Annotated in this window: 726 protein-coding genes, 5 tRNA genes, 3 rRNA genes, 3 other RNA genes, 3 pseudogenes, 4 riboswitches and 1 other annotated feature; of the genes and pseudogenes, 415 read left to right on the forward strand and 325 right to left on the reverse strand. The window is 44.2% G+C overall.

The window, feature by feature from the left end:
• The first annotated feature begins 344 nt into the window (after positions 1–344).
• Complete coding sequence (locus EIH25_RS12650; RefSeq protein ID WP_279254424.1) at positions 345–473, forward strand: hypothetical protein; 129 nt, start codon at positions 345–347, stop codon at positions 471–473.
• Here the strand turns inward: EIH25_RS12650 and EIH25_RS02410 are convergent.
• Entirely contained in the window at positions 439–771 is a 333-nt protein-coding gene (locus EIH25_RS02410) for a helix-turn-helix transcriptional regulator (RefSeq protein ID WP_124098328.1), read from the reverse strand. The two genes, EIH25_RS12650 and EIH25_RS02410, sit on opposite strands and share 35 nt — an antisense overlap.
• A 198-nt stretch (positions 772–969) precedes the next feature.
• Here EIH25_RS02410 and EIH25_RS02415 point away from each other — a divergent pair, with 198 nt between their 5' ends.
• Both EIH25_RS02415 and EIH25_RS02420 read left to right on the forward strand, forming a co-directional pair.
• Positions 970–1173 carry a helix-turn-helix transcriptional regulator gene (locus tag EIH25_RS02415; RefSeq protein WP_124098329.1) on the forward strand — a complete coding sequence of 68 codons (204 nt, stop codon included), beginning with the start codon at positions 970–972 and terminating at the stop codon, positions 1171–1173.
• 16 nt (positions 1174–1189) lie between these two features.
• Positions 1190–1384: a hypothetical protein gene (locus EIH25_RS02420; RefSeq protein WP_124098330.1), complete on the forward strand. Its 195-nt coding sequence runs from the start codon at positions 1190–1192 to the stop codon at positions 1382–1384.
• On the opposite strand, the gene EIH25_RS02425 is transcribed toward EIH25_RS02420, so the two are convergent.
• Positions 1374–1688 carry a hypothetical protein gene (locus EIH25_RS02425; RefSeq protein ID WP_124098331.1) on the reverse strand — a complete coding sequence of 105 codons (315 nt, stop codon included), beginning with the start codon at positions 1686–1688 and terminating at the stop codon, positions 1374–1376. The genes EIH25_RS02420 and EIH25_RS02425 overlap by 11 nt on opposite strands.
• 70 nt (positions 1689–1758) lie before the next feature.
• Between EIH25_RS02425 and EIH25_RS12360 the strand changes: the two genes are divergently transcribed.
• The 37 genes from EIH25_RS12360 (at position 1759) to EIH25_RS02600 (ending at position 31645) form a co-directional block, all read left to right on the forward strand.
• On the forward strand, positions 1759–1905 hold the full coding sequence (locus EIH25_RS12360) for a hypothetical protein (protein WP_164489133.1): 147 nt from the start codon (positions 1759–1761) through the stop codon (positions 1903–1905).
• A gap of 51 nt (positions 1906–1956) precedes the next feature.
• On the forward strand, positions 1957–2145 hold the full coding sequence (locus EIH25_RS02430) for a hypothetical protein (RefSeq protein ID WP_124098332.1): 189 nt from the start codon (positions 1957–1959) through the stop codon (positions 2143–2145).
• Entirely contained in the window at positions 2142–2375 is a 234-nt protein-coding gene (locus tag EIH25_RS02435; protein ID WP_124098333.1) for a hypothetical protein, read from the forward strand. Before EIH25_RS02430 ends, EIH25_RS02435 begins: the two co-directional genes overlap by 4 nt.
• Positions 2376–2395: 20 nt before the next feature.
• Entirely contained in the window at positions 2396–3001 is a 606-nt protein-coding gene (locus EIH25_RS02440) for a hypothetical protein (RefSeq protein WP_124098334.1), read from the forward strand.
• Positions 2998–3273 (forward strand): hypothetical protein, encoded by a 276-nt coding sequence (locus EIH25_RS02445; RefSeq protein WP_124098335.1) that lies wholly within the window; start codon positions 2998–3000, stop codon positions 3271–3273. The genes EIH25_RS02440 and EIH25_RS02445 overlap by 4 nt, the downstream gene beginning before the upstream one ends.
• A gap of 14 nt (positions 3274–3287) precedes the next feature.
• On the forward strand, positions 3288–3584 hold the full coding sequence (locus EIH25_RS02450) for a hypothetical protein (protein ID WP_124098336.1): 297 nt from the start codon (positions 3288–3290) through the stop codon (positions 3582–3584).
• On the forward strand, positions 3581–4873 hold the full coding sequence (locus EIH25_RS02455; RefSeq protein ID WP_124098337.1) for an AAA family ATPase: 1293 nt from the start codon (positions 3581–3583) through the stop codon (positions 4871–4873). Before EIH25_RS02450 ends, EIH25_RS02455 begins: the two co-directional genes overlap by 4 nt.
• On the forward strand, positions 4866–5912 hold the full coding sequence (locus EIH25_RS02460; RefSeq protein ID WP_124098338.1) for an ATP-binding protein: 1047 nt from the start codon (positions 4866–4868) through the stop codon (positions 5910–5912). The genes EIH25_RS02455 and EIH25_RS02460 overlap by 8 nt, the downstream gene beginning before the upstream one ends.
• A 23-nt stretch (positions 5913–5935) precedes the next feature.
• A complete protein-coding gene (locus EIH25_RS02465) occupies positions 5936–6448 on the forward strand; it encodes a DUF669 domain-containing protein (protein ID WP_124098339.1) in 513 nt (170 codons plus the stop codon).
• A complete protein-coding gene (locus EIH25_RS02470) occupies positions 6445–8034 on the forward strand; it encodes a DEAD/DEAH box helicase (protein ID WP_124098340.1) in 1590 nt (529 codons plus the stop codon). Before EIH25_RS02465 ends, EIH25_RS02470 begins: the two co-directional genes overlap by 4 nt.
• Positions 8035–10260, forward strand: coding sequence for an AAA family ATPase (locus EIH25_RS02475; RefSeq protein WP_124098341.1), 2226 nt, complete (start codon positions 8035–8037; stop codon positions 10258–10260). It abuts the gene before it with no gap.
• Between the two features lie 234 nt (positions 10261–10494).
• The gene (locus EIH25_RS02480) at positions 10495–10743 is read left to right on the forward strand and encodes a hypothetical protein (RefSeq protein WP_124098342.1); all 249 of its coding nucleotides are present in this window, start codon (positions 10495–10497) and stop codon (positions 10741–10743) included.
• Positions 10736–11128: a RusA family crossover junction endodeoxyribonuclease gene (locus EIH25_RS02485; protein WP_347561931.1), complete on the forward strand. Its 393-nt coding sequence runs from the start codon at positions 10736–10738 to the stop codon at positions 11126–11128. Before EIH25_RS02480 ends, EIH25_RS02485 begins: the two co-directional genes overlap by 8 nt.
• Positions 11125–11349, forward strand: a complete 225-nt coding sequence (locus EIH25_RS02490; RefSeq protein WP_124098343.1) for a hypothetical protein — start codon at positions 11125–11127, stop codon at positions 11347–11349. Before EIH25_RS02485 ends, EIH25_RS02490 begins: the two co-directional genes overlap by 4 nt.
• A 136-nt stretch (positions 11350–11485) precedes the next feature.
• Complete coding sequence (locus EIH25_RS02495) at positions 11486–11902, forward strand: hypothetical protein (RefSeq protein WP_124098344.1); 417 nt, start codon at positions 11486–11488, stop codon at positions 11900–11902.
• Positions 11895–13028, forward strand: a complete 1134-nt coding sequence (locus tag EIH25_RS02500) for a hypothetical protein (protein ID WP_124098345.1) — start codon at positions 11895–11897, stop codon at positions 13026–13028. The genes EIH25_RS02495 and EIH25_RS02500 overlap by 8 nt, the downstream gene beginning before the upstream one ends.
• An 82-nt stretch (positions 13029–13110) precedes the next feature.
• Positions 13111–13383: a hypothetical protein gene (locus EIH25_RS02505; RefSeq protein WP_124098346.1), complete on the forward strand. Its 273-nt coding sequence runs from the start codon at positions 13111–13113 to the stop codon at positions 13381–13383.
• The gene (locus EIH25_RS02510; RefSeq protein WP_124098347.1) at positions 13343–13738 is read left to right on the forward strand and encodes a hypothetical protein; all 396 of its coding nucleotides are present in this window, start codon (positions 13343–13345) and stop codon (positions 13736–13738) included. The genes EIH25_RS02505 and EIH25_RS02510 overlap by 41 nt, the downstream gene beginning before the upstream one ends.
• A 480-nt stretch (positions 13739–14218) precedes the next feature.
• Positions 14219–15028, forward strand: coding sequence for a hypothetical protein (locus EIH25_RS02515; RefSeq protein ID WP_124098348.1), 810 nt, complete (start codon positions 14219–14221; stop codon positions 15026–15028).
• Positions 15021–15479 (forward strand): hypothetical protein, encoded by a 459-nt coding sequence (locus EIH25_RS02520; RefSeq protein ID WP_124098349.1) that lies wholly within the window; start codon positions 15021–15023, stop codon positions 15477–15479. Before EIH25_RS02515 ends, EIH25_RS02520 begins: the two co-directional genes overlap by 8 nt.
• Positions 15480–15545: 66 nt before the next feature.
• Positions 15546–16061 (forward strand): terminase small subunit, encoded by a 516-nt coding sequence (locus tag EIH25_RS02525; RefSeq protein ID WP_243113068.1) that lies wholly within the window; start codon positions 15546–15548, stop codon positions 16059–16061.
• Entirely contained in the window at positions 16058–17317 is a 1260-nt protein-coding gene (locus EIH25_RS02530; RefSeq protein WP_124098350.1) for a PBSX family phage terminase large subunit, read from the forward strand. Before EIH25_RS02525 ends, EIH25_RS02530 begins: the two co-directional genes overlap by 4 nt.
• A 22-nt stretch (positions 17318–17339) precedes the next feature.
• The gene (locus EIH25_RS02535) at positions 17340–18701 is read left to right on the forward strand and encodes a phage portal protein (RefSeq protein ID WP_124098351.1); all 1362 of its coding nucleotides are present in this window, start codon (positions 17340–17342) and stop codon (positions 18699–18701) included.
• Positions 18682–20520, forward strand: coding sequence for a minor capsid protein (locus EIH25_RS02540; protein WP_124098352.1), 1839 nt, complete (start codon positions 18682–18684; stop codon positions 20518–20520). The genes EIH25_RS02535 and EIH25_RS02540 overlap by 20 nt, the downstream gene beginning before the upstream one ends.
• On the forward strand, positions 20504–20647 hold the full coding sequence (locus tag EIH25_RS12365; protein ID WP_164489134.1) for a hypothetical protein: 144 nt from the start codon (positions 20504–20506) through the stop codon (positions 20645–20647). Before EIH25_RS02540 ends, EIH25_RS12365 begins: the two co-directional genes overlap by 17 nt.
• A 131-nt stretch (positions 20648–20778) precedes the next feature.
• Positions 20779–21420, forward strand: coding sequence for a DUF4355 domain-containing protein (locus tag EIH25_RS02545; RefSeq protein WP_124098353.1), 642 nt, complete (start codon positions 20779–20781; stop codon positions 21418–21420).
• A 7-nt stretch (positions 21421–21427) separates the two neighbouring features.
• Positions 21428–22432 carry a N4-gp56 family major capsid protein gene (locus EIH25_RS02550; protein ID WP_243113069.1) on the forward strand — a complete coding sequence of 335 codons (1005 nt, stop codon included), beginning with the start codon at positions 21428–21430 and terminating at the stop codon, positions 22430–22432.
• 11 nt (positions 22433–22443) lie between these two features.
• Positions 22444–22767 carry a phage head-tail connector protein gene (locus EIH25_RS02555; RefSeq protein ID WP_124098354.1) on the forward strand — a complete coding sequence of 108 codons (324 nt, stop codon included), beginning with the start codon at positions 22444–22446 and terminating at the stop codon, positions 22765–22767.
• Positions 22754–23119 carry a hypothetical protein gene (locus EIH25_RS02560; protein ID WP_124098355.1) on the forward strand — a complete coding sequence of 122 codons (366 nt, stop codon included), beginning with the start codon at positions 22754–22756 and terminating at the stop codon, positions 23117–23119. The genes EIH25_RS02555 and EIH25_RS02560 overlap by 14 nt, the downstream gene beginning before the upstream one ends.
• Entirely contained in the window at positions 23112–23630 is a 519-nt protein-coding gene (locus EIH25_RS02565; protein ID WP_124098356.1) for a hypothetical protein, read from the forward strand. The genes EIH25_RS02560 and EIH25_RS02565 overlap by 8 nt, the downstream gene beginning before the upstream one ends.
• A complete protein-coding gene (locus tag EIH25_RS02570) occupies positions 23627–24031 on the forward strand; it encodes a hypothetical protein (protein ID WP_124098357.1) in 405 nt (134 codons plus the stop codon). The genes EIH25_RS02565 and EIH25_RS02570 overlap by 4 nt, the downstream gene beginning before the upstream one ends.
• Positions 24032–24043: 12 nt before the next feature.
• A complete protein-coding gene (locus tag EIH25_RS02575) occupies positions 24044–24454 on the forward strand; it encodes a hypothetical protein (protein WP_124098358.1) in 411 nt (136 codons plus the stop codon).
• 22 nt (positions 24455–24476) lie between these two features.
• Positions 24477–24818 (forward strand): DUF5055 domain-containing protein, encoded by a 342-nt coding sequence (locus EIH25_RS02580; RefSeq protein ID WP_124098359.1) that lies wholly within the window; start codon positions 24477–24479, stop codon positions 24816–24818.
• Between the two features lie 56 nt (positions 24819–24874).
• Positions 24875–25183, forward strand: coding sequence for a hypothetical protein (locus EIH25_RS02585; protein WP_124098360.1), 309 nt, complete (start codon positions 24875–24877; stop codon positions 25181–25183).
• 5 nt (positions 25184–25188) lie between these two features.
• Positions 25189–29625: a hypothetical protein gene (locus tag EIH25_RS02590; protein ID WP_124098361.1), complete on the forward strand. Its 4437-nt coding sequence runs from the start codon at positions 25189–25191 to the stop codon at positions 29623–29625.
• A 1-nt stretch (position 29626) separates the two neighbouring features.
• Entirely contained in the window at positions 29627–29989 is a 363-nt protein-coding gene (locus EIH25_RS02595) for a DUF6711 family protein (RefSeq protein ID WP_124098362.1), read from the forward strand.
• A gap of 12 nt (positions 29990–30001) precedes the next feature.
• Positions 30002–31645, forward strand: a complete 1644-nt coding sequence (locus tag EIH25_RS02600) for a hypothetical protein (RefSeq protein ID WP_124098363.1) — start codon at positions 30002–30004, stop codon at positions 31643–31645.
• Between the two features lie 53 nt (positions 31646–31698).
• Here EIH25_RS02600 and EIH25_RS02605 read toward each other — a convergent pair whose 3' ends face one another.
• The 4 genes from EIH25_RS02605 to EIH25_RS02620 form a co-directional block, all read right to left on the reverse strand.
• The gene (locus tag EIH25_RS02605; RefSeq protein ID WP_124098364.1) at positions 31699–32616 is read right to left on the reverse strand and encodes a hypothetical protein; all 918 of its coding nucleotides are present in this window, start codon (positions 32614–32616) and stop codon (positions 31699–31701) included.
• Between the two features lie 19 nt (positions 32617–32635).
• The gene (locus EIH25_RS02610) at positions 32636–33061 is read right to left on the reverse strand and encodes a hypothetical protein (RefSeq protein ID WP_124098365.1); all 426 of its coding nucleotides are present in this window, start codon (positions 33059–33061) and stop codon (positions 32636–32638) included.
• A gap of 280 nt (positions 33062–33341) precedes the next feature.
• Positions 33342–33728 (reverse strand): zinc finger protein, encoded by a 387-nt coding sequence (locus EIH25_RS02615; RefSeq protein ID WP_124098366.1) that lies wholly within the window; start codon positions 33726–33728, stop codon positions 33342–33344.
• A gap of 30 nt (positions 33729–33758) precedes the next feature.
• Positions 33759–34235 (reverse strand): hypothetical protein, encoded by a 477-nt coding sequence (locus tag EIH25_RS02620; RefSeq protein ID WP_124098367.1) that lies wholly within the window; start codon positions 34233–34235, stop codon positions 33759–33761.
• 305 nt (positions 34236–34540) lie between these two features.
• Here EIH25_RS02620 and EIH25_RS02625 point away from each other — a divergent pair, with 305 nt between their 5' ends.
• The 4 genes and pseudogenes from EIH25_RS02625 (at position 34541) to spoIIID (ending at position 36798) form a co-directional block, all read left to right on the forward strand.
• On the forward strand, positions 34541–34966 hold the full coding sequence (locus tag EIH25_RS02625; protein ID WP_124098368.1) for a phage holin family protein: 426 nt from the start codon (positions 34541–34543) through the stop codon (positions 34964–34966).
• A 15-nt stretch (positions 34967–34981) separates the two neighbouring features.
• Positions 34982–35866, forward strand: a complete 885-nt coding sequence (locus EIH25_RS02630; protein WP_124098369.1) for a glycoside hydrolase family 25 protein — start codon at positions 34982–34984, stop codon at positions 35864–35866.
• Positions 35867–35951: 85 nt separating this feature from the next.
• A pseudogene (locus EIH25_RS02635) lies at positions 35952–36359 on the forward strand (manganese catalase family protein); the annotation flags it as partial.
• A gap of 166 nt (positions 36360–36525) precedes the next feature.
• On the forward strand, positions 36526–36798 hold the full coding sequence (gene spoIIID / locus EIH25_RS02640; protein ID WP_124098371.1) for a sporulation transcriptional regulator SpoIIID: 273 nt from the start codon (positions 36526–36528) through the stop codon (positions 36796–36798).
• Positions 36799–36900: 102 nt separating this feature from the next.
• Here the strand turns inward: spoIIID and EIH25_RS02645 are convergent, their stop codons facing one another.
• The 4 genes from EIH25_RS02645 to EIH25_RS02660 form a co-directional block, all read right to left on the reverse strand.
• Complete coding sequence (locus tag EIH25_RS02645; RefSeq protein ID WP_124098372.1) at positions 36901–37143, reverse strand: RNA-binding S4 domain-containing protein; 243 nt, start codon at positions 37141–37143, stop codon at positions 36901–36903.
• Between the two features lie 176 nt (positions 37144–37319).
• Positions 37320–37595, reverse strand: coding sequence for an HU family DNA-binding protein (locus EIH25_RS02650; protein ID WP_124098373.1), 276 nt, complete (start codon positions 37593–37595; stop codon positions 37320–37322).
• A gap of 70 nt (positions 37596–37665) precedes the next feature.
• Entirely contained in the window at positions 37666–38481 is an 816-nt protein-coding gene (gene mazG / locus EIH25_RS02655) for a nucleoside triphosphate pyrophosphohydrolase (RefSeq protein WP_124098374.1), read from the reverse strand.
• Between the two features lie 65 nt (positions 38482–38546).
• Complete coding sequence (locus EIH25_RS02660) at positions 38547–40259, reverse strand: polysaccharide biosynthesis protein (protein WP_124098375.1); 1713 nt, start codon at positions 40257–40259, stop codon at positions 38547–38549.
• A 220-nt stretch (positions 40260–40479) separates the two neighbouring features.
• On the opposite strand from EIH25_RS02660, the gene EIH25_RS02665 reads away from it, so the two are divergent.
• From EIH25_RS02665 to EIH25_RS02695, 7 genes and pseudogenes are all read left to right on the forward strand, one after another.
• On the forward strand, positions 40480–41673 hold the full coding sequence (locus EIH25_RS02665; RefSeq protein WP_124099647.1) for a PLP-dependent aminotransferase family protein: 1194 nt from the start codon (positions 40480–40482) through the stop codon (positions 41671–41673).
• A 138-nt stretch (positions 41674–41811) separates the two neighbouring features.
• Positions 41812–42270 carry a hypothetical protein gene (locus EIH25_RS02670; protein WP_124098376.1) on the forward strand — a complete coding sequence of 153 codons (459 nt, stop codon included), beginning with the start codon at positions 41812–41814 and terminating at the stop codon, positions 42268–42270.
• Positions 42271–42388: 118 nt separating this feature from the next.
• Positions 42389–43390 carry a tryptophan--tRNA ligase gene (gene trpS, locus EIH25_RS02675; RefSeq protein ID WP_124098377.1) on the forward strand — a complete coding sequence of 334 codons (1002 nt, stop codon included), beginning with the start codon at positions 42389–42391 and terminating at the stop codon, positions 43388–43390.
• Positions 43391–43415: 25 nt separating this feature from the next.
• On the forward strand, positions 43416–46226 hold the full coding sequence (locus EIH25_RS02680; RefSeq protein WP_243113070.1) for an ABC transporter permease: 2811 nt from the start codon (positions 43416–43418) through the stop codon (positions 46224–46226).
• A 62-nt stretch (positions 46227–46288) separates the two neighbouring features.
• The gene (locus EIH25_RS02685) at positions 46289–46510 is read left to right on the forward strand and encodes a hypothetical protein (RefSeq protein WP_124098378.1); all 222 of its coding nucleotides are present in this window, start codon (positions 46289–46291) and stop codon (positions 46508–46510) included.
• 232 nt (positions 46511–46742) lie between these two features.
• On the forward strand, positions 46743–47837 hold the full coding sequence (gene ychF / locus EIH25_RS02690) for a redox-regulated ATPase YchF (RefSeq protein WP_124098379.1): 1095 nt from the start codon (positions 46743–46745) through the stop codon (positions 47835–47837).
• A 27-nt stretch (positions 47838–47864) separates the two neighbouring features.
• A pseudogene (locus EIH25_RS02695) lies at positions 47865–49928 on the forward strand (glycoside hydrolase family 3 C-terminal domain-containing protein); the annotation flags it as partial.
• A 154-nt stretch (positions 49929–50082) separates the two neighbouring features.
• Here EIH25_RS02695 and purD read toward each other — a convergent pair.
• The 11 genes from purD to EIH25_RS02745 form a co-directional block, all read right to left on the reverse strand.
• A complete protein-coding gene (gene purD, locus EIH25_RS02700) occupies positions 50083–51441 on the reverse strand; it encodes a phosphoribosylamine--glycine ligase (RefSeq protein WP_124098380.1) in 1359 nt (452 codons plus the stop codon).
• Between the two features lie 151 nt (positions 51442–51592).
• Positions 51593–52330, reverse strand: coding sequence for a hypothetical protein (locus tag EIH25_RS02705; protein WP_124098381.1), 738 nt, complete (start codon positions 52328–52330; stop codon positions 51593–51595).
• 28 nt (positions 52331–52358) lie between these two features.
• Entirely contained in the window at positions 52359–53540 is a 1182-nt protein-coding gene (locus EIH25_RS02710) for a phosphoribosylaminoimidazolecarboxamide formyltransferase (RefSeq protein ID WP_124098383.1), read from the reverse strand.
• Between the two features lie 39 nt (positions 53541–53579).
• Positions 53580–54296, reverse strand: coding sequence for an IMP cyclohydrolase (locus tag EIH25_RS02715; RefSeq protein WP_124098384.1), 717 nt, complete (start codon positions 54294–54296; stop codon positions 53580–53582).
• A 20-nt stretch (positions 54297–54316) separates the two neighbouring features.
• A complete protein-coding gene (gene purN / locus EIH25_RS02720; protein WP_124098385.1) occupies positions 54317–54949 on the reverse strand; it encodes a phosphoribosylglycinamide formyltransferase in 633 nt (210 codons plus the stop codon).
• Between the two features lie 107 nt (positions 54950–55056).
• A complete protein-coding gene (gene purM / locus EIH25_RS02725; RefSeq protein WP_124098386.1) occupies positions 55057–56091 on the reverse strand; it encodes a phosphoribosylformylglycinamidine cyclo-ligase in 1035 nt (344 codons plus the stop codon).
• A gap of 55 nt (positions 56092–56146) precedes the next feature.
• Positions 56147–57571, reverse strand: coding sequence for an amidophosphoribosyltransferase (gene purF, locus EIH25_RS02730; protein WP_124098388.1), 1425 nt, complete (start codon positions 57569–57571; stop codon positions 56147–56149).
• Between the two features lie 68 nt (positions 57572–57639).
• A complete protein-coding gene (gene purC / locus EIH25_RS02735) occupies positions 57640–58362 on the reverse strand; it encodes a phosphoribosylaminoimidazolesuccinocarboxamide synthase (protein WP_124098390.1) in 723 nt (240 codons plus the stop codon).
• Positions 58363–58434: 72 nt separating this feature from the next.
• A complete protein-coding gene (gene purE, locus EIH25_RS02740) occupies positions 58435–58932 on the reverse strand; it encodes a 5-(carboxyamino)imidazole ribonucleotide mutase (RefSeq protein ID WP_124098391.1) in 498 nt (165 codons plus the stop codon).
• Positions 58933–59047: 115 nt separating this feature from the next.
• Positions 59048–59179: a hypothetical protein gene (locus EIH25_RS12655; protein WP_279254425.1), complete on the reverse strand. Its 132-nt coding sequence runs from the start codon at positions 59177–59179 to the stop codon at positions 59048–59050.
• Between the two features lie 184 nt (positions 59180–59363).
• On the reverse strand, positions 59364–59615 hold the full coding sequence (locus tag EIH25_RS02745) for a hypothetical protein (RefSeq protein WP_124098392.1): 252 nt from the start codon (positions 59613–59615) through the stop codon (positions 59364–59366).
• A 196-nt stretch (positions 59616–59811) separates the two neighbouring features.
• On the opposite strand from EIH25_RS02745, the gene rsmA reads away from it, so the two are divergent.
• From rsmA to EIH25_RS02790, 9 genes are all read left to right on the forward strand, one after another.
• A complete protein-coding gene (gene rsmA, locus EIH25_RS02750) occupies positions 59812–60678 on the forward strand; it encodes a 16S rRNA (adenine(1518)-N(6)/adenine(1519)-N(6))-dimethyltransferase RsmA (RefSeq protein WP_124098393.1) in 867 nt (288 codons plus the stop codon).
• A 168-nt stretch (positions 60679–60846) separates the two neighbouring features.
• The gene (locus EIH25_RS02755; protein WP_124098395.1) at positions 60847–63129 is read left to right on the forward strand and encodes a SpoIIE family protein phosphatase; all 2283 of its coding nucleotides are present in this window, start codon (positions 60847–60849) and stop codon (positions 63127–63129) included.
• Positions 63130–63426: 297 nt separating this feature from the next.
• Positions 63427–65418, forward strand: coding sequence for a 1,4-alpha-glucan branching protein GlgB (gene glgB / locus EIH25_RS02760; protein WP_164489135.1), 1992 nt, complete (start codon positions 63427–63429; stop codon positions 65416–65418).
• Positions 65419–65467: 49 nt separating this feature from the next.
• Positions 65468–66670 (forward strand): glucose-1-phosphate adenylyltransferase, encoded by a 1203-nt coding sequence (locus EIH25_RS02765; protein WP_124098396.1) that lies wholly within the window; start codon positions 65468–65470, stop codon positions 66668–66670.
• Between the two features lie 17 nt (positions 66671–66687).
• Complete coding sequence (gene glgD, locus EIH25_RS02770; protein WP_124098397.1) at positions 66688–67815, forward strand: glucose-1-phosphate adenylyltransferase subunit GlgD; 1128 nt, start codon at positions 66688–66690, stop codon at positions 67813–67815.
• A gap of 34 nt (positions 67816–67849) precedes the next feature.
• Entirely contained in the window at positions 67850–69262 is a 1413-nt protein-coding gene (locus tag EIH25_RS02775) for a glycogen/starch synthase (protein ID WP_124098399.1), read from the forward strand.
• Between the two features lie 325 nt (positions 69263–69587).
• A complete protein-coding gene (locus EIH25_RS02780) occupies positions 69588–70532 on the forward strand; it encodes a MoxR family ATPase (protein ID WP_124098401.1) in 945 nt (314 codons plus the stop codon).
• An 84-nt stretch (positions 70533–70616) separates the two neighbouring features.
• Positions 70617–71771 (forward strand): DUF58 domain-containing protein, encoded by a 1155-nt coding sequence (locus tag EIH25_RS02785; RefSeq protein ID WP_164489136.1) that lies wholly within the window; start codon positions 70617–70619, stop codon positions 71769–71771.
• Between the two features lie 70 nt (positions 71772–71841).
• Positions 71842–74040, forward strand: a complete 2199-nt coding sequence (locus EIH25_RS02790) for a transglutaminase-like domain-containing protein (RefSeq protein WP_243113098.1) — start codon at positions 71842–71844, stop codon at positions 74038–74040.
• 155 nt (positions 74041–74195) lie between these two features.
• On the opposite strand, the gene EIH25_RS02795 is transcribed toward EIH25_RS02790, so the two are convergent.
• The 5 genes from EIH25_RS02795 to EIH25_RS02815 all read right to left on the reverse strand — a co-directional run bounded on the left by EIH25_RS02795 (position 74196) and on the right by EIH25_RS02815 (position 77968).
• Complete coding sequence (locus tag EIH25_RS02795) at positions 74196–75500, reverse strand: FAD-dependent oxidoreductase (protein ID WP_124098405.1); 1305 nt, start codon at positions 75498–75500, stop codon at positions 74196–74198.
• Between the two features lie 395 nt (positions 75501–75895).
• A complete protein-coding gene (locus tag EIH25_RS02800) occupies positions 75896–76075 on the reverse strand; it encodes a PspC domain-containing protein (protein WP_124098407.1) in 180 nt (59 codons plus the stop codon).
• Between the two features lie 16 nt (positions 76076–76091).
• Entirely contained in the window at positions 76092–76928 is an 837-nt protein-coding gene (locus EIH25_RS02805; protein WP_124098408.1) for a DUF4097 family beta strand repeat-containing protein, read from the reverse strand.
• The gene (locus tag EIH25_RS02810; protein WP_124098409.1) at positions 76929–77555 is read right to left on the reverse strand and encodes a DUF1700 domain-containing protein; all 627 of its coding nucleotides are present in this window, start codon (positions 77553–77555) and stop codon (positions 76929–76931) included.
• Positions 77556–77647: 92 nt separating this feature from the next.
• The gene (locus tag EIH25_RS02815) at positions 77648–77968 is read right to left on the reverse strand and encodes a PadR family transcriptional regulator (protein WP_124098411.1); all 321 of its coding nucleotides are present in this window, start codon (positions 77966–77968) and stop codon (positions 77648–77650) included.
• A 333-nt stretch (positions 77969–78301) separates the two neighbouring features.
• Here EIH25_RS02815 and EIH25_RS02820 point away from each other — a divergent pair, with 333 nt between their 5' ends.
• The 7 genes from EIH25_RS02820 (at position 78302) to EIH25_RS02850 (ending at position 85477) form a co-directional block, all read left to right on the forward strand.
• Positions 78302–79423 carry a hypothetical protein gene (locus EIH25_RS02820; protein ID WP_124098412.1) on the forward strand — a complete coding sequence of 374 codons (1122 nt, stop codon included), beginning with the start codon at positions 78302–78304 and terminating at the stop codon, positions 79421–79423.
• A 320-nt stretch (positions 79424–79743) separates the two neighbouring features.
• Positions 79744–80418 (forward strand): response regulator transcription factor, encoded by a 675-nt coding sequence (locus EIH25_RS02825; RefSeq protein ID WP_124098413.1) that lies wholly within the window; start codon positions 79744–79746, stop codon positions 80416–80418.
• A 7-nt stretch (positions 80419–80425) separates the two neighbouring features.
• On the forward strand, positions 80426–81424 hold the full coding sequence (locus tag EIH25_RS02830; RefSeq protein WP_124098415.1) for a sensor histidine kinase: 999 nt from the start codon (positions 80426–80428) through the stop codon (positions 81422–81424).
• A 125-nt stretch (positions 81425–81549) separates the two neighbouring features.
• A complete protein-coding gene (locus EIH25_RS02835; RefSeq protein ID WP_124098416.1) occupies positions 81550–82317 on the forward strand; it encodes an ABC transporter ATP-binding protein in 768 nt (255 codons plus the stop codon).
• Positions 82310–84313, forward strand: coding sequence for an ABC transporter permease (locus tag EIH25_RS02840; protein ID WP_124098418.1), 2004 nt, complete (start codon positions 82310–82312; stop codon positions 84311–84313). Before EIH25_RS02835 ends, EIH25_RS02840 begins: the two co-directional genes overlap by 8 nt.
• A gap of 300 nt (positions 84314–84613) precedes the next feature.
• Positions 84614–84973, forward strand: coding sequence for a NusG domain II-containing protein (locus tag EIH25_RS02845; RefSeq protein WP_124098420.1), 360 nt, complete (start codon positions 84614–84616; stop codon positions 84971–84973).
• Positions 84974–84979: 6 nt separating this feature from the next.
• On the forward strand, positions 84980–85477 hold the full coding sequence (locus EIH25_RS02850; protein ID WP_124098422.1) for a Gx transporter family protein: 498 nt from the start codon (positions 84980–84982) through the stop codon (positions 85475–85477).
• Between the two features lie 145 nt (positions 85478–85622).
• On the opposite strand, the gene EIH25_RS02855 is transcribed toward EIH25_RS02850, so the two are convergent.
• The 3 genes from EIH25_RS02855 to EIH25_RS02865 form a co-directional block, all read right to left on the reverse strand.
• On the reverse strand, positions 85623–87041 hold the full coding sequence (locus EIH25_RS02855; protein WP_124098424.1) for an ABC transporter substrate-binding protein: 1419 nt from the start codon (positions 87039–87041) through the stop codon (positions 85623–85625).
• Positions 87042–87338: 297 nt separating this feature from the next.
• Positions 87339–88805 carry a sodium:alanine symporter family protein gene (locus tag EIH25_RS02860; protein WP_124098425.1) on the reverse strand — a complete coding sequence of 489 codons (1467 nt, stop codon included), beginning with the start codon at positions 88803–88805 and terminating at the stop codon, positions 87339–87341.
• Positions 88806–88919: 114 nt separating this feature from the next.
• Complete coding sequence (locus tag EIH25_RS02865; RefSeq protein WP_124098427.1) at positions 88920–89915, reverse strand: LacI family DNA-binding transcriptional regulator; 996 nt, start codon at positions 89913–89915, stop codon at positions 88920–88922.
• Positions 89916–90425: 510 nt separating this feature from the next.
• Here EIH25_RS02865 and EIH25_RS02870 point away from each other — a divergent pair.
• From EIH25_RS02870 to EIH25_RS02880, 3 genes are all read left to right on the forward strand, one after another.
• The gene (locus EIH25_RS02870) at positions 90426–91112 is read left to right on the forward strand and encodes a M23 family metallopeptidase (RefSeq protein ID WP_124098428.1); all 687 of its coding nucleotides are present in this window, start codon (positions 90426–90428) and stop codon (positions 91110–91112) included.
• Positions 91113–91332: 220 nt separating this feature from the next.
• The gene (locus EIH25_RS02875) at positions 91333–92010 is read left to right on the forward strand and encodes a response regulator transcription factor (protein WP_124098429.1); all 678 of its coding nucleotides are present in this window, start codon (positions 91333–91335) and stop codon (positions 92008–92010) included.
• A complete protein-coding gene (locus EIH25_RS02880) occupies positions 92003–93085 on the forward strand; it encodes a HAMP domain-containing sensor histidine kinase (RefSeq protein ID WP_243113071.1) in 1083 nt (360 codons plus the stop codon). The genes EIH25_RS02875 and EIH25_RS02880 overlap by 8 nt, the downstream gene beginning before the upstream one ends.
• A 94-nt stretch (positions 93086–93179) precedes the next feature.
• Here EIH25_RS02880 and nadA read toward each other — a convergent pair whose 3' ends face one another.
• The 8 genes from nadA to EIH25_RS02920 all read right to left on the reverse strand — a co-directional run bounded on the left by nadA (position 93180) and on the right by EIH25_RS02920 (position 99710).
• A complete protein-coding gene (nadA, locus tag EIH25_RS02885; RefSeq protein ID WP_124098431.1) occupies positions 93180–94100 on the reverse strand; it encodes a quinolinate synthase NadA in 921 nt (306 codons plus the stop codon).
• A gap of 366 nt (positions 94101–94466) precedes the next feature.
• A complete protein-coding gene (gene leuS / locus EIH25_RS02890; protein ID WP_124098432.1) occupies positions 94467–96869 on the reverse strand; it encodes a leucine--tRNA ligase in 2403 nt (800 codons plus the stop codon).
• Positions 96870–96943: 74 nt separating this feature from the next.
• Complete coding sequence (rsfS, locus tag EIH25_RS02895) at positions 96944–97315, reverse strand: ribosome silencing factor (RefSeq protein ID WP_206425676.1); 372 nt, start codon at positions 97313–97315, stop codon at positions 96944–96946.
• A 13-nt stretch (positions 97316–97328) separates the two neighbouring features.
• Positions 97329–97910, reverse strand: a complete 582-nt coding sequence (yqeK, locus tag EIH25_RS02900; protein WP_124098433.1) for a bis(5'-nucleosyl)-tetraphosphatase (symmetrical) YqeK — start codon at positions 97908–97910, stop codon at positions 97329–97331.
• Positions 97911–97924: 14 nt separating this feature from the next.
• Positions 97925–98521, reverse strand: a complete 597-nt coding sequence (gene nadD / locus EIH25_RS02905; protein WP_124098434.1) for a nicotinate (nicotinamide) nucleotide adenylyltransferase — start codon at positions 98519–98521, stop codon at positions 97925–97927.
• The gene (locus EIH25_RS02910) at positions 98521–98817 is read right to left on the reverse strand and encodes a YhbY family RNA-binding protein (RefSeq protein WP_124098435.1); all 297 of its coding nucleotides are present in this window, start codon (positions 98815–98817) and stop codon (positions 98521–98523) included. The genes nadD and EIH25_RS02910 overlap by 1 nt, the downstream gene beginning before the upstream one ends.
• 109 nt (positions 98818–98926) lie before the next feature.
• Positions 98927–99463 (reverse strand): IS1 family transposase, encoded by a 537-nt coding sequence (locus EIH25_RS02915; RefSeq protein ID WP_124098062.1) that lies wholly within the window; start codon positions 99461–99463, stop codon positions 98927–98929.
• Positions 99420–99710 (reverse strand): helix-turn-helix domain-containing protein, encoded by a 291-nt coding sequence (locus EIH25_RS02920; protein WP_124098061.1) that lies wholly within the window; start codon positions 99708–99710, stop codon positions 99420–99422. The genes EIH25_RS02915 and EIH25_RS02920 overlap by 44 nt, the downstream gene beginning before the upstream one ends.
• A 456-nt stretch (positions 99711–100166) precedes the next feature.
• Between EIH25_RS02920 and mgtE the strand changes: the two genes are divergently transcribed.
• Entirely contained in the window at positions 100167–101546 is a 1380-nt protein-coding gene (gene mgtE / locus EIH25_RS02925; protein ID WP_124098437.1) for a magnesium transporter, read from the forward strand.
• 108 nt (positions 101547–101654) lie between these two features.
• On the opposite strand, the gene EIH25_RS02930 is transcribed toward mgtE, so the two are convergent.
• Positions 101655–103058: a serine hydrolase gene (locus EIH25_RS02930; RefSeq protein WP_124098439.1), complete on the reverse strand. Its 1404-nt coding sequence runs from the start codon at positions 103056–103058 to the stop codon at positions 101655–101657.
• A gap of 101 nt (positions 103059–103159) precedes the next feature.
• The gene (locus EIH25_RS02935; RefSeq protein WP_124098440.1) at positions 103160–103894 is read right to left on the reverse strand and encodes a hypothetical protein; all 735 of its coding nucleotides are present in this window, start codon (positions 103892–103894) and stop codon (positions 103160–103162) included.
• Between the two features lie 325 nt (positions 103895–104219).
• On the opposite strand from EIH25_RS02935, the gene EIH25_RS02940 reads away from it, so the two are divergent.
• The 18 genes from EIH25_RS02940 to spoVM all read left to right on the forward strand — a co-directional run bounded on the left by EIH25_RS02940 (position 104220) and on the right by spoVM (position 123241).
• Positions 104220–105212, forward strand: coding sequence for a metallophosphoesterase (locus EIH25_RS02940; RefSeq protein ID WP_124098441.1), 993 nt, complete (start codon positions 104220–104222; stop codon positions 105210–105212).
• A gap of 469 nt (positions 105213–105681) precedes the next feature.
• On the forward strand, positions 105682–107505 hold the full coding sequence (gene glmS, locus EIH25_RS02945; protein WP_124098442.1) for a glutamine--fructose-6-phosphate transaminase (isomerizing): 1824 nt from the start codon (positions 105682–105684) through the stop codon (positions 107503–107505).
• Positions 107506–107628: 123 nt separating this feature from the next.
• A complete protein-coding gene (locus EIH25_RS02950; protein ID WP_124098443.1) occupies positions 107629–109323 on the forward strand; it encodes a GGDEF domain-containing protein in 1695 nt (564 codons plus the stop codon).
• Between the two features lie 55 nt (positions 109324–109378).
• Positions 109379–110038 (forward strand): HAD-IA family hydrolase, encoded by a 660-nt coding sequence (locus tag EIH25_RS02955; RefSeq protein WP_124098445.1) that lies wholly within the window; start codon positions 109379–109381, stop codon positions 110036–110038.
• 135 nt (positions 110039–110173) lie between these two features.
• A complete protein-coding gene (locus EIH25_RS02960) occupies positions 110174–111052 on the forward strand; it encodes a YicC/YloC family endoribonuclease (protein ID WP_124098447.1) in 879 nt (292 codons plus the stop codon).
• 14 nt (positions 111053–111066) lie between these two features.
• Positions 111067–111321, forward strand: a complete 255-nt coding sequence (locus EIH25_RS02965; protein WP_124098449.1) for a DUF370 domain-containing protein — start codon at positions 111067–111069, stop codon at positions 111319–111321.
• A complete protein-coding gene (gene gmk / locus EIH25_RS02970) occupies positions 111314–111949 on the forward strand; it encodes a guanylate kinase (RefSeq protein ID WP_124098450.1) in 636 nt (211 codons plus the stop codon). The genes EIH25_RS02965 and gmk overlap by 8 nt, the downstream gene beginning before the upstream one ends.
• Complete coding sequence (gene rpoZ / locus EIH25_RS02975) at positions 111942–112148, forward strand: DNA-directed RNA polymerase subunit omega (RefSeq protein WP_124098451.1); 207 nt, start codon at positions 111942–111944, stop codon at positions 112146–112148. Before gmk ends, rpoZ begins: the two co-directional genes overlap by 8 nt.
• Positions 112149–112173: 25 nt before the next feature.
• A complete protein-coding gene (priA, locus tag EIH25_RS02980) occupies positions 112174–114648 on the forward strand; it encodes a primosomal protein N' (protein WP_124098452.1) in 2475 nt (824 codons plus the stop codon).
• Between the two features lie 17 nt (positions 114649–114665).
• Positions 114666–115130, forward strand: coding sequence for a peptide deformylase (def, locus tag EIH25_RS02985; RefSeq protein ID WP_124098454.1), 465 nt, complete (start codon positions 114666–114668; stop codon positions 115128–115130).
• A gap of 27 nt (positions 115131–115157) precedes the next feature.
• On the forward strand, positions 115158–116090 hold the full coding sequence (gene fmt, locus EIH25_RS02990; protein ID WP_124098455.1) for a methionyl-tRNA formyltransferase: 933 nt from the start codon (positions 115158–115160) through the stop codon (positions 116088–116090).
• Positions 116091–116283: 193 nt separating this feature from the next.
• Positions 116284–117600, forward strand: coding sequence for a 16S rRNA (cytosine(967)-C(5))-methyltransferase RsmB (gene rsmB, locus EIH25_RS02995; RefSeq protein WP_124098457.1), 1317 nt, complete (start codon positions 116284–116286; stop codon positions 117598–117600).
• Between the two features lie 13 nt (positions 117601–117613).
• Positions 117614–118651, forward strand: coding sequence for a 23S rRNA (adenine(2503)-C(2))-methyltransferase RlmN (rlmN, locus tag EIH25_RS03000; protein WP_279254430.1), 1038 nt, complete (start codon positions 117614–117616; stop codon positions 118649–118651).
• 23 nt (positions 118652–118674) lie between these two features.
• On the forward strand, positions 118675–119397 hold the full coding sequence (locus EIH25_RS03005; RefSeq protein ID WP_243113072.1) for a Stp1/IreP family PP2C-type Ser/Thr phosphatase: 723 nt from the start codon (positions 118675–118677) through the stop codon (positions 119395–119397).
• Between the two features lie 67 nt (positions 119398–119464).
• Positions 119465–121585, forward strand: coding sequence for a Stk1 family PASTA domain-containing Ser/Thr kinase (gene pknB, locus EIH25_RS03010; protein WP_124098459.1), 2121 nt, complete (start codon positions 119465–119467; stop codon positions 121583–121585).
• Positions 121586–121590: 5 nt separating this feature from the next.
• Positions 121591–122475 carry a ribosome small subunit-dependent GTPase A gene (gene rsgA / locus EIH25_RS03015; protein ID WP_124098461.1) on the forward strand — a complete coding sequence of 295 codons (885 nt, stop codon included), beginning with the start codon at positions 121591–121593 and terminating at the stop codon, positions 122473–122475.
• Entirely contained in the window at positions 122468–123094 is a 627-nt protein-coding gene (locus EIH25_RS03020) for a thiamine diphosphokinase (RefSeq protein ID WP_124098462.1), read from the forward strand. The genes rsgA and EIH25_RS03020 overlap by 8 nt, the downstream gene beginning before the upstream one ends.
• A gap of 57 nt (positions 123095–123151) precedes the next feature.
• Positions 123152–123241 (forward strand): stage V sporulation protein SpoVM, encoded by a 90-nt coding sequence (spoVM, locus tag EIH25_RS03025; RefSeq protein WP_124098464.1) that lies wholly within the window; start codon positions 123152–123154, stop codon positions 123239–123241.
• Between the two features lie 193 nt (positions 123242–123434).
• On the opposite strand, the gene rpmB is transcribed toward spoVM, so the two are convergent.
• Positions 123435–123620 carry a 50S ribosomal protein L28 gene (gene rpmB, locus EIH25_RS03030; protein WP_124098466.1) on the reverse strand — a complete coding sequence of 62 codons (186 nt, stop codon included), beginning with the start codon at positions 123618–123620 and terminating at the stop codon, positions 123435–123437.
• 401 nt (positions 123621–124021) lie between these two features.
• Between rpmB and EIH25_RS03035 the strand changes: the two genes are divergently transcribed.
• From EIH25_RS03035 to EIH25_RS03085, 11 genes are all read left to right on the forward strand, one after another.
• Positions 124022–124681 carry a site-2 protease family protein gene (locus EIH25_RS03035; RefSeq protein ID WP_124098467.1) on the forward strand — a complete coding sequence of 220 codons (660 nt, stop codon included), beginning with the start codon at positions 124022–124024 and terminating at the stop codon, positions 124679–124681.
• 8 nt (positions 124682–124689) lie between these two features.
• On the forward strand, positions 124690–125895 hold the full coding sequence (locus EIH25_RS03040) for a segregation/condensation protein A (RefSeq protein ID WP_124098469.1): 1206 nt from the start codon (positions 124690–124692) through the stop codon (positions 125893–125895).
• Between the two features lie 15 nt (positions 125896–125910).
• On the forward strand, positions 125911–126492 hold the full coding sequence (scpB, locus tag EIH25_RS03045) for an SMC-Scp complex subunit ScpB (RefSeq protein ID WP_124098470.1): 582 nt from the start codon (positions 125911–125913) through the stop codon (positions 126490–126492).
• Between the two features lie 24 nt (positions 126493–126516).
• Entirely contained in the window at positions 126517–127464 is a 948-nt protein-coding gene (locus EIH25_RS03050) for a DUF2953 domain-containing protein (RefSeq protein ID WP_124098472.1), read from the forward strand.
• Between the two features lie 58 nt (positions 127465–127522).
• A complete protein-coding gene (ytfJ, locus tag EIH25_RS03055; RefSeq protein ID WP_124098473.1) occupies positions 127523–127912 on the forward strand; it encodes a GerW family sporulation protein in 390 nt (129 codons plus the stop codon).
• A gap of 50 nt (positions 127913–127962) precedes the next feature.
• Positions 127963–129138, forward strand: coding sequence for a D-alanyl-D-alanine carboxypeptidase family protein (locus tag EIH25_RS03060; protein WP_164489137.1), 1176 nt, complete (start codon positions 127963–127965; stop codon positions 129136–129138).
• Positions 129139–129174: 36 nt separating this feature from the next.
• Positions 129175–129909 carry a pseudouridine synthase gene (locus EIH25_RS03065; protein ID WP_124098474.1) on the forward strand — a complete coding sequence of 245 codons (735 nt, stop codon included), beginning with the start codon at positions 129175–129177 and terminating at the stop codon, positions 129907–129909.
• Between the two features lie 206 nt (positions 129910–130115).
• Entirely contained in the window at positions 130116–131498 is a 1383-nt protein-coding gene (locus EIH25_RS03070; RefSeq protein WP_124098475.1) for a carboxyl transferase domain-containing protein, read from the forward strand.
• A gap of 45 nt (positions 131499–131543) precedes the next feature.
• Positions 131544–131906, forward strand: a complete 363-nt coding sequence (locus EIH25_RS03075) for a biotin/lipoyl-containing protein (protein WP_124098476.1) — start codon at positions 131544–131546, stop codon at positions 131904–131906.
• Positions 131907–131939: 33 nt separating this feature from the next.
• Positions 131940–133337, forward strand: coding sequence for an oxaloacetate decarboxylase subunit alpha (locus EIH25_RS03080; protein WP_124098477.1), 1398 nt, complete (start codon positions 131940–131942; stop codon positions 133335–133337).
• Between the two features lie 115 nt (positions 133338–133452).
• Entirely contained in the window at positions 133453–134586 is a 1134-nt protein-coding gene (locus EIH25_RS03085; protein ID WP_124098478.1) for a DUF4317 domain-containing protein, read from the forward strand.
• 53 nt (positions 134587–134639) lie between these two features.
• Here EIH25_RS03085 and EIH25_RS03090 read toward each other — a convergent pair whose 3' ends face one another.
• Positions 134640–136001: a citrate/2-methylcitrate synthase gene (locus tag EIH25_RS03090; RefSeq protein ID WP_124098479.1), complete on the reverse strand. Its 1362-nt coding sequence runs from the start codon at positions 135999–136001 to the stop codon at positions 134640–134642.
• A 22-nt stretch (positions 136002–136023) separates the two neighbouring features.
• Positions 136024–136455 (reverse strand): MarR family transcriptional regulator, encoded by a 432-nt coding sequence (locus EIH25_RS03095; RefSeq protein ID WP_124098480.1) that lies wholly within the window; start codon positions 136453–136455, stop codon positions 136024–136026.
• 246 nt (positions 136456–136701) lie between these two features.
• Between EIH25_RS03095 and ybaK the strand changes: the two genes are divergently transcribed.
• Complete coding sequence (gene ybaK, locus EIH25_RS03100) at positions 136702–137178, forward strand: Cys-tRNA(Pro) deacylase (RefSeq protein ID WP_243113073.1); 477 nt, start codon at positions 136702–136704, stop codon at positions 137176–137178.
• 94 nt (positions 137179–137272) lie between these two features.
• Here the strand turns inward: ybaK and EIH25_RS03105 are convergent, their stop codons facing one another.
• Positions 137273–138550, reverse strand: a complete 1278-nt coding sequence (locus tag EIH25_RS03105; protein ID WP_124098482.1) for an MFS transporter — start codon at positions 138548–138550, stop codon at positions 137273–137275.
• A gap of 831 nt (positions 138551–139381) precedes the next feature.
• Here EIH25_RS03105 and EIH25_RS03110 point away from each other — a divergent pair.
• The 6 genes from EIH25_RS03110 to EIH25_RS03135 all read left to right on the forward strand — a co-directional run bounded on the left by EIH25_RS03110 (position 139382) and on the right by EIH25_RS03135 (position 145179).
• Entirely contained in the window at positions 139382–140923 is a 1542-nt protein-coding gene (locus EIH25_RS03110; RefSeq protein WP_124098483.1) for a GLUG motif-containing protein, read from the forward strand.
• A gap of 358 nt (positions 140924–141281) precedes the next feature.
• Positions 141282–141635, forward strand: a complete 354-nt coding sequence (locus EIH25_RS03115; protein ID WP_124098484.1) for a hypothetical protein — start codon at positions 141282–141284, stop codon at positions 141633–141635.
• Between the two features lie 29 nt (positions 141636–141664).
• Complete coding sequence (locus EIH25_RS03120) at positions 141665–143911, forward strand: ATP-dependent RecD-like DNA helicase (protein WP_124098485.1); 2247 nt, start codon at positions 141665–141667, stop codon at positions 143909–143911.
• Positions 143877–144599 carry a phosphoribosyltransferase family protein gene (locus EIH25_RS03125; protein ID WP_124098486.1) on the forward strand — a complete coding sequence of 241 codons (723 nt, stop codon included), beginning with the start codon at positions 143877–143879 and terminating at the stop codon, positions 144597–144599. The genes EIH25_RS03120 and EIH25_RS03125 overlap by 35 nt, the downstream gene beginning before the upstream one ends.
• Positions 144600–144737: 138 nt before the next feature.
• Positions 144738–144938, forward strand: a complete 201-nt coding sequence (locus tag EIH25_RS03130; protein WP_124098487.1) for a hypothetical protein — start codon at positions 144738–144740, stop codon at positions 144936–144938.
• On the forward strand, positions 144931–145179 hold the full coding sequence (locus EIH25_RS03135; protein WP_124098488.1) for a hypothetical protein: 249 nt from the start codon (positions 144931–144933) through the stop codon (positions 145177–145179). Before EIH25_RS03130 ends, EIH25_RS03135 begins: the two co-directional genes overlap by 8 nt.
• A 144-nt stretch (positions 145180–145323) precedes the next feature.
• On the opposite strand, the gene EIH25_RS03140 is transcribed toward EIH25_RS03135, so the two are convergent.
• A complete protein-coding gene (locus EIH25_RS03140) occupies positions 145324–146550 on the reverse strand; it encodes a peptidylprolyl isomerase (protein WP_124098489.1) in 1227 nt (408 codons plus the stop codon).
• Between the two features lie 279 nt (positions 146551–146829).
• Here EIH25_RS03140 and EIH25_RS03145 point away from each other — a divergent pair, with 279 nt between their 5' ends.
• Both EIH25_RS03145 and EIH25_RS03150 read left to right on the forward strand, forming a co-directional pair.
• Positions 146830–147600, forward strand: a complete 771-nt coding sequence (locus tag EIH25_RS03145; protein ID WP_164489138.1) for a glycerophosphodiester phosphodiesterase family protein — start codon at positions 146830–146832, stop codon at positions 147598–147600.
• On the forward strand, positions 147587–148240 hold the full coding sequence (locus EIH25_RS03150) for a pentapeptide repeat-containing protein (RefSeq protein ID WP_164489139.1): 654 nt from the start codon (positions 147587–147589) through the stop codon (positions 148238–148240). The genes EIH25_RS03145 and EIH25_RS03150 overlap by 14 nt, the downstream gene beginning before the upstream one ends.
• Positions 148241–148386: 146 nt before the next feature.
• Here EIH25_RS03150 and EIH25_RS03155 read toward each other — a convergent pair whose 3' ends face one another.
• The 3 genes from EIH25_RS03155 to abc-f (EIH25_RS03165) form a co-directional block, all read right to left on the reverse strand.
• A complete protein-coding gene (locus EIH25_RS03155) occupies positions 148387–150996 on the reverse strand; it encodes an AMP-binding protein (RefSeq protein ID WP_124098492.1) in 2610 nt (869 codons plus the stop codon).
• A 124-nt stretch (positions 150997–151120) separates the two neighbouring features.
• Positions 151121–151558, reverse strand: a complete 438-nt coding sequence (locus EIH25_RS03160; protein WP_124098493.1) for a MarR family transcriptional regulator — start codon at positions 151556–151558, stop codon at positions 151121–151123.
• Between the two features lie 144 nt (positions 151559–151702).
• Positions 151703–153196, reverse strand: coding sequence for a ribosomal protection-like ABC-F family protein (gene abc-f, locus EIH25_RS03165; protein WP_124098494.1), 1494 nt, complete (start codon positions 153194–153196; stop codon positions 151703–151705).
• A 471-nt stretch (positions 153197–153667) separates the two neighbouring features.
• Between abc-f (EIH25_RS03165) and EIH25_RS03170 the strand changes: the two genes are divergently transcribed.
• From EIH25_RS03170 to EIH25_RS03295, 26 genes are all read left to right on the forward strand, one after another.
• Complete coding sequence (locus EIH25_RS03170) at positions 153668–154987, forward strand: aspartate kinase (RefSeq protein WP_124098495.1); 1320 nt, start codon at positions 153668–153670, stop codon at positions 154985–154987.
• A 251-nt stretch (positions 154988–155238) separates the two neighbouring features.
• The gene (locus tag EIH25_RS03175) at positions 155239–156375 is read left to right on the forward strand and encodes an aldo/keto reductase (RefSeq protein WP_124098496.1); all 1137 of its coding nucleotides are present in this window, start codon (positions 155239–155241) and stop codon (positions 156373–156375) included.
• A gap of 145 nt (positions 156376–156520) precedes the next feature.
• Positions 156521–157081, forward strand: a complete 561-nt coding sequence (locus EIH25_RS03180; protein ID WP_206425677.1) for an ECF transporter S component — start codon at positions 156521–156523, stop codon at positions 157079–157081.
• Positions 157041–157472, forward strand: coding sequence for a DUF1893 domain-containing protein (locus tag EIH25_RS03185; protein ID WP_164489140.1), 432 nt, complete (start codon positions 157041–157043; stop codon positions 157470–157472). The genes EIH25_RS03180 and EIH25_RS03185 overlap by 41 nt, the downstream gene beginning before the upstream one ends.
• Positions 157473–157733: 261 nt before the next feature.
• Positions 157734–158075 carry a DUF134 domain-containing protein gene (locus EIH25_RS03190; protein WP_124098499.1) on the forward strand — a complete coding sequence of 114 codons (342 nt, stop codon included), beginning with the start codon at positions 157734–157736 and terminating at the stop codon, positions 158073–158075.
• Positions 158076–158098: 23 nt separating this feature from the next.
• Entirely contained in the window at positions 158099–158494 is a 396-nt protein-coding gene (locus tag EIH25_RS03195; RefSeq protein ID WP_124098500.1) for a NifB/NifX family molybdenum-iron cluster-binding protein, read from the forward strand.
• Positions 158495–158782: 288 nt separating this feature from the next.
• Positions 158783–160174, forward strand: coding sequence for a UDP-N-acetylmuramoyl-L-alanine--D-glutamate ligase (gene murD, locus EIH25_RS03200; RefSeq protein ID WP_124098501.1), 1392 nt, complete (start codon positions 158783–158785; stop codon positions 160172–160174).
• A gap of 18 nt (positions 160175–160192) precedes the next feature.
• On the forward strand, positions 160193–161224 hold the full coding sequence (locus EIH25_RS03205) for a M20/M25/M40 family metallo-hydrolase (RefSeq protein ID WP_124098502.1): 1032 nt from the start codon (positions 160193–160195) through the stop codon (positions 161222–161224).
• Positions 161184–162236 carry a M42 family peptidase gene (locus tag EIH25_RS03210; RefSeq protein ID WP_347561932.1) on the forward strand — a complete coding sequence of 351 codons (1053 nt, stop codon included), beginning with the start codon at positions 161184–161186 and terminating at the stop codon, positions 162234–162236. The genes EIH25_RS03205 and EIH25_RS03210 overlap by 41 nt, the downstream gene beginning before the upstream one ends.
• Entirely contained in the window at positions 162233–163015 is a 783-nt protein-coding gene (locus EIH25_RS03215) for a hypothetical protein (RefSeq protein WP_124098503.1), read from the forward strand. Before EIH25_RS03210 ends, EIH25_RS03215 begins: the two co-directional genes overlap by 4 nt.
• Positions 163005–164276, forward strand: a complete 1272-nt coding sequence (locus EIH25_RS03220) for a methionine gamma-lyase family protein (protein ID WP_124098504.1) — start codon at positions 163005–163007, stop codon at positions 164274–164276. The genes EIH25_RS03215 and EIH25_RS03220 overlap by 11 nt, the downstream gene beginning before the upstream one ends.
• 25 nt (positions 164277–164301) lie before the next feature.
• Complete coding sequence (hprK, locus tag EIH25_RS03225) at positions 164302–165261, forward strand: HPr(Ser) kinase/phosphatase (RefSeq protein ID WP_124098505.1); 960 nt, start codon at positions 164302–164304, stop codon at positions 165259–165261.
• Between the two features lie 32 nt (positions 165262–165293).
• Positions 165294–166016 carry a phosphatase gene (locus tag EIH25_RS03230; RefSeq protein WP_124098506.1) on the forward strand — a complete coding sequence of 241 codons (723 nt, stop codon included), beginning with the start codon at positions 165294–165296 and terminating at the stop codon, positions 166014–166016.
• 66 nt (positions 166017–166082) lie between these two features.
• Positions 166083–167006, forward strand: a complete 924-nt coding sequence (murB, locus tag EIH25_RS03235) for a UDP-N-acetylmuramate dehydrogenase (RefSeq protein ID WP_124098507.1) — start codon at positions 166083–166085, stop codon at positions 167004–167006.
• A 16-nt stretch (positions 167007–167022) separates the two neighbouring features.
• Positions 167023–167883, forward strand: a complete 861-nt coding sequence (rapZ, locus tag EIH25_RS03240) for an RNase adapter RapZ (protein WP_124098508.1) — start codon at positions 167023–167025, stop codon at positions 167881–167883.
• 18 nt (positions 167884–167901) lie between these two features.
• Complete coding sequence (gene whiA / locus EIH25_RS03245; RefSeq protein ID WP_124098509.1) at positions 167902–168831, forward strand: DNA-binding protein WhiA; 930 nt, start codon at positions 167902–167904, stop codon at positions 168829–168831.
• Between the two features lie 21 nt (positions 168832–168852).
• Positions 168853–172296, forward strand: coding sequence for a DNA polymerase III subunit alpha (locus EIH25_RS03250; protein ID WP_124098510.1), 3444 nt, complete (start codon positions 168853–168855; stop codon positions 172294–172296).
• A 125-nt stretch (positions 172297–172421) separates the two neighbouring features.
• On the forward strand, positions 172422–173708 hold the full coding sequence (locus EIH25_RS03255; RefSeq protein WP_124098511.1) for a pitrilysin family protein: 1287 nt from the start codon (positions 172422–172424) through the stop codon (positions 173706–173708).
• Entirely contained in the window at positions 173705–174997 is a 1293-nt protein-coding gene (locus EIH25_RS03260) for a pitrilysin family protein (RefSeq protein ID WP_243113074.1), read from the forward strand. The genes EIH25_RS03255 and EIH25_RS03260 overlap by 4 nt, the downstream gene beginning before the upstream one ends.
• Positions 174998–175147: 150 nt before the next feature.
• The gene (gene lgt, locus EIH25_RS03265) at positions 175148–176437 is read left to right on the forward strand and encodes a prolipoprotein diacylglyceryl transferase (RefSeq protein ID WP_124098513.1); all 1290 of its coding nucleotides are present in this window, start codon (positions 175148–175150) and stop codon (positions 176435–176437) included.
• A complete protein-coding gene (gene folD / locus EIH25_RS03270) occupies positions 176430–177284 on the forward strand; it encodes a bifunctional methylenetetrahydrofolate dehydrogenase/methenyltetrahydrofolate cyclohydrolase FolD (RefSeq protein ID WP_124098515.1) in 855 nt (284 codons plus the stop codon). Before lgt ends, folD begins: the two co-directional genes overlap by 8 nt.
• A 165-nt stretch (positions 177285–177449) precedes the next feature.
• Positions 177450–177716 (forward strand): 30S ribosomal protein S15, encoded by a 267-nt coding sequence (gene rpsO / locus EIH25_RS03275; RefSeq protein ID WP_124098517.1) that lies wholly within the window; start codon positions 177450–177452, stop codon positions 177714–177716.
• A 185-nt stretch (positions 177717–177901) separates the two neighbouring features.
• Positions 177902–180019, forward strand: coding sequence for a polyribonucleotide nucleotidyltransferase (locus EIH25_RS03280; RefSeq protein ID WP_124098519.1), 2118 nt, complete (start codon positions 177902–177904; stop codon positions 180017–180019).
• 37 nt (positions 180020–180056) lie between these two features.
• The gene (locus EIH25_RS03285) at positions 180057–180776 is read left to right on the forward strand and encodes a zinc ribbon domain-containing protein (protein WP_124098521.1); all 720 of its coding nucleotides are present in this window, start codon (positions 180057–180059) and stop codon (positions 180774–180776) included.
• A 166-nt stretch (positions 180777–180942) separates the two neighbouring features.
• Entirely contained in the window at positions 180943–181632 is a 690-nt protein-coding gene (locus tag EIH25_RS03290; protein WP_124098523.1) for a zinc ribbon domain-containing protein, read from the forward strand.
• A 69-nt stretch (positions 181633–181701) separates the two neighbouring features.
• The gene (locus EIH25_RS03295) at positions 181702–182109 is read left to right on the forward strand and encodes a hypothetical protein (RefSeq protein ID WP_124098525.1); all 408 of its coding nucleotides are present in this window, start codon (positions 181702–181704) and stop codon (positions 182107–182109) included.
• Between the two features lie 84 nt (positions 182110–182193).
• On the opposite strand, the gene EIH25_RS12660 is transcribed toward EIH25_RS03295, so the two are convergent.
• The 3 genes from EIH25_RS12660 to EIH25_RS03305 are packed head-to-tail and all read right to left on the reverse strand — an operon-like array spanning position 182194 to position 183466.
• Positions 182194–182319: a hypothetical protein gene (locus tag EIH25_RS12660; protein WP_279254426.1), complete on the reverse strand. Its 126-nt coding sequence runs from the start codon at positions 182317–182319 to the stop codon at positions 182194–182196.
• Positions 182316–182831 carry a nucleoside recognition domain-containing protein gene (locus EIH25_RS03300; RefSeq protein WP_124098527.1) on the reverse strand — a complete coding sequence of 172 codons (516 nt, stop codon included), beginning with the start codon at positions 182829–182831 and terminating at the stop codon, positions 182316–182318. Before EIH25_RS03300 ends, EIH25_RS12660 begins: the two co-directional genes overlap by 4 nt.
• Positions 182832–182848: 17 nt before the next feature.
• Positions 182849–183466, reverse strand: coding sequence for a nucleoside recognition domain-containing protein (locus EIH25_RS03305; RefSeq protein WP_124098529.1), 618 nt, complete (start codon positions 183464–183466; stop codon positions 182849–182851).
• Positions 183467–183640: 174 nt separating this feature from the next.
• Here EIH25_RS03305 and EIH25_RS03310 point away from each other — a divergent pair, with 174 nt between their 5' ends.
• Complete coding sequence (locus EIH25_RS03310; RefSeq protein WP_124098531.1) at positions 183641–183886, forward strand: AbrB/MazE/SpoVT family DNA-binding domain-containing protein; 246 nt, start codon at positions 183641–183643, stop codon at positions 183884–183886.
• Positions 183887–184093: 207 nt separating this feature from the next.
• Here EIH25_RS03310 and EIH25_RS03315 read toward each other — a convergent pair whose 3' ends face one another.
• From EIH25_RS03315 to EIH25_RS03345, 7 genes are all read right to left on the reverse strand, one after another.
• Complete coding sequence (locus EIH25_RS03315; protein WP_243113075.1) at positions 184094–184711, reverse strand: response regulator transcription factor; 618 nt, start codon at positions 184709–184711, stop codon at positions 184094–184096.
• On the reverse strand, positions 184708–185838 hold the full coding sequence (locus EIH25_RS03320; RefSeq protein WP_124098533.1) for a histidine kinase: 1131 nt from the start codon (positions 185836–185838) through the stop codon (positions 184708–184710). Before EIH25_RS03320 ends, EIH25_RS03315 begins: the two co-directional genes overlap by 4 nt.
• 21 nt (positions 185839–185859) lie before the next feature.
• Positions 185860–187011, reverse strand: coding sequence for an ABC transporter permease (locus EIH25_RS03325; RefSeq protein WP_124098535.1), 1152 nt, complete (start codon positions 187009–187011; stop codon positions 185860–185862).
• Entirely contained in the window at positions 187012–188109 is a 1098-nt protein-coding gene (locus EIH25_RS03330) for an ABC transporter permease (RefSeq protein WP_124098537.1), read from the reverse strand.
• Positions 188110–188123: 14 nt separating this feature from the next.
• Positions 188124–189071, reverse strand: coding sequence for an ABC transporter ATP-binding protein (locus EIH25_RS03335; protein WP_124098539.1), 948 nt, complete (start codon positions 189069–189071; stop codon positions 188124–188126).
• Positions 189072–189304: 233 nt separating this feature from the next.
• A complete protein-coding gene (locus EIH25_RS03340) occupies positions 189305–189904 on the reverse strand; it encodes a hypothetical protein (protein WP_243113076.1) in 600 nt (199 codons plus the stop codon).
• A 178-nt stretch (positions 189905–190082) separates the two neighbouring features.
• Positions 190083–190682: an HD domain-containing protein gene (locus EIH25_RS03345; protein ID WP_124098541.1), complete on the reverse strand. Its 600-nt coding sequence runs from the start codon at positions 190680–190682 to the stop codon at positions 190083–190085.
• A 149-nt stretch (positions 190683–190831) separates the two neighbouring features.
• Positions 190832–190974, forward strand: a riboswitch (cobalamin riboswitch).
• A 181-nt stretch (positions 190975–191155) separates the two neighbouring features.
• Between EIH25_RS03345 and EIH25_RS03350 the strand changes: the two genes are divergently transcribed.
• The 6 genes from EIH25_RS03350 (at position 191156) to EIH25_RS03375 (ending at position 198570) form a co-directional block, all read left to right on the forward strand.
• Complete coding sequence (locus tag EIH25_RS03350; protein WP_206425678.1) at positions 191156–191464, forward strand: hypothetical protein; 309 nt, start codon at positions 191156–191158, stop codon at positions 191462–191464.
• Positions 191448–193511, forward strand: a complete 2064-nt coding sequence (locus EIH25_RS03355) for a DUF4430 domain-containing protein (RefSeq protein WP_124098543.1) — start codon at positions 191448–191450, stop codon at positions 193509–193511. The genes EIH25_RS03350 and EIH25_RS03355 overlap by 17 nt, the downstream gene beginning before the upstream one ends.
• A gap of 21 nt (positions 193512–193532) precedes the next feature.
• Positions 193533–194378, forward strand: coding sequence for a DUF4430 domain-containing protein (locus tag EIH25_RS03360; RefSeq protein WP_124098545.1), 846 nt, complete (start codon positions 193533–193535; stop codon positions 194376–194378).
• A gap of 66 nt (positions 194379–194444) precedes the next feature.
• Entirely contained in the window at positions 194445–195335 is an 891-nt protein-coding gene (locus EIH25_RS03365) for an energy-coupling factor transporter transmembrane component T (RefSeq protein WP_124098547.1), read from the forward strand.
• Positions 195308–197962: an ATP-binding cassette domain-containing protein gene (locus tag EIH25_RS03370; protein ID WP_124098549.1), complete on the forward strand. Its 2655-nt coding sequence runs from the start codon at positions 195308–195310 to the stop codon at positions 197960–197962. The genes EIH25_RS03365 and EIH25_RS03370 overlap by 28 nt, the downstream gene beginning before the upstream one ends.
• 158 nt (positions 197963–198120) lie before the next feature.
• Positions 198121–198570 (forward strand): putative ABC transporter permease, encoded by a 450-nt coding sequence (locus EIH25_RS03375; protein ID WP_243113077.1) that lies wholly within the window; start codon positions 198121–198123, stop codon positions 198568–198570.
• An 80-nt stretch (positions 198571–198650) separates the two neighbouring features.
• Here EIH25_RS03375 and EIH25_RS03380 read toward each other — a convergent pair whose 3' ends face one another.
• Positions 198651–199343: a 2-C-methyl-D-erythritol 4-phosphate cytidylyltransferase gene (locus tag EIH25_RS03380; protein WP_124098551.1), complete on the reverse strand. Its 693-nt coding sequence runs from the start codon at positions 199341–199343 to the stop codon at positions 198651–198653.
• A 275-nt stretch (positions 199344–199618) separates the two neighbouring features.
• On the reverse strand, positions 199619–200767 hold the full coding sequence (locus tag EIH25_RS03385) for a ribose-phosphate pyrophosphokinase (protein WP_124098553.1): 1149 nt from the start codon (positions 200765–200767) through the stop codon (positions 199619–199621).
• A 426-nt stretch (positions 200768–201193) separates the two neighbouring features.
• Here EIH25_RS03385 and EIH25_RS03390 point away from each other — a divergent pair, with 426 nt between their 5' ends.
• The 11 genes from EIH25_RS03390 to glyA all read left to right on the forward strand — a co-directional run bounded on the left by EIH25_RS03390 (position 201194) and on the right by glyA (position 213490).
• Positions 201194–202258: a metallophosphoesterase gene (locus EIH25_RS03390; RefSeq protein WP_124098555.1), complete on the forward strand. Its 1065-nt coding sequence runs from the start codon at positions 201194–201196 to the stop codon at positions 202256–202258.
• A 37-nt stretch (positions 202259–202295) separates the two neighbouring features.
• Positions 202296–202664, forward strand: a complete 369-nt coding sequence (locus EIH25_RS03395) for a PAS domain-containing protein (protein ID WP_124098557.1) — start codon at positions 202296–202298, stop codon at positions 202662–202664.
• Entirely contained in the window at positions 202665–203804 is a 1140-nt protein-coding gene (gene tgt, locus EIH25_RS03400; protein WP_124098559.1) for a tRNA guanosine(34) transglycosylase Tgt, read from the forward strand. It abuts the gene before it with no gap.
• Between the two features lie 92 nt (positions 203805–203896).
• Positions 203897–204457 carry a manganese efflux pump MntP family protein gene (locus tag EIH25_RS03405; protein WP_124098561.1) on the forward strand — a complete coding sequence of 187 codons (561 nt, stop codon included), beginning with the start codon at positions 203897–203899 and terminating at the stop codon, positions 204455–204457.
• Between the two features lie 161 nt (positions 204458–204618).
• Positions 204619–205314: an HAD-IA family hydrolase gene (locus EIH25_RS03410; protein ID WP_124098563.1), complete on the forward strand. Its 696-nt coding sequence runs from the start codon at positions 204619–204621 to the stop codon at positions 205312–205314.
• A 134-nt stretch (positions 205315–205448) separates the two neighbouring features.
• Positions 205449–207128, forward strand: coding sequence for an AMP-binding protein (locus EIH25_RS03415; RefSeq protein ID WP_124098565.1), 1680 nt, complete (start codon positions 205449–205451; stop codon positions 207126–207128).
• 125 nt (positions 207129–207253) lie between these two features.
• Positions 207254–207874 carry a hypothetical protein gene (locus EIH25_RS03420; protein ID WP_124098567.1) on the forward strand — a complete coding sequence of 207 codons (621 nt, stop codon included), beginning with the start codon at positions 207254–207256 and terminating at the stop codon, positions 207872–207874.
• A 333-nt stretch (positions 207875–208207) separates the two neighbouring features.
• The gene (pheS, locus tag EIH25_RS03425) at positions 208208–209227 is read left to right on the forward strand and encodes a phenylalanine--tRNA ligase subunit alpha (protein WP_124098569.1); all 1020 of its coding nucleotides are present in this window, start codon (positions 208208–208210) and stop codon (positions 209225–209227) included.
• Between the two features lie 19 nt (positions 209228–209246).
• Positions 209247–211658: a phenylalanine--tRNA ligase subunit beta gene (gene pheT / locus EIH25_RS03430; protein ID WP_124098571.1), complete on the forward strand. Its 2412-nt coding sequence runs from the start codon at positions 209247–209249 to the stop codon at positions 211656–211658.
• Between the two features lie 176 nt (positions 211659–211834).
• The gene (locus EIH25_RS03435; RefSeq protein ID WP_124098573.1) at positions 211835–212080 is read left to right on the forward strand and encodes an IreB family regulatory phosphoprotein; all 246 of its coding nucleotides are present in this window, start codon (positions 211835–211837) and stop codon (positions 212078–212080) included.
• 156 nt (positions 212081–212236) lie between these two features.
• Positions 212237–213490, forward strand: coding sequence for a serine hydroxymethyltransferase (gene glyA / locus EIH25_RS03440; protein WP_124098575.1), 1254 nt, complete (start codon positions 212237–212239; stop codon positions 213488–213490).
• A 144-nt stretch (positions 213491–213634) separates the two neighbouring features.
• Here glyA and dapB read toward each other — a convergent pair whose 3' ends face one another.
• Genes dapB through asd form a run of 3 tightly spaced genes read right to left on the reverse strand, consistent with a single transcriptional unit; the run spans position 213635 to position 216465 of the window.
• Positions 213635–214393, reverse strand: a complete 759-nt coding sequence (gene dapB / locus EIH25_RS03445; protein ID WP_124098577.1) for a 4-hydroxy-tetrahydrodipicolinate reductase — start codon at positions 214391–214393, stop codon at positions 213635–213637.
• Between the two features lie 58 nt (positions 214394–214451).
• Positions 214452–215342 (reverse strand): 4-hydroxy-tetrahydrodipicolinate synthase, encoded by an 891-nt coding sequence (gene dapA / locus EIH25_RS03450; protein WP_124098579.1) that lies wholly within the window; start codon positions 215340–215342, stop codon positions 214452–214454.
• A 40-nt stretch (positions 215343–215382) separates the two neighbouring features.
• Positions 215383–216465, reverse strand: a complete 1083-nt coding sequence (gene asd, locus EIH25_RS03455; protein WP_124098581.1) for an aspartate-semialdehyde dehydrogenase — start codon at positions 216463–216465, stop codon at positions 215383–215385.
• A 172-nt stretch (positions 216466–216637) separates the two neighbouring features.
• Positions 216638–216827, reverse strand: a riboswitch (Lysine riboswitch).
• Between the two features lie 152 nt (positions 216828–216979).
• On the opposite strand from asd, the gene queA reads away from it, so the two are divergent.
• Positions 216980–218023 carry a tRNA preQ1(34) S-adenosylmethionine ribosyltransferase-isomerase QueA gene (gene queA, locus EIH25_RS03460; RefSeq protein ID WP_279254427.1) on the forward strand — a complete coding sequence of 348 codons (1044 nt, stop codon included), beginning with the start codon at positions 216980–216982 and terminating at the stop codon, positions 218021–218023.
• Positions 218024–218167: 144 nt separating this feature from the next.
• Here queA and EIH25_RS12370 read toward each other — a convergent pair whose 3' ends face one another.
• Both EIH25_RS12370 and EIH25_RS03465 read right to left on the reverse strand, forming a co-directional pair.
• On the reverse strand, positions 218168–218317 hold the full coding sequence (locus tag EIH25_RS12370) for a hypothetical protein (RefSeq protein WP_164489141.1): 150 nt from the start codon (positions 218315–218317) through the stop codon (positions 218168–218170).
• Positions 218318–218381: 64 nt separating this feature from the next.
• Positions 218382–218969, reverse strand: a complete 588-nt coding sequence (locus EIH25_RS03465; protein ID WP_124098583.1) for a M15 family metallopeptidase — start codon at positions 218967–218969, stop codon at positions 218382–218384.
• Positions 218970–219240: 271 nt separating this feature from the next.
• Here EIH25_RS03465 and EIH25_RS03470 point away from each other — a divergent pair, with 271 nt between their 5' ends.
• The gene (locus EIH25_RS03470) at positions 219241–220404 is read left to right on the forward strand and encodes a stage II sporulation protein P (protein WP_124098585.1); all 1164 of its coding nucleotides are present in this window, start codon (positions 219241–219243) and stop codon (positions 220402–220404) included.
• A 127-nt stretch (positions 220405–220531) separates the two neighbouring features.
• Here the strand turns inward: EIH25_RS03470 and pepF are convergent, their stop codons facing one another.
• From pepF to EIH25_RS03500, 6 genes are all read right to left on the reverse strand, one after another.
• Positions 220532–222331, reverse strand: coding sequence for an oligoendopeptidase F (gene pepF / locus EIH25_RS03475; protein ID WP_124098587.1), 1800 nt, complete (start codon positions 222329–222331; stop codon positions 220532–220534).
• A 320-nt stretch (positions 222332–222651) separates the two neighbouring features.
• Positions 222652–223977 (reverse strand): M23 family metallopeptidase, encoded by a 1326-nt coding sequence (locus EIH25_RS03480; protein WP_164489142.1) that lies wholly within the window; start codon positions 223975–223977, stop codon positions 222652–222654.
• A gap of 66 nt (positions 223978–224043) precedes the next feature.
• Entirely contained in the window at positions 224044–225504 is a 1461-nt protein-coding gene (locus tag EIH25_RS03485) for a M23 family metallopeptidase (protein ID WP_124098591.1), read from the reverse strand.
• Positions 225505–225741: 237 nt separating this feature from the next.
• Positions 225742–226647: a permease-like cell division protein FtsX gene (gene ftsX, locus EIH25_RS03490; RefSeq protein WP_124098594.1), complete on the reverse strand. Its 906-nt coding sequence runs from the start codon at positions 226645–226647 to the stop codon at positions 225742–225744.
• Positions 226637–227320 (reverse strand): cell division ATP-binding protein FtsE, encoded by a 684-nt coding sequence (gene ftsE, locus EIH25_RS03495; RefSeq protein WP_124098596.1) that lies wholly within the window; start codon positions 227318–227320, stop codon positions 226637–226639. Before ftsE ends, ftsX begins: the two co-directional genes overlap by 11 nt.
• Positions 227321–227387: 67 nt before the next feature.
• Complete coding sequence (locus EIH25_RS03500; protein WP_124098598.1) at positions 227388–228473, reverse strand: helix-turn-helix domain-containing protein; 1086 nt, start codon at positions 228471–228473, stop codon at positions 227388–227390.
• Between the two features lie 532 nt (positions 228474–229005).
• Here EIH25_RS03500 and EIH25_RS03505 point away from each other — a divergent pair.
• Positions 229006–229953, forward strand: a complete 948-nt coding sequence (locus EIH25_RS03505) for a PP2C family serine/threonine-protein phosphatase (RefSeq protein ID WP_124098600.1) — start codon at positions 229006–229008, stop codon at positions 229951–229953.
• Between the two features lie 134 nt (positions 229954–230087).
• Here the strand turns inward: EIH25_RS03505 and galE are convergent, their stop codons facing one another.
• Positions 230088–231101 (reverse strand): UDP-glucose 4-epimerase GalE, encoded by a 1014-nt coding sequence (gene galE / locus EIH25_RS03510; protein ID WP_124098602.1) that lies wholly within the window; start codon positions 231099–231101, stop codon positions 230088–230090.
• 183 nt (positions 231102–231284) lie between these two features.
• On the opposite strand from galE, the gene EIH25_RS03515 reads away from it, so the two are divergent.
• Positions 231285–232133 carry an AraC family transcriptional regulator gene (locus tag EIH25_RS03515; protein ID WP_124098604.1) on the forward strand — a complete coding sequence of 283 codons (849 nt, stop codon included), beginning with the start codon at positions 231285–231287 and terminating at the stop codon, positions 232131–232133.
• Between the two features lie 103 nt (positions 232134–232236).
• Here EIH25_RS03515 and EIH25_RS03520 read toward each other — a convergent pair whose 3' ends face one another.
• The 6 genes from EIH25_RS03520 to EIH25_RS03545 form a co-directional block, all read right to left on the reverse strand.
• Positions 232237–233676, reverse strand: coding sequence for an LCP family protein (locus EIH25_RS03520; protein ID WP_124098606.1), 1440 nt, complete (start codon positions 233674–233676; stop codon positions 232237–232239).
• A 240-nt stretch (positions 233677–233916) separates the two neighbouring features.
• Entirely contained in the window at positions 233917–236166 is a 2250-nt protein-coding gene (locus EIH25_RS03525; protein WP_243113078.1) for a DNA topoisomerase (ATP-hydrolyzing) subunit A, read from the reverse strand.
• An 89-nt stretch (positions 236167–236255) separates the two neighbouring features.
• The gene (locus EIH25_RS03530) at positions 236256–238238 is read right to left on the reverse strand and encodes a toprim domain-containing protein (RefSeq protein WP_124098608.1); all 1983 of its coding nucleotides are present in this window, start codon (positions 238236–238238) and stop codon (positions 236256–236258) included.
• A gap of 331 nt (positions 238239–238569) precedes the next feature.
• A complete protein-coding gene (locus tag EIH25_RS03535; protein ID WP_164489143.1) occupies positions 238570–240282 on the reverse strand; it encodes a glycosyltransferase family 39 protein in 1713 nt (570 codons plus the stop codon).
• A gap of 11 nt (positions 240283–240293) precedes the next feature.
• Entirely contained in the window at positions 240294–241856 is a 1563-nt protein-coding gene (locus EIH25_RS03540; protein ID WP_124098612.1) for an NAD(P)/FAD-dependent oxidoreductase, read from the reverse strand.
• Between the two features lie 17 nt (positions 241857–241873).
• Entirely contained in the window at positions 241874–242335 is a 462-nt protein-coding gene (locus EIH25_RS03545) for a GtrA family protein (RefSeq protein ID WP_124098614.1), read from the reverse strand.
• Positions 242336–242667: 332 nt separating this feature from the next.
• On the opposite strand from EIH25_RS03545, the gene miaB reads away from it, so the two are divergent.
• The 24 genes from miaB (at position 242668) to rlmD (ending at position 270607) form a co-directional block, all read left to right on the forward strand.
• Entirely contained in the window at positions 242668–244065 is a 1398-nt protein-coding gene (miaB, locus tag EIH25_RS03550) for a tRNA (N6-isopentenyl adenosine(37)-C2)-methylthiotransferase MiaB (protein WP_124098616.1), read from the forward strand.
• 23 nt (positions 244066–244088) lie between these two features.
• Complete coding sequence (locus EIH25_RS03555) at positions 244089–244499, forward strand: YlbF family regulator (RefSeq protein WP_124098618.1); 411 nt, start codon at positions 244089–244091, stop codon at positions 244497–244499.
• 41 nt (positions 244500–244540) lie between these two features.
• Positions 244541–247156: a DNA mismatch repair protein MutS gene (gene mutS, locus EIH25_RS03560; RefSeq protein WP_124098620.1), complete on the forward strand. Its 2616-nt coding sequence runs from the start codon at positions 244541–244543 to the stop codon at positions 247154–247156.
• Between the two features lie 25 nt (positions 247157–247181).
• Positions 247182–247772, forward strand: a complete 591-nt coding sequence (locus tag EIH25_RS03565) for a nitroreductase family protein (protein ID WP_124098622.1) — start codon at positions 247182–247184, stop codon at positions 247770–247772.
• A 46-nt stretch (positions 247773–247818) separates the two neighbouring features.
• A complete protein-coding gene (gene mutL / locus EIH25_RS03570) occupies positions 247819–249840 on the forward strand; it encodes a DNA mismatch repair endonuclease MutL (RefSeq protein ID WP_124098624.1) in 2022 nt (673 codons plus the stop codon).
• A 45-nt stretch (positions 249841–249885) separates the two neighbouring features.
• Entirely contained in the window at positions 249886–250818 is a 933-nt protein-coding gene (gene miaA / locus EIH25_RS03575) for a tRNA (adenosine(37)-N6)-dimethylallyltransferase MiaA (RefSeq protein WP_347561938.1), read from the forward strand.
• 53 nt (positions 250819–250871) lie between these two features.
• Positions 250872–251117, forward strand: coding sequence for an RNA chaperone Hfq (gene hfq / locus EIH25_RS03580; protein ID WP_124098628.1), 246 nt, complete (start codon positions 250872–250874; stop codon positions 251115–251117).
• Positions 251118–251130: 13 nt separating this feature from the next.
• The gene (locus EIH25_RS03585; protein WP_124098631.1) at positions 251131–252354 is read left to right on the forward strand and encodes an HlyD family efflux transporter periplasmic adaptor subunit; all 1224 of its coding nucleotides are present in this window, start codon (positions 251131–251133) and stop codon (positions 252352–252354) included.
• The gene (locus EIH25_RS03590) at positions 252326–253039 is read left to right on the forward strand and encodes a YggS family pyridoxal phosphate-dependent enzyme (RefSeq protein ID WP_124098633.1); all 714 of its coding nucleotides are present in this window, start codon (positions 252326–252328) and stop codon (positions 253037–253039) included. The genes EIH25_RS03585 and EIH25_RS03590 overlap by 29 nt, the downstream gene beginning before the upstream one ends.
• A gap of 4 nt (positions 253040–253043) precedes the next feature.
• Positions 253044–253469 carry a cell division protein SepF gene (locus EIH25_RS03595; protein ID WP_124098635.1) on the forward strand — a complete coding sequence of 142 codons (426 nt, stop codon included), beginning with the start codon at positions 253044–253046 and terminating at the stop codon, positions 253467–253469.
• A 54-nt stretch (positions 253470–253523) separates the two neighbouring features.
• Positions 253524–254252, forward strand: a complete 729-nt coding sequence (locus EIH25_RS03600; protein WP_124098638.1) for a YlmH/Sll1252 family protein — start codon at positions 253524–253526, stop codon at positions 254250–254252.
• A gap of 11 nt (positions 254253–254263) precedes the next feature.
• Complete coding sequence (locus tag EIH25_RS03605; protein WP_124098640.1) at positions 254264–255004, forward strand: DivIVA domain-containing protein; 741 nt, start codon at positions 254264–254266, stop codon at positions 255002–255004.
• 17 nt (positions 255005–255021) lie between these two features.
• On the forward strand, positions 255022–257817 hold the full coding sequence (gene ileS / locus EIH25_RS03610) for an isoleucine--tRNA ligase (protein ID WP_124098642.1): 2796 nt from the start codon (positions 255022–255024) through the stop codon (positions 257815–257817).
• A 116-nt stretch (positions 257818–257933) separates the two neighbouring features.
• Positions 257934–258455 carry a signal peptidase II gene (lspA, locus tag EIH25_RS03615; RefSeq protein ID WP_124098644.1) on the forward strand — a complete coding sequence of 174 codons (522 nt, stop codon included), beginning with the start codon at positions 257934–257936 and terminating at the stop codon, positions 258453–258455.
• Positions 258442–259350, forward strand: a complete 909-nt coding sequence (locus EIH25_RS03620; protein ID WP_124098646.1) for an RluA family pseudouridine synthase — start codon at positions 258442–258444, stop codon at positions 259348–259350. Before lspA ends, EIH25_RS03620 begins: the two co-directional genes overlap by 14 nt.
• Positions 259351–259366: 16 nt before the next feature.
• Positions 259367–260182 carry a Cof-type HAD-IIB family hydrolase gene (locus EIH25_RS03625; RefSeq protein WP_124098648.1) on the forward strand — a complete coding sequence of 272 codons (816 nt, stop codon included), beginning with the start codon at positions 259367–259369 and terminating at the stop codon, positions 260180–260182.
• Between the two features lie 20 nt (positions 260183–260202).
• Positions 260203–261045, forward strand: coding sequence for a transketolase (locus EIH25_RS03630; protein ID WP_124098650.1), 843 nt, complete (start codon positions 260203–260205; stop codon positions 261043–261045).
• A gap of 4 nt (positions 261046–261049) precedes the next feature.
• Positions 261050–261997, forward strand: coding sequence for a transketolase family protein (locus EIH25_RS03635; protein ID WP_124098652.1), 948 nt, complete (start codon positions 261050–261052; stop codon positions 261995–261997).
• A gap of 70 nt (positions 261998–262067) precedes the next feature.
• Complete coding sequence (yunB, locus tag EIH25_RS03640) at positions 262068–262715, forward strand: sporulation protein YunB (protein ID WP_164489144.1); 648 nt, start codon at positions 262068–262070, stop codon at positions 262713–262715.
• 108 nt (positions 262716–262823) lie between these two features.
• Positions 262824–264863: a single-stranded-DNA-specific exonuclease RecJ gene (gene recJ / locus EIH25_RS03645; RefSeq protein ID WP_124098656.1), complete on the forward strand. Its 2040-nt coding sequence runs from the start codon at positions 262824–262826 to the stop codon at positions 264861–264863.
• A gap of 1 nt (position 264864) precedes the next feature.
• Positions 264865–267084, forward strand: a complete 2220-nt coding sequence (locus tag EIH25_RS03650; RefSeq protein WP_124098658.1) for a bifunctional (p)ppGpp synthetase/guanosine-3',5'-bis(diphosphate) 3'-pyrophosphohydrolase — start codon at positions 264865–264867, stop codon at positions 267082–267084.
• 59 nt (positions 267085–267143) lie between these two features.
• Positions 267144–267782: an MBL fold metallo-hydrolase gene (locus EIH25_RS03655; protein ID WP_124098660.1), complete on the forward strand. Its 639-nt coding sequence runs from the start codon at positions 267144–267146 to the stop codon at positions 267780–267782.
• 1 nt (position 267783) lies between these two features.
• Positions 267784–269262, forward strand: coding sequence for a coproporphyrinogen dehydrogenase HemZ (hemZ, locus tag EIH25_RS03660; RefSeq protein ID WP_124098662.1), 1479 nt, complete (start codon positions 267784–267786; stop codon positions 269260–269262).
• On the forward strand, positions 269246–270607 hold the full coding sequence (gene rlmD / locus EIH25_RS03665; protein ID WP_124098664.1) for a 23S rRNA (uracil(1939)-C(5))-methyltransferase RlmD: 1362 nt from the start codon (positions 269246–269248) through the stop codon (positions 270605–270607). Before hemZ ends, rlmD begins: the two co-directional genes overlap by 17 nt.
• A 448-nt stretch (positions 270608–271055) precedes the next feature.
• Here the strand turns inward: rlmD and EIH25_RS03670 are convergent.
• The 6 genes and pseudogenes from EIH25_RS03670 to EIH25_RS03695 all read right to left on the reverse strand — a co-directional run bounded on the left by EIH25_RS03670 (position 271056) and on the right by EIH25_RS03695 (position 276945).
• Positions 271056–272235 (reverse strand): annotated as a pseudogene (locus EIH25_RS03670) (IS256 family transposase).
• Between the two features lie 104 nt (positions 272236–272339).
• On the reverse strand, positions 272340–273767 hold the full coding sequence (locus tag EIH25_RS03675) for a DNA cytosine methyltransferase (RefSeq protein ID WP_124098666.1): 1428 nt from the start codon (positions 273765–273767) through the stop codon (positions 272340–272342).
• Between the two features lie 88 nt (positions 273768–273855).
• Entirely contained in the window at positions 273856–274602 is a 747-nt protein-coding gene (locus tag EIH25_RS03680; RefSeq protein WP_124098668.1) for a restriction endonuclease, read from the reverse strand.
• A 3-nt stretch (positions 274603–274605) separates the two neighbouring features.
• Positions 274606–275526, reverse strand: a complete 921-nt coding sequence (locus EIH25_RS03685; RefSeq protein ID WP_124098670.1) for a restriction endonuclease — start codon at positions 275524–275526, stop codon at positions 274606–274608.
• A 12-nt stretch (positions 275527–275538) separates the two neighbouring features.
• The gene (locus tag EIH25_RS03690; protein WP_124098672.1) at positions 275539–275742 is read right to left on the reverse strand and encodes a helix-turn-helix transcriptional regulator; all 204 of its coding nucleotides are present in this window, start codon (positions 275740–275742) and stop codon (positions 275539–275541) included.
• Between the two features lie 64 nt (positions 275743–275806).
• Positions 275807–276945 (reverse strand): IS3 family transposase gene (locus EIH25_RS03695; protein ID WP_124098674.1). Its coding sequence is split into 2 segments (ribosomal slippage): positions 275807–276693 and positions 276693–276945, totalling 1140 coding nucleotides; the frame shifts between segments, so codons are not numbered across the junction.
• 131 nt (positions 276946–277076) lie between these two features.
• Between EIH25_RS03695 and EIH25_RS03700 the strand changes: the two genes are divergently transcribed.
• Complete coding sequence (locus EIH25_RS03700) at positions 277077–277817, forward strand: hypothetical protein (RefSeq protein WP_124098676.1); 741 nt, start codon at positions 277077–277079, stop codon at positions 277815–277817.
• A 218-nt stretch (positions 277818–278035) separates the two neighbouring features.
• Positions 278036–278323, forward strand: coding sequence for a hypothetical protein (locus EIH25_RS03705; protein ID WP_124098678.1), 288 nt, complete (start codon positions 278036–278038; stop codon positions 278321–278323).
• A gap of 123 nt (positions 278324–278446) precedes the next feature.
• On the opposite strand, the gene yicI is transcribed toward EIH25_RS03705, so the two are convergent.
• Both yicI and EIH25_RS03715 read right to left on the reverse strand, forming a co-directional pair.
• The gene (yicI, locus tag EIH25_RS03710) at positions 278447–280789 is read right to left on the reverse strand and encodes an alpha-xylosidase (protein WP_124098680.1); all 2343 of its coding nucleotides are present in this window, start codon (positions 280787–280789) and stop codon (positions 278447–278449) included.
• Positions 280790–281090: 301 nt separating this feature from the next.
• Entirely contained in the window at positions 281091–282353 is a 1263-nt protein-coding gene (locus tag EIH25_RS03715) for a CapA family protein (protein WP_124098682.1), read from the reverse strand.
• 111 nt (positions 282354–282464) lie between these two features.
• Between EIH25_RS03715 and EIH25_RS03720 the strand changes: the two genes are divergently transcribed.
• Positions 282465–282902 (forward strand): DUF188 domain-containing protein, encoded by a 438-nt coding sequence (locus EIH25_RS03720; RefSeq protein ID WP_124098684.1) that lies wholly within the window; start codon positions 282465–282467, stop codon positions 282900–282902.
• 86 nt (positions 282903–282988) lie between these two features.
• Positions 282989–285256, forward strand: coding sequence for a glycoside hydrolase family 3 C-terminal domain-containing protein (locus EIH25_RS03725; RefSeq protein ID WP_124098686.1), 2268 nt, complete (start codon positions 282989–282991; stop codon positions 285254–285256).
• Between the two features lie 111 nt (positions 285257–285367).
• Here EIH25_RS03725 and EIH25_RS03730 read toward each other — a convergent pair whose 3' ends face one another.
• From EIH25_RS03730 to EIH25_RS03755, 6 genes are all read right to left on the reverse strand, one after another.
• The gene (locus tag EIH25_RS03730; protein WP_124098688.1) at positions 285368–285907 is read right to left on the reverse strand and encodes an HDIG domain-containing metalloprotein; all 540 of its coding nucleotides are present in this window, start codon (positions 285905–285907) and stop codon (positions 285368–285370) included.
• Between the two features lie 141 nt (positions 285908–286048).
• Positions 286049–286978 carry a radical SAM protein gene (locus EIH25_RS03735; protein WP_124098690.1) on the reverse strand — a complete coding sequence of 310 codons (930 nt, stop codon included), beginning with the start codon at positions 286976–286978 and terminating at the stop codon, positions 286049–286051.
• A complete protein-coding gene (locus EIH25_RS03740) occupies positions 286979–288088 on the reverse strand; it encodes a hypothetical protein (RefSeq protein ID WP_124098692.1) in 1110 nt (369 codons plus the stop codon).
• Between the two features lie 55 nt (positions 288089–288143).
• Positions 288144–289028: a 4-(cytidine 5'-diphospho)-2-C-methyl-D-erythritol kinase gene (ispE, locus tag EIH25_RS03745; protein WP_124098694.1), complete on the reverse strand. Its 885-nt coding sequence runs from the start codon at positions 289026–289028 to the stop codon at positions 288144–288146.
• Positions 289003–290202 carry an aminotransferase class I/II-fold pyridoxal phosphate-dependent enzyme gene (locus tag EIH25_RS03750; protein ID WP_124099677.1) on the reverse strand — a complete coding sequence of 400 codons (1200 nt, stop codon included), beginning with the start codon at positions 290200–290202 and terminating at the stop codon, positions 289003–289005. Before EIH25_RS03750 ends, ispE begins: the two co-directional genes overlap by 26 nt.
• Positions 290202–290681: an Lrp/AsnC family transcriptional regulator gene (locus tag EIH25_RS03755; protein ID WP_124098696.1), complete on the reverse strand. Its 480-nt coding sequence runs from the start codon at positions 290679–290681 to the stop codon at positions 290202–290204. The genes EIH25_RS03750 and EIH25_RS03755 overlap by 1 nt, the downstream gene beginning before the upstream one ends.
• Positions 290682–290833: 152 nt before the next feature.
• Between EIH25_RS03755 and EIH25_RS03760 the strand changes: the two genes are divergently transcribed.
• The 9 genes from EIH25_RS03760 to EIH25_RS03800 all read left to right on the forward strand — a co-directional run bounded on the left by EIH25_RS03760 (position 290834) and on the right by EIH25_RS03800 (position 301103).
• Positions 290834–291904 carry an acyltransferase family protein gene (locus EIH25_RS03760; protein WP_279254431.1) on the forward strand — a complete coding sequence of 357 codons (1071 nt, stop codon included), beginning with the start codon at positions 290834–290836 and terminating at the stop codon, positions 291902–291904.
• Between the two features lie 304 nt (positions 291905–292208).
• On the forward strand, positions 292209–294479 hold the full coding sequence (locus EIH25_RS03765) for an ABC transporter ATP-binding protein (protein WP_124098700.1): 2271 nt from the start codon (positions 292209–292211) through the stop codon (positions 294477–294479).
• A gap of 51 nt (positions 294480–294530) precedes the next feature.
• Entirely contained in the window at positions 294531–295736 is a 1206-nt protein-coding gene (locus EIH25_RS03770) for an RtcB family protein (RefSeq protein WP_124098702.1), read from the forward strand.
• Positions 295737–295848: 112 nt separating this feature from the next.
• Positions 295849–296385, forward strand: coding sequence for a DUF1854 domain-containing protein (locus tag EIH25_RS03775; RefSeq protein WP_124098704.1), 537 nt, complete (start codon positions 295849–295851; stop codon positions 296383–296385).
• A 127-nt stretch (positions 296386–296512) separates the two neighbouring features.
• Positions 296513–298705 (forward strand): ABC transporter ATP-binding protein, encoded by a 2193-nt coding sequence (locus EIH25_RS03780; RefSeq protein WP_124098706.1) that lies wholly within the window; start codon positions 296513–296515, stop codon positions 298703–298705.
• Positions 298706–298733: 28 nt separating this feature from the next.
• The gene (locus tag EIH25_RS03785; protein ID WP_124098708.1) at positions 298734–299264 is read left to right on the forward strand and encodes a GNAT family protein; all 531 of its coding nucleotides are present in this window, start codon (positions 298734–298736) and stop codon (positions 299262–299264) included.
• Positions 299257–299793 (forward strand): topology modulation protein, encoded by a 537-nt coding sequence (locus EIH25_RS03790; RefSeq protein ID WP_124098710.1) that lies wholly within the window; start codon positions 299257–299259, stop codon positions 299791–299793. The genes EIH25_RS03785 and EIH25_RS03790 overlap by 8 nt, the downstream gene beginning before the upstream one ends.
• Before the next feature lie 13 nt (positions 299794–299806).
• The gene (locus EIH25_RS03795; RefSeq protein WP_124098712.1) at positions 299807–300358 is read left to right on the forward strand and encodes a histidine phosphatase family protein; all 552 of its coding nucleotides are present in this window, start codon (positions 299807–299809) and stop codon (positions 300356–300358) included.
• Between the two features lie 88 nt (positions 300359–300446).
• Positions 300447–301103 carry a class I SAM-dependent methyltransferase gene (locus tag EIH25_RS03800; protein ID WP_124098715.1) on the forward strand — a complete coding sequence of 219 codons (657 nt, stop codon included), beginning with the start codon at positions 300447–300449 and terminating at the stop codon, positions 301101–301103.
• A gap of 56 nt (positions 301104–301159) precedes the next feature.
• Here EIH25_RS03800 and EIH25_RS03805 read toward each other — a convergent pair whose 3' ends face one another.
• The 3 genes from EIH25_RS03805 to mtaB all read right to left on the reverse strand — a co-directional run bounded on the left by EIH25_RS03805 (position 301160) and on the right by mtaB (position 306737).
• Positions 301160–301447 carry a DUF1294 domain-containing protein gene (locus EIH25_RS03805; protein ID WP_124098717.1) on the reverse strand — a complete coding sequence of 96 codons (288 nt, stop codon included), beginning with the start codon at positions 301445–301447 and terminating at the stop codon, positions 301160–301162.
• A 149-nt stretch (positions 301448–301596) separates the two neighbouring features.
• A complete protein-coding gene (locus EIH25_RS03810) occupies positions 301597–305334 on the reverse strand; it encodes a phosphoribosylformylglycinamidine synthase (protein ID WP_124098719.1) in 3738 nt (1245 codons plus the stop codon).
• A gap of 86 nt (positions 305335–305420) precedes the next feature.
• Entirely contained in the window at positions 305421–306737 is a 1317-nt protein-coding gene (gene mtaB, locus EIH25_RS03815) for a tRNA (N(6)-L-threonylcarbamoyladenosine(37)-C(2))-methylthiotransferase MtaB (protein WP_124098721.1), read from the reverse strand.
• 257 nt (positions 306738–306994) lie between these two features.
• Between mtaB and EIH25_RS03820 the strand changes: the two genes are divergently transcribed.
• From EIH25_RS03820 to metA, 41 genes are all read left to right on the forward strand, one after another.
• Entirely contained in the window at positions 306995–307225 is a 231-nt protein-coding gene (locus EIH25_RS03820; protein ID WP_124098723.1) for an HPr family phosphocarrier protein, read from the forward strand.
• A 216-nt stretch (positions 307226–307441) separates the two neighbouring features.
• Entirely contained in the window at positions 307442–308641 is a 1200-nt protein-coding gene (locus EIH25_RS03825) for a D-alanyl-D-alanine carboxypeptidase family protein (RefSeq protein WP_164489146.1), read from the forward strand.
• Between the two features lie 116 nt (positions 308642–308757).
• Positions 308758–310089 (forward strand): glucose-6-phosphate isomerase, encoded by a 1332-nt coding sequence (locus EIH25_RS03830; RefSeq protein ID WP_124098728.1) that lies wholly within the window; start codon positions 308758–308760, stop codon positions 310087–310089.
• A 62-nt stretch (positions 310090–310151) separates the two neighbouring features.
• A complete protein-coding gene (locus EIH25_RS03835; RefSeq protein WP_124098730.1) occupies positions 310152–310556 on the forward strand; it encodes a hypothetical protein in 405 nt (134 codons plus the stop codon).
• 80 nt (positions 310557–310636) lie between these two features.
• Positions 310637–311083, forward strand: coding sequence for a DUF177 domain-containing protein (locus EIH25_RS03840; protein ID WP_124098732.1), 447 nt, complete (start codon positions 310637–310639; stop codon positions 311081–311083).
• Positions 311084–311124: 41 nt separating this feature from the next.
• Positions 311125–311307: a 50S ribosomal protein L32 gene (gene rpmF, locus EIH25_RS03845; protein ID WP_124098734.1), complete on the forward strand. Its 183-nt coding sequence runs from the start codon at positions 311125–311127 to the stop codon at positions 311305–311307.
• Positions 311308–311430: 123 nt separating this feature from the next.
• Positions 311431–312810 (forward strand): DUF512 domain-containing protein, encoded by a 1380-nt coding sequence (locus EIH25_RS03850; RefSeq protein WP_279254428.1) that lies wholly within the window; start codon positions 311431–311433, stop codon positions 312808–312810.
• A gap of 49 nt (positions 312811–312859) precedes the next feature.
• Complete coding sequence (gene der, locus EIH25_RS03855; protein ID WP_124098738.1) at positions 312860–314191, forward strand: ribosome biogenesis GTPase Der; 1332 nt, start codon at positions 312860–312862, stop codon at positions 314189–314191.
• An 11-nt stretch (positions 314192–314202) separates the two neighbouring features.
• Positions 314203–314889, forward strand: a complete 687-nt coding sequence (gene plsY, locus EIH25_RS03860; protein WP_124098740.1) for a glycerol-3-phosphate 1-O-acyltransferase PlsY — start codon at positions 314203–314205, stop codon at positions 314887–314889.
• 20 nt (positions 314890–314909) lie between these two features.
• Positions 314910–315920 carry an NAD(P)H-dependent glycerol-3-phosphate dehydrogenase gene (locus tag EIH25_RS03865; protein WP_124098742.1) on the forward strand — a complete coding sequence of 337 codons (1011 nt, stop codon included), beginning with the start codon at positions 314910–314912 and terminating at the stop codon, positions 315918–315920.
• 18 nt (positions 315921–315938) lie between these two features.
• Positions 315939–316334 carry a secondary thiamine-phosphate synthase enzyme YjbQ gene (locus EIH25_RS03870; RefSeq protein WP_124098744.1) on the forward strand — a complete coding sequence of 132 codons (396 nt, stop codon included), beginning with the start codon at positions 315939–315941 and terminating at the stop codon, positions 316332–316334.
• A gap of 186 nt (positions 316335–316520) precedes the next feature.
• A complete protein-coding gene (pyrH, locus tag EIH25_RS03875; protein ID WP_124098746.1) occupies positions 316521–317225 on the forward strand; it encodes a UMP kinase in 705 nt (234 codons plus the stop codon).
• Between the two features lie 58 nt (positions 317226–317283).
• Positions 317284–317838 (forward strand): ribosome recycling factor, encoded by a 555-nt coding sequence (frr, locus tag EIH25_RS03880; RefSeq protein WP_124098748.1) that lies wholly within the window; start codon positions 317284–317286, stop codon positions 317836–317838.
• Positions 317839–317841: 3 nt separating this feature from the next.
• Entirely contained in the window at positions 317842–318582 is a 741-nt protein-coding gene (locus tag EIH25_RS03885; RefSeq protein ID WP_243113079.1) for an isoprenyl transferase, read from the forward strand.
• Between the two features lie 41 nt (positions 318583–318623).
• Complete coding sequence (locus EIH25_RS03890) at positions 318624–319451, forward strand: phosphatidate cytidylyltransferase (RefSeq protein WP_124098750.1); 828 nt, start codon at positions 318624–318626, stop codon at positions 319449–319451.
• Between the two features lie 170 nt (positions 319452–319621).
• Complete coding sequence (locus tag EIH25_RS03895) at positions 319622–320776, forward strand: 1-deoxy-D-xylulose-5-phosphate reductoisomerase (protein WP_206425679.1); 1155 nt, start codon at positions 319622–319624, stop codon at positions 320774–320776.
• Positions 320777–320800: 24 nt separating this feature from the next.
• Positions 320801–321841 carry a site-2 protease family protein gene (locus EIH25_RS03900; protein WP_124098754.1) on the forward strand — a complete coding sequence of 347 codons (1041 nt, stop codon included), beginning with the start codon at positions 320801–320803 and terminating at the stop codon, positions 321839–321841.
• Positions 321842–321855: 14 nt separating this feature from the next.
• Positions 321856–322896 (forward strand): flavodoxin-dependent (E)-4-hydroxy-3-methylbut-2-enyl-diphosphate synthase, encoded by a 1041-nt coding sequence (gene ispG, locus EIH25_RS03905; protein WP_124098756.1) that lies wholly within the window; start codon positions 321856–321858, stop codon positions 322894–322896.
• 10 nt (positions 322897–322906) lie between these two features.
• Positions 322907–327391 carry a PolC-type DNA polymerase III gene (locus EIH25_RS03910; protein WP_124098758.1) on the forward strand — a complete coding sequence of 1495 codons (4485 nt, stop codon included), beginning with the start codon at positions 322907–322909 and terminating at the stop codon, positions 327389–327391.
• A 134-nt stretch (positions 327392–327525) separates the two neighbouring features.
• Positions 327526–328725: an ATP phosphoribosyltransferase regulatory subunit gene (gene hisZ, locus EIH25_RS03915; protein ID WP_124098760.1), complete on the forward strand. Its 1200-nt coding sequence runs from the start codon at positions 327526–327528 to the stop codon at positions 328723–328725.
• Between the two features lie 21 nt (positions 328726–328746).
• A complete protein-coding gene (hisG, locus tag EIH25_RS03920; protein WP_124098763.1) occupies positions 328747–329376 on the forward strand; it encodes an ATP phosphoribosyltransferase in 630 nt (209 codons plus the stop codon).
• Between the two features lie 13 nt (positions 329377–329389).
• Entirely contained in the window at positions 329390–329782 is a 393-nt protein-coding gene (locus EIH25_RS03925; protein WP_124098765.1) for a hypothetical protein, read from the forward strand.
• Between the two features lie 21 nt (positions 329783–329803).
• Complete coding sequence (gene hisD / locus EIH25_RS03930; RefSeq protein WP_124098767.1) at positions 329804–331093, forward strand: histidinol dehydrogenase; 1290 nt, start codon at positions 329804–329806, stop codon at positions 331091–331093.
• Between the two features lie 26 nt (positions 331094–331119).
• Complete coding sequence (locus EIH25_RS03935) at positions 331120–332586, forward strand: DUF1963 domain-containing protein (RefSeq protein ID WP_124098769.1); 1467 nt, start codon at positions 331120–331122, stop codon at positions 332584–332586.
• Between the two features lie 88 nt (positions 332587–332674).
• Complete coding sequence (locus tag EIH25_RS03940) at positions 332675–333085, forward strand: hypothetical protein (protein WP_124098771.1); 411 nt, start codon at positions 332675–332677, stop codon at positions 333083–333085.
• 39 nt (positions 333086–333124) lie between these two features.
• A complete protein-coding gene (hisB, locus tag EIH25_RS03945) occupies positions 333125–333703 on the forward strand; it encodes an imidazoleglycerol-phosphate dehydratase HisB (protein ID WP_124098773.1) in 579 nt (192 codons plus the stop codon).
• Positions 333704–334318, forward strand: coding sequence for an imidazole glycerol phosphate synthase subunit HisH (hisH, locus tag EIH25_RS03950; protein ID WP_124098775.1), 615 nt, complete (start codon positions 333704–333706; stop codon positions 334316–334318).
• A gap of 1 nt (position 334319) precedes the next feature.
• Positions 334320–335075 (forward strand): imidazole glycerol phosphate synthase subunit HisF, encoded by a 756-nt coding sequence (gene hisF / locus EIH25_RS03955; RefSeq protein ID WP_124098777.1) that lies wholly within the window; start codon positions 334320–334322, stop codon positions 335073–335075.
• Position 335076: 1 nt separating this feature from the next.
• On the forward strand, positions 335077–335463 hold the full coding sequence (locus tag EIH25_RS03960) for a hypothetical protein (protein ID WP_124098779.1): 387 nt from the start codon (positions 335077–335079) through the stop codon (positions 335461–335463).
• A 54-nt stretch (positions 335464–335517) separates the two neighbouring features.
• Positions 335518–336570, forward strand: a complete 1053-nt coding sequence (locus EIH25_RS03965; RefSeq protein ID WP_124098781.1) for a YeiH family protein — start codon at positions 335518–335520, stop codon at positions 336568–336570.
• Positions 336571–336600: 30 nt separating this feature from the next.
• Positions 336601–336951 carry a phosphoribosyl-AMP cyclohydrolase gene (gene hisI / locus EIH25_RS03970; RefSeq protein WP_124098782.1) on the forward strand — a complete coding sequence of 117 codons (351 nt, stop codon included), beginning with the start codon at positions 336601–336603 and terminating at the stop codon, positions 336949–336951.
• A 1-nt stretch (position 336952) separates the two neighbouring features.
• Positions 336953–337291, forward strand: coding sequence for a phosphoribosyl-ATP diphosphatase (gene hisE / locus EIH25_RS03975; protein ID WP_124098784.1), 339 nt, complete (start codon positions 336953–336955; stop codon positions 337289–337291).
• Positions 337292–337451: 160 nt separating this feature from the next.
• Positions 337452–338282 (forward strand): hypothetical protein, encoded by an 831-nt coding sequence (locus EIH25_RS03980; RefSeq protein ID WP_206425680.1) that lies wholly within the window; start codon positions 337452–337454, stop codon positions 338280–338282.
• A gap of 178 nt (positions 338283–338460) precedes the next feature.
• Positions 338461–339234 (forward strand): FAD-dependent thymidylate synthase, encoded by a 774-nt coding sequence (gene thyX, locus EIH25_RS03985; protein ID WP_124098786.1) that lies wholly within the window; start codon positions 338461–338463, stop codon positions 339232–339234.
• Positions 339224–339904, forward strand: coding sequence for a thymidylate kinase (locus tag EIH25_RS03990; RefSeq protein WP_124098788.1), 681 nt, complete (start codon positions 339224–339226; stop codon positions 339902–339904). The genes thyX and EIH25_RS03990 overlap by 11 nt, the downstream gene beginning before the upstream one ends.
• A 35-nt stretch (positions 339905–339939) precedes the next feature.
• Positions 339940–340845, forward strand: a complete 906-nt coding sequence (locus tag EIH25_RS03995; RefSeq protein ID WP_124098790.1) for a phosphatidylglycerol lysyltransferase domain-containing protein — start codon at positions 339940–339942, stop codon at positions 340843–340845.
• Between the two features lie 76 nt (positions 340846–340921).
• Positions 340922–341464, forward strand: coding sequence for a DJ-1 family glyoxalase III (locus tag EIH25_RS04000; RefSeq protein WP_124098792.1), 543 nt, complete (start codon positions 340922–340924; stop codon positions 341462–341464).
• The gene (locus EIH25_RS04005; protein WP_124099682.1) at positions 341464–342063 is read left to right on the forward strand and encodes a 5-formyltetrahydrofolate cyclo-ligase; all 600 of its coding nucleotides are present in this window, start codon (positions 341464–341466) and stop codon (positions 342061–342063) included. The genes EIH25_RS04000 and EIH25_RS04005 overlap by 1 nt, the downstream gene beginning before the upstream one ends.
• Complete coding sequence (gene mltG, locus EIH25_RS04010) at positions 342056–343498, forward strand: endolytic transglycosylase MltG (RefSeq protein ID WP_243113081.1); 1443 nt, start codon at positions 342056–342058, stop codon at positions 343496–343498. The genes EIH25_RS04005 and mltG overlap by 8 nt, the downstream gene beginning before the upstream one ends.
• Positions 343499–343523: 25 nt before the next feature.
• Complete coding sequence (locus tag EIH25_RS04015) at positions 343524–344747, forward strand: U32 family peptidase (protein ID WP_206425681.1); 1224 nt, start codon at positions 343524–343526, stop codon at positions 344745–344747.
• Positions 344748–344948: 201 nt separating this feature from the next.
• Positions 344949–345875 carry a homoserine O-succinyltransferase gene (metA, locus tag EIH25_RS04020; protein WP_124098796.1) on the forward strand — a complete coding sequence of 309 codons (927 nt, stop codon included), beginning with the start codon at positions 344949–344951 and terminating at the stop codon, positions 345873–345875.
• Positions 345876–346055: 180 nt separating this feature from the next.
• Here the strand turns inward: metA and EIH25_RS04025 are convergent, their stop codons facing one another.
• Complete coding sequence (locus tag EIH25_RS04025; protein ID WP_124098798.1) at positions 346056–346271, reverse strand: hypothetical protein; 216 nt, start codon at positions 346269–346271, stop codon at positions 346056–346058.
• 68 nt (positions 346272–346339) lie between these two features.
• Positions 346340–347401: a nucleoside recognition protein gene (locus EIH25_RS04030; RefSeq protein ID WP_124098800.1), complete on the reverse strand. Its 1062-nt coding sequence runs from the start codon at positions 347399–347401 to the stop codon at positions 346340–346342.
• A gap of 102 nt (positions 347402–347503) precedes the next feature.
• Here EIH25_RS04030 and EIH25_RS04035 point away from each other — a divergent pair, with 102 nt between their 5' ends.
• The 9 genes from EIH25_RS04035 (at position 347504) to EIH25_RS04075 (ending at position 356474) form a co-directional block, all read left to right on the forward strand.
• Entirely contained in the window at positions 347504–347791 is a 288-nt protein-coding gene (locus tag EIH25_RS04035) for a YabP/YqfC family sporulation protein (RefSeq protein ID WP_243113082.1), read from the forward strand.
• A gap of 65 nt (positions 347792–347856) precedes the next feature.
• Entirely contained in the window at positions 347857–349044 is a 1188-nt protein-coding gene (locus EIH25_RS04040) for a sporulation protein YqfD (protein ID WP_206425682.1), read from the forward strand.
• Positions 349045–349168: 124 nt separating this feature from the next.
• Positions 349169–350167: a PhoH family protein gene (locus EIH25_RS04045; RefSeq protein ID WP_124098804.1), complete on the forward strand. Its 999-nt coding sequence runs from the start codon at positions 349169–349171 to the stop codon at positions 350165–350167.
• A complete protein-coding gene (ybeY, locus tag EIH25_RS04050; RefSeq protein WP_124098806.1) occupies positions 350136–350651 on the forward strand; it encodes an rRNA maturation RNase YbeY in 516 nt (171 codons plus the stop codon). The genes EIH25_RS04045 and ybeY overlap by 32 nt, the downstream gene beginning before the upstream one ends.
• Positions 350635–351132 carry a diacylglycerol kinase family protein gene (locus EIH25_RS04055; RefSeq protein WP_124098808.1) on the forward strand — a complete coding sequence of 166 codons (498 nt, stop codon included), beginning with the start codon at positions 350635–350637 and terminating at the stop codon, positions 351130–351132. Before ybeY ends, EIH25_RS04055 begins: the two co-directional genes overlap by 17 nt.
• Before the next feature lie 4 nt (positions 351133–351136).
• A complete protein-coding gene (era, locus tag EIH25_RS04060) occupies positions 351137–352036 on the forward strand; it encodes a GTPase Era (RefSeq protein ID WP_124098810.1) in 900 nt (299 codons plus the stop codon).
• 163 nt (positions 352037–352199) lie between these two features.
• Entirely contained in the window at positions 352200–352952 is a 753-nt protein-coding gene (gene recO, locus EIH25_RS04065; protein WP_124098812.1) for a DNA repair protein RecO, read from the forward strand.
• Positions 352953–352963: 11 nt separating this feature from the next.
• Entirely contained in the window at positions 352964–355354 is a 2391-nt protein-coding gene (locus EIH25_RS04070) for an endonuclease MutS2 (RefSeq protein WP_124098814.1), read from the forward strand.
• A gap of 142 nt (positions 355355–355496) precedes the next feature.
• Positions 355497–356474 carry a tyrosine-type recombinase/integrase gene (locus EIH25_RS04075; protein WP_124098816.1) on the forward strand — a complete coding sequence of 326 codons (978 nt, stop codon included), beginning with the start codon at positions 355497–355499 and terminating at the stop codon, positions 356472–356474.
• 14 nt (positions 356475–356488) lie between these two features.
• Here the strand turns inward: EIH25_RS04075 and EIH25_RS04080 are convergent, their stop codons facing one another.
• The 5 genes from EIH25_RS04080 to EIH25_RS04100 all read right to left on the reverse strand — a co-directional run bounded on the left by EIH25_RS04080 (position 356489) and on the right by EIH25_RS04100 (position 363190).
• Positions 356489–358789, reverse strand: a complete 2301-nt coding sequence (locus tag EIH25_RS04080; protein ID WP_164489147.1) for a GGDEF domain-containing protein — start codon at positions 358787–358789, stop codon at positions 356489–356491.
• Positions 358790–359419: 630 nt separating this feature from the next.
• On the reverse strand, positions 359420–359854 hold the full coding sequence (locus EIH25_RS04085) for an NUDIX domain-containing protein (protein WP_164489148.1): 435 nt from the start codon (positions 359852–359854) through the stop codon (positions 359420–359422).
• A 42-nt stretch (positions 359855–359896) separates the two neighbouring features.
• Positions 359897–360895 (reverse strand): beta-ribofuranosylaminobenzene 5'-phosphate synthase family protein, encoded by a 999-nt coding sequence (locus tag EIH25_RS04090; protein WP_124098822.1) that lies wholly within the window; start codon positions 360893–360895, stop codon positions 359897–359899.
• A 211-nt stretch (positions 360896–361106) separates the two neighbouring features.
• Entirely contained in the window at positions 361107–362771 is a 1665-nt protein-coding gene (locus tag EIH25_RS04095) for a hypothetical protein (RefSeq protein ID WP_243113099.1), read from the reverse strand.
• 194 nt (positions 362772–362965) lie between these two features.
• Positions 362966–363190 (reverse strand): helix-turn-helix transcriptional regulator, encoded by a 225-nt coding sequence (locus EIH25_RS04100; protein ID WP_124098826.1) that lies wholly within the window; start codon positions 363188–363190, stop codon positions 362966–362968.
• A gap of 286 nt (positions 363191–363476) precedes the next feature.
• Here EIH25_RS04100 and EIH25_RS04105 point away from each other — a divergent pair, with 286 nt between their 5' ends.
• Positions 363477–363716 (forward strand): transposase, encoded by a 240-nt coding sequence (locus EIH25_RS04105; protein WP_124098828.1) that lies wholly within the window; start codon positions 363477–363479, stop codon positions 363714–363716.
• Here EIH25_RS04105 and EIH25_RS04110 read toward each other — a convergent pair.
• A protein-coding gene (locus EIH25_RS04110) for an IS3 family transposase (RefSeq protein ID WP_124098830.1) occupies positions 363688–364826 on the reverse strand; the annotation gives its coding sequence in 2 pieces (ribosomal slippage) (positions 363688–364574 and positions 364574–364826; 1140 coding nt in all). The two genes, EIH25_RS04105 and EIH25_RS04110, sit on opposite strands and share 29 nt — an antisense overlap.
• A gap of 223 nt (positions 364827–365049) precedes the next feature.
• Between EIH25_RS04110 and EIH25_RS04115 the strand changes: the two genes are divergently transcribed.
• Positions 365050–365493 (forward strand): NPXTG-anchored protein, encoded by a 444-nt coding sequence (locus EIH25_RS04115; protein ID WP_124098832.1) that lies wholly within the window; start codon positions 365050–365052, stop codon positions 365491–365493.
• Between the two features lie 264 nt (positions 365494–365757).
• Here EIH25_RS04115 and EIH25_RS04120 read toward each other — a convergent pair whose 3' ends face one another.
• The 12 genes from EIH25_RS04120 to EIH25_RS04165 all read right to left on the reverse strand — a co-directional run bounded on the left by EIH25_RS04120 (position 365758) and on the right by EIH25_RS04165 (position 376850).
• Positions 365758–367650, reverse strand: a complete 1893-nt coding sequence (locus EIH25_RS04120; protein ID WP_124098834.1) for an HlyD family efflux transporter periplasmic adaptor subunit — start codon at positions 367648–367650, stop codon at positions 365758–365760.
• A gap of 12 nt (positions 367651–367662) precedes the next feature.
• Positions 367663–369909: a peptidase domain-containing ABC transporter gene (locus tag EIH25_RS04125; protein ID WP_124098836.1), complete on the reverse strand. Its 2247-nt coding sequence runs from the start codon at positions 369907–369909 to the stop codon at positions 367663–367665.
• Positions 369910–370231: 322 nt separating this feature from the next.
• Positions 370232–370402 carry a hypothetical protein gene (locus EIH25_RS12375; protein WP_164489149.1) on the reverse strand — a complete coding sequence of 57 codons (171 nt, stop codon included), beginning with the start codon at positions 370400–370402 and terminating at the stop codon, positions 370232–370234.
• A gap of 826 nt (positions 370403–371228) precedes the next feature.
• The gene (locus EIH25_RS04130; protein WP_124098838.1) at positions 371229–371414 is read right to left on the reverse strand and encodes a hypothetical protein; all 186 of its coding nucleotides are present in this window, start codon (positions 371412–371414) and stop codon (positions 371229–371231) included.
• A 12-nt stretch (positions 371415–371426) separates the two neighbouring features.
• Entirely contained in the window at positions 371427–371648 is a 222-nt protein-coding gene (locus tag EIH25_RS04135; protein WP_124098840.1) for a hypothetical protein, read from the reverse strand.
• A gap of 101 nt (positions 371649–371749) precedes the next feature.
• Positions 371750–372706 carry a site-2 protease family protein gene (locus EIH25_RS04140; RefSeq protein ID WP_124098842.1) on the reverse strand — a complete coding sequence of 319 codons (957 nt, stop codon included), beginning with the start codon at positions 372704–372706 and terminating at the stop codon, positions 371750–371752.
• A gap of 301 nt (positions 372707–373007) precedes the next feature.
• On the reverse strand, positions 373008–373184 hold the full coding sequence (locus EIH25_RS12380) for a hypothetical protein (RefSeq protein ID WP_164489150.1): 177 nt from the start codon (positions 373182–373184) through the stop codon (positions 373008–373010).
• 189 nt (positions 373185–373373) lie between these two features.
• Positions 373374–373847 (reverse strand): DUF5085 family protein, encoded by a 474-nt coding sequence (locus EIH25_RS04145; RefSeq protein ID WP_124098844.1) that lies wholly within the window; start codon positions 373845–373847, stop codon positions 373374–373376.
• The gene (locus tag EIH25_RS04150) at positions 373844–374014 is read right to left on the reverse strand and encodes a cyclic lactone autoinducer peptide (protein ID WP_164489151.1); all 171 of its coding nucleotides are present in this window, start codon (positions 374012–374014) and stop codon (positions 373844–373846) included. The genes EIH25_RS04145 and EIH25_RS04150 overlap by 4 nt, the downstream gene beginning before the upstream one ends.
• A gap of 94 nt (positions 374015–374108) precedes the next feature.
• Positions 374109–374696 carry an accessory gene regulator B family protein gene (locus EIH25_RS04155; protein ID WP_164489152.1) on the reverse strand — a complete coding sequence of 196 codons (588 nt, stop codon included), beginning with the start codon at positions 374694–374696 and terminating at the stop codon, positions 374109–374111.
• 103 nt (positions 374697–374799) lie between these two features.
• Positions 374800–375933 carry a sensor histidine kinase gene (locus tag EIH25_RS04160; protein WP_164489153.1) on the reverse strand — a complete coding sequence of 378 codons (1134 nt, stop codon included), beginning with the start codon at positions 375931–375933 and terminating at the stop codon, positions 374800–374802.
• 176 nt (positions 375934–376109) lie between these two features.
• On the reverse strand, positions 376110–376850 hold the full coding sequence (locus EIH25_RS04165) for a LytTR family DNA-binding domain-containing protein (protein ID WP_206425683.1): 741 nt from the start codon (positions 376848–376850) through the stop codon (positions 376110–376112).
• A 125-nt stretch (positions 376851–376975) separates the two neighbouring features.
• Between EIH25_RS04165 and EIH25_RS04170 the strand changes: the two genes are divergently transcribed.
• The gene (locus EIH25_RS04170; protein ID WP_124098854.1) at positions 376976–377512 is read left to right on the forward strand and encodes a hypothetical protein; all 537 of its coding nucleotides are present in this window, start codon (positions 376976–376978) and stop codon (positions 377510–377512) included.
• A gap of 165 nt (positions 377513–377677) precedes the next feature.
• On the opposite strand, the gene EIH25_RS04175 is transcribed toward EIH25_RS04170, so the two are convergent.
• Together EIH25_RS04175 and EIH25_RS04180 are read right to left on the reverse strand one after the other, a co-directional pair.
• Positions 377678–378169, reverse strand: coding sequence for a helix-turn-helix transcriptional regulator (locus tag EIH25_RS04175; protein WP_124098856.1), 492 nt, complete (start codon positions 378167–378169; stop codon positions 377678–377680).
• Positions 378163–378600 (reverse strand): hypothetical protein, encoded by a 438-nt coding sequence (locus tag EIH25_RS04180; protein ID WP_124098858.1) that lies wholly within the window; start codon positions 378598–378600, stop codon positions 378163–378165. Before EIH25_RS04180 ends, EIH25_RS04175 begins: the two co-directional genes overlap by 7 nt.
• Positions 378601–378925: 325 nt before the next feature.
• Between EIH25_RS04180 and mobC (EIH25_RS04185) the strand changes: the two genes are divergently transcribed.
• Complete coding sequence (gene mobC, locus EIH25_RS04185; RefSeq protein ID WP_124098860.1) at positions 378926–379267, forward strand: plasmid mobilization relaxosome protein MobC; 342 nt, start codon at positions 378926–378928, stop codon at positions 379265–379267.
• Positions 379216–380598 (forward strand): relaxase/mobilization nuclease domain-containing protein, encoded by a 1383-nt coding sequence (locus tag EIH25_RS04190; protein ID WP_124098862.1) that lies wholly within the window; start codon positions 379216–379218, stop codon positions 380596–380598. Before mobC (EIH25_RS04185) ends, EIH25_RS04190 begins: the two co-directional genes overlap by 52 nt.
• 17 nt (positions 380599–380615) lie before the next feature.
• On the opposite strand, the gene EIH25_RS04195 is transcribed toward EIH25_RS04190, so the two are convergent.
• The gene (locus EIH25_RS04195; protein WP_124098864.1) at positions 380616–381050 is read right to left on the reverse strand and encodes a hypothetical protein; all 435 of its coding nucleotides are present in this window, start codon (positions 381048–381050) and stop codon (positions 380616–380618) included.
• Positions 381051–381081: 31 nt separating this feature from the next.
• Positions 381082–381501: a hypothetical protein gene (locus tag EIH25_RS04200; protein WP_124098866.1), complete on the reverse strand. Its 420-nt coding sequence runs from the start codon at positions 381499–381501 to the stop codon at positions 381082–381084.
• A 216-nt stretch (positions 381502–381717) separates the two neighbouring features.
• Here EIH25_RS04200 and EIH25_RS04205 point away from each other — a divergent pair, with 216 nt between their 5' ends.
• On the forward strand, positions 381718–382275 hold the full coding sequence (locus tag EIH25_RS04205) for a hypothetical protein (RefSeq protein WP_124098868.1): 558 nt from the start codon (positions 381718–381720) through the stop codon (positions 382273–382275).
• A gap of 29 nt (positions 382276–382304) precedes the next feature.
• On the opposite strand, the gene EIH25_RS04210 is transcribed toward EIH25_RS04205, so the two are convergent.
• Positions 382305–383443, reverse strand: a protein-coding gene (locus EIH25_RS04210; RefSeq protein WP_124098870.1) for an IS3 family transposase whose coding sequence is annotated in 2 segments (ribosomal slippage) — positions 382305–383191 and positions 383191–383443 — 1140 coding nt in all. Because the reading frame shifts where the segments join, the coding sequence is not laid out codon by codon here.
• 51 nt (positions 383444–383494) lie between these two features.
• Here EIH25_RS04210 and EIH25_RS04215 point away from each other — a divergent pair.
• A complete protein-coding gene (locus EIH25_RS04215) occupies positions 383495–384295 on the forward strand; it encodes an IS3 family transposase (protein WP_164489155.1) in 801 nt (266 codons plus the stop codon).
• Here the strand turns inward: EIH25_RS04215 and EIH25_RS04220 are convergent.
• Together EIH25_RS04220 and EIH25_RS04225 are read right to left on the reverse strand one after the other, a co-directional pair.
• Entirely contained in the window at positions 384267–384440 is a 174-nt protein-coding gene (locus tag EIH25_RS04220) for a ParA family protein (RefSeq protein ID WP_124098874.1), read from the reverse strand. The two genes, EIH25_RS04215 and EIH25_RS04220, sit on opposite strands and share 29 nt — an antisense overlap.
• Before the next feature lie 311 nt (positions 384441–384751).
• The gene (locus tag EIH25_RS04225; protein ID WP_124098876.1) at positions 384752–385789 is read right to left on the reverse strand and encodes a site-specific integrase; all 1038 of its coding nucleotides are present in this window, start codon (positions 385787–385789) and stop codon (positions 384752–384754) included.
• 332 nt (positions 385790–386121) lie between these two features.
• Between EIH25_RS04225 and EIH25_RS12385 the strand changes: the two genes are divergently transcribed.
• The 30 genes from EIH25_RS12385 to EIH25_RS04375 all read left to right on the forward strand — a co-directional run bounded on the left by EIH25_RS12385 (position 386122) and on the right by EIH25_RS04375 (position 422257).
• Positions 386122–386286 (forward strand): hypothetical protein, encoded by a 165-nt coding sequence (locus tag EIH25_RS12385; protein ID WP_164489156.1) that lies wholly within the window; start codon positions 386122–386124, stop codon positions 386284–386286.
• A 242-nt stretch (positions 386287–386528) separates the two neighbouring features.
• Positions 386529–387188 carry a DUF3850 domain-containing protein gene (locus tag EIH25_RS04230; RefSeq protein WP_124098878.1) on the forward strand — a complete coding sequence of 220 codons (660 nt, stop codon included), beginning with the start codon at positions 386529–386531 and terminating at the stop codon, positions 387186–387188.
• 34 nt (positions 387189–387222) lie between these two features.
• Entirely contained in the window at positions 387223–387450 is a 228-nt protein-coding gene (locus EIH25_RS04235; protein WP_124098880.1) for a hypothetical protein, read from the forward strand.
• A gap of 101 nt (positions 387451–387551) precedes the next feature.
• Positions 387552–388460, forward strand: a complete 909-nt coding sequence (locus EIH25_RS04240; protein WP_124098882.1) for a hypothetical protein — start codon at positions 387552–387554, stop codon at positions 388458–388460.
• Positions 388461–388949: 489 nt separating this feature from the next.
• A complete protein-coding gene (locus EIH25_RS04245) occupies positions 388950–392579 on the forward strand; it encodes a SpaA isopeptide-forming pilin-related protein (protein ID WP_124098884.1) in 3630 nt (1209 codons plus the stop codon).
• An RNA gene (locus tag EIH25_RS04250) (hammerhead ribozyme type II) lies at positions 392580–392649 on the forward strand.
• Positions 392650–392676: 27 nt separating this feature from the next.
• A complete protein-coding gene (locus EIH25_RS04255) occupies positions 392677–392856 on the forward strand; it encodes a hypothetical protein (RefSeq protein WP_124098886.1) in 180 nt (59 codons plus the stop codon).
• 47 nt (positions 392857–392903) lie between these two features.
• Positions 392904–393365 carry a hypothetical protein gene (locus tag EIH25_RS04260; protein WP_124098888.1) on the forward strand — a complete coding sequence of 154 codons (462 nt, stop codon included), beginning with the start codon at positions 392904–392906 and terminating at the stop codon, positions 393363–393365.
• Complete coding sequence (locus tag EIH25_RS04265; RefSeq protein ID WP_124098890.1) at positions 393352–393894, forward strand: hypothetical protein; 543 nt, start codon at positions 393352–393354, stop codon at positions 393892–393894. Before EIH25_RS04260 ends, EIH25_RS04265 begins: the two co-directional genes overlap by 14 nt.
• Positions 393895–393985: 91 nt before the next feature.
• Complete coding sequence (locus EIH25_RS04270; protein ID WP_124098892.1) at positions 393986–394390, forward strand: hypothetical protein; 405 nt, start codon at positions 393986–393988, stop codon at positions 394388–394390.
• A 46-nt stretch (positions 394391–394436) separates the two neighbouring features.
• Positions 394437–394724: a hypothetical protein gene (locus tag EIH25_RS04275; RefSeq protein ID WP_124098894.1), complete on the forward strand. Its 288-nt coding sequence runs from the start codon at positions 394437–394439 to the stop codon at positions 394722–394724.
• Between the two features lie 79 nt (positions 394725–394803).
• Positions 394804–396414 carry a DNA cytosine methyltransferase gene (locus EIH25_RS04280; protein WP_124098896.1) on the forward strand — a complete coding sequence of 537 codons (1611 nt, stop codon included), beginning with the start codon at positions 394804–394806 and terminating at the stop codon, positions 396412–396414.
• Positions 396380–397021: a hypothetical protein gene (locus EIH25_RS04285; protein WP_124098898.1), complete on the forward strand. Its 642-nt coding sequence runs from the start codon at positions 396380–396382 to the stop codon at positions 397019–397021. Before EIH25_RS04280 ends, EIH25_RS04285 begins: the two co-directional genes overlap by 35 nt.
• Positions 397022–397133: 112 nt before the next feature.
• Positions 397134–397379 (forward strand): AbrB/MazE/SpoVT family DNA-binding domain-containing protein, encoded by a 246-nt coding sequence (locus EIH25_RS04290; RefSeq protein ID WP_124098900.1) that lies wholly within the window; start codon positions 397134–397136, stop codon positions 397377–397379.
• A 5-nt stretch (positions 397380–397384) separates the two neighbouring features.
• Positions 397385–397927, forward strand: coding sequence for a single-stranded DNA-binding protein (locus EIH25_RS04295; protein WP_124098902.1), 543 nt, complete (start codon positions 397385–397387; stop codon positions 397925–397927).
• A gap of 33 nt (positions 397928–397960) precedes the next feature.
• Positions 397961–398206, forward strand: coding sequence for a hypothetical protein (locus EIH25_RS04300; protein WP_124098904.1), 246 nt, complete (start codon positions 397961–397963; stop codon positions 398204–398206).
• Positions 398196–399341 carry a replication initiator protein A gene (locus tag EIH25_RS04305; protein WP_124098906.1) on the forward strand — a complete coding sequence of 382 codons (1146 nt, stop codon included), beginning with the start codon at positions 398196–398198 and terminating at the stop codon, positions 399339–399341. The genes EIH25_RS04300 and EIH25_RS04305 overlap by 11 nt, the downstream gene beginning before the upstream one ends.
• Positions 399334–399840 (forward strand): DUF3801 domain-containing protein, encoded by a 507-nt coding sequence (locus EIH25_RS04310; protein WP_124098908.1) that lies wholly within the window; start codon positions 399334–399336, stop codon positions 399838–399840. Before EIH25_RS04305 ends, EIH25_RS04310 begins: the two co-directional genes overlap by 8 nt.
• A complete protein-coding gene (locus EIH25_RS04315) occupies positions 399840–401666 on the forward strand; it encodes a VirD4-like conjugal transfer protein, CD1115 family (protein WP_124098910.1) in 1827 nt (608 codons plus the stop codon). The genes EIH25_RS04310 and EIH25_RS04315 overlap by 1 nt, the downstream gene beginning before the upstream one ends.
• 19 nt (positions 401667–401685) lie before the next feature.
• Entirely contained in the window at positions 401686–401949 is a 264-nt protein-coding gene (locus tag EIH25_RS04320; RefSeq protein WP_164489157.1) for a Maff2 family mobile element protein, read from the forward strand.
• A 14-nt stretch (positions 401950–401963) separates the two neighbouring features.
• On the forward strand, positions 401964–402908 hold the full coding sequence (locus EIH25_RS04325) for a VirB6/TrbL-like conjugal transfer protein, CD1112 family (RefSeq protein WP_124098914.1): 945 nt from the start codon (positions 401964–401966) through the stop codon (positions 402906–402908).
• An 11-nt stretch (positions 402909–402919) separates the two neighbouring features.
• On the forward strand, positions 402920–405685 hold the full coding sequence (locus EIH25_RS04330) for a VirB4-like conjugal transfer ATPase, CD1110 family (RefSeq protein ID WP_124098916.1): 2766 nt from the start codon (positions 402920–402922) through the stop codon (positions 405683–405685).
• 11 nt (positions 405686–405696) lie between these two features.
• On the forward strand, positions 405697–407670 hold the full coding sequence (locus tag EIH25_RS04335; RefSeq protein WP_124098918.1) for a hypothetical protein: 1974 nt from the start codon (positions 405697–405699) through the stop codon (positions 407668–407670).
• Between the two features lie 33 nt (positions 407671–407703).
• The gene (locus EIH25_RS04340; RefSeq protein WP_124098920.1) at positions 407704–407934 is read left to right on the forward strand and encodes a hypothetical protein; all 231 of its coding nucleotides are present in this window, start codon (positions 407704–407706) and stop codon (positions 407932–407934) included.
• On the forward strand, positions 407906–408652 hold the full coding sequence (locus EIH25_RS04345; protein ID WP_124098922.1) for a CD1107 family mobile element protein: 747 nt from the start codon (positions 407906–407908) through the stop codon (positions 408650–408652). Before EIH25_RS04340 ends, EIH25_RS04345 begins: the two co-directional genes overlap by 29 nt.
• 47 nt (positions 408653–408699) lie before the next feature.
• The gene (locus EIH25_RS04350; protein ID WP_124098924.1) at positions 408700–410775 is read left to right on the forward strand and encodes a DNA topoisomerase; all 2076 of its coding nucleotides are present in this window, start codon (positions 408700–408702) and stop codon (positions 410773–410775) included.
• Between the two features lie 97 nt (positions 410776–410872).
• A complete protein-coding gene (locus EIH25_RS04355; RefSeq protein ID WP_124098926.1) occupies positions 410873–411862 on the forward strand; it encodes a septation protein SpoVG family protein in 990 nt (329 codons plus the stop codon).
• 14 nt (positions 411863–411876) lie between these two features.
• On the forward strand, positions 411877–413109 hold the full coding sequence (locus tag EIH25_RS04360; RefSeq protein WP_124098928.1) for a hypothetical protein: 1233 nt from the start codon (positions 411877–411879) through the stop codon (positions 413107–413109).
• Between the two features lie 49 nt (positions 413110–413158).
• Positions 413159–413902 carry a CHC2 zinc finger domain-containing protein gene (locus EIH25_RS04365; protein WP_124098930.1) on the forward strand — a complete coding sequence of 248 codons (744 nt, stop codon included), beginning with the start codon at positions 413159–413161 and terminating at the stop codon, positions 413900–413902.
• Positions 413903–413983: 81 nt separating this feature from the next.
• Positions 413984–422257, forward strand: coding sequence for an LPD25 domain-containing protein (locus EIH25_RS04375; RefSeq protein ID WP_243113083.1), 8274 nt, complete (start codon positions 413984–413986; stop codon positions 422255–422257).
• Between the two features lie 142 nt (positions 422258–422399).
• On the opposite strand, the gene EIH25_RS04380 is transcribed toward EIH25_RS04375, so the two are convergent.
• From EIH25_RS04380 to EIH25_RS04390, 3 genes are read right to left on the reverse strand one after another with little or no spacing between them, the layout of a single operon-like run.
• The gene (locus EIH25_RS04380; protein ID WP_124098936.1) at positions 422400–423332 is read right to left on the reverse strand and encodes a ParB/RepB/Spo0J family partition protein; all 933 of its coding nucleotides are present in this window, start codon (positions 423330–423332) and stop codon (positions 422400–422402) included.
• 34 nt (positions 423333–423366) lie between these two features.
• A complete protein-coding gene (locus tag EIH25_RS04385; RefSeq protein ID WP_124098938.1) occupies positions 423367–424167 on the reverse strand; it encodes an AAA family ATPase in 801 nt (266 codons plus the stop codon).
• Positions 424160–424384, reverse strand: coding sequence for a hypothetical protein (locus tag EIH25_RS04390; protein ID WP_124098940.1), 225 nt, complete (start codon positions 424382–424384; stop codon positions 424160–424162). Before EIH25_RS04390 ends, EIH25_RS04385 begins: the two co-directional genes overlap by 8 nt.
• Before the next feature lie 189 nt (positions 424385–424573).
• Between EIH25_RS04390 and EIH25_RS04395 the strand changes: the two genes are divergently transcribed.
• Positions 424574–424762, forward strand: coding sequence for a hypothetical protein (locus EIH25_RS04395; protein ID WP_124098942.1), 189 nt, complete (start codon positions 424574–424576; stop codon positions 424760–424762).
• Position 424763: 1 nt separating this feature from the next.
• Here the strand turns inward: EIH25_RS04395 and EIH25_RS04400 are convergent, their stop codons facing one another.
• A complete protein-coding gene (locus EIH25_RS04400) occupies positions 424764–426134 on the reverse strand; it encodes a relaxase/mobilization nuclease domain-containing protein (protein ID WP_124098944.1) in 1371 nt (456 codons plus the stop codon).
• On the reverse strand, positions 426095–426538 hold the full coding sequence (gene mobC / locus EIH25_RS04405; RefSeq protein WP_124098946.1) for a plasmid mobilization relaxosome protein MobC: 444 nt from the start codon (positions 426536–426538) through the stop codon (positions 426095–426097). The genes EIH25_RS04400 and mobC (EIH25_RS04405) overlap by 40 nt, the downstream gene beginning before the upstream one ends.
• A gap of 647 nt (positions 426539–427185) precedes the next feature.
• Here mobC (EIH25_RS04405) and EIH25_RS04410 point away from each other — a divergent pair.
• The 5 genes from EIH25_RS04410 to EIH25_RS04430 all read left to right on the forward strand — a co-directional run bounded on the left by EIH25_RS04410 (position 427186) and on the right by EIH25_RS04430 (position 430673).
• Positions 427186–427398: a hypothetical protein gene (locus tag EIH25_RS04410; protein WP_124098948.1), complete on the forward strand. Its 213-nt coding sequence runs from the start codon at positions 427186–427188 to the stop codon at positions 427396–427398.
• 90 nt (positions 427399–427488) lie between these two features.
• A complete protein-coding gene (locus tag EIH25_RS04415) occupies positions 427489–428412 on the forward strand; it encodes a hypothetical protein (protein WP_124098950.1) in 924 nt (307 codons plus the stop codon).
• A gap of 70 nt (positions 428413–428482) precedes the next feature.
• Complete coding sequence (locus EIH25_RS04420; RefSeq protein ID WP_124098952.1) at positions 428483–428992, forward strand: helix-turn-helix transcriptional regulator; 510 nt, start codon at positions 428483–428485, stop codon at positions 428990–428992.
• Positions 428993–429014: 22 nt separating this feature from the next.
• On the forward strand, positions 429015–429776 hold the full coding sequence (locus EIH25_RS04425) for a hypothetical protein (protein ID WP_124098954.1): 762 nt from the start codon (positions 429015–429017) through the stop codon (positions 429774–429776).
• A gap of 240 nt (positions 429777–430016) precedes the next feature.
• A complete protein-coding gene (locus tag EIH25_RS04430) occupies positions 430017–430673 on the forward strand; it encodes a hypothetical protein (protein ID WP_124098957.1) in 657 nt (218 codons plus the stop codon).
• Between the two features lie 987 nt (positions 430674–431660).
• Here the strand turns inward: EIH25_RS04430 and EIH25_RS04435 are convergent.
• From EIH25_RS04435 to EIH25_RS04520, 18 genes are all read right to left on the reverse strand, one after another.
• A tRNA-Asn gene (locus EIH25_RS04435) sits at positions 431661–431736 on the reverse strand.
• Positions 431737–431786: 50 nt separating this feature from the next.
• Positions 431787–431902 (reverse strand): 5S ribosomal RNA (gene rrf, locus EIH25_RS04440).
• A gap of 75 nt (positions 431903–431977) precedes the next feature.
• Positions 431978–434813, reverse strand: a 23S ribosomal RNA gene (locus tag EIH25_RS04445).
• A gap of 264 nt (positions 434814–435077) precedes the next feature.
• A tRNA-Ile gene (locus EIH25_RS04450) sits at positions 435078–435154 on the reverse strand.
• 76 nt (positions 435155–435230) lie between these two features.
• Positions 435231–435306 (reverse strand) — tRNA-Ala (locus EIH25_RS04455).
• 149 nt (positions 435307–435455) lie between these two features.
• A 16S ribosomal RNA gene (locus EIH25_RS04460) occupies positions 435456–436968 on the reverse strand.
• The 16S, 23S and 5S rRNA genes sit together here with 3 tRNA genes alongside, the layout of an rRNA operon.
• 511 nt (positions 436969–437479) lie before the next feature.
• The gene (locus EIH25_RS04465; protein ID WP_243113084.1) at positions 437480–438073 is read right to left on the reverse strand and encodes a DUF4364 family protein; all 594 of its coding nucleotides are present in this window, start codon (positions 438071–438073) and stop codon (positions 437480–437482) included.
• Between the two features lie 82 nt (positions 438074–438155).
• Complete coding sequence (gene aroC, locus EIH25_RS04470) at positions 438156–439247, reverse strand: chorismate synthase (RefSeq protein ID WP_124098959.1); 1092 nt, start codon at positions 439245–439247, stop codon at positions 438156–438158.
• 19 nt (positions 439248–439266) lie between these two features.
• Positions 439267–439728: a hypothetical protein gene (locus EIH25_RS04475; protein ID WP_124098961.1), complete on the reverse strand. Its 462-nt coding sequence runs from the start codon at positions 439726–439728 to the stop codon at positions 439267–439269.
• Positions 439729–440970 (reverse strand): 3-phosphoshikimate 1-carboxyvinyltransferase, encoded by a 1242-nt coding sequence (gene aroA / locus EIH25_RS04480; RefSeq protein WP_124098963.1) that lies wholly within the window; start codon positions 440968–440970, stop codon positions 439729–439731.
• A 51-nt stretch (positions 440971–441021) separates the two neighbouring features.
• Entirely contained in the window at positions 441022–441600 is a 579-nt protein-coding gene (locus EIH25_RS04485) for a uracil-DNA glycosylase family protein (protein WP_124098965.1), read from the reverse strand.
• Between the two features lie 34 nt (positions 441601–441634).
• Complete coding sequence (locus tag EIH25_RS04490) at positions 441635–442291, reverse strand: GNAT family N-acetyltransferase (RefSeq protein WP_124098967.1); 657 nt, start codon at positions 442289–442291, stop codon at positions 441635–441637.
• A gap of 15 nt (positions 442292–442306) precedes the next feature.
• On the reverse strand, positions 442307–442948 hold the full coding sequence (locus EIH25_RS04495; RefSeq protein ID WP_124098969.1) for a CatA-like O-acetyltransferase: 642 nt from the start codon (positions 442946–442948) through the stop codon (positions 442307–442309).
• A gap of 25 nt (positions 442949–442973) precedes the next feature.
• The gene (aroB, locus tag EIH25_RS04500) at positions 442974–444083 is read right to left on the reverse strand and encodes a 3-dehydroquinate synthase (RefSeq protein ID WP_124098971.1); all 1110 of its coding nucleotides are present in this window, start codon (positions 444081–444083) and stop codon (positions 442974–442976) included.
• Positions 444084–444126: 43 nt separating this feature from the next.
• Positions 444127–444594, reverse strand: coding sequence for an LURP-one-related family protein (locus tag EIH25_RS04505; RefSeq protein WP_124098974.1), 468 nt, complete (start codon positions 444592–444594; stop codon positions 444127–444129).
• A gap of 414 nt (positions 444595–445008) precedes the next feature.
• Positions 445009–446028, reverse strand: coding sequence for a 3-deoxy-7-phosphoheptulonate synthase (gene aroF, locus EIH25_RS04510; protein ID WP_124098976.1), 1020 nt, complete (start codon positions 446026–446028; stop codon positions 445009–445011).
• Between the two features lie 350 nt (positions 446029–446378).
• Positions 446379–447632: a GTPase HflX gene (hflX, locus tag EIH25_RS04515; RefSeq protein WP_124098978.1), complete on the reverse strand. Its 1254-nt coding sequence runs from the start codon at positions 447630–447632 to the stop codon at positions 446379–446381.
• A gap of 37 nt (positions 447633–447669) precedes the next feature.
• Complete coding sequence (locus EIH25_RS04520) at positions 447670–448446, reverse strand: methyltransferase domain-containing protein (protein ID WP_124098980.1); 777 nt, start codon at positions 448444–448446, stop codon at positions 447670–447672.
• Between the two features lie 204 nt (positions 448447–448650).
• Here EIH25_RS04520 and EIH25_RS04525 point away from each other — a divergent pair, with 204 nt between their 5' ends.
• The 3 genes from EIH25_RS04525 (at position 448651) to EIH25_RS04535 (ending at position 451717) form a co-directional block, all read left to right on the forward strand.
• Positions 448651–449373 (forward strand): N-acetylmuramoyl-L-alanine amidase, encoded by a 723-nt coding sequence (locus EIH25_RS04525; protein ID WP_124098983.1) that lies wholly within the window; start codon positions 448651–448653, stop codon positions 449371–449373.
• A 247-nt stretch (positions 449374–449620) separates the two neighbouring features.
• The gene (locus EIH25_RS04530) at positions 449621–450973 is read left to right on the forward strand and encodes a hemolysin family protein (RefSeq protein WP_243113085.1); all 1353 of its coding nucleotides are present in this window, start codon (positions 449621–449623) and stop codon (positions 450971–450973) included.
• A 105-nt stretch (positions 450974–451078) separates the two neighbouring features.
• Positions 451079–451717, forward strand: coding sequence for a peptidylprolyl isomerase (locus EIH25_RS04535; RefSeq protein WP_124098985.1), 639 nt, complete (start codon positions 451079–451081; stop codon positions 451715–451717).
• 82 nt (positions 451718–451799) lie between these two features.
• Here the strand turns inward: EIH25_RS04535 and EIH25_RS04540 are convergent, their stop codons facing one another.
• The 3 genes from EIH25_RS04540 to EIH25_RS04550 form a co-directional block, all read right to left on the reverse strand.
• The gene (locus EIH25_RS04540) at positions 451800–452573 is read right to left on the reverse strand and encodes an AraC family transcriptional regulator (protein ID WP_124098987.1); all 774 of its coding nucleotides are present in this window, start codon (positions 452571–452573) and stop codon (positions 451800–451802) included.
• 191 nt (positions 452574–452764) lie between these two features.
• Complete coding sequence (locus tag EIH25_RS04545; RefSeq protein WP_124098989.1) at positions 452765–453982, reverse strand: pyridoxal phosphate-dependent aminotransferase; 1218 nt, start codon at positions 453980–453982, stop codon at positions 452765–452767.
• A 298-nt stretch (positions 453983–454280) separates the two neighbouring features.
• Positions 454281–455576 carry an AI-2E family transporter gene (locus tag EIH25_RS04550; protein ID WP_124098991.1) on the reverse strand — a complete coding sequence of 432 codons (1296 nt, stop codon included), beginning with the start codon at positions 455574–455576 and terminating at the stop codon, positions 454281–454283.
• A 278-nt stretch (positions 455577–455854) separates the two neighbouring features.
• Positions 455855–456114: a binding site (T-box leader), on the forward strand.
• A 110-nt stretch (positions 456115–456224) separates the two neighbouring features.
• On the opposite strand from EIH25_RS04550, the gene trpE reads away from it, so the two are divergent.
• From trpE to trpA, 6 genes are read left to right on the forward strand one after another with little or no spacing between them, the layout of a single operon-like run.
• On the forward strand, positions 456225–457697 hold the full coding sequence (gene trpE, locus EIH25_RS04555; protein WP_124098993.1) for an anthranilate synthase component I: 1473 nt from the start codon (positions 456225–456227) through the stop codon (positions 457695–457697).
• Positions 457698–457710: 13 nt separating this feature from the next.
• The gene (locus EIH25_RS04560; RefSeq protein ID WP_124098996.1) at positions 457711–459348 is read left to right on the forward strand and encodes a bifunctional anthranilate synthase component II/anthranilate phosphoribosyltransferase; all 1638 of its coding nucleotides are present in this window, start codon (positions 457711–457713) and stop codon (positions 459346–459348) included.
• Between the two features lie 16 nt (positions 459349–459364).
• Positions 459365–460144 carry an indole-3-glycerol phosphate synthase TrpC gene (gene trpC, locus EIH25_RS04565; protein ID WP_124098998.1) on the forward strand — a complete coding sequence of 260 codons (780 nt, stop codon included), beginning with the start codon at positions 459365–459367 and terminating at the stop codon, positions 460142–460144.
• Position 460145: 1 nt separating this feature from the next.
• Positions 460146–460766: a phosphoribosylanthranilate isomerase gene (locus EIH25_RS04570; protein WP_124099000.1), complete on the forward strand. Its 621-nt coding sequence runs from the start codon at positions 460146–460148 to the stop codon at positions 460764–460766.
• Positions 460767–460802: 36 nt separating this feature from the next.
• The gene (trpB, locus tag EIH25_RS04575) at positions 460803–461993 is read left to right on the forward strand and encodes a tryptophan synthase subunit beta (protein WP_124099002.1); all 1191 of its coding nucleotides are present in this window, start codon (positions 460803–460805) and stop codon (positions 461991–461993) included.
• On the forward strand, positions 461983–462771 hold the full coding sequence (gene trpA / locus EIH25_RS04580) for a tryptophan synthase subunit alpha (RefSeq protein ID WP_124099004.1): 789 nt from the start codon (positions 461983–461985) through the stop codon (positions 462769–462771). Before trpB ends, trpA begins: the two co-directional genes overlap by 11 nt.
• A 163-nt stretch (positions 462772–462934) precedes the next feature.
• Here the strand turns inward: trpA and EIH25_RS04585 are convergent, their stop codons facing one another.
• Positions 462935–463675, reverse strand: a complete 741-nt coding sequence (locus EIH25_RS04585) for a GNAT family N-acetyltransferase (protein ID WP_124099008.1) — start codon at positions 463673–463675, stop codon at positions 462935–462937.
• Positions 463676–463862: 187 nt separating this feature from the next.
• Positions 463863–463949: transfer RNA gene (locus EIH25_RS04590), tRNA-Leu, on the reverse strand.
• 199 nt (positions 463950–464148) lie between these two features.
• On the opposite strand from EIH25_RS04590, the gene EIH25_RS04595 reads away from it, so the two are divergent.
• A complete protein-coding gene (locus EIH25_RS04595) occupies positions 464149–464529 on the forward strand; it encodes a response regulator (protein WP_124099010.1) in 381 nt (126 codons plus the stop codon).
• Positions 464529–465416, forward strand: a complete 888-nt coding sequence (locus tag EIH25_RS04600; RefSeq protein ID WP_124099012.1) for a chemotaxis protein CheX — start codon at positions 464529–464531, stop codon at positions 465414–465416. The genes EIH25_RS04595 and EIH25_RS04600 overlap by 1 nt, the downstream gene beginning before the upstream one ends.
• 80 nt (positions 465417–465496) lie before the next feature.
• Here EIH25_RS04600 and EIH25_RS04605 read toward each other — a convergent pair whose 3' ends face one another.
• From EIH25_RS04605 to EIH25_RS04735, 27 genes are all read right to left on the reverse strand, one after another.
• On the reverse strand, positions 465497–466120 hold the full coding sequence (locus tag EIH25_RS04605) for a sortase (RefSeq protein WP_124099015.1): 624 nt from the start codon (positions 466118–466120) through the stop codon (positions 465497–465499).
• A 9-nt stretch (positions 466121–466129) separates the two neighbouring features.
• Positions 466130–467086, reverse strand: a complete 957-nt coding sequence (locus EIH25_RS04610) for a Cna B-type domain-containing protein (RefSeq protein ID WP_124099017.1) — start codon at positions 467084–467086, stop codon at positions 466130–466132.
• A 14-nt stretch (positions 467087–467100) separates the two neighbouring features.
• On the reverse strand, positions 467101–468000 hold the full coding sequence (locus EIH25_RS04615) for a class C sortase (protein ID WP_124099019.1): 900 nt from the start codon (positions 467998–468000) through the stop codon (positions 467101–467103).
• Positions 468001–468079: 79 nt separating this feature from the next.
• Positions 468080–469678: an isopeptide-forming domain-containing fimbrial protein gene (locus EIH25_RS04620; protein WP_164489158.1), complete on the reverse strand. Its 1599-nt coding sequence runs from the start codon at positions 469676–469678 to the stop codon at positions 468080–468082.
• A 20-nt stretch (positions 469679–469698) separates the two neighbouring features.
• Entirely contained in the window at positions 469699–474519 is a 4821-nt protein-coding gene (locus EIH25_RS04625; protein WP_124099023.1) for a Cna B-type domain-containing protein, read from the reverse strand.
• 36 nt (positions 474520–474555) lie between these two features.
• Positions 474556–475128 carry a signal peptidase I gene (gene lepB, locus EIH25_RS04630; RefSeq protein WP_124099025.1) on the reverse strand — a complete coding sequence of 191 codons (573 nt, stop codon included), beginning with the start codon at positions 475126–475128 and terminating at the stop codon, positions 474556–474558.
• Complete coding sequence (locus tag EIH25_RS04635; protein WP_124099027.1) at positions 475121–475366, reverse strand: hypothetical protein; 246 nt, start codon at positions 475364–475366, stop codon at positions 475121–475123. Before EIH25_RS04635 ends, lepB begins: the two co-directional genes overlap by 8 nt.
• Before the next feature lie 165 nt (positions 475367–475531).
• Positions 475532–479251 (reverse strand): helicase-exonuclease AddAB subunit AddA, encoded by a 3720-nt coding sequence (gene addA, locus EIH25_RS04640; RefSeq protein WP_124099029.1) that lies wholly within the window; start codon positions 479249–479251, stop codon positions 475532–475534.
• Positions 479242–482661 (reverse strand): PD-(D/E)XK nuclease family protein, encoded by a 3420-nt coding sequence (locus EIH25_RS04645; protein ID WP_124099031.1) that lies wholly within the window; start codon positions 482659–482661, stop codon positions 479242–479244. Before EIH25_RS04645 ends, addA begins: the two co-directional genes overlap by 10 nt.
• A 145-nt stretch (positions 482662–482806) precedes the next feature.
• Positions 482807–483061, reverse strand: a complete 255-nt coding sequence (locus EIH25_RS04650) for a hypothetical protein (RefSeq protein ID WP_124099033.1) — start codon at positions 483059–483061, stop codon at positions 482807–482809.
• Positions 483062–483249: 188 nt separating this feature from the next.
• Complete coding sequence (locus tag EIH25_RS04655; protein ID WP_124099035.1) at positions 483250–485610, reverse strand: homocysteine S-methyltransferase family protein; 2361 nt, start codon at positions 485608–485610, stop codon at positions 483250–483252.
• Positions 485600–486271, reverse strand: a complete 672-nt coding sequence (locus EIH25_RS04660; RefSeq protein ID WP_124099037.1) for a vitamin B12 dependent-methionine synthase activation domain-containing protein — start codon at positions 486269–486271, stop codon at positions 485600–485602. The genes EIH25_RS04655 and EIH25_RS04660 overlap by 11 nt, the downstream gene beginning before the upstream one ends.
• 122 nt (positions 486272–486393) lie before the next feature.
• Positions 486394–487425, reverse strand: coding sequence for a HAMP domain-containing sensor histidine kinase (locus EIH25_RS04665; protein WP_124099039.1), 1032 nt, complete (start codon positions 487423–487425; stop codon positions 486394–486396).
• A 1-nt stretch (position 487426) separates the two neighbouring features.
• Positions 487427–488101, reverse strand: coding sequence for a response regulator transcription factor (locus EIH25_RS04670; RefSeq protein WP_124099041.1), 675 nt, complete (start codon positions 488099–488101; stop codon positions 487427–487429).
• Between the two features lie 240 nt (positions 488102–488341).
• Positions 488342–490858: an ABC transporter permease gene (locus EIH25_RS04675; RefSeq protein ID WP_124099043.1), complete on the reverse strand. Its 2517-nt coding sequence runs from the start codon at positions 490856–490858 to the stop codon at positions 488342–488344.
• Positions 490851–491525: an ABC transporter ATP-binding protein gene (locus EIH25_RS04680; RefSeq protein WP_124099045.1), complete on the reverse strand. Its 675-nt coding sequence runs from the start codon at positions 491523–491525 to the stop codon at positions 490851–490853. The genes EIH25_RS04675 and EIH25_RS04680 overlap by 8 nt, the downstream gene beginning before the upstream one ends.
• 358 nt (positions 491526–491883) lie before the next feature.
• Positions 491884–492564, reverse strand: coding sequence for an ECF transporter S component (locus EIH25_RS04685; protein ID WP_124099047.1), 681 nt, complete (start codon positions 492562–492564; stop codon positions 491884–491886).
• 131 nt (positions 492565–492695) lie between these two features.
• Positions 492696–492825, reverse strand: a riboswitch (FMN riboswitch).
• A 22-nt stretch (positions 492826–492847) separates the two neighbouring features.
• Positions 492848–493258, reverse strand: a complete 411-nt coding sequence (locus tag EIH25_RS04690) for a CD1247 N-terminal domain-containing protein (RefSeq protein ID WP_124099049.1) — start codon at positions 493256–493258, stop codon at positions 492848–492850.
• A gap of 40 nt (positions 493259–493298) precedes the next feature.
• Positions 493299–493856: an elongation factor P gene (efp, locus tag EIH25_RS04695; protein ID WP_124099051.1), complete on the reverse strand. Its 558-nt coding sequence runs from the start codon at positions 493854–493856 to the stop codon at positions 493299–493301.
• Between the two features lie 281 nt (positions 493857–494137).
• Positions 494138–495223, reverse strand: coding sequence for an aminopeptidase P family protein (locus EIH25_RS04700; protein ID WP_124099053.1), 1086 nt, complete (start codon positions 495221–495223; stop codon positions 494138–494140).
• 5 nt (positions 495224–495228) lie between these two features.
• Positions 495229–495666, reverse strand: coding sequence for a type II 3-dehydroquinate dehydratase (gene aroQ / locus EIH25_RS04705; RefSeq protein ID WP_124099056.1), 438 nt, complete (start codon positions 495664–495666; stop codon positions 495229–495231).
• Between the two features lie 19 nt (positions 495667–495685).
• Positions 495686–496204, reverse strand: a complete 519-nt coding sequence (locus EIH25_RS04710; protein WP_124099058.1) for a GNAT family N-acetyltransferase — start codon at positions 496202–496204, stop codon at positions 495686–495688.
• A 3-nt stretch (positions 496205–496207) separates the two neighbouring features.
• The gene (locus EIH25_RS04715) at positions 496208–497074 is read right to left on the reverse strand and encodes a TIM barrel protein (RefSeq protein ID WP_124099060.1); all 867 of its coding nucleotides are present in this window, start codon (positions 497072–497074) and stop codon (positions 496208–496210) included.
• 20 nt (positions 497075–497094) lie between these two features.
• On the reverse strand, positions 497095–497583 hold the full coding sequence (locus tag EIH25_RS04720) for a YqeG family HAD IIIA-type phosphatase (RefSeq protein ID WP_124099062.1): 489 nt from the start codon (positions 497581–497583) through the stop codon (positions 497095–497097).
• A 119-nt stretch (positions 497584–497702) separates the two neighbouring features.
• A complete protein-coding gene (gene rpsU / locus EIH25_RS04725) occupies positions 497703–497876 on the reverse strand; it encodes a 30S ribosomal protein S21 (RefSeq protein ID WP_002847085.1) in 174 nt (57 codons plus the stop codon).
• A gap of 271 nt (positions 497877–498147) precedes the next feature.
• Positions 498148–499623: a glycoside hydrolase family 43 protein gene (locus EIH25_RS04730; RefSeq protein WP_124099064.1), complete on the reverse strand. Its 1476-nt coding sequence runs from the start codon at positions 499621–499623 to the stop codon at positions 498148–498150.
• 168 nt (positions 499624–499791) lie between these two features.
• Positions 499792–501477, reverse strand: a complete 1686-nt coding sequence (locus EIH25_RS04735) for an LPXTG cell wall anchor domain-containing protein (protein WP_124099066.1) — start codon at positions 501475–501477, stop codon at positions 499792–499794.
• A gap of 367 nt (positions 501478–501844) precedes the next feature.
• Here EIH25_RS04735 and EIH25_RS04740 point away from each other — a divergent pair, with 367 nt between their 5' ends.
• Entirely contained in the window at positions 501845–502204 is a 360-nt protein-coding gene (locus EIH25_RS04740) for a hypothetical protein (RefSeq protein WP_124099068.1), read from the forward strand.
• A 279-nt stretch (positions 502205–502483) separates the two neighbouring features.
• Here EIH25_RS04740 and leuB read toward each other — a convergent pair whose 3' ends face one another.
• The 3 genes from leuB to EIH25_RS12390 all read right to left on the reverse strand — a co-directional run bounded on the left by leuB (position 502484) and on the right by EIH25_RS12390 (position 505929).
• On the reverse strand, positions 502484–503569 hold the full coding sequence (gene leuB / locus EIH25_RS04745; RefSeq protein ID WP_124099070.1) for a 3-isopropylmalate dehydrogenase: 1086 nt from the start codon (positions 503567–503569) through the stop codon (positions 502484–502486).
• 179 nt (positions 503570–503748) lie between these two features.
• Positions 503749–505530 (reverse strand): L,D-transpeptidase family protein, encoded by a 1782-nt coding sequence (locus EIH25_RS04750; protein WP_124099072.1) that lies wholly within the window; start codon positions 505528–505530, stop codon positions 503749–503751.
• 234 nt (positions 505531–505764) lie between these two features.
• Positions 505765–505929: a hypothetical protein gene (locus tag EIH25_RS12390; RefSeq protein ID WP_164489159.1), complete on the reverse strand. Its 165-nt coding sequence runs from the start codon at positions 505927–505929 to the stop codon at positions 505765–505767.
• Positions 505930–506228: 299 nt separating this feature from the next.
• On the opposite strand from EIH25_RS12390, the gene EIH25_RS04755 reads away from it, so the two are divergent.
• Positions 506229–509033: an ABC transporter ATP-binding protein/permease gene (locus EIH25_RS04755; RefSeq protein WP_124099074.1), complete on the forward strand. Its 2805-nt coding sequence runs from the start codon at positions 506229–506231 to the stop codon at positions 509031–509033.
• A 365-nt stretch (positions 509034–509398) separates the two neighbouring features.
• Here the strand turns inward: EIH25_RS04755 and EIH25_RS04760 are convergent, their stop codons facing one another.
• The 6 genes from EIH25_RS04760 to lepA all read right to left on the reverse strand — a co-directional run bounded on the left by EIH25_RS04760 (position 509399) and on the right by lepA (position 515674).
• On the reverse strand, positions 509399–510265 hold the full coding sequence (locus tag EIH25_RS04760) for a hypothetical protein (protein ID WP_124099076.1): 867 nt from the start codon (positions 510263–510265) through the stop codon (positions 509399–509401).
• 227 nt (positions 510266–510492) lie between these two features.
• Complete coding sequence (locus EIH25_RS04765) at positions 510493–511491, reverse strand: biotin/lipoyl-binding protein (RefSeq protein WP_124099078.1); 999 nt, start codon at positions 511489–511491, stop codon at positions 510493–510495.
• 194 nt (positions 511492–511685) lie between these two features.
• Positions 511686–512789 carry a radical SAM family heme chaperone HemW gene (gene hemW, locus EIH25_RS04770; RefSeq protein WP_124099080.1) on the reverse strand — a complete coding sequence of 368 codons (1104 nt, stop codon included), beginning with the start codon at positions 512787–512789 and terminating at the stop codon, positions 511686–511688.
• The gene (locus tag EIH25_RS04775) at positions 512789–513259 is read right to left on the reverse strand and encodes a hypothetical protein (RefSeq protein ID WP_124099082.1); all 471 of its coding nucleotides are present in this window, start codon (positions 513257–513259) and stop codon (positions 512789–512791) included. Before EIH25_RS04775 ends, hemW begins: the two co-directional genes overlap by 1 nt.
• Before the next feature lie 94 nt (positions 513260–513353).
• Positions 513354–513833, reverse strand: a complete 480-nt coding sequence (locus tag EIH25_RS04780) for a hypothetical protein (RefSeq protein WP_124099084.1) — start codon at positions 513831–513833, stop codon at positions 513354–513356.
• A gap of 38 nt (positions 513834–513871) precedes the next feature.
• Positions 513872–515674 carry a translation elongation factor 4 gene (lepA, locus tag EIH25_RS04785; RefSeq protein ID WP_124099086.1) on the reverse strand — a complete coding sequence of 601 codons (1803 nt, stop codon included), beginning with the start codon at positions 515672–515674 and terminating at the stop codon, positions 513872–513874.
• 253 nt (positions 515675–515927) lie between these two features.
• Between lepA and EIH25_RS04790 the strand changes: the two genes are divergently transcribed.
• A tRNA-Thr gene (locus EIH25_RS04790) sits at positions 515928–516003 on the forward strand.
• 292 nt (positions 516004–516295) lie between these two features.
• Here EIH25_RS04790 and gatB (EIH25_RS04795) read toward each other — a convergent pair.
• From gatB (EIH25_RS04795) to EIH25_RS04910, 24 genes are all read right to left on the reverse strand, one after another.
• A complete protein-coding gene (gene gatB, locus EIH25_RS04795) occupies positions 516296–517738 on the reverse strand; it encodes an Asp-tRNA(Asn)/Glu-tRNA(Gln) amidotransferase subunit GatB (protein WP_124099088.1) in 1443 nt (480 codons plus the stop codon).
• A gap of 18 nt (positions 517739–517756) precedes the next feature.
• Entirely contained in the window at positions 517757–519214 is a 1458-nt protein-coding gene (gene gatA, locus EIH25_RS04800; protein ID WP_124099090.1) for an Asp-tRNA(Asn)/Glu-tRNA(Gln) amidotransferase subunit GatA, read from the reverse strand.
• A 12-nt stretch (positions 519215–519226) separates the two neighbouring features.
• On the reverse strand, positions 519227–519496 hold the full coding sequence (gene gatC, locus EIH25_RS04805) for an Asp-tRNA(Asn)/Glu-tRNA(Gln) amidotransferase subunit GatC (protein WP_124099092.1): 270 nt from the start codon (positions 519494–519496) through the stop codon (positions 519227–519229).
• Positions 519497–519593: 97 nt separating this feature from the next.
• A complete protein-coding gene (locus tag EIH25_RS04810; protein WP_206425684.1) occupies positions 519594–519851 on the reverse strand; it encodes an inorganic pyrophosphatase in 258 nt (85 codons plus the stop codon).
• 13 nt (positions 519852–519864) lie between these two features.
• Entirely contained in the window at positions 519865–521841 is a 1977-nt protein-coding gene (gene ligA, locus EIH25_RS04815; RefSeq protein ID WP_124099094.1) for an NAD-dependent DNA ligase LigA, read from the reverse strand.
• Positions 521842–521911: 70 nt separating this feature from the next.
• A complete protein-coding gene (gene recN / locus EIH25_RS04820; protein WP_124099096.1) occupies positions 521912–523582 on the reverse strand; it encodes a DNA repair protein RecN in 1671 nt (556 codons plus the stop codon).
• Positions 523583–523600: 18 nt separating this feature from the next.
• On the reverse strand, positions 523601–524062 hold the full coding sequence (gene argR / locus EIH25_RS04825; protein ID WP_124099098.1) for an arginine repressor: 462 nt from the start codon (positions 524060–524062) through the stop codon (positions 523601–523603).
• Position 524063: 1 nt separating this feature from the next.
• On the reverse strand, positions 524064–524942 hold the full coding sequence (locus tag EIH25_RS04830; protein WP_124099100.1) for an NAD(+)/NADH kinase: 879 nt from the start codon (positions 524940–524942) through the stop codon (positions 524064–524066).
• A 10-nt stretch (positions 524943–524952) separates the two neighbouring features.
• Positions 524953–525747, reverse strand: coding sequence for a TlyA family RNA methyltransferase (locus EIH25_RS04835; protein WP_124099102.1), 795 nt, complete (start codon positions 525745–525747; stop codon positions 524953–524955).
• Complete coding sequence (gene dxs / locus EIH25_RS04840) at positions 525740–527590, reverse strand: 1-deoxy-D-xylulose-5-phosphate synthase (RefSeq protein WP_124099104.1); 1851 nt, start codon at positions 527588–527590, stop codon at positions 525740–525742. Before dxs ends, EIH25_RS04835 begins: the two co-directional genes overlap by 8 nt.
• A 22-nt stretch (positions 527591–527612) precedes the next feature.
• Positions 527613–528503, reverse strand: a complete 891-nt coding sequence (locus tag EIH25_RS04845; RefSeq protein ID WP_124099106.1) for a polyprenyl synthetase family protein — start codon at positions 528501–528503, stop codon at positions 527613–527615.
• Entirely contained in the window at positions 528503–528688 is a 186-nt protein-coding gene (gene xseB, locus EIH25_RS04850; protein WP_124099108.1) for an exodeoxyribonuclease VII small subunit, read from the reverse strand. The genes EIH25_RS04845 and xseB overlap by 1 nt, the downstream gene beginning before the upstream one ends.
• A gap of 17 nt (positions 528689–528705) precedes the next feature.
• Positions 528706–529890, reverse strand: coding sequence for an exodeoxyribonuclease VII large subunit (gene xseA / locus EIH25_RS04855; RefSeq protein WP_124099110.1), 1185 nt, complete (start codon positions 529888–529890; stop codon positions 528706–528708).
• Complete coding sequence (locus EIH25_RS04860) at positions 529891–530826, reverse strand: peptidase M22 (protein WP_124099113.1); 936 nt, start codon at positions 530824–530826, stop codon at positions 529891–529893.
• Positions 530819–531235: a transcription antitermination factor NusB gene (gene nusB / locus EIH25_RS04865; RefSeq protein ID WP_124099115.1), complete on the reverse strand. Its 417-nt coding sequence runs from the start codon at positions 531233–531235 to the stop codon at positions 530819–530821. The genes EIH25_RS04860 and nusB overlap by 8 nt, the downstream gene beginning before the upstream one ends.
• An 82-nt stretch (positions 531236–531317) precedes the next feature.
• On the reverse strand, positions 531318–531662 hold the full coding sequence (locus EIH25_RS04870; RefSeq protein ID WP_124099116.1) for an Asp23/Gls24 family envelope stress response protein: 345 nt from the start codon (positions 531660–531662) through the stop codon (positions 531318–531320).
• Between the two features lie 116 nt (positions 531663–531778).
• The gene (locus EIH25_RS04875; protein WP_124099117.1) at positions 531779–532318 is read right to left on the reverse strand and encodes a SpoIIIAH-like family protein; all 540 of its coding nucleotides are present in this window, start codon (positions 532316–532318) and stop codon (positions 531779–531781) included.
• Between the two features lie 25 nt (positions 532319–532343).
• A complete protein-coding gene (locus tag EIH25_RS04880; protein ID WP_124099119.1) occupies positions 532344–532898 on the reverse strand; it encodes a stage III sporulation protein AG in 555 nt (184 codons plus the stop codon).
• Positions 532885–533379 carry a hypothetical protein gene (locus EIH25_RS04885; RefSeq protein WP_124099121.1) on the reverse strand — a complete coding sequence of 165 codons (495 nt, stop codon included), beginning with the start codon at positions 533377–533379 and terminating at the stop codon, positions 532885–532887. Before EIH25_RS04885 ends, EIH25_RS04880 begins: the two co-directional genes overlap by 14 nt.
• Positions 533380–533394: 15 nt before the next feature.
• Complete coding sequence (locus tag EIH25_RS04890) at positions 533395–534543, reverse strand: stage III sporulation protein AE (RefSeq protein WP_124099123.1); 1149 nt, start codon at positions 534541–534543, stop codon at positions 533395–533397.
• A gap of 87 nt (positions 534544–534630) precedes the next feature.
• A complete protein-coding gene (locus EIH25_RS12590) occupies positions 534631–535017 on the reverse strand; it encodes a stage III sporulation AC/AD family protein (protein ID WP_243113086.1) in 387 nt (128 codons plus the stop codon).
• Positions 535017–535214, reverse strand: coding sequence for a stage III sporulation protein AC (gene spoIIIAC / locus EIH25_RS04900; protein ID WP_124099126.1), 198 nt, complete (start codon positions 535212–535214; stop codon positions 535017–535019). The genes EIH25_RS12590 and spoIIIAC overlap by 1 nt, the downstream gene beginning before the upstream one ends.
• A gap of 12 nt (positions 535215–535226) precedes the next feature.
• The gene (locus EIH25_RS04905) at positions 535227–535727 is read right to left on the reverse strand and encodes a stage III sporulation protein AB (RefSeq protein WP_124099128.1); all 501 of its coding nucleotides are present in this window, start codon (positions 535725–535727) and stop codon (positions 535227–535229) included.
• On the reverse strand, positions 535720–536664 hold the full coding sequence (locus EIH25_RS04910) for a stage III sporulation protein AA (protein ID WP_124099130.1): 945 nt from the start codon (positions 536662–536664) through the stop codon (positions 535720–535722). The genes EIH25_RS04905 and EIH25_RS04910 overlap by 8 nt, the downstream gene beginning before the upstream one ends.
• A 315-nt stretch (positions 536665–536979) precedes the next feature.
• Here EIH25_RS04910 and EIH25_RS04915 point away from each other — a divergent pair, with 315 nt between their 5' ends.
• Genes EIH25_RS04915 through EIH25_RS04925 form a run of 3 tightly spaced genes read left to right on the forward strand, consistent with a single transcriptional unit; the run spans position 536980 to position 541824 of the window.
• Positions 536980–537948: a MoxR family ATPase gene (locus EIH25_RS04915; protein ID WP_124099132.1), complete on the forward strand. Its 969-nt coding sequence runs from the start codon at positions 536980–536982 to the stop codon at positions 537946–537948.
• 13 nt (positions 537949–537961) lie between these two features.
• Positions 537962–539170 (forward strand): DUF58 domain-containing protein, encoded by a 1209-nt coding sequence (locus EIH25_RS04920; protein ID WP_124099134.1) that lies wholly within the window; start codon positions 537962–537964, stop codon positions 539168–539170.
• Positions 539171–539199: 29 nt separating this feature from the next.
• Positions 539200–541824: a transglutaminase-like domain-containing protein gene (locus EIH25_RS04925; protein WP_124099136.1), complete on the forward strand. Its 2625-nt coding sequence runs from the start codon at positions 539200–539202 to the stop codon at positions 541822–541824.
• Positions 541825–541967: 143 nt separating this feature from the next.
• Here the strand turns inward: EIH25_RS04925 and scfB are convergent, their stop codons facing one another.
• The 11 genes from scfB to EIH25_RS04985 form a co-directional block, all read right to left on the reverse strand.
• Positions 541968–543338, reverse strand: a complete 1371-nt coding sequence (gene scfB, locus EIH25_RS04930; protein WP_206425685.1) for a thioether cross-link-forming SCIFF peptide maturase — start codon at positions 543336–543338, stop codon at positions 541968–541970.
• A gap of 79 nt (positions 543339–543417) precedes the next feature.
• Entirely contained in the window at positions 543418–543561 is a 144-nt protein-coding gene (gene scfA, locus EIH25_RS04935; protein ID WP_124099140.1) for a six-cysteine ranthipeptide SCIFF, read from the reverse strand.
• A 96-nt stretch (positions 543562–543657) separates the two neighbouring features.
• The gene (locus tag EIH25_RS04940; protein WP_124099143.1) at positions 543658–544059 is read right to left on the reverse strand and encodes a TIGR04086 family membrane protein; all 402 of its coding nucleotides are present in this window, start codon (positions 544057–544059) and stop codon (positions 543658–543660) included.
• Positions 544060–544260: 201 nt separating this feature from the next.
• The gene (yajC, locus tag EIH25_RS04945; protein ID WP_124099145.1) at positions 544261–544578 is read right to left on the reverse strand and encodes a preprotein translocase subunit YajC; all 318 of its coding nucleotides are present in this window, start codon (positions 544576–544578) and stop codon (positions 544261–544263) included.
• Positions 544579–544673: 95 nt separating this feature from the next.
• Positions 544674–546059, reverse strand: coding sequence for an NADPH-dependent glutamate synthase (gltA, locus tag EIH25_RS04950; protein WP_124099148.1), 1386 nt, complete (start codon positions 546057–546059; stop codon positions 544674–544676).
• Positions 546059–546892, reverse strand: coding sequence for a sulfide/dihydroorotate dehydrogenase-like FAD/NAD-binding protein (locus EIH25_RS04955; RefSeq protein ID WP_124099150.1), 834 nt, complete (start codon positions 546890–546892; stop codon positions 546059–546061). The genes gltA and EIH25_RS04955 overlap by 1 nt, the downstream gene beginning before the upstream one ends.
• 179 nt (positions 546893–547071) lie before the next feature.
• Complete coding sequence (locus EIH25_RS04960) at positions 547072–548352, reverse strand: family 10 glycosylhydrolase (protein ID WP_124099152.1); 1281 nt, start codon at positions 548350–548352, stop codon at positions 547072–547074.
• A 126-nt stretch (positions 548353–548478) separates the two neighbouring features.
• Entirely contained in the window at positions 548479–551346 is a 2868-nt protein-coding gene (gene gatB / locus EIH25_RS12705) for an Asp-tRNA(Asn)/Glu-tRNA(Gln) amidotransferase subunit GatB (protein ID WP_347561933.1), read from the reverse strand.
• 15 nt (positions 551347–551361) lie between these two features.
• Positions 551362–552810 carry an Asp-tRNA(Asn)/Glu-tRNA(Gln) amidotransferase subunit GatA gene (gatA, locus tag EIH25_RS04975; protein WP_347561934.1) on the reverse strand — a complete coding sequence of 483 codons (1449 nt, stop codon included), beginning with the start codon at positions 552808–552810 and terminating at the stop codon, positions 551362–551364.
• A gap of 26 nt (positions 552811–552836) precedes the next feature.
• Positions 552837–553115 (reverse strand): Asp-tRNA(Asn)/Glu-tRNA(Gln) amidotransferase subunit GatC, encoded by a 279-nt coding sequence (gene gatC / locus EIH25_RS04980; protein WP_124099155.1) that lies wholly within the window; start codon positions 553113–553115, stop codon positions 552837–552839.
• A 179-nt stretch (positions 553116–553294) separates the two neighbouring features.
• Positions 553295–554560 (reverse strand): diaminopimelate decarboxylase, encoded by a 1266-nt coding sequence (locus EIH25_RS04985; RefSeq protein ID WP_124099157.1) that lies wholly within the window; start codon positions 554558–554560, stop codon positions 553295–553297.
• Between the two features lie 232 nt (positions 554561–554792).
• Here EIH25_RS04985 and EIH25_RS04990 point away from each other — a divergent pair, with 232 nt between their 5' ends.
• The 8 genes from EIH25_RS04990 (at position 554793) to sigE (ending at position 561526) form a co-directional block, all read left to right on the forward strand.
• Positions 554793–554981 carry a DUF951 domain-containing protein gene (locus EIH25_RS04990; protein WP_124099159.1) on the forward strand — a complete coding sequence of 63 codons (189 nt, stop codon included), beginning with the start codon at positions 554793–554795 and terminating at the stop codon, positions 554979–554981.
• Positions 554982–555076: 95 nt separating this feature from the next.
• Positions 555077–556153 carry a peptide chain release factor 1 gene (gene prfA, locus EIH25_RS04995; protein WP_124099161.1) on the forward strand — a complete coding sequence of 359 codons (1077 nt, stop codon included), beginning with the start codon at positions 555077–555079 and terminating at the stop codon, positions 556151–556153.
• A 3-nt stretch (positions 556154–556156) separates the two neighbouring features.
• Positions 556157–557176, forward strand: coding sequence for an L-threonylcarbamoyladenylate synthase (locus EIH25_RS05000; RefSeq protein ID WP_124099163.1), 1020 nt, complete (start codon positions 556157–556159; stop codon positions 557174–557176).
• Positions 557173–557787, forward strand: a complete 615-nt coding sequence (gene coaE / locus EIH25_RS05005) for a dephospho-CoA kinase (protein ID WP_124099165.1) — start codon at positions 557173–557175, stop codon at positions 557785–557787. Before EIH25_RS05000 ends, coaE begins: the two co-directional genes overlap by 4 nt.
• A complete protein-coding gene (locus tag EIH25_RS05010) occupies positions 557780–558415 on the forward strand; it encodes a lytic transglycosylase domain-containing protein (protein WP_124099167.1) in 636 nt (211 codons plus the stop codon). Before coaE ends, EIH25_RS05010 begins: the two co-directional genes overlap by 8 nt.
• Positions 558408–559817 (forward strand): aminopeptidase, encoded by a 1410-nt coding sequence (locus EIH25_RS05015; RefSeq protein WP_124099169.1) that lies wholly within the window; start codon positions 558408–558410, stop codon positions 559815–559817. Before EIH25_RS05010 ends, EIH25_RS05015 begins: the two co-directional genes overlap by 8 nt.
• A gap of 129 nt (positions 559818–559946) precedes the next feature.
• Positions 559947–560777, forward strand: coding sequence for a sigma-E processing peptidase SpoIIGA (locus tag EIH25_RS05020; RefSeq protein WP_124099171.1), 831 nt, complete (start codon positions 559947–559949; stop codon positions 560775–560777).
• Between the two features lie 35 nt (positions 560778–560812).
• Positions 560813–561526: an RNA polymerase sporulation sigma factor SigE gene (gene sigE, locus EIH25_RS05025; RefSeq protein ID WP_206425693.1), complete on the forward strand. Its 714-nt coding sequence runs from the start codon at positions 560813–560815 to the stop codon at positions 561524–561526.
• Positions 561527–561582: 56 nt separating this feature from the next.
• Here the strand turns inward: sigE and tsf are convergent, their stop codons facing one another.
• The 7 genes from tsf to EIH25_RS05060 form a co-directional block, all read right to left on the reverse strand.
• Positions 561583–562497: a translation elongation factor Ts gene (gene tsf, locus EIH25_RS05030; RefSeq protein ID WP_124099175.1), complete on the reverse strand. Its 915-nt coding sequence runs from the start codon at positions 562495–562497 to the stop codon at positions 561583–561585.
• 75 nt (positions 562498–562572) lie between these two features.
• On the reverse strand, positions 562573–563304 hold the full coding sequence (gene rpsB, locus EIH25_RS05035) for a 30S ribosomal protein S2 (RefSeq protein WP_124099178.1): 732 nt from the start codon (positions 563302–563304) through the stop codon (positions 562573–562575).
• A gap of 172 nt (positions 563305–563476) precedes the next feature.
• Complete coding sequence (locus EIH25_RS05040; protein ID WP_124099179.1) at positions 563477–563767, reverse strand: YlmC/YmxH family sporulation protein; 291 nt, start codon at positions 563765–563767, stop codon at positions 563477–563479.
• Between the two features lie 54 nt (positions 563768–563821).
• The gene (locus tag EIH25_RS05045; RefSeq protein WP_124099181.1) at positions 563822–564622 is read right to left on the reverse strand and encodes a sporulation initiation factor Spo0A C-terminal domain-containing protein; all 801 of its coding nucleotides are present in this window, start codon (positions 564620–564622) and stop codon (positions 563822–563824) included.
• Between the two features lie 173 nt (positions 564623–564795).
• The gene (gene sigG / locus EIH25_RS05050) at positions 564796–565566 is read right to left on the reverse strand and encodes an RNA polymerase sporulation sigma factor SigG (RefSeq protein WP_124099184.1); all 771 of its coding nucleotides are present in this window, start codon (positions 565564–565566) and stop codon (positions 564796–564798) included.
• 186 nt (positions 565567–565752) lie between these two features.
• Positions 565753–566688, reverse strand: coding sequence for an SPFH domain-containing protein (locus tag EIH25_RS05055; protein ID WP_124099186.1), 936 nt, complete (start codon positions 566686–566688; stop codon positions 565753–565755).
• Positions 566689–566723: 35 nt separating this feature from the next.
• Positions 566724–567155, reverse strand: coding sequence for an NfeD family protein (locus tag EIH25_RS05060; protein ID WP_124099188.1), 432 nt, complete (start codon positions 567153–567155; stop codon positions 566724–566726).
• Positions 567156–567397: 242 nt separating this feature from the next.
• Here EIH25_RS05060 and prmA point away from each other — a divergent pair, with 242 nt between their 5' ends.
• Together prmA and EIH25_RS05070 are read left to right on the forward strand one after the other, a co-directional pair.
• Positions 567398–568375 carry a 50S ribosomal protein L11 methyltransferase gene (prmA, locus tag EIH25_RS05065; RefSeq protein ID WP_347561935.1) on the forward strand — a complete coding sequence of 326 codons (978 nt, stop codon included), beginning with the start codon at positions 567398–567400 and terminating at the stop codon, positions 568373–568375.
• A 43-nt stretch (positions 568376–568418) separates the two neighbouring features.
• Positions 568419–568757: a hypothetical protein gene (locus tag EIH25_RS05070; RefSeq protein ID WP_124099190.1), complete on the forward strand. Its 339-nt coding sequence runs from the start codon at positions 568419–568421 to the stop codon at positions 568755–568757.
• Positions 568758–568816: 59 nt separating this feature from the next.
• Here the strand turns inward: EIH25_RS05070 and spoIVA are convergent, their stop codons facing one another.
• From spoIVA to uvrB, 8 genes are all read right to left on the reverse strand, one after another.
• Complete coding sequence (gene spoIVA / locus EIH25_RS05075) at positions 568817–570292, reverse strand: stage IV sporulation protein A (protein ID WP_124099192.1); 1476 nt, start codon at positions 570290–570292, stop codon at positions 568817–568819.
• Between the two features lie 17 nt (positions 570293–570309).
• Positions 570310–571863 (reverse strand): SPOCS domain-containing protein, encoded by a 1554-nt coding sequence (locus EIH25_RS05080; RefSeq protein WP_124099194.1) that lies wholly within the window; start codon positions 571861–571863, stop codon positions 570310–570312.
• Positions 571864–572193: 330 nt separating this feature from the next.
• Positions 572194–573174, reverse strand: a complete 981-nt coding sequence (locus EIH25_RS05085; RefSeq protein WP_124099196.1) for an ATP-binding protein — start codon at positions 573172–573174, stop codon at positions 572194–572196.
• Positions 573171–574211 (reverse strand): DnaD domain protein, encoded by a 1041-nt coding sequence (locus EIH25_RS05090; protein ID WP_124099198.1) that lies wholly within the window; start codon positions 574209–574211, stop codon positions 573171–573173. The genes EIH25_RS05085 and EIH25_RS05090 overlap by 4 nt, the downstream gene beginning before the upstream one ends.
• Positions 574212–574438: 227 nt before the next feature.
• Positions 574439–577264, reverse strand: coding sequence for an excinuclease ABC subunit UvrA (uvrA, locus tag EIH25_RS05095; RefSeq protein WP_124099200.1), 2826 nt, complete (start codon positions 577262–577264; stop codon positions 574439–574441).
• A 19-nt stretch (positions 577265–577283) separates the two neighbouring features.
• Complete coding sequence (locus EIH25_RS05100; RefSeq protein WP_124099202.1) at positions 577284–577715, reverse strand: GNAT family N-acetyltransferase; 432 nt, start codon at positions 577713–577715, stop codon at positions 577284–577286.
• A 258-nt stretch (positions 577716–577973) separates the two neighbouring features.
• On the reverse strand, positions 577974–578402 hold the full coding sequence (locus EIH25_RS05105) for an NUDIX domain-containing protein (RefSeq protein WP_124099204.1): 429 nt from the start codon (positions 578400–578402) through the stop codon (positions 577974–577976).
• 251 nt (positions 578403–578653) lie between these two features.
• Entirely contained in the window at positions 578654–580624 is a 1971-nt protein-coding gene (uvrB, locus tag EIH25_RS05110) for an excinuclease ABC subunit UvrB (RefSeq protein WP_124099206.1), read from the reverse strand.
• Positions 580625–580832: 208 nt separating this feature from the next.
• Between uvrB and EIH25_RS05115 the strand changes: the two genes are divergently transcribed.
• The 4 genes from EIH25_RS05115 to EIH25_RS05130 all read left to right on the forward strand — a co-directional run bounded on the left by EIH25_RS05115 (position 580833) and on the right by EIH25_RS05130 (position 583797).
• A complete protein-coding gene (locus tag EIH25_RS05115; protein WP_164489160.1) occupies positions 580833–581333 on the forward strand; it encodes a DinB family protein in 501 nt (166 codons plus the stop codon).
• Positions 581334–581352: 19 nt separating this feature from the next.
• Positions 581353–582312: an RluA family pseudouridine synthase gene (locus EIH25_RS05120; RefSeq protein ID WP_124099208.1), complete on the forward strand. Its 960-nt coding sequence runs from the start codon at positions 581353–581355 to the stop codon at positions 582310–582312.
• A gap of 259 nt (positions 582313–582571) precedes the next feature.
• The gene (locus EIH25_RS05125; RefSeq protein ID WP_124099210.1) at positions 582572–583441 is read left to right on the forward strand and encodes a PHP domain-containing protein; all 870 of its coding nucleotides are present in this window, start codon (positions 582572–582574) and stop codon (positions 583439–583441) included.
• Positions 583442–583548: 107 nt separating this feature from the next.
• Positions 583549–583797, forward strand: coding sequence for a TIGR03905 family TSCPD domain-containing protein (locus tag EIH25_RS05130; protein ID WP_124099212.1), 249 nt, complete (start codon positions 583549–583551; stop codon positions 583795–583797).
• Positions 583798–583899: 102 nt separating this feature from the next.
• Here the strand turns inward: EIH25_RS05130 and EIH25_RS05135 are convergent, their stop codons facing one another.
• The 7 genes from EIH25_RS05135 to EIH25_RS05165 form a co-directional block, all read right to left on the reverse strand.
• On the reverse strand, positions 583900–585237 hold the full coding sequence (locus tag EIH25_RS05135; RefSeq protein WP_124099214.1) for an ABC transporter permease: 1338 nt from the start codon (positions 585235–585237) through the stop codon (positions 583900–583902).
• Positions 585230–586186, reverse strand: coding sequence for an ABC transporter ATP-binding protein (locus tag EIH25_RS05140; RefSeq protein ID WP_124099216.1), 957 nt, complete (start codon positions 586184–586186; stop codon positions 585230–585232). Before EIH25_RS05140 ends, EIH25_RS05135 begins: the two co-directional genes overlap by 8 nt.
• Positions 586179–586859 carry a hypothetical protein gene (locus EIH25_RS05145; RefSeq protein ID WP_124099218.1) on the reverse strand — a complete coding sequence of 227 codons (681 nt, stop codon included), beginning with the start codon at positions 586857–586859 and terminating at the stop codon, positions 586179–586181. Before EIH25_RS05145 ends, EIH25_RS05140 begins: the two co-directional genes overlap by 8 nt.
• Before the next feature lie 262 nt (positions 586860–587121).
• Positions 587122–588324, reverse strand: coding sequence for an LL-diaminopimelate aminotransferase (locus EIH25_RS05150; protein ID WP_124099220.1), 1203 nt, complete (start codon positions 588322–588324; stop codon positions 587122–587124).
• A 79-nt stretch (positions 588325–588403) separates the two neighbouring features.
• Positions 588404–592459, reverse strand: coding sequence for a carbamoyl-phosphate synthase large subunit (gene carB, locus EIH25_RS05155; RefSeq protein ID WP_124099222.1), 4056 nt, complete (start codon positions 592457–592459; stop codon positions 588404–588406).
• Positions 592460–592472: 13 nt separating this feature from the next.
• A complete protein-coding gene (locus EIH25_RS05160) occupies positions 592473–593546 on the reverse strand; it encodes a carbamoyl phosphate synthase small subunit (RefSeq protein ID WP_124099224.1) in 1074 nt (357 codons plus the stop codon).
• Positions 593547–593802: 256 nt separating this feature from the next.
• The gene (locus EIH25_RS05165; RefSeq protein ID WP_124099226.1) at positions 593803–594348 is read right to left on the reverse strand and encodes a biotin transporter BioY; all 546 of its coding nucleotides are present in this window, start codon (positions 594346–594348) and stop codon (positions 593803–593805) included.
• A 246-nt stretch (positions 594349–594594) separates the two neighbouring features.
• Here EIH25_RS05165 and greA point away from each other — a divergent pair, with 246 nt between their 5' ends.
• From greA to EIH25_RS05185, 4 genes are all read left to right on the forward strand, one after another.
• The gene (gene greA, locus EIH25_RS05170; protein WP_124099228.1) at positions 594595–595062 is read left to right on the forward strand and encodes a transcription elongation factor GreA; all 468 of its coding nucleotides are present in this window, start codon (positions 594595–594597) and stop codon (positions 595060–595062) included.
• Positions 595063–595088: 26 nt separating this feature from the next.
• Positions 595089–596663, forward strand: a complete 1575-nt coding sequence (gene lysS, locus EIH25_RS05175) for a lysine--tRNA ligase (protein WP_124099230.1) — start codon at positions 595089–595091, stop codon at positions 596661–596663.
• Positions 596664–597008: 345 nt separating this feature from the next.
• Complete coding sequence (locus tag EIH25_RS05180; protein ID WP_124099232.1) at positions 597009–597542, forward strand: hypothetical protein; 534 nt, start codon at positions 597009–597011, stop codon at positions 597540–597542.
• A gap of 275 nt (positions 597543–597817) precedes the next feature.
• Positions 597818–598777, forward strand: coding sequence for an NAD-dependent epimerase/dehydratase family protein (locus tag EIH25_RS05185; RefSeq protein ID WP_124099234.1), 960 nt, complete (start codon positions 597818–597820; stop codon positions 598775–598777).
• Positions 598778–598822: 45 nt separating this feature from the next.
• Here EIH25_RS05185 and rnpB read toward each other — a convergent pair.
• Positions 598823–599173, reverse strand: an RNA gene (gene rnpB / locus EIH25_RS05190) — RNase P RNA component class A.
• A gap of 321 nt (positions 599174–599494) precedes the next feature.
• Between rnpB and EIH25_RS05195 the strand changes: the two genes are divergently transcribed.
• On the forward strand, positions 599495–600691 hold the full coding sequence (locus EIH25_RS05195) for a glycosyltransferase family 4 protein (RefSeq protein WP_164489161.1): 1197 nt from the start codon (positions 599495–599497) through the stop codon (positions 600689–600691).
• A 328-nt stretch (positions 600692–601019) separates the two neighbouring features.
• Positions 601020–601865 (forward strand): putative manganese transporter, encoded by an 846-nt coding sequence (locus tag EIH25_RS05200; protein ID WP_164489162.1) that lies wholly within the window; start codon positions 601020–601022, stop codon positions 601863–601865.
• Positions 601866–601939: 74 nt separating this feature from the next.
• On the opposite strand, the gene EIH25_RS05205 is transcribed toward EIH25_RS05200, so the two are convergent.
• The 7 genes from EIH25_RS05205 to rpmE all read right to left on the reverse strand — a co-directional run bounded on the left by EIH25_RS05205 (position 601940) and on the right by rpmE (position 608509).
• The gene (locus EIH25_RS05205) at positions 601940–602809 is read right to left on the reverse strand and encodes a GH25 family lysozyme (protein ID WP_124099240.1); all 870 of its coding nucleotides are present in this window, start codon (positions 602807–602809) and stop codon (positions 601940–601942) included.
• On the reverse strand, positions 602784–603239 hold the full coding sequence (locus EIH25_RS05210) for an Rrf2 family transcriptional regulator (RefSeq protein ID WP_124099242.1): 456 nt from the start codon (positions 603237–603239) through the stop codon (positions 602784–602786). Before EIH25_RS05210 ends, EIH25_RS05205 begins: the two co-directional genes overlap by 26 nt.
• Before the next feature lie 15 nt (positions 603240–603254).
• Positions 603255–604358 carry an RNA polymerase sigma factor RpoD gene (gene rpoD / locus EIH25_RS05215; protein WP_124099244.1) on the reverse strand — a complete coding sequence of 368 codons (1104 nt, stop codon included), beginning with the start codon at positions 604356–604358 and terminating at the stop codon, positions 603255–603257.
• A gap of 60 nt (positions 604359–604418) precedes the next feature.
• A complete protein-coding gene (gene dnaG / locus EIH25_RS05220) occupies positions 604419–606191 on the reverse strand; it encodes a DNA primase (protein WP_124099246.1) in 1773 nt (590 codons plus the stop codon).
• A gap of 236 nt (positions 606192–606427) precedes the next feature.
• Positions 606428–607441, reverse strand: coding sequence for a deoxyguanosinetriphosphate triphosphohydrolase (locus tag EIH25_RS05225; protein ID WP_124099248.1), 1014 nt, complete (start codon positions 607439–607441; stop codon positions 606428–606430).
• Positions 607442–607628: 187 nt separating this feature from the next.
• Positions 607629–608258: a YigZ family protein gene (locus EIH25_RS05230; RefSeq protein ID WP_243113087.1), complete on the reverse strand. Its 630-nt coding sequence runs from the start codon at positions 608256–608258 to the stop codon at positions 607629–607631.
• Positions 608259–608308: 50 nt separating this feature from the next.
• On the reverse strand, positions 608309–608509 hold the full coding sequence (rpmE, locus tag EIH25_RS05235; RefSeq protein WP_124099252.1) for a 50S ribosomal protein L31: 201 nt from the start codon (positions 608507–608509) through the stop codon (positions 608309–608311).
• A 486-nt stretch (positions 608510–608995) separates the two neighbouring features.
• On the opposite strand from rpmE, the gene EIH25_RS05240 reads away from it, so the two are divergent.
• The 12 genes from EIH25_RS05240 (at position 608996) to nspC (ending at position 619723) form a co-directional block, all read left to right on the forward strand.
• The gene (locus tag EIH25_RS05240) at positions 608996–609208 is read left to right on the forward strand and encodes a FeoA family protein (RefSeq protein WP_124099255.1); all 213 of its coding nucleotides are present in this window, start codon (positions 608996–608998) and stop codon (positions 609206–609208) included.
• A 142-nt stretch (positions 609209–609350) separates the two neighbouring features.
• Entirely contained in the window at positions 609351–609569 is a 219-nt protein-coding gene (locus EIH25_RS05245) for a ferrous iron transport protein A (protein WP_124099257.1), read from the forward strand.
• A gap of 62 nt (positions 609570–609631) precedes the next feature.
• The gene (locus EIH25_RS05250; protein ID WP_124099260.1) at positions 609632–612139 is read left to right on the forward strand and encodes a ferrous iron transporter B; all 2508 of its coding nucleotides are present in this window, start codon (positions 609632–609634) and stop codon (positions 612137–612139) included.
• A 22-nt stretch (positions 612140–612161) separates the two neighbouring features.
• Entirely contained in the window at positions 612162–612311 is a 150-nt protein-coding gene (locus EIH25_RS05255) for a FeoB-associated Cys-rich membrane protein (RefSeq protein ID WP_124099262.1), read from the forward strand.
• A 276-nt stretch (positions 612312–612587) separates the two neighbouring features.
• Positions 612588–613397, forward strand: a complete 810-nt coding sequence (gene speD / locus EIH25_RS05260) for an adenosylmethionine decarboxylase (protein WP_124099264.1) — start codon at positions 612588–612590, stop codon at positions 613395–613397.
• A 198-nt stretch (positions 613398–613595) separates the two neighbouring features.
• A complete protein-coding gene (locus EIH25_RS05265; protein WP_124099266.1) occupies positions 613596–615041 on the forward strand; it encodes an aminotransferase class I/II-fold pyridoxal phosphate-dependent enzyme in 1446 nt (481 codons plus the stop codon).
• A 16-nt stretch (positions 615042–615057) separates the two neighbouring features.
• Complete coding sequence (speE, locus tag EIH25_RS05270) at positions 615058–615906, forward strand: polyamine aminopropyltransferase (RefSeq protein WP_124099268.1); 849 nt, start codon at positions 615058–615060, stop codon at positions 615904–615906.
• Positions 615899–616750, forward strand: coding sequence for an agmatinase (speB, locus tag EIH25_RS05275; RefSeq protein ID WP_124099270.1), 852 nt, complete (start codon positions 615899–615901; stop codon positions 616748–616750). The genes speE and speB overlap by 8 nt, the downstream gene beginning before the upstream one ends.
• Before the next feature lie 97 nt (positions 616751–616847).
• Complete coding sequence (locus EIH25_RS05280) at positions 616848–618050, forward strand: saccharopine dehydrogenase family protein (protein ID WP_124099272.1); 1203 nt, start codon at positions 616848–616850, stop codon at positions 618048–618050.
• A gap of 25 nt (positions 618051–618075) precedes the next feature.
• Entirely contained in the window at positions 618076–618309 is a 234-nt protein-coding gene (locus tag EIH25_RS05285; protein ID WP_124099274.1) for a hypothetical protein, read from the forward strand.
• Positions 618310–618323: 14 nt separating this feature from the next.
• Positions 618324–618584 (forward strand): hypothetical protein, encoded by a 261-nt coding sequence (locus tag EIH25_RS05290; RefSeq protein ID WP_124099276.1) that lies wholly within the window; start codon positions 618324–618326, stop codon positions 618582–618584.
• Between the two features lie 8 nt (positions 618585–618592).
• On the forward strand, positions 618593–619723 hold the full coding sequence (gene nspC, locus EIH25_RS05295; protein ID WP_124099278.1) for a carboxynorspermidine decarboxylase: 1131 nt from the start codon (positions 618593–618595) through the stop codon (positions 619721–619723).
• Positions 619724–619873: 150 nt separating this feature from the next.
• Here the strand turns inward: nspC and EIH25_RS05300 are convergent, their stop codons facing one another.
• Positions 619874–620656 (reverse strand): HAD family hydrolase, encoded by a 783-nt coding sequence (locus EIH25_RS05300; RefSeq protein ID WP_124099280.1) that lies wholly within the window; start codon positions 620654–620656, stop codon positions 619874–619876.
• A gap of 718 nt (positions 620657–621374) precedes the next feature.
• Between EIH25_RS05300 and EIH25_RS05305 the strand changes: the two genes are divergently transcribed.
• A complete protein-coding gene (locus EIH25_RS05305) occupies positions 621375–623636 on the forward strand; it encodes an LTA synthase family protein (protein WP_124099282.1) in 2262 nt (753 codons plus the stop codon).
• A 470-nt stretch (positions 623637–624106) separates the two neighbouring features.
• On the opposite strand, the gene EIH25_RS05310 is transcribed toward EIH25_RS05305, so the two are convergent.
• Positions 624107–625138 carry a C40 family peptidase gene (locus tag EIH25_RS05310; protein ID WP_124099284.1) on the reverse strand — a complete coding sequence of 344 codons (1032 nt, stop codon included), beginning with the start codon at positions 625136–625138 and terminating at the stop codon, positions 624107–624109.
• Between the two features lie 408 nt (positions 625139–625546).
• On the opposite strand from EIH25_RS05310, the gene hrcA reads away from it, so the two are divergent.
• The 4 genes from hrcA to dnaJ all read left to right on the forward strand — a co-directional run bounded on the left by hrcA (position 625547) and on the right by dnaJ (position 630370).
• Positions 625547–626575, forward strand: a complete 1029-nt coding sequence (gene hrcA, locus EIH25_RS05315; RefSeq protein WP_124099286.1) for a heat-inducible transcriptional repressor HrcA — start codon at positions 625547–625549, stop codon at positions 626573–626575.
• The gene (gene grpE / locus EIH25_RS05320) at positions 626556–627161 is read left to right on the forward strand and encodes a nucleotide exchange factor GrpE (RefSeq protein WP_124099288.1); all 606 of its coding nucleotides are present in this window, start codon (positions 626556–626558) and stop codon (positions 627159–627161) included. The genes hrcA and grpE overlap by 20 nt, the downstream gene beginning before the upstream one ends.
• Positions 627162–627229: 68 nt before the next feature.
• Complete coding sequence (gene dnaK, locus EIH25_RS05325) at positions 627230–629092, forward strand: molecular chaperone DnaK (RefSeq protein ID WP_124099290.1); 1863 nt, start codon at positions 627230–627232, stop codon at positions 629090–629092.
• 126 nt (positions 629093–629218) lie between these two features.
• Positions 629219–630370: a molecular chaperone DnaJ gene (dnaJ, locus tag EIH25_RS05330; protein ID WP_124099292.1), complete on the forward strand. Its 1152-nt coding sequence runs from the start codon at positions 629219–629221 to the stop codon at positions 630368–630370.
• Between the two features lie 90 nt (positions 630371–630460).
• On the opposite strand, the gene EIH25_RS05335 is transcribed toward dnaJ, so the two are convergent.
• From EIH25_RS05335 to EIH25_RS05365, 7 genes are all read right to left on the reverse strand, one after another.
• Complete coding sequence (locus EIH25_RS05335; RefSeq protein ID WP_124099294.1) at positions 630461–630985, reverse strand: GNAT family protein; 525 nt, start codon at positions 630983–630985, stop codon at positions 630461–630463.
• A gap of 21 nt (positions 630986–631006) precedes the next feature.
• Positions 631007–632353, reverse strand: a complete 1347-nt coding sequence (locus EIH25_RS05340) for a GH1 family beta-glucosidase (protein ID WP_124099296.1) — start codon at positions 632351–632353, stop codon at positions 631007–631009.
• A gap of 40 nt (positions 632354–632393) precedes the next feature.
• Positions 632394–633086, reverse strand: a complete 693-nt coding sequence (gene araD, locus EIH25_RS05345) for an L-ribulose-5-phosphate 4-epimerase (protein ID WP_124099298.1) — start codon at positions 633084–633086, stop codon at positions 632394–632396.
• A 1-nt stretch (position 633087) separates the two neighbouring features.
• Positions 633088–634656 (reverse strand): FGGY-family carbohydrate kinase, encoded by a 1569-nt coding sequence (locus tag EIH25_RS05350; protein WP_124099300.1) that lies wholly within the window; start codon positions 634654–634656, stop codon positions 633088–633090.
• Between the two features lie 4 nt (positions 634657–634660).
• The gene (gene araA, locus EIH25_RS05355) at positions 634661–636127 is read right to left on the reverse strand and encodes an L-arabinose isomerase (protein WP_124099302.1); all 1467 of its coding nucleotides are present in this window, start codon (positions 636125–636127) and stop codon (positions 634661–634663) included.
• A gap of 184 nt (positions 636128–636311) precedes the next feature.
• On the reverse strand, positions 636312–637511 hold the full coding sequence (locus tag EIH25_RS05360; protein ID WP_243113088.1) for a glycoside hydrolase family 5 protein: 1200 nt from the start codon (positions 637509–637511) through the stop codon (positions 636312–636314).
• A gap of 10 nt (positions 637512–637521) precedes the next feature.
• The gene (locus EIH25_RS05365) at positions 637522–639000 is read right to left on the reverse strand and encodes an alpha-N-arabinofuranosidase (protein ID WP_124099304.1); all 1479 of its coding nucleotides are present in this window, start codon (positions 638998–639000) and stop codon (positions 637522–637524) included.
• 245 nt (positions 639001–639245) lie between these two features.
• Here EIH25_RS05365 and EIH25_RS05370 point away from each other — a divergent pair, with 245 nt between their 5' ends.
• The 4 genes from EIH25_RS05370 to EIH25_RS05385 all read left to right on the forward strand — a co-directional run bounded on the left by EIH25_RS05370 (position 639246) and on the right by EIH25_RS05385 (position 643689).
• Positions 639246–640040 carry an AraC family transcriptional regulator gene (locus tag EIH25_RS05370; protein ID WP_124099306.1) on the forward strand — a complete coding sequence of 265 codons (795 nt, stop codon included), beginning with the start codon at positions 639246–639248 and terminating at the stop codon, positions 640038–640040.
• A 6-nt stretch (positions 640041–640046) separates the two neighbouring features.
• On the forward strand, positions 640047–641072 hold the full coding sequence (locus EIH25_RS05375; protein WP_124099308.1) for a cellulase family glycosylhydrolase: 1026 nt from the start codon (positions 640047–640049) through the stop codon (positions 641070–641072).
• A gap of 278 nt (positions 641073–641350) precedes the next feature.
• A complete protein-coding gene (locus EIH25_RS05380) occupies positions 641351–642193 on the forward strand; it encodes a hypothetical protein (RefSeq protein ID WP_124099310.1) in 843 nt (280 codons plus the stop codon).
• 71 nt (positions 642194–642264) lie between these two features.
• The gene (locus tag EIH25_RS05385) at positions 642265–643689 is read left to right on the forward strand and encodes an extracellular solute-binding protein (protein WP_124099312.1); all 1425 of its coding nucleotides are present in this window, start codon (positions 642265–642267) and stop codon (positions 643687–643689) included.
• Positions 643690–643932: 243 nt separating this feature from the next.
• On the opposite strand, the gene EIH25_RS05390 is transcribed toward EIH25_RS05385, so the two are convergent.
• On the reverse strand, positions 643933–644424 hold the full coding sequence (locus tag EIH25_RS05390) for a PTS glucose transporter subunit IIA (RefSeq protein WP_124099314.1): 492 nt from the start codon (positions 644422–644424) through the stop codon (positions 643933–643935).
• 368 nt (positions 644425–644792) lie between these two features.
• Between EIH25_RS05390 and abc-f (EIH25_RS05395) the strand changes: the two genes are divergently transcribed.
• Both abc-f (EIH25_RS05395) and EIH25_RS05400 read left to right on the forward strand, forming a co-directional pair.
• The gene (gene abc-f / locus EIH25_RS05395; protein ID WP_124099317.1) at positions 644793–646733 is read left to right on the forward strand and encodes a ribosomal protection-like ABC-F family protein; all 1941 of its coding nucleotides are present in this window, start codon (positions 644793–644795) and stop codon (positions 646731–646733) included.
• Positions 646734–646937: 204 nt separating this feature from the next.
• Positions 646938–647474, forward strand: a complete 537-nt coding sequence (locus tag EIH25_RS05400; RefSeq protein ID WP_124099319.1) for a hypothetical protein — start codon at positions 646938–646940, stop codon at positions 647472–647474.
• On the opposite strand, the gene rpe is transcribed toward EIH25_RS05400, so the two are convergent.
• The 5 genes from rpe to EIH25_RS05420 all read right to left on the reverse strand — a co-directional run bounded on the left by rpe (position 647467) and on the right by EIH25_RS05420 (position 650727).
• Positions 647467–648111, reverse strand: a complete 645-nt coding sequence (rpe, locus tag EIH25_RS05405) for a ribulose-phosphate 3-epimerase (protein ID WP_124099321.1) — start codon at positions 648109–648111, stop codon at positions 647467–647469. The two genes, EIH25_RS05400 and rpe, sit on opposite strands and share 8 nt — an antisense overlap.
• A gap of 113 nt (positions 648112–648224) precedes the next feature.
• Positions 648225–648374: a hypothetical protein gene (locus EIH25_RS12395; protein ID WP_164489163.1), complete on the reverse strand. Its 150-nt coding sequence runs from the start codon at positions 648372–648374 to the stop codon at positions 648225–648227.
• On the reverse strand, positions 648368–648949 hold the full coding sequence (gene yfbR, locus EIH25_RS05410) for a 5'-deoxynucleotidase (RefSeq protein WP_124099323.1): 582 nt from the start codon (positions 648947–648949) through the stop codon (positions 648368–648370). The genes EIH25_RS12395 and yfbR overlap by 7 nt, the downstream gene beginning before the upstream one ends.
• A gap of 62 nt (positions 648950–649011) precedes the next feature.
• Complete coding sequence (locus tag EIH25_RS05415; RefSeq protein WP_124099325.1) at positions 649012–650253, reverse strand: sodium ion-translocating decarboxylase subunit beta; 1242 nt, start codon at positions 650251–650253, stop codon at positions 649012–649014.
• 48 nt (positions 650254–650301) lie between these two features.
• Entirely contained in the window at positions 650302–650727 is a 426-nt protein-coding gene (locus tag EIH25_RS05420) for an OadG family protein (RefSeq protein ID WP_124099328.1), read from the reverse strand.
• Between the two features lie 315 nt (positions 650728–651042).
• Here EIH25_RS05420 and EIH25_RS05425 point away from each other — a divergent pair, with 315 nt between their 5' ends.
• Positions 651043–651858, forward strand: a complete 816-nt coding sequence (locus EIH25_RS05425) for a mechanosensitive ion channel domain-containing protein (RefSeq protein ID WP_124099330.1) — start codon at positions 651043–651045, stop codon at positions 651856–651858.
• 129 nt (positions 651859–651987) lie between these two features.
• Here EIH25_RS05425 and EIH25_RS05430 read toward each other — a convergent pair whose 3' ends face one another.
• The 15 genes from EIH25_RS05430 to EIH25_RS05500 all read right to left on the reverse strand — a co-directional run bounded on the left by EIH25_RS05430 (position 651988) and on the right by EIH25_RS05500 (position 668661).
• Entirely contained in the window at positions 651988–652875 is an 888-nt protein-coding gene (locus EIH25_RS05430; protein WP_124099332.1) for a DUF624 domain-containing protein, read from the reverse strand.
• Positions 652876–652953: 78 nt separating this feature from the next.
• Positions 652954–653559, reverse strand: a complete 606-nt coding sequence (locus tag EIH25_RS05435; RefSeq protein WP_124099334.1) for a hypothetical protein — start codon at positions 653557–653559, stop codon at positions 652954–652956.
• A 54-nt stretch (positions 653560–653613) separates the two neighbouring features.
• Positions 653614–654441 carry a pyrroline-5-carboxylate reductase gene (gene proC / locus EIH25_RS05440; RefSeq protein WP_124099336.1) on the reverse strand — a complete coding sequence of 276 codons (828 nt, stop codon included), beginning with the start codon at positions 654439–654441 and terminating at the stop codon, positions 653614–653616.
• Positions 654442–654702: 261 nt separating this feature from the next.
• The gene (locus tag EIH25_RS05445) at positions 654703–655344 is read right to left on the reverse strand and encodes a folate family ECF transporter S component (RefSeq protein ID WP_124099339.1); all 642 of its coding nucleotides are present in this window, start codon (positions 655342–655344) and stop codon (positions 654703–654705) included.
• Positions 655345–655449: 105 nt separating this feature from the next.
• Positions 655450–655562, reverse strand: a riboswitch (THF riboswitch).
• 75 nt (positions 655563–655637) lie between these two features.
• Entirely contained in the window at positions 655638–656600 is a 963-nt protein-coding gene (gene pfkA / locus EIH25_RS05450) for a 6-phosphofructokinase (RefSeq protein ID WP_124099341.1), read from the reverse strand.
• Positions 656601–656770: 170 nt separating this feature from the next.
• Positions 656771–658594, reverse strand: a complete 1824-nt coding sequence (locus EIH25_RS05455; RefSeq protein WP_124099343.1) for a PASTA domain-containing protein — start codon at positions 658592–658594, stop codon at positions 656771–656773.
• A 315-nt stretch (positions 658595–658909) separates the two neighbouring features.
• Positions 658910–659725 (reverse strand): hypothetical protein, encoded by an 816-nt coding sequence (locus tag EIH25_RS05460; RefSeq protein ID WP_124099345.1) that lies wholly within the window; start codon positions 659723–659725, stop codon positions 658910–658912.
• A gap of 325 nt (positions 659726–660050) precedes the next feature.
• A complete protein-coding gene (locus EIH25_RS05465) occupies positions 660051–661751 on the reverse strand; it encodes an ATP-binding protein (RefSeq protein WP_124099347.1) in 1701 nt (566 codons plus the stop codon).
• A gap of 33 nt (positions 661752–661784) precedes the next feature.
• Positions 661785–662465, reverse strand: a complete 681-nt coding sequence (locus EIH25_RS05470; protein ID WP_124099349.1) for a response regulator transcription factor — start codon at positions 662463–662465, stop codon at positions 661785–661787.
• 46 nt (positions 662466–662511) lie between these two features.
• Positions 662512–664287: a Na/Pi cotransporter family protein gene (locus EIH25_RS05475; protein ID WP_124099351.1), complete on the reverse strand. Its 1776-nt coding sequence runs from the start codon at positions 664285–664287 to the stop codon at positions 662512–662514.
• Positions 664288–664428: 141 nt separating this feature from the next.
• On the reverse strand, positions 664429–665088 hold the full coding sequence (phoU, locus tag EIH25_RS05480) for a phosphate signaling complex protein PhoU (protein WP_124099353.1): 660 nt from the start codon (positions 665086–665088) through the stop codon (positions 664429–664431).
• Between the two features lie 13 nt (positions 665089–665101).
• Positions 665102–665854, reverse strand: coding sequence for a phosphate ABC transporter ATP-binding protein PstB (gene pstB / locus EIH25_RS05485; RefSeq protein WP_124099355.1), 753 nt, complete (start codon positions 665852–665854; stop codon positions 665102–665104).
• 3 nt (positions 665855–665857) lie between these two features.
• Complete coding sequence (pstA, locus tag EIH25_RS05490) at positions 665858–666703, reverse strand: phosphate ABC transporter permease PstA (RefSeq protein ID WP_124099357.1); 846 nt, start codon at positions 666701–666703, stop codon at positions 665858–665860.
• 3 nt (positions 666704–666706) lie between these two features.
• Positions 666707–667546, reverse strand: a complete 840-nt coding sequence (gene pstC / locus EIH25_RS05495) for a phosphate ABC transporter permease subunit PstC (RefSeq protein WP_164489179.1) — start codon at positions 667544–667546, stop codon at positions 666707–666709.
• Positions 667547–667803: 257 nt separating this feature from the next.
• Positions 667804–668661 carry a substrate-binding domain-containing protein gene (locus EIH25_RS05500; RefSeq protein ID WP_243113089.1) on the reverse strand — a complete coding sequence of 286 codons (858 nt, stop codon included), beginning with the start codon at positions 668659–668661 and terminating at the stop codon, positions 667804–667806.
• 343 nt (positions 668662–669004) lie between these two features.
• Here EIH25_RS05500 and EIH25_RS05505 point away from each other — a divergent pair, with 343 nt between their 5' ends.
• The 14 genes from EIH25_RS05505 to EIH25_RS05570 all read left to right on the forward strand — a co-directional run bounded on the left by EIH25_RS05505 (position 669005) and on the right by EIH25_RS05570 (position 685133).
• Positions 669005–670195, forward strand: a complete 1191-nt coding sequence (locus EIH25_RS05505; RefSeq protein WP_124099359.1) for an MFS transporter — start codon at positions 669005–669007, stop codon at positions 670193–670195.
• A 227-nt stretch (positions 670196–670422) separates the two neighbouring features.
• Complete coding sequence (locus EIH25_RS05510; RefSeq protein WP_124099361.1) at positions 670423–671325, forward strand: GDSL-type esterase/lipase family protein; 903 nt, start codon at positions 670423–670425, stop codon at positions 671323–671325.
• 57 nt (positions 671326–671382) lie between these two features.
• Complete coding sequence (locus EIH25_RS05515) at positions 671383–671895, forward strand: DUF4358 domain-containing protein (protein ID WP_124099363.1); 513 nt, start codon at positions 671383–671385, stop codon at positions 671893–671895.
• A 141-nt stretch (positions 671896–672036) separates the two neighbouring features.
• A complete protein-coding gene (locus EIH25_RS05520) occupies positions 672037–673452 on the forward strand; it encodes an MBOAT family O-acyltransferase (RefSeq protein ID WP_124099365.1) in 1416 nt (471 codons plus the stop codon).
• A gap of 12 nt (positions 673453–673464) precedes the next feature.
• Positions 673465–674643 carry a DHHW family protein gene (locus EIH25_RS05525; protein WP_124099367.1) on the forward strand — a complete coding sequence of 393 codons (1179 nt, stop codon included), beginning with the start codon at positions 673465–673467 and terminating at the stop codon, positions 674641–674643.
• 336 nt (positions 674644–674979) lie between these two features.
• Complete coding sequence (gene recQ, locus EIH25_RS05530) at positions 674980–677265, forward strand: DNA helicase RecQ (RefSeq protein ID WP_124099369.1); 2286 nt, start codon at positions 674980–674982, stop codon at positions 677263–677265.
• Positions 677237–678214: a tRNA dihydrouridine synthase DusB gene (dusB, locus tag EIH25_RS05535; protein ID WP_124099371.1), complete on the forward strand. Its 978-nt coding sequence runs from the start codon at positions 677237–677239 to the stop codon at positions 678212–678214. Before recQ ends, dusB begins: the two co-directional genes overlap by 29 nt.
• A 40-nt stretch (positions 678215–678254) precedes the next feature.
• Complete coding sequence (gene rsmI / locus EIH25_RS05540) at positions 678255–679085, forward strand: 16S rRNA (cytidine(1402)-2'-O)-methyltransferase (RefSeq protein WP_124099373.1); 831 nt, start codon at positions 678255–678257, stop codon at positions 679083–679085.
• Between the two features lie 40 nt (positions 679086–679125).
• Entirely contained in the window at positions 679126–679473 is a 348-nt protein-coding gene (locus EIH25_RS05545; protein ID WP_124099375.1) for a TIGR04076 family protein, read from the forward strand.
• Positions 679474–679531: 58 nt separating this feature from the next.
• Complete coding sequence (gene rimI / locus EIH25_RS05550; RefSeq protein ID WP_164489164.1) at positions 679532–679978, forward strand: ribosomal protein S18-alanine N-acetyltransferase; 447 nt, start codon at positions 679532–679534, stop codon at positions 679976–679978.
• Entirely contained in the window at positions 679975–680679 is a 705-nt protein-coding gene (locus EIH25_RS05555; RefSeq protein ID WP_124099379.1) for a methyltransferase, read from the forward strand. Before rimI ends, EIH25_RS05555 begins: the two co-directional genes overlap by 4 nt.
• A gap of 127 nt (positions 680680–680806) precedes the next feature.
• Positions 680807–681826, forward strand: a complete 1020-nt coding sequence (gene tsaD / locus EIH25_RS05560) for a tRNA (adenosine(37)-N6)-threonylcarbamoyltransferase complex transferase subunit TsaD (RefSeq protein WP_124099381.1) — start codon at positions 680807–680809, stop codon at positions 681824–681826.
• Positions 681827–681869: 43 nt separating this feature from the next.
• A complete protein-coding gene (gene polA / locus EIH25_RS05565; protein ID WP_124099383.1) occupies positions 681870–684422 on the forward strand; it encodes a DNA polymerase I in 2553 nt (850 codons plus the stop codon).
• A 72-nt stretch (positions 684423–684494) separates the two neighbouring features.
• Complete coding sequence (locus EIH25_RS05570; protein WP_124099385.1) at positions 684495–685133, forward strand: GyrI-like domain-containing protein; 639 nt, start codon at positions 684495–684497, stop codon at positions 685131–685133.
• A 56-nt stretch (positions 685134–685189) separates the two neighbouring features.
• Here EIH25_RS05570 and EIH25_RS05575 read toward each other — a convergent pair whose 3' ends face one another.
• The 11 genes from EIH25_RS05575 to EIH25_RS05625 all read right to left on the reverse strand — a co-directional run bounded on the left by EIH25_RS05575 (position 685190) and on the right by EIH25_RS05625 (position 695853).
• The gene (locus EIH25_RS05575; protein WP_124099387.1) at positions 685190–687844 is read right to left on the reverse strand and encodes a YfhO family protein; all 2655 of its coding nucleotides are present in this window, start codon (positions 687842–687844) and stop codon (positions 685190–685192) included.
• 133 nt (positions 687845–687977) lie between these two features.
• Positions 687978–688463 (reverse strand): amidase domain-containing protein, encoded by a 486-nt coding sequence (locus EIH25_RS05580; protein ID WP_124099389.1) that lies wholly within the window; start codon positions 688461–688463, stop codon positions 687978–687980.
• Positions 688464–688619: 156 nt separating this feature from the next.
• Positions 688620–689363 carry a hypothetical protein gene (locus EIH25_RS05585; protein WP_124099392.1) on the reverse strand — a complete coding sequence of 248 codons (744 nt, stop codon included), beginning with the start codon at positions 689361–689363 and terminating at the stop codon, positions 688620–688622.
• A gap of 190 nt (positions 689364–689553) precedes the next feature.
• On the reverse strand, positions 689554–689913 hold the full coding sequence (locus EIH25_RS05590; RefSeq protein WP_124099394.1) for a hypothetical protein: 360 nt from the start codon (positions 689911–689913) through the stop codon (positions 689554–689556).
• Position 689914: 1 nt separating this feature from the next.
• Positions 689915–690349, reverse strand: coding sequence for a hypothetical protein (locus tag EIH25_RS05595; RefSeq protein WP_124099396.1), 435 nt, complete (start codon positions 690347–690349; stop codon positions 689915–689917).
• Positions 690339–690722, reverse strand: coding sequence for a hypothetical protein (locus EIH25_RS05600; protein WP_124099398.1), 384 nt, complete (start codon positions 690720–690722; stop codon positions 690339–690341). Before EIH25_RS05600 ends, EIH25_RS05595 begins: the two co-directional genes overlap by 11 nt.
• A 71-nt stretch (positions 690723–690793) precedes the next feature.
• On the reverse strand, positions 690794–691771 hold the full coding sequence (locus tag EIH25_RS05605; RefSeq protein ID WP_124099400.1) for a hypothetical protein: 978 nt from the start codon (positions 691769–691771) through the stop codon (positions 690794–690796).
• Positions 691772–691863: 92 nt separating this feature from the next.
• Positions 691864–692745 carry a hypothetical protein gene (locus tag EIH25_RS05610; RefSeq protein ID WP_124099402.1) on the reverse strand — a complete coding sequence of 294 codons (882 nt, stop codon included), beginning with the start codon at positions 692743–692745 and terminating at the stop codon, positions 691864–691866.
• 164 nt (positions 692746–692909) lie between these two features.
• A complete protein-coding gene (locus tag EIH25_RS05615) occupies positions 692910–694058 on the reverse strand; it encodes a phage portal protein (RefSeq protein WP_124099404.1) in 1149 nt (382 codons plus the stop codon).
• Positions 694059–694082: 24 nt separating this feature from the next.
• Entirely contained in the window at positions 694083–695360 is a 1278-nt protein-coding gene (locus EIH25_RS05620; protein WP_206425686.1) for a PBSX family phage terminase large subunit, read from the reverse strand.
• Positions 695353–695853: a terminase small subunit gene (locus tag EIH25_RS05625; protein ID WP_124099406.1), complete on the reverse strand. Its 501-nt coding sequence runs from the start codon at positions 695851–695853 to the stop codon at positions 695353–695355. Before EIH25_RS05625 ends, EIH25_RS05620 begins: the two co-directional genes overlap by 8 nt.
• 296 nt (positions 695854–696149) lie before the next feature.
• Between EIH25_RS05625 and EIH25_RS05630 the strand changes: the two genes are divergently transcribed.
• Entirely contained in the window at positions 696150–696680 is a 531-nt protein-coding gene (locus EIH25_RS05630) for a GNAT family N-acetyltransferase (protein ID WP_124099408.1), read from the forward strand.
• A 57-nt stretch (positions 696681–696737) separates the two neighbouring features.
• On the opposite strand, the gene EIH25_RS05635 is transcribed toward EIH25_RS05630, so the two are convergent.
• Both EIH25_RS05635 and EIH25_RS05640 read right to left on the reverse strand, forming a co-directional pair.
• On the reverse strand, positions 696738–697439 hold the full coding sequence (locus tag EIH25_RS05635; RefSeq protein WP_124099710.1) for a tRNA threonylcarbamoyladenosine dehydratase: 702 nt from the start codon (positions 697437–697439) through the stop codon (positions 696738–696740).
• A 44-nt stretch (positions 697440–697483) separates the two neighbouring features.
• On the reverse strand, positions 697484–698512 hold the full coding sequence (locus EIH25_RS05640; RefSeq protein ID WP_347561936.1) for an ATP-binding protein: 1029 nt from the start codon (positions 698510–698512) through the stop codon (positions 697484–697486).
• 290 nt (positions 698513–698802) lie between these two features.
• Here EIH25_RS05640 and EIH25_RS05645 point away from each other — a divergent pair, with 290 nt between their 5' ends.
• Positions 698803–699483 (forward strand): response regulator transcription factor, encoded by a 681-nt coding sequence (locus EIH25_RS05645; RefSeq protein ID WP_124099410.1) that lies wholly within the window; start codon positions 698803–698805, stop codon positions 699481–699483.
• 42 nt (positions 699484–699525) lie between these two features.
• Positions 699526–700782: a HAMP domain-containing sensor histidine kinase gene (locus tag EIH25_RS05650; protein ID WP_124099411.1), complete on the forward strand. Its 1257-nt coding sequence runs from the start codon at positions 699526–699528 to the stop codon at positions 700780–700782.
• Between the two features lie 137 nt (positions 700783–700919).
• Here EIH25_RS05650 and EIH25_RS05655 read toward each other — a convergent pair whose 3' ends face one another.
• The 7 genes from EIH25_RS05655 to EIH25_RS05685 all read right to left on the reverse strand — a co-directional run bounded on the left by EIH25_RS05655 (position 700920) and on the right by EIH25_RS05685 (position 705814).
• Entirely contained in the window at positions 700920–701783 is an 864-nt protein-coding gene (locus EIH25_RS05655) for a stage 0 sporulation family protein (RefSeq protein ID WP_124099712.1), read from the reverse strand.
• A gap of 67 nt (positions 701784–701850) precedes the next feature.
• Entirely contained in the window at positions 701851–702840 is a 990-nt protein-coding gene (locus EIH25_RS05660) for a hypothetical protein (RefSeq protein WP_124099413.1), read from the reverse strand.
• Positions 702841–702933: 93 nt separating this feature from the next.
• A complete protein-coding gene (locus tag EIH25_RS05665) occupies positions 702934–703257 on the reverse strand; it encodes a cyclic-di-AMP receptor (RefSeq protein ID WP_124099415.1) in 324 nt (107 codons plus the stop codon).
• Between the two features lie 15 nt (positions 703258–703272).
• Complete coding sequence (locus tag EIH25_RS05670) at positions 703273–703818, reverse strand: hypothetical protein (RefSeq protein ID WP_124099417.1); 546 nt, start codon at positions 703816–703818, stop codon at positions 703273–703275.
• 76 nt (positions 703819–703894) lie between these two features.
• Positions 703895–705244: a PLP-dependent transferase gene (locus EIH25_RS05675; protein ID WP_124099419.1), complete on the reverse strand. Its 1350-nt coding sequence runs from the start codon at positions 705242–705244 to the stop codon at positions 703895–703897.
• A gap of 1 nt (position 705245) precedes the next feature.
• Positions 705246–705569 (reverse strand): sigma factor-like helix-turn-helix DNA-binding protein, encoded by a 324-nt coding sequence (locus EIH25_RS05680; RefSeq protein ID WP_124099421.1) that lies wholly within the window; start codon positions 705567–705569, stop codon positions 705246–705248.
• A complete protein-coding gene (locus EIH25_RS05685) occupies positions 705569–705814 on the reverse strand; it encodes a hypothetical protein (RefSeq protein WP_124099423.1) in 246 nt (81 codons plus the stop codon). The genes EIH25_RS05680 and EIH25_RS05685 overlap by 1 nt, the downstream gene beginning before the upstream one ends.
• A 600-nt stretch (positions 705815–706414) precedes the next feature.
• On the opposite strand from EIH25_RS05685, the gene EIH25_RS05690 reads away from it, so the two are divergent.
• Together EIH25_RS05690 and EIH25_RS05695 are read left to right on the forward strand one after the other, a co-directional pair.
• Positions 706415–706633 carry a DUF896 domain-containing protein gene (locus EIH25_RS05690; protein WP_124099425.1) on the forward strand — a complete coding sequence of 73 codons (219 nt, stop codon included), beginning with the start codon at positions 706415–706417 and terminating at the stop codon, positions 706631–706633.
• 3 nt (positions 706634–706636) lie between these two features.
• Positions 706637–707626 carry a WYL domain-containing protein gene (locus EIH25_RS05695; RefSeq protein ID WP_124099427.1) on the forward strand — a complete coding sequence of 330 codons (990 nt, stop codon included), beginning with the start codon at positions 706637–706639 and terminating at the stop codon, positions 707624–707626.
• A 204-nt stretch (positions 707627–707830) separates the two neighbouring features.
• On the opposite strand, the gene EIH25_RS05700 is transcribed toward EIH25_RS05695, so the two are convergent.
• Together EIH25_RS05700 and xylA are read right to left on the reverse strand one after the other, a co-directional pair.
• Entirely contained in the window at positions 707831–708730 is a 900-nt protein-coding gene (locus EIH25_RS05700) for a hypothetical protein (protein WP_124099429.1), read from the reverse strand.
• 222 nt (positions 708731–708952) lie between these two features.
• Positions 708953–710278: a xylose isomerase gene (xylA, locus tag EIH25_RS05705; protein WP_124099431.1), complete on the reverse strand. Its 1326-nt coding sequence runs from the start codon at positions 710276–710278 to the stop codon at positions 708953–708955.
• Between the two features lie 577 nt (positions 710279–710855).
• On the opposite strand from xylA, the gene EIH25_RS05710 reads away from it, so the two are divergent.
• From EIH25_RS05710 to EIH25_RS05720, 3 genes are all read left to right on the forward strand, one after another.
• Positions 710856–712619, forward strand: a complete 1764-nt coding sequence (locus tag EIH25_RS05710; protein WP_124099433.1) for an ABC transporter ATP-binding protein — start codon at positions 710856–710858, stop codon at positions 712617–712619.
• Positions 712620–714389, forward strand: coding sequence for an ABC transporter ATP-binding protein (locus EIH25_RS05715; protein WP_124099435.1), 1770 nt, complete (start codon positions 712620–712622; stop codon positions 714387–714389). It begins immediately after the preceding gene.
• Positions 714390–714518: 129 nt separating this feature from the next.
• Complete coding sequence (locus tag EIH25_RS05720; RefSeq protein WP_124099437.1) at positions 714519–715121, forward strand: sugar O-acetyltransferase; 603 nt, start codon at positions 714519–714521, stop codon at positions 715119–715121.
• Positions 715122–715253: 132 nt separating this feature from the next.
• Here the strand turns inward: EIH25_RS05720 and EIH25_RS05725 are convergent, their stop codons facing one another.
• On the reverse strand, positions 715254–716465 hold the full coding sequence (locus tag EIH25_RS05725; RefSeq protein WP_124099440.1) for a cofactor-independent phosphoglycerate mutase: 1212 nt from the start codon (positions 716463–716465) through the stop codon (positions 715254–715256).
• Positions 716466–716919: 454 nt separating this feature from the next.
• On the opposite strand from EIH25_RS05725, the gene EIH25_RS05730 reads away from it, so the two are divergent.
• Entirely contained in the window at positions 716920–717435 is a 516-nt protein-coding gene (locus tag EIH25_RS05730; RefSeq protein ID WP_164489166.1) for a DUF4358 domain-containing protein, read from the forward strand.
• A 606-nt stretch (positions 717436–718041) separates the two neighbouring features.
• On the opposite strand, the gene EIH25_RS05735 is transcribed toward EIH25_RS05730, so the two are convergent.
• Entirely contained in the window at positions 718042–718944 is a 903-nt protein-coding gene (locus EIH25_RS05735) for an SDR family oxidoreductase (RefSeq protein ID WP_124099444.1), read from the reverse strand.
• Between the two features lie 142 nt (positions 718945–719086).
• Between EIH25_RS05735 and EIH25_RS05740 the strand changes: the two genes are divergently transcribed.
• Positions 719087–719326: a hypothetical protein gene (locus tag EIH25_RS05740; protein WP_124099457.1), complete on the forward strand. Its 240-nt coding sequence runs from the start codon at positions 719087–719089 to the stop codon at positions 719324–719326.
• A 54-nt stretch (positions 719327–719380) separates the two neighbouring features.
• On the opposite strand, the gene EIH25_RS05745 is transcribed toward EIH25_RS05740, so the two are convergent.
• Entirely contained in the window at positions 719381–720016 is a 636-nt protein-coding gene (locus EIH25_RS05745) for a PD-(D/E)XK nuclease family transposase (RefSeq protein ID WP_124099459.1), read from the reverse strand.
• Between EIH25_RS05745 and EIH25_RS05750 the strand changes: the two genes are divergently transcribed.
• Both EIH25_RS05750 and EIH25_RS05755 read left to right on the forward strand, forming a co-directional pair.
• Positions 719900–720184 carry a transposase gene (locus EIH25_RS05750; protein WP_124099461.1) on the forward strand — a complete coding sequence of 95 codons (285 nt, stop codon included), beginning with the start codon at positions 719900–719902 and terminating at the stop codon, positions 720182–720184. The two genes, EIH25_RS05745 and EIH25_RS05750, sit on opposite strands and share 117 nt — an antisense overlap.
• Entirely contained in the window at positions 720184–721038 is an 855-nt protein-coding gene (locus EIH25_RS05755; RefSeq protein WP_243113100.1) for an IS3 family transposase, read from the forward strand. The genes EIH25_RS05750 and EIH25_RS05755 overlap by 1 nt, the downstream gene beginning before the upstream one ends.
• Positions 721039–721292: 254 nt before the next feature.
• Here the strand turns inward: EIH25_RS05755 and EIH25_RS05760 are convergent, their stop codons facing one another.
• The 19 genes from EIH25_RS05760 to EIH25_RS05845 form a co-directional block, all read right to left on the reverse strand.
• Positions 721293–723728 carry an FIVAR domain-containing protein gene (locus tag EIH25_RS05760; protein WP_124099465.1) on the reverse strand — a complete coding sequence of 812 codons (2436 nt, stop codon included), beginning with the start codon at positions 723726–723728 and terminating at the stop codon, positions 721293–721295.
• Between the two features lie 77 nt (positions 723729–723805).
• Positions 723806–726049 (reverse strand): glycoside hydrolase family 5 protein, encoded by a 2244-nt coding sequence (locus tag EIH25_RS05765; protein WP_124099467.1) that lies wholly within the window; start codon positions 726047–726049, stop codon positions 723806–723808.
• Between the two features lie 234 nt (positions 726050–726283).
• Positions 726284–727225: a site-specific integrase gene (locus tag EIH25_RS05770; protein ID WP_124099469.1), complete on the reverse strand. Its 942-nt coding sequence runs from the start codon at positions 727223–727225 to the stop codon at positions 726284–726286.
• A gap of 316 nt (positions 727226–727541) precedes the next feature.
• The gene (locus EIH25_RS05775; protein ID WP_243113090.1) at positions 727542–729161 is read right to left on the reverse strand and encodes a recombinase family protein; all 1620 of its coding nucleotides are present in this window, start codon (positions 729159–729161) and stop codon (positions 727542–727544) included.
• A complete protein-coding gene (locus EIH25_RS05780; RefSeq protein ID WP_164489167.1) occupies positions 729097–730056 on the reverse strand; it encodes a recombinase family protein in 960 nt (319 codons plus the stop codon). The genes EIH25_RS05775 and EIH25_RS05780 overlap by 65 nt, the downstream gene beginning before the upstream one ends.
• A 104-nt stretch (positions 730057–730160) precedes the next feature.
• Entirely contained in the window at positions 730161–730469 is a 309-nt protein-coding gene (locus EIH25_RS05785) for a type II toxin-antitoxin system RelE/ParE family toxin (RefSeq protein WP_124099473.1), read from the reverse strand.
• Positions 730469–730744 (reverse strand): type II toxin-antitoxin system Phd/YefM family antitoxin, encoded by a 276-nt coding sequence (locus tag EIH25_RS05790; RefSeq protein WP_243113091.1) that lies wholly within the window; start codon positions 730742–730744, stop codon positions 730469–730471. Before EIH25_RS05790 ends, EIH25_RS05785 begins: the two co-directional genes overlap by 1 nt.
• Before the next feature lie 55 nt (positions 730745–730799).
• Complete coding sequence (locus EIH25_RS05795; RefSeq protein WP_124099475.1) at positions 730800–732341, reverse strand: recombinase family protein; 1542 nt, start codon at positions 732339–732341, stop codon at positions 730800–730802.
• Positions 732342–732419: 78 nt separating this feature from the next.
• Positions 732420–732584, reverse strand: coding sequence for a hypothetical protein (locus tag EIH25_RS12405; RefSeq protein ID WP_164489168.1), 165 nt, complete (start codon positions 732582–732584; stop codon positions 732420–732422).
• Complete coding sequence (locus tag EIH25_RS05800) at positions 732574–732900, reverse strand: type II toxin-antitoxin system PemK/MazF family toxin (protein ID WP_243113101.1); 327 nt, start codon at positions 732898–732900, stop codon at positions 732574–732576. Before EIH25_RS05800 ends, EIH25_RS12405 begins: the two co-directional genes overlap by 11 nt.
• A gap of 10 nt (positions 732901–732910) precedes the next feature.
• Entirely contained in the window at positions 732911–733126 is a 216-nt protein-coding gene (locus EIH25_RS05805; RefSeq protein WP_124099477.1) for a hypothetical protein, read from the reverse strand.
• 551 nt (positions 733127–733677) lie between these two features.
• A complete protein-coding gene (locus tag EIH25_RS05810) occupies positions 733678–734205 on the reverse strand; it encodes a sigma-70 family RNA polymerase sigma factor (RefSeq protein WP_124099479.1) in 528 nt (175 codons plus the stop codon).
• 682 nt (positions 734206–734887) lie between these two features.
• Positions 734888–735274: a hypothetical protein gene (locus EIH25_RS05815; protein ID WP_124099482.1), complete on the reverse strand. Its 387-nt coding sequence runs from the start codon at positions 735272–735274 to the stop codon at positions 734888–734890.
• Positions 735275–735278: 4 nt separating this feature from the next.
• Positions 735279–741659, reverse strand: a complete 6381-nt coding sequence (locus tag EIH25_RS05820; RefSeq protein WP_124099485.1) for an RHS repeat-associated core domain-containing protein — start codon at positions 741657–741659, stop codon at positions 735279–735281.
• 281 nt (positions 741660–741940) lie between these two features.
• Positions 741941–742741, reverse strand: a complete 801-nt coding sequence (locus EIH25_RS05825) for a hypothetical protein (protein ID WP_124099489.1) — start codon at positions 742739–742741, stop codon at positions 741941–741943.
• A gap of 96 nt (positions 742742–742837) precedes the next feature.
• Entirely contained in the window at positions 742838–743188 is a 351-nt protein-coding gene (locus tag EIH25_RS05830; protein ID WP_124099491.1) for a hypothetical protein, read from the reverse strand.
• A gap of 15 nt (positions 743189–743203) precedes the next feature.
• Complete coding sequence (locus EIH25_RS05835) at positions 743204–746569, reverse strand: vWA domain-containing protein (RefSeq protein WP_164489169.1); 3366 nt, start codon at positions 746567–746569, stop codon at positions 743204–743206.
• 201 nt (positions 746570–746770) lie between these two features.
• Complete coding sequence (locus tag EIH25_RS05840; RefSeq protein WP_164489170.1) at positions 746771–748120, reverse strand: tetratricopeptide repeat protein; 1350 nt, start codon at positions 748118–748120, stop codon at positions 746771–746773.
• 530 nt (positions 748121–748650) lie between these two features.
• Positions 748651–749352, reverse strand: coding sequence for a S24 family peptidase (locus EIH25_RS05845; RefSeq protein WP_124099498.1), 702 nt, complete (start codon positions 749350–749352; stop codon positions 748651–748653).
• Between the two features lie 181 nt (positions 749353–749533).
• Here EIH25_RS05845 and EIH25_RS05850 point away from each other — a divergent pair, with 181 nt between their 5' ends.
• The 35 genes from EIH25_RS05850 (at position 749534) to EIH25_RS06020 (ending at position 774290) form a co-directional block, all read left to right on the forward strand.
• A complete protein-coding gene (locus EIH25_RS05850; protein WP_124099501.1) occupies positions 749534–749977 on the forward strand; it encodes a hypothetical protein in 444 nt (147 codons plus the stop codon).
• 13 nt (positions 749978–749990) lie between these two features.
• On the forward strand, positions 749991–750224 hold the full coding sequence (locus tag EIH25_RS05855) for a hypothetical protein (protein WP_124099503.1): 234 nt from the start codon (positions 749991–749993) through the stop codon (positions 750222–750224).
• A 169-nt stretch (positions 750225–750393) separates the two neighbouring features.
• Positions 750394–750463: hammerhead ribozyme type II (locus EIH25_RS05865), an RNA gene on the forward strand.
• Positions 750464–750480: 17 nt separating this feature from the next.
• On the forward strand, positions 750481–750684 hold the full coding sequence (locus EIH25_RS05870; RefSeq protein WP_124099506.1) for a hypothetical protein: 204 nt from the start codon (positions 750481–750483) through the stop codon (positions 750682–750684).
• 50 nt (positions 750685–750734) lie between these two features.
• Positions 750735–752741 (forward strand): DNA-binding domain-containing protein, encoded by a 2007-nt coding sequence (locus EIH25_RS05875; protein WP_124099508.1) that lies wholly within the window; start codon positions 750735–750737, stop codon positions 752739–752741.
• Complete coding sequence (locus EIH25_RS05880; RefSeq protein WP_124099511.1) at positions 752742–753665, forward strand: AAA family ATPase; 924 nt, start codon at positions 752742–752744, stop codon at positions 753663–753665.
• 2 nt (positions 753666–753667) lie between these two features.
• The gene (locus tag EIH25_RS05885) at positions 753668–753946 is read left to right on the forward strand and encodes a DUF3850 domain-containing protein (protein ID WP_243113092.1); all 279 of its coding nucleotides are present in this window, start codon (positions 753668–753670) and stop codon (positions 753944–753946) included.
• A 155-nt stretch (positions 753947–754101) separates the two neighbouring features.
• A complete protein-coding gene (locus EIH25_RS05890) occupies positions 754102–754362 on the forward strand; it encodes an AbrB/MazE/SpoVT family DNA-binding domain-containing protein (RefSeq protein WP_124099513.1) in 261 nt (86 codons plus the stop codon).
• Positions 754349–754999: a hypothetical protein gene (locus EIH25_RS05895; RefSeq protein ID WP_124099515.1), complete on the forward strand. Its 651-nt coding sequence runs from the start codon at positions 754349–754351 to the stop codon at positions 754997–754999. Before EIH25_RS05890 ends, EIH25_RS05895 begins: the two co-directional genes overlap by 14 nt.
• 20 nt (positions 755000–755019) lie before the next feature.
• Entirely contained in the window at positions 755020–755553 is a 534-nt protein-coding gene (locus EIH25_RS05900) for a phage protein GemA/Gp16 family protein (RefSeq protein WP_124099517.1), read from the forward strand.
• Positions 755540–755854: a Mor transcription activator family protein gene (locus tag EIH25_RS05905; protein WP_124099519.1), complete on the forward strand. Its 315-nt coding sequence runs from the start codon at positions 755540–755542 to the stop codon at positions 755852–755854. Before EIH25_RS05900 ends, EIH25_RS05905 begins: the two co-directional genes overlap by 14 nt.
• Before the next feature lie 101 nt (positions 755855–755955).
• Entirely contained in the window at positions 755956–756252 is a 297-nt protein-coding gene (locus EIH25_RS05910) for a hypothetical protein (protein WP_124099521.1), read from the forward strand.
• 1 nt (position 756253) lies between these two features.
• Complete coding sequence (locus EIH25_RS05915) at positions 756254–756580, forward strand: type VI secretion protein (RefSeq protein WP_124099523.1); 327 nt, start codon at positions 756254–756256, stop codon at positions 756578–756580.
• Positions 756581–756592: 12 nt separating this feature from the next.
• On the forward strand, positions 756593–757144 hold the full coding sequence (locus tag EIH25_RS05920) for a phage protein Gp27 family protein (RefSeq protein WP_124099525.1): 552 nt from the start codon (positions 756593–756595) through the stop codon (positions 757142–757144).
• Complete coding sequence (locus tag EIH25_RS05925; RefSeq protein WP_124099527.1) at positions 757141–757623, forward strand: transcription termination/antitermination NusG family protein; 483 nt, start codon at positions 757141–757143, stop codon at positions 757621–757623. Before EIH25_RS05920 ends, EIH25_RS05925 begins: the two co-directional genes overlap by 4 nt.
• A 241-nt stretch (positions 757624–757864) precedes the next feature.
• The gene (locus tag EIH25_RS05930; protein ID WP_124099529.1) at positions 757865–758332 is read left to right on the forward strand and encodes a hypothetical protein; all 468 of its coding nucleotides are present in this window, start codon (positions 757865–757867) and stop codon (positions 758330–758332) included.
• A complete protein-coding gene (locus EIH25_RS05935) occupies positions 758316–759695 on the forward strand; it encodes a PBSX family phage terminase large subunit (protein WP_124099531.1) in 1380 nt (459 codons plus the stop codon). Before EIH25_RS05930 ends, EIH25_RS05935 begins: the two co-directional genes overlap by 17 nt.
• Positions 759692–761158, forward strand: coding sequence for a phage portal protein (locus EIH25_RS05940; protein WP_124099533.1), 1467 nt, complete (start codon positions 759692–759694; stop codon positions 761156–761158). Before EIH25_RS05935 ends, EIH25_RS05940 begins: the two co-directional genes overlap by 4 nt.
• Positions 761158–762843: a phage minor capsid protein gene (locus EIH25_RS05945; RefSeq protein WP_124099535.1), complete on the forward strand. Its 1686-nt coding sequence runs from the start codon at positions 761158–761160 to the stop codon at positions 762841–762843. The genes EIH25_RS05940 and EIH25_RS05945 overlap by 1 nt, the downstream gene beginning before the upstream one ends.
• 1 nt (position 762844) lies before the next feature.
• Entirely contained in the window at positions 762845–763096 is a 252-nt protein-coding gene (locus tag EIH25_RS05950) for a hypothetical protein (RefSeq protein ID WP_124099537.1), read from the forward strand.
• Between the two features lie 47 nt (positions 763097–763143).
• Positions 763144–763539 carry a hypothetical protein gene (locus EIH25_RS05955; protein WP_124099539.1) on the forward strand — a complete coding sequence of 132 codons (396 nt, stop codon included), beginning with the start codon at positions 763144–763146 and terminating at the stop codon, positions 763537–763539.
• 1 nt (position 763540) lies between these two features.
• Entirely contained in the window at positions 763541–763702 is a 162-nt protein-coding gene (locus EIH25_RS12410; protein ID WP_164489172.1) for a hypothetical protein, read from the forward strand.
• Between the two features lie 77 nt (positions 763703–763779).
• Positions 763780–764322, forward strand: coding sequence for a phage scaffolding protein (locus EIH25_RS05960; RefSeq protein WP_124099542.1), 543 nt, complete (start codon positions 763780–763782; stop codon positions 764320–764322).
• Positions 764323–764342: 20 nt separating this feature from the next.
• A complete protein-coding gene (locus EIH25_RS05965; RefSeq protein WP_124099544.1) occupies positions 764343–765218 on the forward strand; it encodes a hypothetical protein in 876 nt (291 codons plus the stop codon).
• 19 nt (positions 765219–765237) lie between these two features.
• A complete protein-coding gene (locus tag EIH25_RS05970; RefSeq protein ID WP_124099546.1) occupies positions 765238–765450 on the forward strand; it encodes a Rho termination factor N-terminal domain-containing protein in 213 nt (70 codons plus the stop codon).
• Positions 765451–765453: 3 nt separating this feature from the next.
• Positions 765454–765774 (forward strand): hypothetical protein, encoded by a 321-nt coding sequence (locus EIH25_RS05975; RefSeq protein WP_124099548.1) that lies wholly within the window; start codon positions 765454–765456, stop codon positions 765772–765774.
• A complete protein-coding gene (locus tag EIH25_RS05980) occupies positions 765774–766100 on the forward strand; it encodes a DUF6751 family protein (protein WP_124099550.1) in 327 nt (108 codons plus the stop codon). Before EIH25_RS05975 ends, EIH25_RS05980 begins: the two co-directional genes overlap by 1 nt.
• On the forward strand, positions 766097–766468 hold the full coding sequence (locus EIH25_RS05985) for a minor capsid protein (RefSeq protein ID WP_124099552.1): 372 nt from the start codon (positions 766097–766099) through the stop codon (positions 766466–766468). Before EIH25_RS05980 ends, EIH25_RS05985 begins: the two co-directional genes overlap by 4 nt.
• Before the next feature lie 16 nt (positions 766469–766484).
• Complete coding sequence (locus EIH25_RS05990; protein WP_206425687.1) at positions 766485–766886, forward strand: hypothetical protein; 402 nt, start codon at positions 766485–766487, stop codon at positions 766884–766886.
• Positions 766886–767386, forward strand: a complete 501-nt coding sequence (locus EIH25_RS05995; protein ID WP_124099556.1) for a hypothetical protein — start codon at positions 766886–766888, stop codon at positions 767384–767386. The genes EIH25_RS05990 and EIH25_RS05995 overlap by 1 nt, the downstream gene beginning before the upstream one ends.
• Before the next feature lie 51 nt (positions 767387–767437).
• Positions 767438–768040 (forward strand): hypothetical protein, encoded by a 603-nt coding sequence (locus EIH25_RS06000; RefSeq protein WP_124099558.1) that lies wholly within the window; start codon positions 767438–767440, stop codon positions 768038–768040.
• Complete coding sequence (locus tag EIH25_RS06005; protein ID WP_124099560.1) at positions 768037–768591, forward strand: Gp15 family bacteriophage protein; 555 nt, start codon at positions 768037–768039, stop codon at positions 768589–768591. The genes EIH25_RS06000 and EIH25_RS06005 overlap by 4 nt, the downstream gene beginning before the upstream one ends.
• A 28-nt stretch (positions 768592–768619) precedes the next feature.
• Positions 768620–771808 carry a hypothetical protein gene (locus EIH25_RS06010; protein WP_124099562.1) on the forward strand — a complete coding sequence of 1063 codons (3189 nt, stop codon included), beginning with the start codon at positions 768620–768622 and terminating at the stop codon, positions 771806–771808.
• A 12-nt stretch (positions 771809–771820) separates the two neighbouring features.
• Positions 771821–772192, forward strand: a complete 372-nt coding sequence (locus EIH25_RS06015; RefSeq protein ID WP_124099564.1) for a hypothetical protein — start codon at positions 771821–771823, stop codon at positions 772190–772192.
• A 10-nt stretch (positions 772193–772202) separates the two neighbouring features.
• On the forward strand, positions 772203–774290 hold the full coding sequence (locus EIH25_RS06020) for a hypothetical protein (protein WP_124099566.1): 2088 nt from the start codon (positions 772203–772205) through the stop codon (positions 774288–774290).
• 2 nt (positions 774291–774292) lie between these two features.
• Here the strand turns inward: EIH25_RS06020 and EIH25_RS06025 are convergent, their stop codons facing one another.
• Positions 774293–774850: a hypothetical protein gene (locus EIH25_RS06025; RefSeq protein WP_124099568.1), complete on the reverse strand. Its 558-nt coding sequence runs from the start codon at positions 774848–774850 to the stop codon at positions 774293–774295.
• Positions 774851–774952: 102 nt separating this feature from the next.
• Here EIH25_RS06025 and EIH25_RS06030 point away from each other — a divergent pair, with 102 nt between their 5' ends.
• The 6 genes from EIH25_RS06030 (at position 774953) to EIH25_RS06055 (ending at position 777783) form a co-directional block, all read left to right on the forward strand.
• A complete protein-coding gene (locus EIH25_RS06030) occupies positions 774953–775387 on the forward strand; it encodes a hypothetical protein (RefSeq protein ID WP_124099570.1) in 435 nt (144 codons plus the stop codon).
• Positions 775368–775571, forward strand: coding sequence for a hypothetical protein (locus EIH25_RS06035; protein WP_124099573.1), 204 nt, complete (start codon positions 775368–775370; stop codon positions 775569–775571). Before EIH25_RS06030 ends, EIH25_RS06035 begins: the two co-directional genes overlap by 20 nt.
• The gene (locus tag EIH25_RS06040) at positions 775561–776457 is read left to right on the forward strand and encodes a glycoside hydrolase family 25 protein (RefSeq protein WP_124099576.1); all 897 of its coding nucleotides are present in this window, start codon (positions 775561–775563) and stop codon (positions 776455–776457) included. Before EIH25_RS06035 ends, EIH25_RS06040 begins: the two co-directional genes overlap by 11 nt.
• An 11-nt stretch (positions 776458–776468) precedes the next feature.
• On the forward strand, positions 776469–776714 hold the full coding sequence (locus tag EIH25_RS06045) for a hypothetical protein (protein ID WP_124099579.1): 246 nt from the start codon (positions 776469–776471) through the stop codon (positions 776712–776714).
• Between the two features lie 66 nt (positions 776715–776780).
• Positions 776781–777518 carry a DNA adenine methylase gene (locus EIH25_RS06050; protein ID WP_124099581.1) on the forward strand — a complete coding sequence of 246 codons (738 nt, stop codon included), beginning with the start codon at positions 776781–776783 and terminating at the stop codon, positions 777516–777518.
• Between the two features lie 67 nt (positions 777519–777585).
• Positions 777586–777783 carry a helix-turn-helix transcriptional regulator gene (locus EIH25_RS06055; protein ID WP_124099583.1) on the forward strand — a complete coding sequence of 66 codons (198 nt, stop codon included), beginning with the start codon at positions 777586–777588 and terminating at the stop codon, positions 777781–777783.
• Positions 777784–778041 lie beyond the last annotated feature (258 nt).

The raw sequence follows: 778041 nt of genomic DNA on the forward strand, positions 1-778041 counted from the left end.
GGCATAACTCTGAGATATCTTAGCGCTGCTACAAATATAAGTATAAGCGCTTTGAGCTCGATTGAACGGGGTGATTCTGACCCGCGCGTTTCAACCGTCGTCGAATTAGCCAAATTTTTTCGCTGCAATTTGTCAGATATCATAAAATTCTGAAAATCCTGTTCGTTATACCGAACAGCTTGCACTTTTTCGACATTTTGCGTGTTAATAATTATAGAGGGATAAATTTTGTAACGAAATGTTCAGAAGAAAATTTGTTCTAAGCCCTTGACAATGTTGAACGCTTGTTCTATAATATAAGTATGTAGAACAAGTGTTCATGATAAATAAAGGAGTGTTACATAATGAATGAAGAAGAAAAGCGCAAAAAATTAATCAAAAGTATAATTGATAAGTTTGAACGATTAGAAAGGAAAAGGCAAGATAAAAAAACACCTGTTATTGTTCCTCTTTCCACAAAAGATAATCCATGAATTTGTCTAATTCAATCAAACTGTCAGTACTAAGCGATTCCAACTTTAGCTCAAGAGCTCTTTTCCCGTCGACGGGAGAAGGGCTTTTTATTTGCTCACTAATTCCTAATATATATTCAGATGATATATCAAAATACAAACATATTTTCAATAGCGTCATTGTGCTTAAATCACGCTCGTTGCTTTCATAATTGCGATATGCTCTCTCTGATATTCCAAGCTCGTTTGCAATCTCGCTAATTTTTATTCCTTTTTGTATTCTGACCTTTTTTAAACGTTCTCCAACTGTTGATTCCATAATTTATCACCACCTTTGCAATTATTATAGTACAAAATGTGCTTAATGTCAATACTTCTTGTAAAATATTTGGAACAAATTGTACAAATAACACAATATCGTACTGAACATTTTGTGCATTTTATGACTTGACTTAGGAACAAAATGAGCATATAATAATAATTTCAAGAACAAATCGTTCAAAAAGGAGGAGATTAAATGAATGTTTTTAGCACTATACGTGCAGAGGTAAGCAGACGAGGATGGACACTTCAAGAGTTCTGTGACAAACTTCAAATTTCTCGTTCCCGTTTTTACCGTTGGGAGAATACAGGGGATTTTCCTATGAGTTATCTTATAAAAATGGCTGAGCTTTTTAAAATGTCCCCTGATGATATTCTTGGCATTTCTAAAATAGCTTGAAAAGGAGTGATAACACATGAGAAAGTTAAAAACAGTTGAACTTAATGTAGAAAAAGACGAATTGAAAGTGAATGGTGAAAATTTATCTGATGTTTCAGAATTTAATTTACACTTTGATGATGGTATATTTCGACTGGAAATTGCAGAGGACTTTTACGCAACAGGCGAAAAAAAGCGCCCTAAGAATAAGGGCGCAAGCATTATGGAATAAATTTTGAAATGAGGTCAATTACGTCGGAAATACCGTTTTTAAATCGATTTTCCATATATATAATTGTAGAATCAAGAATATCAAAATCACCGCCTATGTAAATCTTGATATATCCATTTCGTGCAAGTTCCAATAAGCAATCAGATATATCACTGTTATGCCATTTTGATAAATTTTTATCTAAAGTATAGAAATCATTTTGAAAACGGCGAGAATCAGCTTTTGATTTTCCGGCATTGCGACGTTCAAGATACATTTTATATATGTAACAAATAACCTTTTCAGAATCTTTTGTAATATACATATATAGCCCTCCTTTCTGTAATTTTCTACATTATACCACAAGGAGGATAAAATTACAAGGAGGTGCAAAAATGAAAATCTACATAATCGAGCTCAGCGACCGTTACGGATTTGAACGGACCGCGACTGTCAGGGCGAAGTCGATAGCGGAGGCTATCAGCGGGGTTTACAAATCAAGCGGAGAGTTCGTGCTGTCCTGCCGCGAGCTGGACGGTTAAGCATAGGACAAAATTTATACGTCATACAATTAACAGCAGGGAGGTGGTCGCGTGATAATTTCAACAACGGAGCGGACATATTACTCAAACGGGAAGCCGTATACGGTCATAGTAAGCATTAAGGACGACGCGTACAGAGACTGTTCGGAAGAGGAGCTTCGCAGGCGCAGGGAAGAGTTTGGAAAAACGGCGCTCAGAATCGCAGGCGACGCCCTTAAAAGGAGAAGTGAAAAAGAATGAAAAACATACTTGAAAGCGAAACGCTTAACGCAGATGTGAGCGTTAGTCAGATACGGTCCGTTCAGCGTAAGCGGGAGGGACGTGAAAAAGCGGCGCGTCAGAGAAAGCGGCGCAGGCTGAGGAAACTAATCGGACAAGTCCTGGCGGCAGCGCTGTTCAGTATAGTAAGCGTAATGATGATAGCCTGCGTTGTAACCGGGGCAATGTATCTGAGCGGCGGGCTGAGATGAGATTTTGAGGAGGACAGAAGATGAAAAAGTACGAGTTTACAGATGAAACGAAAGACTGTTGTGGCTGCAAGCTTACGCGAATAAGAGCGCTAATTGATTTTGGCAATGTGAAAGCCGGAAATCTTGGAGGATTCATCGAAAAAGAAAGTAATTTAAGTCATGATGGCAACGCTTGGGTATATGGCGACGCTGGGGTATATGGCGACGCTGAGGTATCTGGCGACGCTGAGGTATCTGGCGACGCTCGGGTATATGGCGACGCTCGGGTATACGGCAACGCTTGGGTATATGGCGACGCTGAGGTATCTGGCGACGCTCGGGTATATGGCGACGCTGAGGTATCTGGCGACGCTCGGGTATATGGCGACGCTGAGGTATCTGGCGACGCTGACTACATATGTATAAAAGGCTTAGGTCGTTATAACAGAAACACAACATTTTTCAGGACAGAACGTGGCGTATCTGTAGTTTGCGGCTGTTTTAGCGGAACTCTTGAAGAATTTGAAGCAAAAGTTGTTGAAACTCATGGAAACAGCATATATGCAAAAGAGTATCTTGCCGCGGTTGAGGTTGTAAAAATACATTTTGGTATTGCTGAGACAAAAAATGAGGAGGACGGAAGATGACACTGAAAGAAAAGCTTGATTGGCTAGTTGATGACTGCTATCGCCGAAAAGAATTTCTATGCAAATGCGAGAAGGACGGCGATTTGGAAACGTGTTACAATCCAGAAGACGCAGAAGAAGTTCTGGTGTATGGAGTAGAATCTTTAAAACGAGCGGCAAAGGAGATTAACGCAGAAATTTTTACTAGCGAACGTTATGGTGATTATAAATATAGATACTTTTTTACATATCGTGGTATATGTTTTTTCTGCCTTAGTGACGAGAAAATTTAAGGAGGATAATGAAAATGATAGAACTGACAAGAGAACAGACGATAAAAGCATTGGAGTGTTGCATAAGCGATAATTGCAGAGAATGTCCGCATTATCCAAAGTGCGGCAGTAGTGAAGATCTATTAAAACTTGCGCTTCACTACTTAAAAGAAAACGAGCCTGCACCGTCCGCCAACGATACAAGCTCAATGTATTCACATGATGATGATAACATAGAAATCTTGGCTTGTCAAGTAGATGAATCAATACTTACGAGAATACTTGACTTGGAAAACAAGTTGGAAAAGATGATTGAGGAGGAACAGAAATGACAGTAAAAATAAACTCATTGGAGTTTGAAAATGTAAAAAGAATAAAAGCGGTGCAGCTTGAGCCATCAAAGGAAGGTCTGACGGTGATAGGCGGAAAAAACCGACAGGGAAAAACCTCAGTGCTGGACGGGATCGCCTGGGCGCTTGGCGGGGATAAATATAAGCCGTCTGAGCCGAAGCGTGAAGGTTCGGTAATTGATCCGCATTTAAAGATTACGCTCAATAATGGTATCGTCGTGGAACGTTCCGGGAAAAACGGCAGTCTTAAGGTCGTTGATCCTGCCGGGAACAAAGGCGGTCAGCAGCTTTTAAACAGCTTTGTGGAGCAATTTGCGCTTGACCTGCCCAAATTCCTCAATCAGAGCAGCAGACAGAAAGCGGAAACGCTTTTAAAGATTATCGGAGTGGGAGACAAGCTATATCAGCTTGAAGCCAGGGAACAAGCCGTGTACAATCAGAGAACGGCTATAGGGAGGATCGCCGACCAGAAAGATAAATACGCGAAGGAAATGCCCGTGTATACTAATATTCCTTCCAAGCCGGTTTCCGCTTCGGAACTGATCCGTCAGCAGCAGACCATACTTGCGAAAAACGGCGAAAATCAGCGTAAAAGGGAGCGTTGCCGCGCTTTGCAGGCTGAAAGAGACCGTTTGGCGGCAAAGGTGAACGATCTTAGTGAAGAGCTTAAAAAATATCAGAAAATGCTGGCAAAAGCACAAGAAGATATGGAGATCGCTTTTAAAACCGCCGAGGAGCTCGTCGATGAAAATACATCCGAGTTGGAATCAAATATTGCGCAGATAGAAGAGATCAACAAAAAGATCAGAGCAAATCTTGACAGAGAAAAGGCGGAGATCGACGCTGAAGATTACAAAGAGCAGTATCGTAATCTTACCGATGAAATAGAAAAAATACGTCAGGCAAAAAGAGAACTGCTAAAAGACGCCGATCTGCCGCTTCCCGGACTTTCCGTTGAAAACGGGGAATTATTGTATAACGGATACAAGTGGGACAATATGAGCGGAGCGGAACAGCTAATCGTAGCAACCTCTATTGTAAGAAAGCTTAATCCCGAATGCGGATTTGTGCTTCTGGACAAGCTTGAGCAGCTTGACAGCGATACGCTGAAGGAATTCGGCAAATGGCTTGAGGAACAAGGCTTGCAGGCGATCGCCACCAGAGTTTCCACCGGCGATGAATGCAGTATTATCATTGAAGACGGAATGTCAAAGGAACCGGAAAAAATAAACGGATTCAGTTCATGGAACGGAGGAAAATTCAATGTTTGAAATATCAAAGGGAATAATTAATTCAGCGCAGAAGGTCGTGGTATACGGTCCGGAGGGCATTGGCAAATCTACCTTTGCGGCACAGTTTCCCGACCCGCTGTTCATAGATACTGAAGGCAGCACAAAACGGATGGACGTCAGAAGATTTCCCAAGCCGACAAGCTGGGAAATGCTTAATGGCATGATAAAAGAAGCTGTAGAAAAAAAGCTGTGCAAAACGCTTGTGATCGATACGATCGACTGGGCGGAGCAGCTCTGTATCAGATCGATATGCGGCAGATATCAGAAAACAGGCATTGAGGATTTCGGCTACGGCAAGGGTTATGTGTATGAACGCGAAGAATTCGGAGCGTTTCTTAATTTGCTTACGGAAGCGGTTGAAAGCGGTATCAATGTCGTGCTTACAGCCCACGCTCAGCTTAAAAAGTTTGAGCAGCCGGACGATTTCGGCTCTTATGACCGTTATGAACTGAAGCTGGGGCAGAAAACAGGCTCGCAGATATCTCCTCTTGTAAAGGAGTGGGCGGATATGCTGCTGTTTGCAAATTACAAGGTGTTCAGCGTCGCGGTCGATAAGGATGGAAAGAAATATCGTCCTCAGGGCGGAGAACGGATAATGTATACCTCTCATCATCCATGCTGGGACGCTAAAAACCGCGACGGTCTGCCAGAGGAAATGCCTTTCAGATATGAATCAGTCGCGCATCTTTTTGCACAATATAATGATATTCTGTCCTCTCGTCAGGCGGCTGAACAAAGAGCAAACGACGCGCCGCCTGAAACGGAGCGGGAACAGGAAGAAATACAGAAAACACTTGTCATTCCTGATAATATACCTCCTGCTTTGCGGGATCTTATGAGAGCCGATAATGTCAGTGAAGAGGAGATCAGAGAGGTCGTGGCTCAGCAGGGCTATTGTCCTGTCGATATGCCGATAGCAAATTATCCGCCCGATTTTATCAGCGGCTGTCTTATCGCGGACTGGCAGACTGTACTTAAAATGATAAACGAGCTGGATATTAACGGGGTTCCGTTTTAATTGAATTGAAAGGAGAAATAACGATGAATGATTTCAGAGAATACGGTTGGGAAGATGAGATTTCGGAAGAAGGAGGAGCGTATCCTTTGCTTCCTGAGGGGGATTACGATTTTACAGTAGTAAAAATAGAAAGAGGACGGCATGAGGGGTCGGAGAAAATACCGCCGTGCAACAAAGCGATAGTTACATTTTCCGTCTGGGGCGCTGAGGATAAGATCGAGATCACGGAAAATTATCTGCTTTGCAACAAGCTTGAATGGAAGCTTTCTGAATTTTTCCTTTCCGTCGGTCTTAAAAAGCACGGAGAACCTCTGAAAATGAACTGGGGCAAGGCCGTAGGTGCAAAAGGCAAATGCCATGTTATCAGAAACAGCTATAAAAAGAAAGACGGCTCTGACGGGCAGTCAAACAAGATAAAGAAGCTTTACGCTTACGATGAACAGGTGCGGACCGTCAAGCCCTTAAATCAGCAGCCTGCTTCGGGAGGCTTCGGCAGCTATAACGGCGGCTTCGGATTCGGAGGCGGTTCGAGGTGAAATTAAGACCGTATCAGAATGAAGCCAAGGAAGCTATACTGAAGGAATGGTCAAGCGGCGGCAAAAAAACTCTCGCGGTTCTTCCTACGGGTACGGGAAAGACAATACTTTTCTCAGCGGTAACGGAGGAATGCGTACGGCAGGGTAAACGGGTGCTTATCCTTGCTCACAGGGGAGAACTGCTGGAGCAGGCGGCTGACAAGCTCAGAAAAACAACGGGTCTGGGAAGCTCAGTTGAAAAAGCCGATCAGAGCAGTTTGGGGTCATGGTACAGAATAACGGTAGGATCAGTTCAGACGCTGATGAGAGAAAAACGTCTGGCAAAGTTTCCGCCGGACTATTTCGGTACGATCATAATCGACGAGGCCCATCACGCTGTCTCAGACAGTTATCAAAAAGTGATACGGCATTTTCCGGACGCTGATATATTGGGAGTAACAGCAACGCCTGACAGAGGAGATATGAAAAATCTTGGCTCGGTATTTGAAAGTCTGGCGTATGAATACACGCTGCCGCAGGCGATCAAGGAAGGCTATCTCTCGCCGATAAAGGCAATCACGATCCCGCTTGCTCTCGACCTTACAGGGGTATCGACGCAGGCGGGAGATTTCAAAGCAAGCGACATTGATACGGCTCTTGACCCTTATCTGTATCAGATCGCAGACGAAATGCTTAAATACTGTATAAACCGCAAAACGGTAGTTTTTTTGCCGCTTGTCAAAACCTCTCGGAAATTCAGAGATATTTTAATTGAAAAGGGTTTTAAAGCCGCGGAGGTAAACGGAGAAAGTTCTGACAGATCAGAGATACTTAAAGATTTTGACAAAGGCAGATACAATGTGTTATGTAACTCCATGCTGCTTACAGAGGGCTGGGATTGTCCGTCAGTAGATTGTGTAGTTGTTCTGCGGCCGACAAAGGTCAGAGGGCTGTACTGTCAGATGGTAGGCAGAGGCACTAGGCTGTGCGAGGGAAAGAATGAGCTTTTGCTGCTTGACTTTCTCTGGCATACGGAAAGGCACGAGCTTTGCAGACCGGCGCACCTCATATGCGACAGCGAAGAGGTCGCAAAAAAAATGACAGAAAACCTTGCAAACGAGGCGGGCTGTGCGGTCGATATAGAAGAAGCGGAAAAACAGGCAAGCGAGGATGTTGTTTCTCAGCGTGAGGAAGCTCTGGCAAAACAGCTTGCCGAAATGAAAACTAGAAAGAGAAAGCTTGTCGATCCGCTGCAATATGAGATGTCTATTCAGGCGGAGGATCTGTCTTCATACGTTCCTGCCTTTGGGTGGGAGTGCGCTCCGCCGACTGATAAGCAAAAGGCGCGGCTTGAAAAGCTGGGAATATTCCCTGACGAGATAGACAACGCGGGAAAAGCCAAGCTCATCCTTGACCGTCTTGAAAAGCGCAAAAATGCGGGACTTACCACTCCAAAGCAGATAAGGCTGCTTGAAAGACACGGATTTCAGCATGTAGGAAAGTGGAGCTTTGAAAGCGCAAGCAGGATGATCTCAAGAATTTGCGCTAACAACTGGAGAGTGCCCGGAGGCGTTGATCCGGTTTCTTATGTTCCGGAGGAAAACTAAATGGATAATGTTAATTTACTTAAAATACTTGAACGCATTGACCCTGCCTCCTGCGACTATCAGGAGTGGGTAAACGTTGGAATGGCTCTCAAGCACGAGGGCTTTTCCGTATCCGACTGGGATAGCTGGTCACGCTCGGACGTTCGTCGCTATCATTCGGGGGAATGTCAGTCAAAATGGGAAAGCTTTAACGGCAGCAGCTGTCCGGTCACTGCTGGAACGGTGGTACAGATGGCAAAAGACAGAGGATTCACCTTTGACTCGGAGGAATTTAAAGAGTTTGACTGGGACGGTGAAATACTGTACGAAACCGGAAATCCTTTTATCGTAAATAACGGCGAAGGTATACCTTTTAAAGAACCCGAGAACTGGAATCCTGTACAGCAGCTTATTACTTATCTTGAAACGCTTTTTGAAGCGGGAGAAAACGTCGGCTATGTTACCGAAACGTGGAGCTCCGAAAAGGATGGCAAGGTAAAATATCAGCCTACAAAAGGAGCCTGCGATAGAACCGCGGGAGAGCTTATCTCGCTGCTGAACGGCTGCGGCGGCGATATAGGGGCTGTTATCGGAGATTACAAGCCTGAAGCGGGGGCGTGGATACGGTTCAATCCGCTGGACGGCAAAGGAGTTAAAAATGAAAACGTTACTGATTATCGTTACGCGCTTGTTGAATCAGATAATATGCCTCTTGAACAGCAGAATGCTGTCATCAGAGAGCTGGAGCTTCCTGTGGCGGCGCTGGTTTATTCCGGAGGAAAAAGTATTCACGCTATCGTAAAGATAGACGCTCCTGATTATGACGAATACAGAAAACGAGTCGAATATCTGTATAAGGTGTGCAAAGCCAACGGCTTTGAAATTGACAAACAGAACAGAAATCCCTCACGTCTAAGCCGTATGCCAGGTGTGGAGAGAAACGGCAGGAAGCAGTTCATTATTGACAGAAACATAGGAAGGGAAAGCTTTGAAGAATGGAAAGATTACATAGAATCCATTAACGACGATCTGCCGGATCCTGAAAATCTGGCTGACGTCTGGAACGGACTTCCCGAGCTGTCGCCTCCGCTTATCAGCGGAGTTCTCAGGCAGGGTCATAAAATGCTTATCGCCGGTCCGTCAAAGGCGGGAAAGTCCTATGCTCTGATAGAGCTGTGCATAGCTATAGCGGAAGGCGGCAAATGGCTCGGCAGCTTTGAATGTACGAAAGGCAGGGTGATGTATGTAAACCTTGAGCTTGATAAAGCCAGCTGTCTGCACCGTTTCTATGATGTATACAAAGCCTTGGGGATACCAGGAAGCAATATCTCAAGCATAGATATCTGGAATCTGAGAGGTCACAGCGTTCCAATGGACAAGCTTGCTCCTAAGCTGATACGAAGAGCCGGTAAAAGGGATTACATTGCTATAGTCATTGATCCGATCTACAAGGTAATTACCGGCGACGAGAACAGCGCCGACCAGATGGCTCATTTTTGCAATCAATTTGACAAGGTATGTACTGAATTGGGCTGCGCGGTGATCTACTGCCACCACCACAGCAAAGGCGCACAGGGCGGTAAGCGGTCGATGGACAGGGCTTCCGGCTCGGGAGTATTCGCCAGAGACCCTGACGCGCTTATAGACTTAGCTGAGCTGGAGATACCGGATTCTTTATATAAGCAGCAGGAGGACAAGGCGGTCTGCGAAATTTCTTTAAACTGGCTTAAACGCTTTAACAAGGATATGTTCTGCTCTCAGGACGATATGTACTCGCCTTCTAAAATACTCGATACGGCAAGAGATAATTTGATGAACAAATCATATAAGCTCATGCTTGAAGATATTGAAAAGGCAAAGAAGGCTGTGCGCGGCCGCACTGCCTGGCGCATAGAGGGTACTCTCAGGGAGTTTCCGAAATTTGCGCCGCTGAATTTGTGGTTTGATTATCCTGTTCATAAGGCGGACGAGATCGGAGTTCTTAACGATTGTACAATAGAGGGCGAAAACAGCTGGCAGAAGAATTTTTCAAAGAAAAGGAGTACTGAAGAACGTAAAAGTGAACGCAAGGAAAGTCTTGAAACCGCATTTAGCGGAGTGGCTGAAAATGGTAAATGCGCAATTTCAGAGCTGGCGGATTACCTTGGAGTAAGCGAAAAAACCGTCCGCAGACGCATAAAAGAACACGGCGGCTTTTGGGTGGACGGCAATGAAACTGGACTAAAGGACAAGGACAAAATCGGGTAATTGTCCTTTGTCTGAATTTTGGACAGACAGACAAAGTCGGTATTTTGTCCTTTGTCTTGAACAGGGACAAAGTCGAAAATTTTCGAATCTGTCTCAAACGTGGACAATTTCGAAAAAATATCGAGTTTGTCCGAGGGACAGACAAATCTATTATTATAAATAATACTTTTTGTCGGGTCTTAACCGCCCGACAAAAAAGTAGTTAGAATAATATTCGCGCGCGGGAGGTGCGATATGGCAAAAAGAAGTAAAGCGAAACAAGACATTGTTGACGCGGCAAGACGTATGCCGCCACTGTATCACAAATTGCCTGACGAGGATTTTGAATATAAAAAAGCCAGAACGCTTTGGTGGCTCGTAAAACAGAATGCTATACTCAAATACATTTGGGACATTATCAAACAGTCGGGCGCTGTCAAATATGATCCGTCTGTCGGTAAGTGGCAGGGCGTTGATTTTGAAAGCGAGGACGATGATGACTGAATTTTTTATGCCTATGATACCGCCTACCGTAACAGCTCAGGAACACAGGGTAACCATGAAAAATGGCAAGCCGGTATTTTATGACGCGCCTGAGCTAAAAGAAGCCAAAGCAAAGCTTATCGCCAACCTGTCTAAGCACAGACCTTCGGAACCTTTCGAATGCGGAGTGCGCTTGACTGTAAAGTGGCTGTTTCCAAAAGGCAAGCACAGGGACGGCGAGTACAGAACGACAAAGCCTGACACGGATAACCTTCAAAAACTGCTGAAGGACTGCATGACTTACTGTGGTTTCTGGAAAGACGACTGCTTGGTGGCTTCTGAAATATGCGAGAAATTCTGGGCCGACGTTTCTGGAATATATATCAGGATCGAGGAGCTGCAATGATAGAACGTGAAATCAAAAGAAATCTTAACAAGCGCGTAATACTTACGAACGAAAGGCTGTATATAGAAGGCGCTGATTTCATTTTAGCCGGAGCTGTTATACGCAGAAATGGCGAAGGCTTTTTCTATCAGGCGATCTTGCAGGACTTGAACAACAGCAACAGCGTTTTGGTCTGCAAGCTGGAGGACATTAAGGAGGAAAACTATGAACCAAAAACATAAATTTTGTGATAGCGCGGGTAGTTGCATATTGTTGAGCGTAAAGCCTCAATTCTGTAATTTGATTGCACAAGGCTTAAAGACAATTGAGGTGAGAAAAACACGTCCGAATTTCTCATCGTTTAAATGCTTCATATATATGACAAGGTCAAACGACGCCTGTGCAAACGGAGGAAAAGTCATAGGCGAATTTATGTGCTATGACATTTCAATATACCAAACAGAGTTTTACCCTGAGAGTAAACAGCCGGTTCTGGAGGCAATATGGGAATACGATAATGAAGAGGACGTTTTTACAGCTGTCGCTTCAAATGAAGATGTGCAAAAAAGCAGATTTTTAAGAGAGACCTGTCTTGAACTTGAAGATTTCCGCAGATATCTGGGAAACGGTGAAAATTTGTTTTACGGCTGGCACATCTCAGACCCTGTTATTTATGACAGACCCAGAGAGCTGTCCGAGTTTTACAGGCGATCAGGGCGCGACCCTGTTTTAAAACCGCTTTCGCGTCCGCCGCAGTCATGGTGCTATGTTGAGGACGGTGAAAGTAATGGCTAAAAATATAACGGACATGAAGTCGCTTGATGAATTTATTCGCTTTACGCTTGACGAAGAACTGCTTGAAAAGCTGAACAGGTATACCAGAAAGCCTGTTTCGGCGCAGGAGGTTTATACCTTTCCGGTTATCCTCTGCGACAACGAGATTGACCGGGACGGCGAACACTTTTCCGTCCCGGCGCTTGAAAGACTGGCGGAGCTTTTCGTGGGAAAGACGGGAATTTTCGACCACGATCCCAAGGGTGAAAACCAGACGGCGAGAATATTCGACTGCGAGGTGAAAACCCTTTCAGACAGGCTGACCGCCGCCGGAGAGCCGTATACCTGCCTTGTGGCTAAGGCGTATATGATGAGAACGGATAGGTCGAAGGATCTCATCGCCGAGATCGAGGGCGGAATAAAAAAGGAGGTGTCGGTAGGCTGCTCGATAGGCAGAAAGCTGTGTTCGGTGTGCGGAGCCGATCTCAGAGAGAATCCCTGCGGTCACATAAAGGGAAAATATTATGACGGAAAGCTGTGCAGCGTTATTCTCGACGAGCCGACCGACGCCTACGAGTGGTCGTTCGTAGCGGTTCCTGCTCAGCGCAACGCCGGAGTTACTAAAAGCGAAAAACTCATTAATGAGTTTATTTCTAAAAATGACGTTATAACTGAATTAAAGAACATGGCAAAACAACACTATGAATCTGGTAAGCCCGGTTCAAGAAACGCTTGTATATCATCAGCTATGGGCGATTACTGTAAACACTTAGCTAAGTTTATTGAAGATATGCCAGTTATAAATGTTGACGTTACTAAAGGTAAGGTAGTAATGACGTGTAACGACTGCATACATTGCGAGGTTTGTAATCACAAAGATAAAATTTGTGATCTTTACAAAGATAAATCTTTTATTGCGGAATTGCCCTGTAAGGTTGGCGATACGGTTTATTTTATCAAAGCCGCTTTTTCATATTTTCAAGACCCAAAGCCGGAAAAGGTAAGAAAAATAGAACTGTATGACGATGAGATAATGATACGCACGCAAAGCAGAACATTTAAAGGCACCGCAATTGGAGATATTGTATTTTTAAATAAAGAATCAGCAGAGGAAGCTTTAAAGAAAAGGAGGTCAAAAAATGCTTGAAATCTTAGAGCTAATAAGAGCTATTCTGAAAGGTGAGGAAAAGGAATATGAAAATTGATTTTTATAGCGGAAAGGAAGCGCCATGAGCAAAGCGTGTAAACGTCTTGCGTCTGCGGTTATCATGCAAGCCTATCACGATATCGAAAACGGCGGGGACTTGGCAGATCGGACGGTTATAGAGGTTGAAAAAGGTGGGCTGGACATATATCTTAATATGCTTGATATCAAAATTTCAAAGAATGACTTTCTTGCGATAGCCGAACAGGCGAGAATCGAAAAATTAGAGAAACGCATGAAAAAGGGAGGCAGTAAGCGTGACTATAAAAGAACTGGCAAAGCACAGAAGCAATCTTGAACTGATAGAATGTATTGACCGCAAGCTTGCGTTGAAGGAAGCGCGCATTTGCGTGGAGGGCTCGGCGGGACCTCCCAGTTTCGAGAAAAAAACGAGGGTGATAAACGGATATATACACGGTCTGGGCACAGTATCGCTTTTGGCTGAAAAGTCAAGGCTTGAAAAAGAAAACCGGGAGATAGAGGAATACATAGCGTCTATACCGAATCGGCGCGTTTACAACGCTTTATATCATTACTGCCTTGATGATTCGCTTAGCAATCCGACTTGGGACGAGGTAGCTGTTGAAATGCATGAGTACAGTACAAAAGCGTTAAAGACGTATGTAGAAAGATATTTGAAATATGTTCTTTAATGTGGTTGAATGTTCCCTTTTGTAGTCTTGATGTGTCTTTTCAGGGGTGCTATAATTAAAATGAGGAAAGTGCATAGAGATTCACTGTTTTCCCCTTCAATATTTTTTTCATCAGCGGAATAATAATTCCGGACGGGGCGAAAGCTCCGTATGCAAGCGCAGAAGTACCGCAGTAAGCTGTGCACAAGCTGGCGGCTGGGGTTAGATTCCCCAGGCTTGCTCCACTGGACTGCCATTAAAGTCCTCCTTAAAATATTTGCGGAAAAGGCACTCTTGGCGGGTGTCTTTTTCGTAAGCAAACGGCATATACTTTAATGTATGGCTTATTCATTTATGTCGTATAATGTCGCAAATCTCAAATGTTGCATAAAAACTGTATCTCAGATTTATGCAAAAAGGCTATTTTTGTCTTGTTCTGTTGATTTATCACTCTTTCTATGGTATTATTTTGTATATAATATTTTAGATGGGGGATTATTTATGGCAATAAGTTTTAAAAATATGCAGTTAATTATTGACGGACAAGATCCTACAGAAGAGCATTTAAAATTTATAAATAATTCAAAAACTAAGCGTAACAGATTTGATGATATAAGTTATAATTTTAAAACCGAATATAATGAAGGTCTAAAATACTTATGGTTATATGTCGAATATGAAAATGCAAAAATTCATAATGATAAGGTATACAATGAGGATAAGCAATGCGATGAACCAAATCCAAGAAATCCATATCAGATTGAATTTAAACATCAGTTTTTTTGTATATATTTTCTATCAACAAAAGTTCTCTATCTTTCAAACATCCAAAAGAAAAATCATCTTATAAAATATTTATCGGACATATTACAAAAAAAGGTTGAGATAAAAAATTATTATAAAAATATGGACGAATTTAGCAAAGGAATAAGTTGTTTAAAAAGCATATCGTTTATAACCAAAGATACATTATTCAGAAAGAAAAATGGAATTTTTGATGCTGTAGATAATATCTATGGGTTAGATTATGCAAATCAGATAAAAATAAGCGTTGATTATGGCAGGCTTTCATTAGCAGGAATTGCAAGTCATTTTATAAAGAAAATAAAAAATCAAGAAAAGAATTTGCAAATTCAAAACATTGTTGTTTGTGGTTATGATGACAATGAAGTTGAAAAGACATTAGATGTTAAAAATTATATTGAAGCTATTAATATTAACGTAGAAGCTGATGAAGGCACTGGATTGTACGATGAAATTGATGTAAAATATGAGATTATAAATAAACTAAAGGAAAATAGATATGTATAAAAAGCATAAAATAATTAGTGTTATAGGGTTTATTACGGTCTTTACTATTTCATGTATATTGCATATTGTGCCTATAAAAATGGCTAGTGATATATTAACGGTAACCTCAATAATTTTAGGCTTTTACGTAACAGCATTGTCAACATTATTTGAAAATTCCGTAATAAAGGATATGGCTAAAAGACAGGATACACGTATTAAATCAAAGACAGAACTTGGGGTGTTATTATCATATTATAAAAGTAGCATAATGATTTCATTTGCAGTGATTTTTACTTCAATTTTATGCATATTATTAGATGGTGTTTCAAATTATACAATTTGTCACTTACAAAATATAATGCTTTCTATTATGTTAGGACTTGTTTTTATTTCACTGTATTTAATGATGGTATTAATAAATCTCTATATAAATATGATACGGCTAAATACCAAAGATAAAAAAGAATAAAATAGTTATCTACCCGAACGCTCCCCAGGAGCGTTCTTTTTATGCCTTTGAAAGGACGGTGAGGAAATGCCGAAGCTGACTGAAAAACAAAAGAAATTCTGCGAGGAATACCTCATCGACCTCAATGCTACTAAAGCGGCGGTCAGAGCGGGGTACTCGAAAAAGACGGCAAATACAATAGCCGCGCAAAACTTAGCAAAACTTAACGTTCAGAAATATATTTCTGAGCTGCAGAAAGAGCAGTCCGAGCGCACCAGGATAACTGCCGACCAAGTGCTTGAAGAGCTGGCGGCAATAGCCTTCAGCGACAGGACAGAGCTTGCGCGGGTCGTCAGCAGGCAGGGAGAAACGGCTGTTGAGCTTACTGAAACGAAGGACCTGCCCGATACGGTAAAAAAAGTCGTTTCAGGCGTAAAGCAGGGCAGAAACGGAGTGGAGATATCCTCCTATGATAAGCTTAGGGCTCTTGAACTTCTGGGCAAGCACTTGGGGATGTTTATTGACAGACCTGCCGCGCCGGCGTCTGAGGACGAGCTGTCGGCACTGTATAAGACCCTTGAAAGAGAGGAGGCCGGAAAATGACCTTTACAAGACTGTCTGAAAAGCAGAAGCTCCTGCTCAAATGGTGCCACGTCCCCTCAATGCGCAGCAGGTACAGCGCGGTCATCTGCGACGGGGCCGTCCGTTCGGGGAAAACGGTCGTAATGATCACAAGCTATATTCTCTGGGCGATGAAAAACTTTAACGGCGCGAATTTTGCGATCTGCGGAAAGACGGTGCAGTCCGCCGAGCGCAATATTATAAATCCGTTAGGTCAGATCGCGGATATAACCCGTTATTTCCGTTTGTCATATACCCGATCGTCGCATTTGCTGACGGTTGAGGTCGGAGGCAAGCGGAATTATTTTTACATATTCGGCGGCAGGGACGAATCCTCGGCGGCGCTGATACAGGGACTGACCCTTTCCGGCATTATGCTTGACGAGGTCGCGCTTATGCCCCGCAGCTTTGTCGAGCAGGCGGTCGCCAGAACGCTTTCGGTATCAAACGCCAGGCTCTGGTTCAACTGCAATCCGGAAAATCCGCATCATTACTTTTATACGGAATGGATATTAAAGGCGTCTGAGAAAAATGCCCTCAGACTGCACTTTCTGATGAACGATAACCCGATACTTACCGCTGAAGATATAGCCAAGGCGGAAAATATGTATTCGGGCGTTTTTTATGATCGGTTCATCAAAGGACTGTGGGTAATGGCGGAGGGGCTTGTATACCCGGAGCAGGCTCAGGGCGAAGGTATCGTGCCGACAGAGGATCGCGGCTATACGTCCTATTATATATCCGTCGATTACGGAACGCTGAATCCTTTCTCGGCAGGGCTTTGGGGCAAATGCGGCGGCGTATGGTACAGGGTCAGGGAGTTTTATTACAACGGCCGCGAAAAAGACGTTCTGCTTACCGACGAGGAGTATTATTCGCAGCTTGAAAGGCTTGCGGCAGGTCTCAGCATACGGGCTGTGATAGTGGATCCGTCCGCGGCTTCTTTTATCGAGTGTATCCGCCGTCACGGAAGATTCAGCGTTATCAAGGCGAGGAACGAGGTAACGGACGGGATAAGACGCACTGCCGAGGCTTTCAGGACGGGCGATATAAAAATAAACGACTGCTGCCAGTCGGCTATCAACGAGTTTGCCGCTTACCGCTGGGACGACAGGTCCGCGGACGACAAGCCGATAAAGGAATACGACCACGCGATGGACGACATACGCTATTTTGTCAATACGATAAAGACAACGAAAGCCCGCGCCGGCAGTAAATCAGCGCTGGGCATATACTGATAAAGCAAAGGAGGAGCAAGGCTTGTTTACAATTTCACGCGGCAGGGATATAACGATCGGACTGGCGGTAAATTTTATACGGAACCATCACGACAATGCGGTTCCAAGGCTTGAAAAGCTGAAAAGCTATTACGACGGAAAGCATAAAATATGCGGCAGGGTAAAAGCGGCGGACCTCGCGAACAACAGGATAGTTATAAACCACGCGAGCTATATAGCGAATATCGCAAGCGGCTATCTTGCCGGAACTCCGGCGTCGTATAAATTTCCGGAGGGCGATATCAGCCCGATCACCGACATTCTGAAAAAGGCGGACAGTCCAACCGAGGACAGCGATCTTGCTCTGGACTGCTCAGTATACGGGCGGTCGTTTGAGCTTATGTATATGTCAGACGACGAGAAGCCCGTTCCTAAGCTTGCAAAGATCGACCCACGCTCAGCGTTTGTCGTTTATGACGATACGGTGCTTCATAAGCCGCTGTTCGGCGTTACCTATTACCCCGTCTTTAACGATAACGGTATGCACGAGGGGTATATGTGCAGCCTTTATACAGCCGATACGATCGCTCCGTTCAGGACGGATACCGGATTTACGGTAACGGAAGAGGGAGAGGAGGAGGCTCATCATTTTCTCAGCGTTCCGCTTAATGAGATATACAATAACCAAAGCTGTCAGGGTGATTTCGAGCAGGTGATTTCCCTTATAGACGCGTACGATCTGCTGATGAGCGACCGGGTAAACGACAAGGAGCAGTTTGTAAACGCCCTGCTGCTGATAACCGGCTCTGTTCTCGGCGACGACAGCAGCGAAAAGAGCGAGACCTATCAGGCGGTCAAGGATAACGGTATTCTGGAGCTTCCGAGCGACGCTAAGGCCGAGTATCTTATAAGGCAGTTTGACGAAGCAAGCGTTGAGATACTCCGAAACGCGATAAAAAAGGATATACATACGATCTCAAACGTACCTGATATGTCCGACGATAATTTCGGCGGAAACGTGTCCGGCGTTGCCATGGCGTACAAGCTGCTGGGCTTTGAGCTTATGACAAAGACGAAGGAACGTTTTTTCAAGGAGGGACTGAGATATCGTCTGAAGCTTATAGCCAACGTGCTTTCAAAGCGAAATATAATAATCGATACCGACAGTATAGAGATCGTCATGCCGAGGACGCTGCCTCAGAATACCGCCGAGCTGGCGAATACCGTAGCGGCGCTGTCCGGACTGGTTTCGCAGGAAACGCTTCTGTCACAGCTGCCGTTTGTTGAAAATCCGGCGGAGGAGATAAAAAAGCTCAGAGAGGAAAATCAGAAAGCTCTGGAATATCAGCGGTCGGTGTTCAGCCTGAGAAGCGACGGTGCGGAAGATGAAAGCAAGGAGCGGTGATTACTGGCGGGAGCGGGCAGAAAAGCGAATGGACGAGGCTGTTTTAAAAGCGGATTCGATAGCGGACAGGATCGGGACGGCATATCTTGAAGCCTTAAGGGATATACAAAAAAGGCTTGACAGCGTATTCAGGAATTTTTCCGCCGGAATTTCCGAAGCCGAAGCCAGGCGCGTACTTCAAAGCGTTAAGGAGCCTGATGTTATTAAACGGCTTGAAAAGGCTGTCGGCAGGATAGAGGACGCGGAGAAAAGGGCTTTAATTCTTGCCCAGATAAACGCTCCGGCTTACAGGGCAAGGATAGACAGCCTGAATACGCTTGCGGACAGCGTTAAATCAGTATGTGAAAAGATCGGCGGCAAAACGCTGGAGCTGATGGATTCAGAACTGTCGGAAATAGCCGAAAGCGCTTATTACAGGAGTATTTTCGATACACAGAAGGGAACGGGGCTGGGCTTTTCGTTCGCGTTGCTTTCACAGGACAGGATCAATGAAATACTGCTGACCAGCTGGAGCGGCAAACACTATTCCGAGCGTATCTGGGACAACTCCGAAAAGCTTGCCGAGGCTGTACAGGAAATACTTCTCAACGGCTTTCTGACCGGAAAATCCAGCGGCAGAATGGCAAGCGATCTGCAAAAAAGAATGCATTCGTCCTACAGCCGAAGTCTGACGCTTATAAGGACGGAGGCGAGCTACATCGCCAACGGCGCCGAGCTTGAAAGCTACAGAGAGAGCGGCGCGGAAAAATACCGGTTTGTCGCCACGCTTGACCTGAGAACTTCCGAGATCTGCCGGAGCCTTGACGGAAACGAGTATTCTCTTGCCGAAGCCTGTCAGGGTGAAAACTTTCCTCCCATGCACCCCCGCTGCCGTTCTACGACAGTTCCGGCGCTGTCAGACGAGGTAATGGCTGATATGAAGCGGCGGGCAAAGGACCCCGTTACAGGAAAGCCTGTGACGGTTCCGGCGGATATGACCTATAAGGAGTGGTACGGCAGATATGTTAAGGGAAGAGCCGAGGCTGAGGCAAATGAAAAGGCGGTCAGAAATCTTTCCTCCGACAGAAAGCAGTTTGAGAGGTACAAAAGGCTGCTGGGAAAGGAAATGCCGCGGACGCTTGAAGAGTTTCAGCGGATCAAATATTCTGACGGCAACGGGTATGGGGTTTTAAAGGCGCAGGCACGAAAAGCGGCGGTTGACAAATCGCAGAAAAGTGGTATAATAAAGGCAGGGGAAGTGAGAAAATTGGAGCAGGCTAAAAAGAGAAATCATAAAATATACATAACCGATATGGCAATAGATAAGGTTAATAAAGTAAAGTTGTCTGATTTTTCACAAAAACAAATTGACGATATGCAGATCAAGCATAAAGATTTGCTGAAAATTGCAAAAGAAAAGAATGACAGCAATGAAGTTTTGTTAATAAATGATTTGAATTTAAGAAGCGAGGTTCAAATATTTGGTGACGAATTTGTTGTTTCACCTGCAAAAAATCCATTTGCCGTTTCTGTTATCGGAAACGCTCAACGCAGATCGCTCATATATATGCACAATCACCCCAGCACGAATAATTTTTCAGTAGCGGATATTGATACTTTTATCTGCGAGGGTGCGATAAAAGTAATGTCGGTTATAACTAATCAAGGCGAAGTTTATATTTTGAATAAGAAATCAGAATATGAATATAATAAAGCGAGAAATCTAATGGCAGAAATCTTTAATTCATTTAACAATGAAGAAATGGATAATAACGAATTTGTCAGAAGATTTCTTAAGCAGTGCCATAAAGGAGGTATAGAATATGCTAAATCCAAATAGACCTATTAAAATTATTGACGACCGTCCGAAAAGCAAAGAAGAGATAGCAAAAATGATTGAGCATATGTTCAATACAGACGAGGACGGAAACCCGGAAAAAGATAAGAATGACAGAGAAACCGCATAGTTTTTTAACCGCTTCGCTCAGGCGAGGCGGTAATTTTATGCCTGTTTGCAAATAAAATACGGATATAAGCGCTTTGCGTTACGCAGGGCGCTTTTATTATACACAAAATCAAGAAAGCGAGGTAAAACCCTATGAAGACACACGGAATCAGGATACCGATGCAGTTCTTTGCGGAGGATTCTCCTGCTGACGAAAACGGCGGACAGCCTGACGTTACTCTTGAACAGGTTTTCAGCGCGTTCAGTCCGGAGGATATCCTCGGAGCTGACAGCATGAAAGCCGCTTTGGAGAAGCACACAAAGACAGCTGCTGAAAAGGCTGTTTCACAAGCAAGGAAGGTATGGGAGAAGGAACAGCTTGAAAGTCTGGGCGAAAGCAGGAAGCTTGAGAAAATGAGCGAAGCCGAAAGGGAGAAATACCGATTTGAAAAGGAAAAAGCGGAATTTGCAAAGCAAAAGGCGGAGTTTGAGCGTTCGCAGCTTGAAATTTCGGTAGGCTCCGAGCTTCAGAAAAGGGGGCTTCCCGCCGTATTCGCCAAGTATCTTACCGCTGATAACGCGGAAAACTCCAAGGCGCGGCTGGACGAATTTGAACAGGCGTTCAATTCCGCTCTTTCAGCGGCTGTGGATTCAAAGCTGAGGGGCGGCGCTCCGCCGAAAGCGCCGGAGCCGAAGAGCGGGCTTACAAAAGAGGCGTTTGCGAAGATGGGATATTCCGAACGGCTTAAGCTGAAAAAGACCGATCCCACAAAATATAACGAACTGAAAGGATGATTTATTTATGAACAACGGAGGCATTAAAATTTCAATGCAGTATTTTGCCGATGAAACTACTAAGATCTCTGATCTTATCGACCCTGAGGTCATGGCGGATATGATCTCCGCGAAGATCCCGAATAAGATCGTCGTCGCGCCGTTTGCAAAGGTAGACAAAACTCTTTCCGGAGTTCCGGGGGATGAGATAACCATACCGCAGTACAGTTACATAGGCGACGCCGCGGACGTAGCCGAGGGAGTTGCCGCTGAAACGGTAAAGCTTCAGGCAAGCACAACTAAGGCAAGGGTCAAGAAAGCGATGAAAGCGGTTGAGCTTACGGATGAGGCTGTTCTGAGCGGCTATGGCAATCCCGTAGCGGAAGCCAACAGCCAGCTTGCCAGCGCTATCGCCGCGAAGCTGGATAACGACGCCATGGACGCGCTTCAGACGGCTCAGCTTGCATATGACGGCTCGGCGGCAGCGATCAAATACACCGGAGTGGTAGACGCTATTGATCTGTTTGACGAGGAAGTCAACACAGATAAGGTCATGTTTGTTCACCCAAAGCAGGTCACTCAGCTCAGAAAGGACAGCGATTTCGTTTCCGCGGACAAATATCCCGGCAGCGTGGTAATGACCGGAGAGGTCGGAATGATCGCGAATACCAGGATAGTTCCGTCGAGAAAGGTACCGCTGCATACCGAATGGTACAGGTTTGACGAAAGCGGAACGGTAACGGTAAGCGATTCCAATATTGCCGAGATCCGCAAGACTCTCCCGTCGGCGGAAATTGACGATAAGGTCACAAAAGTCACTACGCCCTGCTATTTCTGTCCTATAGTCAAGCTGAATCAGGACGGCGAAACGGAAGAAGAGGTCTCGGCTCTTACCGTTTACCTGAAGCGCGACACCAACGTTGAGGCCAGCAGGGTATCGCTCGCGAGAAAGACCGATATTTCAGCGGACAAGCACTATACCGTAGCGCTGTCGAACCAGTCGAAGGTCGTTCTGGCTAAGTTTAAGAAGTAAGGCGGGTGAGAATGGATACACGTCAGCTAAAACGGCTTAAGCTCCGCGCCGGCGAAAGCGACGAGGAGCTGCTTTGCGATCTGCTTGAAGCTGCTGAAAACATCATCAAAGCCAGACGCTATCCTTGCTCCCCATGGCCGGAAACGCTTGAATCCCGCTATGCAGATCTTCAGGTAAGGATAGCCCTTGATCTGTACAATAAACAGGGGGCGGAGGGAGAAACCGCGCACAGCGAAAACGGGGTCAGCCGTACCTACGGCGCGGAAAATGTTTCAAAGGATCTGCTTTCAGAAATAATCCCTAAGGCAGGCGTTATAAAGCATGAGAGATCTTAAACGGAATCAGAGCGTTGTTTACTATAGGAACTATGCCGGAAGCAGCGAGGAGATAACCGACGAGTACGGCAACGTTACAGGGTCGTACAAGAAAAAATACGGCGAGTTAAAAGCTGTGATGATGTCGGTTTCCGGCAGCAAGGGCAGCGCGGAATGTCAGACCTTCGGCGTTGCTCTTGACTACGACCGCACCCTTGCGACCTCGGATACCTCCTGTGATATAAACGAGAGCAGCATACTCTGGCTGGACGGCGCTGATACTTCAGAGCCGCATAATTACGAGGTAAGGGGGCGATCGGCAACGATAAATCAAATACAGCTGGCTGTAAAAAGGGTGGATATAAGTGACTGATATTAAAATATCGCTGTCAACCGGCGGAATCAGGAAGGCCGCGGCGCGGCTTAAAGCCTACAGAGAAGCCGTTGATAAAAAGTCCGGACTTCTGATACAGAAATTGACGGAGCGCGGACTTAGCATATCCAGAGCGGTTATTGCAGAGCTGGGCATAAACGATACGGGAAATCTGCTGAACTCGGTGGACGGATACTACAGTCCTTCGTTAAATGCCGGTTTTATAAGGGTAAGCTGTGATTATGCCTGCTTTGTTGAATTCGGGACCGGCGTGATCGGCAAGGGAAAGCCATATCCTGCCGGCAGGATAATGGCGGAAGCAGGGTACCGTTACATGGGCGGCACCCATTACGTTTCCCTGCTTGACGGAAGGGTAGGCTGGTATTATCCGGTCGATGACGGAAGGTCATGGAGATTTACACAGGGTATGCCGTCGCGTCCTTTCATGTATGAAACCGCGCAGGATATGCGCAGAAATTTAGAAAAAACCGTAAAGGAGGTGTTTGATTGATAGACGTAGAAAACGAGGTCTTTAATAACGTCGCCGTTCCGCTTCGGGAGCATTTTGAAGGCATATATGTAGTCGGTGAAAATACTTCGGAGCCCAGCCGCTTTCCGGCGGTTTCAATTATTGAAAAGAGCAGCGCTGTAGATGAAAAATCCATAGACAGCGGCAGTATTGAAAATTACGCCGACGTTATGTATGAGATCAACGTATACAGTAATCTTGAATCGGGTAAAAAACAGCAGGCGAAAGCTATCGTCAGCTTTATTAACGATCAGTTTGACAGCATGGGCTTTGTCCGCCAGTTCTGTGAACCGATAGACAATGCGGCGGATCCGACAGTTTACCGCATGACTGCAAGATTTGTCGGAAAAGCAGACGTACAGAAAAACATTTACAGAAAGTAGAGGTAATTTATTATGGAAAAAACAACTATCAACACATATTTGTATGCAAAGAAAACAACCGGCTCGGACTTTGAGAAGCTTGTTGACATAACAAGCTATCCCGACCTCTTTTCAGCCCCTGAAAAGCTCGACATTTCGGATCTTTCAAGCAAGCAGAAAAAGTATACGGACGGAATGGTGGATCTGCCCGATTATGAATTCGGAGCCAACTACACCAAGACCGCGTACGACAAGGTCAAGGCTATGGAAAACGACGACACGATACAGTTCCAGATCAGATTCGGCGCGGACGGCGAATACGGCGCGTGGGGCTGGACCGGTTCCGTTTTCGTGAACGTAAAGGCTGGCGAGGTCGGCGGAAAGCGCGAAATGACCGTTACCTGCTATCCGAAGACCGACATAACGGAAGCGGAAATTTCTTAATTAAAAACGGAGGGAAAATATTATGTCAAAGACAGTTAATTTTGAATACGAGGGCAGAACCTACAAGCTGGGCTTCAACCGCAAAACCGTAAAACAGATGGAAAGCGAGGGCTTTAATTTTGAGGAGTTCAAAACCAAGCCTCTGAGCTGTATTTCCGACCTGTTCGCCGGAGCGTTCAGGCTTAATCACAGATTTACAAAGAGAGAGCTTATCGACGAAATACACGCCTCCCTGAAAGATAAGGAAGGGCTTAATCAGGCGCTGATGGATATGTATTCCGAAACTCTCACAAGCCTTATGTCAAACGCCGCTGACGAAGAGGAAACCGAAAATTTGATTTCCTGGAGCGTGGCAGAGCAGTAGACCGCGGCTCCGTAAAATCCTACACTGAAATATTCAACGAATGTTTTCCCTTCTATTTGTCCATAGGAATGACCTGTGAGGAGTTCTGGGAGGGCGACAGCGCTCTCCCTGCTTTTTACAGGAAAGCCTATGAGCTGAAGCAGAAAACCTTATACAATGAAATGAATTTCAGCGCATGGCTTCAGGGAAGATATACGGCCGAGGCAATTTCTGCTTGCTTCGGAAAGCGCTGCGCATATCCCGAAAAGCCCTACGAGCTGGGAAGAGAGGAAACCAAGCGCAGTCAGGAAGAAATAATGATCGAAAACGCAGAGCGTTTCAGGGCTCTGGTAGAGGCTAAAAATAAGCATATGAAAGGAAGGTGAAAGGAATGGGAGAAGTAAGCATTGACAAGCTGAGTATTGAAATATCCGGCAACGCGGATAAGGCTGTAAAGTCGTTGGATAAGCTTACGGCGTGTCTGGAAAGGCTGGAAAAGTCGATAGAAAACTGCAAGGGGCTGAACACGGTTTCCCGGCAGATCGAAAAGCTGACGGCGGCAGCCGCCAGAATACAGGGCGGTAAGCTCAAAGAATTATCCGCGTACATAGACAAGCTTTCGGCGTCAAAGCCCCCAAGCTTTGAGAGGCTTATCGGACAGATCGAAAGACTGTCCGCGGCGGCTTCAGGAGTAAGCGGAACGGAAAGGCTTGCTCAGAACATCTTGGATATAGCGGACGCGGTCAAGCCGCTTGAAACTATAGAAAAGACCAATTTGGGCTCTGTAGTCGGCTCGCTCAGGAAGATACCCGAATTTATCAAGGCTATGGACACCTCCGCGCTTGATGATTTCAAAAATTATATAGAGCGAATAACCGAAGCCTTAAAACCGCTTACTACGGAAGTACGCAAGTCCGAAAAGGGACTGGAATCGCTTAACGGAATAATGCAGTCTGTAGTTGCGGAAAACGGAAATCTTGCTTCCAACAACGCAGTATCGGTAAAATCCTATACATCGCTGTCTTCCGTTCTCAAAGACGTAAAGGTGAAAATACTGGCGTGCTCTTACGCGTTATACAAGCTTGCGGGTTCTATGTACGGCTGGTTCAAGGAGAGCAACGATTATATCGAAAATCTCAATCTTTTTACGGTCGCCATGGGAGACGCCAGCGAGGAGGCCTTAAACTACGCGGAAAAAGTAAGCGGCGCTCTTGGAATAGATATGTCGGAATGGATCAGAAATCAAGGCGTGTTCAAGCAGGTGACCTCCGGCTTCGGGGTAGCTGCCGAGCAGTCTAATCTCATGTCCAAAAACCTTACGCAGCTTGGCTATGACATATCTTCGTTCTTCAATATCGATATAGATGAAAGTATGCAGAAGCTTCAGAGCGGTATTTCCGGCGAGATCGAGCCTCTCAGGCGGTTAGGCTATGCCCTTGATACGGCTACGCTTCAGCAGGTCGCTTATAATCTGGGTATAAGCCAAAACATAAACCAGATGACGCAGGCTCAGAAATCTCAGCTGAGATACATTGCAATAATGCAGCAGTCCTCCAACGCGATGGGGGATATGGCGCGGACGGTCGCCACTCCCGCGAATTCTATACGTATTCTTGAGCAGCAGTTTACTCAATTAAAAAGAGCGCTGGGAAACATCGTCAGCGTTGTCGCGGTAAAGCTGATTCCGTATATTCAGGTCGCGATAAGGCTTCTTACCGACCTTGCGCAAAGCCTTGCGGAAAGGTGGGGCTTTGAAATGCCTCAGATAGACTATTCCGCTATGGGCGACGGTCTGAGCAATGTTACCGACGAGGCTGACATCGCGGCGGAAAGCGTGCAGGAAACCGTTAAGGAAATGCAGAGGCTTGCGGGATTCGACGAAATAAACGTGCTTTCCAGCGGCGCGGGAAGCGGTTCAGAAACCGTAAGCGCAGCGGGCGGCAGTGATCTGGGTGTTGAACTGCCTGAATATGACTTTCTGGCAGGACTGGACGAGCAGACCGACGAGCTTTATCAGCAGGCTAAGAAAAAAATCAAGGAGTTTACCGATAAAGTCAGGTCGCTTTACGAATGGTTCAAAAAGAACAAAAAAATCGTCGGAGATTTGCTTAAGCTGCTCGCGCTGCTCTGGGCGGTATCAAAGCTTAAAAAGCTGATAGATAAGGTCCATGAACTCTATAAGTGGTTTAAGGAGCTTAAGATTATCAAAACCGCTAAAAAGTGGCTGGATATTTTTATTACTGGTTTTAAAAAATCTGAGGCTGATACTTTCTTCGGAAAACTTTCAGGCGGGTTTAAAAGTATTTCAGACGAAGTAAAGAAATTCAGGGATAAATTAAGTCCTGTGCAAAAATTACTCGGCACTATCGTCGGAACTGTTGTTGCAAGCTACGGAAGCTATAATCTTTTTTATGATCTGGCAGGCGATACGCTTACCTGGAAATCGGCTCTTGTTGACAGCGCTGAAATTGTCGGCGGTCTTGCCGCTTCGTGGATTTTCGGAGGAGGTAAGGGGCTGGCTGTAGGATTTGTGGCAACTGCTTTCTCTGGATTGTATGGCTGGATAAAGAAATGTGTTGAAGCGTCTGAGGAAGCGTATTTGAAGATAAGCGGACTGTCTGATAATGGCGGAGTTAAGGTATCTGATTTAACGCAAATGTTTTCAGATCAGTACAACCAAATAATAGAAACGTCAGATAAAATTCAAGAGTACAAACAAACAATTTCAGATAATGACGGTACAATCAGTACGGCTATTGAAAATGTTGAGAATTTCAACACTGCTTTCGGCGACGGTAAAAATGCAATGTCAGAGGAAGATTTAGAATATATAACAGGACAGTTTGAAACAATCGCCAAGTCGGTAAAGGATAATGTCGGAACGGCTACGCAAAGTATTCTCGAGTCATTTTCAGATAAAATAAAACAAGTAGCTGACAATATCGGCATAGATCTGAGCAAAGTTATTTCCAGTTTAAAGGGTTTTGAATCCGAAATGAAATCAAATGTTGACGAAGCCGAAACAATCGTAACCAATTATCAGCAAATGCTTTTTGACGGAATAACTCCAACGGCTGAACAGACCAATGAATATGAGAGAGCATACAGTTATCTTATTGACAAAACACGGACGCAGTCAACCGAATTATCAAATGCAAAAGAAGAAATGCAAAATGCGATAGACTTTTCAAAGCTTGATTTTGAGAATCCTGAAACCTTTGAAAAAAGCATGGAGGATTTGAATACTAAAACCAAAGAGGCTTTACAAGCTGTTAAAGATACTTACAAAACCAGCAGTGATGCGCTAGAAGAATTTTATACAGAAATTCAGCTGCAATATAGGCATGGGTTCCTCTCAGATGATCAATATGCCCTTGCTATGCAAACATATGAGGAAACAAAACAAATCTTGAAAGCGGATATGGAACAGAGCAAAAAAGATATAAAGACTGATCTTGCTACTTTAACAGGCGCTATACAGTCTGAATATGATAGGGCTATTGACGACATAGCAACTTATAAAGCAGAGTTGGCTTTCAAGTCAAATGGCAAAAGTGTTGAAGAGGTAAAAAAATACAACCGAGACTCTTGGAACGCAGAATATGAGTTGCAAAAGAGCTATGTAAAAAGAGTTTTTGGCGATTTACAGGACACAATTGATATTGCTACTAAGGATTTGGATATATCCCCCGATATATCGTTGGGAGAAGCATGGCTTTCACAAATGAGTGAAAACGAAAAGGCAGCATTTCCAAGTGTTATTGTGGAAGAAAATGAACGCTTAAATTTAATAAATGAAAATAGAGTAAAGCATATGAATTACAATCTTGAAAAGCTTGGAATAAACACCAGTTCAAAATTAAAAGAATCTATTAATTTTAACTCAGTAATGCAAAGCGCTGAAAAAGTTGCATATACTTTTGGTTTAGGTTTAAAAAATGGTGAAGGTTCAATAATTGAAAGACTGATTCAAATTAGTTCTTATCCTAATTCTATTTTCAACAATCCATTAACTTGGACAAATACTATGGAAACTGCCAACAAAAACGGTCAATCCGTCGGCTACTCCTCCGTAACCGGAATGGCCGCGGGATTTTCTATGGGTAATGCCCTTGCGGCGGGAGCTGTAAACGGAGTTATGCAAAGCGTAAAACTCGCGGTGGACAGCGTAAATCTGTCATCTCAGGGATATAACGCAATGCAGACGTACAGCGGCGGTTTCAGCAGCAGTAAAAATATGTTCTTTGAAAATCTTTTAGGAATAGGAAATGAAGTAGCTTCATACTTTAACATCGACCTGACAGAAACAGGAAAAGGCATCGGCGGTACTCTTTCTAAGGGCTTTTCCGACGGAAGTATTTCCTTAATTGATATGTATAACAAAATTCTTGGAAAATCAGAGGAATTTTCTGTTCAGATGATGAATGCCTACAACGACGCGGTCCCGATATATCAAAAGATGATAAACGGAATCAGCATAGCGGCAGGCGCGGGAATGTCGGCCGCGAATATAGATTATGTAAGCTATACGGCGAAAGGCAGGCGCATAAAAGGATATGCTGACGGCGGATTCCCCGATTACGGCGAGCTCTTCATAGCCAACGAACGCGGACCCGAGCTGGTCGGACAGATAGGCGGCAGAACGGCTGTGGCGAACCAGGGGCAGATAACCGACGCGATTTATTCGGCGGTTCTTGACGCAATGCGTATGTCCGGCAAGGGTACTTCTCAGGGTCAGGGAGACGTCAATGTCTACATAGACAGCGACGAAGTTGCGGCAAGAGTTGAATACAGACAGTATACGAAATCAAAGAGGCTGGGAGGTTAAAATGGTTATCTGGCTGAAAATAAACGGAACGCAGGCTCCCACGCCGAGGACCTGCAAGGTAGGGCGTTATGATCTGGACAGCGAGAACACGACCAGAAACGAAAAGGGAGTTCTTCACCGCGACCGGATACGCTCGGGTACATACAAGTGCGAATATACATGGAGACTTACAACGTCCGAGCTTTCGGACCTGACCTCACTGCTTTCCTCCGAAACCTTTACGGCGGAGTTTTACGATCTCACTACGAATACATACCATACCTGTACCATGTACGCCGGAGACAGAACGGCGGATACGGTGCTCAGCAGGGACAGCGCGGGCGGCGTACTTGTGGATTATTCGTGCAGTTTAATTGAATGTTAGGGGGCGGTGAAAATGATACAAACGCCGAGCAATTATCAGAACAGGATAGTTTCAGAGGAGTTCGAGGGCAGCATAACCCTGTCCGGCGGAACAAACCTCGGCATAAGCAGCGACAATATAGTACAGAACTCGGTAACGCTTACAGAAAGCTGCTGCAGCGGCTCCTTTATGGTAGGCGGAGTTATCTCAAATCAGCTTGATATGGCTTTGATACTTGAAGATCCGTCAAGCCTGCGGATACAGCAGGGCAGCGCTGTATATCTGGTGAAAAGATATATTCTTGACGATGACGACGAGGTCGAATTCTGTCTGGGGCATTTTATCATTGATATTTCAAGCATAAAAAAGACGGCGAATACCATGTCCTTTACGGCATATGACTATATGTCCGTACTGGACGCGCCGATAAAATCACAGGAAGCGCAGGTGCTGCGAAGGCAGATACCCTCCAGATTTCTGCTCTATATCACGAGCCATTTCAGCTCGTATCTTTCGCCGGGATACACTGAGGCTGAAATACTGTCGCTTCCGAACGGAGGGGAAAAGTTCACCTACGAATACAAGGATAACGATACCTACAGGGATCTGCTGGGCTGGGTGGCTCAGCTGCTTGGGGTATACTTCCGTATCGACAGGCAGACGAATACTTTCAATTACGGACGCTTTGCCGCGAGTACGGCGCCGTCGTTTATCATCAACGGGGACAACGCTATCAAGAGAAGCATTTCCGATACGCGGGTCAGGATAACGGGAGCAAGATTCGGCGATTTTCAGGTGGGTGAGGACGGGGTCCTCATTGACCTTACAAACAATCCGCTCCTGCCCAACAAGGCTCAGAACAGCGGAGATGAACAGTATGTAGAGGCGGTATTCAACGCGGTAAAGAATATCGATCTGTATACGGCGGAGATCGCCTGGTTCGGCGATCTTGCGGTAGAACCGGGGGACCGCTTTACATATCTCGTAGGAGAGGGGGCTTCAACAAAAGCCTACACGGTAACGGTAATGGAAACGATCTGGCGTTCGCGCGGCAGCTGCACGATACGTTCTTTCAGCTTGACGGGAGACGGAAAGTCTGCCGTAGGCGGCGGAAGCGGGACGGGTCTTTCAAACGGGGGCGGCAACAACTATTTCTATTTCGCGGCTAAGGCAAATCTGCCGTCCTCCGGCTTATACGGCAGGCTGTATGTCGTTACCGACGAAAACGTTATCTACCGGTGGTCTGAAAAAGGCTATGTAAACGCCGCTCAGACTTCGGGAACGGAGGTAATAACGCTTGCAAGCTCCGCGGCGTATGCAAACAAGGCTCTGTCGCTGCCGTTTACGCCGAACGCGAACACACGAATAGCGGGAAGCCTGAGATATGCCGGTTCGCCTAACCCGTCAAGATATTATGTTCTTTCATTCTGCTATATATCGTCGAAGATATACGCGAATATATGCAGCCCTCAGTACACCGGACCGTCCGGCTCGCTTCCGGCGGGGACTTACTATGTTGACTGGACGGTTCTGGACCGTGGAGAAGCCGCTGTGTCAGCCGCCAGCTATGAAGCCGAAGCCGCCGATTCAGAAAGCGAAAATATCAGCGGCGCCGAAAGCGGTATTGCCGAAGCGGAAGGCGGTACCGCGGAGGTTGAAGCGGGTGTCACGGAATGATATAAATATACCGCCTGTCCGACCGGGCAGGCGGTATAAATCAGTTTAATTTATTAGAATTCCAGATATATAATATCGCTGTCAAAGGAATCGTCCCAATCGTCCCAGTTGAAAATGTGGAATGAAAACTCAACATTTTCTATACTGGTGATATTATTTTCCTCAAGCTCAGATGACCTAAGCGTGATGCCGTCGTTGATTTTCTTTCCGGCAGAAACTTCCGCTGAAATACTACCGTTGATCATGAAGCCGTTTGCTGAAAAATCCCGCACTTGAACTGTATATTTTTTATCCGTATTATTTTCAATAAGCAGTTTTATCTCAGAACCCCAGAAGTCGTCATAATCCAATCCCTTATATGTTATCTTGATTCCGTTAGCGTCATAAAGAACGATATTCTCGGGTACGTCTGCTGAAGTGGTTGTAGTCGTTGTTGTGGTTGTGGTGGTCGTTTCCTTAGTCGCAAGGGTGGTTTTTTCTTTCTTGGTGGTTACCGTTTCCTTTTTCTTAAAATAAGATAATTTGTAGGGCATAGAATTGTATACTATTTTATTCAGCGATATGCTTGGCAAATTTTGTATATCTGAAACGCCTTCATATGTACCGAAAATAGTTATCTCGTTATCGCCGAATTTGTCGGACATTCTTACTAAATCCGGAATTTCGTCAAATGTAATCAGCCAGTTTTTATTCTCTGAGGTGACTTTTAGCCCTAATGCTCCATATTCTGTTACTTTGCCGTTAATATACACTTTATCTCCGGAATTGTTTTTGTCGGCAGGCCATTTTGCATAAGTAAATCCATCTATATCGGCGTAAGAGGCGCTGTCGGAATCGGCGTAAGAGGCGCTGTCGGATATAGACGGATCGGAAAAAGAACTGTTTTCAGCTTCGCTTGATTCCGATTTTTCGCAGGAAACCATTCCCGCGCATAAGCATAATGTCAGGACTAAAGTAAGAAGTTTTGTCATATTCTTTGCCTCCTATAATTCAACTTTCTTTTTGAGAATCGACATTCTCTATCGTTACATAAACGGCTTCAATTTTCGGCGCCTTGGCGTTTGTTCCCAGAACGGTTTCTCCCTCTATGAATCCGGCGCTTTCTCCCCAAATCGTAACGGTATCGCCTTCAAGGATACGTTTGCCGTTGCTTTCAAAGGAAAAGATAATGTAATCAGCGTCGTCATTAACGGAAAGTCTGTAAATCCCGTCCTGAATTTCCTGTAGGACCTCTCCCGAAAAAGTGAAATATTCCCCTGATCTGGCGTTACCGTCCCTGGCTATTTCTTCGTACGCAACCGATTGGCACAGCTCCTTGTATTCCGATTCGGTATACTGAGCGGCATTGGATCGGACATCGCGTTTTTCCTTGGCTTTTTTGTATCCGCCGCGTATACCGGGAATTATCCAGATCATTAATACGGCGGCCGCTATAATAAATACAAACGCGCCTAAACAGCCGCTTGCGGTAATGGCGCTGCCGCGTTTTCTTTGATTGGTACTTGACGGAGGAACGGGAATTTCATAGCCTGAAGCCTCTTGTTGCTGAAAGTTATTATCGTCTATTGGTTTATAATTTTTTTGCGGCGCTTGACGCTGCTTACTTTTATATAAAAGATAATATATGCCAAGCGCAATTATTAAAACAGGGATTAAAAGATAAAATACAAAATCCATTGATAGCTCTCCTATAAATTCAAGAAAGAGTGACAGCTATAAAATCTGGATCTGTATATATTACATAACTGCGAGCTTTTTCAGCTGCTTTATCTGACTGCTGATTGTTATAAGAAGCTTTAAAAAAAGAAATAAATAAGATTACCATAGTTAAGATTATAATAGCTCCGACTATCCACCATAAAACATTAGCGCCGGTTTTTACTTTTTTAGTCGTATTATAAATACTAACATGGGATTTTTCTTTTAAAAAATCTCTTGTTTCTCCGCATGAAATACATTTTGAAGAACGATATGAATTTCGATTTTTGCAATTATAACAAGTCCAATATGTAGAACCGCAGGATACGCAGGCCTCTGAATCGTTATCGTTTATATTTCCGCATTTACTGCATTTCCAACTCATAAAATTTACTCCCTTCAATTATTTTATTTTCTATTTGAATCTTGCATAAAATACAGCTTTATAATTCTCATCGAACCACACTCCGTCGCTTATATCGCTTATATGAGGCTCTTCTCCATAATTCAGTGTTGTAAAAGCACATATATAGTTATTTTGGCTGTCATAACAAGAGAAATCGGCAATTTCGGCTTTATAAGTATCTGCTACTGATTTAATCGTATCTATTAGGAAATCAACGTTATCTTCAACATTGTCTTCATTAAATGTTATAGATACCTTATATTTTTTTAGTTCAGAGCCGCTGTCTGAGCCGTCTGTTATAATTAATTTATCTCCGTTTTGAAAAGACATCTCAAACGGCAAATCTGGTATATACTCGGAGGTTACAGATGAATTATCTGATATTTTTGTGGAGCTGACTAATATTTGCTTATTGTCATTGTTTTCACAAGCGCACAAACTAATACAAAAAATAAAGAAAAACAAAAATACGATTGACTTTTTCATTCTATGTTCCCCTAAAAATTATTATACTGGTATTTTACCATAAATATTTACATAAATCAACAGATAATCGAAAATTGCACAATGTAAACAAATAAGTAAAGATAATTTTGTGCAGATTTCAAACACGAATATCAGCGTTCCGAACAATCGGGACGCTTTTATTATATCTAAAAATATGCTATGAAAGGGTGTTCTCTATGAAGCTGATGATCAGTACCGGCTGTAAAGTCCGGGCTGAACCGGATTTTCAGTTCGCAGGCTGAAAATATATCAAGAAAAATCACAAAGAAACGGAGTGAACCAATATGACCGAATTAAAAGCGGCGGCGCTTGCCGTTGTCGGAACGATAGGGGGCGGTATAGCCGCCCTGTTTGGAGGCTGGACCAGCGCAATGACGACGCTGATAATCTTTATGGTGGTCGATTACATAACGGGGCTGATAGTAGCGGGGGTGTTCAAGAAATCGGGCAAGTCGGAAAGCGGCGCGCTTGAAAGCAGAGCCGGCTTCAAAGGGCTTTGCCGCAAGGGGATGATACTGCTTATCCTGCTGGTGGCTTGCAGGCTGGACATCGCTCTGGGCACCGCGTACATCAAGGACTGCGTATGCATAGCGTTTATCGCGAACGAGACCCTTTCCATAATCGAAAACGCCGGACTTATGGGAGTACCAGTCCCCGAGATAATCACAAAGGCGATAGATGTGTTGAAAAATGAAGATAAGAATAAGTAAAACGGAGGTATAAATATGAAAACTAAAGGAATAGACGTATCATACTATCAGGGCGAGGTAGACTTCAAAAAAGTAAAGGCGGCGGGTATTGATTTTGTAATAATCCGCGCCGGCTACGGAAACGCTTTGGCATATCCTAAGCAGATCGACCCACGTTTCGAGGAATACTACAAGAACGCTAAAGCGGCAGGACTTAATGTCGGAGCGTACTGGTACAGCTATGCGGACAGCGTTGAAGCGGCAAAGCAGGAAGCAAAATCATGTCTTGCCGCGATAAAGGGTAAAACTTTTGAAATGCCGATTTTCTTTGACTTGGAGGAACAGAAGCAGTTCGCGAAAGGCAAAAGCTTCTGTGACAGCATAGTAAAAGCTTTTTGTAACTCGCTTGAGGAGGCGGGATATTTTACAGGGCTTTATATCAGCCGTTCGCCTTTGCAGACATATATATCCGCCGATGTAGCTGAACGCTACGCGCTGTGGATAGCCGAATACAGCAGCAAATGCAATTACAGCGGAAGCTACGGCATATGGCAGTACAGCAGCAAAGGAAAAGTAAGCGGTATATCCGGCAACGTGGATTGCGATTACTGCTATGTTGATTACCCGACGACGATCAAAAAAGGCGGCTTTAACGGATTTAAAAAAGCTTCGTCCTCATCGTCTGCCAAACCGCAGACCTCGGCTAAGTCTTATACAAAGGGCACGCAGATAACGCTTAAAAATACGACCTTGTACGTTTCCGCGACAGCCAAATCCGGCGTAAAAAAGAGCGGCGCTTATTACATTTACGACAATGCTGTAGTTAATAATCGTATACGCATTACCAACAAAAAGAGTAATTGCGGCAAATTACCGATCGGACTGTATGTGACTGGGTGGATCAACAAAGCGGATATTTGATGTGAGATATGGCGAAAGCCCTCTCGAGGTTCGGGAGGGCTTTTTTGTTTCATTTTATAATTATATATATCATTGAGGGGCAAATGAACTCGCTCACATGGAAATAGTATCTGCGATATTATACCAGCTGACCCGAAATCTTTCAATGAAGGAAATAAAGGAAAGCGGATTTGACACTTACTTTGTGGATCATACTACGGGCGTTTATCCTATAGCCGCGTCCGGCGTGCCTTTTTCAGCAAGTACGTTCCAGTCTACAGGAGACGCTGTAACAGATCTTACTGAGGACCTGGCGGCTGAGCAGAAAGCGCGTACTACCTACGACAATATCCTGCGTCTTGCCGACGATCCGGACGTAAGGGATCCGATAAAGTTTCTCAGAGCGCGTGAGATCGTTCACTTCCAGCGCTTTGGCGAAGGACTTCGCATGGTTCAGGATATGCTGGATTCTAAGAATTTCTATGCCTTTAACCCCAGCTTTGATAGAAAGTAAATTAATACGTCTGCATACTTTTGCTGTGCAGGCGTATTTCTTGTTTACAGGCAGCAGACTGACACAAAATGACTGAATAAATTTTACAATATCGGCAGGACAAACATAAACCGGCGTCCTTGAGCATACACTCTAATACAACACCATAAGTATTGGAGTGAGATAGATGACAGAAACAGATAAGGACCGCTCAGTGGTGCTGGGGGAGTATATGGTTATCCACAAAACTACCGTCAGAGCAACAGCGAAAGAATTCGGGATAAGCAAATCAACGGTACATAAAGATCTTACCGATAGACTGCCTAAAACGTCTCCGCAGCTGTATAAGCAGGTAAAGGCGATTCTGGAGGAAAATAAGCGGGAGCGACATATCAGAGGAGGGCTTGCGACTAAGCATAAGTATGAGGAAAAACATAAGCAGTTTATGCATGAGAAGTAAATATAGATATGAAGCAGACCTTCGTAACATACGGAAGTCTGCTTCTTGCTTTTAATAGAGGTTTGCCCCTCATCAGGATATCCGGAGCAGACCCTTGTTTGATCATTCAATTACTGTATAATTTTCAGAAGCGGTTTCTTTGGTCGCGTGCTCAGAAACGCTGAGCACCTTTACCTTAAGAGGCTTCTGCCCCATGTTTATCTGAATTATATCGCCGGTTTTAACGTCGTAAGACGCTCTGGCTACCTTGTCGTTCACAGTTATTTTTCCCGCGTCGCAGGCTTCGTTAGCGACGGTTCTCCTCTTTATCAGCCTTGTGACCTTAAGGTATTTGTCCAATCTCATATCTGCGTTACTCCTTTCATATAAAAAAATACACGTTACCAAACAGATAAAGCAGTCGTATATTATTTGGTATCTTTCATATATAAATCCTGCTTTAGTTGAAAGACAAATTTACAGTATCTGTATAAAAAAGAACCTAACCAAGTCAGGCTAGGTTCAAAGCTTCCGCTGTAAAATTACTTGTTAACGGCTTCCTTAAGAGCTTTTCCTGCCTTGAAAGCGGGAACCTTCTTAGCGGGAACGTGTACAGGCTCCTTGGTAAGAGGATTGATAGCTTCCTTAGCCGCTCTGTCGCGAACCTCGAATGTGCCAAAGCCTACGAGAGAGATCTTCTCGCCGTTCTCAAGAGTTTCGCTGATGGAATCAATTACCGTTGAAAGCGCCTTTTCAGCGTCCTTCTTTGAATATTCGCCTTTTTCAGCAATCAGATTGATCAATTCTGCCTTTGTCATTTTCAGTACCTCCAAATTGTTTTTGACGAAATGTATAAGCCTAAAATCAAAACTCTGTCTGTAAAGAAAACTAATGCTTCATACACTTCTTAGCCTTACGCCAGTAGACGTCAAGCTCATCTATGCTCAGGGCGCTCATATCCTGCCCATCTTGCCTTATTAAATTTTCGGTCTGCTCGAACCGCGATAGAAATTTGTCGCTCGCCGCTGTAAGGACTTCCTCCGCGTCAAGCTCAAGGTGCCTTGCCGTATTGCAGCATGAAAATAAAACGTCGCCCAGTTCTTCGGAAATATCGTCTTTTCTGCCGCTTTCAACAGCCTCCCTAAGCTCCCGTATCTCGTCCTCAAGAGATTTAAGAGCGTCCTCTGCGCAGGCAAAATCCATTCCTGCGCGTTTTGCTCGCTTGCCCAGCTTCTGAGCCCTCATTAGAGCGGGAAATACCCTCGGCACGCTTTTGAGCGTATCGGCATACGTTTCCTGTCCCTTGGTTTCCTTTTTTATGGCGTCCCAGTTTTTCAGCACCGTATCAACATTGTCGGCGTCGGTATTGCCGAAAACGTGCGGATGCCTTATGATAAGCTTTCGGCATACGTCGTTAGCCACGTCGTCAAAGTCAAATATCTCTTTTTCCTTTTCGATCTCCGTATGAAAAACCACCTGAAGCAGTACGTCCCCCAGCTCCTCCCGAAGCATCTGAGGATCGCCGCAGTCTATAGCGTCTATCACTTCGTAAACCTCTTCAAGAAAATCCTTGCGGATAGACTGATGAGTCTGAACCTTATCCCACGGACAGCCGTTTTCGCTTCGGAGTATCCTGACTATCTCTGCAAGATCATAAACATTGTAGGATTCCTTGCTTAATATGCTCTTGATATCGTCCTGCATAGCCCTAAATACCTCCCTGAAATCCAAAGGATACCTTATAATCATAACTCAAATCGAAAAAAATTTCAATAGGTTTTATAAATTTTTTTATAAAAAAACGATTTAATCTGCTTTTTCGGCAAAACGCACAATAAATACAGTGAAAAAAAGTACATTATGCTACCTGCAAATATGGAAATTAGCAATATAACGCGGTGATTAAGATCAAAAGGAAGATAAACCGACGTAACATCATATAATAATCTGGCAGTCGCTCCGCAGAGAACACCTGAAAAAAGCGGCTTTACAAATATCTCCTTTGCACTTATTTTTACTCCCGAGGTTTTAAGCAGAGCCGCGGCGGACCATATGCAAATTATACCCTGTGAAATTACAGTGGAGATCGCGGCGCCGCATATATTCAGCTCAGGGACAGGAATAAGAATAATGTTGAAAATAAGCTTCGCCGCTCCGCTTGCAAGCATTATGATCACCGGAAGCCTTGCGCTGCCTATTGTCTGCAGCGCTGAAAAGCAGGGGATAGATATACCCATAAATATGACCCCCGCTCCCAGTATCGCGAGCGGAACTACGGATACGGCTATTTCGTCTACTCTTCCGCCGTACAGAAATTCAAGTATTTCCTTTGACAAAAGGCTTATTCCAATTCCCGACGGCACAGCTATTACAGAAGTTATAAAAAGCATTCCCGACAGGTTTTTCTGTATACAGCTGTGATCCTTTTTTGCCCATGATTCAGCCAGATTGGGAAGAATACTTTTGCCGAACATAGCCGTAAGCGTCGGAACAAGCCCGAATATTGTCACTGCCAGGCCGGTATACGAGCCGTACACGAAGTTTGGAAGCGTCCGCAAGGTCAGATCGTTTTCGGTAAGGCTGGAAAAAAGCATTTCGTTTTTTTCCAGCGCCTTTGAAAGGCAGGGGTTTATTGTGATCAGGTCTATCATATTAGTCAGAGTAGTTATTACCGAGGCTACAGCTATAGGCACCGCGTATTTGATAAGACGCTTTAAAAGCGCGGCGGTTCTGTCCGTAGATCTGTCCTGCTCCAGCATACGCCGGGTTATTCCGTCGCCGTGTATTTTTCCTGAAATTATTATGTAAAGACAGCCTATTGCGGTAGCCAGCGATACTCCCAGTATAGACGCGCCGGTCACGAACGGCAGAGCAGCCGCGCGGGCGTCGTCAATCGTACGGCAGAACCGTCCGAAGCAGCCGCCTGTCTGATAAAAGGAATTTTCCGCGCAATTCATTACCGCATATGCAAAGCCGAGACCGAATATAAGCTTGAACACCGTTTCAACTATTTCAGATACCGCCGTAGGGATCATGTTTCTAAGCCCTTCGTAGTAGCCTCTTTCAACAGACATTACAGTGCCCAGAAAAACCGAGGGAGCTACTCCTATAAGGGACCAAACCGCCGAAGGCTCGTGTATCACTCCCGAGGACAGCAGCCCGGACAGAGCGATAACCAGCAGCGACGCCGCCAGACCCAGAGCGCTGAATAAAAGCATAGATACTCTTTTTATTTTCCGTATGTTGCGGTATCTCTCGAAGGCGTAATTTTCCGCCACCATGCGTGATATTGTCGAGGGGATTCCTGAAACGACTATTGCAAATATAGGCGTAAAAACCGCATAGGCGCTGGAGAAGTAACCCATTCCCGTTCCGCCCAGCATATGCGTAAGCGGAATTTTATACATAAGCCCCAGAATTTTTGTGATTATGACCATTCCCATAAGAATGGCGGACCCCTTGAGAAAACTTTGCTTTTTCAAAACACATACCTCCGCTTTTCTTACTCTTTCTATTTTATGACAAGCTTTGGGACGTTATTACAGCAGGCTGTCCAAAACCGATTTCAGCAAGGTTGAATGCTTATCGGTGAAAATGCAATTAAAAAATATAAAAGGTCTTTATTTTTTCTCAGAAGTATGTTATAATAAAATGTCAGAATATTTATTGCAGATCGGTGATCTGCTGAAAGGAATGTTTATAATGAATTATGATTTTTCAGAAAAGGTTTCTCATCTTCAGGCTTCTGCTATCAGAGAGATTTTAAAGTTTACCGCAGACCCGGAGGTTATATCCTTTGCCGCCGGAAATCCCGCTCCCGAGGCATTTCCCGTTGAAACGCTTACCGAGCTTTCTGCCGAGATCTTTGCGGAAGACCCTATTCTTGCGCTTCAGTACAGCGTTACCGAGGGATATACGCCTTTGAGGGACGAGCTTAAAAAGCGTCTGGAAAAAGACGGCATATTTGATCCGGAAGCCGACGAGCTTATCATAACCAGCGGAGCTCAGCAGGCAAACGAGCTTACCGCCAAGGTAATGTGCGACGAGGGGGATACGCTAGTTTGCGAGGCGCCCTGCTTTATAGGCTCGCTCAACGCTTTCAAATCCTACAATGTCGATCTGCGCGGAGTTACTCTTGACCCTGACGGTATAAATCTTGAAGAGCTGGAGAAGGTTCTGAGCGGAGGAACGGTAAAGCTTATATATCTGATCCCGAATTTTCAGAATCCTACCGGTAATACCATGAGTCTTGAAAAAAGAAAGGCCGTGCTTGAGCTGGCAAAGAAATATAATACGGTTATTCTGGAGGATAACCCTTACGGCGATCTCAGATTTGCCGGAGAGGATATTCCGACGATCAAAAGCATGGATAACAGCGGAAACGTAGTGTATTCAGGAACCTTCTCCAAGGTGCTGGCTCCCGGAATACGCGTAGGCTACGCTGTGGGACCGAAGGAGATAATTCAGAAAATAGTCGTTTGCAAGCAGGTAGCTGACGTTCATTCTAATATCTGGGCTCAGGTCCTGGCTTATAAGTTCCTTACAAAGTGCGATATGGATAAGCACCTTGCTTCTCTCAGAGAGATATATAAGCATAAATGCTCTCTTATGCTTGACGCGATAGAAAAGAATTTTTCAAGCAAGGTTACCTGCACAAAGCCTGAGGGCGGACTGTTTATCTGGTGTACGCTGCCTTCGGACTGCGATATGATGTCCTTCTGTTCCAGAGCGGTGCAGGAATATAAGGTGGCTCTGGTACCGGGAACGGCGTTTATGGTCAACGAAACTGATAAGACCACTTCCTTCAGAGTCAATTTCTCCACGCCAACTGACGAGCAGATAGTAAAGGGCTGTGAAATGGTGGGCAGGCTTTCTAAGGAGATGTTCGGAGAATAAGGCAAAACGCTGTAATTGCCAAAGCCGTCCTTATGATCCGCTTTGCCGGAGAGCACAAAAAGCTGTGCGATAGCCGTGCTTCAGAGCAAATAGTCTAAACAGGAGGGAGGTCCGCTCGGAGGTCGTCCGAGGAATATTATGAAGGTCAACTTTACGCTGCTGCAGATCGTTCTGACGACGGTTTCGGTTTTTGTGCTGTGCTCATGCGCCGCCGCCGACTGCTTTCTCATCTACCTTGATATAGTTGATGTAAACAGCAATTCCTTTGTTATCAACGGCGTTATAAGCATAGCCGCCGCGGTTGTATTTCTTATCCTGATTTTCAGACCCTCGCTTACCGGCTTTGTCAGAAAGGACAGCGGTGAAAATCCCGCTCCCGCGCTTTCGGCGGTCAGGACATATCTATGCTTTCTCGCGCTTGACGCTGCGGCGATACTTTCTATTATGCTTTTCGGAGCGGTGCTTTCCGAAAATGTGGTAATGTATATTCTGATCTTGGCTCCGCTGCTGTTTATTATAGGAGCGGTAAAGTACGTTTTCGATGTGCGCAGAATAGGCGTCGACGAGAGCGGGGGAGAGGATGACCCGCACACATAATTACAACGTATGAGCGTAATATGACAGTGTTATTGCAATTATCTGCCGATCAATGCAGAATAAATCAATTAAGAAACGGAGGAAAGTCCGGCATTGCTCAGACTGCCGGGCGAATGAGATGAGTGAAAACAAGAAACTGATTTTCAGCGGTATCCAGCCTACAGGCACGTTCACGCTGGGTAACTACCTTGGGGCGGTAAAGAACTGGGGGCCGCTTCAGGACGAATATGACTGCGTTTATTCAATAGTAGACCTTCACGCTATAACTGTAAGGCAGGATCCCGTTAAGCTGAGGCAGAATTCCATGCAGGCGTACGCTCTGCTTCAGGCGTGCGGACTTGACCCTAAAAAATCTATACTGTTTTTCCAGAGTCATAATAAGTGCCACGCCGAGCTTAGCTGGGTGTTAAGCTGTACCACGCAGTTCGGAGAGCTTACCAGAATGACTCAGTTCAAGGATAAGTCCGCCAAGCACGCGGACAACATCAACGCGGGACTGTTTACCTATCCTGTGCTTATGGCGGCCGATATTCTCGCGTATAACGCCGATCTTGTTCCTATCGGTATCGATCAAAAACAGCACCTGGAGCTTGCCAGAAACATAGCGCAGCGGTTCAATCAGCGTTACGGCGAATTCTTTACTCTGCCTGAGCCGTATATACCTAAGGCGGGAGCGAAGATAATGTCGCTGCAGGAGCCGACCAAGAAAATGTCCAAGTCTGATGAGAATCCTAACGCCTGTATTCTTATACTTGACGATAAGGATACTATAATCCGCAAATTCAAGAGAGCGGTTACAGATTCCGAAGCCGAGGTAAGGTATGCCGAGGGCAAGGACGGAATTAACAATCTTATGACTATATATTCAGCGGTTACCGGAAAGACTATGGACGAGATAGAAGCTGAATTTTTCGGCAAGGGCTACGGCGATTTCAAGCTTGCTGTCGGAGAAGCGGTCGCCGATCATTTAGAGCCTGTAAGAAGCGAGTTTTCAAGGCTTATAAACGATAAGGCTTATCTGAAGGAATGTTACGTTGACGGAGCTCAGAGAGCCGAAAGAATCACCCAGAGAATCCTTACGAAGGTATACCGCAAGGTAGGATTTGTAGACGCGAAATGATTTTTACGGAAAGGAGCCGGTAAAAATGAAAAATGCTATGCTGCTTGATACTGTGCGTGAAATTAAAAATTCGCTGAGCAGGTTCCTTTCTATTTTTACTATTATCGCGCTGGGCTGCGGATTCTTTTCGGGAATCAAGGCGACAATGCCTGATATGATAGATACTGCTTCTCAGTATTTCATCGACAACAATCTGATGGATTATAAGCTTATGTCGAATATAGGCATAAAATCCGAGGACGTTCAGGCTGTGAGAAACGCCGGAGGAGTGGAGGGCGCTCTTCCGGGGTATTCAAAAGACGTTTTCTACTATTATAACAACCAGAACTGCGTTTTAAAGGTTATGTCCTATAACGCGAAGGTTTCCGGCGAAAGCCCCAACCGTATCAACAGCCCTGTTCTGCTGGAAGGAAGAATGCCGGAAAAATCAGGCGAATGCGTGGTCGAGGTGAAAATGTCCACGCCTGATACCTTTAAAGTCGGAAATAAGCTTACTATTTCATCTCCTACCGAGGACGAGGATATTCTGGATTCCTTTGCTACCGATACCTTTGAGATAGTCGGGATAGTTACGTCGCCTCTGTATATCGGATACGAAAGGGACGCTACCAACGTGGGAAACGGAACGGTCAACAGCTATATAATCGTACCCGAGGAGGATTTTGTGCTGGATTATTACAGCGAGCTGTACATAACCTTTGAGGGGCTGGACGAATACGATCCCTTTTCGCAGGAGTATACCGACGCTGTAAATCAAAAGAAGGATAAAGCCGTTGAGGCGTTTACCGCAAGCGTTCAGTCCAGATATGACCGGCTGCTGTCAGACGCCCGTTCGGAGCTTGAAAGCGCGGAGCTGAAGGCACAGACGCTGGAGGAGGTTCTGTCCTCAGATACCGCCGCGCTTGAGGAGATGAAGCGGCAGGGGACCTCAGATCTGGAGCAGCTTCAGGCTCAGTATGACGCAATGAGCAATCAGGAATCGGCGCAGGGCTATCTGATGAAATCGCAGCTTATTCAGGCTCAGGACAAGCTTGATATTCTTGAGGAGCTTATAAGCTCCAGAAACGACGGAAAAACAGAGGCTGATGAAAAATATGCTTTTCAGCTTGAGCAGGCAAAGGCAGAGATAGCCGCTGCGGGAGAACAGCTGGAAGCCATGCCGGAGCTGAAAGTTTACGAGTCGGACAGATTTTCAAGCACGGACTACAGCTCCTTTAAAAACGACAGTGAAAAGGTAGACGCCGTTGCCAAGGTGTTCCCGGTATTCTTCATTCTTATTGCCGCCCTTGTCTGTCTTACTACTATGACCAGAATGGTGGAGGAGCAGAGGATACAGATAGGAACCTACAAGGCGCTGGGCTATTCGTCGGGAAGGATAATTTCAAAGTATCTGGTCTATGCGGCGCTCGCCGCGGCTCTGGGCAGCTGTATAGGCACTGCTGTCGGACTTCAGGTTTTCCCGTATATAATCTATGACAGCTATAAGATAATGTATAATATTCCGAGCATAGATACTCCCTTCAAGCCTGTTTACATGATACTTTGCATGACCGTATCGCTGATCTGCACCTGCTCGGCTGTGGTGTATTCGTGTATAAGAGAGCTTAAAGCTCAGCCCTCACAGCTTATGAGGCCAAGACCTCCCGTTTCGGGCAGAAGGGTCATACTTGAAAAGGTTGGTTTTGTGTGGAAGCGTCTTGACTTTCTGGCAAAGGTGACCGTCAGAAACCTGCTCAGATATAAAAAGCGGTTTTTTATGACGGTGATAGGAGTTGCCGGCTGTACCGCGCTGATCGTGACAGGCTTCGGGCTTAAATACTCCATAAAATCAATTGCTGACAAGCAGTTCAACGAGGTTTTCGATTATGACGCCGTTGTGGTCATGAATCAGGACAGCCTTGATAAAACTCCTTCCCCTGCGGATAAGCTGGAGGACTTTGAGGAAATAGACAGCCGTATACCGTTCTGTCTGATTGAATCGACGGCTGAAAGCGAAGATAATTCCCAGTCGGTAAGCGTGGTGGTTCCAAGCGAAAAGGAGCTGCTGGGGGATTATATACAGCTTAAAAGCGTTGACGGCGGAAAGGAGTGCAGGCTGGGGGACGATGAGGTTATCATTACCGAAAAGCTGGCGAAAATGCTTGATCTTGAAGCCGGCGGCAGTTTTGAGATCTATTCCGATGATAAAGGACGAGTAAGCGTAAGTATAGGCGCGGTAGTCAAAAACTACGCTTTGCATTATGTATATATGTCGCCGGAGCTTTATGAAAAGCTTTACGGAGAGGAACCTGTCTATAATCTGGCGTATATAAAGCTTACCGACGGATCGGACGAAAACGCCTTCAAGGAAAGCCTTATAAGCGATTCGGAGGATTTTTTGGGTATCACGTCCAAGACCGACAGCAGCCGAGGATTTTTAAATTCGGTAGACAGCCTGAATACTATAGTTCTGCTTCTCATTTTCTGCGCGGGACTGCTTGCCGTTATAGTGCTTTATAATCTGGCAAATATCAATATAACCGAGCGAAAAAGGGAGATTGCAACTATAAAGGTTCTGGGCTTTTACGACGGGGAAACCTCGGCGTATATTTACAGGGAAAATATCATATCCGCGGTTATAGGAATAGCGATCGGTCTGGCGGTGGGAAAGATACTGCATTATTTCGTGGTTATAACTACCGAGATAGATATAGTAATGTTTAACCGTACCCTTGTATGGTGGGCGTACATTCTGGGAGCGCTTCTTACGATGGCGTTTGCCGCCGCCGTTAATGTGGTGCTGCATTTCAAGCTTAAGAAGATAGATATGGTTGAATCTCTGAAATCAATCGAGTAATATTATCAGCGAAGTTTAATACAGGAGCGTTCGGCTTTTGTTTACATACGGGAGGATTTAGCATGGAAAATGAGAACAGAAAAAACAGAAGGATAAATTGGTGGGCGCTGCTGGCTTCGTTTCTGCTCGGAGCTGTCGCGGGTTATTTTCTTGCCCCGGCTAAAAAGGGAATGATCATCGGTAGCTACAATGGCAACAATTTTGTTCCTGATGATTTCGATGATTTCAGCGATGACGATGACGGTGAGCCGTGGGAGGACGAAACTCAGTCGTATTCCTTCTGATATGCCGCTTTTAAGCGGTTATGCCGACGTAATTAAGAGATCCGTAGGTTTTCGGCGGCATAATGAGCTGCGGCTTTAAATGTGAAAGGGTAAAAACCATTCAATAAGTGGTACTGCTCCTTAGGGCTTTAGTCGTGGATTCAGTACCCGACTTAAGAACGTAGAGGACTCCCGCCTAAGAGGCGGGGGACATCCGTTCAAGTGATAATTTTTTACGAAAGGCGTAATAAATATGAAGCTAGGTATGGTAGGTCTGCCTAACGTGGGCAAATCAACACTTTTTAATGCACTGACAAATGCAGGAGCGGAATCGGCAAACTATCCGTTCTGCACAATTGAACCAAACGTGGGAATAGTATCTGTTCCCGACGAAAGGCTTGAAAAGCTGAGAGATATGTACAACCCGGTCAAGTTTACTCCGGCTGTACTTGAATTTGTGGATATTGCAGGTCTTGTCAAGGGCGCTTCCAAGGGCGAGGGTCTGGGAAACAAGTTTCTTTCAAATATCCGCGAGGTGGACGCTGTCGTTCATGTGGTAAGATGCTTTGAGGACGATAATATTGTGCACGTTGACGGAAGCATAAATCCCGCGAGAGATATTGAAACGATAGACCTTGAGCTTATTTTTTCCGATGTGGAGCTTATCGAGAGAAAGCTTGACAGAACGAAAAAAGCAATGAAGGGCGATAAGTCTCTTGCTTCGGCAGTGGATTTTCTGGAAAGACTGAAGGCTCATCTTGAGGAGGGCAGACCGGCGAGAGCCTTTGAAATGACCGGCGAAGAGCTTGAGCTTCTCAGAGAAACGCCGCTGCTGTCCTTAAAGCCGGTGATTTACGCTGCAAATATGTCTGAGGATGACTTTATAAATAATATCGACTCGAATCCGCACTATAAGGCGGTATGCGATATTGCGCAGAGCGAGGGCAGCGCGGTGTTCCCGATCTGCGCTCAGATAGAGGCTGAGATCGCGGACATGAACGACGAGGACAAGGCAATGTTTCTGGGGGAGCTTGGTCTTGAAACCTCAGGACTTAACCGTATAATCAAAGAGGGTTACGCTCTGCTCGGACTTATTTCATTTCTTACGGCAGGCGAGCCGGAGGTAAGGGCGTGGACGATAAAAAAGGGCACGAAAGCGCCGCAGGCGGCAGGAAAGATCCATACTGACTTTGAAAAGGGATTTATCCGCGCGGAGGTAGTTTCCTTTGACGATCTTATGAAATGCGGCTCGATGACAGGCGCGAAGGAAAAGGGACTTGTCCGTCTTGAGGGCAAGGATTACGATATGCAGGACGGAGATATAGTTCTTTTCAGGTTTAACGTGTGATTTTAGTGCGAGAGTAAGGAGGTCGGGGCGGTGAAAAGCTTTAAGGAGCAGGCGAAGCGTCTTGTATCCGAGATGACTCTGGAAGAAAAATGTTCACAGCTCAGATACGATTCGCCTGCTGTTACGCGTCTTGGTATAGATTCATACAACTGGTGGAACGAAGGACTTCACGGCGTCGCCAGAGCGGGGACGGCTACGGTTTTTCCCCAGGCCATTGCAATGGCGGCGGCTTTTGACACGGAGCTGATTTTTAAGGCGGCTGACATTATTTCGACCGAAGCTCGGGCAAAATACAACTACGCTCATAAGCGGGGCGACAACGATATATATAAGGGACTCACCCTTTGGAGCCCGAACGTCAATATATTCCGCGATCCGCGCTGGGGACGAGGACAGGAAACCTACGGCGAGGATCCATTTCTTACGGCGGCGCTGGGAACGGCTTTTGTCAAGGGCCTTCAGGGAAACGGCGAATATCTTAAGACCGCCGCCTGCGCGAAGCATTTTGCGGTTCACAGCGGCCCGGAAGCGGTTCGCCACGAGTTTAACGCCTTAGTCAGCGAAAAGGATCTGAGGGAAACCTATCTTTATGCCTTTGAAAAGCTGACGGAAGCCGGAGTGCAGGGAATAATGGGGGCGTATAACCGTGTGAACGGAGAGCCTGCCTGCGCCTCGGCACACCTTATGGATATTCTGTATAACGAGTGGAATTACGACGGATATTTTGTTTCCGACTGCTGGGCGATAAGAGATTTTCACACACACCATATGGTGACCTCAACAGCTGAGGAATCCGCCGCTATGGCAATAAGCTCAGGCTGTGATATAAATTGCGGAAATACCTACCTTCACGCCGTTAAAGCGGTCAGGGACGGGCTTCTGGAGGAAAAGTACATAGACCGTTCGGCGGCTAAGGCTTTGGAGATACGCTTAAAGCTTGGAATGGGAGCGAAAACCGAATACGATGATATTTCCTTTGACTGTATCGACTGTGACGAGCATAACGCCGCGTCGCTGGAGCTGGCTCAGAAGTCTATGGTTTTGCTGAAAAACGACGGTATTCTGCCCCTTGATAAAAGCAGGATCAAAAAGCTAGGCGTTATAGGTCCAAACGCCGACAGCAGGGCAGCGCTTTATGGAAATTACTGCGGAACCTCGTCCCGCTGCATTACCTTTCTGGAGGGAATACGAGAGGAATTCGGCGGCAGAGTATATTATTCCGAGGGCTGTCATCTGTATAAGGACAGCTGCGAAAACCTGGCGCTTCCTTACGACAGACTTTCGGAGGCTGAGGAGGTTGCTGCAAATTCAGACGCCGTAATTCTCTGCGTCGGTCTTGACGCCGGACTGGAGGGCGAGGAGGGCGATACGGGCAACTCCTACGCCGCCGGCGACAAAACTGATCTTCAGCTTCCGAAAGCTCAGCAGCTGCTGATCGAACGGGTGCTGAAAGCCGGAAAACCTACAGTAATAGTTCTTGCGTCAGGCAGCTGTGTAAACGTAGGAACCGATAAAATGAACGCGCTGATAAGCGCGTGGTATCCCGGAGCAATGGGCGGCAGGGCTTTGGCGGATATTATCTTCGGCAAAATATCGCCCTCGGGTAAGCTGCCGGTCACCTTTTATAGATCGGCTGAGGGTCTGCCTGATTTTGAGGATTACTCAATGAGGGGCAGGACCTACCGCTATACTCAGGATAATATTCTTTATCCGTTCGGCTACGGTCTGACTTATTCCGAATGCCGTGCCGAAAGCCTGTCTTTTTCTAACGGAAAGGCGGTGTGTACCGTTAAAAATAACGGAAATTACAACACTGACGAGGTTTTGCAGCTTTATGTAAAAATACACGGCAGCGATTTTGCCGTCCCTAATTATTCTCTTTGCGGTTTTAAGCGTATAAGCCTTAAAAGCGGCGAAAGCAGAACCGTTGAGCTTGAAATTCCGAACGAAAGCTTTATGGTTGTGGACAGCTGCGGAAAAAGACGTAAGGAAGGAACAGGATTTACTCTCTACGCCGGATTTTCTCAGCCCGATAAGCTCAGCTGCGTGCTTACGGGTTCAGGCTGCGCTGAAATAAGCTGTTCTTTCTGAACAAAGTCTGAAACCTGACAAAACCTCATAATAAAAACCGGGCGAGGCAGACTGCACCTGCGTTTAAGGCGTAAATACGCTTTAAAATACTTTGGTGCGGTTCGTCCTCGGTCCGGTTTTTGTTTTGCAATTGATAGATTTTTGTCGGCTTGCTTTACTGTCTTAAATAAACGCCGTTTTCCTCAAGATAATCCTCAAGATCCTGTTTGTATTCCAGATCAAGAGGATCGGAGATCAGGGCTTTCATAGCCCTTTGCCCTATGTCCTTTCTGTAGTGAGCGTTTTCAAAGCTTATTTTTGCTGCGCCGGCATAGGCGTTGTCTATAGAACCTTTAAGGGTAAGTCCTTTTGCGGTCACTCCGAGAACACGTCCGCCGTTTGTAAGGAATTTTCCGTCTGAAAGCTTTGTTCCCGCATGGAAAACCTCGCAGCCGTCAACCTGTCCTCTGCTGTCAAGCCCCGATATTTCCAGACCCTTCGGATAAGAAAGGGGATAGCCGCCGCTTGCCATTACTACGCAGGTACAGCAGCCGTCGCTCCATTTTACGTCGACGCCGGAAAGAGTGTGGCTGTAAATAGCCTCCATAATGTCCACCAGATCGGTTTCAAGCATAGGGAGAACAACCTGCGTTTCCGGATCTCCGAAGCGGCAGTTATATTCGATCACCTTAGGACCGTCCGGCGTAAGCATAAGCCCGAAATACAGACAGCCCTCAAATGTTCTGCCCTCGGCGTTCATAGCGTTCATTGTAGGAATAAAGATTTTTTCCATACATTCCTTTGCTATATCCTCTGTGTAGTAAGGATTAGGCGCAACGGTGCCCATACCGCCGGTGTTCAGACCCTCGTCGTTGTCGTAAGCTCTTTTGTGATCCATGGAAGAAAGCATTGGCGCCATAGTTTTTCCGTCAGTAAAGGAAAGCACAGAAACCTCAGGACCTGTAAGATATTCCTCTACAACTATAGTTGAGCTGCTTTCGCCGAACTTTTTGTCGTCGATCATTGAACGGATAGCTTCGACCGCTTCATTTTCGTTCTGAGCAAGGATAACTCCCTTTCCGAGAGCAAGACCGTCAGCCTTAATTACCGCGGGATAGGTATTCTGTTCCCTGACATAGGCAATCGCGTCCTCGCTGTCTGTAAACACTTCGTATTTTGCGGTGGGGATACCGTATTTTTTCATCAGCTCCTTGGAAAACACCTTGGAGCCCTCAATAATCGCGGCGTTTTTCTTAGGTCCGAACGTCATAAAGCCTTTTGCCTGCAAAGCGTCCACCATTCCCATAACCAGCGGATCGTCGGGGGCGACAACTACCAGATCGACGGCAAGCTGCTGCGCAAGCTGTACAACTCCGTCTATATCCGTCGCGGAAATATCGAAGCATTCAGCTCCGTCAGCTTCTATTCCACCGTTTCCGGGCGTGCAGTAAATTTTTTCGGCTTTCGGCGACTGGGCAAGCTTTCTGATGATCGCGTGCTCGCGTCCGCCGCTTCCGACTACCAGTATTTTCATTTTACAATCATTCCTTTCCGGGCTTTTGAGAATTGAAGAACAAACAGCGCGCCGCAGCGTGCGCGAATTATGCCTTACACGCTCCGGCCGGCTTATGATATGAAATCACTGAACGCCGACCAAACAGCGTTCAGTGAATATCGGTATGGTTTTAGATGATTTCAAAGGAATTTATAACATCGTTAAAATCGCTTTCAACAGAATCGAACACAGACTCCTCGGCGCCGTAGCTTATAGCGTAGATATATCCGTTTTCTACAAGGATAACCTGATTCATTTTCATCACAAAGGCGTCGGACTGGCTTACGTTAAGAGAAACAAGACAGCCGTCCATTCCGTTGACCGTAATTTCGCTCGTACCAGTAACCTCATATCCGTCTATTGCGTCGTACTGGGATTCTACGATCTCAGCGTATTCTGATGGAGTATATGAACCTAAAACTCCCGCCTGCTGCGCGAGGATATTAAAGTTTGCGGTTGCCATCATAGCGTCGCTGCTGTCTCCGGTGTACATGAACATACATTCAAGCCCTGAAGCTGTACCTGTGTCGGAAGCGTCTGTCCAGAGATTTTCGTCTACTTTAATCGTGTAGCCTGTTCCGGTGAAAACTCCGTCCTTGTATCCCTTTTCCGCAGCGTCAGCTTCAGAATCGTCCGCGTCAGAGCTCTCCGCCTCTGATACTTCCGCTTCGGATTCTTCGTTTGAAGATTCATCCGCCTCAGATTCCTCGCCTGAAGATTCATCAGCCGAGCTTTCCTCAGCAGCTGCCGAAGAGGTTACCGAAGCCTTTGAGTCCTTCTCTGATTCCGATGATTCGTCGTCGCTTTCGCAGGCTGTGAAAGCCATAACGAGTGATGCCGCCATAGCGGCGATAAGCAGTTTTTTCATAATAAAACTCTCCTCTATAAAATTAAGATTAGTGATGGAATAATCTTATTCCCGTAAATGCCATAGCCATGTTATACTTGTTGCAGGTCATGATAACATGGTCGTCTCTGATCGAGCCGCCCGGTTCGGCAATGTATCTTACGCCGCTCTTTTTAGCTCTTTCTATATTATCGCCGAAGGGGAAGAAAGCGTCCGAGCCAAGACATACGTCCGTATTCTTTTCAAGCCACGCTTTTTGCTCTTCCTTGGTGAATACTTCCGGCTTGACCTTAAACATCTTCTGCCATTCGCCCTCTGCCAGAACGTCCATATATTCGTCCGAAATGTAAACGTCAATGGTGTTGTCCCTGTCCGGACGGCGTATATCGTCAACAAACTGAAGTCCCAGAACCTTGGGATGCTGTCTGAGCCACCAGATATCGGCTTTGTTTCCCGCAAGCCTTGTGCAGTGTATTCTTGACTGCTGACCCGCGCCGATGCCGATCGCCTGACCGTCCTTGACGTAGCATACGCTGTTGGACTGGGTATATTTCAGAGCGATAAGGGAGATGAGAAGATCTTCCTTTTTATCCTGAGGAATATCCTTGTTTTCAGTCACAATATTGGACAGCAGCTCGTCGTTTATGTCAAGCTCGTTTCTGCCCTGTTCAAAGGTAACTCCGAAAACCTGCTTTCTTTCGATAGGCTCAGGAACATAGTTTTCGTCGATTTTTATAATGTTGTATGTGCCCTTTCTTTTGGATTTGAGAATGTCAAGAGCCTCCTCGCTGTATCCGGGGGCGATAATTCCGTCGGAAACCTCTCTCTGGATCATCTTAGCGGTGCAGGCGTCACATTCATCTGAAAGAGCAATAAAATCTCCGTAGGACGACATTCTGTCGGCGCCTCTTGCTCTCGCGTAAGCGCAGGCAAGGGGAGAAAGCTCGCCAAGATCGTCCACAAAGTAGATTTTTTTCAGAGTATCCGAAAGCGGTCTGCCGATCGCGGCGCCGGCAGGCGAAACGTGCTTGAAAGAAGTTGCCGCGGGCATTCCGGTCGCCTTTTTCAGCTCCCTGACCAGCTGCCAGCCGTTAAAGGCGTCAAGCAGGTTGATATAGCCCGGCTTTCCGTTAAGCACCTCGATAGGCAGCTCCGAGCCGTTTTCCATAAAAACTCTTGACGGCTTTTGATTTGGATTACAGCCGTATTTTAAAAGCATTTCGTTAGCCATTATATTTCCTCCTATGTTCATATTTTTTGAAATCACTTGTTATTTACTGTATTTATTAACTATTCTGGATACCGCCTTGCCGGTTTCAATATCAATGTATCTTACAAAAAGCGAAACCTTGTTGTCCTCGTTAAGGCTTTCCCAGAGCTTAGCTGTAAATTCCTCAATATCGTTCGGTACCGCGATCTTCTTAGGCTCTCCCTCAAAGCTCGGCAGGGGATTTCCGTCGCCCATATATGTGTGGATAAAATGACCGAAGCCGTTTATCGGATTTGTATAGGTATATGTAAATCTCTCGCAGCAGTCAGGGTTTCCGTCCGCGGATTTAAGTATCGACATAGCATAATTATATGCGCCGTTTTCAATGTGCATGATTCCCGAGATTCTCGGAGTATAATTCGGAGCGTCGTCCTCGTATTCCCTTGTTCTCAGCGACTGCTCAAAGGTCTGCTGCTTGTCCATAAGCTCATAGATCGTATCGGTCTGATCTCCGTTGGTGACAATAGTCTTATTTCCCAGTACGCGGACAGGGGAGTAGATGATAAGGTGCGGGTCGGTAAGCTTTGACGGATCTGCCGCCTCGGTCTTGATCCCGTCGGAAGTTTCGGTAAAAACCCTGTTTCTGGAATTAACGCTTCTGCCCATGATAAAATAAGCGGTAACCGCGTTTTTCCCGTCGGCGGATTTACCGATCACAATTCCTCTTCCGGGATAGGAGTTGGATTTAAGCTCTTCATAAATGTCAAGTGTTTTCATTATTTTTCCTCCTCTGTATTTCAGTCCGCAAGATCAACATAAGCCCTGCCGTTCCTGACGGTTATTCTGTCCTCGCAGAACAGCGACACAGCTTCGGGGAGTATCTTCCATTCAGCCTGCTCCATAACTCTTTTCTGAAGGGTTTCCGGCGTATCGTCGTTTTCAACAGCAACGCCCTTCTGCAGAATAATCGGTCCTCCGTCGCATACCTCGGTAACGAAGTGGACCGTCGCGCCTGTAAGCTTTACGCCCTTTTCCAGAACGGCCTCGTGAACGTGAAGCCCGTAAAAGCCTTTACCGCAGAAGCTTGGAATAAGCGCGGGGTGCACATTCATCATTTTGTAAGGGTATGCTTTGACGATCTGCTCGTCAAGGATTGTCATAAATCCGGCGTAAACCACCAGGTCAGCCTTTTCCTCCATAAGCGCGTCGGTTATAGCCTTGGTATACGACGCGGCGTCGGGATAATCCTTTCTCGGTATTACTCTGGTGGAAATTCCGTTGTTTTCCGCTCTTTTCAGAGCGTAAGCATCCTCCTTGGAGGAAATAACGCAGGTGATTTTTCCGCCGTTGATTTCCCCGCGGTTCTGGGCGTCTATCATAGCCTGCAAATTTGTTCCGCCGCCGGAAACCAAAACGCAAATATTTTTCATAGCTTCTCCTTTGCTTGCCGCGCAGGCTGCCGCGCCGCAGGATTTTTTAATTACATGATTCTCAGAATACATTCAAGATAACGGAACGAACCTGCCGCAAAAATACGTCAGCAGATAACAACGCCGTAATCGCCCTCCACAAGCTCTCCAAGAACGTAAGCTTCTTCGCCCGCGCTGTTAATCGCGCTGATAGCCTTGTCGGCGTCGTTTTTATCTACAACAACCGTCATTCCGACGCCCATATTAAAGGTATTGAACATATCCCTTTCGGGAATATTTCCTGTCTGAGCAATGAGATCGAATATAGGAAGCACCTGAACCGCTTTTCTTTCGATCTTAGCCGACAGTCCGTCCGGCAGAGATCTGGGGATATTTTCATAGAATCCGCCGCCGGTGATATGTGAAATGGATTTTACCTTTACGCTGTCAAGAAGCTTCATAACAGCCTTGACATATATCTTAGTAGGCGTGAGCAGAACGTTTCCGAGCGTAGTGCCAAGATCGGAATAATGTCTTGCAAGGTTCGATTCGTTTACTGTGAACACCTTTCTTACAAGCGAAAAACCGTTGGAATGAACGCCGCTTGATTTGATGGCGATCATAACGTCGCCCGCCTTCTGGGTATCCGGCTTGAGTATCTTATCCTTATCCACGACTCCTACGGCAAAGCCGGCAAGGTCATATTCGTCAACGGGATAAAATCCGGGCATTTCAGCAGTTTCTCCTCCGATAAGCGCCGCTCCGGACTGAACGCAGCCCTCAGCTACTCCGGAAACTATTTTAGCGATCTTTTCGGGGTAATTCTTGCCGACCGCAATGTAGTCGAGGAAAAACTGAGGCTTTGCGCCGCAGCATATAATGTCGTTTACGCACATTGCAACGCAGTCGATTCCGACGGTATCGTGCTTATCCATAAGAAAAGCGATTTTAAGCTTTGTGCCTACGCCGTCTGTTCCCGATACAAGAACAGGCTTTGAGATACCTGTCATATCAAGCTCGAACAGACCGCCGAAGCCGCCCAGTCCGCTGAGAACTCCGCTTGTCATCGTGCGGGCAACGTACTGCTTCATAAGCTCTACCGCTTTGTATCCGGCGGTAACGTCAACGCCGGCTTCCTTGTAGCTGTTTGAGTAACTGTTCATAATAAAATCCTTTCAAGATGTATTCTCAACAGCGGTTTGTTACCCTGCAAACCGCTTATTTGTTCTCTGATATTCTGTATTCAAATTTATCCTTCGGCATTTCCTTGGGAACCTCTATAGGATATTTTTCATTAAAGCAGCCTACGCAGAAATCGCAATCCGAATTGCCCGCAAGCTTCTTAACGCTTTCAACGCTGAGGTAGCCGAGACTGTCGGCGCCCAAATGCCTGCATATTTCCTCGTTCGTCATACGGCAGGCGATAAGCTTGTCCTTGCTGTCGATATCCGTGCCGAAGTAACACGGACCGACGAATGGCGGAGATGAGATCCTGACGTGAACCTCTTTCGCGCCCGCGTCTCTGAGAAGCCTTACTATCCTTGCCGAGGTGGTTCCTCTTACGATACTGTCGTCTATCATAACGACTCTTTTGCCCTTTACCGTATTGGATACGGCGTTAAGCTTGATTTTCACCGAATTGGTGCGCTCCTTCTGCGTCGGCTGAATAAAGGTTCTGCCGATGTAGCGGTTTTTGATAAAGCCGATCCCGTAAGGGATTCCGCTTTCCTGAGAAAATCCCAGAGCGGCGTCAAGTCCGGAATCCGGCACGCCTATAACTATATCGGCGTCAACAGGGTGCTCACGCCAGAGATATTTTCCGGCTCTGAGCCTTGCCTTATGAACGCTGGAGCCTTCGATCACCGAATCGGGACGGGCAAAGTATACATATTCAAAAACGCATATCGTACCCTTGCCGCCGCAGTGGCTTTCAACGGAGCGAAGTCCGTTTTTGTCGATAATAACAATTTCTCCCGGCTTGATGTCCCTGATGAATTCAGCGCCTATGCTGTCGAAAGCGCAGGTTTCAGAAGAAACCACATATCCGCCGTCGATCTTTCCGAGAGAAAGCGGTCTGAAGCCGTTGGGATCTCTTACCGCTATAAGCTTGGAGGGAGACATTATTACGAGCGAATACGCTCCTTTTATCTTGTCCATTGTTTTTTCCACGGCCGCTTCAATTGACGGCGAGGAAAGACGCTCCTCGGTAACGGCATATGAGATCGCTTCGGTATCGTTTGTGGTATGGAATATCATACCCTTGTTTTCATATTTTTCGCGCAGCTCGCGGGCGTTGGTAAGGTTTCCGTTATGGGCTATAGCCAGCGGACCCTTGACATGGCGCACTACCAGCGGCTGAGCGTTGGCGGCGTTGCAGTTTCCGGTGGTGGAATAGCGCACATGACCTATAGCGATATTGCCTTGTCCGAGCCGTTCAAGGGTATCCTTATCAAAAACCTGATTTACCAGTCCAAGATTTTTATGCTGTCTGAAAACTCCGTCGTCGTTCACAACGATCCCGCAGCTTTCCTGCCCCCTGTGCTGGAGGGCGTAAAGAGCGACGTACGTCTGCGCGGCAACGTCGCTTGTTTTATCGGTATAAATACCGAAAACACCGCATTCTTCATGTATAGAATCAAACATTAGCAGAACCTCTTATTAAATTTAATTAGCTGAATATGTGTCAAAACGCTGGTATGTTGTATCAGTTATCAAAGATCGGCGCCGGTAACTCTCTTCATCATTTCCTGATAAGCGTCCTCTACGCCGCCCATATCTCTGCGGAATCTGTCCTTGTCAAGCTTTTCATGAGTTGTTGAATCCCAGAAACGGCAGGTATCGGGCGAGATTTCGTCGGCGAGAATGATCTTTCCGTGAAATCTTCCGAATTCGATCTTGAAGTCGATAAGATCAACGTTTACCTTTTTGAAAAACTTAACCATAAAGTCGTTTACCATAAAGGCGTATTTTGTAATATCTTCGATCTCTTCCTCGGTTGCAAGGTCAAGTCCGAGAGCGTAATACTTGTTGATAAAGGGATCGCCAAGCTCGTCGCACTTGTAGCTGAATTCAAGAGTAGGCTGCTTGAGTGGAGTGCCCTCGGCGATTCCCAGCTTCTTGGAAAAGCTTCCTGCGGCAACGTTTCTTACGATGACCTCAAGAGGAACGATCTCCACTTTTTTTACAATCGTTTCCCTGTCGCTTATTTCTTTTACAAGGTGAGTCGGCACGCCTTCCTTTTCCAGCATACTGAGCATAAGGTTTGTCATTTTGTTATTGATAGCGCCCTTGCCCATAATAGTGCCTTTTTTCTCGCCGTTGAAAGCTGTGGCGTCGTCCTTGTAGTCAACGATAACAAGGTCAGGATCGTTGGTGGCGTATACCTTTTTCGCCTTGCCCTCGTAGAGCTGTTCGGTTTTTACGATGTTTTCCATATTAACTTCCTCCTGAAATATATATCAATGTTTATTTACCTGAGATCGAAGAGTCTTTGGCTGCATACGTTATTACAGCTCTGCAATACGCTCCTGAAGCGCTTTGTCCTTTGCTTTTACTCCCTCGATCATTTCGCTCTTTGCCTGCAAAAGCTTTTCGCTGAGAGCGTCGTCGGAAAGCGCAAGCATTTGTATCGCAAGCACAGCCGCGTTTTTCGCGCCGTTTATGGCTACGGTAGCGACGGGGATACCGGAAGGCATCATAACGGTTGCAAGCAGCGCGTCGAGTCCGTCAAGTGCAGCTGATTTAATTGGAATACCGATAACCGGCAGCGTAGTGTGCCCCGCGATAACTCCGGCAAGGTGAGCCGCCATTCCGGCAGCGCAGATTATAACTCCGAAGCCGTTTTCTCTGGCTTTGGAAGCAAATTCGGAAGCAAGCTCCGGCGTTCTGTGAGCCGACATTACTCTGCATTCTACAGGAACTCCGTATTTTTTCAGCTCGCATACAGCGTCCTTAACAACGGGAAAATCGCTGTCACTTCCCATAATGACCGCAACTTTTTTCATAATGCATCCTCCTACTGAGCATAATAAATATTACCGGTTCGACTGGCGAGATAAAGCGTTTGGCTTAAATCGCTGCTCCGGTCAAGAAAAAAACTGCAACTATAGCGTTGCAGTTTTAAATTTTGCAGTTATAAATATGATTTGAGTGCGAAAAAGCAAGAACACGTCCGAAAAAAACGGACATATCCTGTGAAATATTAGAGAAACGCAAGGAACAAGCGGCTCTTGAAGAATCAGCTGTTTTCATTCCTTTTCCTCCTGAAAACACTCAAAATAATAGTAAAGGTTCGGCTCCGCTTTGTTTTACAAAAGCTTTACTCCGTCAGAACATAGAACCTTACATTAATATTGTACTATATTTATATAGAAATTTCAACACTATATTATATAAAATTTATATCAAATAAACGGTGATTCGTTGTGCAAATTTACTATATATTGAATTTGGGATTCATATTGTCGGTATATATGCCGCCTGAAGTATTAAGCGAACCGTCAGCCATATTTTCCACAAGTCTGTGCATTTCCTCTTTTGAGTGGACGCTGTGAGTGCTTGAAATAAGCTGCTGCTTTTGTTCTGACGTCAGTCTGGTGAAATATTCCATCGCAAGAGGATTCTGCGCCATCGCCATGGCAAGCCCAAGAGGCATATCAAGACCGTTGGAATAATTTCTTTTATCCATTGAAAACGCTCCCTTCATAAAATTTCCCGGGAAATACCCGTACTTATATTTTCTCCAGTACGGCAGAAAATAAACTGTGAGGTGCAAAAAATAATATTTCTTGTTGGTTGACAAAATGTAAATATCATGTTAAAATAATCAATATTAATTTGCTGCGGATAAAGAATTATCCGTGCGGAAGGAACAGAATTTTGATATGGATAATCTTTGCGACATCAATGTAATAAAAGACGTTCTCGGACGGCACAGCTTTACCTTTTCAAAGGCGCTGGGGCAGAATTTTCTTGTCAATCCTACTGTCTGTCCGAAAATTGCTCAGATGGGCAACGCCGAAAGGGGCTTCGGGATAATCGAGATAGGAACAGGTATAGGAGTGCTTACAAACGAGCTGGCAAAACGGGCTGACAAGGTTGTAGCGGTTGAGATCGACAGCCGTCTGATACCCGTGCTTGAGGAAACTCTTTCGGAGCATTCAAATGTTAAGATAATAAACGATGATATAATGAAGGTCGATCTTCACAGGCTGATACAGGAGGAGTTCGGAGGACTTCAGGTAGCGGTATGCGCCAATCTTCCGTATTACATCACCTCTCCGGTTATAATGAGGCTTTTGGAGGAAAGGCTGCCGATAAGGTCTGTAACGGTCATGGTGCAGAAGGAAGCGGGTCAGCGCTTGTGTGCGAAAATGGGCACAAGAGAAATGGGTGCGGTTACGGTCGCCGTAAATTATTTTTCAGAGCCTAAGCTGCTTTTTAACGTGTCCAGAGGCAGCTTTATGCCGCCGCCCAACGTGGACAGCTGCGTTGTAAGGTTTGACGTCAGGGAAAATACTCCCGCGGGAGTGACGGACGAAAAATTCTTTTTTAAAACTGTAAGGGGAGCGTTTTCTCAGAGGCGGAAAACTCTTGTCAATTCAGTTTCGGCTTCGCTTGGAATAGATAAGCCGAAGGCTGCCGAGGCGGTGAAACGTTCCGGTTTAGAGGAAAACGTTAGACCGGAAAAGCTTTCGATGGAGCAGCTTATAAAATTTTCGGAGGAGCTTAAGACCATATGCGGGCTTTAAAGCAAATCTCCGCCAAATACAAGTCGCGCTGCGTATTTTTAACGATTACTGTCGTTTTGTGCAGATGAAAATACTATAATATTCCCTTATTTATGACATATTACGCCGTATATTTTTGCTATGATATTATTATTCAAGCCGTGCAAAATATAGGAAGTGGTGATAATAATGTTGAAAATAAAGGGAAAGGCGGACGTACGTGCTTCCGGCAGAAGCGTGAACGTTATCGGCTGTATTCTTACCGCGGCAGCGGCGTTTCTGGCGTCGCTGGGGAAAATAATGGGGTATCCGTCGCCTGTAAACGTAGCGGTAGCCGTGTTCTCGGGGAGATATATAATTCCCGCGTTTCTCGGCTCGGCGCTCAGCTACATAATTTTCGGAAATATTGAAAACGGCATAATACAGCTTTGCTCCATATTGGTGATTGCCGGAATAAGACTTACCGTTTTGCATGACAGCCGCAAGGACAATCCGGTTTTCATGAGTCTGCTCACCTCGGGCGTTATGATACTGTTCAGCTGCGTTATGTCGATTGCCGTACCTGCGGACGCTTATACTGCGTCGCTGCGGATGATAACCGCGCTGATCGGCGGATGTCTGGTGTTTATAGCCAAAACCGTACAGCAGAATTACCGCTGCGAGGGAGTTTTTGAACTGAGCGGACTTAACGGGGTTTTTGCGGCTATTCTTTATATTATGGCTGTTTCTACACTTGCCGCTGTTCCTCTGCCTTATATAAATGCCGGAAGAATATTCGGAGCGTTCGCTCTGCTGGCGTCTGTCAGAAAATATAAGACGGCGGGCGGAGCGGTTGTCGGAGCGCTTACCACCTGCGGTATACTGCTTTACAGCCCTTCTCTTGCCGGAAACACGCTGCTGCTGGCGACATCGGGTCTGATCTGCGGGGCGTTCGTACAGTTCGGGGCGCTTGCGGCGGTTATGGTCTTTATCGGTACGTCGCTGGTAAGCCTTGTCGCGATAGGAATCAATTCAGATACGTTTTTCATGTTTGCCGATATTCTTGCCGGAGCTGTAATATTTATTGCCTGTCCGGCAGCTTTTCTGAAAAAAACTGCGGCGAGATTTTTCGGGGTGCGGAGCTCTGTGGATCTTGTGGGGCAGACGGCTTCGTCAAGACTTAATTTTGCTTCAAAAACGCTGGGAGATATACGGGGACAGATAGCGCTGGTATCCGCCGCGATAGATAAGAAGGCTGAAAATGCCGATCTGAAAGTGAGAGTATGCGCTGCGGTTTGCGGAAACTGCCAGATGTTCGCGGTGTGCTGGAAAAAATCGCGCGGTACGGCAAAGCAGGCTTTTGAAAGGCTTGAGCAGACTGTTATGAGATATAACGGAATCAGCGAAATGGATGTGGAAAAACGTCTGCCAATGTGCTGTAGAGTATCTGAGCTTACCGACGGCTTTAATGAGATATACAAGAATCTGCTTGCCGAAAAGGCTGACAATATAAGAGTCAAAGAGCTGCGGGAGATAATGACCGAGCAGCTTTCGTCCATGGAGGATATGCTCAGCGATCTTTCATACAGGGTAGGACAGGTAAGAGCGGTCGATCCTTCGCTTTCGGCTCAGGTAAGGGATTATTTTGCGCAGCTTGGATATCCTAACGCCAAGACGTGCGTTTATATAGATGAGAACAGCACGCAAAGAGTAGAGGTTTTCCTTACCGCGAAATTCAAGGGAGATCTTGTAAGACTGACCACAGGAATAAGCGCTATTGCGGAAAATGATTTTGACATACCTGTAATTACTCAGGTGGATAACGTAAGCAAGCTTTCGTTTAATGAACTGCCGGACTTTGAAATTCAGACCGGAACCTTTCAGGCGTCCAGCGGCGACAACGAGTATTCCGGCGATACGCTGGACACGCTCGGGCTTACCGCCTGTGAAAAATATGTCATTCTTTCGGACGGAATGGGAACGGGGAAAAGAGCAAGGCTGGATTCGATGTTTGCGGTCAGTTTGGCGTGCAGGCTTTTAAAGGCGGGATTTTCAATGACTACCGCTCACAGACTTATTAATTCGGTTCTAAGGGTAAAGGGCTGGGAGGAGTCCTTTGCAACTCTTGATTTGCTGCGGCTTGATCTGTGCGGAGGAAGCGCCGAATTTCTCAAATCCGGAGCCGCTCCCGCCTATCTCTACCGGGACGGAGCCTTTAAGATTATAGGAGGACAGGCGTTTCCTGCCGGTATCCTGGCGGAATGTGTTCCGGACAGCTTCAGCTTTAAGCTTTTCAGGGGCGATATTATTATAATGTCTTCCGACGGAGTGGGGGAAAGCACTGTGCGAAAGCTTTCGGCAATATTGAAAAAAGGGATCACACAGCCAGCCGAAATCGCTCAGAAGCTGGGAGAGTATGCCATGAATGTCAAGAGCGGCGGAAAGCGTGACGATATTTCGATTGCGGTCATTTTTGTTGATGTAAGGAAATAGATTTGAATATTGGCAAAAAATTATTGTCAATATGCACAAAAACTACTGTTGAAATATGTGATAAACTGAAAATAATAACTAAAACTATTGCAAATACGTTTAAAATGGGTTAAAATAAAACCATGGGAATATTTATATTTAAAATTCCCATGGGGTGGGAAAATTTGCCGGCAGTTAAGGCTTTTTTTCACTGCTGCAGATCCGGCGCTTGGTATTGACCGGGCGGCGTACAGACGCGGATAACAACACGGCGAAAGGAGAAATGCCTTCCGTTTTACGGAGGCGCGGACGGTTGATATGATTAATAAGATACCGGAAGATTATAAGCTTCCGCTTCATCTGTTCCATCAGGGAACCAATTTCATGACATATGAATTTCTCGGCTGTCACAAGGGCGAAAAGAACGGCAGGAAGGGTCACTATTTCAGAGTATGGGCGGCTAAGGCAAAGTCGGTTTCGGTTGTGGGGGATTTCAACGACTGGGACGAAACTGCAAATCCTATGGAGATGGTCGACAGCGCCGAGGTATGGGAAACGTTTATCGAGGGGCTTAAGGAGTTTGACGCCTATAAGTTTGCCGTTACGGGCTGCGACGGAAAAACAAGGCTTAAGGCGGATCCTTACGGTACTCATATGGAGGTAAGTCCGTCTACCGCGAGTAAAATATATGATATTGACCAATATGAATGGTCCGACGGAAAATGGATAAAGGACAAAGAGCGTAAAGATATTTATAATTCTCCCATGAACATATACGAGGTTCATTTGAATTCATGGAAGACCTGTACAGACGGAAAATATATGAGCTATATTTCGTTTGCCCGTCAGATAATTCCGTATATAAAAGAAATGGGCTATACTCATATCGAGCTTATGCCTCTCGCGGAGTATCCTTTCGACGGCTCGTGGGGATATCAGGGAATAGGCTATTATGCACCGACTTCAAGGTTCGGCGTTCCTGCCGATTTCATGAAGATGATAGATATGTTCCATCAGGAGGGGATAGGAGTTATACTCGACTGGGTACCGGCTCATTTCCCCAGAGACGAAGCGGGTCTGTTTGAATTTGACGGCGGTCCTTCATACGAATACGCCGATCCCAAGAAGCGGGATCACCTGGCGTGGGGCACAAGAGTATTTGATTACGGCAGAGGCGAGGTAAGGTCGTTCCTTATTTCAAACGCGCTTTACTGGATAGAAAAATTTCATGTGGACGGACTGAGGGTAGACGCCGTCGCTTCAATGCTGTATCTTGATTACGACCGCAGAGACGGAGAGTGGACTCCCAACGTATACGGGGGACATGAAAATCTTGAGGCTATCGACTTTTTCAAAAAGCTCAACGAAGCGGTATTCGCGCGGAATCCAAAAACTCTTATGATCGCTGAGGAATCCACAGCGTGGCCTATGGTAACAAAGCCTACCAGCGACGGAGGTCTTGGCTTTAACTTCAAGTGGAACATGGGCTGGATGAACGATATGCTCAAGTACATGGCGATGGATCCCATAAACAGAGCCTTTCATCACGATATGCTGACATTCTCGTTCTTCTACGCTTTCTCGGAGAATTTTATTCTTCCGATCTCCCATGACGAGGTGGTTCACGGAAAGGCGTCGCTTGTAAACAAAATGTTCGGAGCGGATATAGACCAGAAGTTTGCTCAGGCAAGACTGTTTATGGCATATATGATGGCTCATCCCGGCAAAAAGCTGCTGTTTATGGGTTCGGAGTTCGCTCAGTTCAGAGAGTGGGATTATGAAAACGGTCTTGAATGGTTTATGATAGAGGAGTATGAGAATCACAGGAATTACTGGAAATTCATAAAAAATCTCAATCGTTTCTATCTTGACCATCCGCAGATGTGGGAAAATGATTTCACATGGGAAGGCTTCAGCTGGATATCAAACGACGATTACAGACAGAGCATTATAATTTTCAGGCGCTTTGACAGAAAGGGCAATGAAATTATCGTCGTATGCAACTTTGTTCCTGTCGGCAGGACCTCCTACTGCTTCGGAGTTCCGTATAAGGGAAGCTATACCGAGGTGTTCAATTCGACCTCTCCCGACGGTTCGCCCTGCGTCAACGGTACGGTAAAATCAAAGAGCGTGCCGATGCATGGCTTTGATAATTCCGTATGCATAGATATTCCGGCGTTTTCCGTTATGTATTTTACCGTTAAAAAGGCGCCGGCAAGAAAGGCAAGGAAAGCCGTTACGGATAAAAAAAGCGAAGTGGCGAAGAAAAAAGCCCCGGTGAAAAAGAAAAGTAAGTCCGCAGCCGAATAGTCCGGCTGAAAAATAGATGAAAAAATATTTTATTGGTGGGTGAATTTTTATGTTCAACAAAAAGGAATGCGTAGCTATGCTGCTTGCCGGTGGACAGGGAAGCCGCCTTTACGCTCTGACTCAGACGGTTGCAAAGCCTGCGGTGCCGTTCGGCGCAAAATACCGTATCATTGATTTCCCGTTGTCCAACTGCATTAATTCGGGTATTGATACGGTCGGAGTTCTGACTCAGTATCAGCCTCTGGTGCTCAACGAATATATCGGAAACGGTCAGCCTTGGGACCTTGACCGTATTCACGGAGGAGTTTTCGTTCTCCCTCCGTATCAGAAGGCTTCGGGTGCAGACTGGTATTCCGGTACTGCAAACGCTATTTATCAGAATATGGCGTTTATTGAAAGATATGATCCGGAATATGTTATTATTCTGTCCGGCGACCACATTTATAAAATGGATTACAATAAGATGCTGGCGTATCACAAGGCTAAGAAGGCCGACGCGACTATTGCCGTTCTTGATGTCCCCAAAGAGGAGGCGTCGCGCTTCGGTATCATGATCACCGACGAGGAGGACAATATTATAGACTTTGAGGAAAAGCCCAAGGTTCCGCGTTCGACTCTTGCTTCTATGGGTATTTACATCTTCACCTGGTCAAAGCTCAAGGCGTACCTGATCGCAAATGAAGAGGATAAGGACGCCAGCAAGGATTTCGGCAAGAATATCATTCCCGATATGAAGAACGCCGGTGAAAAGCTGGTGGCTTACCGCTTTGACGGTTACTGGAAGGATGTAGGAACAATCGACTCCCTCTGGGAAGCGAATATGGACCTTATAAATCCCAATATTCCTATTGATCTTTACGATCCGGCGTGGAAGATCTATTCAAGAAATCCTGTGCTTCCGCCGCAGTATATAGGAAGCGGCGCTATGGTTCAGAATTCTATGGTTACCGAGGGCTGCTTCATAGACGGCTCCGTTGAATTCTCAATGATCTCCGAGGGCGTCGTCGTTGAGGAGGGCGCCGAGATTTACGATTCCATTCTTATGCCCGGCTGCGTAGTAAAGAAAGGCGCAAAGGTTGAATACGCGATCGTGGGAGAAAACTCGGTTATCGGAGAAAACGCTCACATAGGCGCGCGGCCTGAAAACATAGACGACAAGGATACTTGGGGCGTTGCCGTTGTCGGACACAATATAAATATCTCCGACGGTTCGGTCGTTGCCCCGAAGGCGATTATTTCGTCAGATATGTAGGAAAGGAACTGATTGACATGGATGTAAATATGGGTAATGTGCTTGGTCTTATTTTTGCGAATATGCATGATACGGCTGTAGGCGATCTGACTAAAAACAGAACTATGGGCTCTATTCTTTTCGGAGGAAGATACCGTCTTATAGATTTCCCTCTGTCTAATATGGTCAACAGCGGAATTTCCGAGGTCGGAGTTATTACAAAATCAAACTATCAGTCGCTGCTGGATCATCTCGGTTCGGCGAGAGAGTGGGACCTTTCAAGAAAAAAAGGAGGACTTTATATTCTTCCTCCCTTCGGAAACGTTGAAAGCAAGCTCTATAGAGGAAGGATAGAAGCGCTTTACGGAGCGATGAGCTTTATTAAGCACTCAATGGCGGACTATGTTGTACTGTCCGACTGCGACGTTGTTACGAATATGGATTTTAAGCCTATTGTTTCTCAGCATATTTCCAGCGGAGCGGATATTACTATCGTTGCTCATACGGGAGTCTATAGCTCGGAGGATATAAAGCAGTCTACCGTAGTAAACACGGACGGCGACGGCAACGTTAAATCAGTGCTGATTCAGCCTGATATAAGCGGAACCTGCACCGCAAGCCTTAATATTTTTGTAATGAGCAAAAAGTTCCTCATTGATATGATCTCTGATTCTATTGCGAGAGGAAACGTAAGCTTTGAAAAGGATATCCTTCAGGCAAAATGCAGCGAGCTTGACATAAAGGTTTATGAGTATTCCGATTACTTCAGCAAGATAACCAGCGTTGCAAGCTATTTTAAGGCGAATCAGGAGCTTCTTAAGCCTGAGAACGCCCGCAGGCTGTATCTGCCAAAGAGATCGATATATACAAAGGTAAGCGATAACGCTCCGGTTAAATACGATCTTGACAGCTGCGTCAAAAATTCTCTTATTGCTGACGGCTGCGTTATTGAGGGAGAGGTAGAGAACTCTATACTTTTCAGAGGCGTTAAGGTCGGAAAGGGCGCAAAGGTTAAGGACTGTGTTCTCATGCAGGGAACAGTTGTCGGAAATAACTCCGAGATAACATATCTTATTACGGATAAGAACGTTAACATCGGCGTAAACCATATACTTACAAGCGCTCCGAGCTATCCGATGTATATCGGCAAGGGCGCTTCGGTATAAAAGCTCAGAACTTTATAAGAAAGAGGGAATTATTTTGAATATTCTATATACGGCAAGCGAGGCGCTGCCTTATATCGCCTCGGGCGGTCTTGCCGACGTTGCCGGCTCCCTTCCGGCGGCTATAAACGCCGAAGGTCACGACTGCAGAGTAGTAATTCCGTATTACGGACAGATAAAGCAGGAACTGAAGGATCAGCTTTCCTACCTTACTAACTTTACGGTTCCGGTTGCCTGGAGAAACCAGTACTGCGGGGTTTTCGTCGGCAATATCAACGGAGTTACCTATTATCTCCTTGACAACGAATATTATTTTGCAAGAAACGGTCTTTACGGATTTTACGATGACGCTGAAAGATTTATCTTCTTTTCCCGCGCGGTGCTGGAGCTTCTGAGATATATTGACTTCAAGCCGAAGGTCATTAACGCCAACGACTGGCAGACAGCCTTGGTTCCGGTTTATTATGATATTTTCTATCGTTACCAGAGCGGCTATGAGGACATCAAAACGGTGTTCACTATTCATAATATTCAGTATCAGGGCCGCTACGGTCTTGAGATAATCAATGATCTGATGGGTATTCCGCTTTATCATACCGATCTGCTTTCTTACGACGGAGACGTTAATTTTATGAAAGCGGCTATTGAGGTCGCTGATAAAGTAACTACCGTTTCGCCGAGCTACGCGTGGGAAATTCTCGACCCGTGGTATTCCCATGGTCTTGACAGAATACTTGTGCATAAGCAGTATAAGCTGTGCGGCTTCCTCAACGGAATAGACCAGAACGTTTACAACCCTGAGACGGATCCTAATCTTGCAAAGAATTACAGCCTGAAGGATAAGTCTGGAAAGGCGGTATGTAAGACGCAGCTTTTGAGCGAGCTGGGAATGGCTCAGGGAAAGGAGCCGGTGATCGGTATTGTAACCAGATTTGTTTCCCATAAGGGTCTGGATCTTATAAAATACGTTTTTGAGGATATTATCAGGCTCGGATACAAGTTTGCTATACTCGGCTCGGGCGAAAAGATATATGAGGACTTTTTCAGGGAAATGCATTACCGTTACCCCGACCGCGTAGGAGTTACTATCGGTTTTGTTCCCGCTCTGTCCAAGAGGATCTACGCCGGAGCGGATATGTTCCTTATGCCGTCGCAGAGCGAGCCGTGCGGTCTGGCTCAGATGATCGCTCTGAGATACGGAACTATACCGATAGTAAGAGAAACCGGAGGGCTTAGGGATTCGATCCACGACGCCGGAGCTCCGGGAGGAAACGGATTCACTTTTAAATCCTACAACGCTCACGATATGCTTGACGCCTGCACAAGGGCAAGAGTATATTATGACGACAGAATGAAGTGGGGCAAGCTTGTAAACCTTGCTATGAAGGAAGATTTCAGCTGGACGAAATCCGCTAAGCTGTATATCGGACTTTATCAGGATATTCACTAATATTTTTATATCATCTATTTTTGGAAACGCTTCGGATTTTAATGCCGGAGCGTTTCTTGTGTAATAGTCATGATTATATTGACTGACTTTATGGCAAGGTTATAACAAATTGTAATAATAGTCTTTATAATTTACAGTTCAGTTTTTAAATTGTTGACACTTTACATTATATAAGGTATAATTGATTTATAGTATGATCGGCGGCGAGCCGTCAAGAGACCTTGCTTTCAGTCGATCGTTGCGGTGTATTGCTTTAACGGAAATTTATTAGGCTGATTATCCGTGTTTAAACGATTAAATAAAAAGTAAAAAAGGAGAGGCGCATATGGACAATAAGGTGGACTTGCTGATTGACAATATAGAAAAAATCATTGTGGGGAAAAGAGAACCTATAAAAAAGGTAATTGCCTCAATGCTGTGCGCGGGTCACGTTCTTATAGAGGACGTTCCGGGAGTAGGAAAAACTCAGCTTGTTTCGGCGCTTGCAAGATCGGTGTCGGGAAAATTCAACAGGATCCAGCTTACTCCGGATATTATGCCGTCGGATATTGTGGGATTTTCAATGATAAATCCTGAGACAAGGCAGCTTGAATATAAGCAGGGAGCGGCGATGTGTAATTTTCTGCTGGCTGACGAGATAAATCGGGCTTCGCCTAAATCTCAGTCCAGTCTGCTGGAGGTTATGGAGGAGCACCAGATTTCTCTCGACGGAAAAACCTATGACCTGCCGATTCCTTTTATGGTATTGGCGACGCAGAATCCTGTTGAAACCTACGGCACCTATCATCTGCCCGAGGCGCAGATGGATAGATTTATCATGAAAATATCGATGGGCTATCCGACTGCGGACGAGGAGCTTGAAATAATGGAAAGGGCAGAGGGCGCTTCAGATATAAAGACCGTTTCGGCGGTTATGAGCGTTTCAGACGTTGCGGAAATGATAGCGGCAGCGGCAAAAACGGTTACCGCGCCAAGCATTAAGCAGTATATCATTGATCTTGTAACGGCTACCCGCGGTTCGGATTATGTCAAGCTTGGCGTATCTCCAAGAGGAAGCATAGCGCTGCTCAAAGCCTCCAAGGCGTACGCATATGTGGAGGGAAGAAGCTATGTTGTTCCGGACGATGTAAAGGCGGTTATGACCAGCGTGCTGGCTCATCGGCTTATGCTTTCGCCTAAGGGAAAATCCGCTTTTGCTTCTAACGAGGAAGCTATGGAGCAGATCGCCTTGACAGTAAAGGTTCCTGTTGACGGCGGCAATAAGTCTTAAAGCCCTAAGAGTATTTTCGGTCAAAAAGCAGTGCGAAACGCTGCGGAAAGGAGTAAGGCTCCGTAACGGAGCATGATCACGGATATGAAGCATTTCATAGCGTATTTGTTCTGCATTGCAGTTGCGGCGGCAATTGCTGTTCTTATAGACGGCAGCGGAGGAATAATGATTGGGCTGATACTTGTTTCAGCGCTGATATTTTCCGAGCTTACGCTGCTGTTTTTCAGAAGGAAGATTAGCTTCGAGGCTGAATGCTCTCAGAAGCTGCTGTCCAAAGGAGATATTCTTGAGGTTTCTTTAAAGCTGAGAAAAAAGACTATTCTTCCGACGCCTTTTGTAGAGGCGGAGTTTTCCTATTCTCCGCAGCTTGAAGTTGAGGATAAAACGGTATACCGTCTTGCGCTTGCTTCAATGAATTACGAAAAGATCACAGTTCCTTTCAAAGCGGTAAGCTCGGGTATGTCTTATGTTAAAATAAAGAGGATACGTCTTATGGATTTTCTGGGAATATTCTCTGTTTCTGTTTTTGACAGCGTCAAGGAAAGCGGGAAGTACCCGGTGCGTATCCTTCCTAGGATCCCCGATACGGGAGTTCAGCCGGAGATATTAAAGACCACCTCTGTAAATTCCGGCTTTGACGATACCGAGGAGGAAACCTCCGAGACAGCGGTCGGCGCTACCGGAGTTCCGGGATATGAGCACAGGGTATATGTTCCGGGAGACCCGGTCAAAAAAATAAACTGGAAGCTTTCCTCCAAGCGTGATATTTATATGATACGGCTGGACGAAAAGCTTGCCGTTGCAAGTCAGGTGTTTGTACTTGACATTCCCGAATTTGAGGATATAACTGCTGAAAGCTGCCGAAATATTGATATCGTAATAGAGGGCTGTCTTGCCATGCTTTCCATGCTGGTGTCTCAGGGACTGGAAAGCGACGTTTATTATTACAAGGACAAATGGAACTGCGTAAATATAAAAAACGCGGCGGATATTCTGGATTTTCAGGAAAAGCTGTCGTGGTTTTCGCCTGTAACTCCGCCTGAGCGCATACCGGCGGAGGCGATCCAGTCCGGCGGAATCGTGTGCTTTACGTCGGCGGACGTGCAGCATGAAAACCTTGCGTCAGAAATCTTCGGCTTGAAGGACGCGGTCTTTGTTTCTCATGAAAACTGCGGCTTTTCAGGCGCGGACAATCTTTGGATATGCACGTCTGATTTTGAATTTAAAAAGCCTGTTTAGCGTTAAGATTCGGATAACTATTTGATGAGGAGATCACAGACGTCCTTTCCGGCGTCTTTAAGCTTTGCCTATGAATAATATGATGAAATACAAAAATCTGCTTTTGGATAAGGCGGAAAAATATATCCTTCCGATTTTATTGGGAGCGGCGGTAGCCTATGACGTTATAGAGTGCTATTACTATGAGCGGGCGTGGTTTTTCACAATACTGTTTGCCGCTGCCGAGGCGGCGCTTTTTATTTTGTTCGACTGGCTGAAAAGCAAGAGGTACATTGGCGCTTTGGCATATACCGCGGTATTCACCGCCGTTATGTTCTTTGCAAGCTTCATGCTGAGAGCGGGAAGCCAATACAGCAATATTTTCTTTGTGGATTGGTTTTATCTTGACCGGAATAACACCGGATTTGTTTTGGAATATTTTTATGCGCTGTTTGCCGGAGGCGGTTTTTTCCTGATATCGGTAATTTATTATTTTACTCAGGTCAGGTACCGAAGTCTTGGGTCTATGCTCTGTGTGCTGTTTCCCTTTGTTATTCACGCAAAGCGGGCAGAGCCTATGACGGATCTTCAGGTCGCGGCGCTTATAACCCTGTTTCTGGCGGTTATGGTCCACAATCGTCAGCTTGCGATGAAGGATAAGAATGTAAAGGTGGTAATGAACCTTTCCTATGTTATATCTATCGCGCTTTTTGTTTCCTTCTGCGGCGCTGTCGCTATGGTAGCGCCCAGACCGGAGATCAAGTCAAGACTGGAGCGGGACGCTACTGCTTTCGACCTTGACGCCGCCGATACAGACGACGCGCTGGAGGATTATTCGCGTCTGAGCGACGTTTCGTCGCCGAGATACGGCGGCAGCTTTACGGGTCAGATTTTGTTTTATTTTGAATCTGAATATAAAGCGCCTGTCTATTATTTAAGACGTCAGGCGTTCGATGAGTTTTCAAACGAAAGATGGCGGATAAACAGAAATTCGGATAAGTATTCCGACTACAGCTATTTTACCAGCTCTCCTGTAGGCGGCAAGGAAATCTACGAAACGCTTAAGGCTTTGGCGGAAACGGGGAAATATGAGGAATACGGCTTGACTGCCGATAAATTTGATTGGCAGGACAGTATTGTAAAATCAAAATTCAGGGTATTCGACGACGATTTCAGCGCGACCTATATTGCAGCTCCTCTGGGCGCGGTTTCCGACGGCTTCAGGGATACCAACAACACCAATATCTTTATGAATTCGGACGGGGAGATTTACCTGTATAATCAGGACAGAGCTTATGATTATACTATGGATTACTATCCGCAGACAGAGGATTTTGCCGCTTATGCCGAGAACAGCGGATTAAGCGGCGAGGATTATTCAAGACTGCTTACCAAAGCCTATGAAAACGGCGATTTGCCTGATCTGAGTCTGCTGCGGGATTATGAGAACGCGCTGGAGTACAACACCGGCGGAATTGAATATTCCGAAAGGCTCAAAGCGCTCGCTTTGGAAATAACCCGGGACTGCCGGACTGATTTTGAAAAGGCTCAGGCGCTGTGCGATTATTTTGAGGATAACGGGTATATATATGATCTTGAGTACACGCCCGACGATACTTCAATTGATTATTTTGTTTTTGAAAGCAAAACGGGAAGCTGTACGAGCTATGCGACGGCAATGACTCTTATGGCGAGGCTCTGCGGGCTTCCGTCAAGATATGTGGAGGGCTTCGCGGCTTACGAATATACTGATTCAGGCGCGATTGCTGTCCGCGACGCTCATGCGCACGCTTTCGTTGAGGTATATATTCCCGGAGCAGGCTGGATAACCTTTGATCCTACCGTGCCGGGATATATGGTGGATTATTCTAATCAGTCTAATTTCAGCTTTGCGGTATTCGCACAGTATTTCAGCAGGATACTAATTTTCCTCGGAGTTGTATTCTTTATTGTTTTTATCGTGCTGCTGGATAGGATAATGGAATTCTTTTTCAGGATAAGGCTCAGGTTTGCAAAGGGTTCTGAACGTATAATACTGCTTTACCGCCATATCATCAGACTTCTGGAATACTCTTCAAAGGACGATCTTTCAGCTTATACACCCGATATGCTCATAAAATATGCCGATGAAAAAAGGCAGGTTTCTCTTGAAGCCGCGGCAAGGCTTTTCGAAAGAACCTGCTTCGGAGGAGAAGACTTGAGCGATTCTGAATTTGAAACGGTTTATATACAGTACAGATCGGTATACAGATATCTTCGCAAAGCGCCTAAGGAAAAGGCTGAAAAATAAGTTTTCGGCTTTTGGGCATTAGTTTTGAGGTAAGAAGTAATACTGCCGCATATGAATGCGGCAATAAATTAAACTGCCGAAGCAGCCGGACCAACAGGCTGTTTCGGCAGTTTTTATATATGCTGAAATCGTGAGGAGCTGTTCAAAACAGCTGTTTAGGAATCGCAGTTTTTAAGATCGCCGTTTGCCGGATTTTCAAGAACCTTGCCCTTTTCGGAGAATCTTGAACCGTGACAGGGACAGTCCCATGAATGTTCGGCGCTGTTCCATTTAAGGGCGCAGCCGAGATGCGGGCACCGCTTTTTTGAAATTGTCAGCAGATTGGTTACAGCTTCAAATCCGTTTATAAAAAGCTGCGGTTTTATTATACTTCTGGAGGGATCGAAAACTTCCGCGTATTCGTTTTTCTTTTCGGTGACCATATCGCTCAGTATCATTGCCGCCGTCATCGCCCCTGTCATGCCCCATTTGTTAAATCCGGAGGCAACGTATAAATTCGGCGTATTCTTAGAATAATTGCCTATATAAGGTATTCCGTCAAGGCTCATGCAGTCCTGCGCCGCCCAGAAATATTTTTCGGCTGAACCGGGATAATGTATGCCGGCAAAATTCCGCAGTTCTTCCCAGCTTCCGCCCTTCTTTCCCGTTCGGTGAGAGCCTCCTCCCACAAGCAGAAAGTTTTTGTAGTTTCTGAACGAATATCCTTTTTTATTTTCGTCAACGTACATTCCTCCGACGTCGGGAGCGTTTTCCAGGGCTATGAAATATGAGCGGTGCTGATATAGCTTCAGAAAATAGCTTCCGTGTTTGTTGATAAAAGGGAAGTGGGTAGTTACTATCGCCTTGTCAAAATATATCTTTCCTGAATCTGTAACTGCTGAGTTTTCCGTCATTTCCCTGACAAAAGTATTTTCGTATATGTTTAATCCCCGCGAAATTGATTTGATGAATTTCAGAGGATTAAACTGAGCCTGACCGCCGAATTTTACCGCTCCGGAGTAATTCACAGGAATCGGCAGCCTGCGGCACAGCTCGGCGTCAGAGCCTATGATCTCCAATGCGGAAAGCTCCTTCTCAAGCTTTTTTTCATCGGAAGTGTAAACATAATTATCCTTTGTCTCAAAATCACATTCTATATTTTCACAAAGCCTTTTGTATTCGTCAAGCGCCGCTTGATTAGCCTTAAAATACATTAACGCTTTTTCCGCGCCGGCGCTTTTAAGCAGCTTCTGATAAATAAACCCGTGCTGGCTGGTTAATTTGGCGGTAGTATTGCAGGTGGTTCCGCCGCAGATCCTCTCCTTTTCAGCCACAACGCAGTTCACGCCCTGACTGTGCAGCCGGTAAGCGGTAAGAATACCGGCAATTCCTCCGCCTATGATCAGCACGTCTGTTTTTATATCTTGCTTAAGCTTAGGAAACTTGTCAGGCTCGGCGCTGGCAGACCATATTGATTTCATTGCTGTACTCTCCGTTTCATTATTGATTATATCTCGGTGATACCGTACGTTTTCCGGCGCGGCAAATCCGTTGCTGCCGTAACAAAACGGGACAATATCCTTTAATATTATACCCTGATCAAATCCGGTTATCCATCTCGGGCATAAGCACAGCAACGGCTGTTAATCCGACTGTTTTTAGGTAAAAGCAAAAATAAAGCGTGCCGCAAAAATTCAAGCATACGGATTTTCGGTAAAGCTTCACGCATATATCGCCAGGATTTTTTGCCGTTCGGCAGTATTCCTGCGTTAAGCTCTGTGACCGAAAACCTGCATATTTGTTTTATGCAAACACGCTATGATAGATTTCAGAATTCAGCTTTAAAAGCGTCTATATGATTTTTTATGGCATATCATTATTTTTCCGGAAGAATTATTGCCGCAACAATATAGGTGATAATTCCTACTCCGCCGCAGCCAAGAATGACGAAACCTATCCTCACCACATTGGGGTCAATATTGAAGTATTCCCCAATTCCTCCGCAGACGCCGCATATCATTCTGCTGCTTATTGACCGATAAAGCTTTTTATTCATAAAAATACCTCCTTGCTTATTTGAAACTGATATTGACCTCGCCCATTCCTCCGTTTATATCTATGGGTATTTTCAGGGAGCTGCCGTTATTGCCGGCGCTTCCTCGGTCTATTTTTATCTCCCCAATACCCGTGTCAGTTTTTATGTCATAGTCGGAATAATAGCCGTCTATTTTGAAGCTGCTGTCGCCTATGCCGCAGTCAACGTTGAGCCCTCCGAGTATTTTTCCGCTGAAATTAATTTGACCTGCTCCGCCGTCAATATCAGACTGATTAAGCGAGCAATTTTCAAGTATCAGCTCGCCTATACCCATATCTATGTTGAGCTTGCCGCTTATTGTACATTCCGTAAAGCTGTTTTTGCCTATTCCGGAATCTATGTCGGCATTTATACATTTCAGACCGCTGACGGTATATTCGCCTATTCCGCCCTCCAGCTTCAAAGCGGCGTATTCCTTGTCGGGAACTCTGATCTTTATATAAGAATCGTTATAGTTTTTTTCAAACCACCCGAAGCCGAACGTCTTATACCATTCATACCATTTGGCTTGATTGTATTCTATGCTGAATTTATTGCCGCTGCATTCAAAAGAATATCTGTCCTGCGGAATGTCGTGCGCTTCTACTATTATTTCGCTGCCGTCGTAGCTTTCCAGATAAAAATTAGCCGTTGCCGCTTCAACGTTCAGACATTCAATATTTTCAGCAGAGAAGCTTTCGTTTATATTTTCTTTGGCAAAATATTTATCGGTATCGGTGAATTTTATCAAAAGAGTTCCCAGAGCTATTAGAACTATTCCCGCTATCAGCAGAATAACGGGAATACCGAGCCTTCTTTTCCTGCTGTTTTCCATTTATACTGCCCCCCTGTCAGCTAAAAATCCGTGCGCCTTGCCTGTCAGCCAGTTTAATAATGAAACAAGTCCCGACCATACTCGTTTGAAAAGAGGTTTTGCTATTATGGTTCCGAGCGACAGCAGGACAAGACCTGTTCCCGCCGTTACCATTCCTATAGGCGGAGCGGTAAATATGGTGAATACTCCGACAGCAGTCAAAGCGGCTCCTGCAATGCCAAGCGAAAAGCCGAGGGCTATAAAGGTGACTGCAACTGAAAAAAGCACCGCGCTTATAACGGCTATGAGCGGAAGCCATATAGGGAACAGAAGAATTATGAGCAATAATTTACCGCCGAATGACATACCTTTTTCTTTTTCGGAGGGCGGTTCTGCTTCACTGTGTCTTTTGTCTACTACTTCTTCCATTATAAATTCAGGATTTCCGTCCGGCGCAATGTTATTATCGGCATATATCTGACGTGCTATGTCGTCAATGCTTCCAAGATTTTTGGCAGTCTGTTCTTCGTTTTCTGTACCGGCGTCCAGAAAAATTTCATTGTAATAATCAAGAACATTTTCAAGCTCGTCGTCCGGCAGACGGCTGAGGCGCTTTTTAAGCTGTTCAAGAAATTCTTCTCTTTTCATTTATAAACCATTCCTTTCTGAGTTTTGCGGTTTGTATAAGTAAATCGCGTCGCAAGCGCATAAAAGCGGTTTGCAAAGCCCTGATTCAGGTTTCAGGCTTTATCCGACCCGTTTAATAGAATACTGTCTATTTTCTTTTTATGCTCATGCCAGTCGTTCCGGTACTGAGAAAGCGCTGATACGCCCTTGCTTGTTACATGGTAGTAGCGTCTGTTCCTGCCCATATATTCTCTGTCATAGGTTTCAAGCAGCTCGCTTTTTTGCAGTCGCCTTAAAACAGGATATAGTGTGGATTCGGATACGTCTACCGCGTTTCGTATATACTGAGTTATTTCGTAACCGTAGGTATCGCCTCTGTCAACAATTGAAAGTACCATGGCGTCAAGCAGACCGGCGCTTATAGGAAAACTCATATGCTGTCTCCTTTCTGAAATTTATACAATATTGCTTTCTTAATTATATTATATATCATATAATATTATTTGTCAATAATATATTATAAATTCGTTGATATATACAAATTTACATCAGGATTCTTGGCACATTGGACGTAAACTGCACGGCTTATAAATATGTTAATGTTTCACTAAAATCAACAGCATAAATCGTGCATTTTTTTGGCTATAAATTTTAATTCTCTATTGCTTTACAAAATAAATTGTGATATAATACAAATATACAGTTATTTTAATAAAAGTTTTTGAATAATATATACTGTAACCCGTTTCACGAAAGGATTGGTCAATATGGCTTTAGCACTGAAAAAGAAAAAAGAAGAGTCAACAAATGAGAAAATCGTCAGAATGTTTCAGGAAGGAAAGTCTGTGGAGGATATCTGCGCTGAAACTGAACTTAGAAATGATATTGTCGTAGGCGTAATAAGAAGAAAGCTGGGTGAGGACAGTATTCCGGAAACTGTTATCACTGCTAAGCCTAAGCCGGCAGAGCCTGAGAACGCAGCGGAGGAAGCTGAGGAAAGCAGCGAGGAGGAAGGCGCTGATAACCTCAGCAAGCTCGAAAGGTATATGCTGGAAAAGAAGAAAAAGCAGCAGGAGGAATTTGCTGCCGCGGCCGCAGGATCGTCAGAAAGAACAGTAAGCCTGGTAGACGATTATGTTAATCAGGTCGGCGGAAATGCCGCCGGTCATTCTTCGGATATGGAAAGTATCCTAGCGGCTGAAAATATGATGGATGAGATTCAGCCCCCTCATTTAGACGGCGATATTCAGCCGGCTGAAATGGACTTGGATGCGGCTGAGGAAACAGGTGAAAACAATAACGGTTTGGAAAATGTATCTGATGAAAGCTCCGATTCGCCGGAAGCCGAAGCCGCTTCAGATAAAGCAAGCAAGGCTCTCAGCAAAATGAAAGCGTTTGCTATGAGTCAGATCGAAGCGAACAATGCCAGAATCGCTGAGCTTGAGGATAAGGCTGCTCAGCTGGACGGCGGATACGCTCCGCAGCTTGAAGCCGCCGGAGCAGAGCTTACTGTTTGTCAGGAAAATTTTGAAAAGGCTCAGGCTAAGCTTGACGAGGCGTGCGCCGAGCTGGAAAAGGCGAGGGAAGCTCACCGCGAGGCTATTGCAAAGGCTGACGAGGAATACCGCAGAAGGCTTGAGGAAATCGACGCCGAATATAAGAACGCTACCGCTGAGGCTAACAGAAGGTTCCAGGAATACGAAGAGGAAAATAAAAACGTTCTTGACGCTCTTGACAGTGAAAAGTCGGCGGTTCAGGCTGAGCTGCTTGAAAAGCAGAACGCCGTTACAGAGCTTAAATCAAAAATGGAGGCTGAAAACGAAGCTATCGTCAGCCAGATAAAAAGTCTTAAAGAGGAAAACGACGGTTATCAGGATTTCCTGGTATAGTACATATGTCAGTACCTCTGATTTTAGTACAGCGTGTCCGGCAATTATAAAATGACCTGATACCGTATTGTATCTTTATTGATTAAAATAACTAACGCCTGCCGCCTGTAGAAAACTACTGCCGACAGGCGTTTTTAATAATAAGGCAGAGAGCAAACTTTCAATATAAAATATATTAATTCATTTTCTAAGCTTAGAATTGTCTGACGCATAAATAATTGATTTATATGCTTAAGTGTGATATAATCATAAAAAGCAATCATATTTAATTGCTATATGCTGTATAATTCTTTTGCTTGAAAAGAGGTTATAAAGATCAAATGTACAAAATTCTGATTATAGAGGACGACAGCGCTTTGGCGGCGGCTATGAAAAAGCACATTGAATCATGGAATTATGACGTATGCCGCGTACGTAATTTTGAAAATATAATTCCCGAATTTACCGCTTACGACCCTCACCTTGTTCTGCTGGATATTATGCTGCCGTTTTTCAACGGCTACCATTGGTGCGCTGAGCTGCGTAAAATTTCCAGAGTTCCTATCGTGTTTATCTCGTCTGTTTCAGACAATATGAATATCGTTATGGCAATGAATATGGGAGGCGACGATTTTATTGCAAAGCCGGTCGAGCCGAACGTAATGATCGCAAAGATACAGGCTATTCTGCGCCGTACCTACGATATGGCGGGAAAAATTCCCGTGTTGGAACACAAGGGCGCGGTGCTGAATTTAAACGATACGACTTTGCTTTATCAGGATCAAAGGATCGAGCTTACAAAAAACGAGTTTCGTATTTTGCAGACGCTGCTTGAAAACAAAGGGAAAGTAGTCAGCAGAGATACGCTGATGACAAAGCTGTGGCAGATGGATTGCTATGTTGAGGAAAACACTTTGACAGTTAATGTAGCGCGTCTGAGAAAAAAGCTTGAAGGCGCGGGTCTGTGCGATTTTATTAAAACAAGGGTCGGAAGCGGATATATCGTTGAACTGTGAGGCTGCTATGAAAAAGCGTGATTTGTTTGGAAAATATCTTTATCAGTATCGTTATACCGCTTTATGCTTCTTGCTGTTTGCTCTGATTTTTGCCGCCGTTTTTTCGCTGTATAATCTTGAAGCGGAGGCGGTTATTTATGCGTCGCTGCTTTGTATACTTGCCGCGGCGGTAATAATCCTCTTTCACTTCTGGAATTTCTGTAAGCGCAGCAGAGAGCGCGAGTATCTGCTCCAAAACATTCTGATCATGACTGAAAATCTGCCGGAGCCGGAAACCCTTGCCGAAGCGGACTACAGAGAGATGGTAATACGTCTGAGAGAGGAAAACGCGGCAGTTTTAACAAAATACCGAAGAGAACGTTCTGAAAGCATAGATTATTATACGACATGGGTCCACCAAATAAAAACTCCTATTTCTGTAATGCAGATGATTCTCCAGAGCGAGGACAGCGACGAACACCGCGAACTTGCGTCAGAGCTGTTCCGCATTGAACAGTATGTTGAGATGGTGCTTTGCTATTTCAGGCTGGACAGCGAATCCTCCGACTTTGTATTTAAGCGGTATGAGCTTAACGAAATTATCAGAACCGCTGTTCGTAAGTTTGCTCCGCAGTTTGTACGCAAACGCATAAATCTGAAATACGAACCCACCGACGCAATAGTTCTGACAGATGAAAAATGGCTGTCGTTCATTATTGAACAGCTGCTGTCCAACGCTGTAAAATATACCGAAGGCGGTCAGGTTGAAATATCGGTTTCAAAGGATAAGATACTCAGCATTTCGGATACGGGTATCGGAATTTCTCCTGAAGATGTTCCTCGTATTTTTGAAAAGGGCTTTACAGGCTACAACGGCAGAGCGGATAAAAAATCCACCGGTCTGGGATTGTATCTTACCAAGAGAGCGGCGGACAAGCTTTCTCACAGAATAAGCGTGAAATCTACCGTTGGCAGAGGCAGCGCCTTTTATATTGATCTGCATTCGGATCAGCTTGAAATAGAATGACCTTGCAAAAATGTCACATAAAAAGCCGAAATGTCACACAAATAGATGTTCGACATTCGGCTTTTCTGTTATACTAGAGATACGGAAAGACCGCAGTACGGTCTGAACATGAGGAGGTTTTCAAAATGGCGATTTTAGAGGTGCAGGGCCTTGAAAAGATTTATACCACAAGATTCGGAGGTAATCAGGTTCGGGCGCTGTCAAATGTGTCCTTTACAGTGGAGGAGGGCGAGTATGTTGCAATTATGGGAGAATCGGGTTCCGGCAAAACGACGCTGCTGAACATTCTCGCCGCGCTTGACAAACCCACAAAGGGAAGTGTTATTCTTGAAGGAAGGGTTCTTTCAAAAATCAAGGATAAGGAGATTTCAGCCTTCCGGCGCGACAATCTTGGTTTCGTTTTTCAGGACTTCAATTTGCTCGATACCTTTACTCTGGAAGACAATATTTATCTGCCGCTGGTTCTTGCGGGTATGCAGTACAAGGAAATGAAAAGGAGGCTTGAGCCGATCGCGGTCAGTCTTGGCATAAAAAACATACTGTCCAAATATCCCTATGAGGTTTCGGGAGGTCAGAAGCAGAGAGCCGCCGCGGCAAGGGCGCTGATAACAGATCCGAAAATCCTGCTTGCCGACGAGCCGACAGGAGCTCTTGATTCCAAAGCGTCCGACGAGCTGCTTGCAATATTTTCCGCGATCAACCGCAGCGGACAGACGATACTGATGGTTACACATTCCGTCAAAGCCGCAAGCCATGCGGGAAGGGTTCTTTTTATCAAGGACGGAGAAGTGTTTCATCAGATTTACAGAGGCGGAAGCTCCGATCAGCAGATGTATCAGAAAATTTCCGACACTCTGACCTTGCTTGCGACGGGCGGTGATAGAAATGAATAGTCTTTTTCCTAAGCTTGCCGTTCAGGGCATAAGAAAAAACGGCAGGATCTATCTGCCCTACATTCTTACCTGCGTGGGAATGGTCATGATGTACTACATTGTTTCCTATCTTACCTATTCAAAATCCGTTTATCAGATGAATGGCGGCAGGGATATCCAGATGATCCTATCATGGGGAACGGGAGTTATAGCGGTGTTTGCGGTCATTTTTCTGTTTTACACTAACTCCTTTATTATCCGCCGCAGAAAAAAAGAGTTCGGACTTTACAATATCTTAGGCATGGGAAAGAAAAATATTGCCGTGATATTGGTATGGGAAACGCTGATTATATTCCTGATCTCCGTCGGCGCGGGACTGGGATTAGGAATCGCGTTTTCTAAGCTGTCGGAGCTTGTTACGGCTAAAATACTGGCAGATGAGGCGGTTTTCGGTTTTACAGTCGAGCGGCAGGCGGTAAAAAGCTCGGTTATACTTTTCGCAATAGCGTTTGCGCTGATACTGCTTAATTCTCTCAGACAGATTCACATATCAAAGCCGATAGAGCTGCTGCGCAGTGAGAATACCGGAGAAAAGCCCCCGAAGGCGCGTATGCTTCTCGCGGTTCTTGGAATCGTCCTGCTTGCGGGAGCATACTATTTATCATGTACCATTGAGGAGCCTATGGCGGCATTGTCGGTGTTTTTCATAGCGGTAATAATGGTTATCGCCGCTACATATATCCTTTTTACAGTCGGCTCGGTTTCACTGTGCAGGGTTTTGAAGAAAAACAAGAAATATTATTACAAAACCGAGCACTTTGTTTCCGTATCCTCCATGGCTTATCGGATGAAAAGAAACGGCGCGAGTCTTGCTTCAATATGCATACTTTCCACTATGGTGCTGGTAATGATCTCGTCTACGCTGTGTCTTTATGCAGGAAAGGAAGATACTCTGCACAAGCGTTATCCAAGAGATATTGTTATTCAAACGTATTCAGCAGACGGGAAGTATACAGAGCCGGTTCATTCCGCCGCGCAGAAGGTTCTTGAAGACAATGCTATGAGCCCTCAGAATTTGCTGTATTATCAGTATCTTCCGGTAGCCGGTATGCTTGACGGAAGCGTGATAAGCTTTGACAGGGAAGAAGCTGTTTTAGACTACGGAAAAATCAAACAGCTGTTTTTCCTCACTATAGACGAGTATAACAGACTTATGGACAAAAATGAGACGATAGCGGATGATGAAATAATTATATATGCGACCAAAACCGACTATAAGTACGACGAGCTTACTATAGACGGCTTTGGGACGATGAAGATCAAAAAGCAGGCTGATGAGTTTATCTCAAACGGCGAGGAATCCTCTACGGCTTTATCTTCAATATTTGTTTTTGTTTCCGACATGAAAAAGATAGATGAAATTGACAGCTTTCAGAAAAAAATGTACGGAGAAAACGCTTCGATTCTGGAGGACTACTACGGCTTTGACCTTGACTGCGGCGAAGAAGCTGAGATAAGGGTTACCAAAGATATAGAAAAGAAAATCTCCTCGCTGGAGAGTAAAGATAAAGCTTTTCCCAACGTCAGTATTGAAGGCTTGGCGGAAAAGAAGCAAAGCTTCTATTCCATGTTTGGAGGACTCTTCTTTCTTGGAATACTCCTGAGTATTGTGTTTATATTTGCGGCTGTGCTTATTATGTACTACAAGCAGATCACCGAGGGCTACGAGGACGCGGAGCGGTTTGAGATAATGCAGAAGGTCGGTATGACAAAGCGGGAAATCCGCCGCAGTATAAATTCGCAGATACTTACAGTATTTTTCGCGCCTCTGCTGATGGCAGGATTGCATATAGGCTTTGCTTTTCCTATTCTTGCAAAGCTTTTAAAGCTGTTCGGGCTGTTCAATACGCCGCTTCTGATTGGAGTGACGGCAGGCGCGTTTGCAGTATTTGCGGTTTTCTATGCGCTGGTTTACAAGATCACGTCAAGAAGCTATTACCGTATCGTTAGCAAATAGGATACAAGCCGATTATCATTAGATGAGCAGACACTGGGCAATACCGCACGCTGATTGCGGGGGTATTGCCTATGTTTGTATACTCGAATCCGCGTTTCAGTATTGAACGCCTGCGCCCTGTAATTGTGGGTGTTAGGCGGTTGACGTCACATTTATCAGCATTACCTATGCATATGCTATATATTTGAAAAAGACATTTGCAAAATGAATAAAAATGTGATATATTTAAGTAGAAGGCGCGTATAAGATAGTTTATACTCAGCGAAATTTTTCCCGTAAGAAAGCGAGCGTGATTCGCAGATGAAAAATTCAAGGCTGTGGATCGCTGCCGCGGCGGCAGTTTTTATGGCTGCGGTCGTTTGGTGCGTTATTATTCTTAACAAGCCGGAGGAGGAAACCGTAACAATTTCACAGGACGGACAAATATTGTATACTTTGGACTTAAGTAAAGAAAGCGATCGGACCATAACGGTTGAGTATGAGGGAAGAAAAAACGTAATTGAAATTAAGGAAGGCAGAATACATATGCTTGAAGCAGACTGTCCCGATCATACCTGCATAAATACAGGCTGGCTTGAGGATCTGCCGATAGTCTGCCTGCCGAATAAGCTTGTGATCGAATTTGTCTATAAGGACAGTGCGGACGGAGCGGCGAGGTGAAAGAGAATGAACGCTAAAAGACTGGCGCAGCTGGGACTGCTTACGACCATCTCGCTGATAATTTTTATAATCGAGCTGCGGATTCCGAATATTGCTCCGATTCCCGGCATGAAGCTGGGGCTTGCCAACATTGTGACGGTGTACGCGGTATATCGCTGTACGGCAAAGGAAACTGCGCTGATACTCTTTACAAGAATAATTTTCGGCTCGATTTTCGCGGGAAGTATGCTTACGCTGTTTTTCAGCTTAGGCGGAGGAATTTTATGTCTGCTGGGAATGCTGCTGCTCAAAAGGGCGATAGATGTAAAGCACATCTGGGTTTGCAGTATTCTGGGAGCCGTACTGCACAATATCGGACAGATTGCCGTGGCGGCTGTTGTTATGAGAACTGCCGCGGTTATCTCCTATCTTCCTTTTCTTCTGATTTCCGGGTGCGCCGCGGGGCTTTTTACCGGTATTTGCGCTCAGATACTGGTTGCAAGAATTGATTTAAAGGATCTTTGAAATGTTTCGCCTGCTGCCGAATATCGGAACGGTGTTTAATAAAAAATAACGGCTGGATAAATCAAGGCGGTTGCCCGTTTTATCCAGCCGTTTGCTATTCAGCTAAATAGCTGTTTAGAATGCATATTAGGTAGCGCTGACGATTTTATTCGCCTATAAACTTTTTATACTCCGCGTTAAAGGTCTTAAGCTCGGAGTCAATGGTATTTTTATAAGTTTCACGAAGCTGAGTCCATGTATACTGTGCTCCGTCGTCATCAGTCTTCATTACAGACGAGTACATATAGGAAATAATCGCTTCCTTAGTTGCCGTGGTTGCTGCGTCATCGTCGGAAAGCACTGTTGAAATTCCGTATCCGGGATCGATCATCTGAACGTATTTTTCAGTAAAGGTTTCCTCATATGCCATCTGATACATTTCTTCAGTCCAGTTCGGATTGGTAGTAAAGAATTTTTCTTTATCGATAGCCTTATACTTTTCGTCAGTATTAACCAGTCTGGCACACTCCATCCATGTCTTCATCGCTTCGTTTTTAGTAGAGCCTTTTACCCACATATAAGCGTTTATCTCAGGAGTGCAGTAGTATGTATCAGAATCCGGATCCTTAGGCATCGGAACGATTCCCCATTCCTCGCCGTCGGCAGGAGTATGAGAGCCGGAAACCGCCCACGGTCCCATAGCGTAGAACAGAATATTCTTTTTGAAAGCGTCCGCAGCCTGACCTACCCAGTCAGGATAATACATACCGTTTTTCTGGATATTGTAGAGAACGTCTGTAGCGCGCTCAAAGTCGGCGTCATACAGATTGGAAACATATTCGTTCTTTTCTTCATCAAGTGAAATAAGAGTTTTTCCGGTCGAATGGAAAATGAACGGGGCGAACCAACCGTTTATGCCGTATCTTTCCTCACCGTCTGAAGCTGCTGAACAGTATTCGTCCATAAGGTCATACCATGTATCCCAATCCCAGTCGCCAGCCATATACAGATCGTACGGATCGTCAAGCTGTGCGGCTTCAATCATTGACTTGTCATATGTAAGCACAGAGTTTGTTACGAACTTTATCGGCGCGACATAATGCTTTCCGTTAAGCGCAAAATTATCGGCGGTATCCTTAACTCCGCTCCACATATCGCTGTCAAAATCTACAAGCTCGTCGATTGGCTGGAACATATCCTTTATAACGTTGGCAGGGAATGTCATTTTCTGCTCATACCAGAACATATCGGGAGGATCGTTTGACATAAGTCTGGCTGCAAGCGCTTCATACTTTTCCAGTGAAGTTGTCTGCCAGTAGGTTATAGAACCGCCTTTTTTCTGGAACAGATCCAGATCGGTTCTGGTTTCCGGCTCTCTCTTAGTGGGGTTGATGTCAAAGTATGAAAGCCATATAAGCTCTTTTTCCGCATCGTCAGGAATAGCCGCTATCTGGTCGGTATCTTCAACCTTTACCTTATCAACATAGGACGATTCTTCGTTTCCTGACGACTTGCCGCAGCCGGCAAATCCGAATGCAGACGCGACGGCAATCAAACCGGCAAGCGCTCGCTTGGTGTTTTTCATATTAAAACCTCCGTAAATTAATTGTATAAAACAAAAATAAGCCTCTTTATGTTTTTATTATAGCATTGGATGTAATCGTTGTCAATAAAACAAAAACTCTTTAAAATTTGCGTAATCATTTTTGTTTATTTCATACAAAGAGTTATTGTTTTTATAGACATTTTTCCTAAACAAAAAGCAAATATATTACAGGAATGTCAGGAGGCTATCAGCCGGATATGATAATAAATCAACGGCGCCGCAGGGTATTGACCGATGCAGCGCCGCAATTGGTTTAAATATATATTCCGTCTGCCCTTAATCTTCGGAAGCGGAAGCGACACGATCCTGAGAATAAATATCTTCAGGTTTTCTGAAATATTGTCTGGTTTCACGGACGATCACCGGACTTAAAGCAAATAACGCCGCAAGATTAGGAAGCGCCATAAGTCCGTTGAAAATATCGGCAATCGTCCAGACCGAGCTTACGGTCATATACGGTCCGATAAAAACGGCAAGGATATAAAAGAACCTGTATATTTTTACAGCTCCCGCTTTTCCTCCCGAAAGGTATTCAAGACAGCGTTCGCCGTAATAATTCCAGCCTAAAATAGTGGTAAAGGCAAAGAAAACAAGACAGACCATCAGCACAAACGCCGGTATCGCCGACGGCAGAAAGGAAAAGCCTTCCCTGAACGCGTGAGTCGTAACCTCAACGCCTTCATAATATTTGCCGGTAGCAGGGTTTACAGCGTCATAGCTTCCCATCATGATAATCGAGATTCCGGTCATAGTACATACGATAATTGTGTCAATAAAGGTTCCGCACATTGACACAAGTCCCTGACGCACAGGATTGTTGCTTTTAGCGGCGGCGGCAGCGATAGGCGCCGAGCCCAGTCCCGATTCGTTTGAAAAAATGCCTCTTGCTACGCCCTTCTGCATTGCGACAAATATCATAGGAAGCGAACCGCCCGCCGCGGCCTTGAAGCTGAACGCCTGAGAGAATATCATCGAAACTGCCGACGGAAGCTTTTCAATATTGATGATAACAAGAGCCAGACAGGTTACAATGTAAACGACCGCCATAAATGGAACGATCACCTGTGAAACTCCGGAAATCCGTTTTATTCCGCCGATAATTACAAGCGCCGCGCAGAGCGTTACAATAAAGCCTGAAACGATAACCGCGACGGTGTATTCTGTTCCGAATATTCTGACAGTATGCTCTCTGGCAGGGTCAAAGAAATTCTGGACGGCAGATGAGATACCGTTTATCTGAGAAAAGGTGCCGATCCCGAAAAGTCCGACGCAGGCGCCGAAAAAAGCGAAAATCTTTGCGAGCCATTTCCATTTCGGTCCCATTCCGTTCTCAATATAATAGAAAGGTCCGCCGCAGACATGACCGTTTTCATCAATTTTTCGGTATTTGATGGCAAGAAATCCCTCTGCATATTTAGTGGCCATGCCCAGAAATGCGGCGAGCCACATCCAGAACAAAGCTCCGGGGCCGCCCGAAAGAATTCCTACCGCCGTCGCAACACCTACAATATTTCCTGTTCCTATTGTAGCTGAAAGAGCGGTGCACAGCGCTCCGAAGCTTGAAATTTCGCCCTTTCCGCCTTCCTCGTTTTTAAACATGAATTTAAGGGCTTTGGGAAGATGAATTATCTGAAGCAGCCTTAACCTGAAAGTAAGGTAGATTCCGGCTGACATAATAATAACTATAAGCGGTATTCCCCACACGATATCGTCTATGCTCTCAAGTATTTTGCCGAATGACATTAATTTAACTTTCCTTTCTTTAACCGGATATCCGGCGTCGGTAATAAATAATGTCCCTGAATTTTTTATTTTTATCAGATAGGGTAAGCTCGGAACGAGTCTAACGAATTATTATCAGTCGCCGGTGGATTCTCGGAGTATGATCTTATGTTCAACGGTATAATACTTATTATCCTTATTTGAAGACGAAAAATTATCTATCAGCTTCTGAACCACAAGCTCTCCCATTCTCGCGCAGGGCTGTTCGACCGTTGAAACGGTGGGATTCATCATTTCGCACATTGTTATATTGTCAAAGCCCATTATTGAAATATCGGAGCCTACCTTCATACCCAGCTCGCAGGCTTTTCTTATGGCGTTCATTGCTAAAATGTCTGAAATCGCAAAAACAGCGGTAGGTCTGTCCTCAAGAGAAGCAAAATGCTCCATGGCTATTCCGCCGTGCCAGTAATCATAGGTTCCCTTGTATATGTAATCTGGATTTATCGGAATTCTGTGATCTTCTAAAGCCCTAAGGTATCCTGACTCACGCTGGGACGATGAAACGGCAGAAACTTCGGTGCCGATAAACGCAATTTTTCTGTGCCCTTTTTTAATAAGCGCGCATACTGCGTCGTAAGCCGCCTGCTCATCGTTGACCGTAACTGTCAGTACGTCGGCGCCCTCGACTCCTTCACAGCAAAGAGCGATATCGTAATTTTCCGCAAGACTGTTAAGCGTTTCGGCGTTATAAGAGGTTCCTAGGAGCACCACGCCGTCCACGGTACGGTTAAACAGCATATTCATCTGTCTGATCTCAACCGACGAGGTTGAATAAGATGAAGCCGTAATAATATCATATCCGACTTTGTTTGCGTAAACCTGCATACCTGCCACGATTTTCATATAAAGCGAGTGGTCGGTCGTAGGCATTATGACGAGTATAACGTTTGTAGCACGTTTTCTGAGATTTCGTCCAAGAAAATTAGGCGAATAGTTTAGCTTTTTGATAGTATCCTTTACAAGTTTGGTTGAGTTTTCGGAAACATTGGTGCTTCCGTTCAGAACTCTTGAAACTGTAGCAACGGAAACTCCGGCTTCCCGGGCAACGTCTTTTATGGTAACGCTCATAGTTTACCAGTCCTTTCATTGTTTTAGAATAAGGCGGCTTAGATGCAGAATATTGAAAGATTATTATTTACAGCCTAAATCATTTTTAAATACAATAATTCTATTATATTATACCATAATTAAGCGGACTCTCCAATATGCATTACTAACAAAATTGATTTTACATTTTAGTGTGTTTTGCTGTATAGTTTTACAATATTTATACCTGCTTCTTACATTATCATTTGTCTGACGTTTTTTCTGCGGTTCTGTTCCGCGGCTTTGGGCAAAAAAAGGCTGTCCGGCGCTGAGCTGATGAAAAATCTGTCCAAAAAATATTTTACCTGGTGCATAAGAAAGAATTTAATGTCAACAATAATGGCAAAGGGCTAATGCTTCCGATGGCATTATGTACCGCGCTTGGGCAGAAGGCTCCGGGCCAGAATAATCGGAGTATTTATAAGAGGAAATACGTACACTGCTGTTGTGCGGTATTGCCTTTAGAAGCTTATTTATGAAAGGAATGTCATTATGAAAAAATTAAGAAATTCTAAGCTGCATAAAATGATGGGCGGAAAAGGTATCTATATTACACTGGGAGCGTGCGTGCTCGCAGTGGGAGGAGCCGGAGTCGCGGCCTACAACAAAGCTGTAACCAAGATCAACGATAATCTTAACTTTTCCATACCCGACACAAGTATCGTTCAGCAGGAGCAGCAGGCTGATATGAAACAGACCGACGTTGAGAAGGAAGAAAGCAGCTCTCAGAGCGAAGCGATGGAGGAGCTGTTATCCACTCAGCCCAACGTTATGCCTGTAAACGGCGAGATCATAAATCCTTTCAGCAACGGAGAGCTTGTAAAATCCAAAACCCTCGGCGTATGGAAAACGCATGACGGAGTTGACATTGCTGCCGACGCCGGAACACAGGTGAAATCCATGAACAGGGGAGAGGTAACGAAAATCTGGGAAGATCCGCTTTGGGGCAACTGTGTGACTATCGACCACGGCGACGGAATTGTCGGATATTATTATAATCTTTCCTCGGCGGTTACCGTAGAAGAGGGCGACCCGGTAGAGTCGGGGCAGATCATCGGCGCAGTAGGAGATACCGCTCAGATAGAAGCCGCCGAGGTTTCACATCTGCATTTCGGACTGAAAAGGAACGGAGAATGGATCGATCCTATCAACTATATAGATCCGAACAGCAATAAATAAACGTTTTATACAGATAATTCAAAATAAAAGTTCCGCCTTACGGTTTACATTGAGTTCATAATTATATGATATTCTATGTAAATACGGCGCTTTGCGATTAGCTTGCTTTAATTGCGCTGTCTTACTGCTGTCTGAAAAATAATGTGCCGCTTCAAGCAGCCGTATTGCTGCTTGCGCGTTTTTCAGAAAGCTGTAACTTTACCGAAAGGCGGAATTTTATATGTTCAGTATAATGGTGGTCGAGGACGATAACAATACCCGCAGGCTTACTGCCGACGTGCTTGAAGAAAACGGCTATAAGGCTGTAACTGCCAAAAACGGCTTGGAAGCGCTTGAAATAATGGACGAAAAGCATATCGACCTGATTATTATGGACGTTATGATGCCTGTGATGGACGGCTATGAGCTTACAAGCCAGCTCAGGAGAGCGGAATGTAATATTCCTATACTTATGGTAACGGCCAAAGAAGCTCTCAGCGATAAAAAGAAGGGCTTTATAACAGGCGCCGACGATTATATGGTCAAGCCTGTGGACGAGGAGGAAATGCTGCTCAGGATATCGGCGCTTCTCAGAAGGTCAAGGATAGCGAACGATCATAAGATAACCGCCGGCGAAACCGTTTTTGATTACGATACTCTCACTGTTATAAATAAAGATAAGAAAACCGAGCTTCCGCTGAAGGAATTTATGCTGATATACAAGCTGCTGTCGTATCCCAACAAGATCTTCACCCGCCGTCAGCTTATGGACGAAATATGGGATATGGCTACCGATACGGACGAGAGAACGGTAGACGTACATATCAACCGTCTCAGGGAACGTTTTAAGGACAACAGCGATTTTGATATAATTACTGTACGAGGCCTTGGATATAAGGCGGTGAAAAACGGTGAATAAACACAAGGGATATATTGACAGACTTTTGTTCAGAAAACACAGGTCGCTTAATTTCTGCGCGGTTATTCTTGTGTTTTTCATAATGATGATAGCCGGCGTGCTTACTTTTATTTCAGTTTGGCTTTTCAGATATTTCGGTCATCTTCCCAACAGATTTGAAGCTCCGCTTGTACTGATGATCATAGCTTTATGCGTCAGCGTGGTTATCGGAACGATTCTTTCAGCAATGGCTACGCGGTCGATCCTCAGACCCGTAAATGATATGCAGAAGGCTATGAAAAAGGTTGAGAGCGGCGATTTTTCCGTCCGTGTTTCAAGAGATAAAACCTTCGGTGAGATCGACGAGCTTGTCAAAAGCTTCAACCGAATGGTTGAAGAGCTGAACGGGATAGAGATGTTCAGAGAGGATTTTATCAACAGCTTTTCGCATGAGTTCAAAACGCCTATAGTTTCGATTCAGGGCTTTGCAAAGCAGCTTAAAAAGGAAAGCTTATCAGAAGATAAAAAACGCGAATACATAGATATAATCATCTCTGAATCGAAGCGGCTTACCAATCTTTCCTCCAATATACTGCTGCTTAACAAATTTGAAAATCAGCAGTATATTACCGATACGTCGGATTTTTATCTTGATGAACAGATAAGAAGCTGTATTCTGCTGCTGGAAAAGCAGTGGACAAGGAAGAATATAGATTTTGACATAGAGCTTGAGCCTGTGCTGTTTCACAGCAATCAGGAAATGCTGTCGCAGGTATGGCTGAATATTCTCAGCAATTCCGTTAAATTCAGCCCAGACAATACCACGATAACCGTTCGTTCACAGCTCAGGGATAAAAAAATACGCATAGATATCTGCGACCAGGGGGAGGGTATGGACGAGAATACTCTGAATCACATATTTGAACGTTTCTATCAGGGGGACAGCGCTCATTCAAGCGAGGGCAACGGCCTTGGGCTGCCGCTTGTAAAGCGAATAGTCGAGCTGTGCGGCGGAAGGATAAGAGTTGAATCACAGAAGGGCAGAGGCACTGTATTTACCGTATTTCTGGAGGATCGTTCTTCTGAAAAAGCGTAAACAAGGTCTGAAGGCTTTTGCATATAGCATAATATCCGTCTGAGGAAGCATGGCGCGCGCTTCCTCGGACGGATATTTTATAAATCATATTTTATCAGCCTAATCTCAGCATTTCATCAATACATACTCTGGCGGAGGATATCTCATCTTCCGTCATTTTTATTTCAAAGGCTTCGCCGTTATCTATTCCGGCGCAGGAATTGTAAACGTCCATCAGAGTAGTAAGCTTCATGTTCGGGCAGAGGATTTTCTTGGAAAGTATATAGAACTTTTTGCCGGGACATTCATACTGAAGATGTTCGGCAATGCTTATTTCAGTGCCTATAATAAATTCTTCGGCTTCGGAATTTTTAGCAAAATTTATGATTCCCGAGGTAGAGCCTACATAGTCCGCCTGCTCCGAAACCTTCGGAACACATTCGGGATGAACAAGCACCAAAGCGTCGGGGTGAAGCCTTTTGGCCTGCCTTACTTCGTCGGGAGCTACGGCGGCATGAACCGGACAGCCTCCCTGAAGCAGCTTTATATCTTTTTCCGGCACGTTTTTCTGAACAAACGCTCCGAGATTGCAGTCCGGAATGAACAGTATCTTTTCAGCGTCCATAGCTTTGACTATTTTGACCGCCGAAGACGAGGTAACGCAGACGTCGCAGACAGATTTAAGCTTTGCCGTAGTGTTTATGTAAGCGACTACCTTTCTGTCCGGCTCCTGTCGTTTTAAAGCCTCGATCATCTCCGGCTCCATCTGCTCGGCCATGGGACAGCCCGCCAGCGGATTAGCTAAAAAAACACGCTTGTCAGGCGAAAGCATTTTTGCCGTTTCCGCCATGAAATGAACTCCGCAGAACAAAATATTTTTACTGCGGACGTTTGACGCGTCTACGCTTAGCTTATAGGAATCTCCTGTAAAATCAGCGATTTCGATAATTTCATGCGCCTGATAGCTGTGCGCCAGAATACAAATGTCCTTTTCCGCTTTAAGCTTTAAAATTTCCTGCTGAATATCCTTTATCATAACAAATCACCCGATATCAAAATTCGACAAACACTTATATAATTATACGTCACAGCCAAGATATTGTCAACCGTCTGAAAAACAAAATCCAATTGAAATTGCAGAGTTTCAAAGAATAGTGGCAAAGCAAAGAAAAAAGAGAACCGGACAAAAATCCGCTGAAATAAAGCCGCCGCACAAAATCCGGCGCCATAAGAAAGAAGCCGCCATGAAGATGATGACGGCTTCTGCTCCGTTTTACTTATGCGCCGGCTTAAACGCGCAGCTGCCGTACGTTTAAATCAGACAAACGATTTTCCTATGTGTATGCTTGACTGGCTTTCGCCTGCCGAATTCTATTATTTTATTAATTGTATACAGGCAGTATCATCTGGCGACAATATTTACAAGTCTGCCCTTTACATAAATTTCTTTAACAATATTTTTACCCTCAATAGCCTCTGCGACCTTAGGATCCTGTTTTGCAAGAGCAACGGCTTCGCTCTGGTCAATATCGGCAGGAACGTTCAGCTTGCATTTTACCTTTCCGTTTACCTGAGCGACAATTTCAACGGAAGCGTCAACGCACAAGGCTTCGTCATAAGTCGCCCACTTCTGTTCATGGATATAGCCTCCGAAATTTATCTGATACATTTCCGACGTAATATGCGGAGCGAAAGGATTCAGAATTATCAGCAGGTCGCGAAGCTCGGCTTTATTTATAGAACCGGCGGCGTAAATTTCATTCATAAGCGTCATCATAGCCGCTATTGCCGTATTGAATTTAAGCGCCTCAATATCCTCGGAAACTTTCTTGATCGTCTTATGCATAAGCGTTCTCAGCTTGTCGCTGTACTCCTCGCCGTCGGTAAGCATATCCTGCAAAGCCCAGAGCCTGTCAAGAAATCTCTTGCAGCCCTTTACGCTGTTTTCGCTCCACGGTGCAGCCTGCTCGTAATCTCCCATAAACAGCACATAAACTCTCAGCACGTCGGCGCCGTAAGCGTCAACAACGTCGTTGGGGTCTACTACGTTTCCTCTTGATTTGCTCATCTTTTCACCGTCTGGTCCGAGTATAAGACCCTGAGCGGTTCTCTTGGCATAAGGCTCAGAAGTAGGAACAAGACCCAGATCGTAGAGGAATTTATGCCAGAAGCGGGAATAGATCATATGACGAGTAACGTGCTCCATGCCGCCGTTGTACCAATCGACAGGCAGCCAGTATTTCAGCGCCTCCTGCGAAGCGAATTCGCTGTCGTTGTGAGGATCGCAGTAACGCAGGAAATACCATGAAGAGCCTGCCCACTGAGGCATTGTATCGGTTTCTCTTTTTGCGTCCCTTCCGCATTTCGGACATTTGCAGTTAACAAACGAAGCGATCTTTGCCAGCGGACTTTCACCGTCCGTTCCCGGTTCAAAATGCTCTACAGCGGGAAGTCTGAGCGGAAGCTCGTCATACGGAACGGCTACCATTCCGCAGTCCGGACAATGTACTATTGGAATAGGCTCGCCCCAGTATCTTTGACGGTTAAAAGCCCAGTCCTTCATTTTATACTGAACGCCCTTTTCGCCGCAGCCCAGCTTTTCAAGAATACCGAGCATTTTTTCTATAGCTTCCTTTTTATTGGAAATACCGTTAAGCTCGCCGGAATTGACCATTTCGCCGTCGCCGGTATAGGCTTCCTTTGAAATATCTCCTCCCTTTATGACCTCGATAATGTCTATTCCGAATTTCTTTGCAAAATCATAATCTCTGGTATCGTGCGCCGGAACAGCCATTATCGCTCCTGTTCCGTAGCCCATCATTACATAGTCGGAAATATAGATAGGTATTTCCTTGCCGGTAATAGGATTGATTCCGGTAAGACCGTCTATTCTGACTCCCGTTTTATCCTTTACGAGCTGAGTCCTTTCAAACTCGCTCTTTTTGGCGCACTCCGCCTTATAAGCGTCAAGCTCGGCAATATTTTTTATAACTGAGCGGTATTTTTCAATAATAGGATGCTCCGGAGCGATGACCATAAACGTAACTCCGTAAAGCGTGTCCGGACGAGTAGTGTATATACGGAGCTTTTCACCGTTTTCCTTTACTGTAAAATCAACGAAAGCTCCTGTGGATCTGCCTATCCAGTTCTGCTGCTGAAGCTTGACGTTGGGGAGATAATCAACCTCCTCCAGTCCCTGAAGCAGCTTGTCGGCATATTCCGTTATTCTTAAGTACCAGACTTCCTTTGTTTTCTGAACTATGTCGCTGTGGCAAATATCGCACTTTCCGCCCTGCGAATCCTCATTGGAAAGCACGACCTTGCAGCTCGGACAGTAATTTACCATAGTCTTGTCTCTGAAAACCAGTCCGTTTTCAAACATTTTCAGAAATATCCACTGAGTCCATTTATAATAATTCTCATCGGTAGTATCCACGACTCTCGACCAATCGAAAGAAAAACCGACTCTTTTAAGCTGATTTGTAAACTTAGCTATATTTTCATCGGTAACCTGTCTGGGATGAACTCCTGTCTTGATAGCGGTATTTTCCGTAGGCAGACCGTAGGCGTCGAAGCCGATGGGGAACAAAACGTTGTAGCCCTCCAGCCTTCTTTTCCTGCTTACGACCTCAAGACCTGAATAAGCCTTAATATGTCCGACGTGCATACCATGACCCGAGGGGTAGGGAAATTCCACGAGCGCATAGAATTTCTTTCCGGAACGGTCCTCGGAAGCCTTAAAGGTTTCGTTTTCCTCCCAGTAGTTCTGCCATTTGCTTTCAATGGCGCTAAAATCGTACTTCATCTATATCATTCCTTCTGTAAAATTATATCCCGTCCTATCGGCTGCAAAATAAATCAGCCGGCTGCCGCTCCGTATCAGTCCGCCGGAGAAAGATACTCTTCAATATCCTTCTGCTCTCCGTCGGACCAGAGCCTTTCAAGATTATAGTAGCTTCTGGTTTCCTTATAGAAAACATGAACGACGATATCGCCGTAATCGAGAATTATCCAGGTCGCTCCCTGATAGCCCTCTACCCTGATCGGTTCGATCCCAAGCTGCTTCATTTCAAACTCGACAGCGTCAGCCAGAGCTTTTGTCTGAGTGTTGGACGTACCGTTTGCAATTACAAAGTAATCCGCAACGATAGTAAGATCTCTGATACCTATAAGCTGAATATCCTCGGCTCTTTTTGAATCCAGCGCCCTGATAATCGTTTCAAGTAATTTTTCCTGTGAAATATTAGCCATAAAAGCCTCCCGTTTATTTGTTTTTAAGCTTTGCAAAATCGTTGTAGCATTCAAGGGTCGAAACAGGAATCATATTACCCTTTTCAACCGAATCCGCAATTGAAAATTTCAGCGCTTCAAGCATTGCCTTTTCAAGGCTCTGTTCCGCATATCTGCGCATTTTTTTAACGTCCTTGTAATCCCTGTCGTCGGAAATAAGATCGGCAAGGTAGATGATCTGCGAAAGTAGCGGCATATCCTTGCGGCCGACAGTGTGATACCTTACCGCGTCGACTATTTCCGTATCCGTTATCTGAAATTCGGACTGTATAAACTCGGCTCCCGCTATCGCGTGATACAGCGCGGGGGTTTTTGTTTCAATGGCGCAAACGTCAAGCTTGGACTGCTTAACAAGCTCAAGCTGCTTTTCCTCCGGCGTTTCCTTGCATATGTCGTGCAGAAGTCCGGCAAGATAGGCCTTTTCCTTATTGCCTCCGTATCTTTCGGCAAGCTTTGACGCCGCGTTTGCAACGTTCACCGAGTGAGTATACCTTTTCTTGGAAAGATTCTCTTTCAGATAATTCTTATACTGTCCGATCAACTTTTTATCAGCCAAATAAAAAACCTCTGTTAATACAAATTTTTATCCATGATATATTTTACAACATTTTTATTCAAATAGCAAGTATAATCGCCGCTTTTTTTTATCATTTCCCTTATCTGCGTTGACGAAACCTCAAACGGCTCCTCCTCGAGAATTATTATCTCACCGCCCTCGGCCTTAAGACCGGCAGCGTATTTTCTCATTTTATCCGCGGTATCGCTCCCGCTGCGGGAAATACAGATAAGCGACGCAAGCGACAATATCTCCTCATAACGGTACCATTCATGGAATGAAAGCAGCATATCGCTGCCCATAATAAAGAAAAACTTCGCTTCGGGATATAGCCTGCGGAAATGCCTCAGCGTAATCACCGAATAGCTTTTTCCGCTCTGCCTAAGCTCCCAGTCTGAAACTTCCGCGCCTGCAATATCCTCAAAAGCAAGCCTGCACATTGTAAGCCTGTCCTCTCCGTCCGCAAGCTGCTCCGCCTGCTTATGGGGAGGTATTCTGGAAGGCAGTACGATGACCTTTTCAAAGCTGACCTCGTTCATCACGCTTTTCAGCAGCCTTACATGACCGTTATGAACCGGGTTGAACGTTCCTCCGAATATCCCTATATTCATTATTTGCTTCTCAGCTTTATAACAGGCTCCCTGACATTGCGCTTATAAAGCACAGCTTTTGATCCTATTACCTGAACTACCTCGGCGCCGGTGCCGGCGGCTATTTCCGCGGCCGCTTCCTTGGCGGTATACATGGAATTATCAAGCACCTTTATTTTTATCAGCTCATGCACGCGCAGATAATCGTCTATCTGCAAAACCTGCGCCTCGTTCACTCCGCCTTTTCCTATCTGAAAAGCAGGTTCAAGGGAATTTGCAAGCCCTTTAAGCTCCGCCCTCTGCTTGGGTGTAATCATATATCCAGTTCCTTTCATAATAAAAATTAAACATACATTTTGTATTATAACCTATTTTTATCGGATTTGCAATACTTTTAGGCTGTAAGGTGTGGACACAAAGAGCAGATTATAAAAAATCAAGAACAGAAAAGGGTAATTCACGAGAATTTGAGGTACGGCTTTTGCGATAATTCATTTTAGCGATGCCAAATTCATTATACGCTTGGACAAATAGCTCTAAAACAGCTTTTAGCGTATCAAGCTTTCGTGGAAAACATCGGCTGCGTCGCCTCAAAAGAGGTATATAATGCCTCAAATCAGCATTTATTCCCTCAACGGTAAAGGTGTTGCTTTTGTCGTAAATATTACGAATATGCTTACCTGGATATACAATATCAACATAACCCCAATAGCCGTCTGTACAGTAACATTCGGCTTCAGGACCGCTGTCAACCACCCTTTGTATACGCTCCGGTGATTTATCAAAAGCAACATCAAATCCAACGATTTGTCTTGGCAATCTGCTTACCATTGTCATTACATAAGTGTTTTCACGTGTTTCTGTTTTGGGCTTTTGTCCAATAAACCAATACAACTCATCTAATTCTAAAAAATGGAAGTTACTGTGAGCTTGAACTGTTTTTTTTAATCCAATTGTAGACATTCGCCTTGCTGAAACCAAACACCTTGCCGACTCCTCGTCCGCTGGCTCCTGCGTAGAATGTTTTGATTGCCTGTTGGCGAATTTCTTCGGGATATTCTCGTGTTTTCGGGTTGAGAGTGTAGTATTTTTTGCAATCATTGCAAAAGCACTTCTGTGTTCCCGAACGATTTTTCCCTGCGTTCACCTGATTTTTTGATTTACCGCAGATAGGACATTTTCTACCTGCTACTTCTTTTGCTTTTCTCATTCCTTCATTATATCATATTCTGCTCTATTTGTCCACACCCAGGCTGTACGGTACAAAATAAATAAAAACGGTAAAAAACAACCGAGCTTACCGACGGGAACAGGCTTTATGTTTTTAAATAATTTACAAAAATTATAACCTGAATTACTCGCAATCTTTACTTTAATTCTCTTGACAAATTACATTAAAAGTAGTATCATTATTAATGCGGTTTTACGCTTATTTATTTATCAAGGAGATGAGATGCAAGTGGACGATGCCAGTCAGAACAAGATTGCCCCCCGAATACGGCGGCGTTTGCCCGCTTGTATTTTTATTCAGCTTTAGGCTTTATAAAAGGGTAATCTGTGTTTGGACGTTGAAGCTATGCGCATTGCGGCTGTACGATAATTTGTACAGTTGTTTCAGTGCGCTGATTTTGCGTTCTTTTTTTTGCGCAAAAAGGGGGTTATAAAAATGTACAACACAATTATCAGACTGCTTGAAAAGAGAAATTTCAAGGTGCTTAAGGAAATATTCCTTAATATGAACGAGGCGGATATAGCCGATATTTTTCAGAATTTTCACGACGATTCCGACGTTGACAAAAAGGATCTGCCGCTGCTGTTCAGACTGTTGCCGAAGGATGTTGCGGCGGACGTTTTCTCTTATATGGACAGCGATATGCAGATGATGCTTATCAATTCCTTTACCGATAAAGAGCTGGCGGAGGTTATCGACGATCTTTTTATTGACGATACCGTTGACCTTATTGAGGAAATGCCCGCGAACGTTGTGTCGCGTATACTGAAAAATACCGACAATGAAACCAGAAAGCAGATAAATCAGATACTCCAGTATCCCAAGGACAGCGCCGGTTCAATAATGACCACCGAGTATATCTATCTGAAAAAGGATATGACTGTAAGCGAGGCTTTGCAGAAGATCCGCCAGATAGGAATGGTAAAGGAAACGGTATATACGCTTTATGTTACCGAGAACCGGCGGCTTATCGGCGTTTTGTCAGTTCTGGATATTCTTACGGCAGATGACGACGACCTGATTGAAGAAATTATGGATACAAACGTTATTACCGTAGACACCCTTGAGGATAAAGAGCTTGTTGCGGCTCAGTTTGCGAAATATGACTTTCTCGCGCTTCCTGTTGTCGATCAGGAGTTCAGGATAGTCGGTATCGTAACGTTCGACGACGCTATGGACGTAATCCAGGAAGAGAACACCGAGGACTTCTCCCGTATGGCGGCTATGTCGCCCAGCGACGATTCTTATTTCAAAACTCCGGTAATAATTCACGCTAAAAATAGAATAATGTGGCTGCTGATACTGATGCTTTCCGCAACGATCACAGGTTCTATTATCACAAGGTATGAAGCGGCGTTCGCTGCCGTTCCGCTGCTTGTGTCATTTATTCCCATGCTTACGGGTACAGGAGGAAACTGCGGCTCCCAGACCTCTACAATGATAATCAGAGGAATGTCGCTCGGAGAAATACGCCTGAAGGACTTTTTCAAGGTAGTTTTCAAGGAATTCAGGATAGCCCTTATAGTAAGCGTTATCCTGGCTGTCGTAAACGGGATCAGAATATATGTAACCTATACCTATTTCTATACCGATACGAATGCCGACCCACTGAAGCTGGCGGTAACGGTAAGTCTGGCTATAATCTCAACGGTCATAATGTCGAAGCTTATAGGCTGTATGCTTCCTATGGCGGCAAAAAAGCTGAAGCTTGATCCGGCTATTATGGCGGCTCCGCTGATAACCACGATTGTGGATACCTGTACGACACTGGTTTTCTTCAACATTTCAATGGCGATTTTTGATATTCATATGTGAGTAAATCTTTATTTACCGACAATAAAAACTGCGTTCTTTAAGTTATAAGAACGCAGTTTTTTGCATCAGCAAGCAATTACGGCATATAAGCTTATTTTAAGGTTGCCGTCATTTTTTCATGTATTTGAACTGTATATATATGACATATCCGATAGTGTAAACCACAAAAAGCATGACAACGGCATATACCGCATACCTGAATTCCGTGGACCTGGGAAAGGCTTTGGCTATCTCCAGCTTTTCTGAAACGGCGGCACGCTCGACCTTTGACGTAGCGACAAGATCAATAGAAGCGATTTCTTCCCCTTTATACACCAGCTTCATTTCTCCCAGCACATCTCCCGGTTCTATCGGAGCCACAATATTTTTCTTTACGCTTATCTGCTGCTCGATTTCGTCAGTGGAAACGCTTTTCGGCCAAAGCTGAGTATATCCCTCGGCAGGCTTAAGATTTACATAATCGGCATTATCTCCGAATTCAACGGCGGCCTCAGTGACCTCGCTGTTCGGATTGATAAAATCCGTTGACACCAAATAATCAAAAGCCCAGTCATACAGCGCGGCGTGATCCAGCATATTGTAATAAATGACATCGTTGGCGTAAAAGGATTCAGGATCATTTTCGCCTTTTTTTACGTCTTCCTCAAGCTTTTCCATAGGGGCGCCCATTGTAACGGTAAGGTAATTATATCCGTCATAGCTTGCATATGAGGCAAGGCAGCGCCCTGCGGCGTCAAGAGATCCGGTCTTGATCCCCTTGACGTATGAGTAGTAATAGTCCGACGTGGACGAAAGCATATAATTGGTATTTACTATCGTAGAGCCTACCGAATGATATTCGGTGGATTCCATCTGATAGCTGGGCATTGCCACGATCTCCTTGAATACATCGTATTTGTCAAGCAGATATTTGCAAAGCACGGCTATGTCGCTGCAGCTTGAATAATTCTGAGATACGAAAAGACCGTGGGCGTTTGAAAAATGCGTGTGTTCAAGTCCGAGCTTTTCGGCTTTTTCATTCATCATATCGCAGAATCCGCTGATTGAGCCGCCGAGGTTTATCGCAATTATATTTGCCGCCTCGCAGGAGGAGGGTATCATAAGCGCCGCAAGCAGATCGTAGTAATTGACCTTTTCATTAGGCTGAATATCCGCGGTAGACGCGCCTGTGCCGTAAAGCTCGTCGAAGGCTTCGCTGCCGGCGGAAACGTACTTTTCTTTCATTTTCTTTTCGCTGCCCTTGAACTCGTCAAGCAGCACGGCGGCAGTCATTATCTTCGTAAGCGAAGCCGGAGCACGCTCCTCATCGCCGTTTATATCCACGATAACGTCGCCGGTGTCAAGGTTTATCATATACACAGATTCAGAGTAAAGCGACAGCGGAACAGGCTCTCCCTTTTCGTCAACGCCGGAAGAAGGAGTAAAATTAAGGGCTGAAGCTGTCAGAGGCGAAATAATGCTTACCGTCAGAACCAAGGTCAGCACAGCGCAGATTACTTTTTTATACTTCATTATATCAAAATCCTTTCGGAACAGCGGTTATAATAATATATTATTATAACTCAACTGACGTATGCTTGTAAAGCGTTCAAATGTAAATTTTGAAGGAGCCGCTATTTACGGCGGTATATTATGTTGTTTCCTCGTTTACCGCAGCGGTCCGCTGTTTCCAGAAACGAAAGTATATTTAGCGTAGTCTGCGCAAGCGTTCTGCTTATTCCGGCGTGCGCGGCAAGATCCTGAGAGGTAAACTCTTCAGGCAGCGTTTCCGGGAGAAAGACATTATAATCATATGGAGTGCGGATATAAATCTCATCGGTAATTCTCAGCGGTATTCGGTCGCACCTTGACGAGCCCTTTTTTCTGTCGCGCGACCAGCCGTTAAGGTATCTTATTTCCTCCACCTCAAGCATACAAAGGCAAAGATTCATGCGCGGATTGTCCAGTGTATATTTTATTCGGTACAGCTCCGGCATGACGTCGTAAATCGTGCCCTTTCTGGGGGATTTGCGTCTGCCTGCGATCTCTCCTGTCAGCGGGTCCATCCACGACAGATATTTTACAGCAGGTATAGGGTAGACGACCGTAACGCTGCAAAATTCAAGGAAATGTTCCAGCTTTCTGGTAAGCTTTGAAAAATTTCCGGTCTGTATCTCCGTTATCCCGTTTTCTCCGACGATGTCGGCTACAAATCCGCCTACCCGTATCTCATGATTTTCCTGATGAGGCTCGTAGTAATTTTTCAGAACCGCGTGAAGAGTTTTTTCTCCCAGCGTTCCTATGCCGTTTTTCTGCCTTTCAGAATTTATGATTTTATTCCTTGCCGCTTCAAATTCCGAGCAGTTCAAAAAAACGCCTCCTATGATAATATAAATAAATTATAACAGACGTCCTGCATAAAGTCAATCGCTCCGCCGCGTACATAAAATATTCAGCTTGAATCGGTTGAATTAAGCTTCGTCTGATGATATAATTATTAAGTTAAGGCCTTGCTGCTCGAAAATTTGTCTGGATTGCCTTAACGCTGATCTTATTTAACGGGGTGTTTGCGTGTTTCTGATTATTTTCGCAGCTGTCATTGCGCTGATAGTATACGCATTGATACGTTACCGCGAATTGTGGAAAAAAACTAAAATCCCAACGGCGGTATACTGGATATTGCAGCTTCTGCTTATGGCAAATCTACTTTTCTGCATGATGGGGAATTACGGTAAGATAAAATATCCTTTTCCCGCGCTGCCTATGCTTTTTACGGCTGCGGCAACATTTGTAATTCTCGGATACTCCGCTTTTTTATTTCTCGCGCGTGATACAGTCGTGCTTGTATTGAAGCTGATAAAACGCTCGGACAGCAGCTTCTTCAGAGCGCTGAGTAGTTGGAAAACTTCATTAAGAATTTTCGCGGCGACGTTTATTCTCTCCGTAATAGGCTATATCAATATGGGTATTTTAAGAGTAAACGAATATTCCGTCAATATTGCCAAGCCTTCGGTAAACGAAAAGCTTGAAATTGTATTTTTAGCCGACGCTCATATCGGCACCGGAGCCGACAGGAACGGTTTGAATGAAATTACTGAAAAAATCAATGAAATGGCTCCTGACGCGGTCTTTCTTGTAGGTGATTTTTTTGACGAGAACACCTCTGAGGAGAACCGTCGGTATATGACAGAGGCGTTTTCGCAGATCGAAGCCAGATACGGAGTTTACTTTGCCTACGGAAACCATGAGGGCTATATCGGCGAAGATATCAGCGGTTATTTTGAAAGCGCCGGCATTACCGTCCTTGATGATAAAGCGGTAACTATAGCTGAGGATATAACCGTTATCGGAAGAAAGGATCTGTCGGCAGGAGCGCGGGATATCGAAAGCCTGATTTCCGAATATTCCGTTGATACTGAAAAACCGGTTATTGTGCTTAATCATCAGCCCAGAGGGCTTGAAGATATTTCTGAATCAGGAGCCGATCTGACGCTGTGCGGTCATACGCACGGCGAGCAGTTTCCGCTGACAAAGCCTTTTGTCGCTATGGCAAACGATATGGTTTACGGAACGAAGGAATACGGAAATATGACTGCGGTAACCACCTCCGGAGCGGGCGGCTGGGGAGTGCATTTTAAATTTCCGGCGGACAGCGAGCTTGTGAAAATTACTTTAAGCTTTGAATAGAACCGGCGCTTTTAGTTTTATTTTAAACCGGGTTTTGTTTTCTCCGTATAAGCTCGTCAACCGTATCGGACAGCATGGTTTTTATGTATGACCGTCAGTTATCGCATAATCGGATCGTCTTGCTTACACCGTGTTTGAGCGTATTTCATCAGGGATTGACGAAGCTTTATATCTTGTGGTATACTGTTTATGCTTATGAAACTCAGGCGTCTTTCTTATGCTCCTGAATTTTGTGCGGCGGCTTTATTTTAACAGATTTCGCAGGTCTTATTTTTCTCGATTTTGCCAATATCTGTCGTAACACTGCAAAACATTATAAAATTATAATACCCCTTGATTTCGCAGGCGTTTTATGATATTATTATTAATGATTATCAGCAGATATGAGATGGATTTGTATTCTTTTAAGTATAAATATCATAAAATAAAGTATTGACTGCGCTGTTCAGCGCTGAAAGGAGTTTTGACGATGTGCGGTATAGTTGGATATGTCGGAAAACAGGAATGTACAGAGGTATTGCTTGACGCTTTGAGCAAACTGGAATACAGAGGATATGATTCGGCGGGAATCGCCGTTTTTCAGGACGGAGAGATCAGGGTAAGCAAAACCAAGGGAAGAATTGCCGATCTGAAGGAAAAAATACTTAAAGAAGGCATGATTCACGGAGGTAGCTGCGGTATAGGTCATACCAGATGGGCGACTCACGGAGAGCCGTCGGATATTAATTCGCATCCTCACGGCAACGCCGAGATTTCTATTGTGCATAACGGTATTATTGAAAACTATCAGAAAATAAAAAGCTTTTTGGAGAAACACGGCTATGTTTTTGAAAGTCAGACGGATACCGAAACAGTCGCTAAGCTTTTGAATTATTACTATAACGGCGATCCTATGGAAACTATCCAAAAGGTGCTCGGCGATATAGAGGGTTCTTATGCTCTCGGTATTGTGTTCAAGGATTTTCCTGAATCGGTTTATGCTGTAAGAAAGGACTCTCCCCTTATCGTAGGTGTGGGAGAGGGTGAGGCTTTTATTGCTTCCGACGTTCCGGCGATCCTGAAATTTACAAGAAATTACTATTTGCTTGATACTGATGAAATAGCTGTTCTCAGCGGCGGCAGAGCTCAGATATTCGATAAATACGGTACACCTGTTGAAAAAGAGCTGATGGTTGCGGATTGGGATATGGAGGCTGCGGAAAAAGGCGGATATGAGCATTTTATGCTTAAAGAGATAAACGAGCAGCCTAACGCAATAAAGCAGACTGTTTCTCCGCGCATTAAGGACGGAATGCCTGATTTTGAGGAATGCGGCATGACCGCCGAAAAGCTGGCGTCTTATAACAATATATTCGTTGTTGCCTGCGGCACCGCAATGCACGCCGGGCTTGTGGGAAAATATGTTATAGAAAAGCTTGCCAGAGTACCGGTTACCGTTGATGTAGCTTCAGAGTTCAGGTACAGGGATCCGATTATAGGAAGCAACGATTTGGTAATAGTTGTTTCACAGTCGGGAGAAACGGCGGATACTCTTGAGGCGCTTAAGCTTTCAAAGCGTCTTGGGGCGGATACGCTTGCAATAGTCAACGTTGTCGGTTCTTCTATAGCCAGAGAAGCGGATATGGTCATCTATACTCATGCCGGTCCTGAGATATCAGTTGCTTCCACAAAGGCGTACAGCGTTCAGATATCTGTTTTTTACCTGCTTGCCTTTCTGCTTTCCTATGCAAGAAAAATGATTTCTGAGGACGAATGCAGAAGGCTTACTTCCGTGCTTGAAAGCGTCCCGAACATGATAGATATGATCTTAAAGCAGGAGAAATCCTGTCAGTATGTAGCTTCTCAGCTAATCAACTCTGAAAATCTGCTTTATATAGGCAGAGGGCTCGATTACGCGCTTTCAATGGAGGGCTCGCTGAAGCTTAAAGAGATTTCGTATATCCATTCAGAGTCCTACGCCGCCGGAGAGCTTAAGCACGGAACCATATCGCTGGTTACAGAAAGTATGCCGCTTATAGCCGTTGCTACTCAGCGGGATCTGTTTGACAAAACCGTAAGCAACGCCAAGGAGGTTAAAGCCAGAGGCGGAAAGGTTATTTTTGTAACGCATGATTATATCAATGTTGACGATGATGTGGCGGATTACAAGATCGGTCTGCCGACTGTCGACGACATATTGATGCCTATGCTTACGGTAGTCCCTCTGCAGCTTATTGCTTATTATACGTCGGTGCTCAGAGGAAACGATGTTGATAAGCCGAGAAATCTGGCAAAATCCGTAACGGTTGAATAAATTCTATTTCAAACGCCGTTTTCTCAGCATACCGGATTTTTTAAAAGCAGCGTTTAATAAGCTGACGGCGGCATCGGCAGATTAACTGTTCGTGCCGTATTCTCTACGAGAGGAGCTAACGTCTTGACGAAGTTGAAAAGCAAAGTTTCTATCAGCGGTAGAACGGCTGCATCGCTGATATTGTTTGCAGGACTTATGATTCTTATGTTTTTTGTTATTGCCGAATCTGATAAAAATACGGACGCTGAAAATGTAAGTGTTGATTTTCCTGACGTAAAAGAGCTCAGCGGCGGCTGGGTGGTTTCCGGCAGCGCTGCGGAAAGCATAAACGGCTATAGCTTTACTGGTAAAACAGCGGCTGCGAACATTGTTCCCGATGATGTTTCAGGCGCTCCGGTATTGTTTTTTGATTCCAGGGGATTTGCCTGCAAGGTTTATATTGATTCGAAGGAGATATATTCATACGGCGGCGGTCAGGATTTTGACAGATCTAAAATTCTTTCTGAGATAAACTGTTTTATTAAGCTTAACGAAGCAGATAAAGGTAAGCCGATGGTCATAGAGTTTGATTCTTATGACAGTGAGGGCGCTTTGCCGTCTGTTTATTACAGCAGCGAAAGCGGGATTCTTAAATACTTGTTCGCAAACGACGGCTTTACGATTTTGTTTTCGGCGCTGCTCCTTTTTATGTCGCTGTGTCTTATATTTATTTATATCGTTTTTATATTAAAGAAAATCGCACTGCAAAATAAGTGCTTGTTTTATCTCGGCGCTTTCATTTTGCTGGCAAACGTATGGATAATAACAAATACTCTGACTTTGCAGTTTATTGCCGAAAAGATAACCGTTATCACATTGATATCATATTATTCCTTTGCGCTGCTCCCTGTGCTGTTTCTGCTTTTTATCGGGGATTTCTGCACCTACGGAAAGAAACTGATTTCCTGGTTTTGCATGGCGGAGCTTGCAGTTCTTATCGGTCTGAGCGTAAGTTTTCTTGCAGGCGGACCTGACATAGCTGAAACTCTGCCTGTTGTTCACGGAATGTCTGCGCTGTCCGATATCGTCGCCGTTATCTGCATAGAAGTCAATATAAAAAAGAAAAAAGACAGAAGGACCTGCCGGCGGCTGCTTTATGCGACGTTTGTGCTGGCTGGATTTTCGGCAGTCCAGCTGCTATCGTATTATATAAAATCTGATTTTGCTGTAAATTCGCTTTGGTTTGAGGCAGGTCTTCTGATATTTATAATTATGCTGGCAAGGCTGTTCATGTACAAGGCTATAGATTTTCTTGAAATAAATGCTCAGAACAGTATTTATAAAAAGCTTCTGTATACCGATTCGCTTACTCAGCTGGGAAGCAGAGCAGGCTTTGACCAGTATATTGATATGCTTGGCAAAAAGCTGTGCTGCGGAGATAAGATCTCATTTCTCGTAATGGATCTTAATAATCTGAAGGAAACAAACGATGTGCTGGGACACATGAGCGGCGATAAGCTTATAAAGGATATGGCTGAATGTATCAAAACCGCTTTCGGCGCCGGTGTAAAATCGTTCAGAATAGGCGGAGATGAATTTGTTTCTGTGTTCGTAAACAGCGAAATGACTTCTCAAAATGCCAGACGCGAGCTTTTGTCGGTAATAGAAAGGTTTAACCTTGCGTATCATTCAAATATTTCAGTTTCAATAGGCTGCTGCGATTCCAAGATCAGGGGAAGCGTACCTAAAACGGATATTCTGAACGCTTTTAAGCAGGCTGACAATAATATGTATGCAGTTAAATCTGAAATGCACAGAATTACGGGAAAAACAAGATGATATTCAGGCAGCCTGTCAAAACGGTTGCCTGTTTTTGTGAAAGGATTGTTGTGTTATGGGTAAGTATGCCGCTTATGTTTTTGATTTTGATTTAACGCTTGCTGATTCCTCAAAAGGTATTTTGATCTGCTTCAAGCACACGCTGAACAAATTTGGGTATGAGATACCGGATGACGATACTATTTACCGAACGATAGGTCTGACTTTGGTAGACGCTTTCGACGTCCTTACAGGGATCGAGAATAACCCGCAGAGAGAAGAAATGCGCAGGGAATATGTCAGGATAGCCGATAAGGAAATGGTCAGAAATACGTTTTTTTACGACGACGCGATAGCTATACTTCAGGCGCTTCAGCACGCGGGTCTGAAGGTCGGTATAGTATCCACAAAATACAGATACAGGATAGAGGATACGTTCAGAAAACAGGCGGGAAGCTTTCCTGTTGATATAGTTATCGGAGGAGAGGACGTAAAGTCTGCAAAGCCTGACCCTTCCGGTCTTAATATGATGATAGAAAGGCTTGGAGAAAGCAAAGAAAACGTTCTGTACATAGGCGACAGCTATATTGACGCTCAGACGGCTGCTAATTCCGAAGTTGACTTTGCCGGAGTTACTACCGGTTCTACGACTGCGGAGGACTTTGAGAAATATCCTCATGTTTGTATCTGCAAAAGTCTTTCCGGAATTTTTGCCGAGATTAACAATTGTAAGTAAAATAAATATTAAATTTATATGAAAATTGCTTGCTATTTGTAATGTATAATGATATAATATAAGTTGAATATTTATGGGCTGATTTTGTTGTAGACAAGCTTAGATCTTGTAGGTATCAGCGGAAAGGAATTTTAAATGATTAAAAGCATGACCGGCTTCGGAAGAGAGAGGCGTATAATAAACGGCAGGGAGATAATTGTGGAGATCCGGTCGGTGAATCACAGATATTATGAGTTTACCGCCAGAACTCCCAGAGCTTACGGCTATCTTGACGAAAAGCTGAAAAGCTTTATGCATAACGCTGTTTCCAGGGGCAAGGTAGAGGTTTGCGTTTCTGTATATAATCAGGAGGGCGCAAGCGCGAATATTGAAATAAACCGCGAGATTGCCAAAGGCTATATAGGAGCGCTTAGAGGCTCGGCGCAGGAGCTTATGCTCAATGACGATCTGTCGCTTTCAAGTATTATGCGTCTGCCGGATATATTTACTGTAGTTAAGGTTACCGACGATGAGGAGGAAATCTGGAACAGCGTCAGGGAAACTGCTCAGTGCGCTTTGGAAAGATTTGTTGAAATGCGCAGCGCCGAGGGTGTGAAGATGTTTGAGGATATTGGATCGCGCCTTGACGTTATTGAAAGGCTGGTCGGCGAGGTAGAGGTACAGTCTCCGAAGGTTACCGAAGCATATAGAGAGAGGCTCTATTCAAAGCTCTGCGAGATCCTTTCTGATAAGAATATAGACGAGCACAGAATACTTACCGAAGCCGCAATATTTTCGGAGAAAACGGCTGTCGATGAGGAAACCGTAAGACTGCGCAGCCACATCGCGCAGTTTAGGGAGCTTATCGGCAGCAGCGAGCCTGTGGGCAGAAAGCTTGATTTTCTTGTTCAGGAGCTGAATCGGGAGGTAAATACCATCGGTTCAAAGGCTCAGGATCTTTCTATAACAAAAATAGTCGTTGAGCTGAAATCTGAAATAGAAAAAATCAGAGAACAGATTCAGAATATTGAATGACCGGGGGAGTTTAAATGCAGTTGATTAATATCGGTTTCGGCAATATGGTGTCGTCTGACAGGGTCGTGGCGATAGTCGCTCCCGAATCCGCGCCGATAAAGAGAATCATTCAGGAGGCCAGAGATAAGGGCACTCTTATAGACGCGACGTACGGTAGAAGGACTCGGGCGGTTATCGTTATGGACAGCGACCATGTGGTTTTGTCTGCCGTCGCTCCGGAAACGGTAGGCGCGAGATTTGAAGTTGACGAGGAGGACAGCGATGAATAAGGCAAGACTGTTTGTGGTTTCCGCTCCGTCCGGCTGCGGAAAGGGAACTATACTGGGCGAGGTTTTTAAAAACAGCGACGTTTTTTACTCGGTATCCTGTACTACACGCGACCCGAGAGAGGGAGAGGTTGACGGAGTTCACTATCATTTCATTGACGACGCTCAGTTTGAAAAGACGGCGGCTGAAAACGGTTTTCTCGAGTATGCCGGATTTGTAAAGCATTATTACGGAACGCCTGCCGAGCCGGTTATCAGAAACCTTTCGGAGGGAAGGGACGTTGTGCTTGAAATAGAAACCAACGGCGCTTTTCAGGTAAAAAAAGCAATGCCTGAGGCGGTGCTGATTTTTATTCTCCCGCCTTCCGTCGATGAGCTGAAACGCCGCCTGAACAAAAGAGGAACTGAAAGCGAGGCTGTAATAGCAGAGCGTGTGAAAGCCGCGGCTGACGAGATAGCAAAGGCTTATGATTATGATTACGCTATTATGAACGACGGACTGGAGGACGCTGTCAGAGATTTTGAAACGGTCATGAGAGCCGCTAAGAATGATTTGTCTGACGCCGATATGTTCAGAACCAGCAATAAAACCATAAAAAATATGATTAACGAGGTGCTTAAAAATGCTTAGACCGGCAGTAGTAGAGATTTTAAAAAACAATGAAAGCTATTATTCTCTTGTAATTGCAGTAGCAAAACGTGCAAGAGAAATTACCGACACAGCCTTTGAAAATAAGGAAATACTTGATGAGAAGCCTGTAAAAACCGCGGTGGAGCAGTTTAATTCAGGAGAATACAAGCTTATTGAGGATCCGAGTCTGAAGAGCTGATCATAATTATAGGGGGATAGTGTAAATGCGTGGTTTGTTTTTAGTGGCTAAGGTAGCGATAAGCCGTGCCGCTTACAGCTTTGACTGCGAATACAGCTACATTGTTCCCGACGAAATGAAGCCGGATATACAAAACGGCTCAAGAGTGATAGTTCCGTTCGGCAACGGTAACCGGCGCACTATAGGTTTTGTCACCAGAATGTATGAAACGCCGGAATTCAATGAAAAGCTTAAGCCTCTTTTGAAGCTTATAGATAAGGAATCTCTTGTTACCGACGAAATGCTCAGAATCATATTCTGGCTTAAGGAGAATACCTTCTGCACCTTTTTTGACGCCTATAAAACGGTGGTGCCGACAGGGTTCAGCTATAATTTCTCACAGCATTATTCCCTTGCCAACACCTGTATTCCGGACGATGAGCTTGACGAAAAGGAGCTTAACATAATTAATTTTATGAGATCTGCCGAAAGTCAGCGTGAGGTAGATAATTTTCTTGACTTTACCGCAAAGCCCAGACTGAAAAAAATAGTGACCGGTCTGATAGACAAGGGCTATATTCAGGAAGCGGATAAGCTTAAAAGGCGCGTTGGGGACGAAACGGTGACGATGGTTAGGCTTTCAGACGAATATCTCGCTTCTCTGGAGGCGGGAAATTCCGTTCCTCTGACGCAGAAGCAGAAGCTGGTGGTAAATCTGCTGGAGGATTGCTCAAGCGCTTCAGTGAAAGAGGTTTGTTATATGACTAACTGCACTTCGTCGCTTTTAAAGCGCATGGTGCAGAAAGAAATAATTGCCGAATATAAATATGAGGTAATGAGAAATGCTATCGGCGTGACCGGTGAATGTTCCGATCCGGAAAGCATTAAGCTGAACGAGGAACAGCAGAAGGCATATGAAGGAATTATGTCGCTTGTTGAAAGCGGTAAGCCTGCGGGCGCGTTGCTTTACGGAGTTACGGGAAGCGGAAAAACCGCCGTATTTTTCAGGCTGATAAGTTCGGCGCTTAGACGCGGAAAAACCGCGCTTATGCTTGTTCCGGAAATTTCGCTTACTCCTCAGATGCTAAGCAGCTTCAAGACTTATTTCGGCGGAAGCGTTGCGGTGCTTCATTCCTCGCTTTCGCTGGGACAGAGGACTGATGAGTTCAAGAGGATAAAGAACGGTGAAGCCAAGATAGTTATAGGCACCAGAAGCGCGGTTTTTGCGCCGTTAGCTGATATAGGAGTTATTATAATGGACGAGGAGGGGGAGCATACCTATAAATCGGAAACCTCTCCGAGATATCATGCCAGAGATGTAGCGATACAGAGGTGCGGCTTTCATAACGCTGTGCTTGTCATGGCTTCCGCTACGCCGTCGCTTGAAAGCTTTTATTACGCCAAAAACGGCAGATTTCATTTGTTTGAAATGCGAAAGAGATATAACGACGCGGTATTGCCCGAGGTCGAAATAGTAGATATGCAGCAGGAAGCCGAAGCGGGGAACGATTCCTTGTTCAGCCGCATACTGATGAATAAGATTGGTGAAAATCTTAAAAAAGGCGAACAGACGATACTGCTGCTTAACAGACGTGGGTTTAACACCTATGTGTCGTGCCTTGACTGCAAAAAGCCGCTTGCTTGTCCTAAATGCGGCATTCCGCTGACATATCACAAAAAGAATAATAAGCTGATGTGCCATTACTGCGGCTTTGCTATGGATAATGTAAGCGTGTGTCCGGAATGCGGTTCTGATCACCTGCATACGGGGGGCGTAGGAACTCAAAGAGTGGAGGATGAGCTTTTGAAGGCTTTTCCCGGCGTGCGGATACTGAGAATGGACGCGGATACGACCTATTCAAGGTATTCGTACGAGGAGGGCTTCAAGTCTTTTGAAAAGGGCGAATTTGACATAATGCTGGGAACTCAGATGATAGCCAAAGGTCTGAATTTCCCGAATGTGACGCTTGTCGGAGTTGTTTCGCTCGATAAAGCGCTTTTTACCGGTGATTTCAGAAGCTATGAAAGAACCTTTTCCTTGATCACTCAGGTGGCGGGGAGAAGCGGACGCGGAGAGAAGGCAGGCTTTGCATATCTTCAGACGTTTGTCCCGGATCATTATGTGCTTAATCTGGCGGCTCAGCAGAATTACGACGAATTCTATGAGCAGGAGATCGCTTTAAGACGGTCGCTTACCTATCCGCCGTTCTGCGATATATGCGTTATAGGGTTTTCTTCTCCTATGGAAAGCAAGGCTATAGAAGCTTCGGATTGGTTTGTGGCACGAATGAGCGGCTACATAAAAGAAAAAGGGATAAAAATACCTCTTCGGGCGCTTGGTCCTGCGCCCTGCACGCTTGAGAGAATAAACAATAAATTCAGATACAGACTCATTCTGAAATGCAAAAATTCAAAAGCGTTCAGAGATGTGATAAGCTATATGCTGACGGAATTTTATAAAAACAAAAGCTTTGTAAAGGTAAATATTTATGCCGACATTAACGGAGATATAGGTTTGTAAAGAAAGGAAATAGATTTATGGCGATCAGAAATATACTTAATAAGAGAGATGAAACTCTTCATAAAATGTGTAAGCCTGTAGAAAAATTTGACGAAAAGCTTTGGACATTGCTTGACGACATGGCGGAAACTCTGAAAAAGGCAGAAGGCGCAGGTCTTGCGGCGCCGCAGGTCGGTATTCTGAGGAGAGCTGTTGTTATCGACGCCGGCGAGGGGCTGTGCGAGCTTATAAATCCTCAGATACTTGAAGAATCTGAGGAAAAGCATAAGGTTATAGAGGGCTGTCTTTCTTGCCCCGGCGAATGGGGATATACAGTCAGACCTGTCAGAGTAAAATTCAGGGCACAGGACAGAAACGGCAATTGGTACGAGAAGGAAGTGTCCGATCTTTTCGCACAGGCGGTATGCCATGAAACAGAGCATCTGGACGGACATCTGTTCCTTGAAAAGGTAGTCGAATTTGTCGATGTAGATGAAAAATAAAAAAATCCGCATAAGCGAGGTATAACAGTGAATATAATTTTTATGGGAACTCCCGATTTCGCGGTTCCGGCTTTGAAAGCATTGTACGATTCCGGGCACAACGTGACTGCGGTTTTTTGCCAGCCGGACAAGCCTAAGGGAAGAGGCTATAAGCTTGCGCCGCCTCCGGTTAAGGTTGTTGCTCAGGAGCATGGCACGCCCGTATATCAGCCTTTAAGCTTTAAGAAAGACGGCGAAGAATATATCGGCATAATTTCAGGCTTAAAGCCGGATTGCATAGTGGTGGCGGCATACGGCAAAATACTTCCTAAGACGGTGCTTGAGATCCCAAGGTATGGCTGTGTAAACATTCATGGCTCCTTGCTTCCTAAATACAGGGGAGCGGCTCCGATCCAGCGGGCTGTGCTTGACGGAGAAAAGGAAACCGGCGTTACTACTATGCTTATGAACGAGGGTATTGACACGGGAGATATACTTTTGCAGGAGTCAACTTATATAGGAAAAAACGAAACGTCGGCGGAGCTTTTTGACAGACTGGCTGAAATGGGAGCGGGCCTTTTGCTCAGAACGCTTGAACAGCTTGAAAATAACGGAATCGTTCCGCGAAGGCAGGAGGAAAGCGAAGCCTCATATGCTCCCATGCTTTCAAAAGATATGTGTCCAATAGACTTCAGTCAGCCGGTAAAAAAGGTTCATAATCACATCTGCGGGCTTTCCGACTGGCCTTGCGCCGTTACTGCGCTGAACGGCAAAAGACTGAAAGTATACAAATCGGAGATAATATCGGAAACTCCCAGCGGAAAACAGCCGGGGGAGATCGTTGATCCGAAAATATTTTCAGTCGCCTGTTCAGACGGTGTTATCAGATTTACAGAAGTTCAGTCTGAAGGCTCCAAACGCATGAAAACTGAAGATTATCTCAGGGGAAAGCCTTTGAACGGAAAAGAAAAGCTGATGTAAACAACAAAGCAATTCGATTTTACAGACTATAATTTGACAAGGTTTGTAATTTGACAGTATGATGAAATTGCGGATATTTGAGGTTTGACGAATGATTGTTTCTAAAGGTTTATAGCTTTACGGTTGAATTTATGTCTAATTTTGTACCTTTACATCGGCTTTGGGTAATGATTTATGATAAACGGAGATTTAAATGGAAAATTCCAGAAAAACGGTGTTACGGCTGCTGACAAAGCTTGAAAGTAAATCATCGTATTCTAATATACTGCTTGATGACGCTTTAAAAAAATCAGAACTGAGCATACAGGATAAAAGGTTTGCAGCTGCTTTGTTTTACGGAGTGCTTGAACGCAGGCTTACCCTTGACAGACTGATAGAAAAATACTCCAGAAAGCCGGGAAACAGGCTGAGCGCTGAAGTAAGAAATATTCTGAGGATGGGCTTTTATCAGCTGCTTTACATGGATTCCGTTCCTGACAGCGCGGCTGTCGACGAAGCCGTCAAGCTTGCCAAGAACGGCAGAAATGCGGCGGTAAGCGGCTTTGTAAACGGTATGCTGAGGGAATTTATACGCGGCGGAAAAAAGCTTCCAAAAGGCAGAAGTGAAACGGAGAAGCTTTCGATAGAGTATTCATGTCCTGAGTGGTTGGTAAAAAAGTGGCTTGACGAGTACGGGCGAGAAGCGGCTATGGCGCTGCTTGAATCTTCCGTCGGACAGGCTCCGGTTACCGTAAGGGCAAATACGCTGAAAGGCTCCGTTGAGGATATTATATCTGTTTTGCAAGGCGACGGCTTTGACTGTGAGAGAATCGGGTATGCGGACGGCTGTATAAAAATCCGCGGCTGCGGTTCGGTGGAACGCAGTGAAGCTTATAAAAAAGGTCTTGTTCATGTTCAGGACCTGTCAAGTCAGATCTGCTGCGAGGCGTTGAACGCCCGCCGAGGAGAGGTTGTTCTCGATATGTGCTCCGCTCCGGGCGGAAAGGCCTTTACAGTTGCCCAGCTTATGGGCGACGAGGGCGAGATATATGCTTATGATCTTCACGAAAGCCGTGTCAGACTTATTAAAAGCGGCGCGGAGCGTCTTGGTATCAGTATCATTAGAGCCGCCGCGAACGATGCAAAGTTTTTTAACGGCAGTATTCCATATGCTGACAGAATTTTGTGCGACGTACCCTGTTCAGGGCTGGGGGTTATAAGGAGAAAGCCGGAGATCAAATATAAAAATCCCGACGATTTTGAAAGACTGCCTGATTTACAGTACAAAATTCTGGACATATCATCAGGATATCTGAAACCGGGCGGTACGGTTGTCTATTCCACCTGCACCTGTTCAAGGGCGGAAAACGATATGGTAATAGAGCGCTTTTTAAGCGAGCACAGCGATTTTGAGCCGTGCGCTCTCGGAATAAGAGCGGTCGGCTTGGAAAATGACTATAAAGTAACTATAACTCCTGAGAAGTTCGGCTCGGACGGGTTTTTTATTGCGAAGCTTAGAAAACTGAGGTGAGATTACGGTACGGATTTGCGATAACGGAAAAATTGATATATTGTCTATGCTGCCTGACGAGCTGGAGAACGCCGTAGCAGAGTTGGGCGAGAAAAAATTCAGGGCAAAGCAGATTTTTGAATGGCTTCATGTAAAAAAAGTTTCCGATTTTGACCAGATGACTAATCTATCTGTACAATTTCGCAGTGTCTTGAATCAAAAATTTTGTATAAAATCACTATTTATATGTAAAAGACTTGAATCCAACAGCGATAATACTGTAAAATATCTATATGAGCTTGAAGACGGCAATCATATAGAATCCGTGCTTATGGAATACAGCTACGGAAATACGCTCTGCGTGTCTACTCAGGTCGGCTGTAAAATGGGGTGCAGATTCTGTGCCTCTACTATCGCCGGATTTAAAAGAAATCTGTCTGCAAGCGAGATACTGCTCCAGGTCTATACGGCGGAGCGCGACAGCGGCAGGAAAATTTCCGGAGTGGTTTTGATGGGAATAGGCGAGCCGCTGGATAATTACGATAACGTTGTCGACTTCCTCAGGCTTCTGTCATGTCCCGAGGGAATCAATATGTCTTTAAGACACGTTTCGCTTTCTACCTGCGGGATAGTTCCCAGAATATATGACCTTGCCGGTCTGAATCTCGGGCTTACGCTTTCGGTTTCGCTTCACGCTTCGGATAATAAGGAAAGAAGCGAGATCATGCCCGTCAACGACAGGTATGATATAGATATGCTTATGAAAGCCTGCAGGGATTATTTTAAAACGACGGGAAGGCGTATTTCTTTTGAATACGCGCTTATAGACGGACATAACGATTCAATGGACGACGCGCGCAGGCTTGCTAAGCTTCTTGATAATTTCGTATGTCATGTAAATATTATTCCTGTAAATAAAATAAAAGAAAGAAATTACAGCTCTGACAGGAAATCTGCTCAGAGGTTCAGAAAATATCTTGAGGAGCTTGGCGTAAACGCTACGGTCAGGCGTACTCTTGGCGCCGATATTGACGCTGCCTGCGGTCAGCTAAGGCGCGAATATGAAATATAAGAAAGGTGGTGAACTGCTTGTATTTGGCTTCAAATACGGATATAGGCAAAATCCGTAAGGAAAATCAGGACCGCGTAAGAGTGGGCATGATAGGCGATAATACAGCTCTCGCCGTCGTATGCGACGGTATGGGCGGAGCGCTTTCCGGCGGGGTTGCAAGCGAGGTTGCAATTGCGTCGATTTATAACAGGATCGCTGAAAATTACCGACCGGACGCCGGAGCAAACAGCATAAGAAATCTTATGCTTACTGCGGTGCACGGAGCCAATACCCTCGTTTATGAGAAAAGCAAAGAGGATATTGACAAAAACGGAATGGGAACTACCTGCGTCGCCGCTTTGGTTGCGGGACGAAAATGCTATATAGTCAGCGTCGGAGACAGCAGGGCGTACCTGATGACCGAAAACAAAATAGAGCAGATTACCACAGATCATACCTATGTTCAGATGCTTTACGAGCAGGGAATGATAACAAAGGAAGAAATAAAGACTCACCACATGAAAAATGTCATTACAAAGGCTGTAGGCGTTGAGGCCGATGTCGAGGTGGATTATTTCGAGCTTGAGCCGGAAGGTAATTTTACGATTCTGCTGTGTTCAGACGGAATGTCGAATTATTGCACTGATGAGATCATATATGATTTTGTCTTCGGAAAAAATCTTGACAACGCCGTTGCAGATTTAATAAATTATTCTAATGAAAAGGGCGGCAAGGATAATATAACCGTGGCGCTTATAGCGAATTAAAGGACGAAGAAAAGAGGCGGCGATCTGCCGCCGGAGATGCAAAAATTAAAGCTAGGAGTTGAATTTAATGGATTCAAATATCGGCAAAAAGCTGGACGGCCGTTATGAAATCACAGAGCTTATAGGCGTCGGCGGAATGGCTGACGTTTACAAGGCTGTAGACGTTATGGAAAACCGTGTGGTCGCGGTTAAGATCCTTAAAGACGAATTTTCCCAGAACGAGGAATTTCTCAGACGTTTCAGAAATGAAAGTAAGGCGATTGCCGTTCTTTCCCACCCGAATATCGTAAAAATTTACGATGTAGGCTTTACGGATGAGATTCAGTTTATCGTCATGGAATACATAGACGGAATAACCCTGAAGGAGTTTATCGAGCAGCAGGGAGTGCTGCGCTGGAAGGACGCTCTTCATTTTGTAACGCAGATTCTCAGAGCGCTTCAGCACGCTCATGACAAGGGAATCGTTCACAGGGACATAAAGCCCCAGAATATAATGCTTTTTGCCGACGGAACCATCAAGGTGATGGATTTCGGAATCGCAAGGTTTTCGAGAGTTGACGGAAAGACCATCTCGGATAAGACTATCGGTTCGGTGCATTATATTTCTCCGGAGCAGGCAAGAGGCGATATGACCGACGAAAGAAGCGATATTTATTCTGTCGGAGTTATGCTTTATGAAATGCTTACCGGAAGAAAGCCGTTTGACGGAGAAAATCCGGTTGCTATAGCCCTGAAGCATATGCAGGAGAACGCTGTGGCTCCAAGCGAGATAATGCCGTCTATTCCGGAAGCGCTGGAGGAGATAGTAATCCATGCAATGGAGAAAAATCCTGAAAGACGGTATCAGTCAGCCGCTGAGATGATTAAGGATATTGATACCTTTAAGATCAATCAGTCGGTAGTTTTCGGTTATAAGAATAATACAGCTGACGATTTTCAGGACGAATCCACCAGATATTTCAGTTCTGTTCCGGCTGAAATGACTGAGGAAGATTACGACGAAAGTGATTACGACAGCGAGGAGGACGACGGCGAGCCGGAAAAGCGTTCTTATGTAGTGCCTATTCTTATGGCGGTTACCGTGGCGGTCGTTATTATTGCCGCAATCGTAATCGCATATGTGGTAATAAAGAATTTCAGCGCGCCCAGTACTCATACCTCGACGGTGACTATTCCGAACTTTGTAGGTAAGAATATAGTACAGGTTCAGCAGGATTATAAGGATAAGCTGAATTTTGATATCAGCGAGGAATACAGTACGGAGTATGAAGAAGGCATTATAATGTGGCAGTCCGTAACTGATAAGAGCGTGCGCGAGGGTTATACGCTTTCTCTTACGGTCAGCAAAGGTCAGAAGCTTATTACCGTTCCTGATATGAAGAACAAAACCGAGGAGATCGCCAGAAGCGAGCTGACGAGCGCCGGATTCAACGCCGTTTTCCGATATTCTTACGACGACAATGTGGCTGAGGGGCTTGTTATAAAGACGGAGCCTGCCGCCGGAGAGCAGTATCCTGAGGGCGCCGATATATTGGTATTTATCAGTAAAGGCGAGGTTGAAACTCAGGTAAAGGTACCTAATGTTGTCGGACTTACGGAAGAAAAGGCGCTGGCTAAGCTTGCTGAGAATAAGCTTACCGGAAAGGTTCAGGAGGTTCAGCATGAGGGAGATAAGGGCAAGGTCGTTTCCCAGAGCATAAACGACGGCGAATATGTCGATAAGCAGACTGAGGTTATTATTTACGTTTCCACAGGAGAAACCGATCCGATAGATATGCAGCTGAGACTGCCGCTTCCTTCGGGAATACACGGAGCTTATACTATCAACGTATACCGTGACGGAAACGTTGCCTTTACTCATTCGATAGCAAGCGGAGAAACAGTTGCCGGAGGCTCTGTAAACATCAATATTTCCGGCAAGAAAACTGAAACGCTTACCGTTAATATCACCAATTCTGAAACAAACCAGACTGTGCAGTATGCAAAATATGACGTTGATTATGACAAGCAGGAAGTCACACTTGTAGGAAGTCTGAATGAAAGCGGACTGCTTAATATAACTCCTACGACAACCTCATCAACGACAACTACCACAACTACTACAGCTTCAATTAGCGAGCCTGTAGATGTTCCGCCTGAAGAGGATTCGTCCTATGAAGACTATGAAGACTCAGAGGAACAATATTAAGAGCTATGACAGGTATAATAATTAAAGCGCTCGGGGGCATCTACACTGTAGAAGCCTCCGACGGCGTTTATGAATGTAAAGCAAGGGGAGTTTTCCGTAAGAGGGGGATTTCTCCCGTCTGCGGGGATATTGCCGATTTTTCCGCTGAAAAGAACGGTATCGGAGTTATAAACGAAATTCACGAAAGAAAATCCCTGCTTATAAGACCGCCGCTTGCCAATCTTGATTTGCTGGTATTTGTGGCGTCTACCTGCGAACCGGAGCCTAATCTGCTGCTGCTGGATAAATTTATCGCTATAGCTGAGTACAAAAAAATAACTCCCGCTATTGTGTTTACAAAAATTGATAAAGCTGATTATTCTCAGTATTATAATATCTACAGCCGCGCTGGGATCAATGTTTTCTGCGTTGACAATACTACCGGGGAAGGCGCTGAAAAGGTAAGGGACTTTCTCAGGGGAAAGCTTTCGGCGTTCACTGGCAATACTGGCGTGGGCAAGTCGTCGCTGCTCAATAATATTTTTCCCGGGCTTGATCTGGCTACTGATGAAATAAGCCAAAAGCTTGGAAGAGGAAAGCATACTACACGTCATGTCGAGCTATACAAGGTAGACGAGGGCGGATATGTCGCGGATACTCCCGGGTTTTCAAGCTTCGATACCAACAGATACGATATAATCTTCAAGGAGGATCTTGCCGATTGTTTCTGTGAATTCAGAAAATATACCGGCAGGTGCAGATTTGCAGACTGCAGTCATACAAAGGAGAAGGGCTGCGCCGTTATACAGGCTGTTAATGACGGTAAGATAGCTGCTTCACGGCACGAAAGCTATAAGGAAATGTACGAGCAGGCAAAGCAGCTCAAGGAGTGGGAGCATAGGAATGGATAACTGTGTGATTTTTACAGGGGGAGTGCTGGACTATCCTGAAAGGCTTGACAGTTCGGTCTGGAAAAACGCTTTTGTAATTGCCGCCGACAGCGGATACAGGTATGCTCAGGCGCTGGGTATAATTCCCGATCTGGCAATGGGCGATTACGATTCGCTGGGATACATTCCTGAAAACTGCGGCGAGGTTATGACTTTTCCCAAAGAAAAGGACGATTCTGACCTGATGCTCGCCATAAGGGAAGCTCTCAGGAGAGGCTATAAGGATATAACTATAATAGGAGCGCTGGGCGGAAGATTTGACCATACGTTTTCAAACCTTCAGTCTTTGGGGTTTATTGCAAAGCAGGGAGCTTCGGGGAAAATAATAAGCGCCGATGAATCCATAACGCTTAACGCTCCGGGCGAATACAGGGTCAGGAGAGATGATTCGCGCTCTCTTTCGCTTTTCGCCTATACCGAAGCTGTAACCGGTCTGACAGTAAGCGGCGTGAAGTATCCGCTTGAAAATTCTGAAATTACAAGCTTTTTTCCTATAGGTCTTTCAAATGTCATAACGGATGATTATGCCTGTATTTCCTTTAAAAGCGGACTTCTGCTCATAATTTCCTCACGTCTGTGAACCAAAATATGAAGCAGTGCATAATATGTATTACTAAATATTTTGGAGGTTTTACTTATGAAAATTGTTGTAGTCAAAAGTCCGAAGATACTGTCCGGCTTTCTGAGAATGATTTTTAAAATCAAAAAAGAGGACTGCAGCGGCTGATACTTAAAAATCCGGTTCAAAGCCGGATTTTTTGTCATATCCAACCGGCATAGCCGCCGGACAAAAAAAGCACAGTACATTGATCGTTGATCTTTGTACTGTGCTTTTCTGAAATAACTGCCGAAGCAAAAAAATAAAGACCGACATATCTGCCAGCCCTATTTTTGGAATTTAAAATACTTTTAAACAGAGATTATGCACGCTCAACCTTTCCCGAACGCAGACATCTTGAACAAGCGTAAACGTGACAAGGAGAACCGTTAACAACAGCCTTTACTCTCTTGACGTTTGGCTTCCAGGTTCTGTTTGTTCTTCTGTGTGAGTGTGAAACCTTTATTCCGAAAGTAACACCCTTTCCGCAAAACTGACACTTTGCCATTAGGTTGCACCTCCTTTTCAATAATAACTAGACTTTAATCCACAATATAAAATATTATATCACACCCGATATAAAAAAGCAAGTGTTTTGATAAAGTTTTTCAAAAAAATTTTACAAGCCAAGGCAGCATGATTATAAAAGGATTTTCAAAACCTGTACCGTCCCGCCAGCTGGCATTCGAACGTGCCGCTTCGTGAAAATATTGTGAAATATAGTATAAAAGCGAAGCTTTGCACTTGAAATTTATTATAGCATAGTGTATAATTAATTTTAAGCAGTTGTTTGAGTTAAGTCAATATTTACGGCATGAGATTAAAGTCCATACAGAGAAAGCGGCGTTTATCCGCCTTATAAGCCGTAATGCAGATTAGGCTATTTTAATATTTTGCGGAGGTAACAGAATGGATCAGGAAACCATTTTAAGATATGGAGTAAAGCTTATAGTAATATTTCTTGTAATTCCTATACACGAATTTGCTCATGCCTGGTCGGCGGATAAAATGGGCGATAAAACGCCTTTATATCAGGGAAGGCTTACGCTTAATCCGTTGGCGCACGTCGATCCTTTAGGCGCTGTGTGTATTTTTTTTACCGGCTTCGGCTGGGGGCGGCCCGTACAGGTAAACGCGCTTAATTTTAAGCACTACCGGAAAGGCATGGCGCTTTGCGCTGCCGCAGGTCCTATTTCCAATCTGATAGTAGGCTTTTTCGGAATGATTATTTACAAGCTGTCGCTGGGTCTTTATCTTGCTGACCCGAGCGAGGCTATGATGTGGATTACGGTTATATTTCAGTATTTTACTCTTATAAATGTTGGTCTTGCCGTATTTAATCTTATTCCCATACCGCCGCTTGACGGTTCAAAGATACTTGGATATTTTACATCACCGAAGGTTGACAGGTTTATAAATGATAATCAGATGTATATTTCAATTGTCTTTCTTGTGCTTATTGTCACCGGAATTCTGGACGGACCTCTCGGCTGGCTTCAGAACGGAATGTTCTGGATAATGGATAAGCTTACCTTCTGGATGGACTATATTGTAGCTGCAATTTTGTGAGGCCGCGGATGAGTTCGATTTCTTTTAAGCTTGAAGCTTTTGAAGGACCGCTTGATCTGCTGCTTCACTTGATCTCCAAGCATAAGCTTAATATATATGATATTGAGATAAGCCTGCTGTTAGATCAGTATATGGAGTATATCAGCTGTCTTGAAACCGACGATTATGAGTCGGCGGCTGATTTTCTGGAAATGGCGGCAAGACTTATATATATTAAAACCTGTTCTCTGCTTCCTCAGCCTGAGGAGGCAAAGGAGCTGAAAAAGGAATTAGAGGGAAGGATCATAGAGTATTCTCTATGCAAAACGGCTGCTGAGAGGCTGAAAGAGCTTTATGCCGGAGGAGATATTTTTGTACGTCAGCAGTTAAAGCTGCCTGTGAACAAAGCGTATACCAGAACGCATGACGTTTCCGTGCTTTATGACGCTTATATGGGAATCTCGTCAAAGGCTAAGCAGTATAAGCCGCTGCGCGCCAATGTTTTCTCCCCGATAGTTTCTCACAGGATAGTTTCAGTGACCTCAAAAATAATATTTGTACTAAAGAAGCTTTATAAAACCGGAGAATGTGAAATGTCCCGACTTTACAGCGGTATCACCGACAAATCCGAAAAGGTGGCGACCTTTTTGGCGGTGCTTGAGCTAACAAAGTCCGGCAGGATATATATTAACGACGACAATACAGTGATAAGGTTCAGCAGGACGAATAAGAAGCATACTGCCTTCGCTGCTGAAACAGGTTCCGAATCGGCTTCGCAGGTCACGTCTGATTCTGGCGAAAGCGATGAGGAAAAAACGTCCGGCAGTCTTTACAGTCATGACAGCGGTCTGGCTGACGAAGCGATATACGAGCCGCCTAATGCTGAAAAATCAGATGTACATAGACCTGAAAAAGAGGTTAAGTTTTCCTCTGAGCGTATGTCCAAAACGCATACTATAAGTCTTAGAGGGGATATTAGGGCGATTGCCGCGTCTGCTCCTGTAATTGAGGAGTACGGGTACGCCAAAGGCTTTGAAGCTAAGGCTTCTGACAAACCTGAGCAGAACTCTTGCGCTGTTGATGACGAGCCTGAAGCTTTGGAGAGCGGCAGCGCGGGAGCTGTAGTTAAACAGGAGTTGAAAATAAAGCTTAACTGGTGGAGATACGGCAATCTGCGCGGGTCGTTTTTTGGCAGGTACGGAAAAAATAATCTGTGGAGATACAGATTTTTATAAATAAAGGAAATTTTTATGGACGTAAATGAAAAACTTGCGATAATAGAGTCAATACTTTTTGCGGGGGGAGATCCTATTGAGCCTGAAAAGCTTGCTCAGGCTGCCGGAGTGGACGAAAGCGAAGCGGCGGAGCTGTTAGAAAAGCTGGCTGAAAAGTACAGCGGCGAATCCAGCGGAATAGAGCTTTTGAAGCTTAACGGAGCATATCAGTTAGCGGCAAAGAAAAAATATTCGCAGTATATAAAAAACGCTTTGGAGATCAAGAAAAATACCGCGCTTTCATCTGCCGCTCTTGAGGTTCTGACGGTCGTGGCATATAATCAGCCGGTCACAAAATCTTTTATAGAGCACGTCAGGGGAGTCGATTCTTCAGGTACGGTTAATTCCCTTGTTGAAAAAAAGCTTCTGACTGAGGCGGGAAGACTTGATCTTCCGGGGCGGCCGATAGCGTATAGGACTACCGACGCTTTTCTCAGAGCTTTTCAGATTTCTTCTCTGGAGGAACTGCCTGAGCTGCCGGAGCGTAAGGCTCAGATAACTATTGACGAGGTCATGGAAAATCAGGAGAATAATGTAAACGCACCGGGATCAGAGTGAAGAGCTTAAAATTTGTAACGGGAGATGATTGCAATAATTGTACTTTGGATACTGCTGACTCTGATTGCAGTTATTGTAATACTTCTGCATTTTTCGGTAACGGCTTATATAAAAGCAGACAGCGATGGATTTGACATAAAAATAAAATATATGTTGTTTACCGTTTATCCCAGAGCCGAGAAAAAAGCAAATAAAAAAAGCAGAACAAAAAAAATTAAAAGCGAAAAAAAATCCAAGGATTTGTTTGAAGATAATATCGACGATGATTTTGCAGATACTGATATTAACGAGGGTACGGAGCGGATTGACTTTACAGAAAGCAATAAAACCGATAATTCAGGATTGTCAGAAGATGTAAACAAGCTTGATGCTGAAAGCTATCCTGATGATAATTTTGATCTGGAAGAGCTTGAAAAAAGCTTTGAAGCCGGTAATTACGAAGACGCTCAGCATAAGGAAAAGCCGAAAGGCAAGAAAAAGCGCGGTTTTGATAAAAAGGCAGATAAGAAACGGAAAAAGTCCGGAGAAGGCTTTTTTGCCGGATTGAAAGAAAAATACGGGCTTGTAAAGCCGTATATTCCGATGGGGTGGAAGTATTTTAAAAAGCTTTGTAAAACTATCCGCTTTACTGATATACGCATCAGCCTGACTGTCGGAAGAGAGGACGCTCATGAGGCCGCCGTATTTTACGGAGCGATTCAGGGGGTCTTGTTCAATTTTCTCGGAACCTTTGCTAATATATTTACTGTCAAAATAAAAAAAGCTAACGTAAACTGCGTATTTACCAGGAATACTATAAGCGGCGAGGCTGAGGCTGCCATAAGGATTCGTCCGAGCGCGGTTATAGCGCTTGCGGTGTGTATAGCGGTAAACTTTTTGATTATATTTATCAGACAGCGAAGAGAGAACAAAAAAGACAAAAAATCAGACGCCGACGCGGGCTGCGAGCAAAAGGCGGCGGCGGGAGTATGATTCAGTATTTATTCAATCAATATTATTGTTATAATTCTAACGGAAAGGACTTTTTAAAATGAGCGAAAACACTAAACTTGAATCCCTTGTAAAAACGGCGATGGAAAAAATCAGGGAGATGACTGATTGTGAAACAGTCGTAGGCAAGCCTATCGTTACCTCCGACGGTACAACGGTCATTCCCGTTTCAAAGGTTTCATTCGGATTTGCCTCGGGCGGTTCGGATCTTCCTACCAAAACGACAAAGGATCAGTTCGGCGGCGGTTCCGGAGCGGGAATAACTATTCAGCCTATGGCGTTTATAGTTATTCATAACGGCGAAACGAAGCTTCTGCAGATGACGACAAACACCTCCTATGAAAACGCGGTAGTAAATCTTGTTCCCGAAGTTGTGGATAAGATTATTGATTTTGTTGACAAAAAGACGGGCGGAAAGTCGGAGGAGTAATTTCCCTGCTTGTTTTTCTGAATTAAATCTCTTGTCCGGCACATTATATTATGGATGAAAATTATAATAAGGGTGTGTCTGAATTGAGATTTGTATCGTTTGTTTCCGCGCTGATCATTGCTTTTTTATCGTTTGCTTTTAAAGCGGACGCTTATGAGCTTTCGGGAGTTTCCGCAAAAGGAGCGATCCTGATCGACGCCGCTACCGGAGAGGTTTTATACGAAAAAAACGGCTATGAGAAGCTTCCTATGGCAAGCACGACTAAAATAATGTCAGCACTGCTGGCGCTTGAACAGGGAGATCTTGACGAAAAATTTGTGGTAGACAAGGACGCCATTAAGGTAGAAGGCTCGTCAATGGGGCTTCAGGAGGGCGATATTGTCACAATGCGTACTCTCGTCTACGGAATGCTGCTGCCAAGCGGAAACGATGCCGCAAACTGTGCGGCGGTCAGAATTTCCGGCAGCGTGGAGGCGTTTGTTCAGCTTATGAACGAACGGGCGGCTGAAATGGGCTTGACTTCCACTCATTTTGTAACTCCCTCCGGTCTTGACGACTATACGGACGAGCATTATTCGACGGCTTACGATATGGCTTCGCTTGCGAGAGAAGCGCTTAAAAACGAAGATTTCAGAGAGATATGCGGCAAAAAGAACGCCAAGCTTGAATTCGGCAATCCTCCGTACGAAAGATGGCTTACCAATTCCAATAAGCTGCTTGCGATGTGCGACGGAGTGATAGGAGTTAAAACCGGCTTTACCGATAAGGCCAGAAGATGTCTTGTATCTGCCTGCGAAAGAGACGGAGCGACGCTGATATGCGTTACGCTCAACGACCCGGACGACTGGATAGATCACACCAGAATGTTCGATTACGGCTTTTCACTTATGTCAAAGCAGGAACTGCCGCTGGAAACCGATACGTTTGAAATCGGCGCGGTCGGTGGTACTGCCGACACAATTCTGTGCAAAACCGATAAGGTCAGGCTTACGCTTCCGGACGGAAAAGCGGAGAACGTGACCTGTAAAATTTTTATCCAGCCGTTTATATATTGTCCCGCGGCTGAAAACGTTCAGGTCGGAAGAGCAGAGTATTATTATAACGGCGAGCTGATAGCTCAAAAGCCGGTCTATACGGCGCAGAGCGTCGGTGGTAAAACAGCGGAGCCGAAAAAAAGGGGCTTTTTGCAAAGCTGTATTGAGAAGGCAAAAATACTTTTTGAATAACGGTCTGAAAAGACCGTACATAGTTGAGGAGAATATATGGAAAAAATCAGACTTCAGAAGATAATCGCCGAAAGCGGCTATTGTTCAAGAAGAAAGGCCGAGGAGCTTATAGCTCAGGGAAGAGTGCAGGTAAACGGACGTCCCTGTGGTCTAGGCGATAAAGCGCTGCCTGGAAAAGATATTATAGCTGTAGACGGTGAAAGCATAGCGTTTACCAAGAAAAAGCGCATGTATTATATTATGCTGCACAAGCCGAGAGGCTATGTAACCACAATGAAGGACGAGCTCGACAGAAAATGCGTTACCGATCTGATTGACGGTATTCCGGCAAGAGTTTATCCTATAGGCAGGCTTGATAAAAATTCCGAGGGACTTTTGCTGTTCACCAACGACGGAAAGTTTGCAAATGATATTATGCACCCTTCCTGTCATATTTCCAAGACCTACCGCGTAACAGTCCGTCCTGATATAAACGACGATCAGCTTACGGCGCTGTCTGAAGGCGTCGAGATAGACAGCGGGAAAACCCGCCCTTGTACTGTTCTGGTGCTTGATAAGCAGCCGGGCAGAGTGGTGCTTCAGATGACGATTCATGAGGGAAAAAAACGTCAGATAAGAAAAATGTGCGAGGCGGTGGGACTTGAGGTGGCAAGGCTGAAACGAACCTCTGTCGGTCCTTTGAAGCTTGGTATGCTCAAACCGGGAGAATACCGTGAGCTTAAGCCTGATGAGCTGAGGGCGCTGAGAAACGCGCTTGCGAAAAACAAATAAACAGAATCAGCGGTTGTACAGCCGCTGATTTTTATATGTACATATAATGAACAAAAAATGTTTAAGACGTAAAAAGTAAAGAAAATTCTGCTTTTATTCTTGCTAAATCGTTTGAAAAATAGTATAATAATATTCGTATAGCTATGACAGAACGTTTTGCGTCCGCATAGGTTTGTCGTAGAATTTTGTTACATGGAGGAAACTGTATGTCTGATTCAATTTCAACTCTTGCCGAGCTTCAGGCGATGACTGCGGCTCCTGCTTCTGCAAGAAACCGTCTGGCATATTTGTTTGATGAGGGAAAATATACCGAGCTTGATCCTTATGCCAAGTCGGGCTGCGGGCTTTCAGGCGTGGTTACCGCTTACGGTTATGTTGACGGAAATCCAGTTTATGCGTTTTCACAGGATATATCGGTCAACAGCGGAGCGCTTTCAAAGGTTCAGGCAGATAAAATTGCTAAAATATTAGATATGGCTGCGGCAACAGGCGTTCCTGTTGTCGGAATTTATGATTCGTTCGGAGCTGATCTGAACGACGGATTTGCTGCGATGTCCGCTTACGGTGAGCTGCTTATGCGTGTTTCAAATCTTTCCGGAGTGGTTCCTCAGATTGCGGTTGTTGCCGGAACCTGTGCGGGAACTGCGGCTATGCTTGCCGAATCCGCTGATTTTACTGTGATTACCAAGGCTTCAGAGCTTTATACCGCTCCGAATTCCGATATAAAGAATCTTGCCGAAAATGCCGCTGCAAACGGTACCGCGTGCATTGTAGCAGCTGACGATAAGACTGCGGTGGAGGCTGTTAAGGATATTCTCAGCAAGCTTCCGCAGAATAATCTTTCACCTGTTCCTATGTATGAGTTTGAAGCGCCTGCTTCGGCCTTCGGAAACGACGCTGTTTCTCAGGCGGAGGCTGTGTTTGACGCGGGAAGCCTGATTGAGCTTTATGCAGGATACGGAAAGGCCTCTTATACTGCTCTAGGAACTCTGGGCGGCGCTTCCGTCGGCATTATTGCAACAAATAAGACCGACGATAAGCTTACTGCCGACGACTGCTCCAAGATCGCCCGATTTGTAAGAACCTGCGACGCCTACGCGCTTCCGGTAATCACTTTTGTTGATACCGAGGGCTTTGCCGCGGACGATGAAACCGAAGCAGCGGGCGCTGTAAAGAGCATGGCAAAGCTTGCTCATGCTTATGCTGAAGCAACTACTATAAAGCTGGCTGTCATAACCGGTAAAGCATACGGTCCCGCGTATATCGCGCTGGCGGGAAGAGGAGCAAATGCGGATATGACGTTTGCCCTTCCGCACGCTGTGATCTCTCCGCTGAATCCTGAAGCCGCGGTTGAATTTCTTTATCATGACAAGCTTAAGGGGGCTGAGGATCTTGCCGCCAAGCGCAATGAGCTGGCGGAAAAATATGCCGCTGAGGAAGCCTGCGCGGCGGCTGCCGCTCAGAAAAACTGCCTTGACAATATCGTTGAAGGCGGCGATATACGCGATATTCTTATATCTTCAGTGGAGATAATGGCAGGAAAGCGTATTTCCAGACTTCCCAAAAAGCACAGCAACATACAGATTTAATGCCGGTTCGGTCAGAATAAAAAATTGAGATTGGTGGTTGTAAGTATGAAAAGATATAATATTACAGTAAACGGAAAAACATACGACGTTGCGGTGGAGGAGATAGGCTCTGATTCCGCTGCTCCGGCTGTTTCCTCACCTGCGCCCGCGGCAGCTCCCGCTCCTGCAGCTGCTCCGGCTGCTCCTGTGGCTGACGGAACAAAGGTTACAGCTCCTATGCCGGGAACGGTTCTTGATATCAAGGTTGCTGTTGGCGATACTGTTGACGCCGGACAGCCTGTAGCTATTCTTGAAGCTATGAAAATGGAAAATGATGTAAACTCTCCATGCGCAGGCAAGGTGATCAGCGTTAATACAACTAAAGGCTCATCCGTTGAAACAGGAGAGGTTCTTGCTGTAATCGGCTGATAAAAAACTTTGCTTTTGAAAGGATTGAAATAAATGGGTAAGCTAAAAATTACTGAGACCGTCCTTCGTGACGCTCATCAGTCGCTTATTGCTACAAGAATGTCGATCGACGAAATGAAGCCGATTCTCTCAAAGATAGATGAGGTAGGCTTTCATTCGGCTGAGGTATGGGGCGGCGCGACCTTCGATTCCTGCATTAGGTTCTTAAACGAGGATCCGTGGGAAAGACTTCGCACTATCAGGAAGGCTATGCCTAATACAAAACTTCAGATGCTGTTCAGAGGACAGAATATGCTGGGTTACCGTCATTATGCCGACGATCTGGTAGAATACTTTGTTCAGAAGTCTATTGCAAACGGAATTGATATCATCAGGATTTTTGACGCTCTTAACGATATACGTAATCTTGAAACCGCTATTAAGGCCGCCAACAGGGAAAAGGGTCATGCTCAGGTTGCAATCTCCTATACGCTCGGAGAGGTATTTACTCATGAGTATTATATGGATTACGCCAAGAGGATAGAGGCCGCCGGTGCGGATTCGATCTGTATCAAGGATATGGCCGCTCTGCTTACTCCTTATGAGGCTTCAACTCTTGTAAGGGATATAAAATCGGTTGTAAGCATACCTGTTCAGCTTCATACTCACTATACCTCGGGACTCGCTTCAATGTGTATCCTCAAGGCTGTAGAGGCCGGAGTTGACGCGGTTGATACCGCTATGTCGCCGCTTGCGCTGGGAACGTCGCACGCTCCTACCGAGTCTATAGTCGCTACATTCCAAGGCACAGAGTACGATACAGGTCTTGACCTTGTCAAGCTGAATGAGATCAGGGATTACTTTATGGAGCTTCGCCAGAAGTATATTGACAGCGGTCTTCTTGACCCGTCTATGCTTGCGACAAATACCAACGCGCTGCTTTATCAGGTTCCCGGAGGAATGCTTTCAAATCTGCTTTCTCAGCTTAAGCAGGCGGGTAAAGCGGATCAGCTGGAGGATGTTCTGAAGGAAGTTCCGAGAGTCCGCAAGGATTCAGGTTACCCTCCGCTCGTTACGCCTACTTCTCAGATCGTTGGCACTCAGGCTGTGTTCAACGTTATAATGGGCGAAAGATATAAGACGGTAACCAAGGAATTCAAGGGGCTTGTCAAAGGCGAGTACGGTAAGACGCCTGTTGAGATAGATCCGGAATTTCAGAAGAAAATCATCGGTGAGGAACAGCCTGTAACCTGCCGTCCGGCGGACTTGCTGAAGCCCGAGCTTGATGAAATGCGTAAGGAGTGCTCAGAGTGGACCGAGCAGGAGGAGGACGTTCTTACCTATGCTATGTTCCCAAAGGTTGCTCCCAAGTTCTTTGAGCAGAGAAGGAACAAGAAATACGGTATCGACGGAAAACATTCCGACGCCGCTAATAAGGTACATCCGGTTTAAAGCCTTAAAAGCTGTCCTATAAAACGGACAGCTTTTCTTTTTGTATAAATTTTTCCTTGCAAAGATACTGCTTATATGCTATAATATACAATAGAAAAATACGGAGGGCTCATTAATGAATAAAAAAGAAGTAAATGAAATTAAAAAGAATTTCAGCGACGACTGCGGTTTTTTTACAGTCAATCATGTAGTTCAGGCGTTTGTTGATTCGGAAAAGAATATAAAGTTCAAGTCAAATCAGCTTTACAATACCATGCCTGCGGACGAGTCCGAGCTTATAATGATAATACTGAAAAAGGTTCTCAGCGGTTCGATAGGAAAGAATCTGCTGGAGTATCAGTTTCCGAAGGACGCGTATCTTGAGGGCGGAGCTCAGCCTTTTATGTACGAGGTTATGAAAAGCAAATTTCTTGACGATGATATTACGGATAAGTTCCTTAGCGCCATAACGGAAAAAATGGAGTATGTATCAACCTATGCGATATTTTCCGCTCACTGTACATACAGCGTTCTGAACAAAAACAAGTCGGACGAAATACCTGACGACGCGGAATCGGAAATTGATTATAATTTTATTATTACCGCGATCTGTCCCGTTAATCTGCGTATAGACGGCTTGATTTACAGTGATGAATCCAATGAGATCGTAAAAAAAGCTTCCTGCGACCGCATAGTCGAGCTGCCAAGCGACGGATTTCTGTTTCCGGTATTTTCAGACCGCACTCCTGATGTAAACGGCGTGCTGTACTATACAAAAAATCCTAATAAGCCCAACACTTCAATTGTAAACGACCTTTTGGGATGTGAGTTTGTCATGTCCTGTAAATCGGAAAAGGAAACCTTCCGCGCAATACTGAATAATGTTGTCGGCGACGAGCTTGATTATGGACTTATAACTACCGTAAACGATAAAATCGCCGAAATAGTGGATCAGTCAAGTCATGAAACTGAAATTCCTACCGTAGACGACAGAAAATTATCGTCGATTTTGTGGGAGGCGGGAGTAAGTCAGGACAAGCTTGAGCAGCTCCCGAAGGTATACGAATCGGCTATGGGAGATAAGCCGCTTACCGCTGTCAATCTTGTAGAGCGCAGGACTGTTTTGTCGGCTCCGAGCATAACTGTAAATATTTCTAAGGAAGCTGTGGATAAAGTTCACACCCGGGTCATCGACGGCAGAAAATGTCTTATTATTGATCTTGACGATCCGGAAATTTCAGTAAACGGAATGCCTGCGAATATTGAATAAAAAAACTGTCCGAAGCATTAAAGCTTTGGACAGTTTTTTTGAGAAAGGATATATTATCTTTCGGAAAGAGGCGTGTACTCTCTTTCCTCTGAAACGCTTTTATATGCCGGACGGATAATTTTCCCTGCGTTTATAAGCTCCTCCATACGGTGCGCGGACCAGCCGGCAATTCTCGCAACGGCAAAAATAGGAGTATAAAGCTCCATGGGAAGCCCCAGCATACTGTATGCAAAGCCGCTGTAGAAATCAACGTTTGCGCTTACGCCCTTATAAATTTTCTTTTCTTTTGCAATAACCTTCGGAGCAAGCTCTTCAACCTTTGAATAGAGATTGAACTCATCAGTAAGCCCCTTTTCCTGCGACAGGCTCTTGACAAATCTTCTGAACACTTTGGCTCTCGGGTCAGAAATGGAATAAACTGCATGACCCATTCCGTAGATAAGACCGGCCTTGTCAAACGCTTCCTTGTGGAGCAGCTTGGTAAGATACGCTTCAATTGCTTCGTCATCGTTCCAGTCGCGAACGTTTGCTTTCAGGTCGTCAAACATCTTCATTACCTTGATGTTGGCTCCTCCGTGTTTAGGTCCTTTGAGCGAGCATAAAGCCGCGGCAATCGCCGAATAGGTATCGGTGCCGGAGGAGGTTACAACGTGTGTGGTAAAAGTAGAGTTGTTTCCGCCTCCGTGTTCCGCGTGAAGCACTAAAGCGATGTCGAGCACTCTGGCTTCAAGCTCTGTATATTTGCAGTCGGGGCGCAGCAGATAAAGAATATTTTCCGCGGTTGATTTTTCAGGGTCGGGAAGATGTATAAAGAAGCTTTGCCTTCCTATATAAAAATTATAAGCCTGAAAACCGTATACCGAAAGTATCGGGAAAACAGCGATAAGCTGCAGGCACTGTCTCATAACGTTGTCAAGAGAAATGTCGTTGGCGTTTGAATCGTAGGAATGTAAGGTAAGGATACTTTTCGCCAAAGTGTTCATCATATCGTCGCTGGGAGCCTTCATTATAACGTCCCTTACGAAATTGGTAGGCAAGGTTCTGTATTCACCCAGAAGTCTTGAAAAATCGTCAAGCTGTTCTCTGGAAGGAAGCTCGCCGTACAACAGCAGATATACTATTTCCTCAAAGCCGAAACGCTTGTCCTTTACAAACCCGTCAATGATATTTCTTACGTTTATTCCGCGGTAAAAAAGCTCGCCTTCGCAGGGAACCGAAACTCCGTCCTTTACAACGCTTGAGCGAACCTCGGAGATTTCGGTAAGTCCGGCAAGAACTCCTTTTCCGTTTATATCCCTAAGTCCTCTCTTTACGTCGTATTTGCCGTAAAGCTCCGGATCTATCCGATTATGCTCCACGCATTTGCGGGTCAGCTCTCTGATTTCGTCGGTGATATCCGAATAATTATTTCCCATACTTTTTGCCTCCTTATTTTTATTAGTTAAGATATCTGGAAGCGTTTTCCGCTATCTTTACCATAAGTCTGCTGACAATTTCAATTTCATTTTCCGAAAGTCCCTTGACCAGCTTTTCATTAATTTCCTCTTTGGCTTCATAGATCCGTTTTACGGCCGGAAAGCCTTTATCCGTAACGAAAGCGTGTCTGCGCCTGCCGTCGGTCTCGTCGTCCTCAATTCTGATATAACCAAGCTTTTGAAGCTTTTTCAGCGATCTGGTGATCGTGCTTTTATCAAAACCGCCCTTGTGTGCAAGGTCGGCAAGATTGATCCCCGGATTTTCATAAATATTTATCAGAAAAAATTGCTGACCGCTTCCTATTCCGAACTGTTTAAGCGCCTTGTCGTAATAGCCTTTGCATTCTCTTGTTATTATCGAAGTATATTTACTGAACCTGTATTGCGGATCCATGCAGCTGCCTCCGTATAGATTAGTTGAATATACAACTATTATATCACAGAATAGTTTACAAGTCAACCTTTTTCACCAAACTTTCACAAAGTAATTGAATTCTGTCAGGTTTATTATTCTATGCCGGAGCAATACAGTGAATATTTGAGCTTTTTGTCTTTATAAAAAAGTTCAGTTTATTTTTAAAATCTGTTGAAAAGGACAGAAACTTTCTGTATAATAGTATTTGAAAGGAAAGTGACCGTTTTGGAACAAAAAACAAACGTAATGCGTATTCTTGAGCAGAAGAAAATTAAATATACAGAGCATACATATGCAGGTACCGGCGCCGTCAGCGGAGCTGAGGTCGCTCAGGCTTTAGGTCAGGATCCGGCTCATGTGTTTAAAACTCTTGTGACGTTCAGCCCCAGATCAAAAAAATACTATGTATTTATGGTTCCTGTAGCCGAGGAACTTGATCTGAAAAAGGCGGCAAAGGCGGTTGGTGAAAAATCAATTGAAATGCTTAAATCAAAAGAGCTTCTGCCGCTCACCGGCTATGTGCACGGCGGCTGTTCTCCCATAGGAATGAAAAAGCAGTTTGTCACTACCATAAATAAAACCGCCGAAAACTATGACACCATAATTTTCAGCGGAGGTAAGATAGGTTATCAGGTTGAACTTTCATTGACAGATTTAAAAAAGGTGATACGAATTTCCGCGGCGGATATAATTGTTGAATAAATAGACCGAGAGACAGCGCAGCCTCTCGGTTTATTTCAACAATATCAAATTTATGAAAGTATGCTTTTGCTTTTGGGAATAAGCGCAAAGGTTATCAGGTCTTATCGAGCGTTCTGATTGCAGGCAGTTTATATGCAAAACAGCTTATTAAAAATCCGCATATTCCAGTCATTAAAAACATAACTGCCATACCGCTGCCATCGCCGTTTCCAACGATGACTCTTAAATATTCTGACAGCAGGCGATCTGACTTCATAAAAGGCTCAAACACATAATCGGCCAAAAAGCCTCCCAACAAAATGCCGAACGGTATCATGCAGTATTGTATTGAATTTCTTACGGCAAAAACCCTTCCCTGCATTTCTTTCGGAATCTTGCTGTACAGGATTACATTTTGCCCTGCCTGTATAAATGGGATCGGCAGACTGGCGGCAATTCCTGCAAGCGACCATATAAAAGCATTTCTTCCGATCGCCATAAGAATATCTCCGAACAAAAAGGACAAAGCTGCTGAAAAATATATCATCTTTACATTTTTCTTTGCCGCTTTCTTAAAAGAAACTATCATGCCTCCGGCGATCCCGCCGATTCCCATGACTGCGTTAACTATTCCCAGCGTTTCATTACTGCCGCTGCTTCTTGCAAGTATCATAGGAGAAAGAATATTTTCATAGGTCAGCCGTGAAAAGAAGTTAATAAGCGCCATTGTCAGCATAATATATAGGACGCCTTTTTCGCTTTTCAAAAAACGCATTCCCTCTTTCGCTCCGGCAAATATGGTTTGCTTATGCAGCTCGCTTTTTTCTTCCGGAATATGAATAACACATACGAGAATTAAAAAAGCAATCAAAAAGCTAGCCAAATCGATCATCAGAATGGCTTTTAAGCCTCCGAAGGAAAATATGAACGCGGATAAAACCGGACTGAGAACATTCGTAAGATTGCCGGAGAAAGAATTCATTCCGCTTACCTTAGAAATTTTCTCCTGCGGGACGATCCTGCCGATCGCAACCGCCGAAGCCGGCTGTTGAAACGCGTTCATTATTCCGATTATCAGATTGACCAGATATATATTCCATACTTGAAGGTTTCCGCCAAAAGATAAAATCAATACCCCGAAAGAACATATAGCGGCAATACTGTCAGCCAGCAGCATAACGGCTTTTTTATTATGCCTGTCAACAAAAGAACCGGCTATCAGACTTACAAGTATAAACGGAATGTAGTTGCAAAACGACATGAGGGAAACTGCCATTGCGGAATGTTTCTGCTCATAAGTCCATAAAATAAGCGCAAAGCTGGTCATTGCGCTTCCTAACTGAGAAATACTCTGGCTTAACCAAAATATAATATATTTATTAAATTGTTTCATCGAATTTTACTCCTTATTTGATTTAGTTTTTTGAAATCAATTGGTGCAAAATCCGATTCAGGACGATTATCCCTTATCTCTGTGCAAACATCGTCCTGTTATCAGACTTTGCACAGAGATATTTGCTTAAATCAATATACATATGACATAACACCCTTATTTCACCTCCAATACGGGGTTATTCCGTAAAATTATTATAGCACCTGCTATAATATAAGTCAACAATATGACCGCCGAAAAATTCATTATAATTAAGAACCGCTTAAAAGTCACAACACACATCAAGATTTCTTTTATAAAGATATGCTATTATACTTATTGTCGAAGTGAGGGATGAACCATGTACGAATGGAACGAAAAGAAGTGTCAGTGTTATCAGCGGCATTATCCCGAGGGTATTGGCTATGAGGTTTTACGGCCAATTAAGCTGAAATAATAAAAGAACAGGCACATAGAGCTGATTTTCGTGTGCCTGTTTTCAGTCGCGGTCCGACAAATGGCTTTCCCCCGAAACGCTGATATATTCAGAAAAAATTTACAAACCGTGGCTGTAAAAAACATTAAGAACCTTCTGTAATCTTGACTTTTTGTGAATTTTAAAGTATACTTACCTATATAATTATTCAAAATTCTTATGGAAAATTTACAAAAAGTTTCGGACATATATGCTGAGGGGCGTCATAATGCTGGGGATAAAGGGTAATTCTGCCGTATCGGGCAGTTTATATAAAATCAAACGATTGAAAGGCGTATTTCGTTCATAGGCAGACTATGGGCGGGATATGCCTTTTTGTAGTTTTGAAAAAATATCTGATAAAGGAGTATTAATGTATGAAAGCGCAGAAAAGACTTTTGAGCCTGCTGCTTACGTTCAGTATGCTGCTCGGGCTTGTGCCTGCCGGAAGCGTGGCTTTAACAGCATGGGCGGAGGGCGAAGAACCGGCATTATCGGCTGACGGATATTACGAGATATATACCGCCGATCAGCTTTACTGGTTCGCCGAGCAGGTGAACGGCGGAAATACGGACATAAACGCCAGACTTATGGACAATATCGTTATCAACGAGAACGTTCTGACCTCGGACGGAGAGCTTAACGGCGACGGAAGCGGCTTCAGAGCATGGACGCCGATAGGAAATTCCAATAGCAAAATTTATAAAGGTACATTTGACGGAAACAATAAAACGATCAGCGGTATCTATATCAACAATGGTTCTGCTAGTTATCAGGGCTTGTTCGGAAATAATAGCGGCACAATTCAAAATGTCGGAGTTATTGATTCCTATATAAAAGGATCCTATAATGTCGGCGGCGTGTGCGGACGTAGTTACGGAACTATCAGCAACTGCTATAACGCAGGCACAGTCAGCGGAAAAAGCGTTCAGGTTAGTGGTATATGCGGATTATCATCTGGAACCATCAACAACTGCTATAACACAGGCGTAGTCAGCGGAGAAAGTAATTTTGTCGGCGGCGTGTGCGGAGCTAATGTTGCTAGTTCCACTATCAGCAACAGCTATAACACAGGCGCAGTCAGTGGAAATATGTATGTCGGCGGCATTTGCGGAGAGAATAATAATAGTTCCACTATCAGCAACTGCTGCTATCTTGATACAAGTGCTTTGACAGGAATCGGAGACGGCAGCGGAGAAGCCGTATCAAAAACCGCTGAACAGTTTGCTTCCGGCGAGGTATGCTGGCTGCTGAACAATCAGGGCGAGAACAGGGAACAGCTTGAAACGCCCGTCTGGTATCAGAATGTTGATATGGGCGACGCTGACGCTTTACCTCTTCTGAATAATGAGCATTACGCGGTGTACAGAGCGGAGGACTTCACTTATGATTGTGAAGCCGCAAAGCCGTTGGGAGTATACACCAATATTACAAGCGGCGGTCACAGCTTCGGAACTGAGTGGACAGCTGACGCGGATAATCATTGGCACGAGTGCGCCTGTGGAGCAATATCGGATGAAGCGGCTCATAGCTTTGAATGGATAACAGATAAGGAAGCGGAAGTCGGCGCTGCCGGTTCTAAGCACGAGGAATGTACAGTCTGCGGCTATGCTAAGGAAGCGGTTGAGATTCCTGCTCTGGAAACTCCGGAGGATTCATCATCTGTAACCGACAGCGCAGACGACGAGAGCAGCGCTGTTGACTCCGAAAGCTCGCAGTCGGACGACAGTGAAGAATCAACAGCGGCAAGCGACAGCGAAGCAGAATCTACAAATGACAGCTCAAGCACAAGCGGCGACAAATCTCCGAACACGGGAGATAACAGATCTGTGCTTCTGCTTATGTTTGTTCTTGTAAGCGGAACCGCTCTGGCGGGAACGGCTGTTTACAGCAAAAAGAAAGGTAAGCAGGACAGATAAAATATCCGTATAAAGTAAACACGGCAGGAACATAAAAGTTCTGCCGTGTTTTTGTGTTTGAAAGTTTATTTGCTTGTGTAAGGCTTTGAGAGATACTGCAAGGAAAAAATATAATTTCATTCGGTAGACAAGCTATGCTGACAGAAGTTAATAATCAGGAACGCCGTATCCGAATATACAGCAGCTTACTGATATTATTAATTACGTTACGGACTTGCTTTTTTAGTGAAAAAAGAGTAAAATATAATTGAAGATTCACAATTTCCGCACTGAAAACATAGAATGAAACAACAGCTGTTCGGTCCGGCTGTATCGGCACGGACCGGCATATTGAAAAAACTTACAAGGGGTGTTTTCGGTGGTTGGAATTATTACAGTGATAGTTATATGCGTGCTGTTAATTGCCTGTATGGCAGCAAAGAAAATAATGTTTGTTAAAAGACGGTGTGAAAAGCCGGGATATATCGTTATTCCATGCACTGCAAAAACTAAAAATCTTGAAAGAACGGTACGCGCCTATTATTGGGAGGAAATTTTTGAGAACCAGAATTTAGGTCGGGAAATACTTCTTGTTATAATGGAAAAAAGCGAAAACGCGTATACTGCAAGGCGTCTTGCGCAGGAATTTTCCATAGTCAGCGCTATTGATGTTACCGACCTGGAGGATTATATAAAAAAGAAGGCTTTCCGCTGCGGAGAGCTTACGGAATGAATAAGTATGTTGATTAAGGAACGTTAAAAATGGAAAATTTGGAGAAAATTCAAGGAGAGGTCGACAGCGTTATATACCGCAACGATGACAACGGATTTGCGGTGCTCATGCTGAAATGGGAGGATGAGCTTATAACTGTGGTCGGGGATATGGGCAATGTTGAAGAAGGGGAGGAGCTTGTCTGCACCGGACGCTTTGTAACTCATCAGAAATTCGGCGAGCAGTTCAGATGCGAGATGTGCGAACGTTCTCTGCCGACTTCTCCCTCGGCTATACGAAGATATCTGGCAAGCGGTGTTATAGGAGGCGTAGGCGCGGTGCTTGCCAAGAAAATTGTTGACGAATTCGGCGAGGATACTCTTTCCGTAATCGAAAACGATCCGGAAAAACTTATTGTTATAGATGGAATAACAAAAAAGAAGGCTATGAAAATATCTTCGGAATTTAAAACAACCTTTGCCGTCCGTTCGCTTATGATCTACCTTAATTCTTTCGACATTCCCGCGTCAGTAGGTATCAGGGCGTGGAAAAGATGGGGCGATTCGGCTGAGGCAATGATAAGGTCAAATCCATATGTGCTTTGTATTTACGGAATCGACCTGCCGTTTGTAAAGGCTGACGCTGTTGCGGGAGCGCTGGAAATACCAAGGGATTCTGAAAACCGGATAAAAGCCGGTCTTAGCTGCGTATTAAGAGAAAACGCCAATTCAGGTCATACCTGCCTGCCGCTTGACAGGTTTGAAAAAATATCCTGCGAGTTTCTGGGGATAGACAGCGGTCAGTTCAAGGAAATTCTTGACGGGCAGATTGAGGAGGAAAACCTGTTTTATTATTATAAGCAGAAGCGTCCCTTTGTTATGCTGCGTGATTTTTATAAGGCTGAGGATTATATTGCCCGCAGGCTTTCGGTAATGAGAGAGTGCTCATATGACAATAAGATCGATTTTTCTGAGGTTATTGATCTAGCCGAGGAGCAGAACGGCATAAAATACGAATCGCTGCAGCGCAAGGCGATCAATCTGGCGTTATCCCACGGCTTTCTGGTTCTTACGGGAGGTCCGGGAACGGGAAAAACCACAACTCTGAACGCTATAATTTCCCTTTATCAGCAGCAGGGGCTTAACGTTATGATCGCCGCGCCTACGGGAAGGGCGGCGAAACGAATATCGGATCTTACCGGCTTTGAGGCGAAAACCATACACCGTCTGCTGGAGGTAAAGCATTCCGACGGAGATACGCTGAGTTTTGTCCATAACGAAAACGATCTGCTTGACTGCGATGTTATGATAATCGACGAAATGTCAATGGTGGATTCCTGTCTGTTCGAGGCGCTTCTCAGGGCGGTAAGCATAACCTGCAAGCTTGTGCTTGTAGGGGATTCGGATCAGCTTCCGTCGGTAGGAGCGGGAAACGTGCTTAAAGACATCATTGAAAGCGGAGTAATGCCCGTAGTTACGCTTAAGGAGATATTCCGGCAGGCGCAGGAGAGCGCGATAGTCACCAACGCGCATAGGATCGTAAAGGGCGAGCATATAGACCTTACTCAGAAGGATAAGGATTTTTTCTTTTTCCAGCGCTTGAATTATACCGATCTGCAAGGGCTTGTAGTTGACCTGTGCAAAACCAGACTGCCTAACGCTTACGGCTATTCGCCTGTAGAGAATATTCAGGTGCTTTCGCCTACCAGAAAGGGACCGAGCGGAACTGTAGAGCTGAACCGAAAGCTTCAGCAGGAGCTTAATCCTCCTGCCGCCGGAAAATCAGAGGTGAAAACTCCGCTTTATATATACCGCAAGGGCGACAAGGTAATGCAGACCAAAAACGATTATGATATTCTTTGGAAGAAAACGCTTGACGACGAAAAGACTGAAAGCGGAGCGGGTATTTTTAACGGAGATATAGGAATTATCATTGGCGTAAATAAGATACTCAGAACGGTTACAATAGATTTTGAGGGCAGAGTCGCCGTTTATTCCGCCGATATGTTGGACAATCTGGAGCTGGCTTATGCGGTAACAGTACATAAAAGCCAGGGAAGCGAATTTGACGCCGTTATACTTACCGTTTTCGGAGGCTTTGACAAGCTGTATTACAGAAATCTGCTTTATACGGCGGTGACCAGGGCTAAAAAGCTTATGATTATTATCGGTTCAAAAAAACGTGTGGAATTTATGATCGACAACAACCGCAGAACGCTGAGATATACCTGCCTTAAAAATATGCTTAAGGAGCTGAAGGACGATGAAGCTGACGAACAGCAGGCTTTTGAACTGTAGGTTCTGGCTGGATATGATATTTCCAAACCGCTGTCCGTGCTGCGGCAGGGTGATTTCATGGGACGGGCTTCTCTGCGAAGCCTGCAAAAGCTGTCTGCCGTTTCTTGACGATACTCCGTGGCAGGTAAGGTATTCCGAAAAAGCCGGAGAAAAGGCGTTTTCGTTTGATTACGCGGTATCGGCATTTTCCTATGAGGATATAGCCGTCAAAGGCATATATGCGCTGAAGGACGGTAACGGCACAAATTTTGCGCAGTACGCCTGCGGCATTTTATGCGACAAGCTTGAAAACGACGGCATGGATCAGGCAGATATTGTAACCGCGGTTCCGATGTCAAGGCGTAAAAAGCTTTCAAGAGGATATAATCAGGCTGAGATAATTGCAAGGTACCTTGCCGGAGAGCTGGGCGCAGCGACAGATTTCAGGCTTTTAAAAAGAACCTCCGACAGTCTTGAGCAGCACAGTCTCAATTCCCGTCAGCGTCATGAATTTGCGGAAAGGATATACTATAAAAATCCCAAAAGCGGCAGTATTAAAGGTAAAACCGTCATATTGTGCGACGATGTTTTTACTACCGGAGCCACTATGAACAAATGTTCTGAAATTTTAAAGGAAATGGGAGCGGAAAAGGTTTACTGCGTTTCGCTCTGCTGTACTGATAAAAATTTATCTCTGGCTAAGGAATAATTTCTCATTTTCAAGAAACAATATCCCTATAGGCTGGGCTGTGCCTGAATTTAAGGCGTTCTGCCGGTATGCTTTAAATCTAGCTGAAAGAGGGTGAAGTTTATGTCCTTGATTTTTATGTCAAGGCATGAACGTTAAATGGCAAAAAAGCTGACTGTCAAAGAGTTCAATGGAATCAAGAACCTTGTTTCCGTACAGAATAATCTGATTTACCGTTTTGAAGAATACTCAAGGCTTGTAACTGAACCGCAGCTCAGGGAATCGTTTCAGAAGCTGTGCGCGTCCGCTAAAAATCATAAAAGAAAGCTTTTAAAGGTTCTGGAGGTTTCTGATGAATGAGAATATGAAAATTATAACCGACGCAAGGCTTCTGATCAAAGAAGCCGCAATGGAGCATTGCAGGGTATTCAACGATCTGTGCGGCTCGTCATGCGCTGAGGCGATCCTTTCAGTTCTGGACGGTGAGATGAGAATGGCTGTTTCGGTTCAGAAGCTGGAGCAGTTTTTCACAAACGGGGAAGCCGAACCTGCCGCCAACGAGTATGAGGTCAATAAGTTCAAGAACAGCGAAAGCTTATGAAAAGCAGCAAGCTTTTGGTATTCGCGTGAAAAATAAAGACCGGACGGTCAGGCTCTTTCTGCAAAGCTATTGCAGGACAGAAGCGTACCGTCCGGTCTTTGTTTTATTTTATAAATGTCAGCGCTGTACAGCAGTTATTTCACATCAGGTAATGCTTTCAGGTGTGATTTTATCATAGTATTCGCTGTAGCTTACTTCCATTTCGTCCATTATATCGGAATAAAGCTGCGATATTGCGGGAGAATCATATTCAATTATCATTGATTCTATATTTTCCTCTACATAATCCATATCAATAGGCAGACGCTTGATTATAAACCAGCCGTAGGTGGTAGATTCCACAAGATCGCTTACTTCATTTTCTTCAAGATCAAATCCGGCGTTTATAAATTCCTCTACATAATTGGAATTGCGGTTCATATAATAGCCCTGACTGTCTGCTTCCATTCCGGGATCCCAACCGTATTCCTTTATCAGACTGTCAAAATCCTCGCCGCTCCGAGCTTTTTCAAGAACCTCCTCCGCAAGCTTCTTGGCGGCTTCCTTGGCGGTATTCTGTTCTTCCTCCGAAAGCTCGCTGAAAGCAGTCTGCTTGGCGGTCATTTTTTCGGAAAGCGTCATGTCGTCGTAGCTGTCCTTTGTGTCCTCGTCGGTGATTTCTGCCTGACACTGATAAGGAATAAGTATCTGACGGACTCTCGCATACTGCTCCGGATCCTGAACGATCTCTCTGAATTCCTCTTTGGTGGTAGCGTATTTACCCTCGTTGGTAAGCAGAGTTTCCTCTACCTTTTCATAGAGACGTGAAAGCTCAACCATGCGCCTATACAGATCCTCGGTCAGATATGTACTTTTAAGCGCTTCGATATATTCTTCCTCGGTATCGTAATTTTCTTTGGCGGAGGCAATGGTTTCCTCGACAAATTCGTAGTCGTCCTCATCAAGCTCAATACCGTTTTCCTCACAGAGATGAAGCGTAACATATTCCTGCTTCAGCTGAGTTATGACGTCGTCCAAAAGCAGCTCAAAGCCCCCGTCGGTCTGAGCGATAATGTCCAGATTTGCGCCGTAGTTATTTGTATAAAGATTGATGGTATAGAAGTAATAGTATCTGAAGGTATCAAAGTCAACGTCTATTCCGTCGATCGTGCAGATTATCAGGTCTTCCGTATCAATGCTTTCGCCGTCAATTGTGAAGGACGCTTCAGAAGCCTCCGCGGCGCTGCTGTCAGACGAAGAAACAGCTTCTGCCGCTGACGAAGAAGAAGCGTCAGCCTTTGAAGAGCTTGAAGTTGTTTCATCTGCACAGGAAGTAAATACAGAAACGGTCATAAAAATCGCCAGTACAGCGGCGGAAAATTTTTTCAGCATAATTTATAAATCCTTTCATTGTAAGAAAATAAAAACTTTTTACATACAACATACATTATAAAGGGTTTATGTGTTTATTATGTGACAATATATTTAAGATTTTCATTAATAAATTGTTGCGATAATAAAACAAGCAAAATTATGCTTTTTAATTGCCTGTAAATGCGAGAGCTTGATAGCAGCGCAGTTTTCAGGACTGATTATTGGGACGGCATCAGACGCAGCAAGTTGACAAAAGCAAGAACAGATAGTATAATTTATTCAGCTGAGGTATATGCTTTGAAAGGTTTTGAGAATATGGATTTCGGTAAATATATTGCTCACAGGGGGCTGCACAGCTGCGGCGCTCCTGAAAATTCATTGAAGGCGTTTGAAAACGCGGTTAATAAAGGCGTTGCGGCAGAGCTTGATGTAAGGCTGACGAAGGACGGCAGAATAGCAGTGTTTCACGACCGTAATCTCAGGAGAATGTGTTCGGTTGACGCTGAGCTTTCTGAATTTACTTATGAGCAGCTTTCGGCTTTTACGCTTAAAGACAGCGGCGAAAAGATTCCGCTGCTGTCTGAGGTGCTGAGGCTCGTGAACGGCAGGATTCCGCTGCTTATAGAGATCAAAAACGGCGCGCCGGCATGGACGCTGGAAAAGCGGCTTTATCATCTGCTCAAAGACTATAAAGGAGCTTATGCGGTTCAGAGCTTCAATCCGTTTTCCTTGCTTTGGTTTCGTCTTTTCGCTCCTGACGTTTTCAGAGGTCAGCTTATTTCAGCGCATAAGGGTGAAAAGGGAAGCCGCTATTTTGCCAGACTCGTCTTTTCGCGTCCGATAATATGGAAAGCGGTATCAAAGCCCGGATTTATAGCCTGCGATCTGCGTTCAGTTTCGCTTGAATCGGCATTTGCGGCTGCGGATATCGGAGCGGATTTTTATACCTGGACGGCAAATACGCCCGAGCTTATCGGAGAAGCTCTTAAATTCTCGAAAACGGTGATAGCCGAAAATTTTCCGCCTGATTTTGATTTTGCGCATGGAGAACAGTATGAAGTTAGATAAGCCTGTGATAAGCTCATCGCTTGAATTGCCCCGTGATGTGATGAAGCTGATAGAAGCGTCGTCGGAAAACGATAAAGAAATCAGGGGGATTTTTTTCAAAAATACTTATCTTGAATATGAGGATTTATCCTATCTTTCCTTTTCAGGGTGCAGCTTTGAAAACTGCCGGTTCGGAGGCAGCTCCTTTGAAAGGACTTCCTTTTCCGACTGCGTGTTCAAAGGGTGTGAGCTTTCAAACTGCGACGGCGGCGACAGCTATTTCTGCCGATGTGAAATAATCTCCTCAAAATTAACAGGAGCGAATTTTTCCGCTTCGGTATTTAAGGAAATACTTTTTAAAAGCTGTATGTGCGCCTACGCGGTTTTTGATAAATCCGCCGTAAAAAATGTATGCGTGCAGGACTGCGATTTCAGCGGAAGCGAGATTTCCGGCTGTACTCTGAAAGGCTTTGTTCCGCGAAGCAGCAGGTTCATAGGCACAGCTTTTTTCAAAACCTCTTTGAAAGGCGTAGATTTTTCAGACTGTCAGCTTTCGGGCATAAAGATTTCAGACAGCTTTTCTGAGCTGAGAGGAGCGGAGGTTTCTCCTATGCAGGCTCTGGAGCTTTCCTTGCTTCTGGGAATAAAAATAAAAGAATAGTATAGCGTAAATGTGTTTATGAAATTCCTGCCGCGACAGCCGCGGCTTCTGTATAGGATCTTCGTATGTGATTCTTTGCATGAGGTATTTATTATATTATCAAAAATATGGCGGACACTTTTTATGTCCGCCATATTTATACTGCTTTAATTCCGTGAATGCCTTTTCTTCGTTTTACGCTTGCTTTTAGTTTTTTTTAGCTTCTTTGATTTTTCAACGGTATTTTTGGTTTTTTCGGCAAGCGTCTCTACAGCCTTCTGCACTTTTGCGGTAAGCGTTTCGGGAGTCATTCCCTCAGGATCTATAGGCTCGCCATATATTACTTCAACATCGTATTTTTTTAGCTTTTTCCAGTTGAAAAGATGCGGAAGCTTTCTATTCGGCGGATATATCTCATGTCCGCCCTTGATGTAGGCGGGGACTATCGGCGATTTGGTTTCAATTGAAAGCAATGCCGCGCCTTTTTTAAATTTTCCTATTTTTCCGTCCTTGCTTCTTGTGCCCTCCGGATGGATCAGAACGCCCCAGCTGTCCTTTAATTTTTCTTTCAGGGCGTTAATAGCGTCGCCCGCCGAGCCCGTTCTGTCAACGGGAACCATTCCTGCGACCTTTATCATAAGTCTGTTTATAAATTTGTTTTTGAACAGCTCTTTCTTTGCCATGCAGCAAAATTTATTGAACCTTTCACGTTTGAAATTCTGGGTAATATACAGATAATCAAAGTTTGAAACGTGATTGGCGCAGATTATATAACCTCTGTCCTCCGGAAGAACCGAATCGTTCTTTATTTTTACTTTGTAAAAGGTGCGTACAAGATTTCTGTAAAAGCGGTATATTTTATAGTCGATCGCCGATTTATCGAGGGGATAAATAATTGATTTTATGGACGTGCGCTTTATCATTTTAGGGTTTTGTATCAGACCTATAAGTTTTGCCACGGTCATGTCCTTGTCGATGGCATCGTCTATCCTGACTCCGCTGAAGCTTTCTATCTCAAGGGCAAGCTCTACGGCAGAAAGCGAGTCAATAGTGTATTCCCTGAGAAATTTTGTACTCATTTTAACTGCCGAAGGAGATACGTTTCCTGCCTTTGCAACTGCGTTTATAACCAGCTGAGCAATATCCGTACTGTCTGTTCTGACGGATTTTTTATTATCATTAAGAGTATCAAGCTTATCCTCAAGCACCAGCTTTTTAAGCAGGTACCGCTTAGGTTTCTGTAAGGATGTCTTAGGTATGCTTTCTACAAAATGTATGCCTGAAAGCTTCATCGCCGCGGCAAGAGATGAGCTGCGCTTCATAAGCTCCTCGTAAATAGAAGCATGATAAATCGGGTCGGCAGCTACAAAGGCGTGAACTGTATCGAAGCTTCCGTCCTCAACCGGGATTCCGCATACTACAAGCTCCTCTACTCCGGCGATGCCCTTATACGCCTTTTCAATATCGTCCGGAGCCGCTTTTTTCCCCGTAGCCAGCACGATATTTTCCTTGCATCTTCCGAGAATGACAACATTACCGTGCTTGTCAAATTCGCCGAGATCTCCCGTGCGGAACCATCCGTCCTTAGTAAAGGCTTCTTTGTCTGCGGCTTCGTCGTTAAAATAGCCCTTCATAAAATACGGAGATTTGAGAAGCAGCTCTCCGCTGGGCGCAATTTTCAGCTTGACGTCAGGATACGGCTTTCCCGCGGAGCTGACGGTAATATTTTTTCCGTAGTTGCCTATAGTGGGAATGTTGGTTTCAGTAGCGCCGTAGGAGTTAAGTATATTAAAGCCTGTTCCGAAATAAAATTCACAGGTTTCCTTTGACATAGGCGAGCCGGCTGAGCAGAGTATTCTTGCCTCGCCGCCGAAAGCGTCGTGTATACGCTTGAAAAGCTTTTTTCCGAGATTTATTCCGAAAACCTTTCTTATTTTCAAACACAGAGGAAATGCAGTTTTGTACAGAATCGCAGATTTTTTATCGCTTTCGATCTTTTTCTGAATCTGCGTTTTAAGCAGATCGTAAATTTTAGGCACAGCGGGAATCACCGTAGGCTTAAAGCATGAAAACGCGCTGGTAAGCCCCTGAGCGGTAAGCGATTGTACAAAGCCTACCTGAGCGCCCGTAAGCATAGGAGCTATTACCTGAGCGAACAGTCCGTAAATATGGCTGTTAGGAAGGATACCAAGATAACGATCCTTTCCGCTGAGCTTATTTGCGTCGATACACATACGCGCTGATTTAATAACAGTATCGTGATAATGCATTATGCCGGAGGCGGTTTTGGTCGTTCCTGAGGAAAATATAATTACTGCAACCTTTTTATCGGCGTTTTCGCAGACCTTGCCCGCGGAAACGCTGCTGTCCTTAAAAAATGACAGTTTATCCGTTATGTCAAGAATCGGAACATTATTTACGGCGCTTATAGTTCCGTAAACCCTTGGCGAAGCCAGAACGCATCTGACCTGCGCTTTTTCTATCAGGTTTATTATTTCACAGCCGGGCAGGGAAGCGTCGATAAGAACCGAGGTACATTCAAGCTTTGCCGCCGACATAAAGGCAATATTCCATTCAGGACAGCTTTCTCCGGCAATGGCAATTCTGTCGCCTGCCCTGATTCCCAGAGATGAAAGTCTGTCGGCGTATTCACCGATAAGCTTTTTTGTCTGAGAATAGGTCAGTTCAGCGGTTATTCCGTCGTTTCCAATAGAGGAGATCGCTTTGCTGCCGCCTCGGTAAAGACTGATTTTTTCAAATTCTCTGTAAATATTCATGCGTTTTGTCCGTGCGTTTTCAGCGCCCGTTTATATTGGTCTGAACAGGCAGGAAATATGAAGGATAAATGGCACGGACCTCGCCACCGTTCTAAAAATATTTTCCTTCACATCGGATATAGCTTCAATCGGAAAGACCGTCAAGATACTTTGCAGCCGTATTAAGCTGTCTGACAAAGTTCATGATATTCTCTATTCCCATCTTTTCAATGAGGATATCAAAGTATTTTTCGCCTTTTTTTATTTTGGCGGAAATATATTCCGCGCCGTTCTGCGTTATTTTAACATTCATGCGCCTGCGGTCGGTTTCACAGATTTCCATGCTTATATACTCTTTTTTGCGGAGAGCGGACAGAATAGAGGTTACTCTCTGCCGTGAAATATCAAGCTCCTTGCTTATCTGCGCGGGATTAACTGTCTTTTTTTCATCGTTAAGATATATGAGTACCATTGCTTCCCCCTGACAAAGCTCTATCAATGAGCGGAAAGCGTCTGATGTGTATACTTCATATAGAAGCGCGATTATTTCATTTTCTATTCTTCCTTTTTCATCTGTATTCATATAAATTTCCCCTTATATCAAAATAAACAGTGCTGATTGTCAACACTGTTTATTATACAAGGGTATTGCTGTTTTGTCAATGCGCCGAAAGGATTTTTCATCAAACCAACACATTCAGGAAGTTTTTTAAGAAGATGCCGACCGTCAGGCTTTGACGATATCAACGGTTTTGCCTGCTATCTTTCTGCAGAAGGCGGCGTCGTGCTCTACAAAAAGTATAGCGGGACGGTATTCGGCCAGCAGATTTTCGATCTGGATCCTTGACAGCACATCTATATAGTTCAGCGGCTCGTCCCATATATAAAGATGAGCCTGCTGACAAAGGCTTCCTGCAATAAGAACTTTTTTCTTCTGTCCGCCGCTGTAGCGTTCAATAGGCTGATCAAACTGTCCGCGGGAAAAATCCAGCTTTCTTAATACGGCTTTGAACAGGCTTCTGTCAATACCCAGATTCTCCGCGTAATCATCAAGACTTCCGGACAGGTGTTCCGAGCTCTGGGGTACATATGATATTTTAAGACTGCCGTTTCTGATGATCCTGCCGCTATGCTTTATGTCGGCGCCGCATATAAGCTTCAGAATACTTGACTTTCCGCAGCCGTTCGCTCCTCGCAGGGATACGGCCTGTCCTTGCTCAACGGTAAAGCTTACGTCCCTGCATACCGCCCTTCCGTCATAGAAAATACAGACGTTTTCAAGCTGCAAAAGCTTGTTTGAATGGTATTTCAACGGTGTTATTTTCAGATCCTCCGCGGTTTCAAGGTCTTTCAGAAGCTTTGATTTTTCCTCTATATACGACTTCTGCCTTTTTTCTATCGCTTTTGAACGGGACATAGCCTTTTTGGACTTCGCTCCCTCATATGCCCGTCTGTTTAAGCTTTTTTCCGTCTTTGCAGGGTCAAAGCCTATTTTGCGGCTTTCGGCTTTTTCAGACCACTCGGCGGCGCGTCTTGACGCCTTTTCAAGATGTTTTATTTCTTTTCTGAGCTTTTCATTTTCTCCTGCCTCAAAGCTGTCCCTCAGTTCTTTATCTCTGAGCCATGCGGAAAAGCTGCCTCTGCGTATTTCAATAGTATGCTTATTTATTGAAAGGATATGATCCGTGCAGAGGTCGAGAAAATCCCTGTCATGGGAAACAAGAATAAATCCCTTTTTGCGCTTCAGATATTCCGCAGTTTTTCTTCTGCCTTCCGCGTCAAGATGATTGGTAGGCTCGTCAATCAGCAGAAAGGCGTTTTCACGCAGAAACATTGCCGCCAGCATAACCTTGGTTCGTTCCCCGTTTGAAAGCGTTTTGAACTGCCTGTAAAGCGCGTCGTCGGATACGTCCAGCATAGAAAGCTCCCTGTATATTTCCCAGCTTTCGGCATGGGGAGCCGTCCGTAGGATAACATCTTCGGTCAGCGCCTCAGGATCCGCGCTGTACGGAAAGTATTCAAAATCAACGGAAGCAGAAATTGTTCCGCGGTATTCATAGCAGCCCTGAAGAAGCTTCAGGAAGGTTGTTTTTCCTCTGCCGTTTCGTCCTGTGAATCCCAGCTTCCAGTCGGTATCTATCTGAAAGCAGGCGTTTTCAAAAATATTATCCGCGCTTCCATCGTATCCGAAAGTTAGGTTGGATACTTTAATTAAAGACATATATATCACTCTCCTAAAAAATATATGACCGCAGGAAAATTATGTCCTGCGGTCACAATCAAAGAAAACGCACCCGTACCGTTACGGACGCATATCATGATATATAGTCACGGGAACACGCATTTATCCTGCATACGCAAAAATAAGACGGAAAGCTATTCCGCCGTAGCTCTTTGCGGTTTTAAACAAAAGCAGGATTATCTGCGCATTCTCATCATTCCTTCAAACTAAATTTACAGCTTATAACAAAAGCTGCGCAATAATTATAACATCTTAAAAAGCATTTGTCAAGAACAGAAAACAAGCTGTAAATGTACGCCTGACAAATACAATCGTATTTCACAAACGTACACAAAAAATTAACACAAATTTAGCTGAATTGCACATTGACTTGACTATAAAAAATATATATAATTAAAAAGTACTTGTTTACAGGAAATAATTTATATGTGTGTAAGGGGATTGAGTGCTTTGACAAAGGTTGTTAAATTCGGCGGCAGCTCGCTTGCAAGCGCCGAGCAGTTCAAAAAGGTAGGAGATATTATAAGGGCTGAGGATTCGCGGCGCTATGTTGTTCCGTCCGCTCCCGGAAAAAGATACTCCGCCGATACAAAGGTAACCGATATGCTCTATGCCTGCTATGATCTGGCGGCTAAGGGCAGGAATTTTGATGAGGAATTTGATCTTATCAAGGACAGATATTACGGTATCATTAACGATTTGGGACTGAAGCTTTCGCTTGAGGATGAATTTACTACTATCAAAGCCTGCTTCATCGGTAAAGCCGGCAGAGATTACGCGGCTTCAAGAGGCGAATATCTTAACGGAATCGTACTTGCCAAATATCTCGGATATGAGTTCGTTGACGCTGCCGACGTTATTTTCTTTAACGATTCGGGCGTTTTTGACGCTGAGCGTACCAACGAAGTGCTTTCCTCCAGGCTCGCGGGGATCGAACGGGCGGTAGTTCCCGGTTTTTACGGCTCTATGCCGAACGATACTATCAAAACCTTTTCGCGCGGAGGTTCGGACGTTACCGGCTCTATAGTCGCCGCGGCGGTCAGTGCGGATCTTTATGAAAACTGGACGGACGTTTCCGGTTTTCTGATCGCTGACCCCAGAATTATCGACAGCCCTCTCCCCATTACTACTATCACCTACAAGGAGCTGAGAGAGCTTTCGTATATGGGAGCGACCGTTCTTCATGAGGACGCTATTTTCCCTGTCCGCAAGGCTGGAATCCCTATCAATATCAAGAATACCAACGCTCCTCTTGATCACGGCACGATGATTGTCGAGAGCACCTGTCAGAAGCCGCCGTTCACCATTACGGGAATTGCCGGAAAGAAGGGCTTTACAGTTATCAATATCGAAAAGGATATGATGAACAGCGAGCTTGGCTTCGGCAGAAAGGTGCTTGAAGTGTTTGAAAAGAACGGTATTTCATTCGAGCATATGCCTTCCGGAATTGATACTATGAGCGTCATTGTCCATCAGGCGGAATTTGAACCTAAGGAGCAGGAGATACTCAGCGGCCTGCACAGAAATGTTCACCCTGATTCCATCGAGATCGAATCCGACCTTGCGCTTATTGCAGTCGTAGGCAGGGCCATGAAGTCAAATAGGGGAACCGCCGGCAGAATTTTCTCGGCTCTTGCCCATGCGCACGTCAACGTAAAGATGATAGACCAGGGCTCCAGCGAGCTTAATATTATCGTAGGAGTAGAGGAAAAGGATTTTGACGCCGCAGTTAAGAGCATATACGAGATATTTGTAATCCACCAGCTTTAAACCGCGGGCTTTTCTGAAAAAACATCGGATTTATTTTACTGCTCCGCTTGTTCAGGGCGGCTGTATTCCGATTTTTGTCCTGAGCGTGTTTGGTTTTATCCAGACACGCTTTTTGTATTGGCGCGTTAAATGTTATTGCAATAATTTAATCATTACAAAGAAAAGTAACAAAAATATGCTTTTATAACGCTTGAAATTTGTTAAGTATGTCGGTATAATAAATGAAATATATTATTTGGGAGGAAGTTTTTATGGTTGATAAGCGTTTAATGTCCGGTCTTGGAATCGAAACCTCGCTGCTTGGTTTTGGCTGTATGCGGTTCCCCACAGATCCTAAAGGCGCGATAGATGAAAAGACTGCTGAAAAAATGATTGACGATGCAATCGCTGCAGGAGTAAACTACATAGATACAGCTTATCCGTATCATAACGGAGACAGCGAGCCGTTTGTCGGCAGAGTCCTCGGAAAATATCCCAGAGATTCGTATTTTCTTGCCACAAAGCTGCCCTGCTGGCAGGTGAATTCTCTGGAAGACGCCGAAAAGCTGTTTGATTCTCAGCTGGAACGGCTGAACAAGGATTATGTGGATTTCTACCTGCTTCATTCTCTCAATATTAATACATGGCGGAAGATGAAAGAGCTTGGCGTTATTGAATTTTGTGAAAAACTCAAAGCTGACGGAAAAATAAGATACCTTGGCTTTTCATTCCATGACAGCTATGAGGTCTTCGAAGAGATCCTGACTTACCGCAAATGGGATTTCTGCCAGATTCAGCTTAACTATATGGATACCGGCGAGCAGGCGGGCATCAGAGGCTATGAGCTGACCGAAAAGCTCGGAGTGCCTCTTGTGATAATGGAGCCTGTCAAGGGCGGTTCTCTTGCCGTTCTTCCGGACGATATTACAGCGGAGTTCAAAAAGCTTGATCCTTCAGCTTCAACCGCCTCATGGGCAATGAGATGGGTAGGCTCTCTGCCTAATGTAAAGGTTATCCTCAGCGGAATGTCTGATGAATCTCAGGTAAAGGATAATCTTGAAACCTTTACCGATTTCAAACCTCTGAACGATGAGGAAAAGGCTGCCGTAGAGCGAATCGCCGGCTTGCTTGAGGCAAGAGTGAACAACGGCTGCACAGGCTGCAATTATTGTATGCCGTGTCCTGCCGGAGTAAATATACCGCGTAATTTCAAGATATGGAATACATACGGAATATATGAGAATGTAAATTCTACCAAGTGGCAGTGGGAACACGATATGGACGAGGCTCAGAAAGCCAAGAACTGTATCTCATGCGGAAAGTGTGAAAAAGCCTGCCCTCAGAAGCTTCAGATAAGAAGCGATCTCAAAAAGCTTCAGAGTCAGCTTGACGGACTGTGTTATAAATAGCAGGCTTATCCGAAGCGGTATCGGAAGAAGCTTTATCTGAATTTTCTCCAACACACATAAATACAAAAAAGGAGGTTCATATTCTCCGAAGCGGCGTGTAAAGCCTTGATTATAGGGTGCTGCTTCGGGGGATATGGTCATTAATATGACTGCTAGAAAAATCACCTGCGGCGGACTGATGATAGCTTTTGCTATACTTTTGCCTCAGGCGTTTCATCTGACCGGAATCCCACAGTCGGGTCAGGTCTTTCTTCCTATGCATATTCCGGTGCTTTTAAGCGGCTTTGCGCTGGGGCCTGTGTTCGGGATTTGCATCGGCGCGTTTGCTCCCGTTATAAGCTCGCTTCTGACAGGAATGCCCGATTCCGCCAGACTGCCGTTTATGATTGCAGAGCTGGCGGCTTACGGATTTATGAGCGGCTTGCTTTATAATACCTTAGGTTTAAGACGCAGAAAAGGCGGAATATATATTTCCCTTATAAGCTCCATGATATTCGGACGGCTTGTATACGCAGGTTCGCTGTTCTTTGCCGCGGAGGTACTTAACGTTAAGGGCGTTGCCGCCGTTATGGCTATTCAGGCGGCAGTTACCGGAATTTACGGAATCGCTATTCAGCTGATTTTTATTCCCGCATTGATTTATTCGCTTGAAAGGAGCGGTTATCTTGACTCAAGATTTAGAAAGAGCCAGAAGTCTGCTGTCTGAGGACGGCAACACATTCTGCGTGGTCAAAAACGAGTATGTTATTACATCTCAGTCTAAAGGAGTCGCTCCTGTTATAGATATACTTGGAAACGAGCCGGAATTTTTAGAGGGGGCTTCGGCGGCCGATAAGGTAATAGGAAAGTCGTCGGCGCTGCTGCTCGTTCTCGGCAATGTGAAGGAAGCGTATGCCGAAATTATCAGCGGACACGCGTTGAAGGTTCTGGAGGGCAATAATATACCCGTTGAGTATAACAGGCTTGTTCCCTACATCAAAAACAGATCAAAAACCGGTATGTGCCCGATGGAGAAGGCTGTTCTGGAAACCGACGATCCGGAGGAGGCTTTTGATATACTCAGAAAAAAGATGGATGAAATGAGGGCATACCGCTGATTGTATGACATTACGGATAACGGATTTTCTTATCGGTAATAATGCCGTACGGAGCCTTGAAGCAGGCTTTTGACGGCATTTATTTTGTTGTAACAGCATTTTGCCGGCTGTATGTTTTACTCAGTTTTGCAGGTAGGTTTTTCGTATACTGTCCGTAATGATCGGCATATAAAAGTGATGACGTAAAAAACTCCTTGAGTTATTGACATATGTTCAAAACAGTGCTATAATTTATCTGATGATTGCAGAGGGGGATTTGCTTTGCCAAGGCCGCAGAAGTGCAGACATATTTGCTCAAAGCCTGTTATATGCAGGTTTGAGCCGGTTGGGAACGGCGCCGGAAAATCCGTTGTGATAGGATATGACGAATATGAGGCGGTAAGACTGCTTGACTACGAAAGTCTGTCGCAGGAGGAGTGCGCTCTTAGAATGAGAGTTTCCCGTCCTACCGTTACAAGAATGTATGAATCTGCCAGAAAAAAGCTTGCCGACGCGCTTGTAAACGGCAAAAGCATCGTGATAGACGGAGGAGATGTAACCGTATGTCCGAAGCTAAGACCTGAATGCAGAATCAAAAGCTGTTGTCATCGCGGAAAACTATAGCATAATTGAAAGGAAATGTTGTTATGAAAATTGCGGTAACCTATGAGAACGGAATGGTATTCCAGCACTTCGGTCATACGGAGCAGTTCAAAATTTATGAGATTGAGGATAATAGTATCAGGGCTTCGGAAATTACGGATACAAACGGAAGCGGTCATGGAGCTTTGGCTGGATTTCTTGCACAGAACGGAGTTGACGCGCTTATATGCGGCGGAATCGGCGGCGGCGCTAAAACGGCTTTGGCTCAGGCAGGCATTACTCTGTACTGCGGAGTTTCTGGTGATTGCGATAAGGCGGTAAACGACCTGCTTGCAGGCAGCCTTGTATTCAATCCTGATTTTATGTGCACGCATCATTCTCACGGGGAATCCCGCGAATGCGGTTCACATTCCTGCGGCGGAGGAAAATGCGGCTCATGATCCTGACCGGGCAAATTTGTTTTTTTCATACTCTCTGGCGGATATAAATCAATACAAGCACACAAGGCGGCCGTATGACCGCCTGTTTTATTGCAAATAATTATGGCGAAAAGCCGGTAACCGAGGACGACCTGATATTTTTCTTTTACGCGTATCAGCAATTTACCTGTAAAAACGCTTGCGTTTTCTTTGGAATTGTTATATAATAAAATAGTATAGGTGTGCGTTCTGTAATTTCAGAATAAATCATTATACGTCAACATAATGTGACTGTTAGGAGATTGGATTATGACTAAAGCACAGAGATTTTTTACATCTATTAAAGATAAAAAAACAGCGTTTATAGGCGTCGGCGTAAGTCATACGGAGCTTATCAAGCTGTTTCTTTCCAAGGGCATAAGCGTTGTTATATGCGATAAAAAGGACGAGGATCATTTTGATCCCGATCTGTACGAGGAGCTTTCCGCCAGGGGAGCTGAGTTTTCGCTCGGCGAAAATTATCTTGACGCTATTTTCAGCTGTGATATAGTTTTCAGAACGCCGGGAATGTATTACAATGACGAAACGCTGACAAGAGCGAGAAAAGCGGGCATAGTTATAACTTCCGAAATGGAGGTATTCTTTGAGCTGTGTCCCTGCAGAATTTACGGAGTTACCGGTTCGGACGGTAAAACCACTACCACTACTATTATCAGCGAGCTTCTCAAAGCAGAAGGCAGAAGAGTACATATAGGCGGCAATATAGGAAAGGCGCTGCTGCCTATAGTTGAAACCATTTCTGAATCGGACGCCGCCGTTGTGGAGCTTTCGAGCTTTCAGCTTATTTCCATGAGAAGCTCTCCGGACGTAGCGGTTATTACAAATATCACACCGAATCATCTTAACGTACACGGCACTATGGAGGAATATATAGACGCTAAATGCAATATCCTTCGGCACCAGAACGCCTTTTCAAGAACCGTTCTAAGCTGGGACAACGAAACCGCAAGAAATCTGAGCGGGCTTGTAAGGGGAGACCTTGCGTATTTCAGCAGACGTGAAAAGGTTGAAAACGGAAGCTTTCTGAATGAAAACGGTATACTTTGCTACAGCGACCGGGGAAAAGTTACGGAAATTCTGGATATGAAGGATATACGTATCCCGGGAATGCACAACGTTGAAAATTACCTTACCGCTATAGCGGCTGTCTGGGGCGCGGTCAAGGCGGAAACCGTCAGAAAGGTAGCAAAGGAATTCAACGGAGTTGAGCACCGTATAGAATTTGTAAGAGAGCTTGACGGAGTGAGATATTACAATAACTCGATCGCTTCCAGCCCTACGAGGGTTCTCGCTTGCCTTGCCTCCTTTGACCAGAAACAGATACTTATTCAGGGCGGCTCCGATAAGGGAATTTCCTTTGAGCCGATGGCTGATGAAATCTGCAGAAAGTGCAAGGCGCTTATCCTGATGGGAGAAACCGCCCAGAAGATTCAGGACGCGGTAACGTCCTCTCCGCTTTATAAAAAAGGAGAGCCTAAGATCGTAAGGGTAAATAATATGCAGGAGGCTGTCAATGCGGCTCACGACTATGCGGAGAGCGGCGATATAGTTTCCCTTTCTCCGGCCTGCGCAAGCTTTGATATGTACCGTATGTTTGAAGAGAGAGGAAATCACTTCAAGCAGCTTGTAAATGAACTTTGATTATAAGGAAATATATTTATGATGGATACTGTTGAGATTTTATCCCGCCTTACCGACGCTTGCGGAGTTTCTGGCAGTGAGCGGCAGGCGGCGAAGGCAGCGGCAGGACTTTTAAAGGAATACGGAGAGGTAAAGGTCTGTCCTGTTACCGGAACGGTTTTCTGTAAAGCGGGAAGCTTTGACGAAGCCAGACCGACGATCCTGCTTGATGCTCATATTGACGAGATAGGAATGATCGTTACCTATATAACCGATGAGGGATTTTTAAAGGCTGCCGCCTGCGGAGGAATCGACGGCAGAGCGCTTCTGGCTCAGCGCGTCACGGTTTACGGACGTGAAAGGCTGACAGGTATCGTTGTTTCAACGCCGCCTCACCTTGAAAAGGACAATACCGCGGCTGTTTCCGTCGACGATATTTATATTGATGTGGGAATGCCGAAGGAACGGGCGGAAAAGCTGATACGTCCGGGAGATCGGGCGCTTATCGAAACAGGACTGAACAGGCTGTGCGGCGGAAGGGTCACGTCTAAGGCTCTTGATAACCGTGCCGGCGCGGCTGTTGTCCTGAAAACTCTGGAGCTTATAAAGAACAGGAAAACCGCTTTTAACGTTTGCGCAATGCTTTCTGCTCAGGAGGAGACCGGAGAGCGTGGGGCGAAAACCGGAGCATATACTGTGAATGCGGATATGGCTGTAGTTATCGACGTTTCCTTTGCGAAAACTTACGGCGAGCAGGAAGAGAACTGCGGAGTTTTGGGCGGCGGTCCCATGATAGGAATTGCCCCGTCGCTTTCTTCGGCAATGTCGCGCCGAATGATTGATATTGCAAAAGAAAAAGGTATTCCGTATCAGCTTGAGGTTATGAGCGGAACTACAGGCACAAATGCGGACGCTATAGGAGTTTCCCGCAGCGGAGTCATGACCGTAACGGTATCCGTACCTGAAAAGCATATGCACACTCCCGCGGAGATCGTCGATATTGCGGATATTGAAAATTCGGCGGCGCTTATTGCGGAATTTTTGGAAAGCGCAGGTGATATCAATGCTTGACGAGCTGAAAACGCTTTGTGGAATTAACGGTATTTCCGGCGACGAAGTAACCGTTGCTGATTATATATGCTCTCAGCTGGACGGCATAGCGGAATATAAGAAAGATAATCTCGGCAGCATAATAGCTTTTAAAAAGGGCAGGAGGACTTCCGGCAAAAGAGTAATGGTTTCCGCTCATATGGACGAGGTCGGAATGATAGTCACCTACATCAACGCCGACGGAACGCTAAAGATTTCTCCGGTGGGCGGGATCGATCCGAGAGCGGTTTTCGGCAGAAGAGTGGAAATAGGTAAAAACAGGATATGCGGTGTTATTGGGGGAAAGGCGGTGCATAATCTTACAGCCGAGGAGAGAAAGAAATCAGCGCCTTTTGAAGCAATGACCGTGGATGTCGGTACGGACAGCAGAGAAGAAACCTCAAAGCTGGTTTCCCCGGGTGACAGCGTGTGTTTTTCTTCGCAGTTTACCGAATTTGGCGACGGTCTGCTGGCTTCAAAGGCTATCGACGACCGGGCAGGCTGCGCGGTAATGCTGAAGCTTATCAGAGATGAGCTTGAATATGATACCTATTTTACCTTTGTGGTTCAGGAAGAGATAGGGCTCAGAGGGTCCGCCTGCGCTGCGTATGCCGTAAATCCCGACGCCGCGTTGGTGCTGGAAGCTACTACGGCAGCCGACGTTCCGTCTGCGTCGGAGGAAAAAAGGGTATGCGCTCTGAAAAAAGGGCCGGTAGTTTCGTTTATGGACAGGCATACCATTTATGATAAGGAGCTTTATGACCTTGCGTTTAAAACGGCTGAGGAGTTGGATATTCCATGCCAGACCAAATCAATGGTTGCCGGAGGAAACGACGCGGGAGCGATCCATGTATCCCACGGAGGCGTAAGAACGGCGGCGATCTCGCTTCCGTGCAGGTACCTTCATACTCCGTATTGTGTTATTGCATATGAGGATTTGGAGAACTCATATCTGCTGGCAAAAAAATTTATCGACAGGATCCATGAAAGATGATAAAACGGACATATGACGTTGATTCAGCGCTGCTTGACAGGCTGAAGCCGAATCACTATACCAGAAGAATCAAATCGCATTTTCAGGCTTACGGGACAAAATACGATTTTCTGCGATTTTTCAGTATCGGCCGTAACGGTTCCTGCCTGGGTCTGATATGTATATTTAATTCCGCGATGCTTATTTCAACCTGCCGCAACGCCTTGACTGATGAGAAAACGGCGGAGGAGATCGCGGGATTTATAAGACTGAACAAGCCGCTTTCAGTGGAGCTTGAGCCGGAGCTGGCGCAGATGGTTGCCGGATATATTTCAGACGATTACTATGCCGACAGACGCACTGAATTTCATTTCGCGGCAATGAACTCCCTGCCTGATATGCAGGTGGACGAGCTTCCGAGACTTGACGATGTTTTTGAAATTCTGCGGCAAAGCTTTCCCGATCTTGCGGGCTCTTACGAGCTTTGGCTGACCGATACCTCCCACAGGATAAGAAGAGGTTTGTCGCAGTCGTTTCTGCTGGGAAATTATACTACCGCGACGATACAATATATAATAGACGGCGTCGCTCTTGTGGGACACGTCGCTACTGTCCCAGCGGAGAGAGGAAAGCTTCACGCGAGAAATCTTCTGTATTGGATAGGCGAAAGACTGACCGCTGACGGGTTTTCCGTACGGCTGTTTGCCCGTCCTCACAGAGTAAGCTATTATGAAGAAATAGGCTTCAAGGAAGCTGCCGCGGATTATGTTTTAGAGAGGAAAACCGATAATGACAGATAGCTTTTTTGATATAGACGAAAAAATACTGGGTATTGCTGAAAAAGCGCAGGAGGAATGCGCGGAAATGTTCGGCAGGATCGAGGATACCGCCGAATACAACGGCAGAAAGGTTCTGTCGGCGTTCATCAGAAATAAAGTGAGCGAGGGCTGCCTTAAAGGCACGACAGGCTACGGTTACGGAGATATGGGAAGAGATACCCTCGATAAAGTCTTTGCCGACGCTTTCGGCGGAGAGGACGCAATTGTAAGGCATACCTTTGTAAACGGGACCCATGCTCTTTCTACCGCGCTTTTCGGGGTACTCAGAACGGGCGATACAATGCTTTCAATGACCGGCAAGCCCTACGATACCCTTGAGGAGGTAATCGGAATAAGAGGCGAAAAAGGAAACGGCTCGCTGAAGGATTTCGGAGTGAATTATATCCAGGCTGATCTGGTTGACGATAAATATCCGGATTATGACGCCATAGCTCGCCTTGCTCCAAAGGCCAAGGTAGCGTACATTCAGCGTTCAAGAGGATATTCGCTTCGTCCGTCCTTTACTGTGGATATTATAGGAAAAATGGCGGAGGCCGCAAAGAAAGCCAATCCTGATATAATCGTTATGGTGGATAACTGCTACGGCGAATTTGTTGAAAAGCGGGAGCCTCTTTCTGTCGGTGCGGATCTGATCATCGGCTCTCTGATAAAAAATCCGGGAGGCGGAATAGCTTCTACAGGCGGATATATATGCGGCAGAGCGGAGCTTGTGGAAAAGTGCGCCGACAGACTTACCTGTGTGGGAATGGGCAAAGAGGTGGGCTGCTCCCTGGGACAGAACAGAGAGATGTATCTTGGCTTTTTCCTCGCTCCTCAGACAGTTGAGGCGGCTTTGAAAACCTCTGTTTTTGCCTGCCGCTTCTTTGAAAAGCTGGGCTACAGGACGCTTCCCGAAAGCGGAGAGGAAAGAACCGATATAATCGCTTCGATACTGCTGGAAAATGAGGATAACCTTACGGCTTTCTGTCAGGGTATACAGAAGGGCTCTCCCGTAGACAGCTATGCTGTTCCCGAGGCTTGGGATATGCCCGGCTATGACAGTAAGGTCATAATGGCCGCGGGAGCGTTTACAATGGGAGCTTCAATAGAGCTGTCGGCGGACGCGCCGATAAGAGAGCCGTTTGCCGCGTGGCTTCAGGGCGGAATAACCTATCCCTCCGGCAAGGCGGGCGTTATGCTTGCCGCTCAGGAAATGTTTAAAAAAGGACTTATAAACATATAATATAATACTGAAAGGAATGAAAACCATGGCAGAGATTTTTACCGTTTCAATTGCCAAGATCGCAGACGAGCTGAAGCTGGAAATCGTTTATGCTCCCAAGGATCCGTCGGAGCTGCTCATTTCGGACAACGACTGTAACCGTCCGGGACTTCAGCTGATGGGCTTTTACGAGTATTTCAACGCGGAGCGTACCCAGATCTGCGGAAATATGGAGTTTGCGTATCTGGCTTCTCTGGACGAAGCGACGCGCCGTCAGCGTATAGACGCGCTTTTTGCAACAAAAATACCGTTGTTTGTTGTGGCGAGAGGTCATGAGCTTTATCCGGAAATGCTTGAGATCGCTCAAAAATACGAAGTCCCTATCGCGCGTACTGAGGACAGCACTACTGCCTTTATCGCTTCTCTCATATCGTTTCTCAACGTTAAGCTTGCTCCGAGAATTACTCGTCACGGAGTGCTGATAGAGGTTTACGGCGAGGGAATACTTATCGTCGGAGAAAGCGGAGTCGGAAAATCAGAAACTGCTATCGAGCTTGTAAAAAGAGGTCACCGTCTTGTCGCCGATGACGCGGTAGAAATACGCAGAGTATCAAGCTCCAGCCTTGTGGGCTCTTCACCTGACAACATCAGGCATTTTCTGGAGCTTAGAGGAATAGGTATAATAAATACCCGCCGTCTTTTCGGTATGGGAGCCGTTAAGGTCACGGAGAAGATAGATCTGATCGTTGAGCTTGAGCCATGGGACAGCGAAAAGCTTTACGACAGAATGGGAGTAGACAATCAGTATACGACCATTCTGGGCGTAAAGGTTCCGAGTCTTACTATACCTATCAAGCCGGGACGTAATCTTGCGGTTATTCTCGAGGTTGCCGCAATGAATAACCGTCAGAAGAAGATGGGATACAACGCGGCTCAGGAGCTGCTCAACAATCTGGGGCTTCAGATGGATAACAAGGATACTGTAAAGAACTGGGACGCGGTCTGACGTTAAAATCAAGTAACGGAGTGAAAAGAGAGATGATAATTCAAGCGGATCTTCATACCCATACCATAGCCTCTACCCACGCGTATTCCACTGTTTCGGAAAACTGCGTTTGGGCGGAAAAATATGGTCTTAAAGCGATAGCGATGACCGATCATGCAATGAATATGCCCGACTCTCCTCACGTATGGCATTTTGAAAATCTGAAAGCGCTTCCGAGAAGAATCGGCGGCGTTACGGTGCTCAGAGGAATAGAGGCGGATATTGTTGACGACTGCGGAAATCTTGACGCTGACGAAAAGCTGCTTTCAAAACTGGAATGGGTAGTCGCCTCCATGCACAAGTGGACTTATGAGCCTTCATCGGCGGAAAACCATACAAAGGCGTATCTCGCCGTTTGCGAAAATCCTTATATCGATGTGATCGGTCATTGCACTACCGATATGTTTCCTTTTGATATGGAGCGCTGCGTTAAGAAATTCAGGGAGTACGGCAAGCTTGTTGAAATAAATGAAAGCTCCATAAACAACAAAAAAGGTTCCCGCCGCAACAGCTATGAACTGCTGAAGCTCTGCAAAAAATACGAGGTTGCCGTTACTGTGGACTCGGACTGTCATTTCTGTCAGTCTATAGGTCAGATCCCGTCTGCCTCCGATATTCTGGAGGAGCTGGATTTTCCGCAAAAGCTTGTAATAAACGCCGAATGGGAGCGCGTAAGGGAATATATAACAGCCAAGCGGGGAGATATCGGTATCTGACGGCTTTATTGTAATGAAATTATTCCGGATACGCGGTATCTTTAAAAGAAGGGTTTGGTCAATCAGATGAATACGGAACAGCTTTGTGTCCTTGCGCGCAAGCTTGGATGCAGAATACTGATCAACAGAAAGCTAAGGGATTTCACTACCTTCAAAGTAGGCGGAGAGTGTCCCGTTATAATAGAGATCAACAGCGAAAGCTCCCTTGCCGAGCTGATAAAGTTCAGCAATCAAAACCGGCTGAGAACTATGGTTATCGGAAAGGGTTCAAATATGCTGTGCGACGACAGAGGCTTTGACGGAGCGGTGTTTCTTATGGGAAACGAATTTTCAGAAATACGGCTTGTCGACGGCGTGACTGTTGAAGCCGAGGCCGGCTGTCCTCTCATCAGGCTGTGCCGCTTTGCGTTGGATAACTCTCTGGGCGGGCTTGAGTTTGCCTACGGCATACCCGGTACGGTAGGCGGAGCGGTATATATGAACGCCGGAGCCTACGACGGAGAAATAAAGAATGTGATACAGTCCGCAAGAGCTGTTGACGCAGACGGAAATATCAGAGAATATTCACAGGAAGAAATGGAGCTTTCCTATAGGACCAGCGTTTTTCAGCGCAGGAACAGTATTATAACAAAAGCCGTTTTCAAGCTACATAAGGCTGAAAAATCAGAAATAGAAGCGAGAATGAACGAGCTTATGAAAAGGCGCAGGGAAAAGCAGCCTCTTGAGTATCCTAACGCGGGGTCTACCTTTAAGCGACCCGAGGGGCAGTTTGCCGGAAAGCTTATTCAGGACTGCGGACTGAAGGGAGTAAGCATAGGCGGAGCGCGGGTTTCCGAAAAGCACAGCGGCTTTGTTATAAATACGGGAAACGCCACTTCGGAGGATATAAAGCGGCTTATCGAAAAGGTTCAGCAGACGGTTTTTGAAAAAACCGGATATTTTCTTGAATGTGAAGTAAGGATAATTCCATACGGCAAAGAAACTGATTAAACTGGAGGAAAAGCGTATGCAGTTCTTAATTGTGACGGGCTTATCGGGATCTGGGAAATCAAGCGCGGTCAATATTCTGGAGGATATCGGCTATTATTGCATTGACAATATGCCGCCGGAGCTGATAGCAAAGTTTGCCGACATATGCTCGCAGTCTGACGGAAAGATTGAGAAGGTTGCGTTTGTAATAGATATCAGAGGCGGAGATCTGTTTTTAAAGCTTAACGATACCATAACCCAGCTTAAAGCCGCTCATGTAAATCTGAAAATACTTTTTCTCGATTCGGCGGACGACGTAATCGTGCGGCGCTATAAGGAAACCCGCAGAAAGCATCCTCTTGACGAGATTTCATACGGCAACATCAGAAAGGCGATAGAAACTGAACGGCAGATACTGATTCCGGTCAAGGCGGTGGCGGATTATTATATCGACACTTCCTCCACGTCGCTGGGGGAATTCCGGGAAAGAATGTATTCCATGTTCCTTGAGCCGGGAGAGGATCATATGAGGATAGACGTGCGCTCCTTCGGTTTTAAATTCGGCGCCTTCAGCGAGGGAGATCTTATATTCGACGTAAGATGTCTGCCTAATCCTTATTACATACCGGAGCTTAAGGATAAAACTGGTCTGTCCGACGAGGTATCGGGCTATGTAATGAAGTTTGACGAAGCAAAGCAGCTTTACGCAAAGCTTGCCGAGCTTGTGGATTTTCTTATTCCGCTTTATGAGCGGGAAGGAAAATCTCAGCTTGTGATAGCCTTCGGATGTACGGGCGGAAAGCACAGAAGCGTGACCTTTGCCGAGGCGATGGCAAAGCATTTGAAGGAGAGCGGACACAAGGTAAGGGTATCGCACAGGGATATTGATAAACATTAAGGCGGTAGGAGCTATATAATGCAGAAGCAGTCGTTTTCATATCATGCAAAGGAAGAAATACTTGACAGAATAAATTCTAAGGCAAAGGCGGACGTATGCCTGATGGGAATACTTGTTTTCTGCAATATTCTCAGCGACCGTGAGATAGTTTTTCTTACGGAGCATAAATCCGTTGCCGATTTTTTTTCGCTTAACTGCCGCAGGATATGCGGCGATGACAACGCGGTCGCAGCGTCGCAAACCGGAAAGAAAAACGAGGTCATTCTCTACAGACTGGAAATATCGGGAGAGAACAACAGGCTTGTGCTGCTTAAATATTTCAGAATGGATTCTTCAAGACGGCTCACTGAAGCCGATCTTCCGAAAAAGAAATACTATCCTCAGCTTATCGCGGGTATATTTCTTGCCTGCGGCTCGGTAAACAATCCCGAGAAAAAATATCATATGGAATTTGTCATGCCGGACATTCAGCTTTGCAACGATTTCGGGCTTCTGCTGCTTGATAATTACGGGATACTTGCAAAGCAGACGGAACGCAAAAGTTCACAAATCGTATATATAAAGGAATCCGAAAATATAATCGATCTGCTTACGCTTATGGGAGCTACCAATTCGTCCCTGGAGCTTATGAACGTTAAGATAATGAAGGATATGCGGAATAAGATAAACCGCGCTGTCAACTGCGATAACGCCAATATTGAAAAATCGCTGAGAGCGGCTGAAAGGCAGATAGCGGATATTGAGCTTATAGACGAAACGATCGGTCTTGGTTCGCTTCCTGAAAGTCTTCAGGAAATAGCGAGAATAAGGTACGATAATCCCGATTTTAATCTGAACGAGCTTGGTCAGGCTCTGGACCCTCCTATATCCAGATCGGGAGCGAACCACAGGCTTGCCAGGATCGCCCGGATAGCGGAGGATATAAGAGGAGAAAAGGCAAAAAATTAACCTTAAAAGGAGGCTGCCGCTATGGAGGATTTTGTTCATCTTCACGTTCACAGCGAATATTCTCTTCTCGACGGCGCCTGCCGTATAAAGGAGCTTGTAGCGAGGGTAAAGGAACTGGGACAGACCGCCTGCGCCGTTACCGACCACGGCAATATGTTTGCGGCGGTGGAGTTTTACAACGAGTGCATGGCTCAGGGCATAAAGCCTATAATCGGCTGTGAGGTTTACGTTGCGCCGAGGACAAGGCTTGACAAGCTTCCGAAAATTGATTCCTCGCCGTATCACCTTGTGCTTCTGTGCGAAAACAATACCGGCTATCAGAATCTGATCAAGCTGGTATCCAAAGGCTATACAGAGGGCTTTTACAGCCGTCCGAGGGTAGACATCGAGCTGCTGGAAAAATATCACGAGGGGCTTATATGTCTGTCCGCCTGTCTGGCGGGAGAAATACCGAGAAAGCTTTCCAACGGCGATTACAGCGGCGCGGTGGAAACGGCGCTTAAATACCGTGATATATTCGGCAGGGATAACTATTTTATTGAGATACAAAATCATAAATTTACAGATCAGGAAAGAATAATACCCTATCTTATAAAGCTTTCGCAGGAAACCGGAATCCCTCTTGCCGCAACCAACGACGCTCATTATATCACAAGGGAGGACGCGTATTCTCAGCGTATACTGATGTGCATTTCAACGGCAACTACAATAAACGAGCCTTCAAAGCTGGAATTTCCTACGGACGAATTCTATATAAAATCCCAGGCGGAAATGGAAGAGCTGTTTCCGTCGGCGCCTCAGGCGGTAGTAAATACTTCAAAAATTGCTCAGCGCTGCAATGTAAGCTTTGAATTCGGCAAAACAAAGCTTCCGTATTTTCATGTCGACGGAGTGGAGGACAATGAGAAATTTCTGAGGGATATGTGCCGCCGCGGACTTTCCGAGCGATACGGAACACCCTCGGAGGAAGCCGAGGAAAGGCTTGAATACGAGCTTTCTGTAATAACCAAGATGGGCTATACCGACTATTATCTTATAGTGTGGGATTTTGTTCATTATGCAAAGACTCAGAAGATACCCGTAGGCTGCGGGAGGGGCTCGGGAGCGGGAAGCCTGTGCGCTTACTGCATAGGCATTACGGGAATAGATCCTTTGAAATACAACCTGCTGTTTGAGCGTTTTCTGAACCCGGAAAGAGTTTCAATGCCTGATTTCGATATTGATTTCTGCATGGAGGGCAGACAGCGCGTCATAGACTATGTAGTCAGAAAATACGGCTCAGATCATGTGGCGCAGATCGTGACCTTCGGAACGCTCGCTTCAAAGGCGGCGGTGCGCGACGTCGCGCGGGCTATGGGACTTTCCTACCAGACAGGAGATGTCGTTGCAAAAGCCATACCGAGAGGCACGGCGCTTGAGGACGCCATAAAAAATGTTCCCGAGGTTTCAAAAATGTACAGCAGCGACGAAAAGATAAAGGCGCTGTTGGATACCGCCGTAAAGGTTGAGGGAATGCCGAGAAACGCTTCCACCCACGCGGCGGGAGTTGTTATTACTAAGGAGCCGGTGGATTTTTACGTTCCGCTTTACGCCAGGGACGGACAGATTTCCACTCAGTATACCATGACGGTGCTGGAAAGTCTGGGATTACTGAAAATAGATTTCTTGGGACTGCGCAACCTGACTATCATAAATCACTGTCAGCTTGCGGTAAGGAAAAAGATACCCGATTTCGACGCCGAGAAGATACCCCTTGACGATAAGGGGGTATATGAAATGTTTTCTCAGGGCAGAACCGAGGGCGTTTTTCAGTTTGAAAGCGCCGGCATGACATCCACCGTTATGAGACTGCGTCCGACGGGTATAGAGGATCTTATCGCGGTTATTTCCCTTTACCGTCCCGGACCGATGGATTCGATCCCTACTTATATAAGAAACCGCCATAATCCCTCGCTTGTAACCTACAAGCATCCGCTTCTGAAAAAAATTCTGGAAGTTACCTACGGCTGTATAGTATATCAGGAGCAGGTAATGCAGATATTCAGAGAGCTTGCCGGATATTCCTACGGACGCGCGGACATAGTGCGGCGAGCTATGGCAAAGAAAAAGCACGGCGTCCTTGAAAATGAGCGTAAGGCGTTTATCTGGGGAGAAGAGGGTCAGTGCGACGGCTGCGTCAAACGGGGAGTTCCAGAAAATACGGCAAACGAGATTTTTGACGAAATGACCTCCTTTGCCTCATATGCGTTCAATAAATCCCATGCCGCGGCATATGCTACTATCGCTTACCAGACCGCTTATCTGAAATACCATTTTTACAGCGAGTATATGGCGGCGCTTATGACCGTTACCCTGCTTGAAAGCTCGGACAAGCTTAACGGCTATGTGAACGATTGTGTAAAAAACGGAGTCAAAATACTTCCGGCAGACGTAAATAAAAGCTTACGGGGATTTGTGGCTGAGCCTGACGGAATAAGATTTGCTCTGCTTGCGGTAAAAAGTCTGGGCGAAGGAGCGATCGACTCGATAGTCGGTGAAAGGGAAGAAAACGGGGATTTTAAAAGTCTTCAGGATTTCTGCACCCGCATGGCAGGAAAGGAAGTAACGGCTAAGGGCGTAGAACAGCTTATAAAAAGCGGAGCGATGGACTGCCTCGGAAATAACCGTCACGAAATGATAAACGCCTATGAAAGACTGATGCAGTCGGCAGCGCAGGAAAGCCGAGCCAATCTTGCGGGACAGCTTGATTTTTTCGGAATGGGAACAGCCGGCTATACGGATAAAGGCATAGAGCCGGCGGAAGAGTATCCTCCCGCTGCGCTTCTGGAATTCGAGCATGAGGCGCTTGGAATGTACATTTCAGGACATCCTCTTGACGAGTATATGCCTGTCGCGTATGCTTCAAAGTGCAGCGATATTTCCGATATTCATAAGTATTCCTCAGAAAACGTCAAGGGCTATCTGGACGGTGATACTGTAAATATAGTTGCCATGATAACCCACGTTAAGAATCTAAAGACCAAAAAGGGCGATATAATGTGCTTTGTCCAGGCGGAGGACAGGACGGGTACGATGGAGATAATAGCTTTCCCTAATATTTATCAGGTATCTTCGTCGATTCTTAAAAACGGCTCAATGGTTCACATATCAGGAAAAATCTCCGCTAAGGAGGACGAAAATCCAAAGCTTATCTGCGAGCTTGCTGAGCCGGTACAGCGATTCGAGGAGCTGGCTATGAGCAGAAATATCTTTGTAAGAGTTCATTCAGGCGACAGGACGCTGATAGAAAAAATCAAAGAGATCGCTGTTTCGAGCGGCGTCGGCGGTAACAGGCTCACTGTATATTTTGCCGACTTAAATAAAACCACCGCCTTTAAATCGGCTCCGTCAATGAACCTTACCAAGGATACGCTGAAGAAATTACAGCAGGCGGCGGGAGAGAAAAATGTTCTTTTTGCCAGGTAGAGGGGAAAAAGAATTTGTTCAGAATGAAATTCTTGTGAAAACAGTGGTAATTTTTAAAATGATGTGCTATAATATTATGTGTTTGCAGCTGCGCGCTGCATAATGAAAATTAAGGAGATTAGCTTATGTCTGATTTATTTGAACATAAGAGCTGTCCGGGAGGGATAACTGTTTCCTCCATAAAAGACAGCAAATTTAAATCCGGCTGTGTCGTTATACGTTTTATTCTTCCCTTAAAAGAAGAAACCTCGTCGGCTTATTCGCTTCTGGTCGATCTGCTTGCGACCTCCAATCGCAGCTATCCTTCCAGAGAGCAACTTACCGAAAGAATGGCGGAGCTTTACGGTTCGTCCGTCAACGCGTTTTCATACAGGATAGGAGATTACCAGACGGCGGGTCTTTCAATAAATTTTATAGGAGACGAATATACCATCGGCGGCGAGGTAATTTCTCTGACTGCTGTTCAGCTGCTGCTTGACTGCGTTTTTGACCCTCATCTTGAAAACGGACATTTCAGCGAAAAATATTTTCAGCTACGCAAGCAGGAGCTTATAGATCAGATCGAAAGCTCGGTCAACAACAAGCGGCAGTATGCTTTGTGGAAAGCCGGACAGGTAATTTTTGAAAACGAGCCCTGCGCTTATCCGGCGCTGGGAACGGCGGACGCTGCTGAAAGCATTACGCTTGAGGACTTGACGGAAGCATATATGACGCTTCTGTCACAGGCGGCTGTAGATATAACCTTCTGCGGAGGTCAGGATATGAGTAAGCTTGAAGCTCAGGTTCTTAAAGCTTTTAACGGGCTTGACAGAAGCCTTGCGTGCAAGCCTGTATTTTACTCCCCTTCCCCCTGCAAGAGCAGTCCCGTCCGGGCGGAGGAAGCTATGGATATATCGCAGGCAAAAATGGTAATGGCGTTTAAAGCCGGAGCGGATAAGAGCGATATTTACGCTGAAAAGGTCATGTGCGCAATGCTCGGAGGGTCGCCTACGTCAAAGCTGTTTATGAATGTGCGTGAAAAGCTTTCGCTTTGCTATTACTGCGCGGCAGGGCTTATTGAGGGAAAAAACACAATGCTTGTAGACAGCGGAGTGGATACGGATAAGATACCGACGGCTGAAAAAGAGATAGCAAAACAGCTTGAAGCTATGAAAAACGGCGATTTTACTGATCAGGAGCTGTATAATACAAAGCTGTATGTTTCGGGCGCCTTCCGCTCCAATTACGATTCGGCGGGTGATATGAACGCCTGGTATTTCTATCAGTTTGTAAGAGGGACCTCTTACTCTCCCGACCACGCTGCTCAACTGATAATGTCGGTTACAAGGGAGGATATCATAAATTCTGCCAGACGTTACGAGCTGGATACGGTTTTTGTTCTTAAACCAAACGAGGGAGGTGCCTGTAATTGAGCTATACCAAGGAAATAATCCTGAGCGAAAGAACAGGTGATAAATATTCCCTGATCCGCCATTCGTCAGGTCTTGACGTTCTTGTATGGAAAATGGACGGCTTTACAACTACGGAGGCTTTGTTCGGTACAAAATACGGTTCTGTGAACAACCGCTTCAGAACTGTGGATACGGGCGATTTTATAAGCGTGCCGGACGGAATAGCCCATTACCTTGAGCACAAGCTTTTTGAAAACGAGGACTGCGACGTTTTTGAGCTTTATGCAAAAACGGGAGCGTCCGCCAACGCGTTTACGTCGTTCTGCGAAACAGCTTATACCTTCAGCTGTTCTGAAAATTACGAAAAATCGCTGGAGATACTGCTTAGCTTTGTACAGAAGCCTTATTTTACCGAAGCGAACGTAGAAAAGGAACGGGGCATAATCGCTCAGGAAATCAAAATGAGCAGCGATTCGCCCGACAGAGCCTGCTTTTTCAATCTCCTCGGAGCGATGTATCACAATCATCCGGTGAAAATTGATATTGCGGGAACTGTGGATTCTATCCGGCAGATAACTCCGGAACTGCTGTATAAGTGCTATTATACGTTTTATAATCTGCATAATATGGCGCTGTGTATCGCGGGCAACGTTGACGAGGACAAGGTAATTGAATTATGCGACAAATATCTTATACCCGCGGAGGATAAAAAGCTTGAGGTCGCTTTTCCGGAGGAACCGCCGGAAATCGTAAAAAGACGCGTCAGCGCGGAATATACAGTAGGAACGCCGCTGTTTTCAGCAGGCTTCAAATGTCCGGCGTTTAAGGGCGTCGAAATGGTTAAAATGGAGGTCTGCGCAGGAATACTGCTTCAGATGCTTTTCGGTTCCATGACTCCGTGGTACAAGGAGCTTTTTGAAGAGGGACTTATAAATTCATCCTTCTCTTTTGAGGTGTTCAATGCCGAGGAGGGCTTTTTCACCTGCATATGCAGCGGAGAGTCCAGAGATCCTGACGAGGTGTTTAAGCGCTGTCTGCAAAGGATAGAAGAAGCCGGAAACGGAGGGCTTGAGCGCCGTTTGTTTGAGATCATACAGAAATCGCGCTACGGTTCGCTGATAAGAGGCTTCAACAACGTTGAGAACTGTGCTGAAACGATGTTTGAGAATCATTTGCAGGGGACTGACGCGTTCACTGCTTCTGATATACTTGCGCAATTGAGGTTCGAGGATATCTGCGAAGCTTTCACGGCGCTTTTCGACGCTTCAAAGGCGGCTCTGTCCGTAATTGAAAATCATGCCGGAAAATAATAAACCGGTCAGCGGTTTAGAGCAAAGCCGGAAAATTTTTGTCTTAGAACATCGGACGGTTGTGCTTTAAATCCCGGGGCGGCGCTCCGAAAATCATATTAAGAATGGAGGAAAGCCCATGCCGTATAGATTCGGCGGCGACAGCGCATTATGAGCATGGGCGTACTTATGACGCAGCTTTTACAGCTCCTCGCAAAAGACGTAAGCGAGGAAATGAGGCAAAAGATACTTGATAATCCGGACAAGGTCTTTTTTCCCAACCTAGGAAACGAAGATAGCATATTTAAGGAGGGGTTTTCCCTTGACAGAGTAATGTTCAAAATCCCGGGAACTGATTTTAATATTTATTGGTACGGTTTTCTTATCGCTCTCGGTATTCTGCTGGCAATGATCTACGGCTTCAGAAAGCTGAAATCTGTGGGGATCGATCCCGACAGAGCCACAGACGCGGTCATCGGAGGTCTTGTCGGAGCTATATTCGGAGCAAGGCTGTACTATATCGTATTTAATTCGGAAATGTCAATGAGCCAGTTTTTCAGCTTCCGCGACGGAGGACTTGCGATCTACGGAGGCGTTATAGGCGCTGTTGCCGTAGGCGGAATAATTGCAAAGCTGAGAAAGCTTAAGCTTACCGCTTTGCTGGACGTTGTGGCTCCGTGTTTTCTTATAGGACAGGCAGTCGGAAGATGGGGAAATTTCTTCAATCAGGAAGCGTTCGGCGGTAACACCGACCTTCCCTGGGGAATGATGAGCAGCGCCACAATGAACTATATAGCGGATCACTATGATGATCTCGGCGGCGCCGTATCCTCTTACGCGCCGGTACATCCGTGCTTCTTGTATGAATCTATCTGGTGTATCATAGGCTTTGTGCTGCTGCATCTTTATATGAAGCACCGCAGATTTGACGGAGAGGTCTTTCTTATGTATATCGGCTGGTACGGCTTCGGAAGATTCTTTATTGAAGCGACCAGAACCGATTCACTGTATCTTGCCAACATAAAGGTTTCCCAGCTTGTAGCCGGAACCTGCGTGCTTGCTTCTGTAGCGCTTATAATCGTACTGAGAAGCATGGTAAAAAGGCGCGACGATTACAAGCTTTTCTGCGATACCGAGCTTTCAAAGGCTCAGCTTGCCCAGTATGAAAACTATGACGAAATAAGAAAGGGCAGAAAAGAGCTTAAGGCTAAGATCAAGGAAGCAAATGCAAAGGGCGAAAGCTTTGCCGAGCTACAGAAGGAATACGACGAAAAGTACGGGAAGAATGCCAAGCAGGAGCCTGACGAATCGGAGGAAAGCAAGGCTTCCGATGAAGCAGACGGCTATAAGTCTATTCTTGCAGACGATGACGCGGAAGAAGTTTCAAAGAACGATGTTGAAGAAGATCAAGCGTCTGACGATAAAACCGATAATGAAGCGGAGGATGACGGAAATGAGTAAGATTATTGACGGAAAAGCGGTATCTGCACAGGTCAAGGAGCGCATTAAGGCTGAAACGGCTGCGCTTAAGGAGCAGGGAATCGAGGTAGGACTTGCAGTGGTTATAGTCGGCGAGGATCCGGCTTCAAAGGTTTATGTGAGAAATAAAAAGCGTGCCTGCGAGGAGGTAGGCTTTAATTCATATGAATACGCGCTGCCTGAGGATACTACCGAGGAGCAGCTGCTGGAGCTTGTTCAGAAGCTGAACGCCGACGACAAGGTAAACGGTATTCTTGTACAGCTTCCTCTGCCAAAGCATCTTGACGATAAGGTCATAATAAACAACATTCTGCCTGAAAAGGATGTTGACGCCTTCCATCCGGTGAACGTAGGAAAAATAATGATAGGCGACTACAGCTTTCTGCCGTGTACGCCCGCCGGAGTAATGGAGCTTATTGCGTCTACGGGCACTGAAATTGCCGGAAAGGAATGTGTTGTTATCGGACGCAGCAATATCGTCGGCAAGCCTCAGGCAATGCTGCTGCTGCACAGGAGCGGAACAGTAACTATCTGTCATTCAAAGACCGAAAATCTAAAAGAGGTATGCCGGAGAGCGGATATTCTGGTTGCCGCGGTGGGCAGGGCTAAAATGATAACAAAAGACTACATCAAGGAGGGCGCTGTGGTCATAGATGTAGGTATGAACCGCGATGAGAACGGAAAGCTCTGCGGGGACGTTGATTTTGAAGACTGTAAGGATAAGGCAGGCTACATAACGCCTGTTCCCGGAGGCGTAGGTCCTATGACTATCGCAATGCTTATGCAGAATACTCTGACCGCCGCTAAGGTGAAAAATAAAAAAATGTAAATTTTATATTAATACTATTTACAATTTTTCTAAACTGCTGTATAATGATTATTGTTGTGTTCTGCACAGCGCTATCCATGCAACAGAATATGGGTTAAGCCCGAAAGGGGAAAGTTACCCGCCATATTCTTTTACATCGGAAATATTTTGAAAGAGGTACGAAAAATGCTTAGAAAAGACGAAAAAACCGCGGTTATTGAAGCAAACAGAACTCACGAAACCGATACCGGTTCTCCTGAGGTTCAGATCGCTATTCTTACCAAGAGAATCAATGACCTGACTGAACACCTTAAGGTTCACAAGAAAGACCATCATTCAAGAAGAGGTCTGCTGAAAATGGTTGGTAAGAGAAGAAATCTTCTCGGTTATCTGAAGAAAAAGGATATCGAGAGATACAGAGCTACAATCGAAAAGCTCGGAATCCGTAAGTAATTTAAAAAGAAGCACTAAGGCAGAGGCATTATTTGTCACTGCCTTTTGGTGTTTATTTCAGCGGAAAGTATTGGAGAGGCGAAAGTATTTTAGCATTAAACAGAATCCGTGAGGCTGTCGCGGGGTCTGTTTATTGCTAATGCTTCGCCTGTCAATAGAGATTATTAATAGGAGGAAGTATTCAAATGTTTGAAAACTACAGAAAATTTGAAACCACATACGCGGGACGTCCCTTTATTGTTGAAACCGGAAAGACCTGTCAGCTTTCCAACGGCTCCTGCTGGGTAAGATACGGGGAAACCGTTGTAATGGCTAACGTTACGGCTTCTGAAAAGCCAAGGGAAGGAATCGACTTTTTCCCTCTTTCGGTTGATTACGAGGAAAGACTTTATTCTGTAGGAAAAATTCCGGGTTCGTTTATGAAGAGAGAGGGTAAGCCGACGGAAAAGGCGATCCTTACTTCAAGAATGGTTGACCGCCCGATCAGACCTTTGTTCCCCAAGGATATGAGAAACGACGTTTCGGTAGTTATGACAGTGCTTGCCGTCGATCCCGACTGTTCGCCTGAAATCGCGGGAATGATCGCCGCTTCAATAGCTATTTCGATTTCCGATATTCCCTGGGCGGGTCCGATCGCCGGAATCAGCATAGGTCTTGTTGACGGAGAAATAGTGCTGAATCCTACACTGGAGCAGAGAGCGGTAAATCATCTTAATCTTACCGTAGCCGGTTCTATGGAGAAGATCGTTATGATTGAAGCCGGAGCCGATGAGGTTCCTGACGACCTTATGCTTGAGGCTATTCTCAAGGGTCATGAGGAAATCAAAAAGATGGTTGCCTTTATCAATGAAATAAAGGCTGAGATCGGAAAGCCCAAGTTTGAATTTGAGTCTATGGAGCTTGACCACGATATGCTGGATGAAATAATGGCAGCAGTAGGCGAAAAGATAAAATTTGCGCTTGATACCGACGATAAGAATGTAAGGGACGCAAGAATGCAGCCCATTACCGATGAGATAGTGGAGAGCTTCAGTGAGAAGTATCCTCAGCTTCCGGAAATAATCGGCGAAGTGGTATATAAGCTTCAGAAAACGATCGTAAGAGACTGGCTGTATGAAGGCAAGCGTGTTGACGGCAGAGGAATCGACGAGATAAGACCTCTTGCCGCGGAGGTTGGACTCCTTCCGAGAGTACATGGTTCAGGTCTTTTCACAAGAGGTCAGACGCAGGTTATGACAGTATGTACTCTTGGTCCTGTAAGCGACTCTCAGAGACTTGACGGTCTTGACGAGGAGGACAGCAAGAGATATATTCACCATTACAATTTCCCCTCCTATTCAGTAGGAGAAACCAGACCCTCCAGAGGTCCCGGAAGGCGTGAGATCGGTCACGGCGCTCTTGCCGAAAAGGCTCTTGTTCCTGTAATCCCAAGCACAGATGAGTTCCCGTATGCTATAAGAATGGTTTCGGAGGTTCTTTCCTCGAACGGTTCCACCTCACAGGGCTCTATCTGCGGCTCAACTCTTGCTCTTATGGACGCCGGAGTTCCGATAAAGGCTCCCGTTGCAGGTATTTCCTGCGGTCTTATAACCAAAGAGGACGGCAGCTGGATGACTATGGTTGATATTCAGGGGCTTGAGGACTTCTACGGGGATATGGATTTCAAGGTAGGCGGAACAAAGAACGGTATCACTGCTATTCAGGTGGATATTAAGGTTGACGGTCTGACGCCGGATATAATCAAGGAGGCTTTTGAAAAAACACATAAAGCAAGAAATTATATACTTGACGAGGTAATGCTCAAGGCTATTTCCGAGCCCAGACCGGAAGTCAACAAATGGGCGCCTAAGATGTTTACCACCAAGGTGCCTGTCGACAAGATCAGGGAGGTTATCGGCTCAGGCGGAAAGGTTATACAGAAGATATCCGCTGAGTGCGATGTTAAGATCGACATTGAAGAGGACGGAAGCGTATTTGTTTCCGGACTTGACAAGGCTAAGGCTGAACAGGCTATCTCCATTATCAACACCATTGCCAACGATCCTGAAATAGGAGCTATCTATAAGGGTAAGGTTGTGCGCATTATGAATTTCGGCGCGTTTGTTGAGATCGCTCCCGGCAAGGACGGACTGGTTCATATATCCAAGCTCGATAAATCAAGGGTGGAAAAGGTGGAAGACGTCGTTTCTATCGGCGATGAAATAGTTGTAAAGGTTATGGAGATCGACCAGCAGGGAAGGATCAATCTTTCAAGGAAGGACGCTCTTGCCGATATTGAGGCAAAAAAAAGAGCTGACTCATAAATTTCATTTAAAGTAAATTTTATAGGGGGTAATTAATATGAAGTGCACTGTATGCGGAACAGAATTAGGAATCAATGACAAATTTTGTTCAAATTGCGGAACTCGCCTTGAAGAAATGCCGGGACTATCCAAGAGCGGCACGGTATTCGGTTCTAATCCGAACGCCGTAAATGAAGCCGCGGCTACTCTTAAGCCGTCCAAAAAGAGTCATAAGGCTCTTACTTCGGTTATTACTGTAGTAGTGATTCTGCTTGTAGGTATCGGGTATTTCTGCGTTAGAAATCTTGTTACAAAGACCTATGATTTTGACGGCTTTTCCATAAAGCTTCCGCTGGTTATGGACGAATCTGACGACAGCGGAGTATTGTCTGCCATGAGCGGTGCTAACGGTATGTTTGACGCTAAGGATGAGGCGTATGAAAACGGTTTTGTGTTTTTCGGTTATATAATGATTGATTTCAAGGATATTCCAGAGGATCAGATGGAGTATATGACTGAGGATATGTTTATGTCGATGATGGATACGGTTTTTGAGCAGAAGAAATCATCTAACGGCTATGAAAAGGAGAGCCTTAACGGCAACGTTTTAAAGGCGACGATTGAGAACAGCAAGGGTAATGAAGTTTATAATTACATGACCTGCATAAAAAGCGGTACGAAATATTATATTTTTGATTTTCAGTGTCTTGAAAGGTATAAGTTCATTTTCGGCAGCAGGTTTGAAAAATGGGCAGATACAATCAGCTTTGAAGATTAGTTAAATCAGATCCGTCTTGTTTTTGCAGGACGGATTTTTTATTTTTAAAGCCTAAAGTATTAAGTTGTTTTTTTGTAATTATTAAAAATATTATTTGATACTATTGACATTGTAAAAAAGTGTTGTATAATTAACGTATCATTTAATAAATATAGGGGGAATTATCGTGAAATGTAAATTCTGCGGAAATGAAGTGGTTGAGGGCGAGAAATACTGCTCCTGCGGCAATCCCGTTACATATGATGAATCAGTAAGCACAGAACAGATTTCTGCCGATAACAGCGATTTGCAGAGCGCTCCGTCCGTAGCTGTGTCAACAAGAAAAAGAGGGATACCAAGGGCGCTGGCAAGTATTTTAGTTGTAGTTGTTATTGCGCTTGCAGGTCTTGGGTATACTTATTATAAAAATATGTACAGCCTTACGCATTCCAGCACCTATAAGGAAGTGTCAGAAAGCGAATTCACTATGAAGATTCCGCGCACTCTTAAGAAAGATTCAAGCGGCGATTCGGAGTCAGTAGCATTTTATACCAGCGAAATGGCTGCCGTAAATATCGTAAAGTACGATTACAGCACTAATCCTGAAATGGAGCTTATTTCTCCGGAAGATTATATGTCATTGGCAGAGGTCGGAAGCTTTGACGGTGAATTTAAAAAAGACGGAGATCTTGTTTATGCCTGCTATAATGATTCTACAGTAGGAACGTTGGGCGACACGCAGGAGTGCTATGTCATCGAAGGTCTTTTTAAGGGCGACGACGCAATGTGGAGCGTGAACGCTTACTGCTTGTCTAAAAACAAGGAAGATTACGAGGACGCCCTTATTGAATGGGTCAAATCCTTTAAGCTGAAATAATTTTGAGCAGTTGCAAGATTAAATTCACGAAGTAAAATCAGATTATTATAAGTTGAAGAGGTATATATAATGGCAGAATTGGGGCTTAAAACAAAGGCGGAAGAATTGGTTAAACTGATGGTAGACACGATTGCAGACAAGGACTACGCAAAACTTGTATCCAGTATTCCGCCAAAGCTTTCATGGGCCTCTTTTATTGATGCAGAGCCAACATCAGAAAACGCCTGTTTAGGATTTGGAAAGTGGCTGATTGAGCAATTAGCTATGTGGGAAGATGACTACGGTAAAAAGTTTGTAGTAGACCATTTCAATAAATTGTGTATGGAAGAAGTAGACGAATCAAAACTTGAAACAAACAATCGGACTATGATATCTTATGATCCAACAAGTTTTGGGGAGTCGTTGGATTTTGGGTTTGAGATAGAGTTTTTCATGGAAAATGGACAAATAGCAGCGGTATTCGATGTGAACATATAATATCAACAGCTTCCAGTTTGTCGGTCAAACAAAACGGAAATAGAGCGGCGGGGGTCGGTATTGACTATCCCGCCGCTCTGTTTGTTACCGCTCCATATCCTGTGTCCTGAGCTGTGCGTTTTCCCGCTTTTCCTGCCGCAAGATACTGTAAACGCTCTTGCGTATCTGCTCGGCTTCTTTTACTTCTCCTTTAAGTTTTGACTTTTTCAATAAAACAGCCTTACGATCAGCGCTGAGAATACGAATCCCGCAAAATCAGCGGTAAGCGACGAGATAAAGACCGGCAATTCGGCTTTTATTTTTACGGCGGAATAATATACGGCAATTGTGTAGAAGGTGGTTTCGGTGGAGCCCATCAGAACTGAGGCGACTCTGCCGGAAAAGCTGTTCGCGCCGTAAACGGACAGAATGTTATCAAGAACCGCCAGAGAACCGCTTCCTGATACAGGACGCATCAAGGCAAGAGGAAGCGCCTGAGAGGGAAAGCCTATTTTGTCAAGTATCGGTGAAATCAGCTCCGACAAGGCGTTCAGTGCTCCTGAGGCTGAAAGCATACCTACCGCGGTCATCAGCAGCAGCAGAGCGGGAAGAATGTTTACGGCAGTTTTAAGGTTTTGGTATGCCCCCTCTGTAAAGACCTCAAACAGATCGACTTTTTTACAGATTCCGTAAAGCAGCACTGACAGTATCAAAAGCGGAGCTGCAAGATCTGAGATCAGCATTGCTTGTGCATTCTCCTTTACTTAGTTTTTGCCTGACGGATCGGCAGCGGATACTTTAAGGCCTTTTTCTTTGCGAACAGAATGTATACCGCCGCCGTACCGAAGGCTAGAGAAATCATAGAATTAAGAAGTATGGGCGCGGTACAGTCCCAGGGAGCCGCCGCTCCGTATTTCAGCCTCAATGCGCTTATAGTTACCGGAAGTATCTGAATTGACGCGGTATTCAGCAATACCAGCATTGCGACGCTGCGGGTGGTGTACGCCGCTTTTTCCTCTCTGAGTATTTCCCGCATTGCTTTGATACCCAGAGGAGTGGCGGCGTTTCCTATTCCCAGAAGATTAGCGGTTACGTTCATTGTTATCGCCTGCATTGCTTTTCCTTGCTTGTCTAGGCTGTTGAAAAACGGGTGAAGTATATGTCCGATTATTTTATTTATTCTGACGGTAAGTCCGCTTTTTTCGGCTACCGCCATTATTCCTCCCCAGAATGCCATTGCTCCGGCAAGCTGTATAACCAGCCGTACTGCGTCAACAGAGGAATTGATGGCGGCGTTCGATACTTCTGAAATGCTGCCGTTAAACAGAGAATACAATATCGCCGCAAGGATAAAAAGTATAATTGTACAATTAAGCAAATATTTCACCTCTTAGGTATTAATATACATAAACATTTATTACGGTTTTCTTAATTCTAACGTTTTGCAAGATTTTTTCCATAATAGGTATTGACATTAATCGACATTCATTGTATAATTAAGATACACACACAGGCGTGGCGTGTTAATTATTGATGAAAAGGGGCTAGATTTATGAAATCTACAGGAATCGTAAGAAGAGTTGACGAGCTTGGAAGAATCGTTCTTCCTATCGAGCTGAGAAGAACATTCGACCTGAACGTTAAGGACGCTATCGAGATCTATACTGATAACGACATGATTATCCTTAAGAAATTCCAGCGCACCTGCGTATTCTGCAACAGCGCAGAGGACGTAGTAGAGTACAAGGGCAAGACTGTTTGCTCCGAGTGCATGGCTGAGCTTAAGGGTGAAAAGTAATTTTACATAGTTGTTCGGCAAACAGGGCGGATAAGCATTCGCTCTGTTTTTATTTATATTAGCTTTGTACGGAAATATGACATAAAAACAGCTTAGCAACGGTTAAACTGATTGCTATAAAACAAAAAGCGGCGGAGCCGGCAGAAGATCAATACATGATTTTCCTGCCGGCTCCGCCGCCTTTTATGTACAGCTGATTTTTAGTTTTTATTTTGTAAGGTATTTTACCGCTATCTGCGTGCGGTGCTCCAGTCCTGTTTTTTCAAGAATAACGCTAATATAATTGCGGACTGTTCCGTTTGAAATATACAGACTGTCGGCAATTTCCTGATTTGAAAGACCTTTTGCTATAAGTCTTACAATGTCGGTTTCTCTTGCGGATAAAAGTGAAAAAACACTGTCTGCGCCTTCTGAACCGACGCGTTCCCGGACGTATTTAAGTATATCCTCCTGAAAGACGGTTCCTCCGGCGCTTACGGTTCTTATTGCGCTGAATATCATTTCCGCCGGACTGTTTTTGAGAATATATCCGCTTACTCCGAGTTTTAAAGCTTTTATAATAAAATCCTCCTCGTCGAAGGTCGTCAGCAGCAGGGGAGAGCAGAGCGACTCGTTTATCATAAATTCAGCCGCCTCGATTCCGTCCATCTCAGGCATTCTGATGTCGAGAAGAGCAACGTCGTTTTTTTGATTACGGCAAAGCGAAACGGCTTCCTTACCGTTTTTCGCTATACCCGTTATATTAAAATCGCTCTGGGACTCAAGCAGCATTTGCAGACCGTCGCGTATAAGCGCGTCGTCGTCCGCTATAAGTATGTTTATCATAGTTGCAGCTCCTGATTCAAGATAAATATATTGGTGATGGAAAAGCCGTTCTGACCGCTTCTGAACAGGCTTTTTCCTCCGCACAGCGCTGTGCGCTCTTCGATAGCTTCAAGACCGAGTCCTTTGCGGAAATCGCCGCCGCATTTTCCGTTGTCCCTGTACTCTGCTCTTATGACCTTGTTGTAGGTCTGCAGGCTGAAGGTAAAAAGATCGGCTTCTGAATGCTTCAGGGTGTTGGTAAGCGCTTCGGTAAGATTGTCGCGTATACATAGCCATATCTGCGGAGTTATCCGTTCAAGCCCGTCGGAAGCGTTTATTTCGGTTTTTATATTATAGTTTGCGGAAAAATGCTTCATTATAGTTTCAATTTCACTAAGCCCCAGAGCGCGCCGTTCCGGACGTTCCTCTCTCAGCGAAACGCGTATGCTGTCAACTCCGTTTCGGAGGTTATCTATTGCCTTGTCGATTATTTCGCCGGATTTATCAGGATTTGAAGCCATGCTTATGCGGGCGGCTTCCAGCATTATTATGCTTCCTGAAATTCCGTGACCAAGCTCATCGTGTATCCTTGCCGCAAACCGATTTCTTTCCTCCAGCGCCGCCGATTGTTTCAGCGCCGCCGAATAGCTTTTCATATCTGATAATTTTACCCTTAAATCAGCGATTTCCTGACGCTGGCTCAATGACAGCTCCTTATAGGCGGAAAGCTTTTCGATCAGCCGTTTTCCTGAAAGAAATCCTATTATACCGATAATGGTGATTGTCAAAGAGAAAAAATCCGGCGTAAAGATCATACCCAGCAGAAGCAAAACTGTTGCTGAAACGGCAAGGAAAGAAGAACCGTCGGTAAAGATGTCTATAATACAGAGTACGATTGAAATAAGCACAGGGAAATAGAAGGTCTTATCGGTATACAGGCAAACTGCTGCTCCGGCAGCCGACAATATCAGAAATGCTTTTCTGCCGTGACGGTACCGCAATGTAAAGGCCTCGGTAAAAAATAAACAGCATAAGACCAGAGCCGATATCACCGCGGCGGTAATATCAGCTGCTGACTTTATGCAATAGCCTGCCGAAGCGGCAAGCATTGTAAGCTTGAATACAAGATAGAGCAGTGCTTTATTCATATCAATAACGGCTCCGTTAAATTAATCGGCGTTTTTCCTCCGTGAATATACCGTTGCCGATATAAGATAGGTCAGCAGAGCGAAAAGCGCGAGTATACAAAGGTTCGGCATACAGCCGGCGTCAGGATCCTCCAGCATCTTCTTTATAGCGTCCATAAACCAGTACTGCGGCATTATATATGAAAAGTTCTTTATTACGCCCGCACCGTCCGGGAGGGGAAACCACGCTCCGCCAAGAATACAGCCTAATGTGGAAAAGGCTATAACCACAGTGTATATTGCCGCGCGCGACCTGACAATCATTGAAAGCAGCAGGGAGAAGCCGGTCACAAATATAATGAAAAGCAGGTAAAGCAAGGCGGCAAGGCCGTAGCTTATCCCCAGCGAATATCCCCGCAATGCCGCATAAAGCAGAGGCGCCGCTCCGAAAATAACGCACAGCGCTCCTCCGAACAGAATTGTTCCGATTATATACTCAAACGGCTTAACATTGGATATCTGTATACGCTCATAGGTTTTGGTGGATTTATCGTCAAGCACCGTATATGAAACAAATATGCAGATCGACATTACCAGCATCAGGAAAAAGCCGGAGGTAACTTCAAAGGCGTAGGCTGTGGCGTCCGCCTCGCTTTTCTCAGCCGCGTTTACAGACGTAAGCTTTGTTTCCTTATCAAGGCTTCCTTTTAAGATGTTTTTAAAAATCTCTTCGTTTCCGTCGGCTGACTGAACTGCTACCGACAGGCTTTGCATATAAATGTCCAGATATGACTGTACGAAGGCGATGTTTTCATAATCGTTTACTGTAGTTAAGGAAAGCGGCTGTACGGCGCCTCCCAGCGCCTCCGAATAAAAGTTATCCGGTATTTCTATTATAGCAGATATATCGGTATTAATCAAGAGCCTTGACTGCCTGTCGAAGGAGTTATTCTCAACGACCTCCATATTCAGGTAATCTGTCAGATAGCTTTTAAGATTTTCTGAAAGCGGGCTGTTGTCGCTGTCTATTACCCCGACGGAAATTTTTTCGGTTCCGTCAAAAGAATCTGGAACGTTCAAAAGCTTAAATGCTTCCAGACAGAAACATAGTATAATCGCTCCGGCCAGAGCGATAAAAATAAATATGTTATTTCTTTTCAGGGAGTTTTTGAATATCCTGATGATATTGCTCATTTATACCGCCTCCTTTCTGTTGAATTTAACAGCTCCGAAAATAACGAATACCGTCAGAATAACCGCGCTGGCCGCTATGACCTGAAGCGCCGCGGCTTTGTTGCCGAACAGCGTCAGTTCAAAAGCTGCCTGCTGGAGAAGATACGGAGGAAGGTAATTTGAAAAGCCTTCAATATATATTTCCTTGGAAAAAGAGCCGGAAAAGAACAGCATTATCCATGAAATCAGCTGAAATAAACCGTTGGGAGAGACTTTTTTCAAAAGAAGTCCGACAAATATGCCGACTGAAAGAAGCGCCAGCGCGGCGGAAAGCAGCATTGCAAACAGCAGCAGATTGTCGGCGGCGTCGGCGGCATAGTGAGCATTAAAAAATACGGTGCTTACGATCATAATAACGGCTATCTCTATAACGACTATAGGCAGAGAGCCTATTACCTTGGCAAGAAATATTTTGGTTCGGCTAAGGGGCGACAAATAAAGCTTATTGATCGTTTTGTTTCTTACTTCGCCGAAAAAGGTTTCGCCGCCTCCTGAAAGCGATCCCATAAACATAATCATAACTGTCATCGCGACCGCGTAGTAATCTATCATTGAACGTTCTATTCCTAGCTCTCCGGTCTTCGTATAATCCTGCTCCTCAGGCTGTATTGCTGTTAGCCGCATGGGATCTTCCATGTTTGCCGCGCAGGCGGTATAGGTCTGATTCATATAAAGAAAGCCTTGGGTCATGGCTGTAAGAGAACGGTTTTTTATGCCCTCGTTTCCAAGATAAAGCGTTATTTTGCCGTTTTCGGATTCAGCGCAGGCTGTAAGCCGTTCAGCTTTTATTTGCTCGACAGCTTCGTCCGCGGAATCAAAGTATTCAAGGCTGATAACGCCCTTTGCCTCGAGTTCCTGAAAATACTGTTCGGCGGCGTCCTGCTGTCCCTGAGAACAGTAGCCCAGCTTTATCTCGCCGATATCGTAATCCGAAACATCCAAATCTTCAAGCAGGGTACCAAGCAGAAACACCATAAGGCTCGGGAAAAGTATAACGAAAAACAGCTGATCGACCGATCTGAACAGCTCCATTACTTCTTTCTTGATTATTGCAAGCATTTTATATCACGCCCCTATCTCATTTCATGACCCGTAAGCGTCAGGAATACGCTGTCCAGGTCGGGGATCTGAGAAACAACGCTTATGACAGGCAGGCGGAATTTTCTAATGTGCTCCAGAATATCGGAAAAGTCAGAGCATTCGAGAGTTGTTTCAATTGTTATCACATCTCCGTTTACAGCAACGGCATGAACTGTAGGCAGACTTACCGTATTTTTGATAAACTGCTTTTCGTCAAAGTCGGCGGGAATTTTAGTCTTTAACTTAAAGCTTTTGTATTCGGTAACCAATGAAACCAGCTCCTGTCCCGTTCCGCACGCCACCAGCCTGCCCCTGTCGATTATGGCTATTCTGTCGCATAGCTGCTCTACCTCGTTCATATAGTGTGAGGTATATATTACAGTAGCGCCGCGGTCGCGAAGTATTTTAATGAAATCAAGAATATGCTCTCTTGACTGCGCGTCTACGCCGACCGTCGGCTCGTCCATTATGATAAGCTTCGGAGAATGAGCGATACCGCAGGCAATATTAAGTCTTCTTTTCATACCGCCCGACATATGCTTGGGCTTCATGCCGGCTTTGTCGGCAAGCCCTGTAAATTCAAGCGCCTCCTTTGCCGCCTCTTCAAGCTGTTTGCCCTTTATACCGTAAAGCGAGGCGAAAAATCTGACGTTTTCAATTGCCGACAGAAAGGGATAAACCGCTATATCCTGCGGTACTACTCCTATAAGCCTTTTGACCTCTGTCCGATGCTTTTCAATATCCATTCCGCCGATCTCAACTGTGCCTTTAGTGCAGCCGTCAAGAGTGGTGATAACGTTTATTGTTGTTGATTTTCCGGCGCCGTTAGGTCCGAGCAAGCCGAATATTTCACCCTTTTCCACCGAAAAGCTGAGATTGTCTACCGCGCAGAAATCTCCGTAATTCTTTACCAGGTTTTTTACCGATACAAATACGCTCATGCCGATCCGTCCTTTCTTTATTTCAAGTATATCACAAAAACGCCGAAAGGGTAAGTTACATTTGAAAGACTTTGATATTACATTTGTCACATTATTTCAGGCAAAAGCGGGTTGCATGGTATTGTTCTAAGTTTTCGCAATCCGGCGCGGCGTAATATCATTACTTTATCTGACCGCAATAAAAAGAGCCTTCGATTTTCCGAAAGCTCTTTATTGTATAAGAAAGAATTTTGCTATTGCTCGTTAAACCCGCTGTAATGTTCGGGATAGTTTTCAGTCAGATATTCATTAAGAAAATCCTCGGATTTGCTGCGTATATCCTTGCTTGTATCTTCGGGCAGAACCTTGATTATTTCGTCAACCGTATTTTTAAATTTTTTGTTGTACGGATTAAGTCCGCCGCAGTTATGAACGGTTTTTCCGTCTGAATCGCACAAAGAGATATTTTCGTAGCTTCCGTCGCAGGAATTTTCGTCGCCGCAGTTTTTGATTTTGTTGATACGGTTCTTTTCTATTACGGAAATGATGTTCTGTTTCTGCTCCTCGGTAATATCAAAGGTTTCACCATAAATATAATCAAAACTCACTGTCGTTTCAGAGTCGATCACATAGTTGAAATTACTGCAATAGACCTCGACGGTGTTGTTATCCTTGACCTCTATATTCAAGGATATACAGTCAAAGGGCGTCCAGCAGGTAGGAGTGGTTGTATATCTGCATACGATAGGTGTATATGAGATTTCTTCTTTCGGTTCGTCTTTCTGCTCGTCAGCGCCGCACCCTGTAAATAATATTGTAAGCAGCAGCGCCGTAAATAGTTTTCTGAATTTCATGTTAATCGTCCTTTCTGTGCGGTCCTCGTCGTTAAATTTTTTATTGCTTTTGATATATCTAAGAAAAACCTCCTGCGTAATGTCCTGTGCATCGCTTCGCTTATATAAATAATACTTGATAAAACGCCGAAAGGTTTCAAAAAATTTTTCGGCAAAGAAAATGCCCGGTAACGGGGTGTCAGAGCTTTCCGCCCTCCATCAGGAAGGTGGCTTCCATGTCGGCGATATGAACCGCGAGCGCCAGAGGAAACATTTCAAGAGCTCTGCCGATTGTGTTTTTGTTTTCTTCGCCGGAGAAGCCCATGTGCCAGCGTATGGCAAAGGCTTCCTCTCGGGTAAGGCGCATAAAGCCGCTTATTATGTAAACTGATTTTTCGCCGTGACCGTAGGGAAGCTGATCGTGAAACTCAAAGTAAGGAACCTTTTCCCAGACGCCGTCCTCGTTTTTGGCGTTGCGGTAGCTGATCCTGTACAGGTTTATCTTGCACAGATCGTGAAGCAGCGCGACGATGGCTATGCTTTCGTCAGAAAAGTCAAGTCCGTAGTTTTCCCTGACGCGCTCGCGTTCGCAGTAATCCTTCAGACACTCGTAAACGTTGATCGAATGCTCGCATAAGCCGCCTTCGTACGCTCCGTGATATCTGGTAGACGCAGGTGCGGCAAAGAAATCGCTGCTTTCGGACAGCAGCCAATCCAGCAGCCGCTCAGAGCCGGGTCTTGTAATATGTTCCTTGTAAATGCTGATAAATTTGTCCTTGAGGGATTTTATATTTTCCATTTCCGTACCTCCGTTTTCTTAGGTCTTTTTATTATTATAGCATAGTATCGGAAAAAAGAAAAGCATTTTGAAAATATTCTTGACAGTTTATAAGAAAACGTGTTATAATGCTAATGGCAATATGCGTATTTTTCTGCATAGCCTCAAATCGAATATTCTCAGGGACGCGGTTTGAAAAGTTGTTAACCTAGTAAGTAATTGGGAATCCGGTTCGAATCCGGAACAACCGTCATTACTGTGTTTGGCGTTGCCGCCATAAGTCAGAATACTCCCGCGTCCTCAGCGGTATTGCCGTCTTGGACGAAGAAGAAGCGCAGCCGGCTTTTGCGGAGATTTGTCTTCGGTAAGCAGACGTATGTATTTTTTCTGAGTTTATCTGGCTTGCCGCGCTCTGTTTTTATAAGTCTGTTGTGCTTTCTTTGCTTTTTAGCTTTGAAAGCGTTTTTTATTGTCTGAGAGAAAGGAATCGTATGATGAAAAAAGACGAAAAAACAGAAATTGCTGTGAATATGCTGACAAGTAAAAGCGCTGAGCTCGGACGGCTTCCAAAGAGAAGCGATTTTGAAAGCAGTGACGTGTGCTTTATCAAGCAGAAGCTCGGACCTTGGCCCAGAGCTTTGGAGCGCGCGGGGCTTAAAGAGGCGGTTAAGCCTTCCGCGGCTGAAAGAAGCCGGGAAAAAAGAACGCGCGCGAAGGAAAGAAGGAAAGCCGGAAAAACAAACGGCTTAAATTACGTCTCAAATAAATTTGACGGAGGAAAAGAAAATGAAAATCACTGCTAAAATTTTATCCGCGGCAGCGGCAATTTTTGCCTGTTCGGTAAGCTGGTCGACGTTTGCGGAGGACGGAACAGGAAAGGTGAGAGTAACAGTTGAAAACAATACGTTTTCAATTGCTGAAGGCGCGGCATGGGACGGAGAACTGCTGGACGTATGGATCGACGTTGATGAAGCGGCAGAGTTGGCTGACGCAGTTAAAGCTGCTTTTGAAGACAGCGGCTATTCGATTTCCGGGCTGGACATGGGCTATGTGACTGATATCAACGGAGTCGGAATCGACACCGCGGCCGATATGGGCGGTTGGATGTTTACGCTGAACGACTGGTTTACCAACGAGGTCATGTCTGCCTACACTGTATCTGACGGCGATGAGATATGCTTTCAGTATACCTGCAACTGGGGACCTGATATAGGAAGCGACTGGTCCAGCGGCAGCACTCTGCTTAAGGATTTGGTATTCAGCGCCGGGACTCTTGACAAAGCATTTGATCCGCAGGAGAAAGAGTATACTCTTTCTATAACCGACGGCTCGGAGAGCGTAAAGGTCGTTCCGACTGCTGAAAACAAAAACTTTCAGGTAAGGACCTATAAAACCAATTATACTCCTGAAGCCGACGGAAGCGAATATAAAAGAAGCGAATATATTCCGGTTTCAAACGGCGACGTACTGTATATAGGCGTAGGAAATTCCTCCTGGCCCAGCATGAACAGCGGACAGACCGAAACCGTATATTCTGTAAATATCGTTTCGGAGAAGGAGTCTGATATTTCCGACCAGCTTGCGGCTGACGAGGTGGACGGCCTTATAGCTCAGATCGGAGAGGTTACTATTAACAGCAAATCGGCGATTGAAAAAGCCCGCGCGGCGTATGCAAGGCTTACGGACGCCCAGAAGGCTCTCTGCAAAAGCTATGATGTGCTTGTTGCGGCAGAGGAAGCATATGCTAAGCTTGTAGAGCAGAAGCTTTCTTCTTTTGACGAGATATTTGAAAGCGTGGGCGATAGTCTGCTGAGCGGCGGTATTCCGCAGGTAAGCTCGGTGGGAGGAGAATGGACGGCAATAGGTCTTGCGCGAAGCGGAAGGATCACCGATGAATTTTCCGAGGGATATTATGAGAACGCCGTTAATTACTTAAGAGCAAACGGCTCGGCAAAGCTCAGCAACACAAAGTCGGCTGATAATTCGAGAATGATTCTGGCTCTCACCTCGCTGGGCTATGATGTTACCGACGTCGGGGGATATAATATTCTTGAGCCCCTTTCAGATTTTGATTATGTCGTTAAGCAGGGAATAAACGGCGCGGCATGGGCTTTGATCGCTTTTGATTCAAACAATTATGATATTCCCGTTTCGGATTCAGATAATCCGGCCTCAAGAGAAAAGCTGGTGGATTATATTATTTCACAGCAGCTTTCAGACGGGGCGTTTTCCCTTGACGGAGAAAATGCGGATATTGACGTAACCGCTATGGTTATAACGTCGCTGGCTCCTTATTATGAAGATGAAACGGTAAAAGCGGCTGTGGATAAGGCGCTTGATATGCTTTCCGCTTCGCAGAACGGCGACGGAACGTTTTCTTCCGGCGGACAGGCAAACTGCGAGAGCGCCGCTCAGATGATCGTTGCGCTTTCAAGCCTCGGAATTGATCCTTCGTCTGATGAGAGATTTGTTAAGGACGGCGTTTCAGCGCTTGACGCTTTGAAGCTGTTTTATATTGACGGCGGCTTTAAGCATACTTCTGACAGCTCGTCGGTAAATCAGATGTCTACAGAGCAGGGATATTATGCAATCGCCGCGTATTACAGATTTGTTGAAGGAAAAAATACGCTGTTCGATATGACTGACGTTGTAAGCGTAAATAATCCGGCAGTTGGAAACACAGACGAAAGCTCGGAACAGAATACGTCGGATATTGCTTCCTCTTCATCTGAAAGCAAGTCTGACGATAAAGTACCGGCTACAGGAAGCTTATCCGGCGCAATTGCAATCATGCTTGCCGCAGTTTCGGCGGGAGCGGCAATGACTTTAAAGAAAAAGTCGGAAAAATAATCTGCGGCAGAGGAGATATTAATGCTTGAACGGCTGAAAAAATATAAATTCCGTATCGCCGGAGCTGTTATAGCCGCAGGCATTCTTGCCGCGGCATACTGGTACGAAGGGGATTCTCCCGATTCGCATGGGTGGGTCATAACGGAGTCCTCGTCCGACAGCTCAGTAACTTCGCAAGATACATGGAGTCCTGATTTGATCGTTCAGAATGACGCGCAGGATTCGTCTTATACGCGTAAGGCTGATTTATCGGATACGGACGGCAGTTTTCCGGCTGAGGCTTCTGAGGAAAAGACAGAAGCTTCAGACGCTGCGTCTCAGGCTGAAGAAACGGAAAACACTTCTTTGGTAATTAAGGATACCGAAAGCAGAGAAACCGCTCAGCCGCAGGAAAGTTCCGCGGCGGAAACAGGGGCTTACTTCGGTCAGTCACAGCAGCCGGAGAAGTCTGAGCCTGAGTGCACCGTTTCTGTTTCCTGCGCGGCTGTTCTTGACAATATGGATAAGCTTGACAGCGATAAGCATGAGCTTGTTCCGTCGGACGGCTGGCTGCTGTCTGAAACCCAAGCTGTTTTGAACGACGGGGAAACGGTTTTCGATGTGCTTCAGAGAGTATGCAGGGATAACGGCATACATCTTGAAAGCTCGTGGACGCCTTTGTATGATTCAGCTTATATTGAGGGTATAGGCAACCTGTACGAGTTTGACTGCGGAAGCCTTTCCGGCTGGATGTACAGCGTAAACGGTGAATTTCCCAATTACAGCTGTTCTCAGTATATACCGGAGGACGGAGATGTAATTTGTTTTGTTTATACCTGCGAGCTTGGAAAGGACGTAGGCGGAGATTATTATGGTCAAAACCAGTAGGCTTAAAAGAACGGTTTTATACATTTGATGAGGGAGGAACGCTTGCCAATATGGCATGGCATATGAATGAAAGATAGTTTTTCACGATTTCATCCTTTGGTGAACTTTTGTTATTTTACGGCGGTGCTGTTGTTTTCTATGTTTGTTATGAATCCTGTTTTTTCGGTCATAGCGTTGATAAACGCCGCTGCATATTCTGTTTATCTGAGCGGACGCAAAAGCGTCCGCTTCGGACTTTTATACCTTATTCCGGCTATGCTTATGCTGATCGTGATAAACCCCGCGTTCAACCATCAGGGCGCTACGATAGCGGCATATCTGCCCAACGGAAATCCTCTTACTGTAGAATCCATAATCTACGGCGTAATGGCGGCGCTGCTGATAGCTCAGGTGATAATGTGGTTTTCATGCTTTAACAAGATAATGACCGCAGATAAATTCATGTATCTTTTCGGAAAAATAATTCCTCATCTCAGCCTTATGCTGTCAATGAGCTTCAGGTTTATTCCCAGGTTCAAGGCTCAGTTTAACAAGGTGAAGGAAGCGCAGCGGTGTATCGGATATGATATTTCTGTAGGCGGGATAGTTCAGCGCATGAAAAACGCGGTCAGGATTTTCGGGGTAATGATAAGCTGGTCGCTTGAAAGCGCGGTTGAAACCGCCGATTCAATGAGAAGCAGAGGCTACGGTACCATGAAAAGAACCTCGTTTGCAAGATACGGCTTTGAAAAAAGAGACGGCTTCATTCTTGCTTTGACAGCTGTGCTGAGCGGTTATATAGTTTTCGGCTGCGCAATGGGTTATGCGGACTTCAGATGTTTCCCGACGGTTAAGATGACTCCCGTTACGGCGCTGCCGATAACGGTTTATGTTTGTTATTTTGCGCTTTGCTCTATGCCGATGATAATAAATTTACAGGAGGACAGAAAGTGGAAATATTTAAGGTCGAAGATTTAAGCTTTGCGTATCCTGAAAGCGACGTCAATGCAATAGAAAACGTTTCTTTTTCCGTTTTCTCCGGTGAGTTTATGACCTTATGCGGACCGTCCGGCTGCGGAAAGAGCACTCTGCTAAGACATTTTAAAACCGTTCTCTCTCCTCACGGCAGAAGATCGGGGCGGGTTTTGTTTAAAGAAGCTGTATTGAATGACATTACGGCGGATGTCCAGAGCAGTGAAATAGGTTTTGTCGGACAGTCGCCGGATGATCAGATCGTGACGGATAAGGTCTGGCATGAGCTTGCGTTCGGGCTGGAAAGCCTTGGGCTTGACAGTGATACCATACGCAGAAAAACTGCTGAAACAGCCGCCTTTTTCGGTATACAGAGCTGGTTTGAAAAAAACGTAAGCGAGCTTTCCGGCGGTCAGAAGCAGCTGCTTAATCTTGCTTCTGTTCTGGTAATGAAACCGTCGGTTCTGATTCTGGACGAGCCGACGGCTCAGCTTGATCCTATCGCGGCTTCAGAGTTTATAAGCGTGCTTGTAAAAGTAAACCGGGAGCTTGGCATAACGGTTATCATTACTGAACACAGGCTTGAGGAGATCATTCCGGTAAGCGACCGTTTGCTCGCGATGGATAAGGGCAGGATTATATGCGACGGGACTCCGGATAAAACCGCGGAATTTTTAAAAAGCAGCGGTATGTTCGCCGCAATGCCGGCTCCTATGCGTATCTGGTCTGCTTTGCCTGACAACGAAACCTGCCCGCTGACAGTAGGAGAGGGAAGGGTATGGCTCGAGAGCTATTCTCTCAGTCACACGCCGGAGCCTTTAAAAAGGGAATATATAAGCAGCGGCGGAGAAACGGTTTTAGATGCGGAAAACATATGGTTCAGATATGACAGGGACGGAGAAGATATACTTAAAGGAGTATCGGTGAAAGCGGAAAAGGGCGAGCTACTTGCGGTGATCGGAGGTAACGGAACCGGGAAAACCACCTTGCTTTCCGTTCTCAGCGGAGCAAACCGTCCGTACAGAGGTCATGTAAAGGTCAAAGGGAAAAAATTTGAGGAGTTAGGGAACCTCTGCGGTAAAGTTATCGGAGCGGTTCCTCAGAATCCTTCGGCTTTGTTTGTCAAAAAAACTCTGCATGATGATCTGTCGGAAATGCTTGACGGCAAAAAAACAGCACCCTCTGATAAAAGCAAGGCAGTAACTGCTGTCATGAGGCTGTGCGGAATAGAGAAGCTCGCTTTACGTCATCCGTACGATCTTTCAGGCGGCGAAAGGCAGAAAGCGGCGCTTGCTAAGGTCCTGCTGGCAGATCCCGAGATACTGCTGCTGGACGAGCCCACCAAAGGACTTGACGCGGAGTTCAAAAAAACGTTTGCCGCGATACTCAGAGAGCTGTGCCTGAGAGGCAGGACGGTAATAATGGTAAGTCATGATATTGAATTCTGCGCCGAATATGCCGACAGGTGCGTCATGCTGTTCAACGGCGCTGCGGGCGCCGAGGGCAGACCGTCTGAATTTTTTGCGGAAAATATGTTTTATACAACAGCCGCAAGCCGTATGGCGGGAGGAATAGTCGGCGGCGCGGTTACCGTTGACGATGTAATTTCTGCGTTCGGGGGACAGACTGAGGAGCCGGCGTCAATTGATACCTCCTTTCTTGACGGTAAAATACCGGAAGTGGAAAGTCTGCGCAGAAATGAGCCGGAGAAAATCAAAGCACCGCTGAAACGCAGGATTTTCGGGTTTTCAGGGCTTGCGGTCATAGCCGCCGCGATATGTTTAAGCTTCGGACTGATAAAAGCGCCTGAGACCTTGTATGGGGTAAATTTTGAATATATACTGCTTATTCTGTCCGCAGTGCTGTTTGCGGCGGCTTTCTGGAAAAGGTTCGATCGCAGGACATATGAAATACAGACTGAAATCAAGAAGCGGCGCATAAAAAAAAGAACTGCCGCCGCGGCAGCAATGATATTGCTTGCGGTTCCGCTGACGGTTTTTATAGGTGTCTATTATCTTGGCGACAAGAAATATCTTTTTATTTCTTTGCTGGTTATGCTGGAATGTATGCTTCCTTTCTTTATGATATTTGAAGGAAGAAAGCCGCAGGCGAGAGAGCTTGTTATAATATCGGTGTTGTGCGCGCTGGGAGTTGCCGGCAGGGCGGCATTTTATATGCTTCCTCAGTTCAAGCCGGTGCTGGCGCTGGTAATAATTTCAGGAGTTTCTTTCGGAGGAGAAACAGGCTTTCTTGTAGGCGCTGTGACCATGCTTGTTTCAAATATGTTTTTTCAGCAGGGTCCGTGGACTCCGTGGCAGATGTTCGCAATGGGAATTATCGGCTTTTTGTCGGGAATTATATTCCGCAAGGGCTTTCTGCGGCGCGACCGTATTTCTCTGTGCATATTCGGAATGCTCAGCGCCGTGATAATATACGGAGGCATTATGAATCCCTCCGCTGCGATAACGGCGGGGATAAAGCTTAACAGATCGGCGCTGCTGTCCTATTATGCCGCAGGGCTTCCTTTGGACGTAGTGCACGGCTTGGCAACGGCAGTGTTTTTGTTTATTGGCGCCGAGCCAATGCTTGACAAGCTGGATAGAGTCAAGGTAAAGTACGGACTGATTGAGTAGCTGTCAGAATTTATGAATTTGATTTTGCGTTCTCGGAAGCTTTGCAGGGAAAATTTTAAAGGCTTTTAATTTCAATAAATTTCTTTTTTATTTCAGTTTTAAAATCTTATTTTCGGTGCAAATTATAATTAAGGATCAATTTCATCGGAGGTGTAGATTTGCAGAGCAAAGCAGTCAAAGTATTTACATTATTCGCCGTAGGAGCGCTTATATACGGTATGATAGAAATATCGGTAAGAGGCTTTACTCATATAACGATGGGTGTTTTGGGCGGAATATCAATGGTAGTGATACATTTGCTAAATGATGAGCGGCGGAGAGGCATGAATTACTTTTTGCAGATTTCCATAGCGGCTTTTTTTATAACTGCCATTGAATTTTTGGCAGGCGAGATTTTAAACCGGTATCTTCAAATGAATATCTGGGATTATTCAGATATTCCGCTTAATTTTGACGGACAAATTTGTCTGCCTTTTGTTTTTTTGTGGGTGATACTTGCCGCTTTAGGAACGGCTGTTGATGATTTTTTACGTTGGAAAATGTTCAGGGAACCTAAAAATTTTCGGTATCTGAAAGGCGTAAAAGCGATTCATGCCGACGCTAATTAATAAAACAATACCGCACGATACCGTTGACCGGACTTGTGCGGTATTGCTTTATTTTAAGATAACAGCGTACTGTACATATTTTAAAGCAGAGCGCCGGCAATTTTCAGATCATACGGCGTGGTTATTTTTATATTGCTCAAATCTCCCTCTATGATCGAAACCGGTATCCCCGCGCCGTTAAATACTCCGCAGGCGTCGGTCAGCGAAGCTTTCTGTTCGTCGGTTAAGCCTGAATACGCGTTGACAAAAGCCTGTATGTTAAAGCTCTGAGGCGTCTGAGCGTGATAAAGACAGCTTCGCCTGAGCGTTGACTCTATTTCCGTTCCGTTTTCGCTGTACAGGATAGTATCTGTTGCTTTCACAGCTGTAGTGCACGGCTTGCCTGACAGCGCCGCTTCAATATTGTCGTTTATTATCTTATCCGTTACAAAAGGTCTTACGGCGTCATGGGTGAGAATAATATCATCATCGTCTGCGCCGTAATCTTCTGTGATTCTATTTATTATTTTCAGTACGGTGGAATTTCTGTCAGCGCCGCCTTTGATTACGCATATCCGCTCTTTGGCAGCGATATACCTTTCAATAAGCTCCTGCGTATGTCCGACCCAGTCATTGTGAACGCCCAGATAAATTTTTTCTATACGGCTTTGTGAAAGAAATTTTTCGGCAGTGCGTATAATAATCGGTCTGCCTTTCAGTTCGATAAACTGCTTCGGAATATCCGCGCCCATTCTGCTTCCGGTTCCGCCTGCCGCTATTCCTGCAAAAATCATCTGTTATAAGACCATCCTTTTCATGATATATAACCCAGCGCCTATGTCCCCGCCTTCTTTAGAAGGCGTTCGCCTCTCTAAGGCGGCGGGTTCCATTCAGACTTTCAGTAGGGGGACGTAATCCCCTACTGAAACCCTGAGGAGCTAGAAGCTCTTCGCTGTCAAAAGACGGCGTTTGGCGCAGGTTGCTTCGTCGCAGCCGATACCCCGCGAGCTCACATCGGACTTTGCTCCGAATTAAAACAAGGGCGGATATGCCGCCCTTTTATATTGTTTTATTGGCCGTATTTTTTCAGCAGAGCTTCAATTTTCTGATGAGGATCAATAATATTTGAAATGGAAAGATCGTGATTGAGCGAAGCGATAAAATAAGAAATATACTTCGCGCAGTCAACCTCGTGGAACCATGATCTCTGAAGAAGCTGAGGAGTGCGGTAGGTGAGATTGGTTCCGAAAACTCCGTCGATGATTCCGTCCGCGTAAGCCTTGTCAAAGGTTTCCAGACCGTTGGTGAATATGGCATAGGTAGCGTAAGCAAAAATTCTTTTCGCCTTGCGCTTTTTAAGCTCAACGGCAACCTCCAGCATTGACTCTCCGGAAGAGATTATGTCGTCGGCGATAAAGACGTCCTTGTTGGTTACGTCGTTGCCTAAATATTCGTGGGCGATGATCGGGTTTCTGCCGTTTATTATGACCGAATAGTCGCGGCGCTTGTAGAACATTCCGAGATCAACTCCCAGTACGGAAGCATAATACATATTTCTGTTAATAGCTCCTTCGTCGGGAGAAACGATCATAAAATGATCCTTGTCAATAACAAAATTGTCAATGCTTTTGAACATTGCTTTCAGCACCTGATATGAGGGAATAATATTGTCAAAGCCCATAAGCGGCACTGCGTTCTGCACTCTGGGGTCGTGAGCGTCGAAGGTGAGGATATTCTCAACTCCCATAGCCTCCAGCTCCTGAAGCGCTACGGCGCAGTCGAGGGATTCGCGGTAGCTTCTCCTGTGCTGACGTCCACCGTAGAGCGACGGCATGATAACGTTTATCCTGTGAGCCTTTCCGCTTGCCGCCTGAATGATCCTTTTAAGGTCCTGATAATGGTCGTCGGGGGACATAGCGTTTTCCATGCCGAAATAGTTGTAGGTGCAGCTGTAATTGCCGACGTCGCAGAGAATGAAAAGGTCGTTTCCTCTTACGGTGGATTTAATCAGACCTTTTCCGTCGCCGGAAGAAAATCTGGGGCAGTCTGTTTCGATCAGATAATTGTCAGTTTCCATTCCCTGGTCTTTTCCCCATTTAACAAGATAATTGTTGATTTTACGTCCCAGCTCCTGTGTTCCGTTCATTGAAATAAGGCCGAGCGGCGCGACTCTTGTTTGAGTATCGAACAAAATTTTTTTAGTATTTGAACTTTCCATTCCCAGAACCTCCGATTAAAAATAATTTAAGAGTTTGTCCTCACAAGATTTTTGACGGATATTAGGCGAATTATCAGATAGTAAAGATTAAAGCAGTGGCTTTACGGCATAAAAATCGGCAAATCCGCCGGAAAAAACGCCTGACAGCTTATAAAGACATAATATAAGGCAATGCCGCCTTAAAAACACTATTATAATTTTATTATACTTTATTTGTTCCGCTTTTACAATACCCTTTGCGAATTTTTATAATTATTTATATTATTACACAAAATCGCCCTCACATTTTTCAAAGCTTTTATACAACAATGTTCAAGTAAACGTTTCCTTTGATAAACTTTTATGACCTGCTGTGATGTTTGTTGATTTTATTTTATTGTTATGATATAATAGCTTTGATACATTATTGCAGGATGGGGTGAATAAATGCAGCCTATAATAAAGCTCGAGCTTCCTGAGAAATGCAGAATAATAGCGGTAAGCGATATTCATACCTGCGATTATCTGCTTAAAGACGTTTTAAAAAAGGCAGGATATACGCCGGGCGAGGATTATCTTATCATAGTCGGAGACATTCTGGAGCATTGGGATAATAACCTCAGCACGATACGTACGGTTATGGAGCTTTGCGAAAACGACCGGGTTTACTGCCTGCTTGGAAATAATGATACAGGCGTCATAAGAATGGCGTTTACATATCCGTATAAAAGATTTCAGGAGAAGTTTTATTGGGAAGGCACAACATATAATCAAATGGCAAAAAGTCTCGGCTTTGATTGGTGCAGCGAGGAAAACTGGCTTGAAATAAGAGCGGCGGTTTATGAAAAATACAAAGCCGAGCTTGACTTTATGAACAGCCGCCCGATCGCTGTTGAAACGCAGGAGCATATTTTTGTTCATGCAGGCTTGGAAAATCGCCCCGACTGGGAAAACACCGACAATGATTATGCGATTACTGTACCTTGGTTTTTTAATATGGAGAATCCCACGGACAAATGGTTGATCGTAGGACATTTTCCTGCTTATAATTTCGAGGCAAGCAGATGTACAAATCTCCCGATTTTTGATTATGATAAAAAGATGATCGATATTGACGGCGGATTGAGCATTAAGCGGAGCTGTCAGCTCAACGCGCTTATTATCAATAAAAACGGCGAAGATTACAGCTATGACGTAGTGTGGGATACATTTTTCAAAAAAGCAAAGGTCATCGCGGATTATAATTCGGAAATTTCACCTGCTTATACAAATTGGTCTGATCAGGAGATTGAAGTTCTCAGTACAGAAAACGGGTTAGCTTTTGTACGCGATAATAAAACAGACAAAACGGGATATATTCCGAAAAGCAGAGTTTATGATGTAAATGGTTCTAAACGGATTTGGGAGTTTCTGTCCGCTTTTCCGTCGGTGCGCAAGGACGAGCTTGTTTATTATATAGAAAGCTCAGACGGCTATGCAAGAATCATAAAGGAGTCGGGTGAAACCGGCTAGCTCTCTGAAAAATATCTGGAAAGGTAAAGTGATTTATATGGAGCTGAGTATTATTTTTAAAGGCGTTATCGACGGCGATGAGCAGCCGGTGGTTATCTGTAATCTGGAGCATGAGATCATTTATATGAATCCTGCGGCAGTTAAGAGGTATGAAAGCGCGGGAGGAGCAGGGCTTGTGGGAAAAAGTCTGCTGAACTGTCATAATCCCCGCTCGGTTGAAATTATCAGGCGCAATATAGATATGATGAGCAGGGATAAGAGTGTAAACAGAATATTTGAGGTCCACAGCACACGGCACGGCGGCAACAACGATGTTTATACGGTCGCGGTTCGCGACGAAAGCGGAGAGCTTATCGGATATTATGAAAAGTTTGAGGATAAAAATCTGTATATTGAGGAGAAATAAATGTTTACTTTACTGAAACAAGAGGGAAGAGCAAGAAGAGGGGAATTCAAGACAGTACACGGAACTATACAGACGCCGGTATTTATGAATGTAGGCACTGCGGCGGCTATAAAGGGCGGTATATCTTCGGTGGATCTGGATCAGCAGCTGAAATGCCAGGTGGAGCTTTGCAATACCTATCATCTTCATGTGCGTCCTGGCGACGATATAATTTATAAAATGGGCGGGCTTCATAAGTTTATGAACTGGCGCAAGCCTATTCTTACCGACAGCGGAGGATTTCAGGTATTTTCTTTAGCCAAGCTGCGTAAGATTAAAGAGGAAGGCGTGTACTTCAATTCTCATGTGGACGGCAGAAAGATATTCATGGGACCAGAGGAAAGTATGCGCATTCAGTCCAACCTGGCTTCTACTATAGCTATGGCGTTTGACGAATGTGTGGAAAATCCGGCTGCTTATGAATATTCAAAGGCGTCCTGCGAGCGCACTACAAGATGGCTTGTAAGGTGCCGAGATGAGATGAAGCGTCTGAATTCTTTGGATTCTACCATTAATAAAAACCAGCTGCTGTTCGGCATAAATCAGGGCTGTACTTATGACGACCTGCGTATCGAGCATATGAAGGCGATACGAGAGCTTGATCTTGACGGATATGCTATAGGGGGACTTGCGGTAGGAGAGCCTACCGGCGTGATGTATCATATAATTGAACAGGTAGAGCCGTATATGCCTGCGGATAAGCCAAGGTATCTTATGGGGGTCGGAACTCCGTCAAATATCATCGAAGCGGTGTATCGGGGCATTGATTTCTTTGACTGTGTAATGCCCAGCAGAAACGCCAGGCACGCGACCATATTTACCTGGAACGGAATAATGCACGCCAACAATAAACGCTACGAGCTTGACGAACGTCCTCTCGATACCCAATGCGGCTGTCCTGCCTGCCGGAATTTTTCACGGTCTTACATACGTCATCTTTTCAAGGCTAACGAGCAGCTTGCCGGACGTCTTGCGGTTATGCATAATCTTTATTTTTACAACACTCTTATGGAAAAGATCCGTGAAGCTCTTGACGAGGGCAGATTTGAAGAATTCAGAAATAAATATTCCAGCCTTCTTGAATCCAGACTTGAGGATTAAGAAGCCGCTTAACGCGGCAGGCTTGTGCGTTGACTGAACGCATGAGCCTGCCGTTGTCAATTTGCAGGCGGCAGTATGAAAGGCTTGATGTAATGGAACTTTATGAAATTCTCCTTGTTGCTGCGGGATTGTCGATGGACGCTTTTGCGGTATCCGTAACCAACGGTATGTGCGTAAAAAGGGCAGGGCTTCCGCTTTCCCTGATGTGCGGCTTGTGCTTCGGACTTTTTCAGGGAGCAATGCCGGCGATAGGATATGCGCTTGGAAAAGGCTTTGAGTCGAGGATTTCAGCGTTTGATCATTGGATCGCTCTTATTCTGCTCGGTTTTATCGGAGGAAGAATGATAGCGGACACCCTGAAAACTGATGAAACGGAAGAAAGTCTGACGAAGCTGACCTTTCCGCTTCTGTTGGTTCAGGGATTTGCGACAAGCGTAGACGCGCTTGCGGTAGGCGTAGGCTTTGCCGCGCTTTCGGTCAGCATAGTGGTCGCTTCCGCCTTGATTTGCGCGGTAACTTTTATAATAAGCTGTACGGGAGTATATATAGGCAAAAGCTTCGGCTGTCGGCTTAACAAAAAGGCTGAAACCGCTGGAGGAATCATACTGATTGGGATCGGATTAAAAGTATTTATAGAGCATATGTTTTTTTGAACGGTTATTTTGTAAATTCAGGAAGTATGATTTAATAATTACCCTCTTAAAATGTTCATAATTAAGAAATAAATATGTGCTATCATAATATTCGTGGTTTTTTGGACAAGTGTATAAAAAACTGTCATGTGTATAAAATTCAGAATACTGGGAATAATAAGATGAAATCATTGGTTATTTTTGATCTGGACGGAACGCTGATAAATTCCATATATGATTTGGCTGACGCTGTAAATGGCGCTCTTGCGGATTTAGGTTACCCTGCTCATGAGGTTGAAAAATACTATCATTTTGTGGGAAACGGTACGGTGAAGCTCTGCGAGAGAGCGCTCCCTAAGGATAAAAGAAGCGGCGGAGAGATAATGCGGCTGCATTCATTGTTTGCTGAAAGATATGAAAAATGCTGTATCGAAAAAACAAAACCCTACGACGGGATCGTAGACGTGCTTCAGAGACTGAAAGCGATGGGAGTAAAATGCGCCGTTGCTTCAAATAAAACAGACAGCTTCGTAAAATATATAATAAGATCGCTGTTCGGAGAAAATACTTTTGATTATATACAGGGAAAAACCGAAAGCGTTCCCGCAAAGCCCAATCCTGAGATGCTTAATACTGTCATACGGCATTTCGGGCTAGATAAAAGAGAGTGCATAATGGCCGGAGATTCGGACGTTGACGTTATAACCGCCAAAAGGTGCGGAATAGAATCTGTCGGCTGCGCATGGGGATTCAGAGGCGCGGAGGAGCTTTCTGCCTCGGGTGCGGATTACATAGCTTATCAGCCTCAGGACATTCTGAAATGTATAGCGGCAATACCTGACAATGACCGGCTTCCGGATGTTTATGCTTCCTGCTAAAACAGGTTTGGCTTTCTGCATATAAAATTCCTGACATACGTCAGTATATCTGACGGCGTTCAATATTAGCTGCTGATATTTCAAAGCGGCTGTATGCAGATACTGTAAGATATTGCTCGTATCAATACGCAAAAATGGAGGACATTTTGTTGATGAAGGATTTTTACAAGAGATTTGTTAAGGAAGAGCTTGACGATAAGGGGAGATTATTAAAGTTTGAACTTGATTTAAAGGATAACTTTAATTTTGCATATGACGTTATTGACGAAATAGCGAAAATTGAGCCGGACAAGCTGGCGATTCACTGGGTAAACGAAAACGGAGAGGAGCATAAGTTTACTTTTAAGGAACTTTCTGAAAAGAGCAGTCAGGTCGCAAATATGATGCTTGCCTACGGCGTCCAAAAAGGCGATATGGTAATGGCTGTGCTTAAAAGGCATTATGAGTTCTGGTTTCTTGCTTACGGGTTGATGAAAATAGGGGCTATTCTTGTTCCGGCTACCTGCCAGCTTAAAAAGAAGGATTATATATACCGCTTTGACGCCGCTGAGATCAGTTATATAGTTGCCACTGCCGAGGACGATGTTCCGGGCGAAGTTGATGCTGCGCTTGAAGAATACGGCGGAATGAAGCGCAAGTTCATAACGCACGGCGAGAAAAACGGATGGATAGATTTTCTTGCAGAAACGGATAAATACCCTGCGGTTTTTGAGAGAATGGAAACAAAGGTCGAGGAATCTATGCTGATGTATTTCAGCTCCGGTACAACGGGCTATCCTAAAATGGTGCTTCACAGGCATTCTCTCGCCGCGGCTCACATTATAACCGCGAAGCATTGGCATCACCTTGACGATAATTCTTTACATCTTACCGTATCGGAAAGCGGCTGGGCAAAGTGTGCCTGGGGAAAAATGTTCGGTCAGTTTGCCTGCGGCGCTACTACGTTTATATACGACTTTGACAGATTTGTTCCCGCAAATGTGCTGAAGGTCATTCAGGATTATAAAATAACCTCGTTCTGCGCCCCTCCCACTATGTACAGGTTTTTTATCAAGGAAGGTTTGGAGCATTATGATCTTTCATCTCTTAAATACAGCTGCATAGCCGGCGAGGCGTTAAACCCCGAGGTATACAACAAATGGTACGAGTATACAGGTCTTAAGCTTATGGAGGGCTTCGGTCAGACTGAAACCGCGGTTATCGTCGGCAATCTCTACGGCGCCGAGCCTAAGCCCGGGTCAATGGGTAAGCCTACTCCATTATATAATGTAGGCATCGTTGACAAGAAGGGAAATCCTGTAGAAGTAGGCGAGACCGGAGAAATCGTGGTTTATGCTGAAAGAGGAAAGCATCAGGGACTGTTTATAAGGTACTACCGCAATGCAGTTGAAACAGATAAGGCATGGCGGTTTGGAATGTATCATACCGGAGATACAGCTTATATGGATGAGGACGGTTATTATTGGTATGTGGGAAGAACCGACGATCTCATTAAGGCGTCGGGCTACCGTATAGGCCCTTTTGAAATAGAAAGCATACTGATGGAGCATCCGGCGGTTCTGGAATGTGCCATAACCGCTGCCGACGATCCTATAAGAGGAAAGGTCGTAAAGGCGACTATAGTTTTGACAAAGGAATACAAGGCTAAGGCAGGCGGCGAGCTTGTTAAGGAGCTTCAGAATTTTGTGAAGAAAGCCACTGCTCCTTACAAATATCCCAGAATTATTGAGTTTGTTGACGAGCTTCCGAAAACTATAAGCGGCAAGATAAGACGTGTTGAAATACGCGAAAACGACGCTAAGAAAAACTGTTAAAAGCATACAGGGGCTTTCAAGCCCCTGTTTTTATACGCAGCGGCTTTGATTTATAACGAAAGGAAGGTGAAAGTCCGTGAAAAAAGGATTTTGTCAGCCGGCAGGCTTTAAACGCGGGCGTTCAGATGATTTTATATGAATACCCTCCTAAGCTTAGACGGCAGGAAAGACAGCTTAAAGCCGTGCACGATATTGAAGAGCATAAAAAAATGCAGCGGACATTGTATAAGAATCTTATTCTCGGCGCCGTTATCATTTTTCTGGGGATAATGATTCCACTTGCGGTAATTAAGATAATCGTTCTGCTTCTTGGCTTTCTCAATATTGCCACTGCGTTTCTGCTGTACAGATATTCTGCCATGTCCCGGGATACAAAATGCTATACCCGAATATACAGCGACAGAATAGAGCATTGTCAGGGAAGTATGCTTACGGACAGGAAAACCGTTATGACGGTGTATTATGACGATATAGTAAAATCCTTTCAGAATCCGTCAGGAAAGCTGATAATATGCCTGAAGAATAATTACAGGTCGGAAATAACCTGTGACAGACCAAGTAGAGGATTTAAGAAGAATATGTCGGAAAATAAAATTACTATGGATTTTCAGGATATAAAAGCCAAGCTGTATCTTATTCAGAATCTGTCTGAGGAAATAAAATATCCTAAAAAGCAGTACAGGACAATAGATGATGAGGAGAGCGAGGACGATAAATGGGATCTGCTGCACAAGCATGGCTTATAAATGTAAATTTTCTGTTAATCGGTATTGCATTGCAAAATCAAGTGTGATATAATTTTATTAAACATTATGACCAAGAGAGTAGGCATATTTATTAGATTTTCAGAGAGAAGTCGCAGCGTTTGCGTCTGAAAGCGGCTTTAAATCGGAATATTCCGAAGTTCACTTGCGAGTGGTTCCGCCGAAGTTTTTTATTGTAAGCGGAAACGTAGAATTCTGCGTTAAAGATGCGGGAGTGTTGGCTCTTTTTGACTAATAGGTGGTATAGCAAGCGCGGTCTTGTCCTGATTAGCTCGGGATAAGGCTTTTTTTATTAATTATCGGGAGGAATTTTCAATGAGAGAACAATTGAAAAGCATTGAGGCTCGGGCTGAGGAAGAGCTTTCAAAGGTTTCAGACTCCAGACAGCTTGAAGAGCTGAGGGTCAGATACCTCGGAAAAAAGGGTGAAATAACGGCGATTTTAAAGCAAATGGGTAAGCTTTCCTCTGAGGAGCGACCGATTATCGGACAACTGGCAAACTCAGTAAGAGCCGATATAGAAAAGGCTGTCGCTGAAAAGCAGTCGCAGCTTAAGGCTGCGATGGCAGAACAAAGGCTCAAAGCTGAAACTATAGACGTTACCCTGCCGGGAAAGGCGCCCAGACTGGGTAGACCTCACCCGCTCAATGCGGTTCTGGCTGAGGTTGAGGACGTTTTCCTCGGTATGGGTTTTGATATTGTGGAAGGACCGGAGGTAGAAACCGACTATTATTGCTTTGAAGCTCTGAATATGCCTAAGCATCACCCTGCCAGAGATACTCAGGATACATTTTACATTAATGAAAACGTGCTTCTTAGAACACAGACCTCCAGCGTTCAGATAAGAACCATGGAGAAAACAAAGCCGCCGATTAGGATCATTTCCCCGGGAAGGGTTTATCGTTCTGACGCGGTTGACGCCACACATTCTCCGCTTTTCCATCAGATCGAGGGTCTGGTGATAGACAAGGGCGTTACAATGGCAGATCTTAAAGGAACTTTGGAGCTGCTCATGAAGCGCCTGTACGGCGAGGAGGCAAAAATAAGACTTCGTCCGCATCATTTCCCGTATACCGAGCCGTCGGCAGAGGTGGATCTTATGTGCTTTAACTGCCACGGAGAGGGCTGCTCCATGTGCAAGCAGGAGGGCTGGGTAGAGCTTTTAGGCTCAGGAATGGTTCATCCCAAGGTTCTTGCGGGCTGCGGGATAGACCCTGAGGTTTACAGCGGCTTTGCTTTCGGCATAGGTCTTGAAAGACTTACAATGGGAAGATACAGCATTAACGATATGCGTTTGCTGTATGAAAACGATATGCGTTTTCTTGAGCAGTTCTGATTAAGAGGAGGTTTTATTAATGGATTTGTCAATGAGATGGCTTGCGGACTATGTTGACTGCGGCTGTGATATAAAGGAATTTGTTGCCGGCATGACTATGTCAGGCTCCAAGGTCGAGTGCTATGAAGAGGAGGGCTGCTACCTTTCCAATGTTGTGGTGGGACAGGTTATCGAAATAGAACGTCATCCAGATTCCGACCATATGTATACCTGTCAGGTGGATATAGGCGAAGACAAGCCGGTTCAGATCGTAACGGGCGCTCAGAATGTAAACAAGGGCGATTATGTTCCCGTTGCAAAGCATAAGTCGACAGTGCTTCATGAAGGCAAGCCTGTAAAGATCACCAAGGGCAAGCTGAGGGGCGTGGCTTCAAACGGAATGCTGTGTTCTTTGGGAGAGCTTGGTCTTACAGTTCATGATTTTCCTTACGCTATTGAGGACGGAATATTTATTCTTGGCGATGACTGCGATAAAACTGTGGGAATGGATATCAGGGAAGCGATAGGCTTTAACGATACAAAGGTTGAATTTGAAATCACCTCCAACCGCCCAGACTGTATGTCTGTTATCGGACTTGCCAGAGAAGCTCACGCAACGTTCAATGTGCCGTTTAATGTTAAGGAGCCGGTTTTTAAAGGCGTTGACGGAAGCGTCGGGGACTACCTTAAAGTCAAAATACACAATACCGATCTGTGCAAAAGATATATAGGCGCGATCGTAAGGAATGTAAAGATCGAGCCTTCGCCGCGCTGGATGAGAGAAAGGCTGCGCGCCTGCGGAGTCCGTCCGATAAATAATTTTGTCGATATAACCAACTATGTAATGCTTGAATACGGCAGACCCATGCACGCGTTCGATCTAAGATATGTCGAGGGCGGGAAAATAAACGTAAGAAACGCAAGGGCAGGAGAGAAGATCACTACTCTCGACGGCATTGAAAGAGAGCTGTCCGAAGAAATGCTTGTAATCGCGGACGCCGTAAAGCCTGTGGCGGTAGCCGGCGTTATGGGAGGCGAGTACAGCGGAATAATGGACGATACCAATACCGTAGTGTTTGAATCCGCCTGCTTTGACGGGGCGTCGGTTAGAACTACAGCCAAAAAGCTCGGAATGAGAACGGACGCTTCGTCAAGATATGAAAAAGGTCTTGATCCTCACGAGTGTTATGAGGCGCTGATGAGAGCCTGTCAGCTCGTTGAGGAGCTTGGAGCGGGAGAGGTTATAAGAACTGTGATCGACGAGAATTATCAGGACGAAACTCCCAGATCTGTGGAATTTGACGCTGACTGGATAAACAGCTTTCTGGGCTCGGATATTCCTGAGGAGGATATGAAAGAATATCTTTCGCGTCTGGGCTTCAGGCTTGAAAACGGCAGAGTTATTTCTCCGTGGTACAGGATAGATATAGAGTGCAAAGCGGATATTGCCGAGGAGGTAGTGCGTATATACGGCTACAACAATACTCCGAGCACTATCATAAGAGGAGTAGCTCAGGCTATGAGAACGCCCAAGCAGAATTTTGAGCGCAATATAAAAAACGCTGTGCTTGCTATGGGGCTTAACGAAGTTACGACATTTTCTTTTATTTCGCCCAAGTATTTTGATAAAATTAAGCTTCCTGCCGATTCTAAGCTGAGAAATGCGGTTACGATCACAAATCCGCTAGGCGAGGACACCAGCGTAATGAGAACTACTATAATTCCGTCCGTATGCGAGGTTCTTGCCAGAAATTACAGCTACAGAAATCCGGAATGCCATATCTTTGAGATAGGAAACGAGTATATTCCTGTCGAGGGAGGGGTTCTTCCTGAGGAGCCGTTCAGACTTGGAATAGGCGTATATGATACAGCAGACGATTTCGATTTTTATAGTCTTAAGGGTATTGTAGAAAAAATCATGGAAAAGGCAGGCGTTAAGGAATTCGAGTTTGAAAGAGCGTCTGAGGACTCTGTATTTGACGAATATTACGCTTTCCACCCGGGAAGAGCCGCGGTTGTAAAGGTCGGCGGAGAGGAAATCGCTGTTTTCGGAGAGCTTCATCCGGACGTTCTGGAAAACTACGGAATAGCTGCAAGGGCTTACGCGGGAAAGATCAATATGAACGAGCTTATGGAGAGATCGTCCTCCGAAAAGCTGTACAGACCGCTGCCTAAGTTCCCTGCAACTACACGGGATATATCAGTGGTATGCGAAGCGCAGCTCCCTGTGGCTGAAATTGAAAAAGCCATAAGGGGAGCCGCCGGACAGATACTTGAAAAGGTATCTTTGTTCGACGTTTATACCGGCGAGCAGATAGAGAGCGGCAAAAAGTCTGTTTCATATTCGCTTTCAATGCGTTCGCACGAGGGCACTCTTAACGATGAGCAGGCTGACAAAACAATGGATAAAATCGTTAAGGCGTTAGAGAAAATAGGCGTCTACAGAAGATAAACGCAGAAGTATGACTATGCCGCGGGAATAAAATTTTCCGCGGCATAAAATATTATTCAACAAGTTTATGCAAATTGAATAAATTTGAAAAAAGCCCTTGTTATTTTTCAAGTAATAGGTTATAATAATATATGTAGAATGTTAGGTGTACAGATTTTCGTGAAGGAGTTGAGCTTATGCACGAACAAACTATGGAATTTTCAGTTGTAAAGGATAAAGAAACAGAGCTGAAAAGAACGCTGACGATTATTTATGACGCGCTGAAGGAAAAAGGCTATAATCCCATCAATCAGATCGTGGGATATATTCTTTCCGAGGATCCGACATACATAACCACATATAACAATGCAAGAAGCTTGATCCGTCACATTGACAGGGATGAGCTTTTGCAGGCACTGGTCAAATCATATTTGCAGGCGTAGTTTAGAAGCGGAATGGAGAAATTCATTCCGTTTTTTATATAAATAAAACAAAAAACTATTGCCAATTATGAATTTTTGAGTTATAATTAAATATGTAGCTTTCCGCATAGCGTCGTTGAAATCACTGCGGAAATCAGAATATAAAATGTTGGGAGAATGATTATGAAAATAATGGACACAATCGGTTTTGTCGAAGGCTTTGACAAGGAAATCGGAGAGGCTATGAACTCAGAGCTGGCCCGTCAGAGAAGAAATCTTGAGCTTATCGCAAGCGAAAATATCGTTTCGCCTGCCGTAATGGCGGCTATGGGCTCCGCGCTTACCAATAAGTATGCCGAAGGCTACCCGGGAAAGAGATATTACGGCGGCTGTGAATGCGTTGACGTTGTTGAGAATATTGCTATTGAAAGAGCCTGCAAGCTTTTCGGCTGCAAATTTGCCAACGTTCAGCCCCATTCCGGAGCGCAGGCGAATCTGGCGGTATATTTTGCTCTTTGTGAAACCGGCGATACGATACTTGGCATGAGCCTTGCTCACGGTGGTCATCTTACTCACGGCTCGCCTGTAAATATGTCGGGAAAGAACTATAATTTCGTGTCATACGGTCTGGACGAAAACGGTTTTCTTGACTATGAAGAGCTGGAAAGGCTGGCGCAGGAGCATAAGCCGAAGCTCATAGTTGCCGGAGCTTCCGCTTATCCGAGAGTAATTGATTTTGAAAGGATTTCTGAAATCGCCAAGAGCACAGGAGCGCTGTTTATGGTAGATATGGCGCATATAGCAGGTCTTGTTGCCGGCGGACAGCATCCTTCTCCTATACCTTACGCGGATGTTGTTACTACCACGACTCACAAAACTCTCAGAGGCCCGAGAGGCGGTATGATCCTCACAAATAACGAGGAGCTTGCCAAGAAATTCAACAAAGCCATATTCCCCGGGACTCAGGGAGGACCTCTTATGCACGTTATCGCCGCAAAGGCAGTGTGCTTCGGAGAGGCTTTAAAGCCTGAATTCAAAGCCTATGCGGAGCAGGTAGTAAAAAATGCTCAGGCGCTTGCCAAGGGACTTGTAAGCAGAGGCTTCAATCTTGTTTCCGGCGGCTCCGACAATCATCTTATGCTTGTTGACCTTCAGCCGTTTAATATAACAGGCAAGGAGCTTGAAAAGAAGCTAGACGAGGTTTATATCACTGTAAACAAGAATGCTATTCCTAACGATCCACAGAGTCCGTTTGTAACCAGCGGCGTAAGAATCGGTACTCCTGCGGTTACGACAAGGGGACTTAAGGAAGAGGATATGGATAAAATCGCCGAGTGCATTTATCTCACTGCGACTGATTTTGACAATAAGGCTGACGAAATAAGAGAAACTGTAAAATCAATTTGCAGTAAATATCCGCTATATGAGTAATTTATAATACTGAACGTTTGTAACGTACATTTCCGCAAAAAAATCGGCTTGCTGTATTGCAGGCCGATTTTTTAATAAGATATAAATTACAGTCAGATATTAATGCTTTCAGCTTATAGCCGAAGCGACTGAAATCGAAAGGCGTTAAACCTCTTTGAGCAGGTCGCTCATTGCGTAAAGTCCGGCTGCTTTACCTTTCAGAAATACAGCCGCGTTCACAGAGCCGACCGCAAACACGGATTTTGAATGAGCTTCATGCTTGAGGGTAACGACTTCATCGCGTCCGGCAAAGATAATTTCATGCTCGCCCACTATCGTTCCGCCTCTTATAGCGTGCATACCTATCTCATTCTTGGTTCTTTTGGCTCTTATTGAATGTCTGTCATAGACGTAGTTATATTTGTTGTCAAGCTCGGAGTTGATAGCCTCGCCAAGCATGATGGCGGTACCGCTCGGCGCGTCGATCTTCTGATTATGATGCTTTTCTACTATCTCAATGTCAAACTGTCCTCCAAGAACTCTGACAGCGCGCTTTGCCAGATCGGCAAGCAGATTTATTCCCAAAGACATATTAAAGGTAAAGAAAACGGGAATACTTTCAGCAGCCTTATGTATTTTTGAGATCTGCTCCTGCGAATATCCTGTTGTCGCTATTACGGCGGCTACTCCGTTGGTAAGGCAATATTCAAGCAGGTCGTCAAGCAGCGACGGATGTGAAAAATCTATGATAACGTCCGGCTTGCTATCCAGCTTTGATATCCTGTCGTAAACGGGGAAATCAGCATAGCTTTCGCCGATTTTATCTACTCCGGAAACAACACGGCAGTCGCTGCGGTTGGAAATTATATCGTAAATTACCCTGCCCATTTTTCCGCAGGCGCCGCATATAGTTATATCGGTCATTTCTAACGTTCCTTTCTAAAGCTACAGGGCGAATTTGCTGTTCGCCCTGTATTGACTGTTACTTAATTAGTCCTACAGCCCTCATAGAATCGGAAAGCTGTTTTTTCTTGGCTTCGCTCATCTCGACGAGCGGAAGCCTGCAAGGTCCGGCGTTAAAGCCCATAAGATTAAGCGCTTCCTTGACGGGAATAGGATTTACATCGCAGAACAGAGTCTTGGTAAAGTCGTGAATTCTGAATGCAATATCTCTTGCTTCACTGTAGCTGTTTTCAAGACATAATCTGCATATCTCGTGGGTTTCAAAGGGCATACAGTTTGACAGGACGGAAATAACGCCCTTTCCGCCGAGAGCCATTATAGGTATTATCTGATCGTCGTTGCCGGAATAAATATCAAGAGAATCTCCGCACAGCGCGGCGATAGACGCAATCTGACCTATGTTTCCGCTGGCTTCCTTAACGGCGACGATATTATCAAGCTCAGCAAGCTTGGCGCAGGTTTCGGGAGCAATATTAACTCCTGTTCTTGACGGCACGTTATACATGATTATAGGAAGAGAAACCGCGTTTGCGATCTCTGTATAATGACGTACAAGTCCCGCCTGAGAAGTTTTGTTATAGTAAGGCGTAACTACCAACAAAGCGTCAGCGCCCAGATCTTCCGCCGTTTTGGAAAGATTGACCGCGTATTCCGTATGGTTGGAGCCTGTTCCCGCCACGACGGGAACTCTTTTTGCCGTCTTTTCAACGGCGTATTTAATGCACTCGATATGTTCTTCGTCGGTCATCGTCGCGCTTTCGCCGGTCGTTCCGCATATAATGATCGCGTCTGTGCCGTTGTCTATATTAAAATCTATAAGACGTCCCAGCTCGTCAAAGTTGATCGAGCCATCGGCGTTCATAGGCGTTACGATGGCAACGCCTGCGCCTGTAAAGATAGTATTCTTCATAAGCGAACTCCTTTCGATAAAGTTCTATGTTTAGTGATTGTCAGTCGAAATAACCCTTAGCGGCAAGAAGCTCCGCGAGTAAAACAGCTCCGCCGGCCGCCCCTCTGAGGGTATTGTGTGAAAGACATACAAATTTATAATCGTACTGTGAATCCTCACGCAATCTGCCTATTGAAACAGCCATGCCGCCCTCAAGATCCCTGTCAAGCTTAGCCTGCGGTCTGTCGTCCTCCGTAAAGTAGTTAAGGAACTGCTTCGGAGCCGAGGGAAGCTCAAGCTCCTGAGGAACGCCGCTGAAACTTTTCCACGCTTCAAGAATTTCCTCCTTTGAAGGCTTGTTTTCAAAGGATACGAATACCGCTGCTGTATGACCGTCGGAAACGGGAACTCTCAGGCACTGGGTAGTGATCGAAGGGGAGTCAGCGTCGACAATTTTATCGCCTTCTATGCGGCCCCAGATCTTAAGCGGCTCCTTTTCGGATTTCTCCTCTTCGCCTCCTATATAAGGGATAACGTTGTCAATGATCTCAGGGAAGGATTCAAAGGTTTTTCCCGCTCCTGAAATTGCCTGATATGTGCAGGCGAGAGCCTTTGTTACCTTGTATTTATCCATAAGCGGAGCAAGAGCGGGAACATAGCTCTGAAGCGAGCAGTTGGATTTGACCGCTATAAAGCCTTTCTTTGTACCCAAGCGCTTTCTCTGTGCGCTTATGATCTCAATGTGCTCAGGATTTACCTCGGGGATAACCATAGGCACGTCGTCTGTATGGCGATGTGCGGAGTTGTTTGAAACTACGGGACATTCAGCCTTTGCGTATTTTTCCTCCAAAGCCCTGATCTCATCTTTCTTCATGTCTACCGCGCAGAATACGAAATCTACCATTGAAGCGATTTTTTCTACGTCTTCCTCTGCGTTCATAACGGTCAGCTCTCCTATTGCCTCAGGCATCGGTTCTGAAAGCTTCCATTTTCCAGCTACTGCGTCCTTAAGCTTTTTTCCCGCCGAACGTGGGGAAGCGGCTACGCAGACAACGTTGAACCACGGGTGTTTGTCAAGAATGACAGAAAACCGCTGTCCGACCATTCCCGTCGCGCCTATAATACCAACATTGAATTTTCTCATTGCAAAATCTCCTTTAAAATTTAATGGCTTTCGTGTGTGCATAATCACTAAAATATTCTTTGGATCGGACGTAATTTTGCACAAAACATAAAAGTTAAACAAACAATAAAAAAACTGGTTGAAAACCAGCTCATCATACAATATAATAAGAATGTTGACATATTTTAAGTCATATGCCGATAGCACTCCATCATAAGTAATGATGACAACTGGAGCTCTGTTAAAACTACAGTCAGCAGTCAGGTTTCCCAGACCTGTGCTTCGGCAGTCGCACCTTTCACATTTAAGAAAAAGCCTTGGGAAGCTGTGATGTCATACATCTCAAAAATGCTACTGATTTTGACCGCACCTCTATCTGTTCTGTTTAATCATAACAAATAATATGCCGTATGTCAAGACTATTAGCAGAAAAAATATTAATTTTTTGTAAAACAAACGGGCATTCGGCGGAACAGTCCGTAACTGGAAAAATAAAACTGCTTAAACTGCAATAAAGAAAGCGGAGATTGAAATTATGCTGGATTTGAAAAATATGAAAAAATCTGATTTTTACTATGAGCTTCCTGAGAAGCTGATCGCTCAGACTCCTATCGAGCCCAGAAACGCTTCACGGATGATGAAGATCGACCGCAGAAGCGGAGCTGTTGAGCACAGCCGTTTCTATAGCTTATGTAATTACCTGAAAAAAGGTGATTTGCTGATACTTAACGATTCAAGAGTTCTTCCCGCGAGAATATACGGTGAAAAGGCAGACAACGGTTCTTTTATCGAGTTTCTGCTGCTTGAACAGAAGGGCGCAATGAAATGGGAGATACTATGCCGTCCGGGAAAAAAGGCGAAGGTCGGAACACGTTTTGTTTTCGGAGGAGGTAAGCTTTCAGCTGTAATAACCGACGTTCTGGACGACGGAAACAGAATAGCGGAATTTGAGTGCGAGGGAAGCTTTTTTTCCGCGCTTGACGAGATAGGTCAGATGCCCCTGCCTCCGTATATAAAAGAAAAGCTAAGCGACAAGGAGCGTTATCAGACTGTCTATTCCCATGAGCTCGGTTCTTCCGCCGCTCCCACCGCGGGACTTCATTTCACAAAGGAAATGCTTGAAGAGCTGGAAGCAAGGGGGATAAATATCGGATATGTTACGCTTCATGTCGGGCTTGGCACCTTCAGACCCGTAAAGGAGGAAAATGTGCTTGAGCACAAAATGCACAGCGAGCATTATGAGCTCCCTGAGCGTACCGCAAACCTTATCAATGAAACCAAAGCAAGCGGTGGACGGGTAATAGCCGTAGGCACGACCTCGTGCAGAACGCTCGAAAGCGTCGCCGCATTTTATAATGAAATAAGACCGTGCGAAGGATATACGGATATTTTTATCTATCCCGGATTTGATTTTAAGGTTCTGGACGGTCTGATAACCAATTTTCATCTTCCCGAAAGTACGCTTATAATGCTGGTATCGGCGTTCCTTGGGTATGAAAATACAATGAACGCGTATAAAATCGCCGTTGAGGATAAATACAGATTTTTTTCTTTCGGTGACTGTATGCTTATCATATAAAAAATAAAAAGAACTGCGCAGGTCAATAAAATCAAAAGAATAAGATGGCAGAGAGCCGTCTGTTTACTTTTGACTTTATCAGCTTGAAGCAGTCCTTTTTTATAATTTGTTTTTAGCTGCAGACAAAATTATTTTCAGCCTTATTTAAATGCCGCACTCATCGTAATCCTTCCACTTTTCGTAATGAGCCTTGTCGTCAAAATATTTGTATACGAACAAAGCGGTAGAAGCAATAACGAGCAGCAGCGTTCCCATAACCGCCCAGAACGATTTTTTCTGAGAGTAATTTGACATAATAAAACATCCTTTCTTTTCAGCATATTTGTTTCTTTAATTATACTACAGTACGAAGGATATGTCAAATAAATTTTTCTGAATAAAAATGGAGAAATTCCTCTAAGCAAAGACCGCTTTTGCGGATAAATTCAGCCGCCTCGGTTCCTACATATCTGTAATGCCACGGCTCATAGTCTATTCCCGTATAGTGTTCCTTCATTCTGGGGTAACGCAGGATAAATCCGTATTTATGCGCGTTCATACACAGCCAGCGTCCCTGCGGAGTGGTATGGAAATTATCTTCGGTATCCTCTGCCGACGGCGTGGAAAAATCGACCGCAAGCCCGCAGTTGTGCTCGCTGTGACCGGATTTTGCAAGAGTTCTGGAGGTATCGTTTACAGCTTCTTTATAGCTCATTCCCGAACCGATCCTTTCAGATATGCTTTTTTCCCATAGGCTTTGCTGGTAGTCGCATGAACGGTATGCAGACAGCACCTTGATATTTATTCCTTCATGCTCGGCGTCCCTTAAAAGCATTCTGCACTGCCTGCAGGCCTGACTTTCCAGAAGCTTGCCCTGCACGGCTTCAAGTGAGATAGTCTGTTCAAAACCTTCGGGAACAGCGTTGAATTTGTCGATCAGCATTAAATAATCCATATTATCGCCCATATGTAATAAATCCGCTTATAAGCATAACGAATATTTATAGTTTTCAAGAGGCGTGTTAAGTCTGCGTAAAAATCCTGACTGTAATTATCCTTGCTTTTATGCGGATATTTTTCAATTACGGTTAGCGGGCTGTCCTCCCTTTCATATTTTATTGTTCAGTTTTCCTTACTGAAATGATCTGCTTTATTATATGCCTCAGCTAATGATCATGACATAGAGGAAAGCTTTTTTTCATATAATTTATTGAAATAAAAAAGAAAGGACAGGTTATATGAATTTAAAGACTATATGCATAAGGGCTTTGACAGTAATTTTAACAGTGTTTTTTATTCCTGTCGGAATATGGGGCTATGCAAAGGCGGCGCCTTATATTGCTAAGATAGCTTCAGGCTCGGCGGGAATAACGATGGGCGATTACAATACCTTCAAATATAACAGCAGCACCTCGTCTGCGGCAGAAGAAATCCTGAAAAGCGTATTTGAGCCTGTTTCTGTTACAAGACGGAGCGCGTGGGATATCGATATGGCACCGCAGGAGCTTGAGATTCCCAGCGAGGGCGGCGAGGTGCCTTCGCCTAAGCCAAGCGAGGAGGTTTTAAACGCTATTCCGTATCCTGAAAGTATGGAAAACCATGACGGCGTGATTGAAAAATACACCTACGGAGTATATACAGGCGAGCAGTATTTTGATCTTGACGGCGGGGGACAGGTAAGAAACTGCACCGAGCTTTCAAACGACGAGCTGTATTCCGAAAGCCTGAAGGACGTTGAATTTGAACTGGATCCTGACAGCGACGAGCCGCAAATACTTATATATCATACTCATGCTACGGAAAGCTTTGAGCCGTATTCAAGGGATTATTATGACAGCTCGTTTACCTGCAAGACTACCGATCCTGAAAAAAATATAGTAGCCGTAGGAGATAAGATATGCGAGCAGCTTGATAAAGCCGGTATAACATACATTCACGACACGCTTGTTCATGATTATCCCAGCTATAACGGCTCCTACGAATCAAGCCGCGCTACGGTACAGGAAATACTGGAGGAGTATCCGTCTATAAAAATAGCGCTGGATATTCACCGGGACGGTATTGAAAGGGAGGACGGAACAAGACTTGCGCCTGTAGCTGAAATAAACGGAAGGGAAGCGGCGCAGATCATGATTATTTCCGGCTGCGACGACGGCACGATGAATATGCCGGATTATCTTCAGAATTTCAGATTCGCTTCATTGCTCCAGTCTGAATTTGAAACAATGCATTGCGGTCTGACCAGACCTGTGCTTTTTGACTACCGCTTTTACAATCAGGATCTTACCACAGGCTCTCTTCTTATTGAGGTGGGAAGCCATGGAAACTCTCTGGATCAGGCGCTTTACAGCGGCGAGCTGATAGGGGAGTCGCTGGTTGAGATATTCAAGAAGCTTTCGTAATTCAACGTCTATTATACAAAAACGGGAAACGCGGAAGCGAAAAAAGAAAGGCGTGTTCACATAAATACAAACACGCGGCTTAAGTGTAAATCACACGCAATATTTGTATTATGAGAACACGCTCAGGTTATTTCATCAATTCGTCCATGTCGCCTATAAGCTTTCCGAACAGTCTGAGAGCGTCAGCAACGGGCTTTGAAGAAGTCATATCCACTCCTGCGCCTTTAAGCAGAGAAATTGGGTCGGCAGAGCAGCCTCCGCTTAGAAATCCCAGATAATCCTTGACCGCAGGCTCTCCCTCGCTCAGAATGCGCTGAGAAAGCGCAATTGCGGCAGAATATCCGGTTGCATACTGATAAACGTAATAGTTATAGTAGAAGTGAGGTATTCTTGCCCATTCAAGGTCTATCTCATGGTCGATCACAACGTCGTTTCCGAAGTAAAGCTCGTTAAGCTCTCTGTACATTTTGCTGAGCCTGTCGGCAGTAAGCGTTTCACCCTGTGCCGTAAGCTCGTTTATATTAAGCTCAAATTCGGCAAACATCGTCTGTCTGTATAATGTAGTACGGAACTGCTCCAGAAAGTAATTGATAAGATATGCTTTTTTCTTTTTGTCCTCAGTATTTTTCAGCAGATACTGCATAAGCAGCGCTTCATTGCAGGTAGAAGCAACCTCGGCTACAAAAATTACATAATCGCTGTAAGCGACCGGCTGATTTTTGTTTGAAAGATAGGAATGTATCGCGTGACCCATTTCATGAGCCAGCGTAAACATACAGTTGAGAGTATTTTTGTAGTTAAGGAGAACGTATGGGTGCACTCTGGCTCCGGCGGAATAGGCTCCGCTGGTTTTTCCCTCATTCTCGTAGACGTCTATCCACCGCTCAGTAAAGCCTTTTTTCAAAATGGACAGATATTCAGTACCCATAGGCGCCAGCGCTTTGAGAACGGTTTCTTTAGCCTCTTCAAAGGTGATTTTCATATCCGCGTCCGAAACGACAGGAGTATACAGATCGTACATATGCAGCTCGTCAACTCCAAGCAGCTTTTTACGAAGCTTGACGTAATCGTACATATAGTGCATATTGTCGTGAACGGCAGAAATAAGGTTGCGGTAAACCTCTTCCGGGACCTCGGTTCCGTCAAGAGCCGCCGCAAGGGAAGAGGGGTATTTTCTTGCCTTTGCGTAAAACTGTACCGCTTTTATCTGCGCTCCGAGAGTGGCGGCACAGGTGTTTTTATAGCTGTCATAGGTGTGATACATTGACTCGAATGCGGATTTGCGCAGGACTCTGTCCGAAGACTGAACGAGAGGAATGTAGCTGCCGTGAGTAACCTGATGAGTCTTGCCGTTTTTATCGACAGCGTCGGGAAATTTCAGATCGGCGTCTGAGAACATAGAATAGATGTTTTCCGGCGACTGGGACATTTCGCCTGCAAGAGCCAGTATTTTTTCCTCATTATCGGAAAGAATATGCTCTTTTTTTCTGCGTATTCTGTCAATATTCTTTTTGTACAGCCCAAGGTCAGGAACTGCCTGATAGAATCCGTCAAGCTTATTCTCGTCTATTGAAATAAGCTCGGGAGTTTCATAGCTGCCTGCCGAATTGATTTGAACGTAAGCGTTCATAAGCTGTCCTACCATCGCCTGATATACTGAATTTGCAGTATCCTCGTCCGATTTTCTCTGCGCGTAGTTGGCAAGGCTGTCGCACAGCACAGCGATCTCGTCTGAAAGCCTCATAAAGGCAAGCAGGGTTTCTCCGCTTTCTCCCAGTCTGCCTTTGAATTCTAGAATTTTTTCCGGCAGAGCCTGAAATTTTCTGAAATCCTCATTCCACGCTTCGTCGCTCGGATAAATATCCTCAAGCGCCCAGGTGTATTCCGGGTTTACCTCGCTTCTCTTTGGTATTCTTTCTTCGCTCATTGTTACCGCTCCTTATTAAATATATTTTTATACCTATGATAAGCAGTCTTTGTTAATTATTATACCACAGAGTTGCGGTATATGCAATAGATAAAGCTTGTTTTGCTTCAGATCTGACGCCCGTAAGCGTTATATAACCTAGCGCTGATGTCCCCCGCCTTCTTTAGAAGGCGTTCGCATCTCTTAGGCGTAGGTTGCTTCGTCGCAGCCGATGAAAAGCCGCGCTTACATCGGGCTTTTATCCGAATTAAATTCAGAATAAATAAAGCGGGACGTATTTATGAATTCTCATAAAAGGTTCCGCTCAATTATATTATTTATCAGCCTATAGAAACATAAGCCGCCGGATTCAGATAATAGCCCTGATAGCGAATTTCAAAGTGAAGATGATCGCCGGTCGAAAATCCGGTAGAGCCCATGCGTCCGATAAGGTCGCCCTTTTTAACCGTATCGCCCGCTTCAACGTCAACCGAGGTGAGATGTCCGTACAGAGTAATAAATTCATTACCGTGGTCGATTATAATATAGTTTCCGTATCCGCCTCCGCAGCCGCAGGATTCCTCCTTGCCGTAATCGTGCTCGCAGGAGGTATTGACGCGTATGACCGTACCGCTTTCTGAAGCGCGTATTTCGGTCCCCTTAGCGCCTGTAATGTCCATTCCCGTATGATAGCTGCCCCAGCGTTCTCCGACTCCCGAGGATACATAATAATGTCCGGGCACAGGCCATGCAAAGTTATACTGACATTCCTCTTCGGAAAGCTCCTCGCCCTCCTCAATAAGATTTTCATAGTACTCATGAAGCGATTCAAGGGCTGAATTTGCAGAAAGCTCAGCCGCTTCGCGCATTATTTCGTCTGATGAATCTCCGTAGCTGGATTTCAATATTCCGGACAGATCGGCTTCAAACTGTTGGCGTTCTTCAAGATAAGCCTGATTCTGCTCTTCCAGCTTTTTCTTCTGAGCCTGAAGCTGTTTTTTTGCTTCCTTGCTCGAATCATACAGCTCGTCAAGCTCCTTTTTCTGATTGTTCAGTTCTTCATACTGCTTGTCGTATTCAGCCTGCTGTTCTTCCAGCTTTTCCTGTGCCGCTTCGTATTCCTCCTTTGCGGCAATCAGATCGTCGATCATCTTATTGTCGTGATCGGCAACACGCTTTACCAGCTCCATTCTCATAAGAATATCATAAAAATCGCTGGAGTTTAAAATAACGCTTGTATACGATTCGTCGCCGGCAAGATACATTGCTCTTAGACGCTTTTTAAAGTCCTCTATGCCCTTATCTATTTCCTGCTTTTTGTCGGCGATAAGCCGTTTATTAGCGCTTATTTCTATCTCAAGCTGAGTCATGTAGGAGTTTAAGACCTCTATTTTCTCGTTTACGGATTCTATTTTCTTTAAAATAGCTTTCTGCTTTTCGGTTTCCTTTTTTATATCGTCCTCAGCCGCTTCGATTTCGCTGTCAAGCCGTTCCTGCTCTTCTGAAATTTCCTTTAATCTTTCCGCATAGGATGTTATGTCAAAGGATTCTGATTCGGCTTCTGTTACTATGACAGGCTGCGTAAAGCTGTCGGAAAAAAGTCCGAATCCCAGCGCGGCGGCAGCCGCAAACGCAGCAGCGCGCTTGCACAATTTCATTTTAACCATAAACATAGACTCCTTTGCCGAATATGTGCATAAACCCTGCATAGGAATGCAGGGTTTTATTTCCGATTAAACGTAATCTGAAGGATTGAGCGCGACGCCGTTCTTTCTTATCTCAAAGTGCAGATGAGGTCCGGTAGAATATCCGGTTGAACCGACGGTTCCAAGCACGTCGCCCTGCTTGACCTGCTGACCTACGCTTACGGTGATTCCCTCTGAGTGACCGTAAAGCGTCCACCAGCCGTCGCCGTGATCGATAATGCAGTATCTGCCGTAGCCGCCTCCGCAGCCGCAGCTTCCGTTTTTGCCGTAGTCGTGAGGACAGTAATTTTCAACTCGTATTACAGTGCCGTCGGCAGCGGCGCATATCTTTGCCCCTCTAATATTGCTTGAATAAATGTCAATACCCGCATGATAAGCGCCCCATCTCCAGCCTACTCCGTAAGAAATATGATAGAATCCGGGAACGGGCCATGTAAACATTGATTTGTCCTCGTAGCCGTAATCGTCATTATTTGTGGAATTGTCGTTATTGTTAGAGGTATTGCCTGTTTCGGCGTTTCCTGATGATGAAGAACCGCCTGACGAGGAAGTGCCGCCGTTGTTCTGCTGTTGCTGCAGAGCTTCAAGCCTTTTGCGTTCCTCCTCTTCCTTGCGCTTTCTTTCTTCCTCTTCCTTTTTCTTTATTTCTTCCTGCTCCTTGTAAAGCTGCTGCAGCTCGGCTTCAAATTCCTCCTGCTCCTGCTGAGCCTGCTTCTGGTTAGCAAGGAAGGTTTCTTTATCCTGTTCAAGCTGATCGATCATAGCCTGACTCTCGGCATAAAGCACGTCAAGCTTGTCCTTCTGCTCCTGATGCTTTTCCTTCTGGGCTTCAAGCTCGTCTTTATTGGCTTCAAGCTCAGACTTCTCGGCTTCAAGAGCCACTTCATCGGCTTCGTACTGCTTTTTAAGGTCGACAAGATTATCAATCATGTCATTATCGTGGTCGGCAACCCGTTTTACAAGCTCAAGCTTCATCAGCATATCGTAAAAATCAGTTGCTCCCACAAGTATATCGGTATACGAATCGCTTCCGGCGACATACATGATCCTTATACGCTGCATAAACTCGTCAATACCGGTTTCAATCTCTGTTTTCTTATTGGCAATCTGAAGCTCTTTCTGGGCAATACTGTCGGTAAGCGCGTCTATTTCGTCCTCAAGCTGACCGATAGATTCCTCAAGAGTAAGAATAGTTTCCTGAACGGTTTCTATCTGTTCTTCAATCGCAGCCTGATTTTCTTCTTCCGAAGCAATATCGTCCTTGGTGTCGGAAATTTTCTGATCCAGCTCCTTTTGCTTTTCCTCAAGGTCTGAAATCTTTTCCTTTGCCGCTTCAATATTCTTGGCGTTCTTTTTGGCTTCGCTGCTTGTGGCAACGGCGGTGCTCTGTGAAATAACGGCGTTTTTGCCGCCTGCAAGAACGGTAAAAGCAGCAATCACCGCTAACGAACACGCAAGCATACGCTTCATCAAACTGGTTCTGTTCACTTTTCAATCCTCCGTAGTTTCGGCGGAACCCTATGTATATTTAGCCGCCTGTCAATTTTTACACGTCTTTATTTATTAACAGCATACAGCTGTTCAGAAGCTGAAGCGATAAAAGCCGAGAGCTGTAGGTTTCAGCTTCTGAATAAACTTAAAGGCAGACTGATAAAACCCCGAAAGTTATACAGCCTGCCTGAAGTTCTCTGTTTAGCAGCATAAGCTTTGCTGCAAGCTGTGTTTTTATACCTTAAGATGCTTTCCTGCGCTTATTGATGTTCCTATCGCTCCTATAAGAGCTCCTGCCGCGGCATAAGCGATTGTGACAGGCCAGAACATATCCTTGAATGAGTACAGGTTTTTAACTCCGAGAATATTCCACAGCTTGAAATCATCGTTGAATATATTGTACACGCCTTCATAAGCGAATTTTGTCAGAAGAAGAGCGCCGGCAGCAGCCAGAATACCAACGATCATACCCTCAACGAAAAAGGGGATTCTTATAAAACTGTTGGTAGCCCCTACATATTTCATGATATTGATTTCTTTGCGTCTTGCAAAAACGCTTGTGCGGGTAGTGTTTGAAATAATTATAAGACATACGATTATAAGCGCCAGCACGATCGCGGCGGAAATAACGGTAAGTATCCGGCGTATGCTTATAAGCACATCTGCAAAAGCAGTAGGCGATTTTGTAGACTCAACGTTTTCAAAAGTTTCTATCTGAGTTGTGGTTTCAGTCATTTTCTGAATATCCGCAACCGTAAGACGGAAAGTATCAGGAAGAGGATTGTCGTCGGCATACTGGAAAAGCTCCCGTTCCTCTTCAGTCATATCCTCCATCATGTTTTCCCAGGCGCTTTCCTTTGAATAAAACTCAACGGTGCTGACATTCGGAATCTGCTTTATTTTATCCTGAAGCTCCTGAGTAGCTTCATCGGTTATATTATCCTTTATCTGAACTACGACTTCGCTTTTATCCTCAATTCCGCCGATGATCCGATTAAGGTTAACCGACAGAAGCACTGAAAGTCCGACCATAAGCAGGGAAACCAGCATAATGCAGAATGAGGCGAACGACATCATACGGTTGGTCCATATACTTTTAAGGCCCTGATTTATAAGGTACCTGAAACTGTTAATTTTCATTTGAACCTCCTATGACATCGTCAAAAGCAATATTACCGTGATTGATATTAATAATGCGTCCGCCGAAATAGCGCACAAGATCATGCTCATGGGTAACCATGAGAATAGTAGTTCCGCATTCGTTAATACCTTTTAATAGCTCTACGATTTCATAAGAAAGGGCAGGGTCGATATTTCCGGTAGGCTCGTCAGCAATAATCAGCTGAGGATCGTTCACCAGGGCTCTGGCAAGAGCGACTCTCTGCTGTTCGCCTCCCGAAAGCTCGGTAGGATACGCTTTCGCCTTATGCGACAGACCGACAAGACTGATAACGTAAGGCACACGGCTTCTTATGTATTTTGCAGGCGCGTCTATAACCCTGAGAACAAAAGCCACGTTTTCGTAAACCGTCATCGTCGGAATAAGTCTGAAATCCTGAAAAACAACGCCGATAGTTCTTCTCAGCGCGGGGATTTTACGCCGCCTCAGCTTTCTCAGATTGAAGCCGTTTACTATTACCTCTCCGGAGGTTGCGTTTATTTCCTTGAGCACAAGCTTTATAAGCGTTGATTTGCCTGCGCCGGAGGGACCTACTACAAAGGTAAAATCTCCGTCGTTGATTTTCAGATTTACTTTATTTAGCGCGTCGACGCCGCTCGAATAAGTGACCGACACATCCTTAAATTCTACCAAAGAAAATACACCGCCTTAATAATTTGAAAGAAAATGTTCCTTCATTAATTAAGCTGCGAGAACGATTTTAGAATTTAACCGGATTAGCGGATAAATACTTTTTAACCATCAGAGCTATTTTGAAAATGATAGCATGGTCGAACTCTCTCAGGTCAAGACCTGTCAGCTTCTTTATTTTTTCCAGTCTGTACACAAGAGTATTTCTGTGAACAAACAGTTTTCTTGAAGTTTCCGAAACGTTCAGATTGTTCTCAAAGAACTTCTGAATAGTAAAAAGGGTTTCATGGTCAAGCGAATCGATAGAGCCTTTTTTGAAAACCTCTTTCAGAAAAGTTTCACAGAGCGTAGTCGGAAGATGATAAATAAGTCTTGCTATTCCCAGATTATCATATGAAACGATGATCTTATCTGTATCGAATACCTTGCCTACCTCCAGAGCGATCTGCGCTTCCTTAAATGACCTGGCAAGGTCGCGCACTCCCTCTACAACGGTTCCTATTCCAACGTTTACACGGGTATAGAATTCTCCGCTGAGAGTATCTGAGATCGAACGAGCAAGCTTTTCAAGATCCCTAGGCTCAACTCCCGAGGTCACTTCCTTAACAAGAACTATATCGGATTCTGTAATATTGAAAACAAAATCCTTGTTTTTGTCCGGGAAAAGATTCTGTATAACGTCATACGCGGATACGTCGTTGGAAGAGATGATCCTTATAAGAAGAACCACCCTTGACGTATCTGAGCTGAAATGCAGCTCTCTTGCCTTGACGTGGACATCTCCCGGAAGAACATTGTCAAGAACTACGTTTTTTATAAAATTATTTCTGTCGTATTTTTCATCATAATACTGCTTGATGCTGGACAGGGTAATAGCCAGAATACTTGCATATTTGGCGGCGACCTCGTCCGTACCCTCTACAAAAACAGCATAATCGGGTCTCATATGTGAACCGAAAGGCTTATATGTATAGCCGTCGCGCACGAAAATATCATGCGAATCACCCAAATCAAGCGATACGAATTCGTTTGTGGCGCCTACCTGAGCCAGCTCCGAACAGGCGATAATTGTCGCAGTATCGTCAATAACGCCGATAGTGCAGTCAATAGTATCCCTCATCTGATGAACTACGCTTTGAAATAATCTGTTGGACATAAGTTAATCCCCTCTACCTGCAAATTTTAGATCAATCATAATAAATTGTCTGGATACTGCTATTATAACAAAAAATGATTGAATTTGCAAGTGGTTTATAGTAAAAATGTTCAAAAGTCTGATAGACAGCCGGGTTCATGTTTGAAGCTGCCTTAATATATTACAAATTGTAACATATTTTTCTCTCAGTTGTGTGAACTTTCTGTTAAATCGCATAAAACAGGAGTGTTTTTTATTAAATATGCCCTAAGCCTTCCATTTATTTGTTACTTTTTTGTAATCTTTAAATTTTATGTGAATCAAAATAGTCTCCTGGCTTTTAGCTTTAATGTATTTTAAAATTATTACCGTATGAAACAATTTGCGGCTTTATTTCAGCAAATTTTCGGTTTGCCGCTGTTTTTTTCTTAACTTTATCCGTTACCTGTTGCAGAATTGCATATACCCGACGGGTCTGTTTTTTGGTTGACTTTTTACTGATTTTATGATAAAATTGCATTAAAATATTTAAAAATTGTCGAGAGCGTTTTTTATGAATTACTATATTTATGGATTTACAGGAAAAGGAAATTACAGAAAGCATAATGAAGACTGTCTGCTGATAAACCGCGAAACCGTCCGCAAGGGCGGCTTTGAATCGGTGTGTATTGCTCCTTTTCTTTCCGCGGTATGCGACGGCGTCGGAGGCGAACAGGCAGGCGAGGTTGCTTCCGAGCTGTGCATAAGGTATCTGTCTATTACTGATTATGATTCTTCTGTAGATCTGGACAGGCATATTATGAACATTCACAGCAAGATAATAAAAAACGGTATTTCTTCTCCGGATTCCGTCAATATGCAGACTACGCTGTGCTGTCTTGCAGTCGATGAAAACGGCAGGGCAGTGTGCTATAATATAGGCGACAGCAGAATGTACCGTTACGTCGGCGGCTGTATTCGGCAGATAACGGTAGATCAGACCTATGGAAGATTTTTATACGAGCAGGGTGAAATCGACGGTATCTCAGAGCTTGAGCCTGAAATGCAGAACGCGATAGTATCCTCGGTAGGAAGCGTTCTGCAGCTTCCAAGCATAGATCGGTTTGAATTTGTCACACCCTTTGGAAGCGAAAGCGACGATACGGTATTGATATGCTCGGACGGTGTTTCAGACTATGTTTCAGACGACGAGTTTGAAATAGCAATGAAAATAGACAACATGACTTTCAAAGAAAAGATAGAAGCGCTCTGCGAGCTTGCGCTCAGAAACGGCAGTACAGATAACGTTTCAGTAATCGGTATAAAGCCGTTTGATACTCAGGAGGAGTATGAAAGGCTTATAGGAGGCATTGCTACTCATGAAGAAAAGGCTGAAACTATAAGAGCCGAGCATGAATGTCTTGCGTATGAAACCCGTTATCAGAACAGTATGCTTATGGAGCAGGCAGATTTAAGTCTGCAAAAACTGTTTGATGATCTGGAAAGCTTTAAGAATACCTGACAGCCTTCAATTATCAAAGCGGCGGATAATAAAATAAACATAAAAACGCATGAAGCATTTTTTTGCAGCTTCATGCGTTTTTCAGTTATTTTATGAGCGGACAGTATACTAGTTCAGCTTATAACCATTTATTATTAAAGTCCGTTTGGATTATTTTTTGTAAAGTTCCAGCCGTCCGCAGCCATTTCGTCCAGTCCGTATTTAGCCTCCCAGCCGAACAGCTCTTTGGCTTTATCGGTATTAGCGTAGCATACCGCGATATCTCCGGCGCGTCTGGGCATGATCTGATACGGAATAGTTTTACCGCAGGCTTTTTCAAAGGCGTGCAGAACGTCCATTACGCTGGAGCCCTTTCCTGTGCCGAGATTTACCGCTTCAACGCCTTTATGCTCGAGAACATATTTAACGGCGCATAGATGTCCGCAGGCAAGGTCAACGACGTGAATATAATCTCGTACGCCGGTGCCGTCCGGAGTATCGTAGTCGTTTCCGAAAACTCCGAGGCGTTCAAGCTTGCCTGAAGCCACCTGAGCGATATAAGGGAAGAGATTGTTGGGTATCCCGTTCGGATCCTCGCCTATAAGCCCGCTCTTGTGAGCGCCGATAGGATTGAAGTATCTGAGCAGTGAAACTGACCATTCATTGTCGGCAGTGAAAACGTCCTTTAATATCTGCTCTATCATGACCTTTGTATATCCGTAAGGATTGGTTGACGAGTTGGTAGGCATTGTTTCAACGTAAGGCGCGGGATTGTTTACTCCGTATACCGTAGCGGACGAAGAGAAAACTATTTTCTTGCAGTCATGCGCTCTCATCGCCCTGATAAGCATAAGAGTTCCGGTAATATTGTTGTGGTAGTATTCAACCGGCTTTTCAACCGACTCTCCCACCGCCTTGAGTCCCGCGAAGTGAATGACGGCGTCGATCTTGTTCTCGTCAAATATTTTGTTCATCGCGTCAAGGTCGAGAATATCAGCCTCGTAGAATTTAAAATCCCTGCCTGTTATTTTTCTGATACGGTTAAGAGCCTCGGGCTTTGAATTGGAGAAGTTATCCATGACAACTATGTCGTAGCCTGCGTTCAGCAGTTCAACGCAGGTATGGCTTCCGATAAACCCCGCTCCGCCTGTAACAAGAATATTTGCCATTGCAATCCGTCCTTTCGTATGCATATGTTCAAAGACCGTCTTGATCTTTAATGTTAGTATAACACACAGCAGCCTGTAATTCAATAATTATTTGTTTCATGCGCATGGAAATTTGTTGCATTATCTTCGGAACAGTGATATAATATAAACAAACGGCGTTTGACTTTTTAGCGAGGTGTGATCATGAACGGTTCGGATAAACATTCTTTTAAAACCAATCCCAAGGACAGCGTTGCCTTGTCCGTTTACAATGTAGGGTATGAAAAATGCAGGGGACTGCACAAATGGGGAAGCGGAGTAAGAGATCATTTTCTGATACATCATATAATAAGCGGAAAAGGACTGTATAAGACTCCTTTCGGCGAGTATAAGCTAAAAGCCGGAGATACTTTTCTTATATATCCCTATACTGAAATTACATATATTGCAGACGAGTTTGATCCGTGGGAATACTACTGGGTCGGTTTTTCCGGAAGCGACGCCGAGGTGATAATCAACCGTACGGATTTTACAAAGGAATTTCCCGTAATGTCAGCGGATTTCGGCGACGAGCTGAAAAAACGTCTGAACGATATTTACACTGACCGGGGACAGAGCGACGCGGCGGCGCTGAAAATGACCGGACAGCTGTATATCGCGCTGTCGCTGCTGGTAGAAAAATCCGATAACGGAGGAGCTGCCGAAAATGTGTCGCAGCGTCATGTAAAGGCGGCGAGGAAGTTTATCGCGTATAATTATTCGCTTCCTATAACCGTTGAAGATGTCGCGGCAGGAGCGGCGGTAAGCAGAAGCACCTTGTTCAGGGCGTTTACGGAAACTCTCGGAATATCTCCGCTTGAATATCTTACCGAGTTCAGAATAGAGCAGGCGTGCAGACTGCTCAGGAACACCGATCTTTCGGTTACCGCGGTATCTCTCTCCGCAGGCTATGAGGATCCGCTTTATTTTTCAAAGGTATTCAGAAAATGTAAGGGCGTTTCGCCCAGCGTGTACAGAAAGGAGCATAACCGATCGACTAAGACGGGATCATAATTAAAGCGGACGGCTGAAACAGACCGTCCGCTTTAGCTTTAAACTTATATTGGCATATGCCCGTAAAATAGCCTGCAAAACCGATATTGCGGTTCAGGCAGATTTAATATCCGTATATGGTTTTTCCGATTTCTTCTCGGCATCTGTCAAAATCCACCTCAAGTATAGACTGACCGCTGTTCGTAGTGCCGTAGCTGTAAGCGTCGTCCAGCGGAATACGCAGCTGCTGCATATCGTAGCCGAGTATAAACGGAGCTCTGTAGGTGAGAAAATAAAGCTCGGATTTTGTCATATTGGTAGTCAGGTTGGAAAGACAGGTTCTCGCAAAGCCGTCAAGCTCAAAAGGATTAAGCGTTTTGGATTTTTCAATTATTTTTGAAATTACCGTTCTCTGTCTTTCAGTGCGTTCAAAATCCGCATTTCCTACATATCTCAGTCTGGCGTACGCGAGCGCCTGATTTCCGTTTACGGTAACTCCTTTTCCGCCGGAGGTCAGATAATCGGTGCCCTTTTCGTTTCCGAGATATTTGTTCTGCTCAGCCATAGGATCCTTCATTCCCTCGGCCTCTTCATCGGAAATGTCAAGCTCGATACCGCCCACAGCGTCTACAATATCTATAAACGAATAAAAGTCGATATAAATATACTTGTCCACATCAATGTCAAAATTAAGCTCTATTGTATCCATCAGCAGCTCAGCTCCGCCGTAAACGTAAGCGGCGTTCATTTTGTTCCAGCCGTTTCCTGGGATTTCAACGTACATATCTCTCATAAACGAGGTCATTGTTATCTGCTTGGTCGCTTTGTTGACTGAAAGCAGTATCATTGAGTCGGTCCTTCCCCGCTCGTCCTCATCGCGGGTGTCCGAGCCGATTATAAGTACGTTCAGCACGTCGTCTGAGCTCATAGAAGCCGAGTTTACGCTTCTGCCGCCTGTTTCAACATAATTGACCATGCCAAGGTATCTGAAAATAAGCAGCTGAAGCAGAATAAACAGTACCAGTATCAAAATGAGCAGACATTTGAAGAAAGTTTTTACAGGAGAGCTTCGTTTTTCTTTGTTCATGTTATTTTTCTCAGCCTTTTTCTTTTTATTGCTTTTCTTTGACTTGGAATAGCCGGAATTTTTTGCAGGAGCTTTTTTGTAGGATTTGTTTTTCGCTTCTTTGTTTCTGTCGCCGAATTTAAGCGGTTCGTTCCTTCCTTTGCCTTGTCCGGAGGAAGAACGCGCTCTGCTTTGGGAGGTTCGTTTCTGCCCTGAATTTGCTGAACCTCGGTTGCTGTTTTGTGACGTACGGCGAGGCGTATTTCCGGGCGTCGGCGTCCTTCTGCCGTTTTGAGCCTGACGGTTCAGGTCGTACTGTTCAAATTCCAGCTCGTCCGTACTCTGATATTCATCAGGAGAACTGTTGTCCAGCTCGGCAAAGCGTCGCAGCTGTTCTTCGTACTGACGCTGAAATTCGTCGTATCCCTGACCTGAGCCGTTATAATTATCATTAAGTCTGTTGTTGTCCGATGATCTTTTATTATTATCTCTGTTCATCTAAATGCCTCCTTCTGCACAAGCTTACTATATTATATTACATGAAGATATAAAAGTCAATTTTAAGCCGGCAAATATCAGAAAATTATCACAATTACAGCAAAAAAGGCGGTCAAAGCCTTTCTGCAAAGAGCGTGTAATACGCGTATAATTTACAGAAATGTTCTTTGACAGCCCTTTGGATGCTGTAATTGTATTGTTTAGGCGTAAGGAGATTTAACATTTGCAAGTGCTTATTACTTAAAGCATAGACATCTGATCCGGGTCAGGAATATCCTTAGCAAAGCTTCCGGCAGCGGGTATGCTCCTGCTGCGGTATTTTGAAAGCTGCTCAGCCGTTTCATCTGAAATGATGAAAGCTTTTTCAAGCGTGGACTTAGCTTTAAGGGTCATTGCCTGTACGCCTATAGTATCTCTTGAGGATTTCGGCAGCAGCAGGGCGGTATTAAAAATTATGGCTCTGCCGTTGGTGCTCCTGAGCATTACTTCCGCGTTTTCCTTTATAAAGAAGGCTGAGATAAGCTTTGATTTTCCTGAGTACGCGTTGCTCAGCTTTTTGCGGTTGGTTTTTGTTTCATAGGCTTTGAGCGGAACCTTGGCTGCCTTTCCGTTTTCAAAAACAAAAAGCATATATCCCTCGTAGTCCGTAGTTGAAACCATATACCTGAAGCTTTCGCCCTCGTCAAAGGAAAGCTTGGCGGGAATATAGTCGCCGAGATCGCTTGCCTTGGTGTTGTCGAAGGCTGAAGCCTTTGATTTGTATACCTGACATTTGTCGCTGAAAAACAGCAGCTCGGTTTTATTGGACGCTTCTATCTCCTGGATTATAAAATCGCCTTCCTTAAGCTTATGCTCTCCCGACATTCTCAGCGACTGCGGAGTTATTTTCTTGAAGTAGCCGCTTTGAGAGATAAACAGAGTGCATGGATAGTCCGGCGTATCGTCTTCGGTTTCGACTTCCTCGATATCGTTTTTGTAGAAGAACTGAGTGCGGCGGGGCTGTCCGTATTTCTTGGATACTTCCTTTAGCTCGGCGATTATAATGCTCTTTATTTTCCGATCGCTTCCCAGAGTATCGGAAAGCTCCGCGATTTCCTTTTCGAGCGCCTCGGTTTCGTCCAGACGCTTCATGATATATTCGCGGTTTAAATGCCTCAGCTTTATTTCCGCAATATACTCCGCCTGAGTTTCGTCAATGCCGAAGCCTATCATAAGGTTGGGAACTACCTCGTTTTCCTCCTCAGTTTCCCTTATGATTTTGATAGCCTTGTCTATGTCCAGCAGGATCTTTCCCAGCGCTTTCAGCAAATGCAGCTTGTTCTGCTTTTTATCAAGATCAAAGGCTATACGACGCTTAACGCAGCCGATCCTGAAATCCGTCCATTCCCTTAGAATATCGTAAACTCCCATTACCTTCGGGTAGCCGTGCACCAGAATATTAAAGTTGCAGGAATAGCTGTCCTGAAGGGGAGTAAGCTTATACAGCTTCTGCATAAGCTTGTCCGGATCGACTCCTCTTTTCAGATCTATGCCGATAGTAAGACCGGTTTTGTCGGTTTCATCTCTGATGTACTGTATTTCCCTGATCTTTCCGGCTTTCACCAGAGCTATTATCTTTTCGATTATCGCTTCTACCGTAGTAGTAGCCGGTATTTCGGTTATTTCAAGACAATTTGCCTTTTTGTCATATTGATATTTTGCTCTCAGCTTGATCGAGCCTTTGCCTGTGCGGTAGATTTTTTCAAGCTCCTCCTCGTCGTAGAGCGCATACGCTCCGCCGGGGAAATCAGGACCCTTAAGAGTTTCAAGAGCGTTATGCTCAGGATTTCTCATAAGGGCAACGGCAGTTTCGCATACCTCGCTAAGATTGAAGGAACAGACCGCGGACGCCATTGATACTCCGATTCCCACATTTGAGTTTACAAGAATAGACGGATAAGAAGCGGGGAGCAGGGTAGGCTCAGTCATGGTGTTATCATAGTTCGGAACGAAAGCAACGGTGTTCTTGTCTATATCCTTGAACAGCTCGGCACAGATAGGCTCAAGCTTTGCTTCCGTGTAACGTGATGCGGCGTACGCCATATCTCTTGAATACGCCTTTCCGAAATTTCCCTTTGATAAAATATACGGATGCAGCAGGCTTTCGTTTCCTCTTGCAAGCCGCACCATTGTTTCATATATAGCTCCGTCGCCGTGAGGATTAAGCTTCATTGTCTGTCCGACTATGTTGGCGGATTTGGTAAGATTGCCGGTAAGCAGACCCATTTTATACATAGTGTAGAGCAGCTTTCGGTGAGAGGGCTTAAAGCCGTCTATCTCCGGAAAAGCTCTTGAAACTATAACGCTCATAGCGTACGGCATATAGTTTTTTTCAAGTGTAAGGGTAATCGGCTCCTCCACTACCTGTCCCGCTCCGGCAATGTAAGCGTTGGCTTCCTCCGGGGAGGCTATTCTGTTTTTGCTATCAGATTCCTTTTTCTTTCTGGACAATGGTCTAACCTCTTTTCAGTATTCTGTCAAGGCAATGGCGCGCGGTGTCATTGCCTGAAAGCTTGTTTTATGCTGAGCAGGCTTTTTATTTATGAAATATCAGCCATATCAAGATAATCGTGACCGTTCTGGCTGATAAAATCCTTTCTTCCCTGAAGATTTTCACCCAGCAGCATATCAAACATAAACTGTGTGTCCTCTACATCGTCCGGGTTTACCTTTATAAGCCGGCGTGTTTCAGGATTCATTGTTGTAAGCGACATCATATCAGCCTCGTTTTCACCCAGACCTTTCGACCGCTGTATGGTAAATTTCTTATTGCCTATTTCATTAAGGATCTGAACCTTTTCGTTTTCATCGTACGCGAAATAGGTTTTGTCCTTTGTAGTTATTTCAAACAGGGGAGATTCAGCAATATAAACGTAGCCCTGCTCAATAAGAGTAGGCGTTAGGCGGTAAAGCATTGTAAGGATAAGCGTTCTTATCTGGAAGCCGTCAACGTCGGCGTCGGTGCAGATAACGACCTTGCTCCATTTAAGATTTTCAATATTGAAAAGCGACAGATCCTTGTTTGCTTTCGATTTTACTTCCACGCCGCAGCCGAGAACCTTAATGAGATCGGTTATGATCTCGTTTTTAAATATTTTATCGTAATCCGCTTTAAGGCAGTTCAGAATTTTTCCTCTTACCGGAATAACCGCCTGAAATTCGGCGTCCCTCGCCATTTTGACTGAGCCGAGAGCCGAATCGCCCTCTACTATATAAAGCTCTCTTTTTGAAAGATCCTTGGAGCGGCAGTCCACAAATTTCTGCACTTGATTTGAAAGGTCTATAGTTCCGGTAAGCTTTTTCGCAATGTTAAGACGGGATTTCTCAGCGTGTTCGCGGCTCCGCTTGTTTATAAGGACCTGTTCCGCTATTTTGACCGCCTCGTCGGGATTTTCTATAAAATATATCTCAAGCTGATGTTTGAGAAAATCCGTCATACATTCCTTGATAAATTTATTGGTAATAGCCTTTTTGGTTTGATTTGCGTAGGACGTCTGGGTTGAAAAGGAGCTGGAAACAAGTATAAGACTTTCCTCAACGTCGGCAAAGGTTATCTGCTTTTCGTTCTTCTGGTATTTTCCGTTGTTTTTCAGATAAGCGTTTATCTGTCCGGTAAAAGCAAGCTTGACCGCGTCCTCTGGAGAGCCGCCGTGTTCAAGATAGCTTGAGTTGTGAAAATATTCCAGCTTCTTTAGCTGATTTGAAAAGGTAAACGCGACTGCAAGCTTTACCTTGTAGTCGTCCTTGTCTTGACGGTCGCGTCCTTTTCTGTCGCCCTGAAAATACTGAACCGAGGTCAGAGCCTTGCCGTCGGCAATTTCCGCAACATAATCGGCAATGCCGTTTTCGTAAATAAAGGTTTTTTCTTCAAAGCTGTTGTTTTCACGCTGAAATCTAAAAACAAATTCAACGCCTGGGTTTACCACAGCCTGTTTTTTCAGAATGTCCTCAAAATATTCCCGCTCGATATTTATATCGGTAAATACGTCTAAATCGGGCTTCCAGTGGGTTTTCGTTCCGGTTTTTCTGCGGGTGGTTTCTTCTTTTTTCAGCCCGCCGATATTTTCTCCCTTTTCAAAATGAAGCTCATATTTATATCCGTCGCGGTAAACCTCAACGTCCATAAATTCAGAGGCATACTGGGTAGCGCAGGCTCCCAAACCGTTAAGTCCAAGCGAATATTCATAGTTTTCGCCGCTATTATTGTTATATTTTCCTCCGGCGTACAGCTCGCAGTAAACAAGCTCCCAGTTGTATTTTTTTTCCGACTTGTTGTAATCCACCGGACATCCGCGTCCGAAGTCTTCGACCTCAATGCTGTTGTCGTTATATTTTGTCAGGATAATTTTATTTCCGTTTCCGTCCCGTGCTTCGTCTATTGAGTTTGAGAGGATTTCAAAAACGGAATGCTTGCACCCTTCAAGTCCGTCAGAGCCGAATATAACAGCGGGGCGTTTACGCACTCTGTCGGCGCCTTTAAGGGATACTATAGCTTCATTGTCATAGTCGTTTCTTTTCGGCATTAAAAATACCATTCCTTTCCGGTATATCAGATATATCATACAAGCACCGCGTCAAAATAAAGCTGTGCAGTTATAACACGGTATCGCATGATTATATGCAGAATTATATTTTTTCACATTTGATTTTAATTATAACATATATTTTTTTGTTTTGTCAAATGCCGTTTTTATCATATAAATTATATTCTCGGCGCTTCGGCGGCAATCGGACGCAAATCAAAAATAAAAGAGCGACAGGCTAAATCTGCAAGAAAGAAGCCTGCCGCTCAAGAACAATATAAACACAAAATATAAAGCTTAGTTAGTTTCCTGATGAGCTCCTGTAAGTTTTCTAATTAACATTTGCGCACAAGAAAAAATATGTGAAAAAGGACAGAATCACAAAAGCTGCTGAAATAATGGTTATGCATTTCGAAGTCAGCGTCAGACTCTTTTGCCGGCAGTTTTCAAGACCGTCGTTGAGCATTGTTCCGATGAATACGCAGCCGATCATAACGGTAGGAATTATATATCTGAAATTCTGCGTACAGGTATGCGGGAATTTGTAGCAGAAGCTGTAGAAATTAACCATCATAACGATATAGAATATCCAGAAAAAAGCCTTTATATCCCATTTAAGTACCGTGCTTTTTCTGATTGTATATATGATCATAAGCAGAACGGAAATTACCGCGAGAGCAGTTCCGACCCAGAAGAAAATTTTAGGTATAAATAAAATTTCTCCGGCAAAATTTGATTCGTTTATGCTTTCGCCGAAAAGGGAATTTTTCAGAATCGCTACCGTGGGATTATATTCGTTATATGATCCCCGCGACTCCCACTGTTCAAAAACGCTTTCAAACTGTGCTGACGAAAAGTCGGTAATTCTCTTTAAGAATGGTATTTCGCCGATATACTGAGAGGAATTTAAGTCCAGTCCGGGCACATAGGTTATCGGAACTTTGAATTTTATATAATTTCTTATACCCCACCAGAGTCCCAGCGGGCAGCATACCGCTCCGAAAGCCGCATACTGACAAATAAGACTTCTTATCTTTTTTCTGCCGCTGAAAAGCGCCGCCGCAAATACAAAGGCAACGGCAGGCGCGACAAGTCCCGCCGAGAGCTTTGTCATCATTCCAAGACCTATTGAAACGGCGATTTTTAGAATATTGGGTAATGTAGGATTTTCTCTCCATTTTAAGGTGTTAAGTACCGCGGAGAGTATAAACAGCACAGAAAGCATATCATTATTAATGCTTCCGGACATCAGTATATACGAAGGGTGAAAAGCAAATACCGCCAGAGGAATATACAGCGCCGCTCCCTTGAAATTAAAGTGTCTGAGAATTTTATAGACCACGATTACGCAGGCTGTAGAATAAAAAAGCGTAAGCATCTGAAGCGATTCCCTGGCGAAATTATGATCCACTCCGCAGCTTTCAAGAAAATTTATCCAGCCGGCGCTTATTGCATGATGAAGCGGAGGATGATAAAACTGCCATACCTCACGGACGTCAAAATCCGGAAGCCTGCGGTTATTCAGCAGATATTCGATATATGCCGCGTGTCCGATGCTGCCTCCGAACTTATGAACATCGTTTTGCCGCGTATAGCAGGAGGTAGTCAGGACATAGAACAGTTTTATCAGGAAGCTGCCTGAAATTATATAAAAGCAGGTCAGCTTTTCAATTCCCTTTTCGCTTACCTGAACAAACATTTTAAAAAGTATCAGAAGCGCCGCTCCGGCAATGAAAATCCAAAAGGCTTTGGCTTGTGTGCTGCCGAAATACGCTGTAAGGATAATATCGGAAAGGATCAGACCGGCAGCCAGAAGCACGGACGCGGGCTTATTCAGCCTTTCAGAAGAATGAAGCCTGTAAACCGAATATAACACGATAACGGCAATCAGAAGACTTGTGAAAAGAACAGAGCTGCCGGTAATATTTGATTCTGCTCCGAAACAGAAAGGCGTAAGCAGCAGACAGATCAAAAACGATACAATAAACGGATGAGCTCCGATACAGCTATATATACTTTCGAGCCTGTTGATTTTTAATGTCATAAACAAACCGCCTATTCGCTTTTCTGTTCGTGATATTCCTTTTCGGTATTTACATTCCATATCGGAGTTTTATCAGAATTGCCTGCCTTTATGCTGCGGGCGGCATAAATTGCCGTAAGCATTGAATGATCCATATTGTTATATCTGTGCTGACCGTTTCTTCCTATGCAATACAGGTTGTCAAACGTATTCAGATAGCTGATCATTCTGTCAAAATGCTTATATGTGTCAAAATATGCGGGATAAGCTTTTTTGACCCGTTCTCTGTGGGAATCCAGCACCTCGCGGGAATCTATGACCCCCATCTTTTCAAGCTCGCCGATGGCAAACGCTATACATTCCTCGTCAGTCATATTCCAGAAGCTGTCGCCCTCGGCGCAGAAATATTCAAGACCTATCCAGACTGTGTTTTCCGGATCCTTAACCATATACGGAGACCAGTTGTTGAATATCTGTATCCTTCCGAGCTTTACGCCCTTATCCTGTACATATATCCAGCAGTCAGGAACGATATTCCCCAGAGTTTTCTTTCCCGTGTGGTTTTTCAGATTAAGCCTGTTTACAAGCAGACCAACCGTCACAAAATCACGGTAAGGCAGCCCCTCGGCAATTTTTCTTATCTTTTCACAGGGTCCGTCGCCTTCCATATCATTGATCAGGTCCTTTACAGGCATAGAGGAAATAAAGATATCAGCTTCAATTTTTTTCTCGCCGTCAGGAGTATCGCAGTATACAGCCTCAATTTTTCCTTCTCCGCATACTACTCTTTTTACTTTGTGGTTCATAAGAACAGTTCCTCCGCCCTCTCTGACCTTCTGCGCGGCAAGCTCCCAAAGCTGACCCGGGCCGTACTTGGGATACCAGAACTGCTCGATCAGCGAAGTTTCAACTTCCTTTGAATCTTTATTCCTGCCCAAAACCTTGGCGAGCATATCTTTTATAATAGCTCTGACTGAAAGTCCTTTTACGCGCTGAGCGCCCCAGTCTGCGGAGATCTCGCTTGGGTGACGTCCCCACAGCTTTTCGGTGTATCCCTCGAAAAACATACTGTAAAGCACTTTTCCGAAACGGTTTATGTAGAAGTTTTCAAGATTTGTTTCCGGCTTTTTGAAAATACAGGATTTAAGATAGCTGAAGCCGGCTCTGACCGTAGTCGCAAAGCCCATATTTTTTATAGTTTCCGGCTTCATGGAAATAGGATAGTCAAAGAAATGCTTATTGTAGTAAATTCTTGATACTCTGTCGCGCACAAGCATTACAACGTCTTCATTTTCAGGATCAGGGCCGTCGGCTTCAAGAGGTTTTTCTCTGCCTAGAACCTTATCGTCATAAGCGTCTGCCCCCTGTACAGGCATCAGGCTGCTCCACCAGTTCATTACCTCGTCGGATTTTGAAAAGAATCTGTGACCGCCTATATCCATTCTGTTTCCGCTGTATCTGACCGTGCGGGAAATTCCGCCGATTTCATCAGATTCCTCCAGTACGGTTACATTATATTCGCTCCCGTCTTTAAGAAGCTCGGCGGCAGCGGTGATACCGGCAGGTCCGGCTCCGATAATAACAACGTTTTTCATCAGATCATATCCTCTCTTTATGCTTTGTTTTTATCAAATATAATAAATTTCCTTGCAAAGAAGTTCCACACAAAAACTATTACGGTAGAAACCAGCTTTCCGGCTATATAGTATTTGCTCTGCGGCATAAGATTTCCTAAAGGCTTTTTAGGTCCCAGAAAATCCTCAAAAAACCATATGATCGCAACGTTCATAAGCAGTCCGATCACACCTATTACGGCAAAGGCTGCAAACTCAGCCAAACGGCTGCTGAGCTTTGAATTTTTAAATATCCAGCAGGTGCTTAGCAGATAATTTATGCTGAGTCCCAGAACAAAGCTAATAACAGCCGCCAAATTTGTATTCATTTCAAACGCTTCCTTGAAAACCACAAGCGAACCCGCGTCGACGGCAAAAGCCAGTCCGCCGACAAAGCAATATCGGAATAGCTGTATAAGGGTATTATCGGTTTCGCCCGCAAAAAGCCTTTTTATATCCATGATTTCAATTCCTTATCTCAAATAATTACCTTTTAATTATATTCTCTTTTGTAGTATTTGTCAACTATTTTCTAAACAGTTGTTAATTGATTGTATATATTTTATATAAAACTGTATTTTACTATATATAAAACGCTGTATAATGCCGTAAGGTTGCAGTGAATAAATAAACTTTGCGCAAAAAAGCAATTGCTTTTTGGAAAATTTTATGTAAATTTAAATTCTTTTATGGATGTTGACAAAAGAAAAAAAAGACGTTATAATAATATAGAATGTATAGATATGCCTATAAGTATACTATATATTGAATTTATGCTGAAAAGAGGGCTTTGATGAACGCTTCCGAAAACACTCCGGTTTCCGTGCCGGAATTACAGAAAATGCTTGCCGGATTTTCCGAACAGTATAAACTGAGAAACGGACGCCGTCCTCTTGCTTTGGTACATTCCTACGGCTGTCAGCAGAATGTCAGCGACGGTGAAAAGCTCAAGGGCAAGCTGTCGCTGATAGGCTTTGAATTTACCGACGATCCGAAGGAAGCGCTGCTTATTATATATAATACCTGCGCCGTAAGAGAAAACGCCGAGGACAGAGTTTTCGGAAATCTCGGAGAGCTCAAGCGCCTGAAGGAAGAACGTCCTGAGCTTATAATAGGCGTATGCGGCTGCATGGCTCAGCAGCAGCACATTGCTGACCGTATAAAAAGCACTTACAGACAGGTTGATCTGGTATTCGGAACCTTTGCCTACAACGATTTTTATGCCATGCTCTGGGAGGTCATAAGCAATCATAAAAGAATATTCAACCTTTCTGAAAACCATACTGATATAGACGAGGATTTTATTCAGCTCAGAGATGATAAGATACGCGCCTTTGTGCCTGTTATGTACGGCTGCAACAACTTCTGTACCTACTGTATAGTTCCCTATGTAAGGGGCAGGGAGAGAAGCCGCAAGCCGGAAGCGGTGGAAGCGGAGGTAAGAAAGCTTGTTAGCGGCGGCTATAAGGAGATAGTTCTGCTGGGTCAGAACGTCAATTCATACAGCTACGGCTTTCCCGAGCTGCTGAGGAGGATCAACTCTATAGAGGGGGAATTCAGGATACGCTTTATGAGCTCTCATCCCAAGGACGCTACAGAGGAGCTTATTGATACTATTCTGCAATGCGATAAGGTTTGCAAGCATCTTCATCTTCCCATTCAGTCGGGCTGCGACAGAATACTGAAGCTTATGAACCGCAAGTATACCGTATCGGATTACATGAAGATAATTGACTATGCAAGGAGCAAGGCGCCGGAATTTTCGTTTACTACCGATCTTATAGTCGGTTTTCCGGGGGAAACCTACGATGAGTTCTGCGAAACAAAGAATATAATAAATCAGGTAAAGTACGATAATATATATTCGTTTGTGTATTCAAGGCGTTCAGGAACAAGGGCTGCGGAGCTGGAGGATAATATTTCTGATAAGCAGAAAGGACTATGGCTCAGAGAGCTGCTGCTGGAGCAGCGGGAGATAACTTCGCGATGGCTTGCAAGATTTGTGGGAAAAACCGTAACCGTACTTGCCGAGGGAGAGGGAAGAACGGCTGAGGGTTATCTTGCCGGAAAAAACGACGAGAATATAATAGTTGAATTTGAAGGCGGCAGGGAACTGATAGGAAAATTCATTCAAGTGAGAATTACAAAGGCTATGAACTGGGCTTTGGAGGGCAAGCTTGTTTGTGAATAAATAAATTATAAAGGAGTTTTATTATGAACGTAATTGAATCGGCAAGAGCGCTGGGAAAGGCGCTTCAGGAGGATGAAAAATACAAGAGGTTTCACGAGGCTTCCAAGGCAAACGACAACGACACCGTGATCCAGAACAAAATCGGAGAATTCAATATGCTCAGAATGCAGTTGAATCAGGAAATGCAGAAGCCTGACAAGGACGCCGAGAAAATGACCTCGCTTGATAACGATATAAAGGCGCTGTACGACGAAATAATGGCTATGCCTGTTATGGTAGCTTATAACGACGCCAAGGACGAGCTTGACGCGCTGCTGTCGTCTGTAAACTATATTATTTCAATGGCTGCAAACGGAGAGGATCCTATGACCTGTCCCGAGGAGCCTCCTCACGGCTGCGGAGGAAGCTGTTCGACCTGCGGCGGCTGTCACTGATCTGATCCAGATAATAAATAAAAAATAAGGAGTTGGCTTCGGTGCTTTTAAAGGACGTTGACGTTTCAAAGATTTCTCCTATGATGAGGCAGTATTTTGAAACAAAAATGAAATATAAGAAGCATATTTTGTTTTATCGCCTCGGCGATTTTTATGAAATGTTTTTTGACGACGCAATAATTGCGTCAAGAGAACTGGAGCTTACTCTTACCGGACGGGACTGCGGGCTTGAGGAACGCGCTCCTATGTGCGGAGTGCCTTATCATGCCTGCGATCTGTATCTCAAAAAACTGGTTGAAAAAGGGTATATGGTGGCGATCTGCGAGCAGACAGCCGACCCGTCAACCTGCAAGGGGCTTGTTCCGAGAGAGGTAATAAGGGTAGTTACTCCGGGAACTCTGATAGAAAGCAGTATGCTTGACGAAACGTCCAATAACTATATTTGTTCCCTTTATGTAAAATCAAAGGAATGTTCAATGTGCCTTGCCGATATTTCTACCGGCGAGGTGCACTTGTTTGAATTTTCCGGAAAGGAAATGTCAAACGACGCCATTAATGAGCTTTCGCGCTTTTCGCCTGTGGAGATACTTATAAACGACGCTTTTCTTTCCGTCAGAGATATTGGAGATTTTATAAGGACTCGTTTGAATACAGCGGTCCAGCTTCTTGACGAGGATCAGTTTTCTCCTGAAATCCATACCGACGAGGTTTTGAAGCAGTTTTCTGTAAACAGCCTGGACGAGCTTGCGATTACCGCAGATTCCGCCGCCGCTTTCTCGGTGTGCGGACTGTTCGGATACATACACGAAACTCAGAAGGCTCTTGTCGGACGTTTTTCACAGATAATACGCCACGACAAGGATCCTATTATGACTATAGGATTTACCGCGAGAAGAAATCTGGAGCTTACCGAAACGCTCAGGAGCAAGGAAAAGAAAGGCTCTTTACTCTGGGTGCTTGACAATACCAAAACGTCTATGGGCAAGCGTATGCTTAAATCATATCTGGAGCAGCCGCTTGTGAATCCCGCCAGGATAATAGAAAGACTTAACGCTGTCGAGGAGCTGTATAAATCCCCTGTCGAACTGGGTGAGATAACCGAGGTGCTTTCAGGCGTCTACGATCTCGAAAGACTGATGACCAGGGTAATGTACAAAACCGCGAGCCCCAGAGATCTGAAATCGCTGTCGCTTACGGCTTTGAAGCTTCCGGCTCTGAAGGAGCTGCTGAACGGTTTTTCATCGAAGCTGCTGGTTTCGCTCAACTCTCAGATATCGACTCTTGAATCGGTATCAACTCTGATAGAAAACGCTGTTGTCGACGAACCTCCGGTAAACGTCAAGGACGGCGGAGTTATAAAGGACGGCTTCAACGACAGACTTGACGAGCTGAGGGGAATAATCTCCGGAGGCAAGGATATTATTGAGAATATCGCTTCCCGCGAGCGCGAGAAAACCGGTATCAAAAATCTGAAAATCGGATATAACCGCGTATTCGGGTATTATATTGAGGTAACAAGGTCTTACTACGATCTGATCCCGGAGAATTACATCAGAAAGCAGACGCTTGCAAACTGCGAGAGATTTATAACCGAAGAACTGAAAAACGCTGAAAATACAATTCTCGGCGCAAACGATAAGGTCATAAGCCTTGAGCAGGAGATTTTTGCAGAGCTCAGAGAATTTATTGCAACGCAGCTGAGAATGGTTCAGGAAACCGCGTCGGCTGTAGCTGCGGTTGACGTTTTAAGCTCCTACGCGGCGGCTGCTCTGAAAAATAATTATACAAAGCCGGAAATTGCAATAGACGGAATCATTGAAATAAAAAACGGACGACACCCTGTTGTTGAGCTTATGCAGAAGGATGAAGTATTCGTACCTAACGATACATACCTTGATCTTACAAGCAACCGTACGGCGGTCATAACCGGTCCTAATATGTCGGGAAAATCCACATATATGCGCCAGGTCGCGCTCATTACGCTTATGGCTCAGATCGGATCGTTTGTACCTGCCGATTACGCCAAGATTTCCGTTGTCGATCAGATATTTACCAGAATAGGCGCTTCCGACGATCTTACCGCCGGTCAGTCTACATTCATGGTCGAGATGAGCGAGGTCGCCGATATAGTAAAGCACGCCACCAAGAACAGTCTGGTTATCCTTGACGAGGTGGGCAGAGGAACTTCAACCTTTGACGGAATAAGCATTGCAAAGGCGGTTACGGAATATATAACAACGTCTAAATCATTGGGCTGCAAAACTCTTTTTGCCACTCATTATCATGAGCTTATAAGTCTTGAAAACGAGCTTGACGGGGTTAAGAACTTTTCGGTAGCGGTAAAGCGCAAGGGCGACAGTATCAGATTCCTGAGAAAGATCGTTCCAGGGGGAGTAGACGAAAGCTACGGAATAGAGGTCGCAAAGCTTGCCGGTCTGCCCAATAAGATAATCAGCCGCGCCAAATCGCTTTTGGAGGAGATGGAGTCTGAAAATAAAAAAGCGTGTCTTGCTGCCAGCCAGACGTCCTCCGATCAGCTTTCTTTTGAAAAAATCAGCGACGGCATTGTCAGCGACAAGCTGAGAAAAACCAATATAGACGAAATGAACGACGCAGAGTTAAGGGAATTTGTCAGAGATCTGCTGAGATATGTGTAATTGAATATAAGCCGGGAGATTGAAAATGATCAGGTCAATCCTAAACAGAAGAAGTATCCGCAAGTACAAATCCGATGAAGTTTCGGAGGATGTTATTTTAAAAATAATTGAAGCAGGTATGCTGGCTCCGTCAGCGAAAAACCGGCAGCCGTGGAAGTTTGTCGCCGTAACGGGCAAATCAAAGGTCAGCATGATGAAAGCTATGGAAAAAGGGCTTGAAAGGGAAAAAGCAAAGCCTTTGCTGCCCGGAAGCGCTAAAGAATTCAGCGACGCAGAAAATACCTTTAAAATAATGCGGCAGGCGCCTTTGATTATTTTTGTGATCAACCGATTCGGAATAAGCATTGACAGGGAATTAACTCCTGAGGAAAGGATTTACGAGATCTGCAATGCTCAGTCCATCGGAGCGGCGATAGAAAATATGTCGTTAGCCGCGGACGATTTAGGCTTGGGCAGCCTGTGGATATGCAATACCTATTTTTCATATTATGAATTGTGCGAATGGCTTGAAACCGATAAAAGCCTGTTTGCCGCACTGGCGATAGGCTATGCCGACGAAAGTCCTCGGGCCCGTCCAAGGCTCGGCTTGGACGTTGTTTTTGAGCGGCGCAAATAAAACGGCGTTTAGTTATGCAGAGCAGTCTGTTAGAAAAGGGATTAAAATGTCTGAAATAAAAGTATTGAGCAAAGAGGTATCAGAGCTTATTGCGGCGGGCGAGGTCATAGACCGTCCCGCCTCGGTAATAAAGGAGCTTTTGGAAAATTCAATTGACGCAGGAGCAAACGTTATAACCGTTGAGATAAAAAACGGCGGAAGAACCTATATCCGGGTTACTGACAACGGAAGCGGTATAGCGGAAACTGATATTTCAAAGGCCTTTTTAAGACATGCCACCAGCAAAATTTCCACTAAAAACGACCTTGACAGGATCATGACGCTGGGATTCCGCGGCGAGGCTTTGGCGTCTATCAGCGCGGTATCAAGAGTCGATGTGCTTACGAAGCCTATTGACGAAGAATACGGCTGTCATTACATAATTGAAGGCGGAGAGGAAAAGCTTTGCGAAAAATCCGGCTGTCCTGACGGAACGACCTTTGTGGTGAGGGATATTTTCTATAACGTTCCGGCGAGGCTTAAATTTCTTAAGAAAGATACCTCAGAGGGCAATTATGTTGCTAACTATGTGACCAAAATAGCATTGTCGGATCCTGACATTTCATTTAAATTTATCCGCGACAATAAGACGGAGCTGCTTACGGCGGGGGACGGTAAATTATATTCGGGCATTTATTCCGTTTTCGGCAGGGAATTCGCCTGCTCTCTCATTCCGGTCGAATATTCGTGGAACGGAATAAGAGTATACGGATATACCGTAAAGCCTCTGAATTCAAAATCCAACAGAAAATTTCAGAATTTTTTTGTAAACGGAAGATACGTTAGATCCAAGGCCTGCTGCGAAGCTTTGGAGGAAGCCTACAGAAACAGCATTATGACAGGAAAGTTTCCGGCTTGCGTACTTTGCATAGATCTTCCTCCCGATTTTATCGACGTCAATGTCCATCCGACCAAAATGGAAGTCAGATTTTCCGACGAGCGGCTTGTTCATGAGGCTATATTCTTTGCCGTTAAAGATTCGCTTCAAAGACAGGATAAGCCTGTGAAAATTGAATTTGACGAAAAACGGCGTCATTTTTCAGACAGCGAATTATACCGCATACCCGAAAAGCCGCAGGGAGTTCAGCTGAAATTTTCTGCTCCTCATGAAAATACGCGGTCCGCCGCCGGTTTATCCGATGATTCGCTGAACAAGCTTCCGCAAAATTTTTCTGAGGAATCCGTTACGGTTGTTCCTCCGGTAAATGATTCTCCCTTAAAGGCTGAGAAAAAAACGTCTGATGATTTGTTTTTATCTTCGCTTGAAGAATCGGGAATTAAAGAGACTGCAAAGCCGTCCGGCGATGTTTCGGATATTTATGATGACCGCAAAGCCGCTCTGCCTGAAATTTCTGATGATGAAATTGAAACTTCGGATTTCAAATATATATCTAAGAGCTCCTTTGAAAAAAAGAACGTTCAAAGCGTGGTTACCGATGAAGAAGGCGATGATGAGATCATCAAGCCCATAGTTGTCGGAGAGCTTTTTAAAACTTATATTGTCGCTCAGGCAGGGGAGGAAATGCTGTTGGTTGATAAGCATGCCGCCCATGAAAGATATATTTTTGAAAAAATAAAGAATGACGCAAACCAGCTAGACACTCAGATGTATATTGAACCTATCATGGTGCTGCTTTCCTATGACGAATACGACGCCTTAGCTTCCAATATTGAACAGACTGCAAAGCTTGGCTTTGATATCGAGCCTGATGTTGCTCCTACCGTTGCCGTAAAGGGAGTTCCGATCATAATCGGAGATGAAAATCCGACGGAGCTTGTCAGCGATCTGGCTAAGAATTTTCTCGCCTGTAAGCTTAATCCGCAGCTTGAGCTTTTCGACGAGCTTTATCATTCAATAGCCTGTAAGGCGGCGATAAAAGCCAACGACGAATCCAGCGCCGCGGAGCTTCAGGCGCTTGTAAATTCAATATACGGTCGTGACGATATCAGATATTGTCCTCACGGCAGACCTGTAATGATAAAGCTTTCAAAAAAGGATATAGAAAAGCAATTCAAACGAATAGTTTAAAAGCCGAGGTGAGCTTGTACGGAAAATAAAATACCTTTAATAGTTATAGCCGGTCCTACGGCGTCAGGTAAAACCAAGCTTGCCGTTGAAATATCAAAGCTTTACGGTGGGGAAGTAGTGTCTGCTGATTCAATGCAGATATACAAGGGAATGAGCATTGCCACTGCCAAGCCGGACGAAGCGGAAATGCAGGGAATCCCCCATCATTTAATTGATTTTCTCGAGCCGGAGGAGCCGTTCAGCGTAGCGGATTACGTCAAGCTGGCGCGGCAAGCCGTTAAGGAGATATATTCAAGAGGGAATATGCCCGTTGTGTGCGGCGGAACCGGATTGTATATCAGTTCCCTGATAGATAATGTAAAATTTGACGATACCTCGGGAAGTACGGAAATAAGAAAACGCCTTGAGAAAGAAGCGGAGCAGCTCGGAAAGCACGCGTTATGGGAAAGACTCAGAAGCGTTGACGAGGAAACCGCTCTTAATACGCACGAAAACAATCTTCCGAGAGTTATCAGAGCTCTGGAGGTTTATGAAATCACCGGTGAAAAATTATCTGTCCATAAGGCGAACAGCAGAACCGGAGGATCTCCTTATAAAACCTGTATTATCGGCATAGGGTTTGAGGATAGGCAGGCGTTGTATGAGCGGATAAACCAGAGGGTCGACGTCATGATAAAAAACGGTCTGATAGAAGAAGCCTGCGCTTTTTATCACAGCCGCAGACCCGCTACCGCTTGTCAGGCGATCGGATATAAGGAGCTTATTCCTTATTTTGAAAATAAATCAGAGCTGTCCGAATGTATTGACAAAATAAAGCAGGAAACACGCCGATATGCCAAGCGGCAGCTTACTTGGTTTAGACGAGTTGACGGAATTCAGTGGGTTATGGCCGACAAATTTGGAGAATATAAAAATTTTCTTGAAAATGTGCAAAATATTATAGCCAAATCAGAAATTATGTGTTATAATAAAAGCTGATATAATATTTTATCATCAGTTGTTGTGTAAAAATGTTAAGGAGTGTAATTGTTATGAACAAAAATTTAAATTTACAAGATGTTTTTCTTAATCAGGCAAGAAAAGATAGGGTGCCTGTAACGATTTTCCTTATGAACGGATATCAGTTTAAAGGTATGGTAAAGGGCTTTGACAGTTATATTGTTATTCTTGACTGCGAAGGAAAGCAGAATGTCGTTTACAAGCATGCTATTTCCACAATAGTACCCGCCCGCCCTATAAATGTGCTTGACGCGGCTGAGCAGCAGGACGACAACTAAAAGGTGATTTTTAATGAACTCAGTCACTACAAAAATTCTTGTAGGTCTTTTGTCCGTGCTGACGCTTACTATGGTAGGCTCGCAGATATATACCAGGCTTAACGATAAGCATGATACAGAAGAAGCGGTGCTGTGTGATATAAGCGAAAACGTTCCGTTTCAGGGCGTTATAGTCCGCGACGAAAAAATTATCACTTACGACGGCGAAGGCGTTCTGGATTATCTGTATACCGACGGCAGCAAGGTTTCTGTAGACAACCCTATAGCCGAGGTTTATTCGTCCGAAGAGGCTATAGCGGCAAAGCATAAGGCTGAAAAGCTCATCAGCCGTGTCAATGATCTTGAAAGAGCTCAAAACCCCGGTACTACGAATTATGTGCAGCCGGAAACTCTTAAATCCAAAATTGACGATCAGTACAGGCAGCTGCTTACCTATTCTCAGGAAAGAGATTTTGAGTCGGCTGTGAAATTAAAGAGCGATATGAGCGTTGTGATAAATATATATAACATCATAACCGATACCTCAAAAAACTATAATTCAAAGATTTCAGAGCTTGAAAGCGCTGCGTCGCAGCTTGAAGCTCAGGCTGGTGACCCTGATGTTATCAACGCGCCGGAAACGGGATATTTTGTTTCCTACTGCGACGGATATGAGAACAGTCTTTCTGTCGAAGCCTTAAGCTCGGTTACTCAGCAGGAAATAGAAGATGTCGTAAATAACGCGGGCATAAATAAAAGCGGTTACGCTGAAAATGCGATCGGTAAAATGTTTGACGATTATTCATGCAGCATTGCCGGCGTAGTGGACAGCGACAAGCGGATAATTGAAGGAGATACGCTTCAGATCATGTTCAGCACTTCCAATAGTGTTTATGACGTAACCGTCGAATCCGTCAGACAGGCCGAGGAAGACGGCAAATCTATTATAGTGCTGTCATGCGACAGACTTGACGAATCTCTTGTTCAGTCAAGAGTGCAGTCGGTCGAGCTGATTTTTGAAGAGTATCACGGCATTAAAGTTCCAAGAAAAGCTATTCGCTTTCAGGGCGAACAAAAAGGCGTTTACGTTATTCTTGGCAATGAAATCACTTTTAAGAAAATCGACGTTATTTATGAAGGCGATGATTTCGTAATTTCCAAAAATACTTCCGACGAGGAGTATTTGCTGCTTTATGATCAGATCCTTCTGGAGGTGGTATCTAATAAAGATGTGTCAGAAATCAGTGAATCCTCCTGAATTTCAGTATATTCTTGAAAACTACAGGCAGATATGCTACAATGTAGGCAACGCGGCTGCAAAGTACGGCAGCGGCAGCGTAAAGATCATGGCGGTTACCAAAACCGTTCCTCCCGAAAAAGTCAATTACGCGGTATCTCTGGGAATTGATCTGCTGGGAGAAAATCGGGTTCAGGAGTATCTATCAAAAAAAGACAGCTATGATAAATCAGCCCGGGTGCATATGATAGGTCATTTGCAGACAAATAAGGTAAAATACGTCATTAATAATGTTGACATGATACAGTCTGTTGACAGCGTTAAGCTGGCGAATGAAATTAACAGGCTAGCAGAAAAAAACAAAAAGACTATGGACATTCTGATCGAAGTGAATATCGGCGGAGAGGAATCTAAAAGCGGCGTTCCTGCCGACAGGGTTTACTCGCTTATAGAGGAAATTTCCGCAATGAAAAGCATTTCGGTCAAGGGACTGATGGCTGTTCCGCCCATCGGATCCGGCGACGAGGCATTTGACAAAATGAATCTGCTTTTCCAAGGTGTAAAGGAAAAGCGTTTTCCGGGAGTTTCTATGGACATTCTGTCCATGGGTATGTCCGGTGATTACGAAACGGCCATTAAACACGGGTCGAATCTGGTAAGAATAGGAACCAAGCTCTTCGGGGCAAGAAAATATTTGGAGGTTTAAGGCAATGAGCGTATTACAGGGTTTTAAAAGTATTTTTTTAGGTGAAGACGAGATTGAACAGGAAGAGGAGTATCAGTCAATCTATGAAAATAAAAAGGATTACGACGAAGCTGACAAAAATCCCAACCGCGAGGTAAAAATCGCCGCGACTACTACTTTGCAGATCGTACTGGCAAGACCTAACGATTTTTCCGAAGTAAAATCCATCGGCGACGATATCAACGATCAAAAAACAGTTTTGCTGAACCTTGAAACAGTCAAGAGCGAAGACGCAAAGCGTATTCTTGATTTCCTTTCAGGCGTAGCTTATGCAAATCAGGCAGACATAAAAATGATGGCGCAGAAAACGTTTGCTATTATGCCTAAAAACGTAGGATTTTCCGGCGTTGATCTGATGAGCGAATTGGAGAACAACGGTTACAGCTTTTAAATGAAAGCTCTTGATTTGTCGTTCCTTGGGAAAGTCAGCAGCGAAGACAGGATTATGCTCAACAGAACAGTACAGTGGGCTTATAACGCGGAAAATAAGTTTCAGACAAAATACTCCTTTTTTCTTGACGAGCGTCAGCTTGCTCTTTGCGAAACGGTGTTACAGTCTGTTAAATTTGACGGTTATTCTTCATTCGGAGGGTATGAAAGCGCACAGCGTAAGGTGTTAGGCTTTTTTGCGCCTTATGACGATAAAGATCTGCAAGCTTTTCCGATTGTACCGCTTACTTTCACCTACAGAAAAAGCGACAGGCTCACGCACAGAGATTTTCTCGGCGCGGTTATGAGTCTTAAGGTGTCAAGGGAATCCGTCGGAGATATAATCGTTTCAGAGGGAAAGTCTGCGGTCTTTCTTTATGAAACCGTTGCTGAATATGTTCTTCAGAATTTAAACAGGATTGGCAGGACAGGCGTTAAAGCGGATAAAGGCTTTGATCCAGACATGGTTTCCATACAGAATTTTGAAGAGCTGAAAGGAACCGTTGCGTCGCTCCGGCTTGACTGCATTGTCGCTCTTGCTCTTCACATTTCGAGGGAAAAGGCCGGCAGTTTGATTTCTTCACTTGGTGCAGACGTTAATTATGCTCATATTTCTGCGCCGAGCTGTCCGCTTAAAGAGGGAGACAAATTCTCCGTCAGAGGTTACGGCAAATTCAGACTTGAACACATAGGCGGAGCTTCAAGGAAGCAGCGCGTTCATATAACATTGACAAAATATGTTTAGGAGGCATTATTATGTTAAAAGCAAACGAGATAAAAAGCAAAACGTTCGATACGGTCAGAAACGGCTATGATCCTGATGAGGTCAGCGCTTTTCTCGCGGAAATTGCAGAGGCTTATGCAGCCGCGTTGTCCGCTAACGATGACAGCGAGGCCAAGATATTCAAGCTGGTGGAAAAAATAAATGAATACCGGGCAGATGAGGACGCAATAAAGGACGCTATGATCAACGCCCAGAAGGAAGCCAGCAAAACTGTAAATGACGCTAAAGCCAAGGCAAGGGACATGATTGAATCTGCCAAGACCGAGCAGGTTCGTCTTGCAGAGCAGAGCGCTTCCGAATGTGAGCGGATTATAAGGGAGCATAAGGAAAAGTGCGCTCAGCTGATCAAGGAAAATACCGAGATAACCGAAAAGAAGATAACTGAAATCAGAAATCAGCTTGAAAAAGAAAAAGCAAAGTATGAGTCTTTGAAGTCAGAGGTTACATATTTTAAAGCCAATCTGGTGGAGCTTTATAATAAGCAGCTTCATCTGATAATGGAGATTCCGGAAGCAGAGGTCGAAAAACCGGCAGTTTCTTCTGCTGCAGCTCCTGTCGAGGAGCCTGTTCAGGCTGAACAAGCTGAAGAAAAAGGCGAAACAGAGTCTGACGCCAAAGACGAACAGCTGGAAAAGGTTCTGAATACCGGATCTTTTGAACCGGTAATTCCAAAGGAAAATTTCGCCGATCTTAAATTCGGCAAAAATAATTGATTGTTAGGAGAAGTCAAATGCCACAGGATTATAACAAAACGCTTAATCTTCCTGAAACTGATTTTCCCATGCGGGGAAATCTTCCGAAGAGAGAGCCTGACGCCTTGAAAAAATGGGACGAAGAAAGGCTCTATTACAAGATGATAGAGAAAAACGAGGGAAAACCTTCATATATCCTTCATGACGGACCTCCGTATGCGAACGGCGATATTCATCTCGGCACTGCTTTAAACAAGGTGCTTAAGGATATAATCGTTAAGTATAAAAATATGAGCGGATACTGCTCGCCATATGTGCCGGGATGGGACACTCACGGTCTGCCTATAGAACTAAAAGCGATGAAGGCTATCGGCGTTGAAAACGGAGCCATTCCTCCTATTGAGCTGAGAAAGCATTGTAAGGATTTTGCCCTTTCGTTTGTAGAAAATCAGAAAAACCAGTTTAAAAGACTGGGCGTTCTGGGTGATTTTGACGATCCTTATCTTACGTTAAAACCCGAATTTGAGGCACGTCAGGTAAAGATATTTGGTGAAATGGCAAAAAAAGGCTATATTTATAAAGGCTTAAAACCAGTTTACTGGTGTCCCGAATGTCAGACGGCTCTCGCCGAGGCTGAAATTGAATATTCTGACGATCCCTGCTTCTCCATATATGTTAAATTCAAGGTGACGGACGATAAAGGTATTTTTACTTCTCTCGGAGTTGACCTTGACAAGACCTATTTCGTTATCTGGACGACAACAACCTGGACTTTGCCCGGAAATATGGCTATATGCCTTGGACCTGAATATGACTACTGCATAGTTAAGGCTAACGGTGAAAACTATGTTATGGCAGAGTATCTGGTGCCTGAGGTAATGTCCAAGGCAGGTATAACCGAATATGAAACTGTCGGCAGGTTTACGGGAGCTCAGCTTGAGGGCTGCAAAACCGAGCATCCCTTTATGGGAAGGCCTTCTCCGATAATTGTAGGTTCTCATGTAACCCTTGAAAGCGGTACCGGCTGCGTTCACACCGCTCCAGGCTACGGTGTCGACGACTTTGAGGTATGCAAAAATTACGACGATATAGGCATTGTTGTAGGAGTTGACGGCAAGGGCGTGCTTACCAAGGATTCCGGTATGTTTGAGGGACTTACTACTGACGAAGCCAATAAAGCGATTGGAAAGCATCTGGTTGAAACGGGAGCGATGTTTGCGACCGAAAGAATCGTTCACCAGTATCCGCATTGCTGGAGATGCAAATCGCCTATTCTGTTCAGAGCTACCGAGCAATGGTTTTGTTCAATAAACGATTTTAAGGACGAGGCAGTTAAGGCTATAGAAGAGGTTAACTGGATTCCCGGATGGGGCGAGGAACGAATCAAGGGAATGGTTCGCGACCGTTCGGACTGGTGTATTTCACGTCAGAGAACATGGGGAGTTCCTATTCCTATCATTTATTGCACAGACTGCGGAAAGCCTGTAGTAACGGAGGAAACTATAAACGCTATTTCTGAGCTTTTCAGAAGAGAAGGCTCTGACGCGTGGTATACACATGATTTAACTGAGATCATTCCCGATAGCGTCAAGTGTGAATGCGGCTGCGGAAGCTTCACAAAGGAAATGGATATAATGGACGTATGGTTTGACAGCGGAGTTACTCATGCCGCTGTGCTTGATGAGCGCGATAACCTCCGTTCTCCTGCCGATCTGTACCTTGAAGGCGCCGATCAGTACAGAGGCTGGTTCCAGTCGTCGCTGCTTACGTCCGTTGTTTGCAGCGGTCACGCCCCGTATAAAAACGTCTGCACTCATGGCTGGGTTGTAGACGGTCAGGGCAAGACAATGCACAAATCTCTCGGCAATGGCATTGAGCCTGCTGAAATTACGGATAAATACGGAGCCGATATTCTGAGACTCTGGGTCGCTTCTTCAGATTATCATTCTGATATCAGAATTTCCAAGGATATTCTGGGACAGCTTTCCGACGCGTATAAGAAAATACGCAATACCGCCAGATTCATTTTGGGAAATCTCTCCAACCAAGGCGGATTTGATATTGACAAAGACGGTGTTTCGGACGATGAGCTGTATGAAATTGATAAATGGGCTTTGCTCAAGCTTGACGAGCTTATTGATAAGGTCAATACGGCGTATGAAGCCTTTGATTACCATATAGTATTCCATGCGATCCATAATTTCTGCGTTATTGATATGTCTAATTTCTATCTTGATATTCTTAAAGACAGACTTTACTGTGAAAGGCCTGATTCAGTAGAAAGGCGCGCGGCACAGACTGTAATTTACAGAATTCTTTCAGCGATCGCAAGGCTTGTAGCCCCGATACTTTCGTTTACCGCAGATGAGATATGGTCTTATATGCCTCATTCGTCCAAGGACAATGCGGAAAGCATTTTCCTGAACGATATGCCGAAAAAAAGCGGTCTTACCGCAACTGCTGAATTTTCAGAGAAGTGGGATCTTATCGCTGCGGTTCGTGAGGACGCAAAAAAGGCCCTTGAGATCAAACGTGCCGATAAAGTTATCGGAGCTTCGCTGGAGGCTGAGGTTCATATTTATGCGGAAGGAAAGCTTTATTCGGATATTTGCGCTATAAAAGAAGAACTTCCTGCATTGCTTATCGTATCAAAGGTCGAAATATTTGAAGGCGCCGGTAACGGCGAATACAAGGGCGAGCTTGAGGGCGTTTCCTTTACCGTTTCAAAAGCCGGAGGCGGCAAATGTGAGAGATGCTGGGTTTATTCTGATTATGTCGGAAAAAATGAAAAGTATCATACTCTTTGCGAAAGATGCTGCAATGTAATAGAATAATTCTTTGTGCTCTAAGGCTCTGTAAAATCAGAGCCTTTTGGGCATTTCATGAATCTAAGGTTTCATTATAAGCTTTAATACTTACCGCTGACGGTTAAGCGGGGAAACGAGGAAAAATGTTTATTATTTCGCTTGCTATAATTGCGGTTTTGACCGCAATAGATCAGCTGATAAAATTTGCTGTCGTAAAAAATATTGAGATAGGTGAAATAATCAAGGTAGTCAAATTCGGTTCACATGACATTCTCAGCTTGACTCATATAACCAATGACGGAGCGGCATGGAGCATTATGTCAGGCAAAACCTGGTTTCTGATAGGGATTCCTGTTGCCGTAATAATTGCCGCGCTTGTTTATATGTACAAAAAGCGCGGCGGAAGCAGACTGCAAACGATTTCATTGTCGCTTGTTATTGCAGGCGGTATCGGAAATCTGATTGACAGAATACGAATAAAAGAAGTCGTGGATTACATTTTGTTTGAACCGATTGATTTTCCGATTTTTAATTTTGCAGATATATGCGTTGTGGTCGGTGCGGTTTTATTTTGTATTTATATAATTTTCTTAGAAGGAAAAGGTCAAAAATACAGATCTTCGGAATCGGAAACTGAAAAGGCGGATAACAATGAACAGGCTTGAGTTTTACGCCGAAGAGGCTGATGAAGGCAGCAGAATAGATAAATGGCTGTGCGTTCATGAACCCGGATTTACACGTTCGGCGCTTCAGAGGCTTATTGAAAGCAACAGCGTTTTTGTCAATAATAAACCTGTAAACAAGAATTATAAGCTTAAAAATTCGGATCAGGTGGTTGTAATTGTTCCTGAGCCTGAGCCTTTGGAGGCTAAACCGCAGAATATACCTATAGATGTAATTTATGAGGACGACGATCTGCTGGTTGTAAACAAGCCTAAAGGAATGGTAGTCCATCCCGCAGCCGGAAATCCTGACGGAACTCTAGTTAATGCATTGCTTTATCATTGCAAGGGACGGCTGTCCGGCATAAACGGCGTTATCAGACCGGGTATCGTTCACCGTATAGATAAGCTGACAAGCGGGTTGCTTATTATCGCCAAAAACGATACGGCTCATAATATACTGGCTGAACAGATAAGGCTGCATAGCTTTACAAGGGAATACAGAGCCGTAAACTGCGGAAGATTTAAGGAGCTTTCCGGAACAGTCGACGCTCCGATCGGCAGAAGCAAATATGACCGGAAAAAGATGTGCGTTATCGACCAGAATTCCAAGCGCGCCGTTACTCACTATGAGGTAATAGACGAATTCGGTCAGTATTCAATGCTTAAATTCCGGCTTGAAACCGGCAGAACTCATCAGATAAGAGTTCATTCCGCTTATATAGGTCATCCTGTTTTAGGGGACAGCGTATACGGCAAACCGTTTAAAGGACTGGATGGTCAGTGCCTTCATGCGAAAAAAATAGGCTTTATCCATCCGTCTACAAAGGAGTATATGGAATTTGACAGCGAGCTGCCGGATTATTTTTCAGATATATTGAAAAAATTAAAAGCATAAGAGAGGTTTACCCTATATGTTTGAGGATATAAAAAAAGTATTGCTTATTACCGATATGGACGGAACGTTTCTTCCTGCAAGCAAAAAGCCAAGCTTTAAAAACCTGCAGGCGGTAGAGCATTTTCAAAAGGCCGGAGGAAAGTTTTCGATTGCAACAGGGCGATCGCTTCAGGCTTCACAGCAGTATTTCAGCGATTTTACAGTAAACTGTCCTATTATAATGTGCAACGGCGGAATGGTATATGATATACAGAAGAAAAAACAGATATATGATGTTTATCTGCCCGAAAAGGCAAGGGACTTTACACGCCAGATTCTAAAAGATAATCCTGACGTCGGATGTGAAGTTTTGCTGCTTGACGGAGTTTATGTGCCTCAGATGTCTGAAATGGAGTGGAAGCACTGTGAAATCTGCAAGGTTGATCCAATTTTGTGCAGCCTGGATAAAATTCCAAATAACTGGTACAAGGTTTTGTTTACCAATACTCCCGACAAATTGGGAAGGCTTATTGATTATACTGAAAAAAACGGTTTTGATGATGTTGATTTTGTTATATCGTCTCCTCAGTATTATGAAATGCTTCCTCAGAATATTTCCAAAGGCTCGGCGCTTGAACATATGAGAAGCATATGTGGCATGGAGGATTATACCATCGTGGCGGTAGGCGATTTCAATAACGATATTGAAATGCTCAGATATGCCGACGTCGGCGTGTGTCCCTCTAATTCGACTAAGGACGTAAAGGCTGCCGCGGACATCGTCCTTGAAGTTTCATGCGAAGAAGACGCTGTCGCCGAGGTGATAGATTACATATCGACTCAGTTAAAATAACATATATGGAGGTTTATCGTATGGACGCTACTATTAAAAAACAGCTTGAAATCAACGCCTGTAAGGTTCGTCTTGGAATCCTGGAGGGTGTGTTCAACGCTAAATCAGGTCATCCGGGCGGTTCTCTTTCGATTGCGGATCTGCTGACTTATCTGTATTTTGCCAAGATGAACGTTTATCCTGACAAGCCTGAGGAGCCTGAACGTGACAGATTTGTGCTTTCAAAGGGTCACACCGCGCCTGCGCTGTATTCCGTTCTGGCTCTGAAAGGATTTTTTGACGGCTCAGAGCTTAAGAATCTTCGTCATATCGGCGCCTTGCTTCAGGGACATCCTTGTATCCATATCCCGGGTGTAGATATGTCCTCGGGTTCCTTGGGGCAGGGTATATCCGCAGCCTGCGGAATGGCGCTTTCAGGAAAGATTTCGGGAAACACCTATAAAGTTTATACTGTTCTGGGAGACGGTGAAATACAGGAGGGTCAGGTTTGGGAGGCAGCCATGTTTGCCGCTCACTATAATCTGGACAACCTTGTGGCTGTAATTGACAATAACGGACTTCAGATCGATGGTAAGATCCAGGACGTAATGTCCCCTTATCCGATAGCCGAAAAATTTGAAGCTTTCGGCTGGCATACTATAAAAATGAACGCTCATGATTTTGACGATATTGAGAGAGCCTTTGACGAAGCTGAAAAAATTGCGGGGCAGCCGGTAGCTATCATTCAGACGAGCGTAAAAGGAAAAGGCGTTTCATTTATGGAAAATAACGTTTCCTGGCATGGCGCCGCGCCTAACGCCGAACAGTATGAACAGGCTGTAAGCGAGCTTAAACAGGCGCTGAAAGAATTAGAGGAGGGCTGATATTATGGCTGATATAATCAAAAAGGCTACCAGAGAAAGCTACGGCGAAGCTCTTGCCGAGCTGGGAGAAAAATATGAAAACCTTTATGTTTTGGACGCCGATCTGGCCGCCGCCACCAAAACCGGAATTTTCAAAAAGAAGTTTCCTGACAGATTCTTTGACTGCGGAATTGCCGAAGCCAATATGATGGGTGTTGCCGCCGGTCTAGCCGCTACAGGAAAGATACCTTTTGCCTCTACCTTTGCAATGTTCGCGGCAGGCAGAGCGTTTGAAATTGTAAGAAATTCCATTGGATATCCTCATCTTAATGTAAAAATCGGAGCTACTCACGCCGGAATTTCAGTGGGTGAGGACGGAGCAACTCACCAGTGCAACGAGGATATCGCTCTGATGAGGACGATTCCCGGCATGACTGTAATAAATCCTGCGGATGATGTTGAAGCCAGAGCCGCGGTTGAAGCGGCAATACTTCACAACGGTCCCGTCTATATGAGATTCGGACGCCTTGCCGCTCCGGTATTCAACGATAAAAGCACTTATAAATTTGAGCTTGGAAAGGGAATAAAGCTGAGAGAGGGAACAGACATTTCTGTTATTGCTACAGGACTTATGGTTTCTCAGGCTCTTGAAGCGGCTGATATCCTAGCGGCGCAGGGAATAAGCGCTGAAATAATTAACATTCATACTATCAAGCCTATAGATTCGGAAATCATTGTTGAATCGTCAAAGAAAACGGGACTGGTCCTTACAGTGGAGGAGCACAGCGTTATAGGCGGACTTGGTTCGGCAGTATGCGACGTACTGAGCTCAGAGCTTCCTACTAAGGTCGTAAAAATCGGAGTGAACGACGAGTTCGGATATTCCGGCCCTGCCGCCGAGCTCTTAAAGGCTTTCGGTCTGTGTGCGGACAACATTGTAAAAACAGCTAAGGCGGCTGTTGAAGCAAAATAAGGAAAAACTTGCAGTTATATTAACAAAATCGCTTTCTCTTGTATATTATAAGCAAGAGGAGGCGATTTTATTGAGCCGGTACAGCACATCAAAGACATTTAAAATATCTTACATAATTCTTGTTTTGATCGTGGTTCTGGCAGTATTGGCTTTTGTATTTCACAGACAGGTAAGCCGTCATATGTCGGAAATCTGCGAGTACAAGGGAAGAAATACTGCCGCGGAAATTATCAGCAGCGCTGTTAAACAGCAGCTTCAGAACGAAGCCGACCAAAACAGAAGCTATATAGAAATAAAACGGGATCCGGAAGGAAATATAACTTCCATCGAAACAAACAGCGCGGCAGTCAACGAGCTGCAGAATAATATAAGGGAGTCGGTCAACAACGCGCTTTCTGATATCGATAACAAGGAGCTTTCTCTTCCTCTGGGAACCTTGTCAGGCATAACCTTTTTCAGCGGGAGAGGTCCTGAGGTAAGTCTGAGGCTTCATCAGGTAGGCGCGGTCGATACGGAAATACACAGCGAATTTATTGCTCAGGGTATCAATCAGACCAAGCATAGAATATCCGTATCGGTTACCGCTGAAATTTCAGCTATCCTGCCGCTTCATTCTACCGATATAGTGATATCCGACGAATTCTTGATATCGGAAACCATTATTGTCGGGGAGATCCCTTCGGTGTATTTATCCGAACAAAAAGGCGGTACAGAGTAAAACCAACACTGCACAGAGCAGTGTAATAATTATTCTGCGCTATTGAAAAAAAGGCTTGAATATGTTATAATATAATGAAATGTAATTTATCAGTTAGGATTTGTTGTAATGAAAAGATGGAAAGTAAAAAAGCCTGATGAAAAGCTTGCTGCCGATTTTAGCAGAAAATGCGATTTAAGTCCCCTTACCTTAAAGGTCCTTATTTCAAGAGGTTATACGGAATTTCAGCAGATAGCTGACTTTTTCAGTGAAACCGACCTGTTTGACCCGTTTATGCTTAAAGATATGCAGGCGGCGGTGGATACTATAAACAGAGCCGTAGACAGCTATGAGCTTATCTGCGTTTACGGAGATTACGACTGCGACGGAGTAACCGCAACGGCTATCCTCTATAATTATCTTGAAAGCATGGGCGCAAACGTGATGTACTATATTCCGGAGCGGGAGGAAGGCTACGGAATGAACGCCGGGGCGGTAAGAGAGCTTGCTGAAAAAGGAGTTTCACTTATAGTTACGGTTGACAACGGAATATCTGCCCACGCTGAAGCCGAGCTGATCTCGGAGCTTGGAATCAAACTGGTTATAACTGACCATCATCAGCCGTCGGAGAAGCTGCCTAAAGCTGCCGCCGTTGTAGACCCTCACAGGATCGATTGTCCTTCGCTGTACAAGGAGCTTGCCGGAGTAGGAGTCGCCTTAAAGCTCTGCGCTGCTCTTGACGGAGGGGATTATGATATGGTCGTGGAGCAGTATTCGGATATCTGCGCTATAGGCACTGTAGCCGATATAGTTCCGCTTACCGGCGAAAACAGGGCAATTGTAAAAAAAGGCTTACTGTACATAAAAAACACCGAGAATCCGGGACTGAATTTTCTTATAGACAAATCAGGAGTAAAAAGAGAACGTCTCACCGCAGGTTCGATTGCTTATCAGATTTCTCCGAGGATAAACGCTGCCGGAAGATTCGGCTCTCCGCTTACTGCCGTAAAAGCTCTGCTCAGCGAGAACGAAGAGGACGCTGAAAACTATGTTGATACCCTTATGACGCTTAACAATCAGCGCAGGGAAGCTGAAGATGAGATCCTGACTGATATACTTAAATATATTGATAAAAATCCTGATGTACTTAACCGCCGTATCCTTGTTCTTGCGGGGAAAAACTGGCATCACGGAGTTATCGGTATCGTTTCCGCAAGACTTCTTGAAATGTATTCAAAGCCCAACATTCTTATATCTGTTGACAATGACGGTTACGCAAGAGGCTCTGCCAGAAGCGTAAAGGGCTTCAGTATTTTTAAATGCCTGAGCGAGGCTTCCGACCTGCTGGAACAGTTCGGAGGACACGAATGTGCCGGCGGTCTTACTATAAGAGAAGAAAAAATAACGAAGTTTACACAAAGGGTTTATGAATACGCGGACTCCCTTGAAGCAGTGCCGTCCGCGTCTGTCGAATGCGATATGCTTATATATCCCCAGGAGATAACTGCTGAAAATATTAAGGGACTTTCTGTTTTGGAGCCGTTCGGAGCAGGAAACGCTCAGCCGGTATTCGCCATGTCCGGCGTCCGTATCGACAGAATAATACCGCTTTCGCACGGCAGACATACGAAGCTTGATATAACCTACGGAGGTCTGCGTACACAGGCGCTCGTTTTCGGAATAGGTCCTGAAAAGCTTTCCCTTGTCCCCGGAGATATTGCCGATATGGCGGTAAATCTTGAAATCAATTCCTATGCCGGAACAGAAAGCGTATGCGTTAAGGTTATTGATTTTCGCCCTCACGGGATCAGTCAGGAAAAATATTTTGCAGCCAAGGACTGCTATGAAAAATACAGACGCGGCGAGCAGCTTCCTGAGGCTTTTCTGCGCAAGATGGAGCCCGACAGAAAAGAGCTTGTTTGGGTTTATAAATATTTGAAGGGCTTTAATGAAATATCAGCTGACGATCTTTATTTAAAGCTGAACAGTCCCGCCATGAATTACTGCAAGCTGAGAATATGCGTCGACGCTTTTGTTCAGACCGGACTTGCCGCTTTTACGCCGTCAACTCAGAATATAAAGCTGCTTCCTGTAAAAAATAAGGTTGATCTGGAAAACGCTCCTGTACTCAAAGAGCTTAGAAATAAAATATGCAGAGGAGGACGCTGATATGGAAGGCGTTAATAAAGATTATCTTTCCAATTCAAAAAACGAATACACGATCGACGCTTTGATCCAGAAAATACTGGACGGAGAAAAGCAGTATGACCTTTCTAAAATAGTGTCTGCATATGAGCTTGCCGATAAATATCATTCAGGTCAGAAGCGTGAGTCGGGAGAGCCGTATATAACTCATCCGCTTGCCGTTGCCTATATTCTTTTGGAGCTTGGAATGGATACGGATACGATCTGCGCCGCGCTGCTTCATGACGTGGTGGAGGATACCAGCTGTACTCTGGAGAATCTTCAGAAGCAGTTCGGTACCGACGTAGCTATGCTTGTAAACGGCGTTACAAAGCTTAAAAAGGTTGAAATCTTCACCAAAGACGAACAGAAGGCGGAGAATATCAGAAAAATCCTTCTGGCTATGAGCGAGGATATAAGGGTCATTATAATTAAGCTTGCCGACCGTCTGCACAATATGAGGACGCTTAACTTCTGCCGTGAAGAGAAGCGCCGAATAATTGCTCATGAAACCATGAATATCTACGCTCCAATAGCTCATCGTTTGGGTATCCGTTCAATCAAGGACGAGCTTGAGGATTTGTCCTTTCACTATCTTGACCCGTATGCCTATGAAGAAATAGACAAGCAGATGAATCTGCGCAAGGAGGGGCGCGATCAGCTGGTTGAAGATATAAAGGAGCGCATAAGGGAAAGACTTTCGCAGGATTTTGACCCTGTTCCTCAGATCGAGGGCAGAGTGAAAAGCAATTACGGAATTTATAAGAAGGTATACCGCGACGGAAAGGAAATCGACCAGATTTACGATCGGTACGCTGTAAGAATAATAGTAAATACGGTTACGGAATGCTATAATGTGCTGGGTATCATTCATGATATGTTTAAGCCCATTCCCAACAGATTCAAGGACTATATCTCAACGCCAAAGCCTAATATGTACCAGTCGCTTCACACGACCGTAATAGGCAGACAGGGCATACCTTTCGAGGTTCAGATACGCACATGGGAAATGCACCGTACCGCGGAATACGGCATTGCGGCGCACTGGAAATATAAAGAGGGAGTCAGAAGCAGCTCAAAGGACGACAACAGGCTTGCCTGGATAAGACAGATCATTGAATCTCAGCAGGAGTCAAACGATGTTGAGGAGATCGTAAGAGCTATTAAAAACGATCTGGCTCCCGAAGATGTTTTTGCGTTCACTCCTAAAGGCGATATGATAACGCTCCCTGTGGGATCAACTGTTATAGACTTTGCTTATGCTATCCATACTCAGGTTGGACATCGTATGTGCGGAGCAAAGGCCGATAAGAAAATGGTTTCTTACGACTATCAGATAAAGACCGGTGAAATCATAGAAATACTTACCACCAATGTTGAGGGTCACGGTCCAAGCCGTTCATGGCTTAATATCTGCAAAACCAATGAAGCTAAATCCAAGATACGTTCATGGTTTAAAAAGGAGCGCCGTGAAGAAAATATTTTTGAGGGAAAAAACGCTCTTGAACGAGAATTCCGCAGAAATATGATAAAGGTTCCGGAAGATGAGCTTGAGGACTTTTTAAAGCTCGATATGCGCAGACATAACTGCGAAACGCTGGACGATTTTTTCGCCGCGATAGGCTACGGCGGAGTACAGCTTTCAAAGGTAATGCAGCGGCTTAAATCCGAATACCACAAAAAGTACGGCGAAAAGATAACTGCCGATATAACCGAGGACATAAAGCCTCAGCGTTCAAAGAATTCGTCCGGAGTAATCGTGGACGGAATCGACGACTGCGTTATAAAATTTGCTCAGTGCTGCAATCCTCTGCCCGGAGATGAGATCGTAGGATTTATAACCAGAGGACACGGCATATCTATTCACAAATGCGACTGCGTCAACTATCAGACGCAGAAGGATAAAGCGGATACGGCTCAGAGATGGGTCCCGGTAAAGTGGGCGGCTACGGAAGACAACAAGGGTTATTTTAAAACTACTCTTGATATCATTGCCGTTGACAGAATCGGCTTACTTGCCGACGTATCCTCCGCGCTCGCGATGATAAATATATATATTCATGAGTCCACGTCGCGCGAACTGAAAAACGGTAACGCCATTTTAACGGTTACTCTGAGCGTCGCGGGAATGGAGCAGCTTAACAGCGTTATAGCAAAGATCAAAAAAATAAAAAACGTCATTTCAGTAGAGAGAAGCGGCAAGTAAAAGGATAATATTACAGAAATTTGAGAGGAGGTAAGCTCCTTTTCGGAGCAAAGTCATAAATGAAAATAATCAAGCTTAAACCGCTCAGCATATGCGATACAAACAGCTATATAGTTGCCGGCAGCGGAAACAGCTGCGCGCTTATCGACGCTCCCGACGACGCTGACTACATTCTTGGGCAGATAGATAAGCACGGTCTTAAATTGAAGAAAATTTTTCTTACCCACGGTCATTTTGATCATGTAGGCGCCGCTGCCGATCTGTATGACAGAACGGGCTGCGAGGTATATATCCATGATAAGGATCTGTATAAGCTTACCGACGATTCAGGTATGCTCGTAAACTTTTTCAGGATAAAGGGCGCCAGAAAATTTGACAAAGCCATTCCGTTCGGAGAAAATGATATTCTCACACTGGACGAGCTAGAGTTTGACGTTCTTCATACGCCCGGACACACCAGTGGTTCCGTATGCTTTATATGCGGAAACGAGATGTTTTCCGGAGATACCTTGTTTGCGCGCTCTGTGGGAAGAACGGATATGCCGGACGGCGATCCGGTACAGCTGATGAGATCTCTGAAAAAAATCACGGAGCTGAGCGGAAATCTGAATATTTATCCCGGACATATGGCTGCAACTACTCTTGAGGAAGAAAAAAAGTATAACCCTTATTTAAGGGGCGGTTTCGGAGATTATTAAAATGACGTTAATTTTCAGCGGAAACGATTTTAAATATGAGCTGGAGGGAGTAATGAAGCTTTTTATTCCCGCTCAGCTTTTTACTCATATATATACTGACAGGGCTGCGAAATGCAGCGGAGATTATGCTTTTATCAGACGAAGGATATGCAGAAAACATACTCTTTTATATGTATATTGCAGCGTAAACGGAAACGCGGCAGGCCTTGCTGAAAGAATCCCGTCGGATACGGAGAATTTTGATAATAAATGCGAGCTGATCCTTTCAATACTGCTTTTCAAAGCGATGACAAAGCTGACGGGAGTAAAGGCAAAATGGGGAATTATTACAGGCGTACGCCCTGTAAAAAGGGTCAATTCGCTGATTTCTCAAGGCATGAGCAAAAGCCAGATTTACGATACCCTCCAGAACGAATATCTGGTCAGCGCGGAAAAATGCGATATTGCGTATATGACGGCGATGACTCAGGAAAATATAATTAAAAAGCTTTCAGATAAAACCTTCAGCCTTTATATTTCCATTCCGTTTTGTCCTACAAGATGTTCATATTGTTCATTTGTTTCACAATCTATTGAAAACTGTAAGAGCCTTATTCCGGAGTATATAGACAATCTGTGCAGAGAGATTGGATATACGGCTTCGCTGGTAAATAAAATCGGGCTTAAACTGGATACGGTTTACTTCGGCGGCGGAACTCCCACAGCTCTGTCGGAGCAGCGGCTTTCAAAGCTAATGGACGCTGTTTCCTCATCATTTGATATGTCCGGCGTACGCGAATACACAGTAGAAGCCGGAAGGCCGGATACTATAACCCATGAAAAGCTTGATATGCTCAAAAGAAACGGCTGTACACGATTATCAGTTAATCCTCAGAGCTTAAACGACAGCGTTTTAGAAGCCATTGGGCGGAAGCATACGGCAAAGCAGTTTACCGACAGCTACCGTCTTGCCGCAAACACAGGCTTTGGCTCCGTAAATACGGATATAATCGCAGGTCTGCCGGGAGATACATATGAAAGCTTTAAAGCTACGGTAGACGGACTTATTGCGCTCGGACCCGAGAATATAACCGTACATACTCTTTCAATAAAAAGAGCGGCCAGATTAAATCAGTCTGATAACAAGCGGAGCATTCTGAAAAACAACGCAGGCGAAATGGTGGATTATGCCTCAAAGCGGCTGCTTGAAAGCGGTTACAGACCATACTACCTTTACAGGCAGAAAAATATGCTTGAAAATCTTGAAAACATCGGCTGGGCAAAGCCCGGCTTTGAAAGCCTGTATAATATTTATATCATGGAGGAAATCCAGACGATCATAGCTCTTGGAGCAGGGGGTTCAACCAAGCTTGTGGATTTGGATAACCGCCGTCTTGAAAGGATTTTCAATTATAAATTTCCTTTGGAATACAATAAGCATTTTGATTTAATGCTTGAAAGAAAGAATAAGATAGAGGAATTCTATGCTGAAAAAGAATGAAATCATAATCCTGGAAATAACTGGTACCACCAGCGAAGGCAACGGCGTGGGCAGATTTGAACAAATTGCTGTCTTTGTGCCTTTTACGGCAGTCGGCGACGTTATTTCATGTAAAATAGTAAAGGTCTGCAAAAGCTACTGCTACGGAATCGCTGTAAAGTATATTTCCGAATCAAACCGACGCGTTCCGCCGGACTGCGAGGTATTCGGAAAATGCGGCGGCTGTTCGTTCAGGCATTTTTCCTATGAGGAGGAGCTCGCAGTCAAGCAAGGCTTCGTCGAGGATTCCTTCAGACGTATCGGAAAGCTTGCTCCTGAATTTGAGCCTATTCTGGGGTGTGAGAAAATCAGCGGATACCGCAACAAGGCTCAGTATCCTGTTGCCGAGGTAAACGGAAAAACGGTGTGCGGCTTCTATTCAAAGCGGTCCCACAGAGTTGTTGAATTTACCGATTGCAGACTTCAGCCTGCGATATTTTCTGAAATAGTAAAATTTATTCTTGATTTCTGCAACTCACGAAGAATAAGCGCATATAACGAGGAAACCCGTCAGGGACTTTTAAGGCATATATATTTAAGGAGGGGAGAGCACAGCGGAGAAATAATGGTATGTTTTATCGTTACTTCTTTTGAAAGGTGCGGAAAGCTTGAAGGAATCGCAGAGGAGCTTGCAGGGAAATTTGCCAATATCAAAAGCGTTGTATTAAATGAAAACAATAAAAATACAAACGTAATATTGGGCGATAAAATAAAAACAATATACGGAAGCGATACGATAACAGACATTATGTGCGGCAGGAAAATTGAAATTTCTCCGCTGTCATTTTATCAGGTTAATACCGTACAGGCGGAACGTCTTTACAGTATTGCAAAGGAATATGCCGGACTTACCGGAAACGAAATACTGCTTGATCTTTACTGCGGAGCCGGAACAATAGGGCTTTCCATGGCGGACAGCGTAAAAAAGCTGGTCGGAGTTGAAATAATCCCTTCCGCAGTTGAAAACGCGAAACGAAACGCCGAAGCAAACGGTATTTCAAACGCAGAATTTATATGCGCCGACGCCGGACAGGCAGCGGAAATGCTTTTTAAAAGGGGAGAGCGTCCTGACGTAATAATCGCCGATCCCGCCCGCAAAGGCTGCACGCCGGAAACACTTGAATATATGGCGAAGATGGCTCCCGACCGAATAGTAATGGTTTCCTGCAATCATGCAACCGCCGCCAGAGACTGCGCCGCTCTGCAAAAACTCGGATATGAAACAGTCAAGTGCAAGGCAGTAGATATGTTTCCGAGGGCAACGCATGTTGAGTGCGTAGTCTTGATGTCAAAAGTACAGAAGTAAATACCGAAAAAGGCTTGAAAACAAGGCATTTCCGAGAGTTGGGAGTTCTTTTCCGGCTCTCGGATTTTTTCGTTTTGGGGTGCTTGCAGCCAGGAGAAACCGAGGGTTGAGTTGACAGGTTGAAAACGGGCAAGGTTGAGTTGACAAGATGATTTTGCGATAGGTTGAGTGGATAGAAAGATTAAAGGACAGAATGCAAATAAACATTGCAATTCTGTCCTATTTTTTATTCGGTTTTGAAAAACAAACCGTGTAAACGCAATAATCGCCAAAAATTTGACAATACTAAAACTGCAGCCAAAAAAGGCAACGCTGAGGAGCGACCCGACGCAGGCTGTAAGATATACGGTGAATAGAAAAGCAGCGGCATTGTCGCTGCTTTTCTATTCACCGGTATCTTCCGAGCGGATAAACCTCGGGAGCTCGAGGGCAGAGCCCTCGTCAGCCATCAGGCTGCAAACCTGTCCTCAAAGAAAATCGCAAACTGAGAGTATGCAAGTCCCCAGTCCCTGACTGGCATCGTCCATTTCTTTGAGATTTCCACTACGCTTATATAAATGACCTTGCGAATGGAATCATCTGTCGGGAAACCGCCTTGGATTTCGTGAATTTTCTTACCATTTGATGATAGCTCTCAACTGCATTTGTTGTATATATTATCTTCCTTATCTCCTGCGGATATTCAAAAAATGTGGTCAGCTCAGACCAGTTTTTATCCCAGGATTTAAGAATATTCGGATACTTCTTATCCCACTTCTCACGGAATTCTTCCTTTGCATATTCGGCGTCATCAAGATTGACAGCGCCATAGATTTTCTTGAGGTCTGCACATACCGCTTTTCTGTCCTTGTAAGGCACAAATTTGCAGCTGTTTCTTATCTGATGCACAATGCAAAGCTGGTTTTTCGTCTTTGGAAACACTGCGTTTATGGCACTGCAAAGTCCGTTCAAATTATCATGGCAAGCTATGAAAATGTCCGTAACACCGCGGTTTCTAAGGTCTGAGCATATGCTTGCATAAAAGCTTGCAGACTCATTTTCGGAGATCCATGTGCCGAGAATTTCCTTCTGTCCTTCCATATTTATTCCGAGAACAGAGTATACACATTTGCTGATAATCTTGTTGTCCTTGCGGGAATTGAATACAATTCCGTCAAAGAAAACTACGGGATAATTTGCAGTCCGTGCCACTCGTTTACTTCGGGAAGAATTTTGTCTGTTATTCGTGAAATTAAACCCTGTGATATTTCTGAACCGTAGATTTCACGAAGGGTATCTTCAATGTCACGCTGGGACATTCCCTTTGCGTACATTGCCATGATTTTCTGCTCAATTTCGTCCGTGCGGGTCTGTCGCTTTTCAATGACCTTCGGTTCAAATTCACCATTGCGGTCACGGGGAACGGATATTTCGCAGTCACCGTAATCGCTTGAAATTGTCTTCTTGCCGTAGCCGTTTCTGCTATTGCCGGTGTTGTTTCCGGAAGCAGAATTTTTTGCGTAGCCGAGATGTTCGTCCATTTCTGCTTCAAGCATCTGCTCGATCGTTCCAGCAAAGAGTCGCTTAAGTTTTGCCTGAATATCTCCTGTGCTTTCACAGTCTGCCATCAGCAGTTTTACAAGTTCCATCTCCTTGTCGCTTAATCCGTGATTTCTCTTTTTCATTATCAATAACCTCCATATTTTTCTTATGGATATTATTGACATTTACACAGTTGGATATTCAGACTCTTTTATTCGTTTATTGCGAGGTCAAATAATGTCATTTGATAGTTTAACTCATTTTCTGAAATGTCTGTATCGGCACTGTCAGTAAGTTCAACCTCATCAGGATTTAAGCTAAATCGCCCTCTTTTTTGAATTCTTGACCTTTTTTCAATTTCTTCGGAAGACATTTGTGAGGAAATGTTTAGCAAAACATCTTCAAGGCGCAAATTGATTTTGAGATTTCGCTCACGCTTTCTTCGTATGATGCCAAAGCATCCAACTGGGGAAATATAGATGTCTTCTGGTGCATCCGGGGATACAATATCGCGCATTGAACCGAATACACAATGCTCTGGAGTAGGTGTTCCATTAATACGTAAGTCTGTATCAACATCCACAATATCTTTTCCCAAGGATACTAAGTAAGTGCATTCGTCAATTTTCTCGGCAAGGCCTCGTGCATATAGTATTTCCATATCCAAATTTAATGTAATGCTTTCAGAATCAAGAATCCTTTTTCCGAGCCAATTTACTACTGGAACAGCCCAAGAGTTTCCGGTTGCTTGGTAACGATTTGTTTTTTTTGCTTTAGGTAAATCAGTGTAATTATCTGGGAAACCCATCAATCGTTCTGTCTCTAAAGGTGACAGGCGTCTAATTCGGTCATCTTGAACAACAAATAATGAGCCGTTCGTTGCCGCAGCATTGCCATTCCATTTAGTTCCATATGCGGCATAAAGGCAATCTGTATATCCTCTGAATATTTCATATCGATGCCCATCTTTTTCAAATGTTAATTCACACTCTGGAAATTCCTGTAGTTCTTTAGTGTTTTTTTCAAACAGAACATCCTCGGGATGAAAATCAATATCTCCAGCTAATACATAAAGTCTTTTTCGTTGTTGCGGAAGACCGAAGAATTTTGCGTCAAGGACTCTCCAGGCAACATTGCGTATTGGACCATTTATAAATCCAGCACTTGGCCATTTTGCTTTTTCAATCGGGTTTTCTAAGCCTGCAAGAGATGAAACAAAACATCCGAAGGCGTTTGTTTTATCTGTTAAAACTCCCTCAACATTTTCCCAAAAAACAACGGTTCGTTTATTACCTTGGTTTAGCCTGATTTGGTCGTTGGCGTTAATAATATCAACAAATTTTAGTGTCAAGTTACCCCTATCGTCATTAAGACCGTTTTTCCAACCTGCAAATGAAAATGCTTGACATGGCGTTCCACCACAAATTAAATCAGGGGTAGAAATTTCTCCATTTAAAATTTTGTTTGGTATATTATTCATATCGCCCAAGTTTACTGTTTGGGGATATTTATCGGCTAAAACGCTTGATGGGAAATCTGCAATTTCAGAGAACCAATCAAAGTGCAACCCTAATGGCTCCCATGCTACTGAAGCGGCTTCAATACCGGAGCATATGCTACCGACATTTTTTATTATCACAGGTAATCACTCCTTTCTTAAATATCTCTCCTATGTTAGCTAATTATTAAAATAATAGCAAGCGGTATTTTGAAAACTAAATGATAACTTATTCTGTAGAATCTAAATGGGTTAAAACATCATTTAATGATTCTCTCCATTTTGCAAAGTCATACCAACCACAGCCAATACAACCACGCTCGGCATCTGCACCAGTTTTAGGACAATCATTTGGCCAATCTTCAGTTCCACTGTAGAAAAATTTTATACCAAGCGGATATTGACGTTTGTTAGTAGCGATACATCTTTCGCAAGCACGAGACTTGAGTAGGTTATGATTGCCAGATGTATCCTTTTTCAACAATTGAAATTTCGCTTCAATTTCTTCAGCAGTCATAGTTGGTGAGTTTGTGTTTTCTGCTTCGCCCCAACGCTCCATTGGAAAACGGTGGTCAATAACAAGTTCATGAGAACTTCTTTGCCTTAACTCAATCGTGTCTATATATCCATAATGCTCCATAACACTGGCTTGCAATTTGGGTGGAATTCCGGATTCAGGATTAGATGTTTTATAGCTACCTGTCCATTTATCGCAAGCTTTAGTTTGATTACATTCACTACAGACAGCGACTTCCGAAATAATTTCCAAGCCTGGGCGTGATTTTGTACCACGTTGTAGTCCTTGGATACCACCTCCACCTGCATATTGTTGAGAATTGATTCCTCTTCCCGCACAATCTCTACAGTGCCATTGGCAATCAGAAAGCCTATCAAAGATTGCAGGCTGGTATTTGGCTCTGTTCGTAAAAGTGTTTTTGTATTTTTCTATAGTCCAATTATTGTCGTCTGTACTCAAATCTTATTCCTCCAATTCATCAAGAAGATGTTTTCTCCATTCAGCAATATCATACCAAGGGCAACCTACACAGCCTTTTTCAGCCTCTTTGCCTTTAGCAGGAATATTTGTATCCCAATCAGGACCACCTTCATAGAAATAAGGTATGCCATATATCGTTCCACGTTTTCCTGTTTGAAAGCAGGTTCTGCATACTTCTCGTTTCTGCTGATTTCGTTGGTTAGTCATCAACTGGAATTTTTGGCGAATTTCCTCATCAGTCATTGTGTCAGGATTTTCTGCTTTTGTATTATCATCCCATCGAATTTCAGAGAATTTATGGTCTGGTAAACAGTGCGGCGTATTCACACATTCGTAAACATCATAACTGTTGAGAACACTAATGATGCGCTTGCGAAGAGCAGGTGTCCATGTTTCGTAACCATTGCCTGTATTACCACCACGAGGGATGGGAAGCAATATTCGCTGACTGGTATTTCTGCCACAATTAGGGCAGTAATGAGCTAAGTCGGTAGCGATTGTATATCCAAATTCTTTAAGGTCTTGAATTCTTCGCTGGGGATTTGGGTTGCGTGGCATTTCACAGGCTCCACATTTCCATCCGCCTTCCACTAATGTATCGAAAAAGGCTTTTGTAGTTCCAGCATTCGGCTTGCTCTTCCAGAAGATTTCTTGTTCTTTTTTCCAAGCACTCAATTTAGAAGGGTGCATATCTTCATAGATAGCATTTAGATATTGGTAAAGAGCCTCTTTGTCATCAAAATCTATAGATGTTCCTGTTCTTCGATATTCGATAGGAACATAGCCTTTCCATTCTTGAGAACCATATGTAAACACAACTGAAACATAGGTTTCAGAAGCCTTTGAGTTGACAATAGGGTTTGTTCCAACAAGTTTAATGTTTTCGTTCAATTTGGTAGTCATATGATTTTCTCCTTAATCCTTTATTGCTTCAATAATATCCTCGACCTTACAATCCAACGCCGTGCAGATTTTCAGTAGCACATCGGTTGTAATGTTAGAACCGTTGGTCAGCTTGGCAATAGAAGCGGAGCTAACGCCCGCAGCATCTCGCAGGTCGGCTTTGCTCATATCACGGTCGATTAACAATTTCCATAATTTCTTATAACTCAGTTGCATTTCAGTCCTCCTTCAATTTAATATCCCATCATTGAACCAATGTCAATAAAGTGGACAAGAAAAATCAGAAAAAATTGGATTCAGCTTGAATAGGAGTCAAGCCGTTATTATGAGAATGAGGTCTTACCGAATTGTAAAAACCGTTAATGTATTGAAAAAGAGCAAGGTTTAAATCCTCAAGAGAAGAATAAGCCTTACGATTAACCTCTTCCTTTTTCAAGTATTTGAAAAAGCATTCCATAACAGCATTATCATAAGGATGCCCCTTTGCCGAAAAGGACTGAATCATGTTCAGATTGTCCAGATGTCTGCGAAATTCAGAGGATGTGAATTGGCTCCCTTTGTCCGTGTGGAATATTATACCTATGGATTTGCCTCTTGCGGCAACAGCCGAATTAACGGTATCTATCGCAAGTTTAGTATCAATTTTATTTGATAATTTGTATGCGATCACCTTCCTTGAAAACAGATCGAGAATTACGCATAAATAATAAAATCTTCCCGCTGCTCTTATGTACGTAAAGTCGCATACCCACGCCTTGTTCGGAGCAGATTGATTGAAATTTTGAGACAAAATATTTTTGCATTCTCCATTGGAAACCGATTTTGATTTGTGCTTAAATGGCTTAACAGTGCTCATTTTAGGTAAGTTCATACTCTTCATCAGACGGTACGCTCTGCCGGCGCTGATGTTTATGCGATAATCACGCTTAAGACAAATTTTCATTTTTTCAGCGCCAAAACGCTTTTTAGTTCTTGTATAAAGCTCAAGAATACATTTGCGTATATGGCGGTTTTCCTTTTCGCGGTTGCTTTCACGGTGATTTATGTATTTGTAGTAAGTACTTCGGTTTACACCGAGAACACGGCAAAGTGTTGTGATTTTGTGTTCACAGGAAAGCAGCTTAACGGCTTTTAATCTTTGTCTGAGTGAGGCGTGAATATCGCAATGGCTTTTTTTAATATCAGATTTTCCTCCTCAAGCTGTGCGTTTCGTTTCTGAAGCTCCTTGATTTGCTTGGAGGTAAGAATAGTGTTATCGTCCATTTTGACCTCTGAATACTTCTTTATCCAGTTGGCTAAGGCGCTGTGCGATATTCCGTATTCCTGACTTATCTGAGAATAGGTTTTCCCTGATTGATATAAATTTACGATTGTTTGCTTGAATTCCTCTGTGTACTTTGATGTGCTTTTTCCTGACATTTTTTATTCCTCCTGCTTGTCTTTTATTTTGATGTTTTTATTATACCTTACTTGTCCACTTTTTTAGTATATATCCACTTGAAGAAATAGAACCATCAAAGATAATTTGCTACAGTGAACCATTTACTGAAATGAGAGGCGATATAATTTATGTTGACTATGAATTAAGTTCTTGGAAATATTTAAATAATAAATCCTACTATAAGCAAACGAACCCAATATTGACTTATAATCGGAAATGTGATATTATCAAAATGGGATATGTATGCAAAGGCGGTGGCAGCGCATACGGAGGTGATTGGAGGCCTAAGGATGAAAACTCCAAACGTTTTTTTGGAGAACCAAATACGATAAAAATTAATTATGTAAAAGGAAACAAAGGAGGCTATAAGGTGATGGATAAATACAATAGCGAAGGTAAGGCAATTAAGGAAAGACATCTTACAGACCATAATAAGTCCAATAAACATACTGATCCTCATGACCATGAAATCAGTTGGGATAATAACAGACCTGATTTTAGTTCGCCAATAAATTATCCCAATGGAAGTATCCCTGAGTTTAAAAAATATGATATTGGGGTTTTACCGCCAACTCCTGAAAATGACTATAACCCTGATGATTATAAATTTGAAACCCTTGGAGAATTTAAATTGTATTTGTTACAAGGCTGTAATGTCGGCTTTGAATGGCATGGGGTTGAATACGGAATAGAGGGTCACAACAACAGCTTTGATATTTGGATTTATGATAAAGAAGATATAGCAGAAGGGTTGACCCTTGAACAGACATTGGATTTTGAATTTGACGGTGTTAAACTAAGAGATCTTATCACATCTGACGAAGTAATCATAATTGAGCGTATAGCGTAATTATGTAAATGATAATGACTCAATAGAGCTGATTGGGAAGTTTCCTACGCAGATATGTTCATTTTATTTATCGTATGTGAGTAGCATTGATGAGAGAACAGAAACATCATCTTGGCTTGCTGTTGACCCAACCATATAATAGAAATGGATGGGGCTTCCGCAAAATTCCAATATCCACTATGCCCGAGTTTAAAAAATATAATAAGGAGGATATTTTTATGTCAGATTATGTAATACCATATAACCCCGATGATTATAAATTTGAAACCCTTGGCGAATTTAAGTTCTATATATCACGGGGCTGGAATGTCGGTTTTGAATGGCATGGGGTTGAATACGGAATAGAGGGTCACAACAACAGCTTTGATATTTGGATTTATGATAAAGGAGACATAGCAAATAATCTTACACTTGAGCAGACGTTGGATTTTGAATTTGACGGAGTGAAGCTTAGAGATTTTATCACTTCAGATGAAGTAATTATAATTGAAAGATTGTGTACATGATATGTTAGTCATAGATATAGAGTCGAAGATATTTCGGCTCTTTTTCTTGTGTAACGAAAAGACACCTTTGACATAAGTCAAAAGCGTCTCTATTTATTTACGTTCAACCAACCTAACGGTCAATTACAGCTCGATGATAACCTTGCCGCTTGCAGTAGGAGTAACGTCAACGGCCTTATCGGTTGAAGCAACCTCAATTCTGAATGAAGCGGCTGTATCTGTGTAAGAACACTCGATCTTGCTGCCGTTTCTTACTGCCGTAAGCTCAAATACCTTGTTAGCTTCGGTATCGTAAATCGGACAGGTTGCAGACTTGCCGTCCTCAAGCTCGAAGATTCTGAAGGTCGTGCCGTCGAGATAATCATACTCAACGTCTCTTACGAATTTTCCGTAAGGAATAATGCTGTTTGGCTTAGCAAGAGCAGGAATCTCAAAGTAAGAGCACTTGTGGCTGTACCACTTGCCGCCCTCAAATACCTTGCCTGTGATAATGTCCGTCCACTTGCCCTCCGGAACATAGTATTCCGCGATTCCTTCATCGTTAAGGATCGGAGCGACCAGAATGTTGTCGCCGAACATATACTGTCTGTCAAGAGTAAGACAGGCGGGGTCGTTGGCGTAGTCAATAACCATTGCTCTCATGACAGGCATACCAACCTCATGAGTCTTGATAGCCTGAGCCCATATGTAAGGCATAAGCTGTCCCTTGAGCTTTGTGAAGAAGCGCAGAACATCGCAGGATTCTTCGTCGAACAGCCACGGCACTCTGTAGGACTGATTTCCGTGCAGACGGCTGTGTGAAGAGAACATACCGAACGCAGCCCATCTCTTATAGATGTCAGGAGTAGCGGTAGCCTCAAAGCCAGCCATATCGTGAGATGTAAAGCCGAAGCCTGAGATGCAAAGCGACAGGCAGCCTCTTACAACCTCAGCCATAGAGTTGTAGTTGGCAGAGCAGTCGCCGCCCCAGTGCACAGGGAATTTTTGGCAGCCTGCTGTTGCTGAACGGGCGAAAAGGCAAGCTTTATTTTCTCCGTAATATTCCTTAAGCACATTAAATACACACTCGTTGTACAGATATGCAAAGTAGTTGTGCATCTTGATAGGGTCTGAGCCGTCATAGTATACGATATCTCTAGTAGGTATTCTTTCACCGAAATCAGTTTTAAAGGTATCGACTCCCATTTCGCAGAGCTTTCTGAGATATCCCGCATACCACTCGCAGGCTGCCGGATTTGTAAAGTCAACAATAGCCATACCCGGCTGCCACTCGTCGCACTGGAATACAGAACCGTCCTTCTTCTTAATAAAGTAGCCGTTTGCAAGACCCTCGTCGAACAATCTTGAACGCTGACCGACATACGGATTGATCCATACGCAGGTTTTAAGGTTCTTGTTCTTATGCAGTCTTTCCAGCATTGCAGGGGGATCAGGGAACTGAGATTTGTCCCATTCAAAGTTACACCACTCAAAGCCCTTCATCCAGAAGCAGTCAAAGTGGAATACCTGAAGCGGAATATCCCTTTCAGCCATACCGTCGATAAACGACGTAATAGTTTCCTCGTCGTAATTTGTAGTAAAGGACGTGGTAAGCCACAGACCGAATGAAAATGCGGGAGGAAGCGCGGGCTTGCCGGTCAGATCAGTATAGCCCTTAAGAACCTCGGTAAGGTTCTCGCCGCCGAAGATGTAATACTCGAGATTTTCGCCGGGAACAGTGATGGAAACCTTGGAAACCGTATCAGAGCAGACCTCGTAGGAAACCTTATCGGTGCTGTTTACAAATACGCCGTAGCCCCTTGAAGATACATAGAACGGAACAGACTTGTAGGACTGGTCGGAGCAGGTGCCGCCGTCAGCGTTCCAGATCTCAACGTTTGAGCCGTTCTTTGTAAAGGTTGTGAACTTCTCTCCGAAGCCGTAGAAATATTCGCCGACCGACGTATCAAACTGTTCGCGGATATATGTTCTTTTGGGGTCGGCAGGGTAACTCCAGAACGTATCGTCAAGCTGAGTCTGAAGTCTTGCCTGAGCCTTGTAAGCGCTTTCAAAGATTACGCCTGTGGAACGCCAGCCGCCGCTTGTAAGCTTCTTATCCTTGTAATAATACTGAACGCTCCAGGTTTCCTTTGAAATTACTACCTTTGTGTCGCCGGAAACAAGAACGGCTTCCTTATCGGTAATAGTAACCTGCGGCTTATACGAGCCTTCGTTCAGGACAAAATGGGGACCGTTGTCGGCGTAGCCCTTATGATGAGTAATATTTACTCTTATGCAGTTTTCCTGAGTCGAAGTATAGGCGATCTCCAGGTTTGCGCTTCCGAGCATCATTGCTCTGTTATAGACTACAAAAGGCGTAGCTACAACCAGAATACCGTTATCGATTTCCTCGATTTCAAACGCCTGATTTGCGTAGTTGACTTCATAGCCTCTCTGGTTAAGCCAGAATCCGTCTGCAAATTTCATGTGATAAACCTCCTGTAAATTATTTCTCGTTTTGAAAATATTAAAAAATGAAGATTTTCAATTGGGAACGGTTTTTTCCCTTTCAATAATATTTTATAGCATATTCGCATAAATTGCAATAGTAAAATAATATTTTATTTGATTATTTTAAGATTTTTCAGTCGATAAAATTAAATTTTCAGTTAATTGGTTTCAAATGCATATTAAAATATGAATTTCTGCCGCAGGTTTTAATTCCGAGCAAAGCCCGATGTAAGCTTGGCTTTTCATCGGGGTTAGGTTATATTGCACATCTGTATTGCTATTCTATTGACAGAAACTCATTCGGAATATAAGAGAGACATTTTTCTGCCGACTCTCTGGTAAAGCCTTCAACAAAGTTTTCTGCGAACAGCTCGTCGGTGTATTCCGCATAAGGATAAACTGTGCAGTTGTACCAGTTTGAATTGTAATACTGAGCCTCAAAATGTGAGATTATCGGAATCGCTTTCACATTTTCAAAGGTAATTTCGCCGGTGTCGTAGTTTTTTACTACGTCAAGGTCGCCGATAATACCTACGAGAGATTTTGTATCGTACATGGTTGAGATGAAATTTCCCAATCCGTAGTAGACAAACGCCTGTCCGCCGTCCGGCTTGTCGATATATCCGCATGAGGATATCGTATGAGCCTGCGTTCCTATAATAAGATCAGCGCCCCATTCCACAAGCTTGGGAGTAAGCGTTATTTGCTGATCGTTCAGCTCGTTCTGGATTTCAGTTCCGTAGTGGCAGGAGACCACTACTACGTCGGCAAGCTTATCGGCTTCCTCTATCTGCCGTTTTATAGTGTTTTCGTCCGAAAGATAGACGACTTTCGCGCCCTCTCCGCTGAGGGAAAGACCGTTGGTATGCTCCATATATCCCAGAAAAGCAAAGGTTATATCGTTTACCGTCAGCGTCCTGATAGCTTCGGAATCCTCCTGAGAACGGTAAGCGCCGTAGCAAACAACGTCCTTGGAAGCCCAGTAATCAAGCGAGGATATCAGACCTTCCTCGCCTTTATCCAGCACATGATTATTGCTCATGGAGATCACATTGAAGCCGATGTCGTCCACAACCTCGTCGCCTAAGGCGGTCGGAGTGGCAAAAGTCGGATAGCTGGAGGGCTCGCAGTAATCGGTAACAAGAGTTTCCTGATTAAGCACCGCTACGTCCGCGCCGTTGATATACTTTTTTATATGCTCGTAGCAGGATGAAAAATCATATTCGCTTCCGCCGCCCTTTTCAAGAGCCTCGATATAGATATTATCGTGAATAAGGTTATCTCCCGCGCACACAAAATGAGCGGTTGCGGTTCCCGAAGGCTTTTCCGGCAGAGAGGACGAAGCTTCATTTTCAGAATCCGGCATACTCTGAACAGGAGCTTCAGCAGCGGAGCTTTCCGCAGTAGCAGACGAGTCGCTTGCGACAACGCGGTCCGTAGTTCCGATAGGCGTTCCTCCGCAGGAAGCAGCTGAAATTGAACATACCGCCGCCAGAGCGGCGCAGAAAAAGGCTTTTGAAAGGTTAAAATGCTTGTTCATATGTTGTCCTTTCCGAATTAACGTGTTATAATGTATATAGATTATAGCATACGCTGTCTGATTATGCAAGATTTTTTACAATTATATGTTATGTGGAGGCAAGAGGCGGATATGAAAATACTTATAGACGCGGACGGCTGCCCAGTCGTTGAAATCGCGGTAAATACAGCCCAAAGCTTTGGTTTGAAGGCAATAATAATTTCCGATACCTCTCACGAATACAGCAGCGATTACGCCGGTATAATTAAGGTCGGAAAAGGCGCCGACAGTGCGGATTTCAGGCTTGCGAACCTGGTTGAAGCCGGAGATATAGCAATTACTCAGGATTACGGGCTTGCCGCTATGGTTCTTGCAAAAAATGGAATCCCGATAAGACAGGACGGGCTTGTATTCAGCGACAGGAATATAGATTCGCTGCTTACCGGACGCTATTGTGCCTTAAAGATGCGAAGAGGGGGCGGATATATAAAGGGAAGCCGCCGAAGAACGAAGGCGGAAGATGAAGCTTTTTATAAATCTCTTTGTGAAATTATAATGAAAAATAAATAAAGCGCTGGATTTTTTTTAGCGTATGTGCTATAATTCCAGTAATGAATTAGAAAAATTCATAGTTGCTATTTGAAAGGGGTTAAAAAATGAATATTGACAGAATTATGGAAGAGCTTACGCTGGAAGAGAAAGCGTCGCTTTGCTCGGGATTGGATTTCTGGCATACCAAGCCCGTTGAAAGGCTGGATATTCCGTCGGTCATGGTTTCGGACGGACCTCACGGACTTAGAAAAAACACAGAGGATTCGGATAATCCCAACGAATCTATAAAGGCGGTTTGTTTTCCGACGGCTTCGGCGCTTGCGTCTTCCTTTGACAGAACATTGCTTGAAACCATGGGAAAGGCTATAGGAGAGGAATGTCAGCATGAACGGCTTGCGGTAGTGCTGGGTCCCGGCTGCAATATAAAGCGTTCGCCGCTGTGCGGACGTAATTTTGAGTATTTTTCTGAGGATCCTTATCTTGCGGGACAGCTTGCCGCGGCTCATATAAAGGGTGTGCAGAGCAGGGGAGTCGGAACTTCTCTCAAGCATTTTGCCTGCAATAATCAGGAGTGCAGAAGAATGTCCGTTTCAGCGGAGGTGGACGAGAGAACGCTGAGAGAAATATATCTCGCTCCGTTTGAAACAGCCGTAAAGGAGGGAAAGCCCTGGACGGTAATGTGCTCATATAACCGTATCAACGGAGTATATTCCTCTCAGAACAAAAGACTGCTGACGGATATTCTCAGAGATGAATGGGGATTTAAGGGCCTTGTAATGAGCGACTGGGGAGCGGTAGACGACCGGGTTGAGGGAATAAAAGCAGGACTTGATCTTGAAATGCCGACAAGCTATGGAAAGAACGACAGGCTGATAGTACAGGCGGTTGAAGCCGGAGAGCTTGACGAGGCGGAACTGGACAAGTGCGTAAGACGTATTCTTGAAATGGCGGACAGGTATCTTGAAAACGCGGAGCCTGAAACGGTCTGGGATATGGACAGACATCATCAGCTGGCAAGGAAAATTGAAGCTGAATGTATCGTGCTTCTGAAAAACGAGGATAATCTTCTTCCGCTCGACAGTAAAAAGAAGATAGCCTTTATAGGAAAATTCGCCGAAACGCCGAGATATCAGGGCGGCGGAAGCTCTCATATAAATTCCTTCAGGGTAACCTCCGCGCTTGAAGCGGTAAGCGAATACGCTGAGGTGGATTATGCCGAGGGATACAGTATTTCCGGCGGAGCCGACGAAGCTAAGCTGCTGAACGAAGCGGTGACGTGCGCGGAAAAAGCTGATATAGCGGTAATTTTCGCGGGACTTCCTGACGAATATGAGTCGGAGGGCTATGACAGGAATCATATGCGTATGCCTGAATCCCAGCTCAGACTTATTGACGAGATATGCAGGGTCAACCGCAACACCGTTGTTGTGCTCCATAACGGTTCGCCTGTGGAGATGCCTTTTGCTGATAAGGTTAAGGGTGTACTGGAAACCTATTTGGGCGGACAGGCTGTCGGAGGAGCGGTATGCGATGTCCTGTTCGGAAAGGCAAATCCCTGCGGAAAGCTTCCCGAAACTTTCCCCGTAAAGCTTTCAGACAATCCTTCCTATCTCAACTTCCCGGGAGAGGGCGATAAAGTAAAGTATAGCGAGGGAGTTTTCGTAGGCTACAGATATTATGACTATAAGGAAATCGCGCCTCTGTTTCCGTTTGGACACGGCTTAAGCTATACCACGTTTGAATACAGCGGACTCAAGCTTTCACATTCGGAAATAAGCGGCGATAAAACCCTTACTGCCGAAGTTACAGTAAAAAATACCGGCAGCGTTTCAGGAAAGGAAATAGTCCAGCTTTATGTTTCCGAAAAGCGTCCGCAGGTAATAAGACCTGTTAAGGAGCTGAAGGGCTTTGAAAAGATTCTGCTGAAGCCGGGCGAGGAGAAAAAGGTGCTGTTCAGGCTTGACAGCAGAGCGTTTTCATATTACTGTGAGGAGCAGAACGGCTGGCGCGCGGATTACGGTGAATATGAAATAATGGTCGGATCGTCTTCCGGAGATATACGTCTCAGGGAATCGGTTTATGTCAGCTCGGGAGAAAAAGTCAGAGCTGATTTTACATTAAACAGTACGTTCGGAGATATTATGGCGGCGCCGGAAGGCAGAAAGATATTTAGCGGGCTTGTGGCTGTGGCTAACGTCGGCGCGGATGAATCCGATCCGGCAATTATGGGAGAAGGCTCGCTGCAGATGGCGGAGTCGATGTTAAAGGATCTGCCTGTCAGAGGGATAGTAAGCTTTACTGAAAATCCGGACGTAAACCGCGAAAGCCTGCAGCTTATGATAGACAGGCTGAATAATGAGATAAACGGATAAATACTTAAAACCTGAACAAAGCAGGGTGTCCTCAGGACGTCCTGCTTTGTTACGTTATGTTTTTTTGCGTAAAAAAAAGATCCCGGGAAACCGGAATCTTTTAAAATAAAATCATGAATAATAGCTTCTGCGCTTGGTCAAGGTTTTATATTTTTCCTTTATAACATTGGAAATATGAGAACCTATTTCAAGCGTTGCAGTATACTTGTCGATCATTACTATAACATAGCTCTCGGCATACCTTGGAAATTTGATCGTAAGAGGCCACATATGCTTGACGATCATGTCCTCCTCGCGCTTTTTAATATCAAAGTTTTGCTTGGCATTATCCAGCGCGATCTCAGGATGACGCATTCCGTGGGGCTTTTCGCCCTGCCGGCGTTCTCTTTCTCTCCAGTCGTAAAGAAACATATCGTGAAGCAGACCTGCTCTGGCTGCCTGTTTTGAATCCAGACCGAGCTTACGGCATACGAGATAGTTATAGTAGGAAACATTCAGACAATGCTGATAACAAGTAGTGCTGTAATGATGGCGAAAGTTTTTCATCTGTTTTACAACATCGCTGTCAAGCAGATCTTTTACAAATTCAAAATACTCCTGAGCCTCCTTTGAGGTTTCGATCTGGTATTTTGAACCGATCGCTCTTGACATTGGCATTACCTCTTTTCAGTATCTCAAAAGGTTTTATTTTTGTGAATGATGTCAGTAATGTTTAAAATAATTTGTGCATTCTGACAAATATATTATAGCTCTTTTTTTCAGAAATGTCAATGTCAAATAATTACAAAATATTTACAAATCAGTATCAGCCGTAAAATTGAGAAGATCAAAATATAAATAGTCAAAAAATTCCGGAATAAACGCTGTATCCGCCGAGGATTTCTGCTGAATATAGCCTTCAAACTCGTATTTTTCAGCTTCCCTGACTACCGATTCATATTCAAACGTGGTAGTTCTTCTGCTGATTTCTTTATGCTGAAAAGCCTTATATACGGGAGTATACTGACTCATAAGACTTATCAGTATATCATCTTTTTCAAAGACCCTACCCAGTATTTTCATTATTTCTATTGAATCGCGCCTATGGTTGGGCAGGACTAGATGACGGATCATCACTCCCTTTTTCAGCATACCGTGTTTATCGAATTGAGGCTTGCCGGCTATCTCACGCATTTTGATTACAGCTTTAAGGCTTTTTTCAAAATAGTCGTCTGCCTTTGAGTATTCCGAGGAAAGCTTATTGCTGTAATATTTCAGGTCGGGCAGAAAAATATCCGCATAGCCTCTCATGAGTTCGAGAGTTTCCGTTTTTTCATATCCTCCGCAATTGTAAACTACAGGTATATTAAGTCTGTTTCTGCAAAGCTCCAGCGCTGAAATTATCTGAGGGACGAAATGAGTGGGATTTACCAGATTAATATTTTCGGCTCCCTTGCTTTGCAGCATTAAAAAAATCGTTGCCAGCTGTTTTACGGAAATTTCAAAGCCCTTGTTTTCGGCTGAAATCTCATAGTTCTGACAAAAGCGGCATTTAAGCGCACAGCCTGAAAAGAACACCGTTCCGGAGCCGTTTTTTCCGCTGATACAGGGCTCTTCCCAGAAATGAAGATCGGCTCTGGCAATTCTGATATTTGCGCCTTCTCCGCAGTAGCCTGTTCGCTCGTATCTGTTTATTCCGCATTCTCTGGGACACAGGCGGCAATTTTCAAGCGATCCTTTCATTTAAAACTCCGAATATTCACTGTCGCTGTAAAAATAATACTCATAGGCTTCTAAATAAGCATAATGTTCCTCTCCTGAATCGTTGAGGGTGCTTATCGCGATATAACAGCCCCAGGTGTTTTCCGGAATAAGAAACGACATATTTTCATATATTCCGTCGCCGTCCATGTAGTTATAGTCTACCGCGTATGAAACACACAGGCTCTCGTCGGTTACCGAAGTGCAGTAGATATAAACGTTGTCTATGCGTCTTGAGGTATCGGAAATGTTGGGAGTAACCTTAATATCAGCCGAAACCAAGTTCCAGCCGTTGTTCGTCAGCGTTTCGTCATTCGGAGATATATATTTGTCGACGTCTTCTAAACCATACTCCGACAGATCATCGTAATATTCAATTTTGGTTAAATTCTCAGCCGTTACCTTAAAACCGTATTCAGGATCCGTATATGACAAATCGAATGGATCTTCAATTTCAGGTATGGAGGGAAAGCTGAAATCCGGCATGGAATAATCAATGTCAAAATCATAATCGTAATTATAGTTATAGGCGTCGTCAGCGTCGTTTTCAGACGAGATGACTAAAGAAAGAATGATTACAAAGAAAATGATGAACATAATGATAGGTATAAGACAGCCCAGCGGTGATGACTTCTTTTTGAAGTCGACTCGGGTATAGGTTTTTCCGGAGCCGTAAGGATTGAAGGTAGTAGTCCATCTGACGGTTGATCTGCCGTTATTATAACCGCTGCTGAATTTACTGCCCGAACCCTGTGCGGTATAATTGTTGTTCATCGAGTCAGACTTCTGCTGACTGAGCGGTGTTCTGTAGGCGCTTTTATCATAGGTGCTTGAGGGAATTGGATTTTCCGCTTCGTCCTCCCTCTGTTCTTCGATAAAAGTTTCACCTTTATTTTCAAACTCCGCAAATATGTCGTTGCCGGAATTGGCTTCCTCAGAGCTTTTTTCATCATATCCGCGGCTGTGACTGTGAAGCTCGTCACTGTATCTGCTGCAGGAGATATCGTCGTCTCTTGCGGTAAAGCATTCAGGACAGATTACCTCGTCATTATCCTTGAATTTGTAACCGCAGATAGCGCATTTGTTTTTCAAGCTGTTCACCTCGTATAATTTTTTACTTTTTTCATTAAGCGAAAGTTATTTATTGTCAGCCTTTGATTATTTCCCAGCCTTTGTTTATCGGAACAAGCGTCCTTGCAAAGCTGTAATCTGACATTTTTTCAATACATCTTTCAGCGTCCGAACGGTTTGCAAATATTCCGAAAACCGCTGAGCCGCTTCCAGTCATCATAGAATTAACCGCGCCTAGCTCCAGCAGCCGCCTTTTGGCTTTTTTTATTTCGTCAGCGTCCGCGGCAGCTTCCAAAGCGTTGAACATTCCCTTGGCAATCCCGTTTAAATCAGAAGATTTCAGCGCCGATTCAAATTCGGCGTAATTTTGTTCAGGCTTAACCGGCAGAGAATCGTATATAGCGTAAGCGCTTGCGGTTGAGATTCCGGCCTGCGGTTTTACCGCCGCAAAATACATTTCAGGAGGAGCGGGAAGTACGGTAAGCTTTTCGCCTATGCCTTCGCAGAGAACGGTTCCTCCCGTCAAGGCAAAGGGAACATCGGCGCCCAGGCGGACTCCGATACTGCAAAGCTCAGTCAGCGGCAGTCCGGTACCATATAATTCGTTCATAGCGGCTAGAGCCGCCGCACAGTCAGAGCTGCCACCCGCCATGCCTGCCATTGAGGGAATCTCTTTTTTTACTTCTACCGTAATTTTTCCGGCAGGCTTTACGCCTATATGGCTATAAAAAGCTTCTATAGCCTTCCAGATAAGATTACCGCTGTCCAAAGGAAATCCGGGTGAACTGCATTTTAGCTCGATGCCCGTTCCGCAGCTCAAGTTAAATGACAGCGTGTCGCAGACCGATACCGACTGCATGACCGTTTTGAGCAGATGATATCCGTCGCTTCGCCTGCCCGTAATATCAAGAAAAAGATTAAGCTTGCCGTATGCTTTAATTGTGAGCGATCTGTTTTTCATTTTCAGCTTCCTTAAGATCCGAAATAAATTCACCTATGCGTTTGACAGCTTCCTTGAGATGATTGATAGAATATGCGTAGGAAACCCTTATATATCCCTCTCCGCACCTGCCGAAGGCGTCGCCGGGGACGACCGCTACCTTTTTCTCCTGAACGAGCCGCTCGCAGAATTCATTGCTTGAAAGCCCTGTTGATTTTATGCAGGGAAAAACATAAAAAGCTCCGAGAGGAGTAAAGCAGTCAAGACCCAGCTTGTTGAAGCTGTCCACCAGAAAGCGTCGGCGCATATTGTATTCATCGCGCATTTTCGCCACATCTCCGAAGCATGACCGCAAAGCGGTAACAGCGGCATACTGGCTTATCGAGGGAGAGGACATTATCTGATACTGGTGAAGCTTGTAAACGTGGCGCATGATCTCCTCTGGTCCAGCCATAAAACCGAGACGCCAGCCGGTCATGGCAAACGTTTTTGAAAATCCGTTGATAACGACCGTTCTTTCTCTCATCCCTTCAAGCTCGGCAATGGAGCAGTGCTTCCCCGAATATGTAAGCTCGGCATAGATTTCATCGGAGGCGACAAATATGTCGGTATCCCGAAGAACCTCGGCGATAGGCTCCAGATCCTCGCGGCGCATGATCGCTCCCGTAGGGTTATTGGGGAAGGGCATGATAAGCAGCTTTGTCTTATCGGTAATTTTTTCTTTAAGGGCCTGCGCCGTCAGCCGGAATTCGTCCTCCGCCTTTGTTTCAATAATAACCGTTTTTCCGCCCATAAGGGAAACCAGCGGCGCATAGCATACGAAACAAGGCTCGACGATCAGAACCTCGTCGCCGGGGTTTACAATCGCGCGGATCGAAAGGTCTATAGCCTCAGAGCCGCCTACGGTAACGATTATTTCAGAATCCGGATCGTAATCCATATGGATAAGCCGTTTCAGATAGGCGGAAATTTCACGCCTAAGCTCGATCAATCCGGCGTTGGCGGTATAGGTGGTTCTGCCCTTTTCAAGAGCTGAAATGGCGCTCTGTCTTACGCTCCAGGGGGTTTTGAAATCGGGTTCGCCTACGCCGAGAGAAATAACTCCCTCCACCGACTGGGCTATGTCAAAAAATTTTCTTATTCCCGAAGGCTTCATTTTTACAGCTTCTTTGGAAAGCAGCTTATCGTAATCCATCATGGAGAAATCATTCCTCTTTCATCGGTCTGGTCGTTGTTTATAATAATTCCGTTTTCCTTGTAATTTTTCAGAACAAAGTGAGTAGTCGTAGACTGAACGGCGTCGATAGCCGCAAGCCTCTGGGAAACAAACTGTGAAATATCCCGTATATTATTACCCGTTACGGATACCAGAATATCATATCCGCCGGACATGAGCCTTACGGATTCTACCTGCTCGTAGGACGAAATCTCCTCGGCGATCTCGTCGAACCCGCTCTGGGACTGAGGAGTTACCTTAAGCTCTATCAGGGCGAAAACCGCGCTGCTGTCTATAGCGGCTTCGTCTATAATTGCAGAGTAGCCCTTTATGATACCGCTGCATTCCAGCCTTGAGATCTCCTCGGCGATCTGCTCTTCCGTTTTGTCGAGCATTACCGCCAGCTCGGCGTTGGAAAGCCTTGCGTTGGTTTTGAGCAGCTTAATTAATGAATCCATAATTTTACCTCCCAGTAAGTTATATATTTTTATTATACATTTTTTCATAGCAAAAGTCAACCGATTTCGTCGCGCAGCTGAATTTGCTGTTGACATTGATAAAAAAATGAATTATACTGGATAACATAGAATAAAATTTGTTCATAAACGAGGTGTTTGACATAAATAATAAAATTCAGGACCGTATTCAGTGGATAGACACTCTCAGAGGCATTATGATGTTCTTCGTTGTCTGGGGACATTCGCTTTCTGATCAGTATTTAGATAAATATATATTCAGCTTTCATATGCCTGCGTTTTTTCTTATTTCCGGCATGACCTTTGCTTTTAACAGGGAAACTAATTTTTTCAGATATGCGCTGAAAAAAATTAAAGGACTTATCGTACCTTATTTCTGCACTAATCTTCTCGTACTTCCTCTATGGTATGTGAACCGTCAGCTTTCGGTGGTTTCATATCAGTCGTTTGGAGGATTGATAAAGGGAATACTTATATCAAACGTGGACAGCGGGTACAAAATGGCTTCAAATACCACCTGGTTTATAACCTGTCTGTTCCTTACCGATATTCTGTTCTTTGCTGTAAGCAGGATATCCAGGAGCGAAACCTTCCTGATAGGCGTTTCGGCGTTTGTTTACGGTCTTGCCTATACTGCCGGTATCGTTACCGACAAGCATTGGGGCGTCTGGCACTGGCAGGTTGCGTTTAGCGCCTTTATATTCTATCTCGGCGGATATATTTTTATGAAGAATATCGAGGCGGTCAGAAGATTTTTTACAAGACCTTGGAGGTTATATTCGCTGTCTGCCGTCCTGCTTATTGCCGGCGCGTGGGCGGCTTCGGAAAACAGCCGTATTTCTATGGTAAACAACAAATACGGCAAGCCGGTTATATTTTTCTTTTCCGCTTTCTGCACCGCGTTTGCGTTTACGCTGGCGGTCATGAAGCTTTCTGATTTCAAACTGTTTTCAAAAGCATTCAGGCTGTTTAACTATGTCGGAAGAAACACTCTGATATATATTGCGTTTCATGTTCCGATGATAAGATTGGTAAAACACTTTATTCCGCAGCTCAGCGGAAAAAACGATGTATACAGATTTATTATGGCTGCGGGAATTTATCTGATTATCCTTCCTCTGGCTCGGCTTACGGAAAGGTTTCTTCCTTTTTGTGTGGGAAAAAAGAAAAAAATATCGGAAAAGGGCTTGACAAACCCAAAATAAAAGTTTATACTTTTAAAGTGAATTTAAAAGACAGAAAGGGGTGGGTAAAATGACAATAAGAAATAAAGCTTATGGTCTGGATATTGTTTTTATCATGTCGGATGTCGTTTTGCCTGCACTTTTGGTGGATTGCTGACTTTTTGGTTGTGCGTACGCCTGATAATTAATATGCGGTAATTATGACCTCTGATGATTTTTAATCAGAGGTCTTTTTGTTTTAAATGGCAGGTTAAACACGTTTTTTTCAAGACCAGCCGTAATTTGGCTTTTCTATTACTGTATTGAGGAAGGAGCGTTTTGATATATGAAATTTTTTGACGTTCTGCCGGCTCTGGCGGAGAACGAGCTTTTAAAGCGCGGAGTTATGACGGACGAGCTGCTTTACTGCGTAAAAGCCGATCTTGACGGGGAAGGCTGTTACATAGACGTATATATTACTTTTACAAAGGAAGCTCTCTCGGTTCTCAGCGGCTATGAGAAATACGGAAGAATGCAGAGAGGCTCGAAACGTAAAAACCTCGTTGAATTTTCAGTTTCGGATTACAGCGAATATCCTTTGAAGGATATAGAGGAAATGTACGTCGACAGGCACGTCAATTCGGCAAGACTGATGATAAAAAGCAAGCTGGGCGAGGAATTTCCGATAGCAAGGTTTTCTCTCGGCTTTGCCGATAAATTTGAAAAGTTTTCTCAAAGAGTCAATCTGACGGTTAAGGGAGAGCCGATAGACGATTCGCTGCTGGAAGGGATAAAGACTCATTGTCCGATATGCGGCGAACCCTTTCCTGACCCCAACCGTCCGGTATGTCCCAGATGTGTGGACCGGCGTTCGGTATTCAAGCGGCTGCTTTCATTGTTTCTTGAATTTAAAACCGCGGTAATACTTATTCTGATCACAATAATACTGAGCAATGTGTTTGCCGTTCTGTCGCCCGTTTTCGGTTCGCAGATGCTGTATGACGACGTGCTTTCCGAAGGCGGGAAATATTACGGTAAGATTCTGATGATAGTTATGATAATAGCGTCTATAAATCTCGCCGGCATGATAATGCGAATCATTTCAGGTATCATAACGTCAAAGATCGTACCTGTTGTTACGCACAGGTTAAGGCTGAAGATATTTTCGTCAATGCAGCATTTGTCGCTTGATTTTTTTACCAGCAAGCAGACCGGCTCGCTTATGTCCAGAGTAGACCGCGACAGTCAGAATATCTATTGGTTTTTTACGGATATAGTGCCGTACGGAATAACAAACGTGGTAAAGATCATAGGAATCGCAGTTATAATGCTTATGATCTCTCCGCTGCTGTCGATCGGGATAATACTTACAATTACCGTTATTGAGGTCGTTCAGCATAATTTTTACCGCAGTCAGCGCAAGCTTTACCGCAAATACGACGTGGCGATGCGATCTGCAAATTCCGTTCTTTCCGATGTAATGAACGGACAAAGGGTAGTTAAATCCTTTGCCCGCGAGGATACTGAAATTGAGCGTTACAGAGTGAAAAATACCGACGCGTTTACTATAAATACCCGCATAAACTCAAGACTGGCAAATACGATCCCTGTGATCTGGACCTTTTACCGCATTGTAAACAAGCTTGTTTTCTGTCTGGGAGCTGTGCTGGTAATAAAGGGATATATACTTTTCGGAGCTTTGTCGGCGCTTATTTCATATACCGAAATGGCAATGGATCCTATAAACTTTTTTACATGGATAGGCGACCGCTGGGCAAGGTGTATGGACGCCGCTTCCAGAATGTTTGAGATAACCGACGCCATTGCAACGGTCAAGGAGGACGATGATCCGATACGTATCAAAAATATGAAGGGCGATATTGAGCTCAGAAACGTTGCCTTTGAATATGAGGCGGGTCATCCTATAATCAAGAATGTTTCCTTCAGGGTACAGTCAGGGCATATGTTCGGAATAGTAGGAAAAACCGGAGCCGGAAAATCTACAATAATTAATCTGATAGCCCGGCTTTACGACGTTACGGGCGGCGAGATACTTATAGACGGGGTGCCGATAAGAAAAATTGCCTTTGAAGATTTAAGGCGGAATATAGGTATTGTTTCACAGGAAACGTTTCTGTTTATAGGCTCGATAGCCGACAATATCCGCTATGCCGATCCCGAAGCTTCAATGGAAGAGGTGATCGAGGCCGCGAAATCAGCCAACGCTCACGAGTTTATAACCAAGCTGCCGGAGGGCTACAACACCAAGATCGGTGAGGGAGGAATATCCCTGTCCGGCGGCGAAAAGCAGAGAATTTCAATAGCCAGAGCTATAATACAGAAGCCGAATATTCTTATTCTTGACGAAGCCACCGCTTCAATGGATACCCGTACCGAGCGGAAAATACAGAACGCTATAGATTCTCTTAAAAAGGGAAGAACGATTATTTCAATAGCGCACAGGCTTTCAACTCTGCGGGACGCCGATATGCTGTGCGTGATAGAAAACGGCGAGCTGAAAGAAATGGGTACCCACGACGAGCTTATCAGAACTAAGGGAAAATATTACGAGCTTTACAAGCTTCAGTCGGAGGCGCTTCAGTTTATTCAGGAATAAAACTATGATAAAGGATATAAAACATAAATATATGACAAGGGGGAATAAATTATGCTGGAATTACAGGGTAAATACAACTCGGCAAGGGTTTTTACGGAAATCATCGACGAAGGAGCGGTTTCGCAGATCATTACTCTGCTGAATCAGCCTATGTCGCGGGAACAGACGGTCAGAATCATGCCTGACGTTCATGCGGGAGCGGGCTGCACAATCGGAACGACTATGACCGTTACGGATAAGATCGTGCCTAACCTTGTAGGCGTAGACATTGGCTGCGGAATGGAAACGGTTAGGCTAAAGGAAAAGCATATTGAAGTAATGCAGCTTGATAAGCTTATTTACAAAGCGATTCCGTCGGGCTTTTCTATCAGGGAAAAGCCTCACAGGTTCAATGAGAAAATAGATCTGACAAGGCTTTTCTGCTATGATAAAATCGATCCTGTCAGAGCGGAGAGAAGCATAGGCACCTTAGGCGGCGGAAATCATTTTATTGAAGCTGATAAAGGCTCGGACGGAGCGGTTTATATCGTTATTCATTCCGGCTCGCGTCATTTGGGCGTCGAGGTTGCGAAATATTATCAGAATGAGGCTTACCGAAGGCTGAATAAATCATCGCAGTCTGACGTAAACGAGCTTATTGCGAAAATGAAAGCCGAGGGCAGGCAGAAGCAGCTTGAAGCTGAGATCAAAAAGCTTACAAGCACAAAACGCACTTCTGTTCCGAAAGAATTGGCTTACGCCGAGGGAGAGCTTTTTGAGCGGTATATTCACGATATGAAAATAGTTCAGGAGTTTGCAATGCTTAACCGTCAGGCTATGATGCACGAGATCGTCAAGGGCATGGGGCTTCATGTCACCGAGCGGTTTACTACCGTTCACAATTATATTGATACGGACAGCATGATCCTGCGGAAGGGAGCCGTTTCCGCGCAAAAGGGTGAAAAGCTGCTGATTCCTATAAACATGAGGGACGGAAGTCTTATCTGTAAGGGAAAAGGAAATCCCGACTGGAATTTCTCCGCGCCTCACGGGGCGGGCAGGCTGCTTTCGCGCTCGCAGGCTAAGCAGTCTCTTACAGTATCCGAATTTAAAAAGCAGATGAAGGGAATTTATACTACCTCTGTCAATGCAGGAACGCTTGACGAAAGTCCTATGGCTTATAAAACTATGGAGGATATTGTAGATAATATCGGTGATACAGCGGAAATTCTCGATATTATCAAGCCGATCTACAATTTTAAGGCTGGGGAAGAATAGATAATTAGCGGAAAGGTTTTATATAATAGTCTGACCTCGGTACGCTGAGTGCAAAAATGATGACGATCTTAATTTATATCTGTTTAAAAAACTGAGATAGGAGCGTGAATGTATGACATCCATAAATACTGAGGAAGTTTACGAGGTAGATAAGCTTACGCTGCTTGACTGCTCGAAAATCAAGCTTTCAAAGGAAAAAAGCGGTTATCTTACTCTTGAATATGACGGAAAGCTTTACCGTAAGGTAAGCCCCACAAGGCTTGTGCCGTTTATCTCCAAGACTACGTACATCAGTCTTTCGTATGAAAATAATGAAAAGGAATTTCGGGAGATCGGAGTTATCAGGGATATGCGCGAGCTGTCAGATGAACAGTACAATATTTTGGATAGCTATCTTGAATACAAGTATTATATGCCTGAGATAACGAAGGTTTACAGCATAAAGGATAATATGCACGGAGCAATTTTTGTAAAAGCGGACACTACCTCGGGTGAAAAAACTATATGCATACGGGACTGGTATCAGAATTTCCGTATGATAGGCTATGATTATCTTTATGTCAACGACGCCGACGGAAACAAGTATTTCTGCCCTGATATTCATAAGCTTGATAAGAAAAGCCGGCTGGTGCTGGAGATGTTCACATAAATCTGAGGAGGGAGCTATGGCTGAGCTTTTCCTGCTTTCTTTAGTGATAAGCTGAAAAGCCTTGGTGAAACGGCGGAGCATATTATTACGTTTGAATGAAAAAATCAGCAAAGGAGTTGATATATAGATGAAGCTATGTATTTCAAAGCCTGACAATGCAGACGGGGAGATTATTTACTCCCTTCCGTATGATTTTACGGCGGAGGGAAAGGCTGCCGACGGTCATTTCTGCGCAACGAAGCAAAAAATACTGCTGTATCTAAACGGAAAGCCTTTAAAAGAGTACAATATTTCGGACTTTTCTGAATTTGAATGCCGTCAGCAGATAGGCACTTCAATGGCCTGCGGAATTACGGCTGAGGGTGAAACGATTTGCTTCTGCGCTTTTACTCAGGATAAATTTCTGCGTTTTGCCGAGCTGTTGAAGCTGCTGGATTATTACGTCAGAACAGGGGAATTTGTTATAGAAGCCGACGCCGACGAACCGGTGTGCCCCAAGTGCGGACTGCCGCTGGACGGTGCAAAGGAATGTATTTTCTGTACAAGCAAGAGCAAAACGATGATAAAGCTGATAAAGCGCATAGCTCCGTATAAAAAATATTTTGCGATTGCAGTTATATGCACGATACTATCAGAATCTCTTTGGGTCATAATGCCTTATCTTGACAGAATAATCATTGACAGGTACGTTACTCCGAAATCGGCTGAATGGGCGGGCTTTGCCGCTGTGGTCATAACTGTGGTGACGCTGCTGCTGCTTGCCGGAATATTTGAATTTTTCAATATGAAAAGCAGCTTTAAGGTGGCGCTCAATCTCGGCAGGGATCTGAGGCAGGATGTGTTCCGTAAATCGCAGGAGCTGTCAATGAATTCTATATCCAAAAGAACGGCGGGCGAGCTTATAAACCGTGTTTCAAGCGACGCTGCCAAGCTTGAGGATTTTATTACCGCCAACGGTAAAGACGCTATAGTTAAGATACTTTCTCTGATCATTATAGGCGTGCTGCTTTTTGTTATGGACTGGCGTCTTGCGCTGATGACAGTAATTCCCGTGCCGATAGTTTTTATGATCGTAAGCAAGCTTTTTGACACTATGGCTATACGCTATACAAAGGTATGGAAAAAGGGCGTTACACACGGCGAAACGCTTCACGATATACTTAACGGCATCAGAGTTGTAAAATCCTACGGCAACGAGGTAAGGGAAATTCAGCGTTATTCCGAATGCTCCGAGCAGTGGGCAAAAAGCGCCGTACGGGCGGAAATAATGTGGTATCTTACTATGCCGGTTTCTGAGTTTATACTGACGATTGGAAATTTCTTTGTCCTGTATTTCGGCGGAAAGATGATACTTAACGAAGCGATGAGCCTGGGACAGCTTATTCAGTTTACTACCTACGTGGCAATGCTTTACGAGCCGATACGCTGGCTTATACAGATACCGAGGAACCTTGCTGATGTTTCTGTGTCGGCGGGCAAGGTGTTTGAGATACTGGAGGAGGCGAGCGACGTTCGGGACGCCGAAGACCCTGTTGAGCTTGACATTAAGGGAGATATTGAATTTGACGACGTGTATTTCGGATATAAGGTCTACAATCCGGTGCTGAAGGGAATAAGCTGCAAGATCAATAAAGGCGAAATGATAGGAATCGTGGGACACTCGGGAGTAGGAAAGTCTACCATGATAAACCTGATCCTGCGTCTTTACGACTGCACTCAGGGGGAAATACGCATAGACGGCGTAAATATAAAGGATATTGCCCAGAAAAGCCTGCGCTCTCAGGTTGGCGTAGTGCTTCAGGAAACCTTTCTCTTTGACGGAAATGTACTTGAGAATATATCCTATGCGAAACCCGACGCAAGCTTTGAGGAAGTGATAAAGGCGGCAAAGACAGCCAACGCTCATGATTTCATTGTTAAGCTGCCCGACGGCTACAATACCAGGGTAGGAAACAAGGGCTATCAGCTCTCAGGCGGAGAACGTCAGCGTATTGCTATAGCAAGAGCTATACTTCATGATCCCAAGATAATAATTCTCGACGAAGCTACCGCTTCTCTTGATACCCAGACCGAAAAGCAGATTCAGGAGGCTCTGGGCAAGCTTACAAAGGGAAGGACCACAATCGCTATAGCGCACAGACTTTCGACACTCAGCAGCGCCGACCGTCTTATCGTGCTGGACAAGGGCAGGCTTGCGGAATTCGGTACTCATACCGAGCTTATGAGAGCAAAAGGGGTATATTATAAGCTGGTAATGGCTCAGCGTCAGACTACAAAAATGAAAAAAGCCGCCTTGCCGCAGACGGCAGCGGAAGCATAAGCGGGTTACTGTTTAGGAGGTATATACAATGAAATTGCAGTCAGAAAATATTTATCTTTCAACCCTTGAGCGTGAGCATTGCCGAAAACTCTGGGCTGAATTTGAATACGATTTTGAAAATCCTGCGGAGGAGTTAAACATGGGTCATTCAGTTGAAAAGGCTGACGGCTGGTTTGATGAAATTCAAAGCCTGCAGGGCGGAGTAAACGTCAGGCTTGGAATATTTCTCAATAGCGGCGAGGTTATCGGAGATGTGGCTCTACAGAATATCGACCGTACTAACCGAAAATGCGACATTGGAATGGGTATCAACAAGCTTGAGCACCGCTGCAAAGGATATGGAAAAGAAGCGGTGAAGCTAATGCTCGATTATGCATTTAATCAGCTCGGTATGGAACGGGTTGAAGCGAATACGCTTAGTCTGAATATCGCGGCTCAGAAGTCTTTGGAAAAACTAGGATTCATGCTTGAAGGAGTTCAGCGAAAAGCGGTATACATTTTCGGAAAAAAGGCAGACAGAATGATGTATGCAATTTTGAAAGAGGAATACAATGTTTAAATACAAACGCATAATGGTAATCGGCTGTTCGGCGTCGGGTAAATCAACCTTTGCACGCAGACTGGGAGAAATAACGAAAATTCCCGTAACTCACCTCGACAATCTCTTTTGGAAGCCCGGCTGGGTAGAGGAGGACAGAGAGGTGTTCAGAAAAAAACAGCAGGATATTGCAAACGGGGAAAGCTGGATAATAGACGGTCATTACAAAAGCACAATGGATATCCGCCTTGAACGCGCAGATATTGTTTTTTGGTACAGAATCAGCCGTTATAAATGCATTTCCGGTTATATTCGGCGTATGCTCAAAGGTATGATAAAGAAAGGCGGTCGTCCCGATATAACCGAAGGGTGCAATGAAAAAATAGATTTTGAGTTTATAAAATACATATGGAATTTCAATAAAACTCAGGTAAAGCCTACAGAAGAGCTGTTAAAGCATTATCCGGGTATTAAAGTTATAATTTTCAGATCAAGAAAACAAGCGGACAGACTTCTTGCAGGGCTTTCGCATATCAGAAAACAATGCTGAGTGAGGTGGTTTTATGCTTTACATAATGCGACATGGAATTACAAGCTGGAATGAGCGGCATAAAATGCAGGGAAGAACAGACATTCCGCTCAATGACCGCGGGCGTGAAATGGCACGAAAAGCACGGGAAGAATACAGTAATATACATTTTGACGTTTGCTATTCTTCCCCGCTTATCAGAGCGTTGGAAACAGCCGAGATTGTTCTTGAAAATCGGAATGTTCCAATAATAACCGATGACAGACTTATTGAGATGAGCTTCGGCGAGTACGAGGGACTGGCAAACAGCTTTCAAATACCCGATTGCCCTATAAATGTTATTTTTCAAAATCCGGAATTATACACACATTCTATAGGCGGCGCTGAAACATTTGAACAATTGTTTCAGCGCACAGGAGATTTTCTTGAAGAAATTGTTAAGCCCCAATTGGATATAGGAAGAGACATTTTAATTGTCGGGCATGGCGCAATGAATTGCAGCATTATTGCAGGTATAAAAAAGCTTCCAATTGAACAATTCTGGAGCGTTGGCATTGAACAATGCAAAATCATGAGAATTCTTTAAATTTGACTTATCAGATCAAGAAAACAAGCGGACAGACTTCTTGCAGGGCTTTCGCATATCAGATAATAATACGAAGGAGGGCGATGTTATGCTTGAGGAAATGTCAGATTTTTTTGCCGCGAGAGCGGATACATACGACCGTCATATGCTTGAAGAGGTGGGCGGCTGTCGGGAATGCTATGAAAAGCTGTCCGAACTTCTGCCGCAAAATATCAATAATATCCTTGACCTTGGCTGCGGAACAGGCTTGGAGCTTGAATGGATATTCAAAAGATTTCCCGATATATCAGTGACGGGAATAGATCTAGCCAAGGCGATGCTTGATAAACTTCAGGAAAAATTTCCGTCAAAGGATATAAGGCTTATCAATGCCGATTATTTTGCCGCCGATTTCGGTATAAATAGGTTTGACGCCGTAATTTCCTTTCAGACAATGCACCATTTTCCCAGGGATCAGAAAATAAAGCTGTACAAAAAAATACACAGTTGTCTGAAAAAAGGCGGGGTTTATATTGAATGCGACTATATGATACCCGATGAAACTGAAAACGCGCAGCAGATCGAAGAATATTTTTCAGCCGAATATAAAAGGCTGTATGCTGGAAAGCCGGAGGGAAAGTATTTTCATTACGATATTCCCTGCACGGTTTCAAATCAGCTTGAAATGTTTGCACAGTCAGGCTTTTGCGAGTCGAAGAAGGAATATTCAGCGGAAAATACTGTGATAATCAAAAACGTAAAATAAAAAACGGACCCGACCGTAATGATATGCAATAAAGCAGAAAATACGGTCGGTCCGTTTTATTTTATCTCTGTCTGAAGCCAGCCCCAGAGCGCCAGCCAAAGCAGAGAGCTTATAAAAGCAACGATATAAAATTTTAGGTGTCTGGTCTTATGTCTGAAAACGTACATTCCCAACCAACTGCCGATAAATCCTCCGCAGAGTGCAAGACCAAGCAGAATCTTTTCAGGTATCCTCCATTTGCGCCTGACCGCCTTGTGCTTATCGATCCCGTATACAGCAAAGGTGATCAGTCCCATTATGCCGAAAAATGCCGGAAGAACATATCCGCCGAAAACTTCTTTCATATGACGACTCCTTATATCAGAAAGATTTATAACCAAGTGCTGATGTCCTACAAGCTCACATCGGGCTTTGCTCCGAAATAAACATCAAAAGGGCGGAGAGATTCCGCCCCTGTAATTTTAATGGATATACTTATAAAAACGATTGCCGTTTACTTAAAGTATCTTACTCCGTTTTCAAATATCTGCTGATCCTTTTCCCCTGGGACGTTGATGCAGACGCCTAAGCCCTTGCGTTCCGAGTGACCCATTTTTCCGAGCACTCTGCCGTTCGGGGAGGTTATGCCCTCAATAGCGTCGATGGAGGTATTGGGATTGCACTGGATATCAAGCGTAGGATTGCCGTCAAAATCGACATACTGCGTAGCGATCTGTCCGTTTTCAGCCATTCTTGCAATTTCCTCGTTTGTAGCGACAAAGCGTCCTTCGCCGTGTGAAATCGCAATGCTGTGAATATCTCCCACATTGCAGGAAGAAAGCCACGGCGATTTGTTCGAGGCTATTCTGGTATTGACCATCTTTGACTGATGACGGTGAATTGTATTGAATGTAAGCGTAGGAGAATCGTTTCTCATTTCTGTTATTTCGCCGTAAGGCACAAGACCAAGCTTTACAAGCGCCTGGAAACCGTTGCATATGCCAAGCATAAGTCCGTCGCGGTTTTTGAGAAGATCGTGAATCGCGTCGGTAAGGCGGGGATTTCTGAGGAATGAAACTATAAACTTACCCGAGCCGTCAGGTTCGTCGCCACCCGAGAAGCCTCCCGGCAGCATAACGATCTGCGATTTTTTGATTTTTTCTTCCATTGCCGCAACCGATTCGGAAATAGCCTCTGCGCTCAGATTGCGCACTACGAATATATCCGCTTCGGCGCCGGCTTTTTCAAAGGCTCTGGCGGTATCATATTCGCAGTTTGTGCCCGGAAATACGGGGATCAATACTCTGGGCTTCGCAGTTTTTACGGCAGGAGCGACTCTGCTTTCAGCAGTATAGCTGTAGGTCTTGGGAGTATAGTCGGGTTCCTTGATCTTTGCGGGGAATACCGGCTCAAGCTTTTCCTCCCAAAGCTTTTCCAGCCTGTTCATGTCTACAGTGTATTTGTTTGTAACTATCGAATAGTCGTCGGTCGTTATGCCGAGAAGTCTGTAGGAATCCTCGTCAAGACCTGCGTTCTCGGTATTAACGCCCTGAGCAAGCTCGATGACGAAAGAACCGTAGCAGGCTCTGAACAGCTCTTCGGCGGAGCAGCCGCAGACAAACCTGAAGCCTATCCTGTTTCCCAAAGCCATTTTAGCTACCGCTTCGGAAATTCCTCCGTAGGAAACGGACCAGCACGCCGCGGCTTTGCCCTCGGAAATAAGGCCTTCAACCGTTTTGAATACCTTTTTAAGCGAATCAAAATTTACTATATGGTTTTCGTCGTATTCCGGCTTGATGTAGATTACCGTTGAACCGATATTTTTAAATTCCGGCGAAACTATATTTCCTGTTTTGGCGGTTGATACGGCAAAGGAAACAAGCGTCGGAGGAACGTCGATCTCCTCGAATGTACCAGACATTGAGTCCTTTCCGCCTATAGAACCGCAGCCAAGCTCAAGCTGAGCCTTATATGCTCCCAGCAGAGCGGAAAAAGGCTTGCCCCAGCGCTTTGGATTGTTCTGTGTCCTTTCAAAGTATTCCTGGAAGGTCAGCCAGCATTTTTCGTAGGTACCGCCGGCGGCAACCACCTTTGAAATGGATTCGACTACCGCGGAAATCGCGCCGTGATATGGACTGATCGACGAAAGGAAGGGGTTAAAGCCCCACGCCATAAGAGAGGCTGTTGTGGTTTCGCCTTTAAGCACTGGAATTTTAGCCGCCATTGCCTGCGTCGGAGTATTCTGATACTTGCCGCCGTACGGCATAAGCACTGTGGACGCTCCGATAGTTGAGTCAAAACGCTCAACCAGACCCTTCTGGGAACAGATATTGAGATTTGAGATCATAGCTTCCCATCTGTCCGCCGTATCTTCGGATTTGTCGTCGGGAGCAAATACGGGAGTATCGATTCTGACTGTAGTGTGCTTTTCCGCGCCGTTGGAATTGAGAAATTCGCGGGAAAGGTTTACGATCTCCGCCCCGTTCCAGTTCATTCTCAGTCTGGGCTCTTCGGTAACTTCGGCAACCAATGTGGCTTCAAGATTCTCCTTTGAAGCCTCGTTCATAAACTTCTCGGCGTCCTCCTTGGCGACAACAACCGCCATTCTTTCCTGAGATTCGGAAATTGCAAGCTCTGTGCCGTCAAGACCGTCGTATTTCTTCGGAACCGCGTCAAGGTTGATTACAAGTCCGTCGGTAAGCTCGCCGATCGCTACGGAAACTCCGCCCGCGCCGAAATCGTTGCAGCGCTTGATCATAGAGGTGACTTCAGGATTTCTGAAAAGCCTCTGAAGCTTTCTTTCCTCAGGCGCGTTACCCTTCTGTACTTCCGCGCCGCAGGATTCAAGCGAGTGAAGCGTATGTGATTTTGAAGAGCCTGTTGCTCCGCCGCAGCCGTCGCGTCCCGTTCTGCCGCCAAGCAGAATCACAACGTCGCCCGGCTGAGGTCTTTCCCTGCGGACGTTTGAAGCTGGAGCCGCTCCTACTACCGCGCCGATCTCCATTCGCTTTGCAACATAGCCTGGGTGGTATATTTCAGTTACATGACCAGTCGCAAGTCCTATCTGGTTTCCGTAGGAGGAATATCCGTTAGCCGCTCCCACAACTATCTTTCTCTGAGGCAGCTTTCCGGTGATTGTGTCCTCTACGGGAACGAGAGGATTTCCTGCGCCGGTAACTCTCATTGCCTGATAAACATATGAACGGCCCGAAAGCGGATCCCTGATTGCTCCGCCCAGACAGGTCGCCGCTCCTCCGAAAGGCTCGATCTCGGTAGGGTGGTTGTGAGTTTCGTTTTTGAACATCAGCAGCCAGTCTTCGTCAATTCCGTCAACGTCCACCTTGATTTTTACCGAGCAGGCGTTTATTTCCTCGCTTTCGTCCAGATCGTCCAGCAAGCCGTCTTTTTTAAGCTTCTTGGCTCCGATTACCGCGAGATCCATCAGCGTGACAGGCTTGTCCGTTCTTCCCGCGTACAGGTCCTTTCTTGTATTTACATAGTCGGCATAAGTGTCTGCAATGTAATCCGGCTCAATATCGACATCGTCGATAACGGTGGAAAATGTAGTATGGCGGCAGTGATCCGACCAATAGGTATCTATCATTCTGATCTCAGTGATAGTGGGATTGCGCTTTTCGGTATCTCTGAAATAGGCCTGACAGAATTTTATGTCGTCAAAATCCATTGCCAGACCAAGCTCCTCAAGCATGGCTTTAAGGTCGTCGTCGGTTGAATATATAAAACCTTCAACAGTGTCCACTTTTGTGGGTATATCATATTTAACGTCGAGAGTTTCAAACGCGTCAAGCTTGGCTTCGCGTGATTCGACGGGATTTATCATGTAGCTTTTTATCCTTGCGAGCTCGTCCTCCGAAAGATTGCCCTTGACAATGTAAATCGACGCTGATCTTACCGCGGGTCGTTTGCCTCCGGTCAGAAGCGAAATACACTGAGCGCACGAATCGGCTCTTTGATCGAACTGTCCGGGAAGGTATTCAACGGCAAAAATAAATTCGTCTTCCGAAAGCTCGGGCAGACAGCCGTAGGTAACGTCAACTGCCGGCTCTGAAAAAACGACCGGAGCGGCAAGTCTGAAATCCTCGGCGGAGAGACCCTCGGCGTCGTATCGGTTGATGACGCGCAGAGCTTCGAGCTTTTCCAGCCCCAGCGCAGACTTGATATCGCCTGTGATAGATTTTGCCTCAACGGCAAATTCAGGCTTTTTTTCAACATAAATTCTATAAACGGCCATAAATACATCTCCTTACATCAGATGATTTAATTATACTACATTATTTCACATTTTGTCAACTGAAAACAGCCAATATTCTGAGCCTTTCAATAATCCGGCTGAATAATGCGCCCAATGCAGAAATTGTCCTCTGCCGCGATTATTTCCGCGTCGAAAAAACGGCGCTTCAAAGTTATTTCCTGTGACGTCCTCGGAATTTTTACAAGCACATACTCCGCAGTATGCCCCTGATGAAAATCGGGCGACGATTCTTTTTCAAAAAGCACTCTGCGTACCTTGCCGATCTGCGACGACAGATAGGCTTTCTTTGTTTCGGCGCATACCGCGCTCATTTCAGCCGCCCGCTTTCGCTTTGTATAGTTGTCGAGCTGTCCGCTGAGTCTGTCCGCGGCGGTACCAGATCGACGGGAATAGGGAAAGATATGCGCGTCGGCAAACCCGATTTTACGCACAAAATCCAGTGATTCCTGAAAATCCTCGTCTGTTTCCTGAGGAAAGCCTACCATTATGTCGGTGGTTATCGCGCAGCCGGGAAAATGCTTTCTTAGCTTTTCGCAAAGCAGCGCGTATTCTTCCGCTTCATAATGACGGTTCATGAGCCGCAGCGTTTTGCTGCACCCGCTCTGCAATGAAAGATGAAACTGTCCGCACAGCTTTTCAAGCCGGCTCATGCTGGCAATATCTTCGTCCGAGATCATTTCCGGCTCCATCGATCCCAGACGCACCCTGAAATCGCCCTTGACCGAGCATACCGCTTCGACCGCGTCGATAAGTCTTGTTCCGTCTTTGAAGTCGCGGCCGTAGCAGCAGAGATTTATTCCGGTAAGTATTATCTCCTTGTGCCCTGAGGCTGAAAGCCTTGCGGCTTCAGAAGCGATATCCTCCGCAGGCTTTGAGCGTATATGACCTCTGGCCTTTGGTATAATGCAGTATGAGCAGTGCATATCGCAGCCGTCCTGAATCTTTATGTACGCTCTGGTCTTACCCTCCACGAAGGTGTTTGTCATTTCTTCAATACGGTCGTTACGGCTGTGTTCTTCAATATCCACGATTCTCCTGCCGTCGGAAAGATACCTCATTATCAGCTCGGGAAGAGCGGTCTTGTTTTTGGTGCCGGTAATTATGTCGCACTGCGAAAGCGCCTGTACGTCCTGCGGAAAAGCCTGCGGCAGACATCCGGTAACCGCGAGTATGCAAGCGGGATTTTCTTTTTTTATTCGCCGTATGAGCTGCCGGCATTTTGAGTCGGACTGCGCGGTAACGGTGCAGGTGTTGATAACGCATATCTGAGCGAGCGCGATTTCTCCTGTCTCACCGAAGCCCAGCTTATTCAGCCGCTCCCGTATATTTTCAGTTTCATACTGATTTACCTTGCACCCGAAGGTGTAATAAAAAACATTCATGTTAATTCGTTTCCTCGGTTTACTCAAATATTACATATGTACAACTTTCAACTGTATGTATTGTGAAAAACGCCAAAAATGTTCAGCTGTACAAATCGGTTATTGACTATTATACTATATTTGAATTTTTTTTGCAAATAATTATTGACTTTTCGGAAAAAATGCTTATAATTAATATTGTGGAGAGGAAAACTCTACAAGCTGATTTAACAAAAAACAGGTATGGTTTAAGCCAACCTTTAAGAGGAGGAGTTTTTATGAAAAAGGCTAAAATTATGCTCGATTCCATCGCTGCGGTAAAGAAGTTTGTAAGCATTGTTTCTATGTATGATTTTGATGTGGATTTGGCTTCGGGAAGATACGCAGTTGACGCCAAGTCAATTATGGGTATTTTCAGTCTTGACCTTTCAAATCCTATTCAGCTGGTTGCGCATACGGACAATGCAGACAAGTTTATCGACGAGATCAAGGAATTTATTGTCGATTAATTCTTACTTATGTGAATTATACTTTCGGGTACGGTATCAGCAGAGTGCTTTTGCGGCAGTCTGCTGTTATTTTATTATAAAAAACTGCTGATAACAGACCTGCGGCATGATATGGATTCAGGGCGCTTTTCTTTGCCGTCTGTATTTTCAAAGCCGGTATAATATTTCATGGACTTGCCGAATAAGAATTTAGTAAAAGCATTGGAGGCGTGTTTTATGAATATTTACAGGAAAGCAGCTTTATTTTCGCTGTCAGCCGCTATACTGATTTCTTGTGCGTTTTCCGCTTTTGCCGACGGAACCGATACTCGTTATGACGAGGCATACCAGGCATATTCGCCGGCGGATACGGGAATTCTTGACGGAATATCGGCGGAGTCGGCCGTTGTTATCGAAACCGGAAGCGGTACGGTGCTTGCGGAACTGAACGCCGGAAGCAAAAGAAGCGTTTCGCACCTCGCCAAGCTTATGACGGTTCTGATCGCGGCAGAGAAAATAGACGCGGGAGAGCTTTCGGCGGACGATACAGTAACCGTTTCTGCCCATGCAAATTCAATGGGCGGCACTCAGATTTGGCTTAACGTCGGTGAAAAAATAACAGTTGACGAGCTTATTAAGTCAATAACTGTCGGAAACGCCAACGACGCCTGCGTTGCTCTGGCGGAAAAAATAGCGGGAAGCGAAGAGGAGTTCGTTTCTTTAATGAATGAAAAAGCGTCGCTGCTGGGCATGAGCGATACAGAATACGCCGACTGTACCGGCATGAGCGAAAAAACGGTATCCACCGCGGGAGATACTGCGGTTTTGTCCTGCGAGCTTCTGAAATATGAGTTTTTGAATCCTTATTTTACCACATGGATAGAAAACGTTAGAAACGGTCAGACTGAGCTTGTAAGCACCAACAGAATGATAAGAACCTATAAAGGCGTCACGGGATTAAAGTCCTGCGCGTCGGCGGAAAGCGGAGAATGTCTGGCGGTATCTGCCAAAAGAGGAGATATGTCGGTATGCGCGGTTATGCTCGGAAGCTCGTCCGACGAAGACAAGTTTGCGGACGGAAAGAAAGCCTTAGACGGAGCGTTCGGCGCTTTTGAGATATATACTCCCGAAATTCCGGAGGAAGTTTTTGAACCGGTGAAGATAATCGGCGGCGAAAAAATGGATACTGACGTTACCGTGATCAACGCCGAGCCTGTTATCATTCCTAAGGGAGCATATCCGTCCATTGAATGTCAGTTCACAAAAGCTGACAGCGCGGACGCTCCCGTGTACAAGGATCAGGAGCTTGGAAAGATCACATTTATTCTTGACGACGAGAAAATTATAGAGGGCAGCGTTGTATCAAAAGAAGATATAAAAAAGATTGGATTTGCTTTTGCTCTAAAGAAGGTTTTGTTAAATTTGCTGTATATATAAAGCGAAAGATTGTTACAATTGCACAAAAAAGCAGCGCTGACCTTAAACCTCTTGAAATATTCACAAAAATATTGTATAATTTATGATAGCTAAGTATGGAAAGGAATTGAATAGTAGTGGCTGTTAAACTGAATGCAAAATATCTTGCTCCTTTTATCGGAGAACATGAATTGGAGGCTATTGCCCCGCTGGTAAGCGCAGCTCACAAAAATCTGATCGGAAAATCCGGTCTTGGCAGCGATTTTCTGGGCTGGGTCGAGCTTCCCGAAAATTATGACAAGGAAGAGTTCGGTCGTATAAAGGCTGCGGCAAAGCGGATTCAGGACAAGTGCGACGTTCTTGTCGTTATCGGAATCGGCGGCTCATACCTCGGAGCCAGAGCGGCTATCGAGCTTCTGAAATCGCCTTTTTACAATAATCTCAAGAAAGACACTCCTGACATATATTTCGTAGGGAATAACATCAGTCCCGATTACCTTAACGAGGTTCTTTCTATCTGCGAGGGCAGGGACATATGCGTTAATGTGATTTCAAAATCAGGAACGACTACCGAGCCTGCACTGGCATTCAGGATCTTCAAGAAGCTTGTAGAGGATAAGTACGGCAAGGAAGAAGCGAAAACAAGAATATTCGCTACAACGGATAAGGCGAAGGGAACGCTTAAGGAGCTTTCAGATACGGAAGGCTATGAAACCTTTGTTATTCCTGACGATGTCGGCGGACGTTTTTCCGTTCTTACCGCTGTAGGGCTTCTGCCTATAGCCGTAGCGGGCTGCGATATTGATAAGATCATGGCTGGCGCCCGCGCCGCTATGGATAAATACTCGCAGGACGACGGAAATGACTGCTATACCTATGCCGCTCTGAGAAACATTCTGTACAATAAGGGCAAAAGCGTTGAAATGCTCATTACATACGACCCGAGCTTTACTATGATGAACGAGTGGTGGAAGCAGCTTTTCGGCGAGAGCGAAGGAAAAGACAACAAGGGAATATACCCTTCGTCGGCTACCTTTTCGACCGATCTGCATTCGCTGGGTCAGTTTATTCAGGACGGTTCGAGAGTAATGTTTGAAACTGTGGTCGATATAAAAGCTCCGAAGCAGGATTTGTTCCTTGAGGACGATAAGGATAACCTTGACGGTCTTAACTTCCTTACTAACCAGAATATGTCGGTAGTAAACAAAAAGGCGTTTCAGGGTACGATCCTTGCTCATACCGAAGGCGGCGTTCCCAATATCGTGCTTGAGGTAGACGCTCTGGACGAGGAGAATTTCGGAGAGCTGGTTTATTTCTTTGAAAAGGCGTGTGCGATTTCCGGCTATATGCTCGGTGTTAATCCGTTCAATCAGCCGGGCGTTGAAAGCTATAAGAAGAATATGTTCGCGCTTTTGGGAAAGCCCGGATACGAATCGCAGAAGGCTGAGCTTGAGGCAAAGCTGTTTTAAGGGAATACGAGCGTTTTCACGCTCTAAAATAAAAGTCCGTCAGGACAGAATGGAGATATGTTATGATTAATCTGATACCTGGAAAAAAAGGAACAGGCAAAACTAAGATATTGGTAGACGCTATAAAGGAGTCTGCCGAAAAGGCTACGGGCGATGTTGTCTGCATTGAAAGAGGAATGAAGCTTACCTATGATATTCCTCATAAAGTAAGACTTGTAGACGCCGAGGAATACGGAATCAACAGCTTTGACGCTTTCTATGGCTTTGTTGCCGGTATGCTTGCCGGAAATTACGATATTCAGGAAGTTTTTGTTGACGGTATACTTAAGATCGGCGGCAGGGATTACGACGCGTTCGGAGCTATGGTAGAAAAGATCGCAATGCTTGCCAAGGATGTAAAGATCGTGTTTACCGTTTCAGCCGACGTTGAAGAGCTTCCTTCCAAGGTAAGGGCTTTTATCAAATAATTTTTCCGCGGCTGAAAAAAAGTATTGACAAATTCCGCAAGTGGAGTTATAATGGAATTTGTGATGTTTGAGGTGTTATTATGATTTTGCAGTTGAAGCAGCTTTTTGATATCGTCGGAGAAGTTAAGGATTTTTCTTTTGAGATTTCTCCTGAGGAGATCAATGAGGCTCAGTTCAGCGCTGATTTTGTAACGCCCCTGTCTGTCAGCGGTCGGGCTGAGAACCGCGCCGGAGTAGTTGCCGTCAGGCTTTCGTGCGTTTTTACTCTCAGTCATGTGTGCGACAGATGCTTGAAGGAGTTTGAACGGGAATACTCATTTGAATTTTCTCATATTCTTGTGCAAAGTTCAAATACGCGGAACGATGAATATGTCGTCTGCTCCGGCAACACTCTGGATATAAATGAATTAGCTATTTCAGATTTGCTGTTACAGCTGCCTACAAAGATTCTTTGCAGGGAAGACTGCAAGGGTTTGTGTTACGTTTGCGGACATGATTTGAACGAGGGTGAATGTAACTGCTCTTGATATAGCAGCATTATCTATTTTCCATAAGAGGAGGTGCCAAGATGGCAGTACCAAAGAGAAAGGTTTCCAAAGCAAGACGTGACAAAAGACGTTCGGCTGTATGGAAATTAAACGCACCTGCACTCAGCAGATGTTCAAACTGCGGAGAGCTGACAGCACCGCATAAGGTTTGCAAGAACTGCGGATACTATAAGGGTGTGGAGGTAATCAAGAAGGAGGCTTGATTCTTCTTTGATTGCCGGTTGCTTGATTGCGGCTTTACCTCTGCTATTTTTATAGCGGAGCTTTGAGGGCAGAGGAGGATTCGCTTCCTTCTCTGCTTTTTACGTATATGAAAGTATCAGGCAGTGCCGCCGTATGACATTTTGCGTTCTTATTCGCGGTCGCTAAGCGGTTTTGCCGTTATGAAAGGCAGAAAAAGTATGTCGGCTGAAATCACAGATATTGTAAAACACAGTCCTGCATTCCGCGCCGGAGTAAAAAAAGGGGATATTCTGATAAGCGTAAACGGACATGAGATCAGTGATGTTCTTGATTATATGTTTTATTCCGCCGAGGACAGGACCGAGCTTTTGCTGAAGCGCGGTGAAAAAACGCTGAAAAAGGTCGTTGTCAAATCCGAATACGACGATCTCGGTCTTGAATTTGCTTCGTTTCTTATGGACGATAAGCGTACCTGCTGCAATAAGTGCATTTTCTGCTTTATCGACCAGATGCCTCCCGGAATGAGAGAAACGCTGTATTTTAAGGACGATGACGCAAGGCTTTCGTTTCTTCACGGGAATTACGTTACGCTGACTAACCTTAACGATAAGGATATTCAGAGGATAATCGATATGCGTCTGAATATAAACGTTTCGGTCCATACCACAAATCCTGAGCTCAGGTGCAGGATGATGAACAATCGCTTTGCGGGCGAAAAGCTCAAATATCTGAAAATGATAGCGGACAGCGGCCTGATGATGAACTGCCAGATAGTTTGCTGTCCGGGAATCAATGACGGGGCGGAGCTTGAGCGCACCCTTGACGATTTGTCAGAGCTGATGCCCAATATACAGTCGGTGGCAGTTGTTCCTGTAGGACTTACAAAGTACCGCGAGGGTCTTTTTCCTTTGACCTGTTTTGATAAAAGCGGTGCGGAAAACGTAATCTGCATTATTGAAAATAAGCAGCGGGAATGTCTTGAAAAATACGGAACCAGAATGGCTTTTCCCGCCGACGAATTTTATTTGCTGGCTGAAAGAGAGCTTCCTCCGACTGAGTTTTATGAAGACTATCCTCAGTACGAAAACGGCGTGGGACTAATGCGCTCTCTGTATGACGAGGTGGTTCAGGCGATGGAGGGCTGCAATGAGAATATTTCCAAGCGGAAGGTTACCGTGGCTACCGGAAAGGCCGCCGAGGACTTTCATCGAATGCTTGCTGAGATGATAATGGACAGATTTCCGCAGGTGGAAATACGGGTAGAGGGAATTATAAATCGCTTTTTCGGGGAAACTATCACCGTTGCCGGACTTGTTACCGCCGGCGATCTTATAGATCAGCTTAAGGGTACGGAGCTTGGCGACGAGCTGATAATACCCAAAGTTATGCTTAAGGCTGATGAACCTGTTTTTCTTGACGACCTGACGGTGTCGGACGCCGAGAAAGCGCTTGATATAAAAATTTCCTCCAGCGCCAACGACGGCTTTGAATATCTGGATAAGATACTCGGTATTTCATATTGAATAAAAACTAAAGACCGCAGGTCTTTTGGGTAAGTTGGGAGATGATAGAATGTCATTGCCGATAGTTGCGATTGTAGGACGTCCGAATGTGGGAAAGTCTACGCTTTTCAATAAGCTTATCGGACAGAAGCTTTCAATTGTAGAGGATACTCCGGGTGTGACCCGTGACAGGATATATTCAAAATGCGAGTGGCTGGGTCATGAATTTATGCTGGTGGATACCGGCGGAATAGAACCCGATTCTGACGATGTCATTCTTTCGCAGATGAGGCGGCAGGCAGAGCTTGCCATAACGAAAGCGGACGTTATAATCCTTGTCGCCGATATGCGCGGCGGCGTTACAGCCAACGATCTTGACGTGGCGGCGATGCTTCAGAAGTCTGGAAAGCCGGTGGTTCTGTGCGTAAATAAATGCGACAGTATAGGCGAGCCTCCTGTGGAGTTTTATGAGTTTTATAATCTCGGTCTTGGCGAGCCAGTCGCGGTTTCCTCGGTTCACGGGCATGGAACTGGAGATCTTCTGGACGAGGTGCTGAAATATCTTCCCGAGGAAAGCGAAGAGGATTACGGGGAGGATACCATAAAGGTCGCGGTAATAGGAAAGCCTAATGTGGGCAAGTCATCAATAATCAACAGAATTTGCGGCGAGGAAAGGGTCATAGTTTCGGATATTGCCGGAACGACGCGGGACGCTACCGATACGTTTATAGAAAATGAAGAGGGAAGGTTTGTGTTTATTGATACCGCCGGTATCAGGCGCAAGTCAAAGATTCTCGACAGCATTGAAAAATACAGCGTTCTAAGGTCGTATATGGCGGTGGACAGAGCCGACGTTGCGGTAATAGTTATAGACGCGGCGATCGGATTTACCGAACAGGATTCAAAGGTTGCAGGCTACGCTCATGAAAAGGGCAAGGGCTGCATAGTTGCCGTAAACAAGTGGGACGCGATCGAAAAGAATACCAATACAATGGGCGAATTCAGGAAAAAGCTGGCCGACGATTTCAGCTTTATGAGCTATGTTCCGTTTGTGTTTATCTCTGCAAAAACCGGACTGCGTATCAATAAGCTTTTTGAGATGATAAAGTATGTCGCTCAGCAGAATTCAATAAGAATTCCAACCGGAAGACTCAACGACGTGCTGGCGTATGCTACCTCCAGGGTTCAGCCTCCGTCGGATAAGGGCAGACGTCTGAAAATATATTATATGACTCAGGCGTCCACCAAGCCGCCTACATTTGTCGCTTTTGTAAACAGGGCGGATCTGTTTCACTTTTCTTATCAGCGGTATATAGAAAACCAGATCAGGGAAACCTTTGCGCTTGACGGGACTCCTATTGTGATCAAAGTCCGCGAGCGCGACAGAAACGATGTAAAATAAGGAGAATATCTATGGATTACTTTCTCAGTATTGCTTTCACTCTGGTGTTTTCTTATTTGCTTGGCAGCGTAAATTCGGCAATTACCGTTTGCAAAATCTGGAAAAAGGCTGATATACGCGATTACGGCTCTAATAACGCCGGACTTACCAACGTTCTGAGGGTTTTCGGCAAGGGACCGGCCGTTGCCACATTGCTTCTGGATCTTGCCAAGGGAATCTGCGCCGTTCTGGTCTGCCGCGGTATTGTTACTCACGTTTTTGACGTTACTTTCTTCAATAATGACCGTTTTATAGGTTATGTTGCGGGTATTGCCGTAATGCTGGGGCATATTTTTCCGATATTTTACGGCTTTCACGGCGGAAAGGGCGTTCTTGTTGCGGCAACTACGCTGATTTCGATAGACCCTCTTACCTGTTTTTTTGCCGTCCTGGTATTTGCCGTCGTAGTAGCGTTAACGAAATATGTTTCTGTAGGGTCGATCGTTGCGGCTTTTTCTTATCCTATCTTTACAATGCTTACTCAGTATCTGAGACATATTGACGGAGCGTGGCAGAATATGCTGATGGCTCTTGCCATTGCTTTTCTCATTACCTATATGCACAGACCGAATATAAAGAGGCTGAAGGAAGGAACTGAAAATAAATTCAGCTTCAGCGGCGGAAAGAAAACGAAAGAGAATACGGATAACGATAAATAATTTGAAACGGGGGTTGACTTATGGCGGATATAGCTATACTTGGTTCGGGCGGATTCGGGCTTTCGCTTGCAGTTATGTGCAGCAATGCCGGACATACGGTAACAGTATGGTCAAAATTTCAGGACGAGATAGACACCATAAAAAGAACAGGGGAGCTGAAGGCAAAGCTTCCCGGAGTGAAGCTTCCGGAAAAGGTAGCGCTTACTACCGATATTTCCTGCGTAAAGGGTAAAGACCTGATCATTATGGGCATACCTACTTCTTTCTGCCGCGACGTATGCGAACGCGCGGCGAAGTATGCGGACGGCAGGTCGATAGTTGTAAACACTGCCAAGGGGCTGGAGGCAGGGTCGCTCAAGACCATGAGTCAGGTTATGGAGGAAACTTTTCCGAATAACAGATATGCGATTCTTACGGGTCCGTCTCACGCTGAAGAGCTTGCCAGGGGCATACCTACCACTATAGTGGTAGCTTCTCCTGACAGGGAGGTTTCCTATTACGTTCAGAATACGCTTACAAACCGCACATTCAGAATTTATGTAAACGATGACGTTTTAGGCTGCGAGCTGGGCGGTTCGCTGAAAAATATCATCGCGCTTGCCGCAGGAGTAAGCGACGGACTTGGAATGGGCGACAATACTAAGGCGGCGCTGATGACAAGAGGTATTCGTGAGATCTCGGTGCTCGGAGCCGCCTTGGGAGCCAAAACGGAAACCTTTGCCGGATTGAGCGGGATCGGCGATCTGATAGTTACCTGCTGCTCCATGCACAGCCGAAACAGGCGCGCGGGAATACTGATCGGTCAGGGGGTTTCTCCCGAGGAGGCCGTTGAACGCGTGGGAACCGTTGAAGGATATGCCTGTACAAGAAACGCATATAAGCTTGCGAAAAAAATGGGCATTGAAATGCCCATTACGGAGCAGCTTTACAAGGTGCTGTTCGAGGGCGGAAAGGCGATAAACGCAATATCCGCGCTTATGGACAGACCCTCCAAAAACGAAACGGAATCTGATTTTCTTGGACAGAAATAAAATACGGGAGCTTTTATCATGGTTTATAATTTCAATCTTCGCACCGAGCGTAAAAATTTTTATAATATAACCAGCTATGTAAGACAGGCGGTGATCGAATCCGGAGTTTCAAACGGAATCGCGGTAGTTTACTGTCCCCATACTACCGCCGGAATTACAATAAATGAAAACGCGGATCCTGATGTTGTGACCGATCTGCTGTATGCGCTTGATAAAACCTACCCGGACCGTCCCCAGTTCCGCCATTCCGAGGGAAATTCAGCGGCGCATCTTAAGGCAAGCTGTATCGGCTCGTCCGTTACGGTGATAATCGAGGACGGAGTTCTTCTGCTGGGCACATGGCAGGGGATATATTTCACCGAGTTTGACGGTCCTAGAAACAGAAGATTTTCAGTAAAGATTTTAAAAGGCTGAGATAAAGATCCTGCCGCCGCAAGGCGTTTCAAGCGTTTGCGGCGGACAGGACTTTTTATTTTTTCTGCTTGCTTTTTCTGAAATTTATTTTAAAAACCACTTTACATTTGATATTAAATATTGTATAATTTTAATATGAGTAATTATGTTAATATTACGACGATTTAAAAATAAGGAGTGCTTTTTATGGAACCGAAATACAAGCGTATACTTCTGAAATTAAGCGGCGAGGCTCTCGCCGGAGATAAGAAAACGGGTCTTGATTACGACGTTATGACTTCTTTCGGAGAGAGCATAAAAAAATGCGTAGACGCCGGCGTTGAGGTTGGCGTTGTCGTAGGCGGCGGAAATTTCTGGAGAGGCCGTTCCAGCGGAGCTATGGACAGGACAAGAGCCGATCATATTGGTATGCTTGCTACGGCTATGAACGCTTTGGCGGTTGCCGACGCTTTGGAAAACTGCGGTCTTGAGGTAAGAGTCCAGACGGCTATTTCAATGCCTCAGGTTGCCGAGCCTTATATAAGAAACAAGGCGATGAGACATTTTGAAAAGGGAAGAGTTGTAATTTTCGGCTGCGGAACGGGAAATCCGTTTTTCTCCACAGATACGGCCGCCGCGCTGAGAGCTGCCGAAATCGAAGCCGACATCTTCTTCAAAGCTACTATGGTGGACGGAGTTTACGACAAGGATCCTCATAAGTATTCCGATGCGGTAAAGTACGATACTCTCAGCTTTAACGATATACTGTCAAAGAACCTGGCGGTTATGGATTCGACCGCGGCAGCAATGTGCAAGGACAACAATATTCCTATCCTCGTATTCGATCTTGGCAGACCCGATAATATTTACGACGCCTGCATGGGTATGAATATCGGTACTGTAGTTAAGTAATATCAGCTGAAAGCGCTTGAGCGCATATTTGTATAAACATTTGAAAGGAATGGATTTTATGAAGGAAATCAGAGAAAAAGCAAAGGCGAAAATGGAAAAGTCAGTGAACGTAATGCTTTCGGATTTTTCGGCGATAAGAGCGGGCAGAGCTAATCCTGCCGTACTTGATAAAGTAAGAGTTGATTATTACGGAGCTCCTACTCCGGTCAATCAGATGGCGGCTATATCGGTTTCTGAGGCGAGAGTGTTAGTTATTCAGCCGTGGGACAAATCTACGCTGAGCCAGATCGAAAAGGCAATACAGGCTTCCGATATAGGTATTAACCCTCAGAACGACGGAACTGTGCTCCGTCTGACCTTTCCTCAGCTTACCGAGGAGGACAGAAAAAAGATCGTTAAGGACGTTAAGAAGGCGGGCGAGGATACCAAGGTTGCTATCAGGTCTATCAGACGCGACGCTATGGAAAAATACAAAGCAATGAAAAAGAACAATGAGATCACCGAAGACGATCTTAAGGACTGCGAGGAGCAGATCCAGAAGCTTACGGATAAATTTGTAAAGCAGATCGACGTTCATGTTTCCGAAAAGGAAGCAGAGGTGCTTTCAATTTAATACATGGATAATATGTCGGTAAGTAAAAAAGAAGCGTTAAAAAAAGATATGTCGGTTCCCGTTCATGTGGGAGTTATAATGGACGGTAACGGACGATGGGCAAAAAAACGGGGAATGCCCAGAAAATATGGTCACCGCGAGGGAGCAAAAACCTTCAGAGCCATAACCCGCAGCGCGAAGGAGATCGGTATACGGTACATTACTTTTTATGCATTTTCCACGGAAAACTGGCAGCGTCCCGCCGACGAAGTCAAGTCGATCATGGATCTGTTTGAAAAGTATCTTGACGAGGTCAGGGATTTTATTGACGAGAATATTAGAGTGCGTTTTATCGGCGACAGATTAATGCTGAGTCCGAGGCTTCAGAAAAAAATGAATCGGGTTGAAGAGGATTCTAAGGATTTTGATTCAATGACGCTTATTCTTGCGATAAATTACGGCGGCAGAGATGAGATAGTCCACGCTGTACGGGAAATTGCGGAAAGCGTTCAGAACGGAGAGCTATCGCCTGAGGATATAACTCAGGAGCTGATTCAAGGCAGACTGTATACCGAGGGGATTCCAGATGTGGATCTGATTATCAGACCCAGCGGAGAACAGAGGCTTTCAAATTTTCTTATCTGGCAGTCGGCTTACGCTGAATATTATTTTACAAATATTCTTTGGCCTGATTTTACAAAAAAGGATTTGGAAAACGCTGTGGCTGCTTATAATGAACGTAACCGCAGATTCGGCGGAATATAATTTTGCGGCGTTTGATTTTATACTGAAAGGATGGGGTTATTATGTATACGAGAATTATTTCGGCTGCGGTTGCTATTGCCGCGGCGGTCGTATTGCTGATACTTCATAAGACGTTTGTGTTTAATATTGCTATTGCTTTTATTTCTGTGGCTGCTATTTATGAGCTTTTTAAAGCGACAAAATACGATCAGCATAAAATTCAGTCTTATTTGTGCTACGGATACGCGTTTCTGAATGCGGTTATGGGGATATTTCACAGGCATGACTGGCTGAATTTTATAAACGACAGATTTTATTTCGGTCTGTTTATTCTCGCGATGCTTGCCTTGTACCTGAAATCATACGATAAATTCAAGTATACAGACCTGTTTGTAATGATCGGTATAACCATGCTTATAACTTATTCGATGGATACGCTGCTTTATATGTCTGCTTACAAGAAAACCGGAGTATTCATGCTTGTGCTTACTCTCTGCGGCGCGTGGCTTGCGGATTCCGGCGCATATTTCGTCGGAACATTTTTCGGAAAGACTCCGCTTTGCCCCAAGATCAGCCCTAAAAAGACCCTGGAGGGAGTTATAGGGGGAGTTCTGTGCAACGGTATTCTTCTTATTATAATCAGTCTGTTCTATGATTTCGTACTGAAAGGCGAATCGGTCAATTACATTATGGTGTTCCTCGCAGGAATCGGATGCGCGCTTATAGGTCTTTTAGGCGATCTGACGGCTTCTCTGATAAAGCGTCAGTGCGATATCAAAGATTTCGGAAATATAATGCCGGGTCACGGCGGCGTTATGGATCGTTTTGACAGCGTTTTGCTTGTGGCGCCGTTTATGTATTATATGTTTACACAGGGACTTATAATTTAATAACAGCAAACCGGAATCAATTATAATAGGGGCGGACGGCTTCAAGCGTAAGGCTTGGTCGGACTACCCCTATTGAGCGTTAAAAAGCCGGTTCAGAGTTTGACCGGGATAACAATGGAAAGAGTGAAATCTCTGCTGAGAGGAGAAAGCCCGCAAAGGCGGCAGTTATTATGAAAACAATCACCGTATTAGGTTCTACCGGTTCTATAGGGACTCAGGCATTAGAGGTTGCCCGCAAGCATAATATTAAAGTAAAAGCGCTGGCTTCACGTTCAAACACAGAGCTGCTGGCAAAGCAGGCGGCTGAGTTCGGCGCGGAATATGTATGCGTTTACCGTAATGATAAGGTCGGTGATTTGAAAGAACGGCTTTCGGGACAAAGGACTGAGATACTCAGCGGAATGGACGGCCTGAAAGCTATAGCCTCTCTTGACGGCGTTGATATAATGCTTAATTCCGTTGTGGGAATGGTTGGACTGGAGCCGACGCTGACTGCCATAGAGCATAAAACAGATATTGCTCTTGCAAACAAGGAAACCCTTGTTACGGGCGGCGAGCTTGTCATAAAAGCCGCGGAAAGAAACGGAGTCAGGATATTCCCGGTAGACAGCGAGCATTCGGCGGTTTTTCAGTGCTTGCAGGGAAATAAAAGAGAGCAGGTAAAAAAGATAATCCTTACCGCTTCCGGCGGACCTTTTTACGGAAAAAAGAAGAGCGAGCTTGAAAACGTTACTGTTGCCGACGCGCTAAATCACCCCAATTGGTCTATGGGAAACAAAATAACTATTGATTCCGCTACATTGATGAACAAGGGTCTGGAATTTATAGAGGCTATGCATCTGTTCGGACTGAAGCCGGAGCAGATCGAGATAGTGGTTCACAGGGAGAGCGTTGTACATTCCGCGGTGGAATACAACGATTGCTCCGTTATAGCTCAGCTTGGCGTTCCGGATATGAAAATACCGATACAGTATGCACTGCTGTATCCCGAACGCACAGAATGTCCGGTCAAACCCCTGTCCCTTACGGATTACGGAACGCTTACTTTCGCTAAGCCGGATTATGAAACCTTCGACTGCCTGAGAGCGTGTATAAAGGCTGTTACTGTCGGGGGAACAATGCCGGCGGCTGTAAACGGGGCGAACGAAGCGGCGGTTGAATGTTTTCTTAACGGTAAGATAGGTTTTCTCGATATAGGAAAGCTGGTCTGCGGAGCGCTTGAGAAGCTTGAGCGAAAAGAAATAGCCGGACTTGACGACGTGCTGCGCGCTGACGCGGAGGCAAGAAACTATGTGTATAAAAAAATAGGAAAAACTCAGATATAAATATGTTATGAAAGGCGGCATCAAATGAAAATTCTTTTTGCACTGATAATTTTTGAAGTTATAATTCTGATCCATGAATTCGGTCACTTTATAGTTGCAAAGAAATGCGGAGTAAAGGTAAACGAATTTGCCATAGGAATGGGGCCCGCTCTTTTAAAGAAGCAGAAAGGCGAAACTCTTTATGCGTTAAGGCTTTTTCCGATAGGCGGATATTGTTCAATGGAAGGCGAGGACGCCGAGAGCGGCGACAGTAGGGCGTTCTGTAAAAAATCGCTGCCTAAGCGTATGGCAATAGTAGTAGCCGGAATCGTTATGAATCTTATTCTCGGCTTTATTCTGCTTATAATCTATACGTCTTTGACGGCTCCGATAACCTCTACTACAGTGTCCAAATTTGAAAGCGAAAACGCAAGGTCTCACCTCACCGGACTTGAGGAGGGCGACAAGATCATAAAGATCAACGGAATGAGAATTTATACCGCCATGGATATAAGCTATCAGTTCCAGAATGATGAAGACGGCGTTTTTGATATGACAGTCGAAAGAGACGGCGAAAAGCTGCAATTGACCGACGTTGCTTTTGATACTGAAAACAGCAGTCTTCATATTGATTTCTTTGTAAAACCGCTGGAGGCCTCTCCGCTTACCGTGATCTCTCAGTCGTTTAAGCAGGGCGTGACCTATTCAAGACTGATATATATTTCGCTTGCCGATCTGGTTACAGGAAAATATTCTATACGTGATCTTTCGGGTCCTGTGGGAATAGTAGACGTTATCGGTGACGTTATCGACAGTGAAACTGATGAGGAAACAGGCATAGACTGGCGCGCCTTATCGGAACAGATGCTTTCTCTCGGCGCGTTTATCACTATAAATATCGGATTGTTTAATTTGCTGCCGCTGCCCGCTCTTGACGGCGGAAGATTGATTTTTCTGTTGATCGAAGCCGTCAGAAAGAAGCCCGTACCTCCGGAAAAGGAAGGCATGGTGCATTTCATAGGGCTTACTGCGCTTATGCTGCTGATGATAGTTGTAACGGTCAGCGATGTTGTAAAGATATTTTAGCGAGGTAATACAAAATGAACAGACAGGTGAGGCCTGTTAAGGTCGGAAAGCTTACGCTTGACGGAAAGAAAATTTATATACAGTCTATGCTGAATATTCCGGCTTCAGAGGTTGAGCGTTCGGCAGAACAGGCGGCAAGGCTTGAAAAAGCAGGCTGCGAGATAATAAGAGCGGCAGTACCCGACAAGGAAGCCGTAAGGCTGATTCCCGCCATAAAAGAAAAGGTGAACATTCCTCTGGTTGCCGATATTCATTACGATTATCGACTTGCAATAGCCGCTGCTGAAGCGGGAGCGGACAAAATAAGAATAAATCCGGGAAATATCGGTTTAATGGACAGGGTAAAGGCGGTAGTAAAGGCTTGTCAGAGCAGAAATATTCCCATAAGAATAGGCGTAAACGCGGGTTCGCTTGAAAAGGACCTGCTTGAAAAATACGGCTCTCCCAAGCCTGAGGCTCTTGTTGAAAGCGCGCTGCGGCATATTGGGATACTTGAACAATGCGATTTTGAGGATATAGTCGTTTCAATAAAATCCTCAAATGTTGTCAATATGATACAGGCGTACAGGAGCCTTGCGGAGAAATGCAGCTATCCGCTTCATCTTGGGGTTACCGAAGCGGGTACCGAAAGAATAGGAATTATCAAGTCGTCTATAGGGATAGGCTCTTTGCTGGCTGACGGTATAGGTGAAACTATTAGGGTTTCCCTGACCGACGACCCTGTAAAGGAGATATATGCGGCTAAGGATATTTTGAAGGCTCTGGGCAAGGACGGAGGAGTTAAAATCGTGTCCTGCCCCACCTGCGGAAGAACCAGAATAGACCTTATAGCTCTTGCGGGAAGGGTAGAGGAAGCCGTGAAGGACATTGACAAGGATATAACGGTTGCCGTAATGGGCTGCGCGGTAAACGGAATCGGCGAGGCTGGCGAGGCTGACATAGGAATTGCCGGGGGCGACGGCTGCGCTGTTTTGTTCAGAAAAGGACAGATGCTGAGAAAGGTAGATGAAAGCGAAGCGCTGGAGGCTCTGCTTTCTGAAATTGAAAAGCTGTAAGGAAGTTGAAATGAATAGTTATACGTTACATAGTCTGTTTGAAAAATACAGTGGGATTATTCCCAAATCCATGGAGGACGGAAAAGTTCTGAAGCTGACTTTCTACGAGCGGCAGAATAAAATGTCTGTTGCCGTAAAGTTCGATGAGCTTCAGGGCTTTGATTTGCTGTGCGAATGTGAAAACAAGCTTGCTCAGGCGATCGGTGTAGGCAGATTTGAGATTTTATGCAAGTATACTCCTGATATGCTCGGCTCAGATTATTTCGCGGAGCTTGTCAAGTTTATGAAAAGCAGATGTCCGGTCGTGAACGGCTTTTTTGACGGAGCGACAGCGGTATACGACGGCGGAACCTTTACTGTAAACCTTCTGCACGGCGGTGAATCGGTGCTGAAAAAGTCAGGAATTGAAGCGCAGTTCAGCGCGCTGGTATACGAAATGTTTTCGGTAAACGCGGGAATTGCTTTTACGGGAGTAACCGAAAACGATGAGGAAGCGTTTCATAAAGCTCAGGAGGAATTTCTGCAGAATATCTCCGTCAGTGCGCCGTATTCTCAGCCGCCGGTTCAGGGATTTCCGAGCGACTCCCATACTGGTGCGTCCGGCAAGAAGAGCGATTTCCGCACCTGCACCGTTGATTTTACCAGACTTCACCTTATCGCGCAGGACGCGTTAGTGCTTAAGGGCGCGCCGATCAGCTCCGACGCGAAGGTTACGGATATGAAGAACATACCGCTTGAGGGTACGGAGGACCAGGTGACGGTCTGGGGAGAGGTCTTTCAGGTTGACACTAGAGAAACACGCAGCGGAATGCTTATTGCTATTGTATATTTCACTGATTTTACCTCGTCATTTTCTATAAAAATGCTCGGAGGAATAAAACGGGGCAGATCGTCAAAAATGCTTTCAAAGGAAGAGCTTGAGGCTATACTTGAAAAGCTTAAAAAGGGCGTCTGCATAATCTGCTCAGGTAAAGTCGAGATAGACGATTATGACCATAAAACCAATCTTATTCCCGACAGTATAATGCTGGTTAAGCGTGAGCAGCCGACTGACAGCGCAGAGAAAAAACGAGTAGAGCTTCACTGCCATACCAATATGTCAAGCATGGACGCTCTTACTTCTGCGGACAGGCTTGTAAACCGCGCCTTTGAATGGGGACATCAGGCTATAGCCATAACCGATCACGGAGTTGTTCAGGGCTATCCCGACGCAATGAATGCGGCGGCGAAAATAAGAAAGGGCGGCGGAAATTTCAAGGTTATTTACGGCATTGAGGCATATGAGGTAAATAACGACGTCAATATTTACAAGGGCTGGGATAAACGCAGGCTTACCGATGAGATAATAGTGTTTGATCTGGAAACCACAGGCACCTCCGCAGCTAACGACAGAATCATAGAAATAGGCGCGGTAAAGCTCAGGAATCTTGAGATCGCGGAACGCTTCGATATGCTTGTAAATCCCGAAAGAAAGCTTACTGATTTTATATCGGATCTTACGCACATAACCGACGATATGCTTAAGGACGCTGCTGATGAAAAAACCGCTATGGAGGCATTCGTGAAATTCTGCGGCGAAAGGCCTGTCTTTGTCGCGCACAATGCCGATTTTGACACGTCGTTTATCAGGGAGGCTTTCAGGCGTCAGGGAATAAAATATGAGTTTTCGTCAATAGATACTGTGCCTATGAGCCGTATTATGCTTCCGCAGCTTGAAAAGCACAAGCTTAACTATGTTGCCGAGCATTTCGGGCTGGGTGATTTTAATCATCACAGAGGCTGTGATGACGCGGAGGTTCTGGCGGAAATATTTATAAGATTCTGCAGGCGGCTTACGGAGCAGTATCCAGGTATGTTCATTACTGTAGATATGCTTAACAGCCTGCTTGCCGATACGGATAACGTTAAGGACAAGCCGTCGTATCATCAGATTATACTTGTGCGCAACAATATTGGACTGAAAAATCTCTATAAGCTTATTTCAATGTCCAATCTTGATTTTTATAAGAAGCGTCCCCGTATACCCAAATCAGAGCTGGTAAAGCACCGCGAGGGTCTTATTGTCGGAAGCGCCTGCGAGGCAGGGGAGCTGATACAGTCTTATCTTGAAGGAAAGCCAAGAGAATATATAAAGCAGATAGCAAGCTTCTACGATTATCTTGAGATCCAGCCGCAGGGCAATAATATGTTTATGCTTACGTCTGAGCGTCCTCCGTATACGGATATAACTACCGAGGAACAGGTCAAGGACATTAATCGGTTCGTGGCAGAGCTGGGCGATGAAATGGGGATTCCTGTCTGCGCCACAGGCGACGTTCATTTTATGAATAAGGGCGATTATCAGTTCAGGGCGATCCTTCAGGCTTCAAAGGGCTACACTGACGCCGACAGGCAGCCTCCTCTTTATCTGAAAACAACTCAGCAGATGCTGGACGAGCTTTCTTATCTCGGAAAGGAAAAGGCTTTTGAAGTAGTCGTTACAAACACAAATTACTTTGCCGATATGATAGATAAGGATCTTAAAGCCTTTCCCTACGGAACGTATACGCCGTTTATTGAAGGCGCGGTGCGTGAGCTTCAGGTTATCTGCTGGAAAAAGGCCTGCTCGATTTACGGCGACTGCGACCCGGACGACGTAGAGATACCTGACGGTGACGAGGGCATAAACGAGCCGTTCAGAGCGCATATACCTGAAATAGTCTACAAAAGACTCGACAGAGAGCTTTCATCTATTATAAAGCACGGATTTGCGGTGCTTTACATGATCTCTCAGAAGCTGGTGGCAAATTCTGTCGAGCACGGCTATCAGGTTGGCTCGAGAGGCTCGGTAGGCTCGTCGTTCGTAGCGTCGATGTCGGGAATTTCCGAAGTTAATCCTCTTATGCCTCATTATGTGTGCGGAAAGTGCAAGCACAGCGAGTTTATTACTGACGGCTCGGTGGGCTCAGGCTTTGACCTGCCGCCTAAAAAATGTCCGGTTTGCGGGGAGGATATGCACCGCGACGGACACGATATTCCTTTTGAAACGTTTCTCGGGTTCGACGGAGATAAGGCGCCGGATATTGACCTTAATTTCTCAGGGGACTATCAGGCGTTTGCCCATAAGTATACCGAAGAGCTTTTCGGCGCAGACCATGTGTTCAAGGCGGGAACTATCGGCGGAGTAGCCGAAAAAACCGCTTACGGCTATGTAAAAAAATATCTTGAGGAACGGGGAAAGGCTGTTCACCCCGCCGAAGAGCAAAGGCTTATAAACGGCTGTCTGGACGTGAAAAGAACTACAGGACAGCACCCCGGCGGAATGGTCGTAATCCCCAGCGATTATGAGGTATACGACTTTACACCGGTGCAGCATCCTGCCGAAAAGGCGGATTCGGATATTGTTACGACGCATTTTGATTTCCATTCGCTTCACGATACTATTCTCAAGCTTGACGAGCTTGGACACGATGTGCCAACTCTCTATAAATACCTTGAAGATATGACGGGACTTGACATACTTGAAATTCCGATGTCTGATGAAAAGGTATATTCGCTGTTTACTTCTCCCGAGGCTTTGGACGTTTCGCCGGAGGATATAATGTGGGAAACGGGAACTCTGGGAATTCCGGAGATGGGCACAGGATTCGTATGCCAGATGCTTCTTGAGGCAAAGCCTAAGAATTTCAGCGATCTTTTGCAGATCTCCGGCCTTTCCCACGGAACCGACGTATGGCTTGGCAACGCGCAGGAGCTTATACATAACGGAACCTGCACCATTTCCGAGGTTATCGGAACGCGTGACAGTATCATGACCTATCTGATATATCACGGACTTGAGCCGAAGCTTTCGTTTAAGATCATGGAAATAACAAGAAAAGGAAACGCTCCTAAGCTGCTGACCGAGGAAATGAAGCAGGATATGCGGGAGCATAGTGTTCCTGAGTGGTATATAGACAGCTGCCTGAAAATCAAATATATGTTTCCTAAGGCTCATGCCGCGGCTTATGTTACGTCTGCAATAAAGCTGTGCTGGTTTAAGATTTATAAGCCGCTGGAATTCTACGCGGCGCTCTTTACAGTTCGTGGCGAGGATTTTGAGGCTGAAACGGCTGTAAAGGGCAAGCATCATGTGCAGATGAGAATAGAAGAACTGAAGAATAAATCAAAGCAGGACAGAACCGCGAAGGACGACGGCGTTCTGGACACGCTTATGCTTATAAATGAAATGCTTTGCAGAGGCTATGAATTTCTTCCGGTTGATATTTTCAAATCTCACGCAACGATTTATCAGATAGAGGACGGAAAGCTCAGACTGCCGTTCTGCTCGCTTTCGGGAGTCGGCGCCAACGCGGCAGTCAGTCTGTACGAAAAAGCGCAGCATAAGGACTTTATTTCAATAGAGGAATTTCAGCAGCAAAGCGGTATCGGTAAATCTGTAGTGGAAACGCTTGAAAAAAGCGGCGCTTTCGGCGATCTGCCTAAATCTAATCAAATTTCCTTGTTTTCATTTTAGATTTTGATGAAATTATAAAATAAGCCTCAAAATAATTGACAAATTAGTGTGTTTGTGATATCATGTTATTATGCTACTATGCTATTACTTTAGCAGGCGAAAGCGACATTTAAACGCAGGGGGATATTATAAAAATGAAAAGATACGACCTGATAACGCCGGAGGGAACCAGAGATCTGCTTTTCAGCGATTGTATTGCAAGGCGTGCAGTTGAAGAAAAGCTTGCCGGTATATTCAAAGGCTTCGGATACAGCGAGGTAGTCACTCCCGGAATAGAGTTTTTTGATCTGTTCAGCGGAAGCTCAAGAAATTTCCGGCAGGAAAATATGTACAAGCTTACCGATTCCAAGGGCAGGCTTATAGTTCTCAGACCTGATTCAACTATCCCGATCGCCAGACTTGCTTCTACAAGGCTGAAATATGCCAAGCTTCCGTTAAGACTGTATTACAATCAGTCCGTCTATCAAAATAATTCGCTGCTTAAGGGTCATTCCGACGAAACCGTTCAGTCGGGGATAGAGCTTATAGGCGGCGTAAATACCAAGCGTGCGGACTATGAAGCGTTAAGCATGGCGGCGCAGTCGCTTTCGGAATTTGATAATGAAAATTTCCGTCTTGAAATAGGTCATATCGGTTATTTCAAGGAGCTTGTGGCAAAGCTTGACGTTGACGAGGGAGTTCAGGAGGAAATCAGGTTTTTAATTTCCGCTAAAAATTATCCTGCTCTTAACGATTTACTGGATAAAGTTGGAAGCAATCAGGTGACAAACGCTCTTAAGCAGCTTCCGAGGCTTTTCGGCGGCGTTGAAGTGTTTGAAAAGGCAGCCGAAATTTATACGGACGATAAAATTACGGGTATACTTTATAACCTGAAAGAGGTTTACAACCGTCTTTTGAATCTGGGCTATGAGGGCAGGATTTCCGTCGATCTGGGAATTGTAAGCCATACGGATTATTATACCGGCATTGTGTTCAAAGGCTATCTTTCAGAGGTAGGTCAGTCTGTGTTAAAGGGAGGAAGATATGACAAGCTGCTGGGAGAATTCGGGAACGATTGTCCCGCGGTAGGCTTTGGAATAAACGTTGACGATGTAGCAAGGCATATTGAAAAAATCGGAGGAGCGCCAAGGCTTAAAACGGCGGACGCTGTGGTTTACGGTGAAAAGGGCTATGTGGTCGAAGCTGTGGCTTACGCGCAGAAGCTTGTGAGAGAGGGCTTGACCGTGGAAAATTCCTTGTTTAACACCGCGGAGGAATCCGAGGAATACGCAAGAACAAAGGGCATAAAGAAGCTTATTATTGTCGGCGAGGACGTTAAAGAGCTTGAACTGTAAGAGCACAGGAGGAATCAGAAAATGAATAAACCGCTTAGAATTGCTCTTACAAAGGGCAGACTTGAAAAGGATACGGTAGGACTTCTGGAGAAAATAGGCTATGACTGTACGGCAGTAAGAGAAAAGGGAAGAAAGCTTATTCTGCCTGTTCCCGACGGAAACCTTGAGGTGGTTCTGGCAAAAGCCAACGACGTTATTACATATGTCGAGCACGGAGTGTGCGATATCGGCGTTGTGGGCAAGGATACCATCATGGAAATGCAGGGTAAATTTTTTGAGCTTTGCGATCTCGGCTTCGGCAGATGCAGATTTGCGCTCGCTGCAAAGAAGGGCTCAAAGTTTTACGGAGGATATAACGTAAAAACCATTGCTACAAAATATCCGAACATCACCAGAAATTATTTCGAGAGCAAGGGAATGGACGTTGAAATCGTCAAGATAGAAGGCTCTGTAGAGCTTGCGCCGCTGCTGGAGCTTGCAGACGGGATAGTTGATATTGTAGAAACCGGCACGACTCTGAAAGAAAACGGACTTGAGGTTATTGAGGATATTGTTCCTGTATCGGCAAGGCTTATTGTTAATATGGTAAGTATGAAACTCAGGCAGCAGGAAATCGAGAGCTTTGTGGAGCTTGTTGAAAAAGCTTTGTAACGGAGACAGGAATATGGAGTATATAGTTGCAGGAATCATTGTCGGAGCCTTTATCGGAGTTTCGTTTTACATCGCAAAAAAAGACGTAAAAAAAGATGCCGAAAGAGCAGCCTCTATGACTGACTATCAGAAGCAGACTCTTATCGAAACGCCTGATGTTCCTGCTCAGGGTCTGCTCAATGCCGCCGTGACACAGGGTATTATTTATGAGGTCAAGAGAAAAGGCACATCAGACGTTTCGCTGATTGTTATGTTTTATAACAGATATTATCCAAACTTAAAAAATCAATTTCAGCACGCTGACATATGCATGAAAGCAGAAGAATTTGGCGCGCATTGTCTTAAAGAAGGAGATTATGTCAAGCTTTTACTTAACGAACATAAATCACCAAAGCTTGTCTTTTAATTTAAACGGGAGGTCTGTAAAATGGCAGTTTTAAAGAAAATTTTCGCTAACGGAGTTGACGAGGCTGAATTTTTCAGGCAGGTCGAGCGGCGCAGCGGCGAAACAGATAAAAAGGTAACGGCGGTTGTTTCAGAGATAATAGAAAATGTACGCGGTAACGGCGACAGTGCGGTCAAGGCGTATACCGAAAAATTTGACGGAAAGCTGCCTGAATATTACGAGGTGCCGAGAGATGTTATCAACGACGCTATGACGGAAGCAGATCCTGAATTTGTTGACGCTTTGCTCAATGCGGTAGAAAATATTTCAGACTTCCATAACCGTCAGAAATCTCAGTCCTTTGTCAATCCCAAGGAAAACGGCGTGATTCTCGGTCAGAGAGTAAGGGGCCTGGAGAGAGTGGGCCTTTATGTTCCGGGCGGTACGGCCGCTTATCCTTCGTCGGTCCTGATGAATGCTATCCCCGCCAAAATTGCAGGCGTCAAGGAAATTATTATGGTAACTCCTCCGCTCAGGGACGGAACTCCAAACAAGGATATTCTTGTTGCGGCGGCTGTCTGCGGAGTTGACAGAGTGTTTATGTCGGGAGGAGCGCAGGCTATTGCCGCGCTTGCTTACGGCACTGAGGAAATTCCAAAGGTAGATAAGATCGTAGGGCCGGGAAATATTTATGTAGCTACCGCAAAGAAGCTCCTTTACGGCGTGGTTGATATTGATATGATCGCAGGACCGAGCGAAATTCTTGTTATGGCTGACAACAAGGCAAATCCTAAATATATAGCCGCAGACCTCATGTCACAGGCTGAGCATGACAAGCTTGCTTCTGCAATTCTGGTGACTACCAGCGAATCTGTGGCTGATTCTACTATCGCGGAAATCGAAAGGCAGATGAAAGACCTTTTGAGGAAGGAAATCATTGAAGCGTCGCTTTCGGATTACGGCGCGATTATTATCTGCGATACTAAGGAGCAGGCCTGCGATATTGCAAACCGTCTTGCACCCGAGCACCTGGAGGTTCTGTTTGAAAATCCCATGGAGTATCTGGGCAGGCTCGACAATGCCGGTTCGGTTTTCCTGGGTCAGTATGCTCCCGAACCGCTGGGGGATTACTATGCAGGTCCCAACCATGTTCTTCCCACAAGCGGAACGGCGAGGTTTTTCTCGCCTCTCGGCGTCAACAGCTTTGAAAAACGTTCAAGCTTTATTTACTATACTGAGGAGGCGCTCAGTGAGGCTAAGGACGATATTGTGCTTATTGCCGAAAAAGAGGGTCTGACCGCTCACGCAAACGCTGTTAAGGTGAGATTCTGACTGTATTTCTTTTATAGGAGAGAAAAATGAACAGAATATATGACATTGCATTGAGACTGCAAAAGTATCCGCAGGTTTCATACGATGATGGCAGTGATACTTTAGTTTATGAAAAGCCCATATATCGGATAACCTATACGGAACAGCTAATAACTATATATTACGGTTCAAAGATATATGAACATATTGTTTCGGAATTCGACGAGGGTTATTCCTTTTTCAGATGGCTTGCCAAGGGGAAAATATCATTGGATAAAATGCCGGATGGTTTTTTTCTGAAAATATCGGACTACAACAGGCTGTGCGAAAGGAAGCTGCGTGTAAAGCGTGTGGGAATAGTCGGCAGGATAATAGGTACGCTTTTAGCGATTCCGCTGATAGTGTTTCATGCACTTTTGCTTTACTGTTTTCCTGCTTATGCAAGCATGAATAAAATCGATATACTTGACATTGCACAGATTATCTTATGTATTGTGTCCATAGCGATAGGCGTTTTACTCATTGTTCATGTGTACAGAAAGCACCCAATGCGATGGCGTGATATCTTGATGATTGTTTTTGGCGCGGCTTTTGCGTGTTTCACCACATTGCTTTCGGCCGGGGTGTTTGTCAGCCGTAATGACGAGCCTGTTATACCGCTATATGGCGCAATTGCGCTAATGGTGGTTTTTCTGCCGTTTCAGGCGGCAGGCGCTTGGCTTGTAGTGAGAGGCTTTGTGGGCAGCAAGAAAAATTCAGATTTGATAATAAGGCGAACCCCGCAGTTTCCGCCGATTGAACAGGCAAAGGCTTTGTTTGAGCGGATTCTCGCAAATTCGCCCATGGTTTTGATTTTAACGCCCGATTATGAGCGGACTGAGCCGCTTAGTGTTTACGAGAGCAAGATAGGCGGCGAGCTGTATTTTGACCGGCGGACAAAATATCCGTGTGCCACATATGACCATAAAGGCGATATTAAACTTTATCCGATTTTGCAGCTGAATTTGGCTGATTTGCCTAAAAACGATGAATTGCCGCTGCCAAGGGAGGGAATATTGCAGCTTTTTGTTTCCGGGTGGTACGATGAATATAATGCGCTTGTGTACTACAACACACCTGATGCTCCGATAAAAATGCCATATAGCTTTGATGACGCTTTTTACGAAGAATTATATGTTTATGCATGGGGCGAGATTCCGATAAAAATGTATATGGAAAAGACGGTGTTTTATGATCATAATGAAGCAAGTGACCTCATGAATCAGGCGGCGAATGAGCTTGGGATAACCTTATCCGAGGATTTGTTATTCAGTGAATTAGCAGAATTTGTTGGGTGCAGTCGTTCCGGCGATTTATGGATTGGCGTAATCAGCAGTGAGAACGGCGATTTGGCAATAACGCTTATTTCAGACAGTGACAGCTATGGTGAAAGAGGCGTTGAAACAGGCGAAGATGGAGAGATTACATGGAATATAAGTGCGGACGCATTAAATCACGCACTTGAAAGAAAATGAAAGCAGGAAACAGGCTAAGCTTATTGCAGAAAAAGAGGGTCTGACCGCTCACGCAAACGCTGTTAAGGCGAGATTTTAGGAGGTCTATATGTATACAGCTTATTTAGATAATCTTCCTGAGGTGAAGAATAAATTCAATGTAGAGCTTGACGAGAATGAGAGAGTTGTTTTTACTGCAAAGCTGCCGCTTTTCGGCACTGCTCCCGGCAGAATGCTTGGAGGCGATAATTCAAGGCTTACAATGACAAACAAAAGAATTATCGCAAACAACGGCGTCGGAGTGTGGACTGTAGATATTGCCGATGATATTGTAAGCTATGAGGAAATCAACAAGGGGGTTCTGATTTTCAAGGAGCATTATCATGTGATTATGATTAACAAAACTATTTCATTCGGCGAAAATCTTTCCGAAACTATGGACGGATTTAGATTTTATTTTAAGAAGAATGACGGAAAAGCTTTTTCGGAAATTATGAACAATCTGCTGAGCTTTCAGTGATATGCAGTACAAAGATAATTAAACAACAGGTGATAAAAAATGAGAACTGCTGAAATTAAAAGAAAAACCAAGGAAACCGACATTGAGGTTTTTGTGAACCTCGACGGCGAGGGTAAGGTAAGCGTTGATACGGGAATAGGCTTTTTTGACCATATGCTTACCTCTTTCGGCGTGCACAGCGGAATAGATTTGCAGGTTACCTGCACAGGAGATCTGCACGTTGACGGACATCATACGGTTGAGGACGTTGGAATATGCATAGGAACGGCGTTTGCAAAGGCGCTTGGCGACAAGGGAGGAATCATGCGCTACGGCTCCGCCTTTATTCCTATGGACGAAGCGTTGGCTTTTTGCGCGCTTGATATAAGCGGCAGGTCGTTTCTTGCATTTGACGCGGAATTCCATGACGAAAGGATCGGCAGCTACGACACCTGCCTTACAGAGGAATTTTTCAGAGCTTTCGCCTTTAATTCCGGAATTACTTTGCACATCAGGAAGGAATACGGTAAAAACGATCATCATATTGCCGAGGCGATATACAAGGCGGCTGCTCACGCTTTAAAAGACGCAATGAGATCAAGCGGAGGCGGAGTATTATCGACAAAGGGAGTGCTTTAAATGATAGCGGTAATCGACTACGGTGCGGGAAATATTTTTTCAGTAAAGAATGCTCTTGACTACTTGGGATATGAAAACAAACTTACAAACAGAAAAGAAGATCTGGAGAGGGCAGACTCAATAATTCTGCCCGGAGTAGGCGCTTTTCCGTGGGCAATGAATATGCTCAGTCTGAGCGGACTTATCGGTACTATCAGAGAACAGTCGCAGGTCAAGCCTTTTCTGGGAATATGTCTTGGTATGCAGCTGCTGTTCGAAGAAAGCTATGAATTTGGAGAATGCGGAGGTCTGGGGCTTATTCCCGGATATGTTGACAGGATCAATGAACCGGATCTGGTCATTCCCCATATGGGCTGGAACAGACTGGCGTATAATCACAGCTGTCCGCTGTTCAAAGGACTGACCGACGATGAATATGTTTATTTTGTCCATTCATATAAGGCTTTCTGCGATGACAAAAATCTTTATGCCTACTGTGAATACGGAGGAAGAGTTCCCGCTATTGTTTCTGACGGAAAATATATTTTCGGCGCTCAGTTCCACCCCGAAAAAAGCGGAAAAACCGGTCTTAAATTGCTTGATAACTTTGTTAGGTTTACAGAGGAGGTAAGGTGATATGCTCGCGAAAAGAATTATTCCCTGCCTTGACGTCCGCGACGGCAGAGTTGTAAAGGGCGTTAATTTTGAAGGAATAAAAGAAGTGGGAGATCCTGTCGAATGTGCCTGCGAGTATAATCGGCAGGGAGCAGACGAAATAGTATTCTATGACATCACAGCTTCCCATGAGGGCAGGGGAGTTATGCTGGACGTTGTCCGAGAAACCGCGAAAAAAGTATTTGTTCCTCTGACCGTCGGCGGCGGTATCAGGACGGTTGACGATATAAGAGATACGCTTCGCGCAGGCGCGGATAAGGTATCCGTAAATTCACAGGCAGTTCAGAATCCTCAGCTTATCAAGGATGGGGCGGATATTTTCGGATGTCAGTGCATATGCGTGGGGATCGACGCTAAAAAGGTGTCCGACAATAAATGGACGGTCTTTATAAACGGCGGAAGAGTCGATATGCACATAGATCTTATTGATTGGGTAAAAAAATGCGAACAGCTTGGCGCGGGGGAGATATGTCTTAATTCCATCGACACCGACGGAGTCAGAGAAGGCTTTGATCTTCCGATGCTCAAAGCGGTATGCTCGGCAGTAAAAATTCCTGTTATCGCAAGCGGCGGTGCAGGAAAGCTTGGCGATTTCGCTGAAGCGTTTATTGAAACAGGTTGTTCAGCAGCGCTTGCGGCAAGCCTTTTTCACTTTAAGGAGCTGACGGTTCAGGAGGTTAAGGAGGACTGTAAGTCAAAGGGGATTTTGGTGAGATAAAATGCTGAAAAAATATATGCGGATCCAAGGCAGGGAAACAGCCTGGAAAACCGGAAAGCCCGTTGGGATATTCATACTTAACTGGCGTAAAATCCGTGACGGATTATACAGCGAAGATGACGCAAAGCTTTATGATGAAACACACAAATGGTTTTTAGAGCATTTGCCGCAGCCTCCTTTTTATGGTGATAACAACGATAATCCTCAGGGAGCAATAACGTATTTCAAAACCGAAAAGTATGAGGATATGAAAGATAAAACGCAAATTCTTATGGATTTGCTTGATAAATATAAGATACCGTATGATATTGTTTTGACCGATTATGTTGGGAAAATTATTTACGAAGACGACTATCAGGTTGCGGTCATAGACGAGATGAATATGTGATAATAATGTGCTCCGTATCTTATAAGGAATAAATTGGTTGACAGGAGTGGTCTAATGAGTTTTATTAAGAAAAATTGGGCGGGAATAACGCTTTGTTTATGCATATCCGTTCCGGTCTGGTTTCTTGGAAGGCTTGTTCCCGTAGTCGGAGGGCCGGTTTTCGCCATCATAGCCGGTATGATATTAACGCTCTTTATCAAAGATAAAAGCAGCATTCAGTCAGGAATAACCTTTACATCAAAAAAAGTTCTGCAATACGCCGTTATACTTCTGGGCTTTGGTCTTAATCTCAGCACTATCCTTAGAATCGGAAAACAGTCTTTGCCTGTGATTGTATCTACTATAGCTACGTCGCTTATAGTCGCGTTTGCATTGCATAAGCTGATGAAGATCCCGTCGAAAATATCTACTCTTATAGGAGTAGGCTCAAGTATCTGCGGAGGTTCTGCAATAGCGGCGACCGCTCCGGTTATTGACGCCGACGATGAGGAGATAGCACAGTCGATTTCCGTAATATTTTTATTCAATGTTATAGCCGCTTTGATTTTCCCTACTCTCGGCGGAGCGCTGGGTCTGACGAATGAAGGCTTCGGGCTTTTCGCGGGAACAGCCGTAAACGACACCTCGTCCGTAACTGCCGCGGCGTCGGCATGGGACGGGATACATAACAGCAATACTCTGGATACCGCAACAATAGTCAAGCTTACAAGAACGCTGGCGATTATACCGATTACGCTTGTGCTTGCTTTTGTAAGAATGAGAAGCGAAAAAAATAAAGCGGCTGACGAATCCGGCAGAAAAGTAAGTCTGAAAAAGATATTCCCTATGTTCATTGTATACTTTGTGATTGCTTCTGTGATTACAACTGTTGTCATGTCGGCTTTTGAAGGAAATTCCGCTGCGCTTGATACGGCAAACAGCATATTCGGCTTTTTGAAGGACTTGAGCAAATTCTTTATCATAATGGCTATGTCTGCGATCGGAATTAATACGAATATCGTAAAGCTTGTGAAAACGGGCGGAAAGCCTATATTTATGGGCTTTTGCTGCTGGGTGGCCATAGCCGCTGCAAGTCTTGGAATGCAGCATATAATAGGCGTATGGTAAGCATACCGCTGTTTTGTTAAGGAGTAATTTATGGAAAGCATTAAAATCGACATTAACGACCTTGACAAATATTTTGTCAAGTGTGAATTAATACCGGCAATAGCCTTTGACGCTGACACAAAAACTGTACTTATGCTGGCTTATATGAATAAGGAAAGCCTGAAAAAAACCCTTGAAACGGGCTATACCTGGTACTGGAGCCGATCAAGGCAGGAGCTTTGGAACAAGGGAGCGACAAGCGGCCACCTGCAAAAGGTCGTTTCAATTTACGCTGATTGCGATAATGATACGCTGCTTTTGAATGTGAAGCAGACGGGTACTGCCTGTCATACAGGTTCATACAGCTGCTTTTTCAATGAGATTTATAATGAGGAGAATTAAAATGACGGTTTATCAGGAAATTTTTGAAGTAATAAAGGCTCGTAAGGAGGCTTTTGAAAACGGAACGGCACAGGAAAATTCCTATACCTGCTACCTGTTTGAAAAGGGAGTGGATAAAATCTGCAAAAAAGTTGGCGAGGAAGCTGCTGAAACAATTATTGCCGCCAAAAACGGCGATAACGACGAGCTTATGAATGAGATCAACGATCTGCTTTACCATGTAATGGTTCTCGCCGCAAATCAGGGACTGGACTGGTCTGACGTCGAAAGGGTCCTCGGCGAGCGAAACGAGAAGATAGGAAACCTTAAAACATTTCATGAGGTCGATAAGAACACCTGAAGATTTACGCCAGCCTGAACTGTGTTTCAGGCTTTTTCTTTTATTTTCATAAAAAATCCGTCACACAACAGGATAAAACTGAATATGATGTAGGGAAGTAAAAAACATATTACTTTAGGAAAAAGCTTCATTTTACATTACTATGTCAGGAGGATTTATTATGAGCGAATTAAAACAGAACGGCTGCTTTAAGGAAGCGGTGTGCATCGAGGCAATGAGGGTGTTTGATTCCTGCTCCTCTCAGGACTGCCTTGAGGATCTGGAGATAAGCTTCAGTTCCCAGTCCGATCAGGCGCGTATAAATTGCGCTAAATTCATCAAATGCAAATGCGTTGAGGTGATAAACACGACATTTCAGATTGATCCGGTGCCTTTCAACAAGGGCTTCTTTACAGTGGATCTGACCTATACTTTTAAGGTGGACTTTGAGGTGTATTCGGATCCGTCGCAGAATCCTTGCTTTGTCAGCGGCATAACCACTTTCAATAAGAAAGTCATTCTTTTCGGCAGCGACGGAAACACTAAGCATTTCAATTCAGACGAAGCTTCACAGCCTGTGATAAACGGCTGCTGCTACACCAATCTTCCGCGGGCGACAGTAAGCGTTGTAGATCCGATCTGTCTGGATACCAAGCTGATTAACAGATGCTCGCCATGCTCAACCTGTTCCTGCTCCTCAGCGTCTGACGACGCGGACAGCGCTTCAGCGCAGGGCTGTGGAAAGCAGGTGCTTGTGACAATAGGAATGTTTGCGATCGTACAGCTTCAAAGAGCCGTTCCTATACTTATTCCGGCTTATGACTACTGTGTTCCTCAGAAGGAATGTTCAACCAATACAGACAGTCCCTGCGAGCTTTTTGAGAAAATCAAATTCCCCACAAGCGAATTTTTCCCGAAGAGTCTTGAAAGCGACGAAATGCCCGGAGCATACTGCGGAAACTTTTCTACTGAAGCCAAAGAAGAAAACGAAGCTGAATCAAATCAGTCTTAACAGAATTTTCAGACGCATGATTAATTTCATGCGTTTTTTTCTTAGCTTTGCCTGATATCTGCCGCGGCGCTGTACAAAAACCGTAAAAAGCGCTGCTGTTTTTATTGACTAAACGTGAGAATAATGATATAATAAGCATATTGGAATGTATATTGCAATAAAACGGAGGATTACGGAAATGAAGGTTACGCTGATAACGCATACTCCCGATCCTGAGAAGATCATTGCTACCGCGGCAAAGCTCTGCTACGCCAACAGCGATATAGATACTCTTATGGACGGGCTTACAGACGATAAAATACATAGCTTTATAGAAATGCTGGCTTCACTCGGACACGAAAGCCCTATTGAGCACATCTCCTTTACTTTTGGTATAGAAGGAGTTTCACGTTCATTTCTTGCAGAGATGACAAGGCACAGAATAGCTTCATTTTCCGTACAGAGTCAGAGATATGTGGAAGTGACTAATTTTCAGTTTGTTACTCCTCCGGAAATCAGTTCAGATGAAACCGCTTTGAAAATTTTCAATCAGCAGATGGATTCGGCGATAGACAGCTATAATAAGCTTGCGGATATTCTCAAGAAAAAGCATTTTGAAACCTTTATATCCGAAGGCTGCGATGAGAAAACGGCTAAGCATAAGGCTCAGAAAAAGGCAATTGAGGACGCCAGATTTGTTCTTCCCAACGCGGCGAATACAAAAATGGTAGTAACAATGAACGCGCGCAGCCTATATAATTTCTTTAAGCAGAGATGCTGCAACCGGGCGCAGTGGGAGATCAGAAGCGTAGCCGCTGAAATGCTCAGACTGTGCTGTCAGGTCGCTCCGACATTATTTAAAAATGCCGGCCCTGCCTGCGTAAAAGACGGAAAATGCTGTGAAGGTAAAATGACCTGCGGAAAAATCAATGAAGTCCGCAGGTATTACGAGGAACTGAAAAATGCAGAATAATAAGCGGCTTATAGTATTGGAAGGCTTGGACGGCAGCGGCAAGACCACTCAGTTCAGGCTTATTACGGAATATTTTAAGTCAAAGGGTGTTAAAATAAAACCGATCAGCTTTCCGGATTATGATCAGCCGTCGTCGGCGCTGGTCAAAATGTACCTGAACGGCGAATTCGGTACGGACGCGCAAAGCGTAAACGCATATGCAGCGTCAAGCTTTTACGCCGTAGACAGATACGCCAGCTATAAAAGCTTCTGGGAAAAGGACTATAACGACGGCGTCTGTATTTTAGCCGCCAGATATACAACTTCAAACTGCATTTATCAGATGGTAAAGCTTGAACGAAACTGCTGGAAGGAATATATTGACTGGCTCTGCGAGTATGAGTACGGCAGGCTTGAGCTTCCTGAGCCGGATATGGTTATTTTTCTGGATATGAATGTTGAAATCTCTCAAAGGCTTATGACGGAAAGGTACAGCGGCGACGAGCATAAAAAAGATATACATGAGGCGGACGTCGGTTTTTTGAAAAAGTGCAGAGAAGCGGCGCTTTATTCCGCGGACAGGCTCGGGTGGAAGATAGTTAAATGCAGCGACGGAGATAAGCCGCTGACTGTAAATGAAATAACTGAAAGAATACTTGAGCTGTTAAGTACATTATCCGTAAAGGGCTGAAATAAAGCCCTTTATTGAAAGAAAAGTGAAAATTTATGTTTGATTTCAGAGAAATACAGTTATCAGACCGGGATTGGATCAACGGCTGTCTTAAAATTTCAGATTTCAGGGGCTGTGAATACTCCTTTGCCAACAATCTTGCATGGAGAAGACTCAGCAATACGCTTATAGCTTCATATAAGGATTTTTATATAAGCTGCTCCTTTGACGGCAAACAGCCTGTTATAACTTTTCCGACAGGAGTTGGATGCGACGGGGCCGGCATAGAAAAGTACCTTGATTTGTTTTCCAAGCTGAAGCGTTTTGTTGAATCTCAGGGCTATTCTTTTAAGATCAGCTCGGTAAACAGTCAGAATCTTGAATGGATGAATGAATACTATAAAGATAAAATAAGCGTTGAGGCAAACCGCGACAGCTTTGACTATATATACAACGCTCAGGATCTGATAGAGCTTAAAGGGAAAAAATATCATGGCAAAAGAAACCATATAAAACGTTTTAAGGACAACGAGTGGAGCTTTGAGCCTTTGACATCTGATAATTTTGATGAATGTACCGCCTTTGCTGCGCAAACATATAATGTAAACAAAGGCTATGACGATTTTTCAGCTGTCGTTGAACAATACGCCATCCATACGTTTTTCAGCAGCTTTGATTATCTCGGGCTTAAAGGCGGATTGCTCAGGTCAAACGGTAAAACGGTAGGTTTTACGATCGGGGAACAGCTTAATTCTGATACCTTTGTGGTTCATATAGAAAAAGCCTTGAGCGAGGTTCAGGGCGCGTATCCTGCAATATGCAATGAATTTGCGTGCAGATATGCCGGCAATTTCAAATATATCAACAGGGAAGAGGATCTGGGAATAGAAGGGCTCAGAAAATCCAAGCTTTCCTATCATCCCGCTTTTCTCCATGAAAAGTATACGGTTACTTTCCGTTAGAGGTTTTGGTTTGAAAAGCTATATTGTCAGAATAAATTTCAGCAGATCTATATTTCTTTTGGAAGGAAGTTTTATCATGGTATATGTCTTTTTGGCTGACGGATTTGAAGAGCTTGAAGCAATCGCTCCTATAGATATTTTAAGACGCGCAGGCGCCGAGGTTAAAACTGTCGGCATAGGTTCTAGGGAAGTAACTGCGGCTCACGGAGTAAAATTTATTGCAGATATAACAGTAAAGGAAATCAAGCTTAATAACGAGCTTGAAATGATCGTTCTCCCAGGCGGTATGCCGGGAGCGGATAACCTTGAAAACTGTCCGGAGGTTCAGGCGGCTATAGATTATTGCTCGGAATCAGACAAGCTCATAGGAGCAATATGCGCCGCGCCGAAAATACTTGGTCATAAAGGGCTTTTAAACGGAAGATACGCTACTTGTTTTCCCGGCTTTGAAAGTCAGCTTGCCGACGCGAAGGTAACTTCGCAGCTTGTAACCGTCGACGGAACGTATATTACCGCCAAAGGCGCTGGAGCGGCCATTGCTTTCGCATTGAAGCTTGTCGAGGCAATGTTTTCTAAAGCAAAAGCTGAACAGCTAGAGGCTACATTACAATGCAGATAATGGATTTGGCCGATAAAAGCGCATTACGCGTTTATTTTAAAAATATCCGGGGCAAAATGACCCATGCTGAAAAGAATTCAAAGGACAGCAGGATATTCAGCAAGCTTGTTGGCATACCTGAATTTGCTTCGGCTGGCGATATTTTAACTTATGTATCGTCAGACATTGAAGTTGATACGGAAAAAATAATAAGCTATTCTTTTGATCAAGGAAAGTCAGTGTATGCACCCAGATGCGTCAGAAACACTAATATCATGCGGTTTTATAGAATAACGGGATTTGACGATCTTGAAGCAGGATATTTCGGAATACGCGAGCCTAAAAAACACTGTGAGGAATTAAAAGAATCGCAAAGTCAGATATGTCTTGTACCGGCGCTTTCATATGACGCGAAAGGCTATAGGCTCGGATTCGGAAAAGGCTTTTATGATCGTTTTTTGCCGCAGTTCCGGGGTATCTCCATAGGGCTCTGCTATGATAGCTGCATTAGTGACCAATTGCCGGGGCTAGCTCATGATATGCCGGTGAGTATTCTTGTAACGGAAACAAAAATAATTAGATTTTCAAATTATGAGAGGACTGATAAGCAAAATGGATAAAAAAGATTTCAGCGTTGACGATATAATTAACGACGTCAATGCCAAAAAGCTTGAAAAGGCGTCTGCCGATGAGCTGAAAAAAAATGGTATTTCTGCTGAAGATAAGGATTCAGATAGGCAAGACGCGCTTATGGAGCCGGATATTGATGAAAACGCGTCGTCTGATGATCAGCAGGATGAAAGCATTAATGAAATTTCCGAAAGCGTTGATCTGAACGAGAATACAGAATCATCTGAAAATCAGAACGATACTGTAAAACCTGAAATCAATACCGATACGCCTGAACAGCCGACTGAGGTTAAATCCGGAAAGCCTGTTGACGAAATTCCGAAAAGATCTGATAAGAAAAACGTACATAAAAAGAAAAAGAGAAAAAAGAAAAATCAGTTCAATACTTCTATATTCAGCGGCTTGATTATAGTCATAATAATTCTTACCGTTTCATTGGTTATAGCGATTGGCGGAATTTCCCTTGGCATGGAATATACGGGAATGGGCAAAAGCGAAAACGAAGTTACTTTCAACATACCTAAAAATTCAACTACTGACGATATAGCACAGATACTTGTCGATAATCAGATAATAAAAAATAAAACGCTTTTTAAAATAGCTATGAGGCTTAAAAGCTCGCCTACGATTTATCCCGGAGATATTACCTTGCATCCGTCTATGGGATATGCCGCCGTTATAGACGAGCTGGCGACAATGCGCGAATCGTATGAAACCGTGACCGTAACTTTCCAGGAAGGTCTGACTTTGCTTGACGCTGCAAATCTTCTTCAGGAAAACGGAGTATGCTCGGCTGATGATTTCCTTTTTGAATTCAATAAGAAACAGGATTTCAGCTTTGAGGATAAGATTACTGAGAATGAGGATGCTTTTTACAGAATGGAAGGCTTTTTCTTCCCTGATACTTATGAATTTTATGTGGGCGATTCCGCCTATAATGTTACGAGGATTATCAGAGAGCATTTCGAGGACAAGATCACAGATAAAATGTACGAACAGATGGAAGAGAAAAATCTTACTCTCAGCGAGGTAATGACTCTGGCTTCAATCATTCAGTGGGAAGCAAATTCAGCAGAGGATATGCCTAAGGTCGCTTCAGTTTTTCTGAACAGACTAGACGACAGCGACACATTTCCGTCACTTCAGTCTGACGCGACAAAGAATTACATAGAAAAGGTTATTGTTGTAAAGGCTGATAACGACGCTTCTATAGACCATTTCTCTGACAGCTACGACACATATGAATGTCAGGGACTTCCTGCGGGTCCCGTATGTAATCCGGGACTTGACGCTATAAACGCCGTACTCAATCCCGAGGATACCAACTACTATTACTTCTGCAACAACCTTGAAACCGGCGAAAGCTTCTTTGCGGAAACCTTGGAGGAACACGAGGAAAATCTTAAAAAAGCCGGACTGGCTTAATTAAAGCGAAAGGATTTGTTTTTTAATGTCTGATTCCGGATTGCTGGAAATACTTTCTCCTGTAGGCGATATGGAGAGGCTGTACGCCGCGCTGGATTTCGGAGCAGACGCCGTTTATCTGGGCGGAAAAATGTTCGGAATGAGAGCGGCTTCGGCAAACTTTGATTTTGAAACACTGAAAAAGGCTGCTGATGAGGTTCACAGCAGAGGGAAACGCATATATCTGACCTGTAATACCCTGCCTCATAATTATGAGATCGCTCACTTTGAAAGGTTTGCCAGAGAAGCGGCAGAGGCAGGGGTAGACGCATTGATAGCCAATGATATAGGAGTTTTCTCACTCATAAAAAAATACACTCCCGATATGGAAGTTCATGTTTCCACGCAAGCCGGTATTGTAAACTACGTTACTGCCAATGAATTTTACAATATGGGAGCGAAAAGGGTAGTGCTTGCCCGGGAGCTGTCGCTTGAAGAAATTGCGGAAATAAGAGCGAAAACTCCGAAAGCTTTAGAAATAGAAGTCTTTGTACACGGAGCGATGTGCGTAAGCTTTTCCGGAAGGTGCCTGCTTTCGCAATACCTCATAAACCGTGACGCGAACCGCGGCGAATGTGCTCAGCCGTGCCGGTGGGGGTATCATCTGATGGAGGAAAAACGTCCCAACGAATTTTATCCTGTATTTGAAGATGAAAAGGGCACATATATACTGAATGCCAAGGATCTTTGTATGATCGACCATATTGATAAGCTGGCTCAGGCAGGAGTAGACAGCTTTAAAATTGAGGGACGGGCCAAGTCGTCTTATTACGTTTCTGTTGTAACCAACGCTTACAGAATGGCAATGGATATTTACAAACAGAATCCTGCGAACTTCAGCCTTCCCCAATGGATCCATGACGAAGTTTTCAAGGTAAGCCACAGAGCTTACTGTACGGGCTTTTTCTTCGGGCACCCTAAAGACTGTCAGTATTATGAAAACAGCGGCTATATACGGGATTATGATGTTGTTGCAGTTATTGAGGAGTGCAGAAACGGCAGGATATATGCACAGCAAAGAAACAAATTCAACAAGGGCGATGTGCTTGAGATTTTATCTCCCGGCTGCAAACCGACAGAAATAAAAGCGGAAACCGTCTATAATGAGTATGACGAAGAAGTTGAAACTGCTAATCACGCTATGATGAAGCTTTCGATACCGTGTTCGATGGATTTTCCTAAGAATTCGATTATAAGAATGAAAAAATAACTGGCAGGCTTGACTTCACAGCTTAATTATTAAGAGCGAAAGCGCTTTTTGCTTTCGCTCTTTGTATTGCAAAACATAGCTATTATGATTAGCTGTTTTAAGCTTCAAATAATTTCTGAATAAAGTCAGATATGCTTGAAATTTAATGTATTGTGTGGTATAATAAAAATATTTAGATTGTAATTAAAGGTGGAACATAAAATGCCGATAAAAATACCGGATAATCTTCCGGCTTTTTCTACGCTGGAAGCTGAAAGAATATTTGTAATACCTAACGACCGCGCTGACCATCAGGATATACGCGCGCTGAAGATCGCTATCGTAAATCTTATGCCTGATAAAATCGTTACTGAAACACAGCTGCTGAGGCTTTTAAGCAATACTCCGCTTCATGTGGACATTGATTTGGTGCAAATGAATCATATCTCAAAAAATACTCCGCAGGAGCATATGCTTGCGTTTTATAAATCCTTTGACGAGGTAAGAGATAACAGATACGACGGACTGATAATCACCGGAGCGCCTGTAGAACAGATGGAATACAATGATGTAGATTATTGGAACGAGCTTTGCGAGGTTTTTGAATGGTCTAAAACCAACGTATATTCTACAATTCATATCTGCTGGGGCGCTCAGGCGGCTCTTTATTATCATTACGGCATACCAAAGTATCCTCTCAGCTGTAAAATGTTCGGAAACTTCAAGCATCATATAGACTATCCCCAGAGTCTGCTGCTAAAAGGCTTTGGAGACGTATTTCATTGTCCTCACTCACGCCATACCGAAATAAGACGGGAAGATGTCGAAAAGGTATCCGATCTTGTTATTGTTGCCGAGTCTTACGAAGCGGGTATCCATGTTATTTCCGATAGATCCGAAAGACAGTTTTATCTTCTGGGGCATTGGGAATATGACCGCGACACTCTGGCAAAGGAATATTTCAGAGATGTTGAAAAGGGTGTTGATATAGAAATTCCTTATAATTATTTTCCTGACAATAATCCGGCTCTTACCCCTATATTCAATTGGAGCTGTTCCGCGAATTTGATGTATGCAAACTGGCTTAATTACTGCGTATATCAGAAAACTCCGTATAATTTGGAGGATCTGACTCCTATAAAAGATTAGAATAAAACCGCGCGAAGCTGTTATTGTGCTTCACGCGGTTTTATTTTTTATATCAATTCAGTTTTCAGCCAGCATATCTGACATATCTAATGACTGTTATACGCAAACGAAAGCCACATCCGTTTTTCTGAAAAATTGTACGCAGATCAAAGCGACGGATTCAAGCTTAAGGTTTATGTATCAGATTATGTCGTCCTCCTGATTAGGAATACTGAGCTGCTTTTTAGGAACACGCTTTATAGGATCGTATACCCATTTTTTGCAGTTGTAGTCAGCGTCAACAAGTCCCTGCTTTTCACAAAGAACCTTGTTGCCCTCCTTGGAACGGTTGCCGAAAAGACAGTATGAACAGGAAGGCTGAATTTCATTACCAAAATAGTTTTTCTTCTTAGCCATATATATGCAGCTCCTTTAAAGTAATTGTTTATTTACTTTTATATTATATCACAGTTCTTTTGAAAATGCTAGTCTTTTCTTAAAACTAATAGAAAAATCATCATTATTAAGCAAATTGACGGAACAAAATTGTTAAAATCGACGATTATTTGAGCGTTTTGCGAAAAAGCCGGAATGTATTGGAAACTAAACAGCTTGAATATTGCTGAACTTACAATATATTGAATTACAAAAAATATAGGTCTGGTAATAAAAAACTTTTTAAGCGAAAACATATTTGAATTAACGGCTGTGATTTGAAGCATAACGCATAGACCGCCGAAGCCGCACAGTGAGGTTATAAAGGGGAGAAATCTGTAGGGAGCTCCGGTAAGCCGGGTTATAGATGAAATTTCAAAAAAGCTCTTTATTGAAACTAAACCGTTATTTGACAGATTGAATTTACCGGCTATAAAATCAAACACTCTAAAGCTTTCCATAACGGACATAACAGTAGAAAACAGAACTATCAGAATGCACATTACAAAAAGCGATTTTCCCGCGTCTACAGCTGAATTTATAATGATTTCAGAATTAAGATTCAAATGTTCTCCGGTATTATCTCCGCTGATCCTGTAAATTCTGTTTAAAATTACAGCCATAAGTATATTGCAAATTAAAACTGAAACAAATATAAGCAGTCCGACCTTTTGGCTTCCGAATACCGATAAGCCTACCGCTCCGGTCAGAAACGCCGGACCTCCTGCATAACAGTAACAGCTCATGATCTCAGCGCTTTTGGCTGAAATTTTATTTTCACTGACCATTTGTGACAGCAGCTTTATTCCTATCGGATATCCGCAGACGTTGCCTAAAATAAATATGAAGAACAGATTATCAGGAAGTCTGAGCACATACTTGCTGATAAAATGAAAAGGCTTTGAAATATAATAGTAAAGCCCGCTTTTTATTATTATACCTGAAACAGCCATAAAAGCAAAAAGCGAAGGGATAATTATATTTATGCATCTGATTACCGAGTCAGTTATTCCCTCAGATACGGCTTTTGCATTGACGATTAAAGCTGTGCAGTAAAAAATTGCCGCGGCGCTTAGAAGATACGGTTTGGCGGTTTGGGATTTTAAAATCATAAGGCTTATTTCCTCCTTGCAATTCCTGTTTTCTTTTTCATTTAAGTATATGTCCGGGTATCGTACAATATAATTGTATAAAAAGAAAACGGAGTGATATTTGTGAAAAGAAAAGCGCCAAACATAAAATTTACAGGAAAAGCAAAGGAATTCATGTGCCTGAACTCATACATAAATATTCTCGATAATAAAAAGGTTATAATAGAAAACTGCAAGCAGATACTTGAATGTAACGAGGTGCTCGCGCGTGTGGCAACGGGAAGCTTTCAGGTTGAAATATGGGGCCGCGGACTTTCATTAAGCAATTACTGTACAGATTCAGTAGAGGTGACCGGAATTGTTGAATCGGTAGCGCTGACTTCCAGAAGGCTGAAGGAAAGGGAAGTTTAAAATACTTTAAACCTATACAATACCGAAAGGAGGCGTGCTCCCTCAGACGGAGCATGGTCATAATAATGAGCCTTGGAATCTTAAGCTATGAGATAATCGGAGACAGCTATGAAAGGCTGTATAAATATATCATGGAGGAAAACATCCCCTGCAAAAGCATTACCGAAATAAAAGGCGTGCTTTATCTTGAAACTTCCGTATGGTGCAAAAGCATTATGGAAGAAGAGCTTGATAAGCTTTCCTATGAATACAAAATTACAAGGCGGAAAGGCTTGTTTTTTGTTCTGAAAAAGCTTATAAGCAGAAAGGGGCTTGTGCTCGGAGGACTTACGGTTTTAGTTATCTCGTTTATAGCTTCCAATTTAATGCTTAATCTGGAGATTTTATGCGAGGACGAAGCTATAAAAAAAGACATTACCGCCGTTTTGCATGAAAACGGAATTACCGCCGGCTGCTTTATACCGTCTATAAACTGCACTGTGATCGAAAGAGAGCTGAAGCAGAAGGTAGACGGTATTTCATGGGCTGGAATAACCTGCGACGGATCTACCTTGATTATTGACGTTGTTGAGAATGTTGACAAGCCTGAAGCAAGAAAGATAAGAATGCCATGCAATCTGGTCGCAAAATATGACGCTGTGATCGATAAAATAGAGGTATACGACGGTCAGCTGGTAACGACAGTAGGAAGCGGAGTCAGAAAAGGCGATATACTTGTAAGCGGAACAGTTATAACGGAAAAAATTCACTACGAGGACGGAAAGGAAATAAAGAATGTATCACAGAAATACGCCAGATCGCTTGGGAAGATATACGGTACATTTTCAGTTACACAGACCTTTTGCCAGCCCTTTGAAGCCACTGAGGAAGTAATCGACGATACGGCGGTAAACAAAAATTATCTTAAAATATTTGACGCTGCTATTCCTCTTTTTATTTCCAAGGAGGAGGGAAGATACAGCGAAAGCTCAAGCAGCAATATGTTTTCAATATTCGGCTTTGAATTGCCGGTCGGTATAACTCATACACAGCTTTATAAAATTACCCGGCAGAACACAGTATATACCGAGGACGAAGCGCTTAAGCTTGCCTACGAGCAGGCGGAAAGGTATGAAAATAACTTTCTGAAGGAATATGAAATAAAGGATGTAAAAAGAAGCGAAAAGACCGATGAAAACGGCGTGGAGCTGACAGTTGAATACACTTTGTACGGGGACATAAGCCAGGAGGTTGAATTCTTCATAAATAAATAACGATATTATATTAAAAACATCTTTTAACTCATTGCATTTTAAACATAAATGTGATATACTAATTAGGGAATGAAATTATTGCTAAGGCTTTTATAAATGTCTACGGAAGGACCGAATTTTTTTAATGATAGATAAAACCATAAATGTTGACAGAATGGAAGTAGTTTTAAATCTGTTCGGAAACTATGATGAAAATATCAATCTTATCCAGCGGCAGTATAACGTGGTTATACTCAGCCGCGGAAGCGATATAAAAATTACCGGCGAGGAAGAAAATGTATATTCAGCCTCCAAAGCTATAGAAGCTCTTATAACTCTTGCCAACAATGGTGAAAATATTAATGAACAGAACATCAGATATGTCTTTTCTCTGGTTAAGGAAGGCGCTCAGAACGAGATTCAGAATCTGACAGACGACGGAATATGCGTCACCATGAACGGAAGGATAGTCAAGCCCAAAACGCTCGGACAGAAAAAATATGTTGACGCTATAAAAACTAAAACTATTGTGCTCGGAGTAGGTCCGGCAGGAACTGGAAAGACATATCTTGCCGTTGCAATGGCGGTAAAGGCCTTCAGAGCGCATGAAGTCAATAAAATAATCCTTACCAGACCTGCGGTTGAAGCCGGAGAAAAGCTGGGTTTTCTTCCGGGCGATCTTCAGAATAAAGTCGATCCCTATTTAAGACCGCTGTATGACGCTTTATTTGAAATGCTGGGACCCGAAACCTTTGCAAAACAGCAGGAGAGAGGATGTATCGAAGTGGCTCCGCTTGCATATATGAGAGGACGCACGCTTGACGATTCTTTTATTATCCTTGACGAGGCTCAGAATACCACTCCCGAGCAGATGAAAATGTTTCTCACCCGTCTTGGCTTTAACTCTAAAATTGTAATCACCGGCGACGTTACCCAGATAGATCTGCCCGATTCAAAACGTTCGGGACTTATTGAAGCGACGCGGGTTTTGAAATCTGTTGACGATATATCTATAAATCGTTTTACTGAAAAAGACGTGGTAAGGCATAAGCTTGTTCAGGACATTATAAAAGCCTATGAAAAATATTACGAGAGAGGAAATGCATTAAATCATGGGAAAGGTCAAAGTTTTAATAACAAATAATCAGAATGTTTTTAAAATTCCCGTCGGTATTCGCCTTTTGATCAGAAAATGCTGTCATGCCGTTCTTGTGAGCGAAGGAATGAACGAGGATTATGAAATAAGCGTTTCTTTCGTTGACGACGATGAAATACACCGTCTTAACAGAGATTTCAGAAATATCGACCGTTCAACGGACGTGCTTTCTTTTCCGCTAGGTAATGACGGGCTATACGACAAGGATAATGAAACAAACGCTTATCTGCTGGGCGATATAGTAATATCCGTTGAAACCGCTTATAAACAGGCTGAAATATACGGACATTCAATAGAACGTGAAATCGGTTTTCTTACGGTACATTCCATGCTTCATCTTCTGGGATACGATCATGAAGAAGGGGCGCTTCAGGAACGTTTGATGCGGGAAAAGGAAGAAAGTATTCTTTCGGTTCTGGGAATATCACGTGATCAGAGCTTTGTAGTAGACGAGCATGAATATAAAAAATAATTTAAAACGTTTTGCAAAAGGCTTTGTTTATGCTTTCAGCGGTATAATCGCTTCCGTAAAATCAGAGAGAAATCTCAGGTTTCATTTCTGCGCTGCTTTTTACGTTATATTGTTCATGAACTTCTATGAGTTTGAAAAATGCGAAAAAGCAGTGATTTTTCTTACTATCGGCTTAGTTATCGGCTTTGAGCTGTTAAATACGTCTGTCGAGCGCTGCGTGGATCTGCTTTCGCCCCAATATCACCCTCTTGCCAAAAAAGCTAAGGACGCCGCTGCCGGAGCCGTTTTATGTCTGACTTTATCTGCCGCTGCAATCGGAATAGTATTTTTCTGGGATTTAAAAGCTTTTGACAGGATATTCAGATTTTTTTCAGGTAATATTATAGCTTTGATCGGTTTGATAATTTCGGCTGTTATTTGGTTTGTATTTATTTTCTTAGTTAAAACCGATAAAAAGAATGTAAAAAAGATAAGGAAATAGAATTATGAGTAATACAAAAAACGCTTTTGTTACAATTGCCGGAAGACCTAACGCCGGCAAATCATCTCTGCTTAACGCTTTGGTAGGTGAGAAGATCGCAGCGGTCAGTGCAAAGCCTCAAACTACAAGGACTAAAATAACCGGAGTAGTGACCAGAGGAGATATGCAGTACGTTTTTATGGACACTCCCGGTATGCACAGAGCTAAAAACAAGCTGTCGGAGCATATGATGAAGGCTGTCAGCGATTCCGTCGCCGATGTTGACATTGTACTGCTGGTAGCCGACTGCACAAAGCCGATCTCTCAGAGCGAACGGGAGCTTATTTCAGGCGTCAGCCGTAAAAGCAAGGTCATTCTCGTTCTGAATAAGATAGACTTATTGCCGGACAAGTCCTCTGTGATGCAAAAGATCAAGGAGTATTCCGAGCTATACAATTTTGAAGAAATAATACCTGTAAGCGTTATTGAGAACGACGGAATAGATATTATTATTTCTGCCGTGGACGCGCTTGCCGTTGAGGGACCGCATTATTTTCCTGATGATATGCTTACGGACCAGCCTGAAAAGGTTATAATGGCGGAAATAATCCGCGAAAAGGCGCTTAATAATCTTAATGAGGAAATACCGCACGGGATCGCCGTAACGATTGAAAGCCTCAGCGAACGCGACAGCAAAAATGGCGAGGCTATTTTGGATATTTCAGCTGTTATCTACTGTGAGAAGGAATCGCATAAGCGGATCATTATCGGAAAAAACGGCTCAATGCTAAAAAAAATCGGCGGTGAAGCCAGAACGGAGCTAGAGAAGTTTTTCCAGATAAAAGTAAATCTTCAGTGCTGGATAAAGGTTAAAGAAGGCTGGAGAAACAGGGAAGGCGTCATAAGGAATTTCGGTTTGTCGTAAATTCTGAAAAAATTTCCGTTTATAACTCTTTTGCTGTATGCAAACAATATAAACAGTTTCGATAAAAGGGAGCTGTTAAAAATGAATCTATGGGAAAAATTTTTTAGAAGCGGTAAAATTGAAGATTACCTAAATTATAAAAATTCCGAAGAGGGAAGGATAGATGAAGACCTTTAAAGGACTTGTGATTCGGGAAGCGAGCCGCGGTGAATCCAGCAAATCAATAACGGTCCTGTGCGCGGAATACGGAGTTATTGATATTTTTGTGAGGAGCGGAATGAAAAGTCTTAAATCATCGTCCGCTACTCAGGTGTTTTCATATTCCGTATTTTGCGCCGATGAAAAAAAAGACTCCCGCGGCCGTGTAAACTATTATCTGAACAGTGCTGAGCCGGTCAATATTTTTTACAGAATCAGGCTTGATGTCAAGAAAACCGCGCTGGCAAGCTATTTTGCTGACCTGCTTTGCTATTCGAGAATTGAAAATTCCGATTGCAGCGAGGTTTTAAAGCTTACGCTCAATTCATTATATTTTCTGGATCAGGGAACCAGAGAACCGGATCTGTTAAAGTCGGTATTTGAATTCAGACTGCTTTGCGAGCTTGGGTTCAGACCTTATCTTGTTGGCTGCAACCATTGCTATGCCTACGAAAGCGATATCATGCATTTTAATTTCAAGACCGGTTTGCTTGAGTGTGAAAAATGCTGCCGTAATCCCGACAGTATTTTTGATTACAGGCTTGACAGAACCTTGCTTTATATCGTCAGATATATTGCGCTTACTGACTACAGCAAGCTTTTCAATTTCAAGCTGAGCGACGCTTATTTGAAAAAGCTTGCTGATTTTACTGAAAAATTTACAGGCTATTATTTTACAAACGATTTTGAAACATTACGATTTTACAAAATAATTTAGGCGGTGAAACCTTGAATAAATATTACGAAACGCTGGAGCTACATAAGATACTGGAAATGCTTTCAAACGAATGCTCCAACGATAAAACCAGACAAATGGCGCGGAATATTGTTCCGTCGGACGATCTTTTCACAGTGCGGCGCGAAGTAAATAAGACGGTATGCGCTCTCGATTTATCGGTGAAATTCGGCACGCCTGTATTTTCCGATATAAAAGATATTTCCGCCGCGCTTAAACGTGCTGATTTCGGAGCGGTTCTGTCTATTAAAGAGCTTCTGGATATCAAGCGGGTGCTGCGGCAGATAAATATGCTTTCCGACTGGTATAAAAATATAGAGAATCATGATAATATGCTTGATTATCTCTTTGAAGAGCTTTTTCCCAATAAGTATCTGGAAAGCAAACTCGAAGAGGCGATTATTGACGAAAATACTTTGGCAGACGACGCAAGCCCTGAACTGGCGTCAATAAGAAGAAAAATTGCCAACTCAGGAATCAAGATCAGAGAAACTCTTGATAAGATGATAAAATCGTCTAGTGTAAATAAATATCTACAGGACGCTATAGTTACGATTCGTGACGGAAGATTTGTTCTTCCGGTCAAAAGCGAGCATAAAGGACAAATCAACGGTCTTGTTCATGATACGTCCTCAACCGGCTCGACGCTGTTTATTGAGCCGATGTCCGTTGTTGAAGCGAATAACGATATCAGAATCCTGAAGGGCAGAGAACAGGATGAGATTCACAGAATTCTTTCTGAGCTATCATCTGAATGCGCTCAGATCAAGGAGCAGCTTTCTTCCGGATACAATTCGTCTGTCGAACTCAATCTTTACTTTGCAAAGGCAAATCTTGCCGCTAAAATGAAAGCGTGCGCGCCTGAACTGAACGATGAAAATATAATCGTTCTCAATAAAGCCCGCCATCCGCTTATCAATGCTGACGATGTTGTGCCTATAAACTTTTCAATAGGCGGAGAGTATAACACACTGATAATTACCGGTCCGAATACGGGAGGAAAGACTGTCGTACTGAAAACGGCAGGACTTCTTACACTTATGACAATGTGCGGACTTTTAATTCCGGCGTCGGACGGAAGCAGAATCTCGATTTATAAGAATATACTGGTCGATATAGGGGATCAGCAGTCGATAGAGCAAAGCCTTTCTACCTTTTCCTCTCATATGAACAGAGTGATTGAGATACTGAACAAAGCCGATCACAGAAGCCTGATACTGCTGGACGAGCTGGGCTCGGGAACTGATCCTGTAGAAGGCGCCGCTTTAGCCGTAGCTGTAATAGAAAAGCTTAAGGCTCGGGGTTCAACGACCATAACCACCACGCATTATCAGGAGCTTAAAATGTATGCCCTTGACGCTCCTGACGTTGAAAATGCGTCGTGCGAATTTAATGTTGAAACCCTCAAGCCTACCTACAGACTTATTATCGGCGCACCGGGCAAATCAAACGCTTTTGCCATATCGTCGCGTCTTGGAATGCCTGAAGAAATAATCAAATATGCCGAATCGCTAATTACTTCGGAAAACAGAAAATTTGAAGAAATAATAGACAGCCTTGAAAAAACCCGAATTAGTCTTGAAGAAAACAATAGAGAGGCGGAAAAATACAAAAAGGAATGTGAGGAGCTTAGGCTTCAGCTTATTGAAGAACGGCAGCGTTTGTACAGCGAAAAGGAGGAGGAGCTTGAAAAAGCCAGAAAAACCTCTGCGGATATAGTAAACAGCGTTCAGCGACAGTCGCAGAAACTTATTGACGAGTTAGAAAAAATAAAAAAAGAAAAGGAAAAATCAGGCTTTTCTGATAAGGTTATTGACGCAAGAAAGCTTCAGAAATCAACAATGAATAAGCTGTATCTGGAGGCTAATCCCATATCAGAAGGAATAAATGATAATTACGTTTTGCCAAGACCTCTGAAAAAGGGCGATAATGTATTAATAGCCGACACAAACAGAAAGGGAATACTTGTTTCTGTGCCTGACAGCAAGGGAATGTGCTTTGTTCAGGTAGGAGTAATGAAAACAAAGATCGATTCGTCAAAGCTCAGGCTGATAGAAAAGACGAATACAAGGAGCAATAAGCAGCGGAAGCCTAAGTCATACGTTTCCGCGACCGGCGTAGAAAACCGAATGACGAGGAAGGTTCAGACTGAGCTTGACATCAGAGGCTATGCGGCAGACGACGGTTTATATGAGCTTGATGATTTTCTTGACAACGCGGTTATGTCGGGAATAAATATAGTTACTATCATACATGGAAAAGGAACCGGCGTACTGAAAAATGCAGTACGAAATCACTTGAAGCATCATCCTCATGTAAAGTCGTCACGAAAAGGCGTTTACGGAGAGGGAGAGGACGGAGTTACAGTTGTAGAACTGAAATAAAAGCGGCAGAAAATAAAATCTGCCGCTTTTTTGCTTGACTTTTTTACAGAGAAGTGATATACTGATATCAACACTAAGTTGCACTAAATAAAAATTTAGTGAATCAGGGAACTGCAATTTATATAACAAGGAGCGTAAACAAATGAAAAAGGAATACATGGAAGATTGCCCGGATTACCTTGAAGGCTTTCTGATCAATCTTAAAATCGTAAAGGATCGCGCTGACAGAACCGAAGAGGCTTATTATATCGATTTAAGAACTTTTTTGAGGTATCTGAAATTTAAGAATAACTTAGCGTCTTCAAATACAGATTGGCATGATATAAAGATCGCTGACGTGCCGTTGAGCCTAGTTAAAAAATTTACGCTGAACGACGCATATCAATATTTAAGATTTCTCAAAGACGACCGGAATAATTCAACTGCCACCAGAGCCAGAAAAACCTCCGCCTTAAAGCAATTCTATATTTACCTGCACAAAAAAGCAAAGCTTATAGACGAAAATCCCCTGACAGATCTGGAGCTTCCCAGAGTGAAAAACAAGCTGCCCAAATATCTTTCTCTTGAAGAAAGCTTGTCCTTGCTGCGGAATGTTGATTCTAAATTTCAGGAGCGTGATTTTTGTATCATACTTTTGTTCCTGAACTGTGGAATGCGTCTGAGCGAGCTGGTAGGTCTTAATCTCAACGATTTCAGCAAAGATAACCGTTCGTTAAGATTATTCGGAAAAGGCAGCAAGGAGCGGATAGTGTTTCTGAACGATCCTTGCATTGAAGCGCTGGATAATTATTTGGAAGTTCGTCCTGATGTGGACTGCAACGCTATGTTTTTGTCCGCTAATAAGACAAGAATTTCCAAACGCCGTGTTCAGCAGATAGTTGAGGAAAACCTGAAACGCTCAGGACTCGGCAATCTGGGAATAACTACGCACAAGCTGCGTCATACGGCTGCAACGATAATGTATCAGCACGGCAATGTGGATACATTGGTGCTGCGGGATATTTTAGGACATAAAAGCATAGCTACTACTGAAATATACACGCATCTGGCTGACGATAATCTGCGAAAAGCCGCAGAAAACAATCCGATTGCCGAACAGCTCAAAAAGAACAAAAAGTAAAAAAGCTACTTCAGTTATCCTTCGCTGACAGTATTCAGATCCCTGCTGTCAGCTCTTTTCATATACCTTTTATCAAAATCAGCTGCGCTTATAGGTCTGCTGTAAAGATATCCCTGACCGATGTCGCAGCCGAGCTCACATATGAGCGCTTCATTCTCCGGAGTTTCAACACCCTCGGCGACGGTTGAAATACCAAGCTGACCTGCCATGAGTATCGTCTGCTGCATAATCAGTCTGACGCGTTTCTGCTCCTGATCGGACGCGTTCAGCAGAAAATCCCTGTCTAATTTCAGTTCGTCTATCTTCAGCTTTCCGAGAGTGTTAAGAGATGAGAAACCGCTGCCGAAATCATCAAGTGAAATACGGAAACCTTCTCCCTGAAGCTGAAGTATTTTGGCATTTATCTCCTCAATATTATTCAGCGCCAGTCCTTCCAGAATTTCCAGAGTAATAAGCTGAGCGGGTATATTATATTTATTGATCAGAGCGATCAACGTACCAACATAGTCCGATTCAAAAAACATAAGCTTTGACTGGTTTACTGAAATCGGTATAGGCTCAATTCCTGTTTTTATCCACGAATCAATCTGTTTGCATACCTGCTCCAGCATATATGTGTCCAGCTTTGCGCAAAAGCCGTTCCGCTCAAAAAGTGGAATAAACTGATCGGGAAAAATCATTCTGCCGTCGTTTGTTTTCCAGCGGACTAAAGCCTCCGCACCGCTTAGCATACCGCTGTGAAGATCCTTTTTAGGCTGTAAGAAAAGCTTGAACTCCCCGTCTTTAAGCGCCTGATGCATATGGCTTTCTATATAGTTCTCCAATTCTTCCTTTATGTGAAGCTCGGAATCAAAAAACCAGATTTTGCTTGAATGAGCGCCCTTTGCCCGATCCAGCGCAAACTGCACATGAGTCATAAGGCAGTCGGCAGTTTCTTCAGGATCAGAACATTTAGGAGAATCCACCACTCCGCAGTAAAATGCCAGCTGATAATTTGTCTTACTGATCTCGGCGCTGCGTTCAAATTCACTGATCAAAGAATTCAGGCGGTTACGCACAACTTCGGCTTCAGTTTCCCTGAAAAAAATATAAAATCTGTCAGAGGTATCATGGCAGAAAAACTCGTCGTTATTTAAATGACGCTCTGTTATTTCTTTTATCTGGCACAGCAGCTTATTAGCTCTTTCCTTTCCGAATATCTCATTGATAAAAGGAAACTGACGAATACTTACCGCAGCAACACTTCCGCCGGAATTACCCAGTGATTCGTTAAGTCTTTGACGAAAACGTGACAGGTTTTCAGCTCCCGTAAGAGAATCATAATAAGCCAGACTCATCATATCCCGATTATAATTGCGCAGAAGCCGGTAACCGTACAGCATAAGAAAAATGACCAGAATCAGCACAACGACAAATGTGACCTGCGTCACCATCGCGGAGGCAGATAAATTAGCGCTCAATCCTTCCCCTGTATTTACACAGAACAGATACCATCCATTGATTCCGACAGGCTCCAGCAGAAACGGATATGACTCTCCCTCGTAAGAAAAACTGGAAAAGATCCTTTCCTGATTCTGTAAGGCTTGCGTTACCTGACTTTTTGAGTCTTCAGAAATATAAGGTCCGTCAAAAATAGAAGAAATTTTCTCCTGTACAATCATTTTTGAAGAACGGATCAGAAAATTACCGTCAGCGTTAAGCATATGTATATATCCACCGCCGCCTAAAACGGTGTTGCCGGATAAAATATCGGAAAAAATCTCAATATGATCGCTGGCTCCCAGCGCCCCTATAATTTCATCGCCGTCATAGATCGGCATACTGTAAACAAAAACACTGCTATCTGAAAACAAGCTTTCAAACAACTGTGAAACCGAAGTGGTACCCTCCATCGCCAGCTTTATGACCCTCTGCCCTTCAGATGACAGTTCCGACAGCGATGCGTTGACTACAGGCTGCTGTCCTAAAGTAGATATTACTCCGTTTCCGCTGAGGTCATAAAATACGATAGTCAGAAAAGTATTACTCTGATTAGACTTATCCAAATGTTCTGCCAGAAGCTTTTTATCGTTGGCATAGCTGCTGTCAATAAAGGCAGAAATCGTGGAAAGAGTTTGAAAATCTGCCTCAAGCTGTTTGATAATTCTTGTTTTATATTCCTCAGCCTCTAAGATCACCTGCTCTTTTACCGAATTATTTCTTACGCTGTGCATATAAGCGGAGAAAAGTCCGCTGCATATAAGCAGCACAACAATAATGCAAAGAACAGTAATTATGGATCTTCGCAGTCTTTTCCGCAGCTTTTCTTCTATCATAGAATTCTCCTTTGGCGTAATCTGTTTCCGGTGCGTATGTTTTACAAGGGTTTGCTTATTTGTTATTTTATTATGTGATTTTGTTGTTGACGGGAAAGCAGTACTACTGTCTCCAAACGGCAAGAGAAAACAGGAAGTACGTCTACCGTTCCTCCTGGTATGCGGAAACTTATCAACTGCCATTTCGTTATTTCGTCCGTGTGTGGAAACTTATCTAAAGCAAGACCTACAATTTTCCTTAAACTAATCATCCTCTATTAATTTCCATATGAAATTGCCCCAATAATCTAGTATAAGTATTTCTTAATCAACGCTTTTAAATTTCAGAATCAACTAACAAGAAAAGCACCATAGAGTTTAACGTCCTTTTATCCCCAAATAATGCTTCAATCCTTTTAACGTAGCTTTCAACTTTCTTGACTAATATTTTTGTCCTGTAGCCAAAATGAAAGAATAACAATGGAATAAGCATATAGTAAAATTCTCCAACTTCATGTGCTTTCATATCAAGTGTCATTGTTTTTCTATCATACCATTTAGCTAAACAGACAATTTAATAATGTCTCTAAAACATATGTAAGGAACTAATCCTCGCTTTTAATGAAAATGTTACTTTTTAATGACATCTACTTAGTCAGCATCAGGGGAATAAGTAACCCCTGTTGTTAAATATTTATTGCTTAATAGCTCTTTAAATGGCAAAAATAATTGTTCGGAAAATTCATCTATATTATACCAACCATAATCTGCTACTTCCCTCTCCTCTGGGATAATAAAAGATTCTTTATCGATAATTGCCATCATCCATATAGAAATATAATGTGTTTCCTCATCTTGATGAATATCATTTGTCACACCTAAAAAGGTAAATTCATTTATTTTAATACCTATTTCTTCTTGACATTCACGCATAGCACAGTGAACAATAGACTCATTCTTTTCTAAATGACCGCCTGGAGTACTCCAACATCCATTACCTAACTTATTTTTTCTCTTAAGTAACAACACTTCTCCTTCCTTATTTTTTACTAAGACAGCCACTCCTACACCAATATCTCTCAACATATAATTCTCCTCCATTTAACATTTTTTATTTATTTTCCTATCTTATTCATCAACCCGAATGAATGGATTGTAAGGACTAGTAATATTATGTTTTTTTATCACATCATAAGGACCGGAATATGAAAGACCACAATCTTTTGCTAATTTCATGATAATAGGTGTTTCATTTTCGAAATGTATAACCGAAAGCAATGGTCCAAAGCTTGATATTGCTACAGCAAAATTTCTTTCCCAAAACATTTGCAAAGCAGATAATGTCTTTTCTTGCTGTAACGACATTTCTATTGAATTCCAACCAATGCATTGAATATGATTCAAACTAGTAGCAAACATAGTATAATCTTTTTCAATAATTGAAGGCAAAATGCCGTGATATAACTCGATTATTGAATTTACACCACATTGCTTATCTATAGGAGCGTTTGTATTCATAAAGGCATTTTCATTTTCTGGTGGCATAGCAACATCAGAACTTTCACCAAGCAAAGAAATTTTCCATTCTTCTGGAAACTCCCAGCTTCCTATAAACGTTGAAGGTTTTCTATTTCCTGGTGTATGTGATGGCAAATACCCAGATTTAGGGTTATATGGTTGTCCAGCATCAATACAAAAACCACCATAATAATGAGTTGACCAACTAATCAAACTAACACGTCCCCTGCCGCTCATCTCGATAATTTGTTTAGGTGTAACATACCAATTGTTCAAAGAACTGATTGCATCCATTGCAGTTAATATAATCTGTGTAGACGAACCAAATCCAATATGTTGTTTGACATTGGATTGAATATGTAACTTACAATTAATGTTTAAACCATGAGATTTTGCTGTTTGTAGTGCAAGGATCAAATTATGTTTTGTCCTTTCTTCGATAAACCCATTAGTTTCTATACATAACTCTTTTTCGGGTTCTGCAACAGCAACTGTAGGGTATGTATTAATAGCGATTCCAAACCCACCAAACATTCGTTTAGACGCTGCTGCCATGTCCACTAATGACCAATGTAATCTTGGATATCCATAAGCAGTTACTTTTTTCACATTTCCTCAATCTCCTTATCTACATAATACTTTCCAAAAATGTCACTATATATCCATATGAGAACCAAGTGTTAAGATAGTTCAACACAAGAAAACTTATTATCAAAAAAACCCTGTATGGCCATTTCGTCAAAAATTTTTCTCACAATTTCCTAAAGCTTAATTATGAATATTTCAATCCGTTTGCATTGTTAATTTGGAATACGCACAACTATATTAAATACTCTCTAATAGTCCGAAAAACATAGCTGAATGTTTTTTTTGCAACATCAATTTGATCTGTATCTGTTTTACCGACACCCCAATCGCTAATTCCCTTAATAAGAATCCAATCCTTTCTATACCGCTCAGCAACAGAAACCAATCCTACGCCCTCCATTTCGCCACCAATCAATTCCGGCTCTTGACTCATTAATTTTATTAGAAATTCTTCAGAATTCACAAGTTTTTCACCACTCGCAATGACACCAAAATGTATCTCGGACTCCTCCCATTTGAGAGCACTGTTTTGAAACCTATCTAAAAGCCATGGAGTTGTCGAACACTTATCGCCCCTTGGAATATAATTATCATCAACTTTTCCTGACTCATAATTCCATAATTGTTTAGAAACTAAAATGTCCCCAATATGTTGTTTCTCATTGCGCTTTGTGTAATTTCCAAAAGCTATCCCAGAAAAAATAATAGTATCAATATCAATATTTGTTATTGCATCTGTAAGTGTTAAGATAGACGCTGCTGATCCCAACGAACCCGCTTCACATTTAACTATATATAATGAGAAATCCTTACCTATGTGAATATAAAATGTGTTATTTCCTATCACTTGTCTATGAAGGGATAAACCACTCTTTTCAGCAATATTTATAATGCTTCTGAATTCGTTCATGTTAGCCACAGGTAATAATATTTTTTTCGAGATTTCCTTTTCAGTAAATAAATTGTTCATGCCTTCCTCCATTCTCTCAGATATGTGCAGTTTCTTCTCAAGCATATATAAATACCAAAGTATATCTTCGATGGTCGAGAATACACCATAAAAATGTCTGATATTCTTTTTTCTCTCATTAATGTAATTGACAATCCTTTTCGATCTAACCTGCGAATTTGATAAAGAAAATTTTTTCTTAAAAATACATTGTAAATTGATAACAAGGGAATACAATCTGTTTATAACGACATTGAACCTCTCATCGTTTTTCCAGCAAATTAGTTTTTCCTCAAGTTCATTTCTCGTATAACTAGAAAAAATGGGTTCCAAAATGGAACAATAAATTTGATAGTCGTATATGCTTTCATTATCTATTCCATCATATCTGTATATATAAGGTATATTTTTAATGATACTTGAAAATGTAGATTCCAAATACTTTCTATTATGTAATTGTGAAAGTTCTCTCCCTATAATGTTTCGGGCAGATGCTACAATTATCGAGTCAACTCCACCATTTTGAAGATTTTCAAAAATCATATCAAATGATCGAATAGTAAGAGCCTGCTTGTCTAATATACCAAATCTTTGTGTTACAATATAATTAAGAAAATCCATATATGTTTCACAGTGTTCCAAGCGTTCTTGGCATATATGATTCTTTCTAAGGCCATCTTCTATAAATGCAGTAGTGGAACTGTCTATGATAAGAATACTTTCGGGGAAAAAGAGTCCATTATCGTCATTAAAATAAAACGGATATCTCTCTTCATCAAATTTGTATAAGTTTCGACGGCTAACAATCAACTCTTCCAATGAGTTATTACATGAGATTGCTGTAACAATATCTAATTCATTTAACTTTTTTAGATACCCAACAGTATGTGGAATGTCATCCTTACTTTCTATTTCAAATGTTAATTCCGCATATATTATTGGTGACATAAACAAAGAAGTAAAAACTATTTTCTCTATATCATCATCTAAGAGCTTACAATGTGTACTCTCTCGTACATCTCTATTTATAAAATGTAAAAGTACAGATTTTTGTATAGCGGCAACCTCCCTTTTATATTCCTAGATTTCTGCAAAACACTGTTCTATTAATCATAATTTCCCTTCTTCAACAAATAGCATATTCATTTGTTGCTTATTTTAATTTTCCCTCCATCCGAAAATATAAAAGCTTGCTCATAACCGACACCAAGAGTTTCAGCAATCTCCATCATCTCATCAAAGGAAACCGTGCCTCGTTTCAGCTTCTTATTAAAATTCTGCGGAGTCTGCCCAATCCGTCTACAAAGTTCCGCAAGGCTGATATTCATTCTATCACACAATTCTCTAATCATATCCGCTGTTGTCATAAACTCCCTCCATATCTTTTTTTATTATAAACCATACGGTTGATAAGCACAAGGTCTCTCTACCAAAATTTACAATAATTTAATAAAGCGCCCCGCAGTCCGTTTCCAGTCCGCAGGGCGCTATCCATTTTCTTCTTTATATTTCCACACGAATCTCCAATCCTGATTTGAATTCCACAACCAATTCTTCCTCATAAACCGTGACCTTTTGGATATATACTAAAAAAGTGGACAAGTAAGATATAATAAAAACATCAAAATAAAAGACAAGCAGGAGGAATAAAAAATGTCAAGAAAAAGCAAACCAAAGTACACAGAGGAATTCAAGCAAACAATCGTAAATTTATATCAATCAGGGAAAACCTATTCTCAGATAAGTCAGGAATACGGAATATCGCACAGCGCCTTAGCCAACTGGATAAAGAAGTATTCAGAGGTCAAAATGGACGATAACACTATTCTTACTGAACCAATGTCAATAAAGTGGACAAGAAAAATCAGAAAAAATTGGATTCAGCTTGAATAGGAGTCAAGCCGTTATTATGAGAATGAGGTCTTACCGAATTGTAAAAACCGTTAATGTATTGAAAAAGAGCAAGGTTTAAATCCTCAAGAGAAGAATAAGCCTTACGGTTAACCTCTTCCTTTTTCAAGTATTTGAAAAAGCATTCCATAACAGCATTATCATAAGGATGCCCCTTTGCCGAAAAGGACTGAATCATGTTCAGATTGTCCAGATGTCTGCGAAATTCAGAGGATGTGAATTGGCTCCCTCTGTCCGTGTGGAATATTATACCTATGGATTTACCTCTTGCGGCAACAGCCGCATTAACGGTATCTATCGCAAGTTTAGTATCAATTTTATTTGATAATTTGTATGCGATCACCTTCCTTGAAAACAGATCGAGAATTACGCATAAGTAATAAAATCTTCCCGCTGCTCTTATGTATGTAAAGTCGCATACCCACGCCTTGTTCGGAGCAGATTGATTGAAATTTTGAGACAAAATATTTTTGCATTCTCCATCGGAACCCGATTTTGATTTGTGCTTAAATGGCTTAACAGCGCTCATTTTGGGTAGGTTCATACTCTTCATCAGACGGTACGCTCTGCCGGCGCTGATGTTTATGCGATAATCACGCTGAAGACAAATTTTCATTTTTTCAGCGCCAAAACGCTTTTTAGTTCTTGTATAAAGCTCAAGAATACATTTGCGTATATGGCGGTTTTCCTTTTCGCGGTTGCTTTCATGATGATTTATGTATTTGTAGTAAGTACTTCGGTTTACACCGAGAACACGGCAAAGCGTTGTGATTTTGTGTTCACCGGAAAGCAGCTTAACGGCTTTTAATCTTTGTCTGAGTGAGGCGTGAATATCGCAATGGCTTTTTTTAATATTAGATTTTCCTCCTCAAGCTGTGCGTTTCGTTTCTGCAGCTCCTTGATTTGCTTGGAGGTAAGAATAGTGTTATCGTCCATTTTGACCTCTGAATACTTCTTTATCCAGTTGGCTAAGGCGCTGTGCGATATTCCGTATTCCTGACTTATCTGAGAATAGGTTTTCCCTGATTGATATAAATTTACGATTGTTTGCTTGAATTCCTCTGTGTACTTCGGTTTGCTTTTTCCTGACATTTTTTATTCCTCCTACTTGTCTTTTATTTTGATGTTTTTATTATATCTTACTTGTCCACTTTTTTAGTATATATCCAAATATATCAATGCTGTCGGACAGGTAGTCAAGGCGGTTACGGACAGAACTATCGCGCTTGACGAACTGAAAGCGGCAATAGCGGAAGCTGAAAAAATTGAAGCTTCTGATTACACCGAGGACAGCTATGCGGAACTGACAACAGCTTTGACAGCGGCAAAGGAACTGCCGGAGGATTCTGAAAAGGCAGATATCGAAGCCGCTAAAACAGCGCTTGAAACGGCTGTTGCGGGTCTGGTTGAAAAGACGGACGATTCCTCATCAGAGCCTTCATCAGAATCAACTCCTGATTCAGAATCAACGCCTGATTCCGAAAGCTCGTCCGATACAGACGCCGATCCGTCATCAAAAACAGAAGATGAATCAAGCTCAAAGACCGACGATTCGTCAAGCAAAACCGACGATTCGTCAAACGGCATCACGTCAAAGACGGATTCCGCAGGCTCCGACAGTAAGGCGGGGATAACGGGAATTGCCAATAACTCAGGAGCCGGCGGAACGTCCAATCCCAACACCGGGGCAGCTTCGGCTGCGGCAGCGGGAATAATTCTGTTGTCAGCAATCGGCGTTATCGCCTCAAGAAAGAAGTAACCTCCTTTACATCTTCATGGTTTATTTCACTGCTTCCGACTTGACTTTAGCGCTGAAAGCAAAAACAAGGGTACAGTTATCTGTGCCCTTGTTTTGTTATGTTGTTATTTGTCAAATTAAATCCGCATATTTCAATTTTATAACGTTCGCCAACTTGACAGTTAAATATAGTGAAAAATAACGGGGTTCAAATACGTTAGGGAAAATGCAGACGTAATTGCTTTATAATCTTTCTGAGTATTCTCTTATTAGTTCTGGAAAAACTTAATCCATAAAATTGATCTTTTCCAGCAGCCAAACTATAGCTTTTTTTGAACCGCTGATCGTTTTAGCCTCAACCATCATTCCGTTTTTAACTTCTCTAATATTCCCTTCACTGTTTTTTAGTGAAAGTGCAGATAAATCAGCTTGAGCAATATAAAATTTAGTTCCAGAGGATTCGTCAACTATGGAATCGGCTGAAATTGAAGTTATTTCACCCGTTATTTTGCCATATTCGTTGTATGGAATAGCATCAAAAACATATTCCGTTTTCTGTCCTATCTCAATCTTTGATATTTCGTTTTCAGGTATATATAACATTACCTTAAGTTCTTCTCCCGTAGGAATTACACTGCAAAGCTGACTGCCTGCCTGAACAACGTCCCCGGGATTAAGCTCGTTCACGAGCGTTACCGTTCCATCAAAAGTCGCTGTGACTTCCGAATTTTTAATCGTCGTATTAACCTCTATCAGCTGTGATTCAACTGATGTAATATTTTCGTTAATCGAATCAATTTCTGAATTTAATGTAATAACCGCCTCATTCTTGAGTTTTTCTCCGGATAATTTCTCATACTCCTTTAGATCTTCTACTCCCTCCAGCGATAATTCCAAGCTTTTCTTATTGCTTTCCAATGTTTTTATTTCATCTTTTAGAGTGCTGATTTGCGTCTGAAGCTGCGTAATAAATGAGTTTTTCAAAACATCTGCATCGATCTTCGCGCTCTCATACGCATACCTTGCCTCGTTGACTGAAGCTTCCGTAATAATCGTACTGCTGTTTTGCCGCATAAATTTGCTGTACAAGTCCTGATATTCAGAATATCTAGCATTATATTCATCTGCCAAAGAAACATATTCCGCTATATATTGCTCATAACTGTTCTGCAAATTACTGTCATTGGCATTAAATTCATATCCTTGCTCTACTGCGTTTTTTAATTCCTTATAACTATTTAAAGCAGCTTGTAATTCGCTGTTTCCGCTATCTGAAATAAGCTGATTTTCAATAAGAAGAATTTGAGAACGAACATCGGATAAATATGCGGACTGATATGAAATCATATTTGAATAAGCTGTTTCTGACTTCTGTTTTACAGTTTCTACTTCAACAGAAGTGATTGTTTCTTGTGCAAACTGTTCAGTATACTGCTTTGAAAGATTTTCATAGGAATCTTTGTATTGTTTGCATATAAATAATGCTTTTTCGTAATTTGCATTATATTCAGCATAGCTTGATTTAATTAATTCGTCTGAGCCGGAATATTCCGAATTGTTTTTTACGCACGTCAACAGATCGCTGTATTCTAAAAGCTGTTTTTGTTTAGCTGTTAAGCTGGCCTCTGTAGAGGTAAGATTATTTTCCTTTTCTTCCGCGGTCAAACTGTTATTAAGCTGAGAAGCGTCAATTTCCCTCGCCGTCAGCGAAACGCCGTTTTTATATTGCTCGTAACGATAATAATATTTAGAATCGGAATTATTGTTTTTAAAATAGTTTACATCATCTTCAATGCACTTTTTTAAAAGCTCTGTATTGGTAAGATCTGAATGATAGCTGTTTAATTTCTCTTCCAAAATGCTTTTTTGTTCTGCTGCATAATCAGAATCAAGAACAAAAAGTATGTCTCCGGTCTTTACATTCTGACCTTCGTCTATGCATATCTCTTTTATTTTACAATTAGACGGAGACATTACAGAGCTTGACGCTTTTTGAGTTTTAATTTCTCCTGTTGCCTTTGTGTATTCATCAATTTCAAAAAAACAAGCAAATATAACCGCTGCTGCAATTATAATAATAAGGATATAAATAAACCAGCGTATTTTGGGAGATTCCTTGCTTTCCATAACCTCTCGGCTGTCAGTGATATCATTTATATCAATTACAATTCCTTTCAAAATACTCACCTCTTACATCATTGGGTTTACAAAAACAGGATAGGCGAGATGCGGTATTTGTTCCTGTTCTTCTTCCATAGTTTTTTCTTCAGGAGCGCTCTCTGTTTTATCCGGAAGCTGATCCTTCCAAAGACTATAATATCTGCCTTTCTTTTCGATCAGTTCCTGATGCGTACCTTGTTCTATAAATTTACCTTGCTCCATAACAAATATTTTATCACATCTCATTATGGTGCTGAGCCTGTGGGCGATAATTATTGTAGTAATGTTTTTGGAAAGATTATTTATTGTTTTTTCAATGGCTTTTTCAGTTATGGAATCAAGATTACTTGTAGCTTCATCCATTATCAGTATATCAGGTTTTTTAAGCAGCGCTCTTGCAATCGCAAGCCTCTGCTTCTGACCGCCGGAAAGATTTGCTCCGTTTTCTTCAAGCATTGTTTCATATCTGAGCGGCAGCTTATTGATAAACTCGTCTGCTTTACTCAGCTTACAGGCTTCAATTATATCCTCAAGCGTCGCGTCTTCGTTTCCAAGCTCCAGATTTTCACGGATCGTTCCGCTGAAAAGAAAAATATCCTGCGAAATATATGCGATTCTGTTTCTCAACGATTCAAGATTAATATCCTTTAAATTATAATCGCCGATAAATATTTCTCCTTTTTCCCAAGGATAAAAATTCATAAGCAGTTTTGAAAGAGTTGTTTTGCCTGAACCGCTTTCTCCAACCAGAGCAATTTTTTCTCCTGCTCCTATCGACATATTTATGTTTTCCAGCACAAGCTTTCTTGTGCCGTATCTGAAATCCAGATTTTCTATTTTGATTGGATAGTTCAGAGATTGAGGAGAAAGCTTTCTGCTCTCGTCAGCTGTCTTTTCAAGTTCCAAATCGAGAATTTCACTTAACCGTTCTGCCGCTACGATAGCGGTCTGCATTGTTGGCTGAAGGTTAATGAGATTTTTTACCGGATCAAGGAAATACGCTAAAAGGGCGTTAAACGTCAGCAAACTTCCTAATGTCATATTTCCGTTAAGCACACTTACAACACCTGCCCAAAGAATGACAGTTCCTCCGATAGCTGAAACGGCTCCGGTCAAAGTCTGTTGAGCATTGGTGATCATACCGCCTTTGAAAACGCTTTTAAGAAGCTTAACAAAAAGCCTGTCAGTTTTAGCCTGCGCTTTATCTTCGGCATGGAAAGCCTTAACTGTTTCAATGCCGTTCAGAGTTTCAACAAGGTATGATGTAACCTGTGAGTTATCCTCCATTTGTTTTTCATTGATTTTCTTGACAGGCTTATTGAATGCAAAGACAATCACACCATACAATATTATTACAATAACGGCTATTCCGAACAGCAGATGATTCTGAGTAAACAGAACGATACCTCCGACAACCGCCATAAGAGTATCAATCATAATTGAAAGCGTTGCACTTGAAATAGCGTCCCTTATTTTTGAAGCGTCCATAAATCTTGATACGATTTCTCCGACCTTTCTTGTTCCGAAAAAGTTCATCGGCAAACCGAGAACGTGCTGATAGTACCCCAGAATCAATGGTATGTCAAGTTTTTGACTGAGATATAGCATAAGATGATTTCTGAATGCTTCAAGTATTGCTTTGAAGATATATAACACGATAACTCCTATTGAAAGGGTTATCAGGGTTTTTCTAAGTGAATTAGGAACTATATCGTCCATGATAAACCGGAAATAGAACGATGCCAATATTCCGAATACAGTTATAATAAGAGAAGAAAGAAAAATATTGAGCAGAAGTCTTTTCTGCGGAAACATAAGACTAAAAAATCTTGACAGAACGCCTTTGTTTTCATTTCCTTTCTGAAACTTTGAAGTTGGAACAAGAAGAATAAGGACTCCTGTCCAAATTTTAAAAAATTCTTCGGGAGTATATTTTACAATGCCCTTTCCCGGATCGGCAATTATTATTTGTTTTTTTGTTATTTTATGTATCACCACATAGTGAAGCAGACTTCCGTCTACAACTACATGAGCTATTGCAGGAAGCGGAAACTCGGTAAAGAAAGCCTCTTTATCTCCCTTCACGCCTTTGGCTGAAAAGCCCAGCTGCTCGGCAGCCTTTATCATTCCATAGGCATTGGTGCCTTGCTTATCTGTTCCGGCGACTTCTCTGATTTTTGATATTGAAAGATTCAGTCCGTATTGCTTTGATATTGTTGCAAGGCAGGCTGCTCCGCAGTCGGTTATGTCGTGTTGTTTTACGCAGTAGTATTTCATTTGTTCACTTCCTAAAATAACTTTTAATATTTTCACTAATAAATGTGCACTTCTGAATGATTTATATAGACTTCAAAAGTGCACATTTTATTAGTTTTTAATGTTTATGTGTCAGTGAAGAATTGAATATATAAATCTTCCGATATATTCACCGTTTGTAAATGCTAAATTAGATAAGAGTAACGTAATAAAAGCACTTAAAAACAATTTTGCAATAGGATAATTAGAAATGATTGCTGAAACTTTTTCAAACATTTTGTCCTCACTTTATTAGCTTTTATTGTATAATATATCAGCAGTTACATAAATGTTTGCAGATATTTTAACGAGTAATATATTTGACTGTAAACACAACAATTGTACCTATTATCATTAAAATTAACGTTTCTGCTGATATTTCAATAATTTTAAATACTTTTAATAATATTATTACAGCCAATGCTATTACAGCTAGAATTCTTGCTATTTTATAAATGTCCTCAAATTTAATCATAAGAATATTCCTTTAATAGTTTTTCCAACTGCTGTACCTACTGTTACGCCAATAACAATAAGACCTGCACCTTTCGTGTACTATATGATTTTCAGCTTTAATAGCCTTTTTCTTATGTTATTTTAATTTCTACGAAAAAAAGCAAAGTACACGCTTAATCCTGTAAAAAGCATTGTTAAAACTAATGTTTCAATACTGATGTTGTTGTATTTATGCATCATATAAACTTGATCGATACAACAAATAATCAATATGATTGAAAGTATAGCAAAAATAATTTTTGAGCAAAATTTTGGCGAAACCATATATATTCTCCTTGAAGTAAAGCCATTTTTCATAACATTTTCCATATTGCTCTATAATTATACACTCGAATTTTTATTATGTGTGTAATTTTTCGTAAATGGTCGTTTTATATCCCTAAATGGTTATAAGTTTAAAAAAGACATTTTACCATCTTTGATAACATTAATCATCCTTTATTTTTTACTTTTAATAATGTGAATCACATAAACAACTATATATATTGCATTCAAAATTAGGACGATTAAACAAAATATTTTTGAAATTTGACTATCAGAAAGAAATAAAAATGCTATTATCAATAAGAAAAAAAACGTTTTTTCTAGTATTTCCCAAATATCAAAATTTTTCATTTGTTAAATCGACTCCTTAATTTTACATAAAAAAATATGTAATGATTTATTTTTATATAATATCCACAACTTAAGGAAATAGTTAGAATTGCAAGAAATAACGCAAGATAGAATTATATATGCAAAATCCTTAAGTTGTGGACAGTAATTTTTTATAGGTAAGTTACTGCTTAGTATACAATACCTGCTATAATTGTAACAGCTCCAGAGTATATTTTTGCTGCACCTTTGACTTTATTGCCGCCATACACATTGAGTCCTCCCCAAATAACAGATACAGCACCTGAGCCTATCATCAACCAGTTTACACCACCGTCAATTAATTCTAAATTTGATATAGATAATTCTCTAAACATAATAAAATCACCTTAACCTTTAATTCCCTTTCCTAACAAAACTAGTCCTCCTGTGTAAAATGCACCAAAACCTGCTGGACCACCTATAATTCCGCCTATTGGTGCACCAATACCCATTGATAAAGCACCACCAAGTAGAAGAACAAATCTTGCAGCATCTCTAGTGCCGCCGTCAACCTCGTTCTTTTCATCTTCTGAAAGCTCTGCAAAGCCATTCTTCATAACACTTTCCATTGTTATGTACCTCCTTGTAATTTTTAAATTTTTCTATATCAAAGCTTATCGTCATATCGTGCACTATATGATGATAAGCTGAGATAGCTGCTGTTAAATACTCAAAACAATATAAGCAAGCTGATAATAACTCCCACTACCGCAATAATTATAGCAAACTTTTTAGAAATTTCTCTATTAATTAATACAGATATCAACGAAACTAAAGCTTTAAACCCATCAAAAGCAACAATCGGCAATAGATTAAACGCTCCTAAACAAAATGACAATATACTGGTTATCATCAAAAATTTATTTAGAATTCGGGAAAAACTTTGTGGAACTTCAAGATTGTCCATATAGTTATATGGGTTTTTCGTTTCAATTGTTTCAGATACAACACTGCTCTCATCTGAAAACAACTCTTTAACAGACTCTGTGATTAGTGTTATGTATTTACCAAATGTTCGCACAGAACCTTCGAATTTATTTTTAAAGCTGTTGTCAAATTCAAGATCAAGTACTGTATTATCACAATAAAAAGAAACTGTTTCCTTTTCATATTCAGAATTAAGAAAAGTAATAGTATTTTCAGTATTAGGAACAAGTAATTCCTCTACATCATCAATATTAAATACTCTCTCATTATTGATATTTCTTATTATATCTCCCTGTGTAATTGTAGTATTTTCAAGCTGAACATCATTAACTGTGTTTATTTTTAATCCTTCCAAATTACCAAGCGAACAAACCATAAGTGTAAATGCAAGAAAAAAATTCATAATAGGACCGCCAAGAATAACCGCTATCTTGCGTAAATAAAAACCTCTTATATTTTCAGAAGGAGTATGTTCTTGAATAAATTCCTTGAAAGTACACATTCCACCAAATGGAATAAGTTTGATAGAATATTTCGTTCCGTTATTTTCTTTAACAATGAGTTTTGGACCTATTCCTATCTGAAATTCTTCGCAAGAAAATTTTACTATTTTGCTTATAAGAAAATGCCCACCTTCATGAAATAACATGATTAAATAAAATCCTAAAAAAAGAAAAACTATTTCTATAATATCATTCATATCTGGTTTCCCATTATTGTAATTTACAATACCTTTCTTATATAATAATATATTTTTCTATATCCATTCTATCATAATTTCGCGTACTTTTCAATATATCAATACAAATTTTTCCATCGATACTGTTTAGAGTTGAACAAACATCTGTTGATATGAACTTGAAATGGATAGTAATTCAAATGCGATTTGTGTTAGATATTTATTTAAAGCCCCGATTTCTATATTGAAATCGGAGCTTAGACGTACTGAACTATATGTACAGCCTCATTAATTCTATGCCTTTGCTAAGATGAACTGAGAATTAGAATGCCCAATCAAGAACTTTCTTAGTTCCCCATGCTGCAGCACCTGAGATAACGCCTTTAGCAACGGCCTTTCCTACGAAAATGAGAACTGGAACCCAAGCAACTCCACCATCAACCTCGTTCATTTCATTTGCAGAAAGCTCTGCAAAGCCATTCTTCATAACACTTTCCATTGTTATGTACCTCCTTGTAATTTTTAAATTTTTCTATATCAAAGCTAATTGTCATATCGTGCACTATATGATTTTAAGCTTAGATAGCTTTTTTTATTATATCACATACTTTAAATACTTGTATTCAATTTTATCCAATGGTCACTTAATAGCCGTGAACGGTCATAATTCTTACATGACTAAGTAAATTTAAAGGATGTTATCACAAACACCAACATACATATCAACGATTAAGTTGTCAATATCGTTTTGATTCGCTGGCTCCTGAACTGTAACGTTATAACCCGCTGTTATCGGCATAAGTTTATGACTGTTTATGTACTGCATAAGTTCGTTTACACTATTCTGAAGCAGTGCAGGATTGCCCTTATGCCTGATTTTCACAGCGTTATTAAGCCGAAACAACGGTTTGAATTTAAATTCAGAATTTGTAGTTATTTTTTTATCTACAGGGATCAATACCTCAATATCCATGACTGAATGTCCGAATTCATCTTCAACTGCATATGTTGCGGTAACAGTCGGTCCGGTCCTGCAGGCATTGTTTTCCTGAATCAGATTTTCAAAGCTTCGCATAACCTCTTCCATCTTCTGCTGAGTTACCTTCCCTCGAAATGAAACTACATTTTTCATTTCAAGCGTGTTGTTTTCGGTAATTGTCATTTCAGATTTTCCTCTCTTTCTTTTACAAGTCTTTTCAAAGCTTCAGGCTCCTCCGGCTGATGGCATATGAAAAAACAGGTCTTATTGGAAAACCAAAAGGATAATGCCATTGCCAAAGACGCTGTTAAGCTTCCGTACCTGACCATAAATTTTTTAAACTTTTTCATAAATAAACCTCCAGTAATCTTAAGATTTGTTTTTATCATAACAAATTTTTAAATGTTCGTGCATATTTTGTTGTGAATGGTATTTTTATGTCCCTTAACGGTAATTTTTCTCTATGATTTTATTTTTTGCGCTGCCTAATAATTGTAAAATCATAACGGTTAAAAATATAAAATCAATCAAGACGCACAATCTTTTGCAATTTAACAGCATTAATATTAAAAAAATTAAAATAATAAACGCGGAAAGTTTAACATAGGAAAGCCTTTGCTTTAGCTTTTGTTTTTTATCTAATTTCTTATGCCAGCTGTCTACGGGAGTAAGAGATCCTACGGAAATTAATAAAATCACAAAGATAATTGCTGTTATACTGTTTTCTAATTTTAAAATACTTGATATAAAAATTGCTGTAATATAAATTAAGATTGATATAACAAAACACACTGCACCGCTTTCAGCGTGAAAACCTCCGGCAATACTTCTTAAAGGAATCATAATAAATAGAAATATTACGCTTTCAATTACCTTACTCCAAATCAGCCCTATGATAATTGTAATTATTATATTGAAACCCATTTCGATTAGTCCTGTCATACAATAACTATATAATTCATAGTCGCATTCTTTCAAAATATTGTTTTTTATAAGCCATTTTACAATACTATTGCTTAATTTTTCAAACATAAAATACCACCGCTCTATGTTATTATCATAAAGCAATGGTATCATATGGAAAAATATAAATGGTTTTAAACGTAATGAACGGTTTGTTAACGTCCCTGAATGGTTACTCGTCCAGTAACGGCAAAACGACAGTCGCTTCAAATTTTGACTCCTTACGTTCTACGGTGAAACTGCCTCCGTATTTTTCCGCAATTCTATTAACGTTGCCCAAACCGTATCCGTGCCTTACTTTGTCTGGTTTGTCACTCTTTAATTTATCCATGGTGTTCTTACCCTCTGCTGAATTTAAAATATTCAATACAAGGGCTGTATCCGCGGTAAAAATATTCACTTCAATGTATCTGTCATCTAAATTACGCACCTTCTTACACGCTTCAATTGCATTATCCAATAAATTGCCCAAAGCAACGCTCAAGTCATATCTCTCAATATTTATTTTGCTTTTATCTATCTTGATATCTGTTTTGAATTTTATCATATTTGCCTCAGCCGTATTAAAAGCGTTACTTACAAGAGCGTCAACGACAAGATACCCCGTGTTGACCTTTTTATATGATTCCTTTACGTTATCTATGGCTTTATCAATATAGTCTATAGCTTCTTTATAATTCTGCTGAACTGCACATTCACGCAAATAAACCAGATGCTTATTTGTGTCATGAATAATACTGCTTATGCTTTTAAAAGACATTGATGTCTGTTCATACTTTTTCTCCTGAAACATAAACTGTGTTTCCATTTGTATTTGTTTTTCCCTAATCTCATTAGCTTGTATAATATTATTCAGCAAATAGTATACGATAAAATTAATAATAAGTATTCCTAATATTGCTGTATTAGTTGTAAAACCTGAATTTACAATGGTTCCCTTTGATTCGATTGTGACTGCAACGATAATAAATATACTTAACAAGGGGATAATTATCAAACAAAGATAGTCTTTTACGTTGGCTCTTACCGTTCCTTTCTTCATAATTAAAAGAACGATTATTACCATAATAAATTTTATAAGTTTAGACAGCATTACCGTATATAAATATACGTCCTCAGAAAAGGACTTTGATGTCACCAGCATATTCATAAAAGTGATGATACTGTTAGCTGCCACTTCTGAAAGCATCGAAAACACCTGAAGCGAAATTGCAGCAAATATTTTTGCTATCATCTTTGATTTATACATTAATGTAAAAACAAAATATTCAATCAAACCCAGAAGCACAAAAAACGTCCATGTCATTTCCGGTATCCTTACAAACCAGAACACAACTCCTAAAACAATATATATGAAATAGCAAATCGGCTTTGCGGCCCAGTCCTGAAATTTCTTTAAAACGATCTCTAAAAATATCATCGCAATAACAACGTCGAATACAGAAGCGGCTATCGTAAAAATCAGCTGCATTAATTCACTCATTATTTTTTATACCTCACTACCATGTACTTTGAAAAAGCGTCTTTTACTTCCGGAAGCTTTCTCCGACTGATTTCCACTGTTTTTCCGTTAGTCAATTCCACCAGATTTGCGTTAAACTTTTTTATATATTTCATATTCACTAAAACTGATCTATGAACGCTTATAAAGAATTGGTCCTTCAATTTTGCTTCCATTTCAGCAATTTTCCCTTTTATTTCAAATTCTTCTGTCATAGTCGTAACAAGCAGATCTGATTTTGTCGTTACGCTTTTTATAGTTTCAAAACAAACAATTTCGTCTAAATATAAAAGAATTTCGCCTTTTTTTAAGCTTACCACCGCAATATTTGTTTGTATCTCATTTATGTATCCTATAATTTTTTGAAACTTTTCTTTAAACAGCTGATATGAAAGAGGCTTTGTTAAATACTGAGAAGCCTGCACATCAAAGCTATCCTGCATATATTCAGGATAACTGGTAATAAAGATAATTAAAACATTTCTGTCGGGTATTTCACGAATTTTCTGAGCAGTTTTGATTCCGTTTAATTCAGGCATTTCTACATCAAGAAATAGGATATCGTATTTTACCGTTTTTCTGTTATAAACCTGTATCAGATTTTTTCCGCTGGAATATCTGTCAATCATAAATTCAATTCCTGTTTCAAAAGAAAAACGCGTAATATATTCCTTGATTCTTTTTATTTCTGATAACTCGTCATCACATACAGCAATTTTCAATAGCATTATGATTCTCCTTATTTGCATTTTACCTAACTATTTTAGCACATATTTGATTTTAATTCAACCATTGTAATTACCATTCAAGGCTTTAAAATTATCTTTCATTCTGTCGTTATTAATAATTGCCATTCGAATATATCAATGATGTCGGACAAGTAGACAAGGCTGTTACCGACAGAACTATCGCGCTTGACGAACTGAAAGCGGCAATAGCGGAAGCTGAATTAATAAGCGGAGAAAACTACACCGAGGACAGCTATGCGGAACTGACAACAGCTTTGACAGCGGCAAAGGAGCTGCCGGAGGATTCTCTGAAAAGGCAGATATCGAAGCCGCTAAAACAGCGCTTGAAACGGCTGTTGCGGGCCTGGTTGAAAAGACGGACGATTCCTCGTCAGAGCCTTCATCAGAATCAACTCCTGATTCAGAATCAACACCAGATTCCGAAAGCTCGTCCGATTCAGACACCGATTCGTCATCAAAAACAGACGATGAATCAAGCTCAAATATCGATGATTCGTCAAACGACATCACGTCAAAGACGGATTCCGCAGGCTCCGACAGTAAGGCGGGAACAACAGGAATTGCCAACAACTCAGGAGCCGGCGGAACGTCCAATCCCAACACCGGGGCAGCTTCGGCTGCGGCAGCAGGAATAATCTTATTGTCAGCAATCGGCGTTATCGCCTCAAGAAAGAAGTAACCTCCTTTGCATCTTTATGGCTTTTTTCACTGCTTCCGACTTGACTTTAACGCTGAAATCAAAAACAAGGGTACAGTTATCTGTGCCCTTCAGCTTGCAACTCGCAGGTGGAATCTTTCCCTTATTTCAACACCCTCAAATTTGTCATGGGGGCAAGACCTTTGCTGATAAGAATTTCATTGCATTTAGAAACCGTAATTTGCTTATTGAAAGCACAGGAATCCAGAAAAAGCTGATAGAGCCAATTCTCCTGCGTATGCTTGCATAAGCATATACCTGCAAGGTCAAGAAGATACTTGCTCTGAATCGGTAAAAGCCTTAACGCAACGCTGATTGCGACAAGATAATTTTTCTGCTGATTTCTGTTGTCGTGCAGATATTCGGAAAGCGTGCTTTTATCTATTCCGGTCATTTCATAAAGTCTTGCACCGATAATTCCTTTTTTCTTCATAAGAAACCGCAGATATGTTCCGACGGTATCTTCCTCTTTTTTAGAGAAACTGTATTCATTGAGAATATCGTCAACACAATCACTGGTAAACACCTTGATACGGTTTGCAAAATCGTCAATCTGATAGATTTCCCTATCGTCTATTTTCTTTTTTCTCAGCACAGGATTGTGCTGAATTTTTTTATAGCTGATTTGAAATCTTTCTCACTCAGAAGCTGCCAGTTTGCCGGAATCAGATTATCACGATAAAAAGTATATTTTCCATTTGAAACAGCCGTTCTCACTTTAGTGTTGTTGAGATAAATATCCACAAACTCCTCAATGGTAAAACTGTGTACATCATCGTTTTCAGACGAATCGTTTATGATGAAAAATCCGTCTGCTCTTTCCGAGCCGATCGGCTCGACAATTGTTCCGAGTTTTGTTTTCGTAATTTTTGCATAGGCTGTATTTTCTGGCTGCGTAGAATTCTTAAGTACCGCCGCATGGTTTATGACCGTCCGTTTTCCCTGATATGTAACAATAACCGTCATGTCTTTTTCCTCAATTCTTTCGGCAGGAATCATTACCGCATTAGTCTGTCCCAAGTCCATGTAAATACCTCCATTTTTCAGCATTGTTTCACAATAATTTTTTCCAATTATATCGCAAAAATAACCATTATTCAATGTATTTTACGAAATCTGATTTTTTGGTATATATTATAGAGGAGTACATAAAAAAGGCATTTCGCACAGCTCATAATTCCTGCAAACCGCAGGGAAATCAGGTAATCAAATAAACCACGTCCGTCAGGACGGATTCAATTTTAGCAAGCAAGGTATTACCGCATTACATTTTTCAAAGGTAATTGCAGTAATACACGCTTGTTAGGGACACCCTAAGACCCATAAAAAATTAAAAACACGGAGGTTTTCTATGGATAAGAATAGGCGTGAACATTACGTTCAGATACGCTTAAATGATGAGGAACAATCACTGCTTGAAAACAAGTATAAGCAAAGCAGATTCAAATCAAAAAGCCAGTTTATAAGGACGATGATTCTGGAAGGCGTGGTAGTCAGAATCGATGATAAAAAAATGCAAAACACAGTAAGGCAGATTTCAGGCATTGCAGCGAACATCAATCAGATAGCTGTAAGGGTAAATTCCACGGGCAGTATCTATGCCGACGATGTGACGGAAATCCAAAAGGATATAAATGAATTATGGCGGCAACTAAGATTATTTCAATCCGATTTACAGAAGCTAACGCAATAGCGTATATTGCCAATCCAGAAAAGACCGATAACGGTCGGTTGGTTTATACGTTCGGCTGCCGAAAAAATCCCTATGAAGCAAGCAGGGATTTTGAGCAGGTAAGGTCAACGGGAACAGGCAGAAATCAGATACTTTCTCACCATTTCATGCAGAGTTTTTCGCCGGGGGAAATTACTCCTGAAAAGGCTTTACAAGTTGGCATAGAATTATGCAGAAAATTTTTAAATGACGAATATCAGTATTACCTTGCCGTACATACAGATAAAGACCATATTCATTTGCATTGTATTTTCAATAACGTGAACATGGTGGACGGACTTACTTTTGAAACCCATGCAGACCAAGGAGATAAGCGTCATCGCAAGTGGGTAAACCTCAGAAACCTGTCAGATGAAATCTGTAAAAAGCATAAACTTTCAGTAATTGAAAATCCCGAAATGGGCAAGGGCAAATCGTACTTTGAGTGGGATATGAATCGTCAGAATCTTTCATGGAAAGCCAAGCTGAAATTTGCTATAGATCAGGTGATAAAAGAGAGCGAAGATTTTGATGATTTTCTGCTGAAATGCAAGGCTCATAATATCGAAGTAGTCTATAATCCCGAACACGTTATCGACCTGAAATTCAGGCTTGCAGGACAGCAGAGATTTACGAGAGCAAGAACGCTCGGCTGGTACTATGAAAGCAAGCAAATTCCACGCAGAATCGCTATGTACAAGGGAGTAATGAATTACACTCCGAAAACAAATATTATCCGCACCGATACTGAGAAAATGCAAGGTTCATACGGCTTGCGGAAATGGGAGGATTTGCAGAACATGAAAGAGGCGTCAAGGGTAATCAATATCCTAACCAAATATGGCGTTGAGAATAACGTTCACCTTGAAAATACGGCGCTTGCGGATTATGCGAGAATGGGTGCGTTATCCGAAAATCTGAACTCGCTGAATACGCAGATTGAGGACTTGTCCGTAAAGATTAAAACTGCCCGAAAAGTACAGAAACTAAAGCCGATTATAGACGAATTAAAGGCGCTTTCCGGACGAAGAAAAGACAAGCTTGAGTGTGAACATAAAGCTGAATTTTTGGCGTATCATAATGCGGTCAAGCAGCTAAAAGAATGGTTTCCCGACGGACGTTTCCCAAGTCCCGAAAATCTGGACAAAAAAAGAAACGCCCTGATACAAGAGCGTTCCGAGAAAAACGAGGAATATAAGACATTGAAAGCTGCCGTTTCTGAACTGAATTACGCACGTCAGGCTCTTTCGGATTATCTCAGAAATGAGCGTAATGCGCAGGAGCAAAAACGGAGAAAAGAAGATTTGGAATAGCGACGCCTACAATAATTTTATTGTTCCTTATTTCCGGTCTTTTTTATAAACATAAAAGTAGTTATGATAACAAGCAGAAGCAAAATATGTAAAACTGTGTGATATATATCCGGAATATATTTCCCCTCAATTTTAATCCATTGTACGGTTTCTGAAAAGTATTTTATTTTTCCTTCTAAGCTTCCCATAATTCCGCCATTAAAAATAGTGTACCATTCATGACACAAAAACTGAATTACAAACCATATGGAAGTCCATACGGCAACTATCCATTTTCCAATTTTATCTTTTATAATAAATAATATTATTGTTATAAGATAAATCAGAAAAAACAATCCATCTTCCTTGTAAGATTGTGTAACTAAGCACTTGTCTCCAAAATAAATGCCTATCATGTCAAGAAAAAACCATACCAAAAGTATTATTTGAAATGCAATGCAAGTTTTTTTCATCCTTACTCTTCCTTTATAATTTATCAAACCATTAACTATGATTTTTCCTGTATTCCTCTAAAGCCGTCTGAATCAGCTTATTCACGCTCAAATTCTGAGATTTTGCATAGGCTTTCAGTTTATCGCGCTGTCCCTTTGGAACGTAAAAACTAATGAAATCGTAATTTTCTTTTGTGTGCTTTGCATTTGCGGCAACCTTACGCTTGCTTTCCTGTTTTTTCTGACAGTTTTTGCAGCACTTCTGAGAGCCGCTCGTGACCGTATAAGGCTGATTGCAAATCGGACAAATCTGCTCGCTTCCGACCGCTATGGACAATCCTGCCGCTTTCTTTTCTTTATATGCCTTGTTACGCAGAACTTGTGCTTTGTCGCGGCAGTAAACGCAGTACTTTGCTCTGTTGGATTGGGATTGAAATTTTGTACCGCAAATCTGACAAGTGTGTGTGAACAAGCGTACCCCTCCCGTTTTGTATTACACATATTGTAGCACAATCGCACTATTATGTCAATCATAATTGTTTTGTGCGTTTTGCACCGGAGAAACAGCCAAAATTATTGCGCTGTGAACAAACTTTATAATAAGAAAAAATTATACTTGACAATAACATTATACGGTAGTATAATAAACACATGAAAAAAACAAATCAATTGAAAGGAGCAGTCCAAAATGAAAAAGCTGATTACATCGCTTGCGATAATCGCTTTGGTATCAAATATTAGCCTTGATGTTCGTGCCGCTGAAATACTTGACAGGGACTACATAGAATCCGAAATATGGGAGGAAATGTGGCTCGGTAAGGACGATGACGGAACGGAATTTCCCGAAGCTTCGTACAAACGTCATCTGCTTGACGAGTGGCTGAACGAGAATTACGGCTCTGACGATTATGATTGGACAGCTATCGGCGAACTGAAATATCAGTACAAAGACTATTACAACAGTCTGACGGAAAATTGGAATTTCAATGATGAAAACGGCAAGTGGACGATTGAAACTGAGGATAAAACCTACAGCTTTATGCTGACCAATAACGCTTGGCAGATGATTGACCAAAACGGCAATGCCATTGATTCATTTCCGATATTCAGTACATTGGAAGAGGAAGAAAAACCGAACGATTCCCCGATAAATGACAACGGCGAATCGGGAAACAGAGTTATAGGCAGTGTGGATAACCGAACGGAAACGTATTCTGACAGCCTTGACGATGATGAGAGTAACTGAACCAATGTCAATAAAGTGGACAAGAAAAATCAGAAAAAATCGAATTCAGCTTGAATAGGAGTCAAGCCGTTATTATGAGAATGAGGTCTTACCGAATTGTAAAAACCGTTAATGTACTGAAAAAGAGCAAGGTATAAATCCTCAAGAGAAGAATAAGTCTTACGGTTAACCTCTTCCTTTTTCAAGTATTTGAAAAAGCATTCCATAACAGCATTATCATAAGGATGCCCCTTTGCCGAAAAGGACTGAATCATGTTCAGATCGTCCAGATGTCTGCGAAATTCAGAGGATGTGAATTGGCTCCCTCTGTCCGTGTGGAATATTATACCTATGGATTTGCCTCTTGCGGCAACAGCCGCATTAACGGTATCTATCGCAAGTTTAGTATCAATTTTATTTGATAATTTGTATGCAATCACCTTCCTTGAAAACAGATCGAGAATCACGCATAAGTAATAAAATCTTCCCGCTGCTCTTATGTACGTAAAGTCGCATACCCACGCCTTGTTCGGAGCAGATTGATTGAAATTTTGAGACAAAATATTTTTGCATTCTCCATCGGAATCCGATTTTGCTTTGTGCTTAAATGGCTTAACAGCGCTCATTTTGGGTAAGTTCATACTCTTCATCAGACGGTACGCTCTGCCGGCGCTGATGTTTATGCGATAATCACGCTGAAGACAAATTTTCATTTTTTCAGCGCCAAAACGCTTTTTAGTTCTTGTATAAAGCTCAAGAATACATTTGCGTATATGGCGGTTTTCCTTTTCGCGGTTGCTTTCATGATGACTTATGTATTTGTAGTAAGTACTTCGGTTTACACCGAGAACACGGCAAAGCGTTGTGATTTTGTGTTCACCGGAAAGCAGCTTAACGGCTTTTAATCTTTGTCTGAGTGAGGCGTGAATATCGCAATGGCTTTTTTTAATATCAGATTTTCCTCCTCAAGCTGTGCGTTTCGTTTCTGAAGCTCCTTGATTTGCTTGGAGGTAAGAATAGTGTTATCGTCCATTTTGACCTCTGAATACTTCTTTATCCAGTTGGCTAAGGCGCTGTGCGATATTCCGTATTCCTGACTTATCTGAGAATAGGTTTTCCCTGATTGATATAAATTTACGATTGTTTGCTTGAATTCCTCTGTGTACTTCGGTTTGCTTTTTCCTGACATTTTTTATTCCTCCTACTTGTCTTTTATTTTGATGTTTTTATTATATCTTACTTGTCCACTTTTTTAGTATATATCCACTACAAATACATAAATCACCGTGAAAGCAACCGCGAAAAGGAAAACCGCCATATACGCAAATGTATTCTTGAGCTTTATACAAGAACTAAAAAGCGTTTTGGCGCTGAAAAAATGAAAATTTGTCTTCAGCGTGATTATCGCATAAACATCAGCGCCGGCAGAGCGTACCGTCTGATGAAGAGTATGAACCTGCCTAAAATGAGCACTGTTAAGCCATTTAAGCACAAATCAAAATCGGTTTCCAATGGAGAATGCAAAAATATTTTGTCTCAAAATTTCAATCAATCTGCTCCGAACAAGGCGTGGGTATGCGACTTTACGTACATAAGAGCAGCGGGAAGATTTTATTATTTATGCGTAATTCTCGATCTGTTTTCAAGGAAGGTGATCGCATACAAATTATCAAATAAAATTGATACTAAACTTGCGATAGATACCGTTAATTCGGCTGTTGCCGCAAGAGGCAAATCCATAGGTATAATATTCCACACGGACAAAGGGAGCCAATTCACATCCTCTGAATTTCGCAGACATCTGGACAATCTGAACATGATTCAGTCCTTTTCGGCAAAGGGGCATCCTTATGATAATGCTGTTATGGAATGCTTTTTCAAATACTTGAAAAAGGAAGAGGTTAATCGTAAGGCTTATTCTTCTCTTGAGGATTTAAACCTTGCTCTTTTTCAATACATTAACGGTTTTTACAATTCGGTAAGACCTCATTCTCATAATAACGGCTTGACTCCTATTCAAGCTGAATCCAATTTTTTCTGATTTTTCTTGTCCACTTTATTGACATTGGTTCATCGATCAGCAAGACCTTTTTCCCAAGCTCCGCAAGACCGGCTCCTAAATTAAACGCCGTAGTTGTTTTTGCAACACCGCCTTTCTGATTGCATATGGCTATTACCTTTGACATCTTTCTCCCTCCTTTCATTTTGACATTAAAAAAGCCGACTATTCTGAGAATAATCGGCTATGTACTGGTATATATATCAAAGATTTTCCGGTAAACATCCTTAAAAGCTTTCGTCATAAAATCGGCGTTTTGCACTAAATTATACAGTATAACTTATGCATATTTACAAACAACGCTTATATATTTGCACATTTAACTCCAGCCAAAACAGGCAGTAAAAAAGCCCGTAAACGCTTTGTTTACAGACTTTTTCTTGGCTCCCCAAGTTGGACTCGAAGCAACTTGGGATTTGACTCAAAATAATTACATATTTACATAATGTTACTGTAAATATTAATATCATGAAGATACTTAGATTGCAGTTTGATTGCATTTTTTTTAGGCTTCATATCAACTTTCACATAGACATTAGCTGTAGTTTCTATGTTTTTATGTCCGAGCAGCTTAGATACAACGTCAATATCTACTCCGGCTGAGAGCAAATCGGTTGCGTAATTATGACGAAGCTTATGAAACAAGATATTACAATGATTTAAATTGTTATCTTTGAGAATATCTTTAAGGTTGTCATATAAGGTTTTGTAATTGGTAAGTTTTCCTTGGGCATTTGGAAAGACAAGATTCAAGTTTGAATTAAGCTCTATTTTATCTTTCCATTTTTGATTTTCGGGCAAATCACGGAATTCAAGCCAACTTCGTAACAACACAATAACTTGTTCAGAAACAGGTATATCTCTGATACTAGTAGCTGTTTTGGTACTTGACAGCATCACTCCCCTTTTAGCAATTTCGCCTCCGGGCAGTTCAATATAGTTATCAACAACTGAGCGTTGAATATGAATGATTTTCTCTGTAAAATCTATATCAGTCCAGAACAGCCCAAGCAACTCCCCTATCCTCATTCCAGTCAAAAACAGCACAGGAACTATAACGTTTAGCTTGGGGTATTTTGGAAGTATTTTGAATAAAGCTTTTAAATCCTCTTTCGATACAAGGCGATCTTTTGCTTCTGGAATATTTCCTTTTGGGCGTTTAAAATCATAGTCAAAAGGATTTATAGTTATATATCCTTTCAGCAATGCCTTTTTAAATACAGCTTTAACAAGTGAATAAATAGATTTTATGTATTTATCACTATAGAGGCTGCCATTGTTTTTGAAACGTATAAAAGAGAAAAATCTGTTAAGTCTGACATCGTTGATATCTTCAATGAAAATATCTTCAAAATATTCAAAGATTCGCTTAGCAATTTTTTTCTCCCACGCAGCTGTGCGTAAACTCTTATATGAGTTTTTGCGTTCTTCTAAAACAAGTTCTAATACTTCATTAAATTTGTGCTTGTGTTTCATAGTTTTTAAACCTCCAAAATTTTGAATTTTTTATGCAACTTTTTCTTTATTAACGTTGCTTCTCTTATTATACAAATATTAGCTGTTTATTTCTATAATATTTTAATGCTTTTGTATATAATAACGACTTTTTTCTACAAATTACATAATTGTGAGCTGTGCTTTTTGTTTGTAATTAATACAACATTCTACATATTGCACAAAAAAAGCATTGTAAATTAAAAAGTTGCACAAAATTTTAAAATACTAAATTTATGTATCATACAAACTTATTCGCCAATGGCGAATAAGTTAGAAATTTGAGAAGTATTGTGCAAGGAGGGGTGAAAGAGATGATAATGTCAATAACAATTGATGTTGACGCTAAAGCATCCGGTTATGCTAACGAAAATGAGCTTAAAGATGATATCGTGATTTTTGCAAGAGATCTCATCATTAACGGAGCAGAAGAGGAATGCGTTGAATTAACTATGCTAAGCGTTGAATACGAAAATTGATATATCATGAACCGTGCCGGTGATCAGATCGCCGGCATATTTGATGATATATTATCATATCATCAGCATAAAACAGCGATTGCAACGCTGACGAGGACGGCTTTCCCCCATCAACCCTGCCGTCCTCTTTTTATGCTTAAAAGAAAGAGGTCTGTTTTATGGTAAGAAGAAAAATATCTGAGGACACTATTGCAAATTTAAATAACATTTAAATATGATAAAGAAAGGTGGAAATAATTATCATGTTAAAAAGTCATAAAATTAAATTAAATGTTGAGTTTTGCGACAAGATTTTGTCCGGTCTTCAAAATTTCATAATCTGCGAAGATAACAAAGATTTTCAAACGGGCGATATAATTTCATTTATTCCAGTTTTACAGGACGAAATTACAACTCATGAAATTTTTGAACACACATACGAAATCAAATTTATTTTTTCTGGTTCCGGACTTTCAGAAGGGTGGATTGCGCTGGGGTTTAAAGAGATAAACCCTGTGCTCATTTTGATAAATTTGATAGATGAAACGACAGAACGTATGAACAATACTTTTATAGAAAGCTTCGATGAGTTGTGTCAGTTTCATAGTACTTATTTCGATCAGAGTTATGCTGATATGTTGCTTTCTAAAGAAAGCATACTATCGGAATTAGAGCAATGGATTAAAGTTCAAGAGATTTTATATCTTTCTGTTGACAAAAATAAAGGTTTTATTAGTTTTATTTCAAAACCTGAAGACTTTTTTCATATATCAATAAAATTTCCTAGTATAGATCGTGACGATTTTCCCCGGTTTTTTGGATCGTACTCAACCGCAGAAGAAGCATATACGTTTTTAAAAACAAATTACATACGATCTGATGAAGAAATCGTTTATATAGATAAAATTTCCGAAAATCTTTAAGCAAAACTCAAAACAATATAATTGAGGGATGAAAATGATCGATATAAAAAAAATGATGGAGTTATTTATAAAAAAGTTTGAAGACGAATTTGGTAAGAACGCCAAAATTGAGTATGGAGATAAAATCGCAATTGTTATGAAAAATTGCGTTGGTATTATTAAAATAGACGAAACTGAAAATCTTTCTTTATCTTTGACTCCTAACATAGTACACATTAACAACGAGTTAGATGTATACTGCAAATCAGAAGATTGTGAATGATAAGTCAAATAAAAGCTTGTTCTGGAAAATTTATGTTGACATTTGTCAGTCAAAATAGTATAATAAAGTTGAAAAAGAAACAAATTATAGGAGGTATCACTATGAAAATAAAGCTCACTGCGATCATGCTCTCGGCATTAATGCTCACATTGACTTCATGCGGTTCAGTTGACGATACGGCAGACGTTAAGGTCACGACCACAACCACGACCGCTTCGTCAGCGGTTACGGCATGGAATACTGATCTTATCACTTCGGCTCAGACTACGACTACTTCGTCTGCGTCGATCACAACGACTACGACAAAAAAATCTACAACTACGAAAAAGACCACGACTGCTAAGAAGAAAACAGACAAAGCTGCAACTACAAAAAAGACCGTTTCTGCTCAGAGCAGCAACGGCGGAAACAACTATGTAGAGAATAATAACGGCAATTCCGGCGGCAACACTTATACTAATAATCCGGCGCCGGTGCAAACTCAGCCTCAGAACAATAACTCCGGCAACAGCGGCAATAATGGAAACAGCGGAAACACAACTACACAAGCAACAACTAAAGCTACTACCGCCAAAAAGACGACCACAACTGCGAAGAAAACTACGACTGCTAAGAAGACTACGACCACAGCTGCGGCGGCTAAACTTACTCAGTCTGATATTGATAAGCTTGTGAAAGAAATGCAGGCTTATTCAAACGAAAAGGCAAGACCGTTTGTTGAGGATTTAGTTAAGAACTCTCCCATGTACAGTGGTTCGTCGCAATCAGTTATTGATAAAGTCGTTGAAGATTATCTTTCCGATTGTAGCAAAACCCCTTCCAACAGCTCATGGGATAGTCCTAACAAAATATATCCAAACGTATGGGATTATCAAGGGGCAAAAGGTGTAATTCAAAGTCATATCGATTCAACTTATAGTTCTTTTCCTAATACACACATTGTAGTATATGCTGAATATAGTAAAGATTCTAACGGAAAGAATTTTTGGAAGATCTATTTATTAAGATAATTCAAAGTTTTCTTGACAAATATAAAAAAGCGTGATATACTAATTATAGAAAAAGGAGCATACTGATAGACGGTTGCCCTATAACTTTTGATTAAAAATAACCGCAAGTTTCTCAGGCTCGGCGGTTATTTTTTTATGTTTCTTATCAGCTCTGTAAGAGCGACTAAAAACACGACAGCTAAAGCTATGTAGAGTATCTCCAAAGCCATTGCTATCACCTCCTTTCGCAGACCATTTCACACTAAGTGATACTCCGGTTTCTGCTAATGAGAGGACAACCGCCTACCGTTTTTGGTATGCTCCGTGATTAAATATATCATAAAAATCGAATACTGTCAATATTAAGAACGTTTTGAAATTTTCAACACGTTCTTTTTTTATTATCAAAATTAAATTATGAAAGGAAAAGTGAAAGAAATGCAGAGAAAAAACTTGAACACAGCAACTTCAACTTCTTCGCCACTGGCGAAAAAGTTATGGGGGCTGCTAATGGCAATCGTCATGACTGTCTTCATTTTATCGGAGGGCATAACAGCCTTTGCGGCGACTACAACGGACAAAACATATACCCTGTCTGGTTGGGGATACGATTTTAGAAATTCGGGATTGCCTAACGCATACGACCCTCTTACTCAGAGTAACACTAATAACCAGTTCCGTTATCAGTGGGCAAATGAATTTTACTACTTTAAGAACGCCGAGGGCAAATTTTGCTACTGCGTTCAGCTGGGCACAGTAAATGTAGACGGAACTACTATGGAGCAACTTGAGTTAAATGAAAATGAAAATATATATTATCCTGATTCAACACAACTGCGCAACTTGCGTTATGCTACCATCTACGCATATAAAGGCACTTGCAAATATGGTTATACATGGGACGTTGAACTTGTAGCTTCCCAGGCGCTGACATGGACGATCAGCGGAAAATACTTTGACAGTTCCACAACAGCTATTTCGACTAACGAAAATAAGGTGCTTAATTGTGTTAAAGCACCGTCGGCTGCAGCTTGGAACAATATGAAAGAATGTTATAAAAAAATGAAAGCCGACGTTTTGGCTCATGGCAGCTACCCTAAAGGAACAGTAGATGACCCAAAACAATTTATATTAGGTTATGCCACCTATCAGCTCAAATACAACAAATCAAACTGCCGCTGGGAAACTACGATCAGCATGGACAGTACTCTTTCGCAGTTCAAACTGCCGTCTGTCAGCGGAGTAACTTTTACAAGAAGCGGTTCAAAGCTGAAAGTTTCTGCGACCGAAACAGGCAGAAAGAACCTTGAAGGACAGACTCTTGCTCTGACTAAGACTAAAGCGAAGTACGCAAATAAAATCGAAGAATGTACGCCTGTCTTTTTAGCTGTGAAAAATGCAAACAACTCCTCACAGGCAAAAGTTTCATATACAGCCGGCGAAGACCCGGTCCAGGCATATTTCAAGCTTACATCAGCAACGGGAAATTTAAAAATAAATAAGCAGCTTCTTACAGCAAGCGGACAGAAAGTCAACGGAACAGCTGAACAGTATAATAATATTTTGTTTCAGATTTCACATTTAGACAGTAATGACGTTCGTCATTATCTGACTGCAACAAAGGATTCAGACGGAGTATACACATATTCCGGTTCTACAACAGACAGCAGTAAGGGACTTTACAGAGTAGGCGCAGACGGTACGCTTGTAATCAAAAATCTGCCGGCGGAAACTTTCAATCTCTCTGAGTATCAGACTGCGGACGGCTTTAAGCTCTCCGGAGACGTTCATGTTACTGTTAATGCAGATAAAACAACAAGTCTGACTGTTAAAAACAGCGGCACAGGCTCACATATAGATGTATATAAATCAGCTCAGGACTGGAACGGCTCGGAAATTGAAGACACTGCCCTACTAGAAAAAATCTATGAGGCAACGAAATTCAGAGCGTATGTCCTTGATAACGGAACTAAGAAATATATCACAGCAGATATTGATAATCAGACAGGCTCAGAGCATGACAACGAAAGATATTTCATTGCAAATTACACGGGTCAGACAACAAACGTAAACAATGCGGCTGTTCTTAGCCTGTATTCCGATTTTTACGGGTATTACAACACAAGCTACAGCTTTTTCGGAACAGCAAGATTAAAGAATGTTCCGGAGGAAATCGAAAGAGTATATTTTGAGGAGATCCAAAGTTATAACGATTTTGGTTTCAGCAATGGAAATATAAGAGTATCGCAGAATAAGAATGATGTAAGCTTTACTAACCAGGCATATTACTTCCGCGCAGGATTTAACAAATACGAAGAAGGCACAACGACTTTCCTCTCAGACGGCGTATTCGGACTGTACGCATCTGAAAACGTGTATTTCAATGATACATTGATTTATTTGGCAGGACAGGAGATCGAGCGCGCAGATTCAACCGGCGCAACAACGTACTTTAATACCATGCTTCCCGGCTGGGGAACATACTACATTCAAGAAATAGAAGCTCCTTCAGGATATGTTAAAGACGATAGCAAGTATGAAGTAAAGGCAAATATGCCCACAACTCTTACAAATTCAAGGCTTTCAGACGTTGTACTGAATATTGAAAACGAAGAAATCAGGTTTGCAGTATCAAAGCAGAACGTATACGGCGATGAAGTTTCCGGCGCACAAATGCAGCTCATTGATGAAACAGGCGGAATAGTTGAAGAATGGACATCAGACGGAACGGATCACATCGTTTCAGGGCTTGCCGCAGGAAATTACACGCTGCATGAATACTATGCTCCAGACGGATACTGCATAGCTACAGATATTGCCGTTACTATTGACGAATACGGTAAAATATTCGCTGATAACACCGAAGTAACGGCAATTTCTGATGATGGATTAGCTTTAATCGTCATGATCGATGAAGCTACAAAGGTTGAAATCTCAAAGAAAGACATCACAGGTGATGATGAACTTCCCGGAGCTACTCTTCAGGTAATTGATAAGGACGGCAATGTAATTGACGAATGGGTATCAACAGAAGAAGCGCATTATATCGAAGGCGTTCTGATTGCCGGAGAAACATATACGCTCAAGGAAACGATCGCTCCGAACGGCTATGCGCTTACAAGTGATATTGAATTTACAGTCAATACAGACGGCAGCGTTACTCATGTTGTAATGTACAATTCAGACGCAACAGGAACAGTACAGATTCAGAAGCGCACCGAAGGCATGATGAATGTTGAGGGTATCACATTAATTCTTGCCGGTACTTCTGATTCGGGTCATGATGTTCATATGACAGCTGTCACGGACGAGAACGGAATTGCAACGTTTACGGCGGTCCCGGTAGGAACATACACTGTTACGGAGGATGAAAGCACCGTACCAGTTGCATACATGGTTGCCGATCAGCTGGAAGTAAAGGTATTTGAAGCAGAAACCACAAACGCTGAGATATACAACAATGAAAAAACCGGAACAATCGAGATCAGCAAGACTACTGAGGGAATGCTCAACCTTGACGGTATTGAGTTTATCCTGAGCGGAACATCCGACAGCGGTCGTGATATCAGACTGACAGCCGTTACAGACAATAACGGAAAGGCAACGTTCTCAAACATTCCGATCGGAACATACACGATCACGGAGTCGGAAGACACTACTCCTTATGCTTACCTGACCGCTGATCCGCAGGAGGTAAGCGTTTTTTATGCTGAAACAACGAATATAGAGATCAGCAACGAAGAAAAAACAGGCTCTATTCAGATTCAGAAGCAGACTGAGGGCATGACCGATCTGGAAGGCATTGAGTTTATACTCAGCGGAACATCAGACAGCGGTCGTGATATCAGACTGACAGCCGTTACAGACAAGGACGGAAAGGCTACGTTTACAAACATTCCGATCGGAACGTACACTATTACCGAAAACGGCGATACTGTTCCAACGGGTTATCTTGTTGCAGACGATCAGACTGTTCAGGTGTTCTATGCTGAAACTACAAATGTTGTAGTAAACAATGAGAAGATTCCTGAAACTCCTGACACACCGCCTGCCACCGGTGCAGTTGTTGTCAGCGTTCCGATGATAGTGCTTTTAAGCGGACTGGCTTTAATATCTGTCAGAAAGAAAGATAAGAAGTAAAGTCGAAACAGCCGCCCGGTGCGGCTGTCTGCGGAGGTTCGCCGCTCCGTACTGATGAGGACAGGCGTGATAATCATTGTAAAGGAGATCTAAACATATGAACAATGAATATGTTGTAACTATTCACGCTGAGATTTCAGATATAGAATGTAATCTTTTCGGAGCTAAACTTTCAGCGACCTTTCCGACGCAGGAGGCTGCTGATAAGTTTCAAGCTGACAGCCGCAGTCCTGGCGTTTCAGCTGTTATAAAAGAGTTTTTTTTCTTCAATGTTTAAAAACATCAGCGAAGAAGATGTGAGGTTCATTTCTTCGGAGGAATATGATGAGAAATATTATTAAAAATAACTTCGATTATAAGCAGATGCTTGAATACTGTTATTCGCTTTTGTTGAGTTTTGACATTGGAGGTCTTGAGTATCTTAATGAGCATCTTCTCTTTTGTTCTCCGTCTCCTAACTTGACAGATACGGAAATACAGTATATACTGAACAAAATAGGAAGTGCGTTATGCTATTTTTATGAACACACAATAAATGATGGTGTTACATTTACTGCCTTAAATAATAACCTCAGAGCTAACAATAAGGTTATAAGAAAAGCTTGCGCCCAGCTGAAATATTTGCCCGATGATCGCAATAAGGGAAGATTATATAAATCATTGTTCAAAACGTTGATACATAATAAAAATAAATTTGACGAGCAAACTTTTTTAACTCTGCTTTCTGAGGTATCTTTTTCATTGTATAAGAAATTCAAAAAGGATGATTATAATGACTTTTCTTAGAAGAAATATCAAAATTACAAAATACGATAAATTAAAAGATCAATTTGATTTACTCTTGAACAAATCGAACGATATATATAGAAAATATAAAGACATAAGTCAGTTTGTTAATCTTGTCAATGAGAAAGGCTATTCCCTAGTTCAGACTTATGATGTAGATGGTGAATTATATGGTATTTTTCTCAAGTGGGATCACTCTCACAGCCATGACACTATTTATTTAAAAACATACGCTACCCATTCAAGATGTCCTATATGTAAATCTGATTCTGATATCTCAGATGAAAGATTGGAAATTGTTAATCTCAATACAGATGAAAGTTATCAAAAAGAAGGTCACGCTAGCAGACATATTAACATTTATATTTCAATAGCTAAAAAGCTAAGAAAAGATAAGATATATGGGATGCTATATTTTGCCACACCTATTGGGATAGACAATCTTAAAAAATTTTATGTTAATAATGGTTTTGAAATTAACGGGCATTATTTTAGAATGATCTTGAAAAATGCGCACACAGACATTTAGGCGTTTTACGTTTTGTAAAACGTCTTTTTTATTTCATCTTAAAGAACAAGCGAAACCCAACACGGATAACGACCAATACAGAGGTGTATGTATGAATACGAAAAAAATAAAAGTCTATACTGTTTCTTTGATTTTAATATTATTTGCTTTCGTTTCAACGCAGCTTTGCTGCAGCCAAGCTGAGAGAAATAAGCAAAAACTTAAGAATAGTTTAGTAAATCACTCGATGACATTGGGTGTTTTTGTAGAATCTGAATTTGTCTACGCTTTACAGGAGTATGACACTGAGTTGTACGAAAGGCTTAACGATGAAATGATAAGTAAGTTGAAAAGACTTTCTGTTAAGACGACCTATGCAGATGTCATGACAGAGCTTTTAGATAATGCTCCACGCGAATATTTAAGTAACAACCGCATTAAGGAAGCGATCAAAGTATACAATGAGCATAGTCAAATACATTCTGATATGCTGGATCAGTATTATATGCTGTATTGATATACTATTTTTATTAGGAAACTCAGAAATTCATGGAGGACTGACAATGGATAAGAAAGAATATATAGAGCGTGAGAAAATAAGGGGCATACTTCATTCTATTATAAATGATTCAAATTGCCCTATGTATATGCTGCAGGTATATGATCAAATGCTTGACCATATACCTGCAGCTGATGTTCAGGAAGTTAGGCGCGGGAAGTGGTTATATGAATATAAAAGCGGAACGCCAATAAAAGAGGGTGTAGTATCATCTTGTTGCGATATGTGGAATAATTATCGTACAAATTTCTGTCCACATTGCGGTGCAAGAATGGACGGTGAAGAAAAATGACAAGAAGGACACTCAAAAAATATTAATATTTTAAATATTAATTATGAAAGCATAGTATGATAATTTAAAGGAGAAAAGTATGGATCAAACAAGTATATATGATGAGCTTATAGTTGATAACTTTGCCGGCGGCGGAGGTGCAAGTACAGGAATAGAACAGGCTACGGGACGTCCGGTTGACATAGCCATTAATCATGATCCTGACGCTATTTTAATGCATATGACTAATCATCCGTATACTAGACACTATTGCGAATCGGTATGGGATGTAAACCCAAGCGAAATATGCTGCGGGCATCCGGTCGGACTAATGTGGCTGTCGCCTGACTGCAAACATTTTTCAAGAGCAAAAGGAGGTAAACCTGTCAACAAAAACATTCGAGGTCTTGCCTGGATTGCTGTACGATGGGCGGCAACTGTAAAGCCCAGAGTTATAATACTTGAAAACGTGCCGGAATTCGTAACATGGGGACCGTTGGGCAAAAACAATTATCCGGATATAAAAAAGCGTGGCAGAACGTTTAACAGTTTTGTAAATGCGCTAAAAAAATATGGCTACGAAATTGAATGGAAAGTACTTAAAGCTTGTGATTATGGTGCGCCTACTATTCGCAAAAGATTTTTCATGATTGCAAGAAACGACGGCAAGCCGATCGTATTTCCGGAGCCTACGCATGGAGAAGGCAGAATTCCATACAGAACTGCGGCAGATTGTTTTAATTTTTCAATTCCCTGTAAATCAATATTTGAAAGAAAAAAGCCGTTGGCATATAACACTTTGCGCCGTATTGCAAAAGGACTTGACAAATTTACAATCAAATCCGAAAAACCTTTTTTTGTAAATTGCAATTACAACGAAAGTACAATACCTTCGATTCAAAAATATTTCGGAGGCGTTGTCGGAAGCGATATGTCAGAGCCGTTAGGAACTGTTACAGCCATAGACCATAATGCTTTACTTGCGCCTTCTCTTATACAGTATCATAGTAAAACATCAAGCGGAGAGATAAGAGGTCAATCTCTTTGCAAACCTATGATGACAATTGACAGCTCAAATCGGTATGGACTTACAGCGGCACATATAGTCAAATATTACAGCGGTGATAATTATTCTTCTGTCTGTGATCCGTTAGGCACTGTAACTGTAAGGGAACGCCACGGACTTATAGAAAGCCATTTATGCATATTAAGAAATAATCAGAATTGTAAAACGTTAGACGAGCCGTTTCCTGCAATATGTACCAGTGCAGGGCACTTTGCGGAAATAAGGACACATATTGAAAAATATCCAGATGGAATTAATTTAAGTTATTGGAAAGAAATAAGATCTATGCTTAATAAATTCTGCGGTTACAGTATTGCGGACGATGAAATACTTTTGCTTGAAATTAACTGCGAACAATATTATATTGCCGACATCAAAATGCGTATGCTTGAACCCAGAGAACTGTATAACGCACAGGGATTTCCTCCAAATTACATAATCGACAGGGATTATAAAGGCAACAGCTATCCGCGGAGCAAACAGGTTGCAAGGTGTGGAAACGCTGTACCGCCGCCATTTGCAAAGGCTCTTGTAACTGCTAATTTGCCGGAAATGTGTAAACAAAGAGAAAAATTGAGAAAGACTGAAAAAATGAGAAAGGAGGATAAAAATGAAAAAGTTGTTATCAATCATCAAACGCAATAAGCATGATATATTTTTATTTTCATTAAACACCGTAATGGAAATAGAATGCTTTATATTTCAAACGATGTATAATGACTTTTTATTGTTTCCATGCTTAGTTTTGTTTTTAATAATAATTTCTAACTTTATTAATAACGAATTTGAGAACAATAAGCTATATCGTGCGGCTGTAGTTGTGACCGCAACATACATAACAGCATTAATAATTTCAGAAATAAATCAAGCTATCAAATACGATTTTCATAGTGGATTTATTCCAACAATGATTAGTACAGACGCTTGCTTTTTTTTGGTATGCGTAGCTATTTCTCTTACTATACATATTGATATTGTAAGTATAGATAATCTTTCAAATAAGTCTTTTTCAAATGTGTATGACAAGGTATTAATATTGTTGAGTAAAGCAATAATTTTTTTGCTGAAATTTAAAGTTGTAATGTTTTCAGCAATAACTTTTTTATTTGCATATATCGATTGTCTGAATGAAGAGCTGTTTAAAAGTTATATTTTTTATAACTTTAAATCTGTTTTGATAATTTACGCAGTCTTGATAGGCTTGAAACTCACATTTAAACTTTCGAATAGTTATGAGGAAAAAGTCGTATGAATTTTTCCAATAATAAATAATAAAAAAACATTCATTATATAATGAAAAAAAAGAAACTGCGAAAGCCGTTTCTTTTTTTATATAATCATAATTTTATTAGGAGGATTTTAAAATGAAATCAACAGGAATTGTAAGAAAAGTAGACGAGCTGGGCAGGATCGTGCTGCCTATAGAATTGCGCAAAGTGTTTGATGTACAAAACAAAGATTCTCTCGAAATCTATACGGAAGGAGATATGATAATTCTGAAAAAATTTCAACGTTCCTGCGTTTTTTGTAACAATGCAGATAACGTTATTATTTATAAGGGCAAAGCACTCTGTGAGGATTGTTTAAAAAATTTGCGTTGTAAGGAATGAATGTTATGTTAAATAGAGTTGTTTTGATGGGTAGAATAGCCCAGGATATTGAAGTAAGGCAAACACCAAACGGTATTTCGGTAGTTTCTTTCCCCATAGCTGTTGATCGAAGTTTCAAGGGACAGAACGGTGAACGACAGACTGACTTTATCAATTGTGTTGCATGGCGTCATCAGGCTGACTTTATCGGCAGATATTTTTCAAAAGGCAGAATGATTGCGCTTGAGGGTAACCTCAGAACAAGAACATACGACGATAAGAACGGTACAAAGCACTACGTTACAGAGGTATTTGTAGACAATATTTCGTTTACGGGTGAAAAGGTTAACACTGCTCCACAAGGTGGTTATCAGAATAATTACGGACCTTATCCAGACAACGGAGGTTATCAGAATAATAATTATTATCAGCAGAATAATTCATACTCTGATAATTCTCAGCAGCAGACGCAGCAACCAAACGATGCTAAAGCTATTTTTGATGAAATGCAGAATATCAGTGCTTTTGACGATTTTGAGGAATTAAGTGATGATGGAGTTCCCTTCTAATTATAAAAAAATGAATGAAAGAGGTGAATGTAAATGAGAGCAAACGCTATGAGCAAAGTGCCCTGTTTTTTCTTACCTAAAGAATTATTGATTGACAATACTTACTGTGAATACAGTCTTGACAGTAAAATTATTGTTAGCATAATGCTTTCATATGCAAATTCTAGTGATGATATTATATCAGCTGCCGAATTAATTCAAATGCTCGGAAAATCATACATAGATCAAAAGCTTACTGAAATAAAAAAGAGTGAAGGTGAGATAAATAATGGGGTATAAGTTTGAATATTTTTACGGCACTCAGGCTCAGCAATATGCGTTTTATATGCTTCCGCAAGTTCTTTTCACTGAAGAAAAATTCAGAGTGCTGTCAACTGATGCTAAAGTGCTTTATTCGCTTCTGCTTGCTCGTGCCAGTCTTTCACAGCGCAATTCAGAAACTTTTCAAGATGATGATGGAAAAACTTATGTTTTTTTCAAGCGTGAAGATGTTCTTTACTATTTACAATGCACTAAAGAAAAATCAGCAGAATATTTTAGAGAATTAGATGATATTGGATTGATAGAACGCAAAAGACAAGGTCAAGGAAAGCCGGTAAAAATTTATGTAAAGCAATTCTATAAAGATGATGAAAGTGTAAAAGATGACCAAGGTCATGGAATTGCAGACGTCAAGAAGTCTGCAATTCCAGACGTCAAGAAGTCTGCAAATTCAGACATCAAGAAGTCTGCAAATCCAGACATCAAGAAGTCTGCAATTCCAGACGTCAAGAAGTCTGTAAATCCAGACGTCAAGAAGTCTGCAAATCCGGACGTCAAGAAGTCTGCAAATCCGGACGTCAAGAAGTCTGCAAATCCGGACGTCAAGAAGTCTGCAAATCCAGACACTATATATAAAGAGATAGATATAAAGAGTGAATATAAATCTTCATCATCAATCTTTGATAAGATAAATAAGAATTTGCAGAAAATTGAAAATGATGATACGAAGACGATGACGATCAACGACGTAAAAAGGCAAATTTGTTATGAAAGTTTATCTGCAAAATACAGCAATGAAAAACTTGATTATATTTGCGAAGTCATTTACTCAGTGCTTACAGATCTATCTCGCAGACAGTACACTGTTATGTCCGTTAAGATTTCTGCATCTGTTATGCGAAAAAAATTTTTATTGCTGCGTAAAGATCATATTGAATTTGTACTCAGTCAAGTTGAGAAGCAACTGAATGAAAAAAATAATTCAATAAGCAATATGCAGAGTTATTTTATTTCATGCCTATACAACTCAATCACACTATTAGCCTTTTACGATGTACGCAAACCTTCGTATGATCTTGAAGAATGGGAACGTTATGCACTGAATAATAATCCGTTCAAAAAAAATATTCAAGAGGAGCGATTGAATGAATAATGATAATGTTAATCGTAACATTGGTCGAAATATTTTGACAATTGTTGTAAGTGCGCAAGATTTTACAGTCCACGTTTTTAAAAAAACAGCAAGAGATTTTTTGAATAATTTTCAAAATAAAAGTTATAGTCCAAAAGCTGGGAAAAGTAGATTAACTGATTTTCTCAGTACGGGAGCTGTTCTTGAAAATCAAGAAATTTCTGCTGATATTGCTCATGGCTTTGATAAATATGCAAGAAAAAACAATATTCAGTATGCATTACAAGCGACACAAAAGAGAAATAACAACGGCAAACGTATATATGTCCTTTATTTTAAATCACGAGATGTTGATTCACTTAATAAAGCTATGAAGCAGTATATATCATCTCGTGAAAAAGATAAGGGTAAAAAATCCATTCGAAAAAGCATTGAGAAAAAACAACAAATTGAGCGCAACCTCCGTTCTGATATTACTCGCGATAAAGTGATGAATAAAGGAAAGGATAGAGTTTTATAATGCAACACAAAAAGTTATTTCTTTTGCAAAATTTGCCTGTAATATTTGTATTTTACTTTGCAAATCGTTTTTTTGAAGTGTACAATTTGACGGTAGGCGGGGACTTTATCGACAAAACAATAGCAGCACTAATTTTTTTGCCAAATTACATAATTCAGTTTCCGTTTCATCTAAGCTTTAAACCATTAGATCTATTCTATACCGTTATTGTATGTGTATTAGTTAAATTATTGCTGATATACAAAAAGACAACTGCCAAAAAATATCGCAGCGGCAAGGAGTATGGATCAGCCTCGTGGGCAACAGAAAAAGACAATAAAAAGTTTGTTGATAAAGACCCTTACAATAATATTCTTCTGTCTGCTACAGAAAAATTAAGCCTTAACAATCGACCTAAAAATTTTTTGTATGCAAGAAACAAGAATATTATGGTAATAGGCTCATCTGGTGCACAAAAAACGCGAGGTCTGGTTGAGCCAAACATCATGCAAATGTTCAGCTCATATGTAGTAACTGATACAAAAGGTACAACGCTAAGCAACTGTGGTAAAATGCTGAAATACAAAGGCGGATATAGAATTAAGTGCTTAAATCTTGTAGATTTCTCAAAATCAATGCATTATAATCCATTTGTTTACATAAAAAAACAGACGGATATTTTAAAGCTTGCAAGAGCAATTGTAGAAAACACAAAAGGAGAAGGAGAAAAGCCTGATTTTTGGACAAAAGCAGAAATTTTGCTTTATTGCGCATTAATAGGCTATATCTGGTTTGAAGCTCCCGAAGAAGAAAAAAATTTTGAAACGTTGTTGCTCATGCTTGATTCATCAGAAGTAAGAGAGGATGATGACGAATTTGAAAATGCGATTGATATGCTTTTTAACGATCTTGAAGAAGAAAATCCAAAGCATTATGCTGTACGGCAGTACAAAAAATATAAGCTTGCTGCTGGTAAAACAGCAAAATCGATACTAATTTCATGTGGTGCAAGACTTGCTCCTTTTGATATAGACGAAGTACGAGAGTTATTGAGCTATGATGAACTTGAACTTGATACGCTTGGTGATCGGAAAACCGCTTTATTTGTTATAATAGACGATACCGACGACACCTTTAATTTCATTGCAGCTCTTATGTATACGCAGCTTTTTAATTTACTGTGCAATAAAGCTTATAACAATGGAGGAAGATTAAAAATCCCTGTATATTGTATTCTTGATGAATTTGCAAATATAGGTAAAATTCCGAAATTTGAAAAGCTTATAGCTGTGCTGCGAAGCAGAGAAATTGCCGCAATGATTATTTTGCAGTCCCTAGCCCAACTCAAACCAATTTATGGCGATCATACTGAAACTATTGTAGGAAACTGTGATACTACAATATTTCTTGGCGGCGGTGAACCATCCACTCTGAAACAAATGTCCGAGTTGTTAGGGAAAGAAACCATTGATTTATATAATCATACAGTGACAAAGGGTCAAAATCCTTCTGCTACAACTAATTATCAGAAAACAGGTAAAGAACTTATGGCACAAAATGAATTATTTGAAATGCCAAATAATCGATGTATCATCCGGATGCGTGGTGTAAAACCATTTTATTCATTTAAATATGATATAACAAAACACGTCAATTATGAATTTCATGCCGGATCCAATTCAAAAAATGAGTTTCATATTGAAAAGTATTTAAACGTCCGTCTGAATGTTCAAACTGATGATAATTTCACAGTTGTAAGTACAACAGATTATGATGAAAATATTCCTGAATACTACGATGATGATGACATTGTAGATTTTGTTGAAGATGAAAATATTACGCAATAAAATGGAGGTAAAGTTAATTATGAAAACATCAATTTTTAAAACTTTAGCAGCAACAACCAATCCTGGTGTTTCTTTCTTTTCTGAAGGAGTTGCTGTTTTACAATCAGGTATATATGTTTTAGCAGCAATAGCACTTGTTGTCGGTATTGTCAATTTTGCTGACTCTTTTGGTGACGGAAGTCCAGGTGCAAAAAAATTAGCGATTGGAGGCATATCATCTGCCGTTTTGCTTTTTTTGGTAGGATATAAACTTGTACCGTCTCTGACTGCATTTTTCAACTGATGAGGTAACTATTTATGATTGAAGATTTTTTTGACTCAATAGTCGACTGGTTTAAGGAGCTTTTAGTAGGTTTTGTCGAGAGTGCTCTAAAATCCTCTTTAAACAGTGTCGATGACGTAGTAGGAATCGTCGGAAATCAGGTTTCACAATCTCCAGAAACATGGAACTCAGATATTTTTGTTATGATGAAAGGTATATCTGATAACGTTGTTTTACCTGTTGCAACTATGCTTTTTACATTTCTTGTATTGTATGATTTTATACAATTGTTAGTTGAAAAAAACAACTTTAAAGAAGTTGATTATCAACAGGTTATTTTTTTCGTAGGCAGAACGGCGTTCGGACTATATGTATTGAATGGAACAATGACAATAGTCACTGGATTATTCAGAGTAGGAGCATGGATTGCAGAAAAAACGGTAGGATACCTTTCAGCTGAGTCTATTGCTTCCGTTTTTCCTAGTGATTTAGATATATTAACTAATCTTGACGTTTCAGATTTACTACTTTTACTGCTATTGTCCGGACTTATGAACATTGTAACAATGGCTATCGTTATTTGTATTTACATCGTACTTTATGGGCGTATGATAGAGATTTACATATACATAGCATCATCAACAATACCGATGTCAACAATGGTTTGCCGTGAAATAGGTGAAACGGGAAAAAACTTTATAAAAGCAGTTTTTGCTCTGGCATTACAAGGATTTATGATAATAGTGTGTGTGGCAATTTACTATGCGCTTGTTTTAAATCTTGCCGGAACGTTATCATTAACGCCTGATATACCTGAAAATGTTGATCCAACGTTAGGTTGGATTTATACTTTGAGTGATGAGAAAATAATGGCAGCTATTCGCAATGCAATAATTCAAGTCATAGTGATGGGCATTGTTCTTTGCTTCACATTATTCAAAACATCAACAATTTCAAAATCTATTCTTAATGCCCATTAAAAGGAGGAAATATGGCATATGTAAGAATTCCACGGGAAATTAATGAAATAACCGAAAGAGCCGTTTGGAAATTCTCTAAAAGGCAAACAATTTTTGTTGCCATTGGCGGAGCATTAGGTTTTCTTATATATCACATTGTATATAAAATAAGCGGCAACACGCAATCGGCTATTTATTCAACTTTTTTTGCCTTTCTTCCATTCGTACTGTTTGGATTTTATAAACCTAATGGTTTGAACTTTGAGATTTATCTGAAAAATCTTATTCTTTATAAGAAAAAGCCCCGTGAAAGATATTATAAAACAACAAATACCTATGAGCAGCTTCATCGAACATATTTGTTTAATGAGGAGATGATTGAACTGAAAAAATTAAAAAGAGAAAACCCTGAAAACAGCGCAATTTATGATGATTATTATAAGCGACAGCTTGCTCAGCTGCAGAAAAAAGATAGGATTCCACGAAGTGTACAGGATTCTATACCTTTTATCGAAATGTACCGTAACGGCGTATGCAAAGTTGCTGACGGTTATTATTCAAAAACAATAAGTTTCGGTGATATAAACTATCAGCTTGCACAAAATGAAATTCGTGTATCAATATTCGATGATTATTGCCGGCTGATTAACAGCTTTGGAGAAAATGTAAATCTTCAGCTGACACTTATAAGCAGATCATCGAGTACAAATGAATTTAAAGATTATCTTAACGTCAGTTCCAAAGACGATGAATTCAAAGAGGTTCGCAGCGAATATTTTAATTTTTTGCGTGATACTTTAGAAAAAGGTACTAACATCGTTCGGGAAAAGTATTTGACATTTGGAATTAAAGCAGAAACGAAGAAAAAAGCTGTTCCTCTTTTAGAGCAGATAGAAAGTTCTGTTAATATGAATTTTTCACGAATGGGTGTTAATACTTACGCCCAAGACGGACGAGATCGCTTGAAATCTATTTATGAAATTTTCCATATTAAAGATAAAAAGAATTTTATTTTCGATTGGAAATTAAAGACCGAAAGTGGACTGTCTACTAAGGATTTTATTGCTCCGAATTCGCTGTATTTTGATAAAAACTGCGTACAAATCGGAGATATTTATGCTGCTGTTTATGGCTTTAATCTTGCGGCTTCAGACCTTTCAGATGAAATGCTGTCAAAAATTCTTAATATTGATAACAACATTGTATTTAATATTCATTTTCATGTTGTAAATACAGTTAAAGCAAAGCGCATTATAAAGCGTAAAAAATCTGCATTAGGACAAAAGAAAATTGACGAACAGCAACGAGCAACAGAACGCGGCTATGATATTGACATTTTGCCTACGGATTTAACAGCTTTTGAAGAAGAAACAGACTTCTTTCTTGAAAGTCTTCAATCCAGAAACGAAAAAATGATAATTGCAACAATAACGGTTACGCTGTTTGAACGTAATATGAAACGGTTAGAAAGATTGTATAACGAACTTAACTCTATAGTTCTTGAAAACAGTTGTGAACTCTATTCTCTTGATTATCTCCAAGAGAACGGTTTAATGTCTTCCCTGCCGCTGGGATACAATAGTATTCCTCAGACCCGTACACTTACAACATCGTCTTTAGCGGTATTTGTTCCTTTTGTGTCTCAAGAAATATTTCAGCCTAGTGGAATTTATTATGGGGTAAACGCTAAATCAAAAAATATAATTTTAGCTGATCGAAAGCGGCTGAAAAATCCTAACGGACTGTATATAGGTATTCCTGGTTCAGGTAAAACATTTGCTGCACAACGAGAGATGATTCATGTATATCTGACTACAGACGATGATATTATAATAAACGATCCTGAAGGTGAATATAAGGACCTTGTCAAAGAATTTCATGGTCAAGTCATTAACATATCAACTAAGAGCAATCAGTATATAAACCCACTTGACATTAATGATAACTATTCTGACGATGGTGATCCGCTGTCACTTAAAACTGATTTCATTTTATCCTTTATGGAATTGGTTATCGGCGGTAAATTTGGTTTGACTCCAGCTGAAAAGTCTGTTATTGACCGATGCATTAGTAAATGTTATGAAAAATATTTCAAAGACCCTAAGCCTGAAAATGTGCCTATTTTGGGTGACTTGTACGAAATACTTAAGGCTTCACCTGAAGAAGCGGCTCATAACGCAGCTTCTGCATTAGAAATTTATGTTTCCGGCTCACTAAAAATATTCAATCACAGAACTAATGTTGATATGCATAATAGATTTATTTGTTTTGACATAAAAGACTTAGGTAAGCAGCTAAAAAAGGTTGCTATGCTAATTATTCAAGATTTTGTATGGGGCAAAGTTTCAGAAAACAGAAGTAAACGTAAATTTACATGGTTTTATCAGGATGAATTTCATCTCTTATTTAGAGATGAGCTCACAGCTCAGTTTTCTTCTGAAATATACAAACGATTCAGAAAATGGGCTGGTATTCCGACCGGAATAACTCAAAATGTAAATGAGTTGTTGACTTCAAGCGAAATTGAGAACATATTCGGCAATTCGCCGTTTGTTTATCTTCTCCAGTTGTCTGCTGCTGATAGACAGCTTGTTGCTCAGCTTAAAGGAATATCTGATGAACAGCTAAAATATTTAGAAGGATCTGCTGAGCAAACTGTAGGAAATTCAGAAGTCAGATCATCAGCGCAAGGTCTTATCTGTTTTGATAAAACAATTATTCCTTTTGAAGATTCTTTCCCTCGTGACACAAAATTATATAAACTCATGACATCTAAGCCGCAAGAGGCTATTGTATAGGTTGTGATATTTTGAAAGATACTGAAAAATTACACCAAAAAGCGCAGGTCTTACAAGAAAGGATGGACAAACAAGAGACCAAAGCTGTAAAAAAAGTCTCCAGAACTCAATTCAGACTGCCTAAACAGGTATTAGAAAATCAGCTGTACCGAAAGCGTTATGAAATGGAACAGGAGGATACATCTTTTCAAACTGCCAGCAAGTCAGCAGCTGCGCTTCAAATCGTCAGTAAAGAGCTTAAAGGCTGGAAAAATGATAAAATAAAAAAATACAAGATACTGCACATTGAAAAACTCGAATCCAAAGCATTATCAAAAGAATCAAAAAATAATCCTTTGGATTCAATTGAGTTTTCACAGCTAAAAAGCGAATTAAAAGCTAAACGTGAAAAAACCCAAGTCCGTTCTTTATCTGATTTAAGAATCAGGTATCACGAAGCTGCAATGCCAAGCAGAAAAAGAACACAGACTGTGCGCTATAGGGATAGTAATTCTAAAAAAATTGTAACAAAAAAAATATCCTATAAGGTAGATGACTCTGCGTCACTTCACGTAAAACCTCTTTCAACTCGTTTGATTGGTGCAGGAGCTGAGTCTTTAAGATTTAAATCAGAGCAAGATATAATGTATAATGAAGACGGCAATGCTGCAGCGCAAGCTTCTGTGAAAGCGTTAAAATTCAGTGAAAGTGGCGCGCAGCGTGCGCTTCATTTTCACAAAAATGAAAAATATAATCATCGTAATAAGAGTCAACAGCTTAAAAAACAGCGTCAGAAGAAACTTGCACGTAAACGGAATTATAAACAAGCTTATAAATCGCCTGTTAAAAGAACAGCTGCACGGTTTAAAGACTTTACAAAAAAAATTGTCCGCTCAGCTTACAAAGTAATTTTGCCGATTTTGTTCGTACTTATAATTATTGTTGTTATTTTTTTTATTGTTTCTCAGCTTATTTCGATGATATTTGGTGGTTCAAGCGGAGCTGCTGGCAACGTTATCCAAAACTATTCATACAACGCTACTGTTGCCGATTATACCGACGCAGTGAATTTCTGGGGACAGTGTGCTGATGAATACATGACAGCTTTTAAACATATTCCAGATGTTGTAGAAAACGACGAATGGAGTTGCAGTTACTATAAAGAAATAAAACTAAATGCAATAGATTCATATCGATTAGCCGCCGTTCTGAGTTGTTTTTTCAATGCTGATGATTTTGAAAACAATCTTGATAAAGTCCATTCCTTTATTAAAGACCTGTTTTATTCACAGTATGATATGACCTATAGCGTTGAACAAGAAAACCGTACAATTCAAGTTCAAGAGTTAATCCCCTGCTCTGAGGGTGAAATTTCCAAGCCTTATCCTGACAATTGGATAACAGTCGAGGTCATTGAAGATGAAGAAGGTACGCAGTATTATCAAATTACACGAACTGAGGAAACAGTATATAAAAAGCTGCGGTTCGAAATGCTGTATAACGGCAGCATGGATGAAATAATTCAAAACATCTGCAACAATACCGGTGATGAATCATATTTGGAGAGATATGAAAAACTTATGTTTTCTTATGGTATGATGTTTATTTATCAGAATCCGTTACGAGAAGATTATCCATCTTCTACAAATTGTCTTGATGATATAATATCAATTCCGGGTCTGACTGTTACATGGGAAGATGATCAACCATTAACCACTTTTGGTTTGCAGCAAAAATCAAATTCAGGAGATTTGATATATTGCCCTGCAGATGGAACAATTACTGACGTTGGAGATGATTTTATCATTGTGAAAACCGCAAATGGTATTAATATACAACTGCAAGGAGTTCAAAATGTGTCAGTTCAGACATCTGCAGAAGTTTATCAGGGAGATCAGATAGCGGAAGCGTCAGAGGTACTAACAATTACGATTTATGATGATAATGGGTATTACTATAATCCATTGTATTTAGTAGACAATGGCTGCGTAGCTATCTTTTTTTAAGTTCATAAAAATTAATTGAAAAGGAGATTTTTTATGGAAATTAATAAAATTGATGAAATGATCGACAAAAAGGAAAAAAAGATTTCCGAATTAAAAGAAGAAGTGGCTGCACTGAAAAAGAAACGTGATGAAGCAGAACAACTAAAAATAATGACTCTGCTCAAAGCAAATAATTTGACATATGAAAAATTAGTAACAAAGATAAAACTTGATTGGAAAGATGAGGACATAAAAAATGAAAATAAAATTGAAAATGACGCTTAATATAGCAGCTGCATTAATTATTACAGCTGTTATTTTTTCCACTTCGTTAACTGCATATGCAAATAGTTCTAGTTCATCAGTTTTGTCAAGCAGTCGCACAAACAATAGCTCTAGTTCTGCTAGTTATAGATATAGAGCTTACCTTGATAGCGACAGTAGCTCGTATAACGACAGCAGCTCGATGTCAGAAACAACTTCAAAGAACGATAATTCAACAAATTCTACAAGTTCGATTGATGAAAACTATGCTTGGGTAATGGAATATTTAAATGAAAACGCTGTTCTTGATGATTCTCAGAACGCCGTTCTTGCAAATCAAGATATTATTGATTTTACAACCAAGGGAATGTATACAATTTCAACTAAGAACGGCAATGTTTTTTACTTAATCATTGATAGTAAAACACACGAAGTTTTCTTTCTGAATAAAGTTGATGATAATGACCTATATGCATTAACCGAAAGTAACGCCATGACAAATAATAATACTGCTACTGTAATTATTAATAGTTCAAGTGAAATTCAACCCCAAGTTCAAGCTAAATCTCAAGTTAAGTCTAATTATTTGTTCATGATAATTATTTTTGGTGGAGCAATATTAATAGCTATATTTATCATATTAAAGAGAAAAGGCATTAATTTGCCATTTAGCCGCAAAACACGAGATAGAAGATTTGTTGATGACTCTTTTGATGAGGATGACGACGATGAATACTGATTACTTATTCGCCAATGGCGAATAAGTAATCAAATGATGGTGATAGAATGAAAAGACTAGTTATATGCGAAAAAAGAGCAACGGCAACGATAATCGCTGATATAATTAATGCCGGAATCAAAAAAAACGGTTATTATGAAGGGTCAGACTATCTGGTTACATGGTGTATAGGCTCACACGCTGTACTTGCCTCACCAGAAAAGTATGATAAAAAATATACTGGCAAGTGGAATATGAGAATGCTTCCTATTATGCCAAACGTATGGAAGCTTGAACTTAATGACTTCGGCGCCGGACAGTATGATATTATAAAGAAGCTTGTTTACAGCGAGCAAGTCGAATACATAATTTGCGCAACTGATTTTTCGCGTGAAGGCGAATTAATATTCAGACAGCTCTATGCGACACTTGGCAGTGGTAAGCAGGTCAAACGGCTATGGCTTAATTCAATTGAGCCTCAAACGGTAGTGACCGCTTTTCAAAATCTTAACGACCAAGAGGAGTATGATAATTTATATATTGCTGGACTTTGCCGTGCAAAACTGGATTGGCTGATCGGAATGAATTGTACAAGACTAATTACAATTCAGAGTGGCGTACTGCACAATATTGGAAGGGTTCAAGCTATAGCTTTAAAACTATTAGCAAAGCGTGAGGATGAAATCATATCATTCACCTCAAAAATTGATTATTCTGTTAAGGTTAAAACGGATAATTTAACTTTGTTTTCTGAGAAATTTAATAATATTGAAGATGCAGAAGCGTTAAAACAGACTATTTTAACCGTTGGTCTGCAAATTTCCGATGTAGATAAAAGTATGTTTACAAAAAATCCACCGGAACTTTTTGATCTTGCGAGTTTACAGGCGGTCGCAAATAAATTATATGGATATACGGCTTTGCAAACTCAAGATTATGCTCAATCGCTCTATGAATCTCAGCTTATAACCTATCCAAAAACCGATAACAGATATATAAAAAAAGATATGACGGATACTTATAAGCTTTCATTACAATATGCGGCTGATTTATTGGGCGTATCAAACAGTGATTTTGATATTATGCGTTGCGTTAACGATTTGAATACAGAGCACTCAGCTATCATCATCACTCCAACAGCACATCATAAAAATCTCAATGATTTGCCCGGCGGTGAAAAAAATATATTTCTTCTTATAGCCTCACGCATGATTTTAGCTGTTTCTGATGTTTTTTCATGTCAGCATATAGATATCAAATTAAACTGTGCAGATAAAGTTTTAACTGCTGAATATGATAATGTATTTGATTATGGTTGGAAGAAAATTGAATATAACTTGTTTTCAAAGCTTAGAAATATGAATTACTCTGAATCAAAGCTTAATAGCAAATACCTTAGTTTTGACAATATGCAGATAGGCGATCATCTCGATCCTGCAACTGTTGAAATTGTAGAAAATTACTCTGTTCCGCCAAATCATTATACAGATGGAACGTTAATTCAAGCTTTAAAGTATTTAGAATACGATAAGCTAAAGGGAAAAGGTATAGGAACCCCTACTACTAGAGCGAATATTATAGAAAAACTTATTAAACAAGGATATGCCGAGCGCATAAACGGCAAAATTTTAATTACTGAAAAAGGTATAAATTTAGTATCAATAATACCAGCTCCACTGCTTGACACAGGTCTTGCCGCAGATTGGGAAGTGGATTTACAAAAAATTGAAAATGGTTTAATGAATGAGGAAACCTTTATGCTGAAAGCTCAGAGTTTTATTCGTAAAATTGTGACTGAAAGCAAACGTGAAAAAACAAGAAATGTAAAAGAACCTCTCGGAATGTGTCCCAAGTGCGGCGGCAATGTTTATGAAGGAAAAGCGGCTTTTTATTGCAATAACAGTGTTGGTAAAAACAACAACTGTTCTTTTTTTATAAAAAAGGACGAGAATTTTTTTGTTTGGAAAAAGAAAGCTGTTACAGCAGAACTCGTCAAGGCTTTGCTGAAAACGGGAAAAATCAAAATGCATAATCTTTACTCTGATAGATCAAACGATTATTATGACGGTATTGTTATAATGGATACCTCAAAGGATTATGTATCGTTTTCAGTAAAAATAATAAAATCAGACAGAAAGGGGTGATAGTATGAAAAAGTACATTGACAGCAGTTAGAAATATATCGTTAGAATCATATCGACAGTATAAAAAATTTTGAATTACAATAAGGAGATTTAAATTATGGACATGACAATAAGAATTAATGAGTATACACGAAAAGATTTACTTGCCTATGCATCAGTAAAATTTGACGACAAATTCAGACTTGATAATATCAGACTTATGCGCGCTCAGGATGGAGGTGTTAAAATTGTTTTACCTGAATTTCAAAAAGGAAATGAAGCAGAAACTCATGAGATATTTCATCCTGTAACCCGTGAAGCAAGAGAAAAGCTTGACATTGCATTGCTTACTGCTTATTCTAATGCTATTTCCAAAGGCGAAGTTGAGACAACACTTCCGGATAATAGTGGGGATTTTTCTGTAAGTTCCGTGAAAAGTGCTATCTATGAAAAAAATAATATTATCGGTCTTGCTACCATTTATTTTTCTGGTTCGTATGCTCTTGAAGGTGTAAGAATATGCGAAGGGCAAAATGGTACATTTTTGAATATGCCTCAATTAAAGCATATCGTTAAAGAAAATGGACGTACAGTATACAATCTTGATGGAACTGCAAAAACTACATACAGTGATATTTTTAAACCGATGTCATCTGACGCATACAATCATATTTATGGTGCCGTAATGCAAAGTTACAATCTGCAGGTGATGATGTATGAAAATGCTGTAAATATTATGATTGAAGGCACAAACGAAACACGAAAGCTTCCAAATTTCCTTACATCTGATATTTCTACTGAAGACCTGATTGCAAGCAACATTGGCGATGGTGTTAATTTTAACACTGAAAAAGGAATGTTTTCAATGTCTGAGCAGCAATATAAAGCTATTCGCAATGTTATACTCACTGAAAACTATCATTTTGTTGCGCAGGAAAAGGCTAAAACCGCAAAATCCGTTGAAAATGCCGAAAAGAGTCAAAAATCTACGCGCAAATCCACTCGCAAAGACATTGCGGATAAGAAAAAACAGGTAGAGCGTAATAAACAGCAGAATGCTGAAATTAACAAAACAAAAGAAAAAAATCAAAGTAAAGAAGCACGATAAGGGGGAACTGTTTTATGCCTACGAATCAGGAAATAATAAATAGACTTAATGCTGATATTAAGAAAAGTCTTAATCAATCGCCGGAAGTAGTTGAGGAAAACGTTCCTCTCGTTGAGCAATCAGACGAGATTATTATGGAAACAGAAAAAGATCAAAAGATGCAACCTGATACTCGTCCAAGCTCAAACAAAGATCAGACACAGGAGGAAAAACTTCCTTACAGCAACGAACGAACTGAAAAGGTCGAAGTAATGCAGAATATGCTTCCTGGATTTAATGCATATGCAAATTATATTGAGGGTCAGATTGCAAAGCAGCAGGATAAGCTTAATACCATCAACGTTAAAATCGGACGTGCTCAGGATAAACTTGAAAAATTACAGAACAAGCTTGACAGTAGCCGCTATAGATCAGAATTTTTCAAGTATATTAGAAATGCAAATACTTTACCGGCAGTAAACGGCATACTCAATGCTCTTATCAAAAACGAAGAAAGAAAAATTTCACCTCTCTCAGAAAAAATAGCTGCCAAAAAGGCACAAATAACTGATCTTCAAAAAAAAGCTGATAATCGTCAGAAAAAAATAGATAAGAAAATTTTTAAGCTTAATTCAGTTAAAGCTATATCTGATTTTATAAAAAATTTCGCTAACAGAAATACAGAAGAAAGGCGAGCTGCGTATATGGAGTGCCTCAAGGCTCTTAACAAAGCAAGTCTTGATAAAAATCAGAGTAAACTTAGTAGTTTGAATAACAAAATAGCAACATACAACAAACAGCTTAGTGATGATACCCTTACTAATGTTGAAAAGCTTAAAATAAAGAGAAAGCTTGATAAATGTACCGTAAAGGCGCAGACTATCAGTTTTCGTATTGAAAATTTTGCTGATGAAAAATTAGATAAAGCAATAAAAAATACAATACGTTCTGCTGAGTTCACAGATAAAGCTATCGACGAGGCTATTGATAAAACATTTGAAACGGTTGCCGACATTGAGGCAGATAAGGTCGATTCAATAGCTGACACTTTAAATGAACTTAATATTGAAAACCTTCAAAAATATGCCGATGAATCGATAGAAAAGCTCAACAGTATTTCTGTATCACATGATAATGAAAAAGCAGTGAAATCTGCCAAGAAAGATTCTGTTCATGAAAAAATACAGAAACTGCAGCAGCAAATTAAACAAGCTGAAAAGTCTGTTGACAAAGATTTAAACAAAATTATCAGCGATAAGTCATTGTAGATTTTTATACTTTAAGCGGCTGAAACCAGCCGCTTAGGAGGTTTTACAAATGGGAGAATTTATTGATTTTGACGATGTAAAAAGAAGTATTACTTTAAAGGATTTGATTAAAGGCTATGGTTTTGAAGTCAAAAGGAATAATGAACTATGCTGTCCTTTTCATAATGAGAAAACTCCAAGCTTTCATATTTATGAGGATCATTATCACTGCTTTGGCTGCGGCGAACATGGAGACGCTATTACATTTGTTCAAAAGTTATTTAATTTGGAAAGAAAAGACGCAGCAATAAAAATCAACAGTGATTTTGGATTGGGTCTTTCTACGACGGTCAACAGGTCGCCCCAGGAAATAAAACAGATAAAATCTGAAATTCTTGAAAAACAACAGCAGTTATCTTTTCAAGAAAAAATAGTTCATAATGTCGAGGTTAATATTTCAAAATATATTCGTGCTTTGAATCAATTTAAGTTTGAATATGCTCCAAAAAATCCTTATGATACAGTTGATTTGCGATTTGTAGAAGCTTTACAGAAACTAGATGAGATGATGTACATATCAGAGAAATTTTCTGAATGCAGAACTATTAATGAAAAACTTGAATTTATGAATTCTGTATCCGAGTCTATTGCGTATGTCAATAAAAGAGTATCACAGATCAGCAAGGCAGATACTAATAAAAGTTCCGTTCAAAAAAAAATTGACGCAAATATACGAAAGATAAAACAATCCGCAAAAATTGATCATTCCTTTGAAAAATCGGCAAAAATAAAGCCTGATAAAGAAATTGGATAACTACTATAAAAATAATTATTTACAAATAAGGCAAATATATCTTGACTTTTAAGGCGTTTTGTGTTACAATGGAGGTATAAGATGAATAGCAAAAAAATAAATGAAATCAAGACTTCCCTTCCAATCCTGCAAAGTTATATTTTTTCTGATATAAAAACATATAAGAAATTTTTAAGGCTTGCAGGATATACATACGAATATACCTTTGAAAATCAGCTCATGATCTTCAAGTATAATCCATATGCGAAGTCTTGTGCAACATTTGAACAATGGACGTCTGAGTTTGATAGACGGATCAACAGCAAATCGCAAGGAATTCCTGTGATTATTGATGGAAAACTGGAGTATTTGTTTGACTCGTCTTCAACTTCTAAGAAGTATGATTATCAACCTGATGAGCCAGTTGTATGGCAGCTTGATGATAATAATACTGAAAAAGTAACTGCTGAACTTCAATATGATTTTACAAACGCTAATCATATTGCAAATGCAATTAGGTTAGAAACGAATAAGCTTACATTTAAAAGCGAAGCTCAGAAGGAATTAATTTTAAATAGTGTGGCTTATGTGGTTTGTGAAAGATGCGGCGTTAACGGCGATGAGTTGATTGACGATGATATTGTTAGCATATTGAAATCAAGTCGTAGCAACACGGTCGATATAGGCAATTATGTCAATCGTCTAAGCAGAACTTTTCTACAGAAAATTGAGAATTGTCTGGACAATAATACGGAAAGGACGGATAATCATGAAAGAGAAAATCATCAACGGAATTCGTCACGTGCAGATACCCGGCACGGAGGAATGGTTGGCAGACACACTGTTCGAGGAGAACGGAACGTATATGCTGGACGAGAGAGAGGGTCGATTTCAGTATTATCCGATTTCAATGGAAAAGCTGACTCCAGAGGAGATAACTCCGGAAATGCGGATGGCTTTCATGGCAGAGCTAACGGAATCGGAAATGAACACCGAGAATCGTTACAGCCTGGGACGTCGCGAGAATTGGGAAATGGAGTTGATGCCTCGTTCTCTGAGAACGCTGTATTACAAAGAGGGCGATCATTGGATATTGGACAAAACGGCAGTTCCGTCAACGAAATACGCTCAGATCGCTCTGAAGCATATGAAGACTTCTCAAAAAGAGCTGTACAAGGATTTGAAAACGTCGAAGATGTTGGGATTGTATCTGGCGAAGCTAGACGATACTTGTCAACAGAAAATAGATCTTCTGACGGAGCAAATAATGAAAAGAGACGAAGTGAACGCAGAACTTCAGAAGAAAGATTGGATGAAATACAGTCAGATGTTGAACATGAGCAAGCTGGAAGCGGAGGAAATAATCCTTCAGGAAATGATCTACGATCAGTAAATTCAAATGCGGCAGGAACTACAATTCCTGCCGTTACTTTTTATAATAAGGATCAAAATATCATCGGCACTGTGAATGTTAGGTATATAAAAGCAAAACGGTACAGAAAATTTGATACACCAACTGCAATCAGAATTGCTGAACAATTTGAAAAAAGCAATATATCATATTCGGGGAAAATTGAAGATAATTTTACAACGCTTACTTTTTCAAATGATGATATGTTACGCTGCAAAGCTATTATTTCACAAATTGAACGCAGCCTCCAGGAAAATGCCAAGGAACTTAAGCACAGCGCAGCACGACTTAATCCTGTTACTGATCAATATAACAGTCTGCAAATTATAAAGGATGTTCAGAAGGCTTTAAAAGATCTATATAATGACGACGCTCATGAAGGCGAGGTAAATGGCGGTTATGATTGGAAAAATTTCATAAGTAGCCTTGATGTTGTTTCAAAGCATAATCCCGGAGAAATAAGAACATTGATTAATGTTTCAGGTGCTGTTACTCTTTTACAACGAGCCTCAGAAATGAACAGTGGCACTTCAACTGAAAAAGAATACACATTTGCAAATGAGATTTTAGAGAAAATAATTAATGATTATCATTCAACGATAATTAATCCATCGGAGCATACTGATCAATTATCGGTGTTTGATAATTTTGTTCCTATTTCTGATACCGAAAAAAAGCTTGCCGATAATGCAGAAGATAATATTTTGTTAGTAAATGATTTCAAAAAATTTGCAGTAGGTAGCTTGCAAGACAATTTGACTATACGTAATGCTCATCAAAATTCCGATAATGCAGAATTTCAATTAGAAGTACATAATGCAGTTAATGATTTGCTCACAGACCTTATTGCAGGCAATCAGCAGATTGAAGGATATGCTTTTAATGATATTTCTGTCTTTTACGACAAGTTTTTTGCTGATGAAACAATGCAAAAGGATATTTATAGATCTGTAATTGAAGATGTTGACACATCGTTGCAGCAACTTGAAAAAGCACGAATTATTGCTAAAGAGCAAGGTATACCTTTTTCAGATAAATTTAGTAACGGGTTGGACGATGATGATCCCAATATCTATACATATGACGGAGGTATGTCTCCTGAAGACTTTTACAAGTGGCAGCTTTTAAATGAGCTGGCTGAAATAACAGGCGCAGAAGACGGTACGCCATATAAACTTATAGAAACATTTGAACAAAACCATGAAAATGCAGAAAATCTGATTTTTGAAATACTTAATGACAATGAATTGGCTCACAAAGTATTTACTGTAATTTCCAACAGCAGATATATGAAAAATACTGCTTCTGATAGCGTCACAAAGTCAACTGAAGATAATTTGCCGACAATCACATGTGAGTGGAGCGAAAGCAATTATTTTGAGGATGGTAAAACGTACACAGTTTATGAGTTTGACAAACTTATGAAACAAGCTGATGATGAAATGGTTGCAGGAGCAAAAGCGGCAATTGAAAAGTACGGTTCATCCGAGGCTTGGTATAGCTCTAATGATTATGATGAGTTTACACAGTTTAAGGGCTATAATAAAGTCAAATTCACTTTGAATATGCCTAACGGAACGTCTTTTACCGAAAGGCAGGATGTAGGCGACGGTTACGGAGGGGTGATCGACTTTCTCCGTCAATATTCTAGCTACAAGAGTATCATTCCTTTACTTGAATCTGTCAGAGATCTGCAAAAAGCAGAAGTAATTCTTGACAAAACAATATCAGAGAAAGCGCAGCTTGAAGTCTCTCAAACTACTATTGAAGCAGAAAAAAAATCTGAAGTTACAAATTATAAAGAAACGGATTTTACAGGAAACCAGTTATCTTTATTTGATAACTCAATTTCCTTTGAAGAATCAAAGAATGAACATCAGACAATAATTACTTCCGAAAATCAGATAGATTCCGAAGCTGCAGAGCCAAGAACAAATATTGAATCCTTGAAAAAACAGTTTGTAAAGTATTCAAGTGATAACACAATTTATGGTAAAAAAACATATGAACGGCTCAAAAATGCGCTTACTGAAAATAGTATTGACGTAAGAAGCCTTGAAAAAAATGATTATCACATTTTTGAAACGGCTGAAAGATACGGTGCTAAGACTAATTTTCGCAACAATATAACGGCAATACGTCTGTTAAAACAAATTGAAAGCGAAAATAGATTTGCAGACAGCAAAGAACAGCAGATTCTTGCAAAATATGTTGGATGGGGCGGTCTGCCTCAAGCTTTTTCACACGAAAATGAAAAATGGAAGAAAGAATATATTGAACTGAAGGATCTGTTGACAGAGAAAGAATACAGAGATGCAGCTACATCAACGCTTAGTTCTTTCTATACTGACTACAATATCATTAATCAGATTTATGATTGTTTAATAAATATGGGCTTTGAATATGGCAGTATTCTTGAACCATCAGCCGGGATAGGAAATTTTATAGGCTCTATGCCTGTTGAAATGTACAAACAATCGAAAATAACCGCCATTGAGCTGGACAGTATCGCAGCTCGTATAGCGAAATTGTTGTATCCATCTGCAAACGTTCAAATTAACGGATTTGAGAAAACTCAACTTGAAGATAATTCTTTTGATCTGGCAATAGGTAATGTCCCTTTTGGCGGATTTTCAGTTTTTGATCCCAAATATGACAGCCATAAATTTATGCTGCACGACTATTTCTTTGCAAAGTCCATAGATAAAGTACGACCTGGAGGAATAGTTGCCTTTATCACATCTACGGGAACGATGGATAAGAAAAGTACAGACGTAAGAAAATATATAGATGAACGTGCTGAATTTATCGGTGCAGTAAGATTACCCGGTTCTGCATTTGCAACAACAGAAGCAAGCGCAGACATTATATTTTTAAAGGTAAGAAAAAAGCCTGAATACACTAAATCTGAATGGATAGAAACAGATATAGCAGCTGACGGATTTACTATCAACAAATATTTTCTTTATCATCCTGAGATGGTTTTAGGAAAACGCGTTGCTGTAAATAAAATGTATGGACGTTCTGACAGTGCAATGTATGTGCCGTTCGATAATAACAATGATATATCTGATTTACTGCATAAAGCATTACAGAATATCAAAACAGATTATAATGCGCAGCGTGTCTTTACTAAAGATAAAAATGAAAACGGACGTATCAAAGCACCGGAACATCTGCAAGATACCAGGAATTACAGCTATATAATTTTTGATGATAAACTTGCTTTTTATAAAGACGGCTATATCGACTTTGTAAATGTAACTGAACGTGAAGAATCAAAGTATAGGCAGCTTATTGCCGTACGTGACAGCTTACGAAAACTTATTGCATTGCAGCTTAATGAAAGTACATCGGATGAACAGTTGAATGAGCAAAGAAACAATTTATCAGCTGAATATGATAAATTTGTAAAGAAATTTGGATATATAAATTCGCGCAACAACATTAATTTATTTAAAAATGATAATTCCGCAATGCTTCTGACTTCCCTTGAGATTTTTAATGACAAGGGATTTGAGCGCAAAGCTGATATTTTCTTTAAAAGGACAATCAGCCCTCGTCATGTTCCTGACAGGGCAGATTCTGCATATGAAGCATTAATTATATCTATGTCCGAAAAAGCAAGAGTGGACATTGACTATATTTCTGATCTGTGCGGAAAATCATATCAGGAAGTAATTGACGAGCTCAGAAACGTTATATATCCAAACCCCGAAAAGTTTGACGGATATGGCAACGTTATATATGAATTGGCAGATGAATATTTATCAGGTGATATACGTGAAAAGTTGTCAGCTGCCAAAAAAGCCGCTGAGAAGAACCCTTTATATGAAGCAAATATAAATGCTCTTAATGAGGCAATGCCACAACCATTAACGGCTGCGGAAATTGAAGTAAGGCTAGGAGCTACGTGGATCGATCATGAATACATAAGACAGTTTGTTTATGAGTTGCTGCAAACTCCGGTCAGCTTACAATATCTAGATACATTACCACCACGGTTGAATAATGATAGAATTGATATCGAATATTCAGAGTTCACTGCAAGATGGAATGTTTCCAATTTCAAAAGAGATAATGATAATGTTCGCAGCAGTAATATTTATGGAACACAAAGAATAAGTGCATATGAAATAATTCAAAAAACACTTAATCTCCATGATATAAAGGTATATGATACCTATTACGATTCTGATGGTAAGCCTCAAAAAACGCTGAACAAATCAGCTACAATTGAGGCTCAGCAAAAGCAAACCTTGATTTGCCAGGAATTTAAAAATTGGATTTTTAGAGATTCGGAGCGCAGAAACAAACTGGTAGCAAAATATAACAGATTGTTTAATTCAATCAGACCGAGAACGTATGACGGCTCCTTTTTGAAATTTGTCGGTATGAACCCTGAGATACAACTAAAAAAGCATCAGAAAGACGCTGTAGCTCATGGATTGTTTGGAGGCAATGAATTATTAGCTCACGTCGTAGGCGCAGGAAAAACGTTTGAAATGGCTGCTATAGTCATGGAAGGCAAAAGATTAGGCTTACATAACAAAAGCCTTATAGTCGTTCCTAATCATATTACAGAACAGTTTGCTGATGAATTTATGAACCTTTATCCAGGTGCTAATTTGCTTGTTGCAAAGAAGACAGATTTTGCGAAGGAAAACCGTAGGGCGTTATTTGGAAAAATAGCGACCGGAGATTATGACGCAGTTATTATCGGTCATTCTCAGCTAATTAACATTCCTATGTCCCAAGAGCGTCAGGTAGCTTTCCTTGAGAGACAGCTTGATGATATAACTACTGGTTTAGCCGAGGTAAAATACAGTAGGGGTGAAACTTTTCAAATCAAGCAAATGGAAAGAACTCGAAAAACTCTTGAAGAAAAGCTGAAAAAACTCACTGAGACCCCTAAAAGAGATAATATTGTTACATTTGAAGAAATGGGCATTGACAAGCTTGTGATCGACGAGGCGCATGCTTTTAAAAATTTGTATTTGCATACGAAAATGAATAATGTTGCAGGACTTTCTGCTGCCGGAGCTGCAAAAACCGAAGATCTGTATATGAAATGCGAATACATAAATGAGAAAACTAATTGCAGAGGCTTAGTTTTTGCAACAGGAACGCCATTAACTAAATCTATAACGGAAATATACACCCTTCAGCGTTATTTACAACCTGAATATTTGAAAAAAACAAATTTGTATCATTTTGATTCATGGGCTTCTACGTTTGGAGAAACAGTAACTGCCACTGAACTTGCTCCTGAAGGAACAGGGTATAGATTGAAAACACGTTTTTCACGTTTTTATAATTTACCTGAACTTATGGCTGCGTTTAAATTAGTCGCTGATATAAAAACATCTGATATGCTTAATCTACCAGTACCTAAGTGTAACGTTCACAATATAAGTGCCGAACCTTCGGAAATTCAGGAACAGCTTATTAAAAATCTGAGCAAAAGAGCAGCTAAAATACACTCTGGTGAAGTAAACCGCGATCAAGATAATATGCTGAATATAACAAATGATGGTCGTAAAATCGGATTAGATCAACGTATTATTAACTCCGATTTTGAAGATAATCCAAATTCCAAAGTTAATCTATGTGTTAAAAATGTATATAAAATTTGGCATGATACCGCCGATAATCGTTTAACTCAGCTTATTTTTTGCGACTTCTCAACTCCAACTGGAAAGTCTGAATTTAATATTTATGATGACATCAGAGACAAACTGATTGCACAAGGAGTACCGCGCGATGAAATCGCATTTATTCATGATTATAATACAGAGATTCGCAAAAAAAATCTCTTTGAAAAGGTACGCAGCGGCGATATACGGATTCTTCTTGGATCAACCGCAAAAATGGGGGCGGGTACTAATGTGCAAAATAAACTCATAGCTACTCATGACTTGGATGCTCCATGGAATCCGTCAGATTTGGAACAACGTTTAGGACGGATGGTTCGCAGAGGAAATACTAATGACGAGGTAAATTTGTATCGCTATGTCACCAAAAATACTTTTGACGCATATTTATTTCAAATGCTTGAAAATAAGCAACGACCGATAAGTCAGATCATGACTTCAAGATCTGCAATGCGTTCATGTGACGATATTGACGAAGCAGTTTTGAATTATGCCGAAGTTAAGGCTTTATGTGCAGGAAATCCGTTGATTAAGGAAAAGATGGAATTAGATATTGAGATTACAAAGCTACAGTCGCTTAAAGCTTCGTATCTTAATAATGTATATCGCATGGAAGACGATGTGCTTAATAAGTATCCAAAGGAAATTACATTTTGGAAATCCAAAATTTACAATTTGCAAAAGGACATTGATATTTCAATGAAATATCCAATTATTAAGGATAGCGATAATAAAAGGGTTATGACAGATTTGGTTATCAACGGAGTTACATTTACCAGCAAAAATGAGGCTGTTGAAGCTATTAATCAAGCTATAAAGAAAGCTCTGGATCATAAAGATACTTCTCCTTTTGCCCATTATCGCGGCTTTGATGTAGCGGCTGCACACAATCCGATAACTCTTGATGACGAACTTTTATTATCCGGCAATGGAACATATCGCTTAGAGATAAATTTATTGAGTTCCGGTATAATAACCAAAATGGATAACTGTATAAAGAATTTTTCAAAGGAGTTATCAGAATCTAAAAAACAGCTGGGCATTGCAGAAAAAAATCTTGCTCAAGCAAAAGAGGAAATAAAGAAGCCATTTCTGCAGGACTCGGAACTTAATTCTAAGCTTAAACGTGCAGCAGAGTTGACGGTACTGCTTGAACTCAATGATAAAACCGAAAATGGATTGGAAAAGGAGGAAAAAAAAGAATCTGTCCGAAAAAAAATAAAGGAAAATCAAGCAATAATAAAAAATCGGGATATTCAAAAAGAATTGCTTAAAAATGAACGTCCTGAGAAAATCTGTTCTGGAGAATAGTATTAACGATCAAAAGACCATACCGCCTTTCACAATGGCGGTATGGTCTTTTTTTGTTGCATTTTATTCAGTATTCCGATATTTTTCTATGATGTATAACAAATATAAGTCTTTTAAACTTATCAGAAAAATTCTTTATTTTCTATGCTTTTGCAAAATAAAGCTCAAGAGCCTTTTCAATTATTTCGGAAATTTCATCTGCATTAGCTTTCTCATCAAAGAATTTACTATAGATTTCACTATTTATCCTTACAGTCCTGTTTTTTGGAATAGTTTGCGTTACATCGGTCATTTTTCCCGATAAAATTTTTACAACAGTAAGTTGATCCAAGCCTTGAAGTTTATCATATTGACGCAGCTGCTCAGATTTTTTCATATCAATCTTATATATTTTCGCAAACTTAATCAACATTTCTTGAATTTCCTGCGGAAGATATGATATGTTTACAGCCGCTCTGACCGAAATTGTTTTATCGTCTACAAGAGGTTTAAGCCCGTCTATAAGCATATTTATTCTTAGCAACCGTGCAACGGAATCTTTACTCATGCGATATTCGTCTTTGAGCTTTTGCGCGGTTGTAAGCGTTTCTTTTTCTGAGGAATATTCGCCTTTCTCCATTCTGTGCAGTTCCTCAATAATATCATTTCTCTTGCCTTGTGAAAACATCTGACTATGACGCATTGCTATAACTGCCGCTTGTTCTGAGATTTTAAGATTATCAAATCCTCTTTGCATAAGATTGGATTCAATGACGTACATTTCTGCTTCTTCCTCTGTAAGACCGTCTTTGATGATTGCCGGAACAGTCTGCTTTCCTGCCAGAATTGAAGCATTCCAACGGTTATGTCCTATAAGTATTTCATATTTGCCATTAAGCGGTTGAACGATGATCGGAATAAGCACACCATTGTCCTTTATGCTTGATACCATATCGTCAAGCCTCTCGCCGCTGTAAAGCTCGAATTTGTGATTGTGATAAGGTACAAGCATATCGCAGGGTATCTGCTTGACCTGATTTTCCGTCGCAACGGACGGCGTACTGAGCATTGCTCCCAAATCAAATGCTGCTGTCATTTCTTTTTCCTCCGTTTCTGCCTGAACCTATTTTTCAGCTTTTACTTGTTCCCTGTTTACTTAAACAAATAATTTCTTCTGATAATTCAGTGTATTCATCACCAAGTCTGTTTTTCATCTTACATAATGCATTTCCACTCTCTGTGGATTTAGCAGCTTCAACAGATTTATGTATTACTGTGCGGAATAAATTGTTGTATTCGTCAGAAAGCTTTCTAAGAGCGGTTTTACTGACGATAGTGTTATCTACCATTGTTGGCAGTACACCTATCAGAGTAAGTGTTGGATTGATTGTAGCGCGTATTTGGTAATAAAGAGAATTAAGAGCCTGTAAGCCATCCATTGCAAATTTTTGAGTTTGTACAGGAATAATCATTCCACTTGCCGCAGTTAGGGCGTTAATAAGCAGTATACCGAGAGACGGTAGGCAATCGATAAGAACGTAATCGAAATCCTCCATAACGCTGTCTGAAAGTATACGCTTTAATATTGTCTCTCTCGCAAGAGCTGTTGACATAACGGTCTCGGCGTTCGCAAGATTGATGTCGGCAGGTAGATAGTAAAGGTTGTTCAATTCGTTATATCTGATACATGACTTTACGATTTCGGCGGAAACCATTGCTTTTGAAGCTACCTCCGTTATGAGCTGCGTCATCGTAGGTTTATTGTCCGCATCCACAAATCCGAGGTATTCTGAAAGATTAGCCTGCGGATCTAAATCTACAAGTAACACCTTTTTGTCAAATTTAAGCGCAAGAGCAGCTCCAAGATTGAATGTGGTTGTGGTTTTTCCTACTCCACCCTTTTGATTGCAGATCGCTATTACTTTACTCATTTTTGTCTTCCTCCATTAAATTTTTATATACATTTGTTATAAAACCTTCGATTATTTCTTTTCGCTCAATACAATCAGCATTCTTTGTAATGTTGTAGAGAAAGCGATGGACGATAGTCTCGCACTCTAATAACATATCGTATATTGAGCCTTCTGCTTTAAAATTTAAAGCTACTCCGTTAATTTCATTAAGAAATTTTGCGTTAGCTTCAATCATTTTTTTCACTCTCTTTCTGACTTATTCGCCAGTGGCGAATAAGTTGTTTTTATGATTATAGAATATCATACTGCTGTCAGTATGTCAATAAGCATAAGTAACAAAATATTACTTGAATATTTAGTTATTTTTTATATTGCTATCAATATTTTAAAATGGTATAATATAAAAGATTTTGGAGGTGATAGCTTGGCATATTCGGACGCCAACCGCAGAGCTGTGAATAAGTATAACAAGAAAAATTACAAGGTAATCACTGTCAGAGTAAAAAAAGGCGAGGAGATTCGCATTCAACAAAGAGCTGATTCACTTGGTCTGAGTGTTAATAAGTATATTCTTAATCTGATCGACAAAGATATCGAAGAAGCTTATGATTAGATTATCTTGAGCGGTTGTTATCCTTTTCTTTTACTTCTTTTTCAGGCTCTTCGGTACGCATATACTTATCGAGCTGCCGCCTCATTTTTTCAAGTTTATACGCTTCTTTTTTCGACTGGCTGTATTCTGAATACAGTCGGTCTTTTTTTTCTTTCAACTCATCGATCTGTTTTTGAATAATTGAAATCTGGGGAAGTTTTTTTCTCCCGAATTGTTTTCTCAGTTGTTCAACAGCTTCCTCATACAGCATTATATTGCTTTCGTTTTCTCTGAAAAATTTTTCTTTATTTTTTGCCGTTTTATACTTATCATACAGTGGTTTTAATTCGTTATATTCTTTCAAGTTTCTGACTGATATTTGCAACGAATTTATTTTACTATCAATAGTCTTTATCGATTCTCTGGCTTCAATTCTTTGCTCATGCATTTCATCAGTTTTCGCTAAAAGTTGGCTGTCATTGCTTATTCCATGCTCAGATAAATAGCTGAGTATTTCCGCTGCTGCTTTGAAATTCTTCAATTTAGCCCAATGCTCCAGACCATCGCCTTGTCTGAATTTTTCCTGAGAAGTATCAATAATTTGCGGAAGATTAAGTGACTGCATGAATTCACGACGTCGTCCAGTATTTTTTTCAATACGCTCTATAATTTTTTCTTCCGTATAGTAATAACCTAATGTTTTTGAACGAGTATACCGCTGCTGTCCCGGAGCTTTAAATTTCAAATAAACGCCTTCGTTGTTGACCTCATAGCCAGCTGAACGCATTTTGTTTATAAAATCATCGAAGTTTTTTGCAGTCCTTATATTTGTGTCGATCTCAGATCTAAGTTTGCTTTTATACGATTTTCCTTCTTTATCTATTAACCATTCATAATAAGATTTTCCTGTTCCCAGATAAGCATTTTCAACAATTGAAAGATTCATTTCCTTACATATCTCGTCAGAAATTTTTCTAACGAGATACCACGCTTTTCCGCCGCGATTGTGTTCTGTATTAAATGTTCTGCCTGATACCATATTTACAGAATTAAAAATGATATGGTTATGTATTTTTCCCGTGTTTAAATGTGTTGCAATTACATATTCGTACTGTCCTTTTAATAGTCTATCCGCAAGCTTTTTTCCTGCCTCCATAGCTTCTTCTACTGTTACTTCACCAGCTGCAAACGACTGATATATATGATGTGCAAGTACGCTGTTCTGACCTGTTCCTTTTGTGCGCTGAGTGAATAACATTTCGGAAGCTGCTGTGGTAGGAGTGCAGGCATAGGATTGAATTGTTCTTCCATTATCCGTTTTGTATTTGTTACATATATATTTTATTGCAAGATCTAGCGTTTCTGTGATAGCAAAGATACCTGTAACCGCCATATTTCCTCCATTTTTTCGTTTAAAGTTTTTAAATCTTCTGCATATAAAGAGTTTGTTGTATTTACTCGTTTTGCAATTTGATTTATGTTATTTGAAATGCTGAAAAGCAATTGATTCATACGCTTTAACTGTTCAGAATCTACTACTTTTATTTCACCGTCAACAGTCATTTTTCTGACATATGCACTTAAATTTTCTGTGCCGATTATCTGCATTTTTGCATTGATAATTTCCATTTCCTCTTCAGAAAAATACACATGAATCTGCTGCTTACGTCTACGATTTTTTTGCATTTTGTCATCTCCTGATTTTTTTGGTTTAGGGGTTTGGGGGCTTCCCCAACAAGCAATTTTAACACATTGTTCACTAATGAACAATGTGTTAAAATTGGCAAGTGTGTACACACTTGCGATGCTTGCTACTTTGAAGGTCCGGAAACTCCGCAGAGTGTCCGGTCGCCCAAAGGGCGAAAAAGCGAATTATTGTTCATAGTTTTTTCATATATAAATATTCATCAAAAACTTAAATAAATTTTTTGGCAGAAAGATTTTAAAAGCGGAATTTTTGCAAAAAGCAGCTTACTTAAATAATGCATTACATTTTTAATTTTATGATTCCGGCGCAGCAGAGCTTTACATTTCTCTCCGGTCAGAAACATCTAAGTAGAAGCGTTAGACAAAGATTAAGCTTGCAAAAAAAATCTACGAAATTTTACAATTCCGTAGTTTAGCACAACTTTATTTTTTTGTCAAGCCCTATCAAAAAAATTTTTTTCTCTTAAATATTGTGAAATGACGTATATTAAAGCTTTCAGCTTATACAAAAAAATTAATTTTTCTATTAATATGAAAAATCAATTTAATGATAAACAATGAACCAGGCTGACGGAATAATTTGAATCATTTAGATATTTTGCATAAATTTAGCTTATTTTTTTGTTAAAACCGCCAAATTCACATAAAATGCGCAAAAGTGCTTGACAAATGTGCATTTTAGGTGTATAATAAGAGTATAGAAAAAACCAGTAAATTTTAATTAAGGAGTGGTCATAATGAATAGAACATTAAGAGACTGGAACGGGTACACAATGCGAGGACGCACAGATTATGATGATGATTTAATTCGTGAATGGTTATTGCTGCATGGCGATGAGGAGTTAGTAGTTGATGATTGTAACAGGTTGATGTCATCCGCAGACGAAACGTCAAGAGTGTATATAGCTGACATTCAAGATGTTGAATACGGTGAAGGACACTACTGTTAGTTATGGTTCTGACGGGTTTATCCAAAAGCCCGTTTCCAAGAACGCTAGTTCTAATGATTAAAAAAATTTTGTTGTCAAGGAGGATTTGTTATGAGCAAAAACAAGGAAATTGAATGGGTGCAGATCAATCAAAATCTTTCTCCAGAACAATTCAAACAGTATATTCTTGATGAAAGCGTATACGTTGAACCGGAAGAGGTAAGAAACTACATCCAAAACTATTACGAGCCGAATTTTGATCTTTTCACGATTATCACAGAAGATCTCAAAGATGTGCTTGTATCAACAGACATAGAAGGAAAGGAATATCGGTACGGAATCGGTGCGCTGGCACGTAACGAAGAACTGAATGAGAAAAATATGTTGACACTTTTGACACTTTCAGATTACCCGGACGACTATGTAAAAGGACAGCTGCTTTGCAACAATTATCTTCCTTTTTACATTTACGAAAAAATGGTTAAAGACTATAATAATTCTGAACGTGTTCCGTGCGAGGAATCAAATAACCGCGTGACAGACGATTACTACAGCTGTCTGATGAAAAAATCTGTAGAATACGCAATGTATGCTGAACAAAGCACAGAAGACAAAAACTGTGATAACCGAGGACGTCACTTTGCAAAGCTTACCGAATCAGAGTTTTCAGAGCTTTACGGAATGGACGTAGATCACGACACAGTATCTATGAAGCTTTACAGAAATATGAATGCTCCGGCTTACATTCGCATTTGCGCTGCTTTTAGTCTCGCTCGTCTGGAGGACCCGGTCGACGACGCGGGAATAAATACAGCTCAGATGTTCAAGACGATTTTTCAAGGAGTGGCTTTTGTGGAAGACTTTGATGTTTATCATAAGCAGCTCGGAGAACAAGTTTGCAAACATCTTTTCAAAGAAATTGATCCGGAACTGAAAAATGCTTTTCTGCGTTTTATTTACAATGAAGATGTTAAGCAATCTGATATTGAAACAATCAATAACAGATTAGAATCTTCTTTAAGTGTGCCACTTTAGTTAATATTTTGAAGTGAAATTAAGTGCGACATTATGTCGCACTTAATAAACAATAAGGGAGTGTGATTTTGTGAATGTTATAGATTATGAAAAATCTGGAGCATTTGCGGGAAGTAAAACGGTTATTACATCAAACGCAAAAGATCGGCTGCTGAAAGCGATCGATGGAAACAATATGTATGAGATAGCTTTCTCTATCTTTTCTGCCGCTGCTTCTGTAAAAATTGAAGAAAGTGTTTGCATAGCTATAAATCTATTGTCCGAGGCGGACGAAGAACAGATAAGAAGCTTTGCTCATGCGTTTCTTTCTGAAGTGACCGTTACAAATAACTTGCTACATCTTCAAAGAGTAGAATCCGATAAGCTTTTGGTTGCAAAAATGGCAGACAGCAAAGGAGATTTGAAAGCTTTGCGAAAACTCGCCGGGCTTACGCAGAAAGAGCTGGCGGAAAAAGCGGAAGTTTCTTTAAGAACAATAGTTAATATCGAGTCTGGCGCGAAATCTTTAGAACATTATCGGTTCCAGACAGTTCAAAAGATTGCTGCAGCATTGAATATTGAAACAGAAATGCTGAAGTAAGTAGTTAGAGAGAAGAATAGTAATGGATAAGAAGCTTTTTTTTGAAACAGTTGCCAGCAATTCCTGCAAAGAGATTCAGAAATCTACGCTTATTTTCTTTTGTATGGATTACAACATAAGCATAAAGACTACTGACAGCCGCGCAAAAATTGTTGACGCTATTGAGAACAGCTCACAAGCTGAGATGTTTTATGAAACATACAAAGATGTTATTTTAATCCCGGCTTATAAGATCGCTAAAGAGTTGAATTGTAATAAAAAGGATCTTTCTGTATTGCTAAATTTACAGATTGTCAAGTCAAGATCAGAAACTATAAGTGTCTATAGTCGTAACGAGCATGGATACATAGATGTTTTATGCTACTCTGCCGATTTTCTTGACATTGATTCAGAAACAATGAAGTCAGCTCTTGACGATTATTACTCTCAAGCTTGCAGTATAAGAATTGAAACGAAAAAACAAGCTCAGATAAAAGATATTATATCTCTTCTTGAAAAACTTTTTTATGTAGAAGAAGATAAAATATCTTCTTATGAGCAGAGAAACGGTTCGGGATATTATCACTATCTCCGCGTTCATCCTCTCTCTGATCAGCCAGATCCAAATTGCCAGCCGGACCAGCCAGGTCCAGATCGCCATGAAGATGTCTATGTGAAATTTAAAAACATCTGGAACTCTGAGTTGTGGGATGAACCGTTATTCTCTGAAAGTGAATTCAGAAAACTTCTTAAACGCTATGAAAATTACAAAGATTTTTACATTAAAAATAAAAAAAGCGAATGATAATATACAACTGCGGTTAAAATTGAAAAGAAAAAAGCAAAGACTGATGAAATATCTGAGATATTTCATCAGTTTTTGTTATATGTCACAAAAAAATCATGGAAATTTGTGCAAAATGACATTTTTTAAAAAAATGCATATTTTTTGCGCAAAAACGCTTGACAAATATGCATTTTTAGTGTATAATAAGAACATAGAAAGGGAAAGGAAAATCCCAAACACCAGAAAGGAATGATCTCAATGGCAAAAACGATAAGAATCTCTTACAAGGATTATAAGAATGATGAAAATTTTCGTAAGTGTAAGTCTGTACCCGACAGCTATGATTCAAGAACAAAAACAATTGAAATATATATGCTTGACATATATGAATATGTTGACAAATACACAGAAGCAAGAGCACAGGCAGATATTCGCACTTGTGAACATGTTTCAAGAATGTTGTACAAGATTAAGGAACTTAAAAGCACTCAAAAGATGCAGCTTAAAGGCACTCAAAGAGTGCAGAAAACTACGGAAATTGAGAGCACAAACGATTTTATCGGAAAGAAGATGAAAAACGGAAACTTCTTTGATGGATTGAATGAACTTTCATGGTTTGATTTTTCTGATGATGACGACTACATGGTAAAGCAAATTTACAAAGCTATGCTCGAAGCTGCACAGAATTATATGTCTGATATGTCTATTGCTTCTGACGGTACGTTTAAGCACTCTTATTTTAAGCTGATATTTGAGAACGGCGGCAAACAAAAAGAGATATGCTTTAATTCAGCTGTATCTCCTCGCTATGTAGAAGAATATCTTGAGTTAGACAAACATTCATGCGTTTTAGAAGAATACGACTACGACATAGAAAGCGATACGTTTACTCTTGTAAAAAAAGAAGATGCTTAAGGAACAAGAAGCGGAGTTTAACGGCTCCGCTTTAATATTATCAGTCAGAATGATGTTCAAATTTTATGAGAAGGACAGCTTATGTGATTTTCATTCTTTTGAGTGTGTCAGCATGACACACTTCTTTTTTCAAAATAAATAAAATAATAAATTGAAAATTTTTTTTGATGAAGTATTGACATTTCAAAAAATACAGTGTATAATATTGGCATAGGGTAAGTAAGATTCTTGAAACTATCCATTTTTGGGTAAAAAAATAAAACACCCCCACAGGCTAAACTTTCTTGCCGGAAAGTTTAGCCCAAGCCGCACAGATGTCTCACCACAACTGTGAAACCTTTTGAGGATGCTTAATCTCGTGCTTTATTTTAACACGATTAAGATACATTTGTCAAGAGCTTTTCAGATTGTTTTAAGCAGACATCTGAGAAGCTCTTATCTTTTTGCTAGTTAAATCTGTTTTCACAGATTTGATATAGAATCGGATAAGCCTCCGCTAGGTGACTAATTATCCGATTACAACTGAATAAAGAATTTGATGTCGGAAGACTGACCACTCCAACAAGAACTACGCCGAGACCTGCACGCCATGACCTTGATCAGAGCGAGCGATAAAATGCAGCAGCGAGTATATATACCCGTGGGTTGAGCTACCGTTGGGGATTCGTTTGAAAGCGAAGTATGGTGCAGTTGCAAATAGTAATTTGCGAAAGGCAATGCGAAATGCCGTTTACTCTTATAGCATAATGGACTATAAGACAAACTGAGATGAGGTTGGGTCACATCATTGCATTAGCATCAGCAAAATGAAAAACATCAAAAACAAAAAATGTATTTATCGGGTGGGTCGGAACTCACCGATCCGCCCTTAAATATATGACAATTGAATAAAATATTAACAGCGGCTGTTAACCGCAGGCGGTCAACGAGCTGATATATTGTGCAAAGTCCGTAAACACGATGTTTACAGACTTTGCGGAGTAATATTGGCTCCCCAAGTTGGACTCGAACCAACGACCCTGCGGTTAACAGCCGCATGCTCTACCGACTGAGCTATTGAGGAATATAATGAATAGAGAAAGTGAAGAACACTTTCTCTATTCTTTTTAAAAGAGCCGGCAAGACCTATTTTACCGGGCCGTACCCAGCCAAGTATCGTTGGCGAAGATGAGCTTAACTTCTGTGTTCGGCAAGGGAACAGGTGGGACCTCATCTCAATCATCACCGGCTATAGTGAAGCATGACAGCTTCAAAATTGAATAATGGATAAAGTAAGGCGTCAGAGGGGAGGGATTGACATAATAAAGGTTAAGCCCTCGACCTATTAGTACTCGCTAGCTTAATACGTCACCGCACTTACACTTTGAGCCTATCAACCTTGTAGTCTTCAAGGGGTCTTACTCCTTTCGGATGGGATATCTTATCTTAAGGGCGGCTTCACGCTTAGATGCCTTCAGCGTTTATCCGTTCCGCACATAGCTGCCCAGCCGTGCCACTGGCGTGACAACTGGTGCACCAGAGGTGCGTCCATCCCGGTCCTCTCGTACTAGGGACAGCTCCTTGCAAATATCCTGCGCCCACGACAGATAGGGACCGAACTGTCTCACGACGTTCTGAACCCAGCTCGCGTACCGCTTTAATTGGCGAACAGCCAAACCCTTGGGACCGAATACAGCCCCAGGATGCGATGAGCCGACATCGAGGTGCCAAACCTCCCCGTCGATGTGGACTCTTGGGGGAGATCAGCCTGTTATCCCCAGGGTAGCTTTTATCCGTTGAGCGACGGCATTTCCACTCACATACCGCCGGATCACTAACTCCAACTTTCGTTACTGCTCGAACCGTCATTCTCGCAGTTAGGCTCGCTTCTGCGTTTACACTCTTCTGCATGGTTTCCATCCATGCTGAGCGAACCTTTGAGCGCCTCCGTTACTCTTTAGGAGGCGACCGCCCCAGTCAAACTGCCCACCTAACAATGTCCCCCGACTTGTTTCAAAGCCGCAGGTTAGAACTCCAGCACTCCAAGAGTGGTATCCCAAGGCTGACTCCACATCAGCTGACGCCGATGCTTCCTAGTCTCCCACCTATCCTGTACATGAAATACCGAAATCCAATATTAGGCTACAGTAAAGCTCCATGGGGTCTTTCCGTCTAGTCGCGGGTAACCGGCATCTTCACCGGTACTACAATTTCGCCGGGCGGGTTGTTGAGACAGTGCCCAGATCGTTACACCATTCGTGCGGGTCAGAACTTACCTGACAAGGAATTTCGCTACCTTAGGACCGTTATAGTTACGGCCGCCGTTTACCGGGGCTTCAATTCAATGCTCTCACATCTCCTCTTAACCTTCCGGCACCGGGCAGGTGTCAGCCCCTATACGTCATCTTTCGATTTAGCAGAGACCTGTGTTTTTGATAAACAGTCGCCTGGGCCTATTCTCTGCGGCTTGATTGCTCAAGCACCCCTTTTCCCTAAGTTACGGGGTCAACTTGCCGAGTTCCTTAACAACCCTTCTCCCGTTGGCCTTAGAATCCTCTTCCTATCTACCTGTGTCGGTTTGCGGTACGGGCGCATTATACATTCATGCAGCTTTTCTTGTCTCCGTCCATTGTGACTTCCCTACTATTTTTCGGTCCCTTTCGACCGGGTCAACCATCGCCCGGCTTCACAACTTTCAAAGCGTCCCTGCATTTAAGTATTTCTGCGGCTACGGAATCTCAACCGTATGTGCATCGGCTACGCGTTTCCGCCTCACCTTAGCTCCCGGCTTACCCTGAGCGGACGAACCTTCCTCAGGAATCCTTAGATTTTCGGCCATTATGATTCTCACATAATTCTCGCTACTCATTCCGGCATTCTCACTCGAATAAAGTCCACCAGCGCTTCCGCTCTGACTTCGCCCCTTATTCGACGCTCTCCTACCACGATAACCTTAGTTATCATCCCAAGCTTCGGTATACGTTTTAGCCCCGTTGAATTTTCGGCGCAGAGTCACTCGACCAGTGAGCTATTACGCACTCTTTTAATGTATGGCTGCTTCTAAGCCAACATCCTGGTTGTTTATGCAACTCCACATCCTTTTCCACTTAAACGTATTTGGGGACCTTAGCTGTGGGTCTGGGCTGTTTCCCTTTCGACAACGAAACTTATCTCACGCTGTCTGACTCCCGTGAACCGATTATCCGGCATTCTTAGTTTGATAGGGTTCGGTAATCTTTCGACCCCTAGCCCATTCAGTGCTTTACCTCCGGTAATCTGTCACGAGGCTAGCCCTAAAGCTATTTCGGAGAGAACCAGCTATATCCGAGTTCGATTGGAATTTCTCCGCTATCCACACCTCATCCCCGGCCTTTTCAACGGACGTGGGTTCGGTCCTCCATGGAGTTTTACCTCCACTTCAACCTGGACATGGATAGGTCACTCGGTTTCGGGTCTATTGCATACGACTTTTTCGCCCTGTTAAGACTCGCTCTCGCTTCGGCTCCGCGCCTTAAGCGCTTAACCTTGCCGCATACAATAACTCGCCGGACCATTCTACAAAAGGTACCCGATCACACCTTGACGTGCTCTCGGTGCTTGTAAGCATAGGGTTTCAGGTTCTCTTTCACTCCCCTCCCGGGGTTCTTTTCACCGTTCCTTCACAGTACTTTTCGCTATCGGTCATCAGGTAGTATTTAGGCTTGGAGGGTGGTCCCCCCGTCTTCCCACGGGATTCCTCGTGTCCCGCGGTACTCTGGATCCAGCTCGCTGACTCGTCTTTTCGCTTACATGACTCTCACATTCTTCGGTATGTCTTCCCATACATTTCAGCTAAAACTCATCAATGCTAAACGCTGTCCTAAACCCCGTATGTATTGCTACACACGGTTTGGCCTCTTCCGCTTTCGCTCGCCACTACTCACAGAATCTCGGTTGATTTCTCTTCCTCGCCCTACTTAGATGTTTCAGTTCGGGCGGTTCCCCTCATATACCTATTTTATTCAGTATATGATGTATGAGCTTCTCTCATACGGATTGCTCCATTCGGAAATCTGCGGATCGTTATATGCTTGCTATTCCCCGCAGCTTATCGCAGCTTACCGCGTCCTTCGTCGGCTCCTGATGCCAAGGCATTCTCCCTACGCTCTTATTAGCTTAACCATTTGAATTATGTCTTTTCCTCTTCTTGCTTTTCGCTAATTGTAGGTTTCTCAAGATCTCTCTTGATTTACCCGACTCTTAATCTCTTTCGATTAATTTGTCGTTTTTCCTCATTTGCATTACTTTTCTTCATTATTCAATTTTCAAGCTGCCAAAGCTCTTGCGCAGCAAGAGCTTGAAAAATCCCTTTGATGAATTATTTCATCAATTTCGCTTTCGCGAAACCGGTATTTTTCTTTGTTCGTTAATTGTTCTCCAATTAACTGGTGGGCACAAGTGGACTCGAACCACCGACCTCACGCTTATCAGGCGTGCGCTCTAACCACCTGAGCTATGCGCCCGAAACTTCCTTTCAGTTCCGGTGAAGACTACGCTTCATCATGTGTGCTACGGTTGTTCTTCCTCCTAAACTCTTGTTGGTGGAGATGAGGAGGATCGAACTCCTGACCCCCTGCGTGCAAGGCAGGTGCTCTCCCAGCTGAGCTACACCCCCAGATCCAAGGGCTTAGGTTCCGTTCTTATGCTCTATTCCTTTTTTAAGATGCCTTTTCAGACATCTTCAAAATTGAATAACAACTCTGCTTCTGTTTCTTCCCTTGTCTGACCGGAGTCTGCTGCTTTTTATTCAGCCTTACTCCTTAGAAAGGAGGTGATCCAGCCGCACCTTCCGATACGGCTACCTTGTTACGACTTAACCCCAGTCATCAATCCCACCTTCGACAGCGTCCCCCTTGCGGTTAGACTACTGGCTTCGGGTGTTACCGACTCCCATGGTTTGACGGGCGGTGTGTACAAGGCCCGGGAACGTATTCACCGCGGCATGCTGATCCGCGATTACTAGCAATTCCGACTTCATGCAGGCGGGTTGCAGCCTGCAATCCGAACTAAGACTATTTTTTGTGTTTTGCTCCGCCTCGCGGCTTTGCTTCACTTTGTTCATAGCCATTGTAGTACGTGTGAGGCCCAGGTCATAAGGGGCATGATGATTTGACGTCATCCCCACCTTCCTCCGTTTTGTCAACGGCAGTCCTGCTAGAGTGCTCTTGCGTAGCAACTAACAGTAAGGGTTGCGCTCGTTGCGGGACTTAACCCAACATCTCACGACACGAGCTGACGACAACCATGCACCACCTGTCTGTACGTCCCCGAAGGGATTTCACTCATCTCTGAGCTATGCGTACGATGTCAAGACCTGGTAAGGTTCTTCGCGTTGCGTCGAATTAATCCACATACTCCACTGCTTGTGCGGGCCCCCGTCAATTCCTTTGAGTTTCAGCCTTGCGGCCGTACTCCCCAGGTGGATTACTTATTGTGTTAACTGCGGCACGGAAGGGGTCAGTCCCCCCACACCTAGTAATCATCGTTTACGGCGTGGACTACCAGGGTATCTAATCCTGTTTGCTCCCCACGCTTTCGAGCCTCAGCGTCAGTTAAAGCCCAGTAAGCCGCCTTCGCCACTGATGTTCCTCCTAATATCTACGCATTTCACCGCTACACTAGGAATTCCGCTTACCTCTACTTCACTCAAGAACCGCAGTTTCAAGTGCAGTCTATGGGTTAAGCCCATAGTTTTCACACCTGACTTGCAGTCCCGCCTACACTCCCTTTACACCCAGTAATTCCGGACAACGCTCGCTCCCTACGTATTACCGCGGCTGCTGGCACGTAGTTAGCCGGAGCTTCCTCCTAGGGTACCGTCATTATCGTCCCCTAAGACAGAGGTTTACAATCCTAAAACCTTCTTCCCTCACGCGGCATCGCTGCATCAGGCTTTCGCCCATTGTGCAATATTCCCCACTGCTGCCTCCCGTAGGAGTCTGGGCCGTGTCTCAGTCCCAATGTGGCCGTCCAACCTCTCAGTCCGGCTACTGATCGTCGCCTTGGTGAGCCCTTACCTCACCAACTAGCTAATCAGACGCGAGCTCATCTTTCAGCGATAAATCTTTGATAGCCTTACCATGCGGTATGACTATGTTATGCGGTATTAACTGTCGTTTCCAACAGGTATCCCCCTCTGAAAGGCAGATTGCTCACGTGTTACTCACCCGTCCGCCACTAGCTTCGGAAAAGCAAGCTCTTCCTCCGCCCGTTCGACTTGCATGTGTTAAGCGTGCCGCCAGCGTTCGTCCTGAGCCAGGATCAAACTCTTAATTTAAGTTGTATATTATATACATCCCTGTATCTAATATCTCTTCCTGTTTCAGTTCCTCACTGACTGTCGTAGTTTTTTTCGTCTTCTACTTGACTTCTTAATTCCTTCCAAGTACTTTCTCTCTCTTCTGGAATCTCCAAGGGTTTCTTCTTCGTCTTCGTTGTTATTCAATTTTCAAGATGCCTTACCGCTATCCCCCCTTAGCTCTCGCTTTCGGGACAGCTCGTTTATTATATCACTTCCGGCGGCTCTTGTCAAGACCTTTTTTTAATCTTTTTTCTGCCTCCGTATACTGCCTCCGCTTTCGCTCTTTGAGACAGCTTATTTATTTTATCACCCTTTTCTTTTCTTGTCAATCCCTTTTTGCTCTTTTTGGTGTTGTGCATAAAAAAACTTATCTTTTTTATACATTTTAATGACTTATGCCTACATTATTGACAAAATTCCATACTATATTCAGCGTCAAGCAAATAAACAGACTCACTATGCGCTTTTTCCCGCCATAAGCTTCAATTTAATAATCGTCCGAAACGCTCGGCACATACTCCTCATTTTCTATGACATAGTCCATGACCCTGCAATAAAAATCTGTAGGATTCATCATTATCTTAGATTTGATATACTCCGCTTGCTCCCTATCGGGAGCGTATAAAGTCATATCCATAAGAACAAGACCGTTGTCTTCGCAGGTACAGTGAACCGAATAGCCTTTTTTTGCGGGAACAATTTCAAAGCTGACGTCATGCTCAGCCTTCAGCTTGGCGAAAAACCTCAGTCCGGCGGCATAAATTCTGTCGCGCACGCTTTTGCTTACAAGCTTTTTAAAGCTTTGCGCGCCCTCCCTGCCTTTCTCCGTAAGAAGATAATACGACGTTCCCTCCTGTTCCTCAAGGGTCAGAGTCTTATTTTCCAGCATTTCGCTTACCGCCTCGGAATACAGAAAATAATTAACTATCCCGTCGCCCGTAGCGATTTCGGTAAGCTGGTTGGGTGTGACCGGCCTGTCCATCTGAAACAGAAAATACGCCAGCAGTATCTTTACCTCGTAAACGTCTGTAGGATTGAAAATATCCGGCGTTATATTAAGCTTGGAATAATCCTGTTCCAAAATATCACTCCTGTATGTTTTTATTCAGGTGACGCCGCTGCCAATTACGTCTTGTCCTCGTCGTCCTCAGCGGCGCCACCTATCAAAAATTTGGGTATTCCAGCATATGATTGAGCAGCGCGATATTAACGGCAGCCTCTACGCAGGGAACCGCTCTCGGCACCACGCAGGGATCATGCCTGCCTTTGATCGCAATGGTTTCGTTTTTCATAGCGGAGTAATCCACCGTCTGCTGAGGCTGCGAGATCGACGGCGTAGGCTTGAACGCTACTTTGAGAGTTATAGGCATACCGGAAGAAATTCCGCCTAAAATTCCGCCGTGAAAATTTGTTCTCGTAACAACATGACCCTGTTCATTGACGTAAAATTCATCGTTGTTTTCGCTGCCCAGCATTTTAGCCGCGTTGAATCCCGCGCCGAACTCCAGTCCCTTTACCGCCGGAATACCGAAAATAAGCTGAGCGATCGAATTTTCAAGTCCGTCAAATATAGGAGAACCTATTCCGGCAGGCACGTTTATAGCTATACATTCCACAACTCCGCCGACGCTGTCCTGACATTCCCGAGCCTTTTCGATGTCCTTTATCATAAGTCTGCCCTTTCGGTCTGAAAGGGTCGGAAATTCCTTTTCCCTCAGAGCCATGATATCGTTTCTGGAGGTTCTGATGTGGTCGAAGCTGTCGTCCTTTATTTTGTGTATTTCAGAAATATGCGCGCCGACATAGATTCCGCGCTTTTCAAGAATCTGACCGGCTACCGCTCCCGCGAAGCAAAGAGGCGCGGTAAGTCTGCCGGAAAAATGTCCGCCGCCTCTCTGATCGTTAAAGCCTCTGTATCTCAGAGCGCCCGTATAATCGGCATGACCCGGACGGGCAAGCTTGGATATATTGCCGTAATCCTGCGAATGCTGGTCGGTATTCTGAATAAACGCGCAAAGCGGAGTGCCGGTGGTTTTTCCATTGAAAAAGCCCGACATTATCTGCGGCATATCCTTTTCTCTCCGCTGAGTTGAGGTCTTGTCCTTCTTAGGGGCGCGCCTTGCCATAAACTGCATAAGCCTGTCCATATCAATGCTTTCCCCCGGCGGAACGTTATCTATAACCACGCCTATCGCGGGACCGTGGCTTTCTCCGAAAACCGAAAAGGTTATATTGTTACTCCATGTTGACGACATTATTTTACCTCCAACTATCCTATTTTTTGGACTTGTATTGCTTGTAAGCCTTATCAATAAGCTTCTTTATACTTTTATATTCCTTTTTTCCGGAAAGCGCGCCGTAGACCTGGGTATCGCCAGTCAGGACGGCTTCGCCGTAATCGCTTAAATATGCTTTTTCGTAGTACTTTTCTACAAACGGCAGAATATCCTCCCTCACGTCTGATTCCCAGAACTTTCCGTCGCAGTATTCCATAAGATATTCTGAGCCGGAAATCTTGCCCTTGCGCACAAGCTCCGTACCCTCCGGGTCGCTTTCCTCTCCTTCAAAGCCGTTTTCTATTATCCAGCGCAGAAACAAGCCTATGTGATTTGCGGCGCAAAGCCATATCTCATTAACCTGTTCATTGCTGAGTTCACAATCATCGCTTAAATTCATACGCCTGTAATATTCTTTTTCCGCGCTTTCGTAATGCCAGTCGGCTCTGTCAATACTCATTTAAATCACCTCAAAATTTCCGCCCAGCGCTCTGAAATCCTCCCAGAAATTCGGATACGACTTTGAAACGCACTCCGCTCCGGTAATAATAAGAGGCTCGGTACAGCGGGTCGAAGCGACAGCCATTGCCATTGCTATTCTGTGATCGTTGCAGGAATCGACCACTCCTCCTCGCAGCGATCCTACGCCCGCCAGCTCAAGACCGTCCGGCAGCTCGGTTATCTCAGCGCCGACGGCGTTAAGATTATGCGCCATAGCCGCAAGACGGTCGCACTCCTTGATTCTGAGTCTGGCGGCGTTTGCAATATGCGATCTGCCCATACAGAACGTTCCCAGAACCGCTAAAATCGGCACAAGATCGGGAATATCCGAGCAGTCAAGCTCAAACGGCAAAAGCGTACCGTTTTTATTATACACCATTTCCCTGCATATTTCAATGATTTTTTTATCGCCCTGATATGAATTTACATTCAATCCGTCAATTTTCACGGAGCTTCCTAAAGCGTTGGCTACCTCGAAAAACGCCGCCTGGGAATAGTCGCCCTCAACAGCTCCGTTAAAAGGCGTAAAGACCTGTCCGCCCCTGACGGAAAATCCGTCCGCGGTATCGGTTATCTCACAGCCGAAGTCTTTCAGCGTACCTGAGGTTATATCGACATAAGGTCTTGATTCAAGACGCGATGTAAGGCTTATTCTGCTGTCCCCGTCAAGTACAGGAAGCGCGAAAAGCAGTCCTGTAATAAACTGAGAGGATATTCCCCCGCTGAGAGAAAAATCTCCGGAGGTCAGCTTTCCTCTTATTGTGCAGGGAAGAAATTCCCCCTCCCCGGCTCCGCTGAAATCAATGGTCACTCCGTGTCCGGGAAATTCCTCTATATAGGGAGTTATCGGGCGCACCGGAAGCTTTCCTCTGCCGAGAAAGGTGCACTCGACTCCCAGAGCCGCCGCGACGGGCATCAGGAAGCGCAGAGTCGACCCGCTTTCACCGCAGTCAAGCGCCGCCTTTTCAGGGATTTTTTCAATTCCTGTAACGACCGCGCGGGCGCCGGAAAATTCTATCCGCGCGCCAAGCCTGCGCATACATTCCATAGTGGCGAGAATATCCTCCGAGGGATATAAATTTGATATCTCCGACCTGCCCTCTGCCAGAGCCGCCGCTATTATCATTCTGTGAGCGACGCTCTTGGACGGCGGTATTTTTACCGTTCCGGCAAGCTTTGAGGGGGTAATTTTTATATCCATTTTATTCCTCCGTTATTTTATAAGTCCGACGGGCATTTAACCGTTTACCGCTTAAATACCCAAAGCTTCATGCACCGCGTTTTCAATAGCCTTTACCCTTTCGCGCAAAAATCTCGGATTTTCCTTAAACCATTTTACGTTAAGAGGCGACGGATGTGGCAATATATACGCCGGTCTGCCGTTTATTTTTTTATCCGCAAATACGAGCGACGTAAATTCCTCGTCCTTGAAAAACAGCTCTGCGGCTTTTCTGCCGATAATTATATATATCTTATTGCTCACGGCTTCAAGCTCGTTAAACAGCCATTTTTTCGCGCACACCGCGGGAGGAAGCCTGTCTCCTCCGCCCGGAGCTTTTCCGGGATAGCAGTGTCCGGCGCAGGTCATATAGAAATTCGAGGGATCGTAAAAATCCTCGTCGGATATTTTATACCAATCCTTTCTGAGCTTTCTTCCTCCCGCGTCGTCAAACGGTTTAAGCGTCGCGGATACGCTTTTGGACGGCGCCTGACTTATCTGGACGATACAAGCGTCGGCATTGCCGAAAAAAACGGGACGCGGCTCAAAGCCGAAGCGTTCCCAGCACAAGCGGCAGGAAAGTATTCCGCTTTTCAGTTCTTGAAAATCCATTTTCAGCACCGATCCTTTGCAAATTCCGAACTTTTTATTCGCTGCCCGCAGATAAGACTTCTTTTTTATACGCCTGTTCCGTCAGAATATCCTTAACGGAGCAGGGCGGAAATTCCGCAAGAGAGGAGTGCTCCGTAAGCGTTCGGAGTATACGCCACCCGTCATAGCTGTTTACCGCGTTTTCAGGTATCGGCTTAAATCCGAAATCAAGATACAGTCTTGCCGCAACCCATGAGGTCGTCTGGGTCGGTATCTTTATTGTCTTGTATCCAAGCTCCCTGAGCCTTGCAAGCGTATGTGAAATAAGCGGACGCGCAAGCCCTCTGCCCTGAAATTCACGGGCAACGGCTACCCAATGAAGCCAGCCGGCGCCTGAGGTATCCCTCGGCTCGTAATAGGCTGTAGCCGTCGCGACCTTTTCGCCGCTTTCCGTTTCAATAAAAAACATACGGCTGCAAAGCTCGGCTTCATGTCCGCCGTAATACTTTTCCCAAGCCTTTATTCCGTCCTGACAGGTTTCAAATTCCTTTGCCGACCGCTCGATTCTTATCCAGCTGTCCCTGTCGCCGTCGTTATAATATACAAAGCTGTAACCCTCGGGCAGAGGATACTCCTTTATTTCATCAACAGTATCGTTATAAAGCAGCAGCTCATAATATTTTATTCTTTCGTCATGATTGTCAAATTTCATAATAAACTCACTCCGTCAGCCGTTATTCCCCAAGGAATCCATATACTCCTGCAATTTCTGATAAAGCCTTGCCACATGGATACCATCGGCAAAGGAATGATGCACCTGAACCGAAAAGGGCATAAGCTTTCTACCGTTCTTTTCATAAAATCTTCCCCAGTCAAACATCGGATTCGCTTTAGTATTATCGCCGGAAAACGTGTGCGAAACCGAGGTGTAGGAAAACCACGGCATGGGCGAAAACTGAAACGCGTCGTTCGCCGGAAGCGAATCGAAGTAGGTTTTCTGTTCGGCAATGATCCTTTCCGCATTATTTATATATTCCTCCATGCTTTCGGCATACGGCGCACAGATATAATAGAAAAGCTCATCACCGTCTTTAAGGTATGTAAACTCTGTACCGCACTTATCATACAGCACAATATTCCCGTCCAAAAAACGATAGCGGAAGTTTTCAAGCTCATTGGCGCACTTCATGACCGCATAAATAAACGCAAGTGTAAAGGAACAGCCTTTAGCTTTTACATAGCTGTAAAGCTCAGTAACATCTATATCGGAAGTTATACAGTAGCACGGCTGCGCCGAATTTCTGAAAATACGGCAGTGAAGCTTTCTGTCCAAGCCGCTTTCGTCGATAATTTTATATCCGCCGTTCATTTGCCTGTTCTCCTTTTATCGTTAACTACATTTTTTCCAAGACGTCTGCTATCTCCCGTTCTGAAATTTCCCTGCCGTAATTATTTTCTCCGAACTGTTCCATTGCGCCTATCTCATGCTGGAACACGAATCTAAGCTTTCCGTCGCGGACCTTTTTATCTGTATAAAGCTTTTTGACAAGCGCTTTGCGGTCGATATATTTCGGAACCGACGCCGGCAGACCGGCGCGCAGCAGAAGCCGTTCCAATCTCAGCACGTTTTCATGAGAAATAAAGCCCAGCCTTTCACCCAGCCTTGCCTGAGCGCAAAGCCCGATGGAAACCGCTTCTCCGTGCAGAAGCTTATAATCCGAAACCGTTTCGATCGCCCTGCCGACCGTATGACCGAGATTGAGTATTTCCCTCAGTCCGCTTTCACGCTCGTCCCGCATTACGACTTTATATTTTACATCGCAGTTTTTCTCGGCAATATATTCGCAGACGGCCTGGTCGTTTTCAAATACCTTTTCAATATTCTTTTCAAGGTATTCAAACAGCTCCGAATCTCCAAGACAGCCGTGCTTTATCGTTTCGGCAAGCCCGCTGGAAAGCTGTTTGCGGGGCAGGGTTTTCCATGCGCTTATATCAATATACACCTTTTTCGGCTGGTTGAATATACCGATAAGATTTGTGGCAAGCGGAGTATCCACAGCGGTTTTTCCGCCGACGGAAGCGTCTGCCGCAGATAAAAGAGTAGTGGCATAGTTGACAAACGGCACTCCCCTGCCGAACGTGCCTGCCACAAAGCCCGCCAGATCGGAAACAACTCCGCCGCCTACGGCAATTACTCCACAGTCCCTGCGGTAACCGGATTCAAGCATGGTATCCTCGACATATTCTTTCATCGCCCTCGTTTTGGATCTTTCGCCGGCAGGAATTGTTATCATATCCGACTGAAAGCCCGCTTCAAGGATTTTTTCGCGGATCTCATCCGCATACAGACCCTCTACGGTCGAATCGGTCACAACGGCAAACTTTTTAACGTTTCCCAGAAGTCCGTTTTTCAGATCGTCAATCAGCGTATCCTGCAAAGCGTGACCGATCTCAATATCGTAGGAATCGTCCACAACCTTTTTCAGCTTGCAGTAAAATTTCATTTTTGTTACCTCCAATATCAGGTTTCAGCAAAAGCCGCGGATTTCAGCGGCCCGAGCATTTTTCAGCGTCTATCGCAAGCGCTATCATAAGTCCCGAAAGCGCGTTTTCATCATTATAAACGTCCAGAATATAGGTGTCCGTCAGACGCACGATATCTTTTGATACCGTCATTATCTTATCTTCTCCGCTGTACACCGAATAGTCCCATTCAAGCCAGTTGCCGTCTACCGTCCAGCCGTTGTAATCAAGGGTGAATTTCGGCTTGAAAAAGGTAAGCTGCTTTTTTATTCTTCCGGCATAGCTTCCGTCTATGTACATCTCAAATACCGGAAGAAAGCTTAAAACCTTTTCCTTCAGCATTCCGACTTCGCTTCCCGTTCGGTCGTAAATCCTGAAGCAGTGACCCCACGCAAGCTGACCTTTTACGGTAAATACGGTGTTACCGCTTTCGTCGTAAATATCGTAGCTGTCAAACCATGAAAATATTCTCTGTCTGAATACAAGCTTCATTGCTCATCATCTCCCCAAATATCTCTTAATATTTTCCGCGGCGCTGTTTTCTTTCTGAAAGAGCCGGAGCTTTATTTATAAACTCCGCCTGAGTGCGGCATTCCCTCCATAGAAAGTCCTTTGCAATATACCGCTGTAACGTTTTAAACTGAAATAATTATACCATAACGTCCGTCAAAAGTAAATAGCCGCCGGAGCATACGCGCTGCTCTGCCGCTTAGCGCGGCTGCAAATCAAGCTCCTCACTTACAGGCACAAAAACGGGAAAAGTTGCACGCGAATGTGCAACTATGAATAAAAAAGTTTTTTGTTAGATCAATTTTTGTAGACAATTACAAAAAACATTTAGAAAGTTTGTCAAATATCACGATAAGAATAACAAAACAGGGCAGATCGCTCCGCCCTGTGGCTTTATCAGTTAATGTCAAGAGGCTTGCCGCAGAACTCCGCCATCGCCCTGATCTTTTTCATTGTTTCGGCGAACTGAGCGGGAGTAAGTGACTGCGCTCCGTCGCTCCACGCGTTCTTGGGATCGTTGTGCACCTCAATCTCCAGCGCGTCGCAGCCTGCCGCAACGGCACACAGCGACATAGGCTCAACCAGAGAAGCTATACCGGTTGCGTGGCTCGGGTCTATAACTATAGGAAGATGGGTTTTCTGCCTTAGCAGAGGAACAGCGGATATATCAAGGGTATTTCTCGTGGCAGGCTCAAAGGTTCTGATTCCTCTCTCGCAGAGTATTACCTTGCTGTTGCCCTCGGACATGATATACTCCGCGGACATAAGCAGCTCCTGCAAAGTGCTTGAAAGACCTCTTTTAAGGAGAACCGGCTTGTCGCAGCGACCCAGCGCTTTAAGCAGGGTGAAGTTCTGCATATTTCTCGCTCCGACCTGAACTACGTCCACATCGGCGAAAAGGTCAATATCAGACAGATCCATGATCTCAGTTACGATAGGCAGACCGGTTACCTTTCTTGCCTGTATAAGCAGGTCAATACCCTCCTTGCCAAGACCCTGAAAGGCGTATGGCGAGGTTCTGGGCTTGAAGGCTCCGCCTCTCAGCATTGTAGCTCCGGCTTCCTTAACGGCGATCGCGGTAGTAATGATCTGCTCCTCGCACTCAACCGAGCAGGGGCCCGCGATCACGTTAAGAGTTCCGCCTCCGATTTTTCTTCCCGCTACTTCTATAACGGTGTCGTCGGGATGAAAACGTCTGTTTGCGTTCTTATAGGGCTCCTGAACCCGCTTTACCGCTTCGACGATTTCCTTTGCCTGCACCGACTCCATATCTATTCTTGTCGTATCTCCGATAAGTCCTATGATGTTGGAATGGATTCCGTGAACCAGATTTGTTTTTACGTCGAATCCCTGAAGCCAGTTCATAAGCTCGTCGATCTGCTTTTCAGAAGCCGAATTTTTCAGTACGATTACCATTTTAAATTCCTCCTAAATTTGATAATGAATATTTATTAATAAAAAAGCCGCGGCCCGAACATATCAAGCCACGACTGAAATATTACAAGTATAAAGCTTTTACCCAACTACTCGCCTAATCTCAATGCAGCTTTCTTCACACGCCAAAAAAACCTAAAGCCAAAAAAGAAGCTAAAGGCAAAAAAGAAGTATGTAAAGACTGCATTTGAAATTACAGGATACATAGCAAGCTTTTCCTTTCGTAATTTTATTAACACAAATATTATAAACCCTGAACGTATACTTGTCAAGCGCAATAAGATTTTTTTACATTTTATTCATATCGGTCTGACGGAACAAGCCGACAGGCACTATTCCGGCGCCGATACTTTATATATGGCGGCTTTTGGATAGACTTTGACATCTATCAGGGCGTCGCACAGGATTCCGTCGGGAGTGTATTCCTCAGACAGAATCTTTCCGTCTGTCCGTATCTCGTTGAGCAGTCCGCCCTCGGAAAAAGGAACCAGCAGCTTTGCTCTTACCGCCGACTGGGGCAGCGCTTTGGCAACGGCGTCAAGCAGGAGGTCAATGCCCTCTCCCGTTTTGGCTGAAATTTTTACCGCGCCCTCTAGGCTTCCGACGTTGTCGATATACGGAACCTTGTCGCATTTATTCAGCGCCGTAACTACAGGTATCCCCTCGCAGCCAAGCTCCTTAAGCAGCTCCAGAGTTACCTTCGCCTGCTCCGCGCAGTCGTCGGCGGAAGCGTCGCAGATGTGCAGTATAACGTCGGCGTTTGCCGCCTCTTCAAGGGTTGACTTGAACGCCTCCACCAGATGGTGCGGCAGACGTCTTATCAGACCTACCGTATCTACAAGCATAACGCTTCTTCCGTCGGGAAGCTCTATAGCCCTTGAGGTGGTTTCAAGCGTAGCGAACAGCTTGTTTTCCGCCAGCACCCCGGCCTCGGTCAGGGTATTGAGCAGAGTGGACTTTCCTACGTTTGTATACCCTACGATAGCGCACACAAGTACGCCGTCCTTCCTGCGTCTTGCACGCTGATTGGTACGGCGCTTTTCTATTTCCTTCAGCTCGCCGCTGAGCGCCGCTATTCTGGTTCTTATATGCCGCTTGTCGGTTTCAAGCTTGGATTCTCCCGGACCTCTCGTGCCTATTCCCGCTCCCAGACGCGAAAGCTTAACGCCCATTCCGGCAAGCCGGGGCAGACGGTAACGGTGCTGGGCTATCTCAACCTGAAGCCTGCCCTCCCGGGTAGTTGCCCGCTGTGCGAAAATATCCAGAATAAGCATAGTTCTGTCAATTGTATGAACCTTGCATATATCCTCGATATTGCGTATCTGGGTCGCGGTAAGCTCATGATCGAAAATAATCTGGTCGATACCGTCCCTTTCGCATATTTCAGCCATTTCCTCCAGCCTGCCGCTTCCGATACAGGTTGCCGGCTCAAAGGACGGTCTTTTCTGAGTTATCCTCACAGCCGTTTCCGCTCCGGCGGTTGCGGCAAGCTCCTCAAGCTCGTCCAGCGAACGCTCGACGTCGTACGCTCCGGTGTCCACCGCGCACAGCATGACTTTCGGAATCCTTATTTCGTTTTCTATCATAATACTCCTTTAACGCTAAAACAAAAGCTTTGGTTTTTCAGTCTTTTACGGCCGTAAAGAAAAATCTCGGGAAGCGGAAGATTATCTGTCCGTTTTTCTGTACAGGGTAAGCTGCCGTCAGTTTTTCCCGTACCTCGTTTTCAAACTTCTCTCTGCCTGAAGCGTCAAGCTGTTCAAGATAAGGCTTCATGCCTGTGCTCTTATACCATTCAATGATATCGTCATGGCTGTTCATAACATGAAAATAGGTAGTGCTCCAAAGGCTGAAATCGCTGCAAAGCGAGCCGAGCAGATCAAAATACTCCGACTGTGTCAGAGTATGAAAGATCCTGGTCCGGCTGAAAAGCTTTTTCCATTTTTCCTCGCGGACCGTTTCGCTGATGATCCTGTGAACAGGCTCCTCATAATTCATAGGGATCTGAACCGCAAGCATACCGCCGCTTTTAAGACATTCAAGCATATTGGGGATAAGCCTTTCATGGTCGGGTATCCACTGGATACAGGCATTTGAGAAAACAAGATCAAAATCCGTTCCCAGAACAGAGATATCTCCGCTTGCGTCAAACAGGCGAAAATCTATATCCTTATAAGACCTTTCGGCCTCGGCTATCATATTTTCCGAGCTGTCCACGCCTAGTACATAAGCCGACGAAAACGCTTTTTTCAGCTGCGCCGATGAATTTCCGGGACCGCAGCCGATATCAAGTATTTTTTCCGGCTCGGCCGACAGTCTGATCCGGTTAATAAGATCGACCGACGGGAGAGTTCTTTCCTTCTCGAATTTAAGATACTGCAATGAATTCCAATCCGCCATAGTATACCTCCGTTCACACAGAATTATAGCGTATAATAATTATTTTGTCAATATATTGCCGCGTAATGCGCCTAGGTCTTTTGCGCCGCGGCCGACGAAGGTAAGCAGATACGGAAACTAAAAAAACAGTGGTATTTTAAGCCTTCCCCGCACATATATTGTACAAACTGCAAGTTGTACGATCATCAGAAGGAGTGTCTATTCATGAAAAGAAAACAGCTGTGGACTATCGTTACCTTTATTCTAATACTCGGAATCTCAATTGCCGGAAGCAATCTAACCGAAAAGCGAATCGCGGTTGAAACCGCAGCCGAAAAAATAGGAACGGCGCTGGACCGTCCCGTCGTAGTCATCGACGCCGGCCACGGAGGTATGGACGGAGGCTGCGTATCTATAGACGGCGTATCGGAAAAGGGTATCAACCTTAATATTGCCATGTCGCTGAAGGATATGCTCACAGTTATGGGATACCAGCCTGTATGCACAAGAGAAAGCGATATTTCAATACACGACGAAGGAATAGAAGGGCTTTCAAAGCAGAAAAAATCAGATATGCAAAACCGGCTGGAGCTGTTCAACAAATACGACGGAGCCGTAGCCGTGTCAATCCATCAGAATCAGTTTACAGACAGCAAATACAGCGGCGCCCAGATGTTCTACAGCGAAAAAAGCTCCGACAGCGAGCGGCTTGCGGGAATCATGAAGGAACAGTTCGTTTCTTTTCTTCAGCCGGAAAACAAACGTGAAACCAAGCCTGTCGGCGACGAGCTTTACCTGCTGAACAATTCGTCAAATCCGGCGGTAATGATAGAATGCGGCTTTCTTTCCAATCAGGACGAATCGCTGAGGCTTCAGGACGAAAACTATCAGAAGCAGATAGCTTTTACCATATTTACAGGACTGTGCAGATACCGCTCCGAAGCGTGACAGAAAGCAAATCTGTATATTGCGTGCCGAATACGGAAAAATTTTTTATTTTGCTATTGACAAGCTGCGGATAATGAGTTATAATATATTCAATTTATCCGGAGGTGAAAAATCTAAATGTCTGACGACGCCGATTGTTGTAACGACAGTATTATTTACATAAAGAATATTATGGCATGGTCTGCGCCTTTATAGGCGTGGGCTATGCCTTTTTGTGTTTTGAAAATTGAAACGGAGGAAATTTATTTTGGAAAATTCAATTGTTTGGCAAATTTTACTACAGGTGGTGCTTATAGCTCTTAACGCCGTATTCGCCTGCGCCGAGATAGCGGTAATATCGGTAAATGAGGGAAAGCTGGAAAAAATGGCGGAAGAGGGCAACAAAAAAGCCAGACGTCTTTTTAACCTTACGACAAATCCCGCAAGATTTCTCGCTACGATACAGGTAGCTATCACCCTGTCCGGATTCCTCGGCTCCGCCTTTGCCGCGGATAACTTTTCGGAAAAGCTGGTAAGCGTTCTTTTGAAAACCGGTGTGAACATTCCGGAAAAAACGCTTTCCACAATTTCGCTTATTCTGATAACGCTGATCCTTTCATATTTCACTCTGGTGTTCGGAGAGCTTGTGCCGAAGCGTCTGGCAATGAAAAATTCAGAAAAGCTGGCTTTGGGTATGTCCGCGCTTATCTCCTTTATTTCCAAGCTGTTCGCGCCGGTAGTGTGGCTGCTTACCGCGTCTACAAACGGTCTTTTAAGGCTTTTAGGCGTTGATCCTGACAGCGAGGACGATACGGTCACAGAGGAGGAGATACTGCTTATGACTGAACAGGGTCATAAAAAAGGCACTATCGACGAGGGCGAAAGCGAGCTTATCAGAAACGTTTTTGAATTTGACGACCTGACCGTTGAGGAGATATGCACTCACAGGCGTGAGGCCGCCGTTCTGTGGACGGACGAAACCGGCGAGGAATGGGAAAGGACTATACATCAGTCAAGACATTCCATGTATCCGATCTGCGGGGACAGCGTTGACAATATAGTAGGCGTACTGAATGCCAAGGACTATTTCAGACTTACGGACAAATCGAGGGAAAGCGTAATGAAAAACGCTGTGAGAGAGCCTTATTTCGTGCATGAATCCATGAAAGCCGACAAGCTTTTCACTAAAATGAAAAAGAACGCTTCCCACTTTGCGATAGTGCTTGACGAATACGGCGGAATGTGCGGCATAATAACGATAACGGATCTTGTTGAACAGCTTGTAGGCGATTTTGACGACGATGAGTTCCGTGAAGCGGAAATGGAGATCGAAAGGCTTGATTCACGCACATGGAAAATACTAGGCACAGCGCCGCTTGACGACGTCGCCCGCGCGCTGGAAACCGAGCTGCCCTCCGACGATTTCGATACCTTCAGCGGTTATGTTATAGGACTGTTGGGAGAAATTCCTCAGGACGGCACCAAAACGGAAATTGAAACCGAGGAAATGAAAATTCAGGTGCTTGACGTTAAAAGGCACTGTATAACCAAGACGATAGTCCGCATAAATAAGGCTGAGGACGAAAAAAGCGAATCCTCCCCGGAACAGCAGAAGGCGTGATCCACGCAGGTACCGCTCGGCTGTTCAGGCGGCGACCGCCTGTATGCTTTATTTGAATGAAAAAACGTATATTTATTCTGATTTAATATAAAAGGAGATTAAACGATGAAAAGAATTATGAAAAAAATCGCGCTTACGCTCTGCGCCGCTCTGACTCTCGGGCTTCTGTCCTCCTGCGGGGACACCTCTGAAAGCTCGGATAACGGAGCGCAGCTCAGCGGAAATGAAAAGAGCTTCGTTATAACTCTTTATTCCCAATACGCTCCGATAACCTGTGAAAATTTTGAAGAGCTTGTAAAGGACGGCTTTTACAACGGACTGACCTTTCACCGCGTAGTGGAGGATTTCATGGCGCAGGGCGGCGATCCGAATGGCGACGGAACAGGCGGAAGCGAAAAAACTATCAAAGGCGAATTTTCGGCGAACGGCGTTGACAACAAGCTTTCGCACACGAGAGGCATAGTTTCAATGGCCAGATCTCAGGCTTTTGACAGCGCCTCCAGTCAGTTTTTTATCTGCTATACCGACGAATGTACCTTCCTTGACGGTCAGTACGCGGCGTTCGGAGAGGTAACCGAAGGCATGGAAACTGTAGACAGCTTTCTTGAAATTGAAAGAACGCTGGGAAGCGACGGAGCGATGTCGTCCCCGTCGGAGCCTATAACGATCGTCAAAGCGGAAATGATAAGCGATGACGCAGACGGAAATCACCGGGCAGAGTTTTTTGTGACCGTAGGCGAATAGAAAACTGAAAAACGGACGAATGTTTATTGTACATTCGTCCGTTTTTTATAGCCTCTTGATTGTTAAAATACTCCGTTCATTTTCAGCCGCTTTTTATGCTGCGCCGGTATTCAGAGGGAGTTACGCCGGTGATCTGCTTAAACTGCCTAGAAAAATGCACCTCGCTGTTATAGCCGCAGGAGAAAGCGACTTCATAAATAGTCATACGGCTTTCGCTAAGCAGCTCCTTTCCGGCCTCTATACGGCTGTTTATTATATCCGAGCCGCATGATATTCCGAACTGCCGCTTATATATGGCCTGAAAATACGCGGGGCTTATATTCATCGTCCGGCTTATCTTGCTTATGCTCCAGTCGTTTTCGGGACAGCGGTAGATTTCACGGCGAAGCTCCATTAATTTCCGATAATGCCTGTTAGAAGCCTGCCTTTTATTTAAGCAGTCCGAAAGATTCATAAGCAGCGCCTGGAGCAACAAGGAACAGATTTGTCGGCGCAGTGGATTTTCGCTGACAAAGCTTTCCGATAAAAGCTTTATATACCCCGAAGCGTCAAAACCTTCTCCTATATAAACGCCTTTTTCAAACACAATGTTCCAGCTTTCAATAAGAGTACGGCTACATTGAAAATGTAGCCAATCGTATATATTAACGCAGCTCTCCACGCAGTGTATCAGAGGCAGACAATTATCAAAGATTACTATCGTATCAGACTTTACAGAAAATTCTCTGCCATCGAGAACAAAGCAGGCTTCTGAATTTGCATAAATCAGAAGATAATCGGAGATTCCCGATTCCTGACAAGCATTGAACTGCGGAGGCTGAGCCGGACTGCGCCCGAGATCTGAAATTGAAAGCATAATACCACACCTTGACGTACATTTCCGTAAAAATTATTATAGCGTTACGGTATTCCATAGCCGCTATAAATTTCGCTTATTATATAATAAACTCATCGCGGCGTTTTGTCAATGGAAATAAACGCATAATGACCTGCGTGCGCAGACATTGCGAGGTCAAACAGATACGGCGCAGCTTATCCGCTTTATAATTACTTCTGTCTGTAGCCGCTGAGAAAATCGGACATTTCATCCGCCGCTTTTCTGAGCACATCAGCTTCAGGAAGATAAACGATCCTGAAATGATCCGGCTTGTCCCAGTGAAAGCCTCCCCCGTGGACAAGAAGTATTTTCTTTTCCTTCAGCAGATCAAGCACAAATTTCTCGTCGTCCTTTATATTGAACTTTTCCGCGTCGATTTTCGGGAATATGTAAAACGCAGCCTGCGGCTTGACCGCGGAAAGTCCGTCTATGGAATTCACCGCGTTATATATAAGCTCCCTCTGCTCGTAAATACGTCCGCCCGGGAGCAGCAGTCTGTCGGTTTTGTCAAAATCCCTCAGAGCCGTTTTGATTATGAACTGAGAAGGCACGTTGGAGCAGAGCCTCATTGACGACAGCATATTAAGCCCTTCAATATAGCCTCCGACGCGGCTCTTGTCGCCGCTCAGCACCATCCAACCGCAGCGGAAGCCCGCTACCATATGCGACTTGGAAAGTCCGTTGAAGGTAACGGTAAAAACGTCGGGCGCAACGGAAGCGATTGAAGTATGCTTAACTCCGTCCATAAGCAGCCGGTCATATATTTCGTCAGAAAACAGTATCAGCTCGTTCTCTCTCGCCAGCTGAGCTATCTGCTCAAGAATTTCCCTGGGGTATACCGCGCCTGTAGGATTGTTCGGATTGATAATGACGATAGCCTTTGTTCTGTCGGTTATCTTTTTTCTCATATCCTCAATATCAGGGTACCAGCAGGAGCTTTCGTCGCATAGATAATGAACCGCGTTTCCTCCGGCAAGAGTAACCGAAGCGGTCCACAGAGGATAATCTGGAGCCGGCACAAGAACCTCGTCGCCGTCGTTGAGCAGTCCCTGCATTACCATTACAATCAGCTCGGACACGCCGTTTCCAGTGTAAATATCGCTGAGTTCAACGCCGCGGATGTTTTTGTATTCGCAGTAATCCCTGATAGCCAACCGGGCGTCCTCTATTCCCTTGGAATCCGAATAGCCCTCGGCGCTGCGCAGGTTTTCCGTCATATTCCTGATTATATCATCAGGCGCGGAAAAAGCAAAGGGCGCCGGATTTCCGATATTCAGCTTCAGTATCTTTTCTCCGGAGGCTATCATTCTGTCCGCCTCGTCCATAACCGGACCTCTTATATCATAGCATACGTTATCAAGCTTTGACGATTTTGAATAAACTTTCATAAAAAGGCTCTCCTTAAAGATAAATTAAACAGCCGATCATAAAAACTTTTACTCACGTCTGTAAAGATCAAAATTAATTATACTACTTTCCGTATTGAATTGCAACGTCAAATTACACAAAAACCTGATTTTTTCAGCAGGCGGCAAAACCGTTGACAAACCGCTCAGAAATTATTGATACAGGCTCTTTTACAGCGATTAAAATGCAGCCCTACCGCTTACGAGCGGATAAAGCTGCACAAAAAACCGACAGGATACATAACGGAAAACAACATTCAGCTTCGGCTTACGGCGTTATTCAGCTTTCCTCGTTCTCCGTTTCATCATGGTCAAGAACCGCTTCGTTCACTTCGTCGGCAGAGGGAATAACGATTTTCTCCAGCTGCTCCGGAGTAAGAGGAGCTTTTTTCTCACGCTTTGAGGCGTATAGCTTGTCGGGATTCTCAACATAATATTGCGTTGATACGGGAAGCTTCTTTTTCCTGAGCCTTGCTTCAACGCTTTCTCTTGTAAGGCTGTAGATCAGAGCAAAGGTCGGAACTGCCAGGATCATTCCTACAAAGCCGAACAGACCGCCGCCGACAAACAGAGAGATCATTACCCAGAAAGCAGGAAGCCCCGTTGAACCTCCAAGTATCTTCGGTCCTAAAATATTTCCGTCAAACTGCTGTAAAATCAGTATGAACAGTAAAAACCATATGGTTTTCCTCGGCTCTACAAACAGAATAAGCAGGGCTGAGGGCACCGCTCCTATAAAAGGTCCGAAAAAAGGAATTACGTTTGTAACGCCGACGATAACGCTTATTAGCACATTATAAGGCATATCAATAATGGTAAGTCCGATAAAGCAAAGGATTCCTATGATCAGCGAGTCAATGATCTTTCCGGTTAGAAAGCTGGAAAAAACCCTGTTAGCCTGCGATGAAAGCCTGAGGATCTTCTCGCTGAACGGCTTTTTGAACAATGCAAATAAAATTTTCTTTGTCTGAGCGATAAGAGTTTCCTTTGAAAAAAGCAGATAAACCGATACGATAAAGCCAAGGAGAAAATTCTTAACAAGCGTGACGAAGCCCCACGCGCCGGACAGAATGTTTTCAAGCATCGGCTGAAGCTTAGTCAGATCGGTGCCGAAATCCACAAGCTTTTCGGAAATAAAGCTTTCGATCTGAGGATAGTTTTTCAGCAGTTTGTTGATCCATTTCTGAGTATTGGTTGCAAACCCTGAGAAATTGTTTATGATCTCGTTAAAGCTGTTGATAAACTCAGGCACAATTACGGCTATGATACCAGCTACGATCCCCAAGAACACGATTGATGAAACAGTTACCGACGCAAAGCGCAGCGTTTTTTTGCGGACGGGTTTTTTCGCTACTCTTTTCGTAAACAGGCTCTCCAGCTTCACCATTATCGGGTTCATCAGAAAAGCTATGGCTAAGCCCCATATAAGAGGCATTAAAACTCTTATCAGCGCCGACAGAATTTTCATTATTGTTCCGAATTTAAACACGGCTACAACTATAAGCACGTTTATGGCTATTACAAGCACCGCATATAATGCAATCGTGTTATACCTTTTGTTGGTATAAAGTTTCATGTTCTTTTCCTTTCATATATTAAACTGTTCTTTGATAAATCTGACAAACTGACGGCCGTAATCAAGCAAAGCAATAAACGCAGGCAAAAAAATTCAATCCGCTCAGCAATTTCTTAAGATTTATGACTTATAATAATATTATACACGATAAACCAAGTCAATGCAATATTTTTTCCCTCAATAACAAAAAAATAATATTTACAATTTTTTAAAATAAGACTATTGACAAATCTGAGCTGACGGAATATAATATTATTAAGTTTTGAAAAGTTAATAATTTAAATCCGTTGATCAAAGGTAAGTAGCCTGTTTGGATTGTTTCAGAGAGCTGATGGCCGGTGTGAATCAGCACATGATGTTCAGGTGAATGGATTTGTGAGGAGCAGTGTGAAATCTTAGCTGAAAGTATCACTCGCCGCGTGTTCCTGCGTTAGTGTGACTGAGTATTGATTTCAAGGCTTATGCCGAGAATGCGTACTTGTGAGCCGGCGTTTTTCGCCGGGAAATTGGGTGGCACCACGGTTCTATCGTCCCATAGCGTTATGCTATTGCGGCGGCAGGACTTTTTTTATTGCCTTTTTCGGGCAGAATATTACTGACGATTTTCCCGATTATTCGCCAGGTTTAATTTTTCAGGAGGTTTTTGCTATGTATCCGTCAATTGAAAAGGTAAGAGAGCTGTTAAACGACTACAGGACCGTACCAATATTCTATGAGCTTCTGGTTGATTCCTTTACGCCGGTGCAGCTTTTTAACTGTCTGCACACGACCTATGAAAACTGCTTTATACTTGAATCGGTGGACAACAAGGATCAGTGGGGAAGATATTCTTATATCGGGATTAATCCCAAGGCGGAATACACGCTGAAAAATCATACAGCGACAATAAAGGAGCACGGCAGAGAACCGGTAAGCGTTCAGGTCGGCGATCCAATTGAGTTCTTCTCTGAAATAATCAGAAAGCACCAAGCGCCGAAATTCAACGGCAAACCTAAGCTTACGGGAGGTCTTATCGGATATTTTGCCTACGATATGGTCAGATACTTTGAAAAAACTCTTGTCAACGCTCCCGATGACGATCTGAATATGCCTGACGCCGATCTGCATTTGTTCGACGAGCTTGTGGCATACGATCATCTCAGCAACAAGGCGGTAATAATCCTCAACATCAACGCCGACGACGATCTTGAGGAAAAATACGCTCAGTGTGAAAAAAGAAAAGATGAAATAATCCGGGTTCTGAGAAATTATCAGCCTAAGCCGCAGGAAATCAGGTCTGAACGTCCGGCAATAAGCGTCAGATCAAATATCACCAAGGAGCAGTATATAAAAAACGTGGAAAAGGCAAAGGAATACATCAAAAACGGCGATATATTCCAGGTCGTGCCTTCACAGCGGTTTGAAATCGACAATCCTTCCGACAGCTTTGACGTATACAGAATGCTGCGCTCCACCAATCCCTCTCCTTATCTCTACTATTTCAAAAACAAGAATTACGCCATAGCCGGAGCGTCGCCTGAAATGCTGGTTTCGGTAAATGAAAACACGGTAATCACACGTCCTATCGCCGGAACGATCAGAAGGGGCGAAACAGACGAGGAGGATAGAAAAAACGAAACTGCCCTACTAAACGACCCCAAGGAAAAGGCGGAACACACCATGCTGGTGGATCTGGGACGGAACGACGTGGGAAAGGTATCTGAATTCGGCTCGGTGCAGGTTACCGACTATATGACGATAGAGCGCTATTCAAAGGTAATGCACCTTGTTTCAAATGTAAAGGGAACTCTCCGCGGCGACCTCAACCCTCTCGACGCGCTTGCGGCGCTGCTGCCTGCGGGCACTCTTTCCGGTGCTCCCAAGGTAAGAGCGATGGAGATCATCGACGAGCTTGAGCCTGCAAAACGCGGACTTTACGGCGGAACTGTGGGATATCTCGCGTTTGACGGCAGTCTTGACACCTGCATTGCAATCAGAACCGTTCTTTTCAGAAACGGCAAGGCTTACGTTCAGGCGGGCGGCGGAGTAGTCGCCGACAGCGTTCCCGAAAACGAATACCAGGAATCCGTAAACAAGGCAAAGGCAGTTATCAACGCCATAGAGGAAGCCTCAAGGCTTTAAGGAGGTATGCAAAATGATCCTACTGATAGACAATTACGACAGCTTCACCTATAATCTCTATCAGGCTGTCGGAATATTGCACGACGAGATAAAGGTCGCCAGAAACGACGAAATAACCATTGAGGAAATTGAAAAGCTTAGACCTCAGGCAATCATTGTTTCGCCGGGCCCCGGTTACCCCGCTCAGGCAGGTATTTCCGTAGAAGCCGTAAGACATTTCAGCGGAAAAATACCTATCCTCGGAGTATGTCTGGGACATCAGGCAATAGCGGAAGCGTTCGGCGGAAAAATCGTTCATGCAAAGGAACAGCTGCATGGAAAGCAGACGGTAATAAAGATCAACACCTCCGCTCCCCTGTTTACGGGACTGCCGGAGGAAATCACAGCGGCAAGATACCATTCGCTTATCGCCGACAGCGTAACGCTTCCCTCCTGCCTCTCGGTCATAGCAACGGACGACAAGGCGCAGATAATGGCGCTGCGCCACAAAGAGCATCCGACCTACGGAGTTCAGTTTCATCCAGAGTCGATCCTGACCGATACCGGTGAAAGCATTATTTCCAACTTCCTTAACAACGTCGCCGGAATAAAGACAAAGCTCTCAAAGGCTCCGTCGGTTCCCGCCGCCAAGCGCACCGAGCTTAAAGACTATCTGAAAAAGGTCGTTGACGGACAGTCGCTTACCGAAGAGGAAGCCTACAGCGCCATGGACATAATTATGAGCGACAGGGCAACGGAAGCGCAGATCGCAACGCTTCTTACGGCAATGCGCATGAGAGGGGAAACAATAGAGGAAATCACCGGATTTGCAAAGGTAATGCGGCAGAAAATGGCGGTAGTCAATCCCGATTCCCCCGTGCTTGATATAGTAGGCACCGGCGGAGATCTGTCAAACAGCTTCAACATTTCAACTACCGCCTCGTTTGTTATATCCGGCACCGGACAGAAGGTAGCAAAGCACGGAAACAGAAGCGTTTCCTCTAAAAGCGGAGCCGCCGACGTACTGGAGGCGCTGGGCGTTAAAATAGTTTCAACTCCCAGAAAGGCGGAGGCCTGCCTCAACGAAGTAGGACTTTCCTTCCTGTTTGCGCAGAGCTATCACTCGGCAATGCGGTTTGTGGGACCTGTAAGGGGTCAGATCGGTGTAAGAACGGTTTTCAACATACTCGGACCTCTTGCCAATCCCGCCAAGGCGGATTATATGGTTCTGGGGGTCTACGATCCGAAATTGCTGGAAACAATGGCTAAGGTGCTTATGAATCTCGGCATAAAGCGGGCGCTTCTCATCTACGGAAACGACAATCTTGACGAATTTTCCATCTCCGCTCCCACTACGGTGTGCGAGGTTAAGGACGGAAAGATAATCAAATATGAAATATCGCCTACCGATTTCGGACTGAGAATGGGCAGCAAGGCTTCCATTATCGGCGGAAACGCCATGCAAAACGCTCAGATAACTCTGGAAATACTCAACGGCGCCATTAAAGATTCGCGGAGAGATATAGTTCTGCTCAACGCCGGAGCCGCTCTCTATGTCTGCGGAGCCGCCGATACTATAGAAGACGGTATCCGGCTTTCCAAGGAATCCATTGAAAGCGGAAAAGCGCTGGGCAAGCTTCATGAGCTGATCGAATTTACAAACCGCAGCTGAAGGAAGGGAGAATCTGATGATACTTGACGATATAACCGCAAAAAGGCAGCTTCAGCTTGAACGTGAAAAAAGCGTTATTTCCGACGGACAAATGAAAAGGCTTGCCGAGAAATCAGATATGCCCGTTATCTCCTTTTCTCAGGCTCTTAAAGGCGGCAGACTTTCTGTGATATGCGAGGTAAAAAAAGCAAGCCCCTCAAAAGGGATAATCAAAGCCGATTTTGATCCGGCGGAAATCGCGAGAGAATATGAAAGCGCCGGAGCGGACGCGATATCCTGTCTTACTGAGGAATTCTATTTCAAGGGATCGTCGGAATATCTTAGGGAGATACGCAGATGCGTCGGCATACCTATTCTGAGAAAGGATTTCGTATTCGACGAATATCAGATCTATGAAGCGAAATATATCGGCGCAAACGCTGTGCTGCTGATAGCCGCCGTTCTTTCTCCGGCGCAGCTTGACCGTCTGTATAAGCTGGCGCGTTCACTGGGTCTGGAATGTCTTATAGAGGTTCACAATACCCAAGAGCTTGAAAAAATATCAGCTTTGGATTTTGAAATTCTCGGTATAAACAACAGAAATCTGAAAACGTTTGAGGTCGATCTGAATACCACGGCCAGACTGAAGGAATATATTCCTGAGGATAAGATCATCGTGTCAGAAAGCGGAATAAAAACAAACGCCGATATGAAAGCGGTACGCAGCCTCGGAGCCGACGCGGCGCTTATCGGTGAAACGCTGATGCGCAGCAGCAATATTGCCGCAGAGCTTTCAGCCCTCAGAAAGGGCGTCTGATATGACAAGAATAAAAATCTGCGGTATGCGGAGGACTGACGACATTCTTTATGTAAACAAATACCGTCCCGATTATGCGGGCTTTATTCTGACGGACGGCTTTAAAAGAACGGTAAGCCGCAGCGGCTTCCGGCAGCTGGAAAGCCGTCTTGACAAGGCTGTAAAGCGTGCGGGGGTTTTCGTCAACGAGCCGCCGGAGAATATCCTGAAATACTACGCGCAAGCGCTCGACGTCATACAGCTGCACGGAGACGAGGACAGAGATTATATTTTAAAGCTTTCCTCCGCCTGCGGCTGCGAGATCTGGAAAGCGGTAAGAGCGCGGACGTCAGAGGACATTGAAGCCGCCTGTCTGCTGCCTGTTCACAAGCTGGTTATTGACAGCTATTCCAAAGCCAACTACGGCGGAACAGGTAAACGGGTCAATCTTGAAATAATCAGGCAGGCAAAAATTACAAAGTCCTTTTTTCTCGCCGGAGGACTTAGCGCGGAAAATATTGCCGGAGCAATAAAAGAAATCAGCCCTTACGGAGTTGATTTTTCAAGCTCAGTCGAAACTGACGGCTTCAAGGACGAAAAGAAGATCCGAGATATTATCAAAGCTGTAAGAAGCAGCAAATAGAAATTTTATCTACCATATTTGAAAGAAGGAAAAACAATGAGTAAAATCGGAAGATTCGGCGAATACGGAGGACAATATGTTCCCGAAACCGTAATGAACGCCGTTCACGAGCTGGAAGCGGCTTATTCAAAATACAAAAACGATCCGGAGTTTTCAGACGAGCTAAGAACGCTGTACAGGGATTATGCCGGCAGACCGTCAATGCTTTACTTTGCGGAGAAAATGACCGAGGATCTCGGAGGCGCAAAAATATATTTCAAGCGCGAGGATCTTAATCATACCGGCTCTCACAAAATAAACAATGTTCTGGGACAGATCCTTCTGGCAAAAAAAATGGGCAAAAAGCGCGTTATCGCGGAAACAGGAGCCGGTCAGCACGGCGTTGCGACAGCTACCGTCTGCGCGCTGTTCGGCCTTGAATGTGAGATATACATGGGCGCAGAGGACACTAAACGGCAGTCGCTCAACGTTTACCGCATGAACCTGCTGGGAGCCAAGGTCAACGCTGTGGACAGCGGAACGGCAACACTGAAGGACGCGATCAACGAAGCCTTCAGGGATTGGTGCACAAACGTCGAAACCACATTCTACTGCATAGGCTCGGTAATGGGACCGCACCCGTATCCTGAAATGGTCAGAGATTTTCAGAAGGTTATATCCGAGGAAATTAAGGCGCAGATCCTTGAAAAGGAAGGCAGACTTCCCGACTGCGTGGTCGCCTGCGTAGGCGGAGGCTCAAACGCGATGGGCGCTTTCTACAACTTTATTGAAGACAAGCAGGTAAGGCTGGTCGGAGCGGAGGCCGCCGGACGGGGCGTTGATACCGATATGCACGCGGCTACCATGGCAAAAGGCACAACAGGTATTTTTCACGGCATGAAATCTCTGTTTTTGCAGAACGAATACGGTCAGATCGATCCTGTCTATTCCATTTCGGCCGGACTGGATTATCCCGGAGTAGGTCCTGAGCACGCTTACCTGAAAGCAGAGGGACGCGCGGATTATGTCAGCATTACCGATGAGGAAGCCGTAAACGCCTTTGAATATCTGTCACGGACAGAGGGAATCATTCCGGCAATCGAATCTTCCCACGCGGTTGCAGCGGCAATGAAAATCGCTCCGCAGATGGATAAAAACCAGATACTGATCATCAATCTTTCGGGAAGAGGAGATAAGGACGTTTATTCGGTCGCTCGCTATAGGGAGGTAGAAATCAATGAAGAATAGAATCGACGTCTGCTTTGAGCAGCTTAAAAGGGAAAATAAGAAAGCGCTTATTACTTTTGTGACGGCAGGCGATCCTGATCTGGAAACTACGGAAAAGTGCGTCTATTCAATGTTTGAAAACGGAGCCGACATAGTTGAGCTGGGCGTGCCGTTCTCTGATCCCATCGCGGAGGGACCGACGATACAAAAGGCAAGCCTGAGAGCGCTTGAAAAAGGCACTACGCTGGATATGATATTCGGCACTGTAAAAAAAATCAGAAAGAACTGCGACAAACCGCTTCTTCTGATGATGTACGTAAATACGATTTTCAGATATGGAACTGAAAAGTTTTTCAGCCTTTGCAGCGAATGCGGAATAGACGGGGTTATCGTTCCGGACCTTCCTTTTGAGGAGCGCGACGAAATAACGCCGTATGCCGACAAATACGGAGTATACTCGATCAACCTGGTAGCGCCGACCTCTCATGAAAGAATAAAAATGATCGCCGGAGAATCAAAGGGATTTCTTTATGTGGTTTCGTCACTTGGCGTTACGGGAAAGAGAAGCGAATTTACGACCGATTTCAGCCAGCTGCTCGCTCCGCTGAAAGACTCCGGAATAAACTGCCCCGCCTGCATAGGCTTCGGAATATCCAACCCGCAGCAGGCTGCAAAGATGTCCTCCTACTGCGACGGAGTTATAGTCGGCAGCGCTGTAGTTGACATTATTGCCGAATACGGAAAAAACGCGCCTGAAAAAACCGGAGAATTAATAAGATCGCTCAAATCGGAAATGTAAATACGGTACTTAGAATACGTCTGAAAAATATTGATAGTATAAAACCCTTTAAGAGGTTCGGAAAAGATCTGACGATCATTTATTTCCGATTCCCCTTAAAGGGTTTTATTTTTAACGTATCCGCTTCCGCAAGCATTTGCGGGATAAACTGACGAAATAACTCCTATAGAACAAGTACGTCCGCAAGCTTAATAAAACCGATTTTCTCAGCTAATTTTTGTGAAGCAATATTTTCGGCTTTTGTTGACCACAAAGGGCATTTTTTACTTTGGATAATGCTTTTGATACACGAGGTACAAACATCGGCAGCATACCCTTTTCCTCTGAATCCGCTAAGGGTATTAACTCCTATCTCCTGCACGGTCTGCGCCATATAAGGCATATCGGGAACGTCGGTACAGCTTACCAGTTCTCCGTTAATAAAATAACCGCAGCATAAATTTCGGTCAACCATATCAGCGAAATAATCCTTGAGCCAATCTGTGTTTCTGCATTCAGGATTATTCTTTTTAAAGAAATTCAGGTATTCCTCATATTGAGTCATTACAAGCGGTTTTGAAACAAACTCTTTCGATATAGGTTTGCCGAAAACATATTTTACATTATGCCCGGCAGCTGTTCCAAATATCTGAAAAAGAATTTCTTTTAAATCACAGATAGGTATAGAGGATTTTATTTTTGCCTTACAAATTTCAATTTTATCAAGCATTTTATCCCCGTATGAGATAACCGCTCTGTTTTGCTGGCAAAAAACGTAAAGATCAAACGCTTTCGGATATCCTGTCTGCACCCTGTTTCTTTCCTCAGAATAAACATACCTCACGCCGGAGAAATCCTCATTGAGGATATTTTCCTGACCCAGCCATTCTGAATAATAACTGTTTGTAAGCGTCAAAAAATCCATATTTATCTCCTGTATATTATTAAGAGTTTAGTTATCCCCGAAATCAGGGACAGATATAAAAAAGAAAGCCTGCAAACGTAGCTGTATCAAAAGTTTGCTGACTATTGATTCTGTGTTGTGACTATAAAATAGATAATTACCCGTCACCACAAAATGATGACGGGTATTGCGCTGTCCGCGCTAATACTGGTGCCGGTGACCGGGGTCGAACCGGTACGGTATTGCTACCACAGGATTTTGAGTCCAGCGCGTCTGCCAATTCCACCACACCGGCATTCAGATAAAATCAACGCTTATAAATTATATCATATTATAATATAAAAGTCAAGCTTTCGGCAATAAAAAAACTTGTAATAAATTTATGCATATTTATATAAAAAACTCCTTGCTTTTAAATTAAAACTATGATAAAATTAATTTATGGAATCAATCCTTTTTCTATAGGATCACTATCGGTCAAGGAGGTTTTTGAAGTGTTGATAAACGATATGAAAATATTAATATGCGATGATTCAATGTTTGCAAGAAAAAAACTCGGTATGTTTATATCTTCTCTCGGAGTCACAACAATTTATGAAGCTGCCGACGGAGCAGAATCAGTTGAAAAATACAATCAGTTTAAACCCGACGTTGTTTTTATGGATATTGTTATGCCTGTGATCTCAGGCGTTGAAGCTTTAAAGCAAATTATAAAATCTGACCCTGAGGCTAAGGTTGTTATGGCTTCCTCCGTCGGAACTCAAAGCTATCTGAAGGAAGCTATCAATGCAGGGGCGGTCAGCTTTCTTCAAAAACCGATTGAAGACAGTCAGGTTGAAAAGATTTTAAATGATATTGCAAGGGGGATCGATTGATGTTTGCACAATTTTTCGGCGGCTATCTGCTGAATAAAAATCTGGTATCAGCAGAAGATCTGGCTCTTGCCATTGAAGATAAAGCGCATACGCGCGCACGTCTCGGCGTTCTCGCTATCAACGCGGGTCTTATGACCGCGGATCAGGTCGAACATATCAATGTGGCTCAGCAAAGCGTCGACAAACGCTTCGGAACGCTTGCCGTGGAATTCGGTTATCTTACCGAAACGGACGTCGACAGGCTTTTATCGGAACAGCCAAAGGACTATCTGGTTCTGGGACAGACGCTTGTAAATAACGGCGTTTTGACAAACTCTCAGTTTGAAAAGGCTATCAACGATTATAAAACTGAAAATAAGCTGTCGGACGAAGATATTTCAAACAGTCAGAGTGAAAAGCTGATAGGTCTGGTAAAAAAATTCTATCACTTCAACACTGCTGAATACGCCCGCATTTATTCAGAATATATCACGCTGCTTTATAAAAACATCATCAGATTTATCGGAGACGATTTCACTCCCTATGAATCAGCCGTTGTAAGAAGCGTTGAAGCTGAAAACATTGTAAGCCAGAAAATAGGCGGTCAGTATAACGCTCAGATATGTATCGTATGCGGACGCAACGAATACATTCATCTTGCCGAGCGTTTTTCAAAAGAAAGCCTCAGCGAAGCAGACGAATACGCAGACGCCATAGTAGGAGAATTTCTGAACATAACAAACGGTCTGTTTTCCGTCAGCGAATCAAATGAATACGGTAACGAGCTTACATTGGAACCGCAGGAATTTATCAAATCAGGAAGCGTAGAATTTGCAAACGACGCTTTTCTGATCCCTGTCGCGTTTTCCTTCGGCGAAGTTATTTTCGTTATATCGGTATGTGAATAAAAATATATTTTATGCAAAACCGGACAGTCAGCGGCCGAATAGTCTATGACTGTCCGGTTTTCATTATTGATAATACTAAATTATTCCGCAGCCGTTCTCACAGCTACACGGCTCCAGCCGCTCCAGGTACAGGTAAAAAGCGTCAGGTCCCATTCCTCTGAACCGGACAGCATTGCGTCAATATCAGTGCCGTTTACAATATCCGTCTGGATCACCTGAAAACGATGCTCGATTCCCGAAGCGGTTGTAAAAATCACCTCATCGCCGCTGTTAAGCTCGTCAAGCCGTGAAAAGAAGTTTTTGTAATTATGGGCGGCTATAACCATATCCCCCGCTGCCAGCGAGCCGGAATATCTGCAAGGCGCTATGTTCAGATTATCATAGCTCCATTCATCCATTACGGGCAGCTCCGCTTCGATCGACGGAATGGAAATGTAACCGATATAAAGCTTTCCGTCAATTTCAATATAGTCTTTTTCAGGCGATACGACGCCGCTTTTATCTCCGGCGCCCTCATCTGAACTGACGCTGCCGTCAGACGAGCCTTCGCTTATTTCCTTTTTCAGCTCGCTCAGAACAGCTGTCATTGAATTTTCGCTTCTGCGTTCACGATAGCCGTTCCATAAGACAAGGGACAATGCCGCTAAAAGCAGCACCGTCCCCGCAGCTATCAGAAAACGCCCTTTTGCGTTTCTTTCAGCCATATATTATTTTCACTTTCTCTTTGAATTAAGTCTTACCCCGACAGCTATCAATATAAGTCCTGCCGCCGAAAGCAAGGGAACCGGCCACCAGAGCTGACCTGTCTGAGGCAGCCTTCCGCCGTTTGACGACGTTTCGGTTTTGGAGCTTGTGTCCGTATCCGAGGAATCGGTCGTTATTGACGAATCATATGTATTAACTATTTCTATAAGCGTTTCGTTGGATTTATAGACGACCTTATAGCCTTCTGCCACATCCTTTTCCTTAACACGCCAGTCCTCATCTTCAGCCGCCTGCCACTCGTAGGTCCAGCCGTTTTTCTCGCTAAGGACAACGGTTTCCCTCAGTTCGCCGCTGCAATAAAGCTCCACGCTTATGGAATCGGGTCTTAAAGCGGCATAATCATTATCCCACAGCTTGGCTACCTTATACTCGGCAGAACCCGAAGCCGGTATTTCGCTCACAGAAAACTTAGGATAAACGGATAAATCAAACGCCTCGCTGTCGTCAGACAGCTCGACAAGCGCCGCTCCGGGAGTATACCGCATACCGTCTATATCAACGGGCGCTCCGATCACAAGATACAGGCCTTCTGTAAGGTTTTCAAAAATAACCGTCCCCTCCGAATCAGTCGCTCCCGTTACGTCTGGAACAAGCTTATCAACAGAAGCGTAATTTTCCAGAGTATTCGCCGCCTCCTGTATTGCAGAAGCCGACATATCGTCAAGCGATACAGGATACTGCGCAAAATCTCCGTCAAGGGCGAAGCTGCCGTCGTCCTGCCTTAAGCCAACGCGATACAGCTTCATTTCCATTCCGGAAAGAACCGCGTCGTCGGTTTTGCAGATAAGCGTAAGCGTTCCGCAGACTTCATAAGATGCATGAGCAGTAAATCCGGAAACAGAAAACAGGACTGCTGCCATTATAGATATTACAGCGCTGATAAAACGTTCAGACTTTATTTTCATTAGCTATCACCTCGTTAATCACCAGATTCATCGTTTACGCCGGAATCGTCGCTCTGACGATCCAACAGATCGGAAATAGAATACTTTCTTTTCTTGCGTTTGTTTTTTCCGCCGAAAATCCAATACAGTATCAGTACCGCCAGCATAGGAGCCGCTACTATCGGGAAGACAGTCATCGGATCTATCTGAACGGCGTCGGAAACTACCCTTGCAGTTGAAGAATAAACGGTATCGATCCTTTTTCCCCTTACCAGAAGTCTGTGAGAATTTACTCCGTAGGGGGTGCAGGTCATAAGAGTTACATAATCGCCGCCGGGTATTATAGCCAAGTCGTCGATTTCATCAGGCAGAACTATCAGAATTCTATCTACCTCGTAGGTATACACTTCGTTGAGAACGGTAACTGTAAAAACATCGCCCTCTGTAAGATCGTCCAGATCGCTGAAAAGCCTTGCCGACGGCAGACCTCTGTGAGCAGATATGACCGAATGGGTATCCGTTCCGCCCACAGGCAGCGACGAACCCTGAAAATGACCGACCGCAATATTAAGCACCTCGGCGCTTGTACCGTGATATATCGGAAGATTAACGCTTATCTCAGGAATAGTTATATATCCCATTATTCCCGTTCCAGTAATATCAAGTATTTCCTCATAGTCAGGAATTTCATCATAGTCGGTAAAGGGAGCGGAAAGTCCGCAGAGAAGCCGATTATATTCCCTGGCTCTCTGAAAAATCTCTTCAAAATCTTCCTCGCTCATTTCGCTTACTTTTTTATCGTAGGTTTCGATTGCGCGGCTCTGCACCCGTGAATTCCACCAATCGCTTATTATAGGATACAGCATCACGGAGAACCCCACCAGCAATATTACCAGCAATACAATGGTCGATATCTTACTGCTATTTTTCCTCATGGAGTCCTCCCTAACGTCTGCCGACAGAAGTATTTCCGCCGGCAGATAAGCTATAGGTAAATCAATTATGATTCAATAATCAGTTTGCGCGGTTTTTCATGCGCTTCTTAACTATAAGCAAAACGCCTGAACCCAATACAAGAGCGCCGCCGGATACATAGAAGATCGTAGTACCGATTCCGCCGGTTGAAGGAAGCTCAGCGCCGGTATTGTTGGCAACAGTGATCTGAGCTATTCCTGTGTCTGCCGAAGCAACGCCGTCTTCTTCGCCCGCCTTAACGGTCAGACTGGTAAGAGCGTCAGAAGTGCCGTCCCAGTTCTGTCCCTCAGCCGTTGTTGCGGTAAGAGTAACGGTAATAGGGCTTGTAAGCTTGTTATAGCCTTCAGGAGCATCGGTTTCTGTAAGGATATATTCTCCGTCCTCAATACCGATAACCTTGAACAGACCGTTTTCATCGGAAGTAAGCACCGTTGCCTGAGCAGCTTCGCTTGTCCAGCCAGTCACCTTTCCGTCTGCGCCAACCTGAACGTACATATTGTCGCTTGATCTCTGGAGAGTGAACTTCGCGTCTTTAAGCTTGGTAGCATTGTCGCTGCCGTCAACCTTTACCGTGTCAAGCTCATATGTAAATACAATTACCTTGTCAGCAGGAGTGCTGCCTGTGTTGTTATCGCCGGCTCCAGAAGCATCAGGCTGATTTGAAAATTCCAGATATACTTCGTTGGGGTTTCCTGCCTTGCCGATCACCGCGCTGGTATTAAGCTTTGCAGTATACTCGACTACGATCTGGCTGCTGGCTGTAACGCTGTCAATCGCCTTTACATCGTTGCAGGTTGCTGTAAGAGTATTTCCGCTGTTCTGGATCGTAAATCTGTCGGTAATCTCAGTTCTGCTGTCGCCGTTTACAAGATAAACCTTAGCGTCGCTGTTGTAGGTCAGACCAGAGCTCAGAGTATCATGGAAAATATATTTATATGTTTCATAATCCGCAAGTCTGCTTGGAAGAGTTCCGATAAGCTTGAAGGGAACATTGTCTCCTATATCCCAGTCGGCAACGTCGTTGTAGCCTTCACCGTAAGTATCGTCCGCAGTATATGACTCCTCGTTTACTTTCTTTACAACTGTCGGAACCGCGCTCTTAGGAGTAACAGTTATATCTCCGGCAACCTTGAGCATAAGCTTTGAATACGCATCGGTAGTGGGTACTGTATTATCCCTTATCAGATAATAGCCGGCGCCAAGCCCGTCAAGAGAGCTTCCCTCGCTGACATTTCCGGAAGGATCCGTCACATGCTTAGCGGCAACCGCAGCGAATGCAAAAGCTGCGTCTGAATCGTCGGCAAAAGTTCCGATAACTGTTGCAACATCGGCAGCGTTTGAGCAGCTTGTGAATTTTCCGGTCAGAGCGCTGTCGCTTGTTGACTTTAATTCGGCAAGCAGAGCGTCGCCGTTTACATCGCTGCCCCAGGTAATAAGTTTAAGGGTATCTCCCTCAAGATTTCCGGTGAAGATCTGATAAACGTCGTAGGTATGGCTTGCGCTGCTTCCCTGGATCGTAATGGTATACGTTGTCGGTTCTGACGAAGCAAAAGCGGTAAACGAAACCGACGCGGTGACCATGCTGACTGCAACAATTGCGGCGGCTGCCATACCGGCAAATTTCTTGACTAAATTCATAATCAATTCCTCCATTTTATTTATTTGCGTTTTTTGCCAAACGCTTTTTTATTATTAAACCCATACAGCGCTCCAACGGCAACGGCAGCGCCCACGGCATAGAATACCGAATTTCCGGTTCCGCCAGTTTCGGGCATCTGTACGCTTTCGTCAGCCGTATCGGATTTATTTATGATTGAAATGGTGCCTTTTGAACCGGCGCCGTTATTGGAATAGCTTACAGAGAAGCCATCCGTCACGCTGGTTTCAGCTACATAATAATAATACGGATCACCGCTGCTGTCAGCGGCGTTAAGACCGTCGATCACAACGCTCCAGCTGTTATCACCGTTAAGGATATACTCTGTTCCCACAAGCTCCGCGCCTAAAGGAACTCCGTTTTCATCGTTTTCCCTGTTGGGAGAGTTCGGAGCGACGGTAGATCGGTAAACCTTAAAGCTTACGCTTGCGCCGTCAGGAGGAGTTACGGTTATACCGTTCAGATCCACCCAAAGCTTTTCTACAGTAAGACTTATCTCATTATGTATTTCAACGGTTCCGTCTGAATTCAGACCGTTGCCTGAATATGACGGCACATACGAAGCGTCTTCTCCGACCGTATATTCCGTTCCGCCTATATTATAGGATATCTCCTTTACATAATAGTACAGCGGCAGACCGTTTTCATTTCCGTTATAGAGCTTGTCCCATGTATACGACCATTTGCCGTTTTCATATCCGACGGTCACCGGATCGCCTACCGGCTCAAGACTGACGGGAAAACCGTCGCTTTTGTTTACCGTCGAGCTGTAAAGCTGAAGCGTAACCGTATCGCCGTCATGAGCGGCTGAATCGCTCCACCTTTTCTCTGCCGTAACGGAAATTTCCTTAGTGTTATCCACCGCCAGAATACTTCCGGATAAAACAAACTTTATTTTATCATAATCCACTTCCTCCGGAATACTTTCACGGTCCGGCATGGCTCTATAGGCAAAATAAAATGGTTCGCTCAGTTTGATATATCCTTCCGGCTGAACTGTTTCCACAAGCTTGTACAGCGAGCCGTCGTCAAGAACATTATCAACGAGCTGCAGCTCAAACAAATTGGTTTCGCTGGTAGTTATATCCAATGGAGCCGCATTGGGATCAGAGCTCCATTCGGCTATTCCTATATAATCCGTGCCTGACACATTCTCTGACCGGACGGCAGCCATCCACTCGCCGGTTTCGGCATTATATTTATACAGGTTGAAAGTCGCGTTAAGATATACCGCGTCGTTACCTATATCGACCTTTTTTATGCTTATAGGAGAATTTGCCGTAGACGTCGACTGGGTATGATCCTTTATTACAAACAGCGAATCGTCAGAAGCGCTATCCGCAACCGTCTGAGTTTCAATGGAAACGCTGTTGAACACGCCAACGCTGTCGTCAAGGGAATCCGTTTCACGCCAGCCGTAATATGTGTACTTGATTCTCAGATGTCTGCTGTCAGGTACGGTAAACGTCAGCTGCGCGGCATACTCGTGACCGGTTTTGGTAAACTCCGCGCTTACTTCGCTTATGCTGTTCTCTCCGCCCCAGTGTTCAAATTGAACGACATATCCGTCAGGGCAGTTTCCTATCACATCAAAGGTCAACCGCGCTTTTCCTTCGCTGTCAAAAGTAATACTAAACTCTGTAGTCGGATAGGACCAATTCATGCTTTCTCCGACAGGCGCGTATCCATATCTTCCCGAAACAGTTGTTCCGGGAGAACCGCTGAACGTTATGTCCGCCTGAGAGCCGTTTATCAGACCTGCAATATTAATTAAATTGCCCGAATATGACACTTCGCCCTGGCTCTTTTCAACCTCTACAGGTCTGCTGTCGTCGAAAACATAGCTGTACTGATTGGACGGCAAGGGGATCTCATTACCCTCAGCGTCAACGTGGTATACCTGAATCGAACGGAGCGCTACCTGTATCGCGCCGGAATCCGTACAGATATAGCCGGTTCCGTCGCTGTCGTAATAGGTTCCTGTTCTGAGAGTATCCACAATGGTAAGCGTGTCGCCCGACGAAAGATCGTTTGCCTCAGGATTTACATCGACGGTATAATCAATATATCCCGCGGCGCCGGTAGTCATAAGTCCTGTTTTTGACAGAACGCCTTCCTCTACGCGCTGAGTCTGCTCTATTTCGTCGTACTTTCCGTCCGAATCCTGAAGCCGGTTTGTAAACGAAACCGCACCGTTGTTTTCATGAAGCATTTCATCAAGCCTGTCAGCTTCTATCATCGCGCTGTACTTGATCGAACACTTATTGCCGTTATGCGAGGAGATTACAAAAGTAATGACCTGAGAGCCGTTTTCCTCGCTGAGAGTATAGCCTTCGCCCCACTGATTGTAGGAAAGATTCTTTGTATAGCCGTTGCTGTCCGTTAAAGTAATACCGCCCGCCTCATACAGCCTTAAGCCTGCCGGAAGCGTATCCTTCAACACAATATCGCCGCTTTCGTAAACGCGGTTTTCATTTGCCTCGATACACCACTTGAAGAGATAATATTCCGTTCCGTCAACCGTAACAGTGTCAAGCTCAGACGGCTTCATTTTTGTAGTTCCGGTAGTCTGATTTGAATAATCTCCGTCCTTTGAATACCATGCGTCATATTTTTTATACGGAGCGCTTCCGTCGGGAACGGTATAATCATAAGACTTCTCACTGTCCCGGTTGTTGAAAGACGCATAGTTCTTATATGTAACAACAGAGCCGGGCTCCGCGCCTGAAACATCTACAATACTTGAATACGAAACGCGTATATTTGCTACATTATCAAAAAACTCGCTGTCCGCGAAGGAAACGCTGAAGCTGCCGCCGCTTTCAGTTACGGTATAATAATCATCGCTCAGAGTGACAAAATTCCCCGAGCTGTCCTTATATTCAACCGAAATGCTCTGACTTCCAGAAAAGCTATGAGAAGCTCCGCCGCCGGAAATACTCATTACATCTTCAAGCGTCTTTCCTCTGAAAAAGCCGTTTTCCTGATCCATATTAACAGTCCACGGAATCTCCAAGGTTTCATCGTCGTTATAAATTACCTCTCCCCTGTCTTTATAGACGCTGTTTGTGGGAGTATATTCGGCAGTTTCGCTGTCCTCCGCCCAGGAAACGCTATCCTCGTCCTTCAGCTCGGCAGTATTTACAGTGACATATTTTCCGCTCGACGGATCTAATTCAGCGTCCTCGATACGGTCGGTTTTATATGTAATGACGATTTCGCTTACTCCGTCGGGAACATTCTTGAATGTAACGGTATCTCCGTTCTGCTCATATTCAATATCGACAGTACCGTCTGACGACGTGATTTTAAACGAACCGTTAGCAATACCCTCCGCCAGCAGATTATCCGTTACGGTAAATCCGTTTAAGGAACCGCTGCCGGTATTGTTTGTCACTTTAACAGTCCAGGTATAAGTAGAATCATTCCAGTCGGTTTGATAATACTTATCAAGAGTATACGCCTTATCAACCGTAGCGGATACGTCCTTATAGGAACCTCCGTCAGGCGTTTCGATTCTGGCAGTATTGGAATAATCAGCTTCATTTACAAGCGGGGCTTCATAGGTAATAGCTACAGACGTATCGGTAACCCCGTCTTTAAAAGTAAGAACGCCGTCGGTCAGTTCATATTTACTTGAGTCAATACCGGTAATAACCGTATCGGCTTTAAACGCCGTATCCTTTATTTTATAGCCGCCCAAGTCCAGACCATTGCCGTTTTCTATGGTAACAGTCCACTGAACGGTGTTGTTATCATAATCAGGCGCGCCTGTTTTGGCAATATTGACGGAGGACTGACACCAAACATAAACGTCATCCTCATCAATCACCGTATTCTGGCTGTCGCTGAGATATGCCTTGTTATATGCGTTTTCACCGTTTAAAACAGCATTTCCCGGAGCCTGTGTTTTATAGGTTACAGTAACCGATTTGTCATTTATACCGTTTGCAAACTCAAATCTTCCGGTGTCAGGATTATAGCTGCCTGCTCCGCCGGGACTGACTTCAAAATCAGAGGCTTCAGAGAACATCCCGTCTGTAAGATAATATCCGTCAAGATAATCGCCTCTGGGATTATCCACTTTAACAGTCCACGTTATAGTTCCGTCCTTATTGTCGGTTCCGGATTTTTCAACCGAAAGCTTTTTTTCAGGATACCCGGGAATTGTAACGGTAACATCTCCGAACGAAACGTCAACCTCCTGATCCATATCGGTGTCCGCACGCTTCACATCCGCGTCAAACGTAAGAGTACCGCTTATAGCCTCGCCGATATGATCGTTCAGATAAGCGTCGTTAAACTTAATGATAACAATTCCGTCCTCTGTAATCACATAGGTTCCGGATATTACTCCGTTATCATAAACATTTCCGGGAGTAAGATTCCCGTTATTATCCTGCGGCAGACCGCCTTCCGGTACGGCTATGTGCGAATCAAGCCTATACCATATATAAGGCTGGTAGGGATCGATACTTACATCGCCGACGTCAAGTGAATAGCCAAGATTAAAAATAACATGCTTAACTTCACTGTCAGCAGTATCCGAAGAGCCGGCAACCGTTACATCTTTGATATTCGGCTCAAAATAATGTCCGGTTTTGGTAGCTTCGTCTATATCAATAGCTCCGTCCGTATCAGCGAGCAAAGCGATACCGTTGTTCACGTTGTCCTCAGATGACAAACTTATCGCCGGCATTATAAGGCTTGCGACTACGGACACCGCCACAAGCAGAGACAAAACTGCCGCCGTTATCCCGCGGCGCTTGCTGATTTTGTGCTTTTTCATATACAGCCCGATTTTTCTTTTGAAATCAAGCATATCATATCCTCCTTTCCGCGATACTTTTTATTTGCTTTAACTGAAAAATCCTATTTCTTTCAAAGGCCATATTCTTAATGAAACCTTACCGACCACAGCTTCTTCCGATATACATCCGACTGCCGACGAACGGCTGTCGATCGACGTTGACCTGTTGTCCCCCATCACAAAAATCCGCTCGTCAGGGACCTGATAAGGAAGCTCAATATCACACTCGCCCATAGCCTTTTCGGTCAGATACGGTTCGTCAAGCTGTTTTTCATTCACATAAACATTGCCGTTTTCATCTATATCGATATAATCTCCGGAAACTCCGATAACCCTTTTAAGCAGAATCTTATTATTATAATAGAAAGCAACAATGTCTCCCCGCTCGAAATTTCCTGTTTTTCTGCATACCACAAGCTGATCGTTCATAAGCGTCGGCGCCATGCTTGTACCAGTGACCCTAAGCACCGGCATAAAAAGCGTCGAAAGCAAGACCGCCGCCGCCGCAACCACTATGAGCGAGGACACGGTACTTACAATAACCTTTCTGAACTCTCTGCGCGACTTCACTCTCGAAAGCTCGGCTTCAAGCTGTTTTACCGCCGGAAAATCCTTATTCATCCGACCCGATCTCCTCTTCGACAGCAAGCTGAATATTCATCGCCGAGCAAAGCCCGTCAAGCTGCTTTGACATACGCAGCAGCGTTCCGGAATACTCCTTTTCCGCGTCAGCCTTGTCGGCGATCTGCGCCTTCAGCAGCTCAATTTCACCGTTTGCCCTGTCAAGCTCCTTTTTCACAGCAACCAGTAGCTCAAGCAGTTCGGTACGATTAAGCTTGTGCAATTCCTTATCTGTCATTATAACACGCTCCGAAGAATGACAAAAAAATAACAAAAATATTGTCTTACGAATTTATTTTTATTATTATAGCACCTATAAAAAATAAAGTCAAGACAGAAGCGTTTAAAAAAAATTAACATTGATAATGAAAAATTTGAACAGCGCAATTAAAATTAACAAAAATTAATCCAAATTTAAGTTAATTTCTACCCCATTATTTAACCTAAACGAGTAAATGTAACAAGCTTTGACCGGCATATCCAGAAGCAGATCCAGAGCCGCCTTATACAGCTCAAGCTGAGTGCGGTATTCGTAAAGCTCTGAAACATCCCTGAAGTTATCCGTTTTGTAATCAACAAGAACATAACCGTCGCTTTCCCTGAATATACAATCTGCAACGCCCTGAAGCATAGTTCCCGCCGCAGCATATTTTTCATACTTTTTATCCAGCCTGAGGTCGGAAAAGCTGACGAGAAACTGCTTTTCTCTTATCAGCTCGCTGCCCGCGCTCATTCGTTTGTAAAAGCCGCCGGCAAAAAAATGCTTTACAGCCTCAATATAGACCCCGTCCGCTTCCTTAGGGGTAAAATATCCTTCTCTGACAAGCCGAGCAAGCTCTCCCTCAGCGTCCTCACAAGCTCTGCTATAATCCGCAAGCTCCATAAACAGGTGAGTACAGGTACCTTTCTGCGCAGAGCTGAGCTTTCCGATCTCATCAGACAGCCGCGGCAGCTGAGGATAAAATTCCGGATTCCTTTCGCCGTATTCCCGTTCCTTTTCTTCACGCACTATTTCAGTGACCGTAAGCTTGGACGGTGTATCCGCGTTGCCATACAAATATTTAAAGCTATATCTGCCGCATAATTCCGACACCAGCTTTTCGTCACAGCAAGGATTTATAAACTTATGATCCAAAATTTTGTCGGAATCAGTACATTCCGCCGTAACAAAGCTTACGGACGCCTGCGTTTCAAATTTCGGCAGCTCGGCGCTCACCTCCATTTTTTCAAGGAAAGCTTCGTTCCCGGGACAGCATAGCAGCACCGCGCACAGCCATTCAAGATATGAACCGCATTGTCTTACGATTCTGCTGCTTATTCCTCCGGCACGCGATATTTCCTCCGCGATATTGTTCACCAAACGCCTTGTATCATAACGGCCGTTTTTGCTTTCCCTGATCATTATAGGTATAAACAGTTTTTCCTTAGCCCTTGTAAGCGCAACGTACAGCAGGCGTATTTCCTCGCTCAGCGTTTTGTTTCTGCCTATAACGCTCAACGCTTTGTGGCTTATTGTTTCGGTCTGAGTCAGACTGCTGTGATTAAGAATGGTAAAACCTGCTCCAAGCTGCTCGTCAAGAAGCATTTTCTGATTTATATCGGAAAGATTAAATTCCTTGTCTATTCCGCAGAGGAACACAAAAGGATACTCCAGCCCTTTGGATTTATGTATGGTTTTTACATAAACGCTGTCTTTGCCTTCGGTAACGGTCACAGCCTGACGGAAATCCTTTCCGCTTTCGTAAACCGAATCAAGATACCTTATAAATCCGGTTACTCCTCCCTCGCCGCTGTTTTCATAGGAGGCGGCGTATTCAAGCAGAAGTCTCAGATTAGCGCGTTTCTGCCTGCTGTTTTCATATGCGGAGGCTACGGCAAAAAATCCGGTTTCATCGTAAATTTTCCTGATCAGCCGTGAAAGCGGCATACCAGCGGCGTAAAATCTTAGCCTTTTTATCAGCTCAAGAGCGTAACGGCACTTTTTTTCAATAACCGCATCGCCAATGTCAAGCTTCTCAGCTTCCCTCTCGTGACTGCCTTCTTCCTTCCCAGCGGCATTAATTATCTGATAGATATGCTTTGTATAGCCTTTCCCTGTATTGCACAGACGCCTTAATACCGCAGTTTCATCAGCCGTAAAGCTTAAAACGGGCGACATCATTACCGAAGCCATCGCCATATCCTGCATAGGATTGTCTATAACCCTGAGAAGATTGATCATTACCGCGATCTCTCTCGCTCTCAGATAACCGCTGGTTTCCTCGCTGTAGGCTTTCAGCCCGACGGCGCCGAGAGCCGCCGAAAGCTTTTCAGTCGCAGATTTAGATCTGGAAAGCACGCAGAAATCAGACGGTCGGCAGGGACGCTTTTCATCTCCGCTGTAAACACAGCAGCCCTCGTCTATAAGCTGACGGATACGCTTAGCGATTATGTAGTTCTCCTCGGTAAAAAGAACGTATTCGTCTTCGTCCGAGTCAGCCGCATCGGCTTTATCTGCCGGAAGCTCAGCCAGGATTATTTCAGTGTCATGATCCCTTCCTCCGTATTGCGCACCATATTGAAGCCTTTCGTCGCCGCTGTAGACAAGCTCTCCCACCTCCTCGCTCATAAGGTTTTCAAATACCAGATTTACAAAATCTATAATATTCTTCCGTGAACGGAAATTCTTTTTCAGAGCCACGGATTTTAAAATGCCGCCGTTTTCAAAAGCCGCCGCTTGTTCTCTGGCGTTTATGAAAAGCTGTGGATTCGACTGCCTGAAACGGTATATCGACTGCTTTACGTCGCCTACCACAAATACGTTTCTACCCAGCGCCGACAGATCCTCGGTATCCGACAGCGCCTTGAAAATCAGCTCCTGAAGATTATTGACATCCTGAAACTCGTCAATGAGTATTACCTGATAATCACGGTTTTTTACAATTTCCTCCGCAAGCTCCGTCCTGACGGTTTTTCCGTCCTCGCGCCTTACAAGCAGGTTTATAGCCATTCTTTCCACATCGGAAAATTCCAGAGAATTTCTGCTTACCTTCTCGCTCCAGGAAATTTCCTCCGCGCTTTTGCATAAGCCGCACAGGTCGGTAAAAATCCTCTTTGCAATAAGCAGATCCTCTTTGATATGCAGTCCGGTCCTGCGGCAGGACGTCCTTATCCTCTTTACGCAGTCCTTGCAGCTTTCCCTCAGTTTTTTTATCTGCTCCGCGCCTATGCTCCTCTCCTCCAGCTGGACGGGAGGAATATCGCCTTTCGGAAAGCTTACGGTAAGTCTTTTCCACACAGCGCTTTCGGCAAAACTGTAGATTTCCTCCCACGAACCGTTGTCAAGCGTTTTCAGGAACTCTTCAAGCAGCTCTCTGTCCGAATCCAGCGCTTCCCCTGCCGTTTCTTTGCAGCCGTACTTTTCATGCAGACGGTAAAACGCCGACTTGGCGGCTTCGTTCAGCTTCAAGGCACGTTCCAGCATTTCACGGTAATCATAAACGGCTGTGCTTACATAATCGGACAGCCTTTCATCGCTGGTAAAATCCTCGGTTTTTTCCCTGATCCATTCGTCGGGAAAAGGCAGCGAACGCAGAAAATCATAAAGCTTCGCCGCAATTTTCTCAACGGCCTGCTCCGAGCCGTCGGAAAGCGAATCCACAAGAAAATCATATTCCTCCGGGGACTCCTGAGCAAGCTTATCCATTGCCGCGGCTATAGAATTTTTAAGTATGACCTCTGAATCCGTTTCGTCAAGTATTTTTATCCCGTCCTGGAGCTCGAACTCATGTATATTGCTTCTTACAAGCTCAAGACAGAAAGCGTTGATCGTGTTTATCCTGGCAAGCGCAAGCCTGTCCTGCTGCTTCTGAAGCCATTTCTTCTGCGCGGGGTCAGTTTCCTCCAGTATTTTTTTATCAAATGCGGCGGCAAGCTTTTCTTTCATCTGAGCCGTCGCGTCAACCGTAAAAGTCACAGCCAGAAGCCTGTCGGCAGGAATATTTTTACTCCGGTCGGCAAGCAGATTTATTGTGCGCTCTATCAGAACGGCGGTTTTTCCGCTCCCCGCCGCCGCGGATACTACTACGCCCTTATCGTAAGTTTCAATAGCCGTACGCTGATCCTCCGTCCATTTTACAGACACTTATCCGCACCGCCTTTCTCCTGTTCCTCCATAATACTTTTAAGCTCGTCCTCAAGCTTCTGCGCGTCTTCTCTTTCTATCCTTCTAGGATTTTTGGGACTGGCGTTTCCGCAGATACCCCAGTAATCGCAATAGCTGCAAGGGATTTTTGCGTTTCTTCCCTCTCCCTTGCATACCGGATCGGCCTTTATATCTCCTTCAAAAAGCCTTTCCGCCAAACTATACACCTTACCCAAAGCAAACCTTTCAAGCGCCTTGAACCATTCAGGATCCGCGGGCTTTTTACCTCTCGACGAAATACTTCCGTCCTTATTGAAGGAAAAAAGCGTAAACGCTCCGCCGAAGCTTTTGTTAAGGGCTTTGATGGTATTTTCATCGTCCACCATCATTCCGTCGGGACGACATTTCTTTGCCCGAACCTCCATAAGCAGTCCGTCAAGATCGTCAGCTTCCTCGGCGTCAGCAGGAGAAAGCTCTGCCGGACAGTCTTTCAGATGATTGTATATTACAGCTGAGGGCTGGAGCCTGCCGTCCGGATTCAGCTCGTTGACGCTTCTGGTGACCGCCAGAAGATATATCATCATCTGCAGATTCAGACCGCTGTACAGCTCTGCAATATCAAAGGCAGTCGAACCGGTCTTATAGTCTATAATACGAAGATACCTGCTGCCGTCGGACGCCGTATAAATATCCGCCCTGTCTATGCTTCCCCTTATATTTATTGAACAGCCGTTTTCAAGAGTAAGCTTAAGAATGCTTTCTCCGTCCTCCTTCGTCAGATTAAACTCAAAGGCCTCAGGTCTGAACATAGACTGTGAAAGCTCAGTCTGGATAAGCCTTATCATATGATACGCCGATTCCTCCAGACGTTTAAGCTCCTGACGGAAACGGGCGGTTTTTCCGTAGCTTCCGCCCATTTCCTCGCTGCAGTACCTTTCAAATTCCTCATGTATCTTCTCTCTGACCGTATTTTCCGGGAAATCAACGAAATTTTCATTATATATCCGCCTGCCGTTATGCTCGGCGCTCATGATCCTTTCAAGACAGCTATGTATCAGGTTGCCTCTGTAAAGATTATTGAACGCAACTCTTTGCGGAGGATACAGCTTAAGCCCATACTTGCAGTAAAAGCTAAAGGGACAATTATAAAAATCTGTTATCCTGGTCGCCGAAATATTGAGATCGCGGCCGAAAAACAGCTCCCCGGCGGTTGACGGCGAAAGCTTATGCGGAGCGTTTGCCGCCGAACGTTTTACGAAATCAAGCTTATCTCTGTAAATTTCAGAGGTTTTCAGCGACTCCTCAATAGATTTCACCGCTGCGGTTCTGTCCTTTGATTTTTCAAGATATTTATAATACGCGGTTTTATACGACGTGCAGAAAAAATCGGGAGAAAGATCCTGAATTTTTTCCATACCGATATCCTTGAACATATTCAGGATCATCTTCACAAGAACAGACGGGTTTTTAAGATTGCCCTGAGCGTCAGATTCGGAGCTGATAATATAGAGCCTGTCCGAGGGCATAGACGCAGTCTGGTAAACCGTCAGTCTTTCGTTTTCTATCGACGACATTACTCCCGATTCAAATTCCAGATCAACGCTTTCAAGCTGACGTCTCTCGCGCTCGGTAAGCAAACCCTCCGGCTTTGGGTCTGCGGGAAAAACGCCGTCGTTTACTTCAAGTATAAAAAGCGCTTTGACCCCGGAAAGCCTTGACCGTTCCGCTTCCGCGCATCTTACCGAATCCGCTTTCTGAGGAGGAGCCGCCGCGGTCATCTGAGAAAGCATAAGCTTGAATATCTCATAAAACCTTCTCAGCGTCAGTATTTCCTCTCCCAGCTGCTCATATATCGACTGAACCGCGGAAAGCGACGAGGTCCAGACCATCTTTGAGATTCTGCCCAGCTCGAGCTCCGTATCGTTAGCGGAACCGCTTGCCTGCTTGACTACAGAATAAATTTCCTCTGAAAGCCTGATCTCGTCGAGCAGCCTGAAAAGCGCCTCGCATATTTCCTTAGCTGTCGCGTTTTCACAGCTTTTTTTGAAACTTTCAAGCGGCTCTATGATCTTCCTTCTGGTGTCGTTCAGGCGTTCGGGCAAAAACGAGCCTTTTTCGCAGGCTGTGAAATCCTCAAGCCACATAGAACCTCTGACGTTCCATTTGACGCAGTAGTCCTCGATATCGCACACATCAAAATCATAAAAGGGCGAAAGCGGCGATTTTATGTATCTCAGAATATTTTCCGTTTTATACTCCTTTGAAAGCACGCAGGAAAAAATGCTTTTAAGATATATTGCCAAAGCAGTCTGCTCCACGCTCTGCCGCCTGTCTATAAAATAAGGTATATCGTATCTTTCCATAGCGCCTTCAAGCGCCGGAGCAATATCCCCCAGATCTCTGGCGGCTACGGCTATATCACGGTATCTGTACCCTTTCTCACGGATAAGCCTCGATACCTCGGCGCAGACAAACTCCGTTTCCTCATAGATATCCGAGGCCGAAAGCACCCTGACGCCTTTTCTGTCATCAGCTTCAGGAGGAGCGGTACAGTAAAGACAGCGGTTTATATGTTCTATCGCTTGACTGCCGTAGTCAAATCCGCTTACTGACGTCTGAGCGTAAGCCGCGTTATGCTCTTCCGCGATCCGCCGCAGCTTTTCTCTTGTTCTTACGGTCTTCGCAAAGGGAGTCTGATTAGCTTTCAGATTGTCGCCGTCGGATATGACCAGAGATATAAAAACATCCTCCGCCTGGGAAAGCATACATCCTATCAGCCGGTATTCGTCCTGTGAAAATCCCGAAAAGGCGTCAATAAAAACGGTGGTTCCGTAAAAAAATCCGTTGCTTTCAGCCAGCCTTACACACTCGCCCATGGAGGTAAGCGCGTCCTTAAGACCTGCTTTCGCAAGCTCTTCAAGATAATAGCCGTAAAGCGCCGACAAGTCAAAAAGCTTATCGCAGACCGAGCCGTTCAGCTTTTCAGCGGCTGCTCTCAAATCCTCCGGGGTAATTCCCGACTGCATAAGCTCTCCCGCCAAAGCGATGACCTCGCCCAGAAACGTGCCTTTATCCAGAGCCCGCTTGTAAAACCGTACATTCCGGCTTTCCTTCAGTCTTCTTACCGCCTTGTACATAGTTATTATACGCGCGTTTTCGTCCGCGTTTTCTTTTGAGCCTGCTCCGTACTCACGGCTTATCAGCTCCGCAAGACGATTGAAGCCCGCCGTTCTCAGCCTATTGAACAGGGACGCCCCCATAAGCTCATACAGCTTCTTGTCGTATTCAAAGGAAAACTGATCCGGCACTATTACCAGAACATTTCCGCCTTTCCGGCACGCCGACTTTATTTCCTCGCAAAAGCGCGGCTCACGGCCGCTGTGAACCGCTCCGGTTATTAATCTGAGCATAGAACGCACCGCCTTTTGTATTACTGAATCCGGACATTTAAGACAAACTTACACAAATATGTCCTCTTAATATTATGGTAACACACAAAGTCCTGCTTGTCAACTTAAAGTCTTGTAAATATGTCCAATAAAATGTACACATATATCAGCCGAAAAGCTTATGGAACAGCTCTGCTATTTTAAAAGAATACTCTCTTTTGACTTCTTTATCTTCAACCCGTACCCTTTCGTCCGAATCGTCCCTGCGCTCAGCGCTCACTCCGATAATAAACTGAGGAAACAGCAAAGACATTTTCTCGGCTTCAAGCCCGCCGGAGGGAAAAAGCGAAGAAAAGACTATCGCCGAAGCGATTCCGGCGCACAAAGCCCTGCTTAATTTTGAAACTGTTTTAACTGTCATAACAAACGCCTCCGAAATAAGATTCTGTTTTTACAAGCTGTTAACGCGACTTTTCACACCGCGCTTATTAATACAGGCTTTAAATATCACAACCTAATTCTTGGAGACTTTTTCAGGTTTTATTCATTTTATATAAAAAACACGCCCCGCGATTATCTGAGATAACCGCGAAGCGTCCGCTTTATAGCTTAGCCTAAAACCTTTTTTGCAATATCGCAGGATTCCTTGGCGTCCTTTGCGTAAAAATCCGCTCCGATCTTCTCGGCGTATTCAGCGGTAAGCACCGCTCCTCCTACCATTACCTTGCAGTCTACATTGTTTTCTCTCAAAAGCCTTATCGTTTCCTCCATGCTAGCCAGCGTAGTAGTCATCAAAGCGGACAGTCCGACAAGGTGAACGCCGTTTTCAACCGCACAGTCCACCACGCGCTGACAGTCTACGTCTTTACCAAGATCTATTACGTCGTAGCCGTAATTTTCGAGTAAAACCTTTACTATATTCTTGCCGATGTCGTGTATATCCCCTTTTACCGTAGCAACTATTATTTTGCCCTTTGATTCGCTCTTTTCTCCTGATTTCGCAAGATGATTCTTTATCACCTCGAAGCAGGACTGCGCCGCTCCCGCCGATTGGATAAGCTGCGGCAGAAATATCTTTCCCGTTTCAAAATCCGCTCCGGTCTTGTCAAGCGCGGGAATAAGCATATTATTCACTATATCCATTGCGTCCATGTTCTCGAGCAGCCGCTCGGTTATCCTCGCGCCCTCTGATTTAAGACCGTTTTCAATAGCCTTATCAAGATTCAAGTCAGCGCTTTCCTGCCGCGGCTTATTCTCTTCAGCCTTCCGCGCGCCGTAATGGGATATAAAGTCCGCTGAATTTATATCTATATTCGCAAGCAGCTTGTATGCTCTCACCGTCTGCATCATCGTTTCGACGTTAGGATTTATTATAGGCAGATCCAGCCCTTTTGTCAGCGCCATCATAAGAAAGTTATGATTTACTATCTCCCTTGCCGGAAGCCCGAAGCTGATATTCGACACTCCCAGAACCGTCTTACAGCCCAGTTCTTTTTTTACCCTCTCTACCGCATTGAGAGTTTCCGTTACTCCTTCCTGCTCCGCGGACGCGGTAAGGGTAAGGCAGTCTATATAAACGTCCTCCCGCCGTATTCCGATACTTTCCGCCCTTGAAACTATCCTGCGGGCGATTTCAAACCTTTCCCGCGCGGATTTTGGTATTCCGTTTTCGTCAAGGCATAGTCCGACTACCGCCGCTCCGTATTTCTTTACCAGCGGAAGCACAGAGTTCAGCGATTTTTCTTCGCCGTTTACGGAATTTACTATTGGCTTGCCGTTGTAAATCCTCAGACCTGCTTCGAGCACCTCAGGTATCGTCGAGTCAAGCTGAAGCGGTACGTCTACCACGCTCTGAAGCGACTTGACCGCTCTGACCATCATGCCCTTTTCGTCAATTCCGGGCAGTCCGACATTTACGTCAAGTATATCCGCTCCGGCTCGTATCTGCTCTATTCCCTGCCCGAGGATATAGTCTATATCTCCTGCCAGCAGAGCCTCTTTAAAGCGCTTTTTGCCGGTCGGATTTATCCTCTCACCGATCACTCTCGGCTGATCGATTATTACCGTATTCGTCGCGCAGCAGCACGCTGACGGTATCTTTACCGCCCTGTTATAGTAATCTGCATCGGCAAGAGATTTTCTCATTGCTCTGATATATTCCGGGGACGTGCCGCAGCAGCCGCCGAACATTTTCACTCCCAGCGGAGCAAGCTCTTTCATAAGCTGTGCAAACTCTTCGGGAAAAACGCTGTATTCATTGGTAACAGGATCAGGCAGACCCGCGTTGGGCTTGACCGCTACCGGCAGCTTTGTCCACGAACAAAGCTCCTTGACTATGGGATAAAGCTCCTTAGGTCCGAGGGAACAGTTTACTCCTATGGCGTCCGCGCCGAGTCCCTCCAAGGTAAGAGCCATAGAACTGATACCGCAGCCCGTAAACGTCCTCATATTTTCTTCAAAGGTCATTGTGCAGACAACAGGCTTACTGCTGTTTTCCTTGGCGGCAAGCACCGCTGCCTTCAGCTCGTAGAGATCGGTCATCGTTTCAAAAACGATAATATCGCAGTCGCTTCCCGCAATCACCATTTCCTTGAAAATATCGTAGGCTTCCTCAAAAGAAAGGGTTCCGGCAGGCTCCAGCAGCTGACCTATCGGTCCTATATCCAGAGCGATCAGCACCTCGCTATCCCCTCGGGCGGCTTTGGCGTTTTCAATCGCCGTCTCTGTCGCTTCTTTAACGCTGTAACCGTATTCCCCCAGCTTATAGCGGTTCGCGCCGAAGGTGTTGGCGTATATAATATCCGCCCCTGCTTCTATATACTGTCTATGGATATCTATGAGCCACTCCGGCTTTTCTATATTCAGCGTTTCCGGCGCGACGCCCATTTTAAGCCCCTTTGCCTGAAGCATAGTGCCCATAGCCCCGTCCAGAAACACAAAATCCTTTTTCAAAAGCGTTTTAAAATCCACAACGCTCACCCTTTCTTCTGTATATACATTTCTCCCGCAGCTTGCAGGTAACGCAGCCGCGCCGTCCTTTCGGGATTTCGGTATCGGATATTCCCATTACCGCGGTTACCGATTTTCTCGGCGTCAGTATCATGCTTTCGGTCGAATTAACGCCTATCCTTTTCGGCGCGTTAAGCACCTCGAGAAAGTCTTTTTGTATACCTATAGGAAAATCTCCGTAACCCGGGGAAAATCTCCATGTAAAAAAACAATCGTCCAGCTCTGACTTTATTTCTTCCTCCGCCATATTGCACACCTGCTCCACAGCGGCGCTTGCCAGACAGTCGGTAATTACGGCCTCCGTCATATCCTCCGCTTCAAGCCGTCTTATAAGCCTGTCCGCTCCGGCAGACAGGGTAGCGCACATAAGCACGCATTTACCGCATTTCTCCAGATGCTTGCAGATGTCCCCGCCCTCCATTTTAAGCGAAGTACCCTCCACAGCAACCGCTCCGCCGTCATATGCTATATCAAAAACCCTGTAAACATAAGCGGGCGAAATACATTCCAGCAGTTTTTTTTCACAGTCGTTTAAAAGCGCAAGTATTTTTGCGTCCGGCTTCTGACTGCCGTATCCAAGATATCTGATCGCTTCGGACTGATCAAGCTCAGTTAATTTCATTATAAGCCGCGCTCCTGTCGGAGCTGCCTCCCTTCAAGACGGTAATTACGACAATTATACCATATAATCATTGTCTTTTCAAGCTCCGGACAGCTGAAATCCGTATTTATACGACGTCCGGCTCATGCCTGCGTACTTTGAAAAAGATATAAGGAAAACGCGTTTCCGTTTTCACCTGATTTCAGATTGATGTAGCCGCCCTGCTTTACCGCTATTTCTCTCGCCAGGTAAAGTCCTATTCCTATGCCCTCCCTGCCACGGGAATTGCTTCCTCGGTAAAAACGGCTGAATATCTTGGGCTGCTCCGTTTCCGGAATTTTTTCTCCCTCATCTCTGACCTCAACCTCCGCAAACATACCGAGCCTTCTCACGGTAACATATATCTTTCCGCCTTCCGGAGAATATTTTACGGCATTATCCAGCAGATTGAATACAGCCTCTGAAGTCCAGCCGCTGTCATGGCTGATAACGACCCTGTCCTCTTCTCTGAAAAGTATTTCATTGCCGCTTCTCACCGCTTTGGCATAAACGTCTTTAACGGCTTTCAGCACGGTTTCGCTCAGACTCCGTTCTTCTTTTTTCAGGCGGATAAGACCACTTTCAAGCCTTGACGCTTTTATCATGCTCTCGGACAGAAAGCTAAGCCTGTCAACCGAAAGACATATTATTCTGATATACTCCGTCCGTTCTTTATCCTCCAACGATTCGTCAGAAATAAAGTCGGTATACATTTTCAGGTTTGCCAGGGGAGTTTTCAGCTGATGTGAAATATCCGACACCAGCGATTTAATGCTTTCCTGTTCCGCGACCGAATCCTTATTCTTCTTTTTAAGAATCCGCACAAGCCTGATTATCTTATTCTGAAGCTTGGAAACCGCCGTATCCTCGTTATCAGGGAAAATTTCCCGTTCCTCAAGCTCGGTAAGACAATCGGCGAGCCGTGAAAAATCCGCAGCCGTATCCGTTATAAAAGCGTCGTCAAGCCTCAGAATATAAAGCAGGCAGGCTATTGCCGCCGCTCCTCCGGCAGCGGCACAGACTGCGGCAAGCCAGCTTCCGCACAAAAAATAGACTGCGGCGGACGACGCAACCGCTGCCGCGGCAGAAACGACAGCCGCCGCATTTCTTCTGTTCTTATATTTTTTTGCTTTCATTTCATTCACCAAAGGTATAGCCTATTCCGAAAACCGTTATGATGTACTCAGGATTTTTTGAATCCTCTCCCAGCTTGTTTCTGAGCCGCCTGATATGAACGCTGAGGGTATTTTCATCAATATAATTCCCGTCAATATCCCAGACCTTCTCAAAAAGCATATTTCTGGTCACAACCTGTCCTTTGTTTCTTATAAGAACTTCCAGCAGCTTATATTCGGTAGCCGAAAGCTTTACCGGCTTTCCCCCTGTAAACACCGCCCTTCTGCCGAAGTCCACGCTCAGGCCCTTATATTTGAAAATATCGCTTCCGTCTTTTACGGGCGTTCTTCTGAGCACGGCCTTTATCCTCTCAAGCAGCACTTCCGGAGAAAAGGGCTTTGGAATGTAATCATCGCAGCCGGATTTGAATCCTTTTACCATATCCTCGTCGGTATCGTTCGCCGTAAGAAAAATCACCGGAATATCCGAGCTTTCCCTTATTTTTTCCAAAAGCTCAAGTCCGTTTCCGTCCGGAAGGTTAATGTCAAGTATTATCAGGCTGTATTCATCCGTACCGGCTTCATATACTCCTGAGCATGAAAACACTGAAGCCGTACTGTATCCGTGCTTTTCAAGAAAATATTTAATTCCGTTGTTTATTACCGCATCGTCTTCGGCGATCAGGATCGGCCGCATAATTTATATCCTCCGAAAATCAAAGCAATATTTCAATGTTATTATTATACCATAAAATCAGAATTCAGTAAAGAAAAACAAGCATAATTTTATAAGCCTGCCTAAATAATAGGAACAGTCCGGCAGAAATTCAAAAGCGGACGATTCTCATGCTTCCGAATCCTGCAAATCTGCAAAATCCGCAAAACATACCTCGTCCGCCCGGATAAAATTCAATTGCCGCCTGTGCAACTGCTGTAATCAGTCCTCTATTCTTAGGCGTTCTGTAATGCTGCTCTTGGATATACTTCTGTACACCAGCGCCGGTACGGCAACGCATATCAGCATTATAACAACGGCTATCGCTGCTATCAGCGTCCACGGGAAGCTGAACACAGCATAATCAGCAACTTTTTCAGCAAGTCTGCCTACAAGATACATTATTCCGCTGCCTGCCGTCATAATCAAAGCAATGGTTATAACGCCGTAATAAACTCCTTCCAGCATAAGCATTTTCCTTACCTGCTTTTTCGTCATTCCGACGCTTTCAAGCACCGCAAGCTCCTTTCTTCTGGTAAAAACTCCGGTAAGCATTACATTAATGAAGTTAATGATACCTATAAGTATTAAAATTACAGATATTCCGCTCGTCAGAACATTCAGAGATGTCATGGAGGTCTTGAAATCGCTTATCATTTCAGACTTTATTTCCGTACTGACAACTACCGGATTATTGTCGGTAAGACTTTTTATCTGAGCAGCCGCGGAGCTTTGCGCGTTCTGATCGCAGTCGGCGATAATGGTATCTATATCAGCCTTGTCTGTAAGCTTATCTATTACGTCCTGCGAAACTATTATACAGCTCGGAGCGGCAAGGTTTGCCCAGTAATATCCTATATTCAGGCCGTAATCCGAGTTGTGTGAAGCTACGGAGCCTATTTCCACATCAGCCGTTCTGCCCGTTTCAGAATCGGTAAGAGTAATCGTTTTTCCAAGCAGACCGTCGCCGTCTCCGTCGTTTCTGACCTTTCCTATCAGCGCCGCTTCTCCTTTTTCAAATTTTTCGATATCTATTTTATCCCGCGCCTTTGAATTATACTCTTTGATCATTCTGGAGCTTACTCCGATAACCGGAGCGGAATATTTCACTTCGCCGCTTTCATACTGTTCCAGCATGGCGCTGATCATACTCTCGTCAACCGTTTCTCTGTCCTTGTCTATAAAGGGTTTATAAAGCTCTCTGTCAAACTGAAGATCTGCGGAAGTTGACCGATTTGTTTCAAGCATAGTTATACCGTTGATCTGCGAGATCTTCTCAGCAAGCCGCGCTTCCGCTTCCGCCGCGCTGTCGTCATCGCTGTGACAGTATATTTTAAAATCGTTAGGAAGATAAAAACGCACATAATTTTCCAGATCCATGCTTCTTGTAAAAGCGTTTACCGAAAGAAAAGCCATCGTCCCCATAAACAGCGACGCAAATACAAGAAACGCTCTTTTCTTTTCGCGGAACACATTTATAAAAGACATTCTGTACAGCTTTGCGCTGCCGGTCGTTTTTCTGGATTTTTTCTTTACCCGGTCGGCAGCGCCGTTGTATTTAAGAGCCTCAACCGGAGAAACCTTCGCGGCAAGCTTTGCCGGCTTACGGCAGCTTATAGCTACTGTCACGATTCCAAATACTATAGTAGCAACGTAAATTAGCGGATTAAAGCTTATATCGGCAGGCATTGCCCCTTCGTCGTAAATACCTCCGCTGAACATTTCCAGCGCATAAGGCACCGCCGCAAACGAAATAACGGTACCAAGCAGTACTCCGACCGGAATACCTATCGCTGAAAGTCTGAACGCCTGCATTTTCACTACTTTTTTTATCTGCGAAGGTGATGTTCCGATAGTTTTGAGCATTCCGTAAAACCTGATGTCCTTGGTAACGGAAATATACATTACGTTATATATCAGCAGATATCCGCTGATTACTATAATAACTCCTATCAATCCTATCATCACGGCGATGATCAGAGTATTGGAGCCGGATTCCTCCTGCACATCAAACGAAGCTTTAAATTCCTGCCCGCCGTTTAATGATACGTTTTGCTCAAGCTCCTCCAGCAGCTTCGACTGACTGCCCGATTTTGCCGAAAGCGAAAGTCTGCCGTTCTTTTCTGCCGACAGACCCTGACTGTCAGTATACTCCTTGGAAACAAGCGCCTGATATCCGCTGCTGAAATTCTCATAGTCCCTGAACCACCCTGAAAGTACAAATTTCTGTTTTGTTCCGTCCTTTAACCGCAGATGAATGTTCATTCCTTTTTCGGGGCTTTTGACGCCGAGCACTTCCATAGCAGACCGTGAAAGCATTATCTCGTTCTCCTTTACAGGATAGCTTCCGTTTATATCGCTTATTGCCGGAACGTAATTTTCATTAAATTCAGTTTCATCAAAATAATCTACGGTGACCGATAAATCATCTTCATTTTCCGCGCTTATTTCTCCTGCATGAATCTGTACTCCCGCCGCGTTCAGATGAGCTGCCTTCTTAGCCTGAGCTATCTGGACGTCAGTGGGATTTTCAAGAAATACCGAGGACTTCGTTCCCTGCTGCCTTATAAGCATTATGCTCATATTTTTCCCCAGGCTGAAGCCAATGCTGAAAACCGCAGTAAACATAAACGTTGTAAGTATTATGGCAAGCACCGCAAAAATATTTCTGGCGCGGTTATGGCGCATTGAACGGCTGCTTATTCTCCTGACTGCGGCTTCATTATTGTTTTTAAACATTCTGCTCCACCACCCTGCCGTCTTCTATCCTTATCATTCTGTCTGCCATAAGCGCTATTTCCTCGTTGTGGGTTATCATTGCTATGGTCTGATCGAATTCACGGCTTGTAACCTTAAGCAGTGAAATAACGTCCATACCGGTTTTGCTGTCAAGATTTCCCGTCGGCTCGTCCGCAAGGATTATTTGCGGTTTGGATGACAGCGCCCTTGCGATCGCCACTCTCTGCTGCTGACCTCCGGAAAGCTGATTCGGCATTGAATCAAGCTTTTTTTCAAGGCCCAAGGTATTTATTATAGTATCCACATAGCTTTTATCTATTTCCGCACCGTCCAGTTCTATGGGAAGGACTATATTTTCATACACATTCAATACAGGAACCAGATTGTAATTCTGAAATACGAAGCCGATATTCCTTCGTCTGAATATAGTAAGCTCTTCGTCGTTCATTTTAAAAATATTTCTGTCTGAAAACAAAACATCTCCCGAGGTCGGCCTGTCAAGCCCTCCAAGCATATTGAGCAGCGTTGACTTTCCGCTGCCAGACGTTCCGATGATGGAAACAAATTCCCCGTCCTCAATAACGATCGAAACCCTGTCAAGAGCCTTAACGGCATTTTCGCCCGAACCGTAGGTTTTACATAAATCCTTTGCAGTAATAATACTCATTTTGTGTTCAATGCGGCGGCTATGAATACAAGCCCCGCAAAGCTGCGCCTCCTTTAAACTGATGTAGTATAACCCCTTTTTGTTTCTATGCTTTAATTTTAACTCAGACTTCTTACGATCCGGTGACGGTTTTTCTTAAAAAAATCTTATACTTATTAATTCTGTTATGTAATATATGAAATATCGGATACGCTATTCAGGTCTGTATTTGCCAATAAATTTTACGCCGAATAAAAAATGCCTTCCGCAGCCTTATATGCGGAAAGCATTTTGTAAAAATTATATTTATACGGAAAACTGCCGGACGCTTTGTTTGTCCGAGCAAGCGCGACGATTTCTGAGATGATTCAGCCTATGTCTACCTGCCCCACTCAACGCTGCCTTTCATAAGAATGATAAGCGCGGCAGCGGCGGCGGCGACAACTATAACGGATACAAGCGTTACCAGAGCCGATTTTTTATCAAACTTAAAGGAGTCGGTTTTCGGGAGCATACCTATACCCCTGAGCGCCTCTGACAGCGGCTTATAGATAATGCATATCAAAGCCGAATTGAAAATGCCCTTTATAAGGTTAAACGGAAGCAGAAGCGTGGGAATAAGAGAATACACTACCGATCTCGGCGCTTTCATGTAAAAAGGCGTGATAATTATATTCATTACTATCATAACGCCTGTCATTACGGCAACGCCGCAAAGAAGACCTAAAAAAGCTCCGTAAAGACTTTTCCTGTATTTATAAACCAACGACGCGGACGCCGCGAAAGACGCGCTTCCCGCAAAATTCATAACCGCTCCGTATATTCCGGTGTCGGACAGGGTAAACATTTCAAGCAGAGCTTCCGCCAGCGCTACCCCGACCGCTGTTACCGGACCGAAAATAAAGCCCGATATAGTTATAAACACATCCTTTATCTCAAAGGACAGAAACTGCACCTTAAATCTGAACACAAAAAGACACAGGTAACCCAGCGCCACAAACATCGCCAGCACCGTAAGCTTTTTAGTATTCATACGTTTTTCAGCAATTGTATTATTCATAATATATTCCTCCTAATTCAAATTAGGGAGAAACAGCAGTTTTATGTATTATGCCGACAATCCTGTTCTAAGCACGCCGGCAGTAAAAAAGGCTTCTGAATATTTTCAGAAGCCTAAAAACGCATAAACGCCTGTCGTTTCTTCCATCCGGACTATACCGTCGGTTTCGGAATCTCACCGAATCAGCACTCTCGTGGTCGAGGACTAAGGCATAACGCCCATTACCTCCGGTGTGGACTTTCACCACCCCTGAAACAATCAATATTAAATTACAGAAAAGAAATTATTCCTCTTCCGATTCGATTCCGCTGAAGTCAAATTCCAGCGTTTCCCCGCAGTTAGGGCAGTTGATAGAACCTTCTTCTATCAGACTTTCGTCAAGACAAATCGTATCGCCGCAGGTCGGGCAAACGCACTCGTATTCTTCCTCATCTTCAAAATCGTCGCAGCAATCGCACTCGTCGCCGCAGCAGTCGCCGTAAATATCGTCCTCAATGGTTCCGAGATCCTCGTCGAGAATGTCAACAAGCTCAACGACCTCGTCAACCTCGTCTGAAATGTCCTCAACGGTTAAAGCCATTTCATCAAGAATGTCGGCAATGGCAAGAATAACCTTACCCTCGTTAGTAGAATCGTCGATCTTCAGTCCGTCGATCAAGCCTTTAAGATATGCCACCTTGTTTGAAAGCTCCATAAAACATTCCCTCCGTCATTATACTGTTATTATGTTTTTACTATGCGCGCTCCATGTATTCGCAGGTGCGCGTATCAATCCTGATTTTATCGCCTATATTGATAAAGAGAGGCACCTTTATCTCGGCTCCGGTTTCAACGGTTGCGGGCTTGGTTGCGTTTGTAGCGGTATTTCCTGCAAATCCGGGATCAGTTTCCGTTACCTCAAGATCTACAAAGTAGGGAGGCTCAACTCCGAAAACCTTACCCTTATATGAAAGGATCTTGCAGATCATATTTTCCTTTACAAACTTAAAGTTATCCGAAAGCTCGGAAGCGTTTACGGGAACCAGCTCATAAGACTCGGGATCCATAAAGTAATAAAGATCGCCGTCGCTGTATGAATACTCCATATCCTTTCTCTCAACGAAAGCGGTCGGGAACTTTGCGGTAGGATTATAGGTCTTTTCAACAACAGAGCCTGAAATAACGTTCTTTACCTTGGCTCTTACAAAAGCGGCTCCCTTACCGGGCTTAACGTGCTGAAACTCAACGATCTGCATTACGTTGCCGTCTTCCTCAAAAGTCATACCATTTCTGAAATCTCCGGCAGTTACCATATTTTATATACCTCCAATAATTTTTCTGGAAACGCCGCATTTCCAACATTTAAGGGAAAACGGCATCAATATATGCCCGGAAAATTATCACAGACATATCCTTATACTTATTCTAACCTATTTTTTAGCTTTTTGCAAGTGTTTTTGAAGATTTTTTTATGAGTTTAATATTTTTTTAACAGAAACCGTCCCCATACATAACTTGCGGTTCTTTTCATATCCGTTTGAAGCTGAGAAAAAACGCTGTTTTATTAAATTTCTCCAGCTTCATAAAAGCCATTCTATAATATTATCAGTTCTTTCGGCGCTTTTGTAAGGTTTTTGCAGCCGTTTTCGGCAACGACCGCAAAATCCTCTATTCTCACTCCGAATTTTTCAGGAATATAAATTCCCGGCTCAACGGTTACTATCATGTTTTTCTCCAGAACATTTTTGCAGGAAGGCGAAGCGGTCGGAGCCTCATGGATCTCCATTCCTACTCCATGACCCAAGGCATGACCGAAATATCCGCCGTATCCCTCCGCCTCAATAACTCCGCGGGCGGTTTTATCAAGCTCCGCCCCTGAAATCCCTGCTTTGACAGCGGAAAGTCCGGCAAGCTGAGCCCTGAGGACGATGTCATAAACCTTTATCATTTCATCTGACGGCTGTCCGGCGCATACTGTTCTTGTCATATCGCTGTGCCAGCCGTCAACGACCGCTCCGTAATCCATAAGCACAAAGTCGCCATTTTCAACTTTTTTATCCGAGGGTACGCCGTGAGGCAGCGACGTAATTTTCCCCGAAAGCGCGATAGTGTCAAAGGACAGCGCTTCCGCACCGTTTCTCAGCATAAAGTAATCAAGCTCCAGCGCGATCTCACGCTCGGTTCTGCCGATCTTTATATAATCCAGTATATGCTCGAAGGCCTTTTCCGCTATGCGTTGAGCGGCAGTTATCTTTTCTATTTCCTCAACACGCTTGCAGACTCTTATTTCGCCTATACATTCGCTTAAAGCACGGCTGCTGTCTATCCCGCAGTCAAGCTTGTCGCTGAACTCCGAAAGCTGAGATATTGTCATGTTATCGGCTTCAACGGAAACCTTCCCGGCGTTATGCTTTTTAAGCAGTTTATTTATCTGCTCATACAGATTATCCTGTAATATTACCTCGCAGTCCCTTGCTGTTTTACGGGCTTTCTCGATATATCTGAAATCAATGATAAGATACGCTTTTTCCGAGAAAACCACCAAGGTTCCCGCGCTGGATTTCATCTGAGTAAAATAACGGCGGTTTATGTCGCCTGTTATAACGGCACAGTCGCTGAAGCTCCCCAGCTTACGCCTTAAAAGCTCCAGAGGAGAAAAATATTCCTGTCTGTTTTCCATATAAATCAGTCCTTTAATATTTCATTGAGCGCGTCTACGGCAAGCAGATACGAAGCTTTTCCGAAGCCTGCTATCTGTCCGCAGCATACGGGAGCGATCACCGAATGACGACGAAATTCCTCCCTTGCGTGTATATTGCTCATATGAACCTCTACCACGGGAATTTTTATGGCTGAAATCGCGTCCCGGATCGCATAGCTGTAGTGAGTATATGCTCCCGCGTTGATTATTACTCCGTCAAAATTCTTACGCGCAAGATGAAGCGTATCGATTATCTCTCCCTCGTGATTTGACTGAAACACCTCGCAGTGCATTTCACGCTTCAAAGCTCTTTCGGTTATTTCACTGTTTATTGAATCATAGGCGTCCGAGCCGTAAACTCCCGGCTCGCGCTCACCCAGAAGATTTAAATTCGGTCCGTGGATCACAAGTATTTTTTTCATATATTAACCCCTCTTTAAATCAATCTATGTGCATTTTATAAACCTTCGCTTCAACAGTTTCGCTGCCGTCAAGCTTTGTATATTGACCAAAATGCAAAAATTTTAAACCGCATTTTTCCATAACTCTGCCGCTCGCAGGGTTATCCACAGCGTGCTCTGAAATAAAATCTCTCGCGCCATGTTCTTTATATGCAAACTCGATCATTCTCTTAGCCGCCTCGGTTGTATATCCTCTGTTCCAGCAGTCATAGCTGATATTATATCCAAAGCTCCAACATTTTTCCTCTTTACGGTATTTGATTGAACCGGAACCGATAAGCCTGCCGTTTTCCTTTAAAACAAAGCCCCAGTGAAAACTATCTTCCGAAGCGTCTTTGATAGACTCAAGCCACGCTATTGTAGTTTCAATATTTTCGTGTCTTTGATATATCATATACTTTGCAACTCTCTCGTCGCTTGTCCATTTGAAAACGGCGGGAGCGTCTTTGACCGTCAAGGGTCTTAAAATAAGTCTGTCGGTTTCTAAAACAGGAGTCATAATCTATCCTCCGTTTTGCAAAAATCCGAGATAGCTCTTTTTCATTGCAAGCGCGTCAATATCCTGAGTTCCCGCGCTTTCGCATATAAAAACCGGAGAAAGCTTTTTCTTCGCCACGATCTCCATAAGCGGCTCGTAATCCGGTCCGAAGCCTTGGTTATCCTCAAAAGTCAAATGCTTTTTCTCACCGCCGGGATTTGTAAACATTATCTTTGAGAAATGACTGTGGAAAATTTTCAGCCTGTCCGAGCCTATCATATTTTCAACCTCGTCAAGCATTTTTTCATACTCCGTCTTTCCCTTTATATAACCGAATTCCCTGGCATTGAGATGTCCGAAATCTATACAGGGAATAAACGATTCGTCCAGCCTGCAAAGTTCAAGAACCTCTGTCAGATTACCCAGCTGATTAACCTTTCCCATCGTTTCGGGACAGAAAACGATATGCTCATAACCCTGTTCAACCGCCGCTTTTCTTGCTCTTGTCAGCGTATCCTTTGCAAGCTCCAGGGCTTCCTCCCTGCTGATCTTAGCGCATGAACCGCTGTGTATCACTATCCTCTCGGCGCCCATTCTGCTTGCGGCGTCGCAGGACTGCAAAATATATTTTATGCTGTTCTCCCGCTTTTCCTCCTCGATACTTGAAAGCGAAATAAAATATGGAGCGTGGAGCGACAGTGAAATATTATGCTCCCTCGCTTTATTTTTTAAATCCGAGGCAAGCTTATCGGAAACCTTAACTCCCCTGCCGCACTGATATTCATAGTGGTCAAGCCCCATAGCTTCAAGATAGCCCGGCGCCTGAACCGTAGATTTATACTTAGCCGAAAAGCTTTCGCTGTTTCCGGCAGGTCCGAATTTTGCAGACATATTTTTCATCTCCTTTTATTTTACCGTATCGGATTTTCAGGCAGAAACGCTTTTTCAATTTTCCTTTTCACCCTGAACCAGAAGCCCGTTTCCGGCTCTATCGGGAATACAAAAATTGAACGTATGCCTTTAAGGTTGCTCCCCAGCACATCGGTAAAAATCTGATCGCCGACAGCCGCGACATTTTTCTTTTCAAGTCCCAGTTTTTCTATTGCTTTAGTATAGCCGAAAGTCAGCGGCTTTTTACCCTCGCTGACAAAATCAATACCCAGCTGTCCGGCGAAAGGCGTAACTCGCGGCGCATGGTTATTGGAAACTATCATAAGCTTTATACCTGACGATTTCATCCTGCCGATCCAATCCAGACTTGACTGGGGCGGCGCAGGATTGTTGTGCGTTGTCAGCGTATTATCAAGATCCAATATAAGTCCTTTAATATTATGTTTTTTCAGAAACCCAGGGGTTATATCCCCCGCCTTATCGAAAACGTATGTCGGTTTAAACAGCATAAAAATCTCCTGCACTCCCTTGTTCCTGCTTTTAACGCAGCAATCGGAATAACGTAAGTATCCTTATTAAAATATAAAACAAAAAGCGGACATGAAAATGCCCGCCTTTAATTACAATATTAGTATTTGCGCTTACGAGCAGCTTCGGATTTCTTCTTGCGCTTTACCGAAGGCTTTTCGTAATGTTCTCTTTTACGAACCTCAGCAATAACGCCGTCCCTTGCACATGATCTCTTAAATCTTTTAAGAGCCGTATCCAAAGTTTCGTTTTTTCCAACACGAATTTCTGCCAAAATTATTCCCTCCCTTTGCCACCGTTGACAGAGGCAATATACCGGAACAGCACAGCCTTTGGTGAATAGTGAAGGGGTCTGCCGCCGCAAACCGTGAAACGTCCGCACGTTCCCACTCAGCCATTCGGCTTCTCTGTCTTTAAGCCGCACTGTATATAAACCAATATTAATTACGAATTTAATTATACAATAACAAAGCTGAAAAGTCAATAGCTTTTTTAAATTTTCCTGAAAAATTTTGCAGTGTTACAGCAGATGCTGAACAAACGGTTTACTTGTAATTGCAGCTGAAATCGCTGAAGCTTGCCGAATTTCTCCCTATGCTGTACAGACCCAGCATAACGCCGGTAAATCCGCCGGAAACCTCGCTGGTAAGATATTTGGTATTTCCGCTGCCCAAATATATTTCCGAGCCCTGACTTGCCGCATAGAAATTATATCTGAAATTATCTCCGCGCACTATAAGCACAGCCGAATCGGAACTGAGCTCTACAGTATTCTCAATATGCTTTATTCCGCCTATATTAAGCTTTAAAACCGCTTCCGTTCCCTCCGGACTTTTGCGCAGCGCGATATCATAATGCTCGTCCTCGCACATATAGCAGGTTACTCCCGCCTCCCCGCCGTCAACGGAAAGCCTTACCGAAAGCTCAAATTCAAAGTCACGCTGTCTGAGAGCGATAAACGCGGGAGAATCCGCGTCGTCAAGTGTAATTCCGCTGCCGTGCAGTACGATACTGTCGTCATAAAACTCATAATTATCGAAATCCGGACGGCGGAGATGACACCAGTCTATTTTCCATGAGGTGTTTTTAAATGTATACAGCTTTTTTTCCTTCTGCTCAAAATCGCCTTTAATCTCATACTCGTATTCGGCAGTGCCGTCGCGTCCGGCGGTAAACCAGCCGTCTGCGGAAAATTTCACAGGAATAAGAAAAACCTCTCTGCCCAGATTGTGATACGGCATCCACATATGTATCTGACGGAAGCCAAGGCATAAAATATGCCAGTCTCCGTTTTTATCTCTTATCAGATCGCCGTGACCTATTCCCTGAATCAGGTAAGGAGCTTTGTTTCGGTTTGTAAGCACAGGATTTCCGGCATACCCGACAAACTCTCCCCACACCGAGTCGGCGCGGGCGTAGGTGATCATATGACCGTATTCGGTTCCGCCTTCCGCCGCCATAAGATAATACGAGCCGTTTATCTTATACATATGAGGGCTTTCAAGATAACGTCCTCCCGAGCCCTGCCATATGCATATGCTCTTGGACAGCTTTTCTCCCGTTTCAATATTTATTTCGCACTGTATCACTCCGCTCCTGCCTTCATCATCGAGGCCGTTGCTCATAAAATATGTTTTGCCGTCCTCAAAGAAAAGCGACGGATCTATTCCTCCCTGATCGACATATACAGGGTCGGACCACTCGCCGTAAATATCGTCCGTATAGACATAAAAATTCTGGCGCGTTGTATCGTTAGTGGTAACCATGTAAAAACGTCCGCCGTTATACCGTATAGTGGGAGCGAAAACACCGCCTGAGCTGTTGATCTTATCGAGCATTACCTGATTTTCTCTGGTAAGAACATATCCTATCTGCGTCCAGTTCACAAGATCGGGGCTTTCAAACAGCGGCACTCCCGGGAAATACTGAAACGAGCTGCATACCATATAATATTTTCCGTTGGCAGAACACACGCTTGGGTCGGGATAAAAGCCTTTAACTACAGGGTTTGTATATTTCATAATAATTATCGTTCCTTTCTCAGCGGTATGCTTTGAAACCGCGGACTTCATATGTATAATTATATACTATCCGCCTGATTTTATCAAGCTTTACAAGCAAATAAACAGCCAAGCAAAAAACACGGCAGAACTTTTATGTTCCTGCCGTGTTTCCTTTATACAGACATATTACCTACCCTGCTTACCTCTCTTTTTGCTGTATGCTGCCGTTCCCGCCAGAGCGGTTCCGCCTGCAAGTACAAACGCAAACAGAAGTACAGACCTGTTATCTCCCGTGTTCGGAGATTTGTCGCCGCTTGTGCTTGAGCTGTCACTTGCAGATTCTGCTTTGCTGTCGCTTGCCGCTGTTGATTCTTCACTGTCGTCTGCCTGCGAGCTTTCGGAATCAGCCGCGCTGCTGTCATCAGACGCGCTGCTGTCATCGTCTGTGCTGTCAGTTGCGGAAGAATCCTCCGGCAATTCCAGCGCAGGAATTACAACCGCTTCCTTAGCGTAGCCGCAGACTGTGCATTCCTCATGCTTTGAGCCTGCAACGCCGATCTCCGCTTCCTTATCTGTTATCCACTCAAAGGTATGAGCAGCTTCATCATCAGCCTTTAAACCGCAGGCACACTCGTGCCAATGATTATCCGCGTCAGCTGTCCACTCGGTTCCAAAGCTGTGACCGCCTGTCATATTAGTGTATTCTCCCGATGGCTTTGTGGCTGCTTCACATTCATAAGTGAGGTTCTCTGTTTTATACACCGCGTAATGCTCATTATATAGAAGAGGTAAAGCGTCAGCTTCTCCCATGTCAACATTCTGATACCATACGGAAGTTTCAAGCTGTTCACCGTTCTCGCCCTGATTGTTCAGCAGCCAGCATACCTCGCCGGAAGCAAACTGCTCGGAGGTCTTAGCTTCGGTTATTCCTGCTCTGTCCTCTATCGGAATATAATCCTTTTCCTCATCGCTCCAAGCAACGCCTATTCCTGCAATTTCACTTTCATCGTCAGTAAGATAGTAGCAGTTGCTGAAAATGGCGTTATAAGTTATTCCGCACACGCCGCCGACATAACTGCTTGCTCCGCTGACCAAACCTGTGTTATAGCAGTTGCTGATGGTTCCTTTCGAATTATATCCGCACACGCCGCCGACTTGATATTCTCCGCTGACTGAGCCTGTGTTATAGCAGTTGCTGATAGTGAAGCCGTTAGCATTAAATCCGCACATGCCGCCGACATAACTAGTTTCTCCGCTGACTGAGCCTGTGTTATAGCTGTTGCTGATAGTTCCATAATTATATCCGCAAACGCCGCCGACATAACCATTTCCGCTGACCGTTCCTGTGTTATAGCAGTTGATGATGGTTCCGTTGCTATCATTATATGCGCACACGCCGCCGATAGCCGTATATGCTTTTATATATGAATCAACAACTCCGACATTTTGAATTGTGCCATCATTCCGTCCGAATAAGCCATGCCAAACAGAACTATTGTTGACATAGATACCGCTGATCGTTTTATTGTTGCCGTCAAAGATTCCTTTATAATTATAAGTAGTTGTTCCTATCGGCGTCCAAGCTTTGAAGCCGCTTCCGTCGCCGTTAAGCTCTCCGTCCGCGGTAAGAACATTTTCATTGATAACGATATTGTCCATAAGTCTGGCGTTTATACTTGCATTTCCGCCGTTCACCTGCTCGGCGAACCAGTAAAGCTGATCGGCGGTATATATTTCATAATATCCGTCGGCCGATAATTCCGGTTCTGTACCCTCCGCCCATGCTGTCAGTGAAACGCTTCCGACCGGCATAAGCCCGAGCAGCATACTGAACGTCAGCAGCAGGCTCAAAAGTCTTTTCTTTGCTTTCATACATTAATACTCCTTCACCAAAAATCTTTTTTTCAAGGCACAAAAAGACGATCACGTCCTTAAACTATATGCTCAGAACTTTTTGTAAATTTTCCATAAGATTTTTTAATATTTATATAAGTAAGTATACTTTAAAATTAATAAAAAGTCAAGAATTGCATAAGGCTTCTGCCAATTTTTATTCGCCGATTTAAGTAATTTTTTTATGAATACAAAGCCTTTTTTTCTGACGTATTTATCTTTCAGACCGCAAACCAATAAGCGTTTACGCCTATGCTTCAAATAAGGAATACGGCTGAAATAAATTTTGACTTTACCCCAAAGCAGTGATATAATTACATTAAGATTTTTTTCGGAGGACAGCTGTATGGGAATATTTGATATATTCAAAAAAAGGGGCTTGCAACAGACCGAAACACCGCTGAAAAAGCGGCTTCGGGATTTCAAATGCCGCAGAATATGCTATGTGGATACGGATTTCAAAGAGCTTGTCGCCCGCGTCGCAGCCGACCCCGCCGCAGTTCTTTCATTGGAGCCGGTCAACTATTATGCCGTTAAAAACCAGTATATAATGGCGCACGTTTATTCCTCGGAGGACTGCTCGGAAAACTATGTGAAATTCCAGAGGTTTGATTATGAGCGGAAAACTGACGAAAGCAGTCTGCTCCCTCTTGACCGCGCGACGCTGACAAAAGCCCTTGCCAAAGTAGGAATTATTATAACCTAGCGCCTATGTCCCGCCTTCTTTAGAAGGCGTTTCCATATCAGTCTTTCAGTAGGGGGGACGTAATCCCCTACTGAAAGACTGAGGAGCTAGAAGCTCTTCGCTGTCAAAAGACAGCGTTTGGCGCAGGTTGCTTCGTCGCAGCCGATGTTAAGCGAGCTCACATCGGGCTTTGCTCCGAATTAAAATTGATACGGCTTTTTTATAAGTCGGACTTTCTGCCGCCTAAAAAAATACCGCGCAAGCCTGTTAAAGTCCTGCGCGGTATTTTCTTTTTTCATATCAGTCTATCGCCTGAGCGATAAGCGAGCCCATTTCAGAGCAGCTTACCGTTTTCATTCCCTCGGACATTATATCGCCTGTGCGGTAACCGCTGTTAAGCGCCTTATTTACCGCGTTTTCCACAGCGTCAGCCTCTTCGCTCATATCAAACGAGTATCTGAGCATCATTGCGGCTGAAAGAATAGTGGCGATAGGATTAGCCTTGTTCTGTCCCGCAATGTCCGGCGCCGAGCCTCCGGACGGTTCATAAAGACCGAATTTTGTTTCATTCATTGAAGCGGAAGCAAGCATTCCGATAGAGCCGGTAATCATTGAAGCCTCGTCAGACAGAATATCTCCGAACATATTCTCCGTTACCATAACGTCAAACTGAGCGGGATCCTTCACAAGCTGCATCGCGCAATTGTCAACCAGCATATGCTCAAGCTCAACCTCAGGATAGCTCTCAGAAACCTCGGTCACTACCCTTCTCCACAGACGGGAGGAATCAAGCACGTTAGCCTTGTCAACGCTGGTAACCTTTCTGCTTCTCTTCATCGCAACCTCAAAGGCCTTAACGGCTATTCTTCTTATTTCGTTCTCATCATATCTGAGAGTGTCAACGGCCGTCATAACTCCGTCAACCTCCTCGGTCTTATGCTCTCCGAAGTAAAGACCTCCCGTAAGCTCCCTCATAATAAGCATATCGAAGCCTTTTGCGCTTATTTCTTCTTTAAGCGGACAGGCTCCCGCCAGCTGAGGGTAAAGCACAGACGGACGAAGATTTGCAAAAAGCCCCAGCGACTTTCTGATCTTAAGCAGTCCTGCTTCAGGACGAAGCTCAGGCGGAAGCTTGTACCACGGAGATGTAGTGGTATCTCCTCCGATAGACCCCATAAGAACCGCGTCGGCCGATTTACAGCGCTCAATGGTTTCGTCCGTAAGCGGAACTCCGTTGGCGTCAATGGAACAGCCGCCCATTAAAAGCTGGTCATATTCAAAGCTATGACCGTATTTTTCCGCCACGCTGTCAAGCACCTTCATAGCCTCGGTTACGATTTCGGGTCCTATACCGTCGCCCTTTATTACCGCAATCTTCTTGTTCATTGTACATGCTCCTTTATTTATAGATTTCAGGCGGTCAATATGACAAGCATAAGAACGATGACGAAACGTATGCCCGAGCCGTCAACCTGCCTTAATTAAAATATACTGCTTTGATATTACAATATTTGTACGCCGTCTGAAGCGATACCGCTCAGACCGCTGCTCGGCATATTTTAAGCTTACCAGTACATTACCACCGGCGTTCCGATTTCTACGTTTTCATAGACATATTCGGCGGCAGCGTACGGCATATTTATACAGCCGTGAGAGCCGTAGTTCTTATATCTGTTTCCTCCGAAGGACGAATGCCATGTGGCGTCGTGAAGCCCTACTCCAAAAGTGCTTATATTGTTCCAGAAGGTCACGGGCGTTTCCCAGGTTTCGCCAGATGACAGACTTCCCTTCAATACCTTGTTCTTTTCCTTGAGCCAAAGCTTGTAAACGCCTCCCGGAGTATTTCTTTCCTCCGTCGGCAGACCGGAAACTATATCGCACTCATATTCAAGCTTTCCGTCCTTATAATACCAGAAATGCTGCATCGCAAGATCGACCTCGCAGTAGGTATCGCCGATATCAGATTCGGCTGTTCTCCACTCGGGATTGCATACATATTCATAAGAGGAATAAGGATTTTTGTAGTAGATGGGTTCGACATCAGCCGAGCTTCCCTCTTCAATCAGCTCTACCAGCTGATCGCAGGTCTTCTGCTGATCTATCCACCAGCCGTAGCAGCCCTCGCCCTCTTCAACGGTTATTTCGCCTCTGCTTGTGGAATTGAATTTTCTGTCTTTACCGTAGGTATCGTACTTTTCCGCAAGCTCTTCCACATACTCCATAGCCTTGTCCCCGTCAACGGTATAGCCGTCGGAGGGATCTTCGTTTTCAAAGGTTATCCAGTCTATAATTTCGCTGCCGCTGAGAGTTTCCGTAGTATATGTAAAATCGTAGATTATTTCTATATCGTACAGCGAATTAAGCTGTTCAAGCTGCTGTTCAAGATCCTCTCTTACTACCTCCGGCTTCTCGTAGCAGTCTATTCCGCTGATGTCTACAGTATACTCGCCGGAATCAACGCGGCCGTCAATATATTCATACAAAGCGTCAAGCTTATCCTCGTCAAATTTATCGCCCTGCACCTCCTCAATCAGTACAAAGCCATCGTCGGTTTTTTCAATATACGCGTCCTCAGGCTCGGTAGTTCCGGGCGAATCGAGCACCTTGCGCTTTATCTCGCTGTTTAGCTTGTCTTTATCATATGTAAACGCGGAATCAAAATTATACTCAGTCCTGCTCCACAGATTTCTGAACCAGGTATAATGATTCTGCTGACTGAAATACTGGGATATGGTAACCTTTATGTTGTCCTTATAGTCTATTTTGTCAAGAGAGATTGTCAGCTCGCTTCCGTCCGCCTTGACCAGAGTTATCTTCTCCGGAATGACCGAATCCTGAAGCACAAGCTCATACGCTTCCTTTTCAGTCCTTCCGCTTACGTCTATTCCGTTTATTGAAGTGTTGGCAAGAAACTTTCCGTCTACCTTATTCATTCCGTAAAAATAAACTCCGGTAACCGCAGCCGCCGCAACCACCAAAACCGAAGCGGATATAATACCAGCGACTTTAGCTTTAGACTTGTTCTTTCCGCCGTTTTCCTTTTTCTTTGACGCCGGCGTATTGTTTCCGCTTCCGCTTTTGGAGGCGCTTACGCCCGATCTCTCTGCTGTTCTTACGCCGGCACGCGCCGCTGAGGATCCTGTACGTCCTTTTCCTTCTCCGTCCGCTGAGCCTGACGAAGCGTATCTGTTGTCTTTCGCCTTAAAATCATTTCTCTGATTATTTTTATCGGAAGAGAACACCGTAGTATCAGAAAAAACATCCTCACCGTTCTGCATAGCCATATTTCTTGCGATCTGCCTTGCAAGCTCTTCCTTAGAGGACGGCTTGTTGAAGTCATTATCCATAGAAACTGATCCCGATCCTTTCTTTGTATGCGCCTTATTCAACTACACCTATGTATTTTATTATACATCACATCAAGACAAAATGCAACACAAATAAAACAATTTTGACCGGCTATTCACAACTTATTTATTCCCTTAAACGCCGCGTCACAATACAAAAATCAGGAGTTCTATGCAATTATTCCCCTATAACGCAAAACCGCCGCAATCCAATGCGGCGGCGCGGATCACATATCAGAGCCTTATGTCCTCGGCATATGAATAAACCTGCCGGTCTGAAACGTTCTCACAAAAAACGCTGTACAGCAGACCGTCCTGCGAAAGTCTGAACACGCTGAAGTGATTTCCGTCAACGGCATACATTTCGCTTTCGCTGTCAGTTTCGGTACCGTCTATCATTACAAAGTCCTCCGAATTGTAATATACATTATGCCGATTATTTCCCCATGGTATTAAATTGTTTTTATAATATTATCATAATCATATATCTAAAATATAACATATATTATACTTGTTTATTACTGTTTAATGTCTTTATTAACAATACAATAACCGACCTGTTTTTTTCATCGGCTGATATAAAATAAAAATATTATAAAATCAGCAGATGATTTTTCAGAGTTTAAATACAGTTTAAAAACACCTGTTATAATGACGGTACAGTAAAATCATAATATCAAGAATAAGGAGATTTTTAAATGCTTAGTTTAAAGCAGATAGTAAAAAACTATATTTCCGGCGATGAAACGGTTCAGGCGCTGAAAGGGATTGATATTGAATTCCGCGAGAACGAATTCGTATCCATTCTGGGTCCCTCCGGCTGCGGAAAAACCACTCTGCTGAATATAATCGGCGGACTTGACCGGTATACCAGTGGCGATCTTGTCATAAACGGAAAATCGACCAAGGAATTTAAAGACAGCGACTGGGACACCTACAGAAACCATTCTGTCGGTTTTGTTTTTCAAAGCTATAATCTTATCCCTCATCAGACGGTGCTGTCAAACGTAGAGCTGGCGCTGACTCTTTCCGGCGTTTCAAAATCGGAGCGGAGAAAACGCGCCATAGACGTTCTGACAAAGGTCGGTCTCAGCGATCAGCTGAACAAAAAGCCCAACCAGATGTCGGGAGGACAAATGCAGAGAGTCGCTATTGCCCGCGCGCTTATAAACGACCCTGATATATTGCTTGCGGACGAGCCTACGGGAGCTCTCGATTCGGCTACCAGCGTTCAGATAATGGAGATACTTAAAGAGATCTCCAAGGATAAGCTTATTATTATGGTAACCCACAATCCTGAGCTTGCCGAAAAATACTCTTCAAGAATTGTAAGGCTTCTGGACGGAAAGATAACCGACGATTCAGATCCCTACTCCGCAAACGTCGTTGAGCCGATAAAAAATGAAGAGAAAGCCAAAGCCGACAGCAAAAAAGGCAGAAAAACCTCCATGTCGTTTCTTACGGCTTTGTCGCTTTCCAAAAACAATCTGCTTACAAAGAAAGCCAGAACTATACTCACCTCGTTTGCCGGAAGCATTGGAATCATAGGGATCGCGCTTATACTTTCCCTTTCAAACGGAGTTCAGACCTATATCAACGCTGTACAGGAGGATACGCTTTCCACCTACCCCCTTACGATCGACGAAACCACCACGGACCTTCAGTCGATGATGGAAGTAATGATGGATACCGACGTGCCGGATGAAAACCGTCCCGCCGACAGAGTTTATTCAAGAAATTCAGTCGGAGCGATGATAAACGCAATGTCCGCCGGTTCAAGTCATAACAATCTTAAAGAATTCAAGACCTACCTTGAAAGCAAAAAGGACGAGCTGGAACAGTATACAAGCGATATTAAGTATTCCTACAGTACTGTAATGAATATTTACAAGGAAAATACCGATGATGAAATCATACAAGTAAACCCTTCCCAGATTTATGAGGCTGTGGGAATGGGTTCTCAGATCAGCGATATGGAGTCCTCCTCCATCGGCTCGATGTCGCCTATTATGGCTTCAACCGCAAATATGTGGTCGGAAATAATAGACAATCAGGATATTCTTGACGCTCAGTACGACGTTATCGCCGGACGTATGCCGGAAAGCTATGACGAAATCGTTGTTGTCGTAAACGAATATAATGAAATAGACGATTTTGCGCTTTATTCGCTTGGTCTGAAGGATGTAAACGAGCTGTCCGAGATGATGAGCGCAATGCAGAATATGGATAGCGTTGACGAATCAGTAACCGAGTATTCCTATGATGAGATACTGGATCTCAGGTACAGACTTATACTTAATACCGACTATTATAAAAAGGACGGTTCAAGATGGGTGGATATGTCCGGCGACGAGGAATATATGAAGTCGGTAATTGAAAACGGCATAGAGCTTAAGGTAGTAGGAATACTCCGACCCAACGAAGAAGCCTCGGCAGAGTCCATCAGCGGAGTTGTCGGCTACCGTTCCGACCTTATGAAAACGCTTATAGAAAAAATAAACGATACTGAAATTGTAAAGGCACAGCTTGCTGACCCTGAAACGGATATTTTTACAGGTCTGAAATTTGAGGAAGCGGAGGAGAAACAGCCCGCGGATCGTGAAGAAATGCTTGCAATTCTCGGGTACGATCAGCTGTCGGACGATGAAAAGACTAAGATAGACGCGCTTTCGGACGAGCAGCTTGCCGAGGCGGTTTCTCAGTTAAGCGCCGCCTCTGAAGCCGAAATGAGCCGGGAGGAAATGCTTGCGGCTGTCGGATACGATAAAATGTCCGATGAGGAAAAGGCTCAGATCGACGCGATGACCGATCAGCAGCTATCGGCTATGATCGGAATGATGCAGCAGGCGCAGGAGGAGTCTTTGCCGGAAAAGCCGGAAACGACTTACGAAGAAAATCTGTCTATACTCGGCGTGGCGAGTCTGGATACTCCGAGCAGCATTAATATATATCCTAAGGACTTCGCTTCAAAGGAAAGCATTGAGAACATCATCAAGGAATACAACGAAAAAGCGGAAGCCGACGGACATGAGGAAAACATTATACAGTATACCGATATGGTAGGACTTATGATGTCCTCGGTAACCTCCATAATCGACGCCATAAGCTATGTGCTTATCGGATTTGTGGCTATCTCCCTGATCGTTTCCTCGATAATGATAGGAATAATCACCTATATCTCCGTTCTGGAGCGGACAAAGGAAATAGGAATACTGCGAAGCATAGGAGCGTCAAAGAAGGATATTTCAAGGGTATTCAATGCAGAAACCATTATCGTAGGCTTCACTGCCGGAGCAATAGGAATCGCGATCTCATATCTGCTGACAATACCGATAAATATGATCATATCCCATCTTACAGACGCGCCGGTAAGAGCCGCTATTCCTGTGGCAGGAGCGGTCATACTGATAATAATAAGTATGCTCCTCACATTTATTGCCGGATTGATCCCGTCAAGAATAGCCGCCAAAAAGGATCCTGTCGTTGCACTGAGAACAGAATAGCAATAAAAACCGTATGATTACAGAGTTAAAGAAAGGAATATTAAAATGAAAAAGCTATCAGCCGAAACAAAAGACAAAATTTACGGATTCACAAGCTGTCTTATTGCCGCATTAGCATTAATGGCGCTGATAAGCATGAGCTTTGTCCACTGATCACAGCCGTCCGCTGAACGGACGGTACGCTAAAAAATCAGTCCGCTGTGTTCAAATAAACAAACACAGCGGACTTTTTTATTGCAGTAAAATAAATTGAGAATATGAGCTTTTTCGGCATAATAAAAGCGGAAGGTCTGAAACCTCCCGCTTTAAAAGACCTGCTGACTTGCGTCAGCCCCCCTTTGTGTCGTGATAAGAAATATTGTAAATCAAGATATTCCGAGGAACTCCAGATACTGCTTTTTAGGCATATTGGAAACTGAAGTTTCTTTAAGCTCGCTGCCCTCTGACAGCCTGTACTGTACAACAAGCTCTTTTTTTCCGGAATCGGTGGTTTTTACCGACCAGCCCACGTCCGGAATCACTCCGCGCGTTCCCTTATTTGTGATTGTCTTTCTGATTCCTTTCTGCTTCAAGGTAAAAAATTTCAGCTTGATATCCTCGCCGTACGGCTCGACGTATATTTTAACAGCGCCCTTATCGCTGTCCTGAACATCGACAAGATAGAACTTATATTTTCCGTCAGGCGAAATCGTGTTGTTTTCATCGGTCACAGCCACGAGCTTTTCAACCTGATCGCTGTATCTGCTATAAACGCTTCCCGTCGTGTCAATATCCATATCAAGCACCGTTTCAACAGAGGAGCCGCCGAAAAGCATATTCAGCACAAAATAAGCTACAAGTCCGAGAACGTAAAGCAGCAGGTATATTGTTCCCATTATAACCTTAACGGTTTCATTGTTCCCTGAAGCAAAAAACATGACAACCGCTACTATGAAAGGCGGAATTATAAGCACCCACAGACCCATATTGAACAGGATCATAAAGAAAACGACCGGAAGCATAACGATACTCAGAAGCTTCGTGATCGGCTGCTTTCTGGTATAAAGCATCAGAACGAGAAATACCAGACTGGCAAAAGCGTATATTGCAAAAAACGACGCCTGCATTCCCTCGGCAAATTCAAGCTTATAAAGAAAAGTAGCGTATGTCAGCAGAACGATAACAGCAAAATACGCCACATTAAATATTGAAACACAGCGTTTCACCCATACGTTAGACAAAACGTCCCTCATCTGAAAATCCTCCTAGAAATATCTCCGTTTTTGTTCATAGCATTAAAATATACCGCATGGCTCAACGGCTTTGCCCCGACAGAAAACCTCGGCGCATATAAATATTTTATACCATTTCTATAAAAAAATCAAGCGGTTATCAGTAATTTATCTGTCTGTATATTTTCTTCCGCATTGACGGCAATCCTCTGCAAAACCGCTGAAAATTCACAAGCCTATCAAAAGGTTTAATTCAGAATAAGCTCCTCGCCGCCCGTAAGACCACTGAGAATCTCAACCTTATCGCTGTCCTCAATCCCAAGCTCAACGTCCTGCTCTACCTTTACTCCGTCTATAAGCAGGTTTACAAAAGTGCGCTCGCCCACAGTCTTTACCGCGTCTTTGGGAACTACCACAGTATCAAGTCTGGAATAAACGTCAAAGCAGACCTGAACATCTCCGAAATCAAAAAGCTCGCTGTCATCGGAGGGAGTTATAACATATATATAAGTAGAATAATCTCCGTTTTCATTATGAATAATATCGGTTACCGTAGCGTCGCAGGAATTGACGCCCTGCTCCAGTATGACCTTAGTGCCGAAATTAACGTTGTTAAGCGGATTGTCGTAGACCTCGCAGCACAGATATTCCTGCGATCTGTCGGCAGCAAATCCGAAAATCTGTCCCTTGCTTACATATGAATACACGTTCAGCTCCTGCCTGTAGTCGTCGCCGGTCATAACCGTAAAAACGCCGTCGCACGGAGCGTAAACATTGTAATCGTCAAGAGAAGCAACAAGATGATCGTATTCAAGCTGCTGTATCTCCAAGTCGATCCGCGCAAAGCTTATCTCGTCGGCAGAGCCGTTGTTTGACTGCAAGGTTTCCAGCGTTTTCTTCGCCTGATTTAAGTAAACCTCTTTCTCCTCGATCCGCTCCTGAACCTCGTCAGTGTTCAGCGTACATAGCAGATCGCCTTTTTTTACCTCCGAGTTCGTTTCAACGCTGATCGTTTCGATCTGACCGTCAGCTTTAAATGAAACATACTCATAGTAAGGATAGCCGTAGCTTCCCTCCTGATAATACTTTTCGGAAATTTCCGAAATCTCCGCCTTTGCTGTTTTATATGCAACATCCTTGGTTTCAAGGATAGGAACGGCTATTTCTCCTGTTTTATCTTCGCTTCCGCAGGAAACGCACATACACGCCGTTACGATCGCAGCCGTAATTATAAAAAGCTTTTTCATAAAAACTCCTATCACAATCAAATATCAGAAAACCGCGTCAGAATCCTCCTTATTTAACCGAACCGCTTTTCTGAAACGGCAAAGCCGCCTATATCAAATATATTTTATCATTTTTCGTCAGAAAGTGCAATAAGCTTTCTGCCATATTGTATATCTGCACAACAATTCACAAAAATATTTAGACAAATTAACCATTACGATTCAATAAAATGTAAAATTACCGCGTTAGACACCAGAAAGCCCTCCGGAGTAAGAGCTATCCTGCCTCCGTCACAGCGGCAAAGACCTCCCTTCTCCAACGCAAGCGCATTTGCGGCGGCTTTCTTCGCAAACTCGCGTCCGCCCAGTTCGGAAAGCCTGCTCAGACTTATCCCCTCTTTCAGCCTTAGTCCGAGCATTATATATTCCTCCAGTCTGTCAGGCTTCTCATCTGTAACAAGCTCAGCCTGGAGGTTATTGGCGGCAAAGGATTTCACATCGTCAGGGCACATATACCTTTTACCCTGAAAATATGAATGGGCGGAAGGACCGATACCGATATATTCGCCGCCCAGCCAGTATTTCAGATTATGACGGCTTTCCATTCCGGGCTTTGCAAAATTGGAGATCTCATACTGCATAAAGCCCTTGTCCTCAAGCATATCCACCGCTGTAAGATACATAATTCGCATAAGCTCATCATCGGCGACGGATTTTTTTATTTCATCGCAGTTATAGGGAGTATTCTCCTCTATTTTCAGCATATAAGCGGAAATATGCGTTACGGGCAGACTGCATATCCTGTCAATGCTGTCCTCCAGCGATTCCGGCGTCTGACCGCAAAGCCCGAGCATTATATCGCAGGATATATTAAAAAAACCGGCTTTGACCGCGTCGCTGACCGCCGCCCCCGCCTGCCGGAAGCTGTGCAGTCTGCCAAGCGTCCTCAGCTGTGAATCGTCGGCAGACTGCACGCCGAAAGACAGCCTGTTTACTCCTGCCGCTCTGTAGCCGCAAAATTTATCATAATCCGACGACGAAGGATTGCACTCCATCGTTACTTCCGGCTTCTCAAGGCTGAAGCTTGCGGCAACCGCGTCAAGTATGCTTCCCGTCTGCTCCGGCGTCAGAAGCGAAGGAGTTCCTCCTCCGAAATAGACAGTATCAACGCTTACGCCTTTCCCCTGCCACCGCTTTATATTTCTGACAACCGCGTCTGTAAAGCTGTCCGAGGCTTCCATGCTCCAGCCTGTGGAATAAAAATCGCAGTAGGGACACTTTCTGAGGCAAAAAGGAACGTGTATGTACAGACCTGTCATCAGACGTCATCGCCGTCCTTGAAAGCGTCTTCTATATATGCCGCCGCCTTTTCGCCGTTGCCCCGTATATGCCTTGCCGCCGCGCATATTCCGTATTTGGCGATACAAACGGCAAACATACCCAAAAGTATCAGCGCCGCGTAAAGCACAAACCACATCTGTTCCTCAAGGCTGAGCTGAAAATACACGGAACGGCTTCCGATAAAGCTGACAGCCGCAGGATGTATAACCACATAGCAGATAAAGCCTAATATTCCGCTGTAAGCGATACAGGCGGCAATTCCGACCGCGGACGCCCTGAATTTCAGCGAGGAAAACTTTATTCCCGCAAAGGCTACCCAGCATATCAGCGCAAAGAGCGCAAAGCCCCGCGACATATTGGCATATACCTCGTAAAGCAGAGGAAGCAGAACGGCTCCACAGAAGCCGAAGATAAGCGAGTATTTCATTGATTTCGGAAAATCGTTCATAGTGAATCCTTTCTTAAAGCAATCCGTTTCCGGTTGGATAAACGGCTCCATGATCATAAAGGCTGAGAATTCTGCAAACGCGGCAGGCAGAGCTTCAGCGCATATGTTTTCTTATCCATGCGCCGTTGTTCTTTTTATATTTCAGCGCGCATAAAACGCCTCCGAACAGCGCCAGTCCAATTGAATTGACGGTAATATTTCTGAATATATTCAGATGATAGCTGCCGTCAAGATAATAAACTATCTGCCAGTAGACCTGAGACATATCCGGCTCGAAAACCTTTTCTATCCAGAAATACAAAACCGCCGTTCCCGCTGCCGCCGCTAAAAAATAATACATCACATGGCGCGCAAATTCGGTCGCATTATTTGCGGCAAAGCTGAAAAAGAAAATAATCTCGTAAACTATCCAGATAACGTATTTTACATAGGTATTAAAATAATACGCGGCTTCGGTGCTTGCGCTGTAAAAATAAGCGTACCAGCAGCCAAAGAAATACAAAGCTGTAACCAGAACCGCCCACAGCGGCGCAAGCTTGTGAAACAAGTTTTTATTTTTTAAAAATAAAGCCATGATTTCCCCCCCGGGTATTAAGAAAAAGGCGCGGCAGACTACTCGTCCAGCTTAAGCACCGACATAAACGCCTCCTGCGGCACCTCGACTGAGCCAAGCTGACGCATACGCTTTTTGCCCTCCTTCTGTTTTTCAAGCAGCTTTTTCTTTCTTGTAATATCTCCGCCGTAGCATTTTGCAAGCACGTCCTTGCGCATTGCCCTGACGGTTTCTCTTGCAATGACCTTTCCGCCGATTGCCGCCTGGATAGGCACCTCGAAAAGCTGTCTTGGTATGTTCTCCTTAAGCTTTTCCGCTATACGCCTTCCTCTAGAGTAAGCCTTGTCAACATGAACGATAAAGGAAAGAGCGTCGACTACCTCGCCGTTAAGGAGAATATCCAGCTTGACAAGCTTGCTGGGAGCGTAGCCCTTTATTTCATAGTCAAATGAAGCGTAACCCCTCGTACGGGATTTAAGCGCGTCAAAGAAGTCGTAAACTATCTCGTTAAGCGGAAGCTCGTAATGCAGCTCAACCCTCGTTTCATCAAGATAGGTCATATTCCTGAATACTCCCCGCCTGTCCTGACAAAGCTCCATGATATTTCCCACAAACTCCGAGGGAGTTAAAATATCGGCTTTTACCACCGGCTCCTCCGCCGAAGCAATAAGCGCGGGATCAGGATAGTTTGTAGGATTGTCAATATAAACGGTGCTTCCATCGGTAAGATTTACCTTATAAATAACAGACGGAGCAGTAGTGATGAGATCAAGATCGTACTCCCTTTCAAGCCGCTCCTGAATTATCTCCATATGAAGCAGTCCAAGAAAGCCGCAGCGGAAGCCGAAGCCCAGAGCGATCGAGGTTTCCGGTTCAAAGGACAAAGACGCGTCGTTAAGCATAAGCTTTTCCAGAGCGTCGCGCAGATCGGGGTACTTCGCCCCGTCGGCAGGGTAAATTCCGGAATACACCATAGGATTGACCTTTTTATATCCCGCCAGCGGCTCCAGGCACGGGGCTTCGGCGTTTGTAACGGTATCTCCAACTCTTGTATCGCCGATATTCTTTATGGAAGCGGCGATATATCCCACCTCGCCGGCATGAAGCTCTCCTACGGGAACAAGCTCCGTCGCTCCCATATAGCCTATCTCGGTAGTCTGAAACTCGACGCCGGTAGCCATCATTTTTATGGTATCCCCAGTCTTTACGCAGCCGTCCTTCACCCTGACAAACACTATTACGCCCTTGTAGGAATCGTAATAGCTGTCGAAAATCAACGCCTTTAAGGGGGCGGTCTCATCTCCCGACGGACAGGGAATATCCGTTACGGCTCTTTCAAGAACTTCATGAATATTAGTACCCAGCTTCGCCGAAACCCTCGGAGCGTCCATTGCCGGAATTCCGATAACATTTTCGACCTCGGCGCAGACCCTTTCGGGATCCGCCGAGGGCAGGTCTATCTTATTTACTACGGGAAGTATCTCAAGATCATGTTCGATTGCAAGATAGGTATTTGCAAGCGTCTGCGCCTCGATCCCCTGAGAAGCGTCAACCACCAGCACAGCCCCCTCGCAAGCGGCAAGAGAACGCGAGACCTCGTAATTAAAATCCACATGACCCGGAGTATCTATAAGATTAAATACATAATCCTCTCCGTTATCGGCATGATAATTAAGGCGCACAGCTCTGGCTTTAATGGTAATTCCACGCTCACGCTCGATATCCATATTATCGAGAAGCTGATTCTCCATATCCCTCAGCGCGACAGTCTGGGTCTGCTCCAGTATCCTGTCTGCCAGAGTGGATTTACCGTGGTCGATATGGGCTATTATACAGAAATTTCTGATATTTTTCTGATTCATTTAAATTCTCCTACTATAAAAAATCACATACTTTTCCATGATAATTATTATATCATCTACATCTATGAAAGTCAACATAAAGATATCCGCGGTATCAGTCAAAACATTTGAATTTGAAGATAATCGTGAATATTATTAAGGTAATTTTCGGCAGGCTGATAACTGCCGCATATATTTCACCTCAGAAAATCAGAAAAAATTTGCGAAAAGGTATTGACAACTGCAAAAGTATAAGGTATAATATTTATGTTACGCTGCTATGGCTCAGTAGGCAGAGCACGTCCTTGGTAAGGACGAGGTCACCGGTTCGATCCCGGTTAGCAGCTCCAGTCCCAGCGCGGACAGCGCAATACCCGTCATCATTTTGTGGTGGCGGGTAATTTTATGCCGCTGGACAAAGATCTATTTCATTGCCGCAACACATTTTGTAATCATAAAATATATAATGTAAAAAAAGCCCGTATTTATGGGCTTTTTTGCTGCCCAAAAATAAATTGAAAAGAAAATATAAAATTTCCAATGCCTTTCAGTAGAATTAAAAAGCGATACAAAAGCGGCAATGCTTCTGTATCATAGCAGATTCATTGAGCTTCTTGTATCGCAAAAAAATAATATCTGTTGTTACATCTCATTGATCCTATTGATCACGATTTCTTTCATCATACCCGGATTAGCCTTGCCCTTGGAAGCTTTCATGCATTGACCGACAAGATATCCAAGCGCGTTGGTCTTACCGTTTTTATAGTCGGCGATCGACTTCTCATTTTCACTAAGCACCTTATCCGCAATAGCCTCAAGCGCCGAAGCGTCGGAAACCTGTGCAAGACCGAGTTCGTCCACAAGCTCCCTGACTGACTTTTCCCGCTCAAGGATTACGGCAAATATTTTCTTTCCGCCGGCATTGGAAATCGTTTTGTTTTCAATAAGCTCCACAAGCTCGGTAAGATTATCGGCGTTCAATTTCGTATCCGATACTGCTTTGGAGTTGTCGTTGAGATACTTGATGAAATCTCCCAATATCCATGTAGTATAGGCTTTAGCCTGAAATCTGCCCTTTGCCATACAGGAATCGAACAGCGAAGCAAGTTCTGCGGATTCGGCAATAAAAGCCGCGTCTTTCTGATCCATTCCGTATTCCTTGATATATCTTATCAGCTTTGCGTTGGGAAGCTCAGGAATATCTTCTTTAAGCCTGTCAACCCTTTCCTGATCAACTACTATAGTAAGCAGATCAGGCTCAGGAAAATACCGATAATCCTGGGAATCCTCTTTGGAACGCATTGAAACGCTTACGCCCTTTGCGTCGTCCCAGCGGCGTGTTTCCTGCACTACAGCGCCTCCATTTTCAAGGACTTCGATCTGCCTGTTTATCTCATAATCTATACCGCGTACAGCAGCCGAAAAGCTGTTGACATTTTTCATTTCCGAGCGGGTTCCCAACGGCTCTCCCGGCTTATGGACTGAAACGTTGACGTCGCAGCGGATCGAGCCCTGCTCCATTTTGCAATCGCATATTCCGAGATACTGAAGGATAGATTTAAGCGTTTCAAGATAAGCCTTCGCTTCAGCTGAGCTTCTCATATCCGGCTCGGAAACGATCTCTATCAGAGGAACGCCGCAGCGGTTAAGATCGACCAGCGAACAGCCGTCGAATTTATCCGAATGAAGCAGCTTTCCCGCGTCCTCCTCTATATGGATACGAGTTATTCCTATTCTCCGCTCTTCGCCGTCAACCATAATATCAACATAGCCGTTTTCACAAAGCGGAACCTCTGCCTGAGATATCTGATACGCCTTGGGAAGGTCAGGATAAAAATAATTCTTCCTGTCCTGCTTGCAGACCCTGTTTATTCCGCAATTCAAAGCGTGTCCCATCTTTATCGCGTAATCAACGACCTTTTCATTGAGCGTAGGCAGCGTTCCCGGCATACCCATGCATATCGGACAAACCTGAGAATTTACCTCAAGTCCGAACTGGTTTTTACAGTCGCAGTATATCTTGGAATCGGTATTAAGCTCAGCATGAGTTTCAAGACCGATCACAACCTCATAACCTTTTACCATTTTACAAGACTCCTTTCCTTAAAGCTCAGGCATTGAAAAACCGCCGACGAGCTGCTCATAGGTATACGCAGTATTCAGCAGCCTCTGTTCGGTGAATTTTCCGCCGATAAGCTGAAGTCCGATCGGAAGCTTCCTGCTGTCTTTTCCGCATGGAACAGATATTGCAGGAAGCCCCGCAATGTTTACAGTAACGGTGCATATATCGGTTGCGTACATTTTCAGAGGATCGTCGGTATTTTCGCCTATTCTGAAAGCCGTAGTGGGAACGGTAGGCGTCGCGATAATATCAACATCTGAAAAAGCCTGGGAAAATTCCTCCGAGATACGCCTTTGCAGAAGCTTTGCCTTTTTATAGTACGCGTCATAAAAGCCTGAGCTAAGCACAAACGTTCCAAGCATTATCCTGCGCTTTACCTCGTCGCCGAAGCCCTCGGAACGAGTTTTTTCATACATATCTGTCAGACCGTCGTATTCCTCCGCCCTGAATCCGTATCTAACCCCGTCGAACCTTGCCAGATTTGAAGAAGCCTCCGCGGAGGAAATGATGTAATATGAAGACAGCGCGTAATCGGCGGACGGCAGGGATATTTCCTTCACGACCGCTCCCTGCGCCTCAAGAGCTTTTACGGCGTTTAAAACACCGCTCTTTACCTCGTCGTCGATACCTTTGCCGAAGTATTCCTTAGGCAGACCTATCTTCAAGCCGTCGACGCCGCTCTTAAGACCGGCTGAAAGATCGGCGTAATTTCTGTAGGCCGAGGTAGCGTCCATTCTGTCGTGTCCGTTTATCACCGACTGAAGCATAGCAACGTCCCTTACAGTTCTGCCCAGAGGTCCTATCTGATCGAGCGACGAAGCAAACGCTACCAGACCGTAACGCGAAACAGCGCCATAAGTCGGTTTCAGTCCTACAACGCCGCAGTATGAGGCAGGCTGACGTATGGAGCCTCCGGTATCAGAGCCAAGAGATACTATCGCTTCACAGGCTGCTACAGCCGCGGCGGATCCGCCGGAAGAGCCTCCGGGAATCCTGTCAGCGTCGTGCGGATTGCGCGTAGGCTTGAAATATGAGTTTTCGGTTGAAGAGCCCATCGCAAACTCGTCCATATTGAGCTTTCCGGTTACAACCATTCCGTTTTCATAAACCCTGTTCATTACCGTCGCGTTAAAGGGCGGAACATAGTTTTCCAGCATTTTTGACGAGCAGGTGGTTTTCAGACCCTTTGTGGAAATATTATCCTTGATTCCTATCGGAATTCCTGCAAGCTCCGAAAGCTCCTCGCCTTCGGCTCTTTTAACGTCAACTTCCTCCGCCGCTTTCAACGCGTTTTCTTCGTTGAGAGTAACGTATGCGTCAATTTTCGGCTCAACGGCTCTTATCCTCTCAAAAACAGATTTTGTGAGCTCAACAGAGCTTACTTCCTTTTTTTTCATCATCTGAGAAAGCTCATAAGCGCTTTTTTCAAAAAGTTCCAATTATAACACTCCTTATTCAACAGTCTTAGGTACAACCAGACAGCCTGCCTTAACCTGCGGAGCGTTAGCCATAAGCTCCTGTCTTGTATACTTGTCTGTAACAGCCTTGTCTTTTCTTAAAATCATGGGATTTTTTTCGTCGAGCGCCAGCTCATCGTCAATGTCCGGCAGATTTTCCACCATATTGACGATATTCTGCATTTCACTTTCAAACTTTTCAAGCTGATCGTCCTCAATTTTCAGACGGGCAAGCTTGGCGATATGCTTAATGTCAATGTTCATTTATACTTCCTCCTTTTATGAAAATCCTGTCAGAGCTTGTCCGCAGGATAATTTTCAATTAAATGTACCCTTGATTTAAAAAACCTTTCAATAAACTCTATCTGCTCTTATATATTTCGTCAGCAGATAAATTCTCATTGCTGACGATCCATTTTGTTTCATTATCATCATCTCTGACAACAACTGCAATCAAGCTACCTGAATAGCTTTCAACAGGCCGGCTTATAGAACTGTCAAGGATATAAGCGTCCTGCCAATGTCCGTCGCCGCCTATTACGCCGCTGACATATCCATAGTTTACAGTATAAATACTGCCTTTGTGGTTATATCCAATCGGTCTGTCAACTGTAACCACGACTCTTATCTGATCACTCCGTCATTTTCAGAAACTCTTCCTCTGTAATTATTTTCACTCCCAGCTCCTGAGCCTTGGCAAGCTTGCTTCCAGCCTCCTCCCCGGCAAGCACATAGCTTGTCTTTTTGGAAACCGAACCGCTGGCCTTTCCGCCGTATTTTTCAATCAGAGCCTTAGCGTCGTTTCTTTTAAGGGTAGGAAGCGTTCCGGTAAGAACAAATGTCATGCCCTCAAAGCGGCTGTCAATCTGTATCCTTTCAAAGGCGGTATTGACGCCGTATTCCTTTAAGCGCTTTATAAGACTTATCATATGAGGCTCGTTCAGCTCTCTTACAACGCTCTCTGCCATAATTCCGCCGAAGCCGTCTATTTCAGCTATTTCCTCCGCGGACGCCGACATGATGTTGTCGAGATCTCCGAATTTAGCGCACAGCAGCTTGGCGCTTGCCTGTCCTATATTTCTGATCCCAAGACCGAATATAAGCCGGTCAAGGGAATTGCTTTTTGATTTTTCAATGGCGTTTATAAGATTGTTAGCGGATTTGTCCTTGAAATTTTCAAGCCCAAGCAGGTCCTGAACCGTAAGCCTATACAAATCCGCTACCGATTTTATCAATCCGGATTTCAGCAGCGCGTCAACTATCGCGGGTCCCAATCCGTCGATATTCATCGCTCCCTTTGAAGCAAAATGAACTATGCTCCGATAAATCTGAGCGGGACAATCAACATTCGGACATCTTACCGCCGCCTCGTCCTCAGATCTGACAACCGGAGTTCCGCAGACGGGGCAGACCTCAGGGTATTTAAAGCTGCTTTCTGATTTTTTCTCGTATACGCATACGACCTCGGGAATAATATCTCCCGCCTTGCGGACGGTTATTATATCTCCTATAGAAATGTTTTTTTCGTCTATAAAATCCTGATTGTGAAGAGAAGCCCTCGACACGCTAGTTCCCGCAAGAGCTATAGGCTCAAATACCGCGACCGGAGTGATTGCTCCGGTCCTTCCGACGTTAAGCTCTATATCCAGCAGCGTTGTCTGCTTTTCTTCAGGAGGGAATTTATACGCGACGGACCATTTCGGCGTTTTCGCGGTCGAGCCGAGTATTTCACGCTGTGCGAAGCTGTCGACCTTTATTACTACTCCGTCAATGTCAAAAGGCAGGCTGAAACGCTTTTCGCCTATTTTTTCAATACATTCCCTGACCTCTTCAAAGGTTTCGGCAAGTTGATAATCCGGAACCGTTTTAAAGCCGAGGGACTTTATATAATCAAGCGACTGCTTATGCGAAACGAGCTCCTTTCCTTCAATACGCTGTATATTAAAGCAGAAAATATCAAGCTTTCTTTTGGCGGTAACCTTAGGATCCTTTTGCCTTAAAGAACCGGCCGCCGCATTACGGGGATTTTTAAAGGGCTGCTCATCGTTATCTTCCTGCTGCTTTACCAGCTCCAGAAAAACATTTTTAGGCATATAGACCTCTCCCCTTACCTCAAGAAGCGGAAGCTTTTCGGGAATACTCATCGGCACCGACATAACCGTTTTAAGATTCTGAGTAATATTTTCTCCTACAAACCCGTCTCCTCTGGTTGAACCGACTGCAAATTCGCCGTTATGATATTCAAGAGAAACCGAAAGACCGTCTATTTTCGGTTCTACAACAAAACGCGGATTGTCTGCCGATTGTCTTACGGTATTTATAAACTGTTCGACCTCAGGGAAAGAAAATACGTCCTGAATAGACCCCATCTGAACAATATGCTCGACCTTTTCAAATACGGACAAAGCTTCTCCGCCGACGCGCTGCGTGGGAGAATCCTTTCTTATCAGCTCAGGATATTCGGCTTCAAGCTTTTTCAGCTCATTCTGGAGCATATCGTATTCATAATCCGATATTTCGTTTCTGTCCTCTACATAATACAGTCTGCTGTGATAGTTAAGAAGTTCAACTAATTCGTCTATTCTTGATTTTGCAGCTTCAAATTCCATATAACACCATTCCGTAATTATAAAAATAATATAATTATTATACCATAATCAATAATAAAATACAAGCAGTTTATGTTCTGTTTACGCTTCTCAGCAGCTCCTCAGCGTTTTCAAGAGTAAGCCGGGTTATATTATCACCGCCCAATATACGGGCGATCTCATGCTTGCGCTGCTCAAAGTCAAGCCTTTTAACAGTAGTTACGGTTCTTTCGCCGCGTACCTCTTTTTCTATAAGCAGATGATTGTCAGCCATTACAGCTATCTGCGAAAGATGAGTAACGCATAAAACCTGACGTATTTTTGAAATCTGTCTTAGCTTCAGCCCTATTTTCTGAGCCGCACGTCCGCTGACTCCGGTGTCTATTTCGTCAAAGATAAGAGTTTCTATACTGTCGCGGTCAGCTATAACGTTTTTCAGCGCAAGCATTATTCTTGAAAGCTCGCCGCCCGACGCTATCTTTGCTATAGGCTTAGGCTCTTCCCCAACGTTTGCGGAAATGAGAAATTCTATAGTATCCATTCCGTTTACCGTAAGCTTTCCGGGCTTCTGATCAACCACCAGCTTTACCTTCGGCATATTGAGAAATTCAAGCTCGCCCGTAACCTCCCTTACAAACCGTTCCGCCGCGCTTTTTCTGAAATCGGAAAGCGCCTTGGCTTTTTTAGTGGCACAGGCAAGAAGCTCCTTCTGCTGTGACATAAGCTGGGATAAGTCCTGCTCTTCGCCCAAAAGCAGATCAAGCTCGTTACGCGAATTTTCAAGAGTGTTAACAACGTCATCAAGCTCTGGTCCGTATTTCTTCTTTACTTTTCTCAGTTCGTCGTTTCTTTGATTCAAAAAGTCGTAACGCTTCGGATCGACGTCGAGGCTTCCCAGCAGCGACGAAAGCTCGCCGGCTACATCAGAAATCTCAATTCGTGCCGACGAAAGCCTTGAAGCAAGCGGCTCAAGGTCTGCTAGAATATCGGTATAGGCGGCAATATTTCCCGCTGCCTCCGCTATAATTTCAGCCGCTCCGCTAACCTCGTCGCTTCCGCTCAGAAGCAGACCGGCAGAATAGACCGCCTCAGACAGGACAACCGCATTTTTAGCAATTTCAAGCTCGTCCTCTATCCGCTCATCTTCCTCCGGATCTAGGTTCAGGCTCTCTATCTCGCCGATAATCGCTTTAAGCTCTTCTATCCGCTCGGTCTTTTTCCCCGCTGATATTTTGATCCTGTTTATCCGCCTGGCAAGCTCCTGAAGCTCCTTGAAGGATTTTTTATAATCGGACAGAAGCTGACCGTCGTCGGCATAGCTGTCCAGAATATGTATATGCTCCTCGGGGGCCATAAGGACCTGATTGTCGTGCTGACCGTGTATATTGACCAGCAGCGCTCCGATCTCCCTGAGCACAGAAACGTTTACGCTTCTTGAATTTATTCTCGCGACGCTTCCGCCGTCGGAGCTGATTTCTCTTGACAGAAAAAGCTGACCGTCGTCAAGCTGAATACCAAGGTCGTTGAGCTTTGCCAGCACGCTTATATCCATATCCGTAAACATTCCTGAAACAACAGCCTTATCCGCGCCGGTACGGACGATATCCTTGGTGACGCGCTGTCCCAGAATGGCGTTGATCCCGTTTATAAGTATAGATTTACCGGCGCCGGTTTCCCCGGTAAAAACGTTAAAGCTGCCGTTAAATTCAATCGCGGCTTTTTCAATTACAGCAAGATTTTCAATATATAATTCCTTTAACATAGCCCACCAGTTCCCTGATCATTTGTTTGTTATAATACTAAGTTCTTTTACCAGCCTAGAAGCGTCCTTTTCGCTGCGCATAAGCATAAAAATCGTATCGTCGCCCGCGATCGTACCGACAACGTTGTCCAGCTCCGCATTGTCGAGCTTGGCGCACACAGCCTGAGCCATTCCTACATGGCATTTAACCACAACAATATTCAACGCGGAATCCACCGATGTAACGGCGTCGGACAGAATCGTAAGTATCATGCTGTCCTTCCGATCGATGGAGCTGCGTTTCAGCGCCGGAACAGCATATTTATATTTACCTGAGGAACAGCAGGTCTTGATCAGTGCCAGCTCCCTGATATCTCTTGACACCGTAGCCTGAGTAACCTCAAAGCCGGCGGAGCGCAGCTCCTGCTGAAGCTCCTCCTGAGTGCTTATATTCTTTTCAGACACAAGCTTTAATATCATATTCTGTCTTTTGGCTTTCATTTCATATCTCCTCGGAAAATCCCTTCAGCGGCCGCATTAGCTTTTTGTTTACCGACGTAAAAAAGCTTCCGCCCGCTATATCTATAATATTTAAACGCAGGGGCGATTTTGAAATTTTTACACAGTCATCTCCGCTCAGCCTGTAAACTATATTGCCGTCTACGTTTACCACAGAATGGGAATTATAGTTGCAGCGGCATTTTACGCTGATAACGCTTTCAGGCGAAAGAACCATTGATCTGTCAAAAAGCGAATGGGAGCATATCTGCGTAAATTCAATACATTCCATTTCAGGTTCGATTATAGGACCGCCAGCCGACATAGAGTACGCGGTAGCTCCGGTCGCAGTTGAGAAAATCACACCGTCCGCGCGGATCGAGGATATAACCTGTCCGCTCTTGGAAACTTCAAAATCTGCGATCTTGCAGTCGTCGCACTTGGATATAACTACGTCGTTCAAAGCGCTGAATACCAGCGGTTCGCCGTTTAACGGAATAATTTCAATTTTCAGAAGCATTCTTCTGCTGAGGGTGTATTCTCCCTTGCACAGGGCTTTAAGCCTGTCAAGCTCCGTATGCTCAAGAGAAGCCATAAAGCCCAGACGTCCGCAGTTTACTCCCAGAATAGGCTTATTGTAAACCGAAGCCGCGTCCGCGCATTTCAGAATCGTTCCGTCGCCGCCTATTACCGCTATGAAATCGGAGGTCTGGATACATTTTACCTCGTCGGCAAAATGAATAAAATCGAGCTTATCAAAAGCCTTGCAGTACCGCTCCTCCATAAAAATATTTACTTTTTCATTATCGAGTATACGGCAGGCTTCCGTCGTAACCTCTCTGCAATTTTGCTTATCAAGGTTAGGAAACACATATACATTCACGGCGTTCACCTCACAAACTGTTAAAAGCGTCGTCCACTATCAGATCAACATCTATATCCGTATTTTTTATTTCGTCTTTCTTTGTCAGACAGGCGAGATATTCAATATTTCCGTCTGAGCCCTTTATCTGCGAAAAGGTAAGACCGGAAACGCTCAAGCCGCACTCGTTGAAAAAAGACGTTATATCCTTGAGCACCGATTTATGCGCCTTTTTATCCTTTACCACACCTTTTTTATTCAACGCGCCTCTGCCCGCCTCAAACTGCGGCTTTATCAGCACTGCAAATATACCTCCGTTATCGGCGCAGTCTGATAACGCTTTCATTACTAGCTTAAGCGAGATAAACGAAACGTCAACGCTTATAAACCGCACCTGTTCTTTAAAAAAGCCGCGTGTAAGCTCCCTGGCATTAACGCCCTCGCAGTTTACCACGCGGCTGTCCTCAGCCAGCCCGCGGTCGAGCTGACCGTGTCCCACGTCTACGGCGTAAACCTTCAGAGCGCCTTTTTCAAGCAGAACTTCGGTAAAGCCTCCGGTAGACGCTCCTATATCGGCGCACACCATACCTGAAACATCTATTTCAAACGCTTCAAAAGCCTTGATCAGCTTCAGCGCTCCCCGTCCCACATATTCCAGATCCTGAGCCGTCAAAGTCACAGCGTCGCTTTCACCTACAGTCTGGGAGGGCTTTGACGCCGGCTTGGAATTAATCAGAACTCCTCGGCTTTTTATAAGGCTTTTTGCTCTTTCCCTGCTTCTGGCATATCCGTTTTCAACCAGATACACGTCCAGTCTTTTATCCATTTTTCAGAAAATCCTCAATACTTTCAGCCATTTTTTCCGGAGAAAAACCGCACTGCTCAAGTAAGTAGCCTACCTTTCCGTGCGTTACAAAGCCTTCTATTGCAAAGGGAGCGATATTATTGCATATAGCGCAGTATTTTTCCGATATTGAACCGAACGTATAGGATTCCTCAAAGAAAAAGACCAGCTTGTAATCTGAAATAATATTTACGATCTCCTCTTCGATCGGGAAAATTTTCACCAGCTTAAGCGTATCAAAATCTATTCCCCTGCTGTGCAGTATTTCTTCCGCTTTCAGAACATTGTTATACAGTCTTCCGTATGTAACTACAAGAATACCGTTTCCGTTATCCTTATAGCTGTAGAAAGTGTTTATTTTTGATTTGTCATAAAGCGACTTGTCGTTCCCTCTGGGATACCGTACCGCGGAAATACCGCCGTCCTCGTTCACAGCCTTTCTGAGGCACGCTTTAAGCTCCTCATAGCATGACGGAGAATATATGGTTATTCCGGGAACCGAGGTCAGGAACGAAACGTCGAAAATGCCCTGATGGGTCTCGCCGTCTTCTCCGACTATCCCCGCCCTGTCAACGCCTATTACCGCATGGGCGCCGCTGATGGCAAGATCGTGAATGATCTGATCGTAGCTTCTTTGCAGAAACGAGGAATATACGGCGAAAACCGGTATCATTCCCATTGAAGCCAGACCGCCGCAGAAGGTTACCGCGTGTTCCTCCGCAATTCCAACGTCAAAAAAGCGCTCAGGAAAGGCTTTGTAAAAATACTGAAGGCCTGTTCCGTATTTCATCGCGGCAGTTACGGCGCATATCCTTTTGTCGTTCCGCGCCATCTGGGTCAGCTCCTTGCCGAAAACGGAAGAAAAGCTGTCGGAAAGAACTACGTCGGGATTGCCGGTAGCAATTTCAAAGGAACCGATACCGTGATATTCACCCGGATTGTCCTCAGCCGGAGCGTATCCCTTTCCCTTTACTGTATTGACATGAACGAATACCGGTCTGTTAAGCGCCTTTGCCGCCGCAAGACCGTTTTCAATCTCCTCTATATTATGTCCGTCGAGAGGACCTATAAACTCAAATCCCAGATCTTCAAACATGGTGCTGTTAAGAACAAGATTCTTTACCGCTTTTTTTGCGGATTTAAGAGTGCGCTTGATAGGCTGTCCGATAACCGGAGTTTTATTCAGCACCTTTTCTACCGCGCTTTTAGTTTTGTGATACGAATCCTTGGTTCTGAGGGTCGAAAGATATTTTGCCATGCTTCCTACATTTTTGGAAATAGACATCTCATTGTGGTTAAGGATTATTATCAGGTTTGTATCGCTTTTTCCGGCGTTATTCAGCCCCTCGTACACAAGTCCGCCTGTGAAAGCACCATCGCCCAGTATCGCGACCGTATGATGATCGTCTCCGCTGAGCTTCATTGCAGACGCGATTCCGAGAGCCGCCGACACGGAATTTGAGCTGTGACCGCTTATGAAGGCGTCGTGCTCTGATTCCTCAGGGCGGCAGAATCCGGAAATCCCGTTTTCAGTTCTAATAGTAGCGAACCTGTCAAGACGGCCGGTAAGTATTTTATGAGTATAAGACTGATGTCCGACGTCCCATACTATTTTATCCTTCGGCGACTCGAACACCCTGTGAACTGCCATCGTAAGCTCGACTGTACCCAGATTCGAAGCAAGATGTCCTCCGTTCTGGGAAACGGTATCAATAAGTATGCTTCTTATATCGCCGCAGAGCATATTGCACTGCTCTATGCTAAGCTTCTTCAGATCCTCGGGCAAACGCATTTTATATATATTCGGTTTTATTATTTCCGGCATTACACGATTTCCCCCAAAAAAATCAGCTTCGTCTTTCAAGCAGGCTTTCGGTAAGCTCGCTTAAAAACCCGCAGTCATCAAATTCATTCAGATACGAGAGAGCCTCTCCTGTGAGCCTGTCGGCCTCACAGCGCGATCTTTCCAGCCCCAGAACAGATACGTATGTGCTTTTGTTCTGTTCGCTGTCGCTTCCGACAGGCTTTCCTATCTCCTCAAAAGTACCGATCACATCAAGAATATCGTCGACAATCTGAAACGCTCTTCCCAGCGCTGAAGCATATCGGGCGGCTGCCGGAATCTTATCATATTTCCCCGCCAATACCACGCCCATAACGCAGGCAGCCTCAATCAAAGCGCCCGTCTTATGCTCCTGAAGAACATTTAAGGTTTCCTCAGAAATATCCTTGCCCTCAGACTGAAGATCAATTACCTGTCCGCCTATCATTCCGTTTATCCCTACTGATTTTGAAAGCACCGATATAAGCATTACTGCGGTTTCCGCAGTGATCCTGCCGTCTATCGCCGCGCCTGAAATAACCTCGAAAGGCAGAGTGTTTAAAGCGTCGCCCGCAAGCAAGGCGATATTCTCCGGAAAAGCCTTATGACACGAAGGCTTTCCCCGTCTGAAATCGTCATTATCCATGCACGGAAGATCGTCGTGAATTAGAGAGAAGGTATGGATCATTTCAATGGTGCAGGCAATGTCAAGTACCGCTGAAATATCTCCTCCGCACATACGGCAGAATTCCAGCATAAGCATCGGCCTGAGTCTTTTCCCTCCCGCCGTAAGCGAATATTCCATTGCCTGGACAACTATGCCCTGAAGCTCCGGCTTGACCTGTGTAAACCTCAAAAGCTCCCGCTCGATCTGAGCGCAGTAATTTTTTAATTTAAGCTCGTTTATCTCCGTCATTATTCTTCCTCCGAAGCAGACAGCGTTTCTACCTGAAGTCTGGCGTTTTCAAGCAGCTTTTTGCAGTCGGCGGACAGCGCTACGCCTTCCTTATATAAATCCAAAGCCTCGTTGAGAGTCAGCTTACCGCTCTCAAGGACTTTGACGATCTCGTCCAGTCTTTTTATGGAATCCTCATATGTCATTTTAATTTTTCCTTTCATTATTCCATCAAAGCGGCGCGGGACGAATCCCTGAACCTTATCTCCACCTTGTCGCCGCTGTTCAGCTCTGCCGCTGAATACACCGCCTTACCGTCCTTTGTCGTTATGGTATAGCCTCTGTCCAGAACACTGAACGGACTTAAAGCCTGAAGCTGGACAACGTATTTATCGAACGCCGCGTTTTCATATTTCACTCTTGCCGTAACAAGTCTGTCAAGCTTATCCCGCAAATCTTTTATACGGCTTGCGCTGTTTTCAAGCTTTTCCGCCGGCGAGTTCATATTAAGCGCGGAGCTGATTCCAGTTAGTATTACGCTCTTGTCCGATATGCATTTTCGTATCGCATTATCCAAATTAAATCTCATTGAACTAAGAGCGCTGAACAATACGGAAATATCGGGCGTCGCCTGCTCCGCGGCAGCGGAAGGCGTAGGAGTTCTTAAATCAGCTGCATAATCCGCAAGGGTCGTGTCGGTTTCATGACCTACCGCTGAAATCAGAGGCGTTTTGCAGCTGAATATAGCCATCGCCACCGCCTCGGTATTGAACGGCATCAGGTCCTCGGAGGAACCTCCGCCCCTGGCAAGAATAATAGTATCAGCGCCGCAGCTGTCGGCTTTATTCAAGGCCGCGCATATAGAATCGGCAGCCTGACCGCCCTGCACCTGAGCCGGACAGATCAGTACCGAGCAGATCGGAAAACGTCTGGACAGTATATTCAGAATATCCTGGAGCGCGGCTCCCGTCAAAGAGGTCACAACTGCTATTTTCCGGGGGAAAAAGGGTACGGGCTTTTTGACCGACTGATCAAATACCCCCCTGCTTTTAAGCTTTTCCTTTACCTGCTCGATTCCGGTATAAACCGCTCCTATACCGAGCGGCTGCATATCCGAAACTATTATCTGATAAACTCCGTCGCGCTCATAGACCTCAAGATTTCCGCTCACCAGCGCTTTCATACCGTTTTCAGGCGTAAATTTCAGCTTCTGAGCGCTGCCGGAAAACATCACGCATTTTACGACGCTGCTTTCGTCCTTTAAGGAGAAATAAGCGTGGCCTGATTTATAATGAAGGCTGAAATTGGACACCTCGCCTTTTACCGTTATGCCTCTCAGCTTTAAATCCGATTTGATTTTAAACTGAACATATTTATTAAGCTGAGAAACAGACAAAATTGAACTCATTCAGATCATACCTCTTTTTACAGCGCTGTATATTGCAGTTCCGACAGCGTTATCCCTGGAAAACTCAGGCTCGGCAAAATATCCGCTCTCCAAATTTTCCGCGATAAGCTTATTTGACATAACCCCTCCGGCATATATAAACGGCAGATCGCCGTATTTGCGTCTGGCCAGCTTTGTCATTTCCGTTACTGCCGCAAGTATTGAAAAAATACAAAAACGAGCTACATTCTCTTTGGAGCCGCCGGATTCATACATATCTCTGCACTGATTTTCAACTCCGGACAGACAGCAGTTCATTTCTTTCATCGAAGGCTTGATTCTGTAGCTTGCTTCACTTTTCAAAGCAAGCTTTTCAAGCTCGATCCCACAGGGAAAATCCAGCCCCAGCATTACTCCCGTCCTGTCAATCGCCTGCCCCGCGTTAAGATCGAGAGAACAGCCGATAGTTTCAATATTCAGAACCGCGTCCTTATCCGGCGTACACAGCAGCATATCCGTAGTTCCGCCGCTGACATGAAAGGCTATAAAAGGAGAGTCCGCTTTAAGCAGACCGAGCATTTTACAGGAATATAAAGCTGCCAGTATATGTCCCGTCTGGTGCGAGGTAAGATCAGGAACCAGCCCCAGCGCCAGTCCCATTTCCTCGGCGGCAGACTGACCTGCCAGAAAACACGGCATATACGAGCCGTCAAGGGAACGGGGCTTATCCGATACCCCTATGCCCGAAAGCTTATCATCATTACCCGTCAGCACCTCTTTCAAAACGCGCGGCAATTGCCTGGTATGATGAAAGAGCGCGTCCGACTGTCTTATGCCTTTTTCTCCGCGCTTTACGGGCAGCGGCAGCTTGCTTTGAACGACTTCCATGCTGTCCGTATCAAGAAGCGCGGCGGAAGTGGTGTAATTGCTGGTATCTATTCCGAGTATCTTACTCATTTGACGGCGCGTCCCCGCTTCTGGAATATGAGCCGAGCACTCCGTTTATAAAAGCTATGTCGGGTTCCTGCGCATATTTCTGAGCAAGAGCTACGGCTTCGCTTATCGCAACGTTTACCGGCACTTTTTCGTCATACAGCGCCTCGTATATGGCAAGCCTAATAATAGCAAGATTGATTTTGGGGATTCTTTCTATAGATCTTTTATTGCTGAATCTGGAAATTATCCCGTCAAGCTCATCCTGTCTTTCAAGTATCCCCTTAACCAGCCTTACGGCTTCTTCATCTATTTTCAGACCGTCACATTCTTCGGAAAGCTTAATAATATCGTCTATCGGCTCGTCGCGGAAAAGCTTCTCAAATGATAAGATAAAAGCAGTTTCGCGAACCTCTCTTCTCTTTGCAGCCACTAAAACACATCCTCTACATTATTTACGTCATAAAACACCGATAGCCCTCAGGAATACTATTCCCGAGAGCCGGTTAAAGCTATTAAAAAACTGCGTCGCAAACCTTAACGTTTACCTTTGCGACAGTAAGACCCAACATTCCCTGCACGGCGCTTTTTATCTTATTCTGAACATTTTCGGCAGTATGCATCGCCTTTACGCCGCTGCTGATAATAATTCCCACTGAAACGGAAAGCACGTCGTCAACAAGACCGATACGGATATCGCCGAAATTTTCTTCTTTCAGCCACAGCTGAACCGGATTTTTAGGAAGAGGCGCGATCCCGCACACTCCTTCGACCTCTTTCACCGCGTTGCAGATTATGCCGGCAATCACGTCCTGACTTATATGCAGGGTCTTGAAAATATTATTTTCAACCTGACTCATATCAGCAAGCCTCCTTATCAGAAAAATACTCAATTGAAACATATATATAATATTATAGCATATTTTTATTTAATGTACAACCGTTTCCGAATATTTTTTCTGATAATTGTGAAAATTTATTCTACATCATAAATCCTGATGTTTTCGTTGGCTACGTCTACTTCTCCCAGAAGTATGTCCTTGATCTGCGCCGCTTCGCTGTCAATAAGACCTTCCGGAGCCTTTACTACGATATTGGCCGTATCTCCGTCCAGATACACTACGCAGTCCTCAAAGCCCGCTGCCTTTATAAGGTTTTCCACCTTGCTTTCCGACTCGATAAGCCCGGTTATGGTTGCCGCTTCCTCGGAGGCGACCGCTTTTTCCTCGTCCGTTGAGTCGCCGCCGCCCATGATCGTCTGCAATGTTTCTACCGCTTCATCTCTCGAGGTCATGCGGTCTATTCTCGCCTGAGCAAAATAATCGTCCTCAGCGTCGTTGCTGACAAGCTGCGCGTCGCCGTAGTTTACGCTCTTGCTTTCGATTTTATCGGTTGATTTGATTCCGTTTCCGTTAGCCGACACAGCATAGTTTATGTATACTGCAACGCCCAGCAGCAGCGTCATTCCTGCAAGGATAATCTGTTTTTTCCCAATGATCATAGTTGGCTTCTTCATAAAAATACCTCCGTTTTTAATCAACTTATTTTCTGCATTCGACGCAGATCTTACTGGCCGGTAAATTAAGCGCTGTAGAAACAGCCTTTATAACCCTTTCGTTTACCGACGTGTTCGAGCCTCCGTCGCATACAATAACAACGCCGCCTATTTTCGGCTTTATTATCTGTTTGACCAGCGCTTTCTTCTCACCGTCCTTTTCTGTCATTACGATTTGATTCTGGTATCTTTCCGAGAGCTGCTCGCCGTCCTTATCGGTAGCCGTGTCAAGCTCCTCGGCGTAAACATACTCGGTAGTACCTTCGATCGTCACCATAGCTGAAACGCTTCCCACGCCTTTTATCTGCGAAAGCATTTCTATAAGCTCGCTTTCGATCTGTCTTTTATACTGATAGGAGTCCTCCGTTACTATATCGTCTGATATTTCTTCAGCTTCGCTTTCAGCGGCAGGCGAACCGGGGACTATTTCCGAAATAAATATAAGGGCAATTCCTATCAGACCTGCCGCCAATATAATTTTTGTACGCCTGTCAAGCTTTGAAAACGAAAAAAAGCGCTTTTTTATTTCACTGAGCTTCACTGTCCACCTCCGAAACGAAAACAATTTCCGCGTCCGGCAAAGCGGCGCTTATCAGGTCTGTTATCTTTTCCCTCGTATCATCGCTTAAATTTTCCGCATAAACCTCCGCTTTTGTTATTTCTATTGAATTGTATTCATTCAGCTCTGAATATATTCTTATTTTGTCCGCATAAATTTTCTCCCTTTCCAGCTGACTGATAAGCGCCCTCTCTATGCCGGAATTAGTCTGCTCCAAATAATAATCGGTAAAGTTCCTGTTCAGACTTTCATAGGAGCCGTCGTCGCTCAGATCGTCTATTCCTTCTACAGATATTCTGAAATCAGCGCCTATGAAGGGCGTGAACAGGGATAATATCAAAACCAGCGTTATTATCATTTTCAGCTGTTTCTTCATGCTTTCCCCGGGAGCGGCAAAGTCGGCAAAGGCGCTGACTATCCCGACTATGCTTGCTGTGAGGATCGCAGTCCTGAACGCTTCCAAAACTATCACCGCCTCCTAAGCAACTATGTTCATTGCGGTAAGCATCAGAACCGCGGTCGCGACAATGAAAATCAGCGAAAAGCATATCACTATGCCTAGACCGATAGACAGAACGGCGTTTGTGCTGCCGAGAAACTCGCCGCTTTCACGCTGACCTAAAAGTTCGCAGATTATTTTGCCGACGGTTACCGCGAACTTTACCGCCAGAATAGTCACTATCGGCTTAAGAACTATTATGCAGATAATAATTATACCTATTGTACCTGTACCTGAACGAATTACCCCAAGACTTCCATATACAGTTGAATAAGCCTCCGAAACCGCTCCGCCTACCACAGGAATGAAACTTGACGCCGCAAATTTTGCTGTTCTTGACGCAAGCGAATCAGCCGCCGCTCCCGTAAGGCTCTGGATAGTAAGCAGACCGGTGAAAATAGTCATAAGCGCTCCGAGAATCCACTGAACACACTTCTTTATCGAATCTGACGCCCTGCAGAAGCTCAGCTCCGGGTTTATTGCCGAAACAAGCGAGATCGCGAGAACTATGCTTAAAAACGGCAAAAGTATCTTATTTGAAATAACCGCGATGATCTCGCATAAGATCAGCGTTACCGCATAATAGCTTCCGCCTGACGTTAAATTTCCTCCTGCCGCCGCAACGCTGGAAAAAACGGGGATATACGCCGTCATAAACTGAGAAATTCCGTCCAGCGACGATTTGATGATGTCAAAGCAGGAATATACAGTGTCATATATTACAGTTACGGAGCAAAGAACGCCGATCGTATTGAAAGCTCTTGCCATGCCGGAGCCGTCGGGAGCCATACTCTGCGAAATCATACAGAGCGCCGCAACCGCGATTATTTTTCCCAGCATACGCAAAGGACCTGCAAGCGATTCGCAGAACGAGGAAAAAACCGTTTTCAGCACGCCTGATACGGAGATGTCGGCAACCCCTTGAACGCTGTCGGCGGATATATTGTTTTCCTCAAGGATCCTGCTTGTTTCGCTTCCGGCGGCCGATTCCAGGGCCTTGCTGATTTCGTCGGTTATTTCCCTATATTCCTCCGATTGAGTAAAATCAGCGTTGTCCTGCGCGTAAGCGTTCAGCGGACAGATAAACAAAACAGCCGCCGCGAAAATTACAAATAATAACTTTTTCATATTTATCCTTTATGCTTAAAACGATACCGCGCGGCTATACAGGCAGACCTCCGGCAAAGCCGCCGGACGCTGAACACGCGGCAGCGTTTATATCAGCAGGGATTCCACAATACCTACAACCGTCCTGAATAACGGCAGCGATATGATAAGCATGGAAACCTTTCCTGCAAGCTCTATCTGAGAGGCGATACAGCTTTCTCCGCAGTCCCGGCAGCAATCGCCGGCAAGCTGTGTTATATAGCAGATTCCCAGCCCTTTAAAGATTATAGTCAGGTAATCCTCGCTCATCTGAGCCTGAAAGAAAAGCTCTTTGATTACCGACTGCACCTGTATCAGCTCGCCGACTATTTTTAAGATAACGATACAGGCAGCCGAGAGCGTCAGCACCGACTTTATTTCACTGCCGTTTTTTTCAAGGACTTTGCAGATTATGCACGCGGTAAGGCAAAATCCGGTAATAGCTATAATATCCATCAGTACAGACCAAAAACGCTTTTGATGGTTTCAAACAGATTTCCGATTTGATTTACAATCATCATAAGCACAACAATCAATCCTGCCAGAGTTGTCATCATCGCCTGCTCGTCCCGCTCGGCACGTTTCAGAAGCTGATTCAGCACAGCTACTATGATGCCTATTGCCGCTATTTTAAAAATCAAATCAACTTCCATCAAACTGCTCCTCTATATTAAAATTACCGCCAAAAACGCTCCTCCCAATATACCCATAGACTTATACAGTCTGCATTTAGCCTGCGTTTCCTCGTCCGCGCGGCAAAGACATTCCCTGAAATATTCCTTGTAATGAGAAATGATCGCCAGCTGTCCTTCTAAATCCGTCGATCCAAGCTCCAGAAAAAAACTGTTCAGATTATGCTTTTCCTCTTCGGTCAGTTCAAGCCCGGTACGCTTTACAGCGCCGCATACCGCTTCCTTTATATCGGCTTCACCGCTTAAAGAATACTGTTCAATAAAGTCAATATCCTTTATTTCATCGCATATCCTGTAATGCTCCAGAAGCTCGCTGAAGGTACAGGCGTTGTATTTTATCATAATTTCAGATTCTTCCAGCAGCCTGATTATTTTCTTTAATGCCTTTCCGTGCAGCTTGACCTTATCAGAGGCAGTTATTCCTATAAGTCCCCCGGACATCAATATAAGCGCCAGACCGATCATTTTAACCATATTTATCACCAAGCCTGTATAAGGCTGTAAGCTTGCCGCACATAGGACCGGTTCCCAGCAAGGCGCAGTAATCGAAAACCTTTTCTTTGATAAGCTTTGATACAAGCGGTCTTTTTTTCAGCTCGTCTATGGTTGAAGCGTGGCATGAGGCTATCAGCTTGACTCCTGAATTCACTGCATATTCCAGCGCTTTCATATCCTCCTTGGAGCCTATTTCATCACAGACAAGAATCGTCGGCGACATCACCTTCACAGCCGTCATGATTCCGTCGTATTTGTTATAGGAATTAAAAACGTCGGACATCATTCCGACATCGTTCATTGCGGCTCCGTCCTTTGTCGCCGCAAGCTCGTTACGCTCATCAATGACGGAAAGCCGGTAAAATGAACCTGCGATGCGGCATAAATCCCTGAGCACCGTAGTTTTCCCGCTTGAAGGCGGACCGGCAATAATAAGCGACGACGGTCTTTCGGACAAGGTCTTTTCAAATATTTCCACAGAGCAGTTTTTTACCTCTCTCGCGATCCTTATATTAATGGAGGATATATTTTTTATACTGTCAACCGCATAATCTTTTGAGGGATCAAGCACGGCAGTGCCGCAGAAGCCTACCCTGTTTCCGCCTTCCGCGGTTATATAGCCTCTTGAAATCTCGCGGTGAAAGCTGTGAACTGAATTTTGCAGCGCCCTTTTATATGTAACGGCTATATCGTCCGCCGCAACCGGTATACCGTCGCTGTAATTGTTCATAAGACGTCCCTTACCGTCCACAAAATATTCTTTGCCGTATAAGGTAACGGTCAGCATTTTGCTTAGTCTGAGCCTAATCTCCTGAATACGGTTGCGTTCCGGCTCAGGTATTGAAATAATCGCGTTCCTTATTTTAGGCGTAAGCAATTCATATGAAAACTTAAGCTTGCTTATTTCCATGTTCATTATAATTCCGCTCCCCGGCTGTTAGCTTTTGATTTCAACAGGCTGACTTGTCCTGTATCATGTTTCATAAATATGCGGTGCGTTTTTCGTATATGCATACATATCCTCATTAAAAATATGAGTTGTGTAATTTTAAAAAAAGCTTGAATGTTTTATGGATATATGTTATAATAGTTGTACAGCATTTTTTATGTTAATATTTTTGCGGCCGCGGATCATATAATGCTTTCTGCGATACAGGCATTAAAAGAGTTCGGTTCGGTCATAAGGTATGCTAATTAGAACAAAGAATAAAAAAATTAAGGAGAAACAAGTATGGCAGGCAATTTAAGCGAAGAACAGATAAAGGTTCTTAATATGTCCCAAAAGGTAATAGGCGAGGCAAAGAAGGTTATCATTGGCAAGGACGAAATTATAATCAAGGTTCTGCTGGCTATCCTTGCGGGAGGTCATATTCTTATCGAGGATATTCCTGGAGTAGGAAAAACTACGCTTGCTCTCGCGCTTTCCAAGGCGCTGTCGCTGGATTACAAAAGGCTTCAGTTTACGCCCGACGTGCTTCCGACAGACGTAACAGGATTTACTATACTTAATAAGGAAAGCGGAAAATTTGAATATAAAAAAGGCGCGGCAATGACTAACCTTTTTCTTGCGGACGAAATAAACAGAACCTCTTCAAAAACGCAGTCTGCTCTTCTGGAGGTTATGGAGGAGGGAAAGGTAACTGTCGACGGCGTTACTTATAAAACTCCTGAGCCGTATATCGTTATTGCGACCCAGAATCCTATCGGCTCGATAGGAACCCAAATGCTTCCGGAATCTCAGATGGACAGATTTATCGTCCGCCTTACAATGGGGTATCCAAGTCTTGAAAACGAAGTTATGATGCTTAAATCAAAGCAAAATCAGGTTTCTGTTGACAATGTCGAGCCGGTCGTTACGGCAGACGAGATAATTGAGGCAAGAAAGATCGTTGACAGCGTTTATGTTGCCGATCCAGTTCTTGAATACATTGCAAGGCTTGCGGAAGCGTCAAGGAATCACCCGTATATCAAGCTGGGGCTTTCGCCCAGAGGAACGATCGCGCTTTTAAAAATGACAAAGGCTACGGCGCTGCTCAAGGGCAGAGATTACATTATTCCTGACGATGTTATATACGCCTTTTCCGACGTTGTTTCACACAGAATAATACTCAGCTCTAAAGCAAGAATAAACGGCGCGGAGGAGGAGCGGATACTTAAAGAGATCATATCCTCCGTAAAGATCCCCAGAATAAGTCGATAAACGGTGACGGCCAATGATTTTTATTTATATTGTGCTTGTTATAGCGTCTGTATTATTTTATATACTTTATGAAGGCGCTTTTTCTTTTTATCTGTTTTCGTTTGTAGTTATTCTTTCTGCGGTTTTAAATGTTCTGCTGTCATATACCCGGAAAAGGATAAGCGTTTCATTTCTCGAAACGCAGTTGTCAGCAAGCAGAAAGAAAAAAATTCCTGTCGTTTTAAAGGTTCAGAACACGTCGGCTCTGCCTGTGCCTATCTGTATGATCACTGTTTCATATACGTCCGCACTAGAAAACAAGACCGAATATTTTAAGATAAATACTCCCATATTCCCTAAAAACGTACAATATCTGACGTTGAATATTTCTTCTCTGCACTGCGGAACAGTAAACCTGAAAATCAAACAGGTGAAAATTATAGATATGCTCAGGATCTTCAGGCGCAGGATAAAAGCTGACAAGGGCGGCTTAATGCTTAACGAGTGCAGTATTGCTGTCGCTCCCGACTACATCAAGCTGGAAAACCAAATATGCGATTATTCAGACATGGGACTGGAAACCGGCAATTACTCCAAAACCCAAAAGGGCGACGACCCTTCGGAGATTTTCGATATTCACGAGTATTCCGAAGGGGACAAGATCAGCCGTATACACTGGAAGCTTACTGCAAAGCAGGACAAAACAATGGTAAAGGATTATTCGCTGCCGCTGACAAATTCAATATTCATATGCGTCAGCCTTTACTTCGACAGCGCAAACGGAAGCGACGAGCTTCTTGATCAATATGACGCGCTTATTGAAACCGCCGCCGCTGTCTCGATGCATTTATGCGAAAATAATCGTCCTCACAAAATTGTATGGTACGACAGCGAAGCGGAGCGGAATATGACCTGCAGCGTGACGGATATCGACGATTACCGCTACATGATAAACAGTCTGCTCAAAGCGCGGATATGTGCGGACAGCGGCAAGCTTCTGGATTGTCTGTACAGCGGACGGCAGGAAAAATGCGGACATATGCTTTACTGTACTTCCGGATACAGCGACAGGCTGTACGACTCGGTCACGCGGCTTGGAATTGCCTTTAAATATACGGTTCTGCTTATAGAAAACAATAAAAAAGACAAGCCTGAATCAAATGGAGCAAACGGCGAAAATTATTCCGTCGTTCCCGTATTTCCGGACATGATTAGCGAAAGCATTGAAAATCTTATTTTATAAGCGGCGATATCCTTTATAAAGGAGATAACATGATAAAAGGAATAAAACAAAAAAACAACAAAACAATAATAAACGGCTCCAACGGCATAAGCATAGACGGCGACATTTCTTTTTCATCAGACAAAGAGATCAGAGGCGGCGGTTTTAAAGCCGTTCAATTCGCAATAACCGCTTTCGCCGCGATATGTACCGTTTTTATGGGAGCGTCTTTTCTTGATATTGATATAGCGTCGGCTTCTGCGGCTCTTTTGATTATCCTGCTGTCCGCCGCTTTCGCGTTTATGACTTCAAAGCTCAGGGTTCTGCGCTTTATCGGGATCGCCTATGCGGCAGTACACACAATATATCTGATCTCAAATATAAAAAGTATCAGAAACGGCTTCTTTTACGCGGCGTACATATACCTTCAGAAAGCAAACCAGCCCGATTCTTTTTTCAGCAGCAGAATAGAAGATATAAGCTCACATTACTATGACTATTATTCAACCTACTTCTTCATTTTTCTTGGAACCGTTATAGTAATAATTCTTGCCGTAGCCTGTATGATCAGAATAGATTTTCCCATGATGTTTATCATTACATTTCCGGTCTTTGAGCTGGGAATGTACTGGGGCTGGCAGCCGAAAACCTGGACTGCCGCAGGGCTTTTGATCTGCTGGATAACTGTGCTTGCGCTGAACATAATCAATCATACGACAAACAAAGCAGGCAGAATCAATACATATGCGCTTCACAGCAGAAAAAAGACCTATTATTTTACTTCCTCTGATTTAAAACAGAAATTTTTCTCCGTATATTCAAGAAGCGTTGCCGTTCTCTGCGCCGTTATATTTATATGTCCGATTATTTTTTCGCTTATAACGGGTTTCGTACGCCCCGAGGCATTTGCGCCTATAAGAAAAAATATATCCAACGCTGTAAAAAATTTTTCCTTTAATGAAATGAAAAACCTGTTTGAGGATTACGACGGAGGCTTCAACCTGTTCGGCGTCAAAACCGTAGGCGGAACAAACGGAGGAATACTCGGACAGACCGACAGCATAAACTTCAACGGCTCCACCGCGTTAAAGGTAACGGCTGCCGCTCCTTCCTATCCTCTTTATCTGAGAGGATATGTCGCGGGAAATTATGAGGATAACCGATGGAATGAAATCGAAATTGAAGAGGACGACGAACGTCTGAAAATATTCAGTGAAAACGGAATATATCCTCAGGACTTTAACTATTATCAGAATTACAAGAAATATCAGAGTATAGAACAGCCCGACAATCTTTTGGGTACAAACCGCGAAATAACAGTTTCTGTTCTCGGCGCCAGCAAAAGGTTTGTTTATGCTCCCTATATGGCTTATTATACCAGCGACGGAAATACCGGCGATGATAAAATGGCGCCTAATGAAGAATCGTACGTCAGTCTGAGAAGCAGAAAATATTCGCTGTATTATACCGATTTTTCTGAATCGGGAAGATCCTGGGAGGATATTATTTCAAATCTGAACAATTACGTTTATTCTGACCAATTGACAAAAAAGTATAACAATTTTGTATATGAGAAATATCTTGATGTTAACAACTCAGAAATCTTAGACAGCGTTTATAACGACATACTGAACAACTATATGGATTCTGAGATCCGCAGCGCGCAGAATCTTATTAACGCTGTATCCAGCTATTTTAACGAAAATTATAAATATACTCTTTCGCCCGGAAAGACCCCCGAGGGCGAGGACTTTATTGATTATTTTCTTTCAGAGCAGAAGGAAGGCTATTGCTCATACTATGCTTCCGCCGGAGTAATGCTGATGAGAAAATTCGGTTTCCCAGCCAGGTATGTAGAAGGCTACGTCGTGCTTCCCTCGCAGTTTACAGACAGCGGCGAGCCTTCTACGATCACGGTAACGGATAAGGCCGCTCACGCATGGTGCGAGGTTTTTATTTCAAATATCGGCTGGGTGCCCTGCGAATTTACACCGGGCTATCAGAATGACAATCCCAATATGACGGAAAGAGAAAAAAATCCTGCCGTCAGCTCAGCTACAACAACCGTAACTACCACTTCGCCAAGCATAAATACGGATACTGCCGCTTCCAGAGCGCCTCAGTCTACTACCGCGGCGTCAACGACGGCTGGCACAACTAAAAAAGCTTCCGAAACCGTCAGAAGCTCTGCCGCTGAAAGCTCCGCCTTCGTTTACGCCGAAAGCAAAAACGAAGCGCTGAAAATGGTAGTTATTTATGCTTCCGGCATCGCGGTTATCGTAATTGCCGTGGTACTGCGGAGAAAATACGCTCTATCGGGGATAAAACGCCGGATAACCGAAAAAGATAACAAAAAGGCTATACAAAACGTATATCTGCTGTGTCTTAAATATTTGTCGCTCATCTCGGTCAGCACAGATAAAAATATTACCGATATGCAGGCTACCTGTGAGATACTTGAACAGTGCCATAAAAAGAATATAACCGAGCTTGACGAGGATTTCATGCGTTTATCCGAGCTTGCCTGCGAAGCCTATCTTGGCGGAGGCACAATGTCTGACGACGAGGCTGAATTCGCCCGTATATTCCTGAAACGCCTGTCTGACGAAATAATCTATACCAGACTTTCCGCAGCAGGCAAATTTGCAGCCAAATGGATATACAATCTTTACTGAAAATAACAACACTATAAACTTCAGCGGGCGGTCAAAAGCCGCCCTACGTGTTTTAACGGCGCATTTGCGCGCTTACCGTAGGGAGATTATGACCGTCCGCTGATTATTTTTACCTTATACAAACAGCAGACGCCTGCGTATTTTTATTCTGCCGTATCCAGCATTTTTACAGCCTTAAGCATTATGGCACATTCAAGACGCTTTTTCTGAATCTGGCACGAAAGCTTGTGAGCGTTATGAATATCTCCGGCATAAATATAGTTATTCGCGTTACAGCCTCCGCTGCAATAAAATTTTGCCCAGCACTTTTTACATTCCGGCTTTGAGTAAACATGAGAGCCGGCAAAAACGGTTTTCATTTCATCGTCAAAAGTACCGTCGTGAAGATTGCCCATTTTATAATCCTCAATTCCTACAAACTGATGACAGGGGTATATATCTCCGTCTGGCGTTACCGCAACATATTCGTTGCCGCAGCCGCAGCCTCTCAGCCGTTTTATAGCGCACGGTCCCTGATCAAGATCAAGCATGAAATGAAAGAAATTGATAAATTTCCCTTCGCTCTGAATTTTTTTGATTTTTTCAGCAAGAATCTCGTATTCCTTAAAAATCTTTGTCAGATCGCCCTCGGTAATAGCATAAGGCTCTGAGGGATCAGCCATAACGGGTTCCACCGAAATCTGATCAAAGCCCAGCTCATACAGATGCATTACGTCGTTTGAAAAGTCAAGATTATACTTGGTATACGTTCCTCTCACATAATAATCCTTATCGCCGCGCATTGAAACAAACTTTTTGAAATTGTCAGTTATCTTATCGTAAGAGCCTGTACCGTCCACTCTTTTTCTCATACGGTCGTTGACTTCTTTTCTGCCGTCGATGGAAAGCACAACATTGGACATCTCTCTGTTGATAAAATCCATTTTATCTTCCGTCAGAAGCATTCCGTTAGTGGTTATGGTAAATCTGAAGGTTTTGCCGCATTCCTTTTCTCTTGAACGCGCATATTCGACGATCTGTTTTACGACTCCAAAATTCATCAAAGGCTCGCCGCCGAAAAAGTCAAGCTCGAGGAATTTGCGGTCAGCCGATTTTTCAATAAGAAAATCTATGGCTTTTTTTCCGGTTTCAAAATCCATAAGCTTTCTTCCTTCTCCGAAATCTCCGGTTGAAGCAAAGCAATAGTCGCATCTTAAATTACAGTCGTGAGCGATATGAAGACACATTGCCTTGACCGGAGAAGCGACTGCCGAAAGCGCAAATCTTTCATAATCGTCCTCGCTGAACAGAATTTTATCGTTGTAAAGCTGAACTATTTCCTGATAACACTCTTCTATTTCACCGGGGTCGTAAGCCTTTGAAAGCTTAGACAGCGCCTCCGGGGGACACTCCTTTTCAAAAGGAGGCTCTACATTATCAAGAAGATCGTATGTAAGATCGTCTATAATATGAACTCCTCCGCTGTTTACATCCAGTAATATATTAAATCCGCCGAGCTTAAACTTATGTATCATTTCTATCATTCCTTAATAATAAACTTATGCAAAAATTAAAGGGACATAAATGTCCCTTTAAGGTCAATTGCAAGTAAAATTATGCGTCTTTTTCGCATTTCTGATTAGCGACTGTGCAAGATGTCTTGCAGGCAGACTGGCACGAAGCCTGACATTTACCGCAGCCGCCCTTTTCAGCAGTTTTCTTCAAATTTGCTTTGTTAATCGTCTTGATATGTTTCATAATAAATTCCTCCACTTTTGATTTGCTTTAATTATACCATATAATGCAATGAGTATTATGAATAATAAGTTACCTAGATATAAACATTTGATTCAACTACAATCTTCTGCTTTTGGAATTTACCCCTACTATACCTCCCAAAGCTCCGAACACAAGGGTCATTACCAGCTTTGCCGACCCTGAAAAGCCTGAAATAGTCTGCGCAAAAAAGGTACTGATAATAAATATTACAAAAAACATAAATAATCCGCAAAGCACTCCCATAAAAAGTCCGTTTTTTCTGCGCTTTTTTGCGCTTACAAACCCACCTGCATATGCTCCTGCGCACAGCGCTGCCGACGTCATAACTGAAATTACAGTATCGGCGGCGTCTATTTTTGTAATAAGATACGCAAAAGCGATAACCATAAGAAACACTACAGAAAAGCCTATCAAAGCCGAAAAAGCAGTGCAGCTTAACGCTGAAAGCCTTAGTCCCGCGCCTCTTCTTCTGGGCATATAAATCCCTCCTGACTTTTTATTTAATGTTATTCATAAAAAAAGCAGTTTATTCCTGAAGCGGCGTATTTAATATCGGGCAATTATCAGTTTGTCAGCTATCCTGATACGCTAAACAGAAAAAGCCGTTTTCGATATATAAAATCAAAAACGGCTTATAAATATTCCTTATCATTACCGACTAATTAAACGAAATCCCGATCACTCGTCATGAACAGTGAGATTTTTTGCAATCGCCCATTTCATAACCCTGATCTTTGAACGGTCGCCTCCGGTTTCAATTACAACGGTATCGTCCTTGATGGAAAACACTATACCGACGATTCCTCCGTTAGTTACAACCTCGTCTCCTATTTCAAGCGAATCTCTCATCTGAGCGTCTTTCTTATCCTGCTTTTTCTGCGGACGGATAATAAAGAAATAGAAAAAAACGATCAGCAGCGCCAAAGGAATCAAGGTTACAAGCAAGCTGCTTCCTGAAGCGCTTCCCGACGCTGTAAGCACTGAAATATAATTCATTTTGCAATCCTCCAAACTAATTATTCTATAATATTATACCAGATAATTTATAGATGTTCAAGGGGTTTAACAAATATTTTTAATTTCAGCGTAAATTATTTGTTTCTGATATATTCATCAATAGAAGCAGCGGCGGTCTTTCCTGCTCCCATAGCCAGAATTACTGTGGCGGCGCCTGTTACCGCGTCTCCGCCTGCATAAACGCCCTCCTTCGTCGTAGCCATATCATCCTGATTTACCACAAGACATCCGCGGCTGTTTGCCTCAAGACCGTGGGTCGTTGTTCTGATAAGAGGATTCGGAGAAGTGCCTATAGACATTATTACCGTATCAACGTCGAGCATAAAATTAGACCCCTTTATTTCAATAGGACGCCTTCTGCCGCTCTCGTCAGGCTCGCCCAGCTCCATCTTAACGCATTCAAGACCGATTACATTGCAGTTTTCATCACCGATCACCTTGACCGGATTATTGAGAACAAGAAACTCTATTCCCTCCTCCATAGCGTGGTGAATTTCCTCGCGTCTGGCGGGCATTTCATCAAGAGAACGTCTGTATACAATATATACGTGATCGGCTCCCAGGCGCATGGCTGAACGCGCCGCGTCCATCGCTACGTTTCCTCCGCCTACGACCGCAACCGATCCGGATTTCTTTATAGGCGTTGCGTAATCGTCAAGATATGCTTTCATAAGGTTGATTCTGGTAAGATATTCGTTAGCGGAATATACGCCTACCAGTCCCTCGCCTTCTATTCCCATAAATCTAGGAAGTCCCGCGCCCGAACCGATAAACACCGCTTCATAGCCCTGTTCAAGAAGCTCGTCCACAGAAAGCACCTTGCCGATAACCATGTTTGTCATTATGTTTACGCCAAGCTCTTTGAGATTGTCAACCTCCTTCTGAACTATTGCCTTGGGAAGCCTGAATTCGGGAATACCGTACATCAGAACTCCGCCGGCAGTATGGAAGGCTTCATAAATAGTGACCTCATAACCCAGCTTGGCAAGATCTCCGGCGCAGGTAAGACCGGCGGGTCCCGCTCCAACGACCGCCACCTTGTGACCGTTGGAAACAGGCTTTTCATTACTTGCAGCCTTGTCCATCATATAATCAGCGCAAAATCTTTCCAGACGTCCGATACCTACAGGCTCGCCCTTGATTCCTCTTACGCATTTTCCCTCGCACTGATTTTCCTGGGGACACACACGTCCGCAGACAGCAGGAAGTCCGTTAGTAGACTTGATAATCCTGTACGCCTCTTCAAACTCTCCGGCTGCAACCTTTTCGATAAACTCAGGTATTTTCACTCCTACCGGACAGCCGCTTACGCAGGGCTTGTTCTTGCAGTGAAGACACCTTGTTGCCTCCTCCATCGCTTCTTCCTTTGTATATCCCAAAGAAACCTCTTTGAAGTTTCTGGCTCTTACCTTAGGGTCCTGCTCGCCAATAGGCGTTTTCTTTAAACTCATATTAGCCATTATCTCACACCTCCGGTCAATCTGCATATATGAGCAGCTTCCTGCTCCTTATAAGTACCGTTTCTTTTCATAAGCTCGTCAAAATCCACCTTATGTCCGTCGAAATCCGGGCCGTCAACACAGGCGTATCTGATTTTTCCGTCCACAGTCACACGGCAGCCGCCGCACATTCCGGTTCCGTCTACCATGATCGGATTAAGCGAAACCGTAGTTTTAATGCCGTAAGGCTCGGTTGTCTTACATACGAATTTCATCATCGGAACGGGACCGATCGCTATAACCTCGTCATACTTAATACCGCTGTCGATAAGCTCTTTAAGCATATCGGTAACAAATCCCTTTTTACCGTAAGAACCGTCGTCGGTGCAGACATACAGCTCAGACGAAACCTCTTTCATTTCATCTTCAAGAATAATGATATCCTTGCTCCTGAAGCCGGCTATAAGATCGACATGAACTCCCATTCCATGCAGCTTTTTAGCCTGCGGATACGCGATAGCGCAGCCTACTCCGCCTCCGATCACGGCAACGCGCTTCGCTCCCTCCTCATACTTGGTAGGAACCCCCAGCGGTCCGACTACATCGAGAATAAAATCGCCCTCGTCAAGAGCCGCAAGCTGCTGCGTCGAGCCTCCGATCGTCTGGAAAATAATCGTAATAGTACCCTTTTCCCTGTCATAATCCGCGATCGTCAAAGGAATTCTTTCTCCCTTTTCATCAATTCTATAAATGATAAACTGACCCGCGTCGGCTTTCGCCGCAATATACGGAGCGTCAATTTCCATAAGAACTACCTGTTCGTTCAATTGTTTTCTTCTGACTATTTTATACACTTTTATCCCTCCCAAAGAATATAAAGACACATCCCTCTATGCCATTGTAGATATTATACAGCATATTAATCAATTTTTCAAGTCAATTCTGTTAAAAACGCTGTAATATACGATATTTATATGGCTTTTTTATGCAATTATATATACTCAGCAGCATAATCTATTGCTTAAAATACATATCAGTCTGTCAAAGCCTTTTTTATCAGAGCTTTTTCCTTATCCAGCCGTTGGGACAAGCTTTCCTCGGGGCAAAAGATATTAATATAGTTATAAAGCGCGACCCCTCCGTAATTATCAAGACCTTGCGAGGTTTTTATCTGACTTGAAATTATGCCCGTATTTTCAGAAAATTCTTCATCTTCGGCTATTTTATACGGAGCAAGACCTATTACAAGCTTTGTGTTTCCCTGCCTTGCAATTTCGCTCCATTCCTCCGCGGTTTCTTCAAAGGGCTTGATCTGATTGTCATATCCGAAATAAATCTGCGGAACTATATAATCGATATATCCCTCCTCGCTGCACCACCTTTTAATGTCTGCATACATATAGCTGTAATTGTTTTCTATATTCCCCTGCGGAGAAATCCCGAACAGAATATCCTTATTTACCGATTTTACAGTATCATATATTTCTCCTACCAATTTTGAACAGTTGTCCAATCTCCAGTCGGATAACGATATAGACGCTCCGGCTTCAACATACGTTTCTGAATCAAAGTATTCTTCGGTAGTAGGATAAAAATAATCGTCCATATGTATTCCGTCGATTTTATAGTTTCTGCAAAGCTCCTCTGCCCCGCTGCATATAAGCTCCCTTACATCCTCCTCGGCAGGGTTCAGCCAATAGCGCTCATCGTCCTTTACCTTTACAAGATATTCACTGTATTTCCCGGGATCATTATACCACTCGCTTAATATACCGCTATCAAGCTTTGACAGGTTTTCTTCCGTTTCGCACCTTAAGGGGTTTATCCACGCGTGAAACGACAGCCCGTTCTGATGCGCGCAATCCACCATTATTTCCAGAGGATCATAATCCGGCTCCTGACCGGCATATCCGGTAATCCCCTTTGACCAGGGATAGTACTCGGATCTATAGTAGGCGTCGCCGAAGCTTCTCACATGAACGTAAACCGTATTGCAGCCCAGCTCCTTTATGTTCGCGCAGGCCTGTGAAAAAGCGTTTTTGAACTCGTCCTCCGCTTTTCCGGTAATCATGGGAGCAAGGTCGATATAAGATATCCATACCGACTTTTGCTCGTCGTAATTCAAAGGAATATACTCGTTCGGCGAAGCATAGCCGCTATCGTATTCAGTATGCCTGTCCGCCTGCACGGCTGAGCTGAACTGCGGGACGGGAGAAACGCTCTGAAGCTGAATTTCGCTGCTCAGACCCTCCGCCCCAGAGCATGACGTCAGCGTCAGAAACGCCGCAGCGAAAACAAGCAGTTCTTTTTTCATATAAAATCCTCCGTTTTCAGGTACATAAAATTTAAAATAAACTTATCCGGTATAACAAGTATATTATAAACGGTAAAAATATATGAAAAAACCGCCTTGGCAATTAAACCAAAGCGGTTTGTGGTATTACGGTATAAGTCTGTTTATATCTCTCGGGAACATAGAGGTCTCTCTGATATTGTTTTTATTAAGCAGCTTCATAAGCAGTCTTTCAAGGCCTATTCCCAGACCGCCGTGAGGGGGCAGACCGTATTTGTGAGCTTCAAGGTAGCTCCTGAAGTCCTCGGGATCGAGTCCCTGCGCTTTCAGCTTCTCTACCTGCTCGTTATAATCGTGAATTCTCTGTCCGCCGGAGGTTATTTCAAGTCCCCTGAACAGCAGATCGAACTTATACGCTTCTCTGGGATCCTCTCTTGAGTTCATTGCGTAAAACGGCGGCTTGGACGAAGGAAAATGCGTTACGAAAATAAATTCGCTGTTATACTTTTCCTTTGCGTATTCGCACAGCTTCACTTCGTCCTCAGGATCAAGGTCAAATTTCTTTCCGTTACCCTCTCCGCCTCTCAGAAGCTCGATCGCGTCGCAGAACTTGATGGAAGGTATCTCTGTTATTTCAGGAATATCGGCTTCCAGAATTTTTATTTCATTCTGATAATTTTCCCTGATATATTCCATTATAGACTTAAGCATGGCGGTTTCCATTGCCATAACGTCATACATACTGTCAATATAGCCCATTTCAAAGTCAAGACCTATATATTCGTTTATATGACGGGAGGTGGCGTGTTTTTCGGCTCTGTATACCGGAGCTATCTCATAAACCCTGTCAAAAAACGCTACCGCTGCCTGCTTATAAAACTGCGGAGACTGATTCAGAAACGCTGATTTCTGGAAATAATCAAGACGGAATATATTCGCTCCGCCCTCGGCGCCCTGAGCAACGATTTTAGGAGTATGGATCTCGGTAAAATCATTTTCATGCATAAACCTATGCATTCCGTGAACGATTCCCTCCTGAAGCTTGAAAACAGCTCTCTCATAGGGATTCCTCAGCGCAACGGTGCGGTTGTCAAGATTGACGTCTATAGTACAGTTAAGTCTGCCCTGTGAAATTTTAAGCGGATATTCGGCTGCAGGAGTTGAAATCAGCTTTATCTCAGAAAGCTCAATTTCAATTCCGGCAAAGTCCTTCGCGTTTTCTTTAACCGTACCCTTTACCCAAACAAAATAACCCTCGCGCAGACCTTCAATGCTGTCCTTACAGGTATCGGGGCTGTAAACCGTCTGAATGACGTTAAAAGCGGTTCTGACGACAACAAAGGAAATGCTGCCCATTTTCCTTATTTTATAAACGCAGGCTTCAAATTCGATCTCTTTGCCTATATTGCTTTTTGCATCTTCAAGAGAAAATTCCTTTTTAAGGCTGTCCGTTCCAACCATCAGAAGCTTTCCGTCTTTCTGAGGCACATATTTACCGAAATTTTTGTATTTCGTCAGCTTTGAGGTATCTACCGTATTCTCTTCTTCCGTATGCTCCGTATTCTTTTCGGCCGGAGCGGCAGACAGCTTTTTAAGCTTGCTCTCCAAAGCCTCTTTTATTACCTTCGGAGTCGCAGCGCCTTTAAGAGCCTTTGTGCATTGACCCATCAGGAATCCGAAAACCTTGGTTTCTCCGTTTGCATACTGCTCTGCCTGAGCGGAATTTGAAGCAAGAATATCATCAATCACCGAGTTGACTTTCTCGGTATCGACAGTAATAATATAGCCGTTCCTTTCAGCAATAATCTCAGGATTCTCTCCCTTTTCAACCATTTCCCTGAACACAGCCTTAGCGTCGTTCTTTGATATCTTCTCACTGTCAGCCATCTTAACAAGCTCCGCAAGCTGCCGCGAAGTAAAGGAGATATTATCAATATCTATTTCTCCGAGATTGATACGTCTCATAAATTCTCCGAGTATAAATACGGCAATACTCTTAGGATTATTATAAGCCTTTACCGCTTCCTCAAAGAAGTCGGAAATAGTTTTCGACTGAATAAGAATATCAGCGTCAACCTCGGAAATTCCCCAGCTGATATATTTTTTGACGCGCTGATCAGGCATTTCCGGCAGCCTATCCTTAATTTCCATAAGCTGCTGATCTGTAAGATTTACCTGCAGGATGTCCGGCTCGGGAAAATATCTGTAGTCGTTGGCGTTTTCTTTTGTACGCATTGAAGTGGTCTTATCTCTGTTCGCGTTATAGCGCCTTGTTTCCTGAACGACCTTTTTACCCGCTTCAAGCAGCAACGCCTGACGCTTTTCCTCATACTGAATAGCGCGTCCGACGGATTTTATGGAGTTGATATTCTTTATCTCCGCTCTTGTTCCGAACTCAGTCGCGTCAGGTCTCATAAGCGAAATATTAACATCGCATCTCAAAGAGCCCTGCTCCATTTTACAGTCGCATACGCCCGCATACTGTAAAAGAAGCGATATCTGCTCTACAAACGCCATAGCCTCCTCGGCGGAAGAAATATCCGGCTCGGTTACAATTTCTATCAGGGGGATTCCGCAGCGGTTGTAGTCCGCCATGGAAACGCCGTTAAAATCGTCATGCACCAGCTTTCCCGCGTCCTCCTCAAGGTGAATGTGGTTGATCCTGATATTTTTCTTAACTCCGTTTACCTCGATAGGCACGCTTCCCGCTCCCACGATAGGATAATAAAGCTGAGATATCTGGTATGCCTTGGGCAAATCAGGATAAAAATAATTCTTTCTGTCAAACGCGGAAAATTTATTTATCTCACAGTTAAGAGCATAGCCTGCTCTGACCGCATACTCAACCGCAGTCTGGTTAATTACGGGCAGCGTTCCCGGCATACCTGTGCAGACGGGACAGCATCTTGAATTCTGGGAACCTCCGAATTCAGCGGAGCAGTTGCAGAATATCTTAGTTTTGGTAAGCAGCTCGGCGTGGATTTCAAGACCGATGACAGTTCTCCATTTTTCCATTTGTCTTTTCCTCCTTTAAAGCTTAGGCATAACAGGCGTGAAGCCCTGCTCAAACGCGTCTGATACCTGCAGTACCGTTGCCTCGTCAAATTTTTTGCCGATCACCGACATACCGATAGGCATTCCTCCGGCGTTATATCCGCATACGGTAGACACCGCCGGAAGCCCTGCGATATTTACCGTTACCGTACAGATATCAGCCTGGTACATCTGGACGGGATCGGAAGTCATTTCAGGAGTATAAGCGACCGTAGGAGTAGTCGGGGTAAGAATCACATCGCACTTTTCAAAAATCGCCGCGTATTCCTCCCTGATAAGCTGGCGCAGCGCCAGAGCCTTTCTGTAATAAGCGTCATAATAGCCGCTTGAAAGCGCGTAGTTACCGAGCAGTATCCTTCTCTTTACCTCGCTGCCGAAGCCTTCCGACCGCGACTTGGTAACAAGCTCTTCATAGCTGCCGGCATCTGCCGCGCGGTGACCGTACTTTATTCCGTCGTATCTTGAAAGATTGGAAGCCGCTTCGGCGCAGGCAAGAAGATAATACGCAGGCACGGCATATTTCAGCGAAGGCATTTCACATTCAATGATTTCAGCGCCCATCGCCTTATATTCCTCCGCCGCCTTTAATACGGCAGCCTTTATCTCATCGTCAATGCCGTTTTCAAAAAATTCTTTGGGGAGAGCGATTTTTAATCCTCTGACCGGCTGACCGATTTTTTCAGTAAAATCAGGTACGGCTGCCTTAGCGCTGGTTCCGTCGTGAGGATCATAGCCGCAGATCGCGTTAAGTATCAGAGCGCAGTCATGACTGTCCCTTGCAATAGGCCCTATCTGATCGAAGGAAGAAGCGAACGCGACCAATCCGTATCTGGAAACGCGGCTGTAGGTCGGCTTTATTCCCGTAACGCCGCAGAAGGCAGAAGGCTGCCTTATAGAACCGCCGGTATCTGACCCCAGCGCCGCGGGAGCAAGTCCTCCTGCAACAGCAGCGGCGGAACCGCCGGAGGATCCCCCCGGAACGCAGCTGACATCGTAGGGATTCCTGGTTTTCGCAAACGCAGAGGTCTGGGTAGAGCCGCCCATTGCAAACTCGTCCATGGAGGTCTTTCCAAGCATAACTATATTCTGCGAATTCAGCTTATCCATGACGGTGGCATTATAGACAGGGATAAAATTTTCAAGTATTCTGGAAGCGCAGGTCGTCTTTACGCCTTCAGTACAGATATTGTCCTTTATCGCCATAGGTATGCCTGTAAGCGGCATTGCTTTGCCGTCGTCTATTATTTTCTGAGCCTGCCGAGCCTGTTTTACGGCAAGCTCCTCGGTAACGGTAATAAAGCTCTGAAGCTTTCCGTCGTATTTTTTTATGTTTGAAATATATTCGCCCGCCAGCTCCTCGGCAGAAATTTTTCTTTCGTCCAAAGCCGCGCGCATATCGCGGATTTTCATTGAAGATACGTCCACTTTACAACAACTCCTTTATTTAATGATCATTCAACTACCTTAGGAACTACGAAGCAGTTATCAGAATTGACCGCGTTCTGAAGCACCTTTGCGGTTTCCATTGACGGAGCTGAAGCATCTTCACGAAGATCGTTAAGATACGCGTTATGATTATCCTTCAATGCGTCATAAGTAATATCAATTTCCTTGACAGTATCCATAAGATCAATAATATCAGTCATTTCATTTGCAGTCTTTTCAAGCTCATCATCTGAAAACTCCAGCTTTCCAAGCTCGGCAAGATATTTCACCATATCCAGATCCATATTATTTCCCCGACCTTTCCGTATTTTTTAAAGCTTAAATTAGCTATACTAATAAAATATTATATTATATTCTGCCCTATTTTGCAAGTCTTTTTCACTAAATTGAGCAAAAATAAAAACTGAATATTTCAGTTATCAAACAAGAAAATCCACAAACCAAGGCTTGCGGATTTCAAAAATTATTTTAAATACTTGTCCATAATATCACAGAAATCAAAAGTTCTGAAATAATCGGCCGGAGTTTCCGCCCGTCTGATCATCTGAACGGAACCGTCCTCCTTCAGAAGAAGCTCCGCCGAACGCAGCTTTCCGTTATAGTTGTATCCCATCGAAAAACCGTGGGCTCCCGTATCGTGGATCACCAGAATATCGCCGTTATCTATCTCCGGCAGCATTCTGTCAATCGCGAATTTGTCGTTGTTTTCGCACAGCCCGCCGGTTACGTCATACTTATGGTCGCAAGCGGCGTTTTCCTTGCCGAGCACCGTTATATGATGATAGGAACCGTACATCGCGGGTCTCATAAGATTGCAGGCGCAGGCGTCTACGCCTATATATTCCTTATATATATGCTTTTGATGAACGCATTTTGTAACAAGATGACCGTACGGAGCGAGCATATATCTTCCCAGCTCGGTAAATATAGCGACATCTCCCATTCCAGCAGGCGCGAGAATTTCGTCAAACGCCCTGTGAACCCCCTCGCCGATAGCCAGGATATCATTCTGAGGCTTGTCAGGCTCATATGCTATGCCTACTCCGCCGGAAAGATTTATAAAGCTGATATCAGCTCCGGTCTTTTCCCTCAGCTCAACGGCAAGCTCAAAAAGAATTCTGGCAAGCTTGGGATAATACGCGTTGGAAACCGTATTCGACGCAAGAAAGGCGTGGATACCGAAATGCTTTACGCCCTTAGCTTTCAGGATTTTAAAGCCCTCGAACAGCTGCTCTCTTGTAAAGCCGTATTTAGCCTCCCCCGGATTATCCATGATCTGGGTCTCGATCTCAAAATGTCCTCCCGGGTTAAAGCGGCAGCATACGGTTTCAGGAAGCCCGCAAAGCTTATCCAGAAATTCAATATGCGTAAAATCGTCAAGATTTATATATGCTCCCAGCTCCTTAGCCTTAAGCATATCCTCTTTCGGAGTAACGTTTGACGAAAACATTATATCGCTTCCGCTGAAGCCGCAGCACTCGCTCATCATCAGCTCTGTAAGCGAAGAGCAGTCAACGCCGCAGCCTTCCTCCTGAAGTATTTTCAGAATAAAAGGATTAGGAGTCGCTTTTACCGCAAAATACTCCCTGAACCCCTTGTTCCAGCTAAAAGCCTTGTATAGTTTTCTGGCGTTTTCTCTGATGCCCTTTTCATCATAAATGTGAAAGGGAGTCGGATACTTTGAAATTATTTCTTCCGCTTGTTCCTTTGTTATAAATGGTGTTTTCATTAAGTTCAATCCTTTTATCAATATATATTATATCATAGCATTTTCACCGACATTCGTCAATATAAAAAATAAAAATTTATATATTAGCTAATTTCTTCATACGTTTTTATACTGCTATTGTGTACTTTTTATTTATTTTTAACGCCGCCTGATGAAAATATCAAAAAAAGTTGCCTTTTTGAGCTTACTGTGATATAATAAATAAATATGAAACATCGAAAGGATGGGCGTTATGGATATTTCCAAGGGAGATACTTTGGTTATGAAGAAAAAACATCCGTGCGGAGAGAACAAAATGCTTGTTTTAAGATCCGGCATGGATTTTAAATTGAAGTGCGCCGGATGCGGACATGAATTTATGATTCCAAGAAGCAAGGCGGAAAAAAACGTAAAATCAATCATCAAAGAAGCGGAGTCTTAGCGCTGCATAATAAGCTTGCTTACGTCTGCCAGCTGTCTTTTGCGCGCAAATAACCGTAAAGGCAGCTGTAAAAGAGTATTATCAGGAGGATTATTATGTTTGACAAATTAAAAGCGATTGAAGATAAATTCAACGAAATCAACGAAAGACTCATGCAGCCTGAGGTAGTAAACGACAATAAGCTGTATACGTCTCTTATGAAGGAATACAGCAGTCTTTCGCCCATAGCCGAAAAATTTGGCGAATACAAAAAATCAAAAGCGGCCTTCGACGAGGCTCAGGAGCTGCTCGACTCAGGAGAGCTTGACAGGGATTTCAAGGAAATGGCTCAGGCGCAGCTTGTCGAATCCAAAAAGGAGATGGAGGCTCTCAGCGAGGAGCTGAAGATCCTGCTGCTGCCGAAAGATCCCAACGACGAAAAGAACGTTATCGTTGAGATCAGGGGCGGCGCGGGCGGAGAGGAAGCGGCCTTGTTTGCCAACTCACTCTACAGAATGTATACTTTGTACGCCGCTTCAAAGGGCTGGAACACAGAGGTCCTTAACGCTAACGAAACAGAGCTTGGAGGGTATAAGGAGATATCCTTTATGATAGAAGGCGAAGGCGCGTATTCACGCTTTAAGTACGAAAGCGGAGTTCACAGGGTCCAGCGCGTTCCGGAAACCGAATCACAGGGGCGTGTCCACACGTCTACCGTTACCGTAGCGGTTCTGCCGGAAGCGGAAGATGTAGAGCTTGAAATAAACGACAAGGATCTGAAAATAGACGTTTTCCGTTCTTCAGGAGCAGGAGGACAGCATATAAACAAAACCTCGTCCGCTATCAGGATCACCCATCTGCCTACGGGAATGGTCGTCGAGTGTCAGGACGAACGCTCTCAGTACAAAAACAAGGACAAGGCTATGAAAGTCCTGCGTTCACGTCTGCTTGAACAGAAGCAGGCGGCTCATGATAATGAGATCGCTTCAGAAAGACGTTCGCAGATCGGTACCGGCGACCGCTCTGAGAGAATACGGACATATAATTTTCCAGAGGGCAGGATTTCAGATCACAGAATAGGACTTACGATTTACAGGCTTGAATACATTCTTAACGGAAATCTTGACGAGGTTATAGACGCTCTGGCCACGGCAGACCAGGCGGCAAAGCTTTCGCAGCAGGAAGAAGCGTAGCCGATGAATTATAATACTGAAATTTTGACTGCCGACAGCAGTTCGATAAGAAAAGCAGCCGGATTAATAAAAAACGGCGAGGTCGTAGGTATGCCTACGGAAACCGTCTACGGTCTTGCGGCAAACGCGCTTGACGAGTCGGCTGTCGCCAAGATCTTTATCGCGAAGGGCAGACCTCAGGACAATCCTCTGATCGTTCATATATCATGTATGGAAATGCTTGACGGACTTGTAACTGCCGTTCCTGAAACAGCGGTGAAATGCGCCGAAAGGTTCTGGCCCGGTCCGCTGACTATGATACTGCCTAAAACAGAAAAAATTCCTTCGGCAACAAGCGCCGGACTTGATACCGTAGGAATAAGAATGCCTTCAAACAAAACGGCGAGAGCCTTGATAGACGCCTGCGGACTGCCGCTCGCCGCGCCGTCTGCAAATCTTTCGGGAAGCCCTTCGCCTACCTCCGCTCTGCACGTTTACGACGATATGAACGGAAGAATACCCTGTATTTTAGACGACGGCAGGTGCGCGGTCGGCGTGGAATCCACCGTGATTTCATTTGAAGACGACGCGGTCAGACTGCTTCGTCCGGGATTTATTTCCGTGTCGGACCTGAAAGAAGTAACAGAGAATGTTATCGTCGACAAGGGAGTTCTGGACGCCGTTTCACAGAACGCCGTTGTGGCTTCTCCGGGAATGAAGTACAAGCACTATTCGCCCAACGCAGACGTCATAATAATTGACGGAAGTCTTGACAGCTTCAGAAAATATGTGTCAGAGAACAGCGGCGGGAATACCTGGTGTATGACATTTTCCGAAAGCGACCTGTCGGGAATAGACTGTCCCTCTGTAGTTTACGGTTCATCCGACAAAGAACAGGCAAGGCGTATTTTTGACGCGCTGCGAGAGCTTGATAAAAACGGCGCAGACAAGGTGTTTGCCAGATGTCCCCAAAAGGCCGGAGTAGGTCTGGCGGTGTATAACAGACTTCTGCGCGCCGCAGGTTTTCAGGTGATAAGGCTATGAAAAAAAATTATTTCACAATAGGTCTTACAGGTCAGACCGGAGCGGGGAAAACAACTGTCAGTGAGATTTTCGCCTCGCACGGCTTTGAAATAATAAACTGCGACAAAATAGCCCGAACTGTTACGGCTGACGGAAGCCGGTGCAACAAAGAGCTGGCTGAAATTTTCCCGGAGTGCTTTGATTCAGCTTTATCTCTGAACAGGAGAAAGCTCGGCGAAATAGTCTTTAACGATTCCGGCAAGCTGGCAAGGCTTAACGGCACGATTTTTCCGTATATCACCGAGGAGATCTCAAATCAGATAGAAAGACTCGCCGCCTGCGGAAAAAGGTATATCCTGCTTGACGCGCCTACGCTTTTCGAAGCGGGAGCGGATAAACTGTGCGATACAATAGTAAGCTGCATAGCTGATGAAAGGATACGCGCGGAAAGAATCGTTGCAAGGGATTCCATATCCTACGAGCTTGCCAAAAGCAGAATATCCTCCCAGAAGCCCGACAGCTTTTTCATTGAAAATTCAGACTATATAATACGAAACAACGGCTCGGTTTCAGACGCATTTGCACAAACCGAACGTATAATAAAACAAATAAAGGAAAGGTATAATGGCTAAAAGGCGAAGAAAAAAGAAAAAAACGCGCGCTCCGATGATACTGTTCATTATGCTTATAGCATTGCTTATTATAGGAGGCCTGATATATATTTACCGCGATACCATAACTGAAAACGCCAAAAGACTGAGTCCTAACGTATTCACATATCCCACGGAGTACGAGGAGTTTGTTGTAAAATACTCAAAGGAATACGATATCGATCCCAGATATGTTTTTGCTGTAATCAATACCGAAAGTCATTTTGACCCCGACGCTACTTCAGATGTGGGCGCAAGAGGGCTTATGCAGATAATGGAGGACGCCTATGACTGGATAAAATTCAGGCTTGACGACCAGCGGGAGCATACCTATGACGATATGTACGATCCTGAGCTTAATATCCAATACGGAACGTATATGCTAAAATATCTGTACGACAAATTTGACAGCTCTTATGAGCTTGCGGCTGCCGCTTATCACGGCGGAATGAACGCGGTTGACGGCTGGATTTCCGAAGGAACCGTCGATCCGGAAAACTTCAAACTGGAGGACGTACCCTCGGATATAACCGCGGACTACATATACAAAGTTATGAATGCGTATAATAAATACAAGGAAAAACTTAAGGAGGATTTTGAAAATGGATAAAAGCATTGAAAAGACGGAAGGCGAAAAGCTGGCTGAAAAGCTGCTTTCCGACCATAAGCACGGAGGTCTTATTCTCAGCGACAGCAAGCTGAAAAAGGCTATGGCGTTTTCAGAGAATTATAAAAGCTTTCTGAACAAAGCCAAAACTGAGCGCGAAGCTGTAATCGAAAGCGTAAAGAAGGCCGAGGACTGCGGTTTTACAGAATTTGAACCCGGCAGAAAATATAACGCCGGAGATAAATTTTATTTTGTAAACCGTGATAAGGCGGTTATTCTGACGGTAATGGGAAAAAAGCCGCTGTCGGAAGGAATACGGATAGCGGCGGCTCATATAGATTCGCCAAGGCTTGACCTGAAGCAGAATCCTTTATATGAGGATCAGGAGATCGCTTTGTTCAAAACCCATTATTACGGAGGAATCAAAAAATATCAGTGGGCTGCGATTCCACTGTCCCTGCACGGCGTTATCATCAAAGCTAACGGCGAAAAGGTCAGCGTTAATATAGGCGAGGACAAAAACGATCCTGTATTCTGCGTAACGGATCTGCTGCCCCACCTTGCGGCCGCTCAGATGAAGAGAACTCCGGCAGAGCTTATCAAGGGCGAGGAGCTTAATATTCTCGTCGGTTCGCTTCCCTTCAAAGACGATAAGGTTTCAAACAAGGTAAAGCTGAATATCATGTCCATTCTCAACGAAAAGTACGGCATAGTGGAGGACGATTTTATTTCCGCCGAGCTTGAGGCCGTTCCTCAGTTCAAGGCCTGCGACGTCGGCTTCGACAGGAGCATGGTGGGCAGCTACGGTCAGGACGACAGAGTCTGCGCCTATACAGCTCTGGAAGCTATTCTGAAATGCAAAAACCCAAAGCATACCTGCATGACGGTTCTGACCGACAAGGAGGAAACCGGCAGCGACGGAAACACAGGGCTCAACAGCTCTTACCTTCCTTACTTCATCAATAATCTCGCCGCGGTATACGGCTTTGAGGGATATAACGTTATGTCCGCGTCGGAATGTCTGTCAGCTGATGTAAACGCGGCTGTCGATCCTACTTTCCCGGACGTAACTGAAATAAGAAACGCTTCAAAGCTGAATTACGGCGTCGTGGCAACAAAGTTTACCGGCTCCAGAGGAAAATCCGGAACCTCGGACGCTTCGGCGGAATTTGTGGGACGCGTCCGCAGGCTGTTTGACGAAAACAACGTTATTTGGCAGACCGGCGAGCTTGGCAAAGTAGATATGGGCGGCGGCGGAACGGTCGCTCAGTATATAGCCAATCTCGATATAAACGTAATTGACGTAGGCGTTCCTGTGCTGTCAATGCACGCTCCTTTTGAGATCACGTCAAAAATTGATATTTACATGGCTTTCAAGGCTTTCTCAGTATTTTTTGAAGACTGATTGTCTGATCGGCGTTTTTTAACTCCTGTGCATTTTTGTACGGGAGTTTTTTGTATGCCTTTTCAAATCGACAAATACTTGTCTTTGAAGGAGCTATAATATTGTCAGGACAGTTTCGGAGGTGACGAAGTGAAAATTTATATCGACGTGCTTGTGATCACAAACGCCGCCGTTACGCTTATGTTTATTCTCGGACTCGGAAAGATAACTCATACTCCGCTGAAGAAATCAAGAGTCGCCGCTTCATGTATTTTCAGCGGATTATCCTCGCTGCTGGTCATAGCCGAGCCGCAGGGCTTTTTTGAGTCGCTGGCAGTATCCTCCGTTAAAATTATCTGTATTCTTATAACGATTTTAACGGCGTTCAAATGGCGCGGTTCACTAAGTCTGATAAAATATTTTCTGCTTTACCTCGCAATGAATCTGATATTTGCCGGCTGCTGCTTTTTGCTGTGGGAAATCACCGGAAGCAGGATAATTTACATAAAAAATTATACCGTATACTTTGACATTTCGCTTATGAGCATTGCCGCGTCAACTATTCTGGCATACGCCGTAATCACCTTATATGACGTCATCACGACACGCTGTTTCAGAAAAGACAAAGCCTACAAAGCAAAATATACCGTAGGCGATTACGAAATAACCCTGCCTGCCGTCGCCGACACGGGAAACGTCCTTTGCGATTCATTTACGGGAATCCCTGTTATAGTATTCTACTGCGACGAATTATTCGAGCATTTCAATCTGGATTATGAAAATTACTGTACCGTAAACGGCTTCAGGCTTATTCCCTACTCTACCATAAGCGGCAGCAGTCTGATGTCCGTTACTTCGCGCGGAAAAGTCGAGATTTTCTCGGAAGATAATTTTTCAAAGGAAGTAAAATGCTATGTGGGTATTGTTAAGTCAGCTGATAATAAATCGAAAGCAATTTTCAATCCGAATTTGCTTGTATAAATTAAAATTGATAAGGAGATAGATATATTATGAATATGCTGGATCTGCTGCAGCGCGGTTTAAACGCTGTTATAACAAAGCTTTTATGCTCAGAGCAAGAAAACGTGGACTACATAAACGGAGCCGACTCGCTTCCTCCGCCGCTTTCAAAGGAAGACGAGCAAAAAACCTTTGAACTGCTGAAAACAGATGAGAAAAAAGCCAGAGAGCTGCTTATAGTTCACAATCTCAGACTGGTCGTTTATATTGCAAAAAAATTTGAATCTACAGGCGTAGGAATAGAGGACCTCATTTCAATAGGCTCGATCGGTCTTATAAAAGCGGTAAAGACCTTCTGCCCTGACAAAAATATAAAGCTTGCGACATATGCCTCCCGCTGTATTGAAAACGAGATACTTATGTTCCTGCGCAAATCCACGCAGCACCGCAACGAAATATCTATAGACGAGCCGCTTAACATTGACTGGGACGGCAACGAGCTTCTGCTCTCCGATATTCTCGGCACTGATGACGATACGGTAAACAAGGGAATAGAAAGCGAGGTAGAAAAGCAGCTGCTTCTTGAAGAGATCGAAAAGCTTACGCCCAGGGAAAAACAGATAATGCAGATGCGTTTCGGATTGGTGAACGGAAAAGAAATGACTCAAAAGCAGGTCGCCGACGTTGTCGGAATCTCTCAGTCATATATTTCGCGTCTTGAAAAACGAATCATAAAATCAATAAGAAAAAATCTGGAAAAGATATGCTGAAAAAAATCCATCGGCTGAACCGATGGATCTTTTTATTTATTAAAATTTTTTACCGCTTACTTTATCATTGAAGCTACTTCGTCAGCAAAATTATCCTCTTTCTTTTCAATGCCTTCGCCACGCTCAAAGCGTACATAGTCAACAACCTTGATCGAACCGCCGAGCTCCTTAGCAGCCGCTTCAACGTATTTGCCTACTGAAACCTTGTCGTCCTTAACAAAAGCCTGTTCAAGCAGACAGTTTTCAGAATAATACTTTCCGATTTTACCCTCAACGATCTTAACCTTTACCTGCTCGGGCTTGTTCGCCATCTTAGGATCGTCAGCCATCTGAGCCAGCATGATCTTCTTCTCTTCCTCAAGAGCAGACGCGGGAACAGCCTCCCTGTTAAGATACGCAGGGTTCATAGCCGCAACCTGAAGCGCGCAGTCCTTGCCGACCTCAAAAACCTTGTCAGCAGAAAGGTCTGTGTCAAGCTTTACCATTACGCCGATGCTTCCGCCGCCGTGAACATAAGGAACAAGAACGCCTTCAAATCTCTTGAAGCGACGGATAACCATGTTCTCCCTGATCTTTATAAACAGATCCTGAAGCGACTCCTCAACGGTCTTATCGCCGCCGCTGATAACGCAAGCCTTGAGAGCGTCAAGATCAGCGGGATTCTTCTCTATGACCGTCTTGGCGACAGCAGCAACAAAAGCCTTGAATTCCTCGTTATTGGCGGCAAAGTCTGTTTCGATATTAACCTCTACGACAGCTCCTGCATTGCCTTCTACAACGGAAGTAACGATACCCTCCGCTGCAACTCTTCCGCTCTTCTTAGCCTGAGTAGCAAGTCCCTTTTCGCGGAGAATAAGCACCGCCTTATCTGTATCTCCATCAGCTTCTTCAAGAGCCTTCTTACAGTCCATCATGCCTACGCCGGTGGCTTTCATAAGATCTTTAATTTCTGCTACGGATACTTTTCCCATTTTAATTCCTCCCAAACAAATTTTGTTTATACCGAAATCAAGGCAGACATTTTGTGCCTGCCTGAACTTTCAAAATTATTCAGCCGCTTCTTCCTCAGCTTCAGCCTCGGCAGTCTCCGCGTCCTCGCCCTGTCTGCCTTCGATAATGGCGTTTGCCATGCAGCCGGCGATGAGCTTAACGGCTCTGATAGCGTCGTCGTTGCCGGGGATTACATAGTCGACATCGTCAGGATCGCAGTTTGTGTCAACAATTGCAACTACAGGTATGCCGAGCTTCTTGGCCTCGGAAACGGCGATCTTTTCCTTACGGGGATCAACAACGAACAGAGCTCCCGGAAGAGTTTTCATGTTCTTGATACCGCCCATGAACTTTTCAAGCTTTTCAATTTCAAGATTAAGCTTTACTACCTCTTTCTTAGGCAGAAGATTAAAGGTGCCGTCAGCTTCCATAGCATGAAGCTGCTCAAGTCTTTTGATTCTTCTCTGGATAGTCTTAAAGTTTGTCATCATACCGCCGAGCCATCTTGCATTGACAAAATGCGCGTTAGCTCTGAGCGCCTCTTCCTTAACGGACTCGCTTGCCTGCTTCTTTGTTCCTACGAAAAGCACTTCCTTGCCCTCAGCGGAAATATCGCGGACAAACATATAAGCTTCCTCAAGCTTCTTAACCGTCTTCTGAAGGTCAATAATATAAATTCCGTTTCTTTCCGTGAAAATGTACGGCGCCATTTTCGGGTTCCATCTTCTTGTCTGATGACCGAAATGTACTCCGGCCTCAAGAAGCTGCTTCATTGATACTACTCCCATTGTAGTAACCTCCTGTTTGGTTTTTTATTTCCGTTTAAACGGATACTGTATCCTCCGCCCGGCTTAACTTGCCTCCACCTGAATGATCAGGAACCACGGCAAAAGCGCAGGCGTGCGAATTGCTTTAATATTATACCATACAGCTGAACAAATTGCAACAAAAATCCAATGACTATTTCAACAAATTTTCAACACAGAAAGTCCGTGATTTTGTGCATACTGCATCGTTATCAAATCTGACTAAAATAGTATCCTCGCCGATAAGCTCGATGTCCTTGCATTTTATAATTATATCCTCGTCTCTTCCCATTATCCCAAAAGCCCTTGCCTTTCCGAAAACGACAAGGGAAACAACGCTGCCGGACATCGTATCAATCTCAATATCGTCAACGTAGCCTATTTTAAGACCGGTTTTAAGATTGACGACCTCCTTGTTTCTGATACTTGTAAAGCTGCAAATCATAAAAGCCACCTCCTGCATAAAAATATGCAGAAAACGGCTCGTCTGATAACAATATCAGCTTCTATTTGCGCTTAATAATTCTTTATCCGCCTCAATATATTCAAAGAAATCTGAAAATTCGCCTCTAATGTAATCTGAAATTATCAATATAAACTCACTGTTAGTCGGTTTATAATAATTTTTAAGCGAATTCTGATTAAAAAACATCTGCCTTACATTTTCATTGGTGCGTTTCCACGAATTGCTTATGGCAACTCTGACCGCGCGCTCGACTGAAGTGGCGGTCGTTTCATACTTCGCGGCAATTCTCGGATATACGTCTTTGGAAAAATTATATTTTCTGCTCATTTCAGTCACAGCCATAAAAACCGCGTCTCTTATGTAATTATAGCCCTGCATACAGTTGTTGAAATTGAAAATACACATTATCTCCGAGATCCGGCGCTTTATTTCATCATATCCCTTTTTTACGTCTACAGGCACAAGACTGCATATTTTTCGTATATCGTCTACGATCTGATCAAAATCAAAGGGCGCTGAATAGCTTCGGCTTACGCCCATATTTTCCAGATCTTCAATAAGGCCCTCTTCTTCATATGTGTACAAATTTATAATTATAGGAGACTGATGCATCACGCTGAGATCCTTTATCAGCGAACGCATTGCGTCGCCTTCCATATTATTGCTGCTGACTATAATAAGGTGAGGCTTATATTTCATAACCGAAACTTCTACGGAAATGCTGTCAACATCGCATTTCAAAACATTAAAGTCAGGCAGTGAAAACTCTGAAAGACACCGAGAGCGCAGTTTTTCGTCATCAATTGAAATAAGCAGCCTTATTTTATTAATCATTACACTACGCCCCTTTCTAAACACAAATTGCTAAACACTTTTAATGATAGTATAACAAACCTCAAAATCAATTTCAAGAGCGCGCAGCTATTTTACTTTCTGTACCGAACGCATATAAATTTTGCACAAAAAGATTTTAATATAATTTTACATATGTCGAAATAAATCGCACTTTAAATCTGGGCCTTTATTCTGTTTAAGGCTCCCTTTTCAAGCCTGGATACCTGAGCCTGTGAAATACCTATGCTTTTTGCTACTTCCACCTGAGTTTTGCCCTGAAAAAATCTCAGGAAAAGAATATTTTTCTCTCTCGGCTGAAGCGAATTTATAGCTTCCTTTAAAGACAATTCCTCAAGCCATTGAGAAGCGTCGTTATTATCTCCTACCTGATCTAGCACGAAAAGCGTATCTCCAGAGTCGGAATATACAGGCTCGTATAAGGAGATCGGCTCGCTTATAGATTCAAGCGCAGTAACCACCTCGCATCTTTTGGCTCCTATTTCCCTCGCTATTTCATCAAGCGTAGGCTCCTTCTGATTCCTGTTCATAAGCTTTTCCTTTGCCTGCATGGCTTTGTACGCCATATCTCTGAGCGACCTGCTTACTCTCAGCGGCTGATAATCCCTCATAAATCTTCTCAGCTCTCCCAGGATCATAGGCACAGCGTATGTGCTGAATCTTACGTCGAGATTTATATCAAAATTATCTATGGCCTTTATCAGACCGACTACCCCTACCTGAAACAGATCGTCGGCTGATTCTCCTCTGTTGACAAATCTTTGCAAAACGCTTAGAACAAGTCTTAAATTGCCTTTTATAAGCTCTTCTCTTGCCGTCTTATCGCCGTTTCTTACTTTTTTCAGAAGCTCTATTTTTTCCGATTCCTTTAAAACGGTAAGCTCGGACGTATTTACGCCGCTTATTTCAACTTTATTATACTGCATATTAACTCCTAAATGACTTGATAATATAATTATTACCAAACCAAAGTTGCAGTATACAGCAGCATAACAAGCAATTTATGGAATAGCAAGCTAAAGCGGTCAATTCATTCCCAAAACCGACCGCTTTCAATATAAAAAAGCTGCCTGCCGAACGCTTTTACGGCAGACAGCTTAATGAATTGATTTTTACTGCTTTGAAACGTCAGTGATTACTTCCTTGAATCCGGTGGCAAGACCTGCAAGCCCCTGAATTTCGCTTGGAATAATAATCTTTGTCGCCTTTCCGTCCGCAGCCTTGGCGAACGCTTCAAGACTCTTGAGCTGAATAACCTGCTCGTTAGGATTAGCCTGATTCAGCTTTATCAGGCTAGCTGCTATCGCATTCTGAACCATTTCAATAGCCTGAGCTTCACCCTCGGCTTCAAGTATCTTCTGCTGCTTAACAGCGTCAGCCTGAAGTATCTTAGCTTCCTTGTCTGCCTCGGCGCGGAGTATCTTAGACTCTCTTTCACCCTCAGCGACCAGGATCTGAGATTTCTTCTCAGCCTCCGCCTGAATTACCTTTTCTCTTCTTTCACGGTCGGCCTTCATCTGTTTTTCCATAGCGTCGCGGATTTCAGCAGGAGGAAGGATATTTTTAAGCTCGACTCTCTGAACCTTGATTCCCCATCTGTCCGTAGCCTCGTCAAGAATCTTCGTTATATTTGTGTTGATAAAGTCGCGCGAAGTAAGGGTGGCTTCAAGATCCATATCGCCGACAATATTACGCAGAGTAGTAGCCGTAAGATTCTCAATTGCGGAAATAGGTCTTTCAACTCCGTATGTAAACTGCATAGCGTTGGTGATCTGGAAAAATACCACAGTATCTATCTGCATTGTTACGTTATCCTTTGTAATTACCGACTGCGGCTTGAAATCCACAACCTGTTCCTTGATGGAAACCTTCTTTGCCACCTTGTCTATAAACGGAACCGTTACATGAAGTCCCGTTCCCCAAGCGGCATGAAACGCGCCGAATCTTTCCACTACATACACATACGCCTGCGGAACTACCTTAATATTGCTTATTACCACTATGATAAGAACAATCAGCACGATCAGTGCAATTATCCAACCTTCCATAATACTACCTCCTGAATTAAAAAAATAAATATAAGCTATTTAGAAACTATAAGCTTGGCGCCGTCAACCTCCTGTACAGTAACAACAGCCCCCTCGTCAATTACAGAGCCGTCTGAAGAACGCGCAGCCCAGTTAGTGCCGCCGAGCTTCACTCTCCCCTCCCCGAGCTCGTTATTGATCCTTTCCGTGACCACAGCGGATTTACCGATATCAAGCTCAAAGTTGGTATGGTATTTCTCGCCCTGCATTTTCCTGACCAAAGGCCTGGTAGCGATAAGCAGTATCACAGACGCGATCACAAAAACCGTAAGCTGTACAATGAAGCCGAAATCAGCTATCGCAAAAAACATTGCGATAAGAGCGCCGAAAGCAAGCCAGATCGAAACCAGAGCCGAAGCCGTTGCAATTTCAACCACTATGAAAAACACAAACGCTATAGCCCAGCCGACAATCATCATCGTATCCATATTTATCCCCCTTTATTTTTATTACTCTATACACAGTTTATATGTACAGAAACATTATACCACAGCATATCTCTTTTTTCAATAGATTTTTCAAAATTTATCATTATTTTTATAGTGTTCCTCACTCATGTCAACATCCGGTATATATTAAATTTGCAGATAATTAAAATTGATTTTACTTTAATTTGACAATCCCCCGCAAATGTGCTATTATATATATGTATTATTTTGAAAGGATCATTATGAATATGAACTGGATCGAGGTTGACATTTTCACTTCTACTCAGGGGGTAGAGCCTCTTACAGGATCTCTGCTCGGATACGGCATTAACGGCTTTGTGATCAAGGATTCCGCAGATTTCAATGCCTTTCTTGAGGATAAATCGGCAAACTGGGATTACATAGACGACGATCTGATGGGGATTAAAAGCTGTGAAACAACGGTGACCGTCTATCTTCCGGAAAACGCTCAGGGGCTTGAAAACCTTGAAGCGGTCAAGTCTGAGCTTACTGCTCTCAAAAGCCGTGACGCGGACCGTCAGTTCGGCAGACTGGAATACGAGCTTAAAAACGTCTGCGAGGAGGACTGGGCTAATAACTGGAAGCAGTATTTCAAGCCTCTCTGCATAGGCGAAAAGCTGCTTGTCAAGCCTTCCTGGGAAAGGGTTTCACCTGACGAAAAACGCATTATACTTGAAATCGACCCTGCCTCAAGCTTTGGAACAGGCCAGCATAATACGACTCAGCTTTGTCTGGAGCTTATTGAAAAATATTTTACTGAAAACTGCCGAATGCTGGATCTCGGCTGCGGAAGCGGAATACTTTCCATTGCGGGGATACTGCTGGGAGCAGAATCTGCTTTTGCAGTTGATATTGATGAGAATTCAGTAAAGATCGCCGGGGAAAACGCGGCTAAAAATCATATATCCCCGGACAAATACACCGTTATGTGCGGAAACGTCATCGACGATGACGAGCTTGTCGATTCTATCGGCGCAGATTACGATCTTGTGTGCGCAAATATAGTAGCCGACGTTCTGATCGGTATGAGCGGAAGGTTTGCCGGATTTCTGAATAAAAACGGAATCCTGATTGTTTCAGGGATAATCGACAGCCGTAAGGAAGAGGTGCTTCAGGTTATAGAAGCCGAAGGCTTCGAGCTTATTGAAAGCAGGGAAAAAGAAGACTGGGCCGCCGCAGCCTTCAGAGTACATAAATAATTTTTTATACAGATTTTACACTTGCAAACGAAAGGAGAAAATTATGCAGCTGTTATTTTTGATAATCAAGAGAACGGAGCTTGTAGACGATATTATGAGGGAGCTTGCCAAGGTCGGAATCAGGGGAGGCACCGCTATTGACAGCGTAGGTATGGCAAAGTCGATTTCGGGAATGGATAATCTTCCTACAATAGGCCTGCTCAGAGAGCTGTTAAAGGGCGAGGATCCGGCTATGAAGGGCAAAACCATTTTTGTAGCCGTAAAGGACGAGCAGGTCGAGGACGCCAAAAACGCCATTGTTAAAATCACCGGAGATCTTTCACTCCCTAACGCGGGCGTGCTTTTCGGCGTTCCGATAACCTTTGCTATGGGAATAGGCTGAATCATACGAATATACGATAAAACGCAGGAAGTTCTTACAGAGAACACCTGCGTTTTTTCTTACAGTATAAAGCATATAAGACCGGAACAGCCCTCGTTTATCATTCTTTCAATGGTTTCCTTAAGTCTCATTCTCGCGTCGTACGGCAGCTTGGCAAGCTTGGCGTGCAGCCCCTCGTTCACCAGCTCGTGAAGAGATTTGCCGAAAATATTGCTTTCCCATATCTTCTGAGGAGATTCCTCAAAATCGTTGAGCATATACAATACAAGCTCCTCGGATTGTTTTTCCGAACCGACTATCGGAGCTACCTCCGTATTTATATAGGCTTTCATCATATGAATGGACGGCGCTGTCGCCTTCAGCCTGATTCCGTATTTTCCTCCCTGCTTTATTACCTCCGGCTCTTCCAGCGAAAGCTCATCCATTGAAGGCATAACAATGCCGTATCCTGTTTCCTCAACCTGATTGAGCGCTTCCGCGAACTTGGAAAACTTATTTTTGATTCTTACAAGCTCAAGGATCTGAGGCATAAGATCGCTTTCATTTTCTATAGTCAGACCCGTCGCCTCACCGATGATTTTAAAGAACAGATCCTGATGTATTCCTACTGAAATCACCGCGCTGCCGCTGCCGAGATCAATGCTCTTGACTCTGCTTTCAGTGACCTGCTCGCACAACGCTATCTCGTCCGCGCAGGCGTTGATCTGTCTCAGATTGGTAAGCTGCGACGCGGCGCTTCTGATATGTGAAAATACCGCTTCCTTCAGCCAATGACCCTTGTCTAGACTGTTTATCCATGACGGCATTTCAATATTGATCTCCTTTATCGGAAATGCGTACAGAACCTGAGTCAGGATATTTTTTATATCCTCCTCCGAAAGCTCAAGGCAGTTTATAGGCATAACCGTTGTCCTGTATTTTTCCGAAAGGTCTCTGCAAAGCTGCTGAACTTCAAGAGAATCAGGGTAAACGCTGTTCATAAGCACCACAAACGGCTTATTTATATTCTGAAGCTCGGCAATTACCCGTTCTTCACATTCCTCGTATTCATCGCGCGGCAGATCGGTTATCGTTCCGTCGGTAGTTACAACAAGCCCGATGGTGCTGTGCTCGGTTATTACCTTCTGCGTTCCCACCTCTGCCGCCATATTAAACGGCACCTCTGTGTCAAACCACGGAGTGACCACCATTCTGGGCATTTCATTTTCAAAATAGCCTATCGCGCTAGGTATTATATAACCTACACAGTCAATCATTCTGACATTGAATTTTGCTCCGCCGTCAAGCGAAATCTCCACCGCTTCCTCAGGTATGAATTTAGGCTCGGTAGTCATTATGGTTTTTCCGCCTGACGACTGGGGAAGCTCGTCGATCGCCCTCTCCTTGCGGTAGTCGCTCTCAATGTTGGGAATAACGAAATTCTCCATAAACTGTTTTATAAAGGTTGACTTTCCCGTTCTGACAGGCCCTACTACACCGATATAAATATCTCCGTCAGTTCGGGTTGCAATGTCTGTATAAATATCGTTCGTCATATTTTTTCCTCCAGATTCTAATTCATTAAAGGTATAAGCAGCATTCCGCAGTCGCTTAGCTTATCGCCGGAAAGATCGTTTTCCTCCATGATAGCATTGATGGAGGTCGAATATTTCTTCGCTATCTCCCAGATGTCCTCGTTCTCGCTGCAATAGCAAAGCTTAAGAGCATAGCCCTGCTGTTTTTCTTTCGGCTTATCGGTGCAGACGTTAAGCCCGCACAGCATATTTCTTGCCGACTGCTCGCAGACATAGCCTCCGATTTTAAGCTCGGCCTTAAGCTCGGCGGTATGACTGTCGGTAAGATGATAGGAACAGCTCTGCACGCACACCTTTGGGTCTATGGCGCTTTCGGCTGAAAACTCTGCGGCAAGCTCATGCTCAAAGGGCGCTTCCGCCTCGAGATAAATAGGAGAATTGCTTTCATTCTTTCCTATAAGACAGAAAATAACGTTGCCGGATATAATATATTTTCCGCTGTCCTCATCATATCTGGAGGAAATATTGTTTATATCGCACCAGCAGTCGTAGATACAGCATATCTCGTCATCGTCATAGCTTATCTGAGAATGCGAGGTATGCGTTTCGTTGATCTGAACAGGTACGCTTTCAATTCGGCAGCCGCTGTTTTCCATTTCACATTCGTAACAGGTAGAATACGCGTCAGTAACGACCTCGCAGGTTTCAAACTTCATGGCTGTACAGTTTACCAGAAGCACAAGCTCGCATTCAAGCGATGAGGAATTTTCCGATTTGGGTATTATCTCGCAGCCGGACGGAGTTATGTCGACAAACGCGTCAAAGCTTTCGTCGATTCCGTCAATGTCAATTATCTGACTGAACGGTATGGTAAATTTCATGGATTCAATCGAATCCTCTCCGGAAGGATCGGTGCAGGTATAAAGCATCGTGATCTCAGCGTCGCCCTTTGTTATAAGCTTTCCTGCTATCATTTTCTGCTCCTGCGGAAATACGGTGCAGTCTGAACGAAGCACCGAGCCTACCGCTGGCTTCGACGCCCCGAGCTCCAGCTCCTCTATAACGGTAACGCGCTTTGAAGCGGTCAAACGCTTTGAAGGATATGTAATCAGAGATTTTTTCAGCTGTATATTGGCTCCGAAAGCGTCCACGATCACAGCCTGCTTCTTCTCTCCTACTACCTTGACCCTTGCTGAAACCGCTCCTCTTACGTCAAGTCTTCTCTGGTTTACTACACGGCAGTTTATATAGTCAACGTGCGGAGTGATCGTAATCATAGGATTCTGACAGTCTCCGCTCAGATCTATTGATTTCGAGTAATTGAGCTTCTGCTCCAGACAGTTTACCTTGCAGCTCCCCTCGCTCTGATACATGACTCTTATCAGTACCGACAGCTCAAAGGTCATTTTTTCGCCGTTAATGCTGTGTGACATAATTTTAGGCATCACACGGCATTTTAAGATCCTGAAAATATCAGGGTAGTAATCGGGAAGAACAAAATCGCGCTCAACAGCCTGCTCTACCGTCGTATCAAGAGCGGTCTGACTGGCTGTAAAGGTCTCCCGATTGACTTTGAATTCCATAGTTCCCATAACAAATGCGTCCTCCTAAAAATCTTGGTTTGGTTTTATCTTGCTAAGACAATATATTCGGACATCGTATGAAATATACCGCAAAATATCCTGAACGTACAAGATTTCTGTGTATTCATATTAAGGAAAGACAAACAAATCGCCGCCCAATGTCTTATGTTTAATAATATGCCTGCAATTGGGCTTGTATTCTGGGACTATAACTTAAAACGCGGATTTTATGGCAAAAATATAACCCGAAAAAACTATTGAAGTCATTTCGGGTTATATTTTAATAATCAATTTGTATCCTATGCACACTGCGAAAAAACATTATGAACGTTTGCCCAGTCAATACTTAAACTGTCTTTTCACATGGCGTATATCCTTGCCGATAAAAGGGATAGGATCAAAGCAGCCTGTGATACGGGAAACTATTCTCTCGTTATATCTTCCGTTCAGCTCGGAAGCCGAAAGATTGGTAGAAATTATAGTCGGTCTGTCAAGGTTGATCCTGCTGTTTATAATATCATATAGCGCGGATTCGTTGAAAGCGGTCTGAAATTCCGAGCCGAGATCGTCCAGGATAAGCAGATCCGCGTTGATCAGTATTTCCAGCGTATCGCCCTCCGCTCTGCCGAATCTTTCATTTTCAACGGCGCGGAGAAAATCAAGAATAGAGCCGAAAGCGACATTAAAGCCGTTTTCCGTCAGCTGCTTTGCAATACACGACGAAAGAAAGGTTTTGCCGAGACCAGTTCTGCCAAAGAAAAAGAGAGAAGGAGAGCCTTTGCCGAAATTAAGCGCGTAATCCCGGCAGAACTGATAATTCTGCGCCATCTTTTCTCTGGGCACAGCTCCGTTAATGCTGGTATTATCGTAATATTCAAGCCTGAACTCTGTAAAATCGTGCAGCTTTATGTGACAGTTTGAATTGATCTCCTCTATCGTATATTTTTTAAGCAGCCCTTTCAGACATTCGCACCTTGCTCCGCCGCTGTATCCGGTATCCCCGCATATTGCGCAGGAATAAGGAACGTCAAGATAATTACGGTCGCCCTTAACGACCTGAAGCATATCCTTTATCGTTTCCTGGGTACGGAGATTTTTTTCTTTGACCTTTTCAATTATCTCCGCTGTATCCTCTCTTTTTTCCATAACAAGCTTCATAAGCTCGGCGCCGGTATTAGACAGCGACCTTTGCAATACCGCTATCTCCGGAGCGATACGATTTATTTCCTCAGTGCGCTTGATATGTATTTCCTCGGCTCGCTTTCTGCGCCTTGAAAGCTCTGCTTCCGCACGTTCAAAAGCCTGTTCGCTGTATTTCATTCCTTACCACCCCTGCTGTTAGGATTATAGTTCATTGCAAACTGCTCCCACTCGTCAAGGTCGTAGGAGGTTTCCCTGTTTTTATCTCCGCCGTACTTTTTAACTACCGACTGAGAAAATCTTTTGTCGTCGTCTGCAACCTGCTCAGGCGACATAATGCTTTTCCCTGCCCAGTTTCTAAGTATTCCGTCTATGTATCCGAAGCTCAGCTTGTTTTTGCTGTCCATACACTTTTCGTATGCGATCGCAAGCATCTGGGTACTGAAGCCCATTTCGTTCCATTTGTCGATATATTCCCGCTGTCTTTTCGACGGCTTGCTTTCCAGTCCTAAAACCTTTGCCGCCTTATTCTGATATGACCTTATTTTAGACTGTCTGATAATTTCAGCTTCAATATCGGTATATTCGACTATTCCCCGCTCAAACCAGCTTCTCGCCACAGTTTCAATATACGCGAACCTGTCTTTTCCCAGCTGATGACAGTATTCGGCGATCATAAGAATCGACGCGGCGGAAAAGCCGTAGTATTCATACAAGTTGACCAGTCCGGCCGTTTCGGTGGCGTTGATAGTCCTGCACAGGGTTTTCTGTATATCGTTGATAAGCATTTTTATGTCCTGGTTCTTTTCAGCTATCTCAGCAAGCTCCCTTGGAGAATATTTGACCAGCGCCCTTACCGCGGAAGTATTTCTTCCCGGGTCGATCGCTTCCGCAGTGCTGACAGGAGCGGAAGCTGCCTTACCCTCGGTCTGCGCTTTAACGGCCGCCTCAGTATTCTTTATCGGCGTTCCGTTTTCGCTTTCGGCAGAAATAACTCCCCTTCCGGCCCAGTATATTACAGCGTCATGAGCAGTCTGCTCGCTTACTCCCGCCTGTGCTGCAAGAAGCTCGGTATCCGCAGTATTTGAATTGCTGCACAGAATACACAGCAGAACCTTTATAAATTCGCCGTCGCTCAGCTTTATATAATCGTCGACCACGCTGCACGGAACGGTAAAAAACCTGCCCCAGCGGTCACAGCTAATCCGGTATATCATTTTTTCAGCCCTTTACTTTTTCTTGTTTATAATTATAGCATGAACACAGCCTAAATGCAAGACAAATAAATATTAATAAACTCAGATATCCTTATAGAGTTTATCAAGCGTTCCCCCGATATAAGCAGCGGCAGGAATTTCTCCCCGCCGCTGCCGCGATTTTTTATCCAACAATGCTTCCGTTTCAGACTTAAAGGCCTTGGGATATTTATAAATAAAGCTGAGCCTTAATCAAGCATTTTTTTCAGATAGCTGCCCGTATAGGATTTTTCACAGGCGGCTACCTCCTCCGGAGTACCTGTAACAACGATCTCTCCGCCCTTGTTTCCTCCGTCCGGTCCTAAATCTATTATATGATCCGCCGTCTTGATTACGTCCAGATTATGCTCGATCACAAGGACCGTATTTCCGGCGTCGCACAGCTTCTGCAAAACCTCGATAAGCTTGTGGACGTCCGCGGTATGCAGTCCTGTGGTCGGCTCGTCGAGGATATAGATAGTCTTTCCGGTAGATCGCTTTGAAAGCTCGGTTGCAAGCTTCACCCTCTGAGCCTCGCCGCCGGAAAGAGTAGTAGCCGGCTGACCTATTTTGATATATCCAAGCCCTACCTCGTAAAGGGTTTCAAGCTTTCTCTTTATCTTAGGGATATTCTCAAAGAAAGCCACTCCCTCTTCCACAGTCATTTCAAGAACGTCATAGATCGACTTGCCCTTGTATTTTACCTCCAGCGTTTCACGGTTGTAGCGCCTGCCCTTGCAGACCTCGCAGGGCACATAAACATCAGGCAGAAAATGCATTTCTATTTTAAGGATTCCGTCTCCCTCGCACGCCTCGCAGCGTCCCCCTCTTACGTTGAAGGAAAATCTTCCGGCATTGTAGCCTTTCATTTTCGCGTCGCTTGTCTGCGCGAAAAGCTCCCTGATGTCGTTGAAAACTCCGGTATAGGTTGCAGGATTGGACCTGGGCGTTCTTCCTATGGGCGACTGGTCAATGTCTATGACCTTGTCAAGATATTCAAGACCCAGCAGCTCCTTAAACTCTCCGGGTCTGATTCTGGCGCGGTTAAGCTTTCCGGCAAGCTCCTTGTAAATTATTTCATTTACAAGCGAGGATTTTCCGCTGCCCGAAACTCCGGTCACGCAGGTAAATGTGCCTAAAGGTATTTTAACGGTTATATTCTTGAGGTTATTCTGCTTCGCCCCTTTTACAGTCAGGAATTTACCATTGCCCTTTCTTCTTGCTTCCGGCACAGGAATTTTCTTCCGCCCGCTTAGATACTGACCGGTAACTGAAGCCTCGCAGGACATTATATCTTCAACCGTTCCGGCGCACACTATTTCTCCTCCGTGTATCCCCGCCCCCGGACCAACGTCTACAATATAATCGGCATTATGCATGGTGTCCTCGTCATGCTCGACAACTATAAGCGTATTTCCCAGATCCCGCAGACGCTTAAGAGTGGCAATAAGCTTGTCGTTGTCCCGCTGATGCAGACCTATGGACGGTTCGTCAAGAATATACAGCACGCCCATAAGCGACGAGCCGATCTGCGTAGCAAGACGTATTCTCTGACTTTCTCCTCCGGACAGAGTGCCGCTGGAGCGGGAAAGAGTAAGATATTCAAGTCCCACGCTTTTCAGAAATCCCAGGCGTTCCCTGATCTCCTTGATGATCCTTTCTCCGATAAGCCGCTCTCTTTCGGTAAGCTCAAGATTATCAAAAAATTCCAGAGCCTCGTTTACCGACAGATGTGTGAGCCGGCTTATATTCAGTCCTCCTACAGTTACGGAAAGGCTTTCCTTTTTAAGTCTTTCACCCTTGCAGGCAGGACATTTTTCATCGCTCATAACCGTTTCTATCTCCGCCCTTGAATACTCGCTGGCGCTTTCTTTATACCTTCTTTCAAGGTTCGGGATTATTCCCTCAAACTCGGCGCTGTAATCCGATTTGTAATATTCCGTCTGTCTGGAAAGCTTAAGCTTCTGTCCCTGAGTACCGTAAAGGAAAATATCTATGGCGTCAGGATCGAGATTTTTCACAGGATCGTCCAGTGAAATTCCGTACTGCTCGGAAATAGCCTTATAATACATCATAGCTATGGAGCTGTCGTCAAGGCTGTTCCAGCCGCTGGCTTTTATTGCCCCCTGTCTGATGGAAAGATCGGTATTGGGAATTATAAGCTTGGGGTCTATCTTCTTGAATATTCCCAATCCGGTGCATTTTTCGCACGCGCCGAAGGGATTGTTAAAGGAAAACATTCTGGGAGTCAGCTCTTCGATTGAAATATTATGCTCGGGACAGGAATAGTTCTGTGAAAAATGCATTTCCTCTCCGTCTATAACGTCAACCGTTATCAGTCCGCCCGTAAGCGAAGCGGCGATCTCTATACTGTCCGTAAGACGCGACTTTATATCAGGCTTTATTACCAATCGGTCTACAACTATTTCAATAGTGTGCTTTTTATTCTTTTCAAGCTTTATTTCCTCGGACAGATCGTAAACTATCCCGTCGATCCTGACTCTTGCGTAGCCGGATTTTCTCGCCTGATCAAGCTCCTTTCGGTATTCGCCCTTACGCCCTCTTACGATAGGCGCGAGAAGCTGAAACCTTGTACCCTGTTCAAGCTCCATTATTTTATCAACTATCTGGTCTATAGTCTGCTGGCGTATCTCCTTTCCGCAGACGGGACAGTGCGGTACTCCTATTCTGGCGTAAAGCAGCCTCAGATAGTCATAGATCTCCGTTACCGTTCCTACCGTAGACCTAGGGTTTTTCGACGTGGTTTTCTGGTCTATCGAAATAGCCGGCGACAGCCCTGTTATCGAATCAACGTCCGGCTTTTCCATCTGTCCTAAAAACTGTCTTGCGTATGACGAAAGCGACTCCATATATCTTCTCTGTCCGTCGGCGAAGATCGTATCAAACGCCAGAGAGGATTTTCCCGAGCCGGAAAGCCCCGTAAGCACGATAAGCTTATCCCTCGGTATTGTCAGATCTACATTTTTGAGATTGTGCTCTCTCGCTCCCTTTATAACAATTTCACTGCTCTGCATTTCTTCACTTTCCTATCTATTAAAATAATCTTTTCCTGTACATAATTTCACGGCTTCGGGCAAATCCTGACTTTTCATAGCACGCCTGCGCGTTTGTATTTTTATCAGAGGTAAATAATTGGTATCCCGCAAGATTCTTACCCTTAAAATACTCTTCAATATAGCCGATTACGGCAGTCGCCACGCCAAGCCGTCTGAATTTTTCATCGACAAACAATTCAGTTATCTCCGCGTAAAAGTTTTTATAGCACATTGATTTAAAAATCTGAACACAGCAAAAGCCAACAAGTTTTCCTCCGCTTTCGGCAACAAACACCTCTTCCTGATCATTTTTGATAAGAGATTGTTTCAACAGTTCAAAATCCGTCGCACCCTCGCCGTTAAAGATTTCATTCAGCTGAAAAAGCTGCCCGGCGTCGGATACCTCGGCTTTTCTGACTTTAAAATTCATTACCTCTCTCCTCTCAGCCGTACTGTCATACAGAAACGCGGCGCGTTCAAATTCAAGCGTTTTTACCGCTTACTTCATCTGCTTGGTAAGCTTGTTTATAAGCGCTTACTCTTAATACTTAAGAATATTCATCACTGGTCATATTTTATCATTCCTTTTTGAATTATTCAATAACTTCAATTTTATTATCGGTTAACAGTATCGCCTGATTATTCGTCAAATCAATATGCGGGCAACTGACGGTTGTGAAAATTCCGCTTATGACGTTGCCCTTTCTTGCTTTGATTGATCTATAAATTTGAGCGCTCTTTCCAGAAGCTTTGGCTGTATATACGGATAAGTCCAATTTTCAGGACATCCATCAAGCAAAACGACCTCGGCGATTTCCGTTTCAGGCTTATCTCCAAAGCTTTTTATATCGGCGTAAAACAACATTCCGTAATCGTCAAAGGAATAAACGCATATCGGCTCGATCGTATACTCTGCCGCTCCTGTTTCCTCCCAAAGCTCACGCCTTGCGGTAGAAAGAATATCCTCTCCGTCCTCGCGATGACCTCCCGGCATCTCAAGAGTGGTTCTGTCCTTATGTCTTACAAAAACCAATTTACTATTATAAAAAGCTGCAATTACAGCATATTTCATATTTTCTTTGCAATTCAGATCGTGAAAATCCACTTTACCATTCATTTTATAATGCTCCTATGTTTGTCGTTTAGCTAAGTGATATTTTAACTCGGAGCAAAGCCCGATGTAAGCTTGCTTAACATCGGCTGCAACGAGGAAACCTCACCGCAGGAGCTTTAGCTCCCCGGAAATTCAGTGTGTGATATAATCCCCCGCTGAATCCCCTGATGAACCCCGCCGCCTTATGGAGGCAAACGCCTTCCTTAGAAGGCGGGACATCGGCGAATAGGTTATATATGACTATTGGAATAAAATCATTTTTTTTCCCCTCTCAGCTCAGCTATTTTGTCACGCAGGAATGCGGCGTGCTCAAATTCAAGCATTTTCGCCGCTTCCTTCATCTGCTTGGTAAGCTTGTCTATAAGCGCTTCCGCTTCACGCTTGGAAAGCTTGGTTTTCTGCCTTGCCTCATACTCGACCTCTTCCTTTGTAGATATCTCGATAACGTCCCGTATATCCTTGACAATAGTTTTCGGAACGATTCCGTGCTCCTCGTTGAATTTCATCTGCAACGCGCGGCGGCGTTCCGTTTCAGTAATCGCAAGCTCCATTGAACGCGTTACCGTATCGGCGTACATTATCACCCTGCCCTCGGCGTTTCTGGCGGCTCTTCCTATCGTCTGTATCAGCGAGCTTTCCGACCTGAGGAAGCCCTCCTTATCAGCGTCGAGGATCGCCACTAAAGATACCTCAGGCAGGTCAAGACCCTCTCTCAGCAGATTTATTCCCACAAGCACGTCGAACTCTCCCAGACGCAGGTCGCGGATAATTTCCATACGCTCGATAGTATCGATATCGTGGTGCATATATCTGACGGAAATGCCGAAGTTTTTCATGTATGAGGTCAGGTCCTCCGCCATCTTCTTCGTAAGAGTCGTTACCAGCACACGTTCCTTGCGCTCTATTCTCAGATTTATCTCAGAAATAAGATCCTCGATCTGACCCTCGGTGGGACGCACCTGTATTTCAGGGTCAAGCAGCCCGGTAGGACGTATAAGCTGCTCAACTATCTGCTGTGATCTTTCCTTTTCAATCGGTCCGGGGGTTGCGGAAACAAAAACCGCCTGATTTATATGTCCATAAAACTCATCAAAGGTCAGAGGACGGTTATCCAGCGCCGACGGAAGCCTGAAGCCGTAATCTATCAGCGTCTGCTTTCTTGCTCTGTCGCCGGCGTACATTCCCCTTACCTGAGGCAGGGAAACATGACTTTCGTCTACCATAAGCAGAAAATCGTCGGGAAGATGGTCGAGCAGCGTATACGGCACCGCTCCCTTGGGACGCCTTGCCAGAACCCTTGAATAATTTTCGATTCCGGAGCAGAAGCCCACCTCCTCCAACATCTCGATGTCATAATTTGTGCGCTGCGCGATTCTCTGGGCTTCAATAAGCATATCGTGTTCCTTGAAATACCTGATACGCTCGTCCAGCTCCTCCTTTATTTCCTCAATTGCGTCGCGGAGCTTGTCATGTCCTACTATATAATGCGTCGCGGGAAAAATTGCCGCGTGATTAAGAAAAGCGATAATTTCTCCGGTTATTACGTTGATTTCGCAGATACGGTCTATCTCGTCTCCGAAAAACTCAACTCTTATCGCGGTATCGGTGTTAGCGGCGGGGAAAATTTCAACTACATCGCCCCTTACGCGGAATTTGTTTCTGACAAAATTAATGTCGTTTCTCTCATACTGAATACCCACCAGCTCAGCAATCAGCTTTTCTCTGGATTTCTGCATACCCTTTCTTACAGAAACCACCATAGATTTATACTCTGCCGGGTCGCCCAGCGAATAGATACACGAAACCGAAGCGACGATAATAACGTCCCGTCTTTCCGCCAGCGCGGTAGTTGCAGAGTGGCGAAGCTTGTCTATCTCGTCGTTTACGGAAGAGTCCTTTTCAATATATACGTCCTTGCTGGGAACATACGCCTCAGGCTGATAGTAATCGTAGTAGGACACAAAATACTCAACCGCGTTGTTAGGGAAAAATTCCTTGAACTCGGAGCAGAGCTGAGCCGCGAGTATCTTATTGTGCGCCAGAACCAGAGTCGGTCTGTTTACGCGTTCAATTACATTTGCCATAGTAAAGGTTTTTCCGGAGCCGGTAACGCCCAGCAGGGTCTGCTCCTTCATTCCCTTATTTATTCCGTCCACAAGCTTATCTACAGCTTCGGGCTGATCTCCCGCAAGCTTATAATCAGATATCAACTGAAATTTATCCATAAATTACGTCCTCGCAATCCGAACAATAGTTTTGTTTATTTTATTATACAACAAAAAATAATCTATGTAAAGAGGTTTGCGACATCTTTTTTATAAATTTAATAAATTGCGGGGAAAATAGTTTTTTAGCTTGAAAAGCCGCGGTTTATAGAGTATAATTATAATCAATCGTAAAAAATATGAAAGAATATAACGAGGGGCTGTAAATATGCGAAAACATTGCGAAATGATAAAAAATCAGGTTTCTGCAAATTTTATAAATCTTGAAACCGCCATAAAAACCTATGACAGAAACGCGCTTGTATGCGGATCTCCCGCATGGAGATATGTTTACCATACAATTCATTCAGCGGACAAATGGTTTTTCAATCCATTTGCGTATAACGAACCCGATTTCCACATAAAGGGTATGGATGACCCCGATAATCCATGCGATATTATACTCGGCGACCAACAGCTTCTGGACTATCTGCATAAGGTCAGAGAAAAAACATTTGCATACATTGACGCTCTGACAGACGATATGCTGTATGAAAATCCACAGGGCTGCAAATATACCCGTCTTGAACTTGTATTAATGCAGTTCAGACATATTTCCATACATACAGGAATGATAAACGGTCTTACTATCGAACGCACAGGAAAATTCCCTGTATTTGTGAGCCCTCATACCGTTTACAGACTTGAAAACGGACTGTTTGATAAATAAGAAGTGAGGAATATCCGTAATGAAAGAATTTATAATAAGCCGTAACGACGCTGATCAGCGCGTGGACAAGTTTCTTACAAAATCCGTGCCTAAGCTGCCTAAAAATCTGCTTTACAAATACATTCGGTTAAAACGCGTAAAGGTCAACGGAAAACGCTGCGAAATTTCTACTCGTCTTAATGCGGGGGACGTTATGCAGCTTTACATCAATGACGAATTTTTTGAGGACGCTTCAGACAAAACCGTTTTTTTGTCAGCGCCCGCGTCTATTAATATTCTGTACGAGGACGAAAATATTATCCTCTGCGATAAAAAAAGCGGTCTGGTCGTCCATGAGGACGAAAGCGGTTCAGCAGATACCCTTATAAACCGGGTGACGCATTATCTTTACGACAAGGGCGAATACAATCCCGACAAAGAAAATTCCTTCGCGCCTGCCTTATGCAACAGAATAGACCGCAATACCGGAGGAATCGTCATCTGCGCCAAAAACGCCGAGAGCCTGCGCATACTTAATCAGAAAATCAAGGACAGAGAGCTTCATAAAAAATATCTGTGCGTAACCGTCGGTATACCTCCGAAGCAGGAGGATACTCTTACCGCCTACCATCAGAAAAACGAGCAGACCAAAACGGTTAGGGTCAGCGCTGTTCAGTTTCCCGGAAGCAAGACCATGATAACAAAATACAGAGCGCTCAAATGCGACCGTGAAAAAAAGCTGGCTCTGCTGGAGGTAGACCTGATAACAGGGCGCACTCACCAAATAAGGGCTCATCTTGCCTACGAAGGATATCCCCTGCTGGGAGATGGCAAATACGGAATAAACAAAATCAATAGAGAATATAATGTAAAGACTCAGGCGCTTTATTCGTACAAGCTGGAATTTGACTTTGTTACAGATTCCGGCTGTCTGGAATATCTTAACGGAAAAAAATTTGAAGCGGAAAACGTCTGGTTCACTAAGCTCTTTGAAAAATAACGCCTCACAAGCACAGCTGAAAAGCGATAAATATATGTAAAAGCGCGCCTTTTATCATTATTTATGTTAAAAACAGCTTTTTCTTCATGTTCAAAACATAAAAATCCGCTTTAGAATTTTGTGCAATCATACAAGTTTTCTGAAAACTTCGGCATATTTTTGTCAGTTTACTCAAAAAAACTTGATTATTTGACGTAATTATGCTATAATTATATTGCTGTTTTTCAGATTATAAAAGCAAAAGAATGGAGGACTCGCTATGGTAGGCGATTTGCATTGTCATACGACGCTGTCTGACGGCTCCCTTGGTATCGAAGAGGTTATAGCGCAGGCAAAAAGGATGGAGCTTGATTTTCTTGCCATAACCGATCACGACACTCTTTCCTCGTCAAACCGCGCTCAGATTTTGGGAGACCGCTACGGCGTAAAAATAATACCTGCCGTTGAGCTTTCGGCTTGGGACAAAAAAAGAAATTCAAAGGTTCATATACTGTGCTATGCTCCGCAGAAGCCGGACCGGCTTGAAGGGCTGTGTCTTAAATCCTGCTCTATAAGAACCGAATGCGCAAAGGATATGATCGAAAAGATTATGCAGCGCTATCCTATCCCGTCCGACGCGGTAAGAATGTATACAAAAGGTTCAAAGAGTATTTTTAAGCAGCATATAATGAGGGCGCTTGTAAACTACGGCTACGCTACCGAGCTTTACGGGTCTGTGAACGATCGGCTCTTTAAATATCCTGACGGAGAATGTCTTGTAACGCGTGAGTATCCGGACGTTAATTTCGTACTCGACCTGATCCATTCTTCAAAGGGCGTAGCGGTAATGGCTCACCCGTATATGTTTGATAACATCGAGCTGCTTTATGAGCTGACAGAGGCAGGGAAGCTGGACGGTATTGAGGTTTATCATCATTCGGCTGACGAAGACAGGCAGAAGCAGCTTGCTGATTTCGCAGCCAAGCACGATCTGATATGTACCGGAGGCTCTGATTTCCACGGACTTTATAACGAGGTTGCAACGCATATCGGAAGCATGACTACCGACAAGGAAAATCTTGACAAGCTTTTCAAGCTGATACACATAAACGCTCAGAAGGCTAAGCATACGGCAGTGAAAGCTGAATAGCTCTATAAGGAACGCTTAACGGTGTTCCTTATATTTTAAGTATTTTTTCAAGACGTAGTCATATTAAAGGTATAAAATTATAGAATATCGTAAACAGGAGGATAGTTATGAACAAAATAAGCTATAAAACGCACGGAATATGCTCCAGGCAAATAAACATTGAGGTTGAGGACGGAATTGTCAGAAGCGTTGAATTCATAGGCGGCTGCAACGGAAATACCCAGGGCGTAGCAAGGCTTGCCGCGGGCATGAAGGTTGAGGACGTTATTGAAAAGCTGAAAAATATCGACTGCAACGGCAAAGGCACCTCTTGTCCCGCTCAGCTTGCAGAGGCGCTGAAGCTTGCCCGTCATTAACTGAGCGATCTGCCGGCTGAATATATGAGCTAATAAATAACGCTTTGAAGCGGACTTATATAACGTCCGCCTCAAAGCGTTTTATTTGTTTATAGCAGCAATCTATACTTCCCGTTTTACAAAGCCGTCCCATGCCGTGAGAATAAACACCGCCATATGTGCAACCAGAACAGCTATGGCAAATGTAAGGGTCTGCTGAGCGAAAATCGGAGTTCCTTCCGCGATCGACTTCAGGTCTGTGTTTGAGAACACCAGATATCTTGCCCAGTCCTGATTAAACGCTTTAAGCAAGCTTACTATCGTATTTCCGGCAAGCATAAGGAAAACGGTTATTCCGATAGAAAAAGCCGCGCTTCTGAACAGCGATGACACAGCAAACGCAAGAGTAGCCATTATTATGATAGAAACGCTGTTAAGCAGATACATCTGCGCCGCGCGGACAAAGCTTGAAATGCTGCACACCGTTCCGTTGTCCACATACAGATACGGAGCGCCGATACCTTCAAATCCGATAAACACGCCGATGGCGGGTATCATTACAAGATAAAGCAAAGCAAGCATTATATATCCCAGCGAAATCACCGTAAAGTATTTCGCCATAAGTATCTTCCAGCGCTTTACGGGATTGATCAGGAGGAATTTTATCGTTCCCTGCGAAAATTCGCTTGCTACCGAGCTGCCCGCCACTACTATAATCAGCAGACCTATTATTGGGATCATCGAAGCGGAGGTATAAAACACCGTCCAGAAATTAACCTGATCCGCCTCGTAGGTTTCAAAAAGCGAAAGATTGTCGGCAGTATTCAGCTCTATACCGTTCTCCAGTCTGTATAACGCCAGCTTTTCGCTTTCCTCCAGCTCCTGATACTGCTCGGCTTCGTCGGCGCTGAGCATTTCGGTGTTCTCAGATGACATTGCCGTCTTTGCCTGCGCAGCCTGCTCTATCGCCTCGTCCTTCCAGCTGTCCCCGAAAGGAACGTCGTTATCCAGCCTGTACTGATACGCCCATTTTTCCCCTTCAGAAACGGCGTTGTCCTTTAATGCGCCGCATACCGTTTTCCAGTCGTTCTTTGCAAAAAGCGAATCAAGATATCCCTCAAGCTCCGAGCCTCCGAATATGCCGGCAAGATTCTCCGCTACTTCATAACGGCTGTCGCTCGTATCAATATCCGCCTCTTTCAGATATTTGTACAGAACTATCTGATTTTCATAGCCGTCAGGCTGGGTCATCTCAAGCCAGTCTATCTGATCCTGATAATAGTTCTGATCACTTTCGGTATAGTAGTAGTAATGGTCGCTGCTCATCTGATGCTTTCCGAACGCTCCTAATCCGGCTAACGCCAGTCCGGCAAGCACTACCAGCACAAGCATGATTTTTGTTGAAAGCTTTTTAAGCGTTTTGATATATTCATTTTTTACAAGTCGGAAAAACTTAGCCAATCTGACCACCTCCCTGCGTATCTTCCGTAAGCTGGATAAATACGTCCTCCAGCTTTTTGTTTTCTGCCTCCGAAACTGTATAAAGCTTGATTCCGGCGCCGACGATAGCCTTGTTTATCATACATATCTGCTCCTGCGCGTTTTCTGCCGGCAGATCTACCGCTATCCTGCCGTCGGCTACGCGCTTTCTGCTTTCTTCTATATCTATTACGGCAAGCGCTTTGGGTATATCGTCAACGCAGATGATATATTCCTTTTTATCTCCGGAAGAAGCGGAAATCAGCTCCTCCATGGTATGGACTCCAAGCATTTTTCCGTTTGCTATAATTCCTACGCGGTCGCACATAAGCTCCATCTCAGACATCAGATGAGACGACACCAGTACGCATATCCGCTCTTTATGGGCAAGCTCCTTAAGTATATCTCTTAACTCCTTGATTCCGGCGGGATCAAGTCCGTTGGTTGGCTCGTCAAGAATCAGAACCTTAGGATGGTGCAGGATCGCCTGCGCTACTCCAAGACGCTGACGCATTCCGAGAGAATATTTTGAAACCTTGTCGTTTATACGGTTTGAAAGCTTAACAAGACTTACAACCTCGTCAATGCGCTCCTGCGTTACGCCGTTTCTCATACGCGCGTACTGGCGCAGGTTCTCCATGCCGGTCATGTATTTATACATTTCTGGATTTTCAACTATACCGCCTATATTAGCCATGGCAGCTTCAAAATTCTTTCTAATGTCGGCGCCGTCAACATATATTTCTCCGTCGTCCAGCGAAAGCAGCCCTACGATAATCTTTATGGTCGTCGTTTTTCCCGCTCCGTTAGGACCGAGGAATCCGAACACCTCGCCGGCATAGGCTTCAAATGAGATATCGTGAAGTATTTGGCGCTTGCCGATAGTTTTATTTACGCCTGATATTTTAAGCAGCACGTTATTTTCAGCCATTTGACTCGCCCTCCTCCGAACCGCTGTCAGCGCCTTCGATTATTTCTGTATCACCGCTCCAAGAATAGTAGTCAACAGCGGTTATTTTCCATTCGCCGTCAGATTTTTTCAGACATACGCTTACCTCTGAGTAATTCTGCGAAGATCTGTATTTTATGCTGTCGTCAGGATTGCACATATAACCCTCGTCAGTATTCTCATAGTTATTGTTATCAAGCTGACTGAATCCATCCGGCGCCAGTGCATAAGGAGAACCGTAAAACTCAATGTAAGCGTCAAGTTCAAGCGTTACAACGGCGCCGTCCGGACCGTTTTTATTGATATTGAAATTACTGGGGGAACATTCAAACTCGGTTATATATCCCGTCGAGAAGTCCTCTTTCTCTGAAGCTTCAATGCTGTCAAGCAAACTGTCTTTGGTGCAATAATAAAAATCCTCCATCGATTTATCATATGCCCATTCTTCATTGATCAGATTTCTGCAGCTGTCTGTCATGGAATCCTTTCCGCTTTTGTTTGCCTGAGCCATGCTGTCAAAATAGCTTTCCACCGCGTTCTGTATCTCATCTCTGCTCTGATTGAAGCGGCTGGTATCATAAACGACATAGGATACCGTTCCGACAATAAGCACAGCTCCGAGAATCAGACCGCGGTTCAGTCTTCTTAATTTCATATTCACCTCGTCCTTTCTTTTGATCTGTTTTTCAACAATTGTAAGTATAGCACAATAAAATCCCTTATTCAAGCGTTTTGCGCGATTTTAAGATTCGCTTAAGAAACGCTAAAGATTTTTGTAAGCGTAAAAACAAACGGCAAAAAGCAGCCGGTCCCATACAAAATCAAACCGGCTGCTTAATCCTTTGATTCTATTTACTGCCGACTGCCTGAGCCGTCCTTTTTACTATATGGTATCATTGCTTTCGCGTATGCACAGATCAGAATTTCAGCGCCTTGATCCTTTCCATAGCTTCCTTTGTTCTTTCCCTGTCGCCGAAAGCGGTAAGCCTGAACCAACCCTCGCCGTTCTTTCCGAAGCCAGCTCCGGGAGTTCCGACCACGTTCGCCTTTTCAAGCAGAAGATCAAAAAATTCCCATGATCCCATGTTTTCAGGGCATTTCAGCCAGATATACGGGGAATTCTTTCCTCCCGTATACTTGATTCCCAGCTCGTCGAGCGCAGACGCTATGATCTTTGCGTTTTCCTGATAATATCTGATATTCTCTCTGGTCTGCCTCTGACCCTCCCGCGTGAAAACAGCCGCGGCGGCGCACTGAACGGGATAGGAAACGCCGTTGAATTTCGAGCCCTCTCTCCTGCCCCAAAGCTGGGAAACCGAAACCTCGGTTCCGTCGCTTGCAGTAACTGTAAGCTCCTTGGGAATTACCGTATATCCGCATCTCATACCTGTAAATCCGGCAGTTTTGGACAAAGAGCACATTTCAATAGCGCACTGTCTTGAACCCTCAACCGCGAAAATGCTTCTCGGAACAGCTTCGTCGGTTATGAACGCTTCATAAGCCGCGTCGTATATGATAACCGCGTTGTTTCTGACAGCATAATCGATCCAGGTCTTGAGCTGCTGCTCCGTATAAGCGGAGCCTGTGGGGTTGTTAGGGGAGCAAAGATAAATCAGGTCGGCATGAACGCTTTCGTCCGGCATTGCCGCAAAGCCGTTTTCCTCATTGGAATCAGCATATATTACCTTTCTTCCGTTCATAAGGTTTGTATCGACATAAACGGGATATGCAGGGTCTGTAATAAGAACAACGTTGTCGTCGCCGAAAATATCGACAATATTTCCGCAGTCTGACTTGGCTCCGTCGTTTATTCTTATCTCATCGGCGGCAACGTCCACGCCGAAGCTTTTATAATAGCCTGAAACTGCCTCTCTGAGAAAATCATATCCGGCGCCGCTGTCCTCATAGCCCCTAAAGGTTTCCTTAACGCCCATTTCATCGGCGCCCTTTTTCATCGCTTCAACAACACATTCAGCGATCGGCAGCGTAACGTCGCCTATTCCCATTCTGATAATGTCCGCGTCAGGATTTGCCTCCTTATAGGCGTTTACCTTTTTAGCAATATTTATAAACAAATAGTTTTTCTCAAGCTTCAGAAAGTTTTCGTTAATTGATGGCATTTGACAAACTCCTTTTCAAAAAAATAAGGGAACGCTCCATAGGAGCTGAAACTCGCTCGGAACATTCCCGTAATTAACTCTAGATAGTAATGCTTCCGGAGAATACCGTTACGGCGTCGCCGGTAAGATAAACCGCCTCGTCGGTATAACGTATCTTGAGATCTCCGCCTTTAAGCTTGACGGTTATCTCAGTGTCCTTCCGGCAATATCCGTTAAGAACGGCGGCAACGGCCGCGGCGCAGGCGCCTGTTCCGCAGGCCCAGGTCTCGCCCGAGCCTCTTTCCCATACTCTCATTTTCAAGGTATGATCGTCGATTACCTTAATAAACTCAGCGTTTACTCTTTCCGGGAAAAGCTCGCTGTGTTCAAAAGCATACCCTACCTTATCGATATCCAGACCGTCAACGTTGTCCATGAACACTACCGCGTGAGGATTTCCCATTGAAATGCAGGTAATGTTATAGCTTTCACCGTCTATTTCGACCTTACGGTTCACTACCCTTCCGTTCTCGTCAGGCTCAAGGGCGGCGGGAATAAGATTGGGCGCAAGAATCGCCTTACCCATATTTACCGTAGCTCCGTTCACCTCTCCGTAATGACGGGTAAGCGAAACCCTCATTATTCCGCTGAGCGTTTCAATTGATATCTCATCGCTGTCCGCAAGTCCGTTATCTCTCATAAACTTAGCTACGCAGCGGATTCCGTTGCCGCACATTTTACCCTCGGAGCCGTCAAGATTGAACATTCTCATCTTTCCGTCCGCGACCTTTGAGCGGCAGATCAGAATAACTCCGTCGCCGCCGATTCCGAAATGTCTGTCGGAAAGCTTAAGCGCAAGACCCTCGGGGTTATCTATCTTCTGCTCAAAGCAGTTGAAGTAGATATAGTCGTTGCCGCAGCCCTGCATTTTAGTGAATTCAAGCCTCTGCTTCTCTGTTCTCATATTGTTAATATCAACAATTTCAGTATTATGCTCGGTAAATTTGCTTCTTATTGAAGCGGCAATGGCGTTCGCAGTGTCGATAGAAGTAAGGCAGGGAATGTTTCTCTCCACTGTTTTTCTTCTTATCTTAACCGAATCCCTTGTAGGTATTCTTCCCTTTGAAGACGTTGAGATAACGTAAGCGATCTTTCCGCTTTCAATAAGCGTAAGAGTATTTTCCTCAGCCTCATGTATCTTCGCGACTTCCTCAACAGGTATGCCGTGATCTCTCAGCACGGCTGCCGTTCCCTTGGTAGAGTAAATCTTGAAGCCAAGGTCATAGAACATTTTAGCCGTCTGAGGAATTTCTCCCTTATCGGAATTTCTTACCGTTATAAGGACTCCGCCCTTCTTGCCGAGCTTATAGCCCGCCGCCGTAAGACCCTTATACAAAGATTCCTCAAGACTTGAAGCTACCGCAAGCACCTCGCCTGTAGACTTCATTTCAGGTCCCAGATGGTTATCCACGTCTATAAGCTTTTCAAAGGAGAACACCGGAACCTTAACCGCCACATAAGGCGAATTGGGATAAAGGCCCGTTCCGTAGCCCATATCGGCAAGCTTCTCGCCAAGCATTGCTCTTGTGGCAAGATCAACCATAGGAACTCCCGTAACCTTGGAGATATACGGAATAGTTCTGGACGATCTGGGATTGACCTCGATCACATACAGCTCGTCACGATAGATAAGATACTGAATATTTACAAGTCCCTTGGTATTAAGCGAAACCGCCAGACGCTTTGAACAGTCTATAATTCTTTCGGTAAGCTTATCAGAAACGTTCCATGCGGGATACACCGCGATAGAATCGCCCGAGTGGATACCCGCCCTTTCTATATGCTCCATAATTCCGGGGATAAGAATATCTTCGCCGTCGCAGATAGCGTCGACCTCGATCTCAGTGCCCATAAGATATTTATCTATCAGCACCGGATTCTCAATACCCTGATTGAGAATTATCTCCATATATTCTTTTATATCGTCGTCGTTAAAGGCGATTATCATATTCTGACCGCCCAGAACATAAGACGGACGCATAAGCACAGGATAGTGAATCCTGTTGGCGATTTCCAGAGCTTCCTGTGTGGTCATTACCGTAAAACCCTGCGGACGCTTGATCTTATGCTTCTCAAGCAGCTCGTCAAATCGCTCTCTGTCCTCCGCCGCGTCTATTGAATCGGGAGGAGTTCCGAGAATATTTACGCCGTTTTCAGCCATATGCTTGGTAAGCTTGATAGCCGTCTGACCGCCGAACGCAACAACTACTCCGTAAGGCTTTTCAACCTTAATGATATTCATAACGTCCTCATTTGTAAGAGGCTCGAAATAAAGCCGGTCGGCAGTGTCAAAGTCTGTGGAAACCGTTTCAGGGTTATTGTTTACAATCACAACGTCAAAGCCCTTCTCCTTAAGAGCCCATACGCAGTGAACCGAAGCGTAATCAAATTCTATTCCCTGACCGATACGGATAGGTCCGGAGCCGAATACGATGACCGTTTTATTTCCCGTATGCTTTGACTTGATAAACTCTTCAGCCTCGTCCTCGTTGTCATAGGTCGAATAGAAATAGGGCGTCATTGCCGAAAACTCCGCGGCGCAGGTATCGACCATTTTATATACCGCGTTAAGCGGCTTCTGTATCTTCTCGCCGGAAAGCCTTTCTATGACCTTATCGGGATAGCCGAGCTTCTTCGCGTCACGGTAAAGCTCAAAGGAAACGCCGCCCTTTGAAAGCTCCCTTTCCATATCTATCAGCTTGCACAGCTTGTTAAGAAACCACTCGTCGATTTTAGTAATTCCGTGTATCTCGTCAACAGTAACTCCCCGTCTGAGCGCCTCGTATACAACAAACAGCCTTTCATCGTTGCAGTCGTGAAGCTTTGCCCTGATCTCCTCATCTGAAAACGGCTCCATCTTCGGCGAGATAAGACAATCATGACCGATCTCCGCGCCTCTGACAGCCTTCATTATCGCCTGCTCAAACGTAGTGCCGATAGCCATGACCTCGCCGGTAGCCTTCATCTGGGTGCCCAGCTCTCTCTTGGCGTAAACAAATTTATCAAACGGCCACTTGGGCAGCTTAACCACGACATAGTCGAGCGCGGGCTCGAAGCAGGCGTAGGTCTTTCCTGTAACGGCGTTTTTGATTTCATCAAGAGTATAGCCGATCGCTATCTTTGCCGCAACCTTGGCTATAGGATATCCGGTAGCCTTGGACGCCAGCGCCGAGGAGCGGGAAACTCTGGGATTTACCTCGATCACCGCATATTCAAAGCTTTCGGGATTCAAAGCGAACTGGCAGTTGCAGCCGCCCTCTACCTTAAGAGTGTCTATTATTTTCAGCGCCGCCGAACGCAGCATCTGATATTCCTTATCCGCGAGAGTAACGCAGGGAGCTATTACTATAGAATCGCCGGTATGTACTCCGACCGGATCGAAATTCTCCATAGAGCAGACGGTGATTACGTTGCCCTTTGAATCGCGCATTACCTCAAACTCGATTTCCTTCCAGCCTGCAATGCATTTTTCCACAAGAACCTGAGTAATAGGCGACAGATAAAGACCGTTTCTGGTAATTTCCCTGAGCTCGTCCTCATTATTTACTATACCGCCGCCCGTTCCGCCGAGAGTAAAGGCGGGACGGATAATAAGCGGATAGCCGATACCTTCCTGGTTTGCAAAAGCCACGGCGTCCTCAACCGTATTTACTACCAGCGAAGGTATGCACGGCTGACCGATCGACTCCATGGTATCCTTGAACATCTGCCTGTCCTCAGCCTTGTCGATTGTTTCAGGATTTGCGCCAAGCAGCTTGACGCCGTGCTTATCCAGAAAGCCCTCCTTGGCAAGCTGCATTGAAAGGGTAAGACCTGTCTGTCCTCCGAGAGTGGAAAGCAGGCTGTCAGGACGTTCCTTTTTTATTACTCTCTTAACTGTTTCAAGCGTAAGAGGCTCAATATATATTTTATCCGCCATAGCCTTGTCGGTCATGATAGTAGCGGGATTTGAGTTGATAAGAATAACCTCAAGCCCCTCTTCCTTCAAAGCGCGGCAAGCCTGCGTACCGGCATAGTCGAACTCCGCCGCCTGACCTATGACGATAGGACCGGAGCCTATAACCAGCACCCGCTTTATATCTTTATTCAAAGGCATGAATCTTCACTCCTCACTTATTTTCATCAATCAGAGCCATAAATTTATCAAACAGAAATCCGGTATCCAGCGGACCGCCGCAGGCCTCCGGATGGAACTGCACGGAAAACGCGGGCATATTAAGATAAGTAATACCCTCGCAGGTTCCGTCGTTCGCGTTTACAAAAGACACCTTCGCGTTATCTCCCATTGAATCGTTAATGACCGCATAGCCATGATTCTGGCTTGTTATGTAAACTCTTCCGGTTTCAAGCTCGGCGGCGGGCTGATTTGCGCCTCTGTGACCGTATTTGAGCTTTTCAGTCCTGCCGCCCTGCGACAGCGCCAGAAGCTGATGGCCAAGACAAATTCCGAAGGTGGGTATTTTCTTTTCCGCAAGCTTTTTCAGCTCCCCGATTATTCCGACGTTTTCAGCCGGATCTCCGGGGCCGTTTGAAAGCATGATACCGTCGGGATTCAGCTCCTCCACCCTTTCGCAGGTGGTGTAAGCCGGAACAACGGTAACCTCGCAGCCTCTTTTAACAAGCTCCCGTCTTATATTGTCCTTGGCTCCGAAATCAAAAAGGCACACTCTTCTTTTTATTTCTCCCTCAGGAGCAAAAACCTGCTCCCTTTCGCAGGTAGTATTCTTTACGGCGTCTGTAATTCTGTAGCTTTTAAGATCATCGAAGCTGAAGCCGGAACCCTCGGCCACGATCTTGCCGTTCATAACGCCCGACTCTCTTACTATTTTCGTGAGCTGTCTGGTGTCGATCCCATAAAGGCCGACAATATTATTCTGCTTTAAAAAAGTGTCAAGATCACCCTCACAACGGAAGTTGCTAGGCTCTTGACACCAGTCTCTAACAATATAAGCTTTAACGTGCGAACGACCGCTTTCAAAATCAGCGGGAATAACTCCGTAATTTCCGATAAGAGGAAAAGTCTGAACAACGATCTGACCGTAATAACTCGGGTCTGTCAGCGTTTCCAAATAGCCTGTCATCGCGGTTGTAAAAACAATTTCACCGACAGCCTCGCCGGCGGCTCCGAAGCTTTTGCCTTCAAATATCGTGCCGTTCTCCAATATAAGATATGCTTTCTGCACCTATAGCTCCTCCTTTTTGCGCAAATTTTTACGATTACAATTATAGCATACAAAAAGCAATTTGTAAAGTGCTTTTTCAATATTATTTTCTTTCCGTTATAACGCACAAATAAATTCAATATACTTTATTATTTTTGCATATATAAATTTTGCCCGAGCAAGCAAAATAAAAGCCGCGGCAGTATCTGCGGTCTGTCCGTCAAAATGATACTGCCTCGCGGCATTTCTTAAAATTCAGCAGCCGTAACCTAGGCTCTTAAAGCTTTACTACCTGTAATTTTTTCACTCTGTTTGTGATAATTGTGGCGCAGACTATTTTTACCGCGTCAGGTATCAGAAAAGGAGTCACGCACCATCCGAGAACAGTGCCAAGACCTACCGCTCCGGTATTGTTTGTATATACGATCATGAACCAAACGGTTCCGAAAGCATAGCAAACGATCAAACCGATAACCATCGAAAGAATTAATACCCAGAATTTTTTGCCTAAAAGCTTTTCAAACAGCCACATTGTCAGCGCGGTGAAAATAAAACCGATTATGTATCCCCCGCTGGTTCCGGCAATAGCTCCCATTCCACCGGAAAAGCCGGCAAAGACCGGAACTCCTATCGCTCCCAAAATGACATAGCCGGTCACCGCTATAGTCCCCAGCTTTCCGCCGAGAATGCCTACCGCCGCAAAAACGCCGAACGTCTGCAATGTGAATGGCACAGTTGCGGGAATCGAGATCCATGAACATACCGCGATCAGTGCAATAAACAACCCACAGTAAGTAATGCTTCTTATCTTTTTACTTGTCAATTAAAACACGTCCTTTCAGTTGACAAGTATATCATATGCCGCAAACTTTGTCAACTTAAATTTATATAAAAGTTGACAAAGTTTGCGGTACAATTATGCTTCATGCAGCGCCGAAAAACACATCGGGGTACGATCGTATGCTGTCAGGCGGAAAATGCGGTATTTTACACTTGACAATAAGTATAAAATACGGTATAATATCAATTTGATAGTACAGAAATCTTTATGAACAGGAGAGTTTTTATTATGGCAAATACAATTTCAAAAGCAGGATACGCAAAGCTTGAGCAGGATCTTGAACATCTTGTTACCGTACGCAGAAGCGAGGTAGCCGAAAAGCTTAAGGAAGCCCGCTCCTTCGGTGACCTTTCGGAAAACGCCGAATATGATGAGGCAAAGAACGAACAGGGTATTCTTGAAGCGAGAATTGCCGAGCTTGAAAATATTCTTGCTAACGCGGTGGTTGTTGACGACGACGATATTTCCATTACCGAAATCGGCGTAGGCTCGATTATAAAGCTGCGGGATCTTGAACTGGACGAGGTCGAAACTCTCCAGATCGTAGGCTCCACTGAATCCGATCCCGACAACAACAAGATTTCCGACGAATCGCCTATAGGAAAAGCGGCGATCAATAAAAAAGTGGGAGATATTTTTGAGGTTGAGGCTCCCGTCGGAACCATTAAATTTGAGGTTCTTGAAATTTCCAAGTAACTTTGTCCCGAAAGGAAGATTAACAGATGAGCGAAGAGATCAGAAGCAATTCCCCGGAAGAAGAGCTTTCGGCGGAGGACATCAATATTCTTAAAAAAATACGGATAGATAAGCTTGAAGAGCTTAAGTCCCAAGGGAAAAACCCCTTTGAGATAACCAGTTATGACGTTACCGCTCATAACGCCGACGCCAAGTCCGAATATGAAGCATTTGAAGCCGATTGCAGAGCCGATGCGGGAGAGGACGAGGAAAAGCTTAAAGAACTGCTTGAGGCCGGCAGAAAAACCGTAAGCATTGCCGGAAGGATCATGTCGTGGAGAGATATGGGAAAGGCTAACTTTATTGATCTGCGCGACAAAACCGACAGAATCCAGGTATACGTCCGCATGAACGACATAGGAAAGGACGAGTTCGCCGAATTCAAGAAATGGGATATAGGCGATATTGTGGGAGTTGAAGGCTTTGTTTTCAGAACGCGCAGAGGCGAGGTTTCCGTTCACGCCACAAAGATAACAATGCTTTCAAAGTCCCTGCTGCCGCTGCCTGAAAAGTGGCACGGACTTAAGGATCAGGATACCAGATACCGTCAGAGATATACCGACCTTATCTGCAATCCTGAAGTAAAGGATACTTTCATTAAAAGGTCTAAAATAATTTCCTCAATCAGGCGCTATCTTGATTCTCAGGGCTTTATGGAGGTCGAAACTCCCATGCTGGTCGCAAATGCCGGCGGAGCCGCCGCAAGACCATTTGAAACCCATTACAACGCTCTCAATGAGGACGTTAAGCTCAGAATTTCGCTGGAGCTGTATCTGAAAAGGCTTATCGTAGGCGGACTTGAAAGGGTCTACGAAATAGGACGTGTTTTCAGAAACGAGGGCGTTGACGCAAGGCACAACCCTGAATTTACTCTTATGGAGCTTTATCAGGCATATACTGATTACAACGGCATGATGAAGCTTACCGAGGATATGTTCAGGTATCTGGCGCAGGAGGTCTGCGGAACTACCAAGATAACCTACGGCGAACTGGAAATTGATTTCGGAAAGCCCTTTGAAAAAATGACTATGGTTGAAGCGGTCAGAAAATATTCCGGAGCGGATTTCTCTGAAGTAAAGACCGACGAAGAAGCCAGAAGGCTTGCAGACGAGTACCATGTTGAGTACGAGCCGAGGCACAATAAAGGCGACATACTTAACCTGTTTTTTGAACAGTTTGCAGAGGAGCATTTGCTTCAGCCGACGTTTATTACAGATCACCCTGTAGAGATCTCGCCGCTTACCAAGAGAAAGCCGGAAAATCCCGACTATGTTGAAAGATTTGAGCTTTTCATCAATACATGGGAAATGTGCAACGCTTATTCCGAGCTTAACGACCCAATCGACCAGAGAGAACGTTTTATAGCGCAGGAGGAGATGTTCAAGCAGGGAGACGAGGAAGCCAACAGAATCGACGAGGACTTCCTGAGGGCTCTGGAAATCGGAATGCCTCCTACAGGCGGAATCGGCTACGGCATTGACAGACTTGTAATGCTGCTGACAAATTCGCCCGCCATAAGAGATGTTCTTTTGTTCCCGACAATGAAAACTCTCGACAAGTAAATTGCAGAATTGAGCGCTTAAATAAAACAACAAAGTTTAAAAAACAAAATCAATCCGGTATCATATATTCACGGATATCGGATTGATTTTTTTTATTATGTTTGATATAATGTGATTGAAAGACAAATTGGAATTTGTAAACCGCAATTTTATAAGTGGTTATTGAAGCTCACAGAGTTTTAATAAAATCCTCCAAAAGCCTTGAAAACAAAGGATTTATCTCAATGTGTTCGCCTTATTGCTTTATTCGTTTTCACGCAGATTTATCCCGTTCACTATATCTGATAAGGGCAAAAACGAGGGAAAAACTCAGGTTCAACGGACATAGAAGGGACTGTTATAAATATGAAAACAATTTCTGTTGCTGCGGTTAGTGCCGGCGGAAAAACAACGGTTGTCAATGAATTAAAGAAGCGATTACGGAATTCACAATCTCTGCATTTCGACGATTATACTTTTGAGGGTAAAGTTGATAACTTCTATCAATGGGTACGCGATGGAGCAAATTATCATGTTTGGAATTTAAGTCCTTTAGAAGATGATATTTTAAAAATTAAATCTTCGGGAAAATGCGATTATTTGATATTGGACTATCCCTTTGCTTATTGCCATAGTACAATTAAACCGTACATTAATAAAGCATTTTTTGTTGACACTCCGCTCGATATATCTTTAGCAAGGCGGATTTTAAGAGATATGTGTGATGCCACAGCGGAGGAGATACGCCATGATTTGGAAATTTATTTAAAATGCGCACGAATAGCCTTTATTCAAATGCAAAAGGATATTTTACCATCATCGGACTATATAATAGACGGTACACTAAGTGTAGAAGAAATTGTGAATGAAATTGTTGCAAAAATAAATTACAGAAAATAGCCCTTGTACAAAACCGAAGTTTGTGCAAGTGGTGTATTTTGCTCTTAAACGCCGAGGACTTATTACCCGCCGAAAAAGAATTTTGTGTGAATTTCCCTTGTTTCGGCTAGTAAGGGCAAAAACAAGGGAAAACACATAAGGTTGGAATACAAAACAGGCGATATGCCTTGAAAATACAGCACTTTCAGCGGGTTTAACAGATAAATTTAAATTTGTAGAGCTAAATAAGAGTTAAAACAAAATGATATAACCTAATAAAAAACGGAGGAATTAAAATGCGTGTAATTGTAATCGGAGCTGCGGGACATATCGGAACTTACCTTATCCCAATGCTTGTTGATAACGGATATGAAACCGTAGCAATCACGAGAAAAATGTCTGAGCCTTATGAGGACGCTCCCGCTTGGCATAAGGTCAAACGGGTTTTGCTTGACAGAAGCGAGCCTGACTTTATAGAACGGCTTAAGGAAATGAAGCCGGACGTCATTGTTGATCTTGTGAATTTCAATATTGAGGATACAAAGAAAATTGTCGAGGGATTCAGCGGCAGCGGACTTTCACATTATCTGTACTGTTCTTCTTGCTGGGCTCACGGCATGGCGGAAACTGTTCCCTTCGATCCCGACGACCTGAGAAAAGAACCGCTTGACGATTACGGCAGAGATAAATTTGCAAGTGAAATGTACCTGAAAGAGCAGTATAGAAAAAATAAGTTTCCTGCAACAATTATAATGCCTGGACAGATCTCAGGACCGGGCTGGACTATAATCAATCCTTGGGGAAATACATCTATGCGTGTATTTCAGGATATAGCGGACGGCAAGGAAATTGCCCTGCCGAATTTCGGGCAGGAAATTCTGCACCACGTTCACGGCTATGACGTAGCACAGGTATTTTATAAGGCGATAACCCACAGAAACCAGTCGCTCGGAGAGTCCTTTGACGCCGAAGCGGAAACTCACATTACGCTGTACGGTTTTGCAAAGCATATGTATGAATTTTTCGGTCATGAGCCGAAAATCAGATTTTTGTCTTGGGACGAGTGGTGTAAATACGAAGGCAATGCGGAGGAATGTGAACATACATATTACCATATCGCCCGAAGCGGCGTGTTCAGTATTGAAAAGACAAGACGGCTTCTTGAGTATCAGCCTAAATACACTTGTATTGAAACAATAGATTTGGCGGTGAAAAGCTGCATTGACAGAGGCTTGATAACAATTAACAAACATTAAGAAAAGCGCTTTATCTGAAAAACGGATAAAGCGCTTGTTTTCTTATATGCGACCAGACCGATAAGCCGAGTTTTGTCGTGTACGGTAATCTATCTAGGCTGACCGTCGCCGGACAGCTCAAGCCACCTATAACCGCAAGCCTGACGAGCAGCCATTGACTTAACGGTTACCATTGGTGTTGCATCGGATAAGGTTTACATGGCAGCAATATCTCTATCGCTCCGGTGAGCTCTTACCTCGCCTTTCCACCCTTACCGGAAACGAAACGCTCCGGCGGTATATCTCTGTTGCACTTGCTCTAAGGTCGCCCTCGGCTGATGTTATCAGCTATCCTGCTCTGCGATGCTCGGACTTTCCTCATGAACTTGGCGTTCACGCTACCGTATAGCCTGCTCGCGATTATTATTATAGCATTTCTGCGGTTTGTTGTCAATTGCAGTTGAGCCTGAACGGAAAAAATCGCATAACTGTTTCGCATTTATATAAATTTTCATTACATTTTATCTATTGTTTATTATTCCCTTACAAAGCGGCTTTATAATATAACTGATTTAAAACCAACCGCTAAGCGAGTTTATATCCATAAATATTTTTCCACGATTCAGGCGCCTAACAGAGGCAAACTAAAAAAATACGGCTCAAACAGGCGCGTGAACTGATAAAATAAATAAAAGCGTGGAATATTATTTATGCATATTGCAGAAAGGCGTTATGAAAATGAAAGTACTGATTACAACAGACTGTTACACACCGACAATAAACGGAGTCGTCACTTCTATACTGAATCTGGAAACAGAGCTTCGCAGGCTTGGTCACGAGGTAAAAATACTCTGCCCGTCTGAAAATTTCCGCTGTCGCGAAAGCGAAAACGTATACCGAATAGGCTCTGTCGGAATAGGCAGAATCTACAACGGAGCAAGAGCGGCTTTGCGGATACGTCAGAACAATCTGCAAAAGCTGATAGATTGGAAACCCGATATAATTCATTCCCAGTCGGAATTCACTTCCTTTATTATGGCCAAACGGATTTCCGCCGAGGCAGGCTGTCCGATAGTTCACACCTATCATACGGTTTACGAAAACTATACCCACTACTTTTCCCCCAGCATTACTCTGGGCAGAAAAGCGGTAATACTGATGACAAAGCGTATTCTTCAGCACACAGAAGCGGTAATTGCTCCCAGCAGAAAAATCGAAAAGCTGCTGACGGACTACGGCGTTGAACAGCCGATCAGAGTTATTCCTACAGGACTGCGGCTGGAAAAGTTCTCTGAAGCCGTTCCGGAAAAGGAAACAGCCGATCTGAAAGCGAGGCTCGGCATACCGTCTGAAAGCAAGGTCATGATAACTGTAGGCAGAACGGCAAAGGAAAAAAATATTGACGAGCTGATAAAATTCTTCAAGCGGCTGAATATGAAAAACTCCGTTTTTGTAATCGTAGGCGGCGGTCCTTACCTGAGCACGCTGAAAGAAATCGCGCAAAGCGAAAAGATAGCTGATAAAGTAATTTTTACCGGCGAAGTCAAGCCGGATAATATTTTAAAGTATTACAGACTGGGAGATATGTTCTTAAGCGCCTCGCAGAGCGAAACTCAGGGACTGACCTATATCGAAGCGCTGGCAAGCGGTCTGCCTGCGGTCTGTAAAAGGGACGGCTGCCTTGAAGGCGTAATTGAAGACAATATAAACGGAGGTCAGTATACGGATTTTGAAAGCTTTGAAAAGCTAGTCCTTACAATTCTGAGCAACGGGGCTCTGAAAAGCCTTATGTCGGCAAACGCAGTTAAAACGGCGCAGAGATATTCGGCGGAAGAATTTGCGCGTAATACTGAAAACGTATATAACGAAATTATTGAAAAGAACGGCGGGTATACCCACGCGGAAATGCTGCCCGAATACAGAAATTGCTGCTGAAATCTAAAGTCATAGCCTTGTTTCCTGACCGGCAAACTAAATAAGGCTGTAAAACGCCGCGATTTACAATACCGTCCGTCCTGCTCCTGACGGACGTTTTCTTTTTCCGCGCCGAATTACGCGAGAAAAGCCTGAAGCGTCAGATAATCAGGTTACTTATTTCACAAACGGTTCAGGCTTTTATATGCTCTGATTTTTTATGCTCATATACGACATAATATTTACCTGTAAAAAACAGCTCAAACATCTTGACCTTTTTAAACTTATGATGTATAATAAATTAATTAGCATTCAGAATTCAAAAGTCATTTATACAGGAGGTTTAAATTTGGCAGATATTTTATTAGACGCAGTGATAGATACGCTTAAAACGCTGCCTTTTTTGCTCGGCGTTTATATTTTGATCGAATACATTGAGCATAAGTCGTCCGATAAGCTTGTAAACGGACTCAGAAGGCTCGGACCGTTCGGAGCGATCGGAGGCGGACTTTTAGGCGCCGTTCCTCAGTGCGGCTTTTCAGTTGCCGCCGCGAACCTGTTTTCCGGCAGGCTTATTTCAACAGGCACTCTTGTCGCCGTTTTTCTTTCCACCAGCGACGAAGCGATCCCTATGATGATGTCCAATCCCTCCAGCGTCAACTCCCTGTGGAAGTTTATCGTGATCAAGACGCTGATAGCAATAGCTGCCGGCATTGCGGTAGACGCCGTAATGAAGCTGTTTAAGATTAACTCACAGGAGGAGCCTTTCAGGGAGATATGCTCTCACTGCGACTGCGAACACCACAGTATTTTGAGGGCTGCTCTCTCTCATACTGTAAATATAACGATATTCATTCTTATCGTTAATATAATTCTTGGTTTCGCGATCGAATTTGCCGGAGAGGAAAATCTCAAATCAATCATGATGACAAATTCCGTTTTACAGCCTCTTGTAACCGCTCTTTTCGGATTTATCCCCAACTGCGCCGCGTCCGTGGTAATAACTCAGCTTTACATAGAGGGTATAGTTTCCTTCGGGTCGGCTATTGCCGGACTCTGCACAGGCGCCGGCGTAGGACTGCTGGTGCTTTTCAAAACAAACAAGCGCATGAAGCAGAATTTTGCCATTATGGGTATTCTTTACGTTACCGCCGTAGTATCCGGAATGGTAATAAATCTTGCGATGCGGACTTAACAAATCACAGCATACTCGCTGCGTTCGCTAAATAATGATCATAAAAATATCGGACGGGCATTGCTCGTCCGATATTATTTTACTGTAAATTTCTCTTTAAGCTCCTCAGGCGTCATGCCTTTACGGGCAACAAGCAGTGAATACCTTTTATCTCCATTTTCGTACCAGTCAGATTTTTCCTTGTCGAAATACTGCCAAATAAACCATTCTGAACAGAAATCAGGCTCTTTAGATGTGCTTATAACCCATATAAGACGATCGGAGAAATCCGTGCTTATATATCTGTCGTAGCTGCTTCTATCGCATATCAAAATTACCTCGCAGCCGTATTCGGCAGAAACATATTCGGTAAAATCCGCGATTCTCCGGCAAACCTCAACCGGGTCGTCTTCAAATATCCTCTCCCAAAGGCTCATTGTAAGATCAAGGGCAGGATAAAGCCTTCCGCTCATATTTTCTCCTGCAAGCCCGCAGAAGTGTTCAGCCTGAGCCTTTCCGTCCTTCTTAAAGTCAAAATCATGCACCGCTCCGGTCATAAGCTCTGAATCCGAGGACCTGCGCCAGTTCTCCTTAAAGCTTTTATCCTCGTAGCTTACCCCTTTGGAAGCCTGTATATAAACAAACGACATATTACGGTTTGCAAGTGTGCCCCACTTTATTTCCCCCAGACTGTCGGAAATTACCGCGCCTCTTGACGGATAATCCCGCTTTCTGGGTTCGTTTACAGATATTTTTCCGGTAAACACCAGAACGAAATAATTCAGCGCTATAACCGCCAGACACGCAACCGCAAGCTTAAACAAAAAGCGTCTGCGTTTCCTGCGCCGCTGTCTTTGCAGCCCGTCGTCGGAAAATTCCTCGTCAATAAGCCCGACCGCTTCGCTGTCGAGCTGAAAGGGGGCAGATTTTTTATCCGATCTATTTTTTCTTCGGTGAAACAGCATTCTCCTTTTCTTCCTTTGTATATTCAGCAGAATTTGCTATCAGATCCGCAAAGCTGCAGCTTTCAAGCTTATCTCTGACAAGATTTGAGATCTCGCAGAACACTTTCTGATAGCAGCATACCCCTGAAGCTCCCCTGCTGCATATTCCGTCGGGCGCCAGGCACCTTGAGAAATAATATGTACCCTCAATAGCTTCGGTAACCATTCTCAGATTTATCTCCTTCGGAGAAAGATTTATCTGATAGCCTCCCTGAGTTCCCTTATAAGACCTTACGATCCCGGCGGCAACCAGCTTTCGCAGTATTTTAAGCGCAAATCTGAGAGTAACCGCCGCTCTTTCTGAAATTGCCTTCGCTTCTACTCTTCCTCCGTCAATACACAGCGCCGAAACAATCCTTACAGCGTAGTCTGTTTCTAGAGTTATATGCATCTGGTATTCCTCCGATTAGTCAAGATAATCCCTTACCTTATTGCTTCTGTTAGGGTGGCGCAGCTTTCTTAGCGCCTTGGCCTCTATCTGGCGGATACGCTCTCTTGTAACGTTGAACTGCTGTCCTACTTCCTCAAGGGTTCTGGAACGTCCGTCCTCAAGACCGAAGCGCAGTCTTAAAACCTTTTCCTCACGCTCTGTAAGCGTAGAAAGAACCTGATTTATCTGCTCCTTTAAAAGCACCTGCGAAGCTGCCTCGGCAGGAGCCGGAGCGTCCTCGTCGGGAATAAAATCACCAAGATGAGAATCCTCCTCCTCGCCGATAGGAGTTTCAAGCGAAACGGGATCCTGAGCTATCCTCATTATCTCCCTTACCCTTTCAACCGGCATTTCAAGGCGGTCGGCAATTTCCTCCGGCGAGGGATCGTGGCCGTTTTCATGCAGAAGCTGGCTGGAAACCTTTTTTACCTTAGTAATCGTTTCGACCATATGCACCGGTATCCTGATGGTTCTTGCCTGATCGGCTATCGCCCTTGTTATCGCCTGTCTTATCCACCATGTGGCATAGGTTGAAAACTTAAAGCCCTTTGTATAGTCAAACTTTTCCACAGCCTTGATAAGTCCCATATTTCCCTCCTGTATCAGGTCGAGAAAAGACATTCCCCTGCCGACGTATCTTTTGGCTATTGATACGACAAGACGGAGGTTAGCCTCGGCAAGACGCTTTCTTGCATTGGAGGCTTCCTTTTCGTTGTTTCCGCCCATCTTTTCGGCAAGCTGAATCTCCTCCTCAGAGGTAAGAAGAGGAACCCGTCCGATCTCCTTGAGATATATCTTAACAGGGTCGTCAATGGCGATTCCGTCGGTGGAAAGTCCTATATCCACCTCATCGGGAGTGATATCGTCCTCAGGATTCACGAGAATAAGCGTATCGTCAGGAACTATATCGTCAATGATCTCGATATTCAGCGCTGAACAGTTGTCGTAAAAAGCGTCCATCTGCTCAACGTCATAATCAAGCTTTTCAAGCGCATCGGTAATCTCTTTTGTCGTAAGCTTACCTGTAGCCTTTCCCTGCTCCATAAGATTATCCATAATAAACTTTTTATTGTCTGTCATAAAAACTCTCCATTCGTTTATTGATTTAAGTAGTCCGGCGCGGCTGCGCGCGCCAAGCTCCTACATAATTCCTTTTTTCTTTTTAAGCCGCTCTCTGAGCTCAAGCAGCTCGTCGTCTGACATTTCCTCCGCTTTAGGTTTATCGGGATCGTATTCCAGAAGAGCTGACACGCAATCGTAAACCACATTCTTATCTATTCCCTTATCATCATATTCCGAAAGAATCGCAGTTATTTTACCCACTTCCTCCGCTGAAAATTCATCATTGAAGGATGATACCGAATAATCCCCGCCGCTGATTATTTTATTCACAAGGCTTTCATATATGCGTCTGTTAAGAGAAGTGACCATTTTTTCCGGCGGCAGTCTTTGTGAAATATCGGCGCAGAAGTCAGGATTGTTATAGATAAAATAAATTATCTCCCGCTCCGCCGTGTTTTCCTTGGGATGAGCCGCCGCCTCGGGATTAAGACTGTCCCTCCTGCCGGCAAAGGTCTGAATACTTCGCCATTCCCGCTTTTCCTTCTGATAATTCTTTTTTCTCAGCAGGCTTTTGATCTCCTCATATATCGCAGGCTTTGAAATTCCCTGCTCGAGAGCTACCTTAGAAATGTAAATATCTCTTTCCACAGGGGATTTTATAGAAGCCAGAACGTCGTATATCCTTTTCATGTAATCCGACTTTCCAACTTCTGTTTCAGTGTCTATACCGTCCTTTGCCTTCGCCAGTTCAAAATTGATAGCGCCCTCCGAATGATTGAGCAGATGTTCAAACCTTACAGCTCCGTACCTGTTTATATACTCGTCCGGGTCCTTGGCGCCCTCCATTTTTATAACCGTTGCTTTAAGTCCGGTTTCACCGAGAATATATATCGCCTTTTGGGTCGCCTTCTGCCCCGCCTCGTCTGAATCGTAGCAGATGACCGCTTCGTCGGCGTAATTTGAAATAAGCTTCGCCTGCTCCGGGGTAAGCGCGGTTCCGCAGGAAGCCACCGCGTTTTCAAAGCCTGCCTGATTAAGAGAGATAACGTCGAGGTTTCCCTCGCACAGCAGTATCTTTTTATCCTTGACGGCCGCGTTTTTGGCAAAATTCATTGAAAACAAAAACCTGTTTTTATTATACACCACGGTATCCTTGGAATTAAGGTATTTGCGCTTGTCATCGGGGCTTAAAGCGCGTCCGCCGAAGCCGACTATATTCCCCCTCAGATCTATAAACGGGAACATTGCCCTGTTGACAAAAAAATCATATGTATTTTTGGTGTTTTTCGCGGAACGAGAAACAAGGCTGGCGTCGATCAGCTCCTGCTCGGAATAGCCCTCGGAAAGCATATAGCTTTTAAGCTCCGACCAGCTGTTGGGCGCAAAGCCCATGCCGTATTTCATGATAGTTTCCGCTTTAAGGCCCCGCTTCGCCAGATACTCCCGGCAGGGTCTTCCCTCCGGCGACCGCAGCTTATCGTAAAAAAATCTTGCAGCCTTTTTGTTCATTTCATAAATGCGCTTACGCCGGTCCGTTCCGCCGCTTCTGAACTGTTCGTCCTCAGGAAGAGGCACTCCGCCCCTGTCGGCAAGCAGCTTTACCGCCTCCCAGTAGTCCAGATTGTTATAGCGCATTGTAAAGGTTATAACATCTCCGCCGGCTCCGCAGCCAAAGCAATGAAAGTATTCCTTATCAGGGTGGACGTGGCATGACGGCGTTTTTTCGTTATGGAACGGACACAGACAGACATAGTCCCGTCCAGTTCTTTTAAGACTTACATAGCTGCCCATTACCTCCGCTATGGGATTGGCGGCTTTAAGCCTGTCTAAAAATTCGGGCGGCAGCGGCATTTATGTATCATCTCCTTAAATAAAAAACCTGAACCTCCCCAACCGCCAACTGCTCAATAAAGCTTTCAGCGGCAACACAGTGTGGTTTACTCCATTTTTATAGTCGTCAGCGCTGTATTATGTATTTCCTGTTCCGTCAGGGCAGCGGCTTTTCCCAGGGTCACAGAGAATATCCGCCAAATAAACAATATAATCAAAATCTCAGCGTCAATACACAGCAACAAAAGCTATTTATCCTACCTGACCTTCCATGCGGCAGGCACGAACAGCTCAGTAAACACGTCAACGGCATAGCTGTCGGACATTCCGGAAATATAGTCGCACACCGCCGTATCCACTCCGTATTTATAAGCCAGATTTATATAAAGCGCAGGCATTTTCTCAATATGATCCACAAAATACTTATAAAGCTGCTCTATCATTGCCTGAGCCTTGGTTTCCTCCGATTTGCATTTGGGATTGCGGTAAACGCTTTCAAACATAAACTCATGCAGCGCTTTGTACGCCTTATCTACCTCGTCGGACATTCTTATCAATGAGCCGCCGTTATCTTCCGATATTCCGTTTTCTATAAGGGACGTTACGAGAGCAGTGATACGCTCCGACTTTGAATGTCCCAGAACATCCGTAACAGCCTTTGGAATATCCTCCTCGCAAATTATCCCTCCGCGGACCGAATCGTCTATATCATGATTTATGTATGCGATAACGTCAGCGTAACGGACAACATAGCCCTCCAGCGTTTCCGCTGTCTGATTGGTATGCTTTAGTATTCCGTCCCGCACCTCATAGGTAAGATTAAGCCCTTTGCCGTCGTTTTCAATTATATCAACGACCCGCAGCCCCTGCTCATAGTGATGAAAGCCGGACGGGGCAAGCTCGTTGAGAATACGCTCTCCCGCATGACCGAAGGGCGTATGCCCAAGGTCGTGACCCATAGCTATGGCTTCGGTAAGGTCCTCGTTGAGCCTGAGCGCCCTCGCTATGGTTCTCGCTATCTGTCCTACCTCCAGAGTATGGGTAAGGCGCGTCCTGTAATGATCTCCCGTAGGCGAAAGAAAAACCTGAGTCTTATGCTTTAGTCTGCGGAAAGAGTTGCAGTGAATGATCTTATCTCTGTCGCGCTGATATTCGGTTCTGTAATCACACCTGACGGCATCGCAAGCTCTTCCCTTTGTTTCGGAGGAAAGCGCGGCATATCCGCAAAGCAGACTTTTTTCAAAGCTTTCATACCTTTCTCTCGGAGTCACAGTATTCACGTCCTCTCTGAATTTATTAGAACCTAAATCAGCTCATGCTTATAAATATGTTATGTGGGATACAATAACCGCAAGGAATTGTTGACTTTTCCCCACAACTCATCTTCTAATATATTATACAAAATCCGCAGTAAAAAAACCTTTACCGCGGACAAAATTTTGTATAAACGCACAAAAATCAAGCGAAATCATGCCACAAATCTGTAACTTCCGATATGTTGATCCTTCCGTTAGAAAGGTCTGTCAGCTTTTCCTTAAGCTTCTGAGCGAGCTCTTCCTTTACAAGCACAGTAATACTTACATCGTCCGCAAAGCTTTCATCGGTAATTTTTACTCCGAACTCAGGAAAAATATACGCCAGCTTTCCGTAAAGCGAATAGTCGCACCTGACGGTTATTTCAGAGCAGCGGCGCATTATCATTTTGCGCGCCGCGTCCACCGCAAGCTTGCAGGCGTGGGAATAAGCCCTTACAAGCCCTCCTCCGCCAAGCAGCACGCCGCCGAAATATCTGGTAACTACCACGCAGACGTCGGTAAGCCCTTCCTTTTTCAGCACGTCAAGGACAGGAAGTCCTCCCGTTCCCTGCGGCTCTCCGTCGTCGGAATACCTTGAAATATTGTTTTCCCTGACGATATAGGCATATACGTTATGCCTTGCCTTTCTGTGCCTTGCTTTTACGGAATTGATAAATTCAACCGCCTCATCGGCAGTCCTTACCGGGCATATCTGTCCGATAAACTCCGACTTTTTCTCGACAAAGCTGTCCTCGGCAGGCAGCTCAACGGTAACATATCCGCTTTCCGACACAGCGTTTCCCTCCATAACAAAAAAGAGCGGAAAATCCGCTCTTAATGTAATCAGTCAAGATTAAATCTCTTCTTGAATCTGTCTACGCGTCCGCCGGTATCAACCAGCTTCTGCTTTCCTGTAAAGAAAGGATGACACTTTGAACAGATTTCAACTTTGATATCCTTCTTTGTGGAACGAGTATTGATTACATTGCCGCAAGCGCAGGTAATAGTAGTTTCCTCGTACTTAGGATGGATTCCCTCTCTCATTTAAAAACGACCTCCTTCCAAACTAAAAATTATGAACTCATAGAAGCCCATCATCCTCAGTTCAGACAGTAGTTCTATGCAGTAATCACATTGACTAGAGTATTATATCACATCAGATCGGCTTTGTCAACACTTTTCTGAAAATTTCCGCGGGAAATCCTGTTTATGCAAGTAAAAAGCCTGCAAAACACTGCAAATACATATGCCTGATTTGCATTAAACAAAAATTTTGTTAATTGCTGCAAAACATAAAAAGCGTTTTTATGTAATATTATAAATAAAGCTCCGTTCAGCAACGCCTCTATGCGGCAGGTAAATTTGCACAAAGAAGCTGTAATATAAAAGCCTCCTTGTTGTCATCATAACCGAAAATAGCTTTGCCGCTGAGAATTTTATTTATTACGCTTGACATTTCAGTTACCTTATGCTAATCTTATAGAGTAGAGTTAGGTGTAGCTAACTGAAATTATAAAAAGGAGTATGATTATGATGCCTCTGACTCTTGCAAATGTAGGAGAAGAAAACATGATAAAAAAAGTCGGCGGAAGCCCTGAAACAAGAAAGTTTCTCGAAAACCTCGGCTTCGTTGCCGGCGGAAGCGTTACGGTTATCAACGAGATAGGCGGAAACGTGATCGTTAACGTCAAGGAGTCCAGAGTCGCGGTTTCAAAGGAAATGGCAAGCAAAATAATGATTTAGCCGACCTGTTAGTCAGCCGGCGCGGTATCGGACAGCAAGTCTTAAGCTGTGCGTACTTTGCTCGGCATGGCAGCTAAAGCCAGTCGAACGGCGAAGCTTTGCGGTTGGCTTGAGGTCGCATTATATGAACGGAGGAAATAGTATGACATTGAAGGAAGCAAAGATCGGTCAGACGGTCAGGGTCAGGAAGCTTAACGGCGAGGGCGCCGTCAAGCGGCGGATAATGGATATGGGGATAACCAAGGGCGTTGATATATATATCCGCAAGGTCGCGCCGCTGGGAGATCCGATCGAGGTAACGGTGAGAGGCTATGAGCTTTCTCTGAGAAAAGCCGACGCGGAAACGATTGAAACAGAGTGATCTGTTTTTTGACTGCTAGTTAGCAACGACTAATTAATATAAGACTGTCAGGAGGAAAAATAATGAGTATAAAAATAGCTCTCGCCGGCAATCCGAACTGCGGTAAAACCACGCTGTTCAACGCTCTTACCGGCTCAAATCAGTTTGTCGGAAACTGGCCCGGCGTAACGGTAGAAAAAAAGGAAGGAAAGCTTAAATGGAATAAGGACGTAATAATCACCGACCTTCCGGGTATTTATTCTCTTTCTCCGTATACGCTTGAAGAGGTAGTCGCGAGAAATTATCTTATAAACGAGCGTCCGCAGGCTATTCTTAACATCATCGACGGAACAAATCTCGAGAGAAACCTTTATCTTACTACTCAGCTTGTGGAGCTTGGCATTCCGGTAATTGTTGCCGTAAATATGATGGACATTGTCCGTAAAAACGGCGACAAAATAAACACCGAGCAGCTTGCCAGGGAGCTTGGCTGCGAGGTCGTGGAGATCTCCGCTCTTAAAGGCACAGGCATAGAGGAGGCCGCCAACAAAGCAATCGAGGCTGCCAACAGAGCCGATCCGGCTATTCCTCAGCACAGCTTCGGCGGCTGCGTTGAGCACGCTCTTGCGCATATTGAAGAAGCGGCGCTGCACGATATTCCCGAGGAACAGCAGAGATGGTACGCGATCAAAATTTTCGAGCGGGACGAAAAGGTTCTTGAAAGCGTCAATATTTCCAAAGGCGTCAGAGAGCATATCGAATCGGACATATGCGCCGCTGAAAAGGAAATGGACGACGACGCGGAGAGCATTATCACAAACGAGCGTTATATTTACATAGCGTCTGTAATCAAGGACTGCTATAAAAAGAAAAACAAAGGCGCCCTTACCACGTCGGATAAAATAGACAAGATAGTTACAAACCGCTGGCTGGGACTTCCTATCTTCGCGGCTGTAATGTTTATCGTTTATTACGTTTCAATGGTTACCGTAGGAAGCGCCGCTACCGACTGGGCAAACGACGGGCTGTTCGGAGACGGCTGGCATCTGTTCGGAATAGGAACGGGCGCTTATGAGGAAGCGGCTGAGGAATACGGCGACTCTCCGGCTATCATAGAAGGCTTTATCGCAAAGGCGGCTGAAAACGGCGCCGATACTCAGTCTATTGAGAACGCCATTGATCCCGAAAGCGAAGGCTTCAGTCTTGATACGGCTAAGACGGAGCTTGCTTCGCTTACGGCAATGTTCTCCGAGGGAGATACGGCGGTATATACGCTGGAAGACGAGGAAACTCTTGAAACCACCGAGGAAACGGCAGCGTATGCCGACCTGACCTCGGCTGTTGCCGCATTTGAAAAATACGAATGCGCGGATCCCGATCCTGCCGAATACGGTGTCTGGGTTCCGGGTATCCCCGTGCTTATCGAAAGCGGTCTGGACGCTGTAAACTGCGCCGACTGGCTCAAAGGGCTCATTCTTGACGGTATAGTAGGCGGAGTAGGCGCGGTTCTCGGCTTTGTACCGCAGATGCTGGTACTGTTTATTCTCCTCGCGATACTTGAAGCGTGCGGATATATGGCTAGAATCGCATTTGTAATGGACAGGATTTTCAGAAAATTCGGACTCTCAGGAAAATCCTTTATCCCTATTCTTATCGGCACAGGCTGCGGAATCCCGGGAATCATGGCTTCGAGAACTATTGAAAACGAGCGCGACCGCCGTATGACGATCATGACCACAACTTTTATCCCCTGCGGCGCAAAAACGCCTTTCATCGCCATGATCGCAGGCGCGATCTTCGGAGGCTCCGCCTGGGTAGCAACCTCGGCTTACTTTATCGGAATAGCCGCCATCATAGTTTCAGGCATTATGCTTAAGAAAACCAAAATGTTTGCCGGAGATCCCGCTCCTTTCGTAATGGAGCTTCCCGCATACCACCTTCCTACAATAGGCAACGTTCTCCGTTCAATGTGGGAGCGCGGCTGGTCGTTTATCAAGAAAGCAGGCACGATCATTCTGCTTTCCACGATAGTGATCTGGTTCACCTCTTACTTCGGCGTAGTGGACGGTTCGTTCCAAATGCTTTCAGAGGAGCAGATGGAATACAGTATCCTGGCAAAGATCGGCGAGGCTATATGCTGGATATTCGCACCTCTCGGCTGGGGAAACTGGCAGGCCACGGTAGCCGCAGTTACAGGACTTGTAGCCAAGGAAAACATTGTAGGCACTATGGGTATCCTTTACGGCGGCTCCGCAGACGTTTATACAAGCATTGCCGCAGCCTTTACAGGAATTACGGGAATGTCCTTCCTCATCTTCAATCTTCTCTGCGCTCCGTGCTTCGCGGCGATGGGAGCAATCAAGCGTGAAATGAACAGCCGCAAGTGGTTCTGGTTTGCGATCGGCTATGAGTGCGGCTTTGCATATGCCATCGCTCTTGTGGTAAACCAGCTCGGAAAGCTGTTCACAGGCGACGTGAGCGTTATAGGTCTTATTGTGGCTCTTGCAATAATCGCGCTTATAGTATATATGCTTGTAAGACCCTACAAAGAAAGCACAAGATTTGAAGGAAAGGTCAAACTCTCAACTTAACTGAAAACAGGAGGCTGGATATATGGGCACTTACTTTGTTGCCGCGGTCGTTTTAGCGGCTGTTATTCTCATTATAGCAAAACTGGCTAGGGATAAAAAGAAAGGAAAAAGCGCCTGCGGCTGCGGATGTTCAAACTGTCCGGGTTCGTCGGTATGCCATAAAAACAGATAATACTGAGCTTTACTGCACGGGTAAGAAATATCCGTGCAGTATTTTTATCTGCAAAAATTCCCGCTTCATTTCAGGAACCGGACATGATCGAAGCTCCGCAGGCTTTCCTCGATTATCCTCAGCGCTGTCACATCTGTAAAATTTATAAGAAAAATTATTTAAAAACTATATACAACGCAAAAAATATGTGCTATAATGACACTGTATATTATAGCTGTTTTGCAGCGCGTTTTGACTTTTTTCGCCTCAAGGCAGATTTTTACCTGAAAGGAAGGGATGTTAGGGTTGGAGCAGAAGCTTACATTGTACGGTTTCAATAACCTTACAAAAACCCTTAGCTTTAACATCTATGATGTTTGCTACGCTAAAAGTGAAAGAGAACAGAAGGACTATATCGCATATATAGATGAGCAGTACAATTCTGAGCGTCTGACAAAAATACTCTGCGACGTTACGGAGATGATAGGAGCGCGTATCCTCAATATCTCAAAGCAGGATTACGAGCCTCAGGGCGCTTCGGTCAACGTCCTTATCGCCGAAAAGGAGCTGGACGAGGATTCTATCGACATTTCCTGCAATATGGGAAATTACACCGCTGAGCACAGAACGGTCCATGCCCATCTGGATAAAAGTCACGTTACCGTTCACACCTTTCCCGAATACCATCCTGACAATTCTATCTCTACCTTCAGGGTGGACATAGACGTTTCCACCTGCGGAACAATTTCGCCTCTTAACGCCCTTAACTATCTTATAGGCAGCTTTGATTCAGATATCATTACCATCGACTACAGAGTCAGAGGCTTTACAAGAGACGTGCTGGGCAAGAAGTTTTTTATAGATCATAAAATAAACTCTATACAGGAGTATATAGATAAAAACACGCTGAACAAATACGACGCGATAGACGTAAACGTTTATCAGTCCAATATTTTTCACACTAAAATGCTTATCAAGGATATTGAGCTTCAGAATTACCTTTTCAAAAAGGACGTTTACGAGCTTACTCCCAAGCAGCGTCTGGATATAACCGACAGCCTGAGAAGGGAAATGATCGAAATCTTCAGCGGAATGAATATATACTGAACGCGCGGTTACCGTCCGGCGGCGCCGCTGCGGAAATATCTCAGCAATTACGGCAGAAAGCCGTCCCTGCGGAGCATTTCACAGGTCTTTGCGGCATTTTTCCTGCCGCCTTGCCGCTCAGCCGTCGGAAGCTGCGTATAAAAACATACGGCGGCAGAGCATGAAAATTAAACGCTGCTTTAAAAGGTGGTTACAGATTTGAAATCAACACAGAACTGCGCTCCCATTTACGAGGCTTTGCAGAAGCATCTTAAAAACAGAGTCGTAAGACTTGACGTTCCCGGTCATAAGGGCGGCCGCATGAATAAGGAACTGCGGAATTTTCTGGGTGAAAACTGTCTTAAGGTCGATGTTAATTCAATGAAGCCTCTGGACAACCTATGCCATCCGGTTTCCGTAATAAAGGAGGCTGAGGAGCTTGCCGCCGAGGCTTTCAGAGCCAGGCACGCCTTTTTTATAGTAAACGGCACTACCGCCGCGGTTCAGGCTATGATATTTTCCTCCTGCAAGGCGGGAGATAAGATAATCATGCCCAGAAACGTCCACAGAAGCGCTATAAACGCTCTTGTAGTATGCGGCGCGATACCGGTTTACGTTAATCCCGGTACAAACAAGCAGCTCGGAATACCGCTGGGTATGTCGGTGGAGGACGTGGAAAAGGCGATCAGGCAAAATCCGGACGCAAAGGCGGTGCTTGTCAATAATCCGACCTATTACGGAATATGCTCTGATCTCAGACGGATAGTAGAGCTTGCGCATTCCAATAATATGCTGGCGCTTGCGGACGAAGCCCACGGAACCCATTTTTATTTCGGAGAGGGTCTGCCCTGCTCTGCAACGGAAGCGGGAGCCGATATGGCGGCGGTAAGTATCCATAAAACCGGAGGCTCCTTAACGCAGTCCTCCTTTTTGCTGTGCTCGGGCAATGTGTCTGAGGGCTATGTAAGGCAGGTAATAAATCTTACTCAGACCACAAGCGGCTCCTATCTGCTTATGGTATCCCTCGATCTGGCAAGAAAGAATCTGTCGCTCAACGGCAGGGAGATGTTTAAGAAAACGGTAGATTACGCCTCCTACGCCAGAGAGGAGATCAATAAGATAGGCGGCTATTACGCGTTCGGAGAAGAGCTTGTCAATTACAGCGATATATACGCTTTCGACAAGACTAAGCTCTCTGTCCATACAAGAGCCATGGGGCTTGCGGGAGTAGAGGTCTACGATATTCTCAGGGACGATTACGATATACAGATAGAGTTCGGAGATATAGGAAATATACTCGCTATCGTTTCCGCCGGCGACAGGGAGCTTGAAATCGAAAGATTCATTTCCGCCCTGTCCGAAATCAAGCGGCTGTACGGAAAGGATCCGTCAGGTATGTTCGATCACGAGTATATAAATCCGACGGTTGTTCTCGCTCCTCAGCAGGCGTTTTACAGCAATAAGAAATCGGTGCCTATAAACGAATCCCGCGGAATGATATGCGGAGAATTTGTAATGTGCTATCCCCCGGGGATCCCTATTCTTGCTCCTGGCGAGAGAATAACCTCCGAGATACTGGACTATATCGCTTACTGCAAGGAAAAGGGCTGCTTTATGACGGGTACGGAGGATATGGAGATAAATTATATAAACGTTGTTGTGTAGAAAGGCGGAATATCAAATGGAGTTGTGGTTTACCGAAAAGCATACGGATGACGTCAATTTTACCATCAAGGTAAAAAAACAGCTGTATTCAGCCAAAAGCTACTACCAGCAGATAGACGTGCTCGATACCTATGAGTTCGGCAGAACGCTTGTGCTTGACGGCTTCATAATGCTGACTGAAAAGGACGAGTATATTTATCACGAAATGGTCACCCATGTTCCCATGGCGGTAAATCCTGATATAAAAAGCGTTCTGGTAATCGGCGCCGGCGACGGCGGAACGATACGGGAGCTTACAAGATATGCTACGATAGAAAATATCGACATGGTGGAGATCGACGGACAGGTCGTGGAGGTATGCAAGGAATATCTTCCGCAGACTGCCTGCCGCTTCGGCGATCCCAGAGTTCATCTGTATATTGAGGATGGGCTTAAATTCGTCAGAAGAAAAAGCGGCGAATACGACCTCATCATAGTAGATTCAACAGACCCATTCGGACCCGGAGAGGGTCTGTTCACCAAGGAATTTTACGGCAACTGCTTCAAGGCGCTGACTGACAGCGGAATCCTTATCAATCAGCATGAAAGCACCTACTACGACAGCTATGTGGATATGGTAAAAAGGACTCACAAGAGAATAGGCAGCGCGTTTCCGGTATGCATGGTCTATCAGTCGCATATACCTACCTATCCTTCGGGTCACTGGCTTTTCGGCTTTGCCGCAAAAAATCTCCATCCCGTATACGACCTCAAGGCTGAAAAATGGGAAAGCCTGAATCTGAAAACACGGTATTACAATACCGAGCTGCATAAGGGGTGCTTTGCTTTGCCAAACTATGTAAAGGAGGTGCTTGCCGATGAATAAAAACGTTTATACCTTTATAGGCTGCGACTGCGAGTATGAGGACGCGGGGATAGTCATATTCGGCGCGCCCTACGACAGCACCACGTCCTTCAGACCGGGAACGAGATTCGCTTCCTCGGCTATGAGAAGCGAAAGCTTCGGAATTGAAACCTACAGCCCCTATCAGGACAGGGACCTGCTTGATATAAGGGTATTCGACAGCGGCGACCTTGAGCTTCCGTTCGGAAATCCCGCTCAGGCGCTTAATGCTATTGAAGAACGCGCAGAGGAAATTTTAAACGACGGAAAGCTCCCCTGCATGATCGGAGGAGAGCATCTTGTTACGCTTGGCGCGGTAAGAGCCGCCGCCAAGAAATACAGCAATCTGCACATCGTTCATTTTGACGCTCACGCCGACCTTCGCGACGATTATCTCGGCGTGAAAGAATCCCACGCCTGCGTGCTTCACAGGTGCTGGGACATTGTAGGCGACGGGCATATTTATCAGTTCGGCATACGCAGCGGTGACCGGGATGAGTTTATTTTTGCCGGAAAACACACTTTTATGAACAAATTCAGCTTCGGCTCTCTTGCGGAAGCTGTACAAAAAATCGGACAAGAACCTGTGTATTTCACGCTTGACCTTGATGTTCTCGACCCGTCTGAGTTTCCCGGAACAGGTACTCCCGAAGCCGGAGGGGTGAGCTTTGCTCAGCTGCTTGACGCGGTAAGAGAGGTTTCAAGGCTCAACATCGTGGGCTTTGACGTCAACGAGCTTTCGCCTGTTTATGACCAGACAGGAAGATCGACGGCGCTGGCCTGCAAGATTCTCAGAGAAATGCTGCTTTACTTTTACAGGAAATAATAAAAAACTCAAAAAAGAAATTAAAACAGCGGCTCTTGCGTTTGAAACTGTGACCGCCGCTGAATATCCATAATAAGTATGAAAGGACTGATTTAAAATGTCAAGAGCATTGATAATAGGCGCAGGCGGAGTTGCGGGCGTTGTGATCCACAAATGCTGTCAGAACAGCGGGGTTTTTACCGATATATGTATCGCAAGCCGCACAAAAGCCAAGTGCGACAAATTCAAAGAGGAGCTTAAGGACAAGACCTCCGCGAATATTACTACGGCACAGGTCGACGCCGATAACGTTCCTCAGCTGGTTGCTCTTATAAAGGAATATAAGCCGGACATAGTTATAAACGTTGCACTGCCCTATCAGGATCTGCACATTATGGACGCCTGTCTTGAGTGCAAGGTGGATTATCTTGATACCGCCAACTATGAGCCGGAGGACACGGCTAAGTTTGAGTATTCCTGGCAGTGGGCTTACCGCGAAAGATTTGAAAAGGCTGGGATAACCGCTGTTCTCGGCTGCGGCTTTGACCCCGGAGTGACCGGCGTTTTCTCGGCATACGCTCAGAAGCATTATTTTGACGAGATAAATTATATTGACATTCTCGACTGCAACGGCGGCGATCACGGCTACCCCTTCGCGACAAACTTCAATCCTGAAATCAATATCCGCGAGGTTTCCGCTAAGGGCAGCTATATCGAGGACGGCAAATGGGTGGAAACCGAGCCTATGGAGATCAAGAGAGTGTATAATTTCGATCAGGTGGGCGAAAAGGATATGTATCTGCTTCATCACGAGGAGCTTGAATCCCTTGCGCTGAACATCAAAGGCGTTAAAAGAATACGCTTCTTTATGACCTTCGGACAAAGCTACCTTACTCATCTTAAATGTCTGGAAAATGTAGGCATGACTTCGATCGAGCCTATTATGTACGAGGGCAGAGAGATTGTTCCCCTTCAGTTCTTAAAGGCCGTTCTGCCTGATCCCGCAAGCCTTGGCCCCAGAACCGTAGGCAAAACCAATATCGGCTGTATCTTTCAGGGAAAGAAAGACGGCAAGCCGCGCAATTACTATGTTTATAACGTATGCGATCATCAGGAATGCTATAAGGAGGTCGGCTCTCAGGCAATTTCCTATACCACAGGCGTACCCGCGATGATCGGAGCGATGATGGTTCTGACCGGAAAGTGGAAAAGACCCGGAGTATTCAACGTGGAGGAATTTGATCCCGATCCGTTTATGGACGCGCTCAACAAATGGGGACTGCCCTGGACCGAAAATTTCGACCCAGTATTGGTAGACTGAGCATAAACAAACAGGAAGTGCCCGCATGAAAATTGAAGAAGCGTTAACGCGTTTTATCGGACAGGAGTGTCTTGTTTATGTCTGCTGCAACGCGGCGTCCGGGTCGGTCATCGAATGTACCGTTACGGAAATAGGCGACGGCTGGCTCAGGGCGGAGCAGGAGGATAAGACGGAGAGCATTATAAATATAAGCAATATAATCAGAATCCGTGAGTATCCCCGTAATAAGAACGGAAAAAAGAAAATTATTTTTGACTAGAAAGGACGCTTTGAATGCTTATTTTGCTTGACGACGTAAAGTTCAACAACGAGAGCGATTTTTACCTCTATATCAGCCGTTTTTTCAAGGATAAGGAAATTCTCGACGAGCACGCTCTGTATGATTATCTGACCGAAACAGACGAAAAGCTGGAATTTATAATAAACGATTTCGACGAGATTAAAGATACAGGCAGAATTTTCGCCAACAAGATCATGAGAATACTTCTTGATGCCAGAAACCAAAACAGTAATATAAAGCTTACGATCATGTAGAGGTGTCTATGTTCGATATAAATGAAGTGAAAACGCCCTGCTATGTTGTGGACGAAAAAAAGCTGCTCGATAACCTTGAAATACTGAAGGGCGTCAGAGAAAGAACAGGCTGCAGGATACTGCTTGCCCAGAAGGCTTTCTCAATGTATTCGGTATACCCCCTGCTCTCCCGATACCTTGACGGAACCACCGCCAGCGGACTTTTTGAGGCAAGGCTGGGACGGGAGCATTTCGGTAAAGAGGTTCACGTTTTTTCTCCCGCTTATAAAGAGGAGGAAATAAACCGGCTTGCGGAAATCGCAGATCACATTGTTTTCAACAGCTTTCGTCAGTGGGATAAATACAAGGATACAGTACAAAACAGCGGCAGAAGCATATCCTGCGGAATACGGGTAAATCCCGAATATTCCGAAATAGAAACCGAAATTTACAATCCCTGCGCCGTTAATTCCAGATTAGGCGTTACCGCTGAGCAGTTTGACGAATCAAAGCTTGACGGTATTGACGGGCTGCATTTTCATACAATGTGCGAGCAGGGTGCCGAAACCCTGAAAAGAACTCTGCCTTATTTTGAGGAACGGTTCGGCAAATATCTTTACGGCATGAAATGGGTGAATTTCGGCGGCGGTCACCATATTACCCGCAGGCATTACAATATCGGTCTGCTGGAAGAATGTATCCGTTATATTTCGCAGAAATATAACGTTGAGGTTTATCTTGAGCCCGGCGAGGCGGTCGCTCTTGACGCCGGCTATCTGGTATCGCAGGTGCTTGATACCGGCAGAAACGGTATGAGCTATGCCATTATGGACACCTCTGCCGCCTGCCATATGCCCGACGTTCTGGAAATGCCGTACCGTCCCAGTATAATCGGTTCAGGAGAGGCTGGAGAAAAGGCTCATACCTACCGTTTAGGCGGTCCTACCTGTCTCGCGGGAGATATAATAGGAGATTATTCCTTTGACAAGCCTCTTGTTGAGGGCGACAGGCTTGTGTTCTGCGATATGGCGATATATTCCATGGTGAAGAACAATACCTTTAACGGTATGCCGCTTCCGTCTATCTATCTGAATACCTCCGGCGGCGGACTAAAGCTTGTGAAAAGCTTCGGGTATGAGGACTTTAAATCAAGGCTGTAGAAAAAGCGACGCGTCCTGATACTGACGCGGGCTGAGCTTATTGCAACAAAAAATCAGGCGGTCATAAGATTGTCCCCGCGTATAATCGCAGCGACATTTTGTGACCGCCCGTTCGGTTATTATAGAATATTTGAGAAAATCACCCGCATATTATCTTATCAGACGCATGATTTCCTTTGTGACAGAAAACTCATTGTTTGTACCAGTAGAAAAATTCGCGGTTTTCTTTACCAGAGGATGAGCGTTTTCCATTGCAAAGCTGTAGTAGGCGTGTTCAAGCATTTCAACATCGTTCAGATAATCACCGAACGCCATGGTTTCTTCATACGATACGCCGAGCTTATTCTGAAGTATCTGTATCCCCCTGCCCTTGTTGATACCCGGATTCATTATATCCACCCAGTAATACCCTGAAAGCGAAACGGTAAGACTGTCCCCGAAGCGGTTTTCCAGAACCGGAAGTCCGCGCTTTTCTATTCCGTCTTTGCCGTAAACCGCTATTTTAAATATATTGTCGGTGCAGTCGTACAGGCTTTCAAGATAAACCGTATTGTTGTAATACCTTGAAACCTCCCTCTCGTATTCCACGCTTTTATTGCTGTAATAGGTTCCGTTCTCTCCGCAGAGAAGCGGACACATATCGTTTTCCAAGCATACCTTTATTGCCTCGTTCACCAATCTCATAGGAATTACCGAACGGCTCACTACTCTGCCCTTATCCACTATGTAAGAACCGTTGTCGCATATAAAGCATATCCTGTCAGCTATAAATTCAAACTGGTCTATAAGAGCAGCGTAGCTTCTGCCGCTGGAAACGGCAAACGCTATTTTTTTGCTGTCAAGGGTCTGTATAACGTTTTCAAAATCCGGCGGAAGCAGCTTTTCATCGTTTACCAGCGTTCCGTCAATGTCGGTTGCGATAAGCTTTATCATAAGTATATCAATTCCTTTCGGAGATGTTAATGCCGACTTACATTCATAGCTATTATATATTATTTTTTGAAAAAAATCAAATGTAAAATATGTCCACAAGCTGCCGCAGTCAGCATTATTATCCTGCGTATGCCGTCGTATTACATAAAATTTATCATCAATAGTTGAAAAACTATATTTATATCAACGCAGATATAAAAATGAGATAGTGCTTTTTAATAAAAAAGCTTTTAAAAACATAATTATTTTCAATGAATTGACTAATCGCATTATTGATTTTAATACCGCCTGTCATCAGTCTTAATTTATGATCAATTGTGAAAATCGGCTGAAAATTTCGCTTTCTGTGTTGACATTACAGATAATTGAAAGTAAAATAGATGTGGTGAAAAAATACTTTAACTCGGAACAAAGTCCGATGTAAGCTTGCTTAACATCGGCTGCGACGAGTCAGTCTCGCCGACTTAAAGACGGGGAACATCGGCGCATAGGTTATAAAATACTTGCTGCTTATTGTAAAAATCTTACACACCAGTGTGCAAGAACCGCTTGACCCGCTTACTTGACTTTTTTATAAAAAAGATTTACAATTGTTTTTATGGTCAACATCAACTGAACAATATCTACTCGCTGTATTGAACTTGCGCGCGGCATTATGATAACTTCATAACGGTAAAGTCTATCGCTCATGTGCCGCTGCACGGAAAAGGAGAATAAAATGAAAAGAATTCTTAAATCAGCGCCGTCTTACATAAAAGCGTATATCTGCAACAATGTGCTTTTTTTAACTTTTGTTATGTCGTCGCTGATAAATTCGTTTTTGCTGAGAGCATTTACTGTTAAATTCAGCTATAATCAGATAAAGCCCTTGCTGGCGGATATTGCCGCGGTTTTGTTTATAGGTCTGTTCGCATATTGCTTCAAGCCTAAAAGACGGTTTGTGTATTATATGATATGGACCTGCGTTTTTGCCCTGCTCAGCGCCGGAAATTCTATATACTACACAAATTACAAGTCGTTTATTTCAGTTTCGCTTATTTCCACCGCTTCGCAGCTCGGAGGAGTCATCGACGCGGTAACGGAAAATATCATGGAGCCTAAGGACCTGATCTTCCTGTGGTCGATAATTGCGATGATCGCCGAATACGTTTACATACGCAAAAAGAAGCCGGACTATTTTTCTAAGCTTCAGGAGAAAAAGCTCGGCAAAAAATACGCTCTTGGAACTCTCGCGGTTTCGGTAAGCGTAGCAGGAATTTTTGCCACCACTCTTACCGGCACCGACGTTTCCCGTCTTGCCAAGCAATGGAACAGAGAGTATGTGCTGGGAACTTTCGGTCTTTATACATATCAGATAAGCGATACCGTTTCCTGTATTCACGCAAAGCTTAATATGCTTCTGGGCTTTGACGAGAGCGAGCAGGCGTTTAAGGATTTCTACGACGAAAAGGAGGAGGTTGACAAAACCTCCGACGACAATGCTTACTCTGGTATTTTCAAGGGCAAAAACGTTCTGACGATCCATGCGGAGAGTATCCAGCAGTTTGCCCTCGATACCTATATCAACGGCGAGGAGCTTACTCCCAATTTAAACAAGCTTGCCCGCGAAGGTCTGTATTTTTCCAATTTCTACGCTCAGGAAAGCGTAGGCACAAGCTCTGACAGCGAATTTACATTTTCAACCTCGCTGATGCCGGCTTCAAGCGGAACCGTTGCCATAAATTACTGGGACAGAGATTATACCTCGATCCAGAGTATGCTGGGCGATATGGGCTATTATACCTTCAGTATGCACGGAAACAACGGTTCATACTGGAACAGAATGAACCTGCACAGCTCCCTGGGATACGATAAGTTCTATAATTACTCCACCGATTTCAATATTGATGAAACGATCGGCCTTGGGCTTTCGGATAAATCCTTTTTTAATCAGGCGGTACCTAAAATAAAGGAAATAGCCGAGCAAAACGATAAATATTACGGCACCCTCATTATGCTTACCAATCATACTCCTTTTACCGATATTGAGCGTGTAAGCGATTTTGAGGTGGACTTCAAATATAAGAGATACAACGAAGAAACCGGTCTTTATGAAGAGGTTTCCGCTCCGTTCCTTGAGGGAACAAAGCTGGGAAGCTATTTCAAATCCGTTCATTATGCGGACGAAGCCATAGGTCAGCTTATGGCTGAGCTTGACGAACAGGGATTGCTTGACAATACCGTGATCGTTATCTACGGAGATCATGACGCAAAGGTAAAGGAAGAGGAATACGAGTATTATTACAATTACAATCCCTTTACCGAGGAAACTCTGACTGAGGACGATGAAGGCTACATTCCCGTTGACGACTTCTACTATAACCTTAACAGAAAGGTTCCGTTTATTATCTGGTCAAAGGACGGAGGCTACGAGCCTAAGGAGATCACTCAGGTTATGGGAATGTACGATGTACAGCCGACGCTGGGAAATATGCTCGGCTTTGAAAATAAATACGCGCTCGGTCACGACATTTTCTCAATTGACGAGGACGAAGAAAACATAGTGATCTTCCCTAACGGCAATTTCCTGACGGACACTATTTACTATGACAGCCAGAAGGATAAATACTTTGACATAACCGGCTATGAAAACGTAGCAAAATACGCGTCGTGCAACCAGACATACAAGGATACTCCCAATCCCATATACTCGTATGAGATTCACGGTCTATATAAAACGGCTGCCGATGAAAACTACAGCCGGACAGCCGCGGAAACTCGTACCAACAACGGTATTGTCGATGAAAACTACATTTCTGAGCGTTCCGGCTATGCCGAGGAAAGAATCAATATTTCAAACGCTATTATTTACTATGATATGATAAACAAAACCGACGAGGGCTTCGGCGGCGGAATCAATTCCACCGATATAGACAAAGATAAATTTTCCGTCTTTTCTCCTCCGTCGACAGATGACCGCGACAGGCTATTCGCCGCATAAAAAGACATTTTCAGTTCACTGTAATGCTGAGGTGAGCAAGCTTTCTTCAATGCTGTTTTTCAGGTCGCAGCCATAAAATCAGATAACCGCGTCTTTATATTCTGAAGCGCCGGTATAAAGCTTCCCCGATAAGTGCGCCTTAAAGACTTATCGGGGAATTATTCTGTATTACCGCGGAAATTCCGGCTGTTTTTGCCGACTGATTTAAATTCAGCTGCCTCCCGGACCGTCCTTTCTTTCCCTTTTGTCCGGCTTTGACTTCTGATGGGAGGTCACCCACTGATTATTCCCCGCCGACTTTTTCGCTTCATCATTTTTTTCAGACATATTGATACCTCCTTCCGCAGTTAGTTTTTGCCGCAGGCTGAAAAACTATTCATTGTCATCAGCTGATAAAAATAAAACAAGCCGTTCTGCCGTAACGAACAGGCAGCTCGGCTTGTTTTCAGATAATCTGAATCAGGCGCGGGTCAGATAAGTCTTCTTACAGTGTTGACGCTGTAATATTTAAGATAGGATACCGGCTGTATTTTTATGCCGTCGCGGGAATTCATCGCATGGACCATTTTGTTGTTGCCGATATACATTGCAACATGGCTGTAATTGTTGAGCACAAGTATATCGCCAGGCTTCATACTGTTGACGCTTACGGCTTTTCCCTTCGCCGCCTGTGTTCTTACGCTGTGGGAAATATTCACCCCTATCTGGCTGTAAGCCTGCATTGTGAGTCCGGAGCAGTCGGTCGCTTTAAAGCCTGAACCGCCCCACACATATCTTCCTCCGTCCATGCTGGCGGCATAATCGCTTACAATACGCCGCTTGGCTTCGCTTTCGGAGATACGGTATACCCTTTTGCCTCCGTCAAGCTTAACATATTTGCCTTTATACGCGCCCTCGGTTATTTTTACATATGTGCCGCTGTATACCTTGGCGGAAAGATTGGATATAAGAGTTCCCTTAGCGTTTGAAAGCCTGCATACAACAGACTGGCGTTCCGTTGTTTTGGACGCTTTGACCATTTTTTTGTTTTTTGCATTATAAAGCTGTGTTCCCTTGTCAACGCAGTAATAGGTCTCGGATTTGGTTTTTGCCTTTACGGTCGACGAAAATGAAGAGCTTTTGTTTTTATATACCGCCTTGACCTTTACGCTGTAAACTGTAGATGGTCTGAAATATTTTCCGTTGTGATAAAGACAGATCATGTTATCATCCGACTTTACTTCCGAAAGCCCGACCTTCTTGCTGAGATTATTGCTTACATAAACGTGAAAGACCGTGCCTGATTTATACGAAGAAGCGTTGCTCAGCGTAATTTCAATTTTATCTCCGTATGTAGTTTTAACTTTGATTTTCGGCTTAACGATACCGGAATCAGAAGCCGAGGCCGTAACTGCAAAAAAGCTTGCAGCAAAGCTGCCCTTCGGCAAGGCTGACAATGCGGCAAAAAGCATTGTCACTGTAAGCGCAGCAGCTGTAATTTTTCTGAGTATAATAAATATCATCCTTTCATTCGCGTGTTTGACTCATATTATCAGCGGTTACATCTGCATAATCAATTATATCAGATTTTGCAGCGTTTTACTACTTTTCTGAAATAATTTTGTATCCTTGCCGTAACTTATGTAACCATATTGTAATCTTTTTAGCTTGATTGCACAAACATTTTTCCATATAAATGTAAATTTATATTATTTTTCATTGAATAAACCGCATAACACGGCTATGATCGTGCAAGGTATGTATGATTGCACAAAAAGCTGCTGATAATAAAAATAAAATTTAGTAAAAAAATATTTTGAAACTACTTGACAAAGCCGCAAAAAGAGTATAAACTATAATTAGCACTCAAAGATAATGAGTGCTAACACTCAAAAACAGCAAGTGCTAAACAAACAGGCAGGTGAGAAAGGATGGACGGCCGAAAACTTAAGATACTTACTGCGGTAGTAGAAGAATACCTTGTAACCGGAGAACCGGTCGGGTCGAAAGCCGTTATGTCCTATGTCAGGGCTTCGTCTGCGACAATACGCAACGAAATGGCTGAGCTTGAAAAGCAGGGATATCTTGAGCAGCCGCATACCTCCGCCGGAAGAGTTCCAACTTACCTCGGATACCGCGTTTACGTTGACAATCTTGCGGCTGACAATCCGCTGAGCGAGGAGGAAAAGCAAAGGCTCGACGCAATGCTTCCCAAGGAAGCGGTCACCGAGGACGACCTGGTTCAGTCGGCTTCAATGGCTCTGGCGGAGCTGACCAAATGCGCTACAGTAGTGGCAAACGCGACGCCCAGATTTTCCGTTATCTCCAAGGTCGAGGTAATACCTACCGGAAAGAGAATGTACGTCATTCTGATGATAACCTCCAACGGAACGATAAAAAACAAGGTCTGCCGGCTTGAATTTGACCTTTCTCATGAACAGCTTGAATTTTTTGATAATTATCTTCAGCAGAATCTTCAGGGAGTTCCGCTGGGCGAGATTTCTGAAGAAATGTTTGATAACATAAAAACCGCCATGGGAGCGTATATGATGACGTTGGCTCCCCTGGTTTCGGAGCTTGTAAAGCTATCCGAGGAGCTTGTGGCTCAGGATATTTCGGTTGCCGGCGCGGCAAATCTGCTGACCTGCAAGGAGATCAACCAGAACGAGATCATAAGCTTCCTTGACAATAAACGGGAGATAATGGCTTTTATCAATGAAAGCTTCAGCGGCTTGCAGGTAATGTTTTCTCCCGAAAAGGATGAGTTTGTAATACGCAATTCGTCCATTATTGCGGCTCCTTTCCGAAAGGACGGCAGACAGGCAGGCGCTCTGGGACTTATAGGACCTATGAGGATAGACTACGCGAAGTTTATTCCGTATCTTGAATATTTTTCTCAGCGCATAACCGATCTGATATCCGAAGAAGGTGACGAGTCCGATGAGGAAAAAAACAACTAAGAAAGGCAGGCGTGATAAATTGGCAGATGAAAAGGAAATTCTAGAGAAAGAGGAAAAGGAAACTGACGAAAACGCAAAGGAAACAGCAGAAAAGGAGGATACGGCTGAAAAGGACAAAAAAGACGAGCCTGAAGCAACTGAAAAAAGCGAGGAGGAAAAGCTGAAGGAACAGCTTGACGCCGCCAACGATAAATATCTCAGACTGATGGCGGAGTACGATAACTTCAGAAAGCGTTCGGCAAAGGAAAGGCTTGAAATTACCGATACCGCCAAGGGAAGCGCGATAAGCGAGATACTTCCGGTATTTGATAATTTCGAGAGAGCGCTTGAAGCCGAAACCTCGGATGAAAGCTATAAGCAGGGCGTTGAAATGATTTTCAAGCAATTCGGCGACTGTCTTAAAAAGCTGGGTGTTGAGATCATAGATCCGACCGGAGAAACGTTTGATCCGAATATCGCCAACGCCGTAAATCAGATAGAAGACCCTGAGCTTGGTGAAAACGTGGTAGCGCAGACTTTCCAGAAGGGCTATAAAATCGGAGACAAGGTAATAAGATACGCCATGGTAGTTGTGGCGAATCCGTAGATTCAATAACGCGGTGCTTTGCTTTATCAGAAAGCGGTATAAATAATTAATTTGAAAGGAAGATCATTATGAGCAAAATTATCGGTATAGATTTAGGTACGACAAACTCCTGCGTAGCGGTTATGGAGGGCGGCGAGGCAGTCGTTATCCCCAACAGCGAAGGCGCAAGAACAACACCTTCAGTTGTCGGCGTTTCCAAAAACGGTGACAGGCTTATAGGTCAGGTCGCCAAAAGACAGGCGGTAACGAATTTTGACAACACGGTAATCTCGATCAAAAGGCATATGGGTTCGGATTACAAGGCCAAGATGGGCGGAAAGGAATACACCCCTCAGGAAATCTCGGCTATGATCCTTCAGAAGCTCAAGGCGGACGCCGAGGCGTATCTCGGCGAAAAGGTAACCGAGGCTGTTATTACGGTTCCCGCCTACTTTACCGACGCTCAGAGACAGGCTACAAAGGACGCCGGTCAGATCGCCGGTCTTAACGTAAAAAGAATCATTAACGAGCCTACGGCCGCGGCGCTTTCCTACGGAATCGATAAGGAAGAGGATCAGAAGGTAATGGTTTACGACCTTGGCGGCGGTACGTTCGACGTATCGATCATTGAAATGGGCGACGGCGTAACAGAGGTTCTTGCGACTGCCGGAAACAACCGTCTGGGCGGCGACGACTTCGACCAGAGAATCATCGACTGGATGGTAAGCGAATTCAAAAAGTCGGAGGGCGTTGACCTCTCAGCTGATAAAATGGCTATGCAGAGACTTAAGGAGGCAGCGGAAAAGGCAAAGATAGAGCTTTCCTCCACACCTTCTTCCACTATCAGCCTGCCGTTCATCACAGCCGACGCTACAGGGCCTAAGCACCTCGAAATGACTCTTACACAGGCTAAGTTCAACGAAATGACAGCCGACCTTGTAGAATCGACAATGGGACCAGTCCGTCAGGCGCTGGCGGATTCGGGACTTTCTCCTTCAGACCTCCAGAAGGTTCTTATGGTAGGCGGTTCTTCAAGAATCCCCGCTGTTCAGGAAGCGGTAAAGAAGCATATGGGCAAGGAGCCTTTCAAGGGCATCAACCCTGACGAGTGCGTAGCCCTCGGAGCCGCGTATCAGGGCGGTGTTCTCGGCGGCGACGTAAAGGACGGTCTGCTGCTTCTCGACGTAACTCCCCTGTCGCTGGGTCTGGAAACAATGGGCGGTATCTGCACTAAGATCATTGAGAGAAACACTACGATTCCTACAAAGAAATCCCAGATATTCTCCACTGCGGCAGATAATCAGTCGGCTGTTGACATTAACGTTCTTCAGGGAGAAAGAGAGTTTGCAAAGGATAACAAGCAGCTCGGTATGTTCAGACTTGACGGAATTGCTCCTGCACCGAGAGGAATTCCTCAGATCGAAGTAACCTTTGATATCGACGCAAACGGAATCGTTCACGTTTCCGCAAAGGACCTTGGCACAGGCAAGGAGCAGAACATCACTATAACCTCCTCCACGAATATGTCCAAGGAAGATATAGATAAGGCCGTTAAGGAAGCCGAAGCTTTTGCCGCCGAGGACGCGAAGAAGAAGGACGAGGTTGACGCCAGAAACCAGGCGGATCAGCTCGCGTTCCAGGCTGAGAAGGCTCTCGGAGAGTTCGGAGATAAGGTTCCTGCCGATGAAAAGTCGCAGTGTCAGGCTAAGATCGACGCTCTCAAGGAAGCGCTCAAGGGAACCAGCATTGACGACATCAAGGCTAAGCATAAGGAGCTTGAGGAAACCTTCCAGAAGATCGCTTCAAACGTTTATCAGCAGGCTGCACAGGCTCAGCAGGCGGCAGGCGGTCAGGGCTTTGACCAGAACAATATGGGAGGCGGAGCCGCTCAGAACGGCGGAGCAAATAACGGCGACGATGTAATTGACGCAGAATTTACTGACGCTGAATAATTTGTAATATACGCAGACCGCAGAGTTAGGGTCAATCGGCGGAGATTGGCTTTGCTCTGCGGTTAGGCTGTATATGACTATCAGAATTATCAGTATAAAAATTCCTAATCCAAGGGAGTATGTTATATGGCAGAAAAGCGAGATTATTATGAGGTGCTGGGCGTTTCAAAGGGAGCGTCAGACGATGAAATAAAAAAAGCTTTCCGGAAGCTTGCCAAGCAGTATCATCCCGATCTGCATCCGGACGACAAGGAATGCGAAGCAAAGTTCAAGGAGGTCAACGAAGCCTATGAGGTTTTGTCCGATCCTGATAAGAAAGCCAAATACGATCAGTTCGGCCATGCCGGAGTAGATCCGAATTACGGCGCCGGTCAGGGAGGCGGCTTCGGCGGTTTCAGCGGCTTCGGAGGTTTCGGAGATATGGACGATATTCTCAACTCGTTCTTCGGAGGCTTTGGCGGCTCAAGCCGTTCGTCCAATCCAAACGCTCCCAGACGGGGCGGAGATATTGAGGCAAGCATCGCTATTGATTTTATGGAAGCCTGCACAGGCAAAAAAGCTTCCGTGAGAATAAACAGACTTGAAAGCTGTCCGGAGTGCCACGGAACCGGCGCCGCGGCGGGAACAAGTCCGAAAACCTGCCCCGACTGTCACGGAACAGGTCAGGTAAGGGTATCTCAGCGAACGCCTTTCGGCAATATCGCGTCTACTTCAAGGTGCAGCCGCTGTTCGGGAAGCGGAAAGATCGTTGAAACTCCGTGCCGGGCCTGCTCAGGAAAGGGACAGGTAAGAAAGGCTTCAACCAAGGAAATCGAGATTCCGGCAGGTGTTGACGACGGTCAGACGCTGAGAGTGCAGGGCGGCGGACACGCGGGCATAAACGGAGGACAGAACGGCGATCTGCACGTTCACGTTACAGTCCGCCCCGATCCTATTTTCGAGCGCGACGGCTACGATGTCTGGACGGACATTCCTCTTACTTATACTCAGGCGACTCTCGGAGCGGAAATAGTCGTTCCTACCGTGGACGGTAAGGTAAAATACAACGTTCCGGAAGGCACTCAGACCAACACGGTATTCCGTCTGAGAGGAAAGGGCATCAAAAAGCTTTACCGCTCCGACAGAGGAGATCATTACGTCAGGGTAAACGTGGAAATACCGAAAAATTTAACAAAGGAGCAGAAAAATCTGCTTAAAAAGTTTGACGATTCTCTGTCCAACAAGAATTATCAGAAACGGGAAAGCTTTTTTGACAAGCTGAAGGATAAATTCAAGTAGGCAAAAACAAGCAGGACTGCCGCGCCGTTGGAATCCGGCGCGGCAGTCCTGCTTATTATTTATATAGCTGTATAAAAGCTCGCCGCTGTGCTATAAGCAGCCGCCGTAATTTTCCCTCAGCAAAGAATACATCTTCATATCCAGTACCTTTCCGTTCTTTACCGCATTGCAGCGAAGCGTGCCTTCATACTGAAAGCCCGCTTTTTCCAGCACCCGGCAGGAGCCGGTATTATACGCGAACGGCTCCGCATAGATACGGATAATATCGCTGTGCGAAAAAACATACCGGCATATCTGACGAACGGCTTCAGTCATAACTCCTCTGCCCCAGCATTCCTCCGCAAGATAATATCCAAGCTCAGCCGTTTTGCAGTGTATATTTTCCTGACGGTACGCCGCTATACTTCCCGCCAGTTTGCCGTCAGCGATAACGGCAAACGCGAATATATCGTTTTTGTCCGAGGACAGCATTTCAGTGATAAAAGCCTTTCCGTCCTGTACGGTATACGGAAAAGGTATTCCGTCGCGGAGATTGTCCTGCAGCTTTTTATTTGAAATAATCTCCGCCAGGCTTTCGGCGTCCTCCATAGTCCAATTTCTGAGCTGACAATTCATAAGCAGATATCCCCTTACTAATTACAGATTTTCGCCGTTTTCATTGATTACGCTTCTGTACCAGTACCCTGAATCCTTTACGATCCTGTTCTGTGTTTCATAATCTACATAAACAATACCGAATCTTTCTTTGTATCCGCACGCCCATTCGAAATTATCCAGCAGAGACCACTGAAAATAGCCTCTTATATCAGCTCCGTCTTCCGCCGATTTTTTAAGCTCACGCAGATACCGATTCAGATAATCGGTTCTGTTGGGATCGTGGACCTTTCCGTCCAGGGAAACGCAGTCGTGGGCAGACATTCCGTTTTCGGTAATATAAAGCGGCAGCTTGTACCTGTCGTAATAGAATTTTGTCCCCCAGTAAACAGATTCGGGGATTATATCCCAGCCGATAGCGGTGCGGGGATGTCCCGGACGACAGGAAACCTGCTGCGCGCAGCCGTCCTTGCCGGCTTTTACAAACGAACCGGTGTAAATATTCAGCCCGATGTAATCAATAGGCGCGGATATAAGCTTCATATCCTCATCCGTCGCCTTTGGAAAAACGTCCGCATAATCATTCAGTATCTTCTCCGGATATCTGCCAAATATGATAGGGTCATGCCAGAACGATTGGGAATAGAGGAAATTACCCTTTCCGCAGCTGAAATACGCGCTGCGAGCGGCTTCTATGTCGCAGTCCGCCATCGGAACAAGCGGACTGCTGGCGGAGGTAAAGCCGATCTTAACATCGGGAACGATTTTCCGTAAAGCCCTGACCGCCTTACCGTGCGACTTAAGTACGTTATGGCATATACGCAGCAGGTCCTTATCAGCCAGCCTGTAGCCCGGAGCGTGGCTGCCCTCAGAATATCCGCACCCCGTAAAAACCTGCGGCTCATTAAAGGTTATGAAATTCTTTACTCTGTCTCCGAAGTTTTCCGCAACTATTGACGTATAAAGCTCAAAGCAGTCGGAAATATCGTCGTTCAGCCAGCCGCCTTTAAGATGAAGGGCATAGGGCAGATCCCAGTGATACAAGGTAATATAAGGCTCGATTCCGTACGCTGAAAGCTCGTTGATAAGCGAATTGTAAAAATCTATGCCCTTTTGATTCACCCTGCCGGTACCGTCGGGAAGTAATCTGCTCCATGCGATTGAAAAGCGGTAGGCTTTGATTCCCAGCTCGGACATCAGTTTTACGTCTTCCTTATATCTGTGATAGTGGTCGCAGGCAGTATCGCCCGTACTTTTGTCTGAGATTTTACCCTCGGTATGCGTAAATTCGTCCCATATACTTCTGCCCTTTCCGTCCTTGTCATAAGCGCCCTCGATCTGATAGGAAGCGGTAGCCGCTCCCCACACAAAGTCGTTTCTGAAACTCATAGCTTAACCTTCCTTTCATTATTCATGATAATACTTTTTCCTAACCTTGTCCGTAATAAGCGTTTTCGCCATGCTTACGCAGGTAGTGCCTGTCCAGAAGCTCCTGCTGCATACGTCCCGCCTTGGGGTTGATCTCCATAGCATGGTAATTCATAAACGCTATTTCCTCGAGAACGACCGCATTGTGTACAGCCTCCGCCGCGTTTTTTCCCCACGCAAACGGTCCGTGATTTTTTACAAGCGCCGCGGGAACTGTCATAGGGTCTGTTCCCCTGAACGTTTCAATTATAACGGTTCCCGTTTTCTTCTCATATTCTCCTCCGATTTCCTCGGGAGTCATATCTCTTGTGCAGGGAATCTCGCCGTAGAAATAATCTCCCTGAGTAGTGCCCATAGGTATAATTCCCGCACCCGCCTGTGCAAAGGAAGTCGCCCAGCGGCTGTGGGTGTGTACTATTCCGCCGACGTTCTCAAAGGCTCTGTACAATTCCAGATGAGTGGGAGTATCGCTGGAGGGTCTGTATTTCCCCTCAGCCACCCTTCCTGTGGAAAGCTCTACCGCCACCATATCCTCTGGAGTCAGCACGTCGTATTCAACGCCGGAGGGTTTGATTATCATTATTCCGCTTTCTCTGTCCACCGCCGAAACGTTGCCCCATGTGAAGGTTACCAGATTATATTTAGGAAGCATAATATTCGCCTCAAAGACCTCCCGCTTTAACTGTTCAAGCATTTTAACGTATCCCTCCAAGAATTTTTTCAGCGGCAAGAGCCGCGGTATACCTCTCCAAATATTTTCGGAAGCCTTCTTTTCCTGAGCTTTCAGGATAGACGGTATGCTTTTTCATTGCTGAAAAAACTTCTGAATCAAGCCAGTCAGCAAGACTCTTTTCTTTTCCGCAAACCATATACGCCGCGAGAAGCGCCATTCCCCAGGCTCCGCCCTCACCGGCGGTTTCCATAACCGAAACAGGCGTGTCAAACGCGTCGGCAAGGATCTGCTGAGCAGTGCCTTTTACCTTGAAAAGCCCGCCGTGACCTGTAAACTGCACCGCCGTAACCTGCTCTTTTTCAAAAAGAATATCCATACCGATTTTAAGCGAAGCAAACGCCGAATATATCTGCGCCCTGAAAAAATTCGCAAGACTCATTTTTCCCTCCGGCATTCTGAAATACATCGGTCTACCGTTGTCAACTCCGGCTACAGGTTCGCCGGAAAGAAAGTTATATACGGTAACTCCGCCGCAGTCGGGATCGCCCGTCATTGCGTTTTTATAAAGCATTTCATATAAGGCCGATCTGTCGGTTCTGTTACCGGCAAGCCGCCCGAACTCGCTGAATATCTCCACCCATTCGTCCAGCTCGCAGCAGCAGTTGTTGCAATGCACCATTGCCGCGGGCAAACCGTCGGGAGTCGCAACAATATCGATTTCAGGATATACCGCTCCGCCGGGATTTTTTTCGAGGACAAGCATAGAAAAAATCGAAGTCCCCGCGGAAACGTTTCCCGTTTTTTCCCTGACAGCATTCGCGGCGGTCATACCTGTTCCGGCGTCGCCCTCAGGAGGACAAAGCGGTACTCCCGCCTGAAATACGCCGCTCGGATCAAGAAATTTCGCTCCCTCCGCCGTAAGAACCGCGCCTTTATCTCCGGCAAGCTTTACAGGCGGCAGAATATCTTCAAGCCCGCTTTTAAAACCGTGTTCGGACAGAAGCTTTTCTGTAAGCTCAATAAAGCGCTTATTGTAGCCTTTTCCCTCAACAGGAAAAATTCCGGAAGCCTCTCCTATTCCTACAGCCCTTTCTCCGGTAAGCAGATAATTTATATAGCCCGCAAGTGTTGTGATATGAGCGATTCGCGCAATGTGAGGCTCATTATCCAGCGCCGCCTGATAAAGGTGCGCGATACTCCAGCGCTGGGGAATATTAAAATCAAGCAGTTTTGTCAGCCTTTCAGCCGCCTGCTTTGTAGTGGTATTTCTCCATGTTCTGAACGGCACAAGAAGATTATCATTCTTATCAAAAGCCATATAGCCGTGCATCATTGCGGAAATCCCCATTGCGCCTACGGTCGTAAGCGGAACACCGTATTTTGACATAACGTCCTGTGCAAGAGAAGCAAAACAGCTTCTTATCCCGTTATGGATATCCTCCCGCGAGTATGTCCAATATCCGTTTTCCAGCCGGTTTTCCCACTGATGACTGCCGCTGGCGACAGGTATATAATTCTGGTCGATAAGCGAAGCTTTTATTCTTGTTGAGCCAAGCTCTATGCCCAGATAGGTCTTATCAAGCTCAAGCATATCGTTACCTCCTGAGCTTCGCCAGCGCGTCCAGCATATCAAGCTGCTGCTCAAAGGCGTTAAGCTCTGTTTTTTCGTCAATAACAACAAGCTCTGTGCCGGTCATTTTAGCAAAAAGCCTTATGTCCTCGACAGTCAGAGCCGTTGAAACAACAGCGTGATGCGCTCCGCCGGCATAGATCCATGCCGCGGCGCCTACAGCGAAATCCGGCTTAAGCTTCCACATAACTCTGGCAACAGGCAGCTCAGGCATAGGCTGCGGCTGCTTGACAAGAGTTATTTCCGCGCACACCAGTCTGAAACGATCGCCCATATCAACCATGGAAACCGCAATTCCCTCGCCGGTTATACCGTCGAAAACAAGCCGGGCAGGATCGGATTTTCCGCCGATCCCAAGAGGATGAACCTCAATTTTAGGCTTATCGGCAGCAAAAACAGGCGAAACCTCAAGCATATGCGAAGCAAGCTCTATTTCCTCGTTCTGCGGCAAATCGTAAGTATAGTCCTCCAAAAATCCCGTCGCGCCGCTTCTTCCCTCAGCCATTTTGCAGAGAACCGCGGTAAGGGCGGCAGTCTTATAGTCGCCTTCGGGAGCGAATCCGAATCCCTTAGCCATAATGTTCTGAACCGCAAGCCCCGGCAGCTGATTCAGACCGTGCAGATCCTGAAAGGTATCGGTAAACGCGCTTATATTTTCACGCTCGATAAACCTTTCTATTGCAGCCTCATATTTTGCCTGCTCCCTGACAGCGGCGGCGTTTTCGGTATTAATGACGTATTTCTCGGAATACTCTGACATCTTGCCGTCTATCTCGCCGTCCGTCAGCCCGCTGATAATGTCGCACAAATCGCCGATACCGTAATAATTAACGTTCCAGCCGTATTTTATCTCGCTTTCAACACGATCTCCGTCCGTTACGGCAACATCGCGCATATTGCTGCCGAACATTGCCACCCTCATGCCCCTGCCGAAATCTACGGCTGAAGCCGCCTGTGCAAAGCGGCGTATCTTTTCAATTACGTCGTCGTGCTTATAATAGCCAGAAACGACCTCCCTTTTTATTCCCAGACGGGTGCAGATAAAACCGAACTCGCGGTCTCCGTGAGCGGATTGATTAAGATTCATAAAATCCATATCAATGCTGCCATATGGAAGTCTTTTATTATACTGGGTGTGCAGATGAAGCATAGGCTTGCTCAGCGCCTTCAGCGCCCCTATCCACATTTTGGCGGGAGAAAAGGTGTGCATCCACATAATAACTCCCACGCAGTCCGGATCAGCAGAAGCCTCTGTGCATACGCCAAGCGCCTCCGCGCTGTTTCTCACGACCGGCTGAAAAACAACCTCTGAAACCGAGCGGAGCTTTTCATTAAGATAAGCCGCCATTTCCTTTGAATCCTCCGCTGCCCTGGCTAAGGTCTCCTCGCCGTACAGATCCTGACTCCCCGTAATAAAATAAAGCTTTTTCATTACCGTTTCCCTCCGTTTTCAAAATTTATACCTATATCCGTTATCGCTATTATAACATATATCCTCCGGCTTTTTCAAGACATAACCGCACAAAAACCATGAGCCGGCTTTGTACGGTTTTTCCTGATCACAGTAGCTTTAGCGTATTTTCTGATACTTAATCGTCTTTTTTATTGTCATACTGTTATTCATAAACCGCAGTTATCGCGTTAACTACCGTTTCAGTATACCAGCTGCATTCATCTCGGTTAAAGATACCGAACAGCTCGTTGCCGGAAATATAATATCCGTTATCCCACCAAACACAGGGAATACCGAGGGATTTTGCAGTTGAAAGATAATATGTTACCCATTTTGCAACCTCATCATCATTTCCGAATTTGTTTACCGCGCCGTACTCTGTAATGATCACCGGTATGCCTTTATCAAGAAAAGCTTCCTTCAAATCATAAAACATATTATCAATATCGCTTTCGTGAGAACCATCCCATTCAAAAAGCTCCCAATCCTCTTTAGGGCTGTATGTAAAAGCATACGGCGTGTAAGCGTGAATCGAAAACGCTATATGGTCGTCCTCAGGAACAGCCACATCGTTTATTGCCTGCTTTGCGCTGGAGGACGCAAAGGTCGTCACCAGAAGCAGCCGCTTTTCATTGTTACCGCCTGTGGAGCGCACGGCGTCCACAAAGGTCTGATTAAGCCTGTCGAGACAGCGCCTTCCCTCATCTGTTCCTCCGTTCCATTCATTCGCGCCTCCGACTACTCTGGGTTCGTTAAGACCGTCAAAAATCAAATGATCGCCGTAATCCTTAAAGCGTTGCGCGATCTGCACCCAGAGAGCATAGACCTTTTCGCTTACAGCGTCGATATGCTCATAATCCGGTATGCGCCAGTCCTCCTCGTGGTGAGAGTCAAGAATAACGAACATATCATTGTCAACAGCATAATTGACTACCTCCTGCACCCTGTCCATCCATTCGTCATCAACGGCGTATTCAGGAGCTTCTCCCATATGTCCGCCCCAGGTCACAGGAATCCTGATAGTGTCGAAGCCTCTTGCCGACACCTCGTCTATCATTGCCTTCGTAGTTTTTGGATTGTCCCATGAAGTTTCCGCGTCCAGACCCTCAGCGCTGTCGGCGTCAAAAGAATTTCCAAGATTCCAGCCGGTCTTCATCTCTGCTATAAGCTCTGCGGGAGTAATATCTCTTACCTCGCCCGGTCGGTTCAGATCAACATTTTTTGCGTTCTCTCCTTCCAAAGCTTCCGCCGAGCTCGTACTGGTTTCGGAATCAGGTGAAGCTTCACTTCCGCCGCAGCCTGCAAGACTCCCAAGCGCCAACGTCAGGGCAGTCAAAATAAGTAATATCTTTGCTTTTTTCAATTTGCTCACCTCATTTTTTTCTGAACCTCAGCACATTCCATGAATGTGCCGAAAGCTCGGTTTTACCGCCTGTCTGTTTGTTTGCCGGAACAATATTATCCGGCTTTTCAATAGAATTTACCGCTTTAAGGTCGCTGCAGTTAAGCTCGATATGCTCAAACAAAGCATAGTCCTCAAACCCGATAAACTCGGTATTCAGAACCGCGTCCTCGTCCAGTGAACGATTCACCGCAAAAATGCTGATCTCGCCGTTATCGTTCAATACTGCCGCAGCCGTTACATAAGGCACTCCCTTAATACTTTCCGTATCATAGGTTTCACAGCTAATACCGACATTAAGCGCGGCGCCTCTGCCGAACAGAGAGGCGTGCAGAAACGGATAAAACAGCGTTTGCAGCCAGCAGCCGTTATCCTCGGTCATAATCGGCGCAATCACGTTCACAAGCTGCGCAAGGCAGGCGATCTTGACCCTGTCTGAATTATTGATCAGCGTTATCAGTAAAGTACCCGCCACCAGAGCGTCCTCAAAATTATATATGTCCTCCAGCAGCCGGGGCGCGGCGGTATATCTTTTGACCCGCTTATCCTGCTCAAGGCTGTGAAACCAGATGTTCCACTCGTCAAAGGAAAGGTTTACAGTTTTATCGCTTCCCTTTTCCGCCTTTATTTCATCGCATATCTTGGCAACAGTCTTGATAAATTCATCCATATTCACAGCCTGAGCAAGATATTGCGGCGTATCGTTATCCGGATTTCCATAGTAATTATGCAGCGAAATATAGTCGATATGTTCATAGCACCCGCGCAGGACTGTTCTTTCCCATTCGCCGAAGGTTGCCATATCCTTATTGGAGCTTCCGCAGGCCACAAGCTCTATGGAGGGATCTACCCATTTCATCAGCTTTGCGGCTTCGCAAGCCTTCCGCGCATACTCCGCGGCCGTCTGCGCGCATATCTGCCAGGGACCGTCCATTTCATTTCCAAGACACCACAGCTTTATACCGAACGGCTTTTTAAATCCGTTTCTGCGTCTTAACTGCGCATAGTAGGTATCGGTATCGAGATTGCAGTATTCTACAAGATTCCTGGCTTCGTCGGCTCCCCTTGTTCCAAGGTTTACCGCCATCATGATCTTGGTATTTGCTCGTCTTGCCCATTCCTGAAACTCGTCGATACCAACCTGATTTGTTTCGATGGTCTGCCAGGCAAGATCAAGCTTATGAGGGCGGGACTCCTTCGGACCCGTACCGTCCTCCCAATTATACCCTGAAACGAAATTTCCGCCGGGATACCTTACGATCGGTACGTTAAGCTGCCTTACATAGTCAAGCACGTCCTGTCTGAAACCCATATCATCAGCCGTTTCGTGGCCGGGCTGATATATTCCGCCGTAAACCGCTCTGCCGAGATGCTCAATAAGCGAACCGTAAATCCTGTTATCGATTGCTGAAATAACGCTTTGTCTGTTTACTGTAATTTTTGTTTCCATGTTATCCACTCCCGATTGTAATTATACTTTACAGTTTACATCACAGCGCGGCAAAATACAATAATTTATAATGCAAGAATACTGACATATCCTGCAAATTTCGCAGTCCGGCTTAAACTATCCCATTTAAGCGATTTGCACGATATATCATTGTTTTAGCATTATTTGTTATTGCTTTGACTGTCCGTTTATATTATAATGAATATAAGAAAATAAACGTATAAAATTTAAGGGAGATATGTGCTATGCGGATTACAAACGTTGGATATAATCATTATCACGACGCCGATTTTTTTATCAACCGCCCCGCAGGGTCGGGGGACTATCTGGTGCTGCTGCTGAAAACTCCTGCTGTATTTATGATCGACGGCGTACAGTTCCGCGCCGAAGCTGATTCCGTAATATACTATAATAAAGGAACTCCGCAATTTTATAAAGCTGACGGCGCTCAGTTCGGCAACGACTGGTTTCATTTCCTTCCAGATAACGAAATGGACGAAAGGTTTCTTGCCGCTCTGGATATACCTTTCGATAAAATAATCAAGCTTGACAGCGTCGCGGAGCTTTCTGTTTTCATCAACATGATGTGTTACGAAAATTATTCCGCGAATTTATTCAAAGCGGATTCTGTAGATCTGCTTGTCAAGCTGTTTTTTATCAAGCTCAGCGAAAAAATGAATACGTCGGCAAACAAGGATCTGGCAACATGGCATAAAAAATTATCCATACTGCGTACAAAAATTTACAATATGCCGTCCCACAACTGGAATATAGACGGTCTTGCCCATGAGGTGACTGCCAGCCGTTCATCCTTTCAGCATATGTATAAGAAAACATTCGGCACAACTCCTATGAACGATGTTGTAACCAGCCGTATTGAACACGCCAAATATCTTCTCTCTTCAACCGACTATACCATCACATACATTGCGCAGATGTGCGGCTATTCTTCAGATACGCATTTTATGCGTCAGTTTAAAAATAAAACCGGTATGACTCCTTCCGCATACCGAATTGAAAAACTTAATGAAAAGAGGTAAACCGAAATGAAAAAATTTGCAGGATTTGAAAAGGGCGTAAATCTTGGCGGCTGGCTGTCTCAGGGAACCTATGATAAGAAACATCTCGACAGCTTTATCAGCGAGGACGATTTCAAAGTAATTGCCGCTTGGGGCGTCGATCATGTGCGTATACCGGTCGATTACAATATTCTGGAAACCGAAGACGGAAAAATAATTGAAAGCGGCTTTGAATATATTCAGAAAGCGATAGATATGTGTGAAAAAAACAATCTTAATATGATCCTTGATCTGCACAAAACCATAGGCTTTTCATTTCATCCGGGGTATAACGAAAACGGCTTATTTGAAAGCAAAGCTTTGCAGGAAAGATTTTATACTCTTTGGGAGCGGCTCGCGCGCCGCTTCGGCAGATATTCTGAAAACGTTGCGTTTGAAATTCTCAACGAAGTCACTGACAAGGAATACAGCGACGAGTGGAACAGAATAAGCGCCGCCGCGATCAAAAAAATACGGCTCTATGCGCCTCAAACTAAAATTCTTCTGGGCGGCTATTGGAACAATTCTGTTGACGCTCTTGCAGATCTGGCGCCGCCCTATGATGAAAATGTCGTATATACCTTTCATTGCTACGATCCGTTCCTGTTTACTCATCAGGCGGCATACTGGCTTGACAATATGCCTGACGAACTGCGTATCTCTTATCCCGGTAATATTTCGGATTACCGCAGAACAATGAAAGAAATTGGTTTGGACTATATTCAGGATTACCTCGACGTTTCCGACAGCGGATTTGACGCTTCTTACTTTGAAAAACGTTTTGAAACCGCGGTAAGAATATGTGAGGAACGCGGAACCTCCCTTTACTGCGGAGAGTACGGCGTAATCAACAACAGCGAGCCTGAGGACGCTTTGAAATGGTTCGAGGATATCCATTCGGCGTTTGAAAAGCTTGGAATCTCACGCGCCGCCTGGACCTACAAAAAGGTTGACTTCGGACTCAGCGATGAACATATGAAATCAGTAATAGACAAGCTCATAACTCTACTATAATAATGATAACTTCCTTTCATGCAGTACTGCAAAAAACTGCGATACTGCATAATTAATAAATTTCCTCCTTAATTTATCCGGCAGAGAACTGTGTTTTCTGCCGGATTATTTTATGTAAAGACTTAAAAACAAAAGCACAAAACGTTAGTGTTTTTGCATTTTATCCTATTGTCCGAAAATATAAAATTGTCTATAATTTAATAAAGAACCGATATGAAAACGGAATATCGGTCAGTATATCAGAACCAGCAAAAAAACATCGTATTGGAGGAATCGTATTGAAAATCAAAAAATTGTTAGTAGGCTTTACAGCAGCTTCTCTTGCAGCGTCCTGCATGGCGTTCAGCGTTTCAGCGGCGACAAAGCTGAGTGACGTTGTTTATCCTTCGGAGGAGGACGCCGAGATGAATGACGCTTATTTTTCAATCGGAGGCTTACCTTTCTACATGGGCACAAATTGGCAGTGGAATCAGGGCGATTGGGTATCAATTACAGAGGATGGTATATTAGAGTTCAGCTATACCATAAGCGAAGGTCTTACCTTGCCAAACGGCGGCACCTTAGGCAGCATGGGTATAGTGGTCAATAACCTTCCGGAGGATAATTACCCATATGACATAACTATTACAGAGGCAAAGTTTGAAGCAGCCGACGGCACGGTAACTGAACTTACGTCAGTCAAAGCTATTACCGAAGCGGACCTCAGTTCGGAAGGCGGTTTCAGGATCAACATAAGACCCAGCGAGCAGGTGGACGAAACAACGGGCGAATTAGTAGCGGCAGCGACTCCCGAGGTTGCGGGATGGGACGAGGAAGGAGCTTTTAGCGGCGGAACTCTTTTTGTGACTATTGATTTTGGCAGCGCCGCGTCAGACGACGATACATCTTCCGAAGCAGGCGGCAGTTTATCTGAAACGGATGACGATTCATCTGACAGCGATACGGTATCCGCGAACGAAGCAAGCTCTGAAACCGCCGCAGCGTCTAAGAACGCTTCATCTTCCGAAACTAACGCCGCTTCCGGTAAAACCGACAACGCAGAAACAGGCGCGGGCGAGCTTGTATTAGCAGGAATTGCGCTTTCGTCCGCCGCACTGATAGCAGCTAAGAAAAACAAGTAACTAACACGCCGGCTTCCGGCAGAAAATTGCCGGATAATATAACTTAAAACTTATTGAAAGGAACGATCCAAATGACAAATGCATTCAAACGTAAAGCCGCAGCGGTTCTTGCGCTGACTATGACGCTGAGCTTTGCCGCCTGCGGAAACAAATCAGACGACAGCTCGTCCTCCACGCCGGAAAAAAAGCTTAAAGAGTCTCAGCAGGAGATAATCCATAGGCTTGCAGACAGTATTACGGATAAAAGACAGCTTGAAAACACCGAAATAGACTGGTTCTCTTTCTATGACATCAATCCGACATCTTCGGCTGATAAGGAAATAGGCGTCGACCTTGCTCTGTTCCAGACAATATATAACGGCAAGATCAATTACATTCAGACCACATGGGATACCAAGTTTGATGATCTCGCTTCACTGATAATGTCAAACAATTCTCCGGATTTCATCGGCGCGGACGATATGGACGTTTTTCCGAAAGGCGCGATTAAGAACATGATCGATCCTATAGACGACTATATTGATTTCAGCGATCCGTTATGGTCGGATGTGAAAGCGGCTTCTGATCAGTTTATGTATAAGGAAAAGCATTATGTTGCCGTTTCAAGAGTTGAGCCTTGCTATGTTGTTATTTACAACAAAAACGTTATAGAGAGCGAAGGCTTTGACGATCCGGCAGAGCTTTATGCAAACGGCGAGTGGAACTGGGATACGTTTTCAGAGATGTGTACAGAATTTACTGACGCTGAAAAAGACAAATACGCCCTTGACGGCTGGTATTATGAAAAAGCAATTACAGCTTCTACAGGCAAGCCGCTGGTCGGTATGGAAGACGGAAAGATCGTAAACAATATATCAAGCCCCGAAATCGCGAAGGCTCAGAATATGATGTACGAGCTTCAGAAAAACGGAGTGGTTTATCCCAAGAATGAAAACAACTGGCAGGTAAGGGGAAATACATACGGTCAGGGAATCGCCTCAGGAGAAACACTTTTTTATCCTATAGGCTTCTGGTCAATAGAAGACGCGCCGTCAGTTACCGCTCCATACGGCGATATCTCAGCAGGAGAGGTTATGTTTGTTCCCATTCCGTGCGCGGCCGACAGCGAAGCTCAGTATGTTCCTTCAAGAGTTCACGGCTACTGCATAGTTAAAGACGCCAAGAATCCCGAAGGAGTCGCCGCGTGGCTTGACTGCACCAGATACGCGGAAATTGATGAGGCGGCTCACAACGTTGTTCTCGAACAGCTGCAGACTGATTATGGTTGGACAGATGAAATGCTCGAAATGCGAGATACTATTTACGATCTGGCGGAGCAGCACCCTGTATTTGAATTCAGCGAGGGTATATCGCCCGATGTTACATCGCTGACAGACACCATAATCAAGGGTACTATGAATCCTGCGGGCACAACAACCTGGTCGGAAATCGTTTCGTCGAACGAGCAGGCTCTTGATTTCCTCATTACCGAGGCGCAGGAAAATATTGATTCCTGATAAACTTTGCAGCGGCTGCAAACGGTTTTAACAGCTCGTATTATCAAGCCTTATAAATAATTGCCGCGTCTGCAAAATAAAAAAATACCGCGCAAAACCGCTGTCTGGTCTTTGCGCGGTATTTTTTTATATCAGCTTATTCACAGCTGTAAAAATTATTATTCATATGAAACTCCGCGACTTACAAAAATATCCGCTGACGCGGAAAGCAGCGGATATTGCTCCCATACCAAAGCAGCCGTATCACAGAGTATACTTCATCACCGGAATATCCGGACTGTCTATTACCCCCGTTTTGAGGCTGTAGGATTTTAAAATCTCACTGTTTGTAATTATAACCGCGATCGTCGGATCATATCCTTCATCGGCTGTCCCGTCAGGATCAGTTTCACATATACGCTGCCCCATCTCGATCTCATCTCCTACGCTTACTTCAGGATTTATACACAACATATCCCTTTTCGCGGTATTCATTCCTATATGAATAAGCACAAGCAGTCCATCGCAGCTTTTTATATTTATTTCATGCCCGTCATTCGTTATATCCTTGACGACTCCCCTGACAGGACTGCATACTCCTCCGGAGTTGGGTATAACTCCAAAACCGTCTCCCAGTATTTTTGACGAAAACACCATATCGTTGATTTTTTCAACGGGAATGATCTCTCCTGCCGTACAGGAGGTCAAATAGTTAAAATCGCGCTTTTTTTCCGACGATCTTTTAAAAAATGTCATCTGCCACACCACCTGTTTTGCAAAGCATAAACTTTTTCTCTATATTATTTTAACAAATTATTATGCGTTTTGCAATAGATATTAATATTTTTTTATTTAAAATCAGAAAATTTATAGCTTTTGACAACTTAAACGTCTTTGTTTTTTAATTTTTTGTATAAAACACCATAAATCATTTACATTTAAAGCTGTTAAAACAGTATTCATCCCGGTATTCGCCGCTAAGCAAAGAACCGATATTTTATTCTGAATTACAGTTGCAAACCCAAACAAAAAAAGGTATAATAATAAGGCGGTAACCCTGCGGCGCTGTGCGAAACTGCGCATATGTCAGGTATCGCCTTGAATTCAGTATAGGAGTTATTATCATGCTTGTAAACATAGAAAGCTTATATAAATATTTCAACGGAGAACCGCTGCTCAAAAATATTAATCTGACCGTCGAAGATCATGAAACGGTAGGACTTATAGGCTCCAACGGCTGCGGAAAATCTACGCTTCTTAAGATCATAACAGGAAGCGAGGGCTTTGACAAAACGCCGGAAGGTTTCGGCTCAGTTTCAGTTTCGTCAAAAGCCACCGTCGGATTTTTACAGCAAAACAGCGGACTGAACTCAAATTCAACTATTGACGAGGAAATGCATAAGGCGTTCAGCCAGCTTTTAAACGTAAAAAAGCAGATGGAGGAGCTAGAAATAAAAATGTCCTCTATGAAGGGCGACGAGCTGGATTTTGTCAGTCAGGAATATTCACGGCTTGCGGCTTATTTCGAATCCCGCGACGGCTACATCATAGACGTAAAGATCAGACAGGTGCTTAACGGCATGGGCTTCGGCAGTACGCCGCCTGACAGGATAGTTTCATCTCTGTCCGGCGGAGAAAAGACCCGTCTTGCTCTGGCAAAGCTGCTGCTTGAGCAGCCTAATCTCCTGATACTTGACGAACCTACCAACCATCTGGATTTTCAGACGCTCATGTGGCTTGAGGATTACCTTAAAGGCTATAAAGGCTCTATTCTGATCGTTTCTCACGACAGATATTTCCTTAATAAGGTCTGCACCAGAATATGCGAGATTGAAAACGGCAAACTTACCTCCTATAACGGAGATTATTCGGCGTTTCTGGTTCAGAAAAAAATGAACAGCGAACGTCAGCTGAAGGAATACGAGGCGCAGCAGAAGGAAATCGAAAAGCTTGAGGATTATATAGTCCGAAACAAAACCAGAGCCTCCACGGCAAAAATGGCAAAATCACGCCAGCATATGCTTGACCGTATGGAACGGATCGAAAAGCCGACTATGTACGTCAAGCCTCCGAAAATAAAGCTGGAATACGACATAGAGCCAACGAAGGATATCGTTCAGGTTATAGGCTGTCCCGTAAGCGTCGGAAGCGGAGATTCTGAAAAGCTTCTGGTCAAAAGCCTTGATCTTCATATCAGACGCGGCGAGCACGCAGCTGTTATCGGTCCCAACGGCGTGGGAAAAACCACGATCTTAAAAATGATACAGGGGCTTATTCCTCATGAGAGCGGAAATATTATCTGGGGCGGCAACGTTAAGATCTCATATTTTGATCAGGAGCACAGCGCTCTGGATATGCGGGATACGGTAATAGGCTCTGTTGACCGAAAATTTCCGCGTATGAGCGAGCTTGAAATACGAAAGGCTCTGGGCTCCGTACTTATAACCGGAGAAAACGTCTTTAAGCCGGTGTCCGTAATAAGCGGCGGCGAGCGTGCCAAGCTTTGCTTTGCTCTTATGGCGCTCAACAGGGGAAACGTTCTTATCCTGGACGAGCCTACAAACCACATTGATCTGAACACCAAGGAGGTGCTTGAGGAAGCTCTTGCCGAGTTCAAAGGCACAATAATTCTTGTTTCACACGACCGTTATCTGATAAATAAGGTCGCAGACAGAATAATCGAGGTCACGCCTGACGGTGCGCGCTCGTATGAAGGCAACTTCGACGCGTATGCAATGCGGTCGGAGGAGGAACGCAAAGCCGCCGAGCAGTCCGAACAGCAGAAAAAGCTGGAGCGCCAAAGGCAGGAGTATCTTGAAAACAAGCAAAAGCAGTACCGCTCCAAGGAGCAGCGCGCCGCCGACGCTAAAAGACGCGCAAGGATCAGGGAGCTTGAACAGGAAATAGAAGCTGCCGAAATAGCAATATTCAGGCTTGAACAGGAAATACAGGAGCCTGAAACCGCCTCGGATTTTTCACTTATGAGCGAAAAATGCACTCAGCTTGAAAAACTGCGCGCTCAGCTTGACGAAAAAATGGACGAGTGGGCGGCGTTGGAGGAATAGTCTGCCGCTGTCAGGAAAATACTTACGATCCGCCGGCTTCGGGGAATCTCAAGCCTTTCACCCGAACAACCGCAGCTGAGTATAATAGCATTATAACGGCGCGGGAAAATTTATGGCGTATCGGAACAGCCGGCATACGCCGCAAGCCTTTAACAACGCGTAGTTTTTTCCCGTAACGCTGAAACCAAGGCAGGAGGGATATATTTGGACGTTCAGCCTATTTCAGACAACAGCGCGATGATCGTTCTGACAGCGTCGGAGGCTTCACAGCTGGGAATAAATTTCAAAAGCTTTGAAAAGGAAAACCCGGAAACCAAATCGTTTCTGACATATACGCTTGCAATTTTGCAGGAAGCCGGTCTTTTCAGCTCCTCCGCGGCTTCCGTTTCGGTTGAGGTATACGAGCAAAGCGACGACGGACTTGTGATCTATTTATCCGCCGCAGACAAACCCAAGCCTGCCCCCAACCCGACGCTCATAGGCTTCTGCGCAAAGACTCCTTCCTTCTTTTTTGATAATTCCTCGTATATACTGGAAGCCCTTCGGGACAGAATCATCTCCTCCGAGCTTTACGAAATAAACGGCGGCTACGCGCTGATACTGGGACTTAACTGCACAAAATCCACAGCTCAGCGCAGACTATCAGGGCTGCCCGCAAACATAACCAACCGTATCAAAGCCGAAAAAATAAGGGAGTACGGAAATTTGCTTTCCGACTCCCCGTTCAGCTTATTTATCTGAGCGACCTGACAGCCTCGGACATATCCTCAGCATTAAAAATATAAGAACCCGAAACCAGAACATCTGCGCCGCATTCACGGACCATAGCAGATGTTTCTTTGTTTATGCCGCCGTCCACCTGAATGATCACATCAAGCTTATTGTCGTCGATATACTTCCTGAGCTCCTTGACCTTATGAAGCGTTTCAGGCAGAAATACCTGCCCCCCGAAGCCGGGCTCCACGGTCATTACAAGCACCATGTCAACGCTGTGAAGATACGGAATTATCATGGAAACAGGCGTCGCCGGCTTTACAGACAATCCTGCCCTGAGATTTCTAGACCTGATTTTATCTATCACCGTCTGCGTGTCGGAAGCCGCCTCAAAATGAAAGGTTATTCCGTTTACGCCGAGATCGGCGTAATTATCAATATATCTTATGGGATCCATTATCATAAGATGAGCGTCTACGGGAAGCGTTATAAGCTTGGATACGCTTTTAAGCACCGGCTCTCCGAACGAGATATTCCTTACAAACATACCGTCCATTACGTCGTAATGTATCCAGTCGGCTCCCGACTTCTCGGCGCGTTTTATATTGTCGGCAAGATAAGCAAAATCCGCCGCGAGCAAAGAAGCGGCAATTATAGTTTTCAATATGATCCCCCGATCCGATTTAATAAATTAATACAGTTTAATTATATACCATTACCGCTTCAAAGTCAATACGCGCCGCCCTGATATTGACGGTTTTATGCCGACCGAAAGCCCTATTTACAATCAGCGGAGTTTTTCGCGTAAAACCCTTCCGCAAGCTCCGCCAGTCTTTCCGGCGCGTCGGCGTTGACCTCATGCCCCGAGTTTTCCACAAAGCGCAGCTCAGCGTCCGGCAGCATTTGAGCAAGCTTTACCCTCAGCACTGCTCGTCAAGGGTAAGATTATAGGAGGGCATAAATTCCTCCAGAAAAACCTCCGCCTCGGGAACGTTAAGCCTGTGAACGGCCTCAAGCGTGCTTTTCTCTGCCGAGGCAAAATCCGAATTTCCCATTCTCCGTTCCTCAACGCATTTTATCAGAGCCGATATCTTATCAGCCGCCTTTACCAGCGTCCAAAGCTCCCGATCCTCTTTGCCGGCAAAGAAAACCTCGCTGTATTCCTCTTTCAGATCGTCGGGAAGATAGGATAAAAGCTGACAAAGAGCCTTGTTTTCAATTTCGCCGTAAGCGCTTTTTATATCCTTATTATAATATTTTACAGGAGTAGGCAGATCGCCGGTTATTATCTCCGAAACGTCGTGATATAAAGCGATAAGAGCGCAGCGCTCAGCGTTTACATTGCCGCCGAACCGCTTATTGCGCAGCAAGGCAAGCGCGTGGGCAATAAAAGCGGTTTCAATTGAATGCTCGCTTATATTTTCAGGTATCGTATTTCTCATCAGCGACCAGCGATTGATATATTTCATGCGGGATATAACCGCAAAAAACTTACTTTCCATCTGAAAATCCTCTTTTAAAAAAATGACGGACGAATACCGTCCGCCGTATTTATTCAGTTTTATCAAACCTTAATTATACTGAGCAGCACGCCCGCCGCAACCGCGGAGCCGATAACTCCGGCAACGTTGGGTCCCATAGCGTGCATAAGCAGATAGTTCGTCGGAACCTCCTCCTGACCTACCTTCTGAGAAACTCTGGCCGCCATAGGAACCGCGGAAACTCCGGCGGAACCGATAAGCGGATTTACCTTGCCCTTTGTAGCTATATACATTATCTTTCCGAAAAGAACGCCGCAGGCCGTTCCAAGTGAGAAGGCTATAACTCCCAGCAGGATAACCTTGCCGAACGACAGCGTAAGTATCTTGTCCGCGCGCGTCGTTGCGCCTACGGATACGCCAAGAAAGATAGTTATAATGTTCATAAGCTCATTCTGAGCGGTTTTCGCGATTCTGTCGCAGCAGCCGCTTTCCTTAAGAAGATTTCCGAACATAAGCATACCGACCAGCGGCGCGGCTGACGGAACCATAAGAGAGATCAGAACTGTTACAAGTATAGGGAAGATGAGTTTTTCAACCTTAGAAACCTGCCTCAGCTGACCCATTACCACCGAACGCTCTTTCTTTGTTGTAAGCGCTTTCATTATAGGCGGCTGGATAATAGGCACAAGCGCCATGTAGGTGTAAGCCGCAAGCGCTATCGTTCCTACTCCTATGCTGTCAGTTTTGGACAGAAGCTTTGAGGACACATAAATCGCCGTAGGACCGTCGGCTCCTCCGATAATCGCGATGGAACCGCACTCGGCGGCAGTCATGCCCAGAACCGCGGCGCCTATAAACGTAAAGAAGATACCGCCCTGAGCCGCGGCGCCGAGGAGAAAGCTTTTGGGATTTGCGATCAAAGGGCCGAAATCGGTCATAGCGCCTATTCCCAGGAATATCAGCGGAGGATATATCTGAAGCTTTACGCCCATATACAAAATATCCAGCAGTCCTCCGTGCTGCAAGACTCGCCCGTAATCAATATAGTGGTCGTTTATAACGCCTCCGCGTTCTTCAGCCTCGATATAGTCCCAGAACTCCGGATGATACATCTCGGCAAACGGAAGATTCGTAAGCAGCATACCGAAAGAAATCGGCAGAAGCAGCAGCGGTTCAAAGCCCTTGGCTATAGCTAAGTACATAAATAAAAACGATATCAGGATCATTATTATGTTCTTCCAGCCGTCGTCAGCTATAAATCCCGCAAATCCGGATTCGCGGGCCAGATCTGCCATAGTTTCAAGGAAATTGCTTATTATTCCCATTAAAAATTCACTTTCCTTTCAAAATAAAATGCAAATCCATCAATAAGCTTAAAATGGTCTTGTATTATCGGCAATTCCGGCGGCAGCCCAGGCGTTTCTCTGCGGCTTGACCGTTTTAACGCTTTTAAGCGCAAGCCTCTTTCCGCTCTGAGCGCTCATCGCTTCAATAGCGCCCATAATGACAGCTACGACCTCTTCCTCTATTCCGTCCTCAATGACAGGAGCGGGCGGAACGGCTTCTGCCGGCTTGTTTACCGACGGAGCGGCGTTTTCCGCCTTTTTCTTATTTTCCTTTCTTCTGTTGACAGCTTCAAAAAGCTTTCCGTAAAGCGTAACGAAAAGAACCAGCAGGATAAGGCCGATAAATACTACCACCATTCCGGTTATTACTACGGAAGTAACCGTAGCTCCCGACAGATTCTTATCCGAACCGTGAATGACATTTTCGGAAAGAACATTAATTAGCCCATACATATTGCAGCTACTCCTTTATTTAAATTAAGGCGTATAAAACGCGTATCCATAGGGCGGAAGCCCTCATAAACACATCAATTACTATTTATTATACACTATTTTCACACAGATTACAAGACCCAATCACGCATTTTTTATATAAAAAATTATTAATAGTTCCGCTTGCCGTATAGCTTATTACCAACGTTCCGCCTTGCGTGAGATACGGATCAAACCTAAAATCCGACTTCGCGAATTAACAAATAAACCTTTGCATTTTATTTAAAATGTGCTATACTGTTCTTATAACAGTTCACGGATAAAAGGAGTTTTATTATGGGAGAACATCTGCTTAACAAGCTTAAGAATTTCGCGCCGGATTTTCTGTCGGCCGTGATTATACTTGCAGTCGGAATACTTATTACTAAAATCGTCATCAGCCTTATGACCAAAACGCTTAAAAAAAGCCGGATAGATCCGACAGCGCACGCGTTTCTTATTTCTCTTGTAAAGCCGCTTTTGTATATACTCGTGGCAATAATTACCCTGTCAAAGCTGAATGTGCCGATGACGTCGATTATAGCTACGCTGAGCGCGGCGGGGCTTGCGATCGGACTTGCGCTGCAAAACAGCCTTTCCAACGTTGCGGGAGGATTTATAATAATGTTCAATCATCCCTTCAAATGCGGCGATTTCGTTGAAATAAACGGCGAATCGGGAACCGTAAGCACAATAACGATACTGTATACCCGTCTGCTTACCACCGACAACAAGGCTGTGCTTATACCGAACGGCACAGTCGCCAGCGCGACTATAATAAATTACACTCAGGAGGCGTGCAGGCGGCTGGATATGTACTTTTCAATAGATTACAGCGCGGATTACAGGAAAGCCTCCGGCATTATACAGGAGCTGCTCAAAAACGAACCAATGGCGCTTTCCGAGCCGGAGCCGCCGCAGGTAGTCATGTGCGAGCACAGCGCCAGCGCGATTAAGATACTTGCTCGTATCTGGGTGAGGTCCGAGGATTACTGGGCTCTTAATTACAAGCTGCTTATGCTTGTCAAGGACCGTTTCGACGAAGAAGGCATAAGCATTCCCTACGACCAGCTGGACGTACATCTTACAAGCGCCGAGGAAAGCAAAAGCTGACAGCGGCGTCGGCGTCCGTACTGCTTCGGCGCTCTGCCGCGAAAAAACAAACCGTATCAGACTATACTGGCTGATACGGTTTTTTCAAAGGATACCGCACAGCGCTGCCGCGGTATCCTTTATTTTTATTTAAGATATGGTCTTGCCGCGCTTTTTGCCCTGCTTTTTATCGGGCTGCCGCTCAAGCTCAGGCTTGTCCTCAAACAAAGCCTCGTCCTCCTTGGTCTTCAGATAATCAAATTCCGGATTTTCCTCTCCCTTAGCGTCATAATAAGGCTGGATAACGTGCTTTCTTATAACGGGATAGCAATTGAAAGAGGTTACGAAATTTATAAAGGACAGCGGCCAGAATGGCAGAATAAACAGCGAATAAGGCACCAGCGCCAACAGGCAGAATACGACTATTATCCATACAAGCAGCGTATAAAGGCTGTTCTTTACTCCCAGACTGACTAAGAAAAACGCGTTTTTCAATATCTGTCGGAGTCTGAGATTGGTCGATACGATCATCAGGTAAATGTAAAAATGCATCATAAAGAAAACTATAAGACAGCTTATACAAATAATAAACGGCACATACATCGTCGAATTGCTCTCAGCCCAGTTTTTATATGTAGGAATAGCTACCGAAAACCCTACGATAAATACCGCGTCGATTATACCCATAGCAAGGCTCTGTTTAAAGCACTTTTTGAAGGTATCAATAAAATCAGAATAAATAAACGCGTTTCTCTCCTGAGAATAGTTTCTTGTGACCTTGGTCATTGCGGCGGTAGCCGGACCGAAGCATACAACTGTAATAAGCGCCAGGAAGTAAGGCGCGTAGCTGTTCAGCTTAAACGACAGCCAGCCCGCGAAAAGCGCGGGAACAAAAAACATAAAATACAGCACGTTAAGCCCTATAAGCTTCCAGCACCTTCTGCCGTATATCTCAAAAAACTTGAATATACCCTTTTTTTCCGCCGGCGCTTTGGGAATACCTCTTCCCGGCTGATCAAAATTTCCGAACAACGCCATTTTTACGCTCCTTTATAATTAACATTCTATATTATAAAAACCTATGACAATACCGTATAATGACCGGACGGCATTTTCTCATAACCTGCCGGCAAAAATAACCGAACACAGGCAGTCTGCCGCCGCCGAAACAGCGCACACCGCCTCAAGCACCAAAAACTTGGTCCCGTAAAGCTTGACCGCGCTCAGCATACCCTCGGACGGTCTGTCGGAAAGCGAATTTGCCATAAGCAGGCTGGACATGGAAAGCGCTTCCCTTGTTCCGATTATAAGGGCGTATGATGATATCAGCGCCGCCGGAACTATAAGCGCCGCGCATATGGCTATCCCCATCTTTCCGCACTGGGAATAGACCTGAGCCATTGTTACTCCCAGACCCATGCCTCTTACAAGCAGCACAGCGACCTCCACCGGCTGGGCGATAGCTGAAAAGCCTAAAATAAAAACCGCTCCCAAAAACATGGTAGAGGACGAAAGCGACTTCATCAGTACGACCGCAAAATCAGAATTGCGCCTCACCTCAAGAAAATTTTCCTGAGCCAGCGAAAGCTGATTCAAAAAATCCTCGCTCATAAAGCAATAGGCTATCGTTCCGAGGATAACGCCCAGAAGCTCCGTTCCCACAAGAAAAGCAAAAAAATTATTTCTGCGCAGCGCAGAGCCGCTTGTCCTTTGATTTTGCATCATGCATCACTCCATATACTTTTTGTAAAGTATATGCCGGACGCTCGGATATAATTACTTTGAAAGCTCATAAGCCCGCTTTGTGCAGGCCTTGCAGCAGCTTTCTACCGTCTGCTGAAGCTTTCCCTCGCGCAGCTTTTCAAGTCCGGCGATAGTCGTTCCTCCCTTGGAGGAAACCATCGTTATCAGCTCGTCGAGAGTATAGCCGCTGTCTGTGATCATTTTAGCCGAGCCTGTCAGCGATTTAGCAAACAGCGATTTTGCAGCCGCTTCGTCGATCCCGACAGACTTCGCGTAATCCACAAAGGCCTGAGCATACAAATAAATAAATGCCGGCGATGATCCGTTTATGGCGATTATCTCCTTCATCTTATCCTGCGGTATGACCTCGATATCCCCGCAGGAGGAAAAGACGTCGCAGACAAGCCTGAATTCTTCCTCCGTACAAGGCTCGACCCTTGAAAGCGCCGTAGCTCCTTCTCCCAGCAGCAGCGGCGTATTCGGCATAACAAGAACCACCTTAGCGTCGGCTGCGGTCTTGGATTTTATATACTCGCCGGTGATTCCCGCGCATATGGACACTATTACCGTATCCTCGTCCGTACAGCCGGAAACGCTGTCCAGAACCTCGTCAAGCTGCTGAGGCTTGACAGCAAGAAAAACATACTTGCAGATCTTAAAAACCTCCGCCTCGCTTTTGCAGGGAGTGACGCCCAGCTCTGAAAGTCTTTTTATTTTTTCGTTGTCCGGATCATAAGCGAACATACGAACCGTAGTAGAGGTCGCAAACATTTTCACGTCGCTGCACAGATCGCTGTGAGCTATCCCCTTCATAATTGCAAAGCCCATATTTCCGGCTCCGATAAAGCCAATGTTGATCATTCAAACAAGACCTTTCATAAAAATTTAAGTTTTACAGCGCGCAATCCGCTTTAAATAACAAACATGACCCGCATTTTATCCACGCGGCTTGTCGGTTAAAATATATTATACTACATTCCGGCTTCTATTTCAAGTGGAAACAAGCAAATTTTAAAGCAAGCGGCGATACATATGATACCGCCGCTTCATAAACTCAATATTAACTTTATTCCCTCACGGCTCATTTCGCCTCGGCAAATACTGACATTACTGTTATTTGCCTTAAGCCACGCTGCCCTTGGTATGTCCGAACTGCGCCCTTACCTTATCGTAAGCGTATTTTATCATCGGTAAAAATATCATAAGTATTACCAGATCCACCGGAAGCTGCACCAGGTTTTTTACTACCCTCGGCACGCAGTAGGCGGCAAAGCCGCTGATTCCGTCGCTGGTAAGGTTTGTTACGCCAAAGTCCTTGTTTACGTAAAGAGTGTACAGGAAATACGAATTAAGACCTATATTGCAGAACAATACCACCGAAGCTCTCGCGATTGCTATCTTAACCATGCTTGCTATTTTCTTGTTGCTGAAATCGCATTTATACAGCAGGCAGCCGTAAATAACGCCTGAGATAACAACCACAACCGCAAGCTGAGGACTGTAAGCCCTCGGCGACTTGTTCTGGACGATATAGCCTATAAAATCAAGCACAAAGGTAGAAGCTCCGCAGACTACCGGGCCGTAAAGCATACCGATAGTGCAGGTTGCAAGAAAAGTAAAGCCGATTCTCAAATCAGGCGTTACTTCAATGGAAAACGATCTGATGGCAAAAGCCAGCGCAAGCAGAATCCCTGTCGTCGTAAGCGTTCTGATGTCCCTCAGGGATTTAAAGGACTCAGAAAACATAGAAAAAAAGCTCTTCATAAATATACCTCCTTTTTATGACTGAGCTGCGGAGCGGCGTGATATTTCACCGCGCCGAATTTATGCTGTGCATAACCGGAGAATGAAAAGCTCTCAAATTACACATTCAGCGGGATGCGAAACCTGTACCGCAAGGGCTAAGCTTTAAGCCGACCCTTTTCGTCCCGATGGCAACTCCCCGTCCCTCAGGCACTTAACGCACAGATTCCTACTCTGTAATATGCAAGCTGTCCGCGTTAATAATTTACGGACAGCCGTATATTTAATTGTAAATAAATTTCAGTCTGACTTGATCAGAACGCGGTCTTATTGAGAATATCGTATCTTGCGTCAAGGAAAGGCTTCTTCATAGCGAGTCCCTCCTGAATGTCGATATCGTAAACCCTGCCGTCCTTAAGTCCGACTATCCTGTTTCCGATACCCTGCTCAAGCAGCTCTACGGCATGATAACCCATCTCGGTCGCCATAACGCGGTCTCTTACCGTAGGAGAACCGCCTCTCTGAACATGACCGAGCACCGTCACCCTCGCTTCGATTCCCGTCATCTCCTGAAGCGTTCTAGCTATATTCTCCGACTGACCTACGCCCTCGGCTACAACGACGATAAAATGAGTCTTGCCGCTCTTTTTTGTCTTAAGCATATTCGCCGCGATAACGTCCAGGTCGTAATCCCTTTCCAGCGTAATGACCGCTTCAGCTCCTACGGCAATGCCGACGTTTATAGCGATATATCCGGCCTTTCTTCCCATTACCTCTACAACGGAGCATCTGTCGTGCGACTGGGCGGTATCCCGAATCTTATCTATCATCTCCATGGCGGTATTCATCGCCGTATCATAACCGATAGTATATTCCGTGCACTGTATATCGTTGTCAATAGTGCCGGGGATTCCTATACAGGGAATTCCCATTGCCGAAAGATCTCCCGCTCCTCTGAAGGAGCCGTCGCCTCCGATGACCACTATACCGTCAAGACCCATTTCCCTGCATTTTTCAACGCCTTTTTTTACGCCTTCGATATTGCGGAATTCAGGACATCTAGCGGTATAAAGACAGGTGCCGCCTCTCTGAATGATTCCCGAAACGGTTCTTGCGTTCATTTCAATAAAGTCGCCGTTAAGAAGACCTACATATCCTCTGCGTATACCGACAACTTCTATTCCCTTCTGAAGCGCGGCTCTCGCTACGGCGCGGACAGCAGCGTTCATTCCCGGAGCGTCTCCGCCGCTTGTCAGTACACCAATTCTCTTAGCCATAACTATTCCTCCAAATAAATGGAACTCTTAAGCGCAAGATATTCCACAATAATATACTTTTTTATTCATAAACCTTAATAATCATAGCATAAAGCCCTGACATTGTCAAGGGCTTTACATTATCATTTAATAAAATTTTAAACGTTTTCGTTCTATTCTTCCGTTCATTGTCAGCCTTCGTCCTGACTGTCCTCAGACTGCCGGTTCCGGCTTTCCGAACCGCTGCTCTGCGAATTATCCGACGCTGAACCCGATGAGCTGTCCGGCTGGGGCACTCCTATCGAAACGCTGACAGTAAGAATCTCTCCGTCCTTTACGTTGATATTATAGCCTACCCCTATATCCGTAGAAACAACATAGCCTATAGTAACTCTGCTGCTTTCCACCTCAGCCTTTTTATACTTGATATCAAGAGAATCCAGAATAGCGGAATAGTCCTTATAGGATAATCCTGAATAATCCGGCACAGGAACATTTTCCGTTCCCTTGCACACCTTAAGCACAAGCTCGTTTTTAAGCTCCGGATCATATTCGCTTCCCTCGGCAATATTCTGCTCCGTTATTATCCCCTTTTCCTCGGTATCCGAATAAAAATACTCAGCCCTGATATTAAAATCATTTCCCAGCTGTTTTACAACGGTTTCATATCTCATGCCCACCACGTTAGGCATGATCGAGCCTACTCCGTAAGGATAGCTGTCGTCTGGCTCGCTTTCCTCTATTATTACCGAATCGGACTGACTTGATTCACTGCTGTCGTCATATTGACCGCCGCTCATATACGCCGAATTTAAAAGCGAGTTTTCAGAATCGCCGCTTTCAGCGCTCGGCGCTCCCAGAAGCTGATAAAGCAGGAAAATTCCCAATGCAAGAAATACCGCCAGCATTGATATGCCCAGAGCCATGACCGCCGGACTGGTTTTCTTTTCCTGCTTCGCTTTTCTTTCCGCGGTCTGCGTCTGTGTTTTTTTCGGCCGCTGACTCACCTTCTGTATAGGTATGGTCTGCGTCGCTCCCTTTTGATGCTCAATATGGGTATGCTTGCTGAAAAGCTCGGTAACAAGCTCGTTTACAGACTGTATTCTGACCTCGCCCCTTACCGCCATGGCGCGGGCTATAACGTTTGAAATATGCGCCGGGATATTAGGATTGATACGACACGCGTCAACAAGCGTATCGTTATATATTCTTGTATTCGCGTCAAGCGGAGCGCAGCCCGTAAGTATACGGTACAGCACAGCCGCGATCGCGTAAACGTCGGTCCAGGTCCCCTGATATTCAAGAGACGAATACTGCTCAGGCGCGGTATAGCCGGAATAAAACTCAGGCGACAGACCGGTATTCGAGGTTCTTATTGAGCTAATGGAAAATCCGGTAAGCTTAAGCTCCCCGTCGGTAGTAACGATTATATTTTCAGGAGATATTCCTCTGTGAATAATCCCCTCATTATGTATTATGCTCAGGGTGGTAAAAAGAGGAACAAACAGCTTTTTGACCTGATTCCACGTCAGATAGCCCGTATTTGACTGAAGAAATTTCTTCAGCGATACGCCCTCTACATACTCAAGTATGACGTATGTGGTGTTATTCTCAGCAAACATATCCATAGCGGTGGAAATATGGCTTAGATTCCTCATACGGGACAGCGTCTTGTTCATATCGGCAAATTCCGACATATATGTCTTATATTTGGCAAGACAGTCGGGATTTACAATAAGTCTCTGAGTTCCGCGCTCACGCTCGCACAGAGTATCAGGCATATATTCGCGCACAACGGCTTTGGTCTTGCGTATGGTATCATAGCATATATACGAAGCCCCTTCGCCGTTATAGGTCAGCATTTTTCCTACTATATATCTGCTGTCGAGCACCGTTCTCGGAGCCAGGTACGACTGCAAATGCGGCATATCGTCCGTATAGCTGCAATAATGGCAGACACCGTTCGCGTCGAGCTCGTTCATGCAGCCCATACAAAGCTTTACACTTGTGTCCATACTTAACCTCCTTAGATTAAATTTCATTACAGCAGGTTCAGACGTGAATCATCCCCGTTATCCGGCATAAAATCATTAGCTCCTGCCGGCTACATAAGCTTCCCACATTCTGAATCCGGAAAGCGTCGCGCTTTAGCGTCCGCGCCTTTATTCAGCTTTCCCGTCTTAAAGCCCGGAGATTGCTATAACCTGCTGTCACAATTCATCAATTTATATTATCAGTATTCCGTCGATAAGTCAATGATGCAATAATATCTGTAGACTTTGTGAAATAATTTGTATTCTTTCTGTAACAACTGTTACAGCCTCACAGCTTCAGACGTTCTGAGGATATACATTGACGGACGTATAGTAAAGATATTTGCTGTCGTTGTCAAATACGGCGGTCAGCAGAACGCTCTGGGCGTTTGCGTCAGCCGCGGTATAATAATACTTGTAAATATAGCTTATGCTGTCCTTTCCGTACACTATTTTATACGGATCCAGGTCTACGGCGTCCGTTACCGAGCTGTAGCGCGCTCCCTTGTCAAAGCTGTCAAGATTGACGCGCTTGTCAAGCTTTTCGCCCCTGCTGTCCTTTTTCAGCAGTCTGTAATTTGTATATGTAACGCTTTCGATATTATCCGACGAATCCTTTAAAACCGAGACCGTCCATTCGGGAAAAACAATATCGTCAATTTCAAGACTGTCCTCGCTTTCATATATATAATCGAACACCGCCGCGTTATTCAGTATGCCGTAAGCGGAATTATCCTTAAAATGAATCTCCATATCCTTCTCCGCCTTGGTTATGGACATTCCGATATATTCAGCCGCCTCAAGCGCCTTTTTTTCCCCCTTGTCCGCCGAAAGCTGAACTATTACCACCCATATAAGCACAATTATAAGCGCCGACAGGGCGATAAGAAAAGCGATCTTGATCTTCTTCTCATTCTGCCCGTTGACAATGCTCCCCAGGCTTTTCCTGACAGACGAAGTTTCAAGCAAAGGCAGATCCTTTTTATCCTGCTTCTTCGAGAAAAGCCCTTTAAGGCTCTTTGATTTTTTCGGCTTTTCCCTCAGCGCTATCCCGCAGTTTCTGCATACCGCGTCATGCTCCCCAACAGTTTTTTTGCATTTCGGACATTCCATTGCATAACCCCCGTTTCCCGGACATAATAACTTATAATATATTATATCATACAGTCCCCTAAAAGTCAATGACCGCCCCTTAAGCGGATAAATCTTCTTTTTCCGCCGATTATTGCAAAAGCGTAAAATCCCTGCATAGCCCGTTTTATTACGCGCTTGCGGCGCCTGAGAATAACCATACGGACTTTTCAGACAACGCAAAAACCTCCTTACCCCGCGCGTCAGCGCCTGATAAAGAGGTGTTTTTAAGCTTACCTCAGCCGACCGGTACTATAAGCTCCGTCCAAAAAACGCTCCGGCAGCTGCTTTTGCCGACGCGGCAGCCTTACTCGCCCTCCGAAACGGGTATCGTAACAGTTATTTCCGTTCCCTTACCAAGGCTGCTGCTTATTGCGATCTCGCCGTTGTGATAGGCTACGATATGCTTGACTATCGACAGTCCCAGACCTGTTCCGCCCGTCTGCTTGGAACGGCTCTTATCCACTCGGTAAAATCTTTCAAAGACCCGTTCCCTGTCCTTTTCGGCAATGCCGATACCGTTATCCCTGACAACGACGACCGCATTGCCGCCGCTTCTCGATACCTCGACCCAGACCGAACCGCCGTCGTTGTTGTACTTGACCGCATTGTCCATAAGATTAAGCAGAAGCTCCGTCATATAGCTCTGATTGCCTTTTATAACGACGTTTTCTCCCTTTACAAAAACAGACACCCTATGCTTGTAAGCCTTGTTCTGGAGAATTTCCTCAACGTCCTGCGCGGTTCGCAGAACGTCTACCTGATCGCTCTCGCTGTTGGCGTGCTCTTCTATCTCCGACAGCCTTATTATATCGTTGATAAGATAAAGCAGCCTTTCCGCCTCGCGGTAGATAGTTCCGCCGTACTTTTTAATGTCCTCCGCCCCGGTTATGATCCCGTTTTCCATCATTTCGCCAAAGCCCTTGATAGTAGTAAGGGGCGTTTTCAGCTCATGCGAAACGTTGGCGGAAAAATCGCGCCTAATCTGCTCGCTCTTGAGGCTCTCTGTAACGTCGACCATAAGAATTATGATTCCGTAATCCCCGTTGAAATCCGACTTATTGATATATGTTCTGAAGGACCTGTTCTTTACGCTGACGACTCCTCTTACCGAATCGTCCTCGTCAAGCCTGTCCAGCAGCTCTAAAAGCTCCGAGTTCGCTGTAAGGTGCGAAAGCTTTTCGTGGGAATGAGGGTCGAAATGCGGATTGAGCAGCCTGACAGCGCTTCGGTTTACTGAAAGCACCGTCCTGTCCGAATCCAGCAGTATCATCGCCTCAACCATATTGTCGGTAATCAAAGTTATCTTTTCTTTTTCCCTTTTAAGCTTGGCGACGTTTTTGGAGATCCTTTTCATAAGCAGATCGGCGTTTTTTATAATCGGCTTAAGCTCCTCGTAGGGAGTTTCAAGATTGCCTATCCCGTCGCCGTTTACGTCAAACTGGGTAACCAGCCGGTTTATAGGCTTAATAAGGCTTTCCGACAGCTTGATGGAAATAACCGTAGTCACGACGAAAATCGCCCCGGCCGCGCAGATTATTATGGGAACCACCACAATAAAAATAGAAAGCAGATTGCTCCGTTCCCTTGCGAATCTGAGAACTCCCCCGTCATACTGAACGGCGTAATAATAAACCGTCTTGCCGAGGGTGCCGGAAACTCTTGTGGCCTCGCCGGTTCCGTTCTCCATAGCCTGCTTTACTTCACTGCGGTCAAGATGATTTTCCATTTCGCTGCTGTCCGCTTCGCTGTCATACAGCACATTTCCGTCGCTTTCAATATAAGTAAGCCTTACCTTGTAATTCAAAGCGTCCTGAAGATTCCGTTCAAGCTGAGAGAGATCGGCGTTGCTTCCGACGCTGCTGACCGCTATTTCAGCCGCGGCCTTCAGCTCGTTCTGAGCGGCGTTTTTATAAAAAGAATAGCTTATTCCCCCGATAACGACAGAAAACACAGCCAAGGAAACCGCAACGACGGCAGTCATTACTCTGAATATTTTTTTCTGCATCGTCCCGCGCCTCCCGCAATTTATTTTTCCAGTTTATCCGCACTTGTATCCGACGCCTCTTACCGTTTTTATAATATCCCTGCACCCCGCCGCCTCAAGCTTCTGGCGCAGCGTCTTTATGTGCATATCCACCGTTCTTGTTTCTCCCGCAAACTCATAGCCCCATACCATTTCCATAAGCTTATCTCTGGTTACGGCAATGGACTGATGACGCATAAGATACATGAGCAGCTCGAACTCCTTGTAGGTAAGAGTTACCTCGGTTCCGTTATAGGTAACTATTCTCCTTGAAGCGTCAAGAGAACAGCCCCCTATCTCAAACACCTCGGACTCTCCGCTCTGCTTTGCGGTACGTCTCAGAACCGCCTTTATCCTCGAAAGCAGCTCCATTACTCCGAACGGCTTTGTAATATAATCGTCGGCGCCGGATTCAAGCCCCCGTACCTTTTCAAGCTCGCTGGTCTTCGCGGTAAGCATAATTATCGGAATTTCCCTGAGCCTCGGGTCGCTTTTAAGCTTGCCGAGAATCGTAAGGCCGTCCTCGTCGGGCAGCATGATATCCAGCAGGACAAGCGCCGGCACGCAGCCTTTAAGCTCCTCGTAAAACGGCTTCGCTTTAGGAAAAGCCTTTACCTTATAGCCGCCCGACCTCAAAGCGCAGGAAACCAGCTCCCTTATTCCGTCGTCGTCCTCAACACAGTATATAAGCGACATATATATCTTCCTTTCAAAACCGCAGACGGTCGGCTGTACGCCCTGACTAAAAATCCTTTTTGGGCAGAACGAACATCTGCTGATACTTTTCGACCTCTGAATCAAAAGCCTCTCCGCTGGTCTTTACGGTTCTCAGATACTCGTGCGTTTCAAAATTGTCGTCGTTTACCTGAATAAGACAAACCGCGATGTTTGAGCAGTGATCCGATACCCGCTCCAGATTGGTAAGCAGATCGGTAAAGATGAATCCCAGCTCTATCGTGCACATACCCTTCTGAAGTCTTTTAACGTGTCTGCTTTTCAGCTTTGTCTGAAGCTGATCCACGACCTCCTCCAGCGGCTCCACAAGATATGCGCTGTAAAGATCCTGCTCGGTAAACGCCTTTACCGCAAGCTCGAGTATTTCAGTCACGGCGCTGCATATGACCTTAAGCTCGCTTACCGCCTGCGCCGAAAACTCTATATTCTTATCGCGCTTTTCCTTGGCTACCGCGACGATATTCTTAGCATGGTCAGAAATACGTTCAAAATCGCCTATAGTGTGCAGCAGCGTCGCAACGGACTGCGAATCCCTGTGAGACAGATCGGCGCTTGAAAGCTTTACAAGATATGTTCCCAGCCTGTCCTCGTACTTATCGACAAGCGACTCCATGCCGTTGATCTGCTCCGCCTTGTCGTCGTTGTAGCCAGCGAGCAGCTCGATGGCAAGTCCTATCGAGCTTTTCGCAATATCAGCCATATTTGCCGCAACTGTCCTGCACTGCTCGATAGCAAAGGACGGCGACTGAAGGAATCTGTCGTCAAGCAGCTTGAACTGATCCTCCGCCCTGACGCTTTTATCGTCCGCGTTGTCCCTTATGGTAAGGTACGCAAGCTTTTCAAGCTGATTTATAAACGGAAGCAGCACTATCGTTGTAGTAAAGTTGAATATAGTATGTACAACGGCGATATTTCCCGCCCCTACCGTATCGTCTACAAACGAAAAGCTGAAGATCATATTCAGTATATAGAACACCGTAAGGAACAGCAGCGTACCGATTATATTGAAATAAAGGTGCACCACCGCGACCCGCTTGGCGTTCTTGGAAGTTCCTATGGACGAAATGATAGCCGTAATGCAGGTTCCTATATTCTGTCCGAGAATAATGGGAAGAGCGGCGCCGAAGGTTATGGCTCCGGTTGAGGAAAGCGCCTGAAGAATACCTACCGAAGCGGATGACGACTGAATTATCGCGGTCAGCAGAGCGCCGGCAAGCACTCCGAGAACCGGATTCTGGAACATTGTCAGTATGTTTGCAAATTCCGGAACGTCCTTCAGCGGCTCAACAGCGCCGGACATCATATCCATGCCGAACATAAGCACCGCGAAGCCCATCAGTATCGTTCCTACGTTCTGCTTCTTATCGTTCTTTGAAAGCATAACGAGAAAAACGCCTATTATCGCGAGTATAGGCGAAAATGACGACGGCTTGAGCATCTGTATAAAAAAGCTGTCGCCCTCGACTCCGGACAATGACAGTATCCACGCCGTTACCGTAGTTCCGATATTTGCGCCCATTATTACTCCGATCGCCTGACGAAGCTTCATCAGACCCGCGTTTACAAATCCCACAAGCATTACCGTGGTCGCCGACGACGACTGGATCACAGCGGTAACGCTTAAACCAAGCAAAACGGCTTTAAGCGGGTTGGAAGTAAGCTTCTCGAATATCTTCTCAAGCCTGCCTCCCGCCAGCTTTTCAAGAGCCGTACCCATGACGTTCATTCCGTAAAGAAAAAGCGCCAGACCTCCGACCAATGTGAGCACCATAAAAATGTCCATAAACAACTCTCCTGATTTTACAATTCCGACGTATTATTTTATCTCAGTTTTACAATCACTATTATAAACGCCAATTGTAAAATTCCCAACTCGCCAATGTAAAATCGGTGTAAAATCAGGTAAAGTATATATGAATACGGATCACATGATCCTCTTGGATTTATGAACTCCGGTTATAGAAAACAGCACCCATTCGGCTATGTTTACGGCGTGATCGCCTATTCTTTCAAAGTATTTCGCGATCATAACGGTATCGACTGCCTGCTCGCCCTTCGATTTATCTGCCGCTATCTGCTCGATAACCTTGTTCTTTACGAGGCTGAACAGATCGTCTATATCGTCGTCGGCAGCGATTACGGCTCCGGCAAGCTCCTCGTCGTGATTGACATAAGCGTCTATGCTCTGCGAAACCATCAGCGCCGTGCCTCTTGCCATCTGCGAGATCTCATCAAGCTCCCAGCTTTTCTTCTGGGCGATAAGCGTAATGTTGAGCTGCGCGATATCCGCCGCCTGATCTCCTATCCTCTCCATATCGGTTATCATCTTCAGAGCGGTCGAAACTCTCCTGAGATCGTCGGCAAAAACCGGCTGGTACTGCAAAAGCAGCTTTAAGCAGAGCCTTTCTATTTCCCGCTCCAGATCGTTTATCTTTGAATCGAACTCGACCGTCTGACCGGCAAGCTCGGTGTTCTGCTCCTCTAAGGACTTGATCGACATCGCGATTATCTGCTCCACAAGAGCAGCCATATTCATAAGCAGTATGTTAAGCTGGCTAAGCTGTTTGTCAAAGCTTTCACGCATATTAAAATCCTCCTTACCCGAAACGTCCGGTAATGTAATCAAGCGTTTTCTGCTGCGAAGGCGAGCTGAATATCTTTTCGGTCGTATCGAACTCGACTATCTCCCCGTGAAGGAAAAACGCCGTTTTGTCCGAAATTCTCGTCGCCTGCTGCATATTGTGCGTAACTATTATAATAGTATAATCGTTTTTGATCTGCTGACAAAGCTCCTCGATCTTTATTGTCGAGATAGGGTCCAGCGCCGAGGTCGGCTCGTCCATCAGTATTACCTCCGGCTTTACCGCCAGCGCCCTTGCGATGCACAGCCTCTGCTGCTGACCGCCGGAGGTGCCCAGCGCCGATTTTTTCAGCCTGTCCTTGCACTCCTCCCAGATCGACGCCTGCCTCAGCGAGGTTTCAACTATTTCGTCAAGCTCCGCCTTTTTCTTTATTCCGTGAGTTCTGGGGCCGTACGCGATATTGTCGTAAATCGACATGGGAAAAAGATTAGGCTTCTGAAAAACCATTCCGACTCTTTTTCTCAGCTCGGTAATCTCAATATCCTTGTAAATATCCTGGCCGTCCAGCCTGAAATCGCCTGTGATCCTACAGCCCTCCACCAGATCGTTCATTCTGTTGAGAGATTTGAGCAGAGTGGATTTTCCGCAGCCCGACGGACCTATAAAAGCGGTTATCTCCTTGTCCTTTATCTCAAGGTTTATATTTTTCAGCGCCTGAAAATCTCCATAGAACAGGTCGGCTTTTTTTATGTCAAATTTTATAGGCATAGCTTATTTCTCTCCTTTTGAAAGCTTTCTGGCAACCAGAGATGCCAGACCGTTAAGCAGCAGAACCGTCACAAGCAGAACGACCGCGGTCGCGCTGGCCTCGTTCATATGCAGACCCTCGTTTGAAAGGGAATACATATGTATGGCAAGCGTTCTTCCGGAATCAAACAGTCCGGGTATCTTTGCCACCGTTCCCGCGGTATATATCAATGCCGCCGTTTCTCCTACGATACGTCCTACCGCCAGAATTATTCCTGAAAGGATACCGCTCATCGCGGGCGGAAGCACTATCACGAAAATCGTCCTCAGCTTTCCGGCTCCGAGTCCGTAGCTTCCCTCTCTGAAGCTGTCGTCAACCGCCTTCAGCGCCTCCTCGGTTGAGCGTATGATAAGCGGAAGCACCATTATCGCCAGCGTGCAGGCTCCCGCCATAAGCGAAAGCTTCCATTTCAGAGCGATAACAAAGAACATATTTCCGAAAAGACCGTATATGATCGAAGGTATGCCGGAAAGGGTTTCCGTGGTAAGCCTTATCCATTTGACAAGCTTGTTTCCTTTTTTCGCGTACTCCACAAGGTATATAGCGCAGAATACGCCCAGAGGAGCGGCGATAAGCAGCGCTATGCCCACCATTTCAAAGGTAGTTATTATCGCCGGCATCATCGACGCGTTCTCGCTGGTGTACTTCCACGCGAAAAGACTGGGCTTCAGATACGGAACGCCCTTTATAATAACGTATCCCACGATGAGAAAGAATATGGCGATGGTGATCGTTACCGCTATTTTTGTAATTACCGAAAAAACCAGCGACATAGGGTGCGCTTTATACGTCTTCATTTTTTCACTCATAGATCAGCGCTCCTTTTTTGAAGTAATAACGTTGAACAGCAGATTTATCAGGAGAATAAACACGAACAGCACAACTCCTGTAGCGATCAGAGCGTCGTAATGCAGTCCCGTAGCATAGCTCATCTCGATTACTATATTGGCGGTCAGCGTTCTTACTCCGTCCAGCACGCTGCCAGGAAGCCTTGGCTGGTTTCCGGCTATCATAATGACCGCCATGGTTTCGCCTATAGCGCGTCCGACGGCAAGTATCACGCTTGCGAGAATACCCGACTTTGCGGCGGGTATTATAACGGTACACACCGCTCTTTCATGAGTAGCTCCCAAAGCGAGCGCGCCCTCATAATAGCTCTCCGGCACCGCCTTCATGGCGCTCTGGCTCATTCCTACAATTGTAGGCAGGATCATTATTCCCAGCAGGATAGACGCCGTAAGAATACTGTTGCCCCGTCCGTTTCCGCCGAAAACGTTTCTGATAAGCGGAACTATTACTATCATTCCGAAAAAGCCGTATACTATAGACGGTATGCCCGCCAGCAGATTGATGGGCGGCATAAGCCATTTGTACAGCCTTTTAGGGCAGAACTTCGCCATGAACACCGCCGTCAGCAGCCCTATCGGAACGCCGACGATAATAGCTCCGGCGGTAACGTAAAGGCTTCCGACTATCATAGGAAATATCCCGAAGCTGGGGTTTGAATCCCTGGGCTTCCACGACGTTCCGAGCAGAAAGTCGGAAAGTCCGATTTCTCCGATGGCAGGACAGCCCTTTATAAACATAAAAGCGCATATAAGTACGACCGCGACGATCGAAACGCAGGCGGAAATAAAGAATACAGCTCCCATGGTCTTTTCCGCAAACCTGTGCAGACCCCGCCTTCCGGCGCTGACCCCTTCCGTCAGCTCCGCGGTCCTTTTGTTTTCAATATCCGTAATAATCACTCCCGATCAAATCCTGAACGCCCAGCCGGCGGCAGCCTGATTCGCCATACCGCCGTACAGCGAAATGCCCCGCCGCTTATGAGGCGAGGAGGCATATGCCGCGGCGTCTGAGGTCCGCTTTTATCAGCTAACTATAAAAAACTCAGCGTTTTCCGTCAATATTATTTCACATCGTCCCATGATGTGGTTTCGCCTGTATAGATCGCTCTGATCTGCTCAACCGAAAGATCGTCGACTTCATTGTCCTTGTTTACGATAACCGCTATAGCGTCCTGCGCGATTACAACGCCGCTTACTCCGGTTTCGTCTGACGAAAGCTCTCTTGAAGCCATTCCAATATCGCAGGTTCCGTTCTGCGCGGACTTTACGCCTGTTGACGAATCCGACTGCTGAACCTCTACGGTTACCTTCGCGTTTACCTTCTGATATGCCTCAGCAAGCTTTTCCATTACCGGGGTTACCGACGACGAGCCCTCTACGACTACCTTTCCCTCCGCTCCGTTCGAGGAAAAAGCCTCCGCCGATTTGTTTACGGCAATATAGTCCTTGCCGATGATCTCCTGACCCTCCTTGCTGAGAATGTAATTCTCAAAGTCCTGAGCCGCTTCCGAAATGCCTTTTTCGCTGAGAACGATATTGAAAGGTCTTACTATAGTATAAGAGCCGTTTTCAACATTCTCCGAGGTCGCTTCAACTCCGCCGACCTTTACCGCCTTTACCGTATCGTTAAGAGAGCCTAACGATACATAACCGATAGAATTCTTATCTCCTGCGACCTGAGTCAGAACTACGTCGGTGGACTTGCAGATAGCTGCCTCAACGGTAGTCTTATCCGTCTTGTTTCCGTCCGCGTCCTTTTCTTCAACTCCCGTAAGCTCAATAAAAGCTCCTCTTGTTCCGGAGCCGTCCTCTCTGGAAATAACCGCGATAGTGTTGTCCGAACCTCCGCATGAAGCAAGCATTGAAGCCGAAAGCACAGCAGCCGCGATCACACTTAAAAATCTTGTTTTTCTCATCATAATAAATACCATCCTTTTTTCCGTTTATGCCGACCCCTGCGGCATACGCTCCTTGAGAGCCTTTGTTGTTTTATTTTTATTCAGCTGACGTAATTATCATACTACCCGTTTGTAAAAACGGTAACCCAATGTATGTAAAGAACGCGTAAGATGTTTGTGCCGCTTTCAGCGCCGAAGGCCTTCCGCCCTCAATGAGCGTCACGCTATATATAAAAATATGAAACCTTGTAAAATTTCATAAATCCCTTGACAACCGTATTTAGCAATGCTATAATGCTGTTAATTTAACATAAAAATTTACTCTGAAAATCACTTTACAATTTAAAAAAACGGAGGTTTTACAATGAAATTTTCATATTCCTTTACAAGAAAAGCCTGCTATACAGGATATATTACGCAGGCTGTAGTAAATAATTTTGCTCCGCTCCTCTTCGCGGTGTTCCAGAAAAGCTTTGATCTCTCGGTTGCCCAGATCGGTTTTCTTGTGGCGTATAATTTTGCGGTTCAGGCAGCGGTGGATTTTCTTGCCGCAGGCTTTGTGGATAAGATCGGAGTACGCAGATGTACCGTATTCGCTCATTTTGTGACGTCGGCCGGACTGATCCTGATGGGCATACTGCCCTTCGCGCTGAATAACGGCTATGCCGGGCTTCTCATCGCGTCTACCCTGTGCGCCGTCGGAGGAGGACTGATCGAGGTTCTTATCAGCCCGATAATCGAAGCTCTTCCAAGCGGCAACAAATCCGCCGGAATGAGCCTGCTTCACTCCTTCTACTGCTGGGGACACGCCGGAATAATTTTAGTTTCTACCCTTTATTTTAATATATTCGGAATTGAAAATTGGCAATATTTATCATTTACCTGGGCAATAGTGCCTTTCCTGAACGCGTTCGCTTTTATACGCTGCCCTCTCTGTCCGCTTGTTGAAGAAGGCAAGGCAGTCGGTATAAAAAAGCTTGCCGCGCGTAAGCTTTTCATGCTGTTTCTCCTTATGATGCTCTGCTCGGGAGCGGCGGAGCAGGCCATAAGCCAGTGGACGTCGTATTTTGCCCAGAACGGTCTGCATATTTCAAAAACTGCCGGAGATCTTATAGGAGTATGTCTTTTCGCTCTGCTTATGGGAACCTCAAGAGCGCTTTACGTTAAAATATCGGAAAAGATCCCCCTGAAAAAATTTATTGCCCTGTGCGCTTTGCTGTGTATGTCGGGCTATCTCGCAGCCGTATTCTCACCCGTACCTGTGCTTTCGCTGATCGCCTGCGGTATCTGCGGCTTTTCTGTAGGAATAATGTGGCCCGGCGTCTACAGTCTTACGGCGCAAGCCTTCCCTTCGGGCGGAACGGCAATGTTCGCGCTGCTTGCCCTGGCAGGCGATATAGGCTGCTCCGCCGGACCCGCTCTTGTGGGGCAGGTATCCCAGCTCAGCGGAAGCCTCAAAACAGGTATCCTGTGCGCCGCGGTATTCCCTCTGCTGCTTTACATATGCGTAAAGGTCATATCCGTCCATGAAAAGAAAGCGATGATAAAAGCATAAAAGCTGAATTTTAAGGTCTGCCGTAATATGGCAGCAAAACAGTGTAAAAAATATTTGAAAACCACTTGAAAAGAACTGTGAAATATGCTATCATTTAAATTGAATGATTTTATCACAAATTTATGACAGACCTGCTTTGCGATTATCAAACGGGTCTGACAGCAGCGTACCGCTGGTATTCACAGCTTCGCGCTGCTTTCAAAGAACTTTGAAAGGGCAATTTTTCAATGGGAGAGCCAAACAAAAGCAAGGAGCTTAGAAAAAAACGCGTCCGTCTGCAGCAGTACACTATTTCGGTATGCTGTCTGGCGCTTATGGTTTTTATAATGGTGTGGGTCGTCAACGTCGCTCTGACCGGCAGAAACATACAAACCGCCGAACCGTCCTCCTCGCGGTCCGAGCAGGCTGACGTCAAGGATTCGTCTGTAAAAAAGGACGATTCGGAAAGCAATACCGGAAACGAAAGCAAAAAAGCCGACGACTCCGGCGATTCAGAAGCCGCGGTGGAATCTCAGAGCAGCGGCTCAGAGGAAAGCGGCGGGGATTCTTCAGCGTCCGAGATCAGTGACGATTTCGCCGACGCCGTATTTATCGGCGATTCCCGCACAGTAGGTCTGGGAATGAATACCGACCGTCCGAAGGCTACCTTCTACGCCTCTACCGGTCTTAATGTTGATACCATAGAAACCAGCGAAACCATAATTCTTGACAACGGAAACTACGGAACGGTCTACGACGCCCTTAAACAGAAACAGTTCGGAAGGGTTTACGTAATGTTCGGAATAAACGAGCTGGGCTGGCCTTACCCCGACGTTTTTCAGGAAAAATACGAAGCTGTGATAAATAAAATAAAGGAGCTTCAGCCGGACGCCGTCGTCTATGTACAGTCTATACTTCCCGTTTCCTCGCTGGCGCTCAGCACAAACAGCGTGTTTACCAACGAAAACGTCGATAACTTCAACCTCTATGTTCAGAACGCCGCCGCAAATACCGGCTCGGTATATCTGGACGTGGCGTCCAGCCTGAAGGACGAAAACGGAGCGCTTCCCATTGAAGCCTCAACCGACGGGATACATCTTATCAGAGAATACTGTATGAAATGGATGGATTATCTCGCCGAAAATTCATAAAATCAGAATTTCTATTTATAATAAAATAAAATGTAAAAAGGAAAGGAACTAAAGACCATGAAACTCAAGAAAACACTTTGCGCCGTAATCGCGGCAGTATCGGTATGCGCGGGAGCAATGACCTCCTGCTCTGATTCGGACAGCTCGTCAGCAAACGGAGATTCGGCTGCGGCGGTTCAGACCGACGTGACCAAGAACGTAACGGAGATCGCGGACAAGCTCAGGTCAGACATTGCTTTTGTCGATACCCTCAACGAGCTTTCGCCTGAAATGGTGGAAAAGCTTATAGGCGTTTCTCAGGACAAATATACCGCCGGAAAGGTCTACATCGGCTCAGGCGGAGCTACCGCGGAGGAGATCGCCTGCTTTGAAGCCGCCGACGAAGCCGCGGCCGCCGATATAAAAGCCGCGCTTGAAGCGAGAATAGAGGCGCAGAAAAAGGCGTTTGAAAATTATCAGCCGAAGGAAATGGACAAGCTCGGCTCGCCCGTACTTTCCGTACAGGGAAAATATGTGTTCATGTGTATCTCTGACGACAACGCCAAGGCTGAGGAAATAATCGGCGGATAAACCTCCCGCCTTAACGGGAGCCGCGCGTATTCTTACGAAGCCTCTGCCGCAGAGCTACGGCGGAGGCTTCAGGAAAAACGCGCTTTGAATCCCGCGATTTAGCGATATAGGACATAAATTATAATCGGAGAATAAAAATCTATGGTTTTCAGTAGTACGACATTTTTATTTGCTTTTCTGCCGCTGGTGCTAATAACCTACTTTATCGTCCCGCGCGTCTTAAAAAACGCAGTTCTGCTGGTTTTCAGCCTTGTGTTTTACGCATGGGGCGAACCTGTTTATGTGCTGCTAATGCTGGCTTCAATAACGGTAGCTTACGTTACGGGAATCTTTGCGGATAAAAAGCGAAAGCCCGGCTGCGAAAAAACGGCTTTTATATTCATGCTGCTGGCAGTTATCTGGAATATCGGGCTGCTGCTGTTTTTCAAATACGCCGACTTTTTTATTTTAAACGCGAACAGCCTGTTCAATACAGGCTTCAAGCTGCTGGGGCTTACCCTGCCTATAGGTATTTCCTTCTACAGCTTTCAGACCCTTTCCTATGTTATCGACGTATACCGGGGAGAGGTCAGGTCGCAGAAAAACTTTCTTAACCTTGCTACCTACGTTACCCTTTTTCCTCAGCTTATCGCAGGCCCTATAGTAAGGTATCAGACTATCGAGGATCAGCTTAATTACCGCAGGGAATCGCTCTCACAGTTTTCAAGGGGAATAAAGCGTTTCGCGGTCGGTCTGGGCAAAAAGGTCATACTCGCCAACAATATAGGCGCGCTTTTTGCCGAGATATCCGCGGCTTCTCAGTCCGAGCTGAGCGTCGTTTCAAGCTGGCTGGGAATACTGGCGTACACCTTCCAGATATACTTTGATTTCAGCGGCTATTCCGACATGGCGATAGGTCTGGGAAAAATGTTCGGCTTTGATTTTCTTGAAAACTTCAATTATCCTTACATCTCCAGATCCATCACCGAATTCTGGCGCCGCTGGCATATCTCCCTATCGACATGGTTCAGGGATTACGTTTATATACCGCTCGGCGGAAACCGCAGGGGTATCGCAAGGCAGTGCCTTAATATAATGATAGTATGGTTCCTTACCGGCTTCTGGCACGGCGCGAACTGGAATTTTATCTGCTGGGGGCTTTATTTCGGAATAATCCTGCTGTGCGAAAAGCTTTTTCTCGGCAAAGCGCTGAAAAAAGTTCCCGCTGTTATCCAGCACATCTATTCGCTGCTGCTTATCATCGTCGGATGGGGAATTTTCGCCTATGAGGATACCTCGGCTCTCATACAGAATTTCAAAAATCTGTTCGGCTTCGGCGGTCTGGAATTTTTCAACGACAAAGCGTTTTTCTGGCTTGCAAACTACGCCGTAACCTTTATAGCGCTGATAATAGCCTCAACGCCCCTGTTCAGAAAGCTGGGCGAAAAGCTTACGCTCAAAGCGCCGGTATTATACGGCTGTATTCTTGAACCGGCGGCGGCGGCGCTTCTTCTCATTGTATCCGCGGCGTATCTTGCCGGCAACTCATTCAATCCGTTCTTGTATTTCCGATTTTAGGAGGCGGCTGAAATGGACGAAAAAGCAATTAAAAGAGAAAACGGCTCCGAATCCGGCGGTTCGGGCGGCAGGGTCGCTGACATCATAATGCTTTCGGTATTTTTGATCTTTATATTCGGCTTCACGCTTGCTTCGATCATCGCCAAGGACAGGGAGTTTTCCGAGATGGAAAACCGCAATCTTGCCCAAAAGCCGGAGTTTTCCTTCAAAAATCTGAAAGAAGGTAAATTTACCGGCGATATCGAGAGCTATCTTTCCGACCAGCTTTTTTTAAAGGACGCTCTTGTTTCGCTGAAAACCGACTGTGACAGGGCGGCTTTAAAAACAAGCATGAACGGGATTTATTTCTCTGACGGCGGCTATCTTATCCAGCAGTATACGCAGGATATGGAGCAGATAAACGAAAACATAGGCTATATAAACGACTGGGCGGAAAATATCAGCTGTCCTGTAGACTTCATACTTGTTCCCGACGCTGTTTCCGTTCTTTCAGACAAGCTTCCCTCCAGCGCTGTAAACGACGATCAGATGGGAAGCATGGCGGCGATAGCCAGTATGCTCAGCCCGAAAATTTCCCTGTACAATCCGTATCAGGAGCTTAAACAGCTTTCGGACAGCGGCACGCAGGCATACTACAAAACCGACCACCACTGGACGAGCGAGGGCGCCAAGACGGTTTACGACTGGTATATGAAGTCCTCCGGTCAGGAGCCTTCCGGCATAAGCTACGGTGTTGAAACGATAAGCGGCTTTTACGGCACGCTTTATTCAAAAGCTCCCTCCGCCTTTACCGAGCCTGACGAGCTCCACATCTACAGCAATCCCGACGGGGAATACACAGTCGAGCGCACCAACGACGGAACGGTGACCGACAGCCTGTACGACCGCTCGTTTCTTGACAAAAAGGACAAATACTCAGCCTTCCTGGGCGGAAACTTCGCGCGGCTGAAAATAAGCTCCAACGCCGCCTCCGATGAAAAGGCGCTGATTCTGAAGGATTCATACGCAAACGCGATAGTTCCCTTCCTTGCGGACAGCTACTCGGAAATAACCATGATAGACCTGCGCTACTATCACTTTGCCGAAAACACCGTATCCGAGCTGATAGATAAATACGATATTGACCGCGTCATATTGATATACAACATGGACTTTATAAACTCCGACCAGAACTTTATCTGGCTGTCCTAGGTCTTGGCGCGGACGGCGGTCCTGGCGCGGACAGCGCAGTTCGCGATCCGCTCGCAGGCTCGCTTCGTTTTGTGCGGACGGTAAGTTTGCCGCCGCAAGTCATGGTTAGTATTTAATTAGAATATCTACAATCCTGGCGCGGACGGCGCAAGTCGCGATCCGCTCGCAGACTCGCTTCGTTTTGTGCGGGCGGTAAGTTTGCCGCCGCAAGTCATAGTTAGTATTTAAATGGGGTTATATTATTAGAATATCCACAGTCCTTGAGCGGGACGACTTTAGAAAGCCTTTGCCGCCGTTGTATTTTCGGTTTTTAGTTTATTGAATGTGAGAATTTTTATGGATAAGTATTCTGTCTTAAAAGAATATTTCGGTCACGATTCCTTCCGCAGCGGACAGGAAGCTCTTATTGACAGCGCGCTTTCCGGACGGGACGTTCTCGGAATAATGCCTACGGGAGCCGGAAAGTCAATGTGCTATCAGATCCCGTGTCTGCTTATGGAGGGCGTGACTATAGTCGTATCTCCCCTGATCTCGCTTATGAAGGATCAGGTAAATTCTCTTATACAATCGGGCGTAAAGGCGGCTTATCTCAACAGCTCTCTTACCTCCGCGCAGTATGAAACCGCCCTGGGCAACGCAATAAGGGGAATGTATAAAATCATCTACGTTGCCCCCGAAAGGCTCTGCACTCAGGGCTTTTTGCATTTTTCACGGCGGGTCAGGATAGCGATGATAGCGGTGGACGAGGCTCACTGCGTTTCACAGTGGGGGCAGGATTTCCGCCCCTCCTATATGAAGATTCCCGAGTTTATCTCTCAGCTTCCCTGCCGTCCCGTAATCGCCGCCTTTACCGCGACCGCCACTCAGGACGTAAAGCAGGATATAATCAGGCTGCTCGGACTTAACTCTCCATACTGCGTTACTACCGGATTTGACCGTGAAAACCTATATTTCGAGGTGCGGAAGCCGTCTGACAAATTCTCGGCGGTCGTTGAAATACTTAAGCGCAGCAAGGGCAAAAGCGGAATAATCTACTGCTCCACACGCAAGAACGTGGAAGAGGTGTGCGCCCGTCTGAACGAAGCAGGCTATTCCTGCACACGCTACCATGCCGGACTTACCGACGAGGAACGCCGTTCCAATCAGGATGATTTCATCTACGACCGGGTTCAGCTTATCACCGCGACCAACGCATTCGGAATGGGTATAGACAAATCCAACGTTTCGTTCGTAATACACTACAATATGCCTAAAAATATAGAAAGCTACTATCAGGAGGCGGGACGTGCCGGACGCGACGGCGAGCCTGCGGAATGTATACTTCTGTACAGCGGTCAGGATGTGCGAACCAACAGGTTCCTGATAGAAAACTCAGATGAAAATCCCGACCTTGACGATGAAACGCTGGCGCAGATACGTGAAAGAGATCTTGAACGCCTGAAGCAGATGACATTTTACTGCACGACAACAGACTGTCTGAGGGAATTTATACTCCGTTACTTCGGTGAAAGCTCCAAAAGCTTCTGCTCCAACTGCTCCAACTGCAATACCAATTTTGAGGACGTCGATATAACCGTTGAAAGCCAGAAGATACTGTCCTGCATTTACCGGCTTTCACAGCGGCGTCTGACATTCGGGGCGGCTGTTATCTCGGCTGTGCTGAAAGGCTCAAAAAACGCTAAGATCGCTCAGTTCGGACTTCAGGACCTTTCGACCTACGGAATAATGAGCGACGTTTCCACCGTAAGAATAAGACGGATCATAGATTTTCTTGAGGAAAACGGATACATTCGCCGAACCGGAGATTATTCTGTGCTCGCCCTTACCGCAAAGGCAAGGGAGATACTTTTTGAAAAAAAGACCGTTACGATGAAAATGCCCAAAGAAGCCGCGAAAAGCCGTTCTCAGCAAACCTCGGGCGGAGTTTACGCGCTGGATTCCGAGCTTTTCAGCCGTCTTAAAAAGCTGCGCCAGAAGCTTGCCGCCGAAGCAAAAATGCCTGCATACATTATTTTTACAGATACCGCCCTGCGTGATATGTGCGTCAAGCTTCCTACCACCGAGCAGAAGCTGCTTGAATGCTCAGGAGTAGGAAAAACCAAGCAGCAGCGCTACGGCAGACAGGTCCTTGAAGTAATAAACGGCTATCTTGCCGAAAATCCCTCCGCCGCCGCAAGCAGCCCCAACGCATATCTCGAACGGCTGAAGGCAGGCAAGACCGACGGAAATTTAATGTTCGGGATCATCAGCGATAACTGTTCAAGGCTTAAAGGCAAATCTGAGGAAATGAGCCTCAGCCGGCTTTGCGACTGTATTTTTGAACAGCTCGGCATAACAGCGGATAAGGCTTTGCTGAAAACGGCTATTGAAAGCTGGCTTATAAATAACGGCTATCTTGCCCGCAAAGGCTCAAAAACGGCAAGCCTGTCCCTTACCATACTGTCCGGGGAAGCCGGGATAGTCGAAGCTCAGACCGTTTCAAGGCTTGGAACGGCATATGCCGCCATAAGATTCCCTGAAGCGGCTCAGGAATTCATCTATGAGAACCTGCCGGAAATATGCGGGAATAAGCAAAGCGCTGTTAAGGAGAGCTATGAAAACTATACATATAGGAAACGTTGAAATAAAACAAACCGCCGCCCTTGCTCCGATGGCTTCAGTCGCCGATAAAGCTTACCGTCTTATGTGCAAGGAGTTCGGAGCGGCATATCTCGTAAGCGAAATGATATCCTCGAAGGGGCTGTGCTTCGGAGATAAAAAGACCGCGCGGCTTTGTGAGATAGAGGCTCCCGAGCGCCCCATGGCGCTTCAGCTTTTCGGAGAAGAGCCTGCTTATATGGGAAAGGCGGCGTATCTGCTCAATGAATATAAGCCGGACATTATAGATATAAATATGGGCTGCCCCGTCCCGAAGATCGCAGGAAACGGCAGCGGCTCCGCGCTTATGAAAACGCCTGAAACCGCGTTCAGAATCGCGAAAGCCGTAGTTGAAAACGCCTGCTGTCCTGTTACAGTCAAGCTGCGGGCAGGCTGGGACGAAAGCTCGGTCAACGCGCCTGAGCTTGCAAAGCGGCTGGAGCAGGCGGGAATTTCCGCCGTAGCCGTACACGGCAGAACCAGAAACCAGTTTTACAGCGGAAAAGCCGACTGGGACATTATCAGAAGAGTAAAGGAATCCGTCGGTATTCCCGTTATAGGCAACGGCGACGTAAGCTCGCCCCTTGACTGCATGGCTATGTACGAGCGCGCAGGCTGCGACCTTGTCATGGTTGGCAGAGGCTCCTACGGCAGACCTTGGATATTCCGTGAAATAAACGAATATCTCGAACACGGAAAGCTGATGCCCGAAATTTCCCTTGAGGAAAAAATGAGTATAATGCTGCGCCATGCCCGCCTGCTGTGCAGCTACAAGGGCGAAAAGCAGGGCATGAAGGAAATGCGGAAAAACGTGGCGTGGTATGTAAAGGGACTGCCCGGCTCCGCAAGGATCAGAGGAGAATCCGGCAATCTCAGCGCGTATTCGGACCTTGAAAGAACGGCTGAAATAATACTGACCGCCGGAAAAAGCTGACGTAAAGAACAAATACATCAAAAGGAGCGTAAGCGTAACGATGAGCGTGCTTTATATAGTCGGAACCCCGATAGGAAACCTGGGGGATATGACCTACAGAGCGGTCGAAACCCTGAAAAGCGTGGATTTCATCTGCGCCGAGGATACAAGGGTCACCCAGAAGCTGCTTAACTATTTTGAAATAAAAAAACCGACGGTAAGCTATCACCGCCACAGCGGAGAGGAAGCCGCGGCGCGCATAGTGTCGCGGATAGCGGCAGGTGAAAGCTGCGCCGTTGTTACCGACGCCGGAATGCCCTGTATTTCCGATCCCGGAGAGGACCTTGTAAGGCTTTGCGCCGAAAACGGAATAAGAACGGAGGTAGTTCCCGGTCCCACAGCGGTATGCTCCGCCCTTGCGGTAAGCGGACTTTCAACCTCCCGCTTCTGCTTCGAGGGCTTTCTCTCAACTACCAAGCGTCTTAGGTACGAGCACCTCGCTTCAATTTCCGGCGAACGCCGCACTCTTGTTTTCTACGAAGCGCCGCACAAGCTTATCTACACCCTGAGGGATATGCTTGAATATCTCGGCGACAGAAAAATTTCCCTCTGCCGCGAGCTGACCAAAATACATGAGGAAATAATGCGGACCACACTCTCTCAGGCGGTGGAATACTATTCCTCGGTTACGCCCAAGGGAGAATTTGTTCTGGTGATCGAGGGAGCAAAAGAATCGGAAACGGATACCGCCGAAACCGTAGAGGACGCGCTTTTGCAGGTAAAGAGCCTTGTAGCAAAGGGCATGAGAGGAGCGGACGCCTGCAAACAGATCGCCAAAGCGACCGGCTTTTCCAAGGGCGAGCTGTATTCATTGCTGGTATCGGAAGAATAAGCGCATAAAGCAAAAAGTAATCTATAACGGAGGAATACATATGAAAAAGGTAAAAATCACTGTGCTTAAAACCACATTGGACAAGGAGCTTGCCGCCGAGTACGGCGCTGAAAATCTGGGACCCTGCCCGATGATGACCGAGGGACAGGTATTCTATGCCGATTACGCCAAGCCGGAGGGACTGTGCGACGAGGCATGGAAAGCGATCTACCAGTACGTTTTCGCCCTTGCCCACGGAGCGGAAACGGGGCTTTTCTACTACGGAGACTGGATAAGAAAGCCCGGCGTAGCGATATGCTCCTGCAACGACGGACTCCGTCCGGTTATCTTCAAGCTTGAAGCTACAGATACGGAATCTCAGATCGATTACATACCAGTGGAAAGATAAATACCATATAAGGTATTTAATAAATCCATAAATACTTTATATGGTATTCAGGAGAAACATGAATATACTTATCAGAAAAATAAGCGAAAACGACTGCAATGATATATGGAAAATAGAAAAAGATTGTTTTTCTGACCATCATAGCAAGGATTCTTTTCGCAGAGAACTGAACAATCCGCTGTGCGCCATACTGGCGGCTTTCGATGAAAACATACCTGTCGGGTTTATAAATGTTTGGTTCGTCGCCGGAGAACTGACTATAAATAATATAGCGGTAATTGAAAAATATCGGCGTCAAGGCATTGCCGAAAAGCTGATAAACGCGGCATTGGAGCTGTATCCGCAGACCGAATCGGCTATGCTGGAAGTACGGGCTTCAAACGCCGCCGCGCAGAAATTGTACGAAAAATTGGACTTTATTAAAGTGGGCGTAAGAAAGAGCTACTATTCCGATCCGAAAGAGGACGCGCTGCTTATGACAAAGACCATCGGAGGGAAAAAATGAACGGCTTTACCTTTGAACGGCTCAGCGATACGATTGAAATATGCATATCTGCCGAACACCGCTTCGGCACCGACGCTTTTCTGCTTGCCGATTTCGCCGCGCCCAGACATAAGGATCACGTCTGCGACCTGTGTACCGGAAGCGGAATAATCGCCCTGCTTATGTACAGAAACTTCCGGCCCGCGCATATCGACGCGGTCGAAATTCAGAATACCGCCCACCAGCAGCTTCTCCTTACGCTTGAACGCTCTGAAATAAGCTGTATAACTCCGATACTGGGCGACCTGAAAGACTACCGCTCCGAAAAGGAGCTTGATCTTGTTACCTGCAATCCCCCCTACAAGCTTGACGGAACGGGCGCTAAAAACGACAGCAAGGCGGCGGCGATAGCAAGGCATGAAATGCTCTGCACCATCGGCGACGTATGCAGTACGGCGGCGAAAAACCTTAAATACGGCGGCAGACTCTGCATATGCAACCGGCCGGAACGGCTGTGCGACATAATGATGTCAATGCGCGAAAACGGAATAGAGCCTAAACGGGTAAGATTTGTGTCCAAAAATCCGTACACTTCTCCGTGGCTTGTAATGGCTGAGGGGAGAAAGGGCGGAAACCCGTTTTTAAAGGTCGAGCCTCAGCTTTACACCACAGCCGAAAACGGAGAGTATACAGAGGAAATGAAAAGGATATACCGCCTGTAGCGCATAAATACCTTACGCGGTATCCATGTGCCTGTAAAATACCATATACGGTATTTTACAGGCTTCGACTGACATTTACGGGATACCTCGTCAATAAACCGAATTTTCATCAGAGGAAGGATAGCGAATGAAGATATTAGCCATAGAAAGCTCCTGCGACGAAACCGCCTGCGCGGTAGTTGAGGACGGAGTAAAGGTGCTGTCAAATATAGTAGCGACGCAGATAGCCGAACACAGACTTTACGGCGGCGTCGTGCCGGAAATAGCCTCCCGCCGCCATGCCGAAAATATCTGCGGAGTGGTCGGCGCGGCGCTGGAGGAGGCTGACTGCACCCTCTCGGACATTGACGCGATAGCCGTGACCTACGCTCCCGGACTTATCGGAGCTCTGCTGGTAGGCATAAGCTTTGCCAAGGGGCTCGCAATGTCGGCTGGAAAGCCTCTTGTTCCCGTTCACCACATAGCGGGTCACATTGCGGCAAACTATATTTCCCACCCTGACCTTAAACCGCCCTATCTCTGTCTTGTGGTATCGGGAGGACATTCCCATATCGTGGAGGTGCTTGACTACACAAAATATCGGGTGATCGGACGTACCCACGACGACGCCGCCGGGGAGTGCTTTGACAAAGCGGCGCGTACTCTCGGCTACGAATACCCGGGCGGAAGGTTTATAGACGAAGCCGCCAAGCTTGGCGATCCCGAGGCCTATAAGCTTCCCCACCCCAAGGTTCAGGGCCGCGAATACGATTTTTCCTTTTCGGGACTTAAAACCGCGGTGATAAATCTCGTACACAACGCCGGGCAGAAAGGCGTGGAGATAAATCGTCAGGACGTTGCCGCTTCCTTCCAGAAAACAATGTCCGAAATACTCGTCGGAAAAACCATGAAAGCGGCGCAGGATCTCGGGTATACTACTATCGGGCTTGCCGGCGGAGTTTCGGCAAATTCAGGAGTCCGCGGCGCGTTGCGGGAAGCCTGCGAAAAACGCGGCTTTAAGCTTTATATGCCCGAATTAAAATACTGCGGCGATAACGCGGCAATGATAGGCTGTCAGGGATATTTCGATTATCTCGCGGGAAAACGGGCGGACGAAAGCCTCAACGGTATCGCTACGCTGTCGCTGGATAAGCTGTGTGAAGAGTGACGAAGATCAAATCTAAATCAAGAAAGCTGAGCAGAGGTATAAAATGAAATTACTTGCAATCGACGGAAACAGCATAATGAACCGGGCGTTTTACGGAATAAGGATACTGTCAAATTCCAAGGGACAGTTCACCAACGCCATTACCGGCTTTATGAATATATATCTGAAGGAGATCGGAGAGATAGCTCCCGACTGCGTTGCGGTAGCCTTCGATCTTAAAGCCCCTACCTTCAGGCATAAGGCGAACGCGGCTTACAAAGCCAACCGCAAGGGTATGCCCGACGAGCTTGCCCAGCAGATGCCGGTAATAAAAAAGCTGCTGACCTCAATGGGCATAAGAATAGTGGAGTGCGAGGGCTATGAAGCCGACGACATCCTCGGCACGCTTTCCCGTATTTTCACCGAATCGGGAAACGAAACCTATATCCTTACCGGCGACCGCGACAGCTTCCAGCTTATAAACGACAAGGTGACGGTCCGCCTTGCCACCACAAAGGAAACAAAGATATACACTCCTCAGCGTATCATGGACGAATACGGCGTTTCTCCCAAGCAGATGATCGAAGTAAAGGCGCTTATGGGAGATTCCTCAGACAATATCTCCGGCGTTAAGGGAATAGGCGAAAAAACCGCGCTTTCTCTTATTCAGCAGTGCGGCAGCGTAGATGAGCTGTACAAAAATCTGGATAGTTTAACCTTGACTAAGTCCGTAAGGGCAAAGCTTGAAGAGGGCTGTCAGGACGCGCTGGACAGCCGTTTTCTGGCGGAAATATGCCTTGACGCTCCTATAGACGGCGCTCCCGAAAGCTATATGCTGACGGAGGGAAAGCCACAGGAAACCAAGGAGCTGCTGACCGACCTTGAAATGCTCAGGCTTATGGAAAGACTGAAGCTTTCGGAAAAAAACGCGGCTGTGAACTCCGTATCCTCCGAGGAAGAGAAGCTTAAATTAAAGGATCTCCCTAAATTTGATATATCGGAGCTTACAAGTGAAAGCCTTGCCGGAATTTCAGACGCCGCCTCGTGCTTTATATACGACGGCAAAAGACTTGAAATACAATGCAAGGGCAATATTTTCTATACGGAAGATATACAGCTTGCCCTCGGTTATTTTGAAACCGACGGCGAAAAAATCTGCTTTGAGGGCAAAACCGCCTATAGGACGGCGTTTGAAAACGGCAGGGAGCTTAAAAACCTTGTTTTTGCCTGCGACCTTGCCGGCTATCTGCTCAATTCCCAGACAAGCGAATACACAGTGGAAAACCTGTGCTCCGCCTATAAGGTGACATACCGTTCGGACATAGAAAATTTCAGCTCAATAGCAAGCCTTGACGCTCTGAGCGGCTGCCTGAAAAATCAGCTGGAGCTTACTGAAACGGACAGGCTTTATTACGACATCGAGCTACCGCTGTGCGAAGTTCTCGGCTCTATGGAAGCGATCGGCGTAAAGGCTGATACCGACGGAATAAAGGCCTTCGGAGAACAGCTTTCCGCCGATATAGCTCAGCTTACCTCTCAGATATACGGACTTGCGGGACAGGAATTCAACATCGGCTCTCCCAAGCAGCTGGGAAAGGTGCTGTTTGAGGATCTCGGGCTTCCCGCGAAGAAAAAGACCAAAAGCGGCTATTCCACAAACGCCGAGGTGCTGGAAAGCCTTGCTGACAAGCACCCTATAATCCCGCTTATCCTGGAATACCGCACCCTAACGAAGCTTAATTCAACCTATGTTGACGGGCTTCTTAAGGAGGTCAGACCCGACGGCAGGGTTCATTCCGTTTTCAAGCAGACCGAAACCCGTACGGGAAGAATATCCTCCACCGAGCCGAATATGCAGAATATTCCCGTAAGAAAAGAGATCGGCAGAAATATGCGCAAATTCTTTGTAGCCGAAAAGGGAAATACCCTGCTTGACGCCGACTACAGCCAGATCGAGCTGAGAGTGCTTGCCTCGGTATGCGGCGACAAAAATATGCAGGAAGCCTTCAAAGACGGCAGGGATATCCACACCAGCACCGCCGCTCAGGTTTTCGGGCTTCCCGAGGACTTTGTGACCCCCGAAATGCGCTCTGCCGCAAAAGCCGTAAATTTCGGAATAATTTACGGAATAGGAGCGTTTTCGCTTTCAAAGGATATCGGAGTATCGGTAGCCGAAGCTAAAAAATATATCCGCAATTATCTGGACAACTTTCCTAAAGTGTCCGAATTTATGGATAAAACAGTCGAGGACGGCATAAAGAACGGCTACGTTACCACGATTTTCGGCAGACGCCGCTACATTCCCGAGCTTACAGCCTCCAACAAGGTAATGCAGGCGTTCGGAAAGCGCGCGGCAATGAACGCGCCTATTCAGGGAGCGGCGGCGGACATAATCAAGATCGCGATGGTAAAGGTTTACCGCCGCCTTAAAGAGGAAAAGCTCAGCGCAAAGCTGATACTTCAGGTCCACGACGAGCTTATCATAGAAGCCTCTCTTTCAGATAAGGACAAAGCGGCGCGGATACTGAAGGAGGAAATGGAAAACGCCGTATCTCTCGCTGTACCAATGTCGGTTGACGTAGGCGATGGCGAAAGCTGGTATCTTGCAAAGGGCTAGCAAAGCTTGTAATAAGCTTATTTTGAAAATATTCATTACGACAACAATAAAACGCTGCTGGGAGTGGTTGTTTTGGCATTTGATTACAAAAAGGAATACAAAGAATTTTATCTTCCAAAGGGCAAACCGCAAATTATTGAAATACCCGAAATGAATTTTGTCGCTGTCAGAGGAAAAGGCGACCCGAACGAGGAAAACGGCGAATACAAGCAAGCCATGAGCCTGCTTTACGGAATAGCCTTTACCATAAAAATGAGCTACAAGGGAAGCCGTAAAATAGACGGATATTTTCAGTATGTTGTTCCTCCGCTGGAAGGGCTGTGGAGTCAGCGGGATTCTGACGCTATCGACTATGCCCGCAAGGACAAATTTGAATGGATATCTCTTATCCGCCTGCCGGACTTTGTAAAAAAAGATGATTTTGACTGGGCGGTGTCTGAAGCTTCGGCAAAGAAGGGCGCGGATTTTTCCAAAGCGGAATTTTTCACATACCGCGAGGGACTTTGCGTTCAATGTATGCACATAGGCTCCTACGACAGCGAACCTGAAACCCTAAAACTTATGAACGAATACATCGAAAACGCAGGCTATGCGGCAGATATTTCGCCTGCCCGTCCTCATCACGAAATCTATCTCAGCGATCCCAGAAGATGCGCTCCCGAAAGACTTAAAACGGTTATAAGACACCCTATAGCCAAAATAAACAAATAGCAAAAGGCGGTACGCGCGTTTTTACGCGTACCGCCTTTAAAATACCCTGACTCGCTCTAAAAGCCGCTGAGATTTATGATTACCGGCAGAACGTATACAGCCCCCATAACCGCGATAACCGCGAACAGCACAATACTCTGAACCGCGCTCTCAGCCTTTCTGGGAAGAACTATCTTCTTCCGGAAAATTATATAAAGCGCAAACGCCGCCGCTCCCACAAGCGACAAGGCAATTCCGGCATAAAAGCCTTTGGGCGTAAAGCTTATCTCTATCTCATTTTCTCCGTCCTTCAGCTCAAATGAGATAAAATCGGAAACCGCCTTTGTATATTCCGTTTTTTCTCCGTTTACCCTTATGCTGAAGCCCTCCTGATAAGGAACCGAAAGCAGGCAGGTCTTTGTTCCCGAAACCGTACAGTTTGCCCTCAGCGTTCCTCCGTCGGCGGTAAATCCTGCGCTCTGAACACCCTCCACAGCATTTTCAAGCTTGTCAAGATCAATTCCGAACACACCAAGCGAATAGCAGCTTATATCCTTCTTGCAGCTCAACGTAACCTCAACCTGCTGATTCTCAAACTCTCCGAGCTTGATAACGCCGTTGTTGGTAGTAGTAGGATAATTTCCCGCCGCGGAAATCCCGTTTACCTTTATCGAGAAGCTTTCAAAATATTCCTCTTTAAGATCGTTTGAAAGTCTGTCGAAGCAGTCCGCGTAAATCGACTGCCTGCCGCTGACATAGAAGCTGTACTTTATTTCAGCGCCGCTGCTGACGTTATACCTGCCGTTTATCTTCTCTACGCCGATTGAATCCTGCGAATATTCATATTCGGTCACAAGCTCTCCCTGCCCGGGGAACAGCTTTTCAAATACATACTCCTGAACCTGCGCTCTGGTAAGACCGCTGGGAATCTCGCCCTCGCCGGAAAGGTCGGCGTCGGTTATAAGTCCAAGCCCTATAGAATAAGGAAGCTTGACTATCGAATATTTGCCGTTTGAATATACAGCGTCTTGACTTTGTCCTCTGACGATCCTGTATCCTACGCTGTAAAGCGCGTCAGTAAGCTCCGTTCCCCCGCAGGAGCCTACCTCCATCCATACGGTGGTGTAGCCCAGCTTCTTCTGAGTGAACATAAAATCTCGGTCGGTAAGCGAGGTATAATGACTGAGGGACGGATACCCCAGCGCTCCCACCATATTGTAATCCATTATCTTTCCGTCAGTGGCAGCTCTGTAAAAGCCGTCGTCGCTGATCCTCTCCGCAAGGTCGGTTATTTCCCTTACCGACTGGGTCTTATCCGGGTTTCTGGCGGAGGCGGAGGTCATGTATATCCTTACGTTTCCAGCCGACTCAGCCGCGATCGCCAGGCAAAGCGCGATGGCAAAAAACCTTTTTCCTGTATATCCCCTGCGGAACATAAAATACAGCGCCCCGAATACTATAACCGAAACCGTGAAAAGCTGGGCGTTGTGCTCAAAAGAGGAATCGTTTCCCCATAGGGAAGAGGTATAATGGCTCAGCTCGTCAAAGTTTTCGCTTATAAACTTTCTCAGAAAGCTCAGATACAGCGCAAGCAGAATAACCGTTCCCGCGTATCCCGCGAACATTTCTCCCGAACCGGCCTTTCTCAGAGAGCCCTCCTGTCCCTCCAGAAATTCGGCGCAGCACAGAATACCTATAAACATGGTTATAAATCCGTATCTAGCCGGAAACGACATATAGTTTCCCGTATGCCACATAAGGTTTACCGGCTCGATAAAAAACGGAACAAGCAGAAGCGCGAACATTATCAGATAAGAGCCTGTGCGTCTTGAGCGTTTCTTTCCCCTCAGCGCGTGATATCCCGTCAGCATGAATACAAAGCCGGAGCAGAAAAGCAGCGGAAGCGCCGTCTTGTAGCTGGTTACGAAGTCTGAGCCTGCAATTGTTGCCATCGCCGACTCCCCTCTTCCCGAGGAAAGATACTGCATAAAGCAGGGCAGCCATACCGCCGCCGACAAAAGCGCGGCGATAAGCGAGCCGGAAACAAACCTGACGCATATGCCCGACGTATTTTCACACGCCGCGTATCTGAACACATATACAGCCATAAACATTACGATAAATAACACCGTCATGTAGCTTATATAGTAGTTTACCGCCATCATCAGCGTGACCATGATTATATAAGGGATATTGCTGTTCCCGTGCACGAGTCTATCCAGCGAGATCATAAGCAGCGGGAAAAGATACATCATATCCAGCCAGATGAGATTCTGATAGAAAAGCATTCCGTATCCGCAGAAGGCGTAGATAAGGCTGAGCGCGATAGCAAAGCCCGGGTCAAGTCCCTTTCTGCACACCCTGAAATACAGCGCTGACGTAAAGGCGGCGGTCATCAGCTTCAATATGACCAGTATGTTCACAAAAGTAAACATATCTCCCTTTTCCACGAATTTTACAAGCAGCGAAAAGGGACTTGCCAGAAAAAAGAAAAATACCCCGTAAAAATTCATTCCTCCGGCGTTGTTCAGATTAAGAAACAGACCTGACTTTCCGTCAAGAATGTCCTTAAAATCCATAAGCAGCGGCACTACCTGCTGATTCATGTCGCACCACGAAACCGAACCCTCTCCGAAGGGATACATTCCGCCTGCCTTGAATACCATCAGCATAATAGCCAGCGCTGCCAGAGGCGGAGCGATAAGCGGGATAAGCTTTTTAAGTTTTTCCATTATAATTCTCCTGTTATCTTTTGTATTATCTCTATAACAAAATTATTATAACTCTTTAAACTAATAATGTCAATAAAATGTCTGCATTTCTGTAAATTCAACAAAAAAGCTTTCTCTGTTCAGTGCATTTTGCTCAGTATGCTCTTACGCCGGAAATATGAATAAATCTCGCCCTGTCGTAAATATAGCTGCTAAGCGGACGCATATAGGCGTCAAAGGTGTGCGCCGCGGTATATATCACCGAGTTTCTGACCGCTACCACAACAGGGCTGTGATAAAAGCTTCCCTCCGCGTTTCCAAGCTGAACTATATCTCCCGGCTCGACCCCGTCCGCCCGCGTTTCCTCACCGTAGGGTCCCTCTCCCTTGTTGCCGACAAGAAAGCTGTAAAGATACCCTACCCCCGTCCATGCCGGAGCGCGGTCGGCGGCGGAATAATAATACCAGCCAAAGGTCTTTGTATTGTTCATTACTCCGCTTCCGGCGTAAATGCACTGAGAAGCAAAATTTGTGCAGTCCCCTCCCAGCATCTCAAAGTCCAGATATTTGGGATTTCTTTTAAACGCCCATTCCTCCGCGTATTCTACCGCCTTTTCCCGTCTGTATTCCAATTCTCTCACAGCGCCTTTTCCCCTTTCGCATAACAGACCTCTTTCACAGTTTTTCCTGCGAAAGCGTATCCTTTGAACGGCGTCTGAACAACGCCCTGCTGTATCTATATGCAAAAGCGCGCCCGACTGCCAAAGCCGCGCCAGCGCATATCCGGCTTTATGGAATCAGTTTCCGTCCGCATAGCAGGTCACCGTAGTCAGTATCCTCATATCCCTTATATTTATTTCTATTCTTCCTATCGGACGGTTTCCCAGAGAAAAATCGTCGCGCGACAGTATAGCCCTGTCGAAAAGCTCCTCCTTTTCGTAGCCGGAATAGGTCAGAAAAGCTCCCTTCATTCCTCTGTTTGAATACTTGACCTTCGCGGCAAGCCCGACGAACGGAGAGCTCAGCCATTGATTGTCGAGAGCGTAGTATCTGGTCCTTACGATATTCATGCCCGAGGCGGCAGTGCTTGAATACGAGGTGCTGTAATCCCCGTCGGCGTCCGCCATATAAGCGTCGGAAATAATGCCTCTTACGTCCTTGACGCTGCCGAAATTCACCAGAGCGGCGGAGGCGTAGCTGTGCTGAGCGTCGGTTTTCGGCGTTACTCTTACGTTATTTGTGCCGTAAATATAGGGGAACATCTGATATGCCTTGTAGCCGTACGCGATAAAAGCGTCCCATATAGTAGAATTTTCCTTTACATATATGTAATTCACCGTTTTGGTTCCGTCCTGATAGGTTACAAGGGGTATAGTCTTGTTGAGCTCCGCAAGCGACGTAAGGTTCACGCTGTAATTCATTTTCGGAACAGGCTCGTTCTGCGCCAGCATCGCCGTATAGCCCTTTGATTCAAAGCTGTAGACCCATCTTCCGTATTCGCGCCTTCTTTCCAGCGTATCTATAGTTCCCTGATGGACCATTTTTCCGCCGACGTAGCAGATTATTTCAAAAGCCTCCGACAGGTCCGTGTCTGAATAAAATCTTCCGGAAGCGTAGGTATAAGGAATATACCTGTCCTTGACATAGTGAAAATATTCAACGCCAAATATCGGATTATAGCCTGAATTCCTGACAACAAAATAACATAATTGCTCCGTATTATCACACCTCCTATAAGCCTTTAAGCTGTAAAATACATTCTCCGGCGAACGCCTTATCCGAAAACTTCAGCGTTCCCTTTACCAGCACGAGATCTGAATATTCGCTTCCGTCAATAGTTATTTCCGGCACCGCCTGACCTGAATACTGCGAGATCAGGTTCCGGTAAAAGCTTCTGTCGCAGGGAAGCACCTTTCCCTGAAGCGTTATCGACAGGGGCTGGCTTCCCGCTATTTTCCTGTCTGTGGCTCCGCTGAGAAGCGGAACCTCCGAAAGCCTTGTTTCGCCGTAAAAAATCATATCGCTCATATACAGCTCGTTTTCGCCGATAACTACCTTGACGCTCTGACGGCTTATGATCGTTGTCTGCATATTACGCTTCACTCTCCGTCTGCGTATCGCTTTCGTTCATTATAAGCATTTTTACCCTTGCGGCTATGCTTATCTCAAGCCGTCCGAGAATACTGTTTCTCTGAACAGGCGACCTTTCAAGCTCCAGCAGCAGAATACCGCCGTTTGTTCCCAGCGACTGCATAAAGCCGTCCGCCCTTTGCTCCGTCTGCTCGTAGTCGGAATATCCGCAGCGCTTTCCCAGCAGCCGCGCCGAAATGGAATAGACCGCCTCCGTTCCCCATGAAGCTCCGTTTACCGCCGTTATCCTCGGAGAATACTCGGCGGATTTTATTCCGCATATACAGAAGCCTTCCTTAGGCTTTGAAGTAAGACTTTCCGCTGAAAGCTCCGCGATGCAGGTCAGCCCCTGCTCCTGCGCGGCGGCGGCTATAACGTTTTTCAGTTCACCCGTCATACTGCTCCTCCGTTCCCGTAAAGATAAAATCATCGTCCCGCACAAGCCCTCTCAGAGCGGCGAATGCGCTGCTTTTAAGCCTCTGAGCGGCGGCAAGTCCCTTTTCGGACGCCGTTTCGCCGTAAGCCGCGCCGTTTTCTGAAAGCATTACCTTCAGCCGCATGGAGCTTTCCAGAACATAATCATAAACCGCGGCGGCGCAGGCGGCGTATTCGCATTTTGCCGCTGCGGCCTCGTCAAGCTGTACGCAAACTCTCTGCTGAATAAAATCTATTCCTCCGTTTATAAGATCCTCATATTCAAAATCCTCAGAATCCAGTCCCGTTATTCTGAGAAACAGATTCTTTACATTATCGTAGGTTATCTGAGCCAATTTCCATACCTCCCTGTATCCGACAAGCCGAGGCGGAACCCTTTTGCTCCGCCGCAGACCTGCCGTCAGAATTACGACGCCGACGTGCTGAGTACCTTTACCGCTCCGTCGGTAAGCCTTGAAAAGCCTACGGTCACCGAACAGGCTATCTCGTCGCACTGAGTTGTTATAAGCTTGTCGAAATCAACCACCACGTCGGTTCCGAATATCATTTCGGCAGCGCAGGTCTTGTCTATTCCTATGACCTTCGCGCTGTCCGCCGCCGAGGTTTTTACCAGCGTTACCCCGTAGGGAGTCTTTACCTTTCCGCTTGACATGAAATCTGAAACGCAGAATTTCATCTCGTCCAGCGCCAGTATCTGCGCCATAAGCGCCGGAGTGCAGAGCATAGTAGTCATATCGTTTTCGCTCATCGAAGCCCAGAACGCCGCAAGATCGGCATAGGTAATGCTGCTGCCTGAGATCTTTGAAGCAGTTATTCCGCTTGAAAGCTCGGTCACGGCAAGCTTGTTCACCGCCTTCGATATCTGCGCGCCCAGACTTCTGAGTATCACCCCGAACGCCTCAAGCCTCTGCTTTCTTATTGATTCGTAGGAGCAGGAAAGCTTTCTCGCGAACTTGGTCAGAGTTTTCGCGGTTGAAGCAAGCCTTACCGCCGAGGATGGAATTTCTCCGCCCTGAGCGACTCCCGTATCGCTTCCGCTTTTGGTTACGGTAAGCCCGCGGAAATCCATTCCGTCGGTATAGGAAACCGCCGCTACCACCTCGGAAAGAATAGACGCTTCCTCCATTCCCTGCTTTATCGTTCTGCGGACGTACTCGGGAAACAGCACTGCCGATTCGGTCGAGGCAAAGAATTTTTCGACTCTGTCCGAGCTTCCGCCCGATACCTTTATATCGAATCTTTTAAGCTGCCTTTCAAACGCGTCAAGTCCGGAAAGCTCCGTTCCCGCGTAGTTTTCGTCCGGATCGAGCTGCTCCAGAGCCTGTGTGAAGGTTTTGCCTGTAATTGAATAAAGCCCTTTTTCAAGTTTAACCGTATTGTACATAAAATCATTTCTCCTTTTTGTTTTATCAGATTCGGGTATTACGACCGTATTTCTTTTTGTATTTTCGGGCAGTAAGCCTGCCGATTCCTGATTCAAAGCTTGAAGCTGCTGTTTTCGCCGCCGCTTGTTTCCGGCGTCTTCCGCTCCAGCTGAAAAGAAACGTCCTCCCTCGAGCAGCGATCTTTCAAAGCCGAGTACATTTTTTCAAGCTGTGAAAAGCTCAGGCTTTCGGTAAGCGTCCTGACCGTTTCCACCGCCATTATCGGGCGGCAGAGAAAGCTGAGGGACATTATTTCCCGTTTAAGAAGCTCGCAGGCTCTGAAATTTTGCTCCTCACAGCGTGAAAGCTCGCTTTTCAGGGCTTTTATATCGTCCGCCGCGGCTCCCGCGCCGTAGGTCTTGGTAACTCCGGCGTTGCGCTGAGCAGGAACCGCTACGAACGACCACTCGTAGGCGTCGGTCGGCTCGTCGAGAATAACGCTGCACAACTTTCCGTCATAATATTTCCCCTTTATGTGACCGCAGGGATTTTCTCTGAGATCGGCTCCGCACACCGAACACAGCTTTCTGCCTACCGAGCAGCCTACCGACACCTCCTTTTTTATTCCGCCCTCGATCTCGGCGATGAGGTCCTTCGACCTATCCGTTCTCATCATATACGCCTTAGCCACAAGGCAGGTATACGGCTCTCCGGCGGCGGTCAGCCTGTCCGAAAGGGTTTTCACCCCGCAGTCGAATATTCTCGCCGTCTGGTTTTCACCCTTGGGGTCGTGGTCGAAAATTCCCGTCTTTCCCACGAAAAGCTCCGCCAGTCTTTCAAGCGCCGGAACGGAAAAGCGTTCGCCGTCCCGGTCTATCTCGTTGTCGCAGAGGATAACCGGAAAGGTATAAACCTCCTGCGCCGAAACAGGCTTTCTGGTATACCTGTTCAGCTTTTCAAGCAGCGCTTCGTCAAGCGTAAAGTCGTTTTCCATTGCTGTTCTCCTTTCTGTCTTTAACTCGGAGCAAAGCCCGATGTAAGCGTGGCTTTTCATCGGAAGCTTTAGCTCCGTAGGTATTCAGCGGTGGATTATATCCCCAACTGAATGACCGAATGAGCCCCGCCGTATTAAGAAGGCGTGGAACATCGGTAAATAGGTTATATCAAGTCGTCAGCGGCGTCCGCTCCGAATCTGCCCGCCTCGGCAAGGGCGTTGTAGTAGTTGGCTCTGGCAAGCTCGGTTTCGTCCTGAAGATTTATGTTTTCCCATTGGATCTCACAGCCGCATCCGAAGCCGCTCAGCCGCAGAAACGTTTCTGCCGTTTTCAGCAGCACCGGCGTAAGCAGCCGCCTGTAATACTCAAGCTCGCTCGTCAGGATATCCGCCTGCTGAGAGGACATTCTTTCGGTTGTAGACCAGTTAAGCCCCAGCAGGAACGGAGGTATTGAAAGCTTGGATATTATCTGCTCCAGCAGCTGACGGACGGGTATTTCGGTATCTATTATCTGGCTGTCCGCTCCTATGACCTTTATCTGAACGTCGCCTACCGCTACAAAATCCTTTATCACGCCGTTTCTCGCGCTGCTCATTCCGTCCGACCACTCACGGGCTATCTCCAGCGCCCTGTCCTTCGCGAACGCCCTGTCGGCAGGGTCGTCGGAGGGCTTATAGGTTACGGCATAGCGGACGTTTCCGGCCCGGTCGAAGTTCTGACCTATACAGCGGTATATCTTCATAAGCACCTCGCTGAGGGCGGGCGTTCCCCGCAGTATCGACACTCCCTCCGGGTGCTTTACCGACGGATTCAGCGTTGAGTAAAGGAGAAGCTCCGGCCTCGTCAGCTTTACCTCGTCTCCCGAGGCGTTCTCTATTATCCTCATATCGAGAGGGTCCTTTCCCCCGCGGACTCCGAACATTACCGGATCGGCTATGTACAGACCGTTTATTCGTCTGCGGCGCGGATCTATTACTATCTCTCCCAGCGCTTTTCCGTAGGTAAGCAGGGTATCCAGCCACATATCGGCAAAGCAGCTGAGGGACCTGCCGGAAATGCCCGCCGCGACATTCAGCGCAAAGCCGTCCATATGCTTCTGCGCCTGCTTATCGCCGCAGACCACCTTAAAATCGTTGCAAAGACGTATTATCTTGCCGATACAGGCGTCCAGCACCGGAACCTCGGCTCTGAGGTTTTCATAAAACTGAGTTTCAAAGCTGTTCCACGAGGGACACAGCCTGTAGACCTCCCTCTGAGCCGAGCAGGAAAGCCTGCCGGACGGGGACGGCGCTTTTTTTCTGAATATATTCAAATTGCTGTCCTTCCTTTCTTGTTCTTATGTCTGCCGTCTGTCAAGGGAAATCACGCAGAAGGGCGGCTGCGTTTCGCTTAAAAAGCGGGTCACAAAATAGCGGATATCGTCCATTGCATGGTCGTTCTCCTTTACGGGAGCGTCGCGGACGGAGCTTTTGTCCCAGCGGTAAAGCGAAAATTCCCTTATGGTATCGGCGCAGGAGGAATGTATTTTGATCTTTCCCAGACCTAAGGCGTCGCTTACCCGTCTTATTCCCGAAAGCACGTCGTTGGCGGCGGGAGCGACGGGAAATTTTCCGTGACGGCGTATACACTCGATAAACGAGGCGGCGGACGGATCGCACACGACCAGACTTACGCTTCTCTCGCCGCACAGCTTTTCCAGCGCGGCATAATGCTCCTCGTCGGTTCGCTGCTGACCCTCTCTGCGTGAATCGTAGTAATACTCGCTTATACGGTACCATACTCCCCCGCTTTCGCCCCACAGCCCGAAGCTGGAGGGATTCACCGTTCCGTAGTCGCAGCTTACGGCATAGCGCGAAAAGCTTTGGGGAAGCGAGGCTACAACGTGCAGCTTCGGGTCGAACACAGAGTAAACGCGGCCGGAAACGTCAGTCCAGCTTCCAAGCACGAAGCGCTGATAGAACGCTCCCGTAAACATTGTGCGGTAACGCCTGATGATCGCCGGAGTAAGAGAGGGGTTGTCCTCCAGCGCGAAGTGGAGATATATAAGATTTTTGGACGCCGCCTTGTCTATCCACTCCTTTTTGAACCAGTGATACCTGTTTTCGGGATTACAGTTGAACCACAGCTTGGAGCCCGCGACCGAGCACCTTGCCACCGCCTGCTCGACAAAGCTTCGGGGCATAAGCGCTACTTCGTCCAGCAGTATTCCGCTCAGGGTCACTCCCTGAATAAGCGAGGCGGAGCTTTCATCCTTTCCTCCGAAAAGATAGAACCTGTTGCTTGTGCCGCCGAAAGTTACGTCCAGGTAGTTTTTCGTGCGGTTTTCGGTTATTTCAAGTCCCCATTCCGAAGAATTGGCGATAAGGGGCGCTACCAGATTCCGCCTTACTGAGGTTATGGTCTTTCCGCAGATACCGAAGGCAGCGTTGCTGAAATTGACAGACGCCCACGCGGCAAAGGACATGGACATACAAAGGGTTTTTCCCGACCTCACCGCGCCGTCGCAGATTATTCCCTCCTTATCCCTCGAGCCTTGGTTTTTCCACCAGTTGAACACCATTTTCTGCTTGGGGGAAAAGTCCTGCCAGCCTATCCTTCCGTTCTTTTTAATCATCGCTTTCACATTCCAGAGGACTGTCGCTTACTATTTCTCCGCCGGAGGAGCCGTATACCGCCTCTACAAGATTTCTTGCCTTTTCGTCGTTTTTAAGCTGCATATCAAGCTCCTTCAGCTTCTCCAGCGCTTTCTGCCGGTCAAAAAACTTTACCTCGACTCCGCCGCCTTTTATCCTCTTTATTTCCGAAACGTTGAACAGATCCGCCTCGGCAAGCATATGGGGAGTTATCTCCTCCGCGAAAACCAGCGCCGCCGCGTCGTTTACCCTGCCGTACGCCAGCCTTTCCAGCCCTGCTCTTACCTCGCACCGCTCCTTTTCCCTGAGCCTGTCCGCCGCTTCAAGCTGACGTCTTGTCCGCCTGTCTGACAGAAGCCTTATGCCCTCGAGTCTGGCTCTCAGCGGACTTATTCCCGCCGCGATCGCCGCCTCCGCCGCGTTGCGCGTTCTGGAAAAGAACAGGGCAAAATCCTTTGTATCTATCTGTTTCACTGTTGATCCTTCCTTTCTTCGGGTCCTTCTGTAAACCCCTCTCACTTATAGGCAAAAAAAGGGGCAAAGTTGCATATAAACGTGCAACTTTCCGGCAAAAAAATTTTCGGCAGAAGAAAATTTGTGATATGCTACAGTTTTCAAATATGATTTTTGTGCTTATTGACGGAAAATATCAAAGATAACGCTTTTATTGACTAAACCAGCCGCTTGTGATATAATAAAACCTGTTCATCAGCCGAGGAAAAACGCTGACAAACAGGTTTATTGACAGTATATCGGAAGGAACTGGAATTATGATTTTACAGACAGAGCGTCTTATTCTCCGTGAAATGACCATGGGAGATTTTACGGACATTGCGGCGATACTAAAGGACGAACGCGCCATGTACGCTTACGAGCACGGCTTTTCTGACTCGGAGGTTTCAGAATGGATACAGCGGCAGCTTGACCGATACGAAAAATACGGCTTCGGGCTGTGGGCGGTAATATTGAAGGAAAGCGGAGAGCTGATAGGTCAGTGCGGGATAACCATGCAGGACGCCGGAGGCAGAGAGGTAATGGAGATAGGCTATCTTTTCAACCGACGCTTCTGGCACAACGGCTACGCCTGTGAAGCGGCAGGCGCCTGCCGGAGCTACGCCTTTGAAAAGCTGGGCGCGCAGGAGATCTGCTCCATAATACGCACAAACAATCTTCCCTCCCAGAGGGTCGCGATAAGAAACGGAATGCTCCCAAGAAGCATTTTCACCAAGCGTTATATGGGCATTGATATGCCGCATATAGTTTTTTCGGTAACCGCGGAGGAGCTGAAAGAGAAGGGATAAAAAAATCCGCCGTCCTGATACCGCTCTTGTTCAGGACAGCGGCAGGACGGCGTTTTATCAGCCGGCTGAAAGCAGCTCGTTTATTATTACAGAAGCCATGATAAGTCCGGCGCAGGAAGGCACGAACGCCGTGCTTCCGGGCAGCGGCTTTTTGCCCTCGCTATGCGGGGGCTTTTTTATTTCCTCACGGGAATAAACCACCTTAAGCTTCTTTACTCCCCGCTTTTTAAGCTCTCTGCGCATTACTCTCGCAAGGGGACAGACCGAGGTCTGATAAATATCCGCTATTTCAAGCATTTCGGGGTGTATTTTGTTTCCCGCTCCCATAGCGCTTATAACAGGAACTCCAAGCTGCTGGCACCTTACCGCCAGAGATATTTTCCCCGGCACATAATCTATCGCGTCGGCAACGTAGTCGTACGCCGACAAATCGAACTCCTCCTCATTTTCGGGAGAATAAAACTTCGGAATCCCGGTAACCGCGCAGCCGGAAGATATGGACATGACGCGTTTTTTCGCCGCCTCGGTCTTCATCATTCCGATCGTATCCCTTACGGCTATGATCTGGCGGTTGAGGTTGGAAAGCGCTACTTTATCGCTGTCTATTATGTCGATGGCTCCTATGCCGCTGCGCGCGAGCGCTTCTATTATATATCCGCCCACTCCGCCGGCTCCGAACACCGCCACTCTTTTGTCCGCAAGCGACGCGACCTTTTCGCTGCCGTATATAAGCTCAAGTCTTGAAAGCTGAGTTTCCATTGCTTCCTGCATACTCCTTTCCGTATTTCAGTCCGCGGCTTGTACTAGGATTCGTCGGATTCGTCGGGTTCGTCAGGCTCGTCAGGTTCGTCAGGCTCGTCGGGCTCGTCGGGTTCTTCGGGTTCGTCGGGCTCTTCGGGTTCGTCTGGTTCGTCTGGCTCATCGGGTTCATCTGGCTCATCAGGTTCGTCTGGCTCATCAGGTTCGTATGAATGTTCCTTATCCCAGTCGTAGTCGTCGTAGGTATCAAGGAAATTGTATCTTTTTCCCTTATATTCATACTCGATAACGGTACGCAGATTTACATTATAGACGCTCTTAAAAATATTGGTTTCAACAAACTCGTTGTCCTTCGCAAGACTTGCGATAAGAGCCTTTATTTCCTGACGCTTTGAGAGCTCGCCCTTGTTTTCAAGCTTTGAATATTCCTCTGTAAAACGGCAGGCGCACTGTATAAACTCAAGACCGTTGTACCTTACCCAGTCCTTTATATGCTTTTCCCTCACCATATATAGAGGACGTATAAGCTCCATGCCTCTGAAATTTTTTGAATGAAGCTTAGGCATCATGGTCTGAACCTGTCCGCCGTAGATCATTCCCATAAGTATCGTTTCGATAACGTCGTCAAAGTGATGTCCGAGGGCGATCTTGTTGCAGCCCAGCTCCTGAGCGTTTTTATAGAGATGTCCCCTCCTCATTCTGGCGCAGAGATAGCAGGGGTTGCTGTTTACTCCGGCTACTATATTGAATATACGGGTTTCAAAGATATGTATAGGGATATTCATAAGCTTGGCGTTGTCGATTATCTTCTGCCTGTTTACCTCGTTGTAGCCGGGATCCATCACCAGAAATTCCAGCTCAAAAGACGTTTCGGAATACTTCTGGAGGTGCTGGAGGCATTTCGCCATAAGCATCGAATCCTTTCCTCCCGAAATGCAGACGGCGATACGGTCGCCCTCGTTTATCATTTTATATTCCTTTATCCCCATAACAAACTTGTTCCAGACGTCCTTGCGGTATTTTTTTATAATGCTTCTTTCAATAAGCTGATAAGGCTGAAGAGCTCTTGCCATGTTTACAGACCCCGCCTGCCTGAGCAGGCTTTTTCCTTTCGTATATATTCGTTACAGCCGCCGCTGTTAAGCAAAAAACAATTCCTCTGTAATTATACTATGAAATCTGTCGCACGTCAACGGCGGAAATTAACAGACTCCATAAAACCAGCGCTTTTTTACACGGCTGTATTGAAGCCCGGAGAATTATATGCTATACTTGTATTTAAAGTAGGTTTAAGGTGAAATATATATAATAAATTCAGACGGAGCTAATCGCGACGTATACAGAAATCAAGGAGGTTTTATATATGCGTATCCTGCTTGCCGAGGACGAAAGAGAGCTTTCAAACGCCCTTGTCGCTATTCTGAAGCACAACCACTATTCGGTGGACGCCGTTTACAACGGAACGGACGCTCTGAATTACGGAATGAGCCAGAACTACGACGGAATAGTGCTGGATATTATGATGCCTAAAATGAACGGGATCGACGTGCTTAAGCTGCTGCGCTCCAGAGGAGTGGATACTCCCGTTCTGCTGCTTACCGCCAAGGCGGAGCTTGACGATAAGATACTGGGGCTTGACTCAGGAGCGGACGACTATCTTACCAAGCCCTTCGCGACGGGCGAGCTTATGGCGAGAATACGGGCGCTCACCCGCAGAAATACGGGCTTCGCTCCCAATAAGCTCACGATAGGAAACATAACGCTGAACCGCGAAAACTTTGAGCTTTCCTCGGAAAACGGCTCTGTACGTCTGGGAAACAAGGAATTTCAGATGCTTGAAATGCTTATGTCAAACCCGAATCTGCTTATATCTACGGAAAAGTTTATGGACAGGATATGGGGCTACGATTCAGAGGCGGAAATAAACGTAGTCTGGGTATATATTTCATACATCAGAAAAAAGCTGGCTTCCATCGGCGCGGACGTTGAGATCAAGGCGACCCGCGGAGTCGGCTACACACTTGAGCAGACGTCAGGCAAGTAATACGGCTTTCAGCGCGCCGGTTAGATACGGGGAGGACATTTCATGATAAAAAAGCTGCGGAGAAAGTTCGTGCTGATCGCGGTATTTTCTCTTTTTCTGGTCGAGGTAGTTATCATCGGAACGATAAATATAATAAACGTGTGCCAGCAGAACGCTAAGTCGGACGAGCTTCTCGCCATGATAACGCAGAATGACGGAAAGCTTCCCGACTTCGGAAAATCCGCGCCGGACAAGCCGCCGGAGGATATACGGGATCAGTCTGCCGGCTTTGACGGCAAGGGAATAAATCCCGAAACTAAATATATTACCCGATATTTCACAGTCAGAGCCGACGAAAGAGGACAGATAACCTCGATCGATACCTCTCACATCGCCGCGGTTACTTCGGACGACGCTGCTGAGTATGCAAACGAGGCGCTGCGCGGCAGCTCGGAAAAGGGCTGGTCGGGAAATTACAGATACGCCGTTTCGCAAAGCTCCGAAGGAAGCCTGCTTGTATTTGTGGACTGCCGCAGTCAGCTTGAAACCAGATACCAGTTTCTTGCCATCTCCCTTGCCATAGGCTTTGCGGGTCTGGCGGTCGTAAGCGTACTGATAGCGGTATTCTCCAAAAGAGCGATACGCCCCGTTATTGAAAGCATGGAAAAGCAAAAGCAGTTTATAACCGACGCCGGACATGAGATAAAGACTCCCCTGGCGATAATCTCCGCAAATACCGAGGTTCTGGAGCTTACGGCAGGCGGCTCGGAATGGACGGCAAGCATAAAGAATCAGACCAAGCGGCTCAGCGAGCTTATAAAAAATCTGCTTACCCTTTCAAAAATGGACGAGGAAATAAAAACGGTATTTGAAAAATTCAATATAAGCGACGCCGTTTACGACGCCGCAAGCCCGTTCAGCACCCTTGCGGCCTCAAGGGGAAAATCCCTTTCAACGGATATTCAGAACGGAATAGAATTTACCGGGGACGAGGGAATGATAAGACAGCTTGTTTCCATACTTCTCGACAACGCGGTAAAGTACGCCGACGACGGAGGAGAGATTAGGCTTTGTCTTAAAGCGGAGCACAGACAGCTTGAGCTGAGCGTTCACAACCCCTGCTCTGTCAAGCCGGAGGGTGAGCTTTCAAGACTTTTCGACCGGTTCTACAGAGCGGATTCCTCCCGGTCGCGAGAAACGGGAGGCTACGGAATAGGGCTTTCCATAGCCAAAGCTATCTGCGATTCCCATAAATGCAGGATAACCGCAAAATACGAATCCGGCGGTATGACCTTCAGAGTCACCGCGCAGGCAAAATAAGCGTCAGCTTTTTCACATTCGGCAAGCCTGAACATTATCGGGCGGTCACAGAGCTTTCTGCGTATTTTCATAAAAACCGCAGAATATGCCTGTGACCGCCCGTTATTTTTTATTGCTTTTAATTGAGTATATATCGGCTATTTGTCCTCCAGCTCCTTAAGGGCTTTCAGCTCGTTTTTATTAAGCCTTATCACCGCGTCCTTAAGCACCTCTACCTCCGACTTGTCAAGGGTAGCGACCGCGTCGGTCTTATCATACTTTATCCTCAGCTTTCCCGTAAGCAGATTCGCTTCCTCAACGACGCCCTTTCCGTCGGCGGTTCTGACGATAGCTCCCGCTTTTGGCGTGGTTTTCAGCAGCTCCTCATAGCTGTCCTGCTCGTATTTCAGACAGCACATAAGCCTGCCGCAGGTGCCGGATATTTTGGTGGGATTAAGCGACAGCGACTGCTCCTTTGCCATTTTGATGGACACAGGCTGAAATTCTCCGAGAAATCTGGAGCAGCAGAAGGGCTGACCGCAGATTCCCAGTCCCCCCAGCATTTTCGCCTCGTCGCGCACGCCTATCTGCCTTAGCTCTATTCTGGTGCGGAATACGGCGGCAAGGTCCTTTACAAGCTCGCGGAAATCTATGCGTCCGTCAGCGGTGAAGTAAAACAGCAGCTTGCTGTTGTCAAAGGTACATTCAACGTCTATAAGGTTCATTTTAAGCTTGTGCAGCTTTATTTTTTCCTCGCAGATACTGAAAGCGTCCTTTTCCCTTTTCCTGTTTTTTTCTATAACCGCGAAATCCTGCTTGGTAGCTTTTCTTATTACCGGCTTTACCGGATTTGCAAACTGCCCTTCGTCTATTTCCCGTCCGCACAGCACTACTTCTCCGCATTCAACGCCTCTGGCAGTTTCAACTATAACCTTATCGTTCATTTTTATATCAAGTCCGTGAGGATCAAAATAATAAACCTTTCCTATTGATTTGAATCTTACTCCGATTATTTCGAGCAATTTTTTCACCGTTCCTTTCCTTTTCGCCGCTGCTCCCAAGCCGGAAAACAGCGTCCTTGCATTATTTTCAGGCGGGTCTGTTTATGACCGAGCACATCTCTCCCGACAGGCTGTTCATCGTAAGGGAAAGATTGCAGTTTGAATCAGTTTTTCCTATGTATTCGCACAGCAGCTCGTAAAGCTGTCTTAAGGCTTCCTCATCAAGCGCCCCGGCAAGCCCTGCCGCTCCCTCGGGAAAACAGCCGAAGCTGCTCCCTATTCCCAGTCTTGCGGCGCAGGCGTCCCTTGCTATTTCGCTGAGAAAAACCAGCGACTGTCTGAATACCGCCTTTTTTCCGTCGGCTCCGAAAAGCGAGCGCAGTATCTCATATTCGTCGCGGGCAAGCATTGCTTCGGTGCAGCCGACCGCTATTTTATAGGCGGCGGGCAGAACGTCGCCCTCAAGAAAGTCAAGACATCTTCCTATATTGCCGTGACCGCAGGCTACCGCCGCTCTGACGTCGCTTTCGGTATATTTTTTCAGCGATCTCAGAAAATCCGCCGAATCGGCGTCGGTACAGGGCTGTACGGCAAGACAGAGCGCTCTGGAGATTATCGTTTTCAGAAACGTCTGCTTAGACGACGCGGTAAGAATTATCACGCAGTGAGCGGGAGGCTCCTCAATAAGCTTAAGCAGAATATTCTGCACCTGCACCGAGGTGCTCAGCGATCTGTCCAGATCAGGGATAAGATAAACCTTGAACCTGCCTTCGTTCGGCTTTACAACGGCGTCGGAAACAAGCGAGCGTATAGTTTCTACCTGATAATTTCCGTTTTCATTCGCCTGAGCGGTGATAAAGTCGGGGTGAGCGTTATGCTCCAGCATACGGCAGGATTTGCAGACGCCGCAGGGTCTGTTTTTATCATTCTGACACAAAAGCGTCGCGGCGATATATTTCGCCAGAGTTTTTTTCCCCTGTCCCTTTTCTCCGCATACGGCTATTGAATGAGGCTCTCTGCCTTTTGAGAGCATGGAGGATATAAGCTTTATGTTTTCTTCATTGGAGTATATTTTCATAATATAAATATCCCGCCGCGGCTCCGTTCTCCTGACCCGCGGCTTATCCTCCTTTCAGCAGATATTATGCTCCGCCGCTCAGTCCGCTGACCGCTATACCTTTTCAAAGCGTTCGATATCGGTCACAAAAATAGTAGCTCCGCCTATCGTTACCTCAACCGGATAGGAAGCCCCTCCCTCAGGTCCGAGAACCGTCGCGGACGGAACAAACTGCTTCCTTTTGCGAGAATGTTCCTTACAGGCTTCGATAACGGTATCCACCTCGTCGTCCTGACAGCAGATCATAAAGGTCGTGTTGCCCGACGAAAGGAAGCCTCCCGTTGAGGCAAGCTTTGTGGCGCGGATACCCTTTTTAAGCAGACCCTTTGATACGGCGTATGTATCGTCGCTGTTTACAATGGCATATACAAGTTTCATAAAAATTACCTCCGTTTAATCCTTGTGAAAAAAATAGTTGTACCTGAGCCTTGCCGTATTGAACTGCACCAGAAAAACTACCGCGAACGCAAAGCTTATCATTACGCAGCAGGCGGAAACGACAGGTATCATTACCGAAAGATAAGCGCCTGCAAGCGCGGCCGCCATTATCGACCATGCAAGCTTGAGCTTATCATAATTAAGATCGCATTTGAAGCGGCGTTCAATATCTTCCGTTCCCTGACATATCTGATAGGTAACGTAAAGCTCTCCGGCGACGCAAAGCAGCTCCGCGGCAAACGGCAGAATGTTTAAGGATTCGCCGTCAGAATAGGAAAATCCGAATATGTTCAGCACATAAAGAACCAGCGCCGCGGCGGCTAAGGGAATACACAGCCTTTGCGCCTTACTGAAATTTTCATTCTCCTGTGAAAAATCCTTCAGACCGCTCATAAGAATAAAATATCCGATAAAATCCGGAATAAGCTCTATTGAGGCTGTACCTAAGCCGACGCTTATGTCCAGAGTTATAAAAAACAATCCGATCAACAGCTTTTTCATTACCGTTTCTCCAAAAATATTCCGCGCGCGGCCGGCGTATTCGGACCGACAGGCTGCCGCCCGTTTTCGATTTATTCTATTTTACCACACTTACAGTGAAAATGCTATAGTTTTTTAAAATTTTTATTATAGCGGCGGTAAAAATCTCTCCGCCGGTTATCAGCGGTATCGAGGGCTGACAGGAAAACGCAGGTCTTGCGCATATTCTTCCCTCCGCCGTATCCGCCGGTATTTCCTCGGAGACGGAAAAGCAGGCTTCTCTCAGGCTCATAACCGTTTCGGTTCTCGGAAGCGCTTCAGTTTCCGCTTTAAGGGCGGGCTTTTTCGGTATATTCCTGAAAGCGTATTCAAGCCTATAGAAATCCCTTTCGTCGTTATAAGGCGACGGCATGAAAACCACTGACGAGAAGTCTGAATACTCGCATTCTATTCTGTAGGAGGTTCTCATAAGCTCCGCCAGCTCGTTTCCGCTGTAGCCGCGGGAGCCGGGACAGACGGTAAGCTTCATAGGCTCGTCTCCCGCGGTTTCCCAGCCGCAGGCTTCTGTTCTTTTTCTCGCAAGCTCCGTTCTGCGGCAGCACTTTCTTATGCGCTCAGGCAAAGCTCCCTCAAGCTCTCCGGCGCATTTGTCAAGACTGCCCATTATAAGATACGAGGGGCTGGTCGAGGCAAACAAAGACATTTCAGCCTTCGCGCAGCGTGAAAATTCCTCAGGGGCGGAACGCGAAATGTGAAGATAGCTTCCTCCCGTATATACGGGCAGGGTTTTGTGAGCTGAATCGCAGCACATATCCGCTCCCAGATCTATCGGGTGCAACGAGGGGGAAAGAAATTTCAGATACGCGCCGTGAGCGTTGTCTACAAGCAGCGGAACGCCGTAAGCTTTGCATATCCGGGATATTCCCTTTATATCCGTCAGATTGCCCAGATAATCCGGCGAGGTAATATAAACCGCCGCCGCGTCGGGAGCGGTATCCAGCGCGGATCTGACGTCCTCCGGGGTTACACGGCAGCCGCAGACCGACGCCGACGGAGTTTTGGAATATATCCACACCGGGTCTATATCAAGCAGTATACAGCCGTCTATAAACGCCTTGTGAGCGTTTCTGGCGGCTATTATCCTTGTTCGTCCGCTTCTGCTCCCACGGCAGCGCATTGCTATGGAAAGCATTGTCTTTATGGACAGGCTTGAGCCTTCGGTAGAATAAAAGGTACGCGCCGTTCCGAAAATGCGCGAGGCAGCCTCCTCGCTGGCGGATATGACGCCGCCGGCTTCGTAAAGATAACCGGCTCCCTTTATCTCGGTAATGTCAAGCGCTTCAAGTCCGTGCAGGGATACGCCTTTATGTCCGGGCATATGAAAACGGGATACTCCGCTTTCAGCGTAGCTCTGCACAAAATCGTTTATAGGAGTTTCAGCTTTCAATTCAGGTATTCCTTTCCTCACAGCCGCCGACTATGTCCTCAAGCAGCTTCATTCTCACGGCGGACGCAAGCTTTACGCGCCCCCGGCTTATGGTGCGGGAAACGGTGGACTTATTTACGCCGGAAAGCGCCGCTATCTGAGTTACAGTCAGGTTTTTCTTATAATATAATATTATATAGCGTTTCTGCGTTTTCGTCAAATTGTCGTCAACGCACCTCCAAAGCAGCTCCCGCGCGTTTTTGTACAGCCTCCTGCCCTCCTCCGCCTCTATTCCGCCGACGCTGAAAACAGCGGCAGTTTCGTCTAAACTTACCCTCCTGCTCATTACGCGCCTGCCTTGGCAATACGGGCCGCCATGCTGGGCGACGCGGGCTTCGGCTCAGTATATGCCCTGAGCTGAGCGCATACCCTTATAAGCTCTGCCCTTTCCGTTTCCAGCAGCTCGATCCTGGCGTTTAAACGGTTAAGCTCGTCCGGGTCGCGACGGCTCAGCCTTTCCTCCTTCAGGCGTCTGATATGAGCGGCAAGCTCGTCTGCCGTCTGTCTGTAGCTTTCGTAAAGTCTTTTCATTTTCTGTCTCCTTTTCCGTTTCAGTTTCGGCGCGCTTCGCATAAACGGACAGCCTGAATACGCCTCTTATTCGGGCAGGTCTTTATATGGGCGCGCGCGGCTTCTTATTTCTTTTGTTCTTTACACATAAATTTTATTGAACTAATGTTCTTATCTTTCTAATTATAATAATACCACATATTTTCAATTTGTCAAGAGGTAAAAAAAATTTAATAATTTTTGGTCAAAATGAGGGAATTATAATGGACAGTTTGTGCATTTTGACGTTGAAAAATCCGAAAAGATGTGTTATAATATGTTTTGTCAGCACATTTGGGTGAAAATATGTACAGAAGAGATAAAAAAGCGGCGCAGAATAAAGAATAGCCGCGCCTTAAAAACTGCCGGAAATAAAATTCAGCTTACAGACAAAGAAAGCTGAGCGGCGGACGGACATAAAGAAAAAACAACGGCGGCATATTTTCCTACTGATACGGCTGGATTCACCGAGGTTTTATTGTGTAAGAAACCGAGGAGGCGTACGGGAGCTTTCCCGACGCAAAACATCAGAAAGAGGGTATGCGTCCTTTGGGGGGCGCTGCCGTAAGGGTGTAAAAATTTATGGAGAAAAAAAAGCTTGACAGATTGTCCGAGCTGACGGCGATTTCACGTTCGCGCGAGCTTACCGCTGAGGAAAAGGCTGAAAGACAGCGACTCAGGGACGAATACAGGGCGGCGGTAACGGGAAATTTAAAACGTCAGCTTGAAAGCATGACGATCATTGAGCCGGACGGCTCAAGAATCAAAGTTTCGGATCTGAAACGCGGCGGGGAGGAATAACAGTTGGCAGGAGTATCCAGACAAAAGCAGAAGCTTCTGAGAATGGAAGCGCTTTTCAGGCAGAAAACAGACGAGGAGCATCCGCTTACGGGAAATCAGCTTATAGATATTCTGGCGGCGGAGGGAATCAAGGCGGAGCGGAAAACGATTTACGACGATATCGCTACGCTCTGCGACAGCGGTCTTAATATCGAAACGACCAAAAGAGGACATTCAAACGCTTATTATCTGGGCGAAAGACTGTTTCAGGACGAGGAGCTGTTCGTGCTGGCAGACGCGGTCGCGTCCTCTAAGTTTCTAACGATCAAGAAATCCAACGAGCTTATCAGAAAGCTTCAGACGCTTACAAGCGAGTTCAAGGCGGGAGAATTGAGACGGTCTATTTATGTAGACAGCCGCACGAAAACCTTTAACGAATCGATCTACTATAACATCAACACGATCCAGAGCGGTATATTCTGCGACCGTCAGATAAGCTTCAGGTATTTTGAATTCAATCTGGAAAAGAAAAAGCAGCTGAGACACGGCGGCGAGGTATATACCGTATCTCCTTTTCAGCTTATATGGGAAAACGACAATTATTATCTTGCCTGCTTCTGCCATAAGCATGGAAAGATATGCCGCTACAGGGTGGACAGAATGACTATGGTGGAGCTTACCGACTTAAAGCGCAAGGAGCTTGCGGAGCCGGAGGAAAAGGAGCTGAGAAGCCAGAAATCCCTATATTCAATGTACGGCGGAAAAGAGGAGCTGCTGCGGATAAGGTTTGACAATTCGCTTATAAACGTGGTGATAGATCGGTTCGGTGAAAAGATAATATGTCATCCGGACGGAGAAAACAGCTTCTACATAAACACCGAGGTTCAGCTCGCGCCTACCTTCTGGGGCTGGCTTTTCCAGTTCGGAAGCAAGGCGAAGATACTTTCCCCTAACTATGCCGCGGATATAGCTAAGGAAAAGCTCAGCGAAATTCTCAGGGTCTACTCCGAATAGCTAGTTTACAAATATGCCCCATGGTAAGGTTCATGGGGCTTGTCCTTTATATAACAGCAAAGTGAAAGGAAAATTTAAAATGCTTTTAATAGAAATATCTATATTCGCTCTTGCCGCGCTGAATCTCGCGGTCATGTTCAGAAGCGGGAAGAAATAAAAAAGCCGCGTACAGAGGACTGTGCTCCTTTGTACGCGGCTTTAAGCTTATTCCTTTGAATTTTCAATTATTTCGCTTATACGGTCGATATACTCCCAGGGCAGCTCGTAGGACTTCTGATTTACCGAGAAATTGTCCTGATGTTCATATTCCTCACCAAGATCAAGGCGGGTCGTCGTAACAAAGTACATTTTTTCATAATTATCGCCGTCGGTCTTGATTATAAAGCCCTCAGTTCCGCCTACCATGGGGTAGTCATCATCTTCAAGCCTATAATCTTCACAGATGTACAACACTTCGCCGAGCCAGGTATCTATCTCGGCAATAATATCTCTGTCTGTTATATCCCAGCTGTTTTCGTAGCTTTCGGTTATGGTATAGGTTTTTGCTTTGGGATCTATCGGCGCCAGTATCCCTTCGATCTCGTCAATATACTCCCAGGGCAGCTCATAGGGCTTATGATTTACCGAGAAATTGTTCTGATGTTCATATTCCTCACCAAGATCAAGGCGGGTCGTCGTAACAAAGTACATTTTTTCGTAATTATCGCCGTCGGTCTTGATAATATAGCCATAGGTTCCGCCTACCTTGGGGTAATCATCATCTTCAAGAGCATAGTCCTCGCAAACAGCGCCGACCTTCTCAAGCCACTCGTCGATTCTGTCTAAGGTTTCCTTATCGGATATTTCCCAGCTGTTATCATAGGCAGCGGTTATAGTGTAGGTTTTTTCGTCTGTCTGCGACGACGCGTCGGATTCATCCGGCTGCGACGACGTATCGGAATCTCTGTCGGAGGATAATTCTGCTTCAGAGCTTTCAGAAGAAGCTTCCGAAGCCGATAAATCCGCCGGCGCCGCGCCGGTAGACGAGGTATCAGAATCCGAGCAGGATACCGCCGATAAAATTGCAAGAGCGGTCAAAACAATGACTATCAGTTGTTTTTTCATGGTTATCAGTCCTTTCTGATTAATTTAAATGAATGAAGCCGTGGGAATCAATGCGCTATTTTATCTTTTAAGGATTTTAAGGAATTGATTTCTAATTAAATTATACAAGTTTGCCTAATAAAAGTCAATATCTATAATAAACATATTTATTTCTGCTTTTTTCGACATATTTACCAAAAAACCGGCTATGCCTGAGCACAGCCGGTTTTGAAGCTTATTAAATTAAAGATTAAACATAATGTTGTTGAGAATGCTTTCAAGCATTTCCTGTCTGCCGCTGGAAAGACTGTCGGTAACCTCGCCCTTTTCAAGCGCGTACTTTTCAAGATCCTCCATTGTTACCTTGCCGGCAATAATGTCCGCGCCGATTCCGGTCTTCCAGGAAGCGTATCTGTCCTCTACAAACCTGTCGATCCTTCCGTCCTCGATCATCTTGGCGGCGATTCTCAGACCGAGAGCAAAGGTATCCATTCCAGCGATATAGCTGTAGAAGATATCCTCCATAGTATAGGAGCCTCTTCTTGCCTTGGAGTCAAAGTTCAGACCGCCGTTTGTGAAGCCGCCTGCCTTGAGCACCTCGTACATACAGAGAGCCGCATCGTAAACGTTTGTCGGGAACTGGTCGGTATCCCAGCCGAGGAGCATATCGCCCTGGTTAGCGTCGATCGAACCGAATACGCCGTTATCTCTGGCAACTCTCAGCTCGTGCTGGAAGGTGTGCTGCGCGAGTGTAGCGTGGTTAGCCTCGATGTTCATTTTGAAATCCTTATCAAGGCCGTATTTTCTCAGGAAGCCGAGAACGGTAGCCGTATCGAAATCATACTGGTGCTTGGTAGGCTCCTTCGGCTTGGGCTCGATATAGAAATCGCCAGTATAGCCCTTGGAGCGCGCGTAGTCAACGGTCATTCTCATAAGCCTTGCCATATTGTCCTGCTCAAGAGCCATGTCGGTATTGAGCAGAGTTTCATAGCCTTCTCTTCCGCCCCAGAAAACATAGCCCTTTCCGCCGAGCTTTATGGTGGAGTCAACAGCCTTTTTGATCTGAGCCGCGGAATAAGCGAAAACGTCCGCGGAAGGCGAGGTTCCGGCGCCGTGCATATATCTGGGGTGGTCAAAGCACTTTGCGGTACCCCAGAGAAGCTTCTTTGAAGGGTCGGCAGCCATCTTTTCAGCTACATAGTCAACGATCTCGTCAAACTTTGCGTTAGTTGTGGCAAGGTCGCCGTACTCAGGCGAAAGGTCGCGGTCATGATAGCAGAAATACTCAATGGAAAGCTTGTCCATGATCTCAAAGGCAGCGTCAACCTTAGCTTTTGCTCTCGCCTCGGGAGAAGCCTCGCCCCATGTCTTGTCGGTTGTGCCGCAGCCGAACATATCCGTTCCGTCGCCGCCCATTGTGTGCCACCATGAAAGCGCGAATTTAAGCTGCTCCTTCATAGTCTTTCCGCCGACTACCTCGTCGGGATTGTAATATTTGAATGCCAGCGGATTTTCGGACTTTGGTCCCTCATACTTGATCTTAGGAATATCCTTGAAAAATTCAGCCATAAAATTATACCTCCGATAAAATCAATATATGTATTTTACTCGACAGAGTAAAACGTTTACAGTATAATGATACACCAACCGCACCCTTTTTGTCAATGCCTTTTTCGTAAATAAAGCATAATATTTTTATCGTTTATAATTATTTTCAGCATATTCTGCATACGCTGAAAGCCGCGGCGGAGCGTTTATAGCAAAGCAAGCCAGGAAATTAGCCTTAAGGATCGGTCAGACGTCACGTTTTTACCGTTTTTATAATAGATTTATAATACTATTTATTAATGGCTTTTCGCTTTAAAATTTTTACAGAAGTGCCGAAAACGATTTCTTTGCGGGTCATGCAGCCGACGGCTTTGCAGAATATTAATAATTTGTGCAAACGCGCTATATTTTTAGCTATATACGCCGCTAAAACTGTGCAAACGACGAAGATTTATTTTGAAAACCCTCTTGACTTTATCAAACTATGAGTATATAATACCAATAGCCTTGAAAAGGAACAAGGTTTCATATTTTTATATGACAGGAAGCAAAAGAAAATCATAGTGCACAAAAATGCAATGTGAAGGGAGGAAATCATATGTTTCAGATCCAATGGCTCTGGCACAATCTGAAAGGCTACAGAAAAATTTACGTTACGGCGCTTGTACTGTCCCTTGTGTGCAACGCTCTGTATCTGACGACGCCTTTTTTCAGCTCGGAGATAGTAGACGTCTACATAACCGGCGAAAACGCGGCGGAGAACCTTAAAAACGACCGCGACGGGTTTATCGTACTGCTTGTCTGCATGATAGGCTTTACTCTGCTGAGGACGGTTTTTCAGTACGCCTGCAACATGACCTACGAAATATCGTCCCAGGGCATGATCTACAAGATCAGAAATCATCTGTTTCACAGGATCCAGAATCAGGACATGGACTTTTACGACAAAAACCGTACAGGCGATCTTATGACAAGGCTTACCGGCGACCTTGATATGGTGCGTCATGCGGTATCGTGGGTCTTTAAGGGCATTGTGGAGTCATTCTCGCTTTTTACAGCTTCGATGATCTATTTCTTTATCATCGACTGGAAAATTGCGTTAATGCTGTTTGCCGTAACGCCGTTTATATTTATTGTAATGCTTATGTTCAAGAAAGCCGCCAAGCCGGTCTATGTCGAGCTGAGAGAAAAGCTCGCCAAAATGAATACCGACGCGCAGGAGAACATTTCGGGAAACCGTGTGGTAAAGGCCTTTGCCAGAGAGGAATTTGAAAAGGAAAAATTCCAGAAATCCAATCTTGACTATTCTTCCTCAAACAAAAAAGCCTCCCTGCTGTGGCTGAAATATTCTCCCTACATGGAAAGCTTTGCAAACGTGCTTTCGGTAGTAATGCTGCTGGGCGGCGGAATGTTCCTTATCAGAGATTCCATTACAATGGGCGAGTACATAGCTATTTCGGGACTTATATGGGCGATCGCCAACCCGGTCAGAAACCTTGGTATCTACATCAACGATCTGCAGCGCTTTATGGCTTCCGCCATGAAAATAATCGAGATATATTACGCCCACCCCAGGATCGCTGACAGAGAGGACGCCGAAGACTGCGGAGGCAGGCTCAGGGGTGAAATAGAGTTCAGAAACGTTACCTTTAAATACGGCAGGAAAACGGTGCTTGACAATATTTCCTTCACCGTAAAGCCGGGCGAGACCGTTGCCGTTATGGGAGAGACCGGTTCTGGCAAAACGACGCTTATCAACCTTATTCCCAGATTCTACGACGTTTCTCAGGGCGAGGTCCTCGTAGACGGAGTAAACGTAAAGTTCAGAAAGCTCAGGCAGCTGAGAAAAAACATAGGTATGGCTACGCAGGACGTTCTGCTTTTTTCAGATACAATCGACGGAAATATTGCCTTCGGCGACTCCGGTATGCCGGAGGAGGACGTAAGAAAGTACGCGAAGCTTTCAGCCGCCGACGGCTTTATCACAAAAATGCCGGACGGCTATGAAACTCTGATAGGCGAGCGGGGCGTAGGACTTTCAGGCGGTCAGAAGCAGAGAATATCCCTTGCCAGAGCCTTGGCGATAAAGCCGGCTATACTTATTCTTGACGACACAACCTCGGCGGTAGATATGGAAACCGAAAAGCACATACAGGAAAGCCTTGAAAATCTGGATTTCACCTGCACCAAGATCATTATCGCTCAGCGTATCTCCTCCACAAAGGACGCAGACAAAATAATCATTCTGGAGAACGGCAAAATCAAGGAAGCGGGCACCCACGAGGAGCTTTTAGCCAAAAAGGGCTACTATTACGAAGTGTTTAAGCTTCAGAACGAGGGCTTCGGGAAGGAGGCGGTTTAAATGGCAAGAAACAGATACGATGTTGACGAGGTTCTTGAGACCCCGTTTGACTTCCGGCATTTAAAGCGTTCCTTCAAATACATGAAAAAATACCGCAGGAAGATGATAGCGGCGCTTGTTCTCAGCGTATTTGCCGCGGTTTCCGGACTGCTGGGTCCGCTTATCACTCAGTACGCGCTTGACAAAACCATTCCCGACAAAAACGTTCCGCAGCTTTTCCTGCTGGGAGGACTGCTGGTGCTGACTCTGGCGGTTTCCATAGCCTTTTCAAACATAAGGTCAAGGATCATGACCGTTGTGGGTCAGGACATCATTTTCGATATAAGAACCGACCTGTTTGCGCATCTTCAGAGACTTCCCTTCCAGTACTATGACGACAGGCCTCACGGAAAGATACTCATAAGAGTTGTAAACTACGTCAACTCGGTTTCGGATATGCTTTCAAACGGCGTTATAAACGTTATTCTCGAATTTCTGAATATGCTGTTTATCATGATATTCATGTTTTTCGTAGACGTAAGGCTTTCGCTTGTGGTGCTTTCGGGACTTCCGCTTTTCGTGCTTGTAATGATGACGATTAAAAAACGTCAGCGCAAAGCCTGGCAGGACGTTTCAAATAAAAGCTCCAACCTTAACGCGTATCTTCAGGAAAGCATTACAGGAGTCAGAATCACCCAGATATTTACCAGAGAGGAGGAAAACGAGGAAATTTTCGACCGGCTTTCGCAGCGCTACCGTAAAAGCTGGCTAAAAGCCGTAACCTACTCAAACCTTGTGTGGCCCAGCGTGGATAACATTTCCATTCTGGTAAGAGCGGCTATTTTTGCCGTCGGACTGCTGCTTTTAAGTCCCGCAACCGTTACACTCGGAACGATAGCCGCCATGACAAGCTACGCCTCAAGCTTCTGGCAGCCTATTCTCAACCTTTCAAATCTGTTCAACAACTTTATCAACAATATCGCCTATCTTGAAAGAATCTTTGAGACTCTCGACGAGCCGGTCACTGTCGACGACAAGCCGGACGCTCACGAAATGAAGGATATTACCGGCAACATAAGCTTCGAGGACGTTACCTTTGCCTATGAGGAGGATAAAAACGTATTGGAGCACGTTTCCTTTGACGTAAAGGCAGGAGAAAGCATTGCCCTTGTCGGACCGACGGGAGCGGGAAAGTCAACCATCGTATCGCTGCTTTCCAGATTCTATAATCTCAGCAGCGGCAGGATCACCATTGACGGCGAGGATATAAGCGAAGTAACGCTTCACTCGCTGCGTTCACAGATGGGCATAATGCTTCAGGACAGCTTTATTTTCAGCGGAACGATACTTGACAATATACGCTACGGCAGACTTGACGCCACCGAGGAGGAGGTCATAAGGGCTTCCGAGGTAGTATGCGCCGACGAGTTCATAAAGGAAATGAAGGACGGCTACCTTACGGAGGTAAACGAAAGAGGCTCCAAGCTTTCCGGAGGGCAGAAGCAGCTTATAGCCTTTGCAAGAACGCTGCTTTCAGACCCGAAGATACTTGTTCTGGACGAGGCTACGTCGTCTATCGACGCAAGAACCGAAAGGCTTTTACAGCAGGGGCTTATGCAGCTGCTTAAGGGCAGAACCTCGTTTATCATCGCTCACCGCTTGTCAACGATCAAAAACTGTGATAAGATAATGTATATAAACAACAAGGGAATTACGGAATGCGGCTCTCACGACGAGCTGATGGCGAAAAAGGGAGATTACTATCAGCTCTACACCTCGCAGCACTTGTAATAGTATCGGATAGCGGCTTCAATAAGGGGTACCGCCTAAGAGTCGGGGGAAATCCGTTCATGTTATATTCCCTGCCCGTACAAACGGGCTTCCCGAGAAAGATATTATAAAGGAGGTAAAAACACGATTATGACAGAAAAGGAAAAGATGCTGGCGGGAATGCCTTACGACCCGTCGGACAAAGAGCTTACAGAGCTGAGAGTAAGGGCTCACAAGCTTTCTAAGGACTACAACGACACATATGAGGACGATTTTGAAAAAAGAAAGGAGATCCTTGACGTTCTGCTGCCTGAAAGGGAAAACGGCGCGTTTTTACAGGGCCCTGTCTATTTTGACTACGGCGTTTTCACAAAGGTGGGAAAGAGCTTTTATGCAAACTTCAATTTCACCGTGCTTGACTGCTGTCCGGTTGTTATAGGCGACAACGTATTCTGCGGGCCTAACGTCACTCTGGCGCCGCCAATGCATTCTTTCGACCCTGAGGAGAGAAGAATGAGGACCCGCGGCAGCGGAGAGGTATACGATATTGAGTACGCAAGACCAATCACCATCGGAAACGACTGCTGGCTTGCAAGCAACGTTGTGGTCTGCGGCGGAGTTACTATAGGAGACGGCTGCGTTATCGGTGCAGGCAGCGTAGTGACAAGGGATATTCCTCCCCGCTCTCTGGCTGCCGGAAATCCGTGCAGGGTTATCAGGCAGATCACCGACAGGGATAAGCTTAATTTTTAATAAAAGACGAAGCGAAAAATCATTCTCCGTTAAATGCAAACGGCGGACGATACCTTTGCTGCGTATTGCAGCAAAGATACCGTCCGCCGTTTTTTTACATGATCCCGCGGCTTTTATTTTAAAGCGGCAGGCTTACAGATCAAAGAACATCTGCATAAGAGTATGACCCTTGTCTACATAAAGCCCCGTATTCTTTGCGGTTTCCTCGGTAAACTCAGGCTGACCCGCTGTTTCCGCGGCTTTATGATACATCATAAACGGAATGGGGTCGTTGGTATGAGTTTTCAGCGAAAGAGGCGTTGCATGGTCGGGACAGATAAGTATTTTATAATCGTCGTACTGCTCCAGCGCGCTCAGAACAGGTCCCAGAATCTTTTCGTCTATCAGCTCGAGGGAGCTTTTCTTGTTTTCGATCTCATGACGGTGACCGCACTCGTCGGGAGCTTCAACGTGGATATAGACAAAATCCTGACCCTTTGCAAGCTCGTCTATGCACGCCTGAGCCTTTCCTTCAAAATTTGTGTCAATATAGCCGGTAGCTCCCGGAACGTCGACAACGTTCATTCCGCTGAATTTTCCGATCCCTTTAAGCAGATCCACCGCGGAGATCATAGAGCCTTTGAGCTTATACTTCTCCTCAAAGGGCGTAAGCGCTTTTCTTACTCCCTCGCCCCAGAACCACATAGAGTTCGCAGGTCTTTTGCCGTCGGCTATCCTTGCTTTATTCACCGGGTGATCCTTCAGCAGGTCATAGCTTTTTACCATCATATCATACAGCGCGGCGGCGTTCTTATGCCTTGGTATGTACTCCTTTACAGGTCTGCCGGTAATATCGTGAGGAGGAGTCAGCGTTCCCACGTCGAGAGTTCCGTTATTCCAAATCAGGCAATGACGGTAGGAAACGCCTGAATACAGCTGAAATTCATCGCTGTTGAAATGCTCGGCAAGATATTCGATAAGAACCTTCGCTTCCTCTGTTGAAATATCGTCGGCGCAGTAATCAAGCAGCGTCTTGTCCTCATAATTATCCTCGTCCGAAACAGTTACAAGATTGCACCTGAAAGAAACGTCGGTAGGCTTCATATCTATGCCTATAGAGCCTGCCTCCAGCGGAGAGCGTCCGGAATAATATATCGCCGGGTCATAGCCGAGTATGGACAGGTTCGCCACGTCGGAACCGGGCTTCAGACCGTCGGCAACGCTTTTTACCAGACCTATCGTGGATTTTTTCGCCAGCTTATCCATATTCGGCGTGCGGGAAGCGCCCATCGGGGTTTTGTTCCCAAGCTCCTCAACGGGATAATCAGCCATTCCGTCGCAGAGCAGTACAACGTATTTAGTCATCGCAATTCTTCTTTCGTGATAATTTTCGCAGCAGACAGCGTCATTAAGCGCTCAGGCCGACGCCGTCCTATATCGCTATGTATATTCTAGCATATCCCGGCAGAAAAATCAAGGTCTTTGATTTTCAGCGGAAAGCCGCCGCCAGAGCTTCAAGCTACGGCAAAATACTTCCGCTGAAGGGACTTTAAGCCGGAGCGTTGATTTTTGCCGAGTTTAATGCTATACTTTTCAATAAGGGGTACCGCCCCGTCATTTAATTCGGAGTAAAGCCCGATGTGAGCTCGCTCTACATCGGCTGCGACGAAGCAACCTGCGCCGCAGGAGCTTAGCTCCTCAGGGTTTCAGTAGGGGGATTACATTCCTCTACTGAAAGTCTGATATGGAAACGCCTTCTAAAGAAGGCGGGGACATAGGCGCTGGGTTATAAACAATAAAATGAAACGGAATGAAAGCAATGAAAAGAAAACTAAAAACGATCCACTGCATATTATGCGCCTGCGTTTTGATCACTGTACCGGCAGGCTGCGGTTCGGACGAGGGCGGTCGGCAGTCAAACGCCTCAGACGGCAAGGATAACGTCAGCGTCAGGGAAATTCTCGAAAAGGTAAAGGACAGCGGCGCAAGGCTTGACGCCTCATTTTACTTTGACGACAGCGGATTTGAGGAAAACTGCTCTAAGCTGTATTCCATTGAATATTCACAGCTGTCCGACGGCGGGATACTGTTCTGCGAATCAGGCGAATACGCGGACGAGATCACAGTTTTAAAGCCTGCCGACGGCGACGCAGAAAACGCCGCGCGGCTGCTTGAAAAGCGCAAGGAGGCAAGAGCGGAAGTCTATGAAGGCTACAGTCCCTCCGAAGCGCAGAAAGCGCGGGACGCGGTTGTTTTTGAGAAAAACGGCTTTGCGGCGCTGGTCATAACCGACGACGCTGAATCGGTCGCTCAGCTTATTAAGGATAAGCTGTAGAAAATCAAACGTATCAAATTCATACAAATATAAAGCTGTATCCTTCATAGTGTGAAACCGCTGTTTTCAACAACTGCCGCGTGAGAAACGCCTGAGGAAGAGAGCCGCAGTCTGTCGTTTGACCGCTCGCATAATACGCTGCTCGGGGACAATCGCATTCTTATCCTCTCTTCCGCATATTTTTATTTCGTTTTTTCCGCTTAAAAACTGAACGCCGATTTTGATACGATGATATCAGGATCGGCGTTTAAATTATGGTGCTGTGACTGACTATAAAATAGATATTTACCCAACGGCATAAAATTACCCGTCACCACAAAATGATGACGGGTATTCGCTGTCAGCGATAGGATTGTCAAGCACTGACAAAATAGATGAATGATAAAAGTGGACTAAAGGGTTCGGATTTCAGGTTTTTGCTTTTTCTTTCTGAAATTTAGTTTTTTTATTTTATAAAGCGAATTTTGTCCAATAATATAAAATGCTGAAAATCCCGCATCTACAGAATTCTCATCATAAAAATCAACGCAGTTTGGACCTAAGGGTTCACACTGCGTTAGAGTCGTCAAATCCTAACATAATTATTCTTTCTGATTTTATAACGGCTCATGATCCTACTATTGTTCCTCCGTTTGGATGAAGCACCTGACCAGTCATGTAGCTTGAATCGTCAGAAGCAAGAAATACATAGCATGGCGAAACCTCACAGGGCTGACCAGCTCTCATCATAGGTACCTTTGATGTTTTAGCGCCGAAGGTCTTTACTTCTTCAGCTGAAAACGATGCAGGTATCAGCGGTGTCCAAATAGGACCGGGAGCAACCGCGTTGACTCTTATTCCTTTTTCTGCAAGCGACTGTGAGAGCGATCTTGTCAAAGATACTATCGCGCCTTTAGTCGAGCTGTAATCAATTAGATCCTTATTACCTTGGTATGCAGTTACAGACGCAGTATTTATTATGCAGCATCCCTTTCTCATGTAAGGCAGAGCGTATTGTATAAGATAAAAGAATGAAAATACATTATTTCTGAAAGTCAATTCAAGCTGTTCATGAGAAATATCAAGAATACTTCTCTGAACAAACTGAACTGCATGATTATTAACCAGAATATCAAGCTTGCCAAAACAGTCTACTGTTTTTTCTACGCATTGTTTGGCAAATTGGGGATTCTTTAAATCTCCTTGTATAAGTAGGCACTTTCCTCCAAGCTGTTTTATTCTTTCGGCTGTTTCCTTTGCGTCTTGTTCCTCGTCATAGTAAACAATCGCGGCGTTTGCTCCTTCTTTTACAAAATCATACGCAACAGCTCTTCCTATGCCGCTGTCTCCTCCGGTAATCAAAGCGGTTTTATTTTCAAGCTTGCGGCAGCTTTTACCGCATTCAGAAATTGGTCTGGGTTTCATTAAGTATTCCAGTCCGGGCTGCTTATTCTGGCGCTGCGGCGGAAAAGAAATCGGAATTTCTCTGCAATCGGTCATGTAACCATAGTTATTGTTATTTTTCATCATAAATACCTCCTTGATATTATTTTATACAGTTACCTGTTAAAATGTAACGAGGTTTTGAGTTGTTAACGTATATTTTCATTTCATATCTACGTTAATTGGGTATATCTATTCCGTAAAAAGTAATACTAATTACGGTGATAATATGGTAAGAAAGGTTTATGTTGAGGTAACGGCAAAGTTTGATACAGAGGGAAACATAACTCCGCTTTCCGTAACATGGGAGGACGGTACGGTTTATGAGATCGACAGAATTCTTGACAAACGCAGGGCGGCAAGTCTTAAAGCGGGAGGTATCGGAATGAGGTATACCTGCCGCATTTCAGGTCAGCGGTCCTATTTGTATTATGAGGAGCCAAGATGGTTTGTTGAGGGGAAAAGGTAATTTGGATAAAATTAAGGATACAGCGTTTATTTTAGCTGTATCCTTTTGTTTCTGTTATTTATTAAGAGCGGCTTTTATCATATCGTCCGACAAGCCAAGCTCTTTTAACCTTGCTGCGATATTGGCTCTTTCTTCTTCTTTACCTTTTTCTATACCAATTCTTTCGCCTTTTTCTATGCCGATTCTTTCGCCTTTTTCTATGCCGATTCTTTCGCCTTTTTCCATACCTATCTGCTCGCCCTCACGCCTTGCATGACCTAACGCGCTGGCTTCATCGTGCAGCGCCTTTTCTCTTAATCTCGCAAGCTCCTGTATCTTTTCATCCTCGCTCATCTGGTGTATTACCATTACCGCTTTCTGTATCTCCGGCACATTTGTCTGTCTCAGCATTTCCAGTTCCTCCTCGCTCTCCGCGTTTATCAGTTGGAGCCACAGCTCCATGCGGTTATTCTTATTTATTTTCTTGTTTATCTTTTTAAGCTCAAAAAAGTGTATCGCGCACTTTGGTGCTATACTAAAAAAGTGGACAGCAAAATACGAAAGAGGTATAATAATAAAAAAGGAGAGAATCACATGGAAAACACCAAGTATACAGAGGAATTCAAGCAAAGCATAGTAAGCTTGTATGAATCCGGAAAAAGCAGCGCGCAGATATGCAAAGAATACGGAATGAGCAGTTCCACGTTGCATAAATGGATCAAAAAATATACAAAAGTCCAGGTTTCAGAAACTGAAACCATGACCATGGCTGAAATCAAAAAAATGCAAAAGAAATTAGCCTTGCTTGAGGAGGAAAATATCATATTAAAAAAAGCGATGGCTATCTTCTCAAGGGAATCCGGGAAAGAGTCGAACTGATTACCCGGCTTTCAAAGGAGCATTCCATCAAACTTCTGTGCAAAGTTTTGAAGGTAGCCAGAAGCACATATTACAGCATTTTAAATCATAAAGCGTCCGGCCGTGAAATAGAAAACAATACTCTTAAGTCAAAAATATTCAAAATTTACTGTGATAATCGAAAAGTATATGGATGCATAAAAATCACCCGTATATTGCGAGACAACGGTTATCCGAAATTAAGTGTAAACCGTGTTTCAAGACTTATGAAACAGCTCGGTATCAGATCTGTAACTATCAGAAAATTCAAGAATTACCGAAATAAGCAAAATGAACATTCTGAACTTAAAAATCTGGTGAATCAGAATTTTTCCGCTCAAAAGCCAAATCAGATATGGCTTTCAGATATTACGTATATCCACACCGTAAAGCATGGCTGGACTTACCTTGCGAGCGTTCTGGATGTTTGTACAAGAAAAATCGTCGGTTACAGTTATGGAAGAAAAATGGATCGTTCTCTTGTTATTTCCGCGCTTACAAAAGCATGGCAAAATCAGAACTATCCGAATAATGTTATTCTTCACAGCGATCGCGGAAGCCAGTATACTTCTTCTGAATATATTGCGGCCGCCGAGAGGATGGGCTTCAGGCTTTCATACAGTAAAAAAGGCTGTCCTTTTGATAACGCTCCCATGGAATCTTTTCATTCTGTTTTGAAGAAGGAAGAAGTCTACCTGAAACACTATTCTTCTTTCGACGAGGCTAAAATCAGACTTTTTGATTATATTAATGGCTTTTATAATCGTAATCGCGTTCACTCGTCTATTAATTACTTGTCGCCCGTTCAATTTGAAAAATCTTTACTTCAATCTTAATCCTTTTCGCCTTTTTCTGTCCAGATTATTGACTATGGTTCAGCCTCCGTTACGTCTGTTTTCCGTCCTTTTTCTAACTTCATTATATCATACTATGCCAATCATTGCAAGCTTTATAAAAGTAAATTTTACTTCGGTCCCAGTGGAGCCGAAGTTAATAAAACAAGGGCACAGATAACTGTACCCTTGTTTTTGCTTTCAGCGCTAAAGTCAAGTCGGAAGCATTGAAATAAACCATGAAGATGTAAAGGAGGTTACTTCTTTCTTGAGGCGATAACGCCGATTGCTGACAACAGAATTATTCCCGCTGCCGCAGCCGAAGCTGCTCCGGTGTTGGGGTTTGACGTTCCGCCGGCTCCTGAGTTATTGGCATTTTCTGTTATCCCCGCCTTACTGTCGGAGCCGGCGGAATCCGTCTTTGACGTGATGTCGTTTGACGAATCGTCGGTTTTGCTTGACGAATCATCGGTCTTTGAGCTTGATTCATCGTCTGTTTTTGATGACGAATCTGCGTCTGTATCGGACGAGCTTTCGGAATCTGGCGTTGATTCTGAATCAGGAGTTGATTCTGATGAAGGCTCTGACGAGGAAACGTCCGTCTTTTCAACCAGACCCGCAACAGCCGTTTCAAGCGCTGTTTTAGCGGCTTCGATATCTGCCTTTTCAGAATCCTCCGGCAATTCCTTTGCCGCTGTCAAAGCTGTTGTCAGTTCCGCATAGCTGTCCTCGGTGTAATCAGAAGCTTCAATTTTTTCAGCTTCCGCTATTGCCGCTTTCAGTTCGTCAAGCGCGATAGTTCTGTCGGTTACGGTTTTCAGCGCTGTGCCCATATCGTCTATAAGCTCTATTTTTGTTACCGCGAATACATAATCGGCAGCCGATTCCCATGAATATGTGCTTGCAAATATTTTTATGCTGTCGCCGGATTTTATTGCGGAGGTTAAAGGAAGATCGACTGTACAGCCTTCAGCTCCGTTAGTGTATGAATTGTCCGTTCCGGTGAATTTCATATAATCCTCTGCTCCGTTTATTGCCGCCTTAACTTCTATTGTACAATAAGGATTGAACGAAACATCTTCGGCACAATCAAAGGTTATTCTTATTTTCGTCGCTCCCGCTGTATTTTCATCAGCGGTAAAGTCCGCCGCTGTTACCTCTTTTCCGCCTGTATATATTTTTGCGAACGGATCTCCGGCTTCTTCCTTTGTATCTGTTTTTGTCGTAAGTCCGTCAATCGCTTTTTGAAGCGCCTCGCTTTCAGCATTATATTCAGACCTGAGCTTATCTGCCGAAGCAGTTTCCTTTGCTGATAAAATAGCTGTCTGCAAAGCTTCCCAGCTTGCTGAGGAATAATTGCTGTTTTCTATTTTTTCAGCAGAAGCTATCAGACTTTCGAGAGCCGCTTTCTGTTCGCTTGCGTCGTTTTTTACAAGAAGATTTCTGAAATCATTCATTTCCTTTGTCATCTGGTCTATTTCTTCCTGTGTCGCAAATATGGTATTTCCTTTTCCCTGAAGCATATTATTAGCTCTTGTATACAAAGCGTTTGCACTTGATAAGCTTGAAGCCGTATAATCGTCTGCGGAAAGCTCAGCATACCAGCTTTCGTAATTCGTTACCGCTTTCAGAAGATTACCCTTTACGGTCTGAGGAATTTCCTTAACGTCATTCCGAGCCGTTATCAGGGCTTCAACTTCGTTGTTGACTTCTTCCTGCGTCGCCTTATCATTATTATACAGAGCTTTGGCGTTTTCAAGTTCCTTTTCAAGCAGGGATATATTTACATATTTTGTTTTATCAATTCCCGACAGAAAGCTTTCTATCTCGGATATTTTGGCTGCCAAAGCTGTTTTATCTGTTTTTTTCACAACGTTAGTCAGCGCTGTTAATAAATCAAGAAGCGCATTATTTACATCGTCCTGTGTTGCAGATTCATTGTTATATACTGTTTTTGCTTCTTCAAGCTCTGTTTCCAGAGCTTCTACATTATTGTACTGTGATTTATCTATTTCTGCCAAGAATGCTTCTGCCTCTTCAATTTTACTTTCAAGCGCTGTTTTATTTACACCGGAATCCTCTTCCCCTAAAGACGGATCAATCATAATAACCCCGGGCCATTTTAATGATTCCATTGTAGATTTTACATTATCATTCTTTACATATGCTGTCGCTGTTGAGGGAACATTTTTGAATAACGAACTCTTAACAGTAATTGACGGCTCACTAATTGAATTAGCGTATATATATAATTGTTCTAATCCGGTACAATTATTAAATCCATACGAATCAAATTTTAGATCATCTCCGGTATATTCAATTACTGCGCATTTTAATGTTACTGTTTCTCTGCAAATATATTTAGGTATAGCCTTATATCCTTTCGGTATAATCAGCTTTTCTATCGAAAATGTTTGACTACTGGTTGTTCTGAATAACGATTGTCCTATAACGAGCGTTTCATTATCGGCTTTGTAAGTAATACCGTCAATTACTATTTCGCTTGGTAATGTTACATCTGTAACGGTATTATCGAAAGTCGCTATTGTTGCTACTCCATTTTCAACCGTATAAGTAAAATTACCAGAGTAATCTGTACTTTCCGCTATTGCAGAAAATCCAATAGAATTAACTCCGATCAGTCCCACAAGCAAAACGCCTAATGCACGTTTTAGAGCTTTTAGTTTTTTCATATTTACCCTCCCATATCACAAAAACGGCACTTGTTATTAATATAACAAATGCCGTTTTAAATTATTTTATCCTTAAGCTATCCTAAAATAGCGTTTAATAATACTTGTCCCGTTGCCGTTATAGTATTATTAGTTCTATCAAATAAAGCGAAACCATATTGTCCGGTATATCCGTTATCCCAATAAGCAGTAACTATATTATATGATTTAGCTATTAAATTTAAGTTTCCAATATAATAAGCTCTATAATCATCATTACCCTTATAAATAGCTCCGTATTCTCCAAGAACAACAGGCATATTCAGTCCGTTTGCAAATGTAGAAATTTTCTGCAGCTGACCTTCCATATAATCTGTGTCAAAATCCCATTCGTCTGTACCCTGTTCATTCAGAGTAAAGTTGTATGGATCATAATAATGAACGGAAAGCATAAGCTTGTTTTCGGTTGTATCATCAGGTTTTTTGAACTGACCGCTTACAGTCGCGTCAATATTTGTATTGTAACCCGGTATAAGCAGACATCTGTCTGAATTTCCGTCAACGCCTCTTACCGCCGTTACAAAAGCCTGATTAAGCGTGTTGATATTTGCATAAGCAGATGAAGAAGCCGTATTTTCCTGTCCGTGTATCATAACTTCGTTCATGCTCTCAAATATCAAATGCTGATCGTAATCTGCAAAAGTTCCGGCAATCTCAGTCCATACGTCAGAGAACTTTGTTTTAACAGCTTCAAATTCAGTTCCGGTTTTACCTATGTCTATCCACTTGCTCTGAACTCCGTCGCTTCCGTCATGATGAATGTTAACGATTACAAAAAGTCCCGCGTCAAGAGCTGCGTCCACTACCTGTTTTACTCTTGCCATATATTCTGAATCGATAGTGTACGTTCCATCGGAAGTCTGAACAATCTTGTCCATGTAAGACACAGGGATTCTTACTGTTCCAAAGCCACTTGCCTTAACAAGATCAAACAGTTCCTTGATTACAGGTACTTTATTATTCCACAGGGTTTCACCGACTGTACCGTTAGTAGCGCAGTCAAGCGCATTACCTAAGTTCCACGCCTTGCCCATCATCGGAACTAACTGAGAAGCAGTTTTATTCATAATGATTTCAGGCACCTGTGAACGATTGTCATAAATTCTTACCTTTGTCACTGTGCAGCCGTCAAAGCATACGTTAAATGATGTAAGCTGTCTGCTTATATCAAAATTATACACCTTTTCGCCTGTTTCCGTAACCGGAACGTAATCTCCCGCAATTTTAGCGCCTCCGCTGTACAGCTCAGCCTGCATATAGCTTCCGTCTGCCGGAATTGACGTATAATTTGCCGTCACCTCAACTGTTGGATTCAGATAACCGTCCAATGTGAAATTAAACACATAAATGTTATCAGGTCCCGCATAAAGCCAGACATTCGGATCGCTGCTTGTCATAATTGATTCAGTACCCTTTGTCCAATTGCCTGTGATGACAATATCATCAGGTACTTTATCATAAATTTCTATTTTCGTTACCGTACAAGCGTCGAAGCAAGCGAACAGCGAATGACGGGTATCGTCAACTTTAAACGAGTAAGTTACTGTCTTGTTCGCTTCAACCGCCTTATATGTATCGGAATCTACAGGCGTCCATGTTTCCGTCGAAGTATTATAGTTATCAACGTAATACAAAGCGGCTTCCTTGTAGCCCTCAGCCTGTGCATTGTAGGTTACTGTAACGTCTACTGTCGGATTGGTAAATCCATAGGTCGAGAATCCCGACATATATATGTTATATTCATTGGCGTCAACCTTTATATCGGTATCTCCTGTTACAGTCATAGCCGAAGCTGTTCCCTTTGTCCATTCTCCGGTTATTTCAGCTTCTTTTCCTTGCTTGTCATTTAGCCTGACATAATTTAGTTTTACTGATCCTTCTCCGAAATTGTCCGTTATAAGATTAAAGCCGTAAGCGTCTTTTCCTGTATTAAGCGTTGATTCTATTTGTTCAATACCGACAATGCTCGTATAATCCACGCCTAATTCCGGGTTGCTTTGTCCTACAGAAGTAGTAGTCCAGCCTCCCCATTCCGTATCAAATGCTATCAGACCGAATGTTGCGGACGGTGTTTCCGGTATGGAAAGATACTCGTAGCCAAGCTCTATTGAGCCGTAGCCTTCGTAATTTTCCTTTAGAAACGTACTGATCGTTGTGCCCTGATTATACGTTCCGTTAATATTCATGTCCTTTTCTGCTGACACGCTTACCGACGCATTAAAAGCCATTGTTACAGTCAGCGCCGCAGCAGAAAACATTGAAAACAGTCTCTTTTTTAACATTCCCTGCTCCTTTCACTATTAAGGCATTTTCTTATATAATAATTTCCGGAAATTTATTATCTTTTATCTTTAAAATTTTTCTTTAGCGCCCTTTTTACAATATTCTATTGTCAAGCTTCAAACAGCTAAATAAAATTAACATTCTATTTTCCCCTATCAAATAATTATTTGATATAATAAGAAATACCATACACTAAATCGTTTTACGAAAAACCTTAACAGGCGTATGCTGCGCTAACACGCCAGCCGATTGACGTATTTGCGTTTTAATTTTTCCGAGGAATGGACATAAGTATTGAGTGTAATTTTGACGTCGCTGTGACCGAGCAGCTCGCTTAAAGTCTTAATATCAAACTGTTTTTCCACGCACATTGTAGCGTAGGTATGGCGCAGAGCATGGAATGATATATCGGATATTTTACATACCGCAAGAATTTTCTTGAATTTATGCTGTAATGTTCTTGGCTCGGTTGGTTTTTCCCTGCCGGAAAGAATAAAAATATCAGGCTTCTGCCTGAACTTTTTCAGCATTTCAATAATAAATAACGGGATGTAAACTACCCTGACAGAGCTGTCCGTTTTAGGCGTATCAATGGAGATAACGGTTTTTCCGTTGCCAAGCGATATTCTCTGAACGGTTTTGCTGACTGTAAGACAGCCCCGTCTGAAATCTATGTCCTTCCATTGCAGACCGCATAATTCACCGATTCTTAAACCTGTATACAAACACAGCAATATGCTGACGTTGCATAAGCATATATTATCAATAAGGTACTTTTCAAGCCTTTTACGTTCCCTGTCCGAAAGCGTTTTTGCTTCGGGCTTTTTTATTTTCGGAACGGTTATTCCGTCGCAGATATTTTTAAGACCGTATTCAAGCTGAGCGTATTTTGCGATCGCTCTTAACGCCTTGATAATATCTCTTGTCATACTGACGGAAAGTCCGCCTTTTCCGTCCTTTCTGCCGCTGTTCATTAAGGACGAAATATATTCATTGATATGCTGCTTGTCAAGAGCAGTATATTTTTTGTCCCCGATATCAGCAAAAATATGGTCGTTCAAAAGCCTTTTATAGTTATAATATGTAGACGGTTTAACGGTCATCTTTTTATTTTCAAGCCATTGTTCCCCAAGGAATCTTATTGTCATATTTTTCTTTCCTGAAAGCCTGAACATAGTTATTAATTCTCCTTTTCCCCTTTGTCGAATTGTAGGTTTTTACACCATATACAAAAACCGACATTTAATTAGTGCATTTTGCGCAAGAATTTCGTGCCTATTTTTGGTATATTGGAAATCAAAAATATTAAATTAATATGTTATACTGTAAACAGTTAAATAAAATCAATAAAAACCATAAAACGATTTATTTTACGACATCTTTCGACGGGTATCTTTTCGGATATCCGTTTTTTATTGAATTAGTTTTAACTATGTTTTAATTATATATCAACAAATTAGGCTTTTCAAGAGGAAAATTATTTCGATATTCTTATTTCATCTCTGCCTGAACCTCGATCCCGCCCTTGAAAATTATGAGCAGCTCCGTCTTGCTTATAACCTTAATGCATTCTACAAGCTTCCGGATTATGACGTTATCAAAAAATTCAAGCTTCAGACTTTCATTCTTTATCATATCCATAGCCGAATCGATTTTTTCCTGCGTATCGGCTGATAAACGCATTTTTTCTTTTAAGTCCTCTTTCTGTTCCTTAAGACTTTGTTCTTCCTGATAAAGCTTTGCAAATTCGCCGTCCAGCTTATCCTCGTCGCAGCCGCCGGAAGCTATAAGCCCGATTAGATCGTTTCTCGACCGATCGATTTCCTTTAAGCGGTTTTCTATCGATATTATCTCATCCTGCCCCTGATATTCCAAGACGCTGCCGATATTGGCTTTAAGTATTTCTGCTATCTCATCCCGGCAGCTGAAATACTCGTTTACCGCATTCAGAATAGCTTTTTCCAGAACTGTTTCCTTTAAAGTAGGCGAGTTAGTACAGTATCTTTTTCCGTGTTCAAGTCGGCTTATGCACCGCCATACAGCGTATCTGTTACCGTTTGAGTTCCATATCTGCCGTCTGTACGGAGTTCCGCAGCTTCCGCAGATGAGAAGCTCGGAAAGCGCATATTTGCTTGAATACTTGCCTTGTTCCGTGATTGTTTTATCCGAAATCTTCCGTTTGGAATTACGTCTTGCAAGCTCCTGCTGAACACGGTTAAAGGTATCTCTGTCTACGATTGGGGAGTGGTGGTCGGTCACAAGGTACATGGGCCTCTCTCCGTTATTTTTCATTACCTTGTGAGTGATACAGTCAACGGTAAAGGTTTTTTGCATTAAAGCGTCGCCAGCATATTTTTCATTTCTGAGTATCGACCTTACTATCTCCCTGTGCCATTCCGTATTTCCGTGAGCTGTTTTTCTTCCCGAAAGCGTCAGCTTATTGGCAATATCGGTCATGCTGAAGCCGTCAAGGAAGAGATCGTATATAACTCTCACCGTTTCAGCTTCATCGGGAACTATCTCCGGCTTTCCGTCAGCTCCTTTTTTATACCCCAGCAGATGCTTGTACTGAAACGGAACTTTACCGTTACGGTAAGCTTTTTCTTTACCCCAGCTAACGTTTTTACTTATTGATTCCGATTCCGCCTGAGCGAAGCTGCCGTACAGAGCTATCATAAATTCCGAAGTCATGGTCAGAGTATTTATGTTTTCCTTTTCAAATATTACTCCGATTCCAAGGTCTTTCAGCTGTCTGACATATTCAAGGCAGTCAACTGTATTTCGGGCGAATCTTGATATTGATTTGGTGATCACCAGATCAATTTTTTTATTTCTGCACATACGGATCATGCGGTTGAACTCCGTTCTTTTCTTTGTCTGAGTACCGCTGATCCCTTCGTCGGCAAAAATTCCGGCCAGAGTCCATTCTTTTTTTCTGTTAATCAAATCGGCGTAGTATGCGATCTGCACCTGATAGCTGTTCTGCTGTTCCTCCTGTTCTGTGCTGACACGGCAGTATGCGGCAACACGAAGTTGATGATATTTATCACGATTTTCCGCTGTCTGTATTTTGGCAGGAATTATCGTTACATTCGGCGCTGTGTTCATCATTTTCCCTCCTTATTGAAGCAGAATTGTTCTTTTCAGTAGTATTTTTAATTTTTACTCCGTTGATCAGTTCGACCTCTACGGTACAATAACGGCTTATCCAAACCCGTGAAACACACGCCTTGAATAAGCCGATATCCAATGTATTCAGTTGATTATGATTTTCAAGTAAGGATACGAGTTCCGCTGTTTTCTGCGGTTTATCGCTGTATGTACAGCGCTCGTATTTCATTTCAGCCAGTCTGAATATCTCCGCCTTGACTTTTTCAAAATCCACCTGTGGAGAATCTGTCATCCGGCTGATCTCATTCTGCTGACGTAGAATGCTTGAAGTCGGTTTATACGTGCAAATTTCATCTTTTGTGTCAAGCAGATTCGGATTTGCGATTACTGAATTCATTGCAGTCAGAACCGCTCCGATTATCATCTGATCCGTCAGCCGATATTCAAATTTAAAGCAGCCTTGGTTTGAGCAGTTCCAGTATTCGCGTCCCTTGCCGTTAGTTTTTCTGAAAAGCTTTCCTCCGCATTCGGCGCAGTATGCAATCCTTCTGATTTCCTTTAAATCATCACATATCAGATTAAGTGCAGCGGCTTTCCGTACCCGTTTTTCATTTGCCTGTTTAAAAATATTTTCGTCAATTATCCGCGGATATTTATCGTTACCTAAATACTTCTCGTTTTCAATTATGCGCTTGACCATGTTTTTGTTCCATTTTTCAGAATCGGCGGTATATCTGATTTTCTCGGATTCCATCAGCTTTGCTATTTGAAGCAAGCTGCCGCCTTTCAGATATTCGCTGAAAATTTCTCCAACCGCGTAAACTTCCCTTGGTTCGGCGGTTATTTCTCCGTTTCTCATACAGTAACCAAACGGGATAACTCTGTTTTTGGGCATTGATTTCACTCCTTTCAACCAATAAGGATACCACAAGGCTTTGCGGAAATCCAGTACCAATATCAACAAAAATGCCTTACGATTTTTTATCATAAGGCATTTCGTTATAATAGGTTTTCATAATCTCTTCCGGTGTAAACAACCCTTGCTATTGTTATGCGTTTTTTATCCTCGTCGACCCAATAAAACATGATATAATTCTGAACTATGAGCTTGCGGTATTCATGCCTCAGCGGTTTTACAGGAATATGCACCGGACACTTATACGGCATATCCGTCAGCTTTTCAGCAGCTTCAATCATTTTCTCAGCCAGTCTTTCAGCAGCTTCGGGATTTTCAAGCTTTACGCCGATATATTTTGCAATGTCAACCATATCACTTTTGGCTATCGGTAAATACTCGATCGTATACATTATTCTTTTCTCGCCGCCGCTTTCATTGCGTTTAAAACATCCTTTGAAGAAAAGCGCTCGCCGGTTTCCTCCGCTTCTCTTTCAGCTTCGGTAAGCTTGAAATATACGTCGCTTTCAAAATGCATTTTCTCAAACGCTTCCATACTCATAACTACCATATCGCCGTAACCGTTTTTGGTAAGGAAAACAGGCTGTGCGGTTTCGTGAACGGTCTTTGAAATATCGGCAAAATTGTTTCTTAAATCCGAAACAGGTCTGATCATATTCATATCCATAATCATCGCCTCCTGAATATATTTTATCACAATTACGCTAAATTGTCAATGCGGTCTATATTTTTTCTTTAAACTTCAATCCGCCGATCAAGTGAAATTCCAGCTCATGCTGATTTATGACAACAATCTTATCAACAATACTTTCAAATTCTGATTCTTCAAACTTAGTTATAGGATCATCTTGCTTTTCAAAAAAGTCGATCAGCATTTCGATCTGATCAAGCGTTTCATACTCATCGTCGGAACGTGTAAGCTTTTTCAGCTCCGTTTGCAGTTTATTGATTTTGGCTGTAAGCTCCGCAGTCTGCTCAATGTATTTTGCCTCGTCCAGAAATCCTTTTGTTTTCAGCCGCGCGAGAACATGAGACTGCTCCCGAAGCTTTGCGATCTCCTTGCGGACTTCCATTACCTGAGCCTGACCGCTGAACTTTCTGAGCTTAAGATTCTGAAGAGCGGTATGTAAAGGGAGAAGTATCTCTTTGTAATTGAAATACAGCTTGTTGTATAGACGTATAAATGCTGATATTACGTTTACCTCTGAAATCTGCTTATTTGAACATCTGTCGGACTCTGTATCATGCAGCCTGCACACCCAATAATTTTTATTCATATTACATTTAAACTTAAACGTTGAACCGCATTCTCCGCAGTAAAGCTTTTTTGAAAATATCCGACTGTCTTTAATTCCTTTAAATGATTTTTTATGCTCATTTAAAATTTTCTGAACCTTATCAAAATCTTCTCTTGAAATTATAGGTTCATGTCTTTGTGAATAATAGTATTGCTCACGTTCGCCTTTGTTCAGCATTTGTCTGAACGGAAGCGTATCCGTTGTATACTTCTTCTGAAATAGCTGATCTCCGATATATTTTTCATTAGTCAGCATTAGTTTAACTGTACCCGCAGTCCAATGACATGGTTTGCCTTTCCTTTGGACGTTTAAACTGTTTAGCGTTTTAGCTATTTTTGCAGTGCCGCTGCCGTTCAGATAGCAATCAAATACCTGCCGGACTATTTCGGCTTCTTGGGAATTTAAAGCTAACTCTCCGTTTACAAGGTCGTACCCGAAAAGCGGAGTACACATTTTTATTGTGCCGTTTTCCATTCGCTTTTTTATTCCCCAACGTAAGTTCTGCGAGATCGAAGTCGATTCCTCCTGCGCAAGACCGCCCATAATGGTTATCATCATTTCATCGGTCATCTTTGCAGTATCGATATTTTCTTTTTCAAAAAATATCGTTATTCCAAGGGATTTCAGTTCTCTTACATTTTTCAGACAGTCTTTTGTATTACGGGCAAATCTGCTGATAGATTTCGTATAGATCCTGTCTATCTTACCTCTGCGGCAGTCCTTCATCATCCGCTGAAACTCGCCGCGCTTGTCCTCGCGTGTTCCCGTTATCCCTTCGTCGGCATATATGTCGATGAGCTCTTCCGTTTCTGAATTCTCAAAAAGCTGACTGTAGTACCTTGTCTGCGCCATAAAGGAATTAAGCTGATCCTCGCTGTCAGAACTTACTCTGCAATAGGCGGCGCAGCGCATTTTTGCTGTTTTTTCTTCTGTTATTGTCGGCTGTATCACTGTAACCGCAGGCATTTTCCTCACTCCTTTATTCTTTTTACCAACAAGAATACCACATTTTTTTATTGAATGGTATCATCAAACCTGACAAATTCAAGCCGCCAATACTGTGCAGTAACGACTATAGCAATCTTCAGTGTTAAGCTTATCGAGACGTTTTTTCTGCTCGTCTGTAATAATACCTGCCGAGAGCATTTTTTCCGTTATCTGTTTTAAAATTTCCGCGGCGTACTCCGCCTGACCGTACTTATTCATCATCTTCAACCCCCATGCTTATTTTCAGCGCTTCATTGACCTTATCCATTATCTCATTATCCAGAGAACCCAAGTATTTTTTCAGCCGTCTGCGGTCTAACGTCCTTATCTGCTCCGTCAGGATCATTGATTCCTTCGGCAGTACTTCCGTTCCCGAAAGAGGAACATGGACCGGAAGGCTGTTTTTCTTTTTGGAGGATATGGGTACCGTTATAACGGTAGGACTGTATTTATTTCCCGTATCGTTCTGTATAACCAGAACGGGACGTATTCCGTCCTGCTCTGAACCTATTATCGGACTCAGGTCCGCATAGAATATATCTCACCGCTTAATCAGCATTTTTATCATTTCCTTTCTTTATGCATCTGGCAAACGGACAGTACAGAACGTCGGTATCCCTGCTGTACCATACGCAGCCCTTGCATTTATGATCATCCGGTAATCTGACGCAGGGAACGTTCAGCGAAATACCTGATCCGTCGCCGGCCATAGGCTGCCAGCCGTATTCCTCTCTGCGTCTTTTATCCTTAGAAACATTACTCATTTAATCAGCTCTTTCTGTCGTTTATATAGCTTAAGCGCGGGAATTTCCCGCGTTTAAGCTATATCCGCGCCGTGTCTGTTCAGCTATGAAATAAACATATTTTTGGCGCGGACAAGCTTTTATCGTTTTGCCTTCGTCTGATTCGTTGTATCAGACGATTTTTCGTGAAATTTATCCAACGCTTTAAAAAGCGTTTTATCCGATCACGTTCGGAATACCGGAAACGACCGACAGCTTATCGGTCTCATGGAAATCTCATCCCTCTGTGGTTCTCACAGAGCCGCCCTCATTGCTTGATTCCCCGGTCAAGGGGCGCTGTGACTGGACGGAAGTATCATTATCCTCCTGCGTTTCATTGCCGTTCCGAAAAGCTGTTTCGGATTTTGAAGCTTCATATTTACCGCAAGCGTATGGCTTCCCCGGCTGACGAGATTTTATACCGCCCGCAGGATTAAAGTATTTCCGGTACTGCTATTCTATTTTCAAGGTTCCGTAGGAGGCTTTTTTGCCCCTCTACTTATTAAGGGAATGGGAGGGGCGTTTTGAGACCCCTATTTTAGGAATTTTTTTATTTTCTTTTTCGCCTGCTCTATTGACTTCCGTATTTGTTTGTACGATACGTTCTCGATCTCTGCTATTTTACGTTCGGTCAAACCATAGTAAAAATAGCGAATGACGCGTTTTTTCTGCTTATCGGTCAGGTTTTTCACAGCTGAATATATCCGCTCGTTCTGAAGCTTACGCATAACCTGGTTTTCCACAGTGTCATCAGCTGTAAGCTCGGTTTCATTCAAAACTCTTTCTTCTTTTTTAAGTATTCTTTTTCGTTCTCTGTCGTCATATGCGATTCGGTCATTGTACTCTGCGGCGTACAGCTCAAACTGTGCCGGAGTCATAATAATTTCTTTTGCAAACCTCGGATGCCGCTCTTTAAAATGCGGATCGTCGGTAACGATTATGTAGTTTGCACCGCAGAATCTTTCATAAACCCTGTCCAGTGAAAAATAGTAAAACCCTTTTTTACTGATGATCTCTTTAACAAGCTTCATATCAATTTTTGTAAATTCAGTCCTTTTCATTTCAATTCCTCCGTTTTGATTTTCTTGTTTCAAATCAAACGAAGGCTTAAGGATATCCGGCGACAAAGCACTGCCACTTAAAAATGAGCATAAAAAACTCCGTTCTGCCTTTAAAGCACAACAGAGTTTGAGCTAAACACGCCTTAAAAGCTTGTTTACTCTTTGGTTTTATTGGTTGTTTTTGCTAATATTTAATTATACCACTAAGCTGTCTATATTTTTATATTAATGCCGAAATGTGTGCTTAAATGGTATAAATAATTCATCTGACATTAATATAGCCTTTTAGAAATACGTTTCCGCGCAGTTTGGATATTAACTCTTATTTATTGTTATTAAGCAGAGTAAAACAATTAATATATTCGCAGACAAAAAAGCGGAACGCTTTTACACGTTCCGTTTTAAATTACTATATTTCTCTTTGTATTTATATATATTCCTTTTTCTTATTAGCTTTCCCGTTTCATGGTGACAAGGGGGGTGTGTCAAAAAAAATAAGAGTAAAACAAACTTAATTGTTTGTTTTACTCTCTGGTTGTAGATATGGCTGCAATAATCTGCTTGTTTTTATACCAGACATGATTAATAGTCTGACTGTCAACAGTTTTCTCGTATCTCAAACCGCTTGCATTTTACTTGTAGTTTGCAGTCGTTTAGCCGTTAGTAAGTCCTATAAGCTGATTTATATTCTATTAAATTCAATTTCAGTTGCTACAACATATAATTTAGCCTGACAAAAAAACTCAAACATAACCGCAAATGGTTTCTGCTTATTAAAAATATTGGATTTTTTATATCCCTCTATCTCATTTAGCTCTACTAATTCCCAACCATTTATTTCATTTATATATTTTTTATAACTAATCATTTGATTGTTTAATTCAATATACTGAATATTTTTTAAAATAATTATTGCAGTATACTTTCCTGTTTTTTCGTCTAATAGTGTATCTAACCTTATTGTTAATTCACATATCATCGGATTATAGCTTAATGATATTACCGAACTATCATGTAAATAACAATCCTCACTGTCAATTATTTCTTTATTCTGAAATGTTATTTTCATTATTTCACCACTCATAAAAATATATTGATGCCCATGGTTCAGGGACTAAACTACCGGGATAAAAATGCTTGTGTTCTTTACCTGGTAACCCTTCATCTAATGATTTTATATGATAATGAGGTCCATCTGATTTATTAATGTTTGCATCCCATTGAAATATTGGGTCTCCTGTTATTGGGTCAAACCACTGAATAAATGGACCATTCTTTGTACCTTCTCTATAAACTGGCACCAATCCAATCGGCTGAAAATCATTTGGATCTTCAGGAAAATACACTGGTTTTTTAATGGGCCAATATGGTATATCTATATCCTTTTCAGCGGCATCCGCATCATCTTTAGCAATCGACTGCGAACCCATAGAAGCATACAACCACGGGGCAAGATAAGGATTAGCCTCCGAATCAATAGTTGTACTGAATTCTGACATCAAACCTGTTGGAGCTGACAACACAGGCGCTGACGATATTCCGGTTAACTCTGCTATTCCGCATCCTATCGTTGTAAGAGCAGATGCAAGTAAAGAAGTAGTATTCTCAACAGCATCTTCTACAAAATAAGATGCTTTATTTATCGTTGTAGACAAACCTTCTTGAACTGCTGGTTGACTCAATGTTGTTGCTGCCAAACTTACAATACTAGCTGCTATAAATGCACCTGCTATAATTGCGTCATCCACACCTGCTATATGTCCCGTCGGATCGCTATAGTAAATCGGATTATTAGCACAATAAGTATAAAGGTTAAGGCTAAGCGGATCTTCTAATTTACCTGCATATGAATCCCTGCTGATAAACCTACCTGTACTCGGATTGTAATACCTCGCCCTGAGATAAATCGTACCCGTTTCGGTATCGTAATACTCACCGCAATATCTGAACGCATTAGTATCAGAATCATCAATATTCTTCTCAACACCGAATGCGTCATAGGTATAAGACTTTACAACCGCACCAGTTGAATCCGTAAGATTTACAACATCCCCATGCGCATTCTGCGTATAGTAGGTGTACTCAGACTTATTGCCGTTCCAGTAGTTATACTTAGCGACAAGGTTTGTTCCACGAATATAACAATCTGCCTCATAGAACTGGTTATCAACTACATCAGCAACAATCTGTTTGCTTCCGTCCCAAACGTGATTTATCGTCTGACCGTCAACAGTTTTTTCATAACGTAAACCGCTTGCATTGTACTTGTAGCTTGCAATCGTTTCACCGTCGGTAAAGCCAATAAGCTGATTCAGACCGTCATAAGTGTTGGTTTCCGTCTTGCCCTCGGCAGTTTTTGTTATCTGATTTCCGTTAGCGTCATATGTGTAAACCGTCCGCTTTACATTTGAAGCCGGATTTAAGTTAATAAGATTTTCGTCAGCTTCTGCGGTCTTTACTTCCTTCTGAAGCAGCGCAGTGTATTTGCCGTTGGAATCAACATAGCTGTACTCGGTTACATAATCCTCGGTACCTTCTGCCGTCATCTTGGAACGGTTGCCATAATCGTCATATTCGTATGAATAGGTATCTGTCAAGTTGTTTCCAACCTTAACAGCTTCCTCCGTCAGTCTTTTCAGACCGTCATACTCATATGATGTCGTTTCTATTATACCACTTTCACTGCGTATTTTGCAAGCGTCAGAACCGTCTAAATAATACGAATATTCGTAGCTTGATATGTCAGTATTGCCGGATTTGTTTTCAATCTTTGTAATTCTGTTCGCCTTGTTGTAGGTATAAGTGGAAACTACGCCGTTTGCAAGGGTTTCCGACTTCTTGTTGCCGTTCTTATCGTAGGTATAAGAAACTGTTTCTTCACCTGTTTCTTTTACCTTGATAAGCCTCATTTCACCGTCGTATTCATAGCTTGTATACGAATACATCAGAAGATTGTTGATTCCTACAATCTGCTGCCTCATATACTGCGAAACGCCTTCATAGAAAAAGCCTTTAAACGTTGAATAACCGTTCTTGTATTCTATTTCCTCGGTTTTTCTGCCGAGGTCGTCATAAGAATATACTGTGGTCAGATCATTGCTTACCGCTTTCTTAATTCTTCCCATGTTGTCATAGGTATACGACTTGCCGACGTTCTTGGAAGAATCCTTTGAATTTACCGTATTTGAAGTAAGCACACGATTCAGCGCGTCATAGGTGTTGGTTGTCACATTGCCGTTAGCGTCTGTGCTTGTGAGTACGTTGCCGTTCAGGTCATATGTGATTGTACCGGAATTGTAGCCTGTGCTGTCGGTTGTTCTTACCGCTCTCAGCCAGTTATCATACTCATAATTTGTTGTCAGATATGATGTATCGTTTTCGGAGGACATGCCTGTGTACATCTTAACTTGAGCGCCTGCGTTGTTGTAGAAATATTTTGAAATATTCTTTTCACCGTTTGAAGTACCGTCGCTGAGGGTTACCTTTTCAAGCAGTCCCATTGCGTTGTACTGATTCTGAGTTACGCTGTTTTTGTTGGCGTCAATATTCTGAATTGTCTTGATTACATTTCCGTTTTTGTCATACTGATTTTCTGTAATAGAGTATCTTACAGCGCCGTTTTCAGTATCAAACGGAGCGTAAGTTTTCGTCAGCTTGTTAAGCTTGCCGTACTCATATTTTGTGGTGTTGTTAAGAGCGTCAGTCTGACGGGCAAGCTGTCCGTTTGCATAATACGCGCTTGTACGCTTGGTTTCGCCGTTGGTTTTTTCCGTTACCGCATTGCCTCTGAAATCTGCAAGAGTTTCCGTTACAACCTGCTTATTGGCTGTGATATATGCGGTCTTGATTGTCTTAAGTCCGCTGCATGATTTCGATGACGAACTGTCAAGAGCAGTGTAAACGTTAAAGCCGTGATTCTTTACAAATTCATAAGCCGTTGAAGTCAGAATCTGTTTTTCGGCGGCTGCTTTCCATTTAAAATATGTCGCTTTTTCACGCTGTAAACCGTCGTATTCAACAATATTTATCGTACCGTCGGGATTGGTCTTTTCGATAACATTTCCGTATGCGTCATATTTAAATGACGTTACATTTCCAAGCGCGTCGGTCTGTGCTTTAACGCTGCCGCTTGGATAGTATGAGGTAAGAGTTCCATGACTCTTATCGGCGGAAAAATTCGGTGAATATTCGGCTGTCTTACGGCTGAGTTTATCATATTCCGAAATCGTAATTGCAGCCGTATTTCCCGTACCGAAATCGCTTACCTTTGTTACATTGTTGAATTTATCGTATTCATATTCCTTTACAGCGTAAATATTCTTGGAAATATCAACGCTTGTTTTTTCTTTTGATACCTGAAGCTGATTGTTGTATTCATACTCAACCGAGTTTACAACAGTATTTCCGTCCTTAATAACTTTCTTTATCGGCAGTCCCTTTGCATTGCCGGAAGTTCCGTATGTGTACTCGGTCACATTCCCTTCGGGATCGGTAATTGTGCGTACCAGTCCTGCAATTGAAGCCGTTTCGCTTGCCGGATAATAGGTGTAAACCGTCATTGCGTAATCAGCATAGCTCACCTGCGACAGATCATAACCGCTTGCTGCAATTGCAGCCGCATTTGAAACAGGCGAGAGACTCTGATATGATTTCAGCACGTTCACTCCTGAATTATCGTACTCGTTAATTACAACGTTGTTGCTCTCGTCAACCTGTACCAGCGGCATATTTTTATGGTTGTAACGTGCTAAAGTGAATGTGCCGTCGGGATTTGTGGTCTTGATTACATTTCCGTTATCATCACGCTCATACTTGGTAGTATTGCCCATGATGTCGACGCTTTCCTTAATTTCATCGTACTTGTTTTCATCGTCGATCATGTTGTAGGTGATTTTATCAACCTCGTATGTCTGACCGTCGGTTTCCACCTTATTTGTTTTTACAGAAAGCTTTTCATCATAATCATAAGTGAAGGTTTTAACGAGCTTATCGCCGTCATACTCTTTCAGACCTGTCTGCTTGAAAGCCTTGTCATAGGTATATACCTGCTTGAGTCCTGCGGAATTTATGAGATAATTAACTGAGCCGTTATCGTTGTAAACAATCGTGTCTGTAACCTCGTCATAGCAGTTTGTGATTTTGCAGAGCCTGCCGTTTCCGTCATACTCGTATTTTTCAGTTCCGCCGGATACGCTTGTGGCGGATACTAACTGAAAATAGTTGTTGTAGGCGTAAGTCACTGTTCTGTTGGCAGCTGTATCCTCGATTTTGGTAATACGGGAATGCTCGCTGTTTCCGTTGTATGTGATTTTGTAGGTTCTGCCTGTGGAATCGGTTACAATTCTTTGATTGTTATTCATTGCGGAAATTGTAAGCTTGTTTCCGTTAGCGTCCTTGACCCAGTCAAGCTCTCCGTCTGAATTGAAGTGATACTTGGACTGAGCCGCGTTTGTAATTGTGTATTCATCGCCGGATTTTGTCATTGTGCTGTGAGCGTTAAGGCATTCAAATCCGCCGTTTCCGTCGTCTTTGAATGTGGTATTTGAGCCGTCGGGGAGTACCACCTGATAGTAACCGGGGGCAGGAATGACAATTTTACTTACGTCAATATTGAAATCCCAACCGATACCGAAGCTGCCTTCCTCGTCGCTCATGGAGTTGTAGGTTCTGACAAAATCAGATTTAACTCCGGGAGAGGCAATGCTTAAATCTGTAAAGGATTTTGTGTAGTTGCCCGTTGCAATATGAACTCCGTCGCCGATTTCCCAACCCTTACGGTAGAGGGTATAGTCTGGCAGGTCATAAGGACGCCACCACGGTCTGAACCAGAAGTTTTCTTCCGTAAATTCCTTTGTTACAAGGATTCCGAATTCGTAGTCAAAATTTAAACGGCGTTCCGTATTGTAGCTGCCGTCCTCGTTGTTTATATATGTTTCGGGGTTGTCCCAGAGAATTGTCTGCTTGCCGCCTTCATATCCGAAGATTATGGACTGTGTACCCGAAGAGTAGATTGATTTTGCGCCGGATAATTCGTTGACTTCCCAGACCGGTCCTGCAAACCAAATCTGTCCTGCCGTCCACTTTCCCTCCATATCCTGAAGAGTTATATATGTCCAGTTTCCGCCAACATAGAGTCTGTCAGCGTCGTTTGTCATGAGAATCGTGTCATAGCAGTTAGCCTGACCGAAATCGAAATGCTGTCCTATTACAACCTGACCGCCGTTGAGATTCATCAGCTGTCCTGTGCTGCCGCCCCAGCCGTCAGGAGACGCCGTTCTGAACACAAGATTGTTTTCTATTAAAAGCGTACCGCCGTTGATGTCGAGAGTTGCTCCGCTGCCAGACCAGAACTGCGGCATATCCGTTGTAAAGGACATACAGTCCGCCACGTAAACAGTCTGACCGTTGAGGTCAAGGTTTGTATCGTGAAGATTAAAGCTGTAGGGGAATTCACCGCCTGCAAGTACCTTCAGATTTCTTTTGAAAGCGTGATCCCAGTCTCCTTGATATGACGCGTTTGCAAACCAATCCGCGTCTGCTTGTTCAATTTCTCCGTCATTATCTCTGTCCATGTACTCTTTGTATTCAGGATCGCCGACATACGAGCCGCTATAATTTTCAAGAATGTAATTGTAATCGTCAGCGTCGATAATTCCGTCATTGTCGATGTCGAGTTCGGAAAGGTATCCTGTTTCGCCTTCTTTCTTTTCGTAATGGTCACGGTCGATAATTTCTAAATCTTCAACGTCAATACTGCCGTCGTCGTTCATATCGAAATCCGCGTCATAGTTTCCGCAGGCTTTGCGCTTTCCGATAAACTGACTCACATATGCGGCGTCGTTTTCATCGATAACGTCGTCGCTCCACTGATTATCGTTGTCCGCGTTGTATGTAGTATCGCCGGGAACGAGGGTTACGGTATCCCATGAATCGCCTGAACCTACGGTATATGAGCCTGTTCCGAAATCCTTAAGGTAAAACGGCAGATATCCGTCGCATTCAAACTTGACATGATACACATCAGAGCCGCCTGCGGTTATGCTGAAGCTTCCGCCGCCGAAATCGGCAACCTTCTTAGAGGCTATTTCCACCCAGTCGCCGTTGAAAATTCGCACATAAACAGGCGTATTCAAGTTGCCTTCCGTTACCACATTTCCGGTTATGGTCAGACCGCTCGCAGAGTTTGCCGCTGCATTTCTCTGAGCCTTGTAAAAAGCGTTTGCACCGGATTCCGAGTAATCAAAGTAGTCAACTTCTCCAAGACCGTCAACCGCATTTTCATACTCCTGTTTTAGTTTGTCTGCGTTTCCTGAAAGCTCAAGGGATTCCTTGATGTCCGCAATCGTTTCCGCATGAGCGATTCCCTGTGAGCTGCCGTCGCCGTAAATAAGCACTTGCCCGACAAACATCACAGACAGAACGCCTGAAAGCGCCCGTTGAAAAAATTTTTTCAAGTTTTCGTCCTCCTATAATGTCAATAATTTATCATTTGAATAATAAAAAGTAAATAATACCTATTATTTAATGATATAACATTATTATATATTGTAATTTAACAAAACGCAATATATTTTTACAATTTTCTGCAAGTTTGTATAAATATCTAACTGAACAGCCTTTTGTTTGTGTAATTTTACTAATATTTTACTCGTTTAAATCATTATGCCGGATTATATATATAAACAATAAGCTGTCAGTTCAATAAAAATTGATGCTGACAGCTTGTTATGCGTATTTAATTCTTTATCATAAAATAATTTTTTATCTCGCCGCGGTAAATATCGTCATAATAATACTTGTAAGTTCCTGTAGTTTCAATATGTACGCCTTCAACCGAGCCTGATCCGTCTTTGCGGAAACACGCTAATACGGAATTTGGAGGATATGTATCAAAAGTTTGTACCAATTCTCCCTTGGTATTGTCTGCCAGACAGATTAATGAATATAGAGTATCAACCGTATCGGAATTCAAGGTTTCTACATAACGCAGACCGTCTCCGTCTGAAAGCATAAGCTTTATACTTTTATACAGCTGCTCTAAATTTTCATGAGCCGAGTCGATAGTCGGAAAGCCGTCGTCTAAACTATCCAGTGAAATGTCATAAACTTCACCGTTTGACAGTATCATAAATCCGCTGTACCGAAATTGAGAATCTGAAACGTAAAACGCCGGATGAACCAACTTAAAATATATGACTTCTCTTTCTCCCATTTCAGACGCATGACGTATTGATTCCGGTTCTAAATCCATTATATCCTGCGGCTCCGGAAGCTTTTCCATAATTGTTGCTGTCGTTGTGGTTTCTGCTGCAACTGATTCTGTCGTTGTAACTTTTTTTGTAGTTGTTTTTGCAGTCGTACCTGACGTAACAGCTTTTTTCGTATCCATCGATTGCGTCGTTTTAATGTTTTCTGACGTTGTTTCTGACGTAACGGTCTTGTCTGCATTGTCGGCAGAACTGTTCGGGGATGCCGTTTTACTGCCGCAGCCTGTCAAGGCAATTAATATTGCTGTTAAGAAAATGACCTTTTTCATATCGGCGCCACTCCTATGACGAATATAGATTCATTAATACGTACAAATATTGAACAGTTATTATAATCCATACTTTATTAGTCAATACATGCCGTTTCAAAATCTCGAACCGCTTTTTCTATCCAAAAGGCTACCATCTTTGATATCTACGATAAAATCCGTACCGTAAAAATCATTGACAATCAAACTGCCATTTTTATACAAAAGCCCAACATATGGAGTGTATTGCAGCTTTGGAAACCTCTTTTTTGCTGATTCTATCTGCCAAGTAATTTTACCATGAAAATCAACTGAGTAAACATTATCATTTTTATCAATGTCATATGGAGTTTTTATTAGTACAATTACCTGTGAATCAAGAACAAGGACAGTATCAATCTCAAACTGAAATTTTACCAGCTCGTTATTAACATACAATGCATTTTTATGTATTTTTAAAATAGGCATAGTTAACCTCCGATATCATAATAATCGTTCGTTAGTAAACTCACCAATAAATTGCCCCATTAAATCATATTGCGTTCCGCCGCCATTCCCCCAATTTATTATTTTATTGGCGATTCCATAACGAACAGTACTTCCCGCAGGAATTTCAACATCACAAATATATTTAGGTTCATACTCCAAAGCAAATTTGTTTTTTATTTGTGACGGTGTTAGACCTTCAATTTGCTCAGCTTCCATTACCCAACCTCCGGTTAGTTTTCCAGACTCTCGATAAACCCTAACAAATTTTTTGTTTTCTTTAAGTTTAACGGTTATGGTCTTTGTCCCAGGTTGATAGGGTGGTTTGTAGTTAGAATTGGTTTTAAATTCGTTGTTTACTTTTTCAGCTGATTCTATTTTGACAATATCGCCTTTTTGAGATGTTTTATAAATATCATCTAATGCGGCTTGCTGTTTTTTTGATAATTCATAAGAATTAACTGCTTTGGCGCTCTTAACTTGAAAAGCATTTTCTAACACCCAAGTAGATAAGAAAAACTGAAAAGATTGAGTCCAACTTTTATAACCTATGCTCATTATCTGAGACCAAGAAGTTTCGTCTCTATAATTAAAATATTCTGCATAATAAATTTGGAAGGCAGCTTTATTGCATTTATATCCTAATGACGCTAAGTCCTCAATCACTTCGTCAATCGCATAATCAGCATGTTTGCGATAAACATTTATGTAATCTATCGCAATAATAGGGGAGCATTCGAATCTTTCACAAAATTGTGCCAAATACTGTATTTCAAAAAGTTCAGCTGAATCAAAAAATTCAAGTATCTTTAATTGTTCTTCTGTTGCAGAATGAATCGGGTCAAAATCGCTGTCATCATCTAACCCATCCCCATCCGTATCCTTATTCCAAGGATTAGAGTTGTATCTGAATACTAATGAAGAATATTCTGCATGACCGCCTGTAGAATCCTTTTTGATTACAAACTTAGGATTTTCGATTGAAATTTCTTCCCCGTCAAGCAATCCGTCCCCGTCACAATCAGGATTCTCAGGATCGGTATAAATTATATTAGCATTGGATAAAACCAACCCTGAAACCTCAAACTCATCGGGCAAGCCGTCTTCGTCCAGATCCTCCATGTTCTGAAGATCAAAATGATTATCTCTTGACAAATCGTTATAAATAGCTTCGAGCTCTTCAGCAGTCGCTGCCGCAAAGAATTGTCCTCCGGTAGACTCGGCATATGATTTCAGCCTGCTGTTGCTTGCACCGTAACCTAAACCAATCGTATGTATTTTTATCTTATTATCCTGCGCCTTTTGTATATACTCCTCTGATATATTTACATCTCCGTCAGACAGAAGAATAATATGTCTGGTATACCAATGTTCAACGCTTTCCAATTCATCAATGGCGATCTTAACGGCAGCCTGTGCATTTGTGCCTCCTGAATTATATGGCTTTACTGCACTCTTTAGCATATCTTTATCATTTGAAAAACCGCTTACAAGCTTAGCAGAGCTTTCATAGCTGATCAAAGCCGTTTTGTCAGTCAATGTCATTGAATCTATATAATTGTCTATTGCAAGCTTTCTGTAGCAGGTAGGATAAGCATAAGCTATCGTTCCGTCCTCGTTATATATATTATAATTAAAGGTACGGTCATTGCTGCTCATACTTCCCGAACAGTCGTAACAAATCACAGTAGCAAGCGGTTCGTAGGTATCTTCAAAATAAAGCGAAGCTTTTTTCCAAGCATTGAACCACTCCACTTTGTCCACCAGCATATACTTGCTGAAATGAGTAGTTTCTACGCTGACAGTGGAATTTTCCTCATCAAGAACAGTATCAAGCTCCACAAACTTATCGTTTTCTTCATCATACCACAGGAACAGCAGATTGTCAAACTCCGTATTCCCAAGCTTTGATTTGTCAATAACGTAAGTAAGCGTAGCCTTTTCAAACTGCGAGGTAGTTTCAATAGAGAACGGATCGCCAATCAAACCTACTACTTCACTACAAATCACATCTTTATTCATTACGCTTTCAATAGTAGTATTTGTCTGAAGATTACCTGTTCCCTCCATAGATACAATTACTTCTTTGACAGCACAATCTTCATTTTCAACTATATGCGCAAATGTCTGAAAACGCTTTTCATAGCCGTCAAGCACACCGTTTCCGTCTGAATCAGGATTAAGGGGGTCACATTCAAAGTAAATTTCATCCCCATCGTCAAGTCCGTCATCGTCTGTATCAGTTTTGAGAGGGTCGGTTCCGTAAATGTTTACTTCGTCACCATCAGATAGTCCGTCATTATCCGTATCTTTATTGTATGGCTCTGTACCGTTATAATACTCCTGAATGTTAATCAGACCGTCAGAGTCGAAATCTTCGTTGCTGTCAAGAATGCCATTATCGTCAGAATCAGGCTTTGCCGGATCAGTTCCAAGTATAAATACTTCATAATAATCGTCGATACCGTCTGCGTCTGTATCTATAAGTTCCGGATTACTTCCTATGTACTGCTCAATACAATCGGGAAGTTTATCGCCGTCAGTATCGACAAGCTTAGAGCAATTGTTCATATCTTCAAAGAAGTCCGGAAACTCATTTTCATTTTCGTCTTTCATATACTGCCATTCTTCATATGGAATATTCAAAGGCTCTGAAACAGTACCGACAAAATTAGCAGCATTACCGCTGTAATTTGCATTAACGCTTGGACAGTTAAACGTAATGCTGTCGGCAATTATCACAACATTGTTAAGATTAAGATTCTGTGCAGTAATTTCAACATTACCGAATGGTGCATAAATTAAGCCGTTGAGATTTACGTTTAGGCTGTCGATAACAATGTCACCGTACTTAGAGAAGATAACAGAATTATTTGTGTTCTTTACCTCTCCGTTAAGATTCACATCTTCAAGAGCTTTGAGAGCTGTGTTGATATTAATATTTCCGGTAAGCGTAGCTTCTCCAATTATTTCTGTAGGTCTGTTAATATTGATATTCATTTCTTCAAGAGTGTAGTCCTCTTTATGTTCATCAACATTACTGTCCGAAAAATACTGAGTATCAATTTTATCAATTATGTATATCATTTCTTCATTGGCTTTTTCTTTCTTAGCGCCATTGATATTCATATTCCCGCTTGCCGAAATAGAGCCGTTTGTGGCAACATTACCGTTTACGCAGAAATTCCCCGCGTTTACCGTGATCGCACCGTCCTCGCTTGATCCCGCAAACATTGTATACGGATATTTCTCCGCGGTATCCTCTGCCATTACAGGAATTACAGGCAGCATTGCAGCTGCCATTGCTGCGGCGATCACGCCTGATAAAAGCCGCTTTGTCTTTTTAAAAAAACTGTTATTCATCCTTTTTCTCCCTTTCATAATTTTGATTTTTTGTATTACCAGCGATATTTTTAACATCGTCTATGTAATTACTTTTAATTTAACACAATAAATAAAATATTTCAATATATATGGACATAGTTATATAAAATTCTGTACAATTATACAAAACATCGTATTAACATTTGGCAAACCTGACCAATATGTGCTATTTGTTCAGATTCAGGAAGTATAACCCTGTCCAAGCTCCTCCTTAATCCCCAAAGCCTGTTTCTTTTCAATTATCATACGCCTAAGCTTTTTGTCTGCGGACCTCCTGACCGATCTGTATCTTCTTATGTAATCATCTTCAATACATCGGCTTAGATTGATAAACAAGCTTAAAACCGTATTTGCCAGCATTGTGTTTTCAAAGCTTCCGCTTTCATTCAGAAAAGTCTGAGCATAAACGTTTCCGTCGTCCGCCGACCTGTTAAGCCATTCCATTGCCTTTTCCTTATCTTTCTCAATATCCTCCGTACCGAAAAGATAAAGCCTTCCCAGCAGAAACGAAGCCCAGTTGTTTTCTTCGGCAGATAGTTCAAGTAGTTTTATTGCCTTTTGTGTATCATGATATTTGTTATCTTCCAAAAGTATTTTAGCTAACGAATACGAAGCATACGCCTTAATTTCATCATAATTTACCGCCTTTTCAAGCCATTCAACAGCTTTGTCAATGTCATATTTTTCTTCTTCCTGATAAAGCTTTCCGAGATAATAGCAAGCGTGTCCGCTGTCCTTATCTGCCATGAGCATATATTTCTCAGCCTTGCTCAGATCCCTGTTCACAAATTCCCCCTTGAAATATATTCTGCCGAGCATAAAGCAGGAGAGGGGATCGCCGCCGACAGCGCATTCGGTCAGCATTTCAATACCCTTGTCAATATCCTGTTCAATATGTTCTCCGTTGATATATTCAAGCGCAAGAAAACGTTTGGCATTCAGATTTCCGAGCCTTACCGCTTTTTCAAGACAATCCATAGCCTTTGGCATATCCTGAGTAATATTCTCTCCAATCAGCAGAGCCTTGCCGTATTCATATAACCCGTTTTTGTTGTTCAGCTCTGCGGAACGTTTAAAGTATTCCAAAGCAATATCCATGTCAGCCTCTGTGCCAAGACCGTTTTTGTACATCGCCCCTATTTTGTAAAAGAGGTTATCGTCCGCCTGACCGTCAGCTTCAAGCTTTAAAAATCCCGAAAGAGCCTGATTGTAATATTTCTGAGCAGTTTTTTCATCATGTTCAACATATTCGCCTTTGCTATACATCTGAGCCACAGCATATGAAGCATAAGGCTGTCCCTGTTTCGCCGATCTCATATACCAGCCGAAGGCTTCCTTAAGGTTCTTTTCCGCGCCGTTGCCGTAGTAATAAAGGTTAGCAAGACTGTATTGCGCAAACTTGTTTCCTTCCTGAGCCGATTTTAAAAACCATTCAAACGCTTTTTCATAATTCTGTTCCGTTCCCAGACCGTAGCAGTGCATTTTGCCTATTCTGTACCAAACGTAAGAGCGCATATCCACAGACTTCATATTCTGACCTTCGTATCTCGGCTCATAGGGGAACATGGAATCAGCGTTCGGTTCTATTACTGTTGCTCGCCACGCAAAATCCGAAAACCGCAAAAATACGAAAAAACACGAATTTAATATAAAGGACCCAACAAAACCGCGCAAATACGGCGGTTTGAATGTGCAAAATTCTGATGTGTTTTGCGGTTAAGAAAAATTGAATGTCAAAAAAATAAGGTCTTAAAATGCAATTTTAGCAGCATTTTAAGACCTTTAAATTTTACCTTTTTAGAGCGTTTTGAAAGTTTTATAACGTTTTAAAAAGTGTTTAAAAATGCGTATTTACGCATTTTAAAGCTATAACATTCGTAAAACTGTTTGAATGGTCGGTCGAAAATTTCATTAAAAAATTTCCAGATTTTAGGTGCGACATTGCGACATCTTTTGAGTAGGGGATGCGACACTGTCGCATCCCCTACTATTTCACGTCGTAACTTTCTCGTAAATATGTATCGTGGTTTAATATTTAATTAGTTTCATATTTTTATATATCAAACTGTGCCAATAACCTTTCCACGGCAATATATACTATTATACTCATTCAGCGGAATATCATCATAATCCGGATTAAGTGAGATAAGGCAGTCACCGCCGAACTTCTTTATAAATCCTTCCCCATTAAGTATAAAGATACCTATTTCGCCAATCTCTACGGATGGCTGCGAGGCTATCAGAACAATATCCCCATTGTGAAAAACAGGCTCCATGCTGTTGCCGGACACTCTCAGTGCGAAATTTGCATGAAGCGTGAGCTGTGTTTCTTCAACTTCTAGCATACCCTTTTCGCAGCCGTCCAGATCGACTCCAGTTCCGGCACTGACAGGCAGCGAGTAGTACTCTATAAAAACGGTATTTTCAGAATCTTCTGAAGACTTTTCAGACTGTTCTGCAAGCAACTCTGCCCTGCCGATCACGATGCCTTTGTCAAATTCGCTCAATCTATTATAATATGTAAGTAGCCTTTGCTCATCAGCGGTCAACTTCTCCGCAAGTGAGCTTTTTTCTTTACCATTAAGTAAATAGTCCACAGTGCAATTTAGATAATTGGCTAATTTAAGCATATTATTGCAAGATGGGCTTTGCTTATCCCACTTACTTATTGTACCGTTTCCAAGTCCTAATGCACGTTCTACAGCGGCAATAGTTGTGTTTTGGGCTTTAATTTCTTGTTTTATTCTATAAACAATGCCCAATTTTAATCACCTCAATCTAAGCATATTTCACAAATTTAGATTATTATCTAAATCATACTTGACAATTAGATTATAATCTATTACAATTTATTATAGGGTAACCTCTAGGGCATAGTTACCTCATAATAAAAAGTTTAACACAAAAAGTGTTAAACGTCAATCGAAAAAGGAGGAAGATTTAATGCGTAAATTCAAAATCGACGAGAATACGTATGAGTACAGAGGCTATACGATTTCAGGTAACGATAGGACAAGCTATGTTTGCATATCACCTTATGGGACTTTCTCGCCAAAGGCTTATAATACTATCGAGGATGCTATGGCGGCAATAGATGATGATCTTGCTTGCATAGCTGAAAAATACGGCGACCAGCAAACAAAGGCAGAACAAACTCCGTCCATAAGAGGAGATATAATGAATAAAGCGTTATTCGTAGAAAAAGAGCTCTACTTCCTGCTCCACGCCGCTAACGATGATGTTGATGACATAACTTATTGCGAAGATAGCGGCGAAGAGTGGGTACTTGTTACAATGAAAAACGGACATGTGTATGATATAAGCATCACAGGCGATAGTTTGCTGGCTGTCGCTAAGGACGTTATCAGCGTTATGATGTACAAATAAAGGAGGTTTTGATATGAAAAAATTAAGTGACGAAGACAAAGTTATTGCCGTGGCTATAATAATTGCGCTCTGGTGCTTATTTACAAGTGCAGCAGGACATTCAGAACTGTGGGAAATACCGCTTTTTGTAATAGTAGGACTGCTTTGCTTGCATCTTATACTGTCACTTATCCGTGACATATACTTTGCTAAAAGGAGGGAACGCCTTTATGAACGCAGATATTGGCAAAACCATAAAGCAGATTAGAGAACGGCGGGATCTTAACCAGAAGGAGCTTGCTAAGTATGCGGGGATCAGTAATGTGACCGTGTGTAAGATAGAGCAGGGCGTTTTGACACCATCTTTGAAGACTGCGATCAGTATAGCCAATGTGCTGCGATGCAGCCTTGACGATCTGTGCGGCAGATCACAATATAGCCGAAACAGCAAGTAAATCTTGCTGTCTGCCGGGGATGGTCTCCCGGTACTGATGATGGCAGACCAGAAAGGAAGTGGCGAAACCATGACATATAAAGAGTTCGAAGCAAATATGCTTGCACACGCAGTAGGACAAGCCCGGCTTCTGGCGCAGGCGAGCTGTCTTGAGGACATAAAAATAGAGCCTGAACAGCTCCGCAGGAATGTTGCGACCATTCTTGCAGTATTAACCGAAACAGAAGAATTTCTGTTTGATCTCGTAAACAACCGTTCTGGCTCTGATAGTTAGTATATCAGAAAACAATTGTTTTGTCAAGTCTTTTTCTCGGAGGTGATGATTTGGTATATTTAACGGTTGCTCAAGCTGCTAAGCTTAAGGAATGCAGCATAAGAACTATGCAAAGAAATATATCTTGCGGAAAAATTGAAGCAATTACATCTGTACACTCTCAAAACAGAAAAGAGTGCTATATGATTCCAATAACATCACTTCCAGAAGACTTGCAGGCAAAGTACTATGCTCAGAAAAGAGCGGAAGCGGGCTTAGAACCTGTTCAGTCTGTTAAAAAGGCGGTAAAACAGCATAAAAAAGCTGTTAAAACTACGTTTGAAGAATTTTCTGAAGCAGAGCGTGAAGAGATCGCTCTGTGGGTGGAAATACTTCAGGAGTGGCAGAAATACAGAAATCAGTATCCTGGGAAGAAAACTAAGGTGGATAAGCTGTTTGTAGGCAAATGTCAGCTGGAACATTCAGATATTAAGGTATCAGTGGATATACTCTATCGAAAGTATGCAGCCTACAGGGATAATAACCTGCAGGGGCTTTGCGAAAATCGAGGCGGAGCAAATAAGGGTAAAAGCAGTATTCCACCGGAACTGTGGGAGCAGTTCTGTTATTTCTACCTTTCCGAAAACAAGCCTACCGTTTCGCGCTGCTATGATCTTACGCTTGAATGCGCTAAGGAATGGTATCCGTCAATGGTGGCAAACTTCCCGTCAGACAATACTTTTCGTAGGCATATAAAGTCTGAAATACCGCAAGCCGTGCTGACATATATGCGTGACGGAGATAAGGCTATGAAAGATAAGTGCCTGCCATATATCAGCCGTATGTACGACGGTTTGCACGCTAACGACGTCTGGATCGCGGACAACCACACCTTTGATATACAATCCTATGACGAGGACAACGGTACGATCCACAGGCTGTACATTACAGCCTTTCTGGACGCCAAAAGCGGAGTGCTGGTCGGCTGGAATATATGCGACAGCCCGAATTCCCAATCAACGATCATTGCATTAAGGCACGGTATTATGCGATTCGGTATCCCGAAAGCCGTATATTTTGATAATGGTCGAGAATTTTTAACCCATGACGTGGGAGGAAAAGGTCATAGGAGCAGGAAAACCGATAATCCTGAGATTGAACCGCCAACGATACTACAAAGACTTGGGATCACGATGCATAACGCAATCGTCAGAAACGCTAAGGCAAAACCAATCGAGCGTACTTTCAGTACTGTAACAATGCAGTTTGCCCGTATGTTCGAGGGCTACTGCGGTGGCACTATTATGCAGCGACCAGAAAGTCTTAAACGCAGGATCAAAGAAGGAAAGATCCCTTGCGATTTTGAAATCAGAGAATATATTGATACATATATTGACGGCGATTTTAATATGCAGGAATACGGCGGAGCTGAGGCTAAATATAAAGGGATGAGCCGTATCGATGTATGGAATAAGGACATTAAGGCAGTAGGCATCAGAAAAGCCCCAGAAGCCGAACTTAATCTTATGCTTATGAGATCGACAAGGGTGCAGAAGATCAAACGCAACGGCGTATTTGTTGAAATTTCCGGTGAAAAGGTTTGGTTTATGGACTATGAAAACACATATCGTCATCTAGGCAAGGAGGTCTATGTAAGATATGATCCAGCAGACCTCAGAAGCGTAAGAGTATACGACAAGACAGACCGATATCTCTGGACTTGGGAGTGCGCCGACAAGCTGCTTATCGACTACATCACCGAAAGCAAGGAAGAAATATCCGACGCAATGGCTTTGCAGCGCAGAGTTCAGCGGTTTATCAAAGCCGAGGCACAGAATATCACGGACGGCTTAAGCTCGGAGCATAAGATCGACCTTATGGAGGCTGCCGCTCTCAAGGCGGCGCACGGAAAGCAGAACTTTAAGATCGTTATGCCGTCCAACGTTATTATGATCCACGCCGATGAAGAACCCGCACAGCTTGCACAGGCTGTCGGCGACGAAATTATCGATGTAAATATCGACAGAATGAACGAAAACGCCAAAAGGCGGAAAAATAAATGGAGGAGTGATCGATAAATGAAAAAGCTCACAGCAAAGCAGGAGTGGGCGTTAGAACAGATAAAACAGCTGCAGATTTCGAAAAATCTATCTGCAGCTGCAGTCTGCAAAAAGATTGGTATATCAGATAGCTCATACTCTGCTATTAAGTCAGGTACTTACAACGGCGATGTAGATAAGCAGATGAAAAAAGTGATCGAATACTTTGAAACTAAGCAAGCTGCCGCTGAGATATATGTAGGCACAGACTATAAGGAGACGTCAATATCGTCAAACGTGTACAAGATCATACGCAACTGCCAGCTTCAGGGCGGACTTGCCATAGCTTGCGGTGACGCAGGTATCGGTAAAACACAGGCTTGCAGGCAGTATTACCGTGAACACGGAACAAACTGCATATACATAACTGTAAATCCGTGTATCAAGTCATCGAAATCCGTGCTGGAGCTTATCGGCTCAAAGCTTAACGTATCATCCGGCTCGGTAAGCAGACTCTGGCTGGAAATCTCGTCAAAACTGTCGGACGGCATGGTGATAATAGTGGACGAAGCCCAGCATCTTACAAGAAACGCCATTGACACTCTCAGAAGTATATGCGATCATTTCGACGAAAAGGGGCAAACTCTTGGAATTTGCTTTGTCGGCAACGAGACTACGGTCAGCAGACTGGGCGGAAAGCAGAAAGCAGAATTTGCCCAGATTCGAAACAGGACTAAAAATACACGTTTTTACAGCGTAAAGCAGATAAAGAAAAGCGACATCGAAATGCTATTTCCTGACATAAGGGAAGACGCAGCGGCTGTTGAATTTTTATTGAGAATAGCACAGAGTACTCAAGCAATACGAGGTGCAGTCAACTTATACTCTAATGCTCTTGACAACGGAAATGTAACTGCAAAAGGATTGTCGGCAATCGCTAAATATATGGAGCTGGAGGTGTAATTATGAGCGATAATGTATATTATGTGACACATGAGCTTAAAATACTGCCTAAATATTTTGAAGATGTGCTTTCGGGACGCAAAACTTTTGAGATAAGAATTGAGGACAAAGCAAAATTTAACGTCAACGATAAGCTGCTGCTCAGGGAGTTTGACGGAAAAAAATTGACCGGACGCAAACTCAGAGCTAAGGTGACTTATGTCCTGCGCGACGAGCAGTATTGCAAGCCGGGATACTGTATTATGGCAATTGAGGTGATCAGCGCAGGTCACAAGCCCTGATAAATGCAGAGTACAGAAAAAATTGCTGAGGAACTGCACCTTTCATAAAACCCAATCCGGAGGAATAGCCTCCGGCTGTAATGCAGCCGCCGATCGGCGCAGGTCACAAGCCCTGATAAATGCAGAGTGCAGAAAAACAAGGAGGTTAAATCGCTATGGAAACAAAACATAAAAAGCTTACAAGCAAAGCGGGACTGACGATCCCGAAGGACATCAGACTTGCAGCGGGCTTTGCGGGAGGCATGGCTGTTGACATCGAGGAGACAGCGGACGGTATCCTGATTCGCAAGCACAGACCGACCTGTTGCTATTGCGGCAGTGTTGAGAATGTGCGCTGCATCAAGGGTCGCGACACTTGCAGAAGCTGCGCTGAAGAAATCATGGAGGAGGTAAAGACGGCTTATGGATCTGTCTGAAAAGGTAAAACGCTATGCCGAGATCAAAGCGGAAATATCCGAGCTTAAAGCAGAGGCAGACAGCATCGAGGGTGAAATCCTTAAGGCTTCAGAAGTCGATCTGCAGGATACAAAATTTAAATCTGCTGTCTACAGCGACAATGCGGGCAATTCTATCACAGTCACCAACGCCGACAGCGTTAAGCTCGTCTATCCCGCAATGCTTAAGGAGATATTCGGCAAGGCTTACGGCGATGTTGTAAAAGAGGATGTTACCTACACCTTGTCGGAACCTGGAAAACGTCTGCTTTCTGCCGTTTACAACAAGGAGTACATAAAGGACGGCAGCGTTTCGCAGATTCTGGACGGTCTGGGACTTGATGATAAGACTCGCAGGACATTGGAGAAAAAGCTCAAGGGAGCAAAATATGAGACAGACGTAAAAAATCTTATGCAGCTTGGCGGTCTGGACGAAAAGTCGGCGCGGGAGAACGCCTATCTGGTATCCGAGGCTGTGGCTTGGCAGAACTTCGTTAAGCTGCTTACGCTCAATAATGAACAGCTTACCGACGAGATAATCGAACGGGCTGTGGATATGATAGACAGCGCAGTCGTAGTTGAAAGAACGCCGAAAACGAAATTTACGGCGGTGAAGTAAAAAACAAGGAGGATTTGGATATGGCAGCTATCACAAAAGAACAGATAAAGCGAATTTACGGAATGGGCGCAGGTCTCGGTATTGTAGGTAAGGACAGAGACGATATGCTACACGAGGTCATTTTCAGTATCACCGGTAAGGAATCCGTCAAGGATCTTACCGACAGCGATTTCAAGGCTGTTCAGACTGAGCTTATCAATCGCATGAAACTTGCCGATCCAAATCATCCTCTGTACAAATCCAAACCTAAAAAGACAAAAAAGAAAGAAAACGAGGAGATTGGCTGCAACGGCATGGCTACTCCCGAACAGCAGCGGCTGTGCTGGAGATACTGCTACAGACTTAAGGAGCTTGATCCGAATCCAAAGTCGGCAGACGTGGGAGACAGGCTGCTGGGAGCGATCGATAAGGTTCTGGACGTTACAGCCTCAAAAAAAGAACCGTTTCGATGGATAGATCAGGATCAGTGTTCTAAGCTTATCGAACAGCTCAAGCGTTATGTGAATACAGCTGAACGCAGAGCAAAACGAGGTGAGGAATGTGCCGGAACTTGATATATTTTACGAAGACCTTACCCCAGAGCAGCGAGATATTTACGATTGCATCGGTGCTCTGGCTTATGAAAAGCTGGTTAAGCGTTACGGTGGTCTGTCAATATACGTTGCCAAAGCCGACTCGGTTATCCGTTCGGCAAGAGATGCAAAGATACGCAAGGATTTCAACGGATATAATTTTAAGTACCTTGTCAATAAATACAATCTTTCAGAGCGCACGATTCGCAGTATCACGGCTGAAATCAGGCAAGAGAAGCAAAACGCTCCTATTGAAGGTCAGATCTCATTTGATGAAATATGATTGCAGAAACTCGCTGAAACGCTTCATCTGTAACACCCCCAATATATCTGTTATAGTTATTATAACGATAACTATACTAAAGATATATTGGGGGTGTTTTTATGACAAGTCAGGAGATATTTACAGTCGTATTTCAGCTCGTCCTCACCGGTGGCATAGGTATTATCACTTACTTTCTCAAGCGGACGATGGACGACATCGATAAATGCAAGAGCGGTCTGGATAAAGTCAAGGAAAATTACGTCTCTAAAGACGAATTTGACAAATGTAAAATCGACATTACAGAAGTTAAGCAGAACTATCTTACAAAAGAGGACTTTTATCGTGAGCAGCTTAAGACGGAGCAGAAGCTTGACAAGATAATGGACATTCTTATGGAAATGAAAGGAGAAAGGTGAAATGGATATGGAGAAACAGATGCAGCTTATCAGAGCTGGGAACTTCAAGGAAAACAACGGCTCTGTGATGAGAACGATAAATATGCTCAGATATCAGTATCATAAGCTTAAGAGCGTTGAATATGCTCTGCCCGATATAACCAAGGGCGAGATCACCGACAGCGTAAATTATCTTTATGAAGCAGGATACATACATCTGAGGACGGTGTTGTCAAAGGAACCGTCTACGCTGGCAGACAGCGACTTTGACGATCTCGAGGCAAAGCTTACGGCAAAGGGTATAAGCCTGCTTGCCGGAGGCATCAACGACCCCTGCATCAAGATGTAGGGGGTGCGGAGAATGGCAAGGAAACGCAGAAAGCACTCAAAGATAGACAAGCTGTCTCCCGAGCTTAAAGCGACCGTGGAGGATATGATGAAAGCCGACTTCACCTATGCGGAAATAGCGGATTACATCAAGGAGCAGACAGATCAGCCGATCTCAATCTCCTCAGTATGCAGATACGCAGCCAACCTTAACGAGTCGGTTGAGACCCTCAGAATGGCGCAGGAGAATTTCAGGGTCATAATGGAGGAGATAAACAAGTATCCCGCACTCGATACAAGCGAAGGTATCATCAGATTGCTTTCACACAACGTTCTGGAAAGTATTCAGAACACACCAGAAGAGAAATGGCAGAACATAGACCCCGCTGCATTGCTCAAGCAGGCTACAAGCCTTGTAAAAGCGGCTGCTTACAAAAAGAATATGGATCTGAAAAACGAGGATATTCTGAACGCGGGCTTTGAACAGGTCAAAACAATGGTGTTCGAGGCTATGGCAAGAGAGCGTCCTGATCTGTACAAGGACGTGGCTAAGTTTTTGGAGGAGAAAAGGAGCGATACGGTATGATCTACGTTATTTATGTGCAGAGCGGCAGAGAGCATGACGTTGTTGCCGCTCTCAGAGATAAAAATATTAACGCTTGCGCGCCTACTCACGAACTGTCGGAACGGCACAAGGGCGTATGGCGTACAGTGCGACGCATTATCTTTCAGGGATATGTATTTATCCGCAGCGAGCGTATTACCGACGAGATATATTACGCTGTAAAAAACACTGCGGGCGTTGTAAGATTTCTCGGCAGACCTCCAGCGCCGCTTCCAAAAGCTGAGGAAGTCAGACTTCGGTGGATACTCGATACAGAAAATCTTACCGTCAGCCGTGGTTACATAAACAGAAACAAGGTGACTATCACAGAAGGACTGCTCAAAGGCAGAGAACACTGCATCGTTAAATACAGCAGGCGGCGCAAACGCTGTACGCTGTATTGCGAGATAAACAGCAGACGTCATTACTTTGACGTTGCCGCCGAACTGGACAAGATCTGATCAAAAGCGCAAGGTTGATTCGTCCCCTGCGCTTAAGCTCAGATTACATAATGCTGGATAACGGAGTTTTTGGAACAAAAATATCCGAATGGCGAAGCCTGCCCTTAGAATTATCGTTTTAAAGCCGTTTTACAGCGTTCTAGCGCATTTTAAAAATCAAGTCAGGATTATTTGACTATGGAACAATAAAACCGCTTACAGGGGCGCACAGCCCCGTATTTTTTTTATTGGAGGTGTTAATGTGAATGTAAAAAGAAAACAGGCTATCGAACTGCTTGGACAAGCAGTTGACAATATTGATAATATCAAAGTAAAAACGGATATTAAAAGCCTCGGCGAGCTGTCGGAGGCTTTTATTAATACTTCCGATAAAGCGGATCGTAAAAAGCTTGCCGACGATTATAAAAAGCGGCACAGTGAGCTGCAAGCTTTTCTCGACAACAATCCCGAACTTGTTAATGCAGAAGTTGAGCGTGCGCTGCTTGCAGCGGCTCTGGGCGGAGAATACGCCGAAGAGGAGGTCAGAGTCGACGCCAGAGGACGGCGGACGGTCAAGCGCAAGGTCAGAAAGGTCGCTCCTAATCCTTCCGCTGCTCTGAGTTACTTACAAAACAAAGACAAGGAAAACTGGTCTCCCAATCCGCAGGCTGATCCTGAACTGGAGGATACGACGGAAATCGAGGAGGATATCTATGGCAAGAAAAACTGAAAAGCCTGAAAAGCGCAAAAAAACAATCTTGTACAATTTCGGCGATAAACATAAGGAATATATCCGGCGCAGCAGCGACTGTATGATCAATGTTGCTGAGGGAGCTGTCAGAGCCGGAAAGACGGTGGACAATGTACTTGCTTTTTGTCATGAAATCAAGACTACAAAGGATAAGATACACCTTGCTTCGGCTTCCACACTGGGCAATGCAAAGATTATTCTGGGAGACTGCAACGGATTTGGCATTGAGCATTTTTTCCGTGGTCAGTGCCGCTGGGGAAAGTACAAGGGTAACGAGGCTCTTATAATCAAAGGCAGGGATACTGGCTTTAAAACCCGCATCGTTATTTTTTCGGGCGCGATGCTTGCCAGCAGTTATAAATCTATCAGAGGTAACTCTTACGGTATGTGGATCGGGACGGAGATCAACCTGCACCATAAATCATTTGTGCAGGAGGCTTTTAACCGATCTATCGCCGCAGACAAACGTAAGATCTGGTGGGATCTTAACCCGGATAATCCGCGGAGCTGGATATATACCGAGTATATTGACAAGTACCAGAAGGACGCAGCTGAGCACAAGTTTCTCGGCGGATACAACTACGCACATTTTACTATTGATGATAACATAAATATCTCAGATCAGCGTAAGGCTGAGGTAAAATCACAGTACGATCTAACATCTATATGGTATAAGCGAGATATTCTCGGGTTAAGGATAGCAGCTGAGGGTCTTATCTTCCAGAGCTTTGCCAACGATCCTGATAAATTTATTTTATCGGAAAACGATCTTGACAAAAGCAAGATCACATCAATACAGATCGGTATTGACTTTGGCGGCAACAAATCAAAGACAACATTTGTGGCTACGGCTTTTGTAGACGGCTTTAAAAAGCTTATCGTTGTAGCAGATCACAAGATAGACGGCGGCAAGGGCGAGGTCAGCCCCGACACCATTTACGCCGCTTTTATAAAGTTTGTAAAGGCGTTATATATGCGTTTTAATCCGCTTTTGATAAAATTTGCATGGGCGGACAACGAAAACCAAGCAGTAATAAACGGTTTGAGAGTAGCCTGTGCCAGAGCAAGACTTCTTTTAAAGATAGTTGACTGTTACAAAGCTCCGCGCAATGACAGAATATCTATACTGACATCTTTGATGGCTCAGGGCAGATTCGTTGTACTTGACAGCTGCAAGAATGTTATCGGCAGCTTGTCCGAGCAGATATGGGATCCTAAGATACAGGACAGAGACGAGCGTCTTGACGACGGTACTTGCGATATAGATACCGCCGACGCTCTAGAGTACAGCTTCAGCAAATTTATCAAACCGTTAACACTTGCAGGAGGTGAAAACATTTGAACAGTGAGATCATAAACTGGCTTAATAATAACTTCGGTTATAATATTTCGACCGACTATTACAATAAAATTTCAGAATGGACAGACTGGTGGAAAGGCTTTCACGAGCCGTTTCACAGGATCACTTTCGAGAACGGAGAAAAGCGCAGAAGCCGCAATATGTACACTATGAAAATGGCAAAAAAGGTGTGCGAAGACTGGGCGGCTATACTTATCAACGATAAAACCTGCGTCAGGGTGGATGACGAATATTCGCAGAGATTCCTGACCGGAGATACTGAAAACGGTGGTGTATTTGGCAGCAACAACTTCTGGGATCAGGCAAACGATCTTATGGAGAAGATGATGTACTCAGGCACCTGTGCCGTTATAATAAGGCTGAAGAAAGCTCTTGTAAGTACAGACGGCAAGCTGATGAAGTCTGCTGACTCAAGGATTGATTTAAATTATCTCAAAGCGGATAAAATAATCCCCTTGACAGTTGATAACGGTGACATAACCGAAGCTGCTTTTTGTTCCGATATATGTATAAAAGGCAACAACAGAATATATCTTGAGATACACAAGCTCGAACAGGGTGAATATGTAATAGAAAACCACATTTTCAAGACGGACACAAAACAGAAAACACTGCTGGCTGAAGAAGATCTTCCGCATGGCGTGCCTCGTATACTAAGAACCGGTTCTGATAAGCCTTGGTTCGCAATATGCCGACCTTCAATCGTAAATCCGATTGAAGGAAATCACGGTCTGGGCTGCGCAGTATTTGCTAATGCAATCGACAACCTCAAAGGCGTTGATCTGGCTTACAATAACTTTAACTCAGACTTTTGGCTTGGACAGAAAAAGGTGTTTTTAAACAAAAATATGCTTGCGGATATGGCTGGTGATAAAAAGATCGCTCCTGACGAGGTAAATCAGCAGCTGTTTTACTATATCGGCGAAACAATGGACGACGGTACGGGCAAGAGCATGGTGCAGGAGCATAATCCTGATCTGCGAGTTGCAGACAATACGGCGGGTATACAAGCACAGCTTGATTATCTCAGCTTTAAGGTGGGATTTGGTACTAAGCATTATCAGTTTAACAGCGGCAGCATTGTAACTGCTACCCAGTACACGGGTGACAAGCAGGACTTGATACAAAACGCACACAAGCATTTTATCAAGGTCGAAAGCTTTTTGCACAGTCTTGTTAAAACGCTGCTCTGGATAGGTCACAGTTTTATTGACGGTCAAGTAAAGGATAACGCACATATCTCTATAGTCTTTGACCAAAGCCCGCTGGTGGACGAAAACGCCGAACGACAGCGTGACAAGGACGATGTTACGGCGGGTCTGATGCAAAAGTGGGAGTACCGTGTCAAATGGTATGGCGAATCGGAGGAGGAAGCAAAGAAACGTCTTGCAGACGGAGAACCCACCGACGACGAGCTTATGGGATTTGAGGACGGTGAGGAGTAATGCTTACCCCTCAGACTTTGCAAAAGCTGCCCGATGATCTGGTCGACCTTGTAAGCGAGGTACAGACGGAGATAATCAAGTCTATTGCAAAAAAACTTGTTAAGGCTGATTATCTTACTCCCTCGGCGGAATGGCAGTTATACAAAGCAAGTCAACTGCGGATGTCCACAAAAGAGATCACGGCTATGCTTATGAAATTTACAGGCAAGTCCAAGCGGCAGATATCCAAGCTGTACACTGATGCTTGCAAGGAGGCTATTAACAACGATGCAAAGATCTACAGAGCCTACGGCAGGGACTGCTCCGCTGCTCTAAGGTCTGTAGCATTATCTAACACGCTTAAAGCTGGCATAAAAAATGCCAACGGTATGACTAAAAATCTGTGCAGATCCATGGTTGAGTCATCGCAGGCGACTGTTACTCATCTTATGGACAAGGCATGGTTAAAGATACAGAGCGGTGCGTTTACATATCAGGACGCAATTTATGACGCGGTCGCAGAGCTGGCGGAGCATGGTATCACAGCGGTAACTTATCCGTCGGGCAAGACCGACTGGGCGGATGTTGCAATGCGGCGGGCAGTAATGACAGGCATAAGTCAGACTGCCGGACAAATGCAGCTTGATCTTGCGGCTGAAATGGACTGCGATCTGGTTGAGGTCACAGCGCACATGGGTGCGCGTCCCTCTCATGCGGCGTGGCAGGGAAAGGTTTACAGTATTTCAGGCAAGTCAAAAAAGTATCCTAAGCTGTCTGAGGCTACCGGCTACGGTACAGGGGCTGGACTCAAAGGTTGGAATTGCAGACACGACTTTTACCCGTTTTTTGAGGGTATTTCTGAGCGTGCCAATCTGCCGGTCGATATTGCAGAAAACAATGAGCAGTATGAGCTGTCACAGAAGCAGCGGGCAATGGAACGCTCGATCAGGAAATCAAAGCGCAGCCTTGCGGCTCTCGACGGAGCTCTGCAGGAGTGCAGTGACGATGAGCTCAGGCGCAGGCTGCAGAATAAATTTGAGCGCAACTCGGAAACTCTGAAACTTAAAGAAAAGCGGCTGAATGAGTTTTGTAATGCAAACGGACTATACAAGCAAAACGACCGCGTCAGGGTGGTTGGCTTTGGCAGGAGCTTGTCGCAAAAGGCTGTACACAGCAGCAATCGCAGCTTTGTTAATCGGCTTAAAAGCTACGGCATAGAAAATCCGCCGAAAAGTATTGACAAATTCAGAGAAATGGAGTATACTAATCCTCCTGAATACAAACTGATGTCGGCATATATACAATCAGTTAAAAGCGGATATATGTCACCACAGGTAAAATACAGCTTGTATAAGGATACATATAACTTGATTCAAAGTGAAATTGTCGGAACTAAAACTGTAAACGGGATAGAAATAAAAGGTCAGTCAAAGCATTTCCTTGAACGTTTTTTTGGTACGATGGCAAATCCAAGCGATAAATATCACAAACCAAGAAGCGGCGTATCTTTTGAGGATGTGAAAGAAGTCCTGACCAATGGGAATTATCTTTCACCAAAATATAATAAAAGTAAATCAAACGAGCAATTATATAATGCAGACGGTACAAAAATGCGATCTCAAAAGTTTTATACTGACAAATGTGATGTTACTGTCAATCCGGACACAGGACTCTTAATCCAATGCAACCCGGCTGGAGGAGGATAAAATGGAATTTAGGCTTAAAGAAGAGGAGTACGAATTGTTTAAAGAATATGTTGATATTTCTGATATGCAGTATATTATTCTGAATGATAATGATCATACTATTTTCATAAACAATGAGGAGCTGCGCTTGTTTCAGTTATTAATAAGTACAGCGTTAGATATCTATGGTTTTGACGTAGATGGAGAAATCACAGACTTTGGCGAACAACTTGAAGCGTTATACGATTCAATTTACAATCAAATGCAAAATTAAAGCTCCCGGTGCGGGGGCTTTTAATTTTGCAAAAAGGAGGTATTTTTATGACAAAGGAAGACTGGCTGGAAGTGGAGCAGAAACTGTGCTTTCCTGGCGACAAGGCTGAGCTTAAAATAGACGGATATAACATTACATTGATGGTTATGCCTGAAAAAAATTTGAAATGTGTGATCTTGGTATATGTTGACGGAAAAGTTGATTTATCTGCAGCAGAAAAAGATACTGATATACGCAGACGGTTTTATCAACAGCACAAACGCTCATTGCTTACTGCAGCTGAACGCAAAAAACTGAAAAAAGAACGAAAATCGTTTCAAAAAAAGATCGAGGAACAAGCAACATATTACTGTTATTATCCGTTCTGGTCATCGTTCAGGTCGATGAAATCGCATTTTGTAAAAAACAGCTTGTCAATAGAGCTTGTTAAGTTAGGAGGTTAACATGGCATCAACAATTATATTGCTCTATGCTCTTGATACCGGGCAGATCCCAAAAGGCTGTTATATAGCGGCATGGACGCTTTTAGCACTTAAATTTGCTCTTGGTATATTTGAGCTAAAATGCAAAAAAGACATAAAGAAGTACAAGGACACAATTAATTAAACACTAATTTTACAGTAATAAAACGCCATTTAAACGGCGTTTTTATTATACTCAAAATTTTTCAGGAGGTAGAAATCATGACAAAAGACGAACTTATAAAGCTCGGTCTTACAGACGGGCTGGCAGACAAGGTGCTTGAACAGCACACAGCGGAGCTGACCGCCCAACAGCAGAAGTACACAGACCTTAACGCAGAGTTAGAAACGGCAAAAGGCACAATCACAGAGCTTACCGATAAGGTCAAGGCATTTGACGGTGAGGACGTCGAGGGACTTAAGAAAGCAGCGTCCGACTGGGAGAATAAGTACAACGCAGATATCGCCGCGCTGAAGCTTGACAAGGCTCTGGAGTTGTCTCTCATAGGAGCAAAGGCAAGAGACGTTGGCATCGTCAAGTCTCAGATCGACTCATCGCTCCTTAAGCTTGACGGCGACGGCAAGCTTACAGGTCTTACAGAGCAGCTTGATAAGCTTAAGGCAGACAAGGCATTTTTGTTTGATACCGATCAGTCAGCCGATACCGGAGCAAGGATCGACACTGGGCTTGATCATGGATCTGCAACTGAAACGATATCAGACGCACAGGCAAGAGCCGTTATGGGTCTGCCTGCGACTAAGTAATTTTACGGAGGTAAAACACTATGGCAAACGCAATTGCAAAATTCAAAACCTATATCGCACTGCTTGACGAAGTGTATAAGCAGGTTTCACTCACAGCTGACCTTGACAGCGATCAGAGCCTTGTCAAGGCAGGCGCAAACGCTAATGAGATAATTATACCTAAGATGTCAATGGACGGTCTTGCAGACTACTCACGCAACAGCGGATATGTTAAAGGTGACGTAACGCTTACAAATGAAACAGTCACATTCAATTATGACAGAGGTCGTAAGTTCAGTGTTGACAATATGGACAATGAAGAAACCGCAGGACTTGCGTTCGGCAGACTTTCAAGCGAGTTTATCCGCACCAAATCAGTACCTGAGCAGGACGCATTCAGATTTGCAACATATGCAGGTACAACAGGCATTTCAAAGATAGAGGCAGGAGCAACGCTCGCTTCCGGCAATGATGTGCTTGCCGCTCTTGTAGCAGCACAGAATAAAATGGACGAGGACGAAGTATCTCAGGAAAACCGCTACCTTTTCATTACACCTACTTTGTATAACCTTGCTATCAATGTTGATACCACTAAGTCCAAGGCTGTGCTTGATGGCTTTGCAAAGATCGTCAAAGTACCGCAGAGCAGATTTTACACCGCTATCGACCTTAAGGACGGCACGACCGAAGGAGAAGAGGCAGGCGGTTATGCTAAAGCGACAACTGGCAAGGACATCAACTTTATGATTGTTCAGAAATCTGCAGTTATTCAGTATCCTAAACACACCGTCAATAAGGTTATCTCACCTGAAGAGAACCAGAACGATGATAGTTGGCTGTTTTTCTTCCGCGCATATGGGCTTGCGGACGTTTACGAAAACAAAGCAGCAGGAATTTATCTGCACCACAAGGCATAGGGCATAGGAGGTGTTAGTTATGGCAAAAACAGTAGGACTTACTTTCCCGGTCGAGCATCTCGCCGACGAAAACGGCGATATCAGCTTTGATAAAATGACCGTTACACAGCTCAGGAAATATGCCAAGGACAACGGCATTGACATTGGCTCGGCGGCGAAAAAGAATGCGATCATTCAGGCGATCGTCGCTTCGGGAGATGATATGGACAACGAAGACGAAACGGAGGTGTAGGCTATGGCTTATGCCGACTACACGTTTTACACTACCGAATTTTACGGTAATAAGATCCACAAAGCAGAGTACCCTTACTTTGCGGAGCGGGCGTCGGAATATCTTGACAGCCTGAGCTTTGCCGAGACAGACGAGATCAGTCTTTCCAAAGCCTGCTGTGCTTGTGCGGAGATTATGTACTCCGCACAGCCGGAAAAGCAGGTAATCTCAGAAAAAGTCGGAGATTATTCGGTAAGTTATGCTCAGACTCAGACTTCTGTCGCCGATGAGCTGCTCAAGACCGCCTCCAGATACCTTAATCTCAATTCTGTGGGGTGGATATAATGAGATACAATGCAGTATGCACCGTCTGGCACAAGCAGCCTGACGGTGCATTTGTTACGCTGCATTATCCGTGCTGGTGGCAGGATACCGAGGCGGAGAACATTGCAAAGACGGGCAAGACCGACGTTGATACGGCAAAAATACATTTGCCGCTGTCAGCCGAGGTTGACAAATCTGATTACATTGCGAAAGGCAGTATTGATTTTGAAGTGACTGATTCAATAACCGATCTGCTTAAAGCAGTAAAGCCTCTAAAGGTCAGCACAGTTTCACGAAAAGACTACGGCAGCGAGCATATGCAGCACACGGAGGTGACGGCAAAATGAGTAAAAACAGCGTTAAGCTCACTCTAAAGGTCGCTCCGGAAAGAGAACTGCTTATGAGGCGTGGTTTGCAAAAAGGCGGCAAGGTTCAGAAATACATTGACAGCGAAGTGCTGCGCTGCTGCGACGGCTATGTGCCGTTTCAAACGGGCAAACTTAAAGAATCCGGAAGAACATCAACAGTGATAGGGTCAGGCGTGGTGCATTACAATACGCCCTACGCCCGTAAAAATTATTATAACAACAGAGGTATGGGAAGCGAAGGTCTTAATCGTGGGGGCAAGCGCGGTCGGCTTTGGTTTGAACGCATGAAACCGGATCATTTACCCGGAATAATAAAAGGAGTGAAACGAATTGCCGGAGCAAAATAAAAGTTTGTTGGAGGCTATGAAGAACTTTGTGCAGCAGTATCCGAATATTGCGGATATTGATCTGCATTATGATCAGACCGAGCCCGAGCCTGTTAATTACAGTATACAAACATCCGGACTTGTAAAGCTCAGTGAGGACGTATGCGGCAATCAGATATGGCAGCACAATGCTTTGCTCCAGAGCAGAGAGTATACATCTGATGATTTATCGCGGCTCAATGCGTCAGCGTTTACCGAAGATTTCATCTTTTGGATCGAGGTTCAGAATGCTAACAGAAACTACCCTGAACTTTGCAGCGGATTTACGCCTATAAAGATTTCAGCGGATAACGGCATATTGCTGTATTTGGACGACGACGGAGATCGGGGAGTCTATCAGATACAAATTCATTTGATTTTTGAAAGAGAGGGATTTTAATGTCAGAGACAATCACAAAACTAAAGCGCAGTCATTTAATACACTGCATAGACAGCACTTTCGGCGGTGAAACGCCAAGCTGGTTCACTATCGGTAAGGATATCGAAGATATGTCGATGGAGCTTAATCCGTCGACATCTACAGTTAAAAACATACTTGATGAAACGTCTGTAAACGACGAAGGCTATGAGCCGTCGCTGTCAGTAGAAACATACTACGCAAACGTCGGCGACAGTATTTATACAAAGATCAAAGATATTGCAATGAATCGCCTGACCGGCGATGAATGTAAGACAACGCTTCTTGAAATTTTAATCGACAAGACCAGCGGAGCATACGACGCGTGGACAGAGGACGTGATCGTTAAACCCCAGTCCTATGGCGGACCTCAGGGCGGCGTAAATATTCCTTTTACCGTCACTCCATGCGGAAATCGCATCAAGGGTACGGTAACGATTGCAAATAAAGTACCGACATTCACTGCAGACGCAGAAGGCTAACACAAGGCGGTTGATCCGCCTTGTGTTTTAATAATATAAGGAGATGATTTTATGGCAGAAAGAATTGCGCTGTCGTTTGACGACGGCTACAAAGAAATTGAGATAAATGGTGATCCGGAAAGAGTTATACGTTTAAATCCGACTGATGCTAAGTTTTTGAATCGCCTTGCAAATTTTGACGAATCGTCAAAACGAATACAAGAAAAGTACGGAGATATCGACCTGAACAGCATTACTGATCTGCAAAATCTCAATGAAAACGACAGCGATTTTTCAAAATATAAAAAAGTGGCTGAAACGGCGGATAAGCTTGACAGTGCCATGCGAGAACTCATAAATGACATCTTTGGCTATGACATCTCGTCTATAGTATTTTGTTCTGACAGTTGTCTTTCGCCGGCGGGCGGTCAGCCGGTTTTCATAAACTTCATGAATGCTGTTTTTGCATACATAAAACAGGAAGCCGAGATCGAAGCAGAGAAATCAAAAACGAAAATACGCAAATATACTGATGAGGCTAAGAAAATCAGCGTACAGACAAATACGCCGTCAGCTGGAAAGACAGCACAGAATAAGATAGATCTTTCTGAGCTTACGCCTGAGCAGATAGCGTTTATGGATTATCTGAAAAACAATCAAGGTATGCTGAGATGATCGGACAGCTTCCTGAGACTCTTGAAGTAAACGGTTTAAGCTATAGAATAAATACAGACTATCGTATCGCTTTGCTGATTTTTCAGGCATATGACGATCCGGAGCTTAACGTTGAAGAAAAGCATATGACGTGTCTGAACTGTTTATATACTGATTTTGATATGCTCCAGTGCAATGATTATGCGACCGCTCTTGAACGTGCGATCTGGTTTTTAGACGGCGGCGATCTGCCGAAAAAATCGGCGCATTCAAAAATAATTGACTGGGAACAAGATGAAAAAATCATTTTCCCGGCAGTAAATCGGGTCGCAGGTTTTGAAGTCAGATCAGTGCCGTATTTGCACTGGTGGACTTTTCTCGGATATTTCAGTGAAACCGGCGAAGGACTTCTGTCTACAGTTTTGTCAATACGTAATAAAAAAGCTAAAGGCAAGACATTAGATAAATATGAACAGTCAATTTACCGTGAACATAGAGAGCTGATTGATATAAAGCACAAACTTAGTTCTGAAGAACAGGCTGAAATTGATTTTGTAAATTCACTATTATAGTTATTCTTAGCAAAAAGGAGGTGGTGTAATGGCTGTAGACGGACGGCTTAATTTTGACACGAAAATAGACACAAAAGGTTTTAGCAAGGGTGTAAGCAGTCTGAGCGGTCAGCTGACAAGCTTGAAAAATACTGTAGTAAAGCTTGGAGCGGCGATAGGCGTTGCATTTTCAGTTTCTCAGATCGTTGCGTTCGGCAAAGCGTCCGTAACGGCTGCTAATCAGACATCAAACGCTTGGCAAGGTCTGCAAAGCATTATGGACGGTCAAGGACGTAGCTTTTCTAACGCCAAATCTTGGATACAGGATTATGTTTCAGATGGACTTATACCACTACAGAACGCCGTAACAGCATACAAAAATCTTGCTTCACGCGGCTATGATGACAGTCAGATACAACAGGTTTTGACTGCACTTAAAGACTCATCAGCTTATGGCAGACAAGCTTCATACAGCATGGGTGAAGCGGTTCAGACTGCGACAGAAGGTCTGAAAAATGAAAATTCGATTCTGGTGGATAATGCAGGCGTAACTAAAAACGTCGCTAAGATGTGGGACGATTATGCAAAATCTATCGGTACTACTTCTGCAAAGCTTACTCAGCAGCAGAAGATACAAGCAGAAGTCAACGGCATAATGACTGAAACGCGTTTTCAGACCGGTGACGCGGCAAAGGTTGCAAACAGCTTTTCAGGTCAGCTTTCAAGGCTTGCTTTTAATTTTAACGAGCTGAAAGTCGCAGTCGGCAGCTTGCTGAAAGTTGTATTGCAGCCTGTTGTTGTTTACTTAAACACGGCGCTGACAAATATAACTGCGCTTGCAAAAACTGCGGCAAATGTTCTCGGAATAACGACAGACGTTGTTTCATCCGGAGAAGCGCTCAGCGATGGAACTTCCGATGCAGCATCAAATTACGAGGATATGGCAGCGGCGGCGGAAGAAGCCGCTAACGCTAATGAAAATTCGTTAGCTTCATTCGACAAGATAAATAAGCTTGGAGACAGCAAAAGTTCGTCGGCTGCTGGAACGGTTTCATCATCAGGCAGCTTGTCGGGAGGCAAAATAACCGCAGTTGCGGAAGTAGATACATCCGCAGCAGAAAAAAAGCTTGCAAACTTTTTTAACGGAGTTAAAAAGAGCTTTTCAGAGCTGTTTAAACCGCTCAAAAGCGCCTGGAGCACACATGGAAAATCCGTAACCGATTCTGCAAAAAACGCTTTTGACAATATTTTAAGTCTGCTTGGCGAAATAGGCGATTCATTCAAAACAGTTTGGACAAACGGTACAGGCGAAAAAATCGTCGGTCACATTCTGGAAATATTCAGAAACATATTTACTACTGTCGGCAATATTGCTGACAGACTGAAGACAGCATGGACGACGGACAATCTTGGCACGGATATTATTCAGCACTCTGCTGATATTTTCGATACGATCTTACGTCATGTTGAAAACATAACAGACAGGATATCAGATTGGGCAGGTACAATTGATTTTGAACCTTTGCTTTCCTCTTTTGATACGCTTCTGCAAGCGTTAGAACCGTTTGCAGACAACGTTGGCGAAGGTCTTGGATGGTTTCTTGACAACGTTCTGCTGCCGTTAGCAAGCTGGACGATTGAGGATGTTTTACCCGTATTTTTTAACCTATTAAGTAGTGCTGTTAGTTTATTAAATTCGGCAATTGATGCGGTACAGCCGCAAATATCATGGCTGTTTGATAATTTTTTAAAACCTGTTGCGGAATGGACAGGCGGAGTCATAGTATCTGTTCTTGAAAAACTAACATCTGTGCTTTCAGATATCGGAACATGGATTTCAGAAAATCAAACAGCTTTTCAAGTAATCACTGGCATAGTGGCAGCGTTTTTTGCAGTTTGGGAGATTACAACGATAGCGGAATGGATAATTAATGCAGGTGGTTTGATTGGTATAATGAATAAGTTAAAATCTGCAATTGCAGCAGTTACTACTGCAAAAATAGCAGATAAAATTGAATCACTAAAAATAATCGCTCTATATGTAAAAGATTTTGTCGTTGCAATAGGAACAACTATTGCAAATTTAGCAAAAGAAACAGCTGCTTGGATTGCAAGCAAGGCTGCTAAACTGGCAAATGCAACGGCACAAGGTATAATGACTGCAGCTACTGTCGCATGGAATGCTGTATGTACAATAGCAACAGCAGTCACAACAGCATTCGCTGCAGCAATTAATTTTTTAACCTCACCAATCGGATTGGTCGTTCTGGCAATTGGCGCGCTTATTGCAATTGGCGTTGCATTGTACAAAAACTGGGATACTGTTAAGCAATTTGCAATTGATATGTGGGAATGTATAAAAGAAACTATGTACAGCTTTTTTGATTGGTGCGTAGGTATCTTTGATACTGTAGTAAAATTTTTCAGCGATCTTTGGGAAGGTATAAAGAATGTTTTTGCCGCTGTTGGCGAATGGTTTAAGAATCTCTTTACTAAAGCGTGGGAAGGCATAAAAAACGCATGGAGCACGGTAGTAGACTTTTTTACAGGCATATGGGACGGAATATGCAACGTGTTTTATTCAGTTGCAAGCTGGTTCAGCGGGGTTTTCACTACAGCATGGGATAACATAAAATCAGCTTTTTCTGCTGTCTGTGAATTTTTCGGCAGCGTTTGGGAAGCGATCAAAAAGCCGTTCGCTTCCGTTGCGGACTGGTTTAAAAACATCTTCACAAAAGCTTGGAAAGGAGTTAAGAACGTATTCAGCAAAGGCGGAGAAATATTCAGCGGCATAAAAGAGGGTATCTCGGAAACGTTTTTCACCGTTGTAAACGGGCTGATCGACGGTATCAACTGGGTTATCGCTAAGCCGTTTGAAGCTATTAATGCCGCAATCGGCTGGATACGGGATATTGAAATACTTGACTGGCAGCCGTTCGGCGGTTTGTCAGATATTAATATACCTCAGATACCTAAATTAGCAGCCGGAACGGTCGTGCCAGCCAATTACGGTGAGTTTCTGGCTGTACTGGGCGATAACAAGCGCGAAACCGAGGTTGTTTCTCCTTTGTCGACAATCAAGCAGGCGGTGCGTGAAGCGATGGGTGAAAACAGAGCAGGTGCAAAGCAGCCTGTTGTACTCAAGCTTGTTATTAAAGGCAAGGAGCTTGCCGAGGTGCTTATAGACGACATTAACGACATGACGTCAAGCAGCGGCGAATGTCCGATCAAAATCTAAGGAGGGGATATAATGGACAACAACATAATAGTTGACGGGGTAACGCTTCCTCCGCCGGCTCAGGACGGCATATCATACACGCCTGAAGCGATTTGGAGCGAAAACGCCGGACGATCCGGCAACTGTAATTTTGTCGGCGACGTCAGAGCGGTAAAGGGTACGCTTTCAATATCATGGGACACGCTTACTTACGCGGAGGTTTCGCTGATACGCTCAGCGTTTACCCAGCTTGGCAAGCCGTTCTTTTATATCACTTTTACAGACGATACGGGTCAGCGCAGAACGCTGCATTGCTATTCTACGCTGCCGTCGTCGTCAATTCACACATACAAAGATAATGAAGGCAACGTTACAGGTATGACTGTCAGCGTTGTTGAGGTCTAGGAGGTGCACAATGTATCAGGTCGTTTCACAGGAGGTTGCGGACTATATAATGTCCGACAGCAGAACCTTCCGCGCGGTAATGGAGTTTGCGGACGGAACGGAGCTGTCGGACGGGATCGCAAAGATTACGACGCAGGCAAGCACTGCAAACAAAGACATTATTGCCGGAGACACTGTTTCACAGAGCATAACGGCTGAGGTTACAGGACTTACGGCGGATATAAGCGGCAAGACGTTTGTGCTGTATTTTTACGCTGTAAATTTATTCAGCGAGTTGGAGGAGAAATTAATACCTTTCTGGCGATACAAAGTGACGTCATGCAAGCAGAACGGTGAAAAATGGACTGTTGAAGCTCATGACGGCTTTTACAAATCTGACGATACATATACGTCGTCGTTAAGCTTTCCGGCAATTACCGACGATGTAGAGCTGGAGATATGCAACAAGCTTGGAATACTTCCCCCGAGGTATGATTATTCCCAGCTCTGCGATGAGGACGGAGAACCTATATTGACGGCAGACGGTCAGGAGATATACGTCAGAGATTCCGCCCCGATAAAGATCGACGCTCCGCTTGAAGAGTGTACTTACCGAGAAATGCTCGGCTACTGCGCTAGTCTGGACGGCGGCAAATGCGCCATGCTAGACCGTGAGGGACATCTTATACACAAAGCGTGGACGGATATCGACTACACTGTCACAGCCGGACGAGCCGATGAGCCTGAAACGGATCAGAACGACATTAAAATATCGCAGATAAGCTGCAAAGTCGATGAAAACAAAACGCTGAACATAACGGCGACCCCGGGCAGATGCATGACGTTTACAAATCCGTACATGACGCAGAACTTGCTTTCAAAAGCTGCTGGTAACTATCTTATGAAACCGTACAGACCTCTCAGCATATACCACAGATTAGGTGATCCTCGGCTGGATATATTGGATGTCGTGACGGTAGTCAAGGCTGACGGCACAAGCTACCGTGTGCCGCTGATGTCTATGTCGTACAGCTACGACGGAGGTCTGAGTGCAAACATTTCCGCGACAGGAACGCCGGACAGCAACAATAAAAGCAATGACAACAGTCCGATGATGAGAAAAGTAAAGAAAGTCGTTGCCGCCGCTCAGAACGCAACGGAAGAAAAGCTCAGAGCCGCATTTCAAGAGAGCATAGACTACATCGTCGGCAACGAGGGCGGCTATGTTGTCACAAAATTCAACGCAGATAATCAGCCAATTGCAACATATTACAGTGATAATCTTGATATCGAGCAGGCAAAAGAATTTCTGTTGATTAACAATCACGGCATTGCAGGTGGTACGAACGGTATACACGGTCAAATCAACACGGCGATCGATATTCAGGGCAGAATAAACGCCGAGCAGATACTGACGGGTATCCTTTCGGCGATTGTGATTCAAAGTTTAAATTATTCCGAAACTAACAAGACCGGGTCGAAGATAGATCTTGAGGACGGAACATTCAGTTTCGGCGGCGGTGCGCTGACGTTTGCGAATAATATTTTGAAACTTGTCGGGTGCGCTATCGATAACGGAGCGTTTAAAGTCGATAAGAACGGTAATACGACTATGACGTCTGCAAATATTACTAACGGAACAATCAACTGCGGCAACGGCAAGTTTAAAGTCGACAGTTCGGGTAATGTTACAGCAAACAGTCTTAAGTCCAACAATGCAGAGATTACAGGTGGAAAAATAAATATTGAAACTTCGTCAAAATTAGATAGTGCAATTAAGCTTAGTTATAACGAATGGACAATTGAGTTATCCCCTTTACAATGGGAATTAACTAACAGCACGATAGGCGGGCACATTGTATGTCAGGCTGGTGGATTGTTTTTCTATTGGAACGATGAATTAAAAGTTCAAATTGACTCAAATTCGGGTAACATTTCAACTTACAGCGGCGATTTAGTTTTTCAAGTAACTACTAATAACAAAATAGTGAATGTGTGTGATGGCAACGGAACGGTTACAGTGCAAATCAACGGGGCTAATGGTAATGTGTATGCAAATGATTTTTTTGTAAAAATTGGTGGTGGATATACTTCGATTCGCGACAAATTGAACATTTAAAGCTAAAGCAATAGCTCTGGTTTTTTAGCAGTTATGGTATTAATTATAGTTGTAGTTGTAGAAACATCTAATGCAAACTTTTCTACAAACACAATATTTCCGTCGACTAAAGCAACCTCCCAATCGTTATTTACTTCGCCGACTATTTCAAGAACGGCTCCCTCAGTCGAATTATAAAGCGCTTCTGAACTTTTGTCAGGAGCGGCATATAGGCTTATATCATACTTAGCAACTTTGAATCGTGAAGATTCATATTTATAATAGCTTGTATCAAATGTCTGAACTGTCGTTGTAGTCGTTTCCGGCGTCGTTGTAGCCGCAGTGGTGGTTGTCGTAGTCGTAGTCTTTTCGGTTGTAGTAGTCGTCGTGGTCTGAGAAGAAGTAGTCGTAGTTGTAGTTGTAGCTGCTGTTGTAGTCGTTGTAGACTGTTCAAGCTGACTTTCAAGCTCGGCTACACGCTTTTCCAGCTCAGCGGTTTTGCTGCTTTCGTCGCTGTTTCCGCACGAAACTAAGGCTGCGCACAGGCACAAAGCGAGTGTAAGTGATAGTAGTTTTTTCATATGAAAGTCCCCCTTAATTTAATTTAATAATAATTTACTTTAAGTAAATTATAGCACAAATATAAGAAATTGCAATACAAAAATATGAAAGGAAGAGATCAAATGAGTTACAATCTCAATTATTCAGGCGAACAGGTGAATGAGGCGATAGGAAATGCGCTATCGCTTATCAGCGGAACGGAGACGATAACAAACTCAAGTTCGAGTTCATTCCTTAATACAAAACTATCACTTCCGTTTACTCCGACTATCAACACAAGGATCGTGGCGACATTAAGACGTGCCGGCGCGCCCAGCCCGTTCCTCAACTATTGTCTTACGCTTATGTACAACCAGACAAGCGCGACTAACGCTTCGATATACGCTGTAATATGCGCGGGGCAGAACGCAAGCGGATCTCCAAGCGCAACACTCCCGGCCGGCACATACTACGTCGACTGGCTTGTTTTGAGTAAAGGAGAAGCTGCGTCAACGGCTTCAACAAATGCATTAAGCACAGAAAGCGAGGAAAGTACAAATGAAACAGAAATTAGCTAAGTTAATCAATGTAAAGTCAATCGTAACGCTTATGCTGACGATTGTTTTCTGCATTTTAGCAGTAAAACAGTCTGTATCAGCAGAACAATTTTTGACAATCTTTACAACTGTTATCGCGTTCTATTTCGGAACGCAGTATCAGAAAAACACAAATATCAAGGAGGAAAATAACGATGAAAACTAAAGGAATAGACGTATCATATTATCAGGGTGAGATCGACTTTAAAAAAGTAAAGGCGGCGGGTGTGGATTTTGTAATAATCCGCGCCGGTTACGGAAATTCTCTTGCATATCCTAAGCAAAAAGATCCGCGCTTTGAAGAATACTACAAAAACGCTAAAGCGGCAGGACTGAAAGCCGGAGCATACTGGTACAGCTATGCGGATAGCGTTGAAGCGGCGAAGCAGGAAGCAAAATCATGTCTTGCTGCGATCAAGGGTAAAACTTTCGAAATGCCGATCTTCTTTGACTTGGAAGAGCAGAAGCAGTTTGCAAAAGGCAGATCGTTTTGCGACAGCATAGTCAAAGCGTTCTGCAATGCGCTCGAAGAAGCCGGATATTTCGCAGGACTTTATATCAGCCGCTCGCCTTTGCAGACACACATATCAGCCGATGTGGCTAAACGCTATGCGCTCTGGATCGCAGAATATAAAAGTAAATGCAATTACAGCGGCAGCTACGGCATATGGCAGTACAGCAGCACCGGAAAAATAAGCGGAATAAGCGGGAATGTCGACATGGATTACTGTTATGTTGACTATCCGTCAATGATCAAGAAAGGCGGTTTTAACTGCTTCAAAAAGACGGCGGCTTCATCCGCATCAACAGATAAAAAACAGACTTCTGCGGCTAAAAAGACATATACGAAAGGTACACAGGTCACACTTAAAAATACGAACTTGTATGTTTCAGCGACAGCAAAGTCCGGCGTGAAAAAAAGCGGTACATACTGGCTGTACGACGGAGCGGTTGTGAATGGGCGTATGAGGATAACAAACAAGAAGAGTAACTGCGGCAAAAGTCCTGTTGGGCAGTATGTTACCGGGTGGATCAATAAATCCGACATATGAGGAGTGATATAATGGATACGGATAAGGTCAAGACGGAGGAGATTACATATATATCAATGATAACAACGACCCGAATCAACTATCGGTCTGACTGCAATTTCAAAGCAGGATCAATAATCGGAGTGCTTGATGATAACATTAAAATTCAAGTGCAAAAGGATTTTAAATGCATTGCATACGGTCATATCTGGTACAAAGTAAAAATCAACCGCAAGCATTATTTTATAGTTGCTGATCACCTCAAGTCTATCAATTAAATAATTCAGCTCCGGGGGTACTGCTCTCGGAGCTGTTATTATACTATATATAAGGAGAGATGTAGAATGAAAAGTCCAATACCATGGATAGGCGGTAAAAGCCAGCTGAAAAATAAGATAGTCGAGGCGTTTCCTCCGGACAAAAATTACGACAGATTTATTGATGTTTTCGGAGGCGGAGGATCGGTGCTTTTTGCAAAAGACAAGCACGCCGCTCTGGAGGTTTACAACGACGCTAACAGCAATCTCGTCAATTTTTTCAGATGTTTAAAATATCATCGTCAAGAGCTTGAGCGTGAAATACGGTACTATTTAAACAGCCGGGAGATGTTCCTTGACTGCCGTGAGCATATAAAAGAATCTGGTTTCACAGACATTCAGCGTGCCGCTATGTTTTATGTACTCGTGAAGACAGGCTTTGGTGCAAGCCTGCGTACTTTTGGCTGCAATAGAAAGCGTCTTAATACAGACAGCTTTGAAGATATTGAAAAACGCCTTGACGGAGTGGTTATCGAGAACAAGGATTTTGAAGATCTTATCAAAGTGTACGATCGAGATAAAGCTTTATTCTACTGTGATCCGCCGTATCATAAAACAGAAAGGCACTATGATGTTAAATTTACCAATTCAGATCATCAGCACCTGAGCGATATTTTACATAGTATCAAGGGCAGATTTGTGTTGTCTTATAACGACGATGAATACATACGCAGCCTGTATTCTGACTGTAATATACTTGCTGTATCACGCAATAATAGTCTCAGCTCCAGTAGTTTTAAAGAAGTTGTAATCACAAATTTCTAGTATTTTTTTTAGAGCTTAAATAACGGATTACGTTATTGGATTTGTAAAAAGAACGCAGGAGGTTAAGATGATAAAACTTCAATTAAGACAACTGCTTGAATCTAGACATATGACTCAAGCTGAACTTGCAGAAGCTACGCATATTCGTCCTTCAACGATTTCTGACTTATGCAATAATGTAGCTGAGCGTTTCAAATTTTCACATTTAGAAGCTATTTGTTTAGTTTTAAATTGTGATATTTCAGATATTTTAAAGCTTATATAATAGCTCTTTTTATCCGTTTTAACAGTATTAAAAAATACAAAAAAGCAGTGATTGTTTTAACACATTGAAACATTTCACTGCTTTTTTTTGATTTTGCTTGTCACTTTTTTGTGTTTTGCTTGTCAAATAACACAAGCTGCATAAGAGCAAAGCCGATCAGCATCAGAATCATTGCGTAAATTACGGAGATTTTTATAGTGTCGGTCATACGTTTTTTGTTTCTCGCGCCGTAGTTGTAGGAAAGCACCGGAACCATTC

Source organism: Ruminococcus sp. Marseille-P6503, assembly GCF_900604945.1.
In the GTDB taxonomy this organism is placed as follows: Bacteria; Bacillota; Clostridia; order Oscillospirales; family Ruminococcaceae; genus FB2012.

What these genes read in the sequence shown, in the direction of transcription:
- lysS (WP_124099230.1), top strand. Translation starts at nt 595,089, where the DNA reads ATGAGCGAAGAGATCAGAAGCAATTCCCCGGAAGAAGAGCTTTCGGCG.
- EIH25_RS05390 (WP_124099314.1), bottom strand. Translation starts at nt 644,424, where the DNA reads ATGACATTTTTTAAAAGATCGTCGGAAAAAAAGCGCGATTTTAACTAT.
- EIH25_RS04740 (WP_124099068.1), top strand. Translation starts at nt 501,845, where the DNA reads ATGGGAATATTTGATATATTCAAAAAAAGGGGCTTGCAACAGACCGAA.
- EIH25_RS02415 (WP_124098329.1), top strand. Translation starts at nt 970, where the DNA reads ATGAATGTTTTTAGCACTATACGTGCAGAGGTAAGCAGACGAGGATGG.
- EIH25_RS02670 (WP_124098376.1), top strand. Translation starts at nt 41,812, where the DNA reads ATGAAGGTCAACTTTACGCTGCTGCAGATCGTTCTGACGACGGTTTCG.
- EIH25_RS04045 (WP_124098804.1), top strand. Translation starts at nt 349,169, where the DNA reads ATGATAGATAAAACCATAAATGTTGACAGAATGGAAGTAGTTTTAAAT.
- EIH25_RS02475 (WP_124098341.1), top strand. Translation starts at nt 8,035, where the DNA reads ATGGATAATGTTAATTTACTTAAAATACTTGAACGCATTGACCCTGCC.
- EIH25_RS02645 (WP_124098372.1), bottom strand. Translation starts at nt 37,143, where the DNA reads ATGAGATTGGACAAATACCTTAAGGTCACAAGGCTGATAAAGAGGAGA.
- EIH25_RS12405 (WP_164489168.1), bottom strand. Translation starts at nt 732,584, where the DNA reads ATGATGAATAAGTACGGTCAGGCGGAGTACGCCGCGGAAATTTTAAAA.
- EIH25_RS05185 (WP_124099234.1), top strand. Translation starts at nt 597,818, where the DNA reads ATGCGTGTAATTGTAATCGGAGCTGCGGGACATATCGGAACTTACCTT.
- EIH25_RS12365 (WP_164489134.1), top strand. Translation starts at nt 20,504, where the DNA reads ATGCTAAATCCAAATAGACCTATTAAAATTATTGACGACCGTCCGAAA.
- mgtE (WP_124098437.1), top strand. Translation starts at nt 100,167, where the DNA reads ATGTACAACACAATTATCAGACTGCTTGAAAAGAGAAATTTCAAGGTG.
- EIH25_RS05375 (WP_124099308.1), top strand. Translation starts at nt 640,047, where the DNA reads ATGAAAAAATTTGCAGGATTTGAAAAGGGCGTAAATCTTGGCGGCTGG.
- EIH25_RS05670 (WP_124099417.1), bottom strand. Translation starts at nt 703,818, where the DNA reads ATGAAAAAGCTGTTGATCGGATTGTTTTTTATAACTCTGGACATAAGC.
- miaB (WP_124098616.1), top strand. Translation starts at nt 242,668, where the DNA reads ATGAACGCTTCCGAAAACACTCCGGTTTCCGTGCCGGAATTACAGAAA.
- EIH25_RS03340 (WP_243113076.1), bottom strand. Translation starts at nt 189,904, where the DNA reads ATGAAATTCAGAAAACTATTTACGGCGCTGCTGCTTACAATATTATTT.
- EIH25_RS05285 (WP_124099274.1), top strand. Translation starts at nt 618,076, where the DNA reads ATGAAAATTGAAGAAGCGTTAACGCGTTTTATCGGACAGGAGTGTCTT.
- dnaJ (WP_124099292.1), top strand. Translation starts at nt 629,219, where the DNA reads ATGGCAGAAAAGCGAGATTATTATGAGGTGCTGGGCGTTTCAAAGGGA.
- EIH25_RS12360 (WP_164489133.1), top strand. Translation starts at nt 1,759, where the DNA reads ATGAAAATCTACATAATCGAGCTCAGCGACCGTTACGGATTTGAACGG.
- EIH25_RS05045 (WP_124099181.1), bottom strand. Translation starts at nt 564,622, where the DNA reads ATGATTAATAAAATAAGGCTGCTTATTTCAATTGATGACGAAAAACTG.
- EIH25_RS05950 (WP_124099537.1), top strand. Translation starts at nt 762,845, where the DNA reads ATGGAATTTAGGCTTAAAGAAGAGGAGTACGAATTGTTTAAAGAATAT.
- gatB (WP_124099088.1), bottom strand. Translation starts at nt 517,738, where the DNA reads ATGGTAAAAGGTTATGAGGTTGTGATCGGTCTTGAAACTCATGCTGAG.
- EIH25_RS05365 (WP_124099304.1), bottom strand. Translation starts at nt 639,000, where the DNA reads ATGGAAACAAAAATTACAGTAAACAGACAAAGCGTTATTTCAGCAATC.
- era (WP_124098810.1), top strand. Translation starts at nt 351,137, where the DNA reads ATGAGTAATACAAAAAACGCTTTTGTTACAATTGCCGGAAGACCTAAC.
- EIH25_RS02865 (WP_124098427.1), bottom strand. Translation starts at nt 89,915, where the DNA reads ATGAGCGTTACCATAAAAGACGTTGCCCGGGAAGCCGGAGTTTCCGTT.
- rlmD (WP_124098664.1), top strand. Translation starts at nt 269,246, where the DNA reads ATGCTGAAAAAGAATGAAATCATAATCCTGGAAATAACTGGTACCACC.
- EIH25_RS03140 (WP_124098489.1), bottom strand. Translation starts at nt 146,550, where the DNA reads ATGCTGAAAAAATTTTCCGCCGCTGTACTGGCGATTTTTATGACCGTT.
- EIH25_RS04330 (WP_124098916.1), top strand. Translation starts at nt 402,920, where the DNA reads ATGGCATATGTAAGAATTCCACGGGAAATTAATGAAATAACCGAAAGA.
- EIH25_RS02835 (WP_124098416.1), top strand. Translation starts at nt 81,550, where the DNA reads ATGGCGATTTTAGAGGTGCAGGGCCTTGAAAAGATTTATACCACAAGA.
- EIH25_RS02600 (WP_124098363.1), top strand. Translation starts at nt 30,002, where the DNA reads ATGATACAAACGCCGAGCAATTATCAGAACAGGATAGTTTCAGAGGAG.
- EIH25_RS02545 (WP_124098353.1), top strand. Translation starts at nt 20,779, where the DNA reads ATGAAGACACACGGAATCAGGATACCGATGCAGTTCTTTGCGGAGGAT.
- EIH25_RS02960 (WP_124098447.1), top strand. Translation starts at nt 110,174, where the DNA reads ATGATTAAAAGCATGACCGGCTTCGGAAGAGAGAGGCGTATAATAAAC.
- EIH25_RS03820 (WP_124098723.1), top strand. Translation starts at nt 306,995, where the DNA reads ATGAAAAAGGCTAAAATTATGCTCGATTCCATCGCTGCGGTAAAGAAG.
- EIH25_RS04960 (WP_124099152.1), bottom strand. Translation starts at nt 548,352, where the DNA reads ATGAAAAAAGAACTGCTTGTTTTCGCTGCGGCGTTTCTGACGCTGACG.
- EIH25_RS04240 (WP_124098882.1), top strand. Translation starts at nt 387,552, where the DNA reads ATGAAAATAAAGCTCACTGCGATCATGCTCTCGGCATTAATGCTCACA.
- EIH25_RS04720 (WP_124099062.1), bottom strand. Translation starts at nt 497,583, where the DNA reads ATGCTGTTTAAACCGACATACGTTTTCGATAAGGCGGGGGATATAACC.
- EIH25_RS04225 (WP_124098876.1), bottom strand. Translation starts at nt 385,789, where the DNA reads ATGAAACACAAGCACAAATTTAATGAAGTATTAGAACTTGTTTTAGAA.
- EIH25_RS05920 (WP_124099525.1), top strand. Translation starts at nt 756,593, where the DNA reads ATGGCAAGGAAACGCAGAAAGCACTCAAAGATAGACAAGCTGTCTCCC.
- EIH25_RS04075 (WP_124098816.1), top strand. Translation starts at nt 355,497, where the DNA reads ATGAAAAAGGAATACATGGAAGATTGCCCGGATTACCTTGAAGGCTTT.
- EIH25_RS02875 (WP_124098429.1), top strand. Translation starts at nt 91,333, where the DNA reads ATGTTCAGTATAATGGTGGTCGAGGACGATAACAATACCCGCAGGCTT.
- EIH25_RS03625 (WP_124098648.1), top strand. Translation starts at nt 259,367, where the DNA reads ATGTTTGAGGATATAAAAAAAGTATTGCTTATTACCGATATGGACGGA.
- tsf (WP_124099175.1), bottom strand. Translation starts at nt 562,497, where the DNA reads ATGGGAAAAGTATCCGTAGCAGAAATTAAAGATCTTATGAAAGCCACC.
- der (WP_124098738.1), top strand. Translation starts at nt 312,860, where the DNA reads ATGTCATTGCCGATAGTTGCGATTGTAGGACGTCCGAATGTGGGAAAG.
- rsgA (WP_124098461.1), top strand. Translation starts at nt 121,591, where the DNA reads ATGACAGGTATAATAATTAAAGCGCTCGGGGGCATCTACACTGTAGAA.
- hflX (WP_124098978.1), bottom strand. Translation starts at nt 447,632, where the DNA reads ATGATAGAAAACGAAATAAGGATTCCGAAAGTCATGCTGTGCGCGGTG.
- gmk (WP_124098450.1), top strand. Translation starts at nt 111,314, where the DNA reads ATGAATAAGGCAAGACTGTTTGTGGTTTCCGCTCCGTCCGGCTGCGGA.
- EIH25_RS02530 (WP_124098350.1), top strand. Translation starts at nt 16,058, where the DNA reads ATGACCTTTACAAGACTGTCTGAAAAGCAGAAGCTCCTGCTCAAATGG.
- xseB (WP_124099108.1), bottom strand. Translation starts at nt 528,688, where the DNA reads ATGACATATGAGGATTCCATAAAAAGACTGGACGAGATCGTCAAAGTC.
- EIH25_RS03715 (WP_124098682.1), bottom strand. Translation starts at nt 282,353, where the DNA reads ATGAACAAGCATTTTAACCTTTCAAAAGCCTTTTTCTGCGCCGCTCTG.
- xylA (WP_124099431.1), bottom strand. Translation starts at nt 710,278, where the DNA reads ATGGCTGAATTTTTCAAGGATATTCCTAAGATCAAGTATGAGGGACCA.
- EIH25_RS03980 (WP_206425680.1), top strand. Translation starts at nt 337,452, where the DNA reads ATGAGCGAATTAAAACAGAACGGCTGCTTTAAGGAAGCGGTGTGCATC.
- EIH25_RS03050 (WP_124098472.1), top strand. Translation starts at nt 126,517, where the DNA reads ATGATTGCAATAATTGTACTTTGGATACTGCTGACTCTGATTGCAGTT.
- EIH25_RS05525 (WP_124099367.1), top strand. Translation starts at nt 673,465, where the DNA reads ATGGACGAAAAAGCAATTAAAAGAGAAAACGGCTCCGAATCCGGCGGT.
- EIH25_RS03315 (WP_243113075.1), bottom strand. Translation starts at nt 184,711, where the DNA reads ATGATAAACATACTTATAGCGGACGACGACGCGCTTATACGCGACGGT.
- polA (WP_124099383.1), top strand. Translation starts at nt 681,870, where the DNA reads ATGAAATTACTTGCAATCGACGGAAACAGCATAATGAACCGGGCGTTT.
- aroB (WP_124098971.1), bottom strand. Translation starts at nt 444,083, where the DNA reads ATGAAATTTTACTGCAAGCTGAAAAAGGTTGTGGACGATTCCTACGAT.
- EIH25_RS04755 (WP_124099074.1), top strand. Translation starts at nt 506,229, where the DNA reads ATGCTTAGTTTAAAGCAGATAGTAAAAAACTATATTTCCGGCGATGAA.
- EIH25_RS05305 (WP_124099282.1), top strand. Translation starts at nt 621,375, where the DNA reads ATGAAAAGAATTCTTAAATCAGCGCCGTCTTACATAAAAGCGTATATC.
- EIH25_RS02855 (WP_124098424.1), bottom strand. Translation starts at nt 87,041, where the DNA reads ATGAAAAACACCAAGCGAGCGCTTGCCGGTTTGATTGCCGTCGCGTCT.
- recJ (WP_124098656.1), top strand. Translation starts at nt 262,824, where the DNA reads ATGAAAAGATGGAAAGTAAAAAAGCCTGATGAAAAGCTTGCTGCCGAT.
- trpS (WP_124098377.1), top strand. Translation starts at nt 42,389, where the DNA reads ATGAGTGAAAACAAGAAACTGATTTTCAGCGGTATCCAGCCTACAGGC.
- EIH25_RS04610 (WP_124099017.1), bottom strand. Translation starts at nt 467,086, where the DNA reads ATGAAAATAAAGTCTGAACGTTTTATCAGCGCTGTAATATCTATAATG.
- EIH25_RS06020 (WP_124099566.1), top strand. Translation starts at nt 772,203, where the DNA reads ATGTATCAGGTCGTTTCACAGGAGGTTGCGGACTATATAATGTCCGAC.
- EIH25_RS02705 (WP_124098381.1), bottom strand. Translation starts at nt 52,330, where the DNA reads ATGAAAAAACTGCTTATCGCCGCTATGGCGGCATCACTCGTTATGGCT.
- EIH25_RS04235 (WP_124098880.1), top strand. Translation starts at nt 387,223, where the DNA reads ATGATCGATATAAAAAAAATGATGGAGTTATTTATAAAAAAGTTTGAA.
- EIH25_RS04685 (WP_124099047.1), bottom strand. Translation starts at nt 492,564, where the DNA reads ATGAATAATACAATTGCTGAAAAACGTATGAATACTAAAAAGCTTACG.
- carB (WP_124099222.1), bottom strand. Translation starts at nt 592,459, where the DNA reads ATGCCTTTGAATAAAGATATAAAGCGGGTGCTGGTTATAGGCTCCGGT.
- EIH25_RS02630 (WP_124098369.1), top strand. Translation starts at nt 34,982, where the DNA reads ATGAAAACTAAAGGAATAGACGTATCATACTATCAGGGCGAGGTAGAC.
- EIH25_RS03420 (WP_124098567.1), top strand. Translation starts at nt 207,254, where the DNA reads ATGATTTTATATGAATACCCTCCTAAGCTTAGACGGCAGGAAAGACAG.
- EIH25_RS05555 (WP_124099379.1), top strand. Translation starts at nt 679,975, where the DNA reads ATGAACGGCTTTACCTTTGAACGGCTCAGCGATACGATTGAAATATGC.
- ybeY (WP_124098806.1), top strand. Translation starts at nt 350,136, where the DNA reads ATGGGAAAGGTCAAAGTTTTAATAACAAATAATCAGAATGTTTTTAAA.
- EIH25_RS05070 (WP_124099190.1), top strand. Translation starts at nt 568,419, where the DNA reads ATGCAGCTGTTATTTTTGATAATCAAGAGAACGGAGCTTGTAGACGAT.
- EIH25_RS05895 (WP_124099515.1), top strand. Translation starts at nt 754,349, where the DNA reads ATGGATCTGTCTGAAAAGGTAAAACGCTATGCCGAGATCAAAGCGGAA.
- EIH25_RS04355 (WP_124098926.1), top strand. Translation starts at nt 410,873, where the DNA reads ATGGACATGACAATAAGAATTAATGAGTATACACGAAAAGATTTACTT.
- rpoZ (WP_124098451.1), top strand. Translation starts at nt 111,942, where the DNA reads ATGCTTAGACCGGCAGTAGTAGAGATTTTAAAAAACAATGAAAGCTAT.
- EIH25_RS04680 (WP_124099045.1), bottom strand. Translation starts at nt 491,525, where the DNA reads ATGAGTATTATTACTGCAAAGGATTTATGTAAAACCTACGGTTCGGGC.
- purD (WP_124098380.1), bottom strand. Translation starts at nt 51,441, where the DNA reads ATGAAAATACTGGTAGTCGGAAGCGGCGGACGCGAGCACGCGATCATC.
- EIH25_RS03545 (WP_124098614.1), bottom strand. Translation starts at nt 242,335, where the DNA reads ATGGATATAAAAAGGCTTTTTGCGGGCGAAACCGATAATACCCTTATA.
- galE (WP_124098602.1), bottom strand. Translation starts at nt 231,101, where the DNA reads ATGGCAAATATTCTTGTTACAGGCGGAGCGGGGTTTATCGGAAGCCAT.
- EIH25_RS12650 (WP_279254424.1), top strand. Translation starts at nt 345, where the DNA reads ATGAATGAAGAAGAAAAGCGCAAAAAATTAATCAAAAGTATAATTGAT.
- aroC (WP_124098959.1), bottom strand. Translation starts at nt 439,247, where the DNA reads ATGTCGTCAACATGGAGTAACAATATAACCTTTTCGGTTTTCGGAGAA.
- lepB (WP_124099025.1), bottom strand. Translation starts at nt 475,128, where the DNA reads ATGAATAAGGATTTTCCGGCGGTAAAACAGCTTGAAGCCGAGCTTTCG.
- EIH25_RS03995 (WP_124098790.1), top strand. Translation starts at nt 339,940, where the DNA reads ATGTTTGATTTCAGAGAAATACAGTTATCAGACCGGGATTGGATCAAC.
- asd (WP_124098581.1), bottom strand. Translation starts at nt 216,465, where the DNA reads ATGAGAAAATTCAATGTTGGTATTATAGGCGCGACGGGAATGGTCGGA.
- EIH25_RS04015 (WP_206425681.1), top strand. Translation starts at nt 343,524, where the DNA reads ATGTCTGATTCCGGATTGCTGGAAATACTTTCTCCTGTAGGCGATATG.
- EIH25_RS04005 (WP_124099682.1), top strand. Translation starts at nt 341,464, where the DNA reads ATGGATTTGGCCGATAAAAGCGCATTACGCGTTTATTTTAAAAATATC.
- EIH25_RS02550 (WP_243113069.1), top strand. Translation starts at nt 21,428, where the DNA reads ATGAACAACGGAGGCATTAAAATTTCAATGCAGTATTTTGCCGATGAA.
- EIH25_RS03775 (WP_124098704.1), top strand. Translation starts at nt 295,849, where the DNA reads ATGACATCCATAAATACTGAGGAAGTTTACGAGGTAGATAAGCTTACG.
- EIH25_RS03900 (WP_124098754.1), top strand. Translation starts at nt 320,801, where the DNA reads ATGAAAATTCTTTTTGCACTGATAATTTTTGAAGTTATAATTCTGATC.
- EIH25_RS04890 (WP_124099123.1), bottom strand. Translation starts at nt 534,543, where the DNA reads ATGAAAAAGTTATTATTTGTAATTTTCGCGGCGGCTGTTTTGTTTATC.
- EIH25_RS03685 (WP_124098670.1), bottom strand. Translation starts at nt 275,526, where the DNA reads ATGACTACCAAATTGAACGAAAACATTAAACTTGTTGGAACAAACCCT.
- EIH25_RS03720 (WP_124098684.1), top strand. Translation starts at nt 282,465, where the DNA reads ATGAAAATACTTATAGACGCGGACGGCTGCCCAGTCGTTGAAATCGCG.
- EIH25_RS02860 (WP_124098425.1), bottom strand. Translation starts at nt 88,805, where the DNA reads ATGTCATTCGGCAAAATACTTGAGAGCATAGACGATATCGTGTGGGGA.
- rimI (WP_164489164.1), top strand. Translation starts at nt 679,532, where the DNA reads ATGAATATACTTATCAGAAAAATAAGCGAAAACGACTGCAATGATATA.
- purF (WP_124098388.1), bottom strand. Translation starts at nt 57,571, where the DNA reads ATGTTTGATTCTATACATGAAGAATGCGGTGTTTTCGGTATTTATACC.
- prfA (WP_124099161.1), top strand. Translation starts at nt 555,077, where the DNA reads ATGTTTGACAAATTAAAAGCGATTGAAGATAAATTCAACGAAATCAAC.
- EIH25_RS04385 (WP_124098938.1), bottom strand. Translation starts at nt 424,167, where the DNA reads ATGAGTAAAGTAATAGCGATCTGCAATCAAAAGGGTGGAGTAGGAAAA.
- pstA (WP_124099357.1), bottom strand. Translation starts at nt 666,703, where the DNA reads ATGAGTGAAAAAATGAAGACGTATAAAGCGCACCCTATGTCGCTGGTT.
- EIH25_RS04025 (WP_124098798.1), bottom strand. Translation starts at nt 346,271, where the DNA reads ATGGCTAAGAAGAAAAACTATTTTGGTAATGAAATTCAGCCTTCCTGT.
- EIH25_RS03515 (WP_124098604.1), top strand. Translation starts at nt 231,285, where the DNA reads ATGAACGGTTCGGATAAACATTCTTTTAAAACCAATCCCAAGGACAGC.
- EIH25_RS04180 (WP_124098858.1), bottom strand. Translation starts at nt 378,600, where the DNA reads ATGGACTTGGGACAGACTAATGCGGTAATGATTCCTGCCGAAAGAATT.
- glgB (WP_164489135.1), top strand. Translation starts at nt 63,427, where the DNA reads ATGATTAATAAGATACCGGAAGATTATAAGCTTCCGCTTCATCTGTTC.
- EIH25_RS02920 (WP_124098061.1), bottom strand. Translation starts at nt 99,710, where the DNA reads ATGAGAAAAGCAAAAGAAGTAGCAGGTAGAAAATGTCCTATCTGCGGT.
- EIH25_RS02870 (WP_124098428.1), top strand. Translation starts at nt 90,426, where the DNA reads ATGAAAAAATTAAGAAATTCTAAGCTGCATAAAATGATGGGCGGAAAA.
- EIH25_RS04925 (WP_124099136.1), top strand. Translation starts at nt 539,200, where the DNA reads ATGATAAAAGGAATAAAACAAAAAAACAACAAAACAATAATAAACGGC.
- EIH25_RS04750 (WP_124099072.1), bottom strand. Translation starts at nt 505,530, where the DNA reads ATGGATAATGACTTCAACAAGCCGTCCTCTAAGGAAGAGCTTGCAAGG.
- EIH25_RS02680 (WP_243113070.1), top strand. Translation starts at nt 43,416, where the DNA reads ATGAAAAATGCTATGCTGCTTGATACTGTGCGTGAAATTAAAAATTCG.
- ispG (WP_124098756.1), top strand. Translation starts at nt 321,856, where the DNA reads ATGAACAGACAGGTGAGGCCTGTTAAGGTCGGAAAGCTTACGCTTGAC.
- EIH25_RS05470 (WP_124099349.1), bottom strand. Translation starts at nt 662,465, where the DNA reads ATGTCGCTTATATACTGTGTTGAGGACGACGACGGAATAAGGGAGCTG.
- EIH25_RS05925 (WP_124099527.1), top strand. Translation starts at nt 757,141, where the DNA reads ATGATCTACGTTATTTATGTGCAGAGCGGCAGAGAGCATGACGTTGTT.
- EIH25_RS05960 (WP_124099542.1), top strand. Translation starts at nt 763,780, where the DNA reads ATGACAAAAGACGAACTTATAAAGCTCGGTCTTACAGACGGGCTGGCA.
- aroA (WP_124098963.1), bottom strand. Translation starts at nt 440,970, where the DNA reads ATGGATATAAAAATTACCCCCTCAAAGCTTGCCGGAACGGTAAAAATA.
- abc-f (WP_124098494.1), bottom strand. Translation starts at nt 153,196, where the DNA reads ATGTCTTTAATTAAAGTATCCAACCTAACTTTCGGATACGATGGAAGC.
- lgt (WP_124098513.1), top strand. Translation starts at nt 175,148, where the DNA reads ATGAGCATGGGCGTACTTATGACGCAGCTTTTACAGCTCCTCGCAAAA.
- leuB (WP_124099070.1), bottom strand. Translation starts at nt 503,569, where the DNA reads ATGAACAAGAAGATTGCGGTAATAAAGGGCGACGGTATAGGACCCGAA.
- EIH25_RS04775 (WP_124099082.1), bottom strand. Translation starts at nt 513,259, where the DNA reads ATGAACGATTTTCCGAAATCAATGAAATACTCGCTTATCTTCGGCTTC.
- EIH25_RS03870 (WP_124098744.1), top strand. Translation starts at nt 315,939, where the DNA reads ATGGTTTATAATTTCAATCTTCGCACCGAGCGTAAAAATTTTTATAAT.
- EIH25_RS04345 (WP_124098922.1), top strand. Translation starts at nt 407,906, where the DNA reads ATGAAAATAAAATTGAAAATGACGCTTAATATAGCAGCTGCATTAATT.
- EIH25_RS05370 (WP_124099306.1), top strand. Translation starts at nt 639,246, where the DNA reads ATGCGGATTACAAACGTTGGATATAATCATTATCACGACGCCGATTTT.
- EIH25_RS02580 (WP_124098359.1), top strand. Translation starts at nt 24,477, where the DNA reads ATGTCAAAGACAGTTAATTTTGAATACGAGGGCAGAACCTACAAGCTG.
- EIH25_RS05430 (WP_124099332.1), bottom strand. Translation starts at nt 652,875, where the DNA reads ATGGCGTTGTTCGGAAATTTTGATCAGCCGGGAAGAGGTATTCCCAAA.
- argR (WP_124099098.1), bottom strand. Translation starts at nt 524,062, where the DNA reads ATGAAAGCCAAAAGACAGAATATGATATTAAAGCTTGTGTCTGAAAAG.
- EIH25_RS05775 (WP_243113090.1), bottom strand. Translation starts at nt 729,161, where the DNA reads ATGATGAACACAGCGCCGAATGTAACGATAATTCCTGCCAAAATACAG.
- EIH25_RS04560 (WP_124098996.1), top strand. Translation starts at nt 457,711, where the DNA reads ATGATCCTACTGATAGACAATTACGACAGCTTCACCTATAATCTCTAT.
- gatB (WP_347561933.1), bottom strand. Translation starts at nt 551,346, where the DNA reads ATGGAAAAATGGAGAACTGTCATCGGTCTTGAAATCCACGCCGAGCTG.
- EIH25_RS03590 (WP_124098633.1), top strand. Translation starts at nt 252,326, where the DNA reads ATGTGTCAGAAATCAGTGAATCCTCCTGAATTTCAGTATATTCTTGAA.
- ftsX (WP_124098594.1), bottom strand. Translation starts at nt 226,647, where the DNA reads ATGAAAATTAACAGTTTCAGGTACCTTATAAATCAGGGCCTTAAAAGT.
- EIH25_RS03215 (WP_124098503.1), top strand. Translation starts at nt 162,233, where the DNA reads ATGATAAAACGGACATATGACGTTGATTCAGCGCTGCTTGACAGGCTG.
- rsmA (WP_124098393.1), top strand. Translation starts at nt 59,812, where the DNA reads ATGGATAATCTTTGCGACATCAATGTAATAAAAGACGTTCTCGGACGG.
- araA (WP_124099302.1), bottom strand. Translation starts at nt 636,127, where the DNA reads ATGAAAAAGCTTTATTTTATTACGGGGAGTCAGGATCTGTACGGCGAG.
- EIH25_RS05715 (WP_124099435.1), top strand. Translation starts at nt 712,620, where the DNA reads ATGGCAAGAAACAGATACGATGTTGACGAGGTTCTTGAGACCCCGTTT.
- EIH25_RS03090 (WP_124098479.1), bottom strand. Translation starts at nt 136,001, where the DNA reads ATGGGAAATAATTATTCGGATATCACCGACGAAATCAGAGAGCTGACC.
- EIH25_RS05290 (WP_124099276.1), top strand. Translation starts at nt 618,324, where the DNA reads ATGCTTATTTTGCTTGACGACGTAAAGTTCAACAACGAGAGCGATTTT.
- EIH25_RS03060 (WP_164489137.1), top strand. Translation starts at nt 127,963, where the DNA reads ATGGATGAAAATTATAATAAGGGTGTGTCTGAATTGAGATTTGTATCG.
- gatC (WP_124099155.1), bottom strand. Translation starts at nt 553,115, where the DNA reads ATGGATCTGGATATGGTGAAATATCTTGCCGAGCTTGGAAAGCTGGAG.
- EIH25_RS03035 (WP_124098467.1), top strand. Translation starts at nt 124,022, where the DNA reads ATGGATCAGGAAACCATTTTAAGATATGGAGTAAAGCTTATAGTAATA.
- EIH25_RS05425 (WP_124099330.1), top strand. Translation starts at nt 651,043, where the DNA reads ATGGGAGAACATCTGCTTAACAAGCTTAAGAATTTCGCGCCGGATTTT.
- EIH25_RS04055 (WP_124098808.1), top strand. Translation starts at nt 350,635, where the DNA reads ATGAATATAAAAAATAATTTAAAACGTTTTGCAAAAGGCTTTGTTTAT.
- EIH25_RS04350 (WP_124098924.1), top strand. Translation starts at nt 408,700, where the DNA reads ATGAAAAGACTAGTTATATGCGAAAAAAGAGCAACGGCAACGATAATC.
- EIH25_RS03075 (WP_124098476.1), top strand. Translation starts at nt 131,544, where the DNA reads ATGAAAAGATATAATATTACAGTAAACGGAAAAACATACGACGTTGCG.
- EIH25_RS03280 (WP_124098519.1), top strand. Translation starts at nt 177,902, where the DNA reads ATGTTTGAAAACTACAGAAAATTTGAAACCACATACGCGGGACGTCCC.
- EIH25_RS03040 (WP_124098469.1), top strand. Translation starts at nt 124,690, where the DNA reads ATGAGTTCGATTTCTTTTAAGCTTGAAGCTTTTGAAGGACCGCTTGAT.
- nadA (WP_124098431.1), bottom strand. Translation starts at nt 94,100, where the DNA reads ATGATAAAGGATATTCAGCAGGAAATTTTAAAGCTTAAAGCGGAAAAG.
- EIH25_RS05350 (WP_124099300.1), bottom strand. Translation starts at nt 634,656, where the DNA reads ATGCTTGAGCTTGATAAGACCTATCTGGGCATAGAGCTTGGCTCAACA.
- rpmE (WP_124099252.1), bottom strand. Translation starts at nt 608,509, where the DNA reads ATGAGAGAGGGAATCCATCCTAAGTACGAGGAAACTACTATTACCTGC.
- ytfJ (WP_124098473.1), top strand. Translation starts at nt 127,523, where the DNA reads ATGAGCGAAAACACTAAACTTGAATCCCTTGTAAAAACGGCGATGGAA.
- EIH25_RS04665 (WP_124099039.1), bottom strand. Translation starts at nt 487,425, where the DNA reads ATGAAAGCAAAAAAATATAAGAACAGAAGAAATGCGGCGGCTGTCGTT.
- araD (WP_124099298.1), bottom strand. Translation starts at nt 633,086, where the DNA reads ATGCTTGAACAGTTAAAGCGGGAGGTCTTTGAGGCGAATATTATGCTT.
- aroF (WP_124098976.1), bottom strand. Translation starts at nt 446,028, where the DNA reads ATGGTAATCGTACTGAAAAATTCGGCTTCTGAAAAGCAGATCGACGAG.
- EIH25_RS05870 (WP_124099506.1), top strand. Translation starts at nt 750,481, where the DNA reads ATGACATATAAAGAGTTCGAAGCAAATATGCTTGCACACGCAGTAGGA.
- hprK (WP_124098505.1), top strand. Translation starts at nt 164,302, where the DNA reads ATGGCAGAGATTTTTACCGTTTCAATTGCCAAGATCGCAGACGAGCTG.
- EIH25_RS02515 (WP_124098348.1), top strand. Translation starts at nt 14,219, where the DNA reads ATGGCAATAAGTTTTAAAAATATGCAGTTAATTATTGACGGACAAGAT.
- EIH25_RS05475 (WP_124099351.1), bottom strand. Translation starts at nt 664,287, where the DNA reads ATGGACATTTTTATGGTGCTCACATTGGTCGGAGGTCTGGCGCTTTTT.
- EIH25_RS04145 (WP_124098844.1), bottom strand. Translation starts at nt 373,847, where the DNA reads ATGACAATTACCGAAAACAACACGCTTGAAATGAAAAATGTAGTTTCA.
- EIH25_RS05630 (WP_124099408.1), top strand. Translation starts at nt 696,150, where the DNA reads ATGATTTTACAGACAGAGCGTCTTATTCTCCGTGAAATGACCATGGGA.
- EIH25_RS02755 (WP_124098395.1), top strand. Translation starts at nt 60,847, where the DNA reads ATGTTGAAAATAAAGGGAAAGGCGGACGTACGTGCTTCCGGCAGAAGC.
- EIH25_RS04295 (WP_124098902.1), top strand. Translation starts at nt 397,385, where the DNA reads ATGTTAAATAGAGTTGTTTTGATGGGTAGAATAGCCCAGGATATTGAA.
- EIH25_RS02685 (WP_124098378.1), top strand. Translation starts at nt 46,289, where the DNA reads ATGGAAAATGAGAACAGAAAAAACAGAAGGATAAATTGGTGGGCGCTG.
- EIH25_RS03230 (WP_124098506.1), top strand. Translation starts at nt 165,294, where the DNA reads ATGATAATTCAAGCGGATCTTCATACCCATACCATAGCCTCTACCCAC.
- EIH25_RS05710 (WP_124099433.1), top strand. Translation starts at nt 710,856, where the DNA reads ATGTTTCAGATCCAATGGCTCTGGCACAATCTGAAAGGCTACAGAAAA.
- EIH25_RS06055 (WP_124099583.1), top strand. Translation starts at nt 777,586, where the DNA reads ATGATAAAACTTCAATTAAGACAACTGCTTGAATCTAGACATATGACT.
- EIH25_RS05900 (WP_124099517.1), top strand. Translation starts at nt 755,020, where the DNA reads ATGGCAGCTATCACAAAAGAACAGATAAAGCGAATTTACGGAATGGGC.
- whiA (WP_124098509.1), top strand. Translation starts at nt 167,902, where the DNA reads ATGCAGAAGCAGTCGTTTTCATATCATGCAAAGGAAGAAATACTTGAC.
- scfB (WP_206425685.1), bottom strand. Translation starts at nt 543,338, where the DNA reads ATGATACATAAGTTTAAGCTCGGCGGATTTAATATATTACTGGATGTA.
- EIH25_RS05640 (WP_347561936.1), bottom strand. Translation starts at nt 698,512, where the DNA reads ATGGCAAGAGCTCTTCAGCCTTATCAGCTTATTGAAAGAAGCATTATA.
- EIH25_RS05880 (WP_124099511.1), top strand. Translation starts at nt 752,742, where the DNA reads ATGAAAAAGCTCACAGCAAAGCAGGAGTGGGCGTTAGAACAGATAAAA.
- EIH25_RS05205 (WP_124099240.1), bottom strand. Translation starts at nt 602,809, where the DNA reads ATGCTGTTTCACCGAAGAAAAAATAGATCGGATAAAAAATCTGCCCCC.
- EIH25_RS05810 (WP_124099479.1), bottom strand. Translation starts at nt 734,205, where the DNA reads ATGAAAAGGACTGAATTTACAAAAATTGATATGAAGCTTGTTAAAGAG.
- EIH25_RS04360 (WP_124098928.1), top strand. Translation starts at nt 411,877, where the DNA reads ATGCCTACGAATCAGGAAATAATAAATAGACTTAATGCTGATATTAAG.
- trpE (WP_124098993.1), top strand. Translation starts at nt 456,225, where the DNA reads ATGTATCCGTCAATTGAAAAGGTAAGAGAGCTGTTAAACGACTACAGG.
- EIH25_RS02560 (WP_124098355.1), top strand. Translation starts at nt 22,754, where the DNA reads ATGAGAGATCTTAAACGGAATCAGAGCGTTGTTTACTATAGGAACTAT.
- EIH25_RS03735 (WP_124098690.1), bottom strand. Translation starts at nt 286,978, where the DNA reads ATGAAAGGATCGCTTGAAAATTGCCGCCTGTGTCCCAGAGAATGCGGA.
- EIH25_RS05125 (WP_124099210.1), top strand. Translation starts at nt 582,572, where the DNA reads ATGGTAGGCGATTTGCATTGTCATACGACGCTGTCTGACGGCTCCCTT.
- EIH25_RS05910 (WP_124099521.1), top strand. Translation starts at nt 755,956, where the DNA reads ATGACAAGTCAGGAGATATTTACAGTCGTATTTCAGCTCGTCCTCACC.
- EIH25_RS04525 (WP_124098983.1), top strand. Translation starts at nt 448,651, where the DNA reads ATGAAAAGAAAACAGCTGTGGACTATCGTTACCTTTATTCTAATACTC.
- EIH25_RS05015 (WP_124099169.1), top strand. Translation starts at nt 558,408, where the DNA reads ATGGATAAAAGCATTGAAAAGACGGAAGGCGAAAAGCTGGCTGAAAAG.
- EIH25_RS04320 (WP_164489157.1), top strand. Translation starts at nt 401,686, where the DNA reads ATGAAAACATCAATTTTTAAAACTTTAGCAGCAACAACCAATCCTGGT.
- purM (WP_124098386.1), bottom strand. Translation starts at nt 56,091, where the DNA reads ATGAACAGTTACTCAAACAGCTACAAGGAAGCCGGCGTTGACGTTACC.
- EIH25_RS05255 (WP_124099262.1), top strand. Translation starts at nt 612,162, where the DNA reads ATGGGCACTTACTTTGTTGCCGCGGTCGTTTTAGCGGCTGTTATTCTC.
- EIH25_RS04600 (WP_124099012.1), top strand. Translation starts at nt 464,529, where the DNA reads ATGTTTGCACAATTTTTCGGCGGCTATCTGCTGAATAAAAATCTGGTA.
- EIH25_RS03470 (WP_124098585.1), top strand. Translation starts at nt 219,241, where the DNA reads ATGAATTTAAAGACTATATGCATAAGGGCTTTGACAGTAATTTTAACA.
- EIH25_RS04230 (WP_124098878.1), top strand. Translation starts at nt 386,529, where the DNA reads ATGTTAAAAAGTCATAAAATTAAATTAAATGTTGAGTTTTGCGACAAG.
- EIH25_RS02955 (WP_124098445.1), top strand. Translation starts at nt 109,379, where the DNA reads ATGGGTAAGTATGCCGCTTATGTTTTTGATTTTGATTTAACGCTTGCT.
- EIH25_RS05700 (WP_124099429.1), bottom strand. Translation starts at nt 708,730, where the DNA reads ATGAAAAAACAACTGATAGTCATTGTTTTGACCGCTCTTGCAATTTTA.
- ispE (WP_124098694.1), bottom strand. Translation starts at nt 289,028, where the DNA reads ATGAAAAACAGATCGCTCACAATTAAAGCATACGGCAAGCTTAATCTT.
- EIH25_RS02575 (WP_124098358.1), top strand. Translation starts at nt 24,044, where the DNA reads ATGGAAAAAACAACTATCAACACATATTTGTATGCAAAGAAAACAACC.
- EIH25_RS05835 (WP_164489169.1), bottom strand. Translation starts at nt 746,569, where the DNA reads ATGAATAACAGTTTTTTTAAAAAGACAAAGCGGCTTTTATCAGGCGTG.
- EIH25_RS03330 (WP_124098537.1), bottom strand. Translation starts at nt 188,109, where the DNA reads ATGCTTGCAATAATCAAGAAAGAAGTAATGGAGCTGTTCAGATCGGTC.
- EIH25_RS03105 (WP_124098482.1), bottom strand. Translation starts at nt 138,550, where the DNA reads ATGAAACAATTTAATAAATATATTATATTTTGGTTAAGCCAGAGTATT.
- EIH25_RS04730 (WP_124099064.1), bottom strand. Translation starts at nt 499,623, where the DNA reads ATGAAATATACAAACCCTGTAGTTAAAGGCTTTTATCCCGACCCAAGC.
- EIH25_RS04100 (WP_124098826.1), bottom strand. Translation starts at nt 363,190, where the DNA reads ATGACAACAGCGGATATGATTAGAGAATTGTGTGATAGAATGAATATC.
- EIH25_RS12390 (WP_164489159.1), bottom strand. Translation starts at nt 505,929, where the DNA reads ATGATAGACGGTACCGAAACTGACAGCGAAAGCGAAATGTATGCCGTT.
- EIH25_RS05595 (WP_124099396.1), bottom strand. Translation starts at nt 690,349, where the DNA reads ATGACGGGTGAACTGAAAAACGTTATAGCCGCCGCCGCGCAGGAGCAG.
- EIH25_RS05210 (WP_124099242.1), bottom strand. Translation starts at nt 603,239, where the DNA reads ATGCATATAACTCTAGAAACAGACTACGCTGTAAGGATTGTTTCGGCG.
- EIH25_RS05635 (WP_124099710.1), bottom strand. Translation starts at nt 697,439, where the DNA reads ATGGAAACTCAGCTTTCAAGACTTGAGCTTATATACGGCAGCGAAAAG.
- EIH25_RS03595 (WP_124098635.1), top strand. Translation starts at nt 253,044, where the DNA reads ATGAGCGTATTACAGGGTTTTAAAAGTATTTTTTTAGGTGAAGACGAG.
- EIH25_RS03795 (WP_124098712.1), top strand. Translation starts at nt 299,807, where the DNA reads ATGCTTTACATAATGCGACATGGAATTACAAGCTGGAATGAGCGGCAT.
- EIH25_RS03360 (WP_124098545.1), top strand. Translation starts at nt 193,533, where the DNA reads ATGCTTGAACGGCTGAAAAAATATAAATTCCGTATCGCCGGAGCTGTT.
- coaE (WP_124099165.1), top strand. Translation starts at nt 557,173, where the DNA reads ATGAAAAAAAATTATTTCACAATAGGTCTTACAGGTCAGACCGGAGCG.
- EIH25_RS04220 (WP_124098874.1), bottom strand. Translation starts at nt 384,440, where the DNA reads ATGTCAAAGGTAATAGCCATATGCAATCAGAAAGGCGGTGTTGCAAAA.
- purC (WP_124098390.1), bottom strand. Translation starts at nt 58,362, where the DNA reads ATGGAAAACATCGTAAAAACCGAACAGCTCTACGAGGGCAAGGCGAAA.
- EIH25_RS03405 (WP_124098561.1), top strand. Translation starts at nt 203,897, where the DNA reads ATGGAACTTTATGAAATTCTCCTTGTTGCTGCGGGATTGTCGATGGAC.
- EIH25_RS05665 (WP_124099415.1), bottom strand. Translation starts at nt 703,257, where the DNA reads ATGAAACTTGTATATGCCATTGTAAACAGCGACGATACATACGCCGTA.
- EIH25_RS03435 (WP_124098573.1), top strand. Translation starts at nt 211,835, where the DNA reads ATGCACGAACAAACTATGGAATTTTCAGTTGTAAAGGATAAAGAAACA.
- EIH25_RS03120 (WP_124098485.1), top strand. Translation starts at nt 141,665, where the DNA reads ATGGAAAATTTGGAGAAAATTCAAGGAGAGGTCGACAGCGTTATATAC.
- proC (WP_124099336.1), bottom strand. Translation starts at nt 654,441, where the DNA reads ATGATCAACATTGGCTTTATCGGAGCCGGAAATATGGGCTTTGCAATT.
- EIH25_RS06040 (WP_124099576.1), top strand. Translation starts at nt 775,561, where the DNA reads ATGAAAACTAAAGGAATAGACGTATCATATTATCAGGGTGAGATCGAC.
- EIH25_RS02505 (WP_124098346.1), top strand. Translation starts at nt 13,111, where the DNA reads ATGAGCAAAGCGTGTAAACGTCTTGCGTCTGCGGTTATCATGCAAGCC.
- EIH25_RS04080 (WP_164489147.1), bottom strand. Translation starts at nt 358,789, where the DNA reads ATGATAGAAGAAAAGCTGCGGAAAAGACTGCGAAGATCCATAATTACT.
- EIH25_RS05915 (WP_124099523.1), top strand. Translation starts at nt 756,254, where the DNA reads ATGGATATGGAGAAACAGATGCAGCTTATCAGAGCTGGGAACTTCAAG.
- EIH25_RS03130 (WP_124098487.1), top strand. Translation starts at nt 144,738, where the DNA reads ATGGCAAAAAAGCTGACTGTCAAAGAGTTCAATGGAATCAAGAACCTT.
- EIH25_RS05415 (WP_124099325.1), bottom strand. Translation starts at nt 650,253, where the DNA reads ATGGGAATAATAAGCAATTTCCTTGAAACTATGGCAGATCTGGCCCGC.
- EIH25_RS05280 (WP_124099272.1), top strand. Translation starts at nt 616,848, where the DNA reads ATGTCAAGAGCATTGATAATAGGCGCAGGCGGAGTTGCGGGCGTTGTG.
- EIH25_RS04715 (WP_124099060.1), bottom strand. Translation starts at nt 497,074, where the DNA reads ATGTCTGCAAAATTCGGACCTGCCGGAAACAGCGAAAGCTTTTCGGCT.
- EIH25_RS12380 (WP_164489150.1), bottom strand. Translation starts at nt 373,184, where the DNA reads ATGGAAAGTGTTATGAAGAATGGCTTTGCAGAGCTTTCTGCAAATGAA.
- EIH25_RS05250 (WP_124099260.1), top strand. Translation starts at nt 609,632, where the DNA reads ATGAGTATAAAAATAGCTCTCGCCGGCAATCCGAACTGCGGTAAAACC.
- EIH25_RS03630 (WP_124098650.1), top strand. Translation starts at nt 260,203, where the DNA reads ATGGACGCTACTATTAAAAAACAGCTTGAAATCAACGCCTGTAAGGTT.
- EIH25_RS02495 (WP_124098344.1), top strand. Translation starts at nt 11,486, where the DNA reads ATGACAAGGTCAAACGACGCCTGTGCAAACGGAGGAAAAGTCATAGGC.
- EIH25_RS03700 (WP_124098676.1), top strand. Translation starts at nt 277,077, where the DNA reads ATGAGAGGCGATATAATTTATGTTGACTATGAATTAAGTTCTTGGAAA.
- EIH25_RS05590 (WP_124099394.1), bottom strand. Translation starts at nt 689,913, where the DNA reads ATGCAGACAACGATCATAAGCCGTCAGAGCGTCAAGGTAGTTATCGGC.
- EIH25_RS05180 (WP_124099232.1), top strand. Translation starts at nt 597,009, where the DNA reads ATGAAAACAATTTCTGTTGCTGCGGTTAGTGCCGGCGGAAAAACAACG.
- EIH25_RS02595 (WP_124098362.1), top strand. Translation starts at nt 29,627, where the DNA reads ATGGTTATCTGGCTGAAAATAAACGGAACGCAGGCTCCCACGCCGAGG.
- EIH25_RS05680 (WP_124099421.1), bottom strand. Translation starts at nt 705,569, where the DNA reads ATGAGCAGGAGGGTAAGTTTAGACGAAACTGCCGCTGTTTTCAGCGTC.
- EIH25_RS05855 (WP_124099503.1), top strand. Translation starts at nt 749,991, where the DNA reads ATGAAAAAATTAAGTGACGAAGACAAAGTTATTGCCGTGGCTATAATA.
- EIH25_RS05885 (WP_243113092.1), top strand. Translation starts at nt 753,668, where the DNA reads ATGAGCGATAATGTATATTATGTGACACATGAGCTTAAAATACTGCCT.
- EIH25_RS02455 (WP_124098337.1), top strand. Translation starts at nt 3,581, where the DNA reads ATGACAGTAAAAATAAACTCATTGGAGTTTGAAAATGTAAAAAGAATA.
- rpmF (WP_124098734.1), top strand. Translation starts at nt 311,125, where the DNA reads ATGGCAGTACCAAAGAGAAAGGTTTCCAAAGCAAGACGTGACAAAAGA.
- EIH25_RS05660 (WP_124099413.1), bottom strand. Translation starts at nt 702,840, where the DNA reads ATGAAAATATACTCCAATGAAGAAAACATAAAGCTTATATCCTCCATG.
- EIH25_RS03825 (WP_164489146.1), top strand. Translation starts at nt 307,442, where the DNA reads ATGAATATTTACAGGAAAGCAGCTTTATTTTCGCTGTCAGCCGCTATA.
- glmS (WP_124098442.1), top strand. Translation starts at nt 105,682, where the DNA reads ATGTGCGGTATAGTTGGATATGTCGGAAAACAGGAATGTACAGAGGTA.
- EIH25_RS05995 (WP_124099556.1), top strand. Translation starts at nt 766,886, where the DNA reads ATGTCAGAGACAATCACAAAACTAAAGCGCAGTCATTTAATACACTGC.
- EIH25_RS05115 (WP_164489160.1), top strand. Translation starts at nt 580,833, where the DNA reads ATGCGAAAACATTGCGAAATGATAAAAAATCAGGTTTCTGCAAATTTT.
- EIH25_RS05890 (WP_124099513.1), top strand. Translation starts at nt 754,102, where the DNA reads ATGGAAACAAAACATAAAAAGCTTACAAGCAAAGCGGGACTGACGATC.
- EIH25_RS03960 (WP_124098779.1), top strand. Translation starts at nt 335,077, where the DNA reads ATGCTGAAAAAATATATGCGGATCCAAGGCAGGGAAACAGCCTGGAAA.
- EIH25_RS05145 (WP_124099218.1), bottom strand. Translation starts at nt 586,859, where the DNA reads ATGAAATTAAGAAGACTGAACCGCGGTCTGATTCTCGGAGCTGTGCTT.
- rsmI (WP_124099373.1), top strand. Translation starts at nt 678,255, where the DNA reads ATGAGCGTGCTTTATATAGTCGGAACCCCGATAGGAAACCTGGGGGAT.
- EIH25_RS02450 (WP_124098336.1), top strand. Translation starts at nt 3,288, where the DNA reads ATGATAGAACTGACAAGAGAACAGACGATAAAAGCATTGGAGTGTTGC.
- EIH25_RS02525 (WP_243113068.1), top strand. Translation starts at nt 15,546, where the DNA reads ATGCCGAAGCTGACTGAAAAACAAAAGAAATTCTGCGAGGAATACCTC.
- EIH25_RS05505 (WP_124099359.1), top strand. Translation starts at nt 669,005, where the DNA reads ATGAAATTTTCATATTCCTTTACAAGAAAAGCCTGCTATACAGGATAT.
- EIH25_RS04520 (WP_124098980.1), bottom strand. Translation starts at nt 448,446, where the DNA reads ATGGCGGATTGGAATTCATTGCAGTATCTTAAATTCGAGAAGGAAAGA.
- EIH25_RS06035 (WP_124099573.1), top strand. Translation starts at nt 775,368, where the DNA reads ATGAAACAGAAATTAGCTAAGTTAATCAATGTAAAGTCAATCGTAACG.
- EIH25_RS12590 (WP_243113086.1), bottom strand. Translation starts at nt 535,017, where the DNA reads ATGGATATTATAGCTATTACCGGATTTTGCCTTACCGCGTGCATAATC.
- EIH25_RS04380 (WP_124098936.1), bottom strand. Translation starts at nt 423,332, where the DNA reads ATGACAGCAGCATTTGATTTGGGAGCAATGCTCAGTACGCCGTCCGTT.
- EIH25_RS05090 (WP_124099198.1), bottom strand. Translation starts at nt 574,211, where the DNA reads ATGATATACCGGATTAGCTGTGACCGCTGGGGCAGGTTTTTTACCGTT.
- EIH25_RS05080 (WP_124099194.1), bottom strand. Translation starts at nt 571,863, where the DNA reads ATGGGAACTATGGAATTCAAAGTCAATCGGGAGACCTTTACAGCCAGT.
- EIH25_RS04535 (WP_124098985.1), top strand. Translation starts at nt 451,079, where the DNA reads ATGAAAAGAATTATGAAAAAAATCGCGCTTACGCTCTGCGCCGCTCTG.
- priA (WP_124098452.1), top strand. Translation starts at nt 112,174, where the DNA reads ATGCGTGGTTTGTTTTTAGTGGCTAAGGTAGCGATAAGCCGTGCCGCT.
- pstC (WP_164489179.1), bottom strand. Translation starts at nt 667,546, where the DNA reads ATGGGAGCTGTATTCTTTATTTCCGCCTGCGTTTCGATCGTCGCGGTC.
- EIH25_RS03415 (WP_124098565.1), top strand. Translation starts at nt 205,449, where the DNA reads ATGGAGGACATTTTGTTGATGAAGGATTTTTACAAGAGATTTGTTAAG.
- EIH25_RS04000 (WP_124098792.1), top strand. Translation starts at nt 340,922, where the DNA reads ATGGTATATGTCTTTTTGGCTGACGGATTTGAAGAGCTTGAAGCAATC.
- EIH25_RS05300 (WP_124099280.1), bottom strand. Translation starts at nt 620,656, where the DNA reads ATGATAAAGCTTATCGCAACCGACATTGACGGAACGCTGGTAAACGAT.
- EIH25_RS05340 (WP_124099296.1), bottom strand. Translation starts at nt 632,353, where the DNA reads ATGAGTTTCAGAAACGACTTTGTGTGGGGAGCGGCTACCGCTTCCTAT.
- EIH25_RS05575 (WP_124099387.1), bottom strand. Translation starts at nt 687,844, where the DNA reads ATGGAAAAACTTAAAAAGCTTATCCCGCTTATCGCTCCGCCTCTGGCA.
- EIH25_RS04495 (WP_124098969.1), bottom strand. Translation starts at nt 442,948, where the DNA reads ATGAACGGCGGATATAAAATTATCGACGAAAGCGGCTTGGACAGAAAG.
- EIH25_RS02620 (WP_124098367.1), bottom strand. Translation starts at nt 34,235, where the DNA reads ATGAAAAAGTCAATCGTATTTTTGTTTTTCTTTATTTTTTGTATTAGT.
- EIH25_RS04310 (WP_124098908.1), top strand. Translation starts at nt 399,334, where the DNA reads ATGAATAATGATAATGTTAATCGTAACATTGGTCGAAATATTTTGACA.
- EIH25_RS04255 (WP_124098886.1), top strand. Translation starts at nt 392,677, where the DNA reads ATGAACAATGAATATGTTGTAACTATTCACGCTGAGATTTCAGATATA.
- EIH25_RS02745 (WP_124098392.1), bottom strand. Translation starts at nt 59,615, where the DNA reads ATGGATAAAAGAAATTATTCCAACGGTCTTGATATGCCTCTTGGGCTT.
- uvrA (WP_124099200.1), bottom strand. Translation starts at nt 577,264, where the DNA reads ATGCAGAGCAGTGAAATTGTTATAAAGGGAGCGAGAGAGCACAATCTC.
- EIH25_RS02540 (WP_124098352.1), top strand. Translation starts at nt 18,682, where the DNA reads ATGAAAGCAAGGAGCGGTGATTACTGGCGGGAGCGGGCAGAAAAGCGA.
- EIH25_RS03080 (WP_124098477.1), top strand. Translation starts at nt 131,940, where the DNA reads ATGGGTAAGCTAAAAATTACTGAGACCGTCCTTCGTGACGCTCATCAG.
- EIH25_RS04205 (WP_124098868.1), top strand. Translation starts at nt 381,718, where the DNA reads ATGAAAAAGCTGATTACATCGCTTGCGATAATCGCTTTGGTATCAAAT.
- EIH25_RS02815 (WP_124098411.1), bottom strand. Translation starts at nt 77,968, where the DNA reads ATGAGTTTTCCTATAAGCGCCGGTCTGCTTGACGCCATGGTACTTTCA.
- EIH25_RS03650 (WP_124098658.1), top strand. Translation starts at nt 264,865, where the DNA reads ATGGAAGGCGTTAATAAAGATTATCTTTCCAATTCAAAAAACGAATAC.
- EIH25_RS02785 (WP_164489136.1), top strand. Translation starts at nt 70,617, where the DNA reads ATGAAGCATTTCATAGCGTATTTGTTCTGCATTGCAGTTGCGGCGGCA.
- EIH25_RS05120 (WP_124099208.1), top strand. Translation starts at nt 581,353, where the DNA reads ATGAAAGAATTTATAATAAGCCGTAACGACGCTGATCAGCGCGTGGAC.
- hisB (WP_124098773.1), top strand. Translation starts at nt 333,125, where the DNA reads ATGAGAACTGCTGAAATTAAAAGAAAAACCAAGGAAACCGACATTGAG.
- EIH25_RS02850 (WP_124098422.1), top strand. Translation starts at nt 84,980, where the DNA reads ATGAACGCTAAAAGACTGGCGCAGCTGGGACTGCTTACGACCATCTCG.
- yfbR (WP_124099323.1), bottom strand. Translation starts at nt 648,949, where the DNA reads ATGGAAAGTAAGTTTTTTGCGGTTATATCCCGCATGAAATATATCAAT.
- EIH25_RS03020 (WP_124098462.1), top strand. Translation starts at nt 122,468, where the DNA reads ATGGATAACTGTGTGATTTTTACAGGGGGAGTGCTGGACTATCCTGAA.
- EIH25_RS04550 (WP_124098991.1), bottom strand. Translation starts at nt 455,576, where the DNA reads ATGAAACTTTATACCAACAAAAGGTATAACACGATTGCATTATATGCG.
- EIH25_RS05815 (WP_124099482.1), bottom strand. Translation starts at nt 735,274, where the DNA reads ATGAAAATAACATTTCAGAATAAAGAAATAATTGACAGTGAGGATTGT.
- EIH25_RS02480 (WP_124098342.1), top strand. Translation starts at nt 10,495, where the DNA reads ATGGCAAAAAGAAGTAAAGCGAAACAAGACATTGTTGACGCGGCAAGA.
- rpsB (WP_124099178.1), bottom strand. Translation starts at nt 563,304, where the DNA reads ATGGGAGTAGTATCAATGAAGCAGCTTCTTGAGGCCGGAGTACATTTC.
- EIH25_RS04270 (WP_124098892.1), top strand. Translation starts at nt 393,986, where the DNA reads ATGAATACGAAAAAAATAAAAGTCTATACTGTTTCTTTGATTTTAATA.
- ychF (WP_124098379.1), top strand. Translation starts at nt 46,743, where the DNA reads ATGAAGCTAGGTATGGTAGGTCTGCCTAACGTGGGCAAATCAACACTT.
- tsaD (WP_124099381.1), top strand. Translation starts at nt 680,807, where the DNA reads ATGAAGATATTAGCCATAGAAAGCTCCTGCGACGAAACCGCCTGCGCG.
- EIH25_RS04160 (WP_164489153.1), bottom strand. Translation starts at nt 375,933, where the DNA reads ATGACATGGACGTTTTTTGTGCTTCTGGGTTTGATTGAATATTTTGTT.
- EIH25_RS05040 (WP_124099179.1), bottom strand. Translation starts at nt 563,767, where the DNA reads ATGATTTGCAGCTTTACAAGTATCAGAAACAAGGAGGTCGTCAATCTT.
- EIH25_RS05795 (WP_124099475.1), bottom strand. Translation starts at nt 732,341, where the DNA reads ATGCCTGCGGTTACAGTGATACAGCCGACAATAACAGAAGAAAAAACA.
- recQ (WP_124099369.1), top strand. Translation starts at nt 674,980, where the DNA reads ATGGATAAGTATTCTGTCTTAAAAGAATATTTCGGTCACGATTCCTTC.
- EIH25_RS12370 (WP_164489141.1), bottom strand. Translation starts at nt 218,317, where the DNA reads ATGTCAAATTACTCTCAGAAAAAATCGTTCTGGGCGGTTATGGGAACG.
- EIH25_RS04410 (WP_124098948.1), top strand. Translation starts at nt 427,186, where the DNA reads ATGAATAGAACATTAAGAGACTGGAACGGGTACACAATGCGAGGACGC.
- abc-f (WP_124099317.1), top strand. Translation starts at nt 644,793, where the DNA reads ATGCTTGTAAACATAGAAAGCTTATATAAATATTTCAACGGAGAACCG.
- EIH25_RS04505 (WP_124098974.1), bottom strand. Translation starts at nt 444,594, where the DNA reads ATGAAGCTTGTATTCAGACAGAGAATATTTTCATGGTTTGACAGCTAC.
- EIH25_RS02500 (WP_124098345.1), top strand. Translation starts at nt 11,895, where the DNA reads ATGGCTAAAAATATAACGGACATGAAGTCGCTTGATGAATTTATTCGC.
- EIH25_RS04540 (WP_124098987.1), bottom strand. Translation starts at nt 452,573, where the DNA reads ATGCTTTCAATTTCAGATCTCGGGCGCAGTCCGGCTCAGCCTCCGCAG.
- EIH25_RS05455 (WP_124099343.1), bottom strand. Translation starts at nt 658,594, where the DNA reads ATGGACACAAGTGTAAAGCTTTGTATGGGCTGCATGAACGAGCTCGAC.
- mtaB (WP_124098721.1), bottom strand. Translation starts at nt 306,737, where the DNA reads ATGAATGTTTTTTATTACACCTTCGGGTGCAAGGTAAATCAGTATGAA.
- EIH25_RS02830 (WP_124098415.1), top strand. Translation starts at nt 80,426, where the DNA reads ATGAAAAAGCGTGATTTGTTTGGAAAATATCTTTATCAGTATCGTTAT.
- EIH25_RS03530 (WP_124098608.1), bottom strand. Translation starts at nt 238,238, where the DNA reads ATGCCGAAAAGAAACGACTATGACAATGAAGCTATAGTATCCCTTAAA.
- EIH25_RS02490 (WP_124098343.1), top strand. Translation starts at nt 11,125, where the DNA reads ATGATAGAACGTGAAATCAAAAGAAATCTTAACAAGCGCGTAATACTT.
- hisF (WP_124098777.1), top strand. Translation starts at nt 334,320, where the DNA reads ATGCTCGCGAAAAGAATTATTCCCTGCCTTGACGTCCGCGACGGCAGA.
- EIH25_RS05790 (WP_243113091.1), bottom strand. Translation starts at nt 730,744, where the DNA reads ATGGATATGAATATGATCAGACCTGTTTCGGATTTAAGAAACAATTTT.
- pstB (WP_124099355.1), bottom strand. Translation starts at nt 665,854, where the DNA reads ATGCCTATAAAATTTGACATAAAAAAAGCCGACCTGTTCTATGGAGAT.
- EIH25_RS03770 (WP_124098702.1), top strand. Translation starts at nt 294,531, where the DNA reads ATGCTGGAATTACAGGGTAAATACAACTCGGCAAGGGTTTTTACGGAA.
- EIH25_RS05605 (WP_124099400.1), bottom strand. Translation starts at nt 691,771, where the DNA reads ATGTACAATACGGTTAAACTTGAAAAAGGGCTTTATTCAATTACAGGC.
- ileS (WP_124098642.1), top strand. Translation starts at nt 255,022, where the DNA reads ATGCCACAGGATTATAACAAAACGCTTAATCTTCCTGAAACTGATTTT.
- EIH25_RS03895 (WP_206425679.1), top strand. Translation starts at nt 319,622, where the DNA reads ATGAAAACAATCACCGTATTAGGTTCTACCGGTTCTATAGGGACTCAG.
- EIH25_RS03310 (WP_124098531.1), top strand. Translation starts at nt 183,641, where the DNA reads ATGAAATCTACAGGAATCGTAAGAAGAGTTGACGAGCTTGGAAGAATC.
- EIH25_RS03250 (WP_124098510.1), top strand. Translation starts at nt 168,853, where the DNA reads ATGGAGGATTTTGTTCATCTTCACGTTCACAGCGAATATTCTCTTCTC.
- EIH25_RS05585 (WP_124099392.1), bottom strand. Translation starts at nt 689,363, where the DNA reads ATGGTCCATCAGGGAACTATAGATACGCTGGAAAGAAGGCGCGAATAC.
- EIH25_RS03335 (WP_124098539.1), bottom strand. Translation starts at nt 189,071, where the DNA reads ATGAGCGTATTTGTATCGGTAAAAAACCTGGTAAAGAATTACGGAGAT.
- hisZ (WP_124098760.1), top strand. Translation starts at nt 327,526, where the DNA reads ATGAAAAGATACGACCTGATAACGCCGGAGGGAACCAGAGATCTGCTT.
- EIH25_RS05515 (WP_124099363.1), top strand. Translation starts at nt 671,383, where the DNA reads ATGAAACTCAAGAAAACACTTTGCGCCGTAATCGCGGCAGTATCGGTA.
- EIH25_RS05085 (WP_124099196.1), bottom strand. Translation starts at nt 573,174, where the DNA reads ATGAAATACAGCGAACAGGCTTTTGAACGTGCGGAAGCAGAGCTTTCA.
- EIH25_RS02440 (WP_124098334.1), top strand. Translation starts at nt 2,396, where the DNA reads ATGAAAAAGTACGAGTTTACAGATGAAACGAAAGACTGTTGTGGCTGC.
- speD (WP_124099264.1), top strand. Translation starts at nt 612,588, where the DNA reads ATGTTAGGGTTGGAGCAGAAGCTTACATTGTACGGTTTCAATAACCTT.
- EIH25_RS02625 (WP_124098368.1), top strand. Translation starts at nt 34,541, where the DNA reads ATGACCGAATTAAAAGCGGCGGCGCTTGCCGTTGTCGGAACGATAGGG.
- EIH25_RS03365 (WP_124098547.1), top strand. Translation starts at nt 194,445, where the DNA reads ATGAAAGATAGTTTTTCACGATTTCATCCTTTGGTGAACTTTTGTTAT.
- EIH25_RS02615 (WP_124098366.1), bottom strand. Translation starts at nt 33,728, where the DNA reads ATGAGTTGGAAATGCAGTAAATGCGGAAATATAAACGATAACGATTCA.
- EIH25_RS04085 (WP_164489148.1), bottom strand. Translation starts at nt 359,854, where the DNA reads ATGTTGAGAGATATTGGTGTAGGAGTGGCTGTCTTAGTAAAAAATAAG.
- greA (WP_124099228.1), top strand. Translation starts at nt 594,595, where the DNA reads ATGGCAAATACAATTTCAAAAGCAGGATACGCAAAGCTTGAGCAGGAT.
- EIH25_RS05955 (WP_124099539.1), top strand. Translation starts at nt 763,144, where the DNA reads ATGACAAAGGAAGACTGGCTGGAAGTGGAGCAGAAACTGTGCTTTCCT.
- hisH (WP_124098775.1), top strand. Translation starts at nt 333,704, where the DNA reads ATGATAGCGGTAATCGACTACGGTGCGGGAAATATTTTTTCAGTAAAG.
- hemW (WP_124099080.1), bottom strand. Translation starts at nt 512,789, where the DNA reads ATGACAGGTCTGTACATACACGTTCCTTTTTGCCTCAGAAAGTGTCCC.
- EIH25_RS03345 (WP_124098541.1), bottom strand. Translation starts at nt 190,682, where the DNA reads ATGGAAAATATAAAATCCCTCAAGGACAAATTTATCAGCATTTACAAG.
- EIH25_RS02425 (WP_124098331.1), bottom strand. Translation starts at nt 1,688, where the DNA reads ATGTATATTACAAAAGATTCTGAAAAGGTTATTTGTTACATATATAAA.
- EIH25_RS05935 (WP_124099531.1), top strand. Translation starts at nt 758,316, where the DNA reads ATGGCAAGAAAAACTGAAAAGCCTGAAAAGCGCAAAAAAACAATCTTG.
- EIH25_RS04835 (WP_124099102.1), bottom strand. Translation starts at nt 525,747, where the DNA reads ATGGATAAAAGACTGGACGTGTATCTGGTTGAAAACGGATATGCCAGA.
- EIH25_RS03480 (WP_164489142.1), bottom strand. Translation starts at nt 223,977, where the DNA reads ATGGTTAAAATGAAATTGTGCAAGCGCGCTGCTGCGTTTGCGGCTGCC.
- speE (WP_124099268.1), top strand. Translation starts at nt 615,058, where the DNA reads ATGGAGTTGTGGTTTACCGAAAAGCATACGGATGACGTCAATTTTACC.
- EIH25_RS03725 (WP_124098686.1), top strand. Translation starts at nt 282,989, where the DNA reads ATGAATATTGACAGAATTATGGAAGAGCTTACGCTGGAAGAGAAAGCG.
- EIH25_RS03175 (WP_124098496.1), top strand. Translation starts at nt 155,239, where the DNA reads ATGGTTGATAAGCGTTTAATGTCCGGTCTTGGAATCGAAACCTCGCTG.
- EIH25_RS03655 (WP_124098660.1), top strand. Translation starts at nt 267,144, where the DNA reads ATGAAAATAATCAAGCTTAAACCGCTCAGCATATGCGATACAAACAGC.
- EIH25_RS04475 (WP_124098961.1), bottom strand. Translation starts at nt 439,728, where the DNA reads ATGAGTATTGACAGAGCCGACTGGCATTACGAAAGCGCGGAAAAAGAA.
- glgD (WP_124098397.1), top strand. Translation starts at nt 66,688, where the DNA reads ATGGATGTAAATATGGGTAATGTGCTTGGTCTTATTTTTGCGAATATG.
- EIH25_RS03180 (WP_206425677.1), top strand. Translation starts at nt 156,521, where the DNA reads ATGACTGCTAGAAAAATCACCTGCGGCGGACTGATGATAGCTTTTGCT.
- spoVM (WP_124098464.1), top strand. Translation starts at nt 123,152, where the DNA reads ATGAAAATTGTTGTAGTCAAAAGTCCGAAGATACTGTCCGGCTTTCTG.
- EIH25_RS02520 (WP_124098349.1), top strand. Translation starts at nt 15,021, where the DNA reads ATGTATAAAAAGCATAAAATAATTAGTGTTATAGGGTTTATTACGGTC.
- EIH25_RS04905 (WP_124099128.1), bottom strand. Translation starts at nt 535,727, where the DNA reads ATGGTTAAAATGATCGGTCTGGCGCTTATATTGATGTCCGGGGGACTT.
- trpA (WP_124099004.1), top strand. Translation starts at nt 461,983, where the DNA reads ATGAAGAATAGAATCGACGTCTGCTTTGAGCAGCTTAAAAGGGAAAAT.
- scpB (WP_124098470.1), top strand. Translation starts at nt 125,911, where the DNA reads ATGGACGTAAATGAAAAACTTGCGATAATAGAGTCAATACTTTTTGCG.
- EIH25_RS03840 (WP_124098732.1), top strand. Translation starts at nt 310,637, where the DNA reads ATGATTTTGCAGTTGAAGCAGCTTTTTGATATCGTCGGAGAAGTTAAG.
- EIH25_RS04845 (WP_124099106.1), bottom strand. Translation starts at nt 528,503, where the DNA reads ATGACGGAGATAAACGAGCTTAAATTAAAAAATTACTGCGCTCAGATC.
- EIH25_RS04635 (WP_124099027.1), bottom strand. Translation starts at nt 475,366, where the DNA reads ATGACAGATAAGGAATTGCACAAGCTTAATCGTACCGAACTGCTTGAG.
- EIH25_RS02605 (WP_124098364.1), bottom strand. Translation starts at nt 32,616, where the DNA reads ATGACAAAACTTCTTACTTTAGTCCTGACATTATGCTTATGCGCGGGA.
- EIH25_RS05240 (WP_124099255.1), top strand. Translation starts at nt 608,996, where the DNA reads ATGATGCCTCTGACTCTTGCAAATGTAGGAGAAGAAAACATGATAAAA.
- pheT (WP_124098571.1), top strand. Translation starts at nt 209,247, where the DNA reads ATGGATTTGTCAATGAGATGGCTTGCGGACTATGTTGACTGCGGCTGT.
- EIH25_RS05770 (WP_124099469.1), bottom strand. Translation starts at nt 727,225, where the DNA reads ATGTTCAGGCTTTCAGGAAAGAAAAATATGACAATAAGATTCCTTGGG.
- EIH25_RS03135 (WP_124098488.1), top strand. Translation starts at nt 144,931, where the DNA reads ATGAATGAGAATATGAAAATTATAACCGACGCAAGGCTTCTGATCAAA.
- EIH25_RS02940 (WP_124098441.1), top strand. Translation starts at nt 104,220, where the DNA reads ATGGCAAATCTACTTTTCTGCATGATGGGGAATTACGGTAAGATAAAA.
- prmA (WP_347561935.1), top strand. Translation starts at nt 567,398, where the DNA reads ATGAATATGAACTGGATCGAGGTTGACATTTTCACTTCTACTCAGGGG.
- EIH25_RS03585 (WP_124098631.1), top strand. Translation starts at nt 251,131, where the DNA reads ATGAACTCAGTCACTACAAAAATTCTTGTAGGTCTTTTGTCCGTGCTG.
- efp (WP_124099051.1), bottom strand. Translation starts at nt 493,856, where the DNA reads ATGGTAACTGCCGGAGATTTCAGAAATGGTATGACTTTTGAGGAAGAC.
- EIH25_RS03935 (WP_124098769.1), top strand. Translation starts at nt 331,120, where the DNA reads ATGAACAGAATATATGACATTGCATTGAGACTGCAAAAGTATCCGCAG.
- EIH25_RS03785 (WP_124098708.1), top strand. Translation starts at nt 298,734, where the DNA reads ATGAAATTGCAGTCAGAAAATATTTATCTTTCAACCCTTGAGCGTGAG.
- dusB (WP_124099371.1), top strand. Translation starts at nt 677,237, where the DNA reads ATGAAAACTATACATATAGGAAACGTTGAAATAAAACAAACCGCCGCC.
- EIH25_RS04690 (WP_124099049.1), bottom strand. Translation starts at nt 493,258, where the DNA reads ATGGAGCTTTCAAACAAGGTGGCATATCTTAAAGGCTTGATCGACGGA.
- EIH25_RS05645 (WP_124099410.1), top strand. Translation starts at nt 698,803, where the DNA reads ATGCGTATCCTGCTTGCCGAGGACGAAAGAGAGCTTTCAAACGCCCTT.
- uvrB (WP_124099206.1), bottom strand. Translation starts at nt 580,624, where the DNA reads ATGGATAAATTTCAGTTGATATCTGATTATAAGCTTGCGGGAGATCAG.
- EIH25_RS02765 (WP_124098396.1), top strand. Translation starts at nt 65,468, where the DNA reads ATGTTCAACAAAAAGGAATGCGTAGCTATGCTGCTTGCCGGTGGACAG.
- EIH25_RS05730 (WP_164489166.1), top strand. Translation starts at nt 716,920, where the DNA reads ATGAAAAGAAAACTAAAAACGATCCACTGCATATTATGCGCCTGCGTT.
- EIH25_RS04760 (WP_124099076.1), bottom strand. Translation starts at nt 510,265, where the DNA reads ATGAGGGACGTTTTGTCTAACGTATGGGTGAAACGCTGTGTTTCAATA.
- leuS (WP_124098432.1), bottom strand. Translation starts at nt 96,869, where the DNA reads ATGAAGTACGATTTTAGCGCCATTGAAAGCAAATGGCAGAACTACTGG.
- EIH25_RS02840 (WP_124098418.1), top strand. Translation starts at nt 82,310, where the DNA reads ATGAATAGTCTTTTTCCTAAGCTTGCCGTTCAGGGCATAAGAAAAAAC.
- mazG (WP_124098374.1), bottom strand. Translation starts at nt 38,481, where the DNA reads ATGCAGGACGATATCAAGAGCATATTAAGCAAGGAATCCTACAATGTT.
- spoIIIAC (WP_124099126.1), bottom strand. Translation starts at nt 535,214, where the DNA reads ATGGAAGTTGATTTGATTTTTAAAATAGCGGCAATAGGCATCATAGTA.
- rsmB (WP_124098457.1), top strand. Translation starts at nt 116,284, where the DNA reads ATGGAAAATTCCAGAAAAACGGTGTTACGGCTGCTGACAAAGCTTGAA.
- EIH25_RS04675 (WP_124099043.1), bottom strand. Translation starts at nt 490,858, where the DNA reads ATGTTTAAAAACAATAATGAAGCCGCAGTCAGGAGAATAAGCAGCCGT.
- pyrH (WP_124098746.1), top strand. Translation starts at nt 316,521, where the DNA reads ATGGAACCGAAATACAAGCGTATACTTCTGAAATTAAGCGGCGAGGCT.
- yajC (WP_124099145.1), bottom strand. Translation starts at nt 544,578, where the DNA reads ATGAATTATATTTCAGTGCTTACAGCGTCGGGAAGCGCTTCAGGAAGC.
- trpB (WP_124099002.1), top strand. Translation starts at nt 460,803, where the DNA reads ATGAGTAAAATCGGAAGATTCGGCGAATACGGAGGACAATATGTTCCC.
- EIH25_RS06050 (WP_124099581.1), top strand. Translation starts at nt 776,781, where the DNA reads ATGAAAAGTCCAATACCATGGATAGGCGGTAAAAGCCAGCTGAAAAAT.
- EIH25_RS02845 (WP_124098420.1), top strand. Translation starts at nt 84,614, where the DNA reads ATGAAAAATTCAAGGCTGTGGATCGCTGCCGCGGCGGCAGTTTTTATG.
- EIH25_RS04625 (WP_124099023.1), bottom strand. Translation starts at nt 474,519, where the DNA reads ATGCTTGATTTCAAAAGAAAAATCGGGCTGTATATGAAAAAGCACAAA.
- EIH25_RS02795 (WP_124098405.1), bottom strand. Translation starts at nt 75,500, where the DNA reads ATGAAATCAATATGGTCTGCCAGCGCCGAGCCTGACAAGTTTCCTAAG.
- EIH25_RS03320 (WP_124098533.1), bottom strand. Translation starts at nt 185,838, where the DNA reads ATGAATAAAGCACTGCTCTATCTTGTATTCAAGCTTACAATGCTTGCC.
- EIH25_RS04545 (WP_124098989.1), bottom strand. Translation starts at nt 453,982, where the DNA reads ATGAAAGTTTATTCAAAATCGTCAAAGCTTGATAACGTATGCTATGAT.
- EIH25_RS04490 (WP_124098967.1), bottom strand. Translation starts at nt 442,291, where the DNA reads ATGAAATTTGACAATCATGACGAAAGAATAAAATATTATGAGCTGCTG.
- EIH25_RS03355 (WP_124098543.1), top strand. Translation starts at nt 191,448, where the DNA reads ATGAAAATCACTGCTAAAATTTTATCCGCGGCAGCGGCAATTTTTGCC.
- hisI (WP_124098782.1), top strand. Translation starts at nt 336,601, where the DNA reads ATGGAAAGCATTAAAATCGACATTAACGACCTTGACAAATATTTTGTC.
- EIH25_RS05060 (WP_124099188.1), bottom strand. Translation starts at nt 567,155, where the DNA reads ATGGATACGATGATGATTGTCGGCTGGGCTATAGCGTTTGTGTTTTTC.
- EIH25_RS05690 (WP_124099425.1), top strand. Translation starts at nt 706,415, where the DNA reads ATGGAGAAAAAAAAGCTTGACAGATTGTCCGAGCTGACGGCGATTTCA.
- xseA (WP_124099110.1), bottom strand. Translation starts at nt 529,890, where the DNA reads ATGAGTTCAATTTTGTCTGTTTCTCAGCTTAATAAATATGTTCAGTTT.
- EIH25_RS04430 (WP_124098957.1), top strand. Translation starts at nt 430,017, where the DNA reads ATGGCAAAAACGATAAGAATCTCTTACAAGGATTATAAGAATGATGAA.
- murD (WP_124098501.1), top strand. Translation starts at nt 158,783, where the DNA reads ATGACTAAAGCACAGAGATTTTTTACATCTATTAAAGATAAAAAAACA.
- EIH25_RS02800 (WP_124098407.1), bottom strand. Translation starts at nt 76,075, where the DNA reads ATGAATAAAAAGCTTTATCGGTCAATAAGCAGCAGAATGATATGCGGC.
- EIH25_RS04365 (WP_124098930.1), top strand. Translation starts at nt 413,159, where the DNA reads ATGGGAGAATTTATTGATTTTGACGATGTAAAAAGAAGTATTACTTTA.
- mobC (WP_124098860.1), top strand. Translation starts at nt 378,926, where the DNA reads ATGGATAAGAATAGGCGTGAACATTACGTTCAGATACGCTTAAATGAT.
- EIH25_RS05105 (WP_124099204.1), bottom strand. Translation starts at nt 578,402, where the DNA reads ATGAATGGTAAAGTGGATTTTCACGATCTGAATTGCAAAGAAAATATG.
- EIH25_RS03195 (WP_124098500.1), top strand. Translation starts at nt 158,099, where the DNA reads ATGAAAATTGCGGTAACCTATGAGAACGGAATGGTATTCCAGCACTTC.
- recO (WP_124098812.1), top strand. Translation starts at nt 352,200, where the DNA reads ATGAAGACCTTTAAAGGACTTGTGATTCGGGAAGCGAGCCGCGGTGAA.
- EIH25_RS05760 (WP_124099465.1), bottom strand. Translation starts at nt 723,728, where the DNA reads ATGAAAAAACTAAAAGCTCTAAAACGTGCATTAGGCGTTTTGCTTGTG.
- pfkA (WP_124099341.1), bottom strand. Translation starts at nt 656,600, where the DNA reads ATGGCTAAGAGAATTGGTGTACTGACAAGCGGCGGAGACGCTCCGGGA.
- EIH25_RS03755 (WP_124098696.1), bottom strand. Translation starts at nt 290,681, where the DNA reads ATGGATTCATTAATTAAGCTGCTCAAAACCAACGCAAGGCTTTCCAAC.
- dnaG (WP_124099246.1), bottom strand. Translation starts at nt 606,191, where the DNA reads ATGCCGCTGCCGCCCGAATTTTTAGACAGGCTTAAAGCCGCCAATCCC.
- EIH25_RS03555 (WP_124098618.1), top strand. Translation starts at nt 244,089, where the DNA reads ATGAACGTAATTGAATCGGCAAGAGCGCTGGGAAAGGCGCTTCAGGAG.
- EIH25_RS02465 (WP_124098339.1), top strand. Translation starts at nt 5,936, where the DNA reads ATGAATGATTTCAGAGAATACGGTTGGGAAGATGAGATTTCGGAAGAA.
- queA (WP_279254427.1), top strand. Translation starts at nt 216,980, where the DNA reads ATGCTGGATTTGAAAAATATGAAAAAATCTGATTTTTACTATGAGCTT.
- EIH25_RS04485 (WP_124098965.1), bottom strand. Translation starts at nt 441,600, where the DNA reads ATGGATTTTCAAGAACTGAAAAGCGGAATACTTTCCTGCCGCTTGTGC.
- EIH25_RS02915 (WP_124098062.1), bottom strand. Translation starts at nt 99,463, where the DNA reads ATGTCTACAATTGGATTAAAAAAAACAGTTCAAGCTCACAGTAACTTC.
- trpC (WP_124098998.1), top strand. Translation starts at nt 459,365, where the DNA reads ATGATACTTGACGATATAACCGCAAAAAGGCAGCTTCAGCTTGAACGT.
- EIH25_RS06000 (WP_124099558.1), top strand. Translation starts at nt 767,438, where the DNA reads ATGGCAGAAAGAATTGCGCTGTCGTTTGACGACGGCTACAAAGAAATT.
- nspC (WP_124099278.1), top strand. Translation starts at nt 618,593, where the DNA reads ATGTTCGATATAAATGAAGTGAAAACGCCCTGCTATGTTGTGGACGAA.
- EIH25_RS05460 (WP_124099345.1), bottom strand. Translation starts at nt 659,725, where the DNA reads ATGGAATGTCCGAAATGCAAAAAAACTGTTGGGGAGCATGACGCGGTA.
- dnaK (WP_124099290.1), top strand. Translation starts at nt 627,230, where the DNA reads ATGAGCAAAATTATCGGTATAGATTTAGGTACGACAAACTCCTGCGTA.
- EIH25_RS05010 (WP_124099167.1), top strand. Translation starts at nt 557,780, where the DNA reads ATGGCTAAAAGGCGAAGAAAAAAGAAAAAAACGCGCGCTCCGATGATA.
- EIH25_RS05725 (WP_124099440.1), bottom strand. Translation starts at nt 716,465, where the DNA reads ATGACTAAATACGTTGTACTGCTCTGCGACGGAATGGCTGATTATCCC.
- EIH25_RS05150 (WP_124099220.1), bottom strand. Translation starts at nt 588,324, where the DNA reads ATGCCATCAATTAACGAAAACTTTCTGAAGCTTGAGAAAAACTATTTG.
- EIH25_RS05745 (WP_124099459.1), bottom strand. Translation starts at nt 720,016, where the DNA reads ATGCAACGTGGAACTGCTCATTCCGTATTCTTTGCATATCTGCGCGCT.
- EIH25_RS03565 (WP_124098622.1), top strand. Translation starts at nt 247,182, where the DNA reads ATGATCAGGTCAATCCTAAACAGAAGAAGTATCCGCAAGTACAAATCC.
- EIH25_RS03390 (WP_124098555.1), top strand. Translation starts at nt 201,194, where the DNA reads ATGCAGCCTATAATAAAGCTCGAGCTTCCTGAGAAATGCAGAATAATA.
- EIH25_RS02610 (WP_124098365.1), bottom strand. Translation starts at nt 33,061, where the DNA reads ATGATCTGGATAATTCCCGGTATACGCGGCGGATACAAAAAAGCCAAG.
- gltA (WP_124099148.1), bottom strand. Translation starts at nt 546,059, where the DNA reads ATGGCTAATATGAGTTTAAAGAAAACGCCTATTGGCGAGCAGGACCCT.
- EIH25_RS04860 (WP_124099113.1), bottom strand. Translation starts at nt 530,826, where the DNA reads ATGAGTAAGATACTCGGAATAGATACCAGCAATTACACCACTTCCGCC.
- EIH25_RS03940 (WP_124098771.1), top strand. Translation starts at nt 332,675, where the DNA reads ATGTATACAGCTTATTTAGATAATCTTCCTGAGGTGAAGAATAAATTC.
- EIH25_RS06045 (WP_124099579.1), top strand. Translation starts at nt 776,469, where the DNA reads ATGGATACGGATAAGGTCAAGACGGAGGAGATTACATATATATCAATG.
- EIH25_RS04615 (WP_124099019.1), bottom strand. Translation starts at nt 468,000, where the DNA reads ATGAGGAAAAATAGCAGTAAGATATCGACCATTGTATTGCTGGTAATA.
- EIH25_RS02445 (WP_124098335.1), top strand. Translation starts at nt 2,998, where the DNA reads ATGACACTGAAAGAAAAGCTTGATTGGCTAGTTGATGACTGCTATCGC.
- gatC (WP_124099092.1), bottom strand. Translation starts at nt 519,496, where the DNA reads ATGAACATTGACATTAAGCATATCGCCAAGCTTGCCCGTCTGAAAATT.
- EIH25_RS05750 (WP_124099461.1), top strand. Translation starts at nt 719,900, where the DNA reads ATGGAAAACACCAAGTATACAGAGGAATTCAAGCAAAGCATAGTAAGC.
- pheS (WP_124098569.1), top strand. Translation starts at nt 208,208, where the DNA reads ATGAGAGAACAATTGAAAAGCATTGAGGCTCGGGCTGAGGAAGAGCTT.
- EIH25_RS03095 (WP_124098480.1), bottom strand. Translation starts at nt 136,455, where the DNA reads ATGGATCCGCAATACAGGTTCAGTAAATATACTTCGATAATAACAAGA.
- EIH25_RS04135 (WP_124098840.1), bottom strand. Translation starts at nt 371,648, where the DNA reads ATGGAAAGTGTTATGAAGAATGGCTTTGCAGAGCTTTCAGAAGATGAA.
- pknB (WP_124098459.1), top strand. Translation starts at nt 119,465, where the DNA reads ATGGATTCAAATATCGGCAAAAAGCTGGACGGCCGTTATGAAATCACA.
- EIH25_RS04315 (WP_124098910.1), top strand. Translation starts at nt 399,840, where the DNA reads ATGCAACACAAAAAGTTATTTCTTTTGCAAAATTTGCCTGTAATATTT.
- spoIIID (WP_124098371.1), top strand. Translation starts at nt 36,526, where the DNA reads ATGACAGAAACAGATAAGGACCGCTCAGTGGTGCTGGGGGAGTATATG.
- EIH25_RS04875 (WP_124099117.1), bottom strand. Translation starts at nt 532,318, where the DNA reads ATGAAGAAGCCAACTATGATCATTGGGAAAAAACAGATTATCCTTGCA.
- dapA (WP_124098579.1), bottom strand. Translation starts at nt 215,342, where the DNA reads ATGAAGAATACTATCTTTACAGGCGCAGGCGTTGCCATCGTAACGCCT.
- EIH25_RS02485 (WP_347561931.1), top strand. Translation starts at nt 10,736, where the DNA reads ATGACTGAATTTTTTATGCCTATGATACCGCCTACCGTAACAGCTCAG.
- EIH25_RS12655 (WP_279254425.1), bottom strand. Translation starts at nt 59,179, where the DNA reads ATGAAAACAGCTGATTCTTCAAGAGCCGCTTGTTCCTTGCGTTTCTCT.
- EIH25_RS04390 (WP_124098940.1), bottom strand. Translation starts at nt 424,384, where the DNA reads ATGATTGAAGCTAACGCAAAATTTCTTAATGAAATTAACGGAGTAGCT.
- EIH25_RS05310 (WP_124099284.1), bottom strand. Translation starts at nt 625,138, where the DNA reads ATGATATTTATTATACTCAGAAAAATTACAGCTGCTGCGCTTACAGTG.
- EIH25_RS05970 (WP_124099546.1), top strand. Translation starts at nt 765,238, where the DNA reads ATGGCAAAAACAGTAGGACTTACTTTCCCGGTCGAGCATCTCGCCGAC.
- EIH25_RS03110 (WP_124098483.1), top strand. Translation starts at nt 139,382, where the DNA reads ATGAAAGCGCAGAAAAGACTTTTGAGCCTGCTGCTTACGTTCAGTATG.
- yicI (WP_124098680.1), bottom strand. Translation starts at nt 280,789, where the DNA reads ATGAAATTTGCAGACGGATTCTGGCTTAACCAGAGAGGCTATGAAGTC.
- EIH25_RS04325 (WP_124098914.1), top strand. Translation starts at nt 401,964, where the DNA reads ATGATTGAAGATTTTTTTGACTCAATAGTCGACTGGTTTAAGGAGCTT.
- EIH25_RS05385 (WP_124099312.1), top strand. Translation starts at nt 642,265, where the DNA reads ATGACAAATGCATTCAAACGTAAAGCCGCAGCGGTTCTTGCGCTGACT.
- EIH25_RS03465 (WP_124098583.1), bottom strand. Translation starts at nt 218,969, where the DNA reads ATGGGCGATAATATGGATTATTTAATGCTGATCGACAAATTCAACGCT.
- EIH25_RS04780 (WP_124099084.1), bottom strand. Translation starts at nt 513,833, where the DNA reads ATGGCTTTATTTTTAAAAAATAAAAACTTGTTTCACAAGCTTGCGCCG.
- EIH25_RS04125 (WP_124098836.1), bottom strand. Translation starts at nt 369,909, where the DNA reads ATGAAATACTACTGCGTAAAACAACACGACATAACCGACTGCGGAGCA.
- EIH25_RS04095 (WP_243113099.1), bottom strand. Translation starts at nt 362,771, where the DNA reads ATGTCACCAATAATATATGCGGAATTAACATTTGAAATAGAAAGTAAG.
- EIH25_RS03350 (WP_206425678.1), top strand. Translation starts at nt 191,156, where the DNA reads ATGAAAAAAGACGAAAAAACAGAAATTGCTGTGAATATGCTGACAAGT.
- EIH25_RS04700 (WP_124099053.1), bottom strand. Translation starts at nt 495,223, where the DNA reads ATGGAAAACAGACAGGAATATTTTTCTCCTCTGGAGCTTTTAAGGCGT.
- EIH25_RS03910 (WP_124098758.1), top strand. Translation starts at nt 322,907, where the DNA reads ATGAATAGTTATACGTTACATAGTCTGTTTGAAAAATACAGTGGGATT.
- EIH25_RS02410 (WP_124098328.1), bottom strand. Translation starts at nt 771, where the DNA reads ATGGAATCAACAGTTGGAGAACGTTTAAAAAAGGTCAGAATACAAAAA.
- EIH25_RS03890 (WP_124098750.1), top strand. Translation starts at nt 318,624, where the DNA reads ATGTATACGAGAATTATTTCGGCTGCGGTTGCTATTGCCGCGGCGGTC.
- EIH25_RS12375 (WP_164489149.1), bottom strand. Translation starts at nt 370,402, where the DNA reads ATGATTAAATTTGAGGACATTTATAAAATAGCAAGAATTCTAGCTGTA.
- EIH25_RS04300 (WP_124098904.1), top strand. Translation starts at nt 397,961, where the DNA reads ATGAGAGCAAACGCTATGAGCAAAGTGCCCTGTTTTTTCTTACCTAAA.
- EIH25_RS05140 (WP_124099216.1), bottom strand. Translation starts at nt 586,186, where the DNA reads ATGGCTGAAAATAACGTGCTGCTTAAAATATCAGGCGTAAATAAAACT.
- EIH25_RS04305 (WP_124098906.1), top strand. Translation starts at nt 398,196, where the DNA reads ATGGGGTATAAGTTTGAATATTTTTACGGCACTCAGGCTCAGCAATAT.
- dxs (WP_124099104.1), bottom strand. Translation starts at nt 527,590, where the DNA reads ATGCCGGAAATAATAAAACCGAATATATATAAAATGCGTTTGCCCGAG.
- EIH25_RS04670 (WP_124099041.1), bottom strand. Translation starts at nt 488,101, where the DNA reads ATGCGGCCGATCCTGATCGCCGAAGACGATGCGGTAATAAACAACGGA.
- EIH25_RS05685 (WP_124099423.1), bottom strand. Translation starts at nt 705,814, where the DNA reads ATGAAAAGACTTTACGAAAGCTACAGACAGACGGCAGACGAGCTTGCC.
- EIH25_RS05740 (WP_124099457.1), top strand. Translation starts at nt 719,087, where the DNA reads ATGGTAAGAAAGGTTTATGTTGAGGTAACGGCAAAGTTTGATACAGAG.
- EIH25_RS04765 (WP_124099078.1), bottom strand. Translation starts at nt 511,491, where the DNA reads ATGAAAAAGCTTTTTATAATTACGGCTGCGATCGTAACGGCGTGTATG.
- EIH25_RS04605 (WP_124099015.1), bottom strand. Translation starts at nt 466,120, where the DNA reads ATGGCTGAAAGAAACGCAAAAGGGCGTTTTCTGATAGCTGCGGGGACG.
- EIH25_RS03810 (WP_124098719.1), bottom strand. Translation starts at nt 305,334, where the DNA reads ATGGCCGTTTATAGAATTTATGTTGAAAAAAAGCCTGAATTTGCCGTT.
- hisG (WP_124098763.1), top strand. Translation starts at nt 328,747, where the DNA reads ATGAATAAACCGCTTAGAATTGCTCTTACAAAGGGCAGACTTGAAAAG.
- EIH25_RS04915 (WP_124099132.1), top strand. Translation starts at nt 536,980, where the DNA reads ATGGCAGGCAATTTAAGCGAAGAACAGATAAAGGTTCTTAATATGTCC.
- EIH25_RS05420 (WP_124099328.1), bottom strand. Translation starts at nt 650,727, where the DNA reads ATGTATGGGCTAATTAATGTTCTTTCCGAAAATGTCATTCACGGTTCG.
- EIH25_RS02965 (WP_124098449.1), top strand. Translation starts at nt 111,067, where the DNA reads ATGCAGTTGATTAATATCGGTTTCGGCAATATGGTGTCGTCTGACAGG.
- EIH25_RS05335 (WP_124099294.1), bottom strand. Translation starts at nt 630,985, where the DNA reads ATGAATTGTCAGCTCAGAAATTGGACTATGGAGGACGCCGAAAGCCTG.
- EIH25_RS03925 (WP_124098765.1), top strand. Translation starts at nt 329,390, where the DNA reads ATGGAGTATATAGTTGCAGGAATCATTGTCGGAGCCTTTATCGGAGTT.
- EIH25_RS02715 (WP_124098384.1), bottom strand. Translation starts at nt 54,296, where the DNA reads ATGAAAACACTTGACATTTATGAAGAGCTTAAATCCAACTCCTATCCC.
- EIH25_RS04985 (WP_124099157.1), bottom strand. Translation starts at nt 554,560, where the DNA reads ATGAAAACACCATTTATAACAAAGGAACAAGCGGAAGAAATAATTTCA.
- thyX (WP_124098786.1), top strand. Translation starts at nt 338,461, where the DNA reads ATGAAGGTTACGCTGATAACGCATACTCCCGATCCTGAGAAGATCATT.
- pepF (WP_124098587.1), bottom strand. Translation starts at nt 222,331, where the DNA reads ATGAGCGAAGAAAGAATACCAAAGAGAAGCGAGGTAAACCCGGAATAC.
- EIH25_RS04260 (WP_124098888.1), top strand. Translation starts at nt 392,904, where the DNA reads ATGAGAAATATTATTAAAAATAACTTCGATTATAAGCAGATGCTTGAA.
- EIH25_RS02555 (WP_124098354.1), top strand. Translation starts at nt 22,444, where the DNA reads ATGGATACACGTCAGCTAAAACGGCTTAAGCTCCGCGCCGGCGAAAGC.
- EIH25_RS02930 (WP_124098439.1), bottom strand. Translation starts at nt 103,058, where the DNA reads ATGAAGTATAAAAAAGTAATCTGCGCTGTGCTGACCTTGGTTCTGACG.
- EIH25_RS04130 (WP_124098838.1), bottom strand. Translation starts at nt 371,414, where the DNA reads ATGTTTAGAGAATTATCTATATCAAATTTAGAATTAATTGACGGTGGT.
- EIH25_RS05850 (WP_124099501.1), top strand. Translation starts at nt 749,534, where the DNA reads ATGCGTAAATTCAAAATCGACGAGAATACGTATGAGTACAGAGGCTAT.
- EIH25_RS05805 (WP_124099477.1), bottom strand. Translation starts at nt 733,126, where the DNA reads ATGAGTAATGTTTCTAAGGATAAAAGACGCAGAGAGGAATACGGCTGG.
- EIH25_RS05830 (WP_124099491.1), bottom strand. Translation starts at nt 743,188, where the DNA reads ATGCCTATTTTAAAAATACATAAAAATGCATTGTATGTTAATAACGAG.
- EIH25_RS04155 (WP_164489152.1), bottom strand. Translation starts at nt 374,696, where the DNA reads ATGTTTGAAAAATTAAGCAATAGTATTGTAAAATGGCTTATAAAAAAC.
- EIH25_RS05765 (WP_124099467.1), bottom strand. Translation starts at nt 726,049, where the DNA reads ATGTTAAAAAAGAGACTGTTTTCAATGTTTTCTGCTGCGGCGCTGACT.
- EIH25_RS03150 (WP_164489139.1), top strand. Translation starts at nt 147,587, where the DNA reads ATGAAGTTAGATAAGCCTGTGATAAGCTCATCGCTTGAATTGCCCCGT.
- EIH25_RS04650 (WP_124099033.1), bottom strand. Translation starts at nt 483,061, where the DNA reads ATGACAGTTAAAACAGTTTCAAAATTAAGCAGGGCTTTGTGCGCCGGA.
- EIH25_RS02710 (WP_124098383.1), bottom strand. Translation starts at nt 53,540, where the DNA reads ATGGCTAACGAAATGCTTTTAAAATACGGCTGTAATCCAAATCAAAAG.
- EIH25_RS02820 (WP_124098412.1), top strand. Translation starts at nt 78,302, where the DNA reads ATGGCTTTAGCACTGAAAAAGAAAAAAGAAGAGTCAACAAATGAGAAA.
- mutL (WP_124098624.1), top strand. Translation starts at nt 247,819, where the DNA reads ATGTCTGAAATAAAAGTATTGAGCAAAGAGGTATCAGAGCTTATTGCG.
- EIH25_RS03805 (WP_124098717.1), bottom strand. Translation starts at nt 301,447, where the DNA reads ATGAAAGAAGTTTTCGGCGGATATGTTCTTCCGGCATTTTTCGGCATA.
- purE (WP_124098391.1), bottom strand. Translation starts at nt 58,932, where the DNA reads ATGAAAAAAGTTGCGGTCATTATGGGAAGTGACAGCGATTTTCCCGTT.
- EIH25_RS03505 (WP_124098600.1), top strand. Translation starts at nt 229,006, where the DNA reads ATGAATTACTATATTTATGGATTTACAGGAAAAGGAAATTACAGAAAG.
- EIH25_RS05650 (WP_124099411.1), top strand. Translation starts at nt 699,526, where the DNA reads ATGATAAAAAAGCTGCGGAGAAAGTTCGTGCTGATCGCGGTATTTTCT.
- plsY (WP_124098740.1), top strand. Translation starts at nt 314,203, where the DNA reads ATGGATTACTTTCTCAGTATTGCTTTCACTCTGGTGTTTTCTTATTTG.
- EIH25_RS05445 (WP_124099339.1), bottom strand. Translation starts at nt 655,344, where the DNA reads ATGAAGAGCTTTTTTTCTATGTTTTCTGAGTCCTTTAAATCCCTGAGG.
- EIH25_RS02780 (WP_124098401.1), top strand. Translation starts at nt 69,588, where the DNA reads ATGGACAATAAGGTGGACTTGCTGATTGACAATATAGAAAAAATCATT.
- EIH25_RS03605 (WP_124098640.1), top strand. Translation starts at nt 254,264, where the DNA reads ATGTTAAAAGCAAACGAGATAAAAAGCAAAACGTTCGATACGGTCAGA.
- dapB (WP_124098577.1), bottom strand. Translation starts at nt 214,393, where the DNA reads ATGACCGATATAACTATATGCGGCGCCTGCGGAAAAATGGGCAGGGTA.
- def (WP_124098454.1), top strand. Translation starts at nt 114,666, where the DNA reads ATGGCGATCAGAAATATACTTAATAAGAGAGATGAAACTCTTCATAAA.
- EIH25_RS04245 (WP_124098884.1), top strand. Translation starts at nt 388,950, where the DNA reads ATGGCAATCGTCATGACTGTCTTCATTTTATCGGAGGGCATAACAGCC.
- frr (WP_124098748.1), top strand. Translation starts at nt 317,284, where the DNA reads ATGAAGGAAATCAGAGAAAAAGCAAAGGCGAAAATGGAAAAGTCAGTG.
- spoIVA (WP_124099192.1), bottom strand. Translation starts at nt 570,292, where the DNA reads ATGACGAACGATATTTATACAGACATTGCAACCCGAACTGACGGAGAT.
- hisE (WP_124098784.1), top strand. Translation starts at nt 336,953, where the DNA reads ATGACGGTTTATCAGGAAATTTTTGAAGTAATAAAGGCTCGTAAGGAG.
- lspA (WP_124098644.1), top strand. Translation starts at nt 257,934, where the DNA reads ATGTTTATTATTTCGCTTGCTATAATTGCGGTTTTGACCGCAATAGAT.
- EIH25_RS04040 (WP_206425682.1), top strand. Translation starts at nt 347,857, where the DNA reads ATGAGCCTTGGAATCTTAAGCTATGAGATAATCGGAGACAGCTATGAA.
- lepA (WP_124099086.1), bottom strand. Translation starts at nt 515,674, where the DNA reads ATGAATCAGAAAAATATCAGAAATTTCTGTATAATAGCCCATATCGAC.
- EIH25_RS03285 (WP_124098521.1), top strand. Translation starts at nt 180,057, where the DNA reads ATGAAGTGCACTGTATGCGGAACAGAATTAGGAATCAATGACAAATTT.
- EIH25_RS04340 (WP_124098920.1), top strand. Translation starts at nt 407,704, where the DNA reads ATGGAAATTAATAAAATTGATGAAATGATCGACAAAAAGGAAAAAAAG.
- EIH25_RS04190 (WP_124098862.1), top strand. Translation starts at nt 379,216, where the DNA reads ATGGCGGCAACTAAGATTATTTCAATCCGATTTACAGAAGCTAACGCA.
- recN (WP_124099096.1), bottom strand. Translation starts at nt 523,582, where the DNA reads ATGTTAAAGGAATTATATATTGAAAATCTTGCTGTAATTGAAAAAGCC.
- aroQ (WP_124099056.1), bottom strand. Translation starts at nt 495,666, where the DNA reads ATGAAAAAAATACTTGTGATCCACGGACCGAATTTAAATCTTCTGGGT.
- EIH25_RS02910 (WP_124098435.1), bottom strand. Translation starts at nt 98,817, where the DNA reads ATGATTACACCCAAGCAGAGGGCGGAGCTTAAAGGGCTTGCAAATTCC.
- EIH25_RS03765 (WP_124098700.1), top strand. Translation starts at nt 292,209, where the DNA reads ATGAAATTTTTTGACGTTCTGCCGGCTCTGGCGGAGAACGAGCTTTTA.
- EIH25_RS05735 (WP_124099444.1), bottom strand. Translation starts at nt 718,944, where the DNA reads ATGATGAAAAATAACAATAACTATGGTTACATGACCGATTGCAGAGAA.
- EIH25_RS04195 (WP_124098864.1), bottom strand. Translation starts at nt 381,050, where the DNA reads ATGAAAAAAACTTGCATTGCATTTCAAATAATACTTTTGGTATGGTTT.
- EIH25_RS03600 (WP_124098638.1), top strand. Translation starts at nt 253,524, where the DNA reads ATGCTCAACAGAACAGTACAGTGGGCTTATAACGCGGAAAATAAGTTT.
- EIH25_RS04375 (WP_243113083.1), top strand. Translation starts at nt 413,984, where the DNA reads ATGAATAGCAAAAAAATAAATGAAATCAAGACTTCCCTTCCAATCCTG.
- hrcA (WP_124099286.1), top strand. Translation starts at nt 625,547, where the DNA reads ATGGACGGCCGAAAACTTAAGATACTTACTGCGGTAGTAGAAGAATAC.
- grpE (WP_124099288.1), top strand. Translation starts at nt 626,556, where the DNA reads ATGAGGAAAAAAACAACTAAGAAAGGCAGGCGTGATAAATTGGCAGAT.
- EIH25_RS05785 (WP_124099473.1), bottom strand. Translation starts at nt 730,469, where the DNA reads ATGTATACGATCGAGTATTTACCGATAGCCAAAAGTGATATGGTTGAC.
- EIH25_RS03500 (WP_124098598.1), bottom strand. Translation starts at nt 228,473, where the DNA reads ATGTCCAACAGATTATTTCAAAGCGTAGTTCATCAGATGAGGGATACT.
- EIH25_RS04940 (WP_124099143.1), bottom strand. Translation starts at nt 544,059, where the DNA reads ATGCCCAGAAGAAGAGGCGCGGGACTAAGGCTTTCAGCGTTAAGCTGC.
- EIH25_RS05825 (WP_124099489.1), bottom strand. Translation starts at nt 742,741, where the DNA reads ATGAAAAAGGTCATTTTCTTAACAGCAATATTAATTGCCTTGACAGGC.
- EIH25_RS04150 (WP_164489151.1), bottom strand. Translation starts at nt 374,014, where the DNA reads ATGAAAAAGTTTAAAAAATTTATGGTCAGGTACGGAAGCTTAACAGCG.
- EIH25_RS05100 (WP_124099202.1), bottom strand. Translation starts at nt 577,715, where the DNA reads ATGAATTTTAAAGTCAGAAAAGCCGAGGTATCCGACGCCGGGCAGCTT.
- EIH25_RS05965 (WP_124099544.1), top strand. Translation starts at nt 764,343, where the DNA reads ATGGCAAACGCAATTGCAAAATTCAAAACCTATATCGCACTGCTTGAC.
- EIH25_RS04870 (WP_124099116.1), bottom strand. Translation starts at nt 531,662, where the DNA reads ATGAGTCAGGTTGAAAATAATATTTTCAAGACCCTGCATATAAGTCAG.
- EIH25_RS03620 (WP_124098646.1), top strand. Translation starts at nt 258,442, where the DNA reads ATGAACAGGCTTGAGTTTTACGCCGAAGAGGCTGATGAAGGCAGCAGA.
- EIH25_RS03325 (WP_124098535.1), bottom strand. Translation starts at nt 187,011, where the DNA reads ATGAGCAATATCATCAGGATATTCAAAAACTCCCTGAAAAGAAATAAC.
- EIH25_RS04920 (WP_124099134.1), top strand. Translation starts at nt 537,962, where the DNA reads ATGATTTTTATTTATATTGTGCTTGTTATAGCGTCTGTATTATTTTAT.
- EIH25_RS02435 (WP_124098333.1), top strand. Translation starts at nt 2,142, where the DNA reads ATGAAAAACATACTTGAAAGCGAAACGCTTAACGCAGATGTGAGCGTT.
- scfA (WP_124099140.1), bottom strand. Translation starts at nt 543,561, where the DNA reads ATGAAACATATCAAGACGATTAACAAAGCAAATTTGAAGAAAACTGCT.
- EIH25_RS05435 (WP_124099334.1), bottom strand. Translation starts at nt 653,559, where the DNA reads ATGCAAAATCAAAGGACAAGCGGCTCTGCGCTGCGCAGAAATAATTTT.
- EIH25_RS04030 (WP_124098800.1), bottom strand. Translation starts at nt 347,401, where the DNA reads ATGATTTTAAAATCCCAAACCGCCAAACCGTATCTTCTAAGCGCCGCG.
- EIH25_RS05945 (WP_124099535.1), top strand. Translation starts at nt 761,158, where the DNA reads ATGCTTACCCCTCAGACTTTGCAAAAGCTGCCCGATGATCTGGTCGAC.
- EIH25_RS04660 (WP_124099037.1), bottom strand. Translation starts at nt 486,271, where the DNA reads ATGAAATTAACTGAGCTTGATCAGTCCGAAGCGATCAGATATCTTGGA.
- EIH25_RS12385 (WP_164489156.1), top strand. Translation starts at nt 386,122, where the DNA reads ATGATAATGTCAATAACAATTGATGTTGACGCTAAAGCATCCGGTTAT.
- tgt (WP_124098559.1), top strand. Translation starts at nt 202,665, where the DNA reads ATGTTTACTTTACTGAAACAAGAGGGAAGAGCAAGAAGAGGGGAATTC.
- EIH25_RS03255 (WP_124098511.1), top strand. Translation starts at nt 172,422, where the DNA reads ATGTCTGATTTATTTGAACATAAGAGCTGTCCGGGAGGGATAACTGTT.
- EIH25_RS03865 (WP_124098742.1), top strand. Translation starts at nt 314,910, where the DNA reads ATGGCGGATATAGCTATACTTGGTTCGGGCGGATTCGGGCTTTCGCTT.
- EIH25_RS05620 (WP_206425686.1), bottom strand. Translation starts at nt 695,360, where the DNA reads ATGATTAAAAAGAACGGAAGGATAGGCTGGCAGGACTTTTCCCCCAAG.
- EIH25_RS03965 (WP_124098781.1), top strand. Translation starts at nt 335,518, where the DNA reads ATGAGTTTTATTAAGAAAAATTGGGCGGGAATAACGCTTTGTTTATGC.
- EIH25_RS06030 (WP_124099570.1), top strand. Translation starts at nt 774,953, where the DNA reads ATGAGTTACAATCTCAATTATTCAGGCGAACAGGTGAATGAGGCGATA.
- EIH25_RS06010 (WP_124099562.1), top strand. Translation starts at nt 768,620, where the DNA reads ATGGCTGTAGACGGACGGCTTAATTTTGACACGAAAATAGACACAAAA.
- EIH25_RS03780 (WP_124098706.1), top strand. Translation starts at nt 296,513, where the DNA reads ATGAAGCTATGTATTTCAAAGCCTGACAATGCAGACGGGGAGATTATT.
- EIH25_RS05990 (WP_206425687.1), top strand. Translation starts at nt 766,485, where the DNA reads ATGAAGAACTTTGTGCAGCAGTATCCGAATATTGCGGATATTGATCTG.
- EIH25_RS05000 (WP_124099163.1), top strand. Translation starts at nt 556,157, where the DNA reads ATGAATTATAATACTGAAATTTTGACTGCCGACAGCAGTTCGATAAGA.
- EIH25_RS03800 (WP_124098715.1), top strand. Translation starts at nt 300,447, where the DNA reads ATGCTTGAGGAAATGTCAGATTTTTTTGCCGCGAGAGCGGATACATAC.
- EIH25_RS03635 (WP_124098652.1), top strand. Translation starts at nt 261,050, where the DNA reads ATGGCTGATATAATCAAAAAGGCTACCAGAGAAAGCTACGGCGAAGCT.
- ligA (WP_124099094.1), bottom strand. Translation starts at nt 521,841, where the DNA reads ATGGAATTTGAAGCTGCAAAATCAAGAATAGACGAATTAGTTGAACTT.
- EIH25_RS05520 (WP_124099365.1), top strand. Translation starts at nt 672,037, where the DNA reads ATGGTTTTCAGTAGTACGACATTTTTATTTGCTTTTCTGCCGCTGGTG.
- EIH25_RS03155 (WP_124098492.1), bottom strand. Translation starts at nt 150,996, where the DNA reads ATGAATATTTACAGAGAATTTGAAAAAATCAGTCTTTACCGAGGCGGC.
- EIH25_RS04290 (WP_124098900.1), top strand. Translation starts at nt 397,134, where the DNA reads ATGAAATCAACAGGAATTGTAAGAAAAGTAGACGAGCTGGGCAGGATC.
- EIH25_RS05130 (WP_124099212.1), top strand. Translation starts at nt 583,549, where the DNA reads ATGAACAAAATAAGCTATAAAACGCACGGAATATGCTCCAGGCAAATA.
- EIH25_RS03730 (WP_124098688.1), bottom strand. Translation starts at nt 285,907, where the DNA reads ATGTCAAGAGCGATCGGTTCAAAATACCAGATCGAAACCTCAAAGGAG.
- EIH25_RS05985 (WP_124099552.1), top strand. Translation starts at nt 766,097, where the DNA reads ATGAGTAAAAACAGCGTTAAGCTCACTCTAAAGGTCGCTCCGGAAAGA.
- EIH25_RS04735 (WP_124099066.1), bottom strand. Translation starts at nt 501,477, where the DNA reads ATGAAAGCAAAGAAAAGACTTTTGAGCCTGCTGCTGACGTTCAGTATG.
- EIH25_RS03295 (WP_124098525.1), top strand. Translation starts at nt 181,702, where the DNA reads ATGGCAGAATTGGGGCTTAAAACAAAGGCGGAAGAATTGGTTAAACTG.
- EIH25_RS04265 (WP_124098890.1), top strand. Translation starts at nt 393,352, where the DNA reads ATGACTTTTCTTAGAAGAAATATCAAAATTACAAAATACGATAAATTA.
- mltG (WP_243113081.1), top strand. Translation starts at nt 342,056, where the DNA reads ATGGATAAAAAAGATTTCAGCGTTGACGATATAATTAACGACGTCAAT.
- EIH25_RS02590 (WP_124098361.1), top strand. Translation starts at nt 25,189, where the DNA reads ATGGGAGAAGTAAGCATTGACAAGCTGAGTATTGAAATATCCGGCAAC.
- EIH25_RS02790 (WP_243113098.1), top strand. Translation starts at nt 71,842, where the DNA reads ATGAATAATATGATGAAATACAAAAATCTGCTTTTGGATAAGGCGGAA.
- nadD (WP_124098434.1), bottom strand. Translation starts at nt 98,521, where the DNA reads ATGAATATAGGGATATTCGGAGGAACGTTCAACCCGGTTCATAACGGT.
- EIH25_RS03790 (WP_124098710.1), top strand. Translation starts at nt 299,257, where the DNA reads ATGTTTAAATACAAACGCATAATGGTAATCGGCTGTTCGGCGTCGGGT.
- EIH25_RS04280 (WP_124098896.1), top strand. Translation starts at nt 394,804, where the DNA reads ATGGATCAAACAAGTATATATGATGAGCTTATAGTTGATAACTTTGCC.
- EIH25_RS05840 (WP_164489170.1), bottom strand. Translation starts at nt 748,120, where the DNA reads ATGAAGTCTGTGGATATGCGCTCTTACGTTTGGTACAGAATAGGCAAA.
- EIH25_RS03705 (WP_124098678.1), top strand. Translation starts at nt 278,036, where the DNA reads ATGTCAGATTATGTAATACCATATAACCCCGATGATTATAAATTTGAA.
- EIH25_RS03535 (WP_164489143.1), bottom strand. Translation starts at nt 240,282, where the DNA reads ATGACATTAAAAATCAACAGGCTCGAAAGTATATATAGCTGTATCGGA.
- EIH25_RS04275 (WP_124098894.1), top strand. Translation starts at nt 394,437, where the DNA reads ATGGATAAGAAAGAATATATAGAGCGTGAGAAAATAAGGGGCATACTT.
- rpsO (WP_124098517.1), top strand. Translation starts at nt 177,450, where the DNA reads ATGCTTAGAAAAGACGAAAAAACCGCGGTTATTGAAGCAAACAGAACT.
- EIH25_RS03395 (WP_124098557.1), top strand. Translation starts at nt 202,296, where the DNA reads ATGGAGCTGAGTATTATTTTTAAAGGCGTTATCGACGGCGATGAGCAG.
- glyA (WP_124098575.1), top strand. Translation starts at nt 212,237, where the DNA reads ATGATTATGAAAATAATGGACACAATCGGTTTTGTCGAAGGCTTTGAC.
- EIH25_RS03070 (WP_124098475.1), top strand. Translation starts at nt 130,116, where the DNA reads ATGTCTGATTCAATTTCAACTCTTGCCGAGCTTCAGGCGATGACTGCG.
- EIH25_RS05055 (WP_124099186.1), bottom strand. Translation starts at nt 566,688, where the DNA reads ATGGAAGGTTGGATAATTGCACTGATCGTGCTGATTGTTCTTATCATA.
- hemZ (WP_124098662.1), top strand. Translation starts at nt 267,784, where the DNA reads ATGACGTTAATTTTCAGCGGAAACGATTTTAAATATGAGCTGGAGGGA.
- EIH25_RS03835 (WP_124098730.1), top strand. Translation starts at nt 310,152, where the DNA reads ATGATTAATCTGATACCTGGAAAAAAAGGAACAGGCAAAACTAAGATA.
- folD (WP_124098515.1), top strand. Translation starts at nt 176,430, where the DNA reads ATGAGTAAGATTATTGACGGAAAAGCGGTATCTGCACAGGTCAAGGAG.
- EIH25_RS05500 (WP_243113089.1), bottom strand. Translation starts at nt 668,661, where the DNA reads ATGATGAGAAAAACAAGATTTTTAAGTGTGATCGCGGCTGCTGTGCTT.
- EIH25_RS02825 (WP_124098413.1), top strand. Translation starts at nt 79,744, where the DNA reads ATGTACAAAATTCTGATTATAGAGGACGACAGCGCTTTGGCGGCGGCT.
- EIH25_RS03380 (WP_124098551.1), bottom strand. Translation starts at nt 199,343, where the DNA reads ATGATTTTTGCAGGAATAGCGGCAGGCGGAACCGGAAGCAGAATGGGC.
- EIH25_RS03990 (WP_124098788.1), top strand. Translation starts at nt 339,224, where the DNA reads ATGCAGAATAATAAGCGGCTTATAGTATTGGAAGGCTTGGACGGCAGC.
- EIH25_RS12410 (WP_164489172.1), top strand. Translation starts at nt 763,541, where the DNA reads ATGGCATCAACAATTATATTGCTCTATGCTCTTGATACCGGGCAGATC.
- EIH25_RS03125 (WP_124098486.1), top strand. Translation starts at nt 143,877, where the DNA reads ATGAAGCTGACGAACAGCAGGCTTTTGAACTGTAGGTTCTGGCTGGAT.
- purN (WP_124098385.1), bottom strand. Translation starts at nt 54,949, where the DNA reads ATGAAAAATATTTGCGTTTTGGTTTCCGGCGGCGGAACAAATTTGCAG.
- EIH25_RS03300 (WP_124098527.1), bottom strand. Translation starts at nt 182,831, where the DNA reads ATGCTGATCTCAGATCTTGCAGCTCCGCTTTTGATACTGTCAGTGCTG.
- sigE (WP_206425693.1), top strand. Translation starts at nt 560,813, where the DNA reads ATGCTGGATCTGCTGCAGCGCGGTTTAAACGCTGTTATAACAAAGCTT.
- EIH25_RS04105 (WP_124098828.1), top strand. Translation starts at nt 363,477, where the DNA reads ATGTCAAGAAAAAGCAAACCAAAGTACACAGAGGAATTCAAGCAAACA.
- EIH25_RS04415 (WP_124098950.1), top strand. Translation starts at nt 427,489, where the DNA reads ATGAGCAAAAACAAGGAAATTGAATGGGTGCAGATCAATCAAAATCTT.
- EIH25_RS04710 (WP_124099058.1), bottom strand. Translation starts at nt 496,204, where the DNA reads ATGACTCCTGTTTTAGAAACCGACAGACTTATTTTAAGACCCTTGACG.
- EIH25_RS02805 (WP_124098408.1), bottom strand. Translation starts at nt 76,928, where the DNA reads ATGGAAAACAGCAGGAAAAGAAGGCTCGGTATTCCCGTTATTCTGCTG.
- phoU (WP_124099353.1), bottom strand. Translation starts at nt 665,088, where the DNA reads ATGCGTGAAAGCTTTGACAAACAGCTTAGCCAGCTTAACATACTGCTT.
- EIH25_RS03520 (WP_124098606.1), bottom strand. Translation starts at nt 233,676, where the DNA reads ATGAACAGAGATAATAATAAAAGATCATCGGACAACAACAGACTTAAT.
- EIH25_RS05545 (WP_124099375.1), top strand. Translation starts at nt 679,126, where the DNA reads ATGAAAAAGGTAAAAATCACTGTGCTTAAAACCACATTGGACAAGGAG.
- EIH25_RS04990 (WP_124099159.1), top strand. Translation starts at nt 554,793, where the DNA reads ATGGATATTTCCAAGGGAGATACTTTGGTTATGAAGAAAAAACATCCG.
- EIH25_RS06015 (WP_124099564.1), top strand. Translation starts at nt 771,821, where the DNA reads ATGGACAACAACATAATAGTTGACGGGGTAACGCTTCCTCCGCCGGCT.
- EIH25_RS05975 (WP_124099548.1), top strand. Translation starts at nt 765,454, where the DNA reads ATGGCTTATGCCGACTACACGTTTTACACTACCGAATTTTACGGTAAT.
- sigG (WP_124099184.1), bottom strand. Translation starts at nt 565,566, where the DNA reads ATGCAGTATAATAAAGTTGAAATAAGCGGCGTAAATACGTCCGAGCTT.
- EIH25_RS02650 (WP_124098373.1), bottom strand. Translation starts at nt 37,595, where the DNA reads ATGACAAAGGCAGAATTGATCAATCTGATTGCTGAAAAAGGCGAATAT.
- speB (WP_124099270.1), top strand. Translation starts at nt 615,899, where the DNA reads ATGAATAAAAACGTTTATACCTTTATAGGCTGCGACTGCGAGTATGAG.
- EIH25_RS04285 (WP_124098898.1), top strand. Translation starts at nt 396,380, where the DNA reads ATGAAAAAGTTGTTATCAATCATCAAACGCAATAAGCATGATATATTT.
- EIH25_RS04645 (WP_124099031.1), bottom strand. Translation starts at nt 482,661, where the DNA reads ATGCTCAGATTAATAACCGGAGCGGTTCACAGCGGCCGTGAGCCGCGC.
- EIH25_RS05980 (WP_124099550.1), top strand. Translation starts at nt 765,774, where the DNA reads ATGAGATACAATGCAGTATGCACCGTCTGGCACAAGCAGCCTGACGGT.
- EIH25_RS04425 (WP_124098954.1), top strand. Translation starts at nt 429,015, where the DNA reads ATGGATAAGAAGCTTTTTTTTGAAACAGTTGCCAGCAATTCCTGCAAA.
- EIH25_RS05610 (WP_124099402.1), bottom strand. Translation starts at nt 692,745, where the DNA reads ATGGAAAACGACTTTACGCTTGACGAAGCGCTGCTTGAAAAGCTGAAC.
- EIH25_RS02460 (WP_124098338.1), top strand. Translation starts at nt 4,866, where the DNA reads ATGTTTGAAATATCAAAGGGAATAATTAATTCAGCGCAGAAGGTCGTG.
- EIH25_RS03065 (WP_124098474.1), top strand. Translation starts at nt 129,175, where the DNA reads ATGGAAAAAATCAGACTTCAGAAGATAATCGCCGAAAGCGGCTATTGT.
- EIH25_RS03750 (WP_124099677.1), bottom strand. Translation starts at nt 290,202, where the DNA reads ATGGATTACGATAAGCTGCTTTCCAAAGAAGCTGTAAAAATGAAGCCT.
- EIH25_RS05720 (WP_124099437.1), top strand. Translation starts at nt 714,519, where the DNA reads ATGACAGAAAAGGAAAAGATGCTGGCGGGAATGCCTTACGACCCGTCG.
- EIH25_RS05510 (WP_124099361.1), top strand. Translation starts at nt 670,423, where the DNA reads ATGGGAGAGCCAAACAAAAGCAAGGAGCTTAGAAAAAAACGCGTCCGT.
- EIH25_RS02665 (WP_124099647.1), top strand. Translation starts at nt 40,480, where the DNA reads ATGAATTATGATTTTTCAGAAAAGGTTTCTCATCTTCAGGCTTCTGCT.
- EIH25_RS06005 (WP_124099560.1), top strand. Translation starts at nt 768,037, where the DNA reads ATGATCGGACAGCTTCCTGAGACTCTTGAAGTAAACGGTTTAAGCTAT.
- EIH25_RS03220 (WP_124098504.1), top strand. Translation starts at nt 163,005, where the DNA reads ATGACAGATAGCTTTTTTGATATAGACGAAAAAATACTGGGTATTGCT.
- metA (WP_124098796.1), top strand. Translation starts at nt 344,949, where the DNA reads ATGCCGATAAAAATACCGGATAATCTTCCGGCTTTTTCTACGCTGGAA.
- EIH25_RS04400 (WP_124098944.1), bottom strand. Translation starts at nt 426,134, where the DNA reads ATGGCGGTTACAGGTATCTTTGCTATCACAGAAACGCTAGATCTTGCA.
- EIH25_RS04620 (WP_164489158.1), bottom strand. Translation starts at nt 469,678, where the DNA reads ATGAATTTAGTCAAGAAATTTGCCGGTATGGCAGCCGCCGCAATTGTT.
- EIH25_RS05195 (WP_164489161.1), top strand. Translation starts at nt 599,495, where the DNA reads ATGAAAGTACTGATTACAACAGACTGTTACACACCGACAATAAACGGA.
- EIH25_RS02420 (WP_124098330.1), top strand. Translation starts at nt 1,190, where the DNA reads ATGAGAAAGTTAAAAACAGTTGAACTTAATGTAGAAAAAGACGAATTG.
- EIH25_RS04910 (WP_124099130.1), bottom strand. Translation starts at nt 536,664, where the DNA reads ATGAACATGGAAATAAGCAAGCTTAAGTTTTCATATGAATTGCTTACG.
- EIH25_RS03885 (WP_243113079.1), top strand. Translation starts at nt 317,842, where the DNA reads ATGGATAATATGTCGGTAAGTAAAAAAGAAGCGTTAAAAAAAGATATG.
- rapZ (WP_124098508.1), top strand. Translation starts at nt 167,023, where the DNA reads ATGCAGTTCTTAATTGTGACGGGCTTATCGGGATCTGGGAAATCAAGC.
- EIH25_RS04570 (WP_124099000.1), top strand. Translation starts at nt 460,146, where the DNA reads ATGACAAGAATAAAAATCTGCGGTATGCGGAGGACTGACGACATTCTT.
- EIH25_RS06025 (WP_124099568.1), bottom strand. Translation starts at nt 774,850, where the DNA reads ATGAAAAAACTACTATCACTTACACTCGCTTTGTGCCTGTGCGCAGCC.
- rsfS (WP_206425676.1), bottom strand. Translation starts at nt 97,315, where the DNA reads ATGGCTAATATTTCACAGGAAAAATTACTTGAAACGATTATCAGGGCG.
- rpmB (WP_124098466.1), bottom strand. Translation starts at nt 123,620, where the DNA reads ATGGCAAAGTGTCAGTTTTGCGGAAAGGGTGTTACTTTCGGAATAAAG.
- EIH25_RS03160 (WP_124098493.1), bottom strand. Translation starts at nt 151,558, where the DNA reads ATGAATACAGATGAAAAAGGAAGAATAGAAAATGAAATAATCGCGCTT.
- EIH25_RS04140 (WP_124098842.1), bottom strand. Translation starts at nt 372,706, where the DNA reads ATGAATGATATTATAGAAATAGTTTTTCTTTTTTTAGGATTTTATTTA.
- EIH25_RS03690 (WP_124098672.1), bottom strand. Translation starts at nt 275,742, where the DNA reads ATGCAACTGAGTTATAAGAAATTATGGAAATTGTTAATCGACCGTGAT.
- EIH25_RS03385 (WP_124098553.1), bottom strand. Translation starts at nt 200,767, where the DNA reads ATGGAAAGTTCAAATACTAAAAAAATTTTGTTCGATACTCAAACAAGA.
- EIH25_RS03410 (WP_124098563.1), top strand. Translation starts at nt 204,619, where the DNA reads ATGAAATCATTGGTTATTTTTGATCTGGACGGAACGCTGATAAATTCC.
- hisD (WP_124098767.1), top strand. Translation starts at nt 329,804, where the DNA reads ATGGCAGTTTTAAAGAAAATTTTCGCTAACGGAGTTGACGAGGCTGAA.
- EIH25_RS05245 (WP_124099257.1), top strand. Translation starts at nt 609,351, where the DNA reads ATGACATTGAAGGAAGCAAAGATCGGTCAGACGGTCAGGGTCAGGAAG.
- murB (WP_124098507.1), top strand. Translation starts at nt 166,083, where the DNA reads ATGAATACGGAACAGCTTTGTGTCCTTGCGCGCAAGCTTGGATGCAGA.
- EIH25_RS04585 (WP_124099008.1), bottom strand. Translation starts at nt 463,675, where the DNA reads ATGGATTTTTTGACGCTTACAAACAGTTATTATTCAGAATGGCTGGGT.
- EIH25_RS03540 (WP_124098612.1), bottom strand. Translation starts at nt 241,856, where the DNA reads ATGAAAAACGTTGTTATTATCGGAGCCGGACCTGCCGGTATCACCGCT.
- EIH25_RS02810 (WP_124098409.1), bottom strand. Translation starts at nt 77,555, where the DNA reads ATGAAAAGAGAAGAATTTCTTGAACAGCTTAAAAAGCGCCTCAGCCGT.
- EIH25_RS05465 (WP_124099347.1), bottom strand. Translation starts at nt 661,751, where the DNA reads ATGCAGAAAAAAATATTCAGAGTAATGACTGCCGTCGTTGCGGTTTCC.
- EIH25_RS03085 (WP_124098478.1), top strand. Translation starts at nt 133,453, where the DNA reads ATGAATAAAAAAGAAGTAAATGAAATTAAAAAGAATTTCAGCGACGAC.
- rpoD (WP_124099244.1), bottom strand. Translation starts at nt 604,358, where the DNA reads ATGACAGACAATAAAAAGTTTATTATGGATAATCTTATGGAGCAGGGA.
- EIH25_RS05780 (WP_164489167.1), bottom strand. Translation starts at nt 730,056, where the DNA reads ATGCCCAAAAACAGAGTTATCCCGTTTGGTTACTGTATGAGAAACGGA.
- hfq (WP_124098628.1), top strand. Translation starts at nt 250,872, where the DNA reads ATGAACAAAAATTTAAATTTACAAGATGTTTTTCTTAATCAGGCAAGA.
- EIH25_RS03205 (WP_124098502.1), top strand. Translation starts at nt 160,193, where the DNA reads ATGATGGATACTGTTGAGATTTTATCCCGCCTTACCGACGCTTGCGGA.